The organism is Streptomyces sp. NPDC090741 (assembly GCF_044769045.1).
Classification (GTDB): Bacteria; Actinomycetota; Actinomycetes; order Streptomycetales; family Streptomycetaceae; genus Streptomyces.
This window is the reverse complement of sequence record NZ_JBIVXF010000001.1, coordinates 400,629-1,115,002: the sequence shown is the minus strand read 5'-3', so window position 1 is coordinate 1,115,002 and position 714,374 is coordinate 400,629. Positions and strand designations below refer to the sequence as shown.

Annotated in this window: 681 protein-coding genes, 6 tRNA genes, 7 pseudogenes and 2 riboswitches (1 of these 696 only partly in view); of the genes and pseudogenes, 417 read left to right on the top strand and 277 right to left on the bottom strand. The window is 71.7% G+C overall.

Annotation, left to right across the window (positions count from 1 at the left end):
- From ACIQU4_RS05245 to ACIQU4_RS05230, 4 genes are all read right to left on the bottom strand, one after another.
- On the bottom strand, window positions 1-989 hold a 989-nt coding region (locus ACIQU4_RS05245; protein ID WP_403725870.1), incomplete at its 3' end, for a 2-oxoacid:acceptor oxidoreductase family protein.
- A gap of 280 nt (window positions 990-1,269) precedes the next feature.
- On the bottom strand, window positions 1,270-1,929 hold the full coding sequence (locus tag ACIQU4_RS05240) for a response regulator (RefSeq protein WP_403726015.1): 660 nt from the start codon (window positions 1,927-1,929) through the stop codon (window positions 1,270-1,272).
- A 116-nt stretch (window positions 1,930-2,045) separates the two neighbouring features.
- Window positions 2,046-3,329 (bottom strand): sensor histidine kinase, encoded by a 1,284-nt coding sequence (locus ACIQU4_RS05235; RefSeq protein WP_403725868.1) that lies wholly within the window; start codon window positions 3,327-3,329, stop codon window positions 2,046-2,048.
- A gap of 237 nt (window positions 3,330-3,566) precedes the next feature.
- Entirely contained in the window at window positions 3,567-4,760 is a 1,194-nt protein-coding gene (locus ACIQU4_RS05230) for a sensor histidine kinase (protein WP_403725865.1), read from the bottom strand.
- A gap of 147 nt (window positions 4,761-4,907) precedes the next feature.
- Here ACIQU4_RS05230 and ACIQU4_RS05225 point away from each other — a divergent pair, with 147 nt between their 5' ends.
- From ACIQU4_RS05225 to ACIQU4_RS05165, 13 genes are all read left to right on the top strand, one after another.
- Entirely contained in the window at window positions 4,908-5,315 is a 408-nt protein-coding gene (locus ACIQU4_RS05225; protein WP_030163040.1) for an NADH-quinone oxidoreductase subunit A, read from the top strand.
- Window positions 5,306-5,908 (top strand): NADH-quinone oxidoreductase subunit B, encoded by a 603-nt coding sequence (locus ACIQU4_RS05220; RefSeq protein WP_403725863.1) that lies wholly within the window; start codon window positions 5,306-5,308, stop codon window positions 5,906-5,908. Before ACIQU4_RS05225 ends, ACIQU4_RS05220 begins: the two co-directional genes overlap by 10 nt.
- Complete coding sequence (locus ACIQU4_RS05215) at window positions 5,905-7,287, top strand: NADH-quinone oxidoreductase subunit C (RefSeq protein ID WP_403725861.1); 1,383 nt, start codon at window positions 5,905-5,907, stop codon at window positions 7,285-7,287. Before ACIQU4_RS05220 ends, ACIQU4_RS05215 begins: the two co-directional genes overlap by 4 nt.
- Window positions 7,284-8,243, top strand: a complete 960-nt coding sequence (locus ACIQU4_RS05210; protein WP_403725860.1) for an NADH-quinone oxidoreductase subunit H — start codon at window positions 7,284-7,286, stop codon at window positions 8,241-8,243. Before ACIQU4_RS05215 ends, ACIQU4_RS05210 begins: the two co-directional genes overlap by 4 nt.
- The gene (locus ACIQU4_RS05205) at window positions 8,243-8,851 is read left to right on the top strand and encodes a NuoI/complex I 23 kDa subunit family protein (protein ID WP_403725857.1); all 609 of its coding nucleotides are present in this window, start codon (window positions 8,243-8,245) and stop codon (window positions 8,849-8,851) included. The genes ACIQU4_RS05210 and ACIQU4_RS05205 overlap by 1 nt, the downstream gene beginning before the upstream one ends.
- Before the next feature lie 5 nt (window positions 8,852-8,856).
- A complete protein-coding gene (locus tag ACIQU4_RS05200; protein ID WP_403726012.1) occupies window positions 8,857-9,456 on the top strand; it encodes an NADH-quinone oxidoreductase subunit J in 600 nt (199 codons plus the stop codon).
- Window positions 9,456-9,821, top strand: coding sequence for an NADH-quinone oxidoreductase subunit NuoK (gene nuoK, locus ACIQU4_RS05195; RefSeq protein WP_385584232.1), 366 nt, complete (start codon window positions 9,456-9,458; stop codon window positions 9,819-9,821). Before ACIQU4_RS05200 ends, nuoK begins: the two co-directional genes overlap by 1 nt.
- Complete coding sequence (locus ACIQU4_RS05190) at window positions 9,818-11,830, top strand: NADH-quinone oxidoreductase subunit L (RefSeq protein WP_403725855.1); 2,013 nt, start codon at window positions 9,818-9,820, stop codon at window positions 11,828-11,830. Before nuoK ends, ACIQU4_RS05190 begins: the two co-directional genes overlap by 4 nt.
- 38 nt (window positions 11,831-11,868) lie before the next feature.
- The gene (locus ACIQU4_RS05185; RefSeq protein WP_403725853.1) at window positions 11,869-13,458 is read left to right on the top strand and encodes a NuoM family protein; all 1,590 of its coding nucleotides are present in this window, start codon (window positions 11,869-11,871) and stop codon (window positions 13,456-13,458) included.
- Window positions 13,455-15,011, top strand: a complete 1,557-nt coding sequence (locus ACIQU4_RS05180) for an NADH-quinone oxidoreductase subunit N (RefSeq protein ID WP_403725850.1) — start codon at window positions 13,455-13,457, stop codon at window positions 15,009-15,011. Before ACIQU4_RS05185 ends, ACIQU4_RS05180 begins: the two co-directional genes overlap by 4 nt.
- 251 nt (window positions 15,012-15,262) lie before the next feature.
- Window positions 15,263-16,126 (top strand): zinc metalloprotease HtpX, encoded by an 864-nt coding sequence (gene htpX / locus ACIQU4_RS05175; protein WP_403725847.1) that lies wholly within the window; start codon window positions 15,263-15,265, stop codon window positions 16,124-16,126.
- Complete coding sequence (locus ACIQU4_RS05170) at window positions 16,123-16,515, top strand: YccF domain-containing protein (RefSeq protein ID WP_403725844.1); 393 nt, start codon at window positions 16,123-16,125, stop codon at window positions 16,513-16,515. The genes htpX and ACIQU4_RS05170 overlap by 4 nt, the downstream gene beginning before the upstream one ends.
- A gap of 87 nt (window positions 16,516-16,602) precedes the next feature.
- On the top strand, window positions 16,603-17,583 hold the full coding sequence (locus ACIQU4_RS05165) for a glycosyltransferase family 2 protein (RefSeq protein WP_403725841.1): 981 nt from the start codon (window positions 16,603-16,605) through the stop codon (window positions 17,581-17,583).
- A 129-nt stretch (window positions 17,584-17,712) separates the two neighbouring features.
- Here the strand turns inward: ACIQU4_RS05165 and ACIQU4_RS05160 are convergent, their stop codons facing one another.
- From ACIQU4_RS05160 to ACIQU4_RS05150, 3 genes are all read right to left on the bottom strand, one after another.
- Complete coding sequence (locus ACIQU4_RS05160) at window positions 17,713-18,960, bottom strand: APC family permease (protein WP_403725838.1); 1,248 nt, start codon at window positions 18,958-18,960, stop codon at window positions 17,713-17,715.
- Between the two features lie 18 nt (window positions 18,961-18,978).
- The gene (locus tag ACIQU4_RS05155; protein WP_403725836.1) at window positions 18,979-20,406 is read right to left on the bottom strand and encodes a SulP family inorganic anion transporter; all 1,428 of its coding nucleotides are present in this window, start codon (window positions 20,404-20,406) and stop codon (window positions 18,979-18,981) included.
- Between the two features lie 222 nt (window positions 20,407-20,628).
- Window positions 20,629-21,117, bottom strand: coding sequence for a YajQ family cyclic di-GMP-binding protein (locus tag ACIQU4_RS05150; RefSeq protein ID WP_403725834.1), 489 nt, complete (start codon window positions 21,115-21,117; stop codon window positions 20,629-20,631).
- 198 nt (window positions 21,118-21,315) lie between these two features.
- Between ACIQU4_RS05150 and ACIQU4_RS05145 the strand changes: the two genes are divergently transcribed.
- Together ACIQU4_RS05145 and ACIQU4_RS05140 are read left to right on the top strand one after the other, a co-directional pair.
- A tRNA-Tyr gene (locus ACIQU4_RS05145) sits at window positions 21,316-21,397 on the top strand.
- Window positions 21,398-21,506: 109 nt separating this feature from the next.
- Complete coding sequence (locus tag ACIQU4_RS05140; protein WP_403725831.1) at window positions 21,507-21,944, top strand: DUF3574 domain-containing protein; 438 nt, start codon at window positions 21,507-21,509, stop codon at window positions 21,942-21,944.
- 50 nt (window positions 21,945-21,994) lie between these two features.
- Here ACIQU4_RS05140 and ACIQU4_RS05135 read toward each other — a convergent pair whose 3' ends face one another.
- Window positions 21,995-22,651: an SDR family oxidoreductase gene (locus tag ACIQU4_RS05135; protein WP_403725828.1), complete on the bottom strand. Its 657-nt coding sequence runs from the start codon at window positions 22,649-22,651 to the stop codon at window positions 21,995-21,997.
- A gap of 67 nt (window positions 22,652-22,718) precedes the next feature.
- A complete protein-coding gene (locus tag ACIQU4_RS05130; RefSeq protein WP_403725826.1) occupies window positions 22,719-24,029 on the bottom strand; it encodes an amidohydrolase family protein in 1,311 nt (436 codons plus the stop codon).
- A 406-nt stretch (window positions 24,030-24,435) separates the two neighbouring features.
- On the opposite strand from ACIQU4_RS05130, the gene ACIQU4_RS05125 reads away from it, so the two are divergent.
- From ACIQU4_RS05125 to ACIQU4_RS05080, 10 genes are all read left to right on the top strand, one after another.
- A tRNA-Thr gene (locus ACIQU4_RS05125) sits at window positions 24,436-24,508 on the top strand.
- A 48-nt stretch (window positions 24,509-24,556) separates the two neighbouring features.
- A tRNA-Met gene (locus ACIQU4_RS05120) sits at window positions 24,557-24,629 on the top strand.
- An 88-nt stretch (window positions 24,630-24,717) separates the two neighbouring features.
- Window positions 24,718-24,882, top strand: coding sequence for a 50S ribosomal protein L33 (gene rpmG / locus ACIQU4_RS05115; RefSeq protein ID WP_403725824.1), 165 nt, complete (start codon window positions 24,718-24,720; stop codon window positions 24,880-24,882).
- A 141-nt stretch (window positions 24,883-25,023) separates the two neighbouring features.
- Entirely contained in the window at window positions 25,024-25,476 is a 453-nt protein-coding gene (locus ACIQU4_RS05110; RefSeq protein ID WP_385584144.1) for a MaoC family dehydratase N-terminal domain-containing protein, read from the top strand.
- Between the two features lies 1 nt (window position 25,477).
- A complete protein-coding gene (locus ACIQU4_RS05105) occupies window positions 25,478-25,906 on the top strand; it encodes a MaoC family dehydratase (RefSeq protein WP_385584141.1) in 429 nt (142 codons plus the stop codon).
- A 192-nt stretch (window positions 25,907-26,098) separates the two neighbouring features.
- Entirely contained in the window at window positions 26,099-26,677 is a 579-nt protein-coding gene (locus ACIQU4_RS05100; protein WP_403725820.1) for a TetR/AcrR family transcriptional regulator, read from the top strand.
- A gap of 205 nt (window positions 26,678-26,882) precedes the next feature.
- The gene (locus tag ACIQU4_RS05095) at window positions 26,883-28,274 is read left to right on the top strand and encodes a DHA2 family efflux MFS transporter permease subunit (RefSeq protein WP_403726009.1); all 1,392 of its coding nucleotides are present in this window, start codon (window positions 26,883-26,885) and stop codon (window positions 28,272-28,274) included.
- Between the two features lie 45 nt (window positions 28,275-28,319).
- The gene (locus ACIQU4_RS05090; protein ID WP_403725818.1) at window positions 28,320-28,718 is read left to right on the top strand and encodes a DUF3291 domain-containing protein; all 399 of its coding nucleotides are present in this window, start codon (window positions 28,320-28,322) and stop codon (window positions 28,716-28,718) included.
- Window positions 28,715-29,830, top strand: coding sequence for a UDP-N-acetylmuramate dehydrogenase (locus tag ACIQU4_RS05085; protein ID WP_403725816.1), 1,116 nt, complete (start codon window positions 28,715-28,717; stop codon window positions 29,828-29,830). Before ACIQU4_RS05090 ends, ACIQU4_RS05085 begins: the two co-directional genes overlap by 4 nt.
- Before the next feature lie 15 nt (window positions 29,831-29,845).
- A complete protein-coding gene (locus tag ACIQU4_RS05080; RefSeq protein ID WP_030870146.1) occupies window positions 29,846-30,262 on the top strand; it encodes a hypothetical protein in 417 nt (138 codons plus the stop codon).
- Between the two features lie 16 nt (window positions 30,263-30,278).
- Here the strand turns inward: ACIQU4_RS05080 and ACIQU4_RS05075 are convergent, their stop codons facing one another.
- Together ACIQU4_RS05075 and ACIQU4_RS05070 are read right to left on the bottom strand one after the other, a co-directional pair.
- A complete protein-coding gene (locus tag ACIQU4_RS05075) occupies window positions 30,279-31,298 on the bottom strand; it encodes an adenosine deaminase (protein WP_403725813.1) in 1,020 nt (339 codons plus the stop codon).
- A 353-nt stretch (window positions 31,299-31,651) separates the two neighbouring features.
- Window positions 31,652-32,878 (bottom strand): pyridoxal phosphate-dependent aminotransferase, encoded by a 1,227-nt coding sequence (locus ACIQU4_RS05070; protein WP_403725810.1) that lies wholly within the window; start codon window positions 32,876-32,878, stop codon window positions 31,652-31,654.
- A gap of 195 nt (window positions 32,879-33,073) precedes the next feature.
- On the opposite strand from ACIQU4_RS05070, the gene ACIQU4_RS05065 reads away from it, so the two are divergent.
- From ACIQU4_RS05065 to ACIQU4_RS05025, 9 genes are all read left to right on the top strand, one after another.
- A tRNA-Trp gene (locus tag ACIQU4_RS05065) sits at window positions 33,074-33,146 on the top strand.
- 105 nt (window positions 33,147-33,251) lie between these two features.
- A complete protein-coding gene (secE, locus tag ACIQU4_RS05060) occupies window positions 33,252-33,533 on the top strand; it encodes a preprotein translocase subunit SecE (RefSeq protein ID WP_054222545.1) in 282 nt (93 codons plus the stop codon).
- 84 nt (window positions 33,534-33,617) lie between these two features.
- Complete coding sequence (nusG, locus tag ACIQU4_RS05055) at window positions 33,618-34,520, top strand: transcription termination/antitermination protein NusG (protein WP_403725808.1); 903 nt, start codon at window positions 33,618-33,620, stop codon at window positions 34,518-34,520.
- A gap of 168 nt (window positions 34,521-34,688) precedes the next feature.
- Window positions 34,689-35,123, top strand: coding sequence for a 50S ribosomal protein L11 (rplK, locus tag ACIQU4_RS05050; protein ID WP_008739735.1), 435 nt, complete (start codon window positions 34,689-34,691; stop codon window positions 35,121-35,123).
- An 89-nt stretch (window positions 35,124-35,212) separates the two neighbouring features.
- Window positions 35,213-35,941 (top strand): 50S ribosomal protein L1, encoded by a 729-nt coding sequence (rplA, locus tag ACIQU4_RS05045; RefSeq protein WP_403725806.1) that lies wholly within the window; start codon window positions 35,213-35,215, stop codon window positions 35,939-35,941.
- 415 nt (window positions 35,942-36,356) lie between these two features.
- The gene (rplJ, locus tag ACIQU4_RS05040) at window positions 36,357-36,887 is read left to right on the top strand and encodes a 50S ribosomal protein L10 (RefSeq protein ID WP_030008449.1); all 531 of its coding nucleotides are present in this window, start codon (window positions 36,357-36,359) and stop codon (window positions 36,885-36,887) included.
- Window positions 36,888-36,997: 110 nt separating this feature from the next.
- Window positions 36,998-37,378 (top strand): 50S ribosomal protein L7/L12, encoded by a 381-nt coding sequence (gene rplL / locus ACIQU4_RS05035; protein WP_403725803.1) that lies wholly within the window; start codon window positions 36,998-37,000, stop codon window positions 37,376-37,378.
- A gap of 616 nt (window positions 37,379-37,994) precedes the next feature.
- Window positions 37,995-41,477: a DNA-directed RNA polymerase subunit beta gene (gene rpoB, locus ACIQU4_RS05030; RefSeq protein ID WP_403725800.1), complete on the top strand. Its 3,483-nt coding sequence runs from the start codon at window positions 37,995-37,997 to the stop codon at window positions 41,475-41,477.
- A 97-nt stretch (window positions 41,478-41,574) separates the two neighbouring features.
- Window positions 41,575-45,474: a DNA-directed RNA polymerase subunit beta' gene (locus tag ACIQU4_RS05025; RefSeq protein WP_403725797.1), complete on the top strand. Its 3,900-nt coding sequence runs from the start codon at window positions 41,575-41,577 to the stop codon at window positions 45,472-45,474.
- Between the two features lie 76 nt (window positions 45,475-45,550).
- Here the strand turns inward: ACIQU4_RS05025 and ACIQU4_RS05020 are convergent, their stop codons facing one another.
- From ACIQU4_RS05020 to ACIQU4_RS04990, 7 genes are all read right to left on the bottom strand, one after another.
- Window positions 45,551-46,816: a M48 family metalloprotease gene (locus ACIQU4_RS05020; RefSeq protein WP_403725795.1), complete on the bottom strand. Its 1,266-nt coding sequence runs from the start codon at window positions 46,814-46,816 to the stop codon at window positions 45,551-45,553.
- Window positions 46,817-46,847: 31 nt separating this feature from the next.
- Entirely contained in the window at window positions 46,848-47,387 is a 540-nt protein-coding gene (locus ACIQU4_RS05015; RefSeq protein ID WP_403725793.1) for a Pycsar system effector family protein, read from the bottom strand.
- The gene (locus ACIQU4_RS05010) at window positions 47,384-48,775 is read right to left on the bottom strand and encodes a hypothetical protein (RefSeq protein WP_403725790.1); all 1,392 of its coding nucleotides are present in this window, start codon (window positions 48,773-48,775) and stop codon (window positions 47,384-47,386) included. The genes ACIQU4_RS05015 and ACIQU4_RS05010 overlap by 4 nt, the downstream gene beginning before the upstream one ends.
- A gap of 25 nt (window positions 48,776-48,800) precedes the next feature.
- Entirely contained in the window at window positions 48,801-50,891 is a 2,091-nt protein-coding gene (locus tag ACIQU4_RS05005) for a hypothetical protein (RefSeq protein ID WP_403725787.1), read from the bottom strand.
- Window positions 50,888-51,673, bottom strand: a complete 786-nt coding sequence (locus tag ACIQU4_RS05000; RefSeq protein WP_403725784.1) for a hypothetical protein — start codon at window positions 51,671-51,673, stop codon at window positions 50,888-50,890. Before ACIQU4_RS05000 ends, ACIQU4_RS05005 begins: the two co-directional genes overlap by 4 nt.
- A 137-nt stretch (window positions 51,674-51,810) precedes the next feature.
- Window positions 51,811-52,524: a Crp/Fnr family transcriptional regulator gene (locus ACIQU4_RS04995; protein WP_403725782.1), complete on the bottom strand. Its 714-nt coding sequence runs from the start codon at window positions 52,522-52,524 to the stop codon at window positions 51,811-51,813.
- A 106-nt stretch (window positions 52,525-52,630) separates the two neighbouring features.
- Window positions 52,631-55,129 carry a YfhO family protein gene (locus ACIQU4_RS04990; RefSeq protein ID WP_403725779.1) on the bottom strand — a complete coding sequence of 833 codons (2,499 nt, stop codon included), beginning with the start codon at window positions 55,127-55,129 and terminating at the stop codon, window positions 52,631-52,633.
- A 461-nt stretch (window positions 55,130-55,590) separates the two neighbouring features.
- Between ACIQU4_RS04990 and rpsL the strand changes: the two genes are divergently transcribed.
- From rpsL to tuf, 4 genes are all read left to right on the top strand, one after another.
- On the top strand, window positions 55,591-55,962 hold the full coding sequence (gene rpsL / locus ACIQU4_RS04985; protein ID WP_007265893.1) for a 30S ribosomal protein S12: 372 nt from the start codon (window positions 55,591-55,593) through the stop codon (window positions 55,960-55,962).
- A gap of 2 nt (window positions 55,963-55,964) precedes the next feature.
- Window positions 55,965-56,435 (top strand): 30S ribosomal protein S7, encoded by a 471-nt coding sequence (rpsG, locus tag ACIQU4_RS04980; protein ID WP_403725776.1) that lies wholly within the window; start codon window positions 55,965-55,967, stop codon window positions 56,433-56,435.
- A 39-nt stretch (window positions 56,436-56,474) separates the two neighbouring features.
- Entirely contained in the window at window positions 56,475-58,607 is a 2,133-nt protein-coding gene (gene fusA / locus ACIQU4_RS04975; RefSeq protein WP_266996560.1) for an elongation factor G, read from the top strand.
- A 148-nt stretch (window positions 58,608-58,755) separates the two neighbouring features.
- Entirely contained in the window at window positions 58,756-59,949 is a 1,194-nt protein-coding gene (gene tuf / locus ACIQU4_RS04970; RefSeq protein ID WP_362634987.1) for an elongation factor Tu, read from the top strand.
- Between the two features lie 204 nt (window positions 59,950-60,153).
- On the opposite strand, the gene rfbC is transcribed toward tuf, so the two are convergent.
- A complete protein-coding gene (rfbC, locus tag ACIQU4_RS04965) occupies window positions 60,154-60,735 on the bottom strand; it encodes a dTDP-4-dehydrorhamnose 3,5-epimerase (RefSeq protein ID WP_403726007.1) in 582 nt (193 codons plus the stop codon).
- A 17-nt stretch (window positions 60,736-60,752) separates the two neighbouring features.
- Window positions 60,753-61,628 carry a glucose-1-phosphate thymidylyltransferase RfbA gene (gene rfbA / locus ACIQU4_RS04960; protein WP_403725773.1) on the bottom strand — a complete coding sequence of 292 codons (876 nt, stop codon included), beginning with the start codon at window positions 61,626-61,628 and terminating at the stop codon, window positions 60,753-60,755.
- A gap of 83 nt (window positions 61,629-61,711) precedes the next feature.
- Between rfbA and rfbB the strand changes: the two genes are divergently transcribed.
- From rfbB to glmM, 44 genes are all read left to right on the top strand, one after another.
- Window positions 61,712-62,689 (top strand): dTDP-glucose 4,6-dehydratase, encoded by a 978-nt coding sequence (gene rfbB, locus ACIQU4_RS04955; RefSeq protein WP_403725769.1) that lies wholly within the window; start codon window positions 61,712-61,714, stop codon window positions 62,687-62,689.
- Window positions 62,686-63,618, top strand: coding sequence for a dTDP-4-dehydrorhamnose reductase (gene rfbD, locus ACIQU4_RS04950; protein WP_403725767.1), 933 nt, complete (start codon window positions 62,686-62,688; stop codon window positions 63,616-63,618). The genes rfbB and rfbD overlap by 4 nt, the downstream gene beginning before the upstream one ends.
- Window positions 63,615-64,946, top strand: coding sequence for a lipopolysaccharide biosynthesis protein (locus tag ACIQU4_RS04945; RefSeq protein ID WP_403725765.1), 1,332 nt, complete (start codon window positions 63,615-63,617; stop codon window positions 64,944-64,946). Before rfbD ends, ACIQU4_RS04945 begins: the two co-directional genes overlap by 4 nt.
- A 68-nt stretch (window positions 64,947-65,014) precedes the next feature.
- Complete coding sequence (locus ACIQU4_RS04940) at window positions 65,015-65,701, top strand: glycosyltransferase family 2 protein (protein ID WP_403725763.1); 687 nt, start codon at window positions 65,015-65,017, stop codon at window positions 65,699-65,701.
- Complete coding sequence (locus ACIQU4_RS04935; protein WP_403725760.1) at window positions 65,701-66,159, top strand: DUF2304 domain-containing protein; 459 nt, start codon at window positions 65,701-65,703, stop codon at window positions 66,157-66,159. The genes ACIQU4_RS04940 and ACIQU4_RS04935 overlap by 1 nt, the downstream gene beginning before the upstream one ends.
- A 9-nt stretch (window positions 66,160-66,168) precedes the next feature.
- Window positions 66,169-67,071, top strand: a complete 903-nt coding sequence (locus ACIQU4_RS04930; protein WP_403725758.1) for a glycosyltransferase family 2 protein — start codon at window positions 66,169-66,171, stop codon at window positions 67,069-67,071.
- Between the two features lie 24 nt (window positions 67,072-67,095).
- Window positions 67,096-69,018, top strand: coding sequence for a hypothetical protein (locus tag ACIQU4_RS04925; protein WP_403725756.1), 1,923 nt, complete (start codon window positions 67,096-67,098; stop codon window positions 69,016-69,018).
- Between the two features lie 161 nt (window positions 69,019-69,179).
- Window positions 69,180-70,052 (top strand): hypothetical protein, encoded by an 873-nt coding sequence (locus ACIQU4_RS04920; protein WP_403725753.1) that lies wholly within the window; start codon window positions 69,180-69,182, stop codon window positions 70,050-70,052.
- A gap of 486 nt (window positions 70,053-70,538) precedes the next feature.
- Window positions 70,539-70,847, top strand: a complete 309-nt coding sequence (rpsJ, locus tag ACIQU4_RS04915; RefSeq protein WP_003948644.1) for a 30S ribosomal protein S10 — start codon at window positions 70,539-70,541, stop codon at window positions 70,845-70,847.
- 14 nt (window positions 70,848-70,861) lie between these two features.
- Entirely contained in the window at window positions 70,862-71,506 is a 645-nt protein-coding gene (gene rplC, locus ACIQU4_RS04910) for a 50S ribosomal protein L3 (protein ID WP_215015311.1), read from the top strand.
- Between the two features lie 4 nt (window positions 71,507-71,510).
- Window positions 71,511-72,161 (top strand): 50S ribosomal protein L4, encoded by a 651-nt coding sequence (gene rplD, locus ACIQU4_RS04905; protein ID WP_266626439.1) that lies wholly within the window; start codon window positions 71,511-71,513, stop codon window positions 72,159-72,161.
- Window positions 72,161-72,484 carry a 50S ribosomal protein L23 gene (rplW, locus tag ACIQU4_RS04900; protein WP_030154694.1) on the top strand — a complete coding sequence of 108 codons (324 nt, stop codon included), beginning with the start codon at window positions 72,161-72,163 and terminating at the stop codon, window positions 72,482-72,484. The genes rplD and rplW overlap by 1 nt, the downstream gene beginning before the upstream one ends.
- Window positions 72,485-72,523: 39 nt before the next feature.
- Entirely contained in the window at window positions 72,524-73,360 is an 837-nt protein-coding gene (gene rplB, locus ACIQU4_RS04895) for a 50S ribosomal protein L2 (protein ID WP_008739715.1), read from the top strand.
- A 12-nt stretch (window positions 73,361-73,372) separates the two neighbouring features.
- Window positions 73,373-73,654: a 30S ribosomal protein S19 gene (rpsS, locus tag ACIQU4_RS04890; RefSeq protein WP_008739713.1), complete on the top strand. Its 282-nt coding sequence runs from the start codon at window positions 73,373-73,375 to the stop codon at window positions 73,652-73,654.
- Window positions 73,655-73,697: 43 nt separating this feature from the next.
- Complete coding sequence (gene rplV / locus ACIQU4_RS04885) at window positions 73,698-74,045, top strand: 50S ribosomal protein L22 (RefSeq protein ID WP_037792011.1); 348 nt, start codon at window positions 73,698-73,700, stop codon at window positions 74,043-74,045.
- The gene (rpsC, locus tag ACIQU4_RS04880; RefSeq protein ID WP_356811231.1) at window positions 74,045-74,887 is read left to right on the top strand and encodes a 30S ribosomal protein S3; all 843 of its coding nucleotides are present in this window, start codon (window positions 74,045-74,047) and stop codon (window positions 74,885-74,887) included. The genes rplV and rpsC overlap by 1 nt, the downstream gene beginning before the upstream one ends.
- A 5-nt stretch (window positions 74,888-74,892) precedes the next feature.
- Complete coding sequence (gene rplP, locus ACIQU4_RS04875) at window positions 74,893-75,312, top strand: 50S ribosomal protein L16 (RefSeq protein WP_030026326.1); 420 nt, start codon at window positions 74,893-74,895, stop codon at window positions 75,310-75,312.
- Complete coding sequence (gene rpmC, locus ACIQU4_RS04870) at window positions 75,312-75,536, top strand: 50S ribosomal protein L29 (protein ID WP_008739703.1); 225 nt, start codon at window positions 75,312-75,314, stop codon at window positions 75,534-75,536. Before rplP ends, rpmC begins: the two co-directional genes overlap by 1 nt.
- Entirely contained in the window at window positions 75,536-75,817 is a 282-nt protein-coding gene (rpsQ, locus tag ACIQU4_RS04865; RefSeq protein WP_030026328.1) for a 30S ribosomal protein S17, read from the top strand. Before rpmC ends, rpsQ begins: the two co-directional genes overlap by 1 nt.
- A gap of 138 nt (window positions 75,818-75,955) precedes the next feature.
- On the top strand, window positions 75,956-76,324 hold the full coding sequence (gene rplN / locus ACIQU4_RS04860; protein WP_008739701.1) for a 50S ribosomal protein L14: 369 nt from the start codon (window positions 75,956-75,958) through the stop codon (window positions 76,322-76,324).
- Between the two features lie 2 nt (window positions 76,325-76,326).
- Window positions 76,327-76,650 carry a 50S ribosomal protein L24 gene (gene rplX, locus ACIQU4_RS04855; protein ID WP_399356915.1) on the top strand — a complete coding sequence of 108 codons (324 nt, stop codon included), beginning with the start codon at window positions 76,327-76,329 and terminating at the stop codon, window positions 76,648-76,650.
- A complete protein-coding gene (gene rplE / locus ACIQU4_RS04850) occupies window positions 76,650-77,201 on the top strand; it encodes a 50S ribosomal protein L5 (protein WP_030154702.1) in 552 nt (183 codons plus the stop codon). Before rplX ends, rplE begins: the two co-directional genes overlap by 1 nt.
- A 5-nt stretch (window positions 77,202-77,206) precedes the next feature.
- On the top strand, window positions 77,207-77,392 hold the full coding sequence (locus ACIQU4_RS04845; RefSeq protein WP_003956452.1) for a type Z 30S ribosomal protein S14: 186 nt from the start codon (window positions 77,207-77,209) through the stop codon (window positions 77,390-77,392).
- A 222-nt stretch (window positions 77,393-77,614) separates the two neighbouring features.
- Window positions 77,615-78,013, top strand: a complete 399-nt coding sequence (rpsH, locus tag ACIQU4_RS04840; RefSeq protein WP_007265911.1) for a 30S ribosomal protein S8 — start codon at window positions 77,615-77,617, stop codon at window positions 78,011-78,013.
- A 20-nt stretch (window positions 78,014-78,033) separates the two neighbouring features.
- Window positions 78,034-78,573 (top strand): 50S ribosomal protein L6, encoded by a 540-nt coding sequence (gene rplF / locus ACIQU4_RS04835; RefSeq protein ID WP_403725746.1) that lies wholly within the window; start codon window positions 78,034-78,036, stop codon window positions 78,571-78,573.
- A 2-nt stretch (window positions 78,574-78,575) separates the two neighbouring features.
- Window positions 78,576-78,959: a 50S ribosomal protein L18 gene (gene rplR / locus ACIQU4_RS04830; protein WP_030008471.1), complete on the top strand. Its 384-nt coding sequence runs from the start codon at window positions 78,576-78,578 to the stop codon at window positions 78,957-78,959.
- Window positions 78,960-79,004: 45 nt separating this feature from the next.
- Window positions 79,005-79,607 carry a 30S ribosomal protein S5 gene (rpsE, locus tag ACIQU4_RS04825; protein WP_073912880.1) on the top strand — a complete coding sequence of 201 codons (603 nt, stop codon included), beginning with the start codon at window positions 79,005-79,007 and terminating at the stop codon, window positions 79,605-79,607.
- The gene (gene rpmD, locus ACIQU4_RS04820) at window positions 79,607-79,789 is read left to right on the top strand and encodes a 50S ribosomal protein L30 (RefSeq protein WP_053682614.1); all 183 of its coding nucleotides are present in this window, start codon (window positions 79,607-79,609) and stop codon (window positions 79,787-79,789) included. Before rpsE ends, rpmD begins: the two co-directional genes overlap by 1 nt.
- Before the next feature lie 2 nt (window positions 79,790-79,791).
- Window positions 79,792-80,247: a 50S ribosomal protein L15 gene (rplO, locus tag ACIQU4_RS04815; RefSeq protein ID WP_030154704.1), complete on the top strand. Its 456-nt coding sequence runs from the start codon at window positions 79,792-79,794 to the stop codon at window positions 80,245-80,247.
- A gap of 186 nt (window positions 80,248-80,433) precedes the next feature.
- A complete protein-coding gene (gene secY, locus ACIQU4_RS04810) occupies window positions 80,434-81,747 on the top strand; it encodes a preprotein translocase subunit SecY (RefSeq protein WP_403725742.1) in 1,314 nt (437 codons plus the stop codon).
- A complete protein-coding gene (locus tag ACIQU4_RS04805; RefSeq protein WP_403725740.1) occupies window positions 81,747-82,394 on the top strand; it encodes an adenylate kinase in 648 nt (215 codons plus the stop codon). Before secY ends, ACIQU4_RS04805 begins: the two co-directional genes overlap by 1 nt.
- 111 nt (window positions 82,395-82,505) lie before the next feature.
- The gene (gene map, locus ACIQU4_RS04800; protein WP_030154708.1) at window positions 82,506-83,342 is read left to right on the top strand and encodes a type I methionyl aminopeptidase; all 837 of its coding nucleotides are present in this window, start codon (window positions 82,506-82,508) and stop codon (window positions 83,340-83,342) included.
- 140 nt (window positions 83,343-83,482) lie between these two features.
- Window positions 83,483-83,704 carry a translation initiation factor IF-1 gene (gene infA / locus ACIQU4_RS04795; protein WP_003956442.1) on the top strand — a complete coding sequence of 74 codons (222 nt, stop codon included), beginning with the start codon at window positions 83,483-83,485 and terminating at the stop codon, window positions 83,702-83,704.
- 73 nt (window positions 83,705-83,777) lie between these two features.
- Entirely contained in the window at window positions 83,778-83,891 is a 114-nt protein-coding gene (rpmJ, locus tag ACIQU4_RS04790) for a 50S ribosomal protein L36 (protein ID WP_003956441.1), read from the top strand.
- Between the two features lie 199 nt (window positions 83,892-84,090).
- Entirely contained in the window at window positions 84,091-84,471 is a 381-nt protein-coding gene (gene rpsM, locus ACIQU4_RS04785; protein WP_007265919.1) for a 30S ribosomal protein S13, read from the top strand.
- Window positions 84,472-84,525: 54 nt separating this feature from the next.
- On the top strand, window positions 84,526-84,930 hold the full coding sequence (gene rpsK / locus ACIQU4_RS04780; protein WP_003956432.1) for a 30S ribosomal protein S11: 405 nt from the start codon (window positions 84,526-84,528) through the stop codon (window positions 84,928-84,930).
- 186 nt (window positions 84,931-85,116) lie between these two features.
- Window positions 85,117-86,139: a DNA-directed RNA polymerase subunit alpha gene (locus tag ACIQU4_RS04775; protein WP_008739666.1), complete on the top strand. Its 1,023-nt coding sequence runs from the start codon at window positions 85,117-85,119 to the stop codon at window positions 86,137-86,139.
- A 102-nt stretch (window positions 86,140-86,241) separates the two neighbouring features.
- Window positions 86,242-86,703, top strand: coding sequence for a 50S ribosomal protein L17 (rplQ, locus tag ACIQU4_RS04770; RefSeq protein ID WP_030154710.1), 462 nt, complete (start codon window positions 86,242-86,244; stop codon window positions 86,701-86,703).
- Between the two features lie 102 nt (window positions 86,704-86,805).
- On the top strand, window positions 86,806-87,657 hold the full coding sequence (gene truA / locus ACIQU4_RS04765; protein WP_030154712.1) for a tRNA pseudouridine(38-40) synthase TruA: 852 nt from the start codon (window positions 86,806-86,808) through the stop codon (window positions 87,655-87,657).
- Window positions 87,658-87,710: 53 nt separating this feature from the next.
- Window positions 87,711-89,330 carry an ABC-F family ATP-binding cassette domain-containing protein gene (locus tag ACIQU4_RS04760; protein WP_403725737.1) on the top strand — a complete coding sequence of 540 codons (1,620 nt, stop codon included), beginning with the start codon at window positions 87,711-87,713 and terminating at the stop codon, window positions 89,328-89,330.
- A 189-nt stretch (window positions 89,331-89,519) separates the two neighbouring features.
- The gene (locus ACIQU4_RS04755) at window positions 89,520-90,809 is read left to right on the top strand and encodes a glycosyltransferase family 87 protein (RefSeq protein ID WP_403725735.1); all 1,290 of its coding nucleotides are present in this window, start codon (window positions 89,520-89,522) and stop codon (window positions 90,807-90,809) included.
- A gap of 230 nt (window positions 90,810-91,039) precedes the next feature.
- Window positions 91,040-91,483 (top strand): 50S ribosomal protein L13, encoded by a 444-nt coding sequence (rplM, locus tag ACIQU4_RS04750; RefSeq protein WP_356811224.1) that lies wholly within the window; start codon window positions 91,040-91,042, stop codon window positions 91,481-91,483.
- Between the two features lie 42 nt (window positions 91,484-91,525).
- The gene (gene rpsI, locus ACIQU4_RS04745; protein WP_403725730.1) at window positions 91,526-92,047 is read left to right on the top strand and encodes a 30S ribosomal protein S9; all 522 of its coding nucleotides are present in this window, start codon (window positions 91,526-91,528) and stop codon (window positions 92,045-92,047) included.
- A 134-nt stretch (window positions 92,048-92,181) separates the two neighbouring features.
- Entirely contained in the window at window positions 92,182-93,540 is a 1,359-nt protein-coding gene (gene glmM / locus ACIQU4_RS04740) for a phosphoglucosamine mutase (protein ID WP_403725727.1), read from the top strand.
- An 84-nt stretch (window positions 93,541-93,624) separates the two neighbouring features.
- Here glmM and ACIQU4_RS04735 read toward each other — a convergent pair whose 3' ends face one another.
- Window positions 93,625-94,572, bottom strand: coding sequence for a DUF389 domain-containing protein (locus tag ACIQU4_RS04735; protein WP_403725724.1), 948 nt, complete (start codon window positions 94,570-94,572; stop codon window positions 93,625-93,627).
- A 25-nt stretch (window positions 94,573-94,597) separates the two neighbouring features.
- The gene (gene coaA, locus ACIQU4_RS04730; RefSeq protein WP_403725721.1) at window positions 94,598-95,590 is read right to left on the bottom strand and encodes a type I pantothenate kinase; all 993 of its coding nucleotides are present in this window, start codon (window positions 95,588-95,590) and stop codon (window positions 94,598-94,600) included.
- A gap of 274 nt (window positions 95,591-95,864) precedes the next feature.
- On the opposite strand from coaA, the gene ACIQU4_RS04725 reads away from it, so the two are divergent.
- The 8 genes from ACIQU4_RS04725 to ACIQU4_RS04690 all read left to right on the top strand — a co-directional run bounded on the left by ACIQU4_RS04725 (window position 95,865) and on the right by ACIQU4_RS04690 (window position 103,738).
- A complete protein-coding gene (locus tag ACIQU4_RS04725; RefSeq protein ID WP_403725718.1) occupies window positions 95,865-96,656 on the top strand; it encodes a hypothetical protein in 792 nt (263 codons plus the stop codon).
- Between the two features lie 108 nt (window positions 96,657-96,764).
- Entirely contained in the window at window positions 96,765-98,612 is a 1,848-nt protein-coding gene (gene glmS / locus ACIQU4_RS04720) for a glutamine--fructose-6-phosphate transaminase (isomerizing) (RefSeq protein ID WP_403725715.1), read from the top strand.
- Window positions 98,613-98,630: 18 nt separating this feature from the next.
- On the top strand, window positions 98,631-98,999 hold the full coding sequence (locus ACIQU4_RS04715) for a holo-ACP synthase (RefSeq protein WP_053687981.1): 369 nt from the start codon (window positions 98,631-98,633) through the stop codon (window positions 98,997-98,999).
- A gap of 37 nt (window positions 99,000-99,036) precedes the next feature.
- Window positions 99,037-100,431, top strand: a complete 1,395-nt coding sequence (locus tag ACIQU4_RS04710; RefSeq protein WP_403725712.1) for an NAD(P)H-hydrate dehydratase — start codon at window positions 99,037-99,039, stop codon at window positions 100,429-100,431.
- 127 nt (window positions 100,432-100,558) lie between these two features.
- The gene (gene alr / locus ACIQU4_RS04705) at window positions 100,559-101,695 is read left to right on the top strand and encodes an alanine racemase (protein WP_403725709.1); all 1,137 of its coding nucleotides are present in this window, start codon (window positions 100,559-100,561) and stop codon (window positions 101,693-101,695) included.
- Between the two features lie 18 nt (window positions 101,696-101,713).
- Window positions 101,714-102,913 (top strand): alpha/beta fold hydrolase, encoded by a 1,200-nt coding sequence (locus tag ACIQU4_RS04700; RefSeq protein ID WP_403725707.1) that lies wholly within the window; start codon window positions 101,714-101,716, stop codon window positions 102,911-102,913.
- On the top strand, window positions 102,849-103,409 hold the full coding sequence (tsaE, locus tag ACIQU4_RS04695; protein ID WP_403725704.1) for a tRNA (adenosine(37)-N6)-threonylcarbamoyltransferase complex ATPase subunit type 1 TsaE: 561 nt from the start codon (window positions 102,849-102,851) through the stop codon (window positions 103,407-103,409). Before ACIQU4_RS04700 ends, tsaE begins: the two co-directional genes overlap by 65 nt.
- 146 nt (window positions 103,410-103,555) lie before the next feature.
- Window positions 103,556-103,738 carry a hypothetical protein gene (locus ACIQU4_RS04690; protein WP_385582391.1) on the top strand — a complete coding sequence of 61 codons (183 nt, stop codon included), beginning with the start codon at window positions 103,556-103,558 and terminating at the stop codon, window positions 103,736-103,738.
- Window positions 103,739-103,786: 48 nt separating this feature from the next.
- Here the strand turns inward: ACIQU4_RS04690 and ACIQU4_RS04685 are convergent, their stop codons facing one another.
- On the bottom strand, window positions 103,787-104,347 hold the full coding sequence (locus tag ACIQU4_RS04685; RefSeq protein ID WP_403725701.1) for a hypothetical protein: 561 nt from the start codon (window positions 104,345-104,347) through the stop codon (window positions 103,787-103,789).
- Window positions 104,348-104,510: 163 nt separating this feature from the next.
- Between ACIQU4_RS04685 and tsaB the strand changes: the two genes are divergently transcribed.
- The 5 genes from tsaB to ACIQU4_RS04660 all read left to right on the top strand — a co-directional run bounded on the left by tsaB (window position 104,511) and on the right by ACIQU4_RS04660 (window position 107,770).
- Window positions 104,511-105,173 (top strand): tRNA (adenosine(37)-N6)-threonylcarbamoyltransferase complex dimerization subunit type 1 TsaB, encoded by a 663-nt coding sequence (gene tsaB, locus ACIQU4_RS04680; RefSeq protein WP_403725698.1) that lies wholly within the window; start codon window positions 104,511-104,513, stop codon window positions 105,171-105,173.
- Window positions 105,170-105,682 (top strand): ribosomal protein S18-alanine N-acetyltransferase, encoded by a 513-nt coding sequence (rimI, locus tag ACIQU4_RS04675; protein WP_403725695.1) that lies wholly within the window; start codon window positions 105,170-105,172, stop codon window positions 105,680-105,682. Before tsaB ends, rimI begins: the two co-directional genes overlap by 4 nt.
- Complete coding sequence (tsaD, locus tag ACIQU4_RS04670) at window positions 105,675-106,799, top strand: tRNA (adenosine(37)-N6)-threonylcarbamoyltransferase complex transferase subunit TsaD (protein WP_403725692.1); 1,125 nt, start codon at window positions 105,675-105,677, stop codon at window positions 106,797-106,799. The genes rimI and tsaD overlap by 8 nt, the downstream gene beginning before the upstream one ends.
- Window positions 106,799-107,071 (top strand): hypothetical protein, encoded by a 273-nt coding sequence (locus ACIQU4_RS04665; RefSeq protein WP_403725689.1) that lies wholly within the window; start codon window positions 106,799-106,801, stop codon window positions 107,069-107,071. Before tsaD ends, ACIQU4_RS04665 begins: the two co-directional genes overlap by 1 nt.
- A gap of 66 nt (window positions 107,072-107,137) precedes the next feature.
- Complete coding sequence (locus ACIQU4_RS04660) at window positions 107,138-107,770, top strand: hypothetical protein (protein ID WP_403725686.1); 633 nt, start codon at window positions 107,138-107,140, stop codon at window positions 107,768-107,770.
- Between the two features lie 12 nt (window positions 107,771-107,782).
- Here the strand turns inward: ACIQU4_RS04660 and ACIQU4_RS04655 are convergent, their stop codons facing one another.
- Window positions 107,783-108,970, bottom strand: a complete 1,188-nt coding sequence (locus tag ACIQU4_RS04655) for a methyltransferase domain-containing protein (protein ID WP_403725683.1) — start codon at window positions 108,968-108,970, stop codon at window positions 107,783-107,785.
- Window positions 108,971-109,077: 107 nt separating this feature from the next.
- On the opposite strand from ACIQU4_RS04655, the gene ACIQU4_RS04650 reads away from it, so the two are divergent.
- Both ACIQU4_RS04650 and ACIQU4_RS04645 read left to right on the top strand, forming a co-directional pair.
- Window positions 109,078-110,025, top strand: coding sequence for a polysaccharide deacetylase family protein (locus ACIQU4_RS04650; RefSeq protein WP_403725681.1), 948 nt, complete (start codon window positions 109,078-109,080; stop codon window positions 110,023-110,025).
- On the top strand, window positions 110,022-110,888 hold the full coding sequence (locus ACIQU4_RS04645) for a polysaccharide deacetylase family protein (protein ID WP_403725678.1): 867 nt from the start codon (window positions 110,022-110,024) through the stop codon (window positions 110,886-110,888). Before ACIQU4_RS04650 ends, ACIQU4_RS04645 begins: the two co-directional genes overlap by 4 nt.
- Before the next feature lie 43 nt (window positions 110,889-110,931).
- Here the strand turns inward: ACIQU4_RS04645 and ACIQU4_RS04640 are convergent, their stop codons facing one another.
- The 5 genes from ACIQU4_RS04640 to ACIQU4_RS04620 form a co-directional block, all read right to left on the bottom strand.
- Entirely contained in the window at window positions 110,932-111,813 is an 882-nt protein-coding gene (locus ACIQU4_RS04640) for a glycosyltransferase family 2 protein (protein WP_403725676.1), read from the bottom strand.
- Between the two features lie 184 nt (window positions 111,814-111,997).
- On the bottom strand, window positions 111,998-113,416 hold the full coding sequence (locus ACIQU4_RS04635) for an FtsW/RodA/SpoVE family cell cycle protein (RefSeq protein WP_403725673.1): 1,419 nt from the start codon (window positions 113,414-113,416) through the stop codon (window positions 111,998-112,000).
- Window positions 113,404-114,657: an LCP family protein gene (locus tag ACIQU4_RS04630; RefSeq protein ID WP_403725671.1), complete on the bottom strand. Its 1,254-nt coding sequence runs from the start codon at window positions 114,655-114,657 to the stop codon at window positions 113,404-113,406. The genes ACIQU4_RS04635 and ACIQU4_RS04630 overlap by 13 nt, the downstream gene beginning before the upstream one ends.
- A 65-nt stretch (window positions 114,658-114,722) precedes the next feature.
- Window positions 114,723-116,171 carry a sensor histidine kinase gene (locus ACIQU4_RS04625; RefSeq protein WP_403725669.1) on the bottom strand — a complete coding sequence of 483 codons (1,449 nt, stop codon included), beginning with the start codon at window positions 116,169-116,171 and terminating at the stop codon, window positions 114,723-114,725.
- Entirely contained in the window at window positions 116,164-116,859 is a 696-nt protein-coding gene (locus ACIQU4_RS04620) for a response regulator transcription factor (RefSeq protein WP_403725666.1), read from the bottom strand. The genes ACIQU4_RS04625 and ACIQU4_RS04620 overlap by 8 nt, the downstream gene beginning before the upstream one ends.
- Before the next feature lie 394 nt (window positions 116,860-117,253).
- On the opposite strand from ACIQU4_RS04620, the gene groES reads away from it, so the two are divergent.
- Together groES and groL are read left to right on the top strand one after the other, a co-directional pair.
- Window positions 117,254-117,562 (top strand): co-chaperone GroES, encoded by a 309-nt coding sequence (gene groES / locus ACIQU4_RS04615; RefSeq protein WP_030154760.1) that lies wholly within the window; start codon window positions 117,254-117,256, stop codon window positions 117,560-117,562.
- A gap of 111 nt (window positions 117,563-117,673) precedes the next feature.
- A complete protein-coding gene (groL, locus tag ACIQU4_RS04610; RefSeq protein WP_403725663.1) occupies window positions 117,674-119,302 on the top strand; it encodes a chaperonin GroEL in 1,629 nt (542 codons plus the stop codon).
- Window positions 119,303-119,370: 68 nt separating this feature from the next.
- Here groL and ACIQU4_RS04605 read toward each other — a convergent pair whose 3' ends face one another.
- From ACIQU4_RS04605 to ACIQU4_RS04595, 3 genes are all read right to left on the bottom strand, one after another.
- Window positions 119,371-120,081: an ester cyclase gene (locus ACIQU4_RS04605; protein WP_403725661.1), complete on the bottom strand. Its 711-nt coding sequence runs from the start codon at window positions 120,079-120,081 to the stop codon at window positions 119,371-119,373.
- Between the two features lie 96 nt (window positions 120,082-120,177).
- Window positions 120,178-120,951, bottom strand: a complete 774-nt coding sequence (locus ACIQU4_RS04600) for an SDR family NAD(P)-dependent oxidoreductase (RefSeq protein WP_403725658.1) — start codon at window positions 120,949-120,951, stop codon at window positions 120,178-120,180.
- A 180-nt stretch (window positions 120,952-121,131) separates the two neighbouring features.
- Window positions 121,132-121,848, bottom strand: coding sequence for an MOSC domain-containing protein (locus ACIQU4_RS04595; protein WP_403725655.1), 717 nt, complete (start codon window positions 121,846-121,848; stop codon window positions 121,132-121,134).
- An 80-nt stretch (window positions 121,849-121,928) separates the two neighbouring features.
- On the opposite strand from ACIQU4_RS04595, the gene ACIQU4_RS04590 reads away from it, so the two are divergent.
- Window positions 121,929-122,846: a LysR family transcriptional regulator gene (locus tag ACIQU4_RS04590; RefSeq protein WP_229336940.1), complete on the top strand. Its 918-nt coding sequence runs from the start codon at window positions 121,929-121,931 to the stop codon at window positions 122,844-122,846.
- Window positions 122,847-122,957: 111 nt separating this feature from the next.
- On the opposite strand, the gene ACIQU4_RS04585 is transcribed toward ACIQU4_RS04590, so the two are convergent.
- Window positions 122,958-123,284, bottom strand: coding sequence for a WhiB family transcriptional regulator (locus ACIQU4_RS04585; protein WP_030154771.1), 327 nt, complete (start codon window positions 123,282-123,284; stop codon window positions 122,958-122,960).
- Between the two features lie 379 nt (window positions 123,285-123,663).
- On the opposite strand from ACIQU4_RS04585, the gene ACIQU4_RS04580 reads away from it, so the two are divergent.
- The 4 genes from ACIQU4_RS04580 to ACIQU4_RS04565 all read left to right on the top strand — a co-directional run bounded on the left by ACIQU4_RS04580 (window position 123,664) and on the right by ACIQU4_RS04565 (window position 128,248).
- On the top strand, window positions 123,664-124,275 hold the full coding sequence (locus ACIQU4_RS04580) for a response regulator transcription factor (protein WP_003948568.1): 612 nt from the start codon (window positions 123,664-123,666) through the stop codon (window positions 124,273-124,275).
- Window positions 124,276-124,721: 446 nt separating this feature from the next.
- Window positions 124,722-125,351: a sigma-70 family RNA polymerase sigma factor gene (locus ACIQU4_RS04575; protein ID WP_030154772.1), complete on the top strand. Its 630-nt coding sequence runs from the start codon at window positions 124,722-124,724 to the stop codon at window positions 125,349-125,351.
- Window positions 125,352-125,487: 136 nt separating this feature from the next.
- Window positions 125,488-126,987 (top strand): IMP dehydrogenase, encoded by a 1,500-nt coding sequence (gene guaB / locus ACIQU4_RS04570; protein WP_403725652.1) that lies wholly within the window; start codon window positions 125,488-125,490, stop codon window positions 126,985-126,987.
- Window positions 126,988-127,123: 136 nt separating this feature from the next.
- Window positions 127,124-128,248: a GuaB3 family IMP dehydrogenase-related protein gene (locus ACIQU4_RS04565; RefSeq protein WP_403725650.1), complete on the top strand. Its 1,125-nt coding sequence runs from the start codon at window positions 127,124-127,126 to the stop codon at window positions 128,246-128,248.
- Between the two features lie 268 nt (window positions 128,249-128,516).
- Here ACIQU4_RS04565 and ACIQU4_RS04560 read toward each other — a convergent pair whose 3' ends face one another.
- Window positions 128,517-129,020, bottom strand: a complete 504-nt coding sequence (locus tag ACIQU4_RS04560) for a hypothetical protein (protein WP_403725648.1) — start codon at window positions 129,018-129,020, stop codon at window positions 128,517-128,519.
- 161 nt (window positions 129,021-129,181) lie between these two features.
- Window positions 129,182-130,465 carry a nucleotide sugar dehydrogenase gene (locus ACIQU4_RS04555; protein ID WP_403725646.1) on the bottom strand — a complete coding sequence of 428 codons (1,284 nt, stop codon included), beginning with the start codon at window positions 130,463-130,465 and terminating at the stop codon, window positions 129,182-129,184.
- Between the two features lie 258 nt (window positions 130,466-130,723).
- Between ACIQU4_RS04555 and ACIQU4_RS04550 the strand changes: the two genes are divergently transcribed.
- The 7 genes from ACIQU4_RS04550 (at window position 130,724) to ACIQU4_RS04520 (ending at window position 145,122) form a co-directional block, all read left to right on the top strand.
- Window positions 130,724-132,430, top strand: a complete 1,707-nt coding sequence (locus tag ACIQU4_RS04550) for a glycerol-3-phosphate dehydrogenase/oxidase (protein ID WP_403725644.1) — start codon at window positions 130,724-130,726, stop codon at window positions 132,428-132,430.
- A gap of 161 nt (window positions 132,431-132,591) precedes the next feature.
- Complete coding sequence (locus ACIQU4_RS04545; protein WP_403725643.1) at window positions 132,592-135,054, top strand: serine/threonine-protein kinase; 2,463 nt, start codon at window positions 132,592-132,594, stop codon at window positions 135,052-135,054.
- 151 nt (window positions 135,055-135,205) lie between these two features.
- Window positions 135,206-137,896, top strand: a complete 2,691-nt coding sequence (locus ACIQU4_RS04540) for a serine/threonine protein kinase (protein WP_403725641.1) — start codon at window positions 135,206-135,208, stop codon at window positions 137,894-137,896.
- Between the two features lie 124 nt (window positions 137,897-138,020).
- The gene (locus tag ACIQU4_RS04535) at window positions 138,021-139,658 is read left to right on the top strand and encodes a serine/threonine-protein kinase (RefSeq protein WP_403725639.1); all 1,638 of its coding nucleotides are present in this window, start codon (window positions 138,021-138,023) and stop codon (window positions 139,656-139,658) included.
- Between the two features lie 108 nt (window positions 139,659-139,766).
- A complete protein-coding gene (locus tag ACIQU4_RS04530) occupies window positions 139,767-141,395 on the top strand; it encodes a succinic semialdehyde dehydrogenase (RefSeq protein ID WP_403725637.1) in 1,629 nt (542 codons plus the stop codon).
- Window positions 141,396-141,421: 26 nt separating this feature from the next.
- Window positions 141,422-143,257 carry a GMC oxidoreductase gene (locus ACIQU4_RS04525; protein WP_403725634.1) on the top strand — a complete coding sequence of 612 codons (1,836 nt, stop codon included), beginning with the start codon at window positions 141,422-141,424 and terminating at the stop codon, window positions 143,255-143,257.
- Between the two features lie 200 nt (window positions 143,258-143,457).
- Complete coding sequence (locus ACIQU4_RS04520) at window positions 143,458-145,122, top strand: peptidase (RefSeq protein ID WP_403725631.1); 1,665 nt, start codon at window positions 143,458-143,460, stop codon at window positions 145,120-145,122.
- Between the two features lie 377 nt (window positions 145,123-145,499).
- On the opposite strand, the pseudogene ACIQU4_RS04515 reads toward ACIQU4_RS04520, so the two are convergent.
- A pseudogene (locus ACIQU4_RS04515) lies at window positions 145,500-145,796 on the bottom strand (chorismate mutase); the annotation flags it as partial.
- Window positions 145,797-146,086: 290 nt separating this feature from the next.
- Here ACIQU4_RS04515 and guaA point away from each other — a divergent pair.
- The 4 genes from guaA (at window position 146,087) to ACIQU4_RS04495 (ending at window position 150,569) form a co-directional block, all read left to right on the top strand.
- On the top strand, window positions 146,087-147,679 hold the full coding sequence (guaA, locus tag ACIQU4_RS04510) for a glutamine-hydrolyzing GMP synthase (RefSeq protein WP_403725629.1): 1,593 nt from the start codon (window positions 146,087-146,089) through the stop codon (window positions 147,677-147,679).
- A gap of 117 nt (window positions 147,680-147,796) precedes the next feature.
- Window positions 147,797-148,624, top strand: coding sequence for a class II aldolase/adducin family protein (locus ACIQU4_RS04505; RefSeq protein ID WP_403725627.1), 828 nt, complete (start codon window positions 147,797-147,799; stop codon window positions 148,622-148,624).
- A 117-nt stretch (window positions 148,625-148,741) separates the two neighbouring features.
- On the top strand, window positions 148,742-149,992 hold the full coding sequence (locus tag ACIQU4_RS04500; RefSeq protein WP_403725625.1) for a hypothetical protein: 1,251 nt from the start codon (window positions 148,742-148,744) through the stop codon (window positions 149,990-149,992).
- A 112-nt stretch (window positions 149,993-150,104) separates the two neighbouring features.
- Complete coding sequence (locus ACIQU4_RS04495) at window positions 150,105-150,569, top strand: TQO small subunit DoxD (protein ID WP_403726005.1); 465 nt, start codon at window positions 150,105-150,107, stop codon at window positions 150,567-150,569.
- Here the strand turns inward: ACIQU4_RS04495 and ACIQU4_RS04490 are convergent.
- Window positions 150,515-150,739 carry a hypothetical protein gene (locus tag ACIQU4_RS04490; RefSeq protein ID WP_385582490.1) on the bottom strand — a complete coding sequence of 75 codons (225 nt, stop codon included), beginning with the start codon at window positions 150,737-150,739 and terminating at the stop codon, window positions 150,515-150,517. The two genes, ACIQU4_RS04495 and ACIQU4_RS04490, sit on opposite strands and share 55 nt — an antisense overlap.
- Window positions 150,726-152,081, bottom strand: a complete 1,356-nt coding sequence (locus ACIQU4_RS04485) for a PspC domain-containing protein (RefSeq protein WP_403725622.1) — start codon at window positions 152,079-152,081, stop codon at window positions 150,726-150,728. The genes ACIQU4_RS04490 and ACIQU4_RS04485 overlap by 14 nt, the downstream gene beginning before the upstream one ends.
- A gap of 131 nt (window positions 152,082-152,212) precedes the next feature.
- Here ACIQU4_RS04485 and ACIQU4_RS04480 point away from each other — a divergent pair, with 131 nt between their 5' ends.
- The 3 genes from ACIQU4_RS04480 (at window position 152,213) to ACIQU4_RS04470 (ending at window position 155,407) form a co-directional block, all read left to right on the top strand.
- Window positions 152,213-153,508 carry a PspC domain-containing protein gene (locus ACIQU4_RS04480; protein ID WP_403725620.1) on the top strand — a complete coding sequence of 432 codons (1,296 nt, stop codon included), beginning with the start codon at window positions 152,213-152,215 and terminating at the stop codon, window positions 153,506-153,508.
- The gene (locus ACIQU4_RS04475) at window positions 153,505-154,200 is read left to right on the top strand and encodes a LuxR C-terminal-related transcriptional regulator (RefSeq protein ID WP_403725618.1); all 696 of its coding nucleotides are present in this window, start codon (window positions 153,505-153,507) and stop codon (window positions 154,198-154,200) included. Before ACIQU4_RS04480 ends, ACIQU4_RS04475 begins: the two co-directional genes overlap by 4 nt.
- A gap of 94 nt (window positions 154,201-154,294) precedes the next feature.
- Window positions 154,295-155,407, top strand: coding sequence for an alpha/beta hydrolase (locus tag ACIQU4_RS04470; RefSeq protein WP_403725617.1), 1,113 nt, complete (start codon window positions 154,295-154,297; stop codon window positions 155,405-155,407).
- 52 nt (window positions 155,408-155,459) lie between these two features.
- Here ACIQU4_RS04470 and ACIQU4_RS04465 read toward each other — a convergent pair whose 3' ends face one another.
- The 3 genes from ACIQU4_RS04465 to ACIQU4_RS04455 all read right to left on the bottom strand — a co-directional run bounded on the left by ACIQU4_RS04465 (window position 155,460) and on the right by ACIQU4_RS04455 (window position 157,949).
- The gene (locus ACIQU4_RS04465; protein WP_403725615.1) at window positions 155,460-156,509 is read right to left on the bottom strand and encodes an NlpC/P60 family protein; all 1,050 of its coding nucleotides are present in this window, start codon (window positions 156,507-156,509) and stop codon (window positions 155,460-155,462) included.
- 148 nt (window positions 156,510-156,657) lie between these two features.
- Window positions 156,658-157,011 (bottom strand): hypothetical protein, encoded by a 354-nt coding sequence (locus ACIQU4_RS04460; RefSeq protein WP_403725613.1) that lies wholly within the window; start codon window positions 157,009-157,011, stop codon window positions 156,658-156,660.
- Between the two features lie 26 nt (window positions 157,012-157,037).
- Window positions 157,038-157,949, bottom strand: coding sequence for an alpha/beta hydrolase (locus tag ACIQU4_RS04455; protein WP_403725610.1), 912 nt, complete (start codon window positions 157,947-157,949; stop codon window positions 157,038-157,040).
- Between the two features lie 127 nt (window positions 157,950-158,076).
- Between ACIQU4_RS04455 and ACIQU4_RS04450 the strand changes: the two genes are divergently transcribed.
- Window positions 158,077-158,427, top strand: coding sequence for an ArsR/SmtB family transcription factor (locus tag ACIQU4_RS04450; RefSeq protein ID WP_403725607.1), 351 nt, complete (start codon window positions 158,077-158,079; stop codon window positions 158,425-158,427).
- Window positions 158,411-160,915 (top strand): DNA helicase PcrA, encoded by a 2,505-nt coding sequence (gene pcrA / locus ACIQU4_RS04445; RefSeq protein ID WP_403725605.1) that lies wholly within the window; start codon window positions 158,411-158,413, stop codon window positions 160,913-160,915. The genes ACIQU4_RS04450 and pcrA overlap by 17 nt, the downstream gene beginning before the upstream one ends.
- 51 nt (window positions 160,916-160,966) lie before the next feature.
- Here pcrA and ACIQU4_RS04440 read toward each other — a convergent pair whose 3' ends face one another.
- Window positions 160,967-162,637: a peptidoglycan DD-metalloendopeptidase family protein gene (locus ACIQU4_RS04440; protein ID WP_403725602.1), complete on the bottom strand. Its 1,671-nt coding sequence runs from the start codon at window positions 162,635-162,637 to the stop codon at window positions 160,967-160,969.
- A gap of 78 nt (window positions 162,638-162,715) precedes the next feature.
- The gene (locus ACIQU4_RS04435; protein WP_403725599.1) at window positions 162,716-163,501 is read right to left on the bottom strand and encodes an esterase/lipase family protein; all 786 of its coding nucleotides are present in this window, start codon (window positions 163,499-163,501) and stop codon (window positions 162,716-162,718) included.
- Window positions 163,502-163,734: 233 nt separating this feature from the next.
- Here ACIQU4_RS04435 and ACIQU4_RS04430 point away from each other — a divergent pair, with 233 nt between their 5' ends.
- On the top strand, window positions 163,735-164,139 hold the full coding sequence (locus ACIQU4_RS04430; protein WP_385582523.1) for a cobalamin B12-binding domain-containing protein: 405 nt from the start codon (window positions 163,735-163,737) through the stop codon (window positions 164,137-164,139).
- Window positions 164,140-164,208: 69 nt separating this feature from the next.
- On the opposite strand, the gene ACIQU4_RS04425 is transcribed toward ACIQU4_RS04430, so the two are convergent.
- Window positions 164,209-165,810 carry a DUF5691 domain-containing protein gene (locus tag ACIQU4_RS04425; protein ID WP_403725597.1) on the bottom strand — a complete coding sequence of 534 codons (1,602 nt, stop codon included), beginning with the start codon at window positions 165,808-165,810 and terminating at the stop codon, window positions 164,209-164,211.
- Window positions 165,811-166,162: 352 nt separating this feature from the next.
- On the bottom strand, window positions 166,163-167,515 hold the full coding sequence (locus ACIQU4_RS04420) for an SWIM zinc finger family protein (RefSeq protein WP_403725594.1): 1,353 nt from the start codon (window positions 167,513-167,515) through the stop codon (window positions 166,163-166,165).
- Between the two features lie 134 nt (window positions 167,516-167,649).
- Here ACIQU4_RS04420 and ACIQU4_RS04415 point away from each other — a divergent pair, with 134 nt between their 5' ends.
- The 5 genes from ACIQU4_RS04415 to sucD all read left to right on the top strand — a co-directional run bounded on the left by ACIQU4_RS04415 (window position 167,650) and on the right by sucD (window position 174,689).
- Window positions 167,650-168,756, top strand: coding sequence for an AAA family ATPase (locus ACIQU4_RS04415; protein WP_403725592.1), 1,107 nt, complete (start codon window positions 167,650-167,652; stop codon window positions 168,754-168,756).
- On the top strand, window positions 168,753-171,005 hold the full coding sequence (locus tag ACIQU4_RS04410) for a DUF5682 family protein (protein WP_403725589.1): 2,253 nt from the start codon (window positions 168,753-168,755) through the stop codon (window positions 171,003-171,005). Before ACIQU4_RS04415 ends, ACIQU4_RS04410 begins: the two co-directional genes overlap by 4 nt.
- A gap of 82 nt (window positions 171,006-171,087) precedes the next feature.
- The gene (locus tag ACIQU4_RS04405; RefSeq protein ID WP_403725587.1) at window positions 171,088-172,236 is read left to right on the top strand and encodes a VWA domain-containing protein; all 1,149 of its coding nucleotides are present in this window, start codon (window positions 171,088-171,090) and stop codon (window positions 172,234-172,236) included.
- A gap of 362 nt (window positions 172,237-172,598) precedes the next feature.
- Window positions 172,599-173,777, top strand: a complete 1,179-nt coding sequence (gene sucC, locus ACIQU4_RS04400; protein WP_030154827.1) for an ADP-forming succinate--CoA ligase subunit beta — start codon at window positions 172,599-172,601, stop codon at window positions 173,775-173,777.
- A gap of 21 nt (window positions 173,778-173,798) precedes the next feature.
- Window positions 173,799-174,689, top strand: a complete 891-nt coding sequence (gene sucD / locus ACIQU4_RS04395; RefSeq protein WP_403725584.1) for a succinate--CoA ligase subunit alpha — start codon at window positions 173,799-173,801, stop codon at window positions 174,687-174,689.
- A 100-nt stretch (window positions 174,690-174,789) separates the two neighbouring features.
- On the opposite strand, the gene ACIQU4_RS04390 is transcribed toward sucD, so the two are convergent.
- Window positions 174,790-176,760, bottom strand: a complete 1,971-nt coding sequence (locus ACIQU4_RS04390) for a helix-turn-helix domain-containing protein (RefSeq protein WP_403725582.1) — start codon at window positions 176,758-176,760, stop codon at window positions 174,790-174,792.
- 123 nt (window positions 176,761-176,883) lie between these two features.
- On the opposite strand from ACIQU4_RS04390, the gene ACIQU4_RS04385 reads away from it, so the two are divergent.
- Window positions 176,884-178,533 carry a DUF6350 family protein gene (locus tag ACIQU4_RS04385; RefSeq protein ID WP_403725579.1) on the top strand — a complete coding sequence of 550 codons (1,650 nt, stop codon included), beginning with the start codon at window positions 176,884-176,886 and terminating at the stop codon, window positions 178,531-178,533.
- Between the two features lie 10 nt (window positions 178,534-178,543).
- Here the strand turns inward: ACIQU4_RS04385 and ACIQU4_RS04380 are convergent, their stop codons facing one another.
- Entirely contained in the window at window positions 178,544-179,203 is a 660-nt protein-coding gene (locus tag ACIQU4_RS04380) for a hypothetical protein (protein ID WP_403725576.1), read from the bottom strand.
- Window positions 179,204-179,515: 312 nt separating this feature from the next.
- Here ACIQU4_RS04380 and purN point away from each other — a divergent pair, with 312 nt between their 5' ends.
- Together purN and purH are read left to right on the top strand one after the other, a co-directional pair.
- Window positions 179,516-180,139, top strand: a complete 624-nt coding sequence (purN, locus tag ACIQU4_RS04375; protein WP_403725574.1) for a phosphoribosylglycinamide formyltransferase — start codon at window positions 179,516-179,518, stop codon at window positions 180,137-180,139.
- Entirely contained in the window at window positions 180,136-181,725 is a 1,590-nt protein-coding gene (gene purH, locus ACIQU4_RS04370) for a bifunctional phosphoribosylaminoimidazolecarboxamide formyltransferase/IMP cyclohydrolase (protein ID WP_403725571.1), read from the top strand. Before purN ends, purH begins: the two co-directional genes overlap by 4 nt.
- Before the next feature lie 107 nt (window positions 181,726-181,832).
- On the opposite strand, the gene ACIQU4_RS04365 is transcribed toward purH, so the two are convergent.
- On the bottom strand, window positions 181,833-182,525 hold the full coding sequence (locus ACIQU4_RS04365; protein WP_403725569.1) for a hypothetical protein: 693 nt from the start codon (window positions 182,523-182,525) through the stop codon (window positions 181,833-181,835).
- A 258-nt stretch (window positions 182,526-182,783) separates the two neighbouring features.
- On the opposite strand from ACIQU4_RS04365, the gene ACIQU4_RS04360 reads away from it, so the two are divergent.
- The 6 genes from ACIQU4_RS04360 (at window position 182,784) to ACIQU4_RS04335 (ending at window position 188,573) form a co-directional block, all read left to right on the top strand.
- Complete coding sequence (locus tag ACIQU4_RS04360; RefSeq protein ID WP_403725567.1) at window positions 182,784-183,647, top strand: bifunctional methylenetetrahydrofolate dehydrogenase/methenyltetrahydrofolate cyclohydrolase; 864 nt, start codon at window positions 182,784-182,786, stop codon at window positions 183,645-183,647.
- The gene (locus tag ACIQU4_RS04355; protein ID WP_403725566.1) at window positions 183,637-184,170 is read left to right on the top strand and encodes a DUF3017 domain-containing protein; all 534 of its coding nucleotides are present in this window, start codon (window positions 183,637-183,639) and stop codon (window positions 184,168-184,170) included. Before ACIQU4_RS04360 ends, ACIQU4_RS04355 begins: the two co-directional genes overlap by 11 nt.
- 257 nt (window positions 184,171-184,427) lie before the next feature.
- Complete coding sequence (locus tag ACIQU4_RS04350; RefSeq protein ID WP_403725564.1) at window positions 184,428-185,417, top strand: malate dehydrogenase; 990 nt, start codon at window positions 184,428-184,430, stop codon at window positions 185,415-185,417.
- A 185-nt stretch (window positions 185,418-185,602) separates the two neighbouring features.
- A complete protein-coding gene (locus ACIQU4_RS04345) occupies window positions 185,603-187,351 on the top strand; it encodes a hypothetical protein (RefSeq protein WP_403725561.1) in 1,749 nt (582 codons plus the stop codon).
- Complete coding sequence (locus ACIQU4_RS04340) at window positions 187,341-187,748, top strand: hypothetical protein (protein WP_403725558.1); 408 nt, start codon at window positions 187,341-187,343, stop codon at window positions 187,746-187,748. Before ACIQU4_RS04345 ends, ACIQU4_RS04340 begins: the two co-directional genes overlap by 11 nt.
- A gap of 3 nt (window positions 187,749-187,751) precedes the next feature.
- Entirely contained in the window at window positions 187,752-188,573 is an 822-nt protein-coding gene (locus ACIQU4_RS04335; protein ID WP_403725556.1) for a hypothetical protein, read from the top strand.
- 40 nt (window positions 188,574-188,613) lie between these two features.
- Here the strand turns inward: ACIQU4_RS04335 and ACIQU4_RS04330 are convergent, their stop codons facing one another.
- The gene (locus ACIQU4_RS04330; RefSeq protein WP_403725553.1) at window positions 188,614-189,117 is read right to left on the bottom strand and encodes a carboxymuconolactone decarboxylase family protein; all 504 of its coding nucleotides are present in this window, start codon (window positions 189,115-189,117) and stop codon (window positions 188,614-188,616) included.
- Window positions 189,118-189,163: 46 nt separating this feature from the next.
- On the opposite strand from ACIQU4_RS04330, the gene ACIQU4_RS04325 reads away from it, so the two are divergent.
- On the top strand, window positions 189,164-190,612 hold the full coding sequence (locus ACIQU4_RS04325) for a PLP-dependent aminotransferase family protein (protein ID WP_403725550.1): 1,449 nt from the start codon (window positions 189,164-189,166) through the stop codon (window positions 190,610-190,612).
- A 17-nt stretch (window positions 190,613-190,629) separates the two neighbouring features.
- Here ACIQU4_RS04325 and ACIQU4_RS04320 read toward each other — a convergent pair whose 3' ends face one another.
- The gene (locus ACIQU4_RS04320; RefSeq protein WP_403726004.1) at window positions 190,630-191,478 is read right to left on the bottom strand and encodes a hypothetical protein; all 849 of its coding nucleotides are present in this window, start codon (window positions 191,476-191,478) and stop codon (window positions 190,630-190,632) included.
- A gap of 97 nt (window positions 191,479-191,575) precedes the next feature.
- Here ACIQU4_RS04320 and ACIQU4_RS04315 point away from each other — a divergent pair, with 97 nt between their 5' ends.
- Entirely contained in the window at window positions 191,576-191,899 is a 324-nt protein-coding gene (locus tag ACIQU4_RS04315; protein ID WP_403725548.1) for a hypothetical protein, read from the top strand.
- Window positions 191,900-191,904: 5 nt separating this feature from the next.
- The gene (locus ACIQU4_RS04310) at window positions 191,905-193,098 is read left to right on the top strand and encodes a glutathionylspermidine synthase family protein (protein WP_403725546.1); all 1,194 of its coding nucleotides are present in this window, start codon (window positions 191,905-191,907) and stop codon (window positions 193,096-193,098) included.
- A gap of 42 nt (window positions 193,099-193,140) precedes the next feature.
- Here the strand turns inward: ACIQU4_RS04310 and rocD are convergent, their stop codons facing one another.
- A complete protein-coding gene (gene rocD, locus ACIQU4_RS04305; protein ID WP_403725543.1) occupies window positions 193,141-194,349 on the bottom strand; it encodes an ornithine--oxo-acid transaminase in 1,209 nt (402 codons plus the stop codon).
- A 159-nt stretch (window positions 194,350-194,508) separates the two neighbouring features.
- Window positions 194,509-194,599, top strand: a riboswitch (ZMP/ZTP riboswitch).
- A 35-nt stretch (window positions 194,600-194,634) separates the two neighbouring features.
- On the opposite strand from rocD, the gene glyA reads away from it, so the two are divergent.
- From glyA to ACIQU4_RS04285, 4 genes are all read left to right on the top strand, one after another.
- Window positions 194,635-195,903 carry a serine hydroxymethyltransferase gene (gene glyA / locus ACIQU4_RS04300; RefSeq protein ID WP_403725540.1) on the top strand — a complete coding sequence of 423 codons (1,269 nt, stop codon included), beginning with the start codon at window positions 194,635-194,637 and terminating at the stop codon, window positions 195,901-195,903.
- Window positions 195,904-196,011: 108 nt separating this feature from the next.
- The gene (trpS, locus tag ACIQU4_RS04295; protein ID WP_403725537.1) at window positions 196,012-197,025 is read left to right on the top strand and encodes a tryptophan--tRNA ligase; all 1,014 of its coding nucleotides are present in this window, start codon (window positions 196,012-196,014) and stop codon (window positions 197,023-197,025) included.
- Between the two features lie 98 nt (window positions 197,026-197,123).
- The gene (locus ACIQU4_RS04290; RefSeq protein ID WP_403725535.1) at window positions 197,124-197,744 is read left to right on the top strand and encodes a 2'-5' RNA ligase family protein; all 621 of its coding nucleotides are present in this window, start codon (window positions 197,124-197,126) and stop codon (window positions 197,742-197,744) included.
- A gap of 166 nt (window positions 197,745-197,910) precedes the next feature.
- Window positions 197,911-198,822, top strand: a complete 912-nt coding sequence (locus ACIQU4_RS04285; protein ID WP_403725532.1) for a YihY/virulence factor BrkB family protein — start codon at window positions 197,911-197,913, stop codon at window positions 198,820-198,822.
- A gap of 26 nt (window positions 198,823-198,848) precedes the next feature.
- On the opposite strand, the gene ACIQU4_RS04280 is transcribed toward ACIQU4_RS04285, so the two are convergent.
- On the bottom strand, window positions 198,849-200,102 hold the full coding sequence (locus ACIQU4_RS04280; protein ID WP_403725530.1) for a D-alanyl-D-alanine carboxypeptidase family protein: 1,254 nt from the start codon (window positions 200,100-200,102) through the stop codon (window positions 198,849-198,851).
- 121 nt (window positions 200,103-200,223) lie between these two features.
- On the opposite strand from ACIQU4_RS04280, the gene ACIQU4_RS04275 reads away from it, so the two are divergent.
- The 3 genes from ACIQU4_RS04275 (at window position 200,224) to ACIQU4_RS04265 (ending at window position 203,563) form a co-directional block, all read left to right on the top strand.
- On the top strand, window positions 200,224-200,484 hold the full coding sequence (locus ACIQU4_RS04275; protein ID WP_030154873.1) for an SCO4848 family membrane protein: 261 nt from the start codon (window positions 200,224-200,226) through the stop codon (window positions 200,482-200,484).
- Window positions 200,481-201,860: a metallophosphoesterase gene (locus ACIQU4_RS04270; protein ID WP_403725527.1), complete on the top strand. Its 1,380-nt coding sequence runs from the start codon at window positions 200,481-200,483 to the stop codon at window positions 201,858-201,860. Before ACIQU4_RS04275 ends, ACIQU4_RS04270 begins: the two co-directional genes overlap by 4 nt.
- A gap of 140 nt (window positions 201,861-202,000) precedes the next feature.
- Window positions 202,001-203,563 (top strand): ABC transporter substrate-binding protein, encoded by a 1,563-nt coding sequence (locus tag ACIQU4_RS04265; RefSeq protein WP_403725524.1) that lies wholly within the window; start codon window positions 202,001-202,003, stop codon window positions 203,561-203,563.
- Between the two features lie 21 nt (window positions 203,564-203,584).
- Here the strand turns inward: ACIQU4_RS04265 and ACIQU4_RS04260 are convergent, their stop codons facing one another.
- The 4 genes from ACIQU4_RS04260 to ACIQU4_RS04245 all read right to left on the bottom strand — a co-directional run bounded on the left by ACIQU4_RS04260 (window position 203,585) and on the right by ACIQU4_RS04245 (window position 205,730).
- Complete coding sequence (locus ACIQU4_RS04260) at window positions 203,585-204,370, bottom strand: TetR/AcrR family transcriptional regulator (protein WP_403725522.1); 786 nt, start codon at window positions 204,368-204,370, stop codon at window positions 203,585-203,587.
- Window positions 204,371-204,381: 11 nt separating this feature from the next.
- Window positions 204,382-204,837 carry a thiol-disulfide oxidoreductase DCC family protein gene (locus tag ACIQU4_RS04255; protein WP_403725519.1) on the bottom strand — a complete coding sequence of 152 codons (456 nt, stop codon included), beginning with the start codon at window positions 204,835-204,837 and terminating at the stop codon, window positions 204,382-204,384.
- A 3-nt stretch (window positions 204,838-204,840) separates the two neighbouring features.
- Window positions 204,841-205,245 (bottom strand): hypothetical protein, encoded by a 405-nt coding sequence (locus tag ACIQU4_RS04250; RefSeq protein ID WP_403725517.1) that lies wholly within the window; start codon window positions 205,243-205,245, stop codon window positions 204,841-204,843.
- Between the two features lie 68 nt (window positions 205,246-205,313).
- Window positions 205,314-205,730 (bottom strand): hypothetical protein, encoded by a 417-nt coding sequence (locus ACIQU4_RS04245; protein WP_403725515.1) that lies wholly within the window; start codon window positions 205,728-205,730, stop codon window positions 205,314-205,316.
- Window positions 205,731-205,814: 84 nt separating this feature from the next.
- Here ACIQU4_RS04245 and ACIQU4_RS04240 point away from each other — a divergent pair, with 84 nt between their 5' ends.
- On the top strand, window positions 205,815-206,645 hold the full coding sequence (locus ACIQU4_RS04240; protein ID WP_403725512.1) for a Scr1 family TA system antitoxin-like transcriptional regulator: 831 nt from the start codon (window positions 205,815-205,817) through the stop codon (window positions 206,643-206,645).
- Window positions 206,642-206,935: a DUF397 domain-containing protein gene (locus tag ACIQU4_RS04235; RefSeq protein WP_403725509.1), complete on the top strand. Its 294-nt coding sequence runs from the start codon at window positions 206,642-206,644 to the stop codon at window positions 206,933-206,935. The genes ACIQU4_RS04240 and ACIQU4_RS04235 overlap by 4 nt, the downstream gene beginning before the upstream one ends.
- A 4-nt stretch (window positions 206,936-206,939) precedes the next feature.
- On the opposite strand, the gene ACIQU4_RS04230 is transcribed toward ACIQU4_RS04235, so the two are convergent.
- On the bottom strand, window positions 206,940-208,181 hold the full coding sequence (locus tag ACIQU4_RS04230) for a 5'-nucleotidase C-terminal domain-containing protein (protein ID WP_403725506.1): 1,242 nt from the start codon (window positions 208,179-208,181) through the stop codon (window positions 206,940-206,942).
- Entirely contained in the window at window positions 208,118-208,936 is an 819-nt protein-coding gene (locus ACIQU4_RS04225) for a hypothetical protein (protein ID WP_403725503.1), read from the bottom strand. Before ACIQU4_RS04225 ends, ACIQU4_RS04230 begins: the two co-directional genes overlap by 64 nt.
- A gap of 221 nt (window positions 208,937-209,157) precedes the next feature.
- Here ACIQU4_RS04225 and ACIQU4_RS04220 point away from each other — a divergent pair, with 221 nt between their 5' ends.
- The gene (locus ACIQU4_RS04220; RefSeq protein WP_403725500.1) at window positions 209,158-209,769 is read left to right on the top strand and encodes a CAP domain-containing protein; all 612 of its coding nucleotides are present in this window, start codon (window positions 209,158-209,160) and stop codon (window positions 209,767-209,769) included.
- A 113-nt stretch (window positions 209,770-209,882) separates the two neighbouring features.
- Here ACIQU4_RS04220 and ACIQU4_RS04215 read toward each other — a convergent pair whose 3' ends face one another.
- Genes ACIQU4_RS04215 through ACIQU4_RS04205 form a run of 3 tightly spaced genes read right to left on the bottom strand, consistent with a single transcriptional unit; the run spans window position 209,883 to window position 211,316 of the window.
- The gene (locus tag ACIQU4_RS04215) at window positions 209,883-210,194 is read right to left on the bottom strand and encodes a helix-turn-helix domain-containing protein (RefSeq protein WP_403725497.1); all 312 of its coding nucleotides are present in this window, start codon (window positions 210,192-210,194) and stop codon (window positions 209,883-209,885) included.
- Entirely contained in the window at window positions 210,191-210,439 is a 249-nt protein-coding gene (locus ACIQU4_RS04210) for a type II toxin-antitoxin system RelE/ParE family toxin (RefSeq protein ID WP_403725494.1), read from the bottom strand. Before ACIQU4_RS04210 ends, ACIQU4_RS04215 begins: the two co-directional genes overlap by 4 nt.
- 52 nt (window positions 210,440-210,491) lie before the next feature.
- Window positions 210,492-211,316, bottom strand: coding sequence for an alpha/beta fold hydrolase (locus ACIQU4_RS04205; protein ID WP_403725491.1), 825 nt, complete (start codon window positions 211,314-211,316; stop codon window positions 210,492-210,494).
- Window positions 211,317-211,411: 95 nt separating this feature from the next.
- On the opposite strand from ACIQU4_RS04205, the gene ACIQU4_RS04200 reads away from it, so the two are divergent.
- Window positions 211,412-211,744: a hypothetical protein gene (locus ACIQU4_RS04200; RefSeq protein WP_403725488.1), complete on the top strand. Its 333-nt coding sequence runs from the start codon at window positions 211,412-211,414 to the stop codon at window positions 211,742-211,744.
- A 1-nt stretch (window position 211,745) separates the two neighbouring features.
- Window positions 211,746-214,235, top strand: a complete 2,490-nt coding sequence (locus tag ACIQU4_RS04195; RefSeq protein WP_403725485.1) for a DUF4132 domain-containing protein — start codon at window positions 211,746-211,748, stop codon at window positions 214,233-214,235.
- On the opposite strand, the gene ACIQU4_RS04190 is transcribed toward ACIQU4_RS04195, so the two are convergent.
- From ACIQU4_RS04190 to ACIQU4_RS04165, 6 genes are all read right to left on the bottom strand, one after another.
- A complete protein-coding gene (locus ACIQU4_RS04190; protein WP_403725482.1) occupies window positions 214,211-214,777 on the bottom strand; it encodes a hypothetical protein in 567 nt (188 codons plus the stop codon). The genes ACIQU4_RS04195 and ACIQU4_RS04190 overlap by 25 nt on opposite strands.
- Window positions 214,778-215,059: 282 nt before the next feature.
- On the bottom strand, window positions 215,060-215,818 hold the full coding sequence (locus ACIQU4_RS04185) for a succinate dehydrogenase iron-sulfur subunit (RefSeq protein ID WP_403725479.1): 759 nt from the start codon (window positions 215,816-215,818) through the stop codon (window positions 215,060-215,062).
- Window positions 215,818-217,572, bottom strand: a complete 1,755-nt coding sequence (gene sdhA / locus ACIQU4_RS04180) for a succinate dehydrogenase flavoprotein subunit (protein ID WP_403725476.1) — start codon at window positions 217,570-217,572, stop codon at window positions 215,818-215,820. Before sdhA ends, ACIQU4_RS04185 begins: the two co-directional genes overlap by 1 nt.
- A 24-nt stretch (window positions 217,573-217,596) precedes the next feature.
- Window positions 217,597-218,079 carry a succinate dehydrogenase hydrophobic membrane anchor subunit gene (locus ACIQU4_RS04175; protein ID WP_403725473.1) on the bottom strand — a complete coding sequence of 161 codons (483 nt, stop codon included), beginning with the start codon at window positions 218,077-218,079 and terminating at the stop codon, window positions 217,597-217,599.
- A gap of 5 nt (window positions 218,080-218,084) precedes the next feature.
- Window positions 218,085-218,465, bottom strand: a complete 381-nt coding sequence (gene sdhC, locus ACIQU4_RS04170) for a succinate dehydrogenase, cytochrome b556 subunit (RefSeq protein ID WP_078988574.1) — start codon at window positions 218,463-218,465, stop codon at window positions 218,085-218,087.
- Window positions 218,466-218,617: 152 nt separating this feature from the next.
- Window positions 218,618-219,223, bottom strand: coding sequence for a 2-oxo-4-hydroxy-4-carboxy-5-ureidoimidazoline decarboxylase (locus tag ACIQU4_RS04165; RefSeq protein WP_403725470.1), 606 nt, complete (start codon window positions 219,221-219,223; stop codon window positions 218,618-218,620).
- Window positions 219,224-219,556: 333 nt separating this feature from the next.
- Here ACIQU4_RS04165 and ACIQU4_RS04160 point away from each other — a divergent pair, with 333 nt between their 5' ends.
- Together ACIQU4_RS04160 and ACIQU4_RS04155 are read left to right on the top strand one after the other, a co-directional pair.
- On the top strand, window positions 219,557-220,300 hold the full coding sequence (locus ACIQU4_RS04160; protein WP_403726002.1) for an RNA polymerase sigma factor: 744 nt from the start codon (window positions 219,557-219,559) through the stop codon (window positions 220,298-220,300).
- Window positions 220,300-221,352 (top strand): hypothetical protein, encoded by a 1,053-nt coding sequence (locus ACIQU4_RS04155; protein ID WP_403725468.1) that lies wholly within the window; start codon window positions 220,300-220,302, stop codon window positions 221,350-221,352. Before ACIQU4_RS04160 ends, ACIQU4_RS04155 begins: the two co-directional genes overlap by 1 nt.
- Window positions 221,353-221,702: 350 nt before the next feature.
- Here ACIQU4_RS04155 and ACIQU4_RS04150 read toward each other — a convergent pair whose 3' ends face one another.
- Window positions 221,703-222,581: a peptidoglycan-binding protein gene (locus ACIQU4_RS04150; protein WP_403725465.1), complete on the bottom strand. Its 879-nt coding sequence runs from the start codon at window positions 222,579-222,581 to the stop codon at window positions 221,703-221,705.
- A 176-nt stretch (window positions 222,582-222,757) separates the two neighbouring features.
- Between ACIQU4_RS04150 and ACIQU4_RS04145 the strand changes: the two genes are divergently transcribed.
- Entirely contained in the window at window positions 222,758-224,338 is a 1,581-nt protein-coding gene (locus ACIQU4_RS04145; RefSeq protein WP_403725463.1) for a methylmalonyl-CoA mutase, read from the top strand.
- Window positions 224,339-224,382: 44 nt separating this feature from the next.
- The gene (gene leuE / locus ACIQU4_RS04140; RefSeq protein ID WP_403725461.1) at window positions 224,383-225,045 is read left to right on the top strand and encodes a leucine efflux protein LeuE; all 663 of its coding nucleotides are present in this window, start codon (window positions 224,383-224,385) and stop codon (window positions 225,043-225,045) included.
- Window positions 225,046-225,048: 3 nt separating this feature from the next.
- Here the strand turns inward: leuE and ACIQU4_RS04135 are convergent, their stop codons facing one another.
- Genes ACIQU4_RS04135 through ACIQU4_RS04125 form a run of 3 tightly spaced genes read right to left on the bottom strand, consistent with a single transcriptional unit; the run spans window position 225,049 to window position 228,547 of the window.
- Window positions 225,049-226,185 carry an acyltransferase family protein gene (locus ACIQU4_RS04135; RefSeq protein WP_403725459.1) on the bottom strand — a complete coding sequence of 379 codons (1,137 nt, stop codon included), beginning with the start codon at window positions 226,183-226,185 and terminating at the stop codon, window positions 225,049-225,051.
- Window positions 226,182-227,570, bottom strand: coding sequence for a polysialyltransferase family glycosyltransferase (locus ACIQU4_RS04130; RefSeq protein WP_403725457.1), 1,389 nt, complete (start codon window positions 227,568-227,570; stop codon window positions 226,182-226,184). The genes ACIQU4_RS04135 and ACIQU4_RS04130 overlap by 4 nt, the downstream gene beginning before the upstream one ends.
- Entirely contained in the window at window positions 227,570-228,547 is a 978-nt protein-coding gene (locus ACIQU4_RS04125) for a glycosyltransferase family 2 protein (protein WP_403725455.1), read from the bottom strand. The genes ACIQU4_RS04130 and ACIQU4_RS04125 overlap by 1 nt, the downstream gene beginning before the upstream one ends.
- 176 nt (window positions 228,548-228,723) lie before the next feature.
- Here ACIQU4_RS04125 and ACIQU4_RS04120 point away from each other — a divergent pair, with 176 nt between their 5' ends.
- The 12 genes and pseudogenes from ACIQU4_RS04120 to ACIQU4_RS04065 all read left to right on the top strand — a co-directional run bounded on the left by ACIQU4_RS04120 (window position 228,724) and on the right by ACIQU4_RS04065 (window position 242,354).
- Complete coding sequence (locus tag ACIQU4_RS04120) at window positions 228,724-230,133, top strand: DUF6716 putative glycosyltransferase (RefSeq protein ID WP_403725452.1); 1,410 nt, start codon at window positions 228,724-228,726, stop codon at window positions 230,131-230,133.
- A pseudogene (locus ACIQU4_RS04115) lies at window positions 230,130-230,861 on the top strand (cytidylyltransferase domain-containing protein); the annotation flags it as partial. The gene ACIQU4_RS04120 and the pseudogene ACIQU4_RS04115, both read left to right, overlap by 4 nt.
- 20 nt (window positions 230,862-230,881) lie before the next feature.
- On the top strand, window positions 230,882-231,793 hold the full coding sequence (locus tag ACIQU4_RS04110) for an N-acetylneuraminate synthase family protein (protein ID WP_403725449.1): 912 nt from the start codon (window positions 230,882-230,884) through the stop codon (window positions 231,791-231,793).
- 142 nt (window positions 231,794-231,935) lie between these two features.
- Window positions 231,936-233,138 carry a hypothetical protein gene (locus ACIQU4_RS04105; protein WP_403725446.1) on the top strand — a complete coding sequence of 401 codons (1,203 nt, stop codon included), beginning with the start codon at window positions 231,936-231,938 and terminating at the stop codon, window positions 233,136-233,138.
- Between the two features lie 137 nt (window positions 233,139-233,275).
- Window positions 233,276-234,520, top strand: coding sequence for an amidohydrolase (locus ACIQU4_RS04100; protein ID WP_403725999.1), 1,245 nt, complete (start codon window positions 233,276-233,278; stop codon window positions 234,518-234,520).
- A gap of 229 nt (window positions 234,521-234,749) precedes the next feature.
- The gene (locus tag ACIQU4_RS04095) at window positions 234,750-235,814 is read left to right on the top strand and encodes a BMP family protein (protein ID WP_403725444.1); all 1,065 of its coding nucleotides are present in this window, start codon (window positions 234,750-234,752) and stop codon (window positions 235,812-235,814) included.
- A gap of 210 nt (window positions 235,815-236,024) precedes the next feature.
- On the top strand, window positions 236,025-237,731 hold the full coding sequence (locus tag ACIQU4_RS04090) for an ABC transporter ATP-binding protein (protein ID WP_403725442.1): 1,707 nt from the start codon (window positions 236,025-236,027) through the stop codon (window positions 237,729-237,731).
- Window positions 237,728-238,843: an ABC transporter permease gene (locus tag ACIQU4_RS04085; protein WP_403725439.1), complete on the top strand. Its 1,116-nt coding sequence runs from the start codon at window positions 237,728-237,730 to the stop codon at window positions 238,841-238,843. The genes ACIQU4_RS04090 and ACIQU4_RS04085 overlap by 4 nt, the downstream gene beginning before the upstream one ends.
- On the top strand, window positions 238,840-240,105 hold the full coding sequence (locus tag ACIQU4_RS04080; RefSeq protein WP_403725436.1) for an ABC transporter permease: 1,266 nt from the start codon (window positions 238,840-238,842) through the stop codon (window positions 240,103-240,105). The genes ACIQU4_RS04085 and ACIQU4_RS04080 overlap by 4 nt, the downstream gene beginning before the upstream one ends.
- On the top strand, window positions 240,102-240,500 hold the full coding sequence (locus tag ACIQU4_RS04075) for a cytidine deaminase (protein WP_403725433.1): 399 nt from the start codon (window positions 240,102-240,104) through the stop codon (window positions 240,498-240,500). Before ACIQU4_RS04080 ends, ACIQU4_RS04075 begins: the two co-directional genes overlap by 4 nt.
- Before the next feature lie 103 nt (window positions 240,501-240,603).
- Window positions 240,604-241,881 (top strand): thymidine phosphorylase, encoded by a 1,278-nt coding sequence (locus ACIQU4_RS04070; protein WP_030154942.1) that lies wholly within the window; start codon window positions 240,604-240,606, stop codon window positions 241,879-241,881.
- Window positions 241,882-241,973: 92 nt separating this feature from the next.
- Complete coding sequence (locus ACIQU4_RS04065) at window positions 241,974-242,354, top strand: STAS domain-containing protein (RefSeq protein WP_403725430.1); 381 nt, start codon at window positions 241,974-241,976, stop codon at window positions 242,352-242,354.
- On the opposite strand, the gene ACIQU4_RS04060 is transcribed toward ACIQU4_RS04065, so the two are convergent.
- The 3 genes from ACIQU4_RS04060 to ACIQU4_RS04050 form a co-directional block, all read right to left on the bottom strand.
- Complete coding sequence (locus ACIQU4_RS04060; RefSeq protein ID WP_403725428.1) at window positions 242,241-243,254, bottom strand: sigma-70 family RNA polymerase sigma factor; 1,014 nt, start codon at window positions 243,252-243,254, stop codon at window positions 242,241-242,243. The genes ACIQU4_RS04065 and ACIQU4_RS04060 overlap by 114 nt on opposite strands.
- Window positions 243,255-243,329: 75 nt before the next feature.
- Window positions 243,330-244,025 (bottom strand): L,D-transpeptidase family protein, encoded by a 696-nt coding sequence (locus tag ACIQU4_RS04055; RefSeq protein WP_403725997.1) that lies wholly within the window; start codon window positions 244,023-244,025, stop codon window positions 243,330-243,332.
- Window positions 244,026-244,219: 194 nt separating this feature from the next.
- Window positions 244,220-245,503, bottom strand: a complete 1,284-nt coding sequence (locus ACIQU4_RS04050; protein WP_403725425.1) for an MFS transporter — start codon at window positions 245,501-245,503, stop codon at window positions 244,220-244,222.
- A gap of 99 nt (window positions 245,504-245,602) precedes the next feature.
- Here ACIQU4_RS04050 and ACIQU4_RS04045 point away from each other — a divergent pair, with 99 nt between their 5' ends.
- Window positions 245,603-246,607, top strand: coding sequence for a LysR family transcriptional regulator (locus ACIQU4_RS04045; RefSeq protein ID WP_403725424.1), 1,005 nt, complete (start codon window positions 245,603-245,605; stop codon window positions 246,605-246,607).
- Here ACIQU4_RS04045 and ACIQU4_RS04040 read toward each other — a convergent pair.
- Entirely contained in the window at window positions 246,553-247,590 is a 1,038-nt protein-coding gene (locus tag ACIQU4_RS04040) for a LuxR C-terminal-related transcriptional regulator (RefSeq protein ID WP_403725422.1), read from the bottom strand. The genes ACIQU4_RS04045 and ACIQU4_RS04040 overlap by 55 nt on opposite strands.
- A 247-nt stretch (window positions 247,591-247,837) precedes the next feature.
- Here ACIQU4_RS04040 and ACIQU4_RS04035 point away from each other — a divergent pair, with 247 nt between their 5' ends.
- Both ACIQU4_RS04035 and ACIQU4_RS04030 read left to right on the top strand, forming a co-directional pair.
- Window positions 247,838-248,194, top strand: a complete 357-nt coding sequence (locus ACIQU4_RS04035; protein WP_403725420.1) for a hypothetical protein — start codon at window positions 247,838-247,840, stop codon at window positions 248,192-248,194.
- Window positions 248,175-249,632 carry a CehA/McbA family metallohydrolase gene (locus ACIQU4_RS04030; protein ID WP_403725417.1) on the top strand — a complete coding sequence of 486 codons (1,458 nt, stop codon included), beginning with the start codon at window positions 248,175-248,177 and terminating at the stop codon, window positions 249,630-249,632. Before ACIQU4_RS04035 ends, ACIQU4_RS04030 begins: the two co-directional genes overlap by 20 nt.
- A 19-nt stretch (window positions 249,633-249,651) precedes the next feature.
- Here ACIQU4_RS04030 and ACIQU4_RS04025 read toward each other — a convergent pair whose 3' ends face one another.
- Together ACIQU4_RS04025 and ACIQU4_RS04020 are read right to left on the bottom strand one after the other, a co-directional pair.
- On the bottom strand, window positions 249,652-250,020 hold the full coding sequence (locus ACIQU4_RS04025) for a cupin domain-containing protein (RefSeq protein ID WP_403725415.1): 369 nt from the start codon (window positions 250,018-250,020) through the stop codon (window positions 249,652-249,654).
- Between the two features lie 90 nt (window positions 250,021-250,110).
- Window positions 250,111-250,842: an alpha/beta hydrolase gene (locus ACIQU4_RS04020; protein ID WP_403725414.1), complete on the bottom strand. Its 732-nt coding sequence runs from the start codon at window positions 250,840-250,842 to the stop codon at window positions 250,111-250,113.
- A gap of 113 nt (window positions 250,843-250,955) precedes the next feature.
- Between ACIQU4_RS04020 and ACIQU4_RS04015 the strand changes: the two genes are divergently transcribed.
- From ACIQU4_RS04015 to ACIQU4_RS04005, 3 genes are all read left to right on the top strand, one after another.
- Window positions 250,956-252,104 carry an adenosine deaminase gene (locus ACIQU4_RS04015; RefSeq protein WP_403725411.1) on the top strand — a complete coding sequence of 383 codons (1,149 nt, stop codon included), beginning with the start codon at window positions 250,956-250,958 and terminating at the stop codon, window positions 252,102-252,104.
- A gap of 140 nt (window positions 252,105-252,244) precedes the next feature.
- Window positions 252,245-252,523 carry a hypothetical protein gene (locus ACIQU4_RS04010; protein ID WP_119095406.1) on the top strand — a complete coding sequence of 93 codons (279 nt, stop codon included), beginning with the start codon at window positions 252,245-252,247 and terminating at the stop codon, window positions 252,521-252,523.
- 154 nt (window positions 252,524-252,677) lie between these two features.
- Window positions 252,678-253,451, top strand: a complete 774-nt coding sequence (locus ACIQU4_RS04005; RefSeq protein ID WP_403725408.1) for a hypothetical protein — start codon at window positions 252,678-252,680, stop codon at window positions 253,449-253,451.
- A 62-nt stretch (window positions 253,452-253,513) separates the two neighbouring features.
- Here ACIQU4_RS04005 and ACIQU4_RS04000 read toward each other — a convergent pair whose 3' ends face one another.
- The 5 genes from ACIQU4_RS04000 to ACIQU4_RS03980 all read right to left on the bottom strand — a co-directional run bounded on the left by ACIQU4_RS04000 (window position 253,514) and on the right by ACIQU4_RS03980 (window position 256,641).
- The gene (locus tag ACIQU4_RS04000) at window positions 253,514-253,714 is read right to left on the bottom strand and encodes a PspC domain-containing protein (RefSeq protein ID WP_030154957.1); all 201 of its coding nucleotides are present in this window, start codon (window positions 253,712-253,714) and stop codon (window positions 253,514-253,516) included.
- A gap of 46 nt (window positions 253,715-253,760) precedes the next feature.
- Window positions 253,761-254,342, bottom strand: a complete 582-nt coding sequence (locus ACIQU4_RS03995) for a VanZ family protein (protein ID WP_403725405.1) — start codon at window positions 254,340-254,342, stop codon at window positions 253,761-253,763.
- Between the two features lie 136 nt (window positions 254,343-254,478).
- Window positions 254,479-255,135, bottom strand: a complete 657-nt coding sequence (locus tag ACIQU4_RS03990) for a PH domain-containing protein (protein ID WP_403725402.1) — start codon at window positions 255,133-255,135, stop codon at window positions 254,479-254,481.
- Between the two features lie 25 nt (window positions 255,136-255,160).
- A complete protein-coding gene (locus ACIQU4_RS03985; RefSeq protein WP_403725400.1) occupies window positions 255,161-255,793 on the bottom strand; it encodes a class F sortase in 633 nt (210 codons plus the stop codon).
- A gap of 119 nt (window positions 255,794-255,912) precedes the next feature.
- Window positions 255,913-256,641 carry a PT domain-containing protein gene (locus tag ACIQU4_RS03980; protein ID WP_403725398.1) on the bottom strand — a complete coding sequence of 243 codons (729 nt, stop codon included), beginning with the start codon at window positions 256,639-256,641 and terminating at the stop codon, window positions 255,913-255,915.
- A 295-nt stretch (window positions 256,642-256,936) separates the two neighbouring features.
- Between ACIQU4_RS03980 and deoC the strand changes: the two genes are divergently transcribed.
- The 3 genes from deoC to ACIQU4_RS03965 are packed head-to-tail and all read left to right on the top strand — an operon-like array spanning window position 256,937 to window position 260,227.
- Window positions 256,937-257,899: a deoxyribose-phosphate aldolase gene (gene deoC / locus ACIQU4_RS03975; protein ID WP_403725994.1), complete on the top strand. Its 963-nt coding sequence runs from the start codon at window positions 256,937-256,939 to the stop codon at window positions 257,897-257,899.
- 5 nt (window positions 257,900-257,904) lie between these two features.
- On the top strand, window positions 257,905-259,341 hold the full coding sequence (locus ACIQU4_RS03970) for an aldehyde dehydrogenase family protein (protein ID WP_403725395.1): 1,437 nt from the start codon (window positions 257,905-257,907) through the stop codon (window positions 259,339-259,341).
- Window positions 259,334-260,227, top strand: a complete 894-nt coding sequence (locus ACIQU4_RS03965) for an aldehyde dehydrogenase family protein (protein WP_403725391.1) — start codon at window positions 259,334-259,336, stop codon at window positions 260,225-260,227. The genes ACIQU4_RS03970 and ACIQU4_RS03965 overlap by 8 nt, the downstream gene beginning before the upstream one ends.
- Window positions 260,228-260,316: 89 nt before the next feature.
- On the opposite strand, the gene ACIQU4_RS03960 is transcribed toward ACIQU4_RS03965, so the two are convergent.
- The gene (locus ACIQU4_RS03960; RefSeq protein WP_403725388.1) at window positions 260,317-260,679 is read right to left on the bottom strand and encodes a hypothetical protein; all 363 of its coding nucleotides are present in this window, start codon (window positions 260,677-260,679) and stop codon (window positions 260,317-260,319) included.
- Between the two features lie 54 nt (window positions 260,680-260,733).
- Here ACIQU4_RS03960 and ACIQU4_RS03955 point away from each other — a divergent pair, with 54 nt between their 5' ends.
- Entirely contained in the window at window positions 260,734-261,432 is a 699-nt protein-coding gene (locus ACIQU4_RS03955) for a uridine kinase (RefSeq protein ID WP_403725993.1), read from the top strand.
- 136 nt (window positions 261,433-261,568) lie between these two features.
- Here the strand turns inward: ACIQU4_RS03955 and ACIQU4_RS03950 are convergent, their stop codons facing one another.
- Window positions 261,569-262,273, bottom strand: a complete 705-nt coding sequence (locus ACIQU4_RS03950; protein WP_403725385.1) for a SigE family RNA polymerase sigma factor — start codon at window positions 262,271-262,273, stop codon at window positions 261,569-261,571.
- A 189-nt stretch (window positions 262,274-262,462) separates the two neighbouring features.
- Between ACIQU4_RS03950 and afsQ1 the strand changes: the two genes are divergently transcribed.
- Genes afsQ1 through ACIQU4_RS03935 form a run of 3 tightly spaced genes read left to right on the top strand, consistent with a single transcriptional unit; the run spans window position 262,463 to window position 265,216 of the window.
- A complete protein-coding gene (gene afsQ1, locus ACIQU4_RS03945) occupies window positions 262,463-263,140 on the top strand; it encodes a two-component system response regulator AfsQ1 (protein ID WP_180291024.1) in 678 nt (225 codons plus the stop codon).
- Between the two features lie 53 nt (window positions 263,141-263,193).
- Window positions 263,194-264,624 (top strand): ATP-binding protein, encoded by a 1,431-nt coding sequence (locus ACIQU4_RS03940; protein WP_403725991.1) that lies wholly within the window; start codon window positions 263,194-263,196, stop codon window positions 264,622-264,624.
- A complete protein-coding gene (locus ACIQU4_RS03935; RefSeq protein WP_403725381.1) occupies window positions 264,608-265,216 on the top strand; it encodes a hypothetical protein in 609 nt (202 codons plus the stop codon). Before ACIQU4_RS03940 ends, ACIQU4_RS03935 begins: the two co-directional genes overlap by 17 nt.
- Window positions 265,217-266,598: 1,382 nt before the next feature.
- On the opposite strand, the gene ACIQU4_RS03930 is transcribed toward ACIQU4_RS03935, so the two are convergent.
- The 3 genes from ACIQU4_RS03930 to ACIQU4_RS03920 form a co-directional block, all read right to left on the bottom strand.
- Window positions 266,599-268,251, bottom strand: coding sequence for a phospho-sugar mutase (locus ACIQU4_RS03930; RefSeq protein WP_403725379.1), 1,653 nt, complete (start codon window positions 268,249-268,251; stop codon window positions 266,599-266,601).
- Between the two features lie 28 nt (window positions 268,252-268,279).
- Window positions 268,280-269,074, bottom strand: coding sequence for a purine-nucleoside phosphorylase (locus ACIQU4_RS03925; protein WP_403725376.1), 795 nt, complete (start codon window positions 269,072-269,074; stop codon window positions 268,280-268,282).
- 152 nt (window positions 269,075-269,226) lie between these two features.
- Entirely contained in the window at window positions 269,227-269,664 is a 438-nt protein-coding gene (locus ACIQU4_RS03920; protein WP_030865395.1) for a gamma-glutamylcyclotransferase, read from the bottom strand.
- A gap of 185 nt (window positions 269,665-269,849) precedes the next feature.
- Here ACIQU4_RS03920 and ACIQU4_RS03915 point away from each other — a divergent pair, with 185 nt between their 5' ends.
- Entirely contained in the window at window positions 269,850-271,289 is a 1,440-nt protein-coding gene (locus ACIQU4_RS03915) for an NAD(P)H-quinone dehydrogenase (protein WP_403725373.1), read from the top strand.
- 174 nt (window positions 271,290-271,463) lie between these two features.
- Entirely contained in the window at window positions 271,464-272,420 is a 957-nt protein-coding gene (locus tag ACIQU4_RS03910) for a DeoR/GlpR family DNA-binding transcription regulator (RefSeq protein WP_403725371.1), read from the top strand.
- Between the two features lie 125 nt (window positions 272,421-272,545).
- On the opposite strand, the gene ACIQU4_RS03905 is transcribed toward ACIQU4_RS03910, so the two are convergent.
- Window positions 272,546-274,300, bottom strand: coding sequence for an acetyl/propionyl/methylcrotonyl-CoA carboxylase subunit alpha (locus ACIQU4_RS03905; RefSeq protein ID WP_403725368.1), 1,755 nt, complete (start codon window positions 274,298-274,300; stop codon window positions 272,546-272,548).
- 412 nt (window positions 274,301-274,712) lie between these two features.
- Between ACIQU4_RS03905 and ACIQU4_RS03900 the strand changes: the two genes are divergently transcribed.
- Window positions 274,713-275,201: a hypothetical protein gene (locus tag ACIQU4_RS03900; protein WP_403725366.1), complete on the top strand. Its 489-nt coding sequence runs from the start codon at window positions 274,713-274,715 to the stop codon at window positions 275,199-275,201.
- Here the strand turns inward: ACIQU4_RS03900 and ACIQU4_RS03895 are convergent.
- From ACIQU4_RS03895 to ACIQU4_RS03880, 4 genes are all read right to left on the bottom strand, one after another.
- Window positions 275,182-275,808, bottom strand: coding sequence for a nucleoside triphosphate pyrophosphatase (locus ACIQU4_RS03895; protein ID WP_403725989.1), 627 nt, complete (start codon window positions 275,806-275,808; stop codon window positions 275,182-275,184). The two genes, ACIQU4_RS03900 and ACIQU4_RS03895, sit on opposite strands and share 20 nt — an antisense overlap.
- A gap of 32 nt (window positions 275,809-275,840) precedes the next feature.
- Window positions 275,841-275,972, bottom strand: a complete 132-nt coding sequence (mmpB, locus tag ACIQU4_RS03890; RefSeq protein WP_398905097.1) for a morphogenic membrane protein MmpB — start codon at window positions 275,970-275,972, stop codon at window positions 275,841-275,843.
- A 95-nt stretch (window positions 275,973-276,067) separates the two neighbouring features.
- Window positions 276,068-276,274, bottom strand: coding sequence for an acyl-CoA carboxylase epsilon subunit (locus ACIQU4_RS03885; protein WP_134074421.1), 207 nt, complete (start codon window positions 276,272-276,274; stop codon window positions 276,068-276,070).
- Window positions 276,275-276,304: 30 nt separating this feature from the next.
- Window positions 276,305-277,900 (bottom strand): acyl-CoA carboxylase subunit beta, encoded by a 1,596-nt coding sequence (locus ACIQU4_RS03880; RefSeq protein ID WP_403725363.1) that lies wholly within the window; start codon window positions 277,898-277,900, stop codon window positions 276,305-276,307.
- Between the two features lie 131 nt (window positions 277,901-278,031).
- Here ACIQU4_RS03880 and ACIQU4_RS03875 point away from each other — a divergent pair, with 131 nt between their 5' ends.
- The 5 genes from ACIQU4_RS03875 to hutH all read left to right on the top strand — a co-directional run bounded on the left by ACIQU4_RS03875 (window position 278,032) and on the right by hutH (window position 283,848).
- Window positions 278,032-278,898, top strand: a complete 867-nt coding sequence (locus ACIQU4_RS03875) for a biotin--[acetyl-CoA-carboxylase] ligase (protein WP_403725362.1) — start codon at window positions 278,032-278,034, stop codon at window positions 278,896-278,898.
- Window positions 278,899-279,040: 142 nt separating this feature from the next.
- A complete protein-coding gene (locus tag ACIQU4_RS03870) occupies window positions 279,041-280,225 on the top strand; it encodes an adenylate/guanylate cyclase domain-containing protein (RefSeq protein WP_030155001.1) in 1,185 nt (394 codons plus the stop codon).
- Between the two features lie 24 nt (window positions 280,226-280,249).
- Window positions 280,250-281,041 carry an enoyl-CoA hydratase/isomerase family protein gene (locus tag ACIQU4_RS03865; protein WP_403725359.1) on the top strand — a complete coding sequence of 264 codons (792 nt, stop codon included), beginning with the start codon at window positions 280,250-280,252 and terminating at the stop codon, window positions 281,039-281,041.
- A gap of 62 nt (window positions 281,042-281,103) precedes the next feature.
- Entirely contained in the window at window positions 281,104-282,222 is a 1,119-nt protein-coding gene (locus ACIQU4_RS03860) for a diguanylate cyclase domain-containing protein (protein WP_403725357.1), read from the top strand.
- Window positions 282,223-282,306: 84 nt separating this feature from the next.
- Complete coding sequence (gene hutH / locus ACIQU4_RS03855) at window positions 282,307-283,848, top strand: histidine ammonia-lyase (protein ID WP_403725986.1); 1,542 nt, start codon at window positions 282,307-282,309, stop codon at window positions 283,846-283,848.
- A gap of 74 nt (window positions 283,849-283,922) precedes the next feature.
- Here the strand turns inward: hutH and ACIQU4_RS03850 are convergent, their stop codons facing one another.
- A complete protein-coding gene (locus ACIQU4_RS03850) occupies window positions 283,923-284,297 on the bottom strand; it encodes a hypothetical protein (RefSeq protein ID WP_403725354.1) in 375 nt (124 codons plus the stop codon).
- 164 nt (window positions 284,298-284,461) lie between these two features.
- Between ACIQU4_RS03850 and ACIQU4_RS03845 the strand changes: the two genes are divergently transcribed.
- Window positions 284,462-284,749: a hypothetical protein gene (locus ACIQU4_RS03845; protein WP_403725351.1), complete on the top strand. Its 288-nt coding sequence runs from the start codon at window positions 284,462-284,464 to the stop codon at window positions 284,747-284,749.
- 146 nt (window positions 284,750-284,895) lie between these two features.
- Entirely contained in the window at window positions 284,896-286,170 is a 1,275-nt protein-coding gene (locus ACIQU4_RS03840; RefSeq protein ID WP_403725349.1) for an Ig-like domain-containing protein, read from the top strand.
- A 128-nt stretch (window positions 286,171-286,298) separates the two neighbouring features.
- On the opposite strand, the gene ACIQU4_RS03835 is transcribed toward ACIQU4_RS03840, so the two are convergent.
- A complete protein-coding gene (locus ACIQU4_RS03835) occupies window positions 286,299-287,228 on the bottom strand; it encodes a helix-turn-helix transcriptional regulator (RefSeq protein WP_403725348.1) in 930 nt (309 codons plus the stop codon).
- A gap of 163 nt (window positions 287,229-287,391) precedes the next feature.
- On the opposite strand from ACIQU4_RS03835, the gene ACIQU4_RS03830 reads away from it, so the two are divergent.
- The gene (locus tag ACIQU4_RS03830) at window positions 287,392-288,438 is read left to right on the top strand and encodes an NAD(P)-dependent alcohol dehydrogenase (protein ID WP_403725346.1); all 1,047 of its coding nucleotides are present in this window, start codon (window positions 287,392-287,394) and stop codon (window positions 288,436-288,438) included.
- A 55-nt stretch (window positions 288,439-288,493) separates the two neighbouring features.
- Here the strand turns inward: ACIQU4_RS03830 and ACIQU4_RS03825 are convergent, their stop codons facing one another.
- The gene (locus ACIQU4_RS03825; RefSeq protein WP_403725343.1) at window positions 288,494-291,682 is read right to left on the bottom strand and encodes a tetratricopeptide repeat protein; all 3,189 of its coding nucleotides are present in this window, start codon (window positions 291,680-291,682) and stop codon (window positions 288,494-288,496) included.
- A 125-nt stretch (window positions 291,683-291,807) separates the two neighbouring features.
- Between ACIQU4_RS03825 and ACIQU4_RS03820 the strand changes: the two genes are divergently transcribed.
- The gene (locus tag ACIQU4_RS03820; protein ID WP_403725341.1) at window positions 291,808-292,197 is read left to right on the top strand and encodes a hypothetical protein; all 390 of its coding nucleotides are present in this window, start codon (window positions 291,808-291,810) and stop codon (window positions 292,195-292,197) included.
- Window positions 292,198-292,288: 91 nt separating this feature from the next.
- Here ACIQU4_RS03820 and msrA read toward each other — a convergent pair whose 3' ends face one another.
- A complete protein-coding gene (gene msrA, locus ACIQU4_RS03815; protein WP_403725338.1) occupies window positions 292,289-292,954 on the bottom strand; it encodes a peptide-methionine (S)-S-oxide reductase MsrA in 666 nt (221 codons plus the stop codon).
- 235 nt (window positions 292,955-293,189) lie between these two features.
- Entirely contained in the window at window positions 293,190-294,296 is a 1,107-nt protein-coding gene (locus ACIQU4_RS03810) for a hypothetical protein (RefSeq protein ID WP_403725336.1), read from the bottom strand.
- An 81-nt stretch (window positions 294,297-294,377) separates the two neighbouring features.
- Here ACIQU4_RS03810 and ACIQU4_RS03805 point away from each other — a divergent pair, with 81 nt between their 5' ends.
- Window positions 294,378-295,535: a cystathionine gamma-synthase gene (locus tag ACIQU4_RS03805; protein WP_403725334.1), complete on the top strand. Its 1,158-nt coding sequence runs from the start codon at window positions 294,378-294,380 to the stop codon at window positions 295,533-295,535.
- Between the two features lie 34 nt (window positions 295,536-295,569).
- Here the strand turns inward: ACIQU4_RS03805 and ACIQU4_RS03800 are convergent, their stop codons facing one another.
- The 3 genes from ACIQU4_RS03800 to ACIQU4_RS03790 all read right to left on the bottom strand — a co-directional run bounded on the left by ACIQU4_RS03800 (window position 295,570) and on the right by ACIQU4_RS03790 (window position 296,838).
- A complete protein-coding gene (locus ACIQU4_RS03800; RefSeq protein WP_403725332.1) occupies window positions 295,570-295,821 on the bottom strand; it encodes a hypothetical protein in 252 nt (83 codons plus the stop codon).
- Complete coding sequence (locus tag ACIQU4_RS03795; protein ID WP_403725329.1) at window positions 295,818-296,246, bottom strand: sigma factor-like helix-turn-helix DNA-binding protein; 429 nt, start codon at window positions 296,244-296,246, stop codon at window positions 295,818-295,820. The genes ACIQU4_RS03800 and ACIQU4_RS03795 overlap by 4 nt, the downstream gene beginning before the upstream one ends.
- A gap of 70 nt (window positions 296,247-296,316) precedes the next feature.
- Entirely contained in the window at window positions 296,317-296,838 is a 522-nt protein-coding gene (locus ACIQU4_RS03790) for a MarR family winged helix-turn-helix transcriptional regulator (RefSeq protein ID WP_403725326.1), read from the bottom strand.
- Between the two features lie 288 nt (window positions 296,839-297,126).
- Between ACIQU4_RS03790 and ilvA the strand changes: the two genes are divergently transcribed.
- The 4 genes from ilvA (at window position 297,127) to ACIQU4_RS03770 (ending at window position 300,884) form a co-directional block, all read left to right on the top strand.
- Entirely contained in the window at window positions 297,127-298,362 is a 1,236-nt protein-coding gene (ilvA, locus tag ACIQU4_RS03785) for a threonine ammonia-lyase (RefSeq protein WP_385579855.1), read from the top strand.
- Between the two features lie 92 nt (window positions 298,363-298,454).
- Window positions 298,455-298,964: a hypothetical protein gene (locus tag ACIQU4_RS03780; protein WP_403725324.1), complete on the top strand. Its 510-nt coding sequence runs from the start codon at window positions 298,455-298,457 to the stop codon at window positions 298,962-298,964.
- 100 nt (window positions 298,965-299,064) lie between these two features.
- Window positions 299,065-300,030, top strand: a complete 966-nt coding sequence (locus tag ACIQU4_RS03775) for an ATP-binding cassette domain-containing protein (RefSeq protein WP_403725321.1) — start codon at window positions 299,065-299,067, stop codon at window positions 300,028-300,030.
- Window positions 300,027-300,884: an ABC transporter permease gene (locus tag ACIQU4_RS03770; RefSeq protein WP_403725318.1), complete on the top strand. Its 858-nt coding sequence runs from the start codon at window positions 300,027-300,029 to the stop codon at window positions 300,882-300,884. Before ACIQU4_RS03775 ends, ACIQU4_RS03770 begins: the two co-directional genes overlap by 4 nt.
- Window positions 300,885-300,991: 107 nt before the next feature.
- Here the strand turns inward: ACIQU4_RS03770 and greA are convergent, their stop codons facing one another.
- Entirely contained in the window at window positions 300,992-301,489 is a 498-nt protein-coding gene (greA, locus tag ACIQU4_RS03765; RefSeq protein WP_387282051.1) for a transcription elongation factor GreA, read from the bottom strand.
- Between the two features lie 136 nt (window positions 301,490-301,625).
- Window positions 301,626-302,054: a DUF4307 domain-containing protein gene (locus ACIQU4_RS03760; protein WP_403725315.1), complete on the bottom strand. Its 429-nt coding sequence runs from the start codon at window positions 302,052-302,054 to the stop codon at window positions 301,626-301,628.
- A 120-nt stretch (window positions 302,055-302,174) separates the two neighbouring features.
- On the opposite strand from ACIQU4_RS03760, the gene mca reads away from it, so the two are divergent.
- Together mca and ACIQU4_RS03750 are read left to right on the top strand one after the other, a co-directional pair.
- Complete coding sequence (gene mca / locus ACIQU4_RS03755) at window positions 302,175-303,056, top strand: mycothiol conjugate amidase Mca (protein ID WP_403725312.1); 882 nt, start codon at window positions 302,175-302,177, stop codon at window positions 303,054-303,056.
- 2 nt (window positions 303,057-303,058) lie between these two features.
- Complete coding sequence (locus tag ACIQU4_RS03750) at window positions 303,059-303,292, top strand: hypothetical protein (protein WP_119095389.1); 234 nt, start codon at window positions 303,059-303,061, stop codon at window positions 303,290-303,292.
- A gap of 211 nt (window positions 303,293-303,503) precedes the next feature.
- Here the strand turns inward: ACIQU4_RS03750 and ACIQU4_RS03745 are convergent, their stop codons facing one another.
- Window positions 303,504-306,797, bottom strand: a complete 3,294-nt coding sequence (locus ACIQU4_RS03745) for a tetratricopeptide repeat protein (protein WP_403725309.1) — start codon at window positions 306,795-306,797, stop codon at window positions 303,504-303,506.
- Window positions 306,798-307,246: 449 nt separating this feature from the next.
- Here ACIQU4_RS03745 and ACIQU4_RS03740 point away from each other — a divergent pair, with 449 nt between their 5' ends.
- The 5 genes from ACIQU4_RS03740 to ACIQU4_RS03720 all read left to right on the top strand — a co-directional run bounded on the left by ACIQU4_RS03740 (window position 307,247) and on the right by ACIQU4_RS03720 (window position 316,301).
- Window positions 307,247-309,301, top strand: coding sequence for a thioredoxin domain-containing protein (locus ACIQU4_RS03740; RefSeq protein ID WP_403725307.1), 2,055 nt, complete (start codon window positions 307,247-307,249; stop codon window positions 309,299-309,301).
- 251 nt (window positions 309,302-309,552) lie between these two features.
- Complete coding sequence (locus ACIQU4_RS03735) at window positions 309,553-310,878, top strand: glycosyltransferase (RefSeq protein WP_403725983.1); 1,326 nt, start codon at window positions 309,553-309,555, stop codon at window positions 310,876-310,878.
- Window positions 310,875-312,572 carry an ArnT family glycosyltransferase gene (locus ACIQU4_RS03730; protein ID WP_403725305.1) on the top strand — a complete coding sequence of 566 codons (1,698 nt, stop codon included), beginning with the start codon at window positions 310,875-310,877 and terminating at the stop codon, window positions 312,570-312,572. Before ACIQU4_RS03735 ends, ACIQU4_RS03730 begins: the two co-directional genes overlap by 4 nt.
- A 6-nt stretch (window positions 312,573-312,578) precedes the next feature.
- Window positions 312,579-313,793, top strand: coding sequence for a glycosyltransferase (locus tag ACIQU4_RS03725; RefSeq protein ID WP_403725303.1), 1,215 nt, complete (start codon window positions 312,579-312,581; stop codon window positions 313,791-313,793).
- A gap of 54 nt (window positions 313,794-313,847) precedes the next feature.
- Window positions 313,848-316,301 (top strand): galactose oxidase-like domain-containing protein, encoded by a 2,454-nt coding sequence (locus tag ACIQU4_RS03720; protein ID WP_403725299.1) that lies wholly within the window; start codon window positions 313,848-313,850, stop codon window positions 316,299-316,301.
- A 56-nt stretch (window positions 316,302-316,357) separates the two neighbouring features.
- On the opposite strand, the gene ACIQU4_RS03715 is transcribed toward ACIQU4_RS03720, so the two are convergent.
- Window positions 316,358-317,029, bottom strand: a complete 672-nt coding sequence (locus ACIQU4_RS03715) for a hemolysin III family protein (RefSeq protein ID WP_403725296.1) — start codon at window positions 317,027-317,029, stop codon at window positions 316,358-316,360.
- 220 nt (window positions 317,030-317,249) lie between these two features.
- On the opposite strand from ACIQU4_RS03715, the gene ACIQU4_RS03710 reads away from it, so the two are divergent.
- Window positions 317,250-319,094 carry a phosphoenolpyruvate carboxykinase (GTP) gene (locus ACIQU4_RS03710; protein ID WP_403725293.1) on the top strand — a complete coding sequence of 615 codons (1,845 nt, stop codon included), beginning with the start codon at window positions 317,250-317,252 and terminating at the stop codon, window positions 319,092-319,094.
- Between the two features lie 87 nt (window positions 319,095-319,181).
- Here the strand turns inward: ACIQU4_RS03710 and ACIQU4_RS03705 are convergent, their stop codons facing one another.
- Genes ACIQU4_RS03705 through ACIQU4_RS03690 form a run of 4 tightly spaced genes read right to left on the bottom strand, consistent with a single transcriptional unit; the run spans window position 319,182 to window position 323,685 of the window.
- Window positions 319,182-319,790, bottom strand: coding sequence for a hypothetical protein (locus ACIQU4_RS03705; protein WP_403725292.1), 609 nt, complete (start codon window positions 319,788-319,790; stop codon window positions 319,182-319,184).
- Complete coding sequence (locus ACIQU4_RS03700; RefSeq protein WP_403725290.1) at window positions 319,777-321,402, bottom strand: extracellular solute-binding protein; 1,626 nt, start codon at window positions 321,400-321,402, stop codon at window positions 319,777-319,779. The genes ACIQU4_RS03705 and ACIQU4_RS03700 overlap by 14 nt, the downstream gene beginning before the upstream one ends.
- Window positions 321,399-322,586, bottom strand: a complete 1,188-nt coding sequence (locus ACIQU4_RS03695; protein WP_403725287.1) for a toxic anion resistance protein — start codon at window positions 322,584-322,586, stop codon at window positions 321,399-321,401. Before ACIQU4_RS03695 ends, ACIQU4_RS03700 begins: the two co-directional genes overlap by 4 nt.
- 13 nt (window positions 322,587-322,599) lie before the next feature.
- The gene (locus tag ACIQU4_RS03690; protein ID WP_403725285.1) at window positions 322,600-323,685 is read right to left on the bottom strand and encodes a hypothetical protein; all 1,086 of its coding nucleotides are present in this window, start codon (window positions 323,683-323,685) and stop codon (window positions 322,600-322,602) included.
- Window positions 323,686-323,828: 143 nt separating this feature from the next.
- Here ACIQU4_RS03690 and ACIQU4_RS03685 point away from each other — a divergent pair, with 143 nt between their 5' ends.
- Window positions 323,829-324,254 (top strand): hypothetical protein, encoded by a 426-nt coding sequence (locus ACIQU4_RS03685; RefSeq protein WP_403725282.1) that lies wholly within the window; start codon window positions 323,829-323,831, stop codon window positions 324,252-324,254.
- Window positions 324,255-324,337: 83 nt separating this feature from the next.
- Here ACIQU4_RS03685 and ACIQU4_RS03680 read toward each other — a convergent pair whose 3' ends face one another.
- A complete protein-coding gene (locus ACIQU4_RS03680) occupies window positions 324,338-324,751 on the bottom strand; it encodes a hypothetical protein (RefSeq protein ID WP_403725280.1) in 414 nt (137 codons plus the stop codon).
- A 79-nt stretch (window positions 324,752-324,830) separates the two neighbouring features.
- Window positions 324,831-326,042 carry a pyridoxal phosphate-dependent aminotransferase gene (locus tag ACIQU4_RS03675; RefSeq protein ID WP_403725276.1) on the bottom strand — a complete coding sequence of 404 codons (1,212 nt, stop codon included), beginning with the start codon at window positions 326,040-326,042 and terminating at the stop codon, window positions 324,831-324,833.
- Between the two features lie 352 nt (window positions 326,043-326,394).
- Between ACIQU4_RS03675 and ACIQU4_RS03670 the strand changes: the two genes are divergently transcribed.
- Both ACIQU4_RS03670 and ACIQU4_RS03665 read left to right on the top strand, forming a co-directional pair.
- Complete coding sequence (locus ACIQU4_RS03670; RefSeq protein ID WP_403725274.1) at window positions 326,395-326,649, top strand: hypothetical protein; 255 nt, start codon at window positions 326,395-326,397, stop codon at window positions 326,647-326,649.
- Between the two features lie 95 nt (window positions 326,650-326,744).
- Entirely contained in the window at window positions 326,745-327,221 is a 477-nt protein-coding gene (locus ACIQU4_RS03665; RefSeq protein WP_403725271.1) for a macro domain-containing protein, read from the top strand.
- A 24-nt stretch (window positions 327,222-327,245) separates the two neighbouring features.
- Here ACIQU4_RS03665 and ACIQU4_RS03660 read toward each other — a convergent pair whose 3' ends face one another.
- Together ACIQU4_RS03660 and ACIQU4_RS03655 are read right to left on the bottom strand one after the other, a co-directional pair.
- A complete protein-coding gene (locus ACIQU4_RS03660; protein WP_403725268.1) occupies window positions 327,246-327,692 on the bottom strand; it encodes a nitroreductase family deazaflavin-dependent oxidoreductase in 447 nt (148 codons plus the stop codon).
- A 166-nt stretch (window positions 327,693-327,858) separates the two neighbouring features.
- Complete coding sequence (locus ACIQU4_RS03655; RefSeq protein WP_366100080.1) at window positions 327,859-328,044, bottom strand: hypothetical protein; 186 nt, start codon at window positions 328,042-328,044, stop codon at window positions 327,859-327,861.
- A gap of 94 nt (window positions 328,045-328,138) precedes the next feature.
- Between ACIQU4_RS03655 and ACIQU4_RS03650 the strand changes: the two genes are divergently transcribed.
- A complete protein-coding gene (locus ACIQU4_RS03650) occupies window positions 328,139-328,708 on the top strand; it encodes a GNAT family N-acetyltransferase (protein ID WP_403725266.1) in 570 nt (189 codons plus the stop codon).
- Window positions 328,709-328,725: 17 nt separating this feature from the next.
- Here ACIQU4_RS03650 and ACIQU4_RS03645 read toward each other — a convergent pair whose 3' ends face one another.
- The 3 genes from ACIQU4_RS03645 to ACIQU4_RS03635 are packed head-to-tail and all read right to left on the bottom strand — an operon-like array spanning window position 328,726 to window position 332,627.
- On the bottom strand, window positions 328,726-329,736 hold the full coding sequence (locus ACIQU4_RS03645) for a YdcF family protein (protein WP_403725264.1): 1,011 nt from the start codon (window positions 329,734-329,736) through the stop codon (window positions 328,726-328,728).
- Window positions 329,737-329,760: 24 nt separating this feature from the next.
- Window positions 329,761-331,332, bottom strand: coding sequence for an amidohydrolase family protein (locus ACIQU4_RS03640; RefSeq protein ID WP_403725262.1), 1,572 nt, complete (start codon window positions 331,330-331,332; stop codon window positions 329,761-329,763).
- Between the two features lie 14 nt (window positions 331,333-331,346).
- Window positions 331,347-332,627 carry an amino acid deaminase gene (locus ACIQU4_RS03635; RefSeq protein WP_403725259.1) on the bottom strand — a complete coding sequence of 427 codons (1,281 nt, stop codon included), beginning with the start codon at window positions 332,625-332,627 and terminating at the stop codon, window positions 331,347-331,349.
- Between the two features lie 156 nt (window positions 332,628-332,783).
- On the opposite strand from ACIQU4_RS03635, the gene ACIQU4_RS03630 reads away from it, so the two are divergent.
- Window positions 332,784-333,557 carry an IclR family transcriptional regulator gene (locus ACIQU4_RS03630; protein ID WP_403725256.1) on the top strand — a complete coding sequence of 258 codons (774 nt, stop codon included), beginning with the start codon at window positions 332,784-332,786 and terminating at the stop codon, window positions 333,555-333,557.
- Window positions 333,554-333,964 carry a RidA family protein gene (locus ACIQU4_RS03625; protein ID WP_403725253.1) on the top strand — a complete coding sequence of 137 codons (411 nt, stop codon included), beginning with the start codon at window positions 333,554-333,556 and terminating at the stop codon, window positions 333,962-333,964. The genes ACIQU4_RS03630 and ACIQU4_RS03625 overlap by 4 nt, the downstream gene beginning before the upstream one ends.
- Before the next feature lie 64 nt (window positions 333,965-334,028).
- Here the strand turns inward: ACIQU4_RS03625 and ACIQU4_RS03620 are convergent, their stop codons facing one another.
- On the bottom strand, window positions 334,029-335,366 hold the full coding sequence (locus ACIQU4_RS03620; RefSeq protein WP_403725250.1) for a M14 family metallopeptidase: 1,338 nt from the start codon (window positions 335,364-335,366) through the stop codon (window positions 334,029-334,031).
- A gap of 141 nt (window positions 335,367-335,507) precedes the next feature.
- Complete coding sequence (locus ACIQU4_RS03615; RefSeq protein ID WP_403725247.1) at window positions 335,508-337,202, bottom strand: chitinase; 1,695 nt, start codon at window positions 337,200-337,202, stop codon at window positions 335,508-335,510.
- 383 nt (window positions 337,203-337,585) lie between these two features.
- On the opposite strand from ACIQU4_RS03615, the gene ACIQU4_RS03610 reads away from it, so the two are divergent.
- The 14 genes from ACIQU4_RS03610 to ACIQU4_RS03545 all read left to right on the top strand — a co-directional run bounded on the left by ACIQU4_RS03610 (window position 337,586) and on the right by ACIQU4_RS03545 (window position 348,676).
- Window positions 337,586-338,503 (top strand): hypothetical protein, encoded by a 918-nt coding sequence (locus ACIQU4_RS03610; RefSeq protein WP_403725246.1) that lies wholly within the window; start codon window positions 337,586-337,588, stop codon window positions 338,501-338,503.
- Between the two features lie 39 nt (window positions 338,504-338,542).
- Window positions 338,543-339,244, top strand: coding sequence for a Flp pilus assembly protein CpaB (gene cpaB, locus ACIQU4_RS03605; RefSeq protein WP_403725243.1), 702 nt, complete (start codon window positions 338,543-338,545; stop codon window positions 339,242-339,244).
- A gap of 7 nt (window positions 339,245-339,251) precedes the next feature.
- Entirely contained in the window at window positions 339,252-340,526 is a 1,275-nt protein-coding gene (locus ACIQU4_RS03600) for a CpaE family protein (protein ID WP_403725240.1), read from the top strand.
- A gap of 3 nt (window positions 340,527-340,529) precedes the next feature.
- Entirely contained in the window at window positions 340,530-340,931 is a 402-nt protein-coding gene (locus ACIQU4_RS03595; protein WP_403725238.1) for a TadE/TadG family type IV pilus assembly protein, read from the top strand.
- Window positions 340,928-341,377 carry a TadE/TadG family type IV pilus assembly protein gene (locus ACIQU4_RS03590; protein ID WP_403725236.1) on the top strand — a complete coding sequence of 150 codons (450 nt, stop codon included), beginning with the start codon at window positions 340,928-340,930 and terminating at the stop codon, window positions 341,375-341,377. Before ACIQU4_RS03595 ends, ACIQU4_RS03590 begins: the two co-directional genes overlap by 4 nt.
- A 7-nt stretch (window positions 341,378-341,384) precedes the next feature.
- Window positions 341,385-342,731, top strand: coding sequence for a CpaF family protein (locus ACIQU4_RS03585; RefSeq protein ID WP_403725233.1), 1,347 nt, complete (start codon window positions 341,385-341,387; stop codon window positions 342,729-342,731).
- Entirely contained in the window at window positions 342,728-343,666 is a 939-nt protein-coding gene (locus ACIQU4_RS03580) for a type II secretion system F family protein (protein WP_403725231.1), read from the top strand. The genes ACIQU4_RS03585 and ACIQU4_RS03580 overlap by 4 nt, the downstream gene beginning before the upstream one ends.
- A gap of 13 nt (window positions 343,667-343,679) precedes the next feature.
- Complete coding sequence (locus ACIQU4_RS03575) at window positions 343,680-344,573, top strand: DUF5936 domain-containing protein (protein ID WP_403725227.1); 894 nt, start codon at window positions 343,680-343,682, stop codon at window positions 344,571-344,573.
- A 3-nt stretch (window positions 344,574-344,576) separates the two neighbouring features.
- Window positions 344,577-345,785 (top strand): sensor histidine kinase, encoded by a 1,209-nt coding sequence (locus tag ACIQU4_RS03570; protein WP_403725224.1) that lies wholly within the window; start codon window positions 344,577-344,579, stop codon window positions 345,783-345,785.
- On the top strand, window positions 345,782-346,468 hold the full coding sequence (locus ACIQU4_RS03565) for a response regulator (RefSeq protein ID WP_385579963.1): 687 nt from the start codon (window positions 345,782-345,784) through the stop codon (window positions 346,466-346,468). Before ACIQU4_RS03570 ends, ACIQU4_RS03565 begins: the two co-directional genes overlap by 4 nt.
- A 110-nt stretch (window positions 346,469-346,578) precedes the next feature.
- Window positions 346,579-346,779 carry a hypothetical protein gene (locus ACIQU4_RS03560; protein ID WP_403725222.1) on the top strand — a complete coding sequence of 67 codons (201 nt, stop codon included), beginning with the start codon at window positions 346,579-346,581 and terminating at the stop codon, window positions 346,777-346,779.
- Window positions 346,776-347,420 (top strand): pilus assembly protein TadG-related protein, encoded by a 645-nt coding sequence (locus ACIQU4_RS03555; protein WP_403725219.1) that lies wholly within the window; start codon window positions 346,776-346,778, stop codon window positions 347,418-347,420. Before ACIQU4_RS03560 ends, ACIQU4_RS03555 begins: the two co-directional genes overlap by 4 nt.
- 30 nt (window positions 347,421-347,450) lie before the next feature.
- Window positions 347,451-348,035 carry a hypothetical protein gene (locus ACIQU4_RS03550; protein WP_403725218.1) on the top strand — a complete coding sequence of 195 codons (585 nt, stop codon included), beginning with the start codon at window positions 347,451-347,453 and terminating at the stop codon, window positions 348,033-348,035.
- A gap of 5 nt (window positions 348,036-348,040) precedes the next feature.
- Window positions 348,041-348,676, top strand: a complete 636-nt coding sequence (locus tag ACIQU4_RS03545) for an OmpA family protein (protein WP_403725981.1) — start codon at window positions 348,041-348,043, stop codon at window positions 348,674-348,676.
- On the opposite strand, the gene ACIQU4_RS03540 is transcribed toward ACIQU4_RS03545, so the two are convergent.
- Window positions 348,673-349,230, bottom strand: a complete 558-nt coding sequence (locus ACIQU4_RS03540; protein ID WP_403725216.1) for a TetR/AcrR family transcriptional regulator — start codon at window positions 349,228-349,230, stop codon at window positions 348,673-348,675. The two genes, ACIQU4_RS03545 and ACIQU4_RS03540, sit on opposite strands and share 4 nt — an antisense overlap.
- Window positions 349,231-349,334: 104 nt before the next feature.
- On the opposite strand from ACIQU4_RS03540, the gene ACIQU4_RS03535 reads away from it, so the two are divergent.
- Complete coding sequence (locus tag ACIQU4_RS03535; RefSeq protein WP_403725214.1) at window positions 349,335-349,760, top strand: nuclear transport factor 2 family protein; 426 nt, start codon at window positions 349,335-349,337, stop codon at window positions 349,758-349,760.
- A gap of 87 nt (window positions 349,761-349,847) precedes the next feature.
- Complete coding sequence (locus ACIQU4_RS03530) at window positions 349,848-350,714, top strand: alpha/beta fold hydrolase (protein ID WP_403725211.1); 867 nt, start codon at window positions 349,848-349,850, stop codon at window positions 350,712-350,714.
- Here ACIQU4_RS03530 and ACIQU4_RS03525 read toward each other — a convergent pair.
- Both ACIQU4_RS03525 and ACIQU4_RS03520 read right to left on the bottom strand, forming a co-directional pair.
- The gene (locus ACIQU4_RS03525; protein ID WP_403725208.1) at window positions 350,677-350,874 is read right to left on the bottom strand and encodes a hypothetical protein; all 198 of its coding nucleotides are present in this window, start codon (window positions 350,872-350,874) and stop codon (window positions 350,677-350,679) included. The genes ACIQU4_RS03530 and ACIQU4_RS03525 overlap by 38 nt on opposite strands.
- 11 nt (window positions 350,875-350,885) lie before the next feature.
- Window positions 350,886-351,737, bottom strand: a complete 852-nt coding sequence (locus ACIQU4_RS03520) for a helix-turn-helix domain-containing protein (protein WP_403725207.1) — start codon at window positions 351,735-351,737, stop codon at window positions 350,886-350,888.
- Window positions 351,738-351,947: 210 nt separating this feature from the next.
- Between ACIQU4_RS03520 and ACIQU4_RS03515 the strand changes: the two genes are divergently transcribed.
- Complete coding sequence (locus tag ACIQU4_RS03515; protein WP_403725204.1) at window positions 351,948-352,466, top strand: ATP-binding protein; 519 nt, start codon at window positions 351,948-351,950, stop codon at window positions 352,464-352,466.
- 52 nt (window positions 352,467-352,518) lie between these two features.
- Here the strand turns inward: ACIQU4_RS03515 and ACIQU4_RS03510 are convergent, their stop codons facing one another.
- Together ACIQU4_RS03510 and ACIQU4_RS03505 are read right to left on the bottom strand one after the other, a co-directional pair.
- Window positions 352,519-353,577 carry an SGNH/GDSL hydrolase family protein gene (locus ACIQU4_RS03510; RefSeq protein WP_403725201.1) on the bottom strand — a complete coding sequence of 353 codons (1,059 nt, stop codon included), beginning with the start codon at window positions 353,575-353,577 and terminating at the stop codon, window positions 352,519-352,521.
- A 73-nt stretch (window positions 353,578-353,650) separates the two neighbouring features.
- A complete protein-coding gene (locus tag ACIQU4_RS03505; RefSeq protein WP_403725199.1) occupies window positions 353,651-354,229 on the bottom strand; it encodes a TetR/AcrR family transcriptional regulator in 579 nt (192 codons plus the stop codon).
- 117 nt (window positions 354,230-354,346) lie between these two features.
- On the opposite strand from ACIQU4_RS03505, the gene ACIQU4_RS03500 reads away from it, so the two are divergent.
- The 4 genes from ACIQU4_RS03500 to ACIQU4_RS03485 all read left to right on the top strand — a co-directional run bounded on the left by ACIQU4_RS03500 (window position 354,347) and on the right by ACIQU4_RS03485 (window position 358,215).
- On the top strand, window positions 354,347-355,936 hold the full coding sequence (locus ACIQU4_RS03500) for an MDR family MFS transporter (RefSeq protein ID WP_403725196.1): 1,590 nt from the start codon (window positions 354,347-354,349) through the stop codon (window positions 355,934-355,936).
- Between the two features lie 294 nt (window positions 355,937-356,230).
- Window positions 356,231-357,058, top strand: a complete 828-nt coding sequence (locus tag ACIQU4_RS03495; protein WP_403725978.1) for a polysaccharide deacetylase family protein — start codon at window positions 356,231-356,233, stop codon at window positions 357,056-357,058.
- A 118-nt stretch (window positions 357,059-357,176) separates the two neighbouring features.
- Window positions 357,177-357,497, top strand: a complete 321-nt coding sequence (locus tag ACIQU4_RS03490; RefSeq protein WP_403725193.1) for a nuclear transport factor 2 family protein — start codon at window positions 357,177-357,179, stop codon at window positions 357,495-357,497.
- 91 nt (window positions 357,498-357,588) lie between these two features.
- A complete protein-coding gene (locus ACIQU4_RS03485; protein WP_403725190.1) occupies window positions 357,589-358,215 on the top strand; it encodes a hypothetical protein in 627 nt (208 codons plus the stop codon).
- 224 nt (window positions 358,216-358,439) lie between these two features.
- Here the strand turns inward: ACIQU4_RS03485 and ACIQU4_RS03480 are convergent, their stop codons facing one another.
- The 3 genes from ACIQU4_RS03480 to ACIQU4_RS03470 all read right to left on the bottom strand — a co-directional run bounded on the left by ACIQU4_RS03480 (window position 358,440) and on the right by ACIQU4_RS03470 (window position 361,124).
- On the bottom strand, window positions 358,440-359,726 hold the full coding sequence (locus tag ACIQU4_RS03480) for an ABC transporter substrate-binding protein (RefSeq protein WP_403725188.1): 1,287 nt from the start codon (window positions 359,724-359,726) through the stop codon (window positions 358,440-358,442).
- A 343-nt stretch (window positions 359,727-360,069) separates the two neighbouring features.
- Complete coding sequence (locus tag ACIQU4_RS03475) at window positions 360,070-360,687, bottom strand: SMI1/KNR4 family protein (RefSeq protein ID WP_403725185.1); 618 nt, start codon at window positions 360,685-360,687, stop codon at window positions 360,070-360,072.
- Window positions 360,688-360,746: 59 nt separating this feature from the next.
- Window positions 360,747-361,124, bottom strand: coding sequence for a DUF192 domain-containing protein (locus tag ACIQU4_RS03470; protein ID WP_403725183.1), 378 nt, complete (start codon window positions 361,122-361,124; stop codon window positions 360,747-360,749).
- Between the two features lie 70 nt (window positions 361,125-361,194).
- On the opposite strand from ACIQU4_RS03470, the gene ACIQU4_RS03465 reads away from it, so the two are divergent.
- Window positions 361,195-361,968 carry a prepilin peptidase gene (locus tag ACIQU4_RS03465; RefSeq protein ID WP_403725180.1) on the top strand — a complete coding sequence of 258 codons (774 nt, stop codon included), beginning with the start codon at window positions 361,195-361,197 and terminating at the stop codon, window positions 361,966-361,968.
- 131 nt (window positions 361,969-362,099) lie between these two features.
- Here the strand turns inward: ACIQU4_RS03465 and mgrA are convergent, their stop codons facing one another.
- On the bottom strand, window positions 362,100-363,137 hold the full coding sequence (mgrA, locus tag ACIQU4_RS03460; protein WP_403725177.1) for an L-glyceraldehyde 3-phosphate reductase: 1,038 nt from the start codon (window positions 363,135-363,137) through the stop codon (window positions 362,100-362,102).
- A 128-nt stretch (window positions 363,138-363,265) separates the two neighbouring features.
- Here mgrA and ACIQU4_RS03455 point away from each other — a divergent pair, with 128 nt between their 5' ends.
- The 5 genes from ACIQU4_RS03455 to ACIQU4_RS03435 all read left to right on the top strand — a co-directional run bounded on the left by ACIQU4_RS03455 (window position 363,266) and on the right by ACIQU4_RS03435 (window position 368,990).
- The gene (locus ACIQU4_RS03455) at window positions 363,266-364,027 is read left to right on the top strand and encodes an isoprenyl transferase (RefSeq protein WP_403725175.1); all 762 of its coding nucleotides are present in this window, start codon (window positions 363,266-363,268) and stop codon (window positions 364,025-364,027) included.
- A 318-nt stretch (window positions 364,028-364,345) separates the two neighbouring features.
- Entirely contained in the window at window positions 364,346-365,662 is a 1,317-nt protein-coding gene (locus tag ACIQU4_RS03450) for a PhoH family protein (RefSeq protein WP_376018851.1), read from the top strand.
- A gap of 426 nt (window positions 365,663-366,088) precedes the next feature.
- Entirely contained in the window at window positions 366,089-366,790 is a 702-nt protein-coding gene (locus tag ACIQU4_RS03445) for a transglycosylase SLT domain-containing protein (protein ID WP_403725173.1), read from the top strand.
- A gap of 108 nt (window positions 366,791-366,898) precedes the next feature.
- Window positions 366,899-368,323: an AI-2E family transporter gene (locus tag ACIQU4_RS03440; RefSeq protein ID WP_403725171.1), complete on the top strand. Its 1,425-nt coding sequence runs from the start codon at window positions 366,899-366,901 to the stop codon at window positions 368,321-368,323.
- Window positions 368,307-368,990 (top strand): hypothetical protein, encoded by a 684-nt coding sequence (locus tag ACIQU4_RS03435; RefSeq protein ID WP_403725168.1) that lies wholly within the window; start codon window positions 368,307-368,309, stop codon window positions 368,988-368,990. Before ACIQU4_RS03440 ends, ACIQU4_RS03435 begins: the two co-directional genes overlap by 17 nt.
- Window positions 368,991-369,062: 72 nt before the next feature.
- On the opposite strand, the gene ACIQU4_RS03430 is transcribed toward ACIQU4_RS03435, so the two are convergent.
- The 3 genes from ACIQU4_RS03430 to ACIQU4_RS03420 all read right to left on the bottom strand — a co-directional run bounded on the left by ACIQU4_RS03430 (window position 369,063) and on the right by ACIQU4_RS03420 (window position 370,959).
- Window positions 369,063-369,602 (bottom strand): alkyl hydroperoxide reductase, encoded by a 540-nt coding sequence (locus ACIQU4_RS03430; RefSeq protein WP_403725165.1) that lies wholly within the window; start codon window positions 369,600-369,602, stop codon window positions 369,063-369,065.
- Between the two features lie 3 nt (window positions 369,603-369,605).
- Window positions 369,606-370,160: a peroxiredoxin gene (locus tag ACIQU4_RS03425; RefSeq protein ID WP_403725163.1), complete on the bottom strand. Its 555-nt coding sequence runs from the start codon at window positions 370,158-370,160 to the stop codon at window positions 369,606-369,608.
- 187 nt (window positions 370,161-370,347) lie between these two features.
- Complete coding sequence (locus ACIQU4_RS03420) at window positions 370,348-370,959, bottom strand: hypothetical protein (RefSeq protein WP_403725162.1); 612 nt, start codon at window positions 370,957-370,959, stop codon at window positions 370,348-370,350.
- 144 nt (window positions 370,960-371,103) lie between these two features.
- Between ACIQU4_RS03420 and ACIQU4_RS03415 the strand changes: the two genes are divergently transcribed.
- Window positions 371,104-372,051: a hydrogen peroxide-inducible genes activator gene (locus tag ACIQU4_RS03415; protein WP_385580032.1), complete on the top strand. Its 948-nt coding sequence runs from the start codon at window positions 371,104-371,106 to the stop codon at window positions 372,049-372,051.
- 77 nt (window positions 372,052-372,128) lie between these two features.
- On the opposite strand, the pseudogene ACIQU4_RS03410 reads toward ACIQU4_RS03415, so the two are convergent.
- The 10 genes and pseudogenes from ACIQU4_RS03410 to ACIQU4_RS03365 form a co-directional block, all read right to left on the bottom strand.
- A pseudogene (locus tag ACIQU4_RS03410) lies at window positions 372,129-372,431 on the bottom strand (FtsX-like permease family protein); the annotation flags it as partial.
- A 58-nt stretch (window positions 372,432-372,489) separates the two neighbouring features.
- Entirely contained in the window at window positions 372,490-373,014 is a 525-nt protein-coding gene (locus ACIQU4_RS03405) for a hypothetical protein (RefSeq protein WP_403725161.1), read from the bottom strand.
- Between the two features lie 156 nt (window positions 373,015-373,170).
- The gene (locus ACIQU4_RS03400) at window positions 373,171-373,626 is read right to left on the bottom strand and encodes a hypothetical protein (protein WP_403725159.1); all 456 of its coding nucleotides are present in this window, start codon (window positions 373,624-373,626) and stop codon (window positions 373,171-373,173) included.
- 10 nt (window positions 373,627-373,636) lie between these two features.
- Complete coding sequence (locus ACIQU4_RS03395; protein WP_403725157.1) at window positions 373,637-373,996, bottom strand: hypothetical protein; 360 nt, start codon at window positions 373,994-373,996, stop codon at window positions 373,637-373,639.
- Window positions 373,972-375,126, bottom strand: a complete 1,155-nt coding sequence (locus ACIQU4_RS03390) for an ABC transporter permease (RefSeq protein WP_403725975.1) — start codon at window positions 375,124-375,126, stop codon at window positions 373,972-373,974. Before ACIQU4_RS03390 ends, ACIQU4_RS03395 begins: the two co-directional genes overlap by 25 nt.
- A gap of 14 nt (window positions 375,127-375,140) precedes the next feature.
- Window positions 375,141-375,552 (bottom strand): annotated as a pseudogene (locus ACIQU4_RS03385) (FtsX-like permease family protein); the annotation flags it as partial.
- Window positions 375,549-375,922, bottom strand: a pseudogene (locus ACIQU4_RS03380) (ABC transporter ATP-binding protein); the annotation flags it as partial. The pseudogenes ACIQU4_RS03385 and ACIQU4_RS03380, both read right to left, overlap by 4 nt.
- Window positions 375,923-375,927: 5 nt before the next feature.
- Entirely contained in the window at window positions 375,928-376,452 is a 525-nt protein-coding gene (locus ACIQU4_RS03375; protein ID WP_403725154.1) for a PadR family transcriptional regulator, read from the bottom strand.
- Between the two features lie 107 nt (window positions 376,453-376,559).
- A complete protein-coding gene (locus ACIQU4_RS03370; protein ID WP_403725152.1) occupies window positions 376,560-376,835 on the bottom strand; it encodes a hypothetical protein in 276 nt (91 codons plus the stop codon).
- Window positions 376,832-377,722, bottom strand: a complete 891-nt coding sequence (locus ACIQU4_RS03365) for an SPFH domain-containing protein (protein WP_403725150.1) — start codon at window positions 377,720-377,722, stop codon at window positions 376,832-376,834. Before ACIQU4_RS03365 ends, ACIQU4_RS03370 begins: the two co-directional genes overlap by 4 nt.
- A 251-nt stretch (window positions 377,723-377,973) precedes the next feature.
- Here ACIQU4_RS03365 and ACIQU4_RS03360 point away from each other — a divergent pair, with 251 nt between their 5' ends.
- Window positions 377,974-380,214: a transglycosylase domain-containing protein gene (locus tag ACIQU4_RS03360; protein ID WP_403725148.1), complete on the top strand. Its 2,241-nt coding sequence runs from the start codon at window positions 377,974-377,976 to the stop codon at window positions 380,212-380,214.
- Between the two features lie 95 nt (window positions 380,215-380,309).
- Here ACIQU4_RS03360 and ACIQU4_RS03355 read toward each other — a convergent pair whose 3' ends face one another.
- From ACIQU4_RS03355 to ACIQU4_RS03345, 3 genes are all read right to left on the bottom strand, one after another.
- Complete coding sequence (locus ACIQU4_RS03355) at window positions 380,310-382,733, bottom strand: SpoIIE family protein phosphatase (RefSeq protein WP_403725145.1); 2,424 nt, start codon at window positions 382,731-382,733, stop codon at window positions 380,310-380,312.
- Between the two features lie 252 nt (window positions 382,734-382,985).
- Entirely contained in the window at window positions 382,986-383,681 is a 696-nt protein-coding gene (locus tag ACIQU4_RS03350) for a DUF402 domain-containing protein (protein WP_403725143.1), read from the bottom strand.
- A 103-nt stretch (window positions 383,682-383,784) separates the two neighbouring features.
- Window positions 383,785-385,188, bottom strand: coding sequence for a class II fumarate hydratase (locus tag ACIQU4_RS03345; protein WP_403725140.1), 1,404 nt, complete (start codon window positions 385,186-385,188; stop codon window positions 383,785-383,787).
- A 105-nt stretch (window positions 385,189-385,293) separates the two neighbouring features.
- On the opposite strand from ACIQU4_RS03345, the gene ACIQU4_RS03340 reads away from it, so the two are divergent.
- Window positions 385,294-386,823, top strand: coding sequence for a ricin-type beta-trefoil lectin domain protein (locus ACIQU4_RS03340; protein ID WP_403725137.1), 1,530 nt, complete (start codon window positions 385,294-385,296; stop codon window positions 386,821-386,823).
- Between the two features lie 95 nt (window positions 386,824-386,918).
- Here the strand turns inward: ACIQU4_RS03340 and ACIQU4_RS03335 are convergent, their stop codons facing one another.
- Both ACIQU4_RS03335 and ACIQU4_RS03330 read right to left on the bottom strand, forming a co-directional pair.
- Entirely contained in the window at window positions 386,919-387,680 is a 762-nt protein-coding gene (locus ACIQU4_RS03335; protein WP_403725135.1) for a glycerophosphodiester phosphodiesterase, read from the bottom strand.
- Window positions 387,681-387,852: 172 nt separating this feature from the next.
- The gene (locus tag ACIQU4_RS03330) at window positions 387,853-389,520 is read right to left on the bottom strand and encodes a fumarate hydratase (protein WP_403725132.1); all 1,668 of its coding nucleotides are present in this window, start codon (window positions 389,518-389,520) and stop codon (window positions 387,853-387,855) included.
- A 160-nt stretch (window positions 389,521-389,680) separates the two neighbouring features.
- Between ACIQU4_RS03330 and ACIQU4_RS03325 the strand changes: the two genes are divergently transcribed.
- Complete coding sequence (locus ACIQU4_RS03325) at window positions 389,681-390,364, top strand: DUF1707 domain-containing protein (protein WP_403725130.1); 684 nt, start codon at window positions 389,681-389,683, stop codon at window positions 390,362-390,364.
- Window positions 390,365-390,574: 210 nt separating this feature from the next.
- Window positions 390,575-390,973 (top strand): WhiB family transcriptional regulator, encoded by a 399-nt coding sequence (locus tag ACIQU4_RS03320; protein WP_390786554.1) that lies wholly within the window; start codon window positions 390,575-390,577, stop codon window positions 390,971-390,973.
- A 104-nt stretch (window positions 390,974-391,077) separates the two neighbouring features.
- On the opposite strand, the gene glpX is transcribed toward ACIQU4_RS03320, so the two are convergent.
- Complete coding sequence (glpX, locus tag ACIQU4_RS03315; protein WP_030159594.1) at window positions 391,078-392,109, bottom strand: class II fructose-bisphosphatase; 1,032 nt, start codon at window positions 392,107-392,109, stop codon at window positions 391,078-391,080.
- A 224-nt stretch (window positions 392,110-392,333) separates the two neighbouring features.
- On the opposite strand from glpX, the gene ACIQU4_RS03310 reads away from it, so the two are divergent.
- Window positions 392,334-392,858, top strand: coding sequence for a DUF4245 domain-containing protein (locus ACIQU4_RS03310; RefSeq protein ID WP_403725972.1), 525 nt, complete (start codon window positions 392,334-392,336; stop codon window positions 392,856-392,858).
- A gap of 120 nt (window positions 392,859-392,978) precedes the next feature.
- Here the strand turns inward: ACIQU4_RS03310 and ACIQU4_RS03305 are convergent, their stop codons facing one another.
- The 4 genes from ACIQU4_RS03305 to ACIQU4_RS03290 all read right to left on the bottom strand — a co-directional run bounded on the left by ACIQU4_RS03305 (window position 392,979) and on the right by ACIQU4_RS03290 (window position 396,673).
- On the bottom strand, window positions 392,979-393,569 hold the full coding sequence (locus tag ACIQU4_RS03305; RefSeq protein ID WP_403725127.1) for a malonic semialdehyde reductase: 591 nt from the start codon (window positions 393,567-393,569) through the stop codon (window positions 392,979-392,981).
- A gap of 120 nt (window positions 393,570-393,689) precedes the next feature.
- Entirely contained in the window at window positions 393,690-393,953 is a 264-nt protein-coding gene (locus ACIQU4_RS03300) for an exodeoxyribonuclease VII small subunit (protein WP_403725124.1), read from the bottom strand.
- 71 nt (window positions 393,954-394,024) lie between these two features.
- On the bottom strand, window positions 394,025-395,245 hold the full coding sequence (gene xseA, locus ACIQU4_RS03295) for an exodeoxyribonuclease VII large subunit (RefSeq protein ID WP_403725121.1): 1,221 nt from the start codon (window positions 395,243-395,245) through the stop codon (window positions 394,025-394,027).
- Between the two features lie 45 nt (window positions 395,246-395,290).
- Window positions 395,291-396,673, bottom strand: coding sequence for an APC family permease (locus ACIQU4_RS03290; protein WP_403725969.1), 1,383 nt, complete (start codon window positions 396,671-396,673; stop codon window positions 395,291-395,293).
- An 86-nt stretch (window positions 396,674-396,759) separates the two neighbouring features.
- Here ACIQU4_RS03290 and ACIQU4_RS03285 point away from each other — a divergent pair, with 86 nt between their 5' ends.
- Complete coding sequence (locus ACIQU4_RS03285; RefSeq protein ID WP_385590450.1) at window positions 396,760-397,764, top strand: 4-hydroxy-3-methylbut-2-enyl diphosphate reductase; 1,005 nt, start codon at window positions 396,760-396,762, stop codon at window positions 397,762-397,764.
- 26 nt (window positions 397,765-397,790) lie between these two features.
- Window positions 397,791-398,546, top strand: a complete 756-nt coding sequence (gene ppgK / locus ACIQU4_RS03280) for a polyphosphate--glucose phosphotransferase (RefSeq protein WP_403725119.1) — start codon at window positions 397,791-397,793, stop codon at window positions 398,544-398,546.
- Here ppgK and ACIQU4_RS03275 read toward each other — a convergent pair.
- Window positions 398,543-399,085: a DUF6542 domain-containing protein gene (locus ACIQU4_RS03275; protein WP_403725116.1), complete on the bottom strand. Its 543-nt coding sequence runs from the start codon at window positions 399,083-399,085 to the stop codon at window positions 398,543-398,545. The two genes, ppgK and ACIQU4_RS03275, sit on opposite strands and share 4 nt — an antisense overlap.
- A gap of 135 nt (window positions 399,086-399,220) precedes the next feature.
- Here ACIQU4_RS03275 and ychF point away from each other — a divergent pair, with 135 nt between their 5' ends.
- A complete protein-coding gene (gene ychF, locus ACIQU4_RS03270) occupies window positions 399,221-400,309 on the top strand; it encodes a redox-regulated ATPase YchF (protein WP_403725114.1) in 1,089 nt (362 codons plus the stop codon).
- A gap of 122 nt (window positions 400,310-400,431) precedes the next feature.
- On the opposite strand, the gene ACIQU4_RS03265 is transcribed toward ychF, so the two are convergent.
- Entirely contained in the window at window positions 400,432-401,013 is a 582-nt protein-coding gene (locus tag ACIQU4_RS03265; RefSeq protein ID WP_403725111.1) for a Uma2 family endonuclease, read from the bottom strand.
- Window positions 401,014-401,120: 107 nt separating this feature from the next.
- Here ACIQU4_RS03265 and ACIQU4_RS03260 point away from each other — a divergent pair, with 107 nt between their 5' ends.
- Complete coding sequence (locus ACIQU4_RS03260) at window positions 401,121-401,687, top strand: hypothetical protein (protein ID WP_403725109.1); 567 nt, start codon at window positions 401,121-401,123, stop codon at window positions 401,685-401,687.
- A gap of 186 nt (window positions 401,688-401,873) precedes the next feature.
- Here the strand turns inward: ACIQU4_RS03260 and ACIQU4_RS03255 are convergent.
- The 3 genes and pseudogenes from ACIQU4_RS03255 to ACIQU4_RS03245 all read right to left on the bottom strand — a co-directional run.
- Window positions 401,874-402,145, bottom strand: a pseudogene (locus tag ACIQU4_RS03255) (Uma2 family endonuclease); the annotation flags it as partial.
- A gap of 132 nt (window positions 402,146-402,277) precedes the next feature.
- On the bottom strand, window positions 402,278-402,541 hold the full coding sequence (locus ACIQU4_RS03250; protein ID WP_403725106.1) for a type II toxin-antitoxin system RelE/ParE family toxin: 264 nt from the start codon (window positions 402,539-402,541) through the stop codon (window positions 402,278-402,280).
- Window positions 402,534-402,803 carry a type II toxin-antitoxin system Phd/YefM family antitoxin gene (locus ACIQU4_RS03245; protein ID WP_055621811.1) on the bottom strand — a complete coding sequence of 90 codons (270 nt, stop codon included), beginning with the start codon at window positions 402,801-402,803 and terminating at the stop codon, window positions 402,534-402,536. Before ACIQU4_RS03245 ends, ACIQU4_RS03250 begins: the two co-directional genes overlap by 8 nt.
- A 215-nt stretch (window positions 402,804-403,018) precedes the next feature.
- Here ACIQU4_RS03245 and ACIQU4_RS03240 point away from each other — a divergent pair, with 215 nt between their 5' ends.
- Both ACIQU4_RS03240 and ACIQU4_RS03235 read left to right on the top strand, forming a co-directional pair.
- Window positions 403,019-406,261 carry a M36 family metallopeptidase gene (locus tag ACIQU4_RS03240; RefSeq protein WP_403725103.1) on the top strand — a complete coding sequence of 1,081 codons (3,243 nt, stop codon included), beginning with the start codon at window positions 403,019-403,021 and terminating at the stop codon, window positions 406,259-406,261.
- Window positions 406,254-406,724 carry a hypothetical protein gene (locus ACIQU4_RS03235; protein WP_403725101.1) on the top strand — a complete coding sequence of 157 codons (471 nt, stop codon included), beginning with the start codon at window positions 406,254-406,256 and terminating at the stop codon, window positions 406,722-406,724. Before ACIQU4_RS03240 ends, ACIQU4_RS03235 begins: the two co-directional genes overlap by 8 nt.
- Here ACIQU4_RS03235 and ACIQU4_RS03230 read toward each other — a convergent pair.
- Together ACIQU4_RS03230 and ACIQU4_RS03225 are read right to left on the bottom strand one after the other, a co-directional pair.
- Entirely contained in the window at window positions 406,717-407,442 is a 726-nt protein-coding gene (locus ACIQU4_RS03230) for an anti-sigma factor family protein (RefSeq protein WP_403725099.1), read from the bottom strand. The genes ACIQU4_RS03235 and ACIQU4_RS03230 overlap by 8 nt on opposite strands.
- Window positions 407,439-408,008: an RNA polymerase sigma factor gene (locus ACIQU4_RS03225; protein WP_403725096.1), complete on the bottom strand. Its 570-nt coding sequence runs from the start codon at window positions 408,006-408,008 to the stop codon at window positions 407,439-407,441. The genes ACIQU4_RS03230 and ACIQU4_RS03225 overlap by 4 nt, the downstream gene beginning before the upstream one ends.
- Window positions 408,009-408,236: 228 nt before the next feature.
- On the opposite strand from ACIQU4_RS03225, the gene ACIQU4_RS03220 reads away from it, so the two are divergent.
- Window positions 408,237-410,447 (top strand): DEAD/DEAH box helicase, encoded by a 2,211-nt coding sequence (locus tag ACIQU4_RS03220; protein WP_403725094.1) that lies wholly within the window; start codon window positions 408,237-408,239, stop codon window positions 410,445-410,447.
- 45 nt (window positions 410,448-410,492) lie between these two features.
- On the opposite strand, the gene ACIQU4_RS03215 is transcribed toward ACIQU4_RS03220, so the two are convergent.
- A complete protein-coding gene (locus tag ACIQU4_RS03215; RefSeq protein WP_403725092.1) occupies window positions 410,493-411,479 on the bottom strand; it encodes an SMP-30/gluconolactonase/LRE family protein in 987 nt (328 codons plus the stop codon).
- Between the two features lie 79 nt (window positions 411,480-411,558).
- Between ACIQU4_RS03215 and ACIQU4_RS03210 the strand changes: the two genes are divergently transcribed.
- The 4 genes from ACIQU4_RS03210 to ACIQU4_RS03195 all read left to right on the top strand — a co-directional run bounded on the left by ACIQU4_RS03210 (window position 411,559) and on the right by ACIQU4_RS03195 (window position 415,251).
- A complete protein-coding gene (locus ACIQU4_RS03210; protein ID WP_403725090.1) occupies window positions 411,559-411,996 on the top strand; it encodes a MarR family winged helix-turn-helix transcriptional regulator in 438 nt (145 codons plus the stop codon).
- 87 nt (window positions 411,997-412,083) lie between these two features.
- Window positions 412,084-413,187, top strand: a complete 1,104-nt coding sequence (locus ACIQU4_RS03205; protein ID WP_403725087.1) for an alpha/beta hydrolase — start codon at window positions 412,084-412,086, stop codon at window positions 413,185-413,187.
- Between the two features lie 199 nt (window positions 413,188-413,386).
- Entirely contained in the window at window positions 413,387-414,457 is a 1,071-nt protein-coding gene (locus tag ACIQU4_RS03200) for an alpha/beta hydrolase (protein ID WP_403725084.1), read from the top strand.
- Complete coding sequence (locus ACIQU4_RS03195; protein WP_403725081.1) at window positions 414,454-415,251, top strand: trypsin-like serine peptidase; 798 nt, start codon at window positions 414,454-414,456, stop codon at window positions 415,249-415,251. Before ACIQU4_RS03200 ends, ACIQU4_RS03195 begins: the two co-directional genes overlap by 4 nt.
- Before the next feature lie 34 nt (window positions 415,252-415,285).
- Here ACIQU4_RS03195 and ACIQU4_RS03190 read toward each other — a convergent pair whose 3' ends face one another.
- Both ACIQU4_RS03190 and ACIQU4_RS03185 read right to left on the bottom strand, forming a co-directional pair.
- Window positions 415,286-416,095, bottom strand: a complete 810-nt coding sequence (locus ACIQU4_RS03190; RefSeq protein ID WP_403725078.1) for an isocitrate lyase/phosphoenolpyruvate mutase family protein — start codon at window positions 416,093-416,095, stop codon at window positions 415,286-415,288.
- Window positions 416,096-416,184: 89 nt separating this feature from the next.
- The gene (locus ACIQU4_RS03185; RefSeq protein WP_403725075.1) at window positions 416,185-417,294 is read right to left on the bottom strand and encodes a threonine synthase; all 1,110 of its coding nucleotides are present in this window, start codon (window positions 417,292-417,294) and stop codon (window positions 416,185-416,187) included.
- Between the two features lie 216 nt (window positions 417,295-417,510).
- Here ACIQU4_RS03185 and ACIQU4_RS03180 point away from each other — a divergent pair, with 216 nt between their 5' ends.
- From ACIQU4_RS03180 to ACIQU4_RS03150, 7 genes are all read left to right on the top strand, one after another.
- On the top strand, window positions 417,511-419,094 hold the full coding sequence (locus ACIQU4_RS03180; protein ID WP_403725073.1) for a S8 family peptidase: 1,584 nt from the start codon (window positions 417,511-417,513) through the stop codon (window positions 419,092-419,094).
- 133 nt (window positions 419,095-419,227) lie between these two features.
- Window positions 419,228-420,295, top strand: a complete 1,068-nt coding sequence (locus tag ACIQU4_RS03175) for a septum formation family protein (protein ID WP_403725070.1) — start codon at window positions 419,228-419,230, stop codon at window positions 420,293-420,295.
- 128 nt (window positions 420,296-420,423) lie between these two features.
- Window positions 420,424-421,176 carry a GntR family transcriptional regulator gene (locus ACIQU4_RS03170; RefSeq protein ID WP_403725068.1) on the top strand — a complete coding sequence of 251 codons (753 nt, stop codon included), beginning with the start codon at window positions 420,424-420,426 and terminating at the stop codon, window positions 421,174-421,176.
- A gap of 416 nt (window positions 421,177-421,592) precedes the next feature.
- Complete coding sequence (locus ACIQU4_RS03165) at window positions 421,593-421,778, top strand: SPOR domain-containing protein (protein WP_385590548.1); 186 nt, start codon at window positions 421,593-421,595, stop codon at window positions 421,776-421,778.
- A 30-nt stretch (window positions 421,779-421,808) separates the two neighbouring features.
- Complete coding sequence (locus ACIQU4_RS03160) at window positions 421,809-422,294, top strand: (deoxy)nucleoside triphosphate pyrophosphohydrolase (RefSeq protein WP_403725065.1); 486 nt, start codon at window positions 421,809-421,811, stop codon at window positions 422,292-422,294.
- Window positions 422,295-422,457: 163 nt separating this feature from the next.
- Window positions 422,458-422,886, top strand: a complete 429-nt coding sequence (locus ACIQU4_RS03155; protein ID WP_403725967.1) for an ATP-binding protein — start codon at window positions 422,458-422,460, stop codon at window positions 422,884-422,886.
- Window positions 422,887-423,043: 157 nt separating this feature from the next.
- Window positions 423,044-425,656, top strand: a complete 2,613-nt coding sequence (locus ACIQU4_RS03150) for a SpoIIE family protein phosphatase (RefSeq protein ID WP_403725964.1) — start codon at window positions 423,044-423,046, stop codon at window positions 425,654-425,656.
- A gap of 74 nt (window positions 425,657-425,730) precedes the next feature.
- On the opposite strand, the gene ACIQU4_RS03145 is transcribed toward ACIQU4_RS03150, so the two are convergent.
- The 8 genes from ACIQU4_RS03145 to ACIQU4_RS03110 form a co-directional block, all read right to left on the bottom strand.
- Complete coding sequence (locus ACIQU4_RS03145; RefSeq protein WP_403725062.1) at window positions 425,731-426,483, bottom strand: PspA/IM30 family protein; 753 nt, start codon at window positions 426,481-426,483, stop codon at window positions 425,731-425,733.
- 40 nt (window positions 426,484-426,523) lie between these two features.
- Window positions 426,524-428,653 (bottom strand): TPM domain-containing protein, encoded by a 2,130-nt coding sequence (locus tag ACIQU4_RS03140; protein WP_403725059.1) that lies wholly within the window; start codon window positions 428,651-428,653, stop codon window positions 426,524-426,526.
- 55 nt (window positions 428,654-428,708) lie between these two features.
- Complete coding sequence (locus ACIQU4_RS03135; RefSeq protein WP_403725057.1) at window positions 428,709-430,355, bottom strand: PQQ-binding-like beta-propeller repeat protein; 1,647 nt, start codon at window positions 430,353-430,355, stop codon at window positions 428,709-428,711.
- Between the two features lie 41 nt (window positions 430,356-430,396).
- Window positions 430,397-432,199: a serine/threonine-protein kinase gene (locus tag ACIQU4_RS03130; protein ID WP_403725055.1), complete on the bottom strand. Its 1,803-nt coding sequence runs from the start codon at window positions 432,197-432,199 to the stop codon at window positions 430,397-430,399.
- 60 nt (window positions 432,200-432,259) lie between these two features.
- Window positions 432,260-433,033 carry a succinate dehydrogenase/fumarate reductase iron-sulfur subunit gene (locus tag ACIQU4_RS03125; protein ID WP_403725052.1) on the bottom strand — a complete coding sequence of 258 codons (774 nt, stop codon included), beginning with the start codon at window positions 433,031-433,033 and terminating at the stop codon, window positions 432,260-432,262.
- Window positions 433,030-434,949: a fumarate reductase/succinate dehydrogenase flavoprotein subunit gene (locus ACIQU4_RS03120; protein ID WP_403725050.1), complete on the bottom strand. Its 1,920-nt coding sequence runs from the start codon at window positions 434,947-434,949 to the stop codon at window positions 433,030-433,032. The genes ACIQU4_RS03125 and ACIQU4_RS03120 overlap by 4 nt, the downstream gene beginning before the upstream one ends.
- A gap of 1 nt (window position 434,950) precedes the next feature.
- Complete coding sequence (locus ACIQU4_RS03115) at window positions 434,951-435,772, bottom strand: hypothetical protein (protein WP_403725047.1); 822 nt, start codon at window positions 435,770-435,772, stop codon at window positions 434,951-434,953.
- A gap of 123 nt (window positions 435,773-435,895) precedes the next feature.
- Window positions 435,896-436,117 carry a hypothetical protein gene (locus ACIQU4_RS03110; RefSeq protein WP_403725044.1) on the bottom strand — a complete coding sequence of 74 codons (222 nt, stop codon included), beginning with the start codon at window positions 436,115-436,117 and terminating at the stop codon, window positions 435,896-435,898.
- A 349-nt stretch (window positions 436,118-436,466) separates the two neighbouring features.
- Here ACIQU4_RS03110 and ACIQU4_RS03105 point away from each other — a divergent pair, with 349 nt between their 5' ends.
- The 22 genes from ACIQU4_RS03105 to ACIQU4_RS03000 all read left to right on the top strand — a co-directional run bounded on the left by ACIQU4_RS03105 (window position 436,467) and on the right by ACIQU4_RS03000 (window position 463,390).
- The gene (locus ACIQU4_RS03105) at window positions 436,467-438,767 is read left to right on the top strand and encodes an ABC transporter family substrate-binding protein (protein WP_403725041.1); all 2,301 of its coding nucleotides are present in this window, start codon (window positions 436,467-436,469) and stop codon (window positions 438,765-438,767) included.
- Between the two features lie 316 nt (window positions 438,768-439,083).
- Window positions 439,084-440,988 carry a translational GTPase TypA gene (typA, locus tag ACIQU4_RS03100; protein WP_403725039.1) on the top strand — a complete coding sequence of 635 codons (1,905 nt, stop codon included), beginning with the start codon at window positions 439,084-439,086 and terminating at the stop codon, window positions 440,986-440,988.
- 429 nt (window positions 440,989-441,417) lie between these two features.
- On the top strand, window positions 441,418-443,055 hold the full coding sequence (locus ACIQU4_RS03095) for an ABC transporter substrate-binding protein (protein ID WP_403725036.1): 1,638 nt from the start codon (window positions 441,418-441,420) through the stop codon (window positions 443,053-443,055).
- 174 nt (window positions 443,056-443,229) lie between these two features.
- The gene (locus ACIQU4_RS03090; RefSeq protein ID WP_403725962.1) at window positions 443,230-444,162 is read left to right on the top strand and encodes an ABC transporter permease; all 933 of its coding nucleotides are present in this window, start codon (window positions 443,230-443,232) and stop codon (window positions 444,160-444,162) included.
- Complete coding sequence (locus tag ACIQU4_RS03085; RefSeq protein WP_403725033.1) at window positions 444,155-445,102, top strand: ABC transporter permease; 948 nt, start codon at window positions 444,155-444,157, stop codon at window positions 445,100-445,102. Before ACIQU4_RS03090 ends, ACIQU4_RS03085 begins: the two co-directional genes overlap by 8 nt.
- Before the next feature lie 11 nt (window positions 445,103-445,113).
- On the top strand, window positions 445,114-446,169 hold the full coding sequence (locus ACIQU4_RS03080) for an ABC transporter ATP-binding protein (RefSeq protein ID WP_403725031.1): 1,056 nt from the start codon (window positions 445,114-445,116) through the stop codon (window positions 446,167-446,169).
- Complete coding sequence (locus ACIQU4_RS03075) at window positions 446,162-447,214, top strand: ABC transporter ATP-binding protein (protein ID WP_403725028.1); 1,053 nt, start codon at window positions 446,162-446,164, stop codon at window positions 447,212-447,214. Before ACIQU4_RS03080 ends, ACIQU4_RS03075 begins: the two co-directional genes overlap by 8 nt.
- Before the next feature lie 97 nt (window positions 447,215-447,311).
- Window positions 447,312-448,931 (top strand): ABC transporter substrate-binding protein, encoded by a 1,620-nt coding sequence (locus ACIQU4_RS03070; protein WP_403725025.1) that lies wholly within the window; start codon window positions 447,312-447,314, stop codon window positions 448,929-448,931.
- 66 nt (window positions 448,932-448,997) lie between these two features.
- Window positions 448,998-449,963, top strand: coding sequence for a GNAT family N-acetyltransferase (locus ACIQU4_RS03065; protein ID WP_403725023.1), 966 nt, complete (start codon window positions 448,998-449,000; stop codon window positions 449,961-449,963).
- 107 nt (window positions 449,964-450,070) lie between these two features.
- The gene (locus ACIQU4_RS03060) at window positions 450,071-451,702 is read left to right on the top strand and encodes an ABC transporter substrate-binding protein (RefSeq protein WP_403725021.1); all 1,632 of its coding nucleotides are present in this window, start codon (window positions 450,071-450,073) and stop codon (window positions 451,700-451,702) included.
- Window positions 451,703-451,732: 30 nt separating this feature from the next.
- Window positions 451,733-452,656, top strand: coding sequence for an ABC transporter permease (locus ACIQU4_RS03055; RefSeq protein WP_403725019.1), 924 nt, complete (start codon window positions 451,733-451,735; stop codon window positions 452,654-452,656).
- On the top strand, window positions 452,649-453,650 hold the full coding sequence (locus ACIQU4_RS03050) for an ABC transporter permease (RefSeq protein ID WP_403725016.1): 1,002 nt from the start codon (window positions 452,649-452,651) through the stop codon (window positions 453,648-453,650). Before ACIQU4_RS03055 ends, ACIQU4_RS03050 begins: the two co-directional genes overlap by 8 nt.
- A 12-nt stretch (window positions 453,651-453,662) precedes the next feature.
- Complete coding sequence (locus tag ACIQU4_RS03045) at window positions 453,663-454,637, top strand: ABC transporter ATP-binding protein (protein ID WP_403725013.1); 975 nt, start codon at window positions 453,663-453,665, stop codon at window positions 454,635-454,637.
- Window positions 454,630-455,661, top strand: a complete 1,032-nt coding sequence (locus ACIQU4_RS03040; protein WP_403725010.1) for an ABC transporter ATP-binding protein — start codon at window positions 454,630-454,632, stop codon at window positions 455,659-455,661. Before ACIQU4_RS03045 ends, ACIQU4_RS03040 begins: the two co-directional genes overlap by 8 nt.
- A 311-nt stretch (window positions 455,662-455,972) precedes the next feature.
- Complete coding sequence (locus ACIQU4_RS03035) at window positions 455,973-456,167, top strand: hypothetical protein (RefSeq protein ID WP_030153401.1); 195 nt, start codon at window positions 455,973-455,975, stop codon at window positions 456,165-456,167.
- A gap of 32 nt (window positions 456,168-456,199) precedes the next feature.
- The gene (mshB, locus tag ACIQU4_RS03030) at window positions 456,200-457,096 is read left to right on the top strand and encodes an N-acetyl-1-D-myo-inositol-2-amino-2-deoxy-alpha-D-glucopyranoside deacetylase (RefSeq protein WP_403725007.1); all 897 of its coding nucleotides are present in this window, start codon (window positions 456,200-456,202) and stop codon (window positions 457,094-457,096) included.
- The gene (locus ACIQU4_RS03025) at window positions 457,093-457,476 is read left to right on the top strand and encodes a DUF6113 family protein (protein WP_403725004.1); all 384 of its coding nucleotides are present in this window, start codon (window positions 457,093-457,095) and stop codon (window positions 457,474-457,476) included. Before mshB ends, ACIQU4_RS03025 begins: the two co-directional genes overlap by 4 nt.
- A 358-nt stretch (window positions 457,477-457,834) precedes the next feature.
- Entirely contained in the window at window positions 457,835-459,637 is a 1,803-nt protein-coding gene (locus tag ACIQU4_RS03020; protein ID WP_403725002.1) for a hypothetical protein, read from the top strand.
- A gap of 177 nt (window positions 459,638-459,814) precedes the next feature.
- Entirely contained in the window at window positions 459,815-460,777 is a 963-nt protein-coding gene (locus tag ACIQU4_RS03015) for an ABC transporter ATP-binding protein (RefSeq protein ID WP_403724999.1), read from the top strand.
- A complete protein-coding gene (locus ACIQU4_RS03010) occupies window positions 460,774-461,529 on the top strand; it encodes an ABC transporter permease (RefSeq protein WP_403724996.1) in 756 nt (251 codons plus the stop codon). Before ACIQU4_RS03015 ends, ACIQU4_RS03010 begins: the two co-directional genes overlap by 4 nt.
- A gap of 98 nt (window positions 461,530-461,627) precedes the next feature.
- The gene (locus ACIQU4_RS03005) at window positions 461,628-462,776 is read left to right on the top strand and encodes a sensor histidine kinase (protein ID WP_403725960.1); all 1,149 of its coding nucleotides are present in this window, start codon (window positions 461,628-461,630) and stop codon (window positions 462,774-462,776) included.
- Window positions 462,773-463,390, top strand: a complete 618-nt coding sequence (locus tag ACIQU4_RS03000) for a response regulator (RefSeq protein ID WP_403724992.1) — start codon at window positions 462,773-462,775, stop codon at window positions 463,388-463,390. Before ACIQU4_RS03005 ends, ACIQU4_RS03000 begins: the two co-directional genes overlap by 4 nt.
- A gap of 40 nt (window positions 463,391-463,430) precedes the next feature.
- Here the strand turns inward: ACIQU4_RS03000 and ACIQU4_RS02995 are convergent, their stop codons facing one another.
- Together ACIQU4_RS02995 and ACIQU4_RS02990 are read right to left on the bottom strand one after the other, a co-directional pair.
- Window positions 463,431-464,222 carry a transglutaminase-like domain-containing protein gene (locus tag ACIQU4_RS02995; RefSeq protein ID WP_403724989.1) on the bottom strand — a complete coding sequence of 264 codons (792 nt, stop codon included), beginning with the start codon at window positions 464,220-464,222 and terminating at the stop codon, window positions 463,431-463,433.
- Window positions 464,219-465,220 (bottom strand): GNAT family N-acetyltransferase, encoded by a 1,002-nt coding sequence (locus tag ACIQU4_RS02990; protein ID WP_403724987.1) that lies wholly within the window; start codon window positions 465,218-465,220, stop codon window positions 464,219-464,221. The genes ACIQU4_RS02995 and ACIQU4_RS02990 overlap by 4 nt, the downstream gene beginning before the upstream one ends.
- Before the next feature lie 117 nt (window positions 465,221-465,337).
- Between ACIQU4_RS02990 and fdxA the strand changes: the two genes are divergently transcribed.
- Together fdxA and dapC are read left to right on the top strand one after the other, a co-directional pair.
- The gene (gene fdxA, locus ACIQU4_RS02985; RefSeq protein WP_030868357.1) at window positions 465,338-465,667 is read left to right on the top strand and encodes a ferredoxin; all 330 of its coding nucleotides are present in this window, start codon (window positions 465,338-465,340) and stop codon (window positions 465,665-465,667) included.
- 122 nt (window positions 465,668-465,789) lie between these two features.
- Window positions 465,790-466,884 (top strand): succinyldiaminopimelate transaminase, encoded by a 1,095-nt coding sequence (dapC, locus tag ACIQU4_RS02980; RefSeq protein ID WP_403724984.1) that lies wholly within the window; start codon window positions 465,790-465,792, stop codon window positions 466,882-466,884.
- Between the two features lie 89 nt (window positions 466,885-466,973).
- On the opposite strand, the gene ACIQU4_RS02975 is transcribed toward dapC, so the two are convergent.
- Window positions 466,974-467,468 carry an ATP-binding protein gene (locus tag ACIQU4_RS02975; protein ID WP_403724982.1) on the bottom strand — a complete coding sequence of 165 codons (495 nt, stop codon included), beginning with the start codon at window positions 467,466-467,468 and terminating at the stop codon, window positions 466,974-466,976.
- A 235-nt stretch (window positions 467,469-467,703) separates the two neighbouring features.
- A complete protein-coding gene (locus ACIQU4_RS02970) occupies window positions 467,704-468,669 on the bottom strand; it encodes a hypothetical protein (RefSeq protein ID WP_403724981.1) in 966 nt (321 codons plus the stop codon).
- Between the two features lie 86 nt (window positions 468,670-468,755).
- Between ACIQU4_RS02970 and dapE the strand changes: the two genes are divergently transcribed.
- Together dapE and ACIQU4_RS02960 are read left to right on the top strand one after the other, a co-directional pair.
- Window positions 468,756-469,835: a succinyl-diaminopimelate desuccinylase gene (dapE, locus tag ACIQU4_RS02965; RefSeq protein WP_403724979.1), complete on the top strand. Its 1,080-nt coding sequence runs from the start codon at window positions 468,756-468,758 to the stop codon at window positions 469,833-469,835.
- 64 nt (window positions 469,836-469,899) lie between these two features.
- Window positions 469,900-470,667: a TIGR00730 family Rossman fold protein gene (locus tag ACIQU4_RS02960; protein ID WP_403724976.1), complete on the top strand. Its 768-nt coding sequence runs from the start codon at window positions 469,900-469,902 to the stop codon at window positions 470,665-470,667.
- Window positions 470,668-470,693: 26 nt separating this feature from the next.
- Here ACIQU4_RS02960 and folP read toward each other — a convergent pair whose 3' ends face one another.
- Window positions 470,694-471,554 carry a dihydropteroate synthase gene (gene folP / locus ACIQU4_RS02955; RefSeq protein WP_403724974.1) on the bottom strand — a complete coding sequence of 287 codons (861 nt, stop codon included), beginning with the start codon at window positions 471,552-471,554 and terminating at the stop codon, window positions 470,694-470,696.
- A gap of 82 nt (window positions 471,555-471,636) precedes the next feature.
- On the opposite strand from folP, the gene ACIQU4_RS02950 reads away from it, so the two are divergent.
- Both ACIQU4_RS02950 and ACIQU4_RS02945 read left to right on the top strand, forming a co-directional pair.
- Complete coding sequence (locus ACIQU4_RS02950) at window positions 471,637-471,999, top strand: DivIVA domain-containing protein (protein WP_403725957.1); 363 nt, start codon at window positions 471,637-471,639, stop codon at window positions 471,997-471,999.
- Window positions 471,996-472,571: a DNA-3-methyladenine glycosylase I gene (locus ACIQU4_RS02945; RefSeq protein WP_403724971.1), complete on the top strand. Its 576-nt coding sequence runs from the start codon at window positions 471,996-471,998 to the stop codon at window positions 472,569-472,571. Before ACIQU4_RS02950 ends, ACIQU4_RS02945 begins: the two co-directional genes overlap by 4 nt.
- Before the next feature lie 42 nt (window positions 472,572-472,613).
- Here the strand turns inward: ACIQU4_RS02945 and ACIQU4_RS02940 are convergent, their stop codons facing one another.
- Entirely contained in the window at window positions 472,614-473,417 is an 804-nt protein-coding gene (locus ACIQU4_RS02940) for an enoyl-CoA hydratase/isomerase family protein (protein ID WP_403724970.1), read from the bottom strand.
- Between the two features lie 333 nt (window positions 473,418-473,750).
- Between ACIQU4_RS02940 and ACIQU4_RS02935 the strand changes: the two genes are divergently transcribed.
- Complete coding sequence (locus ACIQU4_RS02935; RefSeq protein WP_003966491.1) at window positions 473,751-473,918, top strand: DUF3117 domain-containing protein; 168 nt, start codon at window positions 473,751-473,753, stop codon at window positions 473,916-473,918.
- A 167-nt stretch (window positions 473,919-474,085) separates the two neighbouring features.
- On the opposite strand, the gene ACIQU4_RS02930 is transcribed toward ACIQU4_RS02935, so the two are convergent.
- Entirely contained in the window at window positions 474,086-474,748 is a 663-nt protein-coding gene (locus ACIQU4_RS02930) for an O-methyltransferase (protein ID WP_030153432.1), read from the bottom strand.
- Between the two features lie 216 nt (window positions 474,749-474,964).
- Between ACIQU4_RS02930 and sigE the strand changes: the two genes are divergently transcribed.
- The 5 genes from sigE (at window position 474,965) to ACIQU4_RS02905 (ending at window position 479,242) form a co-directional block, all read left to right on the top strand.
- The gene (gene sigE, locus ACIQU4_RS02925) at window positions 474,965-475,744 is read left to right on the top strand and encodes an RNA polymerase sigma factor SigE (protein ID WP_403724968.1); all 780 of its coding nucleotides are present in this window, start codon (window positions 474,965-474,967) and stop codon (window positions 475,742-475,744) included.
- Complete coding sequence (locus ACIQU4_RS02920) at window positions 475,741-476,370, top strand: zf-HC2 domain-containing protein (protein WP_403724965.1); 630 nt, start codon at window positions 475,741-475,743, stop codon at window positions 476,368-476,370. The genes sigE and ACIQU4_RS02920 overlap by 4 nt, the downstream gene beginning before the upstream one ends.
- A 104-nt stretch (window positions 476,371-476,474) precedes the next feature.
- Entirely contained in the window at window positions 476,475-477,782 is a 1,308-nt protein-coding gene (locus tag ACIQU4_RS02915) for a S1C family serine protease (protein WP_403724963.1), read from the top strand.
- 106 nt (window positions 477,783-477,888) lie between these two features.
- On the top strand, window positions 477,889-478,335 hold the full coding sequence (locus ACIQU4_RS02910; RefSeq protein ID WP_403724960.1) for a sec-independent translocase: 447 nt from the start codon (window positions 477,889-477,891) through the stop codon (window positions 478,333-478,335).
- A 151-nt stretch (window positions 478,336-478,486) separates the two neighbouring features.
- A complete protein-coding gene (locus tag ACIQU4_RS02905) occupies window positions 478,487-479,242 on the top strand; it encodes a hypothetical protein (protein WP_403724957.1) in 756 nt (251 codons plus the stop codon).
- Between the two features lie 57 nt (window positions 479,243-479,299).
- Here ACIQU4_RS02905 and ACIQU4_RS02900 read toward each other — a convergent pair whose 3' ends face one another.
- The 3 genes from ACIQU4_RS02900 to ACIQU4_RS02890 all read right to left on the bottom strand — a co-directional run bounded on the left by ACIQU4_RS02900 (window position 479,300) and on the right by ACIQU4_RS02890 (window position 482,459).
- The gene (locus ACIQU4_RS02900; RefSeq protein WP_385584095.1) at window positions 479,300-480,415 is read right to left on the bottom strand and encodes an Mrp/NBP35 family ATP-binding protein; all 1,116 of its coding nucleotides are present in this window, start codon (window positions 480,413-480,415) and stop codon (window positions 479,300-479,302) included.
- 87 nt (window positions 480,416-480,502) lie between these two features.
- Window positions 480,503-481,054, bottom strand: a complete 552-nt coding sequence (locus tag ACIQU4_RS02895) for a DUF1003 domain-containing protein (RefSeq protein ID WP_403725955.1) — start codon at window positions 481,052-481,054, stop codon at window positions 480,503-480,505.
- 133 nt (window positions 481,055-481,187) lie between these two features.
- Window positions 481,188-482,459: a magnesium transporter MgtE N-terminal domain-containing protein gene (locus ACIQU4_RS02890; protein WP_403724954.1), complete on the bottom strand. Its 1,272-nt coding sequence runs from the start codon at window positions 482,457-482,459 to the stop codon at window positions 481,188-481,190.
- Between the two features lie 181 nt (window positions 482,460-482,640).
- On the opposite strand from ACIQU4_RS02890, the gene ACIQU4_RS02885 reads away from it, so the two are divergent.
- A complete protein-coding gene (locus ACIQU4_RS02885; RefSeq protein ID WP_403724951.1) occupies window positions 482,641-483,438 on the top strand; it encodes a hypothetical protein in 798 nt (265 codons plus the stop codon).
- Between the two features lie 40 nt (window positions 483,439-483,478).
- On the opposite strand, the gene ACIQU4_RS02880 is transcribed toward ACIQU4_RS02885, so the two are convergent.
- Window positions 483,479-483,991, bottom strand: a complete 513-nt coding sequence (locus ACIQU4_RS02880) for a hypothetical protein (RefSeq protein ID WP_403724949.1) — start codon at window positions 483,989-483,991, stop codon at window positions 483,479-483,481.
- Window positions 483,992-484,056: 65 nt separating this feature from the next.
- Window positions 484,057-485,172 carry a magnesium and cobalt transport protein CorA gene (locus ACIQU4_RS02875; protein WP_403724946.1) on the bottom strand — a complete coding sequence of 372 codons (1,116 nt, stop codon included), beginning with the start codon at window positions 485,170-485,172 and terminating at the stop codon, window positions 484,057-484,059.
- A 399-nt stretch (window positions 485,173-485,571) separates the two neighbouring features.
- On the opposite strand from ACIQU4_RS02875, the gene ACIQU4_RS02870 reads away from it, so the two are divergent.
- From ACIQU4_RS02870 to ACIQU4_RS02855, 4 genes are all read left to right on the top strand, one after another.
- Window positions 485,572-486,156, top strand: coding sequence for a suppressor of fused domain protein (locus ACIQU4_RS02870; RefSeq protein WP_403724944.1), 585 nt, complete (start codon window positions 485,572-485,574; stop codon window positions 486,154-486,156).
- Between the two features lie 75 nt (window positions 486,157-486,231).
- On the top strand, window positions 486,232-486,873 hold the full coding sequence (locus ACIQU4_RS02865) for a DUF6758 family protein (protein ID WP_403724942.1): 642 nt from the start codon (window positions 486,232-486,234) through the stop codon (window positions 486,871-486,873).
- Window positions 486,874-486,994: 121 nt separating this feature from the next.
- Window positions 486,995-487,861, top strand: coding sequence for a PHP domain-containing protein (locus ACIQU4_RS02860; protein ID WP_403724939.1), 867 nt, complete (start codon window positions 486,995-486,997; stop codon window positions 487,859-487,861).
- An 81-nt stretch (window positions 487,862-487,942) separates the two neighbouring features.
- Window positions 487,943-488,548 carry a MarC family protein gene (locus ACIQU4_RS02855; RefSeq protein ID WP_403724937.1) on the top strand — a complete coding sequence of 202 codons (606 nt, stop codon included), beginning with the start codon at window positions 487,943-487,945 and terminating at the stop codon, window positions 488,546-488,548.
- 91 nt (window positions 488,549-488,639) lie between these two features.
- Here the strand turns inward: ACIQU4_RS02855 and ACIQU4_RS02850 are convergent, their stop codons facing one another.
- From ACIQU4_RS02850 to ACIQU4_RS02840, 3 genes are all read right to left on the bottom strand, one after another.
- Entirely contained in the window at window positions 488,640-488,792 is a 153-nt protein-coding gene (locus ACIQU4_RS02850; protein WP_166663124.1) for a hypothetical protein, read from the bottom strand.
- 96 nt (window positions 488,793-488,888) lie between these two features.
- Window positions 488,889-489,746 carry an alpha/beta fold hydrolase gene (locus ACIQU4_RS02845; protein ID WP_403724934.1) on the bottom strand — a complete coding sequence of 286 codons (858 nt, stop codon included), beginning with the start codon at window positions 489,744-489,746 and terminating at the stop codon, window positions 488,889-488,891.
- Between the two features lie 118 nt (window positions 489,747-489,864).
- On the bottom strand, window positions 489,865-492,138 hold the full coding sequence (locus ACIQU4_RS02840) for a DEAD/DEAH box helicase (protein ID WP_403724933.1): 2,274 nt from the start codon (window positions 492,136-492,138) through the stop codon (window positions 489,865-489,867).
- 305 nt (window positions 492,139-492,443) lie between these two features.
- Between ACIQU4_RS02840 and ACIQU4_RS02835 the strand changes: the two genes are divergently transcribed.
- Window positions 492,444-493,202, top strand: coding sequence for a ferritin-like fold-containing protein (locus ACIQU4_RS02835; protein WP_403724930.1), 759 nt, complete (start codon window positions 492,444-492,446; stop codon window positions 493,200-493,202).
- Between the two features lie 144 nt (window positions 493,203-493,346).
- Here the strand turns inward: ACIQU4_RS02835 and ACIQU4_RS02830 are convergent, their stop codons facing one another.
- The 4 genes from ACIQU4_RS02830 to ACIQU4_RS02815 all read right to left on the bottom strand — a co-directional run bounded on the left by ACIQU4_RS02830 (window position 493,347) and on the right by ACIQU4_RS02815 (window position 495,161).
- On the bottom strand, window positions 493,347-493,649 hold the full coding sequence (locus ACIQU4_RS02830) for a hypothetical protein (protein WP_385583992.1): 303 nt from the start codon (window positions 493,647-493,649) through the stop codon (window positions 493,347-493,349).
- Between the two features lie 132 nt (window positions 493,650-493,781).
- Window positions 493,782-494,009: a DUF3107 domain-containing protein gene (locus ACIQU4_RS02825; RefSeq protein WP_030153467.1), complete on the bottom strand. Its 228-nt coding sequence runs from the start codon at window positions 494,007-494,009 to the stop codon at window positions 493,782-493,784.
- 153 nt (window positions 494,010-494,162) lie between these two features.
- Complete coding sequence (locus tag ACIQU4_RS02820) at window positions 494,163-494,819, bottom strand: TetR/AcrR family transcriptional regulator (RefSeq protein WP_403724927.1); 657 nt, start codon at window positions 494,817-494,819, stop codon at window positions 494,163-494,165.
- Window positions 494,820-494,945: 126 nt separating this feature from the next.
- On the bottom strand, window positions 494,946-495,161 hold the full coding sequence (locus tag ACIQU4_RS02815) for a hypothetical protein (protein ID WP_366099943.1): 216 nt from the start codon (window positions 495,159-495,161) through the stop codon (window positions 494,946-494,948).
- A 171-nt stretch (window positions 495,162-495,332) separates the two neighbouring features.
- Between ACIQU4_RS02815 and ACIQU4_RS02810 the strand changes: the two genes are divergently transcribed.
- The 12 genes from ACIQU4_RS02810 (at window position 495,333) to moeZ (ending at window position 509,717) form a co-directional block, all read left to right on the top strand.
- The gene (locus ACIQU4_RS02810; protein WP_403724924.1) at window positions 495,333-496,349 is read left to right on the top strand and encodes an alpha/beta fold hydrolase; all 1,017 of its coding nucleotides are present in this window, start codon (window positions 495,333-495,335) and stop codon (window positions 496,347-496,349) included.
- A gap of 5 nt (window positions 496,350-496,354) precedes the next feature.
- Complete coding sequence (locus ACIQU4_RS02805) at window positions 496,355-497,830, top strand: DUF3152 domain-containing protein (RefSeq protein ID WP_403724921.1); 1,476 nt, start codon at window positions 496,355-496,357, stop codon at window positions 497,828-497,830.
- Between the two features lie 69 nt (window positions 497,831-497,899).
- Window positions 497,900-497,995 carry an Ms4533A family Cys-rich leader peptide gene (locus ACIQU4_RS02800; RefSeq protein ID WP_311318607.1) on the top strand — a complete coding sequence of 32 codons (96 nt, stop codon included), beginning with the start codon at window positions 497,900-497,902 and terminating at the stop codon, window positions 497,993-497,995.
- 218 nt (window positions 497,996-498,213) lie between these two features.
- Window positions 498,214-499,956 (top strand): ABC transporter substrate-binding protein, encoded by a 1,743-nt coding sequence (locus ACIQU4_RS02795; protein ID WP_403724918.1) that lies wholly within the window; start codon window positions 498,214-498,216, stop codon window positions 499,954-499,956.
- On the top strand, window positions 499,953-500,936 hold the full coding sequence (locus ACIQU4_RS02790; protein WP_403724917.1) for an ABC transporter permease: 984 nt from the start codon (window positions 499,953-499,955) through the stop codon (window positions 500,934-500,936). The genes ACIQU4_RS02795 and ACIQU4_RS02790 overlap by 4 nt, the downstream gene beginning before the upstream one ends.
- Window positions 500,933-501,925, top strand: coding sequence for an ABC transporter permease (locus tag ACIQU4_RS02785; protein WP_403724914.1), 993 nt, complete (start codon window positions 500,933-500,935; stop codon window positions 501,923-501,925). Before ACIQU4_RS02790 ends, ACIQU4_RS02785 begins: the two co-directional genes overlap by 4 nt.
- Window positions 501,922-503,544, top strand: a complete 1,623-nt coding sequence (locus ACIQU4_RS02780) for a dipeptide ABC transporter ATP-binding protein (RefSeq protein WP_403724911.1) — start codon at window positions 501,922-501,924, stop codon at window positions 503,542-503,544. Before ACIQU4_RS02785 ends, ACIQU4_RS02780 begins: the two co-directional genes overlap by 4 nt.
- A 189-nt stretch (window positions 503,545-503,733) precedes the next feature.
- Entirely contained in the window at window positions 503,734-505,635 is a 1,902-nt protein-coding gene (locus ACIQU4_RS02775) for a DUF3492 domain-containing protein (RefSeq protein ID WP_403725952.1), read from the top strand.
- Entirely contained in the window at window positions 505,632-506,528 is an 897-nt protein-coding gene (locus tag ACIQU4_RS02770; protein WP_403724908.1) for a hypothetical protein, read from the top strand. The genes ACIQU4_RS02775 and ACIQU4_RS02770 overlap by 4 nt, the downstream gene beginning before the upstream one ends.
- A 127-nt stretch (window positions 506,529-506,655) precedes the next feature.
- Window positions 506,656-507,738 carry an NAD-dependent epimerase/dehydratase family protein gene (locus ACIQU4_RS02765; RefSeq protein ID WP_403724906.1) on the top strand — a complete coding sequence of 361 codons (1,083 nt, stop codon included), beginning with the start codon at window positions 506,656-506,658 and terminating at the stop codon, window positions 507,736-507,738.
- Complete coding sequence (locus ACIQU4_RS02760) at window positions 507,726-508,475, top strand: spherulation-specific family 4 protein (protein ID WP_403724904.1); 750 nt, start codon at window positions 507,726-507,728, stop codon at window positions 508,473-508,475. The genes ACIQU4_RS02765 and ACIQU4_RS02760 overlap by 13 nt, the downstream gene beginning before the upstream one ends.
- A 63-nt stretch (window positions 508,476-508,538) precedes the next feature.
- Entirely contained in the window at window positions 508,539-509,717 is a 1,179-nt protein-coding gene (gene moeZ, locus ACIQU4_RS02755; RefSeq protein ID WP_403724902.1) for an adenylyltransferase/sulfurtransferase MoeZ, read from the top strand.
- Between the two features lie 28 nt (window positions 509,718-509,745).
- Here the strand turns inward: moeZ and ACIQU4_RS02750 are convergent, their stop codons facing one another.
- The 3 genes from ACIQU4_RS02750 to ACIQU4_RS02740 form a co-directional block, all read right to left on the bottom strand.
- Window positions 509,746-511,326, bottom strand: coding sequence for an alpha/beta hydrolase (locus ACIQU4_RS02750; RefSeq protein ID WP_403724899.1), 1,581 nt, complete (start codon window positions 511,324-511,326; stop codon window positions 509,746-509,748).
- Window positions 511,327-511,624: 298 nt separating this feature from the next.
- On the bottom strand, window positions 511,625-512,026 hold the full coding sequence (locus ACIQU4_RS02745) for a hypothetical protein (protein WP_403724897.1): 402 nt from the start codon (window positions 512,024-512,026) through the stop codon (window positions 511,625-511,627).
- A 129-nt stretch (window positions 512,027-512,155) separates the two neighbouring features.
- Complete coding sequence (locus tag ACIQU4_RS02740; protein ID WP_403724894.1) at window positions 512,156-515,071, bottom strand: YbhN family protein; 2,916 nt, start codon at window positions 515,069-515,071, stop codon at window positions 512,156-512,158.
- A gap of 119 nt (window positions 515,072-515,190) precedes the next feature.
- Here ACIQU4_RS02740 and ACIQU4_RS02735 point away from each other — a divergent pair, with 119 nt between their 5' ends.
- The 5 genes from ACIQU4_RS02735 to nudC all read left to right on the top strand — a co-directional run bounded on the left by ACIQU4_RS02735 (window position 515,191) and on the right by nudC (window position 525,539).
- The gene (locus tag ACIQU4_RS02735; protein WP_387282834.1) at window positions 515,191-515,538 is read left to right on the top strand and encodes an MGMT family protein; all 348 of its coding nucleotides are present in this window, start codon (window positions 515,191-515,193) and stop codon (window positions 515,536-515,538) included.
- Window positions 515,539-515,844: 306 nt separating this feature from the next.
- Window positions 515,845-519,165 (top strand): ATP-dependent helicase, encoded by a 3,321-nt coding sequence (locus ACIQU4_RS02730; RefSeq protein ID WP_403725949.1) that lies wholly within the window; start codon window positions 515,845-515,847, stop codon window positions 519,163-519,165.
- 122 nt (window positions 519,166-519,287) lie between these two features.
- Entirely contained in the window at window positions 519,288-523,058 is a 3,771-nt protein-coding gene (locus ACIQU4_RS02725; RefSeq protein ID WP_403724892.1) for a UvrD-helicase domain-containing protein, read from the top strand.
- Window positions 523,059-523,068: 10 nt separating this feature from the next.
- A complete protein-coding gene (locus ACIQU4_RS02720; RefSeq protein ID WP_403724889.1) occupies window positions 523,069-524,475 on the top strand; it encodes a dipeptidase in 1,407 nt (468 codons plus the stop codon).
- Between the two features lie 122 nt (window positions 524,476-524,597).
- Complete coding sequence (nudC, locus tag ACIQU4_RS02715) at window positions 524,598-525,539, top strand: NAD(+) diphosphatase (RefSeq protein WP_403724886.1); 942 nt, start codon at window positions 524,598-524,600, stop codon at window positions 525,537-525,539.
- An 84-nt stretch (window positions 525,540-525,623) separates the two neighbouring features.
- Here nudC and ACIQU4_RS02710 read toward each other — a convergent pair whose 3' ends face one another.
- Complete coding sequence (locus tag ACIQU4_RS02710; RefSeq protein ID WP_030153502.1) at window positions 525,624-525,884, bottom strand: mycoredoxin; 261 nt, start codon at window positions 525,882-525,884, stop codon at window positions 525,624-525,626.
- Between the two features lie 132 nt (window positions 525,885-526,016).
- On the opposite strand from ACIQU4_RS02710, the gene ACIQU4_RS02705 reads away from it, so the two are divergent.
- From ACIQU4_RS02705 to ACIQU4_RS02685, 5 genes are all read left to right on the top strand, one after another.
- Window positions 526,017-528,242, top strand: coding sequence for an ATP-dependent DNA helicase UvrD2 (locus tag ACIQU4_RS02705; protein WP_403724884.1), 2,226 nt, complete (start codon window positions 526,017-526,019; stop codon window positions 528,240-528,242).
- Between the two features lie 167 nt (window positions 528,243-528,409).
- Window positions 528,410-528,745 carry a hypothetical protein gene (locus ACIQU4_RS02700; RefSeq protein ID WP_403724881.1) on the top strand — a complete coding sequence of 112 codons (336 nt, stop codon included), beginning with the start codon at window positions 528,410-528,412 and terminating at the stop codon, window positions 528,743-528,745.
- 185 nt (window positions 528,746-528,930) lie between these two features.
- Window positions 528,931-529,302 (top strand): WhiB family transcriptional regulator, encoded by a 372-nt coding sequence (locus tag ACIQU4_RS02695; RefSeq protein ID WP_030153506.1) that lies wholly within the window; start codon window positions 528,931-528,933, stop codon window positions 529,300-529,302.
- A complete protein-coding gene (locus ACIQU4_RS02690) occupies window positions 529,299-529,628 on the top strand; it encodes a hypothetical protein (RefSeq protein ID WP_229336602.1) in 330 nt (109 codons plus the stop codon). The genes ACIQU4_RS02695 and ACIQU4_RS02690 overlap by 4 nt, the downstream gene beginning before the upstream one ends.
- 121 nt (window positions 529,629-529,749) lie before the next feature.
- A complete protein-coding gene (locus ACIQU4_RS02685) occupies window positions 529,750-529,956 on the top strand; it encodes a hypothetical protein (RefSeq protein ID WP_099889587.1) in 207 nt (68 codons plus the stop codon).
- Window positions 529,957-529,991: 35 nt separating this feature from the next.
- On the opposite strand, the gene ACIQU4_RS02680 is transcribed toward ACIQU4_RS02685, so the two are convergent.
- On the bottom strand, window positions 529,992-531,320 hold the full coding sequence (locus tag ACIQU4_RS02680; protein ID WP_403724879.1) for an ABC1 kinase family protein: 1,329 nt from the start codon (window positions 531,318-531,320) through the stop codon (window positions 529,992-529,994).
- A 190-nt stretch (window positions 531,321-531,510) separates the two neighbouring features.
- Complete coding sequence (locus ACIQU4_RS02675; protein WP_403724876.1) at window positions 531,511-532,617, bottom strand: ThiF family adenylyltransferase; 1,107 nt, start codon at window positions 532,615-532,617, stop codon at window positions 531,511-531,513.
- A 111-nt stretch (window positions 532,618-532,728) separates the two neighbouring features.
- On the opposite strand from ACIQU4_RS02675, the gene ACIQU4_RS02670 reads away from it, so the two are divergent.
- From ACIQU4_RS02670 to ACIQU4_RS02655, 4 genes are all read left to right on the top strand, one after another.
- A complete protein-coding gene (locus tag ACIQU4_RS02670) occupies window positions 532,729-533,367 on the top strand; it encodes a M48 family metallopeptidase (RefSeq protein WP_403724873.1) in 639 nt (212 codons plus the stop codon).
- A gap of 133 nt (window positions 533,368-533,500) precedes the next feature.
- Window positions 533,501-535,189, top strand: a complete 1,689-nt coding sequence (locus ACIQU4_RS02665; protein WP_403724871.1) for a TerD family protein — start codon at window positions 533,501-533,503, stop codon at window positions 535,187-535,189.
- 29 nt (window positions 535,190-535,218) lie between these two features.
- Window positions 535,219-535,899 carry an AIM24 family protein gene (locus ACIQU4_RS02660; protein ID WP_403725946.1) on the top strand — a complete coding sequence of 227 codons (681 nt, stop codon included), beginning with the start codon at window positions 535,219-535,221 and terminating at the stop codon, window positions 535,897-535,899.
- A 17-nt stretch (window positions 535,900-535,916) separates the two neighbouring features.
- Window positions 535,917-536,672 carry an AIM24 family protein gene (locus ACIQU4_RS02655; protein WP_385583930.1) on the top strand — a complete coding sequence of 252 codons (756 nt, stop codon included), beginning with the start codon at window positions 535,917-535,919 and terminating at the stop codon, window positions 536,670-536,672.
- A 69-nt stretch (window positions 536,673-536,741) separates the two neighbouring features.
- Here ACIQU4_RS02655 and ACIQU4_RS02650 read toward each other — a convergent pair whose 3' ends face one another.
- Together ACIQU4_RS02650 and ACIQU4_RS02645 are read right to left on the bottom strand one after the other, a co-directional pair.
- Entirely contained in the window at window positions 536,742-537,266 is a 525-nt protein-coding gene (locus tag ACIQU4_RS02650) for an NUDIX hydrolase (protein WP_385583927.1), read from the bottom strand.
- Entirely contained in the window at window positions 537,263-538,720 is a 1,458-nt protein-coding gene (locus ACIQU4_RS02645; RefSeq protein WP_403724867.1) for a zinc-dependent metalloprotease, read from the bottom strand. Before ACIQU4_RS02645 ends, ACIQU4_RS02650 begins: the two co-directional genes overlap by 4 nt.
- 192 nt (window positions 538,721-538,912) lie before the next feature.
- Here ACIQU4_RS02645 and ACIQU4_RS02640 point away from each other — a divergent pair, with 192 nt between their 5' ends.
- The 4 genes from ACIQU4_RS02640 (at window position 538,913) to ACIQU4_RS02625 (ending at window position 542,398) form a co-directional block, all read left to right on the top strand.
- On the top strand, window positions 538,913-540,076 hold the full coding sequence (locus tag ACIQU4_RS02640; protein WP_403724864.1) for an SDR family oxidoreductase: 1,164 nt from the start codon (window positions 538,913-538,915) through the stop codon (window positions 540,074-540,076).
- Between the two features lie 139 nt (window positions 540,077-540,215).
- On the top strand, window positions 540,216-540,677 hold the full coding sequence (locus ACIQU4_RS02635) for a molybdenum cofactor biosynthesis protein MoaE (RefSeq protein WP_403724862.1): 462 nt from the start codon (window positions 540,216-540,218) through the stop codon (window positions 540,675-540,677).
- Between the two features lie 314 nt (window positions 540,678-540,991).
- A complete protein-coding gene (locus tag ACIQU4_RS02630) occupies window positions 540,992-541,189 on the top strand; it encodes a hypothetical protein (protein WP_266663975.1) in 198 nt (65 codons plus the stop codon).
- Window positions 541,190-541,306: 117 nt separating this feature from the next.
- On the top strand, window positions 541,307-542,398 hold the full coding sequence (locus ACIQU4_RS02625; RefSeq protein ID WP_403724859.1) for a PDZ domain-containing protein: 1,092 nt from the start codon (window positions 541,307-541,309) through the stop codon (window positions 542,396-542,398).
- A gap of 36 nt (window positions 542,399-542,434) precedes the next feature.
- Here ACIQU4_RS02625 and ACIQU4_RS02620 read toward each other — a convergent pair whose 3' ends face one another.
- Window positions 542,435-543,010 (bottom strand): PPA1309 family protein, encoded by a 576-nt coding sequence (locus tag ACIQU4_RS02620; protein ID WP_385583909.1) that lies wholly within the window; start codon window positions 543,008-543,010, stop codon window positions 542,435-542,437.
- A gap of 143 nt (window positions 543,011-543,153) precedes the next feature.
- On the opposite strand from ACIQU4_RS02620, the gene ACIQU4_RS02615 reads away from it, so the two are divergent.
- The 4 genes from ACIQU4_RS02615 (at window position 543,154) to ACIQU4_RS02600 (ending at window position 548,386) form a co-directional block, all read left to right on the top strand.
- Entirely contained in the window at window positions 543,154-546,030 is a 2,877-nt protein-coding gene (locus ACIQU4_RS02615) for a UPF0182 family protein (RefSeq protein ID WP_403725943.1), read from the top strand.
- A gap of 45 nt (window positions 546,031-546,075) precedes the next feature.
- A tRNA-Met gene (locus tag ACIQU4_RS02610) sits at window positions 546,076-546,149 on the top strand.
- Window positions 546,150-546,387: 238 nt separating this feature from the next.
- Window positions 546,388-548,235 carry a tetratricopeptide repeat protein gene (locus tag ACIQU4_RS02605; protein ID WP_403724856.1) on the top strand — a complete coding sequence of 616 codons (1,848 nt, stop codon included), beginning with the start codon at window positions 546,388-546,390 and terminating at the stop codon, window positions 548,233-548,235.
- 77 nt (window positions 548,236-548,312) lie between these two features.
- Window positions 548,313-548,386: transfer RNA gene (locus tag ACIQU4_RS02600), tRNA-Met, on the top strand.
- A gap of 101 nt (window positions 548,387-548,487) precedes the next feature.
- On the opposite strand, the gene ACIQU4_RS02595 is transcribed toward ACIQU4_RS02600, so the two are convergent.
- Window positions 548,488-548,904, bottom strand: a complete 417-nt coding sequence (locus ACIQU4_RS02595; protein ID WP_403724854.1) for a Fur family transcriptional regulator — start codon at window positions 548,902-548,904, stop codon at window positions 548,488-548,490.
- Between the two features lie 137 nt (window positions 548,905-549,041).
- Here ACIQU4_RS02595 and ACIQU4_RS02590 point away from each other — a divergent pair, with 137 nt between their 5' ends.
- Window positions 549,042-550,511: a catalase gene (locus ACIQU4_RS02590; protein ID WP_403725941.1), complete on the top strand. Its 1,470-nt coding sequence runs from the start codon at window positions 549,042-549,044 to the stop codon at window positions 550,509-550,511.
- A gap of 58 nt (window positions 550,512-550,569) precedes the next feature.
- Here ACIQU4_RS02590 and ACIQU4_RS02585 read toward each other — a convergent pair whose 3' ends face one another.
- Together ACIQU4_RS02585 and hisN are read right to left on the bottom strand one after the other, a co-directional pair.
- Window positions 550,570-550,965, bottom strand: coding sequence for a cyclic nucleotide-binding/CBS domain-containing protein (locus ACIQU4_RS02585; protein WP_385579452.1), 396 nt, complete (start codon window positions 550,963-550,965; stop codon window positions 550,570-550,572).
- A gap of 155 nt (window positions 550,966-551,120) precedes the next feature.
- Window positions 551,121-551,927: a histidinol-phosphatase gene (gene hisN, locus ACIQU4_RS02580; protein WP_403724852.1), complete on the bottom strand. Its 807-nt coding sequence runs from the start codon at window positions 551,925-551,927 to the stop codon at window positions 551,121-551,123.
- A 150-nt stretch (window positions 551,928-552,077) separates the two neighbouring features.
- On the opposite strand from hisN, the gene ACIQU4_RS02575 reads away from it, so the two are divergent.
- Window positions 552,078-552,650: a TetR/AcrR family transcriptional regulator gene (locus ACIQU4_RS02575; RefSeq protein ID WP_030153544.1), complete on the top strand. Its 573-nt coding sequence runs from the start codon at window positions 552,078-552,080 to the stop codon at window positions 552,648-552,650.
- On the opposite strand, the gene ACIQU4_RS02570 is transcribed toward ACIQU4_RS02575, so the two are convergent.
- The 4 genes from ACIQU4_RS02570 to ACIQU4_RS02555 form a co-directional block, all read right to left on the bottom strand.
- A complete protein-coding gene (locus tag ACIQU4_RS02570; RefSeq protein ID WP_030153546.1) occupies window positions 552,616-552,939 on the bottom strand; it encodes a multidrug efflux SMR transporter in 324 nt (107 codons plus the stop codon). The genes ACIQU4_RS02575 and ACIQU4_RS02570 overlap by 35 nt on opposite strands.
- Window positions 552,940-553,030: 91 nt before the next feature.
- Window positions 553,031-554,041, bottom strand: coding sequence for a ribosome small subunit-dependent GTPase A (gene rsgA / locus ACIQU4_RS02565; RefSeq protein WP_403724847.1), 1,011 nt, complete (start codon window positions 554,039-554,041; stop codon window positions 553,031-553,033).
- Window positions 554,042-554,050: 9 nt separating this feature from the next.
- On the bottom strand, window positions 554,051-555,388 hold the full coding sequence (gene aroA / locus ACIQU4_RS02560; RefSeq protein WP_403724845.1) for a 3-phosphoshikimate 1-carboxyvinyltransferase: 1,338 nt from the start codon (window positions 555,386-555,388) through the stop codon (window positions 554,051-554,053).
- 125 nt (window positions 555,389-555,513) lie between these two features.
- Window positions 555,514-556,239, bottom strand: a complete 726-nt coding sequence (locus ACIQU4_RS02555; RefSeq protein WP_403724843.1) for a M50 family metallopeptidase — start codon at window positions 556,237-556,239, stop codon at window positions 555,514-555,516.
- A gap of 53 nt (window positions 556,240-556,292) precedes the next feature.
- Between ACIQU4_RS02555 and ACIQU4_RS02550 the strand changes: the two genes are divergently transcribed.
- From ACIQU4_RS02550 to def, 8 genes are all read left to right on the top strand, one after another.
- Window positions 556,293-557,108 (top strand): SOS response-associated peptidase, encoded by an 816-nt coding sequence (locus ACIQU4_RS02550; protein WP_403724841.1) that lies wholly within the window; start codon window positions 556,293-556,295, stop codon window positions 557,106-557,108.
- A gap of 31 nt (window positions 557,109-557,139) precedes the next feature.
- Window positions 557,140-557,805, top strand: coding sequence for an alpha/beta family hydrolase (locus ACIQU4_RS02545; RefSeq protein ID WP_403724839.1), 666 nt, complete (start codon window positions 557,140-557,142; stop codon window positions 557,803-557,805).
- A gap of 367 nt (window positions 557,806-558,172) precedes the next feature.
- Window positions 558,173-558,817, top strand: a complete 645-nt coding sequence (locus tag ACIQU4_RS02540; RefSeq protein WP_008741505.1) for a sigma-70 family RNA polymerase sigma factor — start codon at window positions 558,173-558,175, stop codon at window positions 558,815-558,817.
- Window positions 558,814-559,116, top strand: a complete 303-nt coding sequence (gene rsrA / locus ACIQU4_RS02535; RefSeq protein WP_030153557.1) for a mycothiol system anti-sigma-R factor — start codon at window positions 558,814-558,816, stop codon at window positions 559,114-559,116. Before ACIQU4_RS02540 ends, rsrA begins: the two co-directional genes overlap by 4 nt.
- 152 nt (window positions 559,117-559,268) lie before the next feature.
- Window positions 559,269-560,747 (top strand): HD-GYP domain-containing protein, encoded by a 1,479-nt coding sequence (locus ACIQU4_RS02530; RefSeq protein WP_403724837.1) that lies wholly within the window; start codon window positions 559,269-559,271, stop codon window positions 560,745-560,747.
- A gap of 5 nt (window positions 560,748-560,752) precedes the next feature.
- Complete coding sequence (locus tag ACIQU4_RS02525; RefSeq protein WP_403724834.1) at window positions 560,753-562,114, top strand: HD-GYP domain-containing protein; 1,362 nt, start codon at window positions 560,753-560,755, stop codon at window positions 562,112-562,114.
- Between the two features lie 93 nt (window positions 562,115-562,207).
- Window positions 562,208-563,218, top strand: a complete 1,011-nt coding sequence (locus ACIQU4_RS02520) for a hypothetical protein (RefSeq protein ID WP_030153561.1) — start codon at window positions 562,208-562,210, stop codon at window positions 563,216-563,218.
- Window positions 563,219-563,283: 65 nt separating this feature from the next.
- Window positions 563,284-563,919 carry a peptide deformylase gene (def, locus tag ACIQU4_RS02515; RefSeq protein ID WP_053691819.1) on the top strand — a complete coding sequence of 212 codons (636 nt, stop codon included), beginning with the start codon at window positions 563,284-563,286 and terminating at the stop codon, window positions 563,917-563,919.
- Between the two features lie 67 nt (window positions 563,920-563,986).
- Here the strand turns inward: def and ACIQU4_RS02510 are convergent, their stop codons facing one another.
- The 3 genes from ACIQU4_RS02510 to ACIQU4_RS02500 form a co-directional block, all read right to left on the bottom strand.
- A complete protein-coding gene (locus ACIQU4_RS02510) occupies window positions 563,987-565,000 on the bottom strand; it encodes a ribonucleotide-diphosphate reductase subunit beta (protein WP_403724831.1) in 1,014 nt (337 codons plus the stop codon).
- Window positions 565,000-567,387, bottom strand: a complete 2,388-nt coding sequence (locus ACIQU4_RS02505) for a ribonucleoside-diphosphate reductase subunit alpha (RefSeq protein ID WP_403724828.1) — start codon at window positions 567,385-567,387, stop codon at window positions 565,000-565,002. The genes ACIQU4_RS02510 and ACIQU4_RS02505 overlap by 1 nt, the downstream gene beginning before the upstream one ends.
- 161 nt (window positions 567,388-567,548) lie before the next feature.
- Window positions 567,549-567,626: riboswitch (cobalamin riboswitch) on the bottom strand.
- A 76-nt stretch (window positions 567,627-567,702) separates the two neighbouring features.
- Complete coding sequence (locus ACIQU4_RS02500; protein WP_403724825.1) at window positions 567,703-568,203, bottom strand: GNAT family N-acetyltransferase; 501 nt, start codon at window positions 568,201-568,203, stop codon at window positions 567,703-567,705.
- A 78-nt stretch (window positions 568,204-568,281) separates the two neighbouring features.
- On the opposite strand from ACIQU4_RS02500, the gene ACIQU4_RS02495 reads away from it, so the two are divergent.
- Window positions 568,282-568,866 carry a Uma2 family endonuclease gene (locus ACIQU4_RS02495; RefSeq protein WP_403725938.1) on the top strand — a complete coding sequence of 195 codons (585 nt, stop codon included), beginning with the start codon at window positions 568,282-568,284 and terminating at the stop codon, window positions 568,864-568,866.
- Window positions 568,867-568,914: 48 nt separating this feature from the next.
- Here ACIQU4_RS02495 and ACIQU4_RS02490 read toward each other — a convergent pair whose 3' ends face one another.
- The 3 genes from ACIQU4_RS02490 to ACIQU4_RS02480 form a co-directional block, all read right to left on the bottom strand.
- Window positions 568,915-569,112 carry a YbdD/YjiX family protein gene (locus tag ACIQU4_RS02490; RefSeq protein ID WP_030153574.1) on the bottom strand — a complete coding sequence of 66 codons (198 nt, stop codon included), beginning with the start codon at window positions 569,110-569,112 and terminating at the stop codon, window positions 568,915-568,917.
- Window positions 569,109-571,262 (bottom strand): carbon starvation CstA family protein, encoded by a 2,154-nt coding sequence (locus ACIQU4_RS02485; protein ID WP_403724822.1) that lies wholly within the window; start codon window positions 571,260-571,262, stop codon window positions 569,109-569,111. The genes ACIQU4_RS02490 and ACIQU4_RS02485 overlap by 4 nt, the downstream gene beginning before the upstream one ends.
- 201 nt (window positions 571,263-571,463) lie before the next feature.
- Window positions 571,464-572,228, bottom strand: a complete 765-nt coding sequence (locus ACIQU4_RS02480; protein WP_030153577.1) for a GntR family transcriptional regulator — start codon at window positions 572,226-572,228, stop codon at window positions 571,464-571,466.
- Between the two features lie 291 nt (window positions 572,229-572,519).
- Between ACIQU4_RS02480 and ACIQU4_RS02475 the strand changes: the two genes are divergently transcribed.
- From ACIQU4_RS02475 to ACIQU4_RS02460, 4 genes are all read left to right on the top strand, one after another.
- Window positions 572,520-573,803 (top strand): extracellular solute-binding protein, encoded by a 1,284-nt coding sequence (locus ACIQU4_RS02475; RefSeq protein ID WP_403724820.1) that lies wholly within the window; start codon window positions 572,520-572,522, stop codon window positions 573,801-573,803.
- Between the two features lie 104 nt (window positions 573,804-573,907).
- Entirely contained in the window at window positions 573,908-574,924 is a 1,017-nt protein-coding gene (locus tag ACIQU4_RS02470) for a carbohydrate ABC transporter permease (protein WP_403724817.1), read from the top strand.
- 50 nt (window positions 574,925-574,974) lie between these two features.
- Entirely contained in the window at window positions 574,975-575,793 is an 819-nt protein-coding gene (locus ACIQU4_RS02465; RefSeq protein ID WP_030153582.1) for a carbohydrate ABC transporter permease, read from the top strand.
- Window positions 575,794-575,800: 7 nt separating this feature from the next.
- On the top strand, window positions 575,801-577,312 hold the full coding sequence (locus tag ACIQU4_RS02460; RefSeq protein WP_403724814.1) for a glycoside hydrolase family 3 protein: 1,512 nt from the start codon (window positions 575,801-575,803) through the stop codon (window positions 577,310-577,312).
- A 74-nt stretch (window positions 577,313-577,386) separates the two neighbouring features.
- Here ACIQU4_RS02460 and nagB read toward each other — a convergent pair whose 3' ends face one another.
- Window positions 577,387-578,172, bottom strand: a complete 786-nt coding sequence (gene nagB / locus ACIQU4_RS02455; RefSeq protein ID WP_403724811.1) for a glucosamine-6-phosphate deaminase — start codon at window positions 578,170-578,172, stop codon at window positions 577,387-577,389.
- Window positions 578,173-578,362: 190 nt separating this feature from the next.
- Complete coding sequence (locus tag ACIQU4_RS02450) at window positions 578,363-579,124, bottom strand: SDR family oxidoreductase (protein ID WP_403724808.1); 762 nt, start codon at window positions 579,122-579,124, stop codon at window positions 578,363-578,365.
- Between the two features lie 85 nt (window positions 579,125-579,209).
- Here ACIQU4_RS02450 and ACIQU4_RS02445 point away from each other — a divergent pair, with 85 nt between their 5' ends.
- Window positions 579,210-579,803, top strand: coding sequence for a TetR/AcrR family transcriptional regulator (locus tag ACIQU4_RS02445; protein ID WP_403724805.1), 594 nt, complete (start codon window positions 579,210-579,212; stop codon window positions 579,801-579,803).
- 394 nt (window positions 579,804-580,197) lie between these two features.
- Window positions 580,198-581,667 (top strand): sensor histidine kinase, encoded by a 1,470-nt coding sequence (locus ACIQU4_RS02440; RefSeq protein WP_403725935.1) that lies wholly within the window; start codon window positions 580,198-580,200, stop codon window positions 581,665-581,667.
- Window positions 581,668-581,825: 158 nt separating this feature from the next.
- Here ACIQU4_RS02440 and ACIQU4_RS02435 read toward each other — a convergent pair whose 3' ends face one another.
- Both ACIQU4_RS02435 and ACIQU4_RS02430 read right to left on the bottom strand, forming a co-directional pair.
- The gene (locus tag ACIQU4_RS02435; RefSeq protein ID WP_004937597.1) at window positions 581,826-582,083 is read right to left on the bottom strand and encodes a WhiB family transcriptional regulator; all 258 of its coding nucleotides are present in this window, start codon (window positions 582,081-582,083) and stop codon (window positions 581,826-581,828) included.
- A gap of 322 nt (window positions 582,084-582,405) precedes the next feature.
- Window positions 582,406-583,371: a diacylglycerol/lipid kinase family protein gene (locus tag ACIQU4_RS02430; protein WP_403724802.1), complete on the bottom strand. Its 966-nt coding sequence runs from the start codon at window positions 583,369-583,371 to the stop codon at window positions 582,406-582,408.
- 84 nt (window positions 583,372-583,455) lie between these two features.
- Here ACIQU4_RS02430 and ACIQU4_RS02425 point away from each other — a divergent pair, with 84 nt between their 5' ends.
- Entirely contained in the window at window positions 583,456-583,893 is a 438-nt protein-coding gene (locus tag ACIQU4_RS02425) for a hypothetical protein (protein ID WP_403724800.1), read from the top strand.
- Window positions 583,894-583,905: 12 nt separating this feature from the next.
- On the opposite strand, the gene ACIQU4_RS02420 is transcribed toward ACIQU4_RS02425, so the two are convergent.
- The 3 genes from ACIQU4_RS02420 to ACIQU4_RS02410 all read right to left on the bottom strand — a co-directional run bounded on the left by ACIQU4_RS02420 (window position 583,906) and on the right by ACIQU4_RS02410 (window position 585,839).
- Window positions 583,906-584,964 carry an RNA polymerase sigma factor SigF gene (locus tag ACIQU4_RS02420; protein ID WP_403724797.1) on the bottom strand — a complete coding sequence of 353 codons (1,059 nt, stop codon included), beginning with the start codon at window positions 584,962-584,964 and terminating at the stop codon, window positions 583,906-583,908.
- On the bottom strand, window positions 584,961-585,374 hold the full coding sequence (locus ACIQU4_RS02415) for an anti-sigma regulatory factor (RefSeq protein ID WP_030153599.1): 414 nt from the start codon (window positions 585,372-585,374) through the stop codon (window positions 584,961-584,963). The genes ACIQU4_RS02420 and ACIQU4_RS02415 overlap by 4 nt, the downstream gene beginning before the upstream one ends.
- A 204-nt stretch (window positions 585,375-585,578) precedes the next feature.
- A complete protein-coding gene (locus tag ACIQU4_RS02410) occupies window positions 585,579-585,839 on the bottom strand; it encodes a UBP-type zinc finger domain-containing protein (protein WP_403724795.1) in 261 nt (86 codons plus the stop codon).
- 76 nt (window positions 585,840-585,915) lie between these two features.
- Here ACIQU4_RS02410 and ACIQU4_RS02405 point away from each other — a divergent pair, with 76 nt between their 5' ends.
- Both ACIQU4_RS02405 and ACIQU4_RS02400 read left to right on the top strand, forming a co-directional pair.
- Window positions 585,916-587,493 carry a Na+/H+ antiporter gene (locus ACIQU4_RS02405; protein WP_403724792.1) on the top strand — a complete coding sequence of 526 codons (1,578 nt, stop codon included), beginning with the start codon at window positions 585,916-585,918 and terminating at the stop codon, window positions 587,491-587,493.
- A gap of 66 nt (window positions 587,494-587,559) precedes the next feature.
- Window positions 587,560-587,733, top strand: coding sequence for a hypothetical protein (locus ACIQU4_RS02400; RefSeq protein WP_403724789.1), 174 nt, complete (start codon window positions 587,560-587,562; stop codon window positions 587,731-587,733).
- Between the two features lie 22 nt (window positions 587,734-587,755).
- On the opposite strand, the gene ACIQU4_RS02395 is transcribed toward ACIQU4_RS02400, so the two are convergent.
- From ACIQU4_RS02395 to ACIQU4_RS02375, 5 genes are all read right to left on the bottom strand, one after another.
- Window positions 587,756-588,664: a 1-aminocyclopropane-1-carboxylate deaminase/D-cysteine desulfhydrase gene (locus ACIQU4_RS02395; protein ID WP_403724787.1), complete on the bottom strand. Its 909-nt coding sequence runs from the start codon at window positions 588,662-588,664 to the stop codon at window positions 587,756-587,758.
- Window positions 588,661-589,143: a GNAT family N-acetyltransferase gene (locus ACIQU4_RS02390; protein WP_403724785.1), complete on the bottom strand. Its 483-nt coding sequence runs from the start codon at window positions 589,141-589,143 to the stop codon at window positions 588,661-588,663. The genes ACIQU4_RS02395 and ACIQU4_RS02390 overlap by 4 nt, the downstream gene beginning before the upstream one ends.
- A 41-nt stretch (window positions 589,144-589,184) precedes the next feature.
- Window positions 589,185-589,775, bottom strand: a complete 591-nt coding sequence (locus tag ACIQU4_RS02385; protein ID WP_403724783.1) for an N-acetylmuramoyl-L-alanine amidase — start codon at window positions 589,773-589,775, stop codon at window positions 589,185-589,187.
- Between the two features lie 152 nt (window positions 589,776-589,927).
- Complete coding sequence (locus tag ACIQU4_RS02380) at window positions 589,928-591,124, bottom strand: globin domain-containing protein (RefSeq protein WP_403724780.1); 1,197 nt, start codon at window positions 591,122-591,124, stop codon at window positions 589,928-589,930.
- Window positions 591,125-591,257: 133 nt separating this feature from the next.
- Complete coding sequence (locus ACIQU4_RS02375) at window positions 591,258-591,713, bottom strand: RrF2 family transcriptional regulator (RefSeq protein ID WP_403724778.1); 456 nt, start codon at window positions 591,711-591,713, stop codon at window positions 591,258-591,260.
- Between the two features lie 237 nt (window positions 591,714-591,950).
- Here ACIQU4_RS02375 and ACIQU4_RS02370 point away from each other — a divergent pair, with 237 nt between their 5' ends.
- The 4 genes from ACIQU4_RS02370 (at window position 591,951) to ACIQU4_RS02355 (ending at window position 595,516) form a co-directional block, all read left to right on the top strand.
- A complete protein-coding gene (locus tag ACIQU4_RS02370; RefSeq protein WP_403724776.1) occupies window positions 591,951-593,357 on the top strand; it encodes a family 2B encapsulin nanocompartment shell protein in 1,407 nt (468 codons plus the stop codon).
- A gap of 50 nt (window positions 593,358-593,407) precedes the next feature.
- Entirely contained in the window at window positions 593,408-594,463 is a 1,056-nt protein-coding gene (locus ACIQU4_RS02365) for a family 2 encapsulin nanocompartment cargo protein polyprenyl transferase (RefSeq protein ID WP_403724773.1), read from the top strand.
- 145 nt (window positions 594,464-594,608) lie between these two features.
- The gene (locus ACIQU4_RS02360) at window positions 594,609-595,217 is read left to right on the top strand and encodes a GNAT family N-acetyltransferase (protein WP_403724771.1); all 609 of its coding nucleotides are present in this window, start codon (window positions 594,609-594,611) and stop codon (window positions 595,215-595,217) included.
- Between the two features lie 62 nt (window positions 595,218-595,279).
- The gene (locus ACIQU4_RS02355) at window positions 595,280-595,516 is read left to right on the top strand and encodes a hypothetical protein (protein ID WP_403724768.1); all 237 of its coding nucleotides are present in this window, start codon (window positions 595,280-595,282) and stop codon (window positions 595,514-595,516) included.
- Here the strand turns inward: ACIQU4_RS02355 and snpA are convergent, their stop codons facing one another.
- Entirely contained in the window at window positions 595,517-596,182 is a 666-nt protein-coding gene (snpA, locus tag ACIQU4_RS02350) for a snapalysin (protein ID WP_403724765.1), read from the bottom strand.
- 207 nt (window positions 596,183-596,389) lie between these two features.
- Here snpA and ACIQU4_RS02345 point away from each other — a divergent pair, with 207 nt between their 5' ends.
- The 3 genes from ACIQU4_RS02345 (at window position 596,390) to ACIQU4_RS02335 (ending at window position 599,326) form a co-directional block, all read left to right on the top strand.
- Window positions 596,390-597,322 (top strand): LysR substrate-binding domain-containing protein, encoded by a 933-nt coding sequence (locus ACIQU4_RS02345; protein ID WP_403724763.1) that lies wholly within the window; start codon window positions 596,390-596,392, stop codon window positions 597,320-597,322.
- Window positions 597,323-597,492: 170 nt separating this feature from the next.
- Window positions 597,493-598,422: a DUF4097 family beta strand repeat-containing protein gene (locus ACIQU4_RS02340; RefSeq protein WP_403724760.1), complete on the top strand. Its 930-nt coding sequence runs from the start codon at window positions 597,493-597,495 to the stop codon at window positions 598,420-598,422.
- 1 nt (window position 598,423) lies between these two features.
- Window positions 598,424-599,326, top strand: a complete 903-nt coding sequence (locus ACIQU4_RS02335; protein WP_403724757.1) for a helix-turn-helix transcriptional regulator — start codon at window positions 598,424-598,426, stop codon at window positions 599,324-599,326.
- A 48-nt stretch (window positions 599,327-599,374) separates the two neighbouring features.
- Here the strand turns inward: ACIQU4_RS02335 and ACIQU4_RS02330 are convergent, their stop codons facing one another.
- From ACIQU4_RS02330 to ACIQU4_RS02315, 4 genes are all read right to left on the bottom strand, one after another.
- Window positions 599,375-599,938 (bottom strand): Clp protease N-terminal domain-containing protein, encoded by a 564-nt coding sequence (locus tag ACIQU4_RS02330; protein WP_403724754.1) that lies wholly within the window; start codon window positions 599,936-599,938, stop codon window positions 599,375-599,377.
- Complete coding sequence (locus tag ACIQU4_RS02325; protein ID WP_008741547.1) at window positions 599,938-600,147, bottom strand: helix-turn-helix domain-containing protein; 210 nt, start codon at window positions 600,145-600,147, stop codon at window positions 599,938-599,940. Before ACIQU4_RS02325 ends, ACIQU4_RS02330 begins: the two co-directional genes overlap by 1 nt.
- Before the next feature lie 58 nt (window positions 600,148-600,205).
- Entirely contained in the window at window positions 600,206-601,168 is a 963-nt protein-coding gene (locus tag ACIQU4_RS02320; RefSeq protein WP_403724751.1) for a zinc-binding dehydrogenase, read from the bottom strand.
- A gap of 455 nt (window positions 601,169-601,623) precedes the next feature.
- Window positions 601,624-602,826: an NADP-dependent malic enzyme gene (locus ACIQU4_RS02315; RefSeq protein ID WP_387282786.1), complete on the bottom strand. Its 1,203-nt coding sequence runs from the start codon at window positions 602,824-602,826 to the stop codon at window positions 601,624-601,626.
- 523 nt (window positions 602,827-603,349) lie between these two features.
- Here ACIQU4_RS02315 and ACIQU4_RS02310 point away from each other — a divergent pair.
- The 3 genes from ACIQU4_RS02310 to ACIQU4_RS02300 are packed head-to-tail and all read left to right on the top strand — an operon-like array spanning window position 603,350 to window position 606,060.
- Window positions 603,350-604,309: an ABC transporter substrate-binding protein gene (locus tag ACIQU4_RS02310; RefSeq protein WP_385579311.1), complete on the top strand. Its 960-nt coding sequence runs from the start codon at window positions 603,350-603,352 to the stop codon at window positions 604,307-604,309.
- A gap of 36 nt (window positions 604,310-604,345) precedes the next feature.
- Window positions 604,346-605,296, top strand: a complete 951-nt coding sequence (locus tag ACIQU4_RS02305; RefSeq protein ID WP_030153623.1) for an amino acid ABC transporter permease — start codon at window positions 604,346-604,348, stop codon at window positions 605,294-605,296.
- Window positions 605,293-606,060, top strand: a complete 768-nt coding sequence (locus tag ACIQU4_RS02300; RefSeq protein WP_403724747.1) for an amino acid ABC transporter ATP-binding protein — start codon at window positions 605,293-605,295, stop codon at window positions 606,058-606,060. Before ACIQU4_RS02305 ends, ACIQU4_RS02300 begins: the two co-directional genes overlap by 4 nt.
- Before the next feature lie 93 nt (window positions 606,061-606,153).
- Here ACIQU4_RS02300 and ACIQU4_RS02295 read toward each other — a convergent pair whose 3' ends face one another.
- Window positions 606,154-606,909 carry a class I SAM-dependent methyltransferase gene (locus ACIQU4_RS02295; protein WP_403724744.1) on the bottom strand — a complete coding sequence of 252 codons (756 nt, stop codon included), beginning with the start codon at window positions 606,907-606,909 and terminating at the stop codon, window positions 606,154-606,156.
- 82 nt (window positions 606,910-606,991) lie between these two features.
- Between ACIQU4_RS02295 and ACIQU4_RS02290 the strand changes: the two genes are divergently transcribed.
- The gene (locus ACIQU4_RS02290) at window positions 606,992-607,621 is read left to right on the top strand and encodes a CGNR zinc finger domain-containing protein (protein ID WP_403724741.1); all 630 of its coding nucleotides are present in this window, start codon (window positions 606,992-606,994) and stop codon (window positions 607,619-607,621) included.
- Here the strand turns inward: ACIQU4_RS02290 and sodX are convergent.
- The gene (gene sodX / locus ACIQU4_RS02285) at window positions 607,525-607,944 is read right to left on the bottom strand and encodes a nickel-type superoxide dismutase maturation protease (RefSeq protein ID WP_385579299.1); all 420 of its coding nucleotides are present in this window, start codon (window positions 607,942-607,944) and stop codon (window positions 607,525-607,527) included. The genes ACIQU4_RS02290 and sodX overlap by 97 nt on opposite strands.
- A 183-nt stretch (window positions 607,945-608,127) precedes the next feature.
- Between sodX and sodN the strand changes: the two genes are divergently transcribed.
- Window positions 608,128-608,523 (top strand): superoxide dismutase, Ni, encoded by a 396-nt coding sequence (gene sodN, locus ACIQU4_RS02280; RefSeq protein WP_048475438.1) that lies wholly within the window; start codon window positions 608,128-608,130, stop codon window positions 608,521-608,523.
- Window positions 608,524-608,614: 91 nt separating this feature from the next.
- Here sodN and ACIQU4_RS02275 read toward each other — a convergent pair whose 3' ends face one another.
- Window positions 608,615-608,800, bottom strand: a complete 186-nt coding sequence (locus ACIQU4_RS02275) for a DUF6104 family protein (protein WP_010061466.1) — start codon at window positions 608,798-608,800, stop codon at window positions 608,615-608,617.
- Window positions 608,801-608,934: 134 nt separating this feature from the next.
- On the opposite strand from ACIQU4_RS02275, the gene ACIQU4_RS02270 reads away from it, so the two are divergent.
- The 7 genes from ACIQU4_RS02270 (at window position 608,935) to fxsT (ending at window position 621,362) form a co-directional block, all read left to right on the top strand.
- Window positions 608,935-611,016, top strand: coding sequence for a trypsin-like peptidase domain-containing protein (locus ACIQU4_RS02270; protein ID WP_403724738.1), 2,082 nt, complete (start codon window positions 608,935-608,937; stop codon window positions 611,014-611,016).
- A gap of 25 nt (window positions 611,017-611,041) precedes the next feature.
- Window positions 611,042-612,094: an AAA family ATPase gene (locus tag ACIQU4_RS02265; protein ID WP_403724735.1), complete on the top strand. Its 1,053-nt coding sequence runs from the start codon at window positions 611,042-611,044 to the stop codon at window positions 612,092-612,094.
- Window positions 612,095-612,106: 12 nt separating this feature from the next.
- Window positions 612,107-615,310 carry an SAV_2336 N-terminal domain-related protein gene (locus ACIQU4_RS02260; protein ID WP_403725932.1) on the top strand — a complete coding sequence of 1,068 codons (3,204 nt, stop codon included), beginning with the start codon at window positions 612,107-612,109 and terminating at the stop codon, window positions 615,308-615,310.
- Window positions 615,311-615,368: 58 nt separating this feature from the next.
- A complete protein-coding gene (gene fxsA / locus ACIQU4_RS02255; RefSeq protein WP_385579287.1) occupies window positions 615,369-615,563 on the top strand; it encodes an FxSxx-COOH cyclophane-containing RiPP peptide in 195 nt (64 codons plus the stop codon).
- Between the two features lie 127 nt (window positions 615,564-615,690).
- On the top strand, window positions 615,691-617,010 hold the full coding sequence (locus ACIQU4_RS02250) for an FxsB family cyclophane-forming radical SAM/SPASM peptide maturase (protein ID WP_403724732.1): 1,320 nt from the start codon (window positions 615,691-615,693) through the stop codon (window positions 617,008-617,010).
- Window positions 617,007-618,293, top strand: a complete 1,287-nt coding sequence (locus tag ACIQU4_RS02245; RefSeq protein WP_403724729.1) for an HEXXH motif domain-containing protein — start codon at window positions 617,007-617,009, stop codon at window positions 618,291-618,293. Before ACIQU4_RS02250 ends, ACIQU4_RS02245 begins: the two co-directional genes overlap by 4 nt.
- Before the next feature lie 63 nt (window positions 618,294-618,356).
- Entirely contained in the window at window positions 618,357-621,362 is a 3,006-nt protein-coding gene (gene fxsT, locus ACIQU4_RS02240; RefSeq protein ID WP_403724726.1) for an FxSxx-COOH system tetratricopeptide repeat protein, read from the top strand.
- Window positions 621,363-621,373: 11 nt separating this feature from the next.
- On the opposite strand, the pseudogene ACIQU4_RS02235 reads toward fxsT, so the two are convergent.
- The 3 genes and pseudogenes from ACIQU4_RS02235 to ACIQU4_RS02225 all read right to left on the bottom strand — a co-directional run.
- Window positions 621,374-622,045: pseudogene (locus tag ACIQU4_RS02235) on the bottom strand (helix-turn-helix domain-containing protein); the annotation flags it as partial.
- A 12-nt stretch (window positions 622,046-622,057) separates the two neighbouring features.
- Window positions 622,058-622,576 (bottom strand): DUF6879 family protein, encoded by a 519-nt coding sequence (locus tag ACIQU4_RS02230; protein ID WP_403724724.1) that lies wholly within the window; start codon window positions 622,574-622,576, stop codon window positions 622,058-622,060.
- Window positions 622,557-622,823 (bottom strand): hypothetical protein, encoded by a 267-nt coding sequence (locus tag ACIQU4_RS02225; protein ID WP_403724721.1) that lies wholly within the window; start codon window positions 622,821-622,823, stop codon window positions 622,557-622,559. Before ACIQU4_RS02225 ends, ACIQU4_RS02230 begins: the two co-directional genes overlap by 20 nt.
- A 156-nt stretch (window positions 622,824-622,979) precedes the next feature.
- Here ACIQU4_RS02225 and ACIQU4_RS02220 point away from each other — a divergent pair, with 156 nt between their 5' ends.
- The 6 genes from ACIQU4_RS02220 (at window position 622,980) to ACIQU4_RS02195 (ending at window position 628,169) form a co-directional block, all read left to right on the top strand.
- On the top strand, window positions 622,980-624,164 hold the full coding sequence (locus tag ACIQU4_RS02220) for a helix-turn-helix domain-containing protein (RefSeq protein WP_403724718.1): 1,185 nt from the start codon (window positions 622,980-622,982) through the stop codon (window positions 624,162-624,164).
- A 112-nt stretch (window positions 624,165-624,276) separates the two neighbouring features.
- A complete protein-coding gene (locus tag ACIQU4_RS02215; RefSeq protein ID WP_403724715.1) occupies window positions 624,277-624,498 on the top strand; it encodes a hypothetical protein in 222 nt (73 codons plus the stop codon).
- Entirely contained in the window at window positions 624,498-624,671 is a 174-nt protein-coding gene (locus tag ACIQU4_RS02210) for a hypothetical protein (RefSeq protein WP_403724712.1), read from the top strand. Before ACIQU4_RS02215 ends, ACIQU4_RS02210 begins: the two co-directional genes overlap by 1 nt.
- A 211-nt stretch (window positions 624,672-624,882) precedes the next feature.
- Window positions 624,883-625,344, top strand: coding sequence for a hypothetical protein (locus ACIQU4_RS02205; protein WP_403724709.1), 462 nt, complete (start codon window positions 624,883-624,885; stop codon window positions 625,342-625,344).
- A gap of 12 nt (window positions 625,345-625,356) precedes the next feature.
- Window positions 625,357-627,594, top strand: a complete 2,238-nt coding sequence (locus ACIQU4_RS02200) for a DUF6571 family protein (protein WP_403724706.1) — start codon at window positions 625,357-625,359, stop codon at window positions 627,592-627,594.
- 2 nt (window positions 627,595-627,596) lie between these two features.
- The gene (locus ACIQU4_RS02195) at window positions 627,597-628,169 is read left to right on the top strand and encodes a hypothetical protein (RefSeq protein ID WP_403724703.1); all 573 of its coding nucleotides are present in this window, start codon (window positions 627,597-627,599) and stop codon (window positions 628,167-628,169) included.
- A gap of 641 nt (window positions 628,170-628,810) precedes the next feature.
- Here ACIQU4_RS02195 and ACIQU4_RS02190 read toward each other — a convergent pair.
- The gene (locus ACIQU4_RS02190; RefSeq protein WP_403724700.1) at window positions 628,811-629,389 is read right to left on the bottom strand and encodes an HD family hydrolase; all 579 of its coding nucleotides are present in this window, start codon (window positions 629,387-629,389) and stop codon (window positions 628,811-628,813) included.
- A gap of 241 nt (window positions 629,390-629,630) precedes the next feature.
- Here ACIQU4_RS02190 and ACIQU4_RS02185 point away from each other — a divergent pair, with 241 nt between their 5' ends.
- The 3 genes from ACIQU4_RS02185 to ACIQU4_RS02175 all read left to right on the top strand — a co-directional run bounded on the left by ACIQU4_RS02185 (window position 629,631) and on the right by ACIQU4_RS02175 (window position 631,363).
- On the top strand, window positions 629,631-630,875 hold the full coding sequence (locus tag ACIQU4_RS02185) for a helix-turn-helix domain-containing protein (protein ID WP_403724697.1): 1,245 nt from the start codon (window positions 629,631-629,633) through the stop codon (window positions 630,873-630,875).
- Window positions 630,876-630,968: 93 nt separating this feature from the next.
- Window positions 630,969-631,190 (top strand): hypothetical protein, encoded by a 222-nt coding sequence (locus ACIQU4_RS02180; protein ID WP_403724695.1) that lies wholly within the window; start codon window positions 630,969-630,971, stop codon window positions 631,188-631,190.
- Window positions 631,190-631,363, top strand: a complete 174-nt coding sequence (locus tag ACIQU4_RS02175; protein WP_403724693.1) for a hypothetical protein — start codon at window positions 631,190-631,192, stop codon at window positions 631,361-631,363. Before ACIQU4_RS02180 ends, ACIQU4_RS02175 begins: the two co-directional genes overlap by 1 nt.
- 736 nt (window positions 631,364-632,099) lie before the next feature.
- Here the strand turns inward: ACIQU4_RS02175 and ACIQU4_RS02170 are convergent.
- From ACIQU4_RS02170 to ACIQU4_RS02155, 4 genes are all read right to left on the bottom strand, one after another.
- Window positions 632,100-635,996, bottom strand: a complete 3,897-nt coding sequence (locus ACIQU4_RS02170; protein ID WP_403724690.1) for a multifunctional oxoglutarate decarboxylase/oxoglutarate dehydrogenase thiamine pyrophosphate-binding subunit/dihydrolipoyllysine-residue succinyltransferase subunit — start codon at window positions 635,994-635,996, stop codon at window positions 632,100-632,102.
- Window positions 635,997-636,254: 258 nt separating this feature from the next.
- The gene (locus ACIQU4_RS02165; RefSeq protein ID WP_403725929.1) at window positions 636,255-637,325 is read right to left on the bottom strand and encodes an ATP-binding protein; all 1,071 of its coding nucleotides are present in this window, start codon (window positions 637,323-637,325) and stop codon (window positions 636,255-636,257) included.
- Window positions 637,326-637,327: 2 nt separating this feature from the next.
- Entirely contained in the window at window positions 637,328-638,068 is a 741-nt protein-coding gene (locus ACIQU4_RS02160; protein WP_030153642.1) for a response regulator transcription factor, read from the bottom strand.
- A gap of 226 nt (window positions 638,069-638,294) precedes the next feature.
- On the bottom strand, window positions 638,295-640,067 hold the full coding sequence (locus ACIQU4_RS02155; protein WP_403724687.1) for a glycoside hydrolase family 3 protein: 1,773 nt from the start codon (window positions 640,065-640,067) through the stop codon (window positions 638,295-638,297).
- 201 nt (window positions 640,068-640,268) lie between these two features.
- Between ACIQU4_RS02155 and ACIQU4_RS02150 the strand changes: the two genes are divergently transcribed.
- Window positions 640,269-640,934: a TetR/AcrR family transcriptional regulator gene (locus tag ACIQU4_RS02150; protein WP_403724684.1), complete on the top strand. Its 666-nt coding sequence runs from the start codon at window positions 640,269-640,271 to the stop codon at window positions 640,932-640,934.
- Here the strand turns inward: ACIQU4_RS02150 and ACIQU4_RS02145 are convergent.
- Entirely contained in the window at window positions 640,931-641,530 is a 600-nt protein-coding gene (locus tag ACIQU4_RS02145; protein ID WP_403724681.1) for a hypothetical protein, read from the bottom strand. The two genes, ACIQU4_RS02150 and ACIQU4_RS02145, sit on opposite strands and share 4 nt — an antisense overlap.
- A 179-nt stretch (window positions 641,531-641,709) precedes the next feature.
- Here ACIQU4_RS02145 and ACIQU4_RS02140 point away from each other — a divergent pair, with 179 nt between their 5' ends.
- Window positions 641,710-643,014 carry a hypothetical protein gene (locus ACIQU4_RS02140; protein WP_403724678.1) on the top strand — a complete coding sequence of 435 codons (1,305 nt, stop codon included), beginning with the start codon at window positions 641,710-641,712 and terminating at the stop codon, window positions 643,012-643,014.
- Here ACIQU4_RS02140 and ACIQU4_RS02135 read toward each other — a convergent pair.
- Complete coding sequence (locus ACIQU4_RS02135) at window positions 643,011-643,190, bottom strand: hypothetical protein (protein WP_403724676.1); 180 nt, start codon at window positions 643,188-643,190, stop codon at window positions 643,011-643,013. The genes ACIQU4_RS02140 and ACIQU4_RS02135 overlap by 4 nt on opposite strands.
- A 330-nt stretch (window positions 643,191-643,520) precedes the next feature.
- Here ACIQU4_RS02135 and ACIQU4_RS02130 point away from each other — a divergent pair, with 330 nt between their 5' ends.
- From ACIQU4_RS02130 to ACIQU4_RS02095, 8 genes are all read left to right on the top strand, one after another.
- Entirely contained in the window at window positions 643,521-644,378 is an 858-nt protein-coding gene (locus ACIQU4_RS02130; protein WP_403724675.1) for a sulfurtransferase, read from the top strand.
- 86 nt (window positions 644,379-644,464) lie between these two features.
- A complete protein-coding gene (locus ACIQU4_RS02125; protein WP_403724673.1) occupies window positions 644,465-645,220 on the top strand; it encodes a DUF4097 family beta strand repeat-containing protein in 756 nt (251 codons plus the stop codon).
- 107 nt (window positions 645,221-645,327) lie between these two features.
- A complete protein-coding gene (locus tag ACIQU4_RS02120) occupies window positions 645,328-645,603 on the top strand; it encodes a hypothetical protein (protein ID WP_403724670.1) in 276 nt (91 codons plus the stop codon).
- Entirely contained in the window at window positions 645,576-645,869 is a 294-nt protein-coding gene (locus ACIQU4_RS02115) for a hypothetical protein (protein WP_403724669.1), read from the top strand. The genes ACIQU4_RS02120 and ACIQU4_RS02115 overlap by 28 nt, the downstream gene beginning before the upstream one ends.
- Before the next feature lie 13 nt (window positions 645,870-645,882).
- Window positions 645,883-647,172, top strand: coding sequence for a hypothetical protein (locus ACIQU4_RS02110; RefSeq protein ID WP_403724666.1), 1,290 nt, complete (start codon window positions 645,883-645,885; stop codon window positions 647,170-647,172).
- A 27-nt stretch (window positions 647,173-647,199) separates the two neighbouring features.
- Window positions 647,200-647,877 (top strand): hypothetical protein, encoded by a 678-nt coding sequence (locus tag ACIQU4_RS02105; RefSeq protein ID WP_403724663.1) that lies wholly within the window; start codon window positions 647,200-647,202, stop codon window positions 647,875-647,877.
- A gap of 27 nt (window positions 647,878-647,904) precedes the next feature.
- Window positions 647,905-650,301, top strand: a complete 2,397-nt coding sequence (lon, locus tag ACIQU4_RS02100; RefSeq protein ID WP_403724660.1) for an endopeptidase La — start codon at window positions 647,905-647,907, stop codon at window positions 650,299-650,301.
- Between the two features lie 118 nt (window positions 650,302-650,419).
- A complete protein-coding gene (locus tag ACIQU4_RS02095; protein WP_403724657.1) occupies window positions 650,420-650,872 on the top strand; it encodes a MarR family winged helix-turn-helix transcriptional regulator in 453 nt (150 codons plus the stop codon).
- A 42-nt stretch (window positions 650,873-650,914) separates the two neighbouring features.
- Here the strand turns inward: ACIQU4_RS02095 and ACIQU4_RS02090 are convergent, their stop codons facing one another.
- The gene (locus ACIQU4_RS02090) at window positions 650,915-651,688 is read right to left on the bottom strand and encodes a protein phosphatase 2C domain-containing protein (RefSeq protein ID WP_403724654.1); all 774 of its coding nucleotides are present in this window, start codon (window positions 651,686-651,688) and stop codon (window positions 650,915-650,917) included.
- A gap of 471 nt (window positions 651,689-652,159) precedes the next feature.
- On the opposite strand from ACIQU4_RS02090, the gene ACIQU4_RS02085 reads away from it, so the two are divergent.
- The 5 genes from ACIQU4_RS02085 to ACIQU4_RS02065 are packed head-to-tail and all read left to right on the top strand — an operon-like array spanning window position 652,160 to window position 658,423.
- Window positions 652,160-655,477, top strand: a complete 3,318-nt coding sequence (locus ACIQU4_RS02085; RefSeq protein WP_403724651.1) for a nitrate- and nitrite sensing domain-containing protein — start codon at window positions 652,160-652,162, stop codon at window positions 655,475-655,477.
- Window positions 655,474-655,956, top strand: coding sequence for a roadblock/LC7 domain-containing protein (locus ACIQU4_RS02080; RefSeq protein WP_403724648.1), 483 nt, complete (start codon window positions 655,474-655,476; stop codon window positions 655,954-655,956). Before ACIQU4_RS02085 ends, ACIQU4_RS02080 begins: the two co-directional genes overlap by 4 nt.
- 47 nt (window positions 655,957-656,003) lie before the next feature.
- The gene (locus ACIQU4_RS02075; protein ID WP_403725927.1) at window positions 656,004-656,414 is read left to right on the top strand and encodes a DUF742 domain-containing protein; all 411 of its coding nucleotides are present in this window, start codon (window positions 656,004-656,006) and stop codon (window positions 656,412-656,414) included.
- Between the two features lie 49 nt (window positions 656,415-656,463).
- The gene (locus tag ACIQU4_RS02070; protein WP_403724646.1) at window positions 656,464-657,054 is read left to right on the top strand and encodes a GTP-binding protein; all 591 of its coding nucleotides are present in this window, start codon (window positions 656,464-656,466) and stop codon (window positions 657,052-657,054) included.
- Window positions 657,055-657,106: 52 nt separating this feature from the next.
- Complete coding sequence (locus tag ACIQU4_RS02065; protein ID WP_403724643.1) at window positions 657,107-658,423, top strand: styrene monooxygenase/indole monooxygenase family protein; 1,317 nt, start codon at window positions 657,107-657,109, stop codon at window positions 658,421-658,423.
- Here the strand turns inward: ACIQU4_RS02065 and ACIQU4_RS02060 are convergent.
- From ACIQU4_RS02060 to ACIQU4_RS02050, 3 genes are all read right to left on the bottom strand, one after another.
- Entirely contained in the window at window positions 658,318-660,108 is a 1,791-nt protein-coding gene (locus ACIQU4_RS02060) for an NlpC/P60 family protein (RefSeq protein ID WP_403724640.1), read from the bottom strand. The two genes, ACIQU4_RS02065 and ACIQU4_RS02060, sit on opposite strands and share 106 nt — an antisense overlap.
- A gap of 524 nt (window positions 660,109-660,632) precedes the next feature.
- A complete protein-coding gene (locus tag ACIQU4_RS02055) occupies window positions 660,633-661,052 on the bottom strand; it encodes a hypothetical protein (protein ID WP_403724637.1) in 420 nt (139 codons plus the stop codon).
- Window positions 661,052-661,441, bottom strand: coding sequence for a DUF6325 family protein (locus ACIQU4_RS02050; RefSeq protein ID WP_387290145.1), 390 nt, complete (start codon window positions 661,439-661,441; stop codon window positions 661,052-661,054). The genes ACIQU4_RS02055 and ACIQU4_RS02050 overlap by 1 nt, the downstream gene beginning before the upstream one ends.
- A gap of 95 nt (window positions 661,442-661,536) precedes the next feature.
- Here ACIQU4_RS02050 and ACIQU4_RS02045 point away from each other — a divergent pair, with 95 nt between their 5' ends.
- Together ACIQU4_RS02045 and ACIQU4_RS02040 are read left to right on the top strand one after the other, a co-directional pair.
- The gene (locus ACIQU4_RS02045) at window positions 661,537-662,907 is read left to right on the top strand and encodes an FtsW/RodA/SpoVE family cell cycle protein (RefSeq protein ID WP_403724634.1); all 1,371 of its coding nucleotides are present in this window, start codon (window positions 661,537-661,539) and stop codon (window positions 662,905-662,907) included.
- Window positions 662,904-664,373 (top strand): penicillin-binding transpeptidase domain-containing protein, encoded by a 1,470-nt coding sequence (locus tag ACIQU4_RS02040; protein WP_403724631.1) that lies wholly within the window; start codon window positions 662,904-662,906, stop codon window positions 664,371-664,373. The genes ACIQU4_RS02045 and ACIQU4_RS02040 overlap by 4 nt, the downstream gene beginning before the upstream one ends.
- Window positions 664,374-664,384: 11 nt before the next feature.
- Here ACIQU4_RS02040 and ACIQU4_RS02035 read toward each other — a convergent pair whose 3' ends face one another.
- Window positions 664,385-665,515 (bottom strand): ferritin-like domain-containing protein, encoded by a 1,131-nt coding sequence (locus ACIQU4_RS02035; RefSeq protein WP_403724628.1) that lies wholly within the window; start codon window positions 665,513-665,515, stop codon window positions 664,385-664,387.
- A gap of 148 nt (window positions 665,516-665,663) precedes the next feature.
- Between ACIQU4_RS02035 and ACIQU4_RS02030 the strand changes: the two genes are divergently transcribed.
- Genes ACIQU4_RS02030 through ACIQU4_RS02020 form a run of 3 tightly spaced genes read left to right on the top strand, consistent with a single transcriptional unit; the run spans window position 665,664 to window position 667,655 of the window.
- Window positions 665,664-666,614 carry a diiron oxygenase gene (locus tag ACIQU4_RS02030; protein WP_403724625.1) on the top strand — a complete coding sequence of 317 codons (951 nt, stop codon included), beginning with the start codon at window positions 665,664-665,666 and terminating at the stop codon, window positions 666,612-666,614.
- A gap of 29 nt (window positions 666,615-666,643) precedes the next feature.
- On the top strand, window positions 666,644-667,360 hold the full coding sequence (locus ACIQU4_RS02025) for a TetR/AcrR family transcriptional regulator (protein WP_053689378.1): 717 nt from the start codon (window positions 666,644-666,646) through the stop codon (window positions 667,358-667,360).
- Window positions 667,361-667,370: 10 nt separating this feature from the next.
- Window positions 667,371-667,655 (top strand): hypothetical protein, encoded by a 285-nt coding sequence (locus tag ACIQU4_RS02020; RefSeq protein ID WP_403724622.1) that lies wholly within the window; start codon window positions 667,371-667,373, stop codon window positions 667,653-667,655.
- Here ACIQU4_RS02020 and ACIQU4_RS02015 read toward each other — a convergent pair.
- From ACIQU4_RS02015 to ACIQU4_RS02005, 3 genes are all read right to left on the bottom strand, one after another.
- Complete coding sequence (locus tag ACIQU4_RS02015) at window positions 667,652-668,935, bottom strand: ATP-binding protein (protein WP_403724619.1); 1,284 nt, start codon at window positions 668,933-668,935, stop codon at window positions 667,652-667,654. The genes ACIQU4_RS02020 and ACIQU4_RS02015 overlap by 4 nt on opposite strands.
- Complete coding sequence (locus tag ACIQU4_RS02010) at window positions 668,932-669,657, bottom strand: hypothetical protein (protein ID WP_403724618.1); 726 nt, start codon at window positions 669,655-669,657, stop codon at window positions 668,932-668,934. Before ACIQU4_RS02010 ends, ACIQU4_RS02015 begins: the two co-directional genes overlap by 4 nt.
- 71 nt (window positions 669,658-669,728) lie before the next feature.
- Window positions 669,729-670,331, bottom strand: a complete 603-nt coding sequence (locus ACIQU4_RS02005) for a hypothetical protein (protein ID WP_403724616.1) — start codon at window positions 670,329-670,331, stop codon at window positions 669,729-669,731.
- Between the two features lie 182 nt (window positions 670,332-670,513).
- Between ACIQU4_RS02005 and ACIQU4_RS02000 the strand changes: the two genes are divergently transcribed.
- On the top strand, window positions 670,514-671,398 hold the full coding sequence (locus tag ACIQU4_RS02000; protein ID WP_403724614.1) for a nuclease-related domain-containing protein: 885 nt from the start codon (window positions 670,514-670,516) through the stop codon (window positions 671,396-671,398).
- Between the two features lie 111 nt (window positions 671,399-671,509).
- Here the strand turns inward: ACIQU4_RS02000 and ACIQU4_RS01995 are convergent, their stop codons facing one another.
- Window positions 671,510-672,628 (bottom strand): Ku protein, encoded by a 1,119-nt coding sequence (locus tag ACIQU4_RS01995; RefSeq protein WP_403724612.1) that lies wholly within the window; start codon window positions 672,626-672,628, stop codon window positions 671,510-671,512.
- 31 nt (window positions 672,629-672,659) lie between these two features.
- On the opposite strand from ACIQU4_RS01995, the gene ligD reads away from it, so the two are divergent.
- Both ligD and ACIQU4_RS01985 read left to right on the top strand, forming a co-directional pair.
- The gene (ligD, locus tag ACIQU4_RS01990; protein ID WP_403724609.1) at window positions 672,660-673,565 is read left to right on the top strand and encodes a non-homologous end-joining DNA ligase; all 906 of its coding nucleotides are present in this window, start codon (window positions 672,660-672,662) and stop codon (window positions 673,563-673,565) included.
- A 155-nt stretch (window positions 673,566-673,720) separates the two neighbouring features.
- Complete coding sequence (locus tag ACIQU4_RS01985; protein ID WP_403724606.1) at window positions 673,721-674,623, top strand: DNA ligase; 903 nt, start codon at window positions 673,721-673,723, stop codon at window positions 674,621-674,623.
- A gap of 12 nt (window positions 674,624-674,635) precedes the next feature.
- On the opposite strand, the gene ACIQU4_RS01980 is transcribed toward ACIQU4_RS01985, so the two are convergent.
- From ACIQU4_RS01980 to ACIQU4_RS01970, 3 genes are read right to left on the bottom strand one after another with little or no spacing between them, the layout of a single operon-like run.
- Window positions 674,636-675,679, bottom strand: a complete 1,044-nt coding sequence (locus ACIQU4_RS01980) for a hypothetical protein (protein ID WP_403724604.1) — start codon at window positions 675,677-675,679, stop codon at window positions 674,636-674,638.
- Between the two features lie 4 nt (window positions 675,680-675,683).
- The gene (locus ACIQU4_RS01975) at window positions 675,684-677,942 is read right to left on the bottom strand and encodes a DUF6571 family protein (RefSeq protein ID WP_403724601.1); all 2,259 of its coding nucleotides are present in this window, start codon (window positions 677,940-677,942) and stop codon (window positions 675,684-675,686) included.
- A gap of 33 nt (window positions 677,943-677,975) precedes the next feature.
- Window positions 677,976-678,359 (bottom strand): hypothetical protein, encoded by a 384-nt coding sequence (locus ACIQU4_RS01970; RefSeq protein ID WP_403724598.1) that lies wholly within the window; start codon window positions 678,357-678,359, stop codon window positions 677,976-677,978.
- Between the two features lie 448 nt (window positions 678,360-678,807).
- Between ACIQU4_RS01970 and ACIQU4_RS01965 the strand changes: the two genes are divergently transcribed.
- Window positions 678,808-679,605, top strand: a complete 798-nt coding sequence (locus ACIQU4_RS01965; protein ID WP_403724595.1) for an ATP-dependent DNA ligase — start codon at window positions 678,808-678,810, stop codon at window positions 679,603-679,605.
- A 54-nt stretch (window positions 679,606-679,659) separates the two neighbouring features.
- On the opposite strand, the gene ACIQU4_RS01960 is transcribed toward ACIQU4_RS01965, so the two are convergent.
- Window positions 679,660-680,055: a DUF6479 family protein gene (locus ACIQU4_RS01960; RefSeq protein WP_403724592.1), complete on the bottom strand. Its 396-nt coding sequence runs from the start codon at window positions 680,053-680,055 to the stop codon at window positions 679,660-679,662.
- A 128-nt stretch (window positions 680,056-680,183) separates the two neighbouring features.
- Between ACIQU4_RS01960 and ACIQU4_RS01955 the strand changes: the two genes are divergently transcribed.
- On the top strand, window positions 680,184-680,507 hold the full coding sequence (locus ACIQU4_RS01955) for a plasmid stabilization protein (protein ID WP_403724589.1): 324 nt from the start codon (window positions 680,184-680,186) through the stop codon (window positions 680,505-680,507).
- Window positions 680,508-680,535: 28 nt separating this feature from the next.
- On the opposite strand, the gene ACIQU4_RS01950 is transcribed toward ACIQU4_RS01955, so the two are convergent.
- Window positions 680,536-681,516 (bottom strand): XdhC family protein, encoded by a 981-nt coding sequence (locus ACIQU4_RS01950; RefSeq protein WP_403724586.1) that lies wholly within the window; start codon window positions 681,514-681,516, stop codon window positions 680,536-680,538.
- 261 nt (window positions 681,517-681,777) lie between these two features.
- On the opposite strand from ACIQU4_RS01950, the gene ACIQU4_RS01945 reads away from it, so the two are divergent.
- Together ACIQU4_RS01945 and ACIQU4_RS01940 are read left to right on the top strand one after the other, a co-directional pair.
- Window positions 681,778-683,070: a phosphoribosyltransferase family protein gene (locus tag ACIQU4_RS01945; RefSeq protein ID WP_403724583.1), complete on the top strand. Its 1,293-nt coding sequence runs from the start codon at window positions 681,778-681,780 to the stop codon at window positions 683,068-683,070.
- A gap of 145 nt (window positions 683,071-683,215) precedes the next feature.
- Window positions 683,216-683,950, top strand: coding sequence for a hypothetical protein (locus ACIQU4_RS01940; protein ID WP_403724580.1), 735 nt, complete (start codon window positions 683,216-683,218; stop codon window positions 683,948-683,950).
- Window positions 683,951-684,020: 70 nt separating this feature from the next.
- On the opposite strand, the gene ACIQU4_RS01935 is transcribed toward ACIQU4_RS01940, so the two are convergent.
- From ACIQU4_RS01935 to ACIQU4_RS01825, 23 genes are all read right to left on the bottom strand, one after another.
- Window positions 684,021-685,295 (bottom strand): glycosyltransferase, encoded by a 1,275-nt coding sequence (locus ACIQU4_RS01935; protein ID WP_403724577.1) that lies wholly within the window; start codon window positions 685,293-685,295, stop codon window positions 684,021-684,023.
- 106 nt (window positions 685,296-685,401) lie between these two features.
- Entirely contained in the window at window positions 685,402-686,010 is a 609-nt protein-coding gene (locus ACIQU4_RS01930; RefSeq protein WP_403724574.1) for a DNA-binding response regulator, read from the bottom strand.
- Between the two features lie 109 nt (window positions 686,011-686,119).
- Window positions 686,120-687,364 carry a sensor histidine kinase gene (locus tag ACIQU4_RS01925; RefSeq protein WP_403724571.1) on the bottom strand — a complete coding sequence of 415 codons (1,245 nt, stop codon included), beginning with the start codon at window positions 687,362-687,364 and terminating at the stop codon, window positions 686,120-686,122.
- Window positions 687,365-687,448: 84 nt separating this feature from the next.
- Window positions 687,449-689,803 (bottom strand): TOMM precursor leader peptide-binding protein, encoded by a 2,355-nt coding sequence (locus ACIQU4_RS01920; protein ID WP_403724568.1) that lies wholly within the window; start codon window positions 689,801-689,803, stop codon window positions 687,449-687,451.
- Window positions 689,800-689,997 carry a hypothetical protein gene (locus tag ACIQU4_RS01915; protein ID WP_403724565.1) on the bottom strand — a complete coding sequence of 66 codons (198 nt, stop codon included), beginning with the start codon at window positions 689,995-689,997 and terminating at the stop codon, window positions 689,800-689,802. The genes ACIQU4_RS01920 and ACIQU4_RS01915 overlap by 4 nt, the downstream gene beginning before the upstream one ends.
- A gap of 150 nt (window positions 689,998-690,147) precedes the next feature.
- Window positions 690,148-691,350, bottom strand: coding sequence for a cytochrome P450 (locus ACIQU4_RS01910; protein ID WP_403725924.1), 1,203 nt, complete (start codon window positions 691,348-691,350; stop codon window positions 690,148-690,150).
- A 100-nt stretch (window positions 691,351-691,450) separates the two neighbouring features.
- On the bottom strand, window positions 691,451-692,362 hold the full coding sequence (locus ACIQU4_RS01905) for a carboxymuconolactone decarboxylase family protein (protein WP_403724563.1): 912 nt from the start codon (window positions 692,360-692,362) through the stop codon (window positions 691,451-691,453).
- Complete coding sequence (locus tag ACIQU4_RS01900; protein ID WP_403724560.1) at window positions 692,359-693,288, bottom strand: class I SAM-dependent methyltransferase; 930 nt, start codon at window positions 693,286-693,288, stop codon at window positions 692,359-692,361. Before ACIQU4_RS01900 ends, ACIQU4_RS01905 begins: the two co-directional genes overlap by 4 nt.
- Window positions 693,282-694,094, bottom strand: coding sequence for an alpha/beta fold hydrolase (locus ACIQU4_RS01895; RefSeq protein WP_403724557.1), 813 nt, complete (start codon window positions 694,092-694,094; stop codon window positions 693,282-693,284). Before ACIQU4_RS01895 ends, ACIQU4_RS01900 begins: the two co-directional genes overlap by 7 nt.
- Complete coding sequence (locus ACIQU4_RS01890; RefSeq protein ID WP_403724554.1) at window positions 694,091-694,771, bottom strand: LysR substrate-binding domain-containing protein; 681 nt, start codon at window positions 694,769-694,771, stop codon at window positions 694,091-694,093. Before ACIQU4_RS01890 ends, ACIQU4_RS01895 begins: the two co-directional genes overlap by 4 nt.
- Window position 694,772: 1 nt before the next feature.
- A complete protein-coding gene (locus tag ACIQU4_RS01885) occupies window positions 694,773-695,516 on the bottom strand; it encodes a DUF6182 family protein (protein WP_403724551.1) in 744 nt (247 codons plus the stop codon).
- Entirely contained in the window at window positions 695,513-696,655 is a 1,143-nt protein-coding gene (locus tag ACIQU4_RS01880) for a hypothetical protein (RefSeq protein ID WP_403724549.1), read from the bottom strand. The genes ACIQU4_RS01885 and ACIQU4_RS01880 overlap by 4 nt, the downstream gene beginning before the upstream one ends.
- Window positions 696,652-698,163, bottom strand: coding sequence for an NAD(P)/FAD-dependent oxidoreductase (locus ACIQU4_RS01875; protein ID WP_403724546.1), 1,512 nt, complete (start codon window positions 698,161-698,163; stop codon window positions 696,652-696,654). Before ACIQU4_RS01875 ends, ACIQU4_RS01880 begins: the two co-directional genes overlap by 4 nt.
- Before the next feature lie 2 nt (window positions 698,164-698,165).
- The gene (locus ACIQU4_RS01870) at window positions 698,166-699,020 is read right to left on the bottom strand and encodes a class I SAM-dependent methyltransferase (RefSeq protein ID WP_403724543.1); all 855 of its coding nucleotides are present in this window, start codon (window positions 699,018-699,020) and stop codon (window positions 698,166-698,168) included.
- A gap of 54 nt (window positions 699,021-699,074) precedes the next feature.
- A complete protein-coding gene (locus ACIQU4_RS01865; RefSeq protein ID WP_403724540.1) occupies window positions 699,075-700,802 on the bottom strand; it encodes a GH3 auxin-responsive promoter family protein in 1,728 nt (575 codons plus the stop codon).
- A complete protein-coding gene (locus ACIQU4_RS01860) occupies window positions 700,799-701,428 on the bottom strand; it encodes a hypothetical protein (RefSeq protein ID WP_403724538.1) in 630 nt (209 codons plus the stop codon). Before ACIQU4_RS01860 ends, ACIQU4_RS01865 begins: the two co-directional genes overlap by 4 nt.
- Window positions 701,425-702,126, bottom strand: coding sequence for an HAD family hydrolase (locus ACIQU4_RS01855; protein ID WP_403724536.1), 702 nt, complete (start codon window positions 702,124-702,126; stop codon window positions 701,425-701,427). The genes ACIQU4_RS01860 and ACIQU4_RS01855 overlap by 4 nt, the downstream gene beginning before the upstream one ends.
- Window positions 702,123-702,977, bottom strand: coding sequence for an AfsA-related hotdog domain-containing protein (locus ACIQU4_RS01850; RefSeq protein ID WP_403724534.1), 855 nt, complete (start codon window positions 702,975-702,977; stop codon window positions 702,123-702,125). The genes ACIQU4_RS01855 and ACIQU4_RS01850 overlap by 4 nt, the downstream gene beginning before the upstream one ends.
- 41 nt (window positions 702,978-703,018) lie before the next feature.
- Entirely contained in the window at window positions 703,019-703,237 is a 219-nt protein-coding gene (locus ACIQU4_RS01845) for a tautomerase family protein (protein WP_030153712.1), read from the bottom strand.
- A gap of 13 nt (window positions 703,238-703,250) precedes the next feature.
- A complete protein-coding gene (locus ACIQU4_RS01840; protein ID WP_403724531.1) occupies window positions 703,251-704,156 on the bottom strand; it encodes a hypothetical protein in 906 nt (301 codons plus the stop codon).
- Window positions 704,149-704,769: a hypothetical protein gene (locus ACIQU4_RS01835; RefSeq protein ID WP_403724528.1), complete on the bottom strand. Its 621-nt coding sequence runs from the start codon at window positions 704,767-704,769 to the stop codon at window positions 704,149-704,151. Before ACIQU4_RS01835 ends, ACIQU4_RS01840 begins: the two co-directional genes overlap by 8 nt.
- A gap of 61 nt (window positions 704,770-704,830) precedes the next feature.
- Window positions 704,831-705,073, bottom strand: a complete 243-nt coding sequence (locus ACIQU4_RS01830) for a phosphopantetheine-binding protein (protein ID WP_385579101.1) — start codon at window positions 705,071-705,073, stop codon at window positions 704,831-704,833.
- A gap of 171 nt (window positions 705,074-705,244) precedes the next feature.
- Complete coding sequence (locus ACIQU4_RS01825) at window positions 705,245-706,105, bottom strand: helix-turn-helix transcriptional regulator (protein ID WP_403724525.1); 861 nt, start codon at window positions 706,103-706,105, stop codon at window positions 705,245-705,247.
- Between the two features lie 136 nt (window positions 706,106-706,241).
- Between ACIQU4_RS01825 and ACIQU4_RS01820 the strand changes: the two genes are divergently transcribed.
- The 4 genes from ACIQU4_RS01820 to ACIQU4_RS01805 all read left to right on the top strand — a co-directional run bounded on the left by ACIQU4_RS01820 (window position 706,242) and on the right by ACIQU4_RS01805 (window position 709,947).
- Window positions 706,242-707,036 (top strand): thioesterase II family protein, encoded by a 795-nt coding sequence (locus tag ACIQU4_RS01820; protein WP_403724522.1) that lies wholly within the window; start codon window positions 706,242-706,244, stop codon window positions 707,034-707,036.
- 57 nt (window positions 707,037-707,093) lie between these two features.
- Window positions 707,094-707,939 carry a helix-turn-helix transcriptional regulator gene (locus tag ACIQU4_RS01815; protein ID WP_403724519.1) on the top strand — a complete coding sequence of 282 codons (846 nt, stop codon included), beginning with the start codon at window positions 707,094-707,096 and terminating at the stop codon, window positions 707,937-707,939.
- Window positions 707,940-708,103: 164 nt separating this feature from the next.
- The gene (locus ACIQU4_RS01810) at window positions 708,104-709,165 is read left to right on the top strand and encodes a beta-ketoacyl-ACP synthase III (RefSeq protein WP_403724516.1); all 1,062 of its coding nucleotides are present in this window, start codon (window positions 708,104-708,106) and stop codon (window positions 709,163-709,165) included.
- Between the two features lie 155 nt (window positions 709,166-709,320).
- Window positions 709,321-709,947: an NADPH-dependent F420 reductase gene (locus ACIQU4_RS01805; RefSeq protein ID WP_403724513.1), complete on the top strand. Its 627-nt coding sequence runs from the start codon at window positions 709,321-709,323 to the stop codon at window positions 709,945-709,947.
- A gap of 89 nt (window positions 709,948-710,036) precedes the next feature.
- On the opposite strand, the gene ACIQU4_RS01800 is transcribed toward ACIQU4_RS01805, so the two are convergent.
- A complete protein-coding gene (locus tag ACIQU4_RS01800; protein ID WP_403724510.1) occupies window positions 710,037-711,242 on the bottom strand; it encodes an acyltransferase family protein in 1,206 nt (401 codons plus the stop codon).
- A gap of 208 nt (window positions 711,243-711,450) precedes the next feature.
- Here ACIQU4_RS01800 and ACIQU4_RS01795 point away from each other — a divergent pair, with 208 nt between their 5' ends.
- From ACIQU4_RS01795 to ACIQU4_RS01785, 3 genes are all read left to right on the top strand, one after another.
- Complete coding sequence (locus ACIQU4_RS01795; RefSeq protein ID WP_403724507.1) at window positions 711,451-712,734, top strand: MFS transporter; 1,284 nt, start codon at window positions 711,451-711,453, stop codon at window positions 712,732-712,734.
- Window positions 712,735-712,889: 155 nt separating this feature from the next.
- Window positions 712,890-713,510 carry an NADH oxidase gene (locus ACIQU4_RS01790; RefSeq protein WP_403724505.1) on the top strand — a complete coding sequence of 207 codons (621 nt, stop codon included), beginning with the start codon at window positions 712,890-712,892 and terminating at the stop codon, window positions 713,508-713,510.
- 161 nt (window positions 713,511-713,671) lie between these two features.
- Window positions 713,672-714,172, top strand: coding sequence for a flavin reductase family protein (locus tag ACIQU4_RS01785; RefSeq protein WP_403724503.1), 501 nt, complete (start codon window positions 713,672-713,674; stop codon window positions 714,170-714,172).
- A 142-nt stretch (window positions 714,173-714,314) separates the two neighbouring features.
- On the opposite strand, the gene ACIQU4_RS01780 is transcribed toward ACIQU4_RS01785, so the two are convergent.
- Window positions 714,315-714,374, bottom strand: partial view of a BTAD domain-containing putative transcriptional regulator gene (locus tag ACIQU4_RS01780; protein ID WP_403724501.1) — the end only. It continues 750 nt past the right edge of the window; the window shows 60 of its 810 coding nt (coding positions 751-810); the start codon falls outside the window, past its right edge — the gene reads right to left on this strand; the stop codon is at window positions 714,315-714,317.

The window sequence follows — 714,374 nt, the reverse complement described above, 5'->3', positions numbered from 1 at the left end:
CCGAGCGCCGCGCCGATGCCGGCGATCTCGTCCTCCGCCTGGAAGGTCCGCACGCCGAAGTTCTTGTGCTTGCTCAGCTCGTGCAGGATGTCCGAGGCGGGGGTGATCGGGTAAGAGCCCAGGTAGAGCGGCAGATCGGCCTGCCGGCTCGCCGTGATCAGCCCGTACGACAGGGCCAGGTTCCCGGAGATGTTCCGGTACGTGCCCGTCGGGAAGGCCCGGGTCGCCGGGGCCACCTCGTACGAGACCGCGAAGTCCTCGGTCGTCTCGCCGAAGTTCCAGCCGGCCCGGAACGCGGCCACGTTCGCCTCGGCGATGTTCGGCTTCTTCGCGAACTTCTGACGCAGGAAGTTCTCCGTGCCCTCGGTGGGCCGGTGGTACATCCAGCTCAGCAGCCCCAGCGCGAACATGTTCTTGCTGCGCTCGGCCTCCTTGCGGGAGAGCCCGAAATCCTTCAGCGCCTCGACGGTGAGCGTGGTCAGCGGCACCTGGTGGATGTTGTACGCGCCCAGCGAACCGTCTTCCAGCGGCGAGGTCTCGTAGCCCACCTTCGCCATCGGGCGCTTGGTGAATTCATCGGTATTGACGATGATCTCGGCGCCGCGCGGAACGTCCGCGATGTTCGCCTTCAGCGCCGCCGGATTCATCGCGACCAGAACGTTCGGGGCGTCGCCCGGCGTCAGGATGTCGTGATCGGCGAAATGCAGCTGGAACGACGACACGCCCGGCAGGGTGCCGGCGGGGGCGCGGATCTCGGCCGGGAAGTTCGGCAGCGTGGAGAGGTCGTTCCCGAAGGAAGCCGTCTCCGAGGTGAACCGGTCACCCGTGAGCTGCATGCCGTCCCCCGAGTCACCCGCGAAACGGATGATCACCCGGTCCAGGCGGCGCACTTCCTTGCCGCCCGGGGCCGGGGGCGTCCGTTGTTCGCCGACTACGGCACCTTCGGCCCCGTCGGCCTGTTCGGCTGGACTACTGACCTGGCTGGTCACTGAACTGGACCTCCTTCGAGGCGTGGCGTTCCCGTTCCCAAGGTCAACCCTACGTCGGCAGGGCCGGCCTTCTCGGGGGACGCTCGCATTCTGGACCGTCGTCTGCGGCGGTCTGTCGAGAGAATCCCGTGGGAATGCGCGGGTCCACGGGATTCCGAGAGATTCCGAGATTTCGTGCCGTGCAGAAATAGTGCGAGCCCCCAGCGGCCGGGTGCGGTAACGCCGCGCCTGACAGGGTGTCAGTTGATCAAGGCTTTGATCAATGCCCCGGATCTTTCGATCAAGACCGCAGGTAGGTGAGAACGGCCAGAACTCGCCGGTGGTCCCCGTCGCTCGGTGACAGCCCGAGCTTCATGAAGATGTTGCTGACGTGCTTCTCCACCGCTCCGTCGCTGACCACGAGCTGCTTGGCCACGGCCGAATTGGTGCGCCCCTCGGCCATCAGCCCCAGCACCTCCCGCTCGCGCGGGGTCAGCCCCGCCAGCACGTCCTGCTTCCGGCTGCGGCCGAGCAGCTGGGCGACCACCTCCGGGTCCAGGGCGGTCCCGCCCCGGGCCACGCGTACGACGGCGTCCAGGAACTCCCGCACGTCGGCCACCCGGTCCTTGAGCAGATACCCCACCCCGGTACTGGAACCGGCCAGCAGTTCGGTGGCGTACTGCTCCTCCACGTACTGCGACAGCACGAGCACGCCTATACCGGGATGCTCGCGCCGCAGCCGTACGGCCGCTCGTACGCCCTCGTCGGTGTGCGTCGGCGGCATCCGTACGTCGGCCACCACCACATCCGGCACCGCGTCCTCGGCGGCCAGCTCCGCCACCGTCTTGATCAGGGCTTCCGCGTCCCCGACGCCGGCCACGACGTCATGCCCCCGGTCGGTCAGCAACCGGGTCAGGCCCTCACGCAGGAGCACTGAATCCTCGGCGATGACCACCCGCACCCTGTCTTCCACTTCCAGCAGCTCCCGAGTCCACGTCGTCCGATCTACCTGACGCAGCCAAGCATCCCAGCCCGGGGGCCGGATGGAGGCGACTCGGGATCATCGAAAAACAGGTCCTAGCGGGAACGCCACGGAAGCTCGGCCGTGACGGTGGTGCCGCCGCCGGCCGGGGAGTCCACGACCAGCACCCCGTCCACGGCGTCCAGCCGCTCGGTGAGACCGGCCAGCCCGGTGCCGGCGCCTTCGCTGCTCGCGCCGCCGCGCCCGTCGTCCGCGACCTGGATCAGCAGCCGGTCCCCGGACCTCCACACGTCCACGCTCGCGGTACGGGCCCCGGAATGCTTGCTTATGTTCTGGAGCAGCTCCGAGACGGTGAAGTACGCGATCCCCTCGACGGCGGAGGCCGGCCGGTCCGGCAGGTCCGCGGACACCCGTACCGCCGCCGTGCAGCGGGAGGCCACGGAGGACAGCGCCGCGTCCAGACCGCGGTCGGTCAGCACGGCCGGGTGGATCCCGCGGGCCAGGTCGCGCAGCTCCTGGAGCGCGACCTTCACCTCCCCGTGCGCCTCGTCCACCATCCGGGCGGCCGCCTGCGGGTCCTCGGCGAGCTTCTCCTTCGCCAGACCGAGATCCATGGCCAGCGCCACCAGGCGGGCCTGCGCCCCGTCGTGCAGATCGCGCTCGATGCGCCGCAGGTCGGCGGCGGCGGTGTCGACGACGACCCCGCGGTCGGACTCCAGCTCCGTGACCCGGTGGTCGAGGCGCGAGGGCCCGAGCAGCCCGGCGACGAGGACGCGGTCGACGGTGGTCAGGGCCCGCACCACCCAGGGCGTGGCCAGGGTGAAGGCCAGCCCGACCAGGAAGGCGAGGGCGATCTCGGCGGGGGAGTCGAGGTAGAAGGTGTAGTCGTCGTTCTGGAAGAGCTGGAGCCCGGGCCAGTCGGTGTAGGCCGGGAAGACCCAGAACCAGACCGGGTACAGCAGGAAGGCCCAGCCGTACGTCCAGAACACCAGTGCCACGGTGAAGGCGAAGACGGCCCAGGGGAAGTGGATCACGGAGTACAGCGCGTGCCGCCAGGCGCTGCCGCTCTTGAGCAGGGCCCCCATGGCGGCGAGCGGACCCCGCTTCTCGGCCCGGATCGGCGCCGGCTCGGCGATGTCGACCCCGAGCATGGCCCGCGCCCGGCCCCGCTCGACCCGCCCGAACCCGCGGCACATGGCGAGCACCCCGGCGAGGACCGGGACGCCGAGGAAGGTGACGAGCAGCCCGGCGCCGAGGCTGACCCCGGTGATCGCGAGCGAGAAGTACAGCAGGCTCAGCGGCAGCCCGAGCACCAGATACCCGAACTCCCGCCAGGTCCGCCCCTCGACGGGAGCGCGCAACGCCCGTACGAAACCCATAATCCAACCCGCCCTCTCGACGCTTCCCGTAACCACACCCCCACCCTCCCGCCCGGGAGCCTCCCGAACCATCAGGCGGGTAGGCGTCCCCATGGTGGGGATAACCCCACCACCGCCCGATCGAGCAGCACTGGACCCGCCCCCGAGCCCAGCCCGGCGGGGCCCGGAAACACCACCGGGACCCCCGCCCCACCCCGGACGGGAGTCCCGATCAGAAGATCGCGGTCGGCGGCGAAATCAGCCGCGCCCGCGCCACGGCAGCTCCGCCGTCACCACCGTCCCCTCCCCCTCGGGGGAGTCGACGACGAACACCCCGTCCACCGCCCGCAGCCGCCCCGCCAGCCCCGCCAGCCCCGACCCGCCCCCCAAGTCGGCCCCGCCCCGCCCGTCATCCGAAACCCGTATCAGCAGCCGCCCCGAAGCGGTCCCGGAGGACCGCCACACCTCCACGCTCGCCCCCCGCGCCCCCGCGTGCTTGCTCACGTTCTGCAGCAGCTCCGACACCGTGAAGTACGCGATCCCCTCGATCGCGGCCGCAGGCCGCTCCTCCAGATCCACCGCCACCTTCACCGGCACCACGCACCGCGAAGCCACCGCCGACAGCGCCGCGTCCAGCCCCCGGTCCGTCAGTACCGCCGGGTGGATCCCGCGCGCCAGGTCCCGCAGCTCCTGAAGCGCCAGCTTCACTTCCCCGTGCGCCTCGTCGACCATCGCCGCCGCCGCGTCCGGATCCTCCAGCAGCTTCTCCTTCGCCAGGCCAAGCCCCATCGCGAGCGCCACCAGGCGCGCCTGCGCCCCGTCGTGCAGGTCCCGCTCGATGCGCCGCATGTCGGCCGCCGCCGTGTCCACGACCACCCCGCGGTCCGACTCCAGCTCCGCGATCCGCCGCTCCAGCTCGTCCGAGGGCGACAGCAGCCCTCGTACCATCAGCCGGTCCACGTTCGACAGCCAGCGCACCACGTACGGCAGCACCGGCCACAGCACCAGCAGCCCCACCAGCGCCACCGTGAACGTCAGCACCCCCCACGGCAGCCGCACCAGCTCGTACAGCACGGCCCGCCACGCCACCGGGTCCTTCACGCCCGCCCACAGCCAGGGGAAGAACCCGCCGGCCCGCCGCGGCCCCGGCAGCGGAGTCGGCTCCTCCACCCGTACGCCCAGCAGCACGCGCGCCCGCGCCCGCTCCACCCGTCCCAACTGGCGGGACCCGAGCAGACCGAGCGCGAGCAGCGGAAGACCGATCGCGGTCACGGACAGGCCGCCCGCGGTCGCCACCATGGTCACCGTGTAGACGAAACCGACGAGCGTGAGCGGAAGATTGCCCAGCAGATGGACGGTCTCTTTCCACGCCACGGCCCCCAGGGCGGGCCGTACGGGCGGAGGCCGGTCGTTGTCGGGGCCCGGGTGGGAGACTTGAATGCGCGCGGTCATGGGGCACAGCCTGCCAATTACGGCCCGCGGGTGCCATGGGGGAGCCGGGCCCCTGTAAACGGGGGATAACCCCACCCTGTGCGGACCAGGCCCTAGACTCCCGTCCGTACCAGATCATCGACAGTGGCCAAGGAGCGAGGAACGGACGTGCCCGACCCAACGGTATCGACCGTAACCGTGCTCGCGGCGGACTATTTCCGGAGTTATTCGGTCGTCGGCCTGCTGGCCGTCCTCGGTGTGCTCTTCGTGGCCGTCGCGTTCGGCGCGGGCCGCCTGCTGAGACCGGTCGTCCCGACCCCTGAGAAGCTGCTGACGTACGAATGCGGCGTGGACCCCGTCGGCGAGGGCTGGGCGCACACCCAGGTCCGCTACTACGTCTACGCGTTCCTCTACGTCATCTTCGCCGTCGACTCGATCTTCCTCTTCCCGTGGGCGACGGTGTTCGCCGCCGCCGGCTACGGCGCCACCACGCTCGTGGAGATGTTCATCTTCCTGGGCTTCCTGGCCGTCGGCCTGCTCTACGCGTACAAGAAGGGCGTCCTCGAATGGACGTGACACCGGCCGGGACGTCGGCCGAGCCCCAGCTGCTCCCGGAGCCCAAGCGCCTGGGAGTCCTCTCCCGCCTCGCACCCGAGCCCATGAAGGTGGTCCTGAACTGGGGCCGCCGCTACAGCCTGTGGGTCTTCAACTTCGGCCTCGCCTGCTGCGCGATCGAGTTCATCGCCGCGTCGATGGCCCGGCACGACTTCATCCGGCTCGGCGTCATCCCGTTCGCGCCCGGCCCGCGCCAGGCGGACCTGATGATCGTCTCGGGCACGGTGACGGACAAGATGGCGCCGGCCGTGAAGCGGCTGTACGAGCAGATGCCGGAGCCGAAGTACGTCATCTCCTTCGGGGCCTGCTCCAACTGCGGAGGGCCGTACTGGGACTCGTACTCGGTGACGAAGGGCGTCGACCAGATCATCCCGGTCGACGTCTACGTCCCCGGCTGCCCACCGCGGCCGGAAGCGCTGCTCCAGGGCATCCTCAAGCTCCAGGAGAAGATCGCCAGGGAGTCGCTGGCGGACCGCTACGCGACGGACCCCTCGACCGCCCAGCTCACGAGCGGCCTGGTCAAGCCCCCGCCGGCCACGGGAGCGGGCGCATGAACCTCTACGACTCCCTCCCCGACGCGGCCGCCACGATCTTCGGCGCGGAGGCCACCGCCTCGTACGCGTACGAGGTCCTGACGGTGGACGTCCCGGTCGGAAGCTGGATCCCGGCGCTGGAGATCGCCCGGGACAAGCTGGGCTGCACGTACTTCGACTGGCTGAGCGCGGTGGACGAGCCGGGCACGGGTTTCCGTGTCTGCGCGCACGTCGTGTCCCTCGAAAACCACCGCGTACGCCGCCTGCTCCTGCGTACGACGGTCCCGCACACGGCCCCCTCCCTCCCCTCCGCGGTCGCGGTCTACGCGGGCGCGGAATGGCACGAGCGCGAGACGTACGAGATGTTCGGAGTGGTCTTCACGGACCACCCGCACCTGGTCCCGCTCCTCCTCCCGGAAAACTTCGAAGGCCATCCGCTGCGGAAGGACTTCGTGCTGGCCGCGCGCGTCACGAAGGCCTGGCCGGGAGCCAAGGAGCCGGGCGAGGCGCACGACCCCGACGCCCCGAAGCGCCGCCAGATGCTCCCGCCGGGCGTCCCGGACCCCAACGACTGGGGCCCCATGAAGGGCCAGCTCCCCCCGGCCCCCGCCCGCCCCGCCCGCGTCGCCCGCACCCCGCGCGCGGCAGCCGCAGGCGCGCCGGGAGCCGAAGCAGCCGAAGCCCCCGCCCGCCCGCCGCGCCGCACCCGCTCGGTGGCGGACGGCTCGACGAGCCAGGCCGTCCCCCCGGCGCAGCCGGAAGCCGAGGCCGCCCCGCAGACCGACACCCCGCCGCGCCCGCCCCGCCGCACCCGCTCGGTGGCGGACGGCTCGGCCAGCCAGGCCGTCCCCCCGGCGGAGCCCAGGACCGAGGGCGGGCCGCAGGCCGAAGCCCCGGCCGAGCCCGCTCCGCAGGCCGAAGCCGCGCCGCGCCCGGCCCGGCGTACCCGCTCGGCTTCGGACGGCTCGGCCGGCCAGACGGCCTCCCCGGCGGAGCCGGAAGCCGAGGCCGGGCAGGCCGATGCGCCCCCGCGTCCGGAGAGCCCGGCAGTCCGTGGCCGCACGGTGGCGCCGGGCCGGCGCCCCGCCCCCCGCAGCGCGGACGCGCCCTGGCACAACCCCCAGCCCGCCTTCACGGAACCGGAGCCCACGCCCGAGGCCGCACCCGCGGCCGCGGCCGAGGCCGCCCCGGCACCCGCGGCCGCACCCGCGGCCGAGGCCGCCCCGGCACCCGAGGCCGCCCCGGCACCCGCGGCCGACCCGGGCCCGAAGGGCGAGCCGAAGACGACGCCCAAGGCCGGCCCGCGGCCCGACGCCGAGCCGGAGCCCGCCCCCGGCGCGGAGTCCGCGCCCGACGGCACCCCCGAATCCGAATCCGACACCAACGGAGGCGACGCGTGAACGACGTCCTCGACGTCGCGCTGCGACTCATCGTCGTCTTCGCCGTGTTCCTCGTGCTCCCGCTCGTCGTCGGGCAGACCGAGCACAAGGTCATGGCCCACATGCAGGGCCGCCTCGGCCCCATGTACGCCGGCGGTTTCCACGGCTGGGCCCAGCTCGTCGCCGACGGAGTGAAGTTCGCGCAGAAGGAGGACATCGTCCCGGCGGGCGCCGACCGCCGCATCTTCCAGCTCGCCCCCGCCGTCGCCCTGCTCCCGTACCTCCTCGTCCTCGTCGCCATCCCCATCGGCCCCGGCGAAGGCGCAGTCGGCCAGGTCATCGACGCCGGGCTGTTCTTCGTACTCGCCGTGATGGGCATCGGAGTCCTCGGCAGCCTCATGGCCGGCTGGGCCTCCGCCAATAAGTTCTCCCTGCTCGGGGGCCTGCGCACCGCCGCCCAGCTCCTCGCGTACGAGCTCCCCATGCTGCTCGCCGCCGCCTCCGTCGCGATGGCCGCCGGGACCGTGTCCCTCCCCGGCATCGTCGGCGCCTTCCAGTGGTGGTGGCTCCCCTGGCAGATCACCGGCGCGCTCGTCTTCTTCACCGCCGGCCTCGCCGAACTCCAGCGGCCCCCCTTCGACATGCCCGTCGCCGACTCCGAGATCATCTTCGGCGCGTACACCGAGTACACCGGCCTGCGCTTCGCGCTGTTCCTGCTCGCCGAGTACGCCGGCATCGTCGTCCTCTGCGCCCTCACCACCGTCCTCTTCCTCGGCGGCTGGCACGGCCCGTTCGCCGACGGCTGGGTCTGGACCCTCCTCAAGACCGCGGTCCTCGCCTTCGTCGTGATCTGGCTCCGTGTGAGCTACCCCCGCCTTCGCGAGGACCAGCTCCAGAAGCTCGCCTGGACCACACTCATCCCGCTCGCGCTCGCCCAGATCGCGCTCACCGGCATCGTGAAGGTGGCGATCAGCTGATGCCCATCCCCGGATCCGGCCTGGCCAAGGGCCTCGCCGTCACCCTGCGCACGATGACGAAGCGCGCGCACACCGCCCAGTACCCGGAAGTGCAGCCCGAGCTCCCGCCCCGCACCCGCGGGGTCATCGGCCTGTTCGAGGAGAACTGCACGGTCTGCATGCTGTGCGCCCGCGAGTGCCCCGACTGGTGCATCTACATCGACTCCCACAAGGAGACGGTCCCGGCCGCCGCCCCCGGCGGCCGCGAGCGCAGCCGCAACGTCCTCGACCGCTTCGCCATCGACTTCTCCCTCTGCATGTACTGCGGCATCTGCATCGAGGTGTGCCCCTTCGACGCCCTCTTCTGGTCGCCGGAGTTCGAGTACGCGGAGACGGACATCCTGGAACTCACCCACGAGCGCGACAAGCTGCGCGAGTGGATGTGGACCGTCCCGGCCCCGCCCGCCCTGGACCCGGCCGCGGAGGAGCCCAAGGAGATCGCCGCCGCCCGCAAGGCGCTGGAGAAGGCCGAAGCCGCGGCCGCCGCGGCAGCAGCCGCAGCCGCCGAGACCACCGAGCCCACGACGCCCGGGACCGACACCCCCACCACCCGGGAGGGAGACGCGTGACCGACCTGACCCCCGCGGCCACCACCCTGGCCGCCGCGGCGACGGGCCACGGGTTCCTCTCCCCGACCGGCGTCGAGATCGCCTTCGTCCTCGTCGGCCTCGCCACCCTCGGCGCGGCCGCCGTCACCGTCAACACCAAGCAGCTCGTGCACGCCGCCCTGTGGCTGGTCGTCGCGCTCGGCGGCATCGCCGTCGAGTACCTGCTGCTGACGGCCGAGTTCATCGCCTGGGTCCAGGTCCTGATCTACCTCGGATCCGTGGTCGTCCTCCTCCTCTTCGGGCTGATGCTCACCAAGGCCCCCATCGGCCGCTCGCCGGACGCCGACTCGAACAACCGCTGGGTGGCCCTCGGCGTAGCCCTCGTCGCGGCCGCATCCCTCGTCTGGGTCGTCGTCGACGCCTTCCGCACCACCTGGATCGACCTCGACGGCCCCGCCCAGGGCTCGACCAAGGTCTCCGGCGAGATCCTCTTCCAGCACTGGGTGCTGCCCTTCGAAGCGCTCTCCGTCCTCCTCCTCGCGGCCCTGATCGGCGCCATCGTGCTCTCCCGCAGGGACACCGCCGCCGGTGGGTCCGACGACAACACGAAGGGGCAGCAGCGCTGATGCACCTCGCCTACCCCGCCGTGCTCGCGGTGCTCCTCTTCTGCACGGGCCTGTACGGAGTGCTCGCCCGCCGCAACGCCATCCTGGTCCTGATGTCCGTCGAGCTGATGCTCAACGCCGTCAACCTCAACCTGGTGGCCTTCGACGTCTGGCTGCGCGACGCCCTGCACGCCGGCCAGGCCCTCACCCTCTTCACGATCGCCATCGCCGCCGCCGAGATCGGCATCGGCCTCGCGATCGTGCTGATGGTGTACCGCAACCGCGGCACCTCGGACGTCGACCGGCTGCGCGACACCGCCGAGGGCCACGAGCCCGCCCCGAACGACCAGCCCGCCCCGAACAACCAGAGCGAGGTCACCGCGTGAGCACCACGACCCTCGCGGTCCTCGTCCCGCTCCTGCCCTTCCTGGGCGCGGTGGCGGGACTGCTGCTCGGCCGCCGCGCCCCCGGGTTCGTCCGGCCCCTCGCCGTGCTGCCGGTGCTGGCCGCGGCCGTACTGGCCGTGCTCGTAGCCGTCCGCCAGGGCGGCGGCAAGCCGATCGTCGCCTCGACCGAGCTGACCCCGACCGGCTCCGTGCCGATCGACCTCTCGCTCTACCTGAACGGCTTCGCCGTCCTGGTCGCCGTGCTCGTCGGCCTCGTCGCCACCTGCGTACAGCTCTACTCGACGGCGTACCTCCGCGAGGACCCGCGCTACTCCTCGTACGCCGCTCTGGTCTCCCTGTTCACCTCCGCCATGCTGCTCGTCGTCTACACCGGCGACCTGATGGTGCTGCTGGTCGGCTGGGAGGTCATGGGCATCTGCTCGTACTTCCTCGTCGGCCACTACTGGGAGACCGAGGCGGCCCGCTCCGCCTCCCTGAAGGCCTTCCTCGTCACCAAGCTGGGCGACGTCCCCTTCCTGATCGGCCTGTTCGCGCTCGCCACCGACGCCGACTCCTTCGAGATCCCCAAGGTCCTGGGCGCCGTCGCCGCAGGAGGACTCGACCACCCGACGCTGATCGCCCTGCTGCTGCTCGGCGGAGTCGCGGGCAAGTCCGCGCAGTTCCCGCTGCACACCTGGCTCCCGGACGCCATGGCGGGCCCCACCCCGGTCTCCGCGCTGATCCACGCCGCGACGATGGTCGCCGCCGGTGTCTACTTCGTCGCCCGCCTCCTCCCGGTCTTCGCGGCCTCCGCGGCCGCCCTGGTGGTCATGGCCGTCATGGCGGCCGTCACGATGCTCGGCTCCGGCCTCGCCGCCCTGGCCCAGGACGACATCAAGCGCGTACTCGCCTACTCCACGATCGGCCAGCTCGGCTACATGATCGGGGCCCTGGCCGTCGCCGACCGCGGCGCCGCCGTCTTCCACCTCCTGTCCCACGGCGTCTTCAAGGCGCTCCTGTTCCTCGGTGCGGGCGTGATCATCCATGGCGCCGGGACGAACTCCCTGGCCGCCATGTCCCGCATGGACGGCCTGGCCAAGCGCATCCCCGACGCCTTCTGGACCATGACGATCGCGCTGCTCGCGCTCGCCGCGATCCCGCCCTTCGCCGGCTTCTTCTCCAAGGAAGCCGTCCTCGTCGCCGCCGAGCACGCCGCCGGCGGGCACTCGGAGTCCGCTCCCAGCGCCGCCGGCTGGGTCGTCCTCGTCGCCGGCGTGCTGACCGCCCTGCTCACCGCCGCCTACGCCACCCGGCTGTGGCTGATGGCCTTCCGCGGCCGGGGCGCCGCCGCCCCCGACCACGGCAAGGAGCCCGTCGCCATGACCGGCGTGCTGTGGGTGCTCGCGATCCCGACCATCGGGCTCGGCCTTTGCGCCGGGCCGATCGCCGACTGGTTCGACGGCAACGAGCTCAGCCCGACGCTGACCACCTCGGTCCTCGGCACCGGAGCCGCCGCCGTCGGCGCGGTCCTGACGTACGCCCTGTGGCAGCGGGCCACCGCGAAGGCCGCCGCGGCTCCCGCCGCGGCCGAGCAGCCCTCAGCGGTGTCCGCGGCCACCGCGGCCGCCGAGTCCGCGGCCGAGGCGCCCGAGGTCGCGGAGGTCACCCACGAGCACCCCGCCGTCCCGGCGGGTCCCGCCGCCGACCCCGGCCGGGCCCTCCTGGGCCCCCTGCACCGCCACGCGGCCGACGGCTTCCACCTCGACGCCGTCTACGACCGGCTGTTCGTCCGCCCCGTCCGCGCCGCCGCGAGCCTCGTCCGCTTCCTCGACCGCGAGGTCGTGGACACGTACGTCAGCGGCGCGGGCGCCGGCCCCCGGCTGCTCGGCAGCCTCGTACGCCGGGCCCAGACCGGCAACGTACAGAGCTACCTGAGCGCCCTGCTCGCCGGCGCCGTGGTCCTGGCGATCGCCACCGCCGTCCTCGCCAACGTCAACGCCGGATCGTGAGCCGTGAGTCAGCCGTGATTGATATCAGCCCGTCCGTGATGCAGTTCCTTCTGGCGTTCGTCGTGGCCGCACCGCTCCTCGGCGCAGCCGCGGCCCTCCTGCCCGCCCCGCCCGGACTGAAGGGCAAGAGCCCCGAACAGGCCGTTCTGCGCCACGGCGTGACCGTGACCGGTGTGATCCTCGCCGCGGCCATCGCCCTCGCCCTGGGCTTCGACCAGGACGCCCCGGCCCGCTTCCAGGCGACCACGGACATCAGCTGGATCCAGGCGCTGAACGTCCGGATCCACCTCGGCATCGACGGCATCTCGCTCCCCCTCCTCCTGATGACCGCGCTGCTGTTCTTCCTCTGCGCGCTCTACAGCTACTTCAAGCTCCCCGAAGGCCCCTCCCCGAAGGCCTTCGTCGCCCTGCTCCTCGTCCTCGAATCCGGCACCCTCGCGGCCTTCGCCGTCCTCGACCTGCTGCTGTTCTTCCTCGCCTTCGAGATGGTCCTCATCCCGATGTACTTCCTCATCGCCCGCTGGGGCGGTGCTCAGAGGCAGGCCGCCGCCTGGAAGTTCATCCTCTACACCCTTCTCGGCTCCGTGGTCATGCTGCTCGGACTGCTGCTCATCGGACTGAACAGCGGCACCTTCGACATGGTGGCACTCGCCTCTGACAACGGACGCGAACTGACCCACACCACCCAGCTCCTGGCCGTCCTCGCCATCGGCCTCGGCCTCGCCGTGAAGACCCCGATGTGGCCGCTGCACAGCTGGCTGCCCGACGCCCACACGGCCGCGCCCACCGTCGGATCCGTCCTGCTCGCCGGCGTCCTGCTCAAGATGGGCACCTACGGGTTCGTCCGCATCCTGCTCCCCGTCACCCCCGACGGCATGGCGACCTTCGCCCCCTACCTGGGCGCCTTCGCCGCCGTCGGCATCGTCTACGGGTCCCTCGCCTGCCTCTCGCTCGCCCGCAAGGGCAACAAGGGCGACCTCAAGCGCCTCATCGCGTACTCCTCCGTCGGCCACATGGGCTTCGTCCTCCTCGGCATCGCCTCCATGACCCCCACCGGCGTCAACGGGGCGCTGTTCGCGAACATCGCCCACGGCCTGATCACCGGCCTCCTCTTCTTCCTGGTCGGTGCCCTCAAGGACCGCTACGGCACCGCTGACCTCGACACCCTCGCCGGAGCCACCGGCGCCGCCCTCTACGGCCGCGCCCCCCGCCTCGGCGCCTTCCTCGCCTTCGCTGCCGTCGCCTCCCTCGGCCTGCCCGGCCTCGCCGGCTTCTGGGGCGAGATGCTGGCCCTGTTCGGCGCGTTCGACCCGGCGCAGGGCCTCCCCCGGCCCGCCTTCCTCACGTACATGGCCTTCGGCGCGTTCGGCACCCTGCTCACCGCCGCCTACCTGCTGATCGTCGTACGGCGCGTCTGCATGGGCGAACCCAGGGCCCGGCCCGAGCACGGGGCCGGGGCCCCGGCCGGCTCCGGGCCCGCGCTCGAACTCGCCGACATCCAGCGCTACGAGTTCGCCGCCTGGACCCCGCTCGTGGCCCTCACCGTCCTCGCCGGCCTGTGGCCCGCCGTCCTCCTCGGCCTCACCGACCCGGCCGTCCAGAAGCTCCTCGCAGGAGGCAACGCATGACGGCCCTGACGGCCTCCGTTCTGTCCGCCCCGTCGGCGGCCCCGGCCGCCCAGGCCACGAGCCTCGTCCAGAGCGTCGACTGGCTCGCGATCACCCCCGTGGTCCTCCCCGCCGCCGTCGCCCTGGTCGTCCTGGTCGCCGACCTCTTCCTGCCGGAGCGGCGCAAGCCGCTGCTCGGCTGGCTCTCCGTCGCCGGCCTCGCCGCCGCGACCGCCACCCTGCTGCCGCTGCGCGCCGGCGACCGAGCCACCTTCTGCCTCACCACCGACCCCGCAGCGTGCAGCTACACCGCCGACCACTTCGCGCTCGTCATCCAGTTCCTGGTACTGGCCGGCGCGCTGGTCACCGCCCTGCTGTCGGTCACCGCCGTCCGTGACGCGCGCATGCCGGCCGGCGAGTACTGGTTCCTGCTGCTGTCCTCCGCCGCCGGCGCCGCCCTGCTGCCCGCCTCCCGCGACCTCGCCACCCTGATCGTCGCCCTCGAAGTCGCCTCGCTGCCCGCCTTCGCCCTCGTCGGCATGCGCCGCGGCGACCGCCTCTCCTCCGAGGCCGCCCTCAAGTTCTTCCTGTCCTCCGTCACCGCCACCGCCGTGTCGCTGCTGGGCGTCAGCTTCGTCTACGCCGCCACGGGCTCCCTGCACCTCACGCAGATCGCCGACCGGCTCGAAGACGTCCCCGGGCAGCTCGACACCCTCGCCATGGCCGGGGTCGCGCTCACCCTCGTCGGCTTCGCCTTCAAGACCGCCGCCGTCCCCTTCCACTTCTGGGTCCCGGACACCTACGTCGGCGCGCCGCTGCCCATCGCGGGCTACCTCTCCGTGATCGGCAAGGCCGTCGGTTTCACCGGCCTCATCCTCGTCACGGTGATCGCCTTCCCCGCGTACTCCGACATCTGGGGCCCGGCCCTCGCCGTCCTGGCCGCGCTGACCATGACCGTGGGCAACACCGCCGCGCTGCGCCAGTCCGCCGACCGCCCGAACAGCGCCGTACGGCTGCTCGCCTGGTCCTCGGTCGGCCAGGCCGGCTACCTGCTGGTCCCGATCGCCGCCGCCGCGTACTCCGGGCGCGACCAGATCGGCTCCACCGTCGCCTACGCCCTCATGTACGCCGCCGTGAACCTCGGCGCGTTCGCCGTGGCCGCCCTCGTCGGCCGTACGAAGCCGCTCCACCGGATCAGCGACTACCGCGGGCTGTACGCCGAGCGCCCGCTGGCCGCCCTCTCGCTGGCCTTCTTCCTGCTCTGCCTGGCCGGCCTGCCGCCGGGCATCATCGGGCTCTTCGCCAAGGTCACCGTCTTCCGGTCCGCGGTCGACGCGGGCCTGGGCTGGCTGGCCGTGGTCATGGCGGTCAACGTCGTCATCGCCCTCTTCTACTACCTGCGCTGGACGGCGCTGCTCTTCCGCGCCCCGCAGGCCTCCGCCGAAGGCGCCCGTACGAAGGCCCCGTGGCCGGTCACCGTCGCGATCGCGGTCACCGCGGTCACCGCCGTGGTGCTGTCGGCCGCCCCGGAGCTGGTCCTGCGCTTCGCGTCGGGCAGCCTGTTCCCGCAGTAGGCGCGCAGCCCGTACGCAGGCCCGTACGCCGGCCCGTACGCCGGTGAACGTGTACGCCGTGACCCGTACGGCCCAAGGCCCGCGTACCCCCGCCGTACCCCCGCCGCCCCGGTCACCCGGGCGGCGGGCCGGCCGTGCCCTGGGAACCAGACGCCCTCACCTCGCGTTGAGCGGGGAGGGAGGGTCCACTGGACCGTAGACCCTCAGATCCAGGACGGGGCTCCCCTGCCGCACCATTTGGAGGGCGTACCGTGCACCGCCGGCACAACGGGCTGAAGACCGCCGTACTCCTCGGCGGGCTGTCCGCACTCATCATCGTCATCGGAAGCTTCTTCGGGCGGGGCGGCCTGATCATCGCCGTCGTCATCGCCCTTGGGACGAACGCGTACGCGTACTGGAACAGCGACAAGCTGGCTCTACGCGCGATGCGCGCCCGCCCCGTCAGCGAGTTCGAGGCCCCGCAGCTCTACCGCATGGTGCGCGAGCTCTCCACCTCCGCGCGCCAGCCCATGCCCCGGCTCTACATCTCGCCGACCGAGGCGCCCAACGCGTTCGCCACCGGCCGCAACCCGCGCAACGCCGCGGTCTGCTGCACCGAGGGCATCCTGCGCATCCTCGACGAGCGCGAGCTGCGCGGGGTGATCGGCCACGAGCTGAGCCACGTCTACAACCGCGACATCCTGATCTCCTCCGTCGCCGGAGCCCTCGCCTCCGTCATCATGTTCCTGGTGAATTTCGCCTGGCTGATCCCGGTGGGCCGGTCCAATGACGACGAGGGGCCCGGCATCATCGGCATGCTGCTGATCATGATCCTGGGCCCGCTGGCCGCCGGCGTGATCCAGCTGGCCATCAGCCGCTCGCGCGAGTACGAGGCGGATGCCTCCGGCGCCCAGCTCACCGGCGACCCGCTCGCCCTGGCCAGCGCCCTGCGCAAGCTCGACGCCGGCGTCAAGCAGCTCCCGCTTCCCCCCGAGCCCAGACTGGAGACCGCGAGCCACATGATGATCGCCAACCCGTTCCGCCCGGGCCAGGGCCTTTCTAAGATGTTCTCGACGCACCCTCCGATGGCCGAGCGCATCGCCCGGCTCGAACAGATGGCAGGACGTGGCCAGTGAAGACCATCCTCAACATCATCTGGCTCGTGCTCAGCGGCGTCTGGCTGTTCCTGGGCTACTGTCTCGCGGGCCTGATCCTGTGCATCACGATCATCGGCATCCCGTTCGGCGTCGCGTCCTTCCGCATCGCCCGGTACGCCCTCTGGCCCTTCGGCTACACCACGGTGGAGCGCCATGACGCGGGCGCCGGGTCCTGCGTCGGCAACGTGCTGTGGCTGGTCCTGGCGGGCTGGTGGCTGGCCCTCGGGCACATCGTCACCGGCATCGCCCTGTGCGTGACGATCATCGGCATCCCGTTCGGCATCGCCAACTTCAAGATGGTCCCGCTGTCCCTGTTCCCGCTGGGCCGTGAGATCGTCCCGACCGACGCGCCGTTCGCGTCCCGGTAGGCGACAGGGCGGCGAAGGACCCGGGCAGAAGTCACGGGCGAACTCACGGGCAGACTCACGGACAGAACTCACGGGCAGGAAGAACCAGTGTCGGCTGCGAGCACGGCCACGACCCTCTCGGTCATCGTGCCGATGTACAACGAGGAAGAGGCCCTCCCCGCCCTGGTGAGCCGCCTGCGCCCGGTGCTCGACGACACCGGTGTCCCGTACGAGGTCCTCGCGGTCGACGACGGAAGCACCGACCGGACCGCCGAACTCCTGGAGAAGTTCCGTACGGACTGGCCCGAGCTCCGCATCGTCCGGCTGCGCGGTAACTCCGGCCACCAGGCCGCCCTGCGCGCCGGGCTGCACAGCTCGGTCGGGGCGTACGTGGCCAGCATCGACGCGGACCTCCAGGATCCGCCGGAGAAAGTACCGGAGATGCTGGACCTGGCCCGGTCCGAGAACCTCGACATCGTCTACGGCGTCCGCTCCGACCGCAGCACCGACACCGGCTTCAAGCGCCGCACCGCCGCCGCCTACTACTGGCTGATGCGCCGCATGGTCGGCAAGCAGGTGCCCGCGCAGGCCGGGGACTTCCGGCTGCTCAGCCGCGAGGCGGTGGAGGCCCTCAAGTCCCTGCCCGACCAGCACCAGGTCTACCGGCTGCTGGTGCCGTGGCTCGGTTTCCCGAGCGGGCAGGTGACGTACCGCCGGGGCGAGCGGGTGGCGGGCGAGACCAAGTACCCGCTGAGCAAGATGATCCGCCTCGCCGTGGACGGCATCACCAACTTCTCGGCCGCGCCGCTGCGGCTGGCGACCTGGCTCGGCGTCATCAGCTTCGTCACCTGCTTCGTGATGATCGCCTGGACACTGGTGGTCTTTCTGCTCGGCAAGACCGTGCCCGGCTGGAGCTCGCTGTTCGTCGCCATGCTGTTCCTCGGCGGCGTGCAGCTGATCTGCGTGGGGCTGCTCGGCGAGTACATCGGCCGCATCTACACCGCCGTGCAGCGCCGGCCCACGTACTTCATCGGGTATGACTCGGCGCGGGACGACGCAGGCAAGGTCCCCGGGCAGAACGGGAACTGACGACGGCTCGGAGGGCATTGCCGCAGGTCGGGGCGATTGTCAGTGGTGTGGGTCACGATGAATGCATGGACGAGACCGAGCAGTTGCCGAAGCAGGCGATACCCGAGCAGGCGATACCCGGGCGGGCGCTCACGCCCCGCGCGTGAGCCCCGCACGCACCCCGTAGGCCACCGCGCCCAGCGCCAGCACGACCGCCCCCGCGACCGCCGACGCGGCCGGCAGCGCGCAGGCCAGAACGACACAGCCGGACAGCCCGACCGCTGCCACGGCCCGGCCCTTGACAGCTGAATCGAGAGTCCACGCGGAAGCGTTCGCGATCGCGTAGTAGGCCAGCACCCCGAAGGACGAGAAACCGATCGCGCCCCGCAGATCGGTGGTCGCCGCGAGCACCGCGACCACCGCACCCACGGCGAGCTCCGCATGGTGCGGCACCTGATGCCGGGGATGTACGGCGGCCAGCGCGCGGGGGAGATGGCCGTCCCGGGCCATCGCCAGGGTGGTCCGCGACACCCCGAGCACCAGGGCCAGCAGCGAGCCCAGCGCGGCCAGGGCCGCCCCGACCCGGACCACCGGGGTCAGTCCGGGCACACCGGCCGCCCGTACTGCGTCGGCCAGCGGGGCCGGCGAAGCCGCCAGGGCCTCGGCACCCAGCACCGACAGCGCCGCCACCGCCACCGCGGCGTAGACGAACAGGGCGATCCCCAGGGCGAGGGGCACCGCCCGCGGGATCGTGCGCTCCGGATCACGCACCTCCTCGCCCAGGGTGGTGATCCGGGCGTACCCCGCGAATGCGAAGAACAGCAGCCCGGCCGCCTGGAGCAGACCGCCGACACCGCCCCCGCCCAGGCCGCCGAGCCGTCCCGCTTCCGCCGCGCCGGACGTCAGGCACACCACCACGACCCCGGCCAGCACGGCCAGCACCACCGCCACGATCACCCGGGCGATCCGGGCGGACTTCTGCACGCCGCCGTAGCTCGCGGCGGTCAGCGCCACCACCGCCGCGACGGCCACGGCATGCTGCTGCCCGGGCCACACGTACGCCCCCACGGTGAGCGCCATCGCCGCGCACGAGGCGGTCTTGCCGACGACGAAGCCCCAGCCGGCCAGGTATCCCCAGAACGGGCCGAGCCGCTCCCGCCCGTACACGTAGGTCCCGCCGGAGGCCGGGTAGCGGGCGGCCAGGCGCGCGGAGGAGTGCGCGTTGCAGTAGGCGATCAGGGCAGCCACCGCCAGGGCCGCGAGCAGCGCGCCGCCCGCGGGCCCCGCCGCGCCCGCAGCCGGGGCGAGCGCGGCGAAGATACCCGCCCCGACCATGGCCCCCAGCCCGACGACGACGGCGTCGAAGACCCCCAGCGTGCGTTTCAATTCGTTGTTCACGGGCGGAGGGTAGCCGCCTCAGATGACGCCTTCGCGGCCGGTCAGTGGCGTCCGGGTCTGCTCCCAGCCGTTGAGGGCCGTCAGACAGGCGTGGTCGAGGTGGCGCAGCCCGCTGAGATCGAGGCGTACGGGGTGTCCGGCGGGCAGCGCGTCCAGCTCGTCGAGCAGCTTCGGCAGCCGCAGGAAGCTGGCGCTGCCCAGCACCTGGACGTGGAGTTCCCCGCCCTCCCACACCTCCTCGATGTGCACGTACGAGGTTTCCCAGGCCGCCTTGACCACGGCGAGCCCCAGGCCGATCAGCACCCCTTCGAAGAGGTTGGTGGCCACGACCGAGGCGGCCGTCGCCACCAGCACCACCGCCTCGCCCCGGTGCGTACGCCACAGGCCGGCGACGGCCCGGGCCGGGAGCAGTTTCCATCCGGCGTGCAGCAGCACCCCGGCCAGCGCGGCGAGCGGCACGATCTGGAGCAGCTGGGGGAGGGCGACGGCGAACAGCAGCAGCCAGCCGCCGTGCATGACCCGGGAGGCCCGGGTGCGGGCCCCGGCCTCCACGTTGGCCGCGCTGCGCACGATCACGGCGGTCATCGGCAGCGCCCCGAGCAGTCCGCACACGGTGTTGCCGACGCCCTGTGCCACGAGTTCCCGGTCGTAGTGGGTCCGCGCCCCGTCGTGCATCCGGTCGACGGCGGCCGCGCTGAACAGGGTCTCGGCGGAGGCGATCAGCGTCAGGGCGATCACGGTGCCGAGCGCCCCGGCGGAGGCCAGCAGTCCGAAGTCCGCCCAGCCGGGCGGGGCGATGGCCCCCAGGACGCCGGTCACCGTCACCTTCTCGACGGGCAGCCGCAGCATCACCGACACGGCGGTGGCGGCCGCCACCCCGACCAGCGCGCCCGGTACGAGCCGCAGCCGGGCCGGCATCCGGCGCCAGGCCACGAGGACGGCGATGGTCCCGGCTCCGAGGGCCACGGCGGCCCAGTCGGCCTCGGCGGCGAGCGCCGGCACCGCGGCGAGCTTCTCCAGGGTCGCGCCGGGGGCCGGTACGCCGCCCAGGGCGTACAGCTGCCCCGCGATCAGCACGAGTCCGATCCCGGCGAGCATCCCGTGCACGACGGCGACGGAGATCGCCCGGAACCACCGCCCGAGCCGCAGTGCCCCCATGCACAGCTGCAGCACCCCGGCGGCCAGCACCAGGACCCCCAGGGCGCGGGCCCCGTGCGTGTGCACCGCCTCGTAGACGAGCACGGTGAGCCCGGCAGCCGGCCCGCTCACCTGGAGCGAGCTCCCCGGGAACCAGCCGGTGATCAGCCCGCCCACCACCCCGGTCACGATCCCCAGCTCCGCGGGCACTCCGGAGGCGACCGCCACGCCCACGCAGAGTGGCAGCGCGACGAGCGCGACCACGACGGACGCCCCGAAGTCTTCGCGAAACGTGCCGACCTCAGGCATCCGTGTCCCTCCCCTGTCCCGCGGTGATGAATACCGTCAGGTTGGCGGGCGCGTGCACGGTTGCCCAAGTGCCCATTGGGGGCTATCGAGGCGCACGCGCCGTGCACGCCGGGCACATGATCCGCACGCCCCCGAGGCAGCCGCGGCCTCAGGAAACAGCCGCGGCCCGGCGGTCCGAAAAGGACCGCCGGGCCGCCGGAGGGCAGGTGGGAGACACCGCGATCAGCGGTAGTTCACGAACTGGATCGCGAAGTCGAGGTCCTTGCCCTTGAGGAGGGCCTGGATGGCCTGCAGGTCGTCACGGCTCTTGGAGGTGACGCGCAGCTCCTCGCCCTGGACCTGGGCCTTGACGCCCTTGGGGCCCTCGTCCCGGATGATCTTCGCGACCTTCTTGGCGTTCTCCTGGGAGATGCCCTCCTCGATCGAGGCGAAGATCTTGTACTCCTTGCCGGACAGCTGCGGCTCGCCGGCGTCGAGCGCCTTCAGCGAGATCCCGCGCTTGACCAGCTTGGTCTCGAACACGTCGAGGACGGCCTTGACGCGCTCCTCGGAGTTCGCCTCCATCAGGATCTTCTCGCCGGACCAGGCGATGGTGGCGCCGGTGCCCTTGAAGTCGTAGCGCTGCGAGAGTTCCTTGGCGGCCTGGTTGAGGGCGTTGTCGACCTCCTGCCGCTCGACCTTCGAGACGATGTCGAAACTGGAGTCGGCCATGTGCTGTGGCTCCTTGAAGTCGGCTGTCATTGCCCCGGAGGGCGCGGCCGGACATGCCCGGCCCGCTCGGCAAAGCCTAGCCACCGCGCCCGCCCGCAGTGCTGATCAATCCGGTGGCGAAGCACCCCCGAGCATCGGGTATCGTTTACGTCGTTGCCAGGGAGCGCCGCCGCGAGGCGGAAAAATGGCAGCGATCATGGCGGTGTGCCCGAGTGGCCAAAGGGAGCAGACTGTAAATCTGCCGGCTCAGCCTACCCAGGTTCGAACCCTGGCGCCGCCACGCGATGTGAGACCCCCGTTACTGCGGAAGCGCAGTGGCGGGGGTCTTCTCGTACGGCCCAACGATCGGTTCGACCGCATCGTCCGGGTCGCCTGTTCGTTCTCCGGACGTGAACTTCATTTCTGACACGCGCGGGAGGGTGGGCGGCGGCGTGCTCCTCGCCCTCCTCGGAGCCGGGATCCCGGCCCTGGTCGGGGCGGCACTGCACAGCCACGTGGGCGAGCCCTACCAGGAGACCACCCTCTATTTCGGCACCGAGCGCCCCGGCGGCCGGGCCCCCGTCGCGGAGGAGGAGCTCATGGGCTTCCTGGACCGGGAGATCACCCCGGCCTTCCCCGAGGGGCTCACCATCCTGGACGGGCACGGCCAGTGGCAGCGGGCCGGAAAGGTCATCCGCGAGACCTCGTACGAGGTGGTGCTGCTCTACCCGGAGAAGGAGGCCGAGGAGCGCAGCGCGCGCATCGAGCGGATCCGGCAGGCCTACGAGGACCAGTACCAGCAGGACTCCGTCGGGCGCTCCGACGACAAGGTGACCGCCGAGTTCTGAGGGTCGCTCACGCGGTGGGCGAAGGTCCTCCCCGGTTCCTCCCCGGCGTCTCAGTTGCCCGCGACGGCCTTGACGGCCACCGAGACCGGGGTCGATCCCTCGACCAGCTCCAGCGTCAGGCCGGCCGTCGCCGGGGTTTCGACCAGCTCCGCCAGCACGGCCGCGACGTCGTCGCGCGGCACCGCCCCGCGGCCCGTCCACGCCTCCAGCCGCACCTGCCCGCTCCCGGGATCGTCGGTCAGCGAGCCGGGCCGCAGGACCGTCCACTCCAGGCCCAGCCGCGTCCGTACGTGGTCGTCCGCCTCGCCCTTCGCCCGCAGGTAGACGTCGAAGACGTCGTCGCCCCCGTGGTGCGCGTCCGCGCCCATCGAAGAGACCATCAGGAAGCGCCGTACCCGCGCCCGTTCGGCCGCGTCCGCGAACAGCAGGGCCGCGCCCCGGTCCACGCTGTCCTTGCGCGCCGCGCCGCTGCCGGGGCCCGCGCCGGCCGCGAACACCGCGACGTCCGCGCCCAGCAGAATGCCCGCCACATGTTCGACCGAGGCCGACTCCAGGTCGCAGAGCACCGGTTCGGCGCCCGCCTCCCGCAGGTCCTCGCCCTGCGCCGGGTCGCGGATGATGCCCGCGACCTCGTACCCGCGCGCGGCGAGCAGCTGCTCCAGCCGCAGCGCGATCTGACCGTGTCCACCCGCGATGACGATGCGCATGCCCCGACCGTACGACGAGCCGGGCGCCCGCGCCCGCGAAAGTGTCCGCCGCCGGGCCGGCGAAGGTTCAGGGACCGGGCTCCGTACGGCCCTGCCGGGGCAGGTCCAGGGCCACCGCGACCGCCGAGTCGCAGTACTCCCGTACGGCACTCGTCCGGGCTACCACCCGGCCGCGGTGGATCACGATGCGGCTGTACGCCAGGGACAGCACCCCCGCGATCCGGTCCCCCCGTACGGCCAGCAGCTCCGCCGGGAACCCGGCCTCCACCCGGACCTCCGGCAGGCCCATGGCCTCCCGGGCGGCGCCGCTGACCGAGGCGTAGGCCTCCGGCGCCCGCAGCCCGCCCTGGGAGGCCAGCAGGAAGGCCGCCTCCAGCGGGTCGCCGCGGCCGACCGGGTTCCCGGCGTCCCGCAGCGCCCCGCTGCCGGCCGCGACCCGGACCCCGGCGGCGCGCAGCAGCCGCACGGGCGCGGTGCGCAGGCCGCGCCGCTCCAGGGCCGCGCAGTCGCCCTGGGGCAGGCAGGTCACCCGTACGCCGGCCGCGGCCAGCTGATCGGCGGCCCGGTGCGCCACGTCCAGCGGCAGCCGCGACAGACCGCCGCAGGGGCCGATCGTCACCCCCGGGCGCAGACCGCCGGCCATCGCGGCGAGCCGGGCCAGGCGGCCGGGATCGCCACCGTCCGTATGCAGGTCGACGGGGCAGCCGTGCTCGGCGGCGAGTTCCAGGACGGCTTCGAGGAAGCCCGTCGGGTCGGGGTCCAGGTCCGGGCAGCCGCCGATGACGGAGGCGCCCATCTTGACGGCGTCCCGCAGCATGGCGAGCCCGTCGGCGCCGGCCGCGCCGGTGAGGAGGCGGGGCACGGCGACCGTGGTCAGGTCGGTGAGCCCGCGCAGCGAGCGGCGGGCCTGGAGCACGGCCTCCATGGGGCCGAGGCCGTGCACGTCGCCGATCCGGACGTGGGAGCGCACGGCCGTGGCGCCGTGCCCGAGCTGGAGCAGGGCGGCCTCGGTGGCCCGGCGCTGCACCTCGTCGGGGGTGTACGAGACGGGGCCCTCGCCGTCGGCGGTCAGGGCGGTGTCCCCGTGGGCGTGCGGTTCGGCGGGGGCGGGGAGCAGCAGGTAGCCGCTGAGGTCGACCCGGGCGAGCGAGGGGGAGGGCAGGCTGCCCGCGGTGCCGACGGCCTGGATCCGGCCGCCGCCGAGCCGGACGTCGACCGTACGGCCGTCCGTGAGGCGGGCCCCGGCGAGCAGGAGCGTGGTGGATTCGGCGGCGGCCGCGTTCGCGTTGCCGGGCGGGCGCTGGGGCCCGTGGCCGCCGCCCTCACCACGGCCGCCCGGCGGGACGGGGGACGGCTGCTGCGGCTGGCTGTCGGACATCGCGCTCCTGCGGTGGCTCGGGCGGTTCCTGGGCCGAGTGGCCGCGGCCCGCGGCCCAAGATCACGCAGCGTGCTCAGAGCCTAGGGTGCAGGGCTGCCCGCTTCGGGGAAGAGCGCAATAGTCGTACCGGTGTGGTGCCCGCGCGCTGGGGCGCCCGCGTGCGCGCCCGGCAGGGCGCGGGTGCTTCCTCGTCGCGGTGCTTCCTCGTACGGGACCGGGTTGCTCAGCGTGCTCGGAGTGACTCGCGGGGCGGCTGGGATTGTGAGCCCGGACACAATCTGCCCCGAAATGGGCCTCGGTGACGCCCGGGGGCTGATCGGGAAAGCCTTGGCCGCCCCCTCGGAGGCCAGTCCCCGCAAAGGATTTGGGCGATGGGCGGGCAACCGTGTAATGTCTTCATCGCTCGCCCCAATAGCTCAGTCGGTAGAGCGTCTCCATGGTAAGGAGAAGGTCTGCGGTTCGATTCCGCATTGGGGCTCTGGTGAGAGAGGTTCCCCACCCTCGGGTGGGGAGCGGATCACATCAAAGCGGCGTAGCTCAGTCGGTAGAGCAAGCGGCTCATAATCGCTGTGTCACCGGTTCAAGTCCGGTCGCCGCTACCCACAGTAGCCGATTGCGGGGTCGGTCTCCCGATCGGCTACTCTTTTATGCGTTCATCCGTCCAATATTCCGTCAAGGAGCACTCACGTGGCTGCCACCGACGTCCGCCCGAAGATCACGCTGGCCTGCGTGGAGTGCAAGGAGCGGAACTACATCACCAAGAAGAACCGGCGTAACGACCCGGATCGCATGGAGATGAAGAAGCACTGCCCGCGCTGCAACTCGCACACCGCGCACCGCGAGACCCGCTGACCCCAGCGAAGTCTCGGAATACAGGCACCGTCATGAGGTCGTCCCCTTCATCGGGGGGCGGCCTCGTGTCGTTTCCGTGATCGTCGGTCTTTGATCGTTTTCCTCATGTGACCGACTTTTTCCAACAGGAGGTAGGGAGCCATGGCGCTCGACCAGTCCTTCGTGGGTCGGAGCTACCCGCCCACCGATCCGTACGAGGTCGGCCGGGAGAAGATCCGCGAATTCGCGGTTGCGGTGGGTGACGAGAATCCCGTCTACACCGACCCCGATGCCGCCAAGGCGTTCGGCCACCTGGACGTGATCGCCCCGCCGACCTTCGTGTTCGCCATCACATTCGCCGCCGCGGGCCAGGTCGTCCAGGACCCGCAGCTGGGTCTGGACTACAGCCGCGTCGTGCACGGCGACCAGAAGTTCGCGTACTCGCGGCCCGTGCGGGCCGGTGACCGGCTGTCGGTGACCTCCACGATCGAGGCCGTGAAGTCGATGGCCGGCAACGACATCATCGACATCCGCGGCGAGGTCCACGACGAGACCGGCGAGCACGTGGTGACGGCGTGGACGAAGCTCGTCTCCCGCGCCCCCGAGGAGGCCTGAGATGACCGCGCAGATCAAGTACGCCGACGTAGAGGTCGGCACCGAGCTGCCGGCGGGGTCCTTCCCGGTGACGCGCGCCACGCTGGTGCGGTACGCGGGCGCCTCGGGCGACTTCAACCCGATCCACTGGAACGAGAAGTTCGCCCTGGAGGTCGGGCTGCCGGACGTGATCGCGCACGGCATGTTCACGATGGCCGAGGCGATCCGCGTGGTCACCGACTGGGTCGGCGACCCGGGTGCGATCGTCGAGTACGGGGTCCGCTTCACGAAGCCGGTCGTCGTCCCCAACGACGGGACGGGCGCGCTGATCGAGGTCACGGCCAAGGTCGCGGCGAAGCTGGACGACAACCGCGTACGGGTGGACCTGACGGCGATGAGCGCGGGCCAGAAGGTCCTGGGCATGTCCCGGGCCCTGGTGACCCTGGCCTGAGCCGCAGTCGCGCGCGCGTGCCGAGCCGAGTGCCGGGCGGGGCGGATCCCGCCCGGGCCCGCTCGGCGCGCGCCGATGCCGCGGGCGGTGCCCTCGGCGACGGCCCGGAGTTCGCAGCCGTGCCGGTGCCGCGTTCGACACGGTCCGCGGTGGTGTTGACTTAGTTAGTGATTGGCCACTAACTTTGTATCCATGGCAAGGATGAGTGCGGACGAGCGACGCGAGAGCGTCATCCGTGCGGCGATGCACGAGTTCGCCCGCGGCGGGTACCACGGGACCTCCACCGAGGCGATCGCCAAGCGCGTGGGCGTCTCGCAGCCGTACCTGTTCCGCCTCTTCCCCAACAAGCCGGCCATCTTCCTGGCCGCCGCCGAGCGCTGCCTGCGGGACACCCGTGAGGTGTTCGCGGCCGCCGCCGAGGGGCTGGAGGGTGAAGAGGCCACGCACGCCATGGCGAACGCGTACGTCCGGCTCATCGCGGAGGATCCGGACAAGCTCCAGATGCAGCTCCAGATGTACGTCACCGTCGCCGCCGCCGAGGCTGCCGGTGACCATGAGCTCGGCGAGCTCGTCCGCAAGGGCTGGATGGAGCTCTGGGACACCGTCCACGTCCCGCTCGGCGGCGATGTGAACGAGACCACGACCTTCATGGCCTACGGAATGCTGATCAACAACCTGGCCGCCATGGGCTTCCCGCCCGGGCACCGGGTCTGGGGGGCGCTGTACTCCTCCGCCCGTGTCCAGGGCCGGGAGGAGCAGCCGGGGGAGTGAGCCCCGGGCGAGGCTCCGTCCGGCCTCTGCGGCCCAATTTTTATGGGCCCGAAAGTTAGTCAGTGATAACTAACAAGCTAGTTCTCACCCTCAGGGGGAAATCGTGAACTCCTCGCACGACACCCAAGCCGCCCAAGCCACCCAGGGCACGGCACTCAGCAGCTCCGCCGTCTGGGCGCTCGTCCTCACGTCCGTCGCCGGCTTCATGGCCGCCCTCGACAACCTCGTCGTCACCACCGCCCTCCCCGCCATCCGCAAGGACCTCGGCGGTGCGCTGGAGGACCTTGAGTGGACGGTGAACGCGTACACGCTCACCTTCGCCGTCCTCCTCATGTTCGGCGCGGCCCTCGGCGACCGCTTCGGGCGCCGCCGGCTCTTCATGGCGGGCCTCGCGATATTCACCGGCGCCTCCGCCGTCGCCGCCCTCTCGCCCGGCATCAACGAACTCATCGCCGCCCGCGCCGTCCAGGGCGTCGGCGCCGCGGTCATGATGCCGCTCACCCTCACCCTGCTCACCGCCGCCGTCCCGCCCGCCCGCCGCGGCATGGCCCTCGGGATCTTCAGCGCCGTCGGCGGCCTCGCCGTCGCCAGCGGCCCGCTCGTCGGCGGCACCCTCACCGAGCACATCTCCTGGCAGTGGATCTTCTGGCTGAACGTCCCGATCGGGCTGGCCCTGATACCCCTCGCCCGCCTCAAGCTGGCCGAGTCCACCGCCCCGAACGCCCGCCTCGACGTCCCCGGAACGCTCCTCATCAGCGGCGGCCTCTTCGGCATCGTCTACGCCCTCGTCAACGCCAACGCCCACGGCTGGACCAGTGCCCCCGTGCTCACCGGCCTGATCGCCGGCACCGTGCTCGTCGCCGCGTTCGTCGTCCACGGCTTCCGCAGCGCGAACCCCATGCTGCCCATGCGCCTCTTCCTCAACCGCGGCTTCCTCGGGATCAACACGGCCAGCCTGCTGATGTACCTGGGCATGTTCGGCTCGATCTTCCTGCTCAGCCAGTTCCTCCAGGGCGTCGCCGGCTACTCGCCCACCCAGGCCGGCGTGCGCATGCTCCCCTGGACCGCCATGCCGATGGTCGTCGCCCCGATCGCGGGCATCCTCTCCGACCGGATCGGCGGCCGCCCCGTCGTCGCCGCCGGGCTCGCGCTGCAGGCCCTCGGCCTCGGCTGGTTCGCGATGATCCTGAGCACCGACGTCTCGTACGCCGACCAGCTCCCCGCACTGATCCTCAGCGGCATCGGCATGGCCCTGTACTTCGCCCCGGCCTCCAACATCCTGATGTCCACCGTGTCCTCCGCCGACCAGGGCAAGGCGTCCGGCGCCAACAACGCCCTGCGTGAGGTCGGCGGAGCCCTCGGCGTCGCCGTCCTGGCCTCGGTCTTCTCGGCCCAGGGCGGCTACGAGTCCCCGCAGGCCTTCACCGACGGAACCGTGCCCGCGCTGTGGATCGGCGCTGTCGCGGTGGCCGTGGCAGCGGCCTTCGCCCTCCTGGTCCCCGGCAAGCGGAACCTGAGGACTCCCGCATCCGTCGCCGCCGGGAACGCCGCCGACACCGGATACGCGACCTCCGCCAAGGTCCCCGCCACCCGCTGACAGCCCGGAACACCCGGACCGCCCCAACCGAAAGGAGCGCACACCATGCCCGACATCCCCTGGTCCACGCCCACCCCGCCCGCTCCCGACGCCGAGGTCTACGTCATGGCCTCCCGCTTCGAGACCCGGACCCTGGCCGGCGCCTTCCGGTTCTTCCTCAAGGCGCCCGGCATCATCCTCCAGACCCGCAAGGCCCCCGGCGCCCACGGCGTCGCCCTCCGCGCCCGGGTCCTCGGCCGTACCTTCCTGACCCTCTCCGCCTGGCAGGACCCGGCCGCGCTCCACCGCTTCGCCCGCAGCGAGCCGCACCGCTCCAGCTCCCGCGCCGCGGCCGCGTTCATGCGGGAATCGACCTTCATCTACTGGACCGCCCCGGCCTCGGCCCTCCCGGTCAGCTGGGCCGAAGCCGAACGCCGGCTCGCCGAGGAGGCCGCCCGCTCGTGACGTACGGTCCGTGGCCCCGCAGGGATGCGAGGGGTACGGACCGTACTCTTGTCCACGTGCAGGAACTCCACGACGCCCCCCTCGCCCCCCTGACCACCTTCCGCCTCGGTGGCCCCGCCACCCGTCTGGTCACCGCGACCACCGACGCCGAGGTGGTCGAAGCCGTCCGCGCCGCGGACGAGAGCGGCACCCCGCTCCTCGTCATCGGCGGCGGCAGCAACCTGGTCATCGGCGACCGCGGCTTCGAGGGCACCGCCCTGCGCATCGCGACCACCGGATTCCACCTCGACGGGACGCGGCTGGAGCTCGCCGCCGGCGAGAACTGGAGCGACGCCGTCGCCCGCAGCGTCGAGGCGGGCCTGGCCGGCATCGAATGCCTCGCCGGAATCCCCGGCTCCGCCGGTGCCACCCCGATCCAGAACGTCGGGGCGTACGGCCAGGAGGTCTGCGACACCATCACCGAGGTCGTCGCGTACGACCGCACCACCGGCGGGACGGTCACCCTCACCGCAGCCGAGTGCGCCTTCCGCTACCGCAACAGCACCTTCAAGGACCAGCCCGACCGCTACGTCGTCCTGCGCGTCCGCTTCGCCCTGGAGGACGCGGGCGGCATGTCCGCGCCGATCAAGTACCCGGAGACCGCCCGCGCCCTCGGCGTCGAGGCCGGCGACCGGGTCCCCGCGGCGCAGGCCCGCGAGACCGTACTGCGGCTGCGCGCCGGCAAGGGCATGGTCCTCGACCCCGCGGACCACGACACCTGGTCCGCCGGCTCCTTCTTCCACAACCCGATCCTGAGCGACCAGGCGTACGCCGCCTTCCTCACCCGCGTCCAGGACCGGCTCGGCTCCGAGACCGCCCCGCCCGCGTACCCCGCCGGCGAAGGCCGTACGAAGACCAGCGCGGCCTGGCTGATCGACAAGGCCGGTTTCGCCAAGGGCTACGGCACCGGCCCCGCCCGGATCTCCACCAAGCACACCCTCGCGCTGACCAACCGCGGCGAGGCCACCACCGAGGACCTCCTCGCCCTGGCCCGCGAGGTCGTCGCGGGCGTCCACGCGGCCTTCGGCGTCACCCTGGTCAACGAGCCGGTGACGGTCGGCGTCAGCATCTGAGGAGTCCCGGCCGCCATGCTCTGTCCACTGCACGGGGCCGGTACGGACCCCACCCGCCTGGTGGGGCGCACGATCAGCAGGATCGTCGCGTCCTGGCACGTCTACGAGGGCGAACGCTCCGAGGCGCCGCTCGACGTCTGGCTGATCGACAGCGAGGGCGACTCCACCAGGATCAGCACCGGGTCAGACTGGTGCCTCATCGTCGAATCCGCCGCGCCGCACGAGCCGTACGACATGGGGGAGTGGGGCCGGATCGAGGTCGGCGAGGACCTCGGCGACCACCCCTTCCTGCGGCACCTCGGGGACACGGTGGCCACCGTGGCCGAGTTCGCGGCGCCGGAGACCGGGCGCACGCAGCTGGAGATCGGCTTCCCCGACGGCGACCGGGTACGGGCCGACTGCTGGGAGGGCGACCTGCGGCTCACGCGGTGAGTCCCGGGCGCGAGCCTCAGGTCGCCAGCCAGTGGTCGATCCCGGCCAGCAGCTTGTCCTGTACGTCCTGCGGCGCGGCGCTGCCGCGCACCGACTGCCGGGCCAGCTCGGCGAGCTCCGCGTCCGTGAAGGCGTGGTGGCGGCGGGCGATCTCGTACTGCGCCGCCAGCCGGGACCCGAACAGCAGCGGGTCGTCCGCGCCCAGCGCCATCGGCACCCCGGCCTCGAAGAGGGTGCGCAGCGGGACGTCCTCGGGCCGCTCGTAGACCCCGAGGGCGACGTTCGACGCCGGGCAGACCTCGCAGGTGATCTGCCGGTCCGCGAGTCGCTTCAGCAGCCGGGGGTCCTCGGCGGCCCGAACGCCGTGGCCGATGCGGGAGGCGTGCAGATCGTCCAGGCAGTCCCGGACGGAGGCGGGGCCGGTGAGCTCGCCGCCGTGCGGGGCCGCGAGCAGGCCGCCCTCGCGGGCGATGGCGAAGGCGCGGTCGAAATCGCGGGCCATGCCGCGGCGCTCGTCGTTGGAGAGCCCGAAGCCGACGATGCCGCGGTCGGCGTAGCGGACGGCGAGGCGGGCGAGGGTACGGGCGTCGAGGGGGTGCTTCATGCGGTTGGCGGCGATCAGGACCCGCATGCCGAGCCCGGTCTCGCGGGAGGCCGTATCGACGGCGTCCAGGATGATCTCGACGGCCGGGATCATGCCGCCGAGCAGGGGGGCGTAGGAGGTGGGGTCCACCTGGATCTCCAGCCAGCCGCTGCCGTCCCGTACGTCCTCCTCGGCGGCCTCGCGGACCAGGCGGCGGATGTCCTCGGGCTCGCGGAGGCAGGAGCGGGCGGCGTCGTACAGCCGCTGGAAGCGGAACCAGCCGCGCTCGTCGGTGGCGCGGAGCTTGGGCGGCTCGCCGGCGGTCAGCGCGTCGGGGAGTCGCACGCCGTACTTGTCGGCGAGCTCCAGGAGGGTCGAGGGGCGCATCGACCCGGTGAAGTGCAGGTGGAGGTGGGCTTTCGGCAGAAGCGTGAGATCGCGTACGTGCTCCATCTGGTGATCCTGCCGTACTTGTCACCCGTTCGGCAGCCCGATTCCCTGAACGGGACCTTGCTCGAACGCAAAAACGGGGCTGCGGGCCGGATCGCGGGCTGATACGCCGGAGCGGGGGGGCCCCCCCCCGGGGGGGCCCCCCCCGCCCCCCCGCCCCGGCCCCCCCCCCCCCCGGGGGCCCCCCCCGGGGGGGGGGGCCGGGGCTGGTCCCCCCCCTCCCCCCCCCCCCCCCCCGGGCGGGGCCCGGGCCCCCCCCCCCCCCGGGGGGGGGGGGGCGGGGGGGGGGGGGCCCCCGGGGGGGGGCCCCCCCCCCCGGGGGCCCCCCCCGCTCCGGATCCGTTCCGCGGGCCGCCTCAGGCCTTGGCCTCGGCCAGGAGCTTCTGGATGCGGGACACGCCCTCGACCAGGTCCGCGTCGCCCAGGGCGTACGACAGGCGCAGGTAGCCGGGGGTGCCGAAGGCCTCGCCCGGGACGACCGCGACCTCGGCCTCGTCCAGGATCAGCGCGGCCAGCTCGACGGAGGTCTGCGGGCGCTTGCCGCGGATCTCCTTGCCGAGGATCTCCTTGACCGACGGGTACGCGTAGAACGCGCCCTCGGGGGTCGGGCAGAACACGCCGTCGATCTCGTTCAGCATCCGCACGATCAGCTGGCGGCGGCGGTCGAAGGCCGTGCGCATCTCGTGGACGGCGTCCAGGTTGCCGGAGACGGCGGCCAGCGCCGCGACCTGGGCCACGTTGGAGACGTTGGAGGTGGCGTGCGACTGCAGGTTGGTCGCGGCCTTCACGACGTCCTTCGGGCCGATGATCCAGCCCACGCGCCAGCCGGTCATCGCGTACGTCTTGGCCACGCCGTTGACGATGATGCACTTGTCGGCGAGCTCGGGGACGATCGCCGGCAGGGAGACGAACTTGGCCTCGCCGTAGACCAGGTGCTCGTAGATCTCGTCGGTCAGGACCCACAGGCCCTTGTCGGCGGCCCAGCGGCCGATGGCCTCCGCGTCGGCCTCGGAGTACACGGCTCCGGTCGGGTTCGACGGGGAGACGAACAGGACGACCTTGGTGCGCTCGGTGCGGGCGGCCTCGAGCTGCTCGACGGAGACGCGGTAGCCGGTGGTCTCGTCGGCGACGACCTCGACCGGGACACCGCCGGCGAGGCGGATCGACTCGGGGTAGGTGGTCCAGTACGGAGCCGGGACGATGACCTCGTCACCCGGGTCCAGGATCGCGGCGAACGCCTCGTAGATCGCCTGCTTGCCGCCGTTGGTCACCAGGACCTGCGACGCGTCGACCTCGTAGCCCGAGTCGCGCAGGGTCTTCGCGGCGATCGCGGCCTTCAGCTCGGGAAGGCCGCCCGCCGGCGTGTAGCGGTGGTACTTCGGGTTGCGGCAGGCCTCGACCGCGGCCTCGACGATGTAGTCGGGGGTGGGGAAGTCGGGCTCGCCGGCACCGAAGCCGATCACCGGGCGCCCGGCGGCCTTGAGGGCCTTGGCCTTGGCGTCCACGGCGAGGGTGGCGGACTCGGAAATGGCGCCGATGCGGGCGGAGACGCGGCGCTCGGCGGAAGGCGTTTCAGAGGTCATGAGGCCAATCGTCCCAGACGCCTCAGAGGCCCCGCACGCCGTTTCAGTCATCGGACGGACCAGTCGCGAATGTGCTCTGTTCGACGTCAGGTCCAGGACCACGTACACTCACCTGTCGTTGGCCCCTGCCGATCACTCCAGAGCGTGAGCACTCCGTGCACCCGTCTGGATGCGGTAGGTTGGGGGACGCAACAAAGGGTCGTAGCTCAATTGGTAGAGCACTGGTCTCCAAAACCAGCGGTTGGGGGTTCGAGTCCCTCCGGCCCTGCTCCACACTCCTTCTCGGACGTGTGCGCAGGTACGTACTTCGATGCAACGCCGTGCGGCGCAACCGGGCGCGGCTACGGCCACGACCCGGATTCAGGTGAGAGACGTGACGGACGCCCTGGGCTCCATCGACATGCCTGACGCCGAGGATGACACCCGCGAGAAGAAGGCCCGCAAGGGCGGCAAGCGCGGGAAGAAGGGTCCTCTGGGTCGGCTCGCGCTGTTCTACCGCCAGATCATCGCGGAACTCCGCAAGGTCGTCTGGCCGACGCGCAACCAGCTCACGACGTACACCACCGTGGTGATTGTCTTCGTCGTCATCATGATCGGTCTGGTGACCGTGATTGACTATGGGCTTCAGGAAGCCATCAAGTTCGTCTTCGGCTGATCCCCGCGGAGGGCGGCGCCTTGATGGGTGCCGCCCGTTTTCGCATGTTCGACCACCTTTTGTATCCAGGAAGAAGCAGCCACCGTGTCTGACCCGAACCTGAACGCGAGCCCCGACTCCGTCGAGTCCGTCGAGGACGCGCTCGACATCGTCGAGGCGGCAGACGCTGTGGACCCCGACGAGGTCGAGCTGGCCGACGCCGAGGCCGGAGTCGCCGCCGAAGAGGCCGCGCTCCACGTCGAGGACGAGGCTGACGAAGTCGCGGACGACGCAGACGCAGAGGCCGGCGAGGACGCCGACGAGGATGCCGTCACCGCCGAGGCCGACGAGGACGCGGAGGAGGCCGAGGAGGCCGCCGAAGCCGAGCCCGTCGACCCCGTCCAGGCCCTGCGCGAGGAACTGCGCCTCCTGCCCGGCGAGTGGTACGTGATCCACACCTACGCGGGCTACGAGAAGCGCGTGAAGGCCAACCTGGAGCAGCGCGCCGTCTCGCTGAACGTCGAGGAGTTCATCTACCAGGCCGAGGTGCCCGAGGAAGAGATCGTCCAGATCAAGAACGGCGAGCGCAAGAACGTCCGGCAGAACAAGCTGCCCGGTTACGTTCTCGTCCGCATGGATCTGACGAACGAGTCCTGGGGCGTCGTCCGCAACACCCCCGGTGTCACCGGCTTCGTCGGCAACGCGTACGACCCGTACCCGCTGACGCTGGACGAGATCCTCAAGATGCTCGCCCCGGAGGCGCAGGAGAAGGCCGCCAAGCAGGCCGCCGAGGAAGCCGGCCTGCCGGCCCCCGCGGTCAAGCGCACCATCGAGGTCCTGGACTTCGAGGTCGGCGACTCGGTCACCGTCACCGACGGCCCGTTCGCGACGCTGCAGGCGACCATCAACGAGATCAACCCCGACTCGAAGAAGGTCAAGGGCCTCGTCGAGATCTTCGGTCGCGAGACCCCGGTCGAGCTCAGCTTCGACCAGATCCAGAAGAACTGACGATCTTCTGAGCCAACGCTTCCGGACAGGTCAGATCGCCCCGTGAAGGGCGGTCTGACCTGCTCGGTTTTTAGCCCCGCTCCGATACCCGTTATCGTGGTGCGGTATGCCTCCATCCGGATGACCGGATTGGCGGCGAAAAACTCTCACTAGGACCCGGAGAGAGCAATGCCTCCCAAGAAGAAGAAGGTCACGGGGCTTATCAAGCTCCAGATCAAGGCCGGTGCGGCCAACCCGGCTCCGCCGGTCGGCCCCGCGCTCGGTCAGCACGGCGTCAACATCATGGAGTTCTGCAAGGCCTACAACGCCGCGACCGAGTCGCAGCGTGGCATGGTCGTGCCGGTGGAGATCACGGTCTACGACGACCGCTCCTTCACCTTCATCACCAAGACTCCGCCGGCCGCGCGCCTGATCCTGAAGGCCGCGGGCATCGAGAAGGGCTCCGGCGAGCCGCACAAGACCAAGGTCGCCAAGCTCACCGGCGCCCAGGTCCGCGAGATCGCCGAGCTGAAGATGCCCGACCTCAACGCCAACGACGTCGACGCCGCGATGAAGATCATCGCCGGCACCGCGCGCTCGATGGGCGTCACGGTCGAAGGCTGATCCAGCCTCCCTCCAGCACCACCAGTGGTAGGACCAAGCGCTGGTCCGCACCACGACTCCATGCCTGAAGCCAAAACACAGGAGCAGAAGTGAAGCGCAGCAAGACTCTCCGCGCTGCGGACGCCAAGATCGACCGGGAGAAGCTCTACGCCCCGCTCGAGGCCGTCCGTGTCGCCAAGGAGACCTCCGCGACCAAGTTCGACAGCACCGTCGAGGTCGCCTTCCGCCTGGGTGTAGACCCGCGCAAGGCCGACCAGATGGTCCGTGGCACCGTGAACCTCCCGCACGGCACCGGCAAGACCGCCCGGGTCCTGGTCTTCGCGACCGGTGACCGTGCTGCGGCCGCGGAAGCCGCCGGCGCCGACATCGTCGGCGACGACGAGCTGATCAACGAGATCGCCAAGGGCAACCGCCTCAACGAGTTCGACGCCGTTGTCGCCACCCCGGACCTCATGGGCAAGGTCGGCCGCCTCGGCCGCGTGCTCGGTCCCCGTGGCCTGATGCCGAACCCGAAGACCGGCACCGTCACGATGGACGTCGCCAAGGCTGTCACCGAGATCAAGGGTGGCAAGATCGAGTTCCGCGTCGACAAGCACTCGAACCTGCACTTCATCATCGGCAAGGTCTCCTTCTCCGATGAGCAGCTGGTCGAGAACTACGGCGCGGCCCTGGACGAGATCCTTCGTCTGAAGCCGTCCGCCGCGAAGGGCCGCTACATCAGGAAGGCCGCCCTGAGCACCACGATGGGCCCCGGCATCCAGCTGGACTCGAACCGCACCCGGAACCTCCTCGTCGAGGAAGACCCGGCCGCTGTCTGAGCTCCGCTGAGCCCCCGGCTCACCTGAGTGGCTGAAACGGGCCCCTCGCCCCCTTCACAGGGCGGCGAGGGGCCCGTTTTCCGTGGTTCGGGCCACATGAAGAAGCTCGGCGGCTCCTGAGTGCCTGGGAGCGCCGGGGATTTCCGGGCGCTCTCGGGTGCTTCCGAGGCGATTTGCCTTGGCTCGGTCGGTTCACGTACTCTTCCGGAGAAGCCAAAGACCGCTGGTCGTTGCCGTGCCCGTGAGGGTGCGGCGGCCGAAGGATCCGCCAATTGCGGACGTCCTGCGCAGGTGACCTTGGAACGTTCCCGGAATTTTATTCCGGTTGAGCTACGCCCTGGCGCCTGCGCCGGGGCGTTTCGTATGTCAGCCCCTTCTGAGCGGTCCTCATCACCCGGAAGGAGGCGAACGCACCATGCCGACGCCCAACAAGGCTGCATCGGTAGCCGAGCTCAAGGACGCGTTCCAGAGCTCGAACGCCGCCGTGCTGACCGAGTACCGGGGTCTCACCGTCGCGCAGCTCAAGACGCTGCGTCGCTCTCTCGGTGAGAACGCCCAGTACGCCGTGGTGAAGAACACGCTGACCAAGATTGCGGCCAACCAGGCCGGGATCACCGCGCTGGACGAGCACTTCGCTGGTCCGACCGCGGTCGCCTTCATCACCGGTGACCCGGTGGAGTCGGCGAAGAGCCTGCGTGACTTCGCCAAGGACAACCCGAACCTCATCATCAAGGCGGGTGTCCTTGATGGTAAGGCGCTCACCGCCGATGAGATCAAGAAGCTTGCGGACCTTGAGTCCCGCGAGGTTCTGCTCAGCAAGCTGGCCGGCGCGTTCAAGGGCAAGCAGTCTCAGGCTGCCTCGCTCTTCCAGGCGCTGCCGTCGAAGTTCGTCCGCACCGCGGAAGCGCTTCGCGTCAAGCTCGCCGAGCAGGGCGGTGCCGAGTAATTCGGCTCGCGCATTGATCCACGCCGCCTAGTGCGTGGGTCGTAGCGGGCCGTTACGCCCGCCTCTATATACATCCGGCACCTGCCGAATTAGTGGAAGGATCGCCCATCATGGCGAAGCTCTCTCAGGACGACCTCCTCGCCCAGTTCGAGGAGATGACCCTCATCGAGCTCTCCGAGTTCGTTAAGGCGTTCGAGGACAAGTTCGACGTCACCGCCGCCGCGGCCGTCGCCGTTGCCGGCCCGGGTGCCCCGGCCGCCGCTGAGGCCGTCGAGGAGCAGGACGAGTTCGACGTCATCCTCACCGGTGCCGGCGACAAGAAGATCCAGGTCATCAAGGTCGTGCGTGAGCTGACCTCCCTGGGCCTCAAGGAGGCCAAGGACCTCGTGGACGGCGCCCCGAAGCCGGTCCTCGAGAAGGTCACCAAGGAGGCCGCTGAGAAGGCCGCCGAGTCCCTCAAGGGTGCCGGCGCGGCTGTCGAGGTCAAGTAACACCTCTGAGGCCTCTCTGAGGCCTCAACCAAGGGCGATCACCCGTAAGGGTGGTCGCCCTTTGGCGTACCCGCGGTGCCTGACTTGCCCTGGTCTCGTTGGGGAGTAGGGTGATCATCGTTGCCCCGCAGCCGGGTCCTGAGCTGATCCGCACGGAGCAGGGGGCCTTGACGAACGGCACGCGGCGCGCAATTCTCAGTCCCGTTGTGGGATCGATCGGCTCGGTCCGAGATCCGAGGCACGGATCGACGATCCGAGGCATGGATCGACTACGAAGAGGGCAGTACTGATACGCGCTCTGTGTGCGAGAGCCCATGAGGGGCGCGTGTTGGACGCAGGGTTGCTGGGTTGCAGGGTTGGTTTAAACGACATGGGGAAGGCCTGTTGCCGGTTTCCGGAAACCTGGTCTGGACATCAGTGAGCCAAGTGGCTACACTGACCCTTTGCGCTGCCTGTTAGCTGCCCCCTGCCCGTCGCCAGGGGCATGCCCACGCTGGAGCACACTTGATCGATACGCCCTGACCAGGTCTTTTCGACCGAATCAGGCGGGCCGTCTTCTGTGTCAGCTGGGACCGGTACGCGCGTAGTGAGTCCGAGCCCTCGGAAGGACCCCCTCTTGGCCGCCTCGCGCAACGCCTCGACCAATACGAACAACGGTGCCAGCACCGCCCCGCTGCGCATCTCCTTTGCAAAGATCAAGGAGCCCCTCGAGGTTCCGAACCTCCTGGCGCTGCAGACCGAGAGCTTTGACTGGCTGCTCGGCAACGCCGCCTGGAAGTCCCGCGTCGAGTCGGCGCTTGAGAGTGGACAGGACGTCCCCACCAAGTCCGGTCTGGAAGAGATCTTCGAGGAGATCTCGCCGATCGAGGACTTCTCCGGGTCGATGTCGCTGACCTTCCGCGACCACCGTTTCGAGCCGGCGAAGAACTCCGTCGACGAGTGCAAGGACCGCGACTTCACGTTCGCGGCGCCGCTGTTCGTCACGGCCGAGTTTACGAACAACGAGACCGGTGAGATCAAGTCTCAGACGGTCTTCATGGGCGATTTCCCGCTCATGACCAACAAGGGCACCTTCGTCATCAACGGCACCGAGCGTGTCGTCGTGTCGCAGCTTGTCCGTTCCCCCGGTGTCTACTTCGACTCCTCCATCGACAAGACGTCCGACAAGGACATCTTCGCCGCCAAGATCATCCCGTCCCGGGGTGCCTGGCTCGAGATGGAGATCGACAAGCGCGACATGGTCGGTGTCCGCATCGACCGCAAGCGCAAGCAGTCCGTCACCGTCCTCCTGAAGGCTCTCGGCTGGACCACCGAGCAGATCCTCGAGGAGTTCGGCGAGTACGAGTCCATGCGCGCCACCCTGGAGAAGGACCACACCCAGGGCCAGGACGACGCGCTGCTCGACATCTACCGCAAGCTGCGCCCCGGCGAGCCGCCGACCCGCGAGGCCGCTCAGACGCTGCTCGAGAACCTCTACTTCAACCCGAAGCGCTACGACCTCGCCAAGGTCGGCCGCTACAAGGTGAACAAGAAGCTCGGCGCCGACGAGCCGCTGGACGCCGGTGTGCTCACCACCGACGACATCATCGCGACGATCAAGTACCTCGTGAAGCTTCACGCGGGCGAGACCGAGACCACCGGTGAGTCGGGCCGTTCGATCGTCGTCGAGACCGACGACATCGACCACTTCGGCAACCGTCGTCTGCGCAACGTCGGCGAGCTCATCCAGAACCAGGTCCGCACGGGTCTGGCTCGTATGGAGCGCGTCGTCCGCGAGCGCATGACCACGCAGGACGTCGAGGCGATCACGCCGCAGACGCTGATCAACATCCGGCCGGTCGTCGCCTCCATCAAGGAGTTCTTCGGCACCAGCCAGCTGTCGCAGTTCATGGACCAGAACAACCCGCTGTCGGGTCTGACGCACAAGCGTCGTCTCTCGGCTCTGGGTCCCGGTGGTCTGTCCCGTGAGCGGGCCGGCTTCGAGGTCCGTGACGTGCACCCGTCGCACTACGGCCGCATGTGCCCGATCGAGACCCCTGAAGGCCCGAACATCGGTCTGATCGGCTCGCTCGCTTCCTACGGCCGCGTCAACGCGTTCGGCTTCGTGGAGACCCCGTACCGCAAGGTCGTCGAGGGCGTCGTCACCGACGACGTCGACTACCTGACCGCGGACGAGGAAGACCGCTTCGTGATCGCCCAGGCCAACGCCGGCCTGAACGACGAGATGCGCTTCACCGAGAACCGCGTACTGGTCCGCCGTCGTGGCGGCGAGATCGACTACATCGCCGGCGACGACGTCGACTACATGGACGTCTCCCCGCGCCAGATGGTGTCCGTCGCGACCGCGATGATCCCCTTCCTGGAGCACGACGACGCCAACCGCGCCCTCATGGGCGCGAACATGATGCGCCAGGCCGTTCCGCTCATCAAGGCGGAGGCCCCGCTCGTCGGCACCGGCATGGAGTACCGCTGTGCGGTCGACGCCGGCGACTCGATCAAGGCGGAGAAGGACGGTGTCGTCCAGGAGGTCTCGGCCGACTACATCACCGTCGCCAACGACGACGGCACGTACACCACGTACCGCGTCGCCAAGTTCTCCCGCTCGAACCAGGGCACCTCGGTCAACCAGAAGGTCATCGTCAACGAGGGCGACCGGATCGTCGAGGCCCAGGTCCTCGCCGACGGCCCGGCCACCGAAGAGGGCGAAATGGCCCTCGGCAAGAACCTGCTCGTCGCGTTCATGCCGTGGGAAGGCCACAACTACGAGGACGCGATCATCCTGTCGCAGCGCCTCGTACAGGACGACGTCCTCTCCTCGATCCACATCGAGGAGCACGAGGTCGACGCCCGTGACACCAAGCTGGGCCCCGAGGAGATCACCCGGGACATCCCGAACGTCTCCGAGGAGGTCCTCGCCGACCTCGACGAGCGCGGCATCATCCGCATCGGTGCGGACGTCGTCGCCGGCGACATCCTCGTCGGCAAGGTCACGCCCAAGGGTGAGACCGAGCTGACCCCCGAGGAGCGCCTGCTCCGCGCGATCTTCGGTGAGAAGGCCCGCGAGGTGCGTGACACCTCGCTCAAGGTCCCTCACGGTGAGATCGGCAAGGTCATCGGTGTCCGCGTCTTCGACCGCGAGGAGGGCGACGAGCTTCCTCCGGGCGTGAACCAGCTGGTCCGCGTCTACGTCGCCCAGAAGCGCAAGATCACCGATGGTGACAAGCTCGCCGGCCGTCACGGCAACAAGGGTGTCATCTCCAAGATCCTTCCGATCGAGGACATGCCCTTCCTTGAGGACGGCACGCCGGTCGACATCATCCTGAACCCGCTGGGTGTCCCGTCCCGAATGAACCCGGGACAGGTCCTGGAGATCCACCTCGGCTGGCTCGCCAGCCGCGGCTGGGACGTCTCCGGCCTCGCCGAGGACTGGGCCGAGCGTCTGAAGGCCATCGGCGCCGACCGTGTCGAGCCCGGTACCAACGTCGCCACCCCGGTGTTCGACGGTGCCCGCGAGGACGAGCTCGCCGGCCTGTTCGAGCACACCATCCCGAACCGCGACGGCGACCGCCTGGTCCTCCCGTCCGGCAAGGCGCGCCTGTTCGACGGCCGCTCCGGCGAGCCGTTCCCGGACCCGGTCTCCATCGGGTACATGTACATCCTCAAGCTCCACCACCTGGTCGACGACAAGCTCCACGCCCGTTCGACCGGTCCGTACTCGATGATCACGCAGCAGCCGCTGGGTGGTAAGGCACAGTTCGGTGGCCAGCGCTTCGGTGAGATGGAGGTGTGGGCGCTCGAGGCTTATGGCGCCGCTTACGCCCTCCAGGAGCTGCTGACCATCAAGTCCGATGACGTCACCGGCCGCGTGAAGGTCTACGAGGCCATCGTCAAGGGCGAGAACATCCCCGAGCCGGGCATTCCCGAGTCCTTCAAGGTGCTCATCAAGGAAATGCAGTCGCTCTGCCTCAACGTGGAGGTGCTGTCCTCGGACGGCATGTCCATCGAGATGCGCGACACCGACGAGGACGTCTTCCGCGCGGCGGAGGAGCTCGGTATCGACCTGTCCCGGCGTGAGCCGAGCAGCGTCGAAGAGGTCTGACGGGCCTGACGGGGGGCTCGCTCAAGAGCCCCCCGTCATCCCCGGGACCGTTCAGACCATGATTGAGACTCGACCCCGAAAGAGGGATTGACGCACAGTGCTCGACGTCAACTTCTTCGACGAGCTGCGGATCGGCCTTGCCACCGCGGACGACATCCGAACCTGGTCCCACGGCGAGGTCAAGAAGCCGGAGACCATCAACTACCGCACGCTCAAGCCCGAGAAGGACGGACTCTTCTGCGAGAAGATCTTCGGTCCTACCCGGGACTGGGAGTGCTACTGCGGCAAGTACAAGCGTGTCCGCTTCAAGGGCATCATCTGTGAGCGCTGTGGCGTAGAGGTCACGCGTGCCAAGGTGCGCCGTGAGCGGATGGGCCACATCGAGCTTGCCGCTCCCGTGACCCACATCTGGTACTTCAAGGGCGTCCCGTCGCGCCTCGGCTACCTGCTGGACCTCGCGCCGAAGGACCTCGAGAAGGTCATCTACTTCGCCGCGTACATGATCACGTTCGTGGACGACGAGCGCCGCACCCGCGACCTTCCGTCGCTGGAGGCGCACGTCTCCGTCGAGCGCCAGCAGATCGAGAACCGCCGTGACGCGGACCTCGAAGGCCGTGCCAAGAAGCTCGAGACCGACCTGGGCGAGCTCGAGGCCGAGGGTGCGAAGGCCGACGTGCGCCGCAAGGTGCGCGAGGGTGCCGAGCGCGAGATGAAGCAGCTGCGTGACCGCGCCCAGCGCGAGATCGACCGCCTCGACGAGGTGTGGGCCCGCTTCAAGAACCTCAAGGTCCAGGACCTCGAGGGCGACGAGCTGCTCTACCGCGAGCTGCGCGACCGCTTCGGTACGTACTTCGACGGCTGCATGGGCGCCGCGGCGCTGCAGAAGCGCCTGGAGTCCTTCGACCTCGACGAGGAGGCCGAGCGCCTCCGCGAGATCATCCGTACCGGCAAGGGCCAGAAGAAGACCCGTGCGCTCAAGCGCCTCAAGGTCGTCTCCGCGTTCCTGCAGACCAGCAACAAGCCCAAGGGCATGGTGCTCGACTGCGTGCCGGTCATCCCGCCGGACCTGCGTCCGATGGTGCAGCTGGACGGTGGCCGCTTCGCGACCTCCGACCTGAACGACCTGTACCGCCGCGTGATCAACCGCAACAACCGTCTGAAGCGTCTCCTCGACCTCGGTGCCCCCGAGATCATCGTGAACAACGAGAAGCGCATGCTTCAGGAGGCCGTGGACGCCCTCTTCGACAACGGTCGTCGTGGTCGTCCGGTGACCGGTCCCGGTAACCGTCCGCTGAAGTCCCTGAGCGACATGCTCAAGGGCAAGCAGGGTCGATTCCGTCAGAACCTTCTCGGCAAGCGCGTGGACTACTCCGCGCGTTCCGTGATCGTCGTCGGTCCGCAGCTGAAGCTGCACCAGTGTGGTCTGCCCAAGGCCATGGCGCTGGAGCTCTTCAAGCCGTTCGTGATGAAGCGCCTGGTCGACCTGAACCACGCGCAGAACATCAAGTCGGCGAAGCGCATGGTCGAGCGCGGCCGTACGGTCGTGTACGACGTGCTCGAAGAGGTCATCGCCGAGCACCCGGTGCTGCTGAACCGTGCGCCCACGCTGCACCGCCTCGGCATCCAGGCCTTCGAGCCCCAGCTGGTCGAAGGCAAGGCCATCCAGATCCACCCGCTCGTCTGCACCGCGTTCAACGCGGACTTCGACGGTGACCAGATGGCCGTGCACCTGCCGCTCTCCGCGGAGGCGCAGGCCGAGGCCCGCATCCTGATGCTGTCCTCGAACAACATCCTCAAGCCGGCCGACGGCCGTCCGGTCACGATGCCGACCCAGGACATGGTCCTCGGTCTGTTCTTCCTGACCACCGACGGTGAGCTCCGTGACACCAAGGGCGAGGGCCGCGCGTTCGGCTCCACGGCCGAGGCGATCATGGCGTTCGACGCCGGCGAGCTCGCGCTGCAGTCGTCCGTCGACATCCGCTTCCCGGTGGGCACCATCCCGCCGCGTGGCTGGGTGCCGCCGGTCGCCGAGGAGGGCGAGCAGGAGTTCCAGCAGGGCGACAGCTTCCGTCTGCGCACCTCGCTGGGCCGCGCGCTCTTCAACGAGCTGCTGCCCGAGGACTACCCGTTCGTCGACTACTCGGTGGGCAAGAAGCAGCTCTCCGAGATCGTCAACGACCTGGCGGAGCGCTACCCCAAGGTCATCGTGGCGGCGACGCTCGACAACCTGAAGGCGGCCGGCTTCCACTGGGCGACCCGTTCGGGCGTCACCGTGGCCATCTCCGACGTCGTCGTGCCCGAGGCCAAGAAGGCCATCGTCGCGGGCTACGAGGCGATGGACGAGAAGGTCCAGAAGCAGTACGAGCGCGGTCTGATCACCAAGGACGAGCGCACGCAGGAGCTCATCGCGATCTGGACCAAGGCGACCAACGAGGTTGCCGAGGCGATGAACGCGAACTTCCCCAAGACGAACCCCATCTTCATGATGGTTGACTCGGGTGCCCGAGGAAACATGATGCAGATGCGACAGATCGCGGGTATGCGTGGTCTGGTGTCGAACGCGAAGAACGAGACCATCCCGCGTCCGATCAAGGCGTCCTTCCGTGAGGGCCTCACCGTTCTGGAGTACTTCATCTCCACGCACGGTGCCCGTAAGGGTCTGGCGGACACCGCCCTGCGTACCGCCGACTCGGGTTACCTGACCCGTCGTCTGGTGGACGTCTCGCAGGACGTGATCATCCGCGAGGAGGACTGCGGCACCGAGCGCGGCCTGAAGCTGAAGATCGCCGTTCGCGGCGAGGACGGCGTGCTGCGCAAGGCCGACGACGTCGAGACGTCCGTCTACGCCCGCATGCTGGCCGAGGACGTCGTCATCGACGGCAAGGTCATCGCGCCGGCCAACGTCGACCTCGGTGACGTCCTGATCGACGCCCTGGTCGCCAACGGCGTCGAGGAGGTCAAGACCCGCTCGGTCCTGACCTGTGAGTCCGCGGTCGGCACCTGTGCCTTCTGCTACGGACGCTCCCTCGCCACCGGCAAGCTGGTCGACATCGGTGAGGCGGTCGGCATCATCGCCGCCCAGTCCATCGGTGAGCCCGGTACCCAGCTGACGATGCGTACCTTCCACACCGGTGGTGTGGCCGGTGACGACATCACGCAGGGTCTGCCGCGTGTCGTCGAGCTCTTCGAGGCCCGTACCCCGAAGGGTGTCGCCCCGATCTCCGAGGCCGCCGGCCGCGTGCGGATCGAGGAGACCGAGAAGACGAAGAAGATCGTCATCACGCCCGACGACGGCAGCGACGAGACGGCGTTCCCGATCTCGAAGCGCGCCAAGGTCATCGTGCACGAGGGCGACCACGTCGAGGTGGGCCAGAAGCTCACCGCGGGTGCCACCAACCCGCACGACGTGCTGCGCATCCTCGGCCAGCGTGCCGTCCAGGTCCACCTGGTCGGCGAAGTCCAGAAGGTCTACAACTCGCAGGGCGTGTCGATCCACGACAAGCACATCGAGATCATCATCCGGCAGATGCTCCGCCGCGTGACGATCATCGAGTCCGGCGACGCGGAGCTCCTGCCGGGCGAGCTCGTCGAGCGCTCGAAGTTCGAGACCGAGAACCGTCGTGTGGTCACCGAGGGCGGTCACCCCGCCTCCGGCCGTCCGCAGCTGATGGGTATCACCAAGGCCTCGCTGGCGACGGAATCCTGGCTGTCGGCCGCCTCCTTCCAGGAGACGACCCGAGTCCTGACGGATGCGGCGATCAACGCCAAGTCCGACAGCCTCATCGGCCTCAAGGAGAACGTCATCATCGGTAAGCTCATCCCGGCCGGTACGGGCCTCGCCCGCTACCGCAACATCCGGGTCGAGCCCACCGAGGAAGCGAAGGCCGCGATGTACTCGGCCGTCGGCTACGACGACATCGACTACTCGCCCTTCGGCACCGGCTCCGGCCAGGCTGTCCCGCTGGAGGACTACGACTACGGCCCGTACAACGGCTGAGTCGCGCAGAGTACGTAACCGCAGGGCGGTCACCCGAGAGGGTGGCCGCCCTGCGGCGCGTTGCCGATCGGATGCTTCAGCGCGTGGGCTGCAGGTACGGCTGGAGGTGGTGCAGCCGGGTCCGGTGGTCGGGGTGCGAGGAGAGCAGCCGGGACAGGGTGCCGGGCTCGGTGAACGGCTTCCCCGTCCGGGCGAGGACCGCCTGCTTCTCCTGCTCCTCCTGGACCATCACCCCGTGCAGCATCTGGGCGAGCATCGGTGCGAAGCCGAGGGCGGCGGCGTGCTCGTCGGCGCGCAGCTCGGCCCGCCGGCCCACCGCCGCCATCAGGTAGGGCATCACGAGCAGCAGCAGCGGGAGCCCGTAGGTGGCGGTGATCGTCAGGATGGTGAACAGGCCGACGAAGATGATCATGAGGCCGGCCGCCACGTACGAGAAGAAGCTCGTGAACCGGATGACGAAGAAGGTCACGGCCCGCACGACCTGCCAGGCGATCCGCCCGGGCAGGGCGTACCACCAGCCCAGCAGCCCGGACCACGCGTGGCCGCCGGTGTGGTGGCCGAGCTCGTGGGCGAGTACGGCGGCGAGCTGGGACCTGGGCAGTTTCTCCAGGGCGTACCGGGTGACGCCGACGATGTGGCCGGCGGCCGCGTAGGCGTTCAGGTGGTCGGTGTCCTCGATCCACAGCTCGTAGCGGTCGCCGTCGACGCCGGCGCGGGCCGTGACCTCGCGCCACACCGGGGCGAGCGCGGCGAGCTCGTGGGCGAGCGGGCGCTGCAGGCGCAGCAGGTGGCGCGCGAAGAAGCCCTCGCTGGGGCGGTGGAAGACGAGGGCCCCGGAGGCGATCCAGAGCAGGGTGGACACCCAGTAGGGCAGGCCTGACACGGCCTCCAGGATGGTGGCGAGGAGCAGGACCACCATCAGGCTCATCAGGAACCCGGGGACGTGCAGGGCGAGCTGTCCGAAGGCGGTGGCGTCCGCGCTGCGCTGGTAGGCCTTGCGGTGGACGCGGGTGCCGGGGGCGTTCTGGTACTCCAGGTCGTCCAGCGGGGCGGCCGGGGCGGGTAACGGGGCCGTGGGGGCGGGCTGGTACTGGGGGTACGCGGGCTGCTGGGGCTGCGGGTACTGGGGGTAGGCGGGCTGCTGGGGCTGCGGGTACTGGGGCTGTTGGTACTGGGGGTGGGCGGGCGGCGGGTACGCAGGTGCCTGGGGCTGCTGCTGCGGGTGAGCGGGGGGAGGCGGCGGGCTCTGGGGGTACTGCGGGTACTGCGGGCCCTGCGGGTACTGCGGGCCCTGCGGGTACTGCGGGCCCTGCGGGTACTGGGGTTCGGGTGGCTGGTTCACGGTGAATCCTTCGTCGTGTGTGGCGGGGACGTCAGCCGATGAGCAGGGCGGCAGGGAGCAGCACCGCGGCGGTGCAGAAGGCGAACAGGCCGGTCCTGATCCACTGGTGCTTGCGGGCGGCGATCCGGCTGTTCTCCGCGAGCGCGGCCATGAGCGAGGCGGCGGGGTCGCGGTCGGTGTCGGCGAGGGCCTCGGCGAGGCGGCCCTGGCGGACCGCCGAGCGGATGTCGCCGAAGTACGAGAGCGGGGAGCCCGGCCGCCATTCGGCCGAGCGGTACCGGGGGAGCACCGCCAGCAGCAGGGCGAGCAGGGCCACGGCGAGGGCTGCGGCCCCCGCCCACCACACGGCCGTGCCGGGTGCGGAGAGCGTGCCCGGCCGCCAGCCCTTCCCGGCGAGCAGGGCGCTGATCACTCCGGCGGTCATCCCGAGGGCGCCGACCAGTACGGAGGCCTTGCTGTCGGCCCGGGCTATCTCGCCGCGCAGGTCGGCGAGGAGCCGGGTGGCGGCCTCGCCGCCGGCCGGGGGCGAGGCCGGGGCCGGCGGCGCGGGCCGGTGCCGGGTCGCCGTCACGGCTGCGGCTTCCCGTCGCCGGCCGGGGCCGGCGGCTGCGGCTGCGGCTGGGCCGGGGGCTCGGCCGGAGGTTCGGCCGCGGGTTCGGCCGCGGGGCCGGGCGCGGCCGGCGGCTGTACGGGAGCGGTCCCGTACCCGGGCGGCGGCTCCCACTGGGCGAAGGTCGGGGCCGGCCCGTACGGCGCGGTCGGCACGGGCGGCTGCGGTACGGCCGGCCCGTAGCCCGGTACGGGTACACCCTGCACCGGCACCCCGGGCGGGCCCGCGGGCGGCTGCGGAGGCGGGGCCGGGAGCCGGTCCGGATACGGCGGGGCCGGGTCGTGGGGGACACCGGGGAGGCGCTGGTTCAGGATGTCGTTCATGGCCCGCAGCGCCAGCTGCTTGGGTCCCTGCAACTCGTGCCGCTCGGCCCCGCCGTCGCCGAGCACCTGGCTGACCAGGCTCATCTGGTCCCGGATCATCTGGAGCTGGTCCTCGCGCATGGTCCGCATGACGAGGGCCGAGTCCTCGGGGTGCTGGGCCAGGTGGAGGGCCCACGCGTGCACCCCGCCCTGCTCCAGGTGCCACTGGTAGAAGGCGATCTTCTCGGCCTCGACCCGCTGCAGCTCCGCCTGCTGGCGGCTCAGCTCCAGGCGCTGCCGGTGCTCCCACTGCTGCTGCCGCAGGACCAGCTCGTGCTGCCGGTCGCCGTAGGCCAGTGCCCGCTCCGTGGTGAGCTCGTCCTGCTGCCGGGCCCGCTGGTCGAGCTGGGCGTCGTAGCGCATGCCGAGCTGTTCGGTGAGGATCTGCTCGTCCGTGCCGTGGTGGATGGCCTGCATGCGCAGCTGGTGGTCGATGTTCCCCTGGTCGCGCCGCAGCCGCACGGTCCAGGTGGTCTGGAGCCCGCACGTGCGGCCCAGCGGGCCGGCCGCGGGCAGTGCGCGCAGCAGTTCCCCCTCGGCGTCGGCGCTCTGGGCGATGGAGAAGCGCCGGGCGACCGGCCGTGCGGCCTGCTCCAGCTCGCCGAGCAGCAGCCTGGGCACGTCGCGGTGACGGCTCTCCACGAACCGGGCGGGGTCGGTCACCTGCCAGCTGATCTCCACGACCACGACGAACTGGAACGCGTCGTTGTTGCTGGGGAGCTCGATCTCCGACCGGAAGTGGTGGACTCCGGTGTCCACCTCGTAGACCGCCGTGTAGCCGCGGGTGGAGCCCGGCCGCTGCGGCGGCAGGAAGGCGACGTACCCGCCCTTGGCGGTGGCGAAGACCAGGGCGTGGTCGATGCGGGTCTGCAGCTTGCGGAACACCTCGAACCGCGCGAGCTGCTGGACGGTGATCACCGGGTCGATCAGCTGGGTGTGCCGGTCGGCCGGCTGCTCCCAGTCGGGGTGGCGGCGGGGATCGGACATCGTGCGGCTTCTCCTCGGATCAGGTTCAGTGGGTCGGCAGTACGGTCAGCAGGCGCTCGGCGGCCTCGGGGACCACCCCGTGGCCCCCGAAGCGCAGGAGGTGGAGCAGCCGGTCACGCTCGTTGGCACCGGTGACCAGGGAGGGCAGCAGGGCGGCCAGCGCCCATTCGGTGCCGTCGTCGCGGTCCGCGGCCACGACCCAGTCGTGCAGCAGGTCGAGGGCGTCCTGGTTCTGGGGGCGGCCGAGGGCGGCCCGCCACAGTTCGGCGATCCCGCGGGCGGACCGAGGCCGCTCGGTGGCGGCCTGCGCGTACCAGTCGAGGACCAGCGGGCGGCCGTACGGCTCGTCGTCCTCGGTGTGCCGGCAGGCGCGCAGGAAGCCGTCGATCGCGAGGTCGACGGCGGCCCGGTCGTCGTCGCGGGTGCGCAGCAGCTCGGCGAGGACCTCGTCGCGCGCGTCGGAGAGGAGCAGCAGTTCGACGGACTGGGCGAGTTCGATCAGCATCGCCGCGTCGTTGCCCTCGCGCCGGGCGGCCACGCGCAGGGCTTCGACGGTCTCCACCGGCCGCTCTTCGCCGATCAGCCCGTGGACGCGGATCGCGGCCCAGCGCAGGCGCGCGTGGGCGTCCTCGTCGGCGCACCAGCGGTCGATGATCCGCGGGATGTTCGGGGTGCCGACGATGTGGGCGAGCGCGAGGGCGTTGACGGCGCCGATCCGCAGCCACGGGCGGTCGGACAGCGCCCATTCCTCGATGACCAGGGCCATTGCGGAGGGCAGGTCGTGCAGGGCCAGTACGGCGACGGTGGACGCGGCGCGGGTCCGTACGAAGGACCGCCCGTCGGCGGCGAGCAGCCGCAGCCAGCCGACCAGCGCGGGGCGGGCGGACGGATGGCCGGTCCACACCTCGCGGAGCAGGACCGCGGCGAGCCGGTCGTCCTGGAAGGCGGCCATCGACTGGGTGACCGGGCCCCACTCGGTCTGCTCCTCCTTCGGGTAGCGGAGGGCGCGGGCCAGCTGGAGGCGCTTGGCGGGGTTGGTGCCGAAGACGGGGACGGCGGGCGGCAGAGCAGGGTCCTCGGTGCGCTGGAGGAGGCCGAACAGCAGGTCGCTGAGTTCGGCGGTGAGGGCGTACGGCCCCTTGTGGAAGGCGGCGAGGGCGACGAGGAAGGCCTTCTCGCGCAGGTGCAGCGTCCCGTCCGCGTCCTCGAACCACTCCTGGATCTGCTGTTCCAGGGCGCCTTGGGAGAAGGTCTCGATCTCCGACGCGTCGCTCCCGTGGAGGGAGTGGCGCCCCAGTACCTCGGCGAACCGCGCGGCCTCGCGGAGCTGGTGGTGGCCGCCGAGGAAGTCGGTGACGGCGGGCAGTGCGAGCAGTCGCCGTAACTCGCCCTCGTCGTCGACTTCGGCGCGCAGCGAGGAGCGCAGGACGGCCGCGGTGCCCGGAGGCTGCCACGGATGGCCCGAGATGCCCTCCAGGTGGGTGTGCGGACCGGCGGTGATCACCAGGAAGCTGTCGTCGTCGAGCTTGTCCCGGGCCGCCAGCAGGTGCGTGTCGCGCAGAGGCCGGTTCCGGGTGGTGATCGGGTCGCACAGGACGTACCCGCGTGCCTCTCCGGCGCCGAGCCGGTCGGCCAGGTTCTCGGGGGACGTGGTGCGGTCCAGCGAGTGGACCGAAGCGGTGCCCAGGCGCCGCAGCAGGAGGAGGGCGGCGGTTCGCCGGCCTGTGAAGCGAGGGCCGGTGAGGACCAGGACGCGTTGCTTGAGGAGCTGCTCCAGCAGGTCCTGGAAGTTGCTGCCGTCCTCGACGAACACCCTGTCGAGGCGTGCGACCTCGGCTTTCGGTACCTCGCCGGAGGTGTGTGCGGCGCCGCCGACCATCAGGTGGTTCACGGTGACGCCGCCGTGGAAGGTGCCGCCGCTGATGCCGTGGTTGACGCCGCCGAAGACCCCGCCGCCGACGCCGCCGCGCATGGCGTCGGGGATGCCGCGGAAGAGGTCGCGCCGGGCGTCGTAGGCGCTCTGGGGCTGTGACTCCTCCGCGGCCGCCGGCTCGGCCGGGGTCTGCGCCTGCGAGCCCTCGGCCGGTACGGGGGCGTCCGCGACCGGGGTGCTCATCGGGGGTCACCGCCGCCCAGCCGGATGTCGCCGTGGAAGGTGCCGCCGGCGATGCCGTGGTTGACGCCGCCGAACACCCCGCCGCTGATCCGGCTCGCCGACCCGGGCGCCGCGGCCGTCCCCGTCCCGGTCCCCGTCCCCGTCCCGGTCCCCGTCCCGGTCCCCGTCCCGGCGCCGGAGTCCCCCTCGGGCTCCGGCGCCGGGCCCCCCTTCGGCAGTGGTCCGTACAGCCACGCGCCCAGCGGGCCGTTCTTGCTGGGCATGGTGACCGAGGTGAATTCGTCGGCCGGGATCCCGGTGTGGTTGTGCCGCACGATGCCGGCGTACACCGGCTCCGAGACGCAGAGCGCGTAGTCGTCCGTACGCTCGCGCAGGGCCTGCTTCAGGGGCTCGCCGTCCAGCAGCCGGCAGGCGTGGTTGAGGTCCGTACCCACCCAGCCGTCGAACTCGTCGACGGCGACGTACCCGGTCGCGAGCACGGCCCGCAGCCGGATCTGCGCCGAGCTGGCCGCCAGGCGGTTCACGGCGCGCAGTTGGGCGGGGACCTCGGCCAGCAGGGCGCGCAACAGTGTGGTCAGCGGCGCGCTCGGGTCGATCAGCTCCATGATCGCGTCGCCGCGGTCGGCGCGCATCCGTAACGTCTGGTCGATCCCGGCGGCCAGCAGGGTCCGGTCGACCACGTCGTAGAGCATCCGGCGGAGGAAGGCCTGCTGGACGTCGTCGCGGTCGCTGTAGCGCTCGGTGTCGACCAGGAGGATGGTGCGGGGGAGTGGGTCGTTCATGATCGCCTCTCGTGGTGGATCCCGGTGGATCCCTGCTGTGACAAGAGAGTGGGGCAGGCGGGCGCCCCGCCGTGAGGGCGGATGACGCACCCGGAGTGTGACGTCGTGCACTGAAGGCGCGGCCGCTCGCGGCGTGGCTACGCCGGCGGCTGCGAGTGGGCGATCCTGCGCAGCACGTCCGGCCGTACGATCACCAGCGCGCGCCGGCCGGTGACCACGACGCCGCGCTCGCGGAGCTCCTTGAGCTCCCGCTGGACCATCTCGCGGGAGGCCCCGACGGCTCCGGCGAGCTCTTCCTTGGTGAGCGGGACGGTCAGCTCGACACCCGCGGGGGTGGAGCGGCCGTGGGTCCTGGACAGGTCCAGGAGCAGGACGGCGAGGCGCTCGCGCACGCTCAGCGACGCGAACTCCAGGCGGCGCCGGTCGGCGGCGCGGGTGCGGTCCGAGGTGAGGGCGAGCAGCTGGAGGGCGACCGCGGGGAAGGCGGTCAGGAACGCGCGGAACGCCTGGTGGTCGACGGCCACGGCCCGGACCGGCTCCAGCGCGGTCACGGTGGCGGAGCGGACGCGGCCGGTGAGGGCGGCGGACTCGCCGAGGATGTCGCCGGGCCCGCGCAGGGCGAGCAGCGCCTGGTAGCCGTTGGGGGCGGCGACGGTCACCTTGGTCCAGCCGTGCAGGACCAGCAGGATGTGCGCCGAGGGTTCGTTCTGGTGGATCAGACGGTCGCGCGGTCCGAAGGCCATCTCACGGCCGAGCGCGCGTAACGCCGTACCGTCCTCGCTCTCCAGCCGGGCCAGGAAGGGGACCCGGTCGTCCAGCCCTCCGTCGCCCGGGACGTTCTCCACAGCCATGCGCCCCCCCGCCCCGATCCGTCAGGGCGGTCAATGTACTGACCGCGGGCCCCGCGCAGATCCGGAACCACGCGATTGGGATCCGGTGGTCACGGACAGTGCCCGGTCACGCGTCCGGGCCCGCGCGGCGGCGGCGCGCGCCCGCCACCGTGACCGAGAGCAGGGCCAGGAGGGCGAGGGCGGCTGCGGCCAGGCCCGGGGGGAGGCCCTTCGGGGTGAAGGTGCAGGAGACCTTGCCGGTGCCTGCGGGGATGTCCGTGGCGACCAGGCCGTGGAAGCTCTTCACCGGGGCCGTGCACCGCCAGCCCGGGACGGCGGTCATCGCGAAGACCGCCGTGCCCGTGGCGCCCTTCGGGAGGGTGGCCTCGATGGAGTGGCCGCCGGCGGTGACGTGGGTGGCGCCGGTGGACTTCAGGGAGGTGACCGCGGTGTCCAGGGCGGCGCGGTCCAGGCAGCCGATGGGGTGCTCGCCCGCCGTCGCGTCCTTGGTCTGCGTACGGATCGACACCGCGACCTTGCCGTCCGCGGGGGCCCTGCCCAGCTTGATCACGCCCGTCATCCGGTCTTCGAGGGGCTTCTCCGGGCCGCCGGAGGTGAGGGTGCCGTACAGCTGCGGGGAGAACCAGTACGCCTCGGAGCCCGGGGTGCACTGGGCGGCGTACGTCTGCTCCGTGGCGGTGCCCCCGCGGGTGACCTGCGGGACCCGGTAGACGGTGGCGCCGAGGACGTTCTCCTGGCGGGCGTAGACGCTGTCCGCCGGGTTCGGGGAGGTGTAGGGCCCGGTACGGACGGTGACCAGCGGGGGAGCGGGGAACTTCTCGCCCGTCCAGGTGTTCGGAGCGGTCCCCGGGCGGACCCGGGCGCCGATCGAGAAGATCGCGTCGAGCACCGGGTTGTCGGCGCCGAAGAAGGTCCGGCCGTCGTTCTTGAACCCGTAGCCGAGCGGCTCCAGTGCCTGGTACGTGGCCTCCGGCAGGTAGCTGCTGTAGTACTGCGGGCCCTCCGCGCGCAGGGCCAGGGCGTCGTTGTACGAGCTCTGCGGCGCGCCCGAGTCGGTCCGGTATGCGGGCCAGCCGTCCACCTGCCGGACGGCGTCGAAGTGGGCGCCGATCGAGCTGTTCGAGGTGGCGACCGGCTTCGCCCAGCGCTCGCGGCTGCGGCGGGAGTCCGCACCGGCGGCCGCCACCGTGGATTCCGCGAAGACCACGCCGACCATGAGGACGGCGGCCACCGGGATCAGGTACCGCCGCTTCTCGCCCAGCGAGAGGAGGACGAGGGCCAGTACGGAGACGCCCCCGCCCACCAGCACCGCCGGCCAGGTCCAGCCGCCGAAGTCGTTGGTGTGGCGCAGTACGAAGGTGGCCGCCACCAGCAGGGCGGCCGTCAGCGCCAGGTGCAGCGGACGCGGGCGGTGGGCCAGGGCCAGCCAGGCCAGGATCACCACCATGCCGCTGAAGACGAAGGCCTCGCGGTACGGATTGCCGTTCGGCACCGCCAGCCCGTGCCATACGTACTGGGTCGGCGGGAACTGGAACGAGGCGACGACGAGCAGCGTCGCCGCCGCCCACACCAGGCGGGTCCGGCGGGCGATGGCGGCGTTGAAGAGGAAGGATCCGGCGAGGATCAGGCCCAGCGAGGCCACGTACAGCCGCGGCCGGCCGCCCCACAGGTGCGTGGCCGGGAGCATCCCGGCCAGGAAGACCTCGATCCGTACGGGCTCGAAGGCGCCGGCCTGCGTGGGCTGGGCGGAGCCGCTGGAGAGGAACGACGGCAGCAGGAGCGGGAGGGTCAGCAGGATGCCCGTCCCGGTGGCCGTCGAGGCCCGCCACAGGGCGCGCAGCCGCTGCCGGCCGGTCATGTCCCGGGTGACCAGGCGGATGGCGAGCAGCACGCAGGCGGCCATCGTGGCCATCATCGCGGTGTAGAAGTTGCCGAACCAGGCCAGCGCGACGAACAGCGCCACCCCCGGCCAGCGCCGCTCCTCCAGGCACCACTCGACCGCGATGCCGAGCAGGGGGAGCGCGACCAGGCCCCACAGCCACATCGGGATGTACGAGGCGTCGCTGAGCGCCCAGCCGCAGAGCCCGTAGCAGGCGCCGAGGACCCCGCGCTGCCACCACGGGCCGGGGTGCAGCTTGCCGAGGTAGACCGTCATGACGGCGGCGGCGGCGCCCATCGTGACCGGGGTGATCGCGAAGACGGCGAGGTCGACGTGGGCGCGCGGGACCAGGACGGCCAGCCACGAGAACGGGTTGCCGAGGTACGTGTAGTAGTCGGACAGGAACTGCTGGCCGAAGCCGCCGCGCCAGGTGAAGAGCACGTCGCCGGCGGCCTGCCCGTGGACCAGGTCCCACAGCGCGCGGTGGAACGGCACGTACTGGTTGGCCTGGTCGTTGATGGCCCGGCCGGTGTTGCCGAAGGGGAAGGTGCCTCGGGCGACCCAGGCGGAGCAGAACGCGGCCGAGGTGATCAGGAACGCCAGCAGGGGTCCGTACAGGCGGTCGCGCAGCCGGGCGGGTCCGAGGGCGAGCCGCAGGGGCCGGCGGCGGGGTGACGGGAGGAGCGGACTGTCCGTCGCCGTCGTCTCCGAGGTGACCGTCCGCAATGTCCCGCTCCCTGAATGCTCGTGGATGCCCGTGCCGTTTGGGATGATTCAGCCGAATCGACTGAATCGGCTGAATCAAGTGAATCGCTGGGGCAGTTTAGTTCTCACGGACGGGTGCCCCGTCCGCCTCCCCTTAGCACGCCTTCACCACATGCGCGAATCGGCAGAGCCACACCGGGGTCTCGCCCAAGCGGCGCATGACCGGCGGCGATGTCCCGGTCGTCCCGCGCGGGCTTTTGTTTTGACCGGATGGGATGCGGTAGGTACGCTCAGACCTTGTGCCTGGGGTGTGCCTGGGCTCCCGTGCGTGTCCATCAACCGCATGAGAGCCGGATCAGCCACCGCGATCCATGCGTTTCCGTGCTTGCGCGGAGCTCCGCCGGATCCGACACACCCGACCGCGTGGGTCGGCAAAGTTCCAGGTTAGCTTCACTACACGGCACACAGAAACCGGAGAAGTAGTGCCTACGATCCAGCAGCTGGTCCGTAAGGGCCGGCAGGACAAGGTCGAGAAGACGAAGACGCCCGCGCTTGAGGCTTCGCCCCAGCGTCGTGGCGTCTGCACGCGTGTGTTCACGACCACCCCGAAGAAGCCGAACTCGGCGCTCCGTAAGGTCGCGCGTGTGCGTCTGACCTCCGGCATCGAGGTCACCGCTTACATTCCGGGTGAGGGACACAACCTGCAGGAGCACTCGATCGTGCTCGTGCGTGGTGGCCGTGTGAAGGACCTGCCGGGTGTTCGTTACAAGATCATCCGCGGTGCGCTTGACACCCAGGCTGTCAAGAACCGCAAGCAGGCCCGCAGCCGCTACGGCGCCAAGAAGGAGAAGTAAGAATGCCTCGTAAGGGCCCCGCCCCGAAGCGCCCGGTCATCATCGACCCGGTCTACGCATCTCCTCTGGTGACGTCGCTCATCAACAAGATCCTCCTGAACGGCAAGCGCTCCACCGCCGAGCGCATCGTTTACGGCGCCATGGAAGGCCTCCGCGAGAAGACCGGCAACGACCCGGTCATCACGCTGAAGCGCGCGCTGGAGAACGTCAAGCCGTCCCTCGAGGTCAAGTCCCGCCGTGTCGGTGGCGCGACCTACCAGGTTCCCGTCGAGGTCAAGCCGGGTCGTCAGTCGACCCTGGCTCTCCGCTGGCTCGTGGGTTACTCCCGCGCCCGCCGCGAGAAGACCATGACCGAGCGCCTGACGAACGAGCTTCTCGACGCCTCGAACGGCCTTGGTGCGGCCGTCAAGAAGCGCGAGGACACGCACAAGATGGCCGAGTCCAACAAGGCCTTCGCGCACTACCGCTGGTAGTCCCAACCCACATCGAGACCGAGAGAAGACTGAGCCGATATGGCTACCACTTCGCTTGACCTGGCCAAGGTGCGCAACATCGGCATCATGGCTCACATCGACGCGGGCAAGACGACCACCACCGAGCGCATCCTGTTCTACACCGGTGTGTCTTACAAGATCGGTGAAGTCCACGACGGCGCTGCCACGATGGACTGGATGGAGCAGGAGCAGGAGCGCGGCATCACGATCACGTCTGCCGCGACGACCTGCCACTGGCCGCTCGAGGACGTCGACCACACCATCAACATCATCGACACCCCGGGTCACGTTGACTTCACCGTCGAGGTGGAGCGTTCGCTCCGCGTCCTCGACGGCGCCGTCACCGTGTTCGACGGTGTCGCCGGTGTGGAGCCGCAGTCCGAGACCGTTTGGCGTCAGGCGGACCGCTACGGCGTGCCGCGCATCTGCTTCGTCAACAAGCTCGACCGTACCGGCGCCGAGTTCCACCGCTGCGTCGACATGATCAAGGACCGCCTCGGTGCGGTTCCGATCGTCATGCAGCTCCCCATCGGTGCCGAGGCCGACTTCCAGGGCGTCGTCGACCTCGTCACGATGAAGGCGTTCGTCTGGTCCGCCGAGGCGACCAAGGGCGAGATGTACGACATCGTCGACATCCCGGCCACGCACGCCGAGGCCGCTGAAGAGTGGCGCGGCAAGCTGGTCGAGACCGTCGCCGAGAACGACGACGAGATCATGGAGCTCTTCCTGAACGGCGACGAGCCGTCCGTGGAGCAGCTGCACGCCGCCGTCCGTCGCATCATCCTCGGCTCCGGCAAGGGCAAGGGCGAGCCCACGATCACCGCGGTGTTCTGTGGCACGGCGTTCAAGAACAAGGGCGTTCAGCCCCTGCTCGACGCTGTCGTCCGCTACCTGCCGTCGCCGCTGGACATCGAGGCCATCGAGGGCCACGACGTCCGCGACGCCGAGACCGTCGTGAAGCGCAAGCCGTCCGACGAGGAGCCGCTCGCGGCGCTGGCGTTCAAGATCATGCGCGACCCGCACCTCGGGAAGCTCACCTTCGTCCGGGTTTACTCGGGCCGCCTGGAGGCCGGCACCTCGGTGCTGAACTCCGTCAAGGGCAAGAAGGAGCGCATCGGCAAGATCTACCGCATGCACGCGAACAAGCGTGAAGAGATCGCCGCGGTGGGCGCCGGTGACATCGTCGCCGTCATGGGCCTGAAGCAGACCACCACCGGTGAGACGCTGTGTGACGACAAGGCACCCGTGATCCTGGAGTCCATGGACTTCCCGGCTCCGGTCATCCAGGTCGCCATCGAGCCCAAGTCCAAGGGTGACCAGGAGAAGCTGGGTGTCGCCATCCAGAGTCTCGCGGAGGAGGACCCCTCCTTCCACGTTCACTCGGACGAGGAGACCGGCCAGACCATCCTCGGCGGTATGGGCGAGCTGCACCTCGAGGTGCTGGTCGACCGTATGAAGCGCGAGTTCAAGGTCGAGGCCAACGTCGGCAAGCCGCAGGTCGCGTACCGCGAGACGATCCGCAAGACCGTCGAGCGTCACGACTACACCCACAAGAAGCAGACCGGTGGTACCGGTCAGTTCGCCAAGGTGCAGATCGCGATCGAGCCGATCACGGACGCCGATGGTCCGGCGTACGAGTTCGTGAACAAGGTCACCGGTGGCCGCATCCCGAGGGAGTACATCCCCTCGGTCGACGCCGGTGCGCAGGAGGCCATGCAGTTCGGCATCCTGGCCGGCTACGAGATGACCGGCGTCCGCGTCATTCTTCTCGACGGTGGCTACCACGAGGTCGACTCCTCGGAGCTCGCCTTCAAGATCGCCGGTTCGCAGGCCTTCAAGGAGGCCGCGCGCAAGGCTTCTCCCGTGCTGCTCGAGCCGATGATGTCCGTTGAGGTCACCACGCCCGAGGAGTCCATGGGCGACGTCATCGGTGACATCAACTCCCGCCGTGGCCAGATCCAGGCCATGGAGGAGCGTCACGGCGCGCGTCTCGTGAAGGGCCTCGTGCCGCTTTCGGAGATGTTCGGCTACGTCGGAGACCTCCGCAGCAAGACCTCGGGTCGCGCCAGCTACTCGATGCAGTTCGACTCCTACGCCGAGGTTCCCCGGAACGTCGCCGAGGAGATCATCGCGAAGGCCAAGGGCGAGTAACTCTTCGGAGTACACGCTTTAGGCTTGTCACCGGAGCCTCTGGGGCAACAGGAGTAACCCTCCGTTGCCCCGGAGGGGCCGGCTTTCCAGCAAAGATCACCTGGCGCCGATGAGCAAGGCGTACAGAACCACTCTCCAGGAGGACCCCGTGGCGAAGGCGAAGTTCGAGCGGACTAAGCCGCACGTCAACATCGGCACCATCGGTCACATTGACCACGGTAAGACGACCCTCACGGCCGCCATTACCAAGGTGCTGCACGACGCGTACCCGGACCTGAACGAGGCCTCGGCCTTCGACCAGATCGACAAGGCTCCTGAGGAGCGCCAGCGCGGTATCACCATCTCCATCGCGCACGTCGAGTACCAGACCGAGGCGCGTCACTACGCCCACGTCGACTGCCCGGGTCACGCGGACTACATCAAGAACATGATCACCGGTGCCGCGCAGATGGACGGCGCGATCCTCGTGGTCGCCGCCACCGACGGCCCGATGCCGCAGACCAAGGAGCACGTGCTCCTGGCCCGCCAGGTCGGCGTCCCCTACATCGTCGTCGCCCTGAACAAGGCCGACATGGTGGACGACGAGGAGATCCTGGAGCTCGTCGAGCTCGAGGTCCGTGAGCTGCTCTCCGAGTACGAGTTCCCGGGCGACGACCTGCCGGTCGTCCGCGTCTCCGCGCTGAAGGCCCTCGAGGGCGACAAGGAGTGGGGCGAGAAGCTCCTCGGCCTCATGGCCGCCGTCGACGAGGCCATCCCGACCCCGCCGCGTGACACCGAGAAGCCGTTCCTCATGCCCGTCGAGGACGTCTTCACGATCACCGGTCGCGGTACGGTCGTCACCGGCCGTATCGAGCGTGGTGTCCTGAAGGTCAACGAGACCGTCGACATCATCGGCATCAAGGAAGCCAAGACCACCACCACGGTCACCGGCATCGAGATGTTCCGCAAGCTGCTCGACGAGGGCCAGGCGGGCGAGAACGTCGGTCTGCTCCTCCGTGGCATCAAGCGCGAGGACGTCGAGCGCGGCCAGGTCATCATCAAGCCCGGTTCGGTCACGCCGCACACCGAGTTCGAGGCCCAGGCCTACATCCTGTCGAAGGACGAGGGTGGCCGTCACACCCCGTTCTTCAACAACTACCGCCCGCAGTTCTACTTCCGTACCACGGACGTCACGGGTGTCGTCACCCTGCCGGCCGGCACGGAGATGGTCATGCCGGGCGACAACACCGAGATGACGGTCGCGCTGATCCAGCCGGTCGCCATGGAGGAGGGCCTGAAGTTCGCCATCCGTGAGGGTGGTCGTACGGTCGGCGCCGGCCAGGTCATCAAGATCACGAAGTAATTCGTGCTCTGACCTGGTAGCTCGCGCGAGCGGGCACCATGTTTGACAGAAGGGCCCCTTCCCCACCGCCTCGGCGGCGGGGAAGGGGCCCTTCGTCGTACGGGATAGGCATACGGCATTCGGCTCACGGCTCACGGCCTACGGAAGAGGGCCGCACCCCCGATCACGGGGTGCGGCCCTCTCTCGTGCGCTGCGGGGGAGCCGTCAGCCGGTCACGCGCAGCGACTCGGTGAACTCCTTGCAGACGGTGTAGTCCGGCAGCAGGCCGGACTCGATCGCCTCGGCCAGCGTCGGCGCGGCCTCGTCGCGGGCGGACAGCAGCGGCACGTCGGCCGGCCAGTCGATGCCCAGGTCCACGTCGAGCGGGTGAACCGAGTGCTCGCCGGTCGGGTTGTACGTCTCCGAGCAGAGGTATGAAAGCGTGGCGTCGTCGCTCAGCGCGCAGAACCCGTGGCCCATGCCCTCCGGGATGTAGACCGCGCGGCGGTCCACGTCGTCCAGTCGGACACCCTCCCAGCGGCCGAAGGTCGGGGAGCCGACCCGCAGGTCCACGATGACGTCGAGCACGGCGCCGCGTACGCAGGTCACGTACTTGGCCTGGCCGCGCGGCACGTCGGCGAAGTGGATGCCGCGGACCACGCCGCGCGAGGACACCGAGAGGTTCGCCTGCGCCAGGTTCAGCGGGTGGCCGACGACCTCGGACAGCTTGTCGAAGCGGTACCACTCGGTGAACAGGCCGCGCGGGTCGCCGTGCAGCTGCGGGGTGATCTCGTAGGCGCCCTCCATCGAGAGCTGGCGGAACTTCACCGGGAGGACTCCTCTTCGAGCAGGGCGATCAGGTAGTCGCCGTAACCGCTCTTGAGCAGCGGCTGGGCAAGTTCGCGCAGCTGCGCGGAGTCGATCAGGCCGGCCCGCCAGGCCGCCTCCTCGATGCAGCCGATCTTGAAGCCCTGGCGCTCCTCGATCACGCGGACGAACTCCGAGGCCTGGACCATGGAGACGAAGGTCCCGGTGTCCAGCCAGGCGGTGCCGCGGTCGAGAATGGTGACATTCAGCTCACCGGCCTGGAGGTACGCGTCGTTGACGGCGGTGATCTCCAGTTCGCCGCGCGCGCTGGGCTTCAGGTTGCGGGCTATCTCCACGACGCGGTTGTCGTAGAAGTACAGACCCGGCACCGCGTAGCGGGACTTGGGCGTGACCGGCTTCTCCTCGATGGAGATGGCCTGGCCGTTCTCGTCGAACTCGACCACGCCGTACGCGGTCGGGTCGGCCACCGGGTACGCGAAGACCCGGCCGCCCTGGGAGTCGGTGTGCTCCGCCAGGCGCGTGCCGAGGCCGCTGCCGTGGAAGATGTTGTCGCCGAGGATGAGGGCGACGGACTCGTCGCCGATGAAGTCGGCGCCGAGCACGAACGCCTGGGCGATGCCCTCGGGGCGCTCCTGGACCGCGTACTCCAGCCGGATGCCGAACTGGGAGCCGTCGCCGAGCAGTCGCTCGAACTGCGCACGGTCCTCCGGCGTGGTGATGACGAGAATCTCGCTGATTCCGGCCATGACCAGGGTGGAGAGCGGGTAGTAGATCATCGGCTTGTCGAAGACGGGGAGCAGCTGCTTCGAGACTGCCCGGGTCAGCGGCCAGAGTCGGGATCCGGTGCCACCGGCCAAGAGAATTCCACGCATGGGCACAACCCTATGCGAGAGCGCGGAGGGCGCCACGGCCCGGGCCGGGTGGGTGGTGTACGAGCGGCTAGACTCTTCGTATTATGCGCATCCTTGTGACCGGCGGCGCCGGCTTCATCGGTTCGGAATTCGTCCGCCAGCAGCTCGGTGCAGACGCATCGGCCCAGATCACGGTATTCGACAAGCTGACCTACTCGGGCGTCGAGGCCAACCTCGCCCCGGTCGCCGACCACGTCGGTTACAAGTTCGTCAAGGGCGACATCTGCGACGCCGAGGCCGTCGACCAGGTGATGCCCGGGCACGACGTGGTGGTGCACTTCGCCGCCGAGTCCCACGTGGACCGCTCGATCGCCGGTGCCGGCCCGTTCGTGATGACCAACGTCGTGGGCACGCAGGTGCTGCTGGACGCCGCCCGCAAGCACGGCGTCGGCCGCTTCGTCCACATCTCCACCGACGAGGTGTACGGCTCGATCAGCGAGGGCTCCTGGACCGAGGAGTGGCCGCTCGTGCCGAACTCCCCGTACTCCGCCTCCAAGGCTTCGTCCGACCTGCTGGCCCTGGCCTACGCCCGGACGCACGGCATGGACGTCGTGGTCACGCGCTGCTCCAACAACTACGGGCACTACCAGTTCCCGGAGAAGGTCATCCCGCTGTTCGTCTCGAACCTGATGGACGGCAAGAAGGTCCCGCTGTACGGCAACGGCGGCAACGTGCGCGACTGGCTGCACGTCTCCGACCACTGCCGCGGCATCGACCTGGCCATGCGCAAGGGCCGGGCCGGCGAGGTCTACAACATCGGCGGCGGCACCGAGCTCACCAACAAGGAGCTCACCGGCGTGCTGCTCGAAGCGGCCGGGCTCGGCTGGGACATGGTCGAGCAGGTCGAGGACCGCAAGGGCCACGACCTCCGCTACTCCATCGACATCAGCAAGATCGGCGCGGAGCTCGGCTACGCCCCGCAGGTCACCTTCGAGGACGGCATCAAGGCCACCATCGAGTGGTACCGCGAGAACCGTGCCTGGTGGGAGCCGCTGAAGGCGAAGGCGGCCCTGCAGAAGTGAAGACCGACCCGCGAGCCGGGCGCTGGCTCGTCACCGGCGCCGCCGGGATGCTCGGCCAGGACGTCCTGGCCGTCCTGAAGGACGCCGGGATCGAGGCCGTGGGCCTGCGCCGTGCCGACCTCGACATCACCGACCCGGCCTCCGTCCGGGCCGCCGTCGAGGGCGCTGCCGTCGTCGTGAACTGCGCCGCCTGGACGGACGTGGACGGCGCGGAGACGGCCGAGGAGGCCGCCACCGCCGTCAACGGCACGGGCGTACGCGTCCTCGCCGAGGCCTGCGCCGCCGCCCGTGTGCGCCTGCTGCACGTCTCCACCGACTACGTGCTCCCCGGCGACGCCACCGAGCCGTACCGCGAGGACGCCGAGACCGGCCCGCTCAACGCGTACGGGCGCTCCAAGCTGATCGGTGAGCAGGCCGTCGCCGAACTGCTGCCGCAGGACGGCTACATCGTCCGGACCGCCTGGCTGTACGGCGAGCACGGGCCGAACTTCGTCGCGACCATGCTCAAGCTGGCCGCCCAGCGCGACACCCTCGACGTCGTCGACGACCAGCACGGCCAGCCCACCTGGTCGTACGCGCTGGCCCGGCGTCTCGTCGAGCTCGGCCTGGCCGCGCTGAAGGGTCAGGCCATGGGCGGGGTCTACCACGGCACCGCGAGCGGCCGGACCACCTGGATGGGGCTGGCCCGCGAGACGTACCGGCTGAGCGGGCTGGACCCGGAGCGGATCCGGCCGACCACCTCCGCCGCTTTCGTCCGCCCGGCCGCCCGCCCCGCGTTCAGCGTGCTCGCGCACGAGCGCTGGGCCGACGCCGGCCTCGCCCCGCTCGCCGACTGGCGCGAGCAGCTCGCCGAGGCGCTGGCCGCCCCCGCGTTCACCGCGCTGGGCGACGCCGCCAGGAACCGTGCCGCGAACGGCAGTACGGGATGAAGTCCCTGCTGAGCAGGCTCACCGCGGCGCTGCCGCCGGGCACCGTCGCGGTGGCCGGCGGCACTGTCGTGCTCGGTGCGGCCTCCTACGTCCACCTGGGCGTGGCCGGCCACAGCCTGTCCACGGACGCCATGGCGAACGTCTCGGTGCTGTGGACGATCGTCATGGCGCTCGGCCTCGGCATCTTCTTCCCCATCGAGCAGGAGCTCACCCGGATCGTCGCCGCCCGCGTGGTGCACGGCCAGGGCGCGGCTCCCGTACTGCGCCGGGCCACGCTGCTGACCTCCGCGATCCTCGGCGCGACCCTGCTCGTCCTCGCCCTCGGCGCGGGCCCGATCGCGGACCTGCTGTTCCGCGGCGACCGCGGCCTGGTGGCGGCCCTCGGCGGGGCGTTCACCGGCATGGCCGTCTGCTACCTGACCCGCGGAGTCCTGGCCGGCCTCGGCCGGTTCGGCGCGTACGGGACGCAGCTGGCCGTCGACGGCGGGCTGCGCATCGCCCTCGCCTTCGGCTGCGCGGTGGCCGGGCTGCACTCGGCGCTCGCCTTCAGCCTGGTCCTGGCCGTCGCGCCGATCGCCGCGACGCTGGTCACCCTGCCGACGCTGGTGCGCGCGGTGGAGCCCGGCGAGGAGATCGCCTGGCGCGAACTGACCGCCGGGCTCGGCCTGCTGATCTGCTCGACCCTGCTGTCCCAGGTCGTGGTCAACGCCGCGGTGATGAGCACCAAGCTGCTCGCCCCCACCGACAGCGTGCTGATCGCGGCACTGCTGAACGCGCTGGTCCTGGCCCGGGTGCCGCTGTTCGTCTTCGGGTCGCTGCAGGCCTCGCTGCTCGGCGGGCTCACCGCGGCCTACACCGCCGGCGACCGGGCGGCGTTCTCCGCGATGCTGCGTCGGATCGGCGTGGTCGTCGGGCTGCTGGGGCTGCTCGGCGGCGTGCCCGCGACCGTGCTCGGCCCGTGGCTGATCAAGGTGCTGTTCGACGCCGGACCCGTACTGGGCCGTCTCGACTTCTTCCTTTTGTCCGCCGGCACCGTGGCGTACATGTTCGCGATGGTCCTCGGTCAGGCGCTGATGGTATTCAAGCGGCACAACCTGCAACTGCTCTGCTGGGCCGCCGGCACCGTCGTCCTGATCGGTGTCACCTTCGCACCGGGCGAAGTGGCCCTGCGCGTCATCCTGGCCTACGCTCTCGGCTCCCTCGCCACCGTGCTCGGTATGCTGGCGGTGCTGAGGCTGAGGTTCCCCGGAGCGGATCCGGGCGCAACCGAAGGACCCGGGCACAAGGTCGCCGCAAGCCCATTGGGCGCCGGAGCGGTCGGGGAGTGACCATGCCGGCTTCCGACGTCCCACCGATCACCGAGCACGCGCACGTGCCACATTCCGCTGGAGCTACCGTGTCCCAATACGACGATGTCTGGCTGGTCATCCCGGCCTATAACGAGGGTCAGGTGATCGCCGATGTGGTCGAGGGAGCGCGCAAGACCTTCCCGAACATAGTCGTCGTCGACGACGGCAGCTCCGACAACTCGGCCGAGCACATCGTGACGACCGGCGCCCACCTGGTGCGCCACCCCGTCAACCTCGGCCAGGGCGCCGCCCTCCAGACCGGCCTCAAGTACGCCCTCACGCAGCCCGGTGCCCGCTACTTCGCGACGTTCGACGCGGACGGCCAGCACCAGACGCACGACGTCGAGAAGATGGTCCAGGTGCTGCGCGACGACGAGGCCGACGTGGTCCTCGGCTCGCGCTTCATCGAGCAGAACGGCCAAGTGCCGTGGATCAAGCGCGTCGTGCTGCGTACGGCCGCGACGGTCAGCCCGACCGCCCGCAAGCTGAAGCTCACCGACTCGCACAACGGCCTGCGCGTGCTCAGCCGCAAGGCCGCCGAGCAGCTGAACATCACCATGAACGGCATGGCGCACGCGTCGGAGATCGTCGGTTACCTGGCCGGGTCCGGCCTGCGCGTCACCGAGGTCCCCGTGGACATCCTCTACACCGAGTACTCGCGCGCCAAGGGCCAGTCCCTGATCAACGGCGTCAACATCATCTTTGACATCACGATGCGGGAGCGAAGCCGCTGATGAAGTACTTCTGGATCCAGCTGCTGCTCATCGCGGGCTCGGTGTCGATGGCCCTCATGTTCATACGGACGTGGGGCCAGGCGAAGAACCGCGCCTGGAAGCGCATCGCGTTCTCCCTGTTCGTCATCGTCAACGTGTACGCCGTGCTCCGCCCCACGGACGTCACGTGGGTGGCGCACCAGCTCGGCGTCGGCCGCGGCACCGACCTCGTGCTGTACGTCATGGTGCTGGCGATGGGCTTCCTGACCCTCAACACCTTCCTCCGCTTCCGCTCCTTGGAGAAGAAGCTCACCGACCTGGCCAGGACGGTGGCCCTGGCCGAGGGCGCACGGCACAACGACGCGCGTCTGGGCGGGACCCCCGCCGTCGTCGCGACCGAGGTTGCCGCGGCCGTCGTCGTCGTGACCGATGCCGAGCCGAAGCCCGAGCCCGTCGACTCCGACACCGTGAAGGCCTGACGTCCCGTGGTGACCTTCGACTTCATGCTCCCCTACTACGGGGACGTGCAGCTGATGCAGGACGCGGTCCGCAGCGTCCTGGCCCAGACGGACCCGGACTTCCGCCTCGTCGTCATCGACGACGGCAAGGAGCCGGATGTCCCGGGCTGGTTCGAGGCCCTCGGCGACGAGCGGGTCCACTACACCCGCAACGAGCAGAACCTCGGCATCACCAAGAACTTCCAGAAGTGCGTACGGCTCTCCGAGGCCGACCACGTCGTCATCATGGGCTGCGACGACCTGCTGCACCCGCACTACCTGGAGACCGTCCGCGGCCTGATGGCCGACAACCCGGGCATCGGCATGGTCCAGCCCGGCGTCGAGGTGATCGACGGCTCCGGGCAGGTCGCGTACGGGCTCGCCGACCAGACCAAGCGGCGGCTGTACGCACCGCAGGTCAAGGGCCGGCGCCTGATGGGCGGCGAGGAGCTGGCCACCAGCGTGCTGCGCGGGAACTGGCTGTACTTCCCGTCCATCTGCTGGCGCGGCGAGGCCCTGCGCGGGGTCAACTTCCGAGACGAGTACTCGGTGATCCAGGACCTGGCCCTGGTGGTCGACCTCCTCGAACTCGGCGAGCAGATGCTGATCGACGAGTCCACGACGGTGTTCCAGTACCGCCGCCACGCGGTCAGCGAGTCCTCGGTGCAGGCCTTCTCCGGCACCCGTTTCACCGAGGCCGAGCGGTACTTCTCCGCCGTGGCCGACCGGATGGACGCCCGGGGCTGGCCCAAGGCCGCGCGCGCGGCCCGTTTCCACAGCGCCTCCCGCTTGCACGCCATCACGATGCTCCCCGGTGCGCTGCTCCGCGGGCACCGAGAGGGCGTCCGTACGCTCGCCAAACACGCATTCACCGCCGGTCAGCGCGCCGACTGACACCCACGACGGAATTGGACTGAGATGACACACCTGGCCCCCGAGGTCGTCGGAACATCCGGCACGGCGCACAGCCGGACCGGTACCGGGACCCCGGCCGCCGGACCGGTCTCCTCCCCTTCGGTGGCCCGCCGCCCCTGGACCTCCCGGCGCCGCGTGCTCGCCGTCGCCGAGGGCGTCGTCAGCCTCACGGCGGCCCTCGGCTACATGCTGCTGAGCCGCCGCATCGACGTGAACCCGATCGTGCGCCTCGGCCAGGTCAGCGGCCTCGCCACGCTCCAGATGTACGCCGCGCTCATCGGGCTGCCGCTGCTCGGACTGCTGCTCTACACCGCCCACCGGGGCCCGGACCGGCGCCACCAGCTGGTCAAGCGCCTGGTCTGCGCCGCCCTGGCGGGCCTGGCCACCGGCGTCATCGCCGGCGGGATCGTCGTCGCCCTGCACGGCACGCCCCACCCGCTGGGCGGCCAGGAGGGCGACCCGGGCGTCCTGATCGACATGGCCAACTCGTTCCTGCACCACGAGGGGATGTCGGGCATCTACCCGCCCGCCTTCCCGGCCCTGATGGCCCTCTGGGCGAAGATCCGCTACAACGGCCGCGGCGAGACCGGCTTCGCCCTGCACGACCTCCAGATCTTCTTCACCGCCGTCGCCGGCCCGATGGCCTACCTGGCCTGGCGGATACTGCTGCGGCCCTTCTGGGCGCTGCTGATCGCGGTTCCGGCCGCGGTGCTCTTCCTCGACCCGATCCGCCCGTACAGCCACATCGTCATGATCGTGCTGCTGCCGCTGCTCGGTTACTGGCTGCGCGAGATGCGCCTCGCCGGCCGGCGCGCCACGCGGCACCTGCTGCTGCGCGGCCTCGTCCTCGGGGTGACCTTCGGCGCGCTGTTCCTCTGGTACTCCGGCTGGTACATCTGGGCCGCGCCGGGCGCACTGATGGCCGCACTGTTCTTCTTCCCGTGGCGCCAGGGCGCGGCGACGGCCAAGAAGGCGGGCCTCTACATAGGGGTCACGCTGCTGTCGGCCGGCATCGTCGGCGCCCCGCTGCTCTACCAGATGGCCCGGCTGGGCGCCGAGAACCCCGACCGCTACGCCTTCCTCGCCGTGTACGCCGACCCCGGTTACGTCCTCGGCTGGGTCTCGGACCGGTCCGGGAGCCTGACGTACCAGACCTGGCCTGTGGCCGGCGAGATGGCCGGCCAGAGCGGGTTCGCCCTGCTGCTGCTGTTCGGGGTGGGCCTGGGCCTGGGCCTCGGGCTGCGCAACATCATGGTGCGCACGGCGGCCGCGGTCCTGGCCGGCGCCTGGCTCGCCCGGTTCTGGTTCGCCGGGCACATGACCCAGGACAAGGCCATCCAGCTCTACCCGCGCACCACGTGGATCATCATGTACTGCCTGATGATCCTGGCCGTGCTCGGCATGATGGCGGTGGTCAACCGGGGCTCGGGGTGGATCGAGCGCGTGCTGCGCCCGAGGAGTGCCGAGGCCGGTTCCGCTTCGGGTTCCGCTTCGGGGGCCGGGCTCGCCCGGGTCATCCCGCTGCGGGTGGTCCGCCAGCTCGCCGCCGGGATGGTGTGCGTGGTCGCCCTGTTCGCGACCATGGGTGCGTCCTGGTCGGTCAACCGCTACATGCCCTCGTCCGACGTCGACACGATGGGCATCGACGCGTACCGCGCACACGTCATCAAGCAGCGGGACGGCAGCTGCCCGCGCTTCTCGCCCCGCGAGAACTGCTGGGACATCGAGAAGGACGACTGGAAGCCCGGCCCCATCCAGGACTTCATCTGGTGCGCGGGCATCGTGGCCGACGACTGGCCCGGCGTCTGCGGGATGGAGGCGCCCAAGCGGGTGCGCTCGCGGGCGGACATCGAGCGCGACGCCGAGGCCGAGCGGCAGACCCGCAAGGACGCCACGCAGACCGAGAAGGACGCCCGGAAGAGGTGAGGGCGACGCGGCCCGGTCGCCCCGGGCCGCCGTCCCGGCCGCTCCCTTGACGATCCTGACCGGACCCACTGTCGGAACCGAGCAGTAGCATCCGCCCCGACAGTCGTGTCGCATGTGCGCACGAACCACAGGGGTGGGGTACAGACGTGAGACTGAGTCGTGTGCGCGGTACCGCGCCGGCGGCCGCGCTCGGCGCCGTAGCGGTGCTGGGCATTCAAGGAATGGCCGGGGGAGCCGAACTGGCTGCCCCGGGTGGCGGGGGGACGGCGAAGGCGTACAGCGCCGGCGCCAAAGAGGCCGGACCGGTCGAGGGCGAGGTGCACAAGCTCGCCCTCCAGCCGAAGGGCGCCGGCGAGGCCGTGCTCTCCCAGCGGGGAACGCAGCCCTTCGGCCTGCTGGGCGTGTCCTGGACGGACCCCGCGGCCGAGGTGAAGGGCACCGTCGAGGCCCGCGCCCGTGACGCGAAGACCGGCGCGTGGTCGAAGTGGATCGCCCTCGACCCGGTGAAGCCCGGGATGGACGGCGTACGCCCCGGCGCGCACGGCTCCACGGAGCCCGTCTGGGTCGGCGCCTCCGACGGCGCCGAGGTACGGATCAGCGGCGGCGGCGCACTGCCGACCGAGCTGAAGCCCGTCGGCGACGTGGTGAAGGTCCGCGGCCGGATGTGGGTGGAGCCCGGCAAGGAGGGCGGCCAGGCCAACGTGCTGGCCGACTACACCTTCGTCTACCCGTTGGTGAAGGCGAAGCCGGGCGCCGAGCAGGTGGAGCGCTCCATCGTGCGGCGCGAGATCACCTTCTCGATCGCCGACCCGCGCAAGTGGCAGGCCACCGCCGGCAAGATCTGGCTGGAGAAGATGAACGTCGACCTCTCCAACAGCGCCTGCGACGTCTACGACGGATTCCTGCACCCCGTCTTCGACGAGGACCGGCAGGCCGGTCCCGCCCCCTCCGGCACGCCGGTGGACCCGTACGACCGGAGCAGGACCATCGACTCCGGTGACCGGCAGGGCTGCGGGAGTCTCTCGCGCACCTGAGCCCGTGGGACGGCCCGGGCGGACCCCAAGCGGGGCCCGGGCCGTCACGCCGCGTGGCGCGGTTTGACCACTCACCGGGGAGGGGTATTCTCTTCGGCCCGATTGGCGCAGTACGTGTCTTGTATGGCAGACTACTCAAGTTGCTCGGCTGAGTGCCGATGCTGCGCGCCTCCCGCCGGGAGGACCGGAAGCGAGTCCCACAGTACTCGTCGCCTTTATCTGCCTCTCGGGGCAGCAATGGGGCGGACGTACGGGAATCTTCTGGGAAGCGTCAGCACGGTGCCCGCCAGGCGCTCGGTGGGTGTTTCTCCCCCGAATCGCGGTCTTGGGACCGCACCCCCTTGGACGAGGGAATTTCCGTATGGGAATTTTCTGTAGAGGGAGTGCGACACGCCCGACCGCGTGGGTCGGAGAGAAGCGGTGGAGAGATCCACAGCCGACCGAGAGCCAGAGCGTTTCCACAACAGACAGGACTACGGAGTAGCCATGGCGGGACAGAAGATCCGCATCCGGCTCAAGGCCTACGACCACGAGGTCATCGACTCCTCGGCGAAGAAGATCGTCGAGACGGTGACGCGCACTGGTGCGTCGGTCGCGGGCCCGGTGCCGCTGCCCACTGAGAAGAACGTGTACTGCGTCATCAAGTCGCCGCACAAGTACAAGGACTCGCGCGAGCACTTCGAGATGCGCACGCACAAGCGCCTGATCGACATCCTCGACCCGACGCCCAAGACCGTTGACTCGCTGATGCGCCTGGACCTTCCGGCCGGCGTTGACATCGAGATCAAGCTCTGAGAGGCGTCGAGAAGATGGCAAAGCAGATCAAGGGCGTCCTGGGCGAGAAGCTCGGCATGACCCAGGTCTGGGACGAGAACAACCGTGTCGTCCCGGTGACCGTGGTCAAGGCCGGACCCTGCGTCGTTACCCAGGTCCGTAAGAACGACATCGACGGCTACGAGTCGGTCCAGATCGCCTTCGGCGAGATCGACCCGCGCAAGGTGAACAAGCCCCTCAAGGGCCACTTCGCCAAGGCCGACGTGACCCCCCGCCGCCACCTGGTGGAGCTCCGCACCTCCGACGCCAGCGAGTACACGCTCGGCCAGGAGATCACCGCCGCTGTGTTCGAGTCGGGCGTCAAGGTTGACGTCACGGGCAACAGCAAGGGCAAGGGCTTCGCCGGTGTCATGAAGCGTCACAACTTCAAGGGCCTCGGCGCCGGTCACGGTGTCCAGCGCAAGCACCGCTCCCCCGGTTCGATCGGTGGCTGCGCCACCCCTGGGCGTGTCTTCAAGGGCATGCGCATGGCCGGTCGTATGGGCAACGAGCGCGTCACCACCCAGAACCTGACCATCCACGCGGTTGACGCGGAGAAGGGTCTGCTCCTCATCAAGGGCGCGGTCCCCGGTCCGAACGGCGGCCTCGTCCTGGTCCGTACCGCGGCCAAGGGGGCTTGAGGTAATGAGCACCATTGACATCCTTTCGCCGGCAGGCGACAAGGCCGGTACCGTCGAGCTCCCCGCGGAGATCTTCGACGCGAAGACCAGCGTTCCGCTGATCCACCAGGTCGTTGTCGCCCAGCTGGCTGCTGCCCGTCAGGGCACGCACAAGACCAAGCGTCGTGGCGAAGTCCGTGGTGGTGGCCGCAAGCCGTACCGCCAGAAGGGCACCGGCCGCGCTCGCCAGGGTTCCACCCGCGCTCCGCAGTTCGTCGGCGGTGGCGTCGTCCACGGCCCGCAGCCGCGTGACTACTCCCAGCGGACCCCGAAGAAGATGAAGGCCGCCGCCCTCCGCGGTGCCCTCTCGGACCGTGCGCGTCACTCCCGCATCCACGTCGTCACCGGCGTGGTCGAGGGTGCCGTCTCCACGAAGGCCGCCAAGACGCTGTTCGGCAAGATCTCGGAGCGCAAGAACCTGCTCCTGGTCGTCGAGCGCGCCGACGAGGCCGCGTGGCTGTCCGCCCGCAACCTGCCCCAGGTTCACATCCTGGAGCCGGGCCAGCTGAACACGTACGACGTGATCGTCTCTGACGACGTGGTCTTCACTCAGGCCGCTTTCGAGTCCTTCGTGTCTGGCCCCAAGGCCGATGAGACCGAAGGGAGCGACGCCTGATGTCTGAGGCGACCGTTACCAGCAAGACCTTCACCGACCCGCGCGACCTGCTGATCAAGCCGGTTGTCTCGGAGAAGAGCTACGCGCTGCTGGACGAGAACAAGTACACGTTCATCGTCGCGCCCGGCTCCAACAAGACCCAGATCAAGCAGGCCGTCGAGGCGGTCTTCGGGGTCAAGGTCACCGGGGTCAACACGATCAACCGTCAGGGTAAGCGCAAGCGCACCAAGACCGGTTTCGGCAAGCGCGCTGACACCAAGCGCGCCATCGTGACCCTCGCTGAGGGCGACCGAATCGACATCTTCGGCGGCCAGGCCTCCTAACGGAGGTCTAGTCGTCCGGAATCGGACGAGGACTGAGAAATGGGTATCCGCAAGTACAAGCCGACGACCCCGGGCCGTCGTGGCTCCAGCGTCGCCGACTTTGTCGAGATCACGCGGTCCACGCCGGAGAAGTCGCTGGTTCGCCCCCTGCACAGCAAGGGCGGCCGTAACAACACCGGTCGGATCACTGTTCGCCACCAGGGTGGTGGACACAAGCGCGCCTACCGCGTGATCGACTTCCGTCGTCACGACAAGGACGGCGTGCCGGCCAAGGTCGCGCACATCGAGTACGACCCCAACCGCACCGCGCGCATCGCGCTCCTGCACTACGCGGACGGCGAGAAGCGCTACATCATCGCGCCGAAGGCTCTGAAGCAGGGCGACCGGATTGAGAACGGCCCCACGGCCGACATCAAGCCCGGTAACAACCTGGCGCTCCGCAACATCCCGGTCGGTACCACGATCCACGCGATCGAGCTCCGTCCCGGTGGCGGCGCCAAGTTCGCCCGCTCCGCTGGTGCCTCCGTGCAGCTGCTGGCGAAGGAGGGCACCATGGCCCACCTTCGTATGCCGTCCGGTGAGATCCGTCTCGTCGACGCGCGCTGCCGCGCCACGGTCGGCGAGGTCGGCAACGCCGAGCAGTCGAACATCAACTGGGGCAAGGCCGGCCGCATGCGCTGGAAGGGCGTTCGCCCCTCCGTCCGCGGTGTCGCGATGAACCCGGTTGACCACCCGCACGGTGGTGGTGAGGGCAAGACCAGTGGTGGTCGCCACCCGGTCTCCCCGTGGGGTCAGAAGGAGGGTCGTACTCGCTCGCCGAAGAAGGCTTCGAGCAAGTACATCGTCCGCCGCCGCAAGACGAACAAGAAGCGCTAGGAGCGGGTTTAGATGCCGCGCAGTCTCAAGAAGGGGCCCTTCGTCGACGACCACCTCGTAAAGAAGGTGGACGTCCAGAACGAAGCCGGCACCAAGAACGTCATCAAGACCTGGTCCCGTCGCTCGATGATCATCCCCAGCATGCTGGGTCACACCATCGCGGTGCACAACGGCAAGACCCACGTCCCGGTGTTCGTCACCGAGTCGATGGTCGGCCACAAGCTCGGCGAGTTCTCGCCGACTCGCACCTTCCGCGGCCACGTCAAGGACGACCGGAAGTCGAAGCGCCGCTAAAGGCGGGGTGGTTACGACTATGACTTACACCGAAGGGACAACCATGGAAGCCAGGGCCCAGGCGCGGTACATCCGCGTCACGCCCATGAAGGCCCGCCGAGTGGTGGACCTTATCCGTGGCATGGATGCCACGGAGGCTCAGGCGGTCCTGCGTTTCGCCCCGCAGGCCGCGAGCGTGCCGGTCGGCAAGGTGCTTGACAGCGCCATTGCCAACGCCGCACACAACTACAACCACCCGGACGCCTCCACGCTGGTCATCAGCGAGGCGTTCGTGGACGAGGGCCCGACCCTGAAGCGGTTCCGTCCGCGTGCGCAGGGCCGTGCCTACCGGATCCGCAAGCGGACCAGCCACATCACCGTGGTCGTCAGCAGCAAGGAAGGTTCCCGGTAATGGGCCAGAAGGTAAACCCGCACGGGTTCCGGCTCGGCATCACCACCGACTTCAAGTCGCGTTGGTACGCCGACAAGCTGTACAAGGACTACGTCAAGGAAGACGTCGCCATCCGTCGGATGATGACGTCCGGCATGGAGCGCGCCGGCATCTCGAAGGTTGAGATCGAGCGCACCCGTGACCGCGTGCGTGTGGACATCCACACCGCTCGTCCGGGCATCGTCATCGGCCGCCGTGGCGCCGAGGCCGACCGCATCCGCGGTGACCTCGAGAAGCTCACGGGCAAGCAGGTCCAGCTGAACATCCTCGAGGTCAAGAACCCCGAGCTCGACGCTCAGCTGGTTGCCCAGGCCGTTGCCGAGCAGCTCTCCTCCCGCGTCTCCTTCCGTCGTGCCATGCGCAAGAGCATGCAGGGCACGATGAAGGCCGGCGCCAAGGGCATCAAGATCCAGTGTGGCGGTCGCCTCGGCGGCGCCGAGATGTCCCGCTCCGAGTTCTACCGCGAGGGTCGTGTGCCGCTGCACACGCTGCGCGCGAACGTGGACTACGGCTTCTTCGAGGCCAAGACCACCTTCGGCCGTATCGGTGTGAAGGTCTGGATCTACAAGGGCGACGTCAAGAACATCGCCGAGGTTCGCGCCGAGAACGCTGCGGCCCGTGCGGGTAACCGCCCGGCCCGTGGCGCGGGTGGCGCTGGCGACCGTCCCGCCGGCCGTGGTGGCCGTGGTGGCGAGCGCGGCGGCCGTGGTGGCCGCAAGCCGCAGCAGGCTGCTGGTGCCGAGGCCCCCAAGGCCGACGCTCCCGCCGCCGCTCCGGCTGAGAGCACCGGAACGGAGGCCTGACCGACATGCTGATCCCTCGTAGGGTCAAGCACCGCAAGCAGCACCACCCGAAGCGCCGCGGTATGGCCAAGGGCGGTACTGAGGTCTCGTTCGGCGAGTACGGCATCCAGGCGCTGACCCCGGCGTACGTGACGAACCGCCAGATCGAGGCGGCTCGTATCGCGATGACCCGCCACATCAAGCGTGGCGGCAAGGTCTGGATCAACATCTACCCGGACCGTCCGCTGACGAAGAAGCCTGCCGAGACCCGCATGGGTTCCGGTAAGGGTTCTCCCGAGTGGTGGATCGCGAACGTGCACCCGGGTCGGGTCATGTTCGAGCTGTCCTACCCGAACGAGAAGATTGCTCGTGAGGCGCTCACCCGCGCTGCTCACAAGCTTCCGATGAAGTGCCGGATTGTTCGGCGCGAGGCAGGTGAGTCGTGATGGCGACGGGAACCAAGGCGTCCGAGCTGCGTGAGCTCGGCAACGAGGAGCTCGTTGGCAAGCTGCGCGAGGCCAAGGAGGAGCTGTTCAAGCTCCGCTTCCAGGCGGCCACGGGTCAGCTGGAGAACAACGGCCGGCTCAAGTCCGTCCGTAAGGACATCGCTCGCATCTACACCCTGATGCACGAGCGTGAGCTCGGTATCGAGACGGTGGAGAGCGCCTGATGAGCGAGAAGAACGTGACTGAGACGAACGAGCGCGGCTTCCGCAAGACCCGCGAGGGTCTCGTCGTCAGCGACAAGATGGACAAGACCGTCGTCGTCGCTGTCGAGGACCGCGTCAAGCACGCGCTGTACGGCAAGGTCATCCGCCGTACGAACAAGCTCAAGGCTCACGACGAGCAGAACGCTGCCGGCGTCGGCGACCGCGTCCTCATCATGGAGACGCGTCCGCTGTCGGCGAGCAAGCGCTGGCGCATCGTCGAGATCCTCGAGAAGGCCAAGTAAGGAAATTCGCGCAAGCGAATTCCAATGACAAGACCTGAGGGGTTTCCCTCAGGTTCGTTCCGCCAGGCTCGGTGGGGGCCGCCGCTCTTCGGAGTGTGAGGCCCCCGCCGGGAACCGGCAGACAATCAGGAGATACACGTGATCCAGCAGGAGTCGCGACTGCGTATCGCCGACAACACTGGTGCCAAGGAAATCCTTTGCATCCGTGTTCTCGGTGGTTCCGGTCGCCGCTACGCGGGCATCGGTGACGTCATCGTCGCCACCGTCAAGGACGCGATCCCCGGTGGCAACGTGAAGAAGGGTGACGTCGTCAAGGCGGTCATCGTTCGCACCGTCAAGGAACGCCGCCGCCAGGACGGCTCGTACATCCGCTTCGACGAGAACGCCGCTGTCATTCTCAAGAACGACGGCGACCCTCGTGGCACCCGTATCTTCGGCCCGGTGGGCCGTGAGCTGCGCGAGAAGAAGTTCATGAAGATCATCTCGCTCGCGCCGGAGGTGCTGTAAGCATGAAGATCAAGAAGGGCGACCTGGTTCAGGTCATCACCGGTAAGGACAAGGGGAAGCAGGGCAAGGTCATCGCGGCCATGCCGACTGAGAACCGTGTCCTGGTCGAGGGTGTCAACCGGGTCAAGAAGCACACCAAGGCCGGCCAGACCGCTGGTGGCTCGCAGACCGGTGGCATCGTGATCACCGAGGCGCCGATCCACGTCAGCAACGTTCAGCTGGTTGTGGAGAAGGACGGCCAGAAGGTCGTTACCCGCGTCGGTTTCCGCTTCGATGACGAGGGCAACAAGATCCGCGTTGCCAAGCGGACGGGTGAGGACATCTGATGGCTACCACTCCGCGTCTCAAGACGAAGTACCGCGAGGACATCGCGGGCAAGCTGCGTGAAGAGTTCTCGTACGAGAACGTCATGCAGATCCCCGGTCTCGTGAAGATCGTGGTCAACATGGGTGTGGGCGACGCCGCCCGCGACTCCAAGCTGATCGACGGCGCCATCCGCGACCTGACGACGATCACCGGTCAGAAGCCGGCCGTCACGAAGGCCCGCAAGTCCATCGCGCAGTTCAAGCTGCGTGAGGGTCAGCCGATCGGCTGCCACGTCACCCTCCGTGGTGACCGCATGTGGGAGTTCCTGGACCGTACGCTGTCGCTCGCGCTGCCGCGTATCCGTGACTTCCGTGGTCTGTCGCCGAAGCAGTTCGACGGCCGTGGCAACTACACCTTCGGTCTCACGGAGCAGGTCATGTTCCACGAGATCGACCAGGACAAGATCGACCGTACCCGGGGTATGGACATCACCGTGGTCACCACGGCGACCAACGACGCTGAGGGCCGCGCGCTCCTTCGTCACCTCGGCTTCCCCTTCAAGGAGGCGTAAGCGAGATGGCGAAGAAGGCTCTCATCGCGAAGGCTGCCCGCAAGCCCAAGTTCGGTGTGCGTGCGTACACCCGCTGCCAGCGCTGCGGTCGTCCCCACTCCGTGTACCGCAAGTTCGGCCTGTGCCGCGTGTGCCTTCGTGAGATGGCTCACCGTGGCGAGCTGCCGGGCGTGACCAAGAGCTCCTGGTAATTCCCTCCAGTCCGCAAGGACTTGGGAAGTTCCAGAGACTCTCGGTAAGCATCTGGTCGGTGGGTGCCCTCTCCGCATGCCGTAGGCTTGTGGGGTTGGGCGTCTGCCGTCCATAACGACTTACTACGCCGTAGGTCCCCGCACCGCACCCGTCCCGCCACTGAGTGGGGAGAGGGATGGCGCATACAGGAAACCCCGGCGAGAGAGGCCGAAGGCCACTTCATGACCATGACTGACCCGATCGCAGACATGCTGACCCGTCTGCGTAACGCTAACTCGGCGTACCACGACACTGTCGTGATGCCGCACAGCAAGATCAAGTCGCACATCGCGGAGATCCTCAAGCAAGAGGGTTTCATCACCGGCTGGAAGGTCGAGGACGCCGAGGTCGGCAAGAACCTCGTCCTCGAGCTGAAGTTCGGGCCGAACCGTGAGCGCTCCATCGCGGGCATCAAGCGGATCTCGAAGCCCGGTCTGCGCGTGTACGCAAAGTCCACCAACCTGCCGAAGGTGCTCGGCGGCCTGGGCGTGGCGATCATCTCCACGTCCCACGGTCTCCTCACCGGCCAGCAGGCAGGCAAGAAGGGCGTAGGTGGGGAAGTCCTCGCCTACGTCTGGTAGTCGGGAACGGAGGAAAAGCAATGTCGCGAATCGGCAAGCTCCCCATCCAGGTTCCCGCCGGTGTGGACGTCACCATCGATGGCCGTACGGTCGCGGTGAAGGGCCCCAAGGGTCTCCTCTCGCACACCGTCGCCGCGCCGATCGAGATCGTCAAGGGTGAGGAAGGCGTTCTGAACGTCACCCGCCCCAACGACGAGCGTCAGAACAAGGCCCTGCACGGCCTGTCCCGCACGCTGGTGGCGAACATGATCACCGGTGTGACCACGGGATACGTCAAGGCTCTCGAGATCAGCGGTGTCGGTTACCGCGTCGCCGCGAAGGGCTCCGCTCTGGAGTTCCAGCTTGGTTACAGCCACCCGATCCTGATCGAGGCGCCCGAGGGCATCTCCTTCAAGGTCGAGTCGCCCACCAAGTTCTCGGTCGAGGGCATCGACAAGCAGAAGGTCGGCGAGGTCGCCGCCAACATCCGCAAGCTGCGGAAGCCCGACCCGTACAAGGCCAAGGGTGTCAAGTACGCCGGCGAAGTCATCCGCCGCAAGGTCGGAAAGGCTGGTAAGTAGCCATGGCATACGGTGTGAAGATCGCCAAGGGCGACGCGTACAAGCGTGCTGCCAAGGCTCGCCGCCACATCCGCATCCGCAAGAACGTCTCGGGTACGGCGGAGCGTCCGCGCCTCGTCGTGACGCGTTCCAACCGCAACATCGTTGCTCAGGTCATCGACGACCTCCAGGGTCACACCCTGGCGTCCGCGTCGACCCTGGACGCTTCGATCCGCGGTGGCGAAGGCGACAAGAGCTCGCAGGCCCAGGCTGTCGGCGCGCTCGTCGCCGAGCGTGCCAAGGCCGCGGGTGTCGAGACCGTTGTGTTCGACCGCGGTGGCAACCGATACGCCGGGCGCATTGCCGCTCTGGCTGACGCCGCCCGCGAAGCCGGGCTGAAGTTCTAAGCCCCGGTTCCGGGACTCACGGACGTAACAGAGAGAGGTAATCCAATGGCTGGACCCCAGCGCCGCGGAAGCGGTGCCGGTGGCGGCGAGCGGCGGGACCGGAAGGGTCGCGACGGTGGCCCTGCCGCCGAGAAGACCGCTTACGTTGAGCGCGTTGTCGCGATCAACCGCGTCGCCAAGGTTGTCAAGGGTGGTCGCCGCTTCAGCTTCACCGCGCTGGTCGTGGTGGGCGACGGTGACGGCACTGTAGGTGTCGGTTACGGCAAGGCCAAGGAAGTTCCCGCGGCCATCGCCAAGGGCGTCGAGGAAGCCAAGAAGAGCTTCTTCAAGGTTCCGCGTATCCAGGGCACCATTCCTCACCCGATCACGGGCGAGCGTGCTGCGGGCGTCGTGCTGCTGAAGCCGGCTTCCCCCGGTACCGGCGTTATCGCCGGTGGCCCGGTGCGCGCCGTTCTGGAGTGCGCCGGCGTTCACGACATCCTGTCGAAGTCGCTCGGCTCTTCTAACGCGATCAACATCGTGCACGCGACCGTGGCGGCCCTCAAGGGCCTGCAGCGTCCCGAGGAGATCGCGGCTCGCCGTGGTCTGCCCCTCGAGGACGTCGCCCCCGCGGCTCTCCTTCGTGCACGTGCCGGGGCGGGTGCGTAATGGCTCGCCTCAAGATCACGCAGACGAAGTCGTACATCGGCAGCAAGCAGAACCACCGCGACACGCTGCGTTCGCTCGGGCTCAAGCGCCTGAACGACGTCGTCGTCAAGGAGGACCGCCCCGAGTTCCGCGGAATGGTGCAGACCGTCCGCCACCTCGTGACGGTTGAGGAGGTTGACTAATCATGGCTGAGAACAGCCCGCTGAAGGCCCACAACCTCCGTCCCGCCCCCGGTGCCAAGACCGCGAAGACCCGTGTCGGTCGTGGTGAGGCGTCGAAGGGTAAGACGGCCGGTCGTGGTACGAAGGGCCAGAAGGCCCGTTACCAGATCCCGCAGCGCTTCGAGGGTGGGCAGATGCCCCTCCACATGCGTCTGCCGAAGCTCAAGGGCTTCAAGAACCCGTTCCGCACCGAGTTCCAGGTTGTCAACCTGGACAAGCTCGGCGCTCTCTACCCCGAGGGTGGAGAGGTCACGGTGGCCGACCTGGTCGCCAAGGGCGCGGTTCGCAAGAACAGCCTCGTCAAGGTCCTGGGCCAGGGCGAGATCTCCGTGGCGCTGACGGTTTCGGTTGACGCCGTTTCCGCCTCCGCCAAGGAGAAGATTGCCGCTGCCGGCGGCACCGTCACCGAGCTCGTCTAAGACGAACCAGGTGACAAATAGCTAGAAACCCGACCGGGGGTGCCTCACAAATGGGGCATCCCCGGTTGGTCGTTCCACGGGGGGCGCAGTCGCCGGTAAGGTGGCCTGCACCTTTGCTTGTACGTATTCGTCGATCCCTCAGACCGTCACCTCTGACGCAGTAGCGCGGGGGTCGCAGGAGGCACCGTGCTCACCGCGTTCGCCCGGGCGTTCAAGACGCCCGACCTGCGCAAGAAGCTGCTCTTCACGCTCGGCATCATCGTGCTGTTCCGGCTCGGGTCCCACATCCCGGTACCCGGCGTGAGCTACAAGAACGTTCAGATCTGTGTCGACCAGGCCGGGAGCAGCAACAGCCTCTTCGGTCTCGTCAACATGTTCAGCGGCGGTGCGCTGCTGCAGATCACGATCTTCGCGCTCGGCATCATGCCGTACATCACGGCGAGCATCATCCTGCAGCTGCTGACCGTGGTCATCCCGAAGCTGGAGAACCTCAAAAAAGAGGGTCAGTCCGGCACCGCGAAGATCACTCAGTACACGCGCTATCTGACGGTCGCACTCGCGATCCTGCAGGGCACCGGCCTCGTCGCCACCGCCCGCACTGGTGCCCTGTTCCAGGGCTGCCAGGTCGCCAGCCAGATCGTTCCGAACCGGTCGATCTTCACCACGATCGTCATGGTCATCACCATGACCGCGGGTACCTGTGTCGTCATGTGGCTCGGTGAGCTCGTGACCGACCGCGGCATCGGTAACGGCATGTCGATCCTGATGTTCATCTCGATCGCCGCCGGCTTCATGGGCGCCCTGTGGCAGATCAAGCTCCAGGGCAAGATCGCCGACGGCTGGGTCGAGTTCGGCGTGGTCATCCTCGTCGGCCTGGCCATGGTCGCGCTCGTCGTCTTCGTCGAGCAGGCGCAGCGTCGGATTCCGGTCCAGTACGCCAAGCGCATGATCGGGCGTCGTGCGTACGGGGGCACCTCGACGTACATCCCGCTCAAGGTGAACCAGGCCGGTGTCATCCCGGTCATCTTCGCCTCGTCGCTGCTGTACATCCCGGCGCTGATCGTGCAGTTCAGCGGTTCGACCGCCAGCTGGGCCATCTGGATCCAGAAGCACTTCGTCAAGGGCGACCACCCGTACTACATCGCGGCCTACTTCCTCCTGATCGTCTTCTTCGCGTTCTTCTACGTGGCGATTTCTTTCAACCCCGAGGAAGTTGCAGACAACATGAAGAAGTATGGTGGGTTCATCCCGGGTATCCGTGCCGGTCGACCCACCGCCGAGTACCTGAGCTACGTGCTCAACCGGATCACCTGGCCGGGGTCGCTGTACCTGGGTCTCATCGCTCTTGTGCCGACGATGGCGTTGGCCGGCTTCGGAGCGAACCAGAACTTCCCGTTCGGCGGGACGAGCATCCTCATCATCGTGGGTGTGGGTCTGGAAACCGTGAAGCAGATCGAGAGCCAGCTCCAGCAGCGCAATTACGAAGGGTTCCTCCGCTGATGCGAATCGTCCTCGTCGGACCGCCCGGTGCGGGCAAGGGAACGCAGGCCGCGTTCCTTGCGAAGAACCTGTCGATCCCGCACATCTCCACGGGCGACCTCTTCCGCGCGAACATCAGCCAGAACACCGAGCTGGGCCAGCGCGCGAAGGCGTTCATGGACGCCGGTGACCTCGTTCCCGACGAGATCACCATCGGCATGGCCAAGGACCGGATGGAGCAGTCGGACGCCGTGAACGGCTTCCTGCTGGACGGCTTCCCGCGCAACGTCTCCCAGGCGGAGGCGCTGGACGAGATGCTGCAGACCGCCGGCATGAAGCTGGACGCCGTCCTCGACCTGGAGGTCGAGGAGGACGAGGTCGTCAAGCGCATCGCCGGCCGCCGGATCTGCCGCAACGACTCCGCGCACGTCTTCCACGTCGAGTACGCGGCGCCGAAGGCCGCGGGTGTCTGCGACACCTGCGGCGGCGAGCTGTACCAGCGTGACGACGACTCCGAGGCCACGGTGCGCAACCGGCTCGAGGTCTACCACACGCAGACCGAGCCGATCATCGACTACTACAAGGCCCAGGGCCTGCTGGTGACGATCCCCGCCCTCGGTGAGGTCGCGGACGTCACGCAGCGTGCGATGGACGCGCTCAAGAAGTAGTAACCCTTGTTGTGAGCAGTACGGCCGCGGCGTCCCCAGGACTCCGCGGCCGTACTGTTGAGACGACCGGAACAACGCAGACCCGAAGTCCGAAGGTGGAAGGCACTACCCATGGTCCAGATCAAGACCCCCGAGCAGATCGCGAAGATGCGCGAGGCAGGGCTGGTCGTCGCCGCGATCCACGCGGCGACCCGTGAGGCGGCCGTACCGGGCGCCACGACGCGGGATCTGGACATGGTGGCCCGCAAGGTCATCGCGGATGCCGGGGCCAAGTCGAACTTCCTCGGCTACGGCGGATTCCCCGCGACGATCTGTACGTCCGTGAACGAGGTCGTGGTCCACGGCATCCCGGACGACAAGACGGTCCTCAAGGACGGCGACGTCATCTCGATCGACGCCGGTGCGATCGTCGACGGCTGGCACGGCGACGCCGCGTACACGGCCTTCGTGGGCACGGGCCACGCCCCGGAGCTGATCGAGCTCTCGCGGGTGACCGAGGAGTCGATGTGGGCCGGCATCGCCGCGATGAAGCTCGGTAACCGCCTCGTGGACATCTCCAAGGCGATCGAGGGCTACATCCGCCGCCAGCCGCGGCCCGCGACCGGCAAGTACGGGATCATCGAGGACTACGGCGGCCACGGCATCGGGTCCGAGATGCACATGGACCCCCACCTGCTGAACTACGTCTCGCGCAAGCGGGGCAAGGGCATCAAGCTGGTCCCGGGCGTCTGCCTGGCGATCGAGCCGATGGTCTCCCTGGGCACCCCCCAGACGGAGGTCCTGGCGGACGACTGGACGGTCATCACCACGGACGGCACCTGGTCCTCGCACTGGGAGCACTCCATCGCCCTGACCGAGGCCGGGCCCATCGTCCTGACCAGCCCGGACTGCGGCAAGGCCAAGCTGGCGGAGTACGGCGTGACCACTGCGCCGGATCCCCTCGGTTAATGATCTACGCTGTGGGGCAAACTTTCCGGATTCGTCTTTCTGGGTGCCCTGACGTAGACTGACTCGTCGGCTCCTTTGCACCCGCATGTCCGCATGCGAAGCGGGGAGCTGATCAAGGTAGCCGATTCGAAGGGCGAAGCGTGGCCAAGAAGCAAGGTGCCATCGAAATCGAGGGCACCGTGATCGAGTCCCTCCCGAACGCGATGTTCAAGGTGGAACTGCAGAACGGTCACAAGGTCCTCGCGCACATCAGCGGCAAGATGCGTATGCACTACATCCGCATCCTCCCGGATGACCGGGTCGTTGTGGAGCTGTCTCCGTACGACCTCACGCGTGGCCGGATCGTCTACCGATACAAGTAGATCTTGTCCTCACTCCTGCCTGGGCGCACGTCCCGGTGCGGGTGGTGGCACTGACCCGGAGAACCTCACCAACATGAAGGTCAAGCCGAGCGTCAAGAAGATCTGCGACAAGTGCAAGGTGATCCGCCGTCACGGTCGGGTCATGGTCATCTGCGACAACCTGCGCCACAAGCAGCGCCAGGGCTGACGCACGCCGACCGACCTGCACTACGCAGTTCTTCGCGCGACGTAAGAAAACGTACATACGCAGAGCCCGCCCAGCCCTGAGAAGGGCCGGCGGCACCTCCGGCGGGGGCCGGGGACCCGGGCGTACCACCACCCATCAGGTGTGGTCGGCGGTCGGGAATGGTTCTGCGGAAGACCCCCGAACACACAGGAGCCATTGAATGGCACGCGTTTCCGGTGTTGACATCCCGCGCGAAAAGCGCGTGGAGATCGCACTCACCTACGTCTTCGGTATCGGGCGCACCCGGTCCAAGGAGATCCTCGCCTCCACCGGCGTGAACCCGAACACCCGCGTTCGTGACCTGGCCGAAGAGGACCTCGTCAAGATCCGCGAGTACGTGGACGCCAACCTCCGTACCGAGGGTGACCTCCGCCGCGAGATCCAGGGCGACATCCGCCGCAAGATCGAGATCCAGTGCTACCAGGGCATCCGCCACCGTCGTGGCCTGCCGGTGCACGGTCAGCGCACCAGCACGAACGCGCGTACCCGCAAGGGCCCGCGTCGCGCGATCGCCGGTAAGAAGAAGCCGGGCAAGAAGTAGTCCTGTTCAGCGGTCTTGCGCTGTAGGACCGACCACCTCCCGTAGGAGATTTAGATGCCCCCCAAGGGTCGTCAGGGCGCTGCCAAGAAGGTGCGCCGCAAGGAAAAGAAGAACGTCGCTCACGGGCACGCCCACATCAAGAGCACGTTCAACAACACGATCGTCTCGATCACGGACCCCTCGGGCAACGTGATCTCCTGGGCCTCCGCCGGCCACGTCGGCTTCAAGGGCTCGCGCAAGTCCACCCCCTTCGCCGCGCAGATGGCCGCCGAGTCGGCCGCCCGCCGCGCGCAGGAGCACGGCATGCGCAAGGTTGACGTCTTCGTCAAGGGTCCGGGCTCCGGCCGCGAGACCGCGATCCGCTCCCTCCAGGCCACCGGCCTCGAGGTCGGCTCGATCCAGGACGTCACCCCCACCCCGCACAACGGCTGCCGCCCGCCGAAGCGCCGCCGCGTCTGACGACTGCCGGACTTTTCGCTTCGTCGAAGCGAAAGACCGGGTCTGACGCAGCGGACGCACCTGTGCGTCTTTGAGTGTCCGGGCGGTACGAACCCCTTCGGGGGGACGTGCCGCCCGTACGCTTGCAGTACCTGGCTTTACCCGTCGGGCGTCAAATAGTGGGCGTCCACGACTGAAGGAACACACATGCTTATCGCTCAGCGTCCTTCGCTGACCGAAGAGGTCGTCGACGAGTACCGCTCGCGGTTCGTGATCGAGCCGCTCGAGCCGGGCTTCGGCTACACCCTCGGCAACTCGCTGCGCCGTACGCTCCTGTCCTCGATCCCGGGTGCCGCTGTCACCAGCATCCGCGTGGACGGCGTCCTGCACGAGTTCACCACCGTGCCCGGTGTCAAGGAAGACGTCACCGACATCATCCTCAACATCAAGCAGCTGGTCGTCTCCTCGGAGCACGACGAGCCGGTCGTGATGTACCTGCGCAAGCAGGGTCCCGGCCTGGTCACCGCTGCCGACATCGCGCCCCCGGCCGGTGTCGAGGTGCACAACCCGGACCTCGTCCTCGCCACGCTCAACGGCAAGGGCAAGCTGGAGATGGAGCTGACCGTCGAGCGCGGTCGCGGCTACGTCTCCGCCGTCCAGAACAAGCAGCTGGGCCAGGAGATCGGTCGCATCCCGATCGACTCCATCTACAGCCCGGTCCTCAAGGTCACCTACAAGGTCGAGGCGACCCGAGTCGAGCAGCGCACCGACTTCGACAAGCTGATCGTCGACGTCGAGACCAAGCAGGCCATGCGCCCGCGCGACGCCATGGCGTCCGCCGGCAAGACCCTGGTCGAGCTGTTCGGCCTGGCGCGCGAGCTCAACATCGACGCCGAGGGCATCGACATGGGCCCCTCGCCGACGGACGCGGCCCTGGCCGCCGATCTGGCGCTGCCGATCGAGGAGCTCGAGCTCACCGTTCGGTCGTACAACTGCCTCAAGCGCGAGGGCATCCACTCCGTGGGTGAGCTCGTCGCCCGCTCCGAGGCCGACCTGCTCGACATCCGCAACTTCGGCGCGAAGTCGATCGACGAGGTCAAGGCGAAGCTGGCCGGCATGGGCCTGGCCCTCAAGGACAGCCCGCCCGGATTCGACCCGACCGCCGCCGCCGACGCCTTCGGCGCCGACGACGACGCGGACGCCGGTTTCGTCGAGACCGAGCAGTACTGAGGCAGGACCAGCACCACCCGTAGAACTTTCCCGGGGCAGCCGCCCCGGGGGAACTGACACCGGTACCTGACACGGCCGGTGCAGATATGAAGGAGTAACACCATGCCGCGTCCCGCAAAGGGTGCCCGTCTGGGCGGCAGCGCCGCGCACGAGAAGCACCTTCTCGCGAACCTCGCGAAGGCGCTCTTCGAGCACGGCCGCATCACCACCACCGAGGCCAAGGCCCGTCGCCTGCGTCCCTACGCCGAGCGTCTGGTCACCAAGGCCAAGAAGGGCGACATCCACAACCGTCGCCTGGTGCTGCAGACGATCACGGACAAGAGCATCGTGCACACGCTGTTCACCGAGATCGCCCCGCGCTACGAGAACCGCCCCGGTGGTTACACGCGCATCACCAAGATCGGCAACCGTCGTGGCGACAACGCCCCGATGGCCGTGATCGAGCTGGTCGAGGCCCTTACGGTCGCCCAGCAGGCCACCGGTGAGGCCGAGGCCGCCACCAAGCGCGCGGTCAAGGAGGCGGAGGCTGTCGAGACCCCCGCCGAGGAGACCAAGGAGGCCTGATCCCGCTTCGGGATCGAGCTCGCTTGATCGGCTCTGAACGGGCCCGCCCCTTCCCGGGGCGGGCCCGTTCTGCATTGCGGTGACTCTGAGAGGATCGGTCACGTGAGTGACGAGGTGGAGCCCGGGCACGTCCGGGTACGGCTGGACCTTTCGTACGACGGGAAGGACTTCTCCGGCTGGGCGAAGCAGCGCGTGCTGCGCACCGTCCAGGGCGAGCTGGAGTCGGCCCTGCAGACGGTGATGCGGCTGCCGGACCCGGTCGAGCTGACCGTGGCCGGGCGGACCGACGCCGGCGTGCACGCGCGCGGGCAGGTCGCCCAGTTCGACGTACGCGACGAGGTGTGGGCCGAGCACCACGACAAGCTGCTGCGCCGCCTCGCGGGCCGGCTGCCGCACGACGTACGGGTGTGGAAGGCCGCCGAAGCCCCCGAGGGCTTCAACGCCCGGTTCTCCGCCATCTGGCGCCGCTACGCCTACCGCGTCGGCGACCACCAGGGCGGCGTGGACCCGCTGCGCCGCGGGCACGTGCTGTGGCACCAGTGGCCGCTCGACGTGGACGCCATGAACGAGGCCGCCGCCGCGCTGCTCGGCGAGCACGACTTCGCCGCGTACTGCAAGAAGCGCGAGGGCGCCACGACCATCCGCACCCTCCAGCAGCTCAGCTGGGAGCGCGCCGAGGACGGGATCGTCACCGCGACCGTCCGCGCCGACGCCTTCTGCCACAACATGGTCCGCTCGCTGGTCGGCGCCCTGCTGCACGTCGGGGACGGGCACCGGCCGACCGACTGGCCGGGGAAGGTCCTGCGGGCCGCCGTACGGGACTCCTCGGTGCACGTCGTGAAGCCGCACGGGCTCACCCTGGAGGAGGTCGGCTACCCGGCGGACGAGCTGCTGGCCGCCCGCAGCAAGGAGGCACGCAACATGCGCACCCTCCCGGGCGCCGGCTGCTGCTGAGCACCGGGTAATCCGGTTGGGTGGATCGCTGCGCGACCGGGACAATGCCCCGCATGGGACATCTCGAAGCCAGCCACCTGGAGTACTACCTTCCCGACGGGCGGGTCCTGCTCCCCGACGTCTCCTTCCGCGTGGGGGAGGGGTCGGTCGTCGCCCTCGTCGGGGCGAACGGCGCCGGCAAGTCCACTCTGCTGAAGCTGATCTCCGGCGACCTCCAGCCGCACGGCGGCGGGGTCACCGTCAGCGGCGGCCTCGGCGTGATGTCGCAGTTCGTGGGCTCCGTACGGGACGAGACGACCGTACGGGACCTGCTGGTCTCGGTGGCCCAGCCCCGGGTCCGGGAGGCCGCGAAGGCCGTCGACCACGCCGAGCACCTGATCATGACGGTGGACGACGAGTCGGCCCAGATGGCATACGCGCAGGCGCTCAGCGACTGGGCCGACGTACAGGGCTACGAGGCGGAGACCCTGTGGGACGTCTGCACCACGGCCGCGCTGGCCATCCCGTACGACACCGCGCAGTTCCGCGAGGTGCGCACGCTCTCGGGCGGTGAGCAGAAGCGGCTCGTGCTGGAGGCGCTGCTGCGCGGGCCGGACGAGGTGCTGCTGCTCGACGAGCCGGACAACTACCTGGACGTCCCGGGCAAGCGGTGGCTGGAGGAGCAGCTGAAGGCCACCCGCAAGACGGTGCTCTTCGTGTCCCACGACCGGGAGCTGCTGTCCCGGGCCGCCGAGAAGATCATCAGCCTGGAGCCGAGCCCCACGGGCACGGACGTGTGGGTGCACGGCTCGGGCTTCGACACGTACCACGACGCCCGCAAGGAGCGCTTCGCCCGCTTCGAGGAGCTCAAGCGGCGCTGGGACGAGGAGCACGCCCGTCTGAAGGCGCTGGTCCTGCGGCTGCGCAACCAGGCGGCGAGCAGCCCCGACATGGCCTCGCGCTACCGGGCGATGCAGACGCGCTTCCAGAAGTTCGAGGAGGCGGGCCCGCCGCCGGAGCCGCCGCGCGAGCAGGACATCAAGATGCGCCTGAAGGGCGGCCGGACCGGCGTGCGCGCGCTGACCGTGGAGAACCTTGAACTCACGGGGCTGATGAAGCCGTTCTCGCTGGAGGTCTTCTACGGGGAGCGGGTCGCGGTGCTCGGCTCGAACGGCTCCGGGAAGTCGCACTTCCTGCGGTTGCTGGCGGGCGACGACGTCAAGCACACAGGTGATTTCAAGCTGGGCGCCCGGGTGGTCGCCGGTCATTTCGCGCAGACGCACGCGCACCCGGAGCTGTTCGGCCGCACGCTCGTCGACATCCTGTGGACGGAGGCCGCGAAGCCGCTCGGCCCCGCCATGGCCGTCCTGCGGCGGTACGAGCTGGATCGCCAGGGGGAGCAGCCGTTCGAGCGGCTGTCGGGCGGCCAGCAGGCACGTTTCCAGATCCTGCTGCTGGAGCTGGCGGGCACCACGGCGCTGCTGCTGGACGAGCCGACCGACAACCTGGACCTGGAGTCCGCGGAGGCGCTCCAGGACGGTCTGGAGTCGTACGAGGGCACTGTGCTGTGCGTCACGCACGACCGGTGGTTCGCTCGGACATTTGACCGTTTCCTGGTCTTCGGTTCCGACGGTGTTGTACGAGAGACTCAGGAACCCGTTTGGGACGAGCGTCGCGTGGAGCGCCGCCGCTGACACGGGTGTTCGGCCCCGCTCGGCGGACGGAGTCCGGCGCAGCCGTCCGAAGCCTCTGAGGCCCCCTGGGGCCGAGGGGTGCGAGGGCGGCGGTGGGAACGGGTCTCAGGGACCCGTTCGGGACGAACGTAGGGTCGAGCGGAAGCGCCAGGGGGAGACCGCCCCCCGGCGGGTCGATCGGGAGGCGTTGTGCGGCTGCGGCCTGGCACCTGGCTCAGTGGATGGGACACCGTAAGGGATCCGGCGTCCGGGCACCGGCTGGCGGTCTGGCTGCTGCGGCCGGCGTCCGGGCCCTGGCAGGCCCTGGCCCTGGCCGTGGTGCTCGGCATCGCGGTCTCCACGAGCCTGCGGGCGAACTGGGGCTCGGACAACGCCTTCGTGGTCAAGGCCGCCGAGACGCTGCTGGCGGGCGGGTCCCCGTACGAGGACAAGCGGTTCCTCTACCTCCCGAGCGCCGTGATCATGGCCGTCCCGGAGGCGCTGCTGCCGCAGCCGGTGCTGCGCTGGGTGCTCCCGCCGGCGATATCCGCCCTGCTGGCCATCGGGTGGTGGGCCGCGCTGCGGCTCTTCTCGGTGCCGGCGCGCTCCCGCTTCGCGGTCGGCGGGTTCGCGGCGCTGGCCCTGGGCTTCAAGCCGTACGTGAACCTCGTGCTGATCGGCAACTGGACGGCCATCTCGGCGGCCGCGCTGCCGGTGGCGCTGCTGCTCGCGCACCGCAGGGCGTGGGGGGCGGCCGGGCTGGTGGTGGGGCTGGCGATCGCCTGCAAGCCGATGCTGGTGCCGATCGGGCTGCTGTTCGTGCTGGCCCGGCAGTGGCGGGGGCTGGCCGCGGCCGTGCTGGTGCCGCTGGGTGCCTCGCTGGCGGGGGCGATGCTGATGCCGAGCCCGTCGCTGTTCTTCACCAAGACCCTGCCGTTCCTCTTCCAGGGGCAGGACGCCTACGCCCTGCCCTGGGACGCCTCGCCGATCGCGGTGCTGCCGCGGCTGGGGGTGCCGGAGCCGGTGGGGGTGGCGTTGGCCTTCGCGGGGGCCGGAGCCGGGCTGTGGGGCGCCTGGCGGCGCTGGCGGCGGCCGGACGATTCCGACGAGGGGCAGCTGCGGCTGGTGGAGACGGCCTGCATGGTGATGCTCGCCGCATTCCTGGTCTCCCGTCCCTCCTTCGACCACTACCTCCTGGTGGTGCTGCCGCTGCTGCTGGCCTCGGGGGTGCGGCCCGGCTCGATGCCCCGCTCGCCCTGGTTCTGGCTGGCCCTGACGCCCCAGATGGCCCTGATCCCGTGGCCCTCGGAGCTGGCCCACAAGCGGCGCGCCTTCAAGGACTGCGCCACCCTGTGCGGGCTCGCGATTCTGCTGGCGCGTCGTGCGCTGCGCTCCGGCCGGGTTACTCTTGGGCCTGTAACAACTGCGGGGTCCCCTCCCAGGACCGAACCGGAGTGCGCCGCGACGCCGGCAGAATCGGCATCGCGGACCGCGTTTTGACCCGTAAGGGTCTGCTTGGGTATCCTGCTGGTTTGTTATGCGTATTGGCTTTCTCATTCTCACGTGAAAGGCCTTGCGCCGGTCCACCGGACCGATGACCAGCGGTTCACACGGGTTGCGTCCCTGATGTGAACGAGGGCTGTCGTGATCGTCCGTGGTGACCCTGTCAGGACCTTCCCGTGGGGCTTGCGCCCGTGGGATACCACCACTGAAGAAGCGAAGGCATACGCGTGCGTACGTTCAGCCCCAAGCCCGGCGACATCTCGCGCCAGTGGCTCGTCATCGACGCCCAGGACGTTGTCCTCGGCCGTCTGGCGACCCAGGCCGCTGCCCTCCTGCGTGGCAAGCACAAGCCGACCTATGCGCCTCACATGGACATGGGCGACTTCGTCATCATCATCAACGCCGACAAGGTTCACCTGTCCGGCAACAAGGCGTCCCAGAAGATGGCGTACCGCCACTCCGGTTTCCCGGGCGGTCTGCGTTCGGTGCGCTACGACGACCTCCTGGCGAACAACCCGGAGAAGGCCGTCGAGAAGGCCGTCAAGGGCATGCTCCCCAAGAACACCCTGGGCCGTCAGATGCTCTCGAAGCTGAAGGTCTACTCGGGCGACCAGCACCCCCACGCTGCCCAGCAGCCGGTGCCGTTCGAGATCACCCAGGTCGCGCAGTAGTTCCGGCCACCCCCTAAGACGTAGAAAATTCTGAGGAGCATCGTGGCCGAGACCACCGCCGAGACGACCCCCGTCGAAGAGTTCGAGGGCAACGTCGAGGAGTACACCACCGAGTCTGTGGAAGCCGTCGAGGGCGACTACACCTCCGAGTCCCTTGCCGGTCGCTTCGGCGACCCCCAGCCGGCCGCCGGCCTGGGCCGTCGCAAGAACGCCATCGCCCGCGTCCGGATCGTTCCGGGCACCGGCAAGTGGAAGATCAACGGGCGCACCCTTGAGGACTACTTCCCCAACAAGGTGCACCAGCAGGAAGTCAACGAGCCGTTCAAGCTCCTTGAGCTCGACGGTCGCTACGACATCATCGCCCGCATCTCGGGTGGCGGCGTCTCCGGTCAGGCCGGCGCCCTGCGCCTCGGCGTGGCCCGCGCCCTGAACGAGGCGGATGTCGACAACAACCGCCCGGCGCTGAAGAAGGCCGGCTTCCTTTCCCGCGACGACCGTGCGGTCGAGCGCAAGAAGGCCGGTCTCAAGAAGGCCCGTAAGGCTCCGCAGTACAGCAAGCGTTAATCTGCGCCTGCTGTTCAGCAACAAACCGCCCCGGCAGCACTCTCCGTGCTGTCGGGGCGGTTCGTTTACCGCCACAAGCGGCAAATACATGTCACAAGCGGTCACAAACGAAGCGTGAACTCGGGAGGACAACAGTGGGACAACTCTTCGGGACGGACGGTGTACGCGGCGTCGCCAACGCGGATCTGACGGCTGAGCTCGCGCTCGGCCTCTCCGTGGCAGCTGCCCACGTACTCGCCGAAGCGGGCACCTTCGCGGGCCACCGCGCGACCGCGGTCGTCGGCCGCGACCCCCGCGCCTCCGGCGAATTCCTGGAGGCCGCGGTCGTCGCGGGCCTCGCGAGCGCGGGCGTGGACGTCCTGCGCGTCGGTGTGCTGCCCACCCCGGCGGTGGCGTATCTCACCGGTGCGCTGGGTGCCGACCTCGGCGTGATGCTCTCCGCCAGCCACAACGCGATGCCCGACAACGGCATCAAGTTCTTCGCCCGCGGCGGCCACAAGCTCGCCGACGAGCTCGAGGACCGCATCGAGGCCGTCTACGAGGAGCACCGCACCGGAGCCCCCTGGGACCGGCCCACCGGCGCCGGCGTCGGGCGGGTCTCCGACTACGACGAGGGCTTCGACAAGTACGTCGCCCACCTCATCGGGGTCCTCCCCAACCGCCTCGAAGGCCTCAAGATCATCCTCGACGAGGCGCACGGCGCGGCCGCCCGCGTCTCGCCCGAGGCCTTCACCCGGGCGGGAGCCGAGGTCGTCACCATCGGCGCCGAGCCCGACGGCCTCAACATCAACGACGGCTGCGGCTCCACCCACCTGGGGCTCCTCAAGCAGGCCGTGGTCGAGCACGCCGCCGACCTCGGCATCGCGCACGACGGTGACGCGGACCGCTGCCTCGCGGTCGACGCCACCGGCGCCGAGATCGACGGCGACCAGATCCTCGCGGTGCTGGCCCTGGCCATGCGCGAGGCCGGCCAGCTGCGCGGCAACACCGTCGTCGGCACCGTGATGTCCAACCTCGGCTTCAAGCTGGCCATGGAGGGCGAGGGCATCGAGGTCGTGCAGACCGGCGTCGGCGACCGGTACGTGCTGGAGTCGATGAGGGAGAACGGCTACGCGCTCGGAGGCGAGCAGTCCGGCCACGTGATCATCCTCGACCACGCCACGACCGGCGACGGCACGCTCACCGGCCTGCTGCTCGCGGCGCGCGTCGCGGCCACGGGCCGCTCGCTCGCCGATCTCGCGGGTGTCATGCGGCGGCTGCCGCAGGTGCTGATCAACGTGCCCGACGTGGACAAGTCCCGGGTCGCGACCTCCGGGGAGCTGGCCGCGGCCGTCGCCGACGCCGAGCGCGAGCTGGGCACCACCGGGCGGGTGCTGCTCCGTCCGTCCGGTACCGAGCCGCTCGTACGGGTGATGGTCGAGGCCGCCGACATCGAGCAGGCCCGCGCGGTCGCCGGTCGGCTGGCGGACGCCGTGAAGTCGGCGCTCGGCTAGACAGGCTGAGCTCCTTCGTGTGTCGGCCCCGCCCTCCCGGTGATCCCGGAGGGCGGGGCCGACGGCGTTCGCGGCGGGGTGCGCTCAGGTCTTGGGCCGGCGGGCCCAGCGGCCGCGCTGGGTCCGCCACAGCGCCTTCTGTCCGTACAGGGTGAGGACGCCCGCCAGCATGATCCCGCCCAGGTTCAGCAGCAGCTGCTCCGCCGACCCCCACATCTGGGCGAACTCCCCGTAGCTGAGGGCCACGGCGGCGTTCGCGCCCGCCGGGACGGTCGTCACCGAGATCGCGACGCCCACCAGCGCCCCGGACTTGGCGGAGGTCAGGGACAGCACCCCCGCCACGCCCGCGAGCAGCGACACCACGAAGGAGAACGAGTCCGGCTGCCAGATGAAGCCGGTGTTCGGGCGGGGCCGGTCCAGTATCCCCGCGTGGAACTGCCCGATGGCGTCCATCCCCAGGCTGAAGACGGTGGTGGCGGCGATCGCCACGGCGAAACCGATCAGCAGCGCGCTGAGGGACCGCAGCGCGAGCCGCGGTTCGCGCTGCACCACGCCGGTGCAGACTCCGGCGAGCGGACCGAACTCCGGGCCGACCGCCATGGCGCCCACGATCAGGATCGCGTTGTCGAGGACCACACCGCAGGCCGCGATCATCGTCGCGAGGATCATGAACGCGACGTACGTGATGGTGAGGGTCGACTCCTCGTGGGTCGCCTCCGCCAGCTGCTCCCACAGCACCGCGTCGGCGGCCTCGCCCGGGGCCTCCTCCTCGGCCGCGTCGGCCCGCCGGGACAACGACAGGTCGATGTTCTCGACGGCGATCGAGCCGTCCTTCTCGACGCCCAGTCGCCGGAGCTCCTGCAGCAGCTCGTCACCCGCCTCCCGGGCGACGTCGCACAGCACGAGGTCGCCGCGCGGATCGCGGGCGGCACCCGGCAGTACGACCAGATGGGTGGTGCCGACCGTCGATTCGATGACCGAGACCACGGCGTCGGTCCGGTCGGCCGGGGTGATCAACCGAAGGTGCAGCATGGCCGCACCTTAGCCGCCGACGGGGTCAGAGCTTGCGGAGGCTGAGCTTCTGGACCTTGTGGTCCGGGCCCTTGCGCACGACGAGCGTCGCGCGGCCGCGGGTGGGGGCGACGTTCTCCAGGAGGTTGGGCTTGTTGATCGTGCGCCACATGGTCTGCGCGTACTCGACGGCCTCCTCCTCGGAGACCTGGGTGTACTTGCGGAAGTAGGAGAAGGGATTCTGGAACGCGGTCTCGCGCAGCCTCCGGAACCGGTTGAGGTACCAGCGCTCGATGTCCTCGGGCCGGGCGTCCACGTACACGCTGAAGTCGAAGTAGTCGGCGAGCGCGACGCGCGTACGGCCGTCCTTGCCGGGCAGGGCCGGCTGCAGGACGTTGAGCCCCTCGACGATCAGGATGTCGGGGCGGCGTACGACGAGCTGCTCACCGGGGACGATGTCGTAGATCAGGTGCGAGTAGACCGGGGCGCTGACCTCGTCCTTGCCCGCCTTGATGTCCGCGACGAAGCGGGTGAGCGCGCGGCGGTCGTACGACTCCGGGAAGCCCTTGCGGGCAGTCAGCCCGCGCCGCTGGAGCTCCTTCATGGGGTAGAGGAAGCCGTCGGTGGTGACCAGCTCGACGCGGGGGTGCTCGGGCCAGCGGGCGAGCAGGGCCTGGAGGAGGCGGGCCACCGTGGACTTGCCGACGGCGACGGAGCCGGCGACCCCTATGACGAAGGGGGTGCCCTGCTGGGCGCCGTGGCCGTTGCCGGCGTCGCCGAGGAAGGTGTTGAGGGTGCCGCGGAGGTTGCTCGTGGCGCCGACGTAGAGGTTGAGGAGGCGCGAGAGCGGCAGGTAGACGTCCCGGACCTCGTCGAGGTCGATGACGTCGCCGAGACCGCGCAGCCGCTCGACCTCCTCGGCGGTGAGGGGGAGCGGGGTCCGCTCGCGCAGCGCGCTCCACTCGTCGCGGGTGAGGTCGACGTACGGGGAGACCTCGGCCCGGCGGTGGGGTCGCTCGGGGCGGTCGGGGCGCTCCATCGCGCTCTCCGGCGGCGTGCTTCGTGGCGGCGAAGTGATCACAGGGCCATTGTCGTGGCTCGGGGGCGGTTGTGGGTGGTGGGGTCGGTCACGTGGCGCAGGACGGGCGGCGGGGGCGGATGCGGAGGGTATCGCCCCGGTCACGATTGGCGGCGCGCGGCGGAAAATGCTCCGACCTTGATCGGATCGCCGCGTAGATTTGCCGGTCGAAGCGGCTCGGCTCCGGCCTGGTGCCGCTGTTTTCGTTTGTTGTGTGCTCTGGGGGAGATCTTTCGTGCGTAGCACTCTTGTCCGTCGTACCGTCCTGACCGCTTCCGCGGTGTCCCTGGCCCTGCTGGCCACCGCCTGCGGCTCCGACAAGTCGGACGGCAAGGGGGGCGGCGCCACGCCGCCCCCCTCCGCCCCGGCGTCGTCGGCGGCCCAGGCCGCGAAGGGCAAGACGGACGCGGAGTTGGGCGCGCTGCTGGTGACGCAGGCCGAGGCGCCCGGGTACCTCCTGCAGTCCGAGGCCGCCGCCAAGCTGGCAGACGTCGACAAGGCGTCGGTCACCACCGACAAGCCCGAGTGCAAGGTCCTGGTCCAGGGCCAGGCCCTGCAGAAGATCGGCGCGCCGACCGGCGTCGCGCGTACCGCCCTAGGCGCCAAGCCGAAGGAAGCGGGCCCGAACGCCTCGGCGGAGGAGAAGGCCGAGGCGATCAAGAACGCCATCGGCACCACCGTGACGATGGTCGGCCTCACCTCCTACGACGACAAGGGCGCGCAGGACGTGCTGGCCTCCGTGAAGGCGGCGGGCCAGGCGTGCGCGGGCGGCTTCAGCAGCACCTCTCAGGGGGAGACCACCAAGTACGAGAGCGTCCAGCGCGGCACCGGCGCCCCCGTCACCTCCGGCGACGACTCCGTCAGCCTCGTCCTCACGGCGGACCTCGAGGACGGCGACAAGGCCACCACCCTCCTCACGGTCCTGCGCACCGGATCCACGGTCGCCACCTTCAGCTCCATCAGCCTCCTGGGGGCGGCGGAATCTCCGGTGACGCTGGTCGCCGCCCAGTCCAAGAAGCTCGGCTGAACCCCGCCCGACCGAACGTCAACCCCGCTCCGGCTCATTCGCCGGGGCGGGGTTTTCGTCTTGTTCAGGTACGGGGCAGGCGGCTCGCTTCCGCGTACGCTGCGCCGTATGTGCGGAATTGTGGGTTACGTGGGAGCGCAGTCGGCGCTCGATGTGGTCATCGCCGGACTCAAGCGGCTGGAGTACCGCGGCTACGACTCGGCGGGCGTCGCCGTGCTCGCGGACGGGGGGCTGGTCGCCGCCAAGAAGGCCGGAAAACTGGTCAATCTGGAGAAGGAACTGGTCGGGCATCCGCTGCCGGCCGGTTCCACGGGACTCGGGCACACCCGCTGGGCCACCCACGGCGGGCCCACCGACGTCAACGCCCACCCGCACCTCGACAACGCGGGCCGGGTGGCCGTCGTCCACAACGGCATCATCGAGAACTTCGCCGCCCTGCGCGCCGAACTGGCCGAGCGCGGGCACCGGCTGGAGTCGGAGACGGACACCGAGGTGGTCGCCCACCTGCTGGCCGAGCGGTTCGAGGCCGGCGGGGACCTCGCGGAGGCCATGCGGCAGGTGTGCCGGCGGCTGGAGGGCGCGTTCACGCTGGTCGCGGTGCACGCCGACGCGCCGGACGTGGTGGTCGGGGCCCGCCGGAACTCCCCCCTGGTGGTGGGCGTTGGGGAGGGTGAGAACTTCCTCGCCTCGGACGTGTCCGCGTTCATCGCCCACACCCGGTCCGCGATCGAGCTGGGGCAGGACCAGGTCGTCGAGCTCCGCCGCGACGGGGTCACGGTGACCGACTTCGCCGGTGCGCCCGCGTCCGTGCGGGCGTACCACGTGGACTGGGACGCCTCGGCGGCCGAAAAGGGGGGCTATGACTACTTCATGCTCAAGGAGATCGCGGAGCAGCCGAAGGCTGTCGCCGACACCCTCCTGGGCAGGATCGACGCGAGCGGCTCGCTGAGCCTGGACGAGGTGCGCATCCCCGTCTCGGTGCTCAGGGAGGTCGACAAGGTCGTGATCGTGGCGTGCGGTACGGCGTACCACGCGGGCATGATCGCGAAGCTGGCCATCGAGCACTGGACCCGCATCCCGTGCGAGACGGAGCTGGCCAGCGAGTTCCGCTACCGCGACCCGATCCTGGACCAGCGGACGCTGGTGGTCGCGATCTCGCAGAGCGGCGAGACCATGGACACCCTGATGGCGCTGCGGCACGCGCGCGAGCAGGGGGCCAAGGTGCTGGCCATCTGCAATACGAACGGGTCGACGATCCCGCGCGAATCGGATGCCGTGCTGTACACGCACGCCGGTCCGGAGGTGGCCGTCGCCTCGACGAAGGCGTTCCTGACGCAGCTGGTGGCCTGCTATCTGGTCGCGCTGTACCTCGGGCAGGTGCGGGGTACGAAGTGGGGCGACGAGATCGAGACGGTGATCCGCGAGCTGTCCGACATCGCCGCGGCCGTGGACACGGTACTGGAGACCATGGAGCCGGTCCGGGAGCTGGCGCGTTCGCTGGCGGACAAGAACACCGTGCTGTTCCTCGGCCGCCACGTCGGGTACCCGGTGGCGCTGGAGGGCGCGCTCAAGCTCAAGGAGCTGGCGTACATGCACGCCGAGGGCTTCGCGGCGGGCGAGCTCAAGCACGGGCCGATCGCGCTGATCGAGAAGGACCTGCCGGTGGTGGTGGTCGTGCCGTCGCCGCGCGGACGCTCCGTGCTGCACGACAAGATCGTGTCGAACATCCAGGAGATCCGGGCGCGCGGGGCGCGGACCATCGTGATCGCGGAGGAGGGCGACCACGCGGTCGTCCCGTACGCCGACCACCTGATCCGGATCCCGGCGACGCCGACGCTGCTCCAGCCGCTGGTGGCGACGGTGCCCCTGCAGGTCTTCGCGTGCGAGCTGGCCACGGCGCGGGGGAACGAGGTGGACCAGCCGCGTAACCTCGCAAAGTCTGTAACCGTGGAGTGAGCGAAGTGAGTTGGCGTTGTGATCATCGGAGTGGGAATCGACGTTGCCGAGATCGAGCGGTTCGGTGAGTCGCTGGCCCGGACGCCGCAACTGGCGCAGCGGCTGTTCGTCGACTCCGAGTTGACGCTGCCGAGCGGCGAGCGGCGCGGGATCGCCTCGCTCGCCGCCCGGTTCGCGGCCAAGGAGGCCCTCGCCAAGGCGCTCGGCGCGCCCGGCGGGATGCTGTGGACCGACGCCGAGGTGTACGTCGAGGAGACCGGGCAGCCGCGGGTGCGGGTGTCGGGGACGGTCGAGGCCAGGGCGGTGGCGCTGGGCGTGAAGTCCTGGCACATCTCCCTGAGCCACGACGCGGGCATCGCCTCGGCCGTGGTGATCGCGGAGGGATAGCCCCGCGTTCCCGGGATTTTCCGGCAGGCTGGGTGCCATGCGTACTGCTTACAGCGTGGAGACCGTACGGGCCGCCGAGCGCGAGCTGATGGCGCGGCTGCCGGAGGGCGCCCTGATGCAGCGCGCGGCGGCCGGGCTGGCCGCCGTCTGCGCCGCCCTGCTGCGCCGGGTGTACGGGGCGCGCGTCGTGCTGCTCGTCGGGCCCGGGGACAACGGCGGCGACGCACTGTACGCGGGCGCCCGGCTGGCCCGGCGCGGCGCCGGGGTGACGGCCGTCCCGATGGATCCGCAGCGGGTGCACGCGGGCGGGCTGCGGGCGCTGCTCGCCGCCGGGGGCCGGGTCGAGCGGACCGTTCCCGGCAGGGCGGACCTCGTACTGGACGGGCTCGTCGGCATCGGCGGCCGCGGCGGGCTGCGGCCGGCCGCGGCGGCGCTGGTGGAGCGGATCCCGGCCGGTGCCCCCGTGGTCGCGGTGGACCTGCCGAGCGGGGTCGACGCGGACACCGGCGAGGTGGCCGGAGCGGCCGTCCACGCCGATGTCACGGTGACCTTCGGGGCGTACAAGCCGGGGCTGCTCATCGATCCGGGCGCCTCGTGCACGGGCGCGCTGCGCCTGGTGGACATCGGGCTGTCGCTGCCGGACCCGGACGCGGAGGCCCTGCAGCACGCCGATGTGGCGGCGCTGCTGCCGGCTCCGACGGCGTCGAGCGACAAGTACCGGCGGGGCGTGGTCGGCATCGTCGCCGGGTCGGTGCAGTACCCGGGGGCGGCGGTGCTCGCCGTCGCGGGGGCGCTGCGCGGCGGCGCGGGCGCCGTGCGCTACGTCGGACCGGCGGCGGACGCGGTGCTGGCGCGGTACCCCGAGACGCTGATCGGGCGGGGCCGGGTGCAGGCGTGGGTGGTCGGCCCGGGGCTGGGCGAGGGCCGGGCGGCGGAGGTCGCCGTGGCCCTGGCCGACCCGGTGCCGGTGCTGGTGGACGCGGACGGGCTGCGCGGGCTGGATCCGGCGGTGCTGCGGGCCCGGCCGGCCGAGACCCTGCTGACCCCGCACGCGGGGGAGGCGGCGGCGCTGCTCGGGGTGGACCGCGAGGCGGTGGAGTCGGGCCGGCTGTCGTCCGTACGCTCCCTGGCGGCGCGGTACGGGGCCACGGCCCTGCTGAAGGGATCGACGACGCTGGTGTCGCGCGCGGGCGGCGGTCCGGTCCGGGTCAACCCGACGGGAACCCCGTGGCTGGCGACCGCGGGCAGCGGCGACGTCCTGTCGGGCCTGGCGGGATCCCTGCTGGCCTCGGGCCTGGCGGCGCCGGACGCCGCGTCGGTGGCGGCGTACGTGCACGGCCTGGCGGGGCGCCGGGCCGCCTCCGGAGCCCCGCTCCTCGCCCAGCAGATCGCGGAGTCCCTCCCGGACGCCTGGCGTGACATCCGCGGGTAGGCCGTGTCTTGGACGGGGCCTGGGCCTAGCACCCCTGATGTGTCATCAGGGGTGAAAATCATCCAATATGTCGACGTATGAACGGCGGTCGCGCAGGCCACGGCCTCGCTCTGAGAGACTGGGGGCGATGAACGAGACACCGACGCGCGTGTACGCCGAGATCGATCTTGACGCCGTACGGGCGAACGTACGCGCCCTGCGCGCGCGGGCACCCCGGGCCGAGCTGATGGCCGTCGTCAAGGCGGACGCCTATGGCCACGGCGCGATCCCCTGCGCCCGCGCGGCCCAGGACGCCGGTGCCACCTGGCTCGGAACCGCCACCCCCGAGGAGGCGCTCGCCCTGCGCGCCGCCGGGATCGCCGGACCGCTCCTGTGCTGGCTGTGGACCCCCGGCGGGCCGTGGCAGGCGGCCGTCGAGGCCGACGTGGACATCTCCGTCAGCGGGATGTGGGCCCTCGACGAGGTGCGCAAGGCCGCGCTCGCCGCCGGCCGCACGGCCAGGATCCAGCTCAAGGCCGACACCGGCCTGGGCCGCAACGGCTGCCAGCCCGCCGACTGGGCCGAGCTGGTCGGCGCGGCCGTCGCCGCCCAGGCCGAGGGCACTGTCAAGATCACCGGCATCTGGTCGCACTTCGCATGCGCCGACGAGCCCGGCCACCCCTCCATCCCGCTCCAGCTGGCCTCCTTCCGCGACATGCTGGCGTACGCCGAGAAGGAGGGCGTGGAGCCCGAGGTCCGGCACATCGCCAACTCGCCCGCGACCCTGACCCTGCCCGAGAGCCACTTCGACCTCGTCCGCTGCGGCCTCGCCGTCTACGGCGTCTCCCCGGCCCCCGAGCTCGGCACCGCCGAGGAGCTGGGCCTGCGGCCCGCCATGACCCTCAAGGCCTCCGTGGCGCTGGTCAAGACCGTGCCCGCCGGCCACGGGGTCAGCTACGGGCACCACTACGTCACCGAGGCCGAGACGAACCTCGCCCTCATCCCCGCCGGGTACGCCGACGGCATCCCCCGGCACGCCTCCGGCAGCGGGCCCGTCTCCGTCGGCGGCAAGGTGCGCCGCGTCGCCGGCCGCGTCGCCATGGACCAGTTCGTCGTCGACCTGGGCGGTGACCTGGTACGCGCCGGGGACGAGGCAGTCCTCTTCGGTACCGGGGAGCACGGCGAGCCCACCGCCGAGGACTGGGCTCAAGCGGCACACACGATCGCCTATGAGATCGTCACCCGTATCGGGGTGCGCGTACCCCGGGTCTACCTGGGCGGCTGAGGGCTGAGTGAGGACGGCGTGAGCGAGAACTGGCGCAAGGCGGGCTGGGCCGGCGCCGCGATCGGCGTGATAGCCGCAGGCGCGGCGGCCGGGGTCGCGGTCGAGCGGATCACGGTCGGGCGCGGCATGCGCCGCAAGGCGCGCCTCGCGCTCGACGCCACCGGCGACTACGGCTCCCTGCGCGGGACGCCGGGAGCCTGCTACGCCGAGGACGGCACCGAGCTCTACTACGAGGTCGACGAGCCGCCCGAGGGCCCCAAGAAGCGGGCCCGGCTGCGCCGCAAGGACCCGGCCGCTCCGACCGTCGTGTTCTGCCACGGCTACTGCCTCGCCCAGGACTCCTGGCACTTCCAGCGCTCCGCCCTGCGGGGCCTGGTCCGCTCCGTGTACTGGGACCAGCGCAGCCACGGCCGCAGCGCGCGCGGCTTCGCCCAGGCCGACGGCGAGCGCGCGAGCATCGACCAGCTCGGCCGCGACCTGAAGACCGTCATCGACGCCGCCGCGCCCGAGGGCCCGCTGATCCTGGTGGGCCACTCGATGGGCGGCATGACGATCATGGCGCTGGCCGAGCAGTTCCCCGAGCTGATCCGCGACCGGGTGATCGGCGTGGCCCTGGTCGGCACGTCCAGCGGCCACCTCGACCAGGTCACGTACGGGCTGCCCGCGGTCGGCATGGGCGCCGTACGGCGCATCCTGCCGCCCGTGCTCAAGGCGCTCGGCTCGCAGGTGGAGCTCGTGGAGAAGGGCCGCCGGGCCACCGCCGACCTCTTCGCCGGCATGATCAAGATGTACTCGTTCGGTGCCCCCCGCGAGGTGGACCCGGGGGTCGCGCGCTTCGCCGAGCGGCTCATCGAGGCCACCCCGATCGACGTGGTCGCCGAGTTCTACCCGGCCTTCCAGATCCACGACAAGAGCGCCGCCCTCCAGCGGTTCGCCGACATCCCCGTCACCGTCATCGCCGGTGACCGCGACATGGTCACCCCCGCCGCGCACAGCCAGGCCATCAAGGACGCGCTGCCGGCCGCCGAGCTCGCGGTCCTGGAGTCCGCCGGTCACCTGATGATGCTGGAGTACCCCGACACGGTGACGGGGCTGCTGACCGACCTGCTGGCGCGCACCGGTGCGGTGCCCGCAGCGACTAACGTTGGCGGGCATGGAAGAAGTACCACTGGAAGCTCCACGAGCACCGCACAGTCAGGCACCGCGGCAGGGAACTGAGGCGGCCGACGCCGAGGCGCGCATCACCGTCGACTCGCCCGAGGCCATGCGGGAACTGGGCCGCACCCTCGCAGGCCTGCTCCGCCCCGGCGACCTCGTCCTGCTGACCGGAGAGCTCGGCGCGGGCAAGACCACGCTGACCCGGGGACTGGGCGAGGGGCTGGGCGTACGGGGCGCCGTGACCTCGCCGACCTTCGTGATCGCCCGGGTCCACCCCTCGCTGAGCGGCGGGCCGGCGCTGGTCCACGTGGACGCGTACCGGCTGGGCGGCGGGCTGGACGAGATGGAGGACCTGGACCTCGACGTCTCGCTGCCCGAGTCCGTGGTCGTCGTGGAGTGGGGCGACGGCAAGGTCGAGGAGCTCTCCGACGACCGGCTGCACGTGGTGATCGCGCGGGCGGTCGGCCACGAGGAGGTCCTCGACGACGTACGGGAGGTCTCGGTGCGCGGGATCGGGGCGCGCTGGTCCGCGCCGGGCGCGCTGGCGGCGCTGTAACCCGCTGCCGGCGGAGACGCCGTCCCGGAAAACGTACCGACAACTCGTCGGCAAGATATTGCGCCGATGGAGTCCGGCGTGGTGACATGGTACGGAGGGCTGGTTAGGTTTACCTAAGTAGGGGCCGGCCCAAGCCAGGAGGAGCCATGTCCGCAGCAGGAGTGCAGCGCGACCCCCGCCCGTCCGTCGTGTCCATGGGGGCGCTGCTCGCCGCGGGCGCGGCAGCCACCGCCGTCTCGACGCCTCCCGTACGGGGAGCCTCGGACGCGCCCGGGGCCGACCCCGTGGACGTACGCGAACAGGCCGCCCCGGAGTCCGAGGCGGCCTGAGAAGCCTGTAGTCCGTACGGGTGAATCAGCGGCGGCGGCGGTCGGCGGTCAGGGGAGGACGACGACCTTCGAGTTGATCGTCGCGAAGGCCCACATGGCATCGCCGTCGGCCCGCGCCATCCGGATGCCACCGGTCTTCTTGCTCTGGTCGGGCTCCGGCATCTGGCCGTCCACCCGGGAGCTGAACCCGACCACGACCCCGTCGGCGGTGGCGAACCGTACGACGTGCTCGATCGGCACCCCGTCCGAGCCGGTGACCGCGCCCGAGCGGGAGTTCACCAGGTACGTGCCCGGCTTCGGGTGCGCCGTGCTGGGCTTGACCGCGAACGACTTCGGCTCCTGAGCGCCCTCGCCGACCAGCCACACCCGCTTCTGGCTCACCGAGTACACGACGCGCGAGCCGGTGCCCGATTCCGGCGGCACGGCCACCGGCTTCGCCGGCTCGGCCGCGTGCGCGGACGGTACGGGGGAAGGGGCCGCGGGCGGCGCCGCCGCCGCCTTCGGGGGATGCGCGGGCGCGGTCGCGGAGGCCTGGTAGCCGAGGAAGCCGACGGCGGCGATCGCCACCACGGTGAGCCCGGCCACGATTCCCGAGCTGCTGCGTGCCACCTTGCTCCACCTCTCCCGTGCTTCCCCTGTTGCCGGAGCGCCTGCCGGGCAGCGCCTGCGTGCCCCGGCCCGGCCCCGGCCGATACCTGGGTCGAAGGTAGCAGCCGGGGTGCCCCATGACCGGCCGCGAGGGCCCGGGCCCCCGGAGTCGTAGGCTGTTCGCGTGCTCTTGCTCGCTGTAGATACCGCCACGCCCGCCGTCACCGTCGCCCTGCACGACGGCGAGTCCGTCCTCGCCGAGTCGAACCAGGTCGACGCCCGCCGCCACGGGGAGCTCCTGCTGCCCTCCGTCGACAAGGTCCTCGCGGAGGCCGGGCTGAAGCTCGACGCCCTCACCGGCATCGTCGTCGGCGTCGGCCCCGGCCCCTACACCGGGCTGCGCGTCGGCCTCGTCACCGCCTCCACCTTCGCCACCGTGCTCGGCATCCCCGTGCACGGCCTGTGCACCCTCGACGGGCTCGCGTACGCCGCGGGCGCCGCCGGGATCGAGGGCCCCTTCACCGTCGCCACCGACGCGCGGCGCAAGGAGGTCTACTGGGCCCGGTACGAGGACCCGCGCACGCGCGTCGGCGAGCCCGCCGTGGACCGGCCGGCCGACATCGCCGAGCGGGTCGCCGGCGTGCCCGCGGTGGGCCAGGGCGCGCTGCTGTACCCGGACGTCTTCACGGACGCGCGGGCCCCCGAGCACCAGAGCGCCGCCGCGCTCGCCTCCCTGGCCGTGGAACGGCTGGCGGCGGGGGAGGAGTTCCTGCCTCCGACGCCGCTCTACCTGCGCCGGCCCGACGCGCAGGTGCCCAAGAACTACAAGGTGGTCACCCCGCAGTGACGGCACCGACAGCGGTACTGCGCGAGATGCGCTGGTGGGACATCGAGCCGGTGCTGGAACTGGAGCACGAGCTGTTCCCCGAGGACGCCTGGTCCGCGGGCATGTTCTGGTCCGAGCTCGCCCACGCCCGCGGCCCGCACGCCACCCGCCGCTACGTGGTCGCCGAAGCCCCGGATTCCGGCCACATCGTCGGCTACGCCGGGCTGGCCGCCGCCGGTGACCTGGCCGACGTACAGACCATCGCGGCCGCGCGCGACCAGTGGGGGACCGGGCTCGGCGCCCGGCTCCTCACCGACCTGCTGCGCGCCGCCACCGCGTTCGAGTGCGCCGAGGTGCTGCTGGAGGTACGGGTGGACAACACCCGGGCCCAGAAGCTCTACGAGCGCTTCGGCTTCGAGCCGATCGGCTTCCGGCGGGGCTACTACCAGCCCGGCAACGTGGACGCGCTCGTGATGCGCCTGACCGACCCCGCACAAGCGACGACTGAAAGCACTGAGAGCAATGGCTGACGAACCGCTCGTCCTCGGCATCGAGACCTCCTGCGACGAGACCGGCGTCGGCGTGGTCCGCGGCACCACCCTGCTGGCCGACGCGATCGCCTCCAGCGTCGACGAGCACGCCCGCTTCGGCGGCGTCGTGCCCGAGGTGGCCTCGCGGGCGCACCTGGAGGCGATGGTCCCGACCATCGAGCGCGCCCTGAAGGAGGCCGGGGTCAGCGCCCGCGACCTCGACGGGATCGCCGTCACGGCGGGTCCCGGGCTCGCGGGGGCCCTGCTGGTGGGCGTCTCGGCGGCCAAGGCGTACGCGTACGCGCTCGGCAAGCCGCTCTACGGGGTGAACCACCTGGCCTCGCACATCTGCGTGGACCAGCTGGAGCACGGGCCGCTGCCGGAGCCGACGATGGCGCTGCTGGTGTCCGGCGGGCACTCCTCGCTGCTGCTCGCCCCGGACATCACCTCCGACGTACGGCCGCTGGGCGCGACCATCGACGACGCGGCCGGCGAGGCCTTCGACAAGATCGCGCGCGTGCTGCAGCTGGGCTTCCCCGGCGGCCCGGTCATCGACCGGCTCGCCCGCGAGGGCGACCCGAAGGCGATCAAATTCCCGCGCGGGCTGACGGGGCCGCGCGACGCGGCGTACGACTTCTCCTTCTCCGGCCTCAAGACGGCGGTCGCCCGCTGGATCGAGGCGAAGCGGAACGCGGGCGAGGAGGTGCCGGTGCGCGATGTGGCGGCGTCCTTCCAGGAGGCCGTGGTGGACGTGCTGACCCGCAAGGCGATCCGCGCGTGCAAGGACGAGGGCGTCGACCACCTGATGATCGGCGGCGGTGTGGCGGCCAATTCCCGGCTGCGCTCGCTGGCGCAGGAGCGCTGCGACGACGCGGGGATCATCCTGCGGGTGCCGCGGCCGAAGCTGTGCACGGACAACGGCGCGATGGTGGCCGCACTGGGCGCGGAGATGGTCAAGCGGAACCGGCCGGCCTCGGACTGGGACCTGTCGGCGGACTCCTCGCTGCCGGTGACGGACCCGCACGTGCCGGGTACCTCGCACGCGCACTCCCACGAGCACGAGCACGAGCACTCCCACGACCACGTGCACGAGTTGAGCAAGGACAACCTGTACTGATGAGCACCGTCGCGCTGATGTGGGAGGCCCGGGCCACCGCCGGGCGGGGCAACGAGCTGCTGGAGTGGGCTCGTTCGCAGGTGCTGGAGCGCGAGCCCGCGCGCCGCGAGCTGCTGCGGGCCCCGCAGGACCGGGTGTTGGTCGTCACATGGTGGGAGGCGGCCGAGGGCGTGGCGGCGCAGCTGCCCGAACTCCCGGAGCCCGCAGCCGACCTGATCACCCGTCCGGTGCACCGCTGGCGGTTCGAGTCGGTGGAGACCAGCGGAACCTGACAACACGAGGCGCCCTCCAGGGGCTCGTGAGCGGGACTCGGGCCCGCTGCCGTTATCGTCATGAGCATGCCTCGCCGTGACCTGCCGCCTCCACCGCCTCCGGCCCACTTGCGCGACTGGCTGGACGAGAACGCCGTACGCGCCGACCGCGCCCGCTTCCTGAAGGACCTGGGCCGGCGCAGCCTGGGCCTGGGGCGGCTGCTGCTGCTCTGGGCCGTCGCCGCCGTCTTCGCGCTCGGCTGGTCCTTCGTCGGGATGGCCCTGATGTCCTTCGAGACGCCGGGCGACCCTTTCTCGTACCTCTTCGGCCTGATCTTCGGCCTGCTCGGCGCGGGCGTGCTGATCCCGGCGGGGTTCTGGTTCGCCCGGGGCGCCCGGCGGGACCGGCTGGTCCACCAGCTGCTGCGCGCCTGGGCCGAGTCGGACCGGGACCCGGCCGCCGACGCGCGGGTCCGCGCACCGGGGCTGAGTCTGACCTGGCTGCTGGCCTCCTTCGCGCTGGGCGCGTTCGGGCTGTACGTGACCTTCGGCTCGGCGGCGTCGGCCCGCCCGGGCGTCACCACGTACGGGGAGGTCACGTACTACATGGGCCTCGGCATGATCCTGTGGATCACCGGCCTGCTGGGCCTCGGCAAGGCCGGCGCGCACTACCGGTGGGCGGTGCGCGCCTTCCGCGGCGGCGGCGCCGCGGCGCGCTGACGGGCGAGCCGGTCAGCGGTCCCGCGGTGCGGTGACGGGCGAGCCGATCAGCATCGACGGGGCGCCGGCGACCCGGGTCAGGAAGACGGTCGCGGAGTGCGGCCCCTGCGGTTTGACCTTCCTGCGCAGCTCCTCGGGCTCGATGGCCGAACCGCGCTTCTTGACGGTCAGGATGCCGACCCCGCGCTCGCGCAGCAGCGCCTTCAGCTTCTTGAGGCCGAACGGCAGCACGTCGGTGATCTCGTACGCGGTGGCGTACGGCGTCGCGCGCAGCTCGTCGGCGGTGACGTACGCGATGGTCGGGTCGATGAGCCGGCCGGCCAGCTGCTCGGCGACCTCGGCGACGAGGTGGGCGCGGATCACGGCGCCGTCGGGCTCGTAGAGGTAGCGGCCGACCGGCCCGGCCTCGGGATCGGGCAGCGGATCGACGGTGTGCAGGGTGCGCGGACCCGGCAGCAGGGTGGCGCGTACGGTGCCGGGCGCGGTCCCGAACCACAGCACGGCCTCCTTCACGTCCCCCTGGTCCGAGATCCACTCGGCCTCGGCCTCCGGCGGCACGGCCTCGTGCGGGATCCCGGGGGCGATCTTGATCGCGGCGTACTTGGCCGTACGGGCGGCCTCGACGGCCCACGACAGCGGCGGCGAGTAGCCCTCGGGGTCGAAAATGCGGCCGCGGCCGCCGCGCCGGGCGGGGTCGAGGAAGACGGCGTCGTACCCGGAGGTGTCGATGTCGGTCACGTCCGCCTCGCTGACCTCGATGAGCTCCGTCAGCCCCAGGGCCTCGGCGTTGGCGCGGGCGACGGCGACGGTCAGCGGGTCGCGGTCCACGGCGAGGACGCGGATGCCGAGCCGGGCCAGGGCGAGGGCGTCCCCGCCGATGCCGCAGCAGAGGTCCGCGACGCTGCGCACGCCGAGTTCCGCGAGCCGTCCGGCGCGGTACGAGGCCACCGAGGCGCGGGTGGCCATCTCGCCGCCGCCGGGCGTGAAGTACATCCGGAACGCGTCCTCGGCGCCGAACTTCGCCACCGCGCGCTGCCGCAGCCGGGCCTGCCCGAGCGCGGCGGAGACCAGTGCGGCGGGGTGCTCGCGGCGCAGCCGGGTGGCGAGGGCGAGCTCCTGGGCCGGGTCGTGGTCGCGGAGCGAGTCGAGGAGGGCGCGGCCCTCGGGGGTGAGGAGCGCGGCGAAGTCTTCGGGGGTCACCACTCCATTGTCGGCGACGGGGCGTGTGGGCCGGTCGGAGGAACGTGGCAGCGCGGCGCGAGGTGTCGTCCGGGAAGCGGGCGTGGCGGGTGCCAGGATGCGCTGCTATGCAGCTAGTCGGACAAAAGGAACATAAGACGCTTCATGGTCACCGGTCCGCGGCGGGTCCGCGCGGCCGCGTCGGGGTGGCACTGGCCGCACTGCTGGTCGCCGCCCTCGGAACGGGATGCGGCTCCGCCGCCGACTCCGCTCCCGCCCGCAAGGGCGGAAAGGCGGCGGACGCGCCCGCGGGCGCCGCGGGCGCGGTCGCGAACCCGGCCGAGCAGCTGAAGGCCGCCCAGCAGGCCCGGGTCGTCGCGGCGAAGAAGTGGAAGCTGGCCAAGCCGCCGCTGACCGCGCCGGCCGCGCCCAAGACGAAGCCGGAGATCACCACGCGCGAGGGCTTCGAGGTCGAGGGCCAGGAAGACCTCCCGCCCGTCTTCACCACCGTCCCCACGGAGGACAAGGTCGTCTTCCTGACGATCGACGACGGCGCGGAGAAGGACCCCGAGTTCCTGAAGATGATGCAGGAGCTGAAGATCCCGTACACGGCGTTCCTCAGCGACTACCTCGTCCGCGACAACTACCCCTACTTCAAGGAGATGCAGGCCGCGGGCGTTTCCCTGAACAACCACACGCTCAATCACCGCTACATGCCGGCGCTCTCCTACGAGGAGCAGCACGAGGAGATCTGCGGGCAGCAGGACACGATCCAGAAGCAGTTCGGCAAGCGGCCGACCCTGTTCCGGCCGCCGTACGGCAACTACAACCAGGACACGCTGCGGGCGGCGAAGTCCTGTGGCATCAAGGCGGTCCCGCTGTGGAACGCGGAGGCCTTCCCGAACCGCATGGACTGGCGGGAGTGGGACCGCGACCTCCACCCTGGGGACATCATCCTGACTCATTTCAGAGGGCGGGAGGACTGGAAGGGCTCCATGCCTGACATGATCCGTCATGTCATGAAGACCGTCACGGACAAGGGGTACGCCGTGGCCCGCCTGGAGGACTACTTGTGAGGTACGCGCGCCGGTCGGTAGTCGGAACGCTGGCCGCCGGCGCGCTCGCGCTGTCCCTGACGGGGTGCGGGGACAGCGCGGACCCGGTCGAGAGACTGGGCAGCAGGACTCCCGAGACGACGCAGCCGACGGCGGCTGCGTCGCCGTCGCGATCGGCCGCGACGCCGGCCGACGAGGCGTACAAGAAGTGGGGCCTGAAAGCCCCCCTCCGATTCGCCCCGAAGCCGGCCCAGAAGCCCGCCCTCCCCCCGGCCGCCCCGGGCAAGGCCCAGGTGGTGGACCGAATACCCGTCCCGCCCACCGACAAGGTCGTCTTCCTGACCTTCGACGACGGCGCGGAGAAGGACCCCGAGTTCCTGAAGATGGCGGCCGATCTCAAGCTGCCGATCAGCATGTTCCTGACGGACAACATCGCCTCGTCGGATTACGGACACTTCGAGAAGCTCCGCGACAACGGCTCCGGCAGCACGATCAACAACCACACCCTGACGCACCCGAACCTCCGGACCCTGCCCTTCGCGGCGCAGAAGAAGGAGATATGCGGCCAGCAGGAACACCTGGAGAAGCGCTTCGGCACCAAGCCGGTCCGCTTCCGGCCGCCGTACGGCAACTACAACGACGACACCCTCAAGGCCGCCTCCGAATGCGGCATATCGCAGGTGATCCTGTGGCGCGTGTCGATGCAGATCAATAATTTCCAGTACGCCGAGGGCTCCGCCCTCAAACCGGGCGACATCATCCTGGCCCACTTCCGCGGCCCCTCCGAACTCAAGGGCTCGACGGAAATCCAGATGACCACCCGCATGCTCCAGCGCATCCAGGAACAGGGCTACGCGATAGGGCGCCTGGAGGACTACCTCTGACCTCCGCCTGCTTCAGGAGGTCAAGAAGCCGGTCACAAGCCGCTCAGAGCACCGGAGGCCGGCCCAGCCGGGTCATGCGCCACACCGTGCGCCACTTCATCGGCTTGCGCAGCCCGCACGGCGCTCGCACGCCCTCGACGAAACCGCTCCACCACGCTTTCAGCCCCGTCAAAGACCGCATCCGCGCCATGGCGAGAACGATCCACACGCCGAGATAGACCGGAATCAGCGGAACCGGCAGCCGGCGGCGGGCCAGCCAGACACGGTTCCGGGCGGTGAAACGGTAATAGACGGCATGCCGGGCGGGAGACGTCGTCGGATGCTGGAGGACGAGCTCCGGCTCGTAGAGGATCTTCCATCCCGCATCCAGCGCACGCCATGCCAGATCGGACTCTTCGTGCCCGAAGAAGAACTCCGCCGGCCACAAATCGATCTGCCGGAGCATGGGCATCGAGAAGGCGTGGCCGCCGCCGAGGAAGGCGGTCACCAGACCGCGGCGCATCGGATCGTCAGCACGCAGCCGTGGAACCCAGCGCCGCTCCGTGTGCCCGTGCTCGTCAGCGACCCTGAAACCGATGACCCCCAGCGCCGGGTCCTCCGCGAACAGCTGCTGGACCCTGCCGAACACGCCTGCGTCGATGAGCAGCCCGTCGTCATCCAGCTCGATGACGACGTCCACCTCGCCAGACTCGCGCAGCTTCTCCAGGCCGACGTTGCGGCCTCCCGGGCAGCCCAGGTTCTGCTCAAGCGGGACTTTGGCGACGTTGGCCGCCACGTCCACATCGGTGAGAGGCGTCGCATTGCCGACCAGCACCACCCTCGTCGCCGGCACGTCCTGCCTCTCCACGGAGGCGAGCAGAGCCTCCAACTCGCGCGGGCGAGTGCCCATCGTCACGACGACGACTCCAAGGCGCGGCAACGGCATGGCGGCAAACTCCAGTTGTCGGCGAACAGGTCCGATGCTACGGCCAGGAGCCTGCTCAGCCCCGGACGGGCGTCAGCCGCCGAGCCAAGAGGAGCGCGTAGCGATCTGACGCGTCCAGGTCCAGCCCACGCACCACAGGGGCATCTGGTCGCTCTCCCGGCGCCGGGGCGCCGGAGCCCCGGCCTCAGCCCCGAGGGGCCGGGGCCGCGGTAGCCGTGATCACCGGGGTGATCGTCGTTTCCGCCGGGCCCTGGGCGTCGGCTTCGCGCTGGCGTTCCGCGCTGTCGCTGATGCGCAGCAGCAGGGCGATCATGATCCAGTTGGCCAGGAGGGACGAGCCGCCCTTCGCCAGGAACGGCAGCGCCTTGCCGGTCAGCGGGATCAGGCCCGTCACGCCGCCCGCCACCACGAAGACCTGGAGCGCCAGCGCCGCCGACAGGCCCACCGCCAGCAGCTTCCCGAACGGGTCACGCGCACCCAGCGCCATCCGCAGCCCCCGCTGGACCAGCAGCGCGTACAGGATCAGCACCGCCATGACCCCGGCCAGCCCGAGCTCCTCGCCCACCGTGGTCAGGATGAAGTCGCTGCGCCCCGCGAAGCCGATCAGCTCCGGGTGCCCCATCCCCAGCCCCGTCCCCGACATGCCGCCCGTACCGAAGCTGAACAGCGCCTGCGCGGACTGGTCCGAGATGACCCCCGGCGGCCGTTCCTTCCAGTAGTACGACAGCGGCTCCAGCCATGCGGCCACACGCCCCTTGACGTGCGGTTCCGTCGAGCCCACCACGAAGGCGCCCACGCCCGCCATGAGCAGGCCGGTCACGATCCAGCTGGTGCGCTCGGTGGCGACGTACAGCATCACCACGAACACACCGAAGAAGATCAGCGACGTACCCAGGTCCCGCTCGAAGACGAGCACCAGCAGCGACACGATCCACACCGTGATGATCGGCCCGAGCTGGCGCATCGGGGGCAGCCGCATGCCCAGGAACTTCCGGCCCGTCAGGGCCAGCGAATCGCGGTGGATGACCAGATAGCCCGCGAAGAAGATCGAGATCATGATCTTCACGAACTCGCCAGGCTGGAGCGAGAACCCGAACAGGATGATCCAGCGCTTCGCGCCGTACGTGTCCGCACCGAAGAACGCCGGCGCGATCAGCAGCACCAGCGCGACCGCCATCGTGATGTAGATGAACCGCTGCAGCAGCCGGTGGTCCCGCAGCAGCGCCACCACGGCCAGGCACGCGGCCACGCCGATGACCGTCCACTGCAGCTGCCCCGGCGCGTTCGCGTCGCCGCCGTACCGCGCGATGTACGACTGGTCCAGCCGGTGCAGCAGCACCAGCCCCAGCCCCGACAGCAGCATGGCGAGCGGGAAGATCAGCGGATCCGCGTGCGCCGCGAACCGGCGCACGCCCAGGTGCCCCACCAGCGCCAGCAGCGTCATGCTGATCGTGAAGCCGGTGAGGTTGCCGGGCAGCTCGCCGTTCATCGCCAGGCCGGCGCTCGCGTGCCCGAAGACGGTGAGGGCGACGACGAAGACGAGGAGCAGCGCCTCGGTACGGCGGCGCGAGCCGGCCGTCGTGAGCGGTCTCAGTCCACGCACGGGATGCCGCCACCGTCGATGGCGGGGCTGCCGCTCACGGTCGGGGCCGGGGCGGCGGGAGCCGGTCCCGGAGGCGCCCCCGGGGCGCCGCTCGGGCTCGGAGCGGCCGCAGATGCGGAAGACCCCGGTCCGATCTGCTCGGCAATGAGGCGCTTTATCTTCATATCGTCTACGACGTTTATGTCCTCCCCATGGTTCCTTCCGAACCGCTCGACGGGCAGTGTCGTGAACGCCACCTTGCCGCCGGACAGGTTCTTCGCCTGCTTCACGAACGACATCAGGTCCCAGCCCGCGTCCGTCACCACGTCCTGTTTCGCGGCGTCGATCAGCTTCATCAGCTTGACCGGATCGGTGAAGGTTCCGGCCGAGTTCAGCTTCTGCGTGGCACCCGCCAGGAAGGCCTGCTGCCGCTTCGTCCGGTCCAGATCACCCATGTCCAGGCCGTGCCGCTGGCGCACGAAGGCCAGGGACTGCTGACCGTTCAGGGTCTGGCGGCCCGCCGGGAAGTCGGCGCCCGAGTACTTGTCCCGCACCGGCTTCTTCAGGCACACCGGTACGCCGCCCAGCGCCTGGGCGAGCTGGTAGAAACCGGCCAGGTTGAGTTCGGCGAAGTGATCGACCGGGACGCCCAGGAAGTTCCGTACCGTCTCGATCTGTGCCTTGCGGCCGGCCTCCCGCCCCTCGCGCTCCAGCCGGCGCCGGTCCTTGACCCCCTGGGCCGAGAGCCGCTCCTCCTCCTTGGCCTTCGCCAGCCCGTACGCCTTCTTGATCTTGTCCTTGCCCTTGCCCTTGCCCTGCCCCGGCCCCTGTCCCGGCCCCTGTCCCGGTATGTCGACGAAGTCGTCGCGCGGGACCGAGAAGGCCTTCGCCTGGCTGCCGTCGCCGGGGACGTGGAGCAGGATCAGCGTGTTCGCGTTGTAGCCGCCGATGTCGGAGCTGCCGGCGTGCAGTTTGTCGAGGACCTCCTCCAGCAGTTTCTCGCCGTTCTGGTCGCGGCGGCTGTCCAGGCCCATCAGCAGGATGTTGGTGTCGCCGTACTTCGACTTCTCGGCGCCCTCCAGGGCCTTGGAGCTGCCGATGCTGCCGGCGAGGTCCCGGTACACGTACCAGGCCCCGGCGGCGGCCATGACGGCCAGCGCGCAGACGGCGACGAGCGGGGTGCGGGCGATGCGGAACCGGCGGGGCCGGGGGTGGCGGGGCCGGCGGGCGGGGTGGCTGGTCTTCCTCCGGTGCGCGCTCATGCCAGTCGATGCTGGGGGAGGGGTGCTGAAGGATTCCTGAGACTCCTGAAGGGCGTTCAGGATGTTCAGGGACGGGTCGGGGCCGCCCCGCCGGTCGGCACGCGCAGGACGAGGCGGATGCCGCCGCCCGCCCTCGACGGCAGCGCGCGGGCCTCGCCGCCGTGCGCACGGGCGATCTCGCGGACGATGGCCAGGCCGAGGCCCGTACCGCCGCCCGCGCGGCCGCGGTCCTGGTCCAGGCGGACGAACCGCTCGAAGACCCGGTCGCGGTCCGCCGCCGGGATGCCGGGGCCGTCGTCCTCGACCTCCAGCACCGCCCAGCGGCCGGCGCCGGGGTCCGCCGGCTCGGTGGCCGCCCGTACGACGACCCCCGTACGGGCGTGCCGCAGCGCGTTGTCCACCAGGTTGGCCAGCGCCCGCTCCAGCCGCGCCGGATCCCCGGCCGCCGGTACGGGCGCCTGCGCGTCCAGCCGGAGCGGAACCCGGGGGGCCGGCCGCCGGGCCAGGTCCTCCGCGGCCAGCAGCGCCAGGTCCACCGGCTCGGCCCGCGGTACGGAGCCGCCGTCGAGGCGGGCGAGCAGCAGCAGGTCCGCCGCGATGCGCTGGAGCCGCTCGGTATCGGCCAGTGCGGCCGCGACCGACTCCCGGTCGGGGCGGCCCTGGGCCAGAGCCACCTCCAGCCGGGACCGGACCGCGGCCAGCGGATTGCGCAGCTCGTGCGAGGCGTCCGCGGTGAACTGCCGCTGCCGGGCGTCGGACCGCTCCAGCCGGTCGAGCGTGTCGTTGACGGTGCGGGCCAGCTGGGCGATCTCGTCCGCCCCGCCGGGATCCGGAACGCGGCGGTCCAGCTCGCTGGCGGTGACCGCCGCGAGCTCGGACCGGATCGCGGTGACGGGGCGCAGGGCATGCCCCGTCACCCACCGGGCGAGGGCCGCCGCGAAGCCGATCAGCGGGGGTGCGCCGGCCAGCAGGCCGAGGGCGATGGCGCGGGTCGCGTCGTCCACGTCGCCGAGCACGGTGACGGCGTACACCTCGTGCCCGCCCGGCGCATCGACCGCGACCACCGCGCGCCGTTCCGCGCCGGGGCGCGCGGGCGGGAGCACGGCGGAGCGGGAGTCCTCGCCGGACGCACGGGATGCGCCGGGCGCGCCCGACGCACCGGGCGCGGGCGGGCGCAGGCCGCCGAGGTCGGGGGTGTCCCCGAGGTCCCCGGTGGAGGCGACGGTCCGCCCCTGCGCGTCCCGTACGAGGACCAGGTCCACCCCGCTCTCCGGCGCGGGCAGCCGCTCGCCGGACGCGAGGCCGCCGGGGAAGTCGTGGCCGTCGAGCCGGCCGTCGAGCTGGGCGGCGACCTTGCGGGCGGCGAGCTCGGTGCGGTTGGTGGTGTTGTCGAGGAGGTTGGCCCGCAGCAGGGTGTAGAGCCACAGCCCGCCGGCGCCCAGTACGGCGGCCATGGCGAGCGCGGCGGCCAGCGCCGCCCGCCGCCGGAGCGGCCCCGGGCTCGTCCTAGCCACCGTCAGGAGCCATGCGGTAGCCGGTGCCGTGCACGGTGAGGATCGAGCGGCGGCCGAAGGGGGCGTCGATCTTCTTGCGCAGCGAGGACACGTACACCTCGACGATGTTCGGGTCGATGGCGTGCGGGGTGTCCCAGACCTGGTCCAGGATGTCCTGTTTGGCGACGGCGCGGCCGGGCTGCTCCATCAGGCAGGCGAGTACGCCGAGCTCGCGGGCGGTGAGCTCGATGTCGTGCGTACCGCGGCGGCAGCGGCGGCCGGCGGGTTCGAGTACGAGGTCGCCGGCCTGGAGGGTGTGGTGGGGGTCGGCGGCCCCGGTGGTGGCGCCGGCCGCCCGGCGGGCGAGGGCGCGGAGCCGGGCGGCCAGGACCACGAACGAGAACGGCTTGGTGAGGTAGTCGTCGGCGCCGGAGTCGAGGCCTTCGGCCTCGTCGTACTCGCCGTCCTTGGCGGTCAGCATGAGGACGGGCGTGGGGTCGCCGTCCGCCCGCAGGCGGGCGCAGATCTCGTAGCCGCTGAGGCCGGGCAGCATCAGGTCGAGCAGGACGGCGTCGTACGAGCCGGTGCGGGCGAGGTCCAGCCCGCGGTGGCCGTCGTGGGCGAGGTCGACCCAGTGCCCGTCGGCGGAGAGACCGCGCCGCAGGGACTCGGCGAGGCCTTCTTCGTCTTCGACCACGAGAATGCGCACGCCCCAAGCGTCACATACCGCCCACCTCGTGGCCCCGGCCCCGCCTGCCCCCCCCACGCCTCAAACGCCGGCGGGGCTCAATCCGCCTCCGGGGCGGATGCCCGGCGGAGCCCCGGGCGGGATGCCGCCGCGGGGCCCCGGGGGCACCCCCGATCCCCCGGGCGGGATGCCGCCGCGGGGCCCGGGGGGCACCCCCGATCCGGATCACCCAGCGGAGCGTGTTGGCACTCCGCTTGACCGAGTGCTAATCGCCGGAATAGTCTCGCACCTGGCACTCGCCACCGGTGAGTGCCAACACAGCGACGGGCAGGTCCGGCACCCGCGACGACGGATCCACCTGGTCGCCACCCCAGACAGTTAGCCCCGTGAGATCTCCGAAGGGGGAGGTCGGATCGTGACGACCACCAGCTCCAAGGTTGCCATCAAGCCGCTCGAGGACCGCATCGTGGTCCAGCCGCTCGACGCCGAGCAGACCACGGCTTCCGGCCTGGTCATCCCGGACACCGCGAAGGAGAAGCCCCAGGAGGGCGTCGTCCTCGCGGTCGGTCCGGGCCGCTTCGAGGACGGCCAGCGTCTCCCGCTGGACGTCAGCGTCGGCGACATCGTGCTGTACAGCAAGTACGGCGGCACCGAAGTGAAGTACAGCGGCGAGGAGTACCTCGTCCTCTCGGCTCGCGACGTCCTCGCGATCATCGAGAAGTAATCCACTTCATCTGTATTGCTTGAGCTGCGCCCCTGGTCACCCCGCTGATTGCCGGGCGGCAAGGGGCGCAGTTCGTTAAACCCGAGTTTTCGAGAGGGCTGAACCGCTCCCATGGCGAAGATCCTGAAGTTCGACGAGGACGCCCGTCGCGCCCTCGAGCGCGGCGTCAACAAGCTGGCCGACACGGTGAAGGTGACGATCGGCCCCAAGGGCCGCAACGTCGTCATCGACAAGAAGTTCGGCGCCCCCACCATCACCAACGACGGTGTCACCATCGCCCGCGAGGTCGAGCTGGACGACCCGTACGAGAACCTGGGCGCGCAGCTCGTGAAGGAGGTGGCGACCAAGACCAACGACATCGCGGGTGACGGCACCACCACCGCCACCGTGCTGGCCCAGGCGCTGGTCCGCGAGGGCCTGCGCAACGTCGCCGCCGGCGCCTCCCCGGCCGCCCTGAAGAAGGGCATCGACGCCGCGGTCAAGGCCGTGTCCGAGGAGCTCCTCGCGACGGCCCGCCCGATCGAGGACAAGTCCGACATCGCCGCCGTGGCCGCGCTCTCCGCGCAGGACCAGCAGGTCGGCGAGCTCATCGCCGAGGCGATGGACAAGGTCGGCAAGGACGGTGTCATCACCGTCGAGGAGTCCAACGCCTTCGGCCTGGAGCTGGAGTTCACCGAGGGCATGGCCTTCGACAAGGGCTACCTCTCGCCGTACATGGTCACCGACCAGGAGCGTATGGAGGCCGTCCTCGACGACCCGTACATCCTGATCAACCAGGGCAAGATCTCCTCCATCCAGGACCTCCTGCCGCTGCTCGAGAAGGTCATCCAGGCCGGCGCCTCGAAGCCGCTGCTGATCATCGCCGAGGACGTCGATGGCGAGGCGCTCTCCACCCTCGTCGTCAACAAGATCCGCGGCACCTTCAACGCGGTCGCCGTCAAGGCCCCCGGCTTCGGTGACCGTCGCAAGGCGATGCTCCAGGACATGGCCACCCTCACCGGTGCCACCGTCATCGCCGAGGAGGTCGGCCTCAAGCTCGACCAGGCCGGTCTGGACGTCCTCGGTTCCGCGCGCCGCGTGACCATCTCCAAGGACGACACGACCATCGTCGACGGTGGCGGCAGCCACGACGAGGTCGTCGGCCGCGTCAACCAGATCAAGGCCGAGATCGAGTCCACCGACTCGGACTGGGACCGCGAGAAGCTGCAGGAGCGCCTGGCGAAGCTCGCCGGCGGCGTCTGCGTCATCAAGGTCGGCGCCGCCACCGAGGTGGAGCTCAAGGAGAAGAAGCACCGCCTCGAGGACGCCATCTCGGCGACCCGCGCCGCGGTCGAGGAGGGCATCGTCTCCGGCGGTGGCTCCGCGCTCGTCCACGCCGTGAAGGTGCTGGAGGGCAACCTGGGTCTGTCCGGCGACGAGGCCACGGGTGTCGCGGTCGTCCGCCGCGCCGCCGTCGAGCCGCTGCGCTGGATCGCCGAGAACGCCGGCCTCGAGGGTTACGTCATCACCTCGAAGGTCGCCGAGCTCGAAAAGGGCCAGGGCTTCAACGCCGCCACCGGCGAGTACGGCGACCTGGTCAAGGCCGGCGTCATCGACCCGGTCAAGGTCACCCGCTCCGCGCTGGAGAACGCCGCTTCCATCGCCTCCCTGCTGCTCACGACCGAGACCCTGGTCGTCGAGAAGCCGGCCGAGGAAGACGCCGACGGCGGTCACGGCCACGGTCACGGCCACAGCCACTGATCGCACGCACCACGCCGAGGAGGCCCCGTCCCGCAGTCGCGGGACGGGGCCTTCCCCGTGGTGGGGCCTCAGGTTCCGTACGGGGAACCCGATCCGCCCATCTGCCGTTGCAGGGCCGCGGGGTTGTAGTGCCACCAGCCCTCGACGATCTCTCCGTCCAGGCACCGGAAGGTGGTGCTCCCGGACATCTCGTACGTCTTCCCGGTCGGTGCGACTCCCATGAACTTGCCCTTGTGGGTGCCGCGCCAGTTCCACACCGTCGTGACCATGTCGCCATCGGCCAGCACGGCCTGCGGCTCGAAGGTCATGTCGAAGGCCGCGCGCCACGTCTCCATGTCCGACCGCATGGCGTCGCGTCCGATGACGGTGGACTCCGCCTTGCTGACGTCGTGGTCGATGTAGTTCGTCGCGAAGCACTCGTCGAGGACGCTCATGTTGCCGGCCATGGCCGCTTCCTCGAACACCCGCTGGGCGAGCTGCTTGTTGAGGTGCTCGTCGCGGACGACGTCGAGGTTCATGAACTTCGGCATTCCCTCACAGAGGGCCACCATCTCCTGGAACATGCGGTCCGTCTCGGGGAGATGGGAGTTCTTCATGGCCTCCTCGTACGAGGCGAACTCCACCATGTCCACGTAGTGGTTCCGGGCCTCGCGGTCCTGGCCGATCGTCGTGTGCGTGGCAGTGCGCCTGCCGCTGCTCTGCTCCGCCCAGCGGTCGATGAGCGCGTTCATCTCGTCGAACCGCCTGGTTTCGTAATCGATCACTTGTACGAATGTCATGGCGTCGCCTCCCGGGCTGGATGGGGCACGTCCAGTTTAGGGAGATTTCACCCGGTCGGCCGGTTCGGAGGCCGGCCTACCCGTAGGTCGCTTGGGCTACTGCGGACCGTACTTGCGGCCCGTACGCGAGGACACCCCGCCCAGCAGCCCGCGCGGCGTCAGCTTCACCAGGCCCATCAGCGCCTTGTACCGCGGATCCGGGATCGAGACCGTCTTGCCGCGCGCCAGGTCGTCCAGGGCCGCCGCCACCAGCTTGTCCGCGTCCAGCCACATCCAGTTGGGGATGTTGTCCGTGCCCATGCCGGCGCGCTGGTGGAACTCGGTGCGGACGAAGCCGGGGCACAGGGCCATCAGCCGTACGCCCGATCCGGACAGGTCCCGCGCCGCGCCCTGCGTGAACTGCACGACCCAGGCCTTGCTCGCCCCGTACGTGCCGCGCGGCACGAACGCCGCCACCGAGGCCACGTTGACGACGCCGCCGCGGCCGCGCGAGCGCATCGACTCGGTGGCCGCCGAGGTCAGCCGCAGGACGGCCTCGATGTGCACCTTCAGCATGGTCAGCTCGTCGGCCATGGAGACTTCGAGGTAGCGGCCCTTGTTGCCGAAGCCCGCGTTGTTGACCAGGAGGTCCACCGGGTGCGTACGGTCGCCGAGGCGGCGCTCGACGGCCGCGATGCCCTCGTCGGTGGACAGGTCGGCGGCCAGCACCTCGGCCTCGATGCCGTGCCGGTCGTGCAGCTCGGTGGCCTGCTCGCCGAGCCGCTTCGTGTCGCGGGCCACCAGTACGAGGTTGTGGCCCTGGGCGGCGAGCCGCCGGGCGAATGCGGCGCCGATGCCCGCCGTGGATCCCGTAATCAACGCAGTCGTCATAGGCGCAACCTAGCCGCCCTCGGCGACAGCTCAAGGGGAGCCCGCCGGGCGGTACCCCTTCGTGACGCACGGCGCCGCGCGTCGTCGCTTCCCGCTGCGGAACCGCTACTTCCGGCTACGAAAAGCCGCTTTGAGCTCCTCTTTCGGCTCCCTGAGCCCGCGTCACCCTCTAGTGCCGTACTACTGCCCGTACTTCTCGATGTGGGCGAGGGCCGCCTCGTGCCACTGCGGTGCCATCGCCGCGCCCGCCGCCCGCGTGCGCGCGAGCAGCGAACGGTCGGTGGTGAAGGCCCGGAACCAGAGCTCCACCGTCACGTCGTGGTCCGGGCGGTGGACGATCTCGACGGAGTCGCCGGGGGAGACCGGACCCTCCTGGACCACGCGCAGGTACGCACCCGGCCGCGCGGCCTGCGTGTACCGCTTGACCCAGCCCCGCTCGCCGAGGGCGCCCTGGAAGGTTCGGCACGGAATGCGGGCCGAGGCCACTTCGAGGACGAGGCCGCCCGCGCCGACCCGCCAGCGCTCGCCGAGCAGCGCGCCCGTCAGGTCCATGCCGGAGGTGGTGAGGTTCTCGCCGAAGAGCCCGGCGGGCAGTTCGCGGTCCAGCTCGCCCTCCCACCAGTCGAGGTCCTCGCGCGCGTAGGCGTAGACGGACTGGTGGTCCCCGCCGTGGTGGCGCAGGTCGCAGACGGCGTCGCCCTTGAGGCCGCCGGCGCCGATGCCCTTGGGCCCGGGAGGGAACACGTGGACCGGGCCGGGGACGGGGTGCTTGCCGATGCCGGTCACCCCGCCCTGCGCATCGGTGTAGTCGACGGCCGTCGCGCGGCCGAGGTTCACGGAGACGACGCGCGGAGGGGCCGCGGGGGCGCCGGGGGCGTCGGGAGCGGTGAGGGCCATGAGGACCACGGTAGTCCAGCCTCCTCAAAGGGGCGCGAGAGTATTCGCGCCGAGCCCAAAGCTGGGCTTATGCTCGAAGGATGATCGAGGCACGTCATCTCCGGGTGCTGCGCGCCGTCGCCGGCACCGGGTCCTTCTCCGCCGCCGCCCGCGAGCTCGGCTGCACCCAGCCCGCCGTCTCCCAGCAGATGAAGGCGCTGGAGCAGTCGGCCGGCACCCCGCTGCTCGTCCGGGCCGGCCGCGAGATGCGGCTGACCCAGGCCGGTACGGCCCTGGTCCGGCACGCGGCCGGGATCCTCGCCGGGCTGACCGCCGCCGAGGAGGAGGTCGCGGCCATCGCCGGGCTGCGCGCGGGCCGGGTCCGGCTGGTCTCCTTCCCCAGCGGGAGCTCCACGCTGGTGCCGACGGCGCTGGCCGCGATGCGCGCCGAGCACCCCGGCACCCGGATCTCGCTGGTCGAGGCGGAGCCGCCGCGGTCGGTGGAGATGCTGCGCGAGGGCGACTGCGATCTGGCGCTGGCCTTCCGCTACGGCTCGGCCTCCCCCTCGGCCGGCGGCTCGGCCGCCGAGGGGGAGTGGGAGGACCTCGTGGTGCGGCCGCTGCTCACGGACCGGCTCGTGGGGCTGGTTCCGGAGGGGCACCGGCTGGCGGGGGCCGAGCGGGTGGGCATGGCGGAGCTGGCCGACGAGCCCTGGATCGCGGGCTGTCCGCGCTGCCGCCGCCATCTGGTGGAGGTGTGCGAGGAGGTGGGCTTCACCCCGCGCATCGACTTCGCGACCGACGACTACCCGGCCGTGGTCGGCCTGGTCGGCGCCGGTCTGGGCGTCGCCGTACTGCCGGAGCTGGCGGTGGAGTCCGTACGGGCCAAGGGCGTGAGCACGGTGGCCGTGGAGCCGGCGGTGGAGCGGGAGGTCGTGGCGCTGACCCTGCCCGACCTGGCGCGCGTACCGGCCGTGGCGGCGACCCTGGCCGAACTGGAGCGGGCCGCCACGCGTTGACCGTACGGCGCCGGCGTACGGCCGTACGGCCAATCGCGTGACGTTCGGGTCCGCGCGAAGGTTCGCGAAGGCTGGAGAAACGTTCCTTCGTACGTTTCGGCGAATTGCGGATCAGTGCGGCGGAAGGGGTCCGATCGTGGTCGACGCGGGGATCAGGCGATGGCGCGCGCGTCCCATCAGCTCTTCGCGCTCATCCTCGGTGAGGCCGCCCCACACCCCGTAGGGCTCGCGGACGGCCAGTGCGTGCGCGGCGCATTCCGAGCGCACCGGGCATCTCATGCAGACCTCTTTAGCCGAGGCCTCGCGCGCACTCCTGGCCGCGCCCCGCTCGCCTTCCGGGTGGAAGAAGAGGGAGCTGTCGACCCCCCGGCAGGCGGCCAGCAGCTGCCAGTCCCAGAGGTCGGCGTTCGGTCCGGGGAGGCGGGAGAAATCTGCCATGGGTAGTCCTCTTGGTGCCGGTACTGAGACGGATACGGTCCAAGTCTCCACACCTACTGTCGTAGTAGATGTAAATATGACTCATTGGGAATCTAGCCTCAGACACGTGCCAAACGGAAGAAAAGCCGCCAAATAGGGCATAGCTCCAGATGGAGGACACGCAGCGAGTGGCACCCACACCGTGTTCGCTTCCTCACGTAGAGTGCCGAAGGTGTCCGTCCGACCCGTAACTCTTTCGAGTGACCATCGTTGAGAGTGCGAAGGCGGTTGAATCAAGAAGTTCCCGGACAGGTGTCCGAGGGCATCGACCGCACAGGTGACGATACGTACCAGCCTGGAGGCTCAAGGTGACGCGCATCAGCAGCTGCGGAGGGCGGTCATGACTTCCGTCCTCGTCTGCGACGACTCCCCGCTTGCCCGAGAGGCGCTCCGTCGCGCGGTTGCCACCGTGCCCGGCGTCGAGCGTGTGACGACGGCTGCCAACGGCGAGGAAGTCCTCCGCCGCTGGGGTGCCGACCGCTCCGACCTGATTCTGATGGATGTACGGATGCCGGGGCTGGGCGGTGTGGAGACGGTGCGCCGACTGCTCTCGGCCGATCCGGGCGCCCGCATCATCATGCTGACGGTCGCCGAGGACCTGGACGGGGTGGCCCTCGCGGTCGCCGCCGGCGCCCGGGGCTATCTGCACAAGGACGCCTCGCGCGCCGAACTGCGGGCCACGGTCACCCAGGCCCTGGCCGACCCGACCTGGCGACTGGCCCCGCGCCGGCTCCGCTCGGCCGAGATGGGCGCCGCGCCCACGCTCACCGCGCGCGAGATCCAGGTGCTGGAGGGCATGAGCCACGGCCGGTCCAACGCGGAGATCGGGCGCGAGCTCTTCCTCTCCGAGGACACGGTCAAGACGCACGCCCGCCGGCTGTTCAAGAAGCTGGGCGCCTCGGACCGGGCGCACGCCGTGGCGCTCGGGTTCCGCTGGGGCCTGGTCCGCTGACCGCGAGACCGCAGGCCGGACGCTGAGAGCGGTCCCGTCCGCCACCGGCGGGCGGGGCGGCACGCCGAGCGCCCGGGCTGTGTGTCCGCCGGTGTGTCCGCCTGTACGCCCGGCCGCCTTCGGCCGTCCGCGGCCGCCCCGGCCGTCCCTGCGCGTGCCCGTCGAGAGCTCGTCGAGAGCTCGTCGAGTGCTGGTCCGTTCCCGTCCCGCCGTACCCGGTGCGCACCCGGGGATGGGCGGGGCACAATCGGGGGACGTGTCGCTTCGCGCGCGATGCCGCATGCTTGAGGTGTGGCGCATTTTCTGGGATGGGGCCTCGGGGAGTATTCGGTCGAGCGGGAGGGGAGGGCGCAGTGACGAGCTCAGGCGCACCCGCTCATAACGCTTCGACGCACAACACGGGCCGTGGTGCCGCGAATGCTCCGGCGCCAAGGCACCATGGATTGATGCGCGACGACGAGGCCCCGGGGTCACCCACGGCCACAGGCTCCACCGGCGCCGCCAAAGGCGGCAGCGCCGGGGCCGTCAGCGCGCTCGTACGCCGAGCGGTCGAGGGTGACGAGCAGGCGACGCACGATCTGCTCGCCTTCGTGCACCCGCTGGCGATCCGCTACTGCAGAACCCGGCTCTCGCGGCTCCCGGGTGACGCCCGCCACTTCGTGGAGGACCTCGCGCAGGAGGTCTGCGTCGCCGTCCTGATGGCGCTGCCGCGGTACCGGGACACCGGCCGGCCCTTCGAGGCCTTCGTCTTCGCCATCGCCGCGCACAAGGTCGCCGACCTGCAGCGGGCCGCCATGCGGCACCCGGGCAGCACGGCCGTGCCCTCCGACGAGATGCCGGAGCGGCCCGACGACTCGCTGGGTCCGGAGGAGCGGGCGCTGCTGAGCAGCGACGCCGCCTGGGCCAAGAAGCTGCTGGCCAACCTTCCGGAGAACCAGCGCGAGCTCCTCGTACTGCGGGTGGCGGTCGGCCTGACGGCCGAGGAGACCGGGCAGATGCTCGGGATGTCCCCCGGTGCGGTGCGGGTGGCCCAGCACCGTGCCCTCAGTCGGCTGCGCGCGCTCGCGGAGCAGTAGTCGGGGCGCGGGCCGGATCCCTGCGTCCTCGTAGGAACAGACGAAAATGCTGCTTGACCTTGGTCGTGGAATGAGACGCGTCGGGATCCCGTTAGCATGGACATCCGCGCTGAGCAAGACCATTTGGGAAGGTGTCATGACCGCCGACGGAGTGCCCGACAAATTCGCCACGCTCGGACTGACCTACGACGACGTGCTGCTGCTGCCGGGCGCGTCGGACATGTCGCCTGATGCCATCGACACCTCTTCCCTGATCTCGCGCAACGTCCGCGTGAACGTGCCGCTGCTGTCCGCCGCCATGGACAAGGTCACCGAGGCCCGCATGGCCATCGCGATGGCCCGCCAGGGCGGCGTCGGCGTTCTGCACCGCAACCTGTCGATCGCCGACCAGGCCAACCAGGTCGACCTGGTCAAGCGCTCCGAGTCCGGCATGGTCACCGACCCGATCACGGTGCACCCCGACGCGACGCTGCGCGAGGCCGACGAGCTGTGCGCGAAGTTCCGCATCTCCGGCGTGCCGGTGACCGACCCGGCGGGCAAGCTGCTCGGCATCGTCACCAACCGCGACATGGCCTTCGAGTCGGACCGCAGCCGCCAGGTGCGCGAGGTCATGACCCCGATGCCGCTGGTCACGGGCAAGGTCGGCATCTCCGGCGTGGACGCCATGGAGCTGCTGCGCCGCCACAAGATCGAGAAGCTTCCGCTGGTCGACGAGGCGGGCATCCTCAAGGGCCTCATCACGGTCAAGGACTTCGTCAAGGCCGAGAAGTACCCGAACGCCGCCAAGGACAAGGGCGGCCGCCTCCTGGTCGGCGCCGCGGTCGGCGTCGCCGGCGACGCGTACGACCGCGCCCAGGCGCTGATCGAGGCGGGCGCCGACTTCATCGTCGTCGACACCGCCCACGGCCACTCCCGGCTCGTCGGCGACATGGTCGCCAAGATCAAGTCGAACTCCTCCGTCGACGTCATCGGCGGCAACATCGCCACCCGTGACGGCGCCCAGGCACTGATCGACGCCGGCTGCGACGGCATCAAGGTCGGCGTCGGCCCCGGCTCCATCTGCACCACCCGCGTCGTCGCCGGCATCGGCGTTCCGCAGGTCACCGCCATCTACGAGGCCTCGCTCGCCGCGAAGGCGGCCGGCGTCCCGGTCATCGGCGACGGCGGCCTGCAGTACTCCGGCGACATCGCCAAGGCGCTCGTCGCCGGCGCAGACACGGTGATGCTCGGCTCGCTGCTCGCGGGCTGCGAGGAGTCCCCGGGCGAGCTGCTCTTCATCAACGGCAAGCAGTTCAAGTCGTACCGCGGCATGGGCTCGCTCGGCGCGATGCAGACCCGCGGCGACCAGCGCTCCTTCTCCAAGGACCGCTACTTCCAGGAGGGCGTGGGCGGCGACGACAAGCTCATCCCCGAGGGCATCGAGGGCCAGGTCCCGTACCGCGGCCCGCTCTCCGCGGTCGTGCACCAGCTCGTCGGCGGCCTGCGCCAGTCGATGTTCTACGTCGGCGGCCGTACGGTGCCGGAGCTCCAGGACCGCGGCCGCTTCGTCCGCATCACGTCGGCGGGCCTCAAGGAGAGCCACCCGCACGACATCCAGATGACGGTCGAGGCGCCGAACTACAGCCGCAAGGGCTGAACCGACAGCGCATGAAGGGGGCGGGTCCGGCCGGACCCGCCCCCTTCGCCGTGCGTCCGTACAGCGGTCACCGGAACGCGGGGCGCCGGGGTTCGGGGATACTGGACGGGCAGACCCAGAGGAAAGGCCACCACACGTGACTGAGATCGAGATCGGGCGCGGCAAGCGCGGCCGCAGGGCGTACGCGTTCGACGACATCGCCATCGTCCCGAGCCGGCGTACGCGGGACCCGAAGGAGGTCTCGATCGCCTGGCAGATCGACGCCTACCGCTTCGAGCTCCCGTTCCTCGCCGCCCCCATGGACTCGGTCGTCTCCCCGCAGACCGCCATCCGCATCGGCGAGCTCGGCGGCCTCGGCGTGCTGAACCTCGAAGGCCTGTGGACCCGGTACGAGGACCCGCAGCCGCTGCTCGACGAGATCACGGAACTCGACGAGGACGCCGCCACCCGCCGTCTCCAGGAGATCTACTCCGCCCCGATCCAGGCGGACCTGATCCGGCAGCGCATCAAGGAGGTCCGCGACTCCGGTGTCGTCACCGCCGCCGCGCTCTCCCCGCAGCGCACCGCCGAGTTCTCCAAGGCCGTCGTGGACGCGGGCGTGGACATCTTCGTGATCCGCGGCACCACCGTGTCGGCGGAGCACGTCTCGGGCGCCGCCGAACCGCTGAACCTGAAGCAGTTCATCTACGAGCTCGACGTCCCGGTCATCGTCGGCGGCTGCGCCACGTACACCGCGGCCCTGCACCTGATGCGCACCGGCGCCGCGGGTGTCCTGGTCGGCTTCGGCGGCGGCGCCGCGCACACCACGCGCAACGTGCTCGGCATCCAGGTGCCGATGGCCACCGCCGTCGCGGACGTGGCCGCGGCCCGCCGCGACTACATGGACGAGTCCGGCGGCCGCTACGTGCACGTCATCGCCGACGGCGGCGTGGGCTGGTCCGGAGACCTCCCCAAGGCCATCGCCTGCGGCGCCGACGCCGTGATGATGGGCTCCCCGCTGGCCCGTGCCACCGACGCGCCCGGCAAGGGCCACCACTGGGGCATGGAGGCCGTCCACGAGGACGTCCCGCGCGGCAAGAAGGTCGACCTGGGTACGGTCGGCACCACCGAGGAGATCCTCACCGGCCCGTCGCACACCCCGGACGGCTCCATGAACCTCTTCGGCGCCCTGCGCCGCTCGATGGCCACCACCGGCTACAGCGAGCTCAAGGAGTTCCAGCGCGTGGAGGTCACGGTCGCGGACTCCCAGCACCGCCGCTGACCGTAGTCGGCGCGTACGCACGAAGGGCCGGCTCCCCGGATCGGGAGCCGGCCCTTCGGCGTTCGGCGGTTCAGCTCCGGCCCTGCCCTCCATGCGGCGGCGCATGAGCAGGTCCCACGGGATCAGGAACGCCGCCGAGATGATCAGGCACGCGAACAGGAAGCGCGCACCCTCCTGCGGAATACCGTCGTCCCCGGCGGCCGGGTCGCGCGCCGGCGACGCCGGGGCGGGCGGGCGGGCGGTCCTGCGCCGCCCGTCAGGCGCAGCCTCAGTCGCTGGCCTTCTTCGCGGCGCCGAACGCCACGAAGCCGCCGATGGCGAGGAAGACGTAGTCCATCGCGTCCGTGGCCTCCTGCCAGATGTCGTGCAGGCCGCCGAAGCCCGCCTTGTCGAGGACCTCGCCGAGGCCGACGTGGCCGTAGTCGGCCAGGGCCAGCGCGATGGCGAAGACCTGGCCGAGGTAGACGGCGCCGAGGGAGAGGACCGCGCCGACCACGGGGAGCACCGGGTTCTTGCCGCCGAGCTTTCCGGCGACGAAGCCGATCAGCAGGCCGACGCCGACCGCCGCGTAGCCGACCTGGCGGTCGATCGCGTTCATGATCCCGCCGTACACGCCGGCCGCGACCAGGGCGGCGACCACGGCCGCGGCGATGCCCAGGCCGATGTTGCCGGTGCGGGCGGGCTCGGCGGGGTACGGGACGGCGGCGGCCGGGATCGCGGAGCCGGCGGCGGCGTCGGACTCGGGTGCGGGCGGCTGGATGTGCTGGCTCATGGTGGAAATCCCCCCCAGGGATTCGGGCATACGGGTTTCCGCGGAGGTCGGCCGAGGACGTATGGATGAGATAAGTCGCCGCAGGCTAGCAGGCGGCTCCGACATCCGCTGACGCGTTTTCCGGGCCCGGTCCGGGCCCGGTCCGGCACGATCCGGCCCGGTCAGAGCCGGTGCGCCGCCCCCGCCGGGCTGGCCCCGCGGGTGTCCAGCAGCAACTGCGCCTTCACCGCGAGGCCTTGGAGGTCGTACGTGCGGTGGTGCTGGAGCAGGATCGTCAGATCGGCGTTCGCGGCGGCCTCGTACAACGATTCGGCACGGGGGACGGGCCGGTCCCTGACGCGCCATCCGGCGACGTACGGATCGTGGTAGCTGACCAGCGCCCCGAGGTCGAGCAGCCGGCTGGCGATCTCGCGGGCCGGTGAGCCCTCCTGGTCGCCGAGGTCGGGCTTGTACGTGACGCCGAGCAGCAGGACGCGCGCCCCGCGGGCCGATTTCCCGTGCTCGTTCAGCAGGGTGGCGGAGCGTTGGATGACGTACTGAGGCATCCGGCCGTTGATCTCCTGTGCCAGGCCGACCATGCGGAGGGGGTGGCCCGGGGTGCGCGTGGTGTGGGGGAGGTAGTTGGGGTCGAGGGGGACGCTGCGGCCGCCGACCCCCGGGCCGGGCCGGAAGGCCTGGAACCCGTACGGCTTGGTCTCGGCGCAGCGGATGACGTCCCAGAGGTCGACGCCGAGGTCGTGGCAGAGCACCGCCATCTCGTTCATGAGGGCGATGTTGACGTGCCGGTAGTTGGTCTCCAGGAGCTGTACGGTCTCGGCCTCGCGCAGGCCGCGCGCCCGGACGACCTTCTCGGTGAGGCGGGCGTAGAAGGCGTGCGCGGACTCGGTGCAGGCGGGGGTGAGGCCGCCGATCACCTTGGGCGTGTTGGCGATGCCGTGCGTCCGGTTGCCGGGGTCGAGGCGGCTGGGGGAGTACGCGAGGTGGAAGTCCCGGCCGGCGCGCAGTCCGGAGCCCTCCTCCAGGATGGGGCGCAAGTAGTCCTCGGTGACACCCGGGTGGGCGGCGGATTCGAGGATGACGGTGGTGTGCGGGCGCAGCCGGGCGGCGAGCGTGCGGCCCGCCTCGCCGACGGCGGAGAGGTCGAGGGCGCGGTCGGCGCCGAGTTGGGTGGGGGCGCAGATGACGGCGGTGCGGACCCGGCCGAGTTCGGCGGGGTTGGTGGTGATCCGGAAGCCGGCGGCCGACATGCGGCGGATCTCGGCGGCGGTGAGGGTGGAGTCCGTGGCGGTGGAGGTGACCGCGGGCGTGGCCGTGGCCGGGTCCGCGGCCATTGCCGCCGTCGGACCGCTGTCGTAGCCGACCGTCTCGATTCCGGCGGCGACGGCCGCCTGCGCCAGCGGGAGGCCGAGGTGGCCGAGTCCGATGACGGCGAGATCTGCGGGCATGGGGTGCCGTCCCTTCCCTGGCATGCATGAGGGGGCTGGGTGCGCAAGCCCTGTGGACCGTGCAGGTGGAGTGTGGAGCTGGCGCGATGTCAGACTAGGCGTATATATGACCGATGTGTCGTATTACGGGGTGATGGTCGCCGTTGTGTTGTCCACAGGCGGTGGCTGATGTCGGTACGGCGGGTCAGAATCGTGAGGGGGGATGTGAGCGGGGTCACCCGCACCGAGCGGGAGCGACCGCACCGACGGGAGGCAGCAGTGAGGACAGCGACACTGGGGCCGGTCCAGCGCGAAGAGGCGCTCGCCCGGATGGCCGAGCGGGAACTGGACGTGCTGGTGGTGGGCGCGGGCGTGGTCGGCGCGGGCACCGCGCTCGACGCCGCGACCAGAGGCCTCTCGACGGGGCTGGTGGAGGCCAGGGACTGGGCGTCCGGCACCTCCAGCCGGTCGAGCAAGCTGATCCACGGCGGCCTGCGGTATCTGGAGATGCTCGACTTCGCCCTCGTCCGGGAGGCCCTGAAGGAGCGCGGCCTGCTGCTGGAGCGGCTCGCTCCGCACCTGGTGAAGCCCGTGCCGTTCCTGTACCCGCTCCAGCACAAGGTCTGGGAGCGGTTCTACGCCGGATCGGGCGTCGCGCTGTACGACGCGATGTCGGTGTCCAGCGGGCACGGGCGGGGGCTGCCGGTGCACCGGCACCTGTCGCGCAAGCGCGCGCTGCGGGTGGCCCCGGCGCTGCGCAAGGACGCACTGGTGGGCGCCCTGCAGTACTACGACGCCCAGATGGACGATGCGCGGTACGTGGCCACTCTGGTGCGGACGGCGTCGGCGTACGGGGCGCAGTGCGCCAACCGGGCGAGGGTGGTCGGCTTCCTGAGGGAGGGCGAGCGGGTCGTCGGGGCGCGTGTGCAGGACGTGGAGGGCGGGGGCGAGTACGAGATCCGCGCGCGGCAGGTCGTGAACGCGACGGGGGTGTGGACGGACGACACGCAGGCGCTGATCGGGGAGCGGGGGCAGTTCCACGTCCGGGCGTCGAAGGGCATCCACCTGGTCGTACCGAAGGACCGGATCCACTCCTCGACCGGGCTGATCCTGCGTACGGAGAAGTCGGTCCTCTTCGTCATCCCGTGGGGCCGGAGCTGGATCGTGGGCACGACGGACACGGACTGGGACCTGGACAAGGCGCATCCGGCGGCGTCCAGCGCGGACATCGACTACCTGCTGGAGCACGTGAACTCGGTGCTGGCCGTGCCGCTGACGCGGGACGACGTCCAGGGGGTGTACGCGGGCCTGCGGCCACTGCTGGCCGGGGAGTCGGACGCGACGAGCAAGCTCTCGCGCGAGCACACGGTGGCGCATCCCGTGCCGGGGCTGGTGGTGGTTGCGGGCGGCAAGTACACGACGTACCGGGTCATGGCGAAGGACGCGGTCGACGAGGCGGTGCACGGGCTGGACCAGCGGGTCGCGGAGTGCGTGACGGAGGACGTGCCGCTGGTGGGGGCGGAGGGGTACCGGGCGCTGTGGAACGGGCGGGCCGGGATCGCGGCCCGGACGGGCCTTCATGTGGTGCGGGTGGAGCACCTGTTGAACCGGTACGGCGCGATGACGGACGAACTGCTGGACCTGATCGCGGCGGACCCGGGGCTGGGGCAGCCGCTGGGCGGGGCGGACGACTACCTGCGGGCGGAGGTGGTCTACGCGGCTTCGCACGAGGGGGCGCGGCATCTGGACGACGTGCTGACGCGGCGGACGCGGATCTCGATCGAGACCTTCGACCGGGGGACGCGGTCGGCGCGGGAGTGTGCGGAGCTGATGGCTCCGGTCCTGGGGTGGGACAAGCAGCAGATCGAGAAGGAAGTGGAACACTACGAGAAGCGGGTGCTGGCGGAACGGGAATCGCAGCGTCAGCCGGACGACCAGACGGCGGATGCCGCGCGGCTGGGGGCGCCCGACATCGTTCCGTTGTAACTCCGGGATGCGGAGGGGGGAACCGCGGACCCGGGGCGCCCGTCCGTTGCGGAGTGAGGAACAATGAGGGTTCTGCCGGGGCGGGTTACCGCACGGGTTTTCCCGGAGCGGCCCACCGGGGATCCCCGGGGCAGCAGGCGGCACGATCGCAGAGGGGACGCATGTCGAAGCCGGAGCACACCGAGTCGCCCGCCGAGTCGCCTGCGGCGAAGCAGGAGGCTGCGCGTGCGGCGAAGCCTGCCGCCTCGGCCGCGGCGGAGCGTGACGCCGGACAGGCGGTGAAGCCGGGGGCTGCGAAGCCTGCCGCCTCGCCCGTGGCCAAACCGGAGGACAACGAGCCCGCCGCCCCGCCCGCGGCCGGGGCCGACCTGAGCAAGTCCGCCGGTGGGTCTGCCGTGTCGGCGGAGCCGAAGGACAAGGAGCCGGCTGCGGCCAAGGCCGACCCGGGCGAGCCTGCCGTGCCCGCCGCCGAGTCGGCGGCAGACGCGGATGCGGACAGAGCCGGTGGCGGTGCGTCGCAGGACGCGAAGTCCGCGGGCTCGGCCGTGGTGGAGCCGGACCCGGGCAAGTCCGCCGGTGCGTCTGCCGGGGCGAACCCCGTGGTCGAGAAGGCCGATGCCGTTGCCGCTGCCGTCAAGGCCGCTGCCGCAAAGGCCGCCGAGGGCGCGGGAGCCGAGGGGCGGCTGCTCGCGCGCCGCTACCGGCTGCGCGAAGTGCTCGGCAAGGGCGGCATGGGCACCGTCTGGCGCGCCGAGGACGAGACCCTCGGCCGGACGGTCGCGGTCAAGGAACTCCGCTTCAGCACCGGCGTCGACGAGGACGAGAAGCGCCGCCTCATCACCCGTACGCTGCGCGAAGCCAAGGCCATTGCCCGGATCCGCAGCGGCGGCGCCGTCACCGTCTTCGACGTCGTGGACGAGGACGAGCGCCCGTGGATCGTCATGGAGCTCATCGAGGGCCCCTCGCTGGCCGAGTTCATCCGTGAACAGGGCCCGCTGACTCCCCACCGCGCCGCCGAGGTCGGCCTCGCCGTCCTCGACGTACTGCGCGCCGCGCACGGCCAGGGCATCCTGCACCGCGACGTGAAGCCGTCCAACGTGCTCATCGCCCGCACCGGCCGCGTCGTCCTCACCGACTTCGGCATCGCACAGGTCGAGGGCGACCCCTCCGTCACCTCCACCGGCATGCTCGTCGGCGCCCCCTCGTACATCTCCCCCGAGCGCGCCCGCGGCCAGAAGCCCGGCCCGCCCGCCGACATGTGGTCCCTCGGCGGACTGCTGTACGCCGCCGTCGAGGGCGTGCCCCCGTACGACAAGGGCTCCGCACTCGCCACCCTCACGGCCGTGATGACCGAGCCGGTGGAGCCGCCCAAGAACGCGGGTCCGCTGACCGAGGTCATCTACGGACTGCTGGCCAAGGACCCGGCCCGCCGCCTCGACGACGAGCGCGCGCGGGCGATGCTCACCGCCGTCGTCAACGCGCCGGAGCCGGTGCCGGCTCCCGTCCTCGCCCCGGCCGTCGAGGAGACCCGGCAGATCTCGCTGGCCGACGCCCAGGAGGCCGCGGCCAAGGCCACAGCCGAAAAGGCGGCCGAAAGGGCGGCCGAGAAGGCGGAGAAGAAGGAGCGCGATCGGCTTGAGCGCGAGCAGCGCGATCGGGCCCGCGCGGCGCTGAAGGCGACCCGCAAGGCCGCGGCCGCCGCGGCGGCGACCACGGCGGCCTCGGCCGCCTCGGCGGCCGAATCCCCGGCCTCCGCACCGGCGTCGGGCAGGCCCTCACCGGTCGCGGCTCCGCTCACCGACGTCATGTCCCGCCGTACCATCGCCCTCGCGATAGCGGGTGTGGTCGTCGTGCTCGCCGCGATCGGTTCGCTCATCGCGTACGCGGTCAGCGGTGACGACGCGGCCGACAAGAAGAAGGAAGAGGGCAAGGGCGGCCCGGGTACGACGGTCTCCGGCAGCCCGAATCCCAGCTCGTCCGCGAAGACCGGCGAGGCCGGCGCCACCTCGGGCAAGGGCGGCACGGCCAACGGCGGTGCCGGCAGCCAGCCGAGCCAGGGGCAGTCCCCGGGCGGGCAGCAGAGCCAGGGCACCAGCCAGGGGCAGAGCCAGGGCCAAGGGCAGAGCCAGGGGCAGGGTTCGACCTCGGGCGGTCCCGGAGCCGGGCTCCCCGAGGGCTACGCGAAGGTGACGGACCCGGGGTTCCACTTCTCGATGGCGATGCCGTCGGGCTTCAAGGTGATGGGCATAGCCGGCGAGAACTCCGGCGCGATATACAACCGTGACGGCGGCTTCCCGCGCATTCAGGTCGACTACACCGCCAGCCCCGGCAACGACGCCCGCGCCGCATGGGCCGAGGCGGTCGCCGGAACGGCGAGCAGCAGCACGAACTACCGCACGATCCGGATCGACCCGACGGAGTACAACGGCTACCCGACCGTCGCGGACTGGGAGTTCGAGCGGGAGCAGAAGGGCATCAAGGTCCGCGTGCTCAACCGCGGCTTCAAGGTGGACGCGAAGCACGGCTACGCCATCATGATCAGCTGCCCGGCGGACCAGTGGGACGCCCCGGAATGCACGACGATGCGCAACACGGCGTTCCAGACGTTCCAGCCCCTGGGCTGAATTGCTCCGCCGGGGCCGCCGAGCCGGGCGTTGACGAGTGACGGGTCACCGGTGACGAGCCTTTGCAGGCTCGGGACGCGGGCGGCCTGCGCGACGTATCGTGGCAGCGGGGCCATGGGGGACGTGCGCCCCGGCACTCGGGGGAGGCGAAGTGGAGGACTACGCGGGCCGGATCCTGGCCGACCGCTACCGTCTGCCGCTGCCGCCGTCGGACGAGTACGAACTGGTCGAGACCCGCGCCTTCGACACGCGCAGCGGGCAGGAAGTCCTGGTACGGCAGGTGCCGTTGCCGGAGATCGTGGATGCCGAGCTGCTCGACGGGGAGACGCCGAGGCCTCCGGCGGCGGCCGGGGGAGAGCTCCCGGCCGTGCGCCGGGCGATCGCCGCGGCGCAGGCGGCCGCGTCCGTGCCGGACCATCCGCGGCTGGACCAGGTCTTCGACGTGTTCGCCGAGGGCGGGTCGCTGTGGATAGTGAGCGAGTTGGTGCCGGCGCGCCCGCTGGCCGCGCTGATCGCCGATGAACCGCTGAGCCCGTACCGGGCGGCCGAGGTCGCGGCGGACGTGCTGACGGCGCTGCGGGTGCTGCACGCGCACGGCTGGACGCACCGGAACATCACGGTCCGGACCGTGTTGATATGCGATGACGGCCGGGTCGTCCTGACGGGCCTGGCGGTGGGCGCCGCGGAGGACGCCCTGTGCGGCTACGACCCGGTCCCCCGGGAGTCCGCGCCCGCGCCCCGTACCGAGTCCGAGTTCTGGGACGACCGGCCGCCTCCTCCGTCTCCTCCTCCTGTCGGGACTGCGGATTGGGGCACGGGGCCGAACGGCATGGCCGCCTTAGGCCGGGACCCGGGCAGGGGTGTGCCGCCCGGTGCGGGGTTGGACGTACGGGGTGCTCAGGGTGATTCGGCGGGCGACGGGCCGGACGGTGGTCCGGGCGCGGCCGGTTATGCGCCGCTCGTGGCGCCCGGCTACGACACCGGCCCGCGGTACTCCGACCACATCACCCCCGGGGCGACGGGGGAGCGGTCCGACCTCAAGGCCGCCGCCCGGGCCGGGGCCATCGCCGCGTACCGGGCGGGGGCGCAGGCCGCCGCCGCGCGGGTCACCGAGCAGCGCAAGGGCGGGTCCGAGTCCGCGCCGGAGCCGAGGCCGCAGGGGTCGACCCTCCCGCAGGGGTACTCGTACCCGTACGGGGGGCCGGAGACCGGTACGAGTGCGCCGTGGCACGGGGCCACGCCGCGCCGGCAGGCCGCACTTCTGCCCGCCGAGCCGTCGCAGCCGGAGCCGTCGGAGCCGGAGCTGTCGCAGCCGGGGCCGGAGCTGTCGGGGCCGGAGCCGTCGGAGCCGGGGCCGGAGCAGGAGCCCGACTCGCGGCCCGACCCGGCGCCGGTCCGTCCCGCGCTGCCCGCGCAACTGGCCCTGCCCGAGGGCTATCGCCAGGCCGAAGCCCCGGACCCGACCGCCTACCTCCGCCCGGGCCAGCCCGGCCAGCCCCGCCCGCCGCACGGCACCGAGGGCCCGAGCATGGCCTCGTACCTGCCGTCCGGCGAGCCCGGCCGGCTTCGGCCGAACGGGTCCGACGCCTCGGACGCGGCCGCGTCCCCCCGCCCCGGCCAGGCCGCCGGACCGCAGGGCGCCGAGCGCCGGGAAGCCGGGGGCTGGGGCGAGGGCGGGCTCCGGGGGCTGGGGGCCGAGCGGGCTCGGCTGACCCGGATGGCCGTGGTCGGGGCCGTCACCGAGCGGTGGGCTCCCGAGCAGGCCGGGTCCGTCACCGGGCCCTGGCAGCTGGCCGCGCCCGTCGGGCCCGCCACCGACCTCTGGGGGCTCGGCGCGCTGCTGTACCGCGCGGTCCAGGGGCACGCCCCGTACCCCGAGGACAGCGTCACCGAGCTCGTCGACATGGTCTGCGCCGAGTCCCCGGCCTTCGCCGAGGAGTGCGGCCCGCTGCGCCCCATCGTGGAGTCGCTGTTGCGCCAGGACCCCACCGAGCGCCCCGACTTCGAGGAGCTCCGCGGCTGGCTGCGCTCGCTCGTACGGTCCGCCCCCGAGCCGGACGGCGCCCTCGCCGCGCTCCCGATGCCGGAGCCGGATCCCGCGCGGCTGCCCGTCGTACGCCGGCGGGGCGAGCTGCACGGCCGCCACCGCAATCCCGCCGCCTCCCGCAAGCCCCGCTCCCTCGGGCGGACCCTCCTCCTCGGCGTCCTGGTCCTGCTCGCCGGGGCCGTGGCCTACGCCATCCTCTTCCTGCCGAGAAACGAGCAGCAGCAGCCCGCCGCCGTCGCCAAGCCCCCCGCGCAGTCCCAGTCCCGGTCCCGGTCCCCGTCCGCCCCGGCTTCGGCTTCGGCGTCGCCGAAGTCGACGCTCAGCCAGCCCGCCTCCGCCCCCGCTCCTCCCGGCTACACCACCCAACAGGACCCCGAGCACTTCGAGATCGCCGTCCCCAGCGGCTGGGAGCGGCGCGGGATGAACGAGGCCGGGCAGGTCCGGTACACCGACGGGGAGTACGTCCTGACCGTCGTCCCCGGCCGGGACAAGGTCGACGGCAATCCCGACCCGGCGACGTACCAGAAGGACAAGGAGCCGGAGCTGGCCCCGTACCGGTCCTCGACCTGGGCCAGCGGCGGCGACGTGAAGACCACCAAGGTCGGCAGCCAGCTCCGCGTCACCGGCCGGTACACGTGGATCGACGGCAACGGCCGCAGCGTCGTTGCCCGGAATTTCGTCGTGGCGCTCGGCGGCAGCTACCACGTCGTCATGGTGACCGGTCCGCAGGACGGCGAAGGCAAGGTCACCGAGGTCTTCGAAAAGGCCACGGGGAGTTACAAATCAGGCGGCTGAGGCCGACTGACGGTGACTCAGTACGGCGATTGCGTCACAGTGCTGCCGGAACCGCGCCTTCACGGTTCCGGGAGCCCCGGGCGCTCCGTAATCTGGCCCGAAGTGCACAGAGTGGCGGGGTTTCGTGGAACAGCAGACAGGTGCGGGCGCGGTGCTCGCTGGCCGGTACCGGCTCGTGGAGCCCATCGGCAGCGGCGGCATGGGCAAGGTGTGGCGCGCGCATGACGAGCTGCTGCACAGGACCGTCGCCGTCAAGGAACTGACGGCGGGTCTGTACGTGGCCCAGGCCGACCGGGAGGTGCTGCACGCCCGGACCCAGAAGGAGGCCCGGGCCGCGGCCCGGATCCAGCACCCGGCGGTCGTGGTCGTCCACGACGTACTGGAGCACGACGACCGGCCGTGGATCGTCATGGAGTACATCGACGGCCCCTCCCTCGCGGACGCGGCCAAGGCGGCCGGCCGGATCGAGCCCGCCGAGGCGGCCCGGATCGGCCTGCACGTACTGGGCGCGCTGCGCGCCGCGCACGCGGTCGGCGTCCTGCACCGGGACGTCAAGCCCGGCAACGTGCTGCTCGCCAAGGACGGCCGGGTCCTGCTCACGGACTTCGGCATCGCCGCGATCGAGGGCGACTCCTCCATCACGCGGACCGGCGAGATCGTCGGCTCCATCGACTACCTGGCTCCGGAGCGGGTCACCGGCGGCACCCCCGGCACCGCCTCCGACCTGTGGTCGCTGGGCGCGACCCTCTACACGGCGGTCGAGGCGCGCTCGCCGTTCCGCCGCACCTCGCCCATCTCCAGCCTCCAGGCCGTGGTCAACGACGAGCCGCCGGCGCTGCGGCAGTCGGGGGCGCTGGGCCCGGTCATCACGGCCCTGCTGCGCAAGGACCCCGACGAGCGGCCCTCGGCGCAGGAGACCGAGCGGATGCTGATCGAGGCGATGGAGGGCCGGCCGCCGAAGGCGGCGCAGGCGTACGTACCCACGCGCGCGGTGACTCCGGAGGAACTCGCCGACGCCGCCGAGGAACCGCAGCCGGAAGCGGAGCCCGCTCCCGCCCCGGCCCCCGACCCGGCGCGCACCGCGGCCCTGCCCGAACAGCCCGGCCCCGCGCCCGCACCGGCGGCCACAGGCGGCGGGCGGATCAAGCGGGCCGCCGCCGTCGCCCTCGTGGCGGCGCTGGTCGGCGGCGGCGCCGTCTTCGGCGTCCTGAAGTTCACCGGGGACGCGGAGGCGGGGAAGGACGGCGGCTCCGACAAGAACGCGAGCGCCCCCGACCAGCAGGACAGCGCCGAAGAGGACGCCCCGCCCGCGGGCTACACCCAGGTCACCGACCCCACCGGCTTCACCCTCTTCGTCCCGGCGGGCTGGAAGCGCCAGATGGACGGCGACCAGATCGACTACACCCCGGACAACGGGAAGCACTTCATCCGGATCGCCGCCGACCCGACCCCGGACTACGAGAACCCGTACGAGCACCTGACCGACCTGGAGAAGCAGGTCGCGAAGCGGACGGACTACAAGAAGCAGCGGCTGAACCAGAACACCTTCCGGGACAGCACCCGGGCCGCGCTCTGGGACTTCAGCTGGACCGAGAAGGGCACGCACGCAGGACCGCGCCGGGCCATCGAGCAGATGTACGTCGCCCCGGACGGCACCGAGTACGCGATCTACATGTCGAGCCCCGTCGCCGACTGGAGCACGACCCGTCAGCAGTTCGACGTCGTGCTCAGCGGCTGGGAACCGCCAGCCGGGAAGCCCTGAGCTTTTCCGGGCCTATTCCGTCATCCTGCCAGCGATCGCTGGCGGAAATGGCAAAATCCGGTTACCGACGGGTACCCAAAGGCCCCCGGGCGGAATACGCTCACCGCCATGACGGACTCGCAGGCCCCGGCCCCCCTCCGCAGCGCACCGCAGCCCACCAACCCGGTCGCTCCCGCCCCGGCCGGTGCCCGTACCGCCGCCGACGTGGTGACCCCCGACCTGGTCACCCGGCTCACGCGCGGAGTGATCGGCTCCGGCCGGACCGCCAACCACACCCCCTTCACCGGGGCCAAGCTGGCGGACCTCCCCGAGGCCACCCCCGAGGACGTCGCCGAGGCCTTCGACCGGGCCCGCGCCGCCCAGGGCGCCTGGGCCGCCGTCCCCGTACGCAAGCGGGCCGCCGTACTGCTCCGCTTCCACGACCTGGTCCTGGCCCGCCAGGCCGAGGTGCTCGACCTCATCCAGCTGGAGACCGGCAAGGCCCGCCTGCACGCCCACGAGGAGGTCCAGGCCGTCGCCGTCGCCGCCCGCCACTACGGCCGCAAGGCTCCCTCGTACCTGCGCCCCAAGGGCCACACGGGCGCCATCCCCACCCTCACCAAGGTCACCGAGCTGCGCCAGCCGCGTGGGGTCGTCGGCCAGATAGCCCCGTGGAACTACCCCCTCGAACTCTCCGTCGGCGACGCGCTGCCCGCCTTCGTCTCCGGCAACGCCGTCGTCATGAAGCCCGACACCGAGACCGCGCTCACCGCCCTGTGGGCCCGTGACCTGCTGATCGAGGCCGGACTGCCCGCCGAGGTCTTCCAGATCGTCCTCGGCGACGGACCCGTCGTCGGCCCCGAGGTGGTGCGGCACGCCGATTACGTCTCCTTCACCGGCTCCACCCGCACCGGCCGCGAGGTCGCCCGGGGCGCGGCCGCCCGCCTGGTCGGGGTCACCCTCGAACTCGGCGGCAAGAACGCCATGCTCGTCCTCGCCGACGCCGACATCGAGAAGGCCGCCGCGGGCGCCGTCCGCGCCTGCTTCTCCTCCGCCGGCCAGCTGTGCATCTCCATCGAGCGGTTGTACGTCCACGCCTCCATCGCCGACACGTTCGTCGAGCGCTTCGCCGCCCGTACGAAGGCCATGCGGCTCGGCGCCTCCCTCGCGTACGGCGCGGACATGGGCTCGCTGGTCGGCGAGCGCCAGCTGGAGACCGTGCAGCGGCACGTCGACGAGGCCGTCGCCAAGGGCGCCACCCTGGTCGCGGGCGGCGCCGCCCGCCCCGACATCGGCCCGCTCTTCTACGAGCCCACCATCCTCGACGGGGTCGAGGCGCCGATGGCGGTCTGCGGCGAGGAGACCTTCGGCCCGGTCGTCTCCGTCTACCGGTTCACCGACGAGGACGAGGCGATCGCGCAGGCCAACTCCACCGCGTACGGGCTCAACTCCAGCGTCTGGACCAAGGACGCCCGCCGCGGCCATGCCGTCGCCGCCCGCCTGCGCACCGGCACCGTCAACATCAACGAGGGCTACGCCCCGGCCTACGGCAGCGCCCAGGCGCCCATGGGCGGCATGAAGGACTCCGGCCTCGGCCGCCGGCACGGCTCCGAGGGCATCCTCAAGTACACCGAGGCCCAGACCGTCGCCCACCAGCGGCTGCTGCCGATGGCGCCCTCGCTGGGGATGGACGACGAGAAGTACGCGGCGTTCATGACGCGCAGCCTCAAGGTCATGAAGACGCTCCGATTCCGTTAGGCACCATCGCTCGGGGAGGCACCGCAGTGTCGGACAACACCGACGAGAACGAGAACGAGAACGAGAACGAGAACGGGTACGACTATGACGTCATCGTCATCGGATCGGGCTTCGGAGGAGCGGTCTCGGCGCTGCGGCTGACCGAGAAGGGGTACCGGGTCGGCGTCCTGGAGGCGGGGCGCCGGTTCACCCGCGAGAGCCTGCCCCGCAACAGCTGGGACCTGCGGAACTACCTGTGGGCCCCGGCCCTCGGGCTGTACGGGATCCAGCGGATCCACCTGCTCGGCAACGTGATGGTGCTCGCGGGCGCCGGGGTGGGCGGCGGCTCGCTCAACTACGCCAACACCCTGTACGTGCCGCCCACCGCCTTCTTCGAGGACCGGCAGTGGGCGTCCATCACGGACTGGCGCGAGGAACTCGCCCCGTACTACGACCAGGCCAAGCGGATGCTCGGCGTACGCCTCAACCCGACGATGACCCCCTCCGACGTCCACCTGAAGGCCGCCGCCGAGAAGATGGGCGTCGGGGACTCCTTCCACATGGCCCCGGTCGGCGTCTACTTCGGCGACGGCGCGGACGCGGACGGCTCGGGCGGCAGCCGCACCGCCCGCCCCGGCGAGGAGGTCCCCGACCCGTACTTCGGCGGCGCCGGCCCCGCCCGCAAGGCCTGCACCGAATGCGGCGAATGCATGACCGGCTGCCGCCACGGCGCGAAGAACACCCTGAACGAGAACTACCTCCACCTCGCCGAGCGCGCCGGAGCCGTCATCCACCCGATGACCACCGTGACCGCGCTCGCCGAGCACCCCGACGGCGGCCACCGCATCCGCACCGTCCCCACGGACGCCCGCCGCCGGGGCACCGCCAAGGAGCTGCGCGCCCGGTACGTGGTCGTCGCGGCGGGCACGTACGGCACCCAGACCCTGCTGCACACCATGAAGGACAACGGGCTGCTCCCGCGGATCTCGGACCGGCTCGGCGAGCTGACCCGGACCAACTCCGAGGGCCTGGTCGGCGCGCAGACCGACGACCGCCGCTACCGCAGGCGCCACGGCCCGGGCCCCGGCGAGGAGCAGCGGGCCGACTTCACCCGGGGCGTCGCGATCACCTCGTCCGTGCACCCCGACGCCGACACCCACATCGAGCCCGTCCGCTACGGCAAGGGCTCCAACGCCATGGGGTTCATGACCGTCCTCCAGGTGCCGTACAGCAGGCACCGGGTACGGGCCTGGTTCGCCCGGACCGCGAAGCACCCGGTGCAGCTGGCGCGCTCGCTCTCCAACCGGCGCTGGTCGGAGCGGACGATCATCGGGCTCGTCATGCAGTCGCTGGACAACTCGCTGACGACGTACCGCAAGCCCGGCGGCCTCGGGAAGGGGCTGCTCACCGCCCGCCAGGGGCACGGCGCCCCGAACCCGGTGCAGATCAAGGAGGCCACCGAGGCGGCCACCCTGCTGGCCGAGGAGATCAACGGCTTCCCCGGCAGCAACATCGGCGAGCTGATGGGCACCCCGCTGACCGCGCACTTCCTCGGCGGCTGCCCGATCGGCGCCCGTGCCGAGGAGGGCGTGGTGGACCCGTACCACCGGCTGTACGGGCACCCGGGGATCTCGGTGGTCGACGGCTCGGCGGTCTCCGCGAACCTCGGCGTCAATCCGTCGCTGACGATCACGGCGCAGGCGGAGCGGGCGATGTCGTACTGGCCGAACAAGGGCGAGCAGGACCCGCGGCCGGAGCAGGGCGCGGCCTACACCCGCCTGGCGGCGGTGGAACCGGCTCGTCCGGCGGTTCCGAAGGAGGCCTTCGGGGCGCTGCGGCTGCCGCTGCTGCTGCCGGTACCGGAGGTTCCGAAGAAGGCCTGAGCCCGTGACACGTGTCGCGGCGGCGGGTTCTGCGCTCCCCCTCCGAGGGCAGACCCCGCCGCCGCGTACATAAGTGACAGGTGATCAGTCCGGATGGTTGCATGTGATGCCCGTCACCCTCTGAAGGGGGCAACCGAGACCCGTACTCGGCGGTCTCGATCTTCATGGACAAGCGCATCTCCCTTTTGGCCGCTACTGGCTTGGCGGCGCTGAGCCTCGGCGCGGCCGCCCCCGCGCTCGCCGCGGAACCGGTCTTCCCGCTCGGCGGCCCCTCCGCACTGGTGCTCCAGCCCTACCCGGACACGGGCGCCTCGAAGGAGCGCAGCCTGCGCTACGAGCTGGCCCACGTGGGCCCCGGGGACAGCTTCCCGGGCGAGTTCACCGTCACCGTCGACCTGACCAAGGTCGCCGGAGTGGCGTCGGTCCGGCTCGACCCGGCCAAGCCCAGGCCCAACTGCACGACGAGCGCCACCGCGATCGTCTGTAAGCAGCAGGGCCTGTCGGTCGGGAGCGATGGGACCGGTGGGACCGGCAACAGCTTCGACCTGCTGGTCTCCGCCGCCAAGGACGCCAAGAACGGCGCGAGCGGCGAGATCGCGGTCACCGGCCGGGTGGCGGGGGCCGGCGTCACGCCGGTCACCACCAAGCTGACCGTCGGCGGACCCGACCTGCACCTGGGCGAGCTGAAGCCCAAGGGTGAGGTGACGGCCGGCGAGCAGCAGGACCTGCCGCTGGCCTTCGCGAACCGGGGCACGCTGCCCGCCAGGTCGGTGGCGCTGGAGCTGGACACCTCGGCCGGCCTGGAGCCTGCCGAGACGTACGACAACTGCCGGCGGCAGGACCACGGCGGCATGGGCGCCACCACGGTGTGCCTCGTCGAGGGCGAGTTCCTGCCCGGCGAGTCCTACCGGCTCGCCCCCGACTCCCCGCTGCACCTCAAGACCACCGAGCGCGCCTACCAGGACCGGCTGAGGTACGGGGTCGTCCCCGACCCGGCGCCGGTAAAGGACGCGCCCGAAGGCAAGCCGGCGACCGGCAAGAAGCTGAAGCTGGTCAAGGCGTCGGCCGCGGTGCCGGTCACGGAGTCCGACCTGGACGAGCGGGACGCCCAGCGGGCCCGGGACACCGACCTGAACCCGCGCGACAACGAGCGCGCGTTCGAGTTCACCGCCAAGGGCGCCCGGGCCGACTTCGAGGCGGTCACCGCCTCGCCCTCCGGCAAGGTGGGCGACACGGTCGTGGCCGAGCTCGGCTTCCGCAACAAGGGCCCGGCCGTGATCAGCCACCTGCGCTCGGGCGAGAGCGTGGCCCGTACCGACATCGTGATGCCGGCCGGAGTCCAGGTCACGGACGTGCCCCGGAACTGCCGCGCGGTCAGCGCGGACGGCAGCGACCGCACGGAGCAACTGGGCGCGCCGCGCTACTTCTGCGACGGCGGGGTGTTCGCGGACGTCCCGGGTGCGTACACCGGCCGGTTCTCGATGAAGATCGAGAAGGCCGTGGCGGATGCCAAGGGCTCGGTCACCGTCGGCGAGCCGGTCGCGGGCGGCACCAAGGCGCTCGCCTTCGACCCGGTCGGGGGCAACTCCAAGGCCGTGTTCGTGGTCGAGGTCAAGAGCGGTACGAGCCCGAGCCCGTCCGGCTCGGCCTCCGCGTCGCCGTCCCCGTCGGCCTCCGCCTCGCCCTCGGCGTCGGTCTCGCCGAGCGCGTCCGCGTCCGCCACCGGCGGCACGGGCGGCACGGGCGGCAACCTGGCCTCGACCGGCAGCTCCGTCGGCCCGATCGCGCTGGGCGCGCTGGGTGCGGTGGCCGTCGGCGGTGCGCTGTACGTGGGGGTCCGCCGTCGCTCGGGCGGGCACGCGTAGGCGCGTAGGCGCGTAGGCGCGTAGGCGCGTAGGCGCGTAGGCGCGTAGGCGCGTAGGCGCGTAGGCGCGTAGGCGCGTAGGCGCGTAGACGCAGAGAACGGCCGGCCGGGGGCGTCCCCCTGGCCGGCCGTCCTTTTTTGGGGTGACCGGGCTGCTGTCCCCTGCCGTCCGGTCAGGCGAAGGAGCGAGGTCCCACGACGCACGTCCCGGGGGGCCGTACGTCTCATCGCTCCCGAAGAGCCACGCGTGGTGCTGCGGTCCCGCGCCTGGCTGGCGCGGCCATCCACACCAACGAAGGGCGCCGGGGCCGGTCACGGTCCGGACGAGTGACGAACAGGCGTGAGACCCGGAACGGGCGTAAAGCTCCGGAACGGGCCTCAGACCCGGCCGCGGCACAGCTCCAGCAGCGTCATCGCGAGGGTGGTCCCCGGCTTGCCGAGGGCGTCGCTCCAGTGCGCGAGCACCTCCATCTCGCGCGAGAGGTGCACCCGGCGGCCGCCCGAGGCGATCCGGGCGTCCTGGATGACGGTCGAGACGGCCATCCGCTCCTGGATCAGCCCGATGATCCGGTCGTCGATGGCGTCGATCCGCTCGCGGGACTCGGCGATCAGCTGCGCGGGGGTCGTGGTCACGGTCATGTTCTTACTCCTGTGGGTCGTGCCGGCAGGAGCGGAAACGCCAGAGCGCCCCGGTCCTGTCGGACCGGGGCGCTCTGGGAAGTCAGCGGCTCAAGCGAGCATCACGTGGACCCATGGCGACCGGACCGGCCGGTGCCATAGGTAAAGAGGAAGCTCAGCTGCTTGCGCATGAACCGGATTATGTCGGCCCACCGCCCTCCGGGCCAACCCGGCCCGGATCGTGAGACGGACCGTGACGTGGGCCTCGGATGGTGCGACAAAGTGGCGGCCGGCGCCACCGGTAGAATCGACAAAACAGCCACCCTCTTCCGCCGGAAGGCCGCCCCGTGCCAGAAGCACCCTCCGCCGCCCACGACAGCGCCCCGGACACGGTTCTCGTCGTCGACTTCGGCGCCCAGTACGCCCAGCTCATCGCCCGCCGCGTCCGCGAGGCACGGGTCTACAGCGAGATCGTCCCCAGCACGATGCCGGTGGCCGAGATGCTCGCCAAGGACCCGAAGGCGATCATCCTCTCCGGCGGCCCGTCCTCGGTGTACGAGGAGGGTGCTCCGCGCCTGGACGACACCCGCGCCCTCTTCGAGTCCGGCGTCCCCGTCTTCGGCATGTGCTACGGCTTCCAGCTGATGGCGACCACCCTCGGCGGCACCGTCGACAACACCGGCGCCCGTGAGTACGGCCGTACGCCGCTCGCCGTCTCCAAGGCCGGCTCCACCCTCTTCGAGGGCACCCCCGAGAACCAGTCGGTGTGGATGTCCCACGGCGACGCCTGCTCCGCCGCCCCCGAGGGCTTCACCGTCACCGCGTCGACGAACGTCGTCCCGGTCGCGGCCTTCGAGAACGACGAGAAGAAGCTGTACGGCGTGCAGTACCACCCCGAGGTGATGCACTCCACGCACGGCCAGCAGGTGCTGGAGCACTTCCTCTACCGCGGCGCCGGCCTGGAGCCCACCTGGACCACCGGCAACATCGTCGAGGAGCAGATCGCGGCCATCCGCGAGCAGGTCGGCGACAAGCGCGCCATCTGCGGCCTCTCCGGCGGCGTGGACTCCGCGGTCGCCGCGGCCCTCGTCCAGAAGGCCATCGGCTCCCAGCTGACCTGCGTGTACGTCGACCACGGCCTGATGCGCAAGGGCGAGACCGAGCAGGTCGAGAAGGACTTCGTCGCCGCCACCGGCGTGCAGCTGAAGGTCGTCGACGCGCAGGAGCGCTTCCTGACCGCGCTGGCCGGGGTCTCCGACCCGGAGACCAAGCGGAAGATCATCGGCCGCGAGTTCATCCGCGTCTTCGAGCAGGCCCAGCTGGAGATCCTCCAGGAGGACGGCCCGGCGGTGGCCTTCCTGGTCCAGGGCACCCTGTACCCGGACGTCGTCGAGTCCGGCGGCGGCACCGGCACCGCGAACATCAAGTCCCACCACAACGTGGGCGGCCTGCCCGACGACATCGAGTTCGAGCTCGTCGAGCCGCTGCGCCAGCTGTTCAAGGACGAGGTCCGGATGGTCGGCCAGGAGCTCGGCCTGCCCGAGGAGATCGTCCAGCGCCAGCCCTTCCCGGGCCCGGGCCTGGGCATCCGCATCGTCGGCGAGGTCACCAAGGAGCGCCTGGACCTGCTCCGCGAGGCCGACGCCATCGCCCGCCACGAGCTGACCGCGGCCGGCCTGGACCGTGAGATCTGGCAGTGCCCGGTCGTCCTGCTCGCGGACGTCCGCAGCGTCGGCGTCCAGGGCGACGGCCGTACGTACGGCCACCCGATCGTGCTGCGCCCCGTCTCCTCCGAGGACGCGATGACCGCGGACTGGACGCGCATGCCGTACGAGGTGCTCGCGCGGATCTCCACCCGCATCACCAACGAGGTGCCGGACGTGAACCGCGTCGTCCTCGACTGCACGAGCAAGCCCCCGGGCACCATCGAGTGGGAGTAGTCCCCGCCCGACGCCCGTGACGAAGCCGCCGTTCCCCCGGGAGCGGCGGCTTCGCCGCGTGTATGGCCACTTGGTGCGGCCGCCGGTACCTTGCGCGGCGAGCCGAAGGAGGGGGTCATGCCGGATCAGCCCGTACCCGTACCCGCGTCCGTACCCGCGCCCGCGCCCGCACCCGTACCGGTGGACCGGCTGCGGTTCGCGCTGCCGCCCGTCCACGCCGAACCGGCCGAGGAGCGCGCGCACCGCAAGGAGCGGCTCGCCGGGGCGCTGCGGCTGTTCGGCCGCCTCGGGTACGAGGACGGGGTCGCCGGGCACATCACCGTGCGGGACCCGGAGTTCGCGGACTGCCACTGGGTGAACCCGTTCGGGCAGGCCCTGTCCGCACTCACCGCCGACGACCTGCTGCTCGTCGACGGGGACGGGCGCGTGCGCCGGGGCGGGCACCGGGTCAACGAGCTGGCCTTCGCCGTGCACGCGGCCGTGCACCGGGCCCGCCCCGAAGCGGTGGCGGTGGTGCACGCGCACGGCCCGTACGGCAGGGCGCTGGCCGCGCTCGGGGAGCTGCTCGCCCCGATCAGCGAGGAGGCCTGCGCCTTCTACGAGGACCACGCGCTCCTGGACGGGTTCGCCGGGCCGCAGGACGGCGGGCGGATCGCCCGCGCCCTGGGCCCGTACAAGGCGCTCGTCCTGCGCAACCGCGGGCTGCTGACGGTCGGCGACTCCGTGGACGCGGCGGCCTGGTGGTTCATCGCGGCGGAGCGGGCGGCGCAGGTGCAGCTGATCGCGCGGGCCGCCGGGAAGCCGGTACCGATAGACCACCGCGCGGCGCTCGCCGCCCGGGAGCGTTTCGGCACGGATCTCGCCGCCTGGGTCAGCTACCAGCCCCTATGGCAGACCGTCGCCCCCTGGCACGACGGGGCCGGGCGGGTGGCGTCAACATCATGAACGGTTAATCACCTGCTCTGACATCGTGCGCAATCCGGAGCACTGCCGCAGTGGTGCACAATTCGCTGGCATTGCACCGTAGTTCAGAGAGGCGGCACGCACGTGGCTGTCCAAGAGATGTCCCGAAGCACCCACGGCGGCGCCTGCACCTGCGACGACTGCCCGCACGGCGCGCAGGAGGGGCACCGGCGCGCAGTCGCCGCGTTCACCGAGAAGCGGGACGAGTTCGCGGCCGGCCAGGGGCTTCCGGCCGCGGTGGCCCGGTCCGCCGGGGCGTCCCGGCAGTGGGTCTCCGACGAGCTGACCCTGTCGGCCCGTACGGTCGCCGACCGGGGCCGGGAGGCCGGCAACTCCTGGCTGTACCTGTTCTCGCGGCGGGCCGTGCTCGCCGTGTGGATCGCCGCCGGAGTGCTGCTGCTGGTGCAGGTCGGCACCGCGCTCGGCACCGGCTGGTCCACGGCCCGCACCGCCGGGCTGCTCGCGGCGGTGGTCCTGGCCGGGCTGCTCACGGTCGCCGCCCGCGCCCAGTCGCTGCGCGGCGGGCTGCTCGCCCCGCTGGTCGGCGAGGACAACCGGCTGTCCACCTCGAAGGCGGTGCCGAGCGCCTGGGTGGTGCTGACGGCGTTCGCCGCGCTGCTGCCCGCGCTGCGGCTGGCGGCCTCGCCGCCCGGCCCGGGACGGCAGGCCCTGTACGCGGGGCTGGCGCTCGGGCGGGCGCTGCCGCTGCTGGCGGTGGTCGCGCTGACCTCGGCCGTGGCGGTGCTGGTGCGCCGGGTGGTCACCGTACGGATCATGGGCCAGCGGATGCAGAAGCTGCCGGCGGACCGGCCGCGCGGGGTGGACCTGCTGACGGACGACGCGGGCCGGGGGAGTTTCCCGGACGCGCAGTACGTGCTGGTCTCCACGGTGGTCCTGGCCTTCGCGGCGGTGTCGATGGCCCGGTTCCCGGACCGGCTGCCGCGGCTGCCGTGGGCGCTGGCCATGCTGGTGGCCCTGTCGGCGGCGGTGTACCTGGCGGCGAAGTACGCCGAGGTGACGCGTCCGCTGATCCTGTCGGTGGTCCGCAGACGGGAGCCCGGCGACCTCGACGCGGCCATCCGGCCGGGCGACGACATCGAGATCCGCGGTGTGGGCTTCGTGCCGCCCGGGGCGCAGACGCCGGAGATGCTGGCCCGGTTGGTCGTACGGGTCGGGGCGGTCCACGTGCACGTGCCGCTGGTGCCGGTCGCGGGCGGGTTCACCAACCCCTCGGACTCGGCGCTGACGGTGCCGGTCCCGGCGGAAGTGGAACCCGGACGCATCGAGGTGCAGGTGGTGACGGCCGCCGGAGTGGAATCCAACCGCTGCACCATCGACGTGGCCGAGTGAACCGGGGTACACATGGGACGTGACCCGAACTGATGTCCCTTCCGTCGGTCCCTCCGGCTCGTCCGGCTCGTCCGGCTCGTCCGGGTCGACCGGCTCGCCCGGCCGTTCCGGACTGCGGGAACAGGCCGCCCGGTACGCCCTGCTGCCGCTGCGGATCTTCCTCGGCGTGACCTTCGTCTACGCGGGCCTGGACAAGCTGACCGACTCCGCGTTCCTGTCCGCCTCCGGCGCCGGCTCCATCGGCGAGCAGATGCACGGTGTGCGCGACACCTCCGCGATCCCTGCCCTGGTGGACTGGGCGCTGCTCTCGCCCGTCGGGTTCGGTGCGGTGCTGGCCGTCGGGGAGCTCCTGGTGGGCCTGGGCATCCTGGCCGGCCTGCTGACCCGGATCGCGGCCACCGGCGGAGCGCTGATCTCGCTCAGCCTGTGGCTCACGGTGTCCTGGCAGGTGACCCCGTACTACTACGGCAACGACCTGGTCTACCTGATGGCCTGGATCCCGATGATCCTGGCCGGTGCGCCCTATCTCTCGCTGGACTCGCTGATCCGGTCGCGCCGGTCCCGGCGCACTGCGTAGGTCACCACCCCCACCAGCGCGGCCAGGCAGAGCCCGCCCATGGTCATCGGGATGACCAGGAACCAGGGCAGATCCGCCTCCCCGGTCGCGTCGAGCAGGTACAGCACGCCCGCCGCCACCAGGATCAGGCCGGCCAGCAGCCGACCGGGCTGGAACTCATGACGCGGCACGGGCCACCTCCACCTGTCCGACACCTGCGTTCAGGTGCAGCTCGATCGTTCCCCCGGCCTCGGTGCCGGCGGACGGCTTCAGGGTCGCCTGCTGGGTTTCGCCGCCGCTCTTGATGCGTACGTCCTGGCTGGTCTCCCCGGGCATGTGGATGTCACCCAGCTTCACCGAGACGTCGGCCTGCGCGGTGACCTCGCGGGGCACGATCACCTTGAGCCGGCCGGCCTCCACGGTGGCGCGGACGGACAGCGTGGTGCCCTTCGGTACGTCCAGCCGGCTCAGGTCCAGCGTGGCCAGCCCGGTGCCCGCCGTGTAGACGGGTCTGACGTCGGCCACCGCGGCCGGGCGCCATTCCACGGACTTCCAGTCGGTGCCGATCTCGCGGGGCAGCGCGGAGGCGCCGGCCAGCAGCCCGGCGGTGATCACCGCCAGCAGGATGGTGCCGAAGCCGGTGCGGCCCTTGACGGAGCTGACCGCGAGGCCCAGCCCGAAGACGGCGAGCGACGAGGCCAGACCCATCTGCAACGCGTGCGAGAGGGTGCTGCCCTGCCAGACCGCGGCGGTGGCGGCGCCCCCGGCCAGCAGCGCCAGGACGAACACCCGGCCGCCGATACCGCCGCGCGGGAACTTCGGGGCGGCGGCCCGCTCGGGGGCCTGCGCGGCGCGGCCGCCCCCGATGTTCCGCGCGGCGTTGGCGTCGGCGGAGTCGTCCGGCCCCCACAGGTACCCGGTGGATCCCACGGGGCCGGTCGTGCCGTCCTTGACCAGTGGGTCCCGCCACCAGGACGGGCTGCCGGGCACGGGCGGAGCCTGGGTCTCCGGCGGGGCCGGGCGGTGCGCCGCCTGCGGCTCGGCCTCGGGGGCGGCGGCCTTCCGGCGGCGCTGCGACCAGTACGAGGCCCCGCCCAGGGCCAGGATGACCAGGACGGAGAACACGGCCAGCCCGCCGTTGTCCAGCATCGACAGGAACAGCGCGCAGCCGACCAGGGCCGCGAACACCGCGGCCAGGGTGGCGCCTTCGACCCGGCCGGTCAGCAGCTTCTTCGCCTCGCTGTCGTCCTCGCCCTCCACCGGGAGCAGCAGCCACGCGAAGCCGTAGAAGATCAGGCCGACCCCGCCGGTGACCGCGAGGACGCCGAGCACGATCCGGAAGATCACCGGGTCCAGGTCGAAGTACCGGCCGAGGCCGCCGCAAACGCCCGCGAGGACCTTGTCGCGCTTGCTGCGGCGCAGCGGCGGCCGGTCGGCGGCGCGGTCTGCGGGCCGGTCTGCGGGCCGGTCTGCGGGTCGGTCGCCCGGCGGCGGGGCCGTACCGGTCGGCGGCGGGGAGTCGTGCTTGGTCATGGCTCCATGGTGGCAACCCGCCGCGCCCCGCGGCACCGGGCCCGACCCTGGCACAACCCTGATATCCCCCCGACAGAACTGGGGGGCTGCCCTGATGTTCCGTACGCCGCCCGCGTGTGACCATCAATGGCATGCCCGTCTCCACCGCCCCCCGTCCCCCGCATGCGGCAGACGCCGACGAACCGCCGCAGCGCAAGCTCTACCGCAGCGCCGACGGCCGGATGCTCGGCGGTGTAGCGCGCGGTCTCGCCGGGCACCTCGGGCTGCCGGTCGTCTGGGTCCGGCTCGCGTTCCTCGGCCTGTTCATGTGGGGCGACGGGCTCGGCGTACTGCTGTACGCCGCGTTCTGGGTCTTCGTACCGCTGGGGGTCGGCGGCCGCACCGGGCACCGCTCCTTCTTCGAGACCCTCTCCGACGGCAGCCGCCGCCTGCGCAAACCCGACCGGGGGCAGATCACCGCCCTCATCGCGCTGTGCATCGGCGCCGGCATCTTCATCTCCAAGGTCCAGCTCGGCGGCACCTCCGGCCGGTACGTGTGGCCGACGCTGCTGGTCGGCGCCGGTGTGGTCCTCGTATGGCGCCAGGCCGACAACGCCCGCCGCGCCCACTGGGGCGCCGCCGCCGGGCGCAACGCGCGCCTGCTCCAGATGGCCCGCGGGTTCGCCGGGGTCGCCCTGGTCGGCGTCGGCCTGACCGTCTTCATCGTCGTACGCGGCTCGGCCGCGCAGCTCGGCAACGTACTGACCGCGGCCCTCGCCGTCCTCGTCGGCACGGCCCTGCTCGCCGGCCCCTGGCTGATACGGATGACCCAGGACCTCTCCGAGGAGCGCCTCATGCGCATCCGGGCCCAGGAGCGCGCCGAGGTCGCCGCCCACGTGCACGACTCGGTGCTGCACACCCTGACCCTGATCCAGCGCAACGCGGAGGACGTCGGCGAGGTGCGCCGCCTCGCCCGCGCGCAGGAGCGGGAGCTGCGGAACTGGCTGTACAAGCCGGAGGGAACCGGCAAGGACGAGGCCGAGGAGCCCACCACCCTCGCGGAGGCCGTCAAGAAGACGGCCGCCGAGGTGGAGGACCACCACGGGGTCCCGATCGAGGTCGTCGTGGTCGGAGACTGCCCGCTCGACGAGAGGCTCGGTGCACAGATCCAGGCCGCGCGCGAGGCGATGGTCAATGCCGCCAAGTACGGTGGCGAGGGCGGGCCGGTGCAGGTGTACGCCGAGGTGGAGGGGCAGACGGTGTTCGTGTCCGTACGGGACCGGGGGCCGGGCTTCGACATCGACGCGGTACCGGACGACCGCATGGGCGTACGAGAATCGATCATCGGCCGGATGCAGCGCAACGGCGGGACCGCACGGCTGCGGTCCGCGCCCGACGGCGGCACGGAAGTCGAGCTGGAGATGGAGAGGGCGGCGAACGCAGCATGACCGAGGAGACGACCGGCAGCACGGCAGTGGACAGGCACGTCCGGGTGGTGCTCGTCGACGACCACCGGATGTTCCGCGCGGGCGTGCAGGCCGAGATCGGCGAGACCGCCCGGACCGGGGTCGAGGTCGTCGGCGAGGCGGCCGACGTGGACCAGGCCGTCACCGTCATCACCGCCACCCGCCCCGAGGTGGTCCTGCTCGACGTGCACCTGCCCGGCGGCGGCGGGGTCGAGGTGCTGCGGCGCTGCGCCCCGCTGATGGCGGCCACCGAGAACCCGGTGCGGTTCCTGGCCCTGTCGGTGTCGGACGCCGCCGAGGACGTCATCGGGGTCATCCGGGGCGGCGCGCGCGGGTACGTCACCAAGACCATCACCGGGACCGACCTGGTGAACTCGGTCTTCCGGGTGCAGGAGGGGGACGCGGTGTTCTCGCCGCGGCTGGCGGGCTTCGTGCTCGACGCCTTCGCCTCGACGGACGCGCCGCCGGTCGACGAGGACCTGGACCGCCTCACACAGCGCGAGCGCGAGGTGCTGCGGCTGATCGCGCGCGGGTACGCGTACAAGGAGATCGCCAAGCAGCTCTTCATCTCGGTGAAGACCGTCGAGTCCCACGTCTCGGCGGTGCTCAGGAAGCTCCAGCTCTCCAACCGGCACGAACTGACCCGCTGGGCGACGGCACGCCGCCTGGTGTGACGTCCGCGCTGGTCCGACATCCGCGCGGGTGTGACCGACGCCGCAGGGTGCGGGGGCAACCGCGCGGTGCCGGGCCGCCCTCTTGGGTGGCGTGATGAGCTTGACGGGGTTCCCCCTGTTCGCGACGGCGATCGCCCTCACGGCGATCGCCGTTCTCCTGCCGCTGGCCGTGTGGAGCAAGGTGCGCGGCCCCGCCGTCGTACGCGTGTCGACCCGGGCCCTGATGGTGGTGTTCGCCCAGGTCACCGCCGTCGCGCTGGTGTTCATCTCGGTGAACCGGCAGGAGACCTTCTACGCTTCCTGGGGCGATCTGCTCGGCACCGGCAAGTACGTCACGGCCGCTCCCGACCTCGGCGCGGACGGGCTCGGCGGGAAGAAGGCCGCGGAGGTCAAGGCGGAGCCGAAGGTCCTGCAGAACTTCCAGCCGGTCGACGGTCTCGGCGGCCGGGTCAAGAAGACCGAGCTCGACGGCAAGATCTCCGGGGTCAAGGGCGACGTCATGGTGTGGCTCCCGCCGCAGTACGACGACCCGGCGTTCAAGAACAAGAAGTTCCCGGTGGTCGAGCTGATCCCGGGCATACCGGGGACGGGCAAGTCCTGGTTCCAGGGGCTCAAGGCGGCCGAGGTGCTGGAGCCGCTGATGAAGAGCGGCAAGGTGCAGCCGTTCATCCTGGTCTCGCCGCGCGCGATGCTGCTGGGCAACGGCGACACCGGATGCGCGAACATCCCCGGCAAAGTCAACGCGGACAGCTGGTTCAGCGTCGACGTCCGCAAGATGGTCGTCGACAACTTCCGGGCCTCCGACGAGGCCCGCACCTGGGGCGTGGCCGGGTACTCGGCGGGCGCGTACTGCGCCGCCAAGCTGGCGATCCTGCACCCCGACCGCTACAGCGCGGCCGTCTCCCTGTCCGGCTACAACGACCCGGGCCAGGAGCCCACGTCGCTGGTCGCCCAGGACCCGGAGATGCGCCGCACCCACAACCTGAAGGCCCTGCTCAAGGCCGCGCCCACGCCGCCGGCGGTCTCGCTGTGGATGTCGGGCGCCGAGCAGGACGGCTACCTGTCCGGCACGGACCTCAAGGGCATCGCGCAGACCCCGACCGCGGTGCACGCGGAGAAGGTCACCGGCGGGCACAACCTCGACTCGTGGTCGAAGCAGCTCCCGCAGGCCTTCGGCTGGCTGACCACGCAGGTCAAGGCGCCGTAGGGCCCGGGCGCCGCAGGGCCTTCGGGCAGCGGGCTCACGCCGGGCGGGAGGCTCACGCCGGGCGGGAGGCGCCCGCCCAGGGCATCGAGTCGATCGGCGCCACGCGGACCGTCGACCCGGGGCGCGGGGCGTGGATCATCTGGCCGCTGCCGATGTACATGCCGACGTGGGTGACCCCGGAGTAGAAGAACACCAGGTCACCGGGGGCCAGCTGGTCACGGGAGACCCGCTGCCCCGCGTTGATCTGGGTGTAGGTGGTACGGGGGAGCGAGACCCCGGCCGAGCGCCAGGCCGCCTGGGTCAGGCCGGAGCAGTCGAACGAGCCCGGTCCCGTCGCGCCCCAGACGTACGGCTTGCCGATCGCCCCGTACGCGAAGGCCACCGCGCGGGCGGCGCGCGACCCGTCCGCAGGCGGCGCCGGGGCCGTGGCTCGCGGACCGGCCGGGGCCGCGCCGCCCGACTGGGCCTCGTACGCGGCCCGCTCCTCGGCGGTGAGCTTGGCCAGCAGCCGCTTGGCGGTGTCGAGCTTGCCCTCGACGGTGGCCTTGTACTCGGCGAGTTCGCCCTCGCGGGCGCGCAGGTCGGCGAGCCGGCCGGCGGCCTTGTCCTTGAGCTGCCCGACCTCGTCGAGCCCGCGTCGTACGGAGGAGACCTCGGCGGCGCTGCGGTCGCCGGTCCGGGTGAGGAACGAGGCCTGGTCCAGGTAGTCCTGGGGGTTCTCGGCCAGCGCCAGCCGCATGGCGGGCCCCAGGCCGCCGGTGCGGTACTGGCCGGCGGCCAGGGAACCGAGCGCCCGGCGGGCGGTGTTGAGCCGGTCGGTCTTGCGGGCGGTCTCGTCGCGCAGTGCGTCGAGCGCGCGCTGGGCCTCGTCGGCCTGCTCCTTCGCCCCGTTGTACCGCTCGGCCGTCTCCTCGGCCTCCTCGTAGAGCCGGTCGACCTCGGCCTTCACCTGGGAGGGCGTCTGCCGGGGGTCGGCCTGCGAGGTGCCTTCGAAGGCGGTGGCGGTGGCAGCGCCCGCGAGGGCGAGCGTCGCGGCGGTCCGCACGGTGCCGCGGGAGAGCGGATGGAGCGGGCGCTGCCTGGGCTTTCGGTGACTGGCCACGAGGGCCTCACGTCCTTCCTCGCTCGGGAGCTCGGTGCTTGGAGGAGGACGCTAGACCGGAAAGTAACGGTCGGATGACGAGATGACCGCAAGTGCTCCGACGTGACCTGAGATGACCGGATGTGGCCGTTGTGGTTCGGTGCCGGGATCAGTGCCAGAGGACGGCGATGAAGATATTGACCACGGTCAGCCCGCCGACCGCACCGAACAGCGCCTTGTCCACGTGCTCCTCGTCCCGCTTCACGTAGACGAGCGCGAGGATCACGAAGAGGACGGCGAGCTTCACGCCGATCTTGATGCTGTTGACGTGGCCGCCGTCCATCTCGCGGAAGCCGACCAGCAGGACGCCGGTGACGAGCATCGTCAGCGCGCCGTGCAGCATTGCGGGCACGAAGCGGGCGGTGCCGGCGCTCATCGCCTTCATCTGGGTCAGGAAGCCGCCCAGGAGGGAGGCGATCCCGATGATGTGCAGGCCCACGAAGACACTGATGAGTACGTCCATGGCGTCGAGCGTACGGGGGCTCCCGGTCAGCCCAGGAAGCGGGTCAGCTCCTCCACGACCACCTCCGGCCGCTCCTCCGGGAGGTAGTGTCCGCTGCCGTCGACGCGGACCACGCGGGTGTCGGTGCCGAGGGCGGGGACGGCGGTCACGAGGCTCTCGTAGTTGCTGTACTCGCCGCCCAGGGCCAGGATCGGCGCGGTCACCGGGGTGTAGGCCGCCATGTCGGCGATGTCCTGGGTGAAGGTCCGGTACCAGTCGTTGGCGGCGCGCACCGCCTCCGGTGCCTCGTAGGCGCGGGCGTACACCGCGCGGGCGTGCGCGTCGACGGAGCCGGGGTCGGCGGCCGCGTTCTCGAACAGCCAGTCCAGCAGGAGGTGGAAGCGGCCGGCGAGCAGCTGCTCGGGGAGGCCGTGGACCTGGTTGAAGGCGAACCACCACTTGTGGCGCTGCCCCTGCTGGGGGAGCAGGGTCTGCCGGGCCCAGCTCTCCTCGGGGTGGGACACGTCCAGGAGGGCGATCTTCCGGGTGGCCTCGGGGTGGTTGGCGGCGAACGCGTAGGCCACCATCGCGCCGATGTCATGGCCCACGACGTGCGCGCTCGCGATGCCGAGCCGGCCGAGCAGCACGTGGATGTCGCGGGCCAGGGTCTTCTTGTCGTACCCGGTGGCGGGTTTGGCGGAGCCGCCCATGCCGCGCAGGTCCACGGCGATCACGCGGTGGCGGGCGGCCAGGGCGGGCAGCACCTTGCGCCACTGCCACCAGGTCTGCGGCCAGCCGCCGAGCAGGACGAGCGGCTCGCCGCCGCCGCCCTCGACGTAGTGCAGCCGGGTGCCGTTGACGTCGGCGTGGTGGCTGGTGAAGCCGCCGTCGAGGGAGGCGGCGAGTGCGGCGTCGTCGAGCGGGGTCTCGGTGAACGGGCTGATGCTGCTGCTGGGCATGGGAGGTCCCTCCTGCCAGTGCGTCGACCGACCGTTCGAAGATTTCGTACGGTCGCGGTGGGCGTGACTGTACGAGATCTTCGAATGGTCTGGCAATCTCCGTACGAGATCTGCGTACAGTGAGGGCATGCCTGCCGCCGCCGAGCCGACGACCCATCCCTGCGCCGAGGACCTCGACCTGGCCGAGGTGCTCGCGGCCCTGGGCCACCCCGTCCGCCTGGAGATCGTCCGCAAGCTCGCCTCCGGCGAGGAGACGTTCTGCGGCGAAGTGGTGCCCGACCTGCCCCGATCGAGCGTCACCCACCACCTCAAGACGCTCCGCGAGGGCGGGGTGATCTGCCAGCGCCCGCAGGGCCGCAAGCTCTACCTCGCGCTGCGCCGCGACGATCTGGAACTGCGCTTCCCCGGTCTCCTGGAACTCGTACTGGCGTGTCGGTCCCGACCCCTAGACTCGGAATGCGATGAGCAGCCTCTTTGACGACAGTTTCCTGGCGGACCTCACCCCCTCCGACGAGGTCCCCCCGCCGCCCGAGGATCACCCCGCCCCGGACGAGGGCGCGGACGATCTCTTCGGGGGCCGGTTCGACGTGGCCGTCGGCAGTGGGGGGAGCGGTGACGCGTACTACCGGGACGGCGCCCCCAAGCCCGTCATCGACCCCGCGACGCTCCTGGACGGGCTGAACGAGGAGCAGGCCGCGGCCGTCGTGCACGCCGGCTCCCCGCTGCTCATCGTGGCCGGCGCCGGCTCCGGCAAGACCCGGGTCCTGACCCACCGCATCGGCCACCTGCTGGCCGCGCGGAACGTCCACCCCGGCCAGATCCTGGCGATCACCTTCACCAACAAGGCCGCCGGCGAGATGAAGGAGCGCGTCGAGAGCCTGGTCGGCCCGCGCGCCAACGCCATGTGGGTGTCCACCTTCCACAGCGCGTGCGTGCGGATCCTGCGCCGCGAGTCGAAGCGCCTCGGTTTCACCTCGTCCTTCTCGATCTACGACGCGGCCGACTCGAAGCGCCTGATGGCGCTCGTCTGCCGCGACCTGGACCTGGACCCGAAGAAGTTCCCGCCCAAGGCCTTCAACGCCAAGATCTCGAACCTCAAGAACGAGCTCATCGACGAGGACGCCTTCGCCGGGCAGGCCGCCGACGGCTTCGAGAAGACCCTCGCCCAGGCGTACGCGATGTACCAGGGGCGGCTGCGCGAGGCCAACGCGCTCGACTTCGACGACATCATCATGACGACCGTCCACCTGCTCCAGGCGTTCCCGGACGTCGCCGAGCACTACCGGCGGCGCTTCCGCCACGTCCTGGTGGACGAGTACCAGGACACCAACCACGCCCAGTACACGCTGGTGCGCGAGCTCGTCGGCACCGGCTACCCGGACCTGCCGCCGGCCGAGCTGTGCGTGGTGGGTGACGCCGACCAGTCGATCTACGCCTTCCGCGGCGCGACCATCCGCAACATCCTCCAGTTCGAAGAGGACTACAAGGACGCGACGACGATCCTGCTGGAGCAGAACTACCGCTCCACGCAGACGATCCTCTCCGCCGCCAACGCGGTCATCGAGCGCAACGAGAACCGCCGCGCCAAGAACCTGTGGACCCAGGCCGGCACCGGCGCCGTCATCACCGGCTATGTCGCGGACACCGAGCACGACGAGGCGCAGTTCGTCGCCGACGAGATCGACCGGCTGACGGACGCCGGGGACGCCAAGGCGGGCGACGTCGCGATCTTCTACCGGACGAACGCGCAGTCGCGTGTGTTCGAGGAGATCTTCATCCGGGTCGGACTCCCGTACAAGGTCGTCGGCGGCGTCCGCTTCTACGAGCGCAAGGAGGTCCGCGACGTCCTCGCGTACCTGCGCGTCCTCGCGAACCCGGAGGACAACGTCCCGCTCCGCCGGATCCTGAACGTACCCAAGCGCGGCATCGGCGAGCGCGCGGAAGCGATGATCGACGCGCTCGCGATGCGCGAGAAGATCACCTTCCCGCAGGCGCTGCGGCGCGTGGACGAGGCATTCGGCATGGCCGCCCGCTCGACCAACGCGGTGAAGCGGTTCAACGTGCTGATGGAGGAGCTCCGCACGATCGTCGACTCGGGCGCGGGCCCGGCCGTGGTGCTGGAGGCGGTCCTGGAGCGTACGGGCTACCTCGCCGAGCTCCAGGCCTCGACCGACCCTCAGGACGAGACGCGCATCGAGAACCTCCAGGAACTCGCGGCCGTGGCTCTGGAGTTCGAGCAGGCCCGGGGAGAGGACAACCCTGGCACTCTCGCGGAGTTCCTGGAGCAGGTCGCGCTCGTCGCAGACTCCGACCAGATCCCGGACGAGGACGAGGACGGCTCGGGCGTCATCACGCTGATGACCCTGCACACCGCCAAGGGCCTCGAATTCCCGGTGGTCTTCCTGACCGGCATGGAGGACGGGGTCTTCCCGCACATGCGGGCCCTGGGTCAGACCAAGGAGCTGGAGGAGGAGCGCCGCCTCGCCTACGTCGGCATCACGCGGGCGCGCGAGCGGCTGTACCTGACCCGGTCCAGCATGCGCAGCGCGTGGGGCACGCCCTCGTACAACCCGCCGTCGCGGTTCCTGGAGGAGATCCCGGCCGAGTACCTGCAGTGGAAGCGCTCGGGGGCGGCGCAGAAGCCGGCGGGCCCGATGCGGAGTTCGGGCTCGGGGTACGGGTCCTCCGGCTCGGGGGGCGGCAAGGCCACGTTCGGGACCTCGCCGGAGGCGTTCCTGTCCTCGTCGCGTACGAAGTCGGGGCCGTCCGGGTTCGCGACGCGCCGGGCCGCCGACAAGCCGGTCATCGCGCTGTCGGTCGGGGACCGGGTCACGCACGACCAGTTCGGGCTGGGCACGGTCATGGAGGTCAAGGGCGCCGGCGCGGACGCGCAGGCCACCGTGGACTTCGGGGACGACAAGCCGAAGCGCCTGCTGCTGCGCTACGCGCCGGTGCAGAAGCTGTAAGGGGGCGGGCGGGCCGGGCCCGGGGGATTGCTTCCCGGGCTCCGGGCGGGTCTAGGTCGGGTCCAGGCCGTGGCTGCGGAGCCAGGGCAGGGGGTCGATCGCCGCGCCGCCGCCGGGCCGGACCTCGAAGTGGAGGTGCGGGCCGGTGGAGTTGCCGGAGTTGCCGGAGTAGGCGATGACGTCGCCCGCCTTGACCTTGCCGGACCGGATCTTGGTGCTGCTGAGGTGGCAGTACCAGGTCTCGGTGCCGTCGGGCGAGGTCACTATGGCCATGTTGCCGTACGCGCTGTTCCACTGCGTGCGCACGGTGCCGTCGGTGGCGGACATGACCGGGGTGCCGTACGAGACCGGGAAGTCGATGCCGGTGTGCACGGACATCCACATGCCGCCGGCCTGGCCGAAGCTGGCGCTGAGGCCGTGCTGTTCGACCGGGATCGCGAACTTGGGGCGGGCCGCTTCCTTGGCCGCCTCCTCCTCCGCCTTCCGCTTCTTGTCGTCCTCCTGGCGCTGGCGCAGGTCGATGCGTTCCTGCGTGCGGCTCGCGCGGTCCGCGAAGTCGCCCGCGTCGGCGCTGAGCGCCGTCAGCTGGGTGTCGAGCTTGCTGTTCGCCGCGACGGGCTTCACCGATGCCGGGTCGGGCGCGGCCATCGTGGTGGTGTCCTCGGCGGGCTTGTCCGCGGCGGTGAGTCCGCCGACGGAGGCGGCCGCGACACCGGCGACGCCCATCACGCAGGCGGAGGGAACGGCCACGGTCAGCAGGGCGGAACGCTTCGCCGGGGTGCGGCGCCGGGAGGTGGCGGCAGCGGCGGGCGCCGACTTCGTCTTGGCACCGGCACGGCGCGAGGCGCGGGGCGCGGGCGCGGCGTCCGGGGTGACGGGCATGGCCTGGGTGGGCAGGTCGTGCACGGGGTCGGCCGCGAGGTCGAGGTCCAGGTCGAGGTCGAGGTCGAGACCGAAGTCCGGCTCGGGGCTTTCGGTGCCCTCGGTGTCGAGGACTTCGAAGACGGCGGTCTCGCTGTAGACGCCGGCGGCCGGGGCCTCGTAGGTGTAAGCCGTCTCTTGCTGCTGCTGGTGCTGCTGCTGGTACTCGTACTGGTGGTGGTCGTACGAGAAGGTCTGGGTCTGCTGCTCGTGCTGCGGGACCGTGTTCCAGGCGGTGGCGTCGTACGCACCGGTCTCGGTGCCCGTGGTGCCGTAACCCGGCATCGCCCACTGCCCGGTCTGCTCGTAGCCGAGGGGGGTGGCGGTGGCCTGGTAGTCGGTGCCGGCGCTCTGCTGGTTCCAGGCGCTCGCGTCCCACTGCCCGGTCCCGGCGTCCTCGGGGACGCCGCCCTGGGCGGGGATCGTCGACAGGTAGCCGCCGTCCTGCGCGTAACCGTCCTGCGCGTAACCGTCCTGCGCGGACCAGGCGGTGGCGTCGTACGCGCCGGTCTCGTACGAGGGGTAGGCGGAGGCGTAGTCGTACCCCTGACCCTGTGTTTCGTAGGAAACGTAGGGCGAGTCACCAGCGAAAGTGGTGTTGGGAAGGCCGTCGTACCCGGAATCGGGGTACAGGCCCGACGAGGGGCGGTCGTTCACCAACTTCTCTTTCGCCTCGGCAGTGGGGGGCCTGGGTGGCCAGGGAACGGGAGGTTCCTTGGGGAGAGCAGTGGCGTGACTGTACCCGGCGGTTACTGGCAACGACAATCTTCCAGGGGTTTCGAGCTTTGCGGAACCGGGCATTCGGCCGTCTTTCGGTCGCGGCAAGGCCGAGCCTTGGCCTTGAGTTCGAAATCCGTTCGAGTTTCGGTGGGTTGGCGTTCACGCGACGGAAGCGGCGTCTCCGAGGCTCGTGAGGGCGGCCGGACCGGGCTCGTCGAGGGCGCGCCGGACCGCTGCCGTGACGGCGGGATGCGCGGGCAGGGCGAGGTGCCCGATGCCGGTGACCTGCACGTTCTCCGCGTGGAGGTCCGGGTGCTCGATGCGGGCCGTCTCGGTCGGGTCCATCAGCTCGTCGAACTCGCTCCAGAACGCCACGCATCGGGTCCGGCAGCCGGGCGCCGGCGCCCGCAGCTCGGCCATCACCTCGGAGTCCGGGCGCATCTGCCGGACCAGCGGGTGGGCGTCCATGAAGGGGGCGACCCGCGTGCCGGAATGCGGGGTGCCGAGCGTGACGAGCGTGCGGATGCGGGCCTCGCCGCCGAGGCGCTGGACGTAGTACCGCCCGACCAGCCCGCCCAGGCTGTGCCCGACCAGGTCCACCCGCTCCTGCCCGGTGCGCTCGCACAGCTCCTCGACGCGCCGGGCGAGGTGGCGGGCGGTGACGCGCAGATCGCGGGTGAAGGGGGAGTAGTTGTACGTCTCCACGTGCCGCCGCCCGCCCGCGGCGAGGGTGCGGCGCAACAGGACGAAGACGGACCGGTTGTCGGTGAACCCGTGCAGCAGGAGCACGGGCGGCCGCCCGAGGTCTTTTCCATGGGTCCCGGCGGGCTTCTCGGACAGTATCCCGGTCGGGTAGAGCAGCAGGTGGCCGCCGAGGACCACTGCCTCCAGCACGCCCGCCCGCAGTGCGGCCCCGGAAACGGGTACGGGTATGGACACCCCCATCGACGGCCCCCCTCAGCCTTCTGGGACGGCGCCTTTGGAATGGGCCTTTGGGCCGCGGCCGACCGCGCCACCGTGCCGTGCGGCTGTCGGTACGGTGGCGCGGCGCCCCCGGTGCGGCTCCCCTGGCGGTGAATCAACGCCGTCCCACGTGTGATTTCCCCCTCCTGGTTGACCGTGAAACGGGGGTGTGCGCGATGCTGTACTTAACGTTCGTTCACTCGGGAGGCAGTGCGATGGGTGTGACCGGTCCGATCCGTGTGGTGGTGGCCAAGCCGGGTCTCGACGGCCACGACCGCGGGGCCAAGGTGATCGCGCGTGCGCTGCGGGACGCGGGTATGGAGGTCATCTACACGGGCCTCCACCAGACCCCCGAGCAGATCGTGGACACCGCCATCCAGGAAGACGCCGACGCGATCGGGCTCTCGATCCTCTCGGGCGCCCACAACACGCTGTTCGCGCGCGTCCTGGAACTCCTCAAGGAGCGTGAGGCGGAGGACATCAAGGTCTTCGGCGGCGGCATCATCCCGGAGGACGACATCGCCCCGCTGAAGGCCAAGGGCGTGGCCGAGATCTTCACCCCCGGCGCAACGACGACATCGATCGTCGACTGGGTCCGCACCCACGTCCGCACCGCGTAGCCCCCGACGCCCGGCCCGCCGACCCCGCCCGGGTCGCCGGGCCATCGGGTCGCGGGCCGTTGGCGGCGGTCAGGCGGGAGCGAGTTCCGAGAGCATCGCGGCGCGCAGGCGCAGGGTGGCTACCAGGCGCTGGAAGGCCTCGGCCCAGTACGCGGCGGCGCCGGAAGAGGCCTCCGCCGGGTCGGCGAAACCGGCGCCCTGCGCCACCACCGCCTCCAGCCGCTCCGCCTCCGCAGGATCCAGGCAGCGCTCGGCCAGTCCCATCACCCCGCTGAAGCTCCACGGGTAGCTGCCCGCCTCCCGCGCGGCGTCCAGCGCGTCCACCACCGCCCGCCCCAGCGTCCCCGCCCACGGCACCACGCACACCCCGAGCAGCTGGAAGGCCTCCGAAAGGCCGTGGGCCCGTATGAACTCCGCGACCCACTCCGCCCGCTCCCCGTCCGGCAGGACCGACAGCAGCTTCGCCCGCTCCGCGAGCGACGCCGTGCCCGGGGCCGTCGCGGGCGGCGCCGACGCCGAGCCGAGCAGCGCCTTCGACCACACCGGATCACGCTGGCGCACCGCCGCCCGGCACCATGCCGCGTGCAGCTCCTCCCGCCAGCTCTCGCCCTCGGCCACCGGCAGTGCCACGATCTGCGCCGGGCCGAGCCCCCCGAACCGCTCCCGCCAGCAGGACAGCGGCGCCGCCTCCACCAACTGGCCCAGCCACCAGGCCCGCTCCCCCCGCCCGGCGGGCGGCCGTTCGACCACCCCGTCACGGAGCATCCCCGCATCGCACTCGGCCGGCGGAGTCACCCCCTGCGGCCCCACGCAGGCCAGCGCCCGCTCCGCCATCCGTCCGGCCAGCGCCGACTCGGGCAGCGCGGACAGCAACTCGGCGGCCGTCGCCCGGACGTTGCGGCTCCGGTCGCCCAGGGCCGCCTCCAGGAACGGCTCGTCCCCTCCCGTCAGCCCCACCCGCAGCGAGTCGAGGAACATCAGCCGGTCCTCGGCCCGCTCGGTGGCCCAGGTCGTCGACAGCAACCGCGTCGCGGCCGCCGCCTCGTGTGCGCGTACGGCGCCCAGGAGGGCCACACGCTCCGCGAACAGCCCCTCCTGCCACAGCCGTTCCACCCCCACCCGGTCCGCGGGGTCGGGCAGTTCCCCGGCGCCGCCCGCCCCGCCGCGCAGGGCGAACCGCCAGTCCGGATTCAGCCGGGCCAGCCACAGCCCCCGCGCCCCGGTCAGGGCCAATGCCGGGGCGCGCAGGTCCGTACGGGCCCGCGCCGCGTCCAGCAGCGCCGGCACCAGCGCGTGCGGCGCCCGGTACCCGTGCCGCCCGGCGGCGGCCAGCCACTGCGGCAGCAGCTCCATCAGGTCCGGGGCGGCCCCGCGGCGCCCGCCGCCGCTGCCCGTGCCGGTCCGGCCGGCCAGCAGCTGGGCGAGCCGCCGCCGGGCCGCCGCCGGGGGAGCCGGCCGCGGATCCAGCGGCGCGGGCTCCGGCCGCGGCCCCGCCGCGGCGGGCCGCAGCCCGGCCCGCCGCCGTACGGTCTGCACCGCCGCCGCGTCCAGCAGCGCCCCCGGACGCCCCTTGCGCCGCGCGGTCCCCAGCACCGCGACCCCGACCAACTCCTCCCACTCCCCGTAGCCGTCCCCCGCACCCGCGCCCGGTGTCGTCCCCGTCGTGGTCACCGTGCCCCTCCCTCTCGTCGTGCAGTGCTCCGGTCCCGCCCCCTCCGCGGGACCGGAGCTGATTTCGTGCCCCGTCGGTCGACCCTTCAGCTTGCGTGGTTGTCGTTCACAAAAGCCCCCCGGCTTCGTCGTTCGTGCACGTCAGCGCCCCCGCGCCAACGCTCCCTCCCCTACTGGGCCGTGTCTTTCGGCTCAGGGCGGGCCCGGGGCGTCTGGCACCGCGCCTCGCCGCGTTCTCGTCGGTCGCCGACACACCACGTCGACTCCCTCCTCGGCCTTGCGATGCACGGCACCAGACGCCCCGGGCTGATCCGCCCTGATCCGAAAGACGCGGCCCCGCCCCCCGGCCCCGTCACCCCAGGGCGACCGGTTCCGGGCAGCCCGGATGCCACGCCGTCAACGGAGTGAATCCGCGGTGTCCGCATTCGCCGAACACCGTGACCGGGCCGCCGCCCGAGAGCGCGGCCAGCTGCCACAGCCCGGACCGGGATCCGGCGCCGCCGGCCGGAGTGACCGGCAGCGCGGAGGTGCCCTCCGCATCCGCCAGCTGCCAGCCCAGTTCCCCCGGTATCGGGATCACCGGGCCCAGCACCACCGGCCACGCGTCGAGCCACGGGTCCTCCCGCAGCGCCGCCCCGTACGCCTCCAGTGCCGCCCCCGTACCGACCCCGGCCGGGGCCCGGCCCGGTGCGGCCGCCGCGGACCTCTCCCCGAGATCCGCCCGCAGCCCCGCCGTACCGGGCCGGAAGCGAGCTTCCGCCTCCACCGCCAGCCCTACGGGCAGTGCCAGAGCCGGAGGCCGCCCCGGCGGTCCGAAGTCCAGTACCAGGGCCGGGCGCCCGCTCCCCAGCCCGTGCAGCCACGTCCGGCGGGTGGTGAGCCTGCCGTCCGGTGACACCGAGTCGTACTGGGCCAGCACCAGCCAGCGGTCCCGTACGACCTCCCCCTCCGCGGCGGTACCCGGTAGCCCCACCCTGCTCCGGACCGTCGCGGCGAGCGGCTCCGGCAGGCCCGCCAAACCGAGCCAGCCCCGGTTCAGCAGGTGCAGCAGCGCGCCCTCCTCCAGCATCCGGGCGGGCCATCCGGGACCGCAACTGGGTATCGTCCCCAACTCCCGCACCCGGGCCGCCAGTCCCGGCGCCTGGGCGTCGACCATCCGCGCCGCGGTCTCCTCCCAGGGCCCGTACCCGGCCTGCTGCTGGCCGGCCAGGCCGCTGCGCAGTACGTCCTCCAGCCGCTGTTCCAGCTCGGCGACCCCCGCGCCGATCCGGGCCGCCCTCCGTTCGGCCCGGCGCTTCGCCGCCTCCCCGTCCGCCGGTCTGTCCGGCGCGGCCGCCTGGCGCGCGGCCTTCGCCGCCCGCCCCGCCTCCCGCCCCGTCGACCACTCGGCCGCCCAGTCCGGCACCTCACCGCTCTCGGCGACCCCCTCCGCCGCCCGGAGCAGCAGCAGCCCGAGCGCGTGCTTGCACGGGAACTTCCGGCTCGGGCAGGAGCACGTGTACGCCGGGCCCTTGAGGTCCACGACCGTCCGGTACGGCGTGCTGCCGCTGCCCTTGCACAACCCCCACACCAAACCGGAAGCGGAACCTCCGGTAAGCGACCATGGACCCGCCCTGCCCAGCTTGGCCCCCTCCTTGCGCGACGCATCGTCAGGAGCCAGAGCCAGTACCTGTTCCGCTGTCCAGCGGACCCCCTGCTCAGTCATGTGTTCCACCGTAGAGACCCCCACTGACAATCGCCCTGACCTGCAACAACGTTGACGGGGAGGGGCGTTGTCAGTGGTGTGGTGCACGGTTGTTCCAGCAGTCGGGAACGGCTGTCGAGCATTGGAGGGGGACCATGACCATGTCCGAGAACGACAAGGGCGCAGACGCGCTGCGACCGCACGCCGAAGACGCCTTCGCGGAGGAACTGAAAGCCCTCGCGGCCGCCGACGACAGGCCCCGCCCGACGCGCTGGAAGCTCTCCCCGTGGGCCGTCGCGACCTACCTCCTGGGCGGCACCCTCGAAGACGGCACCGTCATCACGCCCAAGTACGTCGGGCCGCGCCGCATCGTCGAGGTCGCCGTCACCACCCTCGCCACCGACCGCGCCCTGCTCCTGCTCGGCGTCCCCGGCACCGCCAAGACCTGGGTGTCCGAGCACCTGGCCGCCGCCGTCAGCGCAGACTCCACCCTCCTCGTCCAGGGCACCGCCGGCACTCCCGAGGAGGCCGTCCGGTACGGCTGGAACTACGCCCGCCTCCTCGCCCACGGGCCCAGCCGCGAGGCCCTCGTACCGAGCCCCGTCATGCGGGCCATGGCCGAGGGCTCGACCGCCCGCGTCGAGGAGCTCACCCGCATCCCGGCCGACGTCCAGGACAGCCTCATCACCGTGCTGTCCGAGAAGACGCTCCCGATACCGGAGCTCGGCCAGGAGGTGCAGGCCGTGCGCGGCTTCAACCTCATCGCCACCGCGAACGACCGCGACCGCGGGGTCAATGAGCTCTCCAGTGCGCTGCGCCGCCGCTTCAACACCGTCGTGCTGCCGCTGCCCGCCACCGCCGACGCCGAGGTCGAGATCGTCGCCCGCCGCGTCGACCAGATGGGCCGCGCCCTCGACCTGCCGGCCGTGCCCGAGGGGCTGGAGGAGATCCGCCGCGTCGTCACCGTCTTCCGCGAGCTGCGCGACGGGGTCACCGCCGACGGGCGTACGAAGGTGAAGTCGCCGAGCGGCACGCTGTCCACCGCGGAGGCCATATCGGTCGTCACCGGAGGCCTGGCGCTGGCCGCCCACTTCGGGGACGGCGTCCTGCGCGCGTCCGACATGGCCGCCGGGATCCTCGGCGCCGTGGTCCGGGATCCGGCCGCCGACCAGGTCGTCTGGCAGGAGTACCTGGAGGCCGTGGTGCGCGAGCGGGACGGCTGGAAGGACTTCTACCGCGCCTGCCGGGAGGTGACGGCATGAGCGGGCCGGCCGCCGGGCGGCGGGGGCCGCTGCTGCTGGGCGTACGGCACCACGGGCCGGGCTCGGCCCGTGCGGTGCGGGCGGCCCTGGACGCGGCCCGTCCGGCGGCCGTGCTGATCGAGGGCCCTCCGGAGGGGGACGCGCTGCTTGCGCTGGCCGCCGATCCCGGGATGCGGCCGCCCGTCGCCCTGCTCGCGCACGCCGCCGATGATCCGGGCAGGGCCGCGTTCTGGCCGCTGGCCGCGTTCTCGCCGGAGTGGGTCGCCATCCGCTGGGCGCAGGAGCAGGAGGTACCGGTTCCGGTCCGGTTCATCGACCTCCCGGCCGCGCACACGCTGGCCGCGCGGACCGGCACCGACCCGGACGAGGCCGACTCCGTACGGCTGGATCCGCTCGCGGTGCTGGCCGAGACCGCCGGGTACGACGACCCCGAGCGCTGGTGGGAGGACGTGGTCGAGCACCGCGGCCCGGGGGCGGCGGATCCGCTCGGCGCGTTCGAGGCGCTCGGGGAGGCCATGGGGGCCCTGCGCGAGGTGTACGGGGACGGGGGCCACCCCCGGGACCGGGTGCGCGAGGCGTACATGCGGCAGCGGATGCGGGCCGCCCGCCGGGAGTTCGGTGACGGGTACGCCGTGGTGTGCGGGGCCTGGCACGTGCCGGCGCTGGGCGCGAGGACCACGGTGGCCGCGGACAAGGCGCTGCTGACCGGGCTCCCCAAGGTCAAGGTGGAGACCGCCTGGGTCCCCTGGACCCACCGGCGGCTCGCCCGGGCCGGCGGGTACGGCGCGGGCATCACCTCGCCCGGCTGGTACGCGCACCTGTTCGCGGCCCGGGACCGGCCGGTGGAGCGGTGGCTGACCAAGGTCGCCGGGCTGCTCCGGGAGGAGGACCGGCAGGTCTCGCCGGCGCACGTCATCGAGGCGGTCCGGCTGGCCGGGACGCTGGCCGCGATGCGGGGAAGACCCCTGCCCGGTCTGACGGAGACGCTGGAGGCGGTCCGGGCGGTGATGTGCGACGGCTCCGACGTACCGCTCGCGCTGATCGAGGACCGCCTGGTCGTCGGGGACGTGCTCGGCGAGGTCCCCGACGGGGCCCCCGTGGTCCCGTTGCAGCGGGACCTGACCCGGCAGCAGCGCTCGCTGCGGCTCAAGGCCGAGGCGCAGGAGCGCGAGCTGGAGCTCGACCTGCGCAAGGACACCGACGCGGCGAAGTCCGTGCTGCTGCACCGGCTGCGGCTGCTCGGCATCGACTGGGGCGCGCCGGCGGCCTCGCGGGGGAGCACCGGGACCTTCCGCGAGACGTGGCGGCTGCGGTGGGAGCCGGAGCTGTCGGTGCGGGTCGCCGAGGCCGGGATCTGGGGTACGACGGTCGTGGCGGCCGCCACCGCCAAGGCCGAGGCGGACGCGGCCGGGGCGGCGGAGCTCGGCGAGGTGACGGCGCTGGCCGAGCGGTGCCTGCTGGCCGGGCTGTCCGGGGCACTGCCCGCCGTACTGCGGGCCCTCGCGGACCGGGCCGCCCTGGACACCGACGTGGCGCATCTCGCCAAGGCCCTGCCGGCGCTGGCCCGTTCGCTGCGGTACGGGGACGTACGGGGGACGGACGCGTCGGCGCTGGCCACGGTCGCGGGCGGGCTCGCGGAGCGGATATGCGTGGCGCTGCCGCCGGCCTGCGCGGCGGGGCTGGACGCGGAGTCGGCCGCGGAACTGAGGGGCCATGTGGACGCCGTGCACGGCGCGATCGGGCTGTTGGACGAGGAGGGCCTGCGGGAGCGCTGGTCGGCGCTGCTGCGGGTGCTGGCCGGCCGGGACAGGGTGCCGGGGCTGATCCGCGGCCGGGCGGCCCGACTGCTGCTGGACGACGGACGCCTGCCGGCCGACGAGACGGCACGCCTGATGGGCCTGGCCCTGTCCCCGGCGGCGCCGCCGCCCGACGCGGCGGGCTGGATAGAGGGCTTCGCGCAGGACGGCACGCTCCTCGTCCACGACGAGAGGCTGCTGGCGCTGATCGACACCTGGCTGGCCGGGGTCCCGGAGCGGGCCTTCACGGACGTACTCCCGCTGCTGCGGCGGACGTTCGGGGCGTACGAGCCCGGAGTCAGGCGGAGCCTGGGGGAGCTGGTCCGCCGGGGCCGCTCGCCGAAGCCCGCACCGGGCGGTGCCCCCGCGGGTTTCGCCCCCGCCTTGGACCCGTCCCGCGCGGACGCGGTGCTCCCGGTCCTCGCCCTCCTCCTCTCCGGCCCACCGGCATGACCGCCGCCGGGCAGCGGACGGGCCGCGGGCGGGCAACCGGCGGTGGACAGGACGAACAGCGGAAGCGGAAGGGGACGGGGAGATGACCGGTACAGGGGACTCGGCAGTGGCAGACGCCTCCGGAGAGGACCGGCTGCGGAGGTGGCGGATGGTGCTCGGCGGGGAGGAGGACGGGACCGGGTGCGTGCTCGGTGGACGGGATGCCGCGATGGACACCGCGCTCTCGGCGCTCTACGGCAGAGGCGGGCAGCGCAGTGCGGGGCTCGGCGGCTCCGCGCCGCACGTGGCCCGCTGGCTCGGCGACATCCGTACGTACTTCCCGAGCTCCGTCGTCCAGATCATGCAGCGGGACGCCATCGAGCGGCTCGGCCTCGCCTCCCTCCTCCTGGAGCCCGAGATGCTGGAGGCCGTCGAGCCCGACGTGCACCTCGTCGGCACCCTCCTCTCCCTCAACAAGGCCATGCCCGAGACCACCCGCGAAACGGCCCGCGCCGTCGTCCGCAAGGTGGTCGAGCAGCTGGAGGAGCGGCTCGCGTCCCGCACCCGGGCCACCCTCACCGGCGCCCTCGACCGCTCCGCCCGCACCGGCCGCCCCCGGCACGCGGACATCGACTGGGCCCGGACCATCCGGGCGAATCTGAAGAACTACCTGCCCGAGCACCGCACCGTCGTTCCCGAGCGGCTCGTCGGATACGGGCGCGCCGCCCGGGCGGTGAAGAAAGAGGTGATCCTCTGCATCGACCAGTCCGGCTCGATGGCGGCCTCCGTCGTCCACGCCTCCGTCTTCGGCGCGGTGCTCGCCTCGATGCGTTCGATCGCGACCCGGCTCGTCGTGTTCGACACCGCCGTCGTCGACTTGACGGATCAGCTGGCGGATCCGGTCGACGTCCTCTTCGGCACGCAGCTCGGCGGCGGCACCGACATCAACCGCGCCCTCGCCTACTGCCAGTCCAAGATCACCCGTCCCGCCGACACCGTCGTCGTCCTGATCAGTGATCTCTACGAGGGCGGCATACGCAACGAGATGCTGGGCCGCGTCGCGGCGATGAAGGCGTCCGGCGTCGAGTTCGTGACCCTGCTCGCGCTGTCCGACGAGGGGGCTCCCGCCTACGACCGCGAACACGCCACAGCCCTTGCGGCACTTGGGGTTCCGGCCTTCGCCTGCACCCCCGACCTGTTCCCGGACGTGATGGCCGCGGCCCTGGAGAAGCGCCCCCTGCCCGTCCCCTGACCCTCCCCTGACCGACCTGTCGATCCCCTCCTGCCGAGCCCCGCGCCCCGCCCCGCCCCGCGGCCCCGATCCCTCCCGCGGCGGGGTCGCGATCCGTCCCCGCCGTGCGCCACCGCGCCTGGCTGATCACACGAACATCCAGCTCAACGGTGAGGGGATCTGTGACAGGTATCACCGCTCAGGTGTGATCTGCGATTTAGGGACCCACGTCCCACGGGGATAACCTGCGGGACGGACATGCCGCGTCCACGGTCACCGTGTGCGCCTCCCTAGTGACAGCGCCGTCACGTTGCCCTCCGCGGCACGCCCACGCAGACAACCGCGAATCACTGCGAATCTTTGAAGACAAGGGACGGACGCGCGTGGACCTGTTCGAGTACCAGGCGAGGGACCTCTTCGCCAAGCACGGTGTACCGGTGCTGGCCGGTGAAGTCATCGACACGCCTGAGGCGGCTCGCGAGGCCACCGAGCGGCTGGGCGGCAAGTCGGTCGTCAAGGCGCAGGTGAAGGTCGGCGGCCGCGGCAAGGCCGGTGGCGTCAAGCTCGCCGCCACCCCGGACGAGGCCGTCGCCCGCGCGACGGACATCCTGGGCATGGACATCAAGGGCCACACGGTCCACAAGGTGATGATCGCCGAGACCGCTCCCGAGATCCTCGAGGAGTACTACGTCTCGTACCTGCTGGACCGCACCAACCGCACCTTCCTGGCCATGGCCTCGGTCGCGGGTGGCATGGACATCGAGCAGGTCGCCGAGGAGACCCCGGAGAAGCTCGCCAAGGTCCCGGTGAACGCCAACGAGGGCGTGACCATCGAGAAGGCCCGCGAGATCGTCGCCCTGGCGCAGTTCCCGGCCGAGGTCGCCGAGAAGGTCGCCGAGGTCCTCGTGACCCTGTGGGACACCTTCATCGCCGAGGACGCGCTCCTCGTCGAGGTCAACCCGCTGGCGAAGGTCGCCTCCGGCGACGTCATCGCCCTCGACGGCAAGGTCTCGCTCGACGAGAACGCCGAGTTCCGCCAGCCGGGCCACGAGGAGTTCGTGGACCACGCGGCCGCGAACCCGCTCGAGGCCGCCGCCAAGGCGAAGAACCTCAACTACGTGAAGCTCGACGGCGAGGTCGGCATCATCGGCAACGGCGCGGGTCTCGTCATGAGCACCCTCGACGTCGTCGCGTACGCCGGCGAGAACCACGGCGGCGTCAAGCCCGCCAACTTCCTGGACATCGGCGGTGGCGCCTCCGCCGCCGTCATGGCCAACGGTCTCGAGATCATCCTCGGCGACCCGGACGTCAAGTCCGTCTTCGTCAATGTCTTCGGTGGCATCACCGCCTGTGACGAGGTCGCCAACGGCATCGTCCAGGCGCTCCAGCTGCTGAAGGACAAGGGCGAAGAGGTCACCAAGCCCCTCGTCGTCCGTCTCGACGGCAACAACGCCGAGCTGGGTCGCAAGATCCTCTCGGACGCCAACCACCCGCTGGTCCAGCGCGTGGACACCATGGACGGCGCGGCCGACAAGGCCGCCGAGCTCGCGGCTGCGAAGTAAGGGCAGAGGTCACAGACTCACATGGCTATCTTCCTCAACAAGGACAGCAAGGTCATCGTCCAGGGCATGACCGGTGCCACGGGCATGAAGCACACCAAGCTGATGCTCGCTGACGGCACCAACATCGTCGGCGGCGTGAACCCGCGCAAGGCCGGCACGACCGTCGAGTTCGACGGCACCGAGGTCCCGGTCTTCGGGTCCGTCGCCGAGGCGATGAAGGAGACGGGCGCCAACGTCTCCGTCCTCTTCGTCCCGCCGGCCTTCGCCAAGGCCGCCGTCGTCGAGGCCATCGACGCCGAGATCCCGCTGGCCGTCGTCATCACCGAGGGCATCGCGGTGCACGACTCCGCCGCCTTCTGGGCGTACGCGACCGCCAAGGGCAACAAGACCCGGATCATCGGCCCGAACTGCCCGGGTCTGATCACCCCCGGCCAGTCCAACGCCGGCATCATCCCGGGCGACATCACCAAGCCCGGCAAGATCGGTCTCGTGTCCAAGTCCGGCACGCTGACCTACCAGATGATGTACGAGCTGCGCGACATCGGCTTCACCTCCGCCGTGGGCATCGGTGGCGACCCGATCATCGGCACCACGCACATCGACGCCCTGGAGGCCTTCGAGGCCGACCCGGACACCGAGCTCATCGTCATGATCGGCGAGATCGGCGGCGACGCCGAGGAGCGTGCGGCGGACTTCATCTCGAAGAACGTCACCAAGCCGGTCGTCGGCTACGTCGCGGGCTTCACCGCCCCCGAGGGCAAGACCATGGGCCACGCCGGCGCCATCGTCTCCGGCTCCTCCGGCACCGCGCAGGCCAAGAAGGAGGCCCTCGAGGCCGCCGGCGTCAAGGTCGGCAAGACGCCGACCGAGACGGCCAAGCTCGCGCGCGAGATCCTGAACGCCGCGAAGTAACGCTTGCCGCTGCCGTACGTGTGCGTACGGCTGTACGGGCGTGGCCCGCATCCCCGCGTGGGGTGCGGGCCACGCCCGTTTCCGTCGGCTGTTCGAGCGGCTATTCGAGGCTGGGGGCGAGCCGCTCGGGCCGGTGGGCGGGGTGCGCGCGGAGTCTCTCGCGCAGCTGCCGGGTCTCGTCGGTGAGCCGCTGGGGGCCGGCGAGAGGGGGGACCCCGGAGACGCTCGCGCCGGGCGCGATGGGGGGCTCGTACTGGCGGGGCGCGGTCGCGGTGGTGTACGCGGTCGCGACGGCGATCACGGCGGTCAGGCCGAGGAACGCGCGGGTCAACCGCGTGGCGCGGTACTCGGCGGCGAAGCGCACGGCGGCTGCGGGGCGCGGTTCCAGCGGGACGGCCGGAGTGACCGCGCCGAGCCGCTCGCGCAGCACCGCGGACTGCTTCTCGGCAGGCGCGGCGGCCAGTTCCGGGATGCGGTCGGCGAGGGCGGCGTGCGCGTGCAGGAGGCGGTTGCCGGCGGTGGGGGTGCTGGCCTCGGTCTCGGCGGCGGTGTCGGGCAGGTCGAGGCCGACGCCGTCGTAGAGCAGGACGGTACGGCGGTGGGCCGGCGGGAGCGCCAGCATGGCGTCCATCAGGATCCGGTCGGCGGGGGCGGTAGGGGCCTTGTCGGGGTGCTTGTGGGCACGGCGGAGCCCGTGCCAGGGGGAGAGGGCGTACTCGTACGCGGCTGCGCGCACCCAGCCGACGGGGTCGGGATCGATGGCCACCTCGGGCCACCGCGCCCAGGCCTGCTGGAACGCCCGGTCGACGGCCTCTTGGGCGAGCCGGCGGCGACCGGTGAGCAGGTACGCCTGCCGCGCGAGCGCGGGCGCGGCGTACTGGTACAGCGCATCGAACACGGCCCCGGGCCCCGGGGGCCCGGGCGCCACGGCCGCCTGCCCGGGCTCCCCGGGGGTGGCGCTCGCGTCCGTGGCCGGGGCTTGCCCGGTGGTTTCTGCGGGTGCCGGTTCGGCCGTGTCGGAGTCGGCTGCCGTGGCTGCGGCTGCCGGCGCGGGGTGGGGCGGGGTCTCTACGGGCGCCTGCCCGTGCCCCTCCGGGGGCGCCGTCGCGGTCCCGGCCGCAGTGGCTCCGGTGGTGGCCTGCCCGGAGGCCTCGCCGGGCGCGGGCCCGTGGCTCTCCGGGCCGGACGGGGGCTGCTCGCACGCCTCCGCTTCGGCGGGGGTGGGGTACGGCAGCGGGCCGGTCGGCCCGGAGGTGGCGAGACCCGGTGTGCCGATGGCCCTGGCGGTGGCTTTGACGGTGAACTTCGCCTCGTGGCGGGGCGTGGCCGTCGGCGGCTTCGCGGCCCGCTTGGCCGCGACCGGCGGCCGGGTCCGCGGCCCGTGCCCGCTCATACCGAAGGGCCGCATGGCCCCGGGCATCCGCACCGCGGCCCCACCGGCCGAGGTCCCGCCGGGGACCGCCCCTGCGGGGTCCGGCGCTCCTGCGGAGGGCGTGTCGCCGGGCACCTCTGCCGATGCGGCGACGGAGCCCCGGGGCGCGGCGGCCGTCGGGGCCGTCCGGGCGTCAGCCGCCACGGCGGCGGGGGCTGCGCCCGGCCCCGCGGGCGCGGTGTCCTGCGGACCCGCAGCGCCCGGCGCCGCCGTCTTCGCGCCCGTCGGGTCGGCGGGGGGCGGGCTCGGCGGGGCGGCGGCAGTCGCCCGTGCGGGGGCGGGAGCGGAGTCCGGCGGTGTGCCGGGGGCTGCGGGGGCTGCGCCCGCGCCCGCTCCGGCAGGAGCGGTGTCCTGTGGGCCCGCGCCTGCCGCCCGGGTGGCGTCCGGGTCCGGCTTTGCGGGGGCGGCGTCGGGCGCCGCGGACGCCGCGGACGCCGCCGCGAGGGACTTCAGGAAAGCGGCGTACGCCTCGTGTTTGCGGCCTCGGGGGTGGGTGCGGCCCGATTCCCAGGAGCGGACCGTGTTGGCCCTGACGCCCACCGCCGTCGCGACGGCCTCGTACGTCAGGCCGGCCGCCTCGCGCAGTCCGCGGCGTTCCTTGGGCGAGGGGAGCCTCGGCTCCTCGACGCTCTCTGTCATGCCACACTCCCCGTGACCTGCCGACAGACCTGGGCGATAAAGTACATAAAACGTATATTGAGCGACACCACGGGCATTCGCCTGTTACCCGCCCATAGCGCGTGTCGTTGGCACCATGGCGGGGTGACCCAAGTGACCGAACGCGGGACCCCGTTGCCGGCGGCCCCCCGGGCCGCCGCCGGGCGGCGCCGTTCGCCGGCCGCCGCCGCCTGCGTGCTGGGCGGGGCCGTCGCCGCCGGGCTCGGGCTCGGCTTCCTCGCCGTGCTCGTCATCGTGCTCTGGATCAGCTCCCCGTACCCCGACAGCGGTCCCGGCGGCGCCCTGCACCTGGCCGCCGGGCTCTGGCTGCTCGCTCACGGGACCGAGCTCGTCCGGTACGACACCCTCTCCGGCGTGCCGGCCCCCGTCGGCGTGACGCCGCTGCTGCTCGTCGCGCTGCCCGCCCTGCTCATGCGCCGGGCGGCACGGCTCGGCAGCGCCCCCGGCGATGGCGGAGACGGCGGGGACGGGGACGAAGTGCTGCCCGCCTCCGCCGTCTTCTCCGCCGTGACCTGCGGATACCTCTCCGTCGGATCCCTCGCCACCGTCTACGCGGCCGCCGGCCCCATGCCCGCCGACCCCCTCAGCGCCGCCTGGCACGTCCCGCTCGTCGCCGTGCTCGCCGCCGCCGGTGGGGTCTGGGCGGCCAAGGGGCGTCCGGTCGGGCCGCTGCCGCACTGGGTTCCGGGAGCCGTGCGCCGGGCCGCCGCCCGCCCGCGCTACCCCCTCGCGCTGCGCGCCGGAGCTGCCGGGGCCCTCGTCCTGCTGGGCGGCGGCGCGCTGCTCGTCGGGGCCTCGCTCGCCTGGCACGCCGCCGAGGTCCAGGCGTCCTTCCTGGCGCTGACCGGGGTCTGGTCCGGCCGCTTCGCGGTCCTGCTCCTCGCCCTCGCGCTGCTCCCGAACGCCGTGGTCTGGGGCGCCGCCTACGCCCTCGGTCCCGGCTTCGCCCTCGGCGCCGGAGCGACCGCGACCCCGCTCGGCTTCGCCGGTTCGCCCGCGCTGCCCAGGTTCCCGCTGCTGGCGGCGCTGCCTCCGGAGGGGCCCGGGACCCTGCTGACCTGTGCGACCGCCGGGGTGCCGCTGCTGGCCGGGCTGGCAGTCGGGTGGTTCGCCGTACGCCGGGCGCGTGAAGTCTCGTACAAGGAAACCGCCCTGACGGCGGCTCTGGGCGCCCTGGTGTGCGGGCTGCTGCTGGCCGGGCTCGCGGCGGCCTCCTCGGGGCCGCTCGGCTCGCGGGGGCTGGCGAGCTTCGGCCCCGTGTGGTGGGCGACCGGCGCGGCGGCCTTCGCCTGGACCCTGCTCCTGGCGGTGCCGGTCGCGGTGGCGGTGCACTCCTGGCGGACCCGGCCCGCCCGGCAGGCGGAGGCCCTCGCGCTGGACGTCGAGGACGAGTGGCACGACAGCGGCGTACGGGAACTGCGCTGGGAGGCCCTGCGCCGGGCGGCGGGTGCCCTGATCCCGGACCTGGCACAGGAACCGCCGCAGCCCGGGGCCCCGGCGGCACCGGTCGCCACCGCACCCAAACCGCCGCGCCGGCTCACCGTCGTGACGGGGCTTCACCTGGACCTGACACCGACGGACCTGACGCCGACGGACCTGACGCCGACGGACCTGGCACCGACGGACCTGACGCCGATTCCGATTCCGGCGAAACCGGCCGAGGCGCCGCCCCGGCCCCTCGTCCCGCCGGTGGCCGGCGCCCGCGTCATGGCCCGCCGGAAGCCCCCGGCCTGAAAGCCCGCTCCTACTGCTGGACCTTCAGGACCTTGCCCAGCATGTTGTCCGGCAGCAGGTTGTTGCACTGCAGCTCCGCCGATTTCGTGAGGGCGTCCTCACGGCAGACGTAGAAGTCCTTGTAGGCCAGCTGCAATCCGTACGAGCTCAGCGCCAGCAGGATCGCCAGCGAGGCCGTGACCAGCCCGCCGATCGCCGCCGTCCGCTGCGGGCGGGCCGCCGGCCCGAGGGCCGCCAGGCCCCCCTGCGCGCTCGGGCCCGCCACACCGTCCACGGCGGAAGCCCCGGAAACCCCAGAAGCCCCGGAAACCCCAGACGCCCCGGAAACCCCGGACCCGCCGGCCACCGCCGGCCTCCCGCGCAGCCCGCTGATCCCCCAGTACAGGGCGAGCGCGCCGAGCAGCAGCCCCACCGACGGGATCCCGAAGATCCCGAAGAAGAAGCCCCACATGCCGGCCAGCAGCGCGTACCGGGCGCGCCGCTGGACCGGGTCCGTCGGGTCCCAGCGCGCCGGCCCGCCGGGGCCGGATCCGGGGTCCTCGCCCGGGCGGCCGCCGCCGTCGCCGTCGCCACTGCTGCGCGGCTGCCACGGCTGGTCGGGCCGGCCCTCCGGGGGAGCCGCGAAGGGGTTGTCGTCGGTGGAGGAGTCGGGCTGGCGGCGATCCGGCATCGAGTGCGTTACTTCCCCTGTGTCGTGGACGTCCAAGGACGTCCTGTGCCTCGCGAGCGGCGTGCGTCGAAGGGCTGTTGACGTGCGGCACGGTGCTGCGCACCGCGCCGTATGCGGCTTGTATGCCAGACGCTACCCCTCGCCCGTCCCCCCGTCCCTCGGGGGCCGTGCGGTGTGCCGGTATCGTTGCAGGCGGTCGGCGGCTTCGTAGGGTCACCCGTATTTCGGGGCGCCCTGCTTTCGTCCGATCACACAAGATGTACGGAAGTACGTGAAGTACGTATGGACGCATTCCCGCAGAAAGGGCCTCCCATGGCCGCCTCCCGCCTGGTCGTGCTGGTCTCCGGTTCCGGCACCAACCTCCAGGCCCTGCTCGACGCCATCGACGCCCACCCCGGCGGAGCCGAGGGCTTCGGCGCCGAAGTCGTCGCCGTGGGGGCCGACCGCGAGAACATCGCCGGCCTGGAGCGGGCCGAGAAGGCCGGGATCCCCACCTTCGTGTGCCCGGTGAAGGCGTACGCGACCCGCGAGGAGTGGGACGCCGCCCTCACCGAGGCGACCGCCGCCCACGCGCCGGACCTCGTCGTGTCCGCCGGGTTCATGAAGATCGTGGGCGCCTCGTTCATCGGCCGCTTCGGCGGCCGCTTCGTCAACACGCACCCCGCCCTCCTCCCAGCTTTTCCGGGGGCCCACGGCGTACGGGACGCCCTCGCCTACGGCGCGAAGGTCACGGGCTGCACGGTCCACTTCGTGGACGCCGGCGTGGACACCGGTCCGATCATCGCCCAGGGTGTGGTCGAGGTCCGGGATGCGGACGACGAAGCCGCTCTGCACGAGCGCATCAAGGAAGTCGAGCGCCAGCTGCTCGTCGACGTCGTGGGGCGCCTGGCCCGGCACGGCTACCGCATTGAGGGACGAAAGGTAACGATCCAGTGACCGCCGTAGAGAGCAGCACCACCTCGTCGAGCTCGTCGAAGCGGCCGATCCGGCGCGCGCTCGTCAGTGTCTACGACAAGACGGGACTGGAGGAGCTGGCCCGCGGCCTGCACGAGGCGGGGGTCGCGCTCGTCTCCACCGGCTCCACCGCCTCCAAGATCGCCGCGGCCGGCGTGCCCGTCACCAAGGTCGAGGAGCTCACCGGCTTCCCCGAGTGCCTGGACGGCCGGGTCAAGACCCTGCACCCGCGCGTGCACGCCGGCATCCTCGCCGACCTGCGCCTGGAGGACCACCGCAGCCAGCTCGCCGAGCTCGGCATCGAGCCCTTCGACCTGGTGATCGTCAACCTCTACCCGTTCCGGGAGACCGTCGCCTCCGGCGCCACCCCCGACGAGTGCGTCGAGCAGATCGACATCGGCGGCCCGTCGATGGTCCGCGCCGCCGCCAAGAACCACCCCTCGGTCGCCGTCGTCACCAGCCCCGCCCGGTACGCCGACGTCCTCGCCGCGGCCCAGGGAGGCGGCTTCGACCTCACCGCGCGCAAGCGGCTGGCCGCCGAGGCCTTCCAGCACACCGCCGCGTACGACGTCGCCGTGGCCTCCTGGTTCACGAATGCGTACGCCCCGGAGCCGGAGGCCGTGCTCCCCGAGTTCCTGGCCGGCGCCTGGGACCGCAAGTCCACCCTCCGCTACGGCGAGAACCCGCACCAGGCCGCCGCCCTCTACACGGACGGCCGGCCGGGCGGGCTCGCCAACGCCGAGCAGCTGCACGGCAAGGAGATGTCCTTCAACAACTACGTGGACACCGAGGCCGCCCGCCGCGCCGCGTACGACCACGACGAGCCCTGCGTCGCGATCATCAAGCACGCCAACCCGTGCGGCATCGCCATCGGCGCGGACGTCGCCGCCGCGCACCGCAAGGCGCACGCCTGCGACCCGCTGTCGGCCTTCGGCGGCGTCATCGCAGTCAACCGCCCGGTGACCGTCGAGCTCGCCGAGCAGGTCGCGGAGATCTTCACCGAGGTCATCGCCGCCCCCTCCTACGAGGACGGCGCGGTCGAGGTCCTGGCCAAGAAGAAGAACATCCGCGTCCTCAAGGTGGACGGCACCCCGCACCAGCCGGGCGACCTGAAGCCGATCTCCGGCGGCGCTCTGCTCCAGCAGAGCGATCTCTTCCAGGCCGAGGGCGACGACCCGGCGAACTGGACCCTCGCCACCGGCGACGCCCTCTCCCCGGAGGAGCTCGCCGAGCTCGCCTTCGCGTGGAAGGCCTGCCGGGCCGTCAAGTCCAACGCGATCCTGCTCGCCAAGGACGGCGCCTCGGTCGGCGTCGGCATGGGCCAGGTCAACCGCGTCGACTCGGCGAAGCTGGCAGTCGAGCGGGCGGGCGCCGAGCGCGCGCAGGGCTCGTACGCCGCCTCCGACGCCTTCTTCCCGTTCCCGGACGGGCTGGAGATCCTCACCGCCGCGGGCATCAAGGCCGTGGTCCAGCCGGGCGGTTCGGTCCGTGACGAGCAGGTCGTCGAGGCCGCGAAGGCGGCCGGCGTGACCATGTACTTCACCGGGACCCGGCACTTCTTCCACTGAGCCCCGAGCCGGCTCCCCGAACACGGCGAAGGCCGCCACCCCCTGCGGGTGGCGGCCTTCGCCGTGCCGTACGCCGTCGTCGTGGCGGCCCGGCGCCGGTCCTGGTGCTAGGGGCGGCGGAAGTACGCGCCGGCGGCCGAGTTGGCCAGGCCGACGAGGGCCCACAGGGCCAGACCGAACTGGACCAGGGCCAGGAGCAGCGAGAACACGACGGCGCCTGCCGCCGTGTCGCTGCCGAGCGCCACGAAGTTGATGATCAGGCTGGCCCCGGAGAAGAGGGTCATCAGCGATCCGTAGATGACACCGGAGATCCGGACCCCGCCGCGGCCCTTGCTCAGCTTGGCAGCGGTCAGGATCGGCCACAGCGCCAGGGCCAGGGCGAAGATGCCGGCGAAGACGATCACCCCGCCCGCGAGCGTGCCCGCGTCGCTCGCCGAGGAGCCGTACTCCGAAGAGCTGGAGGAGCCCGCGAACACGGAGGCGAACAGCGCCCCGCCGAGGAGGATGACGATGCCGCCCAGGGCCTGGAGGCCGCCGACGACGAACAGGATGACGCGGGCGGCCTTCACCCCGCCCGGCATGGGCATCTGGGCACCCGGGTAGCCGCCGGGGCCGGCCGGGTAGCCCTGGTTCGGGTAGCCGTAGCCGGGCTGGCCCTGCGGGGCCTGCTGCGGGTAGGCGTAGCCGCCCTGGGGCGGGATGCCCTGCGGGGCCTGCTGCGGGTAGCCGTAGCCGGGCTGGCCCTGCGGGGCCGGCGGCTGCTGCTGCCCGTACGGGTTGTTCGGGTCGCCGAAGCTCATCTTGGGGTGTTCCTCCGTGGAAGTGCGGGGACGCACGGCACGCGCGGAGGAATCACTGCGAAGTGCGGTCCGCCCCCCGGCACTGCCCGCGGCACTCTTTCCGTCATCGTGGGCCGATCGGGGCGGAGTTGTCCAGCGGCGGCGCGCCGGGCCGGTCACTTGTTGTGCAAGTGCAATGAACGGGTCAAGCCCGGTACGGAGCACCCGGCCGGGCCCCGCGACTGGAAGCGAAGCCGGTCCATCCGGGAGGATGGGGCCATGACCGCCCAGATTCTCGATGGCAAGGCCACCGCCGCCGCGATCAAGTCCGAACTGACCGCCCGCGTGACGGCTCTCAAGGCCCGGGGCATCACCCCCGGCCTCGGCACCCTGCTGGTCGGCGACGACCCGGGCAGCCGCTGGTACGTCAACGGCAAGCACAAGGACTGCGCCGAGGTCGGCATCGCGTCCATCCAGCGCGAACTGCCCGCGACGGCTTCTCAGGAGGACATCGAGGCGGTCGTACGGGAACTCAACGCGAACCCGGAGTGCACCGGCTACATCGTCCAACTCCCGCTCCCCAAGGGCATCGACACCAACCGGGTCCTGGAGCTGATGGACCCGGCCAAGGACGCCGACGGCCTGCACCCGATGTCGCTGGGCCGGCTGGTGCTGAACGAGCCGGGCCCGCTGCCCTGCACCCCGTACGGGATCGTGCAGCTGCTGCGCCACCACGGCATCGAGATCAACGGCGCGCACGTGGTGCTCCTCGGCCGCGGCATCACCGTCGGGCGCTCCATGGGCCTGCTGCTGACCCGCAAGTCGGAGAACGCCACCGTCACCCTGTGCCACACCGGCACCCGCGACCTGGCGGCCCAGCTGCGCCAGGCGGACATCATCGTGGCGGCCGCGGGCGTCCCGCACCTGGTCAAGCCGGAGGACGTGAAGCCCGGCGCGGCCGTGCTGGACGTGGGCGTCAGCCGCGACGAGAACGGCAAGATCGTCGGCGACGTGCACCCGGGCGTCGCCGAGGTGGCCGGCTGGATCTCCCCGAACCCGGGCGGTGTCGGCCCGATGACGCGGGCGCAGCTGCTCGTGAACGTCGTCGAGGCGGCGGAACGGACGTCGAACAGTGCGGGCTGAGCACGAAGCGGAAGAGGCGGCAGCGGGGACCGGCGCCGCGGCTGGAGCCGGCGCCGCGGCCGGAGCCGGGACCGCGGCAGGAACCGGGACCGCGGCCGGAGCCGCCGGCGCCGCGGCCGAAGCCGCCACACCCGACGCCGCGAAGTCGCGCCGCTTCCCCTCCATCACCAAGGACACCGCCCGCCCCGAGGGCCACGGCCGGGCCGCGCCCGGTGACGCCCTCGCGGCCCGTCAGTGGCCGATGCTCAGCGTGCTCGCCGCCACCGCCATCGGACTGCTCCTGACCGCGCTGGGCCACCCGCGCATCGGCTGCCTGGTGATGGGCGTGGCCCTGATCGCGGCCTCCGTGCTGCGGCGCGTACTGCCGCAGGTGGGCATGCTCGCGGTGCGCTCGCGCTTCACGGACATGGTCACGTACGGGCTGCTGGGCGTGGCGATCACCCTGCTCGCGCTGGTGATGGAGCCCAAGCCGGTGCTGCACATCCCGTTCCTGGAGAGCGCGGTCCGCTTCACCGTCCGCTGAGGTACCTGACGTACTCGCACCCACTCGTACACCCGTCCGGCGGTGTCCGACGGTCGAAAAGAGCGGGGAAATCCCCCTCCACGCCTTCGAACTCCCGGTCCGTGTGCCCTGCACCACACGGACCGGGGGATTGGGCCGCCGGAAGGTCGGATAGCCTGACGCCGGATGTCTCTTCACGTCAAGATTCGCAGGGGAGCGGCGTCCGCCAGCACATGGGGCAGCGACGCCCCACCGCCAGCTGTCTAACGGAGAAGGCCATGACCCGCACTCCCGTGAATGTCACCGTCACCGGCGCCGCCGGCCAGATCGGCTACGCGCTGCTCTTCCGCATCGCGTCCGGCCACCTGCTCGGCGCGGACGTGCCGGTCAAGCTCCGCCTCCTGGAGATCCCCCAGGGCATGAAGGCCGCCGAGGGCACCGCCATGGAGCTCGACGACTGCGCCTTCCCGCTGCTCAAGGGCATCGACATCTTCGACGACCCGAACGCGGGCTTCGAGGGTGCGAACGTCGCCCTGCTCGTGGGCGCCCGCCCGCGCACCAAGGGCATGGAGCGCGGCGACCTGCTCTCCGCCAACGGCGGCATCTTCAAGCCGCAGGGCAAGGCCATCAACGACCACGCCGCGGACGACATCAAGGTCCTGGTCGTCGGCAACCCGGCGAACACCAACGCGCTCATCGCGCAGGCCGCCGCCCCGGACGTACCGGCCGAGCGCTTCACCGCGATGACCCGCCTCGACCACAACCGCGCGATCTCGCAGCTGGCCGCCAAGACCGGTGCCGCCGTCTCCGACATCAGGCGCCTCACCATCTGGGGCAACCACTCGGCGACCCAGTACCCGGACATCTTCCACGCGGAGATCGCCGGCAAGAACGCCGCCGAGGTCGTCAGCGACGAGCTGTGGCTCGCCGACACCTTCATCCCGACCGTCGCCAAGCGCGGCGCCGCGATCATCGAGGCCCGTGGCGCGTCCTCTGCCGCCTCCGCCGCGAACGCCGCCATCGACCACGTCCACACGTGGGTCAACGGCACCGCCGCGGGCGACTGGACCTCCATGGGCATCCCGTCGGACGGCTCCTACGGCGTCCCGGAGGGCATCATCTCCTCCTTCCCCGTCACCACCAAGGACGGCAAGTACGAGATCGTCCAGGGCCTGGACATCAACGAGTTCTCCCGTGCGCGCATCGACGCGTCCGTGGCGGAGCTCGTCGAGGAGCGCGACGCGGTCCGCGAGCTCGGCCTGATCTGAGCGGCCTGATCCGACCGGCCCGACGGGCCCCGGCCGACGACCCGGCCGCCCCGTCGACGCGGTGGATCCGATCCCGCGACACCTGAAAGCCCCGGCGTACGCGCCGGGGCTTTTTGGCGTGAAGCGCCCTGTCCGGCGCACCCCGCGCGCCGTACGGTTGCCCTCCTCCCGAGCGAGGAGAACACGTGAGTGGCACACCCGACGGCAGGGCCCCCGTGGACCCGGTGGCGACAGAGGCGGGACGCCTGCTGTGCGCCGGCGCCTACCTCGACCCGGCCTACCGCGACCGGGTGATCGAGGAGCTGTACGTCCACGAGGAACGGTTCCCCGCACCCTCCTACGGGTTCGACGCCGCCCGCGTCCTCGCCCACGCCCTGCGCGCCCTGCGCACCGAAGTGGCCTGGTCGGCGGCCATCGTCGCGGTGTGGGGCCTCGGCCTCCTCCTCACCCGCGCGTTCTTCCTCTTCCTGCTCGTCCCCGCGCTGCTCCTGAGCGGGGCCGGCCGCATCAAGAAGCGCCGCGAGCGGACCGGCCGCGGCGCCCGGGGCTTCGAATGGATCCTGCGCGGCTGCGCCGCCTTCCTCCTCGGCCGGATCCTGTGGGGCGTGCTCCGCGGGTTCTTCACGGACGACGCGGGCAGCGGAGGGAGCCCGGACCTGAGCTACCTCGGCGAGTACCTCGCGCGCGTCCTCCAGACCGACCCGCTCGGCATCTTCATGGAGGTGCCCAGGATCGGCCAGTACTACGGGGAGGCCTACGCGTGGACGGTCGTCCTGATCGCGGTACTGGTCACGGTGCTCGTCTACTTCCAGCGCGGGCACTTCGCGCAGACCATCAACTCCTCGCTCAGCCGCGCGCACTACGCGGACTGGGAGGCCGACCCGGTCGGGGGCCCGCGCTTCCACCGGGCCCAGGACCGGATCCTGCGCATGCAGCACGCGCAGGTGGTCCTGTACGACATCGACAACCCGTTCTGCGGGGCCGGCCAGGCCCGTCTGCCGTGGCAGCTGACGGTGGAGCTGCGCCCGCGTGCCGGAGCGGGGGCCCGCCGCCTCGACAACGCGGGGATCATCGAGCGGATCCGGCCCAAGCTGGAGGCCCTGCGGGTCCCCTCGCCGGGCGGCCCCGAGGGGTCGGAGGCGAGCGTGCTGGACCGGCTGCGCGAACTGGCCATCGACGAGTGCGTGTTCCTGCCGGCCGCCGGACTGCCCGACGTGGATGCGGTCGACGTGTCCGAGGAGGCGTTCGCCGGACACCGCGCCGCGGCGGTCGAGGAAGGCGGCGAGCGGCGCCGGCACTTCCTGCGCGTCCGGATCGGCGGCTGGGACGAGAACCTCGTCATCACCGTCTTCATCCGGGTCCACACGCAGGGCGGCATGCTGATGCTGGAGGTCGCCCCGCACGTGCTGCTGCCGGTACGCCCCGATTTCCAGCGCGCCGACGACATCGCCCGGCGCCACCGACGCAACAGCCCCCTCGCCAAGGTGCTGCTGGCCGTCAGCAACGCCCCCGGCTCGCTCGGCGTGGCCCTCGCCACCCTCGGCGGGGCCTGCCGGGTCCCGTGGCGGCTGGCGACCGCCGGGCACGGCGTCGCGTACGCGGCGGGGCCGGCCGCGTCCGTACGCGAACTCGCCTCGCAGCGGGAGCTGTCGCTGTTCCAGCTGATGGACCTGGACCGGTACGTGAAGACCATCCAGGAGCGCATCGTCGGCGGGGTGACGCAGGCGCTGCACGACGCGGGCTGGCACACCGAGGAGTTCGCGGAGCGCGCGGTCAACGTCGCGGAAGGCGGGGTGTTCATCCAGTCGGTGAGCAACAGCGCCTTCGGCATCAACGGAGTGAGCCAGAACAGCACGGTGAACCAGGGCACCGACAAGTCGGACCGGAAGGACGGGCGCGTGCGCGCGGGCAAGGAGAGCAGAAGTGGCCAATAGCGGAGGCGAAGGCGCCGGGCTGCCCTCGGTGCGGATCGGCGACGTACGGGGCAGCGCCTTCAGCATCGGCGGCACGGACGTCAGCAACAGCACGGTCAACCACGGCGGTACGGGGGCCGACGCCGGTGCGGCCGGGCCGACCGCGCAGGAGCTGCTGGAGGCCGTACGAGACCTCCGCGCGGCCCTCGTACGGCTGCCCCGGAGCGACGCGAGGGCCGACCTCGACGCCGAACTGGACGCGGCGGCGCAGGAGTTGGAGTCGGCGGCGGACGGCGAGGAGGTCAGGCCGGGCCTGCCCGCCCGGCTGCGCGGGGCGCTGGAACGGTGGGCCCCGCTGGTGGACTCGGTGAGCGCGGCCACCGCGCTGGCCGCCCTGCTGACCTCGTTCGGGGGGTGATCCGTGGCCCCGGGGAGCGGCCCCGCCCGCTGGAACCCGCAGTCGCAGCAGTGGGAGCGCCAGGAGGATCCGGAGCGGCGGAGCCGACGCGGGCGCCCTGAGCCCGGGGCCGGGCGGGAGGAACCGGGGCCCGAGGGGCCGCAGCTCCCGCCGAAGCCCGCCTACCCGCCGGGCACGGAGCCGCCGGACCCGGCGGACGCCGACGCCCCGGCCGACACCCCGCAGGAAGCCCCGGCCGACACCCCGCAGGACGCTTCGCCCGCGCAGCGCACGGGGCGCCGGTGGCGGCTCCGGCCGGGGATCGCGATCGGCGTGGCGGTGGTGGCCGTCGGCGGGGCCGCGCTGGCCACCCCGTACCTGATGGCGGACCCCGCGGCCCTGCCCGACGGCTACAAGGTGCTGCGCAGCGCCGGGTCGGGCTTCCAGGTCGCGGTCCCGGACGACTGGCAGCTCAGCACGTTCGAGAGCGGGACCGCGGCCGGCACGGTGTTCCGCCCAGGGCAGGGCCGCGGCAGCCTGCTCCAGGTCTTCCCGGTCACGAGCGGCCCCGACAACCCGTGCGAGGTCCTGGTCGAGGACACCAAGGAGCTGAACTCCCGGGACGGCTACCGGCGCATCTCGCTCGAATCGAGGGACACCACCGGCTGCGAGATCGTCTACGAGCTCCCCGACGGGGACACGAGCGGGACCGCGCACGCCATCGGGCGGCTGACCGTCGCCTCCGACGGCAGCCGCTGGGTGCTCATGGGCGTCGGCCCGGCCGCCGAGGCCAAGGCCGTCCGCACGCGCATGGCGGCGGCCCTGGGCTCGTTCCGGCCGGACTGAGAGCGGTCGTCGGTCCGCCCGCCGCCCGTCCGTGTGTCTGCTACTTGAACATGCCCGGCGTGTAGTGGCCCGGGACCATGCGCGTGGTGACCGCGAAGCGGTTCCAGACGTTGATCGTCGCGATCACGGCGATCAGGTGGGAGAGCTCCTTCTCGTCGAAGTGCTTCGCGGCCTTCTCGTACACCTCGTCGGGAACGAAACCGTCGGTCAGGACGGTCACGGCCTCGGTCAGTTCGATCGCGGCCACTTCCTTCTCGGTGTAGAAGTGGCGCGACTCCTCCAGGGCGCTGAGCTGGATGATCCGCTCGACGCTCTCGCCGCCGGCGATGGCGTCCTTGGTGTGCATGTCCAGGCAGAACGCGCAGTGGTTCAGCTGCGAGGCGCGGATCTTGACCAGTTCGATCAGGGCCGGGTCCAGGCCCTTCCTCGCGGCCATCTCCAGGCCGACGATCGCCTTGTAAACCTCGGGTGCGTGCTTGGCCCAGCCCATGCGGGGGGTGTGCTCGGGTGCGTGTGCGGTGGTGTCTTGGTACGTGGTGGTCATGTGTCCACTTTAAGAAGCAGGCGGCCCGCCCGTATGGTCCATATCCATGACGGAATCATGGGCCACTTCCGATGCCGGGGCGGAGGGCGCGGGCGGCGATGCCGGTGCCGATTTCGGCGCTGACCTGCATCTGGACCTCTCCGCCGGGCGAGGCCTGCGCGCCGGGCTCGTCGACGCGCTGCGCGAGGCCGCGCGCAGCGGGCGGCTGGCGCCCGGGACCCGGCTGCCGTCCTCGCGCACCTTCGCCGCCGACCTCGGGATCGCGCGGAACACGGTCGCCGAGGCGTACGCCGAGCTCGTCGCCGAGGGCTGGCTGACGGCCCGCCAGGGCTCGGGCACGCGGGTCGCGGAACGGGCCCGGCCGCTGCGGCCCGCGGGGTCCGCCCGGGTCCGGCACCCCGCGCCCAAGCGGCACTCGTACAGCCTGGTGCCCGGCACCCCGGACCTGGGCGCCTTCCCGCGCGCCGCCTGGCTGACGGCGGCCCGGCGGGCGCTGACGGACGCGCCGAACGAGGCCTTCGGGTACGCGATCGACGTGCGCGGCCGGGTGGAGCTGCGGGAGGCGCTCGCCGGATACCTGGCGCGGGCGCGCGGGGTGTACGCGGACCCGGAGCGGATCGTGCTGTGCGCGGGGTTCGCGCACGCGCTGATGCTGCTGGCGGGGGTGCTGCGGGCGCGCCGGGTACGGGAGGTGGCGGTGGAGGGGTACGGCCTCTACATGCACCGGGAGACGCTGACGCGGGCGGGGCTGCGGACCCGGCCGCTCGCGGTGGACGACGCGGGCGCTCGGACGCAGGACCTGTCCGGGGTGGGCGCGGGCGCCGGGGCGGTGCTGCTGACCCCCGCGCACCAGTTCCCCACCGGGGCGGCGCTGACCCCGGCCCGCCGGGCGGCGGCGGTCGACTGGGCCCGGAGTACGGGCGGGCTGATCGTGGAGGACGACTACGACGGGGAGTTCCGCTACGACCGCCAGGCGGTGGGCGCGTTGCAGGGACTGGATCCGGACCGGGTGGTGTACCTCGGCACGGCGAGCAAGTCGCTCGCGCCGGGGCTGCGGATGGGGTGGATGGTGGTGCCGCCGGGGCTGCTGGACGAGGTCCTCGCGGCGAAGGGCACGACCGACTGGACGTCGAGCGCGGTGGACCAGCTGACGCTGGCGGAGTTCATCCGGTCCGGGGCGTACGACCGCCACGTACGCGGCATGCGGCTGCGGTACCGGCGGCGCCGGGACGAGCTGGTCGCGGCGGTTTCCGGCCGGGTGGCGGTGTCGGGCATCGCGGCGGGCCTGCACGCGGTGCTGGACCTGCCGGCGGGGACCGAGGCCGCGGTCCTGCGGGCCGCGGCCTGGCAGGACCTGGCGGTGGTGCCCCTGTCCTTCTTCGCCCACCCGGACGCGGAACTCCCTCGGCGGGAAGCGCTGGTGGTTGGCTACGGCACCCCGCCGACGAGCGCCTGGTCGGCCACGCTGACGGCCCTGCTCGCCGCCCTGCCGTAGCGGGGACCGCCTGCGCCTCAGACGCCGGCTGGGCCGGATTGCGCCGGCGCAGGATTCGGGGGCTCGCCGAAGCGGGCCAGGGCCAGGGCTCCGGCCACCGCCACCGCGAAGCCGAGGACCGCCAGCCAGGCCAGGCCCTCGCGGGTGCTGTCGCCGAGCCAGACCACGCCCACCACCGCCGGGCCGATCGTCTCGCCGAGCACCATGCCCGCCGTGGCCACCGTCACCGAGCCGCGCTGGAGCGCCGAGGTGAGCAGCAGGAACGCCGCGCCCCCGCCCAGCAGCAGTGCGTACAGCGCCGGGTTCGCCAGCGACGCGAGCGAGATGCCGTCGATGAGGCGGACCGCCACCTCCACCACCCCGAACCCGGTCCCCGCCGCCAGGCCGAGGACCAGCGCCCGCGACCGGTCCGGGAGCCCCCCGGCCACCACCCCCACCAGCAGCACCAGTCCCGCCACTCCCAGCAGCCCCAGCTTCAGCGCGAACGACCCGGTCCCCGAGCCCTCCTCGCCCGACGCCAGCGCCAGCATCGCCAGCCCCGCGCACACCACCCCCACCGCGCCCCACTCGGCCCCGCTCAGCCGTACGTGCAGCAGCCGCGCCGAGACCACCGCCGTCACCGCGAGGCTCGCCGCCAGCGCCGCCCCCACCGTGTAGATCGGGATGTGCCGCAGCGCCACGATCTGGAGGACGAACCCGGCCGCGTCCAGCCCCAGGCCCGCCACGTACCGCCACTGCCGGGCCGCCCGCAGCAGCAGCGCCGCGTCCACCCCGGATCCGGTCCCCGGCTCCGCCGCCCGCGCGGCCATCGCCTGCAGCACCGACGCCGTACCGAAACAGACCGCCGCACCGAGCGCGCAAACCATCCCAAGGAGCACGAAATGACTCTAGATCATGGAGGTCATGAGGGGGTTTCGACGGCCGGATTCCATCGGTTCGCCGCCCCGTTCTAGTCTGTCCGCCATGGACGACAGCAGTACGAGCAGCAGCGACACCACCGGCACCACCCGACGCCGCATGCGTTCCGGCGGCGTCGCCCTCGGCGGCATGGGCCTGCTCGCCGCCGCCCTCGTGGCCTGCGGCAGCAGCAGCGAGCCCGACAAGCGCTGCGCGGACCGCGTCACCCTGGAGAAGCTGAACACCAAGGAGTGCAAGAGCGGCGGCCGCGGCGCGTACTACTACGGCGGCTCCGCCGCGTCCAGCAACCGCGTCAGCGGCGGCAGCTTCGACAAGTCCGCCGTCACCCGCGGCGGCATCGGCGGCCACTCCAGCTCCAGCGGCGGCTGAACCCCGTGCAGCGCCACACCATCGAGCCGCGCCCCGACTGGCAGAAGACCGTCGAGGAGCAGGGGCTGATCTACCCCCTCACCCGCTACCCCGACGACTCCCTGCGCCCCTACTGGGACGAGAGCGCGTACTACTCCTTCTCGCTCCCCGAGGTGGAGGCGCTGGAGAACGTCGTCGAGGAGCTGCACGCCATGTGCCTGGCCGCGGCCGCGCACATCGTCGAGCACGACCGCTTCGCCGACCTCGGCATCACCGATGCGCGCCTCGCGCGGCTCATCGCCGAGTCCTGGCGCCGGCGCGCCGAACAGCCCTCCCTCTACGGCCGGTTCGACCTGCGCTACGACGGCTCCGGCGGCCCGGCCAAGATGCTGGAGTACAACGCCGACACCCCGACCTCCCTCGTGGAGGCGGCCAGTCCGCAGTGGTTCTGGATGGAGGAGCGCTTCCCCGGCGCCGACCAGTGGAACTCCCTCCACGAGCGGCTCGTCGAGGCCTGGCGCCGGCAGGCGGAACTGCTGCCGGCCGGCCCGCTGCACTTCGCGCACTCCGAGACCGACGAGCTCGGCGAGGACCTGATGACGGTCGCCTACCTCCAGGAGACCGCCGAGCAGGCGGGCCTGGAGACGGAGGCGCTGTCCGTCGAACAGATCGGCTGGGACAGCCTGTCGGGCCGGTTCGTCGACCAGAAGCTCGGCTTCATCCGCAGCTGCTTCAAGCTCTACCCGTGGGAGTGGCTGGCCACCGACGCCTTCGGCCCGCAGGTCCTGGGCACGTACGACCACGGCGGCGGCTCCGGGAGCACCACCTGGATCGAGCCGCTGTGGAAGATGCTGCTGTCCAACAAGGCGCTGCTGGCGATCCTGTGGGAGCTCTTCCCGGAGCACCCGAACCTGCTGCCCGCCTACCTCGACGGCCCGCGCGAGCTCGCGGAGACCACCGGGTACGCCGCGAAGCCGCTGCTGGGCCGCGAGGGCGCCGGGGTCACCCTGCACCCGGCCGGCGGCGACGAGCCGTTCACACCGGCCGAGGGGGAGACGTACGTCTTCCAGGGCCTGGCCCCGCTCCCCGACTTCGACGGCAACCGCGTGGTGCTCGGCGCCTGGGTCGTCGAGGAGGAGGCGGCGGGCCTGGGCATCCGCGAGTCGGCGGGCCCGGTCACGGACGAGTACGCCCGCTTCCTGCCCCACGTCATCCTGTGACCGCGCCGCCGGGGGCGCGGCCGCGCCCCCGGCGGAATTCCGTCAGCCCGCGGCCAGCACCTCCCGCAGCTGGTCCAGACCCCAGTCCAGGTCCTCCTTGCTGATCACCAGCGGGGGCGCGATGCGGATCGTCGCCCCGTGGGTGTCCTTGACCAGGACGCCCCGCTCCATCAGCCGCTCCGAGATCTCACGGCCGGTGCCGTGCGCCGGGTCGATGTCGACGCCCGCCCACAGCCCGCGCCCGCGTACGGCGGTCACCGCGCCCCCGCCGACCAGCAGGTTCAGCTCCCGGTGCAGATGGTCGCCGAGCTCGGCGGCGCGCTGCTGGTGCTCGCCGGAGCGCAGCATCGCGATCACCTCCAGGGCGACCGCGCAGGCCAGCGGGTTGCCGCCGAAGGTGGAGCCGTGCTCGCCGGGCCGGAACACCCCGAGCACGTCCCGGTCGGCGATCACGGCCGAGACCGGGACCACGCCGCCGCCCAGCGCCTTGCCGAGGATGTACACGTCCGGTACGACGTCCTCGTGCTCGCACGCGAAGGTCTTGCCGGTCCGGCCCAGCCCCGACTGGATCTCGTCCGCCATGAACAGGACGTTCCGCTCGCGCGTGAGCTCCCGTACGCCCTGCAGGTAGCCGGGGGGCGGCACCAGCACCCCGGCCTCGCCCTGGATCGGCTCCAGCAGCACGGCCACGGTGTTGGCCGTGACCGCCGCCGCCAGCGCGGTGAGGTCCCCGTACGGAACGATCTCGAACCCGGGGGTGTAGGGCCCGTAGTGGTCGCGCGCCTCGTGGTCCGTCGAGAAGCTCACGATGGTCGTCGTACGGCCGTGGAAGTTGTTGGCCGCGACCACGATCTTGGCCTGCCCGTCCGGGACGCCCTTGACCTCGTAACCCCACTTGCGGGCCGTCTTCACCGCCGTCTCCACGGCCTCCGCGCCCGTGTTCATCGGCAGCACCATCTCCTTGCCGCACAGTGCGGCGAGCTCGCTGCAGAAATCGGCGAACCGGTCGTGGTGGAAAGCCCGCGAGGTGAGGGTGACCCGCTCCAGCTGCGCCTTGGCAGCATCGAGCAGACGGCGGTTGCCGTGGCCGAAGTTGAGCGCCGAGTAGCCCGCGAGCATGTCCAGGAACCGGCGGCCCTCCACGTCGGTCATCCACGCGCCTTCCGCGGACGCCACGACGACGGGCAGCGGGTGGTAGTTGTGCGCGCTGTGCGCCTCGGCGGAGCGCAGGGCTTCAGCAGTTGTCGACACGGGGTCTCCGATCGTCGGGGGCGGGCGGGATGGAGGTGACGAGGGTGATGGAGGTGACGGGGGTGTCGTCACGTGCATCACGTCACCTTGTATACGGCTATACGTCGCTCGTATACCGGACGGGGAAACCTTTCTTGTGGACCGCCCGCTAAGGTGAGCGGTACGCACGGCGACTGGCGTACGGAGAACCAACTCCGGGGGAGTCGTGCGCGCACGACCGCATACAGGGCCGCTCGCCTGGGCCTCGCGGGGACGAGATCTGACATCGACCCCGGAGGAGCCGCCATGAGCGCGAGCCGCCACCCCGCCCTGACCGCCGTCGACCCCGAGCTGGCGTCCTTCGTCGCCGCCGAGGAGACCCTGCAGGCGCAGACCCTGCGCCTGATCCCGAGCGAGAACTACGTGTCCGCCGCCGTGCTCGAAGCCTCCGGCACGGTGCTGCAGAACAAGTACAGCGAGGGCTACCCGGGCCGCCGCTACTACGAGGGCCAGCAGAACATCGACCGCGTCGAGGCGCTGGCCGTCGAGCGGGCGAAGGGCCTGTTCGGGGTGGACCACGCCAACGTCCAGCCGTACTCCGGCTCTCCGGCGAACCTCGCGGTGTACCTGGCCTTCGCGAAGCCGGGCGACACGGTCATGGGCATGGCCCTGCCGATGGGCGGGCACCTGACGCACGGCTGGGGGGTCTCGGCGACGGGATCCTGGTTCCGCGGCGTGCAGTACGGGGTGTCCGCGCAGACGGGCCTGATCGACTACGACGCCGTGCGCGAGCTCGCGCTGGCGGAGCGCCCGAAGATCATCTTCTGTGGCGGTACGGCGCTCCCGCGCACGATCGACTTCGAGGCGTTCGCCTCGATCGCCCAGGAGGCGGGCTCGGTCCTCGTCGCCGACGTGGCGCACATCGCGGGCCTGATCGCGGGCGGGGCGCACCCGTCGCCGGCCGGGCACGTGGACGTGGTCTCCACGACCACGCACAAGACGCTGCGCGGGCCGCGGGGCGCGATGCTGATGTGCCGCGAGGAGCACGCGAAGGCCATCGACAAGGCGGTCTTCCCGGGCCTGCAGGGCGGCCCGCACAACCAGACGACGGCCGGCATCGCGGTGGCCCTGCACGAGGCGGCGCAGCCGTCGTTCGTGTCGTACGCGCACGCGGTGGTCGCCAACGCGAAGGCGCTGGCGGCGGCCCTGCTGGCCCGCGGCTTCGACCTGGTGTCGGGCGGTACGGACAACCACCTGATCCTGATGGACCTGACCTCGCGCGGGGTGCCGGGCAAGGTGGCGGCCAAGGCGCTGGACCGCGCCGGGATCGTGGTGAACTACAACACGGTCCCGTTCGACCCCCGCAAGCCCTTCGACCCGTCGGGCATCCGCATCGGCACGCCTTCGCTGACCTCGCGGGGCCTGGGGACGGACCACATGCCGCTGGTGGCGGAGTGGATCTCCCGAGCCGTGGACGCCGCCGCGAAGCAGGACGAACCGGCCCTGGCCGCCATCCGCACCGAGGTGGCGGATCTGATGTCGGCCTACCCGGCCCCGGGCCTCCCGCTGTCCTGACCGGTCCCCCCGACCCGTCCCCCGACCCGTCACACCCCCGGGGTTCCGCCCCGGGGGTTTCGGACAGGTGCGGACCACCGCGGCCGCCGTACCTGAGAGAATGAAGCCATGGCTTCTGATCGTCCTCGCGCGCTCTCCGGCATCCAGCCCACCTCCGGCTCGTTCCACCTCGGGAACTACCTCGGAGCCATCCGCCAGTACGTCGCCCTGCAGGAGACGCACGACGCGTTCTACATGGTCGTCGACCTGCACGCGATCACCATGCCGCAGGATCCGAAGGAGCTGCGCGCCAATACCCGCCTCTCCGCAGCGCAGCTGCTCGCCGCCGGTCTCGACCCCGACCGCTGCACGCTCTTCATCCAGAGCCACGTCCCCGAGCACGCACAGCTCGGCTGGGTCATGAACTGCATCACCGGCTTCGGCGAGGCCAGCCGGATGACCCAGTTCAAGGACAAGTCCGCCAAGGGCGGCGTCAACAACGCCACCGTCGGCCTGTTCACGTACCCGATCCTCCAGGTCGCCGACATCCTGCTCTACCAGGCCAACGCCGTCCCCGTCGGCGAGGACCAGCGCCAGCACATCGAGCTGACCCGCGACCTGGCCGAGCGCTTCAACCAGCGCTACGGCCGGACCTTCACGCTCCCCGCCGCGCACATCGTCAAGGAGGTCGCGAAGATCTACGACCTCCAGGACCCCTCGATCAAGATGTCGAAGTCCGCGTCCTCCCCCAAGGGCCTGATCAACCTCCTCGACGAGCCCAAGGTCACCGAGAAGAAGATCAAGAGCGCGGTCACCGACACCGAGGCCGAGGTCCGCTTCGACACCGAGAACAAGCCCGGCGTCAGCAACCTGCTCACGATCTACTCCACCCTCACGGGGGAGTCGATCCCGGCCCTGGAGACCCGCTACGAGGGCAAGGGCTACGGCGCGCTCAAGACGGACCTGGCCGGCGTGATGGTCGATTTCGTCACACCGTTCAAGCAGCGCACCCAGGAGTACCTGGACGACCCGGAGACCCTGGATTCCATCCTGGCCAAGGGTGCGGAGAAGGCCCGCGCGGTCGCCGCCGAGACCCTGGCGCAGGCCTACGACCGCCTCGGTCTGGTGCCCGCCAAGCACTGACCGCCGGAGGCCCTGGCAATCCGGGGGGTGCTGGCCCCACACTGGGTCGGCAGGACCCGTACGCAACCCGTACACACCAGATGACGGAGGAGACATACGTGGGGACCGTAACGCTCGGCGTTTCGATCGCGGTCCCGGAGCCGTACGGCAGCCAGCTCCAGCAGCTGCGCGCCGGCTTCGGGGACGTTGCCGCGCACGGCATCCCCACGCATGTCACCCTCGTCCCGCCCACCGAGGTGGAGGCGGACCGGCTGGCGGAGATCAGGGCCCACCTGGCCGAGGTCGCCGCCGCCTTCGGCCCCTTCGGGATGCGGCTGTCGGGCACGGGAACCTTCCGCCCGCTCTCGCCGGTCGTCTTCGTCCAGGTCGTCGAGGGCGGTACGGGCTGCACCCGGCTCCAGGGCCTGGTGCGCGACCCGGACGGGCCGCTCGGCCGCGAGCTGGCGTTCCCGTACCACCCGCACGTCACGGTCGCCCACGGGATCTCCGAGGAGGCGATGGACCTGGCGTCCGCCACCCTCGCCGACTACGCGGCGCAATGGACCTGCACCGGCTTCGCGCTCTACGAGCAGGGCTCGGACGGGGTCTGGCGCAAGCTGCGCGAATACCCTTTCGGCACCGGCCCGATCGCCGGAGTCCCGGCGCAGTCGGGCTCACCGGTCGATGAGGCGGCGCCGGCCGCGGGGCCCGCGGGCGAGACGGCCGTACGGCGCTCCTGACGCAGCGGCCTGAGGCTCTGGCGGGCGTGGAAGCGGAGCGTACGCAGGAGCAGGGTGGGGAAGGGACAGCCCGTCGGAAGCGCTTCGCGAAAAGTCACAATCGACGACCGTAGCGCCCGAAACCGGTAATCCCGGCTATTTCCGTCGCCTCATTTAACGTGACCCCATGGACTGGCTGACGAAACTCCCGGTGATCGGCCCGCTCGTGGTCCGGTTGATGCGGACCCACGCCTGGCGCGCCTACGAGCGCCTCGACCGGGTCCACTGGAGCCGGCTCGCCTCGGCGATCACCTTCATCAGCTTCATCGCGCTCTTCCCGCTGATCACCGTGGCCGCCGTCATCGGCGCCGCACTGCTCAGCAAGGAGCAGCTGGACCGGCTCCAGAAGAACCTCGCCGAGCAGGTCCCCGGCATCTCCGACCAGCTCGACATCGACGGCCTCGTCGCCAACGCGGGCACGATCGGGCTCGTCGCCGCCGCCCTGCTGCTCGTCACCGGCATCGGGTGGGTCGGCTCGATGCGGGACTGCCTGCGCGCGGTGTGGGAGAAGGACGACGAGGAGCAGGGGAACCCCATCGTCCGCAAGGGCAAGGACGGGCTCGTACTCGTCGGCCTCGGGGTCGTGGGCCTGGCCTCGGCGGCGGCCTCGATCCTCGGCTCCAGCGCGGTCGGAAAGTTCGGCGGCTGGCTGGGCGTGCCGCAGCACGGCGCGGGCGGCGCGCTCCTGCGCACCGGCGCCTTCCTCGTCGGCGTCCTCGCCGCCTTCCTGATCCTGCTGTACGTGCTGACCCTGCTGCCCGGCGTCGAACCGCCGCGCCACCGCCTGATCCAGGCCGCCCTGCTCGGCGCGGCCGGCTTCGAACTGCTGAAACTGCTGCTCAGCGGCTATATGCGCGGGGTCGCCGCGAAGAGCATGTACGGGGCCTTCGGCGTGCCCGTCGCCCTGCTGATCTGGATCAACCTCATGGCGAAGCTGCTGCTGTTCTGCTCCGCCTGGACGGCCACCCGCGCCGACGCGGACGGCGACGGCGCGCAGGACCCGGAGGATCCGCGGGAGCCCGAGAAGCAGGCGGCGTAAGACACCCCCTGGGACTCCCGGGGCGCCTACGACGCCTGGTCGCCGCCGGTGCGGCGGCCGCGCGGGCCCCGAGGCCAGCGGCGGTTGACCGCGTACGCCCCGCCCGCGATCACGGCCAGTGCCCCGCCCGCGACCCCGAGCGCGGTGCCGACACCGCCGCCCGCGCCCTCACCGGCCGCCGACGGGTCGTGCTCGTGCGACTGGGCGGGGGAGCCGATCGAGGAGGTGTCCGCGCTCTTCGGCGGGACCAGCTGGCCCACCGGCTTGACCTTGCCGATCGCCGCGAACCCCCAGTCGAAGAGGTCGGCGGTCTCCTCGTAGACGGAGTTCAGCCCGCCCGAGGCCGGGTTCATCACCGTGACCAGCAGCTTCTTGTTGCCCTGCTGCGCCGCGCCGGTGAAGGTCGAGCCGGCCATGGTCGTGTTGCCGTTCTTCACCCCCGCGATGCCCTTGTACGGGGAGAGCCCGCCGGAGCCCGTCATCAGCCGGTTGGTGTTCTGGATCTCGAAGTACTCCCGCGGCTTCCCGGGCTCCTGCAGCCCCGGGAACTTCGCCTCCGCCGTCCCGCAGTACTCCCGGAAGTCCTGCTTCTGCAGCCCGGAGCGGGCGATGAGGGTGAGGTCGTACGCGCTCGACACCTGCTCCGGGGCGTCGTACCCGTCCGGCGACACCACGTGCGTGTCGAGGGCCTGGAGCTCCTCGGCGTGCGCCTGCATGTCCTTGACGGTCTTGTCGATGCCGCCGTTCATGGCGGCCAGCACGTGCACCGCGTCGTTCCCGGACCGCAGGAACACCCCGAGCCACAGGTCGTGCACCGAGTACTCGTGGTCCTCCTTGACCCCGACCAGGCTGGAGCCCGCGCCGACGCCCTCCATCTCCTGCTCGGTGACCTTGTGGACCTGGTCCTTCGGGAGGCTCGGCAGCACCGTGTCCGCGAAGAGCATCTTCAGGGTGGAGGCCGGGGGCAGCCGCCAGTGCGCGTTGTTGGCGGCCAGCACCTCGCCGGTCTCCGCGTCGGCCACGATCCACGAACGCCCCGACAGGCTCGTCGGCAGCGCGGGGGCCCCGGCGAGGGGGTTCACCTGCACCCCCGGCTTGCCGAGCAGGGCTCCGCCGACGGTGGACATCGACGCCGGCGGCGCGGCAGCGGCCGGGGCCTTGGGCGGCTGCGCCTTCCCGTCCGACGGCGGAGTGGGCGCGGCGTGCGCGGGCACCACGAGCATCGCGGGGACCAGCAGCCCGGCGGAAAGGACCGTCAGCGCGGTCTTCTTGGCAGACACGCAGGTGAAAGTACATCCCGATCGGCTGTCTGCCGTCAGGGACCGGCCAACATGGCCGAACCACCGCCGGTACAGCCCACCCCGACGCGTCCGTCCTGGGGACCAAACCGATACTGGGGGCATGAAACTCAGCCGCGCCGTCTCCTGGTTCCTGCTCGCCTTCGGAGTGTGGAGCTGGTTCATCTGGGCAACTTTCGTCCGGAACCTGTGGAAGGACGCCAGTGGTCTGGCATTCGACGCGGCGGGCGAGCCGACGGCCTACTTCTGGGTACACCTTCTCCTGGCCATCGCCTCCTTTCTCCTGGGGACGGCCGTTGGTGTGATCGGGTTGCGCGGCGTCCTCGCTCTGCGGCGTGAATCACGCCGGGGTCCGGACGCATGACAATCCTGCTCTTCGTGGTGATCGCCCTGGTGGTGCTGGCCCTGCTGGTGCTGGTCCACCGCTGGCTGTGGGTCCGGCTGGTCCGCGATACGACGCGCCCGCGCGGCACGGCGCGCCGCATCGGCACCACCCTCGCCTTCACGCTGCCGCTCCTCTCGCTGGCCGCCCTCACCGCGGGCCGCGCCGGCGCCCCCTTCTGGCTCCAACAGTCGGTGGCCTGGCCGGGTTACATGTGGCTCGCGGTCCTCCTGTACCTGGCCTTGGCAATGCTGGTGACGGAGCCCGTCCGGGCACTCCTGCTCCGCCGGACGCCCGGCTGCATCCAGCCCCGCCGGCGTTTGAGGCGCTCGGCGTCCCCCCAGCACAGCGAGGGGGAGGGACCGGGGGCGGAGCCCCCGGGTCTTCCCGGGCCCGGGCGGAGCCCGGGGAACGGTGGAAGGGCGGGTAGGGGACCAGCCCCGCAGGGCACCCCCGCCACCGACCTGGCCACCCCGGCCCCGCCGACGCAGGCCCCCGCCGGAGCGGCCCCGGCGACGCAGGCCCCCGGCGGAGCCACCCGACGCCAGTTCGTCGCACGAGCGCTCGGCGGCGCCGCCACCCTCGCAGCCACCGGAACCGTAGCCACCGGCACCTACGGAGTCCTCCGCGGCCCCCGCGTCAAGCGCGTCCAGGTCCCCCTCGCCAAACTGCCCCGCGCAGCGCACGGCTTCCGCATCGCCGTGGTCAGCGACATCCACCTCGGCCCGATCCTCGGCCGCGCCCACACCACCCGCATCGTCGAGACGATCAACCGCACCCAGCCCGACCTCATCGCCGTCGTCGGCGACCTCGTGGACGGCAGCGTCCACGACCTCGGCAGCGCCGCCGAGCCCCTCCGCCGGCTCTCCGCCCGCCACGGCTCGTACTTCGTCACCGGCAACCACGAGTACTTCTCCGGCGCCCAGCAGTGGATCGACCACGTCCGCGAGCTCGGCCTCACCCCCCTGGAGAACGCCCGCCGCCCCCTGCCGTACTTCGACCTCGCCGGCGTCAACGACGTCCAGGGCGAGACGGAGGGCCACGGTCCGGACTTCACGGCCGCGCTCGGCGACCGCGACCCGGCCCGGACCGCCGTACTCATGGCCCACCAGCCGATCGTGATCCACGACGCCGTCCGCCACGGCGTCGACCTCCAGCTCTCCGGCCACACCCACGGCGGCCAGCTCTGGCCCGGCAACTACCTCGCCGAGCTCGCCAACCCCACCGTCGCCGGGCTGGAGCGCTACGGCGACACCCAGCTCTACGTCTCGCGCGGCGCCGGTGCCTGGGGGCCGCCGGTCCGGGTCGGGGCCCCGTCCGACATCACGGTCGTAGAACTCGCCTCATACCAGGCCTGACCGGGCTCAACCGGTAACGACCCGCCGTGAATCGGCCTTCCCGAGGCCGAAATTCCATGATGGGATGACCGTTAATCGGACATGGGGATCCGGTGAGCGAGTCAAACCATGGCATTTTCATGGGTGGGGTGGGGTCAAGGGTGAAGTCTGTCCGCTCGAAGGTCATCGCGGCAGGGCTGGTGATCGGCGTGGCCGGTGTCGGCGCCTGGCAGCTGCTCCCGGAGGAGGGCCGCGGCAGCGGGACCGCCCTGCGGGTCGGGACGAGCGACGTGGTCTCGTCCCTCGACCCCGCCGGGGCGTACGACGCCGGCTCCTGGGCCCTGTTCAGCAACGTGTACCAGTCGCTGCTGACCATCAAGACCGGCTCCGACACCCCGGTCCCGGATGCGGCCTCCGCCTGCAAGTTCACCGGCGCGCAGCTCACCACGTACCAGTGCGAGCTCCGCCCCGACCTGAAGTTCTCCAACGGGCGCGCCATCACCGCCGAGGACGTCAAGCACTCCTTCGACCGGATCAAGGCGATCAACTCCGACCAGGGTCCGGCGCCCCTCTTCAACACCCTGCGGTCGGTCAAGGCCGAGGGCCGCACCGTCACCTTCACGCTCTCCGCGCCGGACGCCACCTTCCCCTTCAAGATCGCGACGGGCGCCGCCTCGATCGTCGACAAGGAGAAGTACCCGGCCAAGACCCTCCGGGAGGGCGGCAAGGTCGACGGCTCCGGCCCCTTCACCCTCGGCGCGTACCAGGCCGCCGCCAGCGCCGAGCTCAAGCCGAACCCGGCCTACCGCGGCCAGTCCAAGCAGCCCGCCAAGACGGCCGTCACCGTCCGGTACTACAAGGACTCCGCCCAGCTCAACCAGGCCTGGAGCGACCACCAGATCGAGGTCGCCCACCGCGACATGCCGCCCGAGGTGCTCGCCGGGCTCAACCCGGGCCTGAAGGACACCAAGTACCAGGCCTCCGGCGGCTCCGAGACCCGCAGCATGGTCTTCAACGTCCGCCCCGGCTCCACGACCGCCCCGCTCGCCGTACGCCAGGCGATCGCCGCCGTCATCGACCGCTCCAAGGTGGCCGGCGAGATCCACCGCGGCACGGTCACCCCGCTCTACTCCCTCGTCCCGGCCGGCATCTCCGCGCACAGCACCCCGTTCTTCGACACGTACCCGGCGCCCAACGGCGCCACCGCGAAGAAGCTGTTCAAGGACGCCGGGATCACCGCCCCGGTCTCCCTCACCCTCGGCGTGAACACGCGCGGTCCGAACGTCGCGGAGGCCGACGAGATCGTGAAGCAGCTCACGGCCACCGGGCTCTTCCAGATCAAGATCAAGGCCGTCGACCAGTGGGCCGACTTCCAGAAGGCCTACGCGGCCGGTGAGTTCGACGCCTACACCATCGGCTGGATCGCCGACTTCCCGGACGCGGACAACTTCCTCGCCCCGCTCGTCGGCGCCGACTCCAGCATGAACAACGGCTTCTCGGACAAGGCCGTCGACGACCTCATCGCCCGGACCCAGTCCTTCTCGGACCGCGGCCAGGCCGCCGCCGAATTCCGCGAGCTCCAGAAGCTGGTCTCCCAGCACATCCCGATGCTGCCCATCTGGCAGAAGAAGGACTACGTCATGTCCCGAGAGTCCGTCTCCGGCGCCCAGTACCTCTCCGACGGCACCGGGGTCTGGCGCCTGTGGGAGCTCAACTGGCTGTAGCCGCTACGTGCCTGCCGGGAGCTATGCGCGGCCGGTGCCAGTGCCGGAGTCCGTGTCGGTGTCGGTGTCGGCCCCGGGGTCGAAGTCGGCATCCGGGTCGGAGGCGCGCTTCTTCTTCGACGCCACCGTCTGCGCCATCCCCGGCAGGAAGTCCGCGAACAGCTCGTGGACCTCGCGCACCAGCGGCCGCAGCACCCGGAACCGGGCCAGGACGATGCCCCGCGTCGTCAGCTGCGCGCCGCGCTCCGCGAGCCGCCGCGTCTTCTCGCTGTTCGGGGACCGGTCGAAGACCCAGTACAGGACGAGCCCCATCTGCGAGAGCCACATCAGCTCCGGCAGTACGTCGGCCAGTTCGGCCGGGACCTTCGTCTTCGCACCGGCCAGCACCTCGCGGTGCATGTCGATCGCCGTCTTGCGGGCGGGTTCCGATTCGGGGGAGAAGGGGCTGAGCGGGCTCTCCGGGTCCGCCGCGTTCTTGAAGAACTGCGAGGCGAACTCGTGGTACGGCGCCGCGATGTCCAGCCAGCTCGTCAGCACGCCCGCGAGCCGCTTCTGCAGATCGGTCTCGCTGTCCAGGATGGGCCGGACCGCAGCCAGGTGCGCGGCGCCGATCCGGTCGTAGAACCCCTGAACCAGGTGTTCCTTCGACGCGAAGTAGTAGTAGGCGTTGCCGACCGAGACCCCTGCCTCCTTGGCGATGGCCCGCATGGTCGTCTTGTCGAAGCCGCGCTCCTGGAAGAGACGGAGCGCGGTTTCGAGGATGAGCGTGCGGGTCTGCTCGCTCTTGGGAGCCTTCTGATCAGTCACGGTGTACGAGCCTATCCGGGTACGGAGCAGTGGTCGCCACAGGCCGGTGCCTCCGGCTCCGCTTCGCCCTCTGCCCCGGGCTCGGTCCGTACGGCCTGGCGCCATGCGGAGGCCGTGTACATGGCGGCCCGGGCGAAGGGCCGGCCCGCCGGGGTGGCGAGCCAGTTCGCCTTCGGCCGGTGCTCCGCCAGCGCCCACAGGCACACGATGAAGGCATCGGTCCCGGTCCACACCTGCCCCCCGTCCCCGATGACGGTGATCTCGCGGAGCGTCGACGCGTGGTCGAGCTGCGGGAACTTCCCCTGCGCCGCGAAGGACCCGGCCGGGATCAGCCGGAGCGGAACCAGCCAGCGCTGCCCGAGCAGCCAGTGCCGGATGTGCACGCAGAGCGGACAGTTGGCGTCGTACAGCACGGTCAGGTGCCGGGTCGCCTGCGCTGTCGTCGGCGTTGCCGTTGCCGTGGTCATCGCTCAGGCCCCGGCCGGAGCGGTCCACCCCTGCGGGGCGACCGGCGGGGTCAGCTGGCGCTCCATGATCCCGCGGCGGCGCATCTTGTTCAGCACCCACACGTTGCCGAGGTGCATGACGCCGAGGACCAGCAGGACGACACCGATCTTGACCGACAGGGCCTCGAAGAGCTCGCGGGCCGTTTCGATGCCGACGTCCGAGCGCAGGTAGAGCGTCACGAAGCCGATGTTGACGAGGTAGAACCCCACCACCAGGAGGTGGTTCACGGCGTCCGCGAGTTTCTCGTTCCCGTGCAGGACGTCGGCGATGAAGATGCGGCCGTTGCGGCTGAGCGTACGGGCGACCCAGACGGTCAGCCCGATGCTGATGAGCAGGTAGATGACGTATGCGACGACGGTGAGGTCCATGCCTCAGCCCCCCTTGAACGTGTTCAACTCGTTGGCAGGACTGACTGTAGACCTCTTTTTGAACAGGTTCAAGCGTTCTCGGTGCCGGTGACTTTCTCCAGCAGGTCCGGGTCCACGTACGGCGCCCCGCGCGTCGGCACCGACCGCCAGGCGAGGGGCCAGGTGGTCCCGGAGAGGGCGGGTACGCCGACGTAGGCGGAGGCGTTCCGGGTGCGGGAGGTGTACCGCTGCGTGTACGTCGGCCAAGTCCGGACGCGGGCGGTATGGGGCGGGAGCAGGAAGTACATCCACCGGTACCCGGTGAGCTCGTACACGATCGGCCCGGGGTCGTGGCTGCTGAGCCGACACAGGCTCTTGGCGACCTCTTCGCCGAGTTGCCCCTGGATCCGGACGGCATCGAAATGCACGCCGGCGAGCCGCAACTGGAATCCGGAGTCGGGCACCCAGTCGGGGGCCCATGGGGATGGCGGGATTTCCTCGTTCATACGGCAAGCGTTGTGGGCCCGGGCCTACGCTGAACAGTAGTCGCGCCGTTACGGGCAGCGAGGTGAGAGAGGCTGTGAGAGCCGATGACCGACCCTGTGAACCCGAGTGAACCGATGTCATCCGCGTTGCGGCGGGGACTGGGTGCGCAGATCCGTACCCTGCGCGAGAAACACGGGGTGTCACGCACCGAACTGGGCGGCCAGACCAACTTCTCGGGGTCGGCGATCGGAGCGTTCGAACGGGGTGACCGGACGATCGATCCGGGGATGGTGGTACGGCTCGACGAACTCCTCTCCGCCGACGGGCTGCTGAAGGCGGTGGTTCCGTACCTGGAGGAAGAGGAGCGGTACTCGCCGCAGTTCCGTAACTTCAGGCGCATCGAGGCGATGGCGGTGAGTCTGTGGGTGTACTGCACACACCGGATTCATGGGCTGCTCCAGACGGAGGCTTACGCCCGGACGCTCTTCGAGAACCACATTCCGGCTGTGTCGGACGCGGAGATCGAGCGACGCCTCGCGGGGCGAATGGACCGCCACAAGCTGTTCTACCGGGACCCGCGTCCCACGTTGTGCTTCGTGCTGGACGCCCCGTTTCTGCTTCGCAAGATCGGTGGGGAGGAGGTCTGGCGCGAGCAGCTCCAGCACCTGTTGGAGCTCTCGAAGCCGCCCAACGTGCGCATCCAGATCCTCCCCATGGAGTGTGAGGAGCCGGTCGGTGAACTCGGGCCGATGACGATCGCGGAGACACCGGACCGGCGCATGTTCGGGTACGTCGAGAGCCAAGGGCACAGCGCAGTGATCTCGCAGAAGGACGTGGTCAGCGAGATGATCCAACGCCATGCGAATATTCGGGGAGTTGCGCTGAGCCCCAAGGACTCGGCCCGGTGGATCAAGCAGCTGCTAGGAGAGCAATGAGCAACGAACTGGCGTGGTTCAAGAGCAGCTACAGCGGTGGCGACGGCGGCCAGTGCGTTGAGGTCGCCCTCACCTGGTTCAAGAGCAGCTACAGCGGCGGGGACGGCGGCGAGTGCGTTGAAGTGGCCCTCCCGTGGAGCAAGAGCAGCTACAGCGCGGGCGCCGGCGGCGAGTGCGTAGAGGTGGCGGGCTGTGCCTCGGCCGTGCACGTACGCGACTCCAAGGACGTCACGCGTCCGGCCTTCACGGTCGCCACAACCGCCTGGGCCGCCTTCACCGCCTCGCTGTAGCCGTTCAGCAGGGCGGAACGGGTCCCTCCCTCCTCAAATGCGGGCGGTCGGCCGAGAGGATCGCGGACTCGGGGCGGGGTAGCGGGGTGCCGTCGGGGTACAGGAGGGGGCCCCGGTCCAGGACGAGGCCCGTGTCGGCGCCGCGGCGGGTGGTGTTGGCGGCGGTGACGCGGTTCAGCGGGGCCGGGGTGAGGGTCTGGGTCTCGCGGATGTACGCGACGAAGCTCTCGAAGTCCCGCTGGTGGCGGTACGGGGCCTCGAAGCCGGTCAGCGCGCCGTAGCCGTCGTTCGCCAGGAAGGTGTACGAGGGGGCCGCGAGGCGGTAGGTGCCCGTGAGGCTGAGCGGGGCGCCGTCGATGAAGACCTCGGCCGGGTTCACGCGGTCGCCGACCCTGCCCAGGGTGTTGAAGGTGTAGCGCACGTTCTTGGAGACGGCGAGCGGCGCGAAGAGGAGTTCACCGCTGGCCGCCGTCGTCCACTGCTGCTCCAGCGCGTCGTGGATCTGCTGCCCGGACACCGTCGCGCTGACGATCGGGTCGCCGAAGCCGACGGCCCTCCAGGCGCGGCCGAAGGTGACGGCGCCGCCCGAGGCCGTATCGCGTACGAGATCGCCCGCGATCACGGCCTGGCCGACCCGCGGGGCGGCGGCCACCAGGGCGAACTGGGCGGGGACGTTGGGGTTGACGTTGGCGTCGTTCTCGGGGTCGGTCGGGCGGCGGCCCGCCCACAGGGCCCAGTCGGCGACGAGGTCGCCCATCGTGCTCTCGCCGGCGGTGTTGCGCGTACGGACGAACGATCCGGTCTGCTTGCCGATCTTGGAGGCGTCGCGGGCGGCGGCCTGGCCGGCCCAGTGGTCGACGACCTCCTTGAGGGCGGGGTCGGGGGTGACGTCGCGGGTGTTGGGGTGGTTCGTCGACACCGTCAGCTCGCGGACCACCTTGCCGGTGGCGGGGTCGAGGCGGAGGTTGATCTCGTTGATGAGCTGGCCGTAGCAGCCGGCTTCGACGAAGGGGCGGGGGACGCCGTTCGGGTCCGGGAGCATCATGTTGAACCGGGTGTGCCAGTGGCCGGTGACGATGGCGTCGATGTCGGGGGAGACGCGCAGCGCCAGGTCGAGGGCGGGGCCTGAGGGGTCGGCGCCGCTGTTGAAGTCGGCGCCGGCGACGGCTCCGTCGTGCATGCTCAGGACGATCGCGTTGACCCCCTGGGCCTTGAGCTGGGCCGCGCACCGGTCGGCGGTGGCCACCTCGTCGAGGGTGGCCAGGCCGGGCTGGTAGGAGCCGGGGAAGAGCTCGGCGCCGAGGGCGGTGAGGTGGATGAACCCGATCCGCAGCTCCTGCCCCGCGACCGTCCGTACCGTCTCGATGTTGTACGCGGGCAGGACGGGGCTGCTCTGGTCGGCGGTCCGGACGACGTTGGCGCTGAAGAAGCGGAAGGCGGCGCCGTGGAAGCGGGCGCCGGAGGAGTGAAGGTGGCGTCGAGGCCCTCGACGGTGAAGGGGACGCCCTGCTCCATGTGCCGTTGGAGGAAGGCCGGGGACTTGTCGAACTCGTGGTTCCCGGCGGTCGCGAAGTCGAGGCCCATGCGGTTCAGGGCCTCGATGGTGGGCTCGTCGGCGAAGGCGGCGGCGTCGAACTCCCAGCCGGAGAAGGCGTCTCCGGGGGTGAAGAAGAACGAGTTGGCGCGGTCGGCGCGCAGCCGGGCGAGGTGGGCGCCCATGTGGGCGACGCCGCCGACGGTGTACGTGCGTCCCCCGTTCCCGGTGATGGTGGCGTTGGTGCCGGGGGCGGCCTGGAGGTATCCGTGCAGGTCGGTGATGTTGAGGAGCTGGACGTCGACGTACTCGACGGCGGAGGCGGCGTCGCGCGCGTGCTCGGTGGCGTGGGCGGGGACCCCGGTGGCGAAGGTGGCTGCGGCGGTCCCCAAGGCGGTGAGGAAACCCCGCCGCCCGAGGTGGTGTGAACTCCGGTCCGGATGCGTGGTCTTGGCGAGCCTCGTCACGTGGGCATGGTCCCGCGGGACAGGTCCGGTGTCGATGCGCCGTGCCGGGCGCCGGTACGCGGGCCCGCGGCCGGATGGCGGGCCGGCGGGCCGGGTGGCAGCCTGGAGGAGAAGCCGTGGGGCCGGGCCGGGCCGCGGGCCGAAACGTACGGCTGCCCGGCATCGCCGCCACGGGAAACCACGGGAAAGCACTGTCCGCAATTCGCGGGAGGTGGACCTCCTTGAGCAGGCACGCTTCGCTCACCCGAACCGCTCTGGGCCTGGCCGTGGCCGGAGCCCTGTCGACCGTGCTCGTACCGGTTGCCGCAGCGCCGGCGACGGCCGTCACCTGCGACGCCGCGGCCAGTAGCCGGGCCCCGAGCAGCAGCAACGACACCGCCGTACGCAACGCGCTGATCTGCCTCATCAACGCCCAGCGCACCCAGCGGGGCCTGCCCGCCCTCACCGTGAACCAGGCCCTGACGAACGCGGCGCAGCAGCACTCGGCCGCCGCCGTGCAGCTGAAGTGGTGGGGGCCGGGCAAGGACTCGCACCGCAACCCGCAGACCGGTTCCACACCGCAGAGCCGCATCAAGGCCGCGGGCTACTGCCCGAACCCCAGGTCATGGGCCGTCGCCGAGATCACGTACACGGGCTGGGGCGGCTCGGGAACCCCGAAGGCCGCGGTCAACTGGTGGGTGAACGTCAGCACGTACGGCCACCGCCAGATCGTCCTGGACCCCTCGCTACGAGAGATCGGGGCCTGGGCCCAGCCGGGCGCGGCGGACCGCGCGGGAACCGGAGCGAGCCAGGCCGGAACCTACGTCGTGACGTTCGGCCGCTGCCAGCAGTGACCGGCTACGCCGGCGAGGTGCCGGCCGATGCCCGCATCGACGACCACCAGGCCCGGGGAGGGAGGGCGTGGTCGCCGATCGCCTTCTCCGAGCAGCGCCATGGCGGAGACTGCCTACGCCGCATGTGCGACGAAGCTGACGTGTGTGTCGTCCGCGTCGATCGACAGGTCGATCTTGGCGTCGAGGGCGCGAGCCAGCACATGGAGGAGGGCGACGTCGGGCGTGACGGCGCCGCCTTCGATGCGTTCGACCTCGGCTTCGGGCAGACGCGCACGTTGGGCGAGCTCGCGCTGTGTCAGGCCGAGGGCGCTGCGCCGGTCGTACACGGCCTGGCCCAGGGCGATGGCCGCTCCCGCCTCGACGTAGGCCGGGTCGGCCCGGTGCTCGTCCGGGATGTTCCACGTCGTGTGGTAGCCCTTGCTCACGGTTGCAACACGATACGTCGGCCGGGCGCGAGCCAGTACGTGATGCGTACCGCGTTCGTGTCCAAGGTGAAGCGCAGCTCGTGCACTGCCCCGTCGAGGTGCCGGGAGTAGGGCTCGCCAAGCGTCGTCGGGGCATCCGCGAGCCGGTCCGCGTGGCGTTCGACCACCCTGTAGTGCCGCACGGGCAGGTCTTCCAGCCACTCGCGGACCTCCGGTTCCACCTCAAGGAGCCAGCGTTCCGTCATGGGCGGAAGCGTAGGAGCGGGCCGGGAGGCCAGGGGGCCGGACGGGGGAGACTCAGCCGTTCGGGTGGTGGAGGAAGTCCAGGAGGAGGGCCGTGGTTTCCTCGGGGCGTTCGAGGGAGGGGAGGTGGCCGGCCCAGGGGAGTTCGATGTGGCGGGCACCCGGGATGCGGTGGGGGAGGGTGGCGGCGATGGCGCGGAAGTCCTCGACGTCGTGGGCGCCGCCTGCCGCGAGGGTCGGGGCCGTGATGGCTCCGAGATCGGTTTCGTGCTCCGGGAGTTCGTGGTGGGATTCGACGGCCTGCGCCACCTCGAAGATGCGGCCCTGCATGGTGCGGACCAGCGCACGGGCCGCCTCGTCCGCCGAGGGGCCGAGCCAGGTGTCCACCATCAGCTCCACCGCCCCCGCGACGTCCCCCGCTTCGAGCAGTGCGTCCTCCGCGTCGACGACCTTCTGCAGGGCCGGGCCGCGCTGCTGGGCCGGGACGGCCGGGCAGAGCAGGGCCAGTGCGGCCACCCGCTCCGGATGCCGCGACGCGATCCCGAGCGCGACGCGGCCGCCGTACGAGGATCCGGCGAAGGCGGCCCGTTCGACGCCCAGGGAGTCCAGCAGGTCCAGTACGTCGTCCTGGTCGCGGTAGGGCGCGACCGCCGCCGGCGAGTCCCCGCAGGTGCGGAAGTCGGCCCGGACGACCCGGAATCCGGCCTCGGCCAGCGGTCGCCACTGCGGCTCCCACATGCGGCGGTCGCAGACCGAGGAGTGGAGCAGGATCAGGGCCGGGCCGTCCGCCGGACCGGCCACGTCATGGGCAAGGAGGGGGTTCACGGGGTTCATGGAGTTCACGGGGTTCACGGAGGTCATGGAGTTCACGGAGGTCATGGGGAGAGCCTCTACGACGCGCGCCGCAACCGCCTGTGGTTATCCGGGGGCCGAAGGCCGGGGCGTTGTCAGAGGGGGGTCCTAGGCTTCTGGACATGGGAATGGTGACGTTCGTCGACGAGACGACCTCCGGCGGTCGCGCCGACGGCTGGGAGTTCGAGGTGGCCGAGGAGCGGCTCGCGCTGCGCGAGTTGATCCGACGCAGGGTCTTCCAGGAAGTGGCCGAGCGGCGCGCCGCCGGTCTGGTGAAACTGCCCGAACGGTCCGATGCCGAGCAGCAGGCCGAGACCGCGCTCACCGCCTTCCGGCGCAACGGGTTCCTCGTGCTCGTCGGGGACCGTCAGGTCACCGATCTCGACGAGGTCGTCGACCTGCCGCTCGGTACCGAGGTCACCTTCCTGAAGCTCGTCGCCCTGGTGGGTGGCTGACATGGCCAACCGGACCTACGCCGAAGCCGCGTACCGCGCCCTGGCGGACGAGAACGCCTCGGAGCTCGCCACCGCGCTGCTGAAGGCGGCCATCCACTACAGCGGCCACTGGCAGACCAACAAGGAGGCGGCGGAGCTCCTCGCCGCCGTACGGGCCCGGCCCGCCACGTTCCGCCGAAGCCTGATGGACGCGCTCGTCGAGGCCGTCCGCGCGCTCGCGGAGGACTCCCCGGCGCGGGACAACGCCCTGGGCATCGCCGCCGCCGTCGGGCGGGGCCTGACCGCCGGCGACGACCCGATCGCGGCCGAGCGGCGCGCGAAGTTCGACGAGATCGGCCGTCAGGGCACGCTCAGCTACCACGGCTGGGTGGCGGAGTTGGTCCTCGCCGAGCTGGACGCGGGCCGCCCGGTCCCGCCGGCCGCCGTCGCCGCCGTGCGCCGCACCGCGCTGGGCACGTACGGCTACCGGCCGTTCGTCGAGCTCGCCCCCCGGCTGACGGAGCCCGTGCTCAACATCGGCGAGCCCTGGGCGGACCGGGCGCTGGCGGACGGGGAGCGCTGGCACGTCCTCCTCGCGCACGTACTGACCGCGACGGCCGCCAAACCGACCGCCAAGTGGGAGAAGACCGGCCGGGCGCTGGTCAAGGAGGCGGGGGAGGACGAGGTGCGCGAGCGGCTGCTCGGCTGGCTCCGGCTCGTCGGCGCGCCCCGCACCCACACCCTGGACGAGGACCGGTACGGGCCGAACCCGAACGACACGTACGACGGGTACAACGCCAACGCCCTGCGCGGCCTGGCCTGGCTGCTGTCCTTCCTGCCCCCGCACCCGGACACCGCGCGGGCGCTCGGCGCGCTCGTCGAGACCTCGCTGCGCAAGGTCGCGGGACTCGGCCCGCGGGGCCCCAAGGTGGCCAACGCCGGTGTCACCGCCCTCTCCCGTATCGACAGCGAAGCCGCCCTGGCCGAGCTGGCCCGGCTGGCCACCCGCGTGACCTTCAAGGGCACCCTCAAGATGCTGGACTCGGCCCTGGAGGCGCGGGCCGTCGCGCTCGGGCTGAGCCGGGAGGAGATCGAGGAGCTCGCCGTGCCTGCGTACGGACTGACGGGCGTCGGGCGGGCCGAGTACGCGCTGGGCGGGACCACCGCCCTCGTGGAGGTCCGCGGAGCCAAGGCGGCGCTGTCCTGGCGCAGCGCTGCCGGCAAGGCGGTCAAGAGCGTGCCGGCCGCCGTGCGCCGCGACCACGCCGAGGAGCTGAAGGAGCTCAAGGCCGCCGTCAAGGACATCGACAAGATGCTCGGGGCGCAGGCCGAGCGGCTGGACCGGCAGTTCCTCGCCCGGCGCACCTGGCCGTACGGGAAGTGGCGCGAGCGGTACGTCGACCACCCCCTGGTCGGGACCCTGGCCCGCCGCCTGCTCTGGGCGGTGGACGGCACCCCGGTCGGCTTCGCCGACGGCGAGCTGCGCACCCTCGCCGGCACCCCGGTCACCGAGGGCGCCGAGGTGACCCTCTGGCACCCCATCGACCGCGAGCCGGCCGAGGTCGCGGCATGGCGGGACTGGCTCGAACGGCACGGCATCACGCAGCCGTTCAAGCAGGCCCACCGCGAGGTGTACCCGCTGACCGACGCCGAGCTGCGCACCGGTACGTACTCGAACCGCTTCGCCGCGCACTACCTGCGTCAGCACCAGTTCCACTCGCTGGCCGCCGTCCGGGGCTGGCGCAACAAGCTGCGCCTCGCCGTGGACGACAGCGCGCCGCCCGCCGTCCGCGAGCTGCCGCAGTGGGGGCTGCGCGCCGAGTACTGGATCGAGGGCGACGGCGGTGACGACCACGACTACAACGACATCACCGACTCGGGCAGCTTCCTGCGGCTGCGCACCGACCAGGTGCGCTTCTACCCGATCGGCGCCCCGGAGAACCTGGCGCACACCTGTGGCGGCGAGTACACGATGTGGCTCCGGGGCGGCGAGGCCCCGGTCGATCCGGTGCCGCTGACCGAGGTCCCCGCGCTCGTGCTCAGCGAAGTCCTGCGCGATGTGGACCTGTTCGTCGGCGTGGCCAGCGTCGGCAACGACCCGACGTGGCAGGACGGCGGCCCCGAGGGCCGCTTCCACGACTACTGGAACGCGTACGGCTTCGGCGATCTGAGCCAGACCGCCGAGACCCGCCGGCTCCTGCTGGAGCGGCTGGTCCCGAGGCTCGCCATCGCCGACCGGTGCCGTATCGAGGGACGGTTCCTGCACGTACGGGGCGAGCTGCGCGCGTACCGGATCCACCTCGGGTCGGGGAACATCCTCATGGACCCGGGCGACCAGTACCTGTGCATCGTGCCGGCGGGGCGCACGGCCTCCGGGACGGAGACCGGGTACCTGCCCTTCGAGGGGGACAGGACGCTCGCGCTGATCCTCAGCAAGGCGATGATGCTGGCGGACGACACCGGCATCACCGACCCGACGATCACCCGTCAGATACTGAGCGAACGGGCGTAGTTGATCTGCTGCATCACCCACGGGTAGGTGCTCGCGTCGACCGCCGGGATCATCGTGGAGTGGTGGCGGCCGCCGCTGGTGACGGTGACCTGGATGTAGCCGGTGGTGGTCTTCTCCTTCATGAGGAGGAAGAGCAGACCGAGCAGGCAGAACAGGAAGAAGATGACCGCGAGCACGATGGCGTGCGCCGGGATCTTCGTCTCGGTGCGGGAGAGGTCCGAGGCGTTCCACATCGCGCCCTTGAGCGGCATCGGGCCCGAGGGAGTCATGATCTGGTCCCCGGCGATGGTGATGTCGCCGAGGGCCAGCCCGGACCCGCCGCCATAGGCCGGAGGCTGCACGGGCGGCATCATCGGGGGCTGCCCGGGGGCCGGAATGCCGGCGCCGCCGACGGTCGGCTGGTACCCGGGCGCGGGCGGTGTGGCCGGGTACCCGTACCCGGGAGTCCCCGGAGCCGCCGGATACCCCTGCGGGTATCCATAACCCGGGCCCCCTGGGGCCCCGTTGTCACCTGAGTACGGATTCGGCTGCTGCTCGCTCATGCGCTCGATCTTTCCACAGCCTCGCCCGACCTCGTACCCCGGTCAGGAGAGCTCGCTGTCTTCGCTTTCGGGCTTGCGCCGCGCGGCGGTGAGGACCGCGGCCACGTCCAGGGTCACCTTGGCGCCGATCGACTCGGGGAGGGTGACGAGCTCACCGGGGCGTGGACGCGGTGGGTGGCGTACTCGTCCTGGGCCGGATCGGTGATCACCCGAACGGGCGAGGGCCCCGCCCCCCGGTGGAAACCGGTGAGCGGGGCCCTCGTACGAACGCGGACCGCCAGGTCAGAAGCGGCGCGTGATCAGCGCGCGCTTGACTTCCTGGATCGCCTTCGTGACCTCGATGCCGCGGGGGCACGCGTCGGTGCAGTTGAAGGTCGTGCGGCAGCGCCACACGCCGTCCTTGTCGTTCAGGATCTCCAGCCGCTGCTCGCCGGCCTCGTCACGCGAGTCGAAGATGAAGCGGTGGGCGTTGACGATCGCCGCCGGGCCGAAGTACTGCCCGTCGTTCCAGAACACCGGGCACGACGAGGTGCACGCCGCGCACAGGATGCACTTCGTGGTGTCGTCGAACCGCTCGCGGTCCTCCGCCGTCTGCAGACGCTCACGCGTCGGCTCGTTCCCGTTGGTGACGAGGAACGGCATGACGTCGCGGTACGCCTGGAAGAAGGGCTCCATGTCGACGACAAGGTCCTTCATCACCGTGAGGCCCTTGATGGCCTCGACCGTGATCGGCTTCTCCGGGTTGATGTCCTTGATCAGCGTCTTGCAGGCGAGCCTGTTCTTGCCGTTGATCCGCATCGCGTCGGAACCGCAGATGCCGTGCGCGCACGACCGGCGGAAGGTCAGCGTGCCGTCGAGGTCCCACTTGATCTTGTGGAGACCGTCGAGCACGCGCTCCTTCGGGTCGATCTCGATCTGGAAGTCCTGCCACTGCGCCTCGTCCGAGATCTCGGGGTTGAAGCGGCGGATCCGGAAGGTGACCGTGATGAACGGGGAGGCCGCAGCCGCCTCTTCCATCTTTTCCAGGGTGGGGGTAGCCATCAGTACTTACGCTCCATCGGCTGGTAGCGGGTCGTGACGACCGGCTTGTAATCGAGCCGGACCGAGTCCGAGCCGTCGGCTCCGACCTCGCGGTACGCCATGGTGTGGCGCATGAAGTTGACGTCGTCGCGGTTCGGGTAGTCCTCGCGGTAGTGACCGCCGCGGGACTCCTTGCGCGCGAGCGCGGACACGGCCATGACCTCGGCCAGGTCGAGCAGGTTGCCCAGCTCGATGGCCTCCAGCAGGTCCGTGTTGAAGCGCTTGCCCTTGTCCTGGACGGACACGTTCTTGTAGCGCGCGCGCAGCTCCGCGATCTTCTCGACCGCGGTCTTGATGGTCTGCTCCGTACGGAACACCATCACGCAGGCGTCCATCGTCTCCTGGAGCTCCAGGCGCAGGTCGGCGACCCGCTCCTTGCCCGTGGAGTTGCGCAGGTGCTCGACCAGGTCGACGACCTGCTGCGCCGGGTTCTCGGGGAGCTCGACGTAGTCGTTCTCCTGCGAGTACTCCGCCGCGGCGATGCCGGAGCGCTTGCCGAACACGTTGATGTCCAGCAGCGAGTTGGTGCCGAGACGGTTGGCGCCGTGCACGGAGACGCAGGCGACCTCGCCGGCCGCGTACAGGCCCGGGACGACGGTGGTGTTGTCCGACAGGACCTCACCCTGGACGTTCGTCGGGATGCCGCCCATGGCGTAGTGCGCGGTGGGCTGGATCGGGATCGGGTCCGTGTACGGCTCGATGCCCAGGTACGTACGCGCGAACTCGGTGATGTCCGGGAGCTTCGCGTCGAGCTGCTCCGGCGGCAGGTGCGTCAGGTCCAGGTACACGTGGTCACCGGCCGGACCGCAGCCGCGGCCCTCGCGGATCTCGGTGTAGATGGAGCGCGAGACGACGTCACGGGACGCGAGGTCCTTCATGACCGGCGCGTACTTCTCCATGAAGCGCTCGCCGTCCTTGTTGCGGAGGATGCCGCCCTCACCGCGGGCGCCCTCCGTCAGCAGGATGCCCATGCGCCAGATGCCCGTCGGGTGGAACTGGAAGAACTCCATGTCCTCCAGCGGCAGGCCGCGGCGGTAGCAGGCCGCCTGGCCGTCACCCGTGAGGGTGTGCGCGTTGGAGGTCACCTTGAAGAACTTGCCGGTGCCGCCGGAGGCGTAGATGACGGCCTTGGCCTGGAACACGTGGATCTCGCCGGTGGCGAGCTCGTACGCGACCACACCGGCCGACTTCTTGACGCCGTCCTCCTCGACGAGGAGCTGGTCCAGGACGTAGAACTCGTTGAAGAACTCCACGCCCTCCTTGACGCAGTTCTGGTACAGCGTCTGGAGGATCATGTGGCCGGTGCGGTCCGCGGCGTAGCAGGACCGGCGGACCGGGGCCTCGCCGTGGTTGCGCGAGTGGCCGCCGAAGCGGCGCTGGTCGATGGTGCCGTCCGGCGTGCGGTTGAACGGCAGGCCCATCTTCTCCAGGTCGAGGACGGCGTCGATGGCCTCCTTCGCCAGGATCTCGGCGGCGTCCTGGTCGACCAGGTAGTCACCGCCCTTGACCGTGTCGAAGGTGTGCCACTCCCAGTTGTCCTCCTCCACGTTCGCCAGCGCGGCGGCCATGCCGCCCTGCGCGGCGCCCGTGTGGGAGCGGGTGGGGTAGAGCTTCGTCAGCACGGCGGTGCGGCTGCGCTTCGTCGACTCGATGGCGGCACGCATGCCCGCGCCACCTGCGCCGACGATGACGGTGTCGTACTTGTGGATCTTCATCTTGTTTCGCCTCAGCCCCGTTGCCTAGCGGATGTTCGGGTCGAAGGTGAAGATCACCAGCGTGCCCAGAAGGATGGTGAACACCGTGGCGGTGTAGAGCAGGCCCTTCAGCCACAGCCGCGTGTTGGCGCGCTCCGCGTAGTCGTTGATGACGGTACGCAGACCGTTGGCGCCGTGCAGCATGGCGAGCCACAGCATCAGCAGGTCCCAGACCTGCCAGAACGGGGACGCCCAGCGGCCGGCCACGAAGGCGAAGCCGATCTTGGAGACGCCGCCGTCCAGCACCAGCTGGATCAGCAGGTGGCCGAGTACGAGTACGACGAGGACGACGCCCGAGAGGCGCATGAACAGCCAGGCGGCCATCTCGAAGTTGCCGCGGGTCGAGCGCGGCGTCTTGCCCGTGCGCTTGCGCGGGGCCTCGATGTACGGCGCCGGGTTGTCGACGTCGTAGAGGCTTACGCCCTCCACGTCGCCGATGGCCTGGGCGGAAGAAGTGTCAGAAGACATGAGTGTCACTTCCCGAACAGTTCGGCAGCTGCGTGGCCCAGGACGGGGTACAGGGCCCCGATCATCAGGATGATCCAGACGATCATGACGCCCCAGAGCATCTGCTTCTGGAGACGGGGGCCCTTGGACCAGAAGTCCACGGCGATCACACGGAGACCGTTGAGCGCGTGGAAGAGGATGGCGGCCACGAGGCCGTACTCCAGCAGCGCGACGATCGGAGTCTTGTAGGTAGCCACGACATCGTCGTACGCCTCGGGGGAGACGCGGACGAGAGCGGTGTCGAGGACGTGTACGAACAGGAAGAAGAAGATGAGGACGCCGGTGACTCGATGAGCCACCCAGGACCACATTCCTTCCCGGCCGCGGTACAACGTTCCAGCCGGCACGGAAAACCCTCCGGAAGCGGGGCGGGGGCCAGCCGGCTTCTTTGTCGGTCGGGCCCGGCCGGGTACGGTCCTCCGGCCCCGGACATCGTAGCGACGCTTTGTCGGTTCCCTCGCGCCGGGTCCATCGGTGTGATCAAACAGGCACGGACGGACTATCCCACAGGGGCGAATAGCCCGGAATTCGCAGCGGATACACCGTCTGGGGAGGTCAGCCAATGTGTCAGGTCGGCGAGCCGCACCTGGGCGAGGCGGCGCAGCTCGTCCGCCGAGATCGACCGCTCCTCGTCCGCCTCCAGCTCCATGCGGCGCCGGATCGCGGCCAGCAGCTGGTCCGCCTGCTCCTCCGGCGGGTGCCCGTCCAGGCAGATCACGAAGGCGTGGCCGAACTTGCGCTCGTACTCCGCGTGCGCGGCGTCGAGCGCCAGGAGCGCGGCGTACGAGGCCCCGTGGTCCAGTTCCACCGGGAACTCCGAGGCCAGCGCCTCGCTCAGGTCCGCCTGGGAGAGGTCGTACGAGGCCTCGTCGGCGGCGGCCAGCAGCGCGCCCGGATCCGGGTACGGTCGGTGGGCGGCCACCCGCTGCGCCCAGCGCCGGCTCCCGCAGCAGTGCAGCAGCACGGCCTCGGCGGCTTCGGGGGAGAGGGCGTTGAACCGCGCCAGTCCGGAGCCGGGGGAGGGATCGGAGCTGCCGCGGGCCTGTGCCGGAAGGTGGCTGGACAGCGGGGGGCTCCTCGGGGCGTGGCGCGGGTGTACCGCCACGCTAGCGACGCCGGGCCGGGTGTGTCGTACAGATCCGAGCTTTTCGCCCGGAAGTGAGCCGAAAGGATGACGGGCGTGGCGAGGAAACAGCCTGGTGGGGGAGAGGGGAAGACGACCGAGGCCGCCACCCCCCACAGGAGAGGCCCCGGTCGCCGTCCGTACGGGCTCGTGCGACAAGCCCGTACCCCTGTCAGCGCCGCGAGTGCGTTTTGTGTCACACCCCGCTTCGCGCACGATTGGTTGCTCCCCGTACAACTCGTGGACGAAGGTACTTGAAAGCCGTAACGTGCTGATTTGCGCCACAGGTACAGGACAGTGAAACGGTTGGGGACTTTGCTGGGGGACGACGCGGAGCTGACCGCCGCGGTGCTCGCGGCACAGGGCGGCGACGAGAGCGCTTTCCGTACTGTGTACCGCGCCGTGCACCCGCGCCTGCTCGGTTACATACGCACGCTCGTCGGCGACGGCGACGCGGAGGACGTGACTTCGGAGGCGTGGCTGCAGATCGCCCGCGACCTCGACTCCTTCACCGGCGACGCCGACCGCTTCCGCGGCTGGGCCGCCCGCATCGGCCGCAACCGGGCCCTCGACCACATCCGCATGCGCGGACGACGTCCCGCCATCGGCGGCGACGAGACCGAGCTGACGGGCCGCGCCGCCGACAGCGACACCGCCGGCGAGGCGATGGAGGCCCTGTCGACCGGCCGGACCATGGCACTGATCGCCCAGCTTCCGCAGGACCAGGCCGAGGCCGTGGTGCTCCGGGTCGTCGTCGGCCTCGACGCGAAGAGCGCGGCCGAGACCCTGGGCAAGCGGCCCGGGGCCGTACGCACCGCGGCCCATCGGGGCCTGAAGAAACTGGCAGAGCTGCTCGGCTCGGAGGGCGGCTTCGCGCCCGAGCCGGATCCGGGCGCGGACCCGGCGGGGCCGGTCGGCCATAATGCCGGTGGCCAGGCGCGGGACGGCGGGGGCGGGAGGGATCTCGACGCCGTACCCGCTCAGCGCGGCCGGGGCGGTGGTCTCGTACAGCAAACCGGTGTGACGCATTCACGTTGGCGGACGCAGAAGGACATGTGATGGCCGACGAGCGCAACAGGTGGCTGGACCAGGCCGCGGCGGAACGAGTGCTGCGCGGCGGCCAGGCCGTACCTGGCGGCGACCGGAGCGCCCGCGAGGCGGAGGCCCGGCTCAGAGCCGCCCTCGACATGCTGGCCGGGCCGCAGCCGTGCGCCGGGGTGGAACTGCCCGGCGAGGCCGCCGCGGTGGCCGCCTTCCGCGCGGCGCGCGCCGAGGCCGGGGCTCAGGCGGTGTCCGGGGCGTCGACGGTCTCCGGGGCTCCGGCGCTTCCCGGGATGCCTTCGCCGGCCGGCGGCGACACCTCCCCCCTCGTGGAACTCGGCAGGATCCTCCCCCTCGCCGCCCCTGTGTCCACGGCGCGGCGCAGCCGCCCGGTGCGGTTCGGACTCGTCGCCGCGCTGGCGGGCGTCGCCGTCGGAGGCCTGGCGGTCGCCGCGGGGGCCGGCCTGCTGGACCGGAGCACCCACGACTCGGCGGGTCCCGTACCGGCGGTGTCCCTCAGCGCAGACGAGAACCCGTCGCCGCCCGGCGACACCGGGGGCCCGACCCCGGGCCCGCAGCTGCGGCCCACTCCGTTCCGGGGCGCCGACGGCGTACAGCCCACCCCGGGCGGCGGGTCGACGCCCGGCGGCCTGGACTCGGGCGCGCCGCAGGGATTCGGAACCGGAACGGGAACCGGCCCCGACGCGGCGTCCGGCGGCGGCGCCGACAAGGACGGCAGCGACCCCGAGGGCACGAAGGGCGGCATGGACGCGCTCGCGGGCGGGACCACCTCGCTGAAGGACGGGCAGACCCGCATCAAGGCGGTGGACCTGTGCGAGGCCTACCGCTCGGGGCAGATGACCTCGGACCGCCGCGAGAAGCTCTCGAAGCTGGCGAAGGGCCTCGCCCGCATCCCGCACTTCTGCGAGGACCTGCTCGACGGACCGGCCAGGAGCACCACCCCGACCGTTCCGCGCGGTTCGGACATCGGGGGCGACGTACTCAAGGCGCCGACGCTCGCCCCGGCCAGCCCGGGCATGTCCGCGCCGGCCCGCCTGCCGTCGCGCTGAAGGTCCGAAAGCCCGAAAGCCCGAAAGCCCGACGGCTGTTTCCGGCCATCCTTCGGGTGGTCTTCGGACGGTCCGTACGGGCTCACCGGGCAGGTTACGGGCGACGTCATGAACGGGCTGTAACACTTTTCGAACCTGCGGCGCAGTACATATCGAGCCGACTGGTCATCGGCCGCGCATGAGCCGGGGTTCCCCCCGTACCCCTGGGCTCTGCGCACCCGGCGCGGGCAGGGTTCGTTCCCCCGGCCCTGCCCGCGCCCTCTACTTCACCGACCGGATCACCGGAGTCGCCGGGATCGCCGGGATCACCGGAGTCACCGGGATCGCCGGCACCGCCCGGCCGTCGGGGATCACCAGTAGACGACGACCTTGTCGCCGACCTGCACCTGCTCGAACAGCGACGCGAGCTTGCCTTTGTCCCGGACGTTCACGCAGCCGTGCGAGGCGCCGGCGTAACCGCGGGCCGCGAAGTCGGCGGAGTAGTGCACCGCCTGGCCCTGGCTGAAGAACATCGAGTACGGCATCGGCGTGTGGTAGATCGTCGACGTCCAGTCCTTGGCCTTCCACTCGACCTTGAACTGGCCCTCTCGGGTCGGGGTGTTCTCGGAGCCGAAGCGGACGTCCATCGTGGAGACGGTCTTGCCGTCGATCATCCAGGCGAGCGTGCGGCTCTCCTTGCTGATGCACATGACGCGGCCCGTCATACAGCGCGGGTCCGGCGCGTCGACCTCGTTGACGGTCGGCGGGCGCAGCTCGTCGGCGGTGGGCTTCTTGCTGACGCCCTGGATCTTCTTCCAGGTGGCGTCGTCGACAGCGCCCGAGGCCGTCAGGTCGTTCTTCGACTGGAAGGACTTGACCGCGGCGGTCGTCTTCGAGCCGTAGAAGCCGGTCGGGGCGACCGTCATGTACTTGAGCTGCTTCAGGCGGGCCTGGAGCTCGCGCACCTGCTCGCTCTCGTCGCCGTTCGCCATGATGGCCTTGACGGTCGGCGAGGGGGACGCGGACGGCGAGGCCGACTGCGAGGCGGACGGCGAGGGCGAAGGTGAGGCGTCGCCGGGCTTGCCGTCCGTCGACGGGGAACTCTCGGGGGTGGAACCCGCCGCGGACGCGGACGGCACCGTGGAAGCGGAGCCGGCCGGCTCCGTCTTCTGGGGCCCGCAGGCGGTCGCGGCGAGCGCGACGGCGGTGGCCACCCCGAGCGTGCGGACTATGACTCTCTGGCGAAGCATTGCAGTCCCCCGATTTCTACGTCGTGTATGTAGGTGATGCCTGACGGGCGTGGACAGTTGCGGACGGTCCAGGGATGTTGCGCCATTGTGACCAGCGGCCGTCAGACGACAGCCGGAGCCGCCGCGGGGAGTTGTATCAGCCCCGAGCCCATTTGCTCCATGGAGGGTTTGGTCACATGGCCAGTACCGAGAGCGGGATTCCGATCGAACCTGTGTATGGGCCGGGGGATCTGACGGGATGGGATCCTGGGGCCAAACTGGGCGAACCAGGGGCGTATCCGTACACGCGAGGTGTCTACCCGAGCATGTACACCGGCAAGCCGTGGACCATGCGGCAGTACGCCGGGTTCGGGACGGCGGCCGAGTCCAACGCCCGGTACCGGCAGCTCATCGCCGGCGGCGGCACCGGACTCTCGGTCGCCTTCGACCTCCCGACGCAGATGGGGCACGACTCCGACGCGCCCCTGGCGCACGGGGAGGTCGGCAAGGTCGGCGTCGCCGTCGACTCCGTCGACGACATGCGGGTGCTCTTCGACGGGATCCCGCTCGACCGGGTCTCCACGTCCATGACGATCAACGCCCCGGCGGCGCTGCTGCTCCTCATGTACCAGCTGGTCGCCGAGGAGCACGGGATCGCGGGCGCGCAGCTGACCGGAACCGTGCAGAACGACGTGCTCAAGGAGTACATCGCGCGGGGCACCTACATCTTCCCGCCCGAGCCCTCGCTCCGGCTGACCGCCGACACCTTCAGGTACTGCAAGGCCGAGATCCCCCGCTGGAACACCATCTCCATCTCGGGCTACCACATGGCCGAGGCCGGTGCCTCGCCCGCGCAGGAGATCGCGTTCACGCTGGCGGACGGGATCGCGTACGTACGCACCGCGCTGGCCGCCGGGATGGAGGTCGACGAGTTCGCCCCGCGCCTCTCCTTCTTCTTCGTCGCCCGCACCACGCTGCTGGAGGAGGTCGCGAAGTTCCGGGCCGCGCGCCGGATCTGGGCCCGGGTCATGCGCGAGGAGTTCGGGGCCCGCAGCCCGAAGTCGCTGATGCTGCGCTTCCACACCCAGACGGCAGGGGTGCAGCTGACGGCGCAGCAGCCCGAGCTGAACCTCGTACGGGTGGCCGTGCAGGCACTGGCGGCGGTGCTGGGCGGCACCCAGTCGCTGCACACCAACTCCTTCGACGAGGCGATCGCCCTGCCGACGGAGAAATCGGCGCGCCTCGCGCTGCGGACCCAGCAGGTGCTCGCGTACGAGACGGACGTGCCGCACACCGTCGACCCCTTCGCGGGCTCGTACGCGGTGGAGCGGATGACGGACGAGGTCGAGGAGGCGGCGCTCGCGCTGATGCGGCGGGTCGAGGATCTGGGCGGGGCGGTGGCCGCTATCGAGGCCGGCTTCCAGAAGGGGGAGATCGAGCGGAACGCGTACCGCATCGCGCGGGAGACGGACGGCGGCGAGCGCGTGGTGGTCGGGGTCAACCGCTTCACGCTGGATCAGGAGGAGCGGTACGAGCCGCTGCGCGTCGACCCGGAGATCGAGAACCGGCAGCGTCAGGCGCTGGCGGCCCTGCGCGCGGAGCGCGACGGCGAGGCGGTGGCGGCAGCGCTGAACACCCTGCGCGAGGCGGCGGCGGGCACGGCGAACGTGCTCTACCCCATGAAGGAGGCCCTGCGCGCCCGCGCCACGGTGGGCGAGGTCTGCAACGCGCTGCGGGAGGTGTGGGGGACGTACCAGCCGACCGATTCCACCTGGTGAAATGCCGGCGACGACAGGTGCGTCCTTGTGGGACACTCCTGCCCATGCTGGGTGTCACCGATCTGCCGACCTATCTCGTCGGGCTCATATTGATCATTTTGCTGCCGGGGCCGAACTCGCTGTACGTGCTCTCCGTCGCGGCGCGCCGCGGGGTGCGGACCGGGTACAAGGCCGCCGCCGGGGTGTTCACCGGCGACGCCGTCCTGATGGTGCTCGCCGCCGCCGGGGCCGGGGCGCTGCTCCAGGCCAGCCCGGTGGCCTTCGGCATCGTCAAGCTGCTCGGCGCCGGGTACCTGACCTGGCTGGCGGTCGGGATGATGCGCGGGGCGTGGGCACTGTGGCGCTCGCGGGCCGAGCGGGACGAGATGGCCGAGGTGGCCGAGGCCCCGGCCCCGGGCGAGGGCGGCGAGGGGGAGCGGCCCTACCGTCGGGCCCTGCTGATCAGCCTGTTCAACCCCAAGGCGATCCTGTTCCTCGTCTCCTTCTTCGTGCAGTTCGTGGATCCCTCGTACGCCTACCCGGCGCTCTCGTTCCTGGTGCTGGGCGCGCTGCTCCAGCTCGGCAGCTTCCTGTACCTGACCCTGCTGATCTTCAGCGGGACCCGGCTGTCCTCCGCCTTCCGCCGCCGCAGGCGGCTCTCGGCCGGGGCCACCTCGGCGGCGGGCGTGCTCTTCCTCGGCTTCGCCGCCAAGCTGGCCGTCAGCTAGCGGTCAGCCGAGGGCCTTGCGAAGGCGCGGGCCCAGCGGGCGTTCCACCCAGCGGTGGACCGCCCAGGCCAGCGCCAGTATGGCCGCCACCGTCAGCGCGAACACCGCCCCCGGCGGCAGCCCCGCCCGGCGGTGCAGGGCGGCGATGACCAGCCAGCCCAGGTGCTCGTGGACCAGGTAGAAGGGGTACGTCAGCGCCCCGGCCAGGGTCAGCCACCGCCACCCGGGCCACCCGGTCCGGCCGCCGAGCGCGCCGAGCCCGCCGCCGAGCCGGCCGAGCGCCACCAGCGCCACCGCCGCGAACCCGGCCGTGACCACCGCGATGATCACCACCGCACTGCGGTACGAGAAGAACCGCGGGTCCGGCGCGTGCCACAGCCCCGCCACCGCGTAGTGCTGCCCGAGCAGCCAGCCGGCCAGGGCCACCGCCCGGGCGAGCCGGTCCCGCCGATCGCGGTGCACCAGGTAGAGGCCGATGCCGCCGATGAAGAACGGCGCGTACTGCGGCATCAGCGCCTGGGCGAGGAACCCCTTCCCGCCCGGGTCGGCCGCGTCCGCGAGGACCGCCGTCAGCATCCAGCCGGCGCAGAACAGCAGGGTCCGGCGGCGGCCCCCGCCCGGCAGGACGACGCAGAGCGCGAAGAGCACGTAGAACCGCAGCTCCGCCCAGAGCGTCCAGCACACCCCGAGGACCCGCTCGGCCCCCAGCGGCTGCTGGAGCATCGTCACGTTGACCAGGAAGTCCGACGGCGGCACGGCCCGGGCGGTCACTGCGACCAGGACCAGCGCCACCCAGTACGCGGGGTACAGCCGGGCCGCGCGCGAGGCGGCGAAGGCGCGTACCGAACGCCCCTCGGCGCTCAGGCAGATCACGAAGCCGCTGATCACGAAGAAGATCTGCACCCCGAGGCAGCCGTACGCCAGCCAGGGCGCGGCGGCGGGGAACAGCTGCCGCGGCGAGGCGCCCCAGGCGTCGGCGATCTGCCCGCCGCGGCCGCCGTAGTGGTACCCGGCGACCATCAGGGCGGCGAGCAGCCGTAACCCGTCGAGCGCCCGCAGCCGCCCGGCCGCCCCCGCCCCCGCGGCCCGCTCCCGGACCCGCGGGGCGGGGACCGCGGCCGCGTCGGCGGTCGCCGTCACCGCGGGCGGGCCGCGCGCAGCCGCTTCAGCCGGCGGACCACGCGGCGGACGGCCGGGCTGTGCGGCAGGAAGGAGAGCTGGGCCGGGATGCCGCCGGGCAGCCCGAGGGTGGTCAGCCGGCGGCGCTTGAAGTAGCGCCAGGTCCGGTCGTCCAGATGCGCGGCGAGATGGCGCTCGGCCTCGGTGCGGCGCGAGGCCAGGATCTGCGGCTGCATGGTGAACCCGACGGCGGTGAGCAGTCCGGTCAGCCGGTCCCCGTTCTCCTCGGGGCCGGGCGCGGTCCACCCGGCGACGGCCTCGGCGTCCGCGAGGTCGGGCAGGGTCGCGTCCACGATCGTGAGCGGGATCCGGTTGCTGTTCTGGTACGGGGTGAGGCGGGCCAGTATGGCCTCGGTCCCGGTGCGCGCCACGGGCAGCCCGTACAGGGTGGCGGCGGTCAGCAGCCCGGTGGAGAAGCAGCCGACGACCAGGGCGGGGCGCAGCCGCTGGTAGAGGGTTTCGGCCAGGACCGGGGTGGCCATGACGGTGAGCCGGGCGCCGAGCCGTTCGGCCTCGGCCTCGGCGCGGCGCGAGTACGCGGCGGGGGCGCTGGGGTGCGGTTTGAAGACGAGCTCGCGGTGGCCGAGGGCGTACGCGCCCCGGACCATCTCCACGTGGAGCTCCTCCTCTTCCTGCGGGGAGAGGAGTTCGAGCGCGGAGAGGTACTGGCCGAGCAGCAGCGCGGGGGCCTCGCCGACGCCGTCCAGCCCGGGCGCGTAGGAGGGGAGCTCGGCGAGCACCTTCAGGAACTCGGGGGTCGGGACCAGCTCCGGCCGTACGTCGAACTCGGTGAGCAGCAGCGGTTCCAGACCCGGCACCAGGTCCAGGTGCAGGACGCGCCGCACGCGCATGCCGAGCTGCGGGTCGAGGCGGAAGCGGGTGGGTCCGTAGCTCATCAGCCCGTCGGCGTAGACGTCTACGGCGGCGCCGGGGAAGAGCGTGCACAGGGTCCGGGCGGGCGGGACCTGGATCGACTCCACGATGATCTCGACGCGGTCCTCGCCCAGTCCCCAGATCGCCCGGAGCTGCCGCTCCCACAGCGGGACGTCCTCGGCGCGCGGGGCCCAGGCGCTCGGGTGCTGCGGGGCGATGGCGGCGTTCCAGTCGAGCACCTCGTCGAAGCGGGTGCGCAGCGCGGCGAAGCCCGGCATGTCGGCGAGGCCGGGGGAGACCTCGGCGGTGAGGGCGTGGTTGCTGGTGAGCAGGATGCGGCGGCCGGCCGGCGGGAAGCTGCCCGCGTCGATGCCGGCGGCGAGCGTGGCCATCCCGTAGAGGGTGGAGGCCAGGAAGATCTGCGTGCAGGGGACGGTGTTCCGGGTCTCCGGCGGGGTGTGCTGAGTGGCCATCAGAGCGTGGCTCCCGCTCGTGCGGGTCGGCGGCGCAGGCTGCGCAGCACTCCGGCGCGGTCGGCGTCCATCGCGTTAAGGGCCTGGTCCAGTACGTCCTGGGGCATGCGTCCGAGTGCGGCCGTGCTCATCGAACGGAGTTTCTTGGCCACGGCCGGTTCGTACCTTTCGATGGACCCGATGTGGTGCGCGATAATTGCACAATATGTTCGGACGGCTTTCGGAAGCAGAAGACCGCTTTCCCGGTCTTCGGCCGTATCGGCCAGAACCTGATCGAAAGCCTTGATGAAATCGAGCTGGCGCTCGTCCTTGATCTGCGTGAGCGAGGTCGCGACCCCGCGCCGGTAGAAGATCCCCGGCAGCCCGACCGCCGCGAACGACTCCGCCCCCCGGTGCAGGCGCCAGATCCACGGGCGGTCCTCCGCCGTCCGCAGCCCGTCGGTGAAGTGCAGCAGTCCGCGGTCCAGCAGCCGCCGGTGGTACATGCCGGCCCAGGCGTACGGGTAGTCGACCGAGGTGGCCCGCGAGGAGGGCAGGATCCCGGCGCGCGGATCGCCGACGACCAGCTGCGGACCGTACGGGACGCGCTGCACGGTACGGGTGCGGCCGGTCACCTGGACATGGTCGTTGCGGACGAAATCGCAGTTCAGAGCCTCTATGACGGCCAGGGTGCGGGCCAGGTGGCCGGGTGCCAGCCAGTCGTCGCCGTCCAGGAACGTGACGTACTCGCCGCGGGCCGCGTCCAGGCCGGTGTTCCGGGCGGTGGCCAGGCCGCCGTTCCGTTCGTGTCTGAGGAGCACCGCCCCCGGCAGCTCGCGCGCCGCCCGCTCCAGGAGTTCGGGCGTGCCGTCCGTCGAACAGTCGTCGACGAGCAGGAACTCGAAATCGTCCCGGGCGTTCAGTTCGAGGCTTTTCAGGGCATCCGGTGCGTATGTCTGCACGTTGTAGAACGGCACGACAACAGAGAGCTTGAGCACCCGCGAGACATTAAGGCGTCGGTCGGCATTCACCATGGCCCGTACGCGGATTCCATGTGAACGAAGCGGGGCGGGCGCGTTAACCGGTGCGGTTTCGCATGACGTAGACGGGTTGTTAACCCGCTGTTGTGCGTTCGTTGGGCCGATCACCGAAATTGCGGAATAGCTTCTGCCGGGTGCCAGCCAGTAATCGCGCAGCATCCCGTAGTCATCCTCGGACTGCCCTCCGCGTCGCCGTACTCGCCGATTCCGATACGCGATGGAAATGGGGCGCACTCACCGCCCGCCGCCTGGCGAAGGAACCGCACCTCACCGGATTCCTGCTCCGCGGCCGGGCCACCCCGACCGCGCGCCAGCTCGGCGAAGTGGGCGTCCGGGTGGAGCGGCTCTCGGAGGTGACCTGCGCTCAGTTCCTCGCGGAGATCGAGCGCGAGAAGTACGACGTCGTCGTCCTCGCCCTCGTCGGCGGGGCCGTACAGGCCGTCCTGCACGGGGTACGCGCACTGTGGCCCGAGCCGGCCGACCGCCCCGTGCTGGTCACCGGGTACGTGGGCGTCGTATACGAGAAGCTCGCCGACGGGCTGCTGCTGCGCCACGGGGCGGACCTCGTCCTCGCCAACTCCCGGTACGACGCCGGACGCTTCCGCGCGGTGTACGAGGGCGTCGGCGCGGACGCCGGCGCCGTCACGGAGACGGCGCTGCCGTTCCTGGACGGAGCGGCGTACGAGAAGGCCGGCGCCGGCGCGCACACCGTGGTCTTCGCCGTCCAGCCCTCCGTCCCCGAGAGCCGCGCCGACCGCGCGTACCTGCTGGAGCGGGCCGCCCGGCACGCCCGGCTGCACCCGGAGCGCGAGGTGCTGATCAAGCTGCGCAGCCGGCCCGGGGAGCACACCACGCACCTGGAGGAGCAGCCGTACCAGCGGCTCGCCGAGCGGGTCCCGGGCGGACTGCCCGCCAACTGCCGCCTGGTGTACGGGAACATGGGCGAGGTCCTGGACGGCACGGACCTGCTGGTCACCGTCTCCTCCACGGCCGCCCTGGAGTCCCTGCACCGCGGGATCCCGACGGCGGTCCTCACCGACCTCGGCATCCGTGAGGTGCTCGGCAACCACCACTTCCTCGGCTCGGGCTGCCTGGCCTCCTGGGACCAGCTCGACGCGGGCCTGCTGCCGCAGGGCGACGCGGAGTGGCTGGCCGACCAGGGCGTGATCGGCGCCCAGGGATCGGTCAAGGGGTCCGCCGATGCCGATGCCGATGCCGATGCCGATGCCGATGCGGACGCCGATGCCGCCGACTCCTTCGCCGCCGCCCGGGCCCGGCTCGGCGAACTGCTGGACCGCCCGGTGCTCCCCGCCGTCGCCCCCTACTACACACAGGTCACCGCGCCCGGGTACCTGCCCGGCATCCTGGCCCGCCACCACCTCGCCCCCGACGGGACCCCGCTGCCCGGCGCCGTCCGCGAGAGCGGCGGGGAGTCGCGGCTGCGCCGCCGGCTCCGCTCGCACCTGCGCGAGGCCGCCCGCGGGGCGTACCGGCACGGCGTCCAGCGCGTGGCCCCGGTGATCCGCCGGATGGGGGAGCTGTGAGCCCCCGCGCGAACCCCACCGCCCGCCCCCGCGTACTGGCCGTGATCCCGGCCCGCGGCGGCTCCAAGGGGGTCCCGGGGAAGAACCTCGCCGAGGTGGCCGGAGTCCCGCTCGTCGTACGGGCCGTCCAGGCCTGCCGGGGCGCGGACACCGTCACCGACGTCGTGGTCTCCACCGACGCCGCCCCCATCGCCGAAGCCGCCCGCGCCGCCGGGGCCGACGCGATCCGCCGCCCCGCGGCGATCTCCGGGGACACCGCGAGCAGCGAGGCCGCCGTACTGCACGCGCTCGACGCCTTCGAGGAACTGCACTCCCTCACCGTGGACGTCGTCCTCCTCGTCCAGTGCACCAGCCCCTTCCTGACCTCCTCCGACGTCGAGTCGGTCGCCGCCGCCGTCGCCACCGGTGCGGCCGACTCGGCCCTGACCGTCGCCCCGTTCCACGGCTTCCTGTGGCGGGAGGCGGCCGGCGGCGCCGGGGCCGGCGTCAACCACGACAAGGCCGTCCGCCCCCGCCGCCAGGACCGCCCCCAGGACCTGCTGGAGACCGGCGCCGCCTACGCCATGGACGCCGCGGGCTTCCGCGGCGCGCGGCACCGCTTCTTCGGGCGCACCCTCCCCGTCGCCACCGACCCCGCACGGGTCCTGGAGATCGACGACCCGCACGACCTCGCGCGCGCCCGCCTCCTCGCCCCCCTGTTCACCTCCCCTCAGCGCCCCCACGCACCGAACGAAGGACCTCTTCTGCCATGACCGTCGCCACCCCCAACTCCCGCCTGCGCACCTTCGGCTCCCGCACCGCCGGCCCCGGCCGCCCCGTGTACGTCGTCGGTGAGATCGGCATCAACCACAACGGCGACCTCGGCAACGCGTTCGCCCTCATCGACGCCGCCGCCGAAGCGGGCTGCGACGCGGTGAAGTTCCAGAAGCGCACCCCGGAGATCTGCACCCCGCGCGACCAGTGGGACATCGAGCGCGACACCCCCTGGGGCCGGATGACGTACATCGATTACCGCCACCGCGTGGAGTTCGGCGAGGCCGAGTACCGCTCCATCGACGAGCACTGCGCCAAGCGGGGCATCGACTGGTTCGCCTCCCCGTGGGACACCGAGGCCGTGGCCTTCCTGGAGAAGTTCGACGTCCCCGCCCACAAGGTGGCCTCCGCCTCCCTCACCGACGACGAGCTGCTGCGCGCCCTGCGCGCCACCGGCCGCACCGTCGTCCTCTCCACCGGCATGTCCACCCCGAAGCAGATCCGCCACGCGGTGGAGGTGCTCGGCAGCGACAACATCCTGCTCTGCCACGCCACGTCGACGTACCCGGCCAAGGCGGAGGAGCTCAACCTGCGGGTGATCAACACCCTGCAGGAGGAGTACCCCAACGTCCCGATCGGCTACTCCGGCCATGAGACGGGCCTGCAGACCACCCTCGCGGCCGTCGCCCTCGGCGCCGCCTTCGTCGAGCGCCACATCACCCTCGACCGCGCCATGTGGGGCTCCGACCAGGCCGCCTCCGTGGAGCCCGGCGGCCTCGCCCGCCTGGTCCGCGACATCCGCACCATCGAGACCGCCCTCGGCGACGGCATCAAGCGCGTCTACGACTCCGAGCTCGGCCCCATGAAGAAGCTCCGCCGGGTCCAGGGCGAGCTCGCCTCGGTCTGACCCCGCGGTCCTTCCCCCCGGTCCACCCCCCGGTCCGGGCCGGGGTCCGACCCCGCGGCCCGTCCGGTCTCTCCGTTCGGTTCCCTCTCCGGTTCTCCGTCCGGTACGACGCCCCGCCCCCGCCCCTGACGAGGAGTACGTGGTGACCCCCTCTGCCTCCAGCCTGGCTTTCGTCGAGAGTCCGGTCCAGCTCCTGAACGTGCTGGAGTGGGCGCACGCCGAAGCCGCGTCCGCACCGGGCGGTGTCCCGCTGCTCGACGCCGTCCCGAGCCAGCCCAGCCGCGCCGCCGCCCGCGGCCCCGCGTCCGGGGGCGCTGCGGCAGCCACCGGCACGGGCCCGGCCGGCCGCTCGGCCGGCGCGTCGTCCTGGCTGCGGATCGTCGTACTGCCGCCCACCGACCCCATGTCCCGCGGACAGCTGCGCCGGATGGCGGGGCTGGCCAGGGACGAGGGGTACGCGGTCGTCTGGCAGGAGGCCCGCGGCGGCCGGCTCGCCCCGCTCAAGGCATTCGCCGCGCTCGCCAAGGACGTGCGCGCGGCCCGCCGGGTCGTCGTCGGCGACCCCTTCTCCCGGTACGTGCAGCTCCTGCTCACCCTCGTACGGGCCGAAGAGCTCGTCGTGGTCGACGACGGCACCGCCACCATGGAGTTCGTCGCCCAGACGGCCCGCGGCGAGCGCCTCGTACGCTGGCACCGGGTCGGCGGGGGCGGCCTGCCCGGCCGCATCCGCGAGCTGGCGTACGCGCCGGTCTCGGCCACCGCCCGGCGCCGCTTCACCCCGGCCGCGGGCACGGGGCGGCGCGTCGAGGTGTTCAGCTCGATGCCCGTCACCGTCCACGGCGCGATGACGCTGCGGGTCAACGAGTTCGCCTGGACCCGCGCCCGGTTCGGCCCGCCGCGCCTGACCAAGGGCACCGACCTCGTCGGCACCTCCCTCGTGGAGACCGGAGTGGTCGACCCGGCCCGCTACCTGGACGCCGTACGCGCCCTGACCCTGGAGCACGGCGCCACCCGCTACTTCGCGCACCGCCGCGAGTCCCCGGAGAAGCTGCGCACGCTCAGCGAGGCGACCGGGCTGGAGATCGTCCGCCCGGACCTGCCGCTGGAACTGATCGCCCGGCGCGGACCGGTCGGCCGCACGATCGTCAGCTTTCCGTCCACCGTCGTCCACACCCTGCCTTACGCGCTGACCGGAACCGGTGTGACCGTCGCCGTATGCGATGTCGACCCGGCCTGGCTCACCGGCTCCGCCTCGCCGCGGGCCCGCAGCTTCCTCGCAGGGGTCACCGAGACCGCCCGTGATGTGCACAGACTCCCTGCCCAGACGGCCTCCGCGGCCGGATGAGCGCGCGAGTCTACCCCCGGGTGCATCCGGTCATGCGTCCAGAGGTCTGGTTTTTTTCCCCTAACGGCATGAACTTTTGGTGATCCACAGCCAGTTGGGCCATTCGTGCGCCTACCCTTCAACGGGTGAACCAGTTGATGTCCCGCGAGTCCCAGACCGCCCTGCCCGGCACGCCTGACCGGCCCGAGCTGCCCGGCAAGATTCCGGACCACCTGCGTGCCGAACTGATCGAGTTCCGCCGGGACTTGCACATGCACCCCGAGCTAGGACACCACGAGTTCCGCACCACGGCGGCGATCAAGGCCCGGCTGGAGAAAGCGGGGCTGCGGCCCCGCGTACTGAAGTCCGGAACCGGCCTGATCTGTGACGTGGGCACCTGGGACGGGGGCCGGCCGATGCTGGCCATTCGCGCGGACATCGACGCCCTGCCCATTCCGGACGCCAAGACCCACGTGGCGTACCGCTCGACCTTCCCGGACCGCGCGCATGCCTGCGGCCACGACGTGCACACCGCCGTCGTCCTCGGCGCCGGCCTGGTCCTCGCCGACCTCGACCGGCAGGGCCTGCTGCCCCGCCCGGTACGGCTGCTGTTCCAGCCCGCCGAGGAGGTGCTCCCCGGCGGAGCCACCGATGCCATCGCGTCCGGCGTCCTGGACGGCGTGGGCCGGATGATCGCGGTGCACTGCGACCCCCGGGTCGACGCCGGGAAGATCGGACTGCGCACCGGTCCCATCACCTCCGCCTGCGACCGGCTGGAGATCGCGCTGGCCGGCCCCGGCGGGCACACCGCCCGGCCGCACCTGACCACCGATCTGGTGACCGCCGCCGCCCGGGTCGCCGTCGACCTGCCGGCCGTACTGTCGCGCCGGATGGACGCCCGTTCGGGCATGTCGATCACCTGGGGCCGGATCGAGGCCGGGCACGCCTGCAACGTCATCCCCATGCACGCCGAGCTCTCCGGAACGATCCGCTGCCTGGACATCAACGCCTGGCACGAGGCGCCCGATCAGATCCACGCCGCGATCGACGAGATCGCGGGGATGCACCGGGCCAAGTCGGAGATCACGTACGTGCGCGGGGTGCCGCCGGTCGTCAACGACCCGGTGGTGACCGAGCTGCTGCGCGAGGCGATGGCGGCCCGGCTCGGCAAGGAGTCGATCGAGGACACCGAGCAGAGCCTCGGCGGCGAGGACTTCTCCTGGTACCTGGAGCACGTGCCCGGAGCCATGGCCCGGCTCGGCGTGCACACCCCGGGCGCGAGCGCCAAGAGGGACCTGCACCGGGGCGACTTCGACGTGGACGAGTCCGCGATCGGGGTCGGCGTGGAGTTCTTCACGGCCGCCGCGCTGCTCGACGGACGGCGTACCAGGCCTGTCGGATAGCGATCGGGCAAAAATTTGTACAACATCTGAGCGCGTCCCGTCACACCTGTCCAGCCCTTGGTACACAAGGGCTGGACGCGTGGGGAGTTACCGATCGGTCACTGTCCGATTCGCGACGATCCGATAACGACTCATGAACGGCCCTTTAACTGACATCTACGCGCGTTACGATCGCCGCGAAACCAGCGCCGGTCGTGGCGCTTCGGTCAGGTTTTGAAGGAGCCTCCCCTTGCGCCGGATCACCAGGATCGCCACCGTGGGCATCGCGTCCGCGGCGCTGGCCCTCTCTGCCACCGCCTGTGGCGGAAAGAAGTCCTCGGACACCTCGTCCTCCCCGTCCTCCTCCTCTTCTTCCGCGAAGTCGATCGCCATCGCGTACGACATCGGCGGCCGTGGCGACCAGTCGTTCAACGACGCCGCCTACGCCGGTCTGCAGAAGGCCGAGAAGGAACTGGGCGTCAAGGGCAGCGAGGCCGAGCCCACCGAGGGTGAGGGTGAGGCCGACAAGGTCCAGCGCCTCACCGAGCTCGCCCGCAAGGGCAACAACCCGGTCATCGGCGTCGGTTTCTCCTACGCCCCGGCGATCAAGAAGGTCGCGCCGAAGTTCCCGAACACCACGTTCGGCATCATCGACGACACCTCGGTCACCGGCCCGAACATCGCCAACCTGGTGTTCAACGAGGAGCAGGGCTCCTACCTGGCCGGCGTCGCCGCGGCCAAGGCCTCCAAGACCGGCACGGTCGGCTTCATCGGCGGTGTCGAGGTTCCGCTGATCAAGAAGTTCGAGGCGGGCTTCACCCAGGGCGTCAAGGACACCAACCCGAACGCCAAGGTGCTGAGCCAGTACCTGACCCAGCCGCCGAACTTCGACGGCTTCTCCAAGCCCGACCTCGGCAAGGCCGCCGCCCAGGGTCAGCTCGACGCCGGCGCCGACGTGGTCTACGCCGCTGCCGGTCTCGCGGGCTCGGGTGCCATCGAGGCCACCGCCGGCAAGGGCAAGTGGGCCATCGGTGTCGACTCCGACCAGTACAACCAGGCCGGTCTGTCGAAGTACAAGGACCACATCCTGACCTCGGTCACCAAGGACGTCTCCGACGCGGTCTTCAACCAGATCAAGTCGGTCCAGGACGGCAAGCCGGCCACCGGTGAGATCCGTTACGGCCTGGACAAGGACGGCGTCGGCCTGGCCGACTCCAACCCCGAGTACAAGAAGATGACCGACCTCACCGCCGCCGTGGAGAAGGCCAAGGCCGACATCATCGCGAAGAAGATCACCGTCAAGACCGCGCCGTAAGGCATCGTCTGACGTGCGATAAGGGGTCTCCGGGGTCCGGGAAGCGGTCTCTACCGCTCCCGGGCCCCGCCCCTGTTCCGTGTCGCTCGTGGCCACTTGGCCGCAAGTTTTCACTTTCGACAGTGCTACGCGCGTAGAGGCATCGTGGACGCGATACCGTCCTCCTCCCGCCCACCCGCCCGGCCGATCCTCGCCCTGCCCCCTGCCAACTTGGCTTTCCAGCTCCTTCCGCGCCAAGGAGAGTGCGTCATCAACGCGTCCAGCCCGCCCCCCGCCGTAGAACTTCACGGCATCACCAAGCGCTTCCCCGGCGTCGTCGCCAACAAGGACATCGCGATCACCGTCCGCAAGGGCACGGTCCATGCCCTCATCGGTGAGAACGGTGCCGGAAAGTCGACCCTGATGAAGATCCTCTACGGCATGCAGAAGCCGGACGAGGGCACCATCGCCATCGACGGGGAGCAGGTCACCTTCAACAACCCCGGCGACGCCATCGCCCGCGGCATCGGCATGGTGCACCAGCACTTCATGCTCGCCGACAACCTCACCGTCCTGGAGAACGTGGTTCTCGGCGGCGAGAAGCTCCACGGCATCGGCGCCAAGGCCCGCAGGAAGATCCTGGAGATCTCGGACGCGTACGGCCTCGGCGCGCGCCCCGACGCCCTGGTCGAGGACCTCGGTGTCGCCGACCGCCAGCGCGTGGAGATCCTCAAGGTCCTGTACCGCGGCGCCCGCACCCTCATCCTCGACGAGCCCACCGCGGTGCTCGTGCCGCAGGAAGTGGACGCGCTCTTCGACAACCTGCGCGAGCTCAAGGCCGAGGGCCTGACCGTCATCTTCATCTCGCACAAGCTGGGCGAGGTGCTGAAGGTCGCCGACGACATCACCGTCATCCGCCGCGGCACCACCGTCGGCACCGCCGACCCGAAGACCGCGACCACCAAGCAGCTCGCCGAGCTGATGGTCGGTGCGGAGCTGCCCTCGCCGGAGACCCGCGAGTCCACGGTGACCACCACCCCGATGCTCCAGGTCGAGAAGCTGACCGTCGCCGAGCACGGCCTGCCCGTCGCCACCGAGGAGACCGCGCGTACGCCGGGCCTGTCGGACGCCAACGTGCCCGAGATCGTCGAGGCCGGCCGCCTCCTCCTCGACGGGATCACCTTCACGATCCACAAGGGCGAGGTCCTGGGCATCGCCGGTGTCGAGGGCAACGGCCAGACCGAGCTGATCGAAGCCCTCATGGGCATGATCACCCCGGACACGGGCGTCATCACCCTGGACGGCACCGACATCACGAAGGCGCCGGTGCGCAAGCGCCGTGAGGGCGGCATCGGGTACATCCCCGAGGACCGCCACCGCCACGGCCTGCTGCTCGAATCCTCGCTGTGGGAGAACCGCATCCTCGGTCACGTCACCGAGGCGCCCAACTCCAAGCGCGGCATCATCGACCCGAAGGCCGCCCGCAAGGACACCGAGCGGATCGTGCGCGAGTACGACGTCCGCACGCCCGGCATCGAGGTCACCGCGTCGTCGCTCTCCGGCGGCAACCAGCAGAAGCTGATCGTCGGCCGCGAGATGAGCCACAACCCGAAGTTCCTCATCGCCGCCCACCCCACCCGTGGTGTGGACGTCGGTGCGCAGTCGCAGATCTGGGACGCGATCCGGGACGCCCGCCGCGAAGGCCTGGCGGTCCTGCTGATCTCCGCGGACCTGGACGAGCTGATCGGCCTGTCCGACACCCTGCGCGTGATCTACCGCGGCCGCCTGGTCGCGGACGCCGACCCCGCGACCGTGACCCCCGAGGAGCTCGGCACCGCCATGACGGGCGCCGCCTCCGGGACCCTGGAAGCCACCGACAACCACTCCGCCGCCGGTACCGACGCTGGTACCGACTCCCCGGAGGACGAGGCCCGATGAAGAAATTCGACAAGGACCGGCTGCTCCTCGGCTTCGCCGGGCCCGCTCTCGCTCTGGTCACCGCGTTCCTGCTGACCATGCTCGTGCTGGCCGCGACGGGTGTGGACCCGATCGAGCCGCTGCGCCTGATGGTGGAGAACGCCAGCTACGAGGACGTCCAGGTCCTCATCGTGAACCAGGCGGGCACGTACTACCTGGCAGCCCTGGCCGTGGCCATCGGCTTCCGGATGAACCTCTTCAACATCGGTGTCGACGGCCAGTACCGCCTCGCGGCGATGCTGTCCGCAGTGGTCGGCGCGGCCGTCACGCTGCCCGGCCCGCTGCAGATCCTGCTGATCGTGGTCGTCGCCATGTGCGTCGGCGCCTTCTGGGCCGGCATCGCCGGTGTCCTCAAGGCCAGGCGCGGCGTCAGCGAGGTCGTGTCCACGATCATGCTGAACGCCATCGCGACCAGCCTGATCGCCTGGCTGATCCTGCCGAAGAACCTAGGCGTCCAGCCGGCCGGCTCCAACGACCTCACCACCGGTGACATCCCGGACTCCGGCTGGTTCCCGGCCGTGGACCTCGGTGACGGCCTGGAGATCTACGGCTTCACCTTCCTCGCGTTCGCGCTGGGCATCGTCTACTGGTTCGTGCTCAACCGGACCCGCTTCGGCTTCGACCTGCGCGCCACCGGCGCCAGCGAGTCCGCCGCCCAGGCCTCCGGTGTGGACGCCAAGAAGATGATCATCACCTCGATGCTCATCTCCGGCGCCGTCGCCGGCCTCGCCGGCATGCCGGTCCTGCTCGGCGAGAGCCACACGTACAGCCTGGCCTTCCCGGTCGGTGTCGGCTTCACCGGCATCACCATCGCGCTGCTCGGGCGCAACAGCCCGATCGGCATCTTCTTCGCCGCCTTCCTGATGGCCTTCATCGACAAGGCCTCGGCCTCGCTCGACACGGCCGGGTACGCGAAGGAGATCGGCACGATCATGAAGGGCCTGATCGTGATCGCCGTTGTCGTCTCGTACGAGCTCGTCCGCCGCTACGGCATCCGCCGCCAGCAGCAGAAGGTCGGCGAGGAGCTGGCTGCAGGCCACGCCATCAAGACCGATAAGGAGGTCGCGGCGTGAGCACCAGCACCGTCTCCGCGACGAGTGCCGCCCCGAAGAAGGCCGGCGGCCGCAAGAAGCTCACCCTGCCGTGGATCATGCTGATCATCGCGGGCGGGCTCGCGCTCGTCTCGCTGGTCCGCGTGATCAGCGGGGCCAACGACCTGACCTCCATCGGCCAGGTCTCCGGAGCCCTCCAGCTCGCGGTGCCGATCGGCCTCGCCGGCCTCGGCGGCCTGTGGGCCGAGCGGGCGGGCGTCGTCAACATCGGCCTCGAGGGCATGATGATCCTCGGCACCTGGTTCGGTGCCTGGGCCGGCTACCAGTGGGGTCCCTGGACCGGCGTCGCGGTCGGCATCCTGGGCGGTGCCCTCGGCGGCCTGCTGCACGCGATCATCACGGTCACGTTCAACGTCAACCACATCGTCTCCGGTGTGGCCGTCAACATCCTCGCGCTGGGCTTCACCCAGTACCTGTCGAACTTCACGTTCGCGAACGCGCCCGGCGGCTCCTCCAAGCAGTCGCCGCGCGTCGAGGAGATCTACAAGATCACCGTGCCGGGGCTGTCCGACTGGATGGCCACGCTCCAGGCCAAGCACTGGTTCTTCGTATCGGACCTCGCCGGCCTCATCGGCGGCCTGGTCACCGAGCTCTCGCTGCTGACCGTCGTCGCCCTGCTGCTGATCCCGGGCACCTGGTGGGTGCTGTGGCGCACCACCTTCGGCCTGCGCCTGCGCTCCTGCGGTGAGAACCCCATCGCCGCCGAATCGCTCGGCGTCAACGTCTACAAGTACAAGTACATCGCCGTGGTCGTCTCCGGCGCCCTGGCGGGCCTCGGTGGCGTGTTCCTGTCGATCGTCGCCAGCCCCATCTACCAGGAGGGCCAGACCGGCGGCCGCGGCTACATCGGTCTCGCCGCGATGATCTTCGGTAACTGGATGCCGGGCGGCATGGCGCTGGGCGCCGGCCTCTTCGGCTTCACCGACAGCCTCAAGCTGCGCGGTGGCGCCGAGAACGTCCACGCGATGCTGCTGCTCCTCGCGATCCTGCTGGTGCTGGTCTGCGCCTGGCAGCTGTACAAGAAGAAGCACTTCCAGGGTGCCCTCTCGGGCGTCTGCGCCGGTGGGCTGTTCCTCTGGTACGCGCTCACGGACGCGGTCCCGAGCCAGTTCGTGGACGCGGCCCCGTACCTGACGACGCTGCTGGTGCTCGCGCTGTCCGCGCAGCGGCTGCGGATGCCGAAGGCGGACGGCCTGCCGTACCGCAAGGGCCAGGGCAAGTGACGACGGCGATCCACCCCGACTGGGAGGCCCTGCGGGAGGCCGCCCGGGACGTCATGTCCCGGGCGTACGCCCCCTACTCGGAGTTCCCGGTCGGGGTCGCCGCCCTCGTCGACGACGGCCGGATCGTCGTCGGCTGCAACGTGGAGAACGCCAGCTACGGGCTCAGCCTGTGCGCCGAGTGCGGGCTGGTCTCCTCCCTGCAGGCCACCGGCGGCGGCCGCCTGACGCACTTCACCTGCGTCGACGGCAAGGGCGACATCCTCGTCCCGTGCGGCCGCTGCCGTCAGCTCCTCTTCGAGTTCGGTGGACCGGAGCTGCTGGTGGAGACCCCGAAGGGGGTCCTTCCACTGGCCGAGATGCTGCCGCAGGCCTTCGGGCCGGACCACCTGAGATAGCCGCGTTGACGGCCCTTCGCCCCTGCCGGGCGGAGGGCCGTCGCACTTCCCTCTTCTTCTCTTCTCTCTCCACCCTCTCTATGCGCGTAGAAGGAAGCACCACATGGACGTCATCTCCGTCATCCGAACGAAGCGTGACCGGGGCGAGCTGAGCCCCGAGCAGATCGACTGGGTCATCGACGCGTACACGCGCGGTGTCGTCGCCGACGAGCAGATGTCGGCGCTGGCGATGGCCATCCTGCTGAACGGCATGAACCGGGCCGAGATCAAGCGCTGGACCGCAGCGATGATCGCCTCGGGCGAGCGGATGAACTTCGACTCCCTGTCCCGCCCGACCGCGGACAAGCACTCCACGGGCGGCGTCGGCGACAAGATCACCCTGCCGCTGGCCCCGCTCGTCGCCGCCTGCGGCGCGGCCGTGCCGCAGCTGTCGGGCCGCGGCCTCGGCCACACCGGCGGCACCCTGGACAAGCTGGAGTCCATCCCCGGCTGGCGCGCGCTGCTCTCCAACGAGGAGATGCTGCACGTCCTGGACACCACGGGCGCGGTCATCTGCGCGGCGGGCGACGGCCTGGCCCCCGCCGACAAGAAGCTGTACGCGCTGCGCGATGTGACGGGCACCGTCGAGGCCATCCCGCTGATCGCCTCCTCGATCATGTCGAAGAAGATCGCCGAGGGCACGGGTTCGCTCGTCCTCGACGTGAAGGTCGGCACCGGCGCGTTCATGAAGAACATCGAGGACGCGCGCGAGCTCGCCTCGACGATGGTCGCCCTCGGCACGGACAGCGGCGTCAAGACCATCGCCCTGCTCACCGACATGTCCACCCCGCTCGGCCTGACGGCCGGCAACGCGCTGGAGATCCGCGAGTCGGTCGAGGTCCTGGCCGGCGGCGGCCCCTCCGACGTCGTCGAGCTGACCCTGGCGCTCGCCCGCGAGATGCTGGACGCGGCGGGCATCAAGGACGCCGACCCGGCCAAGGCCCTCGCCGACGGCTCCGCCATGGACGTCTGGCGCCGGATGATCTCCGCCCAGGGCGGCGACCCGGACGCGGCCCTCCCGGTGGCCCGCGAGCAGCACGTGGTCACCGCCCCCTCCTCGGGCGTCCTGACCCGCCTTGACGCGTACGGCGTCGGCGTGGGCGCCTGGCGCCTGGGCGCCGGCCGCGCGCGCAAGGAGGACCCGGTGCAGGCGGGCGCGGGCATCGAGCTCCACGCCAAGCCCGGCGACACCGTGGTCGCCGGCCAGCCGCTGATGACCCTGCACACGGACACCCCGGAGAAGTTCGAGTACGCCCTGGCCTCCCTGGAGGGCACGTACGACATCGCCCCGGCCGGCACGGCGTTCTCCGCCACGCCGATCGTCCTGGACCGCATCGCCTGACCCGCGGCCCCCTCTACGCGTCGGCGCGGCTCCCCGTCCGGAGCCGCGCCGGCGTTTTTTCGTACGCGGACGAGCCGCCGATGAGCCCGCCGATGAGCCCGCCGATGAGTTCGGGCGGGCGCGGCAGTCATCCCCTCGTGGAGATCATGCGACTCGTGCTGCCCGGAGCCGGAGAGGCCTTGCGGGATGTGGAGGGGCTGTGCGCGCGCCTGGTGCGGCTGTACGAGGACGGGGCCGCCGCCGTGGAGTGCGACGTCGGCGCCGTCACCGCGGCGGACCTGGGCACCGTCGAGGTGCTGGCCCGGTTGCGGTTCGCCGCCGGGGGGCGGCCGCTGCGGGTGACCGGGGCCGGACCTGAGCTACGCGCCCTGCTGGAGCTCGTCGGACTCCTCCAGCTGCTCGGGGAGGCCGAAGAGCGGGAACCAGCGGTCGGTGTCCAGGAAGGCGTTGAGCCCGGTGATCCGCCCCTCTGAGATCTCCAGGACCTGGAGCGCCCACGGCACGTGCCCCGGCTTCCCGTCCTCCCGCGGCCGGTACTGGCCGAAGGCCGGCAGGCCGTTCGCCGTCGTCGGGACCAGGCGGGAGCCCTTGCAGCCGATGCCCTGGTTCAGATGCCAGGCCGCGATGTCGGCGGGCCCCCGGAGCCACAGGTCGAACGGCGGCATCGACAGCACCGCGTCCTCGTGCAGCAGGGTGGTCAGCCGCGAGATGTCGTACGCCTCGAAGGCGGAGAGGTACTGCTCCAGCAGTTTCACCTGCTCCGCGTCCAGCGGGTCCGCCGCGTCGCTCTCGCGCATCCGGCTCGCCGAGAGCGTCGCACGGGCCCGCTGGAGAGCGCTGTTCACCGACGCCACCGTCGTGTCCAGCAGGGTCGCGACCTCGTCCGCCTTCCACGCCAGCACCTCGCGCAGGATCAGCACCGCCCGCTGCTTCGCCGGCAGGTGCTGCAGCGCCGCCACGAACGCCAGCCGTACGGACTCCTTCGCCAGCGCCATCTCCGCCGGATCGGCGGTCTGCGGCAGCACCCGCCCGTCCGGCACCGGCTCCAGCCACGTCACCTCCGGCCGCTCATTGAGCACCGCCGACGCCTGGTGCTGCGGAGCACTGAGGTCCATCGGGCGGGCCCGCTTCTTCCCCGCGCTCAGCAGGTCCAGGCAGACGTTCGTGGCGATCCGGTACAGCCACGAGCGCAGCGAGGATCTGCCCTCGAACTTCTCGAAGCTGCGCCAGGCACGGACGTACGTGTCCTGCACCGCGTCCTCGGCGTCGAAGGAGGAGCCGAGCATGCGGTAGCAGTAGCCGGTGAGCTCGACCCGGTACCGGTCCATCGCCGCGTCCAGGTCGGATTCGATACTCGTGGCGACGTCACTCATGGCTGTCTTCCCCCAGTAGGTCCGATATCCCGAAGCTACCCGAGGGGTCTGACAACGGCAGCCGGACGCCGCCCGCTACGTACCCGGCTTGCGGCCGTACACGTACACGTCGTCCCCCTTGGCCAGCAGGTTCCAGTACGCCTTGGCGTCCGCGAGCCGCATGTTCACGCAGCCGCCCGACCCCGGCGGGTTCCACATGCTCTTCTCCACCGAGTGGAAGGCGATCCCGCCGTCGAAGAACTGCGCGTACGGCATCGACACGTCGTAGATGGTCGACCAGTGGTCGATGCTGCGGTAGTAGATCCGCTTCAGGCCGGTCCGGGTCTCGGTGCCGTCCTTCCCGGTGCGCACCGGCACCGGGCCGTACTTCAGGGCGGCGCCGTCCTGGACCCAGCTGAGCTGGCGGGTCAGGTCGACGCAGGCGATCCGGCCCAGGTCCGCCGGGCACTTCCCGTCCCTGTTCGGGGTCGTGCCCGCCTCCCGCTGCGCCAGCATGGTGCTCATCGTCTGCCAGGTGAGCGGCCCGGCGTACCCCGCGGTCGGGGTGATCCCGTGGTTCGCCTGGAACGCCTTGATCGCCTGGCAGTCGGCCGCGGACTGCGACCCGTCGACCGGCCGCCCCAGGAACTGCTCCACCTGCCGCTGGTACGGCCCCGTGGTCACGTTGCACGAGCCGGCGGCCCGCGCCGCCCCGCCCCCGCCGACCACCAGCGGGACCGCGAGCGCCACCGCCCCGCAGACCACCGCCACCGCACGTCGTCCCGTACGCATCCGCCCCGTACGCATCCGCCCCGTACGCATCCGCCCCGTACGCATCCGCATCAATGTCACGTCGTACTCCCTCCCACCCCCATTCCTTCCCGGCGGGGAGGGGCAACGCGCCGGAGCCCGGGGCGGCTTGCGCCTCCGGGCTCCGTAATTCCGCTCGTACCGATGCCGTACGCACCGATCCCTACGCGGCCGTATCAGCGTGCGGCGGCCAGCGAGCCGTGACGCCGCTCGGCGCGCGCCGCGTGCGAGCCGTACAGGGTGATCGACACGACGCCGAGCACGGCCAGCAGCGCGATGCCCACCGTCGCCGCCCAGCCCGCCGAGTGGTAGGCGAGCGCACCGAGCGTGCCGCCCGCGCTGGAGCCCAGGTAGTACGCCGACTGGTACAGCGCCGAGGCCTGCGCGCGGCCCGACGTCGCGGTCCGGCTCACCGCGGCGGACGCCACCGCGTGGCCCGCGAAGAAGCCGGCGGTGATCAGGACCAGCCCGACGAGGATCGCGGCCAGCGAGTCCGCCAGCGACAGCAGCAGGCCCAGCGCGGTCGTGGTCACCGCCAGGTACAGCGCTCCGCGCCGCCCCGCCCGGGCCACCAGCTGCCCGGCGGCCGCCGAGGAGACCGTACCGACCAGGTAGATCAGGAAGATCGACCCGATCACGCCCTGCCCCAGGGAGAACGGCTCGTCGACCAGCCGGTAGCCGATGACGGTGTAGACGGCCCCGAAGACGGTCATGAACAGCGCGCCGATCCCGTACAGGCGCAGCAGCAGCGGATCCCGCAGGTGCCCGGCGACCGTACGGCCGACCGCGCGCGGGTTCAGCGAGGCCGGGCGGAAGAACCGGGCCCGGGGGAGCAGGACGAGGAACGCCGCCGCGCAGGCCAGCGCCATGACGCCGACGGCCAGCAGCCCGCCGCGCCAGCCCCACGCCTGGGCCGCCCAGCCGGTGACGAGGCGGCCGCTCATGCCGCCGATGGAGTTGCCCGCCACGAACAGGCCGATCGCGCCCACCAGCGCCTTCGGCTTGACCTCCTCCGCCAGGTACGCCATCGCGGAGGCCGGGATGCCGGCGATCGCCGCGCCCTGGACGGCGCGCAGCGCCACCAGCCACTCCAGGTTCGGCGCGAACGGTACGAGGAGGCCGACGCCGACGGCGACCAGCATGGAGACCGTCATCATCCGGGTCCGCCCGAAGCGCTCGGAGAGCGCGCTGAGCGGCAGGACGAACAGGGCGAGGGCGCCGGTGGCCGCGGACACGGTCCAGCTGGCCTGACCCGCCGTCACCCCGAACCCGTCGGAGATCGCGGGCAGCAGCGCCTGGGTGGAGTAGAGGAGGGCGAAGGTCGCGAGTCCGGCGGCGAAGAGCGCGAGGCTCATCCGGCGGTAGCCGGGGCGGCCGGGTGCGTGGGCTTCCGGTGCGGCAGGAGACGACGGGGTGGAGGCACCCGTGGTGACGGGTGCCCCGGTATGAACGGGAGGCATGCAAAGACCGTAGACCCGCCGCGTTTCATGCGTCCAATGCACAGAATCGCGATAATCAATCCACTGCTGCATGACCGCAGCTCAGAAGGGTGTCTGTTAATGAACCGTTACGAAGAAGACATCGCGGTGACAGGTTTGCTGGCACCTCGCCTCGCGTACTTCGCCGCCGTCGCCCGCCACGAGCACGTCACCCGCGCCGCGCACGAGCTGGGCGTCCCGCAGTCCACCCTCTCCCGGGCCATGGTCCGGCTCGAACAGGACCTCGGCGTCACGCTGTTCGCCCGCAAGGGCCGCACCGTCGCCCTCACCACGGCCGGCCGGACCTTCCTCGCCTCGGCCGAGCGGGCCCTCGCGGAGATCGCCCGCGCCGCCGAGTCGGTGCAGCTGGACGCCGATCCGGCCCTCGGCAAGGTGGCGTTCGGCTTCCTGCACACCCTCGGCCCCGAGACCGTACCCGGCCTGATCCGCGCCTTCCGCGCCGACCACCCGCGCGTGCGCTTCTCCCTGGTGCAGAACTACGGCGAGGCCATGCTGGAGAAACTGCGGGCCGGCGAGCTCGACCTCTGCCTGACCTCACCGCTCCCGGACGCGCCCGACCTGGTCGCCCGCCGCCTCGACGAGCAGAGGCTGCGCCTCGTCGTCCCCGACGACCACCGGCTGGCCGGCCGCAAGCGCATCCGCCTCGCCGAGGCCGCCGAGGAAACCTTCGTCACCCTGGAGGCCGGCTACGGCCTGCGCCGCATCACCGACGACCTGTGCGCGGAGGCCGGGTTCACCCCGCGGGTGGCCTTCGAGGGCGAGGAGGCGGAGACCCTGCGCGGCCTGGTCGCGGCGGGCCTCGGCGTGGCCCTGCTGCCACCCCCGGCCGTGGCCCGCCCCGGCGTGGTCGAGCTGACGGTGACGGCTCCCCGAGCGGTCCGCGAGATCGGCGTGGCCTGGCTGGACGGCCACCCCGACACCCGCCCGGTGGCCGAGTTCAAGCGTTTCCTGCTCTCCCGCCGCGGCCGCCTCATCCCGGAGCTGCACGGCGGGCACCTCGGGAACCCCGGTCAGGATCCGGCGCCGCCCTCGGGATCCGGCGCCGGCGCCGCGGAGAGCAAGTAGCCCGCCTGGAAGCGGGACTTGGCGCCCACCGCCCGCATGATCTCCGCGATGTGGCGCTGGCAGGTGCGTTCCGACATGCCCAGCCGGCGCGCGATCACCTTGTCCTCCAGCCCCTCCGCCAGCAGCCGTACGATCAGCTGCCGCAGCTCGTCCGAGAGCGAGCGTGCCGCCTCCGGGCTCACCGTCGTCGGGAAGGGCTCCGCCGCCACCCACGAGCGCTCGAACGCCGACGTCATGAAGTGCACCACCGCCGGCTCCCGCACCACCAGCGCCGCCCCGGCGCGGTCCGGCACCGACATCAGCCCCGTGTGCCCGTCGAAGACCAGCATCCGCATCAGCCCGTCGCCCAGCGTCCGTACCCGAGCGCCCAGTGCCGTCACCCGCTCCACGTACGCCGCCGTGGGCCGCGAGTAGCGCGCCGTGTGCTGGTAGATCGTGCGCATCCGCACCCCGCGCGCCAGCAGCGACTCGTCCCGCCCGATCGCCTCTTCCAGCGTCTCCAGCGGCCGGCCCCCGCCCGGCTGCGAGGCCAGCAGCTCCTGCCCGCACTCCGCGACAAGCTCCGCGATCAGAGCGCGCGCCGCCCCCAGGTCGGTGACCAGCTCCAGCTCCGCCCGCCCCGACCCGTTCCGTTCGAGGTGCGCCGCCCCCGCCTCGTACGCCGGGACCAGCGTCTCCAGCCGCCCGCGCAGCCGGTCCATCTCGTCGTGGGTCTCCCGTACGAGCAGGGCCAGCGGGGCCAGCGCCCGGGCCGCCGCCGTCCGCGGCGCGACCGCGCTCCACCGCTCCGGGCCGCCGCCGGGGGCCCGCTGCAACAGGTGCGCGGCAGCCAGCTCGGTGATCGCCGCGGCCGCCCGCACCCCGAGGTCCCCGGTCGCCTCGGCCTCGGCGAACGAGTGCCGCTCCACGGCGTACGCGTACAGCCGCCGGGCGGCGCGGCTCAGGTCGCCTCCGGACGGCGGTTCGGCTTCGTCGGCTGGCATAGGCGTATTCGTCCCGGCTTGAGGATGTTTATAAACCCCTCGTGTTCCCGCAAGGCGGCAAGACGACGCCCTATCGGGCGCCGTGCACATATGCCGAACCGGCACAGTGGTGACACCGGGTGAAGGGGGAAACGCGGTGACGGGGGAGCGGGAGCGGGGTGCGGGACCGGGCGGGGGCCCATGGCGGTCCTGCTGAGCCCGCGCCCCGCCGTGGTGGCCGCCCGCCCGACGGGCAGGCGCGCGCACCGTGGTGGTCGCGCCGGGTCCGCCGGTGCCGTCCGACCGTGAGGGGGCGGAGCGGCGGGTACCGGCGGACCGGCGCGACCACAGCCGCCTGGTCGGCGCCGTCGGCCGGCTGGACGCCGTCCGCCGCGGACGGGCCCGCGCCTTCGGCTTCGACCCCGCCGGAGCGCTCGCCGCCGCCCGCGCCAACGAGACCCTCGGCCTGCCCGGCACCCCCGCCACGGCCGTCACCGCCCTCATGGACGAGGCCGTCCTGGACCGGGCCGCGGCCCTGCTCGGCCGACCGGGACCCCTCACCCCGGATTCACACGGGATTCACGTACCGCCGCCACCGTGGGGGTATGGCCCTCACGAGGCGTGAAGTTCTGGCGACCGGTGTGTCCGGCGCCGCCGCAGTCACCACCCCGCACCTGTCCGCGCCCTCGCCGGACACCCGGATCCTGACCGGCACGATCCCCCCGGGCGCCCCGGACTTCGTGGAGATACCCCTCGATGTACCGCGCGGTGTACGTGAGTTGAGAGTGGCGTACACGTACGGCAAGCCGCCCGTACCGCCCGGCACCCCCGGAAACGCCCTCGACATCGGCATCTTCGACCAGCACGGCACCGCCCTCGGCGGCCGCGGCTTCCGCGGCTGGTCCGGCGGCGCCCGCAGCGAGTTCTTCCTGCGCGCCGACGAGGCGACCCCCGGCTACCTGCCCGGCCCGATCGGCGCCGGCCGCTGGCACGTCCTGCTCGGTCCCTACACCGTCGCCCCGCAGGGACTCCCGTACGAGATCACCGCCCGCTTCACCTTCGGCGAGCCGGGCACCACTGCCCGCCCGGTCCACCCGCCCCAGCGCGCCCGGGGCCGCGGCCGGGCCTGGTACCGAGGCGACTGCCACATCCACTCGGTGCACTCCGACGGGCGGCGCACCCCGGCCGAGATAGCCGGCCTGGCCCGCGCGGCCGGCCTGGACTTCATCAACTCCTCGGAGCACAACACCCACAGCGCGCACGCCGCCTGGGCCGACGCGCTCTCGCCGGACCTGCTGATCCTGACCGGCGAGGAGATCACCACCCGCACCGGCCACGTCCTGGCCGTCGGCACCGACCCGGGCGCCTTCGTCGACTGGCGCTACCGGGCCCGCGAGAACCGCTTCGGCCGGTTCGCCCGTACGATCCGGGGCGCGGGCGGCCTGGTCGTACCCGCCCACCCGCACGCCACCTGCATCGGCTGCGCCTGGAAGTTCGGCTTCGGCGAGGCCGACGCCGTGGAGGTGTGGAACGGCCCCTGGACCCCCGACGACGAGGTCTCCCTGGCCTCCTGGGACGCCACCCTGCGCGGCGCCGACGGCGAGCGGTGGCTGCCGGCCGTGGCCAACAGCGACCACCACCGCGACCCGGACCGCATCGGCGGCCCGCAGACCGTGGTCCTGGCCGAGGACCTGACCCGGGAGGCGATCCTCGCGGGGATGCGGGCCGGGCGGTCCTACGGGGCCGAGTCCGTCCAGGTCTCGGTCGCCTTCGAGGCGGTGGGCCCGCACGGGGAGCACGCCGGCATCGGGGAGACGCTGCGGGTGGCCCCGGACGCGGACGTCCTGATCCGGCTCACGGCCACGGGCGCCCCGGGCTGCGAACTGCGGCTGATCACCGACCAGGGCCCGGCCGTGACCTCGTCGGACGCCGCCCTGGAATGGCGCACCAGCCCCACCCGCTCGGCCTACGTACGGGCCGAGGTCCGCCACCCCGCCACGCTCCCGCCGCTCCCGGGCGCCCTGGCGGCGTTCACGAACCCGGTGTGGCTGCCCACGGGGTGACCGTTGAGGTACCCGGAGGTCAGGAGGCCGGCTTCGCGTACGTGACGAAGCCGGTCCAGTCGACCGCCACGCACTGCTCGTCGCCGAGGACCCAGGCGTCGTGTCCGGGCTCGATCTGCATGAAGTCGCCGGGGCCGTACTCCTCGCTGGCCCCGTCGTCCATGACGACCTTCATCCGGCCGCTCACCACGTAACCCGTGTGTGCGGCCTCGCAGCTGTCCGTGCCCGCCAGCGGCTTGATGTGCTCCGACCAGCGCCAGCCCGGCTCGAAGACCGCGCGGCCCACGGCTCCGCCGTCGGTCTGGATGACGTCGAGCCGGCCCTTGCCGTCCGCGAACGGACGGGTCTCGTCCGCTTGGTCGAAGCTCTTGCGCACGATCGCGGCCATGCCGCATCGCCTCCCGCAGAGAAGAGCCCCGAGTCCACTCCTCACTTTACGCTCGGGCGGCCCGGCGGCCCATTCGCCCGCCGCGGCCCCTCAGCCCCGCAGGGAGCGCCCGAAGCCCGCCGCGAGCGGCATCCGCAGCCCCAGTGGCGGCGGCGCCGCCAGCGCGTCCGTCACCGGCCGCGAAAACCGCCCCGAGAACATCGCCCCCAGGACGAAATCCACGGACAGCGCCACGACTTCCGCCTGGTGCTCGCGCAGCCGGTGGCCGTCCGAGTGCACCTCGAACCGGCACGTCGAGCGGTTCGCCTTCTTCGCCTGCGCCGCCAGCCGAAACGATGCTTCCGGGTCGCTGTGCGCGTCGTTCGTCCCGTGCACGATCAGCACCTGCCGCCCCGACAGCTGTTTCACCGGTTCCGGGGAGTCCGGCGAGACCGCCTCTCCCAAGGAAGGGGCAAGCGCCAGCACCGAGTTGACGGCCTCGTGGCCCGCCGCCCGCAGCGCCGCCCGGCCGCCCGCGTCGTATCCGGCGAGGCACACCGGCACGTCCCCGTACCTGCGCACCACCTCGTCCGCCGCCCACCGGGCGTCGTCCTCCCGGCAGGCCCCCCTGCCGTGCAGCACGGTGTGCGCGACCAGCCCGTCCGCCCCGCCGGCCCGCACCAGTGCCCGCGCGAGCGGACGCACCGGACCGGGGGACAATCTGGATCTACCGGGGAGTAAGAGGACGACTCCGTTGACCGTGCTGCCCGTCGAGACCGAGCCGTTCGCGCCGGCCGCCCGCCCCAGGCGGGCACCGCGCGCCGGCGGCGCATGCTGTGCCATGGCCGAACACTCTCAGACTGACAGGTGTACGCGACCCGTGCGTACGGTCTCTGTTACGTATCGACCCCTGTCGCCGACGCGCTGCTCTACGCGCGTAGGAGTAGAGTGCCCGGATGACGAGCGAGACCCCCAACCTGCCCACCCCGGATCAGATCCGCCGCTCCCCGAAGGTGCTGCTCCACGACCACCTCGACGGTGGCCTGCGCCCCGGGACCATCATCGAGCTGGCCCGGGAGGCCGGCTACGAGAACCTCCCCGAGACCGACGCCGACAAGCTCGGCATCTGGTTCCGCGAAGCCGCCGACTCCGGCTCCCTGCCGCGCTACCTGGAGACGTTCGCGCACACGTGCGCCGTCATGCAGACGAAGGCGGCCCTGTTCCGCGTCGCCGCCGAGTGCGCAGAGGACCTGGCCGAGGACGGCGTCGTGTACGCCGAGATCCGCTACGCGCCCGAGCAGCACCTCGAAGCCGGCCTGACCCTCGAAGAGGTCGTCGAGGCCGTGAACGACGGCTTCCGCGAGGGCGAGCGCCGCGCGAAGGCCAACGGCCACCGCATCCGCGTCGGCGCCCTGCTCACCGCGATGCGCCACGCCGCCCGTGCGCTGGAGATCGCCGAGCTGGCGAACCGCTACCGCGACAACGGCGTGGTCGGCTTCGACATCGCCGGCGCCGAGGCCGGGTTCCCTCCCACCCGCCACCTGGATGCGTTCGAGTACCTCAAGCGCGAGAACAACCACTTCACCATCCACGCGGGCGAGGCCTTCGGCCTGCCGTCGATCTGGCAGGCCCTGCAGTGGTGCGGCGCCGACCGCCTGGGCCACGGCGTGAAGATCATCGACGATATCGAGGTCGCCGCCGACGGTTCCGTGAAGCTGGGCCGGCTGGCCTCGTACGTCCGGGACAAGCGCATCCCCCTGGAGATGTGCCCCACCTCGAACCTGCAGACCGCCGCGGCCGCCTCGTACGCCGAGCACCCGATCGGCCTGCTGCGGAAGCTGCACTTCAGGCTGACGGTCAACACCGACAACCGGCTGATGAGCGGCACCAGCATGAGCCGTGAGTTCGAGCACCTGGTCGACACCTTCGGCTACGCGCTCGACGACATGCAGTGGTTCACCGTCAATGCGATGAAGTCCGCGTTCATTCCTTTCGATGAACGACTGGCCATGATCAATGAGGTCATCAAGCCCGGTTATGCGGAGCTGAAGTCGGAGTGGCTGTTCCAGCAGACCGCTTCGACCAGCGGTTCTGTCTCGGCTTAGGCCATGGCATGACAGACGGAAAGCGCCCGGGAGGAGCAATTCCCGGGCGCTTTCTCGTATTTACGTATGTTTGCGGGCGGGGGTTTGAAGTGACTAGTTTGCGGAGCCGCTCAATTCCCCGTCGCAAGGACTAAATCTTCATGAAGAAGTCAGCTGCCAAGACCCTCGGTGCCGCCGCTCTCGGCGCCGCCTTCGTCGCCGCCGCCGCGGGCTCCGCCTCGGCCGCCGTGCCCGCGATCGGCCTCTCTGACGCGCTGGGCACCGTGACCGGCGCCGCCCAGGGGCTGACGAGCCAGCAGCACGTCAGCGCGGAGGACGGCCAGCAGCAGAGCGACCCGGCCGCCCCCCTCAACCAGCTCACCGACGCGGTCGGCCCCACGCTCGGCGGCCTGCCCCTCCAGAGCGCGCTCGGCGGCTGATCGCCGCCGGACCCCTCCGCGGACTCGTCTGCGGATTTTTCGCACGCGCACGCACGTGGCGCACGCCGGTTCGATCGGGTGTGTGCCACGTCGTGGCGTGTGCCACGATCACCACCAACTGCCCGCCGACGCACTGGGTATGAGGTCATCGGTCATGCGCTTGAAGGCACGAGTCACGGTCGCAGCGGCCACCGCCGCCCTGCTCCCCGCCCTCCTCCTGGGGGCCGTCGGGTGCAGCAGCAACAAGGACGCCCCCGCGGCCGGCAAGACGCCCGACCCCAAGGGATCCGCCCCCGCGGGCTCGGCCGCCGCGTCCCCGGGCTCCGCCCCGAGCGGCTCGGCCGCGCCGAAGGCCGGGGCGGGCAAGCTGGAGCGCTCCGCGCTCGAACAGGGCGATCTGCCCGGCTACCAGGTCTCCGCGCAGGGCAAGAACCCGAACGCCCCCGACGGCCAGCCCCAGGCCGACCGCAAGGCCTGCCAGCCCCTGGCCGACATCATGGGCGACCAGCCGGACCCGGCCGCCCGCGAGACCGTCAACCGCGGCATCGGCTCCCAGAAGCAGGTCGGACTCGCAGTCTCCGCCTCCGTCAGCTCGTACGCCGAGAGCGACGCCAAGGCACTCATCGCCCGCCTCCGCAGCGCCGTGGGCGCTTGCGGTACGGGCTTCACCGCCACCGTCGACAAGCAGAGCGGCAGCTACCGCGAGGTACGGGCCGCCGAGTACAAGACGGCCGGCGACGAGACCGTCAGCTGGACCACCACCGCGGCCGCCCAGGGCGTCTCGGCCCAGGTCCACGTGGTCGTCGTCCGTCAGGGCGCCACCGTCGTACGGCTGATGGCCCTCAACGTCGCCGGGGCCCGGCAGAAGGCTCTGGTCCCGCAAGAGGTGGCGGACAAGCAGCTGGAGAAGGTCCGCGGCTCGAGCTGACGCCCCGGGCTTTCCGCCGCGACCGCTTTGCCGGGCGTTTACGGGGCCTTTTACGGCGCCTCTTACCAGGCGTTCGAGGCGGACTTCTCGTTCGGCAGCAGCAGCCACAGCGCCAGGTAGATCAGGAACTGCGGGCCGGGCAGCAGGCACGAGACGACGAAAATGACGCGCATCGTGTTCGCGGATATTCCGAAGCGACGCGCCAGTCCGGCGCAGACGCCGCCGATCCAGCGGCCGTCACGGGGGCGGACAATCGCGCTCATGGGGTTCTCCTCTGTGGCATCCGGCGGGAGGCTTTCCCGCGATGCCTCAATACTCCCGCGGCACCGCCGACAAAACGTCGGTCCAGGGGCCGAGCCCGACCCTGGGAATTCTCGGGGTGGACCCCTGAGAGGACTGCTCGGAGCGCCGCGAGCGCCGCAGCCGCGCACGCAGCGCCGGTACGACGGCCACGTGCGCGAGTACGACGCCCAGCCCGTTCAGCAGGACCGAGTCCACGTCGACCACCTGCCCGGGGACAGAGCTCTGGAGCATCTCGATGAGGAGCGAGACCAGCACCCCCGCGGCGGCGGTCCGGCCCAGCGAGGACCACGCTGCCAGCGGCGAAGGCGCCAGGTTCCCGTTGACGAGCGGCAGCAGCACCCCGAGCGGGGCCAGCAGCGCCAGCGCCTCGCCGATCCGCCGGGCCGCCTCCAGCGGTCCGTACGAGAGGTCCGCCCGGATCCCCTCCAGCGGGCTCAGATTGGCCGCGGCCGCCCAGGGCACGTCCAGGGGCCGCAGAGTGAGCCAGCCGACGAGGAGGAGATGGGCGACCAGCAGCCCCCCGCCCAGGAGCCGGAGCCGGAGGTGAATGGCGGTGGCGGCACTGCGGCCGACCTCGTTGCGCTGCACATGTGCGAGGACGCAGGCCCCGGTGGCCGCGGTTCCGGTCGGATCCTGTGAGCGGGCTCGCATCAACCCGTACGGGGGGCCGGGGGCCGGTGCAGGTGGGCCGGTACGGGTCCGCGACGGACGGGCCAGGCAGGCGTCAGCCGATGACGAGCAGCACGATCAGGAACACCACGCCGAGGGCGACGGGGGCGAGGACCTCGTACGACCACCGCACGCGCACGCCGCCCTGGGCGCCGGCCCGCGAGGCACCGCGCTCGGCCAGCTCCCGCAACTCGTTCACGACCTGGTCGGCCTGGGCCCGCTGCGGTTCGGCGGAGGCGGTCGGGCCGGCCTTGCCCGGCGAACCCGCGGCCCCCTTGCCGGTGAGCCCGCCGCGGCGGGAGAGCGCCTGCCGGCTCTGCTGCCGGCTCGCCTTCTTCCGCTCGCGCAGCGAGACCGGGACGGACCACAGCTGGTACTTCGAGCCCCCGGCCAGCACCTCCGCCGAGTACCCGGCGCGCACCGCGTCCACGGAGGCCCAGGGCAGCTCGATGATCCGGAAGGGGTTCCGCACGCGCATCCGGTCGTCATTGGCGAAGACGGCCGGGCGGATCGTGAACGCCACGACCAGCGGTACGGCCAGCAGGGCGATCGCCGCGGCGAACCACGGGGCGTTCCCCGACCCCCGCACGATGGCGTCCCCGCACAGCCACGCGATGAGCGCGAGCAGCAGGACCCCCGTGACGACGGCCATGGGGGAGCGGTAGACCCGGTCTTCGTACGCCGGCTCTTCGGGGGGCTGCTGGCTGCTCATGAGGCCGATTCTGCCTCAAGCCGTCTCAGCCGACGAGATCGGCGTACACGATGATGTTGTCGGGCCGGTGGCCGTCGGTGATCTCGCCCCCGCAGGTGATCAGTCGCAGCTCGGGGCGCACGGTGTTCCCGTACACCTTGGCCGTCGGGAAGCTCTTCTTGTCGACCTGTTCCAGCGCGCGCACCCGGAAGACGGCGGAGCTGCCGTCCGCCCGGGAGACGGTGATCTCGTCCCCGGCGTGGATCTTCGCCACGTCGCGCAGTACGGCCGGGCCGCGCGCGGTGTCGAAGTGCCCGATGAGCACGGCCGGTCCGGTCTCGCCCGGGGTGACGCCCTTCGTGTACCAGCCGATCCGGTCCCCGTTCGCGACGGAGGGCACCTCGACGCTGCCGTCGGCGGCCAGACCCAGCTTCAGCAGCGGGCCCGTGTCCACCCCGGCCGCGGGGATCCGTACCCGTACGGGCTCGGAGGCGGGCAGCGCGGCGGCGGGCGCGGCCGACGCCGCCGGGGCGGGCGGGGCCGCCGCCGGGGCCGCGGCGATGCGGGGCGCGGGCGGGGGCGCCGGCGCGGCCGGTGCGCCGCCGCAGCCGGTCAGGGCGGCGAGGGCGAGCGGACCGAGCAGGGCGACGGCGAGCAGGGGACGGACGCGGTGGGCCATGGGGTGCTCCGGGAAACGGGCCCGGCGGGCCACCGAGGAGGTGGCCCGCCGGAGGCAGGAACGGGAGGGAACGGGTCGGAACGGGTCGGAACGGGCAGGTCAGGCCCGGCTGCGGGCCGTCAGCCCCGGCTGCGGGCGGCGCGGCGGCCGCGGGCCAGCAGGGCCACACCCAGCCCGGCGAAGATCGCGACGAGACCCGCGCCGGCGGCCACGGTGGTGCTGTTGTCGGTGTCCTCGGCGGCGAACTCGGCCCCGGCGGCCACCCCGCCCTTGGGCACGACCACGGTCTGCGCCCCGGTCTGTGCCTTCACGTCGGCGACCGGCTTGACGGAGGTCGTGGCAGGGGACTTGGCGGTCGGCTGCGCGGACGGCTCGGCGGAGGGCTTGGCCGACGGCTTGGTCGACGGTGTGGTGGTCGGCGCGCCCTTCGGCAGCAGGTAGAAGTCCGAAGCCCCCTCGCCCTTCCGGTGGACGTTGAGCCCGTAGTCGCCCGCGTCGGTGAGCGTGTACTCGGTGTCCTCGATCACCGCGCGGCGGTTCGAGAGGTCCAGCTTCGCCAGCACGCGGCCCGCCCAGCCGTCGGCCGGCTTCCAGTTGTCGCCCACGGCGCGGATCCAGACCTCGGGGCCCTCGGACTCGTTGCGCAGCACCGCGATCCGGTTCTTGCCGACGAGAACGAGCTCGCCGTCGTAGCGGTCCTTGTCCGACGAGGCCGCGGAGACCGTGGTCACCGCCGAGACCGAGGTGGCGGCCTGCGGGGCGGTCGCGGCGAGCGCGGTCGTGGCCGGCGCGAGCAGAGCCCCGGCGAGGGCGGCGGTGACGATCGAGGTGCGGAGGGCGGAACGCATAACGACTCCTGGAAGCTGTGTCGCGGATAAAGGGAGAGTCGCATGCCGCGTTTTCTCTGTCGGGCTTTCATCCGGTGAGGTCTGGCGGGCTGCTGAAGAGAAATTTACGGATCTTGTTCGACCGGACCATCGGGTTCCTGTCTTCGCCGTGCAACAGCAAAAGCGGAGGTCAGCGGTCCGCAGCCGGGGCCGGGTCCGGATGCCCGCCCCGCCCGGATGTGGCCGGTCCCGCACATATGTGCGCCCGCGGGGGGTGACAGGCAGCTACGCGCGTAGATATGCTCATCTGGTGACCATGCCCACCACCCTCACCGCATTCGCTGACGTGACGACGTCCGACAGCGCGCTGCGCCGCTTCCTGTACGGGCTGCCCGGCGTAGACGCCGTCGGCCTGGAGGCCCGCGCGGCCGCGCTCGGTACCCGTTCGATCAAGACCACGGCCAAGGCGTACGCCATTGACCTGGCCATTTCGATGATCGACCTGACCACGCTTGAGGGTGCGGACACCCCGGGCAAGGTCCGAGCGCTCTCCGCCAAGGCCGTCAACCCCGACCCGACCGACCGCACGACGCCCATGACCGCCGCGGTCTGCGTCTACCCCGACATGGTGGCCACCGCGAAGGCCGCCCTGAACGGCGCCGACGTCAAGGTGGCCTCCGTCGCGACCGCCTTCCCGGCCGGCCGCGCCGCGCTGCCCGTCAAGCTCGCGGACACCCACGACGCCGTCGCCGCGGGCGCCGACGAGATCGACATGGTCATCGACCGTGGCGCCTTCCTCGCCGGCCGCTACCTGGAGACGTACGAGCTGATCAAGGCCATCAAGGAGGCGTGCGTACGCCCCGACGGCACCGCCGCCCGCCTCAAGGTCATCTTCGAGACCGGCGAGCTGTCGACGTACGACAACATCCGCCGGGCCTCCTGGATCGGCATGCTCGCGGGCGCCGACTTCATCAAGACCTCCACCGGCAAGGTCGGCGTCAACGCCACCCCCGCCAACACGCTGCTGATGCTCGAAGCCGTCCGCGACTTCAAGGCGCAGACTGGAATCCAGATCGGCGTGAAGCCGGCCGGCGGCATCCGGACCACCAAGGACGCCATCAAGTTCCTGGTCCTGGTCAACGAGACCGCGGGCGAGGACTGGCTCTCCAACCACTGGTTCCGCTTCGGCGCCTCCAGCCTGCTCAACGACCTGTTGATGCAGCGCCAGAAGCTGAGCACCGGCCGTTACTCCGGTCCCGACTACGTGACGGTGGACTGATCACCATGGCATCCCTTTTCGAGTACGCACCGGCCCCCGAGTCGCGTTCCGTCGTCGACATCGCCCCCTCGTACGGGCTCTTCATCGACGGCGAGTTCGTCGACGCCGCCGACGGCAAGGTCTTCAAGACCGTCTCCCCGTCGTCCGAGGAGGTCCTCTCCGAGGTCGCCCAGGCCGGCGCCGCAGACGTCGACCGCGCCGTCAAGGCCGCCCGCAAGGCCTTCACGACCTGGTCCGCGCTGCCCGGCTCCGAGCGCGCCAAGTACCTCTTCCGCATCGCCCGGATCATCCAGGAGCGCAGCCGCGAGCTGGCCGTCCTGGAGACCCTGGACAACGGCAAGCCGATCAAGGAGACCCGCGACGCGGACCTCCCGCTCGTCGCCGCGCACTTCTTCTACTACGCGGGCTGGGCCGACAAGCTCGACCACGCGGGGTACGGCGCGAACCCGCGCCCGCTCGGCGTGGCCGGCCAGGTCATCCCGTGGAACTTCCCGCTGCTGATGCTGGCGTGGAAGATCGCCCCGGCACTCGCCACCGGCAACACGGTCGTCCTCAAGCCCGCCGAGACCACCCCGCTCACCGCGCTGTTCTTCGCGGACATCTGCCGCCAGGCGGGCCTGCCCAAGGGCGTCGTCAACATCCTCACGGGTTACGGGGACGCGGGCGCGGCCCTCGTCGAGCACCCGGACGTCAACAAGGTCGCCTTCACCGGCTCGACCGCGGTCGGCAAGGCCATCGCCCGCCAGATCGCCGGTACGGACAAGAAGGTCACCCTGGAGCTGGGCGGCAAGGGCGCCAACATCGTCTTCGACGACGCCCCCATCGACCAGGCCGTCGAGGGCATCGTCAACGGGATCTTCTTCAACCAGGGCCAGGTCTGCTGCGCGGGCTCGCGCCTGCTGGTCCAGGAGTCGATCCACGACGAGCTGCTGGACTCCCTCAAGCGCCGCCTGAGCACCCTGCGCCTGGGCGACCCGCTCGACAAGAACACCGACATCGGCGCGATCAACTCCGCCGAGCAGCTGGCCCGGATCACCGCGCTCGCGGAGACCGGCGAGGCCGAGGGCGCCGAGCGCTGGTCCCCGGCGTGCGAGCTGCCGTCCTCCGGCTACTGGTTCGCCCCGACGCTCTTCACGAACGTCACCCAGGCGCACACCGTCGCCCGCGACGAGATCTTCGGCCCGGTGCTGTCCGTGCTGACGTTCCGTACGCCCGACGAGGCCGTCGCCAAGGCCAACAACAGCCAGTACGGCCTGTCCGCCGGCATCTGGACGGAGAAGGGCTCGCGCATCCTCGCGGTCGCGAACAAGCTCCGCGCGGGCGTCGTCTGGGCCAACACGTTCAACAAGTTCGACCCGACCTCGCCCTTCGGCGGCTACAAGGAGTCGGGCTTCGGCCGCGAGGGCGGTCGCCACGGCCTGGAGGGCTACCTCGATGTCTGAGTCGACCCGTCTGAACGTCTTCAAGACCTACAAGCTGTACGTCGGGGGCAAGTTCCCCCGCTCCGAGAGCGGCCGGGTGTACGAGGTGACGGACTCCAAGGGCAAGTGGCTGGCCAACGCCCCCCTGTCCTCCCGCAAGGACGCGCGTGACGCGGTCGTCGCGGCCCGCAAGGCCTTCGGCGGCTGGTCGGGCGCGACCGCGTACAACCGCGGGCAGATCCTCTACCGCATCGCCGAGATGCTGGAGGGGCGCCGCGAGCAGTTCGTCCGTGAGGTCGGCGAGGCCGAGGGCCTGTCCAAGTCGAAGGCCGCCGCGGTCGTCGACGCGGCCATCGACCGCTGGGTCTGGTACGCGGGCTGGACCGACAAGATCGGCCAGATCGTGGGCGGGGCCAACCCGGTCGCGGGCCCGTTCTTCAACCTCTCCACCCCGGAGCCGACGGGCGTCGTCACGGTCGTCGCCCCGCAGGACTCCTCGTTCCTGGGCCTGATCTCGGTGATCGCCCCGGTCATCGCGACGGGCAACACGGCCGTCGTGATCACCTCGGAGAAGTCCCCGCTCCCCGCCCTTTCCCTGGGCGAGGTGCTGGCCACCTCCGACCTGCCGGGCGGCGTGGTCAACATCCTGTCCGGCAAGGCCGCCGAGATGGGCCCGCACCTGGCGTCCCACCAGGACGTCAACGCGATCGACCTGGCGGGTGCCGACGCGGCGCTGGCCAAGGAGCTGGAGATCGCGGCGGCCGACAACCTCAAGCGCGTCCTGCGTCCACAGCCTGTGGACGACTGGAGCGCCGACCCGGGTACGTCGCGCATGACGGCGTTCCTGGAGACGAAGACGGTCTGGCACCCGACGGGTTCGCTGGGCTCGGGCGGATCCTCGTACTAAGGGATCCCCCTCCGAAACCGGCCCCGGCAGCGTCCCCCGCGCTGCCGGGGCCTTCTCGCGCCGTACTCGGGCTGCTGCGGCTGCTGCGGCTACTGCGGCTGCTGCGGCGACTTCGGCAGCAGCGGTCCGAGCAGCGAGGAGGCGGCCGCCCCGGGCAGCTCGCCGACGGACGGACCCTGCGTCAGGATCCCCGTGACCATGGTCGTGCCGACCGAGGGGAAGTCGGCGACCCGCGTGGCCACGCCGTTGTCGAGCGGGTCCACGCCGGTGTGGGCCAGCGGGTTCACCTTGAGGTTCGCGATGGGGTCGGCGACCCCCGCGAGGGCCGCCGGAACCGAGAGCTCACCGGCCTGGGCGCCACCGGCGGCCATGGCCAGGGCCGCACCGGCCATGGAGAGTGTGATGCCTGCGGAGCGCAGGGTGGAGCTACCGGGGGCTGCGTGACGTGCCATGGGGTTCCCGCCTGAGGTCGTAGTCGCGTGCGCACGCAGCGTAGTTGACGTGTGATCCTGGATACCAACCGGCCACCGGAGGCATCCCCTGCGCGGGGGAATGGTTCACACTGGTGTCCCGTGAGCTCCTCCTCTCCTTTGCCTACGCGTGTCGTCCTGCTGACCGGGCCTTCGGGTTCCGGCAAGTCCAGGCTGGCTGCCCGTTCCGGGCTGCCGGTGCTGCGCCTGGACGACTTCTACAAGGAGGGCGACGACCCGACCCTCCCGCTGGTCGACGGCAGTTCCGACATCGACTGGGACTCCCCGCTGTCGTGGGACGCCGCGGCCGCGGTCGCCGCGATCGGGGAGCTCTGCGCGGGCGGCCGTACCGAGGTGCCGGTGTACTCCATCGCCACGTCCTCCCGTACGGGTACGGAGACGCTGGACATCTCCCGCACCCCGCTGTTCATCGCCGAGGGGATCTTCGCGGCCGACATCGTGGCCCGGTGCCAGGAGATGGGGCTGCTGGCCGATGCCATCTGCCTGCGCGGCCGGCCGTCGACGACGTTCCGGCGCAGGCTCGCGCGGGATCTGCGCGAGGGCCGCAAGTCGCTGCCGTTCCTGCTGCGCAGGGGATGGCGGCTGATGCGGGCGGAGCGGGGCATCGTGGCCCGCCACACCGCCCTCGGCGCCCACGCCTGCGCCCGCGACGAGGCCCTCGGCCGCCTGGCCGCCTGCGCCGCGGGCCGCCACCGCACGGCCGCCCCGGCGTAGCAGTACGAGAAATAGCAATACGAGAAGGCGGGACCACGCGGACCCCCGGCCGCCTGATCCCGCCTTCTCCCCCCGCAGGCCCCCGTCCCACCCCCGTAGGACGGGCCCCCTGGCCCATGGTCTGTGGTGTGCCGCGTTACGCGACGAGCTCCTCGAAGGACTCCGCCTCGTCGCGGCCGAAGCTCAGCACCTCGTCGTCCCGCAGCCGCCGCAGCGACCGCCAGATGCTCGACTTCACCGTGCCGACGCTGATCCCCAGGATCTCCGCGATCTCCGGGTCCGTACGGCCCTCGTAGTACCGCAGCACCAGCATCGTGCGCTGCGGCTCCGGGATGCGGGCCAGCGCCTGCCACAGCACCGCGCGCAGTTCCGTACCCCGCATCGCGTCCGTGTCGGAGGCCGTCTCCGGGAGCTCCTCCGTCGGGTACTCGTTCAGCTTGCGCCGGCGCCACGCGCTGATGTGCAGGTTCGTCATCGTGCGCCGCAGGTACCCGCCGACGGCGGCCTTGTCGCTGATCCGGTCCCAGGCGCGGTACGTGGAGAACAGTGCGCTCTGGAGCAGGTCCTCGGCCTCGTAACGGTCACCGGTCAGGTGGAAGGCCGTCGCGTAGAGGGCGGCCCGCCGCTCCTGGACGTACGCCGTGAACTCGGCCTCCGAGGTGGCGGAGAGCTCGGGCGTGCGCTGCACCGGGACGGCGGACTGGTACGTGTTCGCGTCGATGGCCACCGTGTGCGCCGGCCGCGGACGGGCGACCGTCACCGAACGGACACCTGCCCGGCGGTTCACATCGTGCAGCCGCGTGACAACCGCGCTGGTGGTGATGCTGTGCAGCGTGTTCATCTCGCGCCCCCCGTCGTGGAGTCTGCTTCGGATCCTGCTCGGTTTCGTTGGTAAAAGACTGCCCGGCCGACTTAACCGGGGTGTCCGCCGACTGTCACAGACCTGTCACAGCGGCTCCGGCGGGTCCCCCGTGCGATCCCGTGGGCCCGACGGTCGAACTCCGAACGGTCGATGGGACAGAATGAGCCCGTGCCTTTCCTGTTGCTGATCGAGGACGACGACGCCATCCGCACGGCCCTCGAACTCTCCCTGTCTCGCCAGGGCCACCGTGTGGCCACCGCGGCGACGGGCGAGGACGGCCTGAAACTGCTGCGCGAGCAGCGGCCGGACCTGATCGTGCTGGACGTCATGCTGCCCGGGATCGACGGCTTCGAGGTGTGCCGGCGGATCCGCCGCACCGACCAGCTGCCGATCATCCTGCTGACCGCCCGCAGCGACGACATCGATGTCGTCGTGGGCCTGGAGTCGGGGGCCGACGACTACGTCGTCAAGCCCGTCCAGGGCCGGGTGCTCGACGCCCGGATCCGGGCCGTCCTGCGCCGCGGGGAACGGGAGGCCAGCGACTCCGCGGTGTTCGGTTCCCTGGTCATCGACCGGGCGGCGATGACGGTCACCAAGAACGGCGAGGACCTCCAGCTCACGCCGACCGAGCTGCGGCTGCTGCTGGAGCTCAGCCGCCGGCCCGGGCAGGCGCTCTCCCGCCAGCAGCTGCTGCGGCTGGTCTGGGAGCACGACTACCTCGGCGACTCCCGGCTCGTGGACGCCTGCGTGCAGCGGCTGCGCGCCAAGGTCGAGGAAGTACCGTCCTCGCCCACCCTCATCCGGACCGTGCGTGGTGTCGGCTACCGGCTGGACTCGCCGCAGTGATCAAAGCCCTGTTCGCGGGCCGGCGCTGGACCAGCCTGCGGCTGCGGCTCCTGATGGTGTTCTCCCTGGTCGCGCTGGTGGCCGCCGTGTCCGCGTCCGGGATCGCGTACTGGCTCAACCGCGAGGCCGTGCTCACCCGTACCCAGGACGCGGCCCTCGGCGACTTCCGCCAGGAGATGCAGAACCGGGCCGCAGCGCTGCCCGCCGACCCGACGCCCGAGGAGATGCAGCGCACCGCCGAGCTGATGGCGGGCAGCAGCCCCGGCTACAGCGTGCTGCTGGTCGACGAGCGCAAGGACGGCCGCAAGGTGTTCGGCGCGGCCGGCCCCGACGCCTTCGGGCTGAACGACGTACCGGGCTCGCTGCAGCGCGCGGTGAACGACCGGCAGAAGGCGACGGCCGCGAACGACGCCGAGTACCACGTGTACTGGCAGCGGACGAAGCCGCGCGGCAATCCGTACCTGGTCGGCGGGACGCGGATCGTGGGCGGCGGCCCGACCGGCTACATGTACAAGTCCCTGGCGCAGGAGCGGGACGACCTGAACGCGCTCGGCTGGTCGCTGACCATCGCGACGGGGCTGGCGCTGCTCGGGTCCGCGCTGCTGGCGCAGGCGGCGGCCCGGACCGTGCTCAAGCCCGTACAGCGGCTGGGGGACGCGGCGCGGCGGCTCGGCGAGGGCGAGCTGGACCACCGGCTCGACGTGTCGGGGACCGACGAACTCGCGGACCTCTCGCACACGTTCAACAAGACGGCGGAGGCGCTGGAGAAGAAGGTCGCCGACATGAGCGCGCGGGAGGAGGCCAGCCGGCGCTTCGTCGCGGACATGTCGCACGAACTGCGCACTCCGCTGACGGCGTTGACGGCGGTCGCCGAGGTGCTGGAGGAGGAGGTCGACGACCTCGATCCGATGATCGCTCCGGCGGTGGGGCTGGTGGTCAGCGAGACCCGGCGGCTGAACAACCTGGTGGAGAACCTGATGGAGGTCACCCGCTTCGACGCGGGGACGGCTCGGCTGGTCCTGGACGACGTGGACGTCGCCGACCAGGTGACGGCGTGCATCGACGCGCGGGCGTGGCTCGACGCGGTCGAACTGGACGCGGAGCGGGGCATCGTGGCGCGGCTCGACCCGCGCCGGCTCGACGTCATCCTCGCCAACCTGATCGGCAACGCGCTCAAGCACGGCGGCTCGCCGGTGCGGGTGTCGGTGGTCGTCGAGGGCGAGTGGCTGGTGATCGCGGTCCAGGACAACGGGCCGGGCATTCCGGAGGAGGTGCTGCCGCACGTCTTCGACAGGTTCTACAAGGCGAGCGCCTCGCGGCCGAAGTCGGACGGCAGCGGGCTGGGCCTGTCGATCGCAGTGGAGAACGCGCACATCCACGGCGGTGACATCACCGCGGCCAACGGGCCGAAGGGCGGTGCGCTGTTCACGCTGCGGCTGCCGGTGGACGTGGGGAAGGTGATCGCCGGTGAGGCGGACGCGTAGGGCCGGGGCGGTACTGCTGGTGCTGCTGACCTCGGCTTGCGGGATCAGGGCGACGACGGTGCCGGTGGACGTCGGCGCGGCGCCTTCGCGGGTGTCGTGCGATACGCCGGGGCCGCAGAGCGGGGTGCAGGGTTTCCGGGCCACGGTGGAGCTGGTCTGCGGATCGCAGCTGGTCGGCGTGGAGCGGGTGGTGCCGGTGCCGGAGAAGAAGCCGGTACGGGACCCGGTGGTGCTGGTCGCCGAGGCGCTGCTGGAGGCGCTGGAGCGGGAGCCGTCGTCGCAGGAGCGGGACGCGGGGTTCACGACCGGGGTTCCGGGCGGGCTGACGGTCGCGCCGGCGCGTACGGGCGACCCGGCGGGGACGATACGCATCAGCCGCAAGCCGGAGGATCTGCCGCCGGTGGCGCTGTCGCAGGTGGTGTGCACGCTGGCGGGCAGCGAGGCCGTCTCGGCGGGCCCGGGCCCGGTGGTCCTGGGCGGCCCGGACGCGGACCCGCCGCGTGCCTGGGAGTGCACGGAAGCCGTGCGCTCCCGCCCCGAGTCGGTCCCCACCCTGGGCGAACTGGTCCGCCCGACCCCCACTCCTTCTTGACGCGCCGCTCGCACGGCTCGGCCCTGGAGGGCCTCCCCGGCTTCGCGCCGCTGCGCCGGCCTCCGACCGGCGGATGCGGACCGGGGAGCGGGGTCCCGGCCGGTCGGCATCAGAGGAGGGCTGGGGGTTTCCCGCCAGTCTCACTGTCCTTCCGTGCCGCGCCGGCCCGTCAAGGGCGCTCCTTCGTCGCGTCGCTACGCGATCGCCTTCGGCGCCCCTTGACAGCCCGCCCCGCCCCGGAAAGACAAAGACTGCCGGGAAGCCCCCAGAAGGACGGTCACGGGGACGAGCAGCAGGAGCGGCCGCATCACCGACGCGCCGACCCCTCTGCGGCCAGGCACGCCGAGAGCCAAGCCCATTTCCCTCTGATCCAGGGCCGGGGCGGCCTACCCGCACGAAACGACGCCCAGAGCGTCCTGCGGAGTGCCGGGCGCGTCAGATCGCTACGCGCTCCGCACGGCTTGGCGTCCGGCGGCCGTCCGGGGCTGACCGTGGTCAGCTCGGCGGCCACCGCCGGGCCCGGGGCACCCCTGCACGACGTGATGCTGCTCGACCTCGGCCGAACACCCTAGACGGCCGCCGGACGCCGAGACCGGAGGAGCGGGTAGCGATCTGGTGCGCCTGGAGGCTCCCCGGGCCGGTCCGGTCGTCGTCAGCTGCGGGTATCGGCCCCAGACGGCCGCCGGACGCCGAGACCGGAGGAGCGGGTAGCGATCTGGTGCGCTTGGGTGGCCCGGCGGGGGCTCTGGTCGGCATCGGGTGCGGGTATCGGCCCCAGGCGGCCGCCGGACGCCGAGACGAGAGAAGCGCGTAGCGATCTGGTGCGCCCGGACGCTCGCCTGGCTGATCTGGTCGGCATCGGGTGCGGGTGGCCGCGCCCCTGGTTCGGGATCTCGGTCTCTGCGGGCCCGGGTGCCCGGCGTGCCGGAGCCCGGTCCCTCGTCTGGTCTCTGACTCGGCCGCTCCTCCGACGATGGTCCGTGCCGTTCTTTCGGGGGGTTCCCGGCAGTCCTTGTCTTTCCGGGGCGGGTCGGTCGGTCAAGGGTCGCCGAAGGCGATCGCGTAGCGACGCGACGAAGGAGCGCCCTTGACGGGCCGGCACGAACCGGAACGACGATGGGACTGACGGGAAACCCCCGAACCCACTCTGAGACGGGCCAGGGGGATACGGCTCCCCGTACCCGCCCCCGTAACGCCGTCGGCCCCCTCAGGCGGAGCTGAGGGGGCCGGGCGAGGGGCGGAGCCCCTGGGCTGTGCCCGACGGACGGAGTCCGGCGCAGCGGCGCGAAGCCGGTGAGGCCCGCTAGGGCCGAACGTGCGAGCGGCGCGTAGCGAAGGCCAGGCCCGCCAGGGCCGAGCCGTGCTAGCGGCGCGTGAGGGAATCAGAGGCCCATGGCCGCAGACAGGTCCTTCTTGATCCCGTCCAGGACTTCCTGGCCGCGGACGCGGGCCGACGCCAGGTCGGAGGCCTCGGACACCGGGACCACGACCTCCAGGTAGCACTTGAGCTTGGGCTCGGTGCCGGAGGGGCGGCAGATCACCCGGGCCTTGTAGTCGCCCTCCAGGTGGTAGCGCAGGCCGTCCGTGGGCGGGAGCTTGTCCGTGCCCTGGTTGAGGTCCTCCGCCGAGATCACCCGCAGCCCCGCCAGCGATACCGGCGGCTCCGCCCGCAGCGCGGCCATCGCCGAGGCGATGACCGACAGGTCGGAGACGCGGACCGACAGCTGGTCGGTGTGGTGCAGGCCGTGGGCCATCGCCAGGTCGTCCAGCAGGTCGGTCAGCGTGCGGCCCTGCTCCTTGAGCTCCGAGGCCAGCTCCGCCACCAGCAGGGCGGCCGTGATGCCGTCCTTGTCGCGGACGCCCTCGGGGTCGACGCAGTAGCCGAGCGCCTCCTCGTAGCCGTACCGCAGGCCCTCGACGCGGGCGATCCACTTGAAGCCCGTCAGGGTCTCCTCGTAGCCGACGCCCGCCGCCTCCGCGATCCGGCCCAGGAGGGACGAGGACACGATGGACTCGGCGAAGACGCCGCGGGCGCCCTTGTGGACCAGGTGGGCCGCCAGCAGCGCGCCGACCTCGTCGCCGCGGAGCATCCGCCAGCCGTCCGCGGTGGGGACGGCCACCGCGCAGCGGTCCGCGTCCGGGTCGTTCGCGATCACGATGTCGGGCTGGGCCTCGGCGGCCGTCGCGAACGCGAGGTCCATCGCGCCCGGCTCCTCCGGGTTCGGGAAGGCCACCGTCGGGAAGGCCGGGTCCGGCTCCGCCTGCTCGGCGACCAGCACCGGCTCCGGGAAGCCGGCCCGGGCGAAGGCCGCCAGGACGACGTCCTTGCCGACGCCGTGCATGGCCGTGTAGACGGTCCGCACGCCCCGGGGGGAGCCGGAGGTCAGGACGGCGTCCGTACGGGCCAGGTAGGCCTCCAGGACCTCGTCGCCGAGGTTCTCCCAGCCGGACTCCGGACGGGGGACCGAGGCGAGGGTGTCCACGCGCTCGATCTCCGCCGCGATCTCGGCGTCCGCGGGGGAGACGATCTGCGAGCCGTCGCCGAGGTAGACCTTGTAGCCGTTGTCCCGGGGCGGGTTGTGGCTCGCGGTCACCTCGACGCCGGCGACGGCACCCAGGTGCCGTATGGCGTACGCGAGGACGGGCGTCGGCAGCGGGCGGGGCAGGACGGCCGCGCGCAGGCCCGCGCCGGTCATCACGGCGGCGGTGTCGCGGGCGAAGTCCGCGGACTTGTACCGCGCGTCGTAGCCGACGACGACCAGGCCACCGGCGTGACCCTGGGCCTTGAGGTAGGCCGCGAGGCCGGCCGCGGCCCGGATGACCACGGAGCGGTTCATCCGCATCGGGCCCGCGCCGATCTCGCCGCGCAGTCCGGCCGTGCCGAACTGCAGGGTGCCGGAGAACCGGTCCGCGAGCTCCGTGACGTCCCCGGCCTCGATGAGCTCGGCCAGCTCGGCCGCCGTCTCCGGGTCCGGGTCCTCCGCCAGCCAGGCCTGCGCCCGGGTGATCAGGTCGTCCTGTGCCTGTTCCTGCACTGCTTCCGCCTTACCTCTCGTACGTCGATCAGATGCGGGCGAGGACCTGCGTCAGCAGCTTGCCCATGCGCGCGGCCGAGTCGCGGCCGGCCTGGAGCACCTCTTCGTGGTTCAGCGGCTCGCCGGAGATGCCCGCCGCCAGGTTGGTGACCAGGGAGATGCCGAGCACCTCGGCGCCGGCCTCGCGGGCGGCGATGGCCTCCAGCACGGTGGACATGCCGACCAGGTCGGCGCCCATGACGCGGATCATGTTGATCTCGGCCGGGGTCTCGTAGTGCGGGCCGGGGAACTGGACGTAGACGCCCTCTTCGAGGGTCTCGTCGATCTCCTTGCACATCGCGCGCAGGCGCGGCGAGTACAGGTCGGTCAGGTCCACGAAGTTCGCGCCGACGATCGGCGAGGTGGCCGTCAGGTTGAGGTGGTCGCTGATCAGTACGGGCTGGCCGGGCTTCATGCCCTCGCGCAGGCCGCCGCAGCCGTTGGTCAGGACGACGGTCTTGCAGCCGGCGGCGACGGCGGTGCGCACGCCATGGGCGACGGCGGCGACGCCGCGGCCCTCGTAGTAGTGGGTCCGGCCGAGGAAGACCAGCGCGCGCTTGTCGCCGATCTTGTACGAGCGGATCTTGCCGCCGTGGCCCTCGACGGCGGCGGGCGGGAAGCCCGGCAGATCGGTGACGGGGAATTCGGCCTCGGGCGCGCCCAGCGCCTCTGCGGCGGGGGCCCAGCCGGAGCCCATGACGAGGGCGACATCGTGGGTTTCGGCGCCGGTCAGCTCACGCAGGCGGGCGGCTGCGGCGAAGGGGTCGGTAACAGATGCGTTCACGCAGACGAGCGTAGCCGAGCATTGCCTACGCGCGTAGATGGCGCAGCTCACGGTGTTCGGATCGTTGCCTTGTCGTTTCCGCCGAAATGCCCCCGGCGCTTCACCCGCCCAGGGGGCGTCTGCCGGAGGACCCCTAACAGGCCGGAGGACCCCTAACAGGGGCGCTTGCGGAGTTCCATCACGTAGTCGTGCGGGGCCCCCGCCGATTCGGCCGCGTCGGCGATCTCGCCGAGGTAGCGCGCCGAGGGCAGGCCGCCCTCGTACCCGTTCAGCACGTAGCACCACGCCGGCTCCTCGCCGTCCAGCGTGTGGACGCGGATCCGCATCCGGCGGTAGATGTCGAGCCCGACGCCCTCCCACCGGTCCATGGAGTCCTCGTCCAGCGGCGCGATGTCGTACAGGGCGACGAACACCTGGTGGCGCGGGGCCTCGACGATCGTGGCCAGGGCGCCCTCCCACCCCATCTGCTCACCGCCGAAGGTCAGCCGCCAGTCGTTGATCCAGCCCGTGCCGCGCAGCGGCGAATGCGGAGCGCGGCGCGTCATCAGCCGCGGGTCGAGGTTGCCGGCGTACGCGGCGTAGAGCGACATGAGGTCGAGGGTACGGGAGGGGCGGGGCGGGCCGCGTGCCCGGCCGTCCTCACGGATGGCCGGACCGGGGGAGAAGCACCTTGAAGCGTGCGGGACAATGGGGCACGGAATGCATCCCCCGGGGAATCCCCCGGAAGCCCCGGCCGGGGCGGCAGCCGGCCGGGTAGACGTGAGGCGGAGTTTTCGTGACCCGGATCGTGATCATCGGCGGCGGACCCGGCGGGTATGAGGCGGCCCTCGTGGGGGCCCAGCTCGGCGCGGAGGTGACCGTCGTCGACTGCGACGGCCTCGGTGGCGCGTCCGTCCTCACCGACTGCGTACCTTCCAAGACCCTCATCGCGACCGCCGAGGTCATGACGACCTTCGACTCGTCGTACGAGGAGCTCGGCATCGTCGTCGCCGACGACACCCCGCACATCGAGCAGGCCGCGCGCGTCGTCGGCGTGGACCTCGGCAAGGTGAACCGGCGCGTCAAGCGCCTGGCGCTCGCCCAGTCGCACGACATCACCGCGTCCGTCACCCGGGCCGGCGCCCGCGTCGTACGGGGCCGCGGCAAGCTCGGCGGCCCGCAGGGCATCGACGGCACGCGCGACGTCATCGTCACCGCCGCCGACGGCACCGAGACGATCCTGACGGCCGACGCCGTGCTCATCGCGACCGGCGGCCACCCCCGCGAGATCCCGGACGCCATGCCCGACGGCGAGCGGATCCTGAACTGGACCCAGGTCTACGACCTCGACGAGCTCCCCGAGGAGCTCATCGTGGTCGGCTCGGGCGTCACCGGAGCCGAGTTCGCCGGTGCGTACCAGGCCCTCGGCTCCCGGGTGACGCTGATCTCCTCGCGCGACCGCGTACTGCCCGGCGAGGACCCGGACGCGGCGGCCGTGCTGGAGGACGTCTTCCGGCGCCGCGGCATGAACGTCGTCGGCCGCTCCCGCGCCGAGTCCGCCAAGCGCGTCGGCGACCGGGTCGAGGTCACGCTCTCCGACGGCCGCGTCATCACCGGCACGCACTGCCTGATGGCGGTCGGCGCGATCCCGAACACCAAGGACATGAACCTGGAGGAGTCCGGGGTCCGGCTCAAGGAGTCCGGGCACATCTGGACCGACAAGGTCTCCCGTACGTCCGCGCCCGGCGTGTACGCGGCGGGCGACGTGACCGGGATCTTCGCGCTGGCCTCCGTCGCCGCCATGCAGGGCCGCATCGCGATGTACCACTTCCTCGGCGACGCGGTGGCCCCGCTGAACCTCAAGACGGTCTCGTCGAACGTGTTCACCGACCCGGAGATCGCCACTGTCGGTTACACCCAGGCCGATGTGGACTCCGGCAAGATCGACGCCCGTGTCGTGAAGCTGCCGCTGCTGCGCAACGCGCGGGCCAAGATGCAGGGCATCCGGGACGGGTTCGTGAAGCTGTTCTGCCGCCCGGGCACCGGAATCGTGGTCGGCGGTGTGGTGGTCTCCCCGCGGGCGAGCGAGCTGATCCACCCCATCTCGATCGCAGTCGACAACAACCTGACCGTCGAGCAGATCGCAAACGCGTTCACGGTGTACCCCTCGCTGTCGGGTTCGATCGCCGAGGTGGCGCGCCAGCTGCACACGCGGAAGACCGCCGGCGAGGCCTGAGGGCGGTAACCGCCCCACGTCAGAGGGGACTTGGGGCGGGCCTGCGGAGGGTGGAGTGACGTTCATTCAACCGCCCCGCCGCGTATACCACTAGTCGCCCTGTTTTATGGACAACTTCGGTATTCCGGTGCAAGGAGCTGAAACAAGACGGTCGTTGGGGTTACTGTCAGTTTCGTGTTCGCTGCAGAACGTCGCCAATTGATTCTCGAAATGGTGCGGGCCAACGGAGCGGTATCGCTCCGGGAGCTCGCCCGCGTCGTCCAGACCTCCGAAGTGACCGTACGGCGGGACGTGCGGGCACTGGAGGCCGAAGGACTCCTCGACCGCCGACACGGCGGTGCGGTTTTGCCGGGCGGTTTCACGCGGGAGTCCGGATTTCCGCAAAAATCCCATCTCGCGACGGCGGAGAAGACCGCCATTGCCGACGTAGCGGCCGGCCTCGTCGAAGAAGGCGAGGCCGTCGTCGTCGGCGCGGGCACCACGACCCAGGAGCTGGCCCGCCGGCTCGCCCGGGTGCCCGGACTGACCGTCGTCACCAACTCGCTGCTGGTCGCGCAGGCACTGGCCCACGCGAACAGGGTGGAGGTGGTGATGACGGGCGGCACCCTCCGCGGCTCCAACTACGCGCTGGTCGGCAGCGGGGCGGAGCAGTCCCTCCAGGGGCTGCGGGTCTCCCGGGCCTTCCTGTCGGGCAGCGGCCTGACGGCGGAACGCGGCCTGTCCACGTCCAACATGCTGTCGGCGAGCGTGGACCGGGCCCTGGTCCAGGCCGCGGCGGAGGTGGTGGTCCTCGCGGACCACACGAAGCTGGGCACGGACACCATGTTCCAGACGGTGCCCACCGATGTGATGACCCGTCTGGTCACGGACGAGCCGCCACCGCACGACGACCGTGCGGCGACGGAACTCCAGGCCCTGGCCGACCAGGGCGTCCAGATCACGATCGCCGGCGCCGTGGCCTCCGGCGGTACGGGTGACGGCATGGCGGGCCGCCGCCCGCGGCGGGAGTCCCCGCTGCCGGTGCAGCGGCGCGGGGGGCCGTCCGGGCAGCTGCGCAGCGCCCCCGCGTCGATGCTGGAGCAGCAGTCCGCGGGGGACCGCCCCCGCGTCGCGGACATGCGGCGCCGCTAGCGGACGCCCCAGGCGTGTCCGGCGGGCTGTCCGGCCGTGTCCGGCGGGCTGTCCGGCGGGGCGTCCCGAAACGCGTGAGGCCCGGAACCCCCGTAGGGATTCCGGGCCTCAGCGGTTCAAGGACGTCAGTCCTTGATCTCACAGATGGTGGCGCCGGAGGTGAGGCTGGCGCCGACTTCGGCGGTGAGGCCGACGATGGTGCCGGAGCGGTGCGCGTTCAGCGGCTGCTCCATCTTCATGGCCTCCAGGACGACGACCAGGTCGCCCTCGTTGACCTGCTGGCCCTCCTCGACCGCGACCTTGACGATCGTGCCCTGCATCGGGGACGCCAGCGTGTCGCCGGAGGCGGCCGGGCCGGACTTCTTCGCCGCGCGGCGCTTCGGCTTCGCGCCGCCCGCCGCGGCCGTGCGGGCCAGCGTCATGCCCAGCGAGGACGGGAGGGAGACCTCCAGGCGCTTGCCGCCGACCTCGACGATGACCGTCTCGCGGCCCGGCTCGTCCTCGGTGTCCTCCGCCGCCGGGGCGGCGAACGCGGGGATGTCGTTGACGAACTCGGTCTCGATCCAGCGGGTGTGGATCCGGAAGGGGTTCGAGGTGAACGCCGGGTCGGCGACGACCGCGCGGTGGAACGGGATGGCCGTGGCCATGCCCTCCACGTCGAACTCCGCCAGCGCGCGCGCCGCCCGCTGCAGGGCCTGCTCGCGCGTGGCACCCGTAACGATGAGCTTGGCGAGGAGGGAGTCCCAGGCCGGGCCGATGACCGAGCCGGACTCCACGCCCGCGTCCAGGCGGACACCGGGGCCGGAGGGGGCGTTGAACTTGGTGACGGTGCCGGGGGCCGGCAGGAAGCCGCGGCCCGGGTCCTCGCCGTTGATGCGGAACTCGAAGGAGTGCCCGCGCAGGACCGGGTCGCCGTAGCCGAGCTCCTCGCCGTCGGCGATGCGGAACATCTCGCGGACCAGGTCGATGCCGGTGACCTCTTCGGTGACCGGGTGCTCGACCTGCAGGCGGGTGTTGACCTCCAGGAAGGAGATCGTCCCGTCCGTGCCGACCAGGAACTCGACCGTGCCGGCGCCGACGTAGCCGGCCTCCTTCAGGATCGCCTTCGACGCCGCGTACAGCTCGGCGTTCTGAGCCTCCGACAGGAACGGCGCGGGGGCTTCCTCGACCAGCTTCTGGTGGCGGCGCTGGAGGGAGCAGTCGCGGGTGGAGACGACGACCACGTTGCCGTGGGAGTCGGCCAGGCACTGCGTCTCGACGTGGCGCGGCTTGTCGAGGTAGCGCTCGACGAAGCACTCGCCGCGACCGAAGGCCGCGACGGCCTCGCGGACGGCCGAGTCGTAGAGCTCGGGGACCTCTTCGAGCGTGCGGGCGACCTTCAGGCCGCGGCCGCCGCCGCCGAAGGCGGCCTTGATCGCGATCGGCAGGCCGTGCTGCTCGGCGAACGCGACGACCTCGTCGGCCCCGGAGACCGGGTCCGGGGTGCCCGCGACGAGCGGGGCGCCGGCGCGCTGGGCGATGTGACGGGCGGCGACCTTGTCACCGAGGTCGCGGATGGCCTGCGGGGGCGGGCCGATCCAGGTCAGGCCGGCGTCGAGGACGGCCTGCGCGAATTCGGCGTTCTCGGAGAGGAAGCCGTATCCGGGATGGATGGCGTCCGCGCCGGAATCGGCTGCGGCCTGCAGGACCTTGGAGATGTCCAGGTAGCTGCCGGCCGGGGTGTCACCGCCCAACGCGAAAGCTTCGTCGGCCGCGCGGACATGCAGAGCGTCCCGGTCCGGATCGGCGTAGACGGCTACGCTTGCGATTCCGGCATCCCGGCAGGCCCGAGCAACGCGGACAGCGATTTCGCCACGGTTGGCGATGAGCACCTTGCGCACGATGGCTCCCTCCTTGAAACAAGCTGAGTTTAGGGACAGCCCACACGGCGTTTCGACCCTTCCCTAGAGGTGACCTTGCCCACACGGAGTGTGATTCGAGTCCGCCTCGAGCGAGGAAAGCCCTTGTGGCGCCCCAGGTCAGGGGGATCCCCGACTGCACAGTAACCCCGTCACCCATCCGAGGTCTCTGTTCCCCCGGTCAGCGGGCCCCGGTGATTCTTTGTCGAGTCCCTACGAACCGCCCACACATTCTTTGCGTGATCGCCGGCGCGGGCACCTCACGTAACGAAGCTGCCCGGACCCCTTGTCCGTACGTTTACCCGTTAGTAGCCTCCAGGGCGTCGAACAGGCTTGTGGTCACTGTGGGGCCGGGGGACGTACGGCCGGGACTTGTGGGGAGGGGTGGGTCGTCGTGGGCGTCGTGCTGCGCAGACTCGTGGCCGGACTGGCCGCGATCGTGCTCGTCGCCGAGGCGGCGGTGCTGGTCCTTGTCCACGTCGTGCTGGGGAAGACCACCCACAACCAGTCGATGTCCATCGCGGGCATGGATCCGGATGTCATGTCCACGGCGACGTACGCGATGGGGGCTGGCATCGGCGCGTTCCTGCTCCTGTGCGCCGTGCTCCTCGCCGTGGCGGCCGTACGCGACCGCGCGCCCGGCACCTTCGCCCGTGTCGTGCTCGTCACCGCCGCCGTCACCCACGGGGTGCTCGGCGCCCTCGCCGTGGGGCTGGTCGGCTGGGGCGCCTTCGCGGTGATGATGCTGATCCTGTGCCTGCTGGTCCTGACCCTGATGCTCTACGCGGCCCGGGGCGCGGACGGGGCGGCCCCGGAGGGCGCCCCTGACGGCCGGGACGCCCCGCCTGCGCCGCTCGGGGAGCTCAAGCCCACAAATCCGTGATCGACACGCCCAGTTCGCCCAGCAGGGACCGCAGCAGGGGCAACGACAGCCCGATGACGTTCCCGTGGTCGCCGTCGATGCCCTCGATGAACGGAGCCGACAGCCCGTCCAGGGTGAAGGCCCCGGCCACGTGCAGCGGCTCGCCGCTCGCCACGTACGCGGCCACCTCGGCGTCCGTCGGCTCGCCGAACCGGACCGTCGTGGAGGCGGTGGCCGACACCTGACGCCCGGTCGCCGTGTCGATCACGCAGTGCCCGGTGCGCAGGACCCCGGCCCGCCCGCGCATCGACTTCCAGCGGGCGGTGGCCTCCTCGGCGTCCGCCGGCTTGCCGAGCGCCTCGCCGTCCAGCTCCAGCACCGAGTCGCAGCCGATCACCAGGGCGCCCGCGGCCTCGTCCAGGGCCGCCACGACGCCCGCCTTGGCCTCGGCCAGCGCCAGCGCCAGCTCGGCCGGGGTCTCCGCGCTGAGCGCGTCCTCGTCGAAGTGGCTGACGATCACGTGCGGGGCCAGCCCGGCCTGCCGCAGCAGGTTCAGCCGGGCGGGCGAGGCGGAGGCGAGGACGAGGGCGTGGGCCGGGGCCTGGGCAGCAGCAGTCATGCCCGCCATCGTAGGCGCGGGCCTCACGCCCCCGGCACGCCCTAGAAGCCCACCCCCAGCACGTACACGACCACCAGCATCGCGAGGACGACCACCACGGTCATCCGCCGGACCATCGCCTGCACGTCGCGCATGTCCTTGGGCGGCTCGTTCTTCGGGTCTGACCAGAGCATGCCCCGATCCTGGCCCCGCGGACCGGTGTGGCGCCTGAGTACGGGTACTCAGGCGCCACAGTCCGTTCACACCATCTTCACGACCGGCCGGTGGGCTAACCGGGCCAGTACGTACGGGCCCACGCGCGCGGCCCCGGCTGCGGCAGCGTCCGCCGGGCCACCCGGGCCGGCGCCGACCACTCGTCCGCCACCCGTGCGGCGCCCGACGGTGCCGACGCCAGCACCGCCGCGCGCGCTTGGACCACCGCCAGTGCGGCGGCCAGCTCCTCGGGCGTCGGGTTCCCCTTGACGACCTTGATCACCACGGGACTGCCTCCTAGCGTCGTAGCGTCCTAGAGGGGGATGTTGCCGTGCTTCTTCGGGGGCAGGGACTCCCGCTTGGTGCGCAGCTGCCGCAGCCCCTTGACCACGTGGGTCCGGGTCTCCGACGGCATGGTCACCGCGTCGATGTAACCGCGCTCGGCGGCCGTGTACGGGTTCAGCAGCGTGTCCTCGTACTCGGCGATGAGCCGGGCCCGCGTCTCCTCGGCGGTGCCCGCCTCCTCCGCCTCGGCGATGGCACGCCGGTGCAGGATGTTGACCGCGCCCTGCGCGCCCATGACGGCGATCTGCGCGGTCGGCCAGGCCAGGTTCAGGTCCGCGCCGAGGTGCTTGGAGCCCATGACGTCGTACGCGCCGCCGAAGGCCTTGCGGGTGATGACGGTGATCAGGGGGACGGTGGCCTCGGCGTAGGCGTAGATCAGCTTCGCGCCGCGCCGGATGATTCCGTTGTACTCCTGGTCCGTGCCCGGCAGGAAGCCCGGAACGTCCACGAACGTCAGCACCGGGACGTTGAAGGCGTCGCAGGTCCGCACGAAGCGGGCGGCCTTCTCGGAGGCGTTGATGTCCAGGCAGCCGGCGAACTGCATCGGCTGGTTGGCGACGATGCCCACCGGGTGCCCCTCGACCCGGCCGAAGCCGGTGAGGATGTTCGGCGCGAACAGCGACTGCGTCTCCAGGAACTCCCCGTCGTCGAGCACGTGCTCGATCACGGTGTGCATGTCGTAGGGCTGGTTCGCGCTGTCCGGGATCAGTACGTCGAGCTCGCGGTCGGTGTCGGTGACCTCGGTGTCCGCCTCCTCCGGGAAGGCCGGCGGCTCGGAGAGGTTGTTCGACGGCAGGTACGCCAGCAGGGACTTCACGTACTCGACGGCGTCCTTCTCGTCCCCGGCCATGTGGTGGGCCACGCCGGAGGTCGAGTTGTGGGTGCGCGCGCCGCCGAGCTCCTCGAAGCCCACGTCCTCGCCGGTGACCGTCTTGATGACGTCCGGGCCGGTGATGAACATGTGCGAGGTCTGGTCGACCATCACGGTGAAGTCGGTGATGGCGGGGGAGTACACGGCGCCGCCGGCGCAGGGCCCGACGATCAGGCTGATCTGCGGGATCACCCCGGACGCGTGCACGTTGCGGCGGAAGATCTCGCCGTACATGCCCAGCGCGCTGACGCCCTCCTGGATGCGGGCGCCGCCGGAGTCGTTGATGCCGACGAGCGGGCAGCCGGTCTTCAGGGCGAAGTCCATGACCTTCATGATCTTCTGGCCGTAGACCTCGCCGAGGGCCCCGCCGAAGACCGTGAAGTCCTGGGAGAACACGGCCACCGGGCGGCCGTCCACCGTGCCGTAGCCGGTGACGACGCCGTCGCCGTAGGGGCGGGTCTTCTCCAGCCCGAAGGCGGTCGACCGGTGCCGGGCGAACTCGTCGAGCTCGACGAAGGACCCCTCGTCCAGCAGCAGGGCGACCCGCTCACGCGCCGTCAGCTTCCCCTTGGCGTGCTGCTTCTCCACCGCGCGCGCGGACCCGGCGTGAGTGGCTTCGTCGATGCGGCGCTGCAGGTCCGCGATCTTGCCCGCGGTCGTGTGCATGTCGATCGGCTCTGAGGGTTGTGACATCGGGGTCGCGGCTCCCTGTGTGGTGTCAACTGCCTGGTCAATTGATTGACTACTGCTGGCTACTGGTGCGTAGCGTATCGGCGGGCATGGCGCTCGGCAGTGCGGCGTTTGACACACCTACTGTGGGTTGCATGACGCCATCAGATGCATCAGGTGCGGCTTCCACCGGCCGCTGGTCGAGCCTTGAGCGGCCGCCTTTGAGCGCCGCCGCGCTGGAGCGGGCCCTCGTCGCCGGCGGGGGGCTGTGGAGCTCGGTCGAGGTGGTCGCCGCCACCGGATCCACCAACACCGATCTCGCCGCCCGGGCCGGGGGGCTGCCCGAGGGGGCCGTGCTCGTCGCCGAGGAGCAGACCGCCGGGCGCGGGCGGCTCGACCGCAGCTGGGTCGCGCCCCCGCGGTCCGGGCTGTTCTTCTCGGTGCTGCTCAAGCCGGGCGACTCCGTACCGCAGGAGCGGTGGGGGTGGCTGACCCTGCTGGCCGGTGTGGCCGCGGCGAACGGGCTGTCCCGGGCCGCCGGCGTGGACACGGCCCTCAAGTGGCCCAACGACCTGCTCGTCACCGTGAACGGCGAGGAGCGCAAGACCGGCGGCATCCTCGCCGAGCGGGTCGGCGACGGGGTCGTGATCGGGATCGGGCTCAACGTCACCCTGACCGAGGACGAGCTGCCGGTGCCGGAAGCCGGGTCGCTGATCCTGGCCAAGGCCGCCGTGACGGACCGGGAACCCCTGCTCAAGGCCGTACTGCGCTCCCTGGAGCAGCGGTACGGGGACTGGCGGGCGGCGGGCGGGGACCCGGCCGCCAGCGGGCTCCAGGAGGCGTACGCGGCGGACTGCGTGACCCTCGGCCGGCACGTACGGGCGGACCTGCCCGGCGGGCGCACGCTCACCGGGACGGCGGAAGCGGTCGACGCGGACGGGCGGCTCGTGATCCGTACGGCCGAGGACAAGCACGAGGCCGTGGGGGCCGGGGACGTCGTCCACCTGCGGTCGGTGCGGTAGCCGGCCCGGCGCTGCGGCCACGGCTGCGGGGAGTGGGGAGTGAGCTACGGCACACCTGCCGTATGGTTTAGGCGATCCCGGTCCTCCCGGTGATCACCCGGTTCGGCAGGGCAGTGTGCACGGAATGGACAGGAGGCGGCCCTTGACCGTCGACGACTCTACGTCCGGCGCGTCCGCCCCGCGGACGGGTGGTCCGGGGCCGGCCGGCCCGGGGTCCACCGGTCCGGGCACCCCGATCGGGCGCGACCAGCACACTCCCCACCACGAGGTCGACCACACCGCACAGCCGACGGCGGACCCGCTCGCCATCCGGCTGGAGCAGCTGATCCTGGGCGCGGAGCGCCGGTACACCCCGTTCCAGGCGGCCCGCAGCGCCGGCGTCTCGATGGAGCTCGCCTCCCGCTTCTGGCGGGCCATGGGCTTCGCGGACATCGGCCAGGCCAAGGCGCTGACGGAGGCCGACGTACTGGCGCTGCGCCGGCTCGCGGGCCTGGTCGAGGCCGGGCTGCTGAGCGAGCCGATGGCCGTGCAGGTGGCACGGTCCACGGGGCAGACCACCGCCCGGCTGGCGGAATGGCAGATCGACTCCTTCCTGGAGGGCCTGACGGAGCCGCCGGAGCCGGGAATGACCCGTACGGAGGTCACGTACCCGCTGGTCGAGCTGCTGCTGCCGGAGCTGGAGGAGTTCCTCGTCTACGTGTGGCGCCGCCAGCTGGCGGCGGCCACCGGGCGGGTGGTGCAGGTGGCGGACGACGAGGAGATGGTCGACCGGCGGCTCGCGGTGGGCTTCGCGGACCTGGTCGGCTTCACGCGCCTGACGCGGCGGCTGGAGGAGGAGGAGCTCGGCGAGCTCGTCGAGTCCTTCGAGACGACCTCGGCGGACCTCGTGGCCGCGCACGGCGGCCGGCTGATCAAGACGCTGGGCGACGAGGTGCTGTACTGCGCCGACGACGCGGCCACGGCGGCGGAGATCGCGCTGCGGCTGATCGAGACGATGGAAGCGGACGCCCAGATGCCGGAGCTGCGCGTCGGCATGGCGTTCGGGACGGTGACGACCCGGATGGGCGACGTCTTCGGGACCACCGTGAACCTGGCCTCGCGGCTGACGTCGATAGCGCCGAAGGACGCGGTGCTGGTCGACGGGGCGATGGCGGAGGAGCTGGGGCGTACGGGCGCGGCGCCGGTCTCCGAGAAGGAGGCCGAGGCGGAGGAGGGCGGCGGTGCGTACCGCTTCGCGCTCCAGCCGATGTGGCAGCGGCCGGTGCGCGGTCTGGGGGTCGTGGAGCCCTGGTCGCTGACGCGGCGGAAGCCTAAGATCCCCGGGTAACGTTCGTTAACCGGGAGGGTCGCGGTGGTCGCTGTGTCTGAGTTCGTGGCTGTGCGCCGTCATGAGGACGGGGTCGCGGAGCTGGTCCTGGACCGGCCGAAGGCGATGAACGCGGTGTCGACGGAGATGGCGCGGGCCATCGGCGACACGTGCGCGGAGCTCGCGGCGGACGCGTCGGTACGGGTGGTCGTGCTGTCGTCGGCGGTGGAGCGGGCGTTCTGCGTCGGGGCCGACCTCAAGGAGCGCAACTCGCTCTCCGACGCCGAGCTGGTGCGGCAGCGGCCGACCACGCGGGGCGCGTACGGGGGCGTGCTGGAGCTGCCGATGCCGACGATCGCGGCGGTGCACGGGTTCGCGCTCGGCGGCGGCTTCGAGCTGGCGCTGGCGTGCGACGTGATCGTGGCGGACGAGACGGCGGTGGTCGGGCTGCCGGAGGTCTCCGTGGGCGTGATCCCGGGCGGCGGCGGTACGCAGCTGCTGCCGCGGCGCGTGGGTGCGGCGCGGGCGGCGGAACTGATCTTCACGGCGCGGCGGGTGGAGGCGGCGGAGGCGCTGTCGCTGGGCCTGGTCGACTCGGTGGTCCCGGCGGGCACGGACCGGGCCGAGGCGCTCGCCCTGGCGGCCCGTATGGCGGCGAACTCCCCGGTGGGCCTGCGGGCGGCAAAGCGCGCCCTGCGCCTGGGCCACGGGATGGACCTGACGGCGGGCCTGGAGATCGAGGACGCGGCCTGGCGGACGGTGGCCTTCTCGGGGGACCGCGCGGAGGGCGTGGCGGCGTTCAACGAGAAGCGCCGCCCCAACTGGCCGGGCCGCTAGCCGTACGTCGCAAGATCGCGGCGATTGTCGGCAAATCTGACAAAACTCCCTAACCTGGAGTGATGGGAGTCGACGGGCGGCTGCGAGCCGTCGTGGGGCTGGCGCAGGCCATGGCCGCCGCATGTGCACCGCGGGACGGCGTCCGGGCCGCGGCCCGCGGGGCCCGGCTCGCGATGGACGGCTCCTTCGCCGCGATCTCCGCCTGGGAGCGCGAGCGCGGCCGGCTCCGCGTGCTCGTGAACGAGGGCGGGCTGCGGGGCGGGGAAGAGGAGTTTCCCGAGGACGAGTCCTATCCCGTCCACGACTTTCCCGAGATCACCGAGTTCCTGCACGAGCGGTGGGTCGGGGGCGGCGGGCCGCACGCCTGGGTGGAAGGGGCCGGCGGCGGCCGCCCCGGGCGGCGCGGCGAGGCCCTGCGCCGCCGCGGCCGCGGGACCTGCGTGGTCGCGCCCATCGTGCTCAGCGGCCGCGCCTGGGGCGAGCTGTACGTCGCCCGCGACGCCGGCCTGCCCGACTTCGACGCGGACGACGCCGAGTTCGCGACCGTACTGGCCGCCGTCGTCGCCGCCGGCCTCGCGCAGAACGAGCGGCTGGAGGAGGCCCGCCGCCTCGCCTTCACCGATCCCCTGACCGGCCTCGCCAACCGGCGCGCCGTCGACATGCGGCTCGACGAGGCCCTGGAGGAGCACCGGCGCGGCGCCGCCGTGGTCAGCCTCGTCGTATGCGACCTGAACGGGCTCAAGAAGGTCAACGACACCCTCGGGCACGCCATGGGCGACCGGCTGCTGGAGCGGTTCGGGTCGGTGCTCAGCCTCTGCGGGGCCATGCTGCCCGGCGCGCTCGTCGCCCGGCTCGGCGGCGACGAGTTCTGCCTGGTCAGCGTCGGGCCCCCGGCCGACGAGGTGGTACGGGTCACCGAGGAGCTGTGCCTGCGCGCCGCCGAGCTGGAGCTCGGGGAGGGCGTGGCCTGCGGGGTGGCGTCCACCGGGGACCCGATCGGGCCCGTGAAGTCCTCCCGGCGGCTGTTCCGGCTGGCCGACGCCGCCCAGTACAAGGCCAAGGCCGCCCGCTCCCCGAAGCCCGTGGTCGCAGGCCGCGACACCGCCGTCGTCCGCTTGGCCGATGCCGCTGCCGCGCAGGAGGTGCCGGGGGAGCGGCGCCGCTTCCGCGGCCGGTCTTGACCCGCTCCCGTGCCGAGCCGCGCGAGGGGCGCGTGAAGAGGGGTGACATGAAGCGATTCAGTCCGTAGGCTGCTGAATATGGATATGCACACTGTCGTGGTGGGGACGTCCGGGACCACCGCCGAGGACGTCATCGCCGTCGCCCGCGGCAACGCGCGGATCGAGCTGTCCGGCGAGGCGCTCGACGCCCTCGCCCGCGCCCGCGCGATCGTCGACGCCCTCGCCGCCAAGCCCGAACCCGTCTACGGGGTGTCCACCGGCTTCGGCGCCCTCGCCTCCCGGCACATCAGCCCCGAGCTGCGCGCCCAGCTCCAGCGCAACATCGTCCGCTCGCACGCCGCCGGCATGGGCCCGCGCGTCGAGCGGGAGGTCGTGCGCGCCCTGATGTTCCTGCGCCTGAAGACCGTCGCCTCCGGCCACACCGGCGTCCGGCCGTCCGTCGCGCAGACGATGGCCGACGTACTCAACGCCGGCATCACGCCCGTCGTCCACGAGTACGGCTCGCTCGGCTGCTCCGGCGACCTCGCGCCGCTCTCGCACTGCGCACTCACCCTGATGGGCGAAGGCGACGCCGAGGGTCCGGACGGGGTCGTGCGCCCCGCCGGCGAGCTGCTCGCCGAGGCCGGGATCCAGCCCGTCGAGCTCAAGGAGAAGGAGGGCCTCGCCCTCCTCAACGGCACCGACGGCATGCTCGGCATGCTGGTCATGGCCCTCGCCGACCTCGGCAAGCTCTACAAGTCCGCCGACATCACCGCCGCGCTGACCCTCGAAGCGCTGCTCGGCACCGAGAAGGTGCTCGCGCCCGAGCTGCACGCCATCCGCCCGCACCCGGGCCAGGGCGCCTCCGCCGCGAACATGGCCGCCGTCCTGAAGGGCTCCGGGCTCACCGGGCACTTCCAGGAGGAGTCCGCCCCGCGCGTGCAGGACGCCTACTCGGTGCGCTGCGCCCCGCAGGTCGCCGGCGCCGGCCGCGACACCATGGCGCACGCCGCCCTCGTCGCCTCGCGCGAGCTGGCCTCCGCCGTCGACAACCCGGTGGTGCTGCCCGACGGGCGCGTGGAGTCCAACGGCAACTTCCACGGCGCGCCGGTCGCGTACGTCCTGGACTTCCTGGCGATCGCGGCGGCCGACCTCGGCTCCATCGCGGAGCGCCGCACCGACCGGCTGCTCGACAAGAACCGCTCGCACGGGCTGCCGCCGTTCCTGGCGGACGACGCCGGTGTCGACTCCGGTCTGATGATCGCCCAGTACACGCAGGCCGCCCTGGTCAGCGAGATGAAGCGGCTGGCCGTGCCGGCCTCCGCCGACTCGATCCCGTCCTCCGCCATGCAGGAGGACCACGTCTCGATGGGCTGGTCGGCCGCGCGCAAGCTCCGTACCGCCGTGGACAACCTGACCCGGATCATCGCGATCGAGCTGTACGCGGCCACCCGGGCCATCGAGCTGCGGCACGGGCTCACCCCTGCCCCGGCGAGCCGGGCGGCCATCGCGGCGGCTCGGGCGGCCGGTGTGGAGGGTCCCGGGCCGGATCGTTTCCTCGCCCCCGACCTGGCCGCGGCCGACGCGTTCGTCCGCAGTGGCGGCCTCGTCGCGGCGGTGGAGCCGGTGACGGGCCCGCTCGCCTAAGTCGTACTCGCACCGCGAAGGGCCGCTCCCGGGAGTCCCCGGGGGCGGCCCTTCGGCGCGTGTTCGTACGGGCGCTACGCGCGCGAGCGGCGTACGGAATAGGTGACGAACCCGGCCCCGAGGCCCAGGCAGAGCGTGCCGCCCAGCAGGTACGGGGTGGTGTCGATCCCGCCGGTGTCGGCGAGCCCCAGCGGAACCTGACCGGCGCTCTGGGCGGTGTCGCCGGAAGCGTCCGAGGACTGCGCCACCAGCGTGGTCACCGACCCGGTACCCGCCGTGTTGGCGGACTCCGGCGCGGCGGAACCGGAACCAGAACCGGAACCGGAGGACATGGAGGATTCGGACCCCGCGGACCCCGGTGCGGTGGCGTTCGCCGAGGGCACGAACCAGAGGGCGGCGAGGAGGCTGGTCGCCCCGAGAGCGGTGAGCAGCGGTCGACGTGCGGACACGGTGCGATCCCCCTTGCGGACGCAGCGAATTGGCCGTGTGCGGTGATGCTACGGACAAGGGCGGGTCGTGGGAAAGTCGGGGCTGCCGCGGGCTTACGCTCCGTCGTATGAACCCTTCTGACACATCACGATACGTCCGGCTTCGAGTGGATTTGGTACTGGAAGTGCCCGACGCCGATGCGCTCACCAGCGCCGCGCTCGCGCACATCGAAGCCGACGAGTTCATGCCGGACGAGGAGCGCGGCCACGCCGAATCGGCGGTACGGGAAGACGAATCGGAGGCGCTCGCATACCTCGTCGACCCCACTGACCTGGTCGCGGACATCCCCGGGGTGGAGCTGGCGCAGGCCTCCTGGAGCAGCGAGCCCGTCGAATACGACCCCGAGTCCATGGAGTGGGACCTGGGCGAGGAAGATGGGGAGTACGACGAAGAGACGACCGACAACGCCTGACCGTGTGGTTGCCCACATTCAAACGGGATGTGGAACCGATCCGGCCCTTCAACGCGTTGACTGGTGCGGGGCAGGGGGCGTGTCTCCCTGCCTTGATCGGGGCACCACCGGCGGTCGCCGGGGGAAGCCCGGGGGTTCTGGCAACGATGGAGTGGCGTGTGAGGACGGACAAGAAGCGGCGGAGAAGGTCCCTGGTGGCCATATCCGCCGTACTCGGTGGCGTGCTGATGCTCTCGGCCTGCGGTGGGGGCGACGAAGGCAAGGCCAAGGGCGGCGACGCGAGCAGCGGCAAGTCCCAGTCGGACGTGGACGCGGCCGCGGCCAAGGACGCCTCCAAGGCCAAGATGACGATCACGCCGAAGGACGGCGCGACCAATGTCGGCCTGAACGACGCGACCAACGTCGCCGTCGCCGACGGCACCCTCACGGCGGTCGAGCTGAAGACCTCCGAGGGCGCGGCCGTGGCCGGCAAGATAGCCGCCGACGGCAAGAGCTGGAAGCCGGACGCCGCGCTGAAGCGCTCCACGAAGTACGTCCTGGCCGCGACCGCCAAGGACGAGGCCGGCAAGGAGGCGCACGAGAACGCGTCCTTCACCACCGTCTCCCCGGAGAACAGCTTCGTCGGCTCGTTCATACCGGACGACGGCCAGACGGTCGGCGTGGGCATGCCGGTCTCGATCACGTTCAACAAGCCGATCAAGGACCAGAAGGCGGTCCAGGCGGCGATCACCGTCAGCTCCAGCAGCGGCCAGGAGGTCGTCGGGCACTGGTTCAGCGCGCAGCGCCTGGACTTCCGCCCCGAGCAGTACTGGCAGGCCGGCTCCACCGTCACGCTGAAGCTGGCGCTGGACGGGGTGCAGGGCGCCCCCGGCGTCCAGGGCGTGCAGAACCGGACCGCCACCTTCAAGATCGGCCGCAGCCAGGTCTCGACGGTCGACGCGAAGACGAAGAAGATGACCGTCACCCGGGACGGCGCGGTCCTCAAGACCATCCCGATCTCGGCGGGCTCCCCGGAGAACCCGACGTACAACGGCCAGATGGTGATCTCCGAGAAGTTCAAGGAGACCCGGATGGACGGCTCCACTGTCGGCTTCAAGAACAGTGAGGGCAAGGGCGAGTACGACATCAAGGACGTCCCGCACGCGATGCGGCTGTCCCAGTCCGGCACGTTCATCCACGGCAACTACTGGGGATCGGACTCGATCTTCGGCAGCGTGAACACGAGCCACGGCTGTGTCGGTCTGAACGACGCCCAGGGTGCCAACGACCCGAACCAGCCCGCTGCCTGGCTCTACGACAACTCGCTCATCGGTGACGTGGTCACGGTGGTCAACTCGCCGGACAAGACCATCAAGCCGGACAACGGCCTCAACGGCTGGAACATGAGCTGGGCGGACTGGAAGGCCGGCACGGCCGCCTGACCTCCGGTTTCGACCGACCGGTTCGACCGACCGGTTCGACCGACCGGTTCGACCGACCGGTTCGACCGACCCCCGCGGATGGCGGGGAGCCCCCGGAAACGGCGAGGCTCCCCGCCATCCGTCGTAGCTCAGGCGGTAGCCCCGTCAGGGGACGAAGCAGCCGAAGAAGGAGCGGCAGGGGCGGCGGAGGGAGCCGACGGAGCGGCGGCGGGCGCCGACCAGGAGGCCAGCATCCGCAGCGCGTCCTGCGAGGGGGAACCCGGCGCCGCGTGGTAGGTGACCAGGACCTGTGCCGAGTCGCCCGGCAGGGCCAGCGTCTCGAAAGACAGGGACAGTTCGCCGACCAAGGGGTGCCGCAGGTTCTTCACCCCGTGCGTCTTGTTGTCCGCAAGCGTGTGCGCCGCCCACAGCCGGCGGAACTCCTCGTTCTTCACCGACAGCTCACCGACCAGCGCCGACAGCTGTTCGTCGTCCGGGTGCTCGCCCGCGTACATGCGCAGACTGCTCACGACCCGGCAGGCCAGGCAGTCCCAGTCCGCGTAGAGCTCGGCCGCCGCCGGGTCCAGGAACACCAGCCGCACCAGGTTCCGCTCCTGGGGCGGCAGCAGGCCGAAGTCCCCGAACACCGCCGCAGCCAGCCGGTTCCACCCGATGACGTCCTGCCGCCGCCCCAGGAGGTACGCGGGCACCCCGTCCATCGCGTCCATCAGCGTCCGCAGCTCCGGACGCACGTGCTCCGCCCGGTACTGCCTCGCGCGCTGCCTGCGGGGTCTGGGGCGGGCCAGGTGGGTCAGGTGGGCCGTCTCCGTGCCGTCCAGGCGCAGCGCCCGGGCGATCGCGTCGAGCACCTCGGCGGACACGTTCTGGCCGTGCCCCTGTTCGAGCCGCGTGTAGTACGCCACCGAGACGCCCGCCAGCTGCGCCAGCTCCTCGCGGCGCAGCCCCGGTACGCGGCGGTGGCGCCCGTAGTCCGGCAGGCCGACGTCCGAGGGGCGCAGCCGCGCGCGGCGGGAGCGGAGGAACTCGCCCAGTTCGGCACGCTGATCAAGCTGGTCCATGACGCCAGTATCGCCGGGCGGCCGTCGCGGCGGGACCGTGTTCCTGACCCCGTCAGGGGTAGGACCGCCGGTCCTAGGCAGGACAGGGGGCTGGGTGGCGGGCCGGCGGTTCGGCATCTTTGGCTCCACCGCAGATCTTCCGCAGCGTTCGAGGAGCCCTCCCATGTCCGTCACCCAGGTCGCCGCCTACGCCGCCCCCGCCGCGAAGGCCCCGCTGGAGCGCACCACCGTGCCGCGCCGCCCCGTCGGCCAGCACGATGTCCTCATCGAGGTCAAGTACGCCGGCATCTGCCACTCCGACATCCACCAGGTCCGCGACGGCTGGGGCGAGGGCATCTACCCGATGGTCCCGGGGCACGAGATCGCCGGTGTCGTCGCCGAAGTCGGCCCGGGCGTCACGAAGTTCGCGGTCGGCGACCACGTCGGCGTCGGCTGCTTCGTGGACTCCTGCCGGGAGTGCGAGTACTGCCTGCGCGGGCAGGAGCAGTTCTGCGTCAAGGGCATGACCGGCACGTACAACGCCCTCGACAAGCAGGGCGAGCCCACGTACGGCGGCTACTCCACGCACCTCGTCGTCGACGAGAACTACACCGTCCGCATCCCCGACGGCCTGTCCCTCGACGTCGCGGCCCCGCTGCTGTGCGCCGGGATCACCCTGTACTCCCCGCTGAAGCACTGGCAGGCGGGCCCCGGCAAGAAGGTCGCGATCGTCGGCCTGGGCGGGCTCGGCCACATGGGCGTGAAGATAGCGGCGGCCCTCGGCGCGGAGGTCACCGTCCTCTCGCAGTCGCTGCGCAAGCAGGAGGACGGCCTGCGGCTGGGCGCCTCGCACTACTACGCCACGAGCGACGAGGCCACCTTCGAGAAGCTGGCCGGCAGCTTCGACCTGGTCATCTCGACGGTCTCGGCCCCGCTCGGCCTCGACGCGTACCTGGGCCTGCTCAAGGTCGACGGCGCGCTCGTGAACGTCGGCGCCCCGGAGGAGCCGGTCGAGCTGAACCTGTTCTCCGTCATCCAGGGCCGCAAGACCCTGGCCGGCTCGATGATCGGCGGCATCGCCGAGACCCAGGAGATGCTGGACTTCTGCGCCGAGCACGGCCTGGGCTCGGAGATCGAACTGATCCCCGCCGCCGAGATCAACGCCGCGTACGACCGGGTCCTGGCCAGCGACGTCCGCTACCGCTTCGTGATCGACGCCTCGACGATCTGACAGCATCAGGCGCCCGGGGCGGACCGGCCGACCGGCGGACCGACCGACCGCCGCGCTAGCCGCGCGGACGGAGGACGGAGAGGAAGACGCGCAGGCGATGGCGCGGTCCCCGCCCCCAGCCGTTGTACAGGTGCGCGTAGGCGGCTCGCGCCACAGCGCCCGGCGCCGCATGGTGGGCGCTGACACCCAGCATGCTCCGTGCTGTCGCACGCTTGATCCGGACCACGGGCGGAGCGTATTTCTTGGCCATCAGGACCATGATGAGTTCCAGGATCCGGCGTGCTTCCGGTTCTCGATCACCTCTCCAGGCGCCCAGGGCGGCAAGGTTTACCCACGCCAGGTGTCCGCAGTCTTCGTCACCGACCTCCAGAGCGATGGTGAGACTCCTTTCGAAGAGCCGGATCGCCTCCTGCTGGTTCGACTCCTCGTGCACGTCCCTGCGCAGTGTGAGGATGGCCAGGTCTCTGAGGGCATGGACCTCAGGCCGGCCACCCGCACTGCCCCCGAGCAGTCTCACGGCCTTCTCGTAGTGGGCCGCGGCCTCTGCTTCACCATGGGTCCGCAGTGCGGCATCGCCGAGCAGGACCAGAACGGTCGCCTGGCCCGGGCGGTTCCTCAGTTCTTCCTGGATGCGCAGAGCCTTCGTGAAATACGACTCCGCGTCCGCGAAGCGACGCTCTGCCATGGCGAGGTGGCCGCGGCACTTCAGTGTGCCGGCCTCGCCGTCGCGATCGCCGAGGTGCTCCATGATGTCGAGTTCGTCGCGGAACAGGGTGTCCGCCCGGTCGGCCAGGTGCCCGCGCGCCGCGAAATGGGCACGGGCATGCAGGACGCGTGAGCGGAGTACGGGATCCTCGTGGGTGTCGGCCAGCTCCGTGGCCTGTGCCAGCAGCCGCTCCTCCGTGTCGGTCTTCCCGTCGAATCGTGCGAGCTTCGCGAGCGCGAGGAGGCTCAGTGCCTCCTTCGCCGGATCTCCCTCGGACCGGTTGATTTCGACCGATCGCCGTAGGAGGGGCTCGGCCTCGTTCGGGCGGCCCGTATCGATGAGCAGGGTGCCCAAGTTGTGCAGGATCACTGCCTCTGCGTGGCTCTCGGAGGCGTCCCGGTATTCCGCCAGGAGGGTGCGGTACTGCGTCTCCGCTTCCTCCTCCCGGCCGGTTCTGCGCAGGAGTGTGCACAGGCGGTTGAGCGTGTCATCGGCGGCGTAGGAGTCTTCCGTCTCCTTGAAGAGCTCCGCTGCTTCCCGATAGAGGGATTCGGCCTCACCGTCTTGTTCGTTCGACTCCGCGAGCATGATCGCCAGTGACTTCATCGTCCTGGCCCGGCCGAAGCCGTCTCCGATCGCCCGGTGCTCTTCCAGCGCCTGACGGTAGAGGCCCTCCGCCCACTCGGACGCCCCGTCCGTGCTGTGGCTCAGATCCGCCCTGCGCCGCAGCGCGTCCGCGGCGCAGATGTGGTCGCCCACCGCGAGCAGGAGCGCACGGGCTTCCTCCAACATGCGCGCTGCCGCAGTGGGGTCGGACGCGGTCCGGAGTCTGGCCAGGGTCCGCAGCAGGTGCCCGCTGGCCTTCGTCATGCCCAGCGACCGGTTAATGCGCAGCGCCCGCTCGTACAGGACCACCGCCTCGTCGGATCCGTCCTTCTCGGCGACCTGGCCCAGCAGTTTCAGTGTCTGGGCCTGCCCCTTCTTGTCGTGCGCACCATGAAAGCTGTCGTAGGCCTGGCGCAGCAGCGATGCGGCATCGTCGTCGCGATCCTGGTCGAGTGCGATGCGTCCGCCCGTGAGGGCCGCCGATGCGGCCATGGCCGGGAAGTGCCGGAAGGTGTGCGGTGCCTGCTCCGGAGCGGTGACGATCTCGACGAGCCGGACCACCTCGTCCGTGTCGCCGACGCGCTCCAGCTCGTGCTGCCGCTGCTGCCAAGCGTCCACGCAGGTGGCGTCGCCCGTGGCGAACCGGTGGTAGGCCTCGTCCATGAAGCTGCTCCGTGCAGCGAAGTACGCTGCCGCGCGCTCGTGCAACGCCTGCCGGTAGGACGGCTCTTCGTGGTCGAGGTAGGTGAGGACGGCCAGCCGCACCAGATCGTGCATGCGCCGCTCCGGTCGCCCCTGGGGCTCTTGGACCACGCGCATGAAGGAGTAGCCGCACAGCGTCTCGTACCACTCCGGCGACAGCCGCGTCTCTTCGAGGAGGATGCCCACCGCCTCTTTCGACACGCTGCGCAGCGTGGCCGCGGCCAGCACCACGCGGCGCTGCTCGCGTGGCAGGCGTTGCATGAAGTGGTTGGGAAGCCATTCGTGGGCCGCCCGTCCGGCGGCGGCCTCGGCCAGCCACTGAGGTGTGATGGCCTCGTCGGCGTCGCGGCTGTGTCTGGCGAGCTCGGCCACGAGGGCGGTCCAGACCGGCACTCCCCGGCACACCATGTGCACGGGACGGCTCAACTTCTGGGCGTCGAGGCCGCAGGAATCGAGGTACTGGAACGTGTGCTCCAGCGTCCACTCGGTCAGCTCGACCCGCTCCGCGACGATGTGGGCGGGCAGGTACTCCACCGGCTCGCGTCCGGCCAGTACCACCCTCAGCCCGCGTGCCTCGTCGAGGAGTCTGGGCAGCAGCACGCTGGCGAACCACTGGCCGACACCCCCCTGGCGATCGCTGTGCTCGGAGGATCCGGCAGTGGCGTCGGTAAGGAGGCGCAGGCGCTCGCTCGTGTCCAGCATCAGCACGCAGCGGCGGCGGCGCAGGCTGCGGGCCAGCCGGCACAACTCGTCGGTGAGGACGTCCCGGTCGACGGACGTCCTCGCCTGCCTGGCGTCCACGTGGACGGAGGTCCCGGAGACGGAGCTGGCCTCGATGGCCTGCACGTGCGTGTTGACGTACGTCGACGTTGCGGTCGACGCGGCGCGCAGCCGTGATCGGAACCGTGCGTAGCGGCGGCGTGCGAGAAGGGGGTGTGCGGACCAGTTCGCTATGACGCGGGCAATGCTGTCCACCAGCACGGTCGCCAGGTCCCGCCCCAACTCCCCGGACTGCGCGTCCACGGCCAGCAGCGGATCCAGATCGATCAGTTCGCAGCGGCGCGGTGCGGTCGGGCTCTGGCGGATGTGCCGCAGCAGGGACGACTTCCCCTGCCCCGAGACACCCCAGTACACGAGAGTCCTGTCCGGTGAGGCGCCGGTGGACATCAGGCGGCCGAATGCCGCCAGCGGCTCCTCGCGGTCGGTGAACAGTCCTGCATCGGCGCGCATCCCGTCCTCCCCAAATCCAAGAACCGGCATCACAGTACGGAGGATTGGCGCCATGTCGGTGGGAAGTTGCATCATAGTCAGGCGACTTGTCGGACTGTCCGCGAAATCATCACTCGGGGAGCTTCATGGCAGGGATCAAGCCCGGTGTGGGCGCCGCACTTTCCGTGACGCTCAGCGCTGCCACCGGCTACGTCACCAACATGGTCACCGACGAGTGGAACTGGTCCCTGGGCATCGCCCTGGGGGTGTTCGTCGCGGCCGCTGCCGCACTCGCGTGGTGGGACCGCGCTCACACCGACACGGGGCCCCGGCGCACGACCGTCCGGCAGACGGCCGAGGGAGGTTCCACCATCACCGGAGGCGCCATCACGGCGCGGCTCGGATCCGACGTCACGGAGAACGCCGTGAACCGGGGGACGATCCGGAATTCCACGATCGAAGCGGGCAACGCGGCCCAGGTGGAGCGCAAGGCGGACGACAGCCGGATCGAGGACAACCAGATCGTCACGGACTGAGCCGGGTGGACCGGGGTGGCATCCAGCCACACCCGGTCCGAGTGCAGGGCGTACGGGGCCCGTCAGGCATCGGCCCCCGGGGGCGGGGCTGTCAGCCGTCGGCGCGGGCCACGCCGATCGGGCAGCTCACGCCCGTGCCGCCGATGCCGCAGTAGCCGTCCGGGTTCTTGTCCAGGTACTGCTGGTGGTAGGGCTCCGCCGGCCAGAAGGGGCGCTCCGCCGCCGGGAGGACCGCCGTCGTGATCTCGCCGTAGCCCGACGACACCAGGACCTGCTGGTACGCGGTGCGGGAGGCCTCGGCCTCCGCCTGCTGGGCCTCGGAGTGGGTGTAGATCGCCGAGCGGTACTGGGTGCCGACGTCGTTGCCCTGGCGGAAGCCCTGGGTGGGGTTGTGCGACTCCCAGAACAGCTTCAGGAGGGTGGCGTACGAAACCTGCGCCGGGTCGAAGACCACGCGTACGACCTCGGTGTGGCCGGTCCGGCCCGAGCACACCTCGTCGTACGTCGGGTTCTCGGTGAACCCGCCCTGGTAGCCGGCCAGCGTGGTCCACACCCCCGGGGTCTGCCAGAACTTGCGCTCCGCGCCCCAGAAGCAGCCCAGACCGAAGTCGGCCACCTCCAGCCCGGCCGGGTACGGGCCGGCGAGCGGGTTGCCGAGGACGGTGTGCCGGTCCGGGAGCGAGAACTGCGGGGTCGCGCGGCCCTGAAGGGCCTCCTCGCGGGTGGGGAGCTCGGGCGTGCGGCGGTACGAGAACATGATTCCCTCCTAGTGGTGCTCCCTTCAACGGACGGGGGCGGACCTGGATTCCCCCAGGCCCGCCCCCGGCCGCCACGTCATACTTCCGTCATTTCCTGCGGCTCACGCGCCCGGCCCGGCCGTCGCCGGCACTGCCCGGTTCCGGGCGTACAGGTACCGCCCCTTCGGTGTCCCCGAGTAGTACCAGGGCAGCGCGCCGATGTACCCGTAGACGACCCCCGCGGGCCGCGCCGGGTCAGTGGGGCAGGGTCGCCGGGGAGCCGCCGTTGGCCTCGTAGCCGGCGACCGCCAGGGCGCGGAACACCGCGTACTGGGCCGCCGGGTCCGGGGAGGCCGACCACGGGAGGGCGCCGACGTAGCCGTCGATGTGGCGGATCTGCTCCATCGCCTCCGCCCAGCGCTCCATCGGCACCAGGAAGGACAGCAGCATGTGCCGTACGTGCGCCAGCATCGGGTCGTCCTGGCGGGCGCTGTGCACCGCGTACAGCGCGCCCTCCACGGCCCGGGTCACCACCGACCCCTGCCAGAAGTTCGTCAGGACGACGTCCGGCACGTGCTCGTACACCGCGAACAGCGGCAGCGCCGCCAGCAGCGAGCCCTGCGGGGCGCGGGCGGCCGCCGCGTGCGCGAAGGCGTCCGACTTCTCCCGCGAGCCGTGCCACTTCTCGCACCAGTAGTGCAGCGCCGCCAGGTGCGCGCCCATGTGCGCCGGCGCCACGTCGATGACCTTCGCCCAGAGTGCGTCGAACTCCGCCTCCGAGTACCCCAGCGCCCGCGCCACCGCCAGCTCCGTGATGTGCGGGACCGGGTCGCCCGGCGCCAGCAGCGCCGCCTTGCGGCACGCCTCCCGGGCCTCCTCCAGGATGATCCGGTGGTCCGTGGAACCCACGCCGCCCGAATGCCGCCACGCCTGCTGCACCAGCAGCTCCGCGTGCACCTGCGCGCCGCCCGCGTCCTTCTCCGCCTCCAGCCGCCACGCCTTCAGCCAGCGCGCGCCGACCCCGGGCTCCGCGACCAGCTCCAGCGCCGCGGCCCCGCCGAAGGCCTGGACCCGCTGCCAGCGCGGCTCGCCCTCCTTCGGGGTCCCGGCCAGCAGCTGGGACGCCGCCTGCCATTGCCCGGTGCGCTGCACGGCCTCCAGGGCGTCCATCAGATCGTCGTCGGGCCCCGGGACCCGGATGTCCAGGCGCTCCTGGCGGGCGAAACCGTAGTTCTCGGGGTCGGCCGCGTCCGGGCTGCCCGGCGGAACCAGGCGCAGGTTGCCGCCCCGCCTGCGCCGTATGTACGGGCTGAAGGCGGCCACGAGCAGGCCGAGCGCGATCAGGAACCACAGAATCTCCATGCCCCCCAGCGAACCAGACGCACCCGCGCGAAGGCCAATGCCCCAGCCGCCCTCCGGCCCGGCACCCCATAAGCTCTGCCCATGAGCGACGACAGCCACGAGCACCAGAGCTTCGAGACCCGCGCGATCCACGCGGGCAACACGGCGGACCCGCAGACCGGCGCGGTCGTGCCCCCGATCTACCAGGTGTCCACGTACAAGCAGGACGGCGTCGGCGGACTCCGCGGCGGTTACGAGTACAGCCGCAGCGGCAACCCGACCCGGACCGCGCTGGAGGAGAACCTCGCGGCGCTGGAGGGCGGGGCCCGCGGCCTGGCCTTCGCCTCCGGCCTCGCCGCCGAGGACTGCCTGCTGCGCACGCTGCTCTCCCCGGGCGACCACGTGGTCATCCCGAACGACGCCTACGGCGGCACCTTCCGCCTCTTCGCGAAGGTCGTCTCCCGCTGGGGCGTGGAGTGGTCGGTGGCCGACACCTCCGACGCGGCGTCCGTACGGGCCGCCCTGACCCCGAAGACCAAGGTCATCTGGGTCGAGACCCCCTCCAACCCGCTGCTCGGCATCACCGACATCGCCGTCGTCGCCGACATCGCGCGGTCGGCCGGCGCCAAGCTGGTCGTGGACAACACCTTCGCCTCCCCCTACCTCCAGCAGCCCCTCGCGCTCGGCGCGGACGTGGTCGTGCACTCGCTGACCAAGTACATGGGCGGCCACTCCGACGTGGTCGGCGGCGCGCTGGTGGCCGCGGACGCGGCGCTGGGCGAGGAACTGGCGTACCACCAGAACGCGATGGGCGCCGTGGCCGGCCCCTTCGACTCCTGGGTCGTGCTGCGCGGCATCAAGACCCTCGCGGTGCGCATGGACCGGCACGCGGAGAACGCCGAGAAGATCGTGGAGCTGCTCAAGCGCCACCCGAAGGTCACCAAGGTCCTCTACCCGGGCCTGGCCGAGCACCCGGGCCACGAGATCGCCGCCAAGCAGATGCGCAACTTCGGCGGAATGATCTCCTTCCAGGTCGCCGGCGGCGAGGAGGAGGCCGTCGCGGTCTGCGGGCGCACCAAGATCTTCACTCTGGCCGAGTCCCTCGGCGGCGTCGAGTCCCTCATCGAGCACCCGGGCCGCATGACCCACGCCTCGGTGGCCGGCTCGGCCCTGGAGGTCCCGGCGGACCTGATCCGCGTCTCGGTGGGCATCGAGAACGCCGACGACCTGATCGCGGACCTGACCCAGGCCCTCGGCTAGTCATTTCCGTACGACGAGAGCGGCCGGGCGGTGGCTACCAGCCCTCCAGGGGCGGGGAGACACCGCTCGGCGGCACCTCCCACGGGCGGGTCAGCGAGGCCCACACCGCGAAGGCCACCGCCGCCGCGGCGAGCAGCGTCCAGCCGACCCGGCGCAGCGCCCGCCGGCGGCGCAGCAGCCGGCCCCCGCGGGCCGCGGCACTCGCCGCCAGCCCGGCCGGAACCACCGGGCGGGGGCCCTCCAGCAGCCGCCTGACCTGGTCCTCCTTGCGGTCGGGGGCGCTCATGCCGCCTCCTGGGAGCGCACGGCGGCCACGGCCCGGGTGCACAGCGCCCGCACCCGCTCGACCGGCAGTCCCAGCTGGGCGGCCGTGACCTCCTCGGCGACGCCCTCGTACACGCGCAGCACCAGTACGAGCCGCTCCAGCGGGCCGAGCGGCGCGAGGACCCCCGTACCGCCGTGGTGGCGCCAGCCGGTGCGGGCGAAGGCGGCGCACAGCTCCTGGCGGGTGTGGTCGTACGGGTCGTCGCCGCGCACCCGGCGCCACTGCACGTACGTACGGGCCAGCGCGCCCGCGAGCAGCCGGCGGGCGGCGGCGGGCTCGGTCTCCGGCTCGGCGGTCAGCAGGACGGCGACGTGCAGGAGCCGCCCCGCCGCACCTGCGACGAAGGCCTCGAACTCCGCGTAGGTGCCCGGCCCGTGGTCGTCCACAGGCCACATAGTGGGGGCAGGGGGACCGCCCGGCCAAGAGGTCGGACGGACTCCGGATCGAGCCGGCGGATCAGGAAGCGGGGCCCGCCTCCGACACGGCGCCCATCAGCTCCGACAGCGAGCCGTTGAACCGGGTCAGCAGCCCGGTGAACGACTCGCGCTCCTCCTCGGACCAGCCGTCCGTCACCCGGGCCATCAGCTCGCGCCGCGAGGAGCGGACCTCCTCCAGCCGCGCGAGCCCGCGCGGGGAGAGCGCGAGGACCACGGCCCGCCCGTCCTCCGGGTGCGAGGTGCGCTTGACCAGGCCGCTGTCGACGAGCGGCGCGACCTGGCGGGTGACGGTGGAGGAGTCGATGCCCATGCCGCCGGCGAGCGCCTTGACGCCCATCGGGCCTTCCAGGTCGAGCCGGTTCAGCAGCAGGTACGCGGCGCGGTCCATCGAGTTGCGGGCCTGGCCGACCCCGCCCAGGCGGGTCTGCTCCGCGCGCCGGGCGAAGACGGCCACCTGGTGCTGGAGCGCGTCGAGGAGCCCGGCTTCGGCGGACGCCTCGGCCGCCGTGGGCAGGTCGGAATTGGCCGGGTTGGAGGGCATGGCCGTGAGCTCTCTTCGCGTGGGGCCGACAAGGTTGGGGGACAGAGTACGCGGCCGTGGGGCGGCCCGTACGCCTCGTACGAGAACTGATACGGGCAGTACGGACCGAGGCCGCGAGCCCGTCCCGGATGGCGTGATTTCGCCCCCTGTGGGCCCCCGGAGCCCTGCCCTCCGGCGCCTGTCGCCTCGGGCACGTGCCCGGTCCGGAAGGCCTGGCTCCGATGCCCGGCTCCACCGCGGGGTTCCGCTGACCGGACCGTGATCCCCGGGGGCTGCGAGACTGGCGGCATGAACTACCGCGTGCCCGTGCCCGTTCCGCAGGTCATCCTCGACGACGTCCGGGGGGCCCAGAAGATGCTCTCCGGCGTCGCCCGGGTCACGCCGATGGAAGGCAGCCGGCACCTGACCGCCCTCACCGGCTCCCCGGTCCACTTCAAGTGCGAGAACCTCCAGCGGACCGGCTCCTTCAAGCTGCGCGGCGCGTACGTGCGCATCGCCGGCCTGCGTCCCGAGCAGCGGGCCGCAGGCGTGGTCGCGGCCAGCGCGGGCAACCACGCCCAGGGCGTGGCCCTGGCCTCCTCCCTCCTCGGCGTCCGCTCGACGGTGTTCATGCCGGTCGGGGCGCCGCTGCCGAAGGTGGCGGCGACGCGGGAGTACGGGGCCGAGGTGCGGATGCACGGGCAGGTCGTCGACGAGACCCTGGCGGCGGCCGAGGAGTACGCGGACCGCACCGGGGCGGTGTTCATCCACCCGTTCGACCACCGCGACATCATCGCGGGCCAGGGCACGGTCGGCCTGGAGATCCTGGAGCAGTGCCCGGAGGTGCGGACGATCCTCGTCGGCATCGGAGGCGGCGGCCTCGCGGCGGGCATCGCGGTCGCCGTGAAGGCGCTGCGGCCGGACGTGAAGGTGATCGGCGTCCAGGCGGAGGGCGCCGCCGCCTACCCGCCCTCGCTGCGGGTCGGGCACCCGGTATCGATCGACAACCCGGTCACGATGGCCGACGGAATCAAGGTCGGCCGCCCCGGCGACATCCCCTTCCACATCATCGGGGACCTCCTCGACGGCGTCCGCACCGTCTCCGAGGACGCCCTCTCCAGTGCCCTGCTGCTCTGCCTGGAGCGCGCCAAGCTCGTCGTCGAGCCGGCCGGGTGCAGCCCGGTGGCCGCCCTGCTGAGCCGGCCCGAGCTGTACGGGGGCGGCGGCCCGGTGGTGGCGGTCCTGTCCGGCGGGAACATCGACCCGCTGCTGCTCCAGCGGATCCTGCGGCACGGCATGGCGGCGGCGGGCCGCTACCTCTCGCTGCGGCTGCGCGTGGCGGACCGGCCGGGGGCGCTGGCCGGGCTCCTGGCGGTGCTGTCGACCGTGGATGCGAACGTGCTGGACGTGAGCCACGTACGGACCGACCCGCGGCTGGGGCTCACGGAGGTGGAGGTGGAGCTGCACCTGGAGACCAAGGGCCAGGAGCACTGCGCCGAGGTCGCGCGCTCGCTCCACGCCGCCGGATACATGGTGATGAGCTAGCTCTTGTCCCCTTCGCCGGTGACACAGGGGTGCGGAATCCGGCCGTTTGTGTGAGACTCCCGGCCACGTTCACATGGGGTGGGAGTCTCTCGGTGCACATTCGCGTCAGACCGCAAACGGCGGCAGTCATCGCTCTTGCCGCCTCGGCGGCCCTCGCCCTCGCGGGCTGCTCGTCCTCCGACGGATCCGGTGCGGCGGCGGCGCCGAAGCCCGCGGCCGCCGGGTCCCAGTCGGCCAAACCCTCCGCGAAGGCCACCGGGGCGCCGCTCGGCCGCGACGCCGTGGACGACGAGGTCAAGTCCTCGCTGCGCGCGGCGGGTCTGGACCCCGAGAAGGGGAAGGGCTCGGGCGACACGAACATGACGAAGAACGCGAGCGTGGTCGACTGGACCGCGGTCACGACCACGCAGCAGGCGGAGTGGGCCCTGCCGCGGCTCGGCGAGCAACTCAAGCACCTCGGCTGGCGGGAGACGGCGCCGCAGAGCTACGAGAAGACGGACTGGGTGCTGCTGATCGGCAGCACGAAGCAGTCGAGCACGGTGAACCTGAAATCGGGCGAGAGCCTGCTCACCGTGAACGTCACCTACCTCGGCGCGGGTTGAGGCACGCGGGCCGACGCACGGGCGGCACTTGACCCGCCCCCATAAGATTTGCCTAGGAAAGTACCGGTTTTCTGGCTCGATACACCCAGGGGGAATCCCTATGCCAGGCGCCATCTACGCCGAAGGCCTGGTCAAGACCTTCGGCGAGGTACGGGCACTGGACGGCGTGGACCTCGATGTCCCCGAAGGCACCGTGCTGGGGCTGCTCGGCCCCAACGGCGCGGGCAAGACCACGGCCGTGCGCGTCCTGACCACCCTCCTCCGGCCCGACAGCGGCAAGGCCGTCGTCGCCGGCTTCGACGTACTGAAGCGCCCCAACGAAGTCCGCCGCGCCATCGGCCTCTCCGGCCAGTTCGCGGCCGTGGACGAGTACTTGACCGGCCGCGAGAACCTCCAGATGGTCGGCAGGCTCTACCAGATGACGGGCAAGGCGGCGAAGGCCCGGGCCGGCGAACTGCTGGAGCGGTTCAACCTCGCCGACGCCGCCGACCGCACCGCGAAGACGTATTCCGGCGGCATGCGCCGGCGCCTGGACCTCGCGGCCGCGCTCGTCGTCCGCCCGCCCGTGATGTTCATGGACGAGCCGACCACCGGCCTGGACCCGCGCAACCGCCAGCAGCTCTGGGACGTCATCCAGGAGCTCGTGGCCGGCGGCACCACGCTGCTGCTCACCACCCAGTACCTGGAGGAGGCCGACCACCTCGCGCACGACATCTGCGTGGTCGACCACGGCAAGGTCATCGCCCGCGGCACGTCCGACCAGCTCAAGGCCCAGACCGGCGGCGAGCGCGTCGAGGTCGTCGTCCACGAGCGCGACCACATCGCCGACGCCCGCGCGGTGCTCGCCGGATTCGGCAAGGGCGGGACCACCGTCGAGCAGCACACCCGCAAGCTGACCGTCCCGGTCAGCGGCGGCGCCAAGCTGCTCGCCGAGGTCATCCGCGAGCTGGACTCCCGCGGCATCGAGATCGACGACATCGCCCTGCGCCGGCCGACCCTCGACGACGTGTTCATCTCCCTCACCGGCCACGCGGCCGCCCTGAACGACGAGGAGGCGCAGAAGTGACCCGCACCTCCCCGACCCCGGAGCTCGCGGCGCCCCGCCCCCGCGGCGGCATCGTCCAAGGCGTCAACGACTCCCTGGTCATCGCCAAGCGGAACCTGATCAGGATGTCCCGGATCCCCGAGATGATCATCTTCGGGGTCATCCAGCCGGTCATGTTCGTCGTGCTCTTCAGCTACGTCTTCGGCGGCTCGATCAGTGTCGGCGGCAGCACCTCGCCGGCCGCCTACCGCGAGTTCCTGATGGCGGGCATCTTCGCCCAGACCGTCACCTTCGCCACGGCCGGGGCGGGCGCGGGCATCGCGGACGACATGCACAAGGGCCTGATCGACCGCTTCCGCTCGCTGCCCATGGCCCGCGGCGCGGTCCTGACCGGCCGCACGCTGGCCGACCTCGTCCAGACCACCCTCACCCTGGTCGTCCTGGCCGTCGTCGCCGTACTCGTCGGCTGGCGCACCCACACGAGCGTCGGCGAGGTGCTCGGCGGCTTCGGCCTGCTGCTCCTGCTCGGGTACGCCTTCTCCTGGATCGGCGCGCTGATCGGCCTGTCGGTGCGCACCCCGGAGGCGGCCACCTCGGGCGGGCTGATCTGGCTCTTCCCGCTGACGTTCATCTCGATCGCCTTCGTCCCGTCCGACAACATGCCGACGTTCCTGAGGCACATCGCGGAGTGGAACCCGTTCAGCGCCACCGTCCAGGCGGCCCGGCAGCTGTTCGGCAACCTCCCGCCGGGGTACGAGGCCCCCGCGGCCTGGCCGATGCAGCACCCGGCGCTCGCGTCGGTCCTGTGGTCGGTGCTGATCATCGTGGTCTTCCGGACCCTGTCGGTCCGCAAGTACCGCTCGGCGACCGCGTAGCCCTCGGGCCCGCGCAGGTCCGCCGAGGCCGCTCGGGCCGGCACGGGCGCACGGGAAAGCCCCCGCCGGATCGGTCCGGCGGGGGCTTCCTCGTACGCGTGGGGTGATCAGCCGGTGAAGGGCTTGACGTCGAGGATCTTGACGGCGGCCTTCTTGCCGTTCGGCAGCTCGTACTCGGCGTTCTCGCCGATCTTCTTGCCCATCACGCCGGTGCCCAGCGGGGACTGCGGGGAGTAGGTCTCGAAGTCGGAGGACGCGTACTCGCGCGAGGCGAGCAGGAAGGACATGGTGTCGTCCTCGTCGCCGTCGAAGGCGATGGTGACGACCGTGCCGGGCGCGACCTCGCCGTCGGAGGCGGGTGCGGTGCCGACCTTGGCGTTCTCCAGGAGCTGCGTCAGCTGGCGGACGCGGAGCTCCTGCTTGCCCTGCTCCTCCTTGGCCGCGTGGTAACCGCCGTTCTCACGCAGGTCGCCCTCCTCGCGGGCGGCTGCGATCTTGGTGGCGATCTCCGTGCGTGCGGGACCAGAGAGGTAGTCCAGCTCGGCCTTCAGCTGGTCGTACGCCGCCTGGGTCAGCCAGGTGACGCTCTCGCTCGTCTGGGTCACGGGTGCTCCTCGTCGGTACAGGGGACTACTTGGCCGCCAGCGGCGGGCGAAACCACGAGCCTAACAATTCGGGAAGAAAAGGGGGAGGACACCATGTGTATGAAGTGTGTCATCGGGCCCGTGAGCAGGAAAGAGCTCAGCCTGACGTCGGCGTGGTGCCCTGGCCCGCCGCCTGGCAGCCCACGAGTTCGATCATCGTGGCCCGGCCCGTGGTCTTCAGCGAGAGCATCTCGTCCACGCGCGTGTCCTTCTGCCCGAAGGTGAAGTCCGCGCGGCCCACCTCGGCGTGCTCCTCGTTCTGGGAGCTGAGGGTGCACACCCCGGTGACCCCGGCGTCCTTGCGCACCTCCAGGTGCACCTTCACTTCGGAGTCCGAGACCACCTGGAACTTGATCACCTCGGCGCTGACGCTCTGGCCTGCGACGTAGTCCCAGCCGATCCACCCGACCAGGCCCAGCAGCCCGACGCCCAGCACCGACCCGACGATCTTGAGCTTGCGGTCCGCACGCTCGTCCGCGGACCGGCCGTACCGGCCCTCGGGCAGCCCCTCGCGCACCGTACTCATTGATCGTTCCTTTCGGAGGGCCGGAGTCCACAATCCCAGGGGCAGCCCCGGAATTTTTCCACCCCCCGATTCGGTCACTATAGGAGGCGAACGCCCTGACGACTCAAAGAGGATCCTGTCTTGACCGAGCAGCTTCGACTGATGGCCGTCCATGCCCACCCCGACGACGAGTCGAGCAAGGGCGCGGCCACCATGGCCAAGTACGTGTCCGAGGGGGTTCCCGTGCTGGTGGTGACCTGCACCGGGGGCGAGCGCGGCTCGATCCTCAACCCCAAGCTCCAGGGTGACAAGTACATCGAGGAGAACATCCACGAGGTCCGCGCCAAGGAGATGGACGAGGCGCGCCAGATCCTCGGCATCGAGCAGGAGTGGCTGGGCTACGTCGACTCCGGCCTGCCGGAGGGCGACCCGCTGCCCCCGCTCCCCGAGGGCTGCTTCGCCCTGGAGGACGTGGACGAGGCGGCCGGCCGCCTGGTGAGGAAGATCCGCGCCTTCCGGCCGCAGGTCATCACCACGTACGACGAGAACGGCGGCTACCCGCACCCCGACCACATCATGACCCACAAGATCTCGATGGTGGCCTTCGAGGGCGCCGCGGACACCGAGAAGTACCCGGAGGCCGAGTTCGGCCCGGCGTACCAGCCGCAGAAGCTCTACTACAACCAGGGCTTCAACAAGCCGCGCACCGTCGCCCTGCACGAGGCGCTGCTCTCGCGCGGCATGGAGTCCCCGTACGGGGAGTGGCTGGAGCGCTGGAAGGAGTTCGAGCGCTCCGAGCGGACCCTGACCACGCACGTGCCGTGCGCGGAGTTCTTCGAGATCCGCGACAAGGCGCTCATCGCGCACGCCACGCAGATCGATCCGGACGGCGGCTGGTTCCGCGTGCCGATGGAGATCCAGAAGGAGGTCTGGCCCACGGAGGAGTACGAGCTCGCGAAGTCGCTCGTCGACACTTCCCTCCCCGAGTCCGACCTCTTCGAGGGCATCCGGGAGAATGCGTAGCCATGAACGCTACGCAGGCAGCACTGACCGAGCTCCTTCCGCTGGCGGGTGACACCTTCGACAAGAACAAGGTGACCCCCGGAGTCCTGGGCTTCATCGTGTTCGCGGCCCTCGCCCTGGCGGTGTGGGGCCTGATGAAGTCGATGAGCCGGCACATGGGCCGGGTCGACTTCCAGGAGGCCCCGGAGGCCGGAGCGGCGCCCGCCGCCGCCCCCGCCGCGGACCGGGCCCCGTAGGAGCCGTCACGCCGCTCCTGCCGCGGACCGGCCCGTAGCGGAGCCGCTCCCGCACCTCAGGGCGGTGCGCCGCCGCCCTCCCGTGCCACGGGCGGGGCGGCGACAGCGCGCTGCCCGCGGTCGGGCCCCGCGAGCGTCGGGCCGATCCGCGACGGGCGGGGCCGTACCGCGGTCGGCCGCCTTCGGCCTGCGCGGCCGTACGGCCCCCCGGTCATGCCGCCGGCAAGGCGGGCGGCATCGGGACGCCCATGATCTCCCGCGAGTGCAGGTTCGGGACCAGCCCGAGCCGCCACGCCTGCCAGCCCTCCGCCGGATCCACCCCGCGCCCCAGCACCACCGCGTAGGTGTCCAGGCCGTCCTCCAGCCGCCCGTCCCGCATCGCGTGCGGCGCCGCGGCCAGCCGGGCCAGCTCCGCCCGGGCCTCCTCCACGCCCGCGCCCGGGAGCGCGTACGGAAGCATCGTGCAGCGCAGGAAGCGGGCCCAGTCCTCCCCGCGCCGGTCCCCGTACGAGATGAACAGCCGGGCCGCCTCCTCGCACAGGCCCAGCGCCTGAGACACCCGCCCGTTGCCCGCGTCCACCACCGCCAGCTCCAGGCAGGTCCACGCCTCCCCGTGCGCCAGTCCGATCCGCCGGAAGTCCGCCCGCGCGTCCACCAGCAGCTGACGCGCGAACCCGGAGTTGCGCAGGTTCCCCGTCTGCGCCGCCCGCTGGTCGCGCGTGACCCGGCCCGAGTGGTGCCGGGCGTGCGCCAGCCCGTACACGTCCCGCATCCGCGAGAACATCGTGCGGGCCCGCTCCAGCTCCCGTACCGACTGGTCGCGCTCGCCGCCCTCCTCCAGCGCCTGCCCGAGGTAGTACAGCGTCCAGGCCTCGCCGCGCGCGTCCTCCTGCTCCCGGTGCTTGGCCAGCGCCTCGCGCAGCCGCTCCACCGCCGGGCCCGGGTCCCCGTCGACGACGCGGGCGCGGCCCAGCTGGGTCAGCGCCCAGGCCTGGCCGCGCTCGTCGCGCGTGCGCCCGTACAGGTCGAGGGCGAGCTTCAGCTCCGCCTCGGCCCCCGGCACGTCGCCGAGCCGCAGGTACACCTGCCCCAGCTGGAAGTGCGCCCACGCCTCGCCGTGCACGCTCTCGCTCTCCCGGTGCAGGGCCAGGGACTGCTCCAGCAGCCGCATCGCCTCCGCCAGGTGCGCCCGGTCCCGCTCCACCGCCGCCAGGGCGTGCAGGGCCCACGCGCGGTCGCCGGCCAGCTCGTCCGGCTCCTGGAGCACCAGCGCCTCGCGGATCCGGGCCGCGGCCTCCGGGAGCTGGCCCTGGTGGTGCAGGGTGATGCCGAGCGAGATGAGGGCCATGCCCGCGCCGGCGTCCTGGTGGGCCTCCCGGTACTGGTCGACCACCGAGGTCAGCGTGGTCCGCGCCTTGTCCAGCTCGCCGAGCTGGCGGGCGGCGATGCCGGTGCGCCACTGCACGGAGCGGACCAGGCGCCCCTGGCCGGGCTCGCCCCGGCGCGCGGCCTCCACCGCCAGCGTGAGCTCGTTGATCTCGCCGAGCCGGTACAGGTCCCCGCGCAGCAGGCAGAAGTCGCAGAGCGCGCCGAGCAGGTCCAAGATCGCTTGCTGGTCCACGTCCTCCGAGTGCCGCAGCGTGGCCGTGATGAAGCTCGACTCGTCGTCCAGCCAGCGCAGCGCCGCGTCGAGCGAGGCGAAGCCGTGCCCTCCGACCGTGCTCGTCTTCAAAGGCGTGTTGGCGCGGGTCGACATCTTCCCGTCGACCATACGGATCACCGCGTCGGCGAGCTGCGCGTAGTTGCGGATCAGGCGGCCGTGCGCCGCCGAGGACTCGGCCCGGTCCTCGTCCGCCGCGAGCCGCGCCGCCGCGTACGAGCGCACCGCGTCGTGCATCCGGTACCGCTCCCCGCGCACGTGGTCCAGCAGGCCCGCCTGCGCCAGCTCGCGCAGCAGCAGCCCGGCCGCTGCCCGGTCCGCGTCGATGAGCGCCGCCGCGGCCGACGGGCCGAGCGAGGCCCGCCCGGCGAGCGTGAGCCGCCGCAGCAGCCGTCGCCGCTCCTCGGGCAGCCGTACGTAGGCCAGGGCGAGGGCCCCCTCCAGCGCATCGGCGGCGTCTCCGGCGTCACCGGCATCCGCGGCGTCACCGGCGGCACCGGCATCCGCGGCTTCTGCCGCTCCGTCCGCCCCGAGCGGGGCCAGTACGCGCAAGGCCAGCGGGAGCCCGCCGCCGAGTGCGAGCAGACCCCGCAGGGCCTCCTCCTCGTACGGGGCCGTGCCGGCCGCCTCGGCCCCGGCGCGGACCAGCTCCGCGCCCTCCGCCTGCGCCAGCCGCTCCACCGGGAGCTGGTGCACCCAGGCCGACGGGCCGGGCAGCTCCAGCGGATCCCGGGCGGTCACCAGCACCAGGCTCTCCGACCGCTCCGGCACCAGCATCCGGACCTGCTCCGCGTCCACCGCGTCGTCCAGCAGCACCGTCACCGGCAGCCCCTGGAGGTGCTGGTGGTACAGCTCGCCGAGGCGCCGTACCTGCTGCTCCGCCGAGGACCCCTCGCGGAACAGCAGCTGCTCGCGCGGGGCGCCGAGGCGGTTCAGCAGGTGCAGCAGCGCCTCCCGGATCGGCAGCGGCGCCTCCCCGCTGAGCGAGCCGCCCCGCAGGTCCACCACGCAGGCCCCGCGGAACTGGTCGCGCAGCGCGTCCGCCGCCCGCAGCGCCAGGGCCGTGCGGCCCACGCCGGGCTCGCCGTGCAGCACCACGACCACCGGGCGGGTCTCCGTACTGGCCCGGGCCGCCTGCACCCACTGCGCGATCCGGGTCAGCTCCGCCCGTCGGCCCGCGAACGAGGCTGCGGTCTGCGGGAGTTGGCCGAAGGACTGCTCCAGTACGCTGCGCCGCCGGGCCTCCGCGCTGCGGTCGGTCCCGCGCAGCTGGGGGGCGGCGGGCCGGGAGGGCTGCCGGGGCACCCGCGCCGCGGCGGTCACCGCGCGCTGCTGCTCCAGGAACGGGCGTATCCCGCGCACCTCCAGTGCCGTCAGCCACTGCAGTCTCAGCTGCTCCGGCCCACCGGGCCGGCCGCGCACCCCGGCCCGGCGGTTCGCGGCGGGCAGGTGCAGGGCGGTCACCTTGGCGACCGTGGCCGCCGCCCCGGCGATCCCGGTGACGGCGCCGGCCGCCAGCGCCGTACCCGCCGCCACGCCGAGCGACAGGTCGGCCCCGACGGCCGCGGCCGCCGCAACCGCCGTCACGAGCAGTGCCGTTGAGGTGTTGCCGCGCCGGAAGGCCTCGCCGAGGGACTCGTCCCCGGCCGCCGCCTCGTCCAGGGCCCGTACGTACGCCTCGTACTCCTCGGCGGCGCTCGCCGCGAGCGCGTCCAGCGCCTCCAGGCCGCGCGCCGTCAGCGCCGCCTTGTCGGCCGGCGTGCCGCCCCCGGCGCCCCGCCGGGCCTCCTCGTCCACGGCCCGCTCCAGCAGTCGCTCGGCCTCACCGCGATGGCTGTCCCGCATCCGCATCCCCCTCAAGAGAGCTCCGGCAACGTGGCCCCAAGTGTCCGCCGGGACTGCCGCGAGCGCGAGGGAATCTGAGCTAGATCAGAGGGAGTTGCCCCAACTCCCCCCGCTCACGCGCATATATGTACGTTCCACCCCGCGGCTGCGGCCTCCGGTCCACGCAGGGTGGTCACGGCCGTAGCCCGGGCCCCCGGTGCACGGCCGATGTGCGGTGGGCACGCCGTCGTCCGGTCCGAGGCAGGCGAGCGCCGCGCCTCGGCCCCCGTACCGCAGTGAGTGACCCCCCTCCGGGAGGTCGAGTCCGAGATGGCCCGCGCGCCCCGGCCCGCGCCGGCTGCGCTGCGAGCCGGACCCGGACCCGCGACACCCGGACCCGCGACACCCGGACCCGCGACCTGGCCCCGCTCCTTCGTCGCTGATCCGGGCGTGTGCGGCAGGATGGCCCCATGCCGAACCGCCTCGCGAACGAGACCTCCCCCTACCTCCTCCAGCACGCCGACAATCCCGTCGACTGGTGGCCCTGGTCGCCGGAGGCGTTCGCGGAGGCGCGGGAGCGGGGGGTGCCCGTCCTGCTCAGCGTCGGGTACAGCAGCTGCCACTGGTGCCATGTCATGGCGCATGAGTCCTTCGAGGACGAGCTGGCCGCCGCCTACATGAACGAGCACTTCGTCAACATCAAGGTGGACCGCGAGGAGCGGCCCGATGTCGACGCCGTCTACATGGAGGCCGTGCAGGCCGCCACCGGGCAGGGCGGCTGGCCCATGACCGTGTTCCTCACCCCCGACGCCGAGCCCTTCTACTTCGGGACCTACTTCCCGCCCGAGCCCCGGCACGGGATGCCCTCCTTCATGGAGGTCGTCGAAGGCGTGCGGACCGCCTGGGTGGGGCGGCCCGAGGAGGTCGCCGAGGTCGCGCAGCGGATCGTACGGGACCTCGCCGGACGGCAGTTGGACTACGGGAAGGCCGGTACGCCCGGCCCCGAGGAGCTGGCCCTGGCGCTGCTCGGGCTGACGCGGGAGTACGACGCCGTCCGCGGCGGCTTCGGCGGGGCGCCGAAGTTCCCGCCGTCCATGGTGCTGGAGTTCCTGCTGCGCCACCACGCGCGCACCGGGTCGGAGGGGGCCCTGCAGATGGCCGCCGACACCTGCGAGGCGATGGCCCGCGGCGGGATCTACGACCAGTTGGGCGGCGGGTTCGCCCGCTACTCCGTCGACCGGGAATGGGTCGTTCCGCATTTTGAGAAGATGCTGTACGACAACGCGCTGCTGTGCCGCGTGTACGCGCATCTCTGGCGGGCCACCGGGTCGGACCTCGCGCGGCGCGTCGCGCTCGAAACCGCCGACTTCATGGTGCGCGAGCTGCGCACCGCCGAGGGCGGTTTCGCCTCCGCGCTCGACGCCGACAGCGAGGACCCGCAGACCGGCGAGCACGTGGAGGGGGCGTACTACGCCTGGACCCCCGCCCAGCTGGCCGAGGTACTCGGCGCGGACGACGCGGCGCTGGCCTCCGCGTACTTCGGGGTGACGGACGAGGGCACCTTCGAGCACGGCAAGTCCGTGCTCCAGCTGCCCCAGGACGGGCCCGTCGTGGACGCCGGGGCGATCGACGGCATCCGTCAGCGGCTGCTCGCGGCGCGCGCCGAGCGGCCCGCGCCCGGCCGGGACGACAAGATCGTCGCCGCCTGGAACGGCCTGGCCATCGCCGCGCTGGCCGAGTGCGGGGCGTACTTCGACCGGCCGGACCTGGTCGAGCGGGCGACGGAGGCCGCGGACCTCCTGGTACGGGTGCATATGGACGGGCGCGCGCGGCTGGCCCGGACCAGCAAGGACGGCCGCGTCGGCGCCAACGCCGGTGTCCTGGAGGACTACGGCGACGTCGCCGAGGGCTTCCTCGCGCTGGCGGCCGTGACCGGCGAGGGCGTCTGGCTGGAGTTCGCAGGGTTCCTCGTCGACCTGGTCCTGGACCGGTTCACCGCCGAGGACGGCTCCCTCTACGACACCGCGCACGACGCCGAGCAGCTCATCCGCCGCCCCCAGGACCCGACCGACACCGCGGCCCCCTCGGGCTGGACGGCCGCGGCCGGCGCGCTCCTCTCGTACGCCGCGCACACCGGCTCCGAGGCGCACCGCACTGCGGCCGACCGGGCCCTCGGCGTGGTGCACGCGCTGGGTCCGCGCGTCCCGCGCTTCATCGGGCACGGGCTCGCGGTCGCCGAGGCGCTGCTCGACGGTCCGCGCGAGGTGGCCGTGGTGGGTCATCCGGAGGATCCGGCGCTGGCCGGGCTGCACCGGGCGGCGTTGCTGGGGACGGCTCCCGGGGCCGTGGTGGCGGTCGGGCTGCCGCGGGCGGCCGACGGCAGCGGGGGCGAGTTCCCCCTCCTGGCCGAGCGCACACTCGTACGCGACCTTCCGACGGCGTATGTGTGTCGACATTTCGTCTGCGCGCGGCCTACGACAGACCCGGTCGAACTGGCTGATCAGTTGGGTGCGGTTCATCCCTGAATCCACCGGAGTGCCGTCAATTCCGGTTGCCTGTCCGACAGTTCGGAAACCTGGTTTTTATCCCCGCGGCTCCTGAGTTTCATATTCGCTGCCTACTCTCGTGTCTGCGGACGTCACTGGGGAGCCGCGGAGCAGGTGCACCGGGGGGTGCGCCCGAGGGGGAGCTGGGGGAAGCAGGGGCGGGCAAGGCGGGCCGGGGGGCCCGCCTTGATCCCCTGGGGGGTTTGCCGATCGCCGCCTGGTGTCGCGGCATGTCTGTGGGGGACGTTTTGTACACCTCTGTCGTTATATCCGTGATTTCGTTTGCGCTCTTCTGGATGGCCGCCTTCACGCTGTGGTGGCAGATGCACGCGTGGCGCACGCCCGAGACGCTCGCCTCCACCCGGTTCGACCGCCCCGACGGCGAGGGCCGGCTGGCGTTCTCGCTGCTCCTGCCGGCCCGGCACGAGCAGGCGGTCCTGCGCCACACGATCGAGAGGCTGCTCGAATCGAGCCACGGCGACTACGAGATCATCGTCATCGTCGGGCACGACGACCCGGAGACCGCCGCCGTCGCCGAGGCCGCCGCCGCGCGGGCGCCCGAGCGGGTCCGGGTCGTCGTCGACCACCACGAGGCCAAGAACAAGCCGAAGGCCCTCAACACCGCCCTCCCGCACTGCCGGGGCGACATCGTCGGGGTCTTCGACGCCGAGGACCAGGTCCACCCCGAGCTGCTCGCGCACGTCGACCACGCCTTCCGCTCCACCGCGGCCGACGTGGTCCAGGGCGGGGTCCAGCTCATCAACTTCCACTCCTCCTGGTACAGCCTGCGCAACTGCCTGGAGTACTTCTTCTGGTTCCGCTCCCGGCTGCACCTGCACGCCGAGAAGGGGTTCATCCCGCTCGGCGGCAACACCGTCTTCGTACGCACCGAGGTGCTCCGCGAGGCCGGCGGCTGGGACCAGAACTGCCTGGCCGAGGACTGCGACCTGGGCGTACGCCTCTCCTCGGTCGGCAAGAAGGTGGTCGTCGCGTACGACTCCGACATGGTCACCCGCGAGGAGACGCCCGGATCGCTGATGAGCCTGCTCAAGCAGCGCACCCGCTGGAACCAGGGCTTCCTCCAGGTCTACCGGAAGAAGGACTGGCAGCAGCTGCCCGGCCGCGGCCAGCGCTGGCTGGCCCGCTACACACTGATGACCCCGTTCATGCAGGCAGCCTCCGGGGTGATCATCCCGGTCAACTTCGCCGTCGCGGTCCTGCTCGACGTGCCCGTCGGCATCGCGATCATCACCTTCCTGCCCATGATCACGGCGATGGTGACGTTCGTCTTCGAGATCGTCGGCCTGCACGAGTTCGGCCGCCAGTACGGGCTGCGCGTCCGCTTCGTGCACTACCTCAAGCTCGTCGTCGGCGGCCCGTTCTACCAGGTGATGCTGGCGGGCGCCGCGATCCGGGCGGTCTGGCGCGAGCAGCGCGGCCGCAACGAGTGGGAGCTGACCAGCCACACCGGCGCCCACCTCGCTCCGATCAGCGTCACCGCCGCGGTCTCCACCGCCGGCGCGTCCACCGCGATCCGAGAGGACAGCCACCGGTGACCGCCACCCTGCCCACGGCCACTGATCCCCAGCCCGGCGCCGCAACGGCCCTCGTCGAACCGCGCGTCCCCGACCGGCGCGGTCCGAGCGGCTCCGGCAGCCGCGGCGGACTCGGGGTCCGGCCGCCCGCCCCGGCCCACCCCCTCGTCCGCTTCCGCTCCTCCCGCCCCGACCTGCTGCTCTGCGGGGCCGTCCTGCTCGCGATCGTCCTCGTCCAGGGCTGGAACATCACGCACTTCCCGACCCTGAGCGACGACGAGGGCACGTACCTCGCCCAGGCGTGGGCCGTCCAGCAGGGCGACGGCCTCGCCCACTACACGTACTGGTACGACCATCCGCCGCTCGGCTGGATACAGATAGCCGGCCTGACCTACCTGCCCTCACTCCTCGTGCCCGACTGGATGACCGTCGCGCCGATGCGCTTCTCGATGCTCGCGGTCTCCGCCGCCGGCTCCGTGCTGATCTACGTCCTCGCCCGCCGGCTCTGGCTGCCGCGCTGGGCGGCCGGACTCGCGATGGCCCTCTTCGGGCTCTCCCCGCTCTCCGTCGTGCTCCAGCGGGAGATCTTCCTCGACAACCTCGCCGTGATGTGGATGCTGCTGGCCTTCTGCCTGGCCGCGTCCCCCAGCCGCCACCTGTGGCACCACTTCGGATCGGGACTCGCGGCCGCCACCGCGGTCCTGACCAAGGAGACGATGCTGGTGGTGCTCCCGGCGCTGCTGGTGACCATGTGGCGCCACAGCCACCGCGACACCCGCAAGTTCGCCGTCACCGGGGCCGTCACCGCCTGCGCGCTCATTGGGCTCTCGTATCCCCTGTACGCGCTGCTCAACAGCGAGCTGCTGCCCGGCGCCGGGCACGTCTCGCTGATCGACGGCATCACGTACCAGATGAGCCGGCCGGGCTCGGGCTTCATCCTCACCCCCGGCTCCGGCTCGAACGGAGTGCTGCGGTCCTGGCTGTACTACGACACCGTCCTGCCGCTCGGCGGGCTGGCCGCGGCGCTCCTGCTCCTCGCCACCCTCAGGTGGTCCGTCACCGCCCGCGCGCTCGCCGGCCCGGCGCTCGCCGCCGTGCTCCTCGCCGCCGTCGCGATGCGGCCCTCCGGCTACCTGCCGGCGATGTACGTGATCCAGGCGCTGCCGTTCCTCGCGCTGGTCCTCGCCGGGGGCGCGGCCAGCGTCACGCACGCCGTGCTGCGCCGCCGCAGCGCGCCGGGGGAGCGGCGGGCGCTCACGTACGGGCGCAGGGTGCTGCTCTGCGTACTCGCCGCGGCCGCCGCGGTGTACGTCCTGCCGCACTGGTACGAGGGCGACCGCACCGCGCTCACCGCGGACGCGAACGCCCCGTACCGGCAGGCCGCCGCCTGGCTCGGCCGGGAGGTCCCCGACCCCGGGCACACCCGGGTCCTGGTCGACGACGCGCTCTGGCTGGACGCCGTCCACCACGGCTTCGAGCCCGGGCCCGGCGCCATCTGGTTCTACAAGGCGGACCTCGACCCCGCCGTCACCCGGACCCTGCCGCGCGGCTGGCGCGACATCGACTACGTGGTCTCCTCGCCCACCGTCCGCCGGGACGCGGTGGACCTGCCCAACGTGAAGGCCGCGCTGGAGCATTCGACGGCGGTGGCCGTCTTCGGCTCCGGCGAGGACCGCATCGAGATCCGCAGGACCGACCGAGCCGACGGGAGCTGATCCGCCATGAGCGAGGACCTGTGGACCCCGCATGCCCTGAGCAATCCGGAAGTCTCCATTCCGGAGGAGGAGGGGGAGGGGGAGGCGGCGGCGGGCAGCGTGGCGGCGGGCAGCGTCACCCTCATCATCCCGACCTTCAACGAGGCGGGGAACATCGGCGAGTTGCTGAGCCGGCTCGCCGACTCGCTCCCCGCCCGCCTGCCCTGCGAGGTGCTGTTCGTGGACGACTCCACGGACGACACCCCGGCCGTCATCGACAAGGCCGCCCTCGACCTGCCCTTCCGGGTCTCCGTCCTGCACCGCGAGCGGGCGGTCGGCGGCCTCGGCGGCGCCGTCGTCGAAGGCCTGAAGCGGGCGGACACCGACTGGATCGTCGTCATGGACGCCGACCTCCAGCACCCGCCCCACCTGGTGCCCGAGCTCGTCGGTGAGGGCGAGCGCACCGGCGCCGACCTCGTCGTCGCCTCGCGCTACATCCCCGGCGGCAGCCGGGCCGGACTCGCCGGGAACTACCGCATCGCCGTCTCGCGCGGCGCGACCTGGCTCACCAAGGGGCTCTTCCCGCGCGCCCTGCGCGGGATCAGCGATCCGATGAGCGGCTTCTTCGCCATGCGCCGCCCGTTGGTCACCGCGGACGCCCTCAAGCCCCTCGGCTACAAGATCCTGCTGGAGCTGGCGGTCCGCGGCCGGCCCGCCAAGGTCGCCGAGGTGCCCTTCGTCTTCCAGGACCGCTACTCGGGGGAGTCCAAGTCCGGGGCCCGCGAGGGGCTGCGGTTCCTCGCCCACCTCGCCGCGCTGCGCTCCGCGACCCCGCTGGCCCGGATGATCGGCTTCGGGCTGATCGGGCTCTCCGGCTTCGTCCCGAACCTGTTCGCGCTGTGGCTGCTCACGCACGCCGGGGTGCACTACCTGCCGGCCGAGATCGCAGCCAACCAGGCCGGGGTGCTCTGGAACTTCGTCCTCATCGAGACCCTGCTCTTCCGCGACCGGCGCCGGCACCGGCACTGGGCGGACCGGGTCGGCCGCTTCGCCCTGCTGGCCAACGCCGACCTGCTGCTGCGCATCCCGCTGATCGCCCTGTTCGTCGGCAGGTTCGCCATGGAGGTGCTGCCCGCCACGGCTCTGGCCCTGGTCACCACCTTCGTCCTGCGGTTCGCGGCCACCGAGGCCCTCGTCTACCTCCCGCGCAAGACCCGTACCGCACGCACCACCAGGAGTTGAGCCGCACAGAGCCGCCGCACAGAGCCGCCGTACAGAACAGAAGGGAACTCGTCCATGCCAGCGAACATCCGGCGGAAGGCCGGGCGGCGCGCCGCCCTGGCCGCCGTCGGGGCGATGACCGCGGGCCTGCTGCTCACCGCACCGCAGCAGGCCACGGCCGGACCGCCCAATCTGCTCACCAATTCCGGTTTCGAGACCGCCGGCGCACCCGGCGAGGACATGCCGTCCTGCTGGGAGAAGTCCGGCTGGGGCGACAACGACTTCACCTACGCCACCGTCGCCGACGCGCACAGCGGCACCAAGGCCATGAAGGTCTCGCTCACCCGCCGCGTCAGCGGCGACCGCAAGGCGCTCGTCACCGAGAACACCGCCTGCGCGCCCACCGTCGTACCGGGCAAGCAGTACGACCTGTCCGCCTGGTACAAGTCGAACACCCCGGACGTGTCGGTGACCGTGTTCCGCCACGACACCACCGCGGGCTGGCAGTACTGGACCGACCTGCAGAATCCGCCGGTCAGCGCCGGATGGGCGCGCACGGAGGTCCGTACGCCCGCCGTCCCGCCCGGCACCGACAAGATCACGTGGGGGCTCTCGGTCTACGGGGTGGGCACGCTCACCACGGACGACTACGCGCTGGAGGAGGTGGGCGCGGCCCCGCAGCAGCCGGGCTGCACGGGCACGCCCGACGAGTGCGCCAAGGGCAAGTGGGAGGTGATCCCGGCCAAGAACCCGGTGCGCTCGATGCACGCGGTGGTGCTGAATGGGGGCACCTCCCAGGCCGCAGGCTCCGGGGGAGGCAAGGTGCTGCTGATCGCGGGCTCGGGCAACGACATCGCCCAGTTCAACGCGGGCACGTTCACCTCGGCCGTGTACGACCCCGCGAACGGGTCCTTCAAGACGATCCCCACGCCGGTGGACATGTTCTGTTCGGGCCACGTGCAGCTGTCGGACGGCCGGGTGCTGGTCATGAGCGGCAACAAGGGGTACCCGTCCGCCGACGGCAAGATCGGCTACCAGGGGCTGAAGGACAGTTACGTCTTCGACCCGGCGACCGAGGCGTACACGAGGACCAACGACTTGAACGGCGGGCACTGGTACCCGTCGGCGACGGTCCTCGGCAACGGCGACGTGATCTCCTTCGGCGGTCTGAAGGAGGACTCGACGGGCAACGTCACCGCGGAGAAGTTCTCGGCGGCGCGGGGCAAGTGGCTGCCGATGAACGAGGTCAACCAGACCTGGTCGTACTGGGGCCTGTACCCGTCGATGATCCTGATGCAGGACGGGCGGCTCTTCTACTCGGGCAGCCACACCTTCGGCAACGGCACGCAGGGCAGCGGCGCGTCGATCTACGACTACAACGCGAACACGATCACGGACGTGCCCGGGCTGCGCAAGAAGGACGAGCGCGACGAGTCGGCGAGCGTGCTGCTGCCGCCCGCCCAGGACCAGCGGGTCCTGACGATCGGCGGCGGCAACAACGAGTCGAACCCGGCGGCGAACCGGCTCACCGAGCTGATCGACCTCAAGGCGGCGAGCCCCGCGTACACCGCCGGGCCGGACCTGCCGCAGGGCCTGGTCGACGTGGGCGGGGTCAAGAGGGCGCAGACCGGGGCCGAGGGCAAGATGTACGTGTCGGCCGTACTGCTGCCGGACGGCAAGGTGCTGGAGACGGGCGGCGGACTGCACGACCGGGCCGACCCGGTGTACGAGGCCTCGTTCTTCGATCCGGTGACCAACACCTACAAGGCCGGACTGCCGTCCGACCCGATCCCGCGGACGTACCACTCGGCCGCCTTCCTGCTGCCCGACGGGCGGGTCATGACGGTCGGCGACAACCCGGGCAACGGCACGTACAACAACAACGTGTCGATCTACACCCCGCCGTACCTCTTCAAGGGCGCGCGCCCGAAACTCACCTCGGTGATCGACACGCAGTGGGTGTACGGGGACACGCAGCGGATCACCGTCGACCGGCCGATCGCCAAGGCGGAGCTGATCCGTCCGGCGGCGGTCACGCACTCCTCGGACCCGAACCAGCGGTACGTGGACCTGCCGTTGTCGGTGGTCGACAACACGACCGTGGACCTCAACGTCACCAGCAACCCGAACCTGGCACCGCCCGGCTGGTACATGCTCTTCGGGGTCGACGCGAACGGCATCCCGTCGGTGGCGACCTGGGTGCACCTGGGCGGCGCGTCGGCGCTCGCGGCCACGGAGGAGGCCCCGTCCCCGCACGTCCACGAGTTCGCGGACGCGCCGCAGGCGGCCCCGAAGCAGAACCCCGGGAAGCGGGACTCGGCGCCGGTCGCCCCGGGCGTGGCCGGCTGCGACCGGCACTACGGCACGGCGAGCCAGTGCGTGCCGACGAGGTTCCCGGCGGAGGTGAAGGAGACGACGAAGGCCCGCTGCGACTGGCTGGCCTCCCACCAGTACCCGAAGCGCATGAAGGTCAACGGCAGTGACCCGCTGCGCCTGGACCCGGACGGCGACGGCTACGCCTGCACGTAGCCGCACCGGCAGAACGGAGCCCCGCCGCGCACCGCGACGGGGCTCCGCCAGTGCTGCTAGTGCTGGTACGCGGCGAGCGAGATGCCGACGTAGTGGGTCACGAAGGCGGCCAGGGTCAGCGAGTGGAAGACCTCGTGGAACCCGAAGAAGCGGGGGGAGGGGTTCGGGCGCTTGATCCCGTAGATCACGCCGCCCGCGCTGTAGAGGAGCCCGCCGACGATCACCAGGACCAGGACGGCGATGCCCCCGGTGCGCAGGAAGTCGGGGAGGAAGAAGACCGCCGCCCAGCCCATCGCTATGTAGCAGGGGGTGTACAGCCAGCGCGGAGCCCCGACCCAGAAGACGCGGAACGCGATGCCGGCCGCGGCCGCGATCCACACCGCCCACAGGAGCGTCCGTCCGGTGGAGGGCGGGAGCAGGAGCACCGTCAGCGGGGTATAGGTCCCCGCGATGATCAGAAAAATGTTGGCGTGGTCGAGACGCCGCAGGATGGCCTCACCCCGCGGACCCCAGGTGCCGCGGTGGTACACGGCGCTGACGCCGAACAGCAGGCAGGCCGTAAGGATGTACACCCCGCACGCCACCCGCGCCCGCGTCGACTCGGTGAAGGCCATCAGCACCAGGCCCGCGACGACCACGGCAGGGAACATCCCGGTGTGCAGCCAGCCGCGCATCAGCGGCTTGGCCTCCGGTGCGGCCGGAGCGGCGGCGGCGGCGTCAGAAGTCATGGCCGCCATGCTACCTACGGGTCCGTAGGTTTCCGTTAGTGCGCTTTACGGAAGATTGACGGGAGTGGCGATGCTCACGTGAGAGGCCCCCTGGACATATGCGCACACGCACCGGATGATCAGATGAGTGCGGTCGGCACCGGATGAGCGGAGCGCGAAGCATCCGGGTCGCAGCCCCCACGGGGCAAACACCAAACAAACCCCTCTTCAAGGAGCAATCGTGGCGCGCGAGAACGCGGCTCCCCTTTCTGTCCCGACGACTCACCAGGAGCTGACCTCCTGGGTGGACGAGATCGCAGCGATCACCCAGCCCGACCGGGTCGTCTGGTGCGACGGCTCCGAGGCCGAGTACGAGCGCCTGTGCGCGGAGCTCGTCGCCAAGGGCACGTTCAAGAAGCTGGACGAGGGCAAGCGACCCAACTCGTACTACGCCGCCTCCGACCCGTCCGACGTCGCGCGCGTCGAGGACCGGACCTTCATCTGCTCCGAGAAGGAGGAGGACGCGGGCCCGACCAACCACTGGAAGGCTCCTTCCGAGATGAAGGCCCTTTTCACCGGTGAGGGGGGCTCCGCCGGGCAGGAAGGTATCTTCCGCGGCTCCATGAAGGGCCGGACGATGTACGTCGTCCCCTTCTGCATGGGCCCCCTCGGCTCCGAGCTCTCCGCGATCGGCGTCGAGATCACCGACTCCGCCTACGTCGCCGTCGCCATGCGCACCATGACCCGCATGGGCAAGGCCGTCCTCGACGAGCTCGGCACCGACGGGTTCTTCGTCAAGGCCGTCCACACCCTCGGCGCTCCGCTCGCCGAGGGCCAGGCCGACGTCCCGTGGCCCTGCAACACCACCAAGTACATCTCGCACTTCCCGGAGACCCGCGAGATCTGGTCGTACGGATCCGGCTACGGCGGCAACGCCCTGCTCGGCAAGAAGTGCTACGCCCTGCGCATCGCGTCCGTCATGGCCCGCGACGAGGGCTGGCTCGCCGAGCACATGCTGATCCTCAAGCTCACCCCGCCGCAGGGTGAGGCGAAGTACGTCGCCGCCGCCTTCCCGAGCGCCTGCGGCAAGACGAACCTGGCCATGCTGGAGCCCACGATCCCCGGCTGGACGGTCGAGACCATCGGCGACGACATCGCCTGGATGCGCTTCGGCGAGGACGGTCGCCTGTACGCGATCAACCCCGAGGCCGGCTTCTTCGGCGTCGCCCCCGGCACCGGCGAGCACACCAACGCCAACGCCATGAAGACGATGTACGCGAACACCGTCTTCACCAACGTCGCGCTCACCCCGGACGGCTCCGACGTCTGGTGGGAGGGCATGACCGAAGAGGCGCCCGCGCACCTCATCGACTGGAAGGGCAACGACTGGACCCCGGAGTCCGAGACCCCGGCGGCCCACCCCAACGCCCGCTTCGCCGTCCCGGCCTCCCAGTGCCCGACGATCGCCCCCGAGTGGGAGGACCCCAAGGGCGTCCCGATCTCCGCGATCCTCTTCGGCGGCCGCCGCGCCTCCGCCGTCCCGCTGGTCACCGAGTCCTTCGACTGGAACCACGGCGTCTTCATCGGCTCGAACATCGCCTCCGAGAAGACCGCCGCCGCCGAGGGCAAGGTCGGCGAGCTGCGCCGCGACCCGTTCGCCATGCTGCCGTTCTGCGGCTACAACATGGGCGACTACATGGGCCACTGGGTCGACGTGGCCAAGGGCAAGGACCAGTCCAAGCTCCCGAAGATCTACTACGTGAACTGGTTCCGCAAGAACGACGCGGGCAAGTTCGTGTGGCCCGGCTTCGGCGAGAACAGCCGCGTCCTGAAGTGGATCGTCGAGCGCCTCGACGGCAAGGCCGCCGGCGTCGAGACCCCCATCGGCATCCTGCCGACCAAGGACTCCCTCGACCTGGACGGCCTGGACCTCCCCGAGGCGGACCTGGACTTCCTGCTCACCGTCGACAAGGAGGTCTGGCGCGACGAGGCCTCCCTGGTCCCCGAGCACCTGAACACCTACGGCGACCACACTCCCAAGGAGCTGTGGGACCAGTACCACGCGCTCGTCGAGCGCCTGGGCTGAAAGACCTGCCCGGAGGAAGCTCCGGGCACCTGGGTGTGGGAGCCCCCGACCAAGCGGTTCCCACCGCAGCACCGGCCGAAAGTCCTGTCAGGAGTGTTGTCCGCGCTCCTCCAGGTAGGTCGTGTGCGTCTGCTGACGGCGGGCCTCTGCTTCGCGGAGGTCCGCCGTCAGGCGTTCCGCCTCCTCGTGCAGCAGCGACAGCTGCCGTTCGAGGTGCCGCTCGGGCGACTCCCCGCCGGGCGTGAGCCGGGTCCACCAGCGCGTCCGGTTGTACGTGTCCACGCACTCCGGCACGTCCAGCTCGATCGCCCGCGACAGCGCGTGCACCGACTCCGGGTCGGCGGCCAGGACATCGGCCACCCACCCCGGCTCCAGCAGCGCCCCGTACAGCTCCATCAGCTCCGCGAGCCGGCCCTCGGCCGGATCCGGCAGGTCCACCTCGGCCACGTACTCCCGCAGCCGGCCGAACCGCTCCCGTATGTCGTCCAGCTGCTGCGAGGGCCCCCGGGGCTCGGGCGGCGCCGGCCGCTCCGGCGGGGCGATCAGCGCGCCCGCGCCGTACAGCCCGGCCACGACCACCGGCCAGTACGTGCCCGCCACCCCGGTGACGGTCAGGCCCAGCCCGACCATCCCGCAGGCGCTGCCCACCAGGTTCTTCTTCGACTCCAGCCAGCCGAGCACCCTATTGGTAGCCACGGATCTCCTCGAAGGCTCCGTCCAGCGAACCGTTGCCGCCGGTGGCGTCGAAGAGCCGCCCGCCGGTCAGTTCGGTGATGTGGGCGAGCTCCTTGCGGTCCGAGTCACCGAACAGCACCGCGAAGACCGGTGTGTGCTTCTGCGCGTCCGGCAGCCCGGCGTAGAAGGAGTCGAAGTCCTTCGCCTTGTCGCCGCTCTGCCCGTCCGTCATCAGCACGATCGAGGTGAACGCGTCCGCGTTGCCCTTGCCCAGGTGCTCGTACGCGGCCTTCAGACTGCCGTACACCGCCGTACCCCCCTCCGGCTGGAGCGAGTTCACATCGCCCCGGATCGCGTCGAGCGCGGGCCCGGGATTGCCCGGCTCGACGACGTGCGTCAGCACCTTCTTCACCTTGTCGCCGAACGGCAGGAGCGTCACCTCCTCGCGGTCCCGGAACCGCTGCCCGGTCCCCGAATCACCCGTCCCCGTCAGCTCGGTGAGCGCCGACCGAAGCCGCCCGATACGGTCCTCCTCGGCCATCGAGCCCGAGGTGTCCAGCACGTACACCGTCCGCGAGGGCCGGCGCAGCTCGTTCTCGTACGAGGCCAGCAGCCCGTCCGCGACCGACCGGGTGCCGGGGAACGGCAGCTCGCGCCGCTTGTCCGCGTTCAGCCCGGCCGCGGGCTGCACCCCGGCCGCGACCGGCCGGCGGAAGGTCTTCTCGGTGATCGCCTTCTGCGCCTCGGCGCCGCTGAGGTAGTCGGTCAGCGCCCGGCCCGACTCGCGCGCCCCGGCCGGGGCCGAGGTCAGCAGGGTCAGCGGATAGTGGGCGGTGACCACCCCGTCGCGCGGCCGGATCACCGTCAGGCCCGCCTTCGCGTCCCGGTTCACGGACAGCAGCACCGACTCGTAGTTCACCAGCGCGTCCACGTCCCCGCGCTCGGCGTACGCGGTGGCCAGCCAGCCGGAGGAGCCCGAGGTCAGCTTCTGCCCGGCGAAGAACTCCTTCAGCTTGGGCTGCGCCGTCTTCACGTCCGCGTCCGTCAGCGCCGCCTGCGCGCCCGACAGCCCCGAGGCCACCGAGATCAGCGCGGAGAACCCGGAGTTGGAGCGCACCGGATCGGTCATCCCGTACGTCAGCTTCCCGGCGGCGACGGCCTCGTGCACCGCCGACCAGGTCACCTCCTCCGGCTTCCAGCCGAGCCGGGCCAGCGCGTCCGCCCGTACGCCCAGCGCGACCGGCGAGGACATCACCGGCGTCTCGCTGCTGAGCTTCCCGGCGGCCTCGGGGCGCAGCCGCAGATAGTCGTTGGAGGACAGCCAGATGGCGTCGTACTTGCCGTCGGCCTTCCCGGAAGCGACCTGCTCGGCCGCGTCCAGGGTGCCGGACCAGGTGAGTTCGACGCTGACCCCGGTGGCCTCCTTCGCCGCCTTCAGCACCGGTTCCATGTCGGCCAGTTCGCTGGAGGCCAGCACGCGCAGCTTGCCCTCCTGGTACTTCGACCCCGTCGGCTTCGCCGGATCCGGACCGCCGGAGGTGCAGGCCGAGGCCCCGAGCAGGGTCGCGGCGAGCGTGACGGCCACCGCGAACCGTCTGCGCACCGATGCGGTACGCACGCTGCGGATGGTCATCGATCCCCGCCTTCCAGGACACCGGACGTGCGCGTACGGGCCAGGTGGGCCGAAGCGGTCCGGAGCTCTCCGGTCAGGGACTCGACGGTGGCGGCCATGTTCTCCGTGGCCTGCGCCTTGAACGTGTCGATCGCGTCCAGCGTCTTGTAGATCTGCGCGAAGGCCGCACGCAGCGTCTCCGCGCCCACCGCCGGGTCGGCCGCGATCCGCTGGATCTCGCCGCTCTGCGTGGACAGCATGTCCGCGTTGCCCCGGATCAGCTCCTCGGTGGCGCCCTTCAGGGCGTTGACCTGCTCGATCACCTTGCGCTGGCTGTCGAGGGCCGAGGCCAGCATCACGGCGATCCGCAGCGCGGACACGGTGGTGGTGGCGGCCCGGTCGACGCCCTTGATCAGCTCGTCGTTGTTGCGCCGGACCACGTCCATCGCCAGGTAGCCCTGCGCGCACACCGCCAGCTGGGTCAGCAGGTCCTGGTGCTTCTGCCGGACCGGGAAGAGCAGGTCTGCGCGCATCACGTCGGCCGACGCCGGGTCGGCGTGCCCGGCCTCGGCGATCCGCTCCTCCACCGCCGCGTCGAGGGCCTCGGTGAGGACGGCGTACTCCTGGAGCTTGCCCATGGTCTCCCACAGGCGGGCCCGCTCGGTGTGCAGGGCCGCGTTGTCGCGGCGCAGCTCGTCCTGGCCGCCGCGCAGCGCGCCCACGATGGTGTTGAGCGTGGTCTGCGAGGAGGCGTACTTGGCCACGTGGTCGCGGAACCTGTTGCCGCCGGGCAGCTTCGCGAGCAGCTTGCGGGCCCCCTTGGCGGGCGTGTCCCGCGGGTCGAGGTCCTCGACGGTGCGGCGCAGTTCGACGAGGGAGCCCGCGACGCGGGCCTGGGCGTCGCCGCCCCCGTCGGAGCCCAGCGACCGTACGGCCCGGTCGAGCATCCGGTTGGACTGCTGGGCGGCGCTGCGGATCTCGCCGGCGCCGAGCCCGGATATCTCCCCGATGCGGCTCGCGAACTCGGGGGAGCGGGTGTCGATCCCGGCGAGCGAGCCGACGTACTCCCCGGCCCGGCGGGCCATCTCGTCGCGCACCCCGTCCTGGAGCGGGACCAGGCCCGAGGCCTGCTCCCGCCGTACGGGGGCGACGGGCTCGGGGGCGGTGAGGACGAGCGGGCTGTCCTGCGGTGGTGTCAGAGACATGTACGTGCTCCCCCTAGCCCTTGGCGCGCGCGGCAAGCGCCATGAGGATCTTGACGGTCGGTGCGCTGACCTGGCGGATGCCGGTCAGCTCCGGGTTGAGGTACGCGGCGTGCGCGGCGGTCGCCGCGGTGAACTCGGGCACGCCGTTCTGCGGCCGGAACCCGTGCCGGACGGCCAGCTCGCGCAGCTTCGGGTCGCTGGCGAGGAGGGAGCCGAGCTCCTTGGCGTTCTCGCTGATCGGCACGAAGGTGTGCGGGGAGTTGACGGTGGTGTCCGGGTAGAGCACGACCATATTGTCAGCGGCCCCCGTGTCCAGCTTCTGCTGGAGCAGGGAGGCCACCTGGGACTCGTACGCGAGGATGAGCGGCTCGCCGCTGCCGGAGATGAAGGCCCGGAACGGGTCGTCGGTGCTCGGTTCCAGGGCGCCCTGGACGCGGATCAGCTTCTGCATCAGGGGTGCGGTCCGGTCGATCCCGGCCTCGTCGGATACCACCGTCTTGTCGTTGGCGACGTTCGAGGTGGCGGCCAGGAACAGCGCCCCGGAGTTGGACGTCGCCGGGTCCGTGGTCTTGATGTACACCCTGCCGCTCAGCTCGGTGAAGGCTGCGGAGCCGGACAGGTCCTGCCAGTTGCGGTCCTCGGCGGCGGCCTTGAGGTAGGGGCCCATGAGGAGGGTCCCCGAGTTCTTGCCGGTCATCTTGGCGAGGTTGTTGTCGGCGAGCACCTTGGCGGCGTTGGCGCGGGCGATGACCACGAGCGGGGAGAAGAAGGGCTTGGTGGTCTGGGCGCCCTTGACGCCGGCCGCGGCCTCGATCTCCGGGGCGGGCTCGCTACTGCTGGGGAAGGCGAAGTCGAAGTCCTTGAGGGCGAGTTGGTCCATCGCCCAGGAGCCGGACGTTTCGGTCTTCACGGTGTAGCCCTTGCCGGCCAGGGCTTTGACGACGTCAGGGTCGCGGAAGTATTCGGACTTCTCGGATCCGATGACGCCTTTCACGGTCTTCGTTGCCGTGGGTGGGGTCTTCTCTCCTCCGGCGAGCACGACGGCGACCACGCCGCCGAGGAGGAGGACCGCCAGGGCGATACCTAGGATGCGTCTCACGGGTGCAGCGTGCTCGCGGAAACCCACATTCCGCGCGAAGTTGAATGAACGCCAGGTGTCCAGGCGGTCCCACTTCGAAATGCTGTGTGGATCGGTCGGTGCTGGCAGGCGGGGCGGCAGGCCGGGAGGATCGTCCCATGGGCGTGAGCGCGTTGAAGTGGCAGGGCTGGGCGGTCGGCCTGACGGTCCTGGCCGGCCTGCTGGTGTTCGCCCCGCTGGGCCTGTACGTGTGGGCCAGCGGCGAGCCGGGCGCGGCGCCGCCGCGGCCGGCGGTGCAGGACGTACGGGTCACCGGCTGCCGGATCGACCCCGGCAGCCGCCGCGTGGTGGCGACGGTGGAGGTCTCGGGCCGCCCCGAGGGCACGGGCGCCTACGTGGTGACGGTCGAGTTCCGCGAAGGGGCGACCCCGGACCCGGTCGCCCGCCCGGCCCAGGCCCTGGTGAGACTCCCGGGCGTCGCTCCGTCCGCAACGGAACACGCGGAGGCCCTGGGCCCTGTCTGGCCGGCGGGGGCGACGCCGTGGTGCGGGGTCGCGGCGGCGGAGTTCGCATCCGGCCCCGCCGGGTGACGCGGCCATGATGCGGCCCGCGCCCGATCCGGCCGGGGGGTGGCACCCGGTCCGGAGCCTCCGCGGCCCCGGACCGGGGCCGATCAGAGGCTGCCGGCCAGGTCCCGTGAGGCCAGGGCAGCGGCATGCGCGTCCATGCGCTCGGCGGCGAGGATCGCGACGGTGGTGTCGGCGCGCGACGCGGCGACGACCAGCGCGCGGCCGGCGAGGTCATGGGCCCGCTGGTGCAGGGCGAGGAGTCCGGCGGCACCCGCGATGTCGGCGCGCGGCGCCCGCGCCGGATCGGCGCCGCGCAGCCGCGCCACCTGCGCGGCGATGCGCGCGGCGGCGCCGTCGAGGCCGAGCTCGTCCGTGACGGTGAGCAGGGCCGCCAGGTGCCCGGCGAGCTGGATGTCCAGCGCCTCGGCGCGGCTGCTGTGCGGGTACCCCGAGTGGCTGTCGGAGTGGTGGCCGCCCACACGGTGGACGACCGACTTCGTGCGGATCGGCTCGTACATGAGGAGGCCTCCTGCTTGGTCAGGAGGCCATCCTACATTGGATTGGTTCTAAAGTTGTGCTCGATCCGGTATCGAGTGCCTAGTGCTGGCCGTATCCGTCCAGGAACTCGCCGATCCGGGTCACCGCGTCCGCCAGATCCTTGGCGTTCGGCAGCGTCACGATGCGGAAGTGGTCGGGCTCGGACCAGTTGAAGCCCGTGCCGTGGACCACCATGATCTTCTCGGCCCGCAGCAGGTCGAGGACCATCTGCCGGTCGTCCTTGATCTTGTAGACGGCCGGGTCCAGCTTCGGGAACAGGTACAGCGCGCCCTTCGGCTTCACGCAGGTGATGCCGGGGATCTGCGTCAGCAGGTCGTAGGCCGTGTCGCGCTGCTCCAGCAGCCGTCCGCCCGGGAGGACCAGGTCGTTGATCGACTGCCGGCCGCCGAGGGCGGTCGCGACGGCGTGCTGCGAGGGCATGTTCGCGCACAGCCGCATGTTGGCCAGGATCGTCAGGCCCTCGATGTACGACGAGGCGTGCTTCTTGGGGCCGCAGACCGCCATCCAGCCGGCCCGGTAGCCGGCGACGCGGTAGTTCTTGGACAGCCCGTTGAACGTGAGGGTCAGCAGGTCGGGCGCGATGGCGGCGGTGTTGGTGTGCGTGGCGCCGTCGTAGAGGATCCGGTCGTAGATCTCGTCGGAGCAGACGACCAGGTTGTGGCGGCGCGCGATGTCCGTCAGCCCGCGCAGCATCTCGTCGTCGTAGACGGCGCCGGTGGGGTTGTTCGGGTTGATGATCACGATCGCGCGGGTGCGGTCGGTGACCTTGCGCTCGATGTCGGCGAGGTCCGGCATCCAGTCGGACTGCTCGTCGCAGCGGTAGTGCACGGCGGTCCCGCCGGCCAGGCTGACGGAGGCGGTCCACAGCGGGTAGTCCGGCGCCGGGACCAGCACCTCGTCGCCGTCGTCGAGCAGTGCCTGCATCGACATCTGGATCAGCTCGGAGACGCCGTTGCCGAGGTAGATGTCCTCGACGTCCAGCTCGATGCCCTTGGTCTGGTAGTGCTGCATGACCGCGCGGCGCGCGGAGAGCAGCCCCTTCGCGTCCCCGTACCCGTGGGCGTTGCCCAGGTTGCGGAGCATGTCCTCAAGGATCTCCGGCGGGCACTCGAAGCCGAAGGCCGCGGGGTTGCCGGTGTTCAGCTTGAGGATGCGATGACCTGCTGCTTCGAGCCGCATGGCCTCTTCGAGCACGGGCCCGCGGATCTCGTAGCAGACGTTGGCGAGTTTCGTTGACTGGATCACCTGCATGACGGGAGCTTACGGGCCGGGCGGCCGGTCCGCCGAGGTATTCGGCGCGGGAGCGCGGGAGGGATATGTCCCGTTTCGCATGATGGGACGGTGGGGGCCCGGTCCGCCCTTGGAAACGGCGGCCACGCCGCCGCCGCGACCTGCGGAATGGGTGGAACCCGGGTGGCGCCGGATCCGTGGTGTTGCACTCGTCACGTCGGGGTGTGCGTACGGAAGGCGCGTACGGGGCCTGAGTACGGGCATGAGTGCGCGTACTCATGCGTCACGGCGCCGCCGCGGCGCAGGCTTGCCTCGACGGCCGGTCGGAGGCGCGAGAAGGCGGGGCGGAGCGGTGGAATTCATGGTCGGGGACATGTCGATCAGCACGGTGGGCACGGACGGCGACGACCGGGCGATCGAGTTCCTGGTCGCACCGCGGAGCGGGGAAGGCGGCGCGGGCGGCGCGGGCGGCGCGGGCGCCGAGGGCGCCGAGGAGGCGCACTTCGCGATCCACCGCGAGCACGACCAGGGCTGGGAGGCCGCCCGTCTGACCATCGACCCCCTGTCGGGGAGCGTCCCGATCGCGGCGGTGGAATGGGCGATGGAATTCGCCCGCGAGTACCTGTGACCGACCGCCGGGACCCGGCCCGGGACCCGGCCCGGGACCCGGCGCCGTTGTCAGTGGCCGCCCGTAGGGTCGTGGGTGGGGGAAAGGGGCGGACCGTGAAGCAACTGCGCATCATGGCCGGGGACGCGACCGGCCCGCAGGCCAAGGGCCCGAAGATCATCGGGCACGTCTGCAACGACATCGGCGGCTGGGGCAAGGGTTTCGTGCTGGCCCTCTCGAAGCGCTGGCCCGAGCCCGAGAAGGAGTTCCGGGCCTGGCACCGGCGCCGCAGCGGCAACGACTTCGGGCTCGGCGCGGTCCAGCTGGTCCAGGTGCGGCCGGACACCTGGGTGGCCAACATGGTCGCCCAGCGCGGCATACGCACGGGCAGTGACGGCCCGCCGATCCGTTACGACGCGCTGGAGCGCTGCCTGGCGGCACTCGGCGAGCACGCGCTCGCGCTGGGGGCCTCGGTCCACATGCCCCGCATCGGCTGCGGCCTGGCCGGCGGGAAGTGGTCCCGCGTCGAACCGCTGATCACCGGGGCCCTGTGCGCCCGGGACGTGGCCGTGACCGTCTACGACCACGCCTGAGCGCGGGCAGGGGCGCCGCCGGGGCTACGGGGTGATGATCACCAGGGGGATCTCGCGGGGGGAGGCGGAGGCCTGGTAGTCGTCGAAGAGGGGCCACAGGGCCGTCATCGCCGGCCAGTAGACCTCGCGCTCCGCCGGGCAGGCCGTGCGGGCCGTGGCCCGGAAGACGGCCGCGCCGACCTGGAGGCGGACCTCCGGGTGCGCGGTCAGGTTCCGGTACCAGGCCGGGTGCTCCGCGGCGCCCCAGTGGGCCGCGAGCACGATGTGGCGGCCCGCGTCCTCGACGTAGATCAGCGGGGTCCGGGAGGTCCGGCCCGTGGCGCGGTCGAGCGTGGTGAGCAGGAGCGTGGGGACTCCGTGCCACAGGTGGCCGTCGAGCCCGCCGGTGGTCACGTAGTCCTGTACGTGGCCGCGCTCGCGGCTCTGGCGGGGGTCGGTGGGGTGTTCCCAGTCGATGGTGATCGTCTGCATGGCGGTGCCTCCGAGTCAGGGCCCCCGCGAGACTTAACGATCCTTCTCCGCCCCTGGATGCGGTCGGCCTCCGGCGGACACCCGTCCAGACGATGTGTGGCCCCGGCCCGGGGACGCCGCCCCAGGTCGGGGCCACCAGCAGCTCTGTGCCGCGCCACCGCCCCGGTTAGGGGAGGTAGCGCTCGATGACCTGCGGACCCTCCTTCTCGATCAGCTGGCGCGCCTTCTCGAGCCGCTCCGGAGTCGGCTCCATGCCTTGCACCATCACGAGGTCCTCGGGGTCGTACGGCCGTTCCCCGCCGCTGAAGAGCTTGGCCGGCCGACTGGGCTGCTGGCCCGATTCACTGTCCATCGGGATACCTCCTCGGAAATGCAACGCCCTCCCTGGTTCCCTCATCCTCCGGCGACATCGCCATGAACGCACCTCGGACTCGTACCCTCCCGCCATGGACAAGATCGCTTCCCGCCTGGAGGCCGCCGCCACGCCGACCGCCCCCGCTCTCCTGCTGCGTCCGTGGCGGCACACCGACACCGGCGACCTGGTCGAGGCGTACCGGGACGCCGCCCTGCGCCGCTGGGCGAGCGTCACCGTCCACGACGAGGCGAGCGCGGCGCAGTGGGTCCGGGACCAGCAGCGGAGATGGGAAACGGGCGACCGCTTCGCCTTCGCCGTCGTGGAGTCCCGGGCGGACGGGGACGAGGGGCGGGTACTGGGGCAGGTGGTCCTCAAGGGCGCCGTTCCCGGCGCCGCGTCCGCCGAGGTCGGCTACTGGACCGCGGCCCCTGCCCGCGGCCGGGACGTGGCACCGCGCGCTCTGCGGACGCTGACCGACTGGGCCTTCGCCTCCTTCGGCGGCCAGGGGCTGGAGCGCCTGGAGCTCCTGCACCAGGTGGACAACCCGGCGTCCTGCCGCGTCGCGCAGAAATGCGGGTACGCACTGGCCGGGGTCCTGGCCGCGGAGCCGCCCGCCCATCCCCTCGACGGGCACCTGCACGTGCGCGGGCGCGGACTCTGAGATTCCCGTCGCGCCGCCTACGCCGAGGCGATGGCCGCCAGCGCCGTCACGGCGACTATCCCCGCGCAGATGCTCAGGTTCACCGTCCTGTGCTCCCAGAACACCGCGACGAACTCGCGGAGGGTGGCGCTCGGCCAGAAGTACGTGGCGGTCGGGGAGCCGAGCACCTGGCCGTTGACACCGGCCGTGCGGGCCGTCATCGCGGCCCGGAACGCGTGGAAGTTGTTGGTGACGACCACACACCGGTAGCCGGGGTCCGCGTCGGCCATGATCGTGCGGCTGAACGCGAGGTTCTCCCTCGTCGTGCGCGAGCGGTCCTCCAGCCGTATCCGCTCCTCCGGGACGCCCCGCGCGATCAGCCAGTCGGCCATCGCCCGCGCCTCCGAGAGCTTCTCGTCCGATCCCTGCCCGCCCGAGACCAGCAGCAGCGGCGTGCGCCCGCCGCGGGCCACCTGGGCGGCGTGGATCTGCCGGCCCTTCTCCAGCCGTGAGGCCAGCAGCGGGGACACCCGCTCGCCGCAGATGAGCCCGGAGCCCAGCATCACCACGTAGTCGACGTCGCCGCGCACCGTGATCCGCCCGTACAGGAAGGCGTACGCCAGGAAGCAGAGGAAGATGAAGGAGACGTATCCGACGAGCATGACCAGGCCCGCCACCATCGTGTCCACGACCCGGGAGCCCCGCCCCGCCACCCCGAGGACCAGTGCGATCAGCGCGAAGATCCCCAGGCCCGCCGCCATGGACAGCAGATTGGTCGGCCTGCGGCCCTCCTTGCGGACCATCGTCAGGCCGTTGCGGATCAGGTAGCCGCCCAGGACGAGCGTGCCGGCCGTCGGCACGACCAGCACCAGCAGCACCGCGATCGCGTCCAGGGGTGACGGCAGTTCAGGTATCTGGAACAGCAGGCCGATCGACCCGCACATGAGGGTGAGGCCCAGGAGGACCGCGTTCCGGAAGCGCCGGCGGTCCTCCCGCACACTCACGCAGAAGAGGACGAAAAACAGCGCGGCGGGGACAAAGGCGAGCATGCCGCCCATCGTAGGCGGACGGGCTCAACGGCCCCCGTACGGCGTCCTGCGGACCGCCCGCCCCGCCAGGACCTGCGTCCTGCGCCCGTCCCGCATCACGAACCGGCCGTCGATCAGCACGTGCGGGATCCCGGCCGGCAGCACGCGCGGGTTCTCGTACGTCGACCCGGCGGCGACCGTCTCCGGATCGAAGAGCACGAGATCGGCCCGGTACCCGGCACGGACCAACCCCCGGTCCGGCAGCCGCAGTCGGGCCGCCGGACGGCCCGCCAGATGGGCCACGCACTCCTCCAGCGAGAGCACGCCGAGCTCGCGCACGTAGTGGCCCAGGTAGTGCGGGAAGGTCCCGTACGCCCGCGGATGCGGCTTCGCGCCCTGGAGGATGCCGTCGGAGCCGCCGGTGTGGACCCGGTGGCGCATGATCGCCCGGACGTTCTCCTCGTGCCCCACGTGCTGGAGGATCGTCGGCCCCAGCCGGTCCGCCAGCAGCAGCCGCCGGGCCACCTCCCAGTCCCGCGGGCGCGTGCCCACGTACGCCCCGTGCGCCGGGTCCGCCGTCCCCGCGATCTCGATCGTCGCCCAGTCCACCGGAACGCCGTGGCAGCCGTCCGCCCCGGTCACCTCCAGCGCGTACCTGATCCGCTCGGCCTCGCCGTCGTCGCGCAGCCGGGCGAGCACGGCCTCGGGCCCGCCCTCGTTCGCCCAACCGGGCAGCAGCGCCACGAGGGTGGTGCAGCCGGGGGTGTACGGGTACGAGTCGAGGCTGATGTCGGCCCCGGCGGCGAGGGCCTCGTCGAGGAGGGCGAGCAGCTCGCCCGCCCGGCCCTCGTTCTCCGCGAAGTTCATGGTGGCGTGCGCGAGGTGCAGCGCGCAGCCGGCCTCCCGGGCCAGAGCGAGCATCTCGGCGTACGCGCCGAGCGCGCCGCGCCCGTACGAGCGGTGGTGCGGGCAGTAGTAGCCGCCGTACGAGGCCACCACCCGGCACAGCTCGGTCAGTTCGGCGCCCGACGCGTACATGCCGGGGGTGTACGTGAGCCCCGAGGACATGCCGACCGCGCCCTGCGCGAGGCCCTCGGCGACGAGCGTGCGCATCCGGTCGAGCTCGGCGGGGGTCGCGGGGCGGTCGCCCCAGCCGAGGGCGTACGCGCGGACGGTGCCCTGCGGCACGAGGTACGCGGCGTTGACGGCGATGCCGGTGCGGTCGAGCCGGTCCAGGTACCCGCCCACGTCCCGCCAGCCGAACTCGACGTCCTCGCCCGCGCCGTTCCAGCCGGTGATGGCCGCCCGCACCTCGGCGAGGGTGCGGTCGTCGACGGGCGCGTACGAGAGCCCGTCCTGGCCGAGGACTTCGAGGGTCACGCCCTGCGCGGCCTTGGCACTGTGGTCCGGGTCGCGGAGCAGGGCGAGGTCGCTGTGCGCGTGCATGTCGACGAAGCCGGGGGCCAGGGCGAGCCCGTGCGCGTCGACGGTGTGCCGGCCGCCGGAGCGGATCCGGCCGATCTCGGCGATCCGGCCCTCGTGAACACCCACATCGGCGGTGTACGAGGGCCCGCCCGTGCCGTCGACGACGCGGGCCCCGCGGATGACCAGGTCCACCGGCCCCGGCTCCGCTAGAAGAAGGTGCGGACGTAGTCGGTGACCGTGCCGTCGGCCTCGACGACCGGGATCAGCGGCCACTTCTCGAAGATCGTGCAGGGGTGGGACATGCCGAGCGCCACCCAGTCGCCGACGTTCACGTCGTCGGCGGCTTCGGTCTCCAGCCAGGCGTGCTGGTCGGACAGTTTGACCACGCGGACCCCGGTGGCCGGGCGCTCCTCGCCGGTCAGGGCGTCTCGGACCAGCTCGGCCTCGGGCAGGCCGAGGTCGTACGCGATGTCGCGCTTGCCGGCGTTGACGAAGGCCTGGGTGGGGGAGGGGCGGGAGACGACCTGGGTCCAGAGCCGGAACGCGGGGCGCAGGCCGCCCTCCTCCGGGACCCGGTTGAAGGGGGTGAGGCGGGTGTACCAGCCGTGGTCGTGCGAGACGTACGCACCGGAGCGCAGCAGCCGCAGCACGGGCCGGGACAGCTCCGGGAGCTCGGCGAACACGTCGGCGACGGCGTCGAACCAGGCGGAGCCGCCGGCGCTGACGACGATCTCGTCGAGGTCGGCGGCGAACCGCCCGGCCCGGTCGAACTCGACGGCCAGCGCCGTGAGCCGGCGCAGGTACGCGTGGACGGACTCCGGGTCGGCGCCGGGGACCTCGGCCTCGTACCCGGCGATGCCGACGAGGCGCAGGCCGGCGGCCTCGGCCACGGCGTCGGCGACGGCCCGGCAGTCCTCGTCGGTCCGCGCACCGGTACGGGCGCCCTCGCCGGCCCCGAGCTCGACGACGACGTCGACGACCTGGGGCTGCCCTTGCAGGGCCCGGTCCATGAGCTGGACCCCGCGGACGGAGTCGACGTAGCAGACGAAGCGGAAGCCGGGGTCGGCGGCGAGCTCGGCGGCCACCCAGCGCAGCGCCGCCGGGTCGACGAGCTCGTTGGCGAGGAAGATCCGCTGGATGCCGAAGGCGCGGTAGACGCGGGCCTGGTGGGGGACGGCCGCGGTGATGCCCCAGGCGCCGTGGTCGAGCTGGCGCCGGAAGAGCTGCGGTGCCATGCAGGTCTTGCCGTGCGGGGCGAAGGCGAGGCCGTGGCGGGCGGCGTACGTGCCGAGCGCGGTGAGGTTGTGCTCCAGCGCTTCGGCGTCGAGCGTGAGGACGGGGGTGGTGAAACCGCCGGTGTAGAGGTCCCGCTTCTCGGCGGCCAGCTGGCCGACGGTGAGGTTCGCCCGCTCGGCGTCGGGCGGCAGCCCCTTGAACCGGTGGTCGACCGGTTCGTCGGCGAGCCGTCGGACTGCGTCGCTGCCCATGCGGATTCCTCCTCGCGTTGCATCTGCTGCAACGTGCGTTGCGTGTTGTGCCGCTTGCTGTCTAGCATCCTGCGTACGAGGGGTCAACGCCCGGCCGTGTGCACGGGTTCCGCCGGGCCCCGCGCAGCGGGCGGCGGCGGGGCGAAGGGGGACGGCGTGAGCCAGTCGGTGGAGCGGGCGCTGCGGATCCTGCCGCTGCTGGCCGAGGGCCAGGCAGGGCTCGGCGAGGTCGCCGAGGAGCTCGGCGTCCACAAGAGCACCGCCCTGCGCCTGCTGCGCACCCTGCACGAGCACGGCTTCGTCTACCGCCAGCCCGACGGCCGCTACCGCCTCGGAGCCCAGCTCTTCGCGCTCGCCGCCGAGGCGGTGGAGAACCTCGACGTCCGCACGGTCGCCCACCCCCACCTCGTCGAGCTCAACCGCCTCACCGGCCACACCGTGCACCTCGCGCTCCACCAGGACGACGAGGTCGTCTACATCGACAAGGTCGAGAGCCGCTACCCCGTCCGCATGTACTCCCGCATCGGCCGGCCCGTCCCCCTCACCGTCGCCGCCGTCGCGAAGCTGCTGCTCGCCGACCTCCCCGAGGCCGAGCGCCGCAGCCTCGCCGAGCGCATCGACTACCCCCGCTACACCGCCCGCTCCACCCCCGACGCGCAGGCCTTCCTGCGCGAGCTGGCCCTCGTACGGGAACAGGGCTGGGCCACCGATCTCGGCGGGCACGAGGAGTCCGTCAACTGCCTCGGCGCGCCCGTGCGCGGGCCGGACGGGCGGGCCGTGGCCGCGCTGTCCGTCTCCGCGCCCAGCGTGGTCGTCACCGCCGGGGAACTGCTCGAACTGCTGCCCCTGGTCCGGCGCACCGCCGACACCATCAGCCGGGAGTACTGCGGCTCCCCGCACGCCCCACACGACGACGAGGACACCCCGTGACCGAGAAGACCGCCATCACCCCCGACACCCACACCACCCCGCCGGCCCGCTTCTCGCACGGCGTGCGCAAGGGGAACATCCTCCAGGTCGCCGGCCAGGTCGGCTTCCTCCCGCACGTGGACGGCCAGCCGCCGACCCCCGCCGGCCCGACCCTGCGCGAGCAGACCCTCCAGACGCTGGAGAACGTCCGCTCCGTACTGGAGGCCGGCGGCGCGGGCTGGGACGACGTGATGATGATCCGCGTCTACCTGACCGACACGGACCACTTCGCCGAGATGAACGCCCTCTACAACGCCTACTTCGAGGAGCAGGGCCTGAAGGAGGCCCCGGCCGCCCGCACCACCGTGTACGTGGGCCTCCCCGCAGGCCTGCTCATCGAGATCGACGCCCTCGCCGTCCTCGGATAGGGCGGCCGGACACGCCTGGGGGCGCCCCCCCTGGCGGTAGGGCGCCCCGGCCGGTGCCGTCGGCTCACGTGCAGTACTGCGACTGCTTCCCGATCGAGCGGTACATGCAGTCCGCGTTCTCCAGCAGCTGCAGCACGGCGTCGCGGTTGCGCGCCGTCTCGCGCTCGATCACCTCGTCCGGCGGGTAGAAGCCGCCCCCGCTGCCGGACTCGGACGGGTACATCTCGAAGGTGTACGTGAAGATCTTCTGGTTGCCCCACAGCCAGTCGTCGATCGTCCCGTCCGTGATGTACAGGTCGCTCGACTGCTCCGGCGTGTAGCCGTTGCTGCGGGCCATGCTCGTGCCGATGGTCTTGTAGACGGCGAGGTCGTCCGCCGTCATGCCCGGCGCGGTGTCGTTGTACGTCCACCCGAAGGGCCACAGCACCAGCTGGCTGTACGTGTGGAAGTCGATCGAGGCGGTGATCTGCTGCTTGCCGCCGATCACGCGGCTGCGCACGAAGTCCGCGACCACCTTCACCTCGGGGGCCGACTCGCCGGCCGCCCCGCGGTAGGTCTCGGAGCTCTTGCTGCTGCTGGAGCCGCCGCAGCAGCCCCACTTGTAGTCCCAGTTGCGGTTCAGGTCGGTGCCGACGTACGAGGAGCCGGCGTTCGGCTGCCGGTTCTTGCGCCAGGAGCGGTACGAGCCGGTGGCGATGTCGTACTCGCCGCCGTCCGGGTTGAGGTCCGGCACGATCCAGATCTCGCGGCCGTTGACCATGTCGGTGATCCGCGAGTCGGTGCCGTACTTGGAGCCGAACTCCTTGAGCAGGTAGAGCGCCATCTCGACGGTCAGGTGCTCACGGGCGTGCTGGTGGTGCGTGAAGAGCACCTCGGGCTCGTTCTCGTCGGTGGCGACGTTGTCGCTGATCTTGATGGCGACGATGTCCCGGCCCTGGTACGACTTCCCGATCACCTTCTTGCTCATGATCGAGGGGTACTGGGCGATGCGCTGGTCGATCTCCGTGTTGGCCTCGGCGTAGTTGTGGTACATCGAGTCCTTGGACGGGAAGTCCATCGGGCTCGCCGCGACACCGCGCTCCGAACGGTCCGGCGGTCCGGGCAGGGCGGTCAGCTTGTAGCCGAGCGCCCGCAGCTCCTTGGCCTGCTGGGGGTCGGCGCTGACGACGACGGAGCGGGCGTCGACCTCGTCGATCGAGACGCCCGTACGGAGCAGGGCCGTTCGCTCGGCCGCCGTGGCCGGGCCCTTGACCTCGTACTGGACGATCGCCTCGTCCTGGGTGGCCGTCGAGGGGGTGGGCGGCGGGGCCGCCGTCGCGCTCATGCCGTAGGCGGGCGCGCCGAGCGCGAGAGCGAGCAGGGCCGCCGTGACGGCGGCCCTGCGTCGGGTGTGGAGCCGCATGCGTTCTCCTGGGTGGGAGTGTGGGGGTAGCCGTGCGGACGCGCACAGCGTGCTCTCCTGGCATGTCCCGGTCAAGAACTCCATTCCGGCCAGATTCGCCGGTCGGCCACCCGCCGGGACGGCCACCCCCACACGTACCGCCTAGGGCAGGGCGTGAACCTTCGGACCCACCGAGTTGGACCAAGCGCTACCCGCCTTGGCGTCCCAGTTGGTCGACCAGGTCATCGCGCCGCGCAGCCCCGGGTAGGTCTTCGACGGCTTGAAGGACCCGCAGTTCGTGCCCCTGGCCAGGCAGTCCAGGGCGTTGTTCACGATGGTCGGGGAGACGTACCCGCTGCCCGCGCCGCTCGGCGAGGCCGGCACGCCGATGCCCACCTGCGAGGGGTCGAGCCCGCCCTCCAGCTGGATGCAGGCCAGCGCGGTGAGGAAGTCCACCGAGCCCTGCGAGTAGACCTTGCCGTCGCAGCCGTTCATCGAGCCGCTGTTGTAGTACTGCATGTTGACGACGGTCAGGATGTCCTTGATGTTCAGCGCCGTCTTGAAGTAGCCGCCCGCCGTCGACTGCATGTCGATGGTCTGCGGGGCCATCGTGAGGACGAGCGAGGAGCCGGCCTTGGCGGACAGCGAGCGCAGCGCCTGCGTCATGTAGGTCGGGTTGAGGCCGTTCTCCAGGTCGATGTCGATCCCGCTGAAGCCGTACTCCTGCATCAGCGCGTACGCGGAGTTCGCCAGGTTGTTCGCGGAGGTCGGGTCGCCCACCGAGATGGTGCCCTTCTCGCCGCCGATGGAGAGGATGACGGACTTGCCGGCCGCCTTCTTCGCGGCGATGTCGGCCTTGAACTGCGAGACGGTGTAGCCGCCGAGGCCCGCCGAGTCGAGGTTGAAGGTGATGGCGCCGGGCGTGGTCGTGGCGTCGGCGAAGGAGACCGCGATGATGTCGTACTGGGCCGAGACGTCGGAGATCTTCTGGACGGTCGCGCCGTTGTTGAAGTTCTGCCAGTAGCCGGTCAGCGCGTGCTTGGGGACCGAGGGGTTCGGGTTCGGGTTGCCGCCGCCGGTCGTCGTGCCGGTCACGGCCGCCGACTTCGGCCCCTCGCCGGCCGCGTTGTACGCGCTCACCTGGAAGGAGTACGAGGTGGCGGCGGCGAGCCCGGTGATCTGGGCCGGGGAGCCGGACACGGTCTTGACGCGGACTCCGTCCTGATAGACGTAATAGCCGCTCGCCCCGCTGACCGCGTTCCACGAAAGGGTGAGTCCGTTCGCGCTCTGGCCGGAAACGGCGGTCCCGCCCGGGGCGCCGGGAACGGACGGGCCGGGGTCGGTGCCGCCGCCCCCGTCCGGGCCGAAGACGCTGAAGTCGTCGACGACGTAGGAGGGCTGCCCGTACCAGCCGTGCGTCCACACCGTGACCTGCGTGGTGCTCGCACCCGTGGTGAAGGTGGTGGAGAGCTGCTGCCAGCCGCCGCCCGAGCCGGGGGTCCAGGTGGACACGTCCTGCGTGCCGGTCCCGGTCACGCCGAGGTACACGTACGAGCCCTGCACCTGCTCGCTGAGCGTGTACGTCGAGTTCGGCTTGACCGTGACGGTCTGACTGCACTGCGCATTGTCCTGGCCCGCCGGGGTGCCCTTGAGGGCGGCGGCCCCGGCGTGGACGGGCGAGGAGACGACGGCCCCGCTCCCGGAGCCGCACGTCCAGTCGGCGAGACCGGACTCGAAGCCTCCGTTGCGGACGACGTTGACGTCGGCGGCCTGCGCGGTGCCGGTGGCGAGGGCGGTCAGGCCGCCCGCGGTCAGGGTGGCGGCGCCCAGCAGGGCGAGCGAGCGTATGCGGTTCACGTGGTCTCCGTGGGGGGAGAAGGGGATGTGAAGGGGGAGGTGGAACTGGTGAACGAACGCACCCGGGGTCGTGGGTGGGGGGAAACCCCGTTGGCGCGTCACCGCGTGGGGCCCAAGTTGGTCCAGACCAATCCTCCTGTCAAGACTCTTTGCAATGTGGCTTGAATTGATCGAGCGTCCGATCCCGGATGTCCGGGTTTCCCGCCACCTGTGACAGGGGCCGCCGGTACGGGAATTACCAAGCCCCTGCCCTGCCAGGGACGACGCGGATATGGTGCTGGGGCAAGGGGGAAGGGCGCCGATCGTTTGCGGTCGCGCAGGGGTGCGCGTACGCGACGGCGGCGCCGACGTATGGGGCGTACGGGGTGAACAGGGGGATTCGCGTGCCGACCGCCATTGCCGTCACCAGCGCCGATCTGGTGCTGCCGGCCCCCGACCGGCACACACCGCCGGCCGTCGTCCTGCACCCGCCCGGACAGCTCGACCTCGCGGGCGCCCTCGCCGAGACGAGCGCCCTGCTGGAGCGCCACGGCCACCTCGTGGCCTTCGTACCGCCCTGGCTGCCGGCCGCGACCGTCCAGCGGCTGCACACCGTGCGGGCCATCCTGGAGACCGACCGGATCGCCCTCCTCGACATCGATCTGCCCCCGCTGGCCACGGCCCTGCTGGCCCGTCAGCTGCGCCAGCTCAGCGTCTGCGACTTCAGCCCCGGAGTCATCGCCTCCGCCGCCCGGCTGCTGTCCCACTACATCCACGCCGGGGCCCTGCTGGGCTCCGTCGCCAGACTGGACCGGGTCCCGGTCGGCCTCAAGGCGCACGCCCGCTCGTGGTCGCCGAGCGCGCAGTTCGCCGTACTGGCCCACCCGGCCCCGCACCTGGTCAAGCTGACCGGCTCCGGCGGGCGCGGCGCGCACGCCGGGGGCTCCGCCCTGCCGCCCGGCCCCGCGTACGCCACCCACCTCACCTTCGCGCGCGGCCAGCTCGCCTCCGACTGGGTGGCGGCCGAACTCGCCCCCGCCTGGCGGGTCCAGGGCGTGATGGAGAACCCGCTCCCGGCCGACTCGCCGGTCTGGTGGGCCACGGCGAAGCTGGTCGAGTTCGCCGCCGCCATCCCGGACCCGTCTGTGCTCTACCAGCTGGTCGCCTCCGTCCGCCGCGAGGAGTGCCACTGGTGCGGCCTCGAACTCATCGGCGACCGCTGCGCCTTCTGCGCCGCCCCCCTGGCCGCCCCGCCACCGGCCGAGACCGGGGACAGGACGCCGCCGCCGGCCTTCGCCGGCGCCCCCAGACCAAGACACTGACCGGCTGAACGATCGAAGAACGGCGAGGTAGTACGGCCCATGAACTCACGCCAGCGCCGCGGCGTCATCCTGCTGCTCCTGTCGGTCCTGTGCGCCCTCGCGGCGTTCGGCGGGGTCCTCGTGGTGATCGGCGACGTCAATTCCAAGGTCGGGGCCGAGGTCACCGCCTACCGCGCCAAGGGCGACATCCCGCCGTACAGCCCGCTGTCGGCGGGCCAGTTCGAGGAAGTCTCCATCCCCAAGCGCTGGCTGTCCGACACCGCCGTCACTGACCTCGGCCGGCTCAGGGACAAGATCGCGCTCACCACCCTGCGCAAGGGCTCGCTGCTCCAGTCGGACATGTTCGTCGACAAGCCGCAGCTCCAGCCCGGGGAGCAGGAGATCGCCATCATGATCGACGCGGCGACCGGCGTGGCCGGCAAGATCTACTCCGGGGCCAAGGTCAACATCATCGCCACCTTCAAGGGCGCCAAGGACACCGAGTCCTCCCGCTCGGTGATCATCGTGGCCAACGCCCGCGTCCTGAACGTCGGCAAGCTCACCGCCCTCGACAAGGACAGCGACAAGAAGGGCCCCGCCGAGGCGGTCCCGATCACCTTCGCCCTGAACACCAAGGACACCCAGCGCGTCGCGTACGCCGAGTCCTTCGCGGAGCACGTACGCCTGGCCCTGGTGGCCCCCGGCACCGACTCCGCGCCCGGTCCGGGCGACCGTACGTACACCCTCGACGGGGACAAGTGAGGCCCGGATGACCACCCGAATCCTCCCCGCGGCCGGCGACCCGGACGCCGCCCGCGCCATCTCCACCCTCCTCAGCCAGCTCCCTGCCGCCGAGCCGGGCGTACCGGTGCCCGACTCCACCACCCTGCTCGACACCCTGGGGCGGCTGGCCGCCGAATCCATCGACGAACTGCCCGAGGTCGTCCTCGTCCACGAGCGGATCGGCCCGGTGCCCGCGCTCGACCTGATCCGCGAGGTCGCGCTCCGCTTCCCGGCGGTGGGCGTGGTGCTGGTCTCCTCGGACGCCGGACCGGCGGTGTTCTCCGCCGCCATGGACTCGGGCGCGCGGGGTGTGATCGGGCTGCCGCTCGCGTACGAGGAACTCGCCGCCCGCGTCCAGGCCGCCGCCCAGTGGTCCATCGGCGTACGCCGCCACCTGGGCCGGGGAGCCGACGTGTTCACCGGGCCCGGCGGCAAGGTGGTCACGGTCACCGGGGCCAAGGGCGGCGTCGGCACCACCTTCACCGCCGTGCAGTTCGCGCTGGCCGCGGCCGCCTCGGGGCGGCGTACGGCCCTGGTCGACATGGACCTCCAGGCCGGCGACGTCGGCTCGTACCTCGACGTGCAGTTCCGCCGCTCGATCGCCGACCTCGCCGGGATCCACGACATCTCCCCGCGCGTGCTCCAGGACGCGGTGTACGAGGACCGGACGGGGCTGGCGCTGCTGCTGGCCCCGGCGGAGGGCGAGCGGGGCGAGGAGGTCGACGAACGCGCCGCCCGGCACATCGTCGGCGCCCTGCGCGGCCGGTACGAGCTCGTCGTCATCGACTGCGGCACCCAGGTGACCGGCGCGAACGCGGCGGCGGTGGAGATGGCGGACGTGGCGGTCCTGGTCACCACGCCCGACGTGGTCTGCGTACGGGCGGCCAAGCGGCTGGTCCGGATGTGGGAACGGCTCCAGGTCCGCAAGGCGGAGGACACCGCGATGGTGGTCAACCGCTGGAGCAAGCACACGGAGATCCAGCCCTCGCTGATCGAGAAGATCACGAAGACCCGGGCCACCCGGACCCCGGTGCCGGCCGCCTTCAAGGAGCTCCAGGCGGTGGTGGACGCGGGCCGGGTGCAGGACCTCGACAACCGCTCCAGCGTGAAGCAGGCGCTGTGGACGCTGGCGGGCGAACTGGGCCTGCTTTCGCCGCCGTCCGCGGCGGAGCCGGAAGCCGCCGCCGGGACCCCGGGCGCGGCCCTCGCCATACGGGCCGCCGGCCCGGTGGCGCGGCTGCGCCGCGGCCGGGAGGGCTGACGGATGCCCGCGCGCAGACCCGTCGGGCGCGGCCGGGGCGCCCGGGGTGCCTGGGGCGCCTGGCGCGATCGCGGCCAGGTGGCGGTCGAGTTCGTCGGCATGGTGCCGCTGATCCTGCTGCTCGTGGCGGCGGTGTGGGAGTGCGTACTGATCGGGTACGCGTTCTCCCTGGCGGGCAACGCGGCGGACGAGGCGGCGCGGGTGGGCGCGGTGCACGGGGACGGGGCGTGCGCGGACGCGGCGGATCGGCACATCGGGGGCGCCTGGCACATGAGCGTGCGCTGCGGTGAATCGGGCGACGTCTACAAGGCGACCGTGGAGCTCAACCTCCCGGTCTTCTTCCCGGGCCTCGACATCGGCACGCCGATCACGGGCGAGGGCGGCTCCCCGAAGGAGGACGAGTGAACCGATACCGACACCGGGGCGCGGACCGGGTCCGGAACCGGGTCCGGAACCGGGTCCGGAACCGGGTCCGGAACCGGGTCCGGAACCGGGGCCGGGGCCGGGACCGGGGCCAAGTCGCCCTGGAGTACATCGGCTTCATCCCCATCCTGCTCTTCGTCGCGCTCTGCGGGATCCAGCTCGGCTGGGTCGCGTACGTGGAGCAGCAGGCGGACACGGCCGCCCGTACCGCGGCCCGCGTGGAGGCCCGCAAGGGCGAGGGCGGGGAGGCCGCCGGCAAGGCGGCGATCCGGCCGAGCCTCGCCTCGCTCGCGCAGATCGACGTCGCCGCGTCGCGCGACGCCGTCACCGCGACGGCCCGCATCACCGTCAAGTCGATCGTGCCCGGCCTGGACTCCTACACGGCCGAGCGCACGGCCGTCATGCCCAACGACGATCCGAAGGGGTGACCGCACCATGAGCCTGCGTTCCCGCGTCAACACCCCCGACGACCGGCACAGTCCGCGCGAGGACGGCCGGCTGGTCTCCGCGTACCGGGCGAAGCTGCTGGAGGAGATCGACCTCGCCGAGATGTCGGCGCTCGCGCCTGCCGAGCGGCGGGCCCGGCTGGAGCGCGTACTCGGGCACATCATCAGCCGCGAGGGCCCGGTCCTGTCCACCGTCGAGCGGGCGCAGCTGATCCGCCGGGTCGTGGACGAGGCGCTCGGCCTCGGCGTGCTCGAACCGCTCCTCGAAGACGCCTCGATCTCCGAGATCATGGTCAACGGCCCGGACCAGATCTTCGTCGAGCGCGCCGGCCGCGTCGAGCAGCTGCCCCTGCGCTTCGCCTCGCACGAGCAGCTGATGCAGACCATCGAGCGCATCGTCTCCACCGTCAACCGCCGTGTGGACGAGGCGAATCCGATGGTCGACGCCCGGCTGCCGAGCGGCGAGCGCGTCAACGTGATCATCCCGCCGCTGTCCCTGACCGGGGCCACCCTCACGATCCGCCGCTTCCCGCGCGCCTTCACCCTGCACGAGATGATCGGCCTCGGCTCGCTGGACGCGCAGATGCTCCTGCTGCTGTCCGGTCTGGTCCAGGCGAAGATGAACGTCATCGTGTCCGGGGCCACCGGCACCGGGAAGACCACGCTCCTCAACGCCCTCTCCGGTCTCATCCCGGAGGGCGAGCGGATCATCACGATCGAGGACTCGGCGGAGCTCCAGCTCCAGCAGGCCCACGTCATCCGCCTCGAATCCCGCCCGGCGAACGTGGAGGGCAAGGGCCGGATCACCATCCGCGACCTCGTACGCAACTCCCTGCGCATGCGCCCCGACCGCATCATCGTCGGCGAGGTCCGCGGCGGCGAGACCCTCGACATGCTCCAGGCGATGTCCACCGGCCACGACGGCTCCCTGGCCACCGTCCACGCGAACAGCGCCGAGGACGCGCTCATGCGCCTGCAGACCCTCGCCTCGATGTCCGAGGTGGAGGTCCCCTTCGAGGCCCTCCAGGACCAGATCAACAGCGCGGTGAACGTGATCGTCCAGCTGACCCGCTTCGGCGACGGCTCGCGCCGCCTCACGGAGATCGCCATCCTCGACTCGCACGGCCGCGAGCCCTTCCGCATCACCACCGTCTGCCGGTTCGCCGCCCAGCCGATGAGCGCCGACGGCCGGGTCCACGGCCACTTCGAGTACTACCCGCTGCCGCGCCGCATCGCGGACCGCCTCTACATGAACAACCAGCCGATCCCGCAGGCCTTCGGGGTCGCCATGTCCGACGACCAGCTCGCCACCCGCATCACCCGGACCGTCCTGTGAACCCACTGATCCTCCTCACCCTCGGCGTCACACTGCTGGCCTGCGTCCTCGTGGTCGCGGGCGTCCAGGCGTACGCCGCCGGCCGCGCCCAGCGCGCCGCCCTCATCGAACGCCTCGCCGCGGAAGGCGCACCGGAGCAGCCGGGCCGCAGGCGCCGCTTCCCCGGGGTGGACCGGCGCCTGCGCCGGACCGCGCTCGGCAAGCGGATCGAGGTGAAGCTGGCCGTGACCGGCCTGGACCTCACCCCCGGCGAGTTCTTCGTCTACGTGCTGATGTCGGTCGCCGGGGTGTGGCTGGTCGCGGCCAGCTTCCTGGCCCCGTTCTTCGGCCCGGTGGCCGGCCTGATCGGCCTGTGGGCGGCGGACGCCTTCCTCAACTGGCAGCGGGCCCGGCGCAACGAGCGCTTCATCAACCAGCTGCCCGAGCTCGCCCGCATCCTCGCCAACGCCACCCAGGCCGGGCTGGCCCTCCGTACGGCCATCGCCATAGCGGCGGAGGAGCTGGAGGCCCCGGCGGGCGAGGAACTCTCGCGCGTCGCCGACCGCCTCGCCGTCGGCCACTCCATCGAGGAGGCGCTGGGCGAGATCGCCGAACGGCTGCCCTCCCGCGAGCTCGTCGTCCTGGTCTCCACCCTCGTGCTGTCCGCGCGGGCGGGCGGCGCGATCGTCGGCAGCCTGCGCAACCTGACCGTGACGCTGGAGCAGCGCAAGGAGACGCGGCGCGAGGTCCGCACCCAGCTCTCCCAAGTGACCGCGACGGCCTATCTGGTGCCGGCGATCGGGCTCGGCTCGCTGCTGCTGGTGAACGCGATGATGCCGGGAGCCCTGGACCGTATGACCGGCGCGTTCATCGGCCAGACAGCGGTGCTGGTGGCGATCGGGCTCTTCACGCTGGGCTTCGTCCTGATCCGCCGGCTCTCGAAGATCGACGTGTGAGGGGGCGACGGACATGACGGCTCTGCTGCTGGCGCTACTGCTGGGGGTGTCGGTCTTCGGCGTCTTCCACGGCGTCCGCCTCTACCGCGCCGAGGTGAAACTGCCGAGCGACCTCGCACTGGCCCTGGAGGTCGGCGCCACCCGTACGACGGCCGTCGGCTCGGCCGTCGACCGGCTGGGCATCCGCTGGGCGCCGCTCGTGCTGCGCCTGATGGGCCCGAACCGGGTCGCCCGCAAGCGCCGCCAGATCGACCTGGCGGGCAATCCGGCGGGCCTGACCATAGACCGGTACGCGGCGCGCCGCGCGGTGTACGGGTTCCTCGGCGCGCTCGGCGCCTTCTCGATGCTGATCAACGGCCGGCTCGTACCGGCCCTGCTGATGGTCGCGTTCGGCCTGTTCTGGATCGAGGTCGGCCTGTGGTCGGCGATCCGGGTCCGCCGCGACCACATCGAGCGGACGCTGCCGGACTTCCTGGACGTACTCGCGGTCGTGGTGAGCGCGGGGCTCGGCTTCCGGCAGGCGCTGGAGCGGGTGGCCGCCAAGTACGACGGCCCCTGGTCGGACGAGGTCCGGATCACCTTGCAGCAGATGGACATGGGCGTCAGCCGCCGCCAGGCCTTCGACGAGCTGCGCCGGCGCAACGACTCCGAGCAGGTGGCGCAGTTCGTGACCGCGCTGCTGCAGGGCGAGGAACTGGGCTCGCCCATCGTCGACACGCTGATCGCGATCGCCGAGGACATGCGCCGTACGGACGCCCAGAACGCCCGCCGGCGGGCGGCCCGGGCGGTCCCGAAGGCCACTTTCGCGGTGACCATGTTCATGCTGCCGGGAACGCTGATCCTGCTGGTCTGCGGCTTCGTGTACGGCGCGGACGTCGACTTCGGCGCGCTGCTCGGGGGCGGGTGAACCATGGCGGTGCTCCACATCCCCCTGGCGGGGCTGTCCGTACGCGGAAAGACGGCGGGGGAACCGTCGCCCTCCCCCTCCCCGGCACTCCAGTCCCATGCGCTCCAGGCGCTCTCCCGCCGGGTCTTCGCCTTCCGGATGGTGATGATCGGCCTGGGCGCTCCGCTGGCGCTGGGGCGCACGGCGGGCGGCGGGCCGACGTACCTGGTGGGCGGCGCGATCCTGCTCACCTTCATGCTCTCGTACGTACTCTTCCGCGACTGGGAGCGCTTCGGGCCGCTGCTGCTGCGCCACCGGTGGCTGCTGGCCCCGGACCTGGCGTGCTGCGGGCTGCTGCTGGTCACGGCGAGGCCCGAATCGCCGCTCGGCTTCGCCGTGCTCTGCACACCGCTGGTGGCCGGGCTGGTCTACGGGTGGCGCGGCTCGGCCCTCTACGCGGCCCTGGCGGCGGTGGCCGTGGCCGCCGTGGCCGGCGGTCTGACCCTGCCGGTGCTGTGCCTGCTGGCGGGCGCGGCCGGTGCCTCGCTGCGGGACCTCCTCTTCCGCTTCGGCGCGGCGAGCCAGGCCCTGACGGAGACGCGGGCCCGGCTGGCGGTGGCCGAGGCGGTACGCGCCGAACGGGACCACCTGGCCCGCGAGATGCACGACTCGGTGGCGAAGACCCTGCACGGCCTGGCCCTGGCGGCGGACGCCCTCGCCCGCACCACGGACCCGGCGACCGTGCGCCGCCAGGCCTTCTTCCTCTCCGGCGCGGCCCGCGCGGCGGCGGCGGAATCCCGCGCACTGCTGACGGAGCTGCGGGGGGAGGCTGCGGGGGTCTCGCTGTCGTCCGAACTCCCGGTCCTGGTCGGCGAGGACGCGGAACTCCGCACGACGGGTGTCCTCCCGGTGGTGGCTCCGGGGATGGCGCACCACATCCTGTCCATCGCCTCGGAGGCCCTGGAGAACGCCCGCCGCCACGCGGGAGCCTCGCGCGTGCGCGTTTCGGCGGCGGCGGAGGCGGGGGTGTTCACCCTGACCGTCGAGGACGACGGCTGCGGCCTCCCGCCGGACGCCCTGCACCGCGGGGGCCGCTACGGCCTGCGCGGCATGACGGAACGCGCGTCGGAGATCGGCGCCCGCCTCCGGATCGAAGCCCGGCCATCCGGCCCCGGGACGGTGGTCCGCCTGGACCTCCCGCTCGCGGCCCTGACCCCGGAGGGGAGCCCGTGACGCCGCTCCGCGTTCTGATCGCCGACGACAACCCGGTGGTACGGGCGGGCCTGACGTCTCTCCTGGCGACGGCCGGGGACATGGAGGTCGTGGCCCAGGCGGCAGACGGCCGCGAGGCCCTGAGCCTGACCCGCCGGCACGCCCCGGACGTGATCCTGCTGGACGTGCGCATGCCGGGCGTCGACGGCATCTCGGCCCTGCCGCACCTCGTACAGCTGGCGCCCGTACTGATGCTGACGTACAGCCGGGAATCGGAGGTCGTCCGAGAAGCGCTCCTCCTGGGCGCGGGCGGCTACCTGGTCCACGGCGAATTCACGCCGGAGGACCTGGTCCGCGCGGTCCAGGGCGTCCGCGAGGGGAGGGCCCATTTCACGCCGACGGCGGCGAGCGCGCTCCTCGCGGAACTCCGCACCTCTTCGCAACCGCAACGAACTGTGGCACGCTCTCCTGAGCGACTGCACAACTCGGTTCTCTTCGGCCTGAGTTCGAGGGAGGTGGAGATCATGGATCTCATCGCGTCCGGGATGAGCAACCAGCAGATCGCGGCCACCTGCTTCATCAGCGAGAAGACGGTGAAGAACCACATCAACCGCATCTTCGCGAAGCTCCAGAGCACGAGCCGCAGCGAGGCGATAGCGCGCTGGCTGGGAACGGCCCGTCCAGGGGTGAGCGGCCATGGGTAGACGGAGTGCGCAGTGGGTCCGTAATTGGGCCCCGGGACCCTTGGTTATCACCGGTAACTCCCCGTACGGTCCGCAAACCAACAGCGCCACCGGCCCGGGAGGAAACCCCCATGTTGCAGAACACCCTGGCGAGGATGCGGAAGCGGTACGAAACGAAGGGCGCCCGGGACCGAGGCCAGACGGCCTTCGAATACCTGGGCATCATCCTGGTGGTCGTAGTGATCATCGGCGCAATCGTCGGCACGGGCATCGGTCAGAGCATCACCAACAAGATCAAGGATCAGATCACCGCCATCACAGCGGGCAAGTGACTGCCCGCCGACTTGGTGACCGTGGGCAGGCCTTCCCCATTTACATCGTGGTGGTCGCTGGTCTGCTCTTCGCCGCGTTGGCGTTCTTCGCGGTCGGGATGGCCGGTGCGACCCGCAGCAATGCCCAGGGTGCAGCGGACGCTGGGGCGCTGGCTGCTGCGCGCGAAGCGAGGGACAACGTATTTCTGGGCCTTGACCTGCTCAGCCTCAAGCCCGCCGACTGGGAGAAGATCGTCAACGGTGATCGCCTCAACGGGGCGGGCGCATGCGGGAAGGCCATCGACTTCGCGGCCTTGAACGATGCCGACGCGGAGTGTGATCCGGCCCTGCTGCCCAAGTTCACCGTCAGCGTCACCACCAGAGGCACAGTCGGAGACTCGGTCGTGCCGGGCGCCAGCGGCACGAAGGGCAAAGCCAAGGCGACGGCCCTGATCGAACCGCGATGCACTCTGCGGTCGGCCCCCACCCCGGCACCCACACCCACCCTCACACGGCCACCGACGCCGAGCCCCTCACCCTCGCCTGGGGAGGGGAGTGTCACCTTCGTGTGCAGTGGGAAGACCCTCACGTTGGATCCTGCGAAACCAGGCCCGTTGTCCCGGCTGGCGAGGGCACTCTTCAGCGTGCGACTGGTCGACTGACAGCGAACGAGAGACAAGGAAACGGCGTAGATGAGCTTGCGGCACAAGGTGAAGGTCCGCGGGGGAGCGGCCGTTGTGGTTGCGGCGGTCTTGGCCCTCACATTGGCTGGATGCGGCAGCAATGACGACAAGCCGGCAGGTGCGCAAAGCTCCTCCGCCCCTAAGCCCTCTGGGGGTGGCTCGCAGGAACCGGCTGCCGGGAATCAGAGTTCAGCCCCACCGGCGGTGATCGCGACGGCGGCCGGCGAGGACGGGGTTGTTCTCGAAGTCAACGAGGCCAAGCGCGATGCAGGCGGCTTCCTCACCGTCAGCGGCCAGTTCAAGAACACCGGCGACAAGGACTTCAGCCACACGACGGCTTGGCGCGGCAATGAACTCACGGGCAGCGGCGAGTCGGTTGCGGGAGCCACCCTCGTCGACAAGGCGGGCAAGAAGCGCTACTACGTGCTGCGCGACACCGAAGGAAGGTGTCTGTGCACCACAGGCGTGAACTCGATCGGAGCAGGCAAATCGATGCCGTTCTTCGTCCAGTTCCCCGCGCCCCCGACGAACGCTGCCGAGGTTGAATTCAGCCTCCCCACCTTCGCAACGGCCACCATCAAAATCTCCGGGTGACCCCAATGAATAAACGCCACCGCGTCTCCGCATCCACAGCCGTCGTCGGCCTCGTCATCGCCGGGGCTCACTTCATCGGCGCGACGAGCGCCCACGCCGATGGGGTCAAGCCCTCCGTGCCCCCCGGCACCGAGCCATCGGCCTCCGCGCCCGTGCCCATCGACTCGAACTCGCCCGGCCTGAAGATCCCCCAGGGCGGGACCCTGGCTCCGATCAAGGTGCTGGACATCGCCGAGGTCGTCGAAGACCTCGGCGGTGAGCAGCGGCGGCAGGAGACCAATCAGACCGTCATGATGGCCCTGCAGTCCGAGGTGCTCTTCCCCGAGAACAGTGCCGTCTTCAACGCCCAGGCCGCCGCCCGGATACAGGCCATCGCCAACGAGATCAACACGCAGAAGGCGACCCGCGTCCGAGTCTTCGGGTTCACCGACGACCAGGGCAGCTACGAGCACGGCAAGGAACTCTCCAAGCAGCGCGCCGACGCCGTCCAGGCCGAACTCGCCAAGACCGTCACCAGCTCCGGCGTCATCTACGACGTGCGCGGCTACAGCGAGGACTACCCGATCGCCGACAACGGCACCGAGGAAGGCCGCAAGAAGAACCGCCGGGTCGAGATCACCTTCCCCCGCACCACCCCCTAGCCCTGCCCGCCCCCGGCCCGCATCAGCGTCGACGCCGCCGCCCCCGCGCGGCGGGCCGGTTCCGGGCCGGGGTCCAGGGCCGCCACCACCGTCGCGCCCTCGACCAGGATCAGCAGCTGGTCCGCCAGGGCCCGGCGCCCGGGCCCGGCGGCCTCCGCCAGCAGCTCCCGCAGCTCCGCCTTGTGGCGGCGTACGACGTCCAGCACCGCGGCGGGGCCGGAGCCCAGCTCCCCGTACGCGTTCAGGAATGCACAACCCCTGAAGTCCGGCTCCGAGAACCACTGCGCCAGCCACTCGAAGACCGCCTCGACCGCCCCGTCCGGATCGGCGGCCTCCACCACCGCGCCGCGAAGGCTCGCCGTCCAGCGCCGGTCGCGGCGGTCGAGGTAGGCCGTGACCAGGGCTTCCTTGGCCGGGAAGACCTTGTAGAGCCGCTTGAGCGGTACGCCCGACTCCGTGCGGATGCGGTCCATGCCGACGGCCTGGATGCCCTCGGCGTAGAACAGCACCTCCGCCGAGTCCAGCAGCCGGGTCCGGGCCTCTTCGTCGTCCATGAAGGCAGCGTAGCCCAGGATCGCTTGCGCTGAGAACGGTCGTTCTCTAAGGTCGAGAACGACCGTTCTCGATTCTCTCGACTCTCTCGCCCGAGGTGACCGCCATGGCCGACCCCGCCGCCGTACGCCCGCCCCTCCCGCCCTTCACCGAGGAAACCGCCCGCGCCAAGGTCCAGGCCGCCGAGGACGCCTGGAACAGCCGCGACCCCGAGCGCGTCGCCCTCGCCTACACCGAGAACTCGTTCTGGCGAAACCGCGACCGCTTCCTCAGCGGCCGGGACGAGATCCGCGAGTTCCTCGCCGAGAAGTGGGAGCGCGAGCTCGACTACCGGCTCCGCAAGGAGCTGTGGGCCTACACCGGAAACCGGATCTCCGTCCGCTTCGAGTACGAGTGGCACGACACCTCCGGCCAGTGGTGGCGCAGCCACGGCAACGAGCAGTGGGAGTTCGACGGCGACGGGCTGATGCGCCGCCGCGAGGCCAGCATCAACGACATCCCGATCACCCCCGAGGACCGTCGCCTCACCTGATCCGCAACCAGGTGTACCGCCCCCCGCCCCGCGGTATGTGTCTGCGCGAGCACTCAAACCCCCGGACCCCCCGTGAGGAGACTCGGCATGGCGGCACGGGCTCGCGTGAACGGCGTGGACCTCTACTACGAGGTCGTGGGCGAGGGTGAACCCCTGGTCCTCGTCCACGGCTCGTGGGTCGACCACGAGACCTGGCAACTCGTGGTCCCCCGCCTCGCGCGGTCGTTCCGCGTACTGGTCTACGACCGGCGCGGCCACAGCCGCAGCGAGCGCCCGCCGGGCCAGGGCAGCCGGCGCCAGGACGAGGACGACCTCGCGTCCCTCATCGAGATCCTCGGCGCCCCGGCCCATGTGGCCGCGAACTCCTTCGGCGCCTCGACCGCCCTCGGCCTCGCCACCCGCCGCCCCGAGCTGCTGCGCAGCCTGACCGCGCACGAGCCCCCGCTCATGGGCGTCGTGGGCGACGGGGACCGGGAGCTCCGCCCGGTGCTCCAGGCCATGGAGTCCGCCCTCGACGGCGTCCTCACTGCTCTGCGCGCGGGCGAGGACCGGGCGGGGGCGCAGCGGTTCGTGGACGAGGTCGTCATCGGCCCCGGCGCCTGGGAGCAACTGCCGGACCGAGTGCGCGAGACGCTCACCGCGAACGCCCCCACGTTCGCGGACGAACACGGCGACCCGGACTGGGCGCGCCTCGACCTCGCCCGCCTCGCCGGCTTCCCGGGCCCCGCGCTGCTGACCTTCGGCAGCGAGAGCCCGCCGTGGTTCCCGGTGATCGTCGGCAAGCTCGCGACCGCGCTCGGCGGCCGGGCGCGGATGCGGACGCTGGTGGGGGACGGCCACGTCCCCCACCTCACCCACCCCGACCGGTACGCCGACGACCTCACGGCGTTCATCCGGTCCACCGCGTCGAAGCCGTTCAGTCGGCCAGCAGGTGATCGGCCTTGCCGGCCTTGATGTCCCGGATCATTTGCCGGAGCGCGTCCGCCGTGTCGCTGAGGTACGCCGCCTCCTGACCCGCCACCGCGATGTAACTCCGCCCTTCCCCGTCCACCCCGATCCGGTAGCAGGAGTTGCCTTCTCCGCAGTACGGCTCTTCCCAGGTCACGGTGGTCATGGTGTCCCCTCTCAAAGCTGGCTCGCGATGGTTCGGATGAAGTCCCGGGAGGCGTCTGCGGACAGGGCCAGGCTTTCCATCAGCGCGAAGTGAGCCCGGTACTTCGCGAGTTGCGCCTCGGCATGGATGAAGTCGGGCCCATGCGAGTTGTCGACCTGCACGGTGTCGAGCTGTACGGTCGGGCCCTCCGCGTAGATCACGGTCTGTCCCGCACCCGGGAAACCTCCCGCGTCGAACGGGAGAACGAGCACAGTCACATTGTCCTGCTCGGAACGGTTGAGCAAGTGGTCGAGCTGGGCACGCAGCACGGCGCGTCCGCCGAACTGCATGCGCAGGACGGCTTCGTGCACGACGGCCACGAACTCGGGTGCGTTGTCACCGTCCAGGACCTGTTGGCGCTCGGCGCGCAGCGCCAGCCGTAGCGCGACCTCCTTCTCCGGCAAGGCGGGGATCACCATCCGGAACACGGCGAGTGCGTGGTCCGAGGTTTGCAGGAGCCCGGGCATGTGAATCGAGAATGCGCCCCGCATGCGGGTGCAGCGAGCCTCCATTTCGGCGATGTCCAGAAGGCCCTGGGGGAGTTTGCCCCGGTAGTGATCCCACCACTGGCGCCCCGTGGGCTGTGCCATTTCCATCAGCCCGGAGATGTACGGCTCGTCGGTCACCTCGCAGTTGCAGGCCAGTGTGCGCAGGCGCTCGGTCGAGATGGCGCGGGTCCCGGACTCCATGGCGGAGATCGCACCTCTGTCCACGCCCAGAAGTCCCGCTGCGAACTCGGCCGAAACCCCTGCGGCCGTACGCATCCTGCGCAGCTCGTACCCCAACCTCTTCTGGCGCTCTGTGGTGGCTGTCCTCGCGGTCATGGCCCGAAGTCTTGCGCGTTCAGAGCCCCCCTGACCACGAGCGGCTGACTTCTCCCGCCGAGCGGGCCAAATTTGGCCCGACGAGCGCTACATTGGGTAACGCACCGCTCACGCAACGGGAGTTGAAGTGCATTGCTGCGGCATGCGCATGCCTAGGCGACGGGCCACCACCCCCACGGCGGAGCCACTCGCAACCACAGGGAGTTCGCGATGCTCAATCCCTTCATGCAGTCGACCCAGAGCCGATTCGACGTCTGCCCGAGCACGCCACCCGCGCCCGACGGGGACGTGCCGCCCTCGCCGGGTGCGCTGATGTGCAGCCTGACGGTGCCCGGGGAGGCGTACAGCGGGCAGATCGCGCGGCGGACCGTACGGTCCGTACTCCACGCACATCGGCTCGATGCGCTTGCCGTCGCCGCCGAGCAAGTCACCGGCGAACTGCTCGCCGCCTCCTGGCACTTGGATCCCGGGCGCAGCCTCTACCTCTCCGTCCGGTACCGGGACGACGCGCTGCGGCTCACCGCTTACGACGGGCATGCGACCCACTCCCACCCGCGACTCGCCGCCCACTGCGAGGCGCGGCGGCGGGCCGCCCTGCGTCTGATGGCCGCCGTCGTGCGCGAGTGCGGCGGGTCCTGGGGCTTCGGTGAGTCCCGCGAGCCCGGCGGCGGCACCCGAACCTGGGCGACGCTCCCCCGAGCCGGCGCGCTCGGTTACCTCACCCTCTGATCCCTGACGCCGACCGTGAGGACCGCCCGGACCCGAACGCCACCCCGGTGGGTCATCTCCTCGCTGCCCCCAATCCCGTCAGGGCTCGGGTGACCAAGTCGGCCTGGTGGGTGGTGCCTTGGAGGTTGGGGTGGAGGACCGTACAGGCTTCGCCTGTGGCGGGGATCCTGCGGCAGAGGCCGGAGGGCGGGTCGGTCTGGGTGCCGGAGCCGGTGAGGTTGTCCTTGATGCCGTACATCCACCGCTGGTCCGCGGCCGCGCAGACGCCGTGGCCGGTGCTGGAGGTGTACGTGTCCACGTAGACGGCGCCGGCGCGCTGCGCCTGGGTGCGCAGGACGGTATTGACCCGGCGTTCCAGGGCGTCGAGGAAGGGCATGTCTCCCTTGGTGATGGTGCCGAGCTGGCGCCAGGACCCGAAGGAGCAGCCGGTGCTGTCGGCGACGACGGCCGGGTATCCGACGACCGCCACCTTGGCGTGGGGTGCCCGGGCCCGAATGTCCTTGAGGGTGGTGGCGAAGTCCGCTTCCAGGGCGGTGAATCGGCCGTCGAGCCAGCTGGTGCCGGAGCCGCGGGTGTAGTGGGTGGAGCAGGGGCTGCCGGTTCCGAAGGACGCGATGCCCTGCTCGACGCACTTCGTGACGATGTCGACGAAGCCGACGGAGTTGCCGCCGATCCCGAAGGTGACGAGGTCCGTGGCGGCGGTGACGGCCTTGATCTGGGCCGGCCGGGGGGCCCAGCCGCCCTTGGGCGGAACGGACGGGGGACCGGTGAACTCGGTCTGCGACTCCAGGATGCCGGCTCTGACCTCGGCGGCCGAACAAGTGACGTCCGTGAGGCGGACATTGAGGCGGCGGGCGGTCTGCTGCGGATAGCTGAGGGTGGAGCGGCCGCAGCCGTCATCGGCGGCCCAGGGGCGGACGAAGGCGCCGGCGCTGTACGAGTCGCCGAGCGCGGTGTAGTCGAGGGGAGCGGGGGGTGGTACGGCCGTGGCCGGGGCGGTGGTCAGGGTCATGAGGGCGAGGGCGCTCGCGAGTGCGTACCTGGCGCGGAACGGCATGGCGGTGTCCTTGGCTCGGGCGCCGTGCCGGCCGATCCGGGCGGCGCACTTCACTCAAGGTAGTCGATCTGATCACGGAGAGTAGCGGACGGGTGCGCAAACCCCCGGATCGGGTGAACGGTGGGGCTCAGGACGCCTGGTGGGCCTGGGTGATGAGGTCCGTCGCGACCTCCAGGGCCGCCAGGCGGGTTTCCTCCGGGTCGCCCTCCACGTGCTGGAGGAACATCATCCCCGCGTGCAGGGTGAACAATGCGCTCACGCACCGCACCTGGTCGGTCAGCGGCCCGTCCTCCGTCCGCAACAGCTCCACCAGGGTGAACAGCCGGCGCTTGACCGTCTCGCCGATGCTCAGCTCCCGCATCGTCGCCTGGTTCTCCTGCATGAAGCGGTACAGCGGCGCGCCCGCCGCCATCGCCTCGCTGTAGCGCCGCAGCACCTCGCGCTTCATATCCAGCGTCCGCGGCTGCTGCTTCGCCCAGTCGATCAGCTCGTCGATCGGCCTGGTCAGGTCCTCGAAGACGCTGATGATGATGTCTTCCTTGGTCTTGAAGTGGTAGTACAGCGCCGCCTTCGTGACCTCAAGCCGCTCCGCGATCTCGCGCAGCGACGTCTTCTCGTACCCCTGCTCGGCGAAGAGTTCCAGTGCGACGTCCTGGATGCGCTGGCGCGTGTTGCCGCGGCGCGCCTGCGGACTGCTGCTGGACATGGCTCTCCCCAACTACTTACTTGACGCCCGGCTAGTGACGGGTCTACCTTCCCCAGTGTAGTGAACTAGCCGGGCGGCAAGTAAGGGCCTGGAGCACATGGGTAAACGGGGAGTGACATGGCTGAAAACATAAACGCGGCGGAGACCTCCGAGGAGGTGAAGCCGCGCAGCGTCCGTGTCGTCCTCATGGCTCTCATGATCGCAATGCTTCTCGCCATGCTCGACAACATGATCATCGGTACGGCGATGCCGACGATCGTCGGCGAGCTCGGCGGCCTGGAGCACCTCTCCTGGGTGGTCACCGCGTACACGCTGGCCACCGCCGCCTCCACCCCCATCTGGGGGAAGATCGGCGACATGTACGGGCGGAAGGGCTCCTTCCTCACCTCCATCGTGATCTTCCTGATCGGCTCCGCGCTCAGCGGCATGGCCCAGGACATGGCCCAGCTGATCGGCTTCCGCGCCGTCCAGGGCCTCGGTGCCGGCGGTCTGATGGTCGGCGTCATGGCGATCATCGGCGACCTGATCCCGCCCCGCGAGCGCGGCAAGTACCAGGGCATGATGGCCGGCGTGATGGCCCTCGCCATGATCGGCGGACCGCTGGTCGGCGGCACCATCACCGACCACCTGGGCTGGCGCTGGTCCTTCTACATCAACCTGCCGCTCGGCGCCGTCGCGCTCGCGATGGTCACCGCCGTCCTGCACCTGCCGAAGAAGACCGGGGAGCAGCGGCCGAAGATCGACTACCTCGGTGCGGCCCTCCTGACCGTCGCCATCACCTCCACCGTGCTCGTCACGACCTGGGGCGGCACCGAGTACGCCTGGGGCTCCGGCCAGATCATCGGCCTGATCGCCGTCGGCATCCTGTCGATCGCCGCCTTCCTCTTCGCCGAGACCAAGGCCGCCGAGCCGGTCATGCCGCTGCACATCTTCCGCAGCCGCAACTTCACGCTCATGTCGGTCATCGGCTTCCTCGTCGGCTTCGCGATGTTCGGCGGCGTGCTCTACCTCCCGCTCTTCCAGCAGTCGGTCCAGGGCGCCTCCGCCACCAACTCCGGCCTGCTGCTCCTGCCGATGCTGCTCTCGATGATGGTCGTCTCGCTGATCGCGGGCCGGGTCACCACCAGCAGCGGCAAGTACAAGATCTTCCCGATCATCGGCGGCGCGCTCATGGTCGTGGGGCTCTTCCTGCTCGCCCAGATGGACACCGACACCAGCCGCCTGATGTCCGGCGTCTACATGGCCATCCTCGGCGCCGGCCTCGGCTTCCTGATGCAGATCACCATGCTGGTCGCGCAGAACAGCGTGGACATGAAGGACATGGGCGTCGCGTCCTCCTCGGCCACCCTCTTCCGTACGCTCGGCGGCTCGTTCGGCGTGGCCCTGATGGGCTCGCTGTTCACCAGCCAGGTCACCCAGACCATGACCGACCGCCTGGGTCCGGGTGCCGCCAAGGCCGCGGGCTCGGCCCAGCTCGACGCGGCCAGCCTGGCCAAGCTGGAGCCGACGATCCGCGATGCCTACCAGCACGCGGTCGCCGCCGGTACGCACTCGGCGTTCCTCCTCGGCGCGTGTGTCGCCGTACTGGGCTTCGTGGCGGCCTGGTTCGTCAAGGAGGTCCCGCTGCGGGGTGCGGGTCCGGCCAAGGCCGACGACGCGGCCGACGACAACGCGGCGCAGTCCCAGGCGGCGTCCCTCGCCCACTGATCACTCGGTTCACCAGCCCGGCCCCGGCGGATCTTCCGCCGGGGCCGGGTTTTTTCATGGGCTGAAGACGTGGCTCGTGGGGTAGGCGAGTACGCGTGATGCAGGGGAGGTTGATCTGGTTCCGTCCCGTTTCAGGTGGGGTCCAAATCGGGAGGATCAAGGACCAAGGTCCTATTAGCTGGATTTTATGGGGGAATTGGCGGGAACCCGGCTGCTTCACGGGTCGTCATGGAAGGCAGAGCGCACACAGGAACGGACGGGGAACGGACGGGGAGGGGACGGTTCATGGGCTTCATGGCGCGCGCGAACAGGCAGGGCATCCGGGCCGGGGCGGTCGTCGCGGCGGCAGCCGCCGCGGTGGCCGGGACGGTGTGGGGAGTGGCGACCTTCGTCGGACCGGGCCAGGGGACCGGACAGCAGCCCGCGCACGAGAACGTGTCACGCCGGACGGGCAGCCCCGACGACGGCGCGAAGAACGGCGGCGCTCCGCAGTCAGGGATACCCGACGGCATAGCCCACGCCTCCGAAAGCGGAGGCAACGCTGTCAACATCACCATCGACGACGGCCCGGACCCCCAGTGGACCCCCAAGGTCCTCGACGTACTGAAGAAGTACGACGTGAAGGCGACCTTCTGCATGATCGGACCGCAGGCCAAGGCCCACCCCGACCTGGTCAAGCGTGTCGTCGCGGCCGGCCACCGGCTCTGCGACCACACCATGGACCACAACACGGCCATGGACAAGAAGCCCGTCGCCTACCAGGAGCAGCAGATCCTGGAGGCGAAGAAGATGATCGAGGACGCGGCGGGCGGCGGCGCCGAGGTGGAGTACTACCGCGCCCCCGGCGGCGCGTTCACCCCCGACAGCCGCCGCATCGCCGCCGCGAACGGCATGCGCCCGCTCGGATGGAACGTCGACACCAAGGACTTCGGGAAGCCCGGCATCGCCGCCATCGTCAACGCGGTCAAGCGCGAGATCGGCAACGGCCCGACCGTCCTGTTCCACGACGGCGGCGGCAACCGCTCCCAGACCGTCGTGGCCCTCGACCAGGTGCTGGACTGGCTGAAGGACCAGGGCCGCCCCACCGGATTCCCCGTCCGCACCGCCCCGGACGGCTCCTGACACGCCGTCCGGTGGCGAACGGGTGAAGGTCGCCGCCCCGGCGCCGCCCGCGGTGTTCCCTGGTCGCGTACGCAGCCCTCGTACGGGAGAGCCCGTACGACCGCCCCAGGAGGCCCCCGTGATCTCACCGGACCAGCTGTCCGACCCCACCGTCCGCGCCTTCGTCACCGCCGTCAACGCCGGCGACAACAGCGCCTTCCAAGCCGTCCTCACCCCGGGCGCGACCATGTCCGACGACGGTTCGGACCGGGACATCGCTCAGTGGGCCGAGAAGGAGATCTTCTCCTCCGGCGGGCACATGGACGTCGAGAAGGAGTCCGACGGCGGCCTCGCCCTCATCGTCGACTACCGCAACGACACCTGGGGCGAGATGCGCACCGCCTGGCGGTTCGTCACCGAAGACGGCCGCATCAGCCGCTTCGAGACGGGTCAGGCCTGAGCGGCCGCCCGTGTCGTCCGCGCGGATCCCGTACGGGTGAAAGCGCGCCCGGCCTCGTTTCAGCCCGCCGCGGGTCCCCGTTGGGCCGGGCATGAAGCGCACCCGTACCGCCGTTCTCGCCCTCGCGACCGCCGCGGCGGCCCTCGCCCCGGTCCTCGGCCAGGCCGCCGCCACCGCCGCGGACGGCACGTACCTCCAGGACCCGGCCGGCGGCGAGAAGGCGATGAAGTCGCAGTGGACCAAGGACGAGATGCACAAGGTGGAAGGGCAGTTCCGCCTCTACCCCGGAGTGCAGTACAAGACGGTCACCCGCCCCGGCCCCTCGGGCGCCCCCGACTACGAGCGGAAGGTCGCCGACCCCAAGACCCTCGCGTGGCAGCCGTCGTTCGACTTCGGCTGGGCGGTGTCGGACTCGACGCTGGTGAAGAAGGCCGTGACCACCAAGGACGGCAAGCACCCGATCGTCGTGCACGCCGTACTGCGGCGCTCCTCGGACCACGCCAAGGCGGTCGAGGTGCACCAGGAGCTGGCGGACCGGCCGGCGACGGGGCGCGCCAAGGTCCCGGGCGGCAAGCGGATCGCCTGCGACACGGGTGAGTACACGGTGGAGTGGTCGGTCACGCGCTCGGGCTACGGGACGCTCACGGGCACGCTGCGCTGGGACTCCAGCTGCGAGCAGTACCGGACGGCGTTCTCGACGGAGAACGGCAAGGTCTGACCCTGAGGCGGGGGAAAGAAGGAAAGAGGGGGAGGGGAGAAGAGGGAGAGGGCCGGCCGCCCCGCGCACCTTGTGGGTGGTCGGCGGCGACTGGTCCGCGGCCTTGGATCAAGAGCCGTAGCAGCCATTCTGTCGCACGGGGTGGGGTGCGACAGGGTCGAAAGTCCCGTGTCGGACGGGATGTTCAGCAGTTTCAGCAGTTTCCGCAGTCAGTGCCGCTTCGGTCAGTGCCTCTTCCTGGTCTCCTCGTTCGCCTTGGCGGCGATCTCCTCCAGGACGTTCTTCGCGTCGCCGTTGGGCTCGACGGCGCGGCCGATGTTGCGCTTGATGGTGTCGCTGACCATCACCCACGACGGGTCGTTCACCGGGTACAACTGCGCACCGCGCAGAGCGGTCAGGAAGAACTGGTCGTTGCTGTCGAGGCCGCCGCCGGAGGGGTTGCGGGAGGCCGAGACGGTCGACGGCAGCAGGTGGTAGCGGCCCGCGAAGTCCGTCAGGTTCTTGTCCTGGTAGATGAAGTCCAGGAACTTGCCGATCTCCACGCGCTTGCCGTGCTGCTTGAACGCCATCATCCAGTCGGCGACGCCCACGGCCGGCGTGCTCTCCCCGGAGCCGAGGGTGTCCGAGACCGGCATGGGCGCGGTGCGGACGTCGATGCCCTTGGCGCGGGCCTCGTGCAGGAGCTGCGGATAGCCGTTCAGCATGCCGACCTCGCCGCGGGTGAACGCGGCGAATGCGTCGGCGCGGTTGAGCTGGGACGGCGGGACGGGCCCGGTCAGGCCGGGGCCGACCAGGTTGTCCTTGAGCCAGCGGAAGGTCTGGATGTTCTGGTCGGAGGCCAGGTTGTAGTTGCCGCTGCTGTCGGCGTAGCCGCCGCCGTTGCTGAGCTCCCAGATCATCGCCTCGGCGTGCGCCTCCTCCGGGCCCAGGGGGAGGGCGTACGGGTACTTCACGCCCTTCTCCTTGAGCGCCTTGGCGGCGGACTTCAGGTCGGACCAGTTCTTGGGCTCGCTGACGCCGGCCTGCTTGAAGAGGCCCTGGTTGTAGAAGAGGAGCCGGCTGCTGGCCACCCAGGGCAGGCCGTAGAGGGTGTTGCCGACCGAGCCGGCCTCGGCCAGCGGCTGGAGGAAGTTCGCCTCGGCGGTGACCGAGAGGAGTTCGTCCGCGGAATAGAGCTTGTCCTGCGCCGCGAAGTCCGAGTACGAGCCCATGAGGGCCATGTCCGGCGCATTGCCGGACTTGACCATACGGGAGACCTCGCGGTCGATGTCGGCCCAGGGCAGGAGCTGGACCTCGACCTTGATGCCGGGGTTGGTGTTGGTGAAATCCTCCGTCACCTTGTCCCAGAAGGCCTTGGAACTGGTGGCCTGGGTGTCCCCGTATTCCGCGGCGACCAGGTGGAGCGTACCGCTGTCACCTGCACTGTTGCCTGAATCGCCGCATCCGGACAGTGGTATCAGCAGACCGAGCACGGCCGCGGTCGCACTCGGGCCGAAGATTCTTCGTTGCACGGGTGTATTCCCCTGAATTTCTTTGAGTCCCGTTACTACTTATGAGTTGCTCCGGGCTGGGGTGTCCGTCCGTGGCCCGTTGGCCGGAATTCTCTCCTGTGTGGGGGCGATTGATTCCATTGGGGCGGAACTTGTGGTCAATGCTCCAAGTGCGGGTTTTCCGGCTGGTGTTTTCCGATATGTGATCAACAAATCGGACGCGCGTAGACATGCCGAATGGCCCGATTCCGGCCCATTGGGGCTGTGGAACGGGTCGGGGGGTCGGATCAGGTCAGCTCAGGTCAGCTGAGCTCAGGTCGGCTCGGGTCAGCTCAGGTCAGCGCGAAGCGGTGCGGCCCGGCGCTCAGTCGGCGAACTCGCCCGCGTACGGGTCGGGCTCGCCCGTCTCGGGGTTGCGGCCCTCCTGCCAGCGGCGCTGGGCCTTGCGCCAGTGCACGAAGCTGAGGTGCCCGCCGTCCCAGAAGGTGATGCTGACCGGGCTCACGTCGAACTCGTCGGAGCAGAGCCGGTACAGGAACTCCGCCATGCCGTACGGGTACACGGCGAAGGCGTCGGCGGTGTGCCGGCCGACCACCAGGACGGGCCAGCGGTCCGGATCGGGGTCGGAGGTGAGCCAGCAGAGGATGTCGGAGCCGCCGGTGACCCCCCACGCGATGATCGACTCGGGGTCGACGCCGAAGGCGGCCCGGCCGCCCTCCGCCGCCCAGAGCTGGCGGGCGTTGGCGGTCTCCTCGCCCATCTCGGCCGGGTCCCACTGGAGACCGGGCTTGGGGAGGGGGAGGAGGATGCTGGCCTCGCCGTTGATGGAGCCGGCGCCGAAGCGGCCCATGAAGGCGATGAAATCGGCCGGGAACCGGGTGCGCCAAGCGGCTTCGGCAGCCGGCCAGTCGATGTCCTCGTCGGCGCCGTGCGTCGCCGGCATGATCTGCTCCAGCGCCTTGATCCGCGCGTTCTCCGTCATGCCGCTCCCCTGAGACCCCAGCTCAACCGCCCCAACCTACCGCCGTCCTCGCGCGGAGCCTAGCGGCGGCTGAGACGGGTCAGGTCGCCCGGTCCCTCGATGTCCAGCCGGGTCCCCACGCGCAGGCCCCAGGCGGCCATGGCGCCGGCCTCGGCCTCCAGGACGTGCCGGGAGCGGAGCCGGGGGAGGCCGAGGCGGTTCGGGGGCATGGTGGTCAGGGCGATGACGCGCAGGCGGCGGTCGAGGTACGCCACGTCGATCGCGAACCGCATCCGGAACGTGTGCACGCTGCCGGCCGGGGTGAGGAGCAGGGCGGCGCCGGGTATGCCGTCGCGGCCGAGGAGCCCGCGGGTGCGGGCGCGGTAGGAGGCCGCGATCTCCAGGGGTACCGGCGGCAGGTCCGGCCCGAGCCGGAGAAGGCCGTTGCTGGTGGTCATGGCGGCAGGGTAGGGGTGGTTGGGCCCCAGGGCCCATGCAGGTGCCGGTGTCTGCGCCTACGGTCGGCGGATGGGCCTGTTCGTGATCACCGCCGTCGCGGTCGCCTACGGCGTGGCCGCGGGGCTGCTGCTGCCGCGGGCGGCGTACCGCCTGTCGGTCGAGCCGGACGCCGTGTGGCGCGACCGCTGCCCGGAGGGCCACCCCATCGCCGGCTGGCTGGGCCTGCCCCATTGCCGCGACGCCGCGCCCGCCCGTCCCTTCGCCCGCCCCTCCGCCCGCCCTCGCCATACGTACGGAGTGGGCCCCGGGTGGGCCGCCGGAATCGCCGGGATCGCCGGGGTGGTGTGCGGGGGGCTGGCGTGGGCCGGTGGCGGTCGGCCCGAGGGGGTCGTGTTCGTTGCGGCGGTGCCGGTGCTGCTCCTGCTCGGGATCGTGGACCTCGCCGTGCAGCGGCTGCCCGATGTGCTGACCCTCCCCCTCGCCGGAGCCCTCGCCGCCGGGCTCGGGGGCGCGGCCCTCGTACCCGGCGCCGGCGGGTCCTGGACGGGGGCGCTGATCGGCGGGGGCGCGCTCGCCGGGGCGTACCTCCTGCTCTTCCTCCTCAACCCCGCCGGCCTGGGCTTCGGCGACGTCAAGCTGGCGCTCGCGCTCGGGGTCACTCTTGGGTGGTACGGCTGGGGGGTATGGGCCGCCGGAGCCTTCCTGGGGTTCCTCTACGGCGCCCTGTACGGGCTCGCCCTTGTGCTGCGGGGCCGCGGAGACCGCCGGACGGCGTTCCCGTTCGGCCCCTTCATGGCCGCCGGAGCCCTCACCGGAGTGCTGCTGGGCGGTTTCGGAGCGTAATCATCTTGCGCCAATGCACGCATCAGGCTTTACGAAGGGTTATGGTGGAACCCCCCCCTCGGGCCGGTCCGTATCCCCCCCACGGACCGGCCCGTTTTTTGTTTCCACCACCCCGCGCGCAAAAGCGCAGGTCAGCCGCGCTGGGCCCAGATGTTCGTGCCGGGGGTGGACACCGCGAAGGAGTCGATCTCCTTCAGCTCCTCCTCCGACAGCGGCGCACCGCCCAGCGCCGCCACGTTCTGCTCCAGCTGGGACACGCTCGAAGCGCCGATCAGCGCCGAGGTCATCCGCTCGTCCCGGAGCACCCAGTTCAGCGCCAGCTGCGCCAGCGACTGCCCGCGGCGCGCCGCGATCTCGTTCAGGCCGGCCAGGCGACGGACCACGTCCTCCGACAGCAGGTCCGGGTTCAGGGACTTGCCCGCGGCCGCCCGGGAGCCCTCCGGGATGCCCTTCAGGTACTTGCCGGTCAGCAGTCCCTGCGCGAGCGGCGCGAAGGAGATGCAGCCCATGCCGGCCTCCTCCAGGGTGTCCAGCAGCCCGTCCTCCTCCGTCCAGCGGTTGATCATGGAGTACGAGGGCTGGTGGATGAGCGGCCGGATGCCCATCTCGCGCAGGATCCGCGCCGCCTCCGCCGTCTGCTCGGCCGTGTACGAGGACACACCCACGTAGAGCGCCTTGCCCTGCTGGACCGCGGACGCGAGCGCGCCCATGGTCTCCTCCAGCGGGGTCTCCGGGTCGAAGCGGTGCGAGTAGAAGATGTCGACGTAGTCCACGCCCATGCGCTTCAGCGAGGCGTCGAGCGAGCTCATCAGGTACTTGCGGCTGCCCCACTCGCCGTACGGCCCCTCGTGCATGAAGTAGCCGGCCTTGGTGGAGAGGATCAGCTCGTCGCGGTACGGGGCGAAGTCCTGCGCGAAGAGCTTCCCGAAGTTCAGCTCGGCCGAGCCGGGGGGCGGGCCGTAGTTGTTCGCCAGGTCGAAGTGGGTGACGCCGAGGTCGAAGGCCCGGCGCAAGATCGCCCGCTGGGACTCCAGGGACTTGTCGTCGCCGAAGTTGTGCCAGAGGCCGAGGGAGATGGCAGGGAGCTTGAGGCCGCTGTGGCCGGTGCGCCGGTACTCCATGGAGTCGTAGCGCGAGGGCTCTGCCCGATAGGGATTGTTATCAGTCACGTTGTCCTCCCTATCACGGACTTGTGACAGACCGAGTTGGGTACCAGATCCCGCCGCGCAGTAATGTGGCGGACCGGGGGAGGGACCGCAATTCGCACGGGGGCATTGCACGGAGGGGCTCGAAGATCGTGAAGCTGCGCGACCTGGTGTACAGGCTCTACGCACGCCGGGTGGAAGGCCGCCTCGACCATGACGCGTCGCCCAAGCACATCGGCGTGATCCTGGACGGGAACAGGCGCTGGGCGAAGGCGTCCGGAGGTACGACGGAGCAGGGCCACCAGGCGGGGGCCGACAAGATTTCCGAGATGCTGGGCTGGTGCACCGAGACGGACGTCGAGGTCGTCACCCTGTGGATGCTGTCCACGGACAACCTGGACCGGCCGGAGGTCGAGCTCCGCCCGCTGCTCAACATCATCGAGAACACCGTTCGGGGCCTCGCCGCGGACGGCCGCTGGCGCGTCCACCACGTGGGCAACCTCGACATCCTGCCCGCGCGGACCCAGTCCGTGCTCAAGGAGGCCGAACAGGCCACCCACGACGTGGACGGGATACTGGTCAACGTCGCCGTCGGCTACGGCGGCCGCCAGGAGATCGCCGACGCGGTCCGCTCGCTGCTGCTGGAGCACGCGGAGAAGGGCACCTCCTTCGAGGAGCTCGCCGAGATCCTCGACATCGACCACATCGCCGAGCACCTCTACACGCGCGGCCAGCCCGACCCGGACCTCGTGATCCGCACCAGCGGTGAGCAGCGGCTGTCCGGATTCATGCTGTGGCAGAGCGCGCACTCGGAGTACTACTTCTGCGAGGTGTTCTGGCCGGCCTTCCGCAAGGTCGACTTCCTGCGGGCACTGCGCGATTACGCCGCCCGTCACCGGCGCTACGGAGCCTGAGGGCCGGGCGGGCTGACGCCCCCTCGGCCCCGGCCGTCCCCCCTGCAAGGCCTTCACCAGGGATTCACCGAGCGTCCGTCATATGCCATGGCATGGCCGGGCCTGATCGGGGAATATCCCTTTCAGGTCGATGCCCGGTCCACGGGTGTCGAGTCTCAGCGGGCGACATGGGGTCGTCCGCCCGGGAGGCCCTTTGCACCAGGACGCACGTGCGGTTCGCACGGACGGAGTGGGAGGGCCGGAAATCGGCCCCGCAGGGGTGCCGATGACCGGTCCGGTCTTCATGGCCCGACCTCTTCCGAGGGGGTACGTCCTTCCGTGGTGACCAGCACAAAGCGCCGCCTGCCCGACAGGCGGACCTACGTCCTCGACACCAGCGTCCTGCTGGCAGACCCCAACGCGATCACGCGCTTCGACGAGCACGAGGTCGTGCTCCCGATCGTGGTGATCACCGAGCTGGAGGCAAAGAGGCACCATCCCGAACTCGGCTACTTCGCCCGTCAGGCCCTGCGCCTGCTCGACGACTTCCGGGTTCGCTACGGTCGCCTCGACGCCCCCATCCCGTTGGGCGATCTCGGCGGCACCCTCCGTGTCGAGCTCAACCACTCCGACCCCGGTGTCCTGCCGGCCGGCTTCCGGTTGGGGGACAACGACTCGCGGATCCTCGCGGTCGCCCGCAATCTCCAGGCCGAGGGCTACGACGTCACGGTCGTCTCGAAGGATCTCCCGCTGCGCATCAAGGCCTCCTCCGTGGGGCTGCTCGCCGAGGAGTACCGGGCGGAGCTCGCGATCACCGATGCCGGCTGGACCGGCATGAGCGAGCTCGCGCTGTCCGGGGAGCAGATCGACCTGCTCTACTCCGAGGAGCGGCTGTACGTACCGGAGGCCGCCGAACTGCCGGTGCACACCGGGCTGGTCCTCCAGTCCGAACGCGGCAAGGCCCTGGGCCGGGTCACGCCGGACGGCAACGTGAGGCTCGTACGGGGCGACCGCGAGGCCTTCGGGCTGCACGGCCGCAGCGCCGAGCAGCGCATCGCCCTGGACCTGCTGCTCGACCCGGAGATCGGCATCATCTCCATGGGCGGCCGGGCCGGCACCGGAAAGTCGGCGCTGGCGCTGTGCGCGGGCCTGGAGGCGGTGCTGGAGCGCAGGCAGCACCAGAAGGTGATGGTCTTCCGGCCGCTGTACGCGGTGGGCGGCCAGGACCTCGGCTACCTGCCCGGGGACGCGTCCGAGAAGATGAGCCCCTGGGCGCAGGCGGTCTTCGACACCCTCTCGGCGGTGGCCGGGCGCGAGGTCATCGAGGAGGTGCTGAACCGGGGGATGCTGGAGGTCCTGCCGCTCACGCACATCCGCGGGCGCTCGCTGCACGACGCCTTCGTGATCGTGGACGAGGCGCAGTCGCTGGAGCGCAATGTGCTGCTGACCGTTCTGTCCCGGATCGGTGCGAATTCGCGGGTCGTTCTGACCCACGATGTCGCCCAGCGGGACAATCTTCGGGTCGGCCGGTACGACGGAGTGGTCGCCGTCGTTGAGAAGCTGAAGGGGCATCCGCTCTTCGCGCACGTCACGCTCAACCGCTCCGAGCGCTCGCCGATCGCCGCGCTGGTGACCGAGATGCTCGAATCGCTGTAGCCGAGCACGGGGGCAAAAACCCCATAGCGGGAAAGCGAGTTGGCGCCGCCCGGCGAAGGCCCGAGAGCCTAGCCGGGCGGCGTCGTGCTGCACAGGCCTTTGGGGAAACCAACGGCAACATGCCAGGTGTGACCTTTCACACGCAATGGAGAATTGCCTTGCGGTGTCGGGGTCCGGCAGAGTCTGTTTTCCGTCAGGCCCCGCATACGGCACATCTGTATCTCCCGTTACTACGACGGGAGGTGCGCGCTGCACCACAACTCCAGAGTCGTTCGCCGTATGCCGCCCGAGTCATCACGCGGCAGCCCCCGCAAGGGAGTTGCCCACGGGCCCGCGCCTCCAGTGATCACAGAACCACGGAGGCCAGTGTCGAGGGGCACTATTGCGCCCGCCCGGTCACTGCGGACGCTGCTGGAAGGACACCGTGTGAGCCGGATCTCGGTCCGGGGATTCGCTGTGGCTTCGGCCACCGCAGTCACCACCGTTGGCGCAGTCGTGGGCGTTGCCACTGGCGACCCCGCCGCCTCGAACGATCTCGAGACCACCGCGTCCGGGGCGACCCTCCTCACCGACATCCCGGTCGGCGAGCAGGCGCAGGTCCAGAACGCGTCCCTGACGCAGCAGGCCGACGCCATCGCCCAGGGCGCCGACACCGACGCCAAGCGTGTCGCCGAGGAAGCCGCCCGCATCCAGGCCGCCGAGGACGCCAAGTCCAAGAAGGCCGAGGCGCAGAAGGCCGCCGACGAGAAGGCGAAGAAGGACCGCGAGGAGAAGGAGCAGATCGCCTCCCGCTCCGCGGCGCGCAGCGCCGGCGACTTCGCCGTCCAGAGCTCCTACACGGTCGCCCAGGTCAAGGACATCGCCCGGCAGATCGTCCCGGCCGGTCAGTTCCAGTGCTTCTCGAACATCATCAACGAGGAGTCCACCTGGAACTACAAGGCCGTGAACTCGTCCTCGGGCGCGTACGGTCTGGTCCAGGCGCTCCCGGGTTCGAAGATGTCCTCGGTCTCCGACGACTGGCGGACCAACCCGGCCACCCAGATCCAGTGGGGCCTCAACTACATGAACGAGCGCTACCACAGCCCGTGCGCGGCCTGGAGCTTCCACCAGGCCAACGGCTGGTACTAGAGCCCGCCTCCGCTCAACCTCGAAGAGCCCCGCACCGTCCTACGGTGCGGGGCTCGTCGCGTGTACGGTCTTGCGAGGTGTGTCCACGGGCGGGGGGAAGGGAAAGACATGGCGAAGAGGGCAGGCTGGATCGGCCGGCTCGGGAACAGGCTGAGCCGGGTGGAGGCGCGGCTCCAGGCGCGGCGTGCCGAGGTCGAGGCGGAGAGCATCGGCGCGGCTGCCGCGGTCCCGGTCACCGCTGCCGGCACGGCCGGCGCTGCCCCCGTGGGCGCGGGCGCCGCTGCGCATCCCCCGGCGACTCCGGCCCCGGCGTCCGCCCCGGCACCCGGCACGTCCGCCGAGCAGCACGGCCACCTCCCGCACCCGCCCGCCCTGCGCGGGCGCCCCGACCCGGTGAGCGTCGTCCCGTGGGGCATGCGGGTCGCCGCCGAGGTCAGCTGGCGGCTCCTGCTGCTCGCCGGGATGCTCTGGGTCGTGATGAAGGTGATCAGCGAAGTCCGCCTGGTCGTGCTCGCCTTCGCCGCCGCCCTGCTCGTCACCGCGCTGCTCCAGCCCTTCGTGGTCCGGCTGCGCCGCCTCGGCCTGCCGCGCGGACTCGCCACCGCCGTCACCGCGATCCTCGGGTTCGTGGTCATCGGGCTGGTCGGCTGGTTCGTGGTCTGGCAGGTCATGGAGAACCTCGACGACCTCTCCGCCCGGGTCCGTGACGGCATCAACGAGCTCAAACTCTGGGCACTGGACAGTCCGTTCCACGTGACCGAGAAGCAGATCAACGACATCGCGAAGAACCTCAGCGAGACCATCGGCACCAACACCGAGCAGATCACCTCCGCCGGCCTCCAGGGCGTGACCGTCCTCGTCGAGGTGCTCACGGGCATCCTGCTCGCGATGTTCTCGACGCTGTTCCTGCTCTACGACGGCAAGCGCATCTGGATGTGGGTGCAGGGCCTGGTCCCGGCCGCCGCCCGCCCCGGTGTCGCGGGCGCCGGTCCGCGCGCCTGGCGCACGCTGACGGCGTACGTGCGCGGCACGGTGCTCGTCGCGCTCATCGACGCCATCTTCATCGGCCTCGGCATCTACTTCCTCAAGGTGCCGATGGCGGTGCCGCTGGCCGTCTTCATCTTCCTGTTCGCGTTCATCCCGCTCGTCGGCGCGGTGGTCTCCGGCGCCCTCGCGGTGGTCGTCGCCCTGGTGACCCAGGGGCCGTGGACCGCGCTGCTGGTGCTGGCCGTGGTGCTGGCGGTGCAGCAGATCGAGGGGCACGTGCTCCAGCCCTTCATCCTGGGCCGGGCGGTACGGGTGCACCCGCTCGCGGTGGTGCTGTCGGTCGCCGCGGGCGGCATGGTCGCGGGCATCGGCGGCGCGGTGGTCGCGGTCCCGCTGGTCGCCGTCACCAACACGGTGGTCGTCTACCTGAGGGCCTACTCCCGGGACCAGCTCCTCCAGGGCGCCGCACCGATCGGGCCCGGCCCGCACGGCTCGACGGCGGTCGAGCAGGCCTTCCGGGAGGCCGGGCGTGATCAGCGAGCCTGAGCTCGAAGGGGAGTGGGGCACCGGCCGGCCGCCCACGGCGGCCGAGGAGCCCGACACCCCGCGCGAGGGCGTACGGGGGCCTCGTAGGGCCTGGTCATGGGCGCTGGGCGGGACCGTACTGGCTTCGGCCGTCTGGGCCGGTGTCATGGCGGCGCAGGATCGTTTCGGCGACCCCGCGCCGCAGATCGCGTACCGGCATGTCGAGGACCTGTGCAAGGTGCCGCTGACCGCGGTGTCCGCGGCCACCACGCGGCTCACCGGGGACTACGCGCGCCATGAAGAGCATCCCTCGCTCGACTGGGCGTACTGCGCGCACGGCGCCCCGTACGTCGAGGGCCGCCTGTCGTACGGGGCCGAGATGCTGGTCCAGCTGCACAAGAAGACCGATCCCCGCACGGAGTTCGGTGCCGGACCCACCGGCCTCGGGGGCATCGGGGGCATGGCGAGTTCGGGCGGCGACGTGGAGCAGGTCCCCGGGCTCGGCGAGCGGGCGCTGCTCACCCGCCGGGTCGGCGGTTCACGGCTCGAAGTACTCGACGGGGGCGCCGCCTTCAGCCTCACGGTTCAGTGGTACGGGGGGCAGGGCGCCCCGGACCCGGACGAGGACGCCGTCCAGGCGGCGATGGTCGAGGACATGCGCGCCCTGATGGCGTTCCTGCGCAAGTGAACCGAAGGACAGGACCCCCGCGGCCGGGAACGGCTGCGGGGGTCCTGTCCTTCGGTCGTACGGCCGTGCGTACTACTCGGCGGCGAGGGCGGCCTCGGCGTCGAGGGTGACCGCGACGGCCTGGATCACCGAGGCGATCTTGAAGGCCTCCTGGATCGTCTCGCGGTCGACGCCGGCCTTGCGCAGGACCTGCTCGTGCGAGTCCAGGCACTGGCCGCAGCCGTTGATCGCGGAGACGGCGAGCGACCACAGCTCGAAGTCGACCTTCTCCACGCCCGGGTTGCCGATGACGTTCATCCGCAGGCCCGCCCGCAGCGTGCCGTACTCCGGGTCGGAGAGCAGGTGGCGGGTGCGGTAGAAGACGTTGTTCATCGCCATGATCGCGGCCGCGGACTTGGCGGCGGTGTACGCCTCCGGCGACAGGGCCGCCTTCGCCTCCGGCTCCAGCTCACGCAGGACGCGCGGGGAGCGGGCGGCGATCGCGCAGGACAGGACGGTGCCCCACAGCTGCTGCTGCGAGAGGGTGGCCTGGTTGCCGACGACCGAGCCGAGGTTCAGCTTCAGGTCCTTGGCGAAGTCCGGTATGGCGGACTTGAGGGAGTCGAGGGACATCCGTCACTCACCGGCCAGCAGCGAGCCGGCGTCCAGGGTGCCCTCACCCTTGTTCCAGTTGCAGGGGCACAGCTCGTCGGTCTGCAGGGCGTCGAGGACCCGCAGGACCTCCTTGGGGTTACGGCCCACGGAACCGGCGGTCACCATCGTGAACTGGATCTCGTTGTTCTGGTCGACGATGAACACGGCGCGCTGCGCGAAGCCGTCCTCGCCCTGCACGCCGCAGGCCTGCATGAGCTCGTGCTTGGAGTCGGCCAGCATCGGGAAGGGCAGGTCACGCAGGTCGGCGTGGTCCTTGCGCCAGGCGTGGTGGACGAACTCGGAGTCGCCGGAGACGCCGAGGATCTGGGCGTCGCGGTCCTGGAACTCCTCGTCCAGCTTGCCGAAAGCGGCGATCTCGGTCGGGCAGACGAAGGTGAAGTCCTTCGGCCAGAAGAACACCACGCGCCACTTGCCCTCGTAGGTCTTGTGGTCGATCTGGGCGAACTCGCTGCCGGCTTCGAGCGAGACGCAAGCGGTCAGATCGTAGGTGGGGAACTTGTCGCCGACAGTGAGCACGTGCTCTCCTTGCGAGACGGGAAGATGTCCCTTTTGGGGACTTCCCTGAGGGGGTTGGACGGTCTCACATGCTGGCACAGTCAGCATTGATCGCGGAAATCGCAAACAGCGGTCCCGCTGATCAGTCTTCCCTATCAATGCGCCCGTACGCGCAAAGAGCGACGCACAGTGATCGGTTCGGTGACAGTTACTTGCAGAACTCGGCCGCGGCCTTCGTGGCGCCCTCGTTGTAGCCGCGGGTCCATTCGGGGTCGGGTGCCACGGCGGTCTTCGGCGGAGCGGTCTGGCAGGTGGCCTTGGTGGTGTCGTAGCCGAGCTTGTGGCCCTTGTCGTACTCGGAGGTGCCCGTCTGCCCGTCCTGCTTGCCGCCGCAGAACGTCTTGGCGGCCAGTGCCGCGCCGCTGTCGTAGCCCTTCTGCCAGTTGGGGTCGACCTGGCCCAGGGTCTTCGGCGGTTCGGCGGTGCAGCTCGCCCTGATCGCCTGGAACCCCTTCTGGAAGCCCTTGTCGTACTGGGCCTTCGCGTCCGCACCCGTGTCCGTACCCGTACCGTCCTTGGCGGGCTCCGCTCCGCCCGTGCACGCGACACCGCCGACCGTGTAGTGGCCCGGGGCCAGGGCGGAGACCCGGACGCTGCCGGCGGTGACCTTGGCGGCAGGGACGCTGGAGCCGTTGTCGCTCGTGACCGCAAGGGTGTCGTGCCGCCGCCGCGGGGTGGGCCGCGGCACCGTCGGACCCAGGACCAGCGGTGAGGCCGCCAGCGGGGCCAGGACGGCGATTCGAACGAGCCGGTTCATCATGATTGCCTCCCGGGCGAAGCCCGTGGCCGGGCCATTCCTACCCTCCTTCCGCTCTCACGCGGGGCAGGGCGGCCCGCAGCGCGCAGGGGTTCGGGGGTGGCCGCCGGAGCTAGTCTGGTGGCGGGTGATCGGAGGTACCTATCAGTGGCACTCGGCAACAGGGGAGCGAAGCAGGCGACGCTCGCACAGCTGCGCGCGTTCGCGGCCGTCGCCGAACACCTGCACTTCCGGGACGCCGCCGCGGCGATCGGCATGAGCCAGCCGGCGCTCTCCGGCGCCGTCTCCGCGCTGGAGGAGGCCCTCGGCGTCCAACTGCTGGAGCGCACCACCCGCAAGGTGCTGCTCTCCCCGGCGGGCGAGCGGATCGCGGCCCGGGCCCGGACGGTACTCGACGCCATGGGCGGGCTGCTGGAGGAGGCCGAGGCCGTACGGGCCCCGTTCACCGGGATCCTGCGGCTCGGGGTGATCCCCACGGTGGCCCCGTACCTGCTGCCGACCGTGCTCGGGCTGTTCCACCGCCGCTATCCCCGGATGGACCTCCAGGTGCACGAGGAGCAGACCTCCTCGCTGCTGGAGGGGCTGGCCGGCGGGCGGCTCGACCTGCTGCTGCTCGCCGTGCCGCTCGGCGTCCCCGGGGTCACCGAACTGCCCGTCTTCGACGAGGACTTCGTCCTCCTCGCGCCCCGGGAGCACCCGCTCGCCGGGCGCCGGGACATCCCGCGCGAGGAACTGCGGGGCCTGCAGCTGCTGTTGCTCGACGAGGGGCACTGCCTGCGCGACCAGGCCCTGGACATCTGCCGCGAGGCGGGCCGGCCCGACGGGGCGGCCGTCACCACCACCGCCGCCGGGCTGTCCACCCTCGTACAGCTGGTCGCCGGGGGACTGGGCGTGACCCTGTTGCCGCGCACCGCGCTGCGGCTGGAGACCGCCCGCAACGAGTACCTGGCCACCGGGTACTTCGCCGAGCCCGCGCCCTCGCGGCGGATCGCGCTGGCCATGCGGACGGGCACGGCCCGCCAGGAGGAGTTCCGGGCCATCGCGGGCGCCCTGCGCGAAGCCGTACGCCCGCTCCCGGTGTGGCCGGCCGAGTAGGGCGGGCGCCTGCGGGAGGGGCGTACAGGAGGGGCGTACGGGAGGGGGCGTACGTACGGACTCGCGCGCGCTCGGCGCTACTCCGTGCGCAGGCCGTCCGGACGCATCAGCCGCAGCAGCGGCGGCAGGCTGAGCAGGGTCACCGTGACGGCCACCCCCGCGCCCATGCCGATCATCGAGGCGACCGAGGTCCAGTCGACGCGCACCGGAACGGCGGCCATCCGCATCAGCACGGTGCCCAGGGTCAGCCCGACCAGGGTGGCGAGTCCCAGGCCCAGGCCGATCGGGATGGCTGTCTGCCACAGCACCGACAGGCTGAGCGTGGAGCGCTTCGTACCGAAGGCGACCAGCGCGGCCAGCAGCTTCTTGCGGTCGCGCAGCGGTGAAGGGTGGTTCTCCTGTGGGCCCAGAGCCCACAGGAGAACCACCCGGTTCCCGTTACGAGGAGCGGGACGCCTTCTGGCGGCGCTTGAGGGCGTCGGCCGCCCGCAGACGCGGAGCAGCCGTGGCGTCGGTCGCGCCTGCACCTGCGGCCGGGGATAGGGTCCATGCCGCGATCTTCTTGGCGACCTGGCCGAGCAGCGGGTCGCGGGGCCCGACGGCGATCTCGAAGTGGCTCTCCTTGGGAGTTGACTCGTCGCCGCCCCAGCGCACCACACCCTCACAGTCGGCGAGGATGTCCCGTACGAGCGTCAGCTCCTCGGCGAAGAACCCGTTCCTGGCGCCCGTGGGATACATCTCCGGCCGGATCGCAATGGCCGTGCCCGAGAGGTAGTTGCTCTCGTAGGCCTGCGCCACGGTGTGCCGCGTCGTGTGACCGGTCATCTCGCCCTTTTCCAGCCGGGCGATTTCGTAGTGGTACCGGCGGATCACGTGGAGGAACACCGTGGCGATGTCGCCGTCCAGGACGGAGACGGTCAGGGCGCCCGCCCCTTCGACGGGGTACGTGCCGGTCGTCTGCACGACGGGCCAGCCGTTCGCCGAAGTCTTCTTCTTCCACTTCGAGCCCCTTGCGTCGGCAGCCTCGGCGGTACCGCCAAGGAGGTTGCCGCACCGGCGATGCCGAGGCCCGAGACGAGAATCCGACGCCGGCCGATGTTCCGGGCGGGGATGGAGGGGTCAGTCATGGACAAGCTCCTTCTTGTTCTTGATTGCCGCACGCAGCGCCATGAAGACGCAGACCGCCGCGGCCGCGGCGCACAGGTAGAGCACTGGATTGACCCAGAACGGCACCAGGTCGTGCGTCATCCCGTCATCCCAGGTACAGAGCTTGGACAGCGGGAAGCCCGTCGCGCGCACGGAATCCGCGCGCGAGCGCCCGACCTCTAGGCCGCACGTCTCTCCTACCTGCGCGAAGCCGGCAATGGCCCCCGTGAGGAAGGTCGGGACGGCCACGGCGACGCTCAGCGCCAGACCCTTGACCCAGATCGTGGGACCGCTGCGAGGTGCTCGCCCTTCCCCCGGGTTCACAGGCCTCCTGCTCCGCAGGCTGTACGCACGGGCCCCCAAGACCGCGATCACCAGCAGCGCGATGACCAGAACCACGGGGCCGAATACTACGGTGGCGTTACTCATGAGAGGTCACTCAGCTTTCGGAGTCGGCCCGCGCTTTCAACTGGTCGGCGAAGCCGTTGCAGAAGTTGTCCAGACGGTCCCCGGGGAGCATCCAGGGCATCAGGACGGAACCGTTTCCTCCGGCGTTCCTGCTGATCAGATACTCCCGACCGGTGGAAATCACCGGGTCGATCTCCATCGTCAGCATGTAGCGCGCCAGGCTGGCGGCCGTGGAGATGGATCCGCCGAATCGCTGAGTGTAGTAGTTCTTGAAGCGCCGGGCGCTGCCACCGTTGGAGCCGTAATGCTCACGGACGATGTCGACGATGCTCTTCGTGGCTTTCTCCTGCCTGACGCGCTCGGAGATCAGGTAGCCGTCCGCGTCCTCCACCAGGTCGGCGAAGCTTCGTTGAACACGCAGGCGGCGGAGAAAAGCTGCACGAAGACGCCGGTGTTACCCGGGGTCACTGTGTGGTTGCGCAGCCCGGCCTTGGTCCCCTCGCCGAAGTTGCCCGTGACCTGGGCTTCGGGAATGCCGATCTCGTACTGGATGGCCTTCATCAGCGCGGTCTGCACGTCACGCGAGTAGATCCCGTCACAGGGACCGACGTAGAACGTCGACTTGTTGAAGTACCGGCCGTTCAGCCACCGCTGGATATCGCGGACCTTCTCGGAGCCGCCGCTGAGGAGAACGTACGCATCCATGCTGAGCAGGGCCTTGAAGACCTTGGGCTGCACGGCGCCGTTGGACGAGTCGAGGCCTGCGTTGCTCTTGAGATCGACCACGGATCGCGAGGTGTCGAGCGCGTAGGTGTCTTCGCCGTCACCACCCCAGTAGCCTTTGCAGAACAGCGCGTGCTGCACGATCTTCCGGATGTTGACGTTCGACTCACCGGGGCCGATGTCGTTGCGCTCGGCCAGCTTCGCCAGCGTGGTGGGGCCGAAGCTGTTCGAGACGGGCGTGATGCCCAGCTCGTGCTGGAGCGCGCGCGTGAACGCATACATCGTCCCCCAGCCGGTTTTGCCGTCCCCCGGCGCAAGGCCGACCTGCGTTATCCCCGCTTTGTAGTAGGTGGCATTGACCCATTTCTGGGCAGCGAGAACCTTTTCATCCATGGATGGGTCTCCTTTGAGGTCCATGGCCACAGGAGGCGGCCAAAGGGGTCGATGTGCTCGGGGTCGAGCAGGGAGGGGCAGCCGGCCGCGTACTGCCGCACGGCTCAGCGGCGGAGTGCTTCCACGGGATTGGATGCGGCTGGCCCGCCAGGCCGGGTAGATGCCGGCCGCCAGGCCCGTCAGCAGCCCGATGGCCGGAGCGGCCGCCACCGTCGCGGGGTGGATGACGGGGGTCCAGTTGCGGGCGACGGATGCGACGACCACGGTGAGCACACCCAGCGAGGTCCCGATCAGGCCACCGAGACTGCCCAGGGCTCCCGACTCCGTCAGGAACTGGCTGGTGATGTGGCGACCCCGGGCGCCCAGGGCGCGGCGCAGCCCGATCTCGCCGGTACGTTCCAGCACCGCGACCAGCAGGCCGACGCCGGCCAGCGGGAGCAGCAGGCGCCACCAGATCCGGCGCCGGCGCGGAGTGGCCGTACGGACCACGCCCAGCGGCTCGATGACCACGCCGCGCAGGGCGAACAGGGTCACGGCGACGGCCGCGGCGGGCACCGCGATGGCGACGAGGGCGGCCAGCCAGGGGGCCGGGTTCAGATCGGCGGGGAAGACGCTGCGCTGGTACAGGGTGACGGCAGGGGCCAGCTGCCGGGCGACGAGGAAGAAGCCCGTACCGAGGACCAGACCGATCAGGGATCCGGCGACGGCCTCGCCCGCAGCGATCCGGCGGACCATCCGGGCGTCGGCGCCGACCAGGCGCAGGGCGGCGAGCCGGCGGTCGCGGCGGTCGCCGCCGAAGCGGACGGCGGCCGCGATGAACACGTCTCCAGGGCGGTGCGCTCGGCCTGCTTGCGCTTCACACCGGTCAGGCGCAGCGGCAGGGCGACGTTCTCGATGCAGGTCAGCTCGGGGACGAGCTGGCCGAACTGGAACACGAAGCCGAACTCGCGCGGCGCAGCGCGCTGCGCTCGGCGTCGTTCATGGCCGACAGTTCGCGGCCGGCGTACGTGATGGTGCCGGAGTCGGGCGGGACGATCCCGGCGAGGCAGTGCAGGAGCGTCGACTTGCCGGATCCCGAGGGGCCCATGACGGCGACGACCTCGCCGGGGTGGACGGAGAAGTCCGCGCCGTCGAGCGCGGCGGTGGACCCGTACGTCTTGCGCAGGTCCGTGGCCGAGAGCAGGGTGCCGGCCGGGGGCATGGGGCTCATCGGTGGACCTCCCGGGCGAGCTGGTCGAGGCGGGCGGCGGCGAGTTCCAGCCATCGCAGATCCGCTTCGAGGTGGAACAGGGCGTGGTCGCGGACGAGTTGGTCGGCGAGGTCGCCCTTGCGCTTGCGCTGGGTCAGGATGCGCATGAGCCGCAGGTGCTCGGACCGCTGGGTGTCCAGCAGGTCGGCGGCGCTGCGGCCGGTGAGCAGGGCGAGGACGACCTTGGTGTAGAGGGTCGACTGGAGGTACGGCTCGGGCTTCTCGGGCTGGGCGAGCCAGCCGTCGACGTCGGTGATGCCGGCGTCGGTGATGGCGTACCGCCTGCGGTCGGGACCGCCGCCGCTCTCTATCCCCTCGACCTCGACGAGGCCGTTCTTCAGGAGACGGGACATGGTCGAGTAGGCCTGGCCGTAGGCGAGGGGCCGGTCGTGGCCGAACTTCTCGTCGAAGGCGCGCTTGAGGTCGTAACCGTGGCGTGGAGCGGCCTCCAGGAGGCCGAGGAGCGTGTGACCGATGGACATGCCGAGGACTGTGCATCCGGTGTATACGCTCGATGTATATCCGGGGTGTAGAGAGGACTTTCGGCCTGCCTCATCGGTCACTCGTCGGGACTTCGGTCCTGATCCGCTCAGGCGTCGGGCGGGACGCGGGGGCGGCCGCGCGGCGGGATCGGGGCCGCGCCGCCCGGGAGGCGGCCGGCCTCGGAAAGGGCCCGCCGCAGCAGGAACTCGATCTGCGCGTTGGCGCTGCGCAGCTCCTCGCCCGCCCAGCGGGCGAGGGCGTCGTGCACCTGCGGGTCGAGCCGCAGCAGCACCTGCTTGCGCGCCTGCCGCCCGGCCCGCGCGGGCGGCCGCTCCCGGCCCTCGCCCGCCTCGGGCTCCTGCTGCTCGCCGGCGGGGCTCACTGGTAGAGCGTGCCCGTGTTGACGACCGGCTGGGCGGCCCGGTCGCCGCACAGGACCACCATCAGGTTCGACACCATGGCGGCCTTGCGCTCCGGGTCCAGGTCCACGATGTCCTGCTCCGCCAGTCGGGTCAGGGCCAGTTCGACCATGCCCACCGCCCCTTCCACGATCTGCTTGCGGGCCGCCACGACCGCGCCCGCCTGCTGGCGCTGGAGCATCGCGGAGGCGATCTCCGGAGCGTACGCGAGATGCGTGAACCGGGACTCGATGATCCGGACGCCGGCCGCCTCCACCCGGGCGTGCAGTTCGAGCGCCAGCTTCTCGGTGATCTCCTCGGCGTTGCCGCGCAGCGACAGCCCGCCCTCGTCGTGCGCGTCGTACGGGTACTCGATCGCGATGTGCCGGACCGCCGCCTCGGTCTGGGTCTCGACGAACTGCGTGAAGTCCTCCACCTCGAACGTCGCCCGCGCGGTGTCCTCCACCCGCCACACCACGACGGCCGCCAGCTCTATCGGGTTGCCGTACGCGTCGTTGACCTTCAGGACGGCCGTCTCGTGGTTGCGGACCCGGGTGGAGATCTTCTCCCGCGAGGTGAGCGGGTTGACCCAGCGCAGGCCGTCCGTACGGATCGTCCCCCGGTACCGGCCGAACAGCTGGACCACGCGGGCCTCGCCCGGAGCCACCATGTTCAGCCCGCCCATCGCGAACGCCGAGGCGGCGATCAGGAGGATGCCGAGCACGATCAGGGACACGTGCGCCGCCGAGCCCTCGGCGGCCGCGCCGAGGGCGATCAGGGCGGCGCCGGCCGCAGCCCCCAACAGCCCCAGCAGCAGGGCCAGTCCGCCGCCCATGCTGCGCGCCGTGAACTCCCGTATGTCTCCGGTCATAGCCGCCGTATTCGTCATGATCTGCCCCCATTGGCTTGGTCGCGGCCGGTCGAGCCGCTTAGCAAAGTGATATCACTTTTTGAGGCCGCCGCAACCCTGCGGGCTTGTGGCGCGTCGGTTCCATTGATGTGGGTGCTGATTCTCACGTCCGAATTGACCGGTATTGGCCAGGGTTGGTCAACCTTTGTCACAACCTGCGGTGTTAGCTTTCTGAGCTGACGTCGGGGGGGTAATCGAGCGGAGCGGGAGCGATGGGCCGAGCAGAAGCGCGTAAGGCGCAGCAGCGCAGTGCGCGACGGGCGCCGCGCGGGCGCGCCACCGGGAAGGGGCGTGCCGGCAAGCGGACCGGCATACGTCGCTTCTTCACATGGAAGAAGATCCTCGGGGCCTTCTTCGGGATCATCCTGCTCGGCATGGGCGCACTCGTGGCCCTCTACTTCTACGTGGACGAGCCCGACCCGAACGCCGACGCCATCAAGCAGAGCAACGTCTACAAGTACGCGGACGGCTCGATCATGGCGCGCGACGGCAAGATGAACCGCGAGATCGTGCCGATCAGCCGGGTCCCCAAGGACGTCAAGACCGGCTTCATCGCGATCGAGAACAAGTCCTTCTACGAGGACCAGGGCGTCGACTTCCTCGGCATCGCCCGAGGCCTGTTCAACACGGTCACGGGCAAGGGCAAGGCCGGCGGTTCGACGATCACCCAGCAGTACGTCAAGAACTTCTACCTGAACCAGGACCAGACGGCGACCCGCAAGCTCAAGGAGCTCGTGATCTCCCTCAAGGTCGACCGGCGCATGCAGAAGGACGACATCCTCGAGGGGTACCTGAACACCAGTTACTTCGGACGCGGCGCGTACGGCATCCAGGCGGCCGCCCAGGCCTACTACGGCGTCGACGTCGACAAGCTGACCCTGGAGCAGGGCGCGTACCTCGCGGCCGTCCTCCAGGCGCCCAGCGACTACGACCTGGCGACCGCGGGCCCGAACGGCACGCGGCTGGTCAAGATCCGCTTCAACGGCGTGCTCGACAACATGGTCGAGATGAAGGCGCTCGACCCGGAGAAGCGCAAGCAGCTCCAGCTTCCGATGCCGATCAAGCCCAAGGCCGCCCCCGGCATGGAGGGCCAGAAGGGCTATCTGAAGCAGGCCGCGGACGCGGAACTGCGGCGGCAGACCAACATGACCACCCAGGAGCTGCAGGCCGGCGGCTGGGAGATCACCCTCAACATCGACCCGAAGAAGCAGGCCGCGCTGGAGAAGGCCGTCCAGGACGAGCTGGAGTCCAAGCTCGACCGCAAGGACCGGCCCGTCGACGCGAGCGTGCAGGCCGGCGCCACCTCCGTGGACCCGAAGACCGGTGCCGTCGTCGCGATGTACGGCGGTACCGGGCTCTCCGACCACTGGGCGAGCAACGCCCTGCGTCAGGACTTCCAGCCCGGCTCGACCTTCAAGCCGGTCGTGCTCGCCTCCGCGCTGGAGAACAAGTCCACGACGCACGACGGCAAGCCGATCACGCCGAACGCGCTCTACGACGGCACCAGCAAGCGCCCGGTCGTCGGCAGCGACACCCCGTTCGCCCCGCAGAACCAGGACAACGCGAACTACGGCGACCCGCTCCTCACCGTCCAGGCGGCCACCAACTCCTCCGTGAACTCGGTGTACGCCCAGATGATCGTGGACGTGGGCCCGCCGAACGTGAAGAAGACGGCGCTCGCACTCGGCATGAAGGACCGCGACGGCTGGCCGGCCGACAAGCCGGCCATGTCGCTCGGCACCATGAGCGCCAACACCCTGGAGATGGCCGGCGTCTACGCCACCTTCGACAGCCACGGCAAGAAGATCACCCCGACGATCATCAAGGGCGCCAAGCACGCCGACCGCACCTTCAAGCCGGTCGAGTCCGTGGGCGGCCAGGCCATCAGCCGCGAGAGCGCCGACACGGTGACCAAGGTGCTCACCGGCGTCGTCCAGGACGGTTCCGGCAAGGCCGTGAAGAGCTCCGCCTACGAGGCCGCCGGCAAGACCGGTACCACCGAGTCCAACGTGGCCGCCTGGTTCACCGCGTACACGCCTGAGCTCGTCACCGTCGTCGCGATGTTCGGCGAGGAGCCCGGAACGGCCAAGCAGGTCACCCTGACCGGTACCGCGGGCGGTGGCCGAGCGGGTGGTTCCAGCTTCCCGGCCGAGATCTGGAAGGCGTACACGCTGGCCGCGCTCAAGGGCGTGGACACCGGCGAGTTCGACCTCTCCGAGGCGAAGATGGGCGCCTCGCAGGCGCCGAGCCGCAGCAGCTCCCCGTCCTCGTCGAGCTCCTCTTCGGCCAGCACGCCGTCGGCGCCCGTCTCGCCGTCGCAGAACACCCCGGGCCCCGGCAAGAGTTCGCCGGACCCGACCAAGAGCGCGACGAAGAGCCCGGACCCGACCAAGAGTCCGGACCCGACGAAGAGCCCGGACCCGACGAAGAGCGCGCCGATCACGATCCCGTAGCGCCCGTGGCGCCCGTGGCGCCCGTACGGCCGTGAACACACCGCCGCCCCGCAGCATCCACGCTGCGGGGCGGCGGTGTTGCGTCACAGGGTCGGTCAGCGCCGGTCCTGCGCCCCCGGCAACGGGAGCTCGAACCAGACGACCTTCCCGCTGCTCAGCCGGGTCGCGCCCCAGCGCCGGGCCATCCGGTTGACCAGGAACAGCCCGCGGCCGCCCTCGTCGGTGTCCCGGGCCCGGCGCTGGCGCGGCAGCTGCGGGGAGTCGTCGCCGACCTCGCAGCGCAGTACGTCCGTCCGCAGCAGACGCAGGGTCACGGGCCGCTCGGCGTACCGCACGGCGTTCGTGACCACCTCGCTGACCAGCAGTTCGAGGGAGTCCTGGAGCTCCTCCAGGCCCCACCGGGTCAGCGCGCGGCGGGCGAACCGGCGGGCGCGGCCCGGAGCGGTCTCCTCCGGGTCCAGGAACCAGTACGCGACGTCGCTGGGCGCGATCCCGTCGAAACGGGCGGCGAGCAGCGCGATGTCGTCGTCCCGGTCGCCCGGCCCGAGCATGTCCAGGACGTCGTCGCAGAGCGCCTCCAGCGGCGGCGGGTGGTCCAGCCCGGTCAGCTGGGCGGTGGTGGCCAGGCGCTCGCGCAGCTGCTCGATGCCCGTCCACACGTCGCGCAGCCGGGATTCGACCAGCCCGTCGGTGTAGAGCAGGAGGGTGGCCCCGGCGGGCGCGTCCAGCTCCACGGCCTCGAAGTCCACGCCGCCCACGCCGATGGGGGCGCCGGGGGGTACGCGGAGCACCTCGGCACGGCCGCCGAGGTGCAGGAGCACGGGCGGCGGGTGGCCGGCGTTGGCGATGGTGATCCGGTGCGAGACGGGGTCGTAGACCGCGTACAGGCAGGTGGCCATCCGGTCGGAGCCGAGCCGCTGGGCCTGCTCGTCCAGGTGGTGCAGGACCTCGGCGGGCGGCAGGTCCAGCTGCGCCAGGGTCTGGGCGGTGGTGCGGAGCTGGCCCATGATCGCGGCGGAGGTCATGGAGTGGCCCATGACGTCGCCGACGACGAGCGCGACACGGCTGCCGGGCAGCGGTATCGCGTCGTACCAGTCGCCGCCGACCCGGGCCGTCTCGGCGGCGGGCAGGTAGCGGGAGGCGAGCCGGACCCCGGTGGGCTGGGGGAGGCTGTCGGGCAGCATGGTGCGCTGGAGCTCGTCGGCGATGTACGCCTCGCGGCCGTACAGGACCGCCTTGTCGATGCCGAGCGCGGTGTGCGTGGCCAGCTGGGCGGCCACCAGGAGGTCGTTCTGCTCGAACGCGGGCCGCTCGGGGCTGCGCAGGAACACCGCCGAGCCGATGACGCGGCGGCGGCCGCGCAGCGGCGCGAGGATGGCCCGCTGGCCGCGCGGTACGGGGTGCTCCGAGCCGAGCAGCTCCGGCAGGGCGTCCTTGGCCCCGGCGGCGGACCCGAACACGGGGCGGACGCCGCGCAGCACCTCGGCGAGGGCACCGCCGGGGCGGATCTCGCAGAGCTCGGCCGCGGGCAGGTCACCCTGCGGGCCGACCAGCGGCAACTGGCTGAAGTCGAGCTCGCCGGCGGCCCCCGCGGCCCCCGCGCCCTCGGTTCCCGTCAGATCGTCGATCGGGCGGAGCCGGTCGGTGCGGCGCAGCCTTAAAACGACCGGGCCGACGGGACGTTCGTCGCCCACGGGGAGGGGATCGCGCAGGTAGACGAGGATGGCGTCCGAGAAGGTGGGCACGGTGGCCCGGCACAGGCCGAGGACGATCTCGTCGAGGTCGATGCCGCGGGCGATCCGCCGGGTCGCGGCCCCGACGAACCGCAGCCGGTCACCCTCCCGCCGGGCCACCCCGCCGTCGGTCCCCTGCAGACCCCCGCCGACCGCACCGTCCGGCGTACCGGCGCCCTGGCCGTACACCTGCGCCTGCGCCGCACCACCCTGGCCGCCGAGCGCGTCCGCGCCCTCACCGGCTCCGGCGCTCTGTCCGGCTGCGTCTGCGGCTGCGTCTGCGCCGTCGCGGGGGCGGGAGGCCTCCGGTATCGCCGCCGGGCGCTCCTGGGCCCCTCGGGCCTCGTGGGCCCGGGCGGCGGACTGGCCGGCCGGGTCCTCGCCGTGCGCGGCGTTCCGTGCCGCCTCGCCGTCGCGCCGCCGGGACCCGCCCGCCGCCGCGGCGTCGCGTACGGCGCCCCGGGCCGCCTCGGCGTCGCGGCCGCGGCGGCCGGCCGCGCCCGATGCCGCCGTGCCCCGGGCGCGGCCGCGCGCCGGGAGGGGCGTGCCGTCCTGCGGGGCGGGTACGCCCTCGCCGCGCGGGCGTGGGACGTCCGAGCGGACGGGGTCGTCGCCGGGCGCGGCCGAGCCGCGTACGGCCTCGGCCGCGGGGACGGGGGCCTTGCCGTGGCCCAGCTCGTCCGTACAACCGCCGGGGACGGCGGGCATGCCGGGGCCGCCCGGGGCCGGTGTCGCGGCGGCCGCGGCAGGCTGCGGGCCCTCCTGCGAGGTGGGGTACTCCGTCACGCGTGGAATTCCGTCCGTTTGCGCTCGATGTGCGCTGCACTCAACTCGGTCAGTCGCGGTATACCCGCTCAGCGGCGGGGACACCACCGCCCCGAGGTTCCGCGTCCCGCTCGTTACCTCTCGCTCTGCGTTGACCTCCGGTCAAGTCCCGCGTACGGCACGACATTTACGGATTCGGGGCCCAGCGCGCCTCCCGCGCGCGACCTGCGGAGGGAGATCTTACGGTTGAACCCCGGGGGCGCATCAAGGGTCTCATGAGGTCATATGCGCCGGAGTGCGGTCCCAGTCCTCGGGAAGGGCCGGAACTCCCCAGGCGGGATCCGGCCGCCAGTCCTGCCAGCCGTCGCAGAACGGCGCCCCCCACTCCTTGATCACGTCCACCGCCGCCCGCCCCGCGGCCTGCACCTGGCGGGCCTGTTCCGCGTCCATCAGACCGGCCCGCTGGGCCTGTGCGAACTCGTCCTCGTCGCGCCACTTCCACGTACGGTCGGGGTAGACGGAGATGTCCAGGAAGTGGTCCACGGAATCGATCCCGCCGGACCACCGGGTCCGAGGCTCCTCCAGGTTCACGTACCAGCTCTTGAACCGCCAGCCGTGGTCCCAGAACAGCCATACCGACCACGGGTCCCCGGGCCGCGCCAGCTTCAGGACGCCGGCGCCGAACCAGCGCGACCGCGCGGTGGTGCGCGGCGCGGTGTACCGGGTGGCGAGCGGCTCCTCGTGGACGGAGGTGCCGTCGGCCAGTACCGGCTTGACGCACTCGGTGCCGGCGGCCATCCACACCGCCAGCAGGTCGGCGGTGTCCTGCACCACCGTCACCGGGCGGCAGATGTGGACCGCGCCCTTCAGACCCGGGGCGTGATCGCGGTAGCGCCAGAGGATCTGCGCACCCGGCCGCCAGCGGGTGCCCTGTGCGTCGCCGCCCCCGCGGCCTCCGGTACCTGTCATGCGCAGATCTTAGGGCGGGGGCCCCCGCGCCCGCTGCGTTGCAGGTCACGGAGGTGCGCGGGGACGGGAAACGACCGAATCCGGTCCTCCTCCTGTGACGTTTTCAGGGCCGGGTCATGCGCAGGACGTCGAGGGCCGCGTCCAGCTGTTCCAGCGTCAGGTCGCCGCGGTCGACGTACCCGGACTCCAGCACGACCTCCCTGATCGTCTTCCGTTCGGCGAGCGCCTTCTTGGCGACCTTGGCCGCCTCCTCGTAGCCGATGTACCGGTTCAGCGGGGTCACCACGGAGGGGGAGGACTCGGCGAACTCCCTGGCCCGCGCCACGTTCGCGGTGATCCCGTCGACCGTGCGGTCGGCCAGCAGGCGGCTCGCGTTGCCGAGCAGCCGGATCGATTCCAGCAGGTTCTTGGCCATCACGGGGAGCATCACATTGAGCTCGAAATTGCCCGCCGCGCCCGCCACGGCGACGGTCGTGTCGTTCCCGGTCACCTGTGCGGCGACCATGAGTACGGCCTCCGGGATCACCGGATTGACCTTCCCGGGCATGATCGAGGAGCCCGGCTGGAGGTCGGGCAGATTGATTTCGGCCAATCCCGTGCGCGGTCCCGAGGCCATCCAGCGCAGATCGTTGGAGATCTTGGTCAGGGAGACGGCGATCGTACGGAGCATCCCCGAGGTCTCCACCAGCGCGTCCCGCGCCCCCTGGGCCTCGAAGTGGTTGCGGGCCTCGGTCAGCGGCAGCCCGGTCGCGGCGGCCACCTCGGCGATCACGGCCGCGGAGAACCCGGGCGGGGTGTTGATCCCGGTGCCCACGGCGGTCCCGCCCAGCGGCAGTTCGGCGAGCCGGGGCAGGGCCGCGCGCAGCCGCTCGACGCCGTAGCGCACCTGGGCGGCGTACCCGCCGAACTCCTGGCCCAAGGTCACCGGGGTGGCGTCCATCAGGTGCGTCCGGCCCGCCTTGACCACCTCCGTGAACTCGGCGGCCTTGCGCTCCAGGGCGGCGGCGAGGTGCTCCAGGGCCGGGATCAGCTCGCGGGTGACGGCGGCGGTCGCGGCGATGTGGATGGACGACGGGAACACGTCGTTGGAGCTCTGCGAGGCGTTGACGTGGTCGTTGGGGTGGACCTCGCGGCCGAGCCGCTCGCCGGCCAGGGTCGCGATGACCTCGTTGGTGTTCATGTTGGACGAGGTGCCGGACCCGGTCTGGAACACGTCGACGGGGAAGTGCTCGTCCCAGCGGCCCTCGGCCACCTCGGAGGCGGCGGACCGGATCGCGTCGGCGATGTCCTCGTCCACCACCCCCAGCTTCGCGTTCACCGCGGCGGCCGCGGCCTTGACGAGGGCGAGCGCCTCGATGTGGGCGCGCTCCAGGCGCTGTCCGGAGACGGGGAAGTTCTCCACCGCGCGCTGGGTCTGAGCCCGCCATTTGGCGTGCGCGGGGACCCGTACCTCGCCCATCGAGTCGTGCTCGATCCGGTAGGCGTCCTGATTCTGATCGTCGGTCATGTTCGTTGCCTCCTCAAAAAGTTGAGCAATTGTCTTGTTCGAAGTGTTCCCAAGTCCCCTACCGGCCAGTAAATACCGTGGGTAACACCGATAGGGGAGACGTTCATGACACGTGTACGTACGAGACCCGGGCTCAGATCTACCTTCGCCGCCGTCGCGGCGATCGCGGCCGCCCTCGGGGGCGTCACCGCCATCACCCCCATGGCCCAGGCGGCGACCACCCCCGCGGCGGCCGCCACCCCGCTCTCGCCCGAACTGGAGGCCGTCCGCGCGGCGGAGGCCGTCAAGATCTACGGCGACCCGGCGATCCGCCCGCTGAACGAGCGCAAGACCGGCCTGATCTCGCTCGGCGACAGCGAGATCTCGGGCGAGGGCGTGGGCAACTACGACCCGGCGACCAACACGCCGAACAACCAGTGCCACCGCTCGCCGGACTCCGCGATCCACCGCACCGGCATCCCGGCGGACCTGACCTTCAACGTCGCCTGCTCCGGCGGCTACACCGGCAACATCCGGATCGGCGGCAGCAAGCAGTACGCCGACGAGCTGGTGCAGAGCGACAGCCTCGCCGTCAAGGCGCGCAATACGAAGATCAAGATGGTGCTGCTCGTCGCCGGCGCCAACGACGACCTCCAGTTCGGCCCGGTCATGACCGACTGCGTGACCCGCTGGGTGCTCAGCCAGGGCACCTGCGAGCCCAAGTACGGGCCGGGCTGGCAGGCACGCGTGGACGGCCTGAAGCCCAAGGTCGAGGCGACGGTCGCCGACCTCAAGACCGTCATGCGCGACGCGGGCTACGCCGACTCCGACTACAAGCTCGTCGTGATGGGCTACCCCAGCCCCATCGGCCCCGACTTCTACGACAATCCGAACTTCCCCGGCAAGCTCCCCGGAGGCTGCGCCGGCTACGACTCCGACGCCGCCTGGGGCCGCAACTACGCGGTGCCCACCTTCGAGAAGGGCATGCGCGCGGCGGCGCTGGCCTCGGGGGCCACGTACCTGGACAACTCGCGGCTCTTCCAGGGCCACGAGGTCTGCATGGAGGACACCTGGGCCCGCGGCCTCTACCTGGACCTCGGGGACCACTTCCCGTGGGACGAGAACACCGCCCGCCAGTCCTTCCACCCGAACTACCGGGGCCACGGAGCGTTCGCGTCATGTCTGACCCAGCTCTACGACTCGGGCCTGCGCGAGGCCTCCTGCGCCGACCCGGCGAGCACCGGAACGCCCGTCCTGCAGGCCGGGGCCTGGGACTCCCTCTACGCGCCGCTGAAGAACGAGGCGACCGGCAACTGCCTCGACGCGAAGGGCGGATCCAGCGCCAATGAGACGGCCGTCCTGGGCTGGGACTGCCACGGCGGCCGCAACCAGGGCTGGTGGTACGACGGGGCCCGCAAGTCGGTCCACATCGAGCTGACCCACGACCGCTGCCTGGACGCCCCCGGCGCCAACTACGGCGCGGGCACCGGCCTGATCATCTGGAACTGCCACGGCGGCGCGAACCAGAGCTGGGTCCGCGACGGCGCCACCCTGCGCCCCGCGGCCGCCCCGGGCATGTGCCTGACCGTGGCCGCCGCCCACGACCAGCTGCGCCTGCAGACCTGCAACGGCTCGGCGAACCAGCGCTTCGTGTAGAGGCACTGCGCACAACCCCGTCCCGCAGCACCCGCACCCCCCACACCCGGCCGGCGCACCCGGCCGGGTGTTCTCATCCGGACTCTCATCCGGACTCACAACCGGCGCAGGTACTCGCGGACTTCCCGGGGCCGGTTGGTGATGAGCGTGTCCACGCCCAGGCGGACGCAGAACTCCACGTCCTCCGGCTCGTCGACCGTCCAGACGCGTACCCGCAGCCCCTGGGCCTTCAGCCGCGCCACCAGCCCCGGGTCCTTGCGCAGCAGGTCGATGCCGGGCCCGGCGTGCCCGGCGAACGGCGGCCGGACGGGCCGCAGCCTCCGCTCGATGAGGTACACGGCGGGCAGCCCGGGAGCCAGCCGGTTCAGCCGGATCAGGGCGTTGCGGGAGAAGCTCATGACCTCGACCCGGCCGTCGGAGCCGTCGGCGAGCCCGTGCTCCTTGAGGACCCGTACGAGCTCGGCCTCCAGGCGCCCGCCGGCGCGGGTGGGGTGCTTGGTCTCGACGGCCAGCCCGACGGGCCGGTCGGCGGCCAGCGCCTCCTTGAGCAGGTCCTCGAAGAGCAGCACCTGCGCCCCGCGGTGCGCCTCGCCCTTCCAGCCGCCGAAGTCGAGCCCGGCCAGCTGTTCGTACGTCATGGCGGAGACGACCCCGCGCCCGTCGGAGGTCCGCTCCACCCGCCGGTCGTGCACACACACGAGCCGCCCGTCGGCACTCAGCCGCACATCGCACTCCAGCGCGTCGGCGCCGTCGTCGATGGCCTGCCGATAGGCCTCGACGGTGTGCTCGGGGTGGTCGTGGGAAGCCCCGCGATGGGCGATGACCCGCACGTCGCGGGCGGTGGCGAGAGAGCTCATGCTCCGACGTTATCCGGATGCGGTGACCGGCCCGGTACGCGATCCTGCACCGATGGCCGAACAGTTCGCGACACTGCACCGCGAGCCCCGCTCCGAGTGCCGGTTCGAGGCGGCTCGCCCTTGAGAGCCCCCGGCGGGTGCCAGGGGCTCTCAGCGGGTGATGCAGCCGGGATCAGCCGAGGCCGGGGCCGCGGACCGGGATGCTGGTGAAGGTCGGGGCCGGGGCCGGGTTCTGGAAGAAGTCGTTGCCCTTGTCGTCCACGACGATGAACGCCGGGAAGTCCTCGACCTCGATCTTCCAGACCGCCTCCATGCCGAGCTCCTCGTACTCCAGGACCTCGACCTTCTTGATGCAGTCCTGGGCCAGGCGCGCCGCCGGGCCGCCGATCGAGCCGAGGTAGAAGCCGCCGTGCGTGCCGCACGCGTCCGTCACCTGCTGCGAGCGGTTGCCCTTGGCCAGCATGACCTTCGAGCCGCCCGCCGCCTGGAACTGCTCGACGTACGAGTCCATCCGGCCGGCCGTGGTCGGGCCGAAGGAGCCCGAGGCGTAGCCCTCGGGGGTTTTCGCCGGGCCGGCGTAGTAGACCGGGTGGTCCTTCAGGTACTGCGGCATCTCCGCGCCCGAGTCCAGCAGCTCCTTGATCTTGGCGTGCGCGATGTCGCGCGCCACGACCAGCGGGCCGGTCAGGGAGAGGCGGGTCTTCACCGGGTGCCGGGTGAGCGTGGCGAGGATGTCCTCCATCGGCTGGTTCAGGTCGATCGACACCACGTCCGACGAGTCGTTCAGGTGCTCGTCCGTCGTCTCCGGCAGGAAGCGGGCCGGGTCGCGCTCCAGCTGCTCCAGGAAGACGCCCTCCGCGGTGATCTTCGCCGTCGCCTGGCGGTCCGCCGAGCAGGACACGGCGATCGCGACCGGCAGCGACGCGCCGTGGCGCGGGAGCCGCACGACGCGCACGTCGTGGCAGAAGTACTTGCCGCCGAACTGCGCGCCGATGCCGATCTTCTGGGTCAGTTCGAAGACCTGCTGTTCGAGGTCGACATCGCGGAAGCCGTGGCCCAGGGGGGAGCCTTCCGTGGGGAGCTCGTCCAGGTAGTGGGCCGAGGCGTACTTCGCCGTCTTGAGCGCGTGCTCCGCCGAGGTGCCGCCGACCACGATCGCCAGGTGGTAGGGCGGGCAGGCCGCCGTACCGAGGGAGCGGATCTTCTCCTCCAGGAACTTCATCATGGAGGCCTCGTTGAGGACCGCCTTCGTCTCCTGGTAGAGGAAGGACTTGTTGGCCGAGCCGCCGCCCTTGGCCATGAAGAGGAACTTGTACGCGCCGCCGTCGGTCGCGTACAGCTCGATCTGCGCGGGCAGGTTCGAGCCGGTGTTCTTCTCCTCCCACATGGTGAGCGGGGCCATCTGCGAGTAGCGCAGGTTCAGCTGCGTGTACGCGTCGTAGATGCCGCGCGAGAGGGCCGCCTCGTCTCCGCCCTCGGTGAGCACGTTCTGGCCGCGCTTGCCCATCACGATCGCCGTGCCCGTGTCCTGGCACATCGGCAGGACGCCGGCCGCCGCGATGTTCGCGTTCTTGAGCAGGTCGAGCGCGACGAACTTGTCGTTCGACGAGGCCTCGGGGTCGTCGATGATCCGGCGCAGCTGCGCGAGGTGCGCGGGGCGCAGGAAGTGCTGGATGTCGTGGATGGCCTCTTCGGCGAGCTTGCGCAGCGCCTCGGGCTCGACCTTGAGGAACGTACGGCCGTCGGCCTCGAAGGTCGAGACGCCCTCCGAGGTCACCAGCCGGTAGGGGGTGGTGTCCTCGCCCAGGGGGAGCAGGTCGGTGTACGCAAACTCTGGCATGACGGCAGTCATTCCTCACTCGGCAGACGGCGCTGGCGACCATTTGGCAGCGCGGCTGTCCAGCGTAGGACCTCCATGCCGGGCCGTGTCTGTGAGGTAAGGCTCACTGTCAACTGCGGACGGCTATCGCGATCTATCGCGTATCGCTATGCTGACTGCCGTGGACCTGGAAAAGAAGCCTGCCGCGCCTGCCGCTGCCCCCGCCGAACTGCGGGCCTCCGACGCCGATCGCGACCGGATCGCGCACATCCTGGCCGACGCCCTCGCCGAGGGCCGGCTGACCGCCGACGAGCACTCCGAGCGGCTGGATTCGCTGTACGCCGTGAAGACCGTCGGGGAGCTGGAGGTGCTGGTACGGGACCTGCCGGCGCCCGGCGGCCCGGCCGCGGCGGCGCCCGCGTACGGACAGCATCCGGCCCCGGCTCCGGCCGCCGCCGGCCAGGCCGCGGTCTCGGAGACCGTGGTCGCCGTGTGCAGCAGTTCCACCCGCAAGGGCCGCTGGCGGCCCGGCGCGCACACCCGTGTGGTCTGTGTCCTCGGCGACGTCGCCATCGACCTCACCGAGGCCGTCTTCGAGCAGCAGATCACCGAGATCGACGTGACGAGCGTGCTGGGCAACGTCGAGATCACGGTCCCGGAGAACGTGACGCTCCGCGGCTACGGCAGCGGGGTCCTCGGCAACTTCGAGGTGCACGGCGAGGGCCGCGCCGACACCACCGACCCGAGCGCCCCGGTCGTGATCATCCGCGGCTTCGCCCTGCTGGGCAACATCGAGGCCCGGCCCAAGCTCGGCGCCCGCCTGGTCGACCTGGCCCTGAAGCTGCGCAAGCGCCTGCAGGGGTAGTGGCGGGGTCCGCGGGCCGCGCCACCCGGAGCGGCTGCGACGGAATCCGGCCGGGCGTGCGCGGACACGTGACGGCGTACGCAGGCGTCGTGTTTCGGTCGAAGTTCGGCGGGGCGGCGCCCTTGCCCCACGCAGTGCATAGGGGCGCGCACAGCGGGTAGGGACAGGTGCATCGTCTCTCGCTTGCGTATACGTCGTCAGGAGTAGGCCGTGCCGCATCCGCCGCATCAGTCCCTGCAGGTAGCCGCTGTACCGAGCCTTCAGGCGCGTCCGGCCGCCGTACCGAAGCCGCGGGTGCCGGCGAGGGAAGATGACGGCCCATGGCACGCGGAGGCGGTGTGCCGCCGGGACGAGGCGGGGCTGTTCTTCGCCCCCTCCAAGGAGCCGACGGCGGCCCGGCTCTCCCGCGAGGAGGCCGCGAAGCGGGTCTGCGCGCGGTGCCCGGTGATGGTCGCCTGCCGCGAGCACGCACTGCTCCAGCCCGAGCCGTACGGGGTGTGGGGCGGGCTCACCGCGGCCGAGCGCCGCGTGGTGCTGGCCCGCCGCAGGCGCCGGGCGGCCGAACTGCGCCAGGCGCAGGGGGCCGGGCCGATAGCCGCCGCGGGCTGAGCCCCGTACGTACGCAAGCGAGAGGGGCGCCACCGCCGCACGCGGTGGCGCCCCTCTCGCTGCCGGGGACCGCCTGAAGGCCTGCCCTGAAGGCCTGCCCGCTCCTACTGGGCGCGGTCGAAGTCGATCGCGCTGTACGCGCGCAGCTTCGACAGGCGGTGGGTCGAGTCGATCTGCCGGATCGTGCCCGACTTCGAGCGCATGACCAGCGAGGACGTGGTCGCGGTCTCGGAGCGGTAGTGGACGCCGCGCAGCAGCTCGCCGTCCGTGATGCCGGTGGCGACGAAGAAGACGTTGTCGCCGGAGACCAGGTCGTTGGTGTGCAGGACCCGGTCCAGGTCGTGGCCCGCGTCGATGGCCTTCTGGCGCTCGGCCTCGTCCTTCGGCCACAGCTTGCCCTGGATCGTGCCGCCGAGGCACTTGATGGCGCAGGCCGAGATGATGCCCTCGGGGGTGCCGCCGATGCCGAGGAGCAGGTCCACGCCGGTGCCCTCGCGCACCGCCATGACCGAGCCCGCGACGTCGCCGTCCGAGATGAACTTGATCCGGGCGCCCGTCTCGCGGATCTCCTTGACGATGCCCTCGTGGCGGGGGCGGTCCAGGATGATCACCGTGACGTCTTCGACGGCCATGTTCTTGGCCTTGGCGACGCGGCGGATGTTGACGGAGACCGGCGCGTTGATGTCGACGAAGTCGGCGGCCTCGGGGCCGGTGACCAGCTTCTCCATGTAGAAGACCGCGGACGGGTCGAACATGGTGCCGCGGTCGGCGGCGGCCAGGACGGCGATCGCGTTCGGCATGCCCTTGGCGTTCAGCGTCGTGCCGTCGATCGGGTCGACCGCGATGTCAACCTCGGCGCCGGTGCCGTCGCCGACCCGCTCGCCGTTGAACAGCATCGGGGCTTCGTCCTTCTCGCCCTCGCCGATGACGACTACGCCGTTCATCGAGACGGTGGAGATCAGGGTCCGCATCGCGTTGACCGCGGCGCCGTCGGCGCCGAGCTTGTCGCCGCGCCCGACCCACCGGCCCGCGGCCATGGCTGCGGCCTCGGTGACCCGGACGAGTTCCAGGGCGAGGTTGCGGTCGGGGGCCTCCGGAGAGACTTCGAGCTGGGGCGGCAGGTTGTGCTCGGTCATCGGAGCGCACCTTTCTGTACGGCGACGGCCGGGAAGTGAGGGTGCTGGAACTCTATCGGTACATCGACAAATTGAGCAGACCGGGTCACGTATGAGCGCCGTATCGGTCGGGGGTTTGGCGTGAGCGGACATCTTGCGGAACATCTCGCGGACCCGTGCGGGCGCCGCGCCGACCCCGGCGGAGATCACTCCCGGTCATGGGGGACGATGGTGGCGTGGCAGGTATGAAGGGCAAGCAGACGGTCTGGGACATGGTCCGGTCGCTGGCGGTGATCGGTATCGTCGTCGCGGGGATCTACATCTTCGTCCCACATGACGAGAAGGTCGATCCGACACACGTGGTCGACTACCGGGTGGAGACGATCACCGCGCGCCGCGCGGCGCCGTATCCGGTGGCCGCGCCGGTGGGGCTTCCGGCGCAGTGGCGCGCGACCTCGGTGACGTACGACCGCAAGGCCGCGAACGCCTGGCACCTGGGCTTCCTGGACCCGAAGGGGCAGTACGTCGCGATCGAGCAGTCCAGCGACGCCTCGGCCAAGCGCCTGGCAGGCGTCACCCGGAGCGCGAAGGCCACCGGGCAGACGCAGCAGATCGGCGACCTGGTCTGGGAGCGCTGGGAGGGCGAGAAGTACGACGCCCTCGTACGGCAGGAGCAGGGGTACGCGACGGTGGTGACCGGCACGGCCTCGTTCGAGGACCTGGGCGCGATGGTGGCGGCGCTGGAGTTCAAGCAGGGCGCGCAGCAGTAAGCAGCCGTAAGCAGCGCTGATCCGAGTGACATGCGAGAAGGCCGCTCCCCGGAATCCGGGGAGCGGCCTTCTGCGTACCTGTCCGGATGTCCGGATGTCCGGATGTCCGGATGTCCGGACTCAGACGGTGGTGATGACCTCGTCGAAGCCCAGGCGCGGGGAGCGGTCGAACCAGGCGTCCTCGCCCGGCTTGCCGATGTTGACGACCATGATCGGGGTGTGGTCGGCGTCCAGGAACTCCTTCTGGATGCCGGCGAGGTCGGCGCCGGTCATCGGGCCCGCGGCCAGGCCGGCGGCGCGGACGCCCACGATGAAGTACGCGGCCTGAAGGGCGCCGTTCACCAGGGCGGACTGCTCACGCACCGGGCGCTCGGAGAAGAACATGTCCTTGGCCGGCGGGAAGTGCGGCAGCAGGCGCGGCAGCTCCTCGTGGAACTCATTGTCCGCGGCGAGGATCGCGACGAGCGGCGCGGCGGCGGTCTTGGCCTGGTTGCCCTCGGCCATGTGCTTCACCAGGCGCTCGCGGGCCTCGGGGGAGCGGACCAGGGTGATGCGCAGCGGGGTGCCGTTGAAGGCGGTGGGGCCGAACTTCACCAGGTCGTAGATCGCCTGGACCTGCTCCTCGGTCACCGGCTCGTCGGAGAACGAGTTGGCGGTGCGGGCCTCGCGGAACAGCAGGTCCTGAGCGGCGGAGTCGAGAACGAGAGACATCGGAAAGCCTTCTTCCATACATGCGGGGGGCGAAGCGATGCCCCGACTCTAAGCCGGAAGTTGTAGAACTTTCAACTAAATCGGCTTGAGAATGACTCACATCACGTCTGACCCGCCCGCTCAGGCGTCCCGCTCGTCACCCCCGCCGCCCTCACGGGCGCCGTCGACCCCGCCCGCACCCGCTTCGCGGGCCGCCAGCGCCGAGTCGAGCCGGGCGCGGGCGCCTTCCAGCCAGTGCCGGCAGACCTGTGCGAGCTCTTCGCCGCGCTCCCAGAGCGCGAGCGAGTCCTCCAGCGACGTGCCGCCGGCCTCCAGCTTGCGGACGACCTCGATGAGCTCGTCCCGGGCCTGCTCGTACCCCAACGAGGTATTGGTTTCCGTCATTCCCGTTCCGCCTTATGTGTGCAGTGCATCGAATATGTTCCGGGCGCTCGGGCCCGTTCAGGCCGGCCGGCTCACTCGGCGCCCGGCCCCGCCACCCGTACGGAGAACTCGCCCTCCGCCACCCGCGCCCGCAGCACCTCGCCCCCCGAGACCTCCTCCGGCGAGCGCACCACGTGCCCGTCCGCCCGCTGGAGTACGGCGTACCCGCGCTCCAGCGTCGCCGCCGGGGACAGCGCCACCACCCGGGCCAGGGTGTGCGCCAGCTCCGAATCGGCCCGGTCCAGCAGGTGCCCCAGCGTCCGCCGGGTGCGCCCCAGCAGGGCCTCCAGCTCGGCCTCGCGGGTCTCCACCATCCGCTGCGGATGGACGAAGACCGGCCGGGCCAGCGCGTGCACGAGCCCCCGCTCCTCCCGGTCGAGCAGCCCGCGCACCGCCCGGAGCCCCCGGCCCTGGAGCTGGCGTACCCGCTCCAGTTCCTCGCCCACGTCCGGGACCACCTTCTTCGCCGCGTCCGTGGGCGTGGAGGCCCGCAGGTCCGCGACGAGGTCCAGCAGCGGGGAGTCCGGCTCGTGCCCGATCGCCGAGACCACGGGCGTACGGGCCGCCGCGACCGTCCGTACGACCTCCTCGTCGGAGAACGGCAGCAGGTCCTCCACGCTGCCGCCGCCGCGGGCCACGATGATCACGTCGACCTCGTCCAGGGCGTCGAGCTCCTTGACCGCCCGGATCACCTGGGGCACCGCGTTCACCCCCTGGACCGCCACGTTCCGTACCTCGAAGCGGACCGCGGGCCAGCGCCGCCGGGCGTTCTCCAGTACGTCGCGCTCGGCCGCCGAGGCCCGCCCGACGACCAGCCCGATCAGCTGCGGCAGGAAGGGCAGCGGCTTCTTGCGGTCCAGGGCGAACAGGCCCTCGGAGGCGAGCGAGCGCTTGAGCTTCTCCAGCCGGGCGAGCAGCTCGCCGATGCCGACGGGCCGTATCTCGGTCGCCCGCAGCGACAGCTGCCCGCGCGGGGCGTACCACTCCGGCTTGGCCAGGACGACGACCCGCGCGCCCTCCGTCACCGCGTCCGCGACCTCGTCGAAGACCTGGCGGTAGCAGGTGACGCTGAGCGAGATGTCGTGCGAGGGGTCGCGCAGCGTCAGGAAGACCACCCCCGCCCCCGGCCGCCGCGAGAGCTGAGTGATCTGCCCCTCCACCCACACCTGGCCCAGGCGGTCGATCCAGCCCCCGATGAGCCGGGACACCTGGCCGACCGGCAGCGGCGCGTCAGCCGACGTATTCAGACCCATGTACGCAGGCTATCCGCCCGCGCCGACAGCCACACTGACGGCGTCTCAGGGACCGCCGGTGGCGTCGGGATCCGGCCGGTCGCGGCGGGTCCCCTGAACGACGAGGACGGCCAGGCCCGCCGCCAGCCAGACCGCGCCGACCAGCTGCGCCGTCCAGGCCGCCTCGACGATCACCGCGATCGTCACCGCCGCGCCCAGCACCGGCATCAGCAGGTGCTTCCACCAGACCGGGGCGCCCGCCCCGCGCTGCACCACGAACCAGCCGACCACCGAGGCGTGCAGCAGCGTGAACGCCACCAGCGCGCCCACGTCCACCACCGAGACCAGATGGTCGAGCCCGTCGTCGCGGCGGGCCGCCCACACCGCCGCGACCAGCGTGATCGTCGCCGCCGCCAGCAGCGCCGGCCGCGGGGTCCCGTCCGAGGTGCGCGCCAGCGCCCCCGGCAGCCGCCGCTCGCGGGCCATCGCGAACACCAGGCGGCCCGCCGCCGCCTGCCCCGCCAGCGCCGCGAAGGCAGCCCCGATCGCCTTGCTGACCGCGACCAGGTCGTGCAGCCAGGTCCCGACCGAGGACTCCACCGCGGTGTAGAACGCCGGGCCCTGCTGCCCCGGATCCGCCGCCAGCTGCGCCGAGGACACCGGCATCAGCAGCGCCGCCAGGTAGCTCTGCACGACGAACAGCACCCCGGCCAGCGCCAGGCAGAACAGCACCGCCCGCGCCACCCGCGCCGAGCCCCCCGTCACCTCCTCCGCGAAGGAGACGATCGCGTCGAAGCCGAGGTACGACAGGACCGCCACCGACACCGCGCCCAGGACCGCCGCCGGGGAGAAGCCCAGCGCGCCGTCCCCGGTCAGCGGCGACAGCCAGCCGCGCTGCGCCCCGCCCTGGACCAGCACCGTCACCGCGGCCGCCACGAAGACCAGCAGCACCACGATCTCCATCGTCAGCACCGCGAAGCCCACGCGCGCGGCCGCCCGTACGCCCCACAGGTTCAGTGCGGTGGTCACCAGCACCGCCAGCGCCGTCCACACCCACCGCGAGACCTCCGGGACCAGCGCGTTCATCGCGATCCCGGAGAAGAGGTAGGCGACCGCCGGGATCAGCAGGTAGTCGAGCATCGCCATCCAGCCCGCGATCAGCCCGGCGCCCTCGCCGAGCCCCTTGCGGGCGTACGTGAAGACCGAGCCGGCCTGCGGGGCCACCTGGACCATCTGCGCGTACGAGAAGGCCGTGAAGGCCATCGCGACCGTCGCGCAGAGGTAGACGAGCGCGACGGCGCCCTGCGATTTCGCGTCGAGCGTGCCGAAGACCCCGACCGGGGCCATGGGGGCGATGAACAGGAGCCCGTACACGACCAGGTCCCGGAATCCGAGGCTCCGGCGGAGGGCCGGCTTCGGCTCCGTACCGGGGTCCGTCACGGACGCCATCATTCCTCCGAGGGGCGGTCGGTTCGTACGTTCGCCCCAGTCTGTGCCGAACGGGCGACGCCCGGCCTCCTGGAGACCCCCGTACGATGGACCGCATGACTGCTGCCGCCCCTGTTCCCGCTTCCCGACGCGTCCTGCTCGCCGCCCCGCGCGGCTACTGCGCGGGCGTGGACCGAGCCGTGATCGCCGTCGAGAAGGCTCTCGAGCAGTACGGTGCGCCGGTCTACGTCCGCCACGAGATCGTGCACAACAAGTACGTCGTGCAGACGCTGGAGAAGAAGGGCGCCATCTTCGTCGAGCGGACGGAGGAGGTGCCCGAGGGCTCCATCGTGATGTTCTCCGCGCACGGCGTGGCCCCGGTGGTGCACGAGGAGGCGGCGCGCGGCAAGCTCGCGACGATCGACGCGACCTGCCCGCTGGTCACCAAGGTGCACAAGGAGGCCATCCGGTACGCGAACGAGGACTTCGACATCCTCCTCATCGGCCACGAGGGCCACGAGGAGGTCATCGGCACCTCGGGCGAGGCCCCGGACCACATCACGATCGTGGACGGCCCGGACGACGTGGACAAGGTCGTCGTGCGCGACGAGTCGAAGGTCGTGTGGCTGTCCCAGACCACCCTCTCGGTCGACGAGACCATGGAGACGGTCGACGCGCTGAAGACCAAGTTCCCGCTGCTGGTCTCGCCGCCGAGCGACGACATCTGCTACGCCACCTCGAACCGCCAGGCGGCGGTCAAGGTGATGGGCGCCGACTCCGACCTGGTCATCGTCGTCGGCTCCAAGAACTCCTCGAACTCGATCCGGCTGGTCGAGGTCGCCCTCGACGCCGGCGCGGGCGCCGCGTACCTCGTCGACTTCGCCAGCGAGATCGACGAGGCCTGGCTGGAGGGCGTCACCACGGTGGGCCTGACCTCGGGCGCCTCGGTGCCGGAGGTGCTGGTCGAGGAGGTCCTGGAGTGGCTGGCGGCGCGCGGCTACGCGGACGTGGAGATCGTCAAGACCGCCGAGGAGTCGATCGTCTTCTCGCTGCCGAAGGAGCTGCGCCGCGACCTGCGCGCGGAAGCGGCCTCGCTGGTCGCCGAGAAGTAGACCGCTTCGTTTCGTACCGTGATTCCATGCAGATCTTCGGCGTGGACATCGGTGGTTCAGGGATCAAGGGCGCTCCCGTGGACCTGGACCGTGGCGAGCTGGCGCAGGAGCGCCACAAGGTACTGACACCGCAGCCGGCCACCCCCGACGGGGTGGCCGGCTGCGTCGTCGAGGTGGTGCGCCACTTCGACTGGGACGGACCCGTGGGGGTGACGTTCCCGGGGGTGGTCAGCGGCGGGGTCACCCGTACGGCGGCCAACATGGACCAGGGGTGGATCGGCGTCGACACGGCCGCCCTGCTGTCGCAGCGGCTCGGGGGCCGGCCGGTCACGGTGCTCAACGACGCGGACGCGGCCGGGATCGCGGAGATGACGTACGGCGCGGGCAGGGGCCGCGGCGGGACGGTGATCATGCTGACGCTCGGCACGGGCATCGGCAGCGCGCTGTTCACGGACGGCCGGCTGGTGGCGAACACGGAGCTCGGCCACCTGGAGCTGAAGGGCCACGACGCGGAGAAGCGGGCGTCGGTCAAGGCCAAGGAGGACGGGGAGCTGACCTGGGAGCGCTGGGCGCACCGGGTGCAGCGCTACCTGGAGCACGTGGAGATGCTCTTCTCCCCGGACCTCTTCATCATCGGCGGCGGCGTCAGCCGCAAGCCGGAGAAGTTCCTTCCGCTGATCGAGGACGTACGGGCCGAGATCGTCCCGGCGAAGCTCCAGAACAACGCGGGCATCGTGGGCGCGGCGATGGCGGCGAGGGCGGCGATGGATTCGGCGACTTAGCCGGTCCGGCGGGGGAGCCTGCGCCGGGAGATGAGCACGGCCTTCCGTACGACGACGATCAGCGCGGAGACGAGGGTCCCCCCGTACAGCCAGCCGGCGTGCAGCGACAGGGCGGACACGATGCCCATGAGCTCCGCGCCGAAACCGCCGGAGCCGCCGGAGATGGGCCACACTCCGGCGGCGAAGGCGATCGGGGCGGAGATCGGCGCGGTGATCAGGTCGGCCGGGCGCACCCAGAGGGCGGTGGCGGCCGCGACGGGCAGGAAGAGCAGCCCGTACGCGAACAGCGAGCCGCCGAACAGCAGCCAGGTGATCCCGGCGGCCAGGGTCATCGCGACGCAGGCGAACAGCCCGCCGCCGAGCCCGGTCAGGCGTGGCCGCGGCAGCCGCCGGGCGGGCGCGGGCCGGGGCCGGCCACCGCCGCCCTGGGCGGGTACGCCGCCGATGGGCTGCGCCGCCGGGGCCGGGGCCGGGCGGCGCGGCTGCTGCTGTTGCTGTCGCTGCGGGTGATCCACCGAACGCGTCCTGTAGTGCTCCACCCCACCACGCTAGGCGGGCCGAGCGCAGTATCGGTGTGGGGACACGCGTACAACGACTGCCACTCATCGGAAAGTAAACTGTCCGGTGGCCCACTCCCGGGCCGCCGCCCCCTCCAGCTACGGGAAGTCGCCAACGTGTCGCTCACGATCGGAATCGTCGGCCTGCCGAATGTCGGCAAGTCGACCCTGTTCAACGCCCTGACCAAGAACGACGTGCTGGCGGCCAACTACCCGTTCGCCACCATCGAGCCGAACGTCGGCGTCGTCGGCGTCCCGGACTCGCGCCTGGCCGTGCTCGCCGGCATCTTCGGCTCGCAGCGCATCCTCCCGGCGACGGTCGACTTCGTCGACATCGCGGGCATCGTGCGCGGCGCCTCGGAGGGCGAGGGACTCGGCAACAAGTTCCTCGCGAACATCCGCGAGTCGGACGCGATCTGCCAGGTCATCCGTGCCTTCAAGGACGAGAACGTCGTGCACGTCGACGGCAAGGTCTCGCCGAAGGACGACATCGAGACGATCAACACCGAGCTGATCCTCGCCGACCTGCAGTCCATCGAGAAGGCGGTGCCGCGCCTGACGAAGGAGTCCCGCCTCCAGAAGGACAAGGTCGCGGTCCTGGCGGCGGTCGAGAAGGCCCAGAAGATCCTCGAAGCGGGCGACACCCTCTTCTCGCACGGCATCACGAAGGGCACGGAGCAGGGCGACCTCCTCCACGAGCTGCACCTGCTGACCACGAAGCCGTTCCTCTACGTCTTCAACGTGGACGAGGACGAGCTGGTGGACGACGCCTTCAAGGCGGAGCAGAGCGCCCTGGTCGCCCCGGCGGAGGCCATCTTCCTGAACGCGAAGCTGGAGCAGGACCTCTCGGAGCTGGACGACGAGGAGGCCCTGGAGCTCCTGCAGTCGGTCGGCCAGGAGGAGCCAGGCCTGGCCACCCTCGGCCGCGTCGGCTTCGCCACCCTGGGCCTGCAGACCTACCTGACGGCCGGCCCGAAGGAAACCCGCGCCTGGACGATCAAGCAGGGCGCGACGGCCCCCGAGGCGGCCGGCGTGATCCACACCGACTTCCAGCGCGGCTTCATCAAGGCCGAGGTCATCTCCTTCGCGGACCTGGTCGAATGCGGCTCGGTCCCGGAAGCCCGCGCCAAGGGCAAGGCCCGCATGGAGGGCAAGGACTACGTCATGCAGGACGGCGACGTAGTCGAATTCCGCTTCAACGTGTAGTGACGTCCATACTGTGCGTTGACTGATTAGTCAAACGTGCAGGTCGGAAGGGGTCGGGCTCCGTCGAGTCTGACCCTTTCTGTATTCCCGTGCCGACTTGGTGCTGACTTGGAATCGCGGTGTCAGGCCGACTGGCCCGGTGCCAGCTTGTCCAGATCGAGGCTGATCTCGAACGGCAGGGATCGCTGGAGCGCGTGGCGGAAGATCCCCGCCGGCGCGTACGAGCCGGTCGGCTCGTCGAGCTCGTAGACGTGCACGGCGGGGACGGTGTCCTCGTCCTCGATACACCAGTAGTGCCGGATGCCGGCCTCGGCGTACTTACGAAGCTTGACGGTTCGGTCGCGGTGGGCAGATTCCGGCGAGACGACCTCGACGACGAGCTGGACGTCTTCGGGAGCGAACCAGGTGCAGTCAGGGTCGTATGGGGCCGTGGTCACCACGAGGTCCGGTTCCGGGCGGTTCCGGGCATCGAGGCGGATGGTCATCTCCCGGCCGACCCTGAAACCCGCTGGGGCCTGCGCCCTGAGAGCCAACGTGAGGTCGGTGACGATCTCTCCGTGCCACCAGCGCTGGGGCGACATCATGAATACGAGGGCTCCGTCGATCAGCTCGGTGTGGCGCGGCGCTTCCGGGAGGCGGTCCAAGTCCTCCGCGAACCAGCCTTCCGCGCGCGGCGGGCGCATCCAGTCGGGCAGTGCGGTCATGGCTTCACGGTAGCGGTCCGCAGCTCAGGCTGGGGAGCAGACGATCTCAGCCGGATGATTTTCGGCAACTTTCCACGCTGCACCAGCCACCTGATTGGCATCCGGTCATGAGCGACTCATCGGTTCAGATCGCCACGGTGGTCATTTCCGTGGCGGCTCTCGTCTTCTCCACGACGGCCGCGTTCTGGTCTCTCGTCTACAACCGGCGTCAGGCGAGGGCGGTTGCCGAGGCCAACGCCCTCACGGAGAGGGCCCAACGCGAGCAGGCGGAGCCGTACGTCATCGTCGACATCAGGCCCCGCATCCCCGGTTCGTCATTGCTTGTGCTGGTGATCGAGAACATCGGCCAGACGCTGGCCCGCAACGTGCGCATCTCGGTGAGTCCTCCGCTCCAGACCACTCTGGGTGCCGAGCGGGCCGAGACCCTCAACTGTGCTGTTGGTCGGCGCATCGCGACGACCGTGAAAGCGCTGGTGCGGCAGGCGCGGTCGCTTGACGAGTTGAGTCAGCAGATTCAGCGGGGTGTTGAACGGCAGGACTCGGAGCGCCCGTCGGACGCTGACGTTCCCAACTCGGTGGAACCCGCCCTCCCTGAGGTCCCTATGGCGCCGTTGAGTGACGATGGCGATCCGGCGCAACGGTCGTACTCCCGTGCTGATTCTGTGCTGACTTAGTCCGCCCAAAACCACGTTTCCGCAGGTGGGAGCGTTGCGCTACACGTTCCGCTTCAACGTGTAGTGACGTCCGTGCTGTGCGTTAATTAGTTGGTCAAACGTGCAGGCCAGGGAGGGTCGGACTCCGTCGAGTCCGACCCTTTCTGTATTCCCGTGCCGACTTGGTGCCGACTTGGAACCGTGGTGTCAGGCCGACTGGCCCGGTGCCGGCTCGTCCAGATCGAGGCTGATCTCGAACGGCAGGGATCGCTGGAGCGCGTGGCGGAAGATTCCCGCCGGCGCGTACGAGCCGGTCGGCTCGTCGAGCTCGTAGACGTGCACGGCGGGGCGAACCGGGTGCAGTCGGGGTCGTATGGGGCCGTGGTCACCACGAGGTCCGGTTCCGGGCGGTTTCGGGCATCGAGGCGGATGTTCATCTCCCGGCCGACCCTGAAGCCCGCCGGGGCCTGCGCCCTGAGACCGGCCTTCCGCGCGCGGCGGGCGCATCCGGTCGGGCAGCGCGGTCATGGGTCGGACTCTGTCGAGTCCGACCCCTTCGCCGTCACCGTGCTGGATGGGTGCCGGATGTTCTGACGCGGGGTCAGTGGCAATCAGGTCTCGTAAACGGTGGACCGGTGTCCCACATGAACGACCCAGACCACCAGCTCTCCGTTGTCGAGCGTGTAAACGACGCGGTAGTCGCCGACGCGCAGGCGGCGACGCTCGGGCTGGGATACGAGTGCGGTGGTGTCGAAGCCGAGAGGGTCGGTTTCCAGCTCTGTCAGCTTGGCCAGGATGCGCAGCGCCATGTCGCGGAGGATCTTCCGGAGCTCGGCCTGCGCCTCGGGGCGGAAGACGGTTCGGTACTCACTCACCGCGCGCCAGCGTCTCCCTCATGATGTCCTCGATCGGGATGCCGGGTGCGGGGTTGGCCATGCGCTCGTCGATGATCCGGTTGATCTCGCGCTCTTCCCACTCCTGGTACTTGCGCAGAACCTCGATGGAGACGACGGCGGCGACTTCCTTGCCCCGGCGCGTGATCACCGTGGGTACGTCGTCGCGGTCCGCGCGCTCCACGACCTCGGCCAGATGCGCGCGCACGTCGCGGATGGACTCTGTGGGCAGCGGCTGCGTCATGCGCTCAAGGGTACCGAGTGTCCCATGTGTACACAACGGCTGGGATTCTGTGGTGGTCCGTGCGGGTGTTTCCCGTCGGGCCGGGGGCGCGGGCAAATGGGGTGGCTGGGCGGAGAGCCTCGTTGACGGGTGGATCTTGGTGAGTAGGGTCACGGAGCGCACGCGGTCTCGACAGCAGACCGGGGGGAAGCGTCGGCGCTCGGGAGGCTCAGGCCGTGACCAGATGTCGATTGCGCACGCGGTTGTGGATCGCGGTGACCTCCACCGGCCTGTTGCTGGCCCTGGCCCCCGGACCGGCCACCGCCGCCCCGCCGGGTGCCGCGGATCCCGCCGATCCGACCGTACGGGGTGACCCTGCCACCGGGCACGCCCGGATGGTCTTCAACTCCGGGGGGTACCTGACCCCGCCGTCCAAGCGGGCTCCCGAGCACGTCGCGCTCGCCTACGTACGCGACCACCGAGGGGAGTTCGGGCTCTCCGCCCGGCAGGCCGAGCAGCTCGGCGTCGTCTCCTCGTACCCCACCCGGCACAACGGGGCACGGCAGGTGACGATCGGCCAGAGCATCGACGGCATGCGCGTCCACGGCGGGCTCCTCACCGCCACCGTCGACAAGCGCGGCCGCCTCGTGATCCTCGGCGGCGCCGTCGTGACCGCCGAGCCGGCAGGCACCGTCGAGCTGACGGCCAAGCAGGCCCTCGACCAGGCGGCCGAGGCCCAGGGCGCGCGGCCCCACCACACCCTGACCGGCACCGACAACCGCGACAAGGGCCGGCAGAAGTTCAAGAACGTCTACGCCAAGCGGCTCACGAAGCCCAACGACGTGACCGCCGAACTGGTCTGGTTCCCCGCCGACTCCGGCCGCGAGCTGCGCCCCGCCTGGCTCACCGACATCGAGGTCTCGGGTACGTCCTGGTACGAGACGGTGGTCGACGCCGCCGACGGCCGGGTCCTGAGCCGCGAGAGCCGGTACCACCACGCCGGCCCGGAAGGCACCGTCTTCACGGCCCAGCACCCCGACATCAGCGGCGCCACCCGCACCGTCACGCCGCTCACCGGCCGCGACGGCTCCTGGGTCGCGGACCGGCTGACGCAGGGCAACAACGCCAACGCGTACCGGGACGAGGACGGCGACAACACGGTGCCGGACACCGGGAACGACGCGCTGCGCCCGCAGTCCCCGGCGAGCGGCGACCCGAACTACCAGCACTTCGACTACACGTTCAACGACACCTGGCGCACCAACGCCGGCGCGACGCAGGCCAACCTCGACGCCGACGTCGATCCGGTCATCACGCAGCTCTTCTACTACACCAACGTGATGCACGACTACCTCTACGACCTCGGGTTCGACGAGGCCTCGCGCAACTTCCAGGTCGACAATTTCGGCCGCGGCGGTTCGGGCAACGACCCCGTACTGGCCGAGGCGCAGGACGGCTGGGACCTCGGCTGCCTCGACGACGCCACCCCGCCGAACGCGATCCCCTGCACCAACAACGCCAACTTCGCCGCCCCCGCGGACGGCTCCAGCCCGCGCATGCAGATGTACATGTGGCAGCCGCCGGGCCGGCCGTTCCGCGACGGTTCGCTCGACGGCGACGTCATCGCGCACGAATACGGACACGGCGTGTCCAACCGCCTCGTCGGCGGCGGCCACCTCGGCGGCGGCTCCCAGACCGGCGCCCTCGGGGAGGGCTGGAGCGATGTGATCTCCTTCCTCAAGTGGGGCGACGCGACGGTCGGCGAGTACGTCACCGGCAACACCGCCACCGGCATCCGCTCGCAGGCGTACGACACGTCCACCGAGAAGTGGGGCACCTTCAACCCCGCCCGCGGCGTGCACCGCAACGGCGAGATCTGGGCCGCGACGATGTACGACATCCGCGAGGCGAAGGGCGTCGCGTTCACCCAGCAGCTCGTCATCGACGGCATGAAGAACACCGTCAGCACGCCGAGCTACCTCGACGCGCGCGACGGCATCCTGGCCGCCGACATGACCAACAACGCGGGCGCCGACCAGTGCCTCCTGTGGCGGGTCTTCGCAGGCCGCGGCATGGGCGCCAACGCCGCGTCCAGCGCGGACCAGAACACCGTGACCGCCGACGAGACCGTTCCGGCCGCCTGCCTGCCGACCGCCAAGGCGGGCGGCCCGTACACGACGAACGAGGGTACGGACGTCACGCTCAGCGCGGCCGGCTCCACCAAAGGGACCGCGCCGTCGGCCGGGAACCTGACCGCGTACGCCTGGGACCTCGACAACGACGGGCAGTACGACGACGCCACCGGGGTCACCACCACCTTCAGCGCGGTGGGCGGGGACGGCGTCTCCACCGTCGCACTGCGGGTGACCGACGCCGCCGGCAACACCGACACCGACTCGACGACGGTCACCGTCGCGAACGCCGCACCGGTCGTGACGCTCCAGCCGGTCCCCCCGGCCGGGGAGAACAGCCCCGTCACCCTCACGGGCAGGATCAGCGACCCGGGCTGGCTCGACCCGCTGACCGCCACGGTCGACTGGAAGGACGGAGCGGGCCCGCAGGAGCTCACCGGCACGCTGGAGAACGACCGCCCCGACGCGACGCTGACCTTCACCGCGGAGCACACGTACGGGGACGACGGGACCTTCCCGATCGAGGTCTGCGGCAGTGACGACCGCACGAGCACCTGCCGGACGGTCGACGCGACGATCGCCGACATCGACCCGACCGCGGAGATCTCGGGCGACGGGCAGACGACGTACAGCGGGCAGAAGGCCTTCATCGCCCACGCCGGCACGCCGGTCGCCGTCACCGGCGCCTCCGCCGACCCGGGCAGCGACGACCTCACCCTGAACTGGCTGTGGGGCGACGGGGCCTCGGACGACCTGGTCTCGCTGGTGAACCCGCCGGCCACCGACCCGGACCCGAGCCCCTCGATCCAGCCGCGCAACGTGACGGAGACGAAGTCGCACGCGTACCCGGCCGCCTGCCTGTCCACGCTGACGTTCACCAGCACGGACGACGACGGCGGCTCCGCCTCCGACACGGCCTCCGTCATCACCACCGGCAATGTGAAGTGGGCGCACAGCCAGGCTTACTGGATGAAGGAGTTCGGCGGGCCCTCGCCGAAGCACTTCACGGCGGCGCAGCGGGCCTGCCTGCTGAGCGTGGCCTCGTTCATGAGCGCCGTGTACGGGCCGCTGACCGACGCCCAGGCGTACGCGATCCTCAGCTCGGGCTCCCCGCAGCCGCGGCCGCTGGTCTCCCAGCAGCTGCTCGCGGCGTGGCTCAACTTCGCGAACGGGTCGTACGACCTGTCCACGCCGGTCGACACCAACGGCGACTGGGAGACGGACTCGACCTTCGGGGCGGCGGTGGCCAACGCCGAGGCCGTCTACAACAACCCCGCGTCGACGCGGAACCAGCTGCTGAACCAGGTCGACGTACTGCTGCGCTTCAACGTGCGTGACGGTGGCTGACCGGCGCCTGGTATGCCTCGCCGCCCTCGCCCTCTTCACGGGGTGCGGGGGCGGCGAGGTGCGTCCGCCGGCGAAAGGGACGCACGAGCCGGACGGTACGGGTGACCCGGCCGTCACCGGCGGTACGGGTGCCACCGGCGGTACGGGTGCCACGGGCGCTACGGGTGCCACGGCGGCCGGCCCGGCGACCCCGGCGCAGGGCCGCGTACTCACCGGGGCCGACGACGGCTTCGCGGGGCGGCTCGCCGTCGGGCAGACGGCCCGCCTGCGTCTGCCCCTCCCGGAGGGCGGCCCGGAACCCACCGCCCGGGGCGATGCGGTGCTGGTGATCCGCATCAGCAACGTGACGGGCTCGGGCCACCGCGAATGGGAGCTCCGCGCGGTCCACCCGGGCACCACCCGCATCACCGTTCCCCGCCCCGGCGCCGCATCACCGGCCGCCCTGACCCTCACCGTCACGTGACCGGCGGGGCGACCGGTCTGCCGGTCGGCTGGGCGAAGTGGGCCGAGGCCAGGACCGAGCCTTCCGGGGTGAGGAGGCGGGCGCCGGCGAGGGTGGTGGCGTTCACGTCGGTCGTCGCGACCCAGTAGCCGTAGCCGTCCCGGAGCGAGAACGTGCCGAGGCGGGTCATCGTGCCGTCCGTGTGGTCGAGGACGCAGCTGATCTCGGGCATCGGCTTCTCCAGGTCCACCGACATGTACACCCAGCCCTGCGCGCCCGGGTGGGCGAAGACCCGGCCCACCTCCCGGCCGCCGGTGACCAGCGGGGCCTGGAGCAGCTCGGCGCCCGCGCGGGCCGTCGGGGACGCGGGTGGTGCCGAGGCCTGTTGGATCGCCGTGCCCGCCGCCCAGCCGCCGAACCCGCACGCCACCGCCAGCGCGGCCGCCACCGCCGCGACCCGGGGCCGCAGCAGCCACCGCCGGGCCGGAGCAGGCGCCGGATCCGGGGGCGGCGGCTGGAGACGGGCCGCGACCCGGCTCTCGAAGCCGACCGGGGGCTCCGTCCCCGGCAGCAGGCCGAGCAGGTCGTCGCCGACCAGCGCCAGCTGCTCGATGTGCTCCCGGCAGCCGGGGCACTGGTCCAGGTGGGCGACGGCACGGGCGCGCTCCCGGGCCGGAAGGATGCCCAGCGCCAGCTCGGCGTCGCATTCCCTCAGCTGTTCGCAGGTCATCTCGCTCATCGCCGGACCTCCTCGGTCCCCAAGGCCCTGCGGAGCTTGTGCATCGCCGTCCGGATCCGCGTCTTGGCCGTCCCCAGGGGGACCCGCTCCATGTCCGCGATCTGCTGCGCGGTCAACCCGTAGATGCCCGCCATCACCAGGGCGCGGGCCTGTTCCCGGGGCAGGGCCGCCACGGCCGCCCGTACCCCGGCCGAGGTCTCGGCGGCCACGGCATGCTGCTCGGGGGTCTCCGTCACGATGTCGAGGAGGGCGTCCAGGTCCTCCGGGGCGACCGGATTGGCCCGGCGGGCACGGACCGCGTCGATCGCCAGATGGTGCGCGATCGCCGTCAGCCAGGTCCGTACCGACCCGCGGCGCGAGTCGTAGACCTGCGCGTGCCGCCACGCCCGCTCGAACGTCTGCTGCGCGATGTCCTCGGCGAGCTGGGCGTCGCCGACCACGGCGATGGCCACGCCGAAGACCGTGCGCTGGAAGCGGCGCACGAACGCGACGGCGATCTCGGGATCACCCGTCGCAAGGCCCGACAGCAACGCTTCGTCCGGCGCACGCCCGAGCGGGAGGCCCATTCTCTGCACGTCAGTGGATACGTTCGGCCTCCCCGAATGGATTGATTCGGGTTCGTGCGGAAACACCCCTCCATTCTCCTCCTGTCCCCGTTCCCGCTCCCGTCCGCGGCCACCCGGCCGCCGCGCGCGGGTCACGGGGGACCCCGCCGGCGACGGTAGGTTGCCTCCAGTCGGCCGTGCAGCGGGCCGTCACCCGGCGCGGTCGGGAGCAGTCGGGGGGTGAGGGGCATGCGGCGCAGGGCGGCGGGCGAGGTGATCGGCGCGGGTGAACGCCTGCACGCCGCCGCCGGCGCGCTGCTGGCCGACCACCGGCGGGCCGTCGAGGCCGTACGGGAGGCCTGGGCTCCGATCCACGCCGACCTGGCCCGCTCCGAGCTGCGCCGGATCCCCGCCGACCGGCTGGCCCACGTCACCGAGGGGCGGCTGCGGGCGGGTGCGGTGGCCGTCATCGAGGCGGCCGGGTTCGACACGGTGCAACGGGTACTGGACGCCGGGCGCCACCGGCTCCGGCAGATCCCCGGGGTCGGGCAGCAGACCGCCGACCAGGCGCTCGGCGCCGCGCGGCAGCTCGCCGAAGCCGTCGGGGAGACCGTCGCCGTGCACCTCGACGTGGACCGCCCCGAGCCCCGGACCACCGCCCTGGTCGCCGCCCTGCACCCGCTCGTCGAGGCCGGGCCCGACGCCCGCCGGGCCGTCGAGGCGGCCACGGCCCTGGACGCCGGGCTCGGACCGCTGCTCGCCGACGCCGGACCCGCCGCCGGCCGGCTGCGGGGGTGGTTCGCGGGCCGGGAGCGGCGCGAGCGCGCGCTCGCCGCCCTCGACGATATCGGCCGGCGGACCGGGCGGGCCGCCGCGGACGGAGTGCCCGTCCTGCTCGGGCAGGCCTCGGTCGACCTGCTGCGCGGCCCCGCCGACGAGGCGGCCGCCTGGGTCGACTTCGAGCTGCGCTCCGCCGAGTACTACGGCGTGCTCGCGGAGGTCACCGAGCGGCCCGGCGGCGGCGCCGACCCGGCCGCCGCCCGGGGGTTCCTGCCCGAGGCGCTGGTCGAACGCGTCCGCGCCCAGGCCCTCGACGGCACGTACCGCCGGGTCTCGCTGCGCGGGTACCAGTCCTTCGGCGCCCGCTTCGCCCTCGCCCAGCGGCGGGTGATCCTCGGCGACGAGATGGGACTGGGCAAGACGATCCAGGCACTCGCCGCCCTCGCGCACCTCGCGGCGCAGGGGCACCGGCACTTCCTGGTGGTCTGCCCGGCCGGCGTCCTGATCAACTGGACCCGCGAGATCGAGGCGCGCAGCACCCTGCGCGCGGTCGCCCTGCACGGCCCCGACCGGCACGACGCCTTCGCGGACTGGCGAGGGGAGGGCGGGGTGGCCGTGACGACCTTCCAGGCACTGACCGGTTTCCCCGAACCGGCCGCGGGCGGGCTGGGCATGCTCGTCGTGGACGAGGCGCACCACGTCAAGAACCCGCAGGCGCAGCGCTCGCTCGCGGTCGCAGCCTGGGCCGCGGGCTGTGCGTACGTCCTCTTCCTCACCGGCACCCCGATGGAGAACCGGGTTTCGGAGTTCCGCAGTCTCGTACGGATCCTGCGGCCCGAGGTGGCCTCCGGGATCGGCGACGTCGACACGGTGGCCGGGTCCAAGGCGTTCCGCAAGGCGGTGGCGCCCGCGTACCTGCGGCGCAACCAGCGCGACGTACTCGCCGAACTGCCCGAGCTCCAGTGGACCGACGAGTGGGAGGAGCTGAGCGCGGCCGACCGGGAGGCCTACCGGTCGGCGGTGCGGGCAGGCAATTTCATGGCGATGCGCAGGGCCGCGTACGCGGAGCCGGAGAAGTCGGCGAAGCTGCGGCGGCTGTGCGAGCTGGTGGCGGAGGCCGCGGCGAACGGGACGAAGGTCGTGGTGTTCTCCGCCTTCCGCGAGGTGCTGGGGGTGGTCGAGGACGCGCTCGGCCGGCCGCCGCACGCGGGCGGTGGCGGTGGTTACGGCGGTGGCGGTGGTGGCGTCCTCTTCGGGCCGATCTGCGGGAGCGTGCCGCCCGCCCGCCGCCAGCGGCTGGTCGACGGGTTCGGGGCGGCGGCCGGGCACGCGGTGCTGCTCGCGCAGATCGAGGCGGGCGGCATCGGGATCAACCTCCAGGCGGCGTCGGTGGTGATCCTGTGCGAGCCGCAGGTCAAGCCGACCACGGAGCAGCAGGCAGTGGCCCGCGCGCACCGGATGGGCCAGGTGCGCGCGGTACGGGTGCACCGGCTGCTCGCCACCGACGGGGTGGACCAGCGGATGCTGGAGGTGCTGGACCGCAAGGCACGGCTCTTCGACGCGTACGCCCGGCGCAGCGTGGTGGCGGAGTCGGCGCCCGAGGCGGTCGACGTCTCGGACACCTCACTGGCCCGCCGCATCGTCGAGGAGGAACAGGCCCGCCTCGGCGCCGCCCGCTGACGCCGCAGGGCCGGGCCGTGCGAGCGGCGCGTCAAGAAGGCCGGGCTACAGGCCGCGGACCGAGGCGATCGTGAAGGCCGTCGGCGTACCCGGGCCCATCGGGCCGCCCTTGTCGAACTGGGAGCGGACCACGAGCGTGCGGCCCGGGGTGTGACTCAGCGTGGTCGGGATCTGCAGCGACGGGTCCGTGATCGTCCGGGTCAGCCGGGCCCGGGTGCCGTCGGGGCTGACGTGCCACCGGGTCAGGGTGTTCGTGATGTTGTGGGCCACCCGCAGGGTGCCGTCGGGCGCCAGGTCGAGGCCGTCGGCGTGGGTGAGGTCCCCGCCCTGGAGGGCGACGCGGGTGATCGCGCCGGTGCGCAGGTCGATGCGGTGGAGGTCGCCCGCGGTCATGTCCACGGCCAGCAGGAAGCGGCCCGCCGGGTCCGAGACGATGCCGTTGAGGGCGAAGCTGCCCGCCGGGGACGGGGTGAGGTGCCCGTTCAGGTCGTACGCGGGGAGCAGCGCGCCCGAACCGGCCGCGAGCTGGGCCGGGGTGACCCGGTAGATCACCGAGCGCACGCTGTCGGTCAGGTAGGCGGTGCCGTCCGGGGTGATGGTCAGGTCGTTGACGAAGAGCCCGCCGGTCCCGGCGACCTCGAAGTGGGCCAGGCGGCGGCCGGACGCGGTGTCGTAGACGGCGACACCGGAGGTGGAGTCGGTCACCCACAGCCGGCCGCGGGCGTCGACGCGCAGGCCGTTCGCCGTGTGGCGGCCGTCGGTGCCGGCGGGCAGGAACACCTCGGCGGTGCGCTGCCCGGGGCGGGCCCGGTAGACGGTCCCGTCGGCGTACGAGCCCACGTAGACGGTGTGGTCGCGGGGGTCGGTGGCTATGCCCTCGGGGTAGACCTTCCCGCCGGGGAGGGTGAAGGCGGTGGAAACGCGGCTGTCGGAGACGGACGCGGCCTGCGAGGCGTGCGCCGCCGGGATCGCGCTCAGCGTGAGTGCCGTGGTCAGGGTCAGGAGGGTCGCGGGCAGGAACTTCTTCAGCACAGCAGGTGTCCTCTTCCGTGTGGGTGAACACGAAGATATGTTAGAGCTCTAATGCATGCAAGGGCCTTAGGATGCAGCAATGACCTCCATGCCTCCCGAGGAGCGCATCGGCTCGCACGTCAAGCGCGCCGAACAGGCGCTTCTCGCGGCCAAGAACGCCGCGCTCAAACCCGCCGCAGTAACGGTTCCGCAGTACGCCGCGCTGCTCTGGCTCTCCGAGAAGCCGGGGATCTCGGCCGCCGGGCTCGCCCGCCTGTGCGGGGTGACGCCGCCGACGATGAACACCGTGCTCAAGAACCTCCAGGAGCGCGCGCTCATCGAGCGGACCCCGCACGAATGGCACCGCAACGTGCTCGAAACCCGGCTGACGGAGGAGGGGCGGGCCGCGATGGAGCTCGCCGACGCCGGCGCCGTACGGGTGGAGCGGGCGCTCGCCGCCGCGTTCTCGGCGGAGGAGCGGGAGCAGTTGATCAGCCTGCTCGGGCGGTGCGCGGAGGTACTCGACGCCCAGCGGTGAGTTCTCGTACGTCCGACATCAGAACCAACGCGATACCCAGCCGTTCTGTCCCGACCGGGACGGCGATGACCGTTCGGAGCCAAGTTCGTGCACCAGCCCCCGCCCGCCAGGCGCTCCCGCCGCGCGATATGGATATCCGCCGCCGTGGCCTTCGCGCTCCTGCTCGGCGGCGCCGGCTTCGCCGCCTGGAAGCTCGAATGGCTCTCCGGCAACGGTGGGTCCGTGAGCTTCGGCAAGGCCCCCGCGTCCGATGCCTCCGCCTCCGCCGCCCCCGAGGCGGGCAAGCCCTCCCCGGGTGCGCCGTCGCCCTCCGCCACGCCCGGCGGCGATCCGGACGTACTGCTGCCGACCGGCCCGAGGTCCGACTTCAAGCAGACCGCCGAGCTGGACGACGGCACGATCATCGCGAAGGCCCGCCTCGCGGGCGCGAAGTCCGGCTTCGAGGGTGACGTCTGGGTCTGGACGCCCAAGGAGTACAACGAGGCGAAGTACGAGAAGAGCGCCTTCCCGGTGCTCATCGCCCTTCCCGGCGGCAACGGCTTCCCGAGCAACTACTGGTCCGACCGCAGCCTCGGACTCCAGAAGGCCATCAGCGAGGGCGTCCAGGCCGGTACCAGCCTGCCGTTCGTCGTGATCATGCCGGTGCTCAACCCGGACAGCAAGTACTACTACGACGGCGCCGACATCCCCGGCCACCCCAAGATGGGCACCTGGATCGCCGAGGACGTCCCGGCCTTCACCAAGGCCAACTTCCGTACGTACAAGTCCCGCGACGGCTGGGCCTTCATGGGCTCCTCCTCCGGCGCCTTCGTCGGCATGAAGACCGTCCTCCAGTACCCGGACCGCTTCAAGGCCGTGATCGCCAGCGGCGGCGAGATCGTTCCCGACTCCCCGCTCTGGAAGGGCCACCAGGCGGAGATGGACGCGAACAATCCCGAGAAGCTCGCGAAGAAGCTGATCGACGGCAACGGCCCCGAGGTCTACATCAACTTCCAGATCGGCACCAAGGAGTCGGGGAAGGAGCGGATGACCAAGTTCCAGCAGTCCTTCGGCAAGGGCCCCGTCAAGACGACCATCCGCGACATCCAGAACGGCGAGCACAACGGCTGGCACTACGTCCGGGGCATGAAGGAAGGCTCCCTGGAGTGGATCAGCAAGGTGCTCAAGGCCCCGCAGCCCGCCACCGGCTGACCGGCCCGTACGCACGGTGTGCCCGGACCGGCGTGGGACGCGCCACGTCCCGCCGGTCCCAGGCAACCCATCCGATCGTTGACACCTCTGTAAGGGGTGAAGGGGGACCGATCGGTCCGACCCGCGCTCTTCTGGAGCGCCGGAGAAGGAACGGGACAAATCCGTGCAGCATGACCAGCTTCAGGGTGATGGCGACCTCATGACCGAGGAAGGCCCGCAGACCACGGGCCGCCGCCGTCCCAAGCGCCTGCGCAGGCTTCTGATCAGTGGCGCGCTGGCGCTCACGCTCGCCGCCGGGGGCGGCGCCGCGGCGTACAAGTACAGGCTCTTCTCGGACATAGGGGATCCGGTCTCCTTCGGGAAGGTCCAGGAGTCGGCCGCCGCGGCCGAGGAGATCCGGCCGGGGGTGATCATGCCGACCGGACCGAAGGCCGACTTCGTCCGGACGTACCGGCTGCCCGACGGCACGCAGATCGGCCGGACGACCCTGACCGGCGCGAAGTCCGGGTTCACCGGTGACGTGTGGGTCTGGGTCCCGAAGCAGTACGACGACCCGAAGTACGCCAAGAGCGCCTTCCCGGTCCTGATCTCCCTGCCCGGAGGCCGCGGCTACCCCACGAACTACTGGGGCACGGGCCCCGGCCTCGGCCTCCAGAAGGCGGTGAGCGACGGGGCGAAGGCCGGTACGAGCCTGCCCTTCATCCTGGTCATGCCGGTGCACAACGCGGACACCAAGCACCACTTCGACGCCTCCGACATCCCCGGCGAGCCCAAGATGGGCACCTGGATGGCCGAGGACATCCCGGATTTCACGAGGGCCAATTTCCGGACCTTCGCCTCCCGGGACGGCTGGGCCTTCATGGGCTCCTCCGCGGGCGGTTTCGGCGCGTTCAAGCACGTCCTGAAGTACCCCGACCGCTTCAAGGCGGCCATCGCGAGCGGGGTCGACATCGTCCCCGATTCCCCGCTGTGGAAGGGGAACACGCAGGCCATGGACGAGAACAACCCCGAGAAGCTCGCCGAGAAGCTGATCAAGGAGGGCGGTCCGGACGTCTACATCAACTTCCAGATCGGCACCAAGGAGACCGGCCGCGAGAAGGCCGAGAAGTTCATGCAGGAGTACGGGAAGGGCCCCGTGCACACCACGCTCCAGGTGATCCAGGATGGTGAGCACAATGGGAAGTCGTACGTCCGCGGTATGAGGGAGGGTGCTCTGGAGTGGATCAGCAAGGTCATGCTGGCACCGACCCCCGATCCCGCCGTGCGATGAAGGCAGTCGTCCGGGGCGCCTCCGCGGCTGCCGCCGCGACCGTGGCGGCGGCCTTGGCCGTCGGCTTCGTCAAGGCGACGGACGAGGACCTGAACGCCGTGCACGCCTTCCCCGGTGTCGGCGTGCTCATGGCGAACGGCGAGCACTGGTGTACGGCGAGCGTCGTCGACAGCCCCAAGGGCACGGTCGTCGCCACCGCCGCGCACTGCGTGGCCCCGGCGGGCGAGGACGGTGAGCCCGGAGCGGTCGCGCACGACGGCATGGCCATCGGCACGCTCTCCTTCGCCCCCGCGTTCACCGGGGAGGGCGGGGGTCGCCAGCCCCTCGGGGTGTGGAAGGTCCGCGCGGTCCACGTGGACGAGCGTTGGACCAAATGGGGCGAGGACACCGCCGACTTCGCCTTCCTCAGCATCGAGCCGGACGGGGACGGCCGGACGGTGCAGCAGGCGGTCGGCGGCGCCGACGAAGCCCCGAAGCCCGACTGGACCTCCGGGTACGAGCGCGAGGTGACGGTCGTCGGCTATCCGGAGTCGGACCGCAACCCGCAGAACAAGCCCGTCTCCTGCACCACCCAGACCGGCCACGACCAGGAGGACCCCGCGATGCTCTACATCAGCTGCGCGGGCTTCTGGTCGGGCACCAGCGGAAGCCCCTGGATCGCCGACCGCGGCGGTCCGGGGAACCCGGGGCGGCTGATCGGGGTGCTGAGCGGCGGGGAGACGGACGTGGACTCCACGGCCGCGCTGTTCGACGAGAAGGCCAAAGCGCTGTACGAGCGGGCCTCGCGGGACTGAGGTCGCCGCGTACGGGGTCCTCGATACCGGCGTCTCAGCCCTTGAGCAGGGCGTTCAGCTCGCCGTACGAGAGGCCCGCGTCGAGCGCGGTGTACGTGCCGCCCGTGAGCAGTTCCTCGGTGGCGCGGCGGACCACGTCGTACGCGGCCGACGCGACCCCGGAGCCGACGCTGACGCGGGCGACGCCGAGGGCGCCGAGCTCGGCTACGGTCGGGGCGCCCGGGCCGGCGAGGAGGTTGAGCGGGGCGTCGATGCCCTTGACCAGCTCGGTGACGGTGGCCGGGTCGGTGACGCCGGGGACGAAGATGCCGGAGGCGCCCGCGCGCAGGCACGCGGCGGCGCGGGCGAGCGTCTCGTCGAGGCGGTTCTCCTCCTCGCCGAGGCCGAAGAGGAACGTGTCGATGCGGGCGTTGATGAACAGCGGCACCCCGGCGGTGTCGGCGGCGGCGCGGGCCGCGGCCACCCGCTCCGCGTGGTCGGCGGGGGCCCGCGTGCCGTCCTCGATGTTGATGCCGACCGCGCCGGCTTCGAGCACCCCGGTAACGGTCTCGGCGACCCCGGCGGGGTCGGCGCCGAAGCCGCCCTCGATGTCGGCGGTCACCGGGACGGAGACGGCCGCGGCCACCCGGGCGATGAGGTCGAGGGCGCGGTCCCGGCTCAGGGCGTCCCCGTCGGGCGTTCCGAGGGACCAGGCGACCCCGGCGCTGGTGGTGGCGACGGCGGGGGCGCCGGCGGCCTCGCCGAGGCGGGCGCTGAGTACGTCCCAGGCGTTGGCCAGGGCCAGCGGCGCGGCGGGGGTGTGCAGGGCGGTGAAACGGCGGGCGAGGTCAACAGTGGTGGTCATCGGCCCAGTTCATCAGAGTGAGCAAGGGTTCGGCTGGCGATTTTCCGACACATATCCCGATGGGTGCGGCATGATCCGAAAGGCGCGGCCTACGCCAGACCGGCCTTCAGGCCCGCTCCGCACAGCGGGAGGACCGCCGTGCGGCCCTGGAGGGGATCGGCGGGGGCCAGTGGGCCCACCGCGGCCCAGCAGGCCGCCGCCGTCGGCTCCACGAAGAGCCCGCGCCGCGCCAGGTCCCGCTGGGCCGCGCGCAGGGCCGGGTCCGGGACCGTCAGGAAGGTGCCGCCGGACTTGCGGACCGCGGCCAGGATCTGGCGCGCCCGCGGCGGGGCCGGGATCGCGATCCCCTCGGCCAGGGTGGGCCGCTGCTCCACCGGATCGGCGTCCTCCGCGCCCGCCGCGAAGGCCGCGGCCAGCGGGGACACCGCCTCCGCCTGGACCGCGATCAGCGCCGGCGGCTTCACCCCGCGCCGGGCCAGTTCCTCCACCGCCAGCGCGGCCCCCAGCAGCAGGGTGCCGTTGCCGACGGGGACGACGAGGGTCTCGGGGAGCCGGCCGCCGAGCTCCTCCCACACCTCGTACACGTACGTCTTCGTCCCGTGCAGGAAGTACGGGTTGAAGACGTGGCTCGCGTAGAAGACCCCGGGGAGGTCGGCGGCCTCCCGGGCCGCCACCGCCGTGGCCTCCCGGCCGCCCGGCACGACGCGGACCGCCGCCCCGTGCGCCCGGATCTGCTCCGTCTTCTTCTCCGAGGTGCCCTCGGGCACGAAAACTTCACATTGCAGTCCGGCCCGCGCGCAGTACGCCGCCACGGACGTACCCGCGTTCCCGCTGCTGTCCGCGACCACCCGCTCCGGAGCCAGCCGCCGGGCCAGTTCGGCGAGCATCACCGCGCCCCGGTCCTTGAACGACAGGGTCGGCATCAGGAAGTCGAGCTTGGCGTGAATGCGCTCCGCGAGCGGGACCAGCGGGGTGTTCCCCTCCGACAGCGTCACGGAGAACGCCCCCGGAAGCGGCAGCGCGGAGCCGAACCGCCAGAGCGAGTTGGGTCCGGCGGCCGGTTCGAGCGGACTGGCCGGATCCGGCGCGAAGTCGAGATCCCACGGTCCACCGCACAGCGGGCAGCACCAGGGGGCCGTCCGGGCGTCGGCGCGCGTGGAGTCTTCGGGGCAGACGTAACCGGGGAGTGCGTGCGTCATGTGCGGAGCGCCTTTGCTCGTTCATGGCCGTTGTATGGCACGGATGTTAAGCGTTCGTCATCCTCTTGTGGGACTGCCGGAGCGTGCGTCAACCTTTCGGCAGCGGCAGCCGGCAGAACATGGGTGTCATTGTCATGGGCATGCCTATATCTCCTTGCTCATTGCCCATTGCCCGGACGTCCGCTCTTCATGTCACCGACGAGAAGGACCCCCCACATGTCCGCCATGCGTCACACCCGCCGGAAGATCGCCGGCCTCAGCGCGACCGCCGTCGCCGCCCTCGCGCTGGGCGCGGCCGCCGCGTTACCCGCTTCCGCCGCCGACAACGGGCCCCAGGGCGTCATCGAGAACGCCGGCGCCCCGGGCGTGGTGGCCGAGAGCTACATCGTGACCCTGAAGGACTCGGCCGCCCGGTCCACCGCCGACAGCGGCAAGGCCGTCGCCCGCCGCTACGGCGCGACGATCGGCCGTACGTACAGCGCCGCCCTCAACGGCTACTCCGTCAAGGTCTCCGAGGCGCAGGCCAAGAAGCTCGCCGCCGACCCGGCGGTCAAGTCCGTCGTACAGAACCGGACGTTCACCGTCGACGACGCCCAGGGCGCCCAGCCCAGCCCGCCGTCCTGGGGCCTGGACCGCATCGACCAGCACCCGCTTCCGCTCGACAACAGCTACACCTACCCGGACCAGGCCGGCGAGGGCGTCACCGCGTACATCATCGACACCGGTGTCCGCATCAGCCACACCGAGTTCGGCGGGCGCGCCTCCTACGGCTACGACGCCATCGACAACGACAACACCGCCCAGGACGGCCACGGCCACGGCACGCACGTCGCCGGCACGGTCGCCGGCAACTCGTACGGCGTGGCCAAGAAGGCCAAGATCGTCGGTGTCCGCGTCCTCGACAACAACGGCTCCGGCACGACGGAACAGGTCGTCGCCGGCATCGACTGGGTCACCCAGCACGCCGTCAAGCCGGCCGTGGCGAACATGTCGCTCGGCGGCGGCGCCGACCCCGCGCTCGACACCGCCGTCCGCAACTCCATAGCCGCCGGCATCACGTACGCCGTCGCCGCGGGCAACGAGTCCACGGACGCGAGCACCAAGTCCCCGGCGCGCGTCGCCGAGGCCATCACGGTCGGCGCGACCACCAACACCGACGCCAAGGCGAGCTACTCCAACTACGGCTCCATCCTGGACATCTTCGCCCCCGGCTCCTCCGTCACCTCCTCGTGGGGCACCGGCGACACCGCCACCAACACCATCTCGGGCACCTCGATGGCCACGCCGCACGTCGTGGGCGCAGCCGCGCTGTACCTCTCGCAGAACCCGGCGAGCACCCCGGCGCAGGTCTCCGCGGCCCTGGTGGCGGCGGCCACCCCGAACGTGGTGACCGGTCCCGGCTCCGGTTCCCCCAACCGCCTGCTGTACGTGGGCGGCACCACCACCCCGCCGAACCCGGGCAAGCGCTTCGAGAACACCGCCGACTACGCGGTCAACGACAACGCGACCGTCGAGTCGCCGGTCACCGTCAGCGGGGTCACGGGCAACGCCCCGGCGGCGCTGAGCGTCTCGGTCGACATCAAGCACACGTACATCGGTGACCTGAAGGTCGACCTCGTCGCCCCCGACGGCTCGGTCTACAACCTGCACAACCGCAGCGGCGGCAGCGCGGACAACATCGTCAAGACGTACACCGTGAACGCCTCTTCGGAGGCCGCAAACGGGGTGTGGAAGCTCCGCGTGAACGACAACGCCAACGTCGACACCGGCAAGATCGACTCCTGGGCGCTCCAGTTCTGAGGCGCTTCTGACGGACTTCTGACGCACCTCCCACGCACGGAAACAGCGGGGGCGACCGTTACGGCGGTCGCCCCCGCTGCGTACTATTTCGCGCATTCGTTCGCGCACCACCCGTGATGGAGCCCCTCGTCCCGTGAGCACCCCGCCGCCGCCCCACAGCCCCCCTCCGCCCGCGCGGCAGGCGTACGGCGAGCGGGGCAAGGCGCTCGCGATCACGGGCCTGGTGGTGTCGCTCGCGATGACGGCGGCCCTGATCCTCGTCACGGACCGGGTGGGGGAGCGGCTCTTCGACCGGCTGGACACGCTGGAGCAGTACCAGGACGTCGAGGGCGAGTTGACCGCCATGGACGACATGCGCGCGGGCGACTGCTTCAACGTCCCCGGCGGGGACCTGCTCGCCGAGCGCCCGTTCATCTACAAGACCGCGTGCACCGAGCCGCACGAAGGGGAGGTCACCTCCTCGACCCGGCTCGCGGGCGGCCCCTTCCCCGGCGACCCCGAGCTGAGGCGGACCTCCGTGGACGCCTGCTGGAAGGCGCAGGACGCGTACGCGATGGACTCGTGGGCGCTGCCCTCGTACGCGGAGATGTTCTACTTCGTGCCCTCGCACGAGTCGTGGGGCGGTGGCGACCGGCGGCGGCTCTGCGTCATCGGCACGGCGGAGCAGGAGCACCGCGGCAGCCTGCGCAAGGACGCCACGATGCTGACGCCGGAGCAGGTGGCCTTCCTGCGCGTGATGAACGAGACCGACCTGGTGCTGGGCGGCGAGCCGGAGGAGGAGATCGACGAGGCGCTGCCGCGGTACCGGGAGTGGGCCGGCGCGGTGGACCGGGCGCTGGGCGTGGAGGCGGGGCTGCTGGACGGGGTACGGGAGCGGCCGGAGCTGGCCGGCCCGGCAGGGGCGCAGCTCAAGGAGGTCGAGGCGGCGCGCGCGGGGTGGCGGCGGGCGGCGCGGGCGACGAAGCCGGCGGAGTTCCAGGCCGCGTGGGACGAGGCCTCGGCCGCACCGTCCGTGGACACGGAGAAGGCGCTGCGCGGGGCGTACGGGCTGGCGACGACGGTGCCGGAGTGGCTGGCGGGGCAGTCGGACGGCTCGGACGGCGACCTTGAGGACTCGGACGAAGGCTCGGCGGGGGGCTCGGCGGGCGATTCGGACGGGGCGTCGGCGTCCGCGGTCCGAGGAACGTCGAGGATAGCGTGATGTAACGCGCGGTAACCGGTTTCAGTGACCTGCCTTCATCACTTCGGGTGAAACTCTGGCCCTTGCTTGCGGTGTACAACCGTCGGTTGCCAGGCTGTAGCTGTCTGTCAAGCTGATGGGAGTGGCCAGTGACTTTCGGTGAGCAGCCGGCCTATCTGCGCGTCGCCGGGGATCTGCGACGGAAGATCGTCGATGGGTCCCTGCCCCCGCACGCCCGGCTCCCCTCGCAGGCCCGGATCCGCGAGGAGTACGGGGTCTCCGACACCGTGGCGCTGGAGGCGCGCAAGGTCCTCATGGCGGAGGGGCTGGTCGAGGGCCGTTCCGGGTCGGGTACGTACGTACGGGAGCAGCCCGTGCCGAGACGGGTCGTCCGATCGGGATACCGCACGGGCGGGGTGTCGACGCCGTTCCGGCAGGAGCAGGCCGAGGCGGGCGCGCGCGGCACGTGGGAGTCCAGCAGCGAGCAGACGGGCGCGCCGGCGGAGATCGCCAAGCGGCTCGGCATCGAGCCGGGCGAGCGGGTGATGCGGACGCGGTACGTCTTCCGCGACGCGGGCGAGGCGATGATGCTGTCGACCTCCTGGGAGCCGCTCGCGGTCACCGGCCGGACCCCGGTGATGCTGCCGGAGGAGGGGCCGCTCGGGGGTTCGGGGGTCGTCGACCGGATGGCCGCCATCGAGGTGGTCGTGGACAACGTGGTGGAGGAGGTCGGGGCACGGCCGGGCCTGGCGGAGGAGAACATGCTGCTGGGCGGGGTCCCGGGTCATGTGGTCCTGGTGATCGGCCGTACGTACTTCGCGTCCGGGCTGGCGGTCGAGACCGCCGACGTGGTGGTCCCGGCGGACCGCTACCGCCTCTCGTACCACCTGCCGGTCCGTTAGGGGGTGTCCGGCGGCCGTGGGCGGGGTTCCCCGGGTGGTGTGACTCCGGGGGCCGCCGTCGCGTGACGGGGCGTCATGGACCCGGCGAATTTCGGCGCGATGGTGATCGCCCCCGCCGCGCCGGTCCTCGCCTTCTCCGTGCGTGCGCCCTCTGCGCCGAGGGCCGCGCCCGGATCCGCGCCGTCCTCGCGGCCGGACTCGCCCTCGCCCCGTGCCTGTTGACCGCGCCATTCGCCGCGCGGTGCGCCGGGTTTGAACCGGCGTGCACGGCCCGCTCGTACGCATGGCCGGATGCGTACGCCTGTGAGGTACCTCTTCGTAAAAAACCGTATCCGCTCCGTAAAGGTCGGGCGTAAGCTCGGGCATATGCGCAATGCGGTTTCCCGGGCAGGTACATCGGCGGAGGGTGAAACGCGATGAACGACAGCGGTGCCCTGCTCCCATGGCTGGTCATACGTCAGGACGACAACGGCAACCGCTACCGGGTGGGCCGCTATCCCACCCGGTCCGAGGCCCAGAAGGTCGTCGACAGCCTGGAAGACAAGGGCCACAAGCAGCTGTACTGGGTCGAGCGGATCGGTCAGACCGCCACGACGAACTGAGCGTCCGTACGTTGACATAGGCTCCGCCCCATGACGGTACGAGTGGTCGTGGGCGGAGCCCTTTGTCATGAGGGCCGCCTGCTGGCCGCCCGCCGCAGCGCACCCCCCGAGGTGGCCGGACGGTGGGAGCTGCCCGGCGGCAAGACCGAGCCCGGCGAGTCCGTGCCCGAGGCGCTCGTACGCGAACTGCGCGAGGAGCTCGGCGTCGAGGCCGAGGCGCTGGAGCGGATCCCGGGGGAGTGGCCGGTCAGGGCCGGGCTCGTGCTGCACGTGTGGACCGCGCGGCTGCTGTCCGGCGAGCCCGCGCCGCTGGAGGACCACGACGAGCTGCGCTGGCTCGGGCCGCAGGAGCTGGACTCCGTGGACTGGCTCGACCAGGACCGGCCGGCCGTCGCGGAGGTCGGCCGCCGGCTGCGGGCCGAGCGGGACGAGCGGGGCGAGCGGGCCGGGCGCGGTGAGCGCGATGGGCGCGCCGCGGGCCACGAACGGCACACCGGGTCGCACGGGGGCGCGTGACGCGCGTGCGCTGGGCCGTCTGCGCCACAGTGCGCCGGTGCGTGAGGGATCGGGTGGTACGACGCCTCGAATATCGGGTATGTCGCTATTAGTCCCTATCGTGTACTGCCCCTCGTGGCTCTGTCCCTGCGGAATCGGACTGGGGCCGTTGCCGGCCCGGGAAGTGATCGGCGTGATCGACACAGACGGTGAATGCGCCGAGTGGGCCTTCCCCGCAGAGCCCGGCGCCGTCCGCACCGCCCGCCACGCCGTACGCGGCACGCTGAGCTCCTGGGGCCTCGACTCCGTCGGTGATGTCACCGTCCTGCTGGTCAGCGAGTTGGTCACCAATTCACTGCGGTACGCCTCCGGCCCCATCGGGGTCCGGCTGGTGCGGCAGAATTCGGCCAGTGGGAGTCCCACGGGGGGCGCCGCGCTGTTGGTGGAGGTATCCGATCCGCTTCCGGATCCGCCCCGCGAGCGGGTCGCGACGCCGGACGACGAGGGCGGCAGGGGGCTTCATCTGGTCTCCGTCTCTGCGCAGCGCTGGGGAACCCGGCACGGGAAATCGGGTAAGACCGTGTGGTTCGAGTTGGCACTTCCTGGTGAGTAACAAGGTGACGGATGGCCGACGATCACAGGGATGGCTCGAAATAGTCGGGACCTTTTTGTGATCGTGAACGCCGTGCCGTGCGGGGCCGTGGTGCTGAATACTTCGGTCATGGCCGGTCCGGTTGCGGTGAGCTGGAGGGGACGGTCGCGTGAGCGAGATACCTGCGCAGGCACATCAGGCCCGTGTACCCGGGGAGACATGGCACGACTCCCTGTGGCACAGCAGCCCGCCTGGCTCGATATATGACTACATAAAGGTCGCGTCTTTTTCCATCGGACCCGACGGGCTCATCGACCAGTGGAGCCTGCGCGCCGAGGAGCTGTTCGGGCTGACCGCCGCGCAGGCCGTGGGCCGGGACCCGGTGGATGCCTTCATGCCGCCGGAGCTGCGCGCCGGCGGCCACCGCACAATGGCCGAGATCCTCGACGGCAAGGAATGGACCGGCCTCGTCCCCTTCCGCATTCCCGGCGGGGACGGCGCGCACGGCGTGGCCGAGATCTACGTGATGCCCACCCAGACCGAGACCGCCGAGCGGGCCGCGCTGTGCGTCGTCGTCGACGTACGCGCGCTGCGCCGCATCGAATCCGATCTTGCCGCTTCGCAGGCCATATTCGGCCAATCTCCTTTCGGCTTCCTGCTCTTCGGCACGGACCTCACCGTGCAGCGCGCCAACCGCCGTTTCGCGACCGTTTTCGGCGGTGCGGTCGAGGAACACCGCGGCCGCACCGTCCACGACTACCTCCCGCCCCAGGAGGCCGACCGGATGACCGAGGCCCTGCGGCGGGTCCTGGAGACCGGCGACTCCGTCACCGACCTCCGGATCACCGGCGCCGCCCCCGGCAGCCGGGACCACCGCCACTGGTCCATCAACCTCTACCGCGTCCACGGCGGCACCGGCCGCCCCATCGGCGTCGCGGGCCTGGGCACCGACGTCACCCGCCGCCACCTCGCCGCCCGCGAGGCCGCCGGGGTCCGGCGCAATCTCGCCCTGCTCAACGAGGCCGGGCACCGCATCGGGAACTCCCTCGACCTGGAGACCACCGCCCGCGAACTGCTGGACGTGACCGTCCCGGGCTTCTGCGACCTCGCCGCCGTCGACCTCTACCAGGGGCTGCTGCTCGGCGACGACGACCGGCCGGCCCGGCCGCACGGCCCCGGCGTACCCCCGCTGCCGCACGGGCGGGGTCCCGAACGGGCGCCCTCCCCGCCGCTGCGGCGGGTCGCCTTCGCCTCGGCCGTCTCGGACGGTCCGCTGACGGATCCGGGCACACCCGTCTCCGTGGGGGAGGTCCACCGCTATCCGGCGGCCTCGCCGGGGGCGCTGGCCCTGCGGACCGCGCGGCCCCGGCTGATCGAGGGCGGCGGCACGGACGACCTCGTCCAGTCGACGCTCGTCGTCCCGATGGTCGCCCACGACACCGTGGTCGGGCTCGCCCAGTTCTCCCGTACGAAGGGCAGCGAGCCCTTCGGGGAACGGGACCGGGCGGTGGCCGTGGAGCTCGCCGCCCGCGCCGCCGTCTGCATCGACAACGCCCGCCTGTACCGGCGCGAGCACGAGCGGGCACTCATCCTCCAGCGCAGCCTGCTGCCGCCCGGCGACCCCGAGGCGGCCGGCCTCGACATCGCCTGCCGGTACCTGCCCGGCAACGCGGCCACCGAGGTCGGCGGGGACTGGTTCGACGTCATCGAGCTGCCCGGGCACCGCACCGCGCTGGTCGTCGGCGACGTCATGGGCCGCGGGCTGCGGGCCGCCGTCGCGATGGGCGAACTGCGCACCGCCGTACGGACCCTGGCGCTGCTCGACCTGGAGCCGGCGGAGGTGCTGACCGCGCTGGACGAGATCGCCCGCGGGCTCGGCGCGCCCGGCGGCGCCCAGCAGGCCTCCCGGGCGGCCCTGCACTCGCGGGACGCGGACCGCTCGGAGGTGTACCTCGCGACCTGCGTCTACGCCGTCTACGACCCGGTGACCCGGCGCTGCACCATCGCCAACGCCGGCCACATGCCGCCGGTGCTGGTGGAACCGGCGGAACCGGGCGCCCCGCCGCGGCCCGCCCTGCTGCTGGAGGTGCCGCCCGGGATGCCGCTCGGGGTGGGCGGGGAGCCGTTCGAGGAGGTGGAGGTCGACCTTCCCGAAGGTGCCCTGCTGGCCCTCTACACGGACGGGCTGGTCGAATCGCGCGACCATCCGCTGGAAGAAGGGCTGCGCGGGCTGCGGGACGCGCTCGCCGACCCGGTGCGGCCGCTGGAGGACGTCTGCGACCACGTGCTGAACACGCTGGACACGCGGCACGGCGAGGACGACATCGCGCTGCTGATGGCACGGGTGCAGGGGCTGCCGATGGACGCCGTCGGGGACTGGCAGCTGCCGCGCGAGGCCCGCTCGGTGGGCCGGGCGCGTGAGCTGGCGCGGGCGAAGCTGCCCTCGTGGGGCCTGGAGGGGCTGCTGGACACCACCGAACTGCTGGTCAGCGAGCTGGTGACGAACGCCCTCCGGTACGGCGAGGGCGAGATCCGGCTGCGGTTGCTGCTCGACCGCACCCTGGTCTGCGAGGTCTGGGACGGCAACCTGGTGCAGCCGCGCCGCCGCCGCGCCCGGGACACCGACGAGGGCGGGCGGGGCCTCCAGCTGGTCGGCATGCTGTCGGCGGGCTGGGGCACGCGGCGGACCCACCGTGGCAAGACGGTGTGGTTCGAGCTGCCGCTGCCCGGCGGCGGGTCGCAGCCGGTGACGGAACTCTCAGCGGAGCAGCTGCTGAGCATGTACGGCTGACCGCGGGCGGGCGGGCGGGTGGGCCGCCGGGCGGGTCCGCTGCGCGGGGGGAAGGCCCCCGCGCAGCGGGAGCGTCAGGCGGCCCGGGACTTCAGCGCCGCCAGGCGGGCCTCGATCTCCGAGGACGTGTCGAGGTCGTCCAGGGCCTCGAACTGGGCGTCCAGGGAGGAGGCCGCCAGTTCCTGCCGGCCCAAGGCCCTGGCCTCCTCCCGGCGGACCTTGTCCTCGAAGCGGGAGATGTCGCTCGTCGGGTCCATGACGTCGATGTTCTTCACCGCGTCCATCATCGTGTTCTGCGCCTGCGCGGTCTTCGCCCGGGCCACCAGCTCGTCGCGCTTCGCCGTCAGCTCCGTCAGCTTGTTCTTCATCGAGTCCAGCCCGGACTTGAGCTTGTCCACGATCTCCGTCTGGGCGGCGATCGTCGGCTCCGCCGTCTTCGCCTCCTTCTCCGACTGGAGCTGGCGGCCCAGGGCGACCTTCGCGAGGTTGTCGAACTTGTCTGCGCTGCCGGCGTCTCCCGCCGCCCCTGCCGCCCCTGCCGACCCCGCCGCCCCCGACGCCCGCAGCTCGTCCGCCTTCCGGCTCGCCGCGAGCGCCTTGCCGCCCCATTCCGCGGCCGCCTCCACGTCCTCCTTGTGGTCCGCCTCCAGCATCCGCAGATTGCCGATCGTGGTGGCGACCGCCTGCTCCGCCTCCGCGATGTTGTTCGTGTAGTCGCGGATCAGCTGGTCCAGCATCTTCTGCGGGTCCTCCGCCTGGTCCAGCAGCGCGTTGATGTTGGCCTTCGCGAGCTGGGTGACGCGACCGAGGACGGTCTGCTTGCTCATCGGTGCCCTTTCATGGAGTGGGAAGATCGGGGAGATCGGGTCAGAAACGGCCGCCGCCGCCCATGCGGCCGCGGGTGCCCCCGCCGCCGAACGAGCCCGGGCCCGGCCCCCCGCCGCCGAAGCCGCCGCCCCCGAAGCCCCCGCCGCCCCCGAATCCGCCGCCCCGGCCCCGGCCGCCGCCCAGGATCTCGCCCAGGATGATCCCGCCGAGGACCGCGCCGCCCATGCCCCCGCGCTGCTGCCGCTGCCCGCCGTACGGGTTCTCGTACGCCCGTACGTCCTGCTCCGCCAACTCCTGCGCCTGCCGCGCCAGCCCGTCCGCCCGCTGCGCCTCCGCCAGCGCGCCCGCCGGGTCCGAGCCCGCCAGGGCCGCCGACCGCTCCATGTGCCGCTGCGCCTCCGCCAGCCGGGTACGGGCCTGACTGCCGACCGCGCCCCGGCTGGTGGTGACGTAGTCCGTCGCCGCGCCGATCGCGCTGCGCGCCGAGAGCACCGCCTGGTCCAGCAGCGCGGCCGCCCGCTGCCGTCCCGTCTCCCGCTCCCGGGCCCCGGCCAGCGCCTCGTCGAGGACGGCATCGGCCTCCTCCACCCGGCGCAGGGCGTCGATCGGGTCGTACCGGCCGGCCGCCTGCTCCCGCCGTACGTCGGCCAGGACCGCCTCCGCCCGGCCGATCCGGCCGCGCAGGTCCGCCGTCGAGGCCCCCTCCGCGGTGCCGCTCAGCAGGCCGCGCGCATCGGCGAGGTCGGTGTCGGTCTCCGTGAGCGCCCCGGGCAGCTTCCCGGCCGCCTCCGCCAGTTCCTGCGCCCGCCGCTCCACCGCGTCGACCAGCTTCGCCGCCTGGTCCACCGCGCCCTCGGCGGCCCGTACGTGCACGGCCGCCTTCCCGTTGTCGCCGCCGTCGATCGCCGCCCGCGCCTCGCCGAGGCTGGTCGTCGCGAACAGCAGCCGGTCCCCGGCCTGTTCGGCGTTGGAGGCCACCGGAGCGGCCGCCGAGTCCGCGTAGCGCCCGGCCAGCGCGGTCAGCGTCGCCCCGGCCGTCGTCGTACGGCCCGTCAGCGCGCGGAAGTGCGCCTCCACCGTGGCGAGCGCCTGCGGGGCGTTCTTCTCCAGGTCCCGCAGCCGGTCGAAGTCCGCCGACTCGGCGTCGAGCCGCCGGCTCGCCTCGGTGCAGCGGGCCACGATCTCGTCCAGCATCCGCCGCCGCGTCGGATCGTCCTCGGGGTGAGCGTCGTCGAGCTGCTGGCGCAGCCGGAACGCGGCCGTCAGCTCGCTCTGCGCGAAGGCCACGGCCTCGGTGAACGTGCCCACCGCCGCGTCGCCGAACTGCGCGGACGCGAAGCCGAGCTCCTCGTTGCTCGTACGGATCGCGTCGTCGGTCTCCACCAGCAGGGTCTTGGCCTTGGCGTCCAGTTCGGGCAGCGGGAGCGCGGTCGTGGTCGCGGGCTGCTCGCCCCAGCCCGTCGTACCGGAGCCGCCGCCCCGGCCGCCCTTGCGCTTGCGGCGGCTGTACGCGTACGCCCCGAGGGCGCCCGCCGCGCCGACGACCACCACCGGGAGCACGTAGTCCCCGGCCCCGCCGTCCTCCTCCGCGCCGCCGCCGGGGTCCGCCACGCCGGGGGTGATGGCCGGCACCGGTACGGGCTTCCCGTCGAGCACGGCCCCGTACCCGTCGGCGGCGCCGATCGCGGCGCCCGCCCAGTCGTTCTGCTTCAGCGCGGGCTCGATGGCCGTGCGGGCGACGTCCGCGAGCTGCGCCGCGGTGAAACCTGAGTCGACATCGGCCGAATAGGCGTACTGGCGGGCCCCGGTCGCCACCGCCAGCAGCACGTCGTCCTGGCCGAGGCCGTTCTTCTGCGCGGTGGCGTCCGCCCAGCTCTGCGCGGAACGCCCGGAGAAATCGTCCACGTACGTCACGAAGAGCTGGATCCGGTGGCCGGCGTACAGCCTCTCCAGCGCGGCGGTGACGGCGGCCGTCCGGTCGCCGAGGGCGCCCACGCGGTCGGTGATCTGCCCCTGCCCGGACAGCGTGACGGGATCCTCGGCCCGGGCGGCCGGAGCCCCGGCCACCCCCAGGCCGCCGAGCCCCAGCAGCGCGGCGGCCAGGACGAGCCCGGCCCGTACGGATATCCCGGCGGTGGTGCGTCGCTTCGACCTGCTCTTGGGCGGCATCACATTTGGGAGGGTATGGGCCGTTCTGCCCACCCGCACCCCGGAGCGACACGACCTACGGGAGGGCGTACGCCGACAGCTCCGGGCGGGAGAGGACGAGCCGGTCGCCGACCAGCAGGGTGTCCCCGTCGGCGAGCCCCGGCTGCTCCCACCGGCGGCGCGGCTTGCCCGTCGCCGGATCCAGTACGGCGACGAACGGCCCCGACTCCCGGCCCAGCCGCCCGCGCCGGCCACCGCGGGCGGCCTTCACGTACAGCCCGCCCGGCCGCAGGCCCAGCAGTTCGAGCGCGCACCCGGTGCCCTCGCGCCGCACCACGGTCCGCTGCCAGAGCGGCGCCCCCGTGCGCGCGTCGAGCGCGAACACCCGGTCCCCCCGGACGGGGTGGTGCGCCGCCGCGTACACCGTGCCGCTCTCGACCAGCAGCCGCTCCGCCGGGGTCCCCAGCGCGAACCGCCACACTTCCCGGCCGGTGCCGCGGTCCACGGCGCGCAGGCTCGCGCCCTCCACCAGGTGCACCGGCTGCTGGTCGGACGTCCGCTCGGACGACTCCGAGTTCCGCAGCTGCGTCCACAGCCGCCGCCCGCTCCGCAGGTCCAGCGCCTGGAGCCACCGGCCGTCCGCCAGGACGAGGCAGTCGCCCACCGCCGCCAGGGAGCGGGTGCCGTCCGGCAGCGACCGCTGCCACTCCACCTCGCCCGTCGTCGCCCGCAGCGCCGTCAGCTCGCCCTGCGCCTCGTGCACCAGCACCGGCCCGGCGCCGCGCAGCGCCGGGCCGGCCTTCGGCAGGTCCCGCCACCACCGCACCCGCCCGTCGCGCGGCTCCCGCGCCACGATCCGTACGCCCGGCCCGTCGTCCCGGCGTACGTCGACGTACACCGTGGCGGGGTCGGCCACGCAGGACACCAGCACCCGCCCGGCCCCCGGCAGCGGCGGCGCGGCCGCGCCCTCGTCGGCGTGGGCCGACCAGCGGGTCGCGCCCACGCCGGCCCGTACGCAGCCCACCTCGCTCCCCGACCGCCACACCACGTGCGCCCCGGCGGCATACAGGGCGTCCGGCCGCGCACCCGTGTGCCAGGCGCGGGTCCCGGGAGCCGCGGGCGGGGGCGACGGCGGCGCCCCGGGCCCCGTGTCCGGACCGCCCAGGGCCGTCGTGCCGGGCGGCGGGGGGCTTCCCACGCCGGCGGACGCCTCCGCCAGCCAGGGCATCCCGTCCGTCGCCAGGCACTCCCGCGCGGTACGGGCCAGCGCGCGGGCCCGTAGCGCCGGGTCCGGCAGGGCGCGGGCCGCGTCCGCGCCCTGCCGGGCCGCCGCCGGGTCGAGCGGCCGCAGGGCTGCCTGCCGGACGCCGGCCCGGGCCTCGGCCACAGAGGACAGGGCGTGGTCGGCCTTCTGGTCGGCGGCCTCTTCCGGGTGGTGGCTCAGCAGGGCGGCCGCCTGGGCGCGCAGCCGCTCGGCCTGTACGGGCCGACCCTGCTCGGCGTGGTGCGCCGCCTCCTCGCGCAGCCAGGCCGCCCGCTCCTCCAGGAACCGCGGAAGCTCCTCGTCGGCCTGCTCCAGCGCCCGTGCCCCGCCCGCCGCGTCCCCGGCCTCGGCGCGGTCGCGCGCCACCTGACACAGCGCCAGCAGCCGGGCCCCGGCGGAGCCGATCCGCTCGCTCAGGCGCAGGGCGGTCTCCAGGTCCCGCGGGGCGACGGCCAGCACCGTGTCGTACGTGGCGGCCGCGCGCTGGCCCGGGTCCTGGATCAGGGCCAGCCGCTGCTCGGCCTCCCCGGGCCGCTCCGCGGCGAGGGCCGCCTCGATCCGGGCGCCGGGCGCCCGCCGGGCGCCGGGCGCCCGCCGAGGTGGTACCCGGCGATCTGGGACGCCTGTTCGGGGGCCACCTTGATCAGTTCCTCCGCCAGTGCGCGCAGCGGACCCTCCCGCCGGGAGCCGGGCACCGTGAACAGCGCCTGCTGCGCGTCGGTCAGCAGCCGCCGGGCCCGCGCCGGGGCGTGCGGGGCGGTGCTCCGGGCCAGCGCCGTCAGCAGCCGGGCCACCCGGGCCCCGTCGCCCGCGCCGTCGGCCCACGCCGCGCGCTCGGCGTCGGCCAGCAGCCGGGCCGCGAGGTCCGCGTCCAAGCGGGCCGCGGCATCGGCGGCGATGGCCAGCGCCTCGACGCGGGCATCCGCGCCACCCGGCAGCTCCCGCAGCGCGTCCTCCGCCTCGACGAGCAGCCCCCGTACGAACTCCCGCACCCCCGAATCCACACCCCCGGCCGCCCCGGAGGCGGCCGCCACCCCGGCGGCCACCCCGGCGGCCACCCCGGCCTCCGACCCGGCCTCCGACCCGGACACCGGCGCCTGCTCGGCCCCGGCCTCGGACCCTGATCCGTGCACCTGTTCACCCCCGGCCCCCGGCCCCGATCCCGGCCCCGTCCCGGACGCCGGCCCCGTCTCGGACGCCGGCCCCGTCTCGGACGCCGGCCCCGTCTCGGACGCCGGCCCCGTCTCGGACGCCGGCCCCGTCTCGGACGCCGGTCCCGTCCCGGACACCGTCTCGGACGCCGGTCCCGTCCCGGACACCGTCTCGGACGCCGGCCCCGTCCCGGACACCGTCCCGGACACCGTCCCGGACGCCGGCCCCGTCCCGGACGCCGGCCCCTGGCCGGGCGGGGGGTACCCCGGGCTCGGGCCGTCTTCGTCCCCGTCCCCGTCCTCGCCCCCGCGAAGGCCGCGCAGCGCCCGGAGTACCTTGCCCACCGCCTCCGCCGACTCCGGCCGGTCCGCCGGGTCCTTCGCCAGCAGGGCCAGCACCAGCCGGTCCAGCTCCGCCGGAACCGGCGTGCCCGCCTCGCGCAGCGGGAGCGGCGCCTCCGTGACGTGCCGGTGCATCAGGACGTACGGTCCCTCGGTCTGCCCGAACGGCGGCGCCCCGCTCACCAGCGCGTACAGCACGCACCCCAGCGCGTACAGATCGCACCGCGCGCCCACCCGTTCGCCCCGCCACTGCTCCGGCGCCATGTACGCGGGGGTGCCGATGATCCGGCCCGTGACCGTCCAGCCCGCCGTCGCGTCCGCGGAGTGCGCGATGCCGAAGTCGCATATCTTGATCCGCAGGCCCGGCAGCAGGAAGAGGTTGCCCGGCTTCAGGTCCCGGTGGACCACGGCCTGTCCGTGCGCGACGGCCAGCGCCTCCGCCGTCTGCGCGGCCAGGTCCACCGCGAGGTCCACCGCCAGCGCACCCTCCCGCGCGAGCCTCGTGGCCAGGTCCTCGCCCGCCAGCAGCTCCATCACGATGAACAGCCGCCCGTCCTGCTGCCCCACGTCGTGCACCACGGTGATCCCGGGGTGCTGGAGCCGCGCCCCGATCGTGGCCTCGCGTCCGAACCGCGCGACCACCTCGTCGTTCGTGGCCGCCTCCAGCAGGACCTTGACCGCCACGGACCGGTCCAGCACCAGGTCGTGCCCGCGCCACACCTCGCCCATGCCGCCCTGGCCGAGCCGCTGCTCCAGCCGGTACCGGCCGGCCAGTTCGTCCCCCACCCGCACCGCAAAGCCCCCTGACATCACGTCATGCGACGTTTTCCCAGGGGGCATTGTGTCCTGTGAAGTGAACGGCCGGGGGTGCTACAGATCAGCGCGCCTGCGGATCTTGCTGCCCAGCCACACCAGCGGGTCGTACTTGCGGTCCACCGCCCGCTCCTTCAGCGGGATCAGCGCGTTGTCGGTGATCTTGATGCCCTCCGGGCAGACCTCCGTACAGCACTTGGTGATGTTGCAGTAGCCGAGCCCGTGCTCCTCCTGGGCCGTGCGCTTGCGGTCCAGGCCCGCCTCGGCCGCCGCGTCCAGCGGGTGCATGTCCAGCTCCGCCACCCGCATCAGGAATCGGGGACCGGCGAAGGCGGGCTTGTTCTCCTCGTGGTCGCGCACCACGTGGCAGGTGTCCTGGCACAGGAAGCACTCGATGCACTTCCTGAACTCCTGCGAGCGGTCCACATCCACCTGCTGCATCCGGTACGCGCCAGGAGCCACCCCCTGCGGCGGCACGAACGCCGGGACCTCGCGCGCCTTCTGATAGTTGAACGACACGTCCGTCACCAGGTCCCGGACCACCGGGAAGGCGCGCAGCGGCGTGACCGTGATCGTCTCGGACCGTTCGAAGGTGGACATGCGCGTCATGCACATCAGCCGCGGCCGGCCGTTGATCTCCGCACTGCACGAACCGCACTTGCCCGCCTTGCAGTTCCAGCGCACCGCGAGGTCCGAGGCCTGCGTGGCCTGCAGCCGGTGGACGATGTCCAGCACCACCTCGCCGTCGTGCACCTCGACGGTGAAGTCCCGCAGTTCCCCGCCCTCCGCGTCGCCCCGCCAGATCCGGAAGCTCGCGTCGTACGTACTCATCGGTACAGCTCCTCTTCGGCGAGGTACTTGACCAGCTCTTCCTTCTCGAAGAGCGCGAGCAGGTCGGGGCGGATGGGTTCGGTACGGGTCCGGACCAGGGAGATCCGGTCGGCGGCCGGGTCCTGCGGCGCCGGATCCACCGGACGGCACAGCAGGTTCACCGGGCGCCAGGCGCGCTCCATCGACGGGCAGTCCTCCCGGGTGTGCCCGCCGCGGCTCTCGGTCCGCTCCAGGGCCGCGCGGGCCACGCACTCGCTGACCAGCAGCATGTTCCGCAGGTCCAGGGAGAGGTGCCAGCCCGGGTTGAACTGCCGGTGCCCCTCGACACCGGCCCGGGCCGCCCGTACGCGCAGGCTCGACAGCCTCTCCAGGGCCTCGGCCATCTCGCCCTCCCGGCGGATGATCCCGACCAGGTCGTTCATGGTCGTCTGGAGCTCCTGGTGGAGCGTGTACGGGTTCTCCGCGCCGTCGGCGGCGTGGAACGGGGCCAGCGCCTCCGCCGCGGCCGCGTCGATCTCCGCCTGGGAGACCGCGGGCAGCGCTCCGGCGAGGCCGTCGGCGTACTGCGCCGCGTGCAGTCCGGCCCGCCGGCCGAACACCAGCAGGTCGGAGAGGGAGTTCCCGCCGAGCCGGTTCGAGCCGTGCATGCCGCCCGCGACCTCGCCGGCCGCGAACAGGCCGGGGACCCCGACGGTGGCGGCGGTGTCGGAGTCCACCGCGATCCCGCCCATCACGTAGTGGCAGGTCGGGCCGACCTCCATCGGCTCGGCGGTGATGTCCACGTCCGCCAACTCCTTGAACTGGTGGTACATGGAGGGAAGCCGCCGTTTGATCCGCTCGGCCGGCATCCGGGTGGACACGTCGAGGAACACCCCGCCGTGCGGGGAGCCGCGACCCGCCTTGACCTCGGAGTTGATGGCCCGGGCCACCTCGTCGCGGGGGAGCAGCTCGGGCGGGCGCCGGTTGTGGTCGGGGTCCTCGTACCAGCGGTCGCCCTCCTCCTCGGACTGCGCGTACTTCTCCTTGAAGACGTCCGGGATGTAGTCGAACATGAACCGCTTGCCCTCGCTGTTGCGCAGCACCCCGCCGTCGCCGCGCACCGACTCGGTCACGAGGATGCCCTTGACGGAGGGCGGCCAGACCATGCCGGTCGGGTGGAACTGCACGAACTCCATGTTGAGCAGGGGCGCCCCGGCGAGCAGGGCCAGCGCGTGGCCGTCGCCGGTGTACTCCCAGGAGTTGGACGTGGTCTTGAAGGACTTGCCGATCCCGCCCGTGGCCAGGACCACCGCCGGGGCCTCCAGGACGAAGAACCGGCCGGACTCGCGCTCGTAGCAGAAGGCCCCCGAGACCTTCTGCCCGTCCTTCAGGCTGCGATCTTTCAAGACCCGGGTGACCGTGCACTCCTGGAAGACCTTGAGCCGGGCCTCGTAGTCCCCGAACTCCTTGAAGTCCTCCTGCTGGAGCTGGACGATCTTCTGCTGGAGGGTGCGGATCAGCTCCAGGCCGGTCCGGTCGCCCACGTGCGCGAGGCGCGGGTACTCGTGGCCGCCGAAGTTGCGCTGGGAGATCTTCCCGTCCGGGGTGCGGTCGAAGAGCGCGCCCCAGGTCTCCAGCTCCCAGACCCGGTCGGGGGCCTCCTTCGCGTGGAGTTCCGCCATCCGCCACTGGTTGAGGAACTTCCCGCCGCGCATGGTGTCGCGGAAGTGCACCTGCCAGTTGTCGCCCTCGTTGACGTTGCCCATGGAGGCGGCGATCCCGCCCTCCGCCATCACCGTATGGGCCTTGCCGAACAGGGACTTGCAGATCACGGCCGTACGCTTGCCCCGCTCGCGCGCCTCGATCGCGGCCCGCAGCCCGGCGCCGCCCGCACCGACCACGACCACGTCCCACTGCTGCCGGTCGACTTGAGCCATCTCAGAAGAACCTCGGATCGGTGAAGGTGCCGCTGGCCAGCAGGTACACGTAGAAGTCGCACAGGGCGACGCTGATCAGGGAGGCCCACGCGAGCTGCATGTGGCGGGTGTTGAGCCTGCTGACCCAGCCCCACAGCCGGTAGCGCACCGGGTGCTTGGAGAAGTGGCGCAGGCGGCCGCCCATGATGTGCCGGCAGGAGTGGCACGAGAGGGTATAGGCCCAGATCAGCGCGATGTTGACGAGGAACAGCAGCGTCCCGAGGCCCATGTGGCCCCACTCGTAACGGTCGTTGCGGAACGTCAGCACCGTGTCGTACGTGAGGATGCCCGCGACCGGCAGCGCCGCGTAGAAGAAGTACCGGTGAATGTTCTGGAGGATCAGCGGGAAGCGCGTCTCGCCGGTGTACTTCGCGTGCGGCTCGGCGACGGCGCAGGCGGGCGGCGAGGCCCAGAAGCCGCGGTAGTACGCCTTGCGGTAGTAGTAGCAGGTCAGCCGGAAGCCGAGCGGGAAGACCAGGATCAGCAGGGCGGGGGACAGGCCCCACCAACTGCCGAACAGGTCCAGGTTCGGGCCGCCGCGCATCTCCTGGCAGTTCTCCGCGAGACACGGGGAGTAGAACGGGGACACGTACGGGGCCGCGTAGTAGTCGGCGTTCGCGAAGGCCCGCCAGGTCGAGTAGACGATGAAGGCGAGCAGCCCGGCCGCGGTGACGGCGGGGGCCAGCCACCACCGGTCGGTGCGCAGGTGCCGGGCGGGGATCGCGGCCCGGGAGGCGTCGTGGACGCCGCTCAGCTGCCGGGGTGGTTCCGTGCCTGTGGCCAAAGGGGACTCCGGGTGGAGTGATGAGGGGTGACCCACGAGGCCCAGCCGCGGACGGCTGGGCCGGGTGGGGTGGTGGGGTGTGCGGGGGTGCGGGTGCGCTGGTGCGCGGGTGCGCCCGCCGGTTCAGGGTGCCCGGCGGTCGCGGGCGCCGAGACCCTCGTCGTCGGCGTCCTTCCACAGCGAGCTGTCGTACGGGGTGTCCGGGACCTGGACCATCCCCTCCTGCCGTGGGGCCCTCGGGGTGGCCGGAGACTGCCGGGCGATGTCCTGCTCCAGCCGTTCCACCGAGCGGACCAGCTCGTTCAGGTTGCGACGTACGGCGGTCAAATCGTCTTGCAGGGACATGACTTGCCCTCACTTCCGCTGGTTGCGGTGGCAACGCTCATGTGCGCCTGCGAGTGTCGCGCCTCCCGTCCCCGCTTGTGAAGGGACGTGCAGCGATTGCGGGCGCGCAGGCGCAATCTGTGCGCCCCTCCCTGCTCCCAGTTTGATCCCTCTTACGAGCGAACGCCCGTCCGCGGCGCAAGCCGGATTGGTCCGCACGGGTGGGGTTCGCGGCGTGGCGAGGGTCTGCTGCGAGAGGTGCGGCGAGCTGTGGATTTCAGTGTGTTGCGGCACCCAGTGTGATCAGCTCCATATACCGCCGAACGTGATCAAGCTGCCCCTTTCACGCCCCGTCCCGGAGGTACCACCCATGTCCCAGAGAAGGCGCAGGTCCTTGGCGCTCCTGACCTCGGGAGTCCTCGCACTGCCGCTGCTCGCGGGCTGCGGCTCTGGTGACGACGAGGGCGGCCCGGTGGCCGCCGGACAGGACATCGCGGCGACCGCCCGAGACAAGGTCGCCGACGGCGGCGTGCTGCGCTGGGCCGTGGACTCCCTCCCGGACACCCTGAACACCTTCCAGGCCGACGCGGACGCCACCACCACCCGGATCGCCGGGGCGGTGCTGCCGCAGCTGTTCGTCCTCGACGACAAGGGCCGGCCGGCCGCCAACCCGGACTACCTGGAGAAGGCCGAGGTCGTCGAGCGCGAGCCCAAGCAGGTCGTCCTGTACAAGCTGAACCAGCAGGCGGTGTGGAGCGACGGCCGCGAGATCGGCGCCGCCGACTTCGTGGCGCAGTGGCGGGCCCTGAACGGCAAGGACTCGGCGTACTGGACGGCCCGCAACGCCGGGTACGACCGGATCGAGAAGATCGAGCGCGGCAAGACCGACCTGGAGGTCAAGGTCACCTTCATCAAGCCGTACACCGACTGGCGCTCCCTGTTCTCCCCGCTCTACCCCAAGCAGGTCACCGGCACCCCGGACGCCTTCAACGAGGGCGCCCGCGGCACCATCAAGGTCACCGCCGGGCCGTTCAACCTCGGGGCCATCGACAAGAAGACGGGCACCGCCGCGCTGACCCGCAACGCCCGCTGGTGGGGCCGGCCGGCCAAGCTGGACTCGCTGGTCCTGACCGCGGTGCCCCGCGCCGAGCGCCCGGCGGCGCTGGCCGCAGGCAAGGTGGACCTGGCGGAGATCGACCGCGCGGGCGCCGACCGGATCGCGCAGGCCCACCGGGACGCGGCGCGCAGCCCGAGCCCGGGCGGGGCCCCGGCGCACGGGCCGGGTGCGGCGATGACCCCGGCGCAGGCCACGCTGTCCTGGGCGATCGCCTACGGCTCCGACGAGGGCAAGGCGGCCACGGAGCGCGAGACCCGGGCACAGAACGCCGAGGCGGCCAAGAATTACGCGGACGAGCAGTCGACCCTGCGCTCCTTCACGGTCCGCAAGTCCCTGGAGCCGGCCTACACGCAGCTCGCCATGAACGGGGCCTCCGGCCCGCTGGCCGACGAGCGGGTCCGGCGGGCGGTGGCCCGGGCCCTGGACCGCAAGGAATTGGCCGAGATCGTACTGAAGCCCCTGGGCCTCCCGGCGAAGCCGGTCGGCAGCCACGTGGCACTGGCCGGGCAGCGGGCGTACGCCGACAACAGCGACGCGCTCGGCGGCAAGGACCTCCAAGCGTCCCAGGCCCTGCTCGCGGACGCGGGCTGGCGCCGGGGCGGCAAGCTCACCGAGCCGGCGGGCACGAAGGCCGGTCCGGAGGGGGAGGATGGCCAGGACGACTCGAAGACCCCCTCGGGCCCGGGCACCGGCAACGACGGCCTCTACATCGTGGGCGAGACCGACGGACGCAACGGGGACAGCCTGGACCGGGGGATCCCGGTGGTGGAGTCCGCGATCAGGACGGGCGCGGAAACGTCTCCCCAGGGCAAGCGGGGCGAGCGGATCGACCCGTCGGGCCAGGAGGGCGAGGCCGCCGGCCCGGGCGCCGTGGACGACGACAAGCGGGGCCCCGCCCGCGACGGCGAGGCGCCCGATCCCGGCAAGGCCGCCAGCGCCTCCCCGGCGCCGGCCCCGGCCAAGCAGGTCCGTAACTCCGGAAACATGCTCGCCAAGGACGGCAAGGCCCTCAGCCTGCGCTTCGTCCTCCCGGCCGGCCCCGGCTCGGAGGCTCTGCGCACGGTCGGCGAGCGGATCGCCCAGATGCTCAAGAAGGTCGGTGTGAACACCGAGGTGACCAAGGTCGCCGACGAGAGCTTCTTCAAGGACCACATCGCCTCGGGCCAGTACGACCTGGCGCTCTACTCCTGGCCGGCCACGGCCTACCCGGCCACCGACGCCCGCCCGATCTTCGCCAAGCCGGAGCCGGCCGCCGACGGCTCGCTCCTCGTCGAACAGAACTACACCCGCGTCGGCACCGACCACATCGACCAGCTCTTCGACCAGGCCCTCGGCGAGCTGGACGAGGAGGCCTCGCGCGAGCTGATGCGCAAGGCGGACGCCCGGATCTGGGCCGCCGCCGGGTCCATCCCGCTCTACCAGCGCCCCGAGCTGGTGGCCGCCAAGCCGAGCCTGGCCAACGCCGGCGCCTTCGGCCTCGGCACCCCCCGCTTCCAGGACATCGGCTGGAAGAAGCCGCCGGCCGCCAAGGAAGACCTGAAGAAGAAGAAGTGACAAAACGGGGCCGGACAGGTTGAGCTTCGGCTCCCAAGCTCAGATGTGACTCAAGTCCCTTGCCCGCCGGTTCTCCGGCGGGCAAGGTCGTTCCATACCCGTTGACCCGCGGCAATACCCGCAGTACCCACGCCGGGAAACCCCCACCCCGTACCCGGCCCTCCTCAGCCTTCCGGCCTCTTGACAGACCCCCCGGCGGGCGGTTCCCGCCACGCGACGTACGATGGGGTAAGGCCGTGGCAGGTTTTCCGCCCGGTCGAGGCGCGCGTGCCGGACCGTACGCGCCGCCATCCACGATCCCGGGAGAAGCGCCGAAGTGCCCACGCGCCACGACATCCGTAACGTCGCCATCGTCGCCCACGTCGACCATGGCAAGACGACCATCGTCGATGCCATGCTCAAGCAGGCCGGTGCCTTCGCCGCCCACCAGCACCTCGACGACCGCATGATGGACTCGAACGACCTGGAGCGTGAGAAGGGCATCACGATCCTCGCCAAGAACACGGCGGTGAAGTATCACCCCAAGGACGGCGGGGCCCCGATCACGATCAACATCATCGACACCCCCGGCCACGCCGACTTCGGTGGCGAGGTCGAGCGCGGTCTGTCGATGGTCGACGCCGTCGTTCTGCTGGTGGACGCCTCCGAGGGTCCGCTGCCCCAGACCCGCTTCGTCCTGCGCAAGGCCCTGCAGGCGAACATGCCGGTCATCCTCTGCATCAACAAGACGGACCGTCCGGACTCCCGGATCGACGAGGTCGTCAACGACACGTACGACCTCTTCCTGGACCTGGACGCCACCGAGGAGCAGATCGAGTTCCCGATCGTCTACGCCTGTGGCCGTGACGGCGTCGCCTCGCTGACCAAGCCCGAGGACGGCACCGTCCCCGCGGACAGCGACAGCCTGGAGCCGTTCTTCTCCACCATCCTGGAGCACGTCCCCGCCCCGGTGTACGACGAGGAGGCCCCCCTCCAGGCCCACGTCACCAACCTGGACGCCGACAACTTCCTCGGCCGCATCGCGCTGCTCCGCGTCGAGCAGGGCGAGCTGCGCAAGGGCCAGACCGTCACCTGGATCAAGCGTGACGGCACCCAGTCGAACGTGCGCATCACCGAGCTGATGATGACCGAGGCGCTCACCCGCAAGCCGGCCGAGGTGGCGGGCCCGGGTGACATCTGCGCGGTCGCCGGTATCCCCGACATCATGATCGGCGAGACCCTGGCCGACCCGGAGAACCCGATCGCGCTCCCGCTGATCTCGGTCGACGAGCCGGCGATCTCCATGACCATCGGTACGAACACCTCCCCGATGGTCGGCCGCGGCGGCAGCGGCAAGGGCGCGGAGGCCAAGTCCGCGGTCAAGGACCGCAAGGTCACCGCCCGCCAGGTCAAGGACCGTCTCGACCGCGAGCTCGTCGGCAACGTCTCGCTCCGCGTCCTCGACACCGAGCGCCCGGACGCCTGGGAGGTCCAGGGCCGCGGTGAGCTCGCGCTCGCCATCCTGGTCGAGCAGATGCGCCGCGAGGGCTTCGAGCTGACCATCGGCAAGCCGCAGGTCGTCACGCAGGAGATCGACGGCAAGGTGCACGAGCCGGTCGAGCGCATGACGGTCGACGTCCCCGAGGAGCACATGGGCGCGGTCACGCAGCTCATGGGCATCCGCAAGGGCCGCATGGACAACATGTCGAACCACGGCTCCGGCTGGGTCCGCATGGAGTTCGTCGTCCCGTCGCGCGGCCTCATCGGCTTCCGTACGGAGTTCCTGACCAACACCCGCGGTACGGGTATCGCCCACTCGATCCACGAGGGCCACGAGCCGTGGTTCGGCCAGCTGGTCACCCGCAACAACGGTTCGCTGGTCGCCGACCGCTCCGGTTCGGTCACGCCGTTCGCGATGATCAACCTGCAGGAGCGCGGTGTCCTGTTCACCGACCCCGGCACCGAGGTGTACGAGGGCATGATCGTCGGCGAGAACTCGCGCGCCGACGACATGGACGTGAACATCACCAAGGAGAAGAAGCTCACCAACATGCGTGCGGCTTCCGCGGACAACACCGAGAACGTGGTGCCGCCGCGCAAGCTCTCCCTGGAGCAGTCCCTGGAGTTCTGCCGCGACGACGAGTGCGTCGAGGTGACCCCGGAGGCCGTCCGCATCCGCAAGGTCGTCCTGGACCAGAAGGAGCGCTCGCGCACCGCGTCGCGCGCCAAGTCCGCGAAGTAACGGCAAGTCGGCCCGGCCGGGCCGCCGTTCCGTCGGCAACCCCTTCACCACGGTTTCGTGGGGGAGGGGTTGTTGCCGTTTGTCAACCGGATTATTGCGTTCCAGTGTCCGCGGTGTCCGTATACCGACCGTGACACTCCGGAAGATGAACTAACAGTCCGTTTCGCACGTGTCTGTCTCCTATCCGTTTGTCCGGATTTCGGGTTTTCGCCATGCGGTGATGTTGTGAAAACGAGACCAGTTAAGTGTGGTTTACGGTCAGGCCGTCCCTGAGGATGGCTCCATTGAGCTCGGGTCAATGGGTCACACGCTGTGGGGAGCGTCGACTCACGAGCACACTCGGGGCACTGTTCAACTCGCCGTCAGGGGTGTCGGCGAAACGTTCATGTGTCCCGCACATCAAACAGTGGACTCATGAGGAGGAAACCCATGCGCGGTGCCAAGAGCGCCAAGTGGGTAGCGGGCGCGATTGTTGTCGCCCTGGCTGCGACCGCCTGCGGTGGCAACGACAAGAGCGGCGCCGCCGGCAAGGGTGAGGTTGACCCGAACGGCATCTACTCCGTCGAGGTGGGCGAGCCCGAGAAGCTCCTCCAGCCGGCCGACACGATGGAGTCCAACGGCTCGATCGTCATGTCCGGGCTGTTCTCGCAGCTCGTCGACTACGACGCCGACGGCAAGCTCGTCATGGTGAACGCCGAGTCGGTGGACTCCAAGGACAGCAAGCTCTGGACCGTCAAGCTCAAGCCGGGCTGGACCTTCCACGACGGCACCAAGGTGACCGCCGACTCGTACGTCAAGGCCTGGAACTGGGCCGCGAACATCAACAACAAGCAGGGCAACGCGTCCTGGTTCGCGGACATCAAGGGCTACGAGGCGCTCCACCCCGAGGCCGAGGGCGCCAAGCCCACCGCCGAGGCGCTGGAGGGTCTGAAGGTCGTCGACGAGAACACCTTCACCATCGAGCTCGCCAACGCCGTTCCGTACTTCGCGTACAAGCTCGGCTACGAGGTCTTCTCCCCGCTGCCCGAGTCCTTCTACAAGGACCCGAAGGCCGCCGGTGAGAAGCCGGTCGGCAACGGCCCGTACAAGTTCAAGTCGTGGGAGCACAAGAAGCAGATCGAGCTCACGCGCTTCGACGACTACAAGGGCGAGAACAAGGCGAAGAACGGTGGTGTGATTCTCAAGAACTACTCCACCCTCGAGACCGCCTACGAGGACCTGAAGTCGGGCAACGTCGACGTCCTGCGTCAGATCGGCCCGAAGGACCTCCCGGTCTACCGCAACGACCTCGGCGCCCGCGCCGTGGACCAGGCGTACTCGGCGATCCAGACGCTGGCCATCGCCTTCTACGCCGACCAGTGGAAGACCCCGAAGCCGGTCGACCCGAAGGTCCTGCAGGGCCTGTCGATGGCGATCGACCGTGACACCATCACCAAGACGGTGCTCCAGGGCACCCGCGAGCCGGCCACGGGCTGGGTCGCCAAGGGCGTCCTCGGCTACACGCCGAACGCCACCGGTGACATCACCAAGTTCAACCCGGCCAAGGCCAAGGAGCTCATCACCGCCGGTGGTGGCGTTCCGAACAACGAGATCTCCATCCAGTTCAACTCGGACGGCGGTCACAAGGAATGGGTCGACGCTGTCTGCAACAGCATCACCCAGGCCACCGGCGTCAAGTGCACCGGCGACGCCAAGCCGGACTTCCAGGCCGACCTCCAGGCCCGTAAGACCAAGCAGGTCAAGTCGATCTACCGCTCCGGCTGGGTCCTCGACTACCCGGTGAACGCCAACTTCATCAGCGACCTGTTCCGTACGGGCGCGGGCGGCAACCAGGGTGGCTTCTCGAACCCCGACCTGGACGCCAAGATCGCCGCGGCGGACACCGCCCCGTCGCTCGACGAGTCGGTGAAGGCGTACCAGCAGGTCGAGAAGGACCTGGTGAACTACATGCCGTCGATCCCGCTCTGGTACTACAAGGTCAACGCGGGCTTCTCGGAGAAGGTCCAGAACGTGAAGTACGCCCAGGACGGCGACCCGATCCTCGAAGGCGTCGAGGTCAAGAAGTAAGTCCCACAGCGTAATTCCGCTCTACGGATGTGGGCCGGCGGGGAGCCGGCCCACATCCGGGCCTAAATGCAGAGCCCGGGGGGCCCTTTCGCGACGCAGTGACGGTTCCGTCACGTGCGTGCGTGGCGAAAGGGCCCGTCCGGCTGCCTCTGCCGCATCTTCTACGGAGGCATGATGGGGCGCTACGTCGCACGACGACTGCTCCAGATGATTCCGGTCTTCTTCGGGACGACCGCGCTCATCTTCTTTATGGTCTACAGCCTGCCCGGCGACCCCGTGGCCGGACTCTTCGGTGACAAGGGTGCAGACCCCGCCACTCTGGCCGCACTCCGGCACGAGCACGGGTTGGACCTGCCGGTGTGGCACCAGTACTACAACTACATCACCGGCATCCTCTTCCACTTCGACTTCGGACAGCAGATCCGCAGTGGACGTGAGATCACGGATGTCATCGGCTCCGCTTTCCCGGTCACGCTCCGACTGGCCTTCCTGGCCTTCGCCATCGAGATCGTCCTGGGCCTGGCCCTCGGGATCGTCGCCGGCCTCAAGGCCGGCAAGCTGGTCGACAACCTGGTCCTGATCGTCACCCTGCTGATCATCTCGATGCCGGTCTTCGTGCTCGGCTTCATCGTCAAGTCGGTGTTCGCCTTCCAGCTCGGCTGGATCGACCCCAACGTCAGCAACAAGGAGACGTGGGCCGAACTCATCGCGCCGTCCATCGTGCTGGGCTCGCTGTCGCTGGCCTACGTGGCCCGGCTGACGCGCACTTCGATGGCCGAGAACCTGCGCGCGGACTACGTGCGTACCGCCGTTGCCAAGGGTCTTCCCAAGCGTCGTGTCATCGGTGTGCACCTGATGCGCAACTCGATGATCCCGGTCGTGACCTTCCTGGGTACCGACATCGGTGCCCTCATGGGCGGCGCCGTCGTCACCGAGGGCATCTTCAACGTCAAGGGCGTCGGTGGTCTGATCTACGACTCGGTCATCCGCCGCGAGGGCCTGACCGTGGTCGGTGTCGTCACCGTCCTGGTCGTCGTCTACCTCATAGCCAGCCTGCTCGTCGACCTCCTCTACGCGGTCATGGACCCGAGGATCCGGTATGCCTGACATGACCAAGACCGAAGCCGTTTCGACCGAGGGCGCCCTGGCACCCGTCGACGCGATCGCGCCCGTCACCCACGAGAAGGCGCGCAGCCTTTGGGGCGACGCGTGGGCCGACCTGCGTCGCAACCCGTACTTCGTCGTCTCCGCAGCGCTGATCCTCGTACTCCTGGTGATCGCGGTCTTCCCGGGCTGGTTCACCAGCGCCGACCCCACCACGGGCGACCTGGTCCACCACTTCCTCGGCAAGCCGGAACTCTCCAAGGTCGGTACGCCCGACTGGCTCGGGTACGACGGCCAGGGCCGCAGCGTCTACGCGCGCCTCGTCTACGGCACCCGTGCCTCGCTCATCGTCGCCACCTGCGTGACCGCGATCGTCACCCTCGTCGGCGGCGTCACGGGCATGATCGCCGGCTACTTCGGCGGCCTGACGGACACGCTCATCTCCGGGATCACCAACATCTTCTTCGGTATCCCGTTCCTGCTCGGCTCGATGGTCGTCCTTCAGGCCTTCACCAAGCGCACGGTGTGGACGGTCGTCTTCGCCCTGGCCTTCCTGGGCTGGACGCAGATCACCCGCGTCATGCGCGGTTCGGTCATCACCGTGAAGCAGGCCGACTACGTGCACGCCGCGAAGGCACTGGGCGCCAGCACCACCCGGATCCTGCTGCGGCACATCCTTCCCAACGCCATGGCACCCGTGATCGTGGTGTCCACGATCGCGCTCGGCGGCTACATCGCGGCCGAGGCCACCCTGTCCTACCTGGGTCTGGGTCTCGCGGCCCCGACCATCTCGTGGGGTGTGGACATCTCCGCCGGTGCCGCACAGATCCGAGTGGCGCAGCACATCCTGCTGTACCCCTCGATCATGCTGAGCATCACCGTCCTCGCCTTCATCATGCTCGGCGAAGCGGTCCGCAACGCCCTCGACCCCAAGCTGCGCTGAGGAGGGCGTACATGATCACCATGGACAACACCAGCACTGTTCCCTCCCCGCGTGACGGGAACCAGCAGAGTCCGCTCCTCGAAGTGCGCGACCTGCACGTCGAGTTCCACACCCGTGACGGCGTGGCCAAGGCCGTCAACGGCGTCAACTACAGCGTGAGCGCCGGCGAGACCCTCGCCGTCCTCGGCGAGTCCGGCTCGGGCAAGTCCGTGACGGCGCAGGCCATCATGGGCATCCTCGACATGCCTCCCGGCAAGATCCCGCAGGGCGAGATCTTCTTCCGCGGCCAGGACATGCTCAAGATGAGCTTCGAGGAGCGGCGCAAGCTGCGCGGCCGGAAGATCGCCATGATCTTCCAGGACGCTCTCTCCTCGCTGAACCCGGTGCTCACCGTCGGCTACCAGCTGGGCGAGATGTTCCGCGTCCACCAGGGCCTGTCGAAGAAGCAAGCCCGCCTCAAGGCCATCGAGCTGATGGACAAGGTCAAGATCCCGGCGGCGAAGGAGCGTGTGGACGACTACCCGCACCACTTCTCCGGCGGTATGCGCCAGCGCATCATGATCGCCATGGCGATCGCGCTGGAGCCGGACCTGATCATCGCCGACGAGCCGACCACGGCCCTCGACGTGACCGTCCAGGCCCAGGTCATGGACCTGCTCGCGGAGCTCCAGCGCGAGCTCAACATGGGCCTGATCCTGATCACCCACGACCTCGGCGTCGTCGCCGACGTCGCGGACAAGATCGCGGTCATGTACGCCGGCCGGATCGTCGAGACGGCCCCGGTGCACGAGATCTACAAGCGCCCGGCGCACCCGTACACCCGCGGTCTGCTGGACTCGATCCCGCGCCTGGACCAGAAGGGCCAGGACCTCTTCGCGATCAAGGGCCTGCCGCCCAACCTCCTGCGGCTGCCGACCGGCTGCTCGTTCAACCCGCGCTGCACCGTCGCGCAGGACATCTGCCGTACCGACGTGCCCCTGCTCCAGGTGGTCAGCGAGCAGGACGGCTCCGAGCTGCCCGGCCGCGCCAGCGCCTGCCACTTCTGGAAGGAGCAGCTCCATGGCTGAGCTCACCAAGAACGCCCCCGCGCGCGAGCCGATCCTCCAGGTCCGCAACCTGGTCAAGCACTTCCCGCTGACCCAGGGCATCCTGTTCAAGAAGCAGGTCGGCGCGGTCAAGGCCGTCGACGGCGTCAGCTTCGACCTGTACCAGGGCGAGACGCTGGGCATCGTCGGCGAGTCCGGCTGTGGCAAGTCCACCGTCGCCAAGCTGCTGATGAACCTGGAGCGGGCGACCGCGGGCGAGGTCTTCTACAAGGGCCAGGACATCACCAAGCTGTCCGGGCGCGCGCTGAAGGCCGTCCGCCGCAACATCCAGATGGTGTTCCAGGACCCGTACACCTCGCTGAACCCGCGCATGACGGTCGGCGACATCATCGGGGAGACCTTCGAGATCCACCCCGAGGTGGCTCCCAAGGGCGACCGGCGCCGCAAGGTCCAGGAGCTCCTGGACGTCGTGGGCCTCAACCCGGAGTACATCAACCGGTACCCGCACCAGTTCTCCGGCGGTCAGCGCCAGCGCATCGGTATCGCCCGCGGCCTCGCGCTCAACCCGGAGATCATCATCTGCGACGAGCCGGTCTCCGCGCTCGACGTGTCGGTGCAGGCGCAGGTCATCAACCTGATGGAGAAGCTGCAGGAGGAGTTCAACCTCTCCTACATCTTCATCGCGCACGACCTCTCGATCGTCCGGCACATCTCGGACCGCGTGGGCGTCATGTACCTGGGCAAGCTCGCCGAGATCGGCACCGACGCCCAGATCTACGAGCACCCGACGCACCCGTACACCCAGGCGCTGCTGTCGGCCGTCCCGGTCCCGGACCCGGAGGCGCGCGAGGGCCGCGAGCGGATCATCCTCACCGGTGACGTCCCCTCGCCGGCCAACCCGCCGTCGGGCTGCCGCTTCCGCACCCGCTGCTGGAAGGCCGAGGAGCGCTGCTCCACGGAGGAGCCGCTGCTGGCGATCCCGACGCGTTTCCAGGGCGTGAACGCCCTGGCCGCGCACGAGTCGGCGTGCCACTTCGCGGAGGAGAAGGCCGTCCTGGCCATCTGATCCCGCCGGAAAACGGTACGGGGCCCAGCCGATCCCGGCTGGGCCCCGTACCGTTTTCCCGCACCACCGAACGTGACTCCCGAGGAGGCAACCACCCATGCGCACAGCGAGCGCCCAGTGGATCGTCGGTTCCGTCGTCGTGGCGATGGCCGCCACGGCGTGCGGCCCCGGCGAGGACGCGAAGACCGGCAAGGCCGGCGGGCACATCACCGTGGTCCTCGGTGAGCCGCAGCACGGGCTGGTGGGGCAGGAGACCGCCGAGACCGAGGGCGCCGAAGTCCTCCACGCGCTGTTCACGGGCCTGGTCGCGTACGACACCAAGACCAACGAGCCCAAGCTGGCCATCGCCGAGTCCGTCGACACCACGGACTCGAAGACCTGGACGATCAGGATCAAGGACGGGTACACCTTCCACAACGGCGAGAAGGTCGACGCACAGTCCTTCGTCCGGGCCTGGAACTGGGGTGCCAACCAGGATCACACCGCCGAGTCGATGGGCTTCTTCTCGAAGATCGAGGGCTCGCAGGAGCTGGCCCCGGGCAAGGGCAAGGTGCCCACCGCCAAGGAGCTCAAGGGCCTGCGGGTCATCGACGACAGGACCTTCACCGTCACCCTGAAGGCGCCGTTCTCGCAGTTCAGGACCATGCTGGGGTACGACGCCTTCTACCCGCTGCCCAAGGCGTTCGAGGCCGACCCGAAGGGGTTCGGCGAGTCCCCGATCGGAAACGGCCCGTTCCGCATGGACGGCACGTGGGAGCACCACAAGCAGATCAAGGTCAAGAAGTACGACAAGTACCCGGCCGAGGGCCGCGCCAAGCTCGACGCCGTGACCTTCAAGATCTACGACAACCTGGACACCGCCTACAACGACCTGCACAAGAACGCCCTTCAGATCACCGACAAGCTGCCGGTCTCCGCGCTCGCCACCGTCTCCGAGGAGTTCGGCGACCGCTACATCTACAAGCCGGAAGCCTCCGTCGGCTACCTCGGCTTCCCGCTGGAGGCCAACCCCGAGGCCTTCGGCAAGGCCGAGATCCGCAGGGCGATCTCCATGGCCATCGACCGGGAGGCCATCTCCAAGAAGATCTTCCAGGGCACCCGCAAACCGGCCGACGACTTCATCAGCCCGATCGTCCCCGGCTACCGCAGGGGCGCCCTGGGCGAGGCCGGTACGTACAACCCGACCAAGGCGAAGGCGCTGTTCCAGCAGGCCGGCGGCATACCGGGCAACAAGCTGGAGCTCGGCTACAACGACGACGGCGGCCACAAGGAGTGGATCGAGGCCGTCGCCGCGCAGCTGAAGGCGAACCTGGGCATCGAGGTCACCGCCAAGCCGTACCAGAGCTCCGCCGCCCTGATCGACGACGTGAAGTCGCAGAAGTTCAAGGGCGCCTTCCGCATGGGCTGGGCCATGGACTACCCGGCGGCGGAGAACTACCTGCGCCCGGTCTTCTCCAAGGAGGCCATCGCGAACGGCTCCAACTTCGGGCGCTACGGCAACGACGAGTTCGAGGCCGTCCTCGCCGCCGCCGACCGCGCGACCGACCCGGCCGAGAGCCTGAAGCTCTACCAGCAGGCCGACGACATCGTCATCAGGGACCTCCCGTACATCCCGGTCTTCACCTACATGTCGGCCGTGGCCTACTCCAAGACCGTGAAGAACGTCGGGGTCGACGCGCAGGGCCGCATGGACTTGGCGCACGTCGAGCTCAACTGACACCCCGCCGGGGGACGCGCCGAAAGGGAGTTGCGGGGGCGCCTCCGGCGGGCGGACAGTGGGCGGGTGACCGCGACACCGTACGGCCGCCGGAGCCGGAGCACGCTGACCGTACGGCCCGCCGGGCCCGGGGACGCGTCCGACATCTGCGCCCTGCTCAACGCCGTCGACCTCATCGAGATCGGCAGACCGGAGAGCGACCTCGCCGCCGTCAAGGCCGACCTCAACCACCCCGACATCGACCTCGCCAAGGACTCCTGGCTGGCCTTCGAGGGGGGCCGGCTCGTGTCCTACGCCCAGGTGTGGGCCGACTCCGGGCCCGGCAGGGTCGACTCCGAGCACTACGTGCTGCCCGGCCGCCGGGAAGCCGCCGTCCGGCTGCTGGAGCTGATGGAGATCCGGGCCCGCGAGCTCACCGCCGGGACGGGGGACGCCGTCATGAGGCTCCAGGTCAACGTGAAGCCCGTCCTCGACGCCGACGTGCTGCCCGGCCGCGGCTACCGGTCCGTTCGCCACCACCAGGTGATGACCCGGGCCCTGTCCCCGGCCGCCGACCTGCCGCCCGCCTGTCCAGGGGGGCTCCTTCTGCGCGACTGCGCCGCCGACGAGGCCGACCGCCGCCGGGTCCACGCCCTCGTCGAGGAGACCTTCTCCGCCCACTTCGGCCATGTGCACCGCCCGTACGAGGCGTGGCTGGACCACCTCGACGCCTGCAGCCTCGACTGGTCGCTGGTCTGGATCGCGAGCCTGCCCGGCGTCGGCGACGCGGGCGTCCTGCTGACCCGCGACGACCGCACCAGCATGGGCTGGCTCAGCCACCTCGGCGTCCGAGCCGACCTGCGCGGCCGGGGCATCGGCGGCTTCCTGCTGCGCCACGGCTTCGCCGCCTACGCGGCCCGCGGCCGGGACACGGTAGGCCTCGGCGTGGACACCCGCAACGCAACCGGCGCGCTCGCGCTGTACGAGGCGCACGGCATGACCCTGCACTACGCGGTGGACACCTGGGAGCTGAGTTTGCACTCGCGCGGGTGACAGGCGCGGGACGCGAGGGTGCAATCGGTCCAACCAGGAGCTTTCCGGCCCCCGCATAGGGTGACATGGGGCCCTAAGTGAGTCTTGGGAGCCTTAGGAGGCACTCCATGCGCGGAGCCACCCACGCCAAGTGGGCCGCATGTGCGGCGGCCGTCGCCCTCGCGGCGACGGCTTGCGGCGGTAGCGACAGCGGCGGGGACGGCGGCGGTGGCGCGGGAATCGTCAGCTCCTCCTGGGGTGACCCGCAGAACCCGCTGGAGCCGGCCAACACCAACGAGGTGCAGGGCGGCAAGGTCCTCGACATGATCTTCCGGGGCCTCAAGCGGTACGACCCGAAGACCGGCGCGGCCGAGAACATGCTCGCCGAGAAGATCGAGACGACCGACAGCCAGAACTTCACCGTCACGCTGAAGGACGGCTGGAAGTTCAGCAACGACGAGCCGGTCACCGCGCAGTCCTTCGTGGACGCCTGGAACTACGGCGCGGACGTGCGCAACAAGCAGAACAACTCGCCGTTCTTCTCCAACATCGCCGGCTACGAGGACCTCCACCCCGCCTCCGGGGAGCCCAAGGCCAAGACGATGTCCGGACTGGTCGTCAAGAACCCCAAGACCTTCACCGTCGCCCTGAAGAACAAGTTCTCCACCTGGCCCGAGACCCTCGGCTACCAGGCCTTCTCCCCGCTGCCCAAGGCCTTCTTCACGGACCACGCCGGCTGGCTGAACAAGCCGATCGGCAACGGACCGTACACGGTGGACTCGTACACCAAGGGCACCGGCATGAAGCTGCGCACCTGGGACGGCTACCCGGGCGAGGACAAGGCGCAGAACAGCGGCGTCGACCTCAAGGTCTACACCGACAACAACACCGCCTACACGGACCTGATCTCCGGCAACCTCGACCTCGTCGACGACATCCCCGCGCAGCAGCTGAAGAACGTCAAGAACGACCTCGGCGACCGGTACATCAACCAGCCGGCCCTCATCATCCAGACCCTCACCTTCCCGCTGTACGACCCGCAGTGGAGCAAGGAGGGCATGGAGAACGTCCGCCGCGGCATCTCGATGGCGATCAACCGCGACGAGATCACCAAGCAGATCTTCCGCGAGACCCGCACCCCGGCCAAGGACTGGACATCCCCGGCCCTCGGCGAGAAGGGCGGGTTCAACGCCACGCTCTGCGGCGACGCCTGCAAGTACGACCCGGCCGCGGCCAAGAAGCTCATCCAGGACGCCGGCGGGCTCCCCGGCGGCAAGGTCACGCTGACGTCCAACGTGGACACCGGCTCGCACCGCGACTGGATGGACGCCGTCTGCAACAGCATCAACAACGCGATCGGCGAGGGCCCGGTCTGCACGGTCAACCCGATCGGCACCTTCGCCGACTTCCGCAACCAGCAGAGCTCCTTCAAGCTGACCGGCCCCTTCCGCTCCGGCTGGCAGGCCGACTACCCGCTGATCCAGAACTTCCTCCAGCCGCTCTACTACACCGGCGCCTCCTCCAACTACGGGAAGTTCAGCAACCCGGAGTTCGACAAGCTCGTCGACGAGGCCAACCAGGAGAGCGACGCGGCCAAGGCCATCGCGAAGTTCCAGGACTCCGAGAAGATCCTCGCCGCGCAGATGCCCTCCATCCCGCTCTGGTACCAGAACGGCAGCGCGGGCTACGCCGAGCGGCTCACGGACGTGGCGCTCAACCAGTTCAGCGTTCCCGTCTACAACGAGATCAAGGTCAGCTGACCCCCTGTCGGATCGATCCCGGAGCAGTCCATGGGACGTTATGTGATCCGGCGGCTGCTCCAGATGATCCCGGTGTTCATCGGCAGCACGTTCCTGATCTTCTTCATGGTGTACGCGCTCGGCGACCCGGTCGCCGCCCTCTTCGGCGACAAGGCGCCCGACCCCGCCACCGCCGCGCGCATCCGCAAGGACCTCTACCTCGACCGGCCCCTGTGGGAGCAGTACCTCCACTACATGGGCCAGATCTTCCAGGGCGACTTCGGCACCGCCTTCAACGGCCAGCCCGTCACCGAGCTGATGGCCTCGTCCTTCCCCGTCACCCTGCGCCTGACCATGGTCGCGATCTTCTTCGAGATCGTCATCGGCATCACCCTCGGCGTGATCAGCGGGCTGCGCCGGGGCAAGTCCGTCGACACGAGCGTGCTGGTGCTCACCCTCGTCGTCATCTCCGTGCCCACGTTCGTGACGGGTTACGTGCTCCAGTACCTCTTCGGCGTCAAATGGGGCTGGGTCCGGCCCACCGTCTCCCCGGACGCCCCCTTCAACCAGCTGATCCTGCCCGGCATCGTGCTCGCGCTGGTCTCCCTCGCGTACGTCACCCGGCTCTCGCGCACCTCCATCGCCGAGAACGTCAAGGCCGACTACGTGCGCACCGCCGTCGCCAAGGGCCTGCCGCGCCACCGGGTCGTCACCCGCCACCTGCTGCGCAACTCGCTGATCCCCGTCGTCACCTTCATCGGCACCGACATCGGCGCCCTGATGGGCGGCGCCATCGTCACCGAGCGGATCTTCAACATCCACGGCGTCGGATACCAGCTCTACCAGGGCATCCTGCGCAACAACTCCCCGACGGTGGTCGGCTTCGTGACCATCCTCGTCATCGTCTTCCTGCTGGCGAACCTGCTCGTCGACCTGCTCTACGCGGTCCTGGACCCGAGGATCCGTTATGCCTGAGCGCAGCGAGCCCGCCTACGACCCACTGGAACCCGCAAAGGGGGAGGCCATCGCCCCCACCGGCCAGGGCGGCCCCATAGATCTCGCGCTCGACGAGGCCGAGAGCCTGGAGAAGACGCTCGGCGACGCGCCCACCGGCCCACAGGAGAAGGCCCGCTCCCTGTGGTCCGACGCCTGGCACCAGCTGCGCCGCAACCCCGTCTTCATCATCTCCTCGCTGATGATCCTGTTCCTCGTGATCATCGCGATCTGGCCGCAGCTCATCGCGAGCGGCGACCCGCTCCAGTGCGACCTGTCCAAGTCCCAGCAGGGTTCCTCGCCCGGCCACCCCTTCGGCTACGACACCCAGGGCTGCGACGTCTACACCCGCACCGTCTACGGAGCCCGCGCCTCCATCACCGTCGGCGTCTGCGCCACCCTCGGCGCCGCCCTGCTCGGCTCGGTGCTCGGCGGGCTCGCCGGGTTCTTCGGCGGCTGGGGCGACTCGCTGCTCTCCCGGGTCGCGGACATCTTCTTCGGCATCCCCGTCGTCCTGGGCGGCCTGGTCTTCCTGTCGGTGGTCACCAGCACCACCGTCTGGCCGGTCGTCGGCTTCATCGTGCTCCTCGGCTGGCCGCAGATCGCCCGCATCGGCCGCGGCTCCGTCATCACCGCCAAACAGAACGACTACGTCCAGGCCGCCCGGGCCCTCGGCGCCGGCAACGGCCGGATGCTGCTGCGGCACGTCGCGCCCAACGCCATCGCCCCCGTCATCGTCGTCGCCACCATCGCCCTGGGCACGTACATCGCCCTGGAGGCCACCCTGTCCTTCCTCGGCGTCGGCCTGCGCCCACCCACCGTCTCCTGGGGCATCGACATCTCCAACGCGGCCTCGCAGATCCGCAACGCCCCGCACATGCTGCTCTGGCCGGCGGGCGCGCTGAGCCTGACCGTGCTCGCGTTCATCATGCTCGGCGACGCGGCCCGCGACGCCCTCGACCCCAAACTGCGCTGAGGAGTGGGCACCATGCTGCTCGAAGTCCGCGACCTCCATGTGGAGTTCCGTACGCGGGACGGAGTCGCCAAGGCCGTCAACGGCGTCAACTACTCGGTGGACGAGGGCGAGACGCTCGCCGTGCTCGGCGAGTCCGGCTCGGGCAAATCGGTGACCGCCCAGGCCGTGATGGGCATCCTCGACGTCCCGCCGGGCCGGATCGCGGGCGGCGAGATCCTCTTCAAGGGCAAGGACCTGCTGAAGATGAAGGAGGACGAGCGGCGGAAGATCCGGGGCGCCGAGATGGCGATGATCTTCCAGGACGCCCTGTCCTCCCTGAACCCGGTCCTCAGCGTGGGTGCCCAGCTCGGCGAGATGTACGAGGTCCACCGCGGCATGTCCCGCAAGGCCGCCAAGTCCAAGGCCGTCGAGCTGATGGACCGGGTGAAGATCCCGGCGGCGCGGGAGCGGGTGGGGGACTACCCGCACCAGTTCTCGGGCGGCATGCGCCAGCGCATCATGATCGCGATGGCGCTGGCCCTGGAGCCCTCCCTGATCATCGCGGACGAGCCGACGACGGCCCTGGACGTCACCGTCCAGGCCCAGGTGATGGACCTGCTCGCCGAGCTCCAGCGCGAGCTCAACATGGGGCTCATCCTCATCACCCACGACCTCGGTGTGGTCGCCGACGTGGCCGACAAGATCGCCGTCATGTACGCCGGCCGGATCGTCGAGGCGGCCCCCGTCCACGAGATCTACGCCGCGCCCGCGCACCCGTACACCCGCGGCCTGCTCGACTCCATCCCGCGCCTCGACCAGAAGGGCCAGGAGCTGTACGCGATCAAGGGCCTGCCGCCGAACCTGCTGGCCATCCCGCCCGGCTGCGCCTTCAACCCGCGCTGCCCGATGGCGCAGGCGGTCTGCCGCACCGACGTCCCGCCGCTCGCGCAGGTGGGCCAAGGCCGCACGAGCGCGTGCTTCTTCTGGAAGGAGTGCCTCGGTGGCTGAGACCATCCTGGAGGTCAAGGACCTCGTCAAGCACTACCCGCTGACCCAGGGCATCCTGTTCAAGAAGCAGGTCGGCGCGGTCAAGGCGGTCGACGGGGTCTCCTTCGGCCTCGCGCGCGGCGAAACGCTGGGCATCGTCGGCGAGTCCGGCTGCGGCAAGTCCACCGTCGCCAAGATGCTGGTCAACCTGGAACGCCCGACGGCAGGGGCGATCTCGTACAAGGGCGAGGACATCACCAAACTGTCCGGCAGGGCCCTCAAGGCGGTCCGCCGCAACATCCAGATGGTGTTCCAGGACCCGTACACCTCGCTCAACCCGCGCATGACGGTCGGCGACATCATCGGGGAGCCGTACGACATCCACCCCGAGGTGGCCCCGAAGGGCGACCGGCGCCGCAAGGTCCAGGAACTCCTCGACGTGGTCGGGCTCAACCCCGAGTACATCAACCGGTACCCGCACCAGTTCTCCGGCGGCCAGCGCCAGCGCATCGGCATCGCCCGCGGCCTCGCCCTGCGGCCCGAGGTCATCGTGGCGGACGAGCCGGTCTCCGCGCTCGACGTCTCCGTCCAGGCCCAGGTGATCAACCTCCTGGACCGGCTCCAGAACGAGTTCGAGCTGTCGTACGTGTTCATCGCGCACGACCTCTCGATCGTGCGGCACATCTCCGACCGGGTCGGCGTGATGTACCTGGGCCGGGTGGTGGAGATCGGCACCGACACGCAGATCTACGACCATCCCACCCACCCGTACACCCAGGCCCTGCTGTCGGCCGTGCCCGTCCCGGACCCGCAGGCCCGCGCCCACCGCGAGCGGATCATCCTGACCGGCGACGTGCCCTCCCCGGCCAATCCGCCGTCCGGCTGCCCGTTCCGCACCCGCTGCTGGAAGGCGCAGCAGCGCTGCACGGACGAGGTCCCGCTGCTGGCCGTTCCGGAGGCCTTCCCGTCCGGCCCGGCGGCCCATCCTTCGGCCTGTCATTTCGCAGGCGAAATCCGGCCACCCCGCGCGGATTCGCTCCGTTAGGGTCACCTTTCCGCCAACCCGGTTTACGTGCAGGCAACTTGACCGTTTCTGTCCCGAGATCTGGGGCGTGCAGCCTGGGTCCCGTGCGGCCGTGCGGGTGCCCACAGCCGGCCGGGGAGGCGTACAGACTCCCCGGCCGGCCTCCCCCGTGACCCTGCGCATGCGCGGCGTGCGCCCCCCGTGCTGCCGGAATTCGATCGATGCGCTGGTACGGATAGTTATGATCCGTAGCGCACGGTGGGTATGTACTCCGCCGAGCACTGAGTACGAGTACGCGTACCGATGTCCGCTCGACGTGGAGGTGAAACGCCGTGGCACTCTCGATCTCGGCCGTGGTGCTGCTGGCGATCGTCGTCTTCCTGCTGGTCCGCCGGTCGGGCCTGAAGGCGGGCCACGCCGCTGTCTGTGTGCTCCTCGGGTTCTACCTGGCGAGTTCGACCATCGCGCCGACCCTCAGCCAGCTGACCACCAACGTGGCCAGCATGATCAGCGGCCTCAAGCTGTAGGCCGCACGCCGCTTGATCGTAGGCTTGGCCCCATGAACGGTCTTCCCGCCCGTCGGCTGCTCCTCGTGCACGCGCACCCGGACGACGAGTCGATCAACAATGGCGTCACCATGGCCAAGTACGCGGCCGAGGGTGCCCACGTCACGCTCGTGACCTGCACCCTCGGAGAGGAGGGCGAGGTCATCCCGCCCGGGCTCGCGCACCTGGCGCCCGACCGCGACGACACCCTGGGCCCCCACCGCATCGGCGAGCTCGCCGATGCCATGGCGGAACTCGGCGTCACCGACCACCGGTTCCTCGGCGGCCCCGGCCGCTTCCGGGACTCCGGGATGATGGGCGCCGAGCAGAACCGCAGGCCCGGGTCCTTCTGGTCCACCGACGTGGACGAGGCCGCCGCCCACCTCGTCCAGGTCATCCGCGAGGTCCGCCCGCAGGTGCTCGTCACGTACGACCCGGACGGCGGCTACGGGCACCCCGACCACATCCAGGCCCACCGGGTCGCCATGCGCGGCGCGGAACTGGCCGCGGAGGCCACGTACCGCCGGGACCTCGGCGAACCGTGGCGGATCGGCAAGATCTACTGGAACCGGGTGCCGCGCTCGGTGGTCGAGGAGGGTTTCGCCCGGCTGAAGGCGACCGGCCCCAAGGCGCCCTTCCCCGGGCTGGCTTCGCCGGACGACGTGCCCGGGGTCGTCGCCGACGACCGGGTCACCGCCGAGATCGGGGCCGACGAGGCGTTCGTGGGGGCCAAGGCGGCCGCGATGCGCGCCCACGCCACCCAGATCGCCGTGGACGGGTCCTTCTTCGCGCTCTCCAACGACCTCGCGCAGCCGCTGTTCGCCCGTGAGTACTACGAACTGGTCGCGGGCCGCCCGGGCGCCCCGGCGGGCGAGCGCGAGCACGACCTGTTCGCGGGGGTGGACGCGTGACCGGCACCCTGACCCCCGGGCGGATCGCCACCCTGCTCGGCCTGTTGGCCGCCGGCCTGCTGACCGGCGCGGCCGGCTGGCTCGTCGTGGACCTGTGGTTCCCCGCCGGGCTGCTGCTGGGCCTGCTGGCGCTCTTCGGACTGTTCCTCGGCGGCCGGATCGCCGTCGGGACCGGGCTCGGCGTGGGCGCCGGGGCGCTCGGCTGGTTCCTCGCGTACGTGGTGCTCGCCATGCCGCGCCCCGAGGGGGACTTCTTGCTCGGTTCGTCCGGAATCGGTATGTACGTCTACCTTTTGGGTGGGGCGGTGCTGGCTGTGATGTGTGCCACGCTGCGAGGCCCGTTCGAGGGGCCGGTTTCGGCCGCGCGGTCCGGCAAGTGACGTGCCGTTGAACTCGGTCGGGGTGTGCCTTCACGGGGGTTGGGCGAGGGCTCGCGGGCTGCTCGGAGGGGGCGCGAGGGGGTTGAAGGGGAACCCCTGATTCCCCTAGGACAGTTGCGCGAGGGCGGCGGCCAGTATGGTGGTCGGGCCGCCGAGCTGCCCGCGCACGGCACGCGGGCGGCGGAGCCAACCGGGAGAACCTGCCTTGAGTCGTGAAACCGACAGTTCGTCCTCCGGGCCCCAGGGGCGCGGTGGAGCCGCTTACCCCTCGGGTACACCGCCGTACGGAACCGGCCGGAACCCGTCCTTGCCTGTGCCGCCTGGGCCTGGCGCGGCGACTGCCTCGGAGGAGAACCCTGTGACCTCGAACCCGTCCACGCCCGACACCGACGGGCCGAAGACAGAGACCACCCTGACGACCCGGATCCGGATCAACATCCCGGGTTCGCGGCCGATCCCGCCGGTGGTCGTACGCAAGCCGATGGCGGCCGCCGCCGAGTCGGAGCCGGAGGCCGCGGCCGAGGCCGCCGCCGTTTCCGTCGCCGGGCAGGCCGCGGCGGAGCCCGCCGTGAGCGCGCCCGCCGCCGAGCCCGAGGAGGCGGCCAGCAACTGGTTCGCCCCCCGCAAGTCGGCCGCCCCGGCGCCTGCGCCCGCCGCGGCTCCGGCCCCGGTGCTGCCGACCCGTACCCCGGCCGCGGCGGGCCCCGCGCCCGTGCTGCCCACCCGTACACCGGCCGGTCCCGGCCCCGTGCCGCCCGGCCCGGGGGCCGGCTTCGCACCGGGCCGCCCGGCCGGCCCGGGTCCCCGTACGGGCGCCCCGGCGGGCCCCGGCTACGGCCCGGGCCCCGGCCCCGAGGCACCGCTCGCCCCCCGGATGCCCGGCGGCCCCGGCGTCGGCACGCCCCTGGGCCACCCCGGCTACGGCGACACCGACGGCGGCCCCGCCACCGAGGCGTTCCCCGTGTACGGCGGCCCGGTCGGTAACGGCGCCCCCGCGGGCCCCACCGGCGGCCCCGCGCTCGGCTCCGTCCCGGTCGGCGCCCCCCGCGGCGGTGAGGCCCCCCGCTGGCCCGGACCCGAGCTGGACGATCCGCTCCCGCCGATCCCCGGCCCGGGCGGTCCGCGCCCGGTTCCGACGCCGGTCCCGACCCCGGTCCCCGCCCCGGCGGCGGCCGCCCCCGCACGCCCGAAGCCGGCCTCCATGACGCCGACCAAGGTCAAGAAGGGCCGCTCCAAACTGGTCCTCCTCGGCGGCGGCCTCATCGCCCTGCTCGGCGTGGGCTACGGCGCCGGGCTGCTCCTCAACCACTCCGACGTCCCCAAGGGCACCACCGTCATGGGCGTCGACATCAGCGGCAGCCGCGACGAGGCCGTCGGCAAGCTCATGACGGCCTTCGGCAACCGCGCCGCCTCCCCGCTCGCGCTCACCGTCGGCGGCAAGCAGGTCGAGCTCAAGCCCGAGAAGGCCGGTCTGAGCCTGGACGCCCAGACCACCGTCCGCAACGCGGCGGGCAGCGACTACAACCCCGTCACGGTCATCGGCTCGCTGCTCGGCAACGAGCGCATCGCGGAAGCCGAGTTGCCGGTCGACGAGGAGAAGCTCCAGGTCGCGCTCCAGGAGCTGGCCGGCACCGCCGGCACGGCCACCGAGGGCACCATCACCTTCGACACCGGCAAGGCCGTCGCCGTCCCCGGCAAGCCCGGCACCACCCTGGACGCGGGCGCCTCCGCCGAGCTGGTCAAGAAGGCCTTCCGCGATCTGGTCGCCACCGGCAAGGCGGCCCCGGTCGAACTCCCGGTCACCACCAAGAGCCCGGCCGTCGACCAGGCCGAACTGGACCGGGCCATGAAGGAGTTCGCCGAGCCCGCGATGTCCGGCGTCGCCACCGTCAAGGCGGGCGGCAAGTCCCTCCCGTTCGGCGCCAAGTCCCTGCCCAAGATCCTCAGCATGCAGGTCGTGGACGGGCACCTGACCGAGAAGTACGACCTGGAAGCGCTCAAGGCGACGTACGGGAACACCTTCGACGGCGTCCTGATCACGCGCGGTACGGGCGAGAAGACCGCGGTCACCCCGCAGGACGTCGTCGGCGCCCTGCGCCAGGCGCTGCGCGGCAAGACCGCGGCCGAACGGACGGTCGCGATCAACACCAACGGCAGCTAGCGGACCGGCTTGCCGGGAGCCCCCGTCCGACCTCTCGGGCGGGGGCTGCGCCATGTCCGCCGCCGGCCCGGCCGGCCCGGCCGCAGGGGCGTCATGCCGGCCGCATGACATCTGTCATCCACCAGTCACGACCGCAGACACTGCCGCGCACACCCCCGTACGAGGGAATCTTCGGTCATGACGACGACGACTCCGGCGCACACCGCCGCCGCCGCGAAGGACACCGGTCCCGGCGCCGGCCCCGTGGTGGCCTTCCAGAACGTGACCAAGAGCTACGGCGCGGTCCGCGCGGTCGACGGCCTCTCCCTGGAACTCCACCCCGGCGAGACCGTCGCACTGCTCGGCCCCAACGGCGCCGGCAAGTCCTCCACCCTCGACCTGCTGCTGGGCCTGCGCCCCGCCGACTCCGGCACCGTCCACCTCTTCGGCACCACCCCCCGCGAGGCCATCGCGGCCGGCCGGGTCGGCGCGATGCTCCAGAGCGGCGGCCTGATGGAGGACGTGACCGTACGGGAGGTCGTCGCCCTCGGCTGCGCCCTGCACCCCCGCCGCTACCCGGTCGAGGAGGTGCTCGGCCGCGCCGGGATCACCGAGATCGCCGACCGCATGGTCAACAAGCTCTCCGGCGGGCAGGAGCAGCGCGTGCGCTTCGCCCTCGCCACCGCCGGACAGAACGACCTGATCGTCCTCGACGAGCCGACCACCGGCATGGACGTCACCTCCCGCCAGGCCTTCTGGGCCACGATGCGGGAGCAGGCCGCCCAGGGCCGCACGGTCCTGTTCGCCACCCACTACCTGGAAGAGGCCGACGCGATCGCCGACCGCGTCCTGGTCCTCAACAAGGGCCGGCTGCTCGCCGACGGCACCGCCGCCGAGATCAAGGCCAAGGCCGGCGCCCGCCGGATCGCCTTCGACCTGGCCGCGGACGCCCCCGCGGACGAGACGGCGCTGCGCGCCCTCCCGTACGTGACGGCCTACGAGCGCCACGGCGACACGGTCAGGCTCCAGTCGCGCGACGCCGACGCCACCGTCCACGCCCTCTACGCGCTGGGGCTCTACCCCCGGAACCTGGAAGTCGCCGGGCTGGGCCTGGAACAGGCCTTCATCGCCCTCACCGAGGCCGAGGAGGCCCACCGATGATGACCACTGGAACGATCAAGCTCATCAAGCTCGAGATCAGCCGCGCCCTGCGCAACAAGAAGTACCTGTTCTTCACCGTCCTCTACCCGGCCGCGCTGTTCCTGATGCTCGGCGGCACCCTGAGCGGCACCACGAAGGTCATGGGCACCGAACTGACCATGCCCGCCTTCTACATGGTCGCCATGGCCTCCTTCGGCGCCCTGACCGCCGTCCTGATGGGCAACAGCGAGCGCATCGCCAAGGAGCGCGAGAAGGGCTGGGTCCGCCAGCTGCGGCTGACCGCGCTGCCCGGCCGCGGCTACGTGCTCGGCAAGACCGCCAGCGCGGGCGTGCTCTCGCTGCCCGCCATCCTGGTCGTGTTCGCGGTCGCCGCGATCGTCAAGGGCGTACGGTTCGACGCCTGGCAGTGGCTCGCCCTGACCGCTTCCATCTGGGCCGGCAGCCTGGTCTTCGCCGCCCTCGGCGTGGCGATCGGCTACCTGGCGAGCGGGGACACCGTCCGCCCGATCACGATGCTGTTCTACTTCGGCCTGTCGATCCTCGGCGGCCTGTGGATGCCGACCGCGAACTTCCCCCAGTGGCTGCAGAACATCTGCGAATGGCTGCCGACCCGGGCGTACGCGGGCCTCGGTCAGGCCATCGAGCTCGGGGGCGCGCCGCACCTGAAGGACGTGGCGATCTTGGGGGTGTACTTCGTACTGTTCACCGGTGCCGCCGCATGGCTGTACCGCAAGGACTCGCTGAAGGCATGACGGGTGTGACGAGCGTGATGGGCGTGATGGGTGCGGCGGGTGCGACGGGGACGACCGGTGGAACCGGCGCGGCGGAGCCGATGACCGAGACCGGCCTGATGGGAACGAAGGGCGGGCCGCGGGTCGGGCTCCGCCCCGAGAACCGCCGGCAGAGGATCGTGAAGTCGCTGTGGATCAGCGTCTGGCTGTTCTACCTCAGCGCCCCCGTCACCGACCTGGTCAGCGGCGGACACAGCCTCGGGGCCCGGCTGCTCGGCGGCCTGGGCCTCGTGGCCTTCGTCGCCTGGTACCTGATCCTGGTCTTCCGCACCGCCCGGCAGATCGAGGCGTGGCGGGTACTGCTCTCGGTGGCGGTCCTCTCCGCGCAGGCCACGATCCTGTCGCTGGCCCTGGGCCGCGAATGGCTCGTCCTCTTCGTCTACGTGGCGATAGCCTCCGGCGCCGCGCTGCCGGGGGAGATCTCCCGGTTCACGGTGCCCGGCGCCACCGCGCTGCTCGCGCTCACCGCCTTCGCCGTGCCGGGCGGCGACGAGTACCTGGCCGGGCTGCTGATCCCGGCCCTGATGGGCGGGTTCGCGATGGTCGGCATCCGCGCGATGATCCGCACGACCATGGAGCTGCGCGAGGCGCGGGCCACGGTGGCGCAGCTCGCCGCGAACGAGGAGCGGCTGAGGATGGCCCGGGACCTGCACGACCTCCTCGGCCACTCGCTGTCCCTGATCACGCTCAAGAGCGAGCTGGCGGGGCGGATGCTGCCGGAGCACCCCGAGCAGGCGGCCCAGCAGGTGGCGGACATCGAGCAGGTCAGCCGGCAGGCGCTGGTCGACGTACGGGAGGCCGTGAGCGGCTACCGGCGGCCGACCCTGCCGGGCGAACTGGCGGGCGCCCGCACCGCGCTGACGGCGGCGGGCGTGGTGGCGGACCTCCCGGCGGAGCCGGTGGAGGACCTCCCCGAGGAGGTGGAGTCGGCGCTGGCCTGGTCGCTGCGCGAGGCGGTGACGAACGTGGTCCGGCACAGCGGTGCGCAGCGGTGCACCGTCCGGCTGGAGTCCCTGCAGACCCTGGCCGGACCGGTGGTGGAGCTGTCGGTCGCCGACGACGGCGGGGGCGGACCCGCGCAGGCGGGCAACGGGCTGACGGGCCTGACGGAACGCCTGGACGCCGTCGGCGGCACGCTGTCGGCCGGACAGACGGGCAAGAAGGGCTTCCGCCTGCTGGCCCGCATCCCCCTAGGATCGGGATCATGAGCACACGCCCCATCCGGATCCTCCTGGCGGAGGACCAGTCCATGGTCCGGGAAGCCCTCGCGGCCCTCCTCGGACTGGAGCCGGACATCGAGGTGCTGGCCCAGGTCGCCCGCGGCGACGAGGTGGTGCCGGCGGCCCGGGCGCACGACGTGAACGTCGCGCTGCTCGACATCGAGATGCCGGGCATGACGGGCATCGAGGCGGCGGCGGCCCTGCGGACCGCGGTCCCGGACCTCAAGATCGTCGTCCTGACCACCTTCGGCCGCCCCGGCTACCTGCGCGGGGCGATGGAGGCGGGGGCCTCCGCGTTCCTGGTCAAGGACGCTCCGGCCGCACAACTGGCCGAGGCGGTGCGCAAGGTCCTGGCGGGCGAGCGCGTCATCGACCCCACCCTGGCGGCGGCGGCCCTGGCGGAGGGCGCGAATCCGCTGACGGACCGCGAACGGGAGGTCCTGCGCGCCGCCGAGGACGGCGCCACGAACGCCGAACTCGCGGCCCGCCTCCACCTCTCCCCGGGCACGGTCCGCAACTACCTCTCGACGGCGATCCAGAAACTGGCCTCCCGCAACCGCGCGGAAGCCATCCGCGCGGCCCGCGAAAAGGGCTGGCTGTAGCGGATCCGGCCCCGCGCCGAGGCGCCCGCCCCCCCGGCGGTCAGTTCAGCAGCGCCCTGGCCGACAGGGCCTCGCTGCGGATCCGCGCCGCGGCCGGCGGATCGATCGCGTCGACGACCTCCGCGTAGGACTCCATCTCGGCGGCGCCGAACGCGAACTGCCCCCGCTCGACCAGCAGCTTCGCCCGCTCGTACCGCAACGACGCCGGATGCGAGGGCAGCAGCAGCGACAGCTCCAGCGCCCACAGCGCCACCCCCGAATGCTCCGGCCGCGCCGACGCCCACGCCCTGATGTTGTTCAGGATCCGCAGGACGATGTCCAGCGTCCGGGCGGGCGTCCGCGGCTCGGCCGCCTGCTCCGCGGGCCCGGCACCCAGCGAGGCGCCCCCGGCGAACGGGTCCACCACCAGTCCCTCGTCCGGATCCCCGAACCCCACCACGAAGTGCCCCGGCAGCCCCAGCCCGTACACCGGCGCACCCGCGCGCCGCGCGACCTCCAGCCAGACGACGGACAGGAGGATCGGCAGGCCCCGGCGCCGCCGCAGCACCTCGTGCAGCAGCGAGGACGACAGCCGGTCGTAGTCCGCCGGCGTGCCGTGGAAGCCCATCCGGCCGCCCAGCAGCTCCGTCACCGCCGAGGCCCAGGCCTTCCCGCCGCGCAGCCCGTACGGCAGCATCCCCGCCAGCCGGTCCAGCTCGATCTGCGCCCAGTCCATGGCCCGTTCGTCCAGCTCCGGATCCGCCTCCGCGGCCAGCAGCAGGCACAGCAGGGCCAGGTCCGGCCGCTCCGAGCGGGCCTCCTCCGCGAACCGCGCCCGGGATTCCGCGCTCATCGCGCGGCCCCCGCGGCCCGGAACCGGAAGTGGTGGTACGCGTGGTGCGCCGCGAAGCCCAGCCCGTCGTACAGCGCCAGCGCCCCCGCGTTGTCCGCCTCCACCTGGAGCCACGCCGCCGACGCGCCCTCCTCCAGCGCCCGCCGGGCCAGTACCGCCATCACCACCGTGCCCAGGCCCCCGCGCCGGTGCTCCGGGTCGACCTCGACCGCCGCGAAGCCGGCCCACCGGCCGTCCACCACCAGCCGCCCTATCGCCCGCCCGGGCAGCGTCGCGAACCACACCGACGGCCCCGCGGCCAGCACCCGCCGGGCCACCTCCGGGTCCTTGACCCGCCCGTACATCCCGAGCCACTCCTCGTCCGGGGCGCGGGTCAGCCGTACCTCGGAGGCGGCGGCACCGGTGTCCACGTCCGCGATCGGCGCCAGCGCCGCGATCCGGACCTCCGCCGAGACCTCGTTCACCCAGCCCCGGCGCTCCAGCTCGGCGCCCAGCAGCTCCTGCGTGCCGACCGCGCCGGTCGCCGTCTGCACGTACGCCGGAAGTTCACGTTCCGCGTACCAGGCCGTCACTCGCGCGAGTGCTTCGTCCAGCGGGAGCCCCGGGTCGCCGAGCGGCAGCACCGAATTGGCCCGCCGGGTGAAGCCGCCGGCCGCCCGCAGCGTCCACTCGCCCAGCGGCTCGCTCTCCAGCGGCTGCCAGGCCCGCGCGCCGACCCGCGCCAGCTCCTCGAAAGAGGCCGCGGGACCGCGCCGCCGGGCCGGTGCCGGGGGCACGATCTTGCCCGCGACCAGCGACGATTCCGAGATGTGGACGGACTCGCCGCTCTTTCGTGTGATCGTCAGCACACCCTGGTCCCAGGATGTGAGAACCCCTACCGTGTCAGTGAACGAGGGCGCCTCGTGCGCCCCGCCCTCCACCCGTCGTACAGAGACTCGTTTACCCACGTCAGCCGGGGTAATACGGATCTCCAGCAGCCCACCGGCAGTGATTTCCACAGCTCTGTCCGCCCCTCCTGTTCGGATCGTGCCCGGGAACGGAGATACTAGGCGTGGGCATCGACGACGCCGCGCTCCCGCGCGATATGGAAAGCCCTACCGAGGAGGAACGAGAGCGTGACCTACGTCATCGCGGAGCCTTGTGTCGACGTCAAGGACAAGGCATGCATCGAAGAGTGCCCCGTCGACTGCATCTACGAGGGCCAGCGGTCCTTGTACATCCACCCCGACGAGTGCGTCGACTGTGGTGCGTGTGAGCCGGTCTGCCCGGTCGAGGCCATCTTCTACGAGGACGACACTCCGGAAGAGTGGAAGGACTACTACAAGGCGAACGTCGAGTTCTTCGACGAGCTCGGTTCGCCCGGTGGTGCCTCCAAGCTGGGCCTGATCGAGCGTGATCACCCCTTCATCGCGGCGCTTCCGGCGGACATCAACCCGAGTCACTGACGACGGCCGGTACCGCCAGAACCGCCCCTCGGTCCCGTACGGCCCCCGTGCCGCGCGGGACCGAGCCGTTTGCCCGCGCGCACAGCCGGTACGTCCAGCACCAGTAGAGAGCAGAGAACACCGTGGCCGCAGTATCCGCACGTCTTCCCGCCTTCCCCTGGGACAAGCTGGAGCCGTACAAGAAGACGGCGGCGGCCCACCCGGACGGCATCGTGGACCTGTCCGTGGGCACGCCCGTGGACCCGGTCCCGCAGCTGGTCCAGGACGCCCTCGTCGCGGCCGCCGACTCCCCGGGCTACCCCACGGTGTGGGGCACCGTCGCGCTGCGCGACGCGATCACCGGCTGGCTGACGGGCCGCCTCGGCGCGAGCGCCGCCGGACACCGCAACGTCCTGCCGGTCGTCGGCTCCAAGGAGCTGGTGGCCTGGCTGCCGACCCAGCTGGGTCTGGGCGCCGGGGACAAGGTGGCGTACCCCCGGCTCGCGTACCCCACGTACGAGGTCGGCGCGCGGCTGTGCGGCGCGGAGGCGGTCGTCTACGACGACCCTACGGACCTCGACCCGGCCGGCGTGAAGCTGCTGTGGCTCAACTCCCCGTCCAACCCCACCGGCAAGGTCATCCCGAAGGAAGACCTGGTCCGGATCGTGGCCTGGGCGCGCGAGCACGGGATCCTGCTCTTCAGCGACGAGTGCTACCTGGAGCTGGGCTGGGACGCCGAGCCCGTCTCCGTCCTGCACGACGACGTCTGCGGCGGCTCGTACGAGGGCATCGTCGCGGTCCACTCGCTCTCCAAGCGCTCCAACCTGGCGGGCTACCGGGCCGCGTTCATCGCCGGTGACGCCGAGGTGCTCGGCGAGCTGCTGGAGATCCGCAAGCACGGCGGCATGATGACCCCGGCGCCGGTGCAGGCGGCCACGGTCGCCGCGCTCGGCGACGACGCGCACGTCGCGGAGCAGCGCGGGCGCTACGCGGCGCGGCGCGAGGCGCTGCGGGCGGCCCTGGAGGCGCACGGCTTCCGGGTCGAGCACAGCGAGGCCAGCCTGTACCTGTGGGTCACCCGGGACGAGCCCTGCTGGGACACGGTCGCCCACCTCGCCGAGCTGGGCATCCTGGTCGCGCCGGGCGATTTCTACGGTGCGGCGGGCGCGGAGTTCGTCCGCGTCGCCTTCACGGCGACGGACGAGCGCGTCGAAGCGGCGGTCAAGCGCCTCGCCTGACCCGGCGTCGGCGCGGCCGCGGTCCGCAGACGGCCCGAGGGGCCGGGAGTTCGCGCTCCCGGCCCCTCGGTGTTCCTGCGTGCGGCGGGTCAGCCGCCCAGCGGCAGGCCGCCGCCCAGCGGCAGGCCCTGGGTGGGGAGCCCCTGGGTGGGGAGCCCCTGGGTGGGGAGCGCGCCGGTCAGGCCGCTGGTCGGGACGGCGTCGGTGGGCAGCGCGCCGGTGGACAGGGCGTCGGTCGGCAGGGCGCCGGTGGGCAGCGCCTCGGTCGGCAGACCCTTGGCCGGCAGACCCTTGGCCGGCAGACCGCCGAGCAGGCCGGTCGCGGCGTCGGTGACCCCGGCGGGGGCGCCGGGTACGGCCTTGGCGGCGGTGTCCGTCGCGGTGGTGGCAGCGGCCTCACCGGCGCCGACCACGTCGCCCGCGGCGCCGGTGGCGTCCGAGGCGTCCGGGCTGACCGCGCCCAGCTGCGGCACGGACCCCAGGTCCGCGGCGCTGGCCGCGCCGGCCGCACCGACCACGGGAGCTGCCCCGGCTGCGAGCAGCAGCGCGGTACGGGCGATCCGGCGGGTCAGGGGGAGGGACATGATGCTCCTAAGCGGTAGCGGCTGAGTACGCCCTGTACAACCGCTCAGGGGGCGGGTGGAGTTGCGGAGACACCGGGTAAAGGATCAGTAACGCATCGTTTAATCGGCCTGCGCGCCAAGCTCATTGGAACCGCGCCCACCAGGGGTTCCGCCCTTCCGGAGGCGGATCGGGCCGCTGCCCGGTCACCCCCGCACGGGGGACGCCTCGTACAGGCGAGCCCACGGCGGCGGCGCGTCACTGGGCCACGAAGATCCGTACCGAGCCGTCCTCCGCGCGGTGGGGGTCGACGGCCCCGGTCTTGCCCTGCGGGCCGGCGGGCCCCAGCTGCTGCCACTCGCCCTTCGCCTGGCCCGCCACCCAGCTCGCCGGGCCGTACGAGACCCGGACGACTCCCATCCCGCGCGAGTTGGCCACCGCCCAGCCCGCCATCACCTTGCTGCCGCGCGCCGCGGAGGCCCCGCCGTCCTTCTTCTCGACGATGGTCACCTCGGCCTCCTTGACCTTCCCGGCCGCGTCCTGCGTACGGCGCGGCTCCGCCGGAGCGTTGTGCATCTTGGCCTTGGCGAAGATCCGGGTGAGCTCCGTGCGTACCTTCTCCGGGTCGCCCGGCGCGGTCGGCGCGGGCCCGCCGCAGGTCAGCTCGCCGTCCCCGGCGAAGGCCGCCGCCACCACGACCGCGTCCGTCTCGTGCTTCGCGTACGCCTCGGGGTAGCCGCTGCGCTGCACCTCCTGCGCGGCTTCCGTCAGCGGGAGCTGCGCGTACCCCTTGACCTCGACGAGGTGGTCGTAGAACTTCCCGGCCGAGTAGACCGGGTCCATGATCTGCTCCTCGGTGCCCCAGCCCATCGAGGTCCGCTGCTGGAACAGGCCCAGCGAATCCCGGTCGCCGTGGGGGAGGTTGCGCAGCCCCGACTCCTGCATCGCGGTCGCCAGCGCGATGGCCAGGGCCCGGTCCGGCAGGCCCTTGGCAACGCCGACCGCGGCTATGGTCGCCGCGTTGCCCGCCTGTTCCGGGGTCATGTCGACGCCGGTCGGACTCGTCCGCACGCTGGCCGTGCAGTGCGGCGCGCCGCCACCGCCGTTCGTGGTGTTGTACTGCACGGCGAAGTAGCCGATCAGCGCGAGCAGCACCAACACACCGGCGCACGTGAGCAGCGGCCGACGTCGGCGACGAGGACGGGGGGGATCGTTCCGGGTCACGGCGCCCACCGTACTTGAGCCATGTGACGCGTCCACCGGCCGGACGTGAGAGCTTCGCCGCAGTCCTGGGCATTAGGGTCAGGACCATGTCCGAATCCGAGCTGGACCTCACCCTGGACGCCGCCGAGCTGACCGCCCGGCTCGTCGACATCCCGTCCGTGAGCGGCGACGAAAAGGTCCTCGCCGACCTGGTGGAGCACGCGCTGCGCGCCCTGCCGCACCTCAGGGTCGACCGGTACGGCAACAACGTCGTGGCCCGTACGAACCTCGGCAGGGCCGAGCGCGTCGTCCTCGCCGGCCACCTCGACACCGTGCCGATCGCCGACAACGTCCCGTCCCGCCTGGACGAGAACGACGTCCTGTGGGGCTGCGGAACGACCGACATGAAATCCGGCGTCGCCGTACAGCTGCGCATCGCCGCGACCGTGCCCGAGCCCAACCGCGACCTCACCTTCGTCTTCTACGACCAGGAGGAGGTCGCCGCCGACCTCAACGGACTGGGCAAGGTCGCCGAGGCCCACCCCGACTGGCTGACCGGCGACTTCGCGGTCCTGCTGGAGCCGTCGAACGCCGAGGTCGAGGGCGGCTGCCAGGGCACCCTGCGCGTCCTGCTCCGCACGTCCGGCGAGCGCGCCCACTCCGCGCGCAGCTGGATGGGCTCCAACGCCATCCACGCGGCGGCCCCGATTCTCGCCAAACTCGCGGCGTACGAGCCCCGCAAGCCGGTGATCGACGGCCTGGAGTACCACGAGGGCCTGAACGCGGTCCGCATCGAGGGCGGCGTCGCCAACAACGTCATCCCCGACGCGTGCACGGTGACGGTCAACTTCCGCTTCGCCCCGGACCGCAGCATGGACGAGGCGATCGCCCACGTCCGGGAGGTCTTCGCGGACTGCGGCGTCGCCGAGTTCGTGATCGACGATTTCTCCGGCGGCGCCCTCCCCGGCCTCTCCCACCCCGCCGCGGCGGCGTTCATGGAGGCGGTCGGCGGCCGCGCCATGCCGAAGTTCGGCTGGACGGACGTCTCCCGCTTCAGCGCCCTCGGCGTTCCGGCGGTCAACTACGGCCCGGGCGACGCCCTGCTGGCCCACAAGGTCGACGAACGCGTGGAGACGAAGGCGATCCTCCACTGCGAGGAACGACTCCGCGCCTGGCTGACCTCCTGAATTCCGCTTCTCGTCACCTTTGTGCGCCTAGGCTGATCCAACGATCAGCAGGAGGGAGCACATCATGGGCAACCACCGCACTTCCGACGGGGACGCTCGTCGTCGGCCCGAGGAGCAGCAGCTCGGGCCGGTGCTGCGCAGGCGGAGCCAGGTACAGGCGGGCAGTACGACGGACCAGCGGCTGCTGGATTCCGCCGGGCCCACCGAGTGGGTGCACACCGATCCCTGGCGGGTCCTGCGCATCCAGTCGGAGTTCATCGAGGGCTTCGGCACGCTGGCGGAGCTGCCGCCGGCGATCAGCGTGTTCGGCTCGGCCCGTACGCCCGTCGGTTCGCCGGAGTACGAGGCCGGCGTGCGGATCGGCAGCGCGCTCGTGGAGGCGGGCTTCGCGGTGATCACGGGCGGCGGCCCGGGCGCGATGGAGGCCGCCAACAAGGGCGCCCGGGAGGCCAACGGGATCTCCGTGGGCCTGGGCATCGAGCTCCCCTTCGAGCAGGGGCTCAACCAGCACGTGGACCTCGGCCTGAACTTCCGGTACTTCTTCGTCCGCAAGACGATGTTCGTGAAGTACAGCCAGGGCTTCGTGGTCCTGCCGGGCGGACTCGGCACGCTGGACGAGCTGTTCGAGGCCCTGACCCTGGTCCAGACCCAGAAGATCACCCGGTTCCCGATCGTGCTGTTCGGGTCGGAGTACTGGTCGGGCCTGGTCGACTGGCTGAGGAACACGGTGATCGCGCAGGGCAAGGCCTCGGAGCGCGACCTCTACCTCTTCCACGTCACGGACGACGTGGACGAGGCCATCGCGCTGGTGACCAAGGAAGTCGGCAAGTAGCCGCGGCGGCAGCCGCTGCGCCGCCGCTACGCGAGCCCCCGGCGCGCCACCGCCGGGGGCCGGTGGCCCTGGATCGAGGCCACCATGTCCAAGATCTGCCTGGTCTCCGCGACCTCGTGGACCCGGTAGACCTGGGCGCCGAGCCAGGCCGAGACGGCCGTCGTGGCCAGGGTGCCCAGCAGGCGCTCCTTGACCGGCTTGTCGAGGGTCTCGCCGACGAAGTCCTTGTTGGACAGGGAGACCAGCACCGGCCAGCCGGTGTCCGTCATCTCGCCCAGCCGGCGCGTGGCCTCCAGCGAGTGGCGGGTGTTCTTCCCGAAGTCGTGGCCCGGGTCGATCATGATCGCGTCGCGCCGGACGCCGAGCGCGGCCGCGCGCTCCGCGAGCCCGACCGTGACCCGCAGGATGTCCTCCACCACGTCGTCGTACGTGATCCGGTGCGGCCGGGTGCGCGGCTCGACCCCGCCCGCGTGGGTGCAGACCAGGCCGACGCCGTGGCGGGCCGCGACCTCGGCCAGCTTCGGGTCCACCCCGCCCCAGGCGTCGTTCAGGACGTCGGCCCCGGCTTCGCAGACGGCCTCGCCGACCTCGTGCCGCCAGGTGTCGACGCTGATCACCACGTCCGGGTGACGGCGCCGCACCTCGGCCACGAAGCCGACCGTGCGCCGGGCCTCCTCGGCCGCGTCCACGTGCTCGCCCGGACCCGCCTTGACCCCGCCGATGTCGATGATCGCGGCGCCCTCGGCGACCGCCTGCTCGACCCGGTCCAGCGCGGGCTCGTCGCGGAACGTCGCACCCTGGTCGTAGAAGGAGTCCGGAGTCCGGTTCACGATGGCCATGATCACCGGCTCGTGGGTGTCGAACTCGCGCCTGCCCAGTCGCAGCATCCCGTTCTTTCCTCCTCCGGCGGCCCTCGCGCCTCGCTGCGACCTTAACCTGGTGGCCGGTGGCCCGATGTCTCTCAGGGAGTTGCTCGTGTTCTGGTTCTTGCTGATCGCGCTGGTCGTGGTCGTCGCGGCGGTCACCCTGGCCGTGGTGGGCGGTGGTTCCGAGGCCGTGCTGCCGGAGGCGGAGCCGGACCGGGTGGCCGACGCGCTGCCGGAGAGCCGCCCGGTCGTACGGGGCGACATCGACGCCCTGCGCCTGCCGGTCGCGCCGCGCGGGTACCGGATGGCCGAGGTGGACGACGTACTGGAACGGCTCGCGGCGGAGCTCGCCGAGCGGGACGTGCGGATCGCGGAGCTGACGGCCGCGGCCGCACAGGGCCGCGGCGCGCAGGCGCCGGGCAGCGCGGTCGACCTGCACAAGGACGCCCACCAGGAGGGGCAGTGACGGCGGTCGTGGGTCCGGACGGCGGCCTGCGCTGCCCCTGGGCGCTGGCCACCGAGGAGTACATCGCGTACCACGACACGGAGTGGGGGCGCGCGGTGCACGGGGACGACGGCCTGTACGAGCGGCTGTGCCTGGAGGCGTTCCAGTCGGGGCTGTCCTGGCTGACGATCCTGCGCCGGAGGGAGGGCTTCCGTAAGGCCTTCTCGGGGTTCGTGATCGCCGATGTCGCCGCCTTCGGACCGGCCGACGCGGAGCGGCTGCTCGCCGACGAGGGGATCATCCGCAACCGGGCCAAGATCGAGGCCACGCTCGCCAACGCGAAGGTGCTGGCCGAGTGGGAGCAGGGCGAACTGGACGCGCTGATCTGGTCGTACGCGCCGGAGCCGGGCCGCCCGGCCCCGAAGACGATCTCCGAGGTGCCGGCGGTGACGCCCGAGTCCACGGCCCTGTCCAAGGCGCTGAAGAAGGCGGGGATCCGGTTCGTCGGGCCCACGACCGCCTATGCGCTGATGCAGGCCTGCGGGCTGGTCAACGACCACCTGGCCGCCTGCGCCGCCCGTACCCCCGCCTGAGGCGCAGGAGGGCGGGGGCAGGCGGCGACGGGGGTGGCGGACTCAGCGGCCCAGGTACTTCGGCGGCTGCTTCGCGAGGAAGGCCTGGACGGCGATCGAGTGGTCCTCGGAGGAGCCCGCGCGGGCCTGCAGGGTGTCCTCGTGGGCCAGCGCCTCGGCCAGCGAGCGGGAGGCCCCGTAGGCGAGGGACTCCTTGAGGGCCGCGTAGGCCACCGTCGGGCCGGCCGCCAGGGTGCGGGCCACCGCCTCGGCCTCCGCGTGCAGGGAGTCCGAGGGGACCAGGCGGTTCACGATGCCGAGCTCGTACGCCTCCTGCGCCTTCACCGAGCGGGGGAAGAGCAGCAGGTCGGAGGCGCGGGAGGCGCCGATCAGGCGGGGGAGGGTCCAGGAGACGCCGGAGTCGGCGGTCAGCGCCACCCCCGCGAAGGAGGTGTTGAAGGAGGCCGTGTCGGCGACGACCCGGAAATCCGCCGCCAGTGCGAAGCCGAAGCCCGCCCCGGCCGCCACGCCGTTGACGCCCGCCACCACCGGCTTGGGCATCTCGGTCAGGGCGCGCACGATCGGGTTGTAGTGCTCCGCGACCGTGTTCATGGTCAGCGAGGAACCGCTCTCGCGGTCCGCCGCCAGGTTCCCGATGTGCTCCTTGAGGTCCTGGCCGACGCAGAACGCCCGGTTGCCGGCCGCCGTCAGCAGCACCGCGCGGACGGCCGGATCGGCGGCCGCCGCCTGGACCGCGTCGCGCAGCGCGACCTTGGCCTCGGTGTTCATCGCGTTCATGGCGTCGGGACGGTTGATCGTGATCTTCGCGAGTCCGTCGGTCACTTCGTAGAGCACGCTGTCGGCCATGGCAGGGGGTCCCCCTTCGTCGCGGGCTTGGCTACCGGCCGGTACCGGCCGGTGCAAGGGCCAGCATGGCGGACCGGACCGCTCCGGGGCATGTGATGTGCGTCAAAGAAAGCGGAGGGCGGACGCCGGGTGCGACGGCGAAGTATCGCAGGCACGTCCCCGAAATGAGTGGTTTTGGCCGAGCGCGTTGCGCAAGCGTTCCCTGCCGATGTTGGTCATCGGGTCCTGACATGCGGGATAATGGCCAAGAAGCAATGTGTTCGATGCCGGGTTCCAGGCGCCTGAATGGGGCCGTCGGCTGACGATGAGCTGGTTTCAGGAAGGGGAACGAGCATGGCGGCCATGAAGCCGCGGACGGGCGACGGCCCGCTCGAGGTCACCAAGGAGGGGCGGGGCATCGTCATGCGCGTACCGCTCGAGGGCGGCGGTCGGCTTGTCGTCGAGCTGACTCCGGACGAGGCGGACGCCCTGGGTGACGCCCTGAAGAAGGTCGTCGGCTAACCCGTCGGCAGCACCGCAGCACCACCAGCATTCTCTGCGCCGCCCCGGCCGCTTCCCGCGGTCGGGGCGGCGTTGTGTCATGTCCGGGTCCGGGGAGCCCGTCCCCGGCCGCCTCGCCCCGATCCGGCTCCTGGGCCGGGCCGGGTCCCGCCGAGCCGTACGGGCACTCAGCGCCGGACCGCGCACAGCAGGCCGTCGCCGACCGGGAGCAGGGCCGCCTCCAGCGCCGGGCTCTCGCGGACGCTGCGCAGCAGCTCCCGTACGCGCAGCACCTCGGTCTGCTGGGCCGCCCCGTCGACGGTGCGGCCGTCCGAGAAGACCCCCTCGAAGCACACCAGCCCGCCGGGGCGCAGCAGGCGCAACGATTCGGCGAGGTAGTCGAGGGACTCGGAGGGGTCGCCGTCGCAGAAGACGAGGTCGTACCCGCCGTCGGCGAGGCGGGGGAGTACGTCGAGTGCGCGGCCGGGGATGAACCGGGCGCGGTTGCCCGCGAAGCCGGCGGCGCGGAAGGCCTGGCGGGCGAAGGCCTGCCGGTCGGCCTCGGGATCCACGGTGGTCAGCACCCCGTCGGGGCGCATGCCGTGGAGGAGGTGGATGCCGGAGACGCCGGTGCCGGTGCCGATCTCGGCCACCGCCTTGGCGTCCGCGGTGGCGGCGAGCAGGCGCAGCGCGGCCCCGGTGCCCGGGGAGACGGAGCGCAGGCCCGCTTCCCTGGCCCGGTCGCGGGCCCACCGCAGAGCGTCGTCCTCGGCGACAAACGCGTCGGCGAACGCCCAGCTCGTCTGCCGGTTGCCGGTAATGACCCTCTCCTGTCCCCATAGTTGGCGCAACGGTGACTGTATCCGCTGACGTCGGGAACCCGCAGATGGGACCGGGCGTTGGAGAAAACAGCGGCGGATCGAACCAGCGAGGCGAAAAGGGGCGTATGGGCCGGGCACAGCCGGGATAGATGGGGCGGCAGCGGGCAGATCGACGGCCCGGCCAGTCGCAGGCACGTGCAAAGTTACTGCAAAAACGCTTATCCGGAGCTGACGGGAGGGGTGGCTATGGTAGGGACTCCAATGGACACCACCAGAGCCGATAGGGGAGGTGCGGCTGCGCCTGTGGATCGTGGAGGCGTATTCAGACGCCTCTTCTGGTCGGCGGGTGAGCCGAAATCCGTGACCAACATTGCTGACCGCTTCCACACCGCTGCCACCGCAACCACCGCGACCTTTGCCGCCGATGCGGGCACCCAGGCGTGGACCCCTCCTTCATGGGAGGAGATCGTCAGCACGCACAGTGCCCGGGTCTACCGCCTTGCCTACCGTCTGACGGGCAACCAGCACGACGCCGAGGACCTGACGCAGGAGGTCTTCGTCCGCGTCTTCCGCTCGCTGTCCACGTACACGCCGGGCACCTTCGAGGGCTGGCTGCACCGGATCACCACCAACCTGTTCCTCGACATGGTCCGCCGCAAGCAGCGGATCCGCTTCGACGCGCTCGCCGACGACGCAGCCGAGCGGCTGCCGAGCCGCGAGCCGTCCCCGCAGCAGGTCCTGCACGACACCCACTTCGACGCGGACGTGCAGCAGGCGCTGGACACCCTTGCGCCCGAGTTCCGCGCGGCCGTGGTGCTGTGCGACATCGAGGGCCTGTCGTACGAGGAGATCGCCGCGACGCTGGGCGTGAAGCTCGGCACCGTGCGCAGCCGTATCCACCGGGGCCGGTCGCACCTGCGCAAGGCGCTCAAGCACCGGTCCCCCGAGGCCCGGGCCGAGCAGCGGGCACTGGCGGGAGTGGCGGTGGGCGCGCCCGGCGCCGGGGGAGAGGGCGGAACCGAGTGAGCGGAGTCAGTCCCAGTCCCTCTCCTGCCGAACAGCACCTGGGCGACCGGCTGGCCGCCCTGGTCGACGGGGAACTGAGCCATGACGCGCGCGAGCGGGTCCTGGCCCATCTGGCCACGTGTGCCAAGTGCAAGGCCGAGGCCGATGCGCAGCGCCGCCTGAAGAGCCTGTTCGTCGAGAGCGCACCGCCGCCGCTGTCGGCCGGGCTGTTGGCCCGGTTGCAGGGGCTGCCGGGCGGCGGTCCCGACGGGCCGTCGGGTCCGTCTTCCGGTCCGCCGGGTCCGCCCGGCGCGGATCTCTTCGGGTACGTGGCTCCGGCCGCGCCGCAGCAGGGCTTCCGCATACACGAGGTGGGGCGGCCGCGCCGCCGCTTCGCGTTCGTGGCGGCCGGGGCGGTCTCGCTGGCCGCGATCGCGCTGGGCGGCTCGCTGCCGATCGACTCGCTGGATCCGACCGTACGGGGCGAGGCCCCGGCATCGCGTCCGGGCCCGGCGGTGTCGGTGACGGACGCGGTGGTCCGCGACCGCGCTCCCGGCCCCGGATTCGTGGCGGGCACGCGCCCCACGGCTCCCCTCCCCCCGGTGCATCCCTCGATCTCTCCCCGCCCCGTCTCCCTGACCCGCTGAGGTGCCGGGGGCCGGGGGCGGAGCCCCCGGTCGGCGGAGCACCTGGTTGAATCTGCGGCAGATGCGCCGCCCGGCGGTGCTACAGGTACCCCGGGGGAGCGCCCATGGCCGACCAGCAGCAGTCCGACACGGCCCCGACGTGGTGGAGCCGCCCCGCCGCCCCGCAAGCGGAACCGGAGGCGGCTCCGGGCCCGGCGGCCGAGCCCGCGCCGCAGGACCCCGAGGCCGCGGCGGGGCCCGGGTACGACCCCTGGGGCGAGCAGCCGCTGCAGGTGGTGGACCAGGGCAAGGCGACCGGCGGCGGCCACGTGGTACGGATGCGGCACGCCCTCGCGCTCGGGCTCGGCATCGCCCTGCTCGCCGGGGGCATCGGCGGGTGGCTCGGCGTGCTCGCCGAGCGGCAGAGCAGCACGCGCCTCGAACTGCCCCAGGCCGCCGTCGAGAACAAGGGCCGAGCCCCCGAGAGCGTGGCCGGGATCGCCGCCACCGCGCTGCCCGGAGTCGTCACCCTCCACGTACGCGGCAGCACCGGCAGCGGTACCGGAACCGGGTTCGTCCTCGACGGTCAGGGCCACATCCTGACCAACAACCACGTCGTCTCCGACGCCAAGGACATAACGGTCACCTTCAGCACCGGCGAGAGCGTCACCGCCGAGCTGGTCGGCCGCGACAGCGGCTACGACCTGGCCGTGGTCAAGGTCGAAGGCGTACGGGGCCTGCAGCCGCTCTCCCTCGGGAATTCCGAGAACGTGAAGGTCGGCGACCCGGTCGTGGCCATCGGCGCGCCCTTCGACCTCTCCAACACCGTCACAGCCGGCATCATCAGCGCCACCGGCCGGCCCATCACCGCCGGCGGCGACAAGGGCGACGGCAGCGACATCAGTTACGTCGACGCCCTCCAGACCGACGCCCCCATCAACCCCGGCAACTCCGGCGGCCCGCTCCTCGACGCCAAGGCCCGCGTGATCGGCATCAACAGTGCGATCCGGGGGGCGGACGCGGGCGGCGACGGCGCAGAGCGCGCGAAGCAGAGCGGCAGCATCGGGCTCGGCTTCGCCATCCCGGTCAACCAGGGCAAGCGCGTCGCCGAGGAGCTGATCCGCACCGGCCGCGCCACCCACCCCGTCATCGGCGTCACCCTCGACATGGAGTACACCGGCGACGGGGCCCGCGTCGCCGCCAAGGGCGAGGGAGGCAAGCCCGCCGTCACCCCCGACGGCCCCGGGGCCCGGGCCGGGATCCAGGGCGGCGACGTGATCACCAAGGTGGACGGTGTGCGCGTGCACGGCGGCGACGAACTCGTCATCAAGATCCGCGCCCACCGCCCGGGCGATCCGCTCACCCTGACCGTGCTGCGCGACGGCCGCGAGCGCACCCTGGAACTGGTCCTCGGTTCGGCGAACGGATCATGACCAGATGGAGAATCCGGGGCTGATGCGGCACCGATGTACGGGCCCGCAGACGAGGCCGGGTACCGTGTGTCGTGGCCCGAAGTGAAAAGAGCCGAGGAGCGGCAAGGTGTTCAACGACATAGGCGCACTCGAGCTGGTCACGATCGTGGTGCTCGCCATCCTCATCTTCGGCCCGGACAAGCTGCCGAAGGTGATCCAGGACGTCACCGGGGTCATCCGGAAGATCCGCGCGTTCTCCGACAGCGCGAAGCAGGACATCCGGTCCGAACTCGGCCCCGAGTTCAAGGACTTCGAGTTCGAGGACCTGAACCCGAAGACGTTCCTGCGCAAGCAGCTGAGCGAGAACGAGGACCTGCAGGAGATCCGCAGCACCTTCGATCTCCGCAAGGAGCTGAACGACGTCACCGACGCCGTGAACAGCCGTGAGGCGGACCCGGCCCCGGCCGCCGCGACCACCTCCGCCGCGCCCGCCGCCACCGGCCCGGACCTGCTGAAGAAGCCCGCCGCCCCGGCCGCCGAGCAGCGCACCTCGTACGACGCCGACGCCACCTGAGACACCCCCTGGTTTCGAGCCTTCCGGGCGATTCGGGGTCCGGTGGCTATCCTCCATGAGTCCGGACCCAGGACGCCCCAGGGTGGGGGTCCCCCCGACGACACGTGGGGGAGGGCGCGTTCCGGACCCCACGGAACGAGAGGCCGCATCGATGGAGACGACGAGCAGTAGCCGGGTAGGGGTGCAGCCCGCCGAGGCGCCCGCTGCCGCTGCCGCACCAGCCGCGCAGACGCAGCCCGCGCCGGCCGAGACCGGTGCACCCCCGCAGCCGGCGCCCGCGCAGCCCCAGGAGGCCGCCGCGCCCGTCCCGGCGGCCCGCCGGACGGCGGAGGGGTACCTGCGGGCCGATTTCCCCTGGTACGGGCTGGACGGGGCCTTCAGCGGCCCGCGCTGGCTCATGCAGGTGGGCACCGGGGCCGACGGCACCGTCGAGCACGGTTCCACCGGCCACGGCGACGAGCCCTCCGCGCGCGGAGAGCTCGCGACCGGCGAGAAGGAGCGCTTCGCGGTGGTCGTCACCGTCGCGAGCAACCCGCTGCGCCGCAGCAGCGACGGCACCGGCGTCCTGGAGGCCACCTCGGTCTCCTCGGCGGCCTGGCTGGCCGGCTCGGGGCTGCTGGCGTACAGCTGGCCGGGGCAGATGGACCACACCCTGCGCGACGACTGGCTCGACCAGCAGACCGAGGCCGCGTGGGAGCTCGCCGACGACCTCGCGGGGCCGGACTGGTCGACGCTGTCGCTCCCGGTCGACGGGGAGCCGACGCCGTTCCACTACCGCGAGTCGGAGTTCGGCTGGGTCCTGGCCGGGTCGACGAAGGGCGGCGTGCACGTGGGTGCGTACGGGCGGGGGATGAGCGCGTACGGACTCGGCTTCTCGGTGATCGGCGACATCGCGTCGTACGAGTAGCCCGGGTACGGGAAAGGGCACCGCCGGCCGGCGGTGCCCTCCTCGCTCAGAACGTGCTCAGAACTTGTTGCGCGGGGTGATGCCCAGGGACATGCCGGCCAGGCCGCGGGCGCGGCCGCCGAGCTTGCCCGCGATGGAGCGCAGCGCCGCGCCGGCCGGGGAGTCCGGGTCCGACAGGACGACCGGCCTGCCCTCGTCGCCGCCCTCGCGCAGCCGTACGTCGATCGGGATCGAGCCGAGCACCGGCACCGCCGCGCCGACCGTCTTCGTCAGGCCGTCGGCGACCTTCTGGCCACCGCCCGAGCCGAACACGTCGACCATCTCGTCGCAGTGCGGGCACGGCAGCCCGGACATGTTCTCGACGACGCCGACGATCTTCTGGTGCGTCTGCACCGCGATCGAGCCGGCCCGCTCCGCGACCTCGGCCGCCGCCTGCTGCGGGGTGGTCACGACCAGGATCTCCGCGTTCGGCACCAGCTGCGCGACCGAGATCGCGATGTCGCCCGTACCCGGCGGCAGGTCCAGCAGCAACACGTCCAGGTCGCCCCAGAACACGTCCGCCAGGAACTGCTGCAGCGCCCGGTGGAGCATCGGGCCGCGCCACACCACCGGCGCGTTGCCCGGCGTGAACATGCCGATGGAGATGACCTTCACGCCGTTCGCCGACGGCGGCATGATCATGTTCTCGACCTGGGTCGGGCGGCCCTCCACGCCCAGCATGCGCGGCACGCTGTGGCCGTAGATGTCCGCGTCGACGACGCCGACCTTCAGACCGTCCGCGGCCATCGCCGCGGCCAGGTTCACCGTCACCGACGACTTGCCGACGCCGCCCTTGCCGGACGCCACCGCGTAGACGCGGGTCAGCGAGCCCGGCTTGGCGAACGGGACCTCGCGCTCGGCGGTGCCGCCGCGCAGAGTCGCCGCCAGCTCCTTGCGCTGCTCGTCGCTCATCACGTCCAGCGTGACCGCGACCGAGGTGACGCCCGCGACCCGCTCGACGGCCTCGGTGACGTTCTTGGTGATCGTCTCGCGCATGGGGCAGCCCGACACCGTGAGGTAGACCGTGACCGCGACCTCGCCGCCATCGCCGATCTCCACCGATTTGACCATGCCGAGCTCGGTGATCGGCCGGTGGATCTCGGGGTCGTTCACCGTCGCCAGCGCGTCGAGGATCGCGTCCTGCTCAGGCACGGCGGCGGAGCTTGTGTCGGTAGCCATGTCCCGATGGTACGGCTCGGTAGCCTGCCTCAGGAAAGGCCGCTAGCGGTCGCCTTCGTCACTCTCCTCCGGGAATAGCCGCCGCTCGTCCATCTCCTTGATCAGGTCCTGGAACTCCGACCGGATCCAGTCGCGGGTCGCGACCTCGCCCAGGCCCATCCGCAGCGCCGCGATCTCCCGGGTCAGGTACTCGGTGTCGGCGATGGAGCGTTCGTTCTGCTTGCGGTCCTGCTCCAGGTTGACCCGGTCGCGGTCGTCCTGCCGGTTCTGCGCGAGCAGGATCAGCGGAGCCGCGTACGAGGCCTGCAGCGACAGCATCAGCGTCAGGAAGATGAACGGGTACTCGTCGAACCGCAGGTGCTGCGGCGCGAAGATGTTCCACAGCACCCAGACGATGATGACCAGCGTCATGTAGACGATGAACCGGCCCGTGCCGAGGAACCGCGCCACCCGCTCCGACAGCCGCCCGAACGCCTCCGGGTCGTACACCGGAAGCAGCCGCCGCCGGTCCGGCCGGGGCTGGTCCAGGCGCACCCGCGTCGACCGCGTCAGCGCGGTCGACCCGGTCGGGGAAGCGGCCGCCCTGGACCGCAGCCGCTCGGCGGACTCCTCCTCCCGGCCCGTGAGCCCCTGCTCGCGCGCGTACTCACGGGCGTGCTCGCGCGCCAGCTCGCGCCGCACGCGGATCTGCTCACGGCGGCGTTCGCGCGCCGGCTCGCCCCGTCGGTCACTGCCCACTGGAGACCTCCTCGGCGTGGAAGTCCGTCTCCCGCCAGTCGTCCGGCAGCAGGTGGTCCAGTACGTCGTCCACGGTCACCGCGCCCAGCAGCGAGCCGCTCTCGTCCACCACCGGTACAGCGACCATGTTGTAGGCGGCGAGGTAGCTCGTCACCTGGGGCAGCGAGGCGTCCGGACGCAGCGGCGGCAGGTCCGTGTCCACGATCGAGCTCACCAGCGTGAACGGGGGGTCCCGCAGCAGCCGCTGGAAGTGCACCGTGCCCAGGTACTTGCCCGTGGGCGTCTCGTCCGGCGGCCGGCACACGTACACCTGCGCGGCCAGCGCCGGCGACAGGTCCGACTGCCGGACGCGGGCCAGCGCGTCCGCGACCGTCGCGTCGGGCCGCAGCACGATCGGCTCCGTCGTCATCAGACCGCCCGCGGTGTTCTCCTCGTACGACAGCAGGCGCCGCACGTCGGCCGCGTCGTTCGGCTGCATCAGCGTCAGCAGCCGCTCCTTGTCGTCCTCCGGGAGCTCCGAGAGCAGGTCGGCCGCGTCGTCCGGGTCCATCGCCTCCAGGACGTCGGCGGCGCGCTCCTCCTTCAGCTTGCCGAGGATCTCCACCTGCTCGTCCTCGGGCAGCTCCTCCATGACGTCCGCGAGCCGGTCGTCGTCGAGCGCGTTGGCCACCTCGGCGCGCCGCTTCGGCGACAGGTGGTGCAGGACGTTCGCCACGTCGGCCGGGCGCATCTGCTCGAACGTGGCCACCAGGTTCTCGGCGCCCTGGCCCTCCTCCTCCAGCGAGAAGCCGGTCACCGCCGACCACTCCACGGTCAGGGTCTCGCCGCGCCGGCGCAGCGCGCCGCTCTTGCCCTTGCGCACGAAGATCTTGTCGATCTCCCAGTCGCGGCGGGCCGGCAGCTGCTGGATGGCCACGTCGAGGACGGTGACCTCCTCGCCGGTGGCCCCCAGCGTCACCCGGCGGTCCAGCAGTTCGCCGAGGACCAGGCGCTCGGTGGGCCGCTGCTCGAAGCGGCGCATGTTGACGACACCGGTGGTGATGACCTGTCCGGACTCCACGCCCGTGACCCGGGTCATCGGGAGGAAGATCCGGCGCCGGCTGACCACCTCGACCACCAGGCCCAGCAGCCGCGGCGGACGCCCGCCGACGCGCAGCATCGCGACGAGGTCGCGGACGCGGCCGACCTGGTCGCCGTTGGGGTCGAACACGGGCACACCCGACAGATGCGAGACGAAGATCCGCGGGGCGCCACCAGCCATGCGAGCGCCTCCTAGAGCGTCGATCCTCAGTCCTGCCGCCCCTCAGGCTAGCCCGTGGCCAGGGAGAGCGTCCTGGTGGGGCGGTCCGCCCGTGGGTACGGCCGACCACCCGCCCGGTGCGGTGGCTACGGGCGGGTACGCTGCCTGCTGCTCCAAGACGCACGACGAGAGGCACCTGCCCGTGACCGCCTACCTCCCCGCCGTTCGGCTGCGCCGGGCGGCCTTCGCCGGTGTCCTGTTCGCGGGCCTGGCCGTCGCCGGCACGGGCTGCGGCGCGGACCCGGACGAGGGCACCAACGGGGTCGGCAAGCTCTCCGCCGACCAGATCGAGGACAAGGCGAAGGCCGCGGCCGGCGCCGCCGCCTCGGTGCACCTGTCCGGCACGCTCGTCAGCGGCGGCAAGTCCTTCACGCTCGACATGCGGCTGGGCAAGGACGGCGGCTCCGGCGAGGTGAAGTCGCAGGAGGACACCTTCCAGGTGCTGCGCGTGGGCGAGCAGCTCTACCTCAAGGCGAGCGCCACCTTCTGGGGCAAGTCCGACTCGGCCGGCAAGCTCGGCGACAAGTACGTGAAGGTGCCCCAGGGCGACCCCACGTACAAGCAGTTCCGCGGGTTCACCGACATGCAGGTGCTGCTCGACGGGCTGCTCGGACTCGACGGCAAGCTCGCCAAGGAGGACGACTACACCAAGGTCGGGCACACCCGCGCGGTCCTGGTCACGGCGGACAAGGGCAAGGGCGGCAAGCTGTCGGTCTCCCTGGAGGGGACCCCGTACCCGATGCGCCTGGAGCGGGCCGGCGGGGCCGGGCAGGTCGACCTCGCGGAGTGGGGCAAGACCTTCCCGCTGGAGGCGCCGGCGCAGGACCAGACCGTCGACTACGGCACCCAGATGCCGACGACCAAGGACCAGGGCGGGGGCTCCGCCCCGTCGCCGAGCCCGAGCAAGAGCTCGGGACAGGGCTCGAACCCGACCAAGTAGCGGTACGGGGTACCGACGGGCGCGGGGGTGCGGACTCCCCTCAGCGGGCCGCCTTCTTCCGCTTGAACAGCAGCTTCGGCAGCCCGGCCGGGACGGGCCGGCGGGTGACCGCCGGCGAGCCCAGCGGGGTCGCCGCCAGCGATCCGCCGGGCAGGTCCGTGCTCGCCGCCACCGGCTCCAGCCGCAGCAGCCGGCACTCGCGCGCCCACCGCTCGGTCATCCGCTCCGAGTCGGGCGCGTTCAGCCGCTTCCCCTTCAGCTCGGCCACGGCGGCCTGCCACTCCTCGCTGCGGGGCGGGAGCTCGCGTACGGCCGCCGTCCAGGCGACCAGCCGGCCGCCCTTGTCCTTGCTGCGCACGGTCACCTCGGCGGTCCCGCCGTCCGCGAGCCCCGGGAAGGGCTGCTCCCCGGGTCCGTCGCCCAGTACGTGGGCCGCGCCGTCGACCCAGGCGTGCCACAGGGCCCGGTCGGCCCCGGAGCCGCGGACCCAGATCAGGCCGGACTTCTTGGTGGCCTCCTCGACGAGGGCCAGGTCGAGCGCGCTGAGAGTCATGCGCAACAGAGTAGGGGGTGGCCTGGGACCCGGCTTCGGGCCCGGCATGATCCGAAAGACACGGCCTAGAGCCAGCCGTGGCGGCGCAGCGCGCGGTGGATGGTGAAGCAGATGCCGACGATGGTGGCCATCACCATCGGGTAGCCGTACTTCCACTGGAGCTCGGGCATGTGGTCGAAGTTCATCCCGTAGACCCCGCAGATCATCGTCGGTACGGCGATGATCGCCGCCCACGAGGTGATCTTGCGCATGTCCTCGTTCTGCGCGACGGTCGCCTGCGCCAGATTGGCCTGGAGGATCGAGTTCAGGAGCTCGTCGAAGCCGATGACCTGCTCGTGCACGCGAGCCAGGTGGTCGGCGACGTCGCGGAAGTACTTCTGGATGTCCGGGTCCACCAGCCGCATCGGACGCTCGCTCAGCAGCTCCATCGGCCGCAGCATCGGGGAGACGGCCCGCTTGAACTCCAGCACCTCGCGCTTGAGCTGGTAGATGCGGCCCGCGTCCCCGCCGCGCGCACTGCCCTTGGCGGGCGCGGCGAACACCGCGCTCTCCACCTCGTCGATGTCGTCCTGGACGGCCGCCGCGACCGCGATGTACCCGTCGACGACGTGGTCGGCGATGGAGTGCAGGACGGCCGAGGGGCCCTTGGCGAGCAGTTCGGGGTCGTCCTGGAGGCGGTGGCGCAGGGACCGCAGGGAGCCCTGGCCGCCGTGCCGGACCGTGATGACGAAGTCGGGGCCGGTGAAGCACATCACCTCGCCGGTCTCCACCACCTCGCTGGTGGCGGTCAGTTCGGCGTGCTCCACGTAGTGGATCGTCTTGAAAACGGTGAAGAGCGTGTCGTCGTAGCGCTCCAGCTTCGGCCGCTGGTGCGCGTGCACCGCGTCCTCCACGGCGAGCGGGTGCAGGCCGAAGGTGGCGGCGATCCCCGCGAACTCGGCCTCGGTCGGCTCGTGCAGGCCGATCCAGGCGAACCCGCCGCTCTCGCGGACGCGGGCCATCGCCTCACGCGGGGTCAGACAGGCCGATCCCAGGGCGCGTCGGCCGTCGCGGTACACGGCGCAGTCGACGACCGCGCTGCTCGCGGACGGGTCGCGGGTGGTGTCGTAGCCGGGCTGGGACGGGGTGGACCTGCGCAGGGCCGGGCGTACGGCGGCACGCAGGTAGGGCAGCATCGACATGGCAGGCTCCTTCGCACGCACGGCTGCGGACCGTACGGGTGGGAGGTCCCTTCCGAGTGGCACGGCCGCGGCAGGCGGGCAGGCCCGGGGCGGACGGAAGGAACAGGACGGGAGGACAAAGTTCCGCCGTCGCTCTTCTACTGATCAGATGATCAAACGGGCGGGAACGTGCCCGTGGTGCCCGTACAAGGAGTGGAAGAGCGATTGGTACTGCACGATCGACTTCGATCCATTGCAGCCCCACCTCCTCCGGCCGGTCCTCCGTGGAGGACGTCCTGTCGTCGGCTGCCCCGAAACAGCTCTTCAAGAGTGTGGCCCCGACCAGCGGTCAACGTTATCAGCCGACGGATGGTCAAGACCCGCCCTTTACCCGCCTCATACGAGTTCTATGCTCGCTTCATGGCACAAATTCTGGCTCTCGTCGAAGCCCGGCTGCGCAGCGCGCTCGGCGAACCCGACGCCCGCGCCGCCGTCACCTTCCTCGGCACCGACCGCATCGAAGTGCTGCGCTTCGCCGAGGGGGACCTCGTGCGGTACGCGACCCTCGGCATGTCCGCACAACCCATGGCCGACCCGACCGTCGTCGTCGCCGACCCGCTGCGCGGGCCGCGCGCCGAGCTCGTGCTGACCGTACGGGCGGGGCTCGCGCCCACCGACAAGCTGCTGCGGCCGCTCGCGGTGCTGGGGGCCGCGCCGCAGGTGGAGGGACTGGTCGTGACCCCCGGCGCCTCGCTCGACGTGGGCGCGCCGCTGTGGGACGGGGCGCCGTTCACCTCCGTACTCGTCGCGGAGCCCGGCGGGCTGGTCGAGGACCTCGAACTCGACGAGCCCATGGACCCGGTGCACTTCCTCCCGCTCCTGCCGATGACGGCGAACGAGGCCGCCTGGAAGCGGGTGCACGGAGCGGCGGCCCTCCAGGAACGCTGGCTGTCGCACGGCACGGATCTGCGGGATCCTCTTCGTACCGCTGTGCCGCTGGACTGAGACATCCGCACCGGGGCATCCGGACGGGTGATCGTGTCTTGACGGGGCGCCGGGCGGGGAGGAGCGTGGCTTCCTATGAGGGGTGAACCAACTTGCCCGAAGTGCGGAGGCCGGGTCAGGGCGCCCGGGCTCTTCTCCGATTCGTGGCAGTGTGCGCTGCATGGCACGGTGCACCCCCTGCAGCCCGTCATCCCGCCCAGTGTCGAAGGCCTGGGCGTGGTGGTGAACCGGGCGAAGGTGCCGGTGTGGATGCCGTGGCCGCTGCCGGTGGGGTGGCTGTTCACCGGGGTGGCGGCGGCCGGTGACGACCGCAGCGGGGGCCGGGCGACGGCGGTGGCCTGCTCGGGTCCCGGTCCGCTCGGCGGGATCGGCGAGCTGCTGCTGGTCGCGGAGGAGTTGGGAGTCGGCCTCGGCGCGCGGTATGCGGGGATCGACGGACCCGACCCCGGTACGTACATCGACGTTTCGGCGCCGCCGCACGCCAAGGTCGTCGCGGCGGGCCGCCCGACACCGCTGTGGCACGTGAAGGGAGCCCCGGACGACCGGGCCGTGTTCGCCGGTGAGGCGCGCGGGCTGTGGCTGTGGGCCGTCGTCTGGCCGGAGCAGTCGGGCCTGCTGATGTACGACGAACTGGTGCTGACGGACCTGCGGGACGCGGGCGCCGAGGTCGAACTCCTGCCGTGCGGCGCGCTGAGCCCGCGCGTCCTCGGTCCGTAGCCACCCCCGCCCCCCCGGGCCCGCGCCGGGGCCGGGCCGCGGGTGGCGTGGCGTCCGGACGGCGGGCGGGCGTTATCCTGGGGTGTCCCCCCGTACCCGCGAGACCCCTGGAGCACCGGCCGTGCGCATCGATCTGCACGCCCACTCCACGGCCTCCGACGGGACCGACGCCCCCGCAGAGCTGGTCCGTAACGCGGCCGCCGCCGGCCTCGACGTGGTCGCGCTGACCGACCACGACACCGTCGGGGGATACGCCGAAGCCCTCGCCGCACTGCCGAGCGGGCTCACCCTCGTCACCGGCATGGAGCTCTCCTGCCGGCTCGACGGCATCGGGATGCACCTGCTCGCGTACCTCTTCGACCCCGAGGAGCCCGAGCTGGCCCGCGAGCGGGAGCTCGTCCGCGACGACCGCACCCCGCGCGCCCACGCCATGATCGGCAAGCTTCAGGAGCTCGGCGTCGACATCACCTGGGAGCAGGTGGCCCGGATCGCCGGCGAAGGCTCCGTCGGGCGGCCGCACATCGCCACCGCGCTCGTCGAGCTCGGCGTCGTCCCCACCGTGTCCGACGCGTTCACGACGGACTGGATCGCCGACGGCGGCCGCGCGCACGCCGAGAAGCACGAGCTCGACCCCTTCGACGCCATCCGCCTGGTCAAGGCGGCCGGCGGGGTCACCGTCTTCGCGCACCCGGCCGCCGTCAAGCGCGGCCGGTGCGTCCCCGAGTCCGCGATAGCCGAGCTCGCGTCCGCAGGCCTGGACGGCATCGAGGTGGACCACATGGACCACGACACCGACACGCGCGGGCGGCTGCGCGCCCTGGCCGGCGAGCTCGGAATCCTCACGACCGGGTCCAGCGACTACCACGGCAGCCGCAAGACGTGCCGCCTCGGGGAGTACACGACCGACCCCGAGATCTACGGCGAGATCACGCGCCGCGCGACGGGGGCCTTCCCCGTTCCGGGCGCCGGCGGAGCGACCGGCGCGTAACACGCCGACCGGCGTGCGAGCGCGTCTCTGCGCCCCTTCTTCCTCTTTTCGAAACACCCCTCTCTCCTGCAAGGCATCACTGTGTTCGACTTCGCCGTCTTCGGATCCCTATTTCTCACGCTTTTTGTGATTATGGATCCCCCGGGCATCACGCCGATCTTCCTCGCCCTGACCTCGGGCCGACCTGCCAAGGTGCAGCGCCGCATGGCCTGGCAGGCCGTCTGCGTGGCCTTCGGCGTCATCGCCGTCTTCGGCATCTGCGGCCAGCAGATCCTGGACTACCTGCACGTCTCCGTCCCCGCGCTGATGATCGCGGGCGGTCTGCTGCTCCTGCTCATCGCGCTCGACCTGCTCACCGGCAAGAACGACGAGCCCAAGCAGACCAAGGACGTGAACGTCGCCCTCGTGCCGCTCGGCATGCCGCTGCTCGCCGGTCCCGGTGCGATCGTCTCCGTCATCCTCGCCGTGCAGAAGGCGGACGGGGTCAGCGGGCAGGTCTCGGTCTGGCTGGCGATCATTGCCATGCACCTCGTGCTGTGGACCGCCATGCGCTACTCGCTGGTGATCATCCGGGTCATCAAGGACGGCGGCGTCGTCCTCGTGACGCGCCTGGCCGGCATGATGCTCTCCGCGATCGCCGTCCAGCAGATCATCAACGGCGTGCTCCAGGTCATCCACGCGGCCTGACCGCCGTCCGGCCTGCTCCCGCGCACGCGAACGCCCCCGCACCGGATCGGTGCGGGGGCGTCGACGTCTTTGTGCGGATGGTGCGGAAGCGTCAGGAGGACGCACTCTCGGCCGGTCGGATCAGAATGCGCTGGCCTACGGCGGCCGCCTGCTGCACGATCCGGTTGACGGAGGCCGCGTCCACGACGGTGCTGTCCACGGCAGATCCGTCGACATCGTCCAGGCGCAGAATCTCGAAGCGCACGGGGCTTCTCCCTTCGTCAGTGTTCTCCTTGCACTGTTCCAACGAAGTGTAAGAGGCAAACATTCCCTACGCTAAAGAAATTTTTTCACTCGCTAACTAACCCTGCGGGTGAGCGTCCCAGAACGAGGCCAGCGCACCCGCCGTGACCTGCGGATTCTCCGCATTGGGGGAGTGCTCGGTACCCGCCACGACCACCCGGGCCGCACCCAGTCGCCGTGTCATCTCGTCCATCAGCGGCACCGGCCACGCGTAGTCGACCTCACCGGACAGCACCAGCTTCGGCAGCTCCACGGCGCTCAGCACCTCCACCCGGTCCGGCTCGGAGACCAGGATCCGGCCCGTGCCGATCAGCTGCTCGGGCACGGTGGCCAGCCACCGCTCGCGCAGGAACTCCGCGAGCTCGGGGGAGTCGGGCACCGCGTCCTCGGGGTCGAAGGACCGCATGGCCGTCCAGACGCCCGGCATGTCGTCGCGCATCGCCTCCAACGCGGCGACCAGCAGCTTCGTACGCTCCTGCTGGTCCTCTGCGATCGCGGCCGGCCCGCTGCTCATCAGCGTGAGGGAGGCGAAGGGCGCCGCGTCGCGCAGTACGGCGGCGCGCGCGACAAGCCCGCCCAGCGAGTGGCCGACCAGATGGACCGGACCCCCGTCCACGGCGGCGGCCTGGGCCAGCACGTCCTGCGCGAGCTCCGCCAGCGCGTACGCCGACTCCTCGCGCGGGCCGGGGCTCTCGTGCTGCCCCCGCCCGTCGACCGCGACCACCCGGTACCCCGCGGCGGCGAGCGGCTCCAGGAGACCGATGAAGTCCTCCTTGCTGCCCGTGAACCCGGGGACGAGCAGGGCGGTGCCGCGGACGGGCTCGCCGGCCTCGTGCACGGCGAAATCGCCGCGTGCGGTGGACAGGAGGTACGCGCGGGCACCGGAGGGCAGCGTGAGGCGGGGCGGCTTGCTCATGGGCCAGAGGCTACCGGCCCGAGGTTACCGGCGCGTAGGGGCGGTGTGTACGGCCCGGATACGCCGGTGGCCCGGCCCCCTCGGAAGGGGACCGGGCCACCGGACGGCGGAACGGGGATCAGGCCTCCGTGGTCTCCACGACGGGAGCGACGGCCTTGCGGGTCCGCGTGCGCTTCGGCTTCGGGGGGGCCTCCTCGGCCACCGGCGCGGCCGGAGCCTCGACGACGGCAGCGGCGGCCTTGCGGGTCCGGGTGCGCTTCGGCTTGACCGCGGCATCCTCGGTCACCGCGGCGGCCTCGGCGGCCGGAGCGGCCTCCGCGACCTTGCGGGTCCGGGTGGTGGGAGCCGTACGGCGGGCCTTGACCGGGGGCTCCACGGGCGGGGCCACCTGGAAGTCCGGCTCCGGGGCCGCGTCGACGACCTTGCGGGTCCGGCGGGCCTTGACCACCGTCTCCGCGGCCGGAGCCTCGGCGATCGGGGTCACCTGGGCGAGGACGGGCTTCTGGGTCGGGACCCGGCGGGCCCGGACCGGCTCGGCCTTGACCGGCTCGGCCGGCGGGGCCTGCTGGAACTCGGGCTCCGCGAAGACCGGAGCCTCCGCGACCTTGCGGGCGCGGGTACGGCGGGCCTTGACCGGGGCCTCCTCGGCCGGAGCCTCGGCGACCGCGACCGCGGCGACGGGGGCGACGGGGGCGACGGGGGCGGCCTCGACGACCGGAGCGACCGGGGCCGCCTCGGCCACGGCGGCCGCAGCCGCAGCGGCCGTGGTCACCGAACGCGTCCGGCGGCGGCGCGGCTTGCGCGCCTCGTCGCCGGCCGGAGCCTCGGGGGCCTCGGCCACCGGGGTCACGGCAGCGGCCTCGGCGCCGAGCTCGCTACCGCCCCGCGTCCGGCGGCGCTGGCGCGGGGTGCGCGTACGGGCCTCACGCTCCTCGACCGGAGCGGCGGCGGCCGGACCGCGGTCACCGCGGTCACCGCGGTCACCGCGACCGCCACGGCCACCGCGGCCGCCGGTCTCGCCCAGGTCCTCGAGCTCCTCGGCCTTCAGGCCGGCCCGCACGCGCTCGGCGCGCGGCAGGATGCCCTTGGTGCCGGCCGGGATGTGCAGCTCCTCGAACAGGTGCGGAGACGTGGAGTACGTCTCGACCGGGTCGTGGAAGTCCAGCTCCAGCGCCTTGTTGATCAGCTGCCAGCGCGGGATGTCGTCCCAGTCGACCAGGGTGACGGCGGTGCCCTTGTTGCCCGCGCGGCCGGTGCGGCCCACACGGTGCAGGAAGGTCTTCTCGTCTTCCGGCGTCTGGTAGTTGATGACGTGGGTGACACCCTCGACGTCGATGCCGCGCGCGGCGACGTCGGTGCACACCAGCACGTCGACCTTGCCGTTGCGGAACGCGCGCAGCGCCTGCTCGCGCGCACCCTGGCCCAGGTCGCCGTGGACGGCGCCGGACGCGAAGCCGCGCTTCTCCAGCTGCTCGGCGATGTCGGCCGCCGTGCGCTTGGTACGGCAGAAGATCATGGCCAGTCCGCGGCCGTCGGCCTGCAGGATGCGGGAGACGAGCTCCGGCTTGTCCATGTTGTGCGCACGGAAGACGTGCTGCTTGATGTTGGCGACGGTCACGCCCTCGCCCTCGGGCGAGGTGGCGCGGATGTGCGTCGGCTGCGTCATGTACCGGCGGGCCAGGCCGATGACCGCGCCCGGCATGGTCGCCGAGAACAGCATGGTCTGACGCTTCGGCGGCAGGTAGTTGATGATCTTCTCGACGTCGGGCAGGAAGCCGAGGTCGAGCATCTCGTCGGCCTCGTCCAGGACGAGGGCCTTGACGTGCGACAGGTCGAGCTTGCGCTGGCCGGCCAGGTCGAGCAGGCGGCCCGGGGTGCCGACGATCACGTCGACGCCCTTCTTGAGCGCCTCGACCTGCGGCTCGTACGCGCGGCCGCCGTATATGGCGAGGACGCGGACGTTGCGGACCTTGCCCGCGGTCAGCAGGTCGTTGGTGACCTGGGTGCACAGCTCGCGCGTCGGGACGACGACGAGGGCCTGCGGGGCGTCGGTCAGCTGGTCGGGCGTTGCCCGGCCGGCCTCGACGTCCGCGGGGACGACGACCCGCTCCAGCAGCGGAAGGCCGAAACCGAGCGTCTTGCCGGTTCCGGTCTTCGCCTGGCCGATGACGTCCGTGCCGGAAAGGGCGACGGGGAGGGTCATCTCCTGGATCGGGAAGGGGGACACAATGCCGACGGCCTCAAGGGCTTCGGCCGTCTCGGGAAAGATCCCGAGGTCTCGGAACGTAGTCAGGGTGCTGCCTCTTCTGTGAGACGCGGCGCGAGGCGGCGAGGGGGGTCGTACCGTGCCTGGCTTGCAGTACTGCGCCCTCCCGGAAATCGGGAGAGCCATTACGAAGCTGCGCGGGACCACTGGCCTTCGCTCAAGCGCTTGTGCCGCTGAGGGGGCCCCTCGTGGAGAGGTCGTACGCATGTACGTACGCATCACGCCGAGGGCGGTCGGGTGGAGCCGATCGGGCCACCGACCGGGCATCCTCATTCGGATGGCCCGCCGAGTATCCGGCAGGCGCATTACCACTGTACCCCGGAATCGCGCAGGTGTGTCGGGTGAATTCACCTGGTAGTCCCGTTTAGGCGGACCGGTAGTGACCTGATGCGGTGCCTTGAGCGGGGTTCCGGCGGGCTATTGTGCGGAGCATGTCGACCGTTGAAAACGCATCGCCCTCCGACGACAGCGCCGGCGCCGAGGCGACCGGGATCGCTGCCCAGGACTGGGCGACCGCCTCCGCCTCGCCGCAGTACCGGGCAGCCGTCGTGGACCTGCTGGGAGCGCTCGCGTACGGAGAGCTCGCGGCCTTCGAGCGCCTGGCGGAGGACGCGAAGCTCGCGCCCACCCTCGACGACAAGGCCGCGCTCGCGAAGATGGCCTCCGCGGAGTTCCTCCACTTCGAGCGGCTGCGCGACCGCCTCGCGGCGATCGACGCCGAGCCCACCGCAGCCATGGAGCCCTTCGCCAAGGGCGTCGACGACTTCCACCGCCAGACCGCGCCCTCGGACTGGCTGGAGGGCCTGGTCAAGGCCTACGTCGGCGACTCCATCGCCAGCGACTTCTACCGCGAGGTCGCCACCCACCTGGACACCGACACCCGCGCCCTCGTCGTGAGCGTGCTCGACGACACCGGCCACGGCGGCTTCGCCGTCGAGAAGGTGCGCGCCGCCATCGAGGCCGACCCGCGCTGCGGCGGCCGGCTCGCACTGTGGGCCCGCCGGCTGATGGGCGAGGCGCTCTCGCAGGCGCAGCGCGTGGTCGCCGAGCGCGACGCGCTCTCCACGATGCTGGTGGGCGGTGTGGACGGGATGGCGGCCGGCTTCGACCTGGCGGCCGTCGGCGAGATGTTCACCCGGATCACCAAGGCGCACACCAAGCGCATGGCCGCACTGGGCCTCGCCGCCTGATCGTTCCACCTGCCTGTCCTCACCTGCTCGTACGTCGGCCCCGGCGCGGAATCCCGTGCCGGGGCCGACGTACGAGGTGACGTGGTACGGGTTCGGTCGGGGCTCCGGGTTCAGTCGGGCGTACGGGCTCGGCCGGAGGGCCGGTCAGCCCTGCGAGGGGAGCGAAAACGGAGCCCTGCGGGATGAGCGCCGGGGTCCCGCGCCGGGGCGCAGCAGCAGCGACAGCACCACCGCGGACACCAGCACCGAGCCGACCAGGGTCGCGAAGAGCGTGTTGTGCCCCGGGCCGAGCGCGAACTGTGTCAGGTACGCCCCGAAGAGGGCGCCCAGGACCCCGCTGACCAGCACCATCCTCGGTGACGGCAGCCGCCGGGCCAGCACTCGCAGAGCCACTCCGGCAAGGGCGAGGCCCAGGAGGGCGGAGCCGAGCGCTTCCAACAGCAGCATGGGGGTCTCCCGCAGGTCAGGGGCAAACCGGTTCACTGCGGTCCTACCCGAAGCGGAGGAAAGGGAAACGGCCCGGTGGAATCAACCACCGGGCCGTTTCACCCAGTTCTTCCGAATGCCGGTCGCGACGCGTCAGAGCGCGCCGAAACCGACCTTGCGCACGCTCGGCTCGCCCAGGTCGACGTACGACAGGCGGTCGGCCGGCACCAGGACCTTGCGGCCCTTGTTGTCGGTGAGGCTCAGCAGCGGCTCCGAACCGGTCAGCGCGGCGGTGACGATGCGCTCCAGCTCCTCGGCGCTCAAGTCGCTCTCCAGCACGATCTCCCGGGGTGCGTGCTGCACGCCGATCTTGACCTCCACGGCTTTGTCCCTCCGATGGTCGGTTGTGCGCGATCAGCCGCGCCGTACCCGGACCACATTAGCCCGGAGAGGGGACCCGGATGCGGCGCTCCGGACACGCTCGCAGCGAACACCGGCGGGTCAGGGCACCGAGGTCAGGCCCGCGCCGCCCGGTCAGGCCTGCGGCGCCTGGCCGCCCTCCATGCCGTGCAGCGGGAAGCCGGCGATGCCGCGCCAGGCCAGCGACGTCAGCAGGCCCACCGCCGTGTCCCGGGCGACCGGGCTCTCGCTGGAGAGCCAGTACCGGGCCACCACCTGCGAGACCCCGCCCAGGCCCACGGCCAGCAGCATCGACTCGTCCTTGGACAGGCCGGTGTCCTCGGCGATGACCTCCGAGATGGCCTCGGCGCACTGGAGCGAGACGCGGTCGACGCGCTCGCGCACCGCCGGCTCGTTCGTCAGGTCGGACTCGAAGACCAGCCGGAACGCGCCGCCCTCGTCCTCCACGTACGCGAAGTAGGCGTCCATGGTCGCGGCCACGCGCAGCTTGTTGTCCGTCGTCGACGCGAGCGCCGTGCGCACGGCGAGCAGCAGGGCCTCGCAGTGCTGGTCCAGCAGCGCCAGGTAGAGGTCGAGCTTGCCCGGGAAGTGCTGGTACAGCACGGGCTTGCTGACACCGGCCCGCTCCGCGATGTCGTCCATCGCGGCCGCGTGGTAACCCTGCGCGACGAAGACCTCCTGGGCCGCGCCCAGGAGCTGATTGCGTCGGGCTCGGCGCGGCAGTCGCGTGCCCCGGGGACGAGCTGCCTCCGTCTGCTCGATGGCTGTCACGCCGCCTCCCACTTTCTCTAAGAACACAGTGCGCCATGCGCCGCGCGGCCATCGTACTTTTCGGTAACCGAATCTGTAGGGTCCAAGCCGAGTTTTCTCGCTTGACGGACCGGCCGGAGACGCTGGTCAGCGGTAGTCGTCCTCGTCCAGGGTCACCACCCGCGCCTGCTCGGCGGCGTCTCCGTCCGCGGCCTCGCCGCGGTCCACCCCGGTGACCCGGTCGTCGTCGTCCGGCTGCAACTCGGCCAGCTGTTCCGCCGCATCGGCCTCGGGCGCCTCGGCGTCGAGGGTCTCCGGGAAACGCTCCTGGAAGGTTTCCGGCTCTGCGGGGTCGACGGTCATGTGGCTCCCCTTCTTCCCTTTCTTCCCTCGCCCCTCGTGGGCATGGCTCCTCGGCGGCCTGCCTCATCTATGAGCGTAGGAGGATCGCGGATACCCCGCTAGGCGGATCCCCAAGCATCTGTGATGCCGAACACAAGAGTCCGGACGTGATCGTCTCGTAACATTGGCCGCATGTCTTCGACCGAGCCGCCGGGTGTGCGATCCGCATCCGAAGCGTCCCCCCAGGTGGGAGCCGTCCACGTCGCCGAGGGGGAGCAGCTGCGCACCGCGGTGCTGCCCGGACTGGAGCTCGCCGTCCGGTCCCGGCCCCCGCTGCGCACGGGGCTGCCGTCCGCGCTGTTCGTGCACGGACTCGGCGGTTCGTCGACGAACTGGACGGACCTCATGGCACAGCTGGAGGACAGCGTCGACGGCGAGGCCCTCGACCTGCCCGGCTTCGGCTGGTCCCCGCCGCCCGCCGACCGGGACTATTCGGTCACGGCGCTGGCCCGTGCGGTCATCCGGCACCTCGACGCAGCCGGCCGCGGCCCCGTCCACCTCTTCGGGAACTCCCTCGGCGGCGCCGTCTCCACCCGCGTCGCGGCCGTCCGCCCCGACCTGGTGCGCACCCTCACGCTGATCTCGCCCGCGCTGCCCGAGCTGCGCGTGCAGAAGTCGGCCGTGCCGACCGCCCTGCTCGCCGTACCCGGGATGGCCTCGCTGGTCGGCCGGCTCACCCGCGGGCTGAGCGCCGAGGAGCGCACCCGCGGGGTGACGGCCCTGTGCTACGGGGACCTCTCCCGGGTGTCACAGGAGGGCTTCGCGCACGCCGTCGCGGAGATGGAGCGGCGGATGGCCCTGCCGTACTTCTGGGACGCGATGACCCGCTCCTCGCGCGGCATCGTCGACGCGTACACCCTCGGCGGCCAGCACGGACTGTGGCGCCAGGCGCAGCGGGTGCTCGCCCCGACCCTGCTGGTCTACGGTGGCCGCGACCAGCTGGTCTCGTACCGTATGGCGCGGAAGGCGGCGGCGGCCTTCCGGGGTTCGCGGCTGCTGACCCTGCCCGAGGCCGGGCACGTGGCGATGATGGAGTACCCGGAGGCGGTGGCGCAGGCCTTCCGGGAGCTGCTGCGCGACACCGACCCGGACACGCACGACATGCACGACACGCTGGGCATCCGAGACACCGAAGACGGCAGAGGCTGAGGACCGTGGGACGACATAGTCGCAAGGGGCCCGCTCCGGCCCCCGCCCCTGTCCGCCCGGAGCCGGTACCGGAGGCGGAGCCCGCGCAGGCGTTCCCGTACGAGGAGCGCCGCCCGCACGCGGAGCGGGTCCCGTACGCGGAGCACCTGCCGTACGAGGGCTACGAGGAGCAGGCCCCGTACGCGGAGCGGTCCGTCTTCGAGGAGCGCCGCCCGTACGGGGAGCGGCGCGCGCACGACGACGGGCACCGGCCCTACGAGGAGCAGTGGCCCTCCGGCGGCCACCCCGCGTACGAGGAGCCGCGCGGCGGCCACCCCGAGCAGCGCGAGCCCGGCGGCGCCTGGGGCGCGGCATCCGACGCGGTGTACGGGGACTGGCGCGGAGTACCGCGGGCGCGGCAATCCCCGTACACCGCCTCGGATGCCGCCGTGCTGGACACCGACACCCCGGCCTTCGGCACCCCCGCGGTCGGTTTCCCGCAGGTGACCCTCCCGCAGCCCGCGGCCGACCCCTTGACCTCCACCGGCCCGCAGCGCCTGGTGCCGGGGCCGCGTGCGCCGATGGCCGCTCCGGCCGCGGCCCCGGCCGCTCCCGTCGGGCCCGCCGAACCGCTCACGCCGACCGCTCCCGACGAGGAGCCGCCCGCCTCCGGGCGCGGGCGGAAGGTCCGTACGTACACCGGGATCGCCGCGGCGGCCGTCACCACCGCGTTCGCCGTCGTCGTCGCCGTGCAGATGGCCACCGACGGCGACAGCACCTCCTCGCCCACCGCGCGCTCCGCCGGCGACACCCAGAAGCGCGCCGAGCCCGGCAAGTCCGCCGCCTCCCGCTCCGACGGCCGGGCGACCCCGGCGGCGCCGGCCGCGCCCGCGGTGGAGCTGTCGTACGAGCAGAAGATGGCCCAGCAGTTCCCCATCGACGAGAAACTGAAGGGACCCGGCACCTTCGACACCGTCCCCGGGGTGGCGCCGGCGCCCGGCAAGGGCAAGAAGATCCGCTACCGGGTCGACGTCGAGCAGGGGCTCGGCCTGGACGCGCAGCTGTTCGCCGAGGCCGTCCACCGCACCCTCAACGACGACCGCAGCTGGGGCCACGGCGGGACGAAGACCTTCGAGCGGGTTCCGGGCGGCGAGGCCGACTTCGTGATCACGCTGGCCAGCCCCGGCACCACCGGCGTGTGGTGCGCGAAGTCGGATCTGGACACCACCGTCGACAACGTCAGCTGCGATTCCGCCTCCACCGAGCGGGTCATGATCAACGCGTTCCGCTGGGCGCAGGGCTCGACGACGTACGGCGCGGACCAGATGTTCACCTACCGGCAGATGCTCATCAACCACGAGGTCGGCCACCGGCTCGGGCACGGGCACGTGAACTGCCAGACCCCCGGCGCGCTCGCGCCGATCATGCAGCAGCAGACGAAGTCCCTCGACATCGGCGGGATCCAGTGCAAGCCCAACCCCTGGGTGTTCCCCGGGAGTTGACGGGAAGGGGTGGTGAATGGCGAGATATCGCGTTGACAACTTGTCCGATGATCGGTAATTGTTCTCCGCATGTCGCACCGCCACACCACCGCCGCGAGCGCCGCCATTGAGCTGGCGCTGCTTGGTGTGACCGCGCACAGCGTGGCCGACATCCTCTGTCGCTGACGCCCACCCGTTCGCGCCGCGACTTCTTCTTTTCTCTTCCTTCGCCGCGCCCGGGTGCATCCATGCCCGCAGGCGCGGCTTTCTCGTTCCACCGGCATGCAGCCAAGTAGGCGTGCTGCCGGTTTCCGACTGCTGACCGCTGCCCCTCGCGTGGCCTTCTCCGTCATTCCATTCGGTGCCCAAAGCCGAGCAATCCACGCCGAGAGGTCCCTTTTCCCATGCTCCGTCAGTCCCAGACATCGCGCCGCGTGGCCGCGGTCGCCGTCAGCCTCGTCCTGGCCGGAGGCGCCGCGGCGTGCGGGCCCAAGGACGCGGCGGACCGGTCCTCCGGCAAGCCCGGCGCCGCGGGCGGCGCCCCGCAGAAGGGCGGCACCCTGACCGTCCTCAACTCCGAGCCGCAGAACGACTTCGACCCCGCCCGGCTCTACACCTCCGGCGGCGGCAACATCCCCTCGCTGGTCTTCCGTACGCTCACCACCCGCAACCGCGAGGACGGCGCCGCGGGCACCAAGGTCGTGCCCGACCTGGCCACCGACACCGGCAGGCCCAACGCCGACGCCACCGAGTGGACGTACACGCTCAAGGACGGGCTGGCGTACGAGGACGGCACTCCGATCACCACCGCCGACATCAAGTACGGCATCGAGCGGTCCTTCGCCGCCGAGCTGTCGGGCGGAGCCCCGTACCTGCGGGACTGGCTCGTCGGCGGGGAGAGCTACGAGGGCCCGTACAAGGACGGCGGCAAGGGCCTCGACTCGATCCTCGTGCCCGACGCGAAGACGATCACCTTCAAACTGCGCAAGCCCGAGGGCGAGTTCCCCTTCCTGGCCACGCAGACGCAGTTCGCGCCCGTCCCCAAGGCCAAGGACACCGGGGTGAAGTACGAGGAGCACCCCGTCTCCTCCGGCCCGTACAAGGTCGTCAAGAACGAGAACGACGGCGAGCACCTCACCCTGGAGCGCAACGGGAACTGGGACCCGAAGACCGACGAGGAGCGCAAGGCCTACCCGGACCGCATCGACGTCCGTTCCGGACTCGACGCCGCGGTCATCAACCAGCGGCTGTCCACCAGTTCGGGCGCCGACGCGGCCGCCGTCACCACCGACACCAACCTGGGGCCGGCGGAGCTCGCCCAGATCGGCGGCTCCGCCGACAAGAGCGAGCTGGCCTCGCGGGTCGGCACCGGGCACTTCGGCTACACCAACTACCTCGCCTTCAACCCGAAGGTCGCCCCCTTCGACAACCCGAAGGTGCGCCAGGCCATCTCGTACGCGATCAACCGCACCAGCGTGATCAATGCGGCCGGCGGCTCCTCGCTCGCCGAGCCGGCCACCACCTTCCTGCCCGAACAGAAGGCCTTCGGCTTCAGCGCCTACGACCACTTCCCGGCCGGCAAGGCCGGCGACCCGGCCAAGGCCAAGGAGCTCCTCGCCGAAGCGGGCTTCAAGGACGGGCTGAGCATCACCCTGACCCACTCCACCGCGCAGAACCGGCAGACCAGCCCCGAGGTCGCGACCGCCGTCCAGCAGGCGCTCGCCGCCGCCGGGATCACCGTCAAGCTGGAGGGCCTGGAGAACAACGCGTTCAACGAGAAGCGCTGGGACGTCAAGAACACCCCCGGCTTCTTCCTCTCCCGCTGGGGAGCCGACTGGCCCTCCGGCGGCCCCTTCCTCGCGCCCGTCTTCGACGGCCGGCAGATCGTCGCCAACGGCACCAACTACAACCACGCTCAGCTGAACGACCCGGCCGTCAACGCCGAGATCGACGAGATCGCCAAGCTGACCGACCTCGCCGAGGCGGGCAAGCGCTGGGGCGCTCTCGACAAGAAGATCGGTGAGCAGGCCCTCGACGTGCCGCTCTTCCACCCGGTCTACAAGCGGATCGTCGGCAAGGACGTCAAGAACGTCGTGATCAGCGACTGGACCGGTGTCCTCGACGTCTCGCAGGTCTCGGTCAAGTGACGCTCCTCGCCCACCCGCCGGCGTCCGGGCCGGGGGCCACCGCCCCGGGCCCGGGTGCCGGACGGCAGGTCTGGCGGCGGCTGCGCGCACGGCCCTCGGCCGTGCTCGCCGCCGCCGTCCTGGCCCTCCTCGTCCTCCTCGCCCTCGCCGCACCGCTGTTCGCGCACCTCGCCGGCCAGGACCCGAACGCCTACCACGACGAGCTGGTGGACTCCGCGCGCGGCGGCGTCCCGATCGGCTCCTTCGGCGGGATCTCCGCGGAGCACTGGCTCGGCGTCGAGCCGGGCACCGGCCGCGACCTGTTCACCCGGCTGCTCTACGGAGCCAGGGTCTCGCTGCTCGTCGCGCTGTGCGCGACCGTCGTGCAGGTCCTCATCGGAGTGGCCGCCGGACTCCTCGCCGCGCTCGGCAACCGCTACGTCGGCCAGCTCATCGGCCGGGTCACCGACGTGATGATCGCCCTGCCCATGCTCGTGCTCGCCATCGCGCTGACCGCCGTCGTCCCACCCGACTTCCCGCGTCCGCTGCTGCTGATCGTGATCATCGGGCTCCTCGACTGGGGCGGCACCGCGCGCATGGTGCGCGCCCAGACCCTCACCCTGCGCGGCCTGGACTTCGTCGAGGCCGCCCGGCTCTCGGGCAACAGCACGCTGCGGATCGCCCGCCGCGAGCTGCTGCCCTCGCTGGCCGCGCCCGTCATCACCTTCGCCGCGATCAAGGTCCCCACCAACATGGTGGTCGAGGCCTCGCTCTCCTTCCTCGGCGTCGGCGTGAAACCGCCCACCCCGTCCTGGGGGCAGATGCTGTCCAGCGCGCAGACCTGGTTCCGCGCCGACCCCACCTACGTCCTGCTGCCCGCCGGGCTGCTCTTCGTCACCGTGCTCGCCTTCACCGTCCTCGGCGACGGGGTCCGCACCGCCCTCGACCCGCGCGAGGGTTCTCGCCTGCGGGTCGGCACCAGGAAGGGGCCGGGCGCATGACGCGCTTCACGCTCAAACGGCTCGGCGGGGCACTGCTGGTCCTGCTCGCCCTGTCCGTCGCCGTCTACGCCCTCTTCTACATCGCCCCCGGCGACCCCGCCCGCCTCGCGTGCGGGGAGCGGTGCAACCCGGCGCAGGTCGCCCAGGTGCGCGAGCAGCTCGGCCTGAACGAGTCGGTGGTCGTCCAGTACCTGCACTTCCTCCAGGGGCTGTTCACCGGCCGGGACTACTCCGGCGGCGCCGGGCTGGTGCTGCACTGCGACGCGCCCTGCCTGGGGTTCTCGTACCAGAACGACCAGCAGGTCACCGAGCTGCTGCTGGACCGGCTGCCGGCCACCCTGTCGCTGGCGCTCGGAGCCCTGGTGATCTGGCTCGTCGTCGGCGTCGGTACCGGACTGCTGTCCGCGCTGCGCCGCGGGGGGCTGACGGAACGCGCCCTGACCGTGCTGACCCTGGCCGGGACCGGGACGCCCGTGTTCATCCTCGGACTGCTACTGCTCATGGCGGTCTGCGCGTACCTGCAGTGGCTGCCGTTCCCGACGTACGTGCCGCTGGGCGAGGACCCCGAGCAGTGGGCCTGGAACATGCTGCTGCCCTGGATCACCCTCGGCGTCTTCGAGAGCGCCAAGTACGCCCGCCTCACCCGCAGTTCCACCCTGGAGACGCTGGCCGAGGACCACATCCGCACCTTCCGCGCCTACGGGGTGGGGGAGCGGGCGATCGTCACCCGGCACGCGGTGCGCGGAGCGGTGGCCCCCGTGATCGCGCTCAGCGCCGTGGACTTCGGCACGATGATCGGCGGCGCGGTGCTCACCGAGTCGCTGTTCGGGATCCCCGGGCTCGGCAAGACGCTGATCGACGGGGTGCGGGTCGTGGACCTGCCGGTGGTGGTCGGCGTCGTCCTGGCCATCGGCGCGGCCGTGGTCGTCGCGGGCGCCGTGGCCGACCTGCTGTACGCACTCGCGGACCGAAGGGTGGCGCTGACATGAGCGGGTTGCTGGTGGAGGTGGCCGGTCTCGCGGTCGAGTTCCCGGTCGACGGGCCCGCGCAGTACGTACGGGCCGTCGACGGGGTCTCCTTCACGCTGGAGGCGGGCGGCGCCCTGGGCATCGTCGGCGAGTCCGGCAGCGGCAAGTCCACCGTCGCCGCGGCCCTGCTGGGACTGCACCGCGGGACCGGAGCCCGGCTCGGCGGCTCGGTCCGGGTCGGAGGCACGGACGTCGGTGCGGCCCCGGCCGCGGAACTGCGCGCGCTGCGCGGCGCCACCGCCGCCATGGTCTTCCAGGACCCGCTCAGCTCCCTGGACCCGTACTACGCCGTCGGCGACCAGATCGCCGAGGTGTACCGGATCCACGCGGACGTCTCGCGGCGCGCCGCGCGGGCGCGGGCGGTCGAGGTGCTGGACCGGGTGGGCATCCCCGACGCGGCGCGCCGCGCGCGGGCGCGCCCGCACGAGTTCAGCGGCGGCATGCGGCAGCGGGTGCTGATCGCCATGGCGCTGGCCTGCGAGCCGCGGCTGCTGATCGCCGACGAGCCGACCACCGCGCTCGACGTCACCGTGCAGGCCCAGATCCTGGAACTGCTGCACGGGCTGCGCGAGGAGCGGGGGCTCGGGCTGGTGCTGGTCACGCACGACGTCGGCGTGGCCGCGCAGAGCGTGGACGAACTGCTGGTCATGCGGGACGGTGCCGTCGTGGAACGCGGCCCGGTGGGGCGGGTCCTGACCGCGCCGGCCCACGCGTACACGAAGGACCTGCTCGCGGCCGTACCGAGGCTGGACGGTCCGCGGGAGCCGCGGCCGGCCGGCCGGGCAGCCGGCGCCGACCCGGGCGTGCCCGTAGTCGAAGCCGTCTCGCTGCGGCGGGAGTTCGGGCGGGGCAAGCGGCGCGTCGCTGCCGTCGGCGGGGTCTCGCTCTCCGTACGGGCGGGGGAGACGCTGGGCATCGTAGGGGAGAGCGGCAGCGGCAAGAGCACCCTCGGGCGGATGCTCGTCGGCCTGCTGGAGCCCGGCTCCGGGCAGGTCCGCCACGACGGCCGGGCGACCGCGGGCGTGGTCCCCGGAGTCCAGATGGTGTTCCAGGACCCGGCGTCCTCCCTCAACCCGCGCCGCACCGTCGGTGAGTCCATCGCCGACCCGCTGCGCGCGGCGGGGGAGCGCGACGAGGCCGCGATCCGGGCCCGGGTCGGGGAACTCCTGGTCCGCGTCGGGCTGGAGGCCGGGCACCGCGACCGCTACCCGCACGAGTTCAGCGGCGGCCAGCGCCAGCGGGTCGGCATCGCCCGGGCCCTGGCGCCCCGGCCGCGGCTGATCGTCTGCGACGAGCCCGTCTCCGCGCTCGACGTGACCACGCAGGCGCAGGTCACGGCCCTGCTGGCCGAGCTCCAGCGGGAGCTGGGGATCGCGCTGGTCTTCATCGCGCACGACCTCGCCGTGGTCCGGCAGGTCAGCGACCGGGTCGCCGTCATGCGGGGCGGCCTGGTCGTCGAAGAGGGCCCGGTGGACGAGGTGTACGACCGCCCCCGGCACGCGTACACGCGGCAACTGCTGGCCGCCGTACCGGCCCTGGCGGCTGCCGTGCCGGCCCTGGGGGGCGCGGGAGGCGCGTGAGGCACGAGGGCCGCAGGCCCTTTCTAGCGCGCTCGAACGCGGACCGTGGGCGAAAGTTACGACTCTTCACCCCTTCCGGTGGCGCGACGGACAACCGTCCGTCGCGCCTTCGGCATATCCGCTTGAGTTTCCCGCGGTGGGTCACCGGACCACGGCGACCGCCTGAACGGGAGATCGGGGGTGCCACTCGTGCGGATCGGACTGCTCACGGAAGGTGGTTATCCGTATGCGACGGGAGAGGCGCGGCTGTGGTGCGACCGGCTGGTCCGCGGTCTGCCGCAGCACGAGTTCGAGCTCTACGCGCTGAGCCGCAGCGCCGAGCAGGAGGAGCACGGCCGGGTCGTCCTGCCCGATCACGTCACCCGCGTCTGGACCGCCCCGCTCTGGGCCCCGGCGGACGACGGGCGCACGTACTCCCGGCGTGAGCGCCGGCGCTTCGCCGACAGCTTCAAGGAGCTGGTCCGCGGGATCTGCGCGGGAGAGCCGGAGCCCGAGGCCTTCGCCGCCGGGCTGTACGGGCTGGCCGAACTCGCCCGCGAGCAGGGCGGACTGTACGCGGCCCTGCGCTCCGAGACCGCGGTACGGGCGGTGGAGTCCGGCTGCCGGGCCCCCGGCGCGCGCCGCTCCGTACAGCGCGCCCAGGTGGCCGACCTGCTGGACTTCGTCGACGAACTGGAGCGGCTGCTGCGGCCGTTGTCCCTGGACTGGTACGAGGACCTGCGCGAGGTCGACGTCTGCCATGCGGCGGCGGGCGGGATCGCCGCGCTCCCCGGCCTCCTGGCCAAACGCTTCTTCGGGGTTCCGCTGCTGGTCACGGAGTACGGGGTCCAGCTCCGGGCCCACTACCTGGAGCACGCGGTGGACCCCCCGGCTCCCGGCGGGACGGGTGGGACCGGTGGGACCGGTGGGACCGGTGGGACCGGTGGGCGGGGAACCGCGCCGCGGCCCGCCGTACGGGCCCTGCTCGCGGCCTTCCACATGCGGCTGGCCGCAGAGATCTACGCCAAGGCCGACCTCCTCACCCCCGGCAACGCGCACGCCCGGCGCTGGCAGGAGCGCTGCGGCGCCACCCGCGACCGGCTGCGGACGGTGTACCCGGGGATGGAGGCGGACCGATTCGCCACCGTCGGCGAGGACCCGGACTGCGGGGACCCCGACACCCTGGTCTGGGTCGGCCGGATAGAGCCCGCCAAGGACCTGATCGCCCTGCTGCACGCCTTCGCCGAGGTGCGCCGGGCCGCGCCGGACACCCGGCTGCGGATCTTCGCCACCGCGGTGGTCCCCGGCTACCTCGCCGACTGCCGCTCGCTCGCCGCGCAGCTCTTCCCCGACGAAGCCGCCGACGCCGTCACGGTCGGGGAGAATCCCGTCACCTTCGAGGAGATCGGCGGACCCGAGGCCCCCTCTCCGGCCCACGCGTACGGCTCCGGGCGGGTGGTCGTGCTGTCCTCGGTGATCGAGGGCTTCCCGATCACGCTGGCCGAGGCGATGCTCTGCGGCCGGGCCACCGTCTCCACCGACGTCGGCGCCGTGTGCGAGGTCATCGGCGGTACGGGTCTGGTCGTCCCGCCGCGCAACCCGCGGGCGCTGGCCGACGCCTGCCTGTCGCTGCTGCGGGACCCCGAGCGGGCCCAGCGGCTCGGCGCGGCCGCCCGGGCGCGGGCCCTGGAGCTGTTCACCGTCGAGCAGAACGTGGCCGCCTTCCGGGAGATCTACCTCCAGCTGCTGGCCCGCGGACCGGCCCGGGCGGAGGGCGGGACCCCGTTCGAACAGCCCCCGGAGGCCCGGGTTCCGGGGCACTGGACGAGCCCGACGTGGGTGGGGCCGGGGGCGGACCGGGCCGTTGTCCCGGGGCGGGGTGCGGGTTCCGCTTCAGCGCGGACAGAGGGCGCGACGCCCCCGGGCGCGCAGACCGCGACCGGGACGGCCCAGGGCGCGCACGCCGCGGGCGCGACGACCCCGGGCGGGCAGACCGCAGGCGGGCAGACCGCAGGCGTGCAGACCGCAGGCGGGCAGGCCGCGACCGCGGTGGTCCCGAGCGCGCAGAACCCGAGTACGACCACCACCACGGCCACGGAGGCGACCGTATGACCCTGGACGAAGCCGCCCCCGTCGCCCCGGCCCCCCGCCGCAGGTCCGCCGGGGATCCCGTCAAGACGCTGCTGCACCGCCACCGGGCGCTCTGCGAGCGCGCCGTGGACCCGCTGGAGATCGCCGCCGGGCTGGAGGTGCAGGGCATCACCGACCGCACCGCCGCCCGCTTCCGGCACCGGGACGTGTTCTCGCTCGCCGAGGAGCTGTACGCCCGCACCCCGCGCGGGGACGAGCCGGCCGCGCCCTCCGTCGTCCGGCCCTCCGACGCCCGGGCGTTACGGGGCTTCGGGTACGCCCTGCTCCCCGGGGCGCTCGCGCTCGGGGCGAGCGCCGCCGGGGTGCCGTTCGCCGGGCCCCTCGCCGTGCTCGTCACCGTCGCCGCCCTGGTGTGGCCCGCCCGGCCCGGGCGGCCCGCCGCAGGACGGTTCCCGTACGCCGTGCTCCTGCTCGCCGCGGCCGCCGTCGGCTGGGCGGTGTACCGCGACGGCACAGCGCTCGGGGTCGGCCTCGCACTGGCCGCGGCCCCCGGGCACCTGGTCGGCGCCGTGTTCGCCGGCCGCGCCCGGAGCCGGCTCGCCGGGAGCCGGGCCCTGGAGGACTTCGCCGACCGGGCCCGGCCGCTGCTCGTCGCGGCCGTCCTGGCCTTCGGCGCGGCCGCCGCTGGGGCGGCCGCGCTCGCCGGGACCCCGCTCGCCGCCGCCGTACCGCTCGCCGTGCTGCTGTTCCTGACCCGCCTGCTGCTCGGGCACGGGGCCCCGCGCGGGCCCGTCGCCGCAGCCCTGGCCCTCGCCCTGGTCCCGACCCCGCTGGCAGTGCCCGCCGCCGCGGCGGGACTCCTCGTACACGCCGTCCTCGCGCTGTCCCGGGCGTCCGCGCACGCCCGGCCCTGAGCCCGGCCGCCCCGCCCCCGTCCCGCCGCCGCTCTTCGGAGCCGTACCCACCCCTACCCCCGACCCCCGACCCCCGACCAAGGAGACACAGGATGACCGGCCAGCCAACCAACCAAGGGGACGCGCGATGAGGGTGCTGCTGATCGGAGCCAACGGATACCTCGGCCGCTACGTCGCCGACCGGCTGCTCGCAGATCCCGCCGTGCAGCTCACCGCGCTCGGCCGCGGCGACGACGCGGACGTCCGCTTCGACCTCGCCACCGGCAGCCCCGGCGCCCTCACCCGGTTCCTCGACGCCGTCCACCCCGGCGTCGTCATCAACTGCGCCGGGGCCACCCGCGGCGGGGCCCGGGAGCTGACCCGGCACAACACCGTCGCCGTGGCCACCATCTGCGAGTCCCTGCGGCGCAGCGGCTGCGGGGCGCGTCTCGTCCAGCTGGGCTGCGCCGCCGAGTACGGGCCCAGCCAGCCCGGATCGTCCACGGCCGAGGACGCCGTCCCGAGACCGGGTGGGCCGTACGGCGTCAGCAAGCTGGCCGCCACCGAGCTGGTGCTCGGGTCGGGGCTGGACGCCGTCGTGCTGCGGATCTTCTCGCCCGTCGGGCCCGGCACCCCCGCCGGATCCCCGCTCGGCCGGCTGGCCGAGGCGATGCGCCGCGCGATGCAGAACGGGGACGGCGAGCTCAAGCTCAGCGGGCTCGGCGTCCAGCGCGACTTCGTGGACGTACGGGACGTGGCGCGGGCCGTGCACGCCGCCTCGCTCTCGGCCGCCCAGGGCGTCGTCAACATCGGCACCGGGCGCGCGGTCCGGCTGCGCGACGCGGCGGCGGTGCTGGCCCGGGTCGCCGGGTACGGGGGCACCCTGCACGAGCTGGACGTACCGCAGCAGGGCCAGCACGGGCCGGGACACGGGCAGGGGCACGGCCACGGACCGGGTCACGGGCCCGGGCAGGGGCACGGCCTCGGCCACGGCCTCCAGGGCGGCGGCCGGCCGCCGGGGCTCGCCGCCATCGGCTCCCCGCGCTCCGAGGCGACGGCCGAACAGCTCGCCGCCGGTGCGGTGACGCCCCCGTACCCGTACCCCGACGGCTGCGGCGCCTGGCAGCAGGCCGATGTGCGCACGGCCCGGGACCGGCTGGGCTGGCGGCCTCGGATCGGCCTGGAGGAATCCCTCGCGGACATCTGGATGGAGGCGGCGTGCCGCATCTGACGACCGCGGCCACGGCGGCCGCCGCGACCGGGGCGGGCCGCCTCGGCCTCGGCGTCCCCGGGTACGCCCACCCGCTGCTCGCGCCGGTCGAGTGGGCCGAGCTGACCCGGCCCGGGACCCCGCTGCACTGGACGGTGCTCAACGTCACGGACGGGCCGGGAGGCCGGCCCGATCCGCACTGCACGGAGGCCGCGGCCAAGCTCCGGGAGGCTGGCGGGACCATGCTCGGCCATCTCGCGATGCGAGACGGTACCCGCTCGTTCGGTGAGCTGGTCTCCGACGCCCACCGCTTCCTCGACTGGTACCGGGTCGGCGGCTTCTACCTGGCCGAGGCCCCGGCGGACCGGGCCGAGCTGGCCGCCGTGCGCCGCGTCGCCGACACCCTGCGCGGCCTCGGCGAGGACCTCCGTATCGTGCTGGGACACGGCACGCACCCGTACAAGGGGTACGCGGAGGCCGCCGACCAGCTGGTCACCTTTTCCGGGGCGTGGGCCGACTACCGCTGGTCGCAGGTGGCGGAGTGGACCGCCGAGCACCCGCCCGAGCGCTTCTGCCACCTGGTCCACGGGGTGCCCCGGACGCATCTGGAGGAGGCCGTCCGGATCGCCCGCTGGCAGGGCGCCGGCACGATCTGGCTCACCGACCGGGGCGGTTCCGCAGGCCGCGATCCGTGGGCCTCGATGCCCGCGTACTGGGACGAAATCGTCTCGCGGATCGGACCGGGTGTCTCGGAATGAAGAAGGGCGTGGCAGTGTTACGGGAAGAACCACCGTTGAGACTTAACCATCTACGGAGTCCCCGTGTCGCTGCCACCCCTGGTCGAGCCAGCTGCTGAGCTCACCGTTGACGAGGTCCGTCGGTACTCCCGCCACCTGATCATCCCGGACGTCGGGATGGACGGCCAGAAGCGCCTTAAGAACGCCAAGGTGCTGGCCGTGGGCGCGGGCGGCCTCGGCTCCCCCGCCCTCATGTACCTGGCCGCGGCCGGCGTCGGCACGCTGGGGATCGTGGAGTTCGACGAGGTCGACGAGTCGAACCTCCAGCGCCAGATCATCCACAGCCAGGCGGACATCGGCCGCTCCAAGGCCGAGTCGGCGCGCGACAGCGTGCTGGGCATCAACCCGTACGTGAACGTGGTCCTTCACGAAGAGCGGCTCGAAGCCGAGAACGTGATGGAGATCTTCAGCCAGTACGACCTCATCGTCGACGGCACGGACAACTTCGCCACTCGCTACCTCGTCAACGACGCCTGCGTGCTGCTGAACAAGCCGTACGTGTGGGGCTCGATCTACCGCTTCGACGGCCAGGCCTCGGTCTTCTGGTCCGAGCACGGGCCGTGCTACCGCTGCCTGTACCCGGAGCCCCCGCCGCCGGGCATGGTCCCGAGCTGCGCCGAGGGCGGCGTGCTGGGCGTGCTCTGCGCGTCCATCGGGTCCATCCAGGTGACGGAGGCCATCAAGGTCCTCACGGGCATCGGCGAGCCGCTGGTCGGCCGCCTGATGATCTACGACGCCCTGGAGATGCAGTACCGCCAGGTCAAGGTCCGCAAGGACCCCGACTGCGCGGTCTGCGGTCCGAACGCGACGGTCACCGAGCTCATCGACTACGAGGCCTTCTGCGGCGTCGTGTCGGAGGAGGCCCAGGAGGCGGCGCTCGGCTCCACGATCACTCCGAAGCAGCTCAAGGAGTGGATCGACAACGACGAGCCGATCGAGATCATCGACGTCCGTGAGAAGAACGAGTACGAGATCGTCTCGATCCCCGGCGCGAAGCTGATCCCCAAGGGCGAGTTCCTGATGGGCACCGCCCTCCAGGACCTCCCGCAGGACAAGCGCATCGTCTTGCACTGCAAGACGGGTGTCCGCAGTGCGGAAGTCCTCGCGGTCCTGAAGTCCGCGGGCTTCGCGGACGCGGTGCACGTGGGCGGCGGCGTGATCGGCTGGGTCCACCAGATCGAGCCCGAGAAGCCGGTCTACTAGGCCAGGGCGGTCCACGTCCAGGAGGCCCTCACCCCGCGGCCGGGGTGGGGGTCTCCTCACGTGGTGACGCCTTGGTGCAGACGGTGCCGGCGGGGGGCACCTTCCCGTCCAGCAGGTAGCTGTTCACCGCGGCCTGCACGCACTTGTCGCCGCTGTTGTAGGCGCCGTGCCCCTCGCCCTTGTACGTGAGCTCCACGCCGACGCCGGGCCCGAGCCGCTCCACCATCTTGCGGGCGCCCTCGTACGGGGTGGCCGGGTCGCCGGTGTTGCCGATCACCAGGATGGGCGCGGAGCCGGGGGCGGAGACGTCCGGGGTCTCCCAGACGCCCGGGACGGGCCAGTCGGTGCAGCTCATCAGGGCCCAGCCGAGGAAGTCCCCGAAGACGGGGGAGGCGGTGCGGAAGGAGGGCAGCTTCGCCTTCGTCTGCGCCAGCGTGAACCGGCCCTTGGAGTCCGCGCAGTTGATCGCCGTGTTGGCCGCGCCGATGTTGCTGTAATGCCCTTGCTGGTCGCGGCCGTTGAGCGCGTCGGAGAGCGCCATCAGCAGCTGCCCCTGGCCGCCGTCGGCCTCGTCGAGCCCCTGCTCCAGCAGTGGCCACAGCTCCTGGGAGTACAGGGCCTGGGCGATGCCGTTCGTGGCGGCGGAGTCGGTGAGCATCCGGCCGCCGATGCCGGGGATGGGCTTGTCGGCCAGGCTCTTCTGGAGCTTGATGATGTTGTCCTCGATCTCCTTGGCGGTGCTGCCCTGGAGCCGGCACTCGTCGCCGCGGTTCACGCAGTCCTGCGCGAAGTTGCCGAGGGCGAGCTGGAACCCCTTGGCCTGGCCGAGCGCTCCCTCCTCGGAGGTCTGGGTCGGATCGACGACGGCGTCGAAGACGGCCCGGCCGACGTTCTTGGGGAAGAGGTGGGCGTAGACCCCGCCGAGCTCCGTGCCGTAGGAGATCCCGAAGTAGTTCAGCTTCTCGTCGCCGAGGGCCTGGCGGATCCGGTCGAGGTCGCGGGCGGCGTTCTCGGTGCCGACGTGGGGCAGGAGGCGCCCGGACTTGTCCTTGCAGGCCTTCTGATACTTCTCCAGATTCCCCACGAACGCCTTTTCCTCCTGGGGCGTCTCGGGCGAGGAATCCTGTGCGTAGTAGGCGTCGAGCTGCTTGTCGTCCTCGCACAGGACGGGAGCGCTGCGCCCCACGCCGCGCGGGTCGAAGCTCACGAGGTCGTACCGCGCCCGCAGGGCCTCGTACTCCTTGGCGGCGCCGGGCAGCGTACTGATCCCGGACCCGCCGGGCCCGCCGAAGTTGAACACGAGCGAGCCGAGCCGCTTGCTCTTGTCCCGGGCCTTGGCCCGGATCAGCGCGAGCGGAATCGTCTCGCCCTCGGGCTTGGCGTAGTCGAGGGGCACGTGGAGCGTGGCGCACTCCCAGTCCTTGGGCGGCGCCTGCCCCCCGCCTTCGGAGACATCGGGAGCCTCGCACTCCCCCCACTTCAGCGGCGCGGCCCCCGGAGTCCCCCCGGCCTCGGGCTTGCCCTCGCCATCGTCGGAACACCCACTGACCCCGGCCAGCCCGAGAGCAACGACAACGGCCACGGCACCCCGCACCAAGTTTCGACCCATACCCCCATCCTGCGTGCCCCCCCGACCCCCCGCCCCCGCGCTGACCCGTTCGGGCGTCGCACGTACAGCGGTGCAGGCTCGGGACGCATAGGCGCAGTGGCCACCTACAGCACCTCGGCTCTGCGCGTCATCGCTGTGGTTCGCCGGGATGGCATTAGTCGTGCAGAAGGCCGTAAAGATATTCACCCAGGGCGCCGCTGTCCGTCTCTTGGGCTGGCGGCGTGAATCCTCAATCGGACTACATTTCCTGTCGCGTCATCAGCCCATTTCGACTCCCTTCTGTGCGCCGCCGTTTGCGTCAGGGCGTGCGCTCGCCCACCGCCTCCGCGCCCGGGTGGCGGGTCGGCCAGGAGGCGCTGGTCTGGTTGCCCGCCTCGTCGTACGCATACCGCTCCGACCAGGACGTTGCCTCCACCGCCGTGACGCGGGCGGCAGAGTCGAGGGTGAATGTGCGGGGGCCGGTGACCGAGTCGTCGATGCCGGTCAGGTAGCCGTCGGCGCGGTAGCTGTAGCCGCGGCGCTGGAGGGTGCGGCCGTCCTGGCCCACGACCGACCGCGTGGTCCGGCGGCCCATGTCGTCGTACTCGTGGGTGAGGGAGAGCGACGGGTTCAGCGTGCGCGTCAGCTCCCGGCCCGCCGCGTCCCGGTCGAAGCTCAGCGTGCGGCCCGCAGTGGTGAGTGCGCTGCGCCTTCCTGTCACGTCGTACATCCATGAGGAATCCGACCCCATGGGGGTGGTGCGGTGTGTGCGGCGGCCCAGGGCGTTATTCGGCGGCTGACGGGCCGCGGGCTCAGGGCGAAAGGTTGAAAGAGACGGCCCGGACGGCCTCTAGATGGCCTCTTTCCGGGTCAGGTAGTTGAAGGACAGCCACCCCGGCAGGACCGGGAGCCAGAACGTCATCAGGCGGAACAGCAGCACCGCCGAGATGGCGACCTCCTTCTCCAGACCCGCCGCGATCAGCCCCAGCGTCAGCGTCGTCTCCACCGCGCCGATACCGCCCGGCGTCGGCGCCGCCGACCCCAGCGCGTTGCCCGCCAGGAACACCACCGCGATGCTCGCGTAGCTGATGGCCTGGCCGCCGCCGAACGCCCGGATCGACGCGTCCAGGCACATCACGAAGCAGCCGGTCAGCAGCAGCATGCCGCCGATGCCCGTCATCAGCTTCTGCGGCCGCTGCAGCACGTCCAGCATGCGCGGCACCACACCCGCGAACAGCGCCCGCACCCGCGTCGCCACGAACTTCCGCAGGAACGGCACCGCCGTCACCACCAGCACCAGCACCGCCACCGTCAGCAGACCCGCGATGACCGTCCGGGACGGCGTCATCTCCGGGGTCTTCTCGGTGCCCGTCAGGTAGCCGAAGGCCAGCAGCAGCAGGATGTGGCTCGCCAGACCGCACAGCTGCGAGGCACCCACGCTCGCCACCGCCAGCCCCGACCGGATCCCGGCCCGCTGCAGGAACCGCGTGTTCAGCGCGACACCACCGACCGCCGCCGGCGCCACCAGCTTCACGAACGACCCCGCCACCTGCGCGACGACCGTCCGCAGGAACGGCACCCGCTCCGGCACGAACCCCAGCAGGCTCATCGCCGCCGCGAAGTAGGTGAGCGCCGAGAAGGCCAGCGCGGCCCCCACCCAGCCCCACTGCGCCTCGCCGACGACCGTCGCGAAGTCCACGTGCGCCAGCTGCGTGAGCAGGAAGTACGCACCGAACGCGCCCGCGATGAACGACACCAGTGTGCGCGGCCGGATCCGCTCCAGCCGGGCCGGCTCCACCGGCGCCTGCGGGCGGATCAGCAGCACCTGCCGGCGGATCTGGCTCAGCAGATCCTCCTCGCGGGCCCCGTCGAGGGCGTCGTCCAGCGCCTTCTTCTCGGCCTTCTTCTCCGCGGCCGTGCTCGTCGCCGACTTGGCTCCCGCCGACTTGGCACCCGCCTCGCGCGCCGCCTTCGCCGCCCGCGAGGACTCCAGTACGGCCTCCCGCTGCCGGTCGGCCCGCTCCCGCGCCAGCCTGCGCAGCGTCGCCCGCGTGGAGCGGCTCAGCGCGATCGGCTGGAGCAGCGGCAGGCAGTCCGCCACCGCGTCCGGGCCGAGCACCGACACCGCCGAGGCCACCGAGCGCTCCGCGCCGACCCGCAGCCCGAGCGTGGTCAGCAGCTGCGCGATGTCCATCCGGAGCACCAGGTCCCCGGCCGCGATCTCGCCGCCGCGCAGGTCGGTGAGGACGACATTGCCGGAACGATCCACCACGAGCGCGTCGCCGGTCAGCCGCCGGTGGGCGATCCGCCGCGACTGGAGGGCCCGTACCTGCTTCCACGTGTTGCGGGTCAGGTCGTCGGTGATCTCCTCGTCGGCGAGCGCGTCGAGGGGCCGGCCGTCCAGGTGCTCGTACACGAGCATCACGGCGTCCGGGCCGAGCTCGGACGTGGCGATCAGCTTCGGCGCGTTGGCCCCGGCCGCGATGGCCGCGTACGCGAGGAGCGCCTCCTGCTCCAGCGCCTGGCGGAGCGACTGGAGGCTGCGCCGCGTCGTGATGCCGCGCAGGGTGAGCCGGCGCCAGACCCGGTAGAAGAACCCGTGCGCCTGCTGCTCGCGGTCGACGACGGTGACGTCGAGCGGCGGGCCGTCCTCCAGCGTGACGTGGTAGCGCCGGCCCCGGTCGCTGACCTCCGAGGCGTCGGCGCCGTCCGGGAGTTCCGCGCGCATGGCGCTGACCGGCTTGAAGCCGACCCGGCGCAGGCCGGCCAGCAGGGTCTGCCCGGTGGGGCGGACGTTCGGCGAGCCGACGGCGTACAGGGTCCCGTACGCGACGCTCCAGCCGATCAGCACGGTCAGGATGATCGAGAACGGGGTGGTGTACCCGCTGACCAGCATCGCGAAGGCGTCGAGCAGCAGAACCACCCACAGCGCGACCCGCCAGCGCGGCCTGCGGGTCATGCCGACGGCGGTCATGTACGCGATGACGGGCGCGAGGTAGCCGTGCACCGGGTCGGTGATGGGGCCGCCGACGCTGGTGGCACGGGTGAGGGCGTCCTGGATGGTGTCGGAGGCGGCCTGGGAGACCCACAGGTCGGTGGCCAGGGTCACGCCGTGCGCGAGGACGGCGGCGAGCACGCCGTCGGCGATCCGCAGCCCGTCCCGTTTGATCAGCCGCTCGATGGCGAAGGCCACGGGTACGAGCAGCACGGCGATGCTGGACACCAGCCCGGCGACCTTGATCAGCAGGTCGGGGGCGGCGCCGGTGCCCTGGCTGATGTCGGCTTCGAGGCCGGCGGTGGTGCGGTGGGCGAAGGCGGCGATGGCGAGGACGACGGCGATGCCGAGGACGCCGACCAGGAGGCGTACGAGGTCGGAGGGGCGGTGGACGCGGGCGGGGAGCAGCGGTTCGTCGACCTCGACCTGGTCGGCGGAGGCGGAGGAGGAGGGGGAGGGGGAGGGAGAGGCGGAGGCGCGCCCGTGCGGCCCGTCGGCGTCGGCCGAGGGCGCCTTCCCGGCCTTGGCCCGGGCCCGGGGTTCGCCCGTGACACCGGCCTCGGCGTCGGGCTCGGCCTCGGGTGTGCCTCCGGGGCCGGCTCCGGCTCCGGTTCCGGGCGCGGGCGTGGCCCGGCCGGGGGGCTCGTCGGGGAGCTTCCCGGACCCGGGGTGCGGGTCTGGGCGCGTGCTGTCGTCCTCAGCCGCGCCGTCCGGAGGGCTCACACCCTGCTCCTTCGTCGTCACTTCCGTCTCTTCTTGATCACGTATCACCAGTCACCGCCCGGAAGATGGTGGCACGGACCGACGTACGGGCGGGGCATCAGGGTGCGCGCCGGTACAGAAGGAAACCTTCTGGGAACCGGTCCGTGATGTACGGCACCATGGGCGCAATGAGCGAAGAGCTGCCCGCGTACGCGGAGCGGGTGCTGGAGGCTGCCGAGCGGATTCCGCCCGGCCGGGTGATGACGTACGGGGACGTCGCCGAATGGCTCGGCGAGGGCGGACCGCGCCAAGTCGGGCGCGTGATGGCCCTGTACGGGGGAGCCGTGCCCTGGTGGCGCGTGGTCCGGGCGGACGGCCGGCCGCTGCCCGGCAGCGAGATCCGGGCCCTGGAGCACTACCGGACGGAGGCCACCCCGCTGCGGCTGACCGCCGGCGGCGAGGCCCGCCTGAACATGCCGCGGGCGCGCTGGGACGGTCGGGAGGAGAGCGCCGCACGGGACGAGGGTCACATCTGACAGCTTCGGCCATGCGGGGCCGGGGCGGGCGGTCGAGCGCCCGTACGGGCGACGGTACGCGGCACCTCCGTCCCCACCTCGGGGAACTGCGCGGGACCCGGCGGTTGCCGTAGCGTTGCCCCTTCGGCTCCGGCAGGCGCGGCGGCGACCGCGGCACCCTCGGCACCCACGACACCCGAAGCAACGGCAGGAACCGCAGGAACGGCAGTATCCGCAGACCCACCAGGACCGGCACCCCACGTGATCACCTCTCCATCCGACCGCACCGAGCGGCGGCGTACGCGAACCCCTGACGCGTACCGCCTCGTGCGCACCGGGCCGCAGCGGGTGGATCCCCCTGTTCTGGACGCAGCGCAGCAGGCGGTGGTTGACCACGCCGACGGCCCGCTTCTCGTGCTCGCCGGACCGGGTACCGGGAAGACGACCACGCTGGTCGAGGCGGCCGCGGCCCGGGTCGAGGCCGGGGTGGACCCGGCCCGGATCCTGATCCTCACCTTCAGCCGCAAGGCGGCGGTGGAACTGCGCGACCGGGCCGCCCTGCGGCTCGGCGGGGCGCGGGCTCCGCAGGCCACCACCTTCCACTCCTTCTGCTACGGACTGGTCCGCGCCCACCAGGACACCGACCTGTTCGCGGATCCGCTGCGCCTGCTGTCGGGCCCGGAGCAGGACGTGATGGTCCGCACCCTGCTGGACGGCCAGCGCCAGATCCGCTCCATCCGCTGGCCGGACGACCTGCGGGCCGCGCTGACCACGCGCGGCTTCGCGGACGAGGTCCGCGCGGTGCTCGCCCGCGCCCGCGAGCTGGGCCTCGGCCCGGCGGCGCTGGACGCGTTCGCGACCCGGCTGGGCCGCCCGGACTGGAAGGCGGCGGCCGCGTTCCTGTCGGAGTACCTGGACGTCCTGGACATGCAGGGCACGCTGGACTACGCGGAGCTCGTGCACCGGGCCGTCCTCCTGGCGGAACGCACTCCGTCGCTCACGGGGTCCTACGACGTGATCTACGTGGACGAGTACCAGGACACGGACGCCTCCCAGCTGCGGCTGCTGCGGGCCCTGGCCGGCCCGGCGGGCACACTGGTCGCCTTCGGCGACCCGGACCAGTCGATCTACGCCTTCCGCGGCGCCGACATCAACAACATCCTGGACTTCGAGGGCTCCTTCCCGGGCGCGGCCGTCCACGCCCTGACGGTGGGCCGCCGCTCGGCGGCGAACCTCCTGGCGGCGACCCGCCTCCTGACCACCCGTATGCCGGTCCCGCGCCTCCCGTCGGCGGCGGTCCGCGCCCACCGGGCCCTGACCCCGGTCCGCGAGGGCGGCGGGGTGGAGGTGTTCACGTACCCCACGGCCGGCGCCGAACTGGACAACATCGCCGACATCCTGCGCAGGGCACACCTGGAGGACGGCGTGCCGTGGCAGGACATGGCCGTCCTGGTCCGCTCCGGAGGCCGCACCCTCCCGGCGATGCGCCGAGCCCTGATCTCGGCGGGAGTCCCGGCGGAAACGGACGGTACGGACACCCCCCTGCGCCACGAACCGGCGACGACCCCCCTCCTGACGGCCCTCCGCACGGCCGCCACCCCGATCCCGGCGCCCGCGGACCGCGAGCCCGACACCACGTCGACCGCTCCGCAGCAGGCCGGCGACCCGGTGGTGCCGGCGCCCCGGGACCCGGGCGCCGCCGACGCGGCAGCGGTCCGGGAACCCGCCGACGGCGCGGGCGCGGGCGCGGACGCGGGCGAAGGCGAAGGCGAGGGGTGGATCGGGGTCGAGGCGGCGCTGGCCCTGCTCACCTCGCCGCTCGGGGGGATGGACGCCGCCGATCTGCGGCGGCTCGGGCGGGCCCTGCGCGACGAGGAGCGGGCCGCCGGCATCAAGGTGCCGGCCCCCTCCGACGTCCTGCTCGCCCGCGCCCTCGCCGAGCCCGAACGGCTCACCGCCCACGACCCCGCGTACGCCCGCGGAGCGCAGCGCCTCGGACTGCTCCTGCGCAAGGCCCGCGAACTCCTCCAGGGCGGCGGCACCGCGGAAGAGGCCCTCTGGATCCTCTGGGAGGGCACCCCCTGGCCCCAGCGCCTGGAGCGCGGAGCCCGCCGCGGCGGCGCGGCCGGCCGCAACGCCGACCGCGACCTCGACGCCGTCTGCGCGCTCTTCGACACCGCCGCCCGCGCCGAAGACCGCACCGGCGGCCGCGGCGCCCTCAACTTCCTCGAACAGCTCGAAGCCGAGGACATCGCCGCCGACACCCTCACCACCCGGGCCACCCGCTCCGAGGCCGTCCGCCTCATGACCGCCCACCGCTCCAAGGGCCTGGAGTGGTCCCTCGTCGTCGTGGCCGGCGTACAGGAAGGGCTCTGGCCCGACCTGCGCCGCCGCGGCTCCCTCCTCGAAGCGGACCGCATCGGGCGCGACGGGCTCGCCGAGCCGCTCACCCCCGGCGCGCTCCTCGCCGAGGAGCGCCGCCTCTTCTACGTCGCCGCCACCCGCGCCCGCGACCGCCTCGTCGTCACCGCTGTCAAGGCCCCCGCCGAGGACGGCGACCAGCCCTCCCGCTTCCTCACCGAGCTCGGGGTCACCCCGAAGGACGTCACCGGCCGCCCCCGGCGCCCCCTCGCCGTCCCCGCGCTCGTCGCCGAGCTGCGCGCCACCACCGTCGACCCCGACGCCTCTCCCGCGCTCCGCGAGGCGGCCGCCCGACGCCTCGCCCGCCTCGCCGCGCTCACCGACCAGGACGACCGCCCGCTGGTCCCCGCCGCGCACCCGCAGCGCTGGTGGGGGCTGTACGAGCCCACCGCCTCGGCCGTCCCGCTGCGCGACCGGGACCGGCCCGTCGCCCTCTCCGGCTCCGCCCTGGACCAGCTCGCCAACACCTGCTCCCTCCAGTGGTTCCTCGGCCGTGAGGTCAAGGCCGACGCCCCCTCCACCGCAGCCCAGGGCTTCGGCAACGTCGTCCACGTACTCGCCGACGAGGTCGCCTCCGGCCGCACCCCCGCCGACCTGGCCGTCCTGATGGAACGCCTCGACTCCGTCTGGGACGCCCTCGCCTTCGACGCCCCCTGGAAATCCCGCCAGGAGAAGGACAACGCCCGCGCCGCCCTGGAGCGCTTCCTGCGCTGGCACACCACCGACCGCGGGGGCAGGGCGGCCGTGGCCACGGAGCACGCGTTCGACGTCACGCTCGAAGCGGGTGACCACACCGTCCGGATCCGGGGTTCCATGGACAGGGTCGAGTCGGACCCCCAGGGGCGTGCGTACGTGGTCGACTTCAAGACCGGCAAGGCCGCGCCCACGAAGGACGAGGTCGCACGCCACCCCCAGCTCGCCGTGTACCAGCTCGCCGTACGCGAGGGCGCCGTCGACGAGGTCTTCGACGGGGTGCGCCCCGAGGCGGGCGGCGCCGAGCTCGTGCAGCTGCGCCAGGGCGCCGCCCAGCGGGACGGCGGCGAGACGGTGCCCAGGATCCAGGCGCAGCAGCCGCTGAACGGCGAATGGGTCGGCGACCTCCTCGCCACCGCAGCCGGCCGGGTCCTCGACGAGCGCTTCGCGCCCGCCACCGGCAAGCACTGCGACCACTGCTCCTTCCGCAGTTCGTGCAGCGCGCGCCCGGAGGGCCGCCAGACGGTGGAGTGAAGCCGGCCGTTCGACGGCGGGCCGTTCGACGGCGGCCGTTCGACGGCCGGCGGCCCGCCGGTGATCGACCGGCCGGTGAGACGGCGGCCGGGAGTGTCGGTGGGTCCGGCTAGCCTCTTCACGTGTCCGCGCGTCCGTCCGTCCTCACCGACCCCGAGCAGCTCAAGGAGCTCCTCGGCATCCCTTTCACGCCCGAACAGCTGGCCTGCGTCACCGCCCCCGCCGCCCCACAGGTCATCGTGGCCGGCGCCGGTTCCGGCAAGACCACCGTCATGGCCGCCCGCGTCGTCTGGCTGGTCGGCACCGGAGCGGTCGCCCCCGAGCAGGTCCTCGGCCTGACCTTCACCAACAAGGCCGCCGCCGAGCTCGCCGAGCGCGTGCGCAAGGCCCTCGCGCGGGCCGGCATCACCGACCCGGACCCTTCTCCGGCCGAGGGCGACGCGGCCGGCGGCGAGCCGCGCATCTCCACGTACCACGCCTTCGCCGGCCAGCTCCTGGGCGACCACGGCCTGCGCATCGGCCTGGAGCCCAGCGCCCGCCTCCTCGCCGACGCCACCCGCTTCCAGCTCGCCGCGCGCGTGCTGCGCGAGGCCCCCGGCCCGTACCCGGCGCTCACCAAGTCCGTCCCCGACCTGGTCAGCGACCTGCTCGCGCTCGACGGCGAGCTCTCCGAGCACCTGGTCACCCCGGCCGAGCTGCGCGCGTACGACACGGAGCTCCTCGACGCCCTCGCCGGCGCGAAGCTCACCAACGAGGACCTGCGCAAGGTCCCCGAGGCCGTGCGCGGCCGCCTCGAACTGCTGGAGCTGACCGAGCGCTACCGCACCGCCAAACGCTCCCGCGACCTGCTCGACTTCAGCGACCAGATAGCCCTGTCGGCGCAGCTCGCCACCACCCGGCCCGAGGTGGGGGCGCTGCTGCGCGAGGAGTTCCGGGTGGTCCTGCTCGACGAGTACCAGGACACCTCCGTGGCCCAGCGGCTGCTGCTGTCCGGCCTGTTCGGCGGGGGCAGCGGGCACGCGGTGACCGCCGTCGGCGACCCCTGCCAGGCGATCTACGGCTGGCGCGGCGCGTCCGTGGCAAACCTGGACGACTTCCCCGAGCACTTCCCGCATGCCGACGGCCGCCCCGCGACCCGGTTCTCGCTGAGCGAGAACCGGCGCAGCGGCGGCCGCCTCCTCGACCTGGCCAACGAGCTGGCCGCGCCGCTGCGCTCGATGCACGAGGGCGTGGAGGCGCTGCGCGCGGCGCCGGGGGAGGAGCGGGCCGGCTCGGTCCGCTGCGCGCTGCTGGACACGCACGCCGAGGAGCTGGAGTGGCTCGGGGACTCGGTCGCGCACCTGGTCCGTACGGGGACGGAGCCGCGCGAGATCGCGGTGCTGTGCCGGTCGGCGCGGGACTTCGCGCAGATCCAGGCCGTACTGGTGGCCCGGGACGTGCCGGTGGAGGTCGTCGGGCTGTCCGGGCTGCTGCACCTGCCGGAGGTCGCGGACCTGGTCGCGGTGTGCGAGGTGCTCCAGGACCCGGGCGCCAACGCCTCCCTCGTCCGGCTGCTCGTCGGCCCGCGCTGGCGGATCGGCGCGCGCGACCTGGCGCTGCTGGGGCGCCGGGCGCGGCAGCTGATCGGCCGCGCGCCGGGCGAGGTGGACCCGCAGGAGCGCCTCGCGGCGGCGGTGGAGGGCGTGGACCCGGTGGAGGTGGTCTCCCTGGCGGACGCGCTGGAGACGTTCCTGGACGGTTCCGCGGCCGCGTCGGACGACCTGCCGTTCTCCCCCGCTGCCAGGGTCCGCTTCGCCCACCTCGCCCAGGAGCTGCGCGACCTGCGGCGTTCGCTCGCGGACCCGCTGATGGACGTACTGCACCGGGTGCTGGCCGCTACCGGCCTGGACGTGGAGCTGTCGGCGTCGCCGCACGCGCTGGCGGCCCGGCGGCGCGAGTCGCTCTCCGGCTTCCTGGACGTGGCGGCCGGCTTCGCGTCCCTCGACGGCGAGGCGACCCTGCTGGCCTTCCTGGGCTTCCTCCGCACGGCGGTCCAGTACGAAAAGGGCCTGGACCACGCCCTCCCCGGCGGGGAGAACACGGTGAAGGTGCTCACCGCCCACAAGTCCAAGGGGCTGGAGTGGGACGTGGTGGTGGTCCCGGACCTGTGCGCGGGCTCGTTCCCGAAGGAGAAGGCCCCGGAGCCGTGGACCTCGTACGCCAAGGTCCTGCCGTACGGCCTGCGCGGTGACGCGGCCACCCTTCCGGCCGATCCGGCGTGGACCTCGGCGGGCCTGAAGTCCTTCAAGTCCTCCTTGAAGGAGCACAAGGCGGTGGAGGAACTCCGCCTGGGTTACGTGACGTTCACCCGCCCCCGCAAGCTCCTCCTGGGCTCGGCGCACTGGTGGGGCCCGACGCAGAAGAAGCGCCGGGGCCCGTCCCCGTTCCTGTCCTCCCTCTACGCGCACTGCGCGGCGGGGCACGGCGAGATCGAGGCCTGGGCGCAGGAACCGGCCCCGGACGCGGAGAACCCGTCCCTCGCCACGGAGTCCACCCCGGACCGGTCCTGGCCCCTCCCCCTGGACCCGGCGTCCCTGAGTCTGCGCCGCGCTGCGGCGGCCCTGGTCGAGTCCCACCTGTCGGCGAACTCCTACCTGTGGCCCCCCGACTGCGAGGACCCCGCCCACGCGGACGAACCCGAAGGGTGGCCCGCGGACGCGGAGGACCTCTGGGCCGCAGACGAAGTCCCGCCCGTGCCGCACGCCCGCGCCGAGGCGCTCCCCGGCGCGCCGCACGGCGATGGCCCTCCCCGGTCCGCAGACGCGGCCGGGGGCGGGCCCTCGCTCCCCGGCGCGCCGCACGGCGATGGCCCTCCCCGGTCCGCAGACGCGGCCGGGGGCGGGCCCGGTGACGGCGCAGCCGTGCCCGGGGTCCGGGGCGGAACCACGGTTTCGGGAAGGGGCGGGGTGGGGGAGGAATCCGCCCTGGCCGTCCCCGCCGACCGGCCGGACGACGACCCCTGGGCGGACGAGTCCTCGGCCTGGCCGCCCCCGCCCGGCGGCACCGACCCGTACGACGACGACCTCTGGCCCGACGGCGACGAGTGGGGCTCCGACGACCCCGTCCCGGAGGAGCCGACCCGGCGCGGAGCCACCTCACCCGCGCCCCGGCGCACCGCGGCGGCGGCGCGGCTCAGCCCCGAAGAGGCTCGGGCCATCGCCTCCTGGGACCGGGATCTCGATGCCCTCGAAGGCGAGCTCCGGCGCGCCCGCGCCGCCGTGCGCGACGTCGAGCTCCCGGCGGCCCTCTCCGCCAGCCAGCTCCTGCGCCTCGCCGCGGACGAGCAGGGCTTCGCCCGCGACCTCGCCCGCCCCATGCCGAAGCCCCCGCAGCCCGCGGCGCGCCAGGGCACGCGCTTCCACGCCTGGGTCGAGTCCCGCTTCGACGAGCTCCCGCTGCCGCTCCTCGACGTCCTCGACCCCGCCACCGAGCTGCCCGGCTCCGACCAGGACATCGTCGACGAGGCCGACCTCGACTCCCTCAAGGCCGCCTTCGAGCGGAGCGAGTACGCCGAGCGCACCCCGTACCGCATGGAGGTCCCGGTCCAGTTCACCCTCGCCGGCCGCGTCGTCCGCGGCCGGATCGACGCCGTGTACCGGACCGAGGACGGCGGCTTCGAGATCGTGGACTGGAAGACCGGCCGCACCACAGAAGCCGACCCGCTCCAGCTCGCCGTCTACCGCCTGGCCTGGGCGGAAGCCACCGGCACGCCGCTCGACCGCGTCACCGCGGCCTTCCTCCACGTCCGCAGCGGCCGCGTGATCCGCCCCCGCGACCTCCCCGGCCGGGACCGTCTTGAGCGGATCCTCCAAGGCAAAACGGACACGGACGGTGACCGGCACCCCGGCAGTTAGGCTCGTAGGCATGAGCGAAGCCCCGGCGGACAGCGTCGTCCGCACGTACATCGACACCCACCGCGCCGCGTTCCTCGACGATCTCGCCGAGTGGCTGCGCATCCCCTCGGTCTCGGCCCAGCCCGAGCACGCGGACGACGTACGTCGCAGCGCCGAGTGGCTCGCCGCGAAGCTCAAGGAGACCGGCTTCCCGGTCACGGAGATCTGGCCCACCCCCGGCGCGCCCGCCGTCTTCGCCGAGTGGCCGAGCGCGGACCCGGACGCCCCGACCGTCCTCGTCTACGGGCACCACGACGTGCAGCCCGCCGCCGTCGCCGACGGCTGGCACACCGACCCGTTCGAGCCCGTGATCCAGGGCGGCCGCATGTACGCGCGCGGCGCCGCCGACGACAAGGGTCAGGTCTTCTTCCACACCCTCGGCGTACGGGCCCACCTGGCCGCCACCGGCGCCGAGGCCCCGGCCGTGCACCTCAAGCTGCTCATCGAGGGCGAGGAGGAGTCGGGCTCCCCGAACTTCCGCGCCCTGGTCGAGCGCGAGGCGCAGCGCCTCGCCGCCGACATCGTGATCGTCTCCGACACCGGCATGTGGTCCGAGACCACCCCCACCGTCTGCACCGGCATGCGCGGCGTCGCCGACTGCGAGATCGACCTGTACGGGCCCGACCAGGACATCCACTCCGGCGCCTTCGGCGGGGCCGTGCCCAACCCGGCCACCGCCGCCGCCCGTCTGGTCGCGGCACTGCACGACGCCGACGAGCGGGTCACGATCCCCGGCTTCTACGACAACATCGCCGAGCTCACGGACGAGGAGCGGGCGCTGATCGCCGAGCTGCCGTTCGACGAGTCCGAGTGGCTGCGTACGGCCAAGTCGCACGCCGCCGCGGGGGAGAAGGGCTACTCCACCCTGGAGCGGGTCTGGGCCCGCCCGACCGCCGAGGTCAACGGCATCGGCGGCGGCTACCAGGGCCCCGGCGGCAAGACCATCGTGCCCGCCTCCGCCCACCTGAAGCTGTCGTTCCGCCTGGTGTCCGGGCAGGACCCGTACGAGGTCGAGGCGGCCGTCCGGGACTGGGTCGCGGCGCGGATCCCGGACGGGATCCGGCACTCCATCGTCTTCGGCGCCCCCACCCGGCCCTGCCTGACCCCGCTCGACCACCCGGCGCTGCAGTCCGTCGTACGGGCCATGGGCCGGGCGTTCGGCGAGAAGGTCCGCTTCACCCGCGAGGGCGGCTCCGGACCGGCGGCGGACCTCCAGGACGTACTGGACGCGCCCGTCCTGTTCCTCGGCATCTCCGTGCCGTCCGACGGCTGGCACTCGCCGAACGAGAAGGTCGAGCTGGACCTGCTCCTCAAGGGCGTCGAGACGGCCGCCTACCTGTGGGGCGACCTGGCCGCCTCCCACGGGAAGCCGGCCTGACGCACCCACGGCCGTACCGGGCCACCGAGTCACACGCGTCACCCAGTCACACGCGTCACCGAGTCACACGACTCATCGAGTCACGAGAGTCACTGAGCCTGCCTGTCCCACCACCGGGGGAGTTGGAAGTACCTGTGAGCACCCATACCGAGCACCCGATCTCGCTCGCCGCGCCCAGCGGAATCGACCGCGCCGCGCACCACCGCCTCGACGAGGCCTGGCTCGCGGCCGCCTGGAGCCACCCGACGACCCGCGTCTTCGTGGTCTCCGGCGGCCAGGTCCTGATCGACGACACCCCCGACGGCGGGACCGGGATAGTGATGACCCCGGCCTTCGAGGCCCCGGTCACCGAGACGCACCGCTACTTCCTGGGCACCGACGACGACGGCGTACGGTACTTCGCGCTCCAGAAGGACTCCCTGCCCGGCCGGATGGACCAGTCGGCCCGCCCGGCCGGCCTGCGCGAGGCCGGGCTGCTGCTCTCCCCGCGCGACGCCGGGCTGATGGTGCACGCTGTCGCCCTGGAGAACTGGCAGCGGATGCACCGCTTCTGCTCCCGCTGCGGCGAACGCACGGTGGTCGCGGCCGCCGGGCACATCCGCCGCTGCCCGGGCTGCGGCGCCGAGCACTACCCGCGCACCGACCCGGCGGTGATCATGCTGGTCACCGACGAGCACGACCGCGCGCTGCTGGGCCGCCAGGTGCACTGGCCGGAGGGACGGTTCTCGACGCTGGCCGGGTTCGTGGAGCCGGGCGAGTCGATCGAGCAGTCGGTCGTGCGCGAGGTCTGGGAGGAGGCGGGCATCAAGGTCGGCGAGGTCGAGTACGTCGCCAGCCAGCCCTGGCCGTTCCCGTACAGCCTGATGCTCGGCTTCACGGCGCGCGCCACGACCACCGAGATCACGGTCGACGGCGAGGAGATCCAGGAGGCCCGCTGGTTCTCCCGCGAGGAGCTGCGCGCCGCGTTCGAGTCGGGCGAGATGCTGCCCCCGTCGGGGATCTCCATCGCGGCCCGCCTGGTCGAGCGCTGGTACGGGGAGCCGCTGCCGCGCTCGGCCGGGTGAGGCTCCTCACACGCAGAAGGCCCCCGCCGCGGCGGGGGCCTTTCCGTGCGCGCATCGCACCGGGCGCGGGTCAGGCGCTGAGCGTCAGACGGCGAGGGCCTGCTTGACCTGGGCCAGGCTCGGATTCGTCATGACCGACTCGGCGCCGGCGGCGGACTTCACGAGCACGGTCGGGACCGTCTGGTTGCCGCCGTTCGCCTTCTCGACGAACGCCGCGGACTCCGGGTCCAGCTCGATGTTGATCTCGTTGTACGCGATGCCTTCCCGGTCCAGCTGGGTCTTCAGCCGGCGGCAGTAGCCGCACCAGGTCGTGCTGTACATCGTGACGGAACCCGTGTCCTGCATGCTGCGCTCTCCTCTGTGGGGTCTGGGTGGTCCGAGTACTCGAACGTACGGGACCGCGGGGCCATTCCCGCACCCGCGATACGGCCGTGACGTCCAAGTACGTCAAGTGCGTCCGGTAAGACCGTGCGATGAATGCGCGCACCCTGTGGACAACTTTCCCGCCCGCCCCGCGGGACCTGGCAGCATGGCGGGGTGACATCAGCAACGCACCCCTCATCCTTCCCCGCCGGCGCGGACTCGGCCGACGCGGTGCTCCTGGGCCTGGACCCGGAGCAGCGCGAGGTCGCGACGACCCTGCGCGGGCCGGTGTGCGTGCTGGCGGGCGCGGGCACGGGCAAGACCCGGGCGATCACCCACCGGATCGCCTACGGGGTGCGCTCCGGCCAGCTGATGCCGGCCAGTGTGCTGGCCGTCACGTTCACCAACCGCGCCGCCGGCGAGATGCGCGGCCGCCTGCGCTCCCTCGGCGCGGGCGGGGTGCAGGCGCGGACGTTCCACTCCGCCGCCCTGCGCCAGCTCCAGTACTTCTGGCCCAAGGCGATCGGCGGCGAGGTGCCCCGGCTCGTCGAGCGCAAGGTCCAGCTCGTCGCCGAGGCCGGCGCCCGCTGCCGCATCCGGCTCGACCGGGGCGAGCTGCGCGATGTCACCGGGGAGATCGAGTGGGCGAAGGTCACCCAGACCGTGCCCTCCGACTATCCGGCGGCCGCCCTGAAGGCGGGGCGTGAAGCCCCCCGGGACATGGCGGAGATCGCCCAGATCTACGGGACGTACGAGCAGCTCAAGCGCGACCGCGGCATGATCGACTTCGAGGACGTGCTGCTGCTCACGGTCGGCATCCTCCAGGACCGCCACGACATCGCCGAGCAGATCCGCACCCAGTACCAGCACTTCGTGGTGGACGAGTACCAGGACGTCAGCCCGCTCCAGCAGCGCCTGCTGGATCTGTGGCTCGGCGAGCGCGACAGCCTGTGCGTCGTCGGCGACGCCAGCCAGACGATCTACTCCTTCACCGGCGCCACCCCGGACCACCTGCTGAACTTCCGCACCCGCTACCCGCAGGCCACCCTGGTCAAGCTGGTCCGCGACTACCGCTCCACCCCCCAGGTGGTCCACCTCGCCAACGGGCTCCTCGCCCAGGCCAAGGGCCGCGCCGCCGAGCACCGCCTGGAGCTGGTCTCCCAGCGCGAGCCCGGCCCCGACCCGGTCTACGCCGAGTACCCGGACGAGCCCGCCGAGGCCGAGGGCGTCGCCCTGCGCATCCGGGACCTGATCGCCGCGGGCGTCCCGGCCGGCGAGATCGCCGTGCTCTACCGCATCAACGCCCAGTCCGAGGTCTACGAGCAGGCCCTCGCCGACGCCGGGGTCCCCTACCAGCTGCGCGGCGCCGAGCGCTTCTTCGAGCGCGGCGAGGTACAGAAGGCGATCCTCGCCCTGCGCGGCGCCGCCCGCTCCGGGGGCAACGACCCGCTGCTCGACGATGTCGTCGAGCTCGGCTCCCAGGTCCGGGCCGTGCTCAGCTCCACCGGCTGGACCGCCGAGCCGCCCGCCGGCTCCGGCGCCGTCCGCGACCAGTGGGAGTCGGTGGCCGCCCTGGTCCGGCTCGCCGAGGACTTCGCCCGCAGCCGGCCCGGGGCCACCCTGGCGGACCTGACCGTCGAGCTGGACGAGCGCAGGGCCGCCCAGCACGCCCCGACCGTCCAGGGCGTCACCCTCGCCTCGCTGCACGCCGCCAAGGGCCTGGAGTGGGACGCCGTCTTCCTCGCCGGCCTCACCGACGGCATGCTGCCGATCACGTACGCCAAGACCGACGAGCAGGTGGAGGAGGAGCGCCGGCTGCTCTACGTCGGCGTCACGCGGGCGCGGCTGCACCTGACGCTCTCCTGGGCGCTCTCCCGGGCTCCGGGCGGCCGGGCCTCCCGACGCCCCAGCCGCTTCCTGAACGGGCTGCGGCCGGGCTCTGCGGCCCCCGGAAGCCGGACGGGCGCCCCGGCCGAGAGAGGGGTCCGGGCGCGCGGCCGCCGCGGCCCGGCCCTGTGCCGGGTCTGCGGCAAGACCCTCACCGAGGCCGGCGAGCTGAAACTGATGCGCTGTGAGGACTGCCCGTCCGACATGGACGAGGGCCTCTACGAGCGGCTGCGGGAGTGGCGCGCGGGCCAGGCGAAGGAGCAGGGACTGCCCGCGTACTGCGTGTTCACGGACAAGACGCTCGTCGCGATCGCGGAGGCCCAGCCGTCCGAGGAGGGCGAGCTCTCGATGATCTCTGGAGTCGGCGGCCGCAAGCTCGACCGGTACGGAGCCGATGTCCTGGCCATCTGCGCAGGTCAGGAGCCTGGGGGCACAGATTCTGACGACGCGTAGAAACTCGTCGGAAAAATAGTTTGCACATGCCCAGCGAAGCCCCATAGGTTCTTAGCAACGGAAACGGTGGCTTCTCCGAAGCTCCGGATCCGTGCTGTACTTATCCGAATACGTATGGGACAGGCCCCCGGGCCCCGTCCCCGAGACGCCGAGAGGAGGCGAGACCAGTGACCAGCTTCATCACCACCACCAAAATGACCGATCGCTCGGTCGCCGCTTCCTGCACGCTCGGCTCCTCCTCGCTCCTCCCGCTCCTGGGTACCGGTCTGTCCGCGATTTCCGCTGACAGCCGCGCCCTGCTGGCCGCGCCCTCCGGGCTCCTGGCGAGCGAGCGGAATGAGCGACCGACCCAGGCACCGGTGGCAGTACTGGAAGCCCAGGCGCATGGCGCCTATGGGTTTGCGGCCGCAGCCGGTGCCGGATCCAAGACGACGCAGACGAAGCAGCAGCACCACCTGATGTGGGCCTTCCGCGGGCTCGAACCCTGGAGTGATCCAGCCTGATTCCAAGATCAGGCCGGCGCCTTCAGGGCCGCGGAACCCCACCCGGGATCCGCGGCCCTTCTGTTTGTCCCCGACCGGGGGACGACGGCACGAAGGAGCCTCGGGACTGGCAAGACCAGGTACCAGCCGCCCCCGGCCGAACCCGGCCGGAACGACTAGCCAACCAAGACGAGGAAGAAAACACCGTGCAACTCGAAGCGCACGCCCCGTCCGTACCGCAGACCCAGACGATCTCCCCGCCCGCAGTCCCGGAGGACTCCACCTTGACTCCCCTCACCGCGCTGACCGCGCTCGACGACGCCATCGAGAACCTCGGCGTACCCGTCGCCTGCCGTACCTATGACCCCGAGGTCTTCTTCGCCGAGTCCCCGGCGGACGTCGAGTACGCCAAGTCCCTGTGCGCCACCTGCCCGCTGGTCGAGGCCTGCCTCGCCGGTGCGCTCGAGCGCCGCGAGCCCTGGGGTGTCTGGGGTGGCGAGCTCTTCGTCCAGGGCGTTGTCGTAGCCCGGAAGCGGCCCCGTGGCCGTCCGCGCAAGAACCCGGTTGTCGCGGCATGACCGCCATCGGAACCATCGACCGCCCCGTGACGCACGACCCCTTGAAGCAGGCCCTCATGACCGCCCACACGACGAGCGAGCAGCCGCACGGCTCCGCCCACGCAGACTTCATCACCGCCGGCGCGATCACCTCGCGTCAGAACAGGACCCGAGAAATGCAACTCATCCCAGAAGCCCTGGCCCGTGCCCATATGGACGACCGCATGCGCGAGGTCGACGCCGAGCGTCGCGCCGTGCGCCTGGTCGCCGCGCGCCGCATGCAGCGGCGAGCCGAGCGCGTCTCGCTGCGCGCCCGGCGGGCCCTCGCCATGGCCGTCATGCACTGATCAGCGGCTGAACCGCCGCTGACCAGCGGCGCAGCAGCGTACGGGGGACCGGTCCGAACGGACCGGTCCCCCCGGTGCGTTGCGGACCGCTCTCCAGCCCTCGCGGGGATATCGTCTGGAGGTGGACCAGCCGAATCCCCACCCCGCCCCGTCGGGACCCGAGGCCCAGCCCGTCGTCTGCGCGCGCTGCGGCAAGAAGGCCCCCGACGGCGCCCCGCCCACCTGGACCTGCTCGGTGGAGAACGGGACCAGACAGTACTTCTGCGTCGACTGCGCGCGAGCCAACCTCAGGGCGATCGAGGGCCGCCTCGACTCGTCCTGGTGGTGACTCCGGGCCAGTAGGCCGCAGGCCTGCCTACCCGCTCACTCCTCGGGCAGGAACCCCGGGAGCCAGGACTCCAGTTCGTCCCGCAGCCGTACCGTCGCGCCCAGCTGGCAGAGCACCCCGATGGTGCTCAGCGTCACCCGGTGGATCAGCAGGTACGAGGGCGGCAGATTGATCTGCCGGCCCAACTGGTGTGCGGGGGAGCGGGGATCTGCGATCCGGGCCGCCTGACCGCGCAGCCACGGCCGGGTGAAGGTGAACTCCTCTGCCTGGGCAGGCTCGATGATGGGCAGCAGATAGTCCAGCACCGCCTCCGGATCCAGTTCGATGGACTCCCTCACGAACCCCTCGGCGCACAGGTGCCCGTAGATCCCCTCGGCATCGCCCTCCAGCGTCATCCGCAGCGAGGTGCCTATGGGTTTGGGCCAGCCGCCGGGCAGCCGGTCGACGGTGCCGAAGTCCAGCACGCCCAGCCGCATCCGGCCGTCCGCCCCCGCCAGCAGGCGGAAGTTGCCCGGGTGCGGATCGGCGTGCAGCAGCCCGGTGCGCGCGGGCCCCGAGAAGAGGAACCGGGCCAGCAACTGCCCGGCGCGGTCGCGCTCCTCCTGGGTGCCGTCCGCTATCACCTCCGACAGCGGGGTCCCCTCCATCCACTCGGTCACCAGCACCTGGTCGCCCTGGTGCACAACGTCCGGTACGACCACGTCCTCGTCGCCCTCGAACGCGTCCGCGTGGATCCGCTGGGCCTCCGCCTCCAGCTCGTAGTCCAGCTCCTCCGAGACCCGGTCGCGCAACTCCTTGATCAGTGGCTTCACGTCCATACCGGGAATCAGCGGCCCCAGCAGCCCCGCGAACCGGCCCAGTTGCTTGAGGTCCGACAGCAGTGCCTCGCCGGCCCCCGGGTACTGGACCTTGACCGCGACCTGCCGGCCGTCGTGCCACACCGCCCGGTGCACCTGTCCGATCGAGGCGGCCGCGGCCGGCTTGTCCTCGAACTCCTCGAACAGCTCCCGCCAGTCGGCCCCCAGCCGGTCCGACAGCACCTGGTGCACGGTCTGGGCGGGCAGCGGCGGGGCCGCCTCCTGGAGCTTGGTCAGCGCCGCCCGGTACGGCCCGGCGACCTCCTCGGGCAGGGCCGACTCGAAGACCGAGAGCGCCTGCCCGAACTTCATGGCACCGCCCTTCAACTCCCCGAGCGTGCGGAACAGCTGCTCGGCGGTGCGCTGCTGGAGCTCGCGCGCCACGATCTCCGCCGACTTGCCCCCGATCCGCTTCCCCAGCCCCCAGGTGACCCGGCCCGCGAAGCCGAGCGGCAGCGCGGCCAGCTTGACGGTACGGGTGACCGCCTTCCGGGGAAGATCAGACATGCGCCCCTCCAATTCCCAGACAGCTGTGCCGCAAGCGGCGGTTCAGGATGACCCCTCGGCCAACCGCATCCTGTCATGGCGCCCCCGCCCCGCCCCGGCCGAGGCGCCCGCACCGAATGCGGGGTGAACCTCCGCCGACGGACAGTGTCCACCCTCACGGGCCCGCACGGCCGGAGAGCTGATCGAGCCTTCACGACGGCACCGCCTGTTCGGCCGGGATGCGGGCCGCCGCGCAGGGACAGCCGGGGTGGGGGCGCAAGGAGGTCTGCTCCCAGTGGAGGCCCGGGAGGGCGGCTTCCCAGCGGGAGGCCGTGGAGGCGGGGAGCTCCCCGTCGAGGAAGGACAGGGCGTGGGCCGCGGCCAGGCCGGCCACCGCCGTGGCCAGGCCCAGGTCGCAGGCCGCGGTGGCCCGGCGGCGGTGTGCCGAGCGCCATTGGACCAGCATCCGGGGCCAGGCCGGATCCGCCTCGACCCGGTCGCGTTCCATGCAGCCCGCGCACGCCGTGGCCCCCGGCAGCACCAGTGGCCCCACCAGCCCGGTGGCCTCCAGCACCCCGGCGTACAGATGAGGGGTGCCGGCGGCGACCCAGTCGGCCGCGGTGCCCGGATCCGGGGCCCACGCCTGCAGTCCGTCCCGGGGCGCGACCACCACCAGGGACACCCCCGGCTCGGGTCCCTCGTACTCCGTGGTCCGCGGCGGGCGCCCCGGGGCCGATGCGCGGACCAGCGCGGCCGCGGCCTCCGCCCGCAGCCGGCCCACGCTGTCGGGCCCGAGCCCGCCCGGTGCCACATCCGCCGGCTCCACCCGGCCGCCGTCGAGGACCTCGACCCGGCCCACCCCTGCTGCCGCCAGGACCCCGGCGATCACCCCGCCCACCCGGCCGCTCCCGCGCACCTGGACCCGTATGGCCCGCCGCGCCGCGACCCCCCGCAAGTCGCCCCCCGGCTCGCGGTGCACCAGCGACAGCGAGCCCAGATCGGGCCCGAGCCGCTCCAGGGTCTCCGGCCGTTTGCGCACGGCCTGGGCCCGCGGGCCGCCCGCCGTGGCGTCGTCCAGCAGCCCGGCCGCCGCCAGCCGCCGGATCAGCGCATCCACCTGCCCCTCCGGCAGCCCCACCGCCACCGCCTCCGCGCGCAGCAGCTCCATCCCCCGCGTCCCGTCGATCCGGTCGATGAGCGATCCCGTCGCCGTGTCCACCGGGCCGAGCACCACCGCATGCGCGGGCGTCACCCCGAACTGCACCGTCTGCAGATCCCGCCACGCCCTCGCCAGCGCCGGCTTCACCTTCGGATACATGGCTTTCCCCCTCGTAACGAACCCCGCCTCAATCCCGTCCCTCGCAGAGTGCCCGCCCGCCGCATTCCGTGCGCGCATTCGTCCACAGGCAAGGGCTATTAGGCATATGAGATGGAGAAAGGGGGTGCTTCCTGTGCCGCCTTCGAATCGATCACGTTCGAACCGTGGAGCGGGGGGACTTCGGGCAGGCGAGCGGGTACGGTCTTGGGCGTGTCCGCCGACCCACAGCAGCGCGCCGTCGAAGTCCGCCGGAGCGCGCGCCGCCGCAGGACCGTATCCGCCTACCGCGAGGGTGACCGTACGGTCGTCCTCATCCCTGCCCGGATGTCCGAGGCCGAGGAGCAGCGCTGGGTGGGGGTCATGCTCGACAAGCTGGCCGCGCAGGAGAGCAAGCGCACCCTCGGGGACGCGGAACTCACCGAACGCGCCGAGCGTTTGTCCGACCAGTACTTCGGCGCCCGGGCCCGCCCCCGCTCGGTGCGCTGGGTCACCAACCAGAACACCCGCTGGGGCTCCTGCACCCCGGCCGAAGGCAGCATCCGGCTCTCCCACCGCCTCCAGGGGATGCCGGAGTACGTCGTCGACTACGTGCTGCTCCACGAGCTGGCCCACCTCCTCGTGCCCGGCCACGGCCCCCGCTTCTGGGAGCTGCTGGAGGCCTACCCGCGCACCGAGCGGGCCCGCGGCTACCTGGAGGGAGTGGTCGCCGCCGAGCGCCTCCCCAAGGTCCCCGCGGCCCGCGAGGAGTGACCCGCCCCGCGCACCCCGGGCGGCTCACGTCTCGATATGTACCGGGTCGGTACCGGCTTGGCCGGATGTCGGCGGATGCGGCTAGCCTGAGCGGCACGCAATTCACTGTCGGGATGGGGGACGGTCGTTACGTATGGCCAGGGAATTCCAACGCGGTCACAAGGCCAGGATCAGCGATCTGACGGCAGGCACGGATCTGTACGTGGGTGTGCAGGTCGCCGGGCCGGGACTCGCCTTCGACATCAGCTGCTTCGGTCTTGACGCCAACGAGCAGCTGTCGGACGACCGGTACTTCGTCTTCTACAACCAGCCGAAGTCTCCGGAGGAGTCGATCCAGCAGCTCGGCGCGCAGGCCGGCGACACCGAGTCCTTCCGGGTGACGCTGGACCGCGTCCCGGCGAGCATCCACAAGCTGTCCTTCACCGCCACGATCGACGGCGCCGGACAGATGTCGCAGATCGGATCGGGCTACATCCGGATCGTGGCCGGCGGCGAGGAAGTCGTCCGGTACTCCTTCACGGGCGCGGAGTTCAGCACCGAGCGCGCGGTCATGCTCGGCGACTTCTACCTCAAGGACGTGTGGCGCTTCGCCGCCGTGGGCCAGGGCTTCGACGGCGGGCTCGCCGCGCTGCTGAAGAACTTCGGCGGCGAGGTCGCCGAGGAGGACGAGCAGCAGGCCCCGCAGCAGCCGCAGGCCCCGGCCCCGGCCCAGGCCGGCGCCGCGCCGGGATTCGCCGCGCCGCCGCAGGCCGCCGCCCCGGCGCCGTCCTTCGGCGCCCCGGTCCAGGCCCCTCAGGCCCCGTACGTCCCGCAGCCAGCGCCCGCCCCGGCCCCTGCCCCGGCCCCGCAGTACCAGCAGCCCGCCCCGCCCGCCCCGGTGCACTCGGCCCCGACGATGGTCGGCCCGCTGGCCACCCCGCCGGCCCCCGCCCCGTACGGCCAGCCGCCGCACGCCCCGCAGCCGCCCGGCCCGCCCTCGTACGGCCGGCAGCCGCAGCCCTCGTACGGCCAGATGCCCGGCTACGGCGGCCAGGTCCCGCCGCCGGCCCCGGCCCCCGCGCCCTACGGGCAGGTCCCCGGCCAGCAGCCGCCGCCCCCGTACGGCCAGCAGATGCCCGGCCAGCAGCCCGGCTACGGCCAGGGCGCCCCGCAGGCCGCCGGCGCCGGCCTCGCCGCCGCCCTCCAGCCGTACAAGGAAGTCCCCACCGGCACCCGCTGGACCGCGCAGAACCAGCAGCTCATGCGCGTCGACCTGGCGATGGGCGGCCAGCCCGTCCTCGCCCGCCAGGGCAGCATGGTCCTCTACCAGGGCAAGGTCGACTTCAGCTACAAGGGCGCGGGCTTCGCCGGCCGCATCGTCGGCAACGCCACCGGCCAGGAGATGCAGCTGATGCGCTGCAGCGGCCGCGGCCAGGTCTTCCTCGCAGAGAACGGCGCCCACCTGCACGCCATCGAGCTCCAGGGCGACGGGATCTGCGTCTCCGCCGAGAGCGTCCTCGCCTTCGACGAGAGCCTGCAGCACGAGGTCCGCCGCATCGAGGGCCACGGCATCCCCGGCGGCGCCCTGTTCACGATGCTGTTCCAGGGCTCCGGCACGGTGATCGTCAAGACGCACGGCACGCCCGTCGTGCTGCCCGTCACCCCGACCACCTTCGCGGACAGCAACGCCATCGTCGCGTGGTCGGCGGCCTCCCAGGTGATCGTTTCCAGCCAGGTCCGGCTGCGGCGCAACGCCTATCCCGGCCACAGCGGGGAGACCGTGAACCTTCAGTTCCGCGGCGCCCCCGGCAACTTCATCGTCGTCCAGCCGTACGAGGTCTGAGGGAGCCCCACATGAATGCCATGAACGCAATGAACCAGCAGCTCGCGGGCTACGCCCCCACCCCCGTCACGGCCCGCATGGAGAACCACGGCAGGGCCATGCTCAAGGTCGCCATGCAGAGCGGCCAGGACCTCTTCGCGCGCACCGGATCGATGGTCGCGTACGAGGGCTTCGTCCAGTACGAGCCCAACCCGCCGGCCCTGCGCCAGATGGCCTCGCAGTGGCTGACGGGCGAAGGCGCACCGCTGATGAAGTGCACCGGAGACGGCCTGCTCTACCTCGCCGACTACGGCGCCGACGTCGTCGTGATCAACCTCAACAACGACGCCCTCTCGGTCAACGGCACCAACCTGCTCGCGTTCGACGCCCAGCTCCAGTGGGGCGTCGAACGGGTCAAGGGCATGGCCAAGTTCGCCGGCCAGGGGCTGTTCAACGTGCAGATCTCCGGCACCGGCTGGGTCGCGATCACCTCCCGGGGCACCCCGATCGTGGTCGACTGCGGCCGCGGCGAGGACGAGACGTACGTCGACCCGGACGCGCTCGTCGCCTGGTCCCCGAACCTCAAGGTGAAGGGCAAGCGCAGCTTCAAGGCCTCGTCGATGATCGGCCGGGGCAGCGGGGAGGCCTACCAGATGGGCTTCTCCGGCCAGGGCATCGTCGTCGTACAGCCCAGCGAGGACAGCACCGACCGGCTCCGGACCCGGGGCTGAGGGGGAGCGGACACATCATGCAGAGCGCACTTTTCGCCCACGCCGAGGCGCAGTCCCAGGAGCGGTACGCCGTCCAGAACCCGCAGCTGCTGCGGGTCACGCTGGCCGGCTCCGACGACGTGCTCGCCCGCAAGGGCTCCATGGTCGCCTACCAGGGCATCATCGACTTCGACGGCGAGTACCAGAGCACCACGCAGCGCACCGCCCGCGCCCGCACCGGCGAGGGACTCGACCTGATGCGCTGCTCCGGGCAGGGCACGGTCTACCTGGCCAACCTCGCCCAGTACGTGCACGTCGTGGACGTGGACCAGGACGGCCTCACCGTCGACAGCAGCTACGTGCTGGCCCTGGACTCCACCCTGCACACCGAGGCGATCGCGGTGGACAGCCAGTACGGGATCTCCGGCTCAGGCAAGTACCAGCTCAACATCACCGGCCGCGGCAAGGTCGCGCTGATGACCTCCGGGCAGCCGCTGATGATGCAGGTCACGCCCGACAAGTACGTCAACGCCGACGCGGACGCGATCGTCGCCTGGTCCACCTCGCTGCGCGTGCAGATGCAGGCCCAGACGCACTCCAGCGGCGTCTGGCGGCGGCGCGGCAACACCGGCGAGGGCTGGGAGCTCAGCTTCCTCGGCACCGGCTTCGCGCTGGTGCAGCCGAGCGAGGTGCTGCCGCCGCAGAACGCCCAGCTCGGACAGGGCATGGCCGCGCAGTACGGGATGGGCCAGCACGGCGTCCAGGCCCAGAACCAGAACAACGCCTGGAACTAGGGCCCCAAGCACACGGAAGGGGCGGCTCCGCGAATGCGGGGCCGCCCCTTCCGGGCTGTTCGGAGGGCGTCAGAGCCGCGCCCGCGTCGCCTCCAGCAGCCGTACGACCGAGGTGTCGGCCACCGCCGCCACCTCCTCGTACGGGAACCAGCGCAGGTCCAGCGACTCCTCGCTGATCTCCGCCACCGCGTCGGCCGGAGCCAGCGCCGCGTACTGCACGTCCAGGTGCCAGTTGCACGGCGCCGGGATCGGGTGCCGGTCCAGCCGTACGGGGCCGCCCGGCAGCAGGGTCAGCCCGGAGGCGATGCCCGACTCCTCGACGGCCTCGCGCAGCGCGGCCCCGGCCAGGGTGGTGTCCTCGGGCTCGCAGTGCCCGCCCATCTGGAGCCAGATGCCGAGCTTCTTGTGCAGGGTCAGCAGGACGCGCCCGCCCGCCGGGTCGATGACCAGCGCGCTCCCCGTGATGTGCCCGGCCTGGCAGGGCTTGTAGACCCCGTCCGGGTGGGCGGCCAGGTGTTCCAGATACAGGTCTCGGAGCTCGGGCTGGGCCTCGTACTCCTTGAGGACCAGCACCGCGTCGTCGTACAGGTTCACTTCTTCGTTTCACCCTCGCCGTCGGAGTCGGAGTCGGGAGCCGAGTCGCCGGGCCGGCCCTGGTCGCTCTCGCCGCGCTTCCGCGCCGCCTCCCCGAGCATCTTGTCGATCTCGGAGAAGTCCAGCTGCTCGCGGTGCACGAACCCGTCCGGGTCGTCCAGGTCGGAGGCGGTCGGCAGCATGTCCGGGTGCTCCCACAGCCCGTCCCGGCCGTCCACGCCGCGCGCGTCGGTCAGCGAGGCCCACAGCCGCGAGGCGTCCCGCAGCCGGCGCGGGCGCAGCTCCAGCCCGATCAGCGTCGCGAAGGTCTGCTCCGCCGGACCGCCCGAGGCGCGCCGCCGGCGCATGGTCTCGCGCATGGCGTCCGCCGAGGTCAGCCGGGGCTTGGCCGCCTCGTGCACGACCGCGTCCACCCAGCCCTCGACCAGCGCGAGCGCCGTCTCCAGGCGGGCCAGGGCGGCCTTCTGCTCGGGGGTGTCCTGCGGCTGGAACATGCCGCCCTGGAGCGCCTCCTGCAGCTGCTCCGGGTTCGACGGGTCGAGCTGGCCGACCACGTCCTCCAGCTTCGAGGTGTCGATCTTGATGCCGCGCGCGTACCCCTCGACCGCGCCGAACAGGTGCGAGCGCAGCCACGGCACGTGCGCGAAGAGCCGGGCGTGGGCCGCCTCGCGCAGGGCCAGGTAGAGCCGCACCTCCTCGGCGGGGACGCCCAGGTCCTTGCCGAAGGCCTCGATGTTCAGCGGCAGCAGGGCGGCCTTGCCCGCCGGGCCCAGCGGCAGCCCGATGTCGGTCGAGCCGACGACCTCGCCCGCGAGGGTGCCCACGGCCTGGCCGATCTGCTGGCCGAACATGGCCCCGCCCATGGAGCGCATCATGCCGAGCAGCGGGCCGGCCATGGCCTGCATCTCCTCGGGCAGCACGCTGCCCATGGCCACGCCGACGCGCTCGGCGACCGGGTCCACGAGCTCCTTCCACACCGGGAGGGTCGCCTCGACCCACTCGGCGCGGCTCCAGGCGACGGCCGTGGTGGCGCCCGAGGGCAGCGAGGTCACCCCGTCCAGCCAGTGGTCGGCGAGGCGCACGGCCTCCTCGACGGCGGACTTCTCGGAGCTGCCGACGCTGGCGTCCTTCACACCGTCCGCCGTGCCCTGGGCCACTGTCTGGCGGGCGATGTCCTTGGCCATGTCCCAGTTCACGGGACCGCCCTCGTAGCTGAGCATCTGGCCGAGCTGCTGGAAGGCCGCGCCCAGGTCGTTCGGGTTCATCGAGCCGAACATCGCCGCGAACGGGTTGTCCGCGCCGCCGGGGCCGCCGGCGCCGCCGGGCAGGCCCATGCCCGGGAACCCGAACGGATTCGGGCCGCCCTGACCGCCCTGATTGCCCTTCTTGTTGCCTTCGTCGCCGTTCTCCGGCTCCTCCGGCGGAAGGCCGAATCCGAATGGGGTGTCGCTCACGGGTTTCCTCGGCTCGTAGGGCCGCCGGCGGGGGCCGACGGGAAATGGTCCGACAACACCATCCAGCGTAGACACCAGACCCGCTTCCGGGCTCGGTGCTCCGCCGACTCCTGGGCTGCGGCAGGATGGACATCACCTGGTAGGTACGCGTCACGACGCGCCCCTACTGAAGACAACCGCTGGAGACGCCTGGTGAGTTCCCCAGATCCACAGGTTCACGCGCCCCACGACGCCGAAAACCGCCCTGAGCACGGCGAGAGCGCCCATGGCGTTCGCCGGCCGCGAAACCAGGCGGCACCCCGCAGGAACCGCCCCGTGATCGCCGTGACCGGCGCCGCGTCCGGGGTCGGGGCGGCCCTGGTGGCCCGCCTGGCCGCTTCCGACGAGGTCAAGCAGGTCGTGGCGATCGACGAGCGGCGCGGCGAGTGCGCTGCCGCGCAGTGGCACGTCCTGGACGTACGCGACCCCGCGATCGCCGAGAGACTGCGCGGCGCCGACGTGGTCGTCCACCTGGCACTGGACCTCGACCTGGAGACGGACCCTGCGGCCCGTACGGCGTACAACGTACGCGGGACCCAGACGGTGCTGACGGCGGCCGCGGCGGCCGGGGTGCACCGGGTCGTGCTGTGCACGTCCGCGATGGTCTACGGGGCGCTGCCGGACAACGACATCCCGCTCTCGGAGGACTCCGAGCTGCGGGCCACGGCGGAGGCGACGGGTGTCGGCGACCTGCTGGAGATCGAGCGGCTGGGCCGCAGGGCGCCGCGGGCGCACCCCGGTCTGAACGTGACCGTGGTCCGCCCGGCGGTCCTGGTCGGCGGCACGGACACGGCGCTGACCCGGTACTTCGAGTCCCCGCGCCTGCTGGTGGTGGCCGGATCCCGGCCGACCTGGCAGTTCTGTCACGTGGAGGACCTGGTCAGCGCGCTGGAGTACGCCGCGCTGGAGAAGGTCGAGGGCGAGCTGGCGGTCGGCTGCGAGGGCTGGCTGGAGCAGGAGGAGGTCGAGGAGCTGAGCGGCATCCGCCGCATGGAGCTCCCGTCGGCGGTCGCGCTGGGCGCGGCGGCGCGGCTGCACCGGATCGGCCTGACGCCGTCCCCGGCCGGGGACCTCGCGTACACGATGCATCCGTGGGTGGTCAGCGTCAGCGGGCTGCACGCGGCGGGCTGGCGGCCGCGCTGGACCAACGAGGAGGTGCTGGCCGAGCTCCTCCAGGAGGTCGCGGGCCGGCACACCGTCGCGGGGCGCCGGCTGGGCCGCAAGGACGCCACCGCCGCGGGCGCCGCGGGGGCGACGGTCGCCCTCCTCGGCGCCGCCGCGGTGGTCCGCGCCGCCCGCCGCCGCCGAGGCCTCTGACCTCGAAGTTCCGCCCGGGCCGGTGGCCCGGGCGGGCGGCCGGGGCCGTTGGTCCTGTAGGAGGCTCCATACGCTTGGGTCGTACAGCCGGTCGAATCGGCTATACCGCGATGTGAGAGCGGTGGTGCACGATGGCTGCATGGCACCGCACTTCGACCACCCCGGCGAGCAGGCCGCTCCGGACCCGATCCGGCTGCTCGGGATCCGCGAGACCCCGCTCTCGATAGACGAGGTCTTCAAGGCCGTCGGCGACGATGCGACGGGCGGCACCACGCTCTTCGTCGGCACGGTGCGCAACCACGACAGCGGCGCCGACGTCGACGGGCTCGGCTACTCCTGCCACCCGACGGCCGAGGCCGAGATGCGGCGCATAGCCGAGCGGGTGATCGCCAAGTACCCGGTCCGCGCGCTCGCCGCGGTCCACCGCATCGGCGACCTGTCCGTCGGTGACCTCGCGGTGATCGTGGCGGTGTCCTGCCCGCACCGCGGCGAGGCCTTCGAGGCCAGCCGGATGCTGATCGACGACCTGAAGCACGAGGTCCCGATCTGGAAGCACCAGACGTTCTCCGACGGCACGGAGGAATGGGTCGGCGCCTGCTGAAGGCCCGGTTCGGGTCCCGGCCGGCGGGGCCGGCGGACGGAGTCCGACGCAGCCGCGCGAAGCCTGCGAGGCGCCCGCGGCGCCGCGCAGTGCGAGGGCGGCGATGAAGGAGGGGGCGTTCTCCGACGGCACGGAGGAATGGGTCGGCGCCTGCCGAGAGGCGTCGGCACCCCCGCGCGCGGGGCGGTCGTGGCGAGCGGGTACTGTCCCACCCGTTCGGCCGCGCAACACGCCCTCGATTTGCGTAACCCCCTCCCGGGCACGAGCGTTGAAGCCACCAACGACACGTACTTTCGGGGCAGGGAGGCACGTCCATGGCGTCATTGGCGTGGTTGCTGATTCCGCTGTTCGCCGCGATCGGAGCGGCGATATGGGGCAGCTGGGCGGCTCGCGACCGCACTCAAGGTGACATATCCGAACTCGCGGGATACGCGAGGTTCCGTGAAGCCATGGACAAGGCCGATCAGGCCAGGGCGAAGGCAGCGGCCCATTCCGGTTCCGACGCGGTGTGACGCGTCCCGGGCGAGGCCCCCTGAGCGCCCTGAGAATCCGCTGAGAGTTCCGCGTACGGCCCCCGTACGGACCGGCCCCGGCGGCCGCCCGTCAGGGCCGTCACGTACTGTCGATCCATGCCACGCCGCACTGCGACGATGCTCGCCTCCACCCTCATGCTGTTCGCGCTGCTCTGCGCAGGGGTGTTCATCAAGGTCCCGTACTCGGAAATGAGCCCGGGCCCGACGGTGAACACGCTCGGCGATTCGCGCGGCGAGCCCGTCATCAGCATCGCGGACCACAAGACGTACCCGACCAGCGGGCACCTCAACATGACGACGGTCCGCGTCACCGGCGCCGACTACGACATGAACCTGCTGGAAGCGGTCTACGGCTGGCTGTCCGACGGCAACATCGTCCTCCCGCACGAGAACCTCTACCCGGGCGGGAAGACGGAGGAGCAGTCCACCCAGGAGAACGCGGAGGAGTTCAGCCAGTCGCAGGAGAGCGCCAAGGTGGCCGCCCTCAAGCAGCTGGGCACGCCGGGCGTCACCAGCCGCGTCGTGGTCGCCACCGTCGTCAAGGGCAGTCCCGCCGAGGGCAAGCTGCACGCCGGAGACGTGATCCGGGCCGTGGACGGCAGCACGGTGGGCGCCCCCGAGGACGTGGCCAAGCTCGTCACCAAGCGCAAGGCCGGCGAGCCGGTCGAGTTCACCATCGTGCCCGCCGCCGAGGCGGCCGAGGCCGAGAAGGCGCACCGCGAGCCCACCGGCTCGTCCAAGGTCGTGCTCACCACCGCCAAGGCGGAGGGCGACGGGCACGCCATCGTCGGCATCCGGGCGGGCACCGACCACACCTTCCCGTTCACGATCGACATCAAGCTGGCCGACGTCGGCGGCCCGAGCGCGGGCCTGATGTTCTCCCTGGGCATCGTGGACAAGCTCACCCCCGGCGATCTGACCGGCGGCAAGTTCGTCGCGGGCACCGGCACCATCGACGACGCGGGCAAGGTCGGCCCCATCGGCGGCATCCAGATGAAGACGATCGGCGCCCGCCAGGCCGGCGCCGAGTACTTCCTGACGCCCGCCGAGAACTGCGGCTCCGCCTCCCAGCACATCCCCGACGGCCTGACCCTCGTGAAGGTCTCCACGATCGACGACGCCACGAAGGCGCTGGAGAAGATCAGCAAGGGGGACACGGCCGGGCTGCCGCAGTGCGGCAAGCCCTGACCCGTACCGACCCGTACCGGTTCCCCGGCCGCCCGCTCAGTCCAGGAACGTCGCGGCCAGCGCCTCGGCCAGCCCCGGCACCAGGCTCGCGCCGGTCAGCACCTCGGTCGAAGAGTCCTTCTCGCGCAGCCGCACCGCGGACTCCCGCGACCCGTCGCGCAGCACGCCCACGGTGAGGCGCACCTCCTGCCGGTCCGGGTGCGCCGCGACCCACTTGGCCAGCTGCTTGTCGCTGAGCCCCTCCGGTACGGAAGCCTCCGCGGACGGCGGCAGCATCAGCCGCTCCACCGTCAGCGCGCAGCCCACGATCGACGGGGGCCAGGCGATGGTTCCCAGGAACTTGTCCAGCGGCGTGCCCTTCGGCACCTCGTCCTGCTCGATCGGGGTCAGCTGGCTCTTGCCCGCATCGTCCTGGTCGAGGCCGAGCTGGCCCGCGAGCCGCGGCTCCGACTTGCGCAGCTTGGCGGTGTCGACGAGCGCGAACAGCCGGGCGGGCCTGTCCCAGCCGAGGGAGGAGGCGTACTCGTCGATCTCTAGGACGGCACGCGTCAGGGGGGTGGCGGCCATCGGCGTGCCGCCCGGGGAAGGCGAAAGGTTGGACATGGACAACATCCTGCCTCCTTTCCGCCCGATAACGGGAACTGACTAAAGCCTCAGTAAGTTGCATGAGTGGGCCCTACCATCGGGGGCCCAGCTTTTGAAATGTCCCGCAACGAGACTCAGCGACTTTCGAGGTGCGCACCTTGGCTTTCCAGATGCCGGACCGCGGCGGAGGCCCCTCCGGGCCACGGATGAGAGTCGGCCGCCCCTCCCGGCGCGCCCGCACTCTTCTGATGACCTTGGGCGTACTGGCCGTCCTGGCCATGGCGTTCATCATGTTCGCGGGCTTCTGGACGGACTGGCTCTGGTTCCGCTCCGTGAAGTACTCCACGGTCTTCACCACCACCCTGTGGACCAAGATCGGCCTCTTCGCCGTCTTCGGCCTGCTGATGGCGGGTGCCGTCGGGCTGAACGTCTGGCTGGCGTACCGGCTGCGGCCGCCGCTGTCCGCGATGTCGATGGAGCAGCAGAGCCTCGACCGCTACCGGATGAGCGTCGCCCCGTACAAGAGGTGGCTGCTCTTCGGGATCGCGGCGCTCGTCGGGATGATCGCGGGCGCCTCGGCGGCGGGCCAGTGGAAGACCTGGCTGATGTACGTGAACGGGGTGCCCTTCGGGCAGCAGGACCCCCAGTTCCACCTGGACGTGTCGTTCTACACCTTCGACCTGCCCTGGTACCGCTTCCTGCTCGGCTTCGGCTTCGCCGCGGTCGTGCTGTCGGTGATCGCCGCGGTCGTCGTCCACTACCTGTACGGCGGACTGCGCGTGACGAGCCCGGGCGCCCGGGCCACCGCCGCCGCGACCGGGCACCTGTCGGTGCTGCTCGGCCTCTTCGTGACGCTCAAGGCGCTCGCGTACTGGCTCGACCGGTACGGCCTCGCCGTGAAGTCCAGCGACTTCAAGGCCGCGGACAACTGGACGGGCCTGCGCTACGTCGATGCGAACGCGTACCTGCCGGCGAAGACGATCCTCGTCGCCATCGCCGCCATCTGCGCCGCGCTGTTCTTCGCGACGCTGTGGCGCCGCACCTGGCAGCTGCCGGTCATCGGCTTCGGCCTGATGGTGCTCTCGGCGATCCTGATCGGCGGCCTGTACCCGGCGATCGTGCAGAAGTTCCAGGTCCAGCCGAACGAGCAGGCCAAGGAATCGCCGTACGTCGAGAAGAACATCAAGGCGACGCGCGACGCCTACGGGATCGACCAGGCGGACGTCAAGGACTACCCGGGCGTCCCGCAGACCGAGGACAAGACCAAGCTGCGCGAGGCGGCCAACACCACCGCCAGCGTCCGGCTCCTCGACCCGAACATCGTCTCCCCGGCCTTCCAGCAGCTCCAGCAGGTCAAGGGTTACTACGCCTTCCCGTCCACGCTCGCCGTCGACCGGTACAGCGGCCAGGACACGGTCATCGGGCTGCGCGAGCTGAACATCGGCGGCATCCCGAAGAACAACTGGATCAACGACCACTTCAAGTACACGCACGGCTACGGCGTGGTCGCGGCCAAGGGCACCACCGTCAAGGACGGCGCCCCCGACTTCACGCAGTCCGACCTGCCCTCCAAGGGGATGTTCGGCACGGACTTCGAGCAGCGCATCTACTACGGCGAGCAGACGAAGCAGTACTCGATCGTCGGCGGGCCGCAGAAGGAGCTCGACTACTCGGACGACAAGGGCGAGAAGGAGACGAGCTACAAGGGCGACTCCGGCGTCAACCTCGACAACCCGGTCAACCGGGCGGCGTACGCGCTCGCGTTCAGCGAGCCGCAGATCCTCTACTCCGGCGCCATCGGCGACGGCTCGCGGATCCTCTACCACCGCACGCCCAAGGAGCGCGTCGAGGCCGTCGCCCCGTGGCTGACCATCGACGGCGCCCCGTACCCGGCGGTCGTCGACGGCCGGATCAAGTGGATCGTCGACGCGTACACGACGACGAACGGCTACCCGTACGCCTCGCGCACCACGCTGGGCCAGAGCACCGCGGACTCCCTCACCAACAGCCAGCGCGCTGTAGTGGCGCAGGAGAACCAGGTCAACTACATCCGCAACTCGGTCAAGGCCACGGTCGACGCGTACGACGGAACGGTCAACCTGTACCAGTGGGACACCGAGGACCCGGTCCTCAAGACCTGGATGAAGGCGTTCCCGGGAACGGTCAAGCCCAAGAGCGACATCTCCAAGCCGCTCATGGACCACCTGCGCTACCCGCAGGACCTCTTCAAGGTCCAGCGCGAGCTGCTCACCCGGTACCACGTGACCGACCCGCAGACCTTCCTCAGCGGCAGTGAGGCCTGGGCCGTTCCGGACGACCCGACGACCAAGGCCGGCACGGCGGTCCCGCCGTACTACCTGTCGATGAAGATGCCGGGCCAGAAGGAGAAGGACCAGGTCTTCTCGCTCACGACGACGTTCACGCCGAACGAGCGGGACAACCTGAGCGCCTTCATGGCGGTCAACGCCGATCCGGGCACCCCGGACTACGGCAAGATCAGAATCCTGAAGCTGCCGACCAGCAAGCCGGTCGACGGCCCCAAGCAGGTGCAGAGCAAGTTCCAGTCGGAGCCGAAGATCGCCGAGTCGATCCGGCTGCTGCGCGGCGGCGACTCCGAGGTCGAGTACGGCAACCTGCTCGCGGTGCCGCTCGACGGCGGAATGCTGTACGTGGAGCCGGTGTACGTGCGCAGTTCGAATCTGAAGTACCCGCTGCTGCGCAAGGTGCTGGTGACGTACGGGAACCAGACGGCGTTCGAGGACAGCCTGGACAAGGCGCTGAACGTGGTCTTCGGGGCGGAGGCGCCGACGGTGCCGACGACTCCCGTGACCCCGCCGGGCGAGGGCACCACCACGCCCCCGGCCTCCCAGAACCCGACGGTCAAGTCGGCCCTCGACGATGCGAAGAAGGCGATCGAGGCGGCCGAGAAGGCCCGTCAGGCCGGCGACTGGGCGGCCTTCGGCAAGGCGCAGGACGACATCAAGGCGGCTCTGCAGCGGGCGATCGACGCGGAGGCGAAGCCGGCGACCCCGCCGCCCGGGGGGTAACCGGTAATGGCTCAGTCCCGCGTCGTGATACTGTGGTTTCACCGACGCGGGGTGGAGCAGCTCGGTAGCTCGCTGGGCTCATAACCCAGAGGTCGCAGGTTCAAATCCTGTCCCCGCTACTGAAGATGAAGGCCCGGATCCATGGGATCCGGGCCTTCGTCATGTCCGGGTTCATCAGGTCCTTCGTCATGTCCAGGGGGACACGCAGGGGTCATGAGGTAGCTGAGACGGGTGAGTTGGGGTGGGGGCGTGTTTGACTTATCTCTCTGTGGGCATGTCGACAAAACGCTGTAGTGACCTCACAGGCTGCGACATACCAGGTGTACGCGGGTAGCAGGTGATGCGACGATGGGATTTATGGGGGACAGGTCAACTCTGCTGGAGACAGGGCGGTTTGTGAGGGCGGAAGTCGAATCGGGCGCAGAGGCCAACGACGAGGCTCCGGTCGTTAACGCGCAGACCGCACTGACCGATGCGGATTTCGCGGAAGAAATGTTCGCCGAGACCGACCCGGCGAGCGACACCGAGCTGGAAGCACGGCACCGGGTCGCGGCCGACCGGGGCGACCCGGGCGCGATGAGCGTGCTCGGGGCGCTGCTGCTGCGCCGCGGCGACCTGGCCGGCGCCGAGCCGTACCTGCGCGGCGCCACGGCGGAGGGGGACCGCGCCGCCGCGAACAACCTCGGCGTGCTGCTGCTCCAGCGCGGGTACCCGGAGGAGGCCGCCGGCTGGTGGCGGGTCGCCGCCGTGGCCGGATCCGCCCCGGCCGCACATGCCCTGGGCCGCCACTTCCGCGAGCGCGGGGACGAGCCCGCCGCCGAGTACTGGCTGCGCCAGGCGGCGGAATCCGGCCATGCCCTGGGCGCGTACGGGCTCGCCGACCTGCTGGAGCACCGCGGCGACAAGGGCGTCGAGCGCTGGCTGCGCCAGGCGGCCGAGCAGGGGCACCGCGAGGCCGCGTACCGGCTGGCCCGGCACCTGCGCAAGGGCGACCCCGCCGAGGCCGAGCAGTGGTACCGGCAGGCCGCCGCGCGCGGGCACCGGCGCGCCGCGCTGCACCTGGGCGCCCTCCTGGAGGCGCGCGGGGAGCTCAAGGAGGCCGGTCGCTGGTACCTGACCTCCGCCAAGCAGGGCGAGGCACGGGCGGCGTGCGCGCTCGGCTTCCTGCTGCGCGACGCCGGCGACGAGGAGAGCGCCGTCGCGTGGTGGAACCGGGCCGCGCAGGACGGCGACGGCAACGCCGCCAATGCCCTGGGCGCCCTGCACGCCGCGCGGGGGGAGACCCAGACCGCGGAGAAGTGGTACCGGACCGCCATGGACGCGGGCGACCAGAACGGGGCGTACAACCTTGCTCTGCTGTGCGCCGCACAGGAGCGGACCGCGCAGGCCGAGCAGTGGTACCGGCGGGCGGCCTACGCCGGCCACCGGGAGGCCGCCAACGCCCTCGCGATCATGCTGCTCCAGGTCGGCGACGCGGCCGGCGCCGAGCCGTGGTTCTCGAAGGCTGCCGAGGCGGGCAGCGTCGACGCCGCCTTCAACCTCGGGATCCTGTTCGCGAGCCGGGACGAGGACCGGACGGCGCTGAAGTGGTACGAGCGGGCGGCGTCGGCGGGCCACACCGACGCGGCGCTCCAGGTCGGCATCGCGCTGGTCCGCGACGGCGAGGACCGGGCGGCCGAGCGCCACCTGCGCTGCGCCGCGGGCGGCGGCAGCGCCGAGGCGGCGTTCCGGCTGGCCGCGCTGCTGGAATCGCTGGCTCCGCCGCCGGAGCCGGTGGCGCTGGGCGAACCGGCCGGCGGTGGCGAGCGCAGCGAGAGCGAGGAGTGGTACGAGCGGGCCGCGGAGCTGGGGCACCGGCGCGCTCAGGTGCGGGTCGGGATGCTGGCCGCCGTGCGGGGCGATCTCGCCGTCGCCGCGCGGTGGTACCGGGAGGCCGCCGAGGCCGGCTCCCGGAACGGGGCGTTCAATCTCGGGCTGCTGCTGGCGCGCGAGGGGAACGAGCCGGAGGCCGCGCTGTGGTGGACCCGGGCCGCGGTGGCCGGCCACGGCCGGGCGGCGCTGCGGCTGGGGCTGCTGGCCGCGCGGCACGGGGACCTGGCGGAGGGGCAGAAGTGGTGCGTGCGGGCCATGGAGCTGGGCCCGGCGGAGGTCTCCGAGCGGGCGGCCCGGCTCCGCGAGGCCCTGGCGGAAGAGCTCTCGGCCTGACGGTGCGGCCCCGCTGACCTGGAACGTTAAGTGATTTGCATCTGTCGGGGGGCTTCGCGTAAAGTCGTGTTTACCGACGCGGGGTGGAGCAGCTCGGTAGCTCGCTGGGCTCATAACCCAGAGGTCGCAGGTTCAAATCCTGTCCCCGCTACTGAAGGCTGAAGGCCCGGATCCTCTGGATCCGGGCCTTCAGCCGTTTCACGGCGAAGAAAGCGGGCCCGGGAGCATCGCTCCCGGGCCCCTCTCCGTTCGCTACGCCGCCGCGCAGGCCGGGCACAGCCCGCGGTACGTCACCTCGACCGCCGACACGACGAACCCGAACCGCTCCGCGTCCGGCAGGTCGGCCAGCGGGTTGCCCGCCGGGTGCACGTCCCGGATCGCGCCGCACTGGGCGCACACCAGGTGCTGGTGGGGCTTGTGGGCGTTCGGGTCGTACCGCTTGGCCCGGCGGTCCGTGGCGACCTCCAGGACCTCGCCGAGGGACACCAGCTCGCCCAGCGTGTTGTAGACGGTGGCGCGCGAGATCTCCGGCAGCTTGCCCACCGCGCGCGCGTGCACTTCGTCGGCCGTCAGGTGAACGTGGTCACCGTCGAGCACCTCGGCCACGACGCGCCGCTGTGCGGTCATGCGCCATCCGCGTCCGCGAAGTCGTTCCAGCAGGTCACTCATGTACACCAGCCTAACAGCGAGGGATTCGGTGTAACTCCCGAACGTGTGCGGACTTGGAATCTTACTTGACTTAGACAAAGTCCATCGTAGGATCGAGTACGACAAGGGCCAAGGACAGGCACAGGCACATGGCAGGAATGACGCAGGAGGCGCACGTGACGCAGGGACCGCTCACCACGGAGGCCGGGGCTCCGGTCGCCGACAACCAGAACAGCGAGACGGCCGGCGTCGGAGGCCCCGTCCTGGTCCAGGACCAGCTGCTCCTGGAGAAGCTGGCCCACTTCAACCGCGAGCGCATACCGGAGCGCGTGGTGCACGCCCGCGGCGCCGGCGCGTACGGCACCTTCACCCTCACCCGTGACGTCTCGCAGTGGACCCGGGCGAAGTTCCTGTCCGAGGTCGGCAAGCAGACCGAAACGTTCCTGCGCTTCTCCACCGTCGCGGGCAACCTCGGTGCGGCCGACGCGGTGCGCGACCCCCGCGGCTGGGCGCTGAAGTTCTACACCGAAGAGGGCAACTACGACCTCGTCGGCAACAACACCCCGGTGTTCTTCATCAAGGACGCCATCAAGTTCCCGGACTTCATCCACACCCAGAAGCGCGACCCGTACACCGGCTCGCAGGAGGCGGACAACGTCTGGGACTTCTGGGGTCTGTCGCCCGAGTCCACCCACCAGGTGACCTGGCTGTTCGGCGACCGCGGCATCCCGGCGTCCTACCGCCACATGAACGGCTACGGCTCGCACACGTTCCAGTGGAACAACGAGGCCGGCGAGGTCTTCTGGGTCAAGTACCACTTCAAGACCGACCAGGGCATCAAGAACCTCACCCAGGCCGAGGCCAACAAGCTCGCCGGCGAGGACCCCGACTCGCACCAGCGCGACCTGCGCGAGTCCATCGAGCGCGGCGAGTTCCCGACCTGGACCGTGCAGGTCCAGATCATGCCGGCGGCCGACGCGGCCGAGTACCGCTTCAACCCGTTCGACCTCACCAAGGTGTGGCCGCACGAGGACTACCCGCCGATCGAGATCGGCAAGCTGGAGCTCAACCGCAACCCGGAGAACGTCTTCGCCGAGGTCGAGCAGTCCATCTTCAGCCCGGCGCACTTCGTCCCCGGCATCGGTCCGTCCCCGGACAAGATGCTCCAGGGCCGCCTCTTCGCGTACGGCGACGCCCACCGCTACCGCGTCGGCATCAACGCCGACCACCTGCCGGTGAACCGCCCGCACGCCACCGAGGCGCGCACCAACTCCCGTGACGGCTTCCTGTACGACGGCCGCCACAAGGGCGCGAAGAACTACGAGCCGAACAGCTTCGGCGGCCCGTTCCAGACGGACCGCCCGCTGTGGCAGTCCACCGCGGTCACCGGCGGCACGGGCAACCACGCCGCCCCGGTCCACTCCGAGGACAGCGACTTCGTCCAGGCGGGCAGCCTCTACCGCCTGATGTCCGAGGACGAGCAGGCCCGTCTGATCGAGAACCTGTCCGGTTTCATCGCCAAGGTCTCCCGTGACGACATCGCCGAGCGCGCGATCAGCAACTTCCGCCAGGCGGACGGCGACTTCGGCAAGCGGCTGGAGGCCGCGGTCCAGGCCCTTCGCGGCTGACGGATCCGCTCGCCGAGAGTTGAAGGGCCGGACCCCCTCGGGGTCCGGCCCTCCGGCTTTACGCCGGTACGGTGCTGCGCCGCGCCGGGACCCAGCAGCGGATCACGTCGCGTACGGACACGATGCCGACGGGGCCGCCGTGCTCCAGCACGATCAGATGGCGGAAGCCGCCGCGGACCATCGCCTCGGCGGCATCCTGGACGGTGGCCTGCGGGGTGCAGAACACCACGTTGTTGGTGGTGTGCGCGCCCACGGACTCCCGGTCGGGATCGTGGCCCGCGCCGATGGAGTTGAGGATGTCGCGCTCGGTCAGGATGCCGATGCCGCTGTGGTCGGGATCGAGGACGACGGCTGCGCCGACCCGGCGGCCGGACATCAGGCAGGCCGCCTGCCTGAGGGTGTGGGCGGGTCCGAGGGTGAGGATCACGGTGCTCATGGCGTCGCGGACGAGCATGAAGAGAGCCACCTCCTGGGGAGTGTCCTCCGCGCACTTAGAGAAGGTCTTCACAAGCGCACAAGCGGAGGAGTCTCAGATTCCCATGGGTACGCAGGGTCATCAAGAGGGCGCACCCGGTTGTGCGGATGCAGTACCCGGACGGCTCAGTCGGTTCAGTCGCGCGGGCGCAGGTACCCCAGCATCTCCTCGTGCAACAGCCCGTTCGAGGCGGCCGCGTTCCCGCCGTGCACGCCGTCCACGCCGTCCAGGCTCGTGAACCGGCCACCCGCCTCCTGGACCACGACCGCGATGGCCGCCATGTCCCACAGGTTCAGCTCCGGCTCGGCGCACAGGTCCAGCGAGCCCTCCGCCACCATCACGTACGGCCAGAAATCGCCGTAGCCGCGGGTGCGCCAGCACTGCCGGGTCAGGTCCAGGAACCCGGGGAGCCGGCCCTGCTCCTCCCAGCCGCTCAGCGAGGAGTACGCGAAGGAGGCGTCGCCGAGGGAGCCCACCTTCGAGACCCCGAGCGGTACGGGCGCAGCGCCCAGCGCACCGCCGGCGTACGCGCCCCCGCCCTGCGCCGCCCACCAGCGGCGGCCCAGCGCCGGCGCCGAGACCACGCCGACCACGGGCCGGAAGACCCCGTCGGAGTCCTCCTCCATCAGCGAGATCAGCGTCGCCCAGACGGGGACGCCGCGCACGTAGTTCTTCGTACCGTCGATCGGGTCCACGACCCAGCGGCGCGGGCCGCTGCCCTTGAGCCCGTACTCCTCACCCAGGATGGCGTCGGCGGGCCGCGCGGCCTCGATCCCGGCCCGGACGATCTCCTCGGCGGCCTTGTCCGCCTCGCTCACCGGGGTCATGTCCGGCTTCGTCTCGACCTTCAGGTCGAGGGCGCGGAACCGCTGCATCGTGGCGGCGTCCGCCGCGTCGGCGAGCTCAAGGGCGAGGCGGAGGTCATCGTCATACTCGGGCATGCTCGAACAGTATCGGGACTGCCCGGACCCGGCGAACGGCGTCCACGGTGCGACCCTCGGGCGCCCTTGACAGGATCTGTCGGTCCGTCAACTCTGGCGGGGAAGCCGAGCGGGGATTCGGAGCGGGGGAAGTCGAGCGGGGAGGCGCACATGCCGGCAGCCCGGGAGTCCTTGCTGGAAGCGGCGGGAGCGGCGCTCTTGGCGCGCCCCTGGCCGTCCGTGCGGATGGTCGACGTGGCCGCCACCGCCGGGGTGTCCCGTCAGACCCTCTACAACGAGTTCGGCGGCAAGGCGGGCCTGGGCAGAGCCCTGGTGCGCCGCGAGGCGGACTGGTACCTCGAAGGGGTGGACCGGGTCCTGCGTTCCCCGGCCGCCACCGCCGAGCGCCTCGCCTCGGTCGCGGAGTGGACCGTACGGGCGGCCCGCGCGCGCCCCCTCGTACGGGCGCTGCTGACGGGGTGCTGGGACGGGAACTTACCCACGCCGCCCGGGCAGGGGGTGCGGCCCGGGGTGCCGGCCCCCGGGCCCGGGGAGCTGGCCCGGGCCGTCCGCGACCGGGCCTCGGCCACGCTCAGCCCGGGGGAGGGGGCGCAGCGCTGCGAGCTCGCCGTACGCCTCGCGCTCTCGTACGTGATAGCGCCGGGCGAGGAGCCGGGGCTGGGGGAGCTGATGCGGCTGCTGCGCCTGCTCAGTGAGCCGAACCGGACAGCTGGAGGCCGATGACGCCCAGGATGACCAGCGAGATCGAGACGAGTTTGAGGGTAGAGACGAGGTCGCCGAGGAAGACCATGCCGTAGATGGCCGTTCCGGCGGCCCCGATGCCCGTCCACACCGCGTAGGCCGGGCCCACGTCGAGCTTCTTCAGGGCCAGGGTCAGCAGCCCGAAGCTGCCGAGGGCGAAGGCGGCGAAGGCGATGGTCGGCCACAGCCGGGTGAACCCGTGCGACAGCTTGAGGCACACCGCGAAACCGGTCTCCAGGATTCCGGCGACGACCACCAGCAGCCAGGCCATGGCGAATGCCTCCCCGCGTCAGGTGACGTCGTGTCACGTGGTGCGATTATGCATTTACCAGACCTGGCGCGCGGCAAACCCCGCCGGACGATCAGTCTCCTTCGCGGCGCTCGCGGGTCTCCAGGAGCCGCCGCAGCGAGTACAGGCGCGCCGGATCCGCGTGGCCGTCCTCCACCCACTTGTCGAGCGCGCAGTCCTGCTCGTCGTGGCTGCAGGCCCGCGGGCACTCCTCCGTACCGGGAACGAGGTCGGGGAAGGCCAGGATCACCCGGGACGGATCCACGTGGTGCAGGCCGAAGGAGCGCACGCCCGGGGTGTCGATGACCCAGCCGTCGCCGCCCGGCAGCGGCAGCGCGAGCGCCGAGGTGGTGGTGTGCCGGCCGCGGCCGGTCACCGCGTTGACGTGCCCGGTCGCGCGCTGGCGGCCCTCGGCGACCAGCGAGTTCACCAGCGTGGTCTTGCCGACGCCCGAGTGGCCGACGAAGGCCGTGATCCGGCCGTTCAGGCGCTCGCGCACCCGGTCGGCGGCGTCGCCCGTCGCCAGCTCCTCGCGGTTGGTCACCACGTAGTTCAGGCCGAACGTGGAGTAGATCTCCAGGATCTTGTCCGCGGAGGTCAGGTCCGACTTCGTGAGCACCAGCAGCGGCTCCAGCCCGGCGTCGTAAGCGGCCACCAGACAGCGGTCGATCATCCGGGGGCGCGGCTCCGGATCGGCCAGCGCCGTGACGATCGCCAGCTGGTCCGCGTTGGCGACGACCACCCGCTCGTACGGGTCGTCGTCGTCCGCGGTGCGCCGCAGGACGGACTTGCGCTCCTCGATCCGCACGATGCGCGCGAGGGTGTCCTTCTTGCCGGTCAGATCGCCGACGATCCAGACCAGGTCGCCGACCACCGCCGCCTTGCGGCCCAGCTCGCGGGCCTTCATCGCGTGGATGGTGCGCCCGTCGACCAGGCAGGTCAGGCGCCCGCGGTCGACGGTCAGGACGAAGCCCTCGGCCGCGTCCTCGTGCTTGGGCCGGATGGTGGTCCGGGGCCGGTTGCCCTTGGGGTTGGGCCGCTGGCGGATGTCGTCCTCGTCGGTGTGCTTGCCGTATCTGCGCATGACGGGGCCCTACGCTCCCGTTCCCGAGAGCATTCGAGCCCACATCTTCGGGAAGTCCGGCAGGGTCTTCGCGGTCGTCGCCACGTTCTCGATCTGCACGCCCTCCACCGCCAGTCCGATCACCGCGCCGGCGGTGGCCATCCGGTGGTCGTCGTAGGTGTGGAACACGCCGCCGTGCAGCGGACGCGGACGGATGTGCAGGCCGTCGGCGGTCTCGGTGACCTCGCCGCCGAGCCCGTTGATCTCCGCGGTCAGCGCCGCCAGCCGGTCCGTCTCGTGCAGCCGCAGGTGCGCCACCCCGCGCAGGGTGGACGGGGAGTCGGCCAGCGCCGCGACGGCCGCGATGCCGGGGGTGAGCTCGCCGACCTCGCCCAGGTCCACGTCGATGCCGTGGATCTTGCCGCTGCCCGTGAAGACCAGGCCCGCGTCGGTCAGCTCGCAGGAGCCGCCCATCTCCGTGAAGATCCGGCGCAGCTCGTCGCCGGGCTGCGTGGTGCGGCGCGGCCAGTCCGGGACGGTGACCGTACCGCCGGTGATCAGGGCCGCGGCCAGGAACGGCTGCGCGTTCGACAGGTCCGGCTCCACGACCACGTCACGGCCCAGCAGGGCGCTCGGCGCGACCCGCCACACGTTCGGCTCGCCACCCGCCTCGGGGGTGTCGACCTGGGCGCCCGCCGCGCGCAGCATCTCCACCGTCATCCGGATGTGCGGCATCGACGGCAGGGTGGTGCCGGTGTGCCGGACCTCGACGCCCTGGTTGAAGCGCGGGCCCGACAGCAGCAGCGCGGAGACGAACTGCGAGGAGTTGGAGGCGTCGATCTCGACGACGCCGCCCTCCAGGGCGCCGCCGCCCTGGACCGTCAGCGGCAGTGCGCCCCGGCCGTCGTCGTCGATCCGGGCGCCGAGGGTGCGCAGGGCGCTGATGACCTGGCCGAGCGGGCGCTCGTAGGAGCGCGGGTCGCCGTCGAAGCGGATGTCGCCGGCGGCCAGGGTGGCGACGGGCGGCAGGAAGCGCATGACCGTGCCCGCGTTGCCGACGTCGACGGTGGCCGGGCCGTGCAGGGCGGCCGGGATGACCCGCCAGGCCTCGCCGCCGGCGCCGTCGCCGGAGCTGGAGGAGGCGGTCTCCTCGATGCCGACGCCGAGCGCGCTCAGGGCGTCCGACATCAGCTGGGAGTCGCGCGAGCGCAGCGGGCGGCGCACCCAGCCCGGCTCGGCGGCGAGCGCGGCGAGGACGAGGGCGCGGTTGGTGACCGACTTCGATCCGGGCACGGTGACGGTGGCGTGGACGGTGCCGTCGGCGAGCGGTGCGGGCCAGAGTGCGGGGAGCGCGGGGGTCTCGGTCATGGCCCCCACTTTAGTGGCTCGCCCCGGACCCAGATCTTGATCGCACGCTGGTCTCGGAGGTTGGACGCGGCGGTCGGACCCGCCGGTTGGGCCCGGAGACCGCCTCAGAGGTTTCGCAGGTCGCCTCAGAGGTCGAGGAGCCAGCGCCCGCCGCCGATCAGCGAGCACAGCGCGACGGCGTGGAAGAGGAGGAGCCAGGCCACCGGGTGGACGTGCGTGAGCCGCCCCAGCTGGTCCGCGTCGGAATCGGGCGCCCCGCCGTGCCGGCGCTTGGCCCCCAGCTCGAAGACCGGCCGCACCCCGCCCAGCAGCAGGAACCACACCACCAGGTACGCGAAGACCGCCTGGACCTCGGCCGGGGCGAGCCAGGAGACCAGGACGAAGGCGGCGCCCGACAGCACCACCGTCAGGGCGCCGTACGCGTTGCGGATCATCACCAGCATCGCGAGCAGCAGCGCGGTGGCCGCCCACAGCAGCAGCGTGATCCGGTGGGCCGACAGCAGGGCGGCCCCGCCGAGCCCGAGCAGCGAGGGCGCCGTGTACCCGGCCGCGGCGGTCAGGATCATCCCGAGCCCGGTCGGCTTGCCGCGGCTGACGGTGACCCCGCTGGTGTCGGAGTGCAGCCGTATCCCGTCGAGGCGCCGCCCGGTCAGCAGCGCCAGCAGCCCGTGGCCGCCCTCGTGTGCGATGGTCACGGCGTTGCGGGACAGCCGCCACAGGGGGCGCGGTCCCACGGCGGCCAGGGCGGCCAGGCCCGTCACGATCACCAGCCACAGGGCCGGCGGGCTCTGTATGCCCGTGAGCCGGTCCCACAGGCCGGCGGTCGCGGTGCTGTCCGTGGTGCTGTTCATGGAGTGGCGGACTCCTTGTGGTGGTGGGCGGGTGGGATGGCAGTCTGGCAGCCATGTGCGGACGGTATGCAGCGAGTCGTCGGCCGGAGGACCTGGTGGAGGCCTTCGGCATCGAGAAGTGGGAGCCCGAGGAGACCCTGGCCCCCGACTGGAACGTGGCGCCGACGAAGGAGGTCCACGTCGTCCTCGACCGTCCCGTGAAAGACGCTCCGGACCCGCGTCCGGTTCGTCAGCTGCGCACGGTGAGGTGGGGGCTCGTCCCCTCATGGGCCAAGGACCCCGACGGCGCCGCCCGGATGATCAATGCCCGGTCCGAGACGGTGGCCGAGAAGCCCTCCTTCCGCCGCCCCTTCGCGCAGCGCCGCTGCATCGTCCCCGCCGACGGCTACTACGAGTGGGTCACCGCCCACGACGAGCGGCAGCTGGAGGTCGAGGGCAAGAAGAAGCGGGCCCGCAAACAGCCCTACTTCGTGCTCCCCGCCGACGGCTCCGTCTTCGCCATGGCCGGGATATACGAGTTCTGGCGCGACCCGACGCTCCCCGGAGACCACCCGCAGGCCTGGTGGGCGACCTGCTCGGTGATCACCGCCGAGGCGGAGACCGGGCCGCTGGGCGTGGCCCCCGCCGAGGGGCCGGCCTCGCTCGCCGAGATCCACCCCCGGATGCCGCTGATGCTGACCCCGGACCGCTGGGACGCCTGGCTGGACCCGGCCCGGACCGACGCCGACGAACTCCAGGCCCTGCTCGCGCCGCCGCCGGGCGGGCTGATGCGCGCGTACCCGGTGTCCACCGCCGTCAGCAACGTGCGCAACAACGGGCCGGAGCTGCTCCACGAGCTGGCCGCGCCGGAGGAGGCCACGCTCTTCTAGCCCGGCCCGGGTCCCGGGCAGGATGGGCGCCATGACCACGCGTACGCGCACCGAGAGCGTCGACACCCCGGCGGGCGAGGCCCGCATCACCTGGCATCCCGTCCCCGCCCGTACGGCCGCCCGCCTCGTGCTGGCCGTCAGCCACGGGGCCGGCGGCGGCATCGAGGCCCGCGACCTCGTGGCCCTGGCCGCCGTCCTGCCCGCCCACGGGGTCACCGTGGCGCTGGTCGAGCAGCCGTGGCGGGTCGCCGGGAAGAAGGTGGCCGCCGCGCCCAAGGTGCTGGACGAGGGCTGGCGGGGCCTGTGGCCCGCGCTGGCGAAGCCCGGACTGCCGGTGGTGGCGGGCGGCCGCAGCGCCGGGGCCCGGGTGGCCTGCCGGACCGCCGCAGAGCTGGGGGCGGCCGCGGTGCTGGCCCTGGCGTTCCCGCTGCACCCGCCGGGCCGGCCCGAGAAGTCCCGGGCCGGGGAGCTCACCGGAGCCGGGCGGCCCACCCTGGTGGTCCAGGGCGGCCGGGACCCCTTCGGGCGGCCGGAGGAGTTCCCGCCGCCGACCGCGCGGGCACCGTACGAACTGGTGGAGGTCCCGCACGCCGATCACGGTTTCGCCGTGCCGAAGAGGGCGGACCTGACCCAGGACGAGGCCCTCGCGGTGATCACCGGGGCCGTCGCCGCCTGGCTCGCCGGTCTTCCCCTCTGACGGCCGTGGCCCGCGGACCGGGGGACGGGGAACGGGGTCCGGGGTCCGCGGACCGAGACGGACCCGGGGTGATCCGTATCACATCGCGGGCGCACACCTGACGGAGGACGGGAACCGGGCCCCTGCCCGGGAATGCGCGGCCCGACCCTTCTGTTGTGCGGGATGTCGGAACGCACGGGATCAGTCGGAGGAGAGGGAGCGCATGACCCAGGTCATCAGCCAGCACCGTCCGCAGGCGGAAGGCCTGGACTGGACGGTCCTGCCCGCGCCCAAGCGCCGCCAGCTTCAGGCGGCGGAGGGCGGGGATGGTCGACTATTCTCCGATTCGAGCGGGTCCGCTTTCGGAGCCGTCACGCAGTCGGAGGAGGTGGGTCCTGTCGCTGGGACCGACGAAGGCCACGCGGAGGAGACGACCCCGGAGCGCAACGCGCGCTTCGAGAGGGACGCCCTCGGCTACCTCGACCAGATGTACTCGGCCGCGCTGCGCATGACGCGCAATCCGGCCGACGCCGAGGACCTGGTCCAGGAGACGTATGCGAAGGCATACGCGTCCTTCCACCAGTTCCGCGAGGGCACCAACCTCAAGGCGTGGCTCTACCGCATTCTGACCAACACGTTCATCAACTCCTACCGCAAGAAGCAGCGTGAACCGCAGCGCAGCGCGGCGGAGGAGATCGAGGACTGGCAGCTGGCGCGCGCCGAATCGCACATGTCGACGGGCCTTCGGTCCGCCGAATCGCAGGCACTCGACCACTTGCCCGATTCGGATGTGAAGGAAGCGCTGCAGGCCATTCCGGAGGAGTTCCGCATCGCGGTCTATCTTGCCGACGTAGAGGGCTTTGCGTACAAGGAGATCGCGGACATCATGGGTACACCCATCGGTACGGTCATGTCGCGACTGCACCGTGGCCGCCGTCAACTCCGCGGAATGCTGGAGGACTATGCCCGTGAGCGCGGGCTGGTCCCCGCCGGCGCGGGAGAGTCGAACGACCTGAAAGGCTCGGGCTCATGAGCTGCGGAGAGCCGCACGAGACGGATTGCTCTGAGGTCCTGGACCACCTGTACGAGTTCCTGGACCACGAGATGCCGGACAGCGATTGCACGAAGTTCGAGACGCACTTCGGCGAATGCAATCCCTGCCTGGAGAAGTACGGCCTCGAACAGGCCGTCAAGAAGCTGGTGAAGCGCTGCTGCGGTTCGGACGACGTGCCGACCGACCTGCGTTCGAAGGTCATGGGACGGATCGAGCTGATCCGTTCCGGCCAGGCCGTCCCCGATCACGACGTGACCGCGGATCCCGCCACCGGCTGATCGAACAACCACCCCTGGAAACCGAATCGTTCACTCGAAGGTGCTAATCCGGGGGTGCCCGTACGGCGCAATACGAAAATGTGGCCCCCTGTACGAGGGGGCCCCACTTATTCTCCCCAAACGGTGTGCACGGCACAGGGGAGGAGAGCGCCATGCGGGTACGTCCGCCGGCGGCGCGTCCCCGCCCCCTGTGGGCCGTCATCCTCTGCGCCGTCCTCGCGGCATTCGCCTGCACCGCCCCGGCCTTCGCCGGTTCCGGCACCCCCTGGCCCGCCGTCGCGCTGCTCGCCTTCCTCTACCTCGGCTGTGAACCGGTCAGGATCTGCCCGCTGCCGGGCGACCGGGTCCGGGTCCCCGAGGGCATCGGCTCGTTCTTCCCCGTGCTGCTCGCCGCCGTCTTCCTGCTGCCGCCGGCCGCCGCCGCGCTCGTCGCGCTGCCCGGCGCATTCGCCCAGCCGGTGGCCGGTCGGCCCGCCTGGGTCCGGCGCGTGTGGCACGCGGCTCAGCAGGCCGTCGCAGCCTGGGCCGCGGGGCGGACGTTCGGGCTGCTGGGCGGCGCTCCCTCGGCCGGCCGGCTCGCGGAATTCCCGTACGCGCTGCTGCCCGCGGCGGCCGCGGCCGCCGCCTTCTGCCTCGTACTGGCCGCCCTCGACGGGGGCGTACTGGCCGCCGCCGAACGCCGGCCCCTGCGCACGGCTTGGCGCGGACTGCTCACCCGCACCCTGGTCCCGCACTGCGTGCACGGCCTCGCCGGGCTGATGATGGCCGTCCTGTGGCGCAGCCCGTACGGGCTCCCGGCCGCGCTGCTCGTGCTGTTGCCGATGTACATCTCCTGCTGGGTCTTCGCCCAGTACCACCGCGAACGGGCCGCCCACCAGGCCACGATCCGGGCGCTCGTCCAGGCCGTCGAGCTCAAGGACCGCTACACGCGCGGCCACGGCGAGCGCGTGGGCCAGGCCTCCGCGATGATCGCCCGCGAGCTGGGCATGGACGGGGACCGGCTCGAAGTCGTCCGCATCGCCGGGATCCTGCACGACGTCGGCAAGCTGGGCGTGCCGACCCGGCTGCTGCGCAAGGACGGTCCGCTGACCCCGGAGGAGCGGCGGGTCATCGAGCTGCACCCCGAGTACGGGCACGAGATGGTGCGCGGCATCGGCTTCCTGGGCGAGGCCCGGTCCGCGATCCTGCACCACCACGAGCGGGTCGACGGCTCCGGATATCCGTACGGGCTGACCGGTGAGCAGATCCCGGTGCCGGCCCGGGTGGTGGCGGTGGCCGACGCCTTCGACGCGATGACCTCGACCCGCTCGTACAGCCGGGCCCGGCCGGTGCAGGTGGCCCTGGCCGAGCTGGAGCGGTGCGCCGGGGCCCACTTCGACCCGGTGATGGTGCACGCGCTGGTCGAGGCGATCGGCCGGGACGGCTGGCACCCGGTGGTCACGGCGGACGAGGACGACCTCCAGGTGATCCCGGCCGGTTCCGCCCCCGGCCGGGCGGCGGCTCCCGCCGCCGCGGCCCCGGACCCCGGCGGGCCCGCGCTGTCCGGGCTCCCGGCCCAGGGCGCCCGGACGCGCGTACGGACCGTGGACCCGCGCAGCGGGCGGGAACCGGACGGCGGGGGCGGGGCGTGAGGGGCGTGGCGCTTCGGGGCACGGTCGTGTGGGGGGTGCGCGGGGCCGCCGTGGTGCTCACCCTGGCCGGGCTCGGGCACACCCTGTGGAACGGTGTCGTCGAACCCGGCACCGCCCTGGCCTTCGGCGCCCTGATCGCCTGCGGTGAGCTCGCCCGCCGCGACAGCCGGGACGCCCGGGACGCGCGCGGCCCCCGTGGCGCCCACGACCCCCGTGACACCTGGGGTCCCTGGGGTGCCTGGGCCCCCGCGGCAGCCGCACCGGACGCGGCCGACGACCGCCGGCCCGCCCCGCTGGCCTTCGCCGGCGCCCTCGCGTACGCCCTGCTCGGCCCGCGGGCCGCAGAGCCCACCCACCACGGGGTGCTCCAGATCGTCACGGTCGCCGTCGCCGCGGCCCTCGCCGGGATCGTCCCCCACATCGCCCGCGGCCGCGCTCCCGGCGCCGACCACCTGGCCCGCCGGGTCCTCACCGTCGCCTTCGCCGGCGTCTGCTTCCAGCCGCTCTACAATTCCGGCCGGCTGGAGCAGGGGATCGGGCAGGGCCCGTACCTCGTCCTCTTCCTGCTCCTCCTGCTCGGCCTCACCGCCCTGTGCGACGCCGTGCTCGCCGCCGCCCAGGCCCGCGCCCGCACGGGCTGGCCGTACGGGCCCCTGCTCCGCGACGAGCTGCGCGCCCAGCTCGGCATCGGCTCGGCGATCTGCGCCACCGGGGTCGTCATGGCCCTCGGCGTGGCCGTCGCCGGCCTGTGGGCCCTGCCCGTCTTCTGCGTACCCCTGCTGCTGACCCAGCTGTCCTTCCACCGGATCACCGCGATCCGCACCACCTACCGCCAGACCATCACCTCCCTGGCCCGGGCCACCGAGATCGCCGGTTACACCCGCCCCGGGCACTCCCGCCGGGTCGCCGCCCTGAGCTGCGCAGTCGGCCGGGAGCTGGGCCTGTCGGAGCGGGAGCTCACGGTGCTGGAGTACGCCGCCCTCATGCACGACATCGGCCAGCTCTCCCTCGTCGACCCGGTCCGGGCCGGGGCCACCGCCGGGCTGCCCGCCGCCGAGGCCCGCCGGATCGCCGCGCTCGGCGGGGACGTGGCCCGGCAGACCGGGGTGCCCGCCGAGGTGGCCGTCATCGTGGAGCGGCAGGCCGACCCGTACCGGGAGCAGCCGGTCGCGGCGCGCATCGTACGGGCGGTCAACGCGTACGACGACCTGCTCGGCGGGACCCGTCACCCGGGCGGCCCCCTCGCGGCCCTGGAGCAGCTGCGGCTGGGCACCGGGCGCGACTACCAGCCAGAGGTCGTGGAGTGTCTCGCAAGGGTTCTGGCCAGGGGCGGACGTGACAGAGTTGTTCCTGTCCCACCTGGGTAACCCATGGGTAATGAGCGGCCGTCCGAGTGGGCATGGTTGGATGCCAGTAGGAGTGTCCGCAAGGCTGCACCGTTGGACCGGCAGGCGGGAATCGTGAGGATCTTCGGGAAGGTACGGCATCGGCCCTCCGCCTCGTGGCGGCAGGCCACCGACCGCGCGTTCACGCTGATCGGCGACGGGCGGTACGAGGACGCGGGCGCGCTGCTGACCAGAGCCGCGGACCTGGAGCCCTGGCTGTCCGAGTCCTGGTTCAACCTCGCCCTGCTGCACAAGTTCCGGCACGACTGGGAGCAGGCGCGGGCCGCAGGGCTGCGCGCCGTGGCCCTCCTGGACCGTGAGACCGGCGCCCCGGACTGGTGGAACGTCGGGATCGCCGCGACCGCGCTGCAGGACTGGCCGCTGGCCCGCCGGGCCTGGCAGGCGTACGGGCTGAAGGTGCCCGGGGACCCGCACGGCTCGGGCACCCACCCCGCGAAGGGCAGCGGCGAACCGGTCGGCATGGAGCTCGGCAGCGCCGCCGTACGGCTGTCCCCCGAGGGGGAGGCCGAGGTGGTCTGGGGCCGCCGGCTGGACCCGGCCCGCATGGAGGTCCTGTCGATCCCGCTGCCCTCCTCGGGACGGCGCTGGGGCGAGGTCGTCCTGCACGACGGGGTCCCGCACGGCGAGCGGGTCACCGCGGCCGGCCCCTCGTACCCGGTCTTCGACGAGATCGAGCTGTGGGCGCCCTCCCCGGTGCCGACCTGGGTGGTGCTGCTGGAGGCGGCCACCGAGGCGGACCGCGACGCGCTGGAGCAGCTGGCCTCGGACGCGGGCTTCGCCGCCGAGGACTGGTCGTCCTCGGTGCGGCTGCTGTGCCGGACCTGCTCGGAGAGCGTGATGCCGAGCGGTGAGGGCGACGGGGAGCAGCTGGACCCGCACGACCACAGCGAACCGGGGCACCCCGGACCGCTGGGCCACCGCACGAACGGTTCCGGCCCGCTGTGGGTGCCGGAGCGCGAATGCGGGATCGCGGCGCCGGCCGGCCTGGTGCGCGGACTGCTCGACGGCTGGGTCGCGGACAGCCCGGACACCCGTGAATGGCGGGATCTCGAAGAGGTCTGCTGACCCGGCACCGTAGGCTGTACCGGCACATTGTGAACGGGTGGACTTACGGAAGGCGTACGGCGGACATGGCGCAGCAGGAGAACGAGGTCGTCGAGATCGTCAACGACGGGTACGTCGTGGACACCGAGGACTGTGAGGCGCGCGAGCTCGCCCACCGCGAGCGCGGCACCGCCCGCCCGATCACTGTGGTCGGCAACCCCGTCCTGCACCGTGAGTGCAAGGACGTCACCGAGTTCGGCGACGAACTGGCGCAGCTGATCGACGACATGTTCGCCAGCCAGAAGGCCGCCGAGGGCGTGGGCCTGGCCGCGAACCAGATCGGCGTGGACGCCAAGGTCTTCGTCTACGACTGCCCGGACGACGACGGCGCGCGCCACACCGGTGTCGTGGTCAACCCGAAGCTGGTGGAGCTGCCGGCCGGCTCCCGCGTGCTCGACGACTCCAACGAGGGCTGCCTGTCGGTGCCGACCGCGTACGCCTCGCTGGCCCGCCCGGACTACGCCGAGGTGACCGGCCAGGACGCGCAGGGCAACCCGATCAAGGTGCGTGGCACGGGGTACTTCGCGCGCTGCCTCCAGCACGAGACGGACCACCTGTACGGGTACCTGTACATCGACCGCCTCTCGAAGCGCGACCGCAAGGACGCCCTCCGCCAGATGGAAGAGGGCACCCCGCGCTACGAGACCGTCCCGAACGCGTAGTCGCAGGCAACGGGAAGGGCCCCGCACCGGAGATCCGGTGCGGGGCCCTTCCCGTCGCCGTTCCGGCTCAGAAGTCCTCGTCGAGGTCGACCGTGCCCTCGACCGCGACCTGGTAGGCCGACGGGCGGCGCTCGAAGAAGTTCGTCAGTTCCTGAACGCCCTGCAGCTCCATGAAGGAGAACGGGTTCTGCGAGCCGTACACCGGCGGGAAGCCGAGGCGGACCAGGCGCTGGTCCGCGACGCACTCCAGGTACTCGCGCATCGACTCGGTGTTCATGCCCGGCAGGCCGTCACCGCACAGGTCGCGGCCGAACTGGAGCTCCGCCTCCACGGCCTCCTTCAGCATGTCGGTGACCTGCTGCTGGAGGGCGTCGTCGAAGAGCTCCGGCTCCTCCTTGCGGACCGTGTCCACGACCTCGAACGCGAAGTTCATGTGCATGGTCTCGTCGCGGAACACCCAGTTGGTGCCGGTGGCCAGACCGTGCAGCAGGCCGCGCGAGCGGAACCAGTACACGTACGCGAAGGCGCCGTAGAAGAACAGGCCCTCGATGCACGCCGCGAAGCAGATCAGGTTCAGCAGGAAGCGGCGGCGGTCGGCCTGCGTCTCCAGCCAGTCCAGCTTCTCGACCTCGTTGATCCACTTGAAGCAGAACTGCGCCTTCTCGCGGATCGACGGGATCTCCTCGACGGCGTCGAAGGCGGCCGCGCGGTCGTCCGGGTTGGGCAGGTAGGTGTCGAGCAGCGTCAGGTAGAACTGGACGTGCACGGCCTCCTCGAACAGCTGGCGCGACAGGTACAGGCGCGCCTCCGGGGAGTTGATGTGCTTGTAGAGCGTCAGCACCAGGTTGTTCGAGACGATCGAGTCGCCCGTCGCGAAGAACGCGACCAGACGGCCGATCATGTGCTGCTCGGCCGGCGTCAGCTTCGCGAGGTCGGCGACGTCCGAGTGGAGGTCGACCTCCTCCACCGTCCAGGTGTTCTTGATCGCGTCCCGGTAGCGCTCGTAGAAGTCCGGGTAGCGCATGGGGCGGAGCGTGAGCTCGAAGCCCGGGTCCAGGAGGTTCTTGTCGGTGGAGCTCATTACTGGCAGGCCTCGCAGGACTCGGGGTTCTCAAGGGAGCAGGCCAGCGCCTCGGCGTCGGCGACCGCCTGGGGCAGCGCGACGGGGGTGGCCGCCTGAGCGGCGCGGGCGATCTTCGTCGCCGGGCGCGAGCGCAGGTAGTACGTGGTCTTCAGGCCCTGCTTCCAGGCGTACGCGTACATCGAGCTGAGCTTGCCGATGGTGGGCGTCTCCAGGAACAGGTTCAGCGACTGCGCCTGGTCGAGGAACGGGGTACGGGCCGCCGCCATGTCGATCAGACCGCGCTGCGGGATCTCCCACGCCGTGCGGTACAGCTCGCGCACCTCGGCCGGGATCCAGCCGAAGCCCTGGACGGAGCCGCTGGACTCGCGCAGCGCCTCACGGGTCTGCGCGTCCCACACGCCGAGCTTCTTCAGCTCGTCCACCAGGTACGCGTTGACCTGGAGGAACTCACCGCTCAGGGTCTCGCGCTTGAAGAGGTTGGAGACCTGCGGCTCGATGCACTCGTACACGCCGGCGATCGAGGCGATCGTCGCCGTCGGGGCGATGGCGAGGAGCAGGGAGTTGCGCATGCCGGACTTCGCGATCCGGGCGCGCAGGGCGTCCCAGCGCTCGGGCCAGTTCAGCTCCACGTCGAAGTGGTCGGGGTGCAGGACGCCGCGGGCGGTGCGGGTCTGCTCCCAGGCCGGGAGGGGGCCGCTGCGCTCGGCGAGGTCGCAGGAGGCCTCGTACGCGGCCAGCATGATGCGCTCGGAGAGCTTGGTGGACAGGGCCTTCGCCTCGGGGGAGTCGAAGGGCATCTTCATCTTGAAGAAGACGTCCTGGAGGCCCATCGCGCCCAGGCCCACGGGCCGCCAGCGGGAGTTGGAGCGCCCGGCCTGCTCGGTCGGGTAGAAGTTGATGTCGACGACGCGGTCGAGGAAGGTGACGGCGGTGCGGACGGTCTCGTCCAGACGCTCCCAGTCGATCTCCCCGTCCACCACGAAGGCACCCATGTTGACCGAGCCGAGGTTGCAGACGGCGGTCTCGCCGTCGTTGGTGACCTCGATGATCTCGGTGCACAGGTTGGAGGAGTGGACGACCGTACCCGGCTCGGCGGTCTGGTTCGCCGTGCGGTTGGAGGCGTCCTTGAAGGTCATCCAGCCCTGGCCGGTCTGCGCGAGGGTGCGCATCATCCGGCCGTACAGGTCGCGGGCGGGCATGGTCTTGCGGGCGAGGCCCGCCGCCTCGGCCTTGCGGTAGGCGGCGTCGAACTCGTCGCCCCACAGGTCGACCAGCTCGGGCACGTCGGCCGGGGAGAACAGCGACCAGTCGCCGTCCGCGTTGACGCGGCGCATGAACTCGTCCGGTACCCAGTGCGCCAGGTTCAGGTTGTGCGTACGGCGCTGGTCCTCGCCGGTGTTGTCGCGGAGCTCCAGGAACTCCTCGATGTCCGCGTGCCAGGTCTCCAGGTACACGGCGGCGGCGCCCTTGCGGCGGCCGCCCTGGTTCACGGCGGCGACGGAGGCGTCGAGCGTCTTCAGGAACGGCACGATGCCGTTGGAGTGGCCGTTCGTACCGCGGATCAGGGAACCGCGGGCGCGGATGCGCGAGTACGAGAGGCCGATGCCGCCGGCGTGCTTCGACAGGCGCGCGACCTGGTGGTAGCGGTCGTAGATCGAGTCGAGCTCGTCCAGCGGGGAGTCCAGCAGGTAGCAGGAGGACATCTGCGGGTGCCGTGTGCCGGAGTTGAAGAGCGTGGGGGAGGACGGCAGGTAGTCGAGGCGGCTCATCAGCCGGTAGAGCGAGGCCACTTCCTCGACGGCCTGGACCGTGTCGTTCTCGGCGAGGCCGCAGGCCACGCGCAGCATGAAGTGCTGCGGGGTCTCGATGACCTGGCGGGTGATCGGGTGGCGCAGCAGGTAGCGGCTGTGCAGGGTGCGCAGGCCGAAGAAGCCGAAGCGGTCGTCGGCGCCCTCGGCGAGGGTGTGCTCGACCAGCGCGTCCAGACGGCTCGCGTGCAGCGCCACGAACTCGGCGGTGCGGTCCGCGATCAGGCCCTCGCGGTGGCCGACCGCGACGGAGGAGGAGAAGGAGGTGGCCCCCTGGCCCGCGGCTTCCTCGGCGACCGCCAGCGTCAGCAGCCGGGCGGCGAGCCGGGAGTACGCCGGGTCCTCGGAGATCAGACCGGCGGAGGCCTCCGTGGCCAGCCCGCGCAGTTCGGCCTCGTCGGCGGCGGCGCTGCGCCCGCGGAGCGCGGCGGCGGCGACCCGGCCCGGGTCGGTGTCGGGGAGGTCGGCCGTCAGCTCGGTGAGGGTACGCAGCAGTGCGGCCCCAGGTCCCCCGGTCTCGATTCCGGTGTCGGACGGGTCGGACTCGGCGCGCGGTGCGGAAGGCGCGATGGTCACGGGGGGAGCTCTCCCTCGCTCGGCTCCAGGACACCTGCGGTGCGGGCGCGAGCGGGCGCGCGCGGGCATGACAGGGCAGCACCGCGCGGCGTCCACCGGCCCAACCGCGGGGCCCGGACGTATCGGCACCCGGTTCGGTCGAGCCGGGCGCACTGTCGGCAGGTCATCGGACTTGCGGTGACACCAATGGGTGTACTTCATACCGTTGCGGGACAGTTCCGGATTCACACCGGATTCCCCTGCGGCGACAGCGAGGATGAGCATACATGTGGGGGCCGCGTCATGCGCGACCCCCTAGATGTTGTGTCGGCGTGGCTACAGTTCGAGACCGTACGTGAGCAGAGGGAGTCCGGGTACGGGCTCCCAGTCGCGTTCCGGCGTGCGGACGAAGCCGAGCCGTTCGTAGATCCGGTGGGCGCCGGTCATGTCGTCCGTGGTGGACAGTACGAGGCGCCGTACGCCCTCGATGGCCCGGGCGCGGTCGGCGCAGGCCCGCACCAACGCCTCCCCGGCGCCCCGCCCTCGGCCCTCCCGGGCGACGGCCAGCATCCGGAACTCGGCCTCGCCCGATCCGGCGATGTCGCACAGCGGGCTCCCGGGCGCGGCGAAGGCCACACCGCCGAGGAGCCGCCCGTCGCCCGTCGCGGCGACGAGTATCACCCCGTCGGCCGCGCGCCCGGCCACGTCGCGCAGCCGTACGAGGTACGGATCGTCCTCGCCGAACGTCAGCAGCCCGTCCCCGAGATAGGCCTGCGCGGTGATCTCCCCGAGCGTCCCGTACTCCGCCGCCAGCGCTTCCCTGATCACGATGTCCATGCGGTCGAGTGTGCCGGACGGCTGTCGGTGCCCGGCGCTATCGTCGAAGACAGCACCGTCGAGGAAGGCGAGCGAGGCGTGACCGTGATGACAGACCGGCCCCACATGCTGACAGAGGACTTCGAAGCCGTGGCGCGTACAGCGGCCCGCGAGAGGGAGGGGACACGGCTGGAGTTCATCGACGGGATCATCAGGAGCAAGGCCATGCCGGACGGCGACCACGGGATGATCATCCAGTGGCTCACGCGAATCTGTATGCAGCACCGCCCCGAGCTGTGGCTGCATCCGGGGCAGGGCATCAAGGCCCAGGAATACCGGGCCGGCCGGGCGATTCCGGATGCGGCGCTCGCGCATTCCGAAGCATTCGTCGGACAGGGTGACTGGGTCGACCCCGATCCCATCCTCATGGTCGTCGAAGTTACCTCGTGGGATTCGGACACCCACCGGCGCGACCACGTCGAGAAGCCCCGCGCCTACGCGGAGACGGGTATCCCCGTCTACCTCCTGATCGACCGAGCCAAGCGTCAAATCTCCGTATACAGCCAGCCCAAGGGCCGACAGTACGAGAGCATCCACATCGTGCCGTACGGCACGGACATCGTGCTCCCCGAGCCCGTCGGCATCACCCTCCAGACCGAGGTCCTCAAGGACTGGGTGCGCTGAGGAAGCCGAAGGGCCCCGCCGATCCGGCGGGGCCCTTCGCGTACGTGCTCAGCAGCAGCGGAAGCCCTCGCGGGGGTCCGCCTCGCGCGAGTCCGTGCGGGCGCGTTCGAAGGCGCGGCGGGTCATGACCTCCGCGTCCGGGTCGTGCGTACGGGCGTGGGCCACGTAGCGGTCGTAGGCCGCCTCGCCCGAGAACTCCCGTACGAAGAACCGCGCCTTCGCCAGCGCCGCGCGGACCCCGCTCACGCCACCGGCTCCTTCACGCGGCCGCCGCCCGAGTCCAGGCCGGCGGCGGCGAGCTCCGCCCGCTCCTGGGGCGTCGCGATGAGCCCGGCCGGGGCGATGATCTTCGACTCGGTCCACGGGACCTCGGACAGCCTGACCGCCTCCGGGTTGCCGACGGCCTTGAGGCAGGTCCGCGACGCGTCCAGCAGCACGATGACGATCAGGAGCGCGAAGAGCGCCGACAGCACGCCGTCGACCGTGGCGTTCGTGACGATCGTGTGCATCTCGCCCATGTTCTTGGCGGGCGGCAGGACCTTCCCGGCGTCGATCCCGGTCTGGTACTTGTCGCGTTGCGCGAAGAAGCCGACCTTCACGTCGTCGGAGAACACCTTCTGGTAGCTCGCGGTCAGCGTGACGGCCACGTCCCAGGCCAGCGGGACCCCGGTCACCCAGGCCCACTTGAGCCGCCCCGACTTGACCAGCAGCGTGGTGCAGACAGCCAGGGCCACTGCGGCGAGCAGCTGGTTCGCGATCCCGAACAGCGGGAACAGCTGGTTGATACCGCCCAGCGGGTCCTTGATGCCGACCCACAGGAAGTAGCCCCAGCCGCCCACGACGACCGCGCTCGCCAGCCACACGCCCGGCTTCCAGCTGACGTCCTTGAAGGACTTGTGCACGTTGCCGAGGGTGTCCTGGAGCATGAACCGGCCGACCCGGGTGCCCGCGTCGAGGGTGGTCAGGATGAACAGGGCCTCGAACATGATCGCGAAGTGGTACCAGAACGCCTTCATCCCGGAGCCGCCGACCACGGACGAGAAGATCTCCGACATTCCGAGTGCGAACGTCGGCGCGCCGCCCGTACGGGACAGCAGGCTGGCCTCTTCCACGTCCTTCGCGGCCTGCGCGAGGAACTCGGGCGAGATGGCGAAGCCGAAGTTGGTCACGGCCTGCGAGGCGGTCTCGACCGTGGTGCCGATGACACCGGCGGGGGAGTTGACCGCGAAGAACAGGCCGGGCTCGATGATGCAGGCCGCGATGATCGCCATGACGGCGACGAAGGACTCGGTCAGCATCGCGCCGTAGCCGATGACCCGGACCTGGGTCTCCTTCTGGATCATCTTCGGGGTGGTGCCCGAGGAGACCAGCGCGTGGAAGCCGGACAGGGCCCCGCAGGCGATGGTGATGAAGACGAACGGGAACATCGACCCGGCGAAGACCGGCCCGTCCCCGCGGGCGGCGAAATCGGTGACCGCGGGCATCTTCAGCGTCGGCATCGCCACGACCACGCCCACGGCGAGCAGCGCGATGGTGCCCACCTTCATGAAGGTGGAGAGGTAGTCGCGGGGCGCGAGGAGCATCCACACCGGCAGCACCGAGGCGACGAACCCGTACACCACCATCCAGAGGACCAGCGTCTCCTTCTCCAGCGTGAAGGTGCTCGCCAGTGAGGAGTCGGCGACCCAGCCGCCCGCGACGATGGCGAGCAGCAGCAGCGCGACGCCGATGACGGAGATCTCGGTGACCCGGCCCGGGCGCAGCACGCGCAGGTAGAAGCCCATGAAGAGGGCGATCGGGATGGTCATGCCGATGGAGAAGACACCCCAGGGGGAGTGCGCCAGCGCGTTGACGATGACCAGGGCGAGCACGGCCAGCAGGATGATCATGATGGCGAACACGGCGACCAGCGCGGCGGCTCCGCCGACCGGGCCGATCTCGTCCCGGGCCATCTGGCCGAGCGAGCGCCCGTCGCGGCGGGTGGAGAAGAAGAGGGTGACCATGTCCTGGACGGCGCCCGCGAAGATGACGCCGGCGACGATCCAGATGGTGCCCGGCAGATAGCCCATCTGCGCGGCGAGTACGGGCCCGACCAGCGGGCCGGCGCCGGCGACGGCGGCGAAGTGGTGGCCGAACAGCACGCGGCGGTCGGTGGGGTGGAAGTCGACACCGTTGTCAAGGCGTTCGGCGGGGGTGGCCCGCGTCTTGTCGGTCTTCAGGACCCGGTCGGCGATGAAGCGCGCGTAGAAGCGGTAGCCGATGGCGTACGAGCCCAGCGCGGCGGCGAGCAGCCAGGCGGCCGAGATCTCCTCACCGCGGGAGAGGGCGAGGATGCCCCAGCCGAGGGCCCCGACGAGGCCGACGAGCACCCAGACGGCCACGGACTTCGGGTTCATGCCTCCCGAGGTCCCTGGTGCGGAAGGCGAGTCCGCCGCCGTGCCCGGACTCGCCGCGTTCCGTTCTGTACCTGTTGCTTCCGGTTCCGGCATGATCCTCGTCCCCTCGTTGATCATCTGCGTAAGCGCAGGGAATCTACGGGGGCCCGCCCGGTGAACGTAAGCCCCCGTCCGTATAGCGGAACGAGAGTCAACTACGAATCAGACGGCGGGGCGCTGGAGTCGCGCCACGAACTTGTAACGATCGCCGCGGTACACCGATCGCACCCACTCCACGGGTTCGCCGTCGGCGTCGAGGGAGTGGCGGGAGAGCATCAGCATCGGCAGGCCGACGTCGGTGCCCAGCAGGCCGGCCTCGCGCGGGGTGGCCAGGGAGGTCTCGATCGTCTCCTCGGCCTCCGCGAGCCGTACGTCGTACACCTCGGCCAGGGCGGTGTAGAGGGAGGTGTACTTGGCCAGCGACCGGCGCAGCGCCGGGAAGCGCTTGGCCGAGAGGTGGGTGGTCTCGATGGCCATCGGCTCACCGCTCGCGAGGCGCAGCCGCTCGATGCGCAGCACCCGGCCGCCCGTGGCGATCTTGAGGAGCCCGGCCAGGGTGTCGTCGGCCGTCACGTAGCCGATGTCGAGGAGTTGGGAGGTGGGCTCCAGGCCCTGGGCCCGCATGTCCTCCGTGTACGAGGAAAGTTGGAGCGGCTGGGAGACCTTCGGTTTCGCGACAAAGGTGCCTTTGCCCTGAATGCGCTCCAGCCGGCCCTCGACGACGAGCTCCTGGAGAGCCTGGCGCACGGTGGTCCGGGAGGTGTCGAATTCGGCCGCGAGCGTGCGCTCCGGCGGCACCGGCGTGCCCGGGGGCAGCGTTTCGGTCATGTCGAGCAAGTGCCGCTTGAGTCGGTAGTACTTGGGCACCCGCGCCGTGCGAGTGGCTGCCCCGCCTTCCGGCTCGGTGGTCGCCCCTTCGGTGGACATCGCCGCCCGCCTTCCCGACTCCATTTTCGCTGCCGTCACCGGCTCCTCCGATATGTGCGGTCACATCGTGACACGGGTGGGAGGACAGGCCTCCTCCCTCCCCCAGGTGTCGGTCCGGTAACGGACCGATCACCCGCTCATTAGACCCTTGACACCCCTAAAGGTCTAGGCCAAGCTCCGGTTACTGGTCTAAACCAATATGGATCAGATCCCGGCCCCACGGGCAGTACTTGGTGCATGTCACCGCGGCGGGCGAGGGAAGTTGCAGGCAGCATCCCTGAGGAGGGTGGCGTGAAGCGCAAGCTCATCGCGGCGGTCAGTGTCGCGGGCATGATGGTCGGTGTCGCGGCGTGCGGCAACGGCGGCGACGACAAGGGGAAGACCGACGCGGGCGGCGCCAAGGAGATCACCGTCTGGGTGATGGACGGCTCCGCGCCCAAGGCCTGGATCGACGCGGTCAACGCGGAGTTCTCCGCCAAGCACCCGGGTGTCACGGTCAAGGTCGAAGAGCAGCAGTGGAAGGGCATCCAGGAGAAGGTCACCACCGCCCTCTCCGAGAACACCCCGCCGGACGTCCTCGAGCTCGGCAACACCCAGACCGCCGGCTACGCGGTCACCGGCGGCCTCGCCGACCTCACCAAGGACAAGGCCAAGCTCGGCTCCGACGCCTGGCAGAAGAGCATGCTCGCCTCGGCCGAGTACGACGGCAAGCTCTACTCCGCCCCCTGGTACGCGGCCAACCGCGTCGTCGTGTACGACAAGAAGGCCTTCGCCAAGGCCGGCGTCACCCCGCCGACCACCCGCGACGAGTGGATCGCCGGCCTCGACAAGCTGAAGGCCGCGGACCCCGCCTCGCAGCCCATCTACCTCCCCGGCCAGAGCTGGTACGTCCTCGCCGGCTTCATCTGGGACGAGGGCGGCGACCTCGCCGTCAAGGACGGCGACAAGTGGAAGGGCGGCCTCGGCACCCCCCAGGCCGCGTCCGCGATGGAGTTCTACAAGAAGCTCCAGGCGTACTCCACCGCCCCCAAGGACAAGGACGAGGCCACCCCGCAGCAGTCCACCGACGTCGTTCCCAAGGGCGGCGTCGCCTCCTGGATCGGTCTCGGCTGGGAGGCCGGCGGTGCGGAGAAGGCCCTGAAGGATGCGGGCAAGGAGGCCGACTTCGGCTACTTCCCGATCCCGGGCAAGACCGCAGACAAGCCCGGCACCGTCTTCCTCGGCGGCTCGAACCTCGCCGTCGCCGAGCGCTCCAAGAACAAGGAGCTCGCCAAGGAGTGGCTGGCCCTCGCCGCAGGCAAGGACCAGATGACGAAGTACGCCGCCGAGACCAAGGGCGCGCTGCTCCCGAACCAGGCCGCCGCGAACTTCGCCCCCGCCGCCGGCTCCTTCGCCGAGGCCATGGGCAAGGGCGGCGTCAACGGCCGCATCACCCCGGTCACCCCGGGCTGGGCGAACGTCGAGACCGAGCCCAACCCGCTCAAGGAGTTCATGACCAAGGTCCTGAAGGGTGAGGACGCCGCCAAGGCGGGCGCGGACGCGGACAAGGAAATCGCGAGCCGCATCAACAAGTAGCACGTAGCACCGGGGGTGCGGCCGGCGCCCACGCGCCCGCCGCACCCCCGGTCGCGCATTGACCGACCTGTGCGACGCCCGACCGCAGCCGAGGTAACCAAGACATGACCGTGCACTCCCAGGGAGCGGTGACCGCTCCACAGGACGCACCACCGAAGTCCGCCGGAGGGCAGCAGACGCCGCCCACGACCAAGGGGGCCGGTCCGGCGGCTCCGCGCCGGGGCAGAAAGCCGCTTCCCGCGGGCTGGCTGCCGTACCTCCTGATCGGGCCCGCGGTCCTCAGCCTGGCCACGCTGCTGCTGTACCCGCTGGTCAAGAACGTGATCCTGTCGTTCCAGAAGGTCGACAAGATCGAGTTCATCCAGCGGAAGGCGCCCTTCAACGGGGTCGAGAACTACACCCAACTGCTGGGCGACGCACACTTCTGGACCGTCGTCGTACGCACCTTCGCCTTCACCGCGGCCAACGTCGCGCTGATCATGCTGATCGGCAGCCTCGTCGGGATCCTGCTGAACCGCCTCGGCAAGTGGATGCGCCTGGTCCTGTCGATGGCCCTGGTGATGGCCTGGGCGATGCCGATCGTCGCCTCCGTCACCGTCTTCCAGTGGCTGTTCGACGAGCAGTTCGGCGTCATGAACTGGGTCATGCGCACCCTCGGCTTCTCCGGCTACGAGCAGCACAACTGGTTCGAGTCCGGCTTCTCCACCCTGGTGATCGTCACGGTCCTGGTGGTCTGGGGCTCCGTCCCCTTCGTCGCCCTCAACATGTACGCCGGCCTGACCACCGTCAGCGGCGAGCTGTACGAGGCCGCGCGGATGGACGGCGCGAACGGGTGGCAGACGTTCTGGCAGGTCGTCTTCCCGAACCTCAAGCCGTTCTTCACCGTCACCACCTTCCTTGAGGTGATCTGGGTCTTCAAGGCCTTCACCCAGGTGTACGCGATGAACCGCGGCGGCCCCGACCGCGCCTCCGAGACCCTGCCCGTCTTCGCCTTCGTCGAGGGTCAGAGCCAGGGCCACTACGCGCTCGCGGCAGCGATCTCCGTCCTGACGATCGTGATGCTCGTGATCGTCATGTCCTTCTACTTCCGCCTGATCCTGAAGCAGGAGGAGGAGCAGTGAGCACCACCACCGCCCCGAAGCCCGCGCAGCAGCTGCGCAAGCGCCGCCCGCTGCGCCCCGCAACGGTGGCGAAGAACCTGGGCGCGCTCGTCGTGGCCGTGGTCTTCGTCTTCCCGGTCTACTGGATGTTCTCCTCGGCCCTCAAGCCGTCCGGGCAGATCCTCTCCAAGGACCCCGTCTTCGTCTTCACCCCGACGCTGGACAACTTCACCAAGGCCACCGGCGTCGAGCTGTTCTGGACGTACGTGACGAACAGCCTGCTCGTCACCGTCGGCGCCGTCGCCCTGGCCCTGGTCGTGGCCCTCGCCGCGAGCTTCGCCATCGCCCGTATGAAGTTCAAGGGCCGCAAGGGCCTCGTACTCGGCGTGATGATGGCGCAGATGGCCCCCTGGGAGGTCATGGTCATCGCGATGTACATGATCGCCCGCGACGCCGAGATGCTGAACAGCCTCCCGCTGCTGACCGCGATCTACTTCGTGATGGTCCTGCCCTTCACCATCTGGACCCTGCGCGGCTTCATCGCCGCCGTCCCGGTGACGCTGGAGGAGGCCGCCCAGATCGACGGCTGCACCCGCGGCCAGGCCTTCCGCAAGGTGATCTTCCCGCTGCTGGCCCCCGGCCTGATGTCCACCTCGCTCTTCGGCTTCATCACCGCCTGGAACGAGTTCGCGATGGTCCTGATCCTCAACAAGGACAAGACCGCCCAGACCCTGCCCCTGTGGCTGACCCAGTTCCAGACCGCCTTCGGCAACGACTGGGGCGCCACCATGGCCGCTTCCTCGCTGTTCGCGGTCCCGGTCCTGGTGATCTTCGTCTTCCTCCAGCGCAAGGCCGTCGGCGGCATGACCGCCGGCGCGGTGAAGGGATAACGGCACCATGACTGTCCTTGCGCACGGCGTTACCGCGTCCGATTCGAACGATGAGCTGACCCGCGACGCCCTCGCGGTCCTCCAGCCCGGCTTCGAGGGCACCACCGCCCCCGCGTGGCTGCTCCGCCAGGTCGGCGAAGGGCTCACCGCCGTCGGCCTCTTCGGCCGCAACATCGCCTCGTCCGAGCAGCTCGCCGCGCTCACCGCGCAGCTGCGCGCAGAGCGCGAAGACGTCCTCGTCGCCATCGACGAGGAGGGCGGCGACGTCACCCGCCTGGAGGTCCGGGACGGTTCGTCCTTCCCCGGCAACCTGGCCCTCGGCGCCGTCGACGACACCGGCCTCACCCGGGACGTCGCCCGCGAGCTGGGCCGCCGCCTCGCCGCGTGCGGGGTCAACCTCAACTGGGCGCCGTCCGCCGACGTCAACTCCAACCCGGACAACCCGGTCATCGGAGTCCGGTCCTTCGGCGCCGACACCCACCTCGCCGCCCGCCACACCGCCGCGTACGTCGAGGGCCTCCAGGCCGCCGGTGTCGCCGCGTGCACCAAGCACTTCCCTGGCCACGGCGACACCAACGTCGACTCGCACCACGCGCTGCCGCGCATCGACGTGGACCTGGACACGCTGGTGGCCCGCGAACTGGTCCCGTTCAAGGCGGCCGTCGCGGCCGGCACCAAGGCCGTGATGAGCGCCCACATCCTGGTGCCCGCGCTGGACCCGACCCGCCCGGCCACGCTCAGCCCGCAGATCCTGACCGGCCTGCTGCGCAAGGAGCTCGGCTACGAGGGCCTGATCGTCACCGACGGCATGGAGATGAACGCCATCGCCGGGACGTACGGCATCGAGCGCGGCTCGGTCCTCGCCATCGCGGCCGGCGCCGACGCGATCTGCGTCGGCGGCGGGCTCGCCGACGAGGCCACCGTGCTCCGGCTGCGCGACGCCCTGGTCGCGGCCGTAAAGGAGGGCGCGCTCCCGGCGGAGCGGCTCGCCGACGCCGCCGCCCGGGTACGGGCGCTGGCCTCATGGGCCCGGCAGGCCCGGGCCGCCGCCGCGCCGGGCGCGCCGCAGGAGGGGAGCGCGCCCGGCATCGGCCTGGCGGCGGCCCGCCGCGCGGTGGCCGTGACGGGCACCGCGGCGCCGGTGACGGCTCCCCCGTACGTCGCCACGCTCGCACCCGTCGCGAACATCGCGGTGGGCGACGAGACCCCGTGGGGTGTGGCCGCGGAACTGGCCGCGCTGGTACCGGGAACCGCCTCGGGCGTGTACTCGGAGGGCGCCGGGGCGGCGGCCGTCCTGGCGGCGGCGGGCAGCCGCACGGTGGTCGCGGTGGTCCGCGACGAGCACCGTCACCCGTGGATGGCGCAGGCCCTGGACACCCTGATCGCAGCCCGTCCGGACACGGTGGTGGTGGAGATGGGCGTCCCCCGGGCCACCCCCCGCGGAGCCCTGCACATCGCGACGCACGGAGCCTCCCGCGTCTGCGGTACCGCTGCCGCGGAGATCATCGCGGGCGCGTAGCCGCCGCTGACACAGAAGGGCCGGGCACCCGCAACGGGAGCCCGGCCCTTCTCGCGCGTGGCGCGGTGACGCCCCTAAAGCCCCTGCCACGCGGGCTTGTCGGCGTAGGTGTGGCGGAAGTAGTCCGCCAGCTTCAGCTTGGACGCGGCGGCTTCGTCCACGACCACGGTCGCGTGCCGGTGCAGCTGCAGCGCGGAGGCCGGGACCAGCGCGGACAGCGGGCCCTCGACGGTCTGCGCGACGGCGTCCGCCTTGCCCTCGCCGGTCGCGAGCAGCACCAGGTGGCGGGCGTCGAGGATCGTCCCGATCCCCTGCGTGATGACGTGGTGGGGCACCTGGTCTATGTCGTTGTCGAAGAACCGCGCGTTGTCGACCCGCGTCTGCTCCGTCAGCGTCTTGATCCGGGTGCGCGACGCCAGCGAGGAGCACGGCTCGTTGAAGCCGATGTGCCCGTCCGTGCCGATGCCGAGCAGCTGCAGGTCCACCCCGCCCGCCTCGGCCAGCGCGTGGTCGTACGCCTCGCATGCCGCCACGATGTCCTCGGCGGAGCCGTCCGGCCCCATGAACGAGGCCTCCGACAGGCCCAGCGGCTCCACGACCTCGCGCAGCACGACCGCGCGGTAGGACTCCGGGTGCCCGGCCGGCAGGCCGACGTACTCGTCGAGCTGGCAGATCCGCGCCTTGGAGGCGTCGACCGCACCGGCCTTGACCTTCGCGGCCAGGGCCTCGTAGATGGGCAGCGGGGTGGAGCCGGTCGCCACGCCGAGCAGGGCGTCGGGCTTGCGGCGGACCAGGGCGGCCATGGCCTCCGCGATGAGCTCGCCGCCTGCCTTGGCGTCCGGGACGATGACAACTTCCACGCGGGGCCTGCCGATCTGGAGTGAGACGGTGTGGTATAGACCAATCTAGCAGAGGTGGGCCGCCTCCGGCCGGTCCGCGCCCACTCCCGTTCGCTTCCGTCCACTCCCATCGTCGGCCTCCCCGCCGGGACGTGCAGCCCGGCCCCGCCCGGCCCCGGCCGGGCTCACGGAGAGCGCCGCAGGGCCCGTCTCACAGCAGCGACAGCTGGAGGCCGCCCGTCGCGTCCAGGTGCTGGCCCGTCACCCAGCGGGCGTCCGCCGAGGCCAGGAACGCCACCACGTCGGCGACCTCCTCCGCCGTGCCCACCCGCCCGAAGACGGAGCGGGAGGCCGCGTGCGCCCGCGCCGCGGGGTCCGCCAGCCAGCCCGCGCTGAGCTCGGTGTCCGTGATGCCGGGGCCCACCGAGTTCACCGTGATCCCGCGCGGGGCCAGTTCGGCGGCGAGCGACCGGGTCAGCGCGTTCACCGCGCCCTTGGCCGTGATGGTGGCCAGGATCGCCGGCAGGGCGATCTCCGGGGTGCCGGTCACGTTCACGATCCGGCCCCCGTCCCGGAGCCGCGCCAGCCCGTGCTTGATCACGAAGAACGGCGCCTTCGCGTTGAGCGCGTGGACCCGGTCGTACGTCTCCTCGTCGGTGTCCGCGAGGCCGCCGAAGGTGGCGGCGCCCGCGTTGTTCACCAGGATGTCGACCGCGTCGGTGTGCAGCGGGTGGGCCGCGTACGCGGCCCACAGCGCCTGCGCGTCGCCCGGGACCCCGAGTTCGGCCCCGATCGCGAACGCCCGCCCGCCCGTCGCCTCGATGGCGGCCACAGTCTCCTGCGCCGCCGCCGCGTTGTGTCCGTAGTGGACGGCGACCAGCGCCCCGTCCCGGGCGAGCCGCTGCGCCACCGCACGCCCGATCCCCCGGCTGCCGCCCGTGACCAGTGCCGTCTTCCCCTTGAGCACGCCCATGACGCGCCCCCCTTCAGGATTCGCTAGTGATCGCTACAGAAAGAGACCGTACCAGATTCCGTAGCGGCCGCTATAGAATCTGCGCATGGTGACCGGACAGCGCGGCAGGCCGCGTTCCTTCGACCGAGACGCCGCCCTCGACAAGGCCATGCTGGCCTTCTGGGAGCGCGGCTACGAAGCGACCTCGATCTCCGACCTGACCGCCTCGCTCGGCATCGGCGCGCCCAGCCTGTACGCCGCCTTCGGCGACAAGCGCAAGCTCTTCGACGAGGTCGTGGCGGTCTACGGCGGCCGGTACACCGACTTCGCGCGCGCGGCCCTGGCCGAGGAGCCCACCGCCCGGGCCGGCCTTGCCCGCGTCCTGCGCGAGGCCGCCGAGATCTACACCGACCCGGCCCACCCGCCGGGCTGCCTGGTGATCAGCGCGGCCGCCAACACCACCTCGCAGGAGGTGGCCCACGCCCTGCGCGAGCGCCGCGAAGCCAACCTGGAGGTGTTCGAGCGCAGGATCCGGGCCGACGTCGCCACCGGCGCACTGCCCGCAGGTACGGACGCGCAGGCGCTGGCCCGCTACGTGCTGGCGGTGCTCATCGGGATGTCCCAGCAGTCGCGCGACGGCGCGAGCCGGGAAGAACTGGAAGCGGTGGCGGAACTGGCGATGGGGGCCTGGCCGCAGTAGTGCGGGCCGGAGGGGAGCGGGCCCCGGGAATCGCGCCGCGCCATGCGGATTCCTCTGGGCCACGGTGCCGGGTCGGGACCCTCAGCCCGTCCGGCACCGCAGCCCGGAGTACTTACGGCCGGCGGGTGTGCGGTTCCCGGCGGCCGGTGGGAGGTGCCAGCGCGGTCAGGGCAGAGCGCGCGGCTTACCTCGATCCGTCCTCCTGTGCGGGGAGGGCGGAAGCATAAGCCAATTGTGGACTAGACCAATCTGTTCTGTCCATCCAATGGCGGGCTCTAAGATCCCGTCACTTCATCCAACAGTACGCGGCCCGAGTGCTTCCTGGATACTCCTGAGTAGTCGCCGTGGGGAAAGTCATGGCCCATACCCGGGGTACGCTCGGCCCGTGCCCTCCATGAACGACCTCGTACGCCAGCACACCGCTCTCAGTGAAACCGACCTGGAGTGGCTCCACCTGCTGGTCTCGGAGTGGCAGCTGCTCTCCGACCTCTCCTTCGCCGACCTCGTGCTGTGGGTCCCCACCCTCGACGGCACCCGGTACGTCTCGGTCGCACAGATGCGCCCCAACACCGGCCCCACCTCGTACCAGGACGACATGGTCGGCCACCTGGTGCCGCGCGGCCGGCGCCCGCTGCTGGACGCCGCGCTCGACGAGGGCCGGATCGTGCGCGAGGGAGACCCGGAGTGGCGCGAGGAGGTGCCCGTCCGCGTCGAGTCCATCCCGGTGCGTCGCGAGGGGCGGGTACTCGGAGTGATCGCCCGCAATACCAACCTGCTCACTGTGCGTACACCGAGCCGGCTGGAGCTCACCTACCTCCAGTCCGCCTCCGACCTGGCCCAGATGATCGCGGCCGGCTCCTTCCCGTTCCCCGGCCAGCAGGTCGACATGGACGCCTCCCCGCGCGCCGGGGACGGCCTGCTGCGGCTCGACGCCGACGGTGTCGTCACGTACGCCTCCCCGAACGCGCTGTCCGCCTACCACCGGCTCGGCCTCGCCGCCGACCTCGTCGGCCAGCACCTGGGCACCACCACCGCCGAACTCGCCCCCACCCGCGGCCCCGTGGACGAGGCGATCGTCAAGCTCGCCAGCGGCTGGGCCCCGCGCGAGACCGAGGTCGAGGGCAACGGCGGGGTCATCCAGCTGCGCGCCATCCCGCTCAAGCCCAAGGGCGTCCGGATCGGCTCCCTCGTCCTGTGCCGTGACGTGACGGAACTGCGCCGTCGCGAACGCGAATTGATCACCAAGGACGCGACCATCCGGGAGATTCACCACCGGGTGAAGAACAACCTCCAGACCGTGGCCGCCCTCCTGCGGTTGCAGGCCCGCCGGATGGATTCCGAGGGTGGCCGCGAGGCACTCAACGAGGCCGTGCGCCGGGTCGGTTCGATCGCGATCGTGCACGAGACGCTCTCTCAGAACCTGGACGAGCGCGTCGAGTTCGACGAGATCGCCGACCGTGTGATCGCGATGGTCGCGGAGATCTCGCCGGGCAAGGTGGAGTGCCGGCGTACCGGGCGGTTCGGGATCCTGGACGCGGAAGTCGCCACTCCGCTGTCGATGGTGCTGACCGAGATCCTCCAGAACGCCCTGGAGCACGCCTTCACCCAGGGGGAGGGCGGCCGGGTCGAGGTGTCCGCGACCCGCACCGGCTCCGGCCGCGCGGACGGCCGGCTGCTGATCACCGTGCTCGACGACGGCTCGGGTCTGCCCGAGGGCTTCGACCCGCAGCGTGCCGGGAACCTCGGACTCCAGATCGTCCGGACCCTGGTCGAGGGCGAGCTCGGCGGCACGTTCGACATGCTCCGGGTCGAACCGCGCGGCACCAAGGTCGTCCTCGACGTCCCGGCCAGCCCGCAGAAGTAACGATCGTTCTGTCACTCAACGTGACGGAGCCTGCGAGGCGCACCCCGGACAGCACTGAGCCCCGGACCGAAAACTTCTCGGTCCGGGGCTCAAGAGCACGTTGCTGAGCGCTGGTGTGGTGTTGCTACGCGCTGCGGCTCGAGGCTCGAAAGTCGATGTCAGGCGGTGGCGTTGCGCGCCCGATTGCGAGCGGCGCGGCGCTTCATCGCGCGGCGCTCGTCCTCGCTGAGACCGCCCCAGACGCCGGAGTCCTGACCGGACTCGAGCGCCCACTGCAGGCACTGCTCCATGACGGGGCAGCGGCGGCAGACGGCCTTGGCTTCCTCGATCTGCAGCAGCGCAGGACCGGTGTTGCCGATGGGGAAGAAGAGTTCCGGGTCTTCCTCGCGGCAAACGGCGTTGTGACGCCAGTCCATGGCTGCTCCATCTCCTTGTATTGCGGGCAGGTTGCTTGTGAATGTGAACGCTTTCACGAATCCCCCCGTGAGGGAAGGGCGACCGCCCAGTTTCCTGGAAGGTCAGTCAGGGACTCGTGGAGGGGTTCTGGCGATCTGTGTGGGTGCCGGGTGCTGCGGGCTGTCCCGATCGCCATGAAGAGATTCGCAAACCTCGGACGGGGATACAACCCCTTCCGGAAAGTTTTTTTTGATTCGTCGGTGTCTACTAGGTCACAGCCCTACATCGTGAGGGTGGACCGGCGTGTAAACGTTCGAGTGAAAGGACTTTGGGCCCTTCCACTCACACAATCACACGCAGTGCACGGCGTACGCCTGTGAACCGAACGCTGGTCCGCAGACCGAGGTGGTCTCCGTCCATCTGGAACGGAAGCGGAACCTTCGAATGCAAGGTGAAGTCCGTCAGATCGTGCAGAGACACCGCATGCTTGCCGCGCGGACCGCGCTCAGGAGTCGAGGTCAGGAGCTGTGTCACGTGGCGGGCGACGGTCGGAGTTGACAAACGGTTGAGTGCCAATACGTCAAGCGCAGTATCGAACGACGCCTCCGGGGACGCGTAAATCGGACGATTCCCCAGATACGTCCACGGCGAGGTGTTGCAGACTATCGACAGCACCAGATCCGTGACGGGATCCGCGCCGGGGCGCTCCAGCGTCACCGCGCCGTGGCGCCGGTTCGGCTCCTCCCAGAACTGGCGCATCAGCTGTCGTACATACAGAGCGTGCGTCGAACGCTTGCCGCGCTCCCGCTGCTGCTCGACCCGGCCCACCACCCCCGCGTCGAAACCGAAGCCCGCGCAGAACGTGAACCAGCGCGCCGGTACCGACTCGTCCTCCGTGCCCGGCGTGCCGGCCGCCAGCCCCAGGCCCACCGTCCGCTCGCGCTGCTCCCGCAGCGCGTCGAGCAGGGCGCCGGTCGCCTCGACCGCGTCGTTGGGCAGCCCGAGCGCGCGGGCGAACACATTGGTCGAGCCGCCGGGGACCACGGCCAGCCTCGGCAGCCGCTCCGGATCGGGCCCGTTGTGCAGCAGTCCGTTGACCACCTCGTTGACCGTGCCGTCGCCGCCGAGCGCCACGACGAGGTCGATGCCGTGCTCGGCCGCCCTGCGGCCCAGGTCCCGGGCGTGCCCGCGGTACTCGGTGGTCACCGCCTCCAGCTTCATCTCGCTGGCCAGGGCGTGGGTGAGGACATCGCGCGTGCGCGCACTGGTGGTCGTTGCTGCTGGGTTGGCCACGAGAAGTGCACGCATGACCGCCAGCCTACCGACCCGTACGGATGCCGCCCATACTGCCCGTCCCGTACGCGGCCGCGGGGGCGCGGCTACCCTGCTGGGGTGAGTACGAAGCCCACCCCCGCCCCGGCCCAGCCGACCGCCCCGCTGCCGAGGCGGCTCGCCGCCGCCGCCGCGCTGACCGCCCTGGAGGGCCTGGCGCTGGCCGGCCTCGGCGCGTACATGCTGTTCGTGGGCATCGCCGGCGACCCCGACTCCCCGCAGCAGGCCGAGACCGGCGGGGTCACCCTGCTGGTGCTCGCCGCGCTGCCGCTGATCGCGGCCCGCGGGCTGCGGCTGGGCCGCCGCTGGAGCCGCGGGCCCGCGCTGATCACCCAGCTGATGGCGCTGCCGGTGGCCTGGACCCTCTACTCCGCGGGCGGCGCGATGATCGCCGCCGCCGTGGCGCTGGCGGTGGCCGCGGTGGCCGTCGTGGCCCTGCTGGTGAACCCGACGGCGACCGAGGCGCTGGGAATCGGGCCCGGCGAGCAGACCCGATAACCCGTACCGTCCCTACTCCTCGACGAGGAGCTTCTCGCGCAGCTGGGCCAGGGTGCGGGCCAGCAGGCGGGAGACGTGCATCTGGGAGATGCCGACCTCCTGCGCGATCTGCGACTGGGTCATGTTGCCGAAGAACCGCAGCAGCAGGATCCGCTTCTCCCGCGGAGGCAGTCCCTCCAGGAGCGGCTTGAGCGACTCGCGGTACTCGACGCCCTCCAGCGCCTCGTCCTCCGAGCCCAGGGTGTCCGCCACCGCCGGCGACTCGTCGTCGGTGTCCGGGACGTCCAGCGAAAGCGTGCTGTAGGCATTGGCCGATTCCAGCCCCTCCAGCACCTCCTCCTCCGAGATCCCGAGCCGTTCCGCGAGCTCGTGGACGGTGGGGGAGCGGCCGTGCTGCTGGGACAGCTCGGCCGTGGCCGTGGTCAGCGAGAGCCGCAGCTCCTGCAGGCGCCGCGGCACGCGCACGGCCCAGCCCTTGTCGCGGAAGTGCCGCTTGATCTCGCCGACCACGGTGGGCGTCGCGTACGTGGAGAATTCGACCCCGCGGTCCGGGTCGAACCGGTCCACCGACTTGATCAGGCCGATGGTGGCGACCTGGGTCAGGTCGTCCAGCGGCTCACCCCGGTTGCGGAACCGCCGGGCGAGGTGCTCGACCAGCGGCAGGTGCATCCGCACGAGCCGGTTGCGCAGCTCCGCCTTCTCCACCGAGCCGTCGGGCAGCGCCCGCAGCTCGATGAACAGGGCCCGCGCGCCACTGCGATCGCGCGGATCTGGCAGCACGGGAGGCACCGGCAGCAGCGGCGGTTCCGCCTCCGCCTGTGCCCCTACGGGTTCCGGTTCCGTGTCCGGGGCCGTGGCAGCGGCCCCGGGTGGCTGTGGGACGTGTGGTTCTTCGTGCTGGTTCTCGCTCATAGGGCCCGCCCGTCGCTCCGCCGAGTCCAAAAAGCCGTCTTCCGCATCCGCGTCAGCCGGGTGCGGCCGGGCGTGCTGCTGCTCCGGGATGCCGCCGTCGACCTCGTGCCGTACCCGGGGCCGATCCCCACCCCGCACCGGGATCTCCCCGCCGCTCACGCCGGGCCTGGACCCGCGCCGCGCTGTTTGTAGAGGCTGATGCTCACCGTCCGGTCCTCCTCGACCGTGGACTCGACCTTGCCGGCCAGCGCCGACAGGACGGTCCAGGCGAACGTGTCGCGCTCGGGCGCACGCCCGTCCGTGGTCGGTGCGGAGACCGTCACCTCCAGCGAGTCGTCGACCAACCGGAACACGCAGCTGAGGACGGAGCCCGGCACGGCCTGTTGAAGCAGGATCGCGCAGGCCTCGTCCACCGCGATGCGGAGGTCCTCGATCTCGTCGAGGGTGAAGTCCAAACGTGCCGCGAGGCCGGCCGTGGCCGTTCGCAGCACCGACAGGTAGGCACCCGCAGCGGGCAGCCGGACTTCCACGAAGTCCTGGGTCCCGGGCTCGCCTGCGATCTGGGACACCCTCACCTCCAAGGTGGTACGAGCTCTGTTCGCCGGTGACGCTATCGCGATCCGGGCGATCGTGTCGCGGCACCCCTCATGGGGCCTGTTCCAGGCACCCCCGCCTACGGCCAGTGACTGATGGTATGCCCTCGGGTACGCACAGTGGCTAGGGGTCTGCGGGCCCAAATCAGGGGAACCGGCGGAGGGTTGACCTACCCCTCCTCAGACGATCGAACCGTCGACATAACACCACCGCCAGGTCTCGCCCGGCTCGAAGCTCCGCATGACCGGATGGCCGGTGCTCTGATGGTGCGCGGTGGCGTGCCGGTGCGGGGAGGAATCGCAGCATGCCACGTACCCGCACTCCAGGCACATCCGCAACTGCACCGGGTGGCTGCCGAGCACCAGACATTCGGAGCATGTCAGGGCAGTCGGGACGGGCTCGGGGCGCGGCAGTTCGGCAACGTGGGTGCACTCGCTCATGATTGCCAGCGTACTGACGTACGGGCGCCGCAGGACGACATGCCGATCAGCCACGACGAGCGAGGGTGGATCTTCGATGGAGGTATTGCCGCTGGTGGCGCTGGTGGCGGGCAGCGCGATCGTTGCCGGAGCCGCCCGCTGGACGCGGGTGCCCGCGCCGCTGCTGCTGGTCGCCGCCGGGTTGATGGCCTCGTACATCCCGGGCGTGCCTTCGTACGCCCTCGACCCGCACATCGTGCTGCCGCTGCTGCTCCCGCCGCTGCTCTACACGGCCGCGGTGGACAGCTCGTACCTGGACCTGCGGGCGAACATCCGGCCCGTGGCGCTGCTGTCGGTCGGGTACGTGCTCTTCGCGACGGTCGCCGTCGGGTACGCGGCGTACCTGGTGGTGCCGGGGCTGTCGCTGCCGGTGGCGCTGGTGCTGGGCGCGGTGATCGCGCCGCCCGACGCGGTGGCGGCGACGGCGATCGCCCGCAAGCTGGGGCTGCCGAACCGGATCACGACCATCCTGCAGGGCGAGTCCCTGGTGAACGACGCCACCGCGATCACCGCGTACAAGGTGGCACTGGCCGCCGCGGTCGGGGTGAGCGCCGGCTGGGCGGGCGGGATCGCCGAGTTCCTGCTGGCCTCGGTGGGCGGTGTCGGCGTGGGCCTGGTGCTGATGGTGCCGATCCACCACATGCGCAAGCGGCTGCGGGAGCCGCTGCTGCAGAACACGCTGTCGCTGCTGATCCCGTTCGTGGCGTACGCGGCGGCCGAGCGGGTGCACGCCTCGGGCGTGCTGGCGGTGGTCGTGGTGGCGCTGTACCTGGGGCACCGCAACTGGCAGGTCGACTTCGCGACCCGGCTCCAGGAGGAGGCGGTGTGGAAGATGGTCGCCTTCATCCTGGAGTCGCTGGTCTTCGCGCTGATCGGCCTCCAGCTGCCGGTGGTCCTGAAGGGGCTCGCGGAGTACGAGGGCTGGGACGCGGCCTGGTACGCGCTGGCGGTGTTCCTGGCGGTGGTGGTGGCCCGCTTCGTGTGGGTGTTCCCGGCGACCTTCGTGCCGCGGCTGTCGGAGCGGATCCGGACGCGGGAGCCGGACACCAACTGGAAGTCGCCGGTGGTCGTGGGCTGGGCGGGGATGCGGGGGGTGGTCTCGCTGGCGATCGCGTTCTCGGTGCCGATCAGCGTGCCGCACCGGAACCTGATCCTCTTCCTGACCTTCACGACGGTGATCGGCACGCTGGTGGTGCAGGGGCTGACACTGCCGCCGCTGATCCGGCTGCTGCGGCTGCCGCAGCGGGACGCGCAGGCGGAGACCCTGGCGGAGGCCCAGGCCCAGAGCGAGGCCTCGCGCTCGGCGGAGGACCGGCTGGCGGAGCTGCTGGCGGAGCCGCAGAACGCGCTGCCGCCGCCGCTGGCGGAGCGGCTGCGCACGGTGATGGAAAGGCGCCGCAACGCGGTCTGGGAGCGGCTGGGCGAGGTCAACCCGGTCACCGGCGAATCGGCGGACGACGTCTACCGGCGTCTGGCGGGGGAGATGATCGCGGCCGAACGCGAGGTCTTCGTGACCCTCCGCGACCACCGCCGCATCGACGACGAAATGCTCCGGAACCTGCTCCGCAGACTGGACCTGGAGGAAGCGGCGGCCTACCGCGAGGACGCGGCCTGATCCCCCGCACGGGGGAGCGGGACCGTCCCGGGAGCGGACGCGCGGGGCCGCGGGGGCGGCACGCTGGTGCCGTACGGCCTGCTGGGGCCGGCCTACCCGGTGCCGGCCCGACTGGGCGCGCTGCCCGTTCGGCAGGGGGACTTCCACTCGGCCGGCGACGTCCTGTGGGCGGCGTGGATCGGCTACGCGGCCTTCGCGGGCTGCGGACCGGCCCTCCTGGCGGCCGCCCGCTGGTACTAGCACCGCACGCGCGCCGGGCGGGCTACGGGCGGCCCGTGACGACGGCGGCCAAGGTGGTGCCCGCGGGGAACGCGCCCGACTCCGTCAGGGCCGCCAGGGCCCAGAGGAGCTTGGCCACGTAGATCCGCTCGACCGGGAACCCGTGCCGCTCCTCGAAATCGGCGGCGAACGCGTCCAGCAGTGCGGGGACGCGTGCGTAGCCGCCGTGGTGGAAGCCCTCCGCCAGGCTCCACTCCCCGGCCGGGCCGCCGAAGGCCGCCTCCTGGAGGGAACGTATCTCCGCCCCCAGGAACTCCCCCGAAAGCACGGGCACGCCCAACGCCCGCTGGCCCGGGGCCAGCCCCGCCGCCAGCCCGGCCAGCGTGCCCCCCGTACCGCATGCCACCGCGACCACGTCCGACAGGCCCCGCAGCTCGCGCCCCAGCTCCGCACACCCCTCCAGCGCGAGCGCGTTGCTGCCGCCCTCGGGGACGACGTACGACGAGCCCGCCCCGGCCCCCGCCAGCAGCCGGGCCAGCACCTGCGGCTCCGCCTTGCGGCGGTACTCCGAGCGCGTGACGAAGTGCAGCCGCATCCCCTCCGCCGCGCACCGGGCCAGGGAGTCGTTGAGGGGCCGGCCGGCGAGCTCGTCGCCGCGGACGATCCCGACGGTCTCCATCCCCAGCAGCCGCCCGGCCGCCGCGGTGGCCCGCAGATGGTTCGAGTACGCCCCGCCGAAGGTCACGACCCCGGGGAAGCCCCCCTCGACGGCGGCCCGCAGATTCGGCGCGAGCTTGCGCCACTTGTTGCCCGGCAGCTCGGGATGCACCAGATCGTCCCGCTTCACCAGCAGCCGCACCCCGTACCGGCCGAACCGCTCGTCCCGCACCTCCACCACCGGCGAGGCCGGCCGGGGCTGCAGGATGACGCCGGGGTCAGGGGTGTGGTTCACCCGGCCATTGTCCGTCCCGCGCCGTCGGACGGGAGGCGGAGGTGGATGTACGGGACCGTCGCGCCCGGGAGGACGTAGCGCTCGGATTCCTCGAAGCCGTGGGCGCGGGCGAAGCGCAGGCCGTCCTCGTTGGAGGCCAGGACGATCGTCTCGATCGTGTCGGGGGCGGGGACGAGTGCGCGTGCCTCGGCCAGGCCGTGGGCGTAGAGCGCGGCGCCGAAGCCCTGCCCGCGGTGGGCGGGCAGGATCCGGGCGATCACGGTGGCCACCGACGGGGCGTCGGCCGTGGGCCGGCGTACGGTCATGCAGCCGACGAGCACGTCGCCGAGGTACGCGACGTCCAGGAGGTGGCGCCCGGCCCGCTCGCGCACCTCGTCGAGGGTGAGGGCGTCCGGGGGAACGATCAGGTTGTGGACGTGGCGCCAGTCCTGCAGGGAGGCTTCGGCCGCCACCCGTTCCATTCGGAGATCATCGGTCATCGGGTCAGGGAAGCCCGTGGATCTTCCCGGCGTCAACCCGCTTATTTGAGGCGTTCTCCCACCCGGGCGCGGAACGCGTCCATCGTGAAGCCCTTCGGGTCGATCTTGCCGGGCTGCCATTCGAGGTGGCCGATCACCGAGCGCCCGGTCCAGCCGTGGACCCGGCACACGGCCGCCGCCGCGCGGGCCATGGCGTCCAGTTGGACCTCCGGCCAGGGGTCGTCGCCGTCGCCCAGGTTCTCGCACTCGAAGCCGTAGAAGTGCCGGTTGCCGTCGGTGTCCGCGTGGCGGTCCGGCGGGAGCCGCTTCTCCGCGATCACCGCTGCCAGGACGTCCGAGTCGCCCGCCCCGGCGTGGTTGGCGCGGCCGTAGCCGACCAGGTGGACCCGGCCGTCCTTGGTGATGACGCCGTGGCAGAGCGGGCCCGGGAGGGCCTCGTCGCCGTCGCGGCAGAGCTCGACGGTGAACTTCGTGCCGTGCGTGACGGTGTGGTGGATCATCACCCCGTTCACCGGGCCCCACGGGCCCTTGTGGTTGCGGTTGTGGGTGCGCCAGGCGCCCACCTCTACGACGGTCAGACCCTCGTTCCGCAGTGCGCCGATGAACCGGTCCGCGGACATGGGTGCGGACATGGCCGCCTCCTCTCCGGGTGCGCGGTGGTCACCTTGCGTGTCCACCTCATTGCACTCCGGTGTAGTGGAGGCCGCCCCTCCGGGCTAGTGCCTTCGTACGGCGAGCGAGCCGATCCGGACACTCGTCCCGGCCGGCCCACCCGCCACGGGAGTTACGCCGAGGCCAGCCACAGGTCCGGGCCGAACACCTCGTAGTGGATGTCCGAGGCGGGCACGCCCTTGGCGAGAAGCTGCGCGCGCACGGTCCGCATGAAGGGGAGCGGCCCGCACAGGTACGCCGTCGTGCCCGGGGCCACCGGTACGTCCGCCAGGTCGAGGCGGCCCTCGCCGTCGCCCGGCTCGGCGGCGGCCTCGTACCAGAAGCGGGCCGAGGCGTCGGCGAGCTTGTGCGTCAGGGCCCGGTGGTCGGCCCGCAGTGCGTGGTCGGCGGGGGAGCGGTCGGCGTGCAGGACGGTCACGGGGGCGGCGTGCCCGGTGTCGGCGAGGTGCTCCAGCATCGACAGCATCGGGGTGCAGCCGATGCCGGCCGAGGCGAGCAGGACCGGAGCGGCGGAGTCCCGCAGGACGAGGTCGCCGTACGGGGCCGAGACCCGCAGGGTGTCGCCGGTCGCGATCCGGGCGTGGAGGTGGTTCGAGACCTCGCCGTCGGGACCTGCGGCCGCCGGGCCGTGGACCCGCTTGACGGTGATCGAGCGGACCGGGGAGCCGGGCGCGCCGGAGAGGCTGTACTGGCGTATCTGGCGCGCTCCGTCCGGCAGTACGACCTGGACCGAGACGTACTGGCCGGGCTTGAAGGAGCGGGCCGGGGCGCCGTCCGCCGGGACCAGGTGGAAGGTGGTGCAGTCCGCGGTCTCCTCGACGCGGGCGGCGACCGTCCAGGTGCGCCAGACGTCGCCGGCGAGGACCTGCTGCTCGGCGTAGAGCCGCTCCTCGATGGCGATCAGGGCGTTGGCCATCAGCCAGTAGACCTCGTCCCAGGCCTCGGCCACCTCGGGGGTGACGGCCTCGCCGAGGGTCTCGGCGATCGCCTGGAAGAGGTGGTGGTGGACGACCTGGTACTGCTCGCGGGTGACGCCGAGGGAGGCGTGCTTGTGTGCGATCCGGTGCAGCATCACGTCGGGGCGGGTGTCGGGGTGGGCGACGAGGTGGGTGGCGAAGGTCGCGATGGAGCCGGCGAGGGCCTGCTTCTGGAGGCCGGCGCTCTGGTTGCCGCGGTTGAACAGGTCGCGGAGCAGCTCGGGGTGGGCCGCGAACAGCTTCGTGTAGAAGAGGTCCGCGATGTCGCCGATGGCCGCGCCGACGGCGGGCAGGGTGGCGCGTACGGTCTCGGTCGACTTCTCGGACAGCATGGGGGAGCTCCTCTTCGCGGCGGGTGCCTCTGCGTCAAGTAATAGGTATTTAGGATGCTTATTTTTGGGTGGGGGTACACCCGTTCGGGCCGTTGATGTCAGGTGCCGGGAACCGGCCAACCGCCCCCGGGGTTCAGGGCCCCCCGGTCCGCCCCGGCGGTCCGCCCGCGATGCCCAGCAGCAGTGGGCCGGTCGGCGCCGCGACCAGGTCGTCCACCGTCAGCGGGTCCAGTGCGGCGAAGAAGGCCTCCTGGGCCCGGCGCAGCGCGCCCCGCAGGACGCAGGCCCCGCGCAGCGGGCAGGGGGTGGTGCCGTCGCAGTCCACGACGTCCCCCGCACCCTCCAGCTCGCGGACCACCCCGCCCACCGAGGCCGCCCGGCCGGCGGCGGTCAGCGCGAGTCCGCCGCCGCGGCCGCGCCGCGCCTCGACCAGGCCGAGGTGCTGCAGCCGGGCGACCACTTTCGCCGTGTGCGTGTACGGGACCTCCATGGCCGCCGCCACGTCGCGCGTGGTCGGGAGGTCCGCGTCCGCGACGGCGAGACGCATCAGGACGCGCAGCGCCAGGTCGGTGAATCGGGTCAACCGCATGGCCCCACCCTAGAAAACTCGCATCTGTCATGCAAATTAAAGCCGCCCCGGCCCCGCCCCGAAAACGGGCACGGCCGGAACCAGTGGGATGGAAGGGGCCTTGTGTGAAGGAGATGAACTCCAAAGAGTGCCCACGCCCGGACGGAGTAGTCCCACCCTTTTGTGTAATGGTCCCACCACGTTCCGTACTGGGAGGCTGCATCCTGCAGATCCATGGAGTGATCGAAAGGGATACACATGTCGGTCCAGGCAGGTTCCGAATCCGGGGTCCAGACGCCGCAGAGGAGTCTTGCGACCTCGGCCGCGCGGAACTTGGCAACCACGACCAAGTCCGCGCCGCAGATGCAGGAGATCACCTCCCGGTGGCTCCTGAAGACGCTCCCGTGGGTGCCCGTACAGGGCGGCACGTACCGGGTCAACCGGCGGCTGAGCTACTCGGTCGGCGACGGACGCGTGGAGTTCATCAAGACCGGGACCCAGGTCCAGGTCATCCCGGCCGAGCTCGGCGAACTCCCGCTGCTGCGCACCTACGAGGACCTGGACGTGCTCACCGAGCTCGCCCAGCGGTGCCGGCAGGTCGACTTCGAGGCCGGTCAGGAGCTGACCTCCTTCGGCAGCGCCTCCGACAACGTGTTCCTGCTGGCGCACGGGCGCATCGAGCAGATGGGCCCCGGCCCGTACGGGGACGACGCCGTCCTGCGCACCGTCGCCGACGGCGCCTACTTCGGCGAGGACTCCCTCGTCGACGAGGAGGCGATCTGGGAGTACACCGCCCGGGCCGTCACCTCCGGCACCGCGCTCGTCCTCTCCCGCCAGGACTTCCGGCTGCTCGCCGACCGGGTCGACTCGCTGCGCGCGCACGTGGAGGCCCAGCGCTCCCTGCCCGCCCAGCGCGCCAACCAGTACGGCGAGGCCGCGATCGACCTCTCCGCCGGCCACCACGGCGAGGCGGTTCTCCCCGGCACCTTCGTGGACTACGAGGCGAAGCCGCGCGAGTACGAGCTCTCCATTGCACAAACGGTCCTGCGGGTGCACACGCGCGTCGCCGACCTCTACAACCAGCCGATGAACCAGACCGAGCAGCAGTTGCGGCTCACGGTCGAGGCGCTGCGCGAGCGCCAGGAGCACGAGATGCTCAACAACCCGGAGTTCGGCCTGCTCCACAACGCCGAGTACGACCAGCGCATCCAGCCGCACGACGGCGGGCCCGGCCCCGACGACCTGGACCAGCTGCTCAGCATGCGGCGCGGCTCCGACATGTTCCTCGCCCACCCCCGGGCCATCGCCGCCTTCGGCCGCGAGTGCAACAAGCGCGGCCTGGTCCCGGAGACGATCGACGTCGGCGGCCACCGCATGACGACCTGGCGGGGCGTGCCGATCTTCCCCTGCAACAAGATCCCGATCAGCGACGCGCGGACGACGTCCATCCTCTGCATGCGCACCGGCGAGGACGAGTCCGGTGTCATCGGCCTCCACCAGCCCGGCATCCCGGACGAGATCGAGCCGAGCATGTCGGTGCGCTTCATGGGCATCAGCGAGCAGGCGATCATCTCGTACCTGGTCACCGCGTACTTCTCCGCCGCGGTGCTGGTGCCGGACGCGCTCGGCATCCTGGAGAACGTCGAGATCGCCCGCTGGCGCTGAGCGGCCGGCCGAGCGGGACGACCGGGACGACCGGGGATCGGGGACACGCCATGGGCACCACTGAGGCGATCACGACCGGCGAGGGGCACGAGGCCGCGGCCCTGCTGGAGCGGACAAGAGAAACGGTCAACCCGGAACTGCGCCGCACGGTCGAGAGCCTGCCCGGCTCGATGCGGCGCGTGGCGATGTACCACTTCGGCTGGGAGCAGGCCGACGGCACCCCGGCCGCGGGCAACGCGGGCAAGGCCATCCGGCCCGCCCTCGTGCTCGCCGCGGCCCGGGCCCTGCGGGGCGGGCGGGACGAGAAGGAGGCCGAGGGCGCCGTAGGGGCGGCGGTGGCCGTGGAGCTGGCGCACAACTTCACGCTGCTGCACGACGACGTCATCGACAAGGACACGAAGCGCCGGGGCAGGCCCACCGCCTGGACCGTGTTCGGGATACCGGACGCGATCATCACCGGCGACGCCATGATGGTGCTCGCGCTGCGGCTGCTGGCCGAGGATCCGCACCCCGCCTCGGCGGCGGCCTCGGCGCGGCTCGCGACCTGCGTCATCGAGCTGTGCGCCGGCCAGCAGGCGGACTGCGCGTTCGAGCAGCGCCCGTACGTCTCGCTCGACGAGTGCCTGACCATGGCGACGGCCAAGACGGGGGCCCTGCTGGGCTGTGCCTGCGCGCTCGGCGCGCTCTACGCGGGCGCCGGCCCGGACGAGGTCGACGCGATGGACGCGTTCGGGCGGGAGGCCGGGCTGGCCTTCCAGCTGATCGACGACCTGATCGGCATCTGGGGGGATCCGGGGCACACCGGCAAGCCCGCCGGGGCCGATCTGATCGCCCGCAAGAAGTCCCTCCCGGTCGTGGCCGCCCTCACCTCGGGGACCACCGCCGGCGAGGAGCTGGCGGCCCTGTACGCGGGGCCCATGACCGCGGACGACGTACGCAGGGCCGCCGAGGCGGTGGACCGGGCCGGTGGGCGCGACTGGGCGCAGGCCCATGCCGCGGACCGGATGGGCCGGGCGGTGCAGCTGCTGTCCCGGGCCGTGCCGGACCTCGGGGCGGCGGGCGGCCTGCTGGCGCTGGCGGAGTTCGTGACGCGGCGTACGCGGTGAGTCCGTAGCGGAGGACGGGCGTACGCAAGCGGACGTACGCAAGCCCCGTTCCGGCACTGCATGGTGCCGGAACGGGGCTTTCCGCTGTTCCGGGCCAACTCTAGGATCGCTCGCGGTAGTTGAAACGTGGCGAAGGGTGTGACCAGTGGCGCTGGAGATACGTCAGGCGGATCAGGCGGACCGGGACGCGGTGGCCCGCCTCCTCGACGAGGCCTTCCGCACCGACCCGGTGAGCAGCTGGGTCTTCCCTGATCCGGAGCACCGGGCCGCCGTGCACGGCAGGTTCCTGGGCGTCTTCGTGGACGTGGCGCTGGCGGAGGGCCGGATCGACTACGCGGTGGACGGCTCGGCGGCCGCCCTGTGGCTGCGGGTCCCGGCGGGGGAGCCGGAGGGGGAGGCCGCCGAGGACGACGTCCCGGCGAGGATGCGGGCGGCCGCCGACCCCGACAACGAGCGGTGCGAGCTGGTCGGCCGGCTGACGGGCGAGGTCCACCCGACCGCCGAGGACCACGAGTACCTGCTGATGATCGCGGTCGCCCCGGACCGCCAGGGCGAGGGGCTCGGGACCGAGCTGATGCGGCCGGTGCTGGAGCGGTGCGACCGCGAGGGCGTGCCGGCGTACCTGGAGGCGAGCAGCGAGCGCAGCAAGGGGCTGTACGAACGGCTCGGCTGGGAGATCACGGGGGAGGCGGTGCGCCTGCCGGAGGGGCCGCTGATGTGGCCGATGTGGCGCAAGCCGCAGGGGACGGCGTAATCGCCCTCGCGACGTCGGGTGCCGAAGCCGCCGAACGCGCGGAACCGGCCTACCGTGGAGGTATGGCCGGTGAACAGCACCAACAGCAGGGTCGGCGCCACCCGGGACCGCATGACGTGGTGGCCCCGCAGGCCGGGCACGATCAGCACACGTGCCCGGTCTGCGGTCGCTCCGTCGACACCCTCGTACGGCGGCGCAAGGCGCTCGGGATCTTCATCCCGGAGTGGGTGCCGGGTCCCTGCAAGAACCCGGACTGCCCCGAGTACGAAGCCGAGGTGGGCAAGCTGCCCGAGCTCTAGCTAGCTCTTCGTGCCCAGGCCGGACGCGGCCAGCCCGCCCAGCCACAGCTGGTTCACGCGCGAGCGCTCCGCGGAGTTCGGGTAGGGGTTCTGGCAGGAGGTGCCCGGACCGCCGCCCGACATCAGCTCGGAGCAGGGGCCCGAGTAGTGGTCCGGCAGACCCAGCACGTGTCCGGTCTCGTGCGCGGTCACCCGGGTGGAGTTGTACTGCTGGTTCTGCTGGTAGTCGAGGAAGATGTAGCCGCGGCCGTGGCCGTCCGTGCTCGCGTACGAACCGCGCGAGTCGTTGCCCTCGTAGTACGAGAAGTTCCCGCCGGAGGAGACCTCCTGGAGCTTCACGTTCGAGACCGAGCTGTTCCATATCTGGGTGGAGCCGGCTATCTGGCTGCGGAAGCTGGGCGCGTTGCGCGTGTTGTACGTGACGGTCACCGCGAGGACGCCCGGGTTCGCGGCGCGCTGCTCGGCGACCGAGCGCTGCACGGCCTCGAAGAAGGCGCGGTTCGCGTCCTGGTTCTCCTGCGAGCGCTCGTACGCCGAGTAGGTCGCGGTGTTGCCGACGGGGGCGGGGGCGGCGCTGGCGGTGGGGACGGCGCCGAGGGCGGCCGCGAAGCCGAGGCCGACGGTGGCGGCCAGCACGGCCTTTCGGGACGTACGGGAGTGGCGCATGTGGGGGGCTCCTACTCATCCGGTGTGGGGGGTGGGTCGTTCGGTACCGGAGTCTGCGGGAGCGGGAGCGGCCGGCGGATGATGTCAGACACCGATAGCGCGGCCCTATCGGGAAGATTTCGGAAGGTCAACTTCCGCGAGAATGGCGGGATTCGATGGGGTATCAGTGGCTGGTGCGGTCCGCCGGGACCGGCCTACTCTCGGGTCATGGAGCTCGAGGTGAGGCACCTGCGCGCGCTGTGCGCCATTGCCGACGCCGGCAGTCTGCACAAAGCCGCGCGGCAGCTCGGCGTGAGCCAGCCCTCCTTGACGACCCAGCTGCGGCGCATCGAACGCGCCCTGGACGGCGAGCTGTTCCTGCGTGAGCGCACCGGCTGCCGGCCCACCCCGTTCGGCCGCAGCGTCCTCGGCCGGGCCCGTCCGCTGCTGGCCGAGATGGCCGCGCTCGTCGCCGAGGCGAGGGCGCTGGCCCGCGGGCCGCGGCTGAACATCGGCTCCACCGCCAGCCGCGCGATACCGGGGTGGCTGCGCCGGATCCACCGCCGGATGCCGGACACCGAGACCTCGCTGGTGGTGGACGTCTCCGCCAACGCCCTGCTGCGGATGGTGGCTTCGGGGCAGCTGGACGTGGCGTTCGTCCACGAGGTGGAGGGCTGCCCGCTGCGGGTGCCGGCCGGGCTGGAGCTGCGGATCCTGATGGAGCGCGAGCCGCAGTTCGTGTCGATGTCCCGGGACCATCCGGCGGCGCGCCGGCCGGTGGTCGCGTTACAGGACCTGGCGGCCGACCGGTGGACGGTCGACCCCTCCGTGGACGGCGAATGGGACGGCCTGCGCAGGATGTTCGCCGGGGCCGGGCTGGACCCGCCGGTGCTGCACGCCGACTACCACACCGCGACCTCGCTGATCGTCTCCGGCGAGGCGGTGGCCCCCTGCCAGCCGACGTCGGGGCCGCGCGACGACATGGCGATACGTCCGCTGTCCGGCGACCCCCTGGCGGTGCGGCTGCTGCTGGCCACCCGCCCGGGCGCCCACGCCGAGGTCTTCGAGGACCTCCGCGCCGCCTACCGCGAGGCCGCCCTGCGCACACCCCCCTACCGCGCCTGGCTCCACCACCACGAAAGCCCCCTCCTCGCGGCGTAGCCGCGATACAACGCGACAACCAGCCCCGCCGGCCGTTCGAGGCGCGGGGCCGCTGACGGCTGCCCTGCGGCGAGGCCGGGGCTTGACTTCGGAAATCCGCGATATATCGTGTTCATCAGAAGACGCGATATGTTGCGTGCCGAGTCCGTACGCCGAGGAGGATCAGCACCATGGCAGAGCAGAAGACGTGGTCGGTCGCCGAACCGCAGAAGCTCACCTTCGAGGAGCCGGTGACCGAGCTCCGCGTCCGTGTCGTGGGCGGCACGGTGAACGTCGTCGCCGACGAGGGTCCGGCCAGGCTGGAGGTGGCCGCGGTCGACGGGCCGCCGCTGTACGTCGTGCAGGAGGGCGGCACGCTCACCGTCTCCTACGAGGACCTCCCCTGGAACGGTTCCCAGGGCTTCAAGGAGTGGCTGGAGGGCAAGCCCTGGAAGTCCTGGACCCGCACGGGTCTGGGCCGCAAGTCCTGGGAGCGCAGCGCCACCGTCACCCTCACCGTCCCCGCCGCCACCCGCGTGCAGCTCGCGGCCGTCGGCGCCGCCGCGGTCGTCTCCGGCATCGCCGCCGGCACCGACGTCCACGGGGTCTCCGGCGACGTCACGCTGGTCGGCCTGTCGGGCAAGGTCAGCGCGAAGACCATCTCCGGCGGCGTCGAGGCCCAGTCCCTCACCGGCGAGCTCGGCTTCCACTCCGTCTCCGGCGGCCTGACCGTCGTCGACGGCGCGGGCGGCAGCGTACGGGCCGACTCGGTCAGCGGCGACATGCTCATCGACCTCGCCCTCGACCCGGCCGCCCCGCGCCCCGTGGACATCTCCCTGAACTCCGTCTCCGGGCAGGTCGCCATCCGCCTCCCGCACCCCGCCGACGCGCGGGTGGAGGCCAACACGGCCACCGGCGGCGTCTCCAACGCCTTCGAGGACCTGCTCGTCTCCGGCCACTTCGCCGCCAAGCGCATCGCCGGCACGCTCGGCGCCGGCACCGGCACCCTGCGGGCCACCACGGTCTCGGGTTCCATCGCCCTGCTGCGCCGCCCGGCCGCCGACGCCCCGTCCGGCGAAGGCTCCGCCGCCCCCCTCGTGCTCGACAAGAAGGTGCTCTGACATGCCGCCCGTCTTCGCCCACGGCCGACTCCGCCTCTACCTGCTCAAGCTGCTGGACGAGGCTCCGCGGCACGGCTACGAGGTGATCCGCCTGCTGGAGGAGCGGTTCCAGGGCCTGTACGCGCCCTCCGCGGGCACGGTGTACCCCCGGCTGGCCAAGCTGGAGGCCGAGGGTCTGGTCACGTACGCCACCGAAGGCGGGCGCAAGGTGTACTCCATCACCGAGGCGGGCCGCGCCGAACTGGCCGACCGCGGCGGTGAGCTCGCCGACCTGGAGCTGGAGATCCGCGACTCGGTCTCCGAACTGGCCGCCGAGATCCGTGACGACGTACGGGGCGCGGCGGGCGCGCTGCGGCGCGAGATGAGGGCCGCGGCCTCCGCGTCGGCGGCCCCGGTCGAGGACGCGTCCTGGGCGGCGGCCAAGGAGGAGCTGCGCAAGGCCAAGCAGGAGTGGAAGGAGCAGGCGCGCCGGGCGAAGGACGAGAGCCGCCGGGCCCGCGAGGAGGCCCAGCAGGCCCGCCGCCAGGCCAAGGAGGCGCAGGAGCGGGCGCGCGAGGAGGTCATGCGGATCGCGGTCCAGTTCCAGGAGCAGTTCGCCAAGTCCGGCGGGGTGCTGGGCAATCTGGCCGGAAGCTGGCTCGGTGGCACCGGCAAGGACACCACCACGACCACCGATGCCGCCTCCGCCTCCGCCAGTACGGCCGCCGGCCCTCGCTGGGCCGAGGACCTCGCGCCCACCGGCGATCCGGCCCGTGACCTGGACCGGCTGCTCGACCGCTTCCGCGACGACGTCCGCGACGCGGCCCGCGACCACGGCGTCACCCCGGCCAAGCTGACCGAGGCCCGCGCCCACCTCGCGGCGGCCGCGGACCGCCTCGCCGAGACGCTCAGGCCGAAGCGGTAGGCCTGCGGCGCCCCGCCGGTCGCGACAGGTCGCGAGTCGGGCCGCGAGTCAGGCCGCCGTCAGGCCCGCCTCGGCCGCCGCGTACGTGACGCCGTGGTCCGCCAGGACCTCGGCGGCCGTGCCCGGGCGCGAGAGCAGGGCCAGCAGCAGGTGCAGGGTGGCGATGTGGCGGTCGTGGCGGCCCAGCGCGATGCGCAGGGACTTCTCCAGGGTCTTCTTCGCGCCCTGGGCGAAGGGGACGTGCCGGCTCTCCGGCTCCGGGCGGCCCAGCGCCGAGCGGAGCGAGGAGCCCAGCGTCCGCCGCCGCGGGGCCGCGGCGGCCAGTACGCCCTCGCCGTGGGCCTCCTCGACCCGGGAGAGGATCGCGGTCAGGTCGATGCCGAGGCCCGCGAGGGCCTCCTCGTCCGCCCGGGACATGCCGCCCCGGCGGCGGGCCGCGGCGAGGTCCGCAGCCATCGCGGCGCGGTCGACGCCCAGAGGGTCCAGCGCGCCCCGGCCCAGCAGGGCCAGGAGCAGGTGCTCCTCGGTGACGGTGGTGGCCCCCGCCTGCCGGGCCTCGGCCACGGCGCCCACCACGGTGTCCCTGGCGTCCTGCGTGAAGCGTTCGAACATCAGACCCTCCCGTGCTTCTTGTGCACGGCCTGCCGGCTGACGCCCAGCTCGGCCGCGATTTCCTGCCAGGACCAGCCCTGCGCGCGGGCGCTGCGTACCTGTACGGCCTCCAGCTGCTCCAGCAGCCTGCGGAGGGCGGCCACGGCACGCAGGCCCACCCGTGGATCGCGGTCACCGGCCCGCTCGGCGAGATCCGTCGCTTCTGTCATGCATGTCAATGTAGGTTGACGGACACGATGGTGTCAACCATCGTTGACAAACCGGCGGCTACACCGTCAGGACGATCTTCCCGAACAGGTCGCCCGCCTCCAGCTTCTCGAAGCCCTCCCGCGCCCGGTCCAGCGGCAGGACCTCGTCGATCACCGGCCGCACCCCGGTCGCCGCGCAGAACGCCAGCAGGTCCTCCAGCTCGTCCTTCGACCCCATCGTCGAGCCGACCACCTTGAGCTCCAGGAAGAAGATCCGCGTCAGTTCGGCGTGCGCCGGCCGGTCCCCGCTCGTGGCGCCCGAGATGACCAGGGTGCCGCCGGGGCGCAGCGACTTGACCGAGTGCGACCAGGTGGCCGCGCCGACCGTCTCGATCACCGCGTCCACCCGCTGCGGTAGCCGCGCGCCCGGCTCGTACGCCTCCACCGCGCCCAGCTCCACCGCCCGCTTGCGCTTGGCCTCGTGCCGGCTGGTGGCGAAGACGCGCAGGCCCGCCGCCTTGCCGAGGACGATCGCGGCGGTCGCGACCCCGCCGCCCGCGCCCTGCACCAGTACCGAGTCGCCGGGGCGCACGCCCGCGTTGGTGAACAGCATCCGGTACGCCGTCAGCCATGCCGTCGGCAGGCAGGCGGCCTCCTCGAACGACAGCTCGGCGGGCTTGCGCAGGACGTTCCAGGCCGGGACGGTCACCTGCTCGGCGAAGGTGCCCTGGTAGCGCTCGGTCAGGATCGAGCGCGGCTCGTCGGGGCCGACCCCGTGGCCGCTCTGGCCGATCACGGAGTGCAGGACGACCTCGTTGCCGTCCTGGTCGATGCCGGCGGCGTCGCAGCCGAGGATCATCGGGAGTTTGTCCTCGCCGAGGCCGACCCCGCGCAGCGACCACAGGTCGTGGTGGTTGAGGGAGGCGGCCTTGACGTTCACGGTCACCCAGCCGGGGCGGGCCTCGGGGGCCGGGCGCTCGCCCAGCACGAGGCCGCTCAGCGGCTGGTCACGGTCGATTCTGGCGGCGTAGGCAGCGAACATGCCGCGACGCTACCGCTCGGTAGCGCGTCGGGCCAGACCCGTCGGGGCCGAGCAGGTGAGGCCTTCGTCGCACGGCCGCCCGTGCGGATCGGTGGCCGTCGGCGGGAACCGGGCGAGGGTGTTCTTGCGTCCGTACTGGGCGGTCCGGGAGCGTAACGGAATCGTTCGTTGCGCACTCAACTAAGCGTGCCACGTGCGGTCTTGTGTGATCAGGAGGGGGAAGCGGAACGTAAGAATCAAGCCTGGAGTGGCGGTAATATTCACGCCATGCGGCCCGGCTCGTCATGAGCCTGCCACCTTGTGGCCGCATTCTCATTGATGAAGCGTCAGCTTCATCGAGGCGCTGAGGCGGAGCATCCCCTCCCGGTTCGGGGGCGGGGAGGGTGTGCCAAACAAAAAGAGGGGCCCGGCCGGATGTTCATCCGGCCGGGCCCCTCTTCCGTGCTGCTGCCGGGTCAGGCCAGGCGGGCCACGCCGTCGGCCTTGGCCGCCGCCGCGACCGCGGCCGCGACGGCCTCGGCCACGCGCGGGTCGAACGGCGACGGGATCACGTAGTCGGCGGCGAGCTCGTCACCCACGACACCGGCGATGGCGTCGGCGGCGGCGATCTTCATGCCCTCGGTGATCCGGCTGGCGCGGACCTTCAGGGCGCCCGCGAAGATGCCCGGGAACGCCAGCACGTTGTTGATCTGGTTCGGGAAGTCCGAACGGCCCGTGGCCACGACCGCCGCGTACTTGTGCGCGACGTCCGGGTGGACCTCCGGGTTCGGGTTGGCCATGGCGAAGACGAAAGCGTCCTTCGCCATCGAGGCCACCGCAGCCTCCGGCACGGTGCCGCCGGACACGCCGATGAACACGTCCGCGCCGTTCAGGGCCGCTTCCAGGGAGCCGGTCTGGCCGGTCTTGTTCGTCAGGCCCGCGATCTCCGCCTTGACGTCCGTCAGGTCGGAGCGGTCCGCGGAGACGACGCCCTTGCGGTCGGTGACGCACACGTCGCCGATGCCCGCGTCCACGAGGATCTTGGCGATGGCGATGCCCGCCGCGCCCGCACCCGAGATCACGGCGCGCAGGTCGCCGAGCGTGCGCCCGGTCAGCTTCGCGGCGTTGCGCAGGGCGGCCAGGGTCACGATCGCCGTGCCGTGCTGGTCGTCGTGGAAGATCGGGATGTCCAGGGCTTCCTGGAGCCGGCGCTCGATCTCGAAGCAGCGGGGGGCGGAGATGTCCTCCAGGTTCACCCCGCCGAAGGACGGAGCCAGACGGATGACCGTCTCGACGATCTCGTCCGCGTCCTTGGTCGCGAGCGCGATCGGCACCGCGTCCACACCGCCGAACTGCTTGAACAGGATGGCCTTGCCCTCCATCACGGGGAGGGAGGCCTCGGGACCGATGTCACCGAGTCCGAGCACGGCCGTACCGTCGGTGACGACGGCGACCACGTTCGACTTCCAGGTGTACTCGTTCACCAGCTCGGGCTGCTCCGCGATGGCGCTGCAGACCTTCGCCACGCCCGGCGTGTACGCGAGGGACAGGTCGTCCTTGTTCTGGACCGGCACCGTGGCCTGGATGGCCATCTTGCCGCCCCGGTGCAGTGCGAACACCGCGTCCGGGTTGTTGTCCGTCGCGCTGTCGCTGCGAGGATTGACGATCTCCGCTGCCACTTTCTTGGCCCCTTAAGTCTTTGAATCGTTGAGGGTGACCACACCTGGTTAAGGGGTGGGCGGGCACCGCGTCCGTACTCCGCATCGACGGTTGGCCCGTCTCCGCGAAGGGGAGGTTCGTACGCGCGGGCGCGCCGCACGCGCGCCCTGAGCCCCGGATGAGGGGTGTAAGGATCCGTTGTACCCGAAGAACGCTCACCCAGACGAGTCGATTCCTGCTCGACTGTAGACCTCTTGTCCTGTTTTCGGCGAAAGGTCCAAACGACTCTGTCCAATGGACGAGACGGACCGCAAATACTCCGTCAAAAAGCCCAGGTCGCAGCGGTTCCTGCGGTCTCGAACCCCCCATTCCGCAGTCCTGTTGGGTACCCCCACCCACCCGTTATCCGATTTTGACCTGACGAACTGCCTGAATGCGTCAGTCCGAATGGCAAGATGCCGTAATCACACGAGGTCGCGACACTCGAAGGTGCGTGCCCGACCGTTCTCGGATGCTCCACCAGCCAGCCGGAGGAACCAGCTCATGACCGCAAGCACCACCCGTCGTACGACCGCCGCCCGGTCCCGGATCGCCGCGGTCGGCGCGATCGCGGTCGCCGGAGCCCTGATCCTCACCGGCTGTGGCGACCAGACGGAGAAGGGCTCCTCGGCGACCCCCTCCGGCGGTACCTCGAAGGACAACAGCGCCCCGTTCTTCTCGGCCCTGCCGAAGAAGATCCAGGACGCCGGTGTCATCAAGATCGGTACGGACTCCGCCTACGCCCCGATGGAATTCGTCGAGGGCGGCAAGATCGTCGGTGTCGACCCCGACATCGCCGAGGCGCTCGGCAAGCAGCTCGGCGTGAAGATGCAGTTCACCGCGGGCACCTTCGACGGCCTGATCACCTCGATCTACACCGGCCGCGAAGACGCGATCATGTCGTCGATCACCGACAACAAGCAGCGCCAGGAGGGCCTGGACGACAAGGGCCAGAAGATCGGCAAGGGGATCGACTTCGTCGACTACTTCTCCTCCGGCCTCTCGCTCCTCGTCAAGAAGGGCAACCCCGAGGGCATCAAGTCCCTGGACGACCTCTGTGGCAAGACGGTGGCCGTCCAGCGCGGCACCACCTACGAGGACGCCTTCAAGGCCCAGGCCGAGAAGTGCGGCGACAAGAAGCTCACCATCCAGGCCTTCGACACCGACGCCGAGGCGCAGACCCGCGTCAAGGCCGGCGGCGCCGTCGCCGACCTGAACGACTACCCGGTCGCCGCCTACACGGTGAAGACCTCCGGTGGCGGCAACGACTTCGAGATCGCCGGCCAGCAGAGCGGCGTCGGCCTCTTCGGCATCGGCGTGAGCAAGGAGAACACCCAGCTCCGCGACGCCCTCAAGCAGGCCCTGGACGCCGCGATCAAGGACGGCTCCTACGGCAAGGCGCTGGAGAAGTGGAACGTGCAGGACAGTGCCGTCAAGTCCGCGACGGTCAACGCAGGTCAGTAAGTCCCGCGCTCCACGCTCCACTGAAGGGCAGTCATTGTGACTGACAAGATCGAAAAGGGTCCGGCCGAGAACCCGCCGGCCGGACCCGGCGCCTCGGGCCTCCCGTACGAGGCCATCAAGGCAATTCCGGTGCGTCACTACGGCCGCTGGGTCAGCGGCGTCGTGGTCGTCGCGCTGCTCGTCTGGCTCGTCTACGCGTTCGCCAACGGCAACGTCATCTGGGCGACGGTCGGCGACAAGCTGTTCGACCCGGCGGTTCTGAGCGGTCTCGGCAACACCGTGATCATCAGCGTCTCGGCCATGGCGCTGGGCCTCGTGCTCGGCATCCTGTTCGCGGTGATGCGCCTCTCCAAGAACCCGGTGACCGGCGCCGTCTCCTGGCTCTACATCTGGTTCTTCCGCGGTACCCCGGTGTACGTCCAGCTGCTGGTGTGGTTCAACCTGTCGCTGATCTTCCAGTACATCAACCTCGGTCCGATCTACAAGAACGAGACCGTCGACATCATGACCCCGTTCATGGTCGCCCTCCTGGGCCTCGGCCTGAACGAGGGCGCGTACATGGCGGAGATCGTCCGGGCCGGCATCCAGTCGGTCGACGAGGGCCAGACCGAGGCCGCCCACGCGCTCGGCATGCCGCAGACGAAGACCATGCGCCGGATCGTGCTGCCGCAGGCGATGCGCGTGATCATCCCGCCGACCGGCAACGAGTTCATCAACATGCTGAAGACCTCCTCCCTGGTCTCGGCCGTGCAGTACACGGAACTCCTGCGGGCTTCGTCGAACATCGGCAACACGGCCGGTGCCATCATGGAGATGCTGTTCGTGGCCTCCTTCTGGTACCTCGCCCTGACCAGTGTGTTCAGCGTCGGCCAGTACTACCTGGAGCGCCGCTTCGCCCGTGGTTCCACGCGGAACCTGCCGCCGACGCCGTTCCAGCGTCTGAAGGCCAACCTGAACATGTTCCGCCGTACGGAGGTCGCGCGATGACCACTCAGCCGATGGTCAAGGCCGAGGGCGTCCACAAGTCGTACGGCGCCGCCCACATCCTGCGCGGCATCGACCTCGAGGTCGCCCCGCGCGAGGTCTTCTGCCTGGTCGGCCCGTCCGGCTCCGGCAAGTCGACCTTCCTGCGGTGCATCAACCACCTGGAGCGCATCAACTCCGGCCGCCTCTCGGTGGACGGTCAGCTGGTGGGCTACAGGCAGAAGGGCGACAAGCTCTACGAGCTGAAGGACAGCGAGGTCGCGGCCCAGCGCCGCGAGATCGGCATGGTCTTCCAGCGCTTCAACCTCTTCCCGCACATGACGGCCATAGAGAACGTCATGGAAGCCCCCGTCATGGTCAAGGGCGAGTCCAAGGCGGTGGCGCGCGAGCGCGCCATCCGCCTGCTCGACCGCGTGGGCCTGGGCGACAAGGGCGGGAACTACCCCACGCAGCTCTCCGGCGGCCAGCAGCAGCGTGTGGCGATCGCCCGCGCGCTGGCCATGGAGCCGAAGCTGATGCTCTTCGACGAGCCCACCTCGGCGCTCGACCCGGAGCTCGTCGGCGACGTCCTCGACGTCATGCGGGACCTGGCCGAGTCGGGCATGACCATGATCGTGGTGACCCACGAGATGGGCTTCGCCCGCGAGGTCGGCGACAACCTCGTCTTCATGGACGGCGGCGTCGTGGTCGAGTCCGGCCACCCGCGCGAGGTGCTGGGCAACCCCCAGCACGACCGGACGAAGGCGTTCCTGTCCAAGGTGCTGTAAGCGCGGCGAACGGACGAGAGGGGCGGTACGGGAGAGATTCCCGTACCGCCCCTCTCGCGCGTCGCGGAAAGTTCTCACTTTCCTACAAGGGCACTACTTCAGGCCTAGGACCAGCGCGTCCGAGGGCGAGCGCCACACCGTCCGGGCCTCCGCGAAGCCCGCCTCGCGCAGGGTCCGCAGGTGCCAGGCGTCGTCGGGGGTGTCCCCGTCGGCGTGCTCGCCGTAGATCTCGTACCGGCGCTTCGTCGGCTCGGCGAGCACCGGGTCGGCGGCCGCGAGGGCCCACCAGTCGGCCCAGTCCAGCGCGCCGGCCGCGCGGGCCCGGTCCATCGCGGCGTGCCGGTGGGCGTGCTCGGCGGCGTTGATGCGCGGGGTCGCGGCGTCGGGCATGTGGTCGGCGTTCATGAAGACCCCGCCCTCGCGCAGCAGCGGGGCGAGCTGCCCGTACACCACGGCGAGCTGCGGGGAGTGCAGCCAGTGCAGGGCGGTGGCCGTCAGGACGGCGTCGTACGTGTCGTACGGGAGCGCCGAGGTCCAGTCGGGGTCCTTGAGGTCCGCGGAGACGAACGTGACACGGCTGTCGCCGTCGAAGTGGCCCCGTGCGATGGTCAACAGCGCCGGGTCGAGATCGACGCCCGTACTGGTGGATTGCGGGAACCGCCGGAAGACGCGGTCCGTAATACTTCCCGTACCGCACGCCAGATCCAGCACCCGGGGGGTGGGTCCCACCAGTGCCTCGACCATGTCCAGCATCACCCGGAACCGCTCCTCGCGGTCGGGCATGTACCACTCCTGCTGCCGGTCCCAGCTCTTCTGCCAGGCCTGCCAGTCGGTCGTGGTCTCCGCCATCGCTCACCCTCCAGTCGTAATACCCTCGAAGAAGTCTCGGCCGTTACTTCGAGACCCTAATCCGCAGCCGTAAGGACTACAAGTGGAACTGGCCCATTACTCGGACTATGCCGTGCGCCTGGTCAACACCGAGGAGCCGGCCCGCAACAAGGATTCGCTGACCTCGATCGACGCCGTCCGGGGCCTCTTCGGCGCCGGGGTCCAGGCCGCGCGCCGGGTCACCGACTCCGACGTCACCCGCTTCCGCAACGTCCGCGGCCGGCTGCGCGCCGTCTTCGAGGCCGCCGATGGCGGCGACCACGTCCTCGCGGTCGACCTGCTGAACTCCCTGCTCATGGAGTTCCCGGTCAGCCCGCAGGTCTCCGGCCACGAGTACCTCGACGACGAGGGCCGCCCCAACTGGCACATCCACCTCGCCGACCACCCCTCGAACGCCTCCGCCGGCTACGCCGCGATCGCGTCCTTCGGCCTGGCCTTCCACCTCACCGAGCACGGCCCCGACCGCCTCGGGCTGTGCCAGGCCGCGCCCTGCCGCAACGCCTACCTCGACACCTCCACCAACCGCTCCCGGCGCTACTGCTCCGACCGCTGCGCCACCCGCGCCAACGTGGCCGCCTACCGGGCCCGCAAACGGCTGGAAGCCGAGGCGTCCGGCCAGAGCGGCCGCAGCGCCGACGCCGCCCAGGACAGCCGCGCCCTCAGCGAACTCTGATCCGCCGCGCGCGGCCGGAAGCGCAGCACGGCCGTCGCCAGCACCAGCTCCTCGGGCACCGTCCCGTAGTCGGTGCTGTCGCCGGTCTCGTTGTACGGGTTGTCCCCGAGCACCCACCAGCCGCCCGGCCGCCGCTCCACCGCCCGCTTGACCACCAGCAGGTCCTGCTGGAACGGGTGGCGCAGCACCACCACGTCACCCGGGCGCACGGCCGCCCCGTACCGGACCACCAGCCGGTCCCCGTGCAGCAGCGTCGGCACCATCGAGGGCCCCGCCACCTCCAGTACCTCGAACGCCATCCGCGAGTGCCTTCTCTCCACCATGCGCGACCTCCTCGCCCGCTCTCGCCTCACTGCGCATGCTGCCGCAGCCTCCCGTACATTCGCTCACCGGTCCGGACGCCACCCTGGACTTTTGTCCTAAGCCCACGGGGCCGCTCGCGAAATCCCCTTTCCCACGGAGTAATCTCCCCTCTTGAGAAGACGATCACGAGGAGGACAAACTCCATGCTTTCCCGCCTCTTCGCCCCCAAGGCGAAGGTCTCCGCCCACTGCGATCTTCCGTGCGGCGTGTACGACCCTGCCCAGGCCCGCATCGAGGCCGAGTCCGTCAAGGCCGTACAGGAGAAGTACCAGGCCAACGAGGACGCCGACTTCCGCGCGCGCGCCATCACCATCAAGGAGCAGCGCGCCGAGCTCGCCAAGCACCACGTCTCGGTGCTGTGGAGCGACTACTTCAAGCCCCCGCACTTCGAGAAGTACCCGCAGCTGCACACCCTGGTCAACGACACCCTGAAGGCCCTCTCGGCCGCCAAGGCGTCGAACGACCCGGCGACCGGCCAGAAGGCCCTGGACCTCATCGCCGAGATCGACCGCATCTTCTGGGAGACCAAGGCCGCCTGATCCCGGCCCGTCCCCGAGCGCGGAGAAGGGGCCCGACCATCACGGTCGGGCCCCTTCGCCGTACTCGGGAACAGTGCGTCCCACGTGTGGACTACTCGTCCTCGTCGTCCTCGTCGTCCAGGCGGGCGAGCCAGGTGGCCAGGCGTTCCACCGGGACCTCGAAGTCCGGGTTCAGGTCGACGAAGGTGCGCAGCTGCTCGGCGAGCCACTCGAAGGTGACCTCCTCCTCGCCGCGCCGCTTCTCCAGCTCCTCGATGCCGCGATCGGTGAAGTACAAGTCGGGCTCCGTGCCGTGATGAAGGTGTGCAGGGGGACGTTTCCCGCCAGGATAATCCGCATACCCGGCGAGACCTCCCCTCTTGCAGGACCCGGCGCTAGCCTGGACGGCCTCCACACCTGAGGGGGCAGGGGATGCCGGACGGGCGCACGGGCGGCACCGCGCGCGCCTTCGAGCTCCTCGAACCCCTCGTCCAGGCGGCCACCGTGCGCGTCCACGCGGCCCCGGACGGGTATGCACCCCATGGGACCGGTCCCACCTGGGGGAGTGGCTTCTTCATCGCCCCCGGCTGGGTCCTGACGTGCGCGCACGTCGTCGGTGAAGGGGGTGCAGCGGTGCGTCTCGTGGGGCGTGAGCTCGGCATCACCTTCTCCTCCGGCGCCGACGGCGCCACCGGCACCGTCACCGGCCGCGTCGAGTGCGTCCTGCCCGAGCGGCTGGAGGAGCGCCGCCCCGCCCGCCGCGCCCTGTGGGACCTGCCCGACCTGGCACTGGTCCGGGTCCTCGCCCCGATCACGCACGCCTGCGTACGGCTCACCGACCGCGGCAGACCGCGCCTCGACGAGGTCGCCTACTTCGGCTGCACCGAGGACCTCGGCACCCCCGAGATCACCGGCCGCACCACCCGGCTGCGCGGTACCGCCGCCGGCGGCGCCGCCCTGCGCCTCGGCGACGACGACGAGATCGAGCCCGGCATGTCCGGCGGCCCGGTCGTGGACCTGGCCCGCGGCGAGGTCGTCGGCGTGGTCAAGGCCCGCCGCAACAACGGCGGCGGCGGACTCGCCGTGTCCGTCGTGCAGTTACGGACCCTGCCGCTGGCCGCCACCGGCCAGGTCGGGCTCTACCGCCGCGTCATGCAGGCCCACGACCTGTACCACTACGACCAGCACCTGAGCGACCGGGGCAGCCGCCGCACCTGGACGGACGTCCACGACGAGCTCCCGGCCCGCGAGGGCCCGTACGAGGGCCGCAGGCGGCTCACCGCCGCCGAGCGCACCACCCTGTGCGGGCTGCTGGCCGAACTGCCCCCGCCGCGCTCCTCGGAGGCCGTCCGCGCCCTGGTCGAGGCGGCCCGCGGCGAGGAGCCGGACCCCGGCCTGCCGGCCCCGCTCAGCTGGCGCGACGGGCTCGGCATGCTGCACGACCCGCCGGGCGGCGCCGGCGAGGCCGCCGCGATGCTCCGGTACGCGACCGACGTCAGCGTGGCCGACCACCGCGAGCCGCCTTCCCCGGGTGCCGACGAAGAGCTGTGGGACTGGGTACGTGCCACTGCCGAGCGGCTGTGGCGGCCCCTGCGGCGGGAGTTGGGCGAGCGGCACGAACAGGGCCTGGCACAGCGCGAACGGCGCCGCCACGCCCGGGCCGACCGTCAGCCGAACGGGCACGCCCGGCCGCCCGGCGCCCTGCCCCAGGGGCCCTCCGTACTGCTGGAGGCCTGGGCGCACGGCTGGGAGGACGTCTACGACTGGCGCGTCTCGGTGCTGTACGGGCCCGCCCACCCCGGCCGGGTGACCCCGGTGGACTCGGGCGTACGGGCCACCCGGGCCGGTCTCGCCGAAGTGCTGCGGGTCCCGCTCGCCGAGGCCTTCCGGCGCTGCGACACCCACGACGCGGCGGCCCTCCTCGAAGTCGCCGTGGCGCCCGAGCTGTTCGGCCTGCCCGTGGACACCTGGACGGTGGTCGGCCGCACCCCGCTGGGCGTCCAGCGGCCGGTGGTGTTCCGCTACCCGGCCGGGAGCGGCGGGATCCCGAACGACGACGAGGCCGACCACCGCCGGGCCGACCGCTGGACCCGCGTCCAGGCCGGTCCGCTGCTCGACGAGCGGGCCGACTGCGACCGCGGCCGCCCCAGGACCCCGGCGCCGGAATGGCTCGACACGCTGCCGGACAACACCGTGCCCGTGCACTGCCGGGCCGCCGAGGCGGAGCCCACCCGCGGCTCCCTGTACGGGGTCCGGGACGCCGGATACGGAGTGGCCGTCACCCGGCGGCCCCCGGCCGACCCGGCGGCCGACTGCGCGCCGTTCCACCGCGGGCTGCGCGAGGAGCTGACGGAGGCGGCGCGGGGAGCGCCGCTGCCGGTCCGGCTCCAGGCACTGCGGGCACGCGCGCACGGGGCCGACCCCGACGCGTACTGGGCGGACGGGATGGCCCTCGTATGGGAGGACCCGGCCCGCGCGCTGCCCGAAGACGAGCCGCTGCAGGGCGACCTGTGACGGGCGGGAGGGGGAGGGAGCAGGCGTGAACGAGGAATGGCTCATCTACCGGGGGGTCGGCGAACCCCACGACGGGATCGAGGCCCTGCCCGATCCGCCGCCGTGGCGGGATTTCGACGGCGGCCCCGTCGGCGAGCCCGGGGGACCGGCGGACACCGCCGACGGCAACGTCGCGCGGCGCCTCGGCGCGCACCGGCAGGCGGCCGAGCTGCACCGGCCCGAGCCCGAGGAGCTGGAGGCCATCAACGCGGCCCTGTACCTGCGCCGGCCGCTGCTGGTGACCGGCTACCCCGGAACAGGCAAGTCCACCCTCGCGCACGCCGTCGCCCACGAGCTGAAACTCGGCCGGGTGCTGCGCTGGCCCGTGGTCTCGCGGACCGTGCTCCAGGAGGGCCTGTACCGCTACGACGCCATCGCCCGGCTCCAGGACGTACAGATCGCCGCGAGCGGCGGCTCGTCCGGCGTCGGCCCCGGCGCGGGCCCCGGCGCGCCCCCCGCCCCCGGCGCGCCCCCCGGCATCGGGAAGTACATCCGCCTCGGCCCGCTCGGGACGGCCCTGCTGCCCACCGAACGCCCGCGCGTCCTGCTCATCGACGAGCTCGACAAGAGCGACATCGACCTGCCCAACGACCTCCTGAACGTCCTGGAGGAGGGCGAGTTCGCCCTCCCCGAGCTCGAACGCGTCGCCGATACCGAGCCCGAGGTGCAGGTGCTCACCGACGACGGGGCGAAGGTCACCGTCCGGGGCGGCCGGGTGCGCTGCCGGGCCTTCCCCTTCATCATCCTGACCAGCAACGGCGAACGGGACTTCCCGGCCGCCCTGCTGCGCCGCTGCATCCAGCTCAAGCTCGGGCAGCCCGGCGAGAAACGGCTCGCCACCATGGTCCGCGCACACCTCGGCGAGGAGGCCGCCCAGCTCGGGGCCGACCTGATCCGGGAGTTCCTCAGCCGCTCCCAGTCCGAGCTCGTCGCCGCCGACCAGCTGCTCAACGCCATCTACCTCACCCACTACGCCGCCCCGCCCACCCGGGAGGACCTCGCCGACCTGCTCATCCAGCGCCTCGACCGCCCGAGGTGAGCGCCCGTGACCATGGACCGGCCACCCCTGCCCGCCTCCTCCGCACCGGCCGCCCCGGCGCCCGTCCCCGCCGCCCTGCGTGACCTCGCCGGGCTGCTGCGCGCCGCCGGGCTCGACCCCACCGCCGAGGAGCTCGCCGACGCGCTGTGGCTGGCCGGGCGGATCGGACCGCCCGGCTCCGCCGCCCCCGGCCGGGACCGCACGGCCCCGCCCCGGCGGCCGCGCACCGCGGGCGAGGCATCCCCGGCCGAGGAGGAGCCCGTACGGCCCGAGCCCGAGCCGGAGGACCCGGTGCGGCTCTACGCCTCCCGGGTGCTGGGGACCGTCGCGGAGGAGGCGGCCCAGTTCCCGGGCAGCGCCGGAGTGCCCGTACGGGTCCCCGGCGCGGCCGCGCTGCCCCGGATCCTGGAGATCCAGCGGGCCCTGCGCGCCCTCCAGCGGCACCGCCCGCCCGGCCCGCCCACCCGGCTGGTGCTCGACGAGCCGGCCACCGCCGAGGCCAGCGCCCGCGCCCTCGGGCTGGTCATCCCCGTACTGCGGCCGGAGAGCCGGCGCGAGGCGACCGTACGGCTCGTCATGGACGCCTCCCCGTCGATGGCCGTCTGGCACGACATGTTCGAGGAGCTGCGGTCCGTGTGCGAGCGGCTCGGCGCCTTCCGCGACGTACAGGTGCACTACCTGCACCGGCTCGGCGACGGCCGGGCCGCCGTCGGGCGCGGACCCGGCCCCGGCACCCGGCTGCGCTCCGGGGACCAGCTGCGCGACCCCACCGGGCGGGCGCTGACCATGGTCGTCTCCGACTGCGCCGGCCCGCTCTGGCGCGAGGGCGAGGCCCAGCGGATGCTGCACCGCTGGGCCGAGTGCACCCCCTGCGTCGTCGTCCAGCCGCTGCCGCAGCGGCTGTGGAGCCGCAGCTGGCTGCCGACCGAGCGGGGCGTCCTCACCCGCGCCGAGGGCGGCCCCGGGAAGCTGCGCTTCCGCCCCGACCGGCCGGTCCGCAACGGGTGGCACACCGGCGGGCTCACCGTCCCCGTCCTGCCGCCCAGCGCCATCGCGCTCGGCTCCTGGGCCCGCCTCGTCGCCGGGCTCGGCACCGGGCCCGTCCCCGCCGAGGTGGGCCGCGTGCTCGCCGACCACCCCGCCGCGCCCCTCCCGCCGCCGCGCGCGGTCCGCCCGCCGCGCGAGCTGGTGCGCCGCTTCCGTGCCTCCGCCTCGCCGCGCGCCGTACAGCTGGCCGTGTACCTGTCGGCGGCTCCGCTGACCCTGCCCGTGATGGCCCTCGTACAGCGCACGATGCTGCCCGACTCGGAGCCCTCGGACCTGGCGGAGGTGCTGCTCAGCGGGCTGCTGCGGCGCGGTCAGGCCGCCGGGCAGTGGTACGAGTTCGTGCCGGGCGTCCAGGACGTCCTGCTCGGGCCGCTCGGCCGGGACGAGGCCGCGCTGGTGCTCAAGCACTGCTCCGAGTACGTGCTCGCGCACTTCGGGCGCGGCGTACGCAACTTCCCCGCCCTGGCCGTCTCCCAGCTCACCGGCGCCCCGCCGGTCGAGGAGGGCGGCGAGGAGCGGGTCCCCGCCGGGCGGCTCCCGCAGGCCTTCGCCGAGGTCTCGGCCCGCGTCGTACGGCGCTACCTGCCCGGCCCGCCCGCCGAGGACCCGGGCGTCCCCGAGCCCGTCGTACCCCCGCCCGGACGGGCCTGGGCGGTGCGCACGGCCCGCGACCGGCTCGCCGCGCAGGACCGTCAGGGGGGCGACGGCGGCCGGCGCGGGCTGTACGAGGCCGTCGCCGTACTGCGCCGGGCCGTCGCCGCCCCCGCCGGGCCGGGGGACACGCCCGGCGAGGCGGAGTGCGAGCTGGCCGCCGTCCTGCTGCGGCTGTGGGCCGGACAGCGCGACCCCGAACTGCTCGCGGAGGCCGAGCGGGCGGTGGCCGGACTCGGCACCCCGCAGGCCCGGGCCGTACTCGGCCGGATCCTGTACGAGCGGGCCCTGGCGGCCGAGCCGGACTCCGAGCTGCTGGCCGCGGCGGAACGGGAGTTCGCGGCCGTAGGCGGCGACCCCGACCCGGAGCTGGACCCGCGGCTGCGCCTGGACTGCGTGGTCCGCAGGGCGCAGACCCTGGTCCGCCTCGGCGAGCTCCGCGAGGACACGGGCGCGCTGCGCGAGGCGCGCTCCGCGCTGGAGGCGGTGACCGGAGCCCCCGCCTCCGACCCGGCGGTGCGGCCCGCCCTGGGCCGGGTCCTGCTCGCCCTGCTGCCCCGCACCCCCGACCCGGCGGAGCGCACGGCGCTGGCCGGGCAGGCCGCCGAGCACCTGGCGGCCGGGCTGGCCGCCGAGCCGGACGCCGAGCCCTCGGGAGCGGAGGCCGCCCGCGTACGGGTGGAGCTGGCCACCGCCCTGCGGTACCTGCCGGCGCGGCTGGAGGAGGCGGCCGGGCAGCTCGACCTGGCCCTGGCCGGGGCCGCCGGCGACCCGGAGCTGCGGCTGGCCGCCCTGGTGTGCCTGGCGCGGGTGCACCGGGCCCGGTACGCGCGGGACGCGCAGCCGGCGGCCCTGGAGGACGCGGCCGAGGCGTACGGCAGGGCCCGCCGGCTGATCCCGCGCGACGCGGAGGCGTACGGGGAGCTGCTGCCCGAATGGGGCGACGTACTGCTGGACCGGGCGCGGGCCGCCGACGGGCGGCGGTTCAGCTCGGTGGCCGTACGGGTGCTGCGCGACAGCCGGGCCGCGGTCCCGCAGTCCGACGCCCGCTCCGCGCAGCGGCTGGTGCGGCTCGCGGAGGGGCTGCGGCTGCGGCACGCGTACGAGGGGGACGTGGTGGACCTGAGGGAGGCGGAGTACCTGCTGGAACTGGCCGTCCGGCAGAGCCGCGGCCCGCTGGAGCAGGCCCGCGCCTGGCGCGAGCACGGAGACGTCCAGCAGGAGATCCACGCGCACACCCGGGCGCTGGACCGGCTCGACAGGGCGGCGGATTCCTACCGGCGCGCCTGGCGCTGCGCGCTGGCCGCGGACCGCGAGGAGCGGCGGGACGTGGCGGTGGAACTGGGGGCGCGGGTGCAGGAGTTGCGCGGCGAGGTACTCGAACGCCTGGCGCGGCCCCGGGCGGCGCTGGACGCCTACCGCTCGGCGCTGGAGCTGTGGACCCGGCTGGGGGATGCGGCCGCCGACCGGCGGGAGGCCCTGGGATCCCGGGTCCGCACCCTGGAGGCGGGGCTGTGACCCCCGTAAGTGGGTAGTGGACCATCGACACGCGACTCGACGGGGGGACGGGCAGCCCATGGTGACTCGGCAGCATGAAGTGGAAACGGCGGGCTCCGCCTGCCCGGGGCAGTTACCGGACCTCTCCGGGTTCGATCTGGCCGCACTGCGCGGGATCGACCACCCCGTGCTGGCCCGGGTCATCGAAGGCATGGTGGAGCGGGTCACCCACCCCGCGGAGATCCTCAACGCCTTCGACTCGGGGGTGGCCTGACCACGGACCCCTCACGCACCGCAGTCCCAACGCCACGCAGAGCACCCACAGTTGTCCCGTTTCCGCCGTTAGCCGGTGCCGTCCGCCGGGCAGGGATGCACCGTCCGCGGCGACGGAGGTACAGGTGATGAGGCAGACCGACACGAGCGACGCCGTGCTGCCTTCCTTACGGAACCACCTGCTCCACGCGCCGTGGCCGTACGCCCGGCTCGACGTGTCCGCGCTCCGCGCCGCGGGCCACCGGCCGTACCCGGTACGGCAGTTCGTGCTCAAGACCCGCAGCCGCTGCAACCTCGCCTGCACCTACTGCTACGTGTACGAGATGGCCGACCAGGGCTGGCGCGGCCAGCCCGCCGCCATGTCCCCGGCCACGGCCGCCCGCGCCGCCGCCCGCATCGCCGAGCACGCCGCCGCCCACGACCTGGCCCGCGTCGACCTCGTCCTGCACGGCGGCGAACCCCTGCTCACCGCCCCCGCCGAACTGGCCGCCCCCGTAGACGCCGTACGGGCCGCCCTCGCCCGGACCTCGCCGCGGACCCGGGTCACCGCCACCGTCCAGACCAACGGCACCCTGCTCACCCCGGGCCGGCTCGGCGCCCTCGCCGCCGCCGGGATACGCGTCGGCGTCAGCCTCGACGGCGGACTGCCCGCGCACAACGCCCGCCGCGTGGACCGCACCGGCCGCCCGGGGTTCGCCGCCGCCGCCCGCGGCCTGCGCCTGCTCGCCCGGCACCCCGAGAGCTACGCCGGGGTGCTCTGCGTCGTCGACCTCGCCCAGGACCCGGTGGAGACGTACGAGTCCCTGCTCGCCTTCGCCCCGCCGGTCATCGGGCTGCTGCTCCCGCTGGCCAACTGGAACACCCCGCCGCCCGGCCACCACCCGCCCCGCACCCCGTACGCCGACTGGCTCGTCGCCGTCTTCGAACGCTGGTGGCACGACGCGGTGCTGCGGACCCGGATCCGGATCTTCGAGGAGATCATCGCCCTGCTGCTCGGACTGCCCGCCGCCACCGAGACCCTCGGCCTCGCCCCCGCCGCCACCGCCGTGATCGAGACCGACGGCGGCATCGAGCAGGCCGACTCGCTCAAATCCGCCTACGAGGGCGCCGCCGCCACCGGGATGAGCGTGGAGAGCCACGGCTTCGACGCGTTCCTCGACCACCCCGGGCTCGCCGCCCGCCAGCTCGGCCGCGAGGCGCTCGCCGACGGCTGCCGCGCCTGCGAGCTCGTCGAGGTCTGCGGCGGCGGCCACTACCCGCACCGCTACCGCGCCGGCGCGGGCTTCCGGCAGCCCTCCGTCTACTGCGCCGACCTCCAGGTCCTCATCCGCCACATCGCGACGGCACTGCACACGGCCGCCGCGCAGGCAGCCCCCGGGCAGCCGGGCGCCGGCCCGCCCGGCCCGTTGTCCGCCGGCCAGGCGCCCCGGCGGGCGGCCGCCTCATGAGCGCGCCCCTGACCGGGTTCACCGTCACCTCGGCCACCCTGCGCGCCCTCGCGTCCACCGAGCCCTGCGCCGACGGCACCCGCCTGGTCCGCGACATCCGCCGCTCCAAGCGGCTCGTCCTGCTGCGCGGGGTCCTCGACGCCGCCCCCGGCGGCCGGGCGGGAGAGGCCGCCGACCACTGGGCCCTGCTGGAGGAGGCCGAACGGCGCGACCCCGACGCCGTCCGCGACGTACTGCACTACCCGGCCACCGGGGTCTGGGCCGAGGAGACCCTGCGCCGGCTGCACGCCCCGTACGGGCCCCCGGCCGACCTCGGCCACCTCGGAGCCCTCGCCGTCGCCGCGGCCCTGCGCTCCGGGATCACCTTCAAGACCACCCTGCGGCCCGTGCACGGCCGGCTCGTACTGCCCACCCTCGGACTGCTGCGCCCCGCCCGGCCCGGCCCGCTCGCCCTCACCGAAGGCTGCTGGGACCCCGACGACCCCGCCGCCCTCGTCCTGCACCCCCTGCCCGGCGGCCGCACCGCCCTCGACGACCTCGACCCGTACCGGGCCCCCGGGCCCACCGACCCGGGGCCCGTCCACCCGGGGCCCGTCCACCCGGGGCCCGTCCGCCCCGCCCGCCGGCTCACCCCCAAGGGCCACAAGCGCTGGGACACCCAGTGGTCCGGGGCCCTCACCCTGCTCGACCGGTACGACACCGCCCGCGCCGACGAGATCGGCCTGCTGCTGCGCTCCGTCGTCCCGCTGGGCGGCGGCTCCCGCTCCAGTGGCGCCACCCTGCCCGCGGCCGCCGGGTCCGTCCTCGCCCGTACGCAGGCCCCGCCCGCGCTGGCCGCCACCCTCGTCCACGAGGTCCAGCACGGCAAGCTGACCGCCCTCGCCGACATCCTGACCCTGCACACCGCCGACCGCACGCCCCGGCACTGGGCCCCCTGGCGCAGCGACCCCCGCCCGTTGGAGGGACTCCTGCACGGCGCGTACGCCCACCTGGCCCTGGCCGGGTACTGGCAGCGCGCCGCCCTCTACGGCGCGCGCGGCGCCTGGGCCCAGCACGCCCGGATCCGCGCCCAGGTCGCCGCCGTCCTCCCCGCACTCCACGGGCATCCACAACTCACTTCGACCGGACGGGAGTTCACCGCCGCCATGGCCGTCGCGGAACGGGCCATGGACGACCTGCCGCCGCCCGGCGACCAGCACGCCGTGGCCCGCCGCGCCGTCGACCGGGAGCGCCGCGCCTGGTGCGCGCTCCACCCCGAACTCGCCCCGTTCGCAGAGGGCTGACGGTCCGTCCGCTGCGGTACCTTTCAAGCCCGTCCACCGCCCGGATGCCAGGGAGACGGCCGCATGACCACCGGACTTCGCCAGGACCGAGACCGCGACGGAGCCGCGCAGCCGCAACGCTTCGTCATCAGCTTCGCCGGGTTCAACCGGCCCTGGGCCGTGTGGATCGCCCACCGCCTGGAGGAGCACGGCCACCGCGTCGCGCTCGCCCGCTGGGACCCGAAGTCCACCCCCGGCCTGGCCCCCGCCCTGGACGACCTGGCCCGCAGCGGCAGCCGGGTCCTGCTCATCCTCAGCGAGCGCTACTTCTCCGCCGCCGCGCACACCGACGAGGAGTGGAACACCGCCCTGCGCGCCGTCACCGACGCCCACCCCGACCGGTTCGCGGCCGTCTGCCTCACCGACGCGCCGCTGCCCAGCGCCGTCGCCGTACTGGAGAAGACCGACCTGTGGGGCCTGGACGCGTACGAGGCGGAGTACCGGGTGCTGCGCCGGCTCGAACTGCCCACCGACCGGATCGGCGCCGAGACCGGCCGCCGCGGCCCCCGCTTCCCCAACGACCCGCCCGAGATCTGGGGCCGGGTCCCGCGCCGCAACCCGCGCTTCACCGGCCGCAACGACGTCATCGGCCGGCTGCGCGCCGCCCTCGCCGACGCCCCGCCCGGCGCCTCGACCGTCACCCTGCTCGGACTGTCCGGGGTGGGCAAGACGCAGGTCGCCACCGAGTACGCGTACCGCTTCGCCTCCGAGTACGACGTGGTGTGGTGGGTCCCCGCCGAGGACCGGCCCACGCTGCGCGAGCGGCTCGCCGACCTGGCTCCGGCGATGGGCCTGTCGCGCGGCGCCGGCAGTTACGGCGAGCAGATCCGGGCCGTCCTGGAGGCGCTGCGGCGCGGATCCCCGTACAGCCGCTGGCTGGTGGTCTTCGACGGCTGCGACAACCCCGACGACCTCACCGATCTGCTGCCCTCGGGCGCCGGCGACGTCATCATCACCTCCCGCAACCGCGAATGGGCCTCCCGGCACACCAGCCTCCTCGAAGTCCCGCTGTACGCGCGGCCCGAGTCGGTCACCTTCATCCGCCGCCGGGCCCGCCGGCTCACCGGCGAGGAGGCCGACCAGCTCGCCGAGGCCCTGGAGGACTACCCCCTCGCCCTCGACCAGACCGCCGGCTGGCTCGCCGACTCCCCGCTGACGGTGGGCGACTACCTGGCCCTGCTCCAGCGCAGACTGGACTCCCACGAGGCCGTCACCGTCTCCGACGACTACCCGCTGCCCTTCCCCACCGCCCTCGCGATACTGCTGAACAACGTCCGGGAGAACTTCCCCGACGCTCTCGCCCTGCTGCGGCTCTTCGTGTTCTTCGCGCCCGGACCGGTGCCGCTGCGGCTGCTGCGGGAGTTCCCCGCCGACGACGTGCCCGAGCAGCTCGCAGGGCTCATCAACGACCAGATCCGGTGGAACGCCGCCCTGAACAAGCTCGTCCAGTTCTCGGTCGTCCGCCTCGAATACTCCGACCTGTCGGTGGAGGAGGGCGGCGGGCTGGAGACCGTGCAGCTGCACCGCATGGTGCACGGGATCGTCCGCGAGGACCTCTCCGAGGAGGAGGCCGAACCGCTCTCCCGCGCCGTCCGGCAGGTCCTCGCCGCCGCGGACCCGGGCCGCCCCTCCGACTCCCGGCTGTGGCCCCGGTACGCCGAGCTGATCCCGCACCTGGAGAGCGCCGGCGTCCTGACCAGCAGCAACCCGCGGATCCAGACCTTCCTGCTGCACTGCTTGCGCTACCTGATCCTCGCCGGGGAGTACCGCACCTGCCTGCGGCTCGCCGAGCAGACCGACGCCGTGTGGCGCACGATGCTCGGCGACGACCACGACCAGGTCCGCGAGCTCAGCTACCACTACGGCGGCGCCCTGCGGATGCTCGGCCACTTCAAGCGCGCCGAGACCCTCGCCAAATCGGTCGCCGACCGGCTGCTGGCCGAGCGCGGCGACCGGGACCTGGAAACCCTGCGCGCCACCAGCACGTACGCCGGGGTGCTGCTCAGCACCGCCAAGTTCGACCAGGCGCGCGAACTGCTGGAGCACGCCTTCGCCCGCTACCGCGAACTGCTGGGCGAGGACGACTCCACGACGCTCAACGCCGAGAACAACGTCGCCGTCGCGCTGCGGCTGCTGGGCCGCTACCAGGAGGCGTACGACACCGACCTCGACACCCTGCGCCGGCGCGAGCGGGTACTGCGCGTACGGCACATCGCCACGCTCTCCTCCGGGATCGGCTGCGCGATGGGGCTGCGGCTGATGGGCCGCTACCGCGAGGCCCTCGGCCGCCAGGAACAGGGCCTCAAGCTCAACAGCCAGGTCCTCGGCCTCAACCACCCCCAGACCCTGCGCGCCGAGCACAACCTCGGCATGTGCCTGCGCCGCTCCGGGGACATCCCGGGCGCCGGGGCCCGGCTGCGCAGCGTGCTGGAGCGCTCCACGCGGGTGTTCGGCGCGGAGTTCCCGTGGACGCTGATGGTCGCCTCGGACTACGCGACGTACCTGCGGGAGTACGGGGACATCGGCGAGGCCCGCCGGATCTCGGAGGAGGCCGTACGGGGCTACCAGACGCAGCTGGGGCTGGCCCACCCGTACAGCATCGGCACGGTCGGCAACCTCGGCCTCGTCCTGCGCGCCCAGGGCGAACGGGTGGAGGCCCTCAACCTGGCGGAACAGGCCCTGGTCGGCATGCGCGGCGCGGTCGGGGACCGCCACCCGTGGACCCTGGGCTGCGCCCTGAACGCCACGGGCCACCGCAACATCACGGGCCACTTCGAGGACGCGGTGTCCCTGAGCCGTGAAACCCTCCGCGGCTGCGAACAGATCCTGGGCCCGGACCACCCGATGACCCTGAGCGCCCAGATCGCCCTGGCCGCCGACCTCCGCTCGGTCCGCGAGGACACGGAGGCCCAGAAACACGAGGACGCGGGCCTGAAGGCCCTGACCCGCACCCTGGGCCCCCAACACGTCCACACGGTCTCGGCCCGCCAACAAAACCGCCCGTACTGGGACTTCGAGCCGCAGCCGTAGCCGGCGGCGGGCCCGCCCGCCAGCCACCGCTGCCGGTCCGGTGCCATGGGTACGACTCCCACGCTGACGTTGGGAAGTGATGCGATCGAGATCAGGTGCCTGAGCTGGCCGGACATGACCTCAGTGCCGCCGATCCCGGTCCGCAGTACGGACTCCTCCACGAGGAAGGCGAACCGCCGGTCGCCCTCGTACAAGATCCGTTGCCGCTCCAAGCGGGCGGCCACGGCTTCGGCCACGTCGTCCACCAGGCCGCGCCTTCGCTGAATGGCTCGCAGCGCAGCCGTCGTGTACGGCTGCGTCTGGATCATGCCGGGCACAAGCCACGAGGAGTATGAACGGAAACGGCGGGTCCGCTCGTACAGGGGTAGGCGGGCCTGTTGTGCTTGCTTGAGTCCCGTGCGCTCCATGCGCCGCCAGCCGACCCACATGCCCTCGGCCGTTCGCAGTGAGGCAATCAGGTCTTCGATCTGCTCCTCTGCTCCACAAGCCCTGCACCACGCCCGAATGTCACCGGCGGACGGAGGCGTACGGGCGTTCATGATCCGGGAGGACTTGGACGGGTGCCACCCACAGCGCTGGGCGATATCGCGCCCGGACAGGCCGGCGTCCCGGCAGAGCTCGGCGAGACGATCCGCGAGAGCCTGCCGGGCCTGCTGGGCACTGGAGGATGCAGAAAGGGGCATGGTGCGTACGCGTCAGACCGGCCGGAACTCCGCGTGCGGGACGGCCCGCTCCCACGCTGCCTCGTACGCCGTCGAGTACTTTGCGGCCAGCGCCGGGTCGTGGTGGACCTCCATGCACGGACCGGTCCACTGTCCCTCGCCGCTGAAGTGGTGGAGGATCACGGTTTCCTCGTCCATGACCCATCCGTCCAACACGGGCAGCAGCAGGCCACGCGCACGGGACCGCGGCAGCCACCGCACGTCCTCACCCGCCGCGACGTTCGAGAACGTCCCGTCGTACTCGTACCGCACGTAGTCACTCAGCGGCTCGGAAACGACGCGCAGTCGGCGCATGACCACGCCCCGACCTGTCGCCTCTGCCACCACGTCCAGCCATGACCGCCACCACGACGCGCGGTCGCCCGGGTCGTACCGGTGCCCCTGCTGCCACCGGATGAACTCCGGGTCGTCGCGCATGTAGCTGTCCCGCATCTCAAGGTGCATCGCCGAGCGCTGCGCCTTCGAGAGTGCCTCACGTACCGCTGTTGCCACTGTCGGCCTCGCTCTTCGTACGGGGAATGAACTGGAGCATGTTGGCAGGCAGCCGGATCACAGTCTCGTGGCTCGGCACGTCAGTCGAGTGGCCGGGCACCGATCCGACTTCCTGCGCCTGCCTGATGGTTTCCTCGTCAGCCTTCCAGGACTGGATGATCAGGTCTCCGGTCTCCTCCTCGACCCAGATGGTGGGCGAGCCGTCATCCGGGGTGTTCGGCCAAATTCCCAGGAATTTCAGGGCCATCGGTCGCTCCTCTGCCGAGCGGATTGCACAGACGGGCACGAGCGTCGTGCCGTTCCGACTGGTACCGCAAGAGGGCCTCGGGGTTCCGTGCCGGCGGGGCGGGGACTTCGTCGTGTGCCGGTACCGTTCAGGTGTCGAGTCTGAACGGGAGCCAGCATGCACTCTCTACCGAACGACCACACCGGCGCGCGCATGAAGCGCCTGCGCCTCGAACGCCACCTCACGCAGCAGGCGGTTTCGGACCTGTCCCAGGTCCCCTACAGCACCTACACCAAGACCGAGCAGGGTGTCATCCCGGCCAGCCCACACCTGATCGCCGCGGTGGCCCGCGCCCTGCGCATCTCCGTCGACACGATCACCGGACAGCCGTACGCCACCGAACTGCGTGCTGACGAGCTGGACATCCTGATCCGGCCGATCCGCCAGGCCCTCGATGTGTACGACCTCGGCACCGACCCGGACATCACCCCGCGACCGCACCAACTCCTCACCGACGACGCCGAGGCCCTGCTCGTCGCGGTCCGGGCTGGAGAGATCAAGCAGACCGCCAGCCAGCTCCCCGGACTCATCCAAGAGGCCACCACCGCCGCCCACGCGGCGCCGGGCCGGGACCGGTGGCTGCTGCTGGCCAGCCTGTACCGCACCTCCTACGACGTCGCCAGCAAGCTCGGCTACTACGACCTCGCCGCGCTGGCTCTGGCACGCATGGACTGGGCGGCCGAGCGCGGTTCTGACGCAGTGTTCGGCGGCATGTACCGGTACATGCGTGCGCTCACCTACCTCAGGGACGGCGAGTACCGCACCGGGGAGCGCCTTGTGGACCTCGGACTGCGCACGCTTGCGCAGGCGGACCCGTCCCGGGAACGGGAGGTCGTCACCGGGCAGCTGCACCTCGGCGCAGCGGTGATGGCCGGTCGGTCGAAGGACGGCGGCCGCGCTGAGGGGCACCTCGGCGAAGCAGAGCGGATCGCCGCCGGCACGGGTGAGGCAGTCAGCACGCACTGGCTGGCGTTCGGGCCGACGAACGTTGCCGTGCACCGGGTCAGCGTGCTCGCCGAACTCGACGAGTACGGGCAGGCCGCGCAGACGGGCCGCAGCGTGACGATCCCGGCCGACTGGCCGAAGTCCCGTCGGTCGCACCACTACGCGGAGCTCGCCCGGGCGCAGATGTGGACGGGGGACCTCGACGCGTCGTTCCAGAACTTGTTGAAGGCGAGAAAGTCCGCGCCGCAGCAGGCCCGCTATCACCAGACGGTCCGCGAGACGTACGCGGGCCTGGAGGCGGCCCGCCGCCAACTCCCCGACTCCTTCCTGTCGTACGGGTCCTGGCTGGGCACATAGCCCTGTGTGAATCCTTGGCCCCGACTATCAATATGTCGTGATAGTCGGGGCCTTGCCGTGCTCCCACACTCGTCTCACCACCCGCAGACGAGGTAGGGAGTGAAACCCCGTGATGCATGAAGCAGTACCCCGCCCCTTCGAGGACGTTCCTCATGCGCTGCTCCACAGGCGGGTGCGGGACATCGCGTCCGGCGTCGAAGGGGAACTCATGGCCGTGGTCCGGGAGGACGTCTCCGACACACCGGTCCGTGAGCGCTGGGTGAAGCTGGCGTACGTCCGGGGCCCGTCAGGCCGGGAGATCTCCACCTCCGTGGCCAACATCGAGGCCGTGTAATGGAGGCCGCCGACCTCTTCCCGCGGTTGCCGGTCCCTCCGGACTCCTGCGCCGAGTGCGCCGCTCACGTCTTGGCCCGCTTCCAGGCCCAGGTGGAGCGTGACCGCTCCCGCGTCAGCGACATGAACGTGCTGATCACGCGACACCACCCCGAACTCCGGGCCCGCCGCTGAGCGCCCGGTCCGTCATGGTCCCCCGGCCCCTGCTCTCTACCCCGTGCCGTTCAGTCACGTGGAGGCTCAACAGGCCGCAGGTGGCGATGAGTTTGGCTCGGCTGCGTCAAGAATGCGTACACATGGTCGATCAGCCGTAGCCGGTCGTTACCCAGGTGCGTACCGTGACGGGCGGGGCAGCTTTGCGACCAGGGACACGGGGGTCTCGACGATGTCGTTCGAGGAAGAGTGGGCCGCGGAGACGGCGGCCGTCACCATGAGGTTGAACCACGCTGACAGTACGGGCGGTTCGACTCCGAAGGCAGGCTCGGCCGACTATGTCGTCGAGGACGACGACCTCGGCGGGATCGGCCATGCCGCCCACGGCCTGTTCGACGGCCTGGAACCAGCCGGGAAGCACGCGAACGCGGCGAGCGAGAGTGCCGGGAGCAGCCTGAAGGGTGACGGCTTCGACGCCGGCGCCGCGCTCTCGGAGGTGAACAGGACCTGGGAGACGCAGGTGAGGACCCTCCTCCAGGCATGCGCGCACATCTCCAACCACCTCGACTACACGAAGAGGTCCAACAAGGCCAATGACGACTGGATCGGGGCGCAGCTGCGCATCGTCGGACCCGTCGTGCCGGGCAGCGAGGGCGCCGTGTCCGCGTCCCAGATCGACAAGTTCTTCCGGTGAGGAGCCGCAGTCATGGCCACGTTCGAGCAGCTCTTGAACGCCAAGCTGGGTCCGATGGACACCGCGGTCACTCAGTGGACGGAGATGATTGCCAAGCTGACGCAGCTCAAGACCGATGCGTCGGCCATGAAGACCAAGGCCGACAAGTCCATCTGGCGGGGTGAGAACGCCTCCGTGACGAAGGAGTTCGTCACGAAGACGGCCAAGGAATTCGGTGACGCCGTCACCGAGGCCGAATCCGTACGCGACCTCCTCCAGGACGCCCACACCTTACTCAGAACCGCCCATGACGACCTCAAGGCCACGTACGAGAACCCTCCACCGGGCATCACCATCTACCCGAACGGCGTGCTCAGCCATCGCGTGCACCCCGACCGCCGGTCGAAGGACAGCACCGAGCCGATCGCCACCGAGGCACAGTTCGATGCTCTGCGTGGCAAGATCGAAGGCATTCTGCAGCGGGCCAATGAGGCCGACGAGCTGTGTGCCTGGGGTCTGCGCGCGTTGATCAAGAACCACCCCAACGACTTCGGCAGCACCGACCTCGGCGGCGTCGCCGACGCCAAGAAGATGCGCGAGGAGGAGAAACAGCAGACGGAGAACGGGCGCGAGGCGGCCAAGCTCTACGCCCGCTGGGACTACCTCGGCGACAAGGAGCGCGAGCGGCTCCTCACGCTCGTCGAAGGCGGCCAGAACTCGCCGGCGTTCTCCGCCGAGCTGATGCAGAACCTCAGCTACAACGGCCGCGATGACCAGGAGGCGGTGCTACTGCTCGCCGGAAGCCTGGAGCACGGTGGCCGCGACGGCCAGGTCTCCGCGACCGATGCCCGCCTCTACAAGGCCCTCTCCGGCAGCCTCGCCACCGCGACCGGACCCGACTCTCCCATCGGCTCGCCGGGCGGCGTCACCTCGGCCTGGACCGACCGGCTCATCGCCATGGCACGCGACGGCAACGACCTGCCGAACCAGCACCCTGGGCAGCTCAAGGGCGGGGCGACGGGCTGGAAGGCCCTTACCGATCTGATGGCCGCCGACGCCGGGGACAAGCCGTACGACCCGAAAGACCCCAAGGACAGTCCGTTCCGGAAGGACAAGGACGACCCGGTCTACAGCGACGCCTTCCTGACGGAGGTCGGCGACGGTATCCGTGAGTGGGAGACCCACGACAAGGATGCCTACGACGGGGTCATGAAGAACTGGCAGGGCACGCAGGAGGACCCGATGAAGGGTCTGATGAACGCGATGAGCCGCAACCCGTCCGCCGCCACCCACTACTTCGATCCCCACACGACGGACAACCTGAAGTACTTCCTGGAGGATCGCGACTGGCCGGGCGGCGACGTCCAGGACAAGATGCCCGAGGACCTGCAGCGGACCTCCGCCCGCGGCGAGTTCGCGGCCGCCGTCGACGCCGCGGCGACCGGCCGTGAGCCGGGCGGCCCGCTGCACCCCGTGGGCACGCGCCACGACGGAGCCGAGTCCGCGATCTTCGAGCGAATGATCGACGAGTACGCCGAGGAGACGAAGAAGAACCAGAGCGCCGTGCCCGTCACCCTGCGCATGGCCATGGGCGAGATGATCGGCGACTACGGCTCCGACGTGCACCAGATCCTCGGCAAGAACATGGACGGGCCCACCGATTTCAACGATCTCGGCATCGACCGCGGGGCGCTGACCCGGATCATCCGCTCCACCGCCGAGGACCCGCAGGCCTTCGGCGTCATCCATGCCTCGCAGACCGCGGTGATCGCCGACGGCCTCGACCGCTTCCCGGCTGACTCGTACCGCAAGGAAGACCCGGAACTGCGCGCCTGGGTCAAGCAGTCCTCGGAGGTGCTCGGCCACCTCGACGGCACGCGAGGGGATGTCATCTACGACCTCGGCCAGGCACAGAAGGACGCCAACAGCTGGAACAAGATGATGAACTACCACATCATCGGCGCGCCCCTGACGGCCATCCCCGTCGCGGGTGACGTCCTCCAGCGCTCGATCGACGTCGGCACGGCCGCGTACATGAACGATCTCAACTCCAAGGTCGATGCCGAGACCCGCAACAACATGATCAACCACTACGACAACGGCGAGAAGCAGATGGACGCCATGCTGCGCCAGATGGCGCAGGGGCGGGGTCTTGCCCTGTCGGAGCTGGACGCGAGCCCCGGGGAGTACGAGGACGGCCTCCAGCCCACCGCACAGCAGTGGTACCAGAACGGCATCAAGGACGCCGACATGAAGATGGGCGAGCGCTGACCGTGAACAAGAAGTACCTTGTGCTGCCCGCCATGCTCGTGGTCGCGGCGGCGGTCGTCACCGCGATCCAGCTGTGGCCCAGCCCGCTGAAGGACCTGCGCGCGCGGAACCTCTGCCTCGGCATGCTCACCGAGAAGACGGCGGGTCTGCTGTACGACGGCAAGGGCGGCCGGCTCACCGTCGACGAGGACGTGAGCGGAAGGTCGACGGCGGACCCCGTCTTCTCCACCATCTGCTTCGTCAACCGGAACCCGGAGGGAAGCGCCGCGGGCCGGCCCCAGTACACCCTCGACGCCCGGCCCACCAACACCCTGAACGACCCCGTACAGGGTGCCGCTTGGCTTGCCGCCGGCCGTTCGGGGTGGGTGGGTCCGCGGCAGAGCGAGGTCCAGCTCCCCGCCGGCTGTCCGAAGAAGATGAAGGCGGACGCCGAGTACGTCACCGTCACGCTGAAGGTCGCACCCGGCGTCGTCGTTGCGGGGAACTGGGACGATGCGGCCCTCGTCGCGGCCTCCCGCACCGTGGTCCTGGAGGCCGTCGACCATCTCGCCAAGCAGTACGACTGCGAGGCGTGAGCCCGTTCGGTTCGACCGGTCTCTCCGGGGCGCTTCGCTTGCTCGTGGCCTTCACCTCCCGCTCTCCACACCACCGGTCCCGGCGTTTGCCCACCCGCCCCTACCGGCGCGGAAGCCGGGGCCCGGCGACCTGTCGCTCGGGGTCGGCGGGGCGGCACCCCATCAACCGGCATCAGGGAGGGTTTGGGGGTTTCCCGTCAGTCCCATAGTCCTTCCGGTGCGGGCCGGCCCGTCAAGGGCGCTCACTTCGTTCGCGTCGCACCGCGATGGCCTACGGCCACCCTTGACCGACCGCCCCACCCCGGAAAGACAAGGACTGCCGGGAACCCCCCAAAAGAACGGCACGGGTCAGAGAGCAGCAAGCGGCCGGACCAGGGAACGACTGCCGCGTTCCCCGGGATGACGTCCGGCCAAGGCCCACCACCCCGCCCGGGCAGAGTCGGGGCGCGGGGCATCAGGCAACCTTCCGCCCCGGGCCAACGCGCAGGCACATTCCGAGTCGGTGGCGGCTCTACCCGTACGAAACAACGACCAGCAGCCCATCGGAGGCAGGGGCGCAGCAGATCGCTACGCGCTCCTCAAGCTTGGCGTCCGACGGCCGTCCAGGGCTGAGTGCCCCAAGGGCGCCTGAGCGCAGGGCCTCAGGCCTTCTCGCCGAGGGCGTTGCGCAACCAGTCCAACGGTCCCTGCCCGAGCAGCTCGTCTGCCGGCCGCCGGCCCGTCTCCGTCGCGATCTGGGCCCGGCTGTTGCGATCCACCGCTGCGTGTTCTCGTAGCCCTGGGGCCTTGTACTCGATGCCCTGGAGCATGCACTCCAGCTTGTCCGCGTCGCGGGCACAGACCGCCTCCGGCGAGTCCTGCGCCTCGTACTCGGCGACCAGCTCCCGAATCGCCGAGGCGAGCACGTCGGGCATGCCCGCGGTCTGGTCGGCCGTCACGGCCTGCGGGTCGCCGGCCGGCGCGTACTTCTTCCCGAGGTGGTTGACGTCCCCAGTACGGGTCTCCTGGGTGTCGTGCCACACGGCGAGGAACGCGGCACGCGCGGGGTCGGCACCCTCCAGCTTCGCGATGACCGACGCGATGAGCGGGGTGCGCCACGAGTGCTCGGCTACGCTCTCGGGATCGTTGACGCCGGCCATCCACCAGCCCGTACGGCGGGTGTGCTTGAGCGTGCCGGCCTCATAGAGGAAGCGCGCCACCGCGGACAGGTCGTCAGCCACTGAGTCTCCTTCTCATGCCTCGGCGAGGCGAATCGCGTACCGGATGCCCTCCAGCTCTCGGCGCGCACGCGTCGAGGCCGTGGTGCCATCCAACAGCAGGCGGGGCGCCCCATCACCGGGGAGCGCGCCAATGCGAACCAACAAGGCCGGGGGGCGCTTTCGTGCGTTCTGGATCACACAGAACCGGCCCTGCCCCATACGCTGTCAGTGTCGCGCTGCAAGGAGAGGGGCAAAGGCCGCCATGTCACCTGAGGCTAGTCCGGACCCGTACACAGACCCGTTGGTCTTCGGGCAAAGAATGCAGATCCTCCGCCAGCGCCGCGGCCTCACCCGCGATCAACTCGGTGGCCTCCTCGCGCGATCCGGGTCATGGGTCAAGTCCGTCGAGACGGGCCGTCTTCGGACCCCGCACCTGCCCGTCATCCTCCGTATCGCCGAGGTGCTGCGGGTCCGGGACCTGTCCGACCTCACGGGGGACCAGTCCGTGCGTGTCAGCTTGTTCACCGGCCCCGGGCACCCGCGGTTCGCCGCGGTCCGTGAAGCCCTCAACGCGCTCCAGCTCGGCGACAGCCGAGAAGCACCGTCGGCCGCGCACCTGACCGCGCGGCTCGCCCGCGCGTGGTCGGCCCGGCATTCGGCGCCGAATCACCGCGACGTGGTCGGGGCGCTGCTCCCGGATCTGGTCCGGGACGCGCAGGCCGCGGTCCGGCAGGCCACGACCGTCGCCGACCGCAAAGCGGCCCAAGCGCGCTTGGCGGAGGTGTACTTCCTCGCACAGTTCTTCTGCGCCTACCAGCCGGACGCGCCCCTGGTGTGGCGGGTGGCCGAGCGCGGCATGATGGCTGCGCAGGACTCCGAGGACCCGCACGCGATCGGCCTCGCCGCGTGGCTGACCACTCAGGCCCACCGGGAGAGTGCGCACCTGGACGCGGCGGACGCCGTCACCCTGGAGACCCTCCGCTACCTGGAGCCGCTCCTCCCCGACGCCAGCACGGACGTCCGCGCGGTCGCCGGGGCCCTCACCGTCGAGGCAGGGCTGACGGCCGCCCGCCGCGGCGAGACCGGCACCGCGTGGCGGTACTGGGACGACGCCCGGGCCCTGGCCGAGTCGCTACCGCGCGGGTACTTCCACCCCGTGACGAGCTTCTCCCGGGCCGTCATCGGCGCGCACGCAGTCACCGTCGCCGTCGAGCTGCACGCAGGCGGGGAGTCGGCGCGCCAGGCCGCGCGGGCGGAGGCGGAGGCGATTCCGTCGCGGCCGCGACGGGCCCGGCACCGGATCGAGCAGGCCCGCGCGTACCACCTCGACGCGCAGCCGGACGTGGCGCTGGCGACGCTGGCGCAGGCCCACGAGGCTGCGCCGGAGACCGTGCAGTACAACGGCTACGCGAAGCGGATCGTTCTGGAGGAGGCCGAGTCGAAGAGCCCTGCCCGCCGTCGACGGGCATCTGAACTCGCCTCACGGCTAGGGATGCTGACTGCCTGAAGGCAGGGGCACGAACTGTGCCCCTGCCGATACCGGGCCGCCCCTACCGTCGTCACATCGCCCGATGACGACGGTAGGGAGTCAGACTCCGTGATGCATGAAGCAGTACCCCGTCCCTTCGAGGACGTTCCTCACGCGCTGCTCCACAGGCGGGTGCGGGACATCGCGTCCGGCGTCGAAGGGGAACTCATGGCCGTGGTCCGGGAGGACGTCTCCGACACACCGGTCCGTGAGCACTGGGTGAAGCTGGCGTACGTCCGGGCCCCGTCAGGCCGGGAGATCTCCACGGCCCTGGCCAACATCGAGGCCGTGTGATGGAGGCCGCCGATCTGTTCCCGCGGTTGCCGGTCCCTCCGGACTCCTGCGCCGAGTGCGCCGCTCACGTCTTGGCCCGCTTCCAGGCCCAGGTGGAGCGTGACCGCTCCCGCGTCAGCGACATGAACGTCCTGATCATGCGACACCACCCCGAACTGCGCGCCCGCCGCTGAGCGCGCAGCCCATGGCGAGCTGATCGCCGCCAGGGCGCCTCAGCCGCGTAGCGATCTGTGGCGGCCTATGCCCAGCCCTGGATGGCCGTCGGACGCCGTCGATGAGGAGCGCGTAGCGATTTGAGGCGATCGGCGGCTCCCGATGGGCTGCTGGTCGCTGTTTGGTGTGGGTAGAGCCTCCCCCGACCCTGCCCGGGCGGGGTGGTGGGCCTTGGCCGGACGTCATCCTGGGGAACGCGGCAGTCGTTCCCTGGTCCGGCCGCTTGCTGCTCTCTGACCCGTGCCGTTCTTTTGGGGGGTTCCCGGCAGTCCTTGTCTTTCCGGGGTGGGGCGGTCGGTCAAGGGTGGCCGTAGGCCATCGCGGTGCGACGCGAACGAAGTGAGCGCCCTTGACGGGCCGGCCCGCACCGGAAGGACTATGGGACTGACGGGAAACCCCCAAACCCTCCCTGATGCCGAGGAATTGGGTGCGGAACCCCGACGCCACCGGACCACGGGCCGATTCGGCTCAGCGGAGTGCCGCCGCCCCCGACCCCGCCCGGCAATCCACTGCCGCATCGCCCCACTGCGGGTGGGGGCGGGTGGGCAAACGCCGGGTCCGGTGGTGGGAGAGGGGGGTGAAGGCCCCGGGTGAGCGAAGCGCCCCGCGAGCAGGCGGCAACGCCCCCCGGACAGCCGGAAGGCCCGGCCCCCGTGAGGGGGCCGGGCCTTCCGGCTGTCCGGGCAAGCGCAGCGCTTACGCCTCGAAGACCTCGTTCAGCAGGAGCTGCTGCTCCGCCTGGTGGCGCTTCGCCGAGCCCACCGCCGGCGAGGAGCCGTGCGGGCGCGAGATGCGCCGCAGGCGCTCGCCCGCCGGGACGTCCGCGCCGACCGCCAGGTCGAGGTGGTCGATCAGGTTCAGCGCGATGAACGGCCACGCACCCTGGTTCGCCGGCTCCTCCTGCGCCCAGATGTACTTCGCCGCGTTCGGGAACTTGGCGATCTCCGCCTGGAGTTCCGCACCCGCCAGCGGGTACAGCCGCTCGATGCGGATGATCGCGGTGTCCGTGATGCCGCGCTTCTCCCGCTCGGCCTCCAGGTCGTAGTAGACCTTGCCCGCGCAGAACACGACCTTGCGGACCGCGTTCGGGTCCACCGTCGAGTCGCCGATCACCGGGCGGAAGGAACCGCTGGTGAACTCCTCCGCCTTCGACGCCGCCGCCTTCAGACGCAGCATCGACTTCGGGGTGAAGACGATGAGCGGCTTGTGGTGCGGGTTGTGGACCTGCCAGCGCAGCAGGTGGAAGTAGTTCGACGGCAGGGTCGGCATCGCGACCGTCATGTTGTCCTGCGCGCACATCTGCAGGAAGCGCTCGGGACGCGCGGACGAGTGGTCCGGGCCCTGGCCCTCGTAGCCGTGCGGCAGGAGCAGCGTGACACCGCTGGTCTGGCCCCACTTCTGCTCCGCCGAGGAGATGAACTCGTCCACGACGGTCTGCGCGCCGTTGACGAAGTCACCGAACTGGGCCTCCCAGAGGACCAGCGCGTCCGGGCGGGCCAGCGAGTAGCCGTACTCGAAGCCCATGGCCGCGTACTCGGAGAGCAGCGAGTCGTAGACGTTGAAGCGGGCCTGCTCGTCCGACAGGTACTGCAGCGGGGTGTAGTCCTCGCCCGTCTCCCGGTCGATCAGCACCGCGTGGCGCTGGCCGAACGTACCGCGGCGGGAGTCCTGGCCGGACAGCCGGACCGGGGTGCCCTCCATCAGCAGCGAGCCGAAGGCGAGGGTCTCGCCCATGCCCCAGTCGATGGTGCCCTCGTCGATCATCGCCGCGCGGCGCTGCAGCTGCGGCAGCAGACGCGGGTGCACGGTGACGTGGTCCGGGATGTTGACCTGGGACTCGGCGATCCGCTTGACGACCTCCTGGGAGACCGACGTGTTCACCTTGACCGGGAACTCCTGCGCGGTCTGCGCCGGGGACACCGGGGCGCCGACGGGCTGCGTGGAGGCCTCGCGGACCTCCGCGAAGACCTTCTCCAGCTGGCCCTGGAAGTCCTGGAGCGCCTGCTCCGCCTCTTCCAGCGTGATGTCGCCGCGACCGATGAGGGACTCGGTGTACAGCTTGCGCACCGAGCGCTTCTTGTCGATCAGGTCGTACATCAGCGGCTGCGTGAACGCCGGGTTGTCCGACTCGTTGTGACCGCGGCGGCGGTAGCAGATGAGGTCGATGACGACGTCCTTGTTGAACGCCTGGCGGAACTCGAAGGCGAGCCGCGCGATGCGGACCACGGCCTCCGGGTCGTCGCCGTTCACGTGGAAGATCGGCGCCTCGATCATGCGGGCCACGTCGGTCGCGTACATCGAGGAACGCGAGGACTCCGGGGCGGCGGTGAAGCCGACCTGGTTGTTGATCACGACGTGGACGGTGCCGCCGGTGCGGTAGCCGCGCAGCTGAGACATGTTCAGGGTCTCGGCGACGACACCCTGGCCGGCGAAGGCCGCGTCACCGTGCAGGGCGACGGGCAGGACGGTGAAGTCCGTGCCGCCCTTGTTGATGACGTCCTGCTTGGCGCGGGCGACACCCTCCAGGACCGGGTCCACGGCCTCAAGGTGCGAGGGGTTGGCGACGAGCGAGACCTTGATCTGCTCCCCGTCCAGGCCCGTGAAGGTGCCCTCGGCGCCCAGGTGGTACTTGACGTCGCCGGATCCGTGCATGGACTTCGGGTCGAGGTTGCCCTCGAACTCGCGGAAGATCTGCGCGTACGACTTGCCGACGATGTTCGCGAGCACGTTCAGGCGGCCGCGGTGGGCCATGCCGACGACGACCTCGTCGAGGCGGGCCTCGGCGGCCGAGTCGAGGACGGCGTCGAGCAGCGGGATGACGGACTCGCCGCCCTCCAGCGAGAACCGCTTCTGGCCGACGTACTTCGTCTGCAGGAAGGTCTCGAAGGCCTCCGCCGCGTTCAGGCGGCGCAGGATGCGCAGCTGCTCCTCGCGCTCCGGCTTGGAGTGCGGGCGCTCGATGCGGTCCTGGATCCAGCGGCGCTGCTTCGGGTCCTGGATGTGCATGAACTCGACGCCGGTGGTGCGGCAGTACGAGTCGCGCAGCACGCCGAGGATGTCGCGGAGCTTCATCATCGACTTGCCGGAGAAGCCGCCGACCGCGAACTCGCGCTCCAGGTCCCACAGGGTGAGGCCGTGCTCGGTGATGTCGAGGTCGGGGTGCTTGCGCTGCTTGTACTCCAGCGGGTCGGTGTCGGCCATGACGTGGCCGCGGACCCGGTAGGAGTGGATCAGCTCGAAGACGCGGGCGGCCTTCGTGACGTCGTCGTCGTGCGAGGCGTCGATGTCCCGGAGCCAGCGGACCGGCTCGTACGGGATGCGCAGGGCCTCGAACACGTCGTCGTAGAAGCCGCTCTCGCCGAGCAGCATGTTCGCGACGATGCGGAGGAACTCGCCGGAGGCCGCGCCCTGGATGACCCGGTGGTCGTAGGTCGACGTCAGGGTCATGACCTTGGAGATGCCCAGCTTGTTCAGGGTGTCCTGCGAGGTGCCCTGGAACTCGGCGGGGTAGTCCATGGAGCCGACGCCCATGATGACCGACTGTCCGGGCATCAGGCGGGGCACGGAGTGGACGGTGCCCAGGCCGCCGGGGTTGGTCAGCGAGACGGTGACGCCGGTGAAGTCGTCCATCGTCAGCTTGCCGATGCGGGCGCGGCGGACGATGTCCTCGTACGCCTGCCAGAACTCGAAGAAGTTGAGGGTCTCGGCCTTCTTGATGCCGGCGACGACGAGCTGGCGGTCGCCGTTGGGCTTCACCAGGTCGATCGCGAGGCCGAAGTTCACGTGCTCCGGCTTGACCAGGGTGGGCTTGCCGTCCTTCTCCGCGAAGGAGTAGTTCATCGACGGCATGGCCTTGATGGCCTGCACCATCGCGTAGCCGATCAGGTGCGTGAAGGAGATCTTCCCGCCCCGGGCGCGCTTCAGGTGGTTGTTGATGACGATGCGGTTGTCGAACAGAAGCTTCACCGGGACGGCGCGGACGGACGTGGCCGTCGGGACGTCGAGGGAGGCGTTCATGTTCTTGGCCACGGCTGCCGCCGGGCCGCGGAGCGTCACCAGTTCGGGACCCGCGGGGGCCCCGGTGGCGGGCGCGGCCTTCTGGGCGGCGGCGGGAGCGGCGGCGGGCGCGGCGGCCGGAGCCGGGGCCTGAGGGGCTGCGGCCGCCGGTGCGGCGGCCTGGGCCTGGGAGGTGACAGTCACAGCAGGGGCACCAGAGGGGGTGGCAGGAGCAGGGGCAGGAGCTGACACAGGCGGGCGCGCGGCGGCAAGAGAGGGCGCGGCGGCGCTCGCCGCCCCCGTGGCGGCGGCGTCGGAGACCTGCGGGGCGACAGCGGCGGCGGCCTGTGCGGAGGCGCCGTCCGTCGTCGGGGACTTCTTGGGCTCGTCCGGCTTCACCGGAGACGCAGTGCCCCCGGGCTTGTAGTCGGCGAAGAAGTCCCACCAGGCCCGGTCGACCGAATTCGGGTCCTGGAGGTACTGCTGATAGATCTCGTCGACGAGCCACTCGTTGGCACCGAAGCCTGAGGCAGGGGTCTTCCCGCCCTCTGCTGCTTCGGTCGTGGTGCTCGGGTTACTGGGGGACTGTGGCGACACGGCGGCAACCGCCCTCTTCCGCTTCACAAGGTATGGACAGCGGGAATAAAGGCTACGCCTCCCTGGCCGGTGGATGCAGACCGGGCGGGAGATACGTCATGTAGGTCACACCGAACGGCGGGTTTCGCCGCTCTGAATGGCGGGAAACCAGCCTGGTTCGGGTAGGGGGCACCGTGGTTGCGGCCCCCATGGCTTCGCACCCCTGACGGACCCCGGCACGTGTGGCCGAGATCATGTCCTACGCACTCGAACCCTACGTCAATGTGACGCCGGGGAGCTGCCCGGAAGCGTGACGAGGATGCGGCAGCCGCGTGACGATTCGGCCACCCCGATATGCCCTCCGTGCAGGCCGACGGCCCAGCGGGCGATCGCGAGCCCCAGTCCGGTGCCCCCGTCGCCGCCGTTCGCGCCGCCCCGGTTGAACCGCTCGAAGACCCGGTGCCGCTCGGCCTCCGGGATGCCCGGGCCCTCGTCCCGTACCTCCAGCGCCAGGCTCCCGGGCCCGTCGCCCTCCCGGGCCCGGACCGTGACCCGGCCGTGCGGCGGGCTGTGCTTGACCGCGTTGTCGATCAGGTTCGCCACCACCTGGTGCAGGCGCTCGGCGTCCGCGTACGCCGTGAGCTCGGGCGGGAACACGTCCAGGTGCAGGTGTACGTCGTTGCGGGTGTGCCCGCCCGAGCCGGAGGCCAGGCCCGGCCGGCCGGCCGCCGCGAGGCCCGATTCCTTCAGGACCCCCGACAGGTACGGCCACACCTCGAAGCGGCGGGCCTTCAGCGGCACCACCCCGTTGTCCACCCGGGACAGGTCCAGCAGGGTCTCCACGAGCCGGCCCAGGCGCTCGGTCTGCTTCAGCATCGTGCGCATGGTCTCCGGATCGGCGGCCGAGACCCCGTCCACCACGTTCTCCAGCACCGCCCGCAGCGCCGCGATCGGCGTGCGCAGCTCGTGCGAGACGTTGGCGACCAGCTCCTTGCGGTGCCGGTCCACCGCCTCCAGGTCGTCCGCCATCAGGTTGATCGTGGAGGCCAGGTCGCCCAGCTCGTCGCGGCGCCCGGCCCCGCGCACCCGGCGCGTGTAGTCCCCGTCGGATATCGCCCGGGCCACCGTGGTCATCTCGTCCAGCGGCGCGGTCAGGCTGTGCGCCACGAACTGCGTGATCAGCATCGAGGCGATCACCGAGAACACCGTGATGAACCGGAACTCGGTGCTCGTGCGCACCGCCACCATCAGCAGGCCCGTCGTGATGAAGACCGAGACCACGACGAGCGTGCCCAGCTTGGTCTTGATCGAGAACGGGGAGAACGGCCGCAGCCCGCCCGGGCGCCCGATGCTCACGCCTGGGCCGGGGTCTCCAGGGCGTACCCGACGCCGTGGACCGTACGGATCCGCTCCGCCCCGATCTTGCGGCGCAGGGCCTTGATGTGGCTGTCGACCGTACGGGTGCCGGACGCGTCGGCCCAGTCCCACACCTCGGCGAGCAGCTGCTCCCGCGAGAGCACCGCCCGCGGGGTGCCGGCCAGGCAGACCAGCAGGTCGAACTCGGTGGGCGTCAGGTGCACGTCCTCGGCCTGCACCCGGACCCGCCGCTGCGCGTGGTCGATCTCCAGATCCCCCAGGCGCAGGGTGGCCCCGCGCGGGGCGGTGGCGGCCAGGGTGGCCCGCTCCACGCGCCGCAGCAGGACGTGGACCCGCGCCGCGAGCTCGCGCATGGAGAACGGCTTCGTCATGTAGTCGTCCGCGCCGACCCCGAGCCCGACCAGCATGTCGGTTTCGTCGTCCCGCGCGGTGAGCATCAGTACCGGCACCGGCCGCTGCGCCTGGACCCGGCGGCAGACCTCCAGGCCGTCGAAGCCGGGCAGCATGACGTCGAGGACCAGCAGCTCGGGCTGCCAGCTCTCGGCCGCCGCCACGGCGGCCGGGCCGTCGAACGCGGCCTGCACCTGGAAGCCCTCGGCGCGCAGCCGTGCCGCGATGGCGTCGGCGATCGTACGGTCGTCCTCGACCACGAGCACGCGCCGCTGAGCGCCGGGGGTGGCCGCGGCGCCGCCGTGGGTGGTGTGTGTCTGTTCCATGTCCCGCCCCTGAAGATCCGCGTGGTAGGGGTGCAGCGTAGAGGAGGCACCGGCCTGCGGCTATGCGGGGTTCGGACAGGGAGGCGTGCGGAACCAGTGGTTCCGATTATGGCGGGTATGCGGATATGGGCGGTGATGCCGGGTGGCCGTCCCCCCACAGAACGGCCACCCGGCGCGCGGTGATCGTCAGCCACCGCGCGCATGTGGCGACCCTTTTGTCGACCCCCTACAGGGACAGACCGTGCCCGTACGGGAACACAGGGTCGATCGTGTCGTTCGGCACGTCCGGCCGCGAGGCCTCCACCGCCGCCATCGACCGCGGCAGCTCGAAGGGCAGCCGCCCCTCGGGCACGGCCCGGCCGAAGGCCACGTCAAGCAGCGCGGAGTCCTCGGCGCCGTAGTCCGCGATCAGCGCCGCCGCCCGCTCGGCGATCTCCGGGATCACCGCCGCCCGCTCCAGGTTGATGCAGACCAGCGTCGGTACGGCGGCCAGCAGCGCCAGGATCCGTGACAGCTCCGGCTCCGGATGGGCCAGCGAGCCCGAGTGGAAGAACGATTCGAAGAGGTTCTCCCGCGGCTCGTACGGGGTGTGCAGCCGCAGCACCGCCAGATCCGCCGCCCCCGGGTCGGACACGACCTCGCCGTACCCGGCCGCGACGGCCTCGTCCACGCCGTCCACGTACAGCTTCGGGGTCCCGGAGACCGGCAGCAGCGCGTCGGGATTGGTCAGCACCGTGAGCGAACGACGCTGGGCCGCCGCCCCCGCAGCCGCGAAATCGGCCCGGCCGACCGTCTCCGCCGCCGCGTCCGGGTCCACGTACGGGTTCTCGAACAGGCCCAGTACGAACTTCTCGCGCAGCAGCCGCGCCACCGACGCGTCGATCCGCGACTCCGCGACCCGGCCCGAGCGGACCAGCTCCACGATCACCTCGGGGCACTGCTCCCCGCCGAACTGGTCGCAGCCGGCGTCCAGCGCGCGCGCCGCCCGCTCGGCGACCGTCAGGTGCTCCACGCCCCAGGCCCGCGCCGGGTGGACCTCGCCGAAGATCGACGCGTCGTTGAGCAGCCCCCAGTCGGTGCAGACGATCCCCTCGAAGCCCAGCTCCTCCCGGAGCAGGCCCGTGACCACGCCCTTGTTGAAGCCGAAGCCGACCTCCTCCCAGTCCGTGCCGATCGGCTGGCCGTAGTACGGCATCATCTGCGCGCAGCCGGCGGCGATCGCCGCCTTGAACGGCTCCAGGTGGTGCTCGCGCATCCCGCCCGGGTAGACCTGCTCCTTGCCGTGCGCGAAGTGGGGGTCCTCGCCGTCCTTCTGCGGGCCGCCGCCGGGGAAGTGCTTGACCATCGCCGAGACGGACCCGGGGCCGAGCTCCGGGCCCTGGAGCCCGCGGACGTACGCCTGGACCAGCTCGGCGGTGAGCTGCGCGTCGGAGCCGAACGTGCCGGTCTGGCGGGCCCAGCGGGGCTCGGTGGCCAGGTCGATCTGCGGGTGCAGGGCGAGGCGGAAGCCGACGGCCAGGTACTCGCGGCGGACGGTGTCCGCGAAGCGGAAGACCAGCTCCGGGTCGCCGATCGCGGCCAGGCCCAGCGCCTCCGGCCAGGCGGAGAAGGCGCCGGAGTTGAAGGAGGCGCCGACGTTGTCGGTGAAGGCGTGCCGGGGGTCGGTCGAGAGGGTGACCGGGATGCCGAGCCGGGTGGCCGCGGCCATCTCCTGCACCGCGTTCTGCCACTGCGCCATCTCGCGGGCGCCGTACGTGCCGAGCAGGTTGAAGTGGCTGACGAACCGGTCCCCGACCAGCTCGGGCGTGGTGAACGGGAGCATCGAGCCGTCGGTCTCGGTGACCGGGGTGCCGTCCGGATTCATCATCAGCATGGAATGGAAGAGCTGGCCGGCCTTCTCCTCCAGCGTCATCCGGGAGAGCAGGTCCGCCACGCGCAGGTCCACGGGGAGGGCGGCGTCCTTGTACGGGGGGATGGCGGCGGGGGGCGTGGCGTTCATCGGCGTACGGCTCCTGGGTGCGGTCCGGGGGTCCGGGGGTCCGGGGGTGCGGGGGTGCGGGCGGGCCGGTGTGCGTGGGTGCGGTCCCCGGGGGAGGGGCTCACCGTAAGCGCGAAAACCGTGCACCCACTAGGTTTTGGAAAAGTGACCTGAATCACCTCCTTCGGAGGCAGGGGTCGGGAGCGGCCTAGGGTGGGCCGCATGGCACAGCACAAGGAGGCGGCCGCCCCGAAGGCCGCCGGCCGCGGCACCTACGCGGTCGGCGACGCCCGCCGCCAGAAGATCCTCGACACCGCGGTGGAGCATTTCGCGCAGTGGGGATTCCACGCCTCCTCGCTCGCCCGCATCGCCCACGACTGCGGCATCACCCAGGGCGGGCTCCTGCACCACTTCCGGGGCAAGGAGGACCTGCTGCTGTCGGTGCTGGCGCAGAGCGAGCAGCACGACGTGGAGCGGCTGTTCAGCGGGCCGGCGGAGTCCGTCGCCGCGTACTACGCGACCGTCGTCGCCCTGGCCGCGGACAACGCCCGCCGGCCCGGCCTCGTACGCATGTACAACACGCTGGTCGGCGAGTCCGGGAACCCCGGCCACCCGGCGCACGCGTACTTCACGCAGCGCTACGCACGGGTGCTCGCGCACAACGTCCGGCTGCTGGAGACGGGCGTCGCGCGGGGCGAGTTGCGGCCCGGCACCGACTGCGAGGCCGTCGCCCGCGAGACCCTGGCCGTCATGGACGGGCTCCAGATCCAGTGGGTGCTGGCCCCCGAGGCCGTGGACATGCCGGCCCTGCTGCACGCGTACCTGGACCGGCAGCTGCGCGGCATCTCGACGGCGGGCACGGGCCTGGCGGGCTTCGGGACTCCCTAGCCCTCTTCGAACGCCGGCAGCTCGTTCAGGACGTTGCGCAGGGCCGGGGTCAGGGACTGCTGGTCGGCGGCCACCTCGTAGCCGCCGTGCACGAAGACGTACAGGAACCCGTCGAAGACCCCCGGACCGCCCGTCGGGATCCTCGGCAGGTGCGCGAGATCCGCCTGCGCGAGCGCGGTACGCAGCTTCGCCACGCGGTCCGCCGGCAGCTTCCCGGTGCCGATCGGGCGGGCCTGCCCGTCCAGCCGGGTCCACGAGCCGTCGCCCTTGACCAGCAGGCTGGTGGTCTTCCCGGCGTAGCCGCCGCTGCGGGTGACGGTGACGAGGCGCTCCAGCGCCGAGGAGGGCCCGGGGGAGACGGGCACGGACGAGGCGGACGCGGTGCCCGTCGGCTTCCCCGGCGGAGCGCCGGTCGCGCCCGGGGACGCGGGACCGGGAGACGGCTGAGCCGAAGCGGACGCCGACGCCGACGCCGTACCGCTGCCGCCCGGCGGGGGACTCGCGGACGGCTTGCCCGACCCGCCGCCCCCCGAGCCGCACCCCGCCAGGACCACCGCACTCAGCAGTACCGCCGCCACCGCTCGGAACGCGCGCACACCCCACCCCCGGAGGTCTTCGGGCCGACCCCCGAGTATGGAGTCGGCACCACCCGTACGGAAAGCACCAGGAGGACGACATCCGCCGCATCGCCGCCTGGCGCTGGCTGCCGCCGCTGCTCGCCGTCCTCCTCGGCCTCCGGGGCCTGGAGCGCGCCGGCGCGGACGGCCGCGGCAGCATGTGGCGCGACGAGTCCGTCACCTGGCAGGTGGCGCACCGGCCGCTCGGCGGGATCTGGGAGCTGCTCGGGCAGGTCGACGCCGTGCACGGGCTGTACTACCTGCTGATGCACGCGGTGTTCCTGGCCTGGGACGGCGGCGGGGCGGGTACGGGAGGAGCGGGCGGGGCCGGCGGCCTGTGGGCGCTGCGCCTGCCGTCCGTCGCCGCCACCGCGCTCGCGGCCGCCGGGGTGGCCGCCATCGCCCACCGGCTCGCCGGGGAGCGGGCCGCGCTGTGGTCCGGCGCGATCTACGCCCTGCTGCCGCCCGTGCAGATGTACGCCCAGGAGGGCCGCTCGTACGCCCTCGTCGCCGCGGCCGTGGTGTGGGCGACGTACCTGATGCTGCGCGAGCGCTGGGTCGCGTACGCCGTGGTCCTGCTGCTGGGCTGCTGGCTGCACGAGTTCGCCGTACTGGCCCTCCTCGCGCACGGGGTCACCGCCCGGCGCTCGCGCGGCTGGCGGTGGAGCGCCGCCGCGGTGGTGGCCCTGCTGCTGCCGCTGGCCGTGGTGAGCGCCCGGCAGGCGGAGCAGCAGCTGGGCTGGCTCGGCCGGCCGAGCTGGCGGGACTGGGCGGCGTACGGGGTCGTCGCGGCGGCCGCGCTGCTGCTCGCGCGGGGCGCGGCCGTACCGCGGGAGCTGGTCCGGGTCGCGCTGCCGCTGGCCCTGCTGCCGCCCGGCCTGCTGATGGCGGTCTCCCTCGTCCACCCCTGGTACGTGGACCGGTACGTGCTCTACGCGCTCGCCGGGCTCGCCCTGCTCGCCGGGACCCGGCTGGCGGCGGCCCGGGGGTGGTGGCCGTGGCTGCTGGCGGGCGCCCTGCTGGTGCCGTTCGGATGGTGGTCGCTCTGGCTGCGCACCCCCGAGAGCCGCAAGGACGACGTGCTCGCGGTGGCCGCCGCCGTACGGGAACGGGCCCGGCCGGGAGACGCCGTACTGTTCATGCCGTCGCGGCGGCGCGAGTGGCTGCTGTCCTCGCCCGAGCTGTACGCGACCCTGCGCGACCCGGCCCTGGACCGCACCCCGGCGGCATCGCACAGCCTCCAGGGCACGGAGCTCCCGACGGCGGAGATCTGGACCCGCCTGGTGGACACCCCCCGGGTGGTGGCCCTCCAGGACCCGGCGGACCAGCCGCTGGACCCGTACCCCCGCGAGGCGGTCAAACGCCAGACGCTGGCCTCGCACTTCGACCTGTGCTCGGTGGACGAGGTCCGGGGCGCCCGGATCGCCGTCTACGCCCTGCCGGGCCACTGCACGGACCGCTAGCGCAGTTCGTCCTGGTAACGGGCGTGCGGACCGGCGAACGGTTCGAGGAAGTCCTGCTGGTGCGCCGGGTTCAGCCTGGCCTTGCCGGGCCCCGGCAGGAACGGCTTGCCGTGGTCGGACAGCGTCAAGGAGGCGCGTTCGCCGGTCGGCAGGGTGACCGTCACCTCCACCGTCATGCCGAAGGTGGCTTCCTCGGGCGCGATGACGGCGCTGATGCCGAAGGCGCCCCGGCCGTCCGCGCCCGCTGGTCGTCTCCGTCACGGCTCCCCCAAGCCTGGGCCCCGGCTCCCGGGACCGCCATGGTGCGGCACCCGGGGCGCGCAGCAGAGGCGAAAAACAGCCGATCCGAAACAAACGGCCCAGATGCTCGTAGTCCGACGGGAGCACGACGAGGACGACGAACGTCAGGATGATCAGGCGCTTCGCGGGCGTCTTCGGGCCCCGTAGGAAGATGTGCGTCGGGCCCCTTCGCCTGCGCGGCCCGCCGACCCACTCGGAGGTGCCGTATGACCACGTCCCGCTCTGCCGCGGAGGCTCCCGCCCGGCCAGGACCGCTGGTCGGGGCGGACTGGCTGGCCGGCCGGCTCGGCGAGCCGGGGCTCGTCGTGTTCGACGCCTCCGTCGGCGCCCACCGCGGCGCCGGCCGGCGGATCCCGGGGGCCCGGCCCTTCGACCTCGACGGCGCCCTGTCCGACCACGAGGCCACCGCCCCGCACACCATGCCCGCAGCCGCCGCCTTCGAGGAGGCGCTGCGCGGGCTCGGCGTCGACGACACCAGTACCGTCGTGGTCTACGACGGCGCCGGCATCTACTCCAGCGCGCGGGCCTGGTGGATGCTGCGCGCCATGGGCTTCGACCGTGCGGCCGTCCTGGACGGCGGACTGCCCGCCTGGACCGCCGCCGGACTGCCCGTCGAGGAGTGCGGACCCGTGTACGAGGGCCCGCGCGGCTCCTTCACGGCCCGGCCGCGGCCGGGGCTGCTGGTGGACTTCGCCGCAGTCGGGGCGGCCCTTGCCGATCCGGCGGCGCTCGTACTGGACGCCCGTACGCGCGAACGCTTCACCGGCGCGGCCCCCGAACCGCGGCCGGGGCTGCGCGGGGGACACATGCCGGGCGCGGTGAACCTGCCGTTCGGGGACCTCCAGCGGGACGGCGGCCTGATGCGGCCCGCCGGGGAACTCCGCGAGGTCTTCGCGGCGTTGACCGGTGACCGGGAGCGGCTGTACTTCAGCTGCGGTTCGGGAGTGACGGCCTGCGTCCTGGCCCTGGGCGCCACCCTCGCCGGCTACTGCGCCCTGTCGGTCTACGACGGCTCCTGGACGGACTGGGCCACCCGCCCGGACCTCCCGGCGACAACGGGCTGACGGACCGGGACCGGGGGATAGCCCCACCCCGGGCCCGGGTGCGTCCCCCATCGGAAGACGGCCGGCGACGCACCAAAGTGGTACGCATGCCTTCCCACATCACGTCATTGCGCTTCAGCCGGACGGTGGTCGTCCTCATGGCCGCCGGCCTGCTGCTGCTCTACGGGTGCTCCTTCGAGGACGCCGAGCAGAAGACGGCGACCGCCGACGCGACGGTCGGGGAGGCCGTCACGGCGGTCGAGGTGAAGGACGCGCGGCGCGGCTCCATCGAGGTCACCCCCGGCGCGGGCCCGGGGGTCACGGTCCACCGGACCGTCCACTACCGCGGCGACGCCGTGCCCAAGCCGGGCCAGCGGGTGGCGGGAGGCGTCCTCGCCCTCACGGACGGCTGCTCGGACCCCTGCTTCATCGACTACCGCCTGGAGGTCCCGGCCTCGGCCACGGTCACGCTGGCCGCCGGCAGCGGCCGCATCACGGTGACCGGAGTGGCGGGGGCGGACCTCTCGTCCTCCTCCGGCGAGGTCACGGCCGACCGCATCACCGGCCCCCTGAAGGTCCGTACGTCGTCGGGGTCGGTCACCGCCACCGCCCTGACCGCCCCGACGGCCGACCTCCGCGCCTCCTCGGGCGACGCCCGCCTGACGTTCACGACCCCGCCGGCAGCGGTAACGGCGGAAACCAGCTCGGGCGACGTCACCCTCCGCGTCCCCCAGGCCCCGTACGAGATCACGACGACCACCACCTCGGGCACCCGGAACACCCTCCCCTCCACCCCCACGGCCCCCTCCCACCTTTCGATCCAGACCTCCTCGGGCGACATCCGCATCCAGCCCACCCCCTGAGCCCGCCGGCCTGGACCCCTGCCGGCGGGCGGGGACCCGGGGCCTGGGGGCGACATCACTTCGGTTCCCCCACCCGGCCGGGATCCTTCGGACCGCCGGGCGGAGTCGTGAAGTACCACGCCTCAGAGCGTCGCGGCGTCGAGAAGCTGCGGTTCGATCCGGAAGCCCGCACCCACGCCGTGATGAAGCACGACCTGCGGGGCTTCCTCCCGGCTGTCATGGTGCCGGGTTTCGCGCGGTGGCTGCACCGCGGCACGGGCCGAGAGCCCTCGACGGATTGCCTGCGCCGCGAGCTCGCGGAGGAACTCGGCGAGGTCGGCCATCCCGAGCTGACACACCTGTCGCAGGCGGGGCGGTGGCCTTCTCCCCGGTCCGCAAGGTGATCGACGGACCGTGGAACGTCCCGGGCGAGCAGTACCGGCAGATCCGGTTCCTCGAGGTGTACGACCTCCTGCGTGACCGGCCCGAGGCCGACGAGCTGCGCACCGCCCTGCTCACCCTGTCCCGGGACCCGGGTGACTCCCAGGTGATCGCCGCGACCAGGCAGGAAATCCTGCGAGTCCGGTCCGGACCCCACCAGCTGCTGCCTCAGTCCGCCTTCCTCATCGGAGACCGACGCGTGCGCGAGGACATCCAGCCCGTGCGCTGAGAGGCGACACCACGTGAACGACCCCCTGGCCCTGCTGCATGCCGAGGCCGCGGCCCTCAACATCGACCTCACCCCGGATCTGCTCGGCCGGGTCATGGCCTGCTTCGGCGAAGGCGTCTTCGCGAAGCTGCTGGACCCGGCCGCCGGCGCCACGGTCGTCGCGGGGGTCTGGCAGGCGACGTACAACAAGCTCGAATTCGAGAACGCCGTCATCGTCTGCCTCGCCATACGCCGCGTGCTGGCACTCGGACCTTCCCGGCTCCGGCCGCATCTCGGCGACCTGCGGTGGAAAGCGACCTGGTGTCATGTCCACCTGTATCTGGCGGGGTCGCTGTACCAGCGGTCCAAGGAACTGATGGGCACGGGCTCGGGCGACGCCGTCCGCCCGATGCTCACCGAGGCCCTGCGCTGCTGGGACGCCGTCGAACCGAACGACGTCCACCTCGCCAAGGGCGAACCGGGCCGGATCCGGCGCGGGATGCGTGGGGTCACCCGTCTCGTCCTCGCCCGTCAGGACGCGTCCCCCCTCGCCCTGCTGCACGGCGCGAGGACCGACCTGCACCTCGCCGAGCAGCGTGGCGACACCACTGCCGAGCACTTCGCCTTTCACCTGGAGGTCCTCTACCGGCTGGCACAGGACCCGGCGGAGCTCCCCACCCTGTGGATCGAGGCCGACCATCTCGCCGCCCGGACCCGGCCCCATGTCTCCGGTTCCTTCACCTGGCTGTGCGCGCTCGGCGAACTGCACCTGCGCAAGGCCCAGTCGGTGGTGAGTGCCGAGGACGAGCCGCTGTTCGACGGCCCCGACCCACCGATACCCGGCGGCGAGCCGGGTGTCCCGGACACCTCCGGCGAAGAGGCGGCCGTCGCCCGCCGCACCGCCGCGCTGGAGGCCTACGAACAAGCGCTTCGGAACTTCCAGGAGGCGAAGGACCGGGCCACCTGCCGGGAGAACGGCTTCCGGCTCGTCATGCTGCGCCACAACCACGGTGTCGCCCGGGCGGGCATCGCCCGTACCCTCCAGGCGCTCAGGCGCGCCGACGAGGCTCAGGCGCATTACGTCACCGCGATCGAGGACATGCGCTGGAGCGCCTCCCACGACACACCGGTCCAGGGCTCCGCGTTCCCCTCGGCACTGATCGACTACGCCCTCTACCTGTACCGCGCCAAGGACTGGGCGGCGGCGCACGCGCTCGCACGGGAAGCCCGTCTTCTCCGCGCGGCCAGCCCGGGCCTGCTCGTCGAGTCCCGGGAACGGTTCACCGTCGAGTTATGGCGTGCCACCGCGCTCCGAGCCCTCTGACCGCAGACGGAGGCACCCTCCGACGAGTTGCCGGACCCTGATGCCGGGTCCGCCCCCGATCCGGTGGAGGTACGAACCCGGCTCGACGCGCTCCTGGCCGCCAGGCCGGCCGAGTCGCTGTCGGCCGATCCACTCGTCCGGGCCGCCAGGCTGCTCATCGACCGGGCGGACGTGGCCGACCTCGCGCGCGTGCGCGCCACACTGACGACCCTGCACACCCTGCGGGAGACGATCCCGGTCGGGAACCGTTCCTGGCTGTCCGCCCGACTTGGCATGCTGTTCGGCCAGTTGGACCGGATGGGGCGAATGGTGGACTGCGCGGCCGCCGGGGACCCCGGAACACCTCTGTTCGCCAACCTGGTCGCACAGGCCTACGCCTACTTCGGCGACGCCGTCCGCGAGACGACCGTCCGCCGTCGGCACGCCGAGTTCGGTCTCGGCAGGGCCGCGCTCCACCATGCCAAGGCTCTCCTCGCGGAGACGGGGGACTCCGAGGCCGCCGTCATGCTGCTGCACGAGGCACGTGAAGTCCTGCTGGCGTGCATCGAGGAACCGGCCGCTGCGGACGACGCGCACCCCACGACGACCGCCCCGGTGGAGCAGCCGCTCGTCCGCGAGCGCGTGACCAGCCGGCGCGGGGTGTTCGCCCCAGGCGAACGGGGGTTGGGGAACATTGAGGGGCGCACATGCATTGAGTCGGCATAGCTCAACTTCACTGCCGGAGGGAAGATCATGGCTTCGACGTCCGTAACGCTCACTCTGCCCGTGCTGCCGCTAGACGACGAGGTCGTGCTGCCTGGGATGGTCGTACCGCTGGACCTGTCCGATGCCGAGGTGCGGGGGGCCGTCGAGGCTGCCCAGTCGGCGGTCCGGAGCGGGAAGCCCCGGGTGCTGCTCGTGCCGCGGGTCGACGGGAAGTACGCCGGCACCGGTGTGCTCGGGACCGTCGAGCAGGTGGGGCGGCTCTCCGACGGGGACCCCGGGGCGCTCATCCGCGGTGTCGGCCGCGTCCGGATCGGGGCCGGGACCACCGGGCCCGGGGCCGCGCTCTGGGTCGAGGGCGAGAGCGTCGACGAGAGGCTGCCCGATCCGCTGCCGGGGTCGGTCACCGAGCTCGTCAAGGAGTACAAGGCACTCGCCACCAGCTGGCTCAAGAAGCGCGGGGCCTGGCAGGTCGTGGACCGCGTCCAGCAGATCGAGGGCGTCTCGGCCCTCGCCGACAATTCCGGTTACTCGCCCTTCCTGACCGTCGCGCAGAAGGTCGAGCTGCTGGAGACCGCCGACCCCGTCGCCCGGCTCAAGCTGGCCATCACCTGGCTCCGCGACCACCTCGCCGAGCAGGACGTCGCCGAGTCCATCGCCAAGGACGTCCAGGACGGCGTCGAGAAGCAGCAGCGCGAGTTCCTGCTCCGCCGCCAGCTGGAGGCCGTCCGCAAGGAACTGCGCGAGCTCAACGGGGAGAAGGACGGCGAGGAGTCCGACGACTACCGGGCCCGCGTCGAGGGCGCCGACCTGCCCGAGAACGTACGGGAGGCCGCGCTCAAGGAGGTCGACAAGCTGGAGCGGTCCAGCGACCAGTCCCCGGAGGGCTCCTGGATCCGCACCTGGCTCGACACCATCCTGGAACTGCCCTGGAACGAGCGGACCGAGGACGAGTACGACATCCGCGGCGCCCGGGCGATCCTGGACGCCGAGCACGCCGGGCTGAGCGACGTGAAGGACCGCATCACCGAGTACCTCGCCGTGCGCAAGCGGCGCAGCGAGCGCGGCATGGGCGTCATCGGCGGCCGCCGCGGCGGCGCCGTACTGGCGCTCGTCGGGCCTCCCGGCGTCGGCAAGACCTCCCTCGGGGAGTCCGTCGCCCACGCCATGGGGCGCGAGTTCGTACGCGTCGCCCTCGGCGGCGTCCGCGACGAGGCCGAGATCCGCGGCCACCGGCGTACGTACGTCGGCGCCCTGCCCGGCCGGATCGTACGGGCCATCAAGGAAGCCGGGTCCATGAACCCGGTCGTCCTGCTCGACGAGATCGACAAGGTCGGGTCGGACTTCCGCGGAGACCCGGCGGCCGCGCTGCTGGAGGTCCTGGACCCCGCCCAGAACCACACCTTCCGGGACCACTACCTGGAGGTGGAGCTGGACCTGAGCGACGTGGTGTTCCTGGCCACCGCCAACGTCCTGGAGGCCATCCCGGAGGCGCTCGCCGACCGCATGGAGCTCGTGCGCCTCGACGGGTACACCGAGGACGAGAAGGTCGTCATCGCCCGCGACCACCTGCTGCCCCGCCAGCTGGAGCGCGCCGGACTCGGCGCCGACGAGGTCGTGCTGGAGGAGGACGCCCTGCGCAAACTGGCCGGGGAGTACACCCGCGAGGCGGGCGTGCGCACCCTGGAGCGCTCCATCGCGCGCCTGCTGCGCAAGGTGGCCTCCCAGCACGAGCTGGGGGAGCGGGAACTGCCGCTGCGCATCGGCGCCGACGACCTGCGCGGGCTCATCGGGCGCCCGCACCACGTCCCGGAGTCGGCGCAGGACCCCGCCGAGCGGCGCACCGCCGTCCCCGGCGTGGCCACCGGGCTCGCGGTGACCGGAGCGGGCGGCGACGTCCTCTTCGTCGAGGCCTCGCTGGCCGACCCCGAGACGGGGGCCGCGGGACTCACCCTCACCGGACAGCTCGGCGACGTGATGAAGGAGTCGGCGCAGATCGCGCTCAGCTTCCTGCGCTCGCACGGCGCGGAGCTGGAGCTTCCGGTCGCCGACCTGAAGGACCGGGGCGTGCACATCCACTTCCCGGCGGGCGCGGTGCCGAAGGACGGCCCGAGCGCGGGCATCACGATGACCACGGCGCTCGCCTCGCTGCTCTCCGGGCGGCAGGTGCGGACCGACGTGGCCATGACCGGCGAGGTCTCGCTGACCGGGCGCGTCCTGCCGATCGGCGGGGTCAAGCAGAAGCTGCTGGCCGCACACCGGGCCGGCCTGACCACCGTGATCATCCCGAAGCGGAACGAGGCCGACCTGGACGACGTCCCGTCCGAGGTACTGGAGGGACTGGAGGTCCACCCGGTGACGGACGTGCGCCAGGTCCTGGAACTGGCCCTCGCGGCAGACGCCGTCCGGGTGACCGCCGCCGCCTGACCGGCCCGCCCGACGGGCCCGGGACCCCTCCCCCGGACTCCGTCCGGGGGGACCTCAGGCGGGGTCCCGGGCCGGTGGCGTGCGCGCTGCGAAATACTGGTGCCTCGGGACACCATCGATGGGAGCGGACGTGCACGGAAGCGAAGACCAGGAGTTCCTTGCCCTGGAGCGGGAGCTGTCCGTCTTCCTCCGGCGCGCCAGGGCCTCGTCCGGGGAGATGGCCCGCGCGCTCCATCCCGAGCTGGAGCCGGCCGCGTACGGGCTGCTCACACGGCTGGAGGCCGCGGGCCGGCAGCGGGCCACCGAGCTCGCCGCCTACTTCGGGGTCGGCAAGGCCACCATGAGCCGGCAGCTGCGGGCTCTGGAGGTGCTGGGTCTGGTGGCGCGCGAGCCGGACCCGGCCGACGGCCGGGCCTTCCTCGTCGGGCTCACGGACGAGGGCCGGGAACGCTTCCTGCGCGTACGGGGGGCCCGGCGCGAGCAGTACATGCGCAAGCTCGCCGACTGGGACCGCGGAGAGGTCGCGGAACTGGCCCGGCTGCTCCATCAGTTGAACCAGGGCGAGGAGTAGCCGCCGGAGCAGCCACGGCTGCATATACGGCTACGGCTACGGCTACAGCTCCGCGTACGCAGCCGAGGCGTCGTCGTGGCGCTTGCCGCGCGTGCGGGGGCGGGCCGGGTCCGACTCCAGGGTGCGGACCCGGGCGATCAGGGACTCCGCGCCCTCCTTCCGCAGCACCGCGAGGCACTGGGCCCAGTCGCCCTCCCCGAACGTGTCCGTCCACCGGCTCGCCCCGTCGGTCAGCGCCGCCAGCGCCCGGACCCGCTCGCGCGGGGTCCGGCCCGTCACCGCCCGGGCGGCGACCTCCGGGTCCGCCGCCGCCGTGAAGAAGCCGCCCTCCGCGTTGCGCAGCGCGTCCGCCGAGGCCTGCGTCCGCAGCAGCTCGCGCGGGATCCGGTCCAGCCGGTCGTCGAGCACCGCCGTCACGTCGCCGCCGGGTGCTTCGAGGAGCAGTACGGAATCCGAGAGCACGAGGTGCTCCACGTACTCCTCGTCCCACCGCGCCATCACCACCGTCGCCTGCGGGGTCCGCACGTGAGAAAGGTCACAGGTTTCCCGGTGCTCGTCGGCGGTGCCGCGGATGGCCTCCGCCAGGATCCGCTCCAGTGGCATGTCCCGCCGCGATCCGGACAGTTCGGTCAATCGGCCCCCGAGCCGGGCCGCGAACCAGGGCACGCCGTGCGAACACCCCACCTCGCCGCCCGGCGGGGTGACCCCGTCCAGGGCGACCAGGACTCCGCCGCCCGCGGCGGGTATCGCCGCCGATAGCCAGTCCTCATTGGGGCGTTCCGGGTCGCCGGGGGCCGAGGCGAGGTCGATGCGCATACGGACATTCTGCCCGCCCCGCAGGTGCCGGACGGCCGGGGTGGGGCGAAAAGTCCGTACCAATGAGCTGCTCGCCGGGCGCACGGCATCCGCGCGGCCGGCGCGGTGTTCGGCGGGCCTCCGGCGGCTGTGGGCGGGCATATTGCCAAAGCCCTCACCGATCTTTCAACCACCCGTCCATGACGACCCCCTGTAGGCGCACCGCCGAGTTGGTTGCCAACTCATCCGTGATGTTCACTCGTTCGAGTGGCCGGGTGGGCGATGTCAGGCTCTCTCCCCAACACACTGCAAAGGTCTGAGGCGGTACGAGGAGGCAGGGGGCGTTTACTTGTTGACCGGCCGTTACCTCGGCCACACGAGTAGACGAGCACGAGCACACGTACAGGATTGCGAGCACCGGTGCAGAAGAAGCGGTCTCGGAAGAACGGCACCGCCACCGACGGACCAGCCCCCGCAGGACGCCCCGTCCGCGTGCGCAGCAGGCTCGTCATCGGCGTCGCCGTCGCCGGCCTCACCGTCCTCGCGGCCGGCGCCCCAGCCGTGGTCTCCGCGACACGGGAGCTGAACGACTCCCAGCAGCTGGTCACGCTCGCCGAGCAGACCCAGCACACCCTCACCCTCGCGCACCTCCTCGCCGACGAGCGCGACGCCGTCGTCGAGTACGTGGCCAAGGGCCGCCCCGGCGCCCAGGCGAAGGGCCCCGTCCAGGAGCGCACCGCGCTCACCGACCGCCAGCTCGCCGAGGTCCAGAACGAGGCCGACGAGACGCTCGCCCGCGCCCTCGGCCGCGTCCAGGCCGTCCGCACCGAGGCCGTCGACGGCAAGGGCAGCGCCCTCGCCGCCCACCAGGCGTACGCGGGCGTCATCGCGGAACTGCTCGCGCCGGGCGACCGGCTCGCCGAGCTGACCCCGCCGCGCGCCGTCGCCGCCCTCGCCACCACCCGCCCGCTGGCCCCGCTCGGCCAGGCCGTGGAACAGGCCTCGGCCACCCGTGGACTGCTGCTCGCCGCGCTGGCCGTCCCCCGCGGAGAGCAGCCCTCCAACACGGCCGCCACGGACGAACTCACCACCGCCGCCCAGCGGGCCCGTGTACGGGAGCAGGCCGCGCTCGACGACTTCAACCGGGTCGCGCGCCCCGACGTACGCCAGACCCTCGCCGCCACCGTCAGCGGACCCGACGTCAAGACGGCCGACGACTACCTCAAGCGGCTCACCGAACGGCCCACGCTGTCCACGGCCGACCGCCGGCTCGACGGCGCCGCCGTCGCCCCTCCGCTCACCGCCCGCATCGACCGGATGCGGTCCGTCGAGGCCACCCTCGCCGGGCAGCGGGCCACCGCGCTCGCCACCCTGCGCGACGACGACGTGACCCGGCTGGAGATGCTGGTCGCGGTCCTCGGCCTGCTGTTCCTGGTCGCCGTCGGCTTCTCGACGGCCGTCGCGCGCTCGCTGACCCGGCCGCTGTCCGTACTGCGCCGCGGCGCGGCCCGGCTGGCCACCCCGGAGGGCTCGGTCGAGCCGGTCCGCTTCACCGGCCGCAACGACGAGTTCGCCGAGGTCGTACGCCACCTCAACGCGGTCCGCGACCAGACGGTCTCCCTGCACACCCGGATCGCCGGCCTCGACGCCGACGGGCGCCGGCTCATCGGCCGCAACGAGGCGCTCTCCGCGGCCCGCGAGGCGCTGGAGCAGGAACTGACCGCGGACCGGGAGGCGATGGCGCAGGAGCTGACGCAGCTGCGGGCCGGCCTCGAAGAGCACCGCCGCATCATGTCGACGACGTCGGTCTCGCTCTCGCTGCGCACGCTGGGGCTGGTGGAGCGCCAGCTCGCGGTCATCGAGGAGCTGGAGTCCAAGGAGCAGGACCCGGACCGGCTGGCGACCCTGTTCAAGCTGGACCACCTGGCGACGGTCATGCGCCGCCACAACGAGAACCTGCTGGTCCTGGCCGGCCAGGAGCACAACCACGGCGCCGGTCCCGCTCCGGTCCCGCTGGTCGATGTGGCGCGGGCCGCGGTCAGTGAGATCGAGCGCTACGAACGCGTAGACCTGGCGGCGTTGCCGCCGTTCACGCAGGTCGCGGGGCACGCGGCCGACGACATCTCGCACGTGCTCGCCGAACTTCTGGAGAACGCGACGACGTTCTCGCCGCCCGAGGCGAAGGTACGGGTCTCCGGGTGGCTGCTCGACTCGGGTGACGTGGTGCTGTCCGTCGTGGACGAGGGCATCGGCGTCACCGGCGACCGGCTGGAGGCGCTGAACGCCCGCCTGGCCACGCCGGAGGCGTACGACGAGGAGCCCGAGGCCGAACACGGCCTGGGCCTCGGCCTGTACGTGGCGGGCCGCCTCGCGGCCCGGCACGGGGTCACGGCCGAGCTGCGCGCCGGGCGGCACGCGGGCACGGAGGCCCTGGTGGTCGTCCCGGCCTCGCTGCTTCCGGCCACGCCGCCGAGCTCGCCGGTGCACACGTTCGCCACGCCGGCGCCGGGCGTGCCGCAACTGCGGCTGCCGGGCGTGATCGCGGAGGCGAACGAGAACACGATCCCGGGGCGCCGGATGCCGGAGCCGCCGGCGGTGGAGCGGGACGCGGAGGCATCGGCGCAGGCCGACCCCGTGTCTGCCCCGGCCCCGGCCGACCCTGTGTCTGCCCCGGCCCCGGCTGCCGAGCCCTTCCAGGACCTGGGCCCGGAGGCCGACGCCGAGCTGCTGCGGGGCATGGAGTGGGACCCGGCCGTACCGGACGCCGCGGACGAGCCGTTGGCTGCGGGTACGGGGCCGGACGTGGATCCGGACTCGGGCTTCGCTTCGGACGCGGCTGTCGGCCTCGGTGGCGAGCCGGGTACGGACCCGGCGCCGGACGCAGCCCGGCCCGCGGACGTGGCCGGCGACCAAGGCCCGGACGTGGATCCGGACTCGGGCTTCGCGCCGGCCGTAGACCCGGACCCGGTGTCGGTCCCGGACCCGGTCTCGGACTTCGCGCCGGGCGCGGGCCTGGCTCCGGACTTCGGGCCGGATCTGGCCGGGGGGCTGGAGCCCGACAGGGCCGCGCAGGCGCCGGGCACGGACGGTGGGCTGCCGCCCGCCGACCAGGTGTTCACCGCGGGCCACGCCTTCGGGGATCCCGCGGACGTACTGCCTCCGGCCGACCAGGTGTTCACCGCGGCCGGCGGACCGGCCCCGGCCGAGGAGCTGCTGGCCCGGGTCGTTCCGGACGCCGCCCCGGCGGCGGAGGCCGGGCTGCCGGGCGCCGACCAGGTGGTCACGGCGGCCGCCATCCCTGAAGAGGTCCCGGGCGAGCCCGATCCCGGCGAAGAACTCCTCGCCCGGGTCGTCCCCGACGCGGGACCGGATGCCTTCGCCGGGCCCGACCCTGACCCGGCGTCCCCCGACCGGCTGCCCGATGCCGGCCCGCGGGCCGACGTACCGGAAGCAGGACTGCCGCTGCCCGGGGAGGCCGCCACCGCCGTCGCCCCCGACGGCCCGGCGGAGCCCCACCGGCACGCCCCCGACGAGGCCGACTGGGTCCCCCGGCAGGGGAGCCACCCCGACTCCGGGCCGGAGGCGGCCGTCACCGACAAGGGGCTGCCCAAGCGGACCCCGCGCACGGTGGGCGCGAGCCGCCCCGAGGCCGTACGGCCGCCCGCGCCGGCGCGCCGCGTCGACGCCGACGAGCTGCGCCGCCGGCTCGGCGGCTTCTACCAGGGGACGCGGGACGGACGGCGCGTCGTGGCCGCCGAGCTCGCACAGGACACCGACCAGGGGGACACCGCACAGGAGGCACGCACATGACCGCGCCCAGTACGTACGGACTGAGCACCCAGGCCCGCAACCTGCAGTGGCTGCTGACCGACCTGGTCGAGGAGGTGCCCGGCGTCAACTCCGTCGCCGTCGTGTCCTCGGACGGGCTCCTGCTGCTGTCCTCCGACCCCGGGGGAGCGGCCGCGGGCGGGAACCCCGCGCGCACCAAGGGCCCGCGCGGCGCCTGCGCCGACCTGGCGACCATCGTCTCCGGCCTCGGCAGCCTCACCACGGGCGCCGCCGAACTCATGGAGGGCGGGGCGGTCAAGCAGACGATGGTGGCCATGGAGCACGGCTCCGTCTTCGTCATGGCCATCAGCGACGGCTCGCTGCTCGGCGTGCACGCCACCCCCGACTGCGACATGAGCGTGGTGGCGTACCACATGGCCCTGTTCGTCGGCCGGGCCGGCCACGTCCTGACCCCCGAAGTCCGCAGCGAGCTGCGCCAGTCGATGGAGAAGACCCCGTGAGGAGTACGGCCTCGGCGGCGTCCGCGCCCGCGTCGGGCGCGGCGTCGGTGTCGGGCGCGGCGTCCGCGCCCGCGTCCGACCGTCTGCCGATACGCGGGGCCGACCGCCGCCCCGCCCGCGTCCGCCCGTACTCCCTCACGGGCGGCCGCACCCGCTTCGCGCAGGTCCTGCACGTGGAGACGTTCGTCGCCGCCTGCGACACCCGGGCGTCGGAGCCGCAGCGGCCCGAGCCCGACGACCGCACGCCCGAGATGCCGGCGATCGTCGAGGTCTGCCGCCGCATGCGCACCATCGCGGAGATATCCGCGCTGCTGAAGCTGCCGCTCGGGGTGGTCCGCGTCCTGGTCAGCGACCTCGCCGACCAGGGACGGATACGCGTCTACGGGACGGGGCACGGCCCCGGGCGCCCCGAACGCGCGCTGCTGGAAAGGGTGCTCAGTGGTCTTCGCCGTCTCTGACCCGCCCGTCGGTGCGCCCGCCGGTACGCCCGTCCACGCCAGGACCGCCTTGGACGACGAGCCCGTCCAGCCCTGGCAGTACGACCGCTCCCGTGCACCCGTCGCCGTCAAGGTGCTGGTCGCGGGCGGCTTCGGCGTCGGCAAGACCACCTTCGTGTCCTCCGTCTCCGAGATCACCCCGCTGCGCACCGAGGCGGTGATGACCCAGGCCGGCGTCCCGACGGACGACCTGTCCGGCACCCCGGACAAGAGCACCACCACCGTCGCGATGGACTTCGGCCGCGTCACCCTCGCCGACGACCTCGTGCTGTACGTGTACGGGACCCCGGGCCAGGAGCGCTTCTGGTTCATGTGGGACGACCTGGTGCGCGGTGCCATCGGCGGCATCGTCCTGGCCGACACGCGCAGGCTGCGCGACTGCTTCCCCGCGCTCGACTACTTCGAGAGCTGCGGGCTCCCGTACTCGGTCGCCGTGAACCACTTCGAGGGCTCGCACGCGTACGAGCCGCAGGACGTGCGCGAGGCGCTGGCCATCCCGCCGCACGTGCCGGTACTGATCATGGACGCGCGGCGCCGGGACACGGTCGTCGAGTCCCTGATGACGCTGGTGGGCCACGCGCTGGACGCGACCCCCGAATAGGTTCCCGACACCCCCGAACCGCCGAACCGCTCACCCGAATCGAGAACGTGAGATGCGCAAGATACTCGTCGTGGGGGCCGGTCAGTCCGGTCTCCAGCTCGCCCTCGGCCTCCAGGCGAAGGGGTACGAGATCACCCTCATGTCCAACCGGACGGCGGACGAGATCCGCACCGGGCGGATCATGTCCACGCAGGTCATGTTCGACACGGCGCTGCGGCACGAGCGCGACCTCGCCCTGAACTTCTGGGAGCGGCAGGCCCCGCGGATCGAGGGCCTCGGCGTCTCGGTCGCCGCCCCGGACGGCTCGCGCCCCGTCGACTGGCTCGGCCGCCTCAAGGGATACGCGCAGTCCGTCGACCAGCGCGTGAAGATGGCCGGCTGGCTCGACACCTTCGTACAGCGCGGCGGACAGCTGGTGATCCACGGCGCGTCCGTCGCCGACCTGGACTTCTTCTCCCGTACGTACGACCTGGTGCTGGTCGCCGCGGGCAAGGGCGAGCTGGTGTCGATGTTCGGGCGGGACGCGGCGCGCTCCCCGTACGACGCGCCGCAGCGCGCGCTGGCCGTCTCGTACGTGCACGGGCTGGAGCCGCGGCCCGAGCACCCGGAGACGGAGGCGGTGCGCTGCAACCTGGTCCCGGGGGTGGGCGAGCTGTTCGTCATGCCGACGCTGACCACGTCGGGGCGGGCGGACATCCTGTTCTGGGAGGGACTCCCGGGCGGCCCGCTCGACGTGTTCCGCGGGGTGAACGACCCGGCCGAACACCTCGCACTCACACTGGAACTGATGGAGAAGTTCACGCCCTGGGAGTACGCGCGGGCGGCGAACGCGGAACTCACGGACGCGGGCGGCACGCTGGCCGGCCGGTACGCGCCGGTCGTCCGCAACCCGATCGGGCGGCTGCCGGGCGGCGGGCTGGTGCTGGGCGTCGCCGACGTGGTCGTGGCGAACGACCCGATCACCGGCCAGGGCTCGAATTCCGCGTCCAAGTGCGCGGCCTCGTACCTGTCGTCGATCCTGATGCACGGGGACAAGCCGTTCGACGAGGCCTGGATGAAGGCCACCTTCGACAAGTTCTGGTTCACGACGGGCAAGCCGGTGACCCAGTGGACGAACGCGATGCTGGGCGTTCCGCCGGAGCACGTGCTGAACCTGATCGGGGCGGCCGGACAGTTCCAGCCGGTGGCGGACCGTTTCGCCAACGGCTTCGACCAGCCGGCCGACTTCGACGGGTACTTCTACGACGCGCAGGACGCGGAGGACTACTTGGCGGAGGTCGCGGAGGTCGCGGAGGTCGCGGGGGCCGCGGGGGCCGCGGGGGCCGCGGGAGCCTCTGCGGAGGCCGTGGGAGCCTCCGCGGAGGAGTAGCCGCTGTCGTCGCCGCTGCCGTCGCCCGTGTCGTTGTCGGGAAGTGCCGGTGCGGTGAACTCGGCGAGCGGGGCGGCGTCGGGATCGGGCCGTACGGCGCCGAGGAGCGGATTGGCGGCGATGGGGGAGACCTTGACCTTCGCGCCGGGGCGCGGGGCCTGGATCACCTTTCCGTCGCCGACGTACAGGGCCACGTGGGTGGCGGTCGGGAAGTAGACCACCAGATCGCCGGGGCGCAGCTCGTCCAGGGGCACCTTCGGGAGCTGCGCCCACTGTTCCTGGCTGGTCCGGGGGATGGACCGGCCGGCGTGCGCCCAGGCCTGTGAGGTGAGCCCGGAGCAGTCGAAGGACCCGGGGCCCTCGGCGCCCCAGACGTACGGTTTGCCGATCTGCTCGGTGGCGTAGGTCAGGGCGGCGCCGCCGGCGGCCGTGGGCGTACGGGGGGTGGCGGCGAGCCGGCCGGAGTCCAGCAGCTCCCGCTGCGCGGTGGCGGTGTTCGCGGCCTCGCGGGAGCCGAGCCGGGCGAGCTGCTCGGGGGTGAGCGCGGCGAGGACCCGCTCGACCTGCCTGAGTTTGAGGTCGGCCTCCTGCTTGTGCCGCCTGCGCTGCGCGGTCAGGGTCTGCCGGGCGTCGAGTGACTTGCGGGCGGTGGTGGCGAGGAGGTCGGCCCGGCGCTCGCTGCGGGTGAGCCGGGTCAGTACCCCGGCCCGCCGGGCGCCCTCGCGGGCGGCGAGCCGCCGCTGGTCCTGGGCGGCCTGGGGGTCGCCGGTGAGCAGCATCCGGGCGTACGGGGAGAAGCCGACGGCGCCCTGGTACTGCTCCCGCGCCACCCGCCCGGCGGCGGCCTTCTCGGCGCCGAGGGTGGTACGGGCCTTCGCGAGCTCGGCACTGAGCCGCCGCTCCTCGTCCTGCCCGGCCTTGAGCGCGAGTTCGGTGGCCTTGTACCCCTCGGCGGCGGCTTCGGCATCCCGATAGAGCCCCTGCAGCCGCGCGAGCAACTCTCCGACGCCGAGCCCCTGGAGGGCGGTGTCCCCTGCGCCGCTGAGCCCCGGCAGCGCGCCGGCACCCGTGCTGCCGGGGTCCCGCGTGGTGGCGGCGCCTGCGTCGACGGGGATCCGGGTGGTGGCGGCGCCGCCTGCGGTGCCGGCGCCCTGCTGGTCGGTGGCGTCCGCCGTATCGGTGGCCTGCCGGCCGGTGGCGTCCGCCACACTGGCGGTCCGCGAGTCGGTGCCGCCCACCGAGCCGAGCCCCTGCGGGGCGGTGGTCCGCCGGGGGGTGGTGTCTTCCGGGTCGGGGTTCTGCGTCTTGGTGGCGTCCATCGAGGCGGTGCCCTCCGGCGCAGTGGCATCCGCCGAGCTGAGCCGGTGCCGGGCAGCGGCGCTTCCGGCACCGGATACCTGCGGGGCGGTGGCTTCCACCCGGCCGAGGCTCTTCCGGTGGGCGGCGCCTGCGGTGCCGGGGGGCTGGGCGGGGCTTCGCCGGGAGGAGGCGTCCGCCGAGCCATGCGCCTGCCGGGCGGTGGCGCCGTCGGGGGCGGCGGGTTCTGCGGCGGCACGGGGCCGCCGGGTCGTGGCAGCGGCCGAGTCAGCCAGGAAGTCGGGCACGGACCCGGCGTGGGTGACGGGGAGCGGCCCGGACACGAACAGGGCGGCGATGCAGGCGGCACGGAGCACGCGGCGTGACATGTGATCACCTCCAGGCGGCCGATGCTGCCACGCCCGGTATGACAAATCCCCCACCCGGAACGGCCAGTTCCCCACACCCACCCGTCCGGCCCACCGCTGCCGGGGCCGCTGCCCCGCCCGGCCCCCTGGTAGCCGGACCCTGCGGGTGGCTTCGGAGCCGGGGCGATCCCGGGCGGGGCGGCTGCGTGGTGGGCCGGGGCCGGGGGCGGGGTGGGGTGCCGTCCGGGGCGGGCATGATTCATGGCGGCCGTTCCGGGTCGGAGAGGTGGCCGGGGTCCACGCCACAGATCACGTTTTACGCCCCGGCCGACACCCCACCCCACCCCACCCCACCCCACCCCCGACCCCGGCGGGTTCGCCCCTCCGGCGCATCCGGCCCGCCGGCGTTTTGGGCACGGGTCCGGGCGGAGCCCGGGAAACGGAGAAAGGGCGGGGCGGGGAGAAGGCCCCGCGCAGCGGCGCCCGCGCCACCGACCGGCAGGGTCATCCGCCCTGGGTGCGGCCGCGCCGACCGTGCCGGGCCGTCAGGAGTGGAGGAGGCGGGTTTTGGCCTCCTTGAACTCCTGGGGGGTGAGGAGACCTTCCTTGGCCAGGTTGGCCAGTTGTGCCAGTTCCGTGGCCAGGCCGGCTGGTGGGGTCATCGTCTGGCCGCCGCCGGTGGTCGTCCGGCCCTCCGGAGCCATCGTCTTGGCTGGAGCGGTTTCGCGTCCGGCGGCCGCGGGTCCCGCCGTCTCGCGTCCCGCCGTCTGCGGGGCGGTGGTCTCGGCCCCCGGGCCCGCGGAGCCGGCAGGCTCGGCGCCGGCCGTCTCGGAGTCGGAGGACCCCGCCCCGGCCCCCGCCGCCGGCGGGCGGCCCGCCGCTCGGGTGAGGAGGCCCTGGAGGAGGGGGCGGCCCGTGGGGCGGCGGGCCGGTTCCACTCTCGTGCCGACCGGGCGGATGAACATCAGGCCGCCTCCGTCCGCTCGGGCGGGATCCGGACCGAGCCCACGATGCGCCCGCCCGCCGCCCGTACCGCGATCGCCGCGTCCTCGGCCCACACGTGCTCCACGAGCAGCAGCAGCGCGCAGCTGCCCCGCTCCAGCAGCTCCGCCGACTCCTTGACGTCCTCCGCCCCGATCAGCTGCGCGGCCTCCCGGTGCCGCAACAGCCCCAGCAGCTCCATGAACTCGTCGAACTCCGCCGCCAGCACCTCACCCGCCGCAGTCTTCGTGACCACGAGCCCGTCGATCAGCCGTACGACCCCCGCCTTGCGCAACCCCATCACGGCCTCGACCGCCGGTACCCGCAGCTGCTCCTCCGGGAAGGCCAGGACGATGAATTCCACTGGTCCCATGTCTCGCCGCTCCCACTCGTGACCGATTCTGACTACTCCTCGGCACTCTATGACATAAGCGGACATACCATCCGTCCGCTTGCTACGTTTCCGATATGACCGCTCTGACGGCAGAGGTGGCGGAGCCCGCGCCGCCCCCGCCCCCCGACGGCTCCGCGTCCATGCGCAGAGGCGTCGAGCTGACGCTCCTCGCCGGAGCCGTCCTCATCTGCGTCCTCGGCCACCTCTACGTCGGCCTCGCCACCACCGGCCGCGCCCCCGGGTCCGCCGGCCGCTACGCCGCCGGGCTCGGGGGCGCGGCCCTGCTCGCGCACCTCGCCGTCCGCTTCCGGGCCCCCTACGCCGATCCGCTCGTCCTGCCCATCGCCGTCCTGCTCAACGGACTCGGCCTGGTCCTGATCCAGCGCCTCGACCTCACCACTCCCGCCCACCTCGCCGCCGGTGACCAACTGCGCTGGTCGGCGCTGGGCGTGGTCCTGTTCGTCCTCGTCGTCGTGCTGCTGCGCGACCACCGGGTGCTCCAGAAGTACGCGTACCTCTCCGTGGCCGCCGCCCTCGTGCTGATGCTCGTCCCCGTCTTCTTCCCGGCGGTCAACGGCGCGCACATCTGGATCCGGTTCGCCGGACTCTCCTTCCAGCCCGGCGAGTTCGCCAAGATCCTGCTCGCCGTCTTCTTCGCCGCCTACCTCGCCGCGAACCGCACCGCCCTCGCCCTCACCGGCCGCCGGCTGTTCTGGAAGCTGCGCCTCCTGCCCGGCCGGGTCCTCGGCCCGATCCTCGCGATCTGGCTGCTCAGCGTCGGCGTGCTCGTCCTGGAGCGCGACCTCGGGACCTCGCTGCTCTTCTTCGGGCTCTTCGTCGTCATGCTGTTCACCGCCACCGGCCGGATCGGCTGGATCGCGATCGGGCTGCTGCTCGCCGCCCTGGGCGCGTACTCCGTCGGCACCCTGGAGCCGCATGTGCACAGCCGCGTCGAGGACTGGCTGAATCCTTTCGCCTCCATCGAGAGGGGGGAAGGACCGGGCCAGCTCGCCCAGTCCCTCTTCGCCTTCGCCGCCGGTGGGCTGCTGGGCTCCGGGCTCGGCCACGGGCAGTCCTTCCTCATCGGCTTCGCCGCCAAGTCGGACTTCATCCTCGCCACCGCCGGCGAGGAGCTCGGCCTGGTCGGCCTCACCGCGATCCTGCTGCTCTACGGACTCCTCGTCCACCGCGGATTCCGCGCCGGGCTCGCGCTGCGCGACCCCTTCGGCCGCCTCCTCGCCACCGGGCTCGCCTCGATCGTCGCGCTCCAGGTGTTCGTCATCGCCGGGGGAGTCACCGGGCTGATCCCGCTCACCGGCATGGCCATGCCCTTCCTCGCCCAGGGCGGCTCCTCCGTCGTCACCAACTGGATCATCGTCGCGCTGCTCGTCCGGCTCGGCGACAGCGCCGGCCGGCCGCGCCCGGCCGAAGGGGGCGGCGCGTGATCCGGTACATCCGCTGGTGCGCGTACTTCTGCGCGCTGCTGCTCGCCGCCCTGCTCGTCAACGTGGCCCGGGTGCAGGTCTGGGAGGCCGCCGCGTACGGGGCGAACCCGGCCAACAAGCGCCCCGCCATCGAGCGCTACGCCGAGCCCCGCGGGGACATCCTGGTCGACGGGCGGCCCGTCACCGGATCCCGGGACAGCGGCCAGCTCCTGCGCTACGAGCGGACGTACGCGAACGGTCCGCTGTACGCGCCGGTCACCGGGTTCTCCTCGCAGACCTACGGGACCAGCCTCCTGGAGCGCGCCGAGGACGCGGTCCTCTCGGGCACCGATCCGGGGCTCTCGGTCTTCCCGCTCTGGTACGACCTGGCCCGCGGCCGCCCGTCCGGCGGCAACGCGGAGACCACCGTACGGTCCGGCCCGCAGCTGGCCGCGTACACCGGACTGGCGGGCCGGCGCGGCGCGGCCGTCGCCCTGGAGCCCGCCACCGGCAGGATCCTCGCGCTGGTCAGCAGCCCCTCGTACGACCCGGCGGCGCTCTCCGGCACCGGCGGGCCCGTCAAGGCGGCCTGGGTCCGGCTGAACGCGGACCCCGCCCGGCCGATGCTGAACCGGGCGCTGCGCGAGACGTACCCGCCCGGCTCCACCTTCAAGATCGTGACGGCGGCCGCGGCCCTGGACGCCGGCGTGGTCACCGATGTGGACGCGCCCACGCAGACCCCCGACCCCTACCCGCTGCCCGGCACCAGCACCCTCCTGCCGAACACGGCCACCGGCTGCCAGGACGCCTCGATGGCGGAGGCGGTGCAGTGGTCCTGCAACACGGTGATGGCGAAGATCGGGGTACGGGTCGGGCTGCGCGCGATGGTGGACGCGGCGCGCCGGTTCGGGTTCAACGAGGAGGGGCTGCGGGTGCCGGCCTGGGTGTCGCGGTCGAACTTCGACACGGACATGAGCCCGGACCAGCTGGCGCTGTCCTCGATCGGGCAGTTCAACACGACGGCCACGCCGCTCCAGATGGCCATGGTGGCGGCGGCGGTCGCGAACGGCGGCGAGCTCAAGTCCCCGTACCTCGTCGACCGGACCACCCAGGACGACGGGGACCAGGTCCGGCGCGGGCAGCAGCACGGCCTGGGCCGGGCGATGAACCCGGCGACGGCGCTGCGGCTGCAGGAGATGATGGTGCAGGTGGTGGAGAACGGCACCGGGCACAATGCCGCGATCCCGGGCGCGGTGGTCGGCGGCAAGACCGGCACCGCCCAGCACGGCGTCGGGAACGCGGGGGCACCGTACGCTTGGTTCATCGGCTGGGCGAAGGCCGAGGACGCGCCGCAGCCGGGGGTCGCGGTGGCGGTGGTCGTCGAGGACGCGGAGGCGCACCGCGGGGACATCAGCGGCAACGGCGCGGCCGCCCCGATCGCCCGGGCGGTGATGGAGGCCGCGCTCGCCGCTCAGATGTCCCCTTGACCCGACCCCTCCTACGCGGGATCCGACCCCTCCGCGATCGCCGCCTCCACCTCCGCCACCCGGTCCGCCTCCTCGACCGCGAAGCGTTCGCGGTCCAGCGCCTCGGCGATCTCCTCGTCCTGGGCCATCAGCAGGTCCAGGTTGGAGTTGCCCATCTCGAAGACGCCCATGTCCAGGTACGCCTTCTGCAGCCGCTCGCCCCACAGCCCGATGTCCTTCACGCACGGCACGATCCGGCTGAACAGCAGCTTCCGGAACAGGTGCAGGAACTCCGACTGCTCGGTGAACTGCGCGGCCTCCTTGCGGGAGATGCCGAAGTTCTCCAGCACCTCCACCCCGCGCAGCCGGTCCCGCATCAAGTAGCAGCCCTCGATCACGAAATCCTCGCGCTCGCGCAGCTCGGCGTCCGTCAGCTGCTTGTAGTAGTCCCGCAGCGCCATCCGCCCGAACGCCACGTGCCGGGCCTCGTCCTGCATCACGTACGCCAGGATCTGCTTCGGCAGCGGCTTGTCGGTCGTATCGCGGATCATCCCGAACGCCGCCAGCGCCAGCCCCTCGATGAGCACCTGCATGCCCAGGTACGGCATGTCCCAGCGGGAATCGCGCAGGGTGTCACCGAGCAGCGCCTGGAGGTTGTCGTTGATCGGGTAGACCATCCCGACCTTCTCGTGCAGGAAGCGGCCGAAGATCTCGGCGTGCCGGGCCTCGTCCATCGTCTGGGTCGCGGAGTAGAACTTCGCGTCCAGGTCCGGAACCGACTCCACGATCCGTGCCGCGCACACCATCGCGCCCTGCTCACCGTGCAGGAACTGGCTGAAGTTCCAGGCGGTGTAGTGCCGGCGCAGCTCCCCCTTGTCCTTCTCGGTGAGCCCGGACCAGTGCCGGGTGCCGTAGAGGGTCAGCGCCTCGTCCGGGGTGCCGAGCGGGTTGTACGGGTCCACCTCCTGGTCCCAGTCGATGCGCTTGGCGCCGTCCCACTGCTTGTCCTTGCCCTTCTGGTAGAGCGCGAGGAGCCGTTCGCGGCCGGAGCCGTTCTCCTGGCCGACGAACATGGCCTCCCAGCTGAAGCGGGCCGAACCGGAGGCCGGAACCTGCCAGACGTCCGCGCCCGGGTCCTTGGTGTAGAGCTCGTGCGTCGACACTGACGCCCCCTCGGCTCGTGTACTTCCGTACAGGACTGGATGGTTGGCAGCGTCACACGTTGGTAGACGCGGGGTCAACAAGTCGTGCGCAGGGGATTGACGGTCTTGCTGACAAGCAGTCTCATAACTGTTGACCGCCGGTAACCCGATGAGCGAGGTACCCGAAGCCATGACGACCCTGACCGATCGAAACGCGCTGCAGGACGCGCTCGGCCTCCTCAAGGACCGCGAGCAGGTCGCCGCACGGCTGCTCGAATCCTCGGCCAAGCACTCCTTCGACCCCGACAAGGAACTCGACTGGGACGCCCCGACGGTCGACGGCAAGTACTACTGGCCGCCCGAGCTGCTCTCCCTCTACGACACCCCGCTCTGGAAGAAGATGGGCGAGGAGCAGCGCATCGACCTCTCCCGCCACGAGGCCGCGGCCCTCGGCTCCCTCGGCATCTGGTTCGAGATCATCCTCATGCAGCTGCTCGTCCGGCACATCTACGACAAGTCCCTGACCAGCAATCACGTCCGGTACGCACTCACCGAGATAGCCGACGAGTGCCGCCACTCCATGATGTTCGCCCGCATGATCGAGAAGGCCGGCGCCCCCGCCTACCCCGTCTCCCGCACCAACCACAACCTCGCCCGCATCCTCAAGACGGTCTCCACCACCCCCGGTTCCTTCGCCTGCACCCTCCTCGGCGAGGAGATCCTCGACTGGATGCAGCGCCTGACCTTCCCCGACGAGCGCGTCCAGCCCCTCGTCCGCGGCGTCACCCGCATCCACGTCATCGAGGAGGCCCGGCACGTCCGGTACGCCCGCGAGGAGCTGCGCCGCCAGATGCGAGGCGCCCCGCGCTGGGAGCAGGAGCTGACCCGCGTCAGCTGCGGCGAGGCCGCCCGCGTCTTCTCGACGGCCTTCGTCAACCCGCAGGTCTACGAGAACATCGGCCTCGACCGGCGCGAGGCCCTCGCCCAGGTCAAGGCGAGCGGCCACCGGCGCGAGGTCATGCAGACGGGCGCCAAGCGGCTCACGGACTTCCTCGACGACATCGGCGTCCTGCGCGGCGTGGGCCGCAGGCTCTGGAAGAGCTCGGGACTCCTCGCCTGAACCGGCTGTTTCGGGGCTACCCTGCGGGCATGACGACCGTACGCGCGTACCGCAGGCTGAGCGTCGAGGAGCGACGGGCCCAGCTCCTCGACGCCGCCTTGTCGCTGTTCGCGCACCGGGCCCCGGAAGAGGTCTCGCTCGACGACGTCGCCGAGGCGGCGGGCGTCTCGCGGCCCCTGGTCTACCGCTACTTCCCGGGCGGCAAGCAGCAGCTGTACGAGGCGGCCCTGCGCTCGGCGGCCGACCTCCTGGAGCAGTGCTTCGCCGAACCGCAGGCCGGTCCGCTCACCCAGCGCCTCTCCCGGGCCCTGGACCGCTACCTGGCCTTCGTGGACGAGCACGACGCGGGCTTCTCGGCCCTCCTCCAGGGCGGCAGCGTCGTCGAGACCTCCCGTACGACGGCCACGGTGGACGGCATCCGCCGGGCCGCGGCCCAGCAGATCCTCTACCACCTGGCCGTCCCGGCCCCCGGCCCGCGGCTGCGGATGATGGTCCGCACCTGGATCACGGCGGTCGAGGCGGCCTCCCTGATCTGGATCGACGAGGGCAAGCAGCCGGAGGTCTCGGCGCTGCGCGACTGGCTGGTCGACCAGTTCATAGCCCTGCTGACGGCGACGGCCGCCACCGACCCGGAGACCGCCGCCGCGGCGCGGGCCGCGCTGGCCCTGGAATCGGCGGACGGCCCGGTCGGAGTCCTGGCCCGCCGCGTGATCCCGGTGGTCTCCGAGGCCGCCCACCTGCTGTGACACTGGTGGGGTGAGAAGCGAACCCACGCCCTTCGAGGGCGGCCCGATGGACGGCCGGGTCCTGCCGATCCTCCTCGGCCCGACCGGCCACCCGCCGAAGTGGTACGAGATCCCGGTCCCGTCGGCGGGCGGCGGCCCCGCGACGGTCCTGCTGTACGAGCGGGTCGCGGCGGGCTATTCCAAGCGGCTGCACCTGCAGAAGGGCTGGAAGTACGCGTACGCCCCGTCCGGGCAGAAGCCCAGGCTCCGCTGGCCCTGGACGAAGCCCACCCCGCCGCGGCAGGACACCCCCTAGCGGGCGACCCCCTGCACGGTGTCCGGCGGGGGCTCCGGGAGCGTCAGGACGGCCAGCGCCCCGCCGCCCTCCGCCTCCCGGAACTCCAGCCGCGCGCCGATGACCTCCGCCTGCCCCACCGCGATGGTCAGCCCCAGCCCGTGTCCCTTGCCCGTCCCCACGCCCCCGGTCCGGAACCGCTGCGGGCCGTGCGCCATCAGGTACTCCGGGAACCCGTCCCCGTGGTCCCGTACGGTCACCACCGGACCGTCCACGGTCAGGGCCACCGGCGCCCGCCCGTGCTTGTGCGCGTTGGCCACCAGATTCCCGAGCACCCGCTCCAGCCGGCGCCGGTCCGTCTCCACGTGCGCGTCCCGGACGACCACCAGCTCCGTCTCCGTCCCGGACGCCCGGACCACCCGCCTCGCCAGGCGCCCCAGCTGGTGCAGATCCGTCTCCACCACCTCGCGCCCCGAGTCCAGCCGCGAGATCTCCAGCAGGTCCTCGGTCAGCCCGCGCATCGTCCGTACCCGCTCCTGCACCAGCTGCGTCGCACGCCCCTCCGGCAGCAGCTCCGACGCCGCCTGCAAACCCGTCAGCGGCGTGCGCAGCTCGTGCGCGACGTCCGCCGTGAACCGCTGCTCGCTCAGCAGCTTCGCCTGCAGGGTCCCGGCCATCGTGTCGAGCGCCCCCGCCACCGTCGCCACCTCGTCCTGGTGCCGGGAGGGGTCCTTCGTCCGCGGATCGTCCACGCGCGCGTCGAGATCGCCCTGCGTGATCCGCCGGGCCACGGTCGCCGTCTGGTGCAGCCGCCGCGTCACCCGGGTCACCGCGAAGGCGCCCACCAGCAGCGTTCCGCCGATCGCCAGCACGGACGATCCGATGATCGCGTTGTCCAGGCCGCTGATCGTCCGCGCGCTCTGCGCATAGTCCACGGCCGTCGCCAGGACCTTGCCGTCCGCCGGGGCCGCCGCCCACATCGTCGGCCGGCCCTCGTACTCGGCCACCATCGTCGCGCGCTGCCCGGACACCGCCAGGGCGCGCAGCGCCGGGGGCAGCCCCGCCGGGTCGATCCCCGCGTCGGGCGGGAGGGCCTCGCCGGCCTCGTACTCGCGGGACACGTCGTGCAGTTTCTCCAACGCCTTGTCCCGCGCCGCCGCGACGGTCTGCCGGGTCACCTCCACGTGCACCAGCGCGCCGAGCACGGCCGCGAGCGAACAGCACATCACGACGATGAACAGCCCGGACTTCCAGGTCAGCGTGGCCGTCCACGCGGGCAGCCGCCCCTGCACCCCCTTCACGGGGTCCCCTCGGCGGACGGCTTCAGCGGCGGGGACGGGGAGGGGCTCTGCACCGTACCCGGCAGCCGTACGATCTGCTCCCGCGTCGGCAGCATCGTCCGCTGCTTCTCGTCCCAGGACCACGCGGTGATCAGCTCGTAGCCCGGATTGCCGCTCGGCACCCGCAGGACCACGTCCTGCCCGGCCAGCTCCACGGTGACGACTGTCTGCGTGGTCGCCATGATCCGGTTGAGGCGTCCGTCCGGATCCGCCGTGTACGCCCGTACGGACATCATCCGGTCCGGCATCTCGATGCCGATGACGAGCTCGTCGCGGCCGTTGCCCGTCAGGTCCCGGTAGTACGGGGCCAGCACCGGGCACTTCTCGCCCGGCTGCCCCGCCCGCCCGCACGCCTTGATCGCCGCGACGGTCTCCGGGGGCATCCCGTCCGGGCCGACGTCGGTGTTCGGGTGGGCGGCCAGCTCCGCCTGGACGAGGGCCACCGGATCCACCCCGTGCACGTTCTGGTCCGTCACGGGCGGCAGCCCCTGCACGTACTCGGGCGGCGCACCGCCGGGATCGGCGGGCGGTACGGAGGCCCCTTTGCGCTCCGGCCACAGATGTACGGGCCCGCTCGCGGTCGGGGTGACACCGGCGCCCACCGGACCGCCGGTGTCGCCGCAGCCGGCGAGCAGGGGCAGCAGCGGGAGCAGCGGCAGGGCGAACAGGGCGGCGCGGGTCATCGGCGCATCTTAGCCTTATGCAGAGATATGACCGTTTAGGGAGCCTTCGGGGCCTCCCGAGCGGTCGCGGATCAGCCCTCGGTACGGCCGCGGCGCAGCATGGCGAAACCGAGCCCGGCCGCGCCCACGGCTGCGATCCCGCCGCCCGCGGCGAGCAGCAGTACGCCGTCGCCCGGCCCTTCGGCCAGCGCGTCCAGGGTCCCGCCGGCGACCGTGCGGGCGTGCCCGGCCGAGGCCTGCACGACCCGGCCGTCCCGGATCCCGGTCTTGTACCCGTCGGCGACGGGCGTGGCGGTGTGGCCGTTCGCGCCGCCCGTCTCGCCGACCCAGGAGGAGAGCCGGCCGTCGGGCTGCAGGGCCGCGTGGAGCGCGCCCGAGCGGCCCATGCCGGCGACCCCGTCACGGCTGGTCAAGGTGGCCGCCTTGACGCCGTCGGCGGCCAGGATGTCGGCCTGGAAGCCGCCCTCGGCGATCCGGTAGACGTTCGCCCTCGACACGCCGTCCGCGAGGGCGAGGCTCTTGACCAGGGTCCGGGGCGCACCCGCGGACCGCGCCGCCGACGCGGCGGGCAACCCCTCGGCGAGTGCGGCCGCGGCGGGCAGTGCGAGGAGGGTTCCGGCGCAGACGGTCACTGCGGCGGCTCGTACGAGAGTGCGGCGGTCGACGGTGCTCACGGGAAATCCTTCGGTCCGGTCCAGGTGCGACAAACCTAGGAGCCTGCTGTGTCAGTACCGCGATGAGCTTGTAACAGGCACCCGGCGGAGTCCCGTAGAAGCTGTTACACGGTCGAGAACTCCACCGGGGGATTGCCGCGAGGCGTCCGGGCTGCTCCCATGTACGGCGGGGGGTGAGGTCCATGCGGGGACTCAAGGTGCTGCCGAGCGGCCGCCCCGGCCGCGGCCGGCTCTACGTCAACCTGCCCGACGGCCAGGCGGTGGCCTGGTACGACCGGCAGACCAACCGGATCAGCGTGCTCGCCGACCAGCACCGCGACGCGGTCGTGGCGGCGTTACGCCCGTACATCGCCGGCCCGTACACGGTCGGTCCGCCGCCGGTGCCCACACCGGCGGACCTGCGCAGACTCGCCCTTCCGCCGGACGAGGACCTGGCTGCGAACCGCCCCGGCGAACTCCTGCTGGGCGAACTGGAACACGGCTCGGTGGGCACCCGGGCCCGGCACCGGATGCGCCAGGACCTGACCGCCCAGCAGCGCATGGGCGACCTCCTCGACTCCCTCGAACCGGACGGCTGGCGGGTCCTGCACGGCGTCCCGCTCCCGGGTCTGGGCACCATCGACCACCTGCTCATGGGCCCGGCGGGGATCTTCTGCGTCCGTACGCTCCCGGGCCGCCGCCAGCGTGCGGCCGTCGGGGACCTGCTGCTGACGGTGGGCCGGGCCGAGCCGCGCCAGGACCCGCGCTGGATCCGCCGGGCCGCCGCCGCGGCCACCCGGGCGCTCGCGGCCCCGGTCCTGCCGGCCCTGGCCCTGGTCGACGCCTCCCGCGTGGAGGTGGCCCCGACGGTCCGCGACATCCGCGTCCTGGAGCCGGCCACGGCCCGGGCGCACCTCGCGTCGGCCCCGATCACCCTCAAACCCCCGGACACGGAAGCCCTGTTCACCCAGGCGCGCGACGCCCGCACCTGGCTCCCGCCCCTTGCGCACCGCCCGCGGCGCCGGTTCCTCCCGGCCCGTCCGGCGCTTGAGGACCGGGGGCCGGGGCGGAGTTCCGGGAAACGCTGAAAGGGCGGGCCGCGGGCGGGCCGCGGGCGGGCCGCGGGCGGGCCGCGGGCGGGCCGCGGGCGGGCCGCGGGCGGGCCGCGGGCGGGCCGCGGGCCCACCCCCGGCCCGCCCTCAGGCCGAGGCCCGCTTGCGCGGGGCCGTCTTCTTCGTCGCAGCGGCCGTCTTCTTCGCCGAGGCCGCCTTGGAGGAGGCCTTCGAGGCGGACTTGGCGGTGGACTTGGTGGCCGCGGACTTCGTGGCGGTGGACTTGGCGGCGGTGGACTTGGTGGCCGTCGACCCGTCCGCAGTGGACTTGGCCGAGGTCGACTTGGCCGACGCGGTCTTCTTCGTACCGGAGGCCGCCGTCTTCTTCGTCGCGGCCGTGGACTTCTTCCCGCCCACCGCCTTCGGCGCGGCCGCCGCCGTCTTCCGCCGGATCGGCGTGACCTCCGCCTCCGGGCCCGCCTCCCCCCGCGAGGCCTTCGCCGCGCTCACGCTCTTCTCCAGGGCCGCCATCAGGTCGATGACCTGCCCGCCGGCCGGTTCCACCTCGGCCTGCGCCGCGGGCTCGAACGCGCCCTCCGACTTCGCCGAGATCATCGCCTCCACGGCTTCCCGGTACTCGTCCTTCAGCGAGTCCATCTCCACCTCGCCCAACGTCGCCATCAGCGCGTCCGCCAGGTCCAGCTCGGCCTCCCGCACCGACACCTTCCCCTCCGGAGCCACCCCCTCCGGCACCCGGATCTCGTCCGGCCAGAGCAGCCCGTGCATCGCGATCACGTCGTCGACCACCCGCAGCATGCCGAGCCGCTCCCGCCCCCGCAGCGCGTACTTGGCGATCGCGACCTTCCGGCTCCGCTTCAGCGCCTCCCGCAGCAGGGTGTACGGCTTCGCCGCCGTCGGCCCGTTCGCCGCGAGGTAGTACGCCGCATCCATCTGCAGCGGGTCGATCTCGTCCGCCGGTACGAACGACACGATCTCGATCGTCTTCGCCGTGGCGATCGGCAGCTGCGCCAGGTCCTCGTCCGTGATCGGGACGATCGACCCGTCCGCCTCCTCGTACCCCTTGCCGATCTCGGCGGTCGCCACTTCCTCGCCGTCCAGCTCGCACACCTTGCGGTAGCGGATCCGTCCGCCGTCGCTCAGGTGGATCTGGCGAAAGGAGATCGAGTGGCTCTCGGTGGCGTTCACCAGCTTGATCGGAATGCTGACCAAGCCGAAAGAGATTGCCCCGTTCCAGATGGATCGCACGGTTCCTCCCGATTCATGGCAATCTCATCGTATGACGCCGATCACCATGGTGGAGGGGCGTCGCATCCCGCTCTCCAACCTGCACAAGGTCCTGTACCCCGAGACCGGCTACACCAAGGGCGAGGTGCTGCACTACTACGCCACCGTCGCCGGTCCGCTGCTGGCCCACGTCCACAACCGGCCGGTGTCCTTCCTGCGCTATCCCGACGGCCCGGACGGCCAGCTCTTCTTCACGAAGAACCCACCGCCCGGCACCCCCGCCTGGGTGAAAACCACCCCGGTGCCCCGCTCCGAGGACCTCTCCGCGCAGCAGGTGGTCATCACGGACCTGCCCTCCCTCATGTGGGCCGCCAACCTCGTCGTCGAGTTCCACACCCCCCAGTGGCCCGCCGGCAGCCCGGCCGTCGCCGACCGGCTGATCATCGACCTCGACCCCGGGCCCCCCGCCACCGCCGTCGAGTGCTGCGCCGTCGCGCTGTGGCTGCGCGAGCGCCTCGCCGCCGACGGGCTGGACGCGTACGCCAAGACCTCCGGCTCCAAGGGCGTGCACCTGGCCGTGGCCCTGGAACCGACCCCGTCCGACCGCGTGTCGGCGTACGCGAAGAGCCTCGCCCAGGAGGCCGAGCGCGCGCTCCCCGACCTTGCCCTGCACCGCATGGCCAAGGCCCTGCGCCCCGGCAAGGTCTTCGTCGACCACAGCCAGAACGCCGCCGCCAAGACCACAGCCGCCCCCTACACGCTGCGCGCACGGGCCCGGCCGACGGTCTCCGCCCCCGTCTCCTGGGAGGAGGTCGCGGCCTGCCGCGCCCCCGCCGACCTGGTCTTCCTCGCCGACGACATCCCGCCCCGGCTGGAGCGTGACGGCGACCTCTTCGGCCCGCTGACGGACCCCGACCGCGCCCACCGGCTGCCCGCACCCCCCGGAGCCCGGCCATGATCCGCGTCGCGCTCCGACAAGCGGAAGGTGTGGAAGGTCGGTGAGGTCTGTGAATGACCTTCGAGCCTCGCAAGGTGAGGCTGATTCGGTGACAGACCGGCCGGACCAGCGAGCCCCACTCCGTCCCGAGGGCCAGGCAGACTGACCCTTGAGGAATGGATGAGAGTTCGCAGACGGTGGTCCTCCACCCACCCCTCGATGTCATGCGTCCGCGTCCGGCTGATGAGATCCCCGAGCAGGACAGCGTCCCAGGCGGTCTTCAGTACTCCCTCAAGCTGGATGGATTCCGCGCACTCGCCTTCATCCTGGAAGGCGGTAGAGCGTTCTTGCAGTCGAGATCCGGGCGGGACCTCACCACAGAGTTTCCTCTGGTTGTCGCACACCTGCAGGAGACGTTGCCACCCGGAACCGTTCTGGACGGAGAGCTCTGCGCCTACCGCGACGCGCGACTGAACTTCACTGATCTGCTTCGTTCGCGCGCCGATCGCGAACGGTCAGGAATTCCGGTCTATTACATCGCCTTCGATATCCTCGCCATCCCGGGGACGGACGTCAGAAGCCTTCCGCTGCGGGAGCGATGGGAGCTTCTCAGCGGGGCCTTGGGTGACGCCGAGCCACCCCTTCAGCGTGTGCTGGCCACGTTGGACGAGGAGACCGCGCGCCTCTGGTTTCGCGGAATGAGGGCTGTTGGCGTTGAAGGGATCGTGGCGAAGGCGCTCAATTCGACCTATCAGTCGGGGGAAACGTGGGCCTGGAGAAAGATCAGGCACTCAGACACCCGTGACGGCAGACTCCTCGGCGTGTTCGGTCCGCAGCAGCGACCGCATGCCCTTCTCGTGGAGCTTCCCGACGGCCGAACCGTGAAGACGTCACCGCGTCTGACCGGAATGCAAGCTCGGCAGGTCAGCGAATCGGTACGCGGCCTCCTGGGAGAGCGGACCGAACATCCCGACCACGGGCTCGTCACCCTACTGATCGAGCCCGTCCTGGTTGAGGTACGCCAGACGGCCGGCCGCCACGAGACAGCGAAGTTCGTGCGTGTCCGGTTCGAGGGATGAGGCGGCGACCTGTCAGCTGGTCCTACACCCTCGGTCCTTGGCCACCGTGTCGAAGAATGCCTTGAAGAGGGTCGTTCGGGCTTGTTCCTGCGAGGCGCTGCCCGCATCCAGCAGCAGGTCGCGGTACGTGTCGTCGTAGCTCATGGCGACGTACAGGTCCCCCGCGGTGCAGGTGCTGACGGTGCGGGTGTTTTGCGGGGTGGCTGTGTCATCTCTGCGTACCCCTTGGGTCAGGAGGGGATCCTCGCTGGCGGCCAGGGTGATGTGAGGTGCGCCAGGACCCTTCAGGGTCAGCTCGCAGACCCTGGTCTTGGAGTCACTTCCGGTCACTCGCTCGGTTCCGGGTTCCGCCTTCCCCTTGAGGAGAGCGGCCTCCGGCAGTCTGAAGCCGGCCATGCCGCAGGCGTTGGCCGGGTCGGTGGGCTGTGGTTCTCCGGAGCCGGACGGACCCTGTAGTTGCACCGGAGCCTTCAATGCGCTGCTGTCCGTGCAGCCGAGCCCTTCGGCGATGTGCCGGGCTGCGCTCATCGCGGCCTGGGCCAGATCTTCGCGGGCGGCCCGGCCGTGGGTGAGGTCGACCTTGAGTGCCGGTACGTTCGCGCGCTGGAAGCCGGGCGGAGTCTTGTCGGCGCAGCTGGTGGGAAGCAGGACCCATGCCTGGGTCTCGGAGGCGGCACCGGTGGCGCCGCCCACGAAGTAGGAGGAGGCCGACGGGTCCTTCCACAGACGTGAGCCGATGGCGAAGTCGGCTGTGTCGAAGGAGAGTTCCGCCTTCATCTCGGGCTGGTCGGCTTCCAGGAACCTGCTGGTGCGCTGCACAGTGCACGAGAAACCGTACGGATCCGACCCCTCGTAGACACTCTTCACGGTCAGCCTGCCGGGACCGTCCAGCACGGGGCTCAGCTCGGATGAGGCAAGCGCGCCGTTGCAGAAGCGGCCCTGGCCCATTACGTCGGTGTTCCACCAGATGAGCAGTCCGGCGCAGCCGGCGAGGGCGAGGAGCGTGGCGAGTCCTGTGCGCGTGGTTCGCCGACCGATTCGAGTACGCAGAGGCATAAGATTACTTCTTCTCTCGCAAGGCGAGGTAGGCACTTTCACGCCCACCGGTGTAACTCTGCTGAGCTTCTCGCTGGGCCGCTCCGACGCTGGTCGCTGACTGGTGGGTTTCGTTTCCCCAGCTCTGGAAGAACTTGTCGAGATCTGTCTGCGCGGCGTCGTTGGCGGAGCTGATGCGCTCGCGTGCCAGCAGGCCTTGTTCTGCGGTGATTCCCTTGAGCCATTCGTTCCAGGCCCCGTCGACCGTCCGCTGGGCGAGGTCTCCGACGACGGGTATGCCGGTGATGGCGCCGCCGATGACGTGGTACCCGTACACCCTCTTGTCGCCAGCCGCGCTCAGGACGGCATCGCGTTCACTGAGCTTGATGTCGCCACCTATGGCGTTGATCGCGCCGTTGACCTCGCCGATCTTGGCCGCTCGGTTCTTGAGGGCTTCGGGATCGGAGAGGTCCGAGGTGGTGAGTTGCTCCGCCATATAGCGGCGCTCAGACTCGTGGAGGAGGAAGTAGTTCTCCGGATCCTCGGACACTCCTCTCAGCACACGCAGCACACTACCTCTGCTGTTCTGGATCCTGGAGTCGTCGCCGGCGGCCAGCGCGTCGTCCTTGCCCACCCTGTCACCGGGCCCCTCGCCGGCGATGATGTCCACGACGTCCGGGGAGTAGGACGACAGAGCACGGGCAAGCGGTCCGCGTACGTTCGCGTACTCCTCCCCCTTCAGAACGGTGTCGCCCTGCCCCTTCAGCTCCCCCTTGTCGTCCTTGCCGTTTCCGTCGCCATAGTCGAAGAGGTTGACGGCGTCGTGCATGATGCGGGCTTCGGCCTCGGAATGCCGGGTGATCTCCGTGCCGGGAGATCCCGGCAGGTGGCCGGTCGTGCCGGTTTCCAGGATGAGTCCCAGGCCCGCCCGGACGTCCTTGTCGAAGGCGTCGGCGGTCACGCGCTCACTGTTCCCGATCCATGTGGTGGTGTCCACGTGGTTCCAGTCGCGGTCCTTGAGCAGGTACTGGAGGTTGTCGTTCTTGCCGTCAGGGCCGGGGTCGAGGTAGGAGATGGCGGCTTCCGGGTTCTTCGACATGATGCCGAGGACGCCGTCGAGGGGATCGTTGGCGAACCAGCCCCTGTTGTCACCGCTGAAGTCGCCCGTGAGGTCCCAGATATCCGGGTTGCCGCCTTGGCTCTTGTCCTCGGCCTTACGGATGTCCGTGGCCAGGTCGTGCAGGAAGGGGGTGGAGTACCCGTCGCCGTGCTGCATGAGGGTGGCCAGGCTCTGATACCCGTGGACCTGCTGGCCGTGGCTCCGGCCGAGCGTGTAGTCGCCGATCTGCTTGAGGTCGTAGGTGGCGAGGCCGGCCTTGTTCAGGTCCGTGCGGAAGTTCTTGTAAAACGCGGACTTCGGGTCCTGCATCGCGTTCGCCAGCGAGTTGGCGAGGCCCTTCTGCAGGTCCAGGTAGCGCTGCTTGTTGCCCTTGTCGTCGCCGTACGCGTGATCGGTGAGCCTGTTCGTGAACTTCAGCGTGCTCTCGGCGCCCATGCCGTTCAGGAAGGTCTGGGTGAACTCGGGACGCGAGGAGTTGTCACGGAAGGAACGGTTCAGCTCGGCGTAGTCGGCGGCGGAGACCTCCTCGCCGCTGTTGATGCGGGTGGCGATGTCCTCGGCGTTACGGGCCTCGTAGACCTCGATGTCCCCCTGCGCGCCGGCATTGAAGCCGTTGTACGTCTCGTCGTTGCCCTTGCCGAAGGCGTCCTTGTTGCTGTCGACACCCACCGCGTCAAGCGCGATCTTGACGCCCTGGTCGGCCTCTGACACGACCTTCACGCAGTCGTCGAGGTGCTGCTGCCACTTCGTGACGGCTTTCTGGACCTCGGCCTTGCCGTCCGGATCGTGCTGGTAGGCGCTTCGCTCGGAAGGGGTGAGCTTGGCGTAGTCGAAGGAGACGTCCCCCTGTTCGGAGACGATCATGCCCGCGGCTATCGCCTTCTCCCGCGCCGTCTCAAGTCTGTTCTTCAGGTCGGTGAACTGGCCGTGGGCGTCTCGCAGCAGTCCGGCTATGGCCTTGGCCTGGATCTGTGCCGCGGAGTACTCGTACCGGGTGGCGGCGAAGTTCGTGTGAGCGACGCCGGCGCTGACGCCGCTCCAGTTCTGGCCCATGGTGATCTTCTGGACGCTGTCGCCGTACCGGACTTCGACCTTCTTGATCTCACCGGCCATGGACTCCCACTTGTCGGCCGCCGCCATCAGCAGGCCCAGATCCGTCGTCATCACTTCGTGGTACGTCAGCACCTGCAACTACCCCTACACCCCGTGAAGCTTTGACTGGCCGATCGGACGGAACTGGTCACCCAGCCCGATGTCAATGCGCATCAGAACCATGACCTGCCTGTCCCAGGTATCCGAGAGTTTCTTCAGGCCCGCTGCGGTGTCCCATCCGTCGAGGCCCTTGACCGCGGTGTTGGTCGCCTCGTCAGAGTGCTCCGTGGCCGTCTTCGTCTTGTCCTCGAGCTCGTTCTCGATCGTGTTCGCAGCCGCGTTCTTCTCCGCCGGTGTGGACCCGAACGTCCCCGATCCCCCAGGCGTCGGCGGCCCCGCCGGAGCACCTGTGCCGTTCAACCGCATGTGCACCTGCTCATTGCCCGCACCAGAGTGCGACTGACGCCAATCCTGGCCGAAATCCCCCATGTTGTGCCCCCCCGTCGACCTCGGATGATCATAGGCATGGCAACTGCACACGTGCCAAGCCCGCCGTGCCGGTGGCCGCCGGTCAGTCGCGAGGCCTGCTGTGGCTCGCCGTGGCTTGCCCGCACGGAGATCCGTCGCGCAGTGTCCGATCGCGTTGATGACCGTGCCGCACCACCCGTCGGACCGTGACCAGCGAGGTGAAAGGTCAGGCTGCACGACCGGCGATCCGGATGGTCAGCGCGCCCTCGCATCTTCGGCGACCGCAGCCAGGTGCACCGCTGTCCCGTCGCGCTCGGAGCCCGTCCGTGAACTCGGGCTTCGCGCGGCAGTCCGAGCGCGAGCAATCCGTCTTTTGGACTCTCTTCGCGGCTGCACCGTCGCTCCGGCGCAGACTCAGTCCTGCGGCCGCGCGCCGGGCCCGTCGCGGTGTGCGAGGCGGGAGAGGACTTTGGCGCTGCAGGCGCGCTCGGGCCGTATCGTGACCGCCGCCTTCCCCGATCTGGCGGCGGCGGCCCGGCAGTTGCCCGCCGGGACCGTCCTCGACGGTGAGGTGGTGGTCTGGCACGCCGGCCGTACGGACTTCGCGCTCGTCCAGCGCCGGGCGGCGGCCACGGCCGCGCGGGCCGCCGTACTCGCCCAGAGCCTGCCGGCCTCGTACGCGGCGTTCGACGTGCTGGAACTGGCCGGGCTGGACCTGCGCGGGCGCACCTACGAGCGGCGCCGGGCGCTCCTGGTCGACCTGCTGCTCCCGCTGGGCCCGCCGCTGCAGCCGGTCCCGATGACGACCGACCCGGAACTGGCCGCCACCTGGTACGAGACCCTGCCCGCCAGTGGCATCGAGGGGCTGGTCGTCAAGCGGCTGGACCAGACGTACCCGGCGGGCCGGCGCGGCTGGCAGAAGCTGCGGCACACGCAGGTGCGGGACGCGGCGGTGGTCGGGTACACCGGCACCCCGCGCCGCCCGCTCGCGCTGGTCCTGGTCCTGCCGGTCGGGGACGGGATCCCGCTGGTGTCGAGCCCGCTGACGGCGGCGCTGCGGGCGGACGTGGTGGCGGCGGTCGCGGAGCGCGAAGCCCCCGCCCGCACCCCGGCCGGGTCTCGGGCGGGTGGGGCCACGGTCACCGCGATCGGGCTCGGCGAGGTGCCGTACCGCCCGCTCGACCCGCCGCTGACGGCCGAGGTCCGCCACCCCTCGACGGCCCGGCACCCGCCGCCGGAGGTGCTCAGGCTGCGGACGGAACTCTGACCCGCGCCGTGGCGTGGCGCGGGTCGGAGGAGGCCAGGATCTCGCGGGCCGGGTTCAGCTGTGCGCGCCGCGCCCCGCGTCGGGGGGAGCGCCGGGCTGTACGTGCGGATTCGGCCCCTCCACCTGCTTCCAGCCGGACTCCCGCTCGGCCCGGACCTCCTCCGGATGGCTGGAGGTCGTGGAGCCGAAGTTCCCGTAGCCCTGCATCTCGTGCGGGCGCAGCCCACCCTCCGGGATCTCCACCTGGTCGCGTTCCTCGCGGACCTCGTAGACCGCGCCGCCGGCGGGCAGGTGCGGCTGGCTCTCCGCGCTCGGCGGCGGGGGCTCCTTGGCCCGGACCCGCTGGCCGAGCTTGAAGCCGGCGAGCAGGAAGGCGACCACAGCGATCCCGACGACCAGGAACCACACGATGTGCGTCACGGTCTCGTCCAGACTCAGGGTCATATCCATACGCACTATTTTCCCCGATAGGGGCTGTTTCGCCGTAAAGGCAGGAAGACCCCCTTCTGATCAACGCATGACTAGCGGGCCGAATCGAGGGCAGGCGCCGGGACGACCGCCCCGAAGGGAGCCGCAAAATGCCCCGCGGATCTTCACCCAAACGAGAGCGCCAGTACGAGCGCATCAAGGAGAGCGCCGAGCAGCGCGGCGAGTCCGAGCAGCGGGCCAAGGAGATCGCCGCCCGGACCGTCAACAAGGAACGGGCCCGGGCCGGCGAGTCCGAGACCGCGAGCAGGGAGTCGCTGGAGGACATGTCCTCCGGACGGCGCGGCGGCCTGCACTCCCATTCGGGGGCGCAGGGGCCGACGTACGAACAGCTCTACGCGGAGGCCAGGCGCCGAAACATCCGCGGCCGCTCCGACATGAACAAGACGCAGCTCAGGCGCGCCCTCGGCAGCTGAGCCCGGCTGAGCCGCAACGCCCCGGCGCCTATCGCAGCGGTCCGTCCGAATCCCGCAGGGCCCGGACCTCGTACCCCCCGAGCACGGCCAGGATCTCGGCGCAGATCGCCAGCGCCGTCTCCGGGGGCGTCCGGGCCCCCAGGTCCAGCCCGATCGGCCCGTGCACCCGCGCCAGGTCCGCCTCGGACACCCCGGCGGCGATCAGCCCCTCGCGCCGCCGCGCGGTGGTCTTGCGGGAGCCGAGCGCGCCGACGTACGGAATCTCCAGCGCGAGCGCGCTCCGTACGGTCGGCACGTCGAACTCCGGATCGTGGCTGAGCATCACCAGGCAGGCGGCGTCCCGCCGTGCGTCCAGCAGCTTCTCGGCCTCGGCGACGGAACCGACCAGCCCGGCCCCCCACCCCAGCAACAGGGCCTGCGCCTCGATGATCTCGGCGAGCTCGCCGCCCCCGCCGATGACCACGTACGGGGCGGACGGGTACGCCTCCACGAACACCAGCCCGCGCTCCCCGTACAGCGCGTCCCGCCCGGGCCGCCGCGTGGCCAGCAGCTCGCCGGCCCGTCGCTCGGCGTCGTCGGCCGGCGCGTCGACGGCCCGGACCACCTCGCTCACCGCGTTTTCGGCCTGCTCGTCGATCCGGGTCACGAGCGCGACGCCGACGCCCTCCCCGAGCAGCTCCCACCACGCGGCGGGCACGGCCGACAGCGGCTGGAGCAGGATCTCGGCCCGCCCGCCGCAGGTCAGCTTCGCCGAGACGGCCTCGTCCGCCCCCACCGAGACCTCGCACACCCGCGCGGTGGCCCCGGCGGCCATGGCCCCGGCCTCCGCCACCAGCTCGGCGTCGAAGACCCCCCGGTACAGGGCCCCGACGCACTCCCCGCGCGCGTCCACGAGCAGGGCCCCGGCCGGGTCCCGCGGCCCGAACCCCTGCTCGGCCACCGGCCGGGCCAGGAACGCGGCCCGCCCCTCGGCCGCCCACCGCCGCGCCGTCTCCACCAGCTCACGCATCGCGCTGCCCCATCCTCGTCGTCAGAGCCCGCCCCATGGCACCAGGTCAGCGGCGCACCGCGGCCTCACGGCCAACCTACGCACGCACGGCACCCCTACCCATCCCTCAAAACCCACAGACCCGGACCCACCTCCCTCGTACGGACCACCGGACGGGCCGCCGGCCGGGCCGCCCGACCCTGACTTGCGCGCGGCCGCCGGGAGGCGTTGTTTCGAAGTACGGCAGGGAACGCCGGGGACGACCCTTGGGGATGACCCGCAATGCTCTTCACGGACCGCGACGACGCAGGTCGAAGACTCGGCACGGAGCTCGCGAGGTACGCGCCGGACCACCCCGTGGTCCTGGGGCTGCCGCGTGGCGGGGTCCCGGTGGCCTTCCACGTGGCCCACGCCCTCGGCGCCCCGCTCGACGTGATCGTCGTCCGCAAGCTGGGGGTTCCGTACCAGCCCGAGCTGGCGTTCGGCGCGATCGGGGAGGGCGGCGTACGCGTGATCAGCGAGGACATCGTCCGGCGCGGGGGGCTCCGCCCGCAGGACATCGCCGCCGTCGAGGAGGCGGAGCAGGCGGAGCTGGCCCGCCGGGCCGCCCGTTACCGCGCGGGGCGGCCGCAGGAGGACCTCCGTGGCCGGACGGTGATCGTGGTGGACGACGGCATCGCGACCGGCGCCACGGCGGCCGCCGCCTGCCAGGTCGTACGGGCGCAGGGCGCGGCCCGGGTCGTCATGGCGGCCCCGGTGGCCCCGCCGGACGCGCTGGGCCGGGTGGGCGCGGTGGCCGACGAGGTGGTCTGCCTCTCCGCACCGCCGGGGTTCTCGTCGGTCGGCCAGTGGTACCGGGACTTCTCCCAGACCCCGGACGAGGAGGTCGTCTCCCTGCTCGCCCAGTCGCCGCGCCGGCCGGCCCCGGCGGAACAGGCCGGGGTGGAGGTGGCGGTGGAGGCGGCGGGCCTGCACCTGCCCGGAGACCTCACCCTCCCGCCGGGCGCGAGCGCGGTGGTGGCGTTCGCGCACGGCTCGGGCAGCAGCCGCCACAGCCCCCGCAACCGCCAGGTGGCCGCGGCCCTGAACCGGGCCGGGCTGGGCACCCTGCTGTTCGACCTGCTCACCCCGGCCGAGGAGGCGGACCGCTCGAACGTCTTCGACATCGACACCCTGGCCGCCCGCCTCGCCGCCGCCACGACCTGGCTCCGCACCCGGACCGGTGCCCCGCTGGCCTACTTCGGCGCCAGCACGGGCGCGGCAGCCGCCCTCGCGGCAGCGGCCTCCCCGGACTCGCCGGTCTACGCGGTGGTCTCCCGCGGCGGCCGGCCGGACCTGGCCGGATCCCGCCTGGCCGGGGTCCGGGCCCCCACGCTCCTGATCGTCGGCTCGGAGGACCACCTGGTCCTCACCCTCAACCGCGAGGCACAAACCCGCTTGCGCTGCGAGAACCGCCTGGAGATCGTCCCGGGCGCCACCCACCTCTTCGAGGAACCCGGAGCACTCCACCAGGTGTCCGCCCTCGCCGAACAGTGGCTCACCACCCACCGCCCCCCGCAGCCCGCGACGAGCTGAGGAGCGGGGCCGCTCGGGTGATCGTCGCCGAGACATGGCCCGAAGAGTGATCATTCGATCGCAGAGAGTCAACAATGGCCACGTTCGTAGCCAGAGGCGCGCGCTTTCGGGCGCGACCCCTCCCAGTCCCGTGAGGACGGTTCTCTTGAGTCATCGAACGATCCGAACCAGACGTCTGAAGTCCGCCACCATGGTCGGGGCCGGTGTGCTCGCCGTGGCGCTCAACGTCGTCCCGAGCACGACGGCCATCGCCGACGCGATCCACCGGTCCGGCACCGACGGTGCCGTGGCACTGCCCGGCCCGGCCGGCGTGGTCACGGGTGGTGACCACGGGGGCAAGGGCCGCGGCCCCCAGGGCAAGCCGGGCCGGCCCGGCCACCCGGGCCGGCCGGGCGTCCAGGGCCCGCAGGGCTACCAGGGCGTCCCGGGTGAGCAGGGCAACCAGGGCTCCCAGGGCAACCAGGGCAACCAGGGGTTCCAGGGCAACCAGGGCAACCAGGGGTTCCAGGGCAACCAAGGTTTCCAGGGTGAGCAGGGCTTCCAGGGCAACCAGGGCAACCAGGGGTTCCAGGGAACCCCTGGCTTCCAGGGTAACCAGGGATTCCAGGGATTCCAGGGAACCCAGGGCAACCAGGGATTCCAGGGCGCGACGGCCACGGTGACGACCTACGTCAACGTCTCCGAGCCGGTCACCAACGGCACGTCGACCGTCTTCTGCAACCCCGGAGACCAGGCCACCGGCGGCGGCTTCCAGACCGCCAACGGCATCGTGCGCCAAAGCCAGCCCGTTGCTCCCAACGGGTGGCAGGCCACCACCGTCACCATCGGGGCCAGCCAGCCGATCGCCGCCTATGTGGTGTGCGTCGACACGACGCCGTAACCCTCCCCGCAGAACGGCGGCGCCCCGGGGCTTCGGCCCCGGGGCGCCGCCGTTTCCGTGGCGCACACACCTACACCAGCAGCGGTCCGCCGCACCGGGCGGCGCCCTCCTTCATCGCGATGAGGTTGGCCACCACGTACGAGATGTCGTTCCTCGAGTGCCATTCGGTCGGGAAGTAGGTGACCAGCCGCGACGACTGGAACTTGGCCTCGATCGTCGGGACGAAGGTGCGGTACTGGTCGTCCGTGTAGTACCAGAACGAGTTCTCGTTGTAGTACGCGACGTGCGTCGGGTCCTGGTACGCGCCGCGCCCGTCCGAGCTGGGCGTCATCGTGAGCAGCATGCCGCCGGGTGCCAGCAGCCGGTACAGCTCGTTGATCAGCGGCACCTTCGAGGGCACGTGCTCCAGGAAGTCCACCGCCCGCATCAGGCCCACCGAACCGTCGGGCAGGTCCAGCTTCCCGGGCAGCGTCGCGACGATGTCGACGCCCTTGCCCGGGTACTGGTCCACGCCCAGGTAGCCGGGCGGCTTGCGGTGGGCCGCGCCGAGGTCCAGCGCCAGCAGTCCGCGCCGCTGGGTCCACGCGAGGGCGTTGGCCTCGACGTACTTGTCGTACAGGACGACCGTCTCGCGCTGGATGTGCGCGTTGGTCTCCGGGTCGCTCTGGGTGTTCGCGGGGTGCACCCGCTGGAGGTACAGACAGCGGTTGATGTGGTGGAAGTCCCCGATGTGGAAGAGGCGGCACATCAGGTCCTGGTCGTCCAGGACCGTCCGCGCGGCGTCGTACCCGCCGGCCTGCTCGTAGCTCTCCTTGCGGAACGCCCGTACGTGGTTGGGCGCGTACCAGATGTAGGAGACGTTGTGCGGGGTCGGCGCCAGCGAGACGATCTGCTGCAGCTTGCGGCCGTCGACCTCCACCTCCTCGTACTGCCAGCCGCAGGATTCGTCCCACCGGGTGTCGTCCCGGCTCCCGTCCTCGGCGATCTGCGCGGTGTTGCTGTAGACGAAGACGGCCTCGGGGTGTTCGTCGAACGCCGTGCCGAGCTCCGCCAGGCACGACTTCGCCAGCAGGTCGTCGTGGTCGAGTTCCACGAGGATCTCGCCGCGCGCGAGTTCGCAGGCCCTGCGCTTCGCCGCTCCGACGCCCTGGACCTCGTCCGCGATCACCACGCGGACCCGGTCGTCGGGCCGCTCCGGCCGCCATCGGGCGCCGCTGTTGAGCAGGACGATCCACTCCCAGTCCTGATGGGTCTGCGCCTGCAGGGTCGCCAGGCACTCGTCGAGGAAACGAGGCCGGTGGCTGGGGGTGAAAACGGAGAACCTCGGGGTCGCGGTCGACGTCATCTGGTGCTCCCGGCTGGGGGTGTCTTTCCGCGCGACGTTACGAGGGCGCCCGGATGATGCCGCCGAATGGCAGGCGGTCCGGGCCCAAGACCACTCGAATGTACGTTTAGACCAGCCAGCCGGCGTCGCGGGCGATGCGGATCGCGTCCACGCGGTTGCGGGCCTTCAGCTTCATCACGACCGTCGTCAGGTAGTTCCGTACCGTCCCGGTGGACAGGTGGAGCTCGCCGGCGATCTCGGCGGCCTCCGAGCCCTGGGCCGCCATGCGCAGCACCTCGGTCTCGCGGTCGGTCAGCGGGCTCTCCAGACCGTTCCAGGCGGCCACGGCCAGCTTGGAGTCGATGACCCGCTGGCCGGCGACCACCCGCCGGATGGCGCTGGCCAGTTCCTTCGGGGAGTCGTCCTTGAGGAGGTAGCCGGAGACCTGGGCCGCCAGGGCCCGGCGCAGGGTGCCGGGGCGGCCGAGGCTGGTGAGCATCAGCGTCCGGCACTCCGGGATGCGCTCGTGGATCTGCATGGCGGCGCTCAGCCCGTCGAGCCCGGGGAGGTCGATGTCGATGATGGCGATGTCCGGCCGGACGTCGAGGGCGGCGGCCAGGATCTCGTCTCCGCGCGACAGTTCGCTGACGACCTCCAGGTCGTCCTCCAGGTCGAGCAGGGCGACGAGCGCACCGCGCACCATGTGCATGTCTTCGGCCAGCAGGATTCTGATCACCGTGACGAGCCCCCCGTCCGCGCGGTCGATCTTGTACTTCCGATCATAGCAACCGGCCCGTTCCGGCAATCGGTTGGCAGCCGGTCGGCGGCCGGTGTGCGCCGTCACCTCAGGCGACGAGCCACGACCGTTCGCCCTCCGCCGGCTCGTCCGACTCGTCGAGGTCGGGATCGACGTCCCCGTGTGCGGGAACCTGCGCGACCAGCCGGAACAAGGTGCCGGGGCCCCGTTCGACCGTCAACTCCCCGCCCACCGCCCGCAGCCGAATCCCCAGGTTCCCCAGGCCGCTGCCGCTGTGCGGCGAGGTGTCGCGGTAGCCCTCGGTGACGCCGTCGTTGATGACCGACAGCGTCATCAGGCCGTCCTCCTCGATGGCGGTGATCTCGCAGTGCACGGCGCGGCTGTGGCGCAGCACGTTGGTGACGGCCTCCCGCAGTACGGTGGCGAGCACCGTGTCCACCGGCGAACTGACCTCTCCCATGCGGATGTCGGTCACCGCGTCGACCTCGGCGGCGCCCAGCACCGACTTGGCCGAGGCGATCTCCTCCTCCAGCGACATGTCCCGGTATCCGCTCGCCACCCGCCGTACGTCGGCCAGCGACTGGCGGGAGATGGCCAGTACGTCCTCGATCTCGTCCATGGCCCGGGCGGGATGGGCCGGGATCAGGCGGTGGATGAGCTCGCCCTTGAGCTGGATCGCGGAGAGGCTGTACCCCAGCAGGTCGTGCAAGTCGCGGGCGAAGCGCAGCCGTTCGCGGGTGACCGCGGCGCGGGTGAGCTCGCCGCGGCTCTCGTGCAGGACGCGGACCAGCTCCGACAGCCTGGTCAGCCCGAAGGTGACCAGCCCGGTCAGCAGGGTGGTCTGCGCCAGGTAGATGCCGTCGAGGACGGGGCGTCCTTCCAGCAGCGGGGGCACCAGCATGCTGATGCCGACGAAGCCGTACAGGATCCAGCCCGGCCGCGGGGGCAGGAGCAGCAGCAGGGAGCCTGCGAGGAAGCCCGCCATGGCGCCCCACTGCGATTTCAGGGCGATGAGCGGCAGGTAGGTGAAGGCGGCCTGGGCGCCGAGGGTCAGCGCCCTGCGGGCGGTCGGGACGCGCTGTGTGCTCGTCCGGGAGTGCAGGAGCTGGAGGGCGAAGACCGCGCCGAGGCAGCCGAAGGCGGCTGCCAGGGCGAGTCCTTCGACTCCGGCGCTGAGGATGTTCAGGGCGGTGATGCCCACGTAGCAGAGGAGTGCGGCGACGAGGATGACCTGGGCCATCCGGGGCGCGGGTAAGTCCCGGCTACGTCGCAGAATGCCCTCGACCAGGACCGCCTCCGACGGTCCATCCGAGGACTTGAGGCGGCCAGGCATGTCAATCCCCCTTAAGCGTTCCTCTGTTACACGCCAGGTGTGAGCATAGGGGAGGGGCGTGGACAAGGGGCGTGAATCGTTCCGTCACACGAACAGCGGGACGGGGTTGAGCTGGTCGTACGGAGTGGGTTCGGCCAGTCGGCCGAGGCGCACGGGGACCTCGAAGAGCCGGCCGGACCCGTACCTCGCCCAGAAGTGGCGCAGTCCCGGTACGACCACTTTCGTCACGGGAAGTCCGAGGTCAGGTCGGCTCTGGTCGAGCACCAGCAGGTCCATACCTTTACCCCGGACCAGCTCGGTGATCAAGCGTACGTCGTCGAGCAGATCGGTGTTCCGGACCGACGGCCAGTGGCCCGGCGTACGGGTCTGCGCCATCGGATCGGCCGCCAGATATGGCTGGTTGGCGATGGTGGCCCCCTGCCACCAGGACAGCGGCTCCGGGTCGGTGATCCGGTATCCGCGGCCGTCCGGCCGTACGTCGCCGACGGCGGGCAGCAGCTGCCCCAGCTCCGACACGGCCCGGCACAGCGCCACCCGGGGGTCGAAGTGGGCGCCGAAGCCGAAGATCACGTCCTCGCCGGGCTTGTCGGTCCGCCGGGACAGCGCCGCGAACACCGGAATGCCCAGGTCCGACGTGAGGTCGAGCGCCCACACCTCCCGGTTCATCCGGCGCAGGCCGTGGCGGATCCGCTCCACCCACTCGTCCTCGAAGGACCCGAGGTCCACCCCGGGTTGACGGGTGCGGTTGTACCACCACAGGGCCACCGCGTCCCGCTCCACCAGCTCCAGGAAGCCCTGCACCAGCGCGTCCTCGGGGCTGCTGCCCGCCGCGTTGCCGTTGGAGTCGGCCCATGGCTCGTCCTCGGCGGAGTTCCCGGCGGGACCACCGGTGCGATCCGTTCCCCGCCCGAAGTACAGCATCGAGGTGGGGAGCAGCCGCTGGACGCCCCCGGTGAGCGACCACACCGGGGTCCAGTCGGTCGGGCGGGTCTCGTCGAACGGCGCCGGGACGTGGTGGAACCGGGAGTGCCGCGCGTTCCACCGCTCCCGCTCCGCGAACTGGCGGGGGCTGTAGAGCTGGCAGTCGTTGGGGTGCACGGCGGCCTCGCCCAGGCCGCGCAGGGAGTCGCGGACCACCGGCTCGTCCCCGTTCCGCGTACCGCTGTAGCGCTCGACCGCCTCGCACAGCGCGCTCGTACGGGCCTCCTCGGCGGTGCGGCCCTTGCCGCCGCTGAGCGCGCGCAGACCGGAGCTGAGACCGGCGAAGGACGCCGACTCCATGGCCAGGTTGTGCCCGGAGGTGTACGCGTGGACGAAGTCCGGGGCGCCGGAGGCCTTCCGGATCTCCTTGACCACCCCGGTCACCGGGTCCACGAGGTGCCCGTACGCACCCAGCACCTGCGCCGGGGTCAGGGCGCGGTCCCCGCCCCCGGTCGCGGCGGCCTTGGGCCGCGACACGGGGACGAACGGAGCGCCGACCCGGCGGGCCACCAGGCCGGGGTCCCCGCAGCCCGCGCACTGCGGCAGCCGGCTCACCGGGTGGCTGGCGGTGCGCAGGCGCAGGGTGTCGAAGGTGCGGATGTGGGTCTGCTCGGGATGGCGCAGCCCGGCCAGCCACTTGGCGGCCTCCAGGACGGCGAGGTTCACCGCGAGCGCCGTCCCGGCCGCCAGCCCGGCGGGCGGCCGCGGTACGGGGCCGTCCAGGCCGAGCGCGCGCCGCACCGGCACCTCCGAGTGGCGGTGGCCGCGCAGCCGTACGGCCAGGCAGTGCCAGCAGGGGCCGGACCCGGGCCGGAAGAACGGGCCCACCCAGGGGTCCGTCCCGCACAGCTTGGCCGGCACCCACGGCCTGCCCGCGGCGCGGTGGCCGGCGTCCACGGCGGCCAGGGCGGGGGAGAGGTAGTCCTCGCACAGGACGAGGACCAGGTCGGCGGCGCCGGGGTCCGCGGCGACCGCGATTCCCGACTCCCGGCAGGCCTCGGCCACCGGCCGCGGATCCAGGCCGGGCAGCGCCTCGACGGCGACGGTGGCCCGGGCCAGCCCGGCGGCGGCCACACCGCCGTCCAGTCCGGCCAGATCCCAGTACGCCTCGGCCTGGGCCTGGGCCTGCGCCTCGGCGGGCGCGGCCGCCGGGGCGGTGGAGCGGATCAACCCGGCGTCGGCCAGGGAGAGGAGGGCCGCCTCGGTGTCCTCGGCGCCCAGGATCCGCGAGGCCTCCCGCCGGACCGCCAGGGCGGTCCGCGTGCCGTCGAGCAGCGGTACGAGGATCTCCGCCCCGCTCCCGCTCAGGGCGGTCACCCCGCGCCGGGACACCAGGTAGGCGGCGTCGCCGGGGACGACCGTCGGCCGCAGATGGGACTTGAAACCCACCAGCGCCTCGGCGGTGGCCGGCGGCGGCGTGAGCGGCACGGCGGGGCGCTCACGCTCGGCAGTGCTCATGCTCCCAGCCGTCCGGCGATCGGCGCCGCCGGACCCGTGACCTGCGTCTGGCTGCAGACGCTGAACAGGGTGTACGCGGTGTCCGGCAGGGCGTCGAGGTTCTCGATCACCAGGCCCGGCTTCGAGGGGCGGGCGGGTATCGGTACGGATCCGGTGCTGGGGCTGATACGGGCGTTGGCCGAAAGGCTGGTCATGGCGGTGGAGTTCCCTCTGCGTCGTCGTGGCGCGGGTCGGTCCGTTCACTGACGATTCTGCGAGGATCTGGTGATCGCGGGACAGTGCCCCGGTCACCAGCGGAAGGTGAAGATTTCACATGGTGCGGTGCCGCCGACACGGCTGAACGTTCAGGCCGACCAGCGGACGGGCAGCTGCCGGGGGCCGCGGATGAGGAGGCCCGTGCGCCAGGTGAGGTCACAGGGGTCGGTGTCCAGGGAGAGGCCGGGGCAGCGCGCCAGGAGCGCGGTGACGGCCGTACGGGCCTGGAGGCGGGCCAGCGGGGCTCCCAGACAGTAGTGGATGCCGTGACCGAAGGCGATGTGCCCGCCCGCGGGCCGGCGGATGTCGAAGCGGTCCGGGTCGGGGAAGCGCGCGGGGTCCCGGTCGGCGTCGGCGAGTGCGACCAGCACCAGTTCGCCGCCGCCGGGTATCGGGGTCCCGGCGATCTCCACGGGCCCGGTGGTGAACCGGTACGTGGTGGTCTCGACCGGCCCCTCGTACCGCAGCATCTCCTCCACGGCGTTGTCGATGAGCGAGGGGTCGGCGCGCAGCGCGGCGAGCTGGCCGGGGTGGCGGAGCAGCGCGAGGACGCCCGCGGAGATCAGCTGGACGGTGGTCTCGAAGCCGGTGACGAGCAGGAGCCAGGCCATGCCGATGAGTTCGTCGGGCGAGAGCCGGCCGCCGTCCTCGTCGGTGGTGCGGATGAGGGCGCTCATCAGGTCCTCGCGGGGCCGCTCGCGCATCTCGTCCACCAGGGCGACGAGGTAGCGCGTCATGGCCGCCGTGGCGGCGGTCCTGGTGGTGTGGTCCGGGCTGCTCAGGGCCTGTTCGGCCCAGTCGCGGAAGGCGGCGCGGTCGAGGGAGGGCACCCCGAGGAGTTCGCAGATGATGCCCATGGCCAGCGGGAACGCGAGGGCCTCCACGAGGTCGGCCGCGCCGGCGGGCCGCGCCAGCATGGCGTCGAGGAGCTCGCCGGTGAGGGCCCGTACCCTCGGGGCGAGCGCCTCGACGCGGCGCGGCGTGAACTCCTTCACCACCAGCTTGCGCAGCCGGGTGTGGTCGGGCGGGTTCGAGCTCAGCAGGTTCTCGCCCGCGGAGAGCCGCGCCAGCGGCAGCGCGGGGGAGGCGTCCCGCCAGGACTTGGACAGGGAGGGCTCGGTGAGCGCGGCGCGGCAGGCCTCGTAGCCGACCACGAGCCAGGCCTCGGCGCCTTCCGGTACGCGGACGCGGTGCACCGGGCCCCGGGCGCGGAGCGCGGCGTACACCGGGTGGGGATTCCTGGTGAATTCCTCGCCGAGCGCCCCGAAGTCCGCCGCGATGTCCGCCGCCATGCCCACCGCCATGTCCACCGCCATGTCCACCGAGATGTCCGTTCCCACGGATCGGCCCTCCTGCCGTCGTACCGTCCGGTCGTCGTAACGTGCTGTCGCCTTACCGAACCGGGGTGTTCCGCTTCTCGAACACTTCCCTGGCCACCCCGATGGCGTTCAGCACCCGCGGGAATCCGGCGTAGGGCACCACGTGGATCAGCGTCTCCACGACCTGCGCCGGACTCAGACCGACGTTCAGGGCGGCGCCGATGTGCACCCGCAGCTGCGGAGCGGTGTCACCGAAGGCCGTCAGGGCGGCGACGGTGACGAGCTGGCGCCGCCTCGGCGACAGCCACGGGCGGTGGTAGACGTCCCCGAAGGTGAATTCGACGATGAACCGGCCGAGGTCCGGGGCGATGTCCTTGAGCGACTCGATGACCTCCAGGCCGTGGTGCCCGTCGATTTCCACGAGCTTCTCGGTTCCGCGCATGTAGCGGTCGCGCGTGTCGTTCATGACCGGCGGTTCGAAGGTGACGCCCCGGTTGGCGAAGACCGTCCTGGCGACGCCGACCGCGTTGAGCGCCCGCGGGAACCCCATGAAGGGCACGATGTGGATCAAGGACTCGATGACCTCCTCGGGCCGCACGCCGACGTGCAGCGCCGCGTCGATGTGGAAGTCCAGCTGCGGGGCGGTGTCCCCCTGGGCGGCCAGCGCGGCGACCGTGGACAGCTCCCGCTCGCGCAGATCGAGTCCCGGCCGGACGTAGACGTCGCCGTACGCGAACTCCACGACGTAGCGGCCGAGGTCCGGGGCGATGTCCCGCAGCGACTCGATCACGGCGGCTCCGCGCTCGCCCGAGGTCTCGTGCAGGACGGCCAGCCCCCGCTCGTAGCGGGAGTCGCCGCCGGAGGTGGCCGCGGCCGCGGCCGATGCCGGGTTCAGCAGGCCCTCGGCGAGGCCGATGCCGACGAGGGCGCCCCCGGTGAGGGTGGCCCGACGGGTCAATTCGGCGGTGCTCCGTGCGTCGTTCATGGTGTGTCGTCTCCGTCCATCGGTTCGAGAGGTGTGGGAGGTGTGCGAGGTGCGAAGGGTGTGAGAGGCGGGCCGCAGGGGCCCGCGGGCACCGTGCCGATCGCGATGACGTTCCCCTCGCTGATGTATCCGTCCGGGTCACGCAGCGGGCCGGCCGGATCGTCGGGATCGAGGAAGGGGGCCCAGTTCCCCGGGATGCCCTCGTCCGCCGCCTGCCGGGCGAAACGCGCGCACGCGTTCGCGTAGAACCGGAGGGCCGCCGGGGGCAGCGGAGCGTGGTGCTCCATGAGGATCGTGCGCTGCGTCACGTCCGTCAGACCGGCCGCCCGCAGCCGGCGGTACAGATCGCGGCCGCGGAGCAGCTGGCGTGCGTAGCCGGGGGAGACGGCGGACGCCCGGAAGAAGTCGGTGATCAGGAACGGGTCCGCCGGGCGGACGGTGCTCAGCGCACCGTCCACGTCCTTGACCGCGACGAGCCCCCCGGGCCTGGTGACCCGGCGCAGTTCCGCCAGCGCACGCGCCAGCTCCGCGTCGTCCAGGTACTGCGTCGTGTTCGCGCACCAGACGGCGTCGAACATGCCGTCCGCGTACGGCAGGTCGAGGACGCTGCCCTGCCGTACCACCAGCGGCGCGGCGCCCGGGTGGCCGCGCAGCCGCCCGGCGGCGCGCTCCACGTTCTCCGAGGCCAGGTCGACGGCCGAGATCCGGCCCGTCGCGCCGACGAGTTCGGCGATCCGGGGCAGGAACGCACCGCTGCCGCAGCCCGCGTCCAGTACGTGCCACCCGGGTCGGATGCCCACGCCGTCCAGGGCGTCCCGGTAGTACGCGGCGCAGGCCTCGAAGTGCGGGTCCACGATCTCCTCGTGGGTGAACGGCAGTCCGGTGGACGTCGTGTACCCCCACCCCGCGTGATCGGCCGTCAGCATGCCGCGGCCTCCGCCCCTGCCCGTACGACAGCCTCCTCAGCAGCCTCCTGAGCGGTGGCTTCCGCATGGGCGAGCAGCCCCGCGAGGATCTCCGCCGTCGCCTCCGGCGCCTCCAGGGGAGCGAGGTGGCCGACCCCGGGAAGGACGACGAGCCGGCCGCGCGGCAGCGCCCCGGCCGTCCGGCAGGCCTCGTCGAGGGAGACGAGCTCGTCCTCGGCGCCGATCACGACCACCGCGGGTACGTCCGCCGCCCGCAGGGTGGCCGTGGAGTCCGTACGGGCCGCGATGGCCCGCTGCGCCCAGGCGACGGACCGCGGCGGCGCCGCCAGCGCCAGGCCGGTCACCCGCGCCGTCAGGTGCGGCCGCCGCGCGCGCGTGGTGGCGCCGAGCAGGGACGGCGTGGTCGCGGCGACGAGCCCGGCGCGCGCCGAGTCGTCGAGGATCGCGTCGGCGAAGCGCAGGCGCTGCCCGGCCGCCGCCGCGGAGTCGGCCGTACCCCTGGCCGCCAGCAGGGCCAGCGCGCGGACGCGGTCCGGATGGCGGCGCAGGAAGGCCATCGCCACGTAGCCGCCCATGGAGCAGCCGGCGAGCGCGACTTCGCCGATGCCCTGCCGGTCGAGCTCCCGGGCCAGGCCGTCGGCCACGAGATCGAGCGAGGGCGAGCCGTGGGGCAGCGGCGCCGAGCCGAAACCGCCCTGGTCGGGGGTGAGGACCCGCCGGCCCCGGGCGCGCAGGGCCCCGGCCGCCGCGTCCCACAGGCAGGAGTCGAGGGGCAGGGCGTGGAGCAGGACGAGGGGGAGGCTCATCGGCGCGCCGCCCGCTGTGCGTCGGCGACGAACCGCCGTACGTGTTCGGGCGGTTCGCTGCCCCGCAGCCAGGCGAAGGCCACCGGCGAAGGCGGCAGGTCGTGCACCGGGACCACTTTGACGTCCGGCGGAACCACCGCGTCCAGGGACTGGAACGAGAGGTGGATCGCGTAGGTGCTCCTGAGCAGCTCCGTCATCGCGGGGAGCGTCGTCATGGCGTGGATCCGGCGGATCGGCCGGCCCAGCGGGGTCCGCGGCGGCACCACCAGGTTCCAGACGTGCGCCGGGAAGTCCCCGGGGCACCGGAAGCCCCCGTACTCCGCGACCTCCTCGACCGACACCGAGGCGCGGCCGGCCAGCGGGTGATGGGCTCCGACGAGGACGGCCCGCCCGTCGAAGCCGACCGGCTCGCTCACGGCGAGGTCCGGCTCCAGCGGGTCGTACTTGACGATCATGATGTCCATGGATCCGGCCCGCAGCGGGCCGAACGGCTCGGTGACCTCGTACGGGACGTACTCCACCGACTCCGGCGCATGTCCGGCGGCCGCGACGAGGCGGGACGCCAGGTGCGTCGAGCCGTGTACGCCCAGGCGGACGGTGCGCGGCGCGGTGCCGGTGCGGGTGCGGGTGCGGGTGGGGGTGGCGGTGGCGGTGGGGGTCGCGGTGGGGGTTGGCATTTCAGACCTCCGTGGTCAGTCCGGCATAGGCCTGGAGCTCGTCCGGGCGGTGGACATCGGTGTCGACGCGCAACATGGCGAGCTGCGCGCCCAGGCCGGTCAGGCGCGGTACGAACCGCAGCGTCAAGCGGTCCCCGGGACCGATCAGCCCGTCCAGGACGGCCTCGGCGAGCAGGTGGTTGACGTGCACGAGCGCCTCGGTGACGGACACCCTGGCGGTGGCGATGTACAGCTCGCGGTGGGCCGGGGGACGGGTGCCCGGACGGCCGGGCACGGTCACGGTGGCCGACCGCTGCGCGGTCAGCTCGTGCGCCGCCTCGAAGGCCTTGAGCAGCCGGCGCAGCGTGGCCGTCCGCGCGCCGGGCGCGGGCCCGGTCCAGGCGACCGAGTCGTCTCCGGCGACGTGGTCGAAGGCGAACCGCTCGCGGAGGTTGGACGGGCTGCCGGCCAGGTAGACGGTACGGGTGAACGAGCGCCGCCACGCCTCCCGTTCCCCGGGAGCCAGCGCGAGGGCGAAGGCGCAGGTCTCGCGCACCCATCGGGGCAGGTCGAGCCGGCCGATGACGACCACGGCCAGCACCTCGTCGGTCGGGGCGGTGCGGTTGCCGTGGAGTCCGGCCCGGGCGGCCCGCAGGGCCTGCGTACTGGACAGGTCGAGCCCGTCCGCGAGCTCCGGTCGGGCGGACCGGACGCGGTCCGCGGCCGACTTGAGCAGGGCCGCGGAGGACAGGGGGAAGGGGGTCACAGGAACACCGCCGACAGGAGTACGGGATCGGGAGCGGGGCGGCCCTTGCCGAGGAGCGAGCAGGCCAGCCGGTAGGGGTCGACGTACGCATGGCCCCGCCGGTGCCGCTCCAGCGCCTCGGCCAGATCGCCCGCACCGGTCGAGGACCCCGAGCGCCTCAGGAGCCGGGCGGCCACGGCCAGGCAGTGGCGCAGCAGGTCGTGGCGGAAGGACTGCTGCTCTCCCGGGCCGAGGGTCGCGATGAAGTACAGGCGCATGCCGAGCCGGAGCGCGTCGTCGCCGTGGCCGTCCGCGGTGTCGCCCGTCTCGGCCGAGGCCCGCAGCAGCGCGCCCGCCGTGTGGCCGCGCCAGCCGCCGTGCCGGGCCGATGTGATCTTGCCGTCGATGGGCACCCGGCCGATGGGCACCCGGCGCACCGGCGGCCCCAGGCTGGTCAGCACACGGTGCAGCAGCCGGTAGTCCGCGTCGAGTTCGCGGTCGTACAGCAGGACCACCTCGTCGTACCAGGGCACCAGCGGGAGCAGCTCGCGCAGCGCGCAGGCGAGGTAGTTGGGGCGGCCGTCCGCGGTGACGATCCGGCGCAGCGGCATCCCGTAGCGGGTGAGGTCCAGGTAGACGGGGCCCCCGCAGTGCCGCTGGTCGAGCACCAGGCCCACCGCGCAGAGCCGTTCGATCATCTCCTCCAGCCCGAGGCCGGGCGGCTGGTGCTCCCGCAGGCCCGGGTCGTGCATCCCCAGCCGCTCGTAGTGCCCGGCCCACAGCCGCAGCATCCGCTCGCTCGCGGGGTGCACCCAGCCGCTGTGCTCGACGGCGTCCCGGTAGGGCCGCAGGACCTCCGCCCCCTGGCGCCGCTCCTCGGAGCGGTAGCGGACGTACAGGTCCCCGATCTCCTCCTCGGAGAGCCGCGTGTAGTCGGTCTCCCCGCGGGTGCGGTCGAGGTACTCCCAGAAGCCGACGGTCTGTTCGGTGACGTGGTACGTCGTGTGGCTGTAGCGGTACGTCACCGCGGCGAGCGGTGCGGTGGCCCGGAACATCACGTCCGTCCACAGCAGGCCCTTGAGGTGGCTGGGGGTCAGCGGTTTGGTGGGGGTGACCGTGACCGGTGCCAGCAGGACGTTCTTGCGGGGCAGCACGTTCATCCTTCCTCCCGGTCCGGGGCGTGGGTGTGGGTGTGGGTGTGGGTGTGGTCGGGGGCGTGGGCGGCGATGGCCCGGCGGAGCTGCGCGTACGTCGGCGGCCGCGGGCCGGACGGCACGGAGCCGTCCGTCCCGGCCGCCCGTACGCGGGCCAGGAACTCCGGGTCGGCGAAGACCTCGGCGGGGGTGGCGAGGCCCGTCCCGATCCGGGTGGTGCCCCGCCATACGGCGCGGTCGGTGGCCGCCGCCGCGCTCGCGGCCACCCGGACAGGACCGGGCACGGGCGGGACGGGCGGTACGGGCCGGCCGGGCCCGGGGAGCGGCGGCGCTCCGGCCGCCGCACGCCACCGTTCGGCACGCGACCAGGAGTCGTGCACCCCCAGCTCGTACCAGGGCCGCAGCACGCGGTCGGCCAGTTCTGCGGCGGCCAGGCCCAACCACTCGTCCACCGCCGGGTGTTCCTCGATCAGGTCCGCGAGCCGGAAGGCGTGCGCGAGGGCGAGGGACAGGCCGCGGCCGAACATCGGATCGGTGACGCAGGCGGCGTCCCCGGCCCGCAGGAGCCCGGCGACCGGACGCTGCCGGCCGGGCCCGGCGCCGCGCAGGATGTTCGGCGGCATGGCGATGGCCCGGACCGGGCCGAGCGGCTCCGCCGCGCGCTCGTCGGCCCAGTCGGCCAGGTACGGCGAGAGGCGGCAGGCGGCGGTGAAGGCGGCGGGCGTGCGCAGGGCCGCCATCGCACGGTCGCCGGGCAGGGCGCCGAAGGTGATGGCGAAGACCTCGTTGTCCGCCGGGTGCAGGACGGCGGAGTAGTGGTCCCAGATGCCGCCGGCCGCGTTGCCCCGGTTGAGCGGGCCCGGCGGCGGGCCGTCGGGGTCGCGCAGCCGGTAGAAGCGGCCGAAGGCGTGCAGCCGGCTGGGGCCGGTCAGGTCGCCCGCGGCCGGCAGGCCCGCCGCGGCCAGCCAGGACCGGGACGCGCACCGGCGGCCGGACGCGTCCACCACCAGGTCGGCGGGGATCCGCTCGCCGCCGTCCGTGACGACTCCCGTCACCCGCAGGCGCGTCGGCCCGGACGGGGCGGTCAGCACCCCGGCGACCGTGGTCCGGTGGCTGAGGGTCACCCCGGGCAGGGACTCGACGGCCCGGTGCAGTACGAGGTCCAGGACGGGGCGGCGGACGAGCAGCGTGACGAGCTCCTCGTCCCCCGGCTCGACGGGACCCGGCGGCGCCGCGGTGGTGAGATCGGCGAGCCGGGCCCCCTCCGCCAGCGCCGCGTCGAGCACGGCCGGTGCGCGGGAGCGCAGCGTGCGCACGCCGAGCGCGTTCAGGATGTGGTCGTGGCCGGCCTGGGGCACCGAGGGCCGCTCCCACAGCTCGGCGCTCTTGACGAGCGGCCCGTCCGGCGGCGGTTCGCTGCGCTCCAGGACCCGCACCCGGTGGCCGCGCGCGCCGAGCGCGAGGGCCAGGGCGAGGCCGGCCGTGCCGCCGCCCGCGATCACGATGCTCGTCATGGTCAGCGTCGCCGGCCGTGCACGAAGAACACCCGCCGTACGTCCTGCACCCCGCGCGGCGGCACCGGGTCCGGCCACCGCCCGAAGTCGGCCTCGGGCTCGCCCGGCTGGACGGCGCGCACGTCGAACCCGTACCGCGCGAACAGGGCCTCCGGCTCGTCGGTGCCGAACACCCACGGGCACCCCCAGCCGGCGAAGACGTCCAGCAGGCCGCGCATGTGGGGGAGGGTCAGGGCGGCCCGGTTGACGATGTCGGCGGCGATCCGGCTGCCGGGCGCGGAGATCGCGGCGACCCGCTCCAGCATCCGGTGCGCGTCGGCCTCGGGGATGTAGTAGAGCAGCCCCTCCAGCAGCCACGCCGAGGGGACGGCGGGGTCGTAGCCGGAGGCGATGAGGCGGTCCTCCCAGTCGTCGGCGGTGAGGTCGACGGCGACCGTACGGTGGTCGACCCGCGGCTCGGCTCCCCGCAGCCGCTCGGCCTTGAAGTCGAGCACCGCCGGGCGGTCCACCTCGAAGTAACGGATGTGCCCGGGCCACGGGAGCCGGTAGGCGCGCGAGTCCATGCCGGCCGGGGCCAGCACGAGCTGGGTCGTCCCCGGGTCCTGGGCCGCCTCCTGGAGCAGGTCGTCGAAGAACCGGGTGCGGATGGCGTTGTAGTCCGGGGTGCTGGGCAGGGTGCGCGGCCGGTCGGGCGGGAAGGTCGCCGTCCGGATCTCGGCGAGCAGTTCCGGGCCGACCTCGCCGACCAGTCCGGCGGCGTACGGGTCCTCGTACAGCCGGTCCTCGCGGCGGGTCTCGGCGGCGCGCAGGGCGGCGGTGAGCAGGGCGGTCCGTTCGACGGGGTTGAGCACGGGCATGGTGGCTCCTAGTACGGGGGGTGCGGGTGCCGGACGGCCGAGGTGAGAGTGGTGTCAGGCGAGCGGGGCCCGGGGGTCCCGGGTCAGGCGCTCCCAGAGGGCGTCGTCCTGCCGGAAGAGGCGGTCCTTGACCTGCGTCGGGCGGATGCCTTCGGCGACCGCCTCGTGCCAGTCGCGGTCGAACGCCTCGGCGTCCAGCAGGCGTACGGCGGGCGCGGCCAGCCGGCCGGCCGATCGGGCCTGCGCGTACCCGGCGGACTGCGCCGCCAGGCAGCGGTCCAGGGCGGCGGTGAACCGTACGGTCTCGGCCGCGTGCCAGGGACTGCGCGGGGCGATCGCGAACACGTAGCGCGGGGCCCCGTGCTCCGCCGCACCGGCTGTCGCACCGGCTGTCGGACCGGCCGCCGGTTCGACCCGGCACGCCACGTTGCGCAGCGCGAGTCCGCCGGAGCCCAGGGCCGTGTGCAGGGCCCGGACCACCTCCGCGTCCCGCAGCCGCTCACCCGCCGCGTCGGACCGGCCGCCCCGGCCCGCGTACTCCAGCCGCGGGACCCCGCCGGACATGTCCACGACGCGGACCACGTCACCGACGGCGTACCGGTACAGCCCGCCGACGTGGCTGAAGACCACGTGGTAGTCCCGGCCGGCTTCGAGCTCGTGCGGCAGCAGCGTGGCGGAGCCCGGGGCGAGATCCTGATCGGCCGGCACGAACTCGTACACCGAGGCCGACGCGACGAGGCTGCCGGCCGAGGCGTGCCGGTCCAGCGCCACGCCGACCGGGCCCTCCGAGGCGGCCACCGGCGCCGGCAGCACGGTGACGCCCGGGCCGAACTCCTCCCGCAGCGCGGGCAGGTACAGCGATGCCACCCCGGTCGTCCAGCAGAAGATGGCCCGCAGCCGGGGCCACACGTGCGCGGGCCGTACGGTGCCGAAGTACTCCGCGAGGTGCTCGAGTTCGGCGGCCCGCTCGGGGTCCGGCTCCCGGTGCGGCAGGCCGCCGAGGGTGCCGTCCCGTACCTCCTTCACGATCCGCGGCCACCACAGGTTCAGCTGGTACGGGACGGCGGCGACCATCGCCGGATTGATGCCGATCAGCGCCCGCAGATCGCTCTGCACCGCCAGCCGGAGCCGCAGGTACGCCCGCTCCAGGTGGTCACCGGGTTCGGTCGGCACCGGAAGCGCCGCCCAGGGTGCGCCCGTGCCGGGTTCGGCCGAGAGGGGTTCGCCGAAGCGGGCCCCGAAGTCCACCTGGCTGGCGCCCACATGGGGCCGGCCGTCGCCCGTGGTGGGCGGGGCGCTCAGCGGATCGTGCTTGAGGTTGAGGACGGCGTCGGGCCGGTCCAGTACGTCCGGGAAGTGCTCGATCAGCGGGGCCCAGGCCGCGAAGTAGAACGGCATGAAGGTCGTCCGCATGAAGCGCGGGGTGACGGGCACCTTCTTGTGCGCTCCGGTGCTGCCGCTGCTGGTGAAGTAGACGGCGGGCGCGTCGGCCGACAGCAGGTTCCGCTCCCCGGCGGCCGTCCGCTCGATGAGGGCGGCGTGGTCGGCGTAGTCGCGTACGGGGACGGCCTCCCGGAAGTCGTCCACCGTGAGGACGCGGCCGAAGCCGTGCCGCCTGCCGAACCGGGTGGAGGCGTTGAAGCCCACCAGATCGGTGAGGACGCGCTGCTGCATGCCGCGCAGATCGGCGTGTTCGGCGGCCAGCCGCTCGCGCGCGGCGAACACGCGCTCGCGGTAGCGGCCGGTGTGGCCGGGGGTGTGCCAGACGGATGAGGCGTTCATACGTTCAGCACCTCCCGTACGGCTTCGGCCGCCCGGTCGGCGTCGGGCTGCTCCGGCAGCATCGTCACCGGCAACTCCCGCACCTCATCCAGCAGCAGCTTCCGCAGATTCCTCTGGTAGCCCTCGAACTCCGCCCAGCTCCCGTCCTCCCCGTCGTACTCCAGGGCGTTGAGCCGTGCGCCGTCTCCCCTGCGGCGCCAGGCGGACTCGGGCGAGACGTCGAGGAAGACCACCCCGCTGGGCTGCGGGAAGGAACGCCACCAGGAGTACATCCGGCTGTCCCGGACCCCTGCCATCCGGCACTTCGCGAGGATCTTGTAGTAGTACGAGTCCACGAGCACCGGAACCCGCGGGTCCGTCTCCCGCACCTGGTCCCGGAGGTGGACCACGGCCGTCTGCAGCACGCTGGCCATGAAGTCCACCGAGTACGCGGTGCCGAGGCCCGGCAGCAGATGGTCGTGCACGTCCTGGCGCAGCCGAGTGATCAGGGCGTGCTCGGGCGCGACGAACGCGCGGTCCGTCGACACCATCCGCCACTCGGGCAGCATGGGCGCCAGACGCCCCATGGTCGAGGACTTGCCGGCCCCGTCGGGACCCAGCAGCACGTGGAACCGGCGCCCGCTCATCGGACGGCGATCGTCTCGGAGCGCCGCCGGGTGAGCCGCGCCAGGCGCTCGCGCAGCTCGGTGTCCTCGCCCACGGCCACGGGGCGCCCCACGAGTTCGAGCATCGGCAGGTCGGAGACGTGGTCCCCGTACGCGAAGCAGTCGCGCGGGTCGACGGCGGGCCGCGCCGCCAGGTGGGCGAGGACCGCTGCGCGCTTGCCCTCGCCGATGACCGGGGTGCCGACCTCGCCGGTGTAGATGCCGTCCTCGATCAGCGGGCGGGTGCAGAGGACCGTTTCCGCGCCCAGCTCGCGCGCCAGCGGTTCCAGGAGGGGCGGGAACGAGCCCGAGACCAGGACCAGCGGCGCGCCGGCGGCCCGGTGGCCGCGCAGGGCCCGGAGCGTGGAGTCGATGTAGAAGCCCCGGGTGGAGGCGGTGCGTTCGGTGAACCAGTCGTCCGCCAGCCGTGTGACCGTCTCCACGGACTCGCCCGCGTAGTGGCTGTAGTAGAAGCGGTTGATCTCCTCGCGGGGCGCCCCGCCGGCGGCCCGCCGGCCGATCACCGCCGTGATCCGCTCGTACTCCTCCTCCCCGGCCGCGCCGTGCCGGCGCACCAGCTGGTAGTGGAGGAAGTCGAACATGCTCTTGACGGTGATCAGCGTCTCGTCGACGTCGCTGAAGACGATGTAGGGACCGGGCCCGGGCGTGTGGTCGGTCATGACGTACGGACCTCCGCGCGCGCCGGAGCCGCAGCCTCCGCGGCGGCCGCCGCCGCGGCCAGCGCCACCCCGTCCTGGAGGGACCGCTGCGCCGCCCGCGTCTCCTTGGCGTGGGAGACCTGGGTGTCGAAGGCGGTGAACCGGACCTCCATGCCCGCCGTCTCCGACCCGCCCTGGCTCACGGAGAGTTCGCAGTGGAAGGTCATCCGGGTGCGGTGCGGGGTGCGGTGGGCGAGGACGCGGCAGCGCACCACCGCGGGGAGCGGGAAGAGGAAGTTGCGGTACCGGGTGGCGAAGGAGTCGATGACGAAGTAGCTGCTCCCCACCGCCTCGGGCGGCAGGTAGAACTGCTCGGCCACCGCGATGAACATCTGCCGGCCGGCTTCGGTGGCCAGCATCCCCTGCATGTGCTGTCCGGTGAGGTGGTCGGACATCACCTCGTTGTCGCCGTCGACCAGCAGGTCCGCCTCGTACCAGTCGGCGCCGACCGGACGCGGCGCGGAGATCAGCACGTTCTCGGGACGGTGTTTGTGGGCGATCTCCCGGCCGGCGCGGGTGTGCAGCGCCTGGTCGTCGATGACGACCAGGTCCGCGAGCCCGCGCCGGGCCAGGGTGTCGCGTATGAACTGGACGTCGAACAGGGAGACGCCCTGCCCCACGCTCACGCGGACCCCGTCGGCGCCGGCGGCGCCATCGGGGAATGTCCCGTTCCTGATCAGGCGGGCCAGCTGGGAGACGGTGAACACGCCTTCGTGGTGGGCGAACTCGGCGAACACGTCGCCCACGAGGAACAGCGTGCCGGGCTTGGCATCGGTGGCCTGGGACGACTCATGGGGCATGGGCACGGACATGGCTTTCGACCTTTCCTGTTCGGGTGGTGGTGGGGGTCAGGTCATTCGGTCAGGCGCCGGCTCAGCACCGGGAACTCCGGGTCGCTGCCCAGGGCTCCGCCCTCCGCCCAGCGGTTGCGCGGCACCTCCTGGACGTAGACCGTGATCTTGTCCAGGGGGGCTCCGGTGACCTTCCTGACGGTGCGGGTCAGCTCCTCCATGAGCTCCCGGCACTGGGCGTCGTCCTGGCCGTCCCAGGTGGTGACGGAGATGATGGGCATGGGATGGGACCTCTCAGGGTGTGGTGCGCAGGTCCTGGAAGGACGGGCCGCGCAGTTTGAGGTGGGCGTGGATGTCCCCGCCGAGGCCGAACTCCCCGATGGCGCCGCCGTAGCTGCGCTGGTAGCTCATCCACAGCACGACGACGTTGATGATCCGGTTGGCGCCGGGCAGCTCCGGGTCCGGGAACGGGTCCGGCATCGTGGCGTGGTAGCGGCCGGAGCCTTCCGCGTCCGTGACGAACACGTTCGGCACCCCGAGAGGCCCCGGCCGGGTCGGGCCCGCCGGATCCAGGTCGCGGGCGCGCAGCGACATCACCGTGTAGACGCTGTTCGGTACGAGACGGGAGAAGCCGAAGTCGAACGTCCCGGACCGGCCGTCCGGGGTGACGGCGACCTCCAGGGTCCCGCTCGCCTCCATCCACCGGCCGAAGGTCACCGGCTCGACGACCTTGGGCCCGTCCTCGGCCCGCAGGTCCGGGATCGGCACCTGGTGGAAGGCGTGGCTCGGCCGCTCGACCCGGGCGGCGTCCGGCAGCTGCTCCGGCGCGAACACCATCGGGTAGTTGTTGCACGGCAGGGGCAGCGGCAGGGTGTGGAGCACGAGGTCCCGGTCCGCCCCGCCGGGGTCGGTGTCCAGTTCGCGCACCACCGTGTAGGGGGCGAGGCGGCCGAACTCGGGAACCGGGCTGGCCGGTGAGACCACGGCCGCGCCCCACTCGGGCGCGGCCCCGCCGCCGGCGGTGGGCCGGTTGACCATGCCCACCACCACGAAGTTGCCCTCGCCGTCCATGACCTCGCTCGGCGGGTAGAGCGGACCCTGGGTCGTCAGGGCGAGCTCGTACGTCTCCGTGCGGTTCGGGGTCGCGAGCCCGGCCGTCGTACGGGTCGCCGTACGGGTCTTCGTACCGCTCTCAGACATCGGCACGCTTGTAGACGCGGGTGTACAGGCCGCTCTCGCCGCCCACGATGTAGCGGTCGCCCGCCTGGCGGACGATCTCCTGGTACTCCGGCGAGGTGAACACCGCCTGGTACTCGGCCGGCTCGACTTCGAAGCCGGACACGAACATCACGCCCGGCTGCGAGCTGATCAGCGAGTGGTAGGCCAGGAACGTCTTCACCTCGTCCGCGCGCCGGACGACGTCGAAGATGGTGTTCTCGCGCCACTCGCGGTACGCGGTGTACTCGCCGGGCTTCACCTCGATGTAGCGCAGCTGCACGTAGGGGGTCTGCGGCAGCGGGTCGGCGGTGTCCTTGGGCGCCTCGACGAACTCCAGGAGGTGGCGCCGGAAGTCCGTGACGAGGTCGCCCGACACGGCCTCCCAGAGCTGCTTCCAGCCCGCGTTCAGGCCGTCGAGCTCGGAGAGCTCCTTGACCGGCGTGATCTCCAGGACGTTGCCGTCGTCCACGCTGACGTACAGCGCGCGGCCGGCCACCGGCTCCTTCTGGTTCAGCCGGCTCCATTCGGCGAGGACCTGGTCCAGTCGGCCCGGGGCCACGGCTACTTCATTGAGGACGAGCAGGGTGGAAGACATGGGTGTGCCCTTTCGATGAAAACGTGAATTCGGAAATGTGTGGGGCGGGGTGGGGAATTCCTCAGGCGACGGTGACGCCCTTGGACGCGATCACCGCGGCCGCCTCCGCGACGGTCTGCTCGGGGACGAGTTCACCCATCTCGATCTCGACGCCGAACGTCTTCTGCAACCGCAGCGCCAGTTCCTCCAGCAGCAGCGAGTCGATCTCCATCGCCTCGAACGTGGTGTCCGGCGTGACATCCGCCGTCTCCACGTCCAGCTCGCCCAGGACCGTGACCACCCGGGTGACGATCGAAACATCCATGAGAATCCTCCGTGAATCACTTGGAACGCCGACTTTCGCGTTGCGGGATCGGAGCTGGTGAATTCAGCGGATCGAATTTCCTCCGCGTCCCACGGATTCATCATGGGATCCGGGAACGGGCGGAGGAAGTGTCTCCTGATCATGGTGGTGCGAACACCACCGGCATGGGAATCAGGCGGCCTCGGCATGGCAGCCGACCAGTTCGCGCGGACGCGCGGCCGATTCCGCCCCGGGCCGGGCGACATACAGGGTCAGCAACGACTCGGGACTCTCCGGGACGCTCATCACCACGCGGTCGAAGACCCGCACCCCGGTCTGCGGGAGCACGATCTTGCGCCGGCTCTGGTTCGGGCCGACCACCTCGTGGCAGTCCCACAGTGTGGCGAAGCGCGGGCTGTGCTCGCTCAGCCGCTCGGCGATCCGGCCGAATTCCCGGTCCTCCGGGAAACGGGCCGACTGCGCCCGGAACTGGGCGACCAGGCCGCGTCCCACCTCGTCCGCCTCGGGGTACTTCTCGCGCGTCGACGGCTCGGTGAAGAACTTCAGCACGCAGTTGTCACCGCGGGCGTCGATACGGAACAGGGAGCGGGCCGAACGACTGGCCAGTTCGATGCGCCCGTACCGGTCGGTGATGTACGCCGGATTGCGCGACCACCCCTCGACGAGCGCGTTCATCCGCGCGTACTCGCTGTCCCACCGGCGGCCCGCCGTGGGCTGCGGCGGATTGTGGCCGGCCAGCCGGTAGAAGTACGTGCGCTCCACGTCCCCGAGCCGCAGCGCATTGCTGACCGCATTCACGATGCCTTCGGAGACGTTGATGTCCCGGCCCTGTTCGAGCCAGGTGTACCAGGACACCCCGACCCCGGCCAGAGCCGCGACCTCCTCGCGCCGCAGCCCCGGCGTACGTCTGCGCTCCACGTTCACCAGACCGACTTCCTCCGGCGTGATCTGCTCCCTGCGCGCCCGCAGGAAATGCCGCAGCCGCGTCCGCCGTAGAAGTCCTGATACCGGAGGGGATGCAGTCGTCTGCATTCCTCGACCTCTTTCTCTTTCCGACTGAAGAAAATTTCGGTGCGGTGCGCCCGACCGGCAGGCCCACCGATGGTGGTGGCACCACCCCGATCGACAGACACTCCCTCTCGCCGGAATCGCCCGCCACACTGGCGGCATGTTCCACACAGCGGCGAACATCCCGGCTGCCAGGGCGGCGGGTACGGCGGAGAGCATCCCGGCGAAGAACGAATCGACCCGGCTGCGCCTGTTCTGCTTCCATCACGCGGGCGGCAGCGCCTGGTCCTTCTCGGGCTGGGGGCAATGGCTCGGCCGCGGGGTGGAGGTGGTGCCGGTGTCCATGCCCCCCAGGTCGGTGCCCGCGGCCGGCGTCCCCGGTGCCGTCAGCACGATGGACGGCCTCGTACGCGAGGTGACAAGGCAGCTGACCCCCTTCCTCGACGAGCCCTACGCCTTCTACGGACACAGCATGGGAGCGCTGGTCTCCTACGGCGTGGCACAGCGGCACATCGCCGCGGGACGGCGCCCGCCCGCCTGTTTCGTGGCCGGGGCCCACCGCGCGCCGCATGTCCAGGCTGCGCCCGACCTGACCGTAGGGCTATCGGATCGAGCGTCCCTAGAGCTGCTGTTGGGTCTGGGTGGAGCCGGTCGGCTGCTGCGGGAGAACCCCGTCCGCATGAGCACCGTCGTGCAACGGCTCCGCGAGGACCTGCGGGTATGCGGCACCTACCGGCATCCGGAGGCCGGCCACCGGCCGCTGCCCTGCCCGGTCCACGTACTGCTGGGCAGCCGTGACCCACTGGTGCCCGCGGCGGACGCCGAGGCGTGGCGAGCGCACGCGGGCGGGCCGTTCTCGTTCCGCACCCTCCCGGGGGGCCACTTCTTCAACCGGGAGCACAAGGACCTGTTCTTCGCCGAGTTGGGGCGCATCCTCGGGGCGGTCGAAAACTGAAACCGTGTGATTCCCGCCGCTGACACCGCGTGGGGGTGTGACCTACCTTCGGGCGGTATGGACGCCATGCCGTTAGGGACCGACCGCAACGACCGCAACGACCGTACGAAGAAGAAGCGCACCGAGCTGGCGCACTTCCTGCGGAGCCGCCGAGCGGCACTCTCCCCCCAGGACGTCGGACTGGCGACGGCCCCCCGGCGCGCCCGGGTCGGGCTCCGCCGTGAGGAGGTCGCGGTCCTGGCCGGGGTGAGCGCGTCGTGGTACGCCTGGCTGGAACAGGGCCGCCCCATCAAGGTCTCCGACGGGATACTCGACGCGATCAGCCGGGCCCTGCGCTTCAGCGAACGCGAGCGGGTGCACCTGTACCGGCTCGCGGACGCCAACCCCCCGCTGCCGCTCTCGGCTCCCGACCTCCCGGATTCCGGACTCTTCCAGCGGATGGTGGACACCCAGCTGTTGGGGCCCTCCTGCGTCATCGACCGGTACTGGCAGGTCCTCGCGGTCAACGAACCGGCCGCCGAGGCGCTTCGCCTGGGCCGCGACGGCAACGACAACTTCCTGACCAGCCTGTTCGCCGGATCCCACGGCGAGCGGTATCTCAACCGGCCGCAGCTGGCCCGCCGGATGACGGCCCGGTTCCGCCTGCAGTCCTCGTACGGGGCCGACGATCCGCGGTACGAGGAGATCGCGGACGAACTGGCGCAGAGCGACCCGCGGTTCGCCGAGCTGTGGGAGCGCCACGAGGTCGAGGAGTTCGTGCCGACGACGGTGGAGGTGGACCACCCCCACGAGGGCCGCGTCTCCTTCGTGCTCTTCACCATGGACCTGGACGAAGCCGCCGGCACCCGCCTCCTGGTGTACCTCCCGCCGGGCGCCGCCGGGCCCGTGTCGGCCTGGTCGTAGGGGACGGACGCGAGGGTGGTGGTCCCACCACCACCGGCGGCACGGTCTGGATGGGTTCCGGCCGCCGCCGCAGAATCGTCGGGTGGCCTGCCCCCGCGCGGAGAGCGGCCCGTTCCACCGTGCCCGGTAGCGGCGTCCCGCACCGGCGACTATGGAGGCCTCCCTTGACTCATGCGACTGATGCCGTTGATGCCACTGATGCGTTGGGCCACGGCCGGACAGCGGTCCTCACCGGGCTCGGGACGTTCGTCCCGCCCCGCGTCGTGACCAACGAGGAGCTGTCCCGGACCATGGACACCTCGGACGAGTGGATCCGCACCCGTACGGGCATCACCCAGCGGCACTGGGCCGACCCGGGGACCGCCACCGGCGACCTCGCCGTGGCGGCGGGCGAGCGGGCGCTGAAGTCGGCCGGCTCCGCTGACGTCGACCTGGTGGTGCTCGCCACGACCACTCCGGACCACCCGTGCCCGGCGACGGCTCCCGAAGTCGCCTCCCGGCTGGGCCTGGAGGGTGTGCCCGCGTACGACGTGGCCGCGGTGTGCAGCGGCTTCGTCTACGGCCTCGCCTCCGCCGCGGGCGCCATCGCCGCCGGCATCGCGGAGCGCGTCCTGGTCATCGGCGCGGAGACGTACTCGACGATCCTCGACCCGCAGGACCGCACCACGTCGGTCATCTTCGGTGACGGCGCCGGAGCGGTGGTGCTGCGGGCCGGTGACCCCACCGAGCCCGGTGCGCTGCTGGGGTACGACCTGGGCAGCGACGGCTCGCTGAAGGACCTGATCATCGTCCCGGGCGGCGGTTCGCGGCAGCGCTCGGCGGCGGCCGCGGCCGACGGGCCCGAACCGGATCCTGCCGACGCGTACTTCACCATGCAGGGCAAGTCTGTCTTCCGGCACGCCGTGACCCGTATGGCGGCCTCCTCCCAGGCCATGCTCGACCGCGCCGGATGGGCGGCGGATTCGGTGGACTGGTTCGTGGGCCACCAGGCGAACGTACGGATCCTGCACGCCGTGGCCGACCAGCTGGGGATGGCGCGGGAGCGGACGGTCGTCAACCTCGACCGCGTCGGCAACACCTCGGCCGCCTCCATCCCGCTGGCCCTCGCCGACGCCGTCGCCGGGGGCCAGGTCACACCGGGCGACCGCGTGCTGATGAGCGCTTTCGGCGGCGGCGTGACCTGGGGCTCGACGGCCCTGGTCTGGCCCGACATCACCGCGTACTGACACGACCAACCCCCAGAGTCGGGGGGGGGGGGGGGGGGGGGGGGGGGGGCGGCGGCCGGGCCCGCCCCCCCCCCCCCGGCCCGCCCCCCCCCCCCCCCGCGCCCCCCCCCCCCCCCACGCCGTACGTACGAAGAACGCAAAGCGAGGAGTACCCCATGAACATCGGCATCCTGGGCGCGGGCAACATCGGCCGCCCGCTCGGCCGGCACTGGGTGGCGGCCGGGCACCGCGTGACGTTCGGCTCCCGGGACCCGGGCCGGCTCGCGCCCTTCGTCGAACCGCTGGGCGAGCGGGCGCGGGCCGCGACGTACGCCGATGCGGCCCGGGCGAGCGATGTCGTCCTGCTGTCCGTCCCGCACCCGGCCCTCGACGACCTCCTGGAGCAACTGGCGGGCCCGTTGGCCGGAAAGACCGTGATCGACGCCACCAGCCCGATCGGCGTCTCGGAGGACGGACTGTTCGTCTCGGTGCTCGGACCGGGCACCACCCGGGGGAGCCGGACCGCCGAGCGGCTGCCCGACAGCCCGCTCGCCCGTGCGTTCTGCCACTTCCCGGACGAGCTGCTGTGGTCGCGCGGCACCGGACAGCGGCACTTCTGGGGCATGGGCACCGCTTCCGACGACCCCGCGGCCCGGGAGGTCACGGAAACCCTGGTGCGCGACGCCGGTTTCGTACCGGTCCACGTCGGCGGGCTGGTGGAGTCGGCCGCCCTGGATCCCGGCGGCGCGCTCTTCGGCCTCGCCTCCACGGCCGCGGGCCTGCGCGCCGCGGCCGGCCTCTGACGTACGACGGGAACCGCCTGCCCCGTCCGGCCGGAGCCGGACGGGGCAGGCGGTCCCGTTTCCCACGGACCCGTCCTACGTACCCGCGCTCACGCGGTGGGGGAGGAGCCGACCCGCTCGCCCGCGCCGCGGACCGCGAGGGGCCGGGGCTCGGCGGCGGGAAGGGCGGCCGCCACGAGCTTCTTCTTCGGGTTCGACCAGCGCCGCGTGATCGGCCGCTCGACCAGGGTGTGCAGCGCCCACGAGGCCAGGATCGCGACGCCCATGGCCAGCGCCATCAGCCCGACGGCCGCCGGATTCGAGTACGAGTGGCTGCCGAGCAGCTTCCACACCGCGACCATCACCGTGTAGTGCACCAGGTAGAAGGCGAACGAGATGTCGCCGAGCCAGACCATCACGCGGTTGCGGAAGAGCGTGAACCTGCCCTCGTCGTCCGCGATGGCGCCGGCCGCGATGAGGAGGGCGGCGGGGACGACGCAGACCGCGCGCGTCGCGTAGATGGGCGGAACGAAGTAGCCCAGGGCGAATGCGGCGGTGAGCAGGACGCCGGACCAGACCATGCCGATGTTGCGCCAGCGTCCCGCCATCACCGAACGGGCCACGAGGATGCCGAGGGCGAAGTCCAGTACCCGGGGCAGCGGCAGGATGTAGGAGAAGAAGTACTGGTTGATCGAGGTGTCGGGCTCGGTGGGCATCATCGCCCCGGCCGGGACCAGCAGCGTGGAGAGCAGCGGCGTCGCGACGATTCCGGCGACCACGCCCACGACCCAGAGGTTCAGCCGGTGGGCCGGGATCTTCTTGATCCAGTGGAGCAGGACGGGGAAGAGGAGGTAGAAGACCGCCTCGACGCCCAGGGACCAACCGGCCGGGTTCACCCCGAAGTTGATCGCGAAGTCCGGGTACCAGACCTGGACCATGAACAGGTTGAGCAGGCCGATCGTCATGTCCGTGATGGGCGCCGCGAACACCAGCATGGCCAGTGCCCAGACGACCACGTAGTTCGGGACGATCTTGAGGAAGCGGCGCCGCCAGAAGCGCGGCGCGGTATCGGTGTCTCGGGCCGACCAGGTCAGTACGAAGCCGCTGAGCGCGAAGAAGAACGTGACGCCGACGGCGCCGACGTGGGCCACGGCGTCGTAGTACGTCGTGACGGCCGAGCTGCTGCTCAGCCAGGGGACGCCCAGGAAGCCCAGGAGTGCCGCGTGGTAGAGGAACACCACGAAGGCGGCGGGAAAGCGTAACCCGGTCAGCGTGTCGAGGCGGGTCACCCGGGTACGCATTCTGTCCGTCGACACGTTGCTGCTCCTTCGGAAGAGGGATGCTGGGAAAGACGTTCGGAAAGCTACCCGAGAAACCGCTGAATTGCCGGGGCGTGCTTATCCAGTTGGTGCCACCACCAGGAGCCGGAGGCACTTCCTCCGCAGATGTGCGAGCGGGAGAATTCACCGACGGATCTTTTCTGTATTTCTCGTTTCGCGCATATTCCTCGACCCGGGAGCACCCATGTCCACGAGCGTGACCAGTCAGAGCGGCACGACGCCCTCGGTGGCGAAAGACCCGACCCCGACCCCGACCCTGACCCCGACCCCGACCCCCGCGGCCGCGCCACCGGGCTCGCCCTGGCGGTCCTGGCTGGCCGTGGTCGGACTGGCCCTCGGCGTCTTCTCGTTCGTCACCACGGAGACCCTGCCCATCGGCCTGCTCCCGTCCATCGCCGAGGGCACGAAGGTCTCCCTCGGCTCGGCGGGCTTCCTCGTCACCGGTTTCGCCGTGCTCGCCGCGGTGACCGCCGCACCCCTGACCGCGCTCACCGGCCGCGTGGACCGCAAGTGGCTGCTCGTCGCCCTGATGGTCCTCTACGTCGCCGGCAACTTCATGGCCGCCGCCGTCTCGGGCTACGCGCTGCTCCTGACCGCCCGCCTCGTCGTGGCCCTGGCGCACGGGGTGTTCTGGTCCATCGCCGTGTCGATCGCCGTACGGCTGGTCCCCGAGCGGCACGCCGTCCGCGCGACCTCGGTGGTCCTCGGCGGCATCTCCCTCGCCTCCGTCGCGGGCACCCCGCTCGGCACCGCCGTCGGCCAGTCCGCCGGCTGGCACGCGGCCTTCGTCTGCGTCGGCTTCCTCGGCTTCGTCGTCCTGGCGGCGAGCCTGCTGTTCATGCCCGCCCTGCCCGCCAAGGGCAGCGGCAGCCTGGCCGCGCTCCGGCACGTACTGCGCCATCGCGCGCTGCGCGTCGCGGTCGGCGTCACCGCGCTGATCATGAGCGGCCACTTCCTCGCCTTCACGTACGTGGCCCCGTTCCTGCAGGAGGTGACCGGCGTCCGGCCGTCCCTCGTCGGCGCACTGCTGCTGGTCTTCGGCGCGGCCGGACTGGCGGGGAACTTCGCGGCGGGCGCCGTCGTCGGCCGGGCCCTGCGGACGAGCATCATCGCCTGCACCGGACTACTGGCCGTCGTCATGGGGGTGATGTACGCGGGCGGAGCGAGCGGCCCGCTCGTCATCACCCTGCTGGTGTGCTGGGGCGTGCTCTACGCGGCGCTTCCGGTCGCCCTGCAGACCTGGGTCATGCGGCTCGTCCCCGAGGAGAGCGAGGCCGCCTCGTCGCTGTACGTCGCCGCCTTCAACGGGGCCATCGGCGTGGGTTCGTTCATCGGCGGCCTGATCATCGACTCCAACGGCCCGCGCCTGGCGATGGCCGTGGCCGGCGCCTTCGCGCTCGCCGCGATGCTGATGACCGCTGCTTTCGGCCGGACCGGGGGAGGGGCGCCGAAGCCCGTCCGTTCCTGATCACGACGCGTCCGTACATCCAGACCAGGCCCGTATGAGGGGCCCTTGGGGGCGGCGTGAGGAATTCATGGTGGTCGTATGGCGCACGACCTGTCGTGAGGCTCGGGCGCGCGGCCATACTCGTGAAACCCTCCGCCCGGCTAGAGAGGTGCAACATGCGGTATACGACCGGGGGTGTCCAGACCTTCCATCTCTGGTCGCTGTCCGAGGACGTGATCGTCGATCAGGGGGCCGGCGGCGACGTACTCCTGCTCACCAGCCGCTGGGGCCAGGACCGGCTCGACCGGCCCAGCCCGGCGGTGCGCGAGGTACTGCGGAGGATGGAGCTCGGGCCGGTCCTGCTGGCCAACGCCCTGAGCGAGCCCGAGGAGCAGTGCCCGTTCACCCTGCCGGCGCTCAGCAAGCTGTCGCACCTCGTGGTGCGCACCCTCGGCGTGGACGACCTGAAAGGGCCGCTGCTGTCCGTGGTCCCGCTGTCGTCGGCGGCGTCGTTCGTCCTGATCCGGCCTGCCGGTGAGCGCCGCGTATGCCTGCCCCGGCACGTGGCCTTCACCGTGCCGGAGTCGGGCACCGGATGCGTCCTGGAGTCCGAGCGCTCCCCCCACCGCGTCGTCCTGCACCGGCAGGAGGCGGCGTGGGTGGCGATGACCCTCGCGTGGCCGACCACGCTCACCGCGGTCTCGGCCGCGTTGCCGCTGCCGCCGCAGGTGACCGAGGACATCATCGGCTATCTGGCGGCCGCCGGGCTGGTGACGTCGGTGGACGAGCCCGCGTAGCGGCTGGGCGGTTCGGGCGGCTCAGCGGCTCGGCGGCTCGGCGGCTCAAGGGACGCTGGTGTTCCGGCCGAGTTCCCGTCCAGGCGGTTTCAAGCCACTTCGCCCATAGTGCGGCGCATGCAGCGGGAAAGTCCCGTAACTGACTCGACGGAGTGGCCATCATGCTGGACACGGATACCTTCCGTAAGGTTTTCGGTTCCTTTCCGACCCCTGTCGCGATCGTCACCGCACTCGGCGAGGGCGGCGAACCGACCGGCTTCACGTGCAACGCGTTCTCCGCCGTCTCGGCGGCGCCGCCCCTGCTCCTGCTGTGCGTGGGCAAGGGTTCCCGGACCTTGCCCGCGATCCTCGCCTCCGGGGTGTTCGCCATGAACTTCGTGGCCCACCGGGGCCGGGACAAGGCCCTGACCTTCGCCGGGAAGGCGGCGTGCAAGTTCGACGAAGTGGCCTGGCGCCGCGGACTGGCGGGCGTTCCCGTACTCACCGAGGACGCGGTGGCCTACGCGGGCTGCACGCTCGTGGAGACGGTGGAGGCCGGCGACCACCTGCTGCTCATCGGGCGGATCGACGAGAGCGAGACCTTCGCGGGCGCGGCCGCCCTGTACCAGCAGGGCGAGTTCGGCCGGTGGGAGCCGGACCGCCGGCTGGCCGTCCAGCACTGACGCAACGACGAAGCTCCTGGCGGACACGGTGTCTGCCAGGAGCTTCGTCGTTTGTACGGCGCGGCCGTATCGCCTTGTGGGGGGCGGCGCGGCTGGGGGGTGTCTTACGGATCAGGCCGGGCTCGCGGCGTCCGGACACCCCCTAGGCGGAGAGTGCATGCAGGGTGCAGGAAGGGGCCTGCAGGCCGGTGTCGTTGGCCAG

What these genes read in the sequence shown, in the direction of transcription:
- ACIQU4_RS05135 (WP_403725828.1), bottom strand. Translation starts at nt 22,651, where the DNA reads ATGCGCATCGTCATCGCGGGTGGACACGGTCAGATCGCGCTGCGGCTG.
- ACIQU4_RS05000 (WP_403725784.1), bottom strand. Translation starts at nt 51,673, where the DNA reads ATGAACGACCCACTCCCCCGCACCATCCTCCTGGTCGACACCGAGCGC.
- sdhA (WP_403725476.1), bottom strand. Translation starts at nt 217,572, where the DNA reads ATGAAGATCCACAAGTACGACACCGTCATCGTCGGCGCAGGTGGCGCG.
- ACIQU4_RS03105 (WP_403725041.1), top strand. Translation starts at nt 436,467, where the DNA reads ATGTCCCAGAGAAGGCGCAGGTCCTTGGCGCTCCTGACCTCGGGAGTC.
- ACIQU4_RS03940 (WP_403725991.1), top strand. Translation starts at nt 263,194, where the DNA reads ATGGTGTTCTCCCTGGTCGCGCTGGTGGCCGCCGTGTCCGCGTCCGGG.
- ACIQU4_RS01960 (WP_403724592.1), bottom strand. Translation starts at nt 680,055, where the DNA reads ATGGATATGACCCTGAGTCTGGACGAGACCGTGACGCACATCGTGTGG.
- ACIQU4_RS05070 (WP_403725810.1), bottom strand. Translation starts at nt 32,878, where the DNA reads ATGACCTCTGAAACGCCTTCCGCCGAGCGCCGCGTCTCCGCCCGCATC.
- ACIQU4_RS03895 (WP_403725989.1), bottom strand. Translation starts at nt 275,808, where the DNA reads ATGGCGGGCATGACTGCTGCTGCCCAGGCCCCGGCCCACGCCCTCGTC.
- ACIQU4_RS02555 (WP_403724843.1), bottom strand. Translation starts at nt 556,239, where the DNA reads ATGAACAGCACCACGGACAGCACCGCGACCGCCGGCCTGTGGGACCGG.
- ACIQU4_RS04240 (WP_403725512.1), top strand. Translation starts at nt 205,815, where the DNA reads ATGACCGACCCTGTGAACCCGAGTGAACCGATGTCATCCGCGTTGCGG.
- ACIQU4_RS03265 (WP_403725111.1), bottom strand. Translation starts at nt 401,013, where the DNA reads ATGACCGCACTGCCCGACTGGATGCGCCCGCCGCGCGCGGAAGGCTGG.
- rpsK (WP_003956432.1), top strand. Translation starts at nt 84,526, where the DNA reads ATGCCCCCCAAGGGTCGTCAGGGCGCTGCCAAGAAGGTGCGCCGCAAG.
- ACIQU4_RS04020 (WP_403725414.1), bottom strand. Translation starts at nt 250,842, where the DNA reads ATGGCACAGCATGCGCCGCCGGCGCGCGGTGCCCGCCTGGGGCGGGCG.
- ACIQU4_RS02995 (WP_403724989.1), bottom strand. Translation starts at nt 464,222, where the DNA reads ATGAGCGCGGAATCCCGGGCGCGGTTCGCGGAGGAGGCCCGCTCGGAG.
- ACIQU4_RS04380 (WP_403725576.1), bottom strand. Translation starts at nt 179,203, where the DNA reads ATGCCGGATCGCCGCCAGCCCGACTCCTCCACCGACGACAACCCCTTC.
- ACIQU4_RS04285 (WP_403725532.1), top strand. Translation starts at nt 197,911, where the DNA reads ATGGACTGGCTGACGAAACTCCCGGTGATCGGCCCGCTCGTGGTCCGG.
- rfbA (WP_403725773.1), bottom strand. Translation starts at nt 61,628, where the DNA reads ATGCGTGGAATTCTCTTGGCCGGTGGCACCGGATCCCGACTCTGGCCG.
- ACIQU4_RS03860 (WP_403725357.1), top strand. Translation starts at nt 281,104, where the DNA reads ATGGGAGTCGACGGGCGGCTGCGAGCCGTCGTGGGGCTGGCGCAGGCC.
- ACIQU4_RS02940 (WP_403724970.1), bottom strand. Translation starts at nt 473,417, where the DNA reads ATGGCCGACAGCGTGCTCTACGAAGTGACCGACGGACTCGCGAAGATC.
- ACIQU4_RS03810 (WP_403725336.1), bottom strand. Translation starts at nt 294,296, where the DNA reads ATGGAGATTCTGTGGTTCCTGATCGCGCTCGGCCTGCTCGTGGCCGCC.
- ACIQU4_RS03185 (WP_403725075.1), bottom strand. Translation starts at nt 417,294, where the DNA reads ATGACGCACGCACTCCCCGGTTACGTCTGCCCCGAAGACTCCACGCGC.
- ACIQU4_RS03635 (WP_403725259.1), bottom strand. Translation starts at nt 332,627, where the DNA reads ATGGGCAGCGACGCAGTCCGACGGCTCGCCGACGAACCGGTCGACCAC.
- ACIQU4_RS03260 (WP_403725109.1), top strand. Translation starts at nt 401,121, where the DNA reads ATGAGCGACTCATCGGTTCAGATCGCCACGGTGGTCATTTCCGTGGCG.
- sigE (WP_403724968.1), top strand. Translation starts at nt 474,965, where the DNA reads ATGGTAGGGACTCCAATGGACACCACCAGAGCCGATAGGGGAGGTGCG.
- leuE (WP_403725461.1), top strand. Translation starts at nt 224,383, where the DNA reads ATGCTGGGTGTCACCGATCTGCCGACCTATCTCGTCGGGCTCATATTG.
- tsaD (WP_403725692.1), top strand. Translation starts at nt 105,675, where the DNA reads ATGGCTGACGAACCGCTCGTCCTCGGCATCGAGACCTCCTGCGACGAG.
- rplE (WP_030154702.1), top strand. Translation starts at nt 76,650, where the DNA reads ATGGCTACCACTCCGCGTCTCAAGACGAAGTACCGCGAGGACATCGCG.
- ACIQU4_RS04845 (WP_003956452.1), top strand. Translation starts at nt 77,207, where the DNA reads ATGGCGAAGAAGGCTCTCATCGCGAAGGCTGCCCGCAAGCCCAAGTTC.
- ACIQU4_RS03980 (WP_403725398.1), bottom strand. Translation starts at nt 256,641, where the DNA reads ATGCGTTCCGCCCTCCGCACCTCGATCGTCACCGCCGCCCTCGCCGGG.
- ACIQU4_RS02045 (WP_403724634.1), top strand. Translation starts at nt 661,537, where the DNA reads ATGACCGCTCTGACGGCAGAGGTGGCGGAGCCCGCGCCGCCCCCGCCC.
- ACIQU4_RS02340 (WP_403724760.1), top strand. Translation starts at nt 597,493, where the DNA reads ATGGCAGAGCAGAAGACGTGGTCGGTCGCCGAACCGCAGAAGCTCACC.
- ACIQU4_RS04000 (WP_030154957.1), bottom strand. Translation starts at nt 253,714, where the DNA reads ATGAGCGCGATTGTCCGCCCCCGTGACGGCCGCTGGATCGGCGGCGTC.
- ACIQU4_RS02660 (WP_403725946.1), top strand. Translation starts at nt 535,219, where the DNA reads ATGAACCAGCAGCTCGCGGGCTACGCCCCCACCCCCGTCACGGCCCGC.
- ACIQU4_RS02140 (WP_403724678.1), top strand. Translation starts at nt 641,710, where the DNA reads ATGTGGCGCGACGAGTCCGTCACCTGGCAGGTGGCGCACCGGCCGCTC.
- ACIQU4_RS03160 (WP_403725065.1), top strand. Translation starts at nt 421,809, where the DNA reads ATGACGGTACGAGTGGTCGTGGGCGGAGCCCTTTGTCATGAGGGCCGC.
- ACIQU4_RS02625 (WP_403724859.1), top strand. Translation starts at nt 541,307, where the DNA reads ATGCCACGCCGCACTGCGACGATGCTCGCCTCCACCCTCATGCTGTTC.
- ACIQU4_RS03600 (WP_403725240.1), top strand. Translation starts at nt 339,252, where the DNA reads ATGACCACCCGAATCCTCCCCGCGGCCGGCGACCCGGACGCCGCCCGC.
- ilvA (WP_385579855.1), top strand. Translation starts at nt 297,127, where the DNA reads ATGAACTACCGCGTGCCCGTGCCCGTTCCGCAGGTCATCCTCGACGAC.
- ACIQU4_RS04275 (WP_030154873.1), top strand. Translation starts at nt 200,224, where the DNA reads ATGAAACTCAGCCGCGCCGTCTCCTGGTTCCTGCTCGCCTTCGGAGTG.
- ACIQU4_RS03965 (WP_403725391.1), top strand. Translation starts at nt 259,334, where the DNA reads ATGTCTGAGTCGACCCGTCTGAACGTCTTCAAGACCTACAAGCTGTAC.
- ACIQU4_RS02150 (WP_403724684.1), top strand. Translation starts at nt 640,269, where the DNA reads ATGGCACAGCACAAGGAGGCGGCCGCCCCGAAGGCCGCCGGCCGCGGC.
- ACIQU4_RS04665 (WP_403725689.1), top strand. Translation starts at nt 106,799, where the DNA reads ATGAGCACCGTCGCGCTGATGTGGGAGGCCCGGGCCACCGCCGGGCGG.
- ACIQU4_RS03585 (WP_403725233.1), top strand. Translation starts at nt 341,385, where the DNA reads ATGAGCCTGCGTTCCCGCGTCAACACCCCCGACGACCGGCACAGTCCG.
- ACIQU4_RS01830 (WP_385579101.1), bottom strand. Translation starts at nt 705,073, where the DNA reads ATGGATGTTTCGATCGTCACCCGGGTGGTCACGGTCCTGGGCGAGCTG.
- guaB (WP_403725652.1), top strand. Translation starts at nt 125,488, where the DNA reads ATGACCGCCGACGGAGTGCCCGACAAATTCGCCACGCTCGGACTGACC.
- ACIQU4_RS02065 (WP_403724643.1), top strand. Translation starts at nt 657,107, where the DNA reads ATGCGCAAGATACTCGTCGTGGGGGCCGGTCAGTCCGGTCTCCAGCTC.
- ACIQU4_RS02545 (WP_403724839.1), top strand. Translation starts at nt 557,140, where the DNA reads ATGACCACGCGTACGCGCACCGAGAGCGTCGACACCCCGGCGGGCGAG.
- xseA (WP_403725121.1), bottom strand. Translation starts at nt 395,245, where the DNA reads ATGGGTCTGAATACGTCGGCTGACGCGCCGCTGCCGGTCGGCCAGGTG.
- ACIQU4_RS05180 (WP_403725850.1), top strand. Translation starts at nt 13,455, where the DNA reads ATGACGGCCCTGACGGCCTCCGTTCTGTCCGCCCCGTCGGCGGCCCCG.
- ACIQU4_RS03725 (WP_403725303.1), top strand. Translation starts at nt 312,579, where the DNA reads ATGAGCGAGGACCTGTGGACCCCGCATGCCCTGAGCAATCCGGAAGTC.
- ACIQU4_RS04025 (WP_403725415.1), bottom strand. Translation starts at nt 250,020, where the DNA reads ATGGCCGCGATCGTGCGCAAGAGCTTCGACCAAGCGGACGAGACCCGT.
- ACIQU4_RS04070 (WP_030154942.1), top strand. Translation starts at nt 240,604, where the DNA reads ATGGACGTCATCTCCGTCATCCGAACGAAGCGTGACCGGGGCGAGCTG.
- ACIQU4_RS02770 (WP_403724908.1), top strand. Translation starts at nt 505,632, where the DNA reads ATGACCCTGGACGAAGCCGCCCCCGTCGCCCCGGCCCCCCGCCGCAGG.
- sucD (WP_403725584.1), top strand. Translation starts at nt 173,799, where the DNA reads ATGGCTATCTTCCTCAACAAGGACAGCAAGGTCATCGTCCAGGGCATG.
- sodN (WP_048475438.1), top strand. Translation starts at nt 608,128, where the DNA reads ATGCTTTCCCGCCTCTTCGCCCCCAAGGCGAAGGTCTCCGCCCACTGC.
- ACIQU4_RS05215 (WP_403725861.1), top strand. Translation starts at nt 5,905, where the DNA reads ATGAACCTCTACGACTCCCTCCCCGACGCGGCCGCCACGATCTTCGGC.
- ACIQU4_RS05230 (WP_403725865.1), bottom strand. Translation starts at nt 4,760, where the DNA reads ATGACCGCGCGCATTCAAGTCTCCCACCCGGGCCCCGACAACGACCGG.
- sodX (WP_385579299.1), bottom strand. Translation starts at nt 607,944, where the DNA reads ATGGTGGAGAGAAGGCACTCGCGGATGGCGTTCGAGGTACTGGAGGTG.
- ACIQU4_RS02905 (WP_403724957.1), top strand. Translation starts at nt 478,487, where the DNA reads ATGGAGACGACGAGCAGTAGCCGGGTAGGGGTGCAGCCCGCCGAGGCG.
- ACIQU4_RS03140 (WP_403725059.1), bottom strand. Translation starts at nt 428,653, where the DNA reads ATGCCGCCCAAGAGCAGGTCGAAGCGACGCACCACCGCCGGGATATCC.
- ACIQU4_RS02510 (WP_403724831.1), bottom strand. Translation starts at nt 565,000, where the DNA reads ATGAGCTCCACCGACAAGAACCTCCTGGACCCGGGCTTCGAGCTCACG.
- ACIQU4_RS04040 (WP_403725422.1), bottom strand. Translation starts at nt 247,590, where the DNA reads ATGCCAGCCGACGAAGCCGAACCGCCGTCCGGAGGCGACCTGAGCCGC.
- rfbB (WP_403725769.1), top strand. Translation starts at nt 61,712, where the DNA reads ATGCGCATCCTTGTGACCGGCGGCGCCGGCTTCATCGGTTCGGAATTC.
- ACIQU4_RS03670 (WP_403725274.1), top strand. Translation starts at nt 326,395, where the DNA reads ATGTCGATCAGCACGGTGGGCACGGACGGCGACGACCGGGCGATCGAG.
- ACIQU4_RS01845 (WP_030153712.1), bottom strand. Translation starts at nt 703,237, where the DNA reads ATGCCCATCATCTCCGTCACCACCTGGGACGGCCAGGACGACGCCCAG.
- trpS (WP_403725537.1), top strand. Translation starts at nt 196,012, where the DNA reads ATGGCTTCTGATCGTCCTCGCGCGCTCTCCGGCATCCAGCCCACCTCC.
- ACIQU4_RS02430 (WP_403724802.1), bottom strand. Translation starts at nt 583,371, where the DNA reads ATGCGTGCACTTCTCGTGGCCAACCCAGCAGCAACGACCACCAGTGCG.
- ACIQU4_RS04595 (WP_403725655.1), bottom strand. Translation starts at nt 121,848, where the DNA reads ATGGCCCTCACCGCTCCCGACGCCCCCGGCGCCCCCGCGGCCCCTCCG.
- rplO (WP_030154704.1), top strand. Translation starts at nt 79,792, where the DNA reads ATGGCTGAGAACAGCCCGCTGAAGGCCCACAACCTCCGTCCCGCCCCC.
- ACIQU4_RS01840 (WP_403724531.1), bottom strand. Translation starts at nt 704,156, where the DNA reads ATGTCTGAGAGCGGTACGAAGACCCGTACGGCGACCCGTACGACGGCC.
- ACIQU4_RS05235 (WP_403725868.1), bottom strand. Translation starts at nt 3,329, where the DNA reads ATGGGTTTCGTACGGGCGTTGCGCGCTCCCGTCGAGGGGCGGACCTGG.
- ACIQU4_RS03535 (WP_403725214.1), top strand. Translation starts at nt 349,335, where the DNA reads ATGGCCGACCCCGCCGCCGTACGCCCGCCCCTCCCGCCCTTCACCGAG.
- ACIQU4_RS04435 (WP_403725599.1), bottom strand. Translation starts at nt 163,501, where the DNA reads ATGGGGGTGTCCATACCCGTACCCGTTTCCGGGGCCGCACTGCGGGCG.
- ACIQU4_RS03440 (WP_403725171.1), top strand. Translation starts at nt 366,899, where the DNA reads ATGGCGAAGAGGGCAGGCTGGATCGGCCGGCTCGGGAACAGGCTGAGC.
- ACIQU4_RS04325 (WP_403725550.1), top strand. Translation starts at nt 189,164, where the DNA reads ATGACGGAATCATGGGCCACTTCCGATGCCGGGGCGGAGGGCGCGGGC.
- ACIQU4_RS04045 (WP_403725424.1), top strand. Translation starts at nt 245,603, where the DNA reads ATGAACCGTTACGAAGAAGACATCGCGGTGACAGGTTTGCTGGCACCT.
- ACIQU4_RS03075 (WP_403725028.1), top strand. Translation starts at nt 446,162, where the DNA reads ATGGCTGAGCTCACCAAGAACGCCCCCGCGCGCGAGCCGATCCTCCAG.
- ACIQU4_RS02500 (WP_403724825.1), bottom strand. Translation starts at nt 568,203, where the DNA reads ATGGACATCGTGATCAGGGAAGCGCTGGCGGCGGAGTACGGGACGCTC.
- ACIQU4_RS03990 (WP_403725402.1), bottom strand. Translation starts at nt 255,135, where the DNA reads ATGAGCAGCCAGCAGCCCCCCGAAGAGCCGGCGTACGAAGACCGGGTC.
- ACIQU4_RS02435 (WP_004937597.1), bottom strand. Translation starts at nt 582,083, where the DNA reads ATGGACTGGCGTCACAACGCCGTTTGCCGCGAGGAAGACCCGGAACTC.
- ACIQU4_RS02380 (WP_403724780.1), bottom strand. Translation starts at nt 591,124, where the DNA reads ATGCTGTCCGAGAAGTCGACCGAGACCGTACGCGCCACCCTGCCCGCC.
- ACIQU4_RS03095 (WP_403725036.1), top strand. Translation starts at nt 441,418, where the DNA reads ATGCGCGGTGCCAAGAGCGCCAAGTGGGTAGCGGGCGCGATTGTTGTC.
- def (WP_053691819.1), top strand. Translation starts at nt 563,284, where the DNA reads ATGGCGCAGCAGGAGAACGAGGTCGTCGAGATCGTCAACGACGGGTAC.
- fxsT (WP_403724726.1), top strand. Translation starts at nt 618,357, where the DNA reads ATGACCACCGGACTTCGCCAGGACCGAGACCGCGACGGAGCCGCGCAG.
- ACIQU4_RS04560 (WP_403725648.1), bottom strand. Translation starts at nt 129,020, where the DNA reads ATGAGCCAGCACATCCAGCCGCCCGCACCCGAGTCCGACGCCGCCGCC.
- ACIQU4_RS02385 (WP_403724783.1), bottom strand. Translation starts at nt 589,775, where the DNA reads ATGTCCGCACCCATGTCCGCGGACCGGTTCATCGGCGCACTGCGGAAC.
- ACIQU4_RS02750 (WP_403724899.1), bottom strand. Translation starts at nt 511,326, where the DNA reads ATGGGTCGAAACTTGGTGCGGGGTGCCGTGGCCGTTGTCGTTGCTCTC.
- alr (WP_403725709.1), top strand. Translation starts at nt 100,559, where the DNA reads ATGAACGAGACACCGACGCGCGTGTACGCCGAGATCGATCTTGACGCC.
- ACIQU4_RS04210 (WP_403725494.1), bottom strand. Translation starts at nt 210,439, where the DNA reads ATGACGGAACGCTGGCTCCTTGAGGTGGAACCGGAGGTCCGCGAGTGG.
- ACIQU4_RS02060 (WP_403724640.1), bottom strand. Translation starts at nt 660,108, where the DNA reads ATGTCACGCCGCGTGCTCCGTGCCGCCTGCATCGCCGCCCTGTTCGTG.
- ACIQU4_RS02620 (WP_385583909.1), bottom strand. Translation starts at nt 543,010, where the DNA reads ATGTTGTCCATGTCCAACCTTTCGCCTTCCCCGGGCGGCACGCCGATG.
- ACIQU4_RS02310 (WP_385579311.1), top strand. Translation starts at nt 603,350, where the DNA reads ATGACCGCAAGCACCACCCGTCGTACGACCGCCGCCCGGTCCCGGATC.
- ACIQU4_RS04500 (WP_403725625.1), top strand. Translation starts at nt 148,742, where the DNA reads ATGTCCCGAAGCACCCACGGCGGCGCCTGCACCTGCGACGACTGCCCG.
- ACIQU4_RS04585 (WP_030154771.1), bottom strand. Translation starts at nt 123,284, where the DNA reads ATGGCAGATTTCTCCCGCCTCCCCGGACCGAACGCCGACCTCTGGGAC.
- ACIQU4_RS03125 (WP_403725052.1), bottom strand. Translation starts at nt 433,033, where the DNA reads ATGAGTACGTACGACGCGAGCTTCCGGATCTGGCGGGGCGACGCGGAG.
- ACIQU4_RS01895 (WP_403724557.1), bottom strand. Translation starts at nt 694,094, where the DNA reads ATGAGCCTCCCCCTCGTCCTGCTCCACGCCCTGCCCCTCGACTCCTGC.
- ACIQU4_RS02870 (WP_403724944.1), top strand. Translation starts at nt 485,572, where the DNA reads ATGGCACAAATTCTGGCTCTCGTCGAAGCCCGGCTGCGCAGCGCGCTC.
- ACIQU4_RS02530 (WP_403724837.1), top strand. Translation starts at nt 559,269, where the DNA reads ATGCGGGTACGTCCGCCGGCGGCGCGTCCCCGCCCCCTGTGGGCCGTC.
- ACIQU4_RS05105 (WP_385584141.1), top strand. Translation starts at nt 25,478, where the DNA reads ATGACCGCGCAGATCAAGTACGCCGACGTAGAGGTCGGCACCGAGCTG.
- rpsQ (WP_030026328.1), top strand. Translation starts at nt 75,536, where the DNA reads ATGAGCGAGAAGAACGTGACTGAGACGAACGAGCGCGGCTTCCGCAAG.
- ACIQU4_RS03735 (WP_403725983.1), top strand. Translation starts at nt 309,553, where the DNA reads ATGTCTGTGGGGGACGTTTTGTACACCTCTGTCGTTATATCCGTGATT.
- ACIQU4_RS02720 (WP_403724889.1), top strand. Translation starts at nt 523,069, where the DNA reads ATGAGCGAAGCCCCGGCGGACAGCGTCGTCCGCACGTACATCGACACC.
- msrA (WP_403725338.1), bottom strand. Translation starts at nt 292,954, where the DNA reads ATGTTCTCGTACCGCCGCACGCCCGAGCTCCCCACCCGCGAGGAGGCC.
- ACIQU4_RS04055 (WP_403725997.1), bottom strand. Translation starts at nt 244,025, where the DNA reads ATGCGTACGGGACGACGTGCGGTGGCGGTGGTCTGCGGGGCGGTGGCG.
- ACIQU4_RS05205 (WP_403725857.1), top strand. Translation starts at nt 8,243, where the DNA reads ATGCCCATCCCCGGATCCGGCCTGGCCAAGGGCCTCGCCGTCACCCTG.
- ACIQU4_RS01790 (WP_403724505.1), top strand. Translation starts at nt 712,890, where the DNA reads ATGCGGTATACGACCGGGGGTGTCCAGACCTTCCATCTCTGGTCGCTG.
- rplL (WP_403725803.1), top strand. Translation starts at nt 36,998, where the DNA reads ATGGCGAAGCTCTCTCAGGACGACCTCCTCGCCCAGTTCGAGGAGATG.
- ACIQU4_RS02810 (WP_403724924.1), top strand. Translation starts at nt 495,333, where the DNA reads ATGTCTTCGACCGAGCCGCCGGGTGTGCGATCCGCATCCGAAGCGTCC.
- ACIQU4_RS01805 (WP_403724513.1), top strand. Translation starts at nt 709,321, where the DNA reads ATGAACATCGGCATCCTGGGCGCGGGCAACATCGGCCGCCCGCTCGGC.
- ACIQU4_RS03495 (WP_403725978.1), top strand. Translation starts at nt 356,231, where the DNA reads ATGGCGCGCGCGAACAGGCAGGGCATCCGGGCCGGGGCGGTCGTCGCG.
- ACIQU4_RS02330 (WP_403724754.1), bottom strand. Translation starts at nt 599,938, where the DNA reads ATGTTCGAACGCTTCACGCAGGACGCCAGGGACACCGTGGTGGGCGCC.
- nuoK (WP_385584232.1), top strand. Translation starts at nt 9,456, where the DNA reads ATGCACCTCGCCTACCCCGCCGTGCTCGCGGTGCTCCTCTTCTGCACG.
- ACIQU4_RS03010 (WP_403724996.1), top strand. Translation starts at nt 460,774, where the DNA reads ATGATGACCACTGGAACGATCAAGCTCATCAAGCTCGAGATCAGCCGC.
- ACIQU4_RS02405 (WP_403724792.1), top strand. Translation starts at nt 585,916, where the DNA reads ATGGAGGTATTGCCGCTGGTGGCGCTGGTGGCGGGCAGCGCGATCGTT.
- ACIQU4_RS02875 (WP_403724946.1), bottom strand. Translation starts at nt 485,172, where the DNA reads ATGTCGATGCTGCCCTACCTGCGTGCCGCCGTACGCCCGGCCCTGCGC.
- ACIQU4_RS03960 (WP_403725388.1), bottom strand. Translation starts at nt 260,679, where the DNA reads ATGGCACGTCACGCAGCCCCCGGTAGCTCCACCCTGCGCTCCGCAGGC.
- ACIQU4_RS02665 (WP_403724871.1), top strand. Translation starts at nt 533,501, where the DNA reads ATGGCCAGGGAATTCCAACGCGGTCACAAGGCCAGGATCAGCGATCTG.
- ACIQU4_RS03840 (WP_403725349.1), top strand. Translation starts at nt 284,896, where the DNA reads ATGGAGTGGCGTGTGAGGACGGACAAGAAGCGGCGGAGAAGGTCCCTG.
- ACIQU4_RS02655 (WP_385583930.1), top strand. Translation starts at nt 535,917, where the DNA reads ATGCAGAGCGCACTTTTCGCCCACGCCGAGGCGCAGTCCCAGGAGCGG.
- rpsJ (WP_003948644.1), top strand. Translation starts at nt 70,539, where the DNA reads ATGGCGGGACAGAAGATCCGCATCCGGCTCAAGGCCTACGACCACGAG.
- ACIQU4_RS02635 (WP_403724862.1), top strand. Translation starts at nt 540,216, where the DNA reads ATGGCACCGCACTTCGACCACCCCGGCGAGCAGGCCGCTCCGGACCCG.
- ACIQU4_RS03675 (WP_403725276.1), bottom strand. Translation starts at nt 326,042, where the DNA reads ATGCAGGTGATCCAGTCAACGAAACTCGCCAACGTCTGCTACGAGATC.
- ACIQU4_RS04110 (WP_403725449.1), top strand. Translation starts at nt 230,882, where the DNA reads ATGACCGTCGCCACCCCCAACTCCCGCCTGCGCACCTTCGGCTCCCGC.
- ACIQU4_RS02800 (WP_311318607.1), top strand. Translation starts at nt 497,900, where the DNA reads ATGTCGCACCGCCACACCACCGCCGCGAGCGCCGCCATTGAGCTGGCG.
- ACIQU4_RS03060 (WP_403725021.1), top strand. Translation starts at nt 450,071, where the DNA reads ATGCGCGGAGCCACCCACGCCAAGTGGGCCGCATGTGCGGCGGCCGTC.
- ACIQU4_RS05095 (WP_403726009.1), top strand. Translation starts at nt 26,883, where the DNA reads ATGGCCGCCCTCGACAACCTCGTCGTCACCACCGCCCTCCCCGCCATC.
- ACIQU4_RS04350 (WP_403725564.1), top strand. Translation starts at nt 184,428, where the DNA reads ATGACCCGCACTCCCGTGAATGTCACCGTCACCGGCGCCGCCGGCCAG.
- ACIQU4_RS04195 (WP_403725485.1), top strand. Translation starts at nt 211,746, where the DNA reads ATGGCCAACCGGACCTACGCCGAAGCCGCGTACCGCGCCCTGGCGGAC.
- ACIQU4_RS02450 (WP_403724808.1), bottom strand. Translation starts at nt 579,124, where the DNA reads ATGGGCGTGCTCAAGGGGAAGACGGCACTGGTCACGGGCGGCAGCCGG.
- ligD (WP_403724609.1), top strand. Translation starts at nt 672,660, where the DNA reads ATGACGCCGATCACCATGGTGGAGGGGCGTCGCATCCCGCTCTCCAAC.
- ACIQU4_RS03345 (WP_403725140.1), bottom strand. Translation starts at nt 385,188, where the DNA reads ATGACCGACGATCAGAATCAGGACGCCTACCGGATCGAGCACGACTCG.
- ACIQU4_RS04205 (WP_403725491.1), bottom strand. Translation starts at nt 211,316, where the DNA reads ATGACCTCCGTGAACTCCATGACCTCCGTGAACCCCGTGAACTCCATG.
- ACIQU4_RS03550 (WP_403725218.1), top strand. Translation starts at nt 347,451, where the DNA reads ATGAGCTTGCGGCACAAGGTGAAGGTCCGCGGGGGAGCGGCCGTTGTG.
- rpsS (WP_008739713.1), top strand. Translation starts at nt 73,373, where the DNA reads ATGCCGCGCAGTCTCAAGAAGGGGCCCTTCGTCGACGACCACCTCGTA.
- ACIQU4_RS03220 (WP_403725094.1), top strand. Translation starts at nt 408,237, where the DNA reads ATGCGGCGCAGGGCGGCGGGCGAGGTGATCGGCGCGGGTGAACGCCTG.
- rplC (WP_215015311.1), top strand. Translation starts at nt 70,862, where the DNA reads ATGGCAAAGCAGATCAAGGGCGTCCTGGGCGAGAAGCTCGGCATGACC.
- ACIQU4_RS04150 (WP_403725465.1), bottom strand. Translation starts at nt 222,581, where the DNA reads ATGCTTCGCCAGAGAGTCATAGTCCGCACGCTCGGGGTGGCCACCGCC.
- ACIQU4_RS02890 (WP_403724954.1), bottom strand. Translation starts at nt 482,459, where the DNA reads ATGGCTGGTGGCGCCCCGCGGATCTTCGTCTCGCATCTGTCGGGTGTG.
- ACIQU4_RS02095 (WP_403724657.1), top strand. Translation starts at nt 650,420, where the DNA reads ATGGGAGCGGACGTGCACGGAAGCGAAGACCAGGAGTTCCTTGCCCTG.
- ACIQU4_RS04580 (WP_003948568.1), top strand. Translation starts at nt 123,664, where the DNA reads ATGACTTCCGTCCTCGTCTGCGACGACTCCCCGCTTGCCCGAGAGGCG.
- ACIQU4_RS03650 (WP_403725266.1), top strand. Translation starts at nt 328,139, where the DNA reads ATGGACAAGATCGCTTCCCGCCTGGAGGCCGCCGCCACGCCGACCGCC.
- ACIQU4_RS01865 (WP_403724540.1), bottom strand. Translation starts at nt 700,802, where the DNA reads ATGAACGCCTCATCCGTCTGGCACACCCCCGGCCACACCGGCCGCTAC.
- ACIQU4_RS01900 (WP_403724560.1), bottom strand. Translation starts at nt 693,288, where the DNA reads ATGCTGACGGCCGATCACGCGGGGTGGGGGTACACGACGTCCACCGGA.
- ACIQU4_RS02025 (WP_053689378.1), top strand. Translation starts at nt 666,644, where the DNA reads ATGACGACCGTACGCGCGTACCGCAGGCTGAGCGTCGAGGAGCGACGG.
- ACIQU4_RS02080 (WP_403724648.1), top strand. Translation starts at nt 655,474, where the DNA reads ATGACCGCGCCCAGTACGTACGGACTGAGCACCCAGGCCCGCAACCTG.
- ACIQU4_RS03695 (WP_403725287.1), bottom strand. Translation starts at nt 322,586, where the DNA reads ATGTCTCTGACACCACCGCAGGACAGCCCGCTCGTCCTCACCGCCCCC.
- ACIQU4_RS01970 (WP_403724598.1), bottom strand. Translation starts at nt 678,359, where the DNA reads ATGGGGGATTTCGGCCAGGATTGGCGTCAGTCGCACTCTGGTGCGGGC.
- ACIQU4_RS02295 (WP_403724744.1), bottom strand. Translation starts at nt 606,909, where the DNA reads ATGGCGGAGACCACGACCGACTGGCAGGCCTGGCAGAAGAGCTGGGAC.
- ACIQU4_RS04935 (WP_403725760.1), top strand. Translation starts at nt 65,701, where the DNA reads ATGAAGTACTTCTGGATCCAGCTGCTGCTCATCGCGGGCTCGGTGTCG.
- rplV (WP_037792011.1), top strand. Translation starts at nt 73,698, where the DNA reads ATGGAAGCCAGGGCCCAGGCGCGGTACATCCGCGTCACGCCCATGAAG.
- ACIQU4_RS02335 (WP_403724757.1), top strand. Translation starts at nt 598,424, where the DNA reads ATGCCGCCCGTCTTCGCCCACGGCCGACTCCGCCTCTACCTGCTCAAG.
- ACIQU4_RS05100 (WP_403725820.1), top strand. Translation starts at nt 26,099, where the DNA reads ATGGCAAGGATGAGTGCGGACGAGCGACGCGAGAGCGTCATCCGTGCG.
- ppgK (WP_403725119.1), top strand. Translation starts at nt 397,791, where the DNA reads ATGCAGATCTTCGGCGTGGACATCGGTGGTTCAGGGATCAAGGGCGCT.
- ACIQU4_RS03090 (WP_403725962.1), top strand. Translation starts at nt 443,230, where the DNA reads ATGGGGCGCTACGTCGCACGACGACTGCTCCAGATGATTCCGGTCTTC.
- ACIQU4_RS02595 (WP_403724854.1), bottom strand. Translation starts at nt 548,904, where the DNA reads ATGAGTGACCTGCTGGAACGACTTCGCGGACGCGGATGGCGCATGACC.
- ACIQU4_RS03520 (WP_403725207.1), bottom strand. Translation starts at nt 351,737, where the DNA reads ATGACCGCGAGGACAGCCACCACAGAGCGCCAGAAGAGGTTGGGGTAC.
- ACIQU4_RS03365 (WP_403725150.1), bottom strand. Translation starts at nt 377,722, where the DNA reads ATGACCGGAGACATACGGGAGTTCACGGCGCGCAGCATGGGCGGCGGA.
- rpsC (WP_356811231.1), top strand. Translation starts at nt 74,045, where the DNA reads ATGGGCCAGAAGGTAAACCCGCACGGGTTCCGGCTCGGCATCACCACC.
- ACIQU4_RS02690 (WP_229336602.1), top strand. Translation starts at nt 529,299, where the DNA reads ATGACCGCCATCGGAACCATCGACCGCCCCGTGACGCACGACCCCTTG.
- ACIQU4_RS04545 (WP_403725643.1), top strand. Translation starts at nt 132,592, where the DNA reads ATGTCGAAGCCGGAGCACACCGAGTCGCCCGCCGAGTCGCCTGCGGCG.
- ACIQU4_RS02835 (WP_403724930.1), top strand. Translation starts at nt 492,444, where the DNA reads ATGTCGACCGTTGAAAACGCATCGCCCTCCGACGACAGCGCCGGCGCC.
- ACIQU4_RS01785 (WP_403724503.1), top strand. Translation starts at nt 713,672, where the DNA reads ATGCTGGACACGGATACCTTCCGTAAGGTTTTCGGTTCCTTTCCGACC.
- ACIQU4_RS03300 (WP_403725124.1), bottom strand. Translation starts at nt 393,953, where the DNA reads ATGACGGAAACCAATACCTCGTTGGGGTACGAGCAGGCCCGGGACGAG.
- glyA (WP_403725540.1), top strand. Translation starts at nt 194,635, where the DNA reads ATGAGCGCGAGCCGCCACCCCGCCCTGACCGCCGTCGACCCCGAGCTG.
- ACIQU4_RS03620 (WP_403725250.1), bottom strand. Translation starts at nt 335,366, where the DNA reads ATGCGGCTCCACACCCGACGCAGGGCCGCCGTCACGGCGGCCCTGCTC.
- ACIQU4_RS02210 (WP_403724712.1), top strand. Translation starts at nt 624,498, where the DNA reads ATGGAGGCCGCCGACCTCTTCCCGCGGTTGCCGGTCCCTCCGGACTCC.
- ACIQU4_RS04630 (WP_403725671.1), bottom strand. Translation starts at nt 114,657, where the DNA reads ATGAGCGCGCACCGGAGGAAGACCAGCCACCCCGCCCGCCGGCCCCGC.
- ACIQU4_RS04690 (WP_385582391.1), top strand. Translation starts at nt 103,556, where the DNA reads ATGTCCGCAGCAGGAGTGCAGCGCGACCCCCGCCCGTCCGTCGTGTCC.
- ACIQU4_RS05110 (WP_385584144.1), top strand. Translation starts at nt 25,024, where the DNA reads ATGGCGCTCGACCAGTCCTTCGTGGGTCGGAGCTACCCGCCCACCGAT.
- rplB (WP_008739715.1), top strand. Translation starts at nt 72,524, where the DNA reads ATGGGTATCCGCAAGTACAAGCCGACGACCCCGGGCCGTCGTGGCTCC.
- ACIQU4_RS04735 (WP_403725724.1), bottom strand. Translation starts at nt 94,572, where the DNA reads ATGCTGCACCTTCGGTTGATCACCCCGGCCGACCGGACCGACGCCGTG.
- ACIQU4_RS02090 (WP_403724654.1), bottom strand. Translation starts at nt 651,688, where the DNA reads ATGCGCATCGACCTCGCCTCGGCCCCCGGCGACCCGGAACGCCCCAAT.
- ACIQU4_RS02570 (WP_030153546.1), bottom strand. Translation starts at nt 552,939, where the DNA reads ATGGCCTGGCTGCTGGTGGTCGTCGCCGGAATCCTGGAGACCGGTTTC.
- ACIQU4_RS02975 (WP_403724982.1), bottom strand. Translation starts at nt 467,468, where the DNA reads ATGTCCCTCCCCCTGACCCGCCGGATCGCCCGTACCGCGCTGCTGCTC.
- ACIQU4_RS01875 (WP_403724546.1), bottom strand. Translation starts at nt 698,163, where the DNA reads ATGACGAGCATCGTGATCGCGGGCGGCGGCACGGCCGGCCTCGCCCTG.
- rpsE (WP_073912880.1), top strand. Translation starts at nt 79,005, where the DNA reads ATGGCTGGACCCCAGCGCCGCGGAAGCGGTGCCGGTGGCGGCGAGCGG.
- ACIQU4_RS03465 (WP_403725180.1), top strand. Translation starts at nt 361,195, where the DNA reads ATGGGCCTGTTCGTGATCACCGCCGTCGCGGTCGCCTACGGCGTGGCC.
- ACIQU4_RS01905 (WP_403724563.1), bottom strand. Translation starts at nt 692,362, where the DNA reads ATGAACGACGCACGGAGCACCGCCGAATTGACCCGTCGGGCCACCCTC.
- ACIQU4_RS03015 (WP_403724999.1), top strand. Translation starts at nt 459,815, where the DNA reads ATGACGACGACGACTCCGGCGCACACCGCCGCCGCCGCGAAGGACACC.
- ACIQU4_RS04315 (WP_403725548.1), top strand. Translation starts at nt 191,576, where the DNA reads ATGGACGACAGCAGTACGAGCAGCAGCGACACCACCGGCACCACCCGA.
- pcrA (WP_403725605.1), top strand. Translation starts at nt 158,411, where the DNA reads ATGAGCAGCCTCTTTGACGACAGTTTCCTGGCGGACCTCACCCCCTCC.
- ACIQU4_RS03145 (WP_403725062.1), bottom strand. Translation starts at nt 426,483, where the DNA reads ATGAGCAAGCAGACCGTCCTCGGTCGCGTCACCCAGCTCGCGAAGGCC.
- rpsH (WP_007265911.1), top strand. Translation starts at nt 77,615, where the DNA reads ATGACCATGACTGACCCGATCGCAGACATGCTGACCCGTCTGCGTAAC.
- ACIQU4_RS05185 (WP_403725853.1), top strand. Translation starts at nt 11,869, where the DNA reads ATGCAGTTCCTTCTGGCGTTCGTCGTGGCCGCACCGCTCCTCGGCGCA.
- ACIQU4_RS01980 (WP_403724604.1), bottom strand. Translation starts at nt 675,679, where the DNA reads ATGCCTCTGCGTACTCGAATCGGTCGGCGAACCACGCGCACAGGACTC.
- ACIQU4_RS03825 (WP_403725343.1), bottom strand. Translation starts at nt 291,682, where the DNA reads ATGCGCGCCGATGCAGGACTGTTCACCGACCGCGAGGAGCCGCTGGCG.
- ACIQU4_RS04185 (WP_403725479.1), bottom strand. Translation starts at nt 215,818, where the DNA reads ATGGCTACCCCCACCCTGGAAAAGATGGAAGAGGCGGCTGCGGCCTCC.
- ACIQU4_RS02365 (WP_403724773.1), top strand. Translation starts at nt 593,408, where the DNA reads ATGGGCACCACTGAGGCGATCACGACCGGCGAGGGGCACGAGGCCGCG.
- ACIQU4_RS03500 (WP_403725196.1), top strand. Translation starts at nt 354,347, where the DNA reads ATGGCTGAAAACATAAACGCGGCGGAGACCTCCGAGGAGGTGAAGCCG.
- ACIQU4_RS01935 (WP_403724577.1), bottom strand. Translation starts at nt 685,295, where the DNA reads ATGACGTCGACCGCGACCCCGAGGTTCTCCGTTTTCACCCCCAGCCAC.
- ACIQU4_RS03130 (WP_403725055.1), bottom strand. Translation starts at nt 432,199, where the DNA reads ATGTCAGGGGGCTTTGCGGTGCGGGTGGGGGACGAACTGGCCGGCCGG.
- rsrA (WP_030153557.1), top strand. Translation starts at nt 558,814, where the DNA reads ATGAGCTGCGGAGAGCCGCACGAGACGGATTGCTCTGAGGTCCTGGAC.
- ACIQU4_RS04600 (WP_403725658.1), bottom strand. Translation starts at nt 120,951, where the DNA reads ATGACGACTGCGTTGATTACGGGATCCACGGCGGGCATCGGCGCCGCA.
- rplK (WP_008739735.1), top strand. Translation starts at nt 34,689, where the DNA reads ATGCCTCCCAAGAAGAAGAAGGTCACGGGGCTTATCAAGCTCCAGATC.
- ACIQU4_RS05090 (WP_403725818.1), top strand. Translation starts at nt 28,320, where the DNA reads ATGCCCGACATCCCCTGGTCCACGCCCACCCCGCCCGCTCCCGACGCC.
- ACIQU4_RS03245 (WP_055621811.1), bottom strand. Translation starts at nt 402,803, where the DNA reads ATGACGCAGCCGCTGCCCACAGAGTCCATCCGCGACGTGCGCGCGCAT.
- snpA (WP_403724765.1), bottom strand. Translation starts at nt 596,182, where the DNA reads ATGCGCCACTCCCGTACGTCCCGAAAGGCCGTGCTGGCCGCCACCGTC.
- ACIQU4_RS03545 (WP_403725981.1), top strand. Translation starts at nt 348,041, where the DNA reads ATGAATAAACGCCACCGCGTCTCCGCATCCACAGCCGTCGTCGGCCTC.
- ACIQU4_RS04145 (WP_403725463.1), top strand. Translation starts at nt 222,758, where the DNA reads ATGGCCAGTACCGAGAGCGGGATTCCGATCGAACCTGTGTATGGGCCG.
- ACIQU4_RS03225 (WP_403725096.1), bottom strand. Translation starts at nt 408,008, where the DNA reads ATGGGCCTCCCGCTCGGGCGTGCGCCGGACGAAGCGTTGCTGTCGGGC.
- ACIQU4_RS04100 (WP_403725999.1), top strand. Translation starts at nt 233,276, where the DNA reads ATGTCCCGCGAGTCCCAGACCGCCCTGCCCGGCACGCCTGACCGGCCC.
- ACIQU4_RS03430 (WP_403725165.1), bottom strand. Translation starts at nt 369,602, where the DNA reads ATGTCCCTCGACTCCCTCAAGTCCGCCATACCGGACTTCGCCAAGGAC.
- rpmD (WP_053682614.1), top strand. Translation starts at nt 79,607, where the DNA reads ATGGCTCGCCTCAAGATCACGCAGACGAAGTCGTACATCGGCAGCAAG.
- ACIQU4_RS04475 (WP_403725618.1), top strand. Translation starts at nt 153,505, where the DNA reads ATGACCGAGGAGACGACCGGCAGCACGGCAGTGGACAGGCACGTCCGG.
- ACIQU4_RS03790 (WP_403725326.1), bottom strand. Translation starts at nt 296,838, where the DNA reads ATGCCCTCCAACCCGGCCAATTCCGACCTGCCCACGGCGGCCGAGGCG.
- ACIQU4_RS01890 (WP_403724554.1), bottom strand. Translation starts at nt 694,771, where the DNA reads ATGCCAACCCCCACCGCGACCCCCACCGCCACCGCCACCCCCACCCGC.
- ACIQU4_RS02220 (WP_403724718.1), top strand. Translation starts at nt 622,980, where the DNA reads ATGCACTCTCTACCGAACGACCACACCGGCGCGCGCATGAAGCGCCTG.
- ACIQU4_RS03740 (WP_403725307.1), top strand. Translation starts at nt 307,247, where the DNA reads ATGCCGAACCGCCTCGCGAACGAGACCTCCCCCTACCTCCTCCAGCAC.
- aroA (WP_403724845.1), bottom strand. Translation starts at nt 555,388, where the DNA reads ATGACCGAGACCCCCGCGCTCCCCGCACTCTGGCCCGCACCGCTCGCC.
- ACIQU4_RS03745 (WP_403725309.1), bottom strand. Translation starts at nt 306,797, where the DNA reads ATGCGGGACAGCCATCGCGGTGAGGCCGAGCGACTGCTGGAGCGGGCC.
- ACIQU4_RS01920 (WP_403724568.1), bottom strand. Translation starts at nt 689,803, where the DNA reads ATGAGCACTGCCGAGCGTGAGCGCCCCGCCGTGCCGCTCACGCCGCCG.
- lon (WP_403724660.1), top strand. Translation starts at nt 647,905, where the DNA reads ATGGCTTCGACGTCCGTAACGCTCACTCTGCCCGTGCTGCCGCTAGAC.
- ACIQU4_RS01915 (WP_403724565.1), bottom strand. Translation starts at nt 689,997, where the DNA reads ATGACCAGCCTTTCGGCCAACGCCCGTATCAGCCCCAGCACCGGATCC.
- ACIQU4_RS02550 (WP_403724841.1), top strand. Translation starts at nt 556,293, where the DNA reads ATGTGCGGACGGTATGCAGCGAGTCGTCGGCCGGAGGACCTGGTGGAG.
- ACIQU4_RS02710 (WP_030153502.1), bottom strand. Translation starts at nt 525,884, where the DNA reads ATGCAGGACACGGGTTCCGTCACGATGTACAGCACGACCTGGTGCGGC.
- ACIQU4_RS03775 (WP_403725321.1), top strand. Translation starts at nt 299,065, where the DNA reads ATGCCAGGCGCCATCTACGCCGAAGGCCTGGTCAAGACCTTCGGCGAG.
- ACIQU4_RS03720 (WP_403725299.1), top strand. Translation starts at nt 313,848, where the DNA reads ATGCCAGCGAACATCCGGCGGAAGGCCGGGCGGCGCGCCGCCCTGGCC.
- ACIQU4_RS03875 (WP_403725362.1), top strand. Translation starts at nt 278,032, where the DNA reads ATGACGCCATCAGATGCATCAGGTGCGGCTTCCACCGGCCGCTGGTCG.
- ACIQU4_RS03800 (WP_403725332.1), bottom strand. Translation starts at nt 295,821, where the DNA reads ATGAGCGCCCCCGACCGCAAGGAGGACCAGGTCAGGCGGCTGCTGGAG.
- ACIQU4_RS01975 (WP_403724601.1), bottom strand. Translation starts at nt 677,942, where the DNA reads ATGACGACGGATCTGGGCCTGCTGATGGCGGCGGCCGACAAGTGGGAG.
- ACIQU4_RS03110 (WP_403725044.1), bottom strand. Translation starts at nt 436,117, where the DNA reads ATGTCCCTGCAAGACGATTTGACCGCCGTACGTCGCAACCTGAACGAG.
- ACIQU4_RS04330 (WP_403725553.1), bottom strand. Translation starts at nt 189,117, where the DNA reads ATGACCACCACGTACCAAGACACCACCGCACACGCACCCGAGCACACC.
- ACIQU4_RS02225 (WP_403724721.1), bottom strand. Translation starts at nt 622,823, where the DNA reads ATGGCCCTGAAATTCCTGGGAATTTGGCCGAACACCCCGGATGACGGC.
- ACIQU4_RS01855 (WP_403724536.1), bottom strand. Translation starts at nt 702,126, where the DNA reads ATGACCGACCACACGCCCGGGCCCGGTCCCTACATCGTCTTCAGCGAC.
- rplF (WP_403725746.1), top strand. Translation starts at nt 78,034, where the DNA reads ATGTCGCGAATCGGCAAGCTCCCCATCCAGGTTCCCGCCGGTGTGGAC.
- deoC (WP_403725994.1), top strand. Translation starts at nt 256,937, where the DNA reads ATGCCCACCACCCTCACCGCATTCGCTGACGTGACGACGTCCGACAGC.
- ACIQU4_RS03820 (WP_403725341.1), top strand. Translation starts at nt 291,808, where the DNA reads ATGGCAGGGATCAAGCCCGGTGTGGGCGCCGCACTTTCCGTGACGCTC.
- ACIQU4_RS03045 (WP_403725013.1), top strand. Translation starts at nt 453,663, where the DNA reads ATGCTGCTCGAAGTCCGCGACCTCCATGTGGAGTTCCGTACGCGGGAC.
- ACIQU4_RS02575 (WP_030153544.1), top strand. Translation starts at nt 552,078, where the DNA reads ATGCCGGCAGCCCGGGAGTCCTTGCTGGAAGCGGCGGGAGCGGCGCTC.
- rpsM (WP_007265919.1), top strand. Translation starts at nt 84,091, where the DNA reads ATGGCACGCGTTTCCGGTGTTGACATCCCGCGCGAAAAGCGCGTGGAG.
- tsaE (WP_403725704.1), top strand. Translation starts at nt 102,849, where the DNA reads ATGGAAGAAGTACCACTGGAAGCTCCACGAGCACCGCACAGTCAGGCA.
- ACIQU4_RS02675 (WP_403724876.1), bottom strand. Translation starts at nt 532,617, where the DNA reads ATGTATCCGAAGGTGAAGCCGGCGCTGGCGAGGGCGTGGCGGGATCTG.
- ACIQU4_RS04460 (WP_403725613.1), bottom strand. Translation starts at nt 157,011, where the DNA reads ATGGACGTACTCATCAGTGTCTTCGTGGGCCTGCACATCATCGGGATC.
- ACIQU4_RS03805 (WP_403725334.1), top strand. Translation starts at nt 294,378, where the DNA reads ATGAGCGACGACAGCCACGAGCACCAGAGCTTCGAGACCCGCGCGATC.
- ACIQU4_RS02055 (WP_403724637.1), bottom strand. Translation starts at nt 661,052, where the DNA reads ATGTTCATCCGCCCGGTCGGCACGAGAGTGGAACCGGCCCGCCGCCCC.
- ACIQU4_RS03165 (WP_385590548.1), top strand. Translation starts at nt 421,593, where the DNA reads ATGAACGACAGCGGTGCCCTGCTCCCATGGCTGGTCATACGTCAGGAC.
- ACIQU4_RS04640 (WP_403725676.1), bottom strand. Translation starts at nt 111,813, where the DNA reads ATGCCGTTGCCGCGCCTTGGAGTCGTCGTCGTGACGATGGGCACTCGC.
- ACIQU4_RS03970 (WP_403725395.1), top strand. Translation starts at nt 257,905, where the DNA reads ATGGCATCCCTTTTCGAGTACGCACCGGCCCCCGAGTCGCGTTCCGTC.
- ACIQU4_RS01795 (WP_403724507.1), top strand. Translation starts at nt 711,451, where the DNA reads ATGTCCACGAGCGTGACCAGTCAGAGCGGCACGACGCCCTCGGTGGCG.
- ACIQU4_RS04200 (WP_403725488.1), top strand. Translation starts at nt 211,412, where the DNA reads ATGGGAATGGTGACGTTCGTCGACGAGACGACCTCCGGCGGTCGCGCC.
- ACIQU4_RS04575 (WP_030154772.1), top strand. Translation starts at nt 124,722, where the DNA reads ATGCGCGACGACGAGGCCCCGGGGTCACCCACGGCCACAGGCTCCACC.
- ACIQU4_RS04430 (WP_385582523.1), top strand. Translation starts at nt 163,735, where the DNA reads ATGGGTGTGACCGGTCCGATCCGTGTGGTGGTGGCCAAGCCGGGTCTC.
- ACIQU4_RS03210 (WP_403725090.1), top strand. Translation starts at nt 411,559, where the DNA reads ATGACCTCCATGCCTCCCGAGGAGCGCATCGGCTCGCACGTCAAGCGC.
- ACIQU4_RS04420 (WP_403725594.1), bottom strand. Translation starts at nt 167,515, where the DNA reads ATGACTGAGCAGGGGGTCCGCTGGACAGCGGAACAGGTACTGGCTCTG.
- ACIQU4_RS04050 (WP_403725425.1), bottom strand. Translation starts at nt 245,503, where the DNA reads ATGCCTCCCGTTCATACCGGGGCACCCGTCACCACGGGTGCCTCCACC.
- ACIQU4_RS04530 (WP_403725637.1), top strand. Translation starts at nt 139,767, where the DNA reads ATGACGGACTCGCAGGCCCCGGCCCCCCTCCGCAGCGCACCGCAGCCC.
- ACIQU4_RS03530 (WP_403725211.1), top strand. Translation starts at nt 349,848, where the DNA reads ATGGCGGCACGGGCTCGCGTGAACGGCGTGGACCTCTACTACGAGGTC.
- ACIQU4_RS03950 (WP_403725385.1), bottom strand. Translation starts at nt 262,273, where the DNA reads ATGAACACGCTGCACAGCATCACCACCAGCGCGGTTGTCACGCGGCTG.
- rsgA (WP_403724847.1), bottom strand. Translation starts at nt 554,041, where the DNA reads ATGCGCAGATACGGCAAGCACACCGACGAGGACGACATCCGCCAGCGG.
- ACIQU4_RS02605 (WP_403724856.1), top strand. Translation starts at nt 546,388, where the DNA reads ATGGGGGACAGGTCAACTCTGCTGGAGACAGGGCGGTTTGTGAGGGCG.
- ACIQU4_RS01815 (WP_403724519.1), top strand. Translation starts at nt 707,094, where the DNA reads ATGGACGCCATGCCGTTAGGGACCGACCGCAACGACCGCAACGACCGT.
- ACIQU4_RS04805 (WP_403725740.1), top strand. Translation starts at nt 81,747, where the DNA reads ATGCGAATCGTCCTCGTCGGACCGCCCGGTGCGGGCAAGGGAACGCAG.
- ACIQU4_RS03070 (WP_403725025.1), top strand. Translation starts at nt 447,312, where the DNA reads ATGCGCACAGCGAGCGCCCAGTGGATCGTCGGTTCCGTCGTCGTGGCG.
- ACIQU4_RS03570 (WP_403725224.1), top strand. Translation starts at nt 344,577, where the DNA reads ATGGCGGTGCTCCACATCCCCCTGGCGGGGCTGTCCGTACGCGGAAAG.
- purN (WP_403725574.1), top strand. Translation starts at nt 179,516, where the DNA reads ATGGCCGCCTCCCGCCTGGTCGTGCTGGTCTCCGGTTCCGGCACCAAC.
- ACIQU4_RS04470 (WP_403725617.1), top strand. Translation starts at nt 154,295, where the DNA reads ATGAGCTTGACGGGGTTCCCCCTGTTCGCGACGGCGATCGCCCTCACG.
- ACIQU4_RS02480 (WP_030153577.1), bottom strand. Translation starts at nt 572,228, where the DNA reads ATGTCCACCGAAGGGGCGACCACCGAGCCGGAAGGCGGGGCAGCCACT.
- ACIQU4_RS02470 (WP_403724817.1), top strand. Translation starts at nt 573,908, where the DNA reads ATGACCGTGCACTCCCAGGGAGCGGTGACCGCTCCACAGGACGCACCA.
- ACIQU4_RS02375 (WP_403724778.1), bottom strand. Translation starts at nt 591,713, where the DNA reads ATGCGGTTGACCCGATTCACCGACCTGGCGCTGCGCGTCCTGATGCGT.
- ACIQU4_RS03420 (WP_403725162.1), bottom strand. Translation starts at nt 370,959, where the DNA reads ATGATGAACCGGCTCGTTCGAATCGCCGTCCTGGCCCCGCTGGCGGCC.
- ACIQU4_RS03360 (WP_403725148.1), top strand. Translation starts at nt 377,974, where the DNA reads ATGGGCCGAGCAGAAGCGCGTAAGGCGCAGCAGCGCAGTGCGCGACGG.
- ACIQU4_RS03575 (WP_403725227.1), top strand. Translation starts at nt 343,680, where the DNA reads ATGACGGCTCTGCTGCTGGCGCTACTGCTGGGGGTGTCGGTCTTCGGC.
- ACIQU4_RS02735 (WP_387282834.1), top strand. Translation starts at nt 515,191, where the DNA reads ATGAGCGAAGAGCTGCCCGCGTACGCGGAGCGGGTGCTGGAGGCTGCC.
- ACIQU4_RS04925 (WP_403725756.1), top strand. Translation starts at nt 67,096, where the DNA reads ATGACACACCTGGCCCCCGAGGTCGTCGGAACATCCGGCACGGCGCAC.
- ACIQU4_RS03400 (WP_403725159.1), bottom strand. Translation starts at nt 373,626, where the DNA reads ATGAGTAACGCCACCGTAGTATTCGGCCCCGTGGTTCTGGTCATCGCG.
- ACIQU4_RS01985 (WP_403724606.1), top strand. Translation starts at nt 673,721, where the DNA reads ATGGATGAGAGTTCGCAGACGGTGGTCCTCCACCCACCCCTCGATGTC.
- ACIQU4_RS02935 (WP_003966491.1), top strand. Translation starts at nt 473,751, where the DNA reads ATGGCGGCCATGAAGCCGCGGACGGGCGACGGCCCGCTCGAGGTCACC.
- ACIQU4_RS02180 (WP_403724695.1), top strand. Translation starts at nt 630,969, where the DNA reads ATGCATGAAGCAGTACCCCGTCCCTTCGAGGACGTTCCTCACGCGCTG.
- ACIQU4_RS03000 (WP_403724992.1), top strand. Translation starts at nt 462,773, where the DNA reads ATGAGCACACGCCCCATCCGGATCCTCCTGGCGGAGGACCAGTCCATG.
- ACIQU4_RS02915 (WP_403724963.1), top strand. Translation starts at nt 476,475, where the DNA reads ATGGCCGACCAGCAGCAGTCCGACACGGCCCCGACGTGGTGGAGCCGC.
- ACIQU4_RS03120 (WP_403725050.1), bottom strand. Translation starts at nt 434,949, where the DNA reads ATGGCTCAAGTCGACCGGCAGCAGTGGGACGTGGTCGTGGTCGGTGCG.
- ACIQU4_RS05010 (WP_403725790.1), bottom strand. Translation starts at nt 48,775, where the DNA reads ATGTCCGATCCCCGCCGCCACCCCGACTGGGAGCAGCCGGCCGACCGG.
- rpmC (WP_008739703.1), top strand. Translation starts at nt 75,312, where the DNA reads ATGGCGACGGGAACCAAGGCGTCCGAGCTGCGTGAGCTCGGCAACGAG.
- ACIQU4_RS04555 (WP_403725646.1), bottom strand. Translation starts at nt 130,465, where the DNA reads ATGCCCGCAGATCTCGCCGTCATCGGACTCGGCCACCTCGGCCTCCCG.
- ACIQU4_RS02175 (WP_403724693.1), top strand. Translation starts at nt 631,190, where the DNA reads ATGGAGGCCGCCGATCTGTTCCCGCGGTTGCCGGTCCCTCCGGACTCC.
- ACIQU4_RS04415 (WP_403725592.1), top strand. Translation starts at nt 167,650, where the DNA reads ATGACCATGTCCGAGAACGACAAGGGCGCAGACGCGCTGCGACCGCAC.
- coaA (WP_403725721.1), bottom strand. Translation starts at nt 95,590, where the DNA reads ATGGAGCGCCCCGACCGCCCCGAGCGACCCCACCGCCGGGCCGAGGTC.
- mmpB (WP_398905097.1), bottom strand. Translation starts at nt 275,972, where the DNA reads ATGCTCTGGTCAGACCCGAAGAACGAGCCGCCCAAGGACATGCGCGAC.
- ACIQU4_RS02205 (WP_403724709.1), top strand. Translation starts at nt 624,883, where the DNA reads ATGTCGTTCGAGGAAGAGTGGGCCGCGGAGACGGCGGCCGTCACCATG.
- ACIQU4_RS04130 (WP_403725457.1), bottom strand. Translation starts at nt 227,570, where the DNA reads ATGGCCACTCAGCACACCCCGCCGGAGACCCGGAACACCGTCCCCTGC.
- ACIQU4_RS04775 (WP_008739666.1), top strand. Translation starts at nt 85,117, where the DNA reads ATGCTTATCGCTCAGCGTCCTTCGCTGACCGAAGAGGTCGTCGACGAG.
- ACIQU4_RS03375 (WP_403725154.1), bottom strand. Translation starts at nt 376,452, where the DNA reads ATGTCCATCGGTCACACGCTCCTCGGCCTCCTGGAGGCCGCTCCACGC.
- ACIQU4_RS04175 (WP_403725473.1), bottom strand. Translation starts at nt 218,079, where the DNA reads ATGTCTTCTGACACTTCTTCCGCCCAGGCCATCGGCGACGTGGAGGGC.
- ACIQU4_RS02010 (WP_403724618.1), bottom strand. Translation starts at nt 669,657, where the DNA reads ATGACCCGCGCCGCCCTGTTCGCCCTGCCGCTGCTCCCGCTGCTGCCC.
- ACIQU4_RS03560 (WP_403725222.1), top strand. Translation starts at nt 346,579, where the DNA reads ATGTTGCAGAACACCCTGGCGAGGATGCGGAAGCGGTACGAAACGAAG.
- ACIQU4_RS03680 (WP_403725280.1), bottom strand. Translation starts at nt 324,751, where the DNA reads ATGTACGAGCCGATCCGCACGAAGTCGGTCGTCCACCGTGTGGGCGGC.
- ACIQU4_RS02325 (WP_008741547.1), bottom strand. Translation starts at nt 600,147, where the DNA reads ATGACAGAAGCGACGGATCTCGCCGAGCGGGCCGGTGACCGCGATCCA.
- ACIQU4_RS02815 (WP_366099943.1), bottom strand. Translation starts at nt 495,161, where the DNA reads ATGACCGTCGACCCCGCAGAGCCGGAAACCTTCCAGGAGCGTTTCCCG.
- ACIQU4_RS04480 (WP_403725620.1), top strand. Translation starts at nt 152,213, where the DNA reads ATGCCCGTCTCCACCGCCCCCCGTCCCCCGCATGCGGCAGACGCCGAC.
- groL (WP_403725663.1), top strand. Translation starts at nt 117,674, where the DNA reads ATGGCGAAGATCCTGAAGTTCGACGAGGACGCCCGTCGCGCCCTCGAG.
- ACIQU4_RS04410 (WP_403725589.1), top strand. Translation starts at nt 168,753, where the DNA reads ATGAGCGGGCCGGCCGCCGGGCGGCGGGGGCCGCTGCTGCTGGGCGTA.
- ACIQU4_RS02135 (WP_403724676.1), bottom strand. Translation starts at nt 643,190, where the DNA reads ATGACGGTGGAGGTGACGGTCACCCTGCCGACCGGCGAACGCGCCTCC.
- ACIQU4_RS02680 (WP_403724879.1), bottom strand. Translation starts at nt 531,320, where the DNA reads ATGTCTGATCTTCCCCGGAAGGCGGTCACCCGTACCGTCAAGCTGGCC.
- ACIQU4_RS04190 (WP_403725482.1), bottom strand. Translation starts at nt 214,777, where the DNA reads ATGAGCGAGCAGCAGCCGAATCCGTACTCAGGTGACAACGGGGCCCCA.
- ACIQU4_RS04390 (WP_403725582.1), bottom strand. Translation starts at nt 176,760, where the DNA reads ATGACAGAGAGCGTCGAGGAGCCGAGGCTCCCCTCGCCCAAGGAACGC.
- ACIQU4_RS02585 (WP_385579452.1), bottom strand. Translation starts at nt 550,965, where the DNA reads ATGCTCGTCCGCGACGCCATGAGCACCGTGATCCTCACCCTCGGACCC.
- ACIQU4_RS02130 (WP_403724675.1), top strand. Translation starts at nt 643,521, where the DNA reads ATGACCACGTCCCGCTCTGCCGCGGAGGCTCCCGCCCGGCCAGGACCG.
- ACIQU4_RS02260 (WP_403725932.1), top strand. Translation starts at nt 612,107, where the DNA reads ATGGACCGGCCACCCCTGCCCGCCTCCTCCGCACCGGCCGCCCCGGCG.
- ACIQU4_RS03290 (WP_403725969.1), bottom strand. Translation starts at nt 396,673, where the DNA reads ATGGCGTCCGTGACGGACCCCGGTACGGAGCCGAAGCCGGCCCTCCGC.
- ACIQU4_RS02960 (WP_403724976.1), top strand. Translation starts at nt 469,900, where the DNA reads ATGGGCAACCACCGCACTTCCGACGGGGACGCTCGTCGTCGGCCCGAG.
- ACIQU4_RS02030 (WP_403724625.1), top strand. Translation starts at nt 665,664, where the DNA reads ATGAGCGAGGTACCCGAAGCCATGACGACCCTGACCGATCGAAACGCG.
- ACIQU4_RS04245 (WP_403725515.1), bottom strand. Translation starts at nt 205,730, where the DNA reads ATGAACGAGGAAATCCCGCCATCCCCATGGGCCCCCGACTGGGTGCCC.
- ACIQU4_RS01945 (WP_403724583.1), top strand. Translation starts at nt 681,778, where the DNA reads ATGCTCTTCACGGACCGCGACGACGCAGGTCGAAGACTCGGCACGGAG.
- glpX (WP_030159594.1), bottom strand. Translation starts at nt 392,109, where the DNA reads ATGACCGAGCACAACCTGCCGCCCCAGCTCGAAGTCTCTCCGGAGGCC.
- ACIQU4_RS02615 (WP_403725943.1), top strand. Translation starts at nt 543,154, where the DNA reads ATGCCGGACCGCGGCGGAGGCCCCTCCGGGCCACGGATGAGAGTCGGC.
- ACIQU4_RS03485 (WP_403725190.1), top strand. Translation starts at nt 357,589, where the DNA reads ATGAAGCGCACCCGTACCGCCGTTCTCGCCCTCGCGACCGCCGCGGCG.
- ACIQU4_RS02155 (WP_403724687.1), bottom strand. Translation starts at nt 640,067, where the DNA reads ATGAACGCCACGCCCCCCGCCGCCATCCCCCCGTACAAGGACGCCGCC.
- ACIQU4_RS01835 (WP_403724528.1), bottom strand. Translation starts at nt 704,769, where the DNA reads ATGTCTTCCACCCTGCTCGTCCTCAATGAAGTAGCCGTGGCCCCGGGC.
- ACIQU4_RS03085 (WP_403725033.1), top strand. Translation starts at nt 444,155, where the DNA reads ATGCCTGACATGACCAAGACCGAAGCCGTTTCGACCGAGGGCGCCCTG.
- ACIQU4_RS03700 (WP_403725290.1), bottom strand. Translation starts at nt 321,402, where the DNA reads ATGACCATCCGCAGCGTGCGTACCGCATCGGTGCGCAGACGGTTCGCG.
- ACIQU4_RS02215 (WP_403724715.1), top strand. Translation starts at nt 624,277, where the DNA reads ATGCATGAAGCAGTACCCCGCCCCTTCGAGGACGTTCCTCATGCGCTG.
- ACIQU4_RS03310 (WP_403725972.1), top strand. Translation starts at nt 392,334, where the DNA reads ATGAAGGGCAAGCAGACGGTCTGGGACATGGTCCGGTCGCTGGCGGTG.
- ACIQU4_RS03525 (WP_403725208.1), bottom strand. Translation starts at nt 350,874, where the DNA reads ATGACCACCGTGACCTGGGAAGAGCCGTACTGCGGAGAAGGCAACTCC.
- ACIQU4_RS02670 (WP_403724873.1), top strand. Translation starts at nt 532,729, where the DNA reads ATGGAGAAAGGGGGTGCTTCCTGTGCCGCCTTCGAATCGATCACGTTC.
- ACIQU4_RS03180 (WP_403725073.1), top strand. Translation starts at nt 417,511, where the DNA reads ATGTCCGCCATGCGTCACACCCGCCGGAAGATCGCCGGCCTCAGCGCG.
- ACIQU4_RS03655 (WP_366100080.1), bottom strand. Translation starts at nt 328,044, where the DNA reads ATGGACAGTGAATCGGGCCAGCAGCCCAGTCGGCCGGCCAAGCTCTTC.
- ACIQU4_RS03475 (WP_403725185.1), bottom strand. Translation starts at nt 360,687, where the DNA reads ATGACGGAGAACGCGCGGATCAAGGCGCTGGAGCAGATCATGCCGGCG.
- ACIQU4_RS04710 (WP_403725712.1), top strand. Translation starts at nt 99,037, where the DNA reads ATGCGTACTGCTTACAGCGTGGAGACCGTACGGGCCGCCGAGCGCGAG.
- ACIQU4_RS03080 (WP_403725031.1), top strand. Translation starts at nt 445,114, where the DNA reads ATGATCACCATGGACAACACCAGCACTGTTCCCTCCCCGCGTGACGGG.
- rplJ (WP_030008449.1), top strand. Translation starts at nt 36,357, where the DNA reads ATGCCGACGCCCAACAAGGCTGCATCGGTAGCCGAGCTCAAGGACGCG.
- ACIQU4_RS02705 (WP_403724884.1), top strand. Translation starts at nt 526,017, where the DNA reads ATGCGCGCACCCTGTGGACAACTTTCCCGCCCGCCCCGCGGGACCTGG.
- rplW (WP_030154694.1), top strand. Translation starts at nt 72,161, where the DNA reads ATGTCTGAGGCGACCGTTACCAGCAAGACCTTCACCGACCCGCGCGAC.
- ACIQU4_RS02795 (WP_403724918.1), top strand. Translation starts at nt 498,214, where the DNA reads ATGCTCCGTCAGTCCCAGACATCGCGCCGCGTGGCCGCGGTCGCCGTC.
- ACIQU4_RS02780 (WP_403724911.1), top strand. Translation starts at nt 501,922, where the DNA reads ATGAGCGGGTTGCTGGTGGAGGTGGCCGGTCTCGCGGTCGAGTTCCCG.
- ACIQU4_RS02125 (WP_403724673.1), top strand. Translation starts at nt 644,465, where the DNA reads ATGCCTTCCCACATCACGTCATTGCGCTTCAGCCGGACGGTGGTCGTC.
- ACIQU4_RS04155 (WP_403725468.1), top strand. Translation starts at nt 220,300, where the DNA reads ATGGCCGACGAGCGCAACAGGTGGCTGGACCAGGCCGCGGCGGAACGA.
- ACIQU4_RS02160 (WP_030153642.1), bottom strand. Translation starts at nt 638,068, where the DNA reads ATGGAACAGACACACACCACCCACGGCGGCGCCGCGGCCACCCCCGGC.
- ACIQU4_RS03515 (WP_403725204.1), top strand. Translation starts at nt 351,948, where the DNA reads ATGCTCAATCCCTTCATGCAGTCGACCCAGAGCCGATTCGACGTCTGC.
- ACIQU4_RS03350 (WP_403725143.1), bottom strand. Translation starts at nt 383,681, where the DNA reads ATGACAGGTACCGGAGGCCGCGGGGGCGGCGACGCACAGGGCACCCGC.
- ACIQU4_RS02300 (WP_403724747.1), top strand. Translation starts at nt 605,293, where the DNA reads ATGACCACTCAGCCGATGGTCAAGGCCGAGGGCGTCCACAAGTCGTAC.
- ACIQU4_RS05150 (WP_403725834.1), bottom strand. Translation starts at nt 21,117, where the DNA reads ATGGCCGACTCCAGTTTCGACATCGTCTCGAAGGTCGAGCGGCAGGAG.
- ACIQU4_RS02445 (WP_403724805.1), top strand. Translation starts at nt 579,210, where the DNA reads ATGGTGACCGGACAGCGCGGCAGGCCGCGTTCCTTCGACCGAGACGCC.
- ACIQU4_RS04065 (WP_403725430.1), top strand. Translation starts at nt 241,974, where the DNA reads ATGAGCCCGCCGATGAGTTCGGGCGGGCGCGGCAGTCATCCCCTCGTG.
- ACIQU4_RS04085 (WP_403725439.1), top strand. Translation starts at nt 237,728, where the DNA reads ATGAAGAAATTCGACAAGGACCGGCTGCTCCTCGGCTTCGCCGGGCCC.
- rplR (WP_030008471.1), top strand. Translation starts at nt 78,576, where the DNA reads ATGGCATACGGTGTGAAGATCGCCAAGGGCGACGCGTACAAGCGTGCT.
- ACIQU4_RS02000 (WP_403724614.1), top strand. Translation starts at nt 670,514, where the DNA reads ATGCGGGGACTCAAGGTGCTGCCGAGCGGCCGCCCCGGCCGCGGCCGG.
- ACIQU4_RS04945 (WP_403725765.1), top strand. Translation starts at nt 63,615, where the DNA reads ATGAAGTCCCTGCTGAGCAGGCTCACCGCGGCGCTGCCGCCGGGCACC.
- ACIQU4_RS02050 (WP_387290145.1), bottom strand. Translation starts at nt 661,441, where the DNA reads ATGGGACCAGTGGAATTCATCGTCCTGGCCTTCCCGGAGGAGCAGCTG.
- ACIQU4_RS02185 (WP_403724697.1), top strand. Translation starts at nt 629,631, where the DNA reads ATGTCACCTGAGGCTAGTCCGGACCCGTACACAGACCCGTTGGTCTTC.
- ACIQU4_RS04450 (WP_403725607.1), top strand. Translation starts at nt 158,077, where the DNA reads ATGCCTGCCGCCGCCGAGCCGACGACCCATCCCTGCGCCGAGGACCTC.
- ACIQU4_RS04505 (WP_403725627.1), top strand. Translation starts at nt 147,797, where the DNA reads ATGCCGGATCAGCCCGTACCCGTACCCGCGTCCGTACCCGCGCCCGCG.
- ACIQU4_RS01880 (WP_403724549.1), bottom strand. Translation starts at nt 696,655, where the DNA reads ATGAACGTGCTGCCCCGCAAGAACGTCCTGCTGGCACCGGTCACGGTC.
- ACIQU4_RS02845 (WP_403724934.1), bottom strand. Translation starts at nt 489,746, where the DNA reads ATGAGCAAGCCGCCCCGCCTCACGCTGCCCTCCGGTGCCCGCGCGTAC.
- ACIQU4_RS02200 (WP_403724706.1), top strand. Translation starts at nt 625,357, where the DNA reads ATGGCCACGTTCGAGCAGCTCTTGAACGCCAAGCTGGGTCCGATGGAC.
- ACIQU4_RS05155 (WP_403725836.1), bottom strand. Translation starts at nt 20,406, where the DNA reads ATGCCTGAGGTCGGCACGTTTCGCGAAGACTTCGGGGCGTCCGTCGTG.
- ACIQU4_RS05075 (WP_403725813.1), bottom strand. Translation starts at nt 31,298, where the DNA reads ATGGAGCACGTACGCGATCTCACGCTTCTGCCGAAAGCCCACCTCCAC.
- ACIQU4_RS02410 (WP_403724795.1), bottom strand. Translation starts at nt 585,839, where the DNA reads ATGAGCGAGTGCACCCACGTTGCCGAACTGCCGCGCCCCGAGCCCGTC.
- ACIQU4_RS03835 (WP_403725348.1), bottom strand. Translation starts at nt 287,228, where the DNA reads ATGGACCAGCTTGATCAGCGTGCCGAACTGGGCGAGTTCCTCCGCTCC.
- ACIQU4_RS04060 (WP_403725428.1), bottom strand. Translation starts at nt 243,254, where the DNA reads ATGAGTGACGTCGCCACGAGTATCGAATCCGACCTGGACGCGGCGATG.
- ACIQU4_RS04320 (WP_403726004.1), bottom strand. Translation starts at nt 191,478, where the DNA reads ATGGTTTGCGCGCTCGGTGCGGCGGTCTGTTTCGGTACGGCGTCGGTG.
- ACIQU4_RS03335 (WP_403725135.1), bottom strand. Translation starts at nt 387,680, where the DNA reads ATGAGCTCTCTCGCCACCGCCCGCGACGTGCGGGTCATCGCCCATCGC.
- rpmJ (WP_003956441.1), top strand. Translation starts at nt 83,778, where the DNA reads ATGAAGGTCAAGCCGAGCGTCAAGAAGATCTGCGACAAGTGCAAGGTG.
- ACIQU4_RS02270 (WP_403724738.1), top strand. Translation starts at nt 608,935, where the DNA reads ATGCCGGACGGGCGCACGGGCGGCACCGCGCGCGCCTTCGAGCTCCTC.
- ACIQU4_RS02390 (WP_403724785.1), bottom strand. Translation starts at nt 589,143, where the DNA reads ATGACCGATGATCTCCGAATGGAACGGGTGGCGGCCGAAGCCTCCCTG.
- ACIQU4_RS03305 (WP_403725127.1), bottom strand. Translation starts at nt 393,569, where the DNA reads ATGTCTCTCGTTCTCGACTCCGCCGCTCAGGACCTGCTGTTCCGCGAG.
- ACIQU4_RS03230 (WP_403725099.1), bottom strand. Translation starts at nt 407,442, where the DNA reads ATGAGCGAGATGACCTGCGAACAGCTGAGGGAATGCGACGCCGAGCTG.
- rplD (WP_266626439.1), top strand. Translation starts at nt 71,511, where the DNA reads ATGAGCACCATTGACATCCTTTCGCCGGCAGGCGACAAGGCCGGTACC.
- ACIQU4_RS02865 (WP_403724942.1), top strand. Translation starts at nt 486,232, where the DNA reads ATGAGGGGTGAACCAACTTGCCCGAAGTGCGGAGGCCGGGTCAGGGCG.
- ACIQU4_RS03330 (WP_403725132.1), bottom strand. Translation starts at nt 389,520, where the DNA reads ATGCCAGAGTTTGCGTACACCGACCTGCTCCCCCTGGGCGAGGACACC.
- dapE (WP_403724979.1), top strand. Translation starts at nt 468,756, where the DNA reads ATGTCCGAATCCGAGCTGGACCTCACCCTGGACGCCGCCGAGCTGACC.
- ACIQU4_RS04365 (WP_403725569.1), bottom strand. Translation starts at nt 182,525, where the DNA reads ATGAGCTTCGGCGACCCGAACAACCCGTACGGGCAGCAGCAGCCGCCG.
- ACIQU4_RS01825 (WP_403724525.1), bottom strand. Translation starts at nt 706,105, where the DNA reads ATGCAGACGACTGCATCCCCTCCGGTATCAGGACTTCTACGGCGGACG.
- ACIQU4_RS03830 (WP_403725346.1), top strand. Translation starts at nt 287,392, where the DNA reads ATGTCCGTCACCCAGGTCGCCGCCTACGCCGCCCCCGCCGCGAAGGCC.
- ACIQU4_RS03470 (WP_403725183.1), bottom strand. Translation starts at nt 361,124, where the DNA reads ATGACCACCAGCAACGGCCTTCTCCGGCTCGGGCCGGACCTGCCGCCG.
- fxsA (WP_385579287.1), top strand. Translation starts at nt 615,369, where the DNA reads ATGGTGACTCGGCAGCATGAAGTGGAAACGGCGGGCTCCGCCTGCCCG.
- ACIQU4_RS02830 (WP_385583992.1), bottom strand. Translation starts at nt 493,649, where the DNA reads ATGCTGCTGTTGGAAGCGCTCGGCTCCGCCCTCCTGGGCCTCGCCCTT.
- ACIQU4_RS02630 (WP_266663975.1), top strand. Translation starts at nt 540,992, where the DNA reads ATGGCGTCATTGGCGTGGTTGCTGATTCCGCTGTTCGCCGCGATCGGA.
- ACIQU4_RS01850 (WP_403724534.1), bottom strand. Translation starts at nt 702,977, where the DNA reads ATGTCCGTGCCCATGCCCCATGAGTCGTCCCAGGCCACCGATGCCAAG.
- ACIQU4_RS01870 (WP_403724543.1), bottom strand. Translation starts at nt 699,020, where the DNA reads ATGCCCGTGCTCAACCCCGTCGAACGGACCGCCCTGCTCACCGCCGCC.
- ACIQU4_RS04270 (WP_403725527.1), top strand. Translation starts at nt 200,481, where the DNA reads ATGACAATCCTGCTCTTCGTGGTGATCGCCCTGGTGGTGCTGGCCCTG.
- ACIQU4_RS03920 (WP_030865395.1), bottom strand. Translation starts at nt 269,664, where the DNA reads ATGTCGCTCTACGCCGCGTACGCCGGCAACCTCGACCCGCGGCTGATG.
- ACIQU4_RS02370 (WP_403724776.1), top strand. Translation starts at nt 591,951, where the DNA reads ATGTCGGTCCAGGCAGGTTCCGAATCCGGGGTCCAGACGCCGCAGAGG.
- ACIQU4_RS01910 (WP_403725924.1), bottom strand. Translation starts at nt 691,350, where the DNA reads ATGGCGGCGGACATCGCGGCGGACTTCGGGGCGCTCGGCGAGGAATTC.
- hisN (WP_403724852.1), bottom strand. Translation starts at nt 551,927, where the DNA reads ATGCCCGAGTATGACGATGACCTCCGCCTCGCCCTTGAGCTCGCCGAC.
- ACIQU4_RS03190 (WP_403725078.1), bottom strand. Translation starts at nt 416,095, where the DNA reads ATGACCACCACTGTTGACCTCGCCCGCCGTTTCACCGCCCTGCACACC.
- ACIQU4_RS03760 (WP_403725315.1), bottom strand. Translation starts at nt 302,054, where the DNA reads ATGAGTACGGTGCGCGAGGGGCTGCCCGAGGGCCGGTACGGCCGGTCC.
- ACIQU4_RS02440 (WP_403725935.1), top strand. Translation starts at nt 580,198, where the DNA reads ATGAACGACCTCGTACGCCAGCACACCGCTCTCAGTGAAACCGACCTG.
- ACIQU4_RS01955 (WP_403724589.1), top strand. Translation starts at nt 680,184, where the DNA reads ATGCCCCGCGGATCTTCACCCAAACGAGAGCGCCAGTACGAGCGCATC.
- ACIQU4_RS05080 (WP_030870146.1), top strand. Translation starts at nt 29,846, where the DNA reads ATGCTCTGTCCACTGCACGGGGCCGGTACGGACCCCACCCGCCTGGTG.
- cpaB (WP_403725243.1), top strand. Translation starts at nt 338,543, where the DNA reads ATGAACTCACGCCAGCGCCGCGGCGTCATCCTGCTGCTCCTGTCGGTC.
- ACIQU4_RS03595 (WP_403725238.1), top strand. Translation starts at nt 340,530, where the DNA reads ATGCCCGCGCGCAGACCCGTCGGGCGCGGCCGGGGCGCCCGGGGTGCC.
- ACIQU4_RS04440 (WP_403725602.1), bottom strand. Translation starts at nt 162,637, where the DNA reads ATGCCCGGTTCCGCAAAGCTCGAAACCCCTGGAAGATTGTCGTTGCCA.
- ACIQU4_RS04250 (WP_403725517.1), bottom strand. Translation starts at nt 205,245, where the DNA reads ATGGACCTCACCGTCGTCGCATACGTCATCTACCTGCTCATCAGCATC.
- ACIQU4_RS01950 (WP_403724586.1), bottom strand. Translation starts at nt 681,516, where the DNA reads ATGCGTGAGCTGGTGGAGACGGCGCGGCGGTGGGCGGCCGAGGGGCGG.
- ACIQU4_RS04235 (WP_403725509.1), top strand. Translation starts at nt 206,642, where the DNA reads ATGAGCAACGAACTGGCGTGGTTCAAGAGCAGCTACAGCGGTGGCGAC.
- ACIQU4_RS02765 (WP_403724906.1), top strand. Translation starts at nt 506,656, where the DNA reads ATGAGGGTGCTGCTGATCGGAGCCAACGGATACCTCGGCCGCTACGTC.
- ACIQU4_RS04590 (WP_229336940.1), top strand. Translation starts at nt 121,929, where the DNA reads ATGATCGAGGCACGTCATCTCCGGGTGCTGCGCGCCGTCGCCGGCACC.
- map (WP_030154708.1), top strand. Translation starts at nt 82,506, where the DNA reads ATGGTCCAGATCAAGACCCCCGAGCAGATCGCGAAGATGCGCGAGGCA.
- rplX (WP_399356915.1), top strand. Translation starts at nt 76,327, where the DNA reads ATGAAGATCAAGAAGGGCGACCTGGTTCAGGTCATCACCGGTAAGGAC.
- rfbC (WP_403726007.1), bottom strand. Translation starts at nt 60,735, where the DNA reads ATGGAGGGCGCCTACGAGATCACCCCGCAGCTGCACGGCGACCCGCGC.
- ACIQU4_RS05130 (WP_403725826.1), bottom strand. Translation starts at nt 24,029, where the DNA reads ATGTCCGACAGCCAGCCGCAGCAGCCGTCCCCCGTCCCGCCGGGCGGC.
- ACIQU4_RS02355 (WP_403724768.1), top strand. Translation starts at nt 595,280, where the DNA reads ATGGCCGGTGAACAGCACCAACAGCAGGGTCGGCGCCACCCGGGACCG.
- ACIQU4_RS01860 (WP_403724538.1), bottom strand. Translation starts at nt 701,428, where the DNA reads ATGAGCGGGCGCCGGTTCCACGTGCTGCTGGGTCCCGACGGGGCCGGC.
- mshB (WP_403725007.1), top strand. Translation starts at nt 456,200, where the DNA reads ATGAACGGTCTTCCCGCCCGTCGGCTGCTCCTCGTGCACGCGCACCCG.
- ACIQU4_RS04005 (WP_403725408.1), top strand. Translation starts at nt 252,678, where the DNA reads ATGCGCTTGAAGGCACGAGTCACGGTCGCAGCGGCCACCGCCGCCCTG.
- ACIQU4_RS04010 (WP_119095406.1), top strand. Translation starts at nt 252,245, where the DNA reads ATGAAGAAGTCAGCTGCCAAGACCCTCGGTGCCGCCGCTCTCGGCGCC.
- hutH (WP_403725986.1), top strand. Translation starts at nt 282,307, where the DNA reads ATGCACACTGTCGTGGTGGGGACGTCCGGGACCACCGCCGAGGACGTC.
- ACIQU4_RS04455 (WP_403725610.1), bottom strand. Translation starts at nt 157,949, where the DNA reads ATGCCCAGCAGCAGCATCAGCCCGTTCACCGAGACCCCGCTCGACGAC.
- ACIQU4_RS04360 (WP_403725567.1), top strand. Translation starts at nt 182,784, where the DNA reads ATGACCGCCCAGATTCTCGATGGCAAGGCCACCGCCGCCGCGATCAAG.
- ACIQU4_RS01925 (WP_403724571.1), bottom strand. Translation starts at nt 687,364, where the DNA reads ATGCCTGGCCGCCTCAAGTCCTCGGATGGACCGTCGGAGGCGGTCCTG.
- ACIQU4_RS04760 (WP_403725737.1), top strand. Translation starts at nt 87,711, where the DNA reads ATGGGACATCTCGAAGCCAGCCACCTGGAGTACTACCTTCCCGACGGG.
- fusA (WP_266996560.1), top strand. Translation starts at nt 56,475, where the DNA reads ATGGCTACCACTTCGCTTGACCTGGCCAAGGTGCGCAACATCGGCATC.
- ACIQU4_RS03750 (WP_119095389.1), top strand. Translation starts at nt 303,059, where the DNA reads ATGAACGCTACGCAGGCAGCACTGACCGAGCTCCTTCCGCTGGCGGGT.
- ACIQU4_RS04030 (WP_403725417.1), top strand. Translation starts at nt 248,175, where the DNA reads ATGGCCCTCACGAGGCGTGAAGTTCTGGCGACCGGTGTGTCCGGCGCC.
- ACIQU4_RS04405 (WP_403725587.1), top strand. Translation starts at nt 171,088, where the DNA reads ATGACCGGTACAGGGGACTCGGCAGTGGCAGACGCCTCCGGAGAGGAC.
- ACIQU4_RS03005 (WP_403725960.1), top strand. Translation starts at nt 461,628, where the DNA reads ATGGGAACGAAGGGCGGGCCGCGGGTCGGGCTCCGCCCCGAGAACCGC.
- ACIQU4_RS03195 (WP_403725081.1), top strand. Translation starts at nt 414,454, where the DNA reads ATGAAGGCAGTCGTCCGGGGCGCCTCCGCGGCTGCCGCCGCGACCGTG.
- ACIQU4_RS03505 (WP_403725199.1), bottom strand. Translation starts at nt 354,229, where the DNA reads ATGTCCAGCAGCAGTCCGCAGGCGCGCCGCGGCAACACGCGCCAGCGC.
- ACIQU4_RS03660 (WP_403725268.1), bottom strand. Translation starts at nt 327,692, where the DNA reads ATGCAGACGATCACCATCGACTGGGAACACCCCACCGACCCCCGCCAG.
- ACIQU4_RS04605 (WP_403725661.1), bottom strand. Translation starts at nt 120,081, where the DNA reads ATGACATTCGTACAAGTGATCGATTACGAAACCAGGCGGTTCGACGAG.
- ACIQU4_RS02250 (WP_403724732.1), top strand. Translation starts at nt 615,691, where the DNA reads ATGAGGCAGACCGACACGAGCGACGCCGTGCTGCCTTCCTTACGGAAC.
- ACIQU4_RS04660 (WP_403725686.1), top strand. Translation starts at nt 107,138, where the DNA reads ATGCCTCGCCGTGACCTGCCGCCTCCACCGCCTCCGGCCCACTTGCGC.
- ACIQU4_RS03055 (WP_403725019.1), top strand. Translation starts at nt 451,733, where the DNA reads ATGGGACGTTATGTGATCCGGCGGCTGCTCCAGATGATCCCGGTGTTC.
- ACIQU4_RS03715 (WP_403725296.1), bottom strand. Translation starts at nt 317,029, where the DNA reads ATGACTTCTGACGCCGCCGCCGCCGCTCCGGCCGCACCGGAGGCCAAG.
- ACIQU4_RS05005 (WP_403725787.1), bottom strand. Translation starts at nt 50,891, where the DNA reads ATGAGCACCCCGGTCGCGGACGCCCCCGTACCGGCCGAGGGCTCGCAG.
- ACIQU4_RS04995 (WP_403725782.1), bottom strand. Translation starts at nt 52,524, where the DNA reads ATGGCTGTGGAGAACGTCCCGGGCGACGGAGGGCTGGACGACCGGGTC.
- ACIQU4_RS04485 (WP_403725622.1), bottom strand. Translation starts at nt 152,081, where the DNA reads ATGACCAAGCACGACTCCCCGCCGCCGACCGGTACGGCCCCGCCGCCG.
- ACIQU4_RS02880 (WP_403724949.1), bottom strand. Translation starts at nt 483,991, where the DNA reads ATGACTCTCAGCGCGCTCGACCTGGCCCTCGTCGAGGAGGCCACCAAG.
- ACIQU4_RS03050 (WP_403725016.1), top strand. Translation starts at nt 452,649, where the DNA reads ATGCCTGAGCGCAGCGAGCCCGCCTACGACCCACTGGAACCCGCAAAG.
- ACIQU4_RS04015 (WP_403725411.1), top strand. Translation starts at nt 250,956, where the DNA reads ATGACGAGCGAGACCCCCAACCTGCCCACCCCGGATCAGATCCGCCGC.
- ACIQU4_RS02345 (WP_403724763.1), top strand. Translation starts at nt 596,390, where the DNA reads ATGGAGCTCGAGGTGAGGCACCTGCGCGCGCTGTGCGCCATTGCCGAC.
- ACIQU4_RS03540 (WP_403725216.1), bottom strand. Translation starts at nt 349,230, where the DNA reads ATGGACGACGAAGAGGCCCGGACCCGGCTGCTGGACTCGGCGGAGGTG.
- ACIQU4_RS03880 (WP_403725363.1), bottom strand. Translation starts at nt 277,900, where the DNA reads ATGTCACAACCCTCAGAGCCGATCGACATGCACACGACCGCGGGCAAG.
- rplQ (WP_030154710.1), top strand. Translation starts at nt 86,242, where the DNA reads ATGCCGCGTCCCGCAAAGGGTGCCCGTCTGGGCGGCAGCGCCGCGCAC.
- ACIQU4_RS03985 (WP_403725400.1), bottom strand. Translation starts at nt 255,793, where the DNA reads ATGGCCCACCGCGTCCGTCCCCTGCTCGCCGTCGCCCTGCTCGGTCCG.
- ACIQU4_RS04650 (WP_403725681.1), top strand. Translation starts at nt 109,078, where the DNA reads ATGCAGCTAGTCGGACAAAAGGAACATAAGACGCTTCATGGTCACCGG.
- ACIQU4_RS04255 (WP_403725519.1), bottom strand. Translation starts at nt 204,837, where the DNA reads ATGACCACGGCAACGGCAACGCCGACGACAGCGCAGGCGACCCGGCAC.
- ACIQU4_RS02840 (WP_403724933.1), bottom strand. Translation starts at nt 492,138, where the DNA reads ATGGCTCTCCCGATTTCCGGGAGGGCGCAGTACTGCAAGCCAGGCACG.
- ACIQU4_RS02485 (WP_403724822.1), bottom strand. Translation starts at nt 571,262, where the DNA reads ATGAACCCGAAGTCCGTGGCCGTCTGGGTGCTCGTCGGCCTCGTCGGG.
- ACIQU4_RS02785 (WP_403724914.1), top strand. Translation starts at nt 500,933, where the DNA reads ATGACGCGCTTCACGCTCAAACGGCTCGGCGGGGCACTGCTGGTCCTG.
- ACIQU4_RS02590 (WP_403725941.1), top strand. Translation starts at nt 549,042, where the DNA reads ATGACGCAGGAGGCGCACGTGACGCAGGGACCGCTCACCACGGAGGCC.
- ACIQU4_RS03200 (WP_403725084.1), top strand. Translation starts at nt 413,387, where the DNA reads ATGACCGAGGAAGGCCCGCAGACCACGGGCCGCCGCCGTCCCAAGCGC.
- ACIQU4_RS03285 (WP_385590450.1), top strand. Translation starts at nt 396,760, where the DNA reads ATGGACCGCATGACTGCTGCCGCCCCTGTTCCCGCTTCCCGACGCGTC.
- rplP (WP_030026326.1), top strand. Translation starts at nt 74,893, where the DNA reads ATGCTGATCCCTCGTAGGGTCAAGCACCGCAAGCAGCACCACCCGAAG.
- ACIQU4_RS02245 (WP_403724729.1), top strand. Translation starts at nt 617,007, where the DNA reads ATGAGCGCGCCCCTGACCGGGTTCACCGTCACCTCGGCCACCCTGCGC.
- folP (WP_403724974.1), bottom strand. Translation starts at nt 471,554, where the DNA reads ATGCTGCGACTGGGCAGGCGCGAGTTCGACACCCACGAGCCGGTGATC.
- ACIQU4_RS02460 (WP_403724814.1), top strand. Translation starts at nt 575,801, where the DNA reads ATGACTGTCCTTGCGCACGGCGTTACCGCGTCCGATTCGAACGATGAG.
- ACIQU4_RS03645 (WP_403725264.1), bottom strand. Translation starts at nt 329,736, where the DNA reads ATGCTCGCCTTTGTCCCCGCCGCGCTGTTTTTCGTCCTCTTCTGCGTG.
- ACIQU4_RS05220 (WP_403725863.1), top strand. Translation starts at nt 5,306, where the DNA reads ATGGACGTGACACCGGCCGGGACGTCGGCCGAGCCCCAGCTGCTCCCG.
- glmS (WP_403725715.1), top strand. Translation starts at nt 96,765, where the DNA reads ATGTGCGGAATTGTGGGTTACGTGGGAGCGCAGTCGGCGCTCGATGTG.
- ACIQU4_RS01820 (WP_403724522.1), top strand. Translation starts at nt 706,242, where the DNA reads ATGTTCCACACAGCGGCGAACATCCCGGCTGCCAGGGCGGCGGGTACG.
- rpsG (WP_403725776.1), top strand. Translation starts at nt 55,965, where the DNA reads ATGCCTCGTAAGGGCCCCGCCCCGAAGCGCCCGGTCATCATCGACCCG.
- ACIQU4_RS03340 (WP_403725137.1), top strand. Translation starts at nt 385,294, where the DNA reads ATGACACGTGTACGTACGAGACCCGGGCTCAGATCTACCTTCGCCGCC.
- ACIQU4_RS02320 (WP_403724751.1), bottom strand. Translation starts at nt 601,168, where the DNA reads ATGTTCGCTGCCTACGCCGCCAGAATCGACCGTGACCAGCCGCTGAGC.